Raw genomic sequence first — 922,746 nt, forward strand, 5'->3', positions numbered from 1 at the left:
TCCAGCGGTCTGGGTGTTGGCTCGCGCTTGCCTGCTTACTGTAGTGCCACAGGGCGCGTTTTGCTGTCAGGACGACCGCCGGCCGAGGTGAGATTCATGCTGAACCGAATGGCGCGTCCCGCTCTGACGCCTCACACCCGTACTACGATCGGCAGCATCATGAAAGAAATTGAATTTGTAGGCAGACACGGATACGCCATCATCGATGAAGAACTGGAGATCGGTATTCGCTCAATCGCCGTTCCGATTCGCAACGCACGTGGTGAAATGATTGCAGCCATGAGCCTTTCGGTGTCCACAAGCCGCATGACGCGCGAGGGCGTAGTGGAACACCTGCTGCCAGAACTTGAAAGCGCACGCCGCCACCTTGCCGCCCTGTTGTAGAGCGCCGCCTCTCGTGTCGACCAGAGTTGGAGCTTCAGCTCCTTACTCTGGTCCCATGCAGGTGCTGCGGTCGACCAGAGTTGGAGCTTCAGCTCCTTACTCTGGTCCCATGCAGGTGCTGCGGTCGACCAGAGTTGGAGCTTCAGCTCCTTACTCTGGTCCCATGCAGGAGCTGCGGTCGACCGGAGTTGGAGCTTCAGCTCCTTACTCTGGTCCCATGCAAGATGGTTGCTGCCAGGCAAACAAAGTCAGCGAGCCTGCGTGGCGTGCAGCATGCGTCAGGAAACGTCGGTAGTCGGGAGCACGCCTCGCGTCCGGATGCGCGAATCGCCAGCCGGCCTAAAGCGAGCGTTGCAGACGCCCGGCGGTTTCACGCAGCGCCGGCAGGAAAGTTTCCCGCAACGTTTCGATGTTCACGCGCCCTGAATAGACGCTCACGCTCACCGCCGCTTCGATCTGCCCGGCGCTGTTCTTCACCGGAACTGCCATCGCCGACATGCCGATTTCGATCTCCTCGTCGCTGATCGCATAGCCGTCCTCCGCCGCGCGCCGGATCGCCCTCAACACGCCGTCTAGATTGGCCACCGTGCGATCGGTGAGCCGCTTCATTGGCACGCTTTCGAGGTGCGCGCGCGCCTGCTCTTCTGGCAGCCCGGCGAGCAGCACGCGTCCCGTGGCTGAGCAATAGGCGGGCAGGCGGCCGCCGAGCTTCACGCCCGTCGACACGATACGGACCGCCTCGGCGCGTGCGATGAACACCGCATAACCCTCGTCCAGCACGGCCAGCGAGACGGACTCCTGCAACTTGTCGCGCGTGCTCGCCAGAAGCGGCTGCGCAATCTGCGGTAGCGACGACGTGCTGAGGTAAGCGCCGCCCAGCCGCAGCATGCGCGGCAGCGGCGTGAAGAACTTGCCGTCGTGGGCGAGATAGCCGTGCTCGACGAGCGTCAGCAGGCAGCGCCGCGCCGCGGGGCGGCTCAGGTCAGCCAGATTTGCCGCATCCGAAACGGTCATGCGCGTGGTGTTCGGACCGAACGCCTCGATGATGGCCAGCCCCTTGGCCAGCCCCCCCATACCTTCCTTCGCGTGGGCCTGGATTGTCCTGGACTCGTCCTCGACGGACGACAAGGCGTCGGCCTCTGTATTGACAGGGTTTTTGACGGGTGTCATATTGGTTCCCATATCGAACAACGTACGGTATTCGAACACATCCGTGCAGGGCTGTCAACGACAGTCCCGCCGCGGTTCCCAGCAATCTGCATTGGGCAAGCGCCCGCTACGGAGTCAGCACCTTGAACATCATCCCTATCCAGCCGGCGCGCCGCGCTAGCATCGAGTGGCCCGTCGAGGGCGTCACGCGCGTACCCTATGCGCTGTTCCAGAGTGACGAAGTCTATGCGGACGAGCAGGAGGCGATCTTTCGTGGTCCGAACTGGAGTTATCTGTGCCTCGAAGCCGAGGTGCCGAATCCGGGCGACTTCCGCAGCACGTTCATCGGCGATGCACCTGTGGTGGTTACGCGCGACACGGACGGCGAGCTCTATGCATTCGAAAACCGCTGCGCGCATCGCGGCGCGATGGTTTGCCTGGAAGACGCGGGCAACGCGAAGGATTTCAGCTGCGTCTACCATGCCTGGACCTACAGCCTCCAGGGCGATCTGCTCGGCGTCGCGTTCCGGGATGGCATCAACGGCCAGGGCGGCATGAAGGAAGGCTTCTGCCTCGGCGATCACGGCCTGCGCAAGCTGCGCGTGGCGACGCTCCATGGTCTCGTGTTCGGCAGCTTCTCCGACGACGTGCCGCCGCTCGACGAATACCTTGGCGAGGAGATCGTCGAACGCATTGCGCGCGTGCTCGAAAACCGCACGCCCGTCGTGCTCGGCCGCTTCACGCAGATGCTGCCGAACAACTGGAAGCTCTATTTCGAGAACGTCAAGGATTCCTATCATGCAAGCATCCTGCATCTGTTCTTCACGACCTTCCAGTTGAACAAGCTGTCGCAGCGCGGTGGCATCATCGTCGACCCGAGCGGCGGACATCACGTCAGCTATTCAGCTGTCGATCACGCGGCTGAAGCGGCGAAGCAGGCGGTCACGAAGGACTACGCGGCCCAGAACATCCGCTCGGAGAGCGGCCACCACCTCGAAGATACCTCGGTGCTCGCAGGCATCGACGAGTTCGGCGACGGCATCACGCTGCAGATTCTTTCAGTCTTTCCGGGCTTCGTGCTGCAGCAGATCCAGAACGCCATTGCGGTGCGTCAGATCCTGCCGCGCGGCGCGCGCCAGACCGAACTGAACTGGATCTATCTCGGCTTCGAGGACGATACGCCCGAGTTGCGGGAAATGCGTCTGCGCCAGGCGAACCTCGTGGGCCCGGCCGGGTATGTCTCGATGGAGGACGGCTGCGTGGGCGGCTTCGTGCAGCGCGGCATCGACGGGGCACGCGACGCACACTCGGTGATCGAGATGGGCGGCGACGGCACGACCAGCAGCGCGAGCCGCGTGACAGAAGCCTCGATTCGCGGCTTCTGGAAGGCCTACCGTAACGCAATGGGATATTGACGATGACGCAGGACATCCATCAACTGATCGCCCGCGCGCAGGCCGAATACGTGCGCTGCATCGACGACGGCGACCTCGGGCAGTGGCCCGAGTTCTTCACCACCTCGTGCGTGTACAGGGTCACGACCGCCGACAACCATCGCCGCGGTCTCATTGGCAGCATGATCTACGCGGCCTCGCACGGCATGCTGGCCGACCGGGTCGCGTCGCTGCGCGACGCCAATATCTATGAACGGCACGCCTACCGCCATCTGCTCGGGCAGCCGTACGTGATCAGCGACGACGGCACCGAGGCGCGCAGCGAAACTTCGTTCATGGTTGCGCGCATCATGCGCGACGGGACCACCGACCTGTTTGCGACGGGCCGCTATTGCGACGTGTACGTGCGCGACGAGGCGGGCGTGCGGTTGCGCGAACGCGTCGTCGTGTGCGACAGCTCGCGTATCGACACACTGCTTGCGATGCCGCTATGACGCCCGCGAACCTGCCTGTGAGGCGCATGCGATGGTGGCCGCGCCGGCTGATCCGCCCTGAACCTAGACCGACACCGGCTGACAACGCATCGAGGTGATATCGTGGATTATCGTATTTCCGTCGCTGACAGCGACATAACGTTTCCGTGCGCGGCCGGTGAAACCGTGCTCGACGCAGCCGAACGCGCCGGCTATGCGGTGCCGTACTCATGCCGCAAAGGCGTCTGCGCGTCCTGCGAAGGACGTCTCGTGGCGGGCGAGGCGTGCTCGCCGGTGCAGGGCGCAGTGGTGGCCCCGGCCGAGCGCGCGCTGCTGTGCTGCCTGCGCCCCGACACGGACCTGACGATCGCGCCGCGTCGCATCGAGAAGCGCGACCCCGTCGCGCGCAAGACGTTCGAGGTCTCCGTGTACCGCATCACACAGCCGGCCGCCGATGTCAGCATCCTGCAGTTGCGGCTGCCCGCGGGTGTGCGCGCGAAATTCGGCGCCGGCCAATATCTGCAGATCGATCTGGAGGACGGCACGCGGCGCAACTATTCGATGGCGAATGCGCCGCACGAAAACGACAGCGTGCAGCTGCACGTGCGCCACGTGCCTGGCGGCCGGTTCTCCGAAGGCGTGCTGGGCCGCCTCGCGAAGGGCGACAGGCTGCGCATCGAGCTGCCGTTCGGAGAGTTCACGCTACGCGAAGGGTCGAACAGGCCCGCCGTGCTGCTCGCGACAGGTACGGGGTTCGCGCCGGTGAAGTCGATCGTCGAAGACGCCATCAAGCGCAAGCTCGAACGGCCGTTGCATCTGTACTGGGGCGCGCGCCGCGCCGAAGACCTCTACCTCGCGTCACTCGCGCAGAAATGGCATGACAGTGGCCGCGTGAAGTTCGTGCCGGTGCTGTCCGAAGCTGACGAGGCGTGGACGGGCCGGCGCGGTTTCGTGCACGAGGCTGTGCTCGAAGATTTCGGCTCGCTCGCGGGATATGAGGTGTACGCGTGCGGCAACCCGTCGATGACGAGCGCCGCGCGCGACACCTTCGTGAAGACCGGCTTGCCCGAAGACGACTTCTTCAGCGACGCGTTCGTTCATACCGGCTGACGCAGTGCGAAGAGAAAGAGCGCCCGGGCCGAAAAAACCCGGTTGATTCCGGCTGGGGCAGTGGGATCCGTCTGGAAAAGGCGCCTCAGGCGGTGTGCCATTCTTTCATGTGCGGGTCCGCAAAATTGCGAAGACTTTCCAATGCCATGGCCACCGCGACGCGATTGACGTTCTCGGCGTGCCAGTAGACCGATACCGAGCCGAAGCCTTCGAGTTGAACTGGCAGAATGCGAAGCGCGTTCAGCTGCTCGAAGCGAAGCGCGGACCGATGCGAGGCGACGCCCACCAGATCAGTGTTGTTCAGCAGCGTGAGATTGAGAATCGACGAATTCGATTCGACGCAGTGATTGGGCAGCGTGCGACCCGCTGCCGCGAGCGCCGTCTCCAGCGCGTTGCGCACGGGCGTGCCCTGCGGCCAGACGATCCACGAATACGCAAGCACGTCGTCCCAGCCAAGTTGTGCTTTTTCCGTGAGCGCATGATCTGGCCGTGCGACGAAGTTGATCGGCTCCGTATACAGCGTTTCGGTCTGCAACTGCGGGTCGTCGTACTGCTGTCCCGAGCGGCCGACGACGATATCGAGTTCCCCGCGCGCAAGCTGCGGCATCAGCTGGTTCATTGTGCTCTCGACGAGCCGAACCTGTGCCCGCGGCAAGCGCTCGAGAAGCCGCGACACAGCGAGCGGCACCGTGTCCGCCGCCGATACGCCCGAGGTCCCGATACTGACGAGGCCGCTGCCGCCCGCGCGCAGCGCCTGCATGTCGTCGCGCGCAATGTCGAGATGCGCTTCGATCCGGCGCGCGTGCTCGATCAGCGCCTCGCCGTACGACGTGGGTCGCAGGCCGCGCGCATGCCTCTCGAAGAGGGGCAGACCGACGTCTTCCTCGAGTTCCTTCAGCCATTTCGACAGCGCCGGCTGCGTCGTGTTGAGCGCCACGGCCGACTGGCTGAGATTGCCCGTGCTCGCGAGGCTCAGCAGTACCTGCAGATGCCTTAGTCGCAGGCGGTAAGTCCAGTCCATTGCGCCGCTCCTTCGTTACGATTTTCGGCAGCCCCGCGCCGCAGGTATATCCGAAACCGTATGAATTAGATGATTTCACCATTTTACTGGGCATGGCGCGGTCGCATATAAATCATTGTGCGGGGTCCGTTGAGCCGACGCGGCCGGCTAGTGAGTCTGAACCCACGAGACACCATAAAGGAGACGCGAATGACGAGTAACAATCCGGGCGGATCGCGCGCGGCCTACTACGAGCGGATTGCCCAGCAGGGTATGGCTCCGCTTTGGGAATCGCTGCACAACCTCGTGCCCAAAGCGCCGCAACCGAAAGCGCGGCCTACGATCTGGAAGTACGCGCAAGTGCGCGAGCTGGTGATGCAGGCAGGTGCCGTGATCAGCGCGGAAGAAGCCGTGCGCCGCGTGCTGGTGCTCGAAAACCCGGGCCTGCCGGGCAAGTCGAGCATGACGCCGAACCTGTACGCCGGACTCCAGTTGATCCTGCCCGGCGAGATCGCTCCGAGCCACCGGCATACGCAGTCGGCGCTTCGCTTCATCGTCGAAGGCAAGGGTGCGTGGACGGCTGTCGACGGCGAACGGACGACGATGCATCCGGGCGACTTCATCATCACACCATCGTGGACATGGCACGATCACGGTAATCCTTCCGTGGAGGAGGGCGGCGAGCCTGTCGTGTGGCTCGATGGCCTCGATATACCGCTCGTCGCGCAGATGGACGCCGGATTCGCCGAGAACTACCCCGAAGCGACCCAGCCGGTTTCGCGCCCTGAAGGCGACAGCTTCGCGCGCTTCGGTCACAACATGGTGCCCGTGCGGCATCGCGTGTCCGATCCCACTTCACCGATTTTCAGCTATCCGTATGCGCGCAGCCGCGAGGCGCTCGACGCGCTGTACCGCAACGGTGAACTCGACGAATGGGACGGCGTGAAGCTGCGCTACGTGAATCCGGCCACGGGCGGCTGGCCGATGCCGACCATTGCGACCTTCATGCAATACCTGCCTGCCGGCTTCAAGGGCCGTACATATCGCAGCACCGATGCAACGGTGTATTGCGTCGTCGAAGGCAACGGCACGGTCAAGATCGGCAACGACGAATTCACCTTCGAGCCGCACGACGTGTTCGTCGCGCCGTCGTGGGCGCCTGTGCAACTGGCGGCATCTGCGGAAAGCGTGTTGTTCAGTTATTCGGATCGTCCCGTGCTCGCCGCGCTGAATCTGCTGCGCGAAGAGCGCAGCTAGACACGTGACTTTCCTTTCCAGGCGCCGCATTGGCGTTGAGCTATCAATCCTGTTTGCCGAGTCCCACTCATCATGACTTTTGTTTTCCCGCCCGAAGCGCCCGTTGCTGTACCCGTCGCCGGTAGTGACGCTCAATTCGCGGTGCGCCGCGTCTATTGCGTTGGCCGCAACTACGCCGCGCATGCGCGCGAAATGGGCTTTGATCCCGATCGCGAACCGCCGTTCTTCTTCTGCAAGCCGGCCGATGCCGTCGTGCCCGTCGCTTACGGCGAGACGCTCGAACTGGCTTACCCTTCGCAGACGCAGAACTACCATTACGAAGCCGAACTCGTCGCGGTGATTGGCAAAGGCGGCTCGGATATCCCGCTCGAACAGGCGCTCGATCACGTATGGGGCTACGCGGTAGGCCTCGACATGACGCGGCGCGATCTGCAGATGAAAATGCGCGAAATGGGCCGTCCGTGGGAGATTGGCAAGGCGTTTGACCGCTCGGCGCCGATCGGGCCGATTCATCCGGTCAGCGAGGTTGGTCACTTCGAAAACGCCGGCCTGTGGCTGACGGTCAACGGCGAGACCAAACAGAAGAGCGACGTGTCGCATCTCATCTGGTCGGTCGCGGAGACGGTGGCGTATCTTTCGAAGTTCTTCCGCCTCGAACCGGGTGACCTGATCTTCACGGGCACGCCTGAAGGCGTCGGCGCGGTGCAGAAGGGCGATACGATGAAGGTCGGTGTCGAGCGCCTTGGCGAAGTAACGGTGCGCGTGGCCTGAGATACGTGATCTGCATTAATCGGAGGTCTACCGGTGCAACTCCATAGCTTCTTCAACAGTTCGACGTCGTACCGCGTACGCATTGCGCTCGCGCTCAAGGAACTCGCGTACGAGACGCTGCCCGTCAATATCCGCGTGGGCGAACATCGCGCAGCGGACTATGTGGCGAACGTGAATCCGTCCGCGTCAGTGCCCGCGCTGATCGATGACGATTTCAGACTCGGCCAGTCGCTCGCGATCATCGACTACCTCGACCAGAAATACCCCGAGCCGCGCCTGATTCCGCTCGAACCGGCCTTGCGTGCGCGTGTGCTCGAGTTCGCCGCGCTGATCTCGTGCGACATCCATCCCCTCAATAACCTGCGGGTGTTGCGATATCTGGAAACGGAACTCGAGGTCACGCCGCAGCAGAAAAGCGCGTGGTACCGGCACTGGATCGCCCAGGGCATGGCGGGCGCCGAGCGCATGCTCGAACGTGGCAACACAGGTCCGTGGTGCTTTGGCGAGCAGCCGACGCTCGCCGACCTGTGCCTCGTGCCACAGATCGCCAACGCGCTGCGGATGGACTGCGACCTGAGTCCGTATCCGCGCAGTCTTGCCGTCTTTGAGCACGCGTCGAAACACCCGGCATTCGAAGCCGCGCAGCCGCAGCGCCAGCCCGATTACATCGCCTGATTACATGGGACTGAAGTGAGCTTGGGACCGGAGTAAGCGCTAGAGAGCTAACTTCTGTCGACACGCCAACTCCTGTCGACAGCGTTGCATGGGACCAGAGTGAGCGCTAAAGCGCCAACTCCGATCGACCGCTTTGCATGGGATTGGAGTAGGCGCTAAAGCGCCAACTCCGATCGACCGCTTTGCATGGGATTGGAGTAGGCGCTAAAGCGCCAACTCCGATCGACCGCTTTGCATGGGATTGGAGTAGGCGCTAAAGCGCCAACTCCGATCGACCGCTTTGCATGGGATTGGAGTAGGCGCTAAAGCGCCAACTCCGATCGACCGCTTTGCATGGGATCGGAGTAGGCGCTAAAGCGCCAACTCCGATCGACCGCTTTGCATGGGATCGGAGTAGGCGCTAAAGCGCCAACTCCGATCGACCGCTTTGCATGGGATCGGAGTAGGCGCTAAAGCGCCAACTCCGATCGACATAGGAGACAAACATGATTGAGACAGACAGCAAAGGCCGGCGCGTGCTCGTGATCGGCGGTGGTATTGGCGGCTTGGCCGCCGCGCTAGCGCTCGCACGTCAAGGCATTCACATACATCTGCTGGAGCAGGCCCCCGAGATACAGGAAATCGGCGCAGGAATCCAGTTGGCCGCAAACGCGTTCAACGCGCTCGATGCACTGGGCGTCGGTGAGGCGGCGCGCAACCGCGCCGTCTTTACGGATTACCTGAAACTGATGGATGCGCTTGACGCAAAAGAAGTAGTGCGGATCGACGTCGGCGCCCCGTATCGTACGCGCTTTGGCAATCCGTATGCGGTGATTCATCGTGCCGACATTCACCTGTCGATTCTCGAAGCTGTGAAGGATCATCCGTTGATCCAGTTCCGCACCAACACGCGGGTCTGCGAGCTCGACCAGAATGCGGACGGTGTGACTGTCATCGATCAGAACGGCGAACGGTACCACGCGGATGCCGTAATCGGTTGCGATGGCGTGAAGTCGGCAATACGCAAGGCATTGATCGGCGACGAGCATCGCGTGACAGGACATGTCGTGTATCGCGCCGTCGTTGAGGTCGAAAACATGCCGAAGGATTTGCAGATCAATGCGCCTGTGGTGTGGGCGGGCCCGAATTGCCACCTCGTGCACTACCCGCTGCGAGGAGGCAAGCAATACAACCTCGTCGTCACGTTCCACAGTCGCGAGAAAGAAGAATGGGGGGTGCGCGAAGGCAGCAAGGAGGAAGTGCTGTCTTACTTCGAAGGCATTCATCCGTTGCCGCATCAGATGCTCGACCGGCCGACTTCGTGGAAGCGCTGGGCCACGGCGGACCGGGACCCCGTCGAGCGCTGGAGCTATGGCCGCGCGACGGTGCTTGGCGACGCCGCGCATCCGATGACCCAATACCTGGCGCAAGGCGCCTGCCAGGCGCTCGAAGATGCCGTTACGCTGGGTGCTGCCGTCGCTGCGACGGATGGCGATTTCGAAGCCGCGTTCAAACTGTACGAGACAGCACGTATTCCGCGCACGGCGCGCGTGTTGTATTCGGCACGCGAAATGGGCCGCATCTATCACGCGAAGGGCGTTGAGCGACAAGTTCGGAATTCCCTTTGGATCGGCCGCACGCAGGAGCAGTTTTACGACGCACTGCAATGGCTGCACGGCTGGCGCGCGGAAGAGTGCCTGAAGGGCGTCATTTGAGATTTGACGCGGTACGCGGCAGCAGCCATTGCCGGGATTGGTTTGGCTTGCAGCAAGCTGTTGCCAGCAGCGTGTCGAGCTTGAGGCCGAGAATGTCCCGGCATTAGTTGGGGCGATGTGCTTCAGCTTTTACTTGATCTGGGAGACACAAATTGGATTCGAAGAGTCAGGAACAGCAAGACAAGGCGGAGATCCGTGAAGTCCACATGCGCTACTGCCGAGGCATCGATCGCATGGACTTCGATCTGGTGCGTTCGTGTTATCACCCAGACGCAATCGACCGACATGGTGCTTACGAAGGCGGGGTCGAAGGATTCATCGAGTGGGCCGGGCAAGTGCTCCCCCTCTTCGAGACCACGATGCATTTCACCGGCAACCAATACGTGAAGGTGGACGGCAATGTGGCTTTCGCCGAGCATTACGCGCAAGCCTTTCACCGAACGAAACCGCTAGATGGCAAACCCGTTGCGGACTGGATCGTGAACGTTCGATACGTTGATCGTCTGGAGAAACGTAGCGGCGAATGGCGTATTGTTGACCGCGTTGTCGTATACGACTCGGAGCGCACGATTCCGGTGAGTTCCGATGCCGCACCGTTGGGCGACTGGAACTATGGGCGGCGCGACCGCGACGATCCGTCGTACAAGTACGGTCTCTAACATAGAAATGCACTTTGGCGGCACGGCTCGCCGAAGCGAACAAGTGGATCCGCGGCCAAAGGGTTTATCGAAGCGGTAAATAGGTTTTGAGCTGCAGTTTCATTGTTGTGCGAGCGCGTCGAAGGTTGATTGTGAGCGGTGACGCCATCAACCGCCACGAGCAGATGAGCCACCGTGATGTGAATCGCAAACCGGGCGCTCTCCGCGACCGCGGACGAACGGTGCGCTACGACGCGAAACGCCTGCCGTTCTCTCGAATTCTCCGTGGCGCTGGCGGCCATGTCCGCGCTGTACCAAGTGAGCGTAAGAACGCATTTCCCTGTCGCACAGGCCCGGCGTGTTGCGCCAAGGGCGTGCCTCATCGATCCGTGGGCTATGACAGTATCTTCCTGAAGCCACTAGTTCAAGGCGTATTCGCGTGCCACCACTGCATAGCTGTGCCCATGTTGAACCTGGCCGAATAGTTGTTCGAACGACAAACGCGTGCTTGTGCCTGATACGATTCGAGTCCAGAATCGGCCGCTCATGACTTTACCCGCCTGTGGTTGCATTGTCAGATTGCGAGTGCAAGGTGACGCACTGGGCCAATGTATGGAATGCCTGACGTGGAGGAGTCCTGTCGAAGGATTGAATGATACCGACCGCCGACGTCAGAGTGAATCACACTCTCCATTCACTTCATCTAAGCTGGTTCGTGAGTGAGGGCATGATAATCAGTCAACCGGATTAAATTCCTGGCAGGAGTGCTTCCTCAGGTCTAGCGAGTGTTCTTGTTGCTGATTCGAAGCAAACGACGATTAGCGCGTCACAAGAAACGGTCGTCTCAGACGGCCGAATTCTCGAGCGAAAACGGGCGAACCCGCGTTGACCGATTGTTGTCACTAGAGCAACGGAGAGTTAAAAAACTAGTACTTACCCTAATGATTTTTGCCCTTTAGACTGTGCACAGTCGTGGCCGAGCAGGTCCTTCGTAGCGCCACTAACAGAAATCATTGAGGTACGTCACGATGAAGTCGTTCACCCGGAAGGTCCTTGTTGCTGCCCTTATCGCAGCCCCCGTTGCGTCGTTCGCTCAATCCAATCAGCCGGTAAGCCGTGAGCAGGTGCGTGCCGAACTGGCGCAGGTCGAGAAAGCCGGCTATAACCCGCGCGACGGGATTCACTACCCGGAAAATATCCAGGCCGCCGAAGCAAAAGTGACGGCACAGAACGCCACAGCCCAAGCAGGCGTTTCGGGATATGGTGGTGTCGCCAACGGAACGTCTCGTTCGGGTTCGGAAAACGGTATGTAATAGTGATGTGAGGGCGCCGCTTTCGTAAGCGTCCGATCCTGACCGTGCTCGACTGCGCGCGGGTCTCGATGTGTTGACTTCCACCGAATGTAGAGCGCGCTTATCCTCTGAACGTCGAGAAAGACGGAGCGCTATTCGAAGTTGACGAATCTGCTTCTCGATGTTCGCGGTGATCTCGTGCCACGAGACCGACCACCATGCTCACTGAATTCGCGCTTCGCAATGTCAAACCCCGTACAGTTTTGTACAAGATCGCCGACCGTGACGGTATGTATGTCACGGCATCTCCGGCCGGCACAATTTCCTTTCGATATGACTACCGCATCAATGGGCGGCGAGAGACGCTGACGATCGGCCGCTATGGCCGGGGAGGCGTCTCGCTCGCCTTGGCGCGGGAGAAACTGCTGGATGCCCGGCGTGCCGTCGGCAAAGGCAGGTCTCCGGCTGTGGATTAGCAGCGGGAGAAGCGCCGGCGGGCCGGCGCAAAAACCTTTGATTGAATTCGCCGCTAACTGGCTTCAGGGAGCCAGAATGGCGGACACGACGCGGTACATGCTTGTACCAAAGGATCTCGTGCACCGCATACCAGGCCGTCAGTAGCGGAATGCCAAGCGAGGCGTCCGTCTCGGTCGAGACGCTGTCAGGCAAGGGCGCAACCTGGTTTTCGGACAAGGCGATCAGTTCCGCTGCTGTACCGAACGGCCGCTGCCACTGGGCATTGATTGTCCAGACGCGCCGTCCGATCCACTGCTCCGAAACACCTGCCCCAACTGCCTCGATGACGCCGGCGCCGTCGCTGTGAGGAATGACGCGCGGAAACTCCATCGTCGGGCTTGTGACGCCCGATCGCGATTTGACGTCTGAAGGATTCACGCCGGAATGCGCAATGCGTACCAGGACTTCGCCCGTTTGAGGGGCCGGATCAGGCTCCTCGCCAACGACCAAGAGGTCCCGAGCGGGGCCTTTTGAGGAATAGTGAGCGGCCTTCATACCTATCAACCTCCAGGCTGGTTCAGTGAGGAGCGCTCGCAATCCGACGCGCCGCGGTCGAGCTTCTCCGCAAAACGTTACCAGCACTGTGATCCTTCGCACGTGAACGCGCTTGTAAAAAATTGACGATACGTGCTACCGGCCGGCAACCAGAAGTCGTCCATCACATCAGAGCCCACGGCAGCAACGTATCGAAGTGGTGTGATCCGACATTCAACGCCCTGATCGACAAGGCGCGCGCGACGGCGAACGTTTCCGAGCGAACGGCGCTCTATCAGCAGGCGCAGGTCGTCTTCAAGCAGCTGGTGCCTTATACGCCGATTGCGCATTCCATCGTCTCTCTACCTGTGTCGAAGCTTGTGAAAGGGCTCGCGTTTTCGCCGCTCGGCAGTCATCGCTTCGAAGGCGTGTGGTTGGAGTGACCGTATCGGTAACAGCCAGTCCGAGACGAGGGGGCGGATTCTTTGAGCGAGAGGTAAAACAGTGACAACATCGCGCTCGGCCGAAACGATGTGATGACGTCTGCAGCGGGATTACGACGCAGCCGGTGGCGACATCGGCAGGACTTCGCTATTTTTCGGCGTGGCGTTCTCATGGAACAAATCGCCGAGGTACTGCGCCAGTTTGTGTTCCTCGACGAAATCCGGGATCTGGAAGTTGGCCAGTCGGCGTTTGCCTTCCGCACCAACGTCGAATGCGGTCCAGCGACCGTGCTCGCGAACGATTGACACGATTCTTCCGAAAACGTTAAACCGATATTCTTTCATTGTGGTCTCATGGTCAGGGCATTCAAGCTGATTTCCCGGGGGCCGCCGAAGTGAGCCGGCGCGGGTCAATGCATCACGCCACGTATCTACCGTGCACCATAGGTGAGTGTCGCGCTCATCGTACTGCTGACGACGAATTCGTAGCGTTCCGGCCGGATGTGAAATACCGTCGATTCACACGCGCGCCCATCGGTGAGATACGACGTCCGCTTCATCACCATCAGCGGGGCAAGCCGCGATACGCCCAGCACGCGCGCGGTTTCAGCGGGCGCGGCGACAGCAGTGATCGACATGTCGGCGCGCTCGATCCGCCATCCCAACAGCGATTCGAGCATCTCGTAAGACGGCATGCTGGCGGCCTGCTCATGTGAAATGGTCCGTGCTTCCGGCAACAGACAGGTTTGCGCAAGCGCGACCGGTTTGCCATCGACGGAATGCAACCGCTCCAGATACACACACGTTTCGACCTCCCGGCCAAACACGCCTTGCAAACCCGGCGGCACGTCGCATTCCTCCATCCGCAGCAGTTCCATTTGCGGTGCGGCGCCCTGGCGCGCGAGCGAATCGTAAATGCCGCGCAGCACATCCAGCCGATGCTGCAAACGCTTCGCCGTCGCGAACGTGCCCTTGCCCTGTTTGCGTTCGACGAGATTCTCGGCTGCGAGCTTGCCAATCGCGAGCCGCACGGTCACGCGGCTCACCGAAAAGCGCTTGCTCAACTCGGCCTCCGACGGCAATTTCCCTGAAGGCTCATAGCTGCCGCGCTCGATCTCGCCGCGCAACGTGCCGGCGATCTGTTCATACAGCGACGTGATGTGTTCGCGAACCAGTGTCATAAGTGTGCTGTGAGTCCTCGAGAAGGGCTGTTAGGCGACGGCTGCGGCAGCCGACGGTTTCCTTTCCACAAATCCGGATATCGATGTGAAATCCCGTTAGATCGATAACTTGTATTAATACGTATTATGCCAACTCCAAGGCGGCAAATGTCCGTCGCATTAAAGCCGAACGATGGGGAGTTGGGAAGTGACGAACGAAACATCAGGCAATCCGCCGCTGGAAAGAGACGGCTGGCCTGCCTCTTTCGGCGCCGCCGCGGATTCGCGGGAGCCGGTCGCGCCGGGCGCAAAGCGTGTTCCGCAGACACCGTTGAAAGCCCGCGTGGGATTCATCGCCGCGTGGCTGTGCTTCTTCGCGATTGCGTGGTTGCTGCCGACACCGCAGGGCCTGACCGCCCAGGGCAAGGCCACGCTGGCGGTGGTCGCCTGGGTGGCGATCGTGTGGGTCGTCGAGGCGATTCCGGTCGGCGTGAGCGGCATTCTTGTGCCGATGCTGCTGGTGCTGTCGCACGCGGTCACGCCGTTTCCGAAGGCCGCGAGCGGGTTTGCCGCGCCGGTGGTGTTTCTTTGCCTCGTCGCATTCCTGTTCTCCGCGATCATGCAGGCCGCCGGTCTTGATCGCCGCATCGCGCTGCTGCTGCTCGAGCGCTTCAAGGCGCGCACCGCGAACGGCGTGATCTGGGCCATGTTCGCGGTTAACTTCGTGATGTCGCTCGTCGTGCCGGCCGCCAACGCGCGCGCCGCGACACTGCTGCCGGTGACCAACGGCATCGTCGGCCTGTTCGGCAACAGTGCGTGCGAACGTGAGGCCAAGAAGGCGATCGTGATCCAGACGCTCGTCTATGGCTCGATGATCAGCGGCATGTGCATTCTTACCGCGCATCTGCCGAACATGGTCGTGTCCGGTCTGCTCGAAAAACAGCTCGGGCTGCGGCTGTCGTATTTCACGTGGTTCAAGCTGCAATGGCCGTATCTCGGCATGTTCGTGCTGACCCAGTTCTGGGTGCAGCACTATTTCAAATCGCGCGCGGTCGCGATTCCCGGCGGCCTGCAGGCAATCGTCGACGAGTGGCGCAAGCTGCCGCCCGCGGGCCAGCACGATTACGCGGTGCTTGCCGTGTTCGCGTTCGTCGCATTGATGTGGGCAACCGAATCGCTACACGGCATCCAGTCGGAAATCGTCGCGCTGATCGGACTCGCGCTCATGTTCGCGCCGGGCGTGCTGCGCTTCGGCTGGAAGGAGATTCAGGAGCGGACCATCTGGGGCACGCTGTTTCTGCTGGGCGGCGCGTTGTCGCTGTCCGCGGCGATCAGCGGTTCGGGGCTCGCGCAGTGGGCAGCGGATCACATCTACGCGGTCGCGCATGGTGATGTCTGGTGGGCCGTGCTGGCGATCGTGATGGTCGGTATGCACGTGATCCGGATCGGCATGCTGTCGAACGTCGCCGCAGTGACGATGATCGCTCCGGTTGCTTTGGCGTTGGCGCCGCGCCTCGGTTTGCATCCGGTCGCGTTCACGCTGCTGATCAGCGACACCGACAGCTTCGCCTATCTGCTGCCGACGCAGATCACCGCTGGCGTCATCGCCTACAGCAGCGGCGCATTCACGACGGCGGATTACGCGAAAGTGGGCGTGGTATCGGTGCTGATCGCGATCGTCTACGGCATCTGCGTGATGGCGCCCTGGTATGCGTATCTCGGCGTGCCGGTATGGAATCCGGCCGCGCCGTGGCCGTTCGCGCATTGACCAGCGTACCGCCGCAGATCGAACTTCACGAACCTCACGAATTTCACTTTCAGGAAAACATCGGGATGAATGACCGCGCACAAGGGATCGAAGCGAAAGGCGCCGCGTTGCGCGAGCGCCTCGGGACGCACGTCGCGCCGGCGGGATTGTATGAGCGCCACAAAGCGTTGCCGTTCGCCGGGCGTGTGAGTTGCAACGTGACGCGTCTGGAAGCGGGCAGCTGGAGCGAGATCGTGCTCGACTACGAAGTCGGCGCGTCCGGCATTGCCGACGGCGCGTGGCTCAAGGCGACGTTCAAGTTCTACTCCGACTGGGCGTTGTTCCAGACCAGCGACCCGGATGCCGCGAACTTCATCAGCGCGGAATATCATGCGGCGGCACTCGTGCCGGGTCAGAGCCCGGCGACTGTTCAGGCGCTGAACGTACGCTTCGACCAGAAGGGACATGAGCGGCCGTTTCAGAAAGCAGTGATTGTCGACGTGGCCGACGGCTATCTGAACGCGGGCGACCACATCGTGATTCGACTCGGCGACCGGCGCCGCGGACCGGGCACGCGCGTACAGACCTTCGTCGAGGATCAGTTCCGCATCAGGTTCTATGTCGACCCGCTCGGCACGTCGCGCTTCGTGGCCGTGCCCGGCGACGTCGTGATCGATATCCATGCGGGCGCGCCGTCGCAGGTGCTGCTGAATGGTCCCCGTTTCGTGCGGCCTTCGGAGCCGGCGACGTTTCGCGTCTCGTTGCAGGATCGCTGGGGCAATGCGTGCCGAGATGCCGGCGGAGCGATAGAAGTGCACGCGTATGACGATCACAATCAGCTTGTCTATCGGCGCGAACTGCCGTTGCCGGAAGAGGGCTGGGCCACCTGCGCGCTGCACGACCTGCCGACGACCGCCGACGGCGCGTTGCGCATCGTCGCGACCGCACCCGCGCTGCACGATGTGCGCGCGGCCGAAGTGTTCCTGACAGTCGATCAGACGTTGCCGGTTGCGCGCTCGCTCTATGCTGACCTGCACGTTCACGCTCACGATACCGTCGGCACGAACAGTCCGGCGTACAACGCGGCGTACGCTCGCGACATCGGCGGCATCGACGTGCTCGGTTACACCGCAAACGACTTCCAGATCACGGATGCGAACTGGCAGCTCGGCGTCGACACCGTCGAGGCATTCAACGAGGCGGGGCGCTTCGTCGTCTATCCGGTTCAGGAATGGTGCGGCAGCTCGACGGCCGGCGGCGATCACAACGTCGTCTTTCTCGGCGACGAGCCGCCGGGCTTCCCCTATAACGCGCGCGGTGAACATAACCGCACGCTGGTGTGGAACGAGGACATGAAGGGCTCCGCGGTCGAACTGGGCCGCTGGCCGGTCGAGGAGCTATGGGACGCCTATGTCGACGATGCCGAACAGCATCTCGTGATGCCGCACGTCGGCGGACGCCGCTACATTCCCGACTGGCATCATCCGGAACTGGAACGGCTGGTCGAGATTGCATCGACGTGGGGACACTTCGACTGGCTTTACCGCGACGTGATTGCACGTGGCTACCAACTGGGCGTAGCAGCCAGCGGCGACGAGCATCGCGGCAGACCGGGCGGCGGCGCGCCCGGCGTCCAGGTGTTCGGCGTGCACGGCGGATTGACCGGCGTGCTGTCCGATACGCTCGACCGGCAAGCCGTGGGCCGTGCGCTACGAGCACGTCACACATGGGCGACCACCGGCGAGCATAGCGCCGCGCTGGTTCGCTGCGGCGAACACCGGCAGGGCGATGCGTTTGCGCATCGCGGCCCGGCTACACTAGATTACCGTCTGCTCGGGTGCGCCGGCTGGGAATACATCGCTGCGTTCGACCACTCGGGCCTGATCTGGGAGCGCAACCTGCACGAAGAACTGGGTTACTCGGATCGGCTGATCCGCATCCGCTGGGGCGGCGCGCGTATTCGCGACCGTTATCGCTGGGCATCGTGGCGCGGCCGGATCCGCATTCTCAACGGGACGATCCACAACTTCGGCTCGGCGGGCTTCGAGCACATCGAGGAAGCCGCCTGGCGCACCGGCACGACCGACATCGAATTCCGCAGCGATACATATGGCGACGCCGACAGCGTCGAAATCGACGTCGGCAATCTGGCAAACGCGCGGATCGTGATCGAAGGGACCATTGACAGTTTCGTGAAGGTCGGCGATCCGCTGCAGGGCAATCCGTTCGCGCATGCGCCGACGTTTCGCTGGGAGATTAGCGGGGCGGAGCTGCTCGCGCAGGGGACTGCAAGACATGAACTGGGTGGGACGGAACTGTTCGTCGCCGCGGAGCGCCTGACCGCCCGGCCGCTGCCGCAGGACCTGTCGGGCACACTGGAGATTGCACCGCTGAACGCGCCGTTCGGCTTCCGGCCGGTGTATCTGTTCGGGCGGCAGCGGGATGACAGCAAGGTGTGGACGTCGGCGCAGTTCATCACGTTCGAGTCCTCATCCAATACGGGCGCAGTAGGTTTCGCGCGCGCCGGCGCTCGGGTTGGCATGACGCGACCGGCTACCGCTTCCGGCGGGTAAGGCCGCAAAAACATATCCGACGGGAACGGTCTAGGCGTCGCTAATCGTCCTGTCGGTGATCGACCTGACGTCGACCGCCCTGGGCAGGATCCCATCGTTGAACGCGCTGTCGGCAACGCGCTGCAATGTAGCGATGTCGTCATTGCTGACTGCGCGTTGGTGCAACGCCGAGCGTCGTGTGATGACAGCAGCCGCTTCGAGCGGCAAGCGCGTGAGCGACGCGTAGACCCGCGCGGAGTCGTCCGGATGTGCGACCGCCCAGTCGCCCGCGCGTTGAAAACGCCTCAGCGCATCGGCGATCGCAGGACGTCTCGCCTGATCGGCCGCCGCCGCGCCCGACGCCGTAATGAACCCAAGGCCGCTATTGATTCCCGCGCCGTCGCGCAACACGCGCGCTCCGCGTTGCACGGCGGTGCCGTAGTACGGATCGAAGGTCGCCCACACGTCGAGCTGTTTCGCTTCGAATGCGGCAAATGCATCGACGGGCAACACAAACCGCACATTCACATCGGCGCGCGATAGCCCGACCTCAGCCAGCGCGCCATACAACTGGAACTGCGAAATGCTGCCGCGCGCCGACGACACCACCACGGTCTTGCCCTTCAGTTCCGCGACGTGGCGGATCGGCGAATCCGCCTGCACCACGATGCCGGGGGAGGAGGCTGAGCCCACGCGGGCGGCGACGAGCTTCAGCGAAGGGTCGCCGATTGCCGCAGCGAGGACCGGCAGGTCGCCAGCCGGAGCGAGATCGACGGCGTTCGCGCGCTGCGCTTCGAAGAGCGGCGCCGCGCCCTGAAAGTTGGCCCAGCGAAACGCGTACGGCGTGCCGTCGAGCACATGCGCGGCCTCAGCCAGTGCGCGCAGACCGCCGGCCTGGTCGCCGAATACCAGGCTCGACGGTGCGGCCTCAGCGGGCCGTGAAGCGAGCCACGCCGTGGCAGGCGTGAGGCCGCAGGCAACGAGCGTGCGCAGCAAGCGGCGGCGATTCGGATAAAAAGCGGACATGGATGGTTTCCGTCAAGCGCGTGTTATTTTTCATTGAACAGACGGCAGCGACGCGCCGATGCCGTCCAGCAGTTCGTCCCGCACGCAGGTGAGCATTCCGTTGCGCCGGTCGCGTGGCCGTGGCGCGGCAATCTCGATGTCCCGCGCGAGGTGGCCCGCGCCGGTCTTGCCGGACGGCGCGAGCAGCAGCACGCGATCAGACAGATAAAGTGCTTCGTCCAGATCATGCGTGACGAGCAGCGCCGCGGTGCCGTGCGCTCGCGTGAGCGATAGCAGCAAATCCTGCAGCCGCGTCCGGGTCATCGCATCGACTGCGCTGAACGGCTCGTCGAGCAGCAATAGATCGGGCTGTGGGAATAGGCCGCGCGCGAGTGCGACGCGCTGCGCCATACCGCCGGATAGCTGCTTGGGCAATGCGTCCAGCAGACCGGCCAAACCGACCTCGCCGAGCAGTTCCACCACGCGCGGATCGCTGCCCCGCTGCGGCCCGGCGGAGAAGGCGACGTTGTCGCCGACGTTCAGCCATGGCAACAGGCGAGGCTCCTGAAAGATCACGCCGACCCTCGCCGACGGCCCGCGTTGCGGCACGCCGTCGAGCAGGATCTCGCCATCGAAGTCGCGATCGAGACCCGCGATCGCGCGCAGCAGTGTGCTCTTGCCGCAGCCGCTCGGGCCGACGAGACTCACGATTTCACCGCGCGCGATAGCGAATGCCACGCGCTCGAGGACGGTGCGCCCGTCGTAGTCCTTGCTGACTGCTCGGATCTCGAGCAGAGACGACGCGTTCGGCCGCATCAGCGCGTGCTCCGCGAAGAAAGTTGATCGGTTGCCGTGTCGCGCCACGACAGCGTATGCACCTCGATCGCTTTGAGAATGCTGTCACTGAGTTTGCCCAGCAGCGCGAGCAACAGGATCGCGCCGAACACGAGGTCGGGACGTCCGGTCTCGCGGCCATCGCTAAGCAGGTAACCGAGTCCGCGGGTGGCCGCGATCAGTTCCGCCGCCACCATGAACATCCACGTGAGACTCAAGCCCGTGCGCAATCCGGTGAAGATCTGTGGAAACGAGGCGGGCAACAGGATGCGCGTGAAAAGCGCACGCTGAGTCAGGCGATTGACTTCACCGAGTTCGATCAGCTTTCTGTCGACGTCGCGAATCCCCGCCACGACGCTGAGCTGCACCGGAAAGAACGCGCCGATCGCGATCAGCGTGATTTTCGGTGCTTCGTCGATACCCATCCACAGCAGGAGAATCGGCACCCACGCAAGCGACGGAATCGCGCGCAGCGCCTGAAAGGCCGGGTCGAGCAGCGCATCGAGACGCCGGCTCAGACCCATCGCCGCGCCGAGCAGGAGCGCGAGTGCGGCGCCGAGACCGAAACCGGCAAAGACGCGCGCGCAGCTTGCCCCGATATGACGGCCGAGGCGGGCGCCGCCCAGCTCCCAGAGTGTTCGCGCGATGGAACTCGGCGCCGGCACCAGATGTTCCGGCAAGATCGACAGGCGGACCAGCACTTCGATGAGGGCGAGAAACCCGAACGGCAAAGCCAGGCCGGCGATGCGCCAGCGCTTGAGCGGATCGCGCGGCCGCGCCGGGGCGCGGCGAACCGGTTCAGCCGAGTCGCGCTCGTGAAGCGTGAGCGAATCGTCGGCGGCCATGTTGATCTGACGGATTGCGCGGCTCATTTGTCGTTACTTGCCGCTGTTCGCTGCGATGACCGGCTGGGCCGCCTTCACGTCGATCAACGCGTCGATCACCGCGTTCAGATCGGTGCCGGGTTTGACCAGTTGCTCCTGCACGAGCAGGGGGGCGGCGGCTTTCAGCGCAGCTAATTGCCGTTCACCGGGCTGAGGTTGACCGAAATCGTTGCGGCTCAGTTGCAGTCTGGCGACCGGCAGCGACAGCTTCGATTCCTCTGCGATGATTTTTGCCGTCTCGTCAGGATGGGCGGCGATCCACAGCCGTGCTTTCTCGTACACCTTCAGCACATGCGCCAGCGTGTCGGGATGCGTGCTGATGAAATCTTGCCGAGCATTCAGGAAACCCCACGTGTTGAAGTCGACGTTCCGGTAAAGCAGGCGGGCGCCATCGTCGATCTGCGCGGCAGCCATGTGCGGATCGAGACCGGCCCATGCATCCACCTGAGCGTTCGCCAGCGCGACGCGTCCGTCCGGGTGCTACAGGTTCACGATCTCGACGTCGTCGCGCGACAGGCCGGCGGTATGCAGCGCGCGTAATGTGAAGAGGAATGGGTCGGTGCCCTTGGTTGCGGCGATCTTTTTGCCTTTCAGATCGGCGAGGGTCTTGATTGGCGAGTCTTTGCGCACGACCAGCGCCGTCCATTCGGGCCGGGAAAAAATGTAGACGGCGCGAATTGGATTGCCGTTCGCCTTTGCGAGTACCGCAGCGAGGCCTGCCGTTGAGCCGATGTCGATGGCGCCGCTGTTCAGATATTCGAGCGCCCGGTTGCTGCCGAGACTCAGCACCCACTTGACCTGCGTATGATTCGGCGCGAGTTCCTGTTCGAGCCAGCCGTTGCGCTTGATGACCAGACTTTCCGGCGAATAGTACGCGTAGTCGAGTCTCAGTTCGGCGGGCGGGGCAGCCTGCGCCGCGTGGGGAGCGAGGACGATAATAGTGGCCGCTGCCAACGCGAGAAAAGCGGCCAGTCCGGCCAGCAGACGGCGCGGCTTCTGAACGAATGGCTTCAACGCTGCCCCCCGGGAGAATGTCATTGAATGGTCCTTGAAACTGTTTCGTTATGACCGTTCAATGTAATCAACGCGCGAGCGCAAGCGAACCAATAAAAGCTCACAACTAAAGCACATGCCGCGCTATGGCGGTGATGACGGATAAGCGACGCACGCCGGCATGCCGTTGAAAGACATGCCGGCGTGCGTGGTCTGTCTGGCGTTGGGCCTGTAGGTTGGTTTCTAGAAATCCAGGCCCGGTGCGCCTGCGCCGGGAGCGTCGCCGGATATCGTCGTGCCAGGCTGGAACGAAGTGACCGCGCAATCGCTCGGTCTGCCCGGTGTTGACGAACCACTTGCCGAGCCACGCTTCCCGTACGATCGGCCGGCGGCCTCGTACGCCGCGCCGGGCACGCGGCCGGCGGAACGTGGCGGCGGCTTGCACTATTTTCTGAATCTGAACGAGCCGTCGCGCTTCCCTGGGCAAGCGTCCGGGGCGACGGACGACGTGCCGCATGCCGGGCCGTCAGCCCACCCGCCGTTCGATGTGAATGCGATTCGCCGTGACTTTCCGATTCTGCAGGAGCGAGTCAACGGCCGCAAGTTGGTGTGGTTCGACAATGCCGCGACCACGCACAAACCGCAGGCGGTGATCGATCGGCTGGCGTATTTCTACGCACATGAAAACTCGAACATCCATCGGGCGGCGCACGCGCTGGCCGGCCGTGCGACCGACGCGTACGAAGCCGCGCGCAGCAAGGTGCAGCGATTCATCGGCGCGGCCTCGCCGGAAGAAATCATCTTCGTTCGCGGCACCACCGAAGCGATCAACCTGATCGCGACGACGTGGGGTGTGCAGAACGTCGGCGAAGGCGACGAGATCATCGTCTCGCATCTGGAGCATCACGCGAACATCGTGCCGTGGCAGCAGCTTGCCGCGCAAACCGGTGCGAAGCTGCGCGTGATTCCGGTTGACGACAACGGCCAGGTGTTGCTCGACGAATACCGGCGGCTTCTCAACGACCGGACGAAGATCGTTTCCGTCACGCAGGTGTCGAACGCGCTGGGAACGGTCGTGCCGGTCAAGGAGATCGTCGAGCTGGCGCATCGCGCGGGGGCGAAGGCGCTGGTCGACGGCGCGCAGTCGGTGTCGCATATGCGGGTGGACGTGCAGGCGCTCGACGCGGACTTCTTCGTGTTCTCGGGCCACAAGGTGTTCGGCCCGACCGGCATCGGCGTGGTCTACGGCAAGCGCGCGATCCTGGAAGACATGCCGCCGTGGCAAGGTGGCGGCAACATGATCGCGGACGTGACCTTCGAGCGCACCGTATTCCAGCCGCCGCCGAATCGCTTCGAAGCCGGCACGGGGAATATCGCCGACGCGGTTGGTCTGGGCGCGGCGATCGATTACGTGCAGCGGGTGGGCATCGAGAATATCGCGCGCTATGAACACGATCTGCTCGCATATGCGACGAGCGTGCTGCAACCGGTGCCGGGTGTGCGGCTGATCGGCACAGCGCGCGACAAGGCCAGTGTGCTGTCGTTCGTGTTGAAGGGCTACGAGACCGAGGAAGTGGGGCAGGCGCTGAACGAAGAGGGCATCGCCGTGCGTTCGGGCCATCATTGCGCGCAGCCGATCTTGCGGCGCTTCGGTGTCGAAGCAACGGTGAGGCCGTCCCTCGCGTTCTATAACACCTGCGATGAAGTCGATGCGCTGGTGTCGGTGGTGCGGCGGCTGTCTTCGCGGCGTTGACGATAAGCGATGACGACAGGCGACGGCCCACTACGGTCGCCGCCTGCCGTCAGTCGCGCACCACACGTGACCCCGCAAAAAATTTTTCGATGTGCTGAATCAAGGCGGACTGTCGAATCGCCCCGCGCCGATGAACCCGCACGCCGAACCCGCGCCTTGCAGCAGGCGGCCGATCTGGGCGGCCTCCACGCTGCCGAGGCCGAACAGTGCCGCCCCGACGGCAACGAGAACAATGCCGGCCGGAATGACGGCTTTGCCGCCGAGCCGATCGAGCAACGCGCCGACAACGATCGAGAACAGCGCATAGGTGTAGTAGTACAGGCCGACGAGCGCGCCCACGCCCAGCGCATCGCGGGAGAACGCCGCACTCAACTCGGGAATCATCACGCCCGGCGCGGAACGCAGCATGTACTGCATGAAGTAGAACGCGGCACAAAAAAGCCAGGCGACGACGAAACCCATGTGTATGGGCCCGCGGTCTGATGGAATATTTATCGTGCTTGCGACCTTGCTGGACATGGTTCGAGTTCCATTGTTTAGATAACGGTCCCTGCACACTCGCGGACTGCACTACCGGAACAGATTGACCTTCGCGAGGTCGATGAGCTGCTGGCCTCGACCGTCCATGACGGCACGAAGCATAAACAGTCCAAAGTGGTAAGTCTGGTCAACGGTGGTCGCAGGAGGCATCACGAGTTCCTGGCGTGCGCTCACCACGTCGACGAGAGCCGGACCCGGATGGGCGAATGCTTCGCGTAGGGCTCCTTCCAGCTCCGCAGGGTGCTCGACGCGCACGCCTTTGATTCCGATCGCATTGGCCATCGCGGCGAAGTTCGGATTTTTCAGGTCACATCCCGTATCAAGGAACCCAGTGGCCTTCATCTCCATTTCTACGAAGCCGAGCGTTCCATTGTTGAGCACGACGACTTTGACCGGCAAACCTGTTTGAATCAGCGTCAAAAACTCACCCATCATCATGGTGAAGCCGCCGTCACCTGACATCGAAATCACCTGTCGGTCCCTGAAAGCGGCCTGCGCGCCAATCGAGTGCAACAGCGAGTTGGCCATCGAGCCATGGTTGAACGAACCAACCAGGCGTCGTTTGCCGTTCATCTTCAGATATCTGGCCGCCCATGCGACAGGGGTGCCGACGTCGCAGGAGAAGATGGCGTCCTCGTCCGCGAGTTCGCTGACGAGCCGGGTTACGTACTGCGGATGGATGGTGCTGCTGCCCGCTTCTGGTTCCGCCAGCGCGTCCAGACTCTTGCGAGCCTTGCGATAGTCGTCGAGCGCGCGATTCAGGAAGCTGCCGTCCGCTTTCTCCTGAATCATTGGAAGAAGTTCATTGAGCGTATCCTTGACTGTTCCCAATACGCCGAGCTCTATCGGGCATCGATTGCCGAGCGCTTCGGCCCTCGTATCGACTTGCGCGATGGTTACGCCCTCCGGGTAGAACTGTCGATAAGGGAAGTCGGTACCCAACATCAGGAGCATGTCGCAACTCTTCATCGCGGAATAACCGGAGGCGAACCCGATGAGGCCCGTCATTCCCACATCGAACGGGTTATCGTATTCGATGTACTCCTTTCCTCGCAGCGAGTGCACGATTGGCGCTTGTAGCTTGCGGGCGAGTTCTACGACTTCCGTGTGGGAATCCTTGCAACCCGCACCACAAAGCAATGTCACTCGCGACGACCCGTTCAACAGACGTGCGAGTTCCGCGACGTCGTCGTTAGATGGGCGAATCACCGGAGCGGAAGGCGCGCTCCAGTTCGGCACAGGTTTTGCGAGAGGCCCGAGTGCCACATTTCCAGGTATGACGACAACAGCGACGCCTTTGCGCGCAACTGCCGTCCGGATGGCACGGCCCAGGATTTGCGGTAGTTGGTCAGGACTGTGGACGAGTTCGACGTAGTGACTACATTCCTTGAACAGCACTTCGGGGCGGGTAGCCTGAAAATAGTCGATGCCGATTTCCGTACTCGGGATATGCGCGGCGATAGCGAGAACAGGAACGCCGTTCCGATGGCAGTCGAACAAGCCGTTGATAAGATGCAGATTCCCCGGACCGCAGCTTCCGCAGCAGACTGCGAGTTGCCCTGTGAGATGAGCCTCGGCGCCAGCGGCGAAAGCCGCGCTTTCCTCATGCCGCATGTGAACCCATTCAATCGAACCATCCCGGCGCAGGGAGTCCGTGAATCCATTGAGCGAATCCCCCACCACACCGAACACACGCTTCACTCCGGCATTTACTAGTGCACCCACCATGTAGTCGGCAGCTATCGTTGCCATTTCGCATCTCCATTGATTAAGCAACTACGGCAAGCCGGATGCTTTTCGAGAGACTCAAAGACATATCCCGAGTGAGTGCAGTGCAATCACCAAGCCGTAGTGACTGAATTGAACGTTTCGTTGCGCCATGTTCTTGATAATAGTTGGCGGGGCAAAGGACGGCTATTACATGAATCTGGCATCAGCCCGGCGAGGCTATTGGCGCTCGACGCTTGTTGAGCAACGAGGCCAGGCACCTGGATCTGCCTCTGATTACATAAATATGCAATGTCCCGGCCGAGCACAACGTCATATGTTGTGTCTGTGGACGCTTGATCAAAGCGCCGGAACAGCTGGCCGAAAAGCTCGTATCTCCGCGACGTCTCGATGCACAAATGCGATCTGACGCCGCGCATCGCGAACTGCGTACCGGGACGAATGAGGCGCGTTGTCATGCTAGTTGCTTCGCGATTAGCAACGCTTAACGTGACTTTGGGGGCCAGTTGATGTTGCAGTGCGCCTTAATCACCGATGCATTAGAGAAGGGGTCGAGCATGGCTGAAATCTTAACGAAGCCCAGGCGGGAATTCAAAAATATCGGATTGGGGCAGATTTTGTTCGTGTATCGCCTGCCTCTTGCTGGGCGCACATCGATCTTGCATCGTGTCAGCGGTGTGTTGTTGTTTGTCTTCTTGCCGTTCCTGCTGTACCTCTTCGAGCAGAGCCTCACTTCTGAAACGAGCTTCGGGGTTTTCAAGGCGGTCCTTTCCAACGTCATCGTCAAGATCATCGTGCTCGTGCTCGCATGGGCTTTCCTCCATCACTTCTGCGCGGGCATCCGCTTCCTTGTGATGGATACGAATCACAAGGCGGTAACGAAGCAAGGCGGCAGAAGTACAGCGATGGCCGTTCTTGTCGTGTCGCTCATCCTCACGATCGCTTTCGCGCTCAAACTATTCGGAGCGTTCTAAAAATGGCAGAAAGTAATCATATCGGCCCGAAGCGTCTCGTCGTCGGTGCACATTACGGCTCGCGCGACTGGCTTGCGCAACGCGTGAGCGCCACAATCATGGCGGTTTACACGATCATTCTGCTCGCCTGGTTCTTCGGCGCACACGATTTCTCCTATCAAGGCTGGGCGTCGATCTTCTCCAGGCAGTGGATGAAGCTTGTGACATTCGTCGCGTTAGTTTCGCTTTTCTATCACGCGTGGGTTGGTATCCGCGACATCTGGATGGACTACGTGAAGCCCGTCGGCGTACGTCTTTTTCTCGAAGCGCTGACGGTCGTCTGGCTGCTCGCGTGTGCGGGCTATGCCGTGCAGATTCTCTGGAGAGTGTAAAGCATGGTTGCGATCAAGAATTCTCTGCCGCGTCGCAAGTTTGACGTGGTCATCGTCGGCGCCGGCGGATCGGGGCTGCGTGCTTCGCTCCAACTTGCGCGCGCTGGTCTATCGGTTTGCGTGCTGTCCAAGGTGTTCCCCACGCGCTCGCATACGGTGGCTGCCCAGGGCGGCATCGGCGCATCGCTCGGCAACATGAGCGAGGACAACTGGCACTATCACTTTTACGACACCATCAAGGGCTCGGACTGGCTCGGCGATCAGGACGCGATCGAGTTCATGTGCCGCGAAGCGCCGAACGCCGTCTATGAACTGGAACACATGGGCATGCCGTTCGACCGCAACGCGGACGGCACGATTTATCAACGTCCGTTCGGCGGCCATACCGCGAACTACGGCGAAAAGCCGGTGCAACGCGCATGCGCGGCGGCTGACCGTACCGGCCACGCGTTGCTGCATACGCTGTATCAGCAAAACGTGGCTGCCAGGACGCAATTCTTCGTCGAATGGATGGCGCTTGACCTGATCCGCGACGCAGACGGCGACGTGCTCGGCGTGACCGCGCTGGAAATGGAAACCGGCGACGTCTACATTCTCGAAGGCAAGTGCACGTTGTTTGCAACGGGTGGGGCAGGACGTATTTTCGCCGCTACAACTAACGCGTTCATCAACACCGGTGACGGCCTCGGCATGGCAGCGCGTGCCGGCTTCGCCTTGCAAGACATGGAATTCTGGCAATTCCACCCGACGGGCGTGGCCGGCGCCGGCGTGCTGATTACCGAAGGCGTGCGCGGCGAAGGCGGCGTCTTGCGCAACGCGGACGGCGATCGTTTCATGGAGCGCTATGCGCCGACGCTGAAGGACCTCGCGCCGCGCGATTTCGTCTCGCGTTCGATGGGCCAGGAGATCAATGAAGGCCGCGGCGTGGGCCCAAACAAGGACCACATTCTGCTGGACCTGTCGCACATCGGCGCCGAGACGATCATGAAGCGTCTGCCGTCGATCCGCGAGATCGCAATAAGGTTTGCGAATGTCGATCCCATCAAGGAGCCGATCCCGGTCGTACCGACCATCCACTATCAGATGGGCGGCATCCCAACGAACATGCACGGCCAGGTTGTCGGTACGGCGAAGGGCCACGAAGAGCCGGTCAACGGTTTCTACGCCGTGGGCGAATGCTCGTGCGTGTCGGTCCACGGCGCGAACCGCCTGGGCACGAACTCGCTGCTCGACCTGGTGGTGTTCGGCCGCGCAGCCGGTAACCACATCATCAGGCACGTGAAGGAAATCAAGGAGCACAAACCGCTGCCGGCCGACGCCGCCGATTTCGCGCTGTCGCGTCTTGACAAGCTCGAGAAGTCTTCGTCGGGCGAATACACGCAAGCGATCGCGGGCGACATCCGTTCGGCGATGCAAAAGCATGCGGGCGTATTCCGCACGCAAGAATTGATGGACGAAGGCGTCAAGATGCTGGCGCGACTGAAGGAACGCGTAGGACACGTCCACCTGAAAGACAAGTCGAAGGTGTTCAACACCGCGCGCGTCGAAGCACTGGAACTGGCGAACATGATCGAAGTAGCGCGCGCCACGATGGTCTCGGCCTCAGCGCGAAAGGAAAGCCGCGGCGCTCATGCACCGGGCGACTACAAGGAACGGGACGATAAAAACTGGCTGCGCCATACGCTGTGGTTTAGCGTTGGCGACCGCCTCGACTACAAGCCGGTGCATATGAAGCCGCTGACCGTCGACCCGGTTCCGCCGAAACCCCGGACGTTCTAAGGCACAAGTCAAAGGAATTCAGAAATGGCAAAGCGTACATTTGAAATCTACCGCTACGACCCTGACAAGGATGCGGCGCCGCGCATGCAAACGTATGAGATCGAAATCGACTCGCACGAGCGCATGCTGCTCGATGCGATCGTCAAGCTGAAGTCGATCGACGAAACCTTTGCGTTCCGCCGCTCATGCCGAGAGGGCGTGTGCGGGTCCGATGCGATGAACATCAACGGCAAGAATGGTCTGGCGTGCCTGACAAACCTGAACGACCTTCCGCAGAAGATCGTCCTTCGTCCGCTGCCAGGCCTGCCTGTGATCCGCGACCTGATTGTCGACATGACGCATTTTTTCAACCAGTACCACTCGATCAAACCGTACCTCATCAACGATACGCCGCCGCCCGAGAAGGAACGTCTGCAGCCGCCCGAAGAGCGTGACGAGCTCGACGGCGTGTACGAGTGCATTTTGTGTGCGAGCTGCTCGACGTCGTGTCCGAGCTTCTGGTGGAATCCGGACAAGTTCGTCGGGCCGGCAGGGCTCTTGCAGGCCTATCGCTTTATCGCGGACAGCCGCGATCAGGCGACGGGCGAGCGGCTCGACAACCTCGAAGACCCGTACCGTCTGTTCCGTTGCCATACGGTCATGAACTGCGTCGACGTGTGCCCGAAAGGGCTCAATCCAACGAAGGCGATCGGCAAGATCAAGGAACTCATGGTCCGCCGAAAGGTTTGACATGTACGAGATCTCACATCAGTCCGATCCACTGCGCCGCGCGCGCCTTCGCTGGCGCGCCCGGCGCGGTCTGCTCGAAAACGACCTCATTTTTGAGCGCTTTTTCAACCGTTACGAGGACAGCCTCAGCGATGACGACGTAGCTGCACTGACGCGCCTCTTCGAGCTGGGCGATAACGACCTGCTTGACTTGCTTCTCGGCCGCAAAGAACCGGAAGGCGACTTGGCCCGGCGGGAAGTTATTCGCCTGGTGGACGCGTTACGTGGTGTTTGAACGGCTTATGCGGCTTTCCAACGCGTAATCGTGGCTCTTCCCAGGTGCAGGACAAGTGGCGGACGTTCGATCGCAATATGTATTGATCGAACGCGAACTTCTCGAGCACCATTCTCCGCAGCGCACGTCCGTTAGTCCGTTAATACGGAGCGTTCTGATCTCCCTCGCGCAGCCGGACCGGTCCGTGAGACGCATTGGACCCGCGCGACGTCCGATGTGCCGCGCAGGCCCGGTTTTCAACCGCGCTTCCGATAAGGCCGATAGCGTGGCTCCCAGACGCGCGCCGCGACGCGGGCGTCGAGGGTGGCCTCATCGCAAGGCTCCGCGACGCCTTCGGCCTGCGCCTGACGGGCGACGGCCTTCGCGACGGCCACCGCGACCCTGCGCAAGTCGGTAACAGGCGGGAGGAGCAGCCCTTCCTTGTCCCTGACCGTGGGCGACATGGCGGCCACGGTCTTTCCGGCGACCATGAACATCGCATCGGTGATCCGGCGCGCGCCGGCGGCGAGGACACCCAGCCCAACGCCTGGAAAGACGTAGGAATTGTTGGTCTGATTGACCTTCCGTGTGCTCCCGTTCCAATGAAGCGGCGGGAAGGGACTTCCCGTGCCGATGAGCGCGCGCCCCTCGCTCCAGGCCATGAGCTGCTCCGGTGTCGCTTCGCTGCGTGAGGTCGGATTGGACAGCGGGAAGACGACCGGCCGCTCGGCGTGACGCGCCATGGTGCGAACGACAGACTCAGTGAATGCACCGGCCTGCCCCGAAACCCCGATCAGCACCGTCGGATGGGCATTGGATACCACATCGAGCAGGCCGATTGCGTTCGGCGTCTCTCGCTTCCAGCCGACGACCGCCTCCGGTTTCTGAAGGAATGGTTTCTGCGCCGGCATGATGTCCGGCATGCCCTCCACAAGCAGCCCGTTGCGGTCGACGAGGAAAAAGCGCTGGCGCGCCTCGACCTCGTCGGCACCGGCATCGATCATCGCCTGGAGCAGCAGGGAGGCGATGCCGCATCCTGCCGATCCGGCGCCGAGCACGGCGATGCGCTGTGCCGTCAGCGGAACGCCGGTGACATTGATGGCGGCAAGTAGCGAGCTGGTCGCGATGGCGGCGGTGCCCTGGATATCATCGTTGAAGGTGCACAGCCGATCGCGATAGCGCTCGAGGAGGCGGGCAGCGTTCGAACCGGCGAAATCCTCCCAATGAAGCAACACGTCGGGCCAGCGCTCCGACACGGCCGCGACGAACTCTTCGATGAAGGCATCGTACTCGTCGCCGCGTATGCGCTCGTGCTGCCAGCCCACATAGAGCGGGTCGTTAAGGCGTTCCTGGTTGTTCGTCCCGACATCGAGCAGGACCGGCAGCGTCTCGTCCGGATGGATGCCGGCACAGGCCGTATAGAGCGACAGTTTGCCGATCGAGATGCCCATGCCGCCGGCGCCCTGATCACCGAGCCCCAGGATTCGTTCCCCATCGCTGACAACGATGATGCGCACCCGATCGAAGCGGGCGTCGGACAGTATCTCGCGAATGCGGTGCATGTTCGGGTAGCTGATGAAGACGCCGCGTGGCTTGTGCCAGATTTCGCTGAAGCGCTGGCAGCCTTCGCCAACGGTCGGCGTATAGACCAGTGGCAGCGTCTCTTCGAGATTGCTGGCGATAAGCGCGTAGAACAGCGTTTCGTCGCTGTCCTGCAGCTCGCGCAGGAATGCGTAGCGCTCGAAGTCGGTCTCGAAGGCGCGCAGCACCTTCAGCCGGCGCTCGACCTGCTCTTCGAGCGTGCCGACATGCGGCGGCAGCAATCCGTGCAGACGAAACGTACAGCGTTCCTCATCGGTGAAAGCCGTGCCCTTGTTGAGCATTGGCGTGTTGATCAGGTCGAATCCTGTCAGGTCGGTTTCGACCGGTGCAACGAGATCAGTTGATTTAATCATCGGATATTCCTTCATAGCCGCGTTCAGGCCATCCGATGGCGACCGCGGCCGGCCGTCGCCATCGAATCTGCGAAAGATTCAAAGGATCAACCCACGGTTGCCACGTAGGGCTTGACCATCTTCGCCGGGTCGACTACGCGGTCGAATTCCGCCTCACTGACAAAGCCGAGAGAGAGGGCCGCCTCCTTCAGCGTCAAATCCTGCTCCATCGCGTGATGGGCGATCTTCGACGCCTTGTCGTAGCCGATGAGCGGCGCGAGCGCCGTTACCAGCATCAGCGAGCGCTCGACGTATTCGGCGATCTTCTTGCGGTTCGGCTGCGTGCCTTCTATGAGGAACTTGCGGAAGTTGGTGCAGCCGTCGGTCAGCAGGGTCACCGACTGGGTGATATTCGCGATCATCAGCGGCTTATAGACATTCATCTCCAGATAGCCGCCGGCGCCGCCGAAGCCAACGGCCACGTCGTTCGCCATGACCTGGACCGCCAGCATCGTCAACGCCTCGGCCTGGGTCGGGTTCACCTTGCCGGGCATGATCGATGAGCCTGGCTCGTTCTCCGGGATCAGCAGTTCGGCGAAGCCGGCGCGCGGGCCGCAGGCCAGCAGCCGGACGTCGTTGCCGATCTTGTAGAGTGAGGCGGCTAGCGTCCGGAGCGTGCCCGAGAGCTGGATGAGCGCGTCGTGCGCACCCTGCACCGTAAACTTGTTGGGCGCGCTCACGAACGGCAGGCCGGTCAGCTTCGCGATCTCGACCGTGGCGGCCTCTGCAAACCCTGGGGCGGCATTGATGCCGGTGCCGACTGCCGTGCCGCCGAGCGCCAGGCGATAGACGCTCTTCAGCGCGTCGTCGAAATGCTCCAGACCCTCTGCGAGCATGCCGGCATAGCCCGACCATTCCTGGCCCAAGGTCAGGGGTGTCGCATCCTGCATGTGGGTGCGGCCGATCTTGACGATGTCCTGCCATTCGGCCGCCTTGGCCGCGATCGCGTCATGAAGCGCCATGACGGCCGGGATTAGCCGCTGCTTCACGCCGACCGCCGCTGCGATGTACATCGCCGATGGAAAACTGTCATTCGACGACTGCGACATGTTGACGTGATCGTTCGGATGGACCGGTGCCTTGCTGCCGACGGCGGTGCCGGCGAGCTGGCAGCAGCGGTTCGAGATCACCTCATTCATGTTCATGTTGAACTGTGTGCCGCTGCCGGTCATCCAGACGTGGAGCGGGAACATGTCGTGATGCTGGCCGGCCAGGATCTCGTCGCACACCTGAACGATGAGTCCGTGGATCCCGGCGTCGAGCCGCCCGCCCGCGTGGTTCGCGTGGGCTGCGGCTTTCTTCAGCGTGGCGTACGCCGCGATCATCTCGCGCGGCATGAGGTCCCGACCGATGCTGAAATGCGCGAGGGACCGCTGGGTCTGGGCCCCCCAGAGCTTGTCTGCGGGGACACGCACTTCGCCGAGGCTGTCGGTTTCGATGCGAACTTCGGTCATGTCGACCCTCCTGAATTTGGCGCGGCCGGTAGCCGGCAGCGCGCCGGACCTTGCCGCCGAACACACGGTAGCTGATCGCCTGCGTAAGCGAGCATCGCCGGGAATATGAACAGGCTTTCGCCCCGGAACATGAAGGCGCCTCTATTAGAGGTCGCCGCGCGTTGAAAGACAGATCAAGCGCCCACACAAACAACATATAACGTTGCGCTCAGCCGAGGCATTGCATATTCATGTAACCCGGGCACGTCCAGGTGCCTGTCCTCGTTGCTCAACAAGCGTTGAGCGCCAATAACCTCGCTGGATTGAGTCCAGATTCATGTAATAGACGTCATTGGTCTTGCTAACTATCATCAAAGCAATCTGGGGCACGTCATCATTGAAACGGGCCGACCGGCTCTGGTGTGACCAGGTCCGGTGAGGCAAACGGAATCCGCCTTTTGCGAGGTACACGAATGTTTTGGGACAAGAAGCTGGCGCAGTGGGTGGAAGACGTCAAAACCAGGGCGAACCTGCCGGCGCGCCTTGTGCTGTGGGACGGCCAGCAACATGACTTCGGGCAGTTTGCCGCGCCTCAGGTCACGCTGCACGTGAAGAGCGCTACGGCGCTGCCTTACCTGCTAGAACCGAGCCTCGACAATCTGGGCGAGGCGTACGTGAAGGGCAAGATCGACATCGAAGGCAAGCTGTCGGACATCATCAACATCAGCTATCAGCTCGCACGCAACACGGTCACCAGCGCAAGCAAGCTGGCGCGCGTGCGGCGCTACTTCAATCACTCGAAGTCGTCGGACAAGAAGGCGATCCAGTATCACTACGACGTCTCGAACGAGTTCTACAAGCTGTGGCTCGACGAGAACATGGTGTACTCGTGCGCGTACTTCGAGAATGGCGACGAAGATCTCGCCACCACGCAGATCAAGAAAATCGACCACATCCTCACCAAGATCCAGTTGCAGCCCGGACAGCGCCTGCTCGATATCGGCTGCGGCTGGGGTGCGCTCGTGCTGCGCGCGGCAACGAAGTTCGGTGCGAAGTGCGTCGGCGTGACGCTGTCGCAGAACCAGTTCGACCTCGCCACTGCGCGCGTGAAAGCCGCGGGCCTCGAAGACAGGATCGAGATCCGTCTGCAGGATTATCGCGACGTCGGAGGGCAATTCGACCGCATCACCAGCGTCGGGATGTTCGAGCACGTCGGCCGCAAAAACCTGCCGGGCTACTTCGAGAAGATCCGCGATCTGCTGGTGGACGACGGCATCGCGATGAATCACGGCATCACGTCGAGCGATGCGGAGAGCGGCGAAACCGCGCTCGGCGGTGGCGAATTCATCGACCGCTACGTGTTCCCGGACGGCGAGTTGCCGCATATCAGCCTTGCGCTCGAAGCGATGCAGCGCGGCGGCCTCGAAGCGGTTGACGTCGAAAGCCTGCGCCGTCACTATGCGCACACGCTGAACATCTGGGCGGAAAACTTCGAAACGCATGCGGAAGAAGCCCGCAAGCTGGTCGACGACGAAAAATTCCGCATCTGGCGCGTGTATCTCGCCGGCTGCGCATACGCGTTCGAAAACGACGACGTCTCGATCTACCAGGTGGTGTGCCGCAAAGCCGGACGCAGTGCGAAGACGCTGCCGTGGTCGCGGCAGTACATGTACGCCGGCAGGTAGCAGAGACCGCCGTTCTCTACTCAGAGCCGACATGACGGCCCTATGAGTGATGTGATGTGCAATGGCGGCGCGGATCAATCGCCCGCACTTGCTTCGCCCACCACCTTGCCGCGAAAGATGTAGTACTGGTACAGGTTGTAGCCGATCATCACGGGAAAGATCAGCCCGATACCGGCGAGCATGAACGCGAGCGTCCGCGAGTCGGAAGCGGCTTCGACGATGCCCAGCTTGCCGGGCACGAAGTCCGGGAACAGGCTCACCGCGAGACCGACGAACGACACGATGAAGAGGGCCAGCGGCGCGAGGCGCGACCGTTCCGCCGCAATGAAAGCCGATATAGCGACGATCTCGACTCGGAACCAGATCGGATTTCCGGTCAGGAGCCCCGCGATGAAGATCGGTGCAAGCTGCAACGCGCCGCGCGATAGCATACTGACGTTGATCAAACCGTTGAACATAAGAGCCTTTCGACGGACAAGCGGCAGCCGGCGCACGCCGTTTCATAGTTATCAGCGATTAATGCGTGAGTCGGCATCGACCCCCGAGCGTCGCCTGACGAACAGTGAGGACCAAAATGTGGAGCGCAGATTCGCCCTGTGCATTCTGTACGACGGTATACGGCGGACCCATAGGCCACTCCCCGCGCCGATGCCGCATACGCGGTAGTAGCGGTACACGCGGCAAGGAAAGCGGAGTTTGTGCTTCTTAAGCCATGCCAACTCTTTAGGATGAGTTGGTGAATCGATTACCGTGAATTGCCCAGTGGACTTTCATCCGGCCCGTGGTCACATCGAGGTCCGCAGTGTAATCACCAGGCCGTAGCGACTGATTTGAACGTTTCGTTGTGCCGTGTTCCTGATAATAGTTCGCCGGTCAAAGGATGGCTATTACATGAATCTGGAATCAGTCCGACGAGGCTATTGGCGCTCGACGCTTGTTGAGCAACGGGGCCACGCACCTGGACGTGCCCTGGGTTACATAAACATGCAGTGTCTCGGCCGGGCACAACGTTATATCTTGTTTCCGTGGACGCTTGCCTTGCCGAAGCAACGTCGACTGATCTCATCCACTAACCGGACGTGCTCGAACGGCTCGCCCCCGACTACTATCGCGCAGGTTTTTGCGGACTGATTCCAGGTGCGCAGTGGCACGACTAGCCGATAACACCGGAGGGGCCGCACCACGCCTTTTCTCAAGCAACGAATGACGATCGTTAAGGTGTCGGCATGTACCGCAAGCGTCGGCGCAAACCGCATAGGAGCGAAGTATGACGGGGCAGACATGAAAAGGGAAACCTCGACGGGCATCGCGATCGTGAGTTGCACGCTAGCACTGGCGGTGCCCGCAAGTGCACTCGCTCAGAGCGGCGTGACGTTGCAGGGCGTCATCGATGGAGGCGTGACTTACGTGAACAATCAGCATGGCGGCGCCGCGACCTTGTTCGATAGCGGGATCCTGTCGCCGGACGTGCTGAGCTTCAAGGGCAGCGAGGAACTGGGCGGCGGCACCAAGGCCGTGTTCGAACTCACGTCGCAATTCGATCTGGGCAGCGGTGCAACCATGCCCGGCGCAGGGCAGATCTTCAACCGCACGGCGTTTGTCGGATTGGCAAACGACCGGCTCGGTTCGCTTACCTTCGGCAACCAGTACGACTTCATGTTCGAAACGCTGACGCTCGGCCAGTATGACGGTGCGTTCCTGTTCGGTGGTCTCTACGATTTCCGCCAGGGCCCGTTCGCCACGCTGGGTGTGCCGGCCAACCCGACCGGCTCGTTCGATTTCGACCGGATGGCGGGCGCCACGCGCGTGCCGAATGCGGTCAAGTACCGCAGCCCGGAAATCGCGGGCCTCACCTTTGGGGCGCTATACGGATTCGGCGGCGTGCCGGGATCGTTTTCGTCGGACTCGACGATGAGCTTCGGCGTGAACTACGTGAATGGGCCGATCGGATTGGGCGCGGCCTACGTGGAAGTGAAATATCCGCAGTTGGGCAGCGGCCACGACGGCATCCGGAATTTTGGCTTTGGTGCGCACTACAGGTTTGCGAGCGTTCTCGCGATGATCTTGTATACGAACACAAAAAACACCGCGAGCGGCGCGAAGATCGACGTGTATAAGACCGGCGTCTTCTGGAGCATTTCCGGGCCGTGGGCGTTGGGTCTCGACTACGAATATATGAAAGGCAATGACGTGTTGAAGAACAACAAGGCACAGCAGATCACCACTGCGCTGCAATACAGCTTTTCGAAGCGGACGACAGCGTATGTCGAAGCCATCTATCAGCGCGCAAGCGGCGACGCCGCCATCACCCAGGCATGGATCAACGGTTTGAACCAGCCGGACGGCGCGGCGAGCAACCGCTCGCAAACCCTTGCGCGCTTCGGCTTGCAAATGAAATTTTGATCTTGCGGTTGTCTGCACTTGATAAGCAGGAGGGGGTGTCGTAAGCGCTTCTGGAATCATGTGCGCGAGGCCCGGCAAACCATTTAGGAGTTTTTCAGGTCGGGCTCAAGGACTTTTAAGAGCGCAACGCGGTACGCTCGACCCCTCAGAAATCAGGTAGAGGTCCGCGGATCCGATTTCGCGCCAGTCGGCATGGACGTACGAAATGGGGAAACGTTTTCCTGGATCCGCTTGGAATGATTCCCCAACAGGAGGTGGGCGCCAAATAATGCATCCGGGGCGACTTTTGCCGGTCACCTGCTACCGGCTCCTTTCAGTTCGCTATCGGCAGGACTAGCCTGCAACGGCTAGTAGCTTCATTACGATATGCGAAACTTGGGTCGCAACGCGCTCAGTCCGCCTGCTCGGCGGAACGGGCTTACGCGCACAATATGGCAATGGACCCACTCCATTGGCTCGGACGCCGCAAACGGCAGCGAACCCGTCAGCATCTGGCCGCGCGCTAGGGGCGCGCAATGCGGATTATGTGGGCGTCGAGGCGAAGTTCGGATGGTGACCGGGTACCCGCTACTTGCCTGGATGAACGTCAACAGCGATGCGTCCCGTGACGACCGTCGAGCACTATGCGCTCCTCGCGGGCAATGCGCCGGAACGGGTTTCAAGAGTCTACGACTTCCCGACTGGAGGCGATCCAACAGGAGCCAGCGTAGAACTGGTACCGGCTCTACGCGCACCTGGGCACCGCTGGCGACAGCGTTTCGAAAAATTCCTGTCAGAGACGTGTCGCGCCCGACCCGTTGCGCGCTTGAAGAGAACCGACTATCGTGCAGCCTGCCTCGCGTCAGTCCGCGCGACGAAAGTCGAGGCGGCGTGTGTCGGCTGGACCGGCCGTAACAGACGATAGCCGCGCCCAGGCGCACATATGAGCAACTTTCGATGCTCGTCCATCACTTTGCGAATCCTGCAAATGTGCACATAAAGGTTGTTGTCTTCGACTATAGTGGTCGGCCACACGCGGTCCATAAGCTCGTCCTTTGTCACCAGCGCGCCGTTTGCTTCGATAAGGATGAGCAACACTTCCATCGCTCTGTAAGAGAGTTCGACAGGGGCGCCGTCGACGAGTACCTCTCGTCGGTCCGGGAGTACAGTCAGGTTTCCAATGCGAATCATGGCGTTAAATATTCATTTGGTTGAGACCGCTGTATTTGGACAGCAATTTGCGCAGGCCAGCGACTCCGATAGCAGCGTTAAAGTCATCGAGCCGTGGTCGCTTCAGTGTCCTACCTGGTTTCGATGGTAGCTGACAGGATGTCTGACCGCTATTACATGAAACTGGAGTCAATTCCGAATTCGTCGACGAAACCAATGGCGGAAGCGCGAGCGAGGGAAGGCAATGGAGAAGGAGGGGGAATTGCGGTGCCGGTAAGCGGCTTGCCGATTGAGTACCAGCCGTTGCAGGCTAGTCCTGCCGATAGCGAACTGAAAGGAGCCGGTGGCGGGCGACCGGAAAAAGTCGCCCCGGCCGCATTATTTGGCGCTCACTTCCTGTTGGAAAATCTGGACAGGCAAGACTGGCAGGACGACGCTGAAGGTTGCTCCGTAGCCCTCGTTATTGGCTGCAGTAAGACGACCCTCATGAGCTTCGATAATGGAGCGGGACACCGCAAGCCCGATGCCCATTCCCTTGCTCTTGGTCGTGACGAATGCGTCGAATATGCTGTCGCCACCAACGATTCCCGAGCCGTTATCAATGACATCGAGTATTACGGACCGGTCGTCAAGGGGCCTTGCGGTAATGAGAATCTTAGGTGTGCGTCCCGAGTTTTCCGTGGACTCAATCCCGTTCGAGATCAGGTTAAGAAGGACCTGCTGAATTTGTATCTGGTCGACGAACACTGCAGGGAGGCTATCAGGCAAGTCGAACTCGATGTCGGTGATACGCCTTGTTTCGTCTTCCCGTAGCAGTCGTACGGCTTCGAGGACCATGTCTTTCACATTCCGTTTCTGCTTCTGGAATGTTTGCTGCTTGAACAGCGCGCGGATGCTTTGCATCGTCTCGTCAGCGGAACGGGCATCTTGAATGACGTTTCCCACGGAAGCCCTGGCTTCGCTCAAATTTGGCGGAGACGCTGCGAGCCACCGTTTGCAAGCCTGCGCATTGGCGATAACGGACGTGAGAGGCTGATTGAGTTCATGTGCGATGGACGCAGAGAGTTCTGCGACCGTGGCAATCCGGGTTGCCCGCGCGAGTTCAGCCTGAGTCTGTCTGAGCCGGTCCTCCGCGCGCTTCCGTTCGTCAATATCAAGACTGAGTCCATACCATTGAACAATGTTGCCGTCGGAGTCCCTCATTGCTTCAGCGGTGTGCTGGTACCATCGATAAACACCGTCATTTCGGCGAATCCGGGCAACGTGGCAGTGCGGTTCGCCAGTCTCAATCGAGTGTGTCCACGCTTGAACCAGGCTGTCCAGGTCGTCAGGATGAAAGGTCTTCTGATAGCGGACGCCCGCGAGCTGCGAAACATCCAGGCCAAGAAATTCAGAGGTTTTCCGATTGATGTAAGTGAGCCGCCCTTGTGGGTCATTGCACCAGAGCATGGCCGGGATGGTGTCGATAAGCGCGTGTAGCTGGTGCTCCCGCTGTTCGAGCGCTGCTTCCGTTTGTTTGAGATCGCTGATGTCCGTACATACGCCGTACCAGTGTAGAACCTGCCCGCTTTCGTCGCGAAACGGTTCGCCGCGAACGAGGTACCAGTGCAGTTTCCCATCGGCGCCAGTAACCTGATACGTGTCCTGGTACGACGCACCTTCATCGACAGCTTGCTTCCGGCGCGAGCTGACACGAAGACGGTCAGCTTCCGGGATGAGGTTAAGTAACATTTCTTTGTCAATTTCTTCCCCGCTCTTTCCCATGAACGTTAGCATTTGCCGATTCCATCTGTCGATTTCTCCTTGCGGTGTGGCCCTCCAGATCATCGCGGGCAATGCGTCTACGAGCCTTCGCAAATTAAGCTCTTCCGTGCGAACGGCCTCCTGGGCTAACTGCCGCTCATGGATATCCGTCGAAAGACCATACCAGTTCACAACATCACCGTTGGCATCCCGCATGGAGGCGCCTTTGCATTGAAACCATCGATACGTGTTGTCGGCCGCGCGGAGCCGATGGACCCGGTCGTAAGGTTTCCCGCTATTGAGGGAATCTCGCCAGGCTTCAGTGGTTGACGCAGAGTCATCTGGGTGTACCAGGTGAAGCCAGCCGTTCGCTATCAAATCATCGAGCGGTAGTCCAGTGTAGTCTTCAGTGCGCTTGTTCACATATTCCAGGCGGCCATGGGAGTCCGTACGCCAGAGCAGGCTAGGGACATTCTCTGTCAGCCAGTTCAGTTGCGCTTCCCGTTCACGGATGAACTCTTTGGACCTGTAAAGATCATCAATGTCGATGGTCGTGGAGTACCACTTGTAGACGCTTCCGTCTTCATTCAAATAAGGAACGGAGCGCGAGTGACGCCATCGATAATTACCGTCGTGATCTGCCCATCGGTAGGTGGTATCGTGCGCACTCTTTTCCTGAGCGGAGCGAAGATTACCTTCTTTTACCCTGTCGCGATCATCGGGATGAATGAAACTCAGAAAGCCGAGATTCTGTATACCTTCAAGCGTAGTTCCTGTTTCCTCAAGAATCTGCTGACTGACGAAGTCGAAATCGTGCTCTGTCCGGGTGGCGAAGCGGCCCGGTAATCGGTCGAGGAGCTCTCTCGCTTCTCTCTCACTTGCCGCTAATGCCTGCTGAGCCTTGATGGTCTCTTCAATCTCTATTCCGATGAGGTACCAGTTGATGACGCCTCCCTTTGAGCAGTCTGATGGCTCGGCTAGAAGACGCTGCCAGCGGTATACGCCGTCACGCTGCAGCATCCTCACGGCAATATCGACCGGTTCACGCGCGTTAATGCACGCTTTCCAGTGCTGCCGTGCGGCCTGCACGTCGTCGGGGTGGATGTAAGCCATCCATCGGTCGCCCACTATTTCCTCCATTGGTCTTCCCAGCGCGGCAACACCAACTCTATTCACGTAGAGAAGCTCGCCGGTGGGTCCACCAACACATACGCATGCCGGCACACTATCCACAATGCGCCGATAGGCTTCCTCTTCGGTCCGAAGAAGAGATTCGGCAGTCTTCCGGTCATGTATGTCCCAGCTCACACCGACCCATCGTAGTAGCCGTCCACTGTCGTTTCTTATGGCTTTGACACGGCAGAGGAACCACCGGTACTCGCCATCGGACCGCCTGAGTCGAAACTCGAGTTCTTCCGGGTCGATTCCGCCCCGGAGCGCGTCCCAATATCGGTCGTTTGCCTGCAGGTCGTCAGGGTGGATTGCGGCTCGGAAAGAGTCGCACTTATGTGCTTCCTTTATGCCTGTGTATTCGAACAGGCTGGGACTGAGGTATTCGGTGGAGCCATCGGGCAGCGCAGTCCACACATGGCCGGGAAAAAGACTGCCGATGCTTTGAAGTGTCTGGTTTCGTTGGCGGACTTGCTCGTCAAACGGCTCGTCCTTCAATCTGGCAGTTGAGCCTGGCTGCCGGGGGCGCCGGGAGACCAGCTCGGCACAAAGCCATGCCGCCGCTATTGCGACGGCGGAATGGGCGATGGAGCCGGAGGCAAGAGGAGGGTGATTGGAAGCCAACGCCACTCCGGCGATCCCAAGCGAGGCGAACCCCGCGGCCAGACGCCCGAAGCTGCGGCCAAAAAAGTGCGTGAACAGGACAACCAGAACGAGGCTGAGGCAGCCCGTCATCGGTTCGAGTAACCCTGCCACCCCTGACGCACCGGCTATGGCGACGCTGAGGACGACAACCCGAGATGGGCGTGGTAGCAACACGGTAAGCATGTCAACCTCGGAATTCGTCGGCGCATTGGATAGTGATACCCTACATTTTCCCGCAGAGGGCGGGTTTTTCAGCGCAACGGCCCCTTGCCCGCAAATTGAGCGGGGCGTGTTGCCGGTTATTTTGTGTAGTACTTGCGAAGTCTGGTCGCGCACACCGTCGTGGCACGAATTGAATACGAGGGCAATGGCAATATGTCATACCATTGCCTGTGGCTGCTTGCATCTGGGCGATCAAAGCCTTTCCGAAGACGCAGTTTTGAAGAACATAGTCGAACTGCAAGGGTCCAACTGCCGCCAGACTGACTGCCTGTTTGCCGTCCGCGTCGAGCGTAGCATGGTCGGGCCGACAGCAGTGACGCCTGTCCGAGTGGGCCGCATCAGGGGATTTCAGGTCAAGTCGATGAGGCGAAACGATAAGCCTACAACCTCATATCTGGTCGTGCCATTACATAATCATGTAGTGCTCAACACGACTGCCCGTGCTTCCGGGCGACGATTCCGACGGCTATAATTTTTCGTCGGCACGACCGCGTGAGAGGGACATTCAGCGAGATTATCGTGGACCGCCTGTGCCGACGTCAGCAGAGGCTTTCACTTGGCAACAGAGGGAGTCCATGGAATCAGTAAGCGAACTGGTGTATTTGGTCGACGACGACAGACGGGTGCGAGAAGCACTCTCTGCGCTGCTGCGCGCAAACGGAAGAGACGTCCACGCATTCGACTCGGGCAGAGAGTTTCTGGACACACCGCGTCAGAATGTCGTTGCATGCCTGATCTTGGATTTGAGAATGCCAGGCATGAATGGCCTGGAAGTCCAGAAGCTTGTCAGCAGGGACTCACAGATTCCCGTCATTTTCATTACCGGAAGGGGCGATGTGCCGTCCACGGTCATGGCCATGAAGGGCGGGGCTGTCGACTTCCTCACAAAGCCCCTCGATGAAGATGCGTTGATGCGCGCGGTCGATGCGGCACTCGCCAGGGCTCACGTTCTTCGCAAGGAGGCGGAAGATACAGCGGCGCTCCAGGCGCTCTACCAGTCGCTGACGCCTCGTGAGCAGGAGCTTTTGCCGTTACTCGCAAGCGGCCTGCTCAACAAGCAGGCGGCGGCACTACTTGGCATCACCGAATACACAGTGCAGGTACATCGCGGCCACATCATGAGAAAAATGCAAGCGGATTCGTTTGCCACGCTGGTCAGGCAGGCGAGCAAACTGCAGCTCGAAACATCGTCGACGACCACGTTCGACGCCTGACGCCAACGCTAATACTTTGTTGGACTCGATGACCCGGAGAAAAAAATGCCCACGCCTCGGGTTCGAACCGTTGCCGTGATTGACGATGACCGGCGCGTTCTGGCGTCTCTGGCGAACCTGCTGGCCTCTGGCGGGTACGGAACACGGGCCTACGAATCTGCACTGGATTTTTTCTCCGACGGCTACTCGGGTCTGGTATGCGTGATTACCGACCTGGGAATGCGGCCCATTGACGGCATTCAAGTGCTCGATAGAACGGTTCATTCGGACGCAGCCACGCCGGTCATCATTATCACAGGCAAACCGGGCGAGCATACGGAGGACTACTATCTGCAGAAAGGCGCACTAGGTTTCTTCAGAAAGCCGGTCGACGGAGATGCGTTGCTGGACCTGCTGGATAGTATCGCTTGAACGGTTGGTATCAGATTCTGGATTGAATCGGGCTAGTGGTATGCCTTGATGTCGCTATTGCTCGAATGATCGATGATAGCGGCTAGCGGCAAGGTGACTCCCGCGGGCGTGCAGAACCGGGCCGAAAGCCCGGGAATTTGTCGAGGCATGCACTGTGCGGCGACGAGCTCAGCGCCCGATTTTGCATCGTTGTTTCTTGCGGCGACACTGCATATTTATGTAATGCGGAATGCCTCTTTCGGCGTTATTGTGACGGATTGGTACGTCTACGGTGATATCGATTCCAACCTCAGGGACGACTTTGAAACGACATATTCCGCTCGCCAGAGGCAGATGTTCAAAGCGTGCAATCGGGATTGCCGCAATTACCACGGTTCTCGTGTCAGGCTGCGCAAGTTCGCCATCCATTGGCGTGCTCGGCGCGTACTTTCCGGACTGGCTGTTCTGTATCGTCGCGGGAGTTGTGCTCACGGTCGTCATCTATCTGATTGTCAAGCGATTGCAGGTCGACCATCTGATGGGACCTCCGGCCGTGGTGTATCCCACGCTTGTCACTTTCCTCGCACTCGCTGCCTGGTTAATACTGTTCCAACACTGAAGCTCCTCAGGTGGGTGCAATGGCGACGACTGCCAGCAAAACATCGAAGAGAAAATGGCCGGCCATCATCCTGGTCGTGGTGACGCTGTTGCTGCTGCTTTTCGTCATCCGGCTGCTCGACCGTGCGCCGCGCACCGACGACGCCTACGTCTATGCGGATACGATCGACGTCGTGCCCGAGGTCAACGGGCGCATCGTCGAACTGGCCGTGCACGACAATCAGGCGGTGAAGCAAGGCGATCTACTGTTCCGCCTCGATCCGCGTCCGTATCAGGATGCGCTGACGCGGGGCAACGCGTCCCTCGTCGCGCTCGACCGCCAGATCGAACTGACCCAGCGCACGGTCAATGCGCAGCAGTACAACGCGCAGTCGGTGCGCGCGGCCGTCGAGCGCGCGCGAGCTGCAGCCAGCCAGGCGTCCGATACGCTGCACCGCATGGAGCCACTTTTGTCACATGGCTATGTGTCGGCGGAAGACGTCGACCGTGCGCGCACCGCACAACGCGCCACGCAGGCCGAACTCAGCGCCGCGCAACTGCAGGCGCAGCAGGCGGCAGCGGCTGTGAGCGGCGTCGATGCGCTGGTTGCGCAACGTGCCGTCGTCATGGCGGAGATCGCGATTGCCGAACTGAACCTCGAATATGCGACCGTGCGAGCACCGTTCGATGGACGCATCGTGTCGTTGAAAACGTCGACGGGCCAGTTCGCGTCGGTACTCAAGCCTGTCTTCACCTTGATCGACACGCGCCACTGGTACGTTGTCGCGAACTTTCGCGAGACGGAACTTAAGGGCGTCAGGACGGGGACGCCCGCCGCGGTCTACCTGATGAGCGATACGGGCCAGCGCTTTCGGGGCAGCGTCGATTCGATCAGCTATGGCGTCGCGCCCGATGAAGCCGGTCTTGCATTGCCCGGCGGGTTGCCGCGCATTCAACGTACGCTTAACTGGGTCCATGTATCGCAACGCTTCCCGGTGAAGATCCGGGTCGACAATCCGAACCCGGAGCTGTTTCGCGTCGGTACGTCAGCGGTGGCCGTGCTGGAGCCGGGGCGCGGCAACGACGGCGAGCGTCATTGAGGAGCGCCCATGGCCGCCGCCGACTATCTGCCCGTCATGCTGCGCGATGCAGGCGCTTTCCTGAAGCGCGAGCTTGCGCCTTTCCCCGGTCGCGTCAACGTGATGTTGCGTGCCATGCTGACGAGCGCCATCGTGATCGTCGCGTCGATGGCGCTCGAAGTGCCGGAGCTCGCGCTGTCGCTGCTGGTGGTGTTCTATGTCACGCAGTCGAACGTCGTGGTCACGCGGCTGGTCGGCGTGATGTTTATCGTCGGATCGACGCTTGCAATCGGTCTATCGATCCTGCTGCTGAAGTTCACGTTCGACTATCCGTTGCTACGCATCGTGATCGCGAGTCTGCTGTTCTTCGGCAGCGTGTATCTGCTCCGCGTTCTCAAGATCGGCGTCGTGTTCTTTATCGTCGCGATCGTCGTGATCTATGTGCAGAGCTTCGTGGACCGGACCGATCAGGCCGACCTGCTGATCCGCGCGGTGTTGTGGGTATGGGTCGCCGTCAACTATCCGATCGCGCTGACGCTCGTGGTCAACACGCTGCTGTTGCCCGCCGAACCGCAGTTGCAACTCAAGGCGGAAATCCATCGGCAACTCGCGGCGCTGGAAGCGCGGCTGACGCAACTGATCGATGGTAGCGCGAATGCCGCGCCGATCACGCCGGCGGCCGTCCAGCAAGGTGCGCTCACGCTGCAGAAGCTGCTGCGTTTCACGACGATGCGCGACGCCCACTATCGCGAGCATCAGGCGTTGCAGCTTGCATGCATCGCGACCGTGTCGCGCCTTTATCGCGGTGCGCGTGAACTGCCGCCTGACTGGCGGGGAGCGACAGCAGCGCAACTGGCGGTGTTGCGCGAGCTGCGCGCGAACGTCCGCGTGCTCGACGAATCGGTGATGTCGGGCGAGCCCTATCGCTACGTCGGCACCGCGACGCCTGAAGACCACGCCGTCGCCGATACGATGCCCGCGGCCGCCGAATTGCAGCGCGCGCTGCACGCCTACGCCGATCTGGTCGCAAGCGGTGCCGAACCCGGCAAGCCGGCCGCGAGCGAGCCGATGGTCGCACCGGACGCGTGGACCAATCCTGCGTACATGCGCTTTTCGCTCAAGACGCTGCTTGCCGTTCTGGTCTGCTACGTGTTCTACAACGCGGTGGACTGGCAGGGCGTCCACACGATCATGCTGACCTGCCTGATCGTCGCGCTGCCGAGCCTCGGCGCATCGACGCAGCGTGCGTTGCTGCGGCTGGCCGGGGCTGCCGTCGGCAGCGCACTGGCGCTGTTCATGGTCGTGTTCATCGTTCCGCATCTCGACGACATCGTCGGCTTGCTGCTGATGGCGTTGCCGGTCGTCGCGTTCGGGGCGTGGATATCGGCGGGTTCGGAGCGGATCGGCTATGCCGGCCTCCAGCTGATGTTCACCTTCTCGCTCGCGTTGCTCGACCAGTTCAGCCCAACCACGAATCTGACTGAAATCCGCGACCGGATGGTCGGCATTCTGCTGGGCGTCGGCGTGGCGACCTTCGTGCAGATGTCGTTCTGGCGCGAAAGCGAGGGCGACGTGCTGCGGCAGAAACTCGCCACGATGCTGCGCGCCATTGCCGCACAGTTGCGTGCTCCACAGGCGGGCGTCGACCAACGGGACGAGTTGCCCTTTGCGCAGCGGCAGTTGCAGGCGTGGGCCGTGCTGGCCGAGTGCGAAGCGACGCTGTCGCGCGTCGCGCTCGAGCCCGACTGGCAGGAAGTGGAGCAGGCGCAGCTGACACTGCGCGCGCAAACCGTCCTCGCGCAAGGGCGCGAGATCATGCTCGCTGGCGATGCACTGCGCAACACGCTGGCGGCGCAAGCGGGATCGTCGAGCTCACAAACGGTCGATGCAGTGCGCTCGACGCAGGAACAGGCGTCCGCCGACCTCAACCGGTACGCGGATGAACTTGCGTCCAGCTCGCCCGATGCCCGCGCGCCGCGACGCATCGGGATCGCTGCGCAAGCTGTCGAGCCGACCCAACCGACCGACGGGCCGCTCATCGCCGCAGCGGACGAACTGTCGCGGCAGGTCGCGGGGTTGCCGGACTGGCGCGTCGAGGCACCCGTCGCGGCGCCCTCATCACAGGCCATACGAACATGAACGACCCCCACGCTCACTATCGTTCGCTGACCCCTCCCCCAAGGGGACTTCCTTCGGGGCGCGAGGGGGCGAATGCCTCCCTTGGGGCGGCCCGGCGGGAGGCATCATGAATGCGCGATCGGGTGTACGCGATTGGCGATGGCGTCGATGCTTTTTATGCGTTGCGTGGATGTCTTCCGTGCTGCCGGGTTGCGCGCTGATCCATCATAACGGCACGCCCTATGCCGAGATCGCGCCCGAGCAGATCAATCTCGCGAACGACATCCATCTCGCGCGCGACGGCTGGCCCGCCGCGCGCTGGTGGACACGCTATCGCGATGCGCAGCTCGAGGCGCTGATCGATCAGGCGCTAGCCGATGCGCCGACGATGGTGATTGCGCGAACGCGCGTCGCGCAGGCGAAGTCTGATGTGGAGCTTGTCAGAGCGGGGTCGAATCTTCAGGTGGTCGCGTTGGCGTCGCTGGATCGCGAGCATATTTCCGCGAACGGCTTTCTCGGCCCGTTCGCGAAGAACGAACCGGCTGCAGGGCTGACGGGGCCGTGGTACACCGAGGGCATCGTCGGGCTGGGTGCAAGCCTGGACGTCGACATCTGGGGCAAGCAGCGCGCGCAGATTGCCGCGTCGCTCGGCGTGAGCAATGCGCGGCTCGCCGAGACGTCCGCTGTCGAACTCGAAGTCTCGACGGATGTCACGCAGCTTTACTACGGCATTCAAACGACTTATCAGCTCATCGATCTGCTGAACGAATCGCATGAGATCGCGGTGTTCGCGGTGCAAGCACACGAAGCGCGAGCGGCGCGCGGGCTGGAAGCCCGCACCCAGCTCGAAGAAGCACGGGCGCAGCAGCTGGCCATCGAACGGCAGATCGTGTCGGCGCAAGGGCAGATAAAACAGTTTCGCGAATCGATGCGGGCGCTGGTCGGTGCTGGCCCCAACAGCTTGCCGGCGATCGAGCCCGTGGCACTGCCGCGCTCGCAGGCGGCCTTGCCGACGACGCTCTCGTACGAACTGCTTGCCCGGCGGCCCGACTTGCAGGCGATGCGATGGTATGTGGAGGCGTCGTTTGACCGGATCGACGCAGCGAAGGCGGCGTTTTATCCGAGCTTCGACATCAAGGCGTTTTTCGGCCTCGACGCATTGCATCTCGCGGACCTCTTCACGCATGCAAGCCAGCAGATCAACCTGATTCCGGGCCTGACCTTGCCGATTTTCGACGGTGGCAGGCTCAACGCGAACCTCAACGGCGCACGCGAGGGCAGCAACCTGTCGATCGAGCAGTACAACCAGGCTGTCCTCAACGCGGTACGCGATGTCGCGCAGACGGGCAGCCGTCTGCAGGCTCTCGATGCGCAGACCGAGTTGCAGAAGCAACGGATCGAATCGGTTGCGTTCGCGAGGGACAGCGTCGAAGCCTATTATCAACGCGGACTGACGAGCCGGCTCGCGGCGCTCGAAGCGCGCCAGCCGGTGATCGCCGAACAGGTTGCGCTGCTCACGCTCAACGGCCAGATGCTCAGCCAGGAGATTGCATTGACGAAGGCGCTCGGCGGCGGCTATCGCGCCGATCCGCCCGTCGAACTGAAGCCGCGTTGAACGGCGCGCGTTCAACGATACAGACGTTGCCGGCTATCTGGATGCGGTGGGAAAGCGTATCGATGTGTGGCTCGACGGCGGTATCACGACGGGCCAGGATGTACTGAAGGCCGTGGCACTGGGCGCGCGCGGCACGACGATCGGTCGGGCCGGCGATTCTCTCGGCTCATCATCCGTCGCGGCTTTAGCAATCTTTGCGGCGCTGACGCGTACGCGTGAACATGAGGAGTAGAAAATGCAGTTCAAGTGGCGTCGGGGAATTTGAAAATGCGTCTGTCAAAGGTCGATCTGAATCTCTTCGTTGTCTTCGAAGCCGTCTACAGAACACGAAACCTGACGCGCGCAGCGGAGATGCTGTTCATCACTCAGCCTGCTGTCAGCAATGCATTGGCGCGGATGCGCAAAGCATTCGACGATCAGCTTTTTGTCAGTACGTCGGCCGGCATGATGCCGACTCCCGTTTCGGAAAACATCATCGGCCAGGTTCGTGAGGCGCTGCAGCTGCTTGACTCGAGCACTCACGTCGGAGGACGCTTCGACCCCGCCTCGTCTGAGCGTACGTTTCGGCTGAGCATGACCGACCTCACGGAGGCGCTCCTTCTGCCCGCACTGGAGGAGGTGCTGCAGCGACTGGCGCCCGGCATCCGCATCGAAAGCTATTTCACGACGCGTAAAGAGGTTCCGGAAGCGTTAGCCAGCGGTGTGGTCAATCTTGCCATCGACGCGCCGCTGATTGACGACCCAGACCTCGAGCAGGAGCCACTCGGTGGCGACCGGTATGCATGCATGCTGCGTCACGACCATCCGTTTACCAGGAAGAAGCTGACGATCGATGACTACCTCGGGTTCGGTCATATCCACGTATCCAGCCGCCCCCAGGGATCTGGTCTCGTCGATGCGGAACTGAACAAGCTGGGCCTCAGGCGATCGATTCGGACGCGGGTTCAACACTATCTGGTCGCCCCATTGATCGCGATGCGAACCGATCTTGTCCTCACAGCCCCGCTCGTGCTCCTTCAGCGGTATGACGCGCGAGTCCTGGCGCTGCCGTTCGATCTTCCGGATCTCGAGTCTCATTGCTACTGGCATCGAAGCGTGACCGAGGACCCGGCTCATCGTTGGCTGCGCGAGCAGATCGGCCGTCTCATGCGGGAGATGAACCAGTAGCCGGGGCTTACGGGACATACGGGGCACACGCACCGGGTGTCACGAAAACTTATAGCCGGCTATCACAACAATCAATTTCCTGAATGATGCGGCGCTGGGTATTCTGCTAGCCATGTTGAAACGAGGATGGCATGGCAGAACTCTATCTTGTACGGCATGGTCAGGCGTCCTTCGGCGCCGAAAACTATGACGAGCTATCTCCTTCCGGCCGGACCCAATCACGTTGGCTCGGCGAGCACTTCGCGCAGGCGAAATTGCGCTTCGATCGCGTTGTCATCGGCACGATGCAGCGGCATCAGCAAACTGCCGATGCCATTCTCGCCGCGATGGGTGGGCCGCAAGTCGAGATCGCGCAAGACGCGGGTCTGAACGAATACGATTTCCAGGCATTGTTCGCAGCCCTCGGCGAGGAGGGCTTGCCGCTGGGTTTGTCTGCAGGTCCGTCGGCCACAAGTTCAAAGAAGGACTTTTACAAAGGGCTCCGGCAAGTGCTGCAGCTTTGGGCCGATGACCGCTTGCCTGGCCGTGTTCCAGAGACATGGCATCAATTCCAGACGCGTGTCCAGCGTGCGCGCATCGACATCCAGCGAGCTGGCGGCAGGCGCGTTCTGGTGGTGAGTTCGGGTGGTCCGCTCGCGGTAACCGCCCAACAGGTTCTGCAGGCGCCTGCTGCGACCGCGATTGCGCTCAACATGCAGATTCGAAACAGCAGTGTTTGCCAATATGTCTTTAACGACGGTGCGATGTCGCTAGTCAGCTTCAATTCAGTACCTCATCTCGAACGTGCCGACAGACATGAATTTGTCACCTACGGCTGACCTCAATCCGGATTCCTGCTACATCATGCATGCCAGCGTTCAATTCGACATCGAAGATCTCACACGTTATCTCACGGCGCACGTGCCCGGGTTTCAAGGGCCGTTGTCCGTCGAGAAATTCCCCGGCGGACAATCCAATCCGACGTTTCTTTTGAGGGCGCAAAGCGGTCGCTACGTGCTGAGGCGTCAACCTCCCGGCACACTGCTCAAGGCCGCCCATGCCGTTGATCGTGAGTTTCGCGTGCTGTCGGCGCTCGGCCGAACACCGGTCCCTGTTGCCCGTGCCTATCACCTTTGCGAGGACCGTGACGTCATCGGTAGCCTGTTTTACGTCATGAGCTACGAGGACGGGCGAATCTTCTGGAATCCGGCGCTGCCCGAAGTACCCGTCGAGGAGCGTGGCTCCATCTACGACGCACTGCTTGGCACGATGGCGGCTCTCCACGACGTGGATATCGACGAAGCCGGATTGTCGGACTACGGCCGCCCGGGCAACTATTTCGCGCGTCAAATCGACATCTGGACCAAGCAATATCGCGCCGCGCAGACCGAGATATTGGAGGCAATGGAGTCGCTGATCGAGTGGCTGCCTGCCCACTGTCCGGCGGAATCCGGAAAGCCTTCGCTCGTGCACGGAGATTTCCGTATCGACAACCTCATTTTCATGCACGGTGCGCCGCAAGTTCGCGCTGTTCTCGACTGGGAGCTATCCACGCTCGGCAATCCTCTGGCTGACATTGCGTACTTCTGCATGTGTTTGCGGCTCCCGCCAGGCAGCCATATCGCCGGACTCGCGGGCTTGAATCGAGGGGCGTTGGGGGTGCCGGACGAGGCGTCGATTGTCGAGCGGTATTGCGAGTTCCGGGGCATTTCGTCGATTGAAAACTGGAACTTCTACCTGGCGTTCAGCTTCTTCCGGCTCGCCGCTATCGCACAGGGCGTGAAGAAGCGGGCCTTGAGCGGTAACGCGTCGAATGAAAAGGCGCGACAGGTGGGGGAGATGGCCGGTGCGCTTGCGAAGATGGGCATTGAGCTGATCTGAAGACAGGCGGGAAATTCGGAACGTAGACATAGGGAGACTGATTGTGATTACTAATTTGTTTGATCTGAAGGGAAAGATTGCTCTGGTGACGGGTGCCAGCCGGGGTATCGGCGAGGAAATCGCCAAACTACTCGCCGAGCAGGGTGCCCACGTGATTGTGTCGAGCCGCAAGCTGGAAGATTGCGAATCTGTCGCACGCGAGATCAAGGCGGCGGGCGGGAGCGCTGAAGCGCAACCGTGCCATGTCGGGCGTGTTGAGGACATTCTTACGATCTTCCAGCATATTCGTGCACGGCATGGCCGTCTGGACATCCTCGTCAACAACGCGGCGACGAATCCCTATTTCGGCCACATTCTTGATACCGACCTGACGTCATTCGAAAAGACAGTGGAAGTCAACTTGCGCGGTTATTTCTTCATGTCAGTGGAGGCGGGCAAGTTGATGCGGGAGCACGGCGGCGGTGCGATCGTCAACACGGCTTCGGTCAATGCATTGCAGCCTGGCGACAGGCAGGGAATCTACTCGATCACCAAAGCCGCTGTGGTCAACATGACGCGGGCATTCGCGAAGGAGTGCGGGCCGTTGGGGATTCGAGTGAATGCGCTGCTCCCGGGATTGACAAAAACCCGCTTTGCGGGGGCACTGTTCGAAGATCAGGCTACCTACGAAAACTGGATATCGCGCATCCCGCTGCGGCGCCACGCGGAACCTCGTGAGATGGCGGGTACCGTGCTTTATCTGGTGTCCGACGCTGCGAGCTATACCAATGGAGAGTGTGTAGTCGTCGACGGTGGACTGACGATCTAGTCAAGTGGTCGAAGCGCGCTGTTGGCCGACGCGTCGACGACATTAATCACGATTCTGGAAGAGTAAAAATGGACTTTGCATATAGCCCGAAAGTCGAAGCGCTGCGCACCCAGGTGCGTACGTTCATGGACGCTCACATCGTTCCGCGCATCCGGCGATGGCACGAGGAAGTGAGTGCGGGTCAATATCCGGTTTCCTTTATGGAGACCTTGAAGGAGCAGGCGCGTGAAGAGGGTCTCTGGAATCTGTTCCTTCCGCATCTGCGCGACGACGAGCCCGGTACCCGTCTGACCAATCTCGAATACGCGCCCCTGGCTGAAATCATGGGGCGTGTATCTTGGGCATCGGAGGTATTCAACTGCAATGCGCCGGACACGGGCAATATGGAGCTGCTCCATATGTTTGCCACGCCCGCTCAGCGCAAAGAGTGGCTCAAGCCCCTTCTCGACGGCAAGATCCGCTCGGCGTTTGCGATGACGGAGCCGGCTGTGGCCTCCTCGGACGCGACCAATATCACGACGTCGATTCGACTTGACGGGGATGACTATGTCATCGACGGCCGGAAGTGGTTCATCACGAATGCAGCACACCCGAATTGCACGCTCTTCATCGTGATGGGCAAAACGGATCCGGACGCACCGAGCCACCGTCAGCAGAGCATGATTCTCGTGCCCCGCGATACACCCGGCGTCAAGGTGATCCGCAATATCACGGTGGTCAATCACCTGGCACCGGAAGGACACTGCGAGATCGAGTTCAAAGAGGTGCGCGTACCCCGGTCGAATCTCCTCGGTGAAGAGGGCAGCGGCTTTGCGCTCGCGCAGGCGCGCCTTGGGCCGGGACGGATTCACCACTGCATGCGGTCGATTGGCGCCGCCGAACTGGCGCTCGAGTTGATGGTGGAACGGGCCCAGGCACGCACGACATTCGGAAAGATGCTGCATGAGCACGGGTCCGTCGCCGAATGGATCGCGAAGTCCAGAATCGAAATCGATCAAGCGAGGCTGTTTGTTCTCAAAACCGCGTGGATGATCGACAACGTGGGTGCGAAGGAGGCGCGCAAGGAGATCTCGATGATCAAGGCGCTCGTACCAAGTGTTCATACCGCCGTTTGCGAGCGGGCAATGCAGGTGTTTGGCGCGATGGGGCTGAGCCCCGACACGCCATTGGCCGATAGCTGGACGTGGGGCCGTGCGTTGCGGTTCGCAGATGGCCCGGACGAGGTTCACTTGCAGAGCATTGCACGGATGGAACTCAAGGCGCAGCCCTATGAACCGGGGAAGGATAATCCCTACCTGATGACGTCGGCGCAATGCATAGCGCCAGTTTCAACGCTTTGCATGGGACCCGAGTAAGCGCTAAAGCGCTAACTCGGGTCGACAGCTTTGCATGGGACCCGAGTAAGCATTAAAGCGCTAACTCGGGTCGACAGACTGACCTTGCGGGGGCGCCTTGGGTTTCCGGCGCCCCGGCGAGACGACTAGCGCTCGCCGTCAGATCCTCCCCAACAAGGACCGCGTTTCTTCCGACGGCTCTGCGGTGAGTACGCTTTCAAACGTGTCCATCAAGCTGGACACGGCGTATTGCGGGGACCAGAGCCCGCCAGACTCGCCATTGTCCCGACTCGCTTCCCACGCTGCCAGTGCGGCATTGCCGTAGATGCCGACGAGCGACAGTCTGTGATCGACTATTGCCGGCGGAATAGGGGAAAGCAGGTTCCGGAGCTGGGCGTTGCAACGCTGATAACCCAGATTCCACTTGTTTTCCAGCGCCTCCCGCAAGAACGCGCGGTTGTTCAACTGCAAGTTGGCGATCATGCGGATGTACGTCGCCTGACCCGTACGATCCGCCAGATCAAGCATCGGAAAGAGCAGCGCGCCCAATACCGCTCGCACGTTTATCCCGCCCTCTGCCTCCAGTCTGTCGAGCCGCGCCTGACGGTCTTCGTCTATAAGGCGCGCGCCGTCGACGACCAGCTCACGTGCCAGTTCAAGTTTGTTCCCGAAGTAGTAGCGCAGCGAGGCGCTGTTGCGCTGCCCTGCAGCGGAGATGATGTCCTGTACGGACACTCCGTCCAATCCGCGCAGCGCGAACAGGCGTTGGGCTTCTTCTTTTAAGCGAATTCGTGTCTCCGCCCCATCCGAGCGAAGGGTTTTCCCTGACGTCGTCATTACTTTACCGTGTCGAGTTAATTAACTACACTGGCATAACTAACCCAGTTGGAGAAACTTAGCATGAAAGTCATCGTTGTTGGAGGAGGCATTGGTGGGCTCACGACCGCTCTGGCACTGCTGCGCCACGGCATCGAGCCGATTGTACTGGAGCGCGCACCGCAATTGACCGAGGTCGGAGCCGGTGTCCAGATCGCTGCGAACGGCACGATCGTGCTGCGGGAACTGGGGCTTGAGCCGGCGCTGGCGAGCGTTGCGACCGTGCCGGAGCGCTTTGACTACCTCGAGTTGTCAACGGGGCGTCTCCTGTACGTTGCCCCGCTCGGTAAGGAGGCGGAGGCACGTTACGGCGCGCTGCTCTACAACGTCCACCGCGCCGACCTGATCGACTTGCTCGCGAAGGCCGTGCCGCCCAATGTGATCCGGCTGGGGGCGCAATGCGCGTCGGTTTCCCAGGACGACGAGGGCGCCTACGTCACGCTGCAAAACGGCGAAGTGATTCGTGGCGACGCCGTGATCGGCGCGGATGGCATTCACTCTGCCGTTCGGACGGCCCTGCGGGGACCCGAGGAGAAGCAGTTCGCCAACATCCTCATGTGGCGCTCGCTCATCCCCGCCGACCGGCTCAAGGGCCTGAAGTTGCCGGTGGCGGGGAACAACTGGTTCGGCGTGGGCAGGAATATCGTCTCGTACTGGGTGCGCAAGGACCTCTACAGCATTCTTGCGTCGGTGCCGGCAACCGAAGTGAGCCGCGAGTCGTGGACGCAGTCGGGGGACGTCGCGCAACTGCGGCGCTCGTTCGCGGGTTCCGAGCCGACCGTCCAGAAGATGCTGGAAGCGGTGGACTCGACGTTCATTACCGGGATGTACCACCGGGATCCGATTGAACACTGGAGTACCGGACGGATCGCCCTGCTCGGCGACGCCGCGCATGCAATGGTGCCCTATCTGGCTCAAGGCGCCTGCCAGGCGATCGAAGACGCATGGGTCCTCGCCACCTGTCTCAAGAACCATGGCCCGGCCGGCGTTCAGGACGCGCTGCTGGAATACGAACGGCGCCGCCAGCCGCGTACGACGCGGATTCAGGCGGGCGCGCGATTTGTCGTCGACTGGGCACACGAGCCCGACGAGGCGCGTGTACACCAGCGTAACGGACGCCTGAAGGGGCTCTCGCGTATCGATCCGCTGGCAGAGGCTTCGTGGTCGTTCGCATGGGGGCACGACATCCTCGAGGCCGTCAAGCTGCCGCCGGGCGAGGTCGTAGGCTTGAGCGCGGCACGCGAAGGAAAGCGGATGGAGCGCCCCGAGAGTCAGCGCGCTTTCGATCTCTGGAAGGGCGTGTTCAAGCCGGATGACATTGCGCGTGGCGACCGGGGGCAGCGTGCGGCGTACGAACGGTTCCTTCTGGAGCAGTTCCCGGCGCCCGCACGCACCGAAGTGACGGACGTCGATCTTCATGGGGTGAGCTCGTTGCGCGTGGTTGCAGCGGGAGCAGGGCACAAGGCGACCGTGTTGCACTTCCACGGCGGTGGCTACGTGCTGGGAACGGCTAAGAGCTCGGTTGAATACGCAAGCCGTCTCTCGCGCGCCCTGAACGGTCCGTGCTACACGGTCGACTATCGCCTCGCGCCCGAGCATCCGTATCCGGCAGCATTCGATGACGCATTCAGCGCCTATCGCGGCTTGCTCGCTTCGGGTGTCGATCCGTCGACGGTGTTCCTGAGCGGTGAATCGTCCGGTGGCGGCCTTGCACTGGCGTTGGCTGCTGCGTTGCGTCGCGCGGGCCTGCCGTTGCCGGGCGGCGTCATTGCAATCTGCCCGCTCACTGACCTCACGCTTGGCGGCCCCTCCGTCATGGCGAATTCGGGAGACGACCCGGCCGCGAATCGCGAGACGCTTTCCAACCTCGTCGCGTCTTACTTCCAGGGCCACGAGCCGACCGATCCGATGGTGTCGCCCCTGTTCGCGGACCTGGCGGACCTACCGCCGGTGTTCCTTTCGGCCGTCGAAGGAGAGGTGCTGGAAAGCGACACGACTCGCTTTGCGCAGCGGGCAAGGAGAGCCGGCGCGAACGTGAAGCTGAAGATGGTGGCCGATTCGGTCCACGTCTTCACGCTCTTCCCGTTCCTGCCGGAGACCGCCGAAACGCTTGAAGAAATCGGCCAGTGGAGCCGCCAGCTCGCGATTTGCGCGTGACGCAAGCAATCGGTTTCAAGGCGCTACGCCATATCACTGCATTTCGTCTCACGCTCGGAGTAGACATGACGGCAACATCAACGCGTCGGCTGGTCGACGTGCCGCGGCAGATATCCGTGCCGCAGACATCGCTATACACGAATCTCGAAGTCTCCTCGAACCGCCATCCGGAAAAGGCCGCAATCCTTTACTACGGCAGCACCGTAAGCTACAGGCAATTGCGACATGAAGTCGAAGCGCTGGCCGGATTCCTGCAGCAGCACTGCGGCATCGCCCGGGGTGAGCGCGTCGTCCTGTACATGCAGAACAGTCCGCAGTTCGTCGTCGCCTTCTATGCGGTGCTGCGCGCGGATGCCGTAGTCGTGCCCGTCAATCCGATGAACCGGACTGCGGAGCTGCAACACATACTCGAAGATAGCGGGGCTAGAGTCGCCTTCGTCGGCGAAGAACTTATGGAGCACGTACGGTCGCTGTCGGGTCGCCACGTGGACTATGTGATCCCCGCACGCTATGCCGACTATCTTTGCGACAAGACCGATCTGCCGCTGCCCGACGTCCTGACATCGTCCGGACCGCAGCCTCGTGCAGAATCTGTCCGCTGCCATGCTGCCCTCGTCGGCTGGAACGACGCACTCTCTCGTGCGTGCATTGCCCGCGACCACGAATCCCGGCCCGAGGATCTCGCGGTCATTCCGTATACGTCCGGCACGACTGGTCGCCCCAAAGGGTGCATCCATACACATCGTAGCGTGATGCATTCAACGGTCTCGTGCGCTGAATGGCCGAACCTCGCGAACGAGAGCGTGATGCTGTGCTCGGTACCGTTGTTTCACGTCACCGGCATGCAGAACTGCATGAACATGCCGATATTCATCGGCGCCACGATGGCGATCATGACCCGCTGGGACGCGAAATGTGCCGCGCACGTGATCGAACGTCACCGCGCAAGCACATGGGTCACTGTTCCCACGATGCTCATCGACCTGCTGAACATGGCGGACGTCGACAAGTTCGACCTGAGCTCCATTGCGTACCTGAGCGGCGGCGGTGCCGCGATGCCGCAGGCTGTCGCGCAGCAGATCCAGCAGCGTTGGGGCATTCCGTACGTAGAAGGGTACGGCCTCACCGAGACGATGGCGGCGACCCACATCAATCCGCCGAAGCACAGTAAGCAACAGTGCATGGGAGTGCCGGTCTTCAACACGGATTCACTCGTCGTCGATCCCGAGACGCTCAAGCCTCTTGGTGAAGAAGAAACAGGCGAGATTCTCGTCAGCGGGCCTCAAGTATTCGACGGGTATTGGAAGTCGCCGGAAGCCACGCAAGATGCATTCGTTCTGATCGATAGGAAGCGATACTTGCGCACCGGAGACCTCGGCTACGTGGATCGGGACGGATATTTCTTCATCGTCGACCGGCTAAAGCGCATGATCAATGCCTCTGGCTACAAAGTCTGGCCGGCCGAGGTCGAGGCCATGCTGTTCGAGCATCCCGCCATACAGGAAGCGTGTGTCATTGCGACGCACGATCCGCGTCGAGGCGAGTCGGTAAAGGCGGTCATCGTGCTTCGGAACGGCGAGCACGCGACGGGAGAGGAAATTGTGTCGTGGGCCCGCGAGCGCATGGCGTCCTATAAGGTCCCCCGCGTCATTCAGTTTGCCGCCAGCTTGCCCCGTACGGCGAGCGGAAAGATCCAGTGGAGACTGCTGCAGGAAGAGGAAACGCGGAGTCGAAACGCCCAATCCGAAGACCGCCGGCTGGATTGATCTGTTGGCCTGCCGAAGCGCGCGATGAGTAGTCGAAGCAGGGCAGGCTCGGCGTACCGGTGACATCAAAGGATGAGGTGTTCGTCGAGTCGGCAGGTTGATCAAGTCGTCTACGCCCATTGAGTCACGCAATAAGAAGAAACCGGGCGCTCGCGCTCAGCTGGCAATAAATGAGTTGTAGATGCGACTCATATAATTCGTAGTGCGACATAATCATAATGCTGGAGTTTATAAATGAAGAAGGTAAGGAGATTGTTCGGAAAAGAGCGGCATCGACGCAAGGCCGGCCTGTTGGCTGCCATCATGTCTACCGCGACGCTGTACTCCGTCTCAGCAGCCGCGCAGTCGTCGGTAACGCTTTACGGCCTCGTCGATACGGGAATTCGCTACACCACTCATGCGGATCCGCAAGGCGATTCTCGCGTCCAGCTCGCCAGCGGCGCAAGCGAGAGCCACTTCGGATTCAAGGGGGTGGAAGACATGGGTGGCGGAACGTTGGTCCTATTCGACCTTGAGGATCGCTTCTTCCCGAACTCCGGGGCGACGGACCCCGCCTATCCGTTCTTCAATACGGCTTTTGTTGGCGTGCAGTCGAGCAGTTACGGAAAGTTGACAATGGGGCGTCAGATCAACCCACTTGCTGACGCTGTTCTGAGAGCCTTCGTGACCAATCTATGGCTCCCGACCTTCTACCAGTTTCGGCCGGAAGTCATGATGGCTCAGGGCGTGTGGACAAGCAACATGGTCAAATATGCGGCGAGATGGCAATACCTGACGGCTGAGGTGTCGTATGCGTTTGGTGGCAATGCAGGCGCATTTGGTGCGGGAAGTCAGATTGGGGCATCGCTTCTCTATTTGCCCGGCGAACCATTGCGACTGGCTGCCGCGTACCTGGACTCGCGCGATGCCGTGAACACCTCCGCGCACCTCAAATCCTGGACTGCCGGCGGGTCATATTCGTTCGGAAATACGACGCTCACGGCAGGCTGGGCGGTGAACCGGCAGGATGCCGGCTTTGTCGGCAATTTCCCTAACGGGCCATTCAGCGCGCCGGAATTGTCCGCGCTTAAATTCAATACGTTCAGTTCCCGGCAAATGTTTTTTGGTGGGGTGACGCAGCAGGTAGCGGACGTGATTCACCTTTCTGCGAATGTGTGGCGCACGATTCAGACCGGGAAGACGCAAGCAGCCAACGGGAACGCGACGCAATTCCAGCTGCTTGCGGACTATAACTGGTCGAAACGCACGGATACCTATCTGGAAGCGGACTACTCGCTGTACCGCGGCGGAATGGTTGGTGCCCAGTTCCAGGGCATCAACGCCCTAAGCTCGGCGTACGGCACGACCCAGCTAGGCATCATGGCTGGCTTGCGGCATATGTTCTAGGGTCTGTTCATATGTGAACAGACCCTAGGCTGCCTCCGGGACGACGAGCGGCTCGAGAGAGCGCAGGCGGGAGCGATCACTGACAATCCTGAAAGGACGAAAGAATGTCCTTCGAACATATTTCGATTCGACCATACCGGAGGGCGATCGCTCCTTTTTCGGCCATGGACAACTCGCGACACAACGCGCCGAGCAGGTTGCGCACATATCAATATCCGACGCAGATCTGTCTGTTGAAGAGTCATCTTCAGTGGATCGTTGAACCGTACGAAAGAGACTGGTCGTTCGAGCGAGGTTAAACGAGGTCGTCAAGCGCGCCAGCGTTCTCGTACAACCTGAGCAGCATGGAGCGCAACACCCTGATGTCGCTTGCATTGAAGCCAGAGAGGACCACCGACTCATGGCGCTTTGCGACAGGGACGATGCGCAGAGCAAGTTCTTCCCCCTTTTCCGTCAGGACAACCCTGATCGACCGTCCATCGGTTTCGCTCCTCTCCCGCCGCACTAACTCTTGATCCTCAAGCCGGTCAATGATCCTGGAAAGCGCCGAAATATCTGACGATGCGTGGACAGACAGTTCAGACAAAGTCTGGCCCGGAACGTACAGAAGCGAGGCGCAGACTCGCCACTCGCTGAGGTTCAGGCCAAACGGTTTGAGTGCCTTCGAGAACGCGTTTCCCATCCGGCTCGTGGCGCGTGCCATCAGGAAGGGAACCGCTTTTTCCAATTCTTCTGGCCGCTTGGAGGTGTTCATGATCGTCGCCAAAATTGAGGGTTAACGTGGGTTCATGTACTTGAAAAATCAATTATACTCCGCTCCATAGTAGTTGAAAAATCAAGTAAAGCGATGTCCGGATGAACCTGTGTGGGACGCCCGACGTTCCTTGGGTCGGTAGGGTGTTGCGCGTTGAACTGGAGCAGACCGATGAGAAACAAGATTGCGCTTGAAGAACACTTTGCGATTGACCTGACCATCGAGCAGTCGAAAATATATGCGCCTTCCGCGGTCTGGGAGATGTTGAAGTCGAATCTAATGGACATTGAACAGCAGCGACTCGAGCGGATGGAGCAAGGTGGAACCGAATATTCGATCCTGTCGCTCAACTCGCCTGGTATTCAGGGCATCCCGGACATAAAAAAAGCGACTGATGTTGCGAGGCGAGCCAATGATGTCCTTGCGGAGCATGTTGCCCGTCACCCGTCTCGCCTGGGTGGATTCGCTGCGTTGCCCATGCAGGACCCCGACGCCGCGGCACGCGAACTTGAGCGCTGCGTCAAGGAACTAGGCTTCCACGGTTTTATGGTGAATGGATTTTCACAGGTAGGCGATGCTGACAGTGTCGCTTATTACGACGCGCCGCAGTACGCGGATTTCTGGGCGAGTGCAGCCGTGCTCGGCAAACCGTTCTACATGCATCCTCGTGATCCGTTGCCGTCCCGTGAGCCGATTTACGATGGTTTTCCGTGGCTCACCGCAGCAACCTGGGCTTTCGCGGTTGAGACAAGTATTCACGCTCTGAGATTGATGACGTCAGGCCTCTTCGACCGTCATCCCGCGTTGCAGATGATTCTCGGTCACCTTGGCGAAGGGATTCCCTTCAATATCTGGCGCGTCGACCACATTCTCCGGAAGGCGCCGCGGGGACTGCCTTGTCGGCGAACCGTAGGCGAATATCTGAGGGAGAACGTCTACCTGACGACGAGCGGCAATTTCAGAACCCAGACACTTCTGTCCGCAATGTTGGAAGTCGGCAGTGACAGGATCATGTACTCGGTCGACTATCCATTCGAAACGCATGACGAGGCGTCCCAGTGGTTCGACACGTGCTCGATCAGCGAAACCGATCGCGTGAAGATTGGACGGGAAAACGCACGACGTTTGTTCTGTCTTGAATGATACGAGGAAGAGGGAGAAATCGGATGTCCGTGACTGAGTTGGCGCCAGCAGACGTGTGGCGTAACAAAATCTATAGCGGCGGGTGGAAAACCGGAGGTGCGGGCACGATCCCGGTGACCGAGAAGGCGACCGGTGCCGAAATGGGATCGATTGGTCGCGCGTCGGCCGCTGATGTGTCAGCCGCCGCAGCGATCGCGACAGATGCGCAACGCGCTTGGGCCGCGACACCGGGGCCTCAGCGAGGTGATGTTTTGCGCGAGGTCGCTCGTTTGTTGCAGGATCATCGAGATGAGATCGCCCGTCAGATCGTCCGGGAGACCGGGTCGATACGGCCGAAGGGGCAACTGGAGGTGAGGCTGGCGATACGCGAGATTCTCGAAGGTGCGGCGTTAGGCAGCCAGCCATCCGGGGTGATCACGACAAGCGACGTGAAAGGGCGGCATAGCGTAGCGCGCAGAATTCCAATGGGCGTGGTCGGGGTCATTACCCCGTGGAATTCCCCGTTCATACTCGCGGCGCGAGCCATCGCGCCGGCGCTGGCCACCGGCAACGCAGTACTGCTCAAGCCCGATCCTCAAACGCCGATCAGCGGCGGTGTCCTGTATGCGCGGCTGTTCGAGGCTGCGGGGCTGCCCGAGGGGCTGTTCCATGTCCTTCCCGGTGGCGCGGAAACGGGTGACGCGCTGGTCCGGGATCCGCTTGTCAACATGATCAGCTTCACGGGATCCACGCGGGTTGGGCAAGAGATTGGCGCCGTAGCGGGCGGCTTGCTTAAGCGAGCGAGCCTCGAGCTCGGTGGCAAGAATCCCTACATCGTGCTTGACGACGTCGATGTTGAAGCTGCGGCGAGCGCTGGGGCGTGGGGATCGTTTTTGCACCAGGGGCAAGTCTGCATGGCCGCGGGTCGGCATCTCGTTCATGAAAGCATTGCTGACTCGTACATTGAAAGCCTCGTCCGGCGAACCAGGGCGCTATCGGTTGGCGACCCTTTCAAGGGCGATTTCCACCTGGGTCCCATCATCAATGAACGGCAGGCCGAAAACGTCGATCGCATCGTAGCGGACTCTGCAAGCAAGGGCGCGAAAATTCTCGCCGGTGGGTCCCGCGACGGGCTGTTTTTTAAACCGACCGTCATGGTAGACGTTGCTCCGGGAATGCCTGCGTTTGAGGAAGAGATCTTCGGTCCCGTCGCCGCAGTGACCGTGTTCAAGAACGATGACGAAGCGGTTTCGTTGGCCAATCAGAACCGGTACGGCCTGGTTGCGGCAGTGGCTTCTTGCGATTTACGCCGAGCCCAGCGGATTGCGGACCGACTGCACGCCGGCATTGTCCACATCAATGACCAGACGGTCATGCACGAGGTGTTTGGGCCGATGGGCGGTCTGGGTTTGTCCGGCAACGGACATAACTACAGCACGCTGACCAACGCAGACCAGTTCACGGAATGGCAGTGGGTGACGAGCCGCGAAGACCTTCCCACTTATCCATTCTAGAAAGGTGTTGTGCCGGGCTCGCTGCATACTGGCAAGGATCTGCGTCGCCCGGCGGCAATGTTGAGAAGCCAGAAGTGGCCCATTGGCGGATGATTTCATGCTCAAACGGAGCGAGGTGCAAAATTGACCCCCGGTACTGCGCAGCGAGTGGAAGAGGCGCATGCTTCGATCGTCGACATTGGCGCGCTGATCGATAGCCAGCCACTGAGCACCTTCCAGAAATGGATCATGGTACTAATCGCCTGCTCTGTGGTGATGGATGGATTCGACGTACAGACGATGGGGTTTGTCGCGCCCGCGATTGTACGCGCCTGGCACATCAGTCCTGCAAATCTGGGTCCTGTCTTTGGTGCGGGCCTGTTCGGAATGCTCGCGGGCTCAATCGTGCTCGGTGCTATGGCCGATCGCGTGGGGCGCCGGCCGGTGCTGGTCGGCGCGACAGTTTTCTATGGGCTATGCATGCTCGGTACCACGCTCATTCAGAATGTTCCGCAATTCCTTGTGATTCGCTTCATGACTGGCTTCGGTATTGGTGGAGTGATGGGAAATGCGATCGCGCTGGTCAGCGAGTACAGTCCGCAGAAGCATCGGGCGTCACTGATGACCTGGGTTTCATGCGGGTTCACGGGTGGTGCAATCGCTGGTGGTCTGCTCAGTGCCGCTCTGGTTCCGTCCGAGGGCTGGAAGTCGGTATTTCTGGTCGGCGGTGTTTTGCCGCTGGCAATCGCAGTCGCAATGGTGAGGTATTTGCCGGAATCTCTGCAGCTGCTTGTACTGACGCGGCGCGATCCTGAAAAGGTTGCTCAGTGGCTTGGTCGAATTGCGCCGAACGTGCAGGTTGGACCAACCACCGACTTTGTTGTTCATGAACAGGCGCAGGCGAAGGCTTCCGTTGGCGAACTCTTTCGCCACGGCCGTGGCACGATGACGCTGTTGTTATGGGGCGTCAACTTCGCAAACCTGCTCGATCTCTTCTTTCTGTCAAATTGGCTACCGATGCTTTCCCTGCGAGTCGGCGCAGGCGCGTCAACGGCCGTTCTCATCGGCACTTCACTGCAGATCGGCGGGACCGTGGGTGCGTTGCTAATGGGCCCGTTGATGGACCGCTTTGGATTCTATCGTGTCCTGTCGCTCAGCTTTCTGGTCGCGACGGTTTCCGTCTCATGTGTCGGTCTCCCCAATCTTTCGATGGGATTGCGCTATGCAGTAGTACTGATTAGCGGAGTCTGCGTCGTCGGTGGACAGCCGGCCGTCAACGCGTTGACCGCGACGCTGTATCCGACGTCACTCAGAGCGACCGGTGTCGGCTGGAGCCTCGGAGTGGGCCGGGCAGGTTCGATCGTCGGTCCGGTATTGGCTGGCCAGCTCATCGAGCTGCACTGGTCGAATACGGCGCTGTTTATTGCGGCGGCAGTGCCCGCATTCGCGGCGTGTCTGATGCTCATTGTCCTCTCGAGCGTTACGGGAGGAGGTCGAACTGGCGGTTCGTTACCGATTTTGAATCGGTGATTTGCAGAAAATCCGAGAGGCGATAACCGGAAGTCAGAAAATCTTTTATCTAAACCAATATAGTTAGTACTACATTGCGAATGCTTGCGTATTTTAGATCGTCGGAGATGAAATGAGCATTTCGATCACGGTAAATGGAAAGCGTCATCTCCTGAATGTGGCGGCAGATACGCCGCTGCTATACGTACTGCGCAACGATCTCCTGCTCAATGGTCCAAAGTTTGGATGTGGCGAGGCGCAGTGCGGCGCATGCACTGTGATGATCGGCAATGACGCGACGCGCTCGTGCGTTTTCCCCGTTGGCGCTGTTGGCGCGGCTCGGGTAATCACTATCGAGGGCTTGGGCAAGGGCGAACGGCTTCACGCATTGCAGAAAGCTTTCCTTGCAGAGCAAGCTGCACAGTGCGGGTATTGCTCGAGCGGCGTGTTAATGACCGCGAAAGCGCTGCTGGATAGAAATCCGGATCCGGACCAGGCGACCATACAACGCGAGTTGGCCGGCCACAAATGCCGGTGTGGCGCGCACAACCGAATCGTCCGTGCAATTCAGCGCGCAGCGAAGGAGTCGCGCGGATGAATACCGCCAAAATTTCCCGTCGCGCGTTCGGCAAACTGGCAGGGGCGGTAATCGCGACGTTCTCGCTCGCGCCATTCTCGGCGTTTGCGCAGGCCGGGCCCGACTTGCCGGCTGATCTTCGTGCAAATCGCAGGCTCGATGGTTGGATTCGAATCGACGTCGAAGGCACGGTCACGATTTTTACCGGGAAGGTGGAACTCGGGCAGGGTATTCTCACCGCGCTCTCACAAATCGCCGCAGACGAACTCGATGTGGATTTCGCACGCGTTCGCATGATCTCCGCCGATACGGCCCACAGCCCAAACGAGGGTTATACCTTCGGCAGTCAATCGGTCGAACAAGGTGGGGAGGCATTACGAACTGCCGCAGCGAATGCCCGGGCGGTACTGCTTGCAGCGGCTAGCCGCCAGTTCAATGTTCCGCAGTCGGATCTTCGGGTCGAGAACGGCGTGATTCTGCTCGCCGATGGCCGTCGTACCACGTACGCGAACATCGTCAGGAAGGACCGGGATCTTCTTGCGCGAGAGGTGACTACAGGTGTCACTCCCAAACGCCCGTCCGAGTACAAGCTGGTCGGCAAGTCCGTGCCTCGCATCGACTTGTCCGCGAAGTTCACGGGCGGCGCGGCATTCGTTCAGGACATGCATCTCCCCAATATGCTGTTCGGTCGTGTAGTGCGGCCACCGAGGCGCGGCGCAGAGCTGGTTTCCGTGAACGAGGCATCCGTAAGGCAGCTACCAGGTGTCGTCACTGTGGTTCGCAATGGCAATTTCCTCGGCGTCGTAGCCGAGCGGGAAGAGCAAGCGATAAGTGCGCGCCGTGCGTTGATGGAGGCAACACAGTGGAGTACGGACTACGTCACACTGCCGGACGTGAATCATCTCCAACAAGCATTACCTCGCTGGCGGAGCGAAGATACCGTGGTGAGCGATGCGGGACAGGATTCCCCGGCATCCGATAGCGCGATGCAACTGGAGGCCACGTACTCCCGCCCATACCTTTCGCACGCTTCGATTGGCCCCTCATGTTCCGTTGCGCTGCTCAAGGACGGACACATGACTGTCTGGTCTCACACGCAGGGAGCGTTTCCACTGCGCGGCAATCTCGCTACGGTGCTTGAAATGCCCGCCAGTGCGGTCGACGTAGTGCACGTTCCGGGTTCGGGTTGCTACGGACATAACGGCGCCGATGATGCAGCGCTCGACGCAGCGTTGCTTGCCCGCGAAGTGGCGGGACGGCCGGTCAAACTTCAATGGATGCGCGATGACGAATTCGCGTGGGCGCCAATCAGTCCGGCAATGGTGATGCGGGTGAAGGCGGCACTGTCCAAAGACGGCCGAATTTCCAACTGGAACTATGACGTATGGAGCAATTCGCACGCAATGCGGCCGGGCCAACCCGGCGGTGTGAATCTGCTGGCCGCCTGGCACCTTGCCAAGCCCTTCCAGCCGTCGCCACCACCGCGGATTCCACAGCCATACGGTAACGGCGACCGCAATGCCGTGCCTGTTTACGATCTGCCACGCAGGAGGGTGACCAATCATCTGCTGCTGGATGCGCCGATCCGCACGAGTTCTCTGCGCACCTTGGGAGCATACGGAAACGTCTTTGCGATCGAGTCGTTCATGGACGAGCTCGCGCTTGCGACACAAGCGGACCCCGTCGCGTTCCGCTTGGCGCACCTGAGTGATCCGCGCGCGATGGCCGTGGTGCGAGAGGCGGCAAACCGGTCCGGATGGCACCCTGGTGCGAAAGGCGATGGACAGCTCGGACGCGGCTTCGCCTATTCACGCTACAAGACCTTTCAGGCGTACACGGCAGTCGTCGTCGATGTGCACGTTGACCGCTCCACGGGCGTCGTCAGCGTTACAAAAGTGACCGCTGCAATTGACGTGGGCCGCGTGATCAATCCTGACGGTGTGAAAAACCAGATCGAGGGTGGCATTGTCCAGGCGTTGAGCTGGGCGCTCAAGGAACGCGTCATGTTTAGCCATACCGAGATCACTACTCGCAGTTGGCAGAACTATCCAATCCTGAATTTTGACGAGGTCCCGCCGATCGACGTCGTGCTGCTGGACCGTCCCGACGAAGCTTCGCTTGGCGCGGGTGAATGTTCACTCGGCCCGACGGTCGCCGCGCTGGCGAATGCTGTGGCGAATGCAAGCGGTGCCCGTTTACGCGATCTGCCTTTCGTGCCGGCCACGGTTCTCGATCGTCTCGTCTGACGCGTGCCCACCCTGCAGTCAGACGAGTGGTTTGGCGTTGTCGTACAGCAATATCAGTAGTTTGCGTACTGTGACCATTTGTTGCACCGTGAAGCGCCGGTTTGAGGCCTGGCGATACGCGGCCCTTTGTCCGGAGCGACGATGTTCGTGTGCCCTCTGCGCATCGTACATATATATAAAAAAGATGGAGACATGAAATGCGAATTCCAAACTGGTGTGTCGTCGGATTGCTGGCGTCGCTGATGGTTGGCGAAGCACGGGCTCAAGGCTCGGTGACTTTGTACGGTGTTGTCGACGCCGGCATCTTTTTTGCGACGAAGTCACCCGGAGGAAATGGACATAGTCTGCAACTCATGGATAGTGGATTGTCGCCATCCCGATTTGGGTTTAAGGGAGAAGAGGATGTAGGTGGTGGTACAAAAATCGGATTCGCGCTTGAGGACGGTTTTAGCGTTACGACAGGTAAGTTTGCGAACTCGAACGGAAATCTGTTTGGCCGTCGCGCATTCATTGAGGTCGAAAACGACAACTATGGACGTTTCCGCGCGGGTCTACAGTTTTCGCCATTTGTCATCGCAGTGATCCGGTCTGATCCGCGGTCCTCGTCGCCGTACGAGACTTCTTTTACGGGAAGTATTGCTGTGCCATATGTTCAGCTGATCAGGTTAAACGGGTTATTCGATAGTAATGCTCTTACGTATCTTACCCCGACGATTGCTGGCTTCGACGCCCAGGTCGAATATGCGCCGGGTGGGGTGGCGGGGAGCTTCAACGCTGGACGACGCTTGTCAGGGGCTCTCAACTACAACCGCTACGGAATCTCGGCTGATGTGGCGTACTACGAAGCGAGAGACCCAGTGATCAGCGATGTGACGACAAGAGCCTGGACGGCTGGGGCGGGCTACACGATCGGACCCGCGACATTCCGCGCCGCGTTCACCAACTTCAGGAACCCTTCAAAAGACACTGCGCTGTCGAACGTGAATGTCTATAGCATTGGTGGCCGCGCGAGCCTGAATCCATTCTGGGTTGTCAGTGGAGGGGTATATGCATCATTCGATCAAAATATAAAATCCAATAAGTCCTTGCTGTTTGGCGCTGCGGTGGAGTATTACCTGTCGATCCGAACGTCGTTGTACGCGCAGGTCGCGGTCGTTCACAACAACGGGAAGATGGGTACCGGTCTGGCCGTCAATTCTGGCGTTAGCGGCCTGACAACGGGAACCGCGACGGGCCTCGGCGTCGGATTGAGACATTTCTTTTGAGCAGAAGGTGTGAAAGAGCAGGACTAAAGAAACGGGTATGCGGATGACCTCGGAGCCTCCACGCTCTTTGAAAACAGGAACGGAAATGAAAAGAAAATTTCAGGCGAAGTTGATTTTGTGCGTGGTCTGCGTATGGGGCGCCGCCGCCTCGGCTCAGACGACGCCAAGCCAGCAAGCGTCCGATGCGGCCATGTCCACGCAACATCGATATGCTCATCCAAGTGCGGCCGACAAAGTGCTGGCCAGACAGGTGCGTCGGCAACTTGTGCGCACGAAGGGCGTTGACGCGTCGGAGGTTTCGGTGGGAGTAAGAGATGGTGCCGTGCTCCTGCGAGGCAGGCTGAACGACGCTGGGCAAATAGCGAGGGTAGAAGCCGCGGTGAGGACAGTGCCGGGCGTCAAGTCAGTGGATAACCAGCTGACGGTGCTGCCGTCGGACTAGGCTCTGTTCACATTTTCACGAATGTTCCAAAGCCATGGGCCAGCGCGCTGCGGGAGAGCTATAACAGACGCACCATAGCACGCACCATGCTGGCTCGACGCGCGTACAAGACTAAAGGGCAGAGGCGACCTGGCGCGGCTTGAATACGGCAGCAGGCGGGTTGTCTGCCTTACCCCTGTTTGTTCGCGCGGGCCGACACGCGCGGCCGCCTGTCAGGCTTACCGGAAATCGATTCGGCCTTGTCCTCAATCACCGGTTGTCTGTCAAAGATGAGTTTCTCGACTATTCGCCAATAGGCATCAACCACAGCGGGATCGGACGCAGAGACATTGCTGGTCGCCAGCATTTCCGGCCCGAAGCCCGAAAGCGTTGATGTCAGGCTGATCAGAAGATAGTGCAGGAGGATCGGTTCCACCCGGGGCAAGGTGCCTTCATCCTGAGCGGCGCGGATCTGTGGAAGGAGCCAATTGATCAGTGGCTTGAGCACCGTGTCGGCGAGCCATTGCAGGCGAGGACTATATCCGAGGAACTCCTGGAGCATGAAGCGGTGAAACTCGGGAAAATCGACCGTGAACCGGAATAAGGCCTGATACACGACTTTTACCCGATCCGTAGCACTGACAGGAGGGGCGTCGGTGAGATATGCGGCCCATTCGTGACGGATGCGTTCGAACACATATTCTGCTACCGCCTGCCAGAGAATGTCTTTCGAACGGTAATGGTAGGTGACGAGCGGATGCTGTAGTCCGATTCGATCGGCGATGCTTCGAATACTCGCCGCCTCAAAACCCTTCGAGGCGAATTCGGTGAGCGCCGCGTTCAGGATCGCGGAACGAGTTTCCTGCGCCCGCTGTTGCTCCGCGCGTTTGAGTTCTGTTGGCCGGCCTTTGGTGCCAACCTCTTTTTTCGAAACTGTGCTGTCCGCCATATCATTTCTCGAATGGAAATTACCTTGCTCCCTCGCTCCGCTGCCTCTAACACGCAAGACATGACACACAGCGAAGCGTTCGGGCATCCGCGTTACTCGAACGCCGACGGATGCAGGCGTCATCAAACGTATCAAGCGCGACTGTGTGCCCTAAACGATAACACCTTACATGATACTTTTAATTTTACCGGTCGTAAACTATAATGGCGGTGGCGTAAGTGATTCAGGTACCTGTTCCGGCCAACGGACAGAGCTGAGTTCGGTCACAGGTTTGTTGCATCCGGTCATTGACAGATGGAAAGCAAAATCAAGCTGACATCCAGTGGCGACATCGCGCTTGTCACCATGGAAAATGAAGAGCGCGCGAACGCGATCGACAAGGCGTTCTGCGATGAGATGCTCGGTGCTCTCCACGATATCGAGAGTTCGGCGAAGTATCGCGCGGTGATTCTTCAGGCCAGAGGCCGAATTTTCTCGGCCGGTGGTGATCTTCACCAGATCCTTGACGGAATACAGCGTGCCGACGGTTTCCTCGAATCGCTCATCAGTGCACTTAACGCCACGATCATGGCGATACGGCGGTCGCCAATACCTGTGATCGCGAGCGTGCAAGGCGCAGCAGCAGGTGCGGGATTTTCGCTGGCCATGGCATGCGACCTCGTTGTAGCGTCACGATCCGCCCGCTTTGTGGTCGGTTATGCCAAGCTCGGTACGTCAAGCGACGGCGGCTTGTCCTTTCATCTGGCGCGTCGATTAGGGGCGGCACGAGCACTGGAGATCATGTTGACGCGAGACTCGTTGAGCGCGGACGAGGCCGCCCTGCTGGGACTCGTCCAGGGTATAGCCGAGCCAGCTTCCCTGGAAGAAACCAGTCTGGCGCTCGCGCGAAAGATAGCGGATCTTCCGGCGGCCGCGGTGAGAGAAACGAAATCGCTCGTTGAAATGGCAGGCAGCGATAACCTTGAGCGCCATCTCGAGCACGAGAAGCATGCCTTCCTGAGATGTGCGTCGACGAAAGAGTTTTCTCTACGCGTTGAACGATTCGTCTCGCGCTCTGCTTCACCCGGAAACCCATCGACCTGACGACAAACGATCTCCAACTAGTCAGCGTTCGATACATCATTCCCGTGTATCTGCGATACATGCATGCCGACTGCGTGCTCCGGGCCGCAGTGGCTGCCACGATGCCCGCCATCGCTCCACTCACTCTACATATCACCCTCTTCGATCTTCGAACCCCGGCATCGATATGACGCCGGTGGCGTGCGATGTCATCGGTTATTGCCGAATAAAAAATCTGCCGGGTCCACGCGTGCATCCATGCCACGCAGGCGGGCCGTCAGTCCCTTCATTCGAAACGAAGCTGACCCAGGGATAGTCCGAGTCAACTAATACTGTACGAGTGGAAAAATTAGCACTATGCTTGTTTCAACCCCCTGTAGTGCGCGAGCGGGTAGTGCAACTAAAAGCACAGAGGAGACTGGAGATGAAGGGATTGTCTTGGGCTGCGGCGCTGGTTTGTGTCACACCAGCCGTCGTATGCGCCCAGAGTGCCGTGACACTGTACGGTCTCATAGATGAAGGTCTGACTTATACAAGCAATCAGAAGGGGCATGCCGCCTGGCTGCTTCAAAGCGGAGGCGGGTCGCTCTCGAGATGGGGGCTGAAAGGCGCCGAAGACCTCGGTGGAGGATTTAAAGCGGTTTTTACTTTAGAGAATGGGTTTGATACGTCTACCGGAAACTTAAACAACAATGGGCGTCTTTTCGGGCGGCAGGTCTATGTTGGCGTTTCAAGCCCTTATGGGACGATCACACTTGGCCGTCAATACGAAGAAGTGGCCGAGATGCTCTCTACTTTCGCTGCCGGTTTGAACTGGGCTGTCTATTTCGCCCACGCTGGCGACGTTGATAACGCGGGTGGGAGCATACGAATCAACAATTCAGTCAAATACGCCAGCCCCAAGATAGCGGGATTCACACTCGGTGCGCTGTATAGCTTTGGTGGGCAACCGGGCCAATTCGCCAACAATAGCGTCGCGTCGGTTGGACTTAGCTACTCAGGAATAAACTTTCCACTGTATGTTGCGGCCGCCTATACGGTCATCCGGAATCCCTTTGCAGCCGCATTCGATAGTACCGCACCGCGAAACGTGATTTACGCACCCTACGTGCAGAATGCAGAAAGCGAATCTATCGCGGGGGTAGGTGGATCGTACAAAATCGGGGGCGCAACGATCGCACTCGAATATACAACGACCCGATTCAAGAAGGGCTTCCTCGGTAGCGACGTGCGCTTTGACAACTATGAGGCGAACGTCGGCTACTTCATTACGCCGTTTCTGTTTACCGGCGTGGCATACATTTACACGCATGGCAAGGTCACGGCGACCGACGCATCGCCAATCTATCGGGCAATCGATTTCTACGCAAACTATTTTCTGTCAAAGCGGACTGACGTCTATTTTGCAGCTCAATTGCTGAAAGCGGCGGGTTCGGCGACTCAGGCCCAAATCACGTTGATCCCTTCGCCGTCGAGTGGACGATCACAGGGGCTGCTGCGTGTCGGTATACGTCACCGGTTTTAACGAACACAGGATCCTGACGGTCGTTGATCGGGAAAACGCAATGAAAAGCACAGGCTATATCCGCCGCGACGTACGCGAAGTATTCAACACGATGCCCATGGGCCGAAAGCAGTGGGCAGTGTTCCTCATCTGCTTTGCTGCTACAGCAATCGAGGGATTCGATACGATCGTGATCAGTTTTATCGCGCCCGCCATCAGCCATCATTGGCAACTATCGAGTGCTGCTCTTTCGCCTCTGGTGGCGTTCGGACTGACGGGATTATTGATCGGCTCAATTGTTGGTGGAGTGCTGGCTGATCGTGTCGGTCGCAGAGCGGTAAGCATCGTAGCAATCGCGTGGTTCGGCATAGCGGGTGTCATGTCTAGCGAGGCTCAGTCGATAGTGCAACTCGTCGGCTGGCGTTTCATAACGGGTCTCGGCATCGGGGCTGCGATGCCGGCCACGTCAGCGATCGTCGCGGAATATAGCGCCGACCGCTCACGTTCAGCAATGCTGGCATCGACTTACTGCGGATTCCTTTTCGGCGCGGCAGCGGCTGGTTTCGTGACGTCTCTGGCGATTGGTGTAATGGGCTGGCGCGGCATGCTCGTATTAAGTGGCTTGTTGCCACTTGGCGTTGTTGCTCTATTTGCGTGGCAAGTACCCGAGTCACCGCTCTATGTCGTGGCCAGTCGAAAGTCAAACGAGACGGCGCAACGAATTATCGGGAAAGTATTTCCAGCGGTGGACTGCTCCAATACCCATTTCTTTATCGCCGAGGCACAGGAATCGATAAACGGAAGCAAGGCACTACTGAGCGAGAAGTACCGTCGTGGCACTGTGCTGACCTGGTTTACTGAATTTTCCGGGTATCTGGCGTTCTTTCTGATTGGTAGCTGGCTGCCAACGCACCTGAAGCAGGTCGGACTATCCATGCACGACGCCTCGCAGGTTTCGTCGTTGTTCCAGTTCGGTGCGCTTGGCGGGGCGGTACTTTTCGCTATCCTTGTTCGTCGCTATAACGTTGCGTCGGTCATATCCGGGGCGTTTGGCGCAGGTTCACTGCTTGTCATCGCTTTGGGCATGTCTGAAGCGACGCCCTGGAACGCGAGCGTGGTCTTCCTGTCAGGTCTGGCTGTTGGCGGCCCGCTGATCTGTGTCAACACCATTCCGGGTGTTTTCTATCCAACGGCACTTCGTGCGTCCGGTGGCGGCTGGAACGTTGCGATCGGACGACTGGGTTCAATCGTCGGTTCGTCGTTGATTGGTCTGATAGTCATATCGGGTTTTCCTTATCTGCTCACATGCGCGTTGTTGTCGATACCGCTCTTCATGGGATGTGTATGCATGACCGTCATGGCGCGGGTTCTCGTTGCACAACGGCGATCGCGGAGCGAAGACAGCGAGAACATCCATGCGGTCGGGGCAGATGATCCGCCGTTGCCGAATAGCAGCCCGTAACGACTCCCATTGGGTTCGTTGGACATCCACGGTGATGGGAATTGCCACGGTACTAAAGGAACGGAGATGTTGCGCCAGTATGGAGGTTAGCCAAATGAATACGCTTATGGTGAATTCCGCACGGGCGCAGATGAATCACGACGGATCTCTTCGTTCGTTGGTGGACAAATGGCTTTCGCCAACTCAGGCAGCGCCAGCGCGCGCTACCCGGATCGGTCGAAGGGGCCTGGACCGGGCGCGTTTTGTCTGCCTGGAGGCGTCGCGGCAGGAACGGTCGATCGTGTTCTTGTTCTTCCGACACATTGACGGCACATGGCATGTATTCCCGCAGGTGACTCGCCGTCCAACGATGCGAATCTGCTGATTGTGTTCAGGATGGTTTTAACAGGAAGCGATGTCAATTGCCCCTTGATGTGCGAGAGACGAATTTAGGAGAGAACGGTTATGTCGAAACGAAAGATTGATACGCACCAACATTTCTTGCCGAAATTTTATGTGGATGCCGTAGGGTTGGATCTGCTGAATGCGGCAATGCCGAACGGTGTGGCCCCTACGTGGTCCTCCGAAGCAGCCATCGCGATGATGGATGAGAATGGTATCGACGAGGGGATCCTGTCCATCTCCTCGGGTCCCACACTTCCGGATGCGACCACGCTGCTGAGAAAGTGCAACGACCATGCGGCGGACCTCAGGTCCCGGTATGCCGGACGGTTTGGCTCCTTTGCGAGCTTGCCACTGCCAGACATAGATGCGGCGCTGAAGGAAGTCAGTTACTGCCTTGACGAGTTGAAGGTCGATGGCTTTATTGTCTTTACGAACTACAACGGACTGTATCTCGGGGATGCGCATTTCGCGCCTCTGTGGGAAGAACTGAACAGGCGTAGGGCTGTAGTTTTCGTTCACCCCAATCAGCCACCTCATGAAGTGCCGTCCGTTGCTCCGGCATCCGTCCTCGAATATCCGTTTGAGACGACGCGTACAGCCGCGAGTCTGATCATTTCGGGCGCGATGAATCGTTATCAGCATGTTCGGTTTATCCTGTCGCATGCAGGGGGAACGCTGCCGTATCTGGTACCGCGCATCGCACTCTCAATCTCCATGATGCCTGGCGCGGCTGAGCGCGTGGGCGATACGTTGGCGGCGGTGAGATCCTTCTATTTCGACACGGCGCTTTCTGCCGGCAATTCGTCCCTGAGTGCGTTGGCGCAGGTAGCCGACCCGGATCACATTCTGTTCGGGACCGACTTCCCGTTCGCGCCGACAGACGCAATCCGGCAATTCGGGAAGGTGCTTGACGACTTGCGGATTGCCGGGATTGAGATGGATAAGGTCTACGGGGAAAATGCCGCTCGTATGCTTGCACGTTAGCTGTACTGGTAGTCAGCGACACCCCACTTTGCAGCATAAGTTGCGAAAGCCTGCGGTCCTTCATACCTTAGCCGTTCTTTGACCCTCCTCTCCGCCAAAAAAGGGCGGAGATCCCCTGCGCGGCGCGGCGACGTCCCGCCGCAAGCACTTCCACTACGACAGCGTCGTCGGGCAGGCGATACTCGCCACGCTCGAAGCGTCCCCGTTCTCCTACAGCAGGTTATTTCAAGCAGTCCTGACGCGTATGCAGTCCTGACGCATATGCAGTTGCGACAACTGCAGGCCTGTGATCTCCCGGCTTGGAGCCGCAGGTTTTCAGGCAACTCACGCGGTGCTCCTTTGAAGCCGGCTTTTCGTCATCCAGCTCACAGTTCGTTCTTGCATACTTTACGATCGTGAAGTATAGTGAATTGCAGAATGTGATCGATCACGCGGCTTCGAAAAAGAGCGAGGCCATGCGTGCTAACGAAACCCTGGAGGAGACATGATTGAGGAACGCGACGTCGTCGTCAGGATGCGGGACGGCACTCGTCTCGCTGTAGACGTCTATCGCCCCGATGAGGAAGGCAGGTATCCCGTGCTGTACGCATCGGCCCTGCACAACAAGGATCTTCAAGGTCCGGATATTGCCGATGTGTTGCCACCGCAGCCTGCGCATGCACCGCTCTGGTTCGGGCCGGTAGAGGCAGGGGACACTCGCCGCTTTGTTGCAAATGGCTACGTGCACGTGATTGCGCAACCGCGGGGCTCAGCCAAGTCCGAAGGACACTATGGCGAAGAGAACACTGACCATTACGACATGATCGAATGGATCACACAGCAGCCGTGGTCCGACGGCAACGTCGGGATGGTGGGTATCTCCGGTTTCGCGGGTGAACAATGGCGTGCTGCCGCACAAGGGCACCCGGCACTCAAGGCCATCTTCCCCTATGACGCCTGTAGCGCATACGGCGGGATGTTCGGGTTTCGAGACTTCAATCCGGGTGGCGTCATCCACACGTTCCCTTACTTGCTCGACGTTTTCAGTACTGTGCATGAACCGCGCGGCGTGCCGGGTCCGCTACCCGACGAGCAGGAGAACCTCTGGCGCTCCGCAATGCGCAACCCCGATTACAGGATGTACATCAACCTGTATAACATCCTGACGCAGAAGGGGCAGCGAACATGGGTGATGTATCACATCATGACGAACCCCTGGGAGGCCGACGGGACCGTCGAGCGCGCCGAGGAGAACTTCCGCTCGATCAAGGTGCCGTTCTATACGGGTTCCGGTGCCTATGCTTACACGTACAAATTGCACTGGCTTGGCGCGCAGCACTACTACAGGAACGTGAAGCAGCCACGCAAGCTGATTTTCACGGGACCTGCACATCTGGAACGACCGTTCCATCAGTACCACGACGAAGTGATTCGCTGGTACGACTTCTGGCTGAAGGGTATCGATACGGGCATCATGGATGAACCCCCGGTCCGCTACTGGGTCATGGGGGCCAACGAATGGCGTACGGGTAGCGACTGGCCCTTGCCTGAAACGCAGTGGGCGAAGTACTACCTCGCTGGCTGGGAGCGGTTATCCACAGATGCCCCTCGACCATCAGGAGAGGTCGGCAATGCCCAACGGGAGCCTGATGTCTTCACGCAAATGCCGCTCAAAAAGACATCCAGGGTCGAGCGCCTGCGGTACATGACTGATCCGCTGCCCCAGGACGTGCTGGTGGCGGGTCCGATTTCGCTGACGCTTTACGCGGAGATCGACCAGCCGGATACGAACTGGATCGTCGTGCTCAAGGACGTGGGTCCCGACGTATCAGTCGTGACCGCGCGCGTCGGCGAACGGACTGTTCCCGAGACGTTACCGGAGCGTGAACTGACCCGTGGCTGGTTGAAAGCATCGTACCGCGCAACGGATCCCGACCGGTCTACGCCTGCGGAACCATTCCATAAGCTGACGAAAGATTCGATCGCACCGGTCACACCAGGCGAGATCGTCAAGTATGAAATTCAGATACTCGCGACGGCCAATCAGTTCAAGGCCGGTCATCGAATCTGTGTCGAAATCTGCAGTCTTGACGTGCCCACGGGAACGGGCGCGATGACTGACGTCGAGTACATCCCGTATCACGTGTGCAGTAGCAATACGGTTACCCACAAGATCTACCGCGACGCCGATCGCCCCTCGCATTTACTGCTTCCGGTCATTCCGTTGAATGGAAAGTCATCCTGAATTGAGAATGCATCCAGGGCGTCATGGACGCACGGTGATTTTGAACGGCCAATGAGGTTTGAATATGAAAAGCATACGATTTGAGCGCGACGAGAAGGTTGGAAACATCGTACTGGCGAATCCGCCCTATAACCGACTTGATGTGCGATTTGCACAATGCCTGCGCGAGGCGGTTCACGAAGCTAGCGAAAGCGACATCCGGGTGCTTGTCGTTCGGGGGGAGGGGCCGAACTTCAGTCTGGGTGGAGAGGTTCGCGAGTGGCCGGGCAAAGATGTGAACTGGTTCCGCACATTCGTTGCAGAAATCAACAACTCATATCGTGCAATCGAAACGCTCCGCGTTCCGACGGTGGCGGTGGTGCAGGGCCTCGCTTTCGGCGGCGGTTTCGAACTCGCATTGAGCTGTGACTTCGTCGTGGCGGCGACCGACGCAGAGTTCCGATGTGTCGAGGTCACGACGGCAATGCTGCCCATTGCGGGAGCGCTGCAGCGGCTCGCTGAGCGCGTGGGGCGTAGCCGCGCGTCGCGGTTTGCAATGCTGGGCGAACCTATTCCCGGCAGCGTGGCGGGAGACCTCGGGATCGCGACCCACGTGGCTGAGCCGGATGCACTCGAACGTGTCGCCGCGGAACTGGTTACGCGCCTGTCTGACGGTCCCACGCTTTCGTACGCGGCTACGCGCACGTTGCTCAAGGCGTGGTCAAACGGAGGTGTCACTGGTGCAGATGCCGTCATGTTGGACGTCAGCATGGGCTTATACAACACAGAGGACGCCACGCGCGGTTTCGTCAACACGGCCGAGGCATTCGACGCCGATCAGCAACCCGGGGATCTGCTCTTCTACGGGAAATAGCGGACTTCTTGCAAGAAATGTGCAGCAACGATGGAGGATGGCTTCATGCGTACATTACCCGCGTCCCTTACGCTCGATACGCCTGCCGATGGCGTGGCCTACGTGCGGGGTGCAACGGACATTCCGTTGAGCGAGTCTACAATCGGTCAGTTTTTAAGGGAAACAGCACGCCGCTTGCCTGACCGGCAAGCCGTGGTATTCCGTGAACAAGACATACGGTGGACATGGAGGGAATTTGACGATCATGTCGATTGCCTTGCTACAGGCCTGTTGTCGTTGGGAATAGAAAAGGGCGACCGAGTTGGCATCTGGTCGCCCAACCGGTTTGAATGGTTGCTCACACAGTTCGCGACGGCGCGTATCGGCGCGGTACTGGTCAACATCAACCCTGCCTACCGTGTAGCGGAACTCGAGTACGCGCTGCGGAAAGTTGGATGCAAGGCGCTCGTCACAGCCGAGACGTTCAAAACGTCGAACTACATTTCAATGTTGCTCGATATTGCGCCAGAACTAGCGTCGCAGCAGGCGGGCGATTTGAGGATCGCACGCCTGCCGGAACTTCGCATGGTGATTTCTGTAGGTGACTGGCGCGTGTCGGGTGTCATGCCATTCCACGCGGTCATGCGGCGCGGAGAGGACATGCTTCGCGTAGAAGGGGGCACGGTACTCGACGCTGTCGGGAGAACCCTTTCTCCACATGACCCGATAAATATCCAGTTCACCAGCGGCACCACAGGTAGTCCGAAGGGTGCAACGTTGACCCATCACAACATCGTCAACAACGCACGATTTGTCGCCATGGCGATGAAGCTGTCCGAAGCCGACTCACTCTGTATTCCTGTCCCCCTCTATCACTGCTTCGGAATGGTGCTCGGCGTCCTGGCGTGCGTATCGATTGGCGCGCAGATGGTCTTCCCGGGCGAAGGATTCGACGCCGGTGCCACCCTCGCCGCCATTTCGGAAGAGCGTTGCACTGCACTTCACGGTGTGCCAACAATGTTCATCGCGGAGTTGGGACATCCAGACTTCTCTTCGTTCGACCTGAGTAGTCTCAGGACGGGCATCATGGCGGGATCCCCCTGTCCTGTCGAAACAATGAATCAGGTCGTGGCCAGAATGCATATGCGAGAGGTCACGATTGCATATGGCATGACGGAGACCAGTCCCGTGTCGTTTCAGAGTGCAACGGCGGATCCTCTGGATAAGCGCACGACAACCGTCGGGCGGATTCAACCTCATCTCGAGGTCAAGATCGTGGATTCCCTTGGCAATACGTTAGCGATTGGGGAGACCGGGGAACTCTGCACGAGAGGTTACTCGGTGATGTTGGGGTACTGGGATGACGAAGAGAAAACGCGAGAAAGCATCATTGACGGATGGATGCATACAGGCGATCTCGCGACCATCGACGCCGACGGCTACTGCAACATTGTCGGAAGACTGAAGGACATGGTCATTCGAGGGGGAGAGAACATCTATCCCCGTGAAATTGAGGAATACCTTTTCAGGCATCCAAAAGTACAGAATGTCCAGGTGTTCGGCATACCGGACGAAAAGAACGGGGAGGAGTTGTGTGCGTGGATCGTGCTGCGGCCGTATGAAGGCGCCACCGAGGAGGAGATCAAAGACTTTTGCCGAGGACAGATCGCTCATTACAAGATACCCAAATATATTCGTTTCGTGAGCGAGTTGCCGATGACGGTGACGGGAAAAGTACAGAAGTTCGCGATGCGGGAGGAGATGATCCGCTCATTGGGCCTGACCGTGCACAAGACCGCATGATTGGTTTGTGAAGGCCCGGCAAGTACGCAAAAAGTGAAACGTGTCTGATCATATTGATTAGATATCCAAAATGTATGCAATTAGCGGATCGACGGGATTTGATTATTGGAGGTGTCGAATGTATGAAATAACTACGGATGTACTCATTGTCGGAACGGGGCCGGCTGGCTCCGCGTGTGCCGCGCTGCTCTCGACGTACGGTATCGACAATATGGTCATCAACTACTATCGTTGGTTGGCCAACACGCCTCGGGCGCATATCACGAACCTGCGCACGATGGAGGTGCTCCGCGACCTCGGTCAGCAGGTGGAGCAGGAAGCCTATCTGCACGCGACCGATGAGGATTTGATGGGTGGGACGGTCTTCTGCGAAAGTCTGACCGGTGAGGAGATTGGCAGGGTTCCCAGCTGGGGACTGCACCCACTGTCGAGAGCGGAACGCCAATTGTCGAGTCCGGCAAAAATGAACGATTTGCCGCAGACTTTCATGGAACCGCTTCTGTTCAAAACTGCTTGCGCGCGAGGTACTGAGGCGCGTATGAGCACGGAATATCTGAGTCATACGCAGACTGAAGATGGCGTGATCACGCGTTGTCGTGACCGGTTGTCAGGAGAGGAGTTCTCAGTCAGATCGAAGTACCTCATCGGTGCAGACGGAGGGAACTCCAAGGTCGCAGCGAACGCCGGCCTGCCTTTTGAAGGGCAGATGGGTGTACGGGGATCGATGAACATCTGGTTCCGTGCGGACCTGTCGGAGTTCGTCGCACACCGGCCGGCAGTTCTGTATCCCATCATGCAGCCCGGCGCAGAGGTGGGCGGTATCGGGATGGGGCTGATCCGGATGGTTCGGCCCTGGTACGAATGGCTGATTGTTTGGGGCTATGACATCAACGGGCCTGCACCGGTTGTGGACCAGGCAAAGGCAACTACAATCGCACGTCAACTGGTGGGCAAGCCGGATCTCGAGATCGAACTGCTGGGCGCGAACACCTGGACGGTGAACAACATGTACGCCACTCGCATGCAGGACGGACGGGTGTTTTGTATGGGCGATGCGACTCATCGGCATCCGCCGTCTGGCGGGCTGGGCTCCAACACATCCATTCAGGACGCGTTCAACCTCGCGTGGAAGCTTGCGGCGGTCATCAAGGGGCACGCGGGCGATGCGCTTCTGGATTCATATTCGGCTGAGCGTGCACCGATCGCGAAACAGGTCGTCACGCGCGCGAATCAGTCGATTGCCGAGTTCGCGCCGCTCTATAGGGCGCTAGGCATTGATGAGTCGACCGATGCAGAAGTCATGCAAGCGAACATGCATGCCCGAAGCCGGGCAACTGAAGCGGCGGAACACCAGCGGGAGGCAATTCGGGAAGCGTTGACGTTCAAGCGATACGAACTGGACGCCCATGGGGTGGAGATGAATCAACGCTATCGCTCGCAGGCAGTGTTGACCGATAGGCAGGCTGAACCGGCGTTCGAGCGCGATCCTGAACTGTATTATCAGGCGACGACATGGCCCGGTGCGCGGCTGCCTCACGCCTGGGTCTTTGACTCCCGCGGACGGCAGCACTCGACGCTTGACCTTGCTGGACATGGACGGTTCGCGCTGTTCACGGGTCTGGGAGGTGAAGCATGGGTTAAGGCTGCCTCAGAGGTCGGTGAGGAGCTGGGGTTGAAGATTGACGTACATGTGATTGGTCCGCGACAGCGATATGCGGATCACACGGGCGACTGGGCGCGCGTGCGCGAAATCAGCGACCATGGTTGCGTGTTGGCTCGCCCCGACCATCATGTGGCATGGCGTAGCTTCACGTTGCCGGATGATCCCGCGGCCGAACTCCGTCGGGTCGTGCGTCAGGTGCTTTCCAGGTAAGTGCTGGCGCCAGCGTCTCGCTATTGGGCGTGTATTGACACTTCAACGGCGAGACGCGTACGTTCGAGGTTCAACGAGCGTACTACACAGCGGGTTTACGTTCGATACCGGCTGCTCAGCGCGCCTGAATTCCGGCGGACGATGCGCCGGGAAATTTTTTGCATCAGGCAATGTTCGTGGCGCCATTTGCAATTACGTCGCGACACGCTGAAAGAACTATCTGTTGCGTCCTACAATCCATCAGTTGGCGCGCTGCCGTCAAATGCCCGCTGCAGCAAAGCGCGAATCGCTCCACGTTCTAGCGGACGCGGATTCCAGTAAGCGTTGTTGCATGCGATGTCGGCGGCCTGGTCGAGTTGTTCCTCGAGCATGCCAATCTCCTTTAACGCGACGGGCGCGCCGTTTGCGCGCGCGAGTTCGTACAGACCTTGGGCCGCGCTGTCGTGCCCGAGCGCCTGCGCGATGCGCCTCATTGCATCGGGCGCAGCGTCGGCGTTATAGGCCAATGCGTGCGGAAGCACGATGGTATGGGTGGGCGCGTGCGGCAGATTAAAACTGCCGCCAAGCGTATGGCATAGCTTGTGATGCAGTGCCATCCCGACGCTTCCGAGCACTGCACCGCATAGCCATGAACCGTAGAGTGCGTCGGCGCGCGCGGACGCGTCGTTCGGCTGCGCGACGATTCGGGGTAAGCTGCGCGCGAGCGCCGCGATGCCTTCTTCAGCCATGAGACTGGTAAGGGGATTGGCATCGCGTGAATACAAACCCTCTGCCGCGTGTGCAATTGCGTTGATGCCGCTTGTCACCGAAAGGCCGACTGGCAGGGTCACGGTCAGGTCTGGATCGTAGATGACTGTCCTGGGTAATACGCGCAAATCAGTGCCTGTGCGTTTAAGACCTGATTCGGTCAACCCGAAGATGGGTGTCATTTCGCTGCCTGCGTAGGTGGTGGGCACGGCCAGAATCGGCAGGCTCGTCTCAAGGGCAAGACCCTTGGCGAGGCCGATTGCAGATCCGCCACCCACGGCGATAACGCAGTCGGCATCCAGCGACGCGGCAACGGTGCGTGCTTGCGCGACCAGTTCAACGGGCACGTGCATGGTCGCGCGATCGAAAACGCCCGCTGCGCGTGCGCCCAATTGATCGGCAACCGATGCGCCTAGTGCGCGTTGCTCCTCACTACACAGAATCAGAGCGCGTCGCGCGCCCAGCGTGTGTACCTCGCGTTCGATATGGATGCGTGAGCCGCAGCCAAATACGACGCGCATTGCGCGCCCGTTATAGACGAACTCAGGTGTTGACATAGTCGGGATTGGGTCGGTTCTTGCCTCGGTTGCGGGCCCGCGCTGGATATCAATGCCGGGTCATCGCGCGTGTTCCGAGGGATTGAGAACGAAGTCGTAGTCGAGCGTATAGAAGGGCGTATCCATGGCAGTACCGGCCGGCGCGAGACCCGGCGGGTGCTCGATCCAGTCGACGATCAAAGTCGAGCGCACGCCGAATACGGCATCCGAGTCCAGGTACTTGTCACCGTTACGGAACACATGGGTGATCAACGGCTCGTACCCTGGCGCTTTGATCCAGAAGTGCAGGTGGGCCGGACGCCACGGATGGCGTCCAAGCGCATTGAGCATTCTGCCAACCGGTCCATCGTGCGGAATGGGATAGGCCTCGGCGAGAATCGAGCGGAAATGGAAGCGTCCGTCAGGCAGCGTGTGCAAGCGACCACGCGCCTGATGCTCTACCGTTGCGTCCAGAGGGTCACCATACTGGACGTCGTAATACCCGTCTTCATCGGATTGCCAGACTTCGATCGTTGCCCCGGCTACAGGCTCTCCCGAAAGACCGCGGACTCGCCCGGCAACAAAACAGGGGAGGCCCGCTGCACCGTTGGAAATGTCGTCACCGTTCCTGTATTCGGGCGCGCCCTCAACGAAGAATGGACCCAGAACAGTGGCCTCTGTGCATTCGGCGGGCTTGCGGTTGTTCTGTGTCGTCACCAGCATCGACAGGCCGAGCGTATCCGACAGGAGGACGAACTCCTGACGTTTTTTATCCGTGATATGGCCGGTCTCGGTGAGGAAGTTGATCGCGTACAGCCACTCGCTCTCAGTCAGCCTCACGTCTCTTGCGAATGAATGCAAATGCTGGACAAGACTGGTCATGACGGTGCGCAGCCTGTCGTTGGTACAACCCGACATTGCTGCGAGCACCGCCTGGGTGATGGTGTCTTCGTTGATGTTGCGCATGGTGTCTCCCTGAACTCCTCCTCGCGGTAGTTCGCAAACTAACTCGCGCGACGTCTTTGACGGCTTCGTGAAGCGTGGCGCTTCGACGGATCCGCCTTCCTAGTTCGCACCCAGAGACGTGACACGTGAGGCGAGCCGCCCGAAGCGCGCGTCCAGACTGAACGCGCCGGCACCAAAGTAGGCGATCTGCAGGAGCCCACCGGCCATCATCACGTTCTTGAGGAAGTGAATCATCTGGTTTTGATCTGCGAAGTTGTGGTGAAAGAAAATCGCAGTGACCACGCAGAACACCGCCATCGCCAGCGACACGACGCGAGCCCTGTAGCCGGACAGCAGCAGCAGGCCGCCGCCTAGCTCGGTCAGCACGGCAACAATGAACGCGAGTGGCGGCACGGGCAGGCCCATGGCCGCAATATAGCCAACCGTCGCAGTGTACGCTCCGAGTTTGCCCAGCCCGCTCATCACAAACGGCGCCCCGATCAGAATGCGACCCAACAGCGGAAGAAATTTGAAACGTTCCATTACGATCTCCTGAAATGAGTTTGCGTAGGTGGAGTACGAAAAAGGGAATTAGCCGGCGTCCACCATCACCAGCTCGGAATCTTCAAGGGCGGAAATCTGCGCCGCAGCGAATTTCGTGATCGCCACGCCGTCTAGCGGCCCAACGGCCTCGCCATTCACTTCGATGCGTCCCGAGGCCACGACGAGATAGGCACGACGCGCTGGACCCATCTCGTGTCGAACGCTTTCGCCTGCCTTCAGCATCGCGCCAAGCACACGCGCATCGGCGCGAATAGGAAGCGCACCTTCGTCGCCGCCGAACCCACTGGCAAGGATTACGAAGCGCCCAGATCGGTCGCTTTTGGGAAACGGCTTGGTATCCCACGCGGGTTCGCCACCGGCTTCACGAGGCAGCAGCCAGATCTGATAAACCTTGAGCGGCACCTCGCCCCGATTGAACTCGGCGTGGCGTATGCCCGTGCCGGCGCTCATGACCTGGACATCGCCTGCGTGGATCGTTCCCTCGGATCCCAAGGTGTCTCGATGCCCGAGCAGGCCTTGGCGCACATAAGTGATGATTTCCATGTCACGGTGCCCGTGCATGGGGAAACCACTGCCAACCGCGAACTCGTCGTCGTTCCAGACAATCAGGGGACCCAGGGCGGCGTGCGCGGGATTGCCGTCGGCGCTGACCACGAAATGGTATTTCGCGTGCAGCCAGCCGAGTTCCGCCCTGTCCAATGATTCCCAACGCCTGTGTGTGAGCATGTCCGCTTCCGTTTCCCGCCGTCGCAAATGCGACGCTTGTCACCTGTGCGACCGACCGAATTCAGCGCTGATGCAGGCAATGAGAAGAATGCTATATTTGCAACGAACTGGCGCATAGATCCTGAACTGGAACGCATCATTGCTGCAGATAGAACGATTAGAAGGAGTTGAAGTCTGCCCATGAACGCAATTACTGACCTCAATGACCTTCGGCTCTTCGCAGAGGTCGTCGAGCATGGAAGCTTCACGGCGGCCGCACGCAGTCTCGGCCTTCAGACATCGAAGCTCAGCCGGCGCGTTCGCGCGCTGGAAGAAGAACTTGGGGTCCGCCTGCTCAATCGCACGAGCCGCAGCCTGTCTTTGACGGAAACGGGGCGTCAGTTCCACCAGCATTGCCTTGCACTGGTGGCGGAATCGAAGGCCGCCAAAGACGTCGTGGACCGGACGCGGTCGACGCCGCACGGCACCGTGCGAATCAGCTGCCCTGTGGGATTACTGAACTCCGGCGTTGCCGCGATCATTGCGCAATACGTCCAGGACAACCCTCAAGTCCAGGTCCTGCTGGATGCAACCAACCGCCGCGTGGATGTGGTCGAAGAAGGCCTGGACTTTGCCATCCGTGTCAGGCGTCCCCCGCTGGAAGACACCGATCTCGCGGTCCGGCAACTGGGCTTATCCGTTCAGATTCTCGTTGCCAGTCCAGAATTGGTAGCGCGCTATCCGGCGCCCAGTTCGATCGAATCCCTGAAGGAATGGCCGACCGTTTCCATGGCCAGCAGCAGCGAGAGATTTGTCTGGAACGTGGTCGACGCGGACGGTCAGATGACGTCCTGGGTGCATCGGGCTCGACTTGCGACGGATGATCTGGCCAGCCTTCGGGTTGCGGCGATACAAGGCGTCGGCGTGGCGATGCTGCCCCGCGAGCTCGTGGACGCCGATATTCAGGCCGGACGGCTGCAACACCTGCTGCCGGAGCTGGCTACGACGCCGGGTCTTGTGCACGCCGTCTTTCCCACGCGCCGGGGCATGGTTCCGGCCGTCCGTCACCTGCTCGATGCGCTCGTTGCAGGATTCGAAGACTTGAAGCGTAAGGGGTAAAAAGGGCCATTAATCTGCCGGCCCGGATCTTTCTGGAAAGTTGGCTTCCCTATATCCCGTCTCCCGACCTGGTCGCGCGATCCTCACTACGCGACGGCATCCTGAAAGCTCCCCTTTTCGGGGGATAGCTCCTCCCAGCGAACAATCCGATGATGGCATCACTCGGGATGCCACCGTGTGCGACACACACCGACGGACCTGTGTCAGCCCGATCCATTTCTCGACTTCAGGAGATGTAGATGCAGGACGCCGTGCAGGGCTCGACGCCATCCCCCTATGCCTATCCGCTGCTGATCAAGCAACTGCTGCATACGCCGTTCGTTCAGGCGCCGGACCAGGAAATCGTGTACCGCGGCCAGCTGCGGATGACCTATGCCACGCTGAGGGAACGCATCGCGCGGCTCGCCAATGGCCTCCACCAGCTCGGGGTGCGGCACGGCAGCACCGTGGCGGTGATGGACTGGGACAGCCACCGCTATCTGGAGTCGTACTTTGCGGTTCCGATGATGGGCGCCGTGCTTCAGACGGTCAACGTGAGGCTCTCGGAGGCGGAGATCGCCTACACGATCAACCACGCTGGCGCAGAGGTGCTGTTTGTCCACACCGATTTTCTGCCCGTGGTCGAAGCGATCAAGGATCAGCTTGAAACGGTCCGTACATTCGTGTGGATCGACGAGCCGGGCAGTGAAGCGTGCGCGCACACCATTGCGTTCGCTACGGAATACGAGGCGATGCTCGCAGCGTGCGCGACGAGCTACGATTTCCCCGACTTCGACGAGAACACCCGGGCCACGACGTTCTACACGACGGGAACCACGGGCCTGCCCAAGGGCGTGTACTTCTCGCACCGCCAGCTGGTCTTGCACACCATCACCTTGATGGCGGCGCTGTCGAGCCCGGTGTCGGGACAGCGTTTTCACCGCGGCGACGTCTATATGCCGCTGACGCCGATGTTCCATGTGCACGCATGGGGCATGCCCTACATCGCGACGGTACTGGGCGTGAAGCAGGTCTATCCGGGCCGCTATGTGCCCGAGCGTCTCGTGCAACTGATCCGCGACGAAGGTGTCACGTTTTCGCACTGCGTCGGCACGATCCTGCACATGCTGCTCTCGTGCGATGACGCGAAGCACGCGGACTTCAGCAAATGGAAGATCGTCATCGGCGGCGGCGCGTTGCCGCACGGCCTCGCGCGCGCCGCGCTCGATCGCGGCATCGACATCTTTGCCGGCTATGGCATGTCGGAGACCTGTCCCGTATTGAGCCTCGCGCAACTTCCGCCTCGCACCGGGCCGCTCGATCTCGAAGAAGAGGTGCGCCTGCGCTGCAAGACCGGCTTCCCCGTTCCGCTCGTCGATGCGCGCATCGTCAACGAGCAGATGGAAGACGTCGCGCACGACGGCCGGGCCTACGGCGAGATCGTCGTGCGTGCGCCGTGGCTGACTCAGGGCTACCTGAACAATCCGGACGCGTCCGCGCAGCTCTGGACAGGTGGTTACCTGCATACGCAGGACATCGCGAACATCGACGCGACCGGCAACATTCAGATCACCGACCGCATCAAGGACGTCATCAAATCGGGCGGCGAGTGGATCTCTTCGCTCGAAATCGAAAGCCTGATTTCGCTGCACCCGGATGTCGCGGAAGTCGCGGTGATCGGGATCAAGGATGAGAAATGGGGCGAACGGCCGGTTGCGCTAGTGGTGCTGAAGGCGGGCGCCGTGGTCACCGAAGACGACGTCAAAGCGCACGTAATGGGATTCAGCAAGACAGGGCGGATCTCGAAGTACGCAGTGCCGCAGATCGTCAAGTTCGTCGACGCGCTGGAGAAGACGAGTGTCGGCAAGATGAACAAGAAGTGGTTGCGCGAGCAATTCGCCTGACCCGTCGCAAGGAGCAAACACGATGAGCATCAAGGGTTACAGCGTCGCCACGATTGACGACTTCGTGGGCCGCGAACTGGGCGTGTCGGACTGGGTCGTCGTCGATCAGGCGCGCATCGACGCCTTCGCGGTATGCACTGGCGACCGGCAGTGGATTCACGTGGATGCCGGGCGCGCGAAACGCGAAAGCCCGTTCGGCAGCACGATCGCGCATGGCTATCTGACACTTTCGCTACTGGCGGCGCTCGCGATCGAGATCGGACTCATTCCTGAGGACGCATCGGCTGGGCTGAACTACGGGCTGGACAAGGTGCGCTTCATGACACCGGTGAAAGCGGGAGGGCGGGTGAGAAATCGCGTGACGCTGATTTCGGTGGAAAAGAAGGGCGGCGGCCGGATCGTCGTCAAGACGATGAACGAACTGCAGATCGAGGGCGAGGAGAAGCCGGCGCTCATCGCCGAGACGTTGGCGATGCTGATTTTGTAAGCGTAAGCAGCGGTGTTGGCGAAACGGATAGAGACGTTTGAGGAGCAGCAAGATGGCGGCAAATGACGAAAGCACGGCACGAAGCGAGCAGCTGAACGACCTCGCGGCGTCTGCCGCGGAAGGCATGCTCGGACCGAATCCGTTCGTGGGACTGCGGCCGCGCGACATTCTGGCAACCGCGCAGCAGATTGGCGCCCAGGCGCTGCGGCAACCCGCATTGCTCATGGAGCAGGAGGCGGCGCTCGCGCGCGATCTGATGGCTGTGCTGGGCGGCAGTGCGGACAGTACGCCACCTCAGGGCGACAAGCGCTTCACCGACCCGGCGTGGCAGACGAATTCGCTCTACCGCATGACGCTGCAAGCTTACGTGGCGTGGCGCAGCGCGCTGACAGGCTTTGTCGATCGCTCCGCGCTCGACCCGAAGAGCAAGGAACGCGCGCAGTTCGTACTGTCGCTTTTCACCGATGCGCTGTCGCCGACGAACACGCTGCTCGGCAATCCGGCTGCACTCAAGAAAATCATCGATTCGGGCGGCGCCAGCCTGCTTGGCGGCATCAGGAACCTCGTGACGGACATGCTGCAGAACCAGGGGATGCCCGCGCAAGTCGACAGGACGGCGTTCAAGGTGGGCGAAAATCTCGGCACGTCGCCGGGCGCGGTGGTCTTCCGCAATGACGTGCTCGAGCTGATCCAGTACGCGCCCGCGACGGAGCATGTGTACGCCCGCCCGCAGCTGATCGTGCCACCCCAGATCAACAAGTTCTACGTGTTCGACCTGTCCGAAGGCAAGAGCATCGTCGACTACCTGGTGAAGAGCGAGTTCCAGGTGTTCGTGGTGAGCTGGCGCAATCCCACCGCTGCGCAGAGTCACTGGGACCTCGATACCTATGTTGCCGCGCTCCTCGAAGCGATCGTGGCGGTGCGCGACATTACCGGTAGCGACGACGTCAACCTGCACGGCGCCTGCTCGGGTGCGATGACGATTTCGGCGCTCCTCGGCCACCTCGCAAGCCTTGGTGACAGGAGCGTCAATGCGGCCACGCTGATGGTCGCCGTACTGGACAACACGGCTGACTCGCAGCTCGGTCTCTTTGCAACGCCGGAAGCGATCGCGGCCGCGAAGCAGAACAGCACATCGAAGGGCGTGCTCGCCGGCGAAGAAATGGGCCGCGTGTTCGCGTGGATGAGACCCAACGATCTCGTCTGGAACTACTGGGTCAATAACTATCTGCTCGGTAAAGCGCCGCCCGCTTTCGACATCCTCTATTGGAATAACGACGCGACCCGGCTGCCGGCGCAGATGCATGGGCAACTGCTCGATATCTTCACCGGCAACCTGTTCAGCAAGCCTCGCGCGCTGACGGTCCTGGGTACGCCGATCGACCTGTCCAAAGTGACGTGCGACAAATACGTGGTAGCCGGCATGACCGATCACATCACGCCGTGGAAGGGCGTGTACAACACGGCGCGCACGTTTGGCGGCGATACACGCTTTGTGCTGAGTTCGAGCGGTCATATCCAGAGCCTGATCAACCCGCCGGGCAATCCGAAGGCGAAGTTCTTCCTCAATGCCGATTTGCCCGCCAATGCCGAAGCGTGGCTCGCCAGTGCCCAGGCTGAAAAGGACTCATGGTGGGCCGACTGGCGCACGTGGCTCGCCGACCATTCCGGCGAGCGGCGGCCCGCACCGGCGGCCGTCGGCAACGAGCGGCACCCCGCCGGCGTGAAGGCGCCGGGAACGTATGTCATGGAAGCATGACACGCATTCGTTGACCGCACGGTGGCCAACATTTTCTCAACGTAGTTTTATTGGAGTATCGATGATGGATTCAACCAATTTCAATAGCATTTTCGCCGAGTATAAAAAGGTCGTTGGACAGTTCAAGCTGCCCGGCGTCGACGTGGGCGCACTCCTCGAGTCGCGCCGCAAGGACATCGAGGCGATCGTCGAGGCCAACACGACCGCGTTGGCAGGCGTGCAGTCGCTCGCTCAGAAGCAGTCGGAGATCCTCCGCACGACGCTGACCGAACTGCAGTCGCTCGTCAGCCGCGTGACCCAGTCGGGAGCCCAGCCCGCCGCCAACACGGGCGAAGTGGTGCAGCAGGCACTGCACAAGGCGCTGGTGGACATGCAGGAACTCGCGGACACGGCATACCGTGCGCAGTCGGACAGTGTCGCCGTGGTCACCAGGCGCGTCGCCGAGCACGTCGAGGAATTGAAAACGCTCCTTCAGCCGAAGAAGTAATGCGACACAGCCTATGCGGCATGCAGGCGCCTCGAATGAAGTGTCCTTCCAGAAGATGATCCGGAAACAAGAAATGCACATGAGCCCCGAGTCTGCTTGCAGCATGCAAATCCAGATGATCGATCTGGACGGTCAGACACTGCGTGTCGCAACGTGGCGCGGCAGCGATGCTTCGCCGCCGCTGCTCATTTTCAACGGCATCGGCGCCAACCTCGAACTGGTGGAGCCGTTCGTCACGGCACTCGAAGACGTGAGCGTCATCATCTTCGACATTCCGGGCGTCGGCGGCTCGCCTGCTCCGGTCGTGCCGTATCGCTTTTCGACGTTGTCCGTGCTGACCGACAAACTGCTGACGCGGCTCGGCCATGATGGGGCCGTCGATGTGCTCGGCGTATCGTGGGGCGGCGCGCTGGCGCAGCAGTTCGCGCGTCTGTATCCGGGGCGCTGCCGCAGGCTGATTCTCGCGGCAACCTCTCCCGGCGTCATCATGGTGCCGGGCAAACTGTCGGTATTGTCAAAGCTGATCGGGCCGCGCCGCTATACCGATCCCGCCTACCTGCAACAGGTGGGCGCGGACATCTACGGGGGCGCTTACCGGCGCAATCCGTCGCTGCTGAAGGCGCACAGCCAGCACATTCAGCCGCCGCGCGGCCGCGGCTATGTCTATCAACTGCTGGCCGCTACGGGCTGGAGCAGCCTGCCGTGGCTCGGCGCGTTGCGCCAGACGACGCTGGTCATGCACGGCAACGACGACCCGATTGTGCCGCTCACCAACGCGAAGATTCTCGCAGCCCGTATCCGCGATGCGACGCTCTATGTGATCGATGACGGTCACCTGTTTCTCATCTCGCGCGCCAGTGAAGTCGCGCCTGTGGTACGCAGGTTTCTCCGGCAGGAGGCGAGTTGAGTTTCTTTGCGCGCGATAGCGATGGCGCGCGGCCGGCCACTGCGAATGCACGCGAAGGCCGCAAGGCAAGTGGCTTGAAGCGCATGCGGCGAACGGCGACGTGCCTGCTCGCCTTCATGATTGCGTTGCTGCTCGTGTGTGTCGCCTGGCAGGCTGACCATTCATGGCTTGCGTGGCCGCGCGCGTTCGCGGAGGCCGGCACGGTTGGCGCGATCGCGGACTGGTACGCAGTCGTCGCGCTGTTCCGTCATCCTTTGAGTCTGCGGATCCCGCATACGGCGATCATTCCGCAAAACCAGCCGCGCATTGCCGAGAGTCTCGGCAACTTTGTCGAGGAAAATTTTCTGACACCGGAACTCATCGTCGGCAGGCTGAGCGGCCACGATGCCGCACAGGTGCTTGCCCGGTGGCTGGCGCAGCCGGCGAACAGTCGCGAGGTCGCCGATATCGTTGCGCACGCCGTTGCGGGATTACTTGACGGCATTGACGAAGCAGACCTCCAGTGGCTTTTCGACCGTCTGGTGATACCGCAGTTGCGTACGCTCGACGTATCCCGCGTGGCCGGCGACGTCCTCAAAGTACTGACTGAAGGCGAGCGGCATCAGCCGTGGCTGGTTCACGGACTCGACGCGCTGGAGAAGTGGCTGACGGCGAACGTCGACATGATCAAGGCCAAATTCAGCGAGGCCTCGAGGTACACGCCCGCGCCGCTTGACGCCTATATCGTCAGGAAATTTGTCGAAGGCATCGTTGCGCTCCTCCATGAAGTGGCGGCGAGTCCGGATCACGAGCTTCGCCGCCAGTTCGATGAGGCCTTGCAGGCGCTGACCGTGCAATTGCAGACATCGGCCGTGCACCGCCGTTTCGGCAAGTCGCTGATGCGCGACTGCATCCGTTATTTCAGGCATGCAGACTACTATCGCGTGCTGCTGGAGCGCTTGCGCATGCGTGTCATCGCCGACCTCAATCACGAGCAATCGGCCGTGCGCGACGCATTGACGAGTATGCTGGCTTCGCTCGGCAAGCGGATTAGCCGTGAGCCTGCGCTTCGACACAAGCTGAACGCATGGTGGCTCGCGCTCGCGCGCGAACTCGTCGTGCGATATGGGCGCCAGTTCTCCGCGCTGATCACCGAGGTCGTAAAAGACTGGAATGCAGATGAAGTGAGCCGGAAGATCGAAGCGGAAATCGGCCGTGACCTGCAGTATGTCCGGATCAACGGTACATTCGTGGGCGGCATGGTCGGCGTACTGATTCACGCCGCCACACTCGTCGTCATGCGGTGAGACGCAGTGAGAGGCGCGCTAGCCGGTCACAACCAGACCCAGTGCCTGCGCGCGCGCAACCGCGTGTGCGCGCTTGTCGACATCCAGTTTCACGAAGATGTTCTTGACATGAGTCTTGACGGTTTCGGGCGTAATCCCCAGTGTGCGCGCGATCTCCTTGTTCGACTGCCCTTGGGCAATCAGCTCGACGATGCTGCGCTCCCGCGCGCTCAACGGCTCGCGCTCCGTGTCGCGCCTGGGCCCGGCGTCGGGTTCGTACAGCGCTCGCCAGCCGTCTAGCAGGCGATCGATGTAAGCGATGCTCTCCTTCGTCTGCGGGGTGGAACGCGTGTTGTCGCGAACCGCATGCAGGAGCGGCCCGATTTCCGGACCCTGGTCGAGAATCGAGCGGTAGATGCCGCTATTGGCGCTCAGGACTTCGCGAAAAATTTCGACCGCGCGGGTCTGTTCGTTCGCACGCATCCAGACGAGCGCGAGCGTGGTGCGCAAGCGCAGCGCGAGATAGTCGCCGTGCCGGTCTTCGACGCTTCGCAAAGCGGAGGTCAACGACCCGAGGGCTTCCTCTGTCCGGTTCTGGGCCATCGCCACCCAGGCCACCGCGATCGCGCGGTAGGTTTCGATCTCCGGCGAGACTGCATGCTCCGCGGCGGAACGGGAGCCCACCAGCTGATCCAGTTGCACGACACATGCCGACGCTTCCGTTATCCTGCCTTCCGCAAGATAGAGCCGCGCGCGCTCGACGAGGACGCCCGCAATCAGCCGGTCCCAGCGGCGTGCATGACCCAGAGTCTGCGCCTGATGGAGCAGCGCGTAGGCCTGCTCGGCGTCGGAACGCGCGATAGCGATCCGGACAAGCACGCGATAGGCGATCAAGGTGCTATCGAGCAGGACCGCCAGGTCGATCACCGGCATGAGATCGACCAGTAACGCTTCCGCCTCGTCGAGCCGCCCCTGCTCGTACCAGATCTGCGCGATCATGGGCGCGCACAGCGCGGCCGAGATGGATTTCGGACCGGCATGGCGCTCGGCGAGCTGCATCGACTCGGTGAAATAGCGCTCGGCGAGCGCGAAATGCATCTGCTGCATTTCCGCGTGGCCGAGCAGGCATAGCCGGTAGACCGAGGCGAACACATTGCGCTGGTCTTCCTCGATCGAATAGGGGATCCACGGTGTCGCGTACAGCGCTTGCAGGTTGCCGGCTTTCCAGTGCCCGAAGCGCACGACGTTGGAGGCAACGTTGGTGGTCCAACTGTCTGTCGACGGCCGTTCGAGACACGTTTGTGCGATCGCGAGCGCGCGCGGCGAGTCGTCCTGTAGCGCGGCCACCACCGAGCGGATCGCCTTGCACTCCCAGCGGATGTTTTCGGAGGCGTCGCTCGAGCCAGTACCGGCGTCGCGCTCGATCTCATCCAGCATCGCGAGTGCTTCGTCGAAACGCATCGCAAGCGCCATTCCCCACGCGATCGCGAGCGTGATCTTGATCTGCCCGCGCATCAGATGCGCCGGGAACTGCCGTTGCCAGCCGAGCAGCGTGAGCAGGTCGCCCTTCGTGACGAGCGCCATCGCGCAGTGACCCATCAAGGAGACGGCGTCTTCTGTATCGCCCGCGGCGATCGCGTGCTTGACCGCGTCTGTCCATTGCGCCTCTTTGGCGTACCACTGGCACGCACGACGATGCAGGTCCACCACTTTATCGCGATGCTGGGTTTCGAGCCGTCGGCGCAGGTACTCGCCCATGAGATGGTGATAGCGGAACCAGCGCCCTTCGATATCGAGCGGTTCGAGCAGCAACTGGCGTGCCGAGATCGCGTCCAGCATGCCTTGTGCCGCTGCCATGCCGGTTACCGCTTCGCATAGCGACGCCGTCAGGCGATCGAGTATCGACGTGCGCAACATGAACCCGACCATGTCGGCAGGCAAACGCTCGAGCATGTCTTCAAGGTAGGCGGCGAACGGCCGGGACGCACCGGACGGCGCGCGCACGTCCCAATCCGGTTTGCATTCGTCACGCGATAGCACCGAGGTGGAAATGCGCAGCGCCGCAGCCCAGCCTTCCGTGCTCGCGAACAGCGATTTCACGTTGGCGGCGCGCAGCCCGCCTGGGCATTCGTGTTCGACAAAGCTGCGTGTTTCGTCGAAGTTGAAACGAAGTGCCGACGCGTCGATTTCCAGCAGCTCGTTCCTGGCTCTCAGGTTGGCGAGCGGCAGCGGTGGATCGGTACGCGTACAGACCACGACATGCACGTTCGACGGTGCGTTCGCGATGAAGTACGACATGGCATCGTGAATGGCGGGCAGGCTGATCAGGTGATAGTCGTCGACGAAGAGATAGACCTCGTCGTCGACGTCGACGAGTTCGTTGATCAGCGTCGACACGACTGAGTGCGCGGGCACGAGCGACGCCTCGGTTGTCAGGCTGACCGCGGACACGCCGACGCTGGCGCAGGCGTTGCGCAATGCCTGCGCCAGATGATGGAAGAAGCGCGCGGGTTCGTCGTCCTCCGTGTCGAGCGACAGCCACGCGACAAATGCGCCGCTTGCATTCAGCCCCTCGAGCCACGTGAGCGCAAGCGATGTCTTGCCAAAACCGGCAGGCGCCTTGATGACCGTGAGCCGTTTGTATTCCGCCTTCCCGGCGAGAGAGAGGAGCCGTGGCCGATCGATTAATCCGGCTGGCAGGCGTGGTGGAAAGACCTTCGTTGCGAGGAAGAGAGGTGACCTGTTCGGGGCGGGCGCTTGTATCACGTGCATCAGCTGCTCCAGGCGTTCGGGTTGACCCTGACTGCCATTCTCTGTCGACCGGAGTTGGCGCTTTAGCGCTTACTCCGGTCCCATGCAACATGGTTGCCGTCCATGCAATCGCGCTCCCCTTTAAGGGGGATATTGCTCAGCGCCGCGCTCAGACACCATGGATTCCAGCGAGGAGATCGAAGTTCCACAGCTGGACAACGGTGCGGCACGCCGGCCGGTCATGGGTGAAGCCCCTCGGCGGGTGCGGCCTGAACCGGTGTTTTGCTCACGGAATGATACGCCCAACCACCTTGAGGGAGGAGACATGTCTACCGCATCGAATCGTATTGCGGTGCACAAAATCGGGCCGGCGGCGCGTATCCCGGACGAACAAAACGAAACATCGAGCGATCGGTTCACATGGCCGGCGTGGCGGAGTCTTTTATCGAAACGGAGTAGGCAATGAAAGTACTGGTTCCTGTCAAACGCGTCGTCGACGCGAATGTGAGAGTCCGCGTGAAAGCCGACGGCAGCGCCGTCGACATCGCGAATGTGAAGCTGTCGATGAACCCCTTCGACGAAATCAGCGTGGAAGAGGCCGTGCGTTTGAAGGAAGCCGGCGCGGCGTCGGAGGTGGTCGTCGTGTCCTGCGGGGTGCAGGCCTGCCAGGAAACGCTGCGCACGGCAATGGCGACAGGCGCTGACCGCGGCATCCTCGTCGAGACCGACGCCGAGTTGCAGCCGCTCGCCGTAGCGAAGCTGCTCAAGGCGCTGGTGGACAAGGAGCAGCCGCAACTCGTGATGCTCGGCAAGCAGGCCATCGATGACGACGCGAACCAGGTCGGCCAGATGCTCGCGGCGCTGCTCGGCTGGCCGCAGGCGACCTTCGCATCGAAGGTGAGCGTCGAAGCGGGCAAGGCCATGGTGACGCGCGAGATCGACGGCGGACTCGAGACGATCGAGGTCGATCTGCCGGCCGTCGTAACCACCGATCTCCGGCTCAACACACCGCGCTATGCGACGCTGCCCAACATCATGAAGGCGAAGAAGAAGCCGCTCGACGTGGTGACACCTGACGCCCTCGGCGTCGACATCGCACCGCGGCTGTCGACGCTGAAGCTCGCGGAGCCGCCGAAACGCGAGGCGGGCATTCGCGTCGCCGACGCCGCGGATCTCGTGGCCAAGCTGAAGAACGTCGCACACGTCATCTGACCGGAAGAGGGAAACATGTCCATACTCGTTATTGCAGAACACGACAATCAGACGCTGAAGTCCGCGACGTTGAACACCGTCGCTGCCGCTGCGCGTCTTGGCGACGACATTCATGTTCTCGTCGCCGGATCGCAATGCGCGACAGTGGCCGAACAGGCCGCACGCATCGCCGGCGTGAACCGCGTGCGGGTCGCCGATGCGCCGCACCATGCGCATCCGTTGGCCGAGAACCTGGCCGCGCTGATCATGACGGTCGCGGCCGACTACAGCCACGTGCTGGCGCCCGCCACGACAACCGCGAAGAACGCGATGCCGCGCGTGGCCGCGCTGCTCGACGTCGCGCAGATCTCCGAGATCGTTGCCGTTGAGTCCGCCGATGTGTTCGTGCGCCCCATCTACGCGGGCAACGTGCTGGCGACGGTGCGAAGCGCGGACCGCATCAAGGTCATCACCGTACGCACCACGGCCTTTGCGGCGGCGCCCGCCGAAGGCGGCGCTGCAGCGATCGAATCGCTCGCGCCGGCCGTCGAGGTCCCGGGCTCACGTTTCGTGAGCCAGCAACTGACCCGCTCCGAGCGTCCCGAGCTGACAGCCGCGCAGCGGGTGATCTCGGGCGGCCGGGGCATGGGCTCCGGCGAAAACTTCGCCTTGCTGGAGGACATCGCCAACAAACTGGGCGCAGCGGTCGGCGCGTCGCGCGCTGCCGTGGATGCCGGCTTCGTGCCGAACGACTATCAGGTGGGCCAGACCGGCAAGGTCATCGCGCCGCAACTCTATATCGCGGTCGGCATCTCCGGCGCGATCCAGCATCTGGCCGGCATGAAGGACTCGAAGGTGATCGTCGCGATCAACAAGGACGAGGAGGCACCGATCTTTCAGGTCGCCGATTATTGGATCGTCGGCGATCTCTTCAAGGTACTACCAGAGTTGTCCGCTGAACTGGACAAACTGCAACAAAACTGATGCCGGAGACCATGATGAGCACCTATATTGCACCGCTGCGCGACATGCGCTTCGTGATGACGGAACTGGCCGGGCTCGGCGAGTTGTCTTCGCTGCCGGGCTTCGAGGAGGTGACGCCCGAACTCGCCGAGGCCGTGCTCGACGAGGCGGCGAAGCTTGCGACCGAAGTGCTGGCACCGCTCAACAAGCCCGGCGACGAGCAGGGCGCGCGCCTGACGAAGGACGGCGTCGTTGCCGCGGACGGTTTCGCGACAGCCTACCGGCAGTTCGTCGAAAGCGGCTGGAGCGGCCTCTCCGGCGACCCGGATTTCGGCGGCCAGGGGCTGCCCGAGTTGCTGCATGCGGCGACCGTCGAGATGTGGAATTCGTCCAACATGGCGTTCGCGCTATGTCCTCTGTTGACGGCGGGCGCCACGGAAGCGCTGAGGCAGCACGGCTCGGAAGAACTCAAGGGACGCTATTTACCCAATCTCGTCAGCGGTGAGTGGACGGGCACCATGAACCTGACCGAGCCGCAAGCGGGCTCGGATCTCGCCGCCGTGCGCACCAAGGCGGTGCCCGAAGGCGACCACTATCGCCTCTACGGCCAGAAGATTTTTATCACGTGGGGCGATCACGATATGACTGGCAACGTCATTCATCTCGTCCTCGCACGCACGCCGGACGCGCCCGAGGGCGTGCGCGGCATATCGCTCTTTGTCGTGCCCAAGTTCCTGCTGAACGCCGATGGCTCTCCCGGGCAACGCAACGACGTGCACTGCGTATCCCTCGAGCACAAGCTCGGCATTCACGCGAGCCCGACCTGCGTGATGAGCTTCGGCGATCAGGGTGGCGCGATCGGATATCTGGTGGGGCAGGAGAACAAAGGTCTCGCGCATATGTTCACGATGATGAACGAAGCGCGCCAGAAGGTGGGTATCCAGGGGCTCGCGATGGCGGAACGCGCTTATCAGCAGGCCCGCGAATACGCGAAGGAACGCGTCCAGGGGCGGCTCGCGGCCAGCAAATCGGGTAGCGCTGCGGGTGACACGGTAGCCATCATCCATCACCCGGATGTGCGGCGCATGCTGATGACGATGAAGTCCCAGATCGAAGCGATGCGTGCTTTCGCGTACGTGATGGCAGCAGACATGGACCGCGCGCACCGTGACCCCGACGCCAGTGAGCGCGCACGTCGCCAGACGCGTGTCGACCTTCTGATCCCCGTGTTGAAGGCATGGTGCACGGAATTGGGCGTCGAGATTGCGTCGATGGGTGTGCAGGTGCACGGCGGGATGGGCTACATCGAAGAGACGGGCGCATGCCAGTTCCTGCGCGACGCACGAATCGCGCCGATCTACGAGGGCACGACGGGCATCCAGGCTGCCGACCTCGCAGGCCGCAAGCTCGCATCAGATCGGGGCGCGGGGATGGCTGAACTTGTTGCGGAGATGCGTCAGGTCGCGCTGGACCTGGAGCGAAGCACGGATACGCAACTGGCGTCCGTTGGCGCGGCGCTGGTGACCGGTGTAGAGGCGCTCGACGATGCCACCGTCTGGATGCTGCACGCATTGGCGAGCGAGCCCGACGCAGCGCTTGCCAGTTCCGTCGACTATCTGATGCTCACCGGTTACGTGTGCGGCGGGTGGCAGATGGGGCGCGCAGCGCTTGCTGCGTCAAGAAAAAGCGCGGCGAATGAAGACCCGGACTTCCATCGCACCAAGCTCGCCACCGCGCGCTTCTACGCCGACAAGGTCTTGCCCAAAGCGAATGCGCTTCTGGAGACGATCCGCAGCGGCGCATCGAGCGGGTCGAGCCTCCCAATCGAGCAGTTCTGAGCGGCAATGCAAGAAAAAAGCATCGACGCGAAACTATTGATATGTAATGCGAAATAAATCAGGGATGAGATGATGAGGAGACTAGCATGCCTTGCGCTAATACCGGGCGCGATATGCTCCAGTGCGATGGGGCAGAGCGCAGGCAGTTTGATAACCAGTGTGGGCGGGGCCTGGCTCGACTTTGGCCCGTCATCCGCAACATCGTTGCAGAGCAGTTCGGCTCTGGGCACGTTCACGTCTTCGGGAACGGGTGGTCAGATACACAACACGTTCACCGCAGAGCTTTCGATGACCTATTTTGTTACGGACAACATTGCGCTGGACCTGGTGACGGGCATACCGCCCAAGCTCAAGCTTTATGCGCAGGGCACCGTGGCACCATTCGGTCCCGGTGGGCCATCGCTCGGTCTGGGGAATCTGCAGCCGCTCGCCACCACCCGATCGTGGCCACCCGTTCTTTTCCTGAAATATTTCTTCGGCAACGCGCAGACGAAGCTGCGTCCCTTCGTCGGTATCGGCGCGAACTATACGTGGTACTCGCATACCGAGCTCAATCCGACATTCAGTGGCGCGTTACAGCAGGTTGCTGGGCCGGGCGGACAGGTCAAGGCTTCGCTCAGTCCGTCATGGAACCCCGCGTTCGCCGCGGGCGCCTCTTACAATTTCAGCAAGAACTGGTACGCGACTGCGCGGGTGACGTATCTGCCTCTGAAGACAAATGCGACGGTGAGTTCCGTGGCCGCCAACGGTCAGACGATGTTGTCCAACACAACGCACATCAAGGCGGATCCGTGGATCAGCTTTGTCGGAATAGGATACCGGTTTTAGCCCCCGTAGCGGCGGCCGTGCCCACTTTATGTCATTTCGGTTTCTTCAGAACATCGAGCCCTTCCGGTAGCTGCGCATCCGGGAAATGCGTGGAAAGCGTGGTTTCGCGCCACCGCTCCAGTTCCTCGGCGCGCTCAGCGTCTGCGAGACTACAGACGTGCAGCGCATCGCCACCGAGCAACAGGCGCAACGGAAGCTCGTCGCGACGTGACAGTTGGACGATCAATGTCGCGATCTTCGCGGGGTCGCTGATTTCGTGACCGCCATAAGCTTCCAGAAGCCTGAGCATCTTGCCGACCGACTGTTCGTAGTCGGGCAACATGTCGTCAATGCCGCGACGTGCTTCGCTGGCCCAGTCGGTGCGCATTCCTCCCGGTTCCAGCGTACACACGCGGATGCCTAGGTGAGCAACCTCCTTCGCCACGACATCGCTGAAACCGCCGACGGCCCACTTCGCTGCCTGGTAGGCGGACAACCCTGGTGTCGACGTGCGGCCGCCCGCCGATGACACCTGGAAAATATGACCAGCGCGCTGTTCACGCATCACTGGCAGCACCGCACGGGTTAGGTTGACCACACCGAACAGGTTAGTTTCCACCTGATCGCGGAAATCTTGCGTTGTCATTTGCTCGAACGGAGCGGTGTGGCCGTAACCAGCGTTATTAACCAGCACGTCGAGGCGACCAAAGGCATTGAGCGCGTGGTCGACCGCGCGCTGCGCGGCAATCTCATCGGTGACATCGAGTGCGACGGCACGAATCCGGTCTTCATAGCGCTCGACTAGATCTACCAGGCGTTCGGGATCGCGGGCGCCAGCAACAAGACGATCGCCCGCGGCAAGGACCGCCTCGCTGATCAGGCGCCCAAGGCCACGCGCAGCGCCGGTTACCAGCCAGATTTTTGAGGTATCAGACATAGTGAATCCCTTTAGTTGCAGCCACCCTGCGCGGCCTTGGAGACGTTCTCCCAGCTTTCCCAAACCTTCAGGCGTTCCGCGTAGACCTGTTTGACCAACGGAAGCATTGCGCTGCCGAGGATGAGACGAAGCGGAGGCTCGGGCGCATCGACCACCTTCAGAATCGCTTCTCCAGTTGCGGAAGGATCGCCAAAGGCGTCGGCTGACAACATCGATGCCAGGTGCTGACGTACAGACTCGTAAGCCGGCATCGGCGGTGCCTGCCTGATGGACGATTCATTCATGAAATCCGTAGCGAACGGCCCCGGCTCGATGATCGTTACCTTGATCCCAAGTCCGGCAACCTCGCTGGCAAGTGCTTCGGCTAAGCCCTCCACGGCAAATTTTGTCGCTTCGTAGATACCGCCCGTCGGGAAGGCAACGATTCCGCCCACACTCGACACCGGCAGGATATGTCCCGATCCCTGCGCTCGAAGCAGAGGCAGGGCGGCCTGAATCACAGACAGCGTGCCGAACACGTTGGTCTCGAAGTTGGCACGGGCGTCCTGAATGCCGATCTCCTCGATGGCCCCCAAATAGCCATAGCCGGCAACACTCAAGATCACATCGAGGCGGCCGAAGTGCTGGTGCGCGCGATTGACGGTACGGACAACCTCGTCGTGGTCGGTGACGTCGAGCGGGAGCGGCAACAGGGCCTCGTCGTATTGCTTTTGCAAGGCTTCGAGTGATTGCAGGTCACGTGCAGTAGCAGCGACCTTGTCTCCGCGTGCCAGCGCTGCTTCTGTCCACCGGCGGCCAAAGCCACGCGACGCACCAGTGATGAACCACACTTTGGGATTGGCCATGTGTATCTTCCGAGTTAATAGATGGTCACTACGAGTTGACATTTTTGGTAAAACTGTCAATTTCAGTCTAGTTCATTTGACAGTTTTCGTCAAAGTGTCTTGCCGTCGATGTGTCATAATCGCCATCATGAGCGAAGGAACTTCAACGCGCCGTGACCAGGTGGTCCAGGCGGCGATAGGCGTATTTCTACGATATGGCTACGCGCGCACGACAATGGCAGACATCGCGCAAGCGGCGGGTCTATCTCGTCCGACGCTGTATCTGGCGTTTCCCGACAAGGACGCGATTTTTCATGCAGTCGTGGACGCGATGGTGGCTGACAAGCTGAGCGAGATTCGCCAGCGGCTGCCTCGCTATCGCGGGTTCGAAAAAAAGCTGCGCTATGCCTGTGAGGCGTGGGGAGCAGAGGGATTCGAGTTGGTACAGGCACACCCGGACGCAAAAGACATGTTTGATCTGGGTTTCGCGTCCGTCTGTAATGGATTTTCCGCGTTCGGAGACTTGTTGACGGAAATCATCAGTGCACCACTCGCCGAATCGGGCCTCGGTATAGCAGCCGTCGACCTGGCCCAGACGATCGTGTTTGCTATCAAGGGGTTTAAGGAAATCGCTCGCGATGGTGCAGACATGCGGCGAATGATTGGCGTGCAGGTCGCGATCGTCTCTGCCGCGCTTGGTCGGAAAGGCTGAGCGTGAGCGTGATTACCCCAAACCCGCCGCTTCCCTGTATTCGCCTGCCAGCTGCTCGAGCCAGTCGCGAAACACGATCAGCGCTGCGTTGTCGGACTTGTTTTCCGGAAAAATAAGGTAGTACGAGCGGTCGTTCAGCTGTTCATGCCCGGCCGCCTGGATCAAGACGCCACGAAGCAACTCGTCTTCTATGAGCAGACGGGGGATGAGCGCAATCCCCATGCCATGCACGGCTGCTTCGGCGAGCATGGAGAACAGTTCAAATCTTGGGCCTGACATGTCCTTGTTGATCTGCATGCCGCGCGAGGCAAACCATTCGCGCCACGCATAGGGGCGCGTGCTTTGTTGAAGCAGGGTGTACCGTCGCCAGTCTACAGCCGTCAGCTTCGTTCGCGGTGCAATGAGATTTGGACTGCAAACTGCGATCAGCGTTTCTCGCATCAAAAACTGCCCTTCCGTTCCCGGCCATGTTGCGGTACCCGCGTGGATAGCCGCGTCAAACTCAGTTTCGTCGAATAGAAAGGGACGTGAACGTGACGTGAGATTGACCGTGATGTCAGGATGCTCGTTGACGAAAAGCGGCAGTCTGGGCAACAGCCACTTCGTGGCAAACGTGGGCACGACCGCGAGTTCGAGTGTTCCGCCCTGGCCACCTTTGGCCATCAGTTCCAGTGTGTCCCGTTCTACTTCATCGAGGCGGGCCGCCACTCTGCGGCTATAAACCAATCCGGCCTCCGTCAGCGCCACCCCGCGTCGGTCCCGGCGAAACAGCTTGACCCCGAGGAAATCTTCCAATGAAGCGATCTGCCGGCATATCGCACTCTGTGTGACGGCCAGCTCATCCGCGGCTTTGGTGAAGCTTTGATGGCGTGCCGCGGTCTCGAATGCGGACAACGCAGCTGTTGAAGGAATCTTTCGACGCATGGTAGTGGCTCTCACAGGTGGTCGATTGAATCGTGCAATTTTCGCACAGGTCGATGCGAACAAATCGTTTGTGAGGTGTGAAAAAAGCCTTTAGATTGACAGCACGACTTCACACTATCGAGTATGAAATGAGCGCTGAGCAAAAGTCCGCGTCGTTCCATGGGGATAATCCCTTGTTGCTGAACCAATACACCCGAGTCGATTCGCTCACCATGCGTCACGCCCTCATTCTCGGGCGTGCCATGACAGGCATTGCAGCTTTTTGATCCGCCATGACCAAACCATTGCAACAAGGGGCTCTTGCCGGCCTGCGCGTACTTGACCTCTCAAGAGTACTGGCGGGTCCATGGGCCGGCCAACTACTGGCCGATCTCGGGGCCGACGTCATTAAGGTCGAACGTCCTGGAACGGGCGACGATACGCGTGCATGGGGGCCACCCTGGTTGACGGACGCCGACGGCGAAGCGACAGGGGAATCGGCCTACTATCTGAGCGCCAATCGCAACAAGCGATCCGTTACGGTGGACCTCAGCCAGCGGGAAGGGCAGGAACTCGTCAAGCGGCTGGCGAGCAAGGCGGACGTCCTGATCGAAAATTTCAAGGTCGGCGGACTCAGCCAGTATGGTCTGGATTACAAAAGCCTCAACGAAGTGAATCCCAGACTGGTCTATTGCTCGATCACCGGATTCGGACAGACCGGACCCTACGCCACGCGGGCAGGTTACGACTTCCTGATGCAAGGCATGGGCGGACTGATGAGCCTGACAGGGCGTGCCGATGGCGCGGAGGGTGAAGGGCCGTTGAAAGTGGGCGTTGCGCTGACTGACATCATGACGGGGCTGTATGCGGCCGTGGCGATTCAGGCGGCTGTTGCGCATCGCGAGCGGACCGGCAAGGGGCAGCATATCGACCTCGCTTTGCTGGATGTGCAGATTGCATGCCTCGCCAATCAGGCCGCTAACTATCTCGTTGGTGGTGTGGTACCAAAACGTATGGGAAACGCCCACCCGAGCATCGTGCCATATCAGGATTTCCCGACGGCCGACGGCTACATGATTATTGCGGTTGGTAACGACGGTCAGTTCGCCAGGTTCTGTGCAGCATTGGGCAGACCGGAATGGGGTAGCGACGAACGCTTCTCGCGCAATCCGCAAAGGGTGAAGCACAGGGACGAACTGATCGCCTTGATTCGCAGCATCACGGCAGGCCGTACCACTGACGAATGGATCGCCATCATGGAAGTGGCTGGCGTTCCCTGTGGACCGGTTAACACCCTCGACAAGGTGTTCGCAGACCCGCACGTGCAGTCGCGCCATATGCGCCTCGAGATGCCGGATCCTTTATCGGAGAAGGTGCCACTGGTTGCCAATCCGATCCGCTTGTCGGAGTCGCCAGTGCAATACCGGCAATTTCCGCCGACTCTCGGAGAGCACACGGAAGAGGTCCTTGATGCGTGGCTGGACATGTCCGCCACGGAAATCGAAGAACTCCGCCACAATGGGATTATCTGACGTAGCACTGCCGGATTGCAGGCGAAATTGGGATCGATGTGTCCGATCAGGTCCGCTTTCGCCAGCCTCCCTGTACGTGTAAACGGCATTGCAGCACGTAGCCGTGAAGTGGCACGCTCAAGCGTTACGTGCCGCCACGAGCAATTTCGACACGAGACGCTGTACGACTTCGCCTGATTCATCCATCGTCTCTGACGCAACTGTCGCGATCCCTTGCGATGGTTTGGACTTCGACCGCTGCACATCCTGCACGGTGCTGACGACCCGGAGGATACTGCCGGGCCGCACGGGTTTGACCCATGCGATATCGACGCTCATACCGATGATGCCGCCAGCGAGCGGCAATCCGCCCGACACCAGGAGGCGCATCGTAATCGCGGCAGTGTGCCAACCGCTTGCGGCAAGACCACGGAAAATCGATTCTCTTGCGGCAGTATCGTCAAGATGAAACGGTTGTGGATCGAATTCTGACGCGAAGCGCTTGATGTCCGCCTCCGTCACCGTAAAGGTCGGCGAGTCAAATTGCATGCCGGCCTTCAGGTCATCCAGATATAAGTGTTCTGTCATCGTCTGCACTCCGACTTGTCGATTGGCTGGCGCGTGGGATCGCGGGAGGTGCGCTTAACCGACGATCATTTTCGGGTAGCTTTTCGGCGGCCTGTCTTCCAGTATGTCTCGTCCCCGCGCGGTGTCTGCATAGAGTCGTCCGTGAACAATTCGGCCGTCGCGGACCTCGAACAGGAACAGGTGTTCGTTCTGCATCGAATAACCGTTGGTGGATTTTGCCCGTGCAATGACCGGCACGATAATGTAGTCGTCTGCTTCGAGGACCGCTCTGGCGTCGTAATTAAAGTACTCCCACTTCTTATACACGTGCTTCCAGAATGCAAGAAACTCGTCTTTTCCACGGTAGGTTCCACCGTAAGGGAGGGAGTCGGAAAACTCAAAAACGATGTCGTCAGCCAGTAACGAAACGAGATCCGTTTTGTCATTGAGCTCGAATCCCGTGAACGCCTTCCGGCATGCTTCAGCGATTTGCGGGTGCTTCATATCTCGCCTCCTGTTTCGATTCTGGAAAGTTTCCGCATATTTTGTGCATATGCACATAATGGCAACTGCACGAAGATGATGGGTACGTCAGTGACAAGATGACCTGTGCCACCGACAATCGTCTGCTTGACGCCCTTCTAGTCTTTGGCCGGCGTGCTCTCGCTCGGCGCCCAGGGACTAAAACCGCTATGCAGCACCTTGCGCAACGAATTTCGCAACGCCTCAGCACGCTTTTCCCCATAATGGCCTTCGAATTCCTGCTGAACAGCCTGCCAAAGCGGAAACGCCGTGCGGTATCGCGACACGCCTGCCTTTGTAATCACGACCTTCTTCACGCGACGATCCTCTCCGGGCACCATTTCAAGCAGTCCCTCACGCTCGAGCGGCTTCAGATTCGACGACAGCGTCGTACGGTCCATCGCCATGACGGCTGCAAGCTCGCCTATGGTGAGCGGTCCGTCTTTGGCGAGCTTGTACAGGATGGAAAATTGCGTGGCGCGCAGGTCCGCCGGGCTGAGCGCCTGGTCATATACCGCTGTCAGGTACCTGGATGCCTTGCGTGCGGCAAGACAATTGCAGCGGCCATCGATGTCTTCCACTAGCTCTTTGTGCATTGGCATTTCGCATTCGCTCACGTTTCGTCGATGTCGAGAATAATCGGGTAACCCGACGGCTTCTGGCAAGGAATAATCGCCTGGGGGGCTTACCCGGATATGGTCAGAGCGCGGCACCTTCAGCCTTGATTGATTGCAGCTGTGGCCACCCGAGGTGGTTTGCGATGAGTCGTGCCGTCTGGGCCGGTTGCTCCAGATGCGGCCAGTGACCGGAATTAGCCACGACGCGAAACCTCGCAGTTGGGAAGCGTTCGCGACATGATGTGGCAACCTGATCGACGGTAATCACGGGATCATCCTGGGCCCCGATAACCAGTATCGGGCCGCGATATGCGCACGGTTCGTTGCCGCGCGGATCGCCCAGCGTGAACGCGTCATAATACTGGCGCACCGCTGCCTTGCTCATCAATACGTCCGGCGTAACCAGGGAATCGAGCTGAGCATCATTCAGGTTCGCAGAGAATGAAGCGCGAATCCCTCGTTGCGCGCCTGGATCGGCACCGCTCTCTCGCAGAAGGTTGCGTACCTCACCCGGTAACGTGTTTCCTCGCAACGGCGTCGGCGTGATCAGCGTCAATGACGCGACATGTTCAGGGCGTTCGAAAGCGACGAGTTCTGCGATCTGGGCGCCCATGCTGTGTCCGATCAATGCGACCCGCGAAAGACGCAATTCGTCGAACAAATGCGAGATGTCAAATACCGCCTGCTCCAGCGTACAGCCGTCGTTTTCATCGCGTCGATTCCCCGCGCCTCGAAGATCGGGCGCGATCATTGGGATCGAGGAGGGCGCAAGCGCGTTGATCAGTTGACCCCAGACTGCGTGACTGTCGAGAAAGCCATGGACAAAAATCAGCGCGTCATATTTCGCTTGACCCGATACATTCGTCACATCAGATGCTGTTGCCATGGTTTGTTCCTCAACAGGGTGCTTGTCAAACTTTGCTGTCAGTCATAATATGCGCATATCAACGTATTGTAAAGACGAGGTTCGGCATGATCAGCAGGACCGACGTAGAGTTCGCTGGCGAGGGCGGTGTGACTTTGCGCGGCTGGTTGTTCATGCCGTCAGGGAAGGGTCGTCGCGCGGCAGTGTCGATGTGTCATGGCTTTGCTGCTGTCAAGGAACACGGCCTCGACAGATTCGCGACCGCTTTCGCGGAAGCGGGCTTCGTCGTGCTTGTTCACGACCATCGCAATTTCGGTTCGAGCGAAGGCGCGCCGCGCCAGGACATTGATCCGTGGGCACAGATTGCGGACTGGCGACGGGCGATAACTTATCTTGAAGGGCGACCCGAGGTTGACTCGGACCGGATCGGGATATGGGGCACCAGCTTCAGCGGCGGTCACGCACTGGTTCTTGCTGCCACCGATCGGCGCGTCAAATGCGTTGTTTCGCAGGTCCCCACCATCAGCGGATTTGAGCAAATTCGACGTCGGGTTTCACCTGACATGATGCCGGGATTTCTCGCCTCGATGACCGACGACTTGCGTGAACAACACCGTGGATTGCCTTCCCGGGTACTGGCGGTCGTGAGCGCGGACCCGGACGTGCCGGCCGCTTATCGTTCGCCTGAGGCGATTGCCTTCTACACCCGGGAGCTAGCGGGTGCCTTATGGAATAACACGGTCACGTTTCGCTCGACATTTGCCGCGAGCATGTACGAGCCTGGTGTATGGGTGAGTCGGATATCGCCAACGCCTCTGCTGATGATTATTGCGCGCGAGGATCGCGTGACGATGACCGATCTCGAACTTGAGGCTTATGAGCGCGCGCTCGAACCCAAACGGCTCGCGCTGGTACCGGGTCATCACTTCGACCCGTACGACGCGGCGTTCGCATTGGCGAGCGGCGCGGCCGCGAACTGGTTCGACGAACATCTCGCCGGAGGCGGCTAGCTCCCGTCGGGAACGGTATCAGACGGTGTTGCAATCACTTGAAGTAAATGGAGAACTCACATGCCGGTATTTCACGCCCACATCCCTAAAGGTCGTTTTTCCAGAGAGCAGAAAGTCGCGATGGGTAACGCGCTCAATCAGTCGCTGGTTGAAGCGCTGGATATCCCCAATGGAGACCGCGGTTCGTGATGCTCAGCGAGCACGGCGACGACGAGCTGTTTATCGATCCCACGTTCATGGACATGAAACGAACTCAGAATGCAATGATCGTCACGGTTCTGATCGGGGCGCATCGACCCTCGTCCGACAAAAAGGCACTGCTGGCGGCGATTACACGCCTGCTTGAAAAGGACGTAGGCGTCTCCCCTGACGATGTTTTCATCGCGCTCGTGCCGGTACCCAACGAGAATTTTTCGTTCGGTCGCGGCATTGCGCAGTTGGCGGACACGTCGCCGAAGTGGTAATTGGGCTCAAGCTCAAGGTATGCGCATCGAGCGGGGGGCGGTCAAAAACCGACTACGCCTCTGCGTGGCTGGCCATGGCCGGTAGCTGGCCCAGCATCTTTTCGAGGTGCGCAGGCCCTGCCGCAACGGCGCTTAGGAACAGGCCAATGGAGAAGTGGATCATATGGTCAATCTGAATGGGGCGATCGGATAGCGGTACCCGATCCGAGAGGATGAGCGTGGCAAGCCCGTGCTCCATGCTCCATGCTGCATGTGTCACCAGGTTAAGCGCATTCTTTGGCCAACCGCGTTCCAGTGCAGCCCGCTCGACGGACGATGCGAACAGCCCGAATGATCTGGAGCCTTCCTCGGTGAGTTCCGGATAAGAATCCCGTGCGACGATGCGGGGACCCACCATCAGGTCGAACAGTCCCTTGTGGTGCCGGGCGAATTCGACATACACGCGCAGCATCCTGTACGCGGCGGTCGCCGCCGTGTCGTCAGAGGTGAGGATTTCGCGGCGCAACGCGGCGAGGTCCCGCCAACCGTCGGCTGCAATAGCTGCCAGCAGCCCCTCCTTGCCGGCGAAATGCCGGGACGGGGCCGCTTCCGATACGCCAACCGCCCGAGCAAGGTATCTGAGGCTTAACTCATGGGCACCAATCTCTTCGAGCGCACGGCGGCCCTCCGCAATCAAGGCCTGACGCAGGTTTCCATGGTGGTAGGGTACGGCCGTAGAAGGTTTCGGACTCACGATTGGGCGGCAGATCGGTAATAGGTGGCAGGCAATTATAGGCGTGCGAATTCCGTGCGCGCAACGCGCATGCTGTCTGCAGCGCATGTCATTCACGAAAAAGGCTTTGTAAGCCTGAAGCGCGGCAATGAAATCGCGGGAATACCCTGATTTGCATTGAAGTTAACACTGTTATCATCAATCTCAAGCCGAGCCGGTTTGTAGATGGTGCATCGGTGGTCTCACAGAATTCGCGCCGGAACTGGCACGTATTTTGTTTGTAATCCTATTTAAAGTGGTCAATCGTTTTAACCAGTTCGCCTGACACTGTGTCAGGCCCAGATGCAGGAAAACACATGAGCACTGTCATGTTTGAAAAGGACGGCGCAGTCGGCGTCGTCACGATGTCGAAGCCGCCTCATAACCTGATCGAGGATACGTTCCTTAAAGACCTGCTCGATGCATATGGCAAGGCAGTCGAGCGTGGCTGCCGGTCAATCCTGTTGCGCAGCGCCATGCGCCATTTCTGCGCCGGTGCGGATGTCGCGGGCTTTGCCGGTGGCGGCCGGCGACGCGACCAGGCAGGGCTCGAAGCGTTGCTCGATGCGCTTGAAAACGTACCGCTTCCCTCCGTCGCAGCCGTGCACGGCGGCGCGCTCGGCGGCGGCTTCGAGCTGGCGTTGACCTGCGACATGATTGTTGCCGCCGATACGGCATTCTTCGGGATGGCTGAGTCGACGCTAGGACTGCTCCCGCTGCTGGGCGGCGTGCAGCGTGTCGTGCAGCGCGTCGGTCCGGCACGCGCCAAGGAATTGGCAATGTTCGGCCGGCGCCACGACCCGGCGGCGCTTGAACGCTGGGGCGTAATCAACCTCGTTACCGCCGAGTCGGAGTTGTCCACCGTGTCGATGTCGTGGGCACGGCAACTGGCGGCCGGCCCGACAGTCGCACTCAAAGGTATCAAGACGCTGGCCAATCTTTCCGCACGCCAAGGGATCGCGGGCGCGGATGCGCAGCAGACCGACATGAACAACATGATGTGGGCGAGCGCCGACCAGAAGCGCGGACTCGCAGCATTTGCGAAAACCGGCCCCGGTTCGGCCGTCTTCGAGGGGAACTGATCATGGGAGCGCCTCTTGACGGACTGAAAGTCATCGACTTCACGCGGGTGCTGGCCGGCCCTCTCTGCACGAAGACGCTGCGCGACCTGGGGGCTGAAGTCATCAAGATCGAGCCACCCGGCGGTGACTCGGGACGGGGTGGTGTTCCGCATATCGGCACGATGTCGGTCTACTACGCGCAGCAGAATGCGGGCAAACGCAATCTCAGTCTCGACCTGAACTGGCCCGAGGCCCGTGCGATCGTGACCGACCTGTGCCGCGAAGCGGATGTGATCGTGGAGAATTTCCGCCCCGGTACGCTTGCGCGCTTCGGGCTGGGCTATGAGCAGGTGCGCGAGTTCAATCCTTCCGTCGTCTATGTTTCGATGAGCGGCTATGGGCAGACGGGCCCCTGGCGCAACCGGCCCGCGTTTGCACCGACCGTGCAGGCGGAGACCGGTCTCACCGATATCCTGCGCGAGCATTACGGCTACGCACCCGATGCACTGAAGAACGATGCATGCAGTCACGCGGATGTCTACACCGGCCTGCATGGCGCCATCGCAGTCCTGGCTGCGCTTGCGCATCGTAATCGCACGGGCGAGGGACAGCATGTGGACGTTTCGATGGCGGCGACCATGCTGGCCGTCAATGAGCGCGCCGGGGCACAGCTTTCTGGTGTCGACACGAACGGCGAGCCACCCGCATTGAGCGCGCCGGAGTCCCACATCTTCACGCTGCCGGACGGACGTCAGGTGACGATCGCGGCCAGCCCCATCTACTCGCCGATGTTCGTTCGCTTCTGTTCAATGATGCGCCGGACCGATCTGCTGCTCGATCCGCGCTTTGCCAGCGCGCTGTTGCGCCGACAGAACCTCGATGCGCTGCTGGCCGAAATCCGCGCGTGGATTCTCACGTTCAACGACCTCGAGGAACTGCAGGCGCAAGTCAGCGAGCAGGGGCTGGCCATCGGCGTCGTGCGCTCCACCAGCGAACTGGCCGAGTCCGAGTGGGCGGCCGATTGGGGCGCCATCGTGGAAGTCGACAATCGCGAGGGAGGCACCATGCGCATGCCCGGTGCGCCGTGGCGCTTCAGCGGGGCGACATTGCCGCCGCCGGGTATTCCGGCGTTTCAGGGAGAGCATAACGTTGAACTGCTCGCGGAGCGCAACATGGACCCGGCGGTGATCCAGGAACTCAGGCAGCGCAAGATCCTGCTGAGCCGGAAAAGCCTGCGCGGTGATTTCGATGAGGCTTGATCATACGCATGACGTCACCGCGAGGAGCTGGCTGGCTTCGGCGAACGACGACGAAACGCCTTTCCCGTTGCAGAACCTGCCATTCGGGGTCTTTCGACGCGCGGGGACGGCGGAAGCTTTTCGCGGTGGCGTCGCGCTGGGTGACCGGGTGATTGACCTGAGTGCGGTAATCGAGGCAGGTGGCTTCTCGGGGCTTGCGGCTCAGGCAGCACACGCGTGCAAGCAGCCCACGTTGAACGGGTTCTTCGGGATGGGCGCCGATGCGTGGCGCGCGCTTCGGCACGCGCTTTTCGCCCTGTTCAAGGCGCAGGACGGAAGGGAGCGTTCCGGCCCAGGGATCGATGCGCTTGAGCAATGCCTGGTGCCGCAGGCCGATGCGGAATATGGCTTACCTGCGCAGATCGGCGACTACACGGATTTCTATACATCGATTGATCATGCGCGCAACATCGTCAAGCTGTTGCGCCCGGACGGAACGCTATCGCCGAACTTTCAATGGATGCCCGTCGCGTACCACGGACGTGTGTCGAGCATCGGGGTTGCTGGGCAGCAGGTCCGGCGGCCGTATGGTCAACGCCTGGCGACGGGCGGGCGTATACCCGAAGTCGGGCCATGCACCCGTCTCGACTACGAACTGGAGCTGGGCATTTTCATCGGGGTTGGAAACGGGCAGGGCACACGTATTCCAGTCAGTTCGGCCGAAGAATACGTATTCGGGCTCTGCCTGCTCAACGACTGGTCGGCGCGCGATATCCAGGCTTGGGAATCGGTCCCGCTCGGGCCGTTTCTCGCGAAGAATTTCGCAACCACGCTGTCGCCATGGATCGTCACAATGGATGCGCTCGCACCCTATCGCGCTGCGTGGACGCGGTCCTCCGATGATCCGCAGCCGCTTCCGTATCTGTTGACGCCCGAGATGTCCGCATACGGTGCGATCGACATTCAACTGGAAGTGGCGCTCGAGACCGCGAATCACCGGCGCAACCGCATGCCGCCCACGCGCCTCTCGCGCACCAGCTTTTGTCAGCAGTACTGGACGGTCGCCCAGATGGTGGCGCATCACACCGTGGGGGGATGCAATCTTCGCAGTGGCGACCTGTTGGGAAGCGGGACCATCTCTGGTCCGACACGGGAGGAGGCAGGCGCGCTGATCGAACTCACGCAAGCAGGCCATTCACCCATACGGTTGCCCACAGGTGAGACGCGCTCGTTTCTCGACGACGGGGATGTCGTTGTGATGACCGGGTGGTGTGAACGCCCCGGTTACGCGCGAATAGGCTTCGGCGAAAATCGCGGAGAAATTCTCCCTGCGAAATGGGACTGACCGGGTTTAAGCCCTTTGAAGAGCCGATTGAGGCAGACGAGACTGACAGGTGAACGGGCACAAAACCTGGGCCTGCGAATCAGGAGACGAATTGATGAACGCGTTGTTCGAAACAGATGCGGCAGCAGCAGAAGACAAGGATTCAGACCGGGCCTTGCGCGATGCCTATCGAGCCTCGGAGTGGCGGATTATGCCTATCCTCTTTGGTTTATGGCTGCTTGCGTGGGTTGACCGTGCAAACGTGGCATTCGCCAAACTGCAGATGCTATCGGACTTGCGTTTCAGCGAGACCGTGTATGGGTTCGGCGCGGGGCTGTTCTTCCTGGGCTATGTGCTGCTAGGCGTGCCGAGTTCCATGGTTCAGCAACGCGTCGGTGCGCGAAAGACCATTTCGTCGATCGCACTCGGCTGGGGAGTGACCAGTGTCGCGATGATGTTTGTGAAAAGCGCCGGGACGTTCTATGTGCTCCGCTTCCTGCTGGGCGCGTTCGAAGCGGGCTTCTATCCAGGCGTCATCCTGTACATGAATCAGTGGTTCCCGACGAAGCGGCGCACGCGCAACTTCAGCATCTTTCACTCTGCGGCGATCTGCTCGACCGTCGCCGTAGGGCTAAGCGGCGGGTTCGTGCTCGAACATATGAGCGGTCTGTGGGGCGTCGCCGGATGGCGCTGGATGCTTCTCCTCCAGTCCGTTCCTACGGTCCTGATGGGTTGTCTCGCGTTCGCCGTGCTTCCGGACGGACCGGCCACCGCGCGGTGGCTGTCGCCGCAGCAGCGGCGTCTTGTTCAGGACGACCTCGAGCGTGACAGCGATGGTTTCGTGTCAAGGGCCGGACGGGCGGCACCGTTGCTCGCCAACCCGGTGGTCTGGGTGCTTGCCGCTGCTTACTTCTGCATCCTGACTGCGAACTCCGCGCTGAGCTTCTTCACCCCGACCATCCTTCACGAAGCCGGTTTCGGCGGTTACAGCGCGATTGGCAATGCGATTGCAGCGATATGCGTACTCGGCGCGCTCGGCAACATTGCGTTCTCCACATTCGCTAGCCGGTATCGAGACGTGCGATGGCATTGCGCGGTGGCGTCGCTGATCAGCGTCGCAAGTCTGCTGGTACTCGTCTTCGTGTGGCACAGCAGCCGTCAAGCAACGTTTGCCACGCTGGTGCTCGCGCTCGCCGGAACGGGTGCCGGTATATCGCTGTTCTGGCAGATTCCCGTGCGCTTCCTGCATGGGAATGCGATGGCATTGGGTGTGCCGCTCATCAGTTCGGTCGCCAACGTTGCCGGATTCCTGACCCCCTGGTTGACGGGATATGTGCGTGATGTCTCCGGCAGCTACACGAGCGGGTTCGTCACCGCCGCAGCCGTTCAGGCGCTCGCTGCGATCATCCTGATCGTGGGCATTCCATTTGTGGCTCGCAAACAGCAGACGAGTGCCGCGACGCCGGGACAGGAGCCCGCCTGAACGCCGGCGGTGCAAACAACCAACTGACCGGTCAGTGCCGGTTATGTGCGTGGAAAAAGCATGCACACGCACTGCGGTCAGTTAATCGTCTGTCGACGAAAGAAATGAACCGATGATGCCATCGTGGCATTCAAATAATTAGGTATGGAAAATAAATGGAGACTGTCATGCAACGTTCCGTGCGACTGGCAAGTGCGCTTGTCGCGTTGACACCGGTGGTCGCGTTCGCCCAAAGCAGCGTGACGCTTTATGGCCTGGTCGATTCTGGTATCAGCTATGCGAACAACGTCGCACCCAAGCTCGGCGCCATCGGCGGACGCAAGATTCAGGAGACGAGTGGCGTCGGCATTCCGTCGCGCTGGGGTATCCGCGGCATCGAGGACCTCGGCGCGGGCAATGTGGCCGTCCTGGTGCTGGAAAATGGCTTCAGTGTTGCCAACGGAACCATGTTGCAAGGCTCCCGCCTGTTCGGCCGTCAAGCATATGTTGGGTTAGGAAACAAGGATCTGGGGACGGTCACGTTCGGCCGTCAATACGAATCTGTCGTGGACTTCGTTGGCCCATTCGCATCCGCGCGGCAATGGGGTACGCAGTATGGTGCACATGTCGGCGATGTCGACAATCTTTACACCACCTTCCGGATCAACAACGCAGTCAAATATCAAAGCGCAACCCTGTGGGGCTTAACGTTTGGTGGCTTGTATGCATTCAGCAATCAGGCCGCTGGCCCGGGTGGGACCGGCTTCGCGAATAACCGGGCATGGAGCGTCGGCGGCAGTTTCACTCGTGATGCATTTTCATTCGGCGTTGGCCACTTTCATCTTACCAATCCATCGGCGGGAGGAACCGACGGCAACAATACGTCAGGCGCCGTGGTTGGGGACTACACGAACCCCACGGCCGTCTTCTACGTGCGGCCGGTGACCTCGCACGATGTGACGGCGGTCGGCGTCGCATATGCCCTGAACGCATTCACGGTGGGCGGTGTATATACCTACGCCAAGCTTCGCAATACCGATCACAGCAGCTTTTCGCTATCCAATTACGAGGCTAACGCCAAATACCGGTTCACGCCCGCGCTGGTGGCCGGCGTGGCGGCCATCTACAGCGTCGGCGAGGTTGAAGGAGCATCGTCGATCGCCAATGTCAGCGCTGGTCAGCATCCGCACTGGCTTCAGTTCAACGCAGGGCTGATTTACTCGCTCAGCAGGCTCACGGATATCTACGGCGCCGTCGTGTACCAGAAGGCGTTGAACGGTGCGTTGACTGCTGCCGTCGTCAATATTGGCGGCCCGAGCGGGACCAACTCGCGGTATCAGATCGCGACTACGATCGGAATGCGGCACAGATTCTGAAAGACGTACCTGGCGGGTCGCGGGTACTGAGCGATGCACGAGTCCATCTCTCCGGGCTGGTCAACCGCACGTAAAGCGTTCACGACGCACTCAATCGTATCGGTCGGCACCGCTCTGCCTTAGACTCCTGTCAATGGTGCCGTGGCCATTGCTGTTTGCCGTCCGCGTTGTCTTCAGGGTTCAGAATCGCAGCTGAAACTTGGCGCGGCAGGGAAAATTCGGCAATCCGACCATCCTCATAACCGTACGCCAGTGAGATCTCACCATGGACTATGTCGAAAGCTTGCGCGTTTTCCGGTCGGTGGTCGAATTGAAGAGCTTCTCGCGAGCAGCGGATATTCACGGACTGGCGCGGCCCGCGGTATCGCGGGCGATAGCGGGCCTGGAAGAGCGGGTAGGATGCAGGCTGTTGCACCGGACAACGCGACAGGTGTCGCTGACGGAAGCCGCGGAGCGATTCTACGAAGGCTGCGTACGCATCCTGGACGACCTGGACTCACTCGAGGCAGACGTCGGCAATCAGACGCGAGAGGCGGGCGGCGTTTTGCGCCTCGTCGCCCACACGACAGCTACGATCAACCGGCTGGTTCCATTGATTGCCGGGTTCAAGCGGGCGCATCCGAAAGTCACCCTGGATGTGACGCTTACGGAGCGCCCCGTAGACCTGGTGGCGGATGGATACGACCTCGGTATCGTCGTTCCTTACATGCTGACGAGTGAGACGGCGGTGGTGCGTCTGCTTGAGCGTATCCCCGTCGTCATCGTCGCGACGCCGCAGTATCTGCAGGCGTCGTCAACGCCGAAGCATCCGGCGGAACTGGCCAATCATCTTTTTGTGGCGATGTCGCCGTCGATTCGACGACCCAGCATCGGTTTTCGGACCGGGAAGGAGGAGCTGACGGTGCCGGTTCGCTTCGATGTTTCATCGAACAGTCCCACCTTCAACCGGGAGATGGTGCTGCAGGGGTTCGGCATCGGTGTCGTGCCCGCAGCGCTTGTCGAGCGCGAGTTGGCCTCCGGCAAACTCGTACGTCTGCTCGCCGACTTCGAGCTTGCCGACGACAGCATCGAGATTCGGCTCGCCTACAGTAACCGGACGCTGCTGCCCGCCAAGGTGCGCGCGTTCATCGACCATGCGGCCGATTTTTTTGGAGCGCCCGCGACGGCGCGCTAGTCCAGGTAAAGGAACACGCCCGCACCACGGTTCTCTACGAAGAACCTGAAAAAAAGGGGCGCATCATGGCGCGTTACCGTGAAACGCTGATCGGGCTCGATGCGCAAGCGGGCAGCGCCTGTACCAATGTTCGCAAGCCGCCGTCCGATTGATGCACATCGGGACAACAAACTGGTAATCCAGCCGGCATCGCTTCCCGATGCTCGTCCCGCTAATCTGTGCGCATGCACACTCAATTTCTCCAGCACGACGACTGTTTCGCTATCCGCCAGGCCGCCCGTCGAATTTCGCAATTCTACGAGCGTTATCTGTCTGCAACGGGTGTCACACCCTCGCAGTACAGCATTCTCAGCGTGCTTGCCCGGAATCCCGGTCTCACGATGGCGCGATTGTCTGCCGTTCTGGTGGTTGAGCGTACGACGCTTCTGCGGGCTCTCAAGCCGCTGCTCAAGTCGGACCTGGTTGCAGGCCGGTATCAGGCAAACGGGAAGCGCCGGCTGGTGTTCGATCTGACCGAATACGGCATTGGCAAGCTGGCGGAAGCTTCCGTCAGCTGGCAGGCAGCCCAGGAGGCTTTCGAACGCAGGTTCGGTCCCGAACGGGCAGCACAGCTTCGCGCCGAGCTCTTTCGCATCAAGGCCGACATCGCGACGACTTAGGCAGTGAACACGTTTCAGCAATTCAGTTTTTATCAATCATAGTGCATATACACAGGTGAACCGATGAATACAACTGTATCTCCCTCTTCAAAGGCCGCTGTGGCAGGCGAGGCCTCTGTAAAGAGCCGACAGATTCCGTGGATGAAGCTTGCAGCGTCGATTGTCGTCGTCGTGCTCGCGGCCGCGGCGACCTACTGGTATACCGTCCTGCGTCTCGAGCAGACCACGGATGACGCCTATGTCGGCGGCAATGTCACCGTCATGGCGCCGAAGGTGACGGGCTTTATCGACGCGATCGACGTGACCGACAACCAGCACGTGAAGGCGGGCCAGGTGCTCGTACGCCTCGACGCGCGGGACTATGACGCGCAGCTCGCTCAGGCAACGGCGGACGTCGATCGCGCACGGGCGGAGGTGACGGAGCTGGAGGCGAAGCAGACGCTCCAGGCCGCGGTGATCGCCCAGCAGGCGGCAGAAAAGAACGCGGCGTCGGCGGAACTGACGCGCGCGTCGTCCGACAAGACGCGCTACCGCGAACTGGTCAAGGACGATGCTGTTTCGAATCAGATCGTCGAGCGCGCCGATGCCGACTACACGAAGGCGCAAGCCTCCGTGGAGCGCAGCGATGCAGGCGTTTCAGCCGCGAAGCGTCAACTCGATGTGCTCGCTGCGCAATTGAACGATGCGAGAGCACGCGTCAACACCGCATTGGCCGCGCAGCGTGTCGCCGAACTGAACGTCGAATACACGACCATTCGTTCGCCTGTCGACGGCTCCATCGGTAATCGCACTGGCCGTGTCGGCATGCTCGCGAAAGTCGGCGTGCCGATTCTGACGGTCGTTCCGTCGAATGGCCTGTGGGTCGACGCGAACTTCAAGGAGGATCAGCTCAAGAAGATGCAGGGCGGCGAGAAGGTGGACGTGTCACTCGATGCTTCAAGCCGTACCTTCCGCGGCGTGGTGGAAAGCCTGGCACCGGCCACGGGCGCGACCTTTAGCGTGCTGCCTCCGGAAAACGCAACGGGCAACTTCACGAAGATCGTTCAGCGCGTACCGGTGCGCATCCACCTCGATCCGCAAGCGGGTCTCGCGGACGTGCTGCGCCCCGGCTTGTCCGCGGTTGTAACCGTTCATACCGGTAGCTGAGCGCGACGGAGCCGATCATGAATAACCCTCATACGATGGACCCGGCATCGCAACCGATGAAGCAGCGTGTGTTTGCTTTCGGCCTGATGTGCCTGGGCTTTTTCATGGCCACGCTGGACATCCAGATCGTCGCGTCTTCGCTTCGCGATATCGGCGGCGGGCTTTCTGCTAGTCAGGATGAATTGTCGTGGGTACAGACCGCATACCTGATCGCGGAAATCCTCGTGATCCCGATGTCCGGATGGCTTTCGAAAGTGTTTTCGACACGCTGGCTGTTCGTCGCATCGGCGGTGGGCTTCACTGCAACGAGCATGCTGTGCGGCCTCGCGTGGGACATCAACTCGATGATTCTCTTCCGCTGCCTGCAAGGGGCGCTCGGCGCGGCGATGATTCCGACCGTCTTCACGACCGCATTCGTGCTGTTCCCCGGCAAGCAGCGGCTCGTCGCTTCGACCACGATCGGCGCGCTGGCGTCGCTGGCGCCTGCAGTGGGGCCCGTGATCGGCGGCTGGATCACCGATCAGTGGTCGTGGCACTGGCTGTTCTATCTGAACCTGGTCCCGGGTCTTGCCGTCGCGGCGCTCGTGCCGAAGTACGTGCATATCGACGATCCGGATCTCGGGTTGCTGAAAAAGGGCGACTACCTGGGCATCGTGCTGATGTCGGGCTTTCTCGGCTGTCTCGAGTATGTTCTGGAAGAGGGCCCGCGCAAGAACTGGATGAGCGACCACATCATCGTCACCTGCACCTGGATTTCGGCAATCTGCGGATTTCTCTTCCTGGTGCACGCGTTGACAGCGAAAGACCCCATCGTCGATATCCGGGCGCTGGTGGTCAGGAACTTCGGCATCGGCAGCGTGCTGTCTTTCGTGACGGGCATCGGCATCTTCGTCGCGGTCTTTCTCACACCGCTGTTTCTAGCCCAGGTGCGCGGCTTCAACTCGCTGCAGATCGGTATTGCGCTGCTCTCCGTCGGTGCGTTCCAGCTATTGGCGCTGGGCGCTTATGCGTATGCGTCGCGCTTTTTCAGCATGCGCGCGCTGCTGATGTTCGGTCTGATCTGCTTTGGTGCCGGTTGTTACCTGTACACGCCACTGACGCACGACTGGGGATGGCAACAGCTCCTGTTGCCGCAGGCGCTGCGTGGCATCGGCCAGCAGTTCGCAGTGCCGCCGATCGTGACGATGGCGCTCGGTTCGTTGCCGCAATCGCGTCTGAAGTCGGCAAGCGGTCTGTTCAATCTGATGCGCAATCTCGGCGGCGCGATTGGCATCGCGGTCAGTTCGACGATGCTTAACGACAGGCTGAATTTCCACTATCTGCGTCTGAACGAGAGTGTCACCACAGGCACACCGCAGGTCGAAGCGCTGCTGGACGAACGGACCGCGCACTGGACTGCAGCGGCGGGCGATGCAGTGAACGCCGCGCAGTCGGGACTTGCGAACCTGCACGCACTCGTTTACCGCGAAGCACTGACGTTGACGTACGCGGACACGTTCTACGTGCTTTCTCTCTGCTTCCTGGTCGCCATTGTCAGCGTCCTGTTTTCGAAACCCATCTCCAACGCTGCGCCTCCGCCGGATGCGCATTGAGGTCATCATGAACATGAAAAAGCTTCTTATTGCTGCCGCAGTCAGCGTGTTCGTCAGCGCCTGCGCTGTACAACCGGCAAACCATGCAGCGCTTCCAGCTACCGTTCAAAGCGTTGCGCCGCAGGGTTGGAGCGTAGACGCGCAGAAGTCGGATATCGACGCCAAAGCGTGGTGGGCACATTTCGGCGACCCGGTTCTCGACCAGCTCATCGACATCGTTCTCTCCGAAAACCTGGACCTGCAAGCCGCCGCCGAGCGCGTGAAGCAGGCCCAGTCGCTGACGGTGCAAAAGCGCGCCGTGCTGCTGCCGGAACTGGACGCAACGGGCCATGTGTCCGACACGCGCCAGAACACGCCGCCGCCGCTTGGCTATGTGAAGCAGGGCGGCATCGGGCTCGCGCTCAGCTGGTCACCGGATGTGTTTGGCGGAATGCGGCTTGATTTGCTCGCCTCTCAGGCCCAGCTCGTCGGGCAGAAACATGCCGAAGACGCCGTTCGTCTCGCGCTGGCCGCCGACACCGCGTCGGCTTATGTGGACCTGCGCTGGGCGCAATCTGAACTCAAGATCCTGCAGGACAACCAGCGCATCCGCGAGCGGGCGCTGCAACTCACGCAGGAGCGCCTGAAATTCGGCCTGTCGACCCAGCTCGACGTCACCCGCGCTCAAAACCAGCTTGACGCGCTCAAAGCCAGGATTTCGCCGACACAGGCGGCCATCCAGCACCAGCTCAATCTGATTGCGGTCTACTCGGGTAGAACGCCCGAGTCGGTCGACAAGCTGGTCCTGGCGACACCGGCGCCGATTCCGGCTCCCCCCGGGACCGCGCCTCAAACGCTGCCGTCCGAGGCGCTGCTCCGGCGTCCCGATGTGCTGAGCGCATACGCCCAGGTCGAACAGCGCGCGGCGCAGGTCGGCGTGGCGAAGGCCGAGCGGTATCCGAAGTTTTCACTCAATCTGACGGACGGGTTGCTGGCCGCTTCATATATGGGTCTGCCGGCGCTCACGGACAACCTGTTCAGCGCGGCGCTCAGTGCAACCAGTCCCATCTTCAATGCTGGCCGTATAACGGCGGAGATCGAGCAGAGCGAAAGCAAAATGCGAGAGTCCGAACTCAACCTGCATCAGACCATGTTGCAGGCTCTTCGCGAGGTTGAGGATTCGCGTGCGGATCTCGTCAGCACCACGGACTCGACGCAGCGGCTGCAGGACGCGCTGGGCGCATCGGACAAGTCGTTGAAGCTCGCAAACGAACTGTACAAGGGCGGCGCGACCGACTTCCTCGACGTTCTGTCGGCACAGGAAGCCTATCTGCGCGACTCCGATGCGTTGAATCAGGCGCAACGCGAGCATGCGCTCTCGGCGGTTGCCTTGTATCGTTCGCTTGGTGGTGGCTGGAGTCAGAACGACACCGCCACCGCTGCGGCATCCAGTTCGGTGGCGGCAAAGTGAGCCAGCGCGAAGTACATCGACGATGAGGAAAGCGGACGGAAAGCTATGAACGCATAGCCGCGAGGAGGTGCATGCCCGCCCAGGTCAGACTAATAAACCCTCATAGCTGGCCTTCCGCTTTCGATGCTGGGCGGGAATACACACCACGAGCCGTCGTCGTGCCTGAAGAAAAGAATCGCCAGCAGGCCGGTCGAACGCAATGCCTCGACACGCACATAGCGTTTGTGATTCGCACTCGTGCGACCGAAGCGTGTGACGCGAACCGGCATCGCCGGGGTCGGCGCCAACCACTTGTCGACCAGCAAACGCAAGGACATCTGACCGGTGTTCATCGCCTTCTCCTTCGACCTCATTCACGTCAAGTGGTCCGTCAACTGCTGCTTCGGCTATCGGACCGAACCTGGAAGCGACCATTGCGGCTCGCCTGTACCCAGTTAACCGCAAGGGCTATGCCAATATTCCCGGTCTTTTTGTAAGTGATTGATTTAATGTGAATTTCTCTGGCGGTCCGTCGCTGGGGCGGGCGCCGGATGCACAAAGCGTTCGATTTCCGGACGGTCCCGTTTTTCAGGGATAGAATTTGAGCGGAGGCTCATGTCCGCATGGCGTCCGCGCCGTGACAGAGCGCTGATGAGAGCAGCCGCGGCATCAGGAACAGTCCGACCGACGGCCCTGATAGCGCCTCGGTCTGCATCAGATAGCGAAGCGTTCGAAAACACTACGTTCGAAGCATCGAGGCCGTCCCAGCGCTCATCGCCGTGGACCGGAGTCGTCGGGCTATCAACCGGGCCAATCGCGCTTCACGACCAAAAAAAGAAAAACACCATCAGGCAAGGTGGGCCCGCTAGTCGGGCGAGAAAGTCATGCTCATATGGAGACGGCATGAAAGAGACAGGTACGCCAATGGACTGGTTCTCCAGTCCGGATCGCGACGCTAGTGTCATGGCGGCGTGGGAACGTTTGATTCAAGGCGACAAGTCGGCCAATGGTGCCCTGCGCGGGGTAGTAGACGATTCCTGGCGCCGCTGCCTGGACGCAAGCGTGGACCCCGGCACGACCTCCGCGCCCCCGCCTCTGGAAGAAGGGCGTCTGTTCGATCTGCGCATCAAGAACGACCGCCTGATGCATGCCAGCGTGCCGCTTATCCAGCAGACACGCGAGTTCCTTTCGCAGACGGGAACCATCCTGCTGCTCGCCGATCCGGACGGCATGATCCTCGAACTGGCTGGCGATACGCGCATCGTTGAGCCGGCAGGCGAAGTCCGCTTGATACCCGGTTGCAACTGGACAGAACTCAGTTGCGGCACCAACGCGATCGGCACGGCCCTAGCTTTGCAGCAACCGGTGCAGATCCATGGTTCCGAGCATTTCTGCGCAGGCATCAAGCAGTGGACCTGTTCCGCCACGGTGGTCCGCGATCCGCTGGATGGCCGGGTACTCGGCGTGCTGGACGTTTCAGGGCTGGCGCAAACCTACAGTCAGCATGGTCTGGCGTTCATCGTCTCGATGGCAGGGCGTATCGAGAGCCGGCTCGCCAAATTCGCCATGGAGCGGCGTCTGCGCCTGATGGAGCGGTGCATGGCCTATTGCTCCGGGCGTGTGGATGGTGTCGTGGTGGTGGACGAGTGCGGACGGCTTGTCAAAGCGAACCCGCAAGCGCCGGCCGCATTTGCTCGTCTCGGTCTGTCAGGCGCACTGGACGGCGCTTTTCCCATCCCGGACATCGCGAGGATTGCCGATGGCGCGATGTCGCCGCAATTACCGACGTGGCTGCGCGTCGCACGAATCGAGCGAGTCAAGGAAGACGCCGACACACTCGGCTTCATGCTGATCGCCCCGGCCGCCAGTCGGCGCGCCGTTGTGCTGCCTGACGCGATGTCCGCCGCTGACGCCACGCCTGCGCCGGCGTTCTCGCGCATTGTCGGCACGAGTCCCGCACTGCGTGCGGCTGTCCAGAAAGCGCAGCAGCTTGCCAAAGCCACGGTGCCGGTGCTGCTGCTCGGCGAAACGGGCGTCGGCAAGGAATTGTTTGCGCAAGGCATCCATCAGGCCAGCGCGAGGGCTGACGGCCCCTTTGTCGCCCTGAATTGTGGCGGCTTGTCCCGCGACCTGTTGACCAGTGAGCTGTTCGGTTACGCGGAAGGGGCATTCACTGGCGCGCGCAAATCCGGCATGACGGGGAAAATCGAAGCGGCTAATCATGGCACGCTGTTCCTCGACGAAATCGGCGAAATGCCGCTCGACATCCAGCCGCATTTGCTGCGCGTGCTGGAGGAAGGGGAGATCTATCGATTGGGCGAGAACACGCCTCGCAAGGTCAACTTTCGCCTGATCGCTGCCACGCATCGCGACCTGCGTGCCGACGTGGCCGATGGCAAATTCCGCATGGATTTGTATTACCGGCTGGCTGTCACGAACATCTCGATACCACCGCTGCGGGAACGCAAGGCGGACTTGCCCGACATGATCGCGCATTGGGTGCGTGTCGCGCGTGAACGCTACAACGTGGCCCATGCCGTCTTCGACGATGTCGCGTACGAATGTCTGCTGAACTACGCATGGCCCGGCAACGTTCGCGAGTTGCGCAACGCGATCGAGGGCGCGGTGCTCATGGCCCAGGATGGGACAATAACGGTGGACCACCTGCCGCCCGAAATCGGCGCGTCAGCCGTTCCGGCAGGCGCTCAGGATACGGCGCCCGCCGCGCAGTCCGCGCTTGCGCTCCAGAAGGTCCGCTCGCTGGAAATGGCAGAAGCCGAGTCGATCCGCGTTGCAATCCAGCAAAGCCGGGGCAATCTGACCCAGGTGGCTGCGCAGCTCGGCATCGCAAAAAGCACGTTGTATCAGAAGATCAGGAAGTACGCGCTGATGCAGGACCTTGGAACCACCCGGCAGGTCACCCGGCGACACTGAGCATCGTCGACTGCGACAGGGGATCATGATGCCGCTGCGCTAAGTCCCCGCTTGCATAGGCTGAGCCGACGCGCCACCGAACCTCGCGGTCCACCCTACCGCGGCCGCGGTAACCCGCGTTCACGCAGGTCCTCCTGCGCGTCGCTCACGCCTTCAGACCTGCGTTCGAAATCCGCTCTGCAAACGGCCGACCGTCTGGGAATCGGACGCGGCACGAACGTGTCGTCCATTTCCAGTCAGTCAAGCAAACGCGCTGAATAACCAAGCCAGTCAAGGGCTCGCCGATCACGCGCTAACCTGGCCACCCAGTGGCATACCCCTTGCAATTATCTCCTCCGAAGCGAATCGCAATGCTCGCTTCGCATCGCGCCTTGTCGTTGAGGCGATGTTCAATCAAGGAGAGCTGGAGACACTAATGGAACAGCAACTTTCACACGTCCAGGTATTGGGCATCGATGCCGGCGGCACGATGACCGATACCTTCTTCGTGCGTTCAGATGGCCGCTTCGTGGTCGGCAAAGCCCAAAGCAATCCCGCGGACGAGTCATTGGCCATTCTGGAATCGTCAAAAGACGCGCTGACGCAGTGGGCTCGCGAAGTGGACGAGGTCTACCCCGAACTGGTGACATGCGTCTATTCCGGTACGGCGATGCTCAATCGCGTGGTTCAGCGCAAAGGCCTGGACGTGGGGCTCATCTGCAATCGGGGCTTCGAACAGATTCACTCGATGGGACGGGCCATCCAGAGCTATCTCGGCTACGCGCTCGAAGAGCGCATCCACCTCAACACCCACCGCTACGACGAACCGCTGGTTCCGCTTGCGCGCACCCGCGGTGTGACGGAACGCACCGATGTTCAGGGTGAAATCGTGATTCCCTTGCGCGAAGACGAAGTGCGCAAGGCGACGCGCGAACTCGTGAATGCCGGCTCGAAGGCGATTGCCATTTGTCTGCTGCAGTCCCACAAGAACGAGTCGAGCGAAAAGCGCGCTCGCGATGTCTGCCGCGACGAACTGAAGAAAATCGGCGTGGACATCCCGGTCTTCGCGTCGGTCGACTACTACCCGTCGCGCAAGGAAAGCCACCGCACGAACACCACCATTCTCGAAGCCTATGCGGCCGAACCGTCCCGGCAGACGCTGAAGAAGGTCAGTGACCGTTTCAGGAAGCACGGCGCGAAGTTCGATTTGCGGGTGATGGCCACGCACGGCGGGACCATCAGCTGGAAGGCCAAGGAGCTCGCCCGCACGATCGTCTCCGGTCCGATCGGCGGCGTGATCGGCTCGCGGCTGCTTGGCGAAAGACTCGGCTACGAGAACATCGCATGCAGCGATATCGGCGGCACCAGTTTCGACATGGCGCTGATCACCAAGGGCAACTTTGCGATCGCCTCCGATCCGGATATGGCTCGTCTCGTGCTGTCGCTACCGCTGGTAGCGATGGATTCGGTCGGCGCGGGAGCGGGCAGCTTTGTGCGGCTCGACCCCTATAGCGGTTCCATCAAGCTCGGGCCCGATAGCGCGGGTTATCGCGTGGGTACATGCTGGCCGGAAAGCGGACTCGATACGGTGTCGGTGTCCGACTGCCATGTGGTGCTGGGCTATCTCAACCCCCACAACTTCCTCGGCGGCGCGATCAAGCTCGACGTCGAACGCGCACGGCAACACATCAAGGCCCAGATTGCCGATCCGCTTGGCCTCTCTGTGGAAGATGCCGCTGCGGGCGTCATCGAACTGCTCGATCTCAGCTTGCACGAGTACCTGCGCGCCAACATCAGCGCGAAGGGTTACAACCCCACCGACTTCGTGTGCTTCTCGTACGGCGGGGCCGGACCGGTGCATACCTACGGCTATACGGAAGGTCTCGGTTTCAAGGACGTGATCGTCCCTGCATGGGCAGCCGGGTTTTCCGCGTTCGGTTGCGCATGCGCCGATTTCGAGTACCGCTACGACAAGAGCGTGGATATCGCGGTCGCGCCGGACGCTCCCGATGAACAGAAAGCGGCGGCCTGCGCGGTGATTCAGGACGCGTGGAAGGAGCTGGCCGACAAGGTCGTGGAGGAGTTCGTCATCAACGGCTTCAAGCTGGAAGACATCACGTTGTTGCCCGGATACAGGATGCAGTACATGGGACAACTGAACGATCTGGAGATCACTTCGCCGATCAGCGCCGCCACCACCGCGGCGGACTGGAAGAAGATCACCGACGCGTTCGAGGAAACCTACTCGAGGGTGTACGCGAGTTCCGCCCGCTCACCGGAACTGGGCTTCAGCGCCACCGGCGCGATCATGCGCGGCCTTGTCGCCACGCAGAAGCCGGTGCTGCCGGAGGATCAGGAGGCGGGCGAAACACCGCCCAAGTCCGCGTATCTCGGCAAGCGCCCGTTCTATCGCCACAAGACCTGGGTCGAAGCCGACATCTGGCAAATGGAGTCGCTCATGGCGGGTAACCACATCGTGGGGCCGGCCATCATCGAGTCCGCCTCCACCACCTTCGTCGTGCCTGATGGTTTCGAAACCACGCTCGACAAGCACCGTCTGTTCCATCTGCAAGAAGTGAAGTAAGGAGACGCAAATGAACCTCATGTCATCCAAGGAAGTCGGCCAGCCCGAGCTGCTCGCCAACGGCAAGACCCTGAAAGCGTTCCGCGCCGAGATCATGGCGCGCACCAGCAAGACGGGCCATTACAACGGGCTCGCCCGGCTCGAGCTGCGCGAGAAGGACCCGATCGGCTACGAGAAACTGTTCTCCAAGATTCGCGGCGGTCTGGTGCACGCTCGCGAAACCGCGAAGAAGATTGCTGCATCGCCGATCGTGGAGCAGGAAGGGGAACTGTGCTTCACGCTGTACAACGCGGTCGGCGACTGCGTGCTGACCTCGACCGGCATCATCATCCACGTCGGCACGATGGGCGCCGCGATCAAGTACATGATCGAGAACAATTGGGAGGACAACCCGGGCATCAATCCGGGAGACATGTTTACCAATAACGATTGCTCGATCGGCAACGTTCACCCTTGCGATATTGCGACGATCGTGCCGATCTTCTGGACCGGCAAACTGATCGGCTGGGTGGGCGGTGTAACCCACGTGATCGACACCGGTGCGGTAACGCCGGGATCGATGTCGACGGGCCAAGTCCAGCGCTTCGGCGACGGCTACCAGATCACCTGCCGCAAGACCGGCGTGAACGACCAGCCGCTACGCGACTGGCTTCATGAAAGCCAGCGTTCGGTGCGCACGCCGAAATACTGGATTCTCGACGAGCGTACCCGGATCGCCGGTTGCCACATGATCCGCGACATGGTGGAGGAGATCATCGCCACCGAAGGACTGGAAGCCTACGAGAAGTTCAGCTACGAGGTCATCGAAGAGGGCCGTCGTGGGCTGCAAAGCCGTATCAAGGCAATGACGCTGCCCGGCAAATACCGCAAGGTCGCCTTCGTGGATGTGCCCTACGCCCACGAAGATATCCAGACGCCCTCGGCCTTCGCCAAGATCGACACCATCATGCACTCGCCGGTAGAAATGACGATCCGGCCCGACGCCACATGGCGGCTGGATTTCGAAGGCGCGAGCCGTTGGGGATGGCACACCTACAACGCTCACCATGTGGCATTCACGAGCGGCATCTGGGTCATGATGACCCAGACCCTGGTGCCGACCCAGCGCATCAACGACGGCGCCTACTTCGGCACGGAGTTCCGCCTGCCCAAGGGCACATGGATGAATCCGGACGATCGCCGCACCGGGCACGCCTATGCATGGCACTTCCTGGTATCTGGGTGGAGCGCCATGTGGCGAGGGCTCGGTCAGGCGTACTTCAGCCGTGGCTATCTGGAAGAAGTCAATGCCGGCAACGCCAATACGTCGAACTGGCTGCAAGGCGGCGGCATCAACCAGGACGGCGAAGTGCACGCGGTCAACAGCTTCGAGGCCTCTTCGTGCGGGACAGGCGCCGGCGCCATCAAGGACGGCCTCAATCACGCCGCGGCGATCTGGAACCCGGAAGGCGACATGGGCGACATCGAGATCTGGGAGATGGCTGAGCCATTGCTCTATCTCGGGCGCAACGTCAAAGCCAATTCCGGCGGCTATGGCAAGTATCGCGGTGGGTGCGGGTTCGAAACCCTGCGCATGGTCTGGAAGGCCCAGGACTGGACCATGTTCTTCATGGGCAATGGCTACATGAACAGCGACTGGGGGTTCATGGGCGGCTATCCGTCTGCCACCGGCTACCGGTTCGAGGCGCACAAGACGGGCCTGAAAGAGCGGATTGCGCAGGGACTCTCGCTGCCGCTCGGCGGCGACACGAATCCCGACGAACCGGATTACGAGCGGCACATCGATGCGACGTCCAAGGTCAAGCGCGACAAGCAATGCATGACGACCGAGGATTGCTACGAAAACCACGACCTGTACCTCAATTATCTGCGCGGAGGTCCGGGCTTTGGTGACCCGCTCGATCGGGAAACGGAGGCGATTGCGAAGGATCTCAACAACGGCTTCCTGCTCCCCGAATATGCCGGGAAGGTGTACGGCGCGGTGTTGTCGCAGGACGCAACGGGGATCTGGACGGTCGATGCGAACAAGACCGTGAAGCGCCGCGGAGAAATTCGCGCGGAGCGGCTTGCTCGCTCGTTGCCGACGCGGGAGTGGATGAAGGAAGAGCGCGAGCGCGTCCTCACCAAACACGCGTCGCGCCCGGTGCGTCACATGTTCGCGACCAGCTTCGGCTTATCGGAGAAATTCCTCAACGACTTCCGCAAGTTCTGGGACCTGCCTGCCGACTGGAATATGACCGAGGCAGAGCTGGACGTGCCGTCCTACGGCTCGACATACCGGATGGATCTCTCGTTGCTGCCCGACGTGACCACGGTGGTTCAGGTCGAAGAGTAATCCATACCGGTATCGATATCGAAGCGAATCAAGGAGTATCGAAATGTCTGCTTACACGAAAGAACAGGTCAGCAATCTGGTCGACGGGCGACTCGACTGGGACACGACCGTGCGCATGTTGTCCATGCCGAAGGATCAGGAGCGCTTTAGCCAGTACCTGGAAGTATTGCAGGGCAAGGTCGCATGGCCCGACAAGATCGTCTTGCCGCTTGGGCCGCACCTGCATATCGTGCAGGCCGCGAAGAGCAAGCACTGGCTAGTCAAGTGCGACTGTGGCCACGAGTTCTGCGACTACCGCGAGAACTGGAAACTGTACGCCAACGTCTATGTGCGCGACACCGAAGAGGCCATGCTCGAGGTCTATCCGAAGCTCATGGCGCCCGACACGCAGTGGCAGGTCTACCGCGAGTACTACTGCCCGAATTGCGGAACCATGCACGACGTCGAAGCGCCGACGCCGTGGTATCCGGTGATTCACGATTTCGAGCCGGATATCGAGGCGTTCTACAAGGAGTGGTTGCAGTTGCCGGTTCCCGAGCGCGCAGACTAGCGCAACTGGCAGGGCGCGGCCTTTACCGCGCCCGGTTGTCCCGCAGTTGATTGCGGGACGTCGCAGTGTTTATCAGCCGCTCCGTGCGCGGCGCAGTTTGATGCGGCGCAAAAAGGATTATCCGAACGAGCGCGCCGGCGCGCAGACCCCGTTCGAAAATCGAACGGGGTCTGTCCGTCCGTCGTCCGGAAATCGAACGCCGGGTGGCGCACCGAACATTCTCCTGTGACATTCAATCGATGGCATCGATCTTGCCCTTCTCCTTGCATGAGCCGAATCGGTTTGCCATGTTGCGGCGCGGCAGCGATAACCGCGCAAGCTGCATGACACGCCTAACCGTTAGTGCAAGGCGATATAAAAAAGGAGACGAGTATGGGCACGTCGGATGCCACACAGATGTTCTCGAACCCCGGTGACGAAGCGGTCATCATGGCTGCATGGGAGCGATTCCTGAACGGCGGGGAAGTACCGCACAGTGTCGTGCGGCACCTCGTCGACACATCGTGGCAACGTTGCGTCGAGCGACAGGTCGATCCCAGGTTGGGTCACGCGCCGCCGCCACTGGACGAGCATCTGCTGTACACGTTACAACGCAATCACCGCGATCTGGTTGAGGCCAGCGCGCCGGTCATGGCGCACGCCCGCGATTTTCTGGCTCAAACCGAAACGGTCATGGCCCTCGCCGAACCGGCCGGCACCATCCTTAACCTGGAAGGCGACCCGGCCGCCATCGCGTCGGCCCACGGGATCCAGCTCTTGCCTGGCGCGTCCTGGAACGAGATGATTTGTGGCACCAACGCGATCGGCACCGCGATCGAGGTGGGCCAACCCGTGCAGATCCATTCTGCCGAGCACTTCTGCGTCGGCATCAAGCGCTGGACCTGCTCGGCCAACGCGATCCGCGATCCGCGCGACGGCACGATCATTGGCGTCATCGATGTGTCCGGCTTATCTGAATCCTACAATCGTCATAGCCTGGCACTGGTCGTCACGGCCGCCAGCCGTATTGAAAGCCGTCTGGCTGCGCGGACCATTGAACTTCGCTATCGGCTACTCGATCACTGCGTGAGCCGAATGGCGAAGCTCGCGACCGATGGTGCGGTTGTGTTCGATCACGGCGGCTATCCGATCAAGGTCAACGAACACGCCGAGGCTGCGATCGCGGCCGCCGGCGGCGATCTTTCTCTCACCCGGCCGAGGCGCATCCTCGCACTCGCCACCGACTCCTCAGCTGCATACATTTCGCCCGCCGATCTGCCTCACTGGATCCAGCCCGACTGGATCGAGCCGGTGATCGACGACGGCAGGCGCATCGGCAGTTTGCTTGTCATTCCGTTCGTGCGTCGCACGGCCTCCGTGCGTAGAGCGGCCAGCACACTACGTGGCTGTGCCGACGACAAGGCGGCCGGTTTCGAGAGCATTCTTGGCGAAGCCCCGGCACTGCTCGATGCCGTCGACAGGGCACGCCAGATCGCCCGTTCACGCGCACCGGTCGTGCTGTTAGGCGAGACTGGAGTAGGCAAGGAACTGTTTGCGAGAGGAATTCACCAGGCAAGCGAGGCGAGCGATGGCCCCTTCGTCGCGCTCAACTGTGGCGGCCTGTCGCGCGAACTCCTGGCGAGCGAATTGTTCGGATATGGCGATGGCGCGTTCACGGGCGCGCGCCGAGGCGGCGCACTTGGCAAGATCGAAGCGGCCAATGGTGGGACCTTGTTTCTCGACGAAATCGGCGAAATGCCGGTGGATCTGCAACCGCATTTCCTGCGGGTACTCGAGCAGGGGGAAATCTATCGGCTCGGTGAAAACGTTCCGAGGAAAGTGACCTTTCGGCTCGTTGCGGCGACCAATCGCGACTTGAGAAAGGAGGTTGCAGAAGGGCGCTTCCGGATGGATTTCTTCTATCGCGTCGCCGTCACGAGTATCCGTATTCCGCCATTGCGTGACCGGCCGGGGGACATTTGCCGCCTGGCCGAACATCTCGTCCGTCAGTTCGCGACCGGGCAAGGCAGGGCAAGCCCTGAGATTGACGCCGGCGTTATTGCGGCGCTCGACGCGTATTCATGGCCTGGCAACGTCAGGGAGCTTCACAACGTGGTCGAGAGCATGCTTCTCACAGCAAGCGCGGAGAGGCTAACGCTCGCCGATCTGCCTCCGGAGCTGCGCTCGAGCAACGGGCAGGTGAGCACCAGAGGCGACGAGCCGGTTTCGCGCGACGGTCGCGTGACGTTGGAAACGACGGAGCATGGTGCGATTCGCAACGCGATCATCATCTCTCGTGGGAACCTGACATCCGCGGCCCGGCACCTGGGTATAGCGAAGAGCACGCTGTATCAGAAGCTCAGGAAATATGGTCTGGATCGCACGCTGATCGATGCCCGGGGGGAGGGCGGTTAGGTGGGGCGCCGTACTCGTTCCCGGTTTGCATCGCCGCCGTTGTCCCGGCTACCTTGCGACTGATTCCGCGCGTCAAGGGATTCGAAGCCGGTTAGCCGGCCTCCCGATTGAAATCGGTGTGCAGCAGTTCGAGAAAGCGCAGCGCGGCCGCACTGGGAGGACGGTCGCGACGCACGATGCTGCCGTAGGTCGCCAGCTTCTGCCGGATCGGATAGGCCACGATGCTGATCACGTTGTGCTGCGCATCCCGGCGCGCCACGGCTTCGGGGACCACGCCAATCATCGCCGAACGGCAGATCAGGTTGATGGTGGTGAGGATCGAACCGGTCTCGATCAGCCCACGCGGCAGCGGCGTTTGGTGGTCGCGGAATTCGCGCTCGATTACTTCGCGCATCGGGCTGCCGAACGGCTGCAGTATCCACGGATACGGCTGCAGGTCCATGAAACTCACACGGCGCTTGCCGGCCAGCGGGTGGTGGTTGCCGACGACCACCGAGAGTTCCTCGTTGTCGAGCGCACGGAACAGGCAGTCCTTGCGCTCTTCGCCGACCCAGCGCCCGACCACCACTTCGAGTACGCCTTCGCGCAGTTGTGCGAGTAGGCGGTCGCTGGTGTCGACCGCAATGTCGACGGAAAGCAGCGGGAACTCTGTCTTGAGCCTCACCAGCGCCTCGGTTAGCCGTCCGGGCGATGCGGCCATGACGCTGCCGACAGAAAAACGTCCCGCGCTGCCGAGACGCAGTTCGCCAAGTTCCCAGTTGAGCGCTTCCATACTGCCGCGAATGCCGCGGAAGTACTCCATCACACGCAGCCCCGCCGCGTTGATCACGAGGCCGCGACCCACGCGCTCGAAGAGGCGCTGCCCCATCGCATCTTCGAGTTCGTGGAGCATCTTGGTTGCAGCCGGTTGCGTGAGTCCAAGTTCGGCGGCCGCCGCCCGGAGGGTCTTGCGCTCGTCGATGGCGAGCATCAACGCAATCTGCCGCATGCGAAGACGATTCAGCAGTTGCGGGGTTGAATCCCGCTTGTCGATGGAGCCCAAATTGATTTCCTCAAGTTATCGGTGAATCAAATTATTTCACTATACGGTGATCAATGGTGTGCCTACCATACGCTCAATTGGAACAGCATCCAAACCAGAACAATGAACTGGAGACACCCTATGGACACGCTAATCGGCACGATGGCTACCGTCGTGCTTCCTCCCGTATCGGCGATCGCCCCGACATTTGCCAGGCCGACACGCGGCGCCCCCATTTCCGCACGATCGGCGCCTGCCTATGCGACGGCCGACAGCCGCTAATGCCGTGCACACCGGCCGCTATCGCGACACCATCCGCAACACCGCACGCAACACTTAAATCACACTGAACCTGACGCCATGACTTCCTCGACAAAACCCGTGGTCGCACTCACCCTGGGCGACCCTGCGGGGATCGGCCCCGAGTTGATCGCCAAGCTTCTGGCAAAGCCCGCTGCCACTGAGCATGCCAACATCGTCCTGGTCGGCGATCGTTGGCTGTGGGAAGACGGCCAACGCGTTGCCGGCACGACTGTCCACTCCGTCGACGTAGCTTCGTTCGACGAGGTTCGAGGCCGGACCGACACGTCGCGCCCCGCGTTTGTCGAGATCGACAGCGTGGCGTCGCGCGACGTCCATCGTGGCCGCGCAGAGGCGCCGGGCGGGCGCTCCGTCCTGCAGATCCTGGACCTGTGCATGGACGCCACACTCAACGGTGAAGTCGACGCCATTTGCTTTGGACCGCTCAACAAGCAGGCGATGAAGCTCGGCGGCCTGCGCCACGAGGACGAGTTGCATCATTTTGCCGAACACCTCGGCGTGACCGGTTACTTCTGCGAATTCAATACGCTCGGCACGTTGTGGACGTCGCGTATCTCGTCTCACGTACCACTCAAGGACGCGGCCGGCTACCTGAGCGTGGCGCGTATCGAGCAGGCCGCGGAGTTGATCTATCGTTCGCTGCTGGCCAATGGTGTGACGGCACCCAGGATCGCAGTGGCGGCCTTCAATCCGCACGGCGGCGACGGTGGAACGTGCGGCCGCGAGGAGATCGAAATCATCGGGCCGGCGGTGCGCGCGCTGCAGGCCCGCGAGTGGCCGACCGACCAGCCGTTTCACGGCCCGTTCCCTGCCGACACCATTTTCCTGAAGGCGCAGGCTGGTGAGTATCAGGCCGTCGTCACCATGTACCACGATCAGGGGCAGATTGCGATCAAGCTGATGGGATTTTCTCGCGGCGTCACGGTGCAGGGCGGTTTGCCGATACCGATCACCACGCCGGCCCACGGCACGGCCTACGACATTGCCGGCCTCGGAACGGCCAGTGAGGAAGCCACCTGGCAGGCCTTCCAGATCGCGCGCCGCATGGGGGCTTCCTATCGCGCTTCCACTGGCGTACGCGTCTGACCGGAGAAGTGTATGGCATCCCGTCTTAAAGCAGTCCTCGTCGAGAAATTCGGTAACAGCTTCAGCGGCTACCATCTCGACACCGGCACACTGGCGTTCCGCGCCCAGTTGCCGGCTTATCCCCACGAATTCGTCGTCGATTCGCACGGCACCTTCGCCTATGTCGGACACTACGGCGTGCAAACCTTCGCTCATGAAGGCGTGGGCGGGCACGAGGTCTTCGTGGTCGACATCGCTCGTGGCGAACATGTCGCATCGCTGGACTGCGCATCTCACGGGCGTATCCACGGCATTCAGATCGATTGTCACGATCGCGTCTACGCGCTCAGCGAACACGACAACATGCTGCTCGTGTTCGACAAGCCGGCGGAACGCCGGACGCCCATTCGCGCCGTCCCGTCGGGTGGGACCAAGAGTCATCTGTTTGTGGTGAGCCGCGACGGTGAGAAAGCGTACGTCACGCATCTGCAATCGCACACTGTCACGCTCGTGCACCCGCACGAAACCGGGCGGCCCCCGTTGGCGGCTCGGGTCGGCGGACGCCCGGAGGGCTGCTGCCTGAACCGCGACGAATCGATCCTGTACGTGGCGAGCCGCGACGATGCGACGCTCTCCATGCTGAACGCCGCGACGATGGAAGTCCTCAAGACCGTGCCGACCGGCGAGGACCCGACGCGCATCTACCTGTCCCGCGACAACCGCCTGTTCGTGACGAACTACGGAGAGCGCAGCATCGGCATCTACGACGCGCAGACCCTGGCGGAACTGAATCGTGTGCCGACCGTGCACAAGCCGATCGCGCTCGCTTTTCATCCCGCGGCGCCGTTCGCCTACATCCCGCTCAACGATAACAGCGTGGCCAAACTCGATCTGGAGACGCTGGCGTTGTCGCACGCCTTTGCGACCGGAAAGGAGCCCGACGGGCTGGTGGTGCTGAGCGACTAGCGTGCCGTCGCGGCACGGCAAAACAAATCACATAACAACGCACCGCGCGGGATTCGCGTGCGTGCGATATCAGGAGACGTCATGACCGCCATTGAAACAGTTGGTGCGGCAAGTGCCGCCAGCAGCATCGCCGTTCCTCGCAAGCGCTGGCTGCGCGTCATTCCGCCGATCCTCCTTGCTTGCATCGTTTCCTACATGGACCGGGTGAGCATCGCGTTTGCGATGCCGGGCGGCATGAGTGCCGATCTCGGTCTCGCGGCTAGCACGGTCGGCCTCGCCGGCGGCATTTTCTTCATCGGCTATCTGTTCTTGCAGATCCCCGGCGGACGGCTGGCGGCGCTCGGCAGCGGCAAGCGCTTCATCGCCTGGTCGCTGGTCGCCTGGGCCGTGATTTCCGTCTTGACCGGCCTCGTGACCGAGGCCTGGCAACTGCTGACGTTGCGCTTTCTGCTCGGTGTCGCGGAAGGGGGGATGCTACCTGTCGTGCTGACGATGGTCAGCAACTGGTTTCCCGACAGAGAGCGTGGACGAGCCAATGCCACGGTCATCATGTTTGTACCGCTCGCCGGCATGATCACAGCGCCCTTGTCCGGCGCGGTGCTCGCGGCGTTCAACTGGCACTACCTCTTTTTCACGACGGGGGTGGTGTCGGCACTGTCCCTGTTGATGTGGATTGCGTTCGCCAGCGACAGCCCGGAAACCGCCAGATGGCTGTCGGCGGCCGAGAAGGACTACATCCTGACGTCCCTGCGTGCCGAGCGCGAAGCGACGCGCGGCACGAAAGCCGTTTCCGCCTCGTTTGCTGCGGTGCTGCGCGACCCGGTCATCTGGCGCCTGATCGCGCTCAATTTCTTCTATCAGGTCGGTATCTATGGCTACACGCTCTGGTTGCCCACCATCCTGAAGAACCTGACGCACGGCGGCATGGGACAGGTCGGCGTGCTCGCCATCCTTCCGTATATCGGCACGATGGCCGGCATGTGGACAACGTCGTACCTGTCGGATCAAACGGGCCAGCGCCGGGCTTTCGTCATCGCGCCGCTGCTTGGATTTGCGTTGTGCCTGTTCCTTTCGGTCCGTTTTCAGGCCAGTATCGGTTTGTCCTATGCTTTCCTGATCGGCAGCGGCTTCTTCCTGCAGGCTGCCGCCGGCGTGTTCTGGACCATCCCGCCCAAGCTCTGCAACCCCGAGCAGGCCGGTGGCGCCCGCGGCCTGATCAACGCGCTCGGCAATCTGGGCGGCTTCTGCGGCCCCTATGCCGTGGGCGTGCTGATCCAGCACTACAGCGCCAATGTGGGAGTCTACTGCCTCGCGATTGCGCTGGTGGTGGCGGCCGTGATCGCCGTCACGCTGCCTGCCCGTTGTGAGCGTTAAACCTTTTGCCGTGAAAGTACGCATGTCGAATCAGGAAGAGGAGCGCATCGACATCGTCGATGCGCACCACCATCTCTGGGATCTGTCACAAGGCCGATACCCCTGGCTGCAGGAAGACTATGATCCAGAAGCGTTTTTCCTCGGCGAGTATGGGTCGATCTGCCGTGATTTTCTGCCCGAGGATTATCGGGCCGCCGCACAAGGGTGTCGGGTGGTGGCGACGGTCCACGTGGAGGCCGAGCGCGCCCGCGACGAACAGGTTGCCGAGACCGCCTGGCTGCAGGCGATGCACACGAGACACGGTTTTCCCAATGCCGTCGTGGCGCACGTCTGGTTCGACCGGCCAGATACCGGGGAGCGTTTGCTGCAGCACCTCGAATGTCCGCTTGTGCGGGGCATACGCAGCAAGCCGGTGACAGCAGCGTCGCCCGCGCACAGCGTACGCGGGCAACCGGGGTCGATGCAGGACGAGGCGTGGTTGCGCGGCTTTTCGCTGCTTGGCCGTCACGGCCTGAGCTGGGACCTCCGGGTTCCCGCCTGGCATTTGCCCGAAGCTGCGGAAGTGGCACGCATGTTCCCCGAGGTGCCGATCGTCCTCAATCACCACGGCTTCGCGTGGGATCGCAGCGATGAAGGGCTCAAGCGCTGGCGCGGCTGGATGGAAACGCTGGCGCGCGAGCCCAACGTACACGTGAAGCTCTCGGAGTTCGGGCTGCGCGGGCAAGCCTGGGACTGGCATGCCAACGCGCGAATCGTACGCGATACGCTGTCGATCTTCGGCTGGGCGCGCTGCATGTTCGCCAGCAATTTCCCGGTAGCGGGCTTGCGTATCGGCTACCGGGAACTGGTCGACGGCGTGCAGCGCATGCTTGCCGATCTCTCGCCGCCACAGCGCAGTGCCGTGATGTGCGGCAATGCACTGCGTTTCTACCGCATCGATCTCCCGCCGGGTGCCGCGCCCGTTGCCGGCGGAAACGGGCACTGATGCGTTGCGCGCCACGATGGCGCGACGCCCCGTACTTTACGCGAGCCCTTCGGCCGCCGCGTCGGCACTCCAGTCCTGAGCGCATGACGTTTCACCCTGGATAGGGTTGCCCGGTGTGCGGCGCCCCGTCCGGACACTCTCACGATTCTCAAGAGGAAATCACGCTATGAAGATCACCAACGTTCGCGCCCGCGTCTTCGAATGGAAGGGCAAGACTGTGCCGCCGCAGGCGCACTTTTGTTCCAACGCGATGGATCAGTTGTACGACCGCGGCGACTCGATGGGCATGTTCCGCTTCCACGGCTGGACAGTGGTGGAAATCGAGACCGACACCGGGCTGGTCGGCTTCGGTAACGTAGCGCTCGCACCACGCATCGCGAAAGCGATCATCGACCAATACCTCGCACCGTTGGTGATCGGTCAAGACCCGTTCGACAACGAATACCTGTGGCAGCGCATGTATCGCTCGACCCTGGCGTGGGGCCGCAAGGGTATCGGTATGGCCGCCATCTCGGGCGTCGACATCGCCTTGTGGGACCTGATGGGCAAGGCCACCGGCAAACCGGTGTTCAAGCTGCTGGGCGGACGGACCAAGGAAAAAATCCCGTGCTACGCCTCGAAGCTTTACCGCACCGACCTCGGCGAGATGCAGAAGGAGGCCGCGCGTTATCTCGAGCAGGGTTTCACGGCCTTCAAGATGCGCTTCGGCTACGGTCCGCGCGACGGCGTGGCCGGCGTGCGCGAGAATCTTAAATCGGTCGAGGCGATCCGCGAAGTGGTCGGCTATGAGAACGACCTGATGCTCGAGTGCTACATGGGCTGGAATCTGGAGTACGCGAAGCGCATCCTGCCCAAGCTCGAGAAATTCGAGCCGCGCTGGCTCGAAGAGCCGGTGATCGCCGACGACATCGACGGTTACGCCGAACTGAACCAGCTGACTTCGATCCCGATTTCCGGCGGCGAGCACGAATTCACGCTGCACGGCTTCAAGCAGTTGCTCGACAAGAAGGCCGTGAGCGTCGTGCAATACGACACCAACCGGGTCGGCGGCATCACGGCGGCTCACAAGATCAACGCGTTGTGCGAAGCGTACAGCGTGCCGGTCATTCCGCATGCCGGTCAGATGCACAACTATCACCTGACCATGTCGACGCTCGCCTCGCCGATGTCGGAATACTTCCCGGTGCACGACGTCGAAGTCGGCAACGAGCTGTTCTACTACATCTTCAAGGGCGATCCGCAGCCGGAAAACGGCTTTCTCGATCTTGACGACAACATACCGGGATTGGGTCTCACCATCGACGACCGCTATCTCGACCAGTTCCAGATCATCGAGTAAGCACCATGAGCGAATCCGTGTTCCGCAACTACATCGGCGGCGAGTGGGTGGCGGGTGTAAGCGCCCAGGCCAACATCAATCCGTCCGACACGCGCGATGTGATCGGCGAGTATGCACAAGCTGATCGCGCACAGGCCGAGATGGCGATCGCGGCAGCGCGCGCTGCCTTTCCGGCATGGTCGACCGGTGGCATCCAGGCGCGGCACGATGCGCTCGATCGCATCGGCAACGAGTTGCATGTACGCCGTGAGGAACTCGGCGCGCTGCTCACGCGCGAGGAGGGCAAGACACTGCCGGAGGGCATCGGCGAGGTGACACGCGCGGCGATGATCTTCAAGTTCTTCGCCGGCGAGGTGCTACGTACGGGCGGCGAGGTGCTACCGTCCGTGCGCCCGGGCGTGAGCGTCGACATCGTGCGTCAGCCGCTCGGCGTGATCGGCCTGATCGCACCGTGGAATTTCCCGATGGCGATCCCCGCGTGGAAGATTGCGCCCGCGCTCGCCTACGGCAACTGCGTTGTCTTCAAGCCTGCTGAGCTGGTGCCCGGATGTGCATGGGCGCTTGCCGAGATCATCAGCCGCGCCGGCTTGCCTGGCGGGGTGTTCAATCTCGTGATGGGGCGCGGCAGCGTGATCGGCGAGGCGCTCGCCCAGCATCCTGACGTCACCGCGGTCAGCTTCACCGGGTCGGTCGCGACCGGCCGCCACCTGCTTGCCGCCACGGCGGCGAGGCAGGCCAAGGTCCAGCTCGAGATGGGCGGCAAGAATCCGCTGATCGTGCTTGACGATGCAGACCTCGACGTCGCGGTGAACTGCGCGGTGCAGGGCGCGTACTTCTCGACTGGGCAACGATGCACGGCGTCGAGCCGCTTCATTGTCACGGACGGCATCCACGATCGCTTCGTGACGGCGGTGCGCGCGAGGCTCCAGGGCCTGCGCATCGATCACGCGCTCAAGCCGGGCACGGACATCGGGCCGGTCGTCGATGCCAGGCAACTGGCGCAGAACCTCGAATACGTGGATATCGCGGTGCGCGAAGGCGCTACGCTCGCGTTCGGCGGCGAGGCGCTTGAACGCGAGACGCCGGGCTTCTACCAGATGCCGGCGCTGCTGATCGATACGACGTCCGGCATGCGTATCAATCGCGAGGAAGTGTTCGGGCCGGTGGCGAGCGTGCTGCGCGTGCGCGATTATGACGAGGCGCTGGCGATGGCCAACGATACCGAATTCGGCCTCGCGTCCGGTATCTGCACGACCTCACTCAAGCACGCTTCGCATTTCCGCCAGCATGCGGAGGCCGGCATGGTGATGGTCAACCTCCCGACTGCGGGCGTCGACTATCACGTGCCGTTCGGCGGGCGCAAGGCGTCGAGCTACGGGCCGCGAGAGCAGGGCGCATACGCGCGCGAGTTCTATACGACGGTCAAGACGGCCTACACGTCGGCCGGTTGAGCGCTGAGCGCGGCGCAGACCGCGCGGCCGGCTTCCAGCGCATCGACAATTCGACGCCGGACGGTGACGCATCGGGCACCGACTCGGCAGTGAATCAGCAGTTCAATCTGTCGTAATACTAGTCGCTGTCGAAGCGCACGCTGATACGCGCTGGAGGCGTATCAGCGTGCGAGCGGCAAGACGCGGGCGGCATCACCGACGCGACGGCGAGTGTCGGCGATGGCAGGAACAGTGCGCCCTCGTCATCGACTAGCCAGTTCGCCGCGGGTGCCGGCATCATTCACCGGTTCTGACCGGAATCCAACTTCGAGAATACGCTGCACCTCGTGCAGAATCCGACGCGACACGTCCGCGCATCTTCAACTGACGGTGCGGCAAACGGGGGCGTCTATTGACGGACGGTCGGATCGAAGCATAAATGAATATTCATGAACGATTCAGGTTGCCTTTAGCACGGCGTCGTATCGTCGACATGAGAGGGCCGTGCGCGCCGACATTGAGCAGAGCCGTCCGAAGGTAGGATTCGCGCTCGCGATGATTCGTCGGTGGACATAATCGATGGTTTTTGGTGCTGCTTGAATCGCCGCGAGACCAGGCATTTCAATGCCGTCAATAAAAGGAGACACACAGTGAAAGACACCGTACTACATCCCGCAACCAGGGCCGCCGCGGGCGCGGCGCACGGCCGCGCTTGCCTGCTGCGCCTGCCGTTGGCGATGGGCCTCGCGATTGCGGCGCTGGCAGCGTCGGGCGGCGCGCTGGGGGGCCCGGTCACCGACAGCCAGGCGCCGATGGTCGAGTGGATCGTACCGGCTTTGCCGACGGTAGTGCCGCAGACGAAAGAGCAGGCGGACGAGGGCATGAAGGTGGGCCGCGCCCTGGCGCAGCCGGAGATTCTGCAACCCACGCTCGACGCCGCGCTGCCCAGCTATCACCCGCGTACCGATATCAAGCTGTCCGGAACCTACAAGGGGGCGGTTTCCGATGTCCTGCCGGCGCTCGTCAAACGCTGGGTCGACGGATTCAGGAAGTACTATCCGGACGTCAACATCGACGTGGAGCCGCCCTATGCCGGCAGCCTCGGCGCGAAGGAACTGGTCAAGCAGAATCTCGATTTTGTCTTCGTGTCGCGTGAACTGAAACCGGACGACGTGACGGACTTCCAGGCAAAGTTCGGCTACGGGCCGCTGAGCGTGCCGATATCCGGCGGTTCCTACCGCCATTTCGGGTTCCTCGATACGATCGGCTTCTTTGTCAATAAAGACAATCCGCTTCAGACATTGAGCTACGAGCAGATCGATGCGCTCTTTTCCAGGACCCATCTTCGTGGCGACAAGCCGCTCAAGACCTGGGGCGACCTTGGGTTGACCGGCGAATGGGCGGACAAGCCGATCCACGTTTACGCGATCAAGCCGTGGAATGGCTTCGAGGAATTCGTGCGCCAGAAGATCCTGAGCGCCGACGGCAAGCGCGGCGAGTGGAGCGACGACATTCATTACGACAAGCTGGTATTCCCGCTGGCCAGGCGTGTTGCCGACGATCGCTACGGGATCGGATTCTCGGGCATCGCCTATATCGATTCGCCGGTGAAGATGCTGCCGCTCGGCGAGACGGCCAACGGGCCGTTCATTGCGCCGACCTATGAGAATGTCGCGTTGGCCACCTATCCCCTTAGCCGGTTGATTTACTTCAACACCAATAAGGCGCCTGGCAAGCCGCTCAATCCCGCGCTAGCCGAATTCCTGCGTTACGTCCTGAGTAAGGAAGGCCAGCAGTCGGTTATCGACCACGCCATGTATGTGCCGCTGCGGGCTCGGCAGGTCGAGAGCTCGCGCGCGATGATCGCCAACTGACTTTCAGCTTCGACCGCCATTCGAGGCGCTCGCCGCCCGCACCCCGGACTTTCCGGGCACGCGTGGCGGGGCGCGGTAACGAGGAACATTCAATGAAAAGCATGCTCTGGGCCGCAGCGGCGTTGTGGCTGGCGGGCTCCGCATGGGCCCAGCCGCCGGTTCCCAACTACGCGCAAACCCTGGTCGACAGGACCCTGGCCGGACACCCCGAACTCACCATCCTGGCCTTGCACGTTACGCCGCCGGCTTCAGCGGACAACGTCATCATCGCCTCGAATATTGGCCGTATCGGCAAAAAAGCCGATGCAGACGACCTGTCGGTCCTGTCCTCCGGGCAGCCGCGCGTCGAAGCCACCAGGACCGGCGACCTGTCGGTGGAACTGGTCATGCGCGATATCAATGGGAAGCCGATCGGCGTGATCGGAGCGACTTTCCGGTTCTCACCGGGGGGCGACAAGGCGCTGATTTTGCGCCAGGCCGAGCACGTGCGCGATGAACTGGGCGCGCAGACGCCGTCGTTGGAGGCGCTGTTTGAACCGGCCCGTTAGGCCGTGCCCGGTACGCCGGCCGCGCAGGCTCGCAGGCGCGCCATGACGGGTAGGTGGACCTGAAAGCGCGTTCATTAAACGTTCAGGTTTTATTTAACGTAGTAGGCCACCATGAAAGCGAAATAAAAGTCAGTCACCGGCATGATGATCGGCGGCGCAGGACTCGTGGTTGCCGTCACTGTCGCGATGTTCTCCTCGGTGAAGGAGCACGCGGCACGGATTAGAAAAAAAGCCCCGTCGAGGGCGAGAGCTTCAGTCGAAGAAGCATTCATTGATTCCATCAGGAGACGTCATGAAACAAGGCAAGCAGGCGGGTGGGTTGCGCAGGACAGCGGTGGCATCGGTTGCCGCGGTGGTCGGTTTGACGGCGTTGACCGCCCTCACATCATCGCCGGCGTTCGCGCTGAAATACGCGGCGGTCGAACATCGTCTCAAAGTGGATCCGTCCATTCCGAGCTGGCAGCCGGACGAAGTGCAGTCGGTGCCCGAGGAGGAACTGCGTCTGGTGGGCGCGGACGTGATGGACGAAATCACGTTGGGCTGGATCAAGTTGTATCGCAAGGCCTATCCGCGACTGAGCGTGACCATGGAGGCGAAGTCGTCGGGATCCGGCGGGCCAGCCCTGACGAACGGGAGCGCCGACCTGGCGCCGGTTGGGCGCGAGTTATTGCCGGCCGAAGAGAAGGGCTTTGTGGACAAGTTCGGCTACAAGCCGATGGCGATTCGCGTGGCCACGGGCAGCGTGGGTTCACTGGGCAAGACGGCGACGTCAGTGGTGCTGGTCGACAAGGACAATCCGATCAAGGGGCTCACCATGGCTCAACTCGACGCGATCTATTCGACGACGCGCAAGCGGGGCCATGCCGATATCACCAAATGGGGCGACCTGGGTCTGGGCGGCGAGTGGGCCGACCGGCCGATCCATTTGTATGGCCTGAAGCCAGTCAACGGCATCGAATACTTCCTGAGACTGAATTTGCTGGAGGGTGGCGAGTACAAGGACAACATCCAGTTCGTCAAAGGCAAAGGCTTCACGCACGCGTTTACCGTGGCGGCGGAAGACATGGCCTCGCATCCCGGCGGGCTGACCTACGCCTTGCTCGCGAACGTGACGCCGAACGTGAAAGTGGTGCCGCTAGCGGCAGACGAAGGCCAGCCGTTCCTGGCACCGACCCTGCAGAACGTCTACTCGCACAAGTATCCGCTGTCCCGTTACGTGTACATCTTCGTGAACAGGAAGCCGGGTCAGCCGCTCGAGCCGAAGGTGAAGGAATTCCTGAAATTGGTACTCAGCCGCCAGGGGCAGGATGTCGTGGCGAAGGAGGGGGTTTATATCCCGCTGACGCCGGCGGTCGTACAAGAAGAACTGGCGAAGCTCGACAAGGCGGATTGATGGCCTGACCCGTAGGGGATACGCCGGATGGTTCGCCGTCGATCTCCGTCGGCATCGTCAGTCTTGCCGGCTTTGCGGTGCCTTCGCGCCGCAAAGCGGATGCTCACCCGAGTCTTGACCCGTTGCATTGTCCGTGCTCAGTTCGCGCTCGGGGGAAACAAGGCAGGCGTCGCAGGATAGATCCCTCGCAACAAAATAAACGAGGGGCGCATAAAAATGGAGGAGACATGTTCAGCAAATCCGTGCTTGCCATGGCGGTCGCGGCTACGCTGCCCACTGCGCTGTTGGCGCAGACGCAAACCTCGCCGGCCCCCACTACCCAGAGCGCGAGCACGCAGGCGCAGACGAGGAGCTATGCGCAGGAGCTGGTGGACAGCACCGTCGCCCGGCATCCGGAACTGCTGCAACTCGACCTGCACGCAACTCCCCCGGGTGCGGCTCGCAGTGTCATCATTGCCGCGAAGTCGGAGCAGCGGATCGGCAAGCCAACCGATCCCGACGACCTGGCGGTGTCCAAATCGGGCGAGCCTTTCGTCGAAATCAATCAGCTCGGCAACCAGAACGTCGAAACCCATTTGCCGTTGCTCGATGCGCACGGCACGATCATCGGCACGGTCGAAATGACCTTTCCGTATCCGGCCGGTTCGGGCTTCGACAAGAGCGCGCTGATCAAGACGGCGGCGCAAATCCGCGATGAAATCAGCCGCCGGATCGCGCATGCGCCGAATCTGTTCGAGCCGGCTCGCTTTGATCCGCGCATCCCACTCAATACTTACGCGCAGACGCTGATCGACGAGACGCTGGCCAGGTATGCCGACGTGGTGGTGCTGGCCATGCACGTCAAGCCGCCGCAAGGCGGCACCGACTACCCGATCGTCGCCTCCAACATCGGTCGCATCGGCAAGCCGGCGGATGACGACGATATGCAGGTCATCACCAGCGGCAAGACCAGCCTGGAAGTCAATCGCGAGGAGGACCGCTTCGAAGTCAAATTGCCATTGCAGGACGCGAGCGGCACGACCATCGGTGCGCTAGGCGTGATCTTCCCGTATACGAGGAGCGCCAGACAGCCGGCGCTGCAACGACAGGCCGAAGCGATCCGGGACGGCTTGCGCCAGCGCATTCCGAGCAGCGCGAAACTGTTTGAACCCGGTGTCGTGAGGCCGGTGCGGACCACCGTCGCGGCTGAACTGGACAAGTCGGCGCTAGGCAACAAGGAATCCCTGCCGATGACCCGCCAGGAGGTCTCGAGTGCCGCCCTCCAGGATGCACAGGATGGCTTGTCCGACGCTGTCAAGAATCAGGCCGGAGTCGCGCCGACGAATTCGAAAGGCAGCCCGGCGGATGCGCAGAGCATTCGCGGCATCAAACTCAACCTGTTCTCGAACTATCGTCTCAACGGCGGTCTGCCGATTGCCGGCGTCGTGACAACGCCGACCGAGGACAAGGCGCGCATCGAGACGCTCAAAGGCGCCAATGCGCTGATGTTCGGCGTCGCGAGCCCGGCCGGCATTATCAATCTCGTGACCAAGCGGGCCACCGAGCGCGACGTGACTTCGTTGACGCTTTCAGGCAACTCGTTCGGGCAGTACGGCGCGGGTATCGATATCGGCCGGCGCTTCGGCAGCGAGAAGCAGTTCGGGCTGCGCGCGAATCTGTCGGGTGCCCATCTCGAGAACGGCGTCAGGGGCGCCAACGGGCACGGCTACTTTGAGAGTCTGGGTGCGGACTGGCGCGTGACGGACCGGCTCAGCTTCCAGTTCGATTTCGAGCAGTACCAGAAGGACGTGGTGGAGCAGGCCGCCATCAGTCTGCCGACGGCGGTCAAAGGTCATATCACGGTGCCGCGTGTGCCGGATCCGAGAAACCTGCTGTCCGGTCCATGGGCGTTGTATACGCCGCGCACGACCAACGTCCAGGGACGCGTCGACTATATCCTTGACGACAACTGGAAAGTACTCGTTGAGGTTGGGCGTTCATACGCGGATCGCTCGCGGCTTACAGGGCGGATCGCCGGCTACAACGTCGCGACCGGAGCGGGTGGCGTGGAAACGGTCAATACCGTCACGCAGAGCTACATCAACAGCTTCGAGCGAACCGAACTGCTCGGCAAGTTCGCAACCGGTCCGCTCAATCATGACTTGACGCTAGGCATTTCCCGCAGCGAACGAAACGCCGAGACGCCCGCGCAAAACAGCATTGTTCTGCCGCTGCCGATCAATATCTACAATCCGATCGCGCTGCCGGCGCCGGTGCCGACCAAACCGCCGACCTCATTGCCGCTGCAAACCAGCAGTGATAGCGGGCTCTATACGTACGACAACGTCAGCATCGGCCCGAAATGGAAAGTGCTGGCGGGCTTTCGCGAAACCCGCTCGGTGTCGCGCGACGGACGGGTATCGCAGGGAACCTACTTGCCATTGCCGGCGGCCGGCATTCTCTACGACGTTCTGCCCACGACCACATTGTTCGCCAGCTACATGAAGGGCCTGGAAGACGGCGGTGTCGCGCCGGTCAACGCGGTCAACGCGTACCAGATCCTGGCGCCGGCGGTTTCGACCCAGAAGGAAATCGGTATCCGCGACTCGTATTTCGACGGTCTGTCGATCACCGCCTCGTACTTCGACATCGATCGCGTCAATGCCGTGACCAACTCGGTGACCAGGGTCTTCTCCAACGACGGCAAGATCAAGTACCGAGGCGCCGAGGCGGTCGTCACCAAGCAGTTCGGCCGGCAGTGGAGCGTGACTGCCGCCGTGCAATGGCTGCGCGCGGTGCAGAACCCGGTGTCCGACATGACGATCAAGGGCTTGACGCCCGAGAACACACCGAAATGGATCGGCAATGTTTCCGTGACCCACCGGCCGTCTTACGTGCCTGGGCTTGCGCTTACGGTCGGCGCGTCGTTCGTGTCGCAGCGGCCCGTCAATCCGCAGGACCAGGGCTACATCCCCGGTTACGTGGTTTATACGGTGGGGGCGGCGTATGCCACCGTGATCCATGGGCACCGCTCGTCGTTCGTGCTGAGCGTCGACAACCTGACCAACCGGCGGTACTGGAATTCCGTCCAGACCGGTACGTTGGGGACGGGCATGGACCGTAGCGTAAGGCTCAACGCCAAAATCGATTTCTAAGGTTGGGCGCCCGGTGTGAGGCATGCACTATCGCGCAGTGGGAATTCAGGCGGGCCCGCACGGTATGACTCCATCAACCAGCAGATTGCGAGCGAGGTTCCAATGCCGGGCATGAAACCGTCAAGCGTTGTGTGTTACGCCCGTCTGGTGTGCGGCGGCGTGTTGCTGGCCGGCGGGTTGTCGGTTTTCGTGGTCGCTCATGGCGCGGAGGGCGGCAGTTACCACCTCGAAAGGCAGGTGACGATAAAAAGTAGCGATACGGGGTGGGACTACAACTCGCTGGACCAGGCGCGGGGCCGGATTTTCATCGCGCATCGCAAAGACGGCCTGCATGTCTACGACATCGGCAAGGCGCGTGTCATTAAAACCCTGGCGCAATCAGCCGGCACAAACACGTCGGCGCTTGCGACCGAATTCGACGTGGGCCTCGCCGGCACGACCGACGGTCATGTCGTTGTATTCCAGCTCTCCAGTCTCAAGACGTTGTCTCGCTACAAGAGCGACACCGACGGCTTCGACGGCGCGACTTTCGACAAGGTGAGCAGGCGCTTCGTCATGGTCGGCGAGGCGGACAGCGTCAACAAGACGACCCCGGTGCTCTTTTTCGATGGCGTGACCGGCAAGCCGGCAGGTTCGGTCATGATCGACAGCACCAAGGTCGATGCGCCTCGTTCGGACGGCGCCGGCAATATCGTGATGCCGTTGCGCGACCAGGCGAAGGTCGTCAAGGTCGATGCCCGGACGATGAAAGTGGTCGCGACGTTCCCGCTCGACGATTGCCTGCAGCCCGCTGCGCTGGAAGTGGACCAGTCAGGTCAACGCATCTTCGTCGGCTGCCGGGGGCAGGGGGCGTCGCCACCACGATTGGCGGTGCTCGATGCGGCGTCTGGAAAACAGCTCGCCCGGCTACCGATTGGCCGGGGGGTAGACGAAGTCATGTACGACGAAAAGGCTCGGCTGATCGTTACCGCCAATGGCGAGGACGCGAACATGACAGTCATTCAGCAAGCGGCCGCCGATACCTATCGGGTAACAGAAACCGTCGGCACGCAGCCAATGGCGCGAACCGGAGTGATGGATGCCATGACCGGCAGGATCTACCTGGTCAACGCCCAGTACGTCGTCAAGTACGAGGAAGGGCATGCGCCGACCACGCGCTTCCTGCCCAACACATTCAGTGTCTTGACGTACAGCCGATAGCGCTGGGTTGCGTTCAGCTCAGGTTGGAGTACGGGTCAATTTTCTGTCAGTTGGGGACGTTCTTGTCTTCGGTGCGGCATGAAACATGACGCGGTGTCATTGGCAGTCCTGCCATGTTCTCGCCACCCTTGGCTAAATTTGAATTCAGGACGTGTTCATGTCCATTCAAGGTGCCGAACCTACACTCGTTCGTACAACTGGTTCCATACCGCCCACCGGGCAAGAGAGGAGACACATGAAGACTTTGACCAAGATTGCATTCGTTACGACGCTCAGCGTGCTGTCGTCGGTATCGGTACTTTGCGCTGCGCAGGCGGCGCCAAACGCCGCGCCGGAAAAGCCGAAAAACTGGACGCCGCCAAACGAGAAAATCTTCGCGCAGGTGCTGTCCGAGCAGATCATGGCGAGCCATCCCGAACTGCTCAGCATCACGTTCCACGGGATTCCGCCCGGTGCGGCCAACGGTACGTACACCATGTTCGCCGGCTCCTATCTGGATCGTATCGGCAACCCGGACGATCCGGACGATATCGACATCATGACAAAAGGCATCACCATCGTGGATCCGCGCTGGCACCGGACCAACGACACGGTCAAGAAATTCGTCATGATGATGCCGCTACGCGATGCGACCGGTGAAAACATCGGCCTTCTCGTTGCCGCCTATAAGAACGACGGCAAATACGCCAAAGGGGAGAAAGACTTTTTCCTCGCCGGCACTGCGTTGCGCGACAGCGTGCAGAAGCAGATTCCCAGTTTCAAGGCGTTGTTCAATCCGGCCCACTAGACACGTTGAGCGGTGGCTTGGGTGAAGTCGCTGAGCTTTCCCCGATTTGTCGAGGAAAGCTCAGTTGTCCTCAGACGGTGCGTTGTACTGGTCGTCGAGCGGCTGCCAGGCGCGCCGGACACCCCGGCCGCGCGAGGTACGATCCACCCGTACCTGTTTTGACGGTTAGCCTTGCGGACCTGAGCCCCAGGCGGCTCTTGCCCTACGCCGTCTCACCATCGATTGTTCTTCAGGATACCGAAAATGCGTGTGCGAAATTCCCTGCTGTCCCTTGCGGCGCTCGCCTGTGCCACACTTTGCGCGGGCCTGCCTGGCGAAACGGCGGCAGCCGAGCCTGCTGCCACTGCCGCGGTGGTGCTTCATCTGGGCGGTCGTACCGAACTGCCGGGCTATGACGGAGACTTTGATCATTTCGCCGCCGACGTCAAAGGGAACCGGTTGTTTCTCGCCGGCGAAGACCAGGGCACGCTCGAGGTCTTCGATCTCCAGACCGGCGCGCATCTGAAAACGGTCAAAGGCTTCGAACAGCCACACGGCATTCTCTACCTGCCCGACGTGAACCGTCTGATCGTGACCGACAGCGGCGCCGGCATGACCAAGGTGGTCGATGCCGCCATCTATCGCGTCATCGGATCAATCCCACTTACTGTCGGCGCGGATTCCATGTACTACGATCCATCGCGCCAGCATCTGTACGTCGTCACCGGCGGCAAGAATGCGGATCCGAAAATGTCCAGAACCATCGTCGCGGAGGTTGACCCGAGAACCGGCAAGCGCATTGGCGAGATGACCTTCGACACCGACTTCACGGAGTCGATGGTGGCGGAGCAGAAAGGCCACCGGCTGTTCATCAACCTGACCGGCAAGAGCGCGATGGCGGTGGTCGACAAGGCCAGCCGCCGGGTCATCGACACCTGGCCGATCAAGGGAGCGGAGCTGAACGCGGCGATGGCTTTCGACGAAACCCATCAACGGTTGTTCGTCGGCACGCGCAAGCCGTTCAAGCTGCTGGTGCTCGATGCCCGCAGCGGGGCCACGCTGGCAAGTTTCGACGCTCCTGAGCGGACCAATCAGGTGATTTTCGATAAGACCAACCAACGCATCTATATGGCTGGTGACGACTATCTCGGTGTGATCAGGCAGAAAGACGCGACGCATTACGAGGAACTCGCTCACGTGCCGACGGCCAAGGGCGCCAAGACGGCCATTCTGGTGCCTGAGTTGCACCGGCTGTACGTCGCGGTGTCGCCGGGGGAGAGTAAGGCAGGCGGTGCGTTGCTGCGTTTTGACGTGCTGCCGGACGGCGCGGTTCATTCGCTGGCTGGAAACTGAAGCCGGAGGGCCGCGCGGCCCTTCATGTCACGGCGCTGTGGCCCGGGCGGCGCACGGGTGCTTTGCGGACGCCAGAATCCCCCGCAGGAGGCGATATGCAGGTCACAGGTATGTTGTACGGCGCGCGGCTGCTGCAATTCGGAGGTTTTCCGGCCGCGGAAGTACTAGGCCCGGACGCGAGTGAGGAGCAAATCAAGGCGTTGCTCGACCGCTACGGATCGGTGTTCGTGAAACCGGTGTTCAAAGGCGGCGTCGGGAAGAAGGGCAAGGCGGGCCTGGTTGGACGTGCAAATGATCTCAAGAGTGCGCTGCGGGAAAAGGAGCGTCTTTATTTCGTCGAGCATCGGCACGGCAATCAGGTCGCCAAATCCAATGGCGTCACGTTCGAAGGGGCAGTCCCTGCCGAGCATGAGGTTTACTTCTCGATCACCGACTCGACGCATTTCCGTGCGCCGACGATGACGCTCACACACCATGGCGGCGTTGACATCGAGGAACTCGACCGGGGTCTGGTCGCGCAGATACCGTTCGATCCGCTCACCGGACTGAAGGCATTTGTCGTCGCCAATGCATTGTCCGCGCTGAAGGCACCGAAGGAAATCATCTCGCCGCTGGTTCAGCACTTGCCCAAGCTATGGGAGCTGTATCACAACTTCGGTATGACGACGCTCGAATTGAACCCGATCCGCATGCGTGCGGAGCGCGACGGCCGGCTCGTGCCGGTGGCGTGCGACTTCAAGGGCGGGTTCGACCGGGATGACACCCGCTGGCAGCGCCTGAATCTGCCGCCCCATCTTTTCTCGATGGACCACTCGGACTTCGAGCAGGAGATCAATCAGCTTCGTACGTACCAGGGGCAGAGCGATGTGTACGTGATCAACGATCACGGAACGATCCTTGCCCCGACGTTCGGCGGCGGCGCCAATTCGCTCGTATCGGAGATGCTGGGCGACGACGCCATTATTTCCTCGGACTTCGGCGGAAATCCGCCTTACGAGAAGATGAAGGAAGTAGCACGTATCTGTTTCAGGCACTGGCTCAAGCAGACGAACGTTCTCTTCATTATTGGCGGCAAGTCGAACAACACGGACATCTTCGAAACCTTCCGAGCGATGGCTGATGCGCTTCGCGAATATTTCAGCGAGCACGGACCGACGCCGCTGCACGTGGTGATTGGCCGAGGTGGTCCGAACCTCGTGCGCGGCATGGGCGCAATGCGGGATACCTGTGATGCACTCGGCTTGCCATACAGCATGTTCGGCTTTGACTCGGATATCAGCGAGGTCATTTACTACGCGAAGACATGTGACGAGTGGATGAAGTCCGGCGGTCGCGACCGAGTGGCAACCATGATGACTGCCACTCAGCCCGCGTCGTCCGCTGCATGACCAGCAAGAACGGAGACCACCGTGTATAAGCAAGGTGTAGGTGATTTCAAGTACTACGTCGGTACCGGTTCGCTCGCGTACGCCGCGACTCGCGAAGACCGTGTTTGCGTGTTAAACATTCTCGGCAGCGAGTCGCGGCAGGTGACGCCGGCCGGCCATATTTATTCCGGCGGCAATGTCGTGTTCGGGACGTCGCCAGGACGACGGGGACAGGTTCTCGAGACTTCGATCGGCAACATTCCCGTCTACAACAACGTGGTGGAAGGTCTGGAGGACGGGCACGCGTTCAATTGTGGTGTGATCTATCTGCCACCCTCCGCGGCGCGTGACGGCGTCGCGGAATTGATTCGCGTGAACCGCAGCCTGAAGAAGATCTTCATCGTCACGGAGAAGATGTCGGTGCACGATTCGCGCGAGATTCGCGCGATGGGCCAGCAAAATGGCGTCGATATATTCGGCGGCAACAGTCTGGGCGTTGCCGACGCGTGGAACCGGGTGCGGATCGGCGGCGTTGGGTGGCGATAGCCCTGATGAATCGCTGAGGAAAGGGTCGATTGCTATCCTCTCGAACTCCGGTGGTTTCACGACAACGATCGCGAGCTATCTGCGGATGGCCGGCTGGGGGACGACGACCCTGATCTCGAGCGGCAAGGACGTGTACATTCATTTCGCCGCGCCCGAATTCGCGTTTGCCCTTGCCAACGACGCGCGCAGCAAGGCTGCGGTGCTGTACGCCGAGCCGGGAGGCTATTACGAACTCGACGCACATTTCGCCAAGCCGGTGGTGGCATGCGTGGTCGGCAGGTGGAAACGCAAGCTGACGCGTGCTGTAGGCCATGCGGGCGCACTGGCGGGTGGGGACGATGACGCGCAAGCCAAGGAGCGCTGGTTCATGGAGAAGTTCGGTGTCGACGGCGTGTTTACGCCCGAGCGGCCGGTAGTCTCAGCGAGGGGTGCACTGGTTACCAACATTGCGCACATTCCGGCGGCGCTTACCGCCGTTATGCGGGAGAACGGCGCGCTTCCGGATTTCGCGCCGGAAGGCAGTCTCGCGCTGAAGCCGTGGTTCCGGTCATGCAACGGGCTATCGCTGCCGCCCGAACTTGACATTCCAACGGCTGACGCGATGCCGCCGTACGACGAACAGATCGCTGCGCTGAACCGGCAAGTTGGCGCGGTACCGCCACGTCAAAACATGAAGGATGCGTCTGGCGCCTCGCGGATGGACCCGAAGACTCAGGTGACCAGTCTGCACGGCGTGTCGATGCTCGAGGCCGCCCAACGCTCGCTTGAGGCGAACGTGTGTCTCGCGCTGCTGCACGATCCCGGGGATGAGAACGACGCGAAGCTGGTCAACGTTGCGATCGGCGCCGAAATCAACCTGAATGGCAATCCGGCACTCGCGGCGGCACAGGCGGCGCGCGAGGCCGGCAATGCGCCGAACAGTGTGCTCGCCGCCGCCCTGAGCATTGTCGGCCCGCGCCGCGCGGAGGGCGCGCGGCAGGCAGTGCGCGCGCTCATCGATCTCGGGACGACCGCAGGTCTGCACGATGTGCTCGACGAGACTTTCGACGTGACCACGATGCCAACCGATGCGGCGACGCGCGAAATACTGATTGGTGGCGAGCCGGATGCAAACGCGCAACTTGTCCTGGCCGGTCTGAGGGAGCGTGGCGTGCAATCGGTGTTCGTTCGTTATATCGAGTCGCTCGGCGGGCACCCGCGTGCAGACGGCGTGCTGGCAGCGATAACGACGACGCTTGCATGGGACCCATTGATGCGCAAACGGGTGTCCCGTCTTACGGCCGAAAGCCTGCCGTGGTGGATGCGCCTGTTCGGCACGCTGATCGGCGCATCGGTCGACGAGGCACAGCATCGACCAGAATCCGTATGCGGAATTCCGACCGTCGAGATCGTCAGTCGTCGCTCCCTGACAGAGATGGCTTGCATCGCCCTGATCGGCGTGGAGCCGACCTCCGCGGATCTGTTTGCGTTCGAAACCCTGGTCGGGCTTCTGCTGACTAACGGTCCCGGCGCCATTTCGGCGCAGGGGGCGAAAGGGGCGACATCCGCTGACGGTCCGGAAAGCCCGGATCGTGTCCAGCTGAATAAGGCGATGGTGGGTTTTCTCACTCACTCGGGTTTCGCGCACGGAGGCAATGGTTTCGAAGGCGTTGCCTTCCTGCTCGAGCGTTTCAGGGGCGTCGGGCTGGCCGATCCCGGGAACCCGGCGCATGGACTTGACCTGAAAGCGATGGCGACGGACTTTGCCCGCGTATACGGTAGCGAGCGTGCGCGGCGCAAGGAGGTCGGCGCGCACGCGGCAGGGGCGTTGCCGTGCATCAACCATCCGGTATTCAAGGGTAAGCCGGTCAACGTCGACCCGCGCGAGGAGTTCGTGTTCAAGCTTTACGACGGCCGGGGCGAGTACAACATCTTTCACGACTACTACCGCACGCTGGTGCAGGCCTTGTACGACGAAAACGTGACGCGCAATGTGTTCGCGGTCAACATCGACGCTGTCATAGCGTCACTGCTGCTGAAGATGTTGTGGAGCCGTCACCAGGCCGGCGACGTCTCTGATCAGGAACTCGAGACGGCGGCCTTCACCGTCTTCCTGTACGGCCGGATGATCGGCTGTGCCGCGGAGATCGACGATCACCTCAATCGCGGCCGTAACCTTGATACGCGAACATCACAAGCGGTGGTGCGGTACGTCGCGTAGTGGGTAGCAGGATGAGCGCGCATGCGTGGGGACGCAAAGAGCCGCTAAGAGCCGCGTCAGCGAAACCGCACCGAGGGTTACCCCCGAATCGAAAATTCAGGTTGCGTTCAGGTTGTGCTGCTAATTATTCATTCAGATAAGAGCACAAGAAACACCGCCGACCAGTGCATTGCTTGTGATGGTAGCGAGTTTGCGCTAGCCTGAGACCATCGGAGACGCTCCCTCGATATATGAAAATTCTGATCGTTGAAGACCAGCGCAAGCTAGGTCTGTTTCTTAGGCAAGCATTGATCGAGCGTGCCTATACCGCCACCTGGGTGGCGAGTTGCACGGAGGCGCGCGAGGCGCTCTGCGAGTCCAGTTATGACGTCATTGTGCTGGATCTCGGTTTGCCTGACGGCGATGGCCTCGCCCTGCTGCGCGAATGGCGCAGCGCAGGCTTTAACGAGCCCGTGCTGATCCTCAGTGCGCGCGACGCGGTGGAGGATCGCATCAGCGGTCTCGACGTAGGCGCCGACGATTACCTGTCCAAGCCGTTCAGTCTCGAAGAACTCCTGGCACGCTTGCGATCCTTGTTGCGGCGCCAGTCCGCCGTGAAGGAGACGGTGCTGCAGCACCAGGGCGTCAAGCTCGATCTCCTTAGCCGTACGGTGCACCTGAACGGGCAACCGGTCGACCTGACCAGCCGCGAATTCGCCTTACTCGAAATATTTCTGCAGAACCCCGGGCGAATTCTGACGCGTACCTTGATCTCCGAGAAGATCTGGGAATCCCATTACGACGTCGACACCAATCTCCTCGACGTCTATATGAGTCGGCTGCGCGCCAAGTTCGAAGTCCCGCTCGGCAAACCGCTGTTCAAAACGGTGCGTGGCGTAGGCTATCAGCTCGTATGAAATCGATCGGTGCCCGTCTGGCGATCTGCTACGTACTGGCCTCAACGGTGACGTTCGCCTCGCTGTTTCTGGCCGGGCGCTACTTCATGGAACGGCACGCGATCCATGCGCTGGACCTGCTCAACGAATCCGAGTTCGAACAACTGAAGGCGGGTGTCGGCCCTGTTGGCAAGACACTGTCGCAGGACGTGCTGCGAAGTCGCGTGCATGCCATGATGACCGACGACCTCGAACTGTTCTATGTCGAGGTTGACGCACCGAACGGCGATATCGTGTTTCGTTCTCAAGGCCTGCGCGATCGTCAGATTCCCGTGCTGCCGAAGGCCCACGTTTTCAATGCGTTTGTCGATGGCTTGGGCGAACTGCGAGCGGGCTTGTTTCCGTTGGGGCCATACAAGGTCCTCATCGCCACTTCGAAGAACCACGTCAAGGTGGTGATGGAAGGCTACGAACGGACCTTCTACGGGTTGTTGCTGGTCATGGTCGTGGTTAGCAGCATCATCGGCTACGGTTTCAGCCGGATGGCCCTGCGCCCGCTCAGGTTGATCCAGGACACCGCCGACCGCATTCGCTCGGATAATCTGAGTGAACGGATTCCAGTCGCGGCGGCGAAGGACGAGATTTCCGACCTGGCGCGCCTGCTCAACCAGATGTTCGACCGCCTCGAAATTTCATTCGACCAGATTCGCCGGTTCACCGCCGAGGCGTCCCATGAGCTCAAGACCCCTTTGACGCTGGTGCGGCTGCAGGCAGAGAAACTGGTGGTGGAAGGGCAGTTGCTGCCGGCGCAGGAGCAGTCCGTGCAGATCCAGATCAAGGAGCTCGCGCACCTCAATCGCATCATCGAGGATTTGCTGTTTCTGTCGCGTGCCGACGCCCGCGCTATTACGCTCGATCTCAGGCTGCAGGATCCCGAACCTTTCCTGCAGAGCTTCGCCCAGGACGCCCATGTGTTGGCGGAGCATCAGCAACTGCGATTTTTCCTGACCCACCACGGTTGCGGCCAGGTGGCCATCGAGCCGAAATGGTTGCGACAGGTGCTGCTCAATCTGCTGAGCAATGCGCTCTCGGCATCGCCGGTGGGCGGTCGGATCACGTTGCGCTCCACGCTCATGGACGGTACCTGGCAAGTGAGTATCGAGGATGAGGGCCCGGGCGTGCCTGCGGAGCAGCGTGAACGCATCTTCGAACGTTTCGTGCGTATCAGCCGTCCAGGCGAGGACAAGGGCACTGGACTTGGTTTGGCCATCTGCCGTAGTCTCGTTGAGCTGCACGGCGGCCGCATCTTCGCCGAGGCTGCGTCCGGCAGCTGCGGCTTGCGCATGGTGTTTGAGATTCCTGCTGAGACGTCGACTGGCGGCGCCGCCGTCACGTCGCAAGACATCCCATTGCCTGAAACGGACGCGACCTGACTCGCGCGAGTCGCCGCACACGTCGCCGCTCGGCGTCGCCTGCCTGCGGTGGCGTTCTCAGAGATCGCGCTGATAGCCGAGATAGTAGGAGAACTGATTGGTTTGCTTGACGTGAGTGAGACCGCAACCTACCGAGAACAGCAGCCGGTCGTGGTCCGTGAAACTGTACTGTCCGCCCAGGTTGAAGGCCAGCGACGACGGGTCGGCGACCGTGGCGGCGCCGGTATAGAACAGTTCCCCGCCGAGTTCGAGTTGCTCGTTGATCTTGCGCACCGCCGCCCAACCCGCAATCCAATAGCCTTTCTCGTTCGCGTGACGATTGACGACATAGCCACCCCCGCCGAAAGTCGTCCAGTTACCGATCGTTTTCTGCACCCACAACGGCAGCAACACACGGCTGTGACCGTCGCCGAGGCCGAGACGATCGTTGCCGGTGGGAATGATCGCGCCTGGACTGAACGCCACTTGCGGGCGGATACCCTTGTCGTCTTCTGTAATGAAGCGGTATTTGACGCTGAGTTCCATGTCGCCGAACCCGTAGTGGAACTTCTCGCCGCTCGCGTGCATGAACGACATGCCGAGATTCAGGCTGGCTTCGAGGTTATCGGTCGCGCCGTAGTTGATTTCGACTGCGGGCAGCGCGCCGCTATATTCGCCTTGCCTGACGGTGCCGGTGGCGCCCGTGTTGATTTCGAAATGTCCCCGTTCGATGGGCTCGGCATCGTCCGTCACGAAGGGTAGGGTGGCGAACGCGCTGTGGGATGCCAGCAAGGTACTGGCGGCGAGTATCGTCATGACAATTCGTGGACCCGCTTGTGCACGGCGCGCGCGTGGTGTCGTGGCGGTTCGACGGGGAAGGCTGGGCACGGTCTTCGATCTCCTGAGTTGTGATTGCTTGACGCCTTGTGTGAGCGTCCTGAAGGCGAGCGGGCAGGGACGCACGGTCGGCGTCCGCCGTCAAGCTGCGGCCGGGCGCGACCGCAGCTGCCGGGTTAATGACCGATTTCGGTGAACTGCGGCGGGCGCCATTTGAGCAGCTTGTTCTCGAGCTGCGTGAGGAGGAACTCTGCCCCCAGCGCCACGACGGCCAGCACGATCATCGCGGCGAAAACCCCGGCTGCGTTGAAGGCACCCTGAGCCGTCGAGATCAGCAGACCGATGCCTTGCCGGGAGCCAAGGAATTCACCGACCACGGCCCCAACGAGCGCGAAACCGAAGCTGACGTGCAGGCTCGCCAGAATCCAGCTCATGGCCGCGGGCAGCACCACTGTCAGGGTGACCTGACGCTTCGACGCACCGAGGATGTGGGCGTTGGCGATGAGATTCCGGTCCGCTTCGCGCACGCCCTGGAAGGCGTTGGCGAATACCACGAAGAACACCATCACGACTGCCAGCGCAACCTTCGACGCCATGCCCAGTCCCAGCGCGATGATGAACACCGATCCAAGCACGACGCGCGGAATCGAATTGGCGATCTTGATGTAGAGACTGAATACGTCGGCAAGCAGCTTGTTGCGGCCAAGCGCAATGCCCGCGATGACGCCGCCCACGCCGCCGATCAGAAAACCAAGTACGGTTTCCTCCAGTGTCACCAGCACCTGCACCCAAAGCGGACCCTGCGAGGTGCCCTCTGTCAGCCAGGTCCAGATCTGACTGACAATCATCGACGGCACGGAGAAAAAGAATGGATCGATCCATCCCATTTGTCCCGCCAGTTCCCAGCCGCCGAGGGTCACCACCAGCACCGCGATGCGAAGTGTGTGAACCAGCGTTTGGCGACGGCGCATTGTCCCTTGCGCTTCGAGTTCCACCTGGCGCAGTTCGATCTCGTGCGTCGGCAATCCAGTCGTTCGGGTATTCATGGTGTTCCTCGCAATGCCTGCGGGCAGTCAGATATGGACTTCATCGCGCAGATCGTTCCAGATCTGACGGGAGAGTTCGATAAAACGTGGCGAATAGCGCGCCTCCGAGACCTCGCGGGGGCGCGGCAAGCCGATTTCGTAGGAGGCTTTGACGGTGGCCGGCCCGGACGTCAGCACGAAGACTTTGTCGGCGAGTGCAATCGCTTCTTCGATATCGTGTGTGACGAAAACCACTGAAGCACCGTTGACGCTCCATAGATGCAGCAGTTCGTCCTGCATCAGTGCGCGCGTCTGCACGTCGAGCGCCGAGAATGGCTCATCCATCAAGAGGATTTCGGGCTCGTTGATGAAGGTCTGCGCAAGGGCCACGCGTTTGCGCATGCCGCCCGACAACTGGTGCGGATAGTGCCGTTCGAAGCGCGACAGGCCGACCCGGCGAATCCAGTCCATGGCTTTGTCGTGAGCTTCATCCTTGCGCATGCCGCGATAGATCGGCCCGGCGGCGACGTTATCGAGCACGCTCTTCCAGGGGAAAACCGCATCGCTCTGAAACACGAAGCCGATGCGGCGATCGATGCCCGTCACCGGTTGGCCCCAGATCCGGACCGTGCCCGCGCTCGGTCGGGCGAGGCCGGTGATCAGGCTGAGCGTGGTGGACTTGCCGCATCCGGTGGGGCCCACCACCGCGCAGAACTGACCTTTCTCCACGCTCATGCTGAAGTTCTGCAGCGCCATGATGGCCTTGCCCTCCGGGCTGACGAACCTGCGACTGACGCGCTCGAGTTCGATTGCGGGCGTAATGTCGCCGATGTTTGCGACCACAGGCCTGCCGGTTGCCAGTTGGACTGTCATATGTAACTCACCTTGAGTGCCAGATTCTCGTTGTGGAATGGACGCGCCGCGTCGTGGCGGCGTTCGCGCGTTGGAGCAGGGCGATGAGCCCGACCCTTCATCGAAACAGGGATCGACCTCGCGGCTGCGGCACGCCGCAGTCGCGATGCGAACAGATCGCTACGGCCCGTGGACCCGGCATCAGTTCGCGGGCACCGCCGAGACGAACTCCGTGGTGTAGGTTTTCGACAGGTCGATGTTGCGGCCCTTCAGACCCTTGTCGAACGCCGACAAGACCTTGAGCACGGTCTGCGGACCCGACTCCGGCATACGGCCGTCCGGAATGAACGAGACCTTGCCGACGGCCAGCGCCCTGACGTAACTGTCCCTGTCGCCGGCGTAGTAGTCGGCCGGCATTTTCGCGGTGAGTTCTTCGGCGCTGTGGGTCGAGATATAACGGAGCGTCTTGACGAAGGCGTTGGCGAGCTTCTGCGCTGTGGCCTTGTGGGCGTTGACCCAGGTTGTCTGCATATAGAGGGAGGCGGCCGGGTACAAGCCGCCCAGCCACTTCTGGGTGCTTTCGGGCGAGCGCAGGTCGACCAGCACCTTGGCGTCGCCGGTCTTGAGCAGGCGCGAGATGGTCGGCTCGGTGGTCATGCCGCCGTCGATCTTGCCCTGCTTGAGGGCAGCGATGAAGGTATTGCCGGCGCCGACCGGCAGCGACGTCACTTCGCTGATCGGTACGCCATGCGATACCGCCAGATATTGCGTCAGGAAATTGGTCGAGGAGCCGAGCCCGGTGACTCCCAGCGTTTTGCCGCGCAGATCGGCCGGCGACTTGACAGTGTTGGCGAGTTTCGATGAGATCAGTTCGACCTCACCGGGCGTATGGCTGAATTGCACGACAGATTCGATGACCTTGCCTTTTGATTGCAGATCAATGGTGTGATCGTAAAAGCCCACCACGCCTTGTACCTGCCCGGCGATCAGTTCGTTCTCGGCGTCGACGCCGGCCGGTTCGTTGAGCAGTTCGACGTCGAGACCTTGCTCCTTGAAGTAGCCGAGTTGTTCCGCCAGCTTGGCCGGCAGGTATATCTGCTTTTCCATGCCGCCGACCATCAACGTTATCTTTTCGTTGGCTGCAAGGGCGGAATGGGAAAGGGTGCCCATCACCAGGGCGCCAAGCGCAATGCGCAAAGCTGTGTGTTTCATGGTGCGATCTCCTGAATGTCAGTGTTATGGCGTCGCGCGAGTCGCGCTCAGTGTTCCTGGACGAATACGCGTTCCAAGTCTTTGCGGGTAGCGTATTGAACAAGCTCATTTATAGAGATCCAGCCTAAAATCAGGCTGAATCGAAAATGAAAGTCTGTTCAGGGACGCCCGCCATGCATGACGCAAGAGGGGCGGGAAGGCGGGGCGACGGCACAGCGGCGCAGGCCGGCGCAACACCGGCGGCATAGGTGTCACGGGTGCCGAGCCGGCAGGCAAGTGCTTCGGATCGCGAAACAATGAAAACGACGAAGAAGAGCCGCGCGAGGCGGCAATGACGTGGTGTTTACTTGAGTTTGGCCAGTTCCTGCCGCACCTCGGTTGCGTTCAGCGGGAAATAGGCGGAATAGCGCACCGGCTCCTGGCCCGCGCGACTCAGGATGTAGCGCAGGAAGGCCTTTACCGGCTCGGACAGCGGCCGGTTCATGCGGATATACATGTAGCGCGTGAGCGGGTAGCGGCCGTTGGCGGCGTTTTCGGCGTCGAGCGTATAGAAGGGGGCGCCTGCTTTTTCGGCCACCGCGAGTGCCTTGAGACCGGCGCCGCCTTCCTCGAGACCACCGAAGCCAATCGCGCCCGGGTCGTGAGCAATCGCCTCGGCGGTCTGGGTGATGGAGCCCTCGTGCACGGCGCGATTCCATTGACCGCCCCTGAGCACCATGATTTGCATCGACATCGCATTGGGCGCGACATGGGGCGGCATGTAGATCGTAATGGGCCGATCTGCCCACTCGCCGGTCAAGCCAAGTTGCCCCCAACGCGTAATGGCAGGGTGTTCCCCGAGGATGTCCGCCAGTTGCGCCACCGTGATCTGCGCCAGCGGGTTGTTCTCAGGCACGAAGATGGCCTGTGCGGTCGTGCGTTGCGGGGTATTGAAGCCACCGCGCGCGACGCGGATCTCGATGGGGGCCTTCTGGTGTTGCGTGGCGTCGTAGGCGCGACTTTCTTCCGGCCAGAGCTCCCGGCCCATCGGTGCGATGTCGGTGTCGTTGACAAGCAAGGCGAGGAAGCCGTTCAGGGTGCCCAAATGCTCCCAGCGTTCGCCTTTTCGTACGCCAGGCTGGATCCGATGAAAGTCCTCAATCCATGTATCCATCAGCGATTTCATGCCATCGCTGCCGATACTGTCGATCTTGCCGTGCAGACCTTCGACCGGCCTGTAGGCTGGCAAGGCAGGATCGAGCGGCGGGAGAAAGGCTTGCAGCCTGGCGCTTTCCTGCGCCGCTTCGCCAGCGCTGAGCGGTTGGAAGGACGCGTGTCTTGCCACGACTTCCTGTCCGTCGCGGCTGAGCATGAAGGCAAGGAACTCCTTCACCTTCTGCGGCAGTGGGGCGCCGGGGCGCTGGTTGACGGCAATGTACGCAGGACGTCCCGCCACGCTCGCGACGCGCACCAGCACCGGCGATTTCATCATGTCGCCAGCGAACTGGTGGGCGTAGGGCTGCAACTCGGTCGGCCATGGCTCGCGCGTGAGCGGTGCGATGTCGGCGTTGCCGAACATCAAGGCGCCAAATGCGGTTACATCGCTTATATGCTGCCAGTTCGCGCCACGGCGAATACCGGGCTGGCGTTGTTCGAACGCGGCGAGCCAGTCGTTCATCAGCGGCTTCATAGCGTCGTCACCGACACTGCTGATGGGCCCTGCGACCCGTTGTTCGGGCTGGTAACCAGGCAATCCCGCATCGACGACCGACGCGGCATGAATGCTGCCGGCAGATAGGAGCAGGCCGGCCATGCAAGCGACCAGCATGAGACTGCATGGGCTCGTCTTCGCGCCGGTCCCGGCGCGAGGGGCGGCACGTGTACCGAGGAACGCACCGGCCGTGTTCAGGCGCAGGCGAGGCACAGCGTTGAAACGCTGGTTTCGCAATTTGCTTGTCTCCTTGTTTTTTTGCCGTTGATCGGCGCCCGCTGCCCGGTTGTTTTCTGGGGCACTGCATCGTCGAACGGGCGAGCCCTAGGTTTCGATCTGGACAATACGGCATGGCTCTGAATACAACCTGAACCGACCGTGAAAATCCGTTCATGTCTATCCGGAAGCTGGCTGCCCCCTGGCACTCGCGCTGTTTGCGCACGACGCGTCGTGCTTCGCCGCGTCAGTCAATCAGTACCTCCAGTTTTTTGATCATTTCCACGTTGCCGACAATACTGTATGAATGTACAGTGTTGCGCGTGACCGGGCCGCTAGTGCAAGCGCATTCTGATGCGGGAAAACGATGCAATGCTTCTGTGGCTAGTGCTGGGCGGCAGGCAGCGCTATATCTTGCAAATATCGAGGTCCAATAGCGGCGAGGGCGTGCAGTGGACCCAGCCACCGCCGATTAACTTTTCCAGGGCGCGCAGGCAAACGCGCACGACTGAACGGAGACTCAACCCTATGCCGGCTTCACCCACTCAAGAGCACCATGCCTGAACAACTCTGGCTGCCCGGACTCGAGGCGCCGCCTGTCCCGACAGACGGCCTGTTCTTCGCCGTATTTCCAGATGCGAATACGGCCACCAGCATCTCGAAGCTGGCGCAACAGCTCTGCGGGGAGACGCGCTCGAAGAGCAAGCCTCTGTCGGCCAACCGTTTGCATGTCACGTTGCTTCACCTCGGGAACTTCGCAGGCGGTTTACCGCCAGCCTGGGTGGATGCGGCGATGAACGCGGCCGCGTCGATCAGGATGGAGCCTTTTAGCGTCGAGTTCGACAGTGCGGTCAGTTTTGCGCTGAAGCCGCGGCCGGGGCCATTGGTGTTGGGTGGAGGCGAGGGCGTGGTTGGACTCCAGGCACTTCACGACGCACTTGTACTGGCGTTGCGCGCCGCTGGATCCGGAGATCGCGCAGTCTCGCCGAGCGTGCCGTACACCCCGCACGTGACCTTGGCTTACGGCATGCCTTGGGTCGCGACACGTCCTGTCGAAGCCATCAGTTGGAACGTGCGTGAGTTTGTTCTGGTGCACAGCTTGCTCGGGCGTACCCGGCATGTCGCTCTGGCACGCTGGCGGTTGGCGGCTGAGTGAAACGTTGTGGCTCGCGGCGGCCGTCGTGAAGCAAATGCGCCGAAGCGCTTCGGACTAGAACCGCACGCCGGTTGCGCAACTGCCTGCAAAGCCGCCGCCGGTTCCGCCTGCACCACCGTAGCCCACGCCATGCGCCCCTCAAATACGCAAAATCCGAAAACCAGAGGTTTCATCGGTCAGACAGCCAGAACGGGCATGCGCTCCCTGATAGAATGCTTGGGCCGCAACGTAGTGGACTGCAGATGAAATTGCTTGATGCGTTAGTCGAACAGCGTATTGCCGCCGCAGCTGCGCGCGGTGAGTTCGACGATTTACCGGGCGCCGGCGCGCCGCTGCCCCTGGACGACGATGCACTGGTCCCGGAAGAAGTGCGTGTCGCCAACCGGATTTTGAAGAATGCGGGCTTCGTGCCGCCCGCCGTCGAGCAGCTGCGCGCTTTGCGCGACCTGCAGGCGCAGTTGAACGCGGTCAGCGACAGGACCGCCCGTTGCCGCCTCCAGGCCCGCATGCTGGCGCTCGATATGGCGCTTGAATCGCTGCGCGGCGGCCCGCTGGTCCTGCCGCGCGAATACTGTCGGCGGATTGCCGAGCGGCTCTCGGAGCGGGTCGGCAACCTCAATACGGCCGAAGCGGGATCGCAGTGAGCGAGCCGCTTGTCCGCCCCGCCACGCTTGGCCCGGAGTCCGTCGAACCGGTCGAAGCTGTGACATCGCCGGTCTCTCAAGCCGAACCCGTCGGCGCCGGTTCTGCCGAATCGATGCCGTGCGACGCACCAGCCGCTGAATCAATTAACGCTCCTTCGCCGGACGAACCGTCTGTACCGCCGATCTCCGAGCGCGATCGCCGCTTCATGGCGCTGGCTCGGGCCGCAGCAGAAGAAGCGCGCGCAGCTGGCGAAGTGCCGGTCGGCGCGGTGCTCGTGCGCGGCGACGAAGTCATCGCCAAAGGTTTCAACCATCCGATCGGTGCGCACGACCCATCGGCGCATGCGGAAATGGTCGCGTTACGCGCAGCCGCGCGAGCCGTTGAGAACTACCGTCTGCCCGGCTGCGAGCTGTATGTGACGCTCGAACCCTGTCTGATGTGTGCCGGCGCGATCATGCATGCGCGTATTGCCCGCGTCGTGTTCGGGGCGCGCGATCCGAAAACGGGTGCGTGCGGCAGCGTCGTCGATGCATTCGCGAATCCGCAGTTGAATCATCACACCACGGTGACCGGCGGCGTGCTCGAAGATGAATGCGGCGCCGCGCTCAAAACGTTCTTTGCCGAACGGCGGCGCGCAAGCCGGGAAGCACGCGCGGCAGCGCGCATCGAACCGGGACCGGCCGAGCCGCTCTAAAAACTACAACGTCGAATAGGTCTTGCCCATGACCGTCCATCGCACCATCGAACTGATCGCGCCGTCCGGCTATCCGCATGACCAGGAGGTGCTGCATCGCGCGTTGCACCGCTTGCATGCGCAGGGGCATCGCGTCGATGGCGTGGATGCGACGAGGCGCCGCTACCAGCGTTTCGCCGGCACCGACGGCGAGCGCGCGGCTGAGTTGAACCGCCTGGCTGATCCTTCGCGGGAGTTGCCCGACATTGTGCTGACTGTCCGTGGCGGCTACGGCGCGATACGCATTCTGCACGGACTCGACTATGCGGGGCTGCAACGGCGGCTGACCGATCAGCCGATCGCGTTGGTAGGGCACAGCGATTTCACCGCGATCCAGCTAGCATTGCTCGCACGTGCCGGTGTGAAGACTTTCGGCGGCCCGATGTTGATGAGTGACTTCGGCGCGGAAGATCTGAGCGAATTCACCATGCGGCACTTCTGGTCGGCGCTGACCAAGCCGACCATGACGGTGACGAGCCATGTGCCGCAAGCGCAAGCTGTCGATGTTTCGGGCATGTTGTGGGGCGGCAATCTGGCAGTGCTGGCGTCCCTGATCGGCACGCCGTACATGCCGCCGGTGCAGGGCGGCATTCTGTTCATCGAAGATGTCAACGAGCAGCCATTCCGGCTCGAGCGGATGCTTTACCAACTGCATCTTTCCGGCATCCTCGCGCAGCAGCAGGCGCTTGTGCTCGGCGATTTCTCCGGTGGCAGATCGTACGATTACGACAACGGATATGACCTGCAGGCGATGATCGAGCAGGTGCGGTCGGTAATCGGGATTCCGGTCGTCACTGGCCTGCAATTCGGCCATGTTCCGGACATGCTGACGCTGCCGGTCGGCGCTGACGCGCACCTCGTAGCCGGCGCGCATGGGTTCAGGCTGACGTTGTCCGGCTATCCCTGCCTGAGTTGAAACGGCAAAGAAGCGGAAGCGGGCGGTTGTCCGCTTTCTTTTTTGAGCCATAAATGCAACTAACGGTCAACTATTTGACACTCCTGCAGGCAGAACTGCCAGTGAAGGCCCATCTATTTTGTTGACAAAATCCGCCATCAACGGACGTGTCCGTCTCGCCTTAATTAAACTGATATTGAAGCAAGACCGAGCTTTTATACTGTGCCAGATAGGCTGCAGCCCAATACTGTCATGAAGATTGTCGAAATTAATAACAAAAATTGTTGACAATCTTTATGTCCATCCTAAGATGACCAACATACCGAGACGCACATCATGTCCGACACAGATTCCGCCAGCTCGAATAGTTCGAAACCCGAAGCGATCGCCGAACGCATCCGCGCAGCGATCCTCGAGCATCGGTTGGCGCCGGGCGCCAAGCTGACAGAAGCACAGTTATGCGAAGTATTTGGCGTGAAGCGCGGTCCGATCCGCCAGGCGCTTGCGCAACTGGCCACGGATCACCTTGTCGACCTGGAACCGAACCGCGGTGCGTTCGTCGCGAGTCCATCGTTGCAGGAAGTGCACGAGGTGTTCGAGATGCGCCGGATTATCGAGTTGGCTGTGGTGGAGCGCATTTGCAGCGGGCACGGCATCCGGCGTTTGAAGAGTATTGGCAGCATGATCGGCCGCGAGCGTAAAGCGTTCGAGACACGTGATTTTCCGGCATGGATTCGCCTGTCGGGTGAGTTCCACACCGAGTTGGCCGGGCTCACCGGCAACGCCGTGCTGTGCGACTGCCTGAACGGCCTGGTGGCGCGCTCCACGCTGATTTCCGCACTGTACGAGTCGCTCGGACGCAGCCCGTGCTCGTTCGAAGACCACGAAGCGATTCTCGCCGCGCTCGACGCCGGCAATGCGAAAGAGGCGGCGGCATTGATGTCGCGCCATCTGCAAAGCGTCGAGTTGAAGATGCTGGATCGCCCGGCACGCGGTGCTGCCGATCTGCATGAAGTGTTCGGTGCACGCAACGATGCACCCAAAGGTAAGTCCGCGCCAGGCTGAGGCAAGCGGCCGGCGCGCGCGCGTTGCTGGTGCGCGCCGCACTGAATTGAACTGAACTGAATCAAGCGTGGCAAGGCGGCTCGACGTGAGCGTCGCCGGCTTGCGTGCGCGTGGCCGTCGCTGAACGACAGCCTTGGAGTAGCAACGCATCGTCAGGAGTCCGCGGCTGCCGGCGGTGCGATAACCACAAGTACGTCAGTACGGAGACACCCGCGGCGCGGCCCTTCAGGCGCTTGACATTCCCTCCGGTTCCACTCGGGTGAAGGGAGTGCGCCTGGCATGGCCGATGCAACGTCCTTCGATTCGCTATCGATGGTCCCTATCCCAAGGAGGAGTCATGGCTCAGTTCAGTGCAGCGCCCAGCAGTCCCGCAATTCCCACTTACGGAGACGCTGACGCACCCAGCGATCCGTCTATGCCGGCAGGTTACAGCGAGCGGCTGTACAACGAAGACCTGGCGCCGCTGCGCCACCAGACCTGGGGCGCCTACAACATCTTCGCGTTCTGGATGTCCGACGTGCACAGCGTCGGCGGCTATGTGTTCGCGGGCAGTCTGTTCGCACTCGGGCTGACGAGCTGGCAGGTGCTGATTGCGCTGCTGGTCGGCATCACGATTGTCAACGTGCTGTGCAATCTGATCGCCAGGCCGAGTCAGCAGAACGGCGTGCCTTATCCGGTTGCCTGCCGCGCGACGTTCGGCGTGCTCGGTGCGAATATTCCCGCAGTGATTCGCGGTTTGATCGCGGTGGCGTGGTATGGGATTCAGACCTATCTGGCGTCGAGCGCGCTGGTGATCGTGGTGCTGAAGTTCGTCCCGCAACTGTTGCCGTATGCGGACGTTCATCACCATGGCTTCATGGGTCTCTCGACCCTTGGCTGGGCCGGTTTCATGTTGCTGTGGGTATTGCAGGCACTGGTGTTCTGGCACGGCATGGAGACCATCAAGAAGTTCATCGACTTCGCCGGCCCGGCAGTCTACGTGGTGATGTTCATTCTCGCGGGCTACATGGTGTATCGCGCAGGATGGCGCAACATCGGCATCAACCTGGGCGGCGTCAAATATCACGGCATGGAAGTGGTGCCGGTGATGATTACGGCGACCTCGCTGGTGGTGTCGTACTTCTCCGGACCGATGCTGAATTTCGGCGACTTTTCGCGCTACGGCAAGAGCTTTCGCAGCGTGCAGCGCGGCAACTTCTGGGGCTTGCCGGTCAACTTTCTCGCCTTCTCGCTGGTGACCGTGGTCACGACCGCCGCCACGCTGCCGGTGTTCGGCCAACTGATCACGGATCCGGTCGAAACGGTGGGTCGTATCGACTACCCGAGCGCGGTGATTCTCGGCGCGTTGACCTTCACGATTGCGACCATCGGTATCAACATCGTCGCTAATTTCGTGTCGCCGGCCTTCGATTTCTCGAACGTCGCGCCGCGCCTGATCAGCTGGCGTGCGGGCGGCATGCTCGCGGCGGTGGCGTCGGTCTTCATCACGCCGTGGAATCTGTTCAACAATCCGGCGGTGATTCACTACACGCTCGATGTGCTCGGCAGCTTCATCGGACCTTTGTATGGTGTCCTGATCGTCGATTACTACCTCGTGAAACGCCAGAAAATCGTGCTCGATGACCTTTACACGGTTTCCCAAACCGGCTCGTACTGGTACAGAAACGGCGTCAATTACCGGGCCGTGGGCGCGTTGTTGCCGGCCGCGCTCATCGCCGTGATCTGCGTGATGGTGCCGACGCTCGACGGGCTGGCAAATTTCTCGTGGTTCATCGGTGCCGGATTGGCTGCAGCGTTCTACCGCGTGCTCGCTCGCTGAGCCGGCGCCGCAACAGGAGTCGATATGCGCATCAAACTGATCAATCCGAATACGACGCAACGTATGACGGAGGCAATGGGCCGCTGCGCGCGCGAAGTCGCCGCGCCCGGCACCGAAGTGATCGCGGTGAATCCGACGATGGGACCACCGTCGATCGAAGGCTATTACGACGAAGCACTCGCGACGCCCGGCTTGCTGGCCGAGGTCATCGCCGGGGAGTGCGACGGTTGCGACGGCTACGTGATCGCCTGTTTCGGCGATCCTGGTCTGTATGCGGCACGCGAGCTGGCGCGCGGTCCGGTGATCGGCATCGCCGAGGCGGCGATGCACGCGGCAAGCGTGCTGGCGCCGGGCTTTTCGGTGGTGACGACTCTGGCGCGCACTTGCGGCATGGCGTGGCATCTCGCGGAGCGCTACGGCATGAAGCGCTTCTGCCGCAATGTGCGCGCTACTGACGTCGCCGTGCTCGATCTCGACAAGCCCGGCTCGGCGGCGCGCCGCATCATCCTCGACGAATGCCGCCGCGCGCTGGACGAAGACGGTTCGGACGCGATCGTGCTCGGTTGCGCCGGCATGGCGGAGTTGTGCGCGGAGATCGAAGACGCATTGGGCGCACCGGTTATCGAGGGCGTGACGGCAGCCGTCAAATGGACCGAGGCGCTGGTCGCGCTGCGTTTGTCGACGGCTAAACGTGGTGACTATGCAAGGCCGCTGGCGAAACGCTACGACGGCGCGCTGGAAGCTTTCAGTCCGACCGATGCCGATCTGAACCCGGCGCCACCACGCGGTTTTGTGGCAAACGCGCAGGAAACCGCGAAAAACGCCGATTTGCTGCGGGTAAACACTACAGGACCGGCGCCGCACATACATTCCGTCTGACACGCACTATCTGCCCGGGTGTATGGGCGCACCCGGGCGTTTTCGCTACACTGGTTCCACTCGGCGCTGGTGCCCGAAATGCTTTTTGCTGCAGCTTTTTGGCGCTGCTTTTTGGTGCTTCGCCGCCCGCGCCGGCGCGGATCACAAGCAAACCCCACGCGAGCTCCACGTGCATGTCACGTGAGCTCCACGCGAATTTTACGTACCGTCACCACGCATCTCGTCAAACCATGCCACTCGACTCGAACTATCCACGCGATCTGATCGGCTACGGCCGCCACCCGGTGCAAGCGAACTGGCCTGGTCGAGCGCGTGTGGCCGTGCAATTCGTCCTGAACTACGAAGAGGGCGGTGAAAACTGCGTGCTGCACGGCGATCCGGGCTCGGAGCAGTTCCTCTCGGAGATCGTCGGCGCGGCCGCCTATCCGGCTCGCCACATGAGCATGGAGTCGATCTACGAATACGGTTCGCGGGCCGGCGTGTGGCGCATCCTGCGCGAATTCGAAAAGCGCGGTTTACCGCTGACCGTGTTCGGTGTCGGCATGGCGATCGAACGGCATCCGGAACTGGCACGCGCATTCGTCGAACTCGGTCACGAAATCGCTTGCCACGGCTATCGCTGGATTCACTATCAGGACGTGTCGCCGGAGAAAGAGGCCGAGCACATGCGACTCGGCATGGAAGCGATCGAGCGCGTCACGGGCGAGCGTCCACTCGGCTGGTACACCGGCCGCGACAGTCCCAATACGCATCGGCTGGTCGCCGAATACGGTGGCTTCCTGTACGACTCGGATTACTACGGCGACGACCTGCCGTTCTGGATGGACGTCGAAGTGACGGGCGGCTCGACAGTGCCGCAACTGATCGTGCCGTACACGCTCGACACCAACGACATGCGTTTTGCGAGCCCGCAAGGCTTCAACACCGCGGATCACTTCTTCACGTATCTGCGCGACGCATTCGACGTGCTCTATGAAGAGGGCGAAGAAGCGCCCAAGATGCTGTCGATCGGCATGCACTGCCGCTTGCTCGGCCGTCCAGGGCGCTTCCGCGCGCTGCAACGTTTTCTCGACCATATCGAACAGCACGATCGCGTGTGGGTGACGCGGCGCGTCGATATCGCGCGGCACTGGCGCGAACATCACCCTTACCAGCAAAACAACCGCGGGGCAGCGGCATGAAGGCGATGCAATACACTCTGGACCAACTCAACAGCACCTCGACCGACGCGTTCGTCGCGGCGCTGTCGGGCATTTTCGAGCACTCGCCGTGGGTTGCGGAAATCGCCGCGAATCAAAGGCCGTTCGCCAGCATCGACGAGTTGCATCGCAAGATGTCGAATATCGTCGAGACGGCAGGTGAAGAGAAGCAGCTCGCGTTGATCAACGCTCACCCGGAGCTTGCCGGCAAAGCTGCGGTGCGCGGCGAACTGACGGCCGAATCGACGCGTGAGCAAAGCGGCGCGGGCCTCGCCCAATGCACTCAGGAAGAATTCGACAGACTGGTCGCGTTGAACAGCGCCTATCGCGAGAAGTTCGGTTTCCCGTTCATCCTCGCGGTGCGCGGCTTCGATCGCCACGGCATCATCGCGAACTTCGAAGCGCGTGTGAACAACAGCCGCGCCGATGAATTGCGCGCCAGCCTCGACCAGATCTACCGCATTGCACGTTTCCGGCTCGACGACCTGATCGACGCGTAAGGCTCGTAACTTGAACCGCGCCTGAACCTCGCTTGAACCGCGCGCGCGTCGCGGACCTCGAACCGAAACGTTTTTTTCAGCACTAGCAAACATTAAGGAAGACAAAGATGGCACTCCCGATTCTCGACCCCAACGCACCGGACTTCACGCGCCGCTATGTGAACCTCGCGGACCCGCGTCTGGGCGCGCAGGCGCTCGAGGCCAGCGACGATTTCTTCGCGCCGAAGGAACGCATGCTGAATCCGGAGCCGGCTGTCTTCATTCCCGGCAAGTACGACGACAACGGCAAGTGGATGGACGGCTGGGAAACGCGCCGCAAGCGGGCCACCGGCTACGACTGGTGCGTCGTCAAGCTCGCGCGTCCGGGCGTGATCAAGGGGCTCGATCTCGACACCAGCCACTTCACGGGTAACTTCCCGCCGGCGGCTTCGGTGGAAGCCGCCCGCGTGGTGGACGGCGTGCCGAACCAATCGACGCAATGGACCGAGATCGTCCCGTCGGCCACGTTGCAAGGCAACAGCCATCACTATCACGAAGTCAGCGACACCAACGCCTACACGCATCTGCGCGTGAACATCTACCCGGACGGCGGCATCGCGCGTCTGCGCGTGTATGGTCAGCCGCAAGTCGATTGGGCCGGCGCGAGCCGCACTGAGCAGTTCGATCTGGCGTCGATGGAAAACGGCGCATATCTGGTCGCCGCGAACAACCAGCACTTCGGCGCTGCGTCGACGATCCTGATGCCGGGCCGTGGCGTGAACATGGGCGACGGCTGGGAAACGCGCCGCCGCCGCGAGCCGGGCAACGACTGGGCGATTGTCGCGCTGGCGCAACCGGGCGTGATCAGGAAGATCGAAGTGGATACGGCTCACTTCAAGGGCAACTATCCGGACCGTTGCTCGATTCAGGCCGCGTATGTGACGGGCGGCACGGATAGCTCGCTGATTACGCAGGCGATGTTCTGGCCGGTGCTGCTCGGCGAACAGAAGCTGCAGATGGACAAACAGCATTACTTCGAGAGCGAAATCGCCGCGCTGGGTCCCGTGACGCACGTGCGCTTTAACATCATTCCGGACGGTGGTGTGTCGCGTCTGCGTCTGTGGGGCACACTCGCATCATGAAAAATCTGGCTATAGAACCGTTGACGAAGGAAGCGTTCGCCCCGTTCGGCGACGTGATTGAACTCGGAGGCGCGAAGCAGATTCCGATCAACCTCGGCACCACGATCCGTTATCACGACCTCGCGAAGGTGGACGTGACCGACGAGAACGGCCGCACGCTGGTGAACCTGTTTCGCGGGCAGCCGCGCACGCTGCCGTTCGAAGTGAAGATGCTCGAGCGTCATCCGCTCGGCAGCCAGGCGTTCGTGCCGTTGAACGACAAGCCTTATCTGGTGGTCGTGGCGCCGGCGGGCGAACTGGATGCGTCGCAGATTCGCGCGTTCGTGACGAGCGGCTGGCAGGGCGTCAACTATGCGAAGGGCGTGTGGCACCATCCGCTGATCGCGCTGGGTGACGTGAGCGACTTCATCGTTGTCGACCGTGGCGGGGATGGGCTTAATCTCAACGAGCAGGATCTGGCCGAGTCGCTCTGGCTCACCGAAGATGCATTGAGCGCGATGACGGTTTGAGGCTTTTAGCGTCAGCGTATTATTGAACAGGTTGTTTATGCAAAAAGCCCACAGTGCATGCTGTGGGCTTTTTGTATTTGCGGGCCGTGATGGGCGCAAGCTCGTCGTTCAGCCACGCTTGCCAAGAACCCGAACGTCGAGCCTCATGAACGCGAATCCGGCATGCGCTGCTCAGCCAGGATGTCCTCGAGCGTGTGCCCATGTCCATGCGCTACGACCTTGAGGTCGTAGCCTGCCGCTTCGAGCAGGCGTACGAGAACCGAGACGCTCATGTCGTTTTTGGCGAGCGTTTCCATGCGCGCGACCGTGGTGCGCGCGACGCCGGCACGCCGCGCCAATTCATCTTGCGACAGGCTGCTTTCGTGCCGTACGGCCTTCAGCATGTCAGAGACGTCAGCAAGGGTGGTCATTGTGCAGGCAGCAAAGAAAAAGCGGGCTTCCCGCTCGCGCGAAAAGCCCGCTTGATGTTTCGCCAGGCCGGGCGCGAGGCCCGGCTCGGTCATCACTTCACAGCACCGCCTTGAAACCAGGCGGCAATCTTCATCCGCTCGTCGTCGGTCATGTGCGTCACATTGCCGAGCGGCATTGCCTTCAACGTCACCGCTTGCTGATAGATCCGCTGTGCGTTCTGCGAGATCTCGTCCGGCGTATCGAGCAGCACACCGGCCGGCGCGCTGCCCATCATCGTGGGATGTGCGGAGTGGCACGCCACGCAACGCTGTTGCAGCACCGGCGCGATATCGGCCACCTTGACGACCGGTGCATTCGCGGCTTGCGCTTGCGGCACGACCGGCTTCGGCATCGTCCAGAAGAGGGCGGCGAACATCAGCACGATACCGATCAGCGGCAGATACCACAGCACCTGACCGCGGTGACGCATCACGAAGAACTGGCGAATCAGCGCGCCGGCCAGCATGATGATCACCAGCACGGCCCAGTTGTACGGGTGCGTGTACGTCATTGCGTAGTGGTTCGACAGCATCGCGAACACCACCGGCAGCGTGAAATACGTGTTGTGCACCGAACGTTGCTTGCCGCGCTTGCCGTAGATCGGGTTCGGCGTGTCGCCCTTGAGCATCGCGTCGACCATTTTGCGCTGGCCGGGAATGATCACGAAGAACACGTTCGCCGACATGATCGTGGCCAGCATCGCGCCCATGATCAGGTAAGCCGCGCGGCCCGCGAAGATGTGGCACGCGAGCCATGCCGCGATAAGCACATAAGCGCCGACGCAGATGCCGAGCACCTTGTCCTTATTGCCGAGGATCCGGCACAGCGAGTCGTAGACGATCCAGCCCGCGGCGAGGAAGCCGAGTGCCGAAGCAACGGCGACCACCGGACCCATATCGAGCACGTTCTTGTCGATCAGATACGTGGTCGGCGAGAACAGATACAGCACGGTGAACAGACCAAAGCCCGACAGCCACGTCGTGTACGACGGCCACTTCGACCAGTGCAGGTCCTCCGGCATTTCCGGCGGCGCGACGGTGTACTTCTGCATGTTGTAGAAGCCGCCGCCATGCACGTGCCACAGTTCGCCGAACACGCCGCGCTTGCGCTGGTTCGGGTCCTGTGGTGGTTTCAGGCTGTTGTCCAGCGCGACGAAATAGAACGACTCGCCGATCCATGCAATCGCGGCGATGACGTGGAACCAGCGAATCGCCAGATTCAGCCAGTCGGTGATAAAGCCTTCCATGACACTCCTCCACTTCTGATTCATTGTGCGTGCAACGACGTTTGCGCCTTCTGGGACCCGGCGACGGGTCGTCGGCATGCTTGACGTCACTGCACAGACTGCGGGGTGCCCCCCAAGGGGACTTCTTTCGGGGCTGCGCCCCTTCAGGGCGAAAGACGCAGTGCGCTCAGTTCGCACGACGCCGTTTTTTTATGGAACTGCGGGTTGAGTCGCCAGCGTTCGATTGCGTTTCGCGGGTGTGTTCAGACATCTGCGCACATCTGCGCAATGCAATCGAGCGCGATCAAAAATGCAGCGCGACTTCATCGCCCTCGTCCAACGCCTACAGAGAGACGCTTGACTGTCTCCCCTTAGCTGCCCCGATAGGTGCTGTACGACCACGGCGACACCAGCAGCGGCACGTGATAGTGTGCGCCGGCATCGGCCACGCCGAAGCGCAGCACGACACGGTCGACGAAGCGCGGCTCCGGCACCTTTGTGCCGATCGACGCGAAGTAGTCGCCGGCGCCGAACACGAGTTCATATTCGCCCGCGACTAAAGCATCGCCTTCGAGCAGCGGCTGGTCGCAGCGGCCGTCGTCATTGGTGACGGTGGTTTTGAGCGCGCGGCGGGTGTCGCCGGAGAGCGCGAAGAGTTCGACCTTGATGCCCGCGCCGGGACGGCCGTTCGCGGTGTCGAGCACGTGGGTAGTGAGCTTTCCCATTCGCAATTTTCCTTATGTGAATGCGAGGTTTCGGCGGCAGCCCGATCCAGAATACGTTTGCGGCGGATCGAGGCTCCACGTCAGTGGCTACATACCCGTCGGCGAATTGAAGCGAGCGCCGTGACAGCCATTGTAAAAAGGTTGTTCCCATCAGCGCGCGCGAGATAGGAAAGATAATACCTGGCGCATGACGGACAGCCCGTTGAAAGCCGCATCGAGTCGATTCGTTCGACTATTACCGCGCAATTCGATCGTACTGGTGCCAAAAATGGCCCACTATATCGGCAGCGTGAAGTCGGGTATCGCACTGGCGCGAGTTGTCAGCATTATTTTGGCCGTCGAAGGTTACACCTGCGCTGCGGCAGTGCCGCGCACGCCCCGAGGGAAGTCCCCTCGGGGGACCCCGAAGACGGCGGAAGCACGCTGGGTAACCGGGCCAACGGCGTTCGACGGGACGCGGCGGCACGGTGGCGTGCCGTCACATCGCGTTCGAACGGCTTTGCACGGAAGCAATGACGCGGAGAAACGAATGACGATGGAGCAGGTGGGTTTGGAACCCAACAAGCCAAAGAGAACGATGCTGGTCAAGCACGCGGACGTGCTGGTCACGATGGACGGCGCCCGGCGCGAACTGCGCGACGGCGGTCTGTATATCGAGGACAACCGCATCGTCGCGGTCGGACCGACGGCGGAGCTGCCGCAAACGGCCGACGAAGTGCTCGACATGCGTGGGCATCTGGTGATTCCGGGGCTGGTCAATACGCACCACCACATGTACCAGAGCTTGACGCGGGCGATTCCCGCGGCGCAGGACGCCGAGCTGTTCGGCTGGCTGACCAACCTCTATAAGGTATGGGCGAACCTCACGCCGGAGATGATCGAGGTCTCGACGTTGACGGCGATGGCCGAGCTGCTGCTGTCCGGTTGCACGACTTCGAGCGACCATTTGTATATCTACCCGAACGGTAGCCGCCTCGACGACAGCATCGCCGCGGCGCGCCGGATCGGCATGCGTTTTCACGCGGCCCGCGGCAGCATGAGCGTGGGGCAGAAAGACGGCGGTTTGCCGCCGGATTCGGTGGTCGAGCGTGAAGCGGACATCCTGCGGGACACGCAGCGTCTGATCGAGACGTACCACGACGAAGGACGTTACGCGATGCTGCGCGTGGTGGTCGCGCCGTGCTCGCCGTTCTCGGTGAGCCGCGATCTGATGCGCGAATCGGCGAAGATGGCGCGGCATTACGGCGTATCGCTGCACACGCACCTCGCGGAGAACGTCAACGATATCGCGTACAGCCGCGAGAAGTTCGGCATGACGCCGGCCGAGTATGCGGAAGACCTCGGCTGGGTCGGTCACGATGTATGGCATGCGCACTGCGTGCAACTCGACGAAGCGGGCATCGCGCTGTTTGCCCGGACGGGCACCGGCGTCGCGCATTGTCCGTGCTCGAACATGCGGCTGGCTTCGGGCATTGCGCCGGTCAAGCGGATGCGCCTCGCGGGCGTGCCGGTGGGCCTCGGCGTCGACGGTTCGGCGTCGAACGATGGTGCGCAAATGGTCGCGGAAGTGCGGCAGGCGTTGCTGTTGCAGCGGGTCGGCTTCGGTCCGGATGCGATGACCGCGCGGGAAGCATTGGAAATCGCGACGCTAGGCGGCGCGAAGGTGCTGAACCGCGACGATATCGGCGCATTGGCGCCGGGCATGGCGGCGGACTTCGTGTCGTTCGATCTGCGTCAGCCGCTGTTTGCGGGCGCCTTGCACGATCCGGTCGCGGCGCTGGTGTTCTGCGCGCCGTCGCAGGTGAGTCATAGCGTGATCGGCGGCAGGGTGGTAGTGAAAGACGGGCAACTGACGACGCTGGAACTCGGACCGGTCATCGAGCAGCACAACCGGCTGGCGAAAACGCTTTACGAAGCGGCGGCGTAGTCACGCAAAGTGCGAGGCGTGAAATCTGTCGGCATCCATTACGCATGAGGGATGCCGATAGAGCACCAAAGAAGCTCAAGGTTTGTCGATCAGCGTCTTGGTCGCTTCGGCAACCAGACTGCGCAGCCAGCGCACTTCGTCGGAGTAATGCACGCGTTCGTGCCACAGCTGGTAGTACTGCATCGGCGGGAAATCGAGCGGTGCGGGCACCACGGTCAGCGGCAGGAATTTGGCGTAGTAATCGGCAAACAGGCGCGTCGTCGTGAAGATCAGGTCGGACTTGATCAGCACGTAAGGCGCCAGATTGAAGTACGGCAACGTGACGACCACATGACGCTTTAACCGCTCGCGCGCGAGGTGCACATCGATCGCGCCGCGTTGGCCCACCGAGTAAGGAGTAGGCGCAAGATGCGGAGCATTCAGGTACTGGTCGAGCGTCAGCCCGCCGCGTTTGGCGAACGGATGCGCGTTGCTCATCAGGCAGACGATCTGATCGACGAACAGATTCGACAGGTGCAATTGCTCCGGCGGCTCCGGCCAGTTGCCGACCACGATATCGAGCTTGCCGTCTTCGAGCGCCAGTTCGTAGTCGAACGCCGGCCCGAGCGAGTGAAACTCGAGCGTCGCGTTCGGCGCGGCCTGACGAAAGCGTTCGACCACCGTCGGCACGAACAGCACGTTCAGGTAGTCCGGGCAGCCGATCCGGTAGCAGCGGATCGAGGTGGCCGGATCGAAGTTGTGCTGCTGGAACTTGATGCGTTCGATCTCGCGCAGCGCGTTCTGCACCGGTTCGAGCAGGCGCAGGCCGTACTCGGTCGGCACCATGCCGGACTTGCCGCGCACCAGCAGCGGGTCGCCGGTGATGTCGCGCAGACGGCGCAGCGCCGCGCTGATGGCGGGTTGCGATTGATTGAGTTTGACGGCGGCGCGCGTCACGCTGCGCTCCATCAACAGGGTGTGCAAGACGCGTAGTAAATACGTATCGATCGCCTCGCGTTGCTGACTCATGACTTCTCCGAAATATATGTGCTGGCTGATCGAACGGGCATGGGGGTATATGGCTTTTAATATGAATACAAAACCACGTCAAGAGTGGGATACCCGCAGAGCACGCTGTGGCGCGGGTTTGCGGGGAATTTTGACGGCTCGACTGGCTGAGCCGAATTAGGTATTGTCATCCGGTTGTGGTGACGGATCGCAGGCTGACAGGGCGTGCGAACGTGCCATAACGGGCAGTCTCTGACGTACTACGGAATCACATGAGCGACTCTTCTTATAGCGACGGCGCCGCCGCGCAGCCGGCAGACAGGCCGGAACAGGCGGCGCCCCGGTTGGTGCTCGAGGGCATCACCAAACAATATCCGGCCGTGCGCGCCAACGACGACGTCACACTGATCGTCGCGCCCGGCGAAATCCATGCCGTGCTCGGCGAAAACGGCGCCGGCAAAAGCACGCTGATGAAGATCATCTACGGCGCGGTGCGGCCCGACGCCGGCGAGATTCGCTGGGAAGGCCAGGCGGTCGAGATCGCCAACCCGGCGGCCGCGCGCAAGCTCGGCATCGGCATGGTGTTCCAGCATTTCTCGCTGTTCGAGACGCTGACCGTCGGCGAAAACATCGCGCTCGCGCTCGACGAACCGTTCGACCTGAAGACGCTCGCCAAACGCATCCGCGAAGTCTCCGCCGACTACGGCCTCGACATCGACCCGCAGCGGCACGTGCATAGCCTGACGGTGGGCGAACGGCAACGCGTCGAGATCGTGCGTTGCCTGTTGCAGAACCCGCGTCTGTTGATCATGGACGAGCCGACTTCGGTGCTCACGCCGCAGGCGGTGCGCAAGCTGTTCGAGACCTTGCGGCGTCTCGCAGCCGAAGGCTGCAGCATCCTCTACATCAGCCACAAGCTCGACGAAATCCAGGAGCTGTGTGATACCGCGACAGTGATGCGCGGCGGCCGCGTGACCGGTCACGTGAAGCCGAAAGAAGAAACCCACGCGTCGCTCGCGCAATTGATGGTCGGTCATTCGCTGCCCGATTACACGAGGCGTGAACACAAGCCGGGCGACGTGCTGCTCGACGTGAGGCAACTCTCGGTGGCGAGCGACGATCCGTTCGGCACCTCGCTCGATAACGTCTCGTTCGGCGTGCATGCCGGCGAGATCTTCGGCATCGCGGGCGTGTCGGGCAACGGCCAGGCCGAACTGCTGTCGGCCCTCTCGGGCGAAAAGCGCGGCGTGCGCGCCGATGCGGTCACGATTTGCGGGAAGGCTGCGGGGCGTATGGGCGCGGGCGGGCGGCGCGCCCTCAGTTTCGGTTTCGTGCCGGAAGAGCGCCTCGGCCGCGGCGCAGTGCCGGCGATGACACTGTCGGAAAACGCGCTGCTGACCGCCCATCGTCAACAGATGGTGCACTCCGGCTGGATCAAGGCGGGTGCGATGCGCGCCTTCGCCAAGCGCTGCATCGAAGCCTTCGATGTGCGTTGCGGCGGTTCGGAAGCGCTGGCGCAAAGTCTCTCCGGCGGCAATTTGCAGAAATACATCATGGGCCGCGAGATTCTGCAGGCACCCAAGGTGCTGGTGGTCGCGCAGCCGACCTGGGGCGTCGACGTCGGCGCGGCGGCCTTCATCCGGCAGCAGTTGCTCGATCTGTCCGCGCGCGGTGTGGCGATTCTGGTGATTTCCGAGGAACTGGAGGAGTTGTTCGACATCTGCGATCGCATCGCGGTGCTCGCGCGCGGCAGACTCTCGCCGGTGCGTGCGACCGGCGCGACCAACGCCGAGGAAATCGGCCGCTGGATGGCAGGCCTGTTCGGCGACCGCGAGGGTGCGCCGCCTTCGGCGGAACAGCCGGCGCATGCCTGATCAGTCGCCGATCCGGCGCCTGATCCCACGTTAAAAACCAGAACCAGACAAATCACACGCTACCCATGATTCTTCCGTATCGACTCGAAGCACGCACGACGCCCTCGCGCACGATGCAGATCGCTGTGCCGCTGATTGCCGCGTTGCTCACGCTCGTGATCGGCTTCCTGATCTTCAGCCTCGTCGGCCGTGATCCATTGCAGGCGATGCATGCATTTTTCATCGAGCCGCTCGCGAGCGTGAACGGCTGGTCCGAACTGCTGCTGAAGGCGTCGCCTTTGTGCCTGATCGGCCTTGGCCTCGCGATCGGTTATCGCGCGAACGTCTGGAACATCGGCGCTGAAGGGCAGATGCTGCTCGGCGGCATCGCCGCGAGCGGCGTCGCGATCTATTTCGATCAGGCCACCGGCTGGTGGATCCTGCCGACCATGATGATCGCCGGTGTGCTCGGCGGGATGGTGTGGGCGGCGATTCCGGCGCTGCTGAAGAGCCGCTTCAACACCAACGAGATTCTCGTCAGCCTGATGCTCACGTACGTGGCCACGCAGTTGCTGATCTATCTGGTGAGCGGCCCGTGGCGCGATCCGCAAGGCATGAACTTTCCGCTCTCGGAGATGTTCAGCGGCGACGCGCTGTACCCGACGTTCGCCGGCGACTGGCATTGGAAATGGCTGCGCGGCACGCGTCTGAACGCGTCGGTGTTCGTCACGCTGATCGCGATTCCGCTCGTGTGGCTGTTCATGCGCAAGAGCTTTGCCGGCTACCGGATGAACGTCGGCGGCCTCGCGCCGCTCGCCGCGCGCTACGCCGGTTTCTCCGACAAGAAAACCATCTGGACGTCGCTGCTGATCAGCGGCGCTCTGGCGGGCCTCGCCGGCATGGGTGAGATCGCCGGCCCGATCGGTCAGCTGCAGGCGACGTGGTCGCCGGGCTATGGCTTCACCGCGATCATCGTCGTGTTCGTCGGGCGGCTGCATCCGATCGGCATCGTGCTCGCAAGCCTGCTGATGGCGCTGCTGTACCTCGGCGGCGAAGCGGTGCAGACCTCGATGCAATTGCCGCAGGCGCTTTCCGGCGTGTTCCAGGGGCTGTTGCTGTTTTGCCTGCTGGGCGCCGACCTGTTCGTGAACTACCGCGTGCGCCGCCGTTCGTTGGCCGCGCAGGCCCACTGATTTTTCCCGCCTGATCTCCATGGATATTCAACAAGCCAGCGCGCTCACTTCGAGCGCCGTTACCGCCGCGATTCCGCTGATGTTCGCGGGCGCAGGCGAACTCGTCACCGAGAAGTCGGGCGTTCTCAACCTCGGCGTCGAAGGGATGATGCTGATGGGCGCGGTCACCGGCTACGCGGTCACCGCGATTACCGGCAACCCTTGGCTCGGCGTGGTCGCCGCGATCGGCGCGGGTCTCGCGATGTCGCTGCTGTTCGCGTTTCTCACACTCACGATGCTCGCCAACCAGGTCGCCACCGGCCTGTCGCTGACGATCTTCGGCATCGGCCTCTCAGCATATGTCGGCAAGCCGTACACGTCGGCAGCCGTGCGCGCGACGATCGACACGTGGACGATTCCGGGTCTCTCGAAGATTCCGGTGCTCGGCCCCGCGCTTTTCAGCCTCACGCCGCTCGACTACCTCGCGTTCCTGATGTTCGCCGTGATCGGCTGGTTCCTGTACCGCACGCGTGCGGGCCTTGTGCTGCGCTCGGTCGGCGAATCGCCGCAAGTCGCGCACTCGGTCGGCTTTCCAGTGGTCGGCGTGCGCTATGGCGCGGTGGCGTTCGGCGGCGGCATGGCAGGGCTCGCGGGTGGTTATTACTCGATCGTCAACCTGCACCTGTGGCAGGAGCAACTCACGTCGGGCCGCGGCTGGATCGCGCTCGCACTGGTGGTGTTCGCGACATGGCGCCCGGGGCGTCTGCTGATCGGCGCGCTGCTGTTCGGCGCGGTGACCGGCTTGCAGTTCTACGCGCAGGCGATCGGCGTGCCGGTGCCGACGCAATTCCTCGCGATGCTGCCGTATGTCGCGACCGTCGTCGTGCTGGTGCTGATTTCGCGCAATCCGAACACGATCCGCCTGAATGCGCCCGCATCGCTCGGCAAGCCGTTTTTCTCGGCAGGCTGACGCGGTTGACCCCGTCGACCGACCACACGTTTCACATCATTTGATAAACACGCATTCGATAGACACGACAGGAGAAAACATGAAGAGAAGAAATCTGCTGACCGCCTTTGCATGGGGCGCGGCCTCGCTGGCGCTCGCCGCGCCGCTTGCGCAAACCGCACAGGCCGCCGACGCACCGGGCGTCGCGTTCGTCTACCTCGGCAACCCGGGCGATGCCGGCTGGACCTTCGCGCACGACCAGGGTTCGAAGGAAGCTGAAGCGAAGTTCGGCAGCAAGATCAAGATCACCCGCATCGAGAACGTGCCGGAATCGGCCGACTCCGAGCGCGTGTTCCGCGATCTGGCGAACAAGGGCAACAAGATCATCATCGGTTCGAGCTTCGGCTATCAGGACTTCGAACTGAAGGTCGCGAAAGACTTCCCGGACACGGTGTTCCTGCACGCAACCGGCTACAAGAAGGCGCCGAACTTCGGCACCTATGACGTGCGCATGTATCAGGGCGCGTATCTGGCCGGCGTCGCCGCGGGCTACGTGACGAAGACCAATACGCTCGGCTTCGTCGCATCGGTGCCGATCCCTGAAGTGATCCGCAACATCAACGCGTACACGCTGGGCGCGCGTTCGGTGAATCCGAAGGTGCACACCAAGGTCATCTGGATCAACAGCTGGTTCGATCCGGGTAAGGAAAAGCAGGCCGCTGAAACGCTGATCGGGCAGGGCGCCGACGTGCTGCTGCAAAACACCGATTCGAGCGCGACGCTCGCGACCGCTTCGGAGAAGCACGTGCACGCGTTCGGCTGGGATTCGGACATGAAGAAGTTCGGTCCTGACGCGCACCTCGGCTCGGTGGTCGCGCACTGGGGCGTGTATTACAACGCGGCGATCCAGCAGGTGCTGGACGGCAAGTGGAAGAACGACCCGGTGTGGTGGGGCATTCCGCAAAAGGCCGTCAATCTTGAAGACCTGAACACGTCGGCAATTCCGGCCGACGCGCAGAAACAGGTGGCGGCGAAGCGCGATGAACTGGCGGGCGGCAAGTGGGACGTGTTCACCGGCCCGCTCAAGGATCAAGGCGGCGCGGTCAAGGTGCCCGCCGGCAAGACGCTGACCGATCCGGAATTGCAGCGCCTGAACTGGTATGTGGAAGGCGTGGACGGTTCGCTGCCGAAGTAACGCAGGTTCGCGATGATCGACCGGGTCGCGAACGACCAGGCCGCGGTTTCAGCAACCGCTGCTTTAAGGAGCTGCGTCCAGTACGGACGCAGCTTTTTTTGGGGCTTCAGTTTTGCTTTGAATTCCGCTCGGGTTGAGCGCGCAACGCCCTAGTCGATGCGCAAGCCGACCTTGATGGTGACCTGCCAGTAGGCGACCTTGTCGTTTTCGATCTGGCCCCGCGTTTCCGTCACCTCGAACCAGTGCAAATTGCGCAGCGTCTTCGATGCTTTTGAAATCGCGGTGCTGATGGCGTCGTCGATCGACGTGGTCGATGAACCGGTCAGTTCAATTTGTTTGTAGACGTGGTCTGACATGAACTTCCTCCTTTGATCTTCGTTGGTGTGCAAAAAGTATAGGCAATGGAACGGGGCTGGCGTCCGGCGCGTAAGCGAGCTGAGTGCGTCATGCCGCAGATCGTGTGCCCGATATGCCGGCGGCAGGCGCGGCCGCTATCATGTCTGCGCAAACTCAACCTGAAACCTGACGAGGCTCGAAAGTGGAACTTGGTTTTTGCGGTCCCGGTTTGATGGGCGCGCCGATGATCCGGCATTTGCTGCGCGCAGGGCATACCGTGCATGTCTGGAACCGCACGCGGGCCAAAGCGGAAGCGCTGCTGGCGGACGGCGCTCAGGTCGTCGCTACGCCGCTTGATCTGGCTGCGCGCTGCGAAGCGGTGCTGTTGTGCGTCGCGGATGCGGCAGCGGTCGAAGCGGTGGTGTTCGGTGACGCGGGGCTGCTCAGCGCCGGCGCACCGGGCCGGGTGCGCTGGATTGTCGATCACTCCAGCATCCCGCCGGCGGCGACGCGCGCGCTCGCGCAGCGTGCGGCGGCGGTTGCGGGCGAGGGCGCTGGCGTCGGCTGGATCGATGCGCCGGTGTCGGGCGGGGTGGCGGGCGCCGCGGCTGGCACGCTGGCGGTCATGGCCGGCGGCGCCGCGGCGGATGTCGAGGCTGTCAGGCCGGTGCTCGGCGCGTACGCGGCCCGTGTCACGCATATGGGGGAGGTCGGAGCGGGTCAGACCACCAAACTCTGCAATCAGACCATCGTCACCGCGACGCTGGCGGCGATCGCCGAAGCGGTGAGTCTTGCGCAACGCAGCGGCATCGACGCCGCGAAACTGATCGAGGGTCTCGCGGGTGGTTGGGCCGATTCGGTGCTGTTGCAGATTTTCGTGCCGCGCATGACGCAAAACGGGCTCGCGCCGATCGGCGCGTTTCGCACGTTCCAGAAGGATATCGACACGGTTGCGGCCACCGCTTACGAAACCGGGACGCCGATGCCGGTGTCTTCGACGGTCCAGCAACTGTTGCGCCTCGGCGCGGCAATGGGCCTCGCCGAGGCCGATCTGTCGGCTTTCATCGACGTTTTGCAGACGCCACGCGGCGGCTAAAGCCGGATGGTAGGCGCGCGTGCGGGTTGGTTTCGCGATAACCTGCTAAAATGTTCGGTTTTTCGCCGATATCACATTCAAAGGGACGCGCCGTGCTGTCTACCGCCAATATCACCATGCAATTCGGGCCAAAGCCCCTCTTCGAGAACATCTCGGTCAAATTCGGGGAAGGGAACCGCTATGGCCTGATCGGTGCGAACGGCTGCGGTAAGTCCACCTTCATGAAGATCCTCGGTAGCGATCTGGAGCCGAGCTCGGGCAACGTGATGCTCGAGCCGAACGTGCGTCTCGGTAAGTTGCGCCAGGATCAGTTCGCGTACGAAGACGTGCGCGTGCTCGACGTCGTGATGATGGGCCACACCGAAATGTGGGCCGCGATGACCGAGCGCGACGCGATCTACGCGAACCCCGACGCGACCGACGACGACTACATGCATGCCGCCGAACTCGAAGCGAAGTTCGCCGAGTACGACGGCTACACCGCCGAAGCGCGCGCGGGCGAACTGCTGCTCGGCATCGGCATCGCGATCGAAGACCACAACGGTCCGATGAGCAACGTCGCGCCGGGCTGGAAACTGCGTGTGCTGCTTGCGCAGGCGCTGTTCTCGAAGCCGGACGTGCTGCTGCTGGACGAGCCGACCAACAACCTGGACATCAACTCGATCCGTTGGCTGGAAGACGTGCTCAACCAGTACAACTCGACGATGATCATCATCTCGCACGATCGACATTTCCTGAACCAGGTCTGCACGCACATGGCGGACATGGACTTCGGCACGCTGAAGATCTATCCGGGCAATTACGACGACTACATGCTGGCCAGCACGCAGGCGCGCGAGCGTCAGCAGAACGCCAACGCGAAGGCGAAGGAGCGCGTCGCCGACCTGCAGGACTTCGTGCGCCGCTTCTCGGCCAACAAGTCGAAGGCGCGTCAGGCCACCAGCCGTCTGAAGATGATCGACAAGATCAAGATCGAGGAATTCAAGCCGTCGTCGCGGCAGAACCCGTTCATTCGCTTCGAGTACGAGAAGAAGCTGCACAACATCGCGGTGGTCGCCGACAGGATTTCGAAGAAGTACGAGCGCCAGATCTTCAACGATTTCAGCATCAGCGTGCAGCCGGGCGAGCGTATCGCGATCATCGGCGAGAACGGTGCGGGTAAGACCACGCTGCTGCGCTCGCTGCTTGGCAAGCTCACGCTCGATCACGGCACGGTGAAGTGGGCCGAAAACGCGAATGTCGGTTACATGCCGCAGGATACGTACGAAGAGTTTCCGAGCGACGTCACGCTGATGGACTGGATCGACGGCTATCGCAAGGAAGGCGACGACGAGCAGATGGTGCGCGGCACGCTCGGCCGGCTGCTGTTCAATGCCGACGACATCCGCAAGTCTGTGAAGGTGCTGTCGGGCGGCGAGAAGGGCCGCATGATCTGGGGCAAGCTGATGCTGGGCCGCCACAACGTGCTGCTGATGGACGAGCCGACCAACCACATGGACATGGAGTCGATCGAGTCGCTGCAGATCGCGCTTGATAAGTACGAGGGAACGTTGATTTTCGTGTCCCATGATCGTGAGTTTGTGAGCGGGTTGGCGAACCGGATTATTGAAGTGCGTACGGACGGGACGTTGAATGACTTCGGTGGTAACTATGAAGACTTCCTGTTGAGTCAAGGCGTGCAGTAAGCTGTTCGTTGCCTCACTTTTTTGTCGCAAAGCCTGCTTCTTTGAAGTGGGCTTTTTTTTATGGCGTGGCGTTGTTTGGTTGTACGCCTGCGGTGGTGGCCTTTCCTTGATTTGTTAGTGGTCTATTAGCGTCGCCCCTGTGCGGGGCAGGCACTTACTTTCTTTGCCGCCGCAAAGAAAGTAAGCAAAGAAAGCGGCTTCACACCGCTAACGTTTAAGCGGGTCCCCTGGCTTGGAGGAGACAGTGGAGCATCTGGAATCAGTGTTCTCGCGCATTCCGCGCTGGTGACAAGGCAGTCATACTTCCGGCGACGCTGCGCGCGCCGACGCGGTACTTCATAAAACCGCTAGCCGTTTCTTGCGTTCAGCGCACTTCCAAAACCACCAGCCAATTTTGGCGCCTCGCCGAGGCGTAGCCGATGGCCCCCACCGCGCGCAAACGAAGTCACTGGTTTCCCTTGCAAACCGTTCCGGCGAGCACGCAGTGCGAGGTGGGAAGGATGATGCCGAAGGCGCGCACGCCCCATCGGTTTTGAGAAGTACCGCCACGGCGCGCGTAGCGCCGCCGGAAGTATGACTGCCTTGTCACCAGCGCGGAGTGCGCGAGAACACCGATTCCAGATGCTCCACTACCTCCTCCAAGCCAGGGGACCCGCTTAAGAATTAGCGGTGTGAAGCCGCTTTCTTTGCTTACTTTCTTTGCGGCGGCAAAGAAAGTAAGTGCCTGCCCCGCACAGGGGCGACGCTAATAAACCACTAAGAAATCAAGGAAAGGCCACCACCGCAGGCACACAGCCAAAAAGCGCCGCGCAGGCAAAAAAACAAAAAAACCTCACTACGAAGTGACCAACATCAACTAACCAAACCGAAAACCAAACCCGCAACCCAACCCCTTGACCCAAAGCAACGCAAGCCGCGCGTAACGACCGATTATCACCGTTTCGATAATCCACCCAGCGGATCACTATGCTTACCTCTCACTCCTTCCCACCTCTAATCATCCGCGGCCGCGCTCTACTGCCGATTGTGCAAGGCGGCATGGGCGTGGGCATCTCAGCTCACCGGCTCGCCGGCAGCGTCGCTCGCGAGGGCGCACTCGGCACCATCGCCAGCATCGACCTGCGCCATCACCACCACGATCTGATCGAACTCTGCCGTCAAACCCCAGACCGGGCCACCCTGGAACAAGCCAACCTCACCGCGCTAGCCCGCGAAATCCACTCCGCCAAAGCGATCAGCGAAGGTCGCGGGATGATCGCCGTCAACGTGATGAAAGCCGTCAACGCGCAAGCAGACTACGTGCGCGTCGCCTGTGAAAACGGTGCCGACGCGATCGTGATGGGGGCGGGTCTGCCGCTCGATTTGCCCGACATGACCGAAGGCCACGATATTGCATTGATTCCCATCCTGTCGGACAGCCGCGGCATTGCGCTGGTGCTGAAAAAGTGGATGAAAAAAGGCCGTCTGCCAGACGCCGTCGTGATCGAACATCCGGCCCACGCAGGCGGCCACCTTGGCGTGACCAACCTCGCTGACCTGCACGACCAGCGCTTCGACTTTTTTCGCATCATCGAAGAACTCGATGCGGTATTCACGTCGCTCGGCCTGGATCGCAAAGACGTACCGTTGATCGTCGCGGGTGGCATCAATAGCCACGAAGCCGTGCGTGAGCTGTTGAACGCAGGCGCAAGCGGCGCGCAACTCGGCACGCCGTTCGCCGTCACCGAAGAAGGCGATGCGCATCCTGACTTCAAGCGCGTGCTGGCAGACGCAACGCCCGATGACATCGTCGAGTTTGTCAGCGTCACGGGACTGCCCGCGCGCGCCGTGAAAACGCCCTGGTTGATGCGCTATCTGCGCAACGAAACAAAAATTCGCGAGAAGATCGGCGCGCTCAAACATGTCTGTCCGACAGCACTCGAATGCCTGAGCGTCTGTGGCATGCGCGACGGTATCGAGAAATTCGGCCACTTCTGCATCGATACGCGACTGGCCGCGGCGTTGCGCGGCGACGTGGCCAATGGTCTGTTCTTCCGCGGCCGCGAAGCATTGCCGTTCGGCACCGCGATTCGCAGCGTGCACGATCTGATCGAATTGCTGTTGACCGGTGTGACGCGACCGGCAGTCGCAGGGCGGCGGGCATTTTCGCTTGGTTGATACGCGTCAACGCGCACGCTGGCGAGACCTTCGACAATCCCCGCAGGCAAACAAACACTCGGGGAAGAACATGAAGCACTCGCTCAGGAACAGAATCAAGGCCGCCGCCGTCGCGTCGAGCCTGCTATGCGCGGGCGCTCTGGCTCAGCAAGCGCACGCCGCCGGCGACGACCAGATGAGCGGCATTCACGCCGGCGACGTACTGGTGCGTCTGCGGGCGATCAGCATCATACCGAACGTGACGACCAACCAATCGCTGTCGGCGCTGAACGTGGGCGTCAACAACGCCATCGTGCCGGAACTGGATCTGACGTACATGATCCGCGATTACCTCGGCGTCGAGCTAATTCTGGGCACGTCGCGCCATCAGCTCACGTCGAGCCTCGGCAATCTCGGTGGCGTGAACGTTCTGCCACCCACGCTGCTGCTGCAATATCACTTCAATCACGCCGGGCGTATCCGTCCGTATGTCGGTGCGGGTATCAATTACACGTATTTCTATAACAATGGCCTGAACGCCGGCGGCCAGCCGATCTCGATCACGAATCACAGCTTCGGCCCGGCGTTGCAAGCCGGCGTCGACGTGCAGGTGACCAAGTCGCTGTTCGTCAACGCGGACATCAAGAAGATCTGGATGCACACGGATGCATCGCTCGGCGGTCAGTCGCTCGGCCGACTGAGTATCGATCCGGTGGTGGTCGGTCTGGGTGTCGGTATGCGGTTCTGATTGCAGCCTCTTCGGCTCAGCGCTCAAAAAAGCGAAAACGCCGGGAGCTCCCGGCGTTTTTTATTGCAAGCGCTTATTGCAAGCGCGACCCGGGCCGAGCAGCGGTTACAGCTTGTCGTACTTGAAGCGCATTGCCGTGCCGTCCTGCTCGATGCGGACCCACACAGCGTGCTTTTCCTCGTCGCTGAGGAACACCCAATTGGACACTTCAGCCGCGGTGCGGCCGCAGCCTTTGCAGACCTCGTCGAAGAGCGTGGAGCAGACGCCGATGCACGGGCTGTCGGGAAGATCGTGGAGATTCGAAGCCATCGGAAACCTTGGGGCGGGAAGCGGAGATCCGCCATGTTAACCGATGTAGCGCGTGCGCCTCGCGGACGCATGAGGTAGCCCGGCAAGCGCCGCCCTGGGCGCCGGCATTCGCCTCGGACAGCGCGAGCAGCCGCGAACGCGGAAGTACAACCGGTATGGCGGCGCATCGACCGGCGTCGCATGTCATCGGGAGATACTAAGAGAATGCTTACAAAACGGCTTCATTCGCGAATAGACCGAGCTGTTCAAACAAAAAAGTGCTTCAACCGCCGAATCCCAATTGCCACAACGGTGGCCACAACAGCGCGCCGTTCAATACGACAAGGAACGCGTCGGACAGCCCGGCCAGCACGAGCGGCAGGCCGCGCATGCGCCAGCCGCGCATCTGGCGGGCGTCCGGCGTCTGGCGAATCAACGGCATGATCGCAAGCGGCAATTGCAGGGTCCGCCCTACCTGGCTTGCAGCCAGCAGTTGATGGGAGCCGTGCTGTTCAACCAAAGTGCAAACTGCGGGTGTAACGTGACAACGACACAACACCGCGACGGACACTAGCGTTTTTTTCGGGTAGACACGGGCCGATAACCCGCTAAAATTGCGCCCATTTTGTTGCGGCGCGGCTTACGCTGTGCTGTTTGCGCGACAGCCTGGCATTTTTTTTGAAGCGCGCAATAATTAATGGTAGTTTTCGGGTTTTTCAGGGGAGCCGTGCGTGCTGTATCGCGGCGTGAATGAGGAAGAGGCCGGCTCGGCCGGTCAGAATCGGAGAACGGAATGAAAAAACGAGTAGTGGGGCAAGTGGCGGCGCTGGTCTTGTGTGCGACGCCTTGGTTGACGGCCGCTGCGAAAGACACGCAGCTAAACGTGTATAACTGGTCCGATTACATTGCCAAGGACACCATTCCGAACTTCACCAAGCAGACCGGCGTCCAGGTCAAATACGACAACTACGACAGCGACGATACGCTGCAAGCCAAGCTCCTTACCGGCAATTCCGGCTACGACATCGTCGTGCCGACCAGCAATTACGCCGGCAAGCAGATCACCGCGGGCATCTTCGCGCCGCTCGACAAATCGAAGCTGCCGAACCTGAAATACCTCGACCCGTCGCTCATGGCGCTGGTGGCCGGCGCCGACCCGGGCAACAAGTACACGGTGCCCTGGGCGTACGGTACGACCGGCCTCGGCTACAACGTCACCAAGGCGCAGCAGATCCTCGGCAAGAACGTGCCGCTCGACAACTGGGACGTCCTCTTCAAGCCGGAAAACATTTCGAAGCTGAAAGCCTGCGGCGTGTCCGTGCTCGACGCACCGGACCAGATGTTCGCCGCCGCGCTGCACTATATCGGCAAGGATCCGATGAGCACGAATCCGGCCGACTACCGCGCCGCGCTTAACATGATGAAGAAGATCCGCCCGTACATTACCCAGTTCAACTCGTCGGGCTATATCAACGACCTGGTCGGCGGCGACGTGTGCTTCGCGTACGGCTGGTCGGGTGACGTCGTGATCGCCAAGCATCGCGCGGTCGAAGCGAAGAAGGCCTACAAGATCGAGTACTACATTCCGAAGGGCGGCGCGCCGGTGTGGTTCGACGTGATGGCGATTCCGAAGGACGCCAAGAACAAGGAAGCCGCGCTCGAGTGGATCAACTACATCGAAACGCCGCAGGTGCACGCCGCGATCACCAACGCCGTCTACTATCCGAGCACCAACCTCGAGGCGCGCAAGTACGTGGACAAGGACGTGGCGAACGACCCGGCCGTGTATCCGTCGCCTGACGTCATCAAGACCTTGTTCCTGCTGAAGCCCCTGCCGCCGGAAATCCAGCGGCTGCAAACGCGGCTGTGGACTGAATTCAAGTCCGGCCGCTGAACCTGCGGCCATTGTGAACGGGTAAGTATCATCATGAAGCCCTCGGTGTCCACCGGGGGCTTTGTTCGTCAAACGCCGGAGTGAAGCAGCATTATGATGAGTAGCGACCAGTTGGGCGCGCTGGCAGGGGCCGGCTTGCGGTCCCCGGGCCTCAGCGCCGTTGCCGAAGACGCAGCGGAAAACTTCGTCCAGATCGTCGATGTCGTGAAGAAATTCGGCGAGACCGTGGCGGTCAAGCAGGTCAATCTGTCGGTGAAAAAGGGCGAGTTGTTCGCGCTGCTCGGCAGCTCCGGCTGTGGCAAATCGACCTTGCTGCGGATGCTGGCCGGTCTCGAGAGCGTGACCTCGGGCAAGATCCTGATCGACGGTGAAGATCTCGCGCAGTTGCCGCCATACCGGCGGCCGATCAACATGATGTTCCAGTCGTATGCGCTGTTCCCGCACATGACGGTCGAGGCTAACGTTGCCTTCGGTCTCAAGCAGGAAGGCGTGCCGAAAGCCGAAATGAAAGAGCGCGTGCAGAACGCGCTCGAACTCGTGCAGATGGGCCGCTTCGCCAAGCGCAAGCCGCATCAGCTCTCCGGCGGGCAGCAGCAGCGTGCCGCGCTCGCGCGCTCGCTGGTCAAGCGGCCGAAGCTGCTGTTGCTCGACGAGCCGATGTCCGCACTCGACAAACAGATTCGTCAGCGTACGCAGATCGAACTGGTCAACATTCTCGACAAGGTCGGTGTGACCTGCATCATGGTGACGCACGATCAGGAAGAGGCCATGACGATGGCTGGGCGCCTCGCCGTGATGAGCGAAGGCGAGATCGTGCAGCTCGGCACGCCGCACGAAGTCTACGAATATCCTAACAGCCGCTTTTCGGCCGAGTTCATTGGCTCGACCAATCTGTTCGAAGGCAACGTCGTCGAAGACGAACCCGATCACGTGTTCGTCGAAACGCCCGATCTGCCGAGCCGCCTCTACGTGAGCCACGGCATTACCGGTCCGCTCGGCATGCCGGTGACGATCTCGGTGCGGCCCGAGCGCATCTCGCTTACGCGCAAGCCGCCTGAAGGCGCGTACAACTGGGGTAAGGGCGTCGTCACGAATATCGCGTACATGGGTGGCTATTCGCTGTATCACGTGAAGCTCGAGGCCGGTAAAACGGTGATCGCGAATGTCACGAGTCTCGCATTGAGCGAGATCGATCCGCCCACCTGGGGCGACGAAGTGTATGTGCGCTGGAGCGCATCGGCCGGCGTGGTGCTGACATCATGAAGCGCTCGATGAGCTCTCTGGCATCGTGGCCGGTGCGGCGTTTCAACCTGACCGGCCGTACTGCGGTAGTGGCCGGGCCGTTCGTCTGGCTGCTGCTGTTTTTCCTCGTACCTTTCCTGCTGGTCGTGAAGATCAGCTTCGCCGATCTGCAGCTCGGCATTCCGCCTTATACGGAACTGACGACCTATACGGACGGCGTGGTTCACGTCGCGCTCGATCTTTCGCACTACGCGTTTCTGCTGACCGACAGCCTGTATTTCGCGACTTACGTGAATTCGGTGGTGGTGGCGGCGGTATCGACCTTGCTCTGTTTGTTGATCGGCTATCCGATGGCGTACTACATCGCGCGATCGAATCCGGCGAGCCGCAATCTGTTGATGATGGCGGTGATGCTGCCGTTCTGGACGTCGTTTCTGATTCGCGTGTATGCGTGGATCGGGATTCTGAAGAACAACGGTTTGCTGAACAACTTCCTGATGTCGACCGGGCTGATTCATACGCCCATCGAGCTGTATCACACGAATGCGGCGGTTTATATCGGCATGGTGTATTCGTACCTGCCGTTCCTCGTGATGCCGCTGTACGCGCACCTGGTGAAGATGGACATGACCTTGCTGGAAGCCGCCTACGACCTCGGCGCGAAGCCGTGGAAGGCGTTCTGGCAGATCACGTTGCCGCTGTCGAAGAACGGCATCATCGCCGGGTGCCTGCTGGTGTTCATTCCGGCGGTGGGCGAGTACGTGATTCCTGAATTGCTGGGCGGCGCGAACACGCTGATGATTGGCCGTGTGATGTGGAATGAGTTTTTCGACAATGCCGATTGGCCGATGGCGTCTGCCGTGACGTGCGCGATGGTGTTGTTGTTATTGGTGCCGATGGCGTTTTTCCAGTACTCGCAGGCCAAGGCGATGGAGGAAGGGCGCTGATGAAGCCGAACCGGATTTTGCAGTTCATCGCATTGGGGATTGGATTTTTGTTTCTGTATGTGCCGATCGTGAGTCTGGTTGTGTATTCGTTCAACGAGTCGCAGCTGGTCACGGTGTGGACGCGGTTTTCTACGCGGTGGTATGCCGCGTTGTTGCAGGATGGTGAGTTGATTGCTGCCGCGTGGTTGTCGTTGCGCGTTGCGTTGTTGACGGCGTTTGCGTCGGTTGTGATCGGCACATGGGCTGGGTTTGTGCTCGCGCGGATGGGGCGATTTCGAGGGTTCACGCTCTATACCGGGATGATCAATGCGCCGCTGGTGATTCCCGAGGTGATTCAGGGGATTTCGCTGTTGCTGTTGTTCATCGAAATGGCCAAGTGGCTGGGATGGCCCGCCGGGCGTGGCATTTTCACGATCTGGATCGGACACGTGATGTTGTGTATTTCTTATGTGGCCATCATTGTTCAGTCCCGCGTGAAGGAGTTGCATCCTTCTCTTGAAGAAGCTGCGCTTGATCTTGGGGCTACGCCGGTTAGGGTGTTTTTCTCTATTACGTTGCCGTTGATTTCGCAGGCTCTCGTGTCTGGGTGGTTGTTGTCTTTTACTTTGTCTATCGACGATCTGGTGTTGTCGGCGTTTTTGTCCGGACCTGGGTCGACTACTTTGCCGCTGGTCGTGTTTTCTCGCGTTCGGCTTGGGTTGAATCCTGAGATGAATGCTCTCGCTACCCTGTTTATTGCCGTTGTCACGGTTGGGGTGGTGGTGGGGAATTATTTTATGCAGAGGGCGGAGAGGAAGCGGGCTGTTATGGCGGTGTAAGTTTTTTTGCCTTTTGCGGCGGCATGCTTGTGTGCCTACGGCGTTGGCCTTTCCTTGATTTGATATTGGTTTATTAGCGTTCCCCCTGTGCGGGGGGGCACCTACTTTTCTTTGCCTGCCGCAAAGAAAGTAGGCAAAAGAAAGCGGCTCAAACCGCTAGCTTTTAAGCGGGTCCCCCGGCTTGGAGGAGGCAGTGGAGCATCTGGAATCGGTGTTCTCGCACATTCGGCGCTCGTGACAAGGCAGTCATACTTCCGGCGGCGCTGCGCGCGCCGCAGCGGTACTTCATAAAACCGTCGGGTCCGTTGGGTGCTTCCGGCGCCAGCGATCGTTCAAGCGTAACGGCTTGCCTTTGCTGCGCTAGCGTAACTCGCGGCTGCGCTCCTTTGCTCCGTTGGCGTAACTCGTGGCTGCGTTTCGTTCGGCGAAGTGGCCCGCACTTCCACAATTCAACGTCTCGCCGAGGCGCAGCCGATGGCCCCCACCAAACCAAAACGAAGCCCCTGGTTTGCCTGACAGACCGTTCAGGCGAGCACGCAGTGCGAGGCTGGAAGGATGATGCCGGAGGCGCCAATCTGCTATCGGTGTTGGGAAGTACCGCTACGGCGCGCGCAGCGTCGCCGGAAGCATGACTGCCTTGTCACCGAGGCTGAATGTGCGAGAACACCGATTCCAGATGCTCCACTGCCTCCTCCAAGCCAGGGGACCCGCTTAAGAGCTAGCGGTTTGAGCCGCTTTCTTTTGCCTACTTTTCTTTGCGGCAGGCAAAGAAAAGTAGGTGCCCCCGCACAGGGGCGACGCTAATAAACCAATATCAAATCAAGGAAAGGCCAACGCCGCAGGCAAACAAGCATGCCGCCGCAAAAGGCAAAAAAAGCTTAAACCTTATAACCAATCCGAACCCCACCCCAATGCCGTCCGGCAACAAAAACGGGCGACGCATCCTTCATCAAAACAAACTCGCCACCGCCCATATCGCGCCTGTAAGTCTGCAATAAAAACTTTTTAACATGAGAAGCAGCAGCAATCCCGGTACGATCATCGAACATCCGTCGATTCCGGCAGTTAGCCATATTCCAGACCACATCCTCGCGCTGCGGCAAAGAAAACTTCAGATTATGCGTAGGCAGATAGCCGCGCACATCGACAGCCGCACAAAACGCGACCCGCGGATCGAGCCCGAGCAAAGGCTCCTGAATCGCCGGCAAAACCCGATCGGTAAAGGCAGTAAACCTGGTAATGAACTGAGCAGGATTGCTCCCAACTACCGGGACATAATTCTGATCGAACAAGTCCTCGATCGACACCTCACCTCGCGCAACAGCGGCCTGGAATAACTTGCCCACCGCAGCCGCGGCCTGCTGCACAGCTTCGATAAACCGCGTGTCCGCCGTCTCCACACCGGTCGCAGCAGTCAATTCGATCAACGTCTCGGAAACACTAAGCAAATTCCCCAGCCGATCCTTCGCCTGCACGAAGTTCTCGCTCGAATTCTCGACGCCCGTCGCCATCTCCAGCACCTGCGCCTCGAGTCCGTCGCATTGCGTCTCGATCTCGCCAGTCAACATGGCAATCTGCCCAGCTTCGTTGTTGAGCTGCGCAATCGCATCGCCCGTCGCATGCACGACGTCGCCGATCTTGCGTGTGCCCTCGCGTACCCGGTGCGCCCGCGCTGTGTTCACCGAACCTTCGCTGATCAACTGCTCGGTCTGCCGGGTCAGCTGCGCCAGCGTCGTCTCGATCTGGCCGGTCGCCTGCGCGGTCTTCGCCGACAGGTTCTTCACTTCGGCCGCCACCACCGCGAAACTCTTGCCGGAATCGCCGGCGCGCGCGGCTTCGATCGCAGCGTTCAGCGCAAGCAGATGCGTTTGGCGGGCAATCAGCGAAATCTCCTCGGAGACGCTGCTCACATGCGCAAGCGCGCTGCGCAGCGCGCCGATCTGGCTCTCGATCACTGTTACGCCTTCAACGAGCCCGTGGATGTCGGCCAGCGACGCTTCCAGCGTCTGCTGCGACTCCTGCACGCCGGTCGCGGCTTCAGCCGACACGCTACGCATTTCGCGCGCAGCGGCGGCAATGCGGTGGTTGCCCGCGAGCGTTTGAGCGGCGGACTCGCGCAGCGTGCGGCATACCTGTGCCTGACGCTGCACGCGCGCGGCGACTTCTTCGACGTGGCCCGATACGTCGCAGATTTCAATGCCCAGTTTGCCCGCTTGCGCGGCTATGTCGCCGACCACCGTCTGCGAACGGCCGACGCGGCGAAAGCTGAAGCGCGTCATGTACGTCTCCTTGATGGCGCGGTTAGCACAGTCAATTAGCACGGTCATCCGGCACGGATGCCGCGTCTTCTCGATGTGTTTACGGCAAACTTGCAAACGACTTGATACGGGGTATCCCGCGGTCGTTATGATGTGGGATTCGGCAGGGCGCAGGCGTGGCCCGGTGCCGCAGTACAAGTGCGAGACGACCGACACCGGCACGGCCCCGCACATCGCTGCCCCGGCCCCAAACGTTCCCCGCAGCCATCTTTCTCTCACCGGCGACCCATGATCGACTCCTTCGCCCGCGTCTCGGGCTGGCAGCAGCTCTACCATCTGTGGGAGCTGATCGTAACGCTCTGCAAATTTTTCTGGGGCCTGCTGCGCTTGCTCGGCGGCGGGTGAAAGCGCATCGTCATGCACCGGCCGTTCAACTCGGGTAACGTAAAACCCTCCCCAAAGCTCGCACAGGACGCGCCCATGAGCGATTCGACCCAGCGTTTCACCGACCGTGTCGCGGACTACGTCAAGTACCGGCCGAGCTATCCGCGCGAAGTCGTGACGTTCCTGCACGACACCTGCGGGGTTGCGCCTCACGCTCTGGTGGCCGATATCGGCGCCGGCACAGGCATCTCAGCGAAGCTGTTTCTCGAGGCAGGCCATCCGGTGATCGCGGTCGAACCGAATCAGGCGATGCGCGAGGCATCGGACGTGTGGCTCGCGGGGTGGGGCAAGTTCCGCAGTGTAGCGGGCACCGCGGAAGCGACTACGCTCGACGACGCCAGCGTCGAGTTCGTGATCGCCGCCCAGGCCTTCCACTGGTTCGATCACGCAGTGGTGAGCCGCGAGTTTGCACGCATCCTGAAGCCGAAGGGTCTGGTCGCGCTGTTCTGGAACAGCCGCCTGCTGGAGGGCACGCCGTTTCTGGTCGGCTTCGAGGCGCTGCTGAAAAAGTACGGCGTCGACTACACGGCTGTGTCGGAGCGCTATGGCGACGACGAATCGATGGCTGCATGGTTCGGCGACGGCTTCGCGTACAAGGCGAGCTTCCCGAACCGGCAACAACTGGACTTTGAAGGCCTGAAGGGGCGCTTGATGTCGTCGTCGTATGCGCCGAAAGCGGGGCATACGAACTATGAGCCGATGATGGTCGCGCTGCGCGAACTGTTCGACAGCACCGCACAAAACGGCACGGTCGACTTCGCCTACGCGACCCGTGTTTATGTCGGCTACCCCAACTCCAACGGGTGATGGTTCAACGCGCCGCGTGCGACTGACGCACGCGGCGATGCGTCTGTTGTTTCAGGCAGATCCAGAACGCCGCATCAAACCGGCGAGCGGCTCGCGCTTGCTGTAGCCGCAGTGGCCGCGGCCCTCGTGGCACTGGCTCCGAGAAACGCGCGCAGATCGGCCATCACACGCTCGGACGCTTCTTCCATCGGGATGTGGCCGAGCTCTGGATACATCACCGACCTGGCGCCCGGAATACGGCTCGCGAACTCCGCCGCGTGCGCGGGCGGAATCCAGCGGTCCTTCGCACCCCACAGCACCAGCGACGGCACGTCGAGCGTCTTCAGCACGTCGGTATCGACATCCTTGAAATCGAGCGTCGGCACCATTTTGCCGATCGCCGCGCGCGTGCCTTCGCCGTGGAAAAATTCGATGTAACGCCGCAGCGTCGCCGTGTCGAGCCGGCGCGGATCGCCATACACGTTGCGCACCGCGCTCTTGATAATGGCTTCGGGCAGCCACCACGGCGAACTGATTCGTACCAGCGCGCTGTTGAAAAGACCGATGTAAATCGGCAGCTTCATCGGAAACCCGGCCGAGTCGATCAACACCAGCCGTTCGACGGCCTCGCGATGGCGCGCCGCGTAGTCCCACGAAATCAGGCCGCCCAGCGAGTTGCCGATCAGCGTCGCGCGCGAGATGCCGAGCGCCTGCATGAACGTGTCGATGAAGCGCCGGTAGGTCGGCAGATTCATCGTTTCGATCTCGCCCGAGCTCGAGCGCAGCGGGCCTGTCACGCCGAACGGCGGCAGATCGAGGCGGATCACGCGATGAGCGCCCTTGAGTTCGTCGGCTACGCGATTCCACGTATGCAGCGAAGACGCGAAACCGTGAATCATCACGATCGTGTCGCCGCTGCCTTCATCGACGTAGTGCACGTCGGCGCCCATGATCTTGACGAACTTCGAACCGCTTTGCGTATAGCGCCGCTGCAATTCGGCGCGCGGCACGCTGGTGATGCCGAGACGCGCGGCGAGCGAGCGCCGCCGCAGCGGCGCAGATGCGGCGGACGTAGCAGATGTAGCAGGTTCCAGGCTTGCCATAGTTTTGTCTCCCTTTTTAGTTCGAGTTGGATCGCGCCTGCAGCGTCGACGAACGGCCCCTCAGCCGTGAGCGACATCCAGGCGCATCAAGGCACAAAGCGGTAATCGCGCAGCCGCACGCGGCGCGTGTGCTTGCGAAAACTGAACGTGAAGCCTGGCCAGATCGCGGTCACCTTGCCGCTCTTCGTCTGATACCAGCTATGGCAGCCGCTCATCCAGACGGAGTGCTGCATTTCCCTCTGCAAACGCGCGTTGAAGTCGCGCTGCACGTCGGGCCGCAGATTCATCGTGCGTGCCTTACGCCGGCGCAGCACGCGCAGGCAATCGGCGATGTATTGCACCTGCGACTCGATCATGTAGATCATCGAGTTGTGACCGAGGCCGGTGTTCGGGCCGACCATCATGAAAAAATTCGGGAAGTTCGCGACGCTGGTGCCGAGATACGCTTGCGGGCCGTCGCGCAACCACATTGCGCCGAGATCGGCGCCGTCGATGCCGGTCACGTCGAACGGCGCGCCGACGTCGTTGACCTGGAAGCCCGTGCCGCAGATGATCGCGTCGGCCGGGTGATGCACGCCGTCGTCCGTCACGATGCCGTCAGCGACGATCTCGCGGATGCCGGTCGTCACCACGTCGACGTTCGGCTGACCGAGCGCAGGATAGTAGTCGCTCGACAGCAGCACGCGCTTGCAGCCAAGCCGGTGGTTCGGCGTCAGCTTGGCGCGCAGCGCCGCATCCTTGACGCGCCGTTCCAGATAGCTCAGGCCGAACTTCATCGGAAACTTCATCAGTTTCGGATTGACGACGAACGCGATCGCACGCGATTCGAGTTGCCAGTAGATCGCATTGCGGACGAAACGCTGCGTGAACGGCAGATGGTGGAACAGCCAACGCGCGCGCGCCGATTGGCTTGTCGGGCTTCGGCATGATCCAGGGCGCGGTGCGCTGGAACAGTTCGAGCCGCGCGACGCGCGGCTGGATCCGCGGCACGAACTGGATCGCACTCGCGCCGGTGCCGATGACCGCGACGCGCTTGCCTTCGAGCGGATACGCATGGTCCCAGCGCGCCGAGTGAAACAGCTTGCCTTCGAAGCGCTCGATCCCGGCAATTTGCGGCATGGCCGGCCGCGACAACGGACCGCTCGCGGCGATCACCACGTCGGCTTCGATGCTTTCGCGCACGCCGTTCGAATCGATCTCGACTTGCCATACTTGCCGCGCTTCATCGAAATGCGCGGCGGCCACGCGTGCGTTGCAACGTACGAAACGATCGACACCATACTTGCGCGCGCAATGCTTCAGGTACGCGAAAATCTCGGCCTGGCTACCGAATGCGCGCGACCACGCCGGGTTAGGCTCGAAAGAAAACGAATACAGATGCGACGGCACATCGCAGGCCGCGCCGGGATAGGTGTTGTCGCGCCACGTGCCGCCGATGTCGCCGGCCGCCTCATAGACCGCATACGACGTGATGCCCATTTGCTGAAGACGGATCGCCATGCCGATGCCCGCGAAACCGCTTCCGACGATGGCAATGCGTGGCATGGCAGGTGAGGCAGGTGTGGCAGGCGTCACAGCGGGTCTCCGGCGTTGGGCAAAGGTGTGCAAAAAGGGGGCTGCAGAATTCGAATGTCTACAGGTGTCTACTGCAGCATAACGCGCAGGGTAGACAACTGTACACTTCGCGTCAAGATCGTTTAGAGTACCGATATTAAACGCGCGTGCCGCGCCCTGATCGAAACCTCATGACATCCGTACCCGAAGCGGCGCTTGTCGCCGACCACGGCGCCACCGCCGGACAGGAACTGGCGCCCGGCAAGCGCAAGCTGATCGAAGCCGCGTTGCGCCTGACCGCGGGAGGCCGCAGTTTTGCGAGCCTGGGTTTGCGCGAGCTGGCGCGCGAGGCGGGGTTGAATCCCAACACGTTCTATCGTCATTTCGACACGCTCGACGACCTCGCGCGCGAAGCGGTCGAATCGGTGAGCCGCCGCTTGCGGCCGATGCTGCGGCGCGAGCGCTGGCTGGCCGCGCACGACGAGCCGCATAGCGTGCCGCGCCGTGCGTGCGTCGCGTTCTTCGAGTTCGCCCTGGAAAGCCGCGAAGCGTTCCGCAGTGCGCTAGCCGAGTATCACGGCACGTCGCCGGCGCTGCGCGAAGCGGTGCGTGAGAATCTCCACGAGGTGTCGGCGGAAATGGCGGACGACGTCGTGCAACTGAATCTGATGCCGGCGCTCGCCCGCGAAACCGTCGATGAAGTCTGCACGCAGATCGTGCTGCAACTGTTTCATCTGTCGGATGAATACATCGCCGCGAATGCCGCGCGCCGGGAAGCGCTGATCGCGTATGCGGAGCGTTTTATCGTCAGGCTGTTCGCGGGCTCAGTGCTGCTTGCGCAACATGAAGCGGCGAGGGCGTAGCAAGACGGCATAAAAAAACAGGCTCCGTGAAGGAGCCTGTTTTCATTGTGGTGTAGCGAGGGAGCAGCTCAGGTATCGCTCCAGCCGCCGGAGTCGTCGTTGCTGCCCATATCGACGCCGCCGCCGCTGTTATCGCTCCAGTCGTTCGAACCCTGGCCGAAATCGACGCCGCCATTACCATCGTCTTTGCCGCGGCGACGCGTTTCGTCATCGACGATCACATCGCGCTCCACCACGCGCTCACGTCCAGAATTCAATGCTTCGCCGAGCAACACTCCGGTCAGCAAACCGCCCATGCCGCCGCCGAAACCGCCGCCGCCTTGCTGTACGATCACCTGTGGTTGTTGCTGATAAGGACCTTGCTGCGGATAGGGCGCCTGCGGCGGATTGCCGAAACGCTCGGCTTCCTGCGCATACGGCGACTGCTGCGCGCTCGTGGCAGGCGCCGCATACGGATCGGGCCGTCCCTCAGCGCGTGCGCGCATGCTGGCGATGCGCTGCTCCAGTTCGTCCAGCTGATACGGCGGCACCGGATTCTTGCTGTTCGACAGCGTTTCCACGAGGCCACGCAACTGATCTTCAGTCGCTTCGACTTCCTTCTCCAGCGCTTCATGCCCTTGTACGGTGGAGAGCTTGACGTCGAGCTTCAAGGAACGCGCGGCGTTCAGCATCTCGGTCGCGCGCTTGAGTTGTACGCGGCGATCGTCGTCGGCACGCGAATCGTCTTGCGAGCGGGCGCGGCGCAGTGTCCAGCGCAGCACCAGCGCAATCACGCCGATCACGAGCAGGATGCCGATCCACATGCCGATTCCCGGACCATGCCGTTGCGGCGCCTGCGGCACCATCGCCGACTGTTGCTGCACGGCCGGCGCATTCTGTTGCACGAACGGGTTGGCCGCGCGGCTCGTGACGTTGCCGCCACCGCCGCTGGCGCGTTCCGCGTTCTTGCGGATCCGCGCTTCGGTTTGCGCGAAACGGGTCGGGTCGGTGAAGCGGATTTGCGGGTCGAGCGTCTTGGCCTGTTGCACCTGGGCAAGCGCATCGGCGGAACGGCCTTCGCGATCGAGCACCTGGCTGTACAGATAGTGCGCGCGAGCATTGTTCGGATGCGCTTGCAGCACTTCGCTCAAGCCTGCGTCGGCTTGTTGCCAGTTGCCTTGCGCCATCGCGGATTCGATCTGCTGAACCGTCGGTACGGCGAACGCCGCGGCTGACACCAGCAGCAGTGAGGCGAACGCGGTTGCGAGAAATTTTTTCATATACGGGCCGGGCGCTGCGCGCCCGTCTCCTTGGCAATCGATTCCGGCGGCCCGGCGGCCGGACCGCCGGCGCACCGGTTACAGCGCATGTGGCGGGTGTGTCGGCGGGTGTGTCGAAATACACCCGGAACGCCGGTGAAACGTGCGGCGCCGCGCACCATGCCGACGCTGCTTGACACTCATACTGCGAACTACTTCAACGCGATACTGCAGGCGCAATTACTGGGCCGGCGTATTGATCTGTTTCTTCAACGCTTCGAGTCGGTCTTCGACCGACGGGCCGCGGTTCAGATCCGCGAGCTTGTCGTCGAGCGCCTTGCCGCTCTTCACGTCAGCCGTATTCAGGCGCGCGTCGGAACGGGCATTCGACAGCGCGACCTTGTCTTCCAGCTTCTGGAAATCTTCGGACAGATTCTTGCCGCCGATACCGCCCAACGCGGTTGCCGCGACATCCTTGGCCTGGGCGATCTGCTGCTTGGCTTGCAGAATGTTCGAGCGTGCGTTCAGGTCGTTACGACGGCCGCGCATGTCTTCGATCTGACTCTTCAACTGGTCGACCGATGGTTCCAGCGTGGTCAGTTCCTTAGCGAGCGCATCGCGTTCGGCTTCGGCCGTGGCTTGCGCGCCGAGGGCTTCACGCGCCAGTGCTTCGTCGCCGGATTGCAGCGCGCGTCTCGCGCCGTCTTCGTACTTCTTCGCCTTGTCCGCGGCAACATCGCGCTTGCTTTGCTGCGTGGCGACCTGTGCCTGAATCTCGATCAGCGAGTTCTCAGCTTTAGCGATGCTCTCGTCGAGTTCGCGCACGATCTGGCGCGAGTCGCGCGACGGGTCTTGCACCGAATCGGCCGCATCGTTCAGGAGACCTTTAAGCGTGCGCGAAATGCTGTCAAAAAGCGACATGAAAACCTCCAAAGAATGTAATCGGCGCTGAATAATCCGGCGCGCTTAACTGCTTTCAACTGCTACTTTACGCCGCTGCGCGCGAAGCTGCGCAAGCAGTCGCCCCGGAGTTCGGGGCGCATACCCTGATTGCAATAGCGGCGCCGTAAATTGTCCGAATTTGCAAACCAGGTTTGCAAATCGGGTTTGCAAACAGTCCCCAACAGTTAAAACGCGCGACGGGAATTCAGTCGCTCGCGGATATTACACCACGCAGTCTCTTAAAAACGGCTTAAAGGGCATGATGACGTAATCGCGAACTCTGCTCGCAAAGGGTGTCGCGAATGTGAAATGCGGATGGAGTGTGAGGCGCGCCTGAGCAGTTGTCGGGCGCGGAGGGGAAGCGTGCGCTCATGCGGGATTTTCCGCGCATGAAGGCACGCTGGCACGGGCACCGCCAGTGTTTCGCAGTTGCCAGCCTATGCGGTCTGTGAGTGCATCACCTTGCAATGCCGAAAGCCTGGCAATGTCGTGGTGCGCAACCGCTGATTCTCGCCGCGTCGTTTCCGCATAACGCCTTTCAGGCGAAGCGGCTACCTCCGGTGCTTGGATCGCCGTGCGGATTGTCTTCGTCGCGAGCGGCGTCGATGCGCGGGCGCTTGAGCACGCTGAGCGGCTGCACTTGCGTTTGCGCGTCCTCCGCGGCCTCTTGCGCCGGCGCCGATTCCGCAGCAGCCGCAGCCTTGGCGGCTGTGACGCGGGACACGGCCTCGGCTGCCGCAGTGGCTTCTTCGTCGGCAGCGGCGGCGAGGGCGGCCAATACACCGGCCGGCAACAACGGCGCAGGGTCTGCCGCTGCAGCTGCGCGCCCCGGTCCATCGAGTTCCGGCGCGGCCGCGCCATCGGCTGGGGCGGCTAGTTGACTGCCGCGGCGCGTTTGCAAGGCTACGGGCTGCGCCGCCCGCGCGTGCCGCGTGCCGCGCGCGACCCGTTGCAGCGCTGCGTTCAGCGCGTCCGGCTCGCGCGGCGCGCGCAGCCGGTCGACGATGCTGGCCGCTTTCACCTGTTCGCTGGTCGCCCCGAAGCTCAACACAGCGCGCCGCATCAGTTCGCTGACGCTAATGCCGAGATTCTCGGCGGTGGCGGTGATCGCGCGTTTCTGCGCGGTCGTGACGAATACGACGATGCGTTCGCTTGGCTTGTTGTTCATGGTCGGCTCGCGTACTTGTTGGCATTGGTAGTTTATCGCGTGCGTTTGGCGTACGCCGTTTGCGCGCGTCGGTGGCGACTCATGCGCCGAGCCCATCATATGACGAGTCGCGCCGATGCGAAACGGGCGCGGCATGAAAATGCCGCCACATCAATGAGTTGTAGTGTTTCCGGCAGGCTTGTCCACAGGCCTTTCAACATTTTCTGTTGATAACCCGGGCAGGCGGCGCCGAACACCTGTGCGGCCCCCGCGATATGTGTAAAGCAAGCAGCGCGAAGGGAATTCTTACAAAAAAACTGTCTTGGACGGCGCTTGATTTCTTTAAAATGCGCTGTTACGTTGCGCCGGACACCGTCCGAGGCGCGCCGTGCGGCCGCTCGGGGGCGTAGGGCCGCATGGTGTTTTGCGTCTCATGCAGTCCGTTTGTTTTTGTCGTTTTTTGCCGCGTATTCTGCCGGTGCCGTGGGCCATGGGTTCGCGCTGCGGCAAGCATGCGGCAACGGCGTCCTCACGCTACGACGCTACGACCGATCCATGCGCGCGCGAGGAGCGCGCGCAGAAGGCGTTCAGTTACGCGCCCACTATTCCAGTCATGCCAATCATCAAACGACCGCATCCTTCAAATTCTCCGGCTGGTGAAGACCGGGCTTCCTACCACCGCACTCCAGGACGCAACGCTGCTTCGCGCGACGCCGAGGACGGCCGCCGCTCGTTCGGCGCGTCCATCGCGCTCTGGTTCGTCGGCTTGCTGGCGACGATCGCCGTGGTCGGCGCGCTGATCGTCGGTTACGCGCTGGTGGTGATGGGGCCGCAACTGCCGTCGCTCGACGCACTGACCGACTATCGCCCGAAAGTGCCGCTGCGGGTCTACACCGCGGATCACGTGCTGATCGGCGAGTTCGGCGAAGAGCGGCGCAGCATCGTGCGCTTCCAGGACATTCCCGACCAGATGAAGAAGGCCGTGCTGGCGATCGAAGACTATCGCTTCTACGAGCATGGCGGCGTCGACTTCCTGGGCATTCTGCGTGCGGGCACCGCCGACCTGATGCACGGCGGCGCCTCGCAAGGCGCGAGCACGATCACGATGCAGGTGGCGCGCAATTTCTTCCTGTCGAGCGAGAAGACCTACACGCGCAAGATCTATGAGATGTTGCTGGCGTACAAGATCGAGCGCGCGCTGACCAAGGATCAGATCCTCGAGTTGTACATGAACCAGATCTATCTGGGCGAGCGCGCGTATGGTTTCGCCGCGGCCGCACGGGTGTATTTCGGCAAGGACCTGAAGGACATCACGCTCGCGGAATCGGCGATGCTGGCCGGCTTGCCGAAGGCACCGTCCGCGTACAACCCGGTGGTCAACCCGAAGCGCGCGAAGATCCGTCAGGAATACATCCTGAAGCGCATGCTCGAACTGAAATACATCAGCCAGGACCAGTACGACCAGGCCGTGAAGGAAGAGATTCACACCCGGAACCCGGGCAACGAATACAGCGTGCACGCCGAGTACATCGCCGAAATGGTCCGGCAGATGATGTACGCGCAGTACAAGGACGAAACCTATACGCGCGGCCTGAACGTCACCACCACGATCGATTCCGCCGACCAGGACGCCGCTTATCGCGCGGTGCGCAAGGGCGTGATGGATTACGAGCGGCGCCATGGCTATCGCGGGCCGGAAGGCTTCGTGCAATTGCCCGCACCGGGCGACGACCGCGATCAGACGATCGACGACGCGCTGACCGACCACCCCGATAACGGCGAGATCATAGCGGCCGTGGTGACGGACGCGAGTCCGAAACAGGTGAAGGCGCAACTGGTCGACGGTAAAGAAGCGACGATCAGCGGCGACGGCTTGCGCTTCGCGGCCGGCGCGCTGAGTGCGCGCGCGGCGGCGGCCACGAAGATCAAGCCGGGCTCGATCGTGCGCCTCGTTGCCGACGACAAAGGCAACTGGCAGATCACGCAATTGCCGCAAGTGGAAGGCGCACTGATCTCGCTGACGCCGCAGGACGGCGCGATCCGCGCGCTGGTGGGCGGCTTCGACTTCAACAAGAACAAGTTCAATCACGTGACGCAAGCCTGGCGTCAGCCGGGTTCGAGCTTCAAGCCGTTTATCTATTCGGCGGCGCTGGACAAGGGCCTCGGACCGGCGACGATCATCAACGACGCGCCGTTGTCTTTCCCGCCGAGCACGCCGGGAGGCGACGCGTGGGAGCCTAAGGACGACGACCAGCCGGACGGGCCGATGCCGATGCGCCTCGCGCTGCAGAAGTCGAAGAATCTCGTGTCGATCCGCATCCTGTCGTTCATCGGCACCAAGTACGCGCAAGACTTCGTTACGCAGCGTTTCGGCTTCGACGCCGATAAGACCCCGCCGTATCTGCCGATGGCGCTCGGTGCGGGGCTCGTCACGCCGCTGCAATCGGCCGGTGCGTATTCAGTGTTCGCAAACGGCGGCTACCGGATCAATCCGTATCTGATCAACGAGGTCACCGACGCGCGCGGCGAACCGCTGTCCAAAGCTCAGCCGCTGACCGCCGGGCGCGATGCGCCGCGCACGCTTGAACCGCGTAACGCGTACATCGTGAACAGCCTGCTGCATTCGGTCGCGACGGCAGGCACGGGCGCGGGTACCAACGCGCTGCATCGTTCGGACCTGCAGGGCAAAACCGGTACCACCAACGACGCGAAGGACGGCTGGTTCGCCGGCTATCAGCAATCGCTGGTGGCGGTCGCGTGGATGGGTTACGACCAGCCGAAGAGCCTTGGCAGCCGCGAATTCGGCGCGCAGCTTGCGTTGCCGATCTGGGTCGAGTACATGCAGCGCGCGTTGCGCGGCGTGCCGCAGGGCGAGCCGGCGCAGCCGGACGGCGTGTCGGTGGTCGACGGCGAACTGTTCTACACCGACATGACTCCTGGCAATGGCTTTGTCGCGAGCATCGGTCTGGACTCGGCGAATCCGACTGCTGGTGTGAGCGATGCGGTCGGCGGCGTGGGTCCGGCGGGCATGACACCGCCGGCGGTGCCGCCGCCGAGCGTTTCGTCGAACGAAAAGAAACAGATCCTGGACCTGTTCGAATCGAACAAACCTTGATAGAGCGCGCGTCCGGGTCACGATGGCTCGGACGCCGTAATAATAGGTAAGCGTGCGCGCCATTGCCTGGCGGGCGTTTGCGCGCGGCGAGACCTGCAGATTTTGTTGTGGCCCTGCGCGGTGTGTTTTAATCACGCCTGCGGTGCTTTTATGGGTCCCACAGAGACGCTCGATTCCTAAGCGGTCTCGGCTTCCAGTACCGCTACGTCTCGCCGTGAGTGAGACGTCCATCTTCGAATCACGCGCCGCGCGAGACCCGGTATGACGCGAGCGTGAGCCACTTCGTCCGTCGGCAGTTGTCGTGCTGCTGCGGCCGGCGTGTTTGCCATCCTGCATCCACCGGGTCTAACTCATGAAAAGTCGAATACTCATCTGGCTGATGACGGGGCTGCTGCGGGCGTTTGCTTTCCTGCCGTACGGCGTCGTCGCGCGGATCGGCACTGGAATCGGCGCGCTGCTGTATCGCATTCCGAGCGCACGCCGGCGTGTTGTTCATACCAATCTCAAACTGTGTTTCCCGGACATGAGCGACGAGGCGCGCGAACGCCTTGCGCGTGCGCATTTCTGTCATGTGATCCGCAGCTATGTCGAGCGCGGCCCGCAATGGTTCGGCAATGCCCAGGCGATCGAGCGCCTCGTCGAAGTGGAGAGCGCAATCGATCTCGACGACATGCAGGCTCAGCCGACGATTTTTGTCGGCTTCCATTTTGTCGGCATCGAGGCGGGCTGCATGATGTATTCGACGCGGCACCCGGTCGCTTCGTTGTACACGCCGATGTCGAACCTGTTGTTGGACGCAATGGCCAAGCGGCAGCGCGGGCGCTTCGGTACCGAGATGATTCCGCGCAGCGATAGTGTGCGGCGCGCGTTGCGGGTGCTGCGGGAGGGCAAGCCAGTGATGCTGGCTGCTGATATGGATTTTGGCTTGCGGGATTCGGTGTTTGTGCCGTTTTTTGGTGTGCCGGCATGTACTTTGACGTCCGTTTCACGGTTGGCGAAGGCTGGGAATGCGCGCGTCGTGCCGTTTGTTACCGAAGTGCTGCCGGATTATCGGGGTTATAAGCTGACTATTTTTGATGCGCTAAGCGATTTTCCTTCCGATGATGCCGCTGTGGACGCGCGGCGCATTACGGCTTTTCTTGAGACTCAAGTGAAACGGATTCCTGATCAATATTATTGGGTTCACAAGAGGTTTAAGAATCGGCCTGTGGGGGAAGCAGGGGTTTATTGAGCTTTTTTGCCTGCGCGGCGCTTTTTGGCTGTGCGCTTGCGGTGTTGGCCTTTCCTTGATTTCTTAGTGGTCTATTAGCGTCGCCCCTGTGCGGGGCAGGCACTTACTTTCTTTGCCGCCGCAAAGAAAGTAAGCAAAGAAAGCGGCTTCACACCGCTAATTCTTAAGCGGGTCCCCTGGCTTGGAGGAGGTAGTGGAGCATCTGGAATCGGTGTTCTCGCACATTCCGCTTTAGTGACAAGGCAGTCATACTTCCGGCGGCGCTGCGCGCGCCGTAGCGGTACTTCATTAAGCCGCCCGCGATGTTTGGCTCCCTGCGGTATTTCATCAAACCGGCCGTCAGGTTGGCCCTTGTGTTTCCCTCGGTGTGGCGGCTTGCCTTTGCGTCTCCAATGCCTCGCGAGGCGCTAGCGGTTCATTCGGAGTGATGGCCCGCACTTGCACAAATCGGTTTTGAGAAGTACCGCCACGGCGCGCGCAGCGCCGCCGGAAGTATGACTGCCTTGTCACCAGCGCGGAATGTGCGAGAACACTGATTCCAGATGCTCCACTACCTCCTCCAAGCCAGGGGACCCGCTTAAGAGCTAGCGGTGTGAAGCCGCTTTCTTTGCTTACTTTCTTTGCGGCGGCAAAGAAAGTAAGTGCCTGCCCCGCACAGGGGCGACGCTAATAGACCACTAAGAAATCAAGGAAAGGCCAACACCGCAAGCGCACAGCCAAAAGCGCCGAGCAGGCAAAAAAACCAAGCAAAGCCCAACGCCGCAGGCAAACACCCCAATCAGGCGCTACGCGCAAAAAACACCTAAACCCGAATCCAGTGCCCCTTCAAGCACTTAGCCACCATGTCCAAATCTTATCAACAGGCCTTTCAACAAAATCTGTGGATAAGCAAACCAACCCACAAAGGCCCGACCCGCCGCGCCCATCGGCGTCCCGCCATTGCATCCGCGGGCACCGCGAACAACAAACCGATCCGCATCAAGCACTTAAGCGCACAACCCCATAGTTATCAACAACCCTGTCAACACAAACTGGGGATAACGTTGAGGCATGCCAACGGCTTCAACTGGCGACAAGAGGCACGCGCAATACCCTCTTGCCCATTCCGCACCGCGATCCGAAACTTGAGTGCGTTCAACGTGTTAGCCCGCTTGTCAGACAGTTTTCAACAGCCTCATCAACAAAAACTGGGGATAACTTCACGGGCTTAAGTATGGAATCCCAGGTTTAGTTAGAAACACTCGTATTCGCCGTCGAAGCGGACGGTGCGGACTCTACTGGCGGATTCCCCATCGCCTGAAACAACGCCGCCGTATCCGTCAGCCGCGCGCTGGTATAGCGGATCTCATCGACCTGAGCGTTGCGAAACTGCTGCTCGCTCGAACGGGTCGAGGATACCGGCACGGCGCCCAGCCGATAGCGCCCCGACGTCTCCTCGAAAATCCCTTGCGCCGAACGCGCCCCGACGTTCGCCGCATCGAGCGCCTGCGCGTCGTGCTGGAGTGCGGCCAGGGTATCGGCGACGTTCTGAAACGCGGCCAGCACGGTTTGCCTGTATTGCGAAACCGTGGCGTCATACGTGTCCACCGCCGCGCGGCGCTGCGCGAACAGTGCGCCGCCATGAAACAGCGGCTGCGACAGCGACGCGCCGATGCTCCATATCGCGCCCGCACCGGAAAGCGCCACCGGCCAGCTAAACCCGCCTTGTCCCATCGACGCGTTCAGCGACAAACTCGGGAACATCTGCGCCGTCGCAACGCCGACATCGGCCGCCGCCGCCTTCAACGCGGCGTCCGCGGCCTCGATGTCGGGGCGCGTGCGCAGCAACTCGGACGGCACCACCACCGGCACCTGTTCGGGCACATGGAGTTGCGCCAGATCGAGGTCGTCCGGCGCGGCGTCCGGCGTGCGGCCGAGCAGCACGGCTAGCGCGTGACGCGTCGTCAGCCATTGCTGCTTCAGGCCCGGCAAGCTTGCGGACAAGCTCGCCGCGCTCTGTTGCGCGCTCAACTGGTCGGCGTGCGAGACCGCGCCGAGCGTGTAGCGCCGCTGCGTATCGCGTGCCTGATCGTTGGCGAGCGCCACCAGCCGTTCGGTCGTGTCGATTTGCGCGTGCAACGCCGAACTGGTGATCGCCGCCGTGACGATGTTGGCAGCCAGTGCGCGGCGCGCGGCATCGAATTGATACGCCTGCACGTTCACGCGTGCCGCAAGCGCGGCATCGGCGAGCCGTGCCGCGCCGAACAGGTCGAACGTGTAGTGCGCCTGCAATTGGCCAACGAACACGTTGTACAGGAATGTATTCGGGCCGGCCTCGGGAATCGCGAGCGCGCGATTGCGGGTCGCCTGGCCGCCTGCATCGATGGTCGGCAGCATCGAACTGCCGATCTGCGCGCGCAGTTGCTCACGTGCGGCGGCGAGGCTCTTGTCGGTGGCGGCCAGCGTCGGGCTGTTGCGCAAACCTTCATCGACCAGCGCGTTAAGCGCATCCGATTGATAAAGCTTCCACCATTCGGGCACGGGCTTCGCGCCGACCACGAACTGCTGCGTGACGCCTTGCGCGGACGCGGTTTGCGCCGGTTGCGCTTCGGCGCCGTAGTGGGCCGGTTGCGGCATCGCGGGCGGCTCGCCGTTCGGTCCGAACGAGCAGGCGGCCAGCGCCAGTGTGGCGCAGCCGAGGGTCGTGATGCGCAAGTGTCGAGGGAATGCGAAAGTCACCATGATCAATTCCCCGTATGCGTCGCGCCGGACGGCGCCGGCGGTTCGCGCTCGTCGCCACGCACTCTGAACGACACGGCGTACAGCGCGGGCAGATAGAACAGCGTGAGGATGGTCGCGCTCGTGATGCCGCCCATCAGCGCGGTAGCCATCGGGCCGAAGAAATTCGAGCGCAACAGCGGAATCAGCGCGAGCACGGCGGCTGCGGCGGTCAGCGTGATCGGCCGGAAACGCCGCACGGTCGCGCCGACGATCGCGTCGAAGCGTTTATACCCGGCCGCGATGTCCTGCTCGATCTGGTCGACCAGAATCACCGAGTTGCGCATGATGATGCCGAACATCGCGATCACGCCGAGCATCGCGACGAAACCGAACGGCTTGCCGAACAGCAGCAGCGTCAATACCACGCCAATCAGGCCGAGCGGAGCGGTCAGCACCACCATCAACACGCGTGCGAAGCTCTGCAACTGGATCATCAACAGCGTCAGCACGGCGATGATCATGATCGGCATCTGCGCGTTGATCGACGTCTGACCCTTGCCGCTTTCTTCCACCGAGCCACCCACTTCGATCCGGTAGCCGACCGGCAGTGAGTCGCGAATCTGGCTCAACGCGTTATCGACGGCATGCGTGACATCGATCCCTTGCGCACCGGCCATCACGTCGGATTGCACGGTAATCGTCGGTTGCCGGTCGCGCTCCCAGATCACGCCGTATTCCAGATCGTTGCGCAGATGACCGAGTGCGCCGAGCGGCACCGGGCCGTTCGGTGTCGGCATCGCCAGCGTCAGGAGTTGTGCGGGGTCGACCCGTTCCGATTTCGGCGCGCGCAGATCCACGCTGATCAGCTTGTCGCGTTCGCGGTACTGCGTGACCATGTAGCCGGACAGCGTCATCGCGAGGAAGCTCGACACGTCGTCGGAACTCACGCCGAGTTCGCGCGCTTTCTTCTGATCGACTTCGAAGCGTACCGAGCGTTCGGCCGGCTCGTCCCAGTCGAACTGGACGTTGTTGGTGCGGCGGTCGGCGCGCATCGTCGCGGCGACGCGCTCGGCGATCGAGCGCACGGTGGCGATATCGTCGCCGCTCACGCGGAACTGCACCGGATAGCCGACCGGAGGTCCGTTCTCCAGACGCGACAGGCGTGTGCGGATCGCCGGAAACTGGTTGCGCAGTTCCGGTTCGAGCCACTGGGCGAGTTTTTCGCGGTCCTTGACGGACTTCGCCGTGATCACGAACTGCGCGAAGTTCGGCTGCGGCAATTGCTGATCGAGCGGCAGATAAAAACGCGGCGCGCCGGTGCCGACGAAGTCCACCGTGTGATCGATTTCGGGACGGCCCACCAGGGCTTTTTCCAGGCGCTGCGCCTGACGCAAGGTCGCTTCGAACGACGCGCCTTCAGGCAGGCGCACGTCCACCAGCAACTCAGGACGGTCCGAGCTCGGGAAGAACTGCTGCGGCACCAGCGTAAAGCCCGCCATCGCCAGAATGAACAGCGCGACGGTGATTGCCAGCACGACAAAGCGCCGCTCGATGCACCAGCTGATCCAGCCGCGCAGGCGCGTGTAGAAGCGCGTGTCGTAGATATCGTGTTCGTGATCGTCCGGCAGATGCGTCTCATGCGCTTCGCGTTTGCGCTCGGGCAGCATGTGATAGCCGAGCAGCGGAATCAGCACCACCGCCGCGAGCCATGAAGCGATCAGTGCGATCGCCGACACTTCGAAGATCGAACGCGTGTACTCGCCGGTGCTCGATTTCGCGAGCGCGATCGGCAGGAAGCCCGACACGGTCACCAGCGTGCCGGTCAGCATCGGAAACGCGGTACTGGTGTACGCGTAGGCCGCGGCGCGCGTGCGGTTCCAGCCTTGCTCGAGCTTCACCGACATCATTTCGACCGCGATGATCGCGTCGTCGACCAGGAGCCCCAGCGCCAGCACGAGCGTGCCGAGCGACACCTTGTGCAAGCCGATATCGAACAGATACATGCACAGCGCCGTGACCGCGAGCACCACCGGAATCGAGATCACGACCACCATGCCGGTGCGCAGGCCCAACGACACGAGGCTCACCACCAGCACGATCGCGATGGCCTCGGCGACCGCTTCGAGAAAGTCGTCGACCGAGCGCGCGACTGCGTGCGGCATGCTCGACACTTCGACGAGATTCAAGCCGGCGGGCAGGTATTTGCGCAACCGGACCGTGTCCTGATCGAGTGCCTTGCCCAGACGAATCACATCGCCGCCCGGTTGCATCGTCACGCCGATGCCGAGCACGGCCTTGCCGCCGAAGCGCATTTGCGTGGCGACCGGGTCGTCGTAGCCGCGTTTGATCGTCGCGATGTCGCCGAGACGGAACGAGCGGTTGTTGATGCGGATCAGCGTGTCGGCGAGCGCGGCGACGTCCTTGAACTGGCCGGTGGGACGCACGAACACGCGATCGTCGGTGGTGGTCAGCGTGCCGGCCGGCGCGACGCTGTTTTGTGAATTGATCGCCTGGGCGAGCTGCTGCGGCGAGATGCCGAGGCGCGTGAGCTGCGTGTTGGCGATCTCGATGTAGATGCGCTGGTCCGGGTCGCCGAAGTAATCGACCTTGCCGACGCCCGGCACGCGCAGCAGCACCGTGCGCAACTGATCCGCGTAGTCGTGCAGTTGCGCGGCGGAAAAGCCGTCGCCTTCGAGCGTGTAGATGTTCGTATAGACGTCGCCGAATTCGTCGTTGAAGAACGGGCCTTGAATGCCTGGCGGCAACGTCGCCGCGATATCGCCGACTTTCTTGCGCACCTGATACCAGGTTTGCGGCACATCCTTCACCGGCGCGGAGTCTTTCATCGTGAAAAACATCATCGATTCGCCGGGGCGCGAGTAACTGCGCACGAAATCGATCGCGGGCGTTTCCTGCAATTTCCGGCCGATGCGGTCGGTGACCTGTTCCTGCATCTGGCGCGCGGTCGCGCCGGGCCAGAAGGTGCGGATCACCATGACGCGGAACGTGAAGGGCGGGTCTTCGGATTGCGCGAGGCGCGTGTAGGCGAGGATGCCGAATGCGGTCGAGAGCGCGATCAGGAAAACGACCAGCGCCTGATGGCGCAGCGCCCATGCGGACAGGTTGAAGCGTCCTTCTTCAGGCGTCGTGCTCATGAAGCGAAGTCCTCGGGATGCAGCGGCGGGATCACGCGGACCTTCTCGCCGGCGCTCACTGTGTGCACGCCTTGCAGCACGACACGATCGCCGTCCTTCAGGCCTTGGGCGATGGCGATCGTGCGCTCGTTATAGCGCGTCACGGTTACCCGGCGCAGTTCCAACGTGTCGGCGGCGGTAGCGTTATTACCTGCGCGCACAACCCACACAGCCGGCTGCGTGCCGTCGTGGAACAACGCGGTGGCGGGCACGATGAACACGCCGTTCTGATTCGCCGGCGCGTTCGCGGGGGACAGCGCGATATCGGCTGTCATGCCGAGGCGCACGTCAGGACCGGGATTGTCGAGTGTGAGTTTGGCGCGGTAGGTGCGGCTTTGCGGATCGGCGGCGGGCGACAGTTCGCGCACGCGCGCGCTGAAGCTGCGCCCCGGCAGTGCGGCCAGCGTGACCGTGGCGGTTTGCCCGACCGACAGCGCCGCTAGTGCGCTTTCCGGCACATCGCAGACCACGTCGATATCGCCGCTCCACGCGAGGTTGTAGACGGCCTGGCCCGCGGACACATTCTGGCCGGTGTCCGCCTGTTCGGCGGTGATCACGCCGGCGTGATCGGCAACGAGCGTGGTGTATTGCAACTGATCTTTCGACAAAGCCGCCTGCTGCGCGGCCTGATCGCGCTGTGCAACGGCCGATGCATAGGCATTGGTCGTCTGTTCGAGTTGCGCCGGCGCGATCAGGTTTTCTTTTGCCTGCGCCTGGTCGCGATCGAACTGCTGCTTCGCATAAACCAGACTGTGCTCGGCGGCCGCGAGCTGCGCTTGCGCGCTGGCGGCGCTCTTCTGTGCATCGGCCGGGTCGAGCCGGGCCACGATCTGCCCGTTCTTCACGACATCGCCCAGCCGCACGCGCCGCTCGACGATCTTGCCGCCGACGCGAAACGACAGCGGCGTCGCATAACGCGATTGCACTTCACCGGGCAACGACGACGCCGGCGTGGCGCTGCCGTCCGCATGCACGGCGACGGCGACCACCGGACGCGGCGCCGGCGCGGCAGGCTCTTTCTTCGAGCAAGCGGTGAGCGTGACGACGCTGGCCAACGCGAGGGCGCATACCACACGGGCATACCGATGGGACTGCTGGCGCATCGCAGACGATGCAGGAGGACCGGGACGCTTCACGATTACCCCAACTTGGAGACAGCGAACGAACAGGGCAAGCCACGGCGGCTCGCCAGCTACGACGCGCAGGCCGGACTATGCAACCGGCATACGCGTTTGACTTCGAATGCTGGAATGTATTCTAATACAACTATGTATTTGAATGTCGGGATGAATTGGAATTCTCTTCGATGCTAGACTTGCGGCCATGAAACGCCAACGACTCACACGCGAACAGAGCAAAGACCAGACGCGCCAGCGGCTGCTCGACGCTGCGCAAGCAATTTTTATGAAGAAAGGTTTCGTTGCGGCGAGTGTCGAAGACATCGCCGGAGCGGCAGGCTATACGCGCGGGGCGTTCTATTCGAACTTCCGCAGCAAGAGCGAACTGTTCCTCGAATTACTGCGGCGCGATCACGAAGCGATGCAGGCGGGTCTGCACGCGATCTTCGAGAATGCGGCATCGCGCGAGGAAATGGAAAGCCGCGTGTTGAGCTACTACAGCAACCTGCATCGCGAGAACAAATGCTTTTTGCTGTGGGTCGAGGCGAAGCTGCTGGCGGTACGCGACGGCCGTTTCCGACTCCGCTTCAACGCGTTCATGCACGAAAAACTGGAACAGTTGAGTGCTTATATCCGCGAGTTTTCGGTGCGGGTAGGCACGCCGCTGCGGTTGCCGGCCGAGGAACTGGCGATGGGCTTGATGGGTTTGTGCGACGGCGTGCAGTTCTTTCACACGGTCGATCCGCAGAACGTGCCGGCTGAGATGGCGGAAAAGGTGCTGGCGGGATTTTTCGCGCGCGTTGTGTTTGGGCGCGACGCGTCGTGATGGTGAGCGGCAGGGCGTGACTCGAACACGCCCGGGTTGCCGCCCGGTGCGAGTGGCTTGGTGTGGCTAGATGAGTGTGGCTTAGTTAGTCGGCAACTGCGCGCAGGTATCCGCGACCGGCGACGCGCAGACGAACGAATATTGCCCGCTATAGCGCAGGACTTCTTCGCCGACGTGCAGAACGACCTTGATGTCCGGGCACCGCTCGTAAGCGATGAACGCCGAGCAGGCGGCAGCGGACCAGCACACTAGCGAAAACGCGATTTTTTCGAAAAGCTGAAAACGATGTGGCATAGCGATGATTTCCTTTCGGGCGCTATGTTACCAGCATCTAAGGGTTTATACCTAGTAAAAATCCGCAATAAGCGCTGCAACCGTGTCGCGAGCGCATCGCGAACCTGACCGTTTTGTCATGTCCAGGTCAGGGTTGGGACATGGTCGGGTCGATACAATCGGATCGTTGGGCAAGCCTGAGCGCGCTTTGCCGCCTGGGCTCGACACGCGCGGCACGATGCCGCCGGCCCGCTTTACCGTGGCAGGAGTCGTCCCATGAATCAATTGCAGTCGATGCGCGTATTCGTCAAAGTGGCCGATCTCGGCAGCTTCGTTCGTGCGGCCGGCGTGCTGGATCTTTCCACTGCGGTTGTCACGCGCCACGTCGCCGATCTGGAAGGGCGGCTCGGCACCCGTTTGCTCAATCGCACCACGCGCCGTCTTTCGCTGACCGAGTCCGGCACGACCTATCTGGAACGCGTGCGTCACATTCTCGACGACCTGGAAGGCGTCGAGCAGATGGTGGTGGCGCGCAATCACGAACCTGTCGGCACGTTGCGGATCGTCGCGCCGGTCGTGTTCGGCCTGCACAGTCTCGCGCCGGTCGTGCAGTCGTATGCCGAGCGCTATCCGGATGTGATGCCCGACGTCACGCTGGCCGATCGCCATGTCGATCTGGTCGAAGAGGGTTTCGACGTCGGCATCCTGGTCGCGCGGCAGATGCGCAGCGCAAGTATCGTCACGCGGCGTTTGACCACCGGCTACATGACGGTCTGCGCGAGCCCGGCGTATCTGGCGCAGCATGGCACGCCGACGCACCCTGAGCATCTGCGCGCGCATCCGTGTCTGAGCCGGCCGGCTGAGCAGGGCGGCGACGAGCGCGTATTCACCGGACCGGACGGCGAAGTGCGCGTGCGGCCGACCAATGCGATCGCGGCGAACAATACGGAGATGTTGCGGCAGTTCGCGTTACTCGGGATGGGCGTGGCGATTTTGCCGAGCTATCTGATCGGCCGCGATCTCGAGGTCGGGCGGCTGGTGCCGTTGCTTGGCGACTACCGTTTGCCGCAGGTCGAGATCACGATTGCTTATCCGAGCCGCCGTCATTTGCCGGCGAAGGTGCGCACGTTTATCGACCATCTCGTCGAGCATTTCCAGCACGCCGACGAACAGGCGCGCGATCCGCGAACCGTTGCGCCGCCCCGTGCGCTTGCCGGACGGCCGGCTTATGCCGAAGACGATCTGCCGCTGCCGGCCCTGGCCGGAGAAGCGGCGCGGCCGTTGCGCAAGCCATCGCGCGGACAGATCGCGGCGGCCTCGCCGGCTTGATACGCCGGCTTAAATCCACACGTCGTTCGCGACGGTTCGTTCGTTGATTTCCTCGCCCGTGTTTTTCACGCCGCGCGGCTCGATCAGCAGCAGCTTGACCTCATGTTCGGCATACGGCTTGTGTTCCGTGCCCTTCGGTACGACGAACATTTCCCCTGCCGACAGCAGCACGGCTCCATCGCGCATGTCGATGCGCAACTGGCCGTCGAGCACGATGAAGGTTTCGTCGGTGTGGGCATGCTGGTGCCACGTGAAGTCGCCTTCGATCCGCACGATTTTGAACTGATAGTCGTTCATCTCCGCGATCACACGTGGTTGCCATTGGTCGTCGAAGAGCTTCAGCTTGTCGGCGAAATTGATGGCGCGGTAAGGCCGTTGAATGGTTTGATCGTTCGGCATTGCGGTGCTCCTCCTGAGCGAGAACTGTCAGGCGACAGCGTAGGGCGCGAGGCGCTGGCCGGTCTTGTACGTTTGTGCGCACGCCTCAGTAGCGGCAATAGCGGTAGCAATAGATCGAGCGAAGCGGTATAGCGCCCGCCGTTAGCGGGCCGTTAAAGGCCCCAGCATCTTCAGCCAGCGCGCCGGCGCCACGCCCCATGCGCGCTTGAAGTGCCGCGTCATGTGACTCTGATCAGTGAAGCCGGCCGCCGCCGATGCATCGGCGAGCGATACGCCCTGAACCGCGAGCCGCCGCACGAGATCGAGACGCCGCATGGTCAGATAGCGGTGCGGACTGGTGCCGAACAGCGCGCGAAAATCCCGCGACAAACTCCAGCGGTCGCGTCCACTGGCCGCCGCCAGTTCATCCAGGGTGACCGCGCTATCGAGCGACGCAAGCAGGTATTCGCGCGCCCGTTCGGCGGCGCGGTAATCCACCGGACGGCGCGTCGCCGGCGCGCCGGCCACGGCGTCGAGCGCGATGGCCAGATCGTAGAGCGCGTCGTCCTGTTCGAGCGAGTCGATTGTGCAATCCATCGTCCGCAGCAAGCTTTCGGTGGCGGCGAAGAGCCGCGGATCGTTCGACAAACCGCCCTCGAGGAACGGCAGCGGCTTGCCGCCGAGCGCCTGCTGGAACAGCGCCGGGTCGACGTAGATCATCCGGTAGCGAAAGCCTTCGCTGGTGCCGGCCTGACCGTTATGCGGCTCGTCGGGATGCAGCACCATGGTGCCGCCCGGCAGGCTGTTACGGGTGCTGCCGCGATAGTGGAAACTTTGCACGCCCGCCAGCGTGCGGCCGATCGCATAGGTATCGTGCCGGTGCATGTTGTAAGCGGCGTGATGAAAGAAGGCTTCGATACGCTCGATGCCGCTCGAATGCGGCGCGCGATGGATCCAGTCAGCGCCTGGCCTCTGGGCAGGCGAGCGGATTGATGAAAGCGAAAACAGCGGCGACGCCGGCTCCCCGCTCATGCGCCCAGACCCGGCCCATAGTTGCCGCCGATCAGACGGGTGACGGATGCCACGTCCGTATAGTCCTGCTCCGGCAAACCGTCGAGCATCGACAACACCTCGTTGCTGGCGCCCGCTTCGCGAGCGAACTCGACGAGCGCGTCCTTGTTGGTCGGGAAATGGACTTCGCGCAGGATGTCGGTGATCTGCAGGTCGATCGATTCGCCGGGAATAGCCGATGCGGTCATGCGAGCGCTCCTGTTCTTTTCGATGTGAATTTTGTCGCCGGCCAAACGCGTAAGACCTGGCGAGCACCCGTTAGACACCGCCTGAAGCCTGAAGTTGGGCCCCAAGTCTGACGCCCGCACCCGGACGGCGGGAAAACTCGCCGTCAGGTCTGGAGCTGTTCGTTCTGCCCGGCGAAGCTTCGATCCAGATGTCGCGACTTGGGCAGCGCGATATGTTGCCATTGTTGCGGACGGTTGTCGTCGGTAGCAGCGACGTCTGGCGCCGCAGGGGCGACGGGGGCAGCGTTGGCGCGTTCGGCAAGGCTATTGGCGGTGGTGCTCTCGGTCGCAGTGTGAACCGGCGCGGCAAAGCACGAGGCCGACAGCGTCACCATCGTCATCAGTGTCGAGGTTTTCATCGCCCGACCTCCTAAACTCATGCGGCGCTAACACTGGAGCAAGCGCTGTGCCGTCCCCGCGTCGAAAAGACGGCTCAATCTCTGCGCGGCGTTGCTGTTCGCAGCCGGCGCGCATCCACCATCTTAGATGGCCAATTTCCGCAGCGCGCGCAAATGCGACAAAACGCTGTTGTAGATTGCAGATGATGGCAGGAAAAAGGCAGGTCCGTCGCGAACGGTCGTGCTGGAGTTATGCTGCGCCGCCGCATGATGCGGCGGCGTGGCGTGCCGCCGGCTGGTCACCAGGAACGGCGTCTAGCGCAAAACCTCGAAGCGCGTCCACGGCCACGACGGCCGGTCGCGCATATACCCGTTGAGCCAGTTCCACTGCGGATGGCGTTTCATGAACGCCTGGGCATCGAACGGCCGCCCGCAGGGGTGACCCCAGCGCGCACTGAACGCCATATGGCGCGCCATTTCGCTATCGACCACTTTGCCGTCGTTGGCGCCCCACGGATTGAACGGCCCATGATCGGTGCCGCCGAAGCGCGCGTCATCCAGTTCCAGATGCCCGCAGATGGTGCGCGAGCACGGGTTGTCGTTGCGATCGAGATAGACGTCGTGATGATCCGCGATCATCTGCCTGGCGAGTTCGACGTCGATCTTGCCGTGATGCATCTCCTCGAGCTGCATGAAGCGCAGCCGCCGCGCGCCGTTCTTGCGCACATCCGTATAGTCTTCGCCTTCGCCGATGCATTCCTGGTTGCGGATTTTCAGATCGGTCGCGGTGTTGTAGCCGCTATAGAAACCGTCCTTCGTGCTTTCGAAGCCGGAATAGTGCAGCCCGAGTTCATAGCGGGCGATCTCGCCGGTTTTGGTGTCGCCGAGCAGCCAGCTGTTCGCATAGCCGCCGTTATTGGCGATCGCGAACATCTCGCACCATTCGCCGATGCTGTTTGCGTACTGCGAGGCGCGCCGCGAGCGATAGAACTCCGGCGCACCCGACAGGTTGTAGCCGACAAAGTTGGAGATGGTGGTTTCGGTCACCATCAGGCCGGCGGCCGTCACCCAGAAATCGGTGAGACTGGAGATGCAGCCGGGCAGGCCTTGCATCAGAATCCGGTGGCCGCGATCCGGCACGATGTCGAATATCACGTTGAACGCGTCGCCCGCGGCGTAGCGGTCCCAGGAGTTGTGCGCCATCACGATGCGGCCGTCGCGCGTAGCGTTGCCGGTGGCGATGAACGCGCTGCAATGGTGGCCGCGCCGCCCACGCCATGGTTTCAGCCCGAGCTGCGGCTTCTGGGCCGCCGCGTGGCTCGGCCACCAGCTTTGCAGCAGATCCATGTAGCCGTTCCATGCCAGCACCTCGGCGAACGGCAGCTTCGCACCGTCGGCGATGCCCTGAATTTCGTCGGCGAATTCGGTGTCGAGTTTGGGCGCGAACTGGGTGACGGCGGCGTTGACGAAGGTGTCGAAGTCCTCGCCGGTATCCCACTTCGCAAGGTAGCGGGCAGTGCGGATCGCGTTCTGGATTTCAGTGGCGAGCAACTGGCCATGCTGCTCGCCGCGATCGTACGGCTCGCCTTCGATATGCAGAAAAATCCAGCCCGCCTGATCGCGGCGCACGGCATCGAGGGACGGTTCGCTCATCTTCGCTCCGATCGAAGGGCGGGCGTCTCGGTGCGCCCGTCTTGGCGTAACGCGCGCTGCGTGCAATCGCCGCAGCGTTTTCCCCATTGTAGAGAATCTGACGCGCTTTGCACGGCTCGCTGCGTGCGTTGGTGTGGCGCCGCTCGAAGCGCGCGGCGTGACTGATCGGCGGTTTTACGAACGGCGATCTTAACGGTTCGGATTCATGCGGAAATACGCGTCGAGCAGCGAGGTCTTGTAGACCACGCCCGCGAGTGTCGGATGCGCGGTGCTTTCGATCACCGGCAACCGCTCGCCCTGAAACGCCATGAAGTGCTGCAATGCAACGCCGAGCGGCATATCCGGTGTGAGGACATCGAAATGCGGCTGCAGATAGTCGGCTGCGGTTTTCGCGGACGTGTCGCGCCTGTCGAGCAGATCGGACGTGATGTCTTTCAGCGCAACCACGCCGAGAAACGCGCCGGACTCGTTGGCCACGTACAGGTACTTCACCGGATATTCGAGGAACACGCGCGTCATATCGTGCACGGTCGCGTTGGGCGGCACAACGGTTTCGGCCGGACGGATCAGCTCGCGCATCTGCGTCGCGCGCAGCCGCGAGCGCTCCTGTTCCTCGCGATTGCGGCGCAGTGTGATTTCGTACATCGAAGTCTTCGCAATTGCACGCGACACGAAATAGGCGACCACGCACGACAGCATCAGCGGCAACACCACCTGATAGCTGAGCGTCATTTCGAAGATCATCAGGATCGCCATCAGCGGCGCCTGGGTGGCGCCCGCCAGAAACGCACCCATGCCGACCATCGCATACGCGAACGGCGCCGAGGTGCCGTGCGGCCACAGCGCATGCATGCCCTGGCCGAACAGCGAGCCGACCACGGCGCCGACGAAGAGCGTCGGCGTGAACACACCGCCGATCGCGCCGGAACCGGCGGTGGCCGCCGTCGCGACGAGCTTGAACACCAGCACGAGGAGGAGCGCGGTCCACGTCCACGGCGAGTGCAGAATCGAGTTGACGACGCTATAGCCGTTGCCCCATACCTCGGGCGACCACACCGACAGAATGCCGACCACCAGACCGCCGAGCGCGAGTCTCACGGGCAGCGGCAACGGCAGCTTGCGAAAGCCGGTCTTCGAGACATCGAGCAGCCGCAGGAATTGCGGCGCGGCCGCGCCGCACAGCACGCCGAGCGCGACGAACAGCAGCACCTCGACGCCTGCCACCGGCGGGAACACCGGCATCTCGTACGGCGGCTTGTAGCCCGCGAATTCTCGCATGGTGATGTTGGCGACCACCGCCGCGACCACCACGGGGCCGAAGCTTTCCATCGCGATCGAGCCGAGCACGATCTCGGTAACGAAAAACGCGCCGGCAATCGGCGCGCTATAAGCGGACGTAATCCCGGCTGCGGCGCCGCACGCTACCAGGAGGCGCAGGCGCGGCGGGTCGAAGTGCACCCAGCGTCCGATCAGCGACGCGGCCAGCGCCGCCAGCTGCACCATCGGACCTTCGCGGCCGATCGAGCCGCCGCTCGAAATCGTGAACAGCGACGACACGCTGCGCCACAAGCTTAGCTTCACCGGCACGACGCCGTCGCCGATCGCGACTGCTTCCATGTAGTCGATGTGATTGCATTTGTCGGCGTGACGCTGCGCGATCAGCAGAATGAAGCCGGCGATCAGACCGCCCGCAGCCGGCAGCCAGACGCGCACAGTCCACGGCAAGCTGCGCGCCATTTCGACGAAGCTGCCGGACTTGCCCGACACCGCCAGTTGCAGCAGCGCGATGCCTTCGCGAAAGAGGAACGTCGCGAACGCGCCCGCGACGCCGACGACCACCGACCAGACCAGCATCGTATGGGCATCGGAAAGGCGGAACAGGCGTTGGGCGCGGGTGCGCAGCTTCAGCAGGAATGAAAGCACGTCGGCAGTGGAGGGCGTGATGGGTGGATGAAAAGCGCGCGCCGGAACAGCACCGCGCCCGCTATCTTAAGCGGGCGCGGTGACGCTGGCGTTCGAAGATTGGCGGCGTGGATCAAACCGCCGCCTTGTCGAGTTCGGGGTAGTGCCGGAAGATGCAAGCCTCGTTATGCTCGATGCGCCGGTCGGACTCGAGATAGGCGGCGATGTTCGGCCGCGCCATCACCGCATCGTGCAGCACGGCAAGGCGCGGATAGTGCTCGCCGAAACGCTTGAGCGCGCGCGGAAACGCATACAGCAGACCGTCGATCAGCTGGAACATCGACAGGTCGACGTAAGTTAGCGCGTCGCCCACCATGAACTGATCGCCGGCCGGATTCTGTTTCAGCACGCGCTCGAAGTACTTCATGAACCTCGGAATCCGGTTGTCGATGAAGTCGTGCGCGCGCAGCCTCGCGGCGTCTTTCTGGTCTTCGTAATAGAGGCCGGTAGCGAGCGGATGATGCGTGTCGTGTGCTTCGGTGACGACGTCGGCGATCGTCAGTTGCAGGCCGTTGGCGACGTAGCGCAGGCTTTCGGCCGCCGGCGCCAGGTTCAGGCGCGGGCCGAGGTAGAACAGGATGTTGGCGGTCTGCGAGATCACGAGATCTCCGTCTCTCAGAAACGGCGGCGCATACGGCGGATACGGCTTGTCATTGCTCTTCATTAGCGACATCATCGCGCTCGTGCCCAAACCGTCGGACTTCTTGCCGCGTGCCACTTCCACGTAGTCGACGCGGGCTTCTTCCAGTGCCAGCCGCACGAATTCGCCGCGGCCTTGCAGGCCATTCCAATAGTAAAGTTCCAGGCTCATCGATCGATCCTCATTCCGGTTGCATGAACGGGTTTGCGTGAACTGGCTGCGTCAGCAACCAGTATGCCGTGCGAGCGCGCCGGACGGTTCTCCTGAACGAGCAAAACCCCGCACGCGGCGGGGTTGGTTTGAAGGCGAGGGCGGCTTAACCGAGCAGGTGCTGGACAAGCCACGTGATTCCCAGCCCGCCGGCGATCAGCCACACATACAGGATGAAGCCTGTGGTCAGTGCTCGGGGCCCGGCCTGACGGATCTGCGAGATGCGGGTTTCGATGCCGAGCGCGGTCATGGCCATCGTGAGCGCGAAGGTGTCGAGCGTGTTCAGCGTGTTCGTCGCGGTTTCGGGCAACACGTGCAGCGAATTGATCACGACGAAGGCGAGGAAGCCGAGCGCGAACCAGGGAATCGCCAGCTTGCGCGGTGCGTGGTGCGTGCCGTCTTGCGCCGAAGCCGAAGCCGATGCACGGCGCGCCGAGCGGTTCACCCACATGCCGACCACCAGCAGCACCGGCACCAGCAGCATCACACGGGTCATCTTGACGATGGTGGCGACGTGGGTCGCTTCCGGGCTCACATTGCTGGCCGCGCCGACCACCTGCGCCACTTCATGAATCGTGCCGCCGAAGAAGAGGCCTGCGCCGACCGTGTCGAGATGCAGCCAGCCTGCCTTGAACAGCACCGGATAGAGGAACATCGACAGCGTGCCGAACAGCACCACGCTGCCGACCGCCATCGCACTCTTGTGCGGCTTCGATTGCAGCGTCGATTCGAAGGCGAGCACCGCGGCCGCGCCGCAGATCGCGCTGCCGGCCGCGGTCAGGAGCGCCGTGTCGCGATCGAGCTTCATGATCTTCATGCCGGCCCACGTGCCGATCACGAGCGTGCTGACCACGATCAGCACCGATTCCGCGAGCCCCGGCAGACCCACTTGGGCGATTTCCTGCAAGCTGACACGCAATCCGAAGAACGCGACGGCGATGCGCAGCAGCTTGCGCGCCGAAAAGTTGACGCCGGCCGCCCAGCTTTCGGGCATGCCGTCGCGCAGCGCGTTGCCGTAAATGGCGCCGGCCACGATGCCGACGATCAGCGGGCTCAAACCCAGACCGGCGATGGCGGGAATCGACGCGATGCGAGTCACGGCGGCGGCGAACAGTGCGACGAACAGAATGCCGTTGAGCTGGCCGCGAGTCGAAGACCCGGCGGATGGAACAGTAGCGGTGAGATGAGCAGTGGACATGGCGTGGCGCGTTCTTGTGACTGTCTTGATTCGATGGGTCTAATCCTAAATTAGATATATAGATATGAAAAATCGTGATTTGGGATGTAATGTATCGGCTGTGCTGATATATTTACCTCCATGACGCCGGATCAACTTATAACGTTCGCCACCGTTGCCGAGCATCGCAATATCAGCCGGGCGGCTGTGGCCCTGCATCTGTCGCAGCCGGCGGTGTCCGGGCAATTGCGGCAGTTGCAGGACGAATTCGGCGAACCTCTATATCAGCGCGACGGCCGCGGCGTGCGGCTCACGCCCGCCGGCGAGCAACTCGCCAGCTACGCCACGCGGCTGCGCGACACGTGGCGTCAGGCGCACGCGTACCGGGATGCGTTGCGCGGCATGGAGCAGGGCACCTTGCGCATCGGCGCGAGCACCACGCCAGCCAGTTATCTGCTCCCCTACCTGATTGCCGACTTTCATCGCCGCTATCCGGACGTGTCGCTTCATACCGCCGACGGCAACACCACGGAAATCGTCGGCGCGCTCGATTCGGTCGACATCGCGATGATCGAAGGGCCGGTCGGCTCGGATCTGCCGCCGGACACCGCGGTGCACGCGTGGCGCGAGGACGAGATCGTCGCGATCATGCCGCGTACGCATCCCATGGCGCAGCCGGGCGGCGCGGCTGGCGAGGGCGGCCGGGTGGAACTGGCGGCGTGCGGCGCACATCCGCTGGTGTTGCGCGAAGCCGGTTCGGGTGTGCGGCAGATCGTCGAGCGGGCTTTCGCGCGGGCGGGCGTGCCGATGCGCGTCGCGTTGGAAATTGCTGGGGTCGAGGGGGTCAAGGAAGCAGTGCGGGCCGGCATGGGCATCGGTTTTGTCTCGGCGATGTCGATGCGGCACGAAGACGGCGCGCTGTGCCTGTTCTCGCTCAGCCCTGAGCCGCTGACGCGGCGGCTGTCGATTCTGGTGCCGCATGCAAGCGCACCCTCGCGGGTGGCTGAGCGGTTTCTTGCGCTATGTCTCGCGGACGGTCCCTGATCGCTGCGCGATAAGCGTGCCAATTCGAGGCCTGGGGAATTCCACTATGGTGCATTCCCAGCGCCTGAGCGCACTATTCGCACACCCGAGCGCAACAGCGCTTTTTTTAGATCGCAGTTTGGAACCGGTTCCATTTGCCGGCACCAGAAACAAGGCTGGGTAAATTCGACATGGCTGATGTGGTGATTGTCGCAAGCGCATTCGGGATCGACGCGGTTCGCGCCGGCGGCCACGCGAAGTGGACGAGCGTGAGCGCGGCGGCTGGTGCTTGCGGTTTCGAGGTGCGCCGCGAGTTGTTCGCGAGCGATGCCGACGCCTCGGTTGAAGCGCTGCGCGCGTTGGGCGACGCCATGGCGAAACTCGGCTTGTGGTCGGTTTATTCGACGCCGGATTCGCTTTACACGCCCGAAGGCGTGCTCGATATCTACGCCTTGCGTCTCGCCGTGACCGAGGCCGCGGCACTCGGCGCGCGTTTTGTGAAATTGCAGCTCGGCGGCTTTGCTGCGCAAGCGAACGGCGCGGCGATTGCGACTTGCGTGCGCGGGATGGGCACGCGGCTCGTCGTCGAAAACGGCCAGTTGGAGCAGGGCGGCTCGCTCGCGCAATTCGTCGGCCTGTTCGACGCGTTGGCGCGCGAAGGCCACGCCGGTGTGCTCGGCATGACGTTCGACATCGGCAACTGGTTATGGCGCGGTGTCGCGCCGCTCGAGGCCGCGCAGCAACTCGCGGCGCATGTCGAATACGTTCACTGCAAGACGATGACCGGCGAGGGCGCGCGCCGCTTCGCGAGCGCGCCGGCCGCGGATGACGCGCAGTTCGCCGCGGTCCTTGCCAGCTTGCCGCGCGATGTGCCGCGCGCCATCGAGTTTCCCTTCGATGCCACGCGCATCGAGACGGACGCGGCGCATTACGTCGCGTGGCTGGCCGCTGCCTGAGCGGCGCGCGGGGCCTGAGAGAACGACAAAAAACGCATCGATCGTCGATAGATACAGGCGATACACGCCACGCACGCCACACAAGCAGCAAGACACACGTAGCAAAAGAACACGCAGGAGCAAGCATGAACGAGACAACCCGGACACCCGCAGTACTCGACGTCATCACCTACGGTGAAGCGATGGCCATGTTCGTGGCCGCCAAAACCGGCCCGCTCGCCGGCGTCGGGCACTTCACGAAGCGCGTCGCGGGTGCCGATCTGAACGTGGCGATCGGCCTCGCGCGACTCGGTTTCAGGGTCGGCTGGATGAGCCGCGTCGGCAACGATTCGTTCGGCCAGTACGTGCGCGACACCTTGCGCAAAGAGGGCATCGACCAGCGCTGCGTCACGACCGACGAGCGCTACCCGACCGGCTTCCAGCTGAAGTCGAAATGCGACGACGGCAGCGATCCGGCGGTCGAATACTTTCGCAAGGGCTCGGCGGCGAGTCACCTGTCGCTGGCCGACTACGCGGCGGATTACGTGCTGCCAGCGCGTCACCTGCATCTGACGGGTGTGGCGCCGGCAATCTCGACAAGCTCGCGCGAACTGGCGTTCCATCTGGCGCGTGAAATGCGCGCCGCCGGCAAGACAATTTCGTTCGATCCGAATCTGCGCCCGACGCTGTGGCCCTCGCGCGCCGCGATGGTCGAAGGCCTGAACGCGCTGGCGGCGTTGGCCGACTGGGTGCTGCCGGGTATCGGCGAAGGCGGGATTCTGACCGGCTACACCAAACCGGACGACATCGCGCGTTTCTATCTCGACCAGGGCGCGCGCGGCGTGATCATCAAGCTCGGCGCGCAAGGCGCGTACTTCCGCACTGCCGACGATGCCGGCGTGGTCGTGTGCAAACCGGTCGCGAAGGTGGTGGATACGGTCGGCGCGGGCGACGGATTCGCCGTCGGTGTGATCAGCGCGTTGCTCGAAGGCAAGCCGCTGTCGCAAGCGGTGGCGCGCGGCAACCGGATCGGCGGGCTGGCGATTCAGGTGATCGGCGATTCCGAAGGTCTGCCGAGCCGCGCGGAACTCGATGCACTGGAACTCGACGATGTGCCGCACATTGCGACCGCGGCCTGACGTTCAGCCATCGCGCACAGCCGCTGCACGCAACGAAATCGATAACGACAAGAGCGCTCGAACAGCGCCCCTCACCCCCCTTCACCGTTTCGGGAAGTAGTAAGGAGACACCCATGACTTCATCGCTTGCGATTCGCCGTTGGTGGACGATCATGCCGATCGTATTCATCACCTATAGCCTCGCTTATCTGGATCGCGCGAACTACGGTTTCGCGTCGGCCGCCGGCATCAATCAGGATCTCGGCATCAGCAAAGGGCTGTCGTCGCTGATCGGCGCGCTGTTCTTTCTCGGCTATTTTTTCTTCCAGATTCCTGGCGCGATTTACGCGGAACGGCGCAGCGTGAAAAAGCTCGTGTTCTGGAGCCTGATCCTGTGGGGCGGTTGCGCGGCACTGACCGGCATGGTCAGCAATATTCCGTCGCTGATGGTGATCCGCTTCGTGCTCGGCGTCGTCGAAGCCGCCGTGATGCCCGCGATGCTGATCTTCATCAGCAACTGGTTCACCAGGCGCGAGCGATCGCGCGCCAACACTTTCCTGATTCTCGGCAATCCGGTGACGGTGCTGTGGATGTCGGTGGTGTCGGGTTATCTGGTGCATTCGTTCGGCTGGCGTCACATGTTCATCGCCGAAGGCGCGCCCGCGATTCTCTGGGCGATCTGCTGGTGGTTCATCGTGCAGGACAAGCCGCAGCAGGTGTCGTGGCTCACGCAGCAGCAAAAGGACGATCTCGCCGAAACGCTGCGCGCCGAACAGGCGGCGATCAAGCCGGTGCGCAATTACAGCGAAGCGTTCCGCACGCCCGCTGTGATCAAGCTGTGCGCGCAATATTTTTGCTGGAGCATTGGCGTGTACGGCTTCGTGCTGTGGCTGCCGTCGATCCTGAAGAACGGTTCGACGCTCGGCATGGTCGAAACCGGCTGGCTCTCGGCGCTGCCCTATCTGGCGGCGACGATCGCGATGCTGGCAGCGTCGTGGGCATCGGATAAACTCAACCGCCGCAAGGTGTTCGTGTGGCCGTTCCTGCTGGCCGGCGCGGTTGCGTTCGCGGCGTCGTACGCGCTCGGCTCGACGCACTTCTGGCTCTCGTACGCGCTGCTGGTGATCGCCGGTGCCGCAATGTACGCGCCGTACGGACCGTTCTTCGCGATCGTGCCGGAGCTGCTGCCGAAGAACGTCGCGGGCGGTGCGATGGCGCTGATCAACAGCATGGGCGCGCTCGGTTCGTTCGTCGGCTCCTATGTGGTCGGCTATCTGAATGGCGCGACCGGCTCGCCTGCGGCATCCTATGCTTTTATGAGCGTGGCGTTGGTCGCCGCGGTGATCCTGACGCTGATCGTCAAACCGCAGCCGCAGCCGATGACCACGGCGCCTGCGCTCGCCACACCGTTGCATGGAAAATAAGCTGATGAAGAAGATCGTCGCCTGGAAGGCGCTGCCCGAAGACGTGCTCGCGTATCTGCAACAGCATGCGGAAGTCGTGCAGGTCGACCCCACCCGGTACGACACGTTCGTCGCCGCGTTGAAGGACACCGACGGCGGCATCGGTTCGAGCGTCAAGATCAGGCCGGCGATGCTCGAAGGCGCGACCCGGCTGAAGGCGTTGTCGACCATCTCGGTGGGCTTCGACCAGTTCGACGTCGCCGACCTGACGCGCCGCGGCATCCTGCTCGCGCACACGCCGGACGTGCTGACCGAATCCACTGCCGACACGGTGTTCTCGTTGATTCTTGCCTCGGCGCGCCGGGTGGTCGAACTCGCGGAATGGGTGAAAGCCGGCAACTGGCAGCGCAGCATCGGGCCGGCGCTGTTCGGCGTGGATGTGCAGGGCAAGACACTCGGCATCATCGGTCTGGGGCGGATCGGTAGCGCGGTCGCGCGCCGCGCGGCGCTCGGCTTCAACATGAAGGTGCTGTACACGAACCAGAGCGCGAACCCGCACGCGGAAGAGGCGTACGGCGCACGGCGTGTCGAGTTGCCGGAGCTGCTCGGCAGCGCGGACTTCGTCTGTCTGCAAGTGCCGTTGACACCCGAGACGAAGCACATGATCGGCGCGGCAGAGCTCAAGTCGATGAAGCAAAGCGCGATCCTGATCAATGCCTCGCGCGGCGCCACGGTCGATGAAAAGGCGCTGATCGAAGCGCTGCAAAACGGCACGATCCACGGCGCGGGTCTCGACGTGTTCGAGACCGAACCGTTGCCGGCCGATTCGCCGCTTCTGAAAATGCCGAACGTGGTCGCGCTGCCGCATATCGGCTCGGCGACCGACGAAACCCGGCATGCGATGGCGCGCAACGCGGCGGAAAATCTCGTCGCCGCGTTGGAGGGCAAGCTTGCCATCAACATCGTCAACCGCGAAGTGCTGGGCAAATGAGCACGACGCCGCTGGCCACCCCGCGCCGCGCGACGATCACCGACGTCGCGCGCGAAGCCGGCACTGGCAAGACCAGCATCTCGCGCTATCTGAACGGCGAGATGAGCGTGCTGTCGCCGGAATTGCGCGCGCGCATCGAGGCCGCGATCGAACGGCTCGACTATCAGCCGAACCAGATGGCGCGCGGCCTGAAGCGTGGCCGTAACCGGCTGATCGGCATGCTGCTCGCCGACTTGACGAATCCATACACGGTCGAGGTGCTGCAAGGCGTCGAAGCGGCGTGCCACGCGCTCGGGCTGATGCCGCTGATCTGCCATGCGGCCAATGAAGTCGAAATGGAGCGGCGCTATCTGCAACTGCTGACCACCTATCGCGTGGAAGGCGTGATCGTCAACGCGCTCGGCGTGCGCGAAGAAACGCTGCGGCCGGTGGGCGGCGGCGGGATTCCGGCGGTGCTGGTCGACCGCACGGTGGATGGCCTCGTGACCGACATGGTCGGGCTGGACAACCGGGCAGCGGCTGAACTCGGGACGCGGCATCTGCTTGAGAACGGTTTCGACGACATCTGGTTTGTCGTGCAGCCGTTCGAGCAGGTCAGCTCGCGGCAACTGCGCGAGGCGGCATTTCGCGACGTGATGAGCGGCGAGGGTGGAACGGGCGGCAAGGGCGGCGCGCGCGGACATACGCTGGTGCTGAACCTTGTGGATACCGCAGCGGTCGAGCGCAGCCTCGCCGAGCTGGATCGCGCGCTCGAGGCCGCGGCGAGCAGTGGCGGCCGTGTCGCCTTGTTCGCGGCCAACGCGCCGGTCGCGCTGTGCCTCGCGCTGCACCTGAAGGCGCGTTACGGCGCGGATTGGCAAGCGCGCGTCGCGCTGATGTCGATCGACGACCCGGAGTGGGCCGAATTGATCGGCATCACGACGATCCGCCAGCCGACCTACGAGATCGGCTACCGCGCGGTGGAGTTCCTGCACGAGCGCATCGAGGGTGTCCAGACCACGGCTCGCGACTGCCTGTTGCCAGGCGAATTGATCGTCCGCACGTCAACTTCGCGCTGATCTGCGATCATGCGGGCTGCGGCGCGCAGCGGGTGCGCGCCGGTCATCGCAAGGAAACTCATGGTCGTCGCACCGCTTACCCTGTCGAGCGTCGCCATCGCGACGCTGTTCGTCGCAGCCTTACCGTTCATTGTGTATCGCCGTCTACGCCGGCCGCTCGCGCTCAACCCGCGCGACGCGATTGTCGGCATTGCTGTGTTCGCGCTGTTCGCAACGGTGATCGAGCGTGCGCTGAACGACTACGTGCTGCATCGGAACGAGGCGAGCGCCACTTTGCTGTCGAATCCGCTGGCGTTCGTCGTGTACGGCGCGCTGGCCTCGGGTATCTGCGAGGAAGTGGGGCGTTTCATCGGTATGCGCCTGATGCTCAAGCGCGCGGCGGCGAAGCCTGCGTCCGCTGCTGCGGTTGCGGGCGACGGCACCGCGCTCACCTACGGCCTCGGCCACGGCGGCGCCGAAGTGTGGCTGGTCGGCGTGCTGGTGCAGGTGCAGTGGATTCTGTTCGCGGTCTTCGAAAACCGCGGCGAGCTCGACGGCTACCTGAGCAACCTGCCGGCCGAATCGCTGATGCGCATCCACCTGATTCTCGCCAGCCTGACGCCGCAGACGGCCGGCATTTTCGCCCTTGAACGGGTGGCCGCGCTGGTGTTCCAGATTGGTCTGTCGGTGTTGATGTGGCGTGGCCTGCGGGCGGGCTGGCGAGGTATTCTGCCGCTGGCGATCGTTCTGCACGCGCTGGTCGACGTGCCGGCCGCGCTGTTCCAGGCGAACCTCGTGCCGCTCGCCGCGGTGGACGGTGCGTATGCGCTAGGGGCGCTGGTTGTCGCGGGCGTGCTGGTCAGGGTGTTCCGGCGACCGGCGCTGGCCGCCTGATCGCGTCGCAGCGCGGATCAATGCACACATCATCGACGAATTTCTAACTTTCGGCCCCTCATGGAAGCTTACCAATACGACTGCGCGGATCTCGAGTTCGAGGAACTGGCGCGCGTCATCAGCGATCTGTTCCCCGAGCAAACCCAATTCGTGCAACGGCCTGCCGACGAAGGCACGCCGACACTGGCGATTCACTGGGTGGCCATGCGATTCGGTGCGGCTGCGCGCCGGATCGTGATGAACGTGGTGATCGCGCCGGCCGCGTGGGCGCGCTATCGCGCGTTGCCGGCGCGGCTGCGCGGCCGGAGTTTCGCGGTGCTGCGGGCGTATGTCGAAGCGAGCATCGGCTCGCTCGAGGAGCAGTACGCGAACGGCGAGACGGTGCCACGCGATGTCACCGTGGATCTGGGTGATGAGTTTGCTTGATGGGGTGGGGGGACGTAACGCCGTCAGTTCGAGCTTGAATGTGCGCGCGGGCCGAAGGGTTTTCGGCGTTCCCGGCGGCGGTGGGTATCGATTGGCGCCCACAAGGGGCAGCACAGGGGCAGCGCGGGTGTCAGTCCGCGCGCCGATAGACTTTAGCGAAGCGCGCGGCCTGCACGACGCCGTAGTCGCCGGGGGCGTATTGCATGATCCAGTCGCCGGCTGCGCCGTGCAGCACGTCGCCGCCATCTGCCGAGCGGGCGAGCGAGAACGCTTCATGCATCTGCCTGGCCAGCACGACTGCCGGACGGTTGCGATAGGCGCCCGGTTCGCCGTGCGTGAGGGCGGCATCCGCCGGCAGGTATTTGGCGTCGAAGCGCTCACGCGATACTACCCAGCGATCGCCGGTCGAACCGGTGATCAGCGCATCGCCGCGGGCGTAACGGTTCGGGCCTTCCAGGCTCATCAGTTCGCCTTCGGTGGCGGCGAATTCGACGCCGACAGTTTCGTTTTTGACGACGCGGTGGGCGGTTGCGTCGGTGCGCAGGTCGAGGTTTTTGAGTTCGGTCATGAAGCGGGTTGGTGTTCGTGTTGATGTGGGTTCTGGTTCTGGTGACGGGAAAGACAGCGCCAGGGCCACGCGCTTATGGGCTGGTGGTTTGCGTATGTGCATCATGCCAGATGGATTCGGAGGTTAATGTTTTTTTGCCTGCGCGGCGCTTATGTCTGTTTGCTTGCGGCGTTGGCCTTTCCTTGAATTGATATTGGTTTATTAGCGTTCCCCCTGTGCGGGGGCACCTACTTTTCTTTGCCGGCCGCAAAGAAAAGTAGGCAAAAGAAAGCGGCTCAAACCGCTAACGCTTAAGCGGGTCCCCTGGTTTGGAGGAGGTAGTGGGGCATCTGGAATCTGTGTCCTCGCACACTCCGCGCCGGTGACAAGGCAGTCATACTTCCCGCCTCGCACTACGTGCTCGCCGGAATGGTCTGCCAGGGAAGCCAGTGGCTTCGTTTGCGCGCGGTGGGTGCCATCGGCTGCGCCTCGGCGAAGCGCCGAATGGCTTACGGTTTTCGGAGTGCGCCCGCACGCTAGAGATGGCTGACGGTTCGATGAAGTACCGCAGAGCGCTCAAACCGGCGGGGGCGATGAAGTACCGCGTCGGCGCGCGCGGCGCCGCCGGAAGTATGACTGCCTTGTCACTAAAGCGGAATGTGCGAGAACACCGATTCCAGATGCTCCACTACCTCCTCCAAGCCAGGGGACCCGCTTAAGAATTAGCGGTGTGAAGCCGCTTTCTTTGCTTACTTTCTTTGCGGCGGCAAAGAAAGTAAGTGCCTGCCCCGCACAGGGGCGACGCTAATAGACCACTAACAAATCAAGGAAAGGCCAACGCCGCAGGCACAACACCCATAGCGCCGCGCAGGCAAAAAAAACCGACTATCGCGCTACGCGCAAAACCCCAACCTTATGGCTTCACAGCCGCCTCATCAGCCGGAGCCTGCTTCCCGGCCCCCTTACCATGGTGCCGATGCTCGCCGCCAGGCTGATGAAAAGTCGCATCAGCAAGCTTCTTCTGTTCCGGAGAAAAACTGCTATACAGCGGATCAAACGCGTCGACCAGTTTCTTCATGCCATCCGCATGAGCTTGTGCGATAGTCGCGTACTGCTTCATATCGTCCACCGCTGACAGGTTCGTCGCATCCCTGCGCTGCTTAAACAACTGCCCCATCGTCTCACCGTTATTGCGCATGACATCGGCAAACGCGTTCCATTGCGATTCCTGCGCCGAGGTGATCTTCAATTGCGTGTGCAGGTAGGTGATGCGGTCTTCGACATTGCGCTCGTGACCAGCTTTGGCGGCAGGTGCCGAAGCGGCCGCGCTCACCGGTGCCGATGCCGGCGCGGAAGTTTGTGCGAATGCACCGCTCATGGCGAGTGCGGAGGTCAGCATAACCAGTGCTTTTTTCATCGAAACTCCCTGATGTCTGTTCGAATTGGGACAAGGCGCGCATGGCGAGCGGCCCACCACGCGTCTAGGCGGCCGGCTGCCCGCTTCGCCGTCGCCGCTATTAGTATCACGATATCCCTACACTGCGGCTGCAGTGCGACAAACGCTTACAACCGAAACGAACAGGAAATAGCCGGTGGATAAATTCGTCAGCATGGAAATCTTCGTCGCCGTGGTAGAGGCGGGCAGTCTGACGGCAGCAGCCGAGCGTTTCGATATTTCATCGGCAATGGTGGGTAAACACATCCGCTCGCTCGAAACCCGGCTCGCGACGCGGCTGCTCACGCGCACCACGCGTCGTCAAAGTCTGACGGAGATCGGTCGCCAGTATTACGAGCGGTGCAAGCGGGTTCTGGCCGACGTGAAGGAGGCGGAGTCGCTTGCCGAGGCGATGGCGGCCGCGCCGCGCGGCGTCCTCAAGGTGACGGTGCCGCTGACCTACGGCGTCGAAGTGTTCGCCCCGGCGATGACCGATTATCTGACCGCCTGGCCGGACGTAACCCTCGAACTGGATCTGTCGAATCGCGTGATCGATCTGGTGGACGAGGGTTTCGACGCGTCAGTGCGAATCGGTCATCTGCCGGATTCGAGTTTTGTCGCGCGGCCGTTGAAGCCGTACCGGATGCGCGCGTGTGCGTCGCCGGCGTATCTGCAGCGCGCCGGCACGCCGCGCACACCTGCAGATCTGACGCGGCACGAATGCCTGGGCTTTCTGGATTGGGGCCGCGAAGGCTTGTGGCGCCTCGGCGGCGAGAGCGCTGACGAAACCCAGCTGCGCGCCGGCCGGTTTCGGGCCAATAACGGCCAGGCACTGAAAGTCGCCGCGTTGCGCGGCTTCGGGCTGGTGTTGCAGCCAGAAGCGCTGCTCGCCAAGGAGATTGCCAGCGGCGAACTGGTGTCCGTGCTCGAGGACTATCTGCCCGACGGCGCGCCCGTCCATCTGATCTACCCGCGCGATCGCCGCGCGACGCCCAAGCTCACCACCTTCATCGATTTCGTGATCGAGCGGTTCGGCGCCTGAGGTTCGGCGTATGAGGTTCGGTGCATGAACGAGCGGTTCGTTGTTCCTTTGCTCGCCGCTCGATGCTGAAGACGCGCGATAATCCGCTCCATTGCTGACCAACTTCTTTCGCCCTCGATGAGACCTCCGCGCCTCGACCAACTCGACGACCTCGACCGCAACCTCGTTGCGCTGCTACAAACCAACGCCCGCGAGAGCGTCGCCAATCTCGCGCGCCAGCTGGACGTGGCGCGCACCACCGTGATTGCGCGCATCGCGCGGCTCGAACGCAGCAACGTGATCGCGGGCTATAGCGTGCGGCTCGGCCAGGACGTGCTCGACTCGAGCATCTACGCGTACGTCGGCATCATCATCGCGCCGAAGTACGGGCCGGCGGTGCAGAAGCGCCTTGGCAAGATGCCGGAGGTGCAGCTGCTGTGCGCGGTGAGCGGCGAGTTCGACTACGTCGCCTGGTTGCGCGCCGATTCGCCCGACCGGCTCAACGATCTGCTCGACCAGATCGGCGAACTGGAAGGGGTGGAACGGACCACGACCTCGATCATCCTGGCGCGCAAGATCGACCGGGGAATGGTGTGATCGTGAGCCCCGGTTTTTACACCGTTTTTATACGTTTTCGACATATCGACTGACTACTTCGTCATAACGTCGAAGTCTATAGTCATAGCGCAGCATTTTGTGCGTATGAACTGTTTTTGCTTCTCCCTAAACTGTGTCTCAAGGGTTCAGCCCGCAGGGCGCGGCGCTTAAGCGCCGCGCACTTCCCAAGCTCGAGACAGCACACAGAAAACAAGGAGAAGCGCATGAAAGTAGCCATCGTTGGCGCAGGTTTGATCGGTCACACCATCGCCCACATGTTGCGTGAGACCGGCGACTACGACGTCGTCGCGTTCGACCGCGATCAGAACGCGCTCGACAAGCTCGCCGCCCAGGGCATCCCGACCCGCCGCGTCGATTCCGCCGATGCCGCCGCGCTGCGCGCTGCCGTGCAAGGTTTCGATGCGCTCGTCAACGCGCTGCCGTACTACCTTGCGGTGAATGTTGCGTCGGCGGCCAAGGGCGCGGGCGTCCATTACTTCGATCTGACCGAAGACGTGCGCGCCACCCACGCAATCCGCGCGATCGCCGACGACGCCGATCACGCCTTCATGCCGCAGTGCGGCCTGGCACCGGGCTTCATCGGCATCGCCGCGCACGAACTGGCGAACCGCTTCACGGAAATCCGCGACGTCAAGATGCGCGTGGGTGCGTTGCCGGAGTTCCCGACCAATGCACTGAAGTACAACCTGACGTGGAGCGTCGACGGCCTGATCAACGAGTATTGCCAGCCATGCGAGGCGATTCGCGACAGCCGCACGCAGTGGGTGCAGCCGCTCGAAGGCCTCGAACATTTCTCGCTCGACGGCACCGAATACGAAGCCTTCAACACGTCAGGCGGCCTTGGCACGCTGTGCGAAACGCTGTCCGGCCGGGTCGAATCGCTCGACTACAAGTCGGTGCGCTATCCGGGCCACCGCAACCTGATGCAGTTCCTGCTCGAGGATCTTCGTCTTTCCAGCGACCGCGACACGCTCAAGAACATCATGCGCCGTTCGGTGCCTTCGACCGCCCAGGACGTCGTGCTGGTATTCATCACTGTGAGCGGCATGCGCGACGGTCAACTGGTGCAGGAGGTCTTCACCCGCAAGATCTTCGCGAAGACGGTGTGCGGCGTGGCGATGAGCGCGATCCAGATCACCACGGCCGGCGCGATGTGCGCGGTGCTCGATCTGTTCCGCGAGAAGAAGCTGCCGCAAAGCGGCTTTGTGCGCCAGGAGCAGGTGTCGCTGCGCGACTTCCTCGCGAACCGCTTCGGCCAGTTGTACGAAGGGCAGTCGCTGGATGCGATGGCGACGGTATAAGCCGTCACTGTCATCGTAAGGCTCACAACCGGGGGCCGTGCGGCAACGCGGTCATGTCTGCCGCGAGCAAGGAAGAAGGCCTCGCAGAGGGCCAACCGAACGCCCCGCCAAGCGGGGCGTCTTTGTTTCGGATGGCGATGCTACGCCGGCACGGGTGGCGGCTTCGTCCCCCACGCCTGCGGTTCGCCTACGATCCGCTCGAGCAACGCTTCGTAGTCCGCGTTAGTTGGCGCGGTATTGTCGAACATCAACAGGTCTTCGCAAATGTCGCCGCCCGGCACGAAGCGGCGTTGCCGATACTCGTCCCAATGCGCGAGTTTGTATGCGTCGTTCGGATTGCCGCGGTCGACGATACGCTGATGCGCCAGCTCTTCCGACGTATAGACCCACACGACCCGCAGCGCCACATCCGCGCCGACACCCAGCCACGCGCGATCGAACAGGCGCCGCTCGCGAACTTCACGCGAGAGCGGCCCGACCACCAGCGCGCTCACACCGAGTTCGAGATTGTCGCGAGCGGTATCGAGCAGGCCGCGATACTCCGCGTCGCGCAGGTGCTGCAGAAAAAGCGGACTGTCGCGGTCGTTCGGATCGCCGGTCAGCATGGCCATGGCGGTCGCGCTGTAACTGCCGTACAGCGTATCTTTATCGAGCAGGCAGAAGGGCGAGGCGCTCGCGCTCATCAGCGGGCCGATCAGTTTCTTTGCCAACGTGGTCTTGCCGGTGCCTGCGTGACCGCAGACGAAAATCAGATAGGTCACGAAGGCGTGTCCGCGGGAGTGTCTGGCGGGCTGCCGTGCGGGTCGGCGCGCAACGGCTCACGCGCGAATGTGTCGTTGGCTTCGAGCCACATCACATTGATGATGCCGAAGCCCAAGGCCACACCGATGCCGAGAATCCAGCTGAAATACCACATTGCAGTCTCCTTGATCGTATGTCCGGCGTGGCGCAGAGTGAGACGTTACGCGAAGCCGGTACAGCGAAGCAAACATGCTGGCAAACAAAGGTAGCACGCGGTGGCCCCGAGGGTAAATCCGCAGTCCGCAGCGCCCACACAGCAGCCCTTTGCAGCGATCATGAAGAAAGACGCTACGCCGCGCAAGAGTGAGAAGTGACACGACAACCAACAACAGGGAGACCCAGCATGCCGCCCCGCCCGCACTTCCGCTGCAAAGCCATGCTGCTCGCATACGCCATCGCGTCGCTGGCCGGTTGCGCCTCGACGCCCGCCGAGCCTGTCCCGTTCAGGGAAGTGCCGTCAGCGCGCATCGTCAAGCGAGGCTATACGCAGCCCGCGGCCGGACTGATTGCCGTGGATGTGCGCCGTGAGCGTTCGCGCGACGTTATCGTCCGGTTTCGCGATGCATTGGTGTATATCGACGGCGAGCAGGTCACCGATCTGATGAACGGCGAGCATGTGGTCTTCTATCTGAGCCCGGGCGTGCATCGCATTGGCGTGTCCACGCAGTTCGATCCGGTTGTCGAGTTGCAATTCACGGTGACGGCGGATACACGCTACACGAACCGCGCTTCGGTTACGTTCGGCCAGGATCACCGCATCGCCTTGCGCCGCGTCGCCCTGTAACACGCCCGGCACCAGGTACGCACCACGCCGCTCCGCTTCCCGGTTTGACAATTCGATACATGAGGTTCACTCAGAGCACTTAACATGGCGGCTATCGCGTATTCGCCCATGCAGACCTGACGCCTCGCTGATGCACACTGCGACGGCGGCCGGTCCGTTTCCGTTTTCAAGGTAATCCAACATGCTGATCAATTGCGCCGCCTATCAGGACGGCCGGAAGCTGGCTGACATCGAGATCGACAACATCAGTGACTACGTAGCGCGGCCCGAGTGCTTCGTATGGGTTGCGCTGAAAGACCCGGGTCCCGGCGAACTGGCCGTGATGAAACACGAGTTCGGCCTGCACGAGCTCGCGATCGAGGACGCGCAAAACGGCCATCAGCGCCCGAAAATCGAGGAATACGGCGAGTCGCTATTCGCCGTGCTGCACACCGTCGAGATGGACGAAGAAGGCGAACTGCTGATCGGCGAAGTCGACGTGTTCGTCGGGCGCAACTATGTGCTCTCGGTGCGGCGCGGCAGCCGCGTCGGCTTTCAGAATGTGCGCGCCCGCTGCGAACGTGAGCCGAATTTGCTTAAAGAAGGATCGGCGTTCGTGCTGTACGCGCTGGCCGATGACGTCGTCGATCGCTATTTCCCGGTCATCGAGGCGATGAACACCGAGATCGAGGCGCTCGAAGACCGCATCTTCGAGCGCAATAATTCGGCGGCCTCGCGTGCGGTCATCGAGGATCTGTACTCGCTCAAGCGGCGCCTCGTGATCCTCCAGCATCACATCACGCCCTTGCAGGAAGCGATCAGCAAGCTGACGGGCGGCCGCATTCCGAGCATCTGCGACGGCATGCAAGCTTACTTTCGCGACGTCTACGATCACCTCGAGCGGATTGTCAGAACCATCGAGGGCAGGCGCGAAATGGTCGTCACCGCGGTACAGGTCAATCTGGGGATGATCTCGCTCGCCGAGAGCGAGGTGACCAAGCGTCTCGGCTCGTTCGCCGCGCTGTTCGCGGTGCCCACCATGATCGCGGGCATCTACGGAATGAACTTCCAGAGCATCCCCGAGTTGCACTACAAGTTCGGTTATCCGGTCTGTCTGGCCGTCATGCTGACGGTCGACCTGGTGCTGTTCTGGCGCTTCCGCAAAGCAGGCTGGCTATAAGGCCGGTCGCCGCTGAACCACGCTGAGCCACCCTGATTCACCCCCATTCGCCCTGAGCATCGCGCCCCGCTTCGATCGCCCGGCGTTGTCCGGGCTTGCATCGTGCGCAATAAAAGTCCAGCATAAGCGGCCCGCCGGCTGCAAGCCTTGCAGCCGGCGGCAACCATCTGCTACGCACGGACCGAGCGAGGGACCTTTGCCAAAACGCTACCTGCCGGTGCGCTTACCCAGCACGCCGGTGCGAATCGATCGACCGCACCGCACGGACGCGCAGTCTGCGCGCCTGTGCACTGCAACACTGCGAATCGTTGACATTCCGAACAGACTGCGCTGAGAATAGGCCTCGCAAACGTTTGCGCGCAACTAAAAATACGGCTCGTTCGCGGGCCCTGACAACTTTGGAGATATGCATGAGCCATCGCATTCGCCGCCGCCTGCTGGCGGCCGCTGTCCTCGTCACTGCCACTGCCGCTTTGCCGCTTTCCACCGCGTACGCGCAAAGCGCGCCCGCCCACAAGCCGAAGGTCGCGCTGGTGATGAAGTCGCTCGCGAACGAGTTTTTCCTGACGATGGAAAATGGCGCGAAGGACTACCAGAAACACAATCCCGCGCAGTTCGATCTGATCACCAACGGCATCAAGGACGAGACCGATACCGCGAACCAGATCCGCATCGTCGAACAGATGATCGTTTCGAAGGTCGACGCGATCGTGCTGGCCCCGGCTGATTCGAAGGCGCTGGTACCGGTCGTCAAGAAAGCGGTCGATGCGGGGATCATCGTCGTGAACATCGACAACCGGCTCGACCCGGATGTGCTCAAGTCGAAAGACCTGAACGTGCCGTTCGTCGGACCGGATAACCGCAAGGGCGCGCAGAAGGTCGGCGACGACCTGGCCAAGAAGCTGAAGGCGGGCGACGAGGTCGGGATTCTTGAAGGCGTGTCGACCACCACCAACGCACAGCAGCGCACCGCGGGCTTCAAGGACGCGATGCAGACCGTCGGCGCGAAGGTCGTCTCGGTGCAATCGGGCGAATGGGAAATCGACAAGGGCAACGCGGTGGCGTCTGCCATGCTCAACGAATATCCGAACCTGAAGGCACTGCTCGCCGGTAACGACAACATGGCGATCGGCGCGGTTTCGGCCGTGCGCGCGGCGGGCAAGCAAGGCAAGGTGATGGTGGTCGGCTACGACAACATCGGCGCGATCAAGCCGATGCTGAAGGACGGCCGCGTGCTCGCCACGGCTGACCAGTACGCTGCCAAGCAGGCCGTGTTCGGTATTGATACCGCGCTGAAGGCGCTCAATGAGCACAAGAAGCAGTCGCAGTTGTCCGGCGTGGTGGAAACGCCGGTTGATCTGGTGACGAAGTAAGCATCGGGCGGTAAGCCCGGGTACATGGATTCGCGGATTCGCGCATACGCCGCTGTACGGTATATGCGCGGTGGATCATGCGAATCCGTGTCAATTCAATAAACGCTCAAGAAACCTGCTGCGCCGCCGTTAAAGCCAGAGGTAAGCGTCATGACGGTGGCTGCGCGGCGGGAGGGTGCGTGGCCGAAAGCGCCTGCGCATTCCGCGCATTGGGCCGGCATGACACGTGGCGGCCGGTAGGTTGCTTCATTCGAGCGAATCGCATGAAGCCTCTTCGAGCGCCCCGGAACCAGGATTGCAATGGATTCAACCGACCACGACGCCTTGTCCGCCGTACTGTCCGTCAGCGGCATCGGTAAGACCTATGCCGAACCGGTGCTCGCCGACGTTTCGTTGTCGCTGCGCGCCGGTGAGGTATTGGCGCTGACCGGTGAGAACGGCGCCGGCAAGAGTACGCTGTCCAAAATTATCGGTGGGCTCGTCGACCCGACCACCGGCACGATGCGCCTTGGCGGTGCGCCGTATGCTCCGGCCAGCCGCACCGAAGCCGAAGCGCTCGGCGTGCGGATGGTCATGCAGGAGCTGAATCTGCTGCCGACGCTGTCGGTCGCGGAAAACCTGTTTCTGAACCGCTTGCCGCAGGCCGGCGCGTTCCGCTTCGGCTGGATCGATCGCCGCAAGCTGCGCGAGGACGCCCGCCATGCGATGAGGCAAGTCGGGCTCGACGCGATCGATCCGGATACGCTGGTGGGCGAACTCGGCATCGGGCATCAGCAGATGGTCGAGATCGCGCGCAATCTGATCGACGACTGCCGCGTGCTGATCCTCGACGAGCCGACCGCGATGCTGACCGCGCGCGAGGTCGACCTGCTGTTCGAGCAGATCGAACGGCTGAAATCTCGCGGCGTCGCGCTGGTGTATATCTCGCATCGTCTCGAAGAGCTGGCGCGCGTGGCTGAACAGATCGCGGTGCTGCGCGACGGCAAGCTGGTGCATGTCGACGCGATGGCCAACCTGAGCAGCGACCAGATCGTCACGTGGATGGTGGGCCGCGAACTGGGCGAGCGGATCGATTTGGGCGTGCGCAAGATCGGCGCGCCCTTGCTGAAGGTGGACCGGCTGACACGCGGCAAGGTGGTGCGCGACGTGTCGTTCGACGTGCGCGCGGGCGAGATTTTCGGCGTCAGCGGACTGATTGGCGCGGGCCGCACCGAGCTGATGCGGCTGATTTACGGCGCCGATCAGAAGGACGGCGGCACGGTGTCGCTAGCGCAGAAGCCCGGCGAAACGCCCACGCCGGTACCGATCGGCTCGCCGTCGGACGCGGTGCGTGCCGGCATCGCGCTGATCACCGAAGACCGCAAAGGCGAGGGCCTGTTGCTGCCGCAACCGATCGCCGCCAACGTGTCGCTCGGCAATATCGGCAGCGTGGCGCGGCACGGCATCGTCGATGCGAAGCGCGAGAACGCGCTGGCGCAAAAGCAGATCGACGCGATGCGGATTCGCAGCTCGGGGCCCGGGCAGATTGTCGGCGAGCTGTCGGGCGGCAACCAGCAGAAGGTCGTGATCGGCCGCTGGCTGGCGCGCGACTGCCGCGTGCTGCTATTCGACGAACCTACGCGCGGCATCGACGTCGGCGCGAAGTTCGATATCTATGGCTTGATGGGTGCGCTGGCTCGCGAAGGCCGCGCGCTCGTCGTGGTGTCGAGCGACCTGCGTGAACTGATGCTGATCTGCGACCGGATCGGCGTGATGTCCGCGGGAAGCATGACGGGTGTGTTCGGACGCGACGACTGGTCGCAGGATGCGTTGCTGGCCGCGGCTTTCGCCGGCTACCGCAGCCGCGAAGCGTTGCTGCATGCCCACGATACCAACGAAGCAGGGAGTCTGTCATGACCCATCAATCGATGCAGGAAGCAGCGGGCGGCAAGCCGGGCGCGCAGGTGACGCCGCCGGCCGATCCGTCCGCGCCGCTCGCCAGCGGCAAGCCGGCCGGCACGCGGCTCGGTTTTTCGAACTACCTGGGTCTCGCCGGCGCATTGCTGGCGATGATCGTGCTGTTCTCGCTGCTGAGTTCGCACTTTTTGACGTACGACACGTTCAGCACGATCGCCAATCAGATCCCCGATCTGGTGGTGATGTCGGTCGGCATGACCTTCGTGCTGATCATCGCCGGGATCGATCTGTCGGTGGGTTCGGTGCTGGCGCTGGGAGCGTCGGTGGTCAGCGTGGCGGCCTTGAAGTGGGGCTGGGGGCCGTTGCCGTCCGCGTCGCTCGGGGTCGCCGCGGCGGCGCTGACCGGCACCCTGACCGGTTCGGTGACGGTGGGCTGGCGGATTCCGTCGTTCATCGTCTCGCTCGGCGTGCTCGAAGCGGCGCGGGGTCTCGCGTATCAGATGACGAATTCGCGCACCGCCTATATCGGCGACGCCTTCGATTTTCTGTCGAACCCGATCGCGCTCGGCATCTCGCCGGCGTTCCTGATTGCTGTGGCGGTCATGGTCGTGGCGCAACTGGTGCTCACGCGCACGGTATTCGGCCGCTATCTGGTCGGCATCGGCACCAACGAGGAAGCGGTGCGGCTCGCGGGCGTCAACCCGCGGCCGTACAAGATCATCGTGTTCGCGTTGATGGGCGCACTCGCGGGATTAGCGGCGCTGTTCCAGATTTCGCGTCTGGAAGCGGCGGACCCGAACGCGGGCGTCGGCATGGAGCTGCAGGTGATCGCGGCGGTGGTGATCGGCGGCACCAGCCTGATGGGCGGGCGCGGCTCGGTCATTAGCACTTTTTTCGGCGTGTTGATCATTTCGGTGCTGGCAGCCGGCCTCGCGCAGATCGGCGCGAACGAGCCGACCAAGCGCATGATCACCGGTGCGGTCATTGTCGTGGCGGTGGTGCTGGATACGTACCGCAGCCGTCGCAAGCGCGCCTGATCGGCGCACGGCAAAGCGGCACAACAGGTAACAGTTAGCAGTAGCAGCAGGCGTCAGGTTCAAGGGTTTTGGTCTGTCATCGATGAAAACGTCCGGTGGGTCGCCAGGTGGCGCGGCCGGCGGGAACAACAGGCAGGAGAGCAACAGGTTATGGCGACGATCAAGGATGTAGCGGCCGTGGCGGGTGTCTCGTTCACGACGGTTTCGCACGTGGTGAACAACTCGCGGCCGGTGTCGGCCGACGTGCGGGCGAAGGTCGAACACGCGATCCGTCAGCTTCACTATGTACCGTCGGCGGTGGCCCGCTCGCTCAAGGCGCGGGCGACGGCCACGATCGGTCTGGTGGTGCCGAACAGCACGAATCCGTATTTCGCGGAACTGGCGCGCGGCATCGAAGACGGTTGCTCGCGCAATGGCTACTGCGTGTTCTTCTGCAATTCCGACGACGATCCGGCCAAGCAGCGTAACTACCTGCGTGTGCTGCAGGAAAAGCGTATCGACGGGCTCATCGTCGCTTCCGCCGGCGACGATGCGGTGCTCGCGCAAACGCTCGCCGACGCGCGCGAGCCGCTGGTGGTCTTGGACCGCAACATCGAAGGCCTGAACGCGGATCTGGTGCAGATCGACCACGAGAAGGGCGCGTATCTCGCCACCCGCCATCTGCTCGAACTGGGGCATGTGCGGATCGGCTGCATTACCGGGCCGGTCAAGACGGCGGTGAGCGCCATGCGGGTGCACGGTTTCATCCGCGCGATGACCGAGCGCGGCATCGACATTCCGCCCGATGCGATTGTCGAAAGCGATTTTTCGGGCACGGGCGGCCATCGCGCGGCCGGGCAACTGTTCGATACCGTGAAACCGTCGGCGATTTTTGCCGGCAACGACATGATGGGCATCGGCGCGCTGCGCGCCGCGGCGGAGCGCAATATCAGCGTGCCGCGCGATTGCTCGATCATCGGCTTCGACGATATCGAACTGGGGCGCTTCACCTATCCGGCGCTGTCGACGGTCGGGCAGTCGGTGCGCGCGCTCGGCGATATGGCCGCGCAGACGCTGATCGAACGCATCGCCGGAACCTCGACAGGCAATCCGCGCGCGCCAGGCCGCCGGCGGGTCGTGTCGCCGCGGCTGATCGTGCGCGAATCGACCGCGACGTGGGCCGGGGCGGCCAAACGCAATCTGGCAGCTTGAACAGACTTGAGCAGATTTGAGGAGAAGGTAGTGGCAAGCAATGAAACGCGCGGACGCGTGGCGGTGGTTGGCAGTCTGAACATGGACCTCGTTGTGCGCGCGCCGCGTCTGCCGCATCCCGGCGAGACGCTTGCCGGCCGCACCTTTACGCAGGTGGCGGGCGGCAAGGGCGGCAACCAGGCGGTGGCGGCCGCGCGCCTCGGCGCGCAGGTGTCGATGCTCGGTTGTGTCGGCGCCGACGCAAACGGCGCGCAATTACGCGCCGGACTCGAAACGGAGGGCATCGACTGTGCGGCCGTCGAAACCGGGGCGCAGGCCACCGGCGTCGCGCTGATCGTCGTCGATGACGCCAGCCAGAACGCGATCGTGATCGTCGCGGGCAGCAACGGCGAAGTCACGCCCGCGACGATCGCGCGTTATGAAGCGGTGCTGGCCGCCGCCGACGTGGTGATCTGCCAGCTCGAAACGCCGCCCGATGCGGTGCGCGCGGCGCTTGCCGCGGCGCGGCGCCTGGGCAAAACGGTGATCCTGAATCCGGCGCCCGCTACCGGCCCCTTACCGGCCGACTGGCTGCCGCTGATCGACTATCTGATTCCGAACGAACTCGAAGCCGCGACGCTGACCGGTATGCCGGTCGCCACGCCCGCCGACGCGGCCCAGGCGGCCGCCGCGCTGCACCAGGCCGGCGCGCGCAATGTGCTGGTGACGCTCGGTCCGCGTGGCGTGCACGCGACGTTCGACGGTATGGAGGCCACGCTTTACGACGCGCCGCGCGTCGACGCAGTCGACACTACCGCGGCGGGCGACACCTTCATAGGCGGATTCGCGGCGCAACTCGCACGGGGCGCGAGCGTCGATGCGGCGATCCGTTTCGCGCAGCGCGCCGCGGCGCTTTCGGTGACGCGCGCCGGCGCGCAGCCTTCGATTCCCACCCGCGCCGAACTGGACGCGTCGGCCTGACGAAAGCGTGGCGCTGCCCGCGAGAGCTAACAAGCTTCGCGTTCGATCCGGTTTCAGCGGTTGGTGGCGCCACGGTTAAAAGAATCCTCTGCTTCAAAGCCGCCGCGTTGCCGCTTGAGTGGGTGAAGCGGAGGTCGCTCGCGCCGCCGCAACGCAAACCTCCCGTCTTGCATTCTCAACTGCATTCCGCACACTTCCGGCGCGCACGATCCCCACGCAACCGCGCTCGACGGCCTTTTGTAATTTCTTTCATCTGCTTACAACAGCTTTCTTCATACCATATAAAAGCTTCAAGTACGGCGTTCGAGTGCCGTAAACGAAATTAGAGCGCCGCATCAAAAAAGGCGCAGCGTACCGAGACGCTACAGGCTACCCCGCGCTGCCCATGCAGCCTCTCATCTGGTTAAGTACAGGAACGAGCATGTTGAACAAAGGGATCACGATCAAGGCGCGAATTGGCCTCACGATGGCTTTTCTCGCCGCGCTGCTAGTTGCCATCGGCGTTTTCGGTCTGTTCGGCATGAGCCGCTCGAACGACGCATACCGGGATACTTTCACCAACGCCATGCCGAGCGCGGTCGACATCGGCGACGCCGAGCTTTACGCGGCGCGCGAGCGCCTCGCACTTGATCGTGCCGCGTTCCAGGCGGGAACACCGGAAGCCGGAGCGACGCTCGAGCGCGCGCGCGCCATGCGCACCTTGTCCGACAAGTGGTGGAAAGCGTACATGGATCTGCCGCGCGACGCGGAAGAGGATCGCCTCGCGCAGGCGGTGATCGGTAAGCGCGACGTGCTGCATCAGCAGTTGGATGCGTTCGCCGCCATCATTGCGGCGAACGAACAGACCAAAATCGTCGACGGCGCCAAGCGTTTGCAGGTTGCCTATAACGATCTGGCCGAAGCCGACGAGGCGCTGAGCAAATTCCAGTTCGTATCGGCCAAGGGTGGTTTCGACTCCGCGCAAAGCAGCTTCGAGGTGTTCCGCATGGTCAGCATCGGCGCGCTGCTGGTCGGCGTGATCGCTTCCGTGCTGTCCTATCTGACGCTCAGCCGCGCGATTGCGCGGCCGCTCGGCGAAGCGCTCGGTCATTTCGACGCGATTGCCGCAGGCGATTTGCGCCGCCCGGTCGTGATCGCTTCGCGCGACGAAATGGGGCAGTTGCTCGAAGGTATCGCCAGGATGAAGCACAGCCTCACCGAAACGGTGCGTACGGTGCGCAGCGGCAGCGAATCGATCGCGACCGCGACGCGCCAGATCGCCGCCGGCAATATCGACCTGTCTTCGCGTACCGAAGAGCAGGCGTCGGCGTTGCAGGAAACCGCGTCGAGCATGGATGAGCTGACCGGCACGGTCAAGCAGAACGCCGACAACGCCCGCCAGGCGAGCTCGCTGGCGGCCAACGCGTCGGAGATCGCGAACAAGGGCAGCGCGGTGGTCGGCCAGGTGGTCGGCACGATGGGCGACATCAACCAGAGCTCGGCGAAGATCGCCGACATCATTTCGATCATCGAAGGGATTGCGTTCCAGACCAACATCCTGGCCCTGAATGCGGCTGTGGAAGCGGCGCGGGCCGGCGAAGAAGGGCGCGGCTTCGCGGTCGTGGCAGGCGAAGTGCGCAGTCTCGCGCAGCGTTCGTCGGCGGCGGCCAAGGAAATCAAGGAACTGATCGACACCTCGGTCGAGCGCGTGCAGTCCGGCTCGGCGCTCGTCGACGAAGCCGGCCGCACGATGACCGAAATCATCGGCGCGGTGCAACGCGTCACCGACATCATGGGCGAAATCGCAGCGGCCTCGGAAGAGCAAAGCAGCGGCATCGACCAGGTGGCGCGCGCCGTCACGCAGATGGACGAGGTTACGCAGCAGAATGCGGCGCTGGTCGAAGAAGCGGCGGCGGCAGCGCAATCGCTCGAAGATCAGGCGGGCAAGCTACGCACCGCGGTCGCGGTATTCCAGCTTGAAGACGGCGGTCATACAGCGCCGGTTAGCGCAGCGCCGAAGCCGAAGCGCGCAGCAGCGCCGATCCGGCCGATGGCGGCGCGTAAGGCGCCGGCTGCGGTCGCGAAAGCGCCCGCCGCACCGGCAGCAGCAATGTCCGCTGCCGAGTCGGCCAAGGCGTCCGCCAAGGCGCCCGCCAAGGCATTGGCGAGCGCCGGCAGCGATCAGGATTGGGAAACCTTCTGATCGGCGTGCTGATGCAGATCGCTCGATAAAGCGAAAAGCGCGGGCGTGCGGTGTCATCGCCGCGCTTTGAACGCGACGATGTGGCTCCGGCGAGCAATCGCATCGGCGTTCGTGTTGCAACATTCGTTCCCGATCCCGCCGCATGTCGACTCGTGCTGGCGCGGATAACCGCACGACAATGTGCACGACGACAGCAAAAAGGCCGCGATTGCGCATGCAACCGCGGCCTTTTGCCGTGCACTGCGGACTAACGAACGTCTACGATGACAGTCCGTGCCCTGGCGAGCCCTGCGATCCGGTACATTGACGGGCGCGACTGCGTCTTGCATCGGCGACACCGGCCGGCGCCGGCAGTCGCCGTGCGGACCTCAGGCGGCGCAAACGCAATCCCGGCGCCGCGAGTCCGCAGCAACCCACCTTTCAACGCGCCAGCCATAAAGGACCGACATGACGCCACACGACCTCGCGCACCGCCTCGTCGAAGCACGCAGGCAGCATCGCCCGATCGATGCGCCCGCACCCGACAGCCTGCCGCCCGATGCGGCAACCGCGTACGCGATCCAGCAGGCCGTCATCGCGGGCCTCGGTGAATCGACCGGCGCATGGAAGATCGGCGCCAAAGCGCCGGGCGGCGCGGCCTCGGGCGCACCGATTCCGGCCTCGCTGGTGCTGCCCTCGCCGGCGCGGGTCGCCCGCGCGGGTTTCTTCCGGATGCTGCTGGAGCTGGAGATCGCCTTCCGTTTTACCGAGGCGATCGAGCCGCGCGGCAGGGCGTATGCGCGCGACGAGGTGCTTTCGAAGGTGGGCGTGGTGTTGCCGGCCATCGAGATCGTCGACAGCCGCTTTACCGAGTGGCCGAACGTCGCGCCACTCGCGCAACTGGCCGATGCGCAGAACAACGGCGCGTTGATCACCGGCCATCCGGTTGCCTATGCGGGCCTCGCGCGTGGCTTCGATTTCGTGTCGCCCGAACTGGAGTTGAGCTTCAACGGCGACTCGCTGGTGCCGGAAGCCACCGGCAACCCCGCGGGCGATCCGCGCGAACTGCTGGTCTGGTTCGTCAACCACTGCGCGGCCAGCGGGATCACCATCGAACCCGATTGGACCCTTACCACTGGTTCGTACGTCGGCGCTCACAATGTGGACAGGCCCGGCATTGTCCGTGGACACATCGATGGTCTCGGCGAAGTCGAGATTGAACTGACCTGAGTGTGTAACGGCGCGTTACGAAGCTCGCTGCAAACGGCTGCCTGAGGGCAGCCGTTTTACATTTGCCGCGTCTACGGTGGCCGCTTAGCCGTATATATACCTAGGGAAGCCGAGACGCGAGCGACCGTCGTACAGTTATTGCATGCGGCTAACCACGTCGCCGATGCGGGTAATGCGGGCGGGCCAAGGGCCAGGTGCGGCGAACGACAACGCTGCGTTGAAGCCAATGCGAAACGGCGTAGAACAAATCCGCCGTCACGTTGACAAACAGTTTGAAGATGCGTCGGGCGCCGATGCGTCGGGCGCCGATGCGTCGGGCGCGGATGCACGAACATGTAACACACGTTCGTGGCTGTAGACCAAACACTCGCGCCGCGCGTTGATTGAAAAAAGTAGCGGGGCAAGCGAAAAACGCATGACGTCTACGTGTAATGCAACAAAGTGTGCGCATGCAGACAGGCTGTCTGACGCAGCAATGAGATCATCCGATGAACGAGACGGTCCGCGCAATGCAGCAGTAGAAGCGGAGGGTGAAGCAGGCAGCGCAGGGACAGGGGAGCCAGGTCTGCAATCGCTGTGATGTGAGTGCAAGATTGTAGGTGAGCGAATCTGTGTTTCCAAGTGAGGAATGTCGGGAGGCGGGTACGGCGCGATTTTCGCAACGTAGTTCGTGAAAAAAAATTTAAAAGGGTTTAGGATGAATTCGAGCGATGTCGTTTCCGAATAGCGCGCCGCGCACGACATCGGTCTAGACTTCGGCGAGGAGGTAGCATGGATATCTACAGCAGTTTCGCGACCCGCTTCGAGAAAACACGAGAGGATGAACTCTCGCTCGAGGAGTATCTCGCGCTCTGCAAAGACAATCCCGCCGCGTACGCCACGGCTGGCGAACGCATGTTGATGGCAATCGGGGAACCAGAACAGATCGACACCCGCAACGATCCGCGCCTGTCGCGCATCTTCGCGAACAAGGTCATCAAGGTATACCCCGCATTCCGTGAGTTCTACGGAATGGAAGATGTGATCGAGCAGGTGGTCGCGTACTTCCGGCATTCGGCCCAGGGGCTCGAAGAAAAGAAACAGATTCTGTATCTGCTGGGCCCGGTCGGCGGCGGCAAATCGTCGATCGCGGAACGCTTGAAGCAGTTGATGGAACGCGTGCCTTTCTACGCGATCAAGGGTTCGCCCGTGAACGAGTCGCCGCTTGGGCTTTTCGATTACGACGAGGACGGTCCGATCCTCGAAGAACAGTACGGTATTCCACGCCGCTACCTGAAAAACATTCTGAGTCCGTGGGCAGTCAAGCGCCTGCACGAATACAACGGCGACATCCGCAAGTTCCGCGTGGTGCGCCGCTATCCATCCATCCTGCGGCAAATCGGCATCGCCAAGACCGAACCGGGCGACGAAAACAATCAGGACATTTCGTCGCTCGTCGGCAAGGTCGACATCCGCAAGCTCGAACAGTACGCACAAGACGACGCCGACGCGTATAGCTACTCCGGCGGCCTGTGTCTTGCGAATCAGGGCTTGCTCGAATTCGTCGAAATGTTCAAGGCGCCGATCAAGGTCCTGCACCCGCTGCTTACCGCGACTCAGGAAGGCAACTTCAAGGGCACGGAAGGCTTTGGCGCGATCCCGTTCGACGGCGTGATTCTGGCTCACTCGAACGAGTCCGAATGGAAGGCGTTCCGCAACAACCGCAACAACGAAGCGCTGCTCGACCGGATCTTCGTCGTGAAGGTGCCGTACTGCCTGCGCTACAGCGAAGAGGTCAAGATCTACGAGAAGCTGCTGCGTAATTCGTCGCTGGCCAGCGCGGTATGCGCGCCGGGTACGCTGAAGATGATGGCGCAGATGTCGGTGCTCACGCGCTTGCAGGAGCCGGAGAATTCCAGCCTCTTTTCGAAGATGCAGGTGTACGACGGCGAGAATCTCAAGGACACCGATCCGAAGGCGAAGTCGTATCAGGAGTACCGCGACTTCGCGGGCGTGGATGAAGGGATGACCGGCGTGTCGACCCGCTTCTCGTTCAAGATTCTCTCGCGGGTGTTCAATTTCGATTCGACCGAAGTCGCGGCCAACCCGGTGCACCTGATGTACGTGCTCGAACAGCAGATCGAGCGCGAACAGTTCCCACCGGAAACCGAGCAGAAGTATCTGTCGTTCATTAAAGACGTGCTCGCGTCGCGCTATGCCGAGTTCATCGGCAAGGAGATTCAAACCGCGTATCTGGAGTCGTATTCCGAGTATGGCCAGAACATCTTCGATCGCTACGTGACGTATGCCGACTTCTGGATTCAGGATCAGGAGTTCCGCGATCACGACACCGGCGAGAGCTTCGACCGCGCGGCGCTGAACGCCGAACTGGAGAAGATCGAGAAACCTGCGGGCATCAGCAATCCGAAGGACTTCCGCAACGAGATCGTCAACTTCGTGCTGCGCGCGCGTGCTGCGAATGCGGGGAAGAATCCCGCGTGGATCAGCTACGAGAAGCTGCGCGTCGTGATCGAAAAGAAGATGTTCTCGAACACGGAGGAATTGTTGCCGGTGATTTCGTTCAACGCCAAAGGCTCGGCGGAGGAGCAGCGCAAGCACGAAGACTTCGTCAACCGGATGGTCACAAAGGGGTATACGCCGAAGCAGGTACGCTTGCTGTGTGACTGGTATCTGCGCGTGCGCAAATCGTCATGATACGCACTGCGTGCCGCTCGCGCGGTCCGACCGCGCGAGCACCTTGCGAGGCGCAAGCTGCATGGACATAGCGTTGTGTTTGTAGACATGCATATGCAACGCGCGTCTCGCGCACTCGAAATTAAAGCGGGAGACCGGGCGTGCTTCATCAAATCATCGACCGCAGGTTAGCAGGCAAGAACAAGAGCATTGCAAATCGCGAGCGCTTTCTGCGCCGCGTTAAGAACTATATTCGTCGCGCCGTTTCGGAGGCAGTGCGCGACCGGAGCATCAAGGATATTCAGAACACCCAGAGCATCACCATTCCGCGCAAGGACATTGCGGAGCCGTCGTTCCGCCACGGTCCAGGCGGCAAGCGGGAAATGGTGCATCCGGGCAATTCCGACTACATCCGCGGCGACAAGATCCAGCGACCGCAAGGCGGCGGTGGCGGAGGCGGGGGCAATCAGGCCAGCAACGAGGGCGAGGGTCAGGACGACTTCGTGTTCGAACTGAGCCGCGAAGAATTCATGCAGTATTTCTTCGACGACCTCGAACTGCCGCGTCTCGTCAAAACCCATCTGATGGCCGTGCCCACGTGGAAAAGCATCCGCGCCGGCTGGGCGGCCGAAGGTACGCCGAACAATATCGACGTGGTCCGTTCGCTGCGCAGCGCGCTCGGCCGCCGCATCGCGCTCGGTGCACCGCTTGTCAATCAGTTGCACGAGATGGAACGGCAACTCGAAGTGATGAAGGCCGATCCGGACGATCGTCGCGAAGACATCAAAGTGCTCGAAGAGGAAATCCACCATTTGCGCGGGCGCATCTGGCGTATTCCCTTCATCGACCCGTTCGATCTGCGCTATGTAAACCGGGTGAAGCAGCCTACGCCGTCCAGTCAGGCCGTGATGTTCTGTCTGATGGATGTGTCCGGTTCGATGGACGAGCAGCGTAAGGATCTCGCCAAGCGTTTTTTCATCCTGCTGTATCTGTTCCTGAAACGGAATTACGAGCGCATCGAGGTGGTGTTCATCCGCCACCACACGCGGGCCGAGGAGGTCGACGAAGACACCTTCTTCCATTCGACCGAAAGTGGCGGCACGGTGGTGTCGAGCGCGCTGGAGCTGATGCAGAAGGTGATGGAGGAGCGCTATTCGCCGACTGAATGGAACATTTACGGCGCTCAGGCCTCGGACGGCGACAACTGGACCGACGATTCGCCCAAGTGCCGCAAGATACTCTCGGATGACATCCTGGAGAAGGTGCGCTATTTTGCGTATATTCAGGTAACGCCCGAGGAGCAGAATTTGTGGCTCGAATATGCGCAACTGGCCCTGAGCCAGCCGCACATGGCGATGAAAAAGGTCGAGACCGCGGCCGATATTTATCCGGTGTTTCGCGAGTTGTTTGAAAAGCAGGTGGCGTCTTCATGACGGCAAAGCACTTGCACAACGGAGCGCGCGGCTATCAGCCGGAGCGCGGGAAAGGCGTGCCGCAGCGTCAGTCGGGGCATGCCGAGGCCGGGGTGGACGATACTGGAGCCGCCGCCGCTGGAGCAGTCGATGCCGCTGCAGCACGGGGACACACCGGAACGCCCACTGAGGGGCAAAGGGAAGTCCGTATGAACGTAGCCGATAGACGGCCTCTGCCGTGCCCGTCCGACTGGACCTTCGAATTGATCGAAGAGTACGACTCGCATATTGCTCTTGTTGCAGAGCAATATGAGCTCGACGTGTATCCGATCCAGCTGGAACTTATCAGTGCCGAACAGATGATGGACGCTTACGCGTCCGTCGGCATGCCGGTGAATTACCGTCACTGGTCGTTCGGCAAGCACTTTCTCTCCACCGAAAAAAGCTACCGTCGGGGGCAGATGGGGCTAGCGTATGAGATCGTCATCAATTCGAATCCTTGCATTGCGTACCTGATGGAAGAGAACACGATGACGATGCAGGCGCTCGTCATCGCGCACGCGGCGTACGGGCACAACTCGTTCTTCAAGGGCAACTATCTGTTCAAGCTGTGGACGGATGCGCACGCGATCGTCGATTACCTTGTCTACGCAAAGAACTACATAGCGGAGTGCGAGGAGCGTTTTGGGCTCGACAGGGTGGAGGAACTGCTCGACTCGTGCCATGCGCTGATGAATTACGGCGTGGACCGTTATAAGCGGCCGCAGAAACTCTCACTGGAGAAGGAATTCGCGGCGCGCCGCGAGCGCGAGGCGTACCTGCAGTCGCAAGTGAACGAACTGTGGCGGACCTTGCCGACCCGGCACACGCCGCTGCCGGAGGAAATCGAGGGGCGCTACCCGCCGGAGCCGCAGGAAAACCTGCTGTACTTTGCCGAGAAAAATTCGCCGCTGCTGGAGCCTTGGGAGCGGGAAGTGATCCGCATCGTGCGCAAGGTGGGCCAGTATTTCTATCCGCAACGGCAAACCCAGGTGATGAACGAAGGCTGGGCGACGTTCTGGCACTACACGTTGCTCAACACGATGTACAACCAGGGCAAGCTGGAAGACGGTTTCATGATGGAGTTTCTCCATTCGCACAGCAATGTGGTCTACCAGCCGCCGGTGACGAAGCCGTACTACAGCGGTATCAATCCGTATGCGCTCGGGTTTTCGATGATGAGCGATATTCGCCGGATCTGCGAAGCGCCGACGGACGAGGACCGCAAGTGGTTTCCGGAGCTGGCCGGCAGTCCGTGGTTGTCCGCGATGCACTACGCGATGCGCAATTTCAAGGACGAGAGTTTTGTCGCGCAGTATCTGTCGCCGCATTTGATTCGTGAAATGCGCCTGTTCTCTGTGCTCGACGATGATATGCGCGATGCGCTCGAGGTGTCCGCGATTCATGATGACAGTGGGTATCAGTACGTGCGGCAGGCTTTATCGCGGCAGTACGATATGCATCATCGGGAGCCGAATATTCAGGTGTGGGCGGTGAATACGCGTGGCGATCGGAGTTTGACGCTGCGGCATTTCATGAGTGATAACCGGCATTTGTCATCCGATAGCGATGAGGTGCTTAAGCACATGGCCCGGTTGTGGCAGTTCGATGTGTATCTTGAGAGCGTCGATGAGAATGGCACTGTCCGGAAGCGGTATGAATGTCGGTATGTGCCTCCGGCGGTTAGGGGTTGATGTTTTTGCCGCGTAGCGGTTTGATGGTTTTTTTGCCTGCGCGGCGCTATGGTTGTTGTGCCTACAGCGTTGGCCTTTCCTTGAATTGATATTGGTTTATTAGCGTTCCCCCTGTGCGGGGGGGCACCTACTTTTCTTTGCCGGCCGCAAAGAAAAGTAGGCAAAAGAAAGCGGCTCAAACCGCTAGCTTTTAAGCGGGTCCCCTAGCTTGGAGGAGGCAGTGGAGCATCTGGAATCGGTGTCCTCGCATATTCAGCCTTGGTGACAAGGCAGTCATACTTCCGGCGGCGCTGCGCGCGCCGTAGCGGTACTTCGAAAACCACTCGCTAGTGTCGGCGCTTGTGCTTGCCGTGGTGTTGGTCTGCGCATGCATAAGCTTGCGCTTGCCGTAGTGCTGTGACCAGTACGTGCATAGGCTTGCGCTGCCGCAGCACGATCGCCGCTCATCTGTGTATATCGGCGCCTCGCCGAGGCGAAGCCGATGGCCCCCACCAAACCAAAACGAAGCCAATGGTTTGCCTGGCGGACCGTTCCGGCGAGCACGCAGTGCGAGGCGGGAAGAATGACTGCCTTGTCACTCACTCGGAATGCGCGAGAACACCGATTCCAGATGCTCCACTATCCCCTCCAAGCCAGGGGACCCGCTTCAAAGCTAGCGGTTTGAGCCGCTTTCTTTTGCCTACTTTTCTTTGCGGCCGGCAAAGAAAAGTAGGTGCCGCCCCGCACAGGGGCAGCGCTAATAAACCAATATAAAAACAAGGAAAGGCCAACGCCGCAGGCGCACAGACCATAAGCACCGCGAAAGGCAAAAAACGAAAGCAAAGGCCACCGCCGTAGGCACATCAACCAATGCCGCCGCCAAAGGCAAAAAACCACCACCTTCATTCCCGCGCCAGCGACCACAACAAACCCCATCTCCCCCTTGCAATTCTGTAAAATTCGCGCACGCGCGCCATGTCCACCGCATCGCGTGTATTGAAAGCGGCGCTACGACCGCTTCCTCCGTTTAAAAGACAAGGAAAGACAACAGCATGACCGACCTAACCGACCAAACCGTCGTGGCCTCGGCACACGACACTCGCCGCCGCATCTTCGCGATCGTTGGCGCTTCATCGGGCAATCTAGTCGAGTGGTTCGACTTCTACGTGTACTCGTTCTGCGCGCTGTACTTCGCACCGGCGTTCTTCCCAAGCGGCAACACCACCACGCAGTTACTCAACACCGCCGGCGTGTTCGCGGCCGGCTTCCTGATGCGCCCGATCGGCGGCTGGTTCTTCGGGCGTCTCGCCGACAAGCACGGCCGCCGTACCGCGATGATGATATCGGTGTTCATGATGTGCGGCGGCTCGCTCGTGATCGCCGTGCTGCCCACCTATGCGCAGATCGGCGCATTGGCGCCGGCGTTGCTGCTGGTCGCGCGTCTGTTCCAGGGCTTGTCGGTGGGCGGCGAGTATGGCACCAGCGCCACCTATATGAGTGAAGTCGCGCTCAAGGGACGCCGCGGTTTCTTCGCATCGTTCCAGTACGTCACGCTGATCGGTGGCCAGTTGTGCGCGCTGCTGGTGCTGGTGGTCCTGCAACAGACGCTCTCCACAGAGGAACTGAAGGCGTGGGGCTGGCGCGTGCCGTTCGTGATCGGTGCGGTGGCGGCGCTAGTGGCGCTGTACCTGCGTAAATCGCTCGACGAAACCACCACCGCCGAATCGCGCCAACGCAAGGAAGCCGGCACGCTGCGCGGTCTCTGGCTGCACAAGGGCGCGTTCATGACGGTGCTCGGCTTCACGGCCGGCGGTTCGCTGATTTTCTACACCTTCACGACCTACATGCAGAAGTACCTGGTCAATACGGCCGGCATGCACGCGAAGACGGCCAGCAACGTGATGACCGCCGCGCTCTTCGTGTACATGGTGATGCAGCCGGCGTTCGGCGCGTTGTCGGATCGCATCGGCCGGCGTCGTTCGATGCTGTTCTTCGGCTTCTTCGCGACGATCGGCACGGTGCCGCTGCTGCACGCGCTGAAAGACGTCACGAGCCCGTATGTGGCCTTCGGCCTGGTGGTGGTGGCGCTGGCGATCGTTAGCTTCTATACGTCGATCAGCGGGCTGATCAAGGCCGAAATGTTCCCGCCGCAAGTGCGCGCGCTCGGCGTCGGGCTCTCGTATGCGGTGGCCAATGCGATCTTCGGCGGCTCGGCGGAGTACGTCGCGCTGTGGCTGAAGTCGGTGGGCAACGAGTCGATGTTCTACTGGTACGTGACCGCGCTGTGCGCGATCGCCGGTCTCGTGTCGCTGCGGATGCGTGATCCTTCGAAAGAAGGCTATCTGCGGAACGAGCCTTGAAGCTCGAACTGCACGCTTGAGCCATGATTGAGAACGGCGGTCCGGGGTAACCCGGCCGCCGTTTTTAATGGTGACACCACGCCGGTGCAATGCCAACCCAGAGGCGAGGGCGCCCACTCACGCCACCACGATCTCCGTCCCCAGCACATGCAGCAGATCGCGCAGCGCCTCGGCCTGCGCCATCTTCGCGTCGCTGCGCAAATGAATCTGCAACGCTCGCCCCGCGATCCCATCGACGGGATGCGCGAGCCACAACTCCACCGCGAGCCCCAATCCTTCCGGCTGATTGACGACAACCGGCTCGATCACGCGCGGCTTGAAACAGGCACTGTCGGACATGGCGAACAACCCCCGAGGCTGATGAGTTCGAAGTTCATCCTAATCAACCGCGCGCGCCGGACCAAGCGACAAATAAGCGTTTGCTAATCAGCGGATGCTTAGCAGAAAACGCGCTTATTACAGGAGCATTTCTTGGTTCAGTGGTGGCGCCGCCGCTGCTAATGTGGCGGCCATGCGTCGATAGCGGGTTGCAATGCGAGGGTTGCATTGTGCGGTTTGCACAGCGGGTTTCAACCTGGCTGCTACCCAGCGGTTACCCGGATATCACGAGGGCGCATCCGTTTCTGAAACATCGCATAGGCACCACACCTCAAGAGGTCCATAAAAATGAAATCGAAAACGCTCGCTGCATGGGTAATGGGGCTGACGATGGCGGTATCGAGCGTCGCGCACGCCGACCGTCTCGACGACATCAGGAAGGCTGGCGTGCTGCGCGTCGCGACCTTCGACAGCAATCCGCCGTTCGGTTACGTCGATGCGACGAGCAACCACATCGTCGGGCTCGATGTCGACTACGCGAAGGCGCTCGCCGACAAGCTCGGCGTGAAGCTCGAACTGCAACCGACCAACCCGGCCAACCGCATTCCGTTCCTGACGTCGAAGAAAGTAGATCTCGTGCTCGCCAACTTCACGATCACCGACGAGCGCGCCAGGCAGGTCGATTTCAGCATTCCATATTTCTCGTCGGGTCAGCAGTTTCTGGCGAAGAAGGGCATGCTGAAGTCGGCGGACCAGGTCAATAGCTTGCGCGTTGGCGCCGACAAGGGCACCACCAACGAAATCACGCTGCGCGAGAAATTCCCGCAAGCCACCATCGTTGCGTACGACGACACGCCATTCGCGTTCGCAGCTTTGCGCGCGGGCAACGTGCAGGCGATCACGCAAGACGGTCCGAAGCTGGTCGGTTTGCTCGCCAACGTGCCGGACAAGCAGAACTACGAGATTCCGGCGTTCACGATTTCGAACGACTACATGGGCGTGGGTATTCCGAAGGGCGAGACCCGTTTAGTGAGCTTTGTGAACGACACGCTGAAGGGACTCGAAGCCGACGGCTCGGCGGCGAAGATTTACAACCGCTGGTTCGGCCCACAAACGAAGACACCGCTCACGCGCATCTTCAGGATCGGCGACAAAACCTGAGCGTAACTGCACAGCATCAATAATAAACGGGCACGCTCAGAACGTGCTTGTCGGCGTTTTCAAAAGAAGCAGGTTTAACGATGCAAGCGTGGCTCGCTCCAAAGTATCTGACGTGGTTGTGGCAAGGCTTCGGCGTGACCGTCGGGCTCGCATTGACGGCGGCGCTCGTGGCCACCGCGTTCGGCTTCGTGCTGGCGATTGCGCGCCACGCGCGCTACCGCTGGTTGTGTCACACGACGGCTGCTTACGTGATTGCGTTTCGCAACACGCCGTTGCTCGTGCAACTGTTCTTCTGGTACTTCGGCGCGGCCACGCTGATGCCCGACGCGCTGATGCAATGGCTGAACACGCAGCATAGCGTGCAGATCGGCGCGTATGCGTTGCGCTGGCCGTCGTTCGAATTCGTCGCGGGCTGGGTAGGGCTGACGTGCTATACGGCGGCCTTTATCGCCGAAGAATTTCAGGCCGGTTTGCGCGGCGTGCCGGTTGGTCAACATTACGCGGCAGCCGCGCTCGGCCTCACACCGTTGCAGGCATTCCGCTACATCGTGTTGCCGCAAGCAGTGCGCATCTCTCTACCGCCGCTGTTCGGTCAATACATGAACCTCGTGAAAAATTCTTCGCTGACAATGGCGATCGGTCTCGCCGAATTGTCTTATGCGTCGCGCCAGGTCGAGACCGAAACCTTCAAGACTTTCGAGGCGTTCGGCGTGGCGACCGTGTTGTATATCGCCGCCATCGCGTTGATCGAAGCGGTCTCGCACACGGTGGCGCATGCGCGCGACCGTTCATTGGCGAGGCGCTAAACATGCAATGGTCGTTGCTCGCCAATAACCTTCCCTATCTGCTGGTCGGCGCATTTCCGCAAGGACCGCTCGGCGGTGCAGCGCTCACGCTCGTGCTCGCCTTGAGTTCCGCGCTTCTATCGGCCGTGCTCGGCGTGGCCGGGGGCATCGCGTTGGCGATGGCCGGGCGTATCGCGCGCGTGCCGTTGCTGCTCGTGATCGGCTTCTTTCGCGCGATTCCGGTGCTGATGCTGATCTTCTGGACGTACTTTCTCCTGCCGATCGTGTTCCATGTCGACGTGCCCGGCCTCGCGACGGTGGTCTGCGCGTTGTCGCTGATCGGCGGCGCCTATCTGGCGCACTCGGTGCACGCGGGCATTCGCGCGGTCGGCGACGGCCAGTGGCAGGCGGGGCTGTCGCTCGGACTCACGCGGATGCAGGCATTGCGCTACGTGTTGCTGCCGCAGGCGATGCGCATCATGGCGCCTTCGTTCGTGAATCAATGGGTATCGCTGGTGAAGGACACGTCGCTCGCGTATATCGTCGGCGTCGGCGAATTGTCGTTCGTCGCGACGCAGGTGAGCAACCGGCTGATGGTGTATCCGGCGCAGATTTTCCTGCTCGTCGGCTTCATCTACCTGGTGTTGTGCACGGCGCTCGATCGCGTCGCGACCTATGCGCTGACACGGCGAAAGCGCACCGTTCGACCGTTTGCACCTGCTGCCGTGCAGGCATTGCCTGGAGACTGACAGCAGGCGTTGCCGCACGCCTAGATGAGTTCGGAGCGATCCGTGACAGCGGTTGGGTCGACGACAGCAGCGGGCGCCGCAGCCGCCGCCCGCTGCCGCCCAGCCGTCGCCGCATGCGAGAGCATCAGCAAGTGATAGAAAAGCCGCATGTTGAAACCGTAGTTGTACGCGAACAGATGAGTGAGCGCGATCTTCAAGCCGCGCAGCGGCTCGCGATTCTTTGCGTAGACCGAAACGACGATCGGCACGAGCCGGCGCAATGCCAGTTTGCGCGACGGCTCCAGTTGCGGCGGCAGTTTCAGCGCTTTCACGAACGCATAGGCGGTGACGGTTGCCGCGATCGTCGTGCCACGCGTGCTGTGCGAAATCGAGGTCGCCGTCTTGCGATACACCGACACGTATTCGTGCAGATAGAACACCTCGTGCGCGGCGAGACAGAGTTCGGTGCCGAACACGAAATCGCAGCACATGCCGTACTCTTCCTTGTAGCTGATCCGCTTCACGAGTTCCGCGTTGGCCATCCAGCCGTTGTTCGGGAACATCTGGATCAGCCCGGTTCTGCCGGGCAGCGGCTGCAGGCCTTCCGCGTCCCTGGTGCGTCGAAACGCGGTGTTCAGGCGCGTGCTGGCGTCGAAGTCGATGGCGCCGGTGTGATCCGCCTCGTACTGATCGGCGAACGCCACTTCGAGCTGCGGATGAAGCTTCCATAGCGACACCAGTTTTTCGATGCCGTCGGTCGTGAGGAAGTCGTCGTCGTGGATCAGCAGGATCTTGTCGCCGCTCGCCCGCTTGAAAAGGCTTGCGACATTGCGCGCCTGGCCGAGAGACGGCTGGTTCCGCTCATAGCGGATGCGCGGCTCGTTCGGATAGCGCTGCGCGATCAACTGCTGGGTGCGGTCGTCCTTTGAATCGTCTCCGATCACAATCTCCAGATTGCCGTACGTCTGCGCGAGGCACGAATCGATGCACTCCGCGATCAATTCTGGCCGATTGTAGGTCGGCAGGCAGACGGAGACTTTGGGGGAGGGATGCGAGCGGGAGGAGGTTGAGAGGGTGAACAAGACCGTCTCCATTCTTATCTGTTGAGGGGCGGCAGCCGGTTCGCTTTGCGCACACATTGCTGCATGCAGCAAAATAGTGCATCACTTAGAAAAAATAATCAGTAATAATTCGGAAAAAATGTCTTCCCTCTGAAAGGGCGCCGAAGGGTGAAATGCTGCCGCTTTGCCGCCTAACCGGCAGCAAAGCCGCTTGCTTATTGATTCCGGAGCTATTTTCGACTGGCTGACGGGGCTTCGCCTTATCTGTTTTTTTCAACTCGCTAACGGTTCATCCTGGCCGCTTTTTTAACTGGACGAGCGGGGGGCGACTGATTGCACCCTCGTCGCTGCGTTCCGGCAGCTTGCTCTTCCATCGCCGCCGTGGAAGGTGCACTGGATGCACTCACGCAGTGCCGGCCCGCTTCGCGCGAGTGCAAAATCCCGGTGCATCGGCCGTCGCGTGACACCCAAAACGCTTGTATTGCCGCGTCCTATGGTGCTTCGCGGCAACTGGCACAACATTCGCTTAAAAGAAAATCAGAGTAGAAGCGGCTAGCGAGCCGGCATGAAAGTGCCGGTCATCGTGGGGCATTGCTCTTGGGGCGCATCGTGCGCCCACGTCGAAGCGATTCGGCGTTTGAACGGAACCGTCCGGTTCCGCCAACAAGGAGCGTGCGATGCAGTTGCCCCAATTTTTCACCCGACTGTTGTGCGTCCTTGCCATTGCGCGAGGCGATTTGCGTTCGTCCGCAGGTCAAGTGCTGCGCGCATGTTGCATGGGTCACGTCGACCGCTCCTTATCGCTTTGCCTTCCCACTATCCCCACGCTCACACGGAGTTCAGTCATGCGCGTTTTGCGTTTTCTTTCCCGCGTTGCCCGCATTTCCCGCGTTGCCATTGGCGGCCATTCGCTTTGTTCCTCATTCGGATGCTCATTTGGGTCCCTGGTTGGGTCACTAGTTGCTCGCACCGCGAGCGCTGCCACGATCGCCGGCGTCGCGCTGACGGCACATCTGGCTCACGCCGACGATCACGTGACGCTGCTGACCAGTTGGTACGCGCAGGCCGAACACGGTGGTTTCTATCAGGCTGTGGCGACCGGCATCTACAAGAAGTATGGGCTGGATGTCACGATCAGGATGGGTGGCCCGCAAGTGAACGGCATGCAATTGCTGGCGGGCGGCCAAGCTGACTTCCTGATGGGCTACGACTTTCAGGTGCTCTCCAGCGTCGAAGCCGGCATTCCCGTCACCACGGTTGCCGCCGCGTTCCAGTTCGACCCGCAAGGCATGATGACGCACGCTGACGTGACGAGTCTCGCGGGCCTGAAGAACAAGACGATCCTCGTCGCCGGTTCGGGCCGCACGACCTGGTGGCCTTGGCTCAAAGCGAAATACGGCTACACCGAAGCGCAAGCGCGTCCGTACACGTTCAACCTGCAACCGTTCTTTGCCGATCAGAACGTGGCGATGCAGGCGTATCCGTCGTCGGAAACTTTTCAGGCCGAGCAGGCCCACGTGAACGCGCACTTCTTCCTGTTTGCCGACGACGGTTATCCGCCGTATAACTCGACGATCGTGACGATGCGCGACACGCTCAAGAACAAGCCGGACGTGGTGGCGCGTTTCGTGAAGGCATCGATGGAAGGCTGGAAAAGCTATCTGAACGATCCTGCGCCGGCTAATGCGCTGATCAAGAAAGACAATCCGCAGATGAGCGACGCGCAACTCGCGTACGGCGTCGCGCAACTGAAGATACTCAAGCTCGTCACCGGCGGCGATGCGGCCACGCAAGGCATCGGCACGATGACCGACGCGCGTTGGAAGAAGACCTTCGATTACATGGTCGACGCGAAGCTGCTCAAGCCCGCTACCGATTATCACAGCGCCTACACGCTGCAAATCATCCAGAACGCGAAGGTCATGCCCTAAGGGTTGCCATTAATGCATGCAGCGCATGCGCCACACGAATGCTTGGACGCTTGAAGAAGGAGTTTCTCCATGCTGGTCACCCGTCAAAAAATCTTGCGCCGCTTCTGGTACGCAATCATGCCGATGACGCAACTCGATGCCGGCCCGCAGCCGTTCACCTTGCTCGGTGAGCCGATCGTGCTGTGGAAGGGCGCAGGCGGCAAGCCGCACGCGTTGCGCGATCGCTGCTGCCATCGCACGGCGAAACTGTCGAAGGGTTTTGTCGATCGCGACGGCAATATCGCCTGCGGTTATCACGGCTGGACCTACGACTGCTCCGGTCAATGCGTGAAGATTCCGCAGAACGACGGCAGCGCAATTCCGTCGCGCGCGATCGTGCCGTCGTATCGCTGCGAGGAACGCTATGGCTACGCGTGGGTCGCGCTCGACGATCCGTTGCAACCGATTCCCGAGTTTCCCGAAGACGGCGCGCCCGGTTATCGCCGCATCCTGCAGTTCTATGAGCGCTGGCAAACGAGCCCGCTGCGGATGATGGAAAACTCGTTCGACAACTCGCACTTCAGCTTCGTGCACAAAGCCAACTTCGGTCTGTTCGACAATCCGAAACCGTCGAAATATGAATTCCGTCCGCACGAATGGGGCTTTGAGGCCGAGACCCATGTGCCGGTGCGTAATCCGCCGGCCAGCTATCGCATCACCGGTACGACCGAGGAAGTCACAGAGCGTCATCTGATCAACCGCTGGTTCATGCCGTTCGCGCGCCGCTTCGGTTGCGTGTATCCGGCGAGCGGCATCCATCACATTATCTACAACTGCGCGACGCCGATCGACGATCGCACGCTGATGCTGTCGCAGTGGCTCTATCGCAACGACACCGAAGACGCGTGTTCGACGCGGGAGCTGATCGACTGGGATCGGCCGATCACCGACGAAGACCGCGACATTCTCGAAGCCACCGACTATGACGCATGCATCGACGTGCGCCGCCAGCAGGAGTGTCATATGGAATCGGATCAGCCGGGTTTGCTGATGCGCCGCATGTTGCTGAAGCTGTTGAACGACAACGGCGAAGCCGAGATATTTCGCGAAGTGTTCCCCATCCAAACGGAGGAGTAGTCATGGCGCCGGCTGAAACCTGTTCCGCTAACGCTCCAGCATCGTTGCTGTCGGTGCAGCGCGTCGATAAGCGCTATCCGAACGGCACGGTCGCGCTCGAAGACGTGCGCCTCGCGATCGGGCCGGGCGAGTTCATCTCGCTGCTCGGGCCGTCCGGTTGCGGCAAGAGCACCTTGCTGAAGATGTTCGCCGGCATCGAAACGCCGACGCACGGTCATATGCGCTGGTGGGGGCAACCGTTCGACACGGTCGGCTCGAAAGGGCGGCGCATGTCGATGGTGTTTCAGGAGGCCACGCTGATGCCATGGGCGACGGTCGCCGACAACGTCCGCTTGCCGCTCGACCTCGCCCATGTATCGCGCCACGAAGCGGACGCGCGCGTGGCCGAGGCGCTGGAAGGCGTGGGCCTCGCGAAGTTCGGCAAGGTGTTGCCGCGCGAGTTGTCGGGCGGTATGCAGATGCGCGTGTCGTTGGCGCGCGCGCTTGTCACCGAGCCCGATCTGCTGCTGCTCGACGAGCCCTTCGGCGCACTCGACGAATTCACCCGCAACCGCCTCGACAGCGACTTGCGCGCGCTGTGGCAGCGGCGCGGTATGACGGTGGTGTTCGTCACGCACAGCATTTACGAAGCGGTCTATCTGTCGAGCCGGGTGGTCGTGATGCAGGCGCGGCCGGGCCGCGTCATCGCCGAAGTACCGATCGACGCTCCGCTCGAACGCGACGATGCGTACCGCGTCAGCGTGCCCTTCATGCAGCATTGCAACACGCTTTCCGAGCTGATTGCCGGTGCGCACCGTGCGTCGTTTGAGAACGAAGAAACAGGAGTGCAATCATGACAGGCGAAGTGCTTGCGGGTCATTCGGCCAACACCCAGCGGAGCGCGTCGGCAGCGAAGCCCGCGCGCCGACCGTGGTTGCAACGTCCGGGCATGACGAAGGCGATTGCGCCGTGGGTCGTCGGCGTGATCGTGCTGGCGTTATGGCAGGGCTGGTGCGTGTTGTTCAAGGTGCCGGCGTATCTGGTGCCGTCGCCGTCGGCGATTGTCAGCGAACTGGTTCAGGACGCGCCCTTGCTGTTCGGCAGTTTGCTCGCTACGTTGAAGATCACGTTGCTGGCGTTCGCACTTGCCACTGCCCTCGGCGTCGTGATCGCCTTGCTGTTCGTGCAGAGTCCGCTGATCGAGGCGAGTCTGTTTCCGTATGCGATCCTGTTGCAGGTCACGCCGGTCGTTGCGATTGCGCCGCTGATCATCATCTGGGTCAAGGACATGAACGTCGCGCTGGTGTTGTGTGCCACGCTCGTCGCATTGTTCCCGATCATCTCGAACACGGCGCTCGGTTTGCGCAGCGTGAATCCTGGCCTCATCAACCTGTTCAAGATCAACCGTGCGACCCGCTGGCAGACTTTGCTGCGTTTGCGGATTCCGAGCGCGTTGCCGTATTTCTTCGGTGGTTTGCGGATTTCCAGTGGCCTGTCGCTGATCGGCGCGGTGGTGGCGGAGTTCGTCGCGGGGACGGGCGGCAGTGGTGCGGGATTGGCTTATCAGATTTTGCAAGCCGGATTCCAGTTGAATATTCCACGGCTGTTTGCGGCCCTGCTGCTGATTACCGTGACGGGCGTCGTACTGTTCGCCATCACGGCGTGGGTGTTGCGCATCGGTTTGCGCGGCTGGCACGATAGCCAACTTTGATCTTGCTCTCATGACTACCTCCAACACGAAGCTTTCCACGCTGATCCGCAACGCGGCCGTCATCATGACCGGCGGTCGTGGTTCGACTGACGATCCAGCGCGCGTGAATGGCCCCGACATTCGCATTGTCGGCGATACGATCGACGCGATCGGCGCGTTGAGTCCGCGGCCAGGCGAAGCGATCGTGGACGCCACCGATTGCGTGATCTACCCGGCGTGGGTCAACACCCATCACCATCTGTTCCAGTCGCTGCTCAAGGGTGACACAGCCGGTCTCGACGCAACGCTCACGCTGTGGCTCGCCGCGACGCCGTATCGTTTTCGCGCGCTATTCGACGAGCGGCGCTTCAGGCTCGCGGCGCGCATCGGCCTGATCGAGTTGGCGCGCTCGGGTTGTGCGACGGTGGCCGATCACAACTACGTCTACTACCCGGACATGCCGTTCGACAGCTCGGCGATCCTGTTCGAAGAGGCGGAAAAGCTCGGCTTGCGTTTCGTGCTGCTGCGCGGCGGCGCCACGCAAACGCGGCAACTCGAAGCCGAATTGCCGACGGCATTGCGGCCAGAAACACTGGATGCGTATGTCGCCGATATCGAACGGCTCGCGGGCGAATACCACGACGCATCGCCGCGCGCGATGCAGCGCGTCGTGATGGCGCCGACCACCGTGCTGTATTCGATCTCGCCCGCGGAGATGCGAGAGACGGCGGCGGTGGCGCGCCGGCTCGGTCTGCGTCTGCACAGCCATTTGTCGGAGACGGTCGGCTATCAGGACAGCGCGTATTCGATGTACCGGCAGTCGCCGGTCGCCTTTTGCGGCGAGCACGACTGGCTCGGCAAAGACGTCTGGTACGCGCATCTGGTCAAAGTCGACGCCGACGAAATCGCGATGCTCGCGCAAACGGGCACGGGCGTCGCGCATTGTCCGCAGAGCAACGGGCGGCTGGGCAGCGGCATCTGTCCGGTGCGCGAGATGGCGGACGCGGGCGTGCCGGTGTCGATCGGCGTCGATGGCGCGGCGTCGAACGAAGCGGCCGACATGATCTCCGAAGTCCACATGACGTGGCTTGCGCAACGCGCGCGGCTCGGGATGATGGCGCAGCCTAAGTTCCGCGGCGGCAGCTTCGAAGGCGGGGCGAATGCGGCGAGCATCGCCGATGTGATTCACTGGGGCACGGGGGGCGGTGCGCGGATCATGGGGCTGGACGAAGTCGGCAAGATTGCGCCGGGCTATGCGGCGGACCTGGCGATCTACCGGCTCGACGATCCGCGGTACTTCGGTTTGCACGATCCGGCGATCGGGCCGGTGGCGTCGGGCGGCAGGCCGTCACTGGCGGCGCTGTTTTCGGCGGGCAAGCGTGTTGTCACCGACGACCAGGTCAACGGCGTCGATCTGAAGGAGTTAGGCCATGAGGCGAGGGCGGCGGTGCGTGAACTGCTCGCCGAGGTGGCTGGCTGAACGCACGCGCGGTGGGCGGCTGGCACATTCAACCGAACGTCGCCACGACGAAATCGATGAAGCTGCGCAACTTGGGTGTCGATTTCCGATCGGGCGAGAACAGGATATGCATCGGCCGCGACGGCGATTCATAGCCCGGCAGCACTTGCACGAGCCGGCCGCTGGCAAGGTCTTGATCGAGCATCTCGCGCGGCTGTTGAATGATGCCGAGGCCTGCCAGCGCCGCGCTGCGCAGCGCCTGGCCGTTGTTGATCGAAAAGCGGCTTGTCACTCGCACGGTGTGCAGTCCTCGCGCGTCCGTGAACTCCCATTCGCGCACCGGCGGGCGCGCCCAGTATGCAAAACCCAGGCATTCGTGTTCGACGAGATCCGCGGGTCGCACAGGCGTACCACGTTCTTCCAGATAAGCGGGCGACGCGCACGCCACCAGCCGGTACGGCGCGAGCGAACGTGCGATCAGCCGCGAGTCCGGCACCGGCGCAATCCGCACCACCGCGTCGAACCCTTCGTCGACCAGATCGACGATGCGGTCGCTCAGCGTCAGATCGATATCGACTTCCGGATACTGCTTCATATACCGCGCGAGGGCCGGCGTGAGACTGTGCGCACCGAAGCTTACCGGCGCGTTGACTTTCAGCGTGCCGCGCGGCGCTGCCTGCAAATTGGCCGCCAGTGCTTCCGCCGCGTCCGCTTCCGCCAGCACCGCCTTGCTGCGCTCGTAGAAGGCACTGCCCGCTTCGGTCAGGCTTTGACGGCGCGTGGTGCGGTCGATGAGCCGCATGCCGTAGCGCGCTTCGAGAAAGCGGATGTGCTTGCCGACCATCTGCGACGAAAGCCCTAATGCCGCCGCCGCGGCGGCGAACGAGCCGGTTTCGGCCGCTTTGACGAACACCGCCATGCTGGTAAGTCGATCCATGATTGGAAACCAGATGTTTTGATAGATGGATCAAAAGCGTGATTTATCGCCGTAATGGTTCGAATTATAGTGAGTTCCTACCTGACCTGTTGGAGAGTGAGCATGCCGCGCATCGTACGAATTCATGAAAACGGTGGCCCTGAGGTGCTGAGGATCGAAGACGTGGAGGTCCCGCCGCCTGGTCCGGGTGAGATTGCGTTGCAGGTCAAGGCGCTCGGCCTGAACCGCGCTGAATCCATGTTCCGTTCGGGGCACTACGTTGAGAGCCCGGTGTTTCCGGCGCGCCTTGGCTACGAAGCGGCCGGGATAGTGAGCGCGCTTGGCGCCGGGGTGACGAACGTGGCGGTCGGCGACCACGTGAGTGTCATTCCGCCTTTGTCGATCACGCGGTGGGGCATGTACGGCGATGTCGCGACCGTGCCGGCCGAGATGGCGGTGAAGCATCCGGCGTCGCTGAGTTGGACTGATGCCGCGGCGATCTGGATGCAGTATGTGACGGCATGGGGCGCGCTGATCGACATAGCGAAACTACGAGCGGGCGATGCGGTGATCATCACCGCGGCCTCGAGCAGTGTTGGGTTGGCGGCGATCCAGATCGCGAAGATGGTCGGGGCGACTTCCATTGCGACGACGCGGACGCGGGCCAAACAGGATGCTTTGTTGGCCGTCGGTGCGGATTATGTGATTGCTACTGCTGAAGAGGATTTAGTTGCGCGAGTGCGTGAGATTACGGGCGGCAAGGGCGCCCGGGTTGCGTTTGATCCGGTTGTTGGGGCTACGTTTGCCCAGCTTGCCGAGGCGATGGGCGAAGGTGGGATTCTGTTTGAGTATGGCGCGCTGAGCGCCGAGCCGGCGGCGTTTCCGCTTTTTCCGATTCTTTCGAAGGAGTTGACCGTTCACGGTTACCAGTACAAGCAGATCGTACGGGATCCTGAACGACTTGCCAGGGCCAGGAGGTTTGTGCTCGATGGACTCGCGTCTGGGGGGCTGGCGCCCGTGGTTGATAAGGTTTTTTCGCTTGATCAGATTGTTGAGGCTCATCGGTATCTTGAGTCTAATCAGCAGTTTGGCAAGGTTGTCGTAACGGTTTGATGGTTTTTTTGCCTGCGCGGCGCTATGGTTGTTGCGCCTGCGGCGTTGGCCTTTCCTTGATTTGATATTGGTTTATTAGCGTTCCCCCTGTGCGGGGGGCACCTACTTTTCTTTGCCTGCCGCAAAGAAAAGTAGGCAAAAGAAAGCGGCTCAAACCGCTAGTTCTTAAGCGGGTCTCCTGGCTTGGAGGGGGCAGTGGAGCATCTGGAATCGGTGTTCTCGCGCATTCAACGTGAGTGACAAGGCAGTCATACTTCCGGCGGCGCTGCGCGCGCCGCAGCGGTACTTCTCAAAACCGATTGAGTGTACGCGCTTCCGGCATCATTTATCCCACTCTGCACTACGTGCGTCGCGGATGGGTATGCTAGTAAAACCAGTTGGCGATTCTTTATCGGTGTGGGAGCCATCGGCTTCACCTCGGCGAAGTGCCGAAGTTTTGGAGTGCGAGCGACCATACGGGCGAAACTTCGACGTTGAAACTGGCTGACGGTTTTGTGAAGTACCGCCGAACGCCAAAACCGCCTGGCGGTTTGACGAAGTACCGCCACGGCGCGCGCAGCGCCGCCGGAAGTATGACTGCCTTGTCACCAGCGCGGAGTGTGCGAGAACACCGATTCCAGATGCTCCACTACCTCCTCCAAGCCAGGAGACCCGCTTAAGAACTGGCGGTTTGAGCCGCTTTCTTTTGCCTACTTTTCTTTGCGGCCGGCAAAGAAAAGTAGGTGCCCCCCGCACAGGGGGAACGCTAATAAACCAATAAGAAAACAAGGAAGGGCCAACGCCGCAGGCACACAGACAGAAAGCGCCACACAGGCAAAAAAACCAAACCAAATCCCAATGCCATAGGCAAACAACCACTTCAAGCCACCGCTTCCCGCCCAGCACCTCCAGTCAACGAAACAATAAAATCAAAAAACGCACGAACCTTAGCCGGCGGATGATGCCGCGAAGGATAAAGCGCATACAGCGGATAAACCTCATCCCCCCAGTCGGGAAACAACTCAACCATCTTCCCATTGGCAAGCAACGACTCCGCCCCCAGCGCAAGAATCTGCGCGACGCCTTGCCCGGCAACACACACACTATGCAAAGTACCGACATCATTCACCGTAAGCCGCCCCTGCGGGGCAATCACAATCTTCTTGCGGCCGCGATGAAACTCCCAGCTAAACGGATAACCGGTCAGCGGATCACGAAACTTGATACACACATGCTTGCCGTTTTCGAGTTCGGCTGGGCTCGACGGATGTCCATGCTTCTTCAGATATGACGGCGCGGCAACGGTCAAAATCCGCGTGTCGAGAAGCTTGCGCGCGATCAGCGTCGAAACCGGCGGGTCGCCGAAACGAACAGCGAGGTCGAAACCGTCAGCAACCATATCGCCCAATTGATCGCGCGTGATCAACTCGAGTTGCAGATCAGGATGCTTGTCGATAAAGCCGCCCAGCCGCGGGCCCAGCACGAGGCGCGAAAAGAACGGGTCCATGTTCACGCGCAAACGTCCGTGAACCGCAGTCGCGCCTCGCGCCGCCGATGCCGCCGCTTCCTCCAGGCCGCCGAGCAGCGGCACGATCTGTTCGTAGAAGCGCCGGCCCTCGTCGGTCAGCATAACCGAGCGCGTGGTGCGGTCGAATAGCCGGATGCCCAGGCGCGCTTCGAGTCGCGCGACCGAGCGGCTTACGCCGGACTGCGACATATCAAGTGCTTCGCCCGCCGCCGCAAAACTGCCGCTGTCGACGATCGCCGTCAACACGCCCATGCCGTTCAGCATTCGCTCGTCAAATGGCATGGTGGTATGCCCTTATGTTGGATTCCATGCGTCACATGCTAACGCGAAAGCGCGTTTTAACGTAGGGCATAGCGTCGCCAAAAGCCATCCAGAAGGCTTGATAGATGACGCGCCGTCATGAGCGGATTGACAGCCACGTTATCGCGTCAGGCGCCCAGTTGGCGCTAATCTGAGTGAATTCGCCGGATGCACGATTCAATGCGGTTCTCGCCATGCGTCAGGCATATTTCTACTGATCACTGGAGAACGTTGTCATGTCCCGCATCTTTATTACCGGTTCCGCCGATGGACTCGGCCAGATGGCCGCGCGCCTCCTGATCGACGCCGGACATCAAGTGGTATTGCATGGGTGAAGCGCCACGCGCGCCCACGACGCAATGAAGGCCGTACCGGACGCGGAAACTGCTGTAGCAGGCGATCTGTCCAGTATTGCGGCAACGGTCGCGCTAGCGGAACAGGTGAACCGGCTCGGCCGCTTCGACGCCGTGATGCATAACGCGGCGGTCGGCTATCGCGATCCGCGCCGAAAACCCGGGTGTGGCTCACGGTCAGCGATGAACCGGCGGCCACCGTCAGCGGTGGATATTTCTATCACATGGAACCGCGCGAGCCGCATTCGGCCGTGTATGACGTCGCCGTGCAAGACCGTTTGATCGAAGCCTGCAAGCGATTTTCCGGCATCCGCTTGCCGGACTGAGAAAGCCGCCTCGCAGGTATTCAGCGGCCCGCGCCCTGTGCCGCAGGCGAGCGCGCCGTGCTGGTGGCCGGCGCTTCTTCGTCGAGATGACGAAACACCCACGCCGACACCAGCGTAATCACGCCGACGCAAACGAAACTCAAGCGAAAGCCGAGCGCGGCCGAACCCCATTGCGCGGAAAACAGATTCACCAGTGCGCCGCTGATCGATACGCCCAGTCCCATCGCCAGCATCTGGACCATGGAAAACAGACTGTTGCCGCTTCCGGCGTCTTCATGCGAAAGGCCTTTGAGCGTGACGCTGTTCATCGCCGCGAACTGCATCGAGGCGGCCGCGCCGAACACCATCAGAATCGCGATTTCGACCACGACCGGCGTGCCGCGCGAAATCAGCGCGAACGCGACGATCGACGCGCCCACGATCACCGTGTTGACGAGCAAAAACGTGTCGTAGCCATAGCGGCGCACGAGCGGCGCAATCCAGCGTTTCGCGACGGCGCCGGCCAGCGCGGCGGGCAGCATCATCAAGCCGGAATGGAGCGGCGTATAGCCCAGTTGCAACTGCATCAGTAACGGCAGCAGGAACGGCACGGCGCTCGCGCCGATACGGCACAGCAGATTACCGATCAGCCCCACGCTGAAGTTCGGCTCGCTGAAGAGCGCAAGTTTGAAGAGCGGGTTGCGGCGGCGCCGTGCGTGCGGAATGTAAGCGAGGGCGCTGACGACCGCGAGCGCAAAGAGGCCCGCCGACCATGCCGCCCGATGGATCTCTACCGGCGCATCCACCGCTAGCGAAAACGCGATCATGCACAGCGACAGCAGCCCACAGCCGGCGAAGTCGAACGGCGGCGCCTCAGTGGTCCCATGCTGCGGCAAAAACCGCTGTACCGCATACAGGCCGACCACGCCGATCGGCACATTGATCAGAAAGATCCAATGCCAGCTGATCGCTTGAACGAACCAGCCGCCGAGCGTCGGTCCGACAATCGGCCCGAGTTGACCGGAAACCGAAATGAAAGCCAGCGCCGATACGTATTGCTCGCTGGAAACGCTGCGCAGTACCGCGAGCCGTCCTATCGGCAGCAGCATCGAACCGCCCAGGCCTTGCAGCACTCGCGCCATGACCAGTTGACCGAGCGTATGCGCGCTCGCGCAGCAGATCGAACCGAGCACGAACACGAGGATCGCCGCGAAATAGACACGCCGCGTGCCGAAGCGGTCGGCGAGCCAGCCAGAGGCGGGTGTGAGCATCGCCATGGTCAGCGTGTAGGCAACCACGATCGGCTGCATCGCGAGCGGCGGGACGTGCAGGCTGTTCGCAACCGACGGCAACGCGGTGTTGACGATCGTCGTGTCGAGCGCCTGCATGAAGAAGCCGGCGGCGACGATCCAGAGCAACGCGGTGTGGGAGGAATCCTTGGTCATTGGGAGGGCGAGGGTACGGCGTGAGGCCGTGCCCCGGGCAATCGTTCGGGGATTCCGTCATCTTATTGACATCATGGTCAATCGGGAACCCCACTAGGGATGCTGACTGTTATCGACTTTGCCGATAACCAGGGCGACAATGGCGCATGCTCAATCCCATCTGGCTTAAGACCTTCGCGACGGTGGCCGGCTGCCATAGCTTTACCGAGGCAGGGCGGCAGCTCGAACTGACGCAGTCGAGCGTCAGCGAACACATTCGCCGGCTCGAACAGAGCGTCGGCCGGCGGTTGTTCGTGCGCGATACCCACTCACTTGCCATGACACCGGACGGCGAGGCCATGCTCGCGCACGCCAGCGTGATCCTGCAGGCGCTGGCGCGGGCCGAATCGCAGTTTCGCGCGCCGCGTCTGAAGGGGCGAGTGCGGCTCGGCTCGTCGGACGATGTCGCGCTCGGGCCGCTGCCGACCGTGCTGGCGGCGTTTCGCGACGCGCATCCCGATGTCGAGCTGGAAATCACCATCGGCATGACCGGCAGGTTGTACGAATTGCTGGACGCGGGGTCGATCGATCTGCTGGTCGGCAAGCGCCGTCTGGGCGACCGCCGCGGCGTGCCGCTGTTCACCGGGCGGCTGGAGTGGCTGGCGCGAATCGGCACGCGTGTCGACCTGACGCAGCCGCTGCCGCTGATTCTGGTCGCCGAGCCGAGCGTGACGCGGGCGGTCGTGCTCGATGCTCTCGCCGAAGCCGGCTTTAGCTGGCAGGTGGTGTGCACCAGCAGCAGTCACGCGGGCTGCATCGCGGCCGCCCGCGGTGGGCTGGGGATCACGGTGCGCCCGCAGTATCTCGCCGCGCGCGGCCTCGCGCCACCGCTGAACGCCGCCAGTCTGCCGACGCTGCCATCGGTGGAATTCATCGCGCTGGCGGCCAAACGGCTCAGCCGTCCGGCGGGCACGTTGCTGCAACTGCTGCACGACAGCGATCTGCGCGGTTCGTGGATCGGCGAGTAGCAGGGCGCTCACCTATGGCGTTGCCGCGGGCCGTTACCGCAGGCTTTCGGCAACTTAATCCGCCAACTTCGCTGCCAGCGCATCGAATTCCGCGTCCCACGCCGCGCGCCATGTGTTGCGTGTGGCTTCATCGATCCACGCACCGTCGATACCGTTCAACATGAACTGCCGCAATTCGGCGGTGCTGAAGCCGAAGTGGCTATACATCAACTGCCAGGCTTCGCTCGGCGTCACTTTGTGCAGCGTCGGGTCGTCGGTGTTCGGATGGATTTTCAGGCCGAGTCCCGGCATGAGCCGCAACGGATGCTGTTCGGCCCAGTCTTGCGGCGCGAGCGTGCGCAGGTAGTACGAATTAGTCGGCACCACGGTGAACACGATGCCGCGCTCGGCGTATTGCGCGGCCAACTGCGGATTGTCGACGATCGTATAGCCGTGGTCGATCCGGTCGCATTGCAGCAGATCGACGGCGGTCTCGACATTGCGCCACGGCATGCCGAATTCGCCTGCATGCGCGGTGGTTTTGAAGCCCGCGTGGCGGGCGTTGCGATACGCCTTCCAGAACAACTCAGGCGGCCGGTTGTTTTCGCGGTAGTCGATGCCGAGCCCCACCACTTCATTCGCACGGTGCGCGCTCATCCAGTCGACCAGCGCGACCGCTTCGTCGGGATCGGCTTCGCGGTCGATGCTCGGAATCAGCCGCGCGCTGATGCCGAAGTCGCGCGCGGCGTCGCGAATCGCGGCAACGATCGCCGCTTGCGCATCGGCGTACGGAATCTTCGACACACGCACCGTACCAGTAGGATTCCAGAAGAATTCGCTATGGCGAACTTGATGCACCGATGCATCGGCGAGGTATTCGTAGGCGATGCGATGCAGGTCGTCGGCTTGCGTCAGCAAATGTTCGTCGAGCGCGCGCAGCACGCGCAGCACGCCGACCGGTTTTTCACCGCGCGTATAGAACGCGTCGATCTCTTCACGTGTGATCGGCGCGTTGCTTTTTTCCGCCAGCGCAATGAAGGTGTCATGACGCACCGCGCCGAGCAGATGGCAATGCAGTTCCACCTTCGGGAGGGCGGTGAAAAACGCGCGATGCGCGTCGGTCAGCGTGATGCCGGTGCGCGATGCCGGCACCTTGCCAGATGTCTCTTTCATGTCGGTATGGTTGTCGGTAAAGCTCAAAAGCGTTTAGTGCGAATGCAATATGAAACGTGGAGCGAAGGCGCGATGCTCAGTGCGGTTTGACCACGGTATAGAAGTAGTAGCCGAGCGGCACGGCAAGCACATACAAGCCCCAGGGCACTTCGCGCAGACGCCCGGCGAGCAGCTTGACGAGCACATAGCACAGCAGGCCGCCCGCGATCCCGGTGCCGAAGCTGTTCGACATCAGCGTGAGCAGCACCATCGAGAGAACCGGTAGCGAGTCGCTGAAATCGTCGAAATGCGTGTGGCGGATCGTGCTGAACATCGACAGGCCGATCAGAATCAGCGCCGGCGCGGTCGCTTCTTTCGGAATCGCGAGAGCCACCGGCACGAACAGCAGCATCAGCGCGAACATCGCGGCGGCGGCGAGCGACGACAAACCGCTGCGTCCGCCTGCTTCAACGCCCGCTGCGGATTCGATCAGCGCGGTGAGCGCCGGAATGCCGAACACAGGGCCGAGCGTCGCGGCGATCGAATCGACGAGGAACGGCCGGTTGATGTTCGGCAGATTCGCGTTTTCGTCGAGCAGATCGGCTTTTGCGCCGACCGCGAGGGTGGTACCGAGCGTCGAGAAAAACTCCGCCGCGAAGAACACGAACAGATACGGAATTGCCGCGACGCTCAACGCGCCGGCGATGTCGAGCTTGAAGGCGATCGGCGCGATGCCATGCGGCCACGACAGCAGCGACGCAGGCCAATGCGTGACGCCGAGCGGCACGCCGGCGCCGGCCGCAATCAGGATCGCCCACAGGATGGCGCCGGGCACGCGGCGCCCTTGCAGCACGACGGCCGCGCCGAGGCCGATCAACGCCACCAGCGTGCCGGGTCGCGAGAAGTCGCCGAGCGCGAGTGCATTGGTTTTCGCGTTGGCGATCACCATTCCAGCGTTGCGAAAACCGAGCACCGCGATGAACAAACCGATCGACGCGCCGAGTCCGAGCTTGATCTGCGCCGGAATCAGCCGCACCACCAGACTGCGCGCGCCCACTAGCGTCAGGATCAGGAACAGCACGCCGGATACGAACGCGATACCCAGGCCCGTTTGCCACGCAACGTGTTCGCCCGCGAGCGTGATGCCGAGAATCACCGAGCCGCCGATGCCGGGGCCGACCAGAAACGGCAGGTTCGCATACAACGCCATCAGTACGGTGCTCAGCACGAAGACGAGGATCGTCGCGGTGGTGGCCGCGCCGCGATCCATGCCGCCGCTCGCGAGCAGCGACGGAATGACCACCAGCAAATAGGCAGCCGCAAGAAACGACGTGATGCCCGCAATCGTTTCGGTACGCACGCTGGTCTTGCGTTCAGTCAGCGCGAAACGCCGTTCGAGCCAGCCGCCGCGCGCGACGTGCGCCGGTTTGCCGGCATTCGGCAATGAAGATTCGTTATTGATCAATTGATTCATCCTGTAGCCATGCCATTTATACTGCTGCGCATTGCGTCGATGCATTGCTCACCATGACCGACCGTTCGTCCCTGCTGCCCGCGCTCACGCTGCGGCAAATCCAGTACTTCGTCACGCTTGCGCACGCGCGCAGCTTTACGCAGGCCGCGCAATCGCTCGCCTTGACGCAACCGGCCCTGACCGCTGCGATCCGCCAGATCGAATTCCTGCTCGGCGGTCCATTGTTCGCGCGTTCCGCGCATCGGCTGACGCTCACGCATGCGGGCGCCAGCGTGTTGCCGCTCGCGGAGCGTTTGCTCAATCAGGCGCGCGGTACCTTCGACGATATGGCGAGCACCTTCGCCGAGCGCGTGCAAACGGTGCGCATCGGACTGATTCCGTCGGCGGCGGCACGTTTGCTGCCCGCGCTTGCATCGTTGCGCAAGCAACAACCGTCGTTGCGCTTCACGCTGAACGACATGCCGAACACCGCGTTGATCGACGCCGTGCGCGAGGGCGCCGCCGACTTCGGCGTCGGCGTGCATGAGCCCGATGCCGCGACGGCGGACAACGCCGCCGCGTTGCGCTATCAGGACCTGTTCGAAGACCAGATCGTCGTGGTGGTGCGGCGCGACGATCCGCTCGCGCAACGCAGGAGCATTGCCTGGGCGAAGCTGGTCGGCCGCGATCTCGCGGTGTTCGTGCGCGGCAGCGTCAGCGATGCGTTGCAGCGCACCGGCGGCGCCGAAGGTTTGCAGCTGACGGTTGCGTATCGCGTCGAGTACACCGAGCCGCTGTACGAACTGGTGCGCAACGGCCTCGCGATCGCGGTGCTGCCGAGTCTCTACACGATGCATCTGCACGACACGCAACTGGTCGCGCTGCGCCTCGACAAGCCGCGCGTGACGCGTTCGATTGCGCTGATCTCGCTCGCCGGCGACGATCGCGGACCACACGTGCGTGCGTGCCGCGAGTGGATCGCCGCGCATATCTGACGCCGTGCGAATCCTATGCATCAGACTCACGGCAACGTCGCGAGACGCTCGCGCAGCGCGGCGTAGAAACCGTCCGCGTCGACTTCGGTGATCCACGTCGCGTTCGGTTTGCGGCCGCTGTGGCCGCTCCAATCCACCACCGTTTCGCCGAGCGTCCATTCGCCGGCGGTCTCTATCATCACGTTGACCTCGCGTCCCTTGAACAGCGACGGCTCGATCAGATAGCCGGTCGCGCAAGGGTCGTACATCGGCGCTTCATCGATGCCGCGACGACCCTTCTGATAGGCGACTTCCGCGGCCATGATGTCGGCGGCCATCGTGCCGCAGCGATTGCCGAGCGCGCGAATCGGCGCGATTCGTGCCGGCGTGATCGCGGCTTTCACGGCAACGTCGCGCGGCAGCACGACGATCGGCACCCCGCTCGCAAAGACGACTTGCGCGGCTTGCGGATCGACATAGATATTGAATTCGGCCGCCGGCGTGATGTTGCCGCGTTCGAAGAACGCGCCACCCATCAGCACGATTTCGCGGATGCCGTTGCGGACCTCGGGCGCTTCGATCAGCGCGGTGGCGAGGTTGGTCAAGGGGCCGGTCGCGCAAAGCGTCACGCTATGCGGCGGCGCCGCGCGCAGCGTGTCGATCAGAAAGGCGACGGCGTGCTGTGGGGCGAGCGGCGCGAGCGGTTCGTGCAGGGGCACGCCTTCGAGACCGGTCTTGCCGTGCACGTTGGCAGCGGTCACGAGTTCGCGCATTAGCGGCCGCGGACAGCCTGCGTACACCGGCAGCGTCTGCGTGCGTTCAGCCCAGTCGCGCACGATTCGCGCGTTGCGTTCGGTGAGATCGAGCGGCACGTTGCCCGCGACGGTTGTGATCGCGCGCACGTCGAGCCGGTCACTGGCGCCGAGCGCGAACATGATTGCAATCGCGTCGTCCTGACCCGGATCGCAATCGATGATCACGCTGCGGCGCGTGCCAGTTTGCAAAGCTGCGGTGCTGGAAGACGCACCGCTCGATGCGGAAGCGGAACCTGAAGCACTAGCAGCACCGGCGGCGCTCGCCGTCATCGGCCACACCGACGCGCCCACCGCCAATCCCATCGCCGTGCGCAAGAACGCGCGCCGGTCCTCCGTTCGAGTGAAGGTGTTCATCATCGTCAGAACACGTGGCGCATGCCGACAGTCGCGATCATCTGACGCGTGCTTGCGGATTGAGCATAGGCAAAGATCTGCGCGTGTTGCGCGTCGCCAGCCGCTTGCTGCGCGATCACGGTCAGCGCGACGTCGGTGCGCTTCGACAGGAAGTAGTCGGCTTGCAGATTGACCTGATGCCATTTTGGCCTCGTATTGATCACATCGTATTTGCCGTCCGTGAACGCATAGGCTGCGCCGAGGATGAACGCGGGTGTCACGTGGTAGTTCAGATTCAGGTTGTAGTTCTGCAGATGCAGATGCGAATTGTCGAGGTAATCGTAGCGGACATCGGTGAAGAGCGCTGCAAATTGCGCTGCTCCAATCGTATAGAAGCCGCCCGTGCCGAAGATGCGCTGCTTGCTCGCGTAGGCGGCGGGATGCAGCGCGCTCTTCGCGAAGATCAGGAGCGACGACGCGTAGTCGTTCGAAATCGCGCCGTCCGGATTGGTGGCGCTAAACGGATTGTTGTAGTGCGCGTATACCGCGCTCCACTTCAGCGGCCCGTTCTCGTAACCCACGCCGAAGCTGTACGCGCTGTTGTTGGCGAAACCGGTGGCGTTGCTGAAGCCGTATTCGGCCGTGGCTTTCAGGCCGCGATATTCGGGCGTCACGTATTTCACCGCGTTCTGCACGCGGATGTCGTTGTAGCCGTTGTCGTTATCGCCGATGTTCACGCCGTTGCTCGCGATGATCACCGGGCCGACGTAGTCGTGCACCGTGTCGTACTGGCGGCCGAAGGTCAGCGTACCGAGTTTCTTGCTGGCGAGGCCGACGAATGCCTGGCGGCCGAATTCGCGACCGTTCTGCGACGCATTGCCGGTCATTACATTGAAGCCGTTTTCCAACTGGAAGATCGCGGTCGTGCCGCCACCCAGGTCTTCGACGCCTTTGAGTCCCCAGCGCGGATTCTGATCGGTGCCGGAAAGCGCCTGCCACGCGTTCTTGCCGCCCTGATTCGTCGCATAGCCGACGCCCGCCGAAATCAGGCCGTACAGCGTCAGGCTGCTCTGCGCATGCGCGACGCTGGAGAGCGCGCCGGCGATCGCGATAGGGGCGAACTTGAGTAGTTTCATCGTGGTCCAGTAGCGAGAAGGGAGGGCGCCGAGCGTGGGGCGCATTCGAACTGGACTCGACTATACGAAGTCGCTCACTATAAAAATAATGTTGTTTTCTTATAAGTCCATAAATTTAATCTATTCAATATCAGCCGCAACCTCAGCCGCGCGTCGCATCACACTGCCACGCGCGGCCCTGCACAGCGAGGACGCCAGGGCGCCACTCAAGCCGGCAGCTTGCGGAACGAAATCGCGAAGCGGTTCCAGGCGTTGATCGCGGCGATCAGAAGCGTCAGATCGACCAGTTCTTCGTCGCTGAAGTGCGGGCGCACGGCGGTCCAGACCGCGTCGGGCACATGCTCGTGAGAAACCAGCGTCACTGCTTCGGTCCATTCGAGCGCCGCGCGTTCGCGATCGGTGAAAAACGGCGTCTCGCGCCACACCACCACGGTTGCCAGACGGCGATCCGTTTCGCCGCCTTTGCGGGCGTCGGCCGTGTGCATATCGACGCAATACGCGCAGCCGTTGATCTGCGAAGCACGCAGGCGGACCAGTTCGGTCAGCGATTTTTCGAGGGCCGATTTGCCGATGCGTTCTTCGACGCCGATTAGTGCCTTGATAGCGGCGGGGTTGGCTTTGTAGAAGTCGAGACGTTGTTCCATGATTCACTCCGGGGTTCGGGTTGGACGCATTCAGCGTTGCGGTAAGTGAAGATTAGACGCAAGACTGGCTTCATGAAATGACCAGTTTTTGGTATTTTCAGGTAACCACTTCACGGCAACTTTTTAGCCACTTTCTTCGCCCACCGATGCCACCGGCGCGCGGCCCCTGCGACCATACGGTTCGTAATGGCATCGTTGCCGGGCTTTGGGCGATTCTGTATGGTGGGTTCATCGACCTACCCAAGAGATATCGAATGACGCCCGACGCAGACCAACTCCCGCAGCCGATTCGCACCGATGTCCTGATCGTCGGCGCCGGGCCCGTGGGCCTCTTCGCCGCTTTCGAGGCGGGCGTGATCGGGCTGTCGTGCCAGATCGTCGACGCGCTCGGCAAGATCGGCGGGCAGTGTACGGAACTGTATCCCGACAAGCCGATCTACGACATCCCCGCGATTCCGTCATGTACCGCGCGTGAACTGGTGGAGCGTTTGATGGCGCAGTGCAAGCCGTTCGACGTGCCCATCCATCTGGAACAGCGCGTCCAGTCGGTCGAACAGCGCGGCGACGGGCGCTGGACCGTGCGTACCGATCGCGGTCTCGTGTTCGACGTCGCGGCGATTCTGCTCGCCGCCGGCAACGGCGCGTTCGTACCGCAAAAGCTGGCGCTCGCCGAAGCCGTACCGCTGGAAACGCGTCATGTGCACTACAGCGTGCCGCGTCTCGCCGATTTCGCCGACAAGACCGTGGTGGTGGCGGGCGGCGGCGATTCCGCGCTCGACTGGGCGCTCGCCTTGCGCCAGGTCGCGCGGCGCGTGACGCTGGTGCATCGGCGCAATGGCTTCAGCGCGGCGGATTCGAGCGTCGCGGCGATGCGGCGCGCGGTCGAGGCGGGCGAGATGGACTTTATCGTCGGTGCGATCTCCGGCCTGACGGTGCAGGACAACGCGTTGAAATCGATCGGACTGCGTCATATCGACGGGGAAACTCAACTCGAAGCCGAGCAACTCGTCGTGCTGTACGGGCTGGTTGCGGACCTGGGGCCGATTGCGCAGTGGAACCTGTCGATCCACGGTGGCCGCGTCGATGTGGATACATCCAACTACGAAAGCTCGCGGCCCGGTATCTTCGCGGTCGGCGATATCGCCAACTATCCGAACAAGCAGAAGCTGATTCTGTCCGGCTTTCACGAGGCGTCGCTGGCGCTGCGCAAGGCTTATGCGTATGCGTTTCCCGAGAAAAAGCGGGTGCACGTCCACTCGAGCTACGACGCGAAGCTGGCGGAAAAGGTCGCGGCGGCGCACTGACGGGGCGGCGCTCGAACCAGACGAGGTGCCGCTTTCACCGTGCCGGTTGGCGGGCATGAGCCGGGCGGCTCGGATTCGTCTGCCTATTCCACGCAACCGTGCCCCACAACCCGCTGCATAGCCGAGATTCTGACTTTCGAAAATTTATCCTTGATGGTATCTGACTATGCAGTTATATTTGTTTTAACCAACAAGGAGCCGCACATGGACCACTACACGCCGGAGAGTTTCAATTTGACGCAAAGCGTGGGGTTTGCGATCAACAAGGCGCGCAATGTGTTGGTCACTGAAATGGACGCTGCACTGAAGGAACTGGATATCACCAGCCAGCAAATGGGCATCCTGCTGTCATTGCGCCGCGGCGCTGCTGCCACGCCGTTCGAGTTGTCCAAGTTGCTCAGTATCGACACGGGCCTGATGACGCGCATGCTCGACAAGCTGGAAGCCAAGGGTTTGCTGGAACGTTCGCGCAGCATTGAAGACCGTCGCGTCGTCAATCTGAAGCTGACGAAAGAGGGTGAAAAAGTGGCCGCGCGTCTGCCGGAGATTGTGCCGGTCGTGCTGAACGGCCGGCTGAAGAAATTTACGAAAACCGAGTTCGAGGAATTGCGACGTTTGCTGTATAAGTTTCTTGCGGATTAGGTGTCTGATTGCCTACGGCGTTGGGTTTTTCTTGGTTTTTTTGCCTGCGCGGCGCTATGGTTGTTGTGCCTGCGGCGGTGGCCTTTCCTTGATTTGATATTGGTTTATTAGCGTTCCCCCTGTGCGGGGGGGCACCTACTTTTCTTTGCCGGCCGCAAAGAAAAGTAGGCAAAAGAAAGCGGCTCAAACCGCTAGCTCTTAAGCGGGGTCTCCTGGCTTGGAGGGGACAGTGGAGCATCTGGAATCAGTGTTCTCGCACACTCCGCGCTGGTGACAAGGCAGTCATCCTTCCGGCGGCGCTGCGCGCGCCGCAGCGGTACTTCTCAACACCGATCGCAGATTGGCGCCTCCGGCATCATTCATCCCACTCTGCACTACGTGCGCCGCGGACGGGTCTGCCAGGGAAACCAGTGACTTCGTTTTGGTTTGTTGGGAGCCATCAGCTGCGCCTCGGCGAGGTGCTGAAGTTTGGGTGTGCGAACCACCATGCTGGGCGAAACGTCGGCGCTGACACTAGCGGGTGGCGGTGTTGCGAAGTAACGCCGAACACCGAAACCGACGGGCAGTATCGTGAAGTAACGCCGAAACCGGCAGGCAGTATCGTGAAGTAACGCCGAAACCGGCAGGCGGTTTGATGAAGTACCGCTACGGCGCGCGCAGCGTCGCCGGAAGGATGACTGCCTTGTCACTCACGCAAAATGTGCGAGAACACCGATTCCAGATGCTCCACTATCCCCTCCAAGCCAGGGGACCCGCTTAAGGGTTAGCGGTGTGAAGCCGCTTTCTTTGCTTACTTTCTTTGCGGCGGCAAAGAAAGTAAGTGCCTGCCCCGCACAGGGGCGACGCTAATAAACCACTAAGAAATCAAGGAAAGGCCACCGCCGTAGACACACAGCAAGAAGAACATCCAACGCCGTAGGCAAACAGCAAAAAAGACCAACACCGCATGCATAGCAGACAAACGCCGTAGGCACAGAGAACAAGTAAAGTCCACATAGCAAAAAAACCAGCGCCAGCGCGCAACCATCACCCCCGTCCACCCCGCGCGATCTCCTCACCTGCGCCCCTTGGCATCCGCAAAGTAACCGGTATCGACGCGAACGAGCACAACCCAACTACCAGAAACGCCGGCCAGAAATCCGACCATGCGATCGCCGGATGCCCATGCAGCACGCGCGAAATCTGCAGCACGATCCCGCCGATCGTCACCCCGAGCCCGAGCGACATCTGCTGCACCACGCTGCCAAGGCTAGTCGCGCGCCCCACATCGCGGCTGGCGATTTCCGCATAAGTCAGCGAGTTCAGGCTGGTGAATTGCAGTGCAGGGAAAAAGCCGCCGAGCAGCACGACCACCCAGATGATCCAGACCGGTGTGCCGGGAAAAAACAGACCGCACGCCGCAATCGACAGCCCGGACAGCGCGGCATTGACCACGAGAACCGAGCGGAAGCCGAACCGATGCAGCACGCTCGAAGCGATCGCCCGCATGAACATGCCGCCGAACGCGGACGCGCAGGTGATGAGCCCGGATTCGAACGCGCTCATCCCGTGCCCCTCCTGCAACATCAGCGGCAGCAGAAACGGCAGCGCGCCGAGGCCGATGCGAAACAGCGATCCGCCGAGCACGCTCGCCTGAAAGGTCGGCACTTTGAAAAAACGCAAATCGAGCAACGGAAGTTTGACGCGCTGAGCATACGCGACGTAAGCCGCGAGCAGGACGGCGCCGCACGCGCACATGCCGAACGCGTCCCGATTCGAAATCAGCTCCCCACCGACCAGCGACAAGCCGAGCAGAAGCAGCACCGCGCCGGCCGCCGACAGAAAGAAGCCGATCCAGTCGAGCGGACCGGGGTCCGGTTCGCGCGTGTTGGCGATGTGCCGGTTGGTCAGATAGATGCCGAGAATGCCGATCGGCACGTTGATGAAAAAGATCAGGCGCCAGTGCAGATAGGTGGTGATGAAGCCGCCGAGCAACGGCCCCGCGGCGGGTCCGAGCATCGCGGGGACACTCAGATAATTCATCGCGCGGATGAAGTCGGATTTGTGCACGACGCGGAAGATGATGATCCGGCCGACCGGCACCATCATCGCGCCGCCCACGCCCTGGACGAAACGCGCGAGCGTGAAGGTGGCCAGCGAATTCGACGCCGCGCACAGCAACGAGCCGGTCACGAAGATGCCGATCGCCGTGCGGAAGATCGTGCGCGCGCCGAAACGGTCGGCGAGCCAGCCGCACACCGGAATGAAAACGCCGAGGCCGAGCACGTAACTCGTTACCGCGATCTTCAGCGTGACTGGATCGCGGCCGAAGTCACGCGCCATCGCCGGCAACGCGGTAACGATCACGTTTGCATCGACACTTTCCATGAACATCGCGCACGCGACGATGAGAGGCGCAATCAGAGCTTTCTGGGCGAGCGTCATGGAGGCGGGCTGCGGCGGGCAGGCGCGGGCAAAGGTGTGATTATTGCACCCGCACGGTGCGGGTTGTTAATAAGCTGGCGGTCTGATGCGGTCCTTTTTTTGACTGTGTGGACTGGCGGATGTGACCGGCGCGCAACAGCCCGAGCGCATGTTTAATTTTTGTTGCGGTGCGGCATCAGAAGACTATAATCGGGTTATTGCCTAGGTATAAACCCTATACAGGAGTCCACGATGAACACCGCTTCCAACACCACGACCGTCCGCGCCGCCACTGTCGCCGCTAACAATACTTGGCTCGGCAAGCTGCGCGCCCTCGCGTTGCGCGCGCTGAACCTGCATCTGCAGACCTGCGCCGTGCTCGCCGAAGCGCATCGCCGCCCGCAGTAAGCGCGCGGTAAACATAGCAATCGCAGTAATTACCGCACTCGAGGTAATGGCCGCGCCGGCCTGCGGCTGAAACAGGCGTACGGGATTAGCACCCGCGCGCCTTGGCGGTTGGGAAGGTTGGGAATCAACGGCTGGGAATCTCGAACACGAGGCAGGTCGTTGTGGCATGCGCGTACAGCGTGCCATCGGGTCCGACGAGGCGCGCTTCCGCCGTCGCCAGTTGGCGTCCGCAATGAATCACCTTGCCTTCCGCGCGCACGCGCTGTACGCGCGGCGTCACCGCTTTCACGTAGTTCACGCTCAGTTCGGCCGTGGTGTAGCCGCGGCCTGGCGGCATCATCGTATGCACCGAGCAGCCTAGCGCGGAATCGAGCAGCGTCGCGATCCAGCCGCCATGCACGGTTCCCAATGGATTCAGATGCTGCGCGAGCGGCGTGCCCTGAAATACCGTGTGTCCCGCATTGACTTCGATGATAGTGAAGTCGAGCGTGCGCGCGATTGGCGCGTACGGCAGCTCGGCATTCATCATGGCCTGCATGATTTCGAGGCCGCTCTTTCCGGCGACCTGTTCAGGCGTTGCAACGCCGGCGCCGGGGCCCGTGTTCATCTTCGCCAATACTTCCTGCTCCTGCGCGAGCCAGCGCTCGAGTTGCTGTTCGTTCGTCAATTCGTGTCTCCTGTCCCGGTGGAAAGCATGTGTCTTCTTGCGCGTTGCGCAAAACGATTCGCTGCATTGCCATCGATTAGAGCATCAAATCGCGTCGGGCCGCTGGAGGGCCGCCTCTGGAAGCCATCTGCAAAGTATTCGTTCGAGCCCTTTCGAAAATCTGGCGCTTCAAGATCACCGCGCGGCATAAACGAGCAGACCCAACAGATAGGCCCAGCGCAATCGCGCAGTTACCGACCGCGCGTCATCGACATGATCTCGAATCTTCATCTCCCCGGTCGCAATTAGCGTTTAGAATCCTGCCCGCTGTGCGATTTTGTGGTCGACACCAGCAACCCAGTCGGCAATTTCGACCGTTTATCAAGGCGTACCACGTCGCCAGGCACGCCGCCGAGCCGCCGGCCTTATTTCGCTTTACCTTCCCCGGCCGCGATAAATCCCTACGAACCGCCTTACAGTGTCAACCTTTTCGAGATTGTGCCGTTATCCATTTGTAATCGCCGTAGTAGGGCGACGCCGTGGCAGACGACCCGTCGCCGCGACAGCAAGCCAGCACTAAGCAAGGCCGCACTGACCTATGTTCCACCGCCATAACAATAAATTCGACCGGCTAGGCGCGATGTTCGACCGTGTATCGAAGACGCTTGGCAACCGGGGCATCCTCTCGCCTGTGCTCGCGCTCGTCATCTGCGGGCTGCTGCTGATCGTCTTGCAGCATCTGTCGCAAGCTGTCGACTACCGCTCGGTGATGCGCCAGTTGCGCCACCTGAGCGCGGCCGAGTGGGCTGCGTCGCTCGGCGCGACCGCGCTCAGTTACGTCGCGCTGGTCGGCCGCGATGCGATCGGCCTGCGTTACCTCGGCGCCGTGGTGCCGCGCGCGGCGTTGTGGATCGGCGCGACCGCCGGTTCCGCACTTGGTAATGCGACCGGCTTCGGTGCATTGACGGGCGGGGCGGTGCGCGCGCGCGTCTATGGCATCGCGAGCGTCACGCCCGCGCAGATCGGCCGCATGACGGTGTTCACGAGCGTCTCACTGGCGCTCGCGCTGGTGCTGATGACGGCGCTCGGCATGGTGTGCGCGGCCGGTCCGCTTGCGTCGATGCTGCATCTCGCGCCGCTCACGCTCGGCTGGAGCGGCGCGGCGCTATTGACCGCGCTCGGCCTCGCGGCCGCCGCGTGCGGCAGCGAAACGCGCCCGATCCGCACGCGCTGGCAGTGGCTGTCGTTCGATATTCCGGCGCGCCGCGATCTGCTCGCCCAGGTGGGCCTCGCCGTACTCGACGTGGTGGCCGCGGGTCTCGCGCTGTGGGCGCTGCTGCCGCATGCGGACGTGAGCTTCGTGACCTTCATCACGGTCTATGCCGCGGCGATGCTGCTCGGCATGATCGGCCACACGCCTGGCGGCGTCGGCGTGTTCGAGGCGGCGATGGTGTTCACGCTGAACGGCAGCGTGCAAACGCATCAGATGGTCGCGGCGCTGCTCGCGTATCGCGCGATCTACTTCGGCGTGCCGCTGATCGTGTCGGCGGGACTGCTCGCCTGCTTCGAGGGCCGTGCGCTGAAAAGCCGTTTGCCGCTGCATCACGCGGCGCAAGCGTCGAAACTCGCGCCGCTGTTCCTGAGCCTCGTGACCTTCGTGGTCGGCGGCATGCTGGTGATCTCCAGCGCGACGCCCGCGTTCTGGCAACGCATTCAGATTCTGCGCGACGTGCTGCCGCTGTGGGTGCTCGAAAGCTCGCAGATGCTGTGCAGCGTGCTCGGCGTGCTGCTGCTGTTCGTCGCGCGCGGTTTGCTGCGGCGTCTGGATGCCGCGTGGTGGATGACATTGCTGTTGGCGGTGCTGAGCCTCGCGCTATCGCTGACGAAGGGTCTCGCGTTCGTCGAAGCGGGCGTGCTCGGCATGCTGATCGCGCTGCTGCTTTCGACGCGTGGTCGTTTCAACCGTCATTCGTCGCTGTTTGCCGAGCGCTTTACGTCCGGCTGGCTGGTATCGGTGGCGATGGTGCTGATGCTGGCCGTGTGGGTGATGCTGTTTGCGTTCCGCGACGTGCCGTACACCCAGGATCTGTGGTGGCAATTCGCCTTCGACGAACGCGCGCCGCGGGCATTGCGCGCGACGCTGGCCGCGAGCGTCTTCGCGGCCACCTTCGCGTTCTGGCAGTTGCTGCGCCCGGCGCCGGGCCGCTTCGTCAAGCCCGCGCAAGAAGATCTGCTGGACGCGGCGCGCATCGTGCGCGCGCAGGAACGCAGTGACGCCGGTCTCGCGCTGATGGGCGACAAGAGTTTCCTGTTCTCCGAGTCGCGCGAGGCCTTCCTGATGTACGCGAAATACGGACGTACGTGGGCGGCATTGCACGATCCGGTCGGTCCGCGCGAAGAGTGGGCAGGCCTCATCAGCAAGTTCGTCGCGCTCGCGCATACGCACGGTGGCCGCGCGGCGTTCTATCAGGTGCGGGCGAACGCGTTGCCGTTGTATCTCGACGCCGGCCTCACGCTCATGAAGCTCGGCGAAGAAGCCCACGTGGTGCTCGACGATTTCGACCTGAAGGGTTCGCATCGCGCGCATCTTCGCTATGCGCTCAAACGTGGCGAACGTGATGGCTTTACCGTCGAAGTGATCGATCAGGCGGACGTGCCCGCTTCGCTCAATACGTTGCGGCAGATCTCGGACGGCTGGCTCGACAGCCGCGACGCGCGCGAAAAGAGCTTCTCGGTGGCGGCGTTTACCGATGAGTATCTCGCCGCGCAGTCGGTCATGCTGGTGCGCCAGAACGGCGAGCCGGCCGCGTTCGTGACTTTCATGACGACCGATCTGAACACCGAAGCGACAGTCGGCGTGATGCGCCACGTCGAGGCCGCGTCGCCGTATGCGATGGAATATCTGTTCACGCAGCTGGCGCTGCATCTGAAGCAGGCGGGCTTCCGCTCGCTCAGTCTCGGCATCGCGCCGCTCTCCGGCATGCAGCCCACGCCGCTCGCGTCGCGCTGGCACCGGCTGGCGGGAATCGTGTGGCGCTTCGGCGGCCGCTTCTACAACTTCCGCGGACTGCGCGCTTTCAAGAGCAAGTTCCAGCCGCATTGGGAGCCGCGCTATCTCGCGGCGTCGGGTTCGGTGGGCGTGTTCTTCACGCTGGCGGACCTGTCATTGCTGGCGGGAGGCCGGCGTTCATGACATTGCATCCGGTTTTCAAGCTCGCCGTTGCGGCGAGCCTCGTTCTTTGCGGCGCGGGCGCGCACGCGGCCACCACTGTGTCCGGCGGCCGCTACGGCGACGTGTCGGTCACGCAGCCGGTCGGCCCGTTGCGCGGCTTCGTAGTGCTGTACTCGCAAGCGGGCGGCTGGAGCGCCGCTGATCAGCAGGGCGCCGATGCGCTCGCCAAGGCCGGCGCGCTGACGGTCGGCGTGGATACGGCGCGCTATGCAGCGAACCTGAGCGCTAAAAAAGAGGCGTGCCATCAACTGGTGGGCGACGCCGAAGCGTTGAGCCACCAGCTTGAACGGCAATCGCAATCGAGCCAGTATTTCGCGCCGATCGTCGCCGGCACCGGCCAGGGCGCGACGCTCGCGATGCATGTGCTCGAGCAGGCGCCGTCGAACACGATCGCCGGCGCGGTCGCGGTGGATGGAGAGCGCGATCTGGACCCGCGCTTTCAACCGTGCCCGCCGGACCCAACGGTGATTCGCGACAAGGTGCCGGGCTTCGTCGAGACAGCCGCAACCGGCACGGCCGACCGCGCGCGCCTCGTCGCATTGATCGCGCCGCATCTGCGCGCGGCTTCGGCGAACGAGGACGACGTCTCCGATCTGCCGCTGATCGAGTTGCCCGCGGCGCATCCGAACGGGCTGATGGCGATCGTGATCTCGGGCGACGGCGGCTGGCGCGATCTCGACAAGACCATCGCCCAGGCCTTGCAGAACGACGGCGTCTCGGTGATCGGCCTGGACAGCCTGCGCTATTTCTGGAGCGAGAAAACGCCCGCGCAGACGAGCCGCGATCTCGCGCGCGTGATGCAAACCTATGGCGTGCGCTGGCATGCGAACCACGTCGCGCTGGTCGGCTATTCGTTCGGCGCCGACGTGATGCCGTTCGCCTATAACCGCTTGCCTGACGCGCTACGCGCGAAGGTGTCGCTGATCTCGCTGCTCGGCTTCGCGCCCGACGCCGATTTTCAGATCCGTGTCGGCGGCTGGCTCGGCATGCCGGCGAGCGATAAGGCCCTGAAGGCGCAGCCGGAATTGGCGCGCGTGCCGCCCGCGATCGTGCAGTGCTTCTACGGCGAGAACGAAAAAGACACCTTGTGTCCGGCGCTGGCCAACACCGGGGTCGAGGTCGTTCGCACGTCGGGCGACCATCACTTCGGCCGCGATTACAACGCGCTGGAACGGCGCATTCTCAGCGCCTTCAGAAAGCAAAGCGGCATGCACGAATAAGCACGCTGCGTGAATACGCCGCCGATTTGCGCGTCGCGGAGGCGTAGCAGCACTGAAGTTCGCGTCGCCGGTGGCGATGCCGCGATGCGTTGTAGTCGAGGCGCCGGCCACAGGGAACGACGCTCGATGTGCTCAGTTGCCATAGCCAGATCGATAAAGCGGGATTGACAAAGCCGGCCAAGTCAACGAAGATCGGCTGCATGAACTGCCTCGACATCCGTATTGCGCTGATTATTAGCACCATTCATCGAATGGTGGGTTAGCGCGCGTCTGATAGCAGTGACATCAACCCGCCCCACGAGGCGGGTTTTTTTATGGCCGTCTCCTGGGTGTCTCTGGTGATTTTTCCTTGCCACATAGGAGCTTGCCTTGCCGCTACACGAACTCAAACAGGTTGCAGAAGCCGCTGACAGCGTGGCTCTCCGGCACGACTACCTGAAGAAAACCCTGACCGCGCGCGTCTACGACGTGGCCCGCGAGACCGAACTCGAACGTGCGCCGAATCTGTCGGCACGGTTGCGCAATCCCGTCTATCTGAAGCGCGAGGACAACCAGCCGGTGTTCTCCTTCAAGGTGCGCGGCGCGTACAACAAGATGGCGCATATTCCGGCCGAGGCGCTGGAGCGTGGCGTGATTACCGCGTCGGCGGGCAATCATGCACAGGGCGTGGCGCTGTCGGCGGCGCGCATGGGCGTGAAGGCGATCATCGTCGTGCCGGTGACCACTCCGCAGGTGAAGGTCGATGCGGTGCGCGCGCATGGCGGGCCGACTGTCGAAGTGGTGCAGTTCGGTGAGTCGTATAGCGATGCGTATGCGCACGCCGTCACGCTACAGGAAGCGCGCGGGCTGACCTTCGTGCATCCGTTCGACGATCCGTATGTGATCGCCGGCCAGGGCACGGTCGCGATGGAGATCCTCAGCCAGCATCAGGGGCCGATCCACGCGATCTTCGTGCCGATCGGCGGCGGCGGACTGGCGGCAGGCGTGGCCGCGTATGTGAAATCGGTGCGCCCGGAGATCAAGGTGATCGGCGTGCAGACCGACGATTCGTGTGCGATGGCGGCGTCGCTGAAAGCCGGCGAGCGTGTCACGCTGAATGAAGTCGGCCTGTTTTCGGACGGCACGGCGGTGAAGCTGGTCGGCGAAGAAACCTTCCGCCTGTGCCGCGAATATCTCGACGACGTGCTGCTCGTGAATACTGATGCTTTGTGTGCGGCGATCAAGGATGTGTTTCAGGACACCCGCAGCGTGCTGGAGCCCGCCGGCTCGCTCGCTGTAGCCGGCGCGAAACAGTATGCCGAGCGCGAGGGCATCGAGAACCAGACGCTGATCGCGATCACCTCGGGTGCGAACATGAACTTCGACCGGATGCGTTTCGTCGCCGAACGGGCCGAAGTCGGTGAAGCGCGCGAAGCGGTGTTCGCCGTGACAATCCCCGAAGAGCGCGGCAGCTTCCGGCGTTTCTGCGAGCTGGTCGGCACGCGCAGCGTGACCGAGTTCAACTACCGGATCGCGGATGCGAATTCCGCGCATATCTTCGTCGGCGTGCAGATCCGGAATCGCAGCGAGTCGGCGCAGATCGCGGGCGCGTTCGAAGCGCACGGCTTTGCCACCGTCGATCTGACGTTCGATGAGCTCTCGAAGCAGCACATCCGCTATATGGTCGGTGGCCGTTCGCCGCTCGCGCATGATGAGCGCCTGTTCCGCTTCGAGTTTCCGGAGCGGCCGGGTGCGCTGATGAAGTTCCTGTCGTCGATGGCGCCGAACTGGAATATCAGCCTGTTCCACTACCGTAACCAGGGCGCAGACTACAGTTCGATTCTGGTCGGCATTCAGGTGCCGGAAAGCGAGAACGGCGAGTTCGAGCGCTTTCTCGCGACGCTCGGTTATCCGTACTGGGAAGAGACCGGCAACCCGGTGTATCGCTTGTTCCTCGCGTAGCCTAACCGTTTGCGCAGCGGGGCGCCGTCATTCGGTTTCGCTGGCGTCGGCATCGCTGTTTGCGTCGACGTCGGCGACGTTCGCTTCGTGATCCATAGCATTCGCCGCGAGCGCCGTCGCAAGCTCGGGATGCGCTTCCTTGCGTTCGCTATAGCGATCCGTCAGATAGTCCGACCGGTCGCGCACCAGCAGCGTGAACTTATACAATTCTTCCATCACGTCGACGACGCGATCGTAATAGGCGGAGGGCTTCATCCGGCCATCAGCGTCGAACTCCTGATACGCCTTCGCCACCGATGACTGATTGGGGATGGTGACCATGCGCATCCATCGGCCCAGCACGCGCAGCGCGTTGACCGCATTGAACGATTGCGAGCCGCCGCACACCTGCATCACGGCTAACGTGCGCCCCTGAGTCGGCCGGACACCGCCGCTTTCCAGCGGCAGCCAGTCGATCTGGTTCTTGAATACAGCGGTCAGCGTGCCGTGACGCTCGGGGCTGCACCATACCTGGCCTTCCGACCATTCGGAGAGCGTGCGCAGTTCCATCACCTTCGGATGGTCTGCTGCGACGCTGTCCGTCAGCGGGAGACCGTGCGGATCGAAGACTTGTGTTTCCGCGCCGAACCGGCGCAGAATCCGCTCGGCTTCGAGCGTGAGGAAACGGCTGTACGACGTCGGGCGCAACGAGCCGTAGAGCAGCAGAATACGTGGGGCGTGTCGCGACACCTCGCGCGGTTCGAGCTTGTGCAGATCCGGCCTGTCCAGAAGCGCCGCGCTGACGTTGGGGAGATCCTGCTGCATCATCGGACCCTGCGTCCTTCGCGGTCGATCACCGCTTCGCCGTCCTCTTTGGAAAACGGGCCTTGTTGCGCCGCAGGCAGGATCTCGAGCACCACCTCGGACGGCCGGCATAGCCGAACCCCGAGCGGCGTCACGACAAATGGCCGGTTGATCAGGATCGGGTGTTCCAGCATCGCCGTCAGTAATTGTTCGTCGCTCAAGCTCATATCGTCGAGGCCGAGCTCGGCATAGGGCGTGCCTTTTTCGCGCAGCGCTCCGCGTACGCTCAGGCCCGCGCGTGCGATCAGGCTTGTCAGCGTTTCGCGGTCCTGAGGTGTTTGCAGATAGTCGATGATGACGGGTTCGATACCGGCGTTACGGATCATTGCGAGCGTGTTGCGCGACGTGCCGCAATCGGGGTTGTGATAGATCGTGACGCTCATGGCGGTTACCTTCGAATCTTCAATGTGATTTTGCTTCGTACCAATGCCGCGAGCTCTATGGCTTGTCTGCACAGCAGTTTGGAATATCGCTGACGGCGCATGGCGCTCCGGCGCAGCAGTTTTCCGTGAGGAAGCCGATCAGGCCGGTCATCGCGTCGAAATTCGCTGTGTAGATGACGAAACGCCCATCCTGGCGCGAGTTCACGAGGTCCGCATGTGACAGGTCCTTGAGATGGAACGACAGGCTGGAAGGGGAGAGCCCCAGTTTCTGCGCGATCTCGCCGGCCGCCATGCCGTTCGGGCCGGCAATGACCAGCGTGCGGAAGATGGCGAGGCGCGAATCATGGGCGAGCGCGCTGAGCGCGCGTACAACGAGATTTGAGTCCATGACGCGGACGATACGTTATTTATTTCCAAATTTCAAGTATTGTTGAAATGTGGAGATCCGTGCCGCCGTTGCTGTTTGGATAGGCGATGTCATATCTCAAAATCAGATACTGCTTATCTACCATATCGCGTTGCGCGATACCGCCCATGATTGTCAAACTGAGCGCAAATCAAACACCGCATTCAGGAGACAACCCATGCGCACCCAAGTCGGCATCATCGGTGCCGGGCCGGCAGGCCTGCTTCTTTCCCATCTTCTTCATTTGCGCGGCATCGAATCCGTTGTGCTCGAAACGCGCAGCCGCGAACAGATCGAATCCACTATCCGCGCCGGCGTGCTCGAACAGGGCACGATGGACCTGCTCACCGAAGCCGGAGTCGGCGCGCGGATGAAGGCCGAAGGCGCGCTGCATCATGGCTTCGAACTCGCTTTCGAAGGCAAGCGGCGCCGCATCGACTTGACCGGACTCACCGGCCATTCGATCACGGTCTACGCGCAGCACGAAGTCATCAAGGACCTGGTGGCCGCGCGCGTCGCCGCCGGCGGGGCGTTGCGTTTCAACGTGTCGGATACGTCGCTGCACGGCATCGATACCGACACACCGTCGATCCGTTATCGTCACGAAGGCGAAGACCGCGAACTGCAATGCGACTTCGTGATCGGCTGCGACGGCTCGCAAGGCGTGTCGCGCGCGTCGATTCCGCAGGCTTTGCGCGAGGACTATGAACGCGTCTATCCGTTCGGCTGGTTTGGCATTCTTTGCGAAGGGCCGCCGTCATCGGATGAATTGATCTACGCGCGTCACGAACGCGGCTTTGCGCTGGTCAGCACGCGCTCAGCGAACGTGCAACGCATGTATTTTCAGTGCGATCCGAAGGACTCGGTCGATAACTGGTCCGACGACCGAATCTGGGCCGAACTGCACGCGCGCGTCGATTCGCATGACGGCCAGCACGTCGTGGACGGCAAGATCTTCCAGAAGAACATTGTCGGCATGCGCAGTTTCGTGTCGGCCACGATGCAGCATGGGCGGCTCTTTCTCGCCGGCGACGCCGCGCATATCGTGCCGCCGACCGGCGCCAAGGGCATGAATCTCGCCGTCGCCGACGTCCGGGTGCTGACGAAAGCACTGAGCGCGTTCTACGTCGAAAATCGCAGCGATCTGCTCGACAGCTATAGCGAAACCGCGCTTAAGCGCGTCTGGCGCGCCGAGCATTTCTCGTACTGGATGACGAGCATGATGCACCGCATCGAAGGCGCGTCGCCGTTCGAACGGCAGCTTCAGGTCGCCGAACTCGAATACGTGACGACTTCGCGCGCGGCGGCCACAGCAATGGCGGAAAACTACGTGGGCGTCGCGGTGGTGTGAGAAAACGGGCGGGGCGCCGTGCCGGCGCGGCCGCTGACCTGCTCGTGGACTCACCGCGGCAATCCCTTGAAGGGCGGGCGTTTACCATTGTAGTGTCTGAAGCAACAGTGAATTCAGGAATCGAGGATTTATCCCCAATCGATTCGCTCCTAGACTGTATCAATCGGCTGCAAAAAAAGTCACATCTGCAGCGCGTATAAGACAATCTCTGGAGGTGGCTTCATGAATTCGCTCATCAAAGCTGTTGCTATTGCTGTTGTTCTCAGCGCGCCGATTGCTTCGTTTGCCCAGTCGAATCAACCGGTCGCCCCTGCGCAGCAAAACACCCAGGCTGCGGGGCAACGCGTCTCAGAACAGAAGGACGCCGCGCAAGCCGATACCAGCGGTTATGGTTCGGGCAGCAACGGCACGTGGCAAGCCGGTCACTCGGACACGACGCTGAGTTCCTACTCGCCGCCGATTTACAACGCGCGTTAAGTGCATCACCAGGCGGCTCGCCGAGTAATTCGCGAGTCGTGTTGAAAAAGGCCGGCGCCGGAAAATATCCGGCCGCCGGCCTTTTGCATTTTTTCGTTTTTTCAGCTTCCCTGCATTCAACCCGTTTTGCAACAAAACGGGGGGCGTGACCGCGAATTCCATCGCGTGACACACTGCCCTGGCACCCGCCGATACTCGCTATAGCGCGCGCAACAACATCACCTCATTTCGCAGCAGCGCGAGAAGGTCGTCGTCAGTGGGCTTTGTGCCCCAGTGCCGCGCGCCCGCCACCGACGCAATCGCGATCCACGAATGAGGCGGAAACCATTCGCGGAGCACGGCGCCGTCCTGACGCAAACACAATTGGCCGGTCTGTTCGCTGTATTCGGCGGTGATGAGCGTGCCGTCGAATTGCGCCGTTACACGCCGTGGATCGCTGCGTATCAAATCGTCGCTCCTGCAAATGGTGTGACGCGCAGGCTTGTGTGACCCAGCGTCGTCACGGACGACGCCGTCGCCTGCGCCTTAGTGATCACCCCGGCCGTGGTCGTCTCCATGACCGTGCCAGTCACCATGGTCCCCGCCATCGTGGCCGTGCCAGTCGCCGTGCGGGCCGCCGCGATAATCACGCGCGTCGTGCCATTCACGGTTCTCATGGTGACGCTCTTCCCACTCCCGTCGTTCCCAATAGCGATGACCGTCGTAATACCGCTCGCCGTACCAGCCCGGACTCACGACCACCACCGGAGGCGGTTGGACGTAGACCGGCGGAGGCGGTGCGTACACCGGTTCGGGTGCGTACACGGCGCCTGGAATGCCGATGTTCACGCCGACGTCGACGTGAGCCAGCGCGACCGACGATGCGCCTATGCCCAGACTGGCAACGACGGCCATGGATACCCAACGGTTTCGTGAAATGCTCATGATTTATTCTCGGGTTTTAGAATTGAAAGTGGGATCGCACAGGCAGGCTGCGTTCAGTCGTGGTCGTCGTGTTCGTGGCCGTGATAATGGTCATGATCGTGGTAGTAACCGCCGCCCTCAGGGACCACGATGCAACCGCCTAATGCACTCCCGAAAATGACGGCCATCAGTATCAGCGCGAGAATTCTTTTCATGACGTTGATTTCCCCTTTACGTGTGATCGAACTCTACTGAGCGGTCAGATTACCGGTGTGTTTGTGTGTAACAGGACGTGTCGTTTCCTTTGCACACTGGCGGCGTGAGTGCGGCGAATCGCCGGGATTTTCTGGCGCTGCGATTGGGCGGGTTGCAGGCGCCAGGATTCCAGTCAAGCCGTTGACCACGTTATGAAAAGCGTCCCGCATCGTCGCGTCAGACGCTTTCGCGCCGGCCGATTCGTGGGCCAGTAAGAGGGCGCGGCGCGCGCGGCGCGGCATATCGTTTCGCGCGTGTCCGGCGGAAACATTCAGTTTCAGACTCGAGATGGGAAGCAGCGTCATGGACCGAAAATCGTATGTTTTGTGCGATACCTATGCGCAACCGGCCCATTCGGCGGGGTGAGCCCCGGTCGAGCGACATCAGCTTGTCTTAAGGTTCGGGCCGTAGCATGCACAGCGCTTGCGGCCAACATTCCTGGACGTCGATGCAACGACGCCGCCGCTAAACGATGGCTAACAAACTCTCACGACGATGCGATCTGACGAAGCCATTTTCCCGCGATATGCCGCAAGCTATGACGGCGTAGCGAAGTTTCTTCACTGGCTGGTGGTGGTATTGATAGCCGCGCAGTTCGTGATCGGCTGGACCATGCCCGACATTCATAAGGGCACGCTGCCCACGGGCTTGATCGCGTGGCATCTCGGCGTTGGCGCGGCACTGATAGCAGCAGTGGCGGTGAGAATAGTCTGGCGTCTGACGCATCCGCCTGCGCCCGCTTCGCTTTCGCCGATGCTTGGCGTTGTTTCGCGCATCACGCACGCTCTTCTGTACGTCGCGCTGGTCGGTGTGCCGTTGCTGGGTTGGGCCAACGCATCGTCGCGTGGATGGTCCGTCAAACTGGCCGGCCTGCTGCCTTATCCGAGCCTGTTGCCGACCGGTTCGCAAGTCGGCCACACGATGGGTGACGTCCACGGGGTTCTGGCCTGGGTGCTGTTAGCGCTGATCGGACTGCACATCGCGGCCGCGCTGTTTCACCGCTTCATTCTCAAGGATCAGGTCTTGCAGCGGATGCTGCCTTGACCGCTATGTTCATATCGCAACGCTTTTGACGCGATTGCATCCACGATTACATCCGTGCGCGATGGTCACGCGGGTCATCAAAACTCGCGCGTGATAAGCATGTAAAAACAAGTTCGTCACTGTCGTCGAGCGTATCGAAGGCGTCGACTCGCGGCGTTTTTACTTACTGTCCCAACTTCCGCTCGAGCATCGCCTTCACCTGCGCCCACTCGGAATCGATAATGCTAAAGCGCACCGAATTGCGCTTGCGGCCATCCGGCATGATGCGTTCGTGTCGGACAATGCCTTCCTGTTTGGCGCCGATCCGCAGAATTGCCGCTCTGGATTTCTCGTTGAGTTCGTCCGTGGTGAACTGCACGCGCACGCACTGCATGACCTCGAACGCGTGAGTCAGCAAAAGATATTTCGCTTCGGTATTGACCCCCGAGCGTTGCACCGACCCGCTCAGCCACGTGTGACCGATTTCCAGCTTTCGATTCGCCCGGTCGATCTTCCAGAACCGCGTGCTGCCGACGATCGCGCCGGTATCGCGCCTGACGATCACGAAGGGCATCACCGTGCCGGCCTGTTTCCCTTCCAATGCAGCAGCGATGTAACTGCCGACGGTTTCGGGCCCCGGTACGACGGTCAGCTTCATGTTCCAGAGTTGACCGTCCGCGGCGGCGTCGAGCAGAGCCTGCGCGTGTTCCTGCTGAAGCGGCCGAAGCTCGACAGTCTGTCCGGTCAGCGTAGGTTGAATAAAACGAGGCGCGTTGTCGTTCATAACAATAAAAAGGTCCGCAAAGAACCCCTCGCGGACCTGACACAGTTGGCAGTTATAAAGTCGAAAAAACCAGCTTACACAGCCATTACCGTAACCGCCTTGGTGACCAGATAAGCTTCCATGGCTTCCGGTCCGCCTTCCGAGCCGTAGCCGGAGTCTTTCACGCCGCCAAACGGCATTTCCGGCGTGGGGGTGGCAGGCTGATTGATCCACAGCATGCCGACTTCAAGCTGTTGCGACAGCTGATGCACGTTGCTGAACGACTTCGTGAACGCATAACCGGCGAGCCCGTACGGCAGACGGTTTGCTTCGGCGATCGCCTCTTCGAGCGTGTCGAAACCACGGATCGCGGCGATCGGGCCGAACGGCTCGTTGTTGAATACGTCTGCCTCGAGCGACACGTTGGTCAGCACGGTCGGCGCGAAGAAGTTGCCTTCCGAGCCCACGCGTTCGCCACCCGTTTCGACCTTGGCGCCGGTCTTGCGCGCATCGTCGAGCACCTTGGCCATCGCGGTGAGACGGCGCGCGTTGGCGAGCGGCCCCAGGGTCGTGCCTTCCGCGAGACCGTCGCCGAGCTTGAGGCCTTCCGCATGCTTGACGAGCGCCGCCGAGAACGCTTCGCGGATGCTGTTGTGCACGAGAAAGCGCGTGGGCGAGATGCACACCTGGCCGGCGTTGCGGAACTTCGCGCCGCCCGCCGCCTTGACTGCCAGCGCGACGTCCGCGTCTTCGGCCACGATGACGGGCGCATGACCGCCCAGTTCCATCGTCGCGCGCTTCATGTGCGCGCCTGCCAACGCGGCCAATTGCTTGCCGACCGGCGTCGAGCCCGTGAACGTGACCTTGCGGATTACCGGATGCGGGATCAGATAGCTCGAAATCTCGGCCGGGTCGCCGAACACGAGGCCGACCGTACCCGCCGGCACACCGGCTTCGACGAAGGCCTGCAGCAGAGCCGCCGGCGACGCCGGGGTTTCTTCCGGCGCCTTGACGAGGAACGAGCAGCCGCTCGCGAGCGCCGCGCTCAGCTTGCGTACGACCTGGTTGATCGGGAAATTCCACGGCGTGAACGCCGCCACCGGGCCGATCGGCTCCTTGAAAACCAGTTGCTGCGCTGCCAGATTGCGTGACGGCACGACCCGGCCGTAGACGCGGCGGCCTTCGTCGGCGAACCATTCGATGATGTCCGCGGCGGACAGCACCTCGACACGTGCTTCGGCGAACGGCTTGCCCTGTTCCTGGGTCATCAGGCGGGCGATGTCCGACGCGCGCTCGCGCACCAGCGCCGCGGCTTTACGCATCGTGGTTGCGCGTTCGTTGGCGGGAATCTTGCGCCAGGCTTCGAAGCCGCGCTGCGCGGCGGCCAGCGCCCGGTCCAGGTCGGCGATGCCGGCGTGGGCGACTTTGCCGATGGCCTTGCCGGTGGCGGGGTTGACGACGTCGAGGGTTTTACCGCTGGCGGCGTCGCACCACTCGCCGTTGATCAGAAGCCGGGTATCGGTATAGCTTGAGATGGCCATGCTGGGTTCCTGTGAGTTGGAGAACGATAGGTCGCGCGGTCGGTCGTGGGACGGTGGCGGGACCTGCGCGGCCCGGAATGGACTGTCGATAGGGACGATCTTATCTGATTGCGGGCGGTGGCGTGCTTGTGCGCGCCCATGCCTGGTGCGTTGCGTGCTGTTTGCGGCGGCGGTTGCCGCAGCGGAAAAAATCCAGCCAAAGCGTCGGCGCGCAAACAGGCGTAAAGTCAAGCAGCAGCTGCGGGAACTGTCTTGAGCCAGCAGTAGTAGCAGGCGCTAGACGGCGACTGCAGCCCCGATCAACCAAGGTGCAAGCGAGGAATCGACATGCCGACCGGTACAGTGAAGTGGTTCAACGACGCAAAGGGATTTGGCTTTATCACGCCGGACGACGGTGGCGAAGATCTGTTTGCACATTTTTCAGAGATTCGCAGCGAGGGGTTCAAGTCGCTGCAGGAAAATCAGAAGGTTAGTTTCGAAATCAAGCAGGGGCCGAAGGGGAAGCAGGCGGCTGATATTAAGCCAATCTGAAGGTTGGTTTTTTGCCTTTGGCGGCGGCATTGGTTGGTGTGCTTACGGCGTTGGCCTTTCCTTGATTTCTTGGTGGTCTATTAGCGTCGCCCCTGTGCGGGGCGACGCTAATAGACCAATATCAAATCAAGGAAAGGCCAACACCGCAGGCGCACAGAAACCAATAAGAAGAGAAAGAACCACCGCAGCAGGTGCGCACAGAAACCAACCCGCCGGGAGGGCAAACAGAATAAACGAAGAACCATGCCACAGGCATACAGACAACCAACCGCCGGAGGCAAAACCCCCACGCGTCAAGCGTGCCCACCCTTAAGGTTTCCTTCAGCTTTGCTCCGTACTATTTGCGCGATTACTCGCAAACCCGCGCATCCCCGCGCCCACCCGCGAGGCAATGATCCCGATAGTTTTCTGACAGAAAACTGAAAGCACCGATCAAGGCTTGCTGGAGCATTCATGAAAACGCTGTTCTTGCAGGCGCCGTCGTACGACGGTTTCGATGGTGGCGCGGGTTCGCGCTACCAGGCCAGGCGTGAAATCCGCTCGTTCTGGTATCCGACGTGGCTCGCGCAGCCCGCCGCACTGATCCCCGATAGCCGCGTACTGGACGCCCCCGCCGACGGCCTGTCCGTCGACGCCTCGCTCGACATCGCGCAGCAATACGATCTGGTGATCATCCACACCAGCACGCCGTCCTTCCCCACCGACGCACTGTTCGCCGAAGACCTGAAAAAGCGCAAGCCTTCCGTGCTGATCGGCATGGTCGGCGCGAAGGTCGCGGTCGATCCGCACAATTCGCTGACCGCGAGCGAGGCGATCGACTTCGTCTGCCGCGAAGAGTTCGATTTCACCTGCCAGGAAGTGGCCGAAGGCAAGCCGTTCGCGCAGATCCTGGGCATGAGCTATCGCGCGCCCGACGGCTCGATCGAGCACAACGCAGCGCGTCCGATCCTCGAGAACATGGACGAGCTGCCGTTCGTGGCGCCGGTCTACAAGCGCGATCTGACGATCGACAACTACTTCATCGGTTACCTGAAGCACCCGTACGTGTCGATCTACACGGGCCGCGGCTGCCGCTCGAAGTGCACCTTCTGCCTGTGGCCGCAGACGGTCGGCGGCCACCGCTACCGCACGCGCTCGGTCGAGAACGTGCTCGAAGAGGTCAGGTGGATTCGCGACAACATGCCTGAAGTCAAGGAGATCATGTTCGACGACGACACGTTCACCGACTTCAAGCCGCGCGTCGAGGAAATCGCCCGCGGTCTGGGCAAGCTGGGCGTGACGTGGTCGTGCAACGCGAAGGCGAACGTGCCGTACTCGACGCTGAAGATCATGAAGGAAAACGGCCTGCGCCTGCTGCTGGTGGGCTACGAATCGGGTGACGACCAGATCCTGCTGAACATCAAGAAGGGGCTGCGCACCGACATCGCGCGCCGTTTCAGCGAAGACTGCCGCAAGCTCGGCATCAAGATTCACGGCACCTTCATTCTGGGGTTGCCGGGCGAGACGCAGGACACGATCCAGAAGACCATCGAGTACGCGAAAGAGATCAATCCGCATACGATCCAGGTGTCGCTTGCCGCGCCGTATCCGGGCACGACGCTGTATAACCAGGCGGTCGAGAACGGCTGGCTCGAAGAGAACAAGGTCATCAATCTCGTCAGCAAGGAAGGTGTGCAACTCGCGGCGATCGGCTATCCGCATCTGTCGCGCGACGAGATCTACCACCAGCTCGAGAACTTCTACAAGCGCTTCTATTTCCGGCCCTCGAAGATCTGGGAAATATTGCGCGAGATGCTGACGAGCTGGGACATGATGAAACGGCGCCTGCGGGAAGGCGTCGAATTCTTCCGGTTCCTGCGCGCCCACCAAGCGTGATCGCCGCGCATTTGCTCGCCGTCACGCTGGCCTACGCGTGCGCGGCGGGCGCGGTCTTCGGCATCGGCTACACGGTGCTGGCCGGTGTGCTGATTGGCCGGTTCTTCGCGCGAGCGGTGTCCGAGCCGACCAGCTTTCCGCCGGTCACGATCGTCAAACCCCTGCACGGCACTGAGTGGGCGTTGCTCGGCAACCTGTCGAGCTTTTGTCAGCAGAATTACCCGGGCCCCGTGCAATTCCTGTTCGGCGTGCACGAATCGACCGACCCCGCCTTGCAAACCGTCGACGATCTGCGGCGTCTGCATCCTGAAGCGGACATCACCGTGGTCGCCGATGCGCGCCTGTACGGCCCGAACCGCAAAATCAGCAACATCCTCAATATGCTGCCGCAAGCGCGGCACGACGTGCTGGTCTTCGCGGACAGCGATGTGAGCGTCGGACCGGACTATCTGCGCAACGTGATCGGCGAATTGCAGAAGCCGGGCGTCGGTCTCGTGACATGCGTTTATCGCGGGCAGCCCGATCCGGGCTTCTGGCCGCGCTTGTCGGCCAAGGCCACAAACTACCAGTTTCTGCCCGGCGTGGTGATGGGGTTGGCGCTCGGTCTCGCGCGCCCGTGTTTCGGGCAGACCATCGCGATGCGGCGCGACACGCTCGAAAAGATCGGCGGCTTCACGCCGTTCGTGCGGCATCTGGCCGAAGATCACGCGATCGGCGAAGCGGTCCGGATGATCGGCGAGAAGGTGGCGATTCCGCCGTTCACGATCTCGCACGCCTGCGTCGAAACGAGTGCGGCGCAATTGATCGCGCACGAACTGCGCTGGAGCCGCACGATCCGCAGCATCGATCCGCTCGGCCATCTCGGCTCGGCGCTGATTCATCCGCTCGCCTTTGCGCTGCTCGCCATTGCCTTCTCGGGTGGCGCCATGTGGGCCTGGCCGCTCGCGCTGGTCGCCGTGTGCGCGCGGCTGATGCTGAAGTTGCTGTCCGACCGGGCGTTGCGGCAAGCGCATCGCGACCTGTGGCTGCTGCCGTTGTGGGATATCGTGTCGTTTGCGATTTTCGTGGCGAGCTTCCGGTCGTCGCGAGTAATCTGGCGCGGCTTCAGCTTCAAGGTGGACGGCGACGGCTTGTTGTCGGCGGCTCAGGACGAATGACGCAGAACGAATGACGGATCGACAGCAGGTTGGGCAAGCGATGATGGGCAGGTATTTCGAAGACGGTGTAGGCGGCGGCTTGAAGCACAGGCGAAAGGTGCTCGCGTGATGAAGCATCTCGGCCGCGTGGCCGCGCTAGCCGGCTTGCTGGTTTCGCTGTGGCTGGTCTGGCAAGGCAACCCCGGCGCCGTGCTCGGCGCGCTGCGCGCAGCGGGCGCCGGCCTGCTGCTGGCCGCCATCGCGCACGTGCTGCCGATGCTGGCCAATGCCGCCGATTGGCGTTCGCTGATTCGCGGCGCGAACCGGCCGAGCCTCGCCGCGATGCTGCATCTGGTATGGGTGCGCGAATCGGTCAATAGCATGCTGCCGGTCGCGCGTGTCGGCGGCGAGGTCGTGTCGTTCCGGATGCTCAAGCGCTGGGGCGTGCGTCCGTCGACGGCGGTCGGCAGTCTGATCGTCGATATGCAGCTCACGGTGATCAGCCAGTTGCTGTTCACGATGGTCGGCATCGGCTTTCTGTTCGCGCACGCGCATTCGGATACGCTGCGGCTCGCCGGGCAGCTGGCGTGGGGCGTCGTCGTACTGACCCCGCTACTGGTGCTGTTCGCGCTCGTGCAACACGCCAGTCCGTTCGAGCGCATCACCCGCGCGCTCAATCATATGACCAGCGGCAAGCTGGCCGCGCTGGTCGGGCAGTCGGCGCAGATCGATCAGGCCATCAAGCTGATCTGGCGCCGGCGCGCCGTGGTGCTGCGCTATCTGTTCTTCTGGCAACCGCTGCAGTGCTTCCTGACGGCGCTGGAAATCTGGCTGGCGCTGTACTTCCTTGGCGTGCACGTGACGCTGACCGAAGCAGTGGTGATCGAATCGCTGATCCAGGCCGTCAGCAGCGCGGCTTTCTTCGTGCCGGGCGGGCTGGGCGTGCAGGAGGGCGGTTTCATTCTGATCGGCGGCGCGCTGGGCCTCGAGCCATCCATCTGTCTCGCGCTGGCTGGCGCGAGACGCATTCGTGACCTGCTGATCTTCGTGCCGGGACTCATTGCGTGGCAGTTCGCCGAGTCGTCGACTCGCGCGCCGAGGCATGCGGAGCGTCAGGCACTTCCCGAACTCGCGGAGCGAGGGAGAATCCACGAGGCGAGTCAGCGCTGAGCCGGAACAGCCGCCCAACGCAGCCTCAGCGTGCTCCCGCGTAAGCAGGAAATGAGACTTCGACGGCGAGCCCACGCTCGCCGATACCCGCGCCGAGGTGCAGACTCGCGTCGAAATGCTCCGCGATTCGCGCGACGATCGACAGGCCGAGGCCGCTGCCCGTCGCCTGATTGCCGGTCGCGCGAAAGAAGCGATTCGTCAGATGAGCGAGATCGCCGGACGCGACTCCCGGGCCGTCGTCACGCACCGTGAGCCGCACGCGGTCGAGCGCGTGCTGCACCGCGACCTCCACGCTGCCGCCGGCGCGCCCGTACTTGATCGCGTTATCGAGCAGATTGTCGAGCAGGATGCCGATCAGCACAGGCTCCGCATTGATCTCGGCGCGCAGGTCGCCGGTCAGCGTCACGCGAATATTTTTTTGCTGTGCATTACGCTCGTTGGCGAGCAGCGCGTCTTTGGCGATTGCGGCAGGCTTGAGCGGCGCGGTCGACATTTTCTCGTGCGCGTCCAGCCGCGCAAGCAGCAGTAATTGCTCGGCGAGCCGCGCGCTGCGGTCGACTCCTTGCACCACGCGCTCCATCGCCAGCCGCTGCAACGCGGCGTCCGGCTCGGCCAGCGCGACTTGCGCCTGTACCTTGATCGCGGCGAGCGGCGATTTCAGTTCGTGGGCGGCATCCGCGGTAAACGCGCGTTCGCGTTCCAGCAAGTGTCGCAAGCGCGACAGCACCAGATTGATCGCATCGACCAGCGGCCGCACCTCGGTGGGCGCATGGCCGATGTCGACCGGCTCCAGCCGGTTGATGTCGCGCACGCGGATCGCGCCCGACAGAATCCTGAGCGGTGCGAGACTCCAGCCGATGCCGAACCACACCAGCAACGCCAGTGCCGGCAGCGCAAGCAGCGTGGGCCGGGCAATCCGGCTCGCGACGCCGCTTACCAGATCGCTGCGCGTGTTGGCCGGTTCGAACACGCGCACGGTATGACCGAGCGCGGTGTCGCGCAAGGTGAACGAGTGCCATGCCTTGCCGCCCAGCGTGATGTTTTGCGCGCTGCTTACCGGGGGCACCGGCAGGTCCCACGCCTGCAACGCACGCAATTGCGGGCTGCCCGCCAGCACGTCGCCGTTTGCGCCGCGCACCTGAAACAGCGCGTCGCGCGGCAAGCTGTCGTCGTCGTCTTCGTTGTTGGCGCCGGGGCTGCCGCTTTTTTCTTCCTCCCGCACGTCGATGCGCGCATTAGCGAGGGTGATCAGATTGCGCTGATCGAGCAGGGCGAGGATTTGCGCCAGTTCGGCGAGGCGCGCGTCTTCCCATTCGCTAACTTCGCGCGTGGCCTGACGATAGCTCGATACCAGCGCGACGCCCCATATCAGCGCGATGCTGACCAGAATCAGCAGCATCAGCCGACGGCGTATCGACGACATCACGCTTTCTCCACCACGTAGCCGATATTGCGGACTGTTCTGATCAATTTCGCGCCGAGCTTCTTGCGTAGATTCGACACATGCACTTCGATGGCATTGCTTTCAATCTCTTCCTGCCATCCATATAGACTTTCTTCGAGGCGCGAACGCGACTGGGGAATACCCTGATTGGTCAGCAACTGCATCAGGATCGCCCATTCACGCGAGGTGAGAGGCACGCGCGTGTCGCCGATCTCGACCGTTTGCGCGGCCGGGTTGACGGTCAGTTCCTGATAGCGGATCACCTCGATGCTGCGCCCTTGCGCGCGGCGCAGCAAAGCCCGGCAACGCGCGATCAGTTCGGTCAGATCGAATGGCTTGCCGAGGTAGTCGTCGGCACCGGCTTCGAGGCCGCCGACGCGATCGACCACCGTGCCTTTCGCGGTCAACACCAGCACCGGCACGTCCTTGCCCGCGTCGCGCAGGCGCCTCAGGATTTCCTCGCCCGACACCCTGGGCAAGCCGAGATCCAGTATCACGAGCGCATAGGCGGTAGTGGTCAGCGCGAGATCGGCCTTGTGGCCATCGCGCGCCCAGTCGACCGTAAAACCGGCTTGGCGCAGTCCCGCTTCAATACCGCAGCCAATCAGATCGTCGTCTTCTACGAGGAGTAAGCGCATGAGTCAGTTCATTCCGTTCAGGGATCGGGCCTCGGTGTGGCCTTGCCGCACCGGCTTTTAAGCAATCGCCGAGCCGCACGGTGAAGTGTAACCATGATGCCCGACACCCGCTTTATACCGCCGTCTTCCTTAAGGTTTCCTTCAGTTTGAATCGATACTATCGCCCCTCAGCAGGTCGCTGTCGCGAGGCTCGACGTGAGCGCACGAAAGCGATATCGCGTTGTTAGCTTTTCGCAATGCAATCGTAAGCACATCGATGGGATGTACAGTCGGCGCCTGTCGCCATAGTGCGGTGCATATCGTCAGGTCACGAGACCAAGCCATGAAGCCAGTCACCGTCGACATGCTGCGAGCCCATCTGATGGCGGCTTCGCTCACGGCCATGGGCACTGAAGCCCTCGCATGGCTCGCGTTGCTGGTCTTGCCGGTCTCCCAGCAAACTTTCAGTTCCACACCGTTCCGGTTGTTCGCGCTTGGCTCGATCATTGGCGGCGTAGTCGCGATGCGTCATTTCGCGCATGTCTCGTTCAATCTCGCGATTCAGAGCCGGCACGCGACGTCTCACGGCTGGACATTGCGGCCCGTTTCGGTGGCGGCGAGTTGCCCGCGACGCTGGCTCGTCATTCTCCATCTGCGCTTTACGGGCAGACCGTTCGTGCTCGCCGGGCACTGACGGAACCAGGCAATGACGGCTCACACATTGACAGCATGCCAATGGTTGTTGCTCGTCGGATGTGGCGCGGCTTCGCTGTATGCGATGCTGGCGGCGGTAGCCATGCCGTTCTTCGCGGCGCGCCGGGGCGGCGCTGCCAGATACCCGGCCGGTCCCTTCAGGAATGTCGGCGTCAGCGTGCTCAAGCCGCTCTGCGGCGCGGAGCCGCGTCTCTACGAAAACCTCAGGACTTTCTGCGACCAGCGTCACGGGCACTTTCAACTGGTGCTCGGCGTGTCATCGCCCGACGATCCTGCGATCGCGGTGGTGCGGCGTTTGCAGGCTGCCTATCCGATGCACGACATCGAGCTCGCGGTGGATTCACGCGTGCACGGCAGCAATCTCAAGGTCAGCAATCTGATCAACATGGCTGAGCGGGCGCGCCATGACGTGATTGTCATTGCCGATAGCGACATCGCCGTCGAAGCCGATTACCTCGACACCGTGGCCGCGCCGCTGGCCGATCCTCGCGTGGGCGTGGTCACTTGCCTTTACGTGGCGCAAGGCGTCGGCGGATTCTGGCCGCGCGTCGGCGCGCTTTTCATCAACGAGTGGTTTGCGCCGTCGGTGCGTGTTGCGCACGCGGCCGGGTCGCGCCGCTTCGGTTTTGGCGCGACGCTGGCATTGCGTCGCGAGACGCTCGAGCAGATCGGCGGTTTTGACGCGCTGAAAAATTGTCTCGCCGACGACTACTGGCTCGCCGAACATGTGCGCGCGCTGGGGTTGAGTACGGTTCTGTCGCGCGTGATGGTGGCGACCGATGTGATCGAGCCGACCTTTGGCTCATTGTGGCAGCGTGAAACGCGTTGGCTGCGCACGATACGCTCTGTGAACCCGCTGGGTTTCGCGTTTCTGTTTATTACTTTTCCGTCGCCGTGGATTGTTGTCGGCGCCTGGCTTACCGGCAGTCTGGCGGCGGGGCCGTACGATGGCGTGCATGTGTGGGCAGCGCTTGCGAGTGGCGTCTTCACGGCTGCTGGTTTTGCTGCGCGCATGTTGCTGCATCTGCGGAGTGCGCGGCATGAGCGCACGTTCTGGCGCGATTTGCTGATTGTGCCATTGCGGGATTCGTTGCTTGCTGCGCAATGGCTGGCTGGGGCGTTTGGGTCACATGTGATTTGGCGCGGGGCGCGGGTGCCTGTAGGAGGCGGTTCTGCGCCTGCAGCGCAACGTAGCGCGTTGCGGGTGATGGAGACGTCTGATGGGGGGTAAGGGGTGGGTTTGATGGTTTGCCTACGGCGTTGGTTTTTTGCCTTTGGCGGTGGTATTTTTCTGTGTGCCTGCGGCGTTGGCCTTTCCTTGATTTCTTAGTGGTTTATTAGCGTCGCCCCTGTGCGGGGCAGGCACTTTCTTTGCCGCCGCAAAGAAAGTAAGCAAAGAAAGCGGCTTCACACCGCTAACTCTTAAGCGGGTCCCCTGGCTTGGAGGAGGTAGTGGAGCATCTGGAATCCGTGCCCTCGCGCACTCCGCGCTTGTGACAAGGCAGTCATACTTCCGGCGGCGCTACGCGCGCCGACGCGGTACTTCATCAAACCACTTGCTGGTTTTCGAGCCTGCGTTTCGTTCGGCGTCGGAGATCGGGCACTTCCAAAACCGCGACTTTGCTCTGGCTACGTCAGTGTTTCATTTCATATGACCGTAGTCATTTTCGGCGCCATGCGATAGCCCAAAGTCGCGAGCCATTTCGGTGCCTCGCCGAGGCGCAGCCGATGGCACCCACCGCGCGCAAACGAAGCCACTGGTTTCCCTTGCAGACCGTTCCGGCGAGCACGTAGTGCGAGGCGGGAAGGATGACTGCCTTGTCACTCACGCTGAATGTGCGAGGACACAGATTCCAGATGCTCCACTGCCTCCTCCAAGCCAGGGGACCCGCTTAAAAATTAGCGGTTTGAGCCGCTTTCTTTTGCCTACTTTTCTTTGCGGCCGGCAAAGAAAAGTAGGTGCCCCCCCGCACAGGGGGAACGCTAATAAACCAATAAGAAAGCAAGGAAAGGCCAACGCCGTAGGCACCCAGAAGAACGCCGCCACGAAAGGCAAAAAAAAACCGGCCGGGACGGCAAACAAAAAAACCAAAATCAAATAGCCTGTTTCTTCATCAACAGTTTCAACAACACTGGCAACAACAACAACACCAATGGCAACTGCACAATCAACCCAGAAATAATCGCAATAGCGAGCGGCTGCTGCATAGCCGACCCTTGCCCAAGAGCAAACGCAAGCGGCAGCAGTGCCAGAATGGCAGCAATCGTCGTCATCGTGATTGGCCGCAGACGATTACGCCCCGCGGCGATCAAAGCCGCCTCAAACGCCATGCCGTCATCCCGCACGAGTCCCTGCAACTCCGAAACATAAAAAATCGCCACCTCCGTCACGATACCGATAATCATCGTCATCCCCATCATCGCGGAGATGTTCAACTCAATACCGGTGAGCCACAGGCCAATGAACACAGCCCCCGCAGCCAGCAAAGGCATCGCCATGACCGCCAACGAGACGCGAAATCGCTCGTAGAGAAACAGCAGCAAACCGAACACCAACGCAATGGCTGCGCCGAACACGATCAACAAACCCTTGAACGCAATCTGTTGTTGCTGATACAAACCACCCAACTCGTAGTAAACGCCGTCCGGCAACAGATTCTTGTCGCTAAGCGTCTTCTGCACGTCGGCGATCGTCGAGCCGAGATCCCGGCCGTCGATCCGTGCTGTAACGGCCACCATGCGCTTGAGATTGTCGCGGCTGATTTCCGGCTGCCCGGTCACGGTCACCTGATCGGCCACGCGGTTGAGCGCGAATAGATGACCGTCCGGCGCGCGAATCTGCAACTGACCCAGTTGCGTATCGGTCAGCTTCAATGCGCCGGCCACGCGCACGCGCACACCTACCGTCTTCGGCCCGGTCTGGAACTGCGTCGCGACATTGCCTTCCACCATGTCCGACACCGCCTGCGCAATCGACTGCGTATCCATCCCCTCAGCAGCAGCTGCTTCTGGCCGGATATGCAGTTCGAGCGCATCGCCTGCCGGGTTGATGCCGTCGTTCACGTCCACCACGCCCTGAATCTTGCCGATCTGCGCGGCCACCTTGCGCGCAGTGGTGTCGAGCGTGGTCTGGTCGTCGGAATAGATCTTGATCTGCACCGGTTGCGGCACCGCGGTCAGATCGCCGATCAGGTCCTCCATTAGCTGCGCGAGTTCCAGATTCACGCCGGGCACCTGCGTCTCGACCTTCGAACGGATCTCCTCCATCACCGTTTCGATCGGCTCGCGACCGCTCGACTTAAGCCGCACGAAGAAGTCACCCCGGTTGGGTTCGTTCAGGTCGCCGCCAAGACCCGCACCGGTGCGGCGCGAGTAGGTCAAGACATTCGGATTCGCGCGAATGATGCTCTCGACCTGTTTCATCAGCCGGTCGGTTTCGGTGATCGACGTGCCGGGTTCGGTGTGATAGTCGAGCACGAAACCGCCTTCGTCCATGCTCGGCATGAAGCCGCTGCCCACCCGTGTGAAGGCGAATGCCGCGACCACGATCAGCGGCAAGAGGCCAAGCAGCACGAGGATCGGCCGCGCCGTGACGTGCTCGATCAGAAACGCGTAGCGCTTGTTCATCCACGTCGCGAAGCGGGTTTCCTGGTGTTCCTCGGCGTCCTTCGCCTTCAGCCAGCGGTCGCACAGAATCGGCACCGCGAGCCAGGTGACGAGAAACGAAATGAATAGCGCGCTCGCCATCGTAACGGAGAGCGCCTTGAAGAACGCGCCCGTCACGCCGGACAGGAACGCGAGCGGCACGAAAATAATCAGCGTTGCCGCCGACGAACCGGCGAGCGGCCGGGTGAATTCGAGCGCCGCGGCCATCACGCGGCCGTGGAACTTGTGCGCGCCGCCTTCGCGCATGCGCCGCACGATATGCTCGATCATCACGATCGCATCGTCGATCACGAGGCCGACCGCGGCGGCCATCCCGCCAAGCGTCATGATGTTAAAGCCCATGCCGAACACGTCGAGCAACAGGATCGTCGCGGCCATCACCACCGGCACCAGCGCGACGGCGATCGCGGTGATTTTCCAGTTGCGCAGGAAGGCGAACAGCGTGAACGCGGCCAGCACCACGCCGATCATGATGGCGTCGCGCACGCTGGTGGCCGAGGCGATCACGAGTTCGCTCTGGTCGTACCAGTTCGAAAGATGCACGCCGGCCGGCATCTGATGCCCGAAGGCGGCGAGCTTCGCGGTAATCGCCTTGGCCATCGCCACGCTATTCGCGCCGGGCTGCTGAAAGACGTTGATCAGCACGGCGTCCTGGCCGTCGGCGGTGACGCGCATCCATTGCGGCACCACGCCCTGACGAACCGTCGCGATGTCGCCGAGGCGAATTTGCGTCGCGCCGTTGGCCGACACCACCACGTTCCTGAGTTCATCCAGTTGCGTGATGGTGGTGTTGGCGATCACGAGGTACAGCTTGTAGTGATCCTCGATGCGGCCGGTCGCCATCAGCACGTTGCTCGCGCCGATCGCCTTCGAGACATCCGAAAGCGAGATCTTGTACGCGGCGAGCCGCGCCGGATCGATCGCGACTTCGAACTCGTCCTGCGCGCCGCCCATCACGTCGACGCGCGCCACGCCTTCCACCGACGACAGCAACGGCCGCATCTGGAACTGCGCCAGATCGTGCAGCGCTGACTGCGATTGCTGTTTCGACGTCAGGCTGTACGCGAGCACCGGGAACACCGTCGGATCCATGCGCCGCACCTGCATCGAAGTGCCTTGCGGCAGCGTCGCGAGAATCTCGCTGATGGCCGACTGCGCCTGCAACGTGGCCTGCGCCATGTCGGTGCCCCAATCGAAATTGATCGAGATTTCCGCCGAGCCGCGGCTCGTTTTCGATTCGACGTCGCGTACATTCGGCACGCGGCGCAGCGCTTCTTCGACCGGCATGGTGACGAGCGTGGCCATCTGCTCGGCAGGGCGGTCGCCCGCGTCGAGCGAGACCACCGCGCGCGGAAACGCGACGTTCGGGAACAGCGAGATCGGCAGACGGAACGCGGTCAGCGCGCCCGCGATCGCCAGCAAGGCGATCACGAACAGCAGCGAGCGCCGGTGCTTCTGCATCCATTGACCGAAATTCATCGCGGCGCGCCTCCACCGGTTTGCACCGCCATGCCATCCTTCAACTCATAGTTGCCGCTGACGACGAGCGTCTGCGTGCCGTCGATCGCACCGTCCACACCGTAGCTGTCGCCGTTTTCGACCTGCGTGACCACCGCCACGCGGCGCGCCTTGTTCTGCGGCGTGATCTGGAACACGTACGCGCCTTTGCCGTCTTTCAGCACGGCGGAGCGCGGCACGACCCAATGCGTGCCGCTGCGGGTCGCGATATCGGCGGCGACGCGCGTGCCGGGAATGAACGCGGTCTGCCCGAGCGGCACGTTTGCGCCGACGTTGACGAGCTGGCTCTGTTGATCGACCGACGCGCCGACCAGCACCACGTGGCCATCCGCGGCGGCTTTTGCAAGCGAGGTGGACAGGCCATGCAGCGTGACGGTGTCGCCGGCGTGGATCGCGCCCGCATCCGACGGCTCGACGCCGAGCACCACGTTCGCGCGAGCATCCTTGCCGCTGCCGCCGGCCAGTTGCAGGATCGCGGCGCCGGGCTGCACCTGGTCGCCCTGAGCCGCCGACACCTGCAACACCACGGCATCGAGCGGCGCGACGATGACTTTGCTGCCGCTCGCGACGCCGGTCTGGTTTTGTGCCGCGAGCGCCTGCTGTGCATCCTCGGCAGCCTTTCTGGCGGCGGCGAGTTGCGATTGCGTGGCGAGCCCCTTGTCGTACAGCGATTGCGTTCGGGCCAATTCGCCTTGTGCCAGCGTCACGGCGCTTTTCGCCTGGGTGGATGCGAGCACCGCGGCGGGATCGGCTTGCACGACGAACAGCGGCGTGCCGCGTGTCACGCTTTGCCCGGCCTGCACGCGCATTTGCACGATGCGCGCGACGTACGGCAAATTGACGGTGGTCAGATTCGACGCGGACGCCGCGACGATGCCATACGCACGCACCGGCTGCGCGATGGTGGCGCGCTGCACGCGCACGGTCTGTACGGCCACGACGCCTTTGTCGGCGGCGTCGTCGGCTGCGGCCGCATCGGCCGCATACGTGGCGAGGCTCCAGCTGCCGAGGGCGGCGCTCAGCAGGGCGGCACAGGTGACAGAGATCGCATAGGCAGCGATGCGCGGCCGCCGCGCCGAAAATAGGCTATTTCGCATGAGTTTCGGTGATTGTTTGAGCGGAGGGGGCGAAGGAATAGGCGTCGGGAATCGCACTGCCTAACAGTGCCTGCAAACCGACACGTTGTTCGGCGAGCGATTCGCGCAGCGTGGCGACGTCGATACGTTTGGTGAGCGATGCGCTCTGCGCGTCGGTGTAAGCGCCGAGCGCGAGGTTGTGTTGGGCGAAGGCCTGTGCCGCGTGTTGCGCGGCGAGGTCGACGTCCGGCAGCGCCGCTTCGGTCTGCTGCAACTGACGTGTGAGAATGACGTTGTCCGCGCGCATATGGGCGACATCCGCATAGGCCGTGTTCAGGCGCGATTGATATTCGTCGCGCAGGCGCTGGCGGGTCGCTTTTTCGATCGCCACGTTGCCTTGATTGCGGTTGAAGATCGGCAGGCTCAGATTGATCGTGAAGCCGCTGGTGTAGATATTCGACGTGTCACGCGCCCGCACGAAACCCACCGACAGGCTCGGAAACTGACTGAGAATCGCCGCGCGGTATTTCTGCTCCTGCGCTTCATAGCCGGCTTGCAGCGCGATCAGGTCCGGGCGGCGTTGCGCCAGGTTGGCCAAGGCCGAGTCGAGCGTGGTGTCGGATAGCGGCGCTGTGTTCTCGCTGCCGGTGAGTTGCAATTGAACCTCTGGCGAGAGGCCGAGCAGCGCGTTCAGATCGTGGTGCGTCTGTTCGGCGGCACGCTCGGCGTCGGTGTATTGCTTGCGCGCGTCGCTATACGACGTGAGCGCGGCGGTCAGCGTGTCGTCGGTCAGATTGCCGTCGCGGCGGGCTTCGGCCATCCGCTCGTAGCGTGTGCGCGCGAGGTCGCGCTGCTGTTGCAGCAGCGGCAGCGTGTCTTGCTGGAAGCGCGTTTTGATGAACAGCTGCCGCGCCTGGGCGACGATCTGCCATTCCTGCCAGAGCAGGCCGAGATCGGTCTTCGCCACGGTCGCGTCGGCGGAGTGTTTGTTGGCGCTGCGCAGGACGATCGCCATCACGTCGATGCTCAAGCCATAATTGAACGCACGCGTGAAGCCTGCGGCGCCCGGATAGTCGCTCGCCACGCTCAGTTGCGGGTCGGGCAGCAGCCCGGCTGAATAAGCCTGCGCGCGGGCGATGCCGAGATCGTCGCGGGCGAGCTTGAGATCGGGATTGTTGGCGACGGCGAGCATCGCGACTTCCTCGATATCGAGTCCGTCGGACGGATCGAAACGATGTGCGGCCAGTTCGGGCAGCGGCATCGTCGACGGATCGATGCGGATGCGCTCGAGCGAATGGGCGGAAGTCGACGTATCCTGTGGCGCGAGCGGCTCGCGGTGGTACCACGTGCAACCGGCCAGCAGCATCGCGCAGAGCGGCACGAGCGCGCGCAGCCGTGTCGCTGAGGTGGCCGCTGCAGCGGCGTAGAAAACGGGCAAGGTCCGGCTCCTGAACGAAACGAAGTGAGTGCATCCGCGAGCAGACGCAGCAAAACAGGTGCCGATTCTGCTGAGGATGAGCTTAAGTGATGCTTAACCGGTGCTTAAGCCTCCCATAAGCGTCCCCTAAGCATCGCATAAGCGTCCCTTAAGGAAAACATAAGCGTGGCATAAGGAAGCGTTAAGCTGACGAACAGGACAATGCGGCGACAATTCGGACAAACAGGACAGAGGAGAGGCCATGCGTCTGTTATTAGTCGAAGACGACGACATGATTGCGGAGACCGTATTGGGCGCCATGCGCCGCGCGGGCTATGCGATCGACTGGGCTGAAGACGGCCGCGCCGCGGAACTGTCGCTCGGCAACGGCGTGTACGACCTCGTGCTGCTCGATCTCGGCTTGCCGAAGAAAGACGGCATTGAGGTGCTGAATGCATATCGCAAGGCCGGCGGTGCCGCGCCGGTGATTATCCTGACCGCGCGCGACGCGGTGGACGAACGGATTCGCGGCCTCGACGCGGGCGCTGACGATTACCTGATCAAGCCATTCGATCTCGACGAACTCGCCGCGCGCGTACGCGCATTGTTGCGGCGGCGCACCGGCCAGAAGCAGCCTGTGTATGCGCATGGCGAGCTCACACTCGACCCCGCCGCGCACGAGGTGACCAAGGACGGCGAGCCGTTGCCGCTCGTGCCGCGCGAATTCGCGCTGCTGCAGGCGCTGATCGAGGAGCCGACGCGCGTTTTCACCAAGGCCGAGCTGGAAGAAAAACTGTACGGCTGGGGTGAGGAAGTGGGCAGCAACACGATCGAGGTGCATGTGCACAGCTTGCGGCGCAAGATCGGCGCGGACCAGGTAGTGACCGTGCGCGGCGTCGGCTACCGCCTGAAGAGGTGCGGATGACGTCGATTCGCCGCTGGCTGCTGGGCTGGCTGATTTTCGGCATGGCAGCAGCCTCGGGCGTGGCCGGCTACGGCATCTTCCACACCGCGCGAGAAGAAGCGAGCGAACTGTTCGACTACGAACTGCGCACAGTGGCGTTGTCGTTGCCGTCGAACCTTCGGAGCACCGCGGACGGCGAGCATCACAGCCCCGATTTCGGCGATCTCGCCGACGACCGTGTCGTCATCGAAATCTGGGACCGCGCCGGCAACCTCATCTATCACTCGATGCAGGCGCCGGTGTTTTCGCGCCTGCAAGAAGGCTTCAGTACAGTCGAGCGCGGCGAGTATCACTGGCGCGCGTTTGGGCTGCAGCAACCGGACCGCTATATTCAGGTCGCGCAACCGGTGTCCGTGCGTGAAGATCTCGCACTGACGCTTGCACTGCATACGCTGTGGCCGCTTGCCTTGCTGGTGCCGGTGACGATCGTGCTGGTGCTGCTGGTGGTCGCACGCGGGCTCGCACCGATTGGCGGGCTGTCTCGCGCGCTGTCGACCCGCTCGATCGATTCGCTGGAGCCGTTGCATCTGGACGGCGCCGTGCCGGTCGAAATCCGGCCGCTGGTCGAGGCGCTCAATGATTTGCTGCAGCGGTTGAGTACTGCATCGCAGGCGCAGCGCACCTTTATCGCCGATGCCGCGCACGAGTTGCGTTCACCGCTGGCCGCGCTGAAGCTGCAGCTGCAGGCCGCCTCGCGCGATGGCACGTTAAAGGGCGAGGGGCAGGCGCTGGAGCGTGTCGAGGGGCGGGTCAACCGGATCATCCATCTGGTGCAGCAGTTGTTGACGCTGGCGCGCGAGGATGCGCATCCGGTGACGTCGATGGTGCCGGTGAGTTTGCGCCGGATCGGCGAGCAGGCTGTTGGGGATTTTTCGCTGCTTGCCGAAACCAAGGAGATCGATCTCGGGCTCGAGTGCGAGCAGGCGCGCACGCCAGGCGACGCTTATACGGTGCTGGCCGAGCCGCATGGGATGAGTGTGTTGTTGGGCAATCTGATCAACAACGCGATTCGGCATACGCCGCGGGGCGGCAAAATCGATGTGATTTTGAAGCGGTCTGGAGACCGCGTGGGGCTCGAGGTGGTGGATAGTGGCTCTGGTATTCCTGAGCCTGAGCTCGAACGTGTTTTCGATCGGTTTTATCGTGGGGAGGAGGCGCAGGGCGAGGGGAGCGGGTTGGGATTGGCGATTGTCGCGCGGATCGCGAAGAGGCATCAGCTTTCGCTGGCATTGCGGAATAATGTTGGGCGGAGTGGGTTGTGTGTTTCTGTTTTTGGCCTGACGGCGTATGGGGTTGAAGCTGCGGTGGCGGTGAAAAGTTGATGTTTTTTGCCTTCGCGGCGCTTTGGGTGTGTGCCTATGGCGTTGGCCTTTCCTTGATTTGTTAGTGGTTTATTAGCGTCGCCCCTGTGCGGGGCAGGCACTTACTTTCTTTGCCGCCGCAAAGAAAGTAAGCAAAGAAAGCCGCTCAAATCGCTAATTCTTAAGCGGGTCCCCTGGCTTGGAGGAGGCAGTGGAGCATCTGGAATCAGTGTTCTCGCACACTCCGCCCCGGTGACAAGGCAGTCATTCTTCCCGCCTCGCACTGCGTGCTCGCCGGAACGGTCCGCAAGGGAAACCCGCGGCTTCGTTTGCACGCGGTCGGGGCCATCGGCTTCGCCTCGGCGAAGCACTGAAGCTTGGGAGCGCGAGCCACTATGCCGGGCGAAACGTTGCCGCTGAAACCGGCAGGCGGTTTCGCGAAGTACCACTGAGCGCCGAAACCCGCGGGCGGTTTGATGAGGTACCGTCGAGCGCCGAAACCAGCCGGTGGTTTGATGAAGTACCGCTACGGCGCGCGCAGCGCCGCCGGAAGTATGACTGCCTTGTCACTAGCGTGGAGTATGCGAGAACACTGATTCCAGATGCTCCACTGCCTCCTCCAAGCCAGGGGACCCGCTTAAAAATTAGCGGTGTGAAGCCGCTTTCTTTGCTTACTTTCTTTGCGGCGGCAAAGAAAGTAAGTGCCTGCCCCGCACAGGGGCGACACTAATAGACCACTAAGAAATCAAGGAAAGGCCACCGCCGCAGGCGCACAGCCAGAAAGCAACCCCACCACACTGCTACAATCTCCTCTTTCTCGATCGACTGTGTGCCATGGGTTTCGAACAACTCGCTGAACTGAAAAAGCAACTTGCTGCAGCACGAGCAGAAGCCGCGCCCGCCGCCAAGCCAGGTGCCAAGCCTGCGGCCAAGGCCGGAGGTGCCAAGCCCGGTGCCAAGCCGGACGCGAGGCCCGCTCGCAAGCCATCGCAGCCGCGCCGGGCTGCGCCCGCAGCCGCGCCGGACGCGAAGCCTGTCGACCCGGTGGTGAAGACGATCGGGAAACTACAGAAGCGCTTCCCCAATGTGTTTCCGAAGAATCCTGCGCCCAAGCTCCCGCTGAAGGTCGGAATCTTCGAGGATCTCGTCGTTCACGCTAAAGAATTGTCGTTGAGCGAAGCCGAGTTGCGCGACGCGATCAAGACGTGGTGTCGCGGCAGCCGCTACTGGAAATGCCTCGTCGAAGGCGCCGCACGAGTCGATCTGACCGGCAGCGAAGCCGGGCAGGTGACGGCGCAGGAAGCCGCCGGCGCGCAACGGCTGCAGGCGCATCGGGCAGCCAAAGCCGCGCCTAAAGCCGCCAACCCGACGGTCGCACTGCAGGCCGCTTCGCAGGCCAACCCGACGATCACATCGCCGGCCAACTCGCAGGCCAATCCGACGGTCACACCGCCGGCCGACTCGCCGACAAGCTCACCAATCGACACAGAGGTCTGACAGCCGGAACCCCGCCTAGGGGTGGCTGCCTTGCCTCGACGTCGCCCCGAGCCGGGCGCGCACGAAGCCGACATGCTCGCGCAGGACGTAAAAAGCATCGGCATATGCAAGCGGCATGCGCAACTGGTTCAGCGAGTCCTCGATATGATCGAGTTCGTGGAAGAGCGCTTTACGTTCTTCATCGCTCGAGTCGGCGAGCGCGCCGCGTTCGATCGCGATCAGCGAACCGTAGTATCGATAGATGCGCGAGCGTACGCGCCATCGGTAAAGCGCCGGTATCAACCGCATCGCCGGGAATAACAGCACGGCCATCGGCAGCAGCAGAACGAGTGTGCGGTCGCCGATGCTGGCCAGCCAGAACGGCAGGTTGCGATACAGAAAGCTTTTGCCGGTCTTGTAGTAGCGCTGCGCGTCTTCGCTGATCTGATATTCACGGGCGACCGGATTGGGGAATTCGCCCGCATGCTGCAAGAGGCCGGGCATGCCGTGAACCTCCTGCGCGGCTTCGATCACCAGGTCGGAGATGGCCGGGTGCAAATTGGCGCGGGCGACGATCTCAACAGTCGGGCTGACCAGGTGGACGGTTTCGGGTGGGACCCTGTGCTTGAGATCCAGCACGCCGGGTGGCAGGTCGATCTGATCGAGATACGGGAAGAGACGCGCATACGCGCTCGCTTCGTCGAAGTTCATCACGGAGACGCCGGGCACCTTCAGGAGTCTGAGCATCAGGCCACGGGTCGCCGAGTCGCCGTTCAGGATCGCGGCGTCGACATCGCCTGCAACCAGTTGCGTGGCGGCCTGCAATCCGTCGCTCGGCACCAGCACGGTGGCGCCGCCAGGCTCGATACCGTTTGCCTCCAGCAGCTTGAGCGCCAACAGGCGAGTGCCGCTGCCTTCGCGGCCGATCGCAATCCTTTTGCCTTCCAGTTGTGAAAGCTGGGTCACGCCCGTGCCGCGATAGAACACCACTACCGGTATATAGAAAACGCTGCCGAGCGACATCAGCGATGAAGTATCCATGCCATCCGCCACCCCGCCTTGTACGAGAGCGAGATCGACATGCTGTTTGGGGTCTAGCAGTCGATGCAGGTTTTGCACCGAGCCATCGGATTCCAGCACCTTCAGCGTGATGCCGTTGCGGGCGAGAATTTTTTTGTATTGCTCGGCGGCGACCAGGAATGAACTGTCGTGCGGGCCCGCGCTCATCGCGATCGTTTTTGGCGGCGCCGGATCGATCAGCCAGACGACCAGCGTGACCATCAACACAACGAGCGCGGCGACGATCGCATACGGCAAGGTGTGATCCCGCCATTCGGCATGCGATTGATCGCCTGGAAAATTCGGGGGACGCGGGCGATGCGGTTTCATGGGCACTCCGTGCCGGTAGCCGGATGGTGTATTTTCCACCGTCCGGTGGGGGACGCGGTTGGCAGTTTGCTCTATTGATCTATGAATGTCGTGTATTGCGATGGTTTTTTTGTTTGCCTACGGCGTTGGGGTTTTCTTTGGTCTTTTGCCCTTTGCGGTGGCGTTCTTCTGTATGCCTGCGGCGTTGGCCTTTCCTTGTTTTGTTATTGGTTTATTAGCGTTCCCCCTGTGCGGGGGGCACCTACTTTTCTTTGCCGCCATGTCCGCGGTCTGTACACGCCGTGCAAAGAAAAGTAGGCAAAAGAAAGCGGCTCAAACCGCTAATTTTTAAGCGGGTCCCCTGGCTTGGAGCTCAGGATTACCCACATCTGTGCCGGGATAGCGCTTGTAAACAGCTTGAGGTGGTGTTAACTTGAGGCACCGCCACAGGAACCAGACGCAATTGCCTTCGACCGAGAATCAGGATGACCAGGACGACTGGGCCGACATCGAATTCGGTGCGGCAAATCTGGGCGATGCCCGTTTGACGAATCGGCTCGTTGCACTGGCACGCCGGCTTGCCAGCACACCGGACTGCTCGTTTCCACGCTCCATGGATGCCGCCGAACTCAAGGCGGCCTATCGCTTCTTCGATAACGACCAGGTCGATACGGACGGTGTGCTTGCACCTCACGTAGACCAGACGCTCAAGCGCATGACCCAGGTGCCAGTCGTGCTCGCGGTGCAGGACACAACCGAATTCAACCTGACGCATCTGGGCGCGACCGAAGGCCTGGGCTACGGCACGGGCAACCAGTCGCGCGGCTTCATGCTGCACAGCCTGCTGGCCGTGACACCGGAAGGCCTGCCGCTCGGCGTGCTGGGCATGAAGACGTGGGTGCGCGATGACGCAGATCTGGGCCGCAGGCGTCAACGCTCAAAGCGCGACTTCAATGACAAGGAAAGCGTTAAATGGGTTGAGGGTCTGAACCATCTGGCAGCCCTTAAGACCCGATGTCCCGATACGCGCATGGTGGGCGTGGGCGACCGCGAAAGCGACGTCTATGAAGTGTTCGTGGCCGAGCGGCCTGCTGGCGTAGACTGGCTCATTCGTGCGGCATGGGACCGTCGGACGGCGCACCCCGAGCGTTATCTCTGGGACACGGTGACGGCGAGCGCCCCCTTGGGCGAAATCGAGCTGGAGTTGCCGGCACACCGCAACATGGCCCGGCGCATTGCGCGTCTGACGCTGCGTTGCACGCAGGTCAGCCTGATTGCACCACCCAGAGCGTCGACCAAAGGCACCGGGCGCGCCCGGCTCACCCCGGTGGAGGTGTTTGCAATCCACGCACTTGAAACCGATCCGCCAGCGGGCGTCGAGCCGCTCGAGTGGATGCTGCTCAGCTCTGTGCCCACGCTCACGCTGAGCGATGCACTTGAACGACTCGAATGGTATGCACGTCGCTGGACGATCGAATCGTGGCATCGTGTGCTCAAAAGCGGCTGTCGGATCGAGGCGCGCCAGTTCGGCAATCTTGAACGGTTCGTCCGCGCGACCGCGCTATTTGCAGTGATCAGCTGGCGAATCATGTACGCCACGCTGCTGGGTCGGGCCGACCCGGATCTGTCGTGTGAAGTGCTACTTCAGCCCGACGAATGGCGCGCGCTTTACTGCCGCGCCAACCGCACCTCAAAACCACCGGTGGCAACGCCTTCGCTAGGCGAAGTCGTACTGTGGATCGCCAAACTCGGCGGTTATCTGAACCGTAAGCATGATCACCCGCCCGGGCCCACCGTCATGTGGCGAGGGTTCCTGGTCCTTCACGAAATCACCGAGATGTACCGGATCTTTAGCCAGGACGGGTGATTCACATCACGAGATGTGGGTAATCCTGAGGGCTTGGAGGAGGCAGTGGAGCATCTGGAATCGGTGTCCTCGCACATTCAGTGTGAGTGACAAGGCAGTCATCCTTCCCGCCTCGCACTACGTGCTCGCCGGAACGGTCTGCAAGGGAAACCAGTGGCTCCGTTTATGCGTGGTGGGGACCATCGGATGCGCCTCGGCGATGTGCTGGTTGGAAATAAGGTGGGGGTAAGGCTGGCTTGATGTGCTTGCGAATGTGGCGCTGCACGCAATGTAGAAACTCACAAATGGACAGACCGCAGGTCACGGCACAGACAAGACCGTGCACGCCAGAATCACCCGCCGGTTTGGTGAAGCACCGCGTCGGCGCGCGCAGCGCCGCCGGAAGTATGACTGCCTTGTCACCTGCGCGGAGTGTGCGAAGACACAGATTCCAGATGCTCCACTACCTCCTCCAAGCTAGGGGACCCGCTTAAGAATTAGCGGTTTGAGCCGCTTTCTTTTGCCTACTTTTCTTTGCGTGTACAGAAAAGTAGGTGCCCCCCCGCACAGGGGGAACGCTAATAAACCAATAAGAAAACCAGGAAAGGCCAACGCCGCAGGCATACACCCATAGCGCCGCGCAGGCAAAAAAAACAAAAATCAATCCGCGGTACGCTTATCAGCCAGCGCATTCTGGCAATCGGCAAAAACCTGCCTCACTAACCGCGCTTGCGGATCCAACTCATCCGTATCAAGGATTTCCTCAACAGCATCCCGCGCCCATTCGGTATCGACAAACCGCGCGTGCCGGCGCGCTATCTCCAGCGCAAGCGCCGACAACTTGGCCACGCTCAGCCAGTCCGCCTCCCGCATCCGGCGGTCCAGCCATTTATGCGCCGCCTGCACATGAAACGCCGCGTCAGGCCAGTCCTCATTCAGGTAGTAAGCACCCAAGCTCCCGCATGTGAGCCAACACAACAGCTCCAAACGGTCCCGTGGACTTAAATGGTGGCGTACATCACTCATGGCGACGCTCGCGGCTGTAAATTGCGTTCAGGTCAGGCCGGCGCACCACCGGCCCCTGCTTACATCAACAATATCACGCACTGTTGCACAGCGGAAATATACAAAATGCAGCCATCGTTCATACGATTTCGGATCAGAGACACTGCGCGCGCAAACACGTCGCGGCATGACTCAGATCGCGCTCGATCGCACGTCGCACCTCCGCCGCGTTGCGTGCCTTCGCTGCATCCAGCAACGCGTCGTGCGCGTCGTTGAGCGTGCCGGCAAACCGCGCGTCGCCAAATAGCAGGTTCGAAATCGGCCCCACCTGGAGCCATACCGTTTCGATCAGCTCCAGCAAAAGGGGCGAGCCGCTCGCGCGGTAAAGAATTAGATGAAACGCCTCGTTGGCGTCGAGGTAGCCCTTGGCGTCGGCCGCCGGCAACGCCCGCGCCATCTCCTCGTTCAGTTTTTCCAGCATATCCAGATCGTGCCCCGTGAGGTGCGGGACGCCCAGTTCGGCGGCCTGGCCTTCGAGAATCAGCCGAACACGCAACACGTCGTCGAATTGCGCCTTGGACAGACGCGGCACCGTCACGCCGCAATTGGGCACGTTCACCAGCGCCGATTCGGCCGCGAGGCGTTGCAAAGCGGAACGCACCGGCATCTCGCCCACGCCGAGTTCCGCCGCGACGTGACGGATCTTGATGCGCTCGCCCGGCACGAAGCGGCCGATCGTCAGCCACTGCCGCAGCGTTTCGTACGTCTCGTCCTGCAGCGTGTGATGGCGCGATGTTTTCATAAAACTCGATGCATAAACGCAAAAGGCCGTCAGTTTAGCGCCGCTCGCGCTCGGTCACAGGCTCAGGTCAGCTCGGTGAGGCAAGCGTCGAACGCGGCAATCAGCCGGTCGACGTCGGCCGCCGTTGTGTCGGGGCACACCAGGATCATGTTGTGAAACGGTGTAATCAGAACGCCGCGATTGAGCAGGTACAAGTGCACGATATGTTCGAGTGCAGGGTCGAGTTGCCGGCCGGCTTCAGTGCCGTTGCGCGGCGGTGTCGCGGAGAACTGGAATTCGGTGCGGGCGCCGACGCGCGTCACGCACCACGCCAGGCCGTGACGCGCGATCACGCTTTTGAGGCCGGTCTCGATGCGTTCGGCGAGCCCGAACATGTGCTCGTAGGCGGCGTCGGTCATCACCTCGGCAAGCGTCGCGCGAATCGCGCTCATCGCCAACGCGTTCGCGGTCAGCGTCGTGCCGATGCCGGAGTGGCCTGGCGGCGCGCTGCGCTTGGCCTGCTGCGCGCGGTTCGCCAACCCGGCGCTAAAGCCGTACACCGCGCACGGAAAGCCGCCGCCGACCGGCTTGCCGAGAATGAACAGGTCGGGCTCGATGCCGTGCGCGACCGAATAGCCGCCCGGACCACAACTGATGGTGTGGGTTTCGTCGATCGCGAGCAGCGTGCCGTAGCGGTGCATCAGCGCCTGCGCCGCGCGCCAGTAGCCCGCTTCCGGCAGCACCATGCCGATGTTGGTCATCGCGGGTTCGGCCAGCACGCAGGCGACGTCGCCGTCCTTCAGCGCATTTTCCAGCGCGGCGAGGTCGTTGAATTCGATCACGCGCGTGTAGTCGAGCAGATCGTGCACCTGGCCGATCAGGCTGTCGCGCTGCATCGGTTTTCCGTCGACCAGGTCGACGAATACGTCGTCCACCGTGCCGTGATAGCAGCCGTTGAACACCACAATCTGTTTGCGGCCGGTCGCCGCCCGCGCCCAGCGCAGCGCGAAGCGATTGGCGTCGCTGGCGGTCATCGCGAACTGCCAGTAGGGCAGGCCGAAGCGGCGCGCGAGTTCTTCGCCGACCCACGCGGCGTCTTCGCCCGGCAGCATGGTGGTTAGGCCGCGTTCAGCCTGCGCAGCCAGCGCGCGCGCCACCGGCGCGGGTGAGTGGCCGAACATCGCGCCGGTGTCGCCGAGGCAGAAGTCCGCATAGCGATGGCCGTCCACGTCGGTAAACGTTGCGCCGCGCGCCTGGTCGACATAGAGCGAGAAAGGGGTCGACCAGTCGTTCATCCAGTGCAGCGGCACGCCGAACAGCAGATGCCGCGCCGCGCGTTCCGACAGCGCGCGCGACTTCGGCATGGCCTTGGCAAACGCGCTGCGTTCGCGTTCGAGCAGCGCTTGCGCTCGCTCCCAGTTGACGCCTTGACGGGTATTCAATCGAGTCTCTTCCGATGATGGTTTCATACAACGCTCACGCTCGCGCCCGCGCTCAGACGAGCAGTTGCAGATGCTCGCGTTCCCACGCGGTAATGCCCTGCGAGAAGGTTTCGAACTCCTTTTCCTTCACCGAGCAATAGGCCTGCACGAAGTTTTCGCCCAGCACATCCGCGAGTTCGGTGCAGGTGGACAGCGCCTTGAGCGCATCTTCGAGACCGCGCGGCAATTCGTATTCGAGGTCGTAAGCGCTTTCGACCATCGGTGCCGACGCCTCCTGCTGCTCGACCATGCCGAGATAGCCGCAGGCGAGGGTGGCCGCCATCGCGAGGTAGGGATTCACGTCGACGCCGGGGACGCGGTTTTCCAGCCGCCGCCCGTCCGGTCCGGAGTTCGGCACGCGAATGCCGCAGGTGCGGTTGTCGTAACCCCAGCGCACGTTGATCGGCGCGGCCGTGAAGCGTGACAGGCGGCGGTATGAGTTCACGTAGGGCGCGAACATCGGCATCGCCTTCGGCATGTACTTCTGCAAGCCGCCGATGTAGTTGAAAAACAGCGGGCTGGCCGTTCCGTCGGGCAGCGAAAAGATGTTCTTGCCGGTCTGGCTGTCGACGATGCTCTGGTGAATGTGCATCGCGCTGCCCGGTTCGTGCTCCATCGGTTTCGCCATGAAGGTCGCGAAAATACCGTGACGGAAGGCGGTTTCGCGCACCGCGCGTTTGAACAGGAACACGCGGTCGGCGAGATCGAGCGCGTCGCCGTGAGAAAAGTTGATCTCCATCTGCCCGGCGCCGACTTCGTGCACCAGCGTCTCGACACCGAGATGCGTCAGCTCGCAGAAGCGCGACAGGTCCTGGAAGAACGGATCGAATTCGTTGACGGCGTCGATCGAAAACGACTGGCGGCCGGCTTCGTGACGACCCGCGCGGCCGAGCGGCGGGCGCAGCGGTTCATGCGGATTCTTGTTCTGCGCGATCAGGTAGAACTCCATCTCCGGCGCGACGACCGGGCGCCAGCCCTTTTCTTCATACAGCGCGAGCACACGCCGCAACACCGCGCGCGGCGAGATCCCGATCGGCTTGCCGTCAAGACCGACACAATCGTGGATGACCACCGCAACCTGTTCGATGGCCCACGGCACGAGCCGAACGGTGTTCGGGTCGGGAATGCAGACCATGTCGGGATCGCTCGGCCCGACGAAACGGTCGAAATCCGCGAACTCGCCATTGACGGTAATCATCAGCAGCGCGTTCGACATGTGCATCTTGCCTTCCGACAGAAACAGATTTTTCGGCACGATCTTGCCGCGCGCGACGCCAGTCATGTCCGGTATCACGCATTCCACTTCGTGGATCCGGTGATGCTCCAGGAATTCACGTAGGTCGTCGCGTAGGTCGCTTTGCAAGGTTGACTCCAGTCGGTTGATGAAGACGGCGCGCAGCGCTGCCGCGCGATAAGCCGTCTGCCGGGGAAAGCTGGACGTTTTGCATCATGAGATTTGATCAAATCATCGCACGGAAATCCCCTTTTGGGAAATTTGATCAAATATGATCGCTTCGTCGAGTGTTCTGAGAGCCGCTCATGACCGATGCACCGTCTTCGCAGCGCCCGTCGCCGGCCCAGCGTGTCGCGACCTTGCATACGATTGCCGCCGCCGTGTCGCTGCTGGACCGGCAGGGGATCGACGCCGGCGTGCTGCTGGCGACGGCGAACACCGTACCCTGGAGGGTCGATCCTGAACATCGTATCCACATCACCAACCTGCCGGGCGGATTCGAGCAGGAAGCATTCTGAGGAGACAAACCATGTTGACTGTGTATAGCGACCGGCACCATCTGCATCACGGCCATGCCGAATTGATCGACGGCGAAATGAAGCCGTGCTTCGAGATGCCGAGCCGCGCCGATTTCGTGCTGGAGCGAGTGCGCGAAACGCGCCTTGGCGAAGTGACTGCACCCGCATCGTTCGGGCTCGACCCGGTGCATCGGGTTCACGACAAGGGCTTCATCGCGTTTCTCGCGAGCGCATGGGACGAATGGCGGGCGCTTGGCCGCGAGCACGACGCGCTGCCGCTCGTGTGGCCGGTGCGCGGCATGCGCCAGGACCGCGTGCCGGACGATATCGACGGCAAGCTCGGCTACTACGCAATGGATGCCGGCGTGCCGATCACTTCCGGCACCTGGGCGGCCGTCAGCGACGCGGTGGATGTCGCGCTGACCGGCGCGCGCCATGTGAGGGAGGGCGCACGCGGTGCATTCTCGTTGTGCCGGCCGCCTGGGCACCACGCCGCGGCGGACTATATGGGCGGCTACTGCTACATCAACAACGCGGCCGTGGCGGCGCAGTCGTTCCTCGATGCGGGCGCGAAGCGCGTGGCGATTCTCGATGTCGACTATCACCACGGCAACGGCACGCAGAGCATTTTTTACGACCGTGCGGATGTGCTGTTCGCGTCGCTGCATGCCGATCCGCGCGTCGAGTATCCGTACTTTCTAGGCTATGCCGACGAGACCGGTGCAGGTGCGGGGCTCGGCTATAACGCCAATTTTCCGTTGGCGCCGGGCACAGCGTGGCCGGCGTATTCGACGGCGCTCGACGCGGCTTGCGCGCGCGTGGCGGCTTATGCGCCGGATGCGCTGGTGGTGTCGCTCGGCGTCGATACCTTCGAGGAAGATCCGATCTCACAGTTCAAGCTGCGCAGCGTCGACTATCTGCGCATGGGCGAGGCGATCGGCCGTCTCGGCAAGCCGACGCTGTTCGTGATGGAGGGAGGCTATGCGGTCGCGGCGATCGGTGTCAATGCGGTGAATGTGCTGGCCGGTTTCGAATCGGTGTGATCGACTACCTGTGCGGCAGTCAGTCCCGACAGCCTGGCTGCCGCACAATAATTGCGGCATTGCAGTACGGTTTCAGGAAAAAGACAACTGCGTGCTTCAGTCCCGCCTGACACTGCCGTCACCGCCTCAGCGGCCTGAAGAATTTGCGGATTTCAGCCGCGAGCAACGCAGGCTCCTCCATCGCCGCAAAGTGGCCGCCACGCGGCATGTCGGTCCATTGCACGACATTGAATGTCCGTTCGAGCCAGGAGCGTGGCGGCTGACTGATCTCCTTCGGGAAGCGCGCGAAGCCAACCGGCGGTGACACACGTTGGCCGGCCGCGAAGCGCATCGGTTGGAGCCGGTTCTCCCAATACATGCGGATCGCGGAGCCCATGCTCTGTGTGTGCCAGTAAAGCGAGATGTTGGTGAGAAGCTCATCTCGCGAAAATGCCTGCTCGATCTGACCGTCGCAATCGCTCCACGCGCGAAACTTCTCTGCAATCCATGCGGCCAGTCCTACCGGCGAATCGTTGAGCGAGTAAGCGAGCGTCTCCGGTTTGGTGCTGTGCATATGCGCATAGCCGCCTTCAAGCGCCGCCCATTGCTCCTTCGTGCGCAGAAAATCCTGTTCGTCCTGTGTGAGCGGAGCTTGTCCCGCATCGCGTGAAGGTTCGTATGAGCCCGGCAGAAAATTCAGGTGGACGCCGTCCACGTTCTGCGGATGTCGAAGCGCGAGTGCAATCGATACCCCGGCGCCAAGGTCGCCGCCTTGTGCGCCGAAGCGGTCATATCCCAGGCCACGCATCAGCGACACCCATAGATCGGCCACTTGGAACGCGGAAGTGCCGGGTTTTGTGGGCGCCTGCGAGAAGGCGAAGCCCGGCAGCGACGGCACGACGACATCGAATGCGTCTTCCGGTTGCGCACCAAATGCGGCGGGGTCGCACAACTGGTCGAGCAGGGCGTAAAACTCGAAGAACGATCCCGGCCAGCCGTGCGTGATCACAAGCGGATAAGGCTTCGGGCCGACGCCCCGGCGATGCGCGAAATGCACGCGTTGAGCGTCGACCTGCGCGACGAATTGCGGCTGAAGGTTCAGGCGGTGCTCGGCTGCGCGCCAGTCGAAACCGTCGGCCCAGTACTGCACGAATTCGCGCAGCCAGCCGGAATCGACGCCTTGCTGCCACGGATCATACGGCCCCGCAGGCGCCCAGCGCGTCTGGCGCAGGCGTTGACGAAGGCCGTCGATCTCTTCGTCTGGAACGGAAATGCGAAAGGGCTCGATGTGCATGCTATCTCTCCGAAAGCCGTAAACGGCCGCTGGCGTATTGACCCGATAGGATCAGAGAATAGCTTCTGAGCAAAATTTCCGCTGAAGGGCGGCCCACCGCAGCCAGTGCGCAAATATGCAGCGGCGCCTCGGTGCAACGACAGGACTCAGCCGAGATCGCCGCCGCCGACCGGCAACACCGTACCGGTGATATACGAAGCCTCGTCCGACGCGAGAAAAAGAATCGCACCGACCTGTTCGTCGATCGTTCCATAGCGGCGCATCAAACTGGACGAGATCGTCTGATCGACGATGTCCTGATACCATCGCGCCTCCTGCTCGCTCTGCGGCGCGGTGTTGCGCGGCACTTTACGCGGCGGCGCCTCGGTCCCGCCGGTGGCGACAGCGTTCACCCGGATGCCGTCCTCCGCATGCTCGAACGCGAGGCTCGCGGTCAGCGCATTCACGCCGCCTTTGGACGCCGCGTACGGCACGCGATAAATGCTGCGCGTCGCAATCGACGAGACGTTGACGATTGCACCGCGCTGCCGTTCGATCATCGTGGGCAGCACGGCACGGCAGCACCAGAGGGTAGGGAATAGCGACCGGCGCACCTCGGCTTCGATCTGGGCTTCCTCGTATTCCTGATACGGCTTCGCCCAGATCGTCCCGCCGACATTGTTGACGAGCGCATCGATCCTGCCAAAGGCATCGAGCGCGGCCCGCGTCATCGCGCAGGCTCCGGCGTAGGTTTCCAGATCGGCGACGACCGCGAGCGACAACCCACAGCCGAGCCCGGCAATCTCCGCCTCCACCTCGTGCACGAGTTCCGACCGGTCGGTCAGTACCACGATGCCGCCTTCAGCCGCCGCGCGCAACGCGACGCCGCGGCCGATCCCTTGCGCCGCGCCGGTCACGACGACGACTTTTTCTTCAAAGCGCTTGCGAGTATCCATGGCCATTACGCGACACTGCTCGCGGAAAACTTCTCGTAATAGAAATGCGCAGGCGTGATGCCGCTGTCGCGCAACCAGTTTTGTACGGCGTCGACCATGGCGACCGGTCCGCACAGGTAGACGTCGACATTGCCGTCGTTGAGCCATGCGGGGTTCACATGTTCCGTCACATAGCCTTTGCGGGCATGGCTGCTTGCGGCGTCCGCCACGCACGTGCGGTATTCGAACTGCGCGAGCGTGCGTTGCGCTTCGTCGAGTTGGGCGGTGGCGACGAGGTCGATGTCGTGTGTCACGCCATAGATCATTCGCACCGGTTGCGTGCTGCCGTTCGCAGTCAGCACCTGAAGCATCGAGAGGAACGGCGCGATGCCGGTGCCGCCCGCGAGAAACAGAACCGGCCGAACCGGCTCGCGCAAATAGAAGCTGCCGTAGGGGCCGGAGAACGTCATGCGCTGTCCCGGCTGCGCTTCGTCGTTCAGGTAACGGCTCATGCGCCCATCCGGCACGTTGCGCACCACGAATGCGGCACGCGCGGCGCCCGGCGCCGAGCTGAACGAATAGGAACGGAAGGCGTCGCTGCCGGGGATTTCCACGTTGACGTACTGGCCGGGAAGAAAGCCAAGCTGGCCCGGCTGATCGATGTCGATCGCGAAATGGATGGTCGAGTCCGTCAGCTTGTCGACTGATGCCAGCTTGCCCTCGTGCCGGGACACCCCCGTCTTGCACGCCGCCGACGATGCCGGCACGCGGATCACGCAATCCGAGCGCGGACGCGTCTGGCATGCGAGGACATAGCCCTGGGCCGCTTCGTCCGCGGTGAGTGCGTCGTCGATATAGCTCGAGGCGGGCAGATCGTATTCGCCCGATTCGCAGAAGTTGCGGCACGTTCCGCAGGCGCCGTCGCGGCAGTCCAGCGGAATGTTGACCTGCTGCCGGTACGCGGCGTCGGACAGTGTTTCGTTGTCGCGGCAGGTGATGAAGCGGGTCACGCCATCTTCGAATTGAAGTGCAATGCGATGTTCCATGTGCTGCTCCTGAAGCTGCTCCCGAACCACGTCCGCTCAGATGTGGTAGATATCGATAACCTGATTGATGTAGTCGTTTTTCAGCACGACATACTTGTTCAGGATCTGCGGCTGCTCGCCCGAAAAGTCGATGACGTAGCGCGACATGCCGAAGTAGCTGTAGTTCGTCTTGTAGCGATGGCTCAGCGTGTGCCAGTTGAAGCGCACGGTATGAATGCCGTTCTGTTCGCTTTCCAGCTCCACGTTGCTGATGTTGTGGCTCGTACGCGTGTCGGGCATCGTCGCGCTCGAGCGCTCGGTCTTGATGCGGAACACGCGGTCTTCGAGCCCTTGCCGGTTCGGGTAGTAGATCAGCGAAATTTCGGTTTGCGGGTCGGTGACGAGCTTGTCTTCGTCGTCCCATGACGGCATCCAGAACACCGCGTCAGTGTGATAACAGGTGAGCCATTCATCCCATTGCTCGTCGTCGAGCAGTCGCGCTTCGCGATAGAGGAAAGCCTGGAGATCGGCGATCGTGATCGTCTTCATGCGATGTCTCCTTGCGTGGGCAGTGTCAATACTCCGGCAGTCGCTTCTTTCACTGCTTCTTTCATCGTTTCAACCCAATAGCGGTGCTGTACGGTGTAAAGCCCTTCGTCTTCGGTCTTGACGCCGCTCATCACCGGCTTGAGGCCGATCTTTTGTGCTGCCTCGTCCGGACCGTCGATCCAGTGCTGCGAGCCGCGGCACATGTCGTTCCATTCGAGCGAACGGCCCGCATAGCCTTGCTGGCAGGCGCGAAACTCTTCGAGATCGTCGGGCGTCGCCATGCCGCTGACGTTGAAGAAATCCTCGTATTGACGGATACGGCGCGCACGCGCTTCCGCCGATTCACCCTTGGGGGCGATGCAGTAGATCGTGACCTCGGTCTTGTCGACGGCGAGCGGGCGCAGCACGCGAATCTGCGAGCCGAACTGATCCATCAGATATACGTTCGGATAGAGGCACAGGTTGCGCGAGTTCTGGATCATCCAGTCGGCCGTCTCACTGCCGCAGCGCGCGGCAAAGGCGTCGCGCTGACTGAAGTTCGGCCTGTCCTCCGGATTGGCCCAGCGTGACCACAGCAGCATATGGCCGTGTTCGAATGCATAGAAGCCGCCGCCTTGCCGTCCCCAGTTGCCCGCATCCATCGCCCGGACCTTGTCTTCGCGGGCGTTCTCCTGCTTGCGATGGTTGGTCGTCGCGGCATAGTTCCAGTGAACCGCCGACACGTGATAGCCGTCGGCGCCGTTTTCGGTCTGCAGTTTCCAGTTTCCTTCGTACGTATAGGTGGAGGCGCCGCGCAACACCTCGAGTCCGTCTTCCGACTGGTCGACGATCATGTCGATGATCCGCGCGGCCTCGCCCAAGAACTCGTGTAGAGGCAAGACATCGCCATTCAGGCTGCCGAACAGGAAGCCGCGATAGCTTTCGAAGCGCGCGATCTTCTTGAGGTCGTGCGAGCCTTCCTTGTTGAAGCAGTCGGGATAGCCGGCGTCTTCGGGATCCTTGACCTTCAACAGCTTGCCGCTGTTGTTGAACGTCCAGCCGTGGAACGGGCAGGTATACGTGGCCTTGTTGCCGCGCTTGTGGCGGCAGAGCATCGCGCCACGATGCGTGCACGCATTAATGAAAGCGTTGAGCTCGCCTTGCCGGTTGCGCGCGATCACGACCGGCTGACGGCCCACGTGAGTGGTGTAGTAGTCGTTGTTGTTCGGGATCTGGCTTTCGTGCGCGAGGTAAATCCAGTTGCCCTCGAAGATATGCTGCATCTCGAGTTCGAACAGTGCCTGGTCGGTGAACGCGCTACGGTGCAGGCGAAAATCGCCGCGCGCTTTGTCTTCCACCAGGAAGTCGTCGATGCTGGTAAGACGCGGTGTGCGGTCGGGATAAATCGGAATCATGCTTGTCTCCTGAATCGTCGTCGCAGACACACCGCCTGGCGCGTGTTCGCCATGCGGTGCGCTGCCTCTGCCATCGGACGTATTTGGTGTGTAATGCCTGAAAGGTATAATTTGAAGAGGTTTCAGGCGTAGGTGCAGGATAGTGGCCGCTGCTTTGGCGCGTCCAACACCGTTTTAGTATCGGTTCTATATCCAAAAGGTATGGCCATGGAATTGCGCCATTTGCGCTATTTCGTTGCGGTCGCGGAGGAGCGCAATTTCACGCGTGCCGCCGAGCGGCTGCATATCGCGCAGCCGCCGCTTAGCCGGCAGATTCAGCAACTCGAGGATTCGCTCGGCGTGCAGTTGTTCGAGCGCAGCGCGCGCCCCCTCAAACTGACCGATACGGGGCGTTTCTTCTATTCGCATGCGGTGCAACTGCTCGCTCAGTCGGCCGAGTTGGAGTCGATGACGAAGCGGGTGGGGAAGATCGAGCGCAGCCTGTCAGTCGGTTTCGTCGGTTCGACGCTGTACGGCATGTTGCCGAAAATCATCCGGCGCTTTCGCGATGAGAACAGTGCGGTGGAGTTGAGCCTGCACGAGCTGTCGACGATGGACCAGATCAAGGCCCTGAAGGAAGGCCGCATCGATGTCGGTTTCGGCCGCATCCGGCATGAAGATCCGAGTATCCGCCGGGTGGTGTTGCGCGAAGAGCGGATGATCGTCGCGCTGCCGGTGGGGCATCCGCTGTCGGTGTCGAAGACCGCACTGTCGCTGCATGATCTGCTTGGCGAGACCTTGATCATTTTCCCCAAGGCGCCGCGTCCGAGCTACGCGGACCAGGTGCTGGCCGCTTTTCACGACCGGTCGTTGAAGCCGCATCGTATTTACGAAACGCGCGAGCTTCAGATCGCGCTCGGACTCGTTGCCGCGGGCGAGGGCATTTCGATTGTGCCTGGCAGCGTCTACGGATTGAAACGCGATGACGTCAGCTATGTCGGTCTGGACGATGCGAACCTGGTGTCGCCGATCATTATGAGCATACGCATGCTCGACGAGTCCGAAGACATCGCCGCGATGCTCAAGTTGATCTATGCGCTCTACGTGGAGGAGCAGATGGAGTATTTGCCGCCGCACGAACGGTGATTATTGGGCGTTGAGCGAGGAGGTCGAGCTCGGATTTCGTCCGGGTATCTCATGCTTTCAGTTTTCGATTGGCCTGCGATTCTGCTTTCGAAAACGACTGCGCGATGCTTACGGATTCATCTCCGCAGAAGCCTTCTGCGCGTCACCGCCTGACTCACCTACAATGGCCGTTTTTTCGACGTAGATTGAAGGCTCAACAATGCGAGTATCGAAAATCGCGCTGGCTTTGCTGACGGCGTGTTTCACTTTGAACACGAGCGCCGAGATGACGGCGGCGCAGTACAAGCAATGGGCGCACGCGGACAACAACTCCATCTACGCTGCGTACATCACCGGCACGATCAATGCGCTGGGATGGGCAAACGGGGATCTGGTGTCGAGGAAACGACCGCCGCTTTTCTGTGCACCGGAAAATCTGGCAATCGGCAACCAGAATGTGTACCCGCTGCTCGACCAGTTTTTCACCAACCACCCCGGCATTTCAGACGACTTTCCGGTTGGCCTCGCGATACTTCGGTCGCTTCAGGCGGCGTTCCCCTGCTGATACGGGAACGCCTCACGCCTTGTGGCGCAGAGCCTCAACCCTGAACGATGTTGGGAATCTGCACGTCGGGATTCACGTCGGCTTCATAGTTCACCCCTGCGATCTCAAAGCCGAAGAGGCGCAAGAATTCCGTCTTGTAACCGCTAAAGTCGGTGAGTTCGTAGATCGTGTCGCTGGTGACCTGATTCCAGAGCTGCTGGACGCGCGCTTGCACGTCCGGATCGAGTTCCTTGTAGTCCGCACGCAGGCGGCCTTCGTCATCCACGTGTGGCGACGTGCCGTACAGGCTGTCCTTGTAGAGCCCGTAGACCTGCTCGATGCAGCCTTCGTGCGTGCCTTTCTCCTTCATGACTTTGAAGAGCAGCGACAGATACAGCGGCATCATCGGGATGGCGGAGCTCGCCTGGGTGACGACCGCCTTCAGCACCGCGACACGCGCATCGCCGCCTCTCGCCGCCAGTTTCTCGCGGATGCCGAGCACCTTCCGGTCCAGGTCCTTCTTGGCCGCGCCGATGGAGCCGTTCCAGTAAATGTCGTGCGTGATCTTTTCGCCGAGATAGGTGAAGGCGGTCGTCTTCGCGCCGTCGGCCAGCACGCCGGCGTCGAGGAGGGCGTCGATCCACATCTGCCAGTCTTCGCCGCCCATCACGGCGACTGTGTTGTCGATTTCGCTTTGCGTCGCGGGTTCCAGAACGGTTTCCTTGACGACTTCCTTGTCGGTGTCGATGCCACGCAGGTTGACGGTCTTGCCGACCGGCTTCAACGTCGAGCTGAAAACTTCTCCGGTCTTGGGGTGAGTGCGTTTCGGCGCGGCAAGACTGTAGACCACCAGGTCGACCTGACCGAGATCGCGCTTGATGACCTCGATGGTGCGTTGTTTGATTTCGTCCGAGAAAGCATCGCCGTTGATGCTCGTCGCGTACAAGCCCTTGGCGGTGGCAAATTTCTCGAAGGCGGCGGTGTTGTACCAGCCCGCTGTGCCGGGTTTGGTTTCATTGCCGGCGCGCTCGAAAAACACCCCTAGTGTGGCGGCATCGGAACCGAACGCGGCGCTGATGCGGGCTGCCAGGCCGTAACCGGTCGATGCGCCGATCACCAGCACTTTCTTCGGGCCGTTGGGAATGGGACCGCGCGCGGTGACGTAGTCGATCTGTTCCTTGACGTTGGCTTCGCAGCCGGTGGGATGCGTAGTCACGCAGATGAAGCCACGCACGCGTGGTTTGATGATCATGAAGCTCCCCTGTTGTGTGGATTGCCGACATTATATTTGGAGGCGGGAGGTTTTCTTGCGGAGCACTGTTGGTTGTACGCCTGCGGCGGTGGCTTTTTCTTGGTTTTTTTTGCGTGCGCGGCGCTTATGGTCTGTACGCCTGCGGTGTTGGCCTTTCCTTGATTTGATATTGGTTTATTAGCGTCGCCCCTGTGCGGGGCAGGCACTTACTTTCTTTGCCGCCGCAAAGAAAGTAAGCAAAGAAAGCGGCTTCACACCGCTAATTCTTAAGCGGGTCCCATGGCTTGGAGGAGGTAGTGGAGCATCTGGAATCGGTGTTCTCGCACATTCTGCGCTGGTGACAAGGCAGTCATACTTCCTGCGGCGCTGCGCGCGCCGTGGCGGTACTTCACAAAACCATCTTCTCCTTTTGCACTCGCGTTGCTCCCGGCGCATTGCCCGCCTTTGCATCGCCAATCCTTACCTTTGTGCTGGCGTTTCGCTCTGAATTCTAGTTCTCACTTGCATAGAGCAACACTTCGCCGAGGCGGAGCCGATGACCCCCGCCAAACCAAAGCGAAACCACTGGTTTCCCTGGCAGACCCGTCCGCGACGCACTCAGTGCGAGGCGGGAAAAATGACGCCGGAGGCGCACACGCCCCATTGGTGTTGAGAAGTACCGCCACGGCGCGCGCAGCGCCGCCGGAAGTATGACTGCCTTGTCACCAAGGCGGAGTGTGCGAGAACACCGATTCCAGATGTGCCACTACCTCCTCCAAGCCAGGAGACCCGCTTAAGAACTAGCGGTTTGAGCGGCTTTCTTTGCTTACTTTCTTTGCGGCGGCAAAGAAAGTAAGTGCCTGCCCCGCACAGGGGCGACGCTAATAGACCAATAACAAAACAAGGAAAGGCCAACGCCGCAGGCGTACAACCAAAAGCGCCGCGTAGGCAAACAAGATCAAGAAAATCCCACCACCGCAGTGGCATACAACCAAAACCGCCGGACAGGCAACCAGAATTGGTACGATGCAGGCTTTCCGCCTGACGGTAAGCAAGTGTGAAACGCCTCATCACGCAGTTTTTCGAGTTCTGTGCAAGAAGGCTGGCCGAGTTCCCGCCAATCGCCGCCGAGGCGCTCCGGCGCGTCCGGCACCCCACGTGGCGCGGCGTGGCACTGACATGTGCCGCTGTGCCGGCGCTGCTGTTCCTCTATGTGCTGATCCTGATTCCGTTCACCCCGAGCATCGGCGACATCCGCAAAGCCAAGGTAGAACAGCCGGCCCAGGTGCTTTCGGCGGACGGCAAATTGCTTGCCGAATTCAAGCCGTCCAATCGCGAGTGGGTGAAGCTCGCGGATATCTCCCCGCACGTGGTGGACGCCTTGATTGCCACGGAAGACCACCGCTTCTACCAGCATTTCGGCCTCGACTGGCGGCGCACCGCATCGGCCGCGCTGCACACGTTTTCCGGCGACCGCCAGGGCGGCTCGACCATCACACAGCAGCTCGCCCGTAACCTCTATCCCGACGAAATCGGCCGCGCCCCCACGCTGACCCGCAAGCTGAAGGAGGCGATCACCGCCTTCAAGATCGAGGCGCTCTACACCAAGAACGAGATCCTCGAGACGTATCTGAATACGGTGCCGTTCCTCTACAACGCCTATGGCATCGAGATGGCGGCGCGTACCTATTTCGACAAATCGGCCGCCGAACTGAATGTGCTGGAAAGCGCGACGCTCGCCGGCATGCTCAAGGGCAACAGCTACTACAACCCGGTGCTGAACCCCGAGCGCGCCTTGCAGCGCCGCAACACCGTGCTTGGGCAGATGCTCAAGTACGGCAAGCTGACGCAATCGGCCTACGACACGCTGAAGCGCCGTCCGCTGCGAATCGATTTCGAGCGGCAAACCGAGCCGCCTGGACCCGCGCCACATTTCGCGCAGCAACTGCGCAAATGGCTCGCCGCATGGGCTGATCGCAACGACTACAACATGTATTCCGATGGACTGGTGGTGCGCACCACCATCGATTCGCGCTTGCAGACCATGGCCACCCAGGCCGTGGTGTGGCAGGGCAACCAGTTGCAGGGCATCGCCAACTCGGCATGGGGAACGCGCTCGGGGTGTGCGGGCGGCCGGGACCTGTTGCAGGTTTTTCTGCGCGAGACGCCTGACTATCGCGCAGTGAAAGACTCGGGGATGACGGACGACGAAGCGTTGAAACGGCTCTCATCCGATCGCCGTCTGGTGCAGTCGGTTTGCGAGAGCAAGACCCGGGTCCAGGCGGATTTTCTCGCGCTGGATCCGCGCAATGGGCAGATCAAGGCATGGGTCGGCAGCCGCGACTTCAGCCAGGATCCGTTCGATCATGTGCAGCAGGCGCGGCGCCAGCCGGGCTCGACCTTCAAGCCGTTCGTCTATGCCGCGGCATTCGAAGACGGCGCCAAACCTGCCGATACGTTCGTGGACAAGCCCGTCGAAATCCCGCTGGCGGGCGGCGAGATCTGGCGGCCGAGCGACGAAGACGAGCCGAGCGGCCGCGCCATCAGTCTGCGCGACGGTCTCGCTTATTCGCGCAACCGGATTACCGCTCAGCTGATGGAGACAGTCGGTCCGGCCAAGGTCGCGCGGCTGGCTCGCGCAATGGGCGTGCGCGACAGCGAGCTCGATCCGGTGCCGTCGCTGGCATTGGGCACGAGCCCCGTGACGCTGAAGGAAATGGTGTCGGCCTACGGCACGATCGCCAACATCGGCGGCTATGTGGAGCCGGTGATGGTCACACGCATCGAAGATCGCAAGGGCGAAGTGCTGGCCGAGTTCGCGCCCGCGTCACCCAGACAGGAATTGCCGGCCGACGCCGCTCGAACGCTGGTGGACGTGATGCGCGACGTGATCAGCCGGGGGACGGGTTCGAGTATCCGCAGCCGCTTCGGCGTGCGCGGCGATGTCGCCGGCAAGACGGGCACGACGCAGGGCAATGCCGACGGCTGGTTCATCCTGATGCATCCGCAACTCGTGGCCGGCGCGTGGGTCGGCTTCAACGACAGCCGCGTGACGCTGCGCAGCGACTATTGGGGCCAAGGGGCGCACAGCGCATTGCCGATCGTCGGCGATTTCTTCCAGCGCGTGCAGAGGTCGAGGTTGGTCGACGTCCGCGCCAGGTTCGCGACTGAGCAGGAGCCGGGCAGGTTTGCCGAACTGTCGGGCAAGATCCGCGCGTGGTTCCAGCAGCTGTTTGCACCGGCCAAGCCTGAGGCGCCGGCTGCAAGCCGCAATACGACGCGCCGCGCGCCGGCTGTCGCCGCTGCCTCCGCGGCGTCCGCTGCGTCCGTTGAACCGTGGCCGATGCCGCAGCCGCCGCTCATTCCACAGGCGCCGGCGTCCGCGCCTCTGCCGGCCGGCGAGCACATCGACGGACAGGCGCCCGCAGGCGGCGAGCCTGCGTCCGCGCCGACGCCCACGCCGGATGACGTGACGCCGGCAGACGCGGGCAGCACGGCAAACGATCCTTCGAACGCGCCCGCCAGTACCGGCACATCGCCTTGAGGTTCGATCATCCTGGATACGCTGTAGTGGCCAGACGTACCACAGCGTTGGCGAGGCGCACACGTCACCCACGGCCGTGTGCGCCCCTTGCCGCGCCGGGACGCTACTCGCCCGGGCTATACAGATCGAGCAGCTTGAGCGTCACGCCGTTGGTCCAGCCGAAGCCGTCCTGCAACGGATACTCGCCACCGCCTCCGCCGCCGGTTCCCGCGCCTTCGACCACGTACTTCTCGACCAGCTTCTTGTCGGACGCATAGACGTCCTTGACGTCGGCGAGAAACCGCGTGCCGATCTGTTGCGCGAGCGCGTCCTGTCCATAACGCTTCAGACCTTCGACCGCAATCCAGTGCAGCGGCGCCCAGCCGTTCGGCGCGTCCCATTGCTGCGTCGTGTTGTAGGTGGTCGTCACGAGGCCGCCTGGCTGCAGAAGTGTCGATTGCACCTGCCTGGCCGTCTTCCGCGCACGTTCCGGCCATGCCACGCCCGCGAACAGCGGATACAGCATCGCCGCCGTCTTGTTGTCGCGTGGCTTCGCGAGCTGCCAGTCGTAGTCCCCGTAGTAGCCATTGGCATTCCACAGATAACGGTTGATGCCGACCGCCCGTTTTGCCGCGCGTTCGGCGAACTCGCCCACGCAGCGGAAATCGCGGGTTTCGCCACAGCCTCTCGCGATGGTCGTTTCAAGGTGGAACATCAGGCTGTTCAGATCGACCGGAATGATCGACGTGGTGCGGACCGTCGCGAGCGTCATGTTGTCGCCGAACCAGCGTGAGCTGAAATCCCAACCGCTCTCCGCGGTCGCGCGCAGTTCACGGTAGACCTCGTTTGGCGAGCGGCCCGTGGCTTGCTGCGCGGTCTTCACGTCTTCCAGATACGACTCGTCACGCGGGGTGTCGAGTTCGTCCCAATAGCGGTTGAGCACCGTCCGGTCCGGCATCACCACGACGTTGCGCGTCGCGTTGCCCGGCTGGGTCGAGTCGGCGCCTTGCATCCAGTACGCGTACTCCTTGCGCAAAGCGGGGAGATATTTCTGATAGACCTTGCCGCCTTCGACTTTCGCCGCGAGCGTCACCATGTACGAGAAGAATGGCGGCTGCGAACGGTCCAGGTAATACGTGCGATTGCCGTTCGGGATGTGGCCGAATGTGTTGATCTCATACGCGAAGTTGTCGAGCATGTTGTCGACGAGATCTTCGCGGCCGGCTTCCTGGAGTCCCAGCATCGTGAACCAGGTGTCCCAGTAGTAGCCCTCGCGGAAGCGTCCACCCGGCACGACATACGGTTTCGGCAAGGGAATCAGTGAACTGTTCGCCGGCGTGCTCGTCGTGGTGCGCGTGAGCGCGGGCCACAGCCAGTCGATGTGTTCGCGCAGCGTCTGATTCGGGGGTGGCGTGATGACCGGCTCGCTCGGCGGCGTGAAGTACTGGTTGACGAAGCTCGCCAGCGAAAAGCCTGGATTGTTCTTCTGCTGTTCGTACAACTGCACGATCGCGGCAGGGTCCGCATTCGGCGTTGCATCGACGAAGGTCTTCTGATCGGGATAGATCTGCGCGGTTTGCACGGCGACGAACAGGTCGCCGTACAGCACGCTCGGAGCAGGCGGAAGCGCTGCGCCGACTTGCGTGTCGGCGAAGCAAACGCTAGAGACACTGGTGAGGAATACCAAACCTGAAACGGCCGCCCGATGAACGCTTCGATGTCGAAGCGCGCCGGCTGCGAGGCGTGGCGAGGTCAGGGCGATAGCAATGTTGCGGCGGACTTGCGACGACTCAATCATGTCTCCTCCTGAGGAATGGACAACAGGATTGGTCTCCGGCGCGGCCTCTTATTCTTCTGACGATACTGAGGCGAAGGAAGGATCGCATAAAAACAGGCGCGCTTCAAACTTTCGTGCGCGGCGCGATGGACATGCCTGCCGCCGCACACGTCTGCCGCACAGCACAATTTCGGAACACAGCGTGCGCCGGCAGTGTGGAACGCATTGTTCCCAGCACGTCAGCTATTGCCAGACATTGCTGTTCAATCTCGTCACTCCATCCGACGAACATCTTCTCGCCGGTCAGGCGCTCTGCGCCTGCTCGTGCCTGGCCGCGCCTATTAGCGGCATCCGGCGCACGTTCGAGAAGTATGGCGCCCATGTCGCCGGCGACATAGGCGCCACAGCCATGCGAGTCACGCACTGGCGCGCGATGCCGAGCTCACGAGCGTGCGTGACAACCTGCGCCACGCGTCGATCGCCAGGACCTCGATGTACCTGCACGGCAACGACGCCAGGCGCGCCCGACAGATTACCGACGCCTTCGGCCCACGCAAGACCGTACGGCGCTCTGGCTGACAGCGAGCCACTCGCGCTCGCTTATCGTACTTTGGCGCCTCTTTCATCGAACGCCCCCTCAAGCAGCGCTTGCTTAACCGATCCATGTTCCCCCGGCCCAGGATCTCAGGATTACCCACATCTCGTGGTGTGAATCACCCGTCCTGGCTGAAGAGCCGGTACATCTCTGTGATTTCGTGACGGACCAGGAACCCTCGCCACATGACGGTGGGACCGGGCGGGTGATCATGCTTACGGTTCAGATAGCCGCCGAGGCTGCACGCCGGCTTCCTCCATCGCCTCATAGGTACCAGCCTGGTAGGCGCCGAGGGCGCTGCCGCCCTGCAAGACCAGAACGTGGAGCGGAGGTGGTGGCGTTTGGAATGGGCTGGACATCACGGTTCCTTTCTTTTTGCCAGAGACGGGATGGAATCCGGTGCAGGACCAGCGGTCGGCGTCGCAGGTGCTGCTCCCCAACCACCCCTTACCCCGCGCGGCCGGCACACTCAATGAATGCCAGCAGCCCGGATCACGCCCGGTTCCCCACGAGCCGACAGCACTGCCACATTGCGGATCAGACAACGCTTGCCGTACGTACAACGAGGATAGATTGATTCGAAGAAAGCACCCCGCCCGAGCAGACACGCTACCGCCTGGCGACCCGGACAGGGGTAGCCTGCGTCGGGTTTATCGACCTATTCTGGAAGCATTCGCCGTGCGTCACGATTGATCGCGGCCAAGGGGGCATCATGAATGTACAGGATGGTTTCACTGCCTGCATTGGCAACACGCCGCTGATCCGGCTTGCAAAGCTTAGCGCCGAGACCGGGTGCGAAATTCTCGGCAAGGCGGAGTTCCTGAATCCGGGCGGATCGGTGAAAGACCGCGCAGCGCTCTATATCATCCAGGACGCCGAGCGGCGTGGCGTGCTCAAGGCGGGCGGCACGGTGGTGGAGGGCACCGCCGGCAATACCGGCATCGGGCTGGCGCACATCTGTGCCGCGCGCGGTTATCGCTGCGTGATCGTCATTCCTGAAACCCAGTCGCAGGAAAAAATGGACCTCCTGCGCGTACTCGGCGCGCAGGTGCGTCCGGTGCCGGCGGTGCCGTACAAGGATCCCAACAACTACCAGAAGATCGCCGGCCGTCTGGCACAGGAGATCGAGAACGCTATCTGGGCCAACCAGTTCGATAACCTCGTCAACCGGCAGGCCCACTATGAAACCACCGGGCCGGAAATCTGGCGCGACACGGCTGGCTCGGTGGACGCTTTCGTGTGTGCCACCGGGACCGGCGGCACGCTCGCAGGCGTCGCGCGCTTTCTCAAGGAACAGAATTCCAGGGTGAGGACCGTGCTGGCTGATCCGCACGGCAGCGGACTGTACAGTTTCGTCAAAACGCACGACATCATGACGGAAGGCAACTCGATCACGGAGGGCATTGGCTCCAGCCGCGTCACCGCCAACCTCGAGGGCACGCCTATCGACGACGCGGTGCGCATCGACGACCAGAGTTGCGTCACGATGGTGTATCGCCTGCTGCGGGAAGAGGGGCTGTTCGTGGGCGGTTCCAGCGGCATCAATGTAGCGGCGGCCGTTTGGCTGGCCCGGCAGATGGGGCCGGGCCACACCATCGTTACGTTGCTGTGCGATGGTGGGGGCCTGTATTTTGCGCGGCTATTCAACCCCGCCTGGCTGATGGAAAGAGGACTGGCGCCGGGTTGAGGAGAGGACTTCACGTGACGGCATCACCCGCGAACCGGCAGGGCGTCCCGGTAGCCCACGAAACCGCGCCCCTCTTTCCGGCCAGAACGTCATCACGAAACTGGCCGGTGCGCTGCCGTTGACGTCGGGCGGCAACACCGCCCGTACGGCTTCAAGTAAGGGCGCGGCGACGCGACATCCGGGCGGCTGCGGTGAGCTTGCTGCACAACGCGGTCGAGCGTCTCTGGAACAGGTGCAAGCGACAATCGGGAGTCCATCATGACGGGACCGGCGAAGAATCTCTATGTCGGTATTCCCGTGATTTCTGTACAAATTACGACGGTAGGTTGCCTCAAGCTTGACAAGGCTTTGCAATCTGGCCCGATTTAAACACCATTAAAAATCAGATAGTTGCAGTTTGCCTTTTCTGGTGAGCAACGCACGAAGAAACGTAGCGCAGCTAAAGCCGAAAAGAAGACGTCATGACGCGCAGTCACCTACCTTCCGGAACCACGCACGGGTTGGACTTCCTGATCCCAGACAACTGGGCGGCCGACCAGGCGCTCGCCGTCGTCGAACTCCTCGACGATCTACGCGTGCGGATCTGCACGCACTACCAGCTCGCGCTGCATGAACTGCAGCGCGAGCAACGCGTCCCTCGTGCGAATGCTCACCCGAACGACATCGACGATCCCTTTTAACCTCAACCGTAGGCCGACGTCTGCCTTGGTTGTCTCTCCTTTACCCCTTGCCGCCATCTAGCCGCGCCTTTACACCGCCGGCAACACCCCCGGCAAAATGGCCTGGCGCGCGCCCTGCGCGAGCTCGGTCGCATCGAACGCACGCTCTTCCTGATCGACTGGTTGCTCGATCCAGCCCTGCGCCAACGCGTCACTGCCGGCCTCAACAAAGTCGAAGCGCGCAATTCACTGGCCCGCGCTGTGTGTTTTAACCGGCTCGGCAAGCTGCACGACCGCACGCACGAACTGCAGCGCCATCGCGCGAGCGGCCTGAATCTCGCCGTCGCGGCGATCATGCTGTGGAACACCGTCTATCTCGATCGCGCCATCACCGCGCTGCGTGCGCAGCAGGGCGGCACCCTCGACGAAGCCCTGCTCAAGCACGTCGCGCCCGTGCATTGGAACCACATCATTGCGACTACTACTGGCGGCAAAACAGGCGTGTCGAGAAGGGCGGATTCCGGCCCTACGCCCAGTCCATCCGCCGGCTTAGCGTACTTTGGCGCCCCTTTCGTCGAACGCCCCCTCACTGGACGTTTTTTGCCATCAGCTTGACGGCGACATCGCCTCCCGCCAGCAGCGACCGGCAATACGGGCTGAACCCCTGGCCAGCTTGCGCTGTTCGTTCCTCAGTGGCTCCTTTGGGCTATCCCGGATGAAAGGTGCGAACAGGAAACGTCGGGCTAGCGCCGTCGTATTCCGCCGAACCCGCTCATTCCGCCGAACTGGTGCATTGCGCTGCCGCCCCGCGTTCCACCGAACCCGCGCATGCCGCCGCCGGGAAATGGTCCATGGTGAAAGCCCGCTCCCATTGGCGCACCGAAGCGACCGTGATCCATCTGATTGAAGCGATCGAAGCGATGGAAGCGTTCGAAGCGATGAAAGCGATGGAAGTGATGGAAACGGTCGACAAAAATGAAGCTCGCCCCTGCGCCGACGAAAAACGGCGGCCCCCAATACCAGGGATCGGGATACGGGTAGGCGGCGAGCGGATACCACCGCACGCTACCATCCGCGCTTTGTACGATCTGCCATGTTCCGTCACTTTGCAGGCATGCGCGTCCGACGATTTGCTGTATCGCGCCGTCGATCTCTGCCTGCCCAACGACCGCACGGCAATCGATGCTGTAGGCCGGTACGGGCAAATCGCCATACGTTTGCGCGAGGGCGGACGCAGAAGAACCGAGACAGACGAGCAATGTCCCGAAACGAAGTAATTTGTCCATGATGGGGTCCTGAATGGGACCCCGACGTTGCGACGCGCGGCGTCACCCAGCACATCGGTTTGCTTGCGCAAATTCACGCCGAGGCGGTAGAGATTTGTCACTCGGGACGTGGTTGGCTGATGAGTAAACGATGGAATATGCCGGACTATTCCAGGGGGGAAGGAGTCAGTCGATCGCCGCCGAAGCTGGCGCTGGACCGGCGCGATGTCCGGCCCGGCCCAATAGCTAAGCCGCATCAGGTATTACAAACGGTTACAGGAGAGACGCCTCAGTTTCACCGGGCACTTTTCCTGTCGCCTACGATGGTGTATCGGACCCCGCAGGCGGTCCGCATAACCTGAATGGAAGAGCACCATGAAACGCGCATTGGTTTTAACTGCGCTGGGCGTTTCCATAGGATGCGCATCCGGCGCGGCTCTGGCCCACGCGGACATCGGAGTCTTTTTTGGCGTTCCCGGCCCGGTGTATGTGGCACCGCCTCCGGTCGTCTACCAACCGCCGCCGGTTGTCTACGCGCCGGTACCAGCCTATGGCTACGGATATCAGGACGAATACTGGGAGGAACGGCGTTGGCATGACAATGGCCGGCATCGTGGCTGGTACAAGCACCACCATGAGGATGAGGATGACTGATGCATCGTTGTGCCGGGCTCAGTCATAGAGTTCGCACTGTGCCGCGAGGGCATCCGCCCTCCGTGATCAGGCGCGCATCAGACCCTGTGTTTCGCTAGAAGGCGTTCTTTCGCCGCGATCCTCCGCCTATAGCAAGGGCAGCCAGAGTCAGCAGACAAAAACCTGCACCCGCGTAAAAGGTTACCGCGGCGCCCATGCTGTCCCAAAGTTCACCCGCGACCACGCTTGCAATCAGCACCGCCAGTCCGCTCATCAGATTGAAGAAGCCGAACGCCGTGCCCTTCAGGTCTGGCGGTGCTGCATGTGCGACCATCGTCGCGAGCAGGCCCTGGGTGAGCCCCATATGCAATCCCCATAGTGCGACGCCGAGCAACACGACCGGCCAGTGACTTCCGTGCGCAAGCACGACATCGGACGCAATGAGCACCACGAGGCCGATGGCCAGTAGTCTGGTATGGCTCATCGAGTCAGCCAGTTTGCCAAATGGATAGGCCGACAACGAGTACACAAGGTTCATTGCCACCATCACGAGTGGCACCAGCGCGACCGGTACGCCACCCTGCATCGCGCGCAGGACGAGGAATGCCTCGCTGAATCGCGCAAGCGTGAATACGGCACCGATGAACACCACCCACCAGTAGGGGCGACTCAGCTTCTTCAGATTTTCGAGTTTCAGCGGGTTGACACGTTTCGCGCCCGGCTGGTGCACTGGCTCCTTGATGCCGAATATGAGTATCGCCACCGCGACAAGGCCCGGAATCACGGCGACCCAGAAAACCAGGCGAAAGTTGTTTGCCCAAAGCAGCATCAACCCAACAGCAAGCAACGGCCCGAGAAATGCGCCGACCGTGTCGAGCGACTGGCGCAGACCATACGCCGCGCCGCGCAGATGCGGGGGTGTAATATCAGCGACAAGGGCGTCGCGCGGCGCGCCCCTCACACCTTTCCCGATTCGGTCCGCGACGCGCGCAGTCAGCACGATTCCCGCCGTTGGCGCGAGAGCAAAGAGCGGTTTGCTCAACGCTCCCATCCCGTATCCGATAACCGCGAGCCATTTCCGGTTGCCAAGATAGTCGCTGAGGGCACCGGAAAATATCTTCACGATGGGCGTCGCCGCTTCCGCTATGCCTTCAATCAGGCCCACCATCATGGCGCTCGCACCCAGGGTCGTGACGAGAAACATTGGAAGGAGGCTATGAATGATTTCCGATGAGATGTCCATGAACATGCTCACGAAGCCGAGCATCCAGATACCCCGGGGAATCTGGCTGAGCGTGCCGGTGCGCGGCGTGGAACTGGTCTGCATTTTTTCTCGCCTCCGGGATGTCCGTTCAGCGGCGGTATCGTCGCACGCCGATGTAAAACCAGTATGAAGCAGTGCCAACGGCGGGGCGATATTCCACCGCGACCGGGGCCTTGAAGGCTGGCAGGAACGCCGCGTAATGGGGGAGGCTGGTTCAATCTTCGATGGCGCGGCGCACGCTACCGCCGACAGCCGTCAGGTGCGACTCGGCATCTTCGACCGAGATGCCGAGCTTTAACGCGACGATGGCCACTTTGACCTGGAACCCGCAAGACTCCAGCGTCTGGCGCGCCTGGTCACTCGAAGCGCCCGTCACGCGCACGGTCAAAGCGAGTGAGCGACGGACCAGCTTGGCGTTGGTAGGCCGCAGGTCGACCATGAGGTTGCTGTATACCTTGTGCAGGCCGACCATCAACGCGCTGGAGAAACTGTTTAGCGCGATCTTCTGGGCGGTCCCGGCCTTGAGCCGCGTACTGCCAGAGATGATCTCCGGCCCCGTGTCCAATGTAACGCCGATCTCCGCCTCAACCACGATCGCAGATTGCGGGTTATTCGCAAAGCCGATCGTGAGCGCACCGACTCGCCGCGCGGCGCGCAGCGCCCCGAGCACGTAGGGGGTACGCCCTGATGCCGCAATGGCGAGCACCACATCGTCTGGCGAAGGTCGCGTTGCCAGCAGGTCGGCCGCGCCTTGCTCGTCGTCGTCTTCGGCGCCCTCAATCGCCTCGGTGATGGCAGTGGCACCTCCCGCCAGCAAAGCAATCGCGCGCTCTCTTGGCCAGGAGAAGGTTGGGTATAGCTCGACCGAGTCGAGCAGCCCGAGGCGCCCTGAGGTGCCGGCGCCGACGTAGATCAGTCGGCCACCGGCCGTTATCCGAGGTGCCGCCGCACGTACCGCGTCGGTCAATTGGGTACGGCTGGCCCAAACGGCCTTCACCGCATTGATCTGGTCTTTAACAAAGGTATCGATCAGACGGTCGACGGGATAAAGATCGAGATTTGTATGAAGTGGATTCGGAGTTTCGGTATTGTTCAGCATGATGGCGTGACTATTGTGCGAAGGTCGGACCGCTCGAGAATGGACATAACTTCGTCGTCCAACTGCGACCGTGGCTGAGCGAAACGGCGCGCAAGCTGCATCGATGCGATCGTAGTACTCCTTGCTGTAGTCGAATTCGTACCGGGTGCGGCCATCGATGGTAGTGCGCGCCCGCGCGACATAACCTCGGGCATCGGCATAGCGCTTCCTGGAGGCCGGCAGGTCGAAGATCACCTCTGACCTTCCACCGGACCACGGCTCGCCTCGACAAAATAGCTGAACTCCCTCGCCACAATGGGTACCGACTGCGTCTTGTGAAATTTCAGGTGAAGGCGCGAGCCCGTATCGACACCTGGGAAGATCACCGCCTTCAATTGGGCGTCCTCAAATGTCGCAGAACCAGCGGCGTGCGGCTCCTGGACATCAACGATCTGACCTGGCGCGACCGGATGCTTCACACCGTCTTTGTCGATCGTGGAGGGCGCGACGCTACTGCGTGAAGCTGCGCTGGAGACGGTGGATGTGCCGACAATCGCCGCAGTGCTTGCAATGAGAAGGTAGTGCATGGGGTTGTCGCGATTGGCAAGGGTAAGTCGTCTTCAACACATTCCACATTATGAAAGCGGGCGGGTGTTGTCAAGGGTGCCGGTGCAAGGCACAGATCTATGAAGATAAGTTGAATGTTTTCAATGATTCATACGCTCCGGTGTAAGCTATGCAAAACGCAAAAATCCGCTCCGCCCCAGCCGCCGTCAAGGCGACAGAACGGCTAAACCTTGCATCCAGACAGCTGTCGGTTAAATGGAAAGTTATATTTAAGCCACCTTCTCGCGATGGAGACATTGTGATTCGACATGGCCTTGGCGGTTTGCTGCTTGCGCTAAGCTGTCTTGGCAGCGCGATGGCGGCCGGTCCCGACTGTTCGCGTTCATTTACGCTCGCGTTGCACGATCACGGCCTGCTTTATTCGGTCGACACCGACACCGGAATCGATAAGGATTTCGCCAACGAACTGATCCGCCGCAGCGGCTGCCAGATCAGGATCAGCCTCATGTCGCGCGCCCGGATCTGGAAACTGATCGAATCCGGCGCACTCGATTTCAGCCTGTCCGGCATTGCCAACGATGAGCGCAATCAGTATGCGGATTTCGCCTGGTATTTCAGCAACAAATATTATTTGCTGGTGCGCAAGGATGCCGGCATCCATCAGCTGGCCGATTTCGAGCACAACGACCAATTTCAGCTCGGTGTCATCCGCAGCTTCCGTTACAGCAACTCGGCCAACCGGCTGGTGGACAAGCTGTCGGCTGAAAACCGCGTCAGTCAGGCTGGCGGTCTGGATCCGCTGTATCAGGCGCTGATCCTCCGGAGCATCCAGGGCATGATCATCGAACCCTTCGACTACCCCGCGCTCGACGAAAAGAAAATCCGCGACGTGACCACCATCGTCGAGTTCAACGACCCCGCCATACCGCACGGCCTCATCATGTCGAAGAGGGCACTGTCGCCGGCCGAGCGGGAAAAGTGGCGCGCCCTGGTGAATGAATTGCGAGCGGACGGCACCGTCCGGCGGATCTTCGAGAAGTATTTCAAACCCGACCTCGCCGATTCGATGGTCGATTTCCAGACGCCACCGTGAGCTGGGCGCGCCTTGTCCTGCTCCCGTTACTGGTCCTGTCCGCTGCGTTAGGTGTTACATGGATACTTTGGGACCACGAACGGCAAGCCGCCCATCATGAACTGCTCACGCAGTTCGACTTCTCACTGGGCGACGCTGTTAGCCGGATCGAACAGCGTATGGGCACCTATGAACTCTTGCTGCGCGGCGTGCAGAGTCTGTTCGCCGCCACCGGCGAGATCGACCGTGACCAGTTCCGGAACTACGTCGGCACGCTCAAACTCGACGCCAACTTCTCCGGCATCCAGACCATAGGCATTGTCAAATGGGTACCGGCAACGCAGAAGGACGTTCATGTAGCCGCTATGCGCCGGCAGGGCTTGACCGGCTACACCATTGAGCCCAAGGGTTCGCGCGAAAACTATGCGCCCGTCATCCAGCGCGAACCGTCTATCGGCCTCAATCGCACGTCGCCTGGCTTCGATGCGTGGGCTGACCCTGTGCGGCGGCGCGCGATGGAGCAGGCGCGCGATTCCGGAATGGCAACCATTTCCGGGAAGATCCGCCTGGCCGTAGATTCTGAAGCCAGTGCTCTTCCCGGTTTCATCATGTATCTGCCGATCTATGCGCGAGGGCAGTCACAGGACAGCGTTGCCCAGCGCCGGGCGCACCTGGTCGGCTGGGTCTATGCCTCGTTCCGCATGCATGACGTCGTCGCCAGTCTGTACGGCGAGCAGCCGCCCGGTCTCACAATCGCTATCTACGACGGCGTCGAACCGTCCATCGCAACTCTTCTGCACAGGACTCCTGAAGCAGGCGGGCAGCATCTGGCTTCCGTCATTTCGGCCAATGAATATCTGGTCGTCGGCGGACACGACTGGACACTTTCGATGATTGCCCAGGACGATTTCAAATCCCGTTTCGGCCGTAACGCGGCAATGCTGATCGCCAGCACCGGCGCGGGCCTTAGCCTGTTGCTTGCGCTGCTCACCTGGCTGATGATGACCGGTCGCGGCCGCGCGATGCGACTCGCTTCCGCGATGACGCAGGAATTGCGCGAAAACGAGGAGAAGTTCCGCGCGATTGCCGACTGCACGGTCAACTGGGAGGTCTGGTGGGGGCCGGACGGCAAGCCACGCTGGATCAACCCATCCGTGCAGGAATACACGGGCTATACAGTCGACGAGTGCATGGCCATGCCCGACTTCGCGGGCGCGCTGATCTATCCGGAGGATCTCCCCCGCGTCGCCCCTGAGTTTCTGAAAGGGCTTCAGGGCTTTCGCGGCGATGAACTCGAGTTTCGTTGTGTTCGCAAGGATGGCTCGCTGGTCTGGCTTTCCGTGTCGTGGGTTCCAATCAGCGACGCCAAAGGCGATTTCATCGGTTTTCGTACGAGCGGACGCGACATTACCGAGCGCAAACAGGTCGAGACCGAACTTCGAATCGCGGCTGTCGCCTTCGACTCGCTGGAGCCGATGATGATCACCGATGCCAGTGCCAAAATTCTGCGTGTGAACTCGGCTTTCACCGAATGCACTGGCTATACCGCCGAAGAAATCGTGGGCCAGACACCGCGAGTGCTTCAATCAGGCCGTCACGACGCAGCTTTTTTCCACGAGATGTGGGAAGCGATCCACCGTGCCGGCGGATGGCAAGGGGAAATCTGGGATCGCCGCAAGAACGGCGATGTTTATCCCAAATGGCTCACGATTTCCGCAGTGATGGGAGAGGACGGGATCGTCAGTCACTATGTCGGCACGCATCACGACATTACCGAACGCAAGATCGCGGAAGAAAGAATCAAGGAGTTGGCCTTCTTCGATGCACTGACCCGTTTGCCCAACCGCACGCTGCTGCTGGACCGTCTGAAACAGGCGATCACCGCCAGCGCTCGAAGTGAAGCGTGCGGCGCGTTGCTGTTCATCGACCTGGATCACTTCAAGACGCTGAACGATACCCAGGGCCACGACAAAGGCGATCTGCTACTGCAGCAAGTGGCGCAACGTCTGGCTGCCAGCGTACTCGAGAGTGACACGGTGGCGAGGGTGGGGGGCGACGAGTTCGTGGTGGTGCTGGGGAGCTTGCACGAAAACCGCCAGGAGGCGGCCAGTCAGACTGAGGCGTTGGGTGAAAAAATTCTCGCTGTTCTTGGCACTCCGTATCAACTTGGCGACATTGAATACCGCAGCACTGCGAGCATCGGTGCCACGGTTTTCAGCGGACATCAGGCTTCCATGGACGAACTTCTGAAGCAGGCCGACCTCGCGATGTACAAGTCCAAAGAGAAAGGACGCAATGCCGTGTGCTTCTTCGACCCGGACATGCAGACCGTCGTGATTGAGCGGGCTGCGCTTGAGGCGGGTCTGCGCAACGCAATCGAGGAAAATCAGTTCCTGCTTCATTACCAGGCGCAGATCGACGGCGCCCGCGTCACGGGCGTCGAAGCGCTGGTGCGTTGGCAACATCCTCAGCGCGGTATCGTGCCTCCTGCCGATTTCATTCCGCTGGCTGAAGAAACCGGACTGATTCTTGCGTTAGGAAGCTGGGTCCTGGAAGCTGCCTGCACGCAACTGACGCTATGGGCGACGCGGCCGGACATGGCACATCTCACCATTGCGGTCAATGTCAGCATCCAGCAATTCCGCGAACCTGACTTCGTGGACAAGGTGTTGACCATCATTTGTCGAACAGGCGCGAGGGCAGACAGGTTAAAGCTGGAACTGACGGAAAGCGTGCTGGTGGACAATGTGCAGGACATCATTCAGAAGATGGGTGCGCTCAAGGCGAGAGGCGTCGTCTTTGCACTGGACGATTTCGGTATCGGATATTCGTCGCTTTCCTATTTGAAGCGTCTGCCTTTGGACCAGTTGAAAATCGACCGGTCATTCGTGCGTGATGTCCTGGTCGATCCCAACGACGCCGTGATTGCCAGGGCCATCGTGGCGCTTGCGCAGAGCCTCGGCTTGGGGGTCCTCGCCGAGGGGGTGGAAACCGAGGCTCAGCGGGACTTCCTCGCTGCTGCGGGATGTCATGCCTATCAGGGTTACTATTTCTGCCGCCCGCTTCCCATTGAGGGCTTCGAAACGTTTTTGAACATGCGCGAGTCGCGCTTGTGCGTATCCGAGTGATCACAAAACAAGTGGGACTGAATCGACTACATGCGGCCGGTCGAGGGAATGGTGGGCTACAACGTACAGGTGGCGGTAGATGCCAAACTATTGTCGAATAGATTAGGGCCTCCCGAACTCAGCGCTCGCGGGCCCGAATGGAGAAAACCGTGTGCCAGGGCCGGGACGTGACCAGTGCACACGGCCCTGGTCAATGATCGGAGGCTGCGATGACGCCCGAGCGTTCATCGAGCAGCAGACGGCCTGCGCGCGGACCACCATCAAAATCGAAGAACCCATTCAGCGACCCGGCGACCGCATCGGCTGAACCATTGCCAATGCGCTGCACCCCCCAGTTGTCTTCGATAAAGCGAATGATGGAGGACTGATCGGTCACCTGGTGGTCGATGTAGTTTGTCTTCGCCCAAGGCGATATCACCAGCAGCGGCAGTCGCGGGCCGTAGCCGCAGCGCCCGTTTTGCGCGCCGCCTGCCGGATCGTTCGCCCCGGGTTGGCCGCAGCTCCCCGGAGCCAGCAATTGATCATCAACGGTGTTGGACTGGTAGACGACCGGTCCCATCACATGGTCGTACCATCCATCGGAATCATCGTAGGCAATCACGATCGCGGTCTCACGCCACTCCGGTGAGCGCATGACATCGTTGATCACGCTCACGACAAACGTCTGCTCGTCCAGCGGATCGGAATATCCGGCGTGTCCATCCTGAAACGCTCGCGCTTTCAGGAAGCTCACCGCTGGCAGATTGTGACTCGCGAGCGCGATGTGAAAGCGGCCCAAGTCGTACTGATGGTTGGCCTGGTCAGTTTTGCCGATCGCCGCATCCGAACCCGGCGGCAAGTGGCGCGCGTTCTGCGTGCTCTTCCAGTACTGAAAGAACGCGTGATGCGGTATGTAGTCGGCGCCCGCGCTACTGCCCGACACATTGTTATGGGCCAGCTTGCAGTCGTCAAAGCCGCCCATGAATGCGCCCCAGGTGATGCCTGAGGCGTTCAACCGGTCGCCAATGTTTTCACCTGACATGGTGATCTGGGTGCGCGCAGGATTGGAGCACATGTCGCCCGCCGGGTCCGGATCGCCGATTACCGCGCCACTGTTGGCCCCGTTGGCAATATTGCCGGTCGCCGAAAGGCCGTTGGTGATCGTTCCCATGTAGGTCGTGCCGGCGACAAGGTTCAGAAGACCGGGCGTTGATGGACCGAAGCTCGTTCCGAACGAGTTGTCACTCATCGCATAGTGCTGGGCGTAATTCCACAGCGCGGTCACAGTGTTGCCATCGTAGTAGCCGAGCGTGCTGTTCGATCCGATGTTGGTATCTTTGCAACTGTGCGCAAGGAAGCGGTCCATGAGTCCGCCGTGAAACGCGTACTGTTCGTCTCCGTAACCGTGATCCTGATCGCATGTCACAGGCACGCTGCGATCAATGCGAAACGGATTTGCTCCGTTGGGGTTGTGGGTAAGCAAACCCGCACTCAACAGCGTGTTGGCCCTGGGGGTATCGTTCCCTGGTTTATAGAAGAAGCGCGAGCCGTCCTTATTTGGTTGGGCGTGCGGATAGGTGCCGAAGTAATGATCGAAGGAGACGTTCTCCTGAAAGATCACAACGATGTGTTTGATCGGGGTCCTGGTGGGAAATTCATCGTCCGATCGGGCGGGTGTCGAGACCATCAGTCCCGCGCTCACCATGGCCGCCAGTGTTCTGGCCGGCGTAAGCCAATGAGGTTTCAGTGTTTCCATGTGCGGCCTCCTTTAGATCTATTGGTAATCACAATGGGATGCTTCGGGCAAACACCTGGTCGAGGCTGTCGGGATGAGGCGCTCGGATCAGGGCTGGACTCAGCGTAGGCAGCCGGTATGACACCTGGGTGACAGGCGCTCTAAGGTTGAGACCATTTCCTGTCACCAGGAGGGCGGGTATGGATACGTTAGTCGTACGACGGTATTCATCAGATTCATCCAATCGCCACAGCCGGGACACATGATCGTCCCGCCATCGTCATGTTCAGCCGTTATCTTCCGGTAGGTCTTGTAATTTTCGGTGATGAATAACCCATGGTTCACCAGCACGTCGCGCTGCGGCCATAGACCACCTCACCGTCTCGTGCCCCCCAAATACCGTCCGGTTTTCTGCGAGGAACAATCATGAAGAATCATTCGCTCGAGCGCGTGTTCAAGTTGTGCGTCGTGGTATCTGCAGTACTGCTGACTATACAGGCGCGCGCCGATTCGGAGAACGAAAGGGAATTCACGGAACACAACGGAAGGATGCCGCTGGCGACTGGCCAGTACGTGACGCCTGCGTTCCTCAGCGGCGCGGTTCAGCAACCGCTTAACCCGGGCCTCGCCGCGTACCCGAATTTCGTCGCGGGCGAAGCGGTGCGTTCGCAGCTCAGTCCGGACGGCACGACGCTCGCGGTCCTCTGCGCCGGCCAGAATTCGCTCTACGCGCCCGACGGTACAGTCGATCAGGCAAACTCGACCCAGTACATTTTTCTCTACAACGTGGCCGGTGCCAACATGGCCAAGCCATTGCTGACCCAGGTGATCCAGCAGACCAACGCCCATGTCGGCCTGGTCTTTTCGCCTGACGGCAGCACGCTCTACGCGGCGGGTGGCGTTGACGATGCCGTGTATGCGTATCAGAAGAGCGGCGCAACCTGGTCGCAGATGGCAAAAATTGCCTTGGGCCATGCCGGCAAGGGTGTGGGCCTGGGCGTGCAACCCAATGCCGGTGGCCTCGGACTATCCGCCGACGGCAAGACGCTGGTCGTCGCGAACAACTACAACGACTCGATCAGCGTGATCGACACCGCCACCCGCACAGTTCGCTACGAGCACGACCTGCGCCCCTATCAGGCGAACAATGAAGGCGCCGGCGGCGGCGCCGGTGGAACCTTTCCGTTTGCGGTGGTCGTGAAGGGCAACGGCACGGCCTACGTGTCTTCCGATCGCGACCGGGAAGTCGTCGTGATCGACATCTCTTCGCCCACCGCCGGCCGCCTGGTCAAGCGCATCAAGCTCGACGGCAATGCCCTCGGTATGACGTTCGATGCCTCGCAAGCCAGGCTGTACGTGGCGCAGGACAACGCCGACCAGGTCGCGGTCATCGACACCGCGAGCAACACGGTCACTGCAAAGATTGACGCGCGCGCTCCAGCGGGCCTGCTACGCGGACCGAAGTACACTGGCGCGGCCACGTTCGCGGTGACGGTTTCCAGAGATGGCAAGACGCTTTACGCTGTCAATTCCGGCGCGAACTCGGTGGCCGTGATTCCGATCAGCGGTCGCAATGCGAACACCGTCACGGGTCTGATTCCCACGGCCTACGAGCCGCACGACATTACGTTCAGCGCTGATGGCAACTGGATGTATATCGTGAACGGCAAGAGCATCACAGGCGCCAACCCGGGCCACCTGTATGGCCATACGGAACTCGTCACCAACGTCACCTTCCCGGGCGGCAACACAGCGGCCGCGGCCGCGGCGAGAGCGTCGAACCAGTATCAGTTCCAGCTCGAACGCGCGTCTCTGGTCAGCGCCCCAGTGCCCAAGGCGTATGAGCTACATGAGTTGACGGAGATGGTCGCGCGGAACAACTTTTACTCGGACGAACCGGGCGAGCACGACGAGGGGAAGATCGACTTCTTGCGCAATCGGATCAAGCACGTCATTTATATCGTCAAGGAAAACCGCACCTTCGACCAGATTCTCGGTGACCTGCACAACGGTGCGAACGCCGATCCAAGTCTGGCCATGTTCGGTCAAAATATCACGCCGAATTTCCACAGTATGGCGCGCAACTTCGTCACGCTGGACAACTTCACGGACCCCGGCGACGGCAGCATGGACGGTTGGTCATGGGCGCTGCAGGGCCGCGTGACCAATACCGAGACGATCACCCAGCAGATCAACTACGCCGCCGTGAACCGTGGCCTGTCCTACGAGTCGGAAGGTTCGAACCGCAACGTGCCGGTCAATCTGGCGACTACGATGGATCGCGATCACGCGACCAACGGCGCATACAGCACGGGAGCTGCCGCGCTGCCCGGCGGCCCGGCCAATCTGCTGGCGGGCGTAGGCAACCATGCGTCCTCCGACGCACCGTTCGGAATCCAGAAGGGTTACATCTTCAATGCCGTGCTTGCAGCCGGCGGCACGGTGCGCAACTACGGCTTCCTGGTCAGCAACATCGGCAGCATCGGCACCCAGGCGTCGCCGGTATCGAATCCGTTCGCCGCCGGTATCGTGCAGGTGGCCCCGCTCGAACCGACGCTCGCCGCGCTCACCGACGTCTACTTCCGCGGTTACGACCAGAATTACCCTGACCTCTGGAGGTACAACGAGTGGAAGCGCGAATTCGACCAGTTCGTGGCGCAGGGCAATCTCCCCAGCCTGTCGACGGTTCGCTTCAGCCATGACCACACGGGCAGCTTCGGCACCGCGCTCGCCGGCGTCAACACACCGGAAACCCAACAGGCCGACGACGACCTGGCCGTTGGTCGGCTCGTCGAGGCCGTGGCCCACAGCCCGTATGCGGCGAATACGCTGATCATCGTCACCGAGGACGACTGCCAGGACGGCCCGGACCACGTCGATTCGCATCGCGCGACGGCGTATGTTGTCGGCCCGTATGTCAAGCAAGGCGCGGTGGTTAAGACGCGCTACAGCCAGGTCAATGTGCTTCGGACGATCGAGGACATTCTCGGCACGCAGCACATCAATCTGAACACCGCCTATCAGCGGCCGATGACAGACGTCTTCGACACTCGTTCATCAGGTGCCTGGACCTACAACGCTACCGCCTCTACCGTTCTGAAGACGACGACACTGGCGCTAGGCAGGCCGGACGGCAACGTGCAATTCGCACAGGGCCCGGACGTCAAGCCAACGCACGATGCCGCCTACTGGGATAGAGTCACTGTCGGCTTCGATTTCGACGAGGCCGATCAGGTGCCCCCCGCCAAATACAACAAGGTGTTGTGGTCCGGCATCAAGGGCAAGAAACCGTATCCGACGCCGCCCCACAGTCAGGACCTAGCTCAAACGGACGACTGATACGCGGCCCGAATGCTCCGGCGGGGGCAAGGGCGCCTCGCCCCCGCAAGCGCCGGCTGCGCAACGGCTCAGGCCCAGAACCTATGAACGGTGGGCGACCATCGCCAAGGTCGACGGAAAGGCTTCACGGACGGCGGTCGTTTGTTCTGCGCTGTATTTCATGTTGCACGATCGGGGCACGACGCAGAGGATGGTCTGGTCGCTGGCGACGCGCGTCGGTCTGCCGATTACGCTGTTCCTGTCCATCTTTTTTGCGCACTGGATGGGCTGGAACCGGTCCGCCGGCATTCCCTCTGGTCTCTGGGGCCTGTTCACATATGAAACTATACTGAAAGAAGTCGCCCTGGTTCATGTCCACCTGACTCAAGCGGCAGGCCCCGAACAGGACGTCAAGGCGAACAGGCCTGTCCGCGGGGAGAAACATATGTTCAAGCATCTACTGGTGCCGACCGACGGTTCGGCACGCTCCGACGCAGCCATCCAGATGGCCGTGACGCTCGCCAGCGAAAGCGGAGCCAGGGTCACAGGGCTCCATGTCATCCCGGAATTCCATGTTCTCGCGTATGGGCTCGAAATGCTCGCGGACACCGAGGAGCAATTCATTCAGGTCACTCGACAGCATGCGGATGACTATCTCGCGGCGGTCACGAAAGCGGCCACGCAGGCCGGTGTCGCGTGCGATACGGTTGCCAGGAACCACGATCACCCGTACGAGGCGATTGTCAGCGTTGCAGCGCAACGAAACTGCGATCTCATCGTTATGGCGTCCCACGGCAGGGGCGGGATGCGCGCTTTGCTGCTCGGCAGCGAGACCCAGAAGGTGCTGACGCACACCCAGATCCCGGTCCTCGTCGTCCGGCAGTCGACGCAAACCGGCGTGGGCCAGGGCGTCGAATCCGGCACGTCATCAACCGCACCAAAACCTCCTCCGCCCCAGCCGTTCATCATCGCCCGCGCGTCGCTGGCTGTCAGTCCGGTGCGCGTCTCGTCCGCTGTGCCGGCACGCCCAGGAGGCTGGCGACGTTGACATCAGGGCGGGAGGGTTGTGCGTTTTGCACGAAGCGCGGCGAGAATACCCCTCAGGATATCGATGGGAGGCGGCGGGCAGCCCGGGATCGTGACGTCGACCGGCAGCAGATTCGACAGCGGCCCGCGCACGGCGTAACTGTCCTTGAAAATACCGCCCGTGCAGGCGCACTCGCCGGCGGCGACCACCAGCTTCGGCTGCGGCGTTGCCTCATAGGCCTGCAATACCGCTTCCTGCATGTTCAGCGTGAGCGGGCCGGTGACCAGCAGCATGTCGGCATGGCGGGGACTCGCGACGAACCGGATACCCAGACCCTCGATGTTGTAGTACGGATTGTTGAGCGCGTGGATTTCCAGTTCGCAGCCGTTGCAGGAGCCCGCATCGACCTCGCGAATGCACAGCGCCCGGCCGAGCACGTCGAGTATTTCCTGCTGGATCCGGTGGCCTTCGGCCCGCCATGCGTCATCGCCCTCGGGCACGCGCAGAGTCGGCGTGCCAGTTGTCGCGATCTGTTTGAGAAGTTGCCACATTACAGGTCGTGTCCCGCGTAGTTCAGATTGAACGATTTATTGATCAGCGGGAAATCGGGAACGATATTGCCGATGATCGCGTGTTCCAGGGCTGGCCAGTTCTGCCACGACGGGTCATGGCAATGGCAGCGCACAATGGTGCCGTCGGCTCCAGTCTCGATGGCGACCAGCACATCGCCTCGCCAGCCCTCAATCCAGCCCACGCCATAGGACGGCGAGCTTCCGTGCTCAATCCCGGAGGCAATCGCTCCGTCCGGCAGATCCGTGAGCAGGGCGCGGATGAGCCGGATGGACTCGTAGACCTCGCCGAAACGGACCGCGACGCGGGCCGCCACGTCACCCCGTTCGTCGCTGACCATCTGCACCTGAACCTCATGGTAGGGCGCGTAAGGATGATCGATCCGCACGTCGATTTTCCGCCCGCTGGCACGCGCGACCAATCCGCATACATCGAAGTGCTCTGCCACTTTGGCGGACAGTATCCCTGAGCCCGCGAAGCGATCCTGCAGTCCCGATTGATCGTCATAGATACGCTGCATCACGCGGACCTGCGAATCGATCTGCTCGCACTGCGTCTCTATTGCAGTGATGAAACGCGGATCGATCTCCGTTGCCACGCCACCAGGAACGATCTGATCCATCAGATAGCGGTGGCCGAAGAGCCAATCGTTCAGGCGCAGCCAGTCTTCCTTCAGGCGTGAAAACGTGGCCAGCCCGTACGCGAATCCTGCATCGTTGCCGAGCGCACCCAGATCGCCGAGGTGGTTGGCAATGCGCTCACGCTCGAGCAACAGCGCACGCAGCCACTGCGCGCGTGGCGGAATCTGGACATCGAGTGCCCGTTCGACCGCCATGCAGTACGCCCACGAGAACGCGACAGTAGAATCCCCGGCGATTCGTCCCGCCAGACGATGCCCGAGCAACAGAGGCGTTTGCTGAAACAGCTTTTCGATGCCGCGATGCGCGTAACCGAGCCGCTCCTCAAGCCGCAGCACTTTCTCACCGACGACCGAGAAGCGGAAGTGTCCCGGCTCGATCACGCCCGCGTGGATCGGGCCAACGGCGATTTCGTGGACGCCATCCCCGGCGACCGGCACAAACGGATAGTCCGCTTCCTGCGATTCGAACCGTTCGGCCCCGGAAGACAGCTTCTGCAGCGGATAGTAGTCGGCAGGCCAGTTACCATGGTTCAGCCACGGCCTCGTATCTTCGGCTCCGATCGCACGCAGTCCTAGCAGATCGTAGACGGCGCGTTGCATACGCGTCGCGCCTGGAAAGACGGTCGACAGGTCCGGGTATCCGTTCTCATACACATCGCCTGCAGGCGACTGAAGCCACAGGATGCCGTCTTCCAGCGCATACGCGGCGGAGATCACAAATGCGCCCGCCGTCTCTTCGGTACCCCACAGGGAGATCAGACGGCCACCCGCCTCGCGCACCGTGCCGGCGGTGCGGGTCCACGTGTCATGATCGACCCGTGCGAGAAAAGCCGAGGATCTGCCCGCAAACATGGACAGGCGAACCAGGTTGGGAAACCTGAAGGCCTCGATGCGCATATGTCACCCCGCGATCATGGCCGCCGCCTGCCGATACCACGTCGCAAGATAGGGCGGAATGTAGAGTCCCAGCATCAACCCGGCGCCGAGATGGACGAACACGGGCAGCAACGCCGGCGGGTGTTCGAGAACTTTGGCCGTCGTGTCCCCGAACACCATACCCTGCACGCGCACGAAGATGGCCGCGAACGCCGCAGCAAGCGCAAGCAACAAAAAGGGCGTGGTCCATGGGAGCTTGCTCATCGCGGTGGTCAGGATCAGGAACTCGCTCGCGAAGACGCCGAATGGCGGCATGCCCAGAATCGCGAGCGCGCCGAGCATCATGCCCCACCCAACGGTTGGGCTCACGCGCAACAAGCCGCGGATGTCGTCGATCGCCTGGGTGCCAGCCTTTTGGGCCGCATGCCCGACGGTGAAGAAGATGGCCGACTTCACAAGCGAATGCACCGTCATGTGGAGCAGGCCCGCAAAGGTCGCAATGGGGCCGCCGAGCCCGAAGGCGAACGTCATCAGACCCATATGTTCAATCGACGAATACGAAAAGAGCCGCTTGACGTCTTTCTGCCGGAACAGCGAAAAGGTGGCGATCAGCACCGAGACCAATCCGAAGCCGACCAGCAGGCGTCCTGGCAGGCCGTTCTGGAGTGCGCCATCGGCCAGCACCTTGCAGCGCAGCACCGCATAGAGCGCGACGTTGAGCAGCAGACCCGACAGCACAGCCGAAATCGGCGTAGGACCCTCGGCATGTGCATCGGGCAGCCAGTTGTGCATGGGCACGAGGCCGACCTTGGTGCCGTAGCCGATCAGCAGAAACACGAACGCTAGCGAAATGATGGTCGGGTCGAGACTCCCCTTGACCGCGTTCAGACTCGTCCAGAGCAGCGCATCGCCGCCGCCGAGCTGCCGGCTCGCGGCGAGATAGAGAAGGATCGTGCCGAACAGCGCCTGCGCGATGCCGACGCCGCACAGGATGAAATACTTCCATGCGGCTTCCAGACTTGCCGCCGTGCGATAGACGCTGACCAGCAGCACCGTCGCGAGCGTGGCGGCTTCCATGGCGACCCAGAGGATGCCCATGTTGTTGGTGAGCAGCGCGAGCAGCATCGCGAAGATGAACAGCTGGTACATGCTGTGGTAGAGGCGCATGCGCGGGCCGGTCATCTTGCCGCGGTCACGCTCGATGCGCATGTACGGCCTTGAAAAGATCGACGTGGTCCAGCCGACGAAGGCCGTGAGCGCGACCAGGAATACGTTGAGCGGATCGACGAAGAACAGCTTGCCCAGCGCGAACGCGGGCCCATGCGCCACGGTTTTCACGGCGAGCAGCATGGCGGCGGCATAGGTCAGGAAACTGAAGCCGACGTTGAGCTCGGCCGCGACATGGTGCTGTCCCACCAGCGCCAGACACGCGCCCGCTAAGAGCGGGATTCCGAAAACCAGCAGCAGTACCCAGGCTTCAGTCATCTTTGAGTTTTTCAAGGTGATGAATGTCCAGACTGTCGAACTGCTCGCGAATCTGGAACATGAACACGCCAAGAATCAGGATGCCCACCAGCACATCGAGTCCGATGCCGAGTTCGACGATCATCGGCATGCCGTTCGTTGCCGCGGTAGCGGCAAAAAACAGACCGTTTTCCATCGACAGAAAGCCGATTACCTGAGGGATCGCCTTCGCGCGCGTAATCATCATCATGAACGACAGCAGCACGCAGGCGAGTGCGATGCCGAGCGTGCCGCGCGCGACCGACGAGGCGAGCTGGCTGATCGGCGACGCGACATTGAACGCGACGATCACGAGCACGATGCCGATCAGAAGGGTGGCGGGAATATTGAGGAGGGACTCCACATCCGTTTTGACGTTCAGCCGCTGCACGAGTCTGTGAAGTATCCAGGGGATCAGGCCGACCTTGAGCACCAGCGTCAGCAACGCGGAGACATAGATGTGCGTGTCGGCTGTGACGAAGCCCAGAACCAGATTGGCTGACACGAGTGTCAGGCCCTGCAGCGTATAGAGGTGAATCAAGGACAGGATCCGGCGCTGGCTGAGCATCGCAAACGACAGCAGCAACAGGATGGCGGCCAGGAAGTTGATGATCTGCGTCGCGAAGCCGTGCATTCACGCCCCCAGCAGAAAGTGAACGAGCATCCCGATGACGGCCAGCAGGAACGCTGTCGCGAGAAACTCCGGCACGCGGAAAATGCGCATCTTCGCGTTGGTCGTCTCGACGATCGCGAGCGCCGCGCCCCCCACCAGCAACTTGACGATGAGCGCCGGTACGGCGAGCAGCAGCGCCACAGGATTGCCGGCCTCCGCGATGCCCCATGGAATGAACAAGGCGAGGCCGATACAGGAGTACGCGAACAGTTTGAGGCTCGCGGCCCATTCCATCAGCGCGAGATGCCGGCCGGAATACTCGAGGATCAGCGCCTCGTGAATCATCGTGAGTTCGAGGTGCGTGGTCGGGTTGTCGACCGGCAGGCGCGCGTTTTCGGCGAGCGACACCATCGTGAATGCGATCCCTGCGAACGCGAGGCTCGGATAGATCGCCAGTTCGCGATGGCTGAGCGTGGCGACGATGGTGGTCAGCAAGGTCGACTTCGTGATCAGCGACGCCGAAAACAGGACCATCAGCAGGGCAGGCTCCGCGAGGAAGCCAACCAGCATCTCGCGGCGCGCGCCGAGCGTGCCGAACGCAGTGCCGACGTCCATCGCGGCCAGCGAGATGGCCACGCGAGCCAGCGCGAAAAGGCCCACCAGGGCGATCGCGTCCGCGGCCGGCGACAGGGGAAGGTCGGTTGAGAGCGTGGGCACGATCGCGCAAGCGAGCGTCATGCATGCCCAGACGACATACGGCGCGCCGCGGAAAATCGGACTGGCGTGGTCGGCGACGACCGACTCCTTGTTGAACAGCTTGTGCAGCATCCGGTAGGGCTGCCAGATGCTCGGCGCCCGGCGGTTCTGTAATCTGGCGCGGCACATATTGACCCAGCCCGTCAACAAGGGTGCTGCCGCCAGTGCGAGCAGGATCTCAAGCCCTTGGGAGAGCAATCCGGAGAGTGTGATCATCGTCTCACCAGCATCAGCAGCACGATCAGCACGAGAAAGCTGTGCATCAGATAGACCGCGATGCGGCCTGTCTGGAGCAGCCCGGCCAGTGCCGCGAGGCGCCTCGTCAGCCGCTCGAGCGGCTCGTAAATCAGGGGCCACGCGCGATCCGTCACGGTGACGCTGTACGCGGGGTGTTCGTCGAACGGAGAGGGCAGCCGTCGTTGGATCCTGAACAGAGGCGCGAAGATTTCGCGGATCGGCTGCCCGAACCCTTCTGCCGTGTCCTGCATGCGCGCGTTCACGAACGGAAAGCCGCAGGCCCAGGGGGCCGCCCGCCGCAGGCGCCCATGATAAAGACGGCGTACCAGTAGCCACGCGAGCCCACAACAGGCGAGGAAGAACAGCAGGAAAACCGCCGGCATGTAGCTGGCCCGGTCTACGCTCGTGGGGGCGAGCAGCAGCCAGCCATTTCTCGCGACAGCCTGGCCGATGCCGGCGCCAACCAGCATCTGGGTGACGCGATCCAGAACGACCACGAACTGCACCGGCAACAACCCGAGCAGCACGCATATCGTTGCCAGCCAGACGAAACCGGCCCGCTCCCACGGACTTGCGTCCCGCGCGTCGCGTAGCTTCGCCTCGCGGGGCTGGCCGAGAAAGACGATGCCGAAGAACTTGACCATCGTGTAGCCCGCGAGCGCGGCCACGAGAGCGATCAGCGCGGCGACGACCGGCACCACCATGTTCAGAAACGGGTCGGGCAAGCCTGGCGTAAACAGAAAGCTTTGCAGCAACAGCCACTCGGAGACGAAACCGCTCAACGGCGGCAGCCCAGCACTGGAAAGCACGCCGACGAGGGCGGCCCATGCGGTCCAGGGCATGAAACGGATCAGACCGCCCAGATGCCCGAGATTGCGCTCGCCTGTCGCATGGAGTACAGAGCCCGTCCCAAGAAACAGCAGGCTCTTGAATGTCGCATGGCTGGCGATCTGGTAGAGCAGAGCCGTCAACGACAAGGCAGCCAGCGCGCTCATCCCGTACGCGCGAAACAGAATCGCCAGCCCCATGCTGACGAACATCAGGCCGATGTTGTCGATCGATGAGTACGCAAGCAGCCGCTTCATGTCCGTCTGGATGGCGCTGAACACGACGCCGAAGAGGGCGGTGAAGAGTCCGAGTATCAGCATGAGCACGCCCCACCACGCAATCTGCACGTGCAGCAGATCGAACACCGTGCGCAGCACGCCGTAGAGGCCGGCCTTCAGGACGAACCCGCTCATGAGGGCCGACACCGGCGACGGCGCGGCCGGATGGGCCTCGGGCAGCCAGACATGCAGCGGGAAAATGCCCGCCTTGGTGCCGAAACCGAACAGCGCCAGCGCAAACGCGACGGACGCCCAGAATACGTCCAGATGCTGCTGACGCATGTTGGCAAACGTGTAGTTGCCGGTATTGGCCTGCAACAGGCCGAAGCACAGCAGGAGCGCCAGCGCCCCGACGTGGGAGATCAGAAAGTAGAGCCAGGCTGCCCGGCGGATCTCGGCGATGCGGTGATTGGTCATCACGAGGAAGGTCGCCGACAGCGTCATCGTCTCCCACGCAACCATGAAGCAATATGCGTCGTCTGCCAGCAACAGCACCGCCATGCTCGCGAGGCACACGTGATATTCGAAGCAGAGCAATCCGGGCGGCGTGCCCTCGCCCTTGCGGAAGTAGCCGGAGGAGAACGCACTCACGCCCGTGCTCACCACGCCGAGTACCGTGAGGAAATACGCCGACAGGCTGTCGAGCCGCAGATGAAACGGCAGGTCGGGCAACCCGAGCGGCAGGACGGTTTGCTGGGGATTTGAAAAAACGCCCGCGAGGCCCAGTCCGCACAGAAGCAGACCGAATACGGCGCCGAGTGGAAACAGGCCATGCGCCACCACGCGTGTGCGGTGCAGGTTCGTCAGTCCCAGAACCCCGACGGCCAACCAGCCGGCGACCACCAGCAGCACGTAATGGACGACCAGCAGATGCTCCATCGGTGTTGTCTCCGGTTTTCGAACAATGCGTTGCTGCTGCGTATGCAACCGAGGCGTTCCTGAGCATCGTTCTCTTCCAGAACGGAGTTATTTGGCAGGGAACATCTGGTTACCAATTGATGATAATGAGGTTATCATCCTAGCAGCTTTATTGATCCGGTTCCATACGTGATGATCCGTCGACAGGCGCGCAGGGCGCGCCGTGTTCGTTCAAGGCATCGGGAGTACGGGGTTTCATCCTGCGCATGGAATCTCGGAAGCCAGCTTGCTGCGCCGGTGCAGCTCACGCCGAAGCGCGGTTCGGACAGGCCAACACATGAGTCGATACCTGATGCCAGCAGATTATTTCCGGAGCCTGACGGGAAAGAACCGGAGTGCCGGGGCCGACAGGCAGCTTGGCTTTTCGCTAGCGTTCGTGGCCGGCGCAACCAATGCCGGCGGTTTTCTGGCCGTCAGGCAGTACACGTCTCATATGAGCGGCGTGGTCTCCGCGATTGCCGACCAGGCCGCGCTGGGTGACCTGTCGCTGGTCCTGGCGGGTATCGGGTCGCTGATTTCATTCCTGCTGGGCGCCGCCAGTTCCGCCGTGCTCGTCAACTGGGGGCGGCGCCGGCGGCTGCATAGTCAGTACGCTTCGCCGTTGCTGGTTGAGGCCGTCCTGCTCCTCTGTTTTGGGCTGCTCGGCAGCCATCTCGCCTTGTGGGAGACGCTGTTCGTACCGGCGACCGTCGTGCTCCTGTGTTTCATCATGGGTTTGCAGAACGCGATGATCACCAAACTGTCGGGTGCGGAAATCCGTACCACCCACATGACGGGCATTGTGACGGACATAGGTATTGAGCTTGGCAAGCTTCTTTACCGGAACTCCTTGAGGAGCGAACTCAGTGCGCCGTTTGTGCAGGCCAATCGGGCAAAGCTGAAAGTGCACGGGACGATGTTGACTGCGTTCTTTGTCGGTGGTGTCACGGGAGCGATGGGATTCAAGCGCGTTGGATACGCCTCGACGGTGCCGCTTGCGGTCGTGCTGATAGTGTTGGCCATCGTGCCCCTCGTCGATGATCTGCGCGCGCGGATCTATCTTTGCCGGATACGGCAATTACCGCGGTCGAAATCAATCCGGAAGTGATCGCGTTGCGCGACCGGTTTCACGCGCCGCGCGACAACGAGCGCTTCCGCGCGATCATCGGCCGCATATGGGCGAGCGATTCAGGAATCGACGGCGCGTGGTGCGCCCGTGGCGTCACGAGGATGACCCAGACCATGCGATGTATTATAATTCAATTAACATACTTGGATTTTTGCCACCGTCATGGAAACGAAAAGCGCTCGACTCACGATTCTGATTGATCCTGTGAAGAAGGAGGCGTTCGAAAAGCTGTGCGCGGCACAGGATTTGACACCCTCGCAGGTGGTGCGGCAACTGATTCGCGAATACCTTGAGCAGCATGGCGTCACCTACAGGACAAAGAGCGCCATGGGTGCCCGGGCACGTCGAAAAACTGCGTGAACCAGATCCTGCGCAAGGCGAGAGTTGGACGGAACGCTAGCAGCACCTCGACCCGTTGCGGGTGTATTTGCGATCGATCGCCCGGGCGCAGAACTCTCGTCGCGACAGCAGCGGATCACCCGGGTGATGCGACGCCATGTGCGACAGGTAGCGTTCATAGTCCGGGATGCCAAACACCTGCAGGTAGGCACGGTGCAGCGTCCTCGCAATGTCGGACAGGCGCGTAGGTGGTGCATCCGCACACGGCCGGATCCCCGTTGCCTGAAGCGGGGATCCCACAGGTTTGTGGCTGAGAATCGTTTTCACGGCGAGCCCTCCTTAAGCGCGCGCGACAACTGGCGTCTCGTGGGTGGTGGGCTGTGTCTGGCGCAACGCCTGCCAGCTCATCCTGACGGCGAAGACGCACATCGCGAGCACCAGCACGACAAAGAGGCCGCAGACGACCGCATCCAGATAGTTGTTGAAGGCCACCCGCTGCATTTCCGCAATCGACCTGGCAGGCGCCAGCACTGTCCCGTGCGCGGCCGCGTCGCTGAACTTGTTCGCCAGCGAAAGGAAGCCGATGCGCGGATCGCTGCTGAAGATCTTCTGGATACCGGCCGTCAGCGTGGTGACCAGAAGCCAGGCTGTCGGCACTAGCGTCACCCAGACATAGCGTTCGCGCTTCATCTTCATCAGCACACTGGTGCACAGCAGCAGCGCAATGCCGGCAAGCATCTGGTTGCCGACGCCGAAGAGCTGCCAAAGCGTGTTGATGCCGCCCAGCGGGTCGACCACGCCTTGATAGAGGAAGTAGCCCCAGGCCGCCACACACAGTCCGGTGCCCAGCAGGTTCGCGGGCAGCAGCTGGGTGTTGCCGAGCGGCGGGTAGACGTGGCCCAGCATGTCCTGGATCATGAAGCGGCCGACGCGCGTGCCGGCATCTACCGCGGTGAGGATGAAGAGCGCTTCGAACAGGATTGCGAAGTGATACCAGAAGGCTTGCATAGCCGTACCACCGACCGCCTGGGCGAGGATCTGCGCCATGCCTACCGCCAGCGTCGGGGCGCCGCCGGCGCGCGACAGGATGGTGGTCTCGCCGATATTGGCGGACGCCTGGCTAATCATCTCTGGCGTAACGGTGAATCCCCAGCTGGAAATCACTTGCGCCGCGTGCGCCGCAGTGGTCCCGATGACCGCGGCCGGTGCGTTCATCGCGAAATAAATCCCCGGTTGCAGCACACAGGCCGCCGTCATCGCCATGACGGCAACGAACGATTCGGCAAGCATGCCGCCGAAGCCGATCAGACGCATATGCGACTCGCGCTCGATCATCTTCGGTGTGGTGCCCGAGGAAATCAGCGCATGGAAGCCCGATACGGCGCCACATGCAATCGTGATGAACAGGAACGGGAAGAGCTTGCCGGAGAAGACCGGCCCACTGCCGTCGATGAAACGCGTGGTCTGCGGCATCGAGAGCGTCGGCGCGACGACGTAGATGCCGATCGCCAGGGCGACGACCGTGCCGATTTTCAGGAAGGTGCTCAGATAATCGCGCGGCGCGAGCATCAGCCACACTGGCAGACTGGACGCAACGGCGCCGTACAGAATGAGGGCCCACGCGAGTTGCGGGCCGCTCAACGTGAACGCTGGCCCCCACGTCGGGTCGCCTGCGACCGTCTTGCCGATCACGAGTGCCGCGAGCAGCAGCACGACGCCGAGCGCAGACGCCTCGCCCACGCGCCCAGGGCGAACGATCCGCATGTAGACGCCCATGAGCAGCGCGATCGGAATCGTTGCTGCGATCGTGAAGAGGCCCCACGGGCTCGCCGTCAGTGCCTTGACGACCACGAGGCTCAGGACGGCCAGAATGATGATCATGATCGCCAGTACGCCGACCAGCGCGAGCGAGCCGGGCACCGGGCCCAGCTCGACCTTGATCATCTCGCCGAGTGACTTGCCGTCGCGGCGCACCGACGCGAACAGCACAATGAAGTCCTGCACGGCACCCGCGACCACCACGCCGGCGAGTATCCAGAGCGTGCCGGGCAGGTAGCCCATCTGCGCCGCCAGCACGGGGCCGACCAGCGGACCCGCGCCGGCGATCGCGGCGAAGTGATGGCCAAACAGTACCCACCGGTTGGTCGGTACGTAATCCATGCCGTCGTTGTGGCGTTCGGCGGGCGTTTGCCGGGCATCGTCGAGTCCCAGAACGCGCCCGGCGATGAATTTGCTGTAGAACCGGTAAGCGATGAAATAGACGATCAGGGCCGCGGTCACGAGCCACACCGCGTTCACGTTTTCACCGCGCCCGAGCGCGAGCGTTGCGAATGAGAAAGCGCCGACTGCGGTGAGCGCACCCCATAGAAGAATGGACGCGAGCTTGTTCATGGCACCTCCGGGCAGACGCGTTGCGCGTCGGCGCCAGTCATTCCACGCCACGAGGATACCGGCTGTTGCGCGGCATCTGGATCACGGCAGGCGATCGAGTCGACACTGGGGCCGACATAAAAGAGGCTACACCCGCACCAGAGCCGCTGCAAGATAGGGGCCAGCGCGCTTCGCTCAGACAAATGGGCCGCATTCGACGCGAATCCTCAACCGCCGCATTCGAGGAAGCCACTGCATGGTCGCCGCCCTCGCCACGCAAACGGGAGCCAGCGACAGATTGACAGATTTGGGCAATCGTTCGACGCGCGCCATTGCGCTACTTCGCGAGCCCCTCTATCTGTTCAACAATCTCCGGATTGGCGAGAGTGGACACGTCGCCCGGGTCCTGACGATTGGAAATCGCTGCGAGCACGCGACGCATGATCTTTCCCGAGCGGGTCTTGGGCATATCGGGCACGATGACGACGCGGCGCGGCCGCGCGATCGCGCCGATCTGTGAAACCACCGATGCCATGACCTTGTTCGCGATCTTCGTAGAGGGTGCGAGTCCCGGCTTCAATGAAACATAGAGGTCAGGCACCTTGCCCTTGATCGGGTCAGCGACCGGTACCACTGCCGCCTCAACGACATCGGAGACGAGGAGAGCGGCCGACTCGATTTCCTTTGTGCCCAGGCGATGGCCGGCGACGTTGATCACGTCGTCAATGCGGCCGAGGATCCGGTAGTAACCGTCCGCTGCCTGCACCGCGCCATCGCCAGCCATATAAGGCCAGTCGCGCCAGTCTTTGCTCTCGCGGTCATGACAATAGCGCGAGTAGTACTGGCTGACGTAGCGATCCGGGTCCTTCCAGATAGTTTGGAATGACCCGGGCCAGGGGTTGCGGATGCAGATGTTGCCGGCCTTGCCCGAACCGCCCGGCAGCTCCTTGCCCTCGTCGTCGTAGATCACCGGATGGATGCCTGGAATCGCGGGTCCCGCGCTGCCGGGCTTCATCTTGTGGATCGCCGGCACTGTACTGCAAAGGAAGCCGCCGTTTTCAGTCTGCCACCAGGTGTCCACGATGACCGCCTCGCCCTTGCCGACCGCATGGTGGTACCACTTCCAGACTTCGGGCTCGATCGGCTCGCCCACGGTCGTCATGTGCTTGAAATGGAAGTTGTATTTCGCAGGCTCGTCGGGTCCGTAGCGTCGTAGCGCGCGGATCGCCGTGGGCGACGTGTGGAAGATGTTGACGTCGAGGTTTTCAGCGATACGCCACGGCCGTCCCGCGTCTGGATACGTCGGCACACCTTCGTACACGACCGAGGAAGCGGCGAGCGCGAGCGGGCCGTAGACAATGTAGGAATGGCCGGTAATCCAGCCGATGTCGGCCATGCACCAGTAAACGTCCTCGGGGTGGATGTCCTGGATGTACTTCGACGTCCACGTGACATAGGCAAGGTAGCCTCCGGTGGAGTGCTGGCAGCCTTTGGGCCGCCCCGTGGTGCCGCTCGTGTACATGAGAAAGAGCGGCGCCTCTGCCGGCATCTGAACGGGCTCGACCCGTTCGCCACGGAACTTCCCGAGGGCGTCGTTGATGATGACGTCGCGCCCCTCCACGAGTTTCGTGGGACTCGAGTACTTGCCCGGGTAGCGCTGCCATATCAGCACCTTGTCGACTTGATGACCGGTGCTGGCGGCCTCCATGACCGCAATGTCAGCCTTTTGCTTGTGATCAAGGAACTCACCGGCGCGGTTATAGGCGTCCATGGTAATCAACAGACGACTTCCTGAATCCGAGACGCGATCGCCGCACGCCTTTCCGCTGAATCCGCTGAAGACCTGCGAGTGAATCACGCCGAGCCGCGCGCATGCGAGCATGGTGATGGGCAGTTCCGCCACCATCGGCATATGCAGGGTCACCCGGTCGCCCGCCTTCAGGCCGCCGAAATCGCGCAACAGGGCCGCGAACTCGTTGACGCGGACGAAAAGCTCCTGATAGGTGAGGTGCTGTATCGCCTCGTTCTCCGGCTCCGGCACGAAATGGATCGCTGTCTTGTTCCGGTAGCTGGCGAGGTGGCGATCCACGCAGTTATAGCACGCGTTGATCCTGCCGCCGACGAACCAGCGCCAGAAAGGGGGATGGCTGGCGTCGAACGTCGTCTCCCAGTATTTGTACCAGTCCAGCAGGTCCGCGAACTCCTTGAAGTACTCGGGGAAGTTGTCGATGGAAAAGCGCGCGAGCACCCTCGGGTCTGTCAGGTTGGCCTGCGCAATGAACTGGTTCGGCGGCGAGAAATAGTCCTCCTCCGGCCAATGCACCGCGATCTGTGCTTCGGAGACATCCGCAGTTTGCTGCTCCGCGGCATGGCGTGGCGATTTGTCTTCTGACATGACGGCCCCCTTGATTTGCACCCGCAGCAACGGCCCGCACGAAGTGTGCTGGACTGCGTATGTCAATATTAAGTGCGGGGCTGGTAACTTACCAGGAAAGCGCACAAATTGCCGCCGCTCTCGCCAGGGCGCTGGGGCTGGCGTGCATTGGTATGACGCGCCGTCTGCCGCGCAGCAACATCTGGCTTGCCCATGACCGGAGCCGTATCCGCTTCACGGGCAAAGGGGTTGCGGTCATCGATACGAGGTGAAGCGATTTCGGGCTATATGCCCAACCGAAACAATTGGTTCTCGATGACAAATAGGATTCCTGATACTACCGTGCGGAGATTTGCCTGCGGGCCGGCCATGAGCTAGATTTTCACTAGGCTGCAATAGAAGAGAGGAAGGGGAAACTGTCATGAATCTTCTCGTGGAACGTGTGGATGTTTGGGCGGCGACAATCCAGGACAGGCCGGGTGGCCTTGCGGAGGCGCTGGCTACTCTGCGGGATGCGGGGGCCGACCTGCAATTCGTCATTGCCCGGCGCGCACAGGAGGATCCCGGCAAGGGAGTCGTGTTCGTTGCGCCGCTCCAGAGTGACAGGGAAATCCGTGCAGCCGCACAGATCGGGTTCAACGTAACCCGCAGCCTTCACGCCGTTCGGGTCATGGGTCTGGATCGACCGGGCATCGCCGCGGAGCTAACTGGGAAGCTGGCTGAAGGGGAAATCAACCTGCGTGGGTTCTCGGCCGCCGTGATGGGCACACAGTTTGTCGCCTACGTGGGGGTCGACTCGCTGGACGATGCCACCAAGGCGTTAGAAATCCTGGGGAAGACCTGAAACAGCCTCTCGGAGAATGCTCGTGGCGTTGGTGACGCTGGCGGCAGGTACTGGACACCCGCTCGGGTTCCGCATTGAGCGCAAGGGCAGCTTTGACAACGTAGGCGCCGCGAGGCTGACCGCTACCTCCAAAAGACCTCCATCAGTCTGTCGCCGGATAGTTTTACTCGCTGATGATATAAGCATTCCTCATTACCTCGGATTTTCTCGCCTTGCCATCCTTATCGCGACACAACCGCCTCAAGTCGGGTTTGCCGCTGTTCCCGACGCGATCGCTGCGCTGCTTGCGAAGCTCCGGAAATGCCATTCCGGCAGCGCGGGCCGGCCCTCACGCTAAGTGACCCGTTGCACCGGCCAGGTTGCATGACCGGTCATCCGGTTCGCTATGCGCGACCTCATTACGGGTGGCTGCAAGCAGGGTATGAACCTGCTCGAGGATGCCGCTGCGTCTCCATTGAAGATACTTGATGTAGCAGGTCTGCTGCGGCGGAAAATCCGATGGCAGGTGGATCCATCGCTCGCCCGTGCGTGTGACCCAGAGGATTGCATCCAGCACGGCGCGCACATCGGACGCAGGCCGCCCGAATGGCTTCCTTGCCCCAGGCTCTGGAAAAAGACGTCTGACTGTTTTCCATTCCTCATCGGATAGCCGATTCATTGATTTTCTCCTTGTCGTCACTACACGTTATCCGTTCTCAAACGCGCGGGCGGGCACCACGAGCGCGGACGCCTGAATACCGCCTGTGGCAGGCTGCCGTGCCTGACGAGCAAGCTGGTGGCGCCGCTTACAGTTCGGGATTCTGAAACCGATGAAGCCCGCGATATCCGATTGATGGATTCCGCGCACGCCAAGGGTAGGGTTTTGTTACCTGTTGCCGGCAGCGGCTGCTGCTCGGGGGCAGTGCGTCGATCGTGGTGAGGTCCTCGTAGATCACGCGCAACGCCGTGATGCGCTGCATCTGCGGATGAATGATCTGGCTTTTCAGCACGGGCCCGAGGGCGCTGCCGATGGCCGGCCCTACACCGTGAGGCGTCCTCGGAGCGGGCGAAATTTCTTGAGCCGACGTAGATACGGCAAGGCTGACAAACGCGGCGCAAAACAGGACGTGGGACGCAGCCTTCATTGGCTTCCTCCAGCACTACCAGGGCGAACCAGGCAATTCTATGTTCCCGAAAACCGTATGAGACGGGAATTAACGCAAATTGACGTTTTGGCTGCGCCACGCCTATGCCTGCACGCTGGCGGTTGACTATCAGGTACCGTGTACTGGCCGGCCGCCAGCGGCGCGCGGCCGAGATCGGTCAGGACGCCGTTTGTCAGCGTGCGGTGCAAGCTTGTGACGGACCAGAAGCGCGTGCTGCTCGCCAAACCCACCTCGCTGCCAGACGATCGCGCTTATTGGTTTGGGCGGTTTGTCGCTGTCGTTGCAACATGTTCCATCCGCTTACTTCGCCGGGTTCTGGAGACAGGTTTCGCACAGTCGTGACGCGCGTCAATTTCGTCGCGTGCAGCATGTTACAAAAAATTTCATGCCGCCTCCTTTCGTACGACCTAAATTCCTTTTCATTCCTTCTGGGGATCGTCATTGGCGGGACAGGAGCGCCGAGACTGGCGAAATGCCGACCACGAGGGAAGGCTGACTGTTCGTAGATGGAGTCGTAGCCGACGCGCTGGCGGTGTCCAGCGCCGGCGGCCTGTGACATGGAAGCGGCAGTGGGTACCGGCGAACGACAATGGCGGGAGAGGCGCTTCGGCCATGCCATCGTGAAAGTCTCCGGCAAAAGGCGCAATGCCGATCGAGCCAGCAGCGGCTGCCGTGCTGCTGCCGCTTATCGTGTTACGGGTCGCATATAGATGAGGAGTCTTCCATGCGACGCAACAAGCCTGGTGCATTTCTGATCGGAATTCCCCTTGCCGCCATGTTGGCGGCCAGCACAACAAGCTGGAGTGCCCCCACCCTGGTCTCGGGTCCCAGCCCGTTTGCAAGCTGTACCGTCGGCGGACCCGGCACGGTCTACGTGAATGCGGAGGTCGAACCCTGGGTGGCTGTGAATCCCGCCAATCCGTCGAACCTCATCGGGGCGTGGCAACAGGATCGCTGGTCGAACGGCGGCGCGCACGGCCTGGTTGCCGGCTTCTCGTTCGATGGCGGTCAGACGTGGAGACAGACGAATCTGCCTTTCAGCACGTGCGCAGGCGGACTCGGATACGAGCGCGCCTCTGACCCGTGGGTATCCATCGGGCCGGATGGAACCGCCTACTCCGTATCGATCTCGTTTAACCAGTCCAACAACAACAATGCAGTCGCCGCGGCCGTTTCACGGGACGGCGGCCAAAGCTGGGGGAATCTGAGCGTCCTCATCGCCGACAACGAGCCCACGCTGCAGTTCTTCAACGACAAAGAGTCGGTGACCGCCAATCCCATCAAGGCAGGTGTCGCCTATGCGGTTTGGGACCGGCTCGAACTGCCGAACGGCAACCCATACGCCAACCTGCACACTGCCGCGTTCCGGGGGCCGTCGATGTTCTCGAAGACCATCGACGGAGGTCTCAAATGGAGTTCACCATCGGCCATCGTGACAGTGCCGTCACGGCAGCAGACGATCGGCAACCAGATCGTGGTCAACTCGCAGGACGGGACACTGTATGACTTTTTCGACCTGATCAGTCCACCGTTCAAAAAGTCGGCCGGCAAGGTTGCGTTCATCAAGTCGACCGACGATGGCGCAACGTGGACGAAGCCGCAGATCATCGCCGGTCTGGAGACCGTCCCGGTCACGGATCCCAACACCGGCGAAGCGGTGCGCACCGGCGACATCATCCCCGAGCCGGCGATCGATCCAGCGACGGGGCAACTCTACGTTGTCTGGCAGGACTCGCGTTTCAACGGCGGCCAGTATGACGAGATCGCCTTCTCGACGTCCACGAACGGCGGTGCGTCGTGGAGCGCGCCCATCCGGGTGAACACACCCTCAGGGCGGCCGGCGTTCAATCCGTCGGTTCGCGTGAATTCCGCCGGCACGGTCGCTGTCACGTACTACGACTTCCGCGACCTGGCGGCGGATAACAAGGCGACGCTGCCCACAAACTACTGGCAAACGACGTCGACCAACGGCGGGGGGAGTTTCGGCAGCGAACTGCGGCTATCCGGTCCGTTCGATCTGAAGACGGCGCCGGTAGCGGAGGGATTCTTCCTCGGGGACTATTCAGGTCTTGAAGCGCGAGGGAATGCTTTCCTGTCATTCTTTGTTCAAACGAACTCAGGCAACACATCCAATCGCACGGATGTATTCTTTGTTGCGCCGTAGCTTCGGGTAGTCCGGCTGAGGCCCAGGCCGCCCAGATACTGCTGGGCGGTCGTACGGCCGTGTATGCGTGTCAGGCGACTAAAGATTTCAAACTTTCGAAGCATCTCGGAAGCCTGTGCCGGATTTCCGGGGCGATCGCTGCTTCTGGAAAGAAACAATGTCGATAAGTCCACATGACGTGAGGCACTCGCCTGGGCGTAGCCGCGACGAGCTCTGCTGATCAGGGTGTCCAGCGATAGATAATAATGCTGGTCCCGTTGTAGTTGTCCTTCGTGATCACGTACTCTCCGGTCGACCGACGGTACGATCTAAGGCCGTACATCGAATCCACGTCATTGCCGACGTACACGGTGTTGGGGCTGCTGTTGATCAACGTGGTGTCCAGGCTGCCTGTGGTCAGATTGAAGGCATCGATGTTGGGCACGGTGTGTACGTATCCGACGAAGAGATAGTTGCCAGTCGCTGTGATCGACTTGGGATTGGCGCTGGTAAGGTTGATCACCGGATCGGGAGCGGTTGTGTTGCCTGCGAGCCAGCCGTGATACACCTCGACCCGCGTTCCGATCGACGTCCAGTCTGTACTCCCAACAATTCCCTGTGCCAGGATCATGGTGTCGCTTTCCGGCAGGTAGATAATCCGCGTCAATGGCGTGATAGTGCCCGGAATGGGAGTCGCAATTCCCGCTCCCCAATTCGGCTGACCGCTCGCGTCAAAGCCGGTCAGCGGATAGTGCGAGATGGTATTCGTCTTGTCCAAGCCGGCCCAGACGTCCCCTTTGCTGTCAAGGGCGAATCCGTGCCTGACCGGTGCGGTCGTATTGAACGCTGTACCTGGAAGCGTGGCGTCCGGTATGGCGATGTAGCCATTCGCAGCGTTGAAGTGGAAAAAGTAGAAGGTATCGGGATTCTGGCCGGCTGCCACAAGGATCCGGTTGGCGCCGACGGTGGCGAGTTGACCGAAGTGCTCATCACGCGCGCGATCGTTGATGTTGATTCGTGGATCAGATGGATAGTCGATTGGATCGACCGTGTTCGCTACGAAGGTTCCTCCAGCGGAGCCCGTATAGATGTTGGTGCCTCCATAGAAGTAGGCGCCATCGGTACCCGAGTCCGGAGCGGCGATTCCCTCAAAGTTGAGAGACTGAAGCTTCCATCGCAGGTGGCCGGCGTTGTCGTAGGAGTGAATGTCCGTGCCGCCGTCGCGGCCGAGGTCCCAGGTTCCGCCCCATGGGTTGTTGAGCACATAAAGGTTGCCGGCGACGTCTTTGCCGATGCCGGTGACGCGGGTAAAGCGCTTATCACCCACCTGGCCTTTTATTCCGGCCGTAGTGTCGAGATATCCGCCCTGGATGCCAAACGTACTGACCAGAAATGGCGTGCCCGAGATGTTGTAGATCTTGATGTTCATGTCGGGCCCCTCGTCCCCGATCATGAGATACCCAGTCGCCGAATCGAAATACAGCGCGGACGGTCGAGAAACGACGGACATCTGGATGGTGTTCAGCAGCACGCCGACCGGATTGAATTCGAGGATTGCGCCCGCGCTTTTCTGCGCAACCCAGATGTTTCCTGCGCTGTCCACGGCGAGCCCGCCAGGGCCTGAGACGGCGATATCCTGCCGCCAGACGCCGTCGGTGGTGTAGACCCGGACGCGATTTCCAGGAAAGTCGCTCGCATAAAGGAGCGAGCCCGACGTCGCGAGTCCGGTGATGACATCAGCCCGCGGCTCAGCCGTTGTCGCGCTGACTGAGATGAGAAAATCGCGGGTTTGGGTGGTTCGGCCGTACCGTCCCACCGTGCCGCTGCCGTAAGTGGTATTAAATTTCAACGCAGCGAAGATTGACGTTGCATTGCCAGTAATGGCGCTGCCCTGAAACTCGCCGTGACCTCCCAGAGACCCTATGCTTTGGCCGTTCTGGTATATCGCAACGCCGCCCTCGTTTTCGTCCCACATGGATGCCGTATAGATAACACCCTCAGGCGCTACCCACATGGAGCGCGCGGCGTTACCCACGCGGGTGGCGTTGGTCCCAAATGTGTTCGCCACCCAGTCGGTGGCGTACTGCGCCTGGCACGCTGGTGCAATCGCAGCGATCAGCAGTACGGCGAAGAACGTGGCATAGATTCGTTTCATGATCGTGAAGAGCGCCCCCCAGAGGCGAGTCTGTCCAACCCAATACTGCGTTCGAGCGGTATATCGGCGAGGTGTGGAAAAAGTTGAGTTCGCGTTTCCAGTACGGGTAAACGGTGCTGGACCTCAGCCCGAGCAGCGCTTCCAGCCGCTCCGCGAGGCGGATGAGCGTTCACGTGTCAGCTGGCGGCTCGCAAGACCGTGTCCGCGGCGTCATCATGTGTGCCCCCATGCATCAATTGGCGGCATTGCGCCGAGTCCCCTTAGCCATGCATGGTGGGCCAGCGCGAGCATTTCGCGGTCGCCTGGGCTGTCGCCGTACGCATACAGCACGCGCGGTGGATCGCTGCCGAACCATTGTTGCAGCCTCCGCTCTTTCTCCGGCCCCCAACAGTTCGGCGAGGCGAAGCGGCCCGAGAACCGGCCACCGCGAAATTCGAGTTCTGTCGCGAAAACCGCTTCAAAACCCGCGCTCGCAGCCCAATGCCTCAGGTAAAGCGCAGGCGACGCGCTGACCAGGACGAGCCGGTGGCCGCATCGCTTATGCTCCTGGATTCTGGCCGCCATTTCCGGTCGGATCAGGGCATTCAACCTTTCTGCGGCATACCGCTGCGCCGCGTCCTCCAGTTCGAGTTGGGTCATGCCGCCGAGCGTTGCCGCAAGAAAACGCGCCTTGGCGGATCCCCGATCGCACACGTCCGCCAGCAGGCCCACGAGCCACGGTGACGCACGCACGACCCCAACGGCAAACCGGCCGCGACCGACCGTGTAATGCACGAAGTCACGCAGGCTGTCCGAGGTGGTGATGGTGCCGTCGAAATCGAACGCGGCAACGGTTTGATTGCGCTGCATCGGTTGGTTGGTGATCATCAGCGCCGCAGCCAGCCGAGAGCGATCGGCCGCGCGAGAAGTTTGCGGTACAGCGTGATCGCCCGCCGCGTCACGGCAGCGCCGCCGAGCGCCCAGAACGGCGCGAGAAGAAAGTAAGCCACACCGGCCACCACGATCGCGCCAAGCATGTCCAGCGGGAAGTGAACCCCGAGAAAGACCCGCGCCCAGGCAACTGCCACCCCGGCCACCAGTGTGAATCCGCCGAGCCCGCGCGCCCCGCCCAGTAGCAACGTCAGCGCGATGCCGGCAAACACGGTCGCATGGTCGCTCGGAAACGAGGAGTCCGGCGCATGCGGCAGGAAGGTACGGCCGAGACCGATCATGAACGGGCGCGGATGCTGCCACGCCAGGCCGATCAACTGGTTCGCGCCGACGCCGAGCATCGCCACGAGGCATGCCCGGACGGCCAGACTCCGTTGTGCTTCGTTACCCCGCAGCCACATCGCTGCCAGCAGCAACGGGATCAGCCAGATCACGTAATCGGCGATCAGCATTGCCATGCCGACCAGCCACGCCGGTGTTGCGGTGGTGCCGTTGATCAGGAGAAACAGCGCCTGGTTGAATGCTTCGAGTGTATTCATCGCAATGAAGTCGTTGATAAAAATCCATCAGGCCCGCGAGGCGGCCTGGCGCGACGCGAACCAGCACAGCAGCAGCGGCACCACGACGAGCGCTGCGCCAGCGAGAAAAGTCGTCGAGGCGCCAAAGCGATCCCACAGCCAGCCGGCCAGCGTGCTCGCGAGCAGCATGCACAGGCCGCAGGCCAGGTTGAACACGCCGAACGCGGTGCCGCGCAACGTCGAGGGTGCCGTTTCGGACACCATCGCGGCGAGGATGCCCTGCGTGAAACCCATGTGCAGCCCCCACACGGCAACACCGACGAACATCGACATGACAGATTGCCCCATGCCGAGCAGCAGATCGGCCGCGATCAGCAGTGCCATGCCGAGCGCCAGCAGAAGGCGTCGATCCAGCTGGTCCGAGAGGACTCCGACCGGATACGCCGACAGCGAATACGCGAGACTCATGACGACCATCACGGCGGGAATCCACGCGAGATCCAGACCCGTCTGCTGCGCGCGCAACACGAGGAACGCTTCGCTGAAGCGCGCGAGCGTGAACGTTGCGCCGATGGTGACGATGAACCAGTAGCGCGCCGGGAACTCGCGCAGCGCGCGCCAGTGCAACGGCGAGCGGAAGGTACGCCTTGCCGGCGCATGGCCCGATTCGTCGATGCCGAACGCGATCAGGCCGATCGCGATGAAAGCCGGCACGACGGCGAACCACAACACAGTACGAATGTGGTCAGCAAACCAGAACATCAGCGCGATGGCGAGCGCGGGTCCGAGGAACGCGCCGATCGTATCCATCGACTGACGCAGACCGAAACACGCGCCCCGGATCTCCGGCGGTGCCACGTCGGCGACCAGCGCATCGCGCGGTGCACCGCGAATGCCCTTGCCGATGCGGTCGAGCAGGCGGGCCGTGACGACCCAGCCCGGCGTGCTCGCGAGCGGGAACAGCGGCTTGGTCAGCGCCGCCAGCCCATATCCCAGCAAGAGCAGACCCTTGCGCCGCCCGAGCCAGTCGCTGAGTGGCCCGGAAAACACCTTCACGATCAGCGCGGTTGCTTCCGCCGCGCCTTCGAGCACCCCGAGCGCCATGACGTTCATGCCCATCGTGGTCACGAGGAACACCGGCAGCAATGCATGCACGAGTTCGGACGACAGGTCCATGAAGAGGCTCACGAAGCCGAGCGCCCAGACCGTGCGCGGAATGGCGATCCTGGTGGCGGAAGGTGTGTCAGGGGTCATGGCGTGTCATGGGTAGAGGGGGCTGCGTCGGGAGCGGCCGGCAAGACTAGCACGGCATGCCGGACCGCCCCGTCTTCGATCGCCGAAGGGCTTGTCATCGGCATACCCGCAGGGAGCAGTTGCGCAATGATGGAGGCATCCGGCCAGGTCGTGGCGGCGCCCAGCGTGACGAGGTGCCACGGTTGCTGAAAGGCTTCCTGATACAGCGCGCCGTACCAGATCGGGTTCCCTGGCGCGGTGCCGGCCATCCCTTCCGTCACCAACCGGTAACGGGACCGCCACAGCCGCAGCACTAACCGGTTCATCGGCCGTCGCGGATCGGATTTCACAAAGGCCAGTTCAGCGCTGTTTCCTTCTGAGAGTCTCTGCAGCACGGGTAACGCGGCCACTGATGTCTGGGGCGACAGCCACAGCAAGGACGACCTCGCGGACCACACCGGTGCCGGTTGCCAGTCCGCCGACTCGAGGCTATGCGCGATCGCACTGGAATCCGCGGCCCATTGCAACGGCAGATACTCTTCCTCGTCGCCGCTGAGCTCGAGCCGGCGGCCCGGCAGCGCACGCCATCCTCCGTCAGTCCACTGGCTGAGGGTGAGCACCGTTTCGTGCCGTGCAGGGCTATACCTGGCGAGGTCGGACCGCAGATGTTCAGGGTTCGTCCAGGGACCGAAGATGGCGAGCACCGCAGCCACAATGAAGGCCAATGGCTTCGGACGCACGTCGTCGCGCACCCGCTGATACGTGTAGGTGCCGGCCAGTACCGCAAACCACGCGAGCCCCAGGCTCCAGCCGCCCAGCACGTCCGCCAGCCAGTTTTCCCCGAGATACAGGCGGGCAAACCCGGTGAGTGCGACCCAGATGACGACGACCGTAATGACGGCGCTGCGCCAGAGTGGCGGTTGCCGTCGCACCAGCAGCCAGGCCAGGAAACCGTACACGAGCACGTTGAACGTGGCATTGCCGCTCGGCAACGGACTGTGCGCCGCGCCCGTCTGCCAACTGAACGGTCGCGCGTCATCATGCCCGGGTTCGATCACCGGACTCAAGGCGCCCGCTATCCCGACCGTGAGAATCCAGTAGCCTGCCGCGCTCCAGCATCGCCTCACGATGAGCCAGATGAAAACGGCGGCAGCCACCGCCAACCCCACACCGTAGGCACTGAATTCAGCCACACCCGCCATCATGTAATCCGTCGGCGCCGCGCGCAAGGTCTGCAGAAAGCTGTAGATGATGGTGTCAGCGCGAACCAGCGGATCGTTTGCGAACACGTCCTGCAGGATGCCCAGAAACAGCCACACGCTGCCAATGAAGAGCAGCGCCAGAACCAGGAGTGTTTGCGTCTCGATCCCGTCCGGACCGACGATGCCCGATAACCGGCTCGCGAGGCGCGGATACCGCCGACTCAAACTCCGTTCAGCCAGTTGGGAAGCGGTCCTCGCGAGCGGCGCGCCGCGCTGGATGGCGAGGCGCGTCAGCCGGACCACCAGCCAGAGCAGTGCCGCCAGCAGGAGCAGCATTGCGGCGAGGCGCCCACTGACCGCTTCGGCGAGTTGCGCCGACGCGCCGAACACGATCCCCGGGCCGATATGCGCGGGCGACCAGGCCAGCGCGGATGCGATGTTGATCGGGTAAAACCTGCGCCGCGGCATGTGCGCCGCGCCGACGACAAGCGGAACGATCGCGCGCACGGGCGCGAAGAAACGGGCCAGCACGATACTTTTCCCGCCGTGCCGTTGCACGAAACGCTCGCCACGTTCCCAGACCGCCTCGTGTCCCTTCACCACCCACCACGCGCGCACTTCGCGGTGATACAGGTGGCCGAGCTCGTAGCTGATCCCGTCGCCCGCCACAGCGCCGAGTGCGCCGACGGCGAGCGTCACCCACCCGTTCAGCGCACCAGCGCCAATCAGTGCGCCCGCGGCAAACATCACAATGCCCGCGGGGACGAATGTCCCGACGACAGCCAGCGACTCCGCGCACGCGACGCCGAACACGATGGCGAGGACAAGCCACGGATGGGCGCCAATGCCGGCAAGCAACGCGTGCATATGCGGTTCCGGTTAAGTGCGGGGTTTGCGAGAGTGCATGGATCGCTCGTTCAATCGCGCGGCTTACGGTTCCGCCAGCGTGTCGCGCTCGAAGCGGCCATAGCGCAGCGCAAGAGTCGGAAGGACGATCAGGTTCAGGATCGTGGAGGTGGTCAGTCCGCCAAGAATGACGATCGCCATTGGCCCCTCGATCTCGTTGCCGGCCGCGCCGCTGGTCAGTGCGAGCGGCAGCAAGGCGAGGGCGGTCACGAGCGCCGTCATCAGGATCGGTATCAGTCGTTCCGACGCGCCGCGCACGGCCGCCTCCATGCCCCACGGCATTTCGTCGACATGCACCAGATGCTCGTAGTGGCTGATCAGCATGATCGAGTTGCGCAGCGAAATGCCGAACAGGGTGATGAAACCGACCATGCCGCCCAGCGACAGGTCGCCGCCGCTCAGCAGCACGCTCAGCACCCCGCCCACCAGCGCGAACGGCAGATTCACCATCACCAGCACGACCCCGCGCCGGCTCTTCATCGCGAGGAACAGCAGCAATGCGATGCCGGCCACGGACATCGCCCCATAGGCGAGCAGGTCGCGCTGCGATTGTGTGCGCGCTTCGCTTTCGCCCGAGAACACCGCGTACGTGCCCTTGGGCATCACGATGTCTCGATTCACACGCGCCCGCGCTTCGCTCACGAAATCGCTCACCGCACGGCTGCCGAGATTGACCGAGACCGTCTGCATCCGGCGGCCGCCGTCGTGCGTGATCTGATACCGGCCGGAGACCTGGCCGATGCTCGCCAGTTCGCGCAATGGCACGGCCAGCCCATCCGGATTGCGCAGCATCAGCGCGCCGACGTCGCGCAGATTCCTGCGCGCATCGGGCGCGAGAACCACGGTGACGTCGTAGGGCCGGCTGCCTTCATAGGTTTGCGCAACCGTGCTCCCCTGCCAGGCGCTCTGGATTGCATCGAGCACGTCGACGGGCCGGAAGCCCCAGCGGCTCAACTGGTCGGGCTTCAGTCTGACGTCGAGCTCCGGGATGCCCGGCGGCGATTCCACCCGCACGCTCGCCGCGCCGCGGATCGTGCCGAGCAGCCGGGCGATGTCCTGCGCCTTGCGATCGATCACATCGAGGTTGTCGCCGAAGACGTTGACCGCAACGGGCGCCGTCACACCCGAAATGGTCTCGTCGATCCGTTCGACAAGAAACGTGTTGACCGAGGTCGTGAGGCCGGGAAAGCGGGCGAGCGCTTCCTGGATACTGCGCAGGATCGCGCTTTGCCGGGCCGCGCTCATCGGCGCGAGGTCGACCTCGAACTCGCTCAACTGCACGCCGACCGGATCGACGACCTCGTTCGCCCGGCCGGCGCGCTGCGCGACCAGCCGCACCCCCGCCACGTGCATCAGCGCCTGCGAAACCTGTGTGCCGATGCGCATCGATTCGGCGAGCGATGTGCCGGGAGCCAGGCCCATGTGCACGATGTAGTGCCCCTCGCGCAGCTCGGGAATGAAGTTGCCGCGCAGAAACGGCAGCGCAGCCAGAGCCGCCACGCACATCACCGCGACCACCACCATGACCGTCTTCACACGCTGCTCGACCATCTGCAACAACGCGGTGTAGCGCGCCTTCAGCCACGTCAGCAGGCGCGGCTCGTGAGCCGGCAGCGGCCCGCGTGCCAGCAGCTCGAGCGCCATCGCCGGCGTGAGCGTGAGGGCGACGCCGAGCGACGCCAGCACCGCGAGGATGTAGGCGACGCCCAGTGGCGCGAACAGCCTGCCGGCTATCCCCGAGAGCGTCAGCACCGGCAGGAAGATCAGCATCACGATGAAGGTTGCGAACACGACCGCACTGCGCACCTCGAGTGAGGCGCGTAGCACCACGCGGAACGCGGCCAATGGCGCGGGCCGGCTGCGGTTCTCGCGCAACCGCCGGTAGATGTTCTCGACGTCGATGATCGCGTCGTCGACCACTTCGCCGAGCGCGATCGCGAGGCCGCCGAGCGTCATCGTGTTCAGGCTCACGCCGAACGACGTCAGCACGATGATCGCGACCAGCAGCGAGAGCGGGATCGCGACGGCTGAAATGAGCGCGGTCCGGACATTGAGCAGGAACAGGAACAGCACCGCGATCACCAGCACCGCGCCGACCAGCAGCGCAGTGCGCAGGTGACCCACCGCAGCGTCGATGAAATTCGCCGGCCTGAACACATCGGCGTTCAGATCGACGCCTTGCTGCGTCAGTACCGGCTTGAGCGCGGCGAGCGTCTTCTCGATGTCCTTCGTGACGGCGAGCGTGTTGGTGCCGTACTGGCTTTCGAGGACCAGCATCACACCGGGCGTGCCCATGATCGATGCGGCACCGACAGGAGGCGCGCTGCCCCAGGTGACGGTCGCGACGTCGCCGAGCCGCACGGCTGCACCATTGCTCCAGCGCAGGACCACACCGGCCATGGCGTCGGGTGTCCGGATCTGGCCATCGGTATTGATGGCGATGCGCTGATTCGCGCTCTCGATGAAGCCCGCGCCGCGCACGCCGGTAGACGCCCGGGCCGCGGCGATCACGTCCTGGATCGACAGCCCGTAGCGCATCAGCCTGGCCGGATCGGCCTGAATCTGCAACTGCCGCGTGTCGCCGCCGAACACGATGGCGTCCGCGACGCCCGGCACGCTCAACAGTTGCGGCTTGACCGTCCACTGCGCGATGTCGTACAGGTCCATTAGCGAGCGTGTCTTCGAGGTCAGGCCAATGGTGCGCACCACGCTCGTGGTGGTGGTGAGCGGCAGCAGCCTCGGCGGCTGCACGCCCGCAGCCAGCGTCGCGGCCAACGCGTTCACGCGCTCGGACACGAGTTGCCGGACCTGCAGCAGGTTCGCATGACTGTCGAACACCACCGTGATCGCGGACAGGCCCTGCAGCGACTTCGAACGCATCGACTGCAAGCCGACCATGCCCGCAAGCGCGTTTTCGACGGGCTGGGTCACCAGCGTCTCGACCTGCTCGCTCGTGAGGCCCGGCGCCTCGGTTTGCACAATGCTCATCGGCGGAGCGAACTCCGGAAACACATCGAGCTTCGCGCGCGTGAGGGTATAGAGGCCATAGCCGGCCAGCAGCACGGCCAGCGCGTAAATGACACCGCGAAAGCGCAGCGAGAATCGGATGATGGCGTTGAGCATCGGCGGCCAGAAGTGTGCGGTGCGGGTGAAGTGGGCCAGCCCCAGGTAGGCCAGCCGACCTGCGGATCAGTCGTCACATTCGGGCGGATCCTTGCAAGCCGTCGCGATGCCCTGTGGCCGCAGCTCCTGGGAGAGCAGCAACTGCGCGCCATGCAACACCACTTCATCGCCCGCGTGAAAACCATCGGTCACGACGAAGCCCTGATCGCTGGAAGAGGCGTCCGGCACGTAACGTCGCGTGAAGCGATCGGGGGCGGTACGCACATAGACCCATAGCTGTCCGCCGTACCAGATCACGGCAGGTTCGGGAATCACGAGCGCGGCCACGTTCCGGTTCGACGCCGGCACATGTGCGGCGGTGTGCGTTCCCACGGGCAACGCGCGCCCGGCCGCGTAGAAATACGGGTTGCCCTGGACCGCCGGATCGCCTTGCGGCGAGGCAGAGAGTTTCCGTGCCGCGACCGGCTGGCCGTCCGGCGCGTCGACCTTGATGCGCTCGGGCGGGGCGCCGCTGTAGCCGGCGGGCAGCGTCACGCGCAATACGACCGCGCGGCCGGTGAGCAAGTGCTGGAACAGATCCGAAGCCGGCGCCATCGCGGCGCTCGCGAGCGCATCGCCGAACTGCTGCCGCATCGTCGCATCCAGCCCGCTTCGCGCCGCTTCGGCCGACTGGAGCTTCGCCTGATCGCCCTGCATAGCCGCTCGCGCGTCCTGCAGGCTCTTCTGCGAGACGTTGCGATCGTCTTCGAACAGCACGCGGCTACGCTCGTATTGCGCGTGCGAATTGCCGGCCTGTGCGCGCAACGTGTCGTAGTCCGCCCGCGCGGCCGCGAGCCGGTTGCGCAGATCGAACAGCGGCTGCAGGTCGACGACCGTCGCGTATGCAGTGTTCTCGGGCTGGATGGCGGCGACCGCGAGCGGCGCAACATCGATATGGCTGGCGCGCTGCACGTCGGTGGCGACGACGACCACCGTTTCGCCGTTCACCGTCTGCACGGACGGCTGGGCGGCGGCCTGCGCCGGTGCGCCCGGCCTCGGTTGACTGGCAACGAGTGTCTGGTAGATGAACCAGCTGGCGCCGGCCGCCAGCAGCACGGAGACAACCGAAAGAATGACCAATGTGCGTTTCATCGGGATATCTCTTGTTGGGTGACAGTGGGGTTGGCTGTCTCCGGTGCGAGCGGCCGCTGCATCGCGTCTTCGAGTGCGCCGGCTGCCTGCTGGGCGCCGACCACGGCGTCCAGATGGGCGATCTCGCTCGCTTCGTAGTCCGCCCTGGCTTGGGTGAACGTCAAGCGGTCGCTGGTGCCGGCCGTGAAGCTGGCGGCCTGGCTGTCCAGTTGCTTTCGCGCGGTTGTCTGGCGCGCGACGGAGAGCTGCACGGCATCGAGGCTTGCCTGGTAATGGGCGAGTGCATGGTCGAGGTGGTTGAAAATCGTGTCCTGCAAGGCTGCGGTGCGCGCGGCCGCCTCCTTGCGTTTCGCTTCCGCCTGCGCAATGCCGCCCTGGTTCTGGTCGAAGACCGGCAGCGTGATGCCGGCCAGCCCGAACGCGATCTTGTGCGTGCCGGTGTCGTACGTGTAGCCGGGGCCGAAATGGACGTCCGGATATTGCTTCGCGACCTCAAGCTGCAACGCCGATTCGGCGGCCGCGTACTCGGCGAGCGATGCAAGCAGATCGGCGCGATGAAAAACCGCCTCGCGCTGCGCGTCAGCGGCGGGCGGCGCAGGTGGTGCGGTCACGAACGCCTCGTCATCAAACTGGATGTCCTCGAGCGCGGTGACGGGCACGCCGATCGCCGTCGCCAGTTGCGCGCGCGCGTCCTGCGCGGCACTGTGTGCGGCGGCGAGATCGGTCTGTGCCTGGGTGGCTGCGAGCACCGCCGCGTCGACGTCCGGCCCTGAGTTTTCGCCGACCGAACGGCGCTTCGTCACCATCGCGACGATCTGCTGCTGGGCGCCGGCCTTGCGCGCCAGGAACGCGGTGTGTTGCCGGGCGGCGTAGAGCGAAAGCAGCGCGTCGCGCACCTGGGCGCGCACCTTCCACGCCTCATTGCCGATGGCGAGGCGCGCGGCTTCCGACAGGTGTGACGCCTGGTCGATCCGATAGCCGCGCTTGTGCGCGGTCTCGATCGGAATGTCGAGCGCGGGACCGACGACCCATGGCGCACCGGGCCCCGGGTTCGGCGTCGCGTACTGGAACGGCAGTTGCAGCACCGGGTTCGGCAGCGCGCGCGCGACATCGATGCCCGCTTTGGCGGTGCCCCATTGCGCACGCGCGATATCGAGGACTGGGCTGTAGTAGTCAGCCGCGAGCGTGAGCATCCCGCGGTTCCAGCGCGGCAGGGGCCACGGAACGATATCGTGCCCGAGCTGCCGCGCGAGGTACGCGCGCAGTTCGGCGCTCGCAAGCGTGCGTTCCTCGAATCGTTGGGCGAGTTGCGTCGGCGCGATGGGTTGCGGGTGGTAAGTCGCGCATCCCGTCAGCACCACCATCAGCATCAGGCAGGTGAGCAGCAACGAACGGCGCATAGCAACATCCACGGTCTGTTGGCCATCTGTCGAGATGGCGACAGACGTGGATGCTACGCAACGGCCTGTGAAGTTTTCGTCAAGTAGGTGTTAATTCGCTGTGAAGTTCGTGCGTCTGTGGCGAATTAACCGACCCAGCGCTTTCGTAGCCAATGGTCGACGGACCCGCTTCCGGCACCGCGGCATAAGAGCACCAGCAGCATGGCAGCCCACTGGATATGGGTGGGCCATGCCTGGGGATAGACAAATATCTCGATGACGCTTGTCATCCCCAGAAGTAGAAATGCAACGGGCCTGGTAGCCAGGCCGAGTATCAACAGGACAGGCGTCGACAACTCGATCGACACGGCCATGTAAGCGGCAAGTTCCGGCGGCAGGAGCGGCAATCTGTATTCATCGCGGAACAGGGCAAGAGCGGCCTCCCAGTTCGCCAGTTTGGTCATCGCGGAGTTCCAGAAGACGGTCGCAACCGCAATTCGCAACGGGATGGCGAGCAGGGCGTAGGGCACGCGCTCGAGCCATCTGACAAGACGCATGATTTGACTGCTGTCGGCCGGCGACAGGGTGGCGGGTTGATGAGAGCGTGTCATGTGTGGGTCCTCCGTACTGCGCGTGCAACCGCCTTGGGAACCACGCTAACATCCGCAAGGCATCCGCGCGCCAGGTGCGTGGCGAGCACTGTGTACGCGTCGTCGCATGGCGCCTCTTCCAGCGCGGCGGATAACGGCTTTCCCGACAACAGCGCTGCGGTAAAGCGCCATTCGCACTCGCCCAGACGCACCACCTCGATGCCGCTCCGTGTTCGGTGAACGAGCAGCCAGACGGGTCCTTCCGCGAAATCGACCGCTGCCATGGCCCGCTCATCGCGCTCCAGTACCGCATGCCAGATGACATCAACCGGGAATTCACATCGCAGCAGTCGCACCGCCGGGTGAGACCGGAAGCACAATTGCGCCGGCCCGGCTTCGCCCAGCGCCGTCAGACGCGCGATATCGAGCGGTGGGGCATCTGGCGCGTGGAGGGCGAGGTTGACGTGCCATTCCAGGCGTGCCACGTCGGCGAGATAAGGCACCGACGCCGCTTGCCGCAGCCGGTCCAGAAAATCTGGAAATCCTGCACCATACTCATCCAGCCACGCGCTTCGCGGTGGAGCCTCTGCAACGAATAACCCCGCAGCGCCCTCAAAAAACGCCGGACCGACCAGATGCTGCACCGCCGGGAAGGCCAGGCGAAGGGCCGTGACGAGCACGCTGGCGCAGGTATTCCGGTAAATGCCGAGCCGTGCGCCGGCGTCCAGCCCGTCGGCGATCACCCAGGCCGACGCGTCGCCATCAGTGCGGTCGAGCAGGCTTCGCTGCATCGCGCGCTGCAACTCAAGCAGCGCTGGCGTGTCGGTGTTCATGGCGTTGCCTTTCCAGTTCGGTCTCGGCGAGGACGGCCTCTTCGATCAGGGTTTCGATCGGCGGTACGTCGGTATCCCATTCGATCAGCGTCGGAACCGGCCCGAAGCGCTTGAGCGCCTCACGGTAGAGCGCCCAGACTTGCGGTACCACGCGTGAACCGTGGTCGTCGATGCGCAGCGTCTGTCCGTTATCGAGCGGCCGGACGCTGTGCCCGGCGAGATGGATTTCGCCGATCGAGGCCGGCGGCAAGGCATCGAGGTAGGTCATCGCGTTCCAGCCGTGATTGCAGGCGCTCACGTAGATGTTGTTGACGTCGCACAGGATGCCGCAACCGGTGCGCTGTGCGACCTGAGCGAGGAATTCCCATTCCGGAATCGTCGAATGCCTGAAGCGCAGGTAGGTCGATGGGTTCTCCACGAGAATGCGTCGGCGGAGGCGCGTTTGCAGCTCATCGACATGCCGGCAGACAACGCTCAACGCTTCTTCAGTCATCGGCAGCGGCAACAGGTCGGCCAGATACGTGCCGCCGGCTACGCTCCACGCCAGATGTTCGGAAACGAGCCCGGGTTCGACCCGCTCGACCACTCTGCTCACCCGGGCCAGATGCGCCGCGTCGAGCCCGTCGGCGCTGCCGAGGGACAACCCTACGCCGTGCAGCGACACCGGATAGTCGCGGCGAATCGTGTCCAGGTATTGGGGCGCGCTGCCGCCGCCCATGTAGTTCTCGGTATGCACCTCGAACCAGGCGACCGCGGGTCGCGTGTCGAGCACGGGTTGGTGATGGCGAAAGCGCAGCCCGACACCGGCCTTCACCGGAATCGGGCTGGAGGCTTCCAGCGCGGGGAGCACGGTAACGCTCATCAGGGTGGGCCGCTCAGCTTGCCTGCAACTTGCCGCCCTGAATCTTCGAGCAGTCACCCGCCGGCAGCAGCACGAAGGACTTCGTATCGCGCGCCTGGGTGGCCTGGCCTGCACACGAATGGGCGCCCTCGGCACAGTCGTTCTTCGCGACCGCATTGACGCCGTAGCATTTTTCCAGCTTGTTCTTTTGCATCCGCATCATGTTGTCCTGGACAACCTGCGGCATCTTGCTCATGTCCTTCATCTCCTGCGCCTGTCCTGGCAACGCCTGCATCGCAAGCGCCAGACCGATCGCTGCGGACAGGGTCGAAGCAGCCAGTAGCGGCTTACCGAGTTGCTTGCTCATTTTGCATCCTCCTGAGGTTGGGGTCGCAGAATCGCAACCTGCAGGAAGATTCGCCGGACGACGGGCAAAGGTTACGCCGCACGCAAAATTAATATTCACGCTGGCATCCGGCCAAACGCGCAGAATTTGTACATGTCCTCCAGAACGCACCGCCCTGGCCCGACGTTGAGTGTCGTACGGAATGCATCTCGATGCGGCCCAGGCTGATTACCCCCGAAACGTCGGGGCGGGAGAGTAACCATGCCAGGCTGCCGCCGGTAGCAGCTGGTGCATCGCTCAGGGAGACCTCGGAAATGACGCCAACGACTCGTATCCTTCTCATGCTTCTGCTAGTCGGAATACTGGGCGCATGTCGCTCGGGTGTGAAGCTCGCCCCGAGCGCGAACACCACCGAGGCAAGTGGCCCGGTCGGCGCGCAAACCAGCCCCAACGCCGTCACCCAGATCGGGATCGATCCGCTGAACGACCCGAACAGCCCGCTCGCCAAACGCAGCGTCTATTTCGACTTCGATGACTACACCGTCAAGGATGAATATCAACCGCTACTGCAACAGCATGCGCAATATCTGAAAAACCATCCGCAACGCCATGTGGTCATTCAGGGCAACACCGATGAACGTGGCACGAGCGAATACAATCTGGCGCTGGGCCAAAGGCGCTCCGAGGCGGTTCGCCGCGTGCTGCTCCTGTTCGGTGTTCCCGATTCGCAGATCGAGGCGATCAGTTTCGGTAAAGAAAAGCCGGCGGCCACCGGGCATGACGAGGCATCCTGGGCAATAAATCGTCGTGCCGATCTCGTTTACCGCCAGTAGCCCGAAACGCAGTCATGTCCGCCGTAGTATCCGGCCTGCCCAGTGCGGATAACGGAATTCCAGCCTGGTAGTACCGCCGTGCCGGACAGATCTCAGTCGAGCGGCGGCAGGTGCAGGGACACGCGCGTTCCTTTCCCGGGCTCGCTATCGAGTCTGATCGACCAGCGGTAGCGATCGCAGATCTTCCTGACTATCGACAGACCGATGCCAAACCCGTGTCTGCCGGGCTCGGGCGGGTTAGCCTGGTATAACCGTTCGAACACCCGCGCCAGCGCATCCGGCGGGATGCCGCAGCCTGTGTCTTCGATCTGCAGCCAGCCGTCCGTATAGGTGAAACGGACGTGGCCGCTGTCCGTGTAGCGCACTGCGTTGCCGATCAGATTCGACAGCACGATGGCGAGCGCGGGCCGATTCGCCTCGATGCGCAGGCGACTGTCGACGTCGATTCTGGTCTCGATTCCCTTGCCTGTCAGCGTGACGGCAAACGGATCCAGCGCGTCTTCGATGGCGCCTGCGATGCGCACAGGGCCGACATCGGCCGACGATTCTTCGCGCGCGAGCAGCAGCAGCGCGTTGACGAGATCTATCATCTTGTCCGCCGCGCGATCGATCTGCCGCAGCCGCGCCCGCGACTTCGCGCCCAGCGCCTCATCCTGGTCGAGGAGTTCGCAACTGGTCTTGATCGCTGTGAGCGGCGTGCGCAATTCGTGGCTGACATTGCCGGTGAAGTCCTTCTCGCGCTCAATCATCTGTGCCATCCGCCCGTGATAGTCATTGAACGCTTCGACCAGCTCCACGACTTCCACTTCGTCATACCTGGCGGCATCGAGTGCGGACGATGCGCCGAGCCTGAGTGCCTTGACCTGGCGGGCGAGGCCGGCAACCTGCCGGACCAGCAGGCCGGACAGTCCGAACGCGAGCCAGAAGGCCAGTAGCGCAAAGATGCCGGTGCCGATCATCAACGCATTGATCACCTGCCGGAAACGCTGCTCATACGCACTGAAGTCGTAGATCCGATATAGCTTCGAATCGCCGAACAGCGCGACCGCGACGTGGATTTCACGGTCGTCCACGATGACTTCATGCGTGCCAACGCGCAGATCCTTGACCGACGCGGGCAGCGCGATGCTCACGTGGCCGCCGGCGGAGACATGGCCGCCGAGCCGCGGATCGAGCGGCGGCACGAGCGTCGGGTTCATCCGGTAGCTCTGCAGCAGGCTCGCCATGTCGTCTTCGATCAGCGCGGCGATGAGCGACTCCTCCTGCGCTTCCGTCAGTGCCTTCACGCCGAGCGCCTGGCCTACGAGCAGCAGGATCGTCAGCGCGGAAAAGACCAGCGCGACCTTCAGGCGCAGGCTACGACGCGTCTGCATCGCTGTCCACGAACCGGTAGCCCAGACCGTGTACCGTCTCGATGAGATCGTCCTCACCATCGGCGGTCAGCGCACGCCGCAACGTGTAGACGTGCGCGCGCAGCGTATCGCTGTCCGGCAATTGCTCGCCCCAGATCTCGGCCTCGAGTTCGGCCCGGCCAAACACCCGATTCGGCGATTGCATCAGGATGCGCAGCAGTTGCAGGCACTTCGGCGGAAGCTTGACAGGCCGTCCGGCGCGCTCCACCGTGAGCGTCGCCAGATCGAAGTGCACGTCCACGCAACACAGGCTCGCTTGCGTCACCTGGCCCTTGTAGCGCTTGATCAGGGCATGGAGCCGTGCGCCGACTTCCTTGAGCGAGAACGGCTTGACCAGGTAGTCGTCCGCGCCGTGCACGAATCCCTCGAGTTTGTCGTCGAGCGTATCTTTCGCGGTTAGCATCAGCACCGGCGTGTCCCGACGTGCTTCTTCCCGCAGTTTGCGGCAGATGGCCAACCCATCCACGCCAGGCAGCGACAGGTCCAGCAGGATGGCATCCCAGTGCTGCGTCACAGCGAGATGCAGGCCCATCGTGCCGTCTGACGTAACGTCGACCTCATAGCCGCCGTTTTCCAGATAGTCGTAGAGATTGGTCGCGATATCCGCGTCATCTTCGATAATCAATACTTTCATCGGGCGGTGTTCCGGGCGAATGGGATGGGGCAGTTTAGCAAGGCCACGATGTCCGGTGCGCAGGGAATGTCCTGCCGAACCTCGCAACGGTGGTTATCCGCAGAACTACGGTTCCTGGTCCGGGCATCCTCCTGGGGAGGCTGGCCGTCGCCATTGCCACGTGAGCGCCCTTGGCCCATTTTTTCAGATCCTGCACGATCAATTCGCGATCGATCTTGTCGCTCATGTTAAGGCCGTTGCGTACGAGCTTCGCGCCGGCCCAGTTCTTCAAGCGTCGTTCAATCGAAGACGAGACGATCGGGCATGGACGCCGGCGATTCTTTCTCGGCTCATCAGTGCGCCGCCACGTGAAAGTGCGTTCGCCAGGCCGTGCCCGTCGATCTCCAGCTCACAAACCCTGGCGAACCGGGGCGACGACGCGGCAAGGCCGTCGACGGTCCACCCGCATCGTGCTTATTGTGGACCAGCGCGGCTTTGCACCAGGTTCGGAATATTCAATACTGGATCGACGCTATACGAGTAGCTGACAGGCGCACCCGAAAAAGCATCCCCCGTCGCCGATGTCCCGGTCGTGTTGTTATAGTAATTGCCGCTTTCGTAGAAGCCATATGCGTCGCCGGAGGAATCCAGCCCAATCTGGTTGCTCTGATTGGTCAGGTAGAAATAGTTCGACTCGGAATAGATGACGCTGCCACTACCAATCTGCAATGCGTTGTATTGCGTTTCGTTGTAGCCATCAGCGGTGGTTCCGGTGGGCACGGTATCGTTGTCGAAATAGTTGCCGTATGCATGGACCCAGCCGCGCAGCAGCGGCCGCCCCTTCAGATTGGGACCGAACCGGTTGTGGTGCAATGTGACATGCAGCATGTTGCCGCCATAGGTGTACGAATCCGAACTGCTGGCGCCGACCACCATGGCGAGGCGTTCGTTGGCCAGGTCCTGGTAGTTGCCAACCCAATTCCAGAGCGGGTCCGGATTCATATTCAGCCATTCGTTGGTGAAATAGAACCGGCTGTACGAGATAGTCACGTTATCCGACGACAATGTGACGCTCATCAGATCGTCGCTCGTGTCATAGAAGGTGCAATGATCGATCCACGCGTTGGTGACTCGTCGCAGAGAAACACCCTCGTAGTTGATGCCCGTATAGTTAGATGTGCCGTAGACCTGCGTGGGCAACGCCTGGAGATCGGCGATTACGCCGTGAAACGTGATGTTTTTTACGACGATGTTTTGAATGTTTTGCCCGGACGGCAGAAGTTCGCCGTCGAATTTCAACTGAATATTTTCCAGCACCGCGCGCCCGCCGCTTGCGCCTTCGATCGTCGTGTTGTTCCAACCGACGCTGGAAAAGGTGAGTGTCGTCAGCGTGGAACCTCCGTAGATATCGCCGCTAATGACGATATGGTGCCGACCTGCAGCAAACGCGGCCTTGAGTTCGCTCAGTGTCGTCACGGTCACAGCGGTATCGGTCGATCCCGTTGCCGTCGAAAAGCCTCCCGTTACGGCCGTCGCGGAAGCGGCGGCATTGACCACCGCCGATATCTTCGAACTGGCGTTCGATACGGTTTGTGCCGAAGACGGGGTGCCGTTTCCACCACCGCCGCATGCGGTCAAGAGGCTAACAATGATTGTTGTTAAGGCAATTGTTCGCTTCAATTTGGTCTTCCCCGCTATAAAGATCACGTTTTTTAGCAACAGAATTGATTGCTTTTGTTTAATTTTTTGGCTCTGGATTCAAAACACTTTGCTATCCAAACTATTCGGGGCGATGCATGGCTTGCGAAGCGAATGAGCCGAACTTGCGAACGACGAAAAACGTCGTCCGCATGCCGCACATCGCACCGGACTATGCAAGATGGATTTTAATGACACATGTGCGCCGCATGTCCTGAATTGGCTATAGGGATTTCCTTAGGTGGCGGCACGACTGCGGACCCTCCCATACGCTTTCACCAGGATGTTCGAGCCTCGGCCCCGTCCAGAGAACGGACTGCCATGCGCCGGGGGTATCTGGGGATGATCCTGGTTTCAAGAACGTCTCGCGGCACGGTCAATGAGGTCGGGTTGCTCCGCGAGATCTTCGACTACGGCACGAACGAGTCGTCGAATCGCTTCGTTTCCAGTTGTTGCGTTATGCCGTTGCGCCATACCTCAAAACCCGAAATCTGCGCCAACCTCATCGCATGAACGCCGAGCAATACATGTCCGGCACTCATGGCATTCAGCGTGGCGGCGAGGCCATCCGCCAACAATTCATGCACGGCCACCGCGAGCGAAATCGACGCGTCCCACCGGTTTCCTTCGTCAAGCGGTGCGGGAAGCCTGGCGCGACGCCGCTTGTTCGCGGCATGGTCATCTGGCGTCACGACGTGCAGGCCTATGTGAGGTCTTGAACGGGGGCGCCTGGGCTGCACCTTAGCTGCATCCAGGGAAGCTCCGGATCTCTGCGCCTTCGCACCTGTGCCCTTGACAATCTGGCCGTCGCGGGCGTCGATATCGGCACGCGTTACCGGTTCGCGAGGGAACGCTGAAAAAGTTGCCGCTGAATCGCCTCGATGCTCCGCGTCGAACCGGTCCAACTGCAGGAGCAGGCTATCGATCGAGCACAACTGGACTTTCGTCAGGTGGTACGAGTCGAGTAGCCGATGGAGCCGTCTCCGCCAATATTCGGCTGGCAGAATCGGACCACCTTCAAACCCGCATAACGACGGACGCATCACGCACTCGATGTGCGCGATGTCCTCATCGATCAATATGCCCATGCTCGCCCCCGGTACATCTTCGAATACTGCTCGATGACGTGTTTTACATGCATGTGTGACCGGTACTATAGGTCTATCTATCTTCGAAATCCAATCTTAAATCGTGCATATGGCGAGTCGATGCCTATCTGTAAATTGTTCGATAGGAAATCATTTTAAAAAGAACGTATGATTTAAACACTTTTTCGCTTTGGCGAAGAGTCATATGTCGAAGCAGGGGATCCTTGTGGGAAAGAGTAATTCTCGAAAATAAGCCATGTAAATAATGTGGGCTGGGTGAAGAACGAATCAAATGGCACCATTGCCGCGCGGTGAAACGGCGACAAATCAATTTATTGGCGAACGCCGCGCCTGTTACATGCCGCACGATGGTGCAACCTGGTGAATTCTGGTTCGTGGAGTCGTGCAAATGGGCATAGGGCGGAGGAGCCTTGACAGCGGCTCAATGGCTCCTACCATCGATTGACTGACCGGTGCCAGGACGAGTGCAAAGGTTGTCTTTCGCTCCCTGGCGTGGGAAGTTGCGGCCGAAGGTGAGCGGCCGTTGCGGCGACCTCGCGTTGGCGCGGTTTGAGGTTGTCTGCGAGCAATGTATGTCCCTACACCCAATGCTCTCCGGAAGGCCGCTGAAATTTGCTTCGGCTGGATGATTGGGGTGCTGTCCCGACAAGCTCCGAATACGGCTTACCTGCTGATTTTCGGATGCGCAAAGCTGGTGGCCGATGCTGCGAGGGCTCGTAGGGAGATACAACATGTTCACTCGATTCCAATCAGGGTTCCGGGTACTTGTTCTGATGCTCGTCACTGTAGTCTGTACGTCGCCCGAAGCAATGGCGCAAACGGTCCGGCAACTGGTCACTCAGGTCGTCGACGAGCGACAGACCGTCGAGCTGACCGGCAATATCCGGCCCGAGGCAAGTGCGGAGAACGATCGCGGGCGTGTCGACGACACGCTCGTGGTCGACCACATGCAGCTTCTGCTGAAGCGCCCAGCCGAGACCGAAGCCGCGCTCGTGCGCTTCATCGATTTGCTCCACGATCCGAAGTCGCCTTATTTCCATCAGTGGCTCACGGCCGAACAATTCCGCGTGAATTTCGGCCCGGCAGACGCCGATGTGAGCATGATCAGCAATTGGCTTTCGAGGCATGGACTAACGGTGAACGGCGTGCAGGCGAGCGGCATGGTGATCGACTTTTCCGGGACTGCAGGACAGATCCGCGACGCATTCAAGGCCGAGATCCATCGGCTTGACGTGGGCGGCGTTGCGCATATCGCGAACGTGAGTAATCCGCGGATTCCGGCAGCTCTTTCTGAGGTCGTGAATGGGATCGTGTCGCTGAACGACTTCCTGCCACATGCGAATTTCAAGTCCCGGCCGGAATACACGTACATCAATGGCAACTCGACCTATCACGCAGTCGCTCCGGCCGATCTCGCGACGATCTACAATCTGAACCCGATGTTTCGTTCCGGCATCTCCGGCCAGGGACAGACGATCGTTGTGATCGAGAATACCAACGTCTTTAGTCCCGCAGACTGGGCGACGTTCCGCTCGGCCTTCGGATTATCCGGCTACACGTCCGGCTCCTTTACGCAAATCCATCCGGCGCCGGCCAGCGGCGCTAACAATTGCCTGAATCCCGGCGTCGTGGCCGGTACCGAGAGGGAAGCCGAACTCGATGCGGAATGGGCGAGTGCGGCAGCCCCAAGCGCCGCCATCGTGCTCGCGTCCTGCGCGGATACCAGCACCACGTTCGGCGGCCTGATCGCACTCCAGAACCTCGTGAACAGCAACAACCCGCCGGCGATCATCAGCATCAGCTACGGCGAATGCGAGGCGAAGAACGGCGCCGCAGCCAACGCCGCTTACAGTGCCGTTTACCAGCAAGCGGTCGCCCGGGGTGTCTCGGTTTATGTGTCCGCCGGCGACGAAGGGGCCGCGAGCTGTGATGCCGGCCTAGCCAATGCGACTCATGGCATCGGAGTCAGCGGTCTCGCCTCGACGCCGTACAACGTGGCGGTCGGCGGCACCGATTTCGGCGACACCTATGCGCGGACCACCGCTTCTTATTGGGCGGCGACCAATACTGCGAACTACGGCTCGGCGATATCCTATGTCCCCGAAATTCCGTGGAACGATTCCTGCGCCAGCGTGCTGATTGCCGCAGCGAGCGGCTATTCGGCAACCTATGGTGCAGCCGGTTTTTGCAACAGCCCGACCGGCAAGGCCTATTACCTGACGACGTCGAGCGGCAGCGGTGGGCCAAGCGGCTGCGCGGGTGGGACGCCGTCGGTGAGCGGTGTCGTGAGCGGAACATGCCGCGGCTATGCCAAGCCGGTGTGGCAAACGCTGCTCCTGCTGCTGGGCAACCCGGCCGACGGTGTGCGTGACCTTCCCGATGTCTCTCTGTTCGCGGCCAACGGCGTTTGGGGCCACTACTACATTGTTTGCGATTCCGATACGGCGAACGGCGGCGCCGCCTGCACGGGAGCGCCGAGCGGGTGGGCTGGCGGTGGAGGAACGTCGTTCGCCGCGCCAATCTGGGCTGGGTTCCAGGCGTTGGTGAACCAGAAGACCGGCGCCCGCCAGGGTAATCCGGATCCGGTCTTCTATACCCTTGCGGCCACGGAATATGCGTCAGGCGGGACTATCACCTGCAATTCGAGTCGCGGCAACGGCGTCGCCAGCAACTGCATCTTCTATGACGTCACGCTCGGCGACATGGACGTGAATTGTTCGGGCACGAACAATTGCTATGGCCCGAGCGGCAATTTTGGTGTCCTCTCAACGAGCAACAGTCGCTACTCGAAAGCCTACGGCGCCGGTGCAGGCTGGAACTTTGCTACTGGCATCGGCACGGTCAACGTGACCAATCTGGTGAAAGCCTGGCCGCGTTGACCGGTTCGATGAGAGGGGCGTGGACCTTGCGCCACCGGAACCTCTCATCGTGCAAGTGGTCTATATACGATATTGCCCTTTTTTCGGGGGTGTCCAAAATGGCTGCCACGCAATCAGGGGCAAAGCCCCTCTCCGATGCGGACGCCCGGCGCCAGTTGCGCCGCGCCGTCATCGCCAGCACGATTGGTACCACGATCGAATGGTACGACTTCTTCCTCTACAGCACGGTCACCGGCCTGGTTTTCGCGAAGCTGTATTTTCCAGCGTCGGACCCGCTCGTCGGCACATTGCAGGCTTTTCTGATCTACGCCGTCGGTTTCGTAGCGAGGCCGGTTGGCGCGGCCATTTTCGGCCACTACGGCGATCGCATCGGACGCAAGGCGACGCTGATCGTGACGCTGTTACTGATGGGACTCGCCACGTTTGCCGTGGCCTTTGTTCCGACCTATGCGGCGATCGGCATCTGGGGCGCCGTCGCGCTCACGGTGCTGCGCTTCATCCAGGGTGTGGGCGTCGGCGGCGAATGGGGCGGCTCGGTCCTGATGTCGATGGAATGGGCGCGTACCAACGCGCATCGCGGCTTCGTCGCCTCCTGGCCGCAGTTCGGGGTGCCGGCGGGACTTTTCCTGGCCAACCTGGCAGTGCTGGCCATGAGTCAGATCTCCGGCAGCAATTTCCTCACGTGGGGCTGGCGAGTGCCTTTCCTGCTCAGTATCGTACTGGTCGCGATCGGCCTCTACATCCGTTTGAATATTCTCGAGACGCCGATCTTCGCGCGACTCCTGGCTGAGCGCAAGATCGAGAAGACGCCGATGCTCGAGGTGTTGCGCCGCCAGCCGAAAGACATCCTTCTCTCGGCTTTTGCGCGCATGGCCGAACAGGCACCTTTCTATATTTTCACGGCCTTCGTCTTCACCTATGGCGTCTCGACACTGGGCGTGACACGCGACCTGTTGCTGACGGCGGTGCTGGCGGCCTCAGTGCTGGAATTCGGCACTATCCCGCTCTTTGGCCATGTGTCCGATCTGATCGGGCGGCGGCGGATGTATATGATCGGTGCTGCCGCCGTCGGCGTATTCGGCTTCGTCTATTTTGCTATGGTCGGCACCAGGGATCCGATGTGGATCTTCGCGGCCATCGTGCTCTCGCTGGTGCCGCATTCGATGATGTACGGTCCCCAGGCCGCTTTGATCGCTGAATCCTTCACGGGGCGGCTGCGTTACAGCGGTGCGTCGCTGGGCTACCAGTTGGCTTCGGTCATTGCCGGCGGCCCTGCGCCGCTGATTGCGACCGCGCTCTTCGCTTACTACCATTCGGGCTATGCAATCGCGGGCTATGTCCTGGCGTGCGCGGTCCTCAGCCTGATCGCCGCTTCGCGGCTGGGCGATTACACGAACAAGGATATCTCGCGGGAATACGACGATCCGCGCGCGATGAGCGATAGCGGACACGCGAACCCGGCTGCATGATTCATCAGCTTGCCGCGGCTTGCGCCAATACGCCGAGGTAAGTTGCTCAAGCTGGGGCCAGCACGCCCATGGTGGCGTTGAAGCGGCGCAGTCACGCAAATCCCGGCTCAAAGCGAGAACTCATCAAATATGAGTTGCCGAAGCCACTGATTGCTGGGCTCGCGATGGTTGCGCGCATGCCAGAGAACATTAATCGAAATATCCGGAATCTTGATAGGGCACGGTGCCGACTCGAGACCAAACGGAGCGAGTGTCCTCGCCGCATAAGCTTCTGGAACAACGGCGATCAGATCCGTCGTCTGAAGGATGTGTCCCACAGCCACGAAATGCGGTACGCGCAGACGCATGTGGCGCGTTACACCGGCGCGCTGGATGGCCGTGTCGACCATGCCATGACCCGTACCCTCCGCGACAATCGAGACATGCTCCGCTTGCCAGAACGCCTTCGGAGTCATGCCGGTCCTGGCCAGTGGATGGCCCTTGCGAAAGATGCAAACGTATCTCTGCCTGAAAAGACGCCGCTGAAAGAAACCTGTCTTGAGGTCAGGTAGGAATCCGATCGCGAGGTCGACACGTCCGGCCTCCATTTCCTCGCTAAGCGTGTCGGCATGATTGCGCACAGTGCTGATAGAAACGCCCGGCGCAACCTGGGCGAGCCTCTTCATGAGGGCGGGGAGAAAGTAGATTTCTCCGATATCGGTCATCGCCAATGTGAACGCACGAGTGCTGGACGCCGGGTCGAAGTTCGATGTTGCATTCAGCGTGTTGTATATCGCACCAAGCGCGAAGCCGATGGGCTCCGCAAGCGTCTCGGCCAGGGGCGTCGGGATCATGCCTTTCGACGTTCTGAGGAACAGTTCGTCCCCTAGGAGTTTTCGCAGCCGGTTGAGGGCGTTGCTAATGGCGGGCTGGGAAATCCCTAAGGTGTTCGCGACTGCCGATACGCGGCGCTGCCGAAGCAACTCATTGAATACGACCAGCAGGTTGAGGTCGATATCTTGAAGTTCCATCCGTGGTCTCCTCCTTTGATCACCATTATCACTGTCGGTGATATCAACTATCAAGCAGTTTCTATTTATCAATAGCAGCGTCGGCGGCATCATGAATGCACTCACTGACCAGCCCGGAGACACTGGCGCCATGGAAGTATCTATTCTGCCGCTTCAGCGCATGCTCGACGTGCGTGCTGGCGAAAACCTGCTCGAAGTGCTGCGTGCCAACCAGATTCCCATCTCATACAGTTGCATGGCAGGCCGCTGTGGCACATGCCGCTGCCGGGTCGCATCCGGCCGCGTACTGGTGACGGGTAGCGGGGACTCGAATGCACCGATGAGTCGGGGCGAGTCAGTGCTCGCATGTCAGACGACACTCGTTGAAAACTGCTCGATCGAGATTCCAGAGGTGGACGAAGTGGTCGTTCATCCGGCGAAGATCCTGAAGTCGACTGTGCTTGGCATCGAAGACCTGACGCACGACATCAAGCGCTTGCGCCTCGGACTGTCCAGGCCGCTCGAATTTTCACCTGGTCAATACGCGAATCTCCAGTTCACGCCACAGCATATTCGCCCCTATTCGATGGCGGTGACGCAGAACCCTGAAGAGATCGAGTTTCATATCCGGCTCGTACCGGACGGCCGCGTGACTTCTTACATCGGCAACGAACTGAAGGTCGGTGACCCGGTGCGGGTCAGTGGTCCGCTTGGCACTGCATACCTGCGCCGTAAGAACGCTGCCCCTATTGTTTGTATTGCCGGTGGTACTGGACTCGCACCAATTCTCTCGATCCTCCGGGGTATGGCCGAAGCAGGAATGAATAACCCCGTCCACGTGTATTTCGGGGTTCGCTCGAATATCGACGTATATGGCGAACCTTGGCTGAGGGAGTTGCAAAGCCGGCTTCCCCGCTTGAAGTTTCACGTCGTCGTTGCGTCCGGTGAGAAAGTGAACGGTTTTCGCAGCGGTGTTGTAACGCAAGCCGTGAGCGACGACTGGAGCGACATGCGTGGCTGGAGCGCATACATCGCTGGCGCTCCAGTCATGGTCGACGCGGCGTCGATACTACTCAGGCAGAAGGGTGTCGAGCCTGAACGCATCTACGCCGATGCTTTTTATCCGAGTGGCATCTGACGGACCCGCAGCGTCAAACAAATTCAATCATAGGAGACAGGTATGAACGAGGCTCCGGTTGTATTCAGGAAATCGGAGTGGAAGGGGGAAGGCTCGAGCCGCATTCCATTCTGGGCATACACAGACGAAGACGTCTATCGCCGCGAGCTCGAGCGTTTCTTTTACTCGGGTCACTGGTGCTATGTTGCCCTCGAAGCGGAGATCCCGAACCCAGGCGATTTCAAGAGAACGGTTATCGGCGAGCGATCCGTTATCGTCAGCCGGGCGGCCGATGGCGAAATCTATGCGGTGGAGAATGTTTGCGCACATCGGGGCGTTCAATTTTGCCGCGAAAAGTCGGGCAACCGGAAGGACTTCACCTGCCCCTATCACCAGTGGAACTATGACCTGAAGGGCAATCTGGTTGGCGTTCCGTTCCGTCGCGGTGTGAAGCTCGATGGCAAGGTCAACGGCGGTATGCCTTCCGATTTCGATCCGAAGGCCCACGGCCTCACCAAGCTGAAGGTCGCAGCGCGTAACGGCGTCGTGTTCGCGTCCTTCGACCACGACCTTCAGTCGCTAGAGGAGTATCTGGGTCCGACGATCTTGCGCTACTTCGATCGTGTCTTCGACGGACGCAAGCTGACTATTCTCGGCTACAACCGGCAGCGTATTCCAGGCAACTGGAAGTTGATGCAGGAAAACATCAAGGATCCCTATCACCCCGGGTTGCTGCACACGTGGTTTGTCACGTTCGGGCTATGGCGAGCCGACAATAAATCGGAACTGAAGATGGATGAGCACTTCCGTCACGCAGCCATGATCTCGACACGCGGCGCCGCAGGCAAAAGCGAGGTGACGTCTGGCGTCTCGAGCTTCAAGGAACAGATGCACCTGAATGACGACCGAATCCTCGACATCGTCAAGGAAGATTGGTGGGGCGAACCGACGGCTGTAATGATGACGCTGTTTCCAAGCGTGATCATCCAGCAGCAGGTCAACTCCGTGTCGACGCGGCACATTCAGCCCAACGGCCACGGATCATTCGATTTCGTGTGGACGCATTTCGGATTCGAAGACGACAGCGAAGAGATGACGCGGCGCCGACTTCGTCAGGCCAACCTGTTCGGCCCGGCTGGCTTTGTTTCAGCCGACGACGGAGAAGTCATCGAATTCTCGCAGGAGGGTTTTGAGCAGAAGCCGTTCCATCGAACGATTGCCGAACTGGGCGGCCGCGAAGTGGCGGATTCCGATCACATGGTGACCGAAACGCTTATTCGCGGGATGTATGACTACTGGCGTCGTGTCATGGAGGTTTGAGATGCTCGATTTCGATACATACCAACAATTGCTAGCGCTTTACTCGGACTACGCATCTGCCATCGATAACAACGAATGGGATAAGTGGCCGGAGTTCTTTACGGAAGAGTGCGAGTACAAGGTGCAGCCTCGCGAGAACTTCGACCGGGGCTACCCGCTCGCGACCTTGGCATTCGAAAGCCGCGGCATGTTGAAAGACCGGGTCTACGGCATGACGGAGACGATCTTTCACGATCCGTACTACCAGAGGCATGTCGTCGGTACCCCACGCATCCTGCACGTTGACCAGAAGCGTATCCGTTCCGAGGCGAACTATGCCGTCTTTCGTACCAAGCCCGATGAGATTTCCACAGTTTTCAACGTCGGCCGCTACATCGACACGATTCGCCGCACGGACGCAGGCCTGAAGTTTGAATCGCGCGTGTGCGTTTTCGATAGCGAAATGATCGCCAACTCGCTGATTTATCCGATTTGAGGTTTGCCATGACACAACAATGGACCAGGGTCATCGAGCTGGTTGCAGTTCCGAATGACGACGTCGTCGCAGTGCAGGCTAGCGGGACGGAACTCGCGATCTATGGCGTAGACGGAGAAGTATTCGCTACGGACAACATCTGCACACACGGTCATGCGCGATTGTGTGACGGTTTTCTGGAAGGGCACGAAATAGAGTGTCCGCTGCATCAGGGACGTTTCGATATCCGCAACGGGAAGGCGATGTGCGAACCCCTGACCGGGGACATCAAGGCATATCCCGTGAAGATCGAGGATGGCAGCGTCTTCGTCCAGATCTAGATTGCGCCGAGCCCTGGAAGTGTCTCGAAGTTAAATTCCCGACGTCCCGCTAGCTGCAATGTCGGAACCATTTGCACTAAAGGGGACGTCGCCGATCCAATCACAGGAGACGTGTATGACCGCAAATACGCAACTCGAACAACGCGCGGCTTATTACGGACAGATCGCCCAACAAAAATTGGCACCGTTGTGGGAATCGCTGCACAACCTCGTTCCGAAGCAGCCCAAGCCGCAGGCCGTTGCCGCGGTCTGGAAATACGCGCAGATACGTCACCTCGTCTTGCAGTCTGGGGCGCTTATCAGCGCTGAAGAAGCGGTGCGACGCGTGCTGATCCTCGAGAATCCAGGCCTGCCCGGCAAGTCGAGCATGACGCCAAATCTCTATGCGGGCCTCCAACTTATCCTTCCCGGCGAGATTGCACCGAGCCATCGTCATACCCAGTCAGCTTTGCGCTTCATTGTAGAAGGTGAGAGCGCATGGACCGCCGTCAATGGCGAGCGCACGGCGATGCGCCCGGGCGACTTCATTATTACGCCGTCGTGGACCTGGCACGACCACGGCAATTTGACGGTTGAGGAGGGCGGCGTACCGGTGGTCTGGCTCGATGGGCTCGATATCCCGCTTGTCGCGCATCTGGACGCAGGTCTCGCCGAGAATTTTTCCAAGGCGACACAGCCTGTTACACGGCCCGAGGGTGACAGCTTTGCGCGCTATGGGCACAACATGCTACCGGTTCGCTACAAGGTAGAGGATCCCACTTCGCCGATTTTCAGCTATCCGTACGAACGTAGTCGCGAGGCGCTTGATCGTCTGTACCGCAACGGGGAGCACGACAAGTGGGACGGTGTGAAGCTGCGGTACGCGAATCCGGCGTCGGGTGGCTATCCAATGCCGACCATCGCTACCTTCATGCAATTCCTGCCGGCCGGATTCCGCGGGCGGACCTATCGCAGTACCGATGCAACCGTTTACTGCGTTGTGGAAGGGCGGGGCACGGTACATATCGGCGAACAGACTTTCACGTTCGAGCCGCACGACGTCTTCGTCGTGCCTTCGTGGGCGCAGGTGCGTCTCGACGCGGACAGCGATGCGGTGCTGTTCAGTTATTCGGATCGACCAGTATTGGCTGCACTGAATTTGCTACGCGAAGAGCGCGTTTGAAGTCACTTTTAACCATTTTCAGGTTGAACACTATGGCATTCGTTTTCACTCCAGAGGCGCCCATCGCTGTTCCTGTCGTCGGCGGGGACGACAAGTTCGCCGTGCGCCGCGTCTATTGCGTCGGCCGTAACTACGCGGCACACGCGCGCGAGATGGGCTACGATCCGGACCGCGAGCCGCCGTTCTTCTTCTGCAAGCCGGCTGACGCGGTCGTACCGGTTTCGTACGGCGAAACTCTCGATCTCGAATACCCGTCGCAAACTTCGAACTATCACTACGAGGCGGAACTCGTCGCGGTGATCGGCAAGGGCGGCGCAGACATTCCCGTCGAAAAAGCACTCGACTACGTGTGGGGCTATGCGGTTGGTCTGGATATGACGCGCCGTGACTTGCAGATGAAAATGCGCGAAATGGGCAGGCCGTGGGAACTGGGCAAAGCATTTGACCGCTCTGCGCCACTGGGTCCGATTCACCCGGTCGCCAGCGTTGGTCACTTCGAAAGTGCTGGCCTGTGGCTCACGGTAAACGGCGAGATGAAGCAGAAGAGTGACGTGTCGCACCTGATCTGGTCGGTTGCGGAAACGGTCGCTTACCTGTCTCAATTCTTCCGCCTCGAACCAGGCGATGTGATCTTCACCGGCACTCCGGAAGGTGTTGGCGCGGTCAAAACCGGCGATACGATGAAAGTCGGCGTTGATCGGCTTGGCGAGCTGACCGTGCGAGTTATTTGACAGTGGTCAGGAGGGTGTTGCCGTGCAGCTCTACAGCTTTTTCAATAGTTCGACGTCGTACCGCGTGCGTATCGCGCTTGCGCTGAAGGGTCTCGATTTTTCGTACGAGCAGGTGAACATCCGCACCGGCGCGCATCGCGACGCTCGTTACGTCGCTGAAATCAATCCTTCAGCAGCAGTGTCCGCACTGGTCGATGGCGAGTTCCGCCTCGGCCAGTCGCTCGCGATCATCGACGACTACCTCGACGAACGCCATCCGGAGCCACGCCTGATACCCGACGATGCGCGCGAGCGGGCGCGGGTGCTGGAGTTGTCAAACCTGATCGCGTGCGATATTCATCCGGTCAACAATCTGCGCGTGCTGCGTTATCTGCAGGATGAACTGAAGGTGACGCCCGAGCAGAAGGATGCGTGGTATCGGCACTGGATCGCCGAGGGCATGACGAGCGTTGAGCGTCTGCTCGCACGCGCAGACGCGGAAGCTGCTGCCGGTGGCACCGCTGGTCCGTGGTGCTTCGGTGCGAAGCCTACGCTAGCCGATGTGTGCCTCGTGCCGCAATTTGCCAACGCGCAGAGAATGGGGTGCGATATGAGCGTTTACTCGCGGAGCCTCAAGATCTATGAGCACGCGAATAAACATCCCGCGTTCGAGCGTGCGAAACCGCAGAACCAACCGGATTACGTATCGGCTTGATAAAGCCAGGCGAGGTCGCCCGCGTTAGCAAGCGAAGTGCCTACGTGCGGACTTGTTGACGAAGGCGCGGGCGATGGTCGAGCTATTCAGAATTTATGTCGAAGACCCAGACGTAGGCCGATCTGTTTATCGGTTGCCGACGGCGTGAATCCGCTAATGTTAGCTACAGCAGACTGGCCCAATGAGTCGCGACCGTTTGCCTTTTGTAGTACTGCCAGGGCATAGACATCGGTTCTCTTTGAGAGGTTGTAATCGGCCCCCAGATCAAGCTGGAGATATTTCGCGCCTCCGTCCCCCTTCACTGAGTTGCGCTGCGTGTAATCGAAAGCAATGCCTGTGAGCAGCGCTGGTGTGATCATGGTTCGAACGCTAAGCTCCGCGCTGGTAAAAATGGCATTGCCCGAGTAGTGAAGTGGGTTCGGACCGGACGACGAGCCGAGCGATCCGAAGCGCGTGTTCGTCACCACCGCACTGATGGTGGTTTGGTCGATCTTGTAAGCCGCACCGCCGCCGATAATCTCGAGTGTCTTCGCTGAAGCGTATCCCGCTGAACCCGGAGACGCCTGCGGTGCGGTGGTAGACCCGAAAGAGCCGATATTGTTGGCAGTGGCGAGTCCCTTGTTTGGCGTATTGCCATAGAAGGAGACATTTGGATCCCGTGCATTCAGATATCCCGCTCCGAACGAGAAGGAGCCGCCGTTATAGTTGATGCCCAGAGACCATATCTGATTCTGCGTCTCGCTGCCTGCGACGCCGCCGAAGCTATAGAGGCCGCCCGCGCGGATACCGTGGAAAGTCGGCGTAGTGTATTTGATCGAGTTATTGATACGGTTCGTGTTGCTAAGGTTGTCGATGTCGTTCAGGTGCGAGGACATGTAACCGCCCCAAGACCCCGACGCCGAAAACTGCTGGACAGAATCAACAAGCGGGTCGTATTGACGACCCGCCGTCACGGTGCCGTAGTTTGCCGACAATAGTCCCACATAGGCTTGCCGCCCGAATTCCGCCCCGCCTTGTGCCAAAGCACCGCTGTTCACCATGAACCCGTTTTCCAGTACGAAGATTGCCTTTAGGCCGCCCCCCAGGTCTTCTGTGCCACGCAGGCCCCAGCGGCTCCCTGATAGACCCGTGGTGTGGGCATCCGTGAGCGCAACCTGACTGGCGCCGGTATTGCGACCATTTGCTTTGCCGGTCTGCGCGTTGTTTGTATAAGTCACGCCGACATCGATCAAACCGTACAGCGTTACGCTGCTTTGGGCATGAGCGGTTCCCGCCGTAACGGCAATAAGGCAGGCAGCAGAATACCTCTTCATGGAAGTCTCCGATTTTTATAGGGAAGGAATGCGTGCCTCGATGAGGCACACGGGTTACTGTGTTGTCGATGCAATGCGGATTTAGTCGACGTGAGACGACCTTAGACGACGGCGGATTTGACGCTGTGGCCGCCTGGCTGGAGGCCACATGAATAGATGGCAATCGATGCCATCGCTGCGGGAACGGCAATGATGAGGAAGAGGAGGGAGAAGCCGATGTTCGCAGTAAGAAGCACTCCGCCGACAAGTGCGCCGCAGACCGATCCGAGGCGACCGACCCCGAGTGCCCAGCTGACACCAGTGACCCGGCTCGCCGTGGGATAGTAGCGAGCTGCGAATGCATTGGCACCCACTTGCGAACCGCTAATGCAGAATCCGACGCCTGTCACCGTTGCTGCCAGCAGTGAGCCCTGTGCGTAGCCTGTTGCCATGAGGAAGAGTGTGCCGGCCGCATACGCGGAACCGAGCACGATGGTCGGCGGGAAGCGGTCCATCAGAAAACCAATGACGAGCGCGCCGACAGTGCCGCCCACCTGATAAAGAATTGCGATCCTTGCCGCGGCGGCGAGAGACAAGCCAGAGCTATGGATGAGCGTCGGCAGCCAATTCGTCATGAGATAAACAATCAACAGGCTCATGAAGAAAACGCTCCAGAGCAGCAAGGTGCCGCGCCGAAAGCCGACGGCAAAAAGCTGTCGGACCGGCGAGCCTTGGGCTTTAGTTTCCCGGAGGGAAAACTGAGTGTTTTCGTTGTACTGAACGGGGGCGATGCGCGACAGAAGCGGCCCAATCCGGGTCGACTTAAATCCGCGCGATACCATGAATCGTACCGATTCAGGGAGCAGCGCTGCGAGAAGCGGCACCAGCGCCAAAGGGAGTACGCCTCCGAAAATGAGGACACTTCGCCATCCGTGGTCTGGCAACAGTTGAGCTGAGACGACGCCGCCCAAGCCGGAGCCCATCGTGAATCCGCAGAACATGACCGTCGTGAGGAAAGACTTCCGGCGTTCGGGGCAATACTCCGAGGTCAGCGCGATGGCGTTCGGCATCGCGCCTCCGAGACCGAGGCCGGTGACGAAGCGCAGCGCAATGAGGAATTCGACGCTTGGCGAGTACGCTGCTGCGAGGCTTGCGACGCCGAAGAACGCCACTGTCGCGATCAGCGTCTTCTTGCGGCCAACTCGATCGGCAAGTGGACCGAATGCCAACGCACCGATCATCAGGCCGGCCAGCCCGGCGCCGAACAGCGAACCCAGCAAGGAAGGGCCGATATGCCAATCGTGCGTCAATGCGGGTGCGATGAAGCCGACGCAAGCAGTGTCGAAACCGTCGACAGCGACGATGCAGAAACAAAGGAATACCACCCGCCATTGAAACGGCGAGAAAGGTTGCGCATCCAGCCAGGCGCGGACGTCGATGACTGGCGAAGAGGTCTTCATTGAATGTCTCCAGAATGTGATTTTTATCTCTGGCCTCCAAAGTAATCGGGCGGTCTTCCCGCCGTCTACGTGAGGCCAGCGCATATTGCCTATTCACGATAGTTATTTCGCATGTGGTGGTATGGCATCTCGCGAGGACGGGTTCTAACTTGCAGCCGATCGGGTTACCTGGTTGTTGCGCACGCGTCGTTGAAACGCAGCCCCAACAACGCTTGGGAGGATTCGCCGGGTTGCTGCGCTCAAGACAGCGTTGCATCTGGGCAAACAGGGCAGTGCGGCGATCCCATAGAGAATCGCCGCGTAGACGCCGAAGCATCGTTATCCCTGGATTGACGGCGTCGGAGGTCAATTGGCGAGCCGCTTAAATGCCGTTCTCGCGTCGTGCTGGAGCCGACATCGGCCGAATTTTGAGTAGTTGAGAAGAAAAAGATACGAATGAAGCAGCGCGTCTCGCGACATTTTCCTTAATTGCATTGCTTGGTGCATGTGCGACCAAGCCACACGCCGAGTACGACACGGACAAAAAGTTTTCGATCAAGGCGATCGCGGTGAATGTGCCGAAAACCCACGCGGCACTCCGTTGAACGCATATCTCGCCCAGCTTTACGACAGCGTCACTTCCGACTACGCTCACATGGAGGGCGTGTTGGCCTCGTCGAAGAAGAAAGCGTCATCGTTTCGACATCGAAGGAGTGTGCGCGATGGAGGATAGGCAAACGGCGGCGGCAGTCGGGCCGAACGGGGCGGGCGCGCTCCCCAGCGTCGCGCTGGCACTGCAGGGCGGCGGGTCGCATGGCGCCTTCACATGGGGCGTGCTCGACCGTCTGCTGGAAGAGGTCGCGCGGGGGAGGCTTCATATCGCCGCAATAAGCGGCGCGAGCGCGGGCGGCATCAATGCCACGCTGTGTGCGTGCGGACTGGCGCTCGGCGGCGCCGAAGCGGCGCGAGGCAAGCTCCGCACCTTCTGGGAAGCGGTATCGCGCGGCGGGGCACTCGCCGGCAATCCGCTTTTCGGTTTTGCCGAGCCCGGTCCGTTCGGGGGCTGGAACATCGACTGGAGTCCAGTGGCGATCGCACTCGAGGCCGTGGGCCTCGTCATCTCTCCGTACAACAATCCGTTCTACCGGGATGCGCTGCGCCCACTGCTTGAGGAAGTATTGCCCCCCGCCGAGCTGGCGGCGTTCAACCAGGCAGAAGGAGCGGTGCGCGTATTCGTCTCGGCGACGAATGTACGCGACAATCAGCGCACGATTTTCACGCAACCGGCTCTCTCCATCGATGCGTTGCGTGCCTCCGCGTGTCTGCCGACCGAGTTTCGGGCGGTGAAAATCGACGGTGTGCCCTACTGGGACGGCGGATATCTCGGCAACCCGCCACTGTCGCCGCTCGTCGATGTCGCCCAGGATCTGATCCTGGTGATGGTCAATCCGCTTGTCCGGCAACACATGCCGCCCAGAAATGCGCGCGACATTCAGGATCGCCTGAACGAGATCGGTTTCAACACATCCGTCGTGCTCGAGATCAATGCCATCGAGGCGGTGAATCGCGTCCTCGCCGATCTCGATGCCGCGAACGCCACGAAGCCGACAAAATACAAGACCGTGCGTTTCCATCTGATCCGTGACGACCGTTTCCTGGCGGAGTTCGGCTTCGTGTCGAAGAGCAGCACGTCATGGGCGCTTATCGACAAGTTGTTCGAGCGCGGGCGCGCGGTGGCCGACCGATGGCTCGCTTCCAGTCACGTCCAGCTCGGCCGCGCGGCCTCGTGTGATGTACACGCCGAACTGGTCAAACCGGTACTGGGGGCGGGGGGCGTCGCGCACGCGCCGGCAGACGCGAGGTGACGTGACGCGATATGCATGCTTTGCAGCAGCGAGCCCAACGAACCTATCGGGTTCAACAAACCGTTTCGCTACCCTCCGGTGCGTGGACCGATGCGCGTCGAATTTCGCTATCGTGAATGAGCTCCCTGACGATCGGGTAGATCTGCGCCTCCCAGCGCCGGCCCGCGAACACGCCGTAATGTCCGACCCCGGTCTGCATGTAATGGGTCTTCATATAGGGTGGCAGACTGCCGCACATTTCGTGCGCCGCTTCGGTCTGGCCGACCGCGCAAATGTCGTCTTTCTCCCCCTCGATGGTCAGTAGCGCGGTGTGTTTGATGGCACGCGTGTCCACGCGACGCCCAGCGATCAGCAGCTTGCCAAGCGGCAGCGCATGCTGCTGAAAAACCCGGCTCACCGTGTCGAGGTAAAACTCGGCCGGCAAATCCATCGTCGCAAAATAATTTGCGTAGAACGCGCGGATCACCTCGGCTTTCCCCGTGTCGCCCTGCACCCGGTAATTGTAGAAATCGATCAACGCGCTGACGTGCCGCCGAAGGTCCAGCGACATGAACGCACCAAGCTGCACGAATCCGGGATAGACGCGCCGCATCGCCCCTGGGAAGCGCATTGGCACGAGGTCGATCAGATTGTTCTCGAACCATGCGAGCGGGGTTCTCACGGTCCATTCGTCTACCTGGGTTGGATTGACGCGGGTATCGTTAGGGCCGGCGATCAGCGTCATGCTGCGCGGTTGCGCCGGACTGTCATCTTCGGCCATCAGCGCGACTGCGGCCAGCGTCGCGACCGTCGGCTGACAGACCGCCACCACGTGAGTCCCCGGACCAAGCAGTTCGAGAAAACGAACCAGATGCCCGACGAAATCGTCGAAACCGAACGGGCCGTCCGCCAGAGGGACGTCGCGCGCATTGTGCCAATCGGTGACGTACACGTCGTGCTCGGCGAGCATAGTGGCCACCGTGCCGCGCAGTAGCGTGGCGAAGTGGCCCGCCAATGGCGCGACGAGCAGGACCCGCGGTAGGGTGGGCTGGACGTCTTTCCTGAAATGCAGCAGCGAGCAAAACGGCGTGCGATTCACAACCTCTTCGCTCACTGTGACCACCTGGCGATCAATCTGGACAGAACGAATGCCAAACGGCGGCCGCTGATGCGTGAGGCGCGCGAGCGCCAGCCATTCATGGAACGCGTCGAACTCCCTCGTCCGGCTGTTCGGGGACAACAGTCCTGGCCACGCCGCAGAGGAAGCGGTTACCGCGCTGGCGACCGCCTGAAGCGGGGCGGCCATGTCGACATACGACTGGTAAGCTTGATACATCATGCGGGAGCCCGCAAAATAACCACTGTAGAGGCTCGAAAAACCAAAAATGGCCTGTCGTTCCTATATAGTTAGTATATCTATTTTTATCATTTGATAGTGGGACACCTCGGCGCGCGGTGCATGGCCGATGCCATGTACGCGCCGGTCGTCACCCGGTTTCTGACCTATGACGTGCAACTGGATGACGTTTCGGCCGCCTATTGCCGGACGATTCTGGCCCTGCCGGAAATGCAGGAGTGGATCGCAGCCGCCAGGCAGGAACCCGACGAGATCGACGAACTCGATGTCGAGTTCTGAGCCGCACGGGGCGAAACGGCTTCGACTTCGCGAGAACGCCGCCGCGTAGCCGGCGGCGCTGCGCGTCTCGTGCCCGTTGGGCCGCCGGGATTCACGCCTGGCTCGCGGGATGACTCATCCGTTTCCTGAATGACGTCGGTGACGGCGGCCGGGCGCTGAATTCCAAATGCCGGCACAAGGAGGCACCGGCAGACGATCAATACGCTCCGCAGCGTCCCCGGCGACGGCCGCTGCGGAAACGCGCGTCAATCGCTACTTCCTCGCGGCGCGCGACGTTTGCTCGACGGCCTGTTGCGTCGCTTTCGATGCGGCAGCCGCCACCACGTTGAAATTGCCTTCGACGATTTCAACCGCTTGCTGCGTGGCCTTGTGAACCGTTTCGTATGCGGCGTTGGCAGCCGTGATCGCCGACTGCATCACGGCAACGGCGGCTTCCGAACCCGTGGGCGCGCTCTTCGCGATGTCGTCGACGAGCGTTTGCACCCGGCGGCTCTGCGCTTCGTATCGCGCCTCGGCGACCTTGGCGAATTCGGCTTGCGTCGACGTTGCAATTTCATACACGTGACGTCCATACGACAAGACCTTCTCGGCGAATGGCTGTGTCAGGCTGGCTTGCAGCGCGAGCAGTTCCTGCGGGTCCTTGACGGACAGCGCTTTCTGCACGTTATCCCGGATTTCGGCGAGTGTCGACTTCACGACCTCCTGGTTCAGATTAACCAGTTTCTCGAACCCTTCGAATGCCTTGTTCGTCAGACCGAACAGGGTGTCGAGGTTGGCTTTCTGGGCGGCATTGAATTGCTCGGGGGTCATCAGACTCATCATGAAGCTCCTGAAATTCGGCCCCGCGCGGGTTCTCGGAATCAGATCGAACCTTCGCGTGACAGGGCCGTGTTGATGGAACAATGGCGGTGTCCGGCACGTGCGCAACGCGACGTGCCGACGTTTTCAAGTGCTTACGCAGCGTTGCGCAAGCTGCGTCCGACGAGCCTCTTTCCTGGCTCCCGTGGCAGGGTGCCGGCTCATGCGCAGGTCAAATTCGCGCGCGCGTCCCTCGTCAGGAGGTGTACGACCGGGAGCCGCTCAGCGGATCCGGGCCACGGCTTCGAGGAGAGAATGCCCGTTGACGGTTATCTCGGCGCGCTGGTGCCCGGACGCGAGCCGTTGCAGCCTGACGAGCTGACTTTCCAGGAGCGCGTCAAGATCCGCACGATTCAGTTCTACCTGATCCGGGGCGTCCTTAAGCAGCATCAGGGTTGCAAATTCATGGGGACTCAGCATCTTCGCCTCCTCGGTTATAGGCGTTGCGTTTGCTGGGGAGTTTGCATGACAGCCATCGCGCCGCGAGCGGGGCTCGGTGGGCGAATACCGCGACCTCACACGCGAGGTGCTGGCTGACCGGGCGCCTGGTGCACGCTGTAGGAGAATCCATTTAATGCCGCCCGGACCGAAAGATCAATACGGGAAACATCTTTTTTAAAGACAACCTTCGCTGCCCAGCCGCCCGGTCGAAGTCTGCCGGCTTTCGCGTGGGATGATGTTGCCGCGCAGTTCAATCACTGTCCGCCCGATTGCAGGGCGGCATTCGCTTTTTCGACCATCCTCCACCCGCATCTCCCCGGGCATTCGTTGCGGTTCGCTTGCGACGATGGCAGAGATTCGGGCTTAACCTACAAGGAAAGGCACCCCGGTCAGCGCACCGACGCCCAGAACCGGACCACAGCGGGGTGAATCACCTCGTGCCACCTCGGGCCGGTGAACAGGTCGTAGTGGTCGCAATCCGGTATCGTCCAACGGCAGCGCTTCTGTGCCGGGATCGCACTGCACAGCGTGTGAGCGGCATGTGTCTGGCCCGCGCCGGCAATGTCGTCGCGGTCGCCCTCGACAGTGCAAAGCGCCATGGATGCGAGATCCTGCGGCTGTACACAGCTTCCGCCGACGCGCCATTCCCCACGGGCAAGGTGCTGTTCCTGAAAGATCACGAGGATCGTGTCGAGCAGATAATCTTCAGTCATGTCGAGGGTCGCGGCGTATTCGTTCAGTGAACGCAGGCTGTTCGCGACGGCTGTCGCGTCAGCTGAGAGACGGCTCGACCAGTAGCGCGATTCGAGTGCCAACTGGCGGTGCGGATGCGCGGTGACGATCGCCGCATGCTGGATGAAACCCGGACAGACCCGGCGGCCGGAACCGGCGTAGCGGGGCGGAACGGTGTCGATCACCGTGTCGCGAAACCAGTCGAGGCTGTGGCTTTGCGCCATCCGGTCGACGGCCGTCGGATTGAGGCGCGTATCGATCGGCCCGCCCATCAGCGTGAGGCTGAGCGGCGGTGCTTCTCCTTGCCTCGCCAGCAATGCCGAAGCCGCAAGGGTCGGCGCAGTAGCCTGGCAGACGGCGATGACGTGCGTATGCGAGCAGCCCAGTTTGCGCAGAAAGCGTTCGAGCGCGAGCACATAGTCGTCGAGTCCGAAGCGGCCTGCGGCAAGCGGCACGTCACGCGCGTTGGCCCAGTCCGTGACGTACACATCGCCGTCCTGTAGCAGCGTTTCGACGGTCTCGCGTAGCATGACCGCGTGGTGTCCCGCGAGCGGCGCGCAAAGGAAGATGTCCGGTGGCGCGGTGCGGTTTTGACCGCGCGTGGGTGCAACTGGCGCCGGCGCGCGCATGAATTGCCGCAGCGCGCAAAACGGCGTGCTGTCGACCACCCGTTCGACCACGGGTACCGACTGGTCGCCGACCGTCACCGCGGGGATGCCGAACGGCGGTGGCGCGGGGGGCGGTCGAACCAGCCGGTACAGCCAGTCATAGCCGGCAGCGGCGACGGGCGTGCAAGGCATCGCCTGCGGCGTCCAGACGTCGCATCCGCGCATCGCCCAGTCACTGATCGACTGCATCAGGTCACGCTGAGCTTCAAGCCACGCGTACCACATGCTGTCTCCTGCGTTTCGTCGGAAAGACGTGGCGTTACTCGTCGATTGGTACGTCGAACTGCGTTCGACAACCTGGGCATTTGAATGGCTCGACGTTACCTTGCGCCGGCAATGCAGCGAGCGGCTGCTCCTCGCCGGCGAGGTAGCAGACTGGGCACGGAAACGCGTCGTGCGATCGAAGTCTGTGCCACCGGTCCACGAACCGCTGAATGTCGATAGGCTGGACGCCGTTCGCTTCGAGGTGGTCGAGAAACACGTGGAACAGAGCGGGGCTTTGCATTAAGACCTCCGCAGCGATTTTCAGCCATCGTAGCATCTGCCACCAATGTGCGACTGGTAGTCCGGGAGTTCCGCGCGCAAGCCACGCTGGATGTTCAGTGCTAGGGTCTGTTCGCATATGAAACGCACCTGCGTGTCGACGACGGACTGCCAAAAACGAGCAACAGTATCAGCAACGACGAGTGTTCGGGAATGACAACCGGAAGCCGAGCCATCTGTTGGCGCTTCACGAAGCACTTGCTTACTCCTGGTGGTCGCCGACGGGACACATTCGCGCAACGCAGCCTCCAACCTATAATGATTGTGTTGGACGACCACTCTGTTGGGTCTTGGCGCAATGAGTGGCTACCAGCACAAAAGCGGCGGAGATGGGCATGCGCTTCGAAGCATTTTCCTTTGGTTCCATCCGCATTGATGGCGTCACCTACCAGCATGACGTGGTGATCGAGCACGGACAGGTTCGCAAACGCAAGAAGAACCCATCCAAGGCGTTCCGCGAGACCTTTGGGCACACACCGCTGTCATTGGCGGAGGACATACCCTGGAAATGCACGCGGCTGGTGATTGGTACCGGCACCGGGGCATTACCGGTAATGGAAGAGGTGAAGCTCGAGGCCCGGCGTCGGCAAGTCGAACTGCTGATCCTGCCGACAGCAGAGGCCATCGCCAATCTGAAGGAGCACCCTGACCAGGCCAATGCCATCCTGCATGTCACGTGCTAGGCCATTTGGCGTGGTATGAATTTACATCGAAACTGAGCAGCATTTAGCCAGTTCACGTACGCGACGCACCAGCGCTCGCTGATGAGGTTCGCCTCGAGCGGAAAGTGGAGTCGCTTAAGTGCTGTGGTTTTCCCGGGTGAATATTGTTCGCCCGGGAGAGGCACGTAGAATGAGCGTCGGCGTGTCCGCCGCGTAACCGTGATCCCCGCACGACGAGCACCCAGCGCCCCCTGGCGGTAACTGAGTGAATCGATTTATGAATCGCAGAAAAGCATTGCTCGCCTGCGCAAATGCCGGCCTGCTGTGCATGGCGCGCCCCAGTTTAGCGTCGAGATCGTCGCCTCGTGTGGTATTCCTCAACCCAGGCGAGGCCGTCGAGCGTGGCACCGGGCAGCATTGGCAACTGGTCGCCCAATTCATGGCCATCGCGGCGAAGACCTTCGATATGCAGTTGGAGGTACTGTACGCGGAGCGCGACCACCTGTTGATGCTGCGTCAGGCCGAAGAAGTCGCGCTACGTCCGGATGCGCCGGACTATGTCGTGATCGTCAACGAAAAGATGGCCGCGCAGCAGATGCTGAAGACGTTGGCGCGTTCATCCGCAAAGATCCTGCTTATCCACAACGACCTCACGCCCGGGCAGCGGCACGAGCTCGGCAACGAGCGGCAGCAGATCCAGAACTGGATCGGAACGGTGACGGCAAACGCCGCACGCGGTGGCTATCGTTTGATGGAATATTTGTATCGACGACTTGGCGAGAGCGGGGCGAAGGTGATCGGCATTACGGGAGACCCCAAAACGCCCGTCTCGCAGGAGCGTGCGGCCGGCGTCGACGCATTCATCTCCCGGGCGCCGAACGCGCGCACCTGTCAACTGGTGTTTAGCGACTGGAGCTATGCCGACAGCAATCAAAAGGCGCGTGTGCTGCTTGCCCGGTATCCGGACGCGAATGTGATCTGGGCCGCCAATGACACGATGACACTCGGGGCTCTGAATGCGGTCAAGGCGTGCAACGCTCACGTCCTGATTGGGGGAGTAGGAGCCCTAAAAGAGGCGCTGGCTAACGTGGCCGACGGCAGTCTGGCGGCCATGGTGGCGGGCGACTATTTCATCGGCGCCTGGGCCATGGTCTTGCTGCACGACTACCATTGCGGCAAAGACTTTGCCGCTTCCGGCGGTGTTTGCCAGAAGCTCGACTACCTGAGCGTCATCCATCATGACAATGTCGCTCGATACAATGAGGCAGTTTTCGGGCGCGGCCATACGCTCGACTTCGGTCCGTACTCAAAATACCTGTATCCACGTCCTGGCTCATACGACTTCAGCATGGAAAAACTCCTGAACACCACGTCGAAGGTTTCCTGATGCGTTTGTCGCCACGGCTTGCGCGCTCGCTCAGTCTGCACACCAAGCTGATGCTCGCGCTCGTCGTGCTTGTTGCGCTTGTGGCCGGCACCTCCGCGTACAGTCTTGTCGAACACGAGCGGGGGCGCCGGCTTGTCGAACTGGAGGAGCGCGCCACGCGGATTGCCGATCTGTTCAGCCACTCGCTGGCGCAACCGCTGTGGAACGTCGATCGTGACGCAATCGACAGCCAGCTTGCGGCGCTTGCGCCCAATCCCGAGGTCGCGGAATTTACGGTTACTGCGGCGAACTACGGTACGGTTTCCACCGTGAAGGGGGCACGTGATGCGGACCCTGCGGACAGCGTGGTGCGCGTCAGGGCGATCGAATATGATCCGCCCGGTGCGGCGCCGCGGGAAAAGATCGGCGAAGTCCGCGTTGTGCTGACGAAGTCGGTCGCCGAGCAGGCGATCAGCAGCGCCCGCCGGGCCATTTTCGCGACCATGGCGATGGTTGTTGCCGCACTCTATGCCGCGACTTTCATCCTGCTCAAACGGATGGTGCGCAGTCCGATCAATCGGCTGGAAGAAATGGTCGACCGGATCGCCGGCGGCGATCTTGACGCACGCTGCGCGGCGGAATCTGGAGATGAGCTTGGGCGGCTTGCTACGCGCGTGAATGTCATGGCGGACCGGCTCCGCGAATCGACGGCGTGCCTGCGCGAGAGCGAAAGAAAGTACCGCAGTATCGTGGAGAATTCGCTCGAAGGGATCTTTCTGCTGGATCGCCGCGGCCGGCTCAACGAGGCCAATGCGGCAATGGCGCACCTGCTCGGGTACGGCACGGCGGCCGACCTGATCGAGGCTTGGACAAACGATCCGGGCCGACGGCCGTTTTCGCCGGCGCAAACCGAGCGCCTGTTCGACATCCTGAGCACGCGCGGCGAAATTGCCGGCCTCGAACTGCAGTTACACCGGCTGGACGGCAAGCCGATCTGGGCTCAACTGAACGCACGTGGCGTGGCTGGCGACGATGGCGCCCCGCATTGCCTTGAAGGTCTGCTGACCGATATGACCGTCCGTAAGCACGCAGAGGAAGACCTGCGCCGCCATCGTGACCAGCTCGAACTGGAAGTCGGGGAGCGCAAACGCACCGAGCTCGAACTGCTGGCTTCGCGCGAGCAACTGCGCCAGCTGTCCGCGCACCTGGAGGCTGTCCGCGAGGAGGAGAGAAAGCGCATTGCAATGGAAATCCATGATGAACTCGGCCAGTTGCTGACCGCGCTGAAAATGGACGTGTCGTTGCTGAAGATGCACCTGGCCGGAAATTCAATTGCAATCCGAAAAGCGGATGAGATGCGCGAGCTGGTCGAGAAGACCATCCGGATCGTGCGCCATGTGGCGAGCCACTTGCGGCCCGCCGCGCTGAATTTCGGTCTTGCGTCGGCGCTGGAATGGCTCGCCGAGGACTTCTCCAGACATACGCAGATCCCCTGTCATTTCCATATGAAGGGTGCGGAACCCAGCTTCACCGATCCGCGCGCAACAGCGATATTCCGCATCGTGCAGGAGTCGCTGACCAATGTGGCCCGCCATGCTGGCGCGTCGCGCGTCGACGTGATGCTGGTCAGCACCGAAGCGGGCTTCGAGTTGAGTATCTGCGATGACGGAAGAGGTTTCGATATCGTTGCCGCGCGCGCCGGCTACTCGTACGGCTTGCAAGGGATGGCCGAACGCGCCCGCTTGATCGATGCCCGCCTGCATATCCAGAGCGAGCGGGGCGCCGGGTCGGTCGTGCGCCTTTGCGTTCAGGACGATTCCGTCACCTCTGAGTTCTGATTGCGTCAGGCGGAATGACTTGTGCTGATCTCAACGGATCGCTACGGTGCAACGAAGCATCTGACGCACTCGATGCAGGAGGCTGATGTTCCAGCCAGGTGACGTTTGGTCGGGACGTGTTGGCTTATTGTCCCGAAGCACGACCGAAGAGCTTGCTTTCGATGCGTTTCACGCCGTCCCTCATATCACAGAAGCGCAGGTGATCAAGGGTTTATCCTGGGTCAAGAGGCTTGAAGAAGCACGTCGCGAATGCCGTTAAATGTACCAGATGGTTAACAAATTGGGGCGTTCGCATGAAGTTGTCCACCAAGTTGCTGGCTCTGGTCGTCGCGGCCTTGCTCGGCGTTGTACTCGTTGCGGCAACCGCCGTTCAGACTGTACGCAGCTCGCTCGTCGACAGTCGGCGTGAACAGATCGTTATTCTTCTGACGAAAGCCGAGCATCTTGTCAATCACTACCGTGACCTGCAGTCGCGCGGCGTGCTGACGCGCGACCAGGCCCAACAAGCAGCCAAAGACGTCGTCTCCCAGCTCAACGCGAACACGAAGAGCTACTACTGGGTCACTACGGCCGATGGCGTGAATTTGGTCCACCCGAATGCCCGGTTCATCGGGACCAGGGCTAAGGGCAATAAAACCACGACAGGGTTGACCGACAGCGAGGCTTACCGTGAGGGCATGGCGGCTTCGCATATTGCGCTCGTCGACGTACTCGTGAAGCGCACGCCGGATGCGGACCCGGAGCCGAAGTTGCAGGGCGTGGTTGCGATACCCGATTGGGACTGGTGGATCGGCACCGGCTTTTTCTATGACGACATCAACGCAGCGTTCATGAAGCTCGTCATCGTTCTGGGTTCCATTGCAGCCGTCATCTTCACCGCGGTTGGCGCGATCGCATGGGCGGCGACGCGCGGCGTGAAGAGGGCGCTCGGCGGGGAGCCTGCCTATGCGACCCATATCGCCACGCAAATCGCGGGCGGCAATCTGGCCATCGAGGTTGAAGTGGGACGGGCGTTTCCGGGCAGCCTCCTATACGTGCTGAACGACATGAAGTCAAAGCTCGCGGCCATCGTGTCCGAGATCCAGTCGGCGAGTCATTCGATAGCAACGGGTTCAGGCGAAATCGCGCAAGGCAACCTCGATCTGTCCCAACGTACTGAGGAGCAGGCGGCGTCATTGCAGGAAACGGCCGCCAGCATGGAGCAGATTACGGCGACCGTTAAGCAGAACGCGGACAATGCAAGACAGGCGAACGGGCTCGCCAATGCCGCGACCGAGGCCACGGCGCGTGGGGGTTCCGCGGTACAGGAAGTGGTCGGGACGATGAAGCAGATCGAGAGCGAGTCGAAAAAAATCGCCGAGATCACTTCGGTTATCGAAGCCATTGCCTTTCAAACCAATATCCTTGCGCTCAATGCCGCTGTCGAGGCAGCACGGGCAGGCGAGGATGGGCGCGGTTTTGCTGTCGTGGCAGGCGAGGTCCGCGCCCTTGCGCAACGCAGTGCCGCAGCCGCGAAAGACATCAAGAGCCTGATCCAGGCGTCTGTGGCCAATGTCAGCGGCGGCACCCGGCTCGTCGAGGTAGCAGGTGGCCGGATGGCCGAGATCGAGCAGTCGATTCGCCGGGTAACCGACATCATGGGCGAGATTTCCTCTGCGTCGGACGAGCAGAGCACTGGCATTGAGCAGGTCAGCCGGGCGGTGTCGCAGATGGATGAAGTGACGCAGCAGAATGCTGCACTGGTGGAGCAGGCGGCCGCGGCTGCGGCGTCGCTCGACGAACAGGCGGGGCGCCTGCGTTCTGTGGTGGCGGTATTTCGGGTGGCCGGACAATAGGTTGCCGTCATCAGATGCATGAGCGCCGGGGTACGGATATCCTGACGCGTGAATCAATCATTCCCCACCGAGCGATCCGCCTCTCCCGACGGAAAGAACTATTTCGACGCCTTAGCATGGTTTCGTACGGGATCACACGGAGGCGGAGATGACAACGGCGGAGAAATCCTTGCGCGTGCTGGTTGACAAGTGGTTTGGCGCGACAGGCGTACGTCTTGTGCGTGTTCGGCTTCGTCGTCTCCCGGGGGCCAACGCGGCACGCTGTATTTGCGTCGAGATCCAACGACCAGCCGGTGCACTTACGGTGTTTTTCTTCCGTCACCACGATGGTAGCTGGCAAGTGTTTCCGCCGGAGACGATCCGGCCTGCTATGAGCCTTGACCGGCTTGACGACAGGCGCATGCAGTCGAGTGCACTGGACATCTCACCGGATCTTTCACGTGCTCTTGAAGTACTCCGGGCCATGACCTTGCCTTCAAAGTCTTCGAGCACCTATTGCGGGCCGGAATCGACGCGCCATTTCGTGTCTTTCATATAAATTACAACCTGGATTTTGTTTGTTGTTGATAATTTACATTATGTAAAATTGATAAGGCGAAAAGATTGTGCTGCCCTTCGTCGTCGATAGTGCTCGTACGTAAAGTTGTCATGTAAGGCTACCCAATCGCGTCCCGAAAATGACAATCCACGTTTTTCGTACTGCGCGGACAGCTTTACGTCTTTTTCGCGTTCCAGAAATTTCAAGCGCTTTGTGCGGATACTTTTGCGTAGTCGCAGCCGATACGTGCTCAATTCTGGCGCTCCATGCTGTCGCTGCTCATCGGTTTTTTCCGGATCCGGCTTTTCGAGCATCCATCCAAGCCAACCATCCGCGGCGATATGCCCGGGCGTCAGCCAAAGCATGGTGAAGCCTTTGATCGGTTTCATAGTAAGCGGCGACAGACCGGTCATAGACCGTCGTATCGATCAACGGCCGCAGATCAAAATAGGCTGACGCCAGATTAACGGGACGTGGCGAACCGAGCAAACCGAGCAAGAAATTGAAGTCTGTTGCTGAATCGCACGCCACTTGCACCTTGCGTGGAGAATCTGCAAGCCACGCACGTAGTTCAGCCCGGGCTTGTACAGTTGCACGGCATGGGCCGTCGACAAGCGGCAGGACCTCTCGTTTTACGAATTCGGTGCAATCAGCTACGCGCCATGTATCAGCAATCTCCACGTAGAACTCACGCTTTCCGCCTTCTGTCACGAGCGCCAGACTTATGAGTTGCGGAGCGGCTTGCTCATATCCTGTGTACTCGGTATCTAGAAAGAGCAGCATATTTGGCGAGATTTTGCGTTTCCACAGCCCGGCGAAAGCATACGACGCATGTTCCTGTCATCCGGGTGCCCTCTTCCCTATTCTCGGAATTCCCCAGGTGGCATGGTTTTACGCGTACTTTACGCTGACCATAGGTGTCGCGAACGCGGTATCAAAAGAGTTACGCTCCCGTATCCTATGCCCTCAACGAATCTCAGGAAATGACTCTGTACCTTGAAATCCAGGAGGAACTGGACGAGATCAAGGATGGCGTGGTCGGCACGTGGCTTGACCTCAAAGGACTCTTTGCTTTCAAAGGGCGGCAACAACTCGGATCGCAGTGCGGCGTCAGCCATGGTCAGACCTCAGTCCGGCGAGGCCGGGCGAAGAGTTTACCGCGCCACCTTTGGTTTTCAGGAGGCAGTTTTGCCCGCCAATTCCGAAGCCCGCGCTAACTTGGAAGCGTGTATCAGGCCGAAAGCCGCTTGCTGACGGTGATCACATAATCTACACGCACCGGGGCGGTAACCTATGGCAAAGACGAGTCACTGCCAAAGAGGTCCGCTCGATCCAGCGTCGCGCGGCCGAGCACGATGGGCGCATCGTCACCATCGGACAATCCGGCAGGTTTCGGCGTGGACCAGCCGTTCGGATGACGACGTTGTGGGATGAGCGAGCGGCAACTATTGGCCGAACCCGGAAGCCCAATCAAGCGGTCAGCCCTCCTTTCGCATCTGTCAAGCTGGGTGTAGCAGTTTGCCCGAGAACAGCGCCCCCAGAAGTAGCTCAGTTTTGGATGTTTTCCTCGCAATCTTCCCAGTACCTCAGCGGGTCGTGATGTTGTGGATAGCGTAAGTTAAGCCACGCTGACAGCCTGGTCCAATCTGGATGGTTGGTACCAGTTTGAGCAGACCAGGTCGACGACCTCTCAAGAATTTGACCGTTCCCGCGATCACGAACAAGCAAGCTGCCTAGTCCGCTTGAACTGTTCGCCTGTGCCTCAACCAGATACCGCGGCAGAATCCTGAGTTCAGCATCCTTGGCCCACCCGTATAAGGCGCGGACCACGCCGGACGGATCTCGCAACTCTATGGGGCCGCTTTCTGGGCGAACGGCGGTCCATCCTTCAGGAAACTCGGCGACAACCTCGTTTTTACCCTCCCTCACCCACTTCACGCGCCATGCCCGCGCCATCGCCTCGCGCATGCGAGAGACCGACTCGTAGCCGGCCGGCAACTCGATCGCCATCGGAAGAGTAATGAGGTTGTCTTTCCAGAGTTTGGTTTCGTCGTCGACGCGCTCGACCACGTCGAATACCCCTGCTTCGAATGGGTTCTCGGGCCGGCTCGATACTCTCACGTTCCCTTCGGGCAGACCCTCGAAAAGGCGCTCGGCATCATGGCGGGTAAGTTTGGTCTTTCCTTTCTTCATTGCTCTCTCTGCAGCAAAGTTGTCTCGCTAACGCCTAGCCCTAATGACTGAAGTCGGGCGCGACTTCCTCTCACGCGCGATTGAAGGCGCTCACGATCCTATTCTGCGCTATTCGCTTGTTCCCGGCTTGCGCGGCGGCAATGGCACGGCTTGTGCCGCGTCCCTGCGGCGGATATCGGATGGATCGATCCACGCCATGTACGACCGGACCACTCCCTTAGCTGCCCCTGGATGTGCAACCGGGTGACCGGCGGAAATGGGTCCGGCAAGCGCCGGTCGCGGACATCACGGGTTGTACTCATGAACCGCAAGCGCTGGCGGCCGGTCTGATCGCGGGTTTCTCAACGGCCGGCTGAACATGCCTTGCCAGCGGAGGTCCAACTTATTGTTGTCTTCGACAGGGTTGGGCCATGTCCCGCGCTTCGTTTGTCCACGCTCACGCCGCCCACGCCGATTGGCGGGTGGCTCTCGCCGAGTGCCAGAGGCAAATTCAAACCCAAATTGCGGCCCGTGCGGCGCAGCTTGACGAATCCGCTCCGTTCACGCTCGGCTGGTGTTACGTGAGCGACTATTACGCACCCGCGTCCGAGGCGATCCTCGACGAACTGCACCGGGGTCAGCCAGGCGTCGCCTGGGTCGGTACGGTCGGTGTCGGTGTGGCCGCCAGCGGCATCGAATACATCGACGAACCGGCCCTGGTGCTGATGGTCGCGCCACTGCCACGGGAATCATTCCGGCTATTCTCCGGCCGGCAGCCACTGCCTGCGACATCCTCCGGGTTCGTGGCCCATACCGCGCTGGTCCATGCCGAGGGCAGCACGCCGGACGTGCAAGAATTGCTGCACGAACTGAGCGCCCGCACGACCACGGGTTATCTCTTCGGCGGCCTATCCTCGGCGCGAAACCGTCCGCTGCACATGGCGGATGGCGTGTTCACCGGGGGAATGTCCGGCGTGCTCTTCGGCCCCGAGGTCGGTCTGATCTCACGCGTGACGCAGGGCTGCCAGCCCATCGGGCCGGTGCGCACCATCACCCAGGCCCAACACAATCTGGTGGGCACGCTGGACGGCAAGCCCGCACTCGATTGCGTGTTGCGAGATCTTGGACTCGACCGGGATCTGCCAATCGATGCGTTGTCGCAGGCGCTGTCTACCACCCTGGCGGGCTTGAGCACCGGCGCCGAGGACGTGCCGAAATGGCCTGGAAAGTTCGGCGCGGATACACTCGTGCGGCACCTGGTGGGCGTGGATACCCAGCACCGGGTCCTGGCGATTGCGGATCGGGTCGAGCCCGGCATGCATCTGGCCTTTTGCACGCGCAACCCCGAGGCTGCCCGGGTCGATCTGGTGCGCATTGCAACGGAAATCCGATCGGAACTGGAAAGCGGCACGGCGGGGCACATGTCGGGCGCCCTGTATGTCAGTTGCTCGGGACGGGGCGGGCCGCACTTCGGAGCGCGGCATGCGGAGTTGCAGACGGTGCGAAATGCCCTAGGCGAGGTACCGCTGGTGGGATTCTTCGCCGGCGGCGAGATTGCAAGGAATCACCTTTACGGCTACACCGGCGTATTGACGGTCTTTACGAGCCCGGACTGAGGCTCCGGACGGTTCTGATTTTCGCCATAGCACGAAGAATATCCATACTGCGTTCATCCACAACAGCCATTCGTACGCCGCCCTGACAGATTCATGCACGCCCTTTTCAAACCATGGCTTGTCAATGACGCGTTTGGCGACCCAGGTCTATATGTAGACTTTTGCGAAGAACGGCGTGCCCTCCTTTTCGATCTTGGCGATATCTCCAGGTTGTTGCCCTGCCAACTGCTGCGTTTGTCACATGTGTTTGTTACCCATACGCACATGGACCATTTTTCCGGCTTCGATCGTCTCTTGCGCGTGATGCTCGGGCGCAAGGCTGGCATCGTGATGTTTGGCGGACCCAACTTTCTTACACAAATCGAACACAAGCTGAGCGCATATATCTGGAACGTGGTGCATCGCTACGAGGTCGAGCTGGTGATCGACGCGCGCGAAATCGGAGTGGACAGTAGCGGGCAGCGCGCACTCTTTTCCAGTCGGAGACGGTTCGCCCGCGAAGCCAGCCCATCCTTTGAACGATCTGACGACGTGGTGCACAACGAAGCAACCTTTCGCGTGCGCGGCCGGTTTGTCGATCATGACATCCCGTGCGTTGCGTACGTGCTCGAGGAGAAGGCCCGCGTCAAGGTCGCGAAGGACCGGCTCGCGGCACTGGGGGTGTCGACGGGTGCATGGCTGCGCGAACTGAAACATGCGGTGCTGACCGGCGCCCCCGACGAGACGCCCATTCAGGTTCAGTGGCGCGATCGGCATGGCGAGCACGCCATGACCCGGCAGGTCGGCGAACTGCGTCACCTGATCGTCGACATCGTTCCTGGACAGCGCATTGGCTACGTAACGGATTTGCGCTAGACGGAACCGAACGTAGAGACCCTGTCGGAGTTGATGCACGACGTGGACCTGCTGTTTATCGAGAGCGTTTTTCTTGACGAGGACAAGGCCCATGGCCTGCGCAAGAATCACCTGACGGCCCGCCAGGCCGGTCTGATCGCGCACCGGATCGGCGCCCGGGCGGTGGTACAGTTCCACTTTTCGCCGCGTTACGAAGGGCGCTCGGCAGCACTGATTGCAGAAGTGCAGGCGGTATGGTCCGCTACGCCGGTTCGGGTTGGCGAAAGGCCTGATTAGACCGGGGAAGCTTCACCACCGACCGCTCGCTCATCGTCCATGGACTCCTTTGGCCACCCTGTTTCACGCGGCGGTTACGACGTCCTGTTGAGCCTGGAATGATAGTCAGGAATCGGCCACAAACAGCCGTTCGACCCCGTGACCTAGATCGTCAACAATCGCCTCCTGCAGGTCGCGAACGTGCGCGTCACGACAGCCGCAGTCGCCTCACGTCTTGCTGCGGAGGCGCGCTGAACAGACGGCTGTACTCGCGACTGAACTGCGAGGCGCTCTCGTCGCCAACTCGCGAAAAAAGGGGAGCGCGTATGCACTATCGCCCCGACAGAAAGTGCATACGGCGGGCGCGACTATCTTCCGCTCAGGCTGGAACCGCACCGATTTGCTGCAAGAGGGCCAAGAGGTCAGGTTGCCCGCGCTCTTCGACAATTTTTCCGTTGGAAAACCGATAGAAGTTCACGGCCTGAACCTGGATCTTCTTTCCGCTCGCAGGCACGCCAAAGAAGGTGGCTTGGTGAGTACCGCGCATGATGAAACGTGCGGCAACCGTGTCGTTTTCCGCGACCATTTCTTCGAGCGTCCAATGAATGTCGGGGAAACCAGAACGCATCATGCCGAGGATTTCCATGTACCCGTGCGGTCCAATGAAAGGATCCGGGCTGACGGGGGCGTGGAAGATTGCATTGGCGTCAACAAGCTCTTCGGCAAGCGCCTCGCTGGCTGTATTGATGAATTCAACAAAGCGGGACATCAACAGTTTGTTCGATTCGGCGGACATGATTTGAACCTTGTAAGTGAGTGTGGTCGCCCGCAACGGCGTCGTTTGCGTGCACCGCCAAACGAGAGGCGGAGCGGGTTGCGGTCGGTCGCGTAAGTGCCGGGTTCAGCTTGCTTGCGACAACTTCAACAAGTCTAGACTGCAAATCAATTTAGATAAATGCGTGATATCTTTGGACATTCACAACAGGACGTTTCGAATGGATCGCCTCACGGGTATCAGCGTTTTCGCGAAAGCAGTCGAACTGGGTTCGTTCTCGGCGGCTGGGGATGCGCTTCAGATGTCGCCACAACTGGTCGGAAAACACGTCCAGGTGCTGGAACAGAGTCTCGGCGTGCGTCTGCTGAACAGAACGACGCGTAGGCAAAGCCCGACAGATATCGGCCGGGCTTACTACGAACGCGCCAAGATCATCCTCGCGGAGGTCGAGGCGGCCGAAAACCTCGTAGCCGAGACCCGTTCAGTGCCGACTGGCCGTCTGAAGATAAATGCGCCTGTGAGCTTCGGCATACACACCTTGGCGCCAAAGTTGCCGGAGTACCTTAAGGCGTTTCCGCAGGTCGCAGTTGACGTGACTCTGTCGAATCGAGCCGTCGATCTGATTGACGAGGGTTATGACGCTGTGTTCAGGATTGGCGAACTGGGGGATAGCGGCCTGATTGCTCAGCCACTGGCTCCATACCGGTTAGTGCTATGCGCTGCGCCATCGTATCTTGCTGCAAACCCGCGCATAACAGTTCCCGCTGATCTCGAGCACCATGAGTGTCTTGGCTTTGCGCATACTGAACTACGATCGGAGTGGACGTTTGATGGCCCTGAAGGCCGCGTCGCTGTGCAGGTTTCGGGGCGGTTCATGGGAGACCATGGGGAGGTGCTGCTGGCGGCCGCCGTGGCGGGCGTCGGGGTCATGCTTCAGCCCGTGGAACTGGTGAAGAGCGAACTCGATCGGGGCAGTCTGGTTGTTGTGCTTCCGGATTACCAGGCGCCTTCGCGGCCATTACACGTTCTATATGCGCGTGATCGCCGCGTGACGCCTAAGTTGAGGAGTTTTCTGGATTTTGCGCGGGAGCATTTCGGAGCTTAGCGAAGTGATAGTTTCTCAGTGTTGTTCAAATGCCATCGGTGCCACACTCTGTCGAGCGGGCGCTGGTGGCAATGACCGCTTCGGGGAAAACTGAAGGTCTCGGATGGGTCGTCAAGCGTCTATCGCGGAGCTTTCCCTTTGGAGCGCAACGGACAGCCTTTAACGTAACTGAGATAACGAGAGATGTTGAATCGTCGAGAACTGGATTTGCGAATACATTCTCCTCGACAGTTGACCGACGTTCGTCGCAGGCATGCGGCAGCAGATCAATTTAACTACCGGGTTGCGTACGGAATCGCGGAACGAGCACGGACAAGCGAGGCGGGAATGCTTCCGGCGGGGACATTGCGGAAAGGACTCAGCGAACCGCCCGCTGCCCTTCCGGACTGCTAGACTGGAAGCTGCCCATGCAACCCATGGAGGAGGCATGATGTCCATCTACGTGGTGAAGACCGGTGAGCAGTTCCTCTCCACCGGCGAGGACGGCGACGTCGGCATGGCACCGGCGATTGAAAATGCCATGTCCTTTCTTTCGTATGAGGAAGCGGAAAAAGCGGCGAACGAGCACGCCGACCCCGGATACGAAATCGTGGCCGTCTGCGTTACCAGACTGACGCGCAGTCCGTTGCTCGGCGCTCAGTGAGGGAGGCCGCTAGCAATTTCGCTGGCGCCATGCGATATGGTCCTCCTGTTGGCTGCGTCCGAAATCATCCGCGAATCGGCTGCATCGCGCATCGAGATTCGCACGAGGCGGTCAACGTGCGCGTTGACCGCCTTCATCACGGGCTCATGGCAGCGAACGACGAACCGTCTTCTACGAACGCTCCCAGGAGTGCGGCAAGCCCTCCATAACTTGCGGTACAGAGTGCGGCGCATGGAGACCCGTCACCCTTGTTATTCACCCAACACCCCACCGCCGTTTCCGTGGCGTGATGAATACCGCCACTTGGCGGCCGCCACGGTCTCGCGCGCCTCGTGAGCACGGCGCTGTTTTGTCTCATTGCGGCCAGGAAGCGTCATTCGCTCGCACCGTCGCTTAGACATTGAGGCGTCAGTTCTCATCTGGAACCGGCCTTTGACCCGTCCGCTGAAAGATCGCTCGCCGGACGCGGCAGACGACTTGAGATTGCAAGAAGAGGCTTGGCCACCTGGATTTCCGCTATCGCTCGCCGGCAGACCGTGACAGGTCACGGCAAAAACCTGTTGACGTGCCTGAGACGAGTTCTTTTGCGGTCGTGCCCAAGGCCAGCTCCACAGTGTTCACCGTGTAGGCCGATTGTGCCGGCGCGGACGCGACCGGACTAAGCGTTGCCGCGAGGACGGTGGCGAGCCGGGCGGCAGACTGCACGTTCGCATCGGCGATGCGTGAGGGGCGCGCCCCAGGCCGCATGGGCGGTGACGCACGCCCACATTGATTTCTTTGTTTCATCTCCTATTCTCACTAGAAGCCATCGGGTACAGAGCCCCAATATGTCTTAAAGCAGTGAGGCTTGAATGTCAGTGTGGCGTTCGGACAGGAATGGTCACGTCCTGAATCCACACATCTCTGCCACAGCGTCGCATCATTAACGGCCTGGCCGAGATGCTGCCGCGTGGCGAGTTCGTCGCTACTGTTTCTTGAGGACTTAACACTACGGTTGGAGGAAAAAATGGCAGATTGGAAAGTCGCCAGGGTCTCACAGGTTTTCGCAACAACCGATCCACTGTACGCTATGGTATTGCTGGAAGAATCACTGCCCGAAGGTGGTGAGGCGAGAACTTGGAGAAGAATAGAACCACGAAGCGCTGACGGCTGTAGTAATGTTTTTCAGATCGCAACAGGCGCTTGGGTAAGGGATCATGACCTGATCGTTTATCTGTTGAATGATGCGGGTGAACTAACTGCCATGGCAAACTTCCTCACCTAGGAGCGAGGCCGCAGATGACTCCACGCTCCGAGCTAATTGCTCCCCCGGGCCAGAAAGACCTCGAAGGCTTGCGGGCCCGACTGGCCCCCCGCTCCGAGGTAATGGCTCCCCCGGACCAGAAAGACCTTGAAGGCTTGCGGGCCCGACTGGCTCCTCGCTCCGAGCTAGTTGCTCCCCCGGACCCGAAAGACCTCGAAGGCTTGCGGACCCGATTGGCTCCACGCTCCGAGCTAGTTGCTCCCCCGGACGCGAAACACCTTGAAGGCTTGCGGGCGCAATTCGCTCCGCGCCGCGAGCCAATTGCGCCCCCCGGACCTGAGGATCTGAAAGGCCTGCAGGTCCGAATTGCCCCGCGCTCAGAGCCAATTGCTCCCCCAGAGCCGAAAGATCTGGAAGGCCTGCGGGCCCGGATGGCCCCGCGTTTAAAGCCGATTGCTCCGCCTGAGCCGAAGGATCTGGAAGCGTTGCGTCAAATAGCCTCACGCGCCGGGCCGATTGCTCCGCCGGATTGATCTGACTGAACGCCGGAAAGCATCGGCGAGTCCTTGAGAGCAAAACTGCGATCGACACCGGACGGATTCCGGTCTATTCCCGCGTCGAGGAATTCCTGCGGCTGACCGCCAAGCAAGTCGCTGACCCTCTCAGAACGCCGGCAACAGACGAAAAAGGCCGACCCCAAATGCGGTCGGCCTGGAGTTGCTTCAGTACATCACGGCTCAGTTCGTCACCACGCCGATCGTCGGCGCGGCCGAACTGTTGGCGTACCCAAGATAAAGCGTCTTGCCGTACAGGAACGACATGCCCAGTCCAGCGTCGGCTTGCCGAACAGTTCCTGCTGGATCGCAAGATTCGCGATCGCATAGGACGTGCTGGCCGCCGGCTAAGCGAGCACCGACTGCGCGTTAGCTACCTGGAACGTCACGTTCAGGCCACTGCCGCCACCGGTGAACACCGTCGATTGCGACGTCAGGCTGCTCGGACAATACCAGGTGATGCCCTCCACCGAACAGGTCGGCAACGGGGCATTTCGGCATATAGTCCGCGCCGGAGCCGCTTTCGATGACCGCCGTCATGCTCGTGCCCTCCACCATCGTCACGTTGGCCGTCGACCGTTGAGGGTTCTATTGCTGCCGCACAGGCGAGACTGCATCGAGGGTCAGCAATGGGTCGAACTGGGTCCTTCATCGAACTTTCGAGTTCAGCCAGTTGCGGCCGTTCGCCGGTGCGGCTCGACCGGACACTCAAATGTTGGTTCCTTCCAGACAACGGACATCTACTGCTGGCTCGTTTTCGGACGCCTACTTTCAGTGCAACGCGAAGGCCGCTGGTGACACCGTTTCAGTTTTCGTTGTCAGGAATAGAAGCTACAAACGAGAATACGCCGAGCGAAACAACAAATCACAGGCCTTAACACTATGGCGACCCGCAAACTAGCAGACCTTCAAAAAGAAGCGACAGAAGCGCGTTCGCGCCTACTAATCGGAAGCTGGGACGCTGCACACCCAGACGTTGCCTTCCGGCTTGTGAGCCTCCGGGAACTTTTGAAACGACCTGAAGACGACGAAATCAACCGACACGTTGTAGTAGCGACCGTCGCTGCTTTGCAAACCTACCTTCGAGGCGTGGTCGTTGCCCTATGCAACTTCGATAACACTTACCGTGTTCGCGCGGCCGAGCTGTTACAAGAAAAGATCTCCATCAAGGATGCGCTGGGATGGATCGGCGGAGCATCAGTGAGCTTTGGCGAACTGGTCGCCCACTCGGCCACATGTAACTCAACCACCGACTACATCACTTGGATGAGTGCACTTCTCGCTGGCAACTTCCACGACCAGCTCAAAACCGCAGTACCTGAACTGGACGTCAGAAACAAAAAGCAACGCCCAGAACCAATCATCGCAGACGTCGACCTTCTGTTCAGCCGCCTTAGCGACCTGTTTCGATTGCGCCACATCCTCGCACACGAAGCAGCATCCGGCTTGCAGGTCCGCAATTCCACCGTATCCGAGATGCACAAATGTGCGTGCCTGCTGATCGAAGGCACGGACGCCGTTCTTTGGTCAACGGCGTACCAGAGCCTACCGCTAACACAAACCGAAATGAACATCCACGCAGCACAGCTTGCAACGAAAGCTGCATCCGCCATGGACGTAGAGCTGAACATCGGCCTTGCGTGCGCGAGCGACTCAACAATCACCGAATGGCTTACCAAGCATCAAGCCGAATGGATGCGTCTGTGCGACGACTGGTACAAAAACACCTATGGCTCCATGCAAGGGACCATGTGGCCCTCAGTCGCAGGCGTCGATCGCGCCCGCGTAATCGAGGCGAGAACCGAGCAAATACGTCAATGGGTCCGCGTAATCCGCCCACCCGAGAACAACGGAAAACAGCAATACTGCGGCTTCGGCGGGTCGTTCGACTACTGAAGCGCTTACCAGCCCCAACTTGATGGACTGTGCCCCATAAGCCCACGGAAGTCACGAAACACCTCAGCAGATCGCTTGTTTGACAGCCATGTCGTTTGTGTGAGGCTGAACGTGCGACCGTTCGACATCGAAAGCAGCCATTCCCACACCGCGACACCCAAGGACCGCAACGGGTCGCGTGCTGCCGATCGCGGCCTTGCGAGGTTCGGGCTGCGTATGCCACTTGCATGTGGCAGTGACCGGCCAGGTGCGGTCATTGGACTGATGGTGCTAGATTGGCGACAATCTGAAGCACCAAACTTCGAGCACTCCGACATGATCGTTAAATTCATCCTCGAAATCATCGATGCGAACACGGCGTGTCCTGCAAAGAGCTTTGCGATCGAACTGCCAGATCCGTCTGTCGTTTCCTCTTTACTGGAGGACGAGGAATTTGATGCACATTGTGTCTATGAGTTAGACGCGCACGACACGGCTAGAATCTCAGCGCATTTCGGTTTCTCGGTTGGAGAATCGGCCTCAGCAATTCTGAGACCCCGTCATTGGCTTGATGACCTTCCTTACCAGGTCCACACAAATCGGGAGCTTGCGCTGATGCTTGACGGCGTGAAACCCTTTGCCGCTTTCGCCGCAGAATATCCATCGTTGACAGACGACAGTGTGATTCCAGAGCGGCTATTCGACCGTTATGTGGCGGCTGGACGATTTGTAAAGAGAGAGTACGTCGGAACAAAGGTTCTCAAAGGCTACCGTACAAGGCGCGTTTTGTATGCGCGACCTGACGAAGCGTGGCGGATCGACGCCTATATACTTCTTTGGCATACAGGAGAAGTGACTGGCTGGAACGAAGCACTTGAACGCATGGAGGGCTTCCTTCTAGGTTACGAGGAGTGGCAGACAGACGCATACATTCTCGCGGTCAAAGCACGAATGGGTGGCCAATGAAACTAAAGTCAAATTACGATAAGACGTTCCAGTACGTCCGCAAGAACGCACGAGGCTTGACGTATGACGTTGGGTACCACCTATATCAGCGCGATGACGGTACATTTATCTACGGTTCCGAAATCGTCCAGGAAGCTTACGACGGTCGTATCGGGGGCGGGGCAAGCGTGCTGAATTTCCACGGTACCAAGGAGCAAGCCGAGGAATATCTCCGAAGCGTACTAGAGGAGACGATAGAGAAGCTGCCGGAGTATTGGGAATCGAACCGTGACAGAAATCGCAATGAGACCGATGAGGGTGCAGTCAACGATGCATGGCTGATTCGCCGGATTTTTGGATACTGGCCTGAGTTTCACGATGCGAAAATGCTTTCCGTTGCGCTGCGCCGCCGTACATCTGGTGGGAGACCATGCACGGACATGGAGTTTTCGATTCATCATTGGGGCCAAGACAATCCGAACTCGAAAGGCGAAGACGTACATTGCAAGCTCACGTTTCTCCTGGAGGACGTAGCGGGGCAGGAGTTTGTCACTGACAACGTAGCCGATCCTTCGTATATCGGCGATTTGCGCTTTTCGCGGTGCGACGACGGTCGCATCCAGGTCGATCTGGAGCCGTCCACCGGCTTTTCGCTCCTGCTCTATTGCATGGTCGCACGCGTGATGTGCGTTGAACGATATTCGCCCGAACGCGCGTAGTCATGTGATATAAGACGTAGCGTCGCCAAAGACGCGAGGATCAGAGTTACGCCTTCAGCACGTATTCCGGCTGAGGTGTCGCTTTCAGGGCCGGCTCCATAACGCAGGGGATGTTGAGAATTGGATCTCGCGGACTTCAATCGAATCTGGTCCCCGGTCTACGGGCATCCCGCCTGGTCTGTGAAGAAGGGGTACGGGAGCTTTCTTACGCTGGAGTTTGGACAGCCCGCGCTTCAGATAAGAGAGCCGCGATTCGCTTCGCCTGATGCGTCGGAACAGGTTCAAGAACTTCTAGGCCGCAGACATGTGTCGGTGACCGGTAGCTGGCACTTGTGGATCTATTGCTGCAATTGGTCAATCGCGCTGAGCGGTAAAGAGGTCGTCCACAACGAATCACCGACCGATGATATTGCGTTTGCAACGCAGCGACTCGACGGCCAAAAGCTACTGTCTGTAACGTGGGGGACGACGCTCGGTTCGTGGGTGTTCGCTTTCGACCTGGGCGGTGAGTTGAAGACATGGCCGTATGGCGAAGATCCGTCAGATGAGCAATGGCTTCTCTACGAAAGAGATTCGGGCAACGTTCTTTCCGTACGAGCGGACGGCCTCAGTTCTTATGGCGCGGGAAGCCGCACCGCGAAAGATGAAGAGTGGCGTCCGATATAAAAGCGCGAAGTGCAGTCGGACGAGAGCACAGGTCCGTTCAACGGTGAGTCTCCAAGCATTACCACATCGCCAACGCCGAACGGCGAATGGCCGCTTCGGGCGAGAGCGACTGGCTGCTTCGGGTCGCACTGGGACAAATAACCCCCCCAGGACGCTGGCCACCGACCTGCGCCGAACTTCAGTAGCCGACCCACATCGGCCCGTCGGAACTTCCAGAAACGGTCATTCGTGGTCGAATGTACTAACAGCCATGAATGCTCGAAGAGGACTTCAGCCCGAGCCGGACGATGAAAGACTCATTTCGCATCGCTCAAACCGTTGCTTAGTAAAGCATTGCCCCTCCTTTTGGCGGCTACGCGGTCGCCCGTTGACGGGGTCGGCTGCCGGTTGCGCCACGCGTTGATCGCGTCCTCGATTGCCTTGATGGAGACGTTTGCCGCGCCCGTCTGGCATGTTGCGGTCATGGGCCCCTCACTGGTGAGCGCCCCGAGATCAGCGCCCATGGGCTGCTAGCGACGGGGCGGCATAAGCGCCGTGCCGTTTCGGACTAGAATCCTCTGAGGAGGTGTCAGTCATGTCCGCTATCAAGCGCATCGATCCGGGCCATTCCGCCTATCAGGCCGCGCTGCACAGGACGACCCGCTACCCTGCGGAGCACGTCACGTTGACGGCTGGCTCCAGGAAGAGGCTGCGCCCCTGTGTGCCGCATCGAAAGGGCGGGCGCGGCAAGGTCGGCATCGGCGGCAAGTAGGTACCTGCAACCCCTGTATGGCGTCGGGCTTTAGAAGGTGGCTTGACGTGAATTGGCTGTCCGGCGCGAGGGCGGATGAAACGCGGTCGCTCCTCCAGCTCTACCCTGCCGACTTGATGTCCGCCGAAGCGTATCCGCTGCCTCCGCGCAAGGCAGGACACTCGATCGGCATTGACGGGCAGCCGTGCTGCGAGTGTCTTGAATCGTCGACGATCTACCCCTCGATGTCGAACGGCCGCTGGCCGCTTGTTGCCTGTCGTGACCGGCTGATGGCGGCGCAAATCCGATGAAAAAACTCAGAAGTGGGCATGCCGCGCGGGGAGCCGTCCGACGATGTTGTTGTCGCTGGTAATGCGCGGGAAAGTCCGAGCCGCGAATGCCGCTTCCCGCCATCCGGTAGACGCCTGCAAACCGCTCGCGGGGCTCGGGTGATATCGACGCGTGTCCCGGACCCGCCAGCGGTTTCTACGGGCCTTAAGGTGAGCTTTTTCGGGAGCAGTGCGCGGTCACACACCTTGAGCAGCATTCGCCCGATGCTCGCGCCGTACCGGTTCGCTTCGGTAATGCACCTCGACGCGCATTTTCGCGCGCAGGTTGGCACCGACAGAATCGCCGAGCTGTACCTGTCGGTTTTCATTTGGCTGCCTCAAGCCGCTCGCGCAACCAGTCGGTCACTGTAGCTTCCGGTGGACAGCCATATTCGAGCAGCACGAACCGGATATCGTTAAGCACCTGTTGAACCGTGTCGTACACGTAACGCGACACGTAGTTCTCCTGATCCTGTCCGAACACCGTCCCTACTTCGATGTCGATCAGCGCGAGGCGCATGCGACCCAGCAGCTCGCGCTGTGAGAGCGTCAGGTTCCTGTCACGCAGGGTGCGCGTGGCGTCTTCAGCCAGCCGCTCACGCTGCCGTGACTGCAACTGCGCGATGCCCTTCAGGGTTTCATGTTTCATGATTTGGTCCCCGTTTCATTTTTGTCGCGCCGGTCAAAGCGGGCGTGTGATTATTGGTCGCCTGTCCGATTGCGCGCTGCAATCTATGCGAGCAGTAGCGCGCCCGGTTCAGGCCACGGCAAAAACTTCCCCCATGCCGTGGATCAACAATACCCATTTTCCGATGATTTTCTGTGCGCTGATGCGCATTGGGCGATACCCCTACCGTCGTTGGAATCGCGGCGAAGAAAAAAACACCCCGACCGCGTTCTCGGCGGCCTTGCCCGTAGAGATGGAATACCCCCCTACACCCTGCGGGAAGGCCCGCCAAGGCCACCAGACGGCCCGCCACGGGCGTGCGCGCCGCCGGTTGACGTGCGCAGGTCCGACTTGCGGCAGGCCGTTGCGAGATGTTTTCGGTTCAGACCACAAGGCACGCCGATTACCGCACCCGGCCGTCGCGCCCGTGTAGGCAGTCACATTGCATCGAGTGCAGTTGATAAACCCGCCCTCGGCAATCTTCCCCAAACAAGTACAGACCACCGGGGGGTCTCAGTCTTGAAACACTAACGCCCGAATCTGTGGCTTGAAGAAGGTTGGTTGTGGCTCTTAGCCGATGGATACGCTGCGCCCGAGGCAATGGCACGCTTAATGCCTATCGCAATCGAAAGGGGGAGTCAAAAATGACAAAGTTTAAAATTGCACTTGTTGCCTTTCTTGGGTTGCTGTTGGGAGCACCGGCGTTTGCTCAGTCGAGCAGAGAGTTGCAACGTGCATTCATGAAGATCGATGCACAGATCGAGACAGGCATAAATTATCGGGTTTACAACGTACTCGTCGGCGACGCAAACCTTGAATTAAAATTGTATGCTGCGTCGAAGGAAGGAGTGCAACACCCGCAGGCCATAGCTAGCTTCAAGAGTTCCCTCCTCCAGTACGCTTTCGCCGCTACTCTTTGGGAGCGCAAGTTGCAGGGTGCAGGCTGGAATACAATTTCTCCTACCGAGCCGATGTATCAAGGATTATTGACTTCATATCCCGATGCAACGAAGTCATTAAAGGAAGGCGGCGCCATGTTTGATGATAGAACGCTGAGCATTGAGTTTCTACTACCTCTTATCTGGCAACGCGCCGTTGAGCAAAGCAAGCTGGCAATGAGCTTGATGTAAAGCTTCTTCGATGGTCGCGACGGACGCGCGCCAATTCCCGAAACCGCCGCCGTCGCACGCCCCTGACCACCGCCAACCGTAGACGCGCCGGAGGTTCTGCGGCATCACATCGCGCTTTCGAGAAAGTCCGTGATTGCATCACGACTCGGAGTGATGCCTCTCAACTGAAGAACGGCACCTGCATTGCCTCGATGATAAATTCCGTGCAGGCAAACATGCAGAATGATCTCGCCTCGCCGCATGCGCGCCGGCTTTCCGCTGGTAAAGACGAAATCGACAGGCTGCTCGAAATCGCTCTCCGCCAAACTATCTAAGTAAGATGCGTACCAGTCGTCGACCGCTGTCGCACTGCTCGCAAGCGCATGCAACTCCGGGAGCTTTTCCGATCGCGCCGCCTGAAACCTGTGCGACAGTCCCTGTAGGTGATGCTGAAAGATTCTGTCAACCACATGTATATGGTCGAGGATGCGTAGCATGACCGAGGCGTCCTCGTTGGTTAGTCGCTCGAAATTCTCGCTGACGACATCGTAGAGTCCGCGATCGGCCCATCGTTTGATGGCAATAAGTTTGGAGTAAGGCTGACAGATCATGAGAGGTTTCCTTCCACCGCCGAGGTAGCGATGCACGTTTGATCCAGGTTGGCTTCCCCGTTGCTATTCGATTCGCCAGATGCATAATACGAGCGGTAGCTCGTATTTACCTACTCGCATTTTGGAGCCCGGCAAATGGCGCGGAAGCCGCTCACGAAACCCAGGAAACACGCCTCTCAAGAGAGATCGCGCGCGACGGTCGACGCACTGATTGAAGCGACCGCTCGCATTTTGGTCAGAGACGGCTTCGATAAAGCCAGCACCAACCGTATCGCCGAAAAGGCGGGCGTGAGCGTTGGTTCGCTCTATCAGTATTTCCCCAGCAAAGAGGCGCTCGTTGCTGCTGTCGTAGAGCGCCATAATCAGGAACTGATGGAGGTGGTCCGTGCCGCTCTCGCAGAGGTTGCAGTGCTCCCGATGGAGCAGGCGGTGCGCAAGCTTGTTGCCGCAGCGATCCAGGCGCATCGCATCGATCCCGGACTGCATCGCGTGCTTGCGGAGCAGATTCCGCGTACGGGAAGGCCTGGGAACACAGAAGTCTTGAATCGGGAAACCTATGCCTTGTTCAGGGCCTACCTCGAAGCCCACTGCGATGAGTTTCGCGAAGTCGACCTGGGGCTTGCAACATTTGTGTGCGTTACATCAATAGAGGCGCTGACACATACAGCGGTCCTAGACCATTCTGAAAGTCTCTCGGACGAAGCGTTTGAAGCGCTCGTCGACGAGGCCACACGGCTCGTAGTCCGCTATCTGCAATAGTCACTCTCCAATTGTTTGTGACTGCATGAACCCAGCCGAACCCGGATATGCGAAGTCGGTTGCCATCGCAGTTGCTTCGCGGTTCCGCCAAGCGCGCGGCAATTTGAGTTCTCGAAAAGCTGCGGCGCGCATGCGGCATGGCAGCGCAAGCTTTTGAAGAGAGTGTGACCAGCCGCACGATCCGCCTGGAAAAATCCTTATAGATTATCGGATGTGGATTCCCCACGAACAACAACGCAGTTGACTCCCGAGCCGAAGCTCGGCGTAGGTCAAGGAGGACTCCATGAAGCGAGGTCCGATTCGAATATTCTTGTCGGCTCTGTGCCTTGTAATGGCCGCCGCCCTTCTCCCGGCGCATGCCCAGGTGCGAACGCTCGATCGGGCGCTGGCCGCGAACCAGGCGACCGGAGCTGCGGACACCTCGACCGTGCAGCAGAGCGTGCGCACCGGCAATCCCTTGCCGGGACATTCGCCGCGAAACCGTCCTTCCGTCGTGGGAAATGGTGCCGGCCTGCCGCTGCCGCACTGGTCCAGTTCGTTTCGCACCGGAGGCATCGATTACCCGTTCACGGTGATCGGTGCCGATCCGGCCAGCGGGCAGACCAGCGTCATTCCGACCATCATCTTGCCCTATCGATTCGTCTTCTCGGACGGCACGATCCTGGACGCCACCACTGACGTCGTCGACGGCATCACGCCGTTGAACGGAGTCCTCGGCTCGCCCGCCTTTCAGCGCTATCCGTTCCAGGCAGGACCCACGCCGCTCGGGACGACGCAATGGGGCGACGCTTTCATGCGCGCCAACTTCTGGTCGGTTCACTCAGACCAGGGCCCCGGCTATCACGTGCTGCTTGCCACGCCAACCGTGCTGGCGCCGGTGACGATCCCTGTGCCTGCCGACATCGGCTATACCTTCGTGGTCGGAGGCCAACGCTACGGCGTCGTCGATTTCTGGTGGCTGACGGACGTCCAGACTACGGTGATGCGCACGTTGGGCGTCAGCCCCGATGTGCTGACCATCCATCTGGCTTCGACGGTGATCTACAGCACCCAGGAGGGCGGGAATTTTCTGGGCTACCATTCGGCGACCGATCTCAGCGCGACAACCCATGTGCCGGGTATCAACACGTACATCCAAACCAGCTACTTTCCGGCAGCGGCCTTTGGAGGCCGTTTCGGCAACGTGACCGTGCTGGCGCACGAAGTGGTCGAGTGGCTCAATGATCCGCTGCTCAACAACGCTCCGCCCGTCTGGCGTGACCCGGTAGTGGCCCATTACTGCTGGAATTACCTGATGGAAGTTGCCGACCCGCTGGAGCGACTGGTGGGCTTCCAGGTCACCCTGAACGGCCGCAGCTACTTGCTGCCCGACGCGGTCTTTCAGCCGTGGTTCTCGCGCATGCCGGTCAGCTTCTCCGCCAATGGCTGGTATTCCTTTGCCAACCGGCTCAGTTCTTATTCCGAGAAGTGCCCGGTGTTCGAGATCTACGCAACAGCGGCGCTGCGCTTCCTCGATGTGGACACCACGGTGTTCACCGGCATCAACAACAGCAAGCAGGTCGTCGGCTACGTGACGTTCGGCACTGCGCTCGGCAGCTTTCGCCTCGACAATGTCGATCCGGTCAATGGTTGGCCGGTTACGGTCACGTCGATCTACGTGCCCGGCTCCCGGTTGACCCTGGCCAACAAGATCAATGATCAGGGGCAGGTCGTGGGCATTCAGGTCGACAGCGGCGGCGCAATGCACGGCTTCCTGCTGAGCAACGGCCAGTACAGCTCGGTCGACTTTCCAGGCGCCATCGCCACCGAGGCCCTGGCAATCAACAACGCACCGGTGCCGGTGATCGTCGGCAATTTCACCGACGCGACGGGGGTGACCCACGGCTTCGTACTCAGGAACGGCGTGTATCGGCAGATCGACTATCCGTTCGCAACCGATGTCTCCATCACCGGCATCAACGACAGCGAACAGATCGTTGGCCTCTACGACGACGCTCCGGCCCCTGGTGTGCACGGATTCGTCGGCAACCTGGGGACGGCAACGGCCCTCGAATTCCCGCCGCTCCCCCGCGGCAGTACGAGCGCGGGCGGTATCAACAACGCGGGCAATGTGATCGGGACGGTCCGAACCACGGGCGGCGCACCCATCGGCTTCCTGTTCGGAGCCGGCAACTACGAGGACGTCGCGCTCGGCACAGGTTTTCCGACTTTGATGAACGACATCAACAATGCAGACTTGGCGGTTGGTAACTTCTACGACAGAACGACGGGATCCTGGGGGGCGATCGCCGTGCCCCTGTCATTGACCCCAGGGCGCTCAGAACCGCCCGCGCCAATGCTGCTTCGAATGCCGGCGGGTATGTTCGGGCGGTGAGGTTTGTCGACTGCTTCTCGTCCGTCCCACGGAGGGGCAAACGAGCGACCGCTTTGCGGCAGGGAAGTCGTCGAGGTGAATAGCCGGATTGGGTGTGCGCCGTGAAAAGGTGGCGCTTTCCAGCGGGTGCAAGCCCCGCCCGGCAAATGCTCCAGCCGGAAGCAACCGGAATGGTCGCCTCCCCCCGTAAGGGCCGACGAACATCGCAGCCCGGAGGAGTGAGAGGATATGGAAGAGGGTTCCCGCGGCCAGCACTTTGGATAGTCGTTTTTTCCGGCCAATGTATATGTAGTGAAGGACATCATCCTACCTGGAAAGACCCACCGGTGCTGATCCCATACGAACCGACCCAAAAGAAAGCCTACCGGTTAAGGTCGGCTAAAGATTCTGGCTATTCCGAGGGCCGTGCCAGAACCTGAGAGAGGGTTATGCGCAAGATCCCCACCGGCTGGTCGCGGTATCTGAAACATCATGGCTCACGCAAACGCCAGTTTTGGCTGGCGAGCGCCGTGACGCGCGTCGCGCTGTACCGAGGGTTCAGGCTATTGACGCGTGACAGATTCCCGACCCAGTGCGGCGAGGATGGCATTGGTGAGCCCAAGCAACACCGAGTGATATTCGGCGGGCAACGCCACATCGTCCATCTGCGCCATGGCGTCTTCAATGCCCCGGCGAAACGACCGGGCGACCTCGGCGCGCTGCGACGTCGAGAGGTGCAGCAGGGCCGCGTCAAAAAAAGCACCCAGCACCATGGCCCGCGCGCCAAGCATGCTCATGGTCTTCGTGTTGGTGGTCACAAGCCCGGCCATCTTTCCCAGAACCTCGTTAGCATTGTCCATTTTTCAGACTCGCTCAGAATGTCTGCCAGTGCTCAGCACCGGTATCTGTCGCGGCCGCGGCGTCCCTGTCTGTGGTCATGGCTGGCGTCGTCTTCGTCTTTGTCGACGTTGCATGAGGGGGCGTGCGAACTGTCGGTGCCGGCCGACGCGATTCGTTCCGCGGGGCGACCACTCGGGACGCGGATGGCCCCGTATCTTCAATCCTGAAGACGGCCACGGCCTCACGCAACTCCTGGGCCTGCTGGGCCATCGACTGCGTAGCGGCCGCGGCTTCTTCGACGAGCGCGGCGTTCTGCTGGGTCACCTGGTCCATCTGGCTGACCGCCTGGTTCACCTGCTCGATGCCGGTGCTCTGTTCTTCCGACGCCGACGAGATTTCGCTCACAATATCGGTTACGCGCTTCACTGACTCGACGATTTCGTTGATCGTGGTGCCCGCTTCCTCGACGAGCTTCGAGCCGGCGTCCACCCGATTCACAGACTCGCTGATCAGGTCCTTGATTTCCTTGGCCGCAGTGGCGCTGCGTTGGGCGAGCGTGCGGACCTCTCCGGCCACGACGGCAAATCCCCGACCCTGTTCGCCGGCGCGGGCCGCCTCGACCGCCGCGTTGAGCGCCAGGATGTTGGTCTGGAACGCGATGCCCTCGATCACGTTGATGATCTCGGACATTTTGGCTGAGCTGCCAGAGATCTCTTGCATCGTGTCGACGACACGCCCGACCACTTCGCCACCGCGCCGTGCGATGCCCGACGCTGCGCTGGCCAGCGTGGTTGCCTGTCTTGCGTTATTCGCGTTATGACGGACCGTGCTGGTCAGCTCTTCCATGCTGGAGGCGGTTTCCTCCAGTGACGCCGCCTGCTCTTCAGTGCGCTGAGACAGATCGGTGTTGCCCTGGGCGATTTCGCCGGCAGCAACTGAGATCGACTCGCTGGAGGTCTGGATGCCCCGCACGATTCTGGTCAACTGGTCTTTCATGGCACCCAGTGAGAACATCAGGCTGCTGCAATCGCCCGCCTTCAACCGGACCACCGTGAGCAGGTTGCCGTCCGCGATGTCGCTGGCGAGTGCCGCCGCGTCGCGTGGCTCCCCCCCAAGCTGCTGTGCCAGACCGCGCGCAATGACCAGCGCCAACGCCAGTGCAATTACCGTTGCGATGACGATCAGTCCGACCACCAGGGCAACAGCATGCGAATACGCACGGTCTGCCGCCTCGCCTTCCCGGGCCGCCCCCGCGACGTTGACGTCGACGATCGTCTTGATGTCTTTTTCCATGGCCCCGCGAATCTCACCCAACTGACCTCGTAACAGGTCTATCGCGTCGGCCTGCTTGCTCTCTTTCACCAGGGCCCGGAGTTGCTGATCGAGGTCCAGGTATTGCGGCATGAGTCTCTGAATGTCTGCGTAGGCGGCTTTCTCCTCCGGCTCGGTGATAAGCTTCTCGTATTCGGCCGCGGGACGCCGGTAGTCTGCGAATCCCGCCTCGATCCGGGTTTCCGCTTCTTGGGCTTGGGCTGGCGTCAGCGACGAGGCGGCCCGGAATTCGGCGAGGCGAATCGCGCGGAGGCCGGACTGCATCTGCAGGCTGCTGCGCACGGAAGGTAGCCAGTTGTCACGTAGCTGCGCCACATGATTGTTTTCAGCGCTCACCTCGAAGAGGCTCAACGCACCCAGACCGATCAGCAGAGCGATCACAGCAGAGAAGCCCAGCATCAGCTGGGTCAATACCCTAAGATTTTTCAGAGATGGCACAGTAAATTCCCTCGGTATTTGATTTTTTGAGATTCTGACAAATTGTATTTTTAATATAATAACGACACGGCAAAACCAAACTTGACCCCAAACTGCTTGTTTGAAAGTCTTTGGACAAAATGGGTGGTGGTATTAATTCAAGTGTCCGGCGGATCGAACGCAAAACTGCTGCCCCGGCCAGCGCCAGGCATCGCGCCCGCTTGACATGAAGTCTGTGAACGCCGACGCGGCAACACGCAACGGCTGACTTCTCGTCTAAATTTGCGGATCTCAGCCATGAGTGGCTGCAATTCTTCTAAGTTCGGGTGTTCGTAGTAGTTAGCCGAGAGGCGGTGATGGGTCGACTACCGCCGGTCGCGACCTCGCGGCCGGCTCACCTGACCTGAAGTTTCGGCTTACCATGGTTGGCACTGGCGCAGGCTCTGTTAACTTCGACGGGACCCATACGGACGCCCGTCGACTCGGCAGCGCGGATCGCGCGGCGTGACGATCGAGCGCGAAACAAGGAGGGTGCACGATGCGCGCACGAAGTGTGAACCACGGGCGGCGCGATTTTCTTCGCAGGTCGGGTGCGGTGCCGTCCACGTTGCTGCTGTTGGCGCTCGGAAAAACCGACGAAGGCCGGGCCGACGCAGTTTCACCGACGCCCGCCTGCGACGACGGTCACGGACCGACGCCGCGGCAGACGGCAGGCCCGTTCTTCCTGCCGCACTCGCCGCAACGCGCATCGTTGCTCGAACCGGGGATCAATGGATCGAAGATCGTCCTGACCGGGCAGGTGCTGTCGACACGATGCAGGGCGGTGTCCGGGGCTTTGCTCGATTTCTGGCACGCTAATGACGCCGGGGAATACGACGCCGAGGGGTTCCGGCTGCGCGGTCACCAATTCGCCGACAGCGAGGGACGCTACCGCCTCGAGACCATCGTGCCGGGTCTGTATCCGGGACGCACACGACACTTCCATGTGACGGTGCAAGCGCCGAACGGGCCTACCCTCACGACCCAACTTTACTTTCCGGGCGAGCAGCGCAACGCTCGCGATTTCCTGTTTGATCGCCGGCTGCTGATGACGATCGACGACCACGGCGGGCGCAAGGCGGCCCGGTTCGATTTCGTGCTCGCGTTCGCGTAGCGCAAGTCACGGATTTCGATGGCGCCCAGGATCTCATTCCGGTCAGCCGAAGACGCCCGCGTCGAGATCTCTCGTGAAATGCTGTAGCCAATCGCTTTCGTCGCATAACGGGTATTCCTTCGTAACCTGCGTCGATAGCCTGGTTATGCAGACATAGCCCTGTAGACCGCAGTTCTCGTCACTCTTGGGATCTGTCGTGTCGGCTTCCCGAAGATCGAAATCTCCTTCTGCCAAACCGTTGCGCTGCAAGGTCGCGAGAAAATCTTTGTGTTCATCTGCTTCGATCAGGCGCATGTTCGTCCCCCCGACGTGTTCAACAGAGATATCGTCAACCGATGCCAGTATGCTCTCGGCCGCCGCTTTCGGCTCGAGCCGGGCCGACTCGGTCTCATCAAACGCGTCATCGTTGTATAGACTTGAGCTAGGCTGGGGCGCTCCCCAGCGTTGTGAAGGAGGCCAGGTCATGCTGACGCAGCGAACGAAGGACATCGTCAAGGCCACCGCGCCCGTTCTGGCCGAATATGGCTACCCCATCATCCAGCGCTTTTATCAGCGCCTGTTCGAGACTCATCCTGAACTGAAGAATGTATTCAACATGGCACATCAGGAACAGGGGCAGCAACAGCAGGCGCTGGCGCGTGCCGTCTATGCGTACGCGGAAAATATCGAGGACCCCGCGAGCCTCACGGCAGTGCTGAAAAACATTGCCAACAAGCATGCGAGCCTCGGCGTGCTGCCGGAGCACTATCCGATCGTCGGCGAGCACCTGCTTGGCGCCATCAAGGACGTGCTCGGGACCGCGGCGACCGAGGATATTGTTTCCGCCTGGGCACAGGCCTACAGCAACCTGGCGGACATGCTGATGGGCATGGAAAGTGAGTTATACGAAGGCTCCGCGGAGAGGCTGGGCGGCTGGACCGGCTGGCGCACCTTCGTCGTTCGCGAGAAGCGGCCGGAAAGCACCGTCATCACATCCTTCGTCTTTGAACCGGCCGATGGCGGACCCGTCGCCAACTTCGAACCCGGGCAATACACCAGTATCGCCGTGAACGTGCCGGCTCTGGGTTTGCAGCAGATTCGGCAGTACAGCCTCTCGGATATGCCAAACGGACGCAGCTACCGCATCTCGGTCAAGCGCGAGAGCGGCGGTTCGCACCCGCCAGGCTATGTCTCCTGCCTGTTGCACGATCACGTCAATGTCGGAGACGAGGTCAGGCTTGCCGCGCCATATGGCAGTTTCCATATCGATGTGAGCGCCAGGACGCCTATCGTGCTGATCAGCGGAGGCGTGGGGCTGACGCCGATGATCAGCATGCTCAAGAAGGCCATACAGGATCCGCAGCGGCAGGTGGTATTTGTCCACGGTGCTCGCAACGGCGCGGTGCATGCCATGCGTGACCGGCTGCGTGAGACAGCCGCAGCGCATGCCAATTTTCATCTGGTGGTGTTTTATGACGAGCCGCTGCCCCAGGATACTCAGAGCCGTGACTACGATCACGCGGGCTTCGTCGACGTCAATCTGATCAAGAGTTCGATCCTGTTGCCGGACGCCGATTACTACATCTGCGGACCGATCCCCTTTATGCGCATGCAACATGACGCGCTAAAGGAACTCAGCATCCATGACGCCCGCATTCACTACGAAGTGTTTGGTCCGGACCTGTTCGCCGAATAAGCACGGCTGGCGTAGACCGGTTAAAACTGTCGCCGTTGCGACAGTAAATGTGTCACCGGCGACGGCCGGTTCGTGGAGCGACTCGCGAGTTTCACCGCTGTCGGCTGGCGGTCGGAACACAAGCCGGTAGTCGTCCGGTGCCGCGCGCGATGGCGACGTCTCAATGCGGACGTTGGTGGGCGCTGTCGTGCGGACACTCGAAGGTCGGCTCTACTCGGACAGGGGGCGCTTAGCCGGCCGCTACGCTGTCACGTCGTCGGCCGAAGCGTACATTTGCGCAGCGCGGCAACGGACGCCATGCCGATGTCCGCTTCTGCTGCTCCTCCAGAAATGTCGGTGCTTTGCTGTGCTTTTGTCAATGGCAGGTCAAATACGGTGACGATATCTGAGACTCACCTCTACTTCTCGGCGGGCAGGTTCGTCGCATTTTTCTGTTCACTGACTGGCCGCCGAAGGTGCAAGTTCGCTTCCCCTGCGCTGCACGTCCGAGTTCACAATGTGCCCTCCCGCGCGATTTCCGATCGTCCGCTGCAGGCTCAGGAGGGAAGCTGGTGAAGCGCGGTTGGGAGTGGCGTTCGCCCCCTCTCGAGAGCCAGCCGGCCTTGATGTCGGAACCGGTTGTAACTCGGCGTTCGGGCCGGATCGTGCTGCGCACACAACGCCCTTGCTGTCGCCGACCGTTTGGTAGCTTGGCTGGCTGATTCTCTCAGTCATTCTTTTGCCTCGCCGAGTTTCCAGGTTAAAGCAGCTGGAGCGCCCGTCGATTTTCGTCGGCGTTGCCCTATCGCCACAAGCATCGATTCTTGGAGGTCAAGGTACCAGCTAGGGTATGCGCAGGCAGTTTGCTGGGTGGCAGGCATTAATCGTCGTCCTCCTCATGCTCACGATGTTTCCAGCCCTTGTGCCAGCCATTGTCGTGCCATTGCCGGCGGTCCCTGTACTCGGCCTCATATCCGTGGCCGTAGGCAACGGGCGCTTGCGCGTACACGATGGGAGGCTCCTGATACACGGCTGGGGGGCGCTCGTATACGACGGGAGCCGCTTCAAAGACGACGGTTGGCGGCGCTTCATACACGGGAACGTATCGCGCCGAACGGAGGCGATCCCGCGTGGCGAAATCGCCCGCACGACCAGGCCGCCCCGTAACAAACTGCGGTGCAGCGAAATCCCGGGAAGGCACAGCGCCGTAATCGAACGGAGCGGAAGGTGCGTGCCGGGCGATCTCAGCACGGGAAACTGCAGTTCCGCGAGAAGAAGCCGACGATGATGGCGCGCCACGACCGGACGAAGACGTCTGTCGCCTTGGCGGTGTCGATCGGGTGATGCCGAGCGCCTGCCGCACGCTCGCCATAAAGTGCGACGCCCAATTCCCGCGATTTTGGGGCACGCCGTTGCCCCCTTTGCCAGGCCGCCCTGTAGCTGGCCGCGGTGCAGCAGAACCCCGGGAAGGTGCCGCGCGGCGGTCGAACGAAGTGGAAGGCGTAGGCGGGGCGAGTTCGGTACGGGCGATTGCGGTTGCGCGAGCAGAAGTTGCGGTTGACGGCTTGACCGGACCGGACGAAGACACTTGTTGCGTCGGCGATGCCGGTCCGGTTATCCCGAGCACCTGCTGTGTGCTCGCCTTCGATTCGACGTGGGCGCTCTGATCATGGTTGGGCCAGACATCATACGTGACGGCACCCACGACCCCCACGACCCCGAAGGCCAATGCGCTTGCCGACGCAACCCAAAGCTCGGTGCGTCCGAACAGCGTAGGCGGTGCGGCCGGTACTGGATCAACTGCAAGATTGGCGTACACAGCCAGGCTACCTGAACCCAGATGCAGCAACCCCGGCCGTCCGGGCACGGCGCCGGCCTTCGATTCATTTCGTCTGATCTGTCGATAGACTTTGCTCACACTTGTGTGCAGCAGAGGGAACCTCCTGAAGAGGATGATGAGCGAAACGATCACGCACATCAGCGTGTTGGCCAGATTCATCCAGAACATCCCATTCGGAATTCCCCGGCTCATCTCGAGGAGCATGAGTGCGAACGTGCCATTGCTGAGAGCCCAGCTTGCCCAACTGAGCAGACTGTGGCTGCGCACGTCTGCTTCCCTCGCGAGGAGTTTTCCGATGGTCGGAAGGTACGTCAGGATGCGCGCCCCATTCCAGAACAGGAACATCGCGCTAAGAGCCTGGATGTAGAGTTCGTGAGACATCTCGACTCCCTTGCCATGCATGGCAGGCCGGCTCCGGCCACTACGATCATCCGCATCGTCTAGTCGCCAACATTGAGATTAGGCATGAAAAGCATGCCAACACCGCGTCCGGTCGCCCGTCCGGTGGTCCGATTTGCCGGCCGCGTGGGTAGCAACGTTTTCATAGCGCACCGGCTCATGATAGAAAACTTGTCGGAACATCGCTGCTCCCCGTCTTCTATCGCCTATGGATGTGCTGAACGAGCCGGTGAATCGGTGAATCTGAGACGTCCCGGCGACTTGAAGGTGGACAAGTCGCAGCACCGAGGGTGCGCCTTCTCGTTCGGGTCACTGGAGATAGACGTTTGTCAGCTTCCGTCGAACGGCAGCAGCAGATTCAAGCCGGCTATCCGCTAACCTTTCCCTTGTCGGACACCTGACCTCGTGGGTCTTCCCGCGAATGACGAGGACTCGCTGACTCGGTGTTTACTCGTCACGCATGAAAATGCGGATCGACGCCCAGAGGACAGTAGCGATTAGCTGTACCACGGTCATGCCAATCATGTCCGGCTCAAACGAGCCCGTCTTGTCTCGGGGAAAGCCCACCAGATAGGGACCGACAAAGGCGCCGAACGCGCCGATCGAGTTGATCAAGGCCAGACCACCAGCCGCTGGCTGACCGGACAGGATGCGCCTCGGCATCATAGAGAAAATCGTACAGGCAGGGATCGTGCGGACGAGGGCGGCGGTAATGCCAGTAATGCCGATCAATTGATGAACATCCACTGCCAGTCGGCCAGGCCGAGTACGCCAGTTCAACCGGCGCAACCACGCTGAGACCCGGCCACCGATGAGCGAGGAAATCGGCGTCGACACCGTGAACCAGGCGAGCACTGGGTTCGGTACTGCGCGGGAACAGGCATTTCACATGCGTGCGCCTTTGTAGGACACTCGGATGGCTGCTCTGCTCTGGAAAGGTGCCGTTGAGGTTCGCCGACTCCAACGGCGCTTCAGGGTCGAGACGGTGGTCATCCGTCACAGTGCGGCTGGAGATGGCCGGTTGAGCACGAATAGGACTGCGCCGGAAAGCGGCCGCACGAACCCATACGTAGCATCGTTTCGTGCGGCCGGCATTGGCCGCGCTAGATTTCAGTCTGCTCCGAGATTTCAAGCGCGTCGTCGACTTCGATGCCAAGGTATCTGATTGTGCTTTCAATCTTGCTATGGCCGAGCAACAACTGGACGGCCCTGAGGTTCTTCGTGCGTTTGTAAATCAAAGTTGCCTTGGTACGGCGCATGGAATGTGTGCCGTAGACCGTCGGGTCAAGTCCAGCCGCGCCCGCCCATCGATGTATCATCCGCGCATATTGCCGCGTTGAAAGGTGTGGGGACGCCGATAGTCGACTGGGGAAAAGGTACTGCTCCGGCCTCAGCGCAGCCTCTTCAAGCCACACGCCGACCGCCGACCGGGTCGACTCGGTCAGTTCGAACTGTACGGGCCGCTGCGTTTTTCGCTGAACAATTAGCGCCCGCGGTAGCACCTGATTGCCGTGAGTGACATCGCGGACTCGCAGACTGACAAGGTCACAACCGCACAGTTTGCTGTCGATCGCAAGGTTGAACAAGGCGAGATCGCGGACAGCATGAGCGTTCTGAAGATAGATTCGGATGGCCCAAACGTCTTTGGGCCTCAGCGGCGGCTTCTGGCCGATCAACTTGCCTTTGTTCCACGCCTCACGAGTTTGTTCGGTCTTCATGACGGACTCCCACAGGGATCATGGGAGTTCGATTGTGTTACCCGCCCCCGACGCCCGCTTTTGGCGGATTTGCCGGAGACTCACACTCGGCCATGAAGCGACGTTCGCTCGACGGTGACATATGACTGAAACTCGCCGCGTTTCGGTCATTCGCCCCATTTGATGCCGGCTACCCGGTCAGGAAGGTTGGACGCCACTTGAGGAACCAGTCATCCCCGATCAGTCAGGTGAGCGTGAAGCGACCTGACTACAATCGGCCGAACAATACAGACACCGAGAGCAATCATGAATCTCCGAAACGTCACCAGTGCATGTTGGGCCATGACATTCATGCTTCTCGTTTCCGGCTGTCAAAACAAGCCGACCGAAGATGAACTGACGCAAGCCCTGCAAGATCGCATCGACGCCGCGTACAGCCATATCAGCGAGGCGCGCGACCAACTGAACCGACTCGATAACGACAACTGGCAAGACGTTGTATCCAAAACGCGCGAATCCACACAAGCCGCCTTTGTCGATATCGAAAACGCCCAGTACGCGCTAAAGAAACTGAAGGACGCGCAATAGGACGGCGAGGCTCGAAATCGAGCCGCAGCACCGCTCGCGCGGGCCTGCTGTTAACAGTATTCGTGCCATGAGGCAAGGAACAGGCGACCGAATTCGATGACCGTTTTGCTGTCGGAAAGTACCTGTGGATGAAGTAAGACGACGCGCGAAGCGTTGCCATCTTCAAGCGAATGGAGGAACGTAAAGCAGGGTGAACCGATGGCTTCCTGCTCTGCCCAGATGGCGTTTATGCGGTCCCAATCGACACGTCCCACAAGCCCCTGTTTTTCGACTTCGAGAGCGTTAAATCGCTCGCATTCTTCCTTCGTCAGAACCTTCGGCGGGATATACAGTGGTATCCGGTGCGCTAACGCGTCGCGGTAGTTCTTCAGGTAGTCGGTATGCCATTGCGTCATGGCATCGGACGAAAGGCGGTCCGCCACGGTAAGCGGAAGGTGCTTTCGCGTCGCTTCCCTGAACATGCTTACATTCAGGGGACTTCCGATTGTCGGCAAAAGATTGTGTCGAAGCACGAAGGCCCACGCGGAGTTTTCGAACACCCCATAGACGTTCATCACGAACGCATGAAGATTTATTTGAACATCATGCAGGGATTCCATCGGCAACGGTCGATCAGTGTCCGCTGGAAATAGTTCGAACATCCGTTGCATGGCACGGCCCATGACGCCAAGGCGGCGCGCAGCGCCATGACAAAGATGTTCCTTCGATGCTGCAACATCGGTTGTGTCCGCTTCGCGCAGGCATTCAAGCGTCAGGTCGCGCATATCGGAGTGCGCGGAAACGTAGCCATCCCTGAGGTCGTTTTGCTGCTCGTCGGTATAGGGCATGGCGACTGGACTTCGATTGACGAGCGGAAACTATATCGTACCTAGCTTTCATCGTGCCGTGTGAGTGGAAGAGCAAGCGGATGCGTGGGCTGGCTCGAATCCCGACCCTCCGCGCCGTCCGCGTGGGTCTGCGCGCCGCTCGCAATGAGTCTGCCAACGGCCAACCTCGATAGCAGATGTCCTAGGTGCAGGAGAAGGCAGCGGCGGCATCGCACGTCTGTACAATTCCCTCGCAGCCTCACTAACGGGAGAAACCCATGGAGCAGGCTTACGCGGCGATCGGGCGCGCGGTGATCGCGATGCAGATGTTCGAGGCGGCCTTCGTGTCGATCCACGAAGGCTTCAAGATGATCACCGACCCCGCGTACCTTAAGGCGACGGGCGGGATGATCGAAGAGGGGCGGTACAAAAACGCGACGGCGAACATGGTGAAGGTCCTCTCGCAGCGTGGGCAGATCGCGGCAGATCTGGAGGACCGACTCAACACCCTAATTGACCGCCGCAACGAACTAATGCACCGCTGGTTTCTTCGCAACGGCTGGCCCGCGAACGACGACAATGACCCGGCCAGCTATGCGGACGTGATCCGGCTCGCGCAGTGGGTCCGTACCGAGGCAGATGCGATCACGCACATGATGGCGGGCTACATGCTGAAGTACGCCCATCCCGACCAGCATGAAAAGAACCCCGAGGCGGTCATGAAGGCCGTCACAGCGATGTTCCATCGGGTTCACGTGCAGGAGTAGACGAACATGCTCGTGACAAAAATCGACGCCGCCCGACGACAACTCATTACTGCCATTCGCCCTTTCTTCGATGGCGGCGATCCCGTTTCCGTGTACTCGCTGGCATCGAACGCATGGGAGGTCATCGATGTGCTCTGCACGAGCGCGGGCGTGGAAAGCTTCTCCAAGCAGGCCCGCGAAAACCTGCCAGGCGGACACACGCTAAAGTACTACATCAACGAGCCGTGTCGAAACTTCTTCAAGCACGCCGAGCAAGACCCCAACCCTGATAGCTCGGTCGAACTGCGCGAGGCCAACGTTGCCGCCATCCTGTTTTTGGCAGTGGAGGATTACATACGGTTTCGGCAGGGCGGTCCAGTAGAGGCGCAGGTCTTTCAGCTGTGGTTTATCGCCGTCTTCCCGGAGAAGGTCACCGAAGATGACCCTGTGGCGCAATCAAAACTCGAAAGCACCAAACTCGCGTTTCCCGGCATCGCCACACTTGCTTCGTCCGACCAGATCGAGATGGGGCGGCAGGTACTGGAGGCCGCGCGCAAAGATGCCGGACTCACGGCTGACCCGAAAACCGAGCCAAGCCTCTGACTCTCAGATTAGATTGTCACTGGGAATAGTAAAAATAAATTTCGGAATTGAATTTCGAAAATCTTATTTGTTTATATCTTAATTATATTCCAAACCCAATTAATTCTACTTAAATATAAATATCGAGTCCTGAATGAGGCTCCAATGTGTCATCGCATCGGGCCAGGGCAAACACCTTCTGACGTTGGAAAAGCTCCCTGGCGATCACCTGAACGCAACATCAGGAGACGGTGTCGTTGCGTTGCAGCGGCGTTGATATTGAAGAAAAAACGAATCAATGCTTAGCAGGGTGTATTCCAGCACGTTTGCCGCCCAACGCAGGCGCCGAGATGTCGAATTTTGCTGTGGCGATCAGTCGGCCAAGTGTCGTTTAGCAAGACGAGCGGCATCTTTCTGCTAGTCCGTTTCTTCTTAAGCTGGGCGGATGCGGAAGCACCGCTTGCCAAATTCGAGGAAGCACTGTTCTCACTTATTCGGCATCCGCCCTGTACGAGGACAATGGCCGCCCGCTCGCTTTCTCCGGCAAGTTCCGAAAGATGGTCTAAGTCCGTCGTCTAGCTCTGACAGATCAATAAGCAGGCGTGACCGCGGATTTTTTACGAAAGAGACGGCCAATCACGCCAATGCCTTTCAAAGATTTGCTTCTCCCGATGTGATTTGCGTCGAATTTTTCAGCATGCGTCGACCAGACAGAATTGCGTCCACGTTTTTTCCATTGGTACTTTCCGTAGTTCATGGCGCTACACAAACCTGTCTGCCGAGATGTCCACGTGGTCGCTGACGTTGCGCAGTGAAATGCATGGTAGGCATAGCAGTCAAGCGCATAACATTACGTACGAGCACTGTTTGCATAAAACTATTCCCGTTCTTGGCACAATTTTGTTCCTAGCTACCAGGCTGGAACCGAGGCTTCGCGTGTTGCCAGGACCGAAGCCGCTGCCCGCGGTACGTATCACCTTCAACGTATCGATCTGCCGCTCGAAGTACGTGGAACTAGACTTGGGACGTTCTCGGAGCTAAATCGCGACGGGTTCTCCGGAACACACTTTTTCTGAAGTTGCTCGACCGTCGTCAATCTAATTCCCCGCACCGCTGTCTCAGTTTAAGACGCTAATCTAAGCTGCCCTCTGATGTTTCGAGCCTGTTAGTGAAACATCTGCGGGTCCCTAACGCTTTGACCGTTTTTTAGAGCAAGTTGCGGAAAGTGGCTCGTCGGGAACCGGAACAGCTATAAGACGTTTCGCGGGGATCCCATCTCCCCTTGCCTCCCGTTGGGCGACCGTTTTTAGCAATACGCTTAAGGCGTCAGCGAGAACCTGCCGCGTAGGCCTCGCTTCATCGGGCGTAAGCTTGGCACTCACTTCCCGTGCCGCTATGGGTTGTGTGTACTGCGGGCCATAGAGTATCGCAAGGAGCTTAAGATGGTTCGCAGGGATATCATCTCCGCGCGCTTCCTATCGGGCGATGGCTTGTCGCGACACACCCAAGGTTTCGGCGAAATTACGGTATTTTCTCCACTTTTGCACTATGCGCTCGCCTAACCAGAGTCTCGTGCGAGGAGATGTCTGCGGGGCACAGCGTCAATCTATCCTATCTCACGGTGCCCTTCGAATCTGGTCGCATGCCATTTCGACCTCCGGCCGCTGATCGACACGACGGTTTGTGATCGTACTGTGGCAGCCTATTACGAGACCGATAGCCGCCCTTCCACCATGCTCCGGCTGACGCTCGTGCCTATCGGCGAGGCTGGCTTGCATGGATGAACGCCCGCAGACTTGGGGCGTGTTTGAAGGGGGGCACAGACTGTCGCCTGCCGACTAGAGCGTGTTAGGAACTTTGAAGGACTGGCACCGCGTGAACAAGCATAAGCATCGCGAAGACCACAAAATGAAGCCCGGCGAGGGTTTCGGGTAGCCGTTCATAATCACGTGCGAGACGGCGGAAACGGTTGAGCCAGCCAAAGCTGCGCTCGACCACCCACCGCCGGGGCAGCAGTACAAATCCCTTTTTCGCTTCCTCCAGTTTGATCACCTGCAGTTCAATGCCTTCGTCGCGTGCGGCCTGCGCTGGCTCTTTGCCCGTGTATCCCTGATCCGCAAATGCCACCTTGACGGTATGTCCCGTTACTTGCTGAACCTGACGCGCAAGCTCTGCCACCTGTGCGCGCTCCTGTTCATTGGCTGGTGTCACGTGCACCGCCAGCAACTGTCCCAAGGTGTCCACAGCAATGTGCACCTTGCTGCCGCGTTTGCGCTTATAACCGTCATAGCCCGCGCGTGGACCACTCTCGCAGGTCGACTGTATCGTGCGACCGTCCAGAATCACGGCGCTGGGCTGGCCCTGCCGTCCCTGTGCCACGCGTATCACCGAGCGCAGGTCGCAGACCATGTGCTCAAAGCAGCCTGCCTGTAACCAGCGTTGAGTCTGCTGATACACCAGTTCCCAAGGTGGGAAATCATTGGGCAGCATCCTCCAGGGCGCGCCGGCCCGAGCCATCCAGCGTAACGCGTCAAACATGTCGCGCAGTTCGTATTTGCGCTGCGGCGCCGTGACGTCCATCAGCGTCAGATAGGCGGCCGCGAAGCTCCATTCTTCGTCGGACACGTCGGTCGGGTACCCTTTGCGGTCTGCTTTTTTCATCCCGCCAGGATACCAGGTCTCACACCAAGTGCCTAACACGCTCTAAGTGCCGAACTCGGAAAAGGAGTCAAAGGTGAACGCTATTAACCATCTCCCGACACCGCGACAATGGGAACAGGCGCGCCGTCGGGTTAGGACGATTATCGATGGTCCAAACATTGATATTGACCGGATGATTCACGCAGTGCTCGCTAACGGACAATTGACGAATGAACTGAGGGAGACTTTTCCAGTGCTCACCCGTCCTCAACTCGCGCAACAGGTTGAGGCCGTTGTGCGATCCTCGTCCGTCCCGCTCATCGAAGCGGACGTTCAAAATCGATCAAAACCCGCTACGACGAGCACACATACGCCTCACTGTCGCGCCCAATGCAATCTGGCGTCGTGCTGCAGATATTTGTGGGCGAACGCGATCGCCATGCTGCCCTCACCGACCGCTGAAGCGACGCGCTTGACCGGGCTCAATCTCACATCCCCACAGGCAAACACGCCGGGAACACTCGATTCGAGTAGGTAGGGATCCCGGCTTTGGGACCAGCGTCCCGCCTTGACGACGTCGTCGCCGGTGAGAACATATCCGCGCACATCGCGTGCGATTTCCGCCGGCAACCACTCAGTCTCTGCATCGGCCCCAATGAACACGAACAATCCACCGCAGTCGTGTCGACGCACCTCTGCGCTCAACCCGTCGCGTACGTCGATCGCTGTCAAATGGGTATCGCCGCGCGCACCGACTACTTCCGATCGCAGTTGCACCCCTACGTTCGACTTCCCACGAAGCTGCTCGACAAGGTAGCGAGACATGCTCTTCTCCAGTGAATCGCCTCGCAGGACAAGCGTAACCATGCGCGCATGATTGGCAAAGTACAACGCTGCCTGGCCGGCCGAGTTTCCACCACCGATCAGATAGACGTCGAGTCCGTGAGTAGCGTTCGCTTCGCTGCGTGACGCGCCGTAGTAAATGCCTTTACCGATAAACCGGTCGAAGCCGTCGATCGCGAGGCGGCGCCACGTGACGCCAGTCGCGAGAATGATCGTTCGCGCCCGGATGACGTCGCCTCCGTCAAGGTGAACGCTACGCCCGGCGACATCGATTCGAACGACAGACCGTGTCACCAGAATCTCTGCACCGAGCCGCTTGGCCTGCTGCAGTGCACGGCTCGCCAGTTCGTCGCCCGACACACCGTTGGGGAAGCCGAGGTAGTTCTCAATACGCGAGGAGGTCCCGGCCTGCCCGCCTGGCGCTTCGCGCTCCAGCACCACGGTACGCAAGCCTTCCGACGCACCGTACACTGCCGCAGCGAGACCAGCTGGCCCGCCACCAATGATCATCGTGTCGTAGTCGGCGAGGCGCGGCTGTGTCTGCAGACCCAGCAACTCCGCAAGCTCGCGTGTCGTAGGTCGGCTCAGCACCGTCCCGTCGACCAGTCGCAATGCCGGGCAATCCCGCTCTGGCGGACAGGTTCCAGGCCAGCGCGCCGTCAGTTCGGGCGCATCCGGTGTCATCCAGTCGTAGCTGATCTGGTTGCGGGCGAGGAACTGGCGCAACGCGGTACAAGCGGTGTCCCAGCGACTTCCAATCATGGTCACGCGGGCCTTGGGCGGCTCGGCGGAGAGACCCTGCAGTCCGCCAATGCGCTCGCGCGCAAGGGCGCCCATCTTGAACGCAATTTCCGGCGACGCCGCAGCAAGTACGTAGTAACGCTGGGCGTCCACGCGCATGACACGCGACGGCTCCGAGGCCCGATAGGCGCCTGGAAACGGCGAACTCAGCGCGAGCGGCACTTCGCCAAAGATGGTTCCGGGCAGACGCCAGCCCAGCGTGCGCTCGATACCGTCGAACGTCTTGATGACTTCCATCTTGCCGGACACAACGGCGTACAGCGCGCGCTCCCCACCTTCGTGAACCGCGAACTCACCCGCGCACAGATGCAGGTCTGCGCACGTGTGCGCGAGATGCTCCAGTTCGTTGTCAGGGAGTGTTGAGAACAGCGGAATCGCCCGGATGTCGTCGATTGTCAGCATGGCTTCGTCCAAACAGGCAAGTGAGGTGAAGCTCGGTCCAAGGGCTCTCCGGTCGTCTGCCTGACAAAAAGGACATGCGCAAGCAGACCGCTCAGCCACCTAACGTTCGATGCGAGGCGAGCACACCGCCGTTAGTCTTCCCTCGCCGAGCGCACTGATACTGCTCGAACAGTTATGCGAACGCATACCACAACCGCACTACAGACAGCAGGCAGACGTAGCCAGTATATGTTTATCCGCTGGAGCCAGTTCCCCGACCTAAGCGCGGCGCTAGCGCCAGTTGATCCTCCGAGGCGGCCGAGATCGGAGCGTTCCAGCAGGTCCGCTTTGAGCCTCACGACATGAATGACGGCTCCTGGCCGGCCTTCCGCCGATTCCCCGCTATCCGGCCAGTTCACGATGCAAGGCCCGATACTCCTGCGAAAGTTTGTGTCCTGGATCGAGGTGAATGACGGGGGTCGCCTGCTGGTGCGATTCGCGGATCTTCACGGACGAAGACAGCCGCGAAGCCAGCACCGGCAAGCCCTCACTGACGAGTTCGTCGACCAGCTTTTGAGGCAGGCTCGCACGAGGCTGAAACTGGTTGATGACAATCCCCTCCACCTCCAGCGCGACGTTGTGATCCTGCTGGATCTCCTTCACGTTTTCCAGCAACGTGTAAAGCGCGCGACGGGAAAAGTCATCACAGTCGAACGGAATCAGACAACGCTCGACGGCGATCAGCGCGGAGCGGGTGTAGAAGTTCAACGCCGGCGGCGTGTCGATATAAATCGCGTCATACATGTCGAGTTCGTTGAGCGCGTCACGCAACTTGTAGATCTTGTAGCGGGATTCCAGTTTGCCGTGCAACGCGTCCAGATCAGGATGAGCGGGCATAACGTCCAGGTTCTCAAACGGCGTCGGATGAATGAAAGACGTGACTTCCACAGGCCTGAAGCTGAACGTTAACGCGGTTTCAAAGAAGCCGGCGACGGTGGGATGGGCCTCGCTGGCCTGCGGGCCGAGCAGGTATTGACTTGAATTCGCCTGGGCATCCAAGTCGATAACCAGAGTGCGCAGACCTTCGCTCGCGCTGATGGCCGCCAGGTTGCAGACGATGGTCGATTTGCCTACGCCACCTTTCTGATTGAATACGACGCGCCGCATGTTCTCCCCTTGAATGGAAGCTGTCCCAAAGCCCCAGCATACCTGAGTCAGCGGACACCTTGCCGTATGCAGTTGACCCGCGGCTGGAAAAAGAAACAAACTTATGCGAACCGACGACTCCTGAGTTACCAACACTAAATCAGCGTCCCGTGACGCGCGAGGTTGTTTCAGCAGCTCCGTTCTGCGCGCGTTGTTCGAGTGCAGTTCCGGACAGAAGCGATAGCAAGACGAGGTCGGACCGTTGCGAATGCCGCGATACCGTCTGTGCAAACGCTACTGGCCGGCCGAAGCCCCCACCGGCGACGAAGTCGAAGTTCCCATGGCCGACGAAGCCGGCACACCCTTCTTCGATTTCCACTTCTTTGGCTTCTTTACGTGCTTTTCCACCGGCGGTGAGTACGAACTCACTGCACTCGCTTCATTCCTCGAAGGGGGCTGAGATTGCGCAAGCGGAGCGGAGGCCGCAAGCGCCAGAGCAGTCAACATCAGCGTCAATTTTTTCACAATGTTTTCTCCATCGACTGTCGTATTTACATGCACACGCTGGGTCATTATGTTCTGCGCTCCCCCGCGCCTGACGTTCGACTGTAAAAGGAGCGCCCAGCAGCCCGTTTACATCGAGGTCCGGGCTCTCAGGTGAAAGCTCTTCCAGTGCGCTGTTGCTTCGGATGCGCGGCTGGCGACACGCAAAATCCCGCGCTTTGCCACTGCAGCGAAACCCGGCGACGGCCAACGGTTCGGCTTGATGCGGTACCCGACTACGCATCAGCCACATTCGGTTGGGCCGCGGTTGAATCGTCCTGGTCTGACGTGGACCGGCGCTGTGCGAAGTCTATTGCTTCGCGGTGCTCGTAACAAGCAAGCGGGCGACTTCCGCGACGCGCTTACCCTGGAACCGCGCGGCTTCCAGCGTGGCGCCGTCCGGCTTCGCCTGCCCTCCTGCTGAAGCATGCGTCGCACCGTACGGGGTGCCCGCCTTGAACATGACGGGATCGGCGTAACCCGGGGGAACGATGATCATCCCGAGGTGGGCAAGCGTGTTATACAGCGAAAGAATGGTGGATTCGTTGCCGCCATGAAGAGACGACGTCGAGCTGAATGCGGATCCGATCTTCCCGTTCATCACCCCCCCAAACCAGAGACCGCCGAGGCTGTCAATGAACGCCCTCAACTCCGAGGCCGCCGAGCCGAATCGTGTCGGCGTACCAAAGATGATCGCATCCGCCCAGGTCACGTCCGCTTCGGACGGGGCTTCGTATTTGGCGTTCATCTTTGCCGCAGCTTCACGCCAGCCGGGCGCTTTGTCCATGACGTCTTCCGAGACGACCTCTCGAACGCGGCGGACACGTACCTCGGCTCCAGCCGCTTTTGCTCCATCGGCAATGGCGCCCGCGAGAGATTCTGTGGAACCGTCCCGGGAGTAAAATATAACGGCTACCTTCTGCATATTCATTTTGGCATCCTTAGCAAATAATCGACTTCCAGGGAAACGGCTGAAAAGATATGATTTGATCACGTCGAGATCTGATTGGGTTAGGGGCCTGTTCGCTTAAGCGACGCGTTGCAATCGCTTCTTGGCGATAACTGATGTTATCCGAGATCGCCGCAGACACGCGATAGGTGATCCATGGATGCAGATTCCAATGCCATGGACGACACGGTGCGCCAACGACGTGACAGGCCGAACGGGACGCCCATCACGGGACGAGACCGCGCCCGCTCCAGAACAAGAGCCGTCGGCGTCTGATAGGAGGGCGAATCAGGTTGAAGCCGAAAGCGCCTGCGACGGCCGCACCATGCGCTGCTGGCAATGATTGAGACGCGCCTGGAGTCAGGTCAAATTCCAGCCAGTACATTCGGCATCGCGGTCACGAGAAAGTCCAGCAATGAACGCACAGAAGGCAATATTCCCTGGCGGCTGGGAACAAGCGCTGTCAGGCTCGATTCCCCCGCTGACCACCCCGGGAGAACCATCTGCAATGCACGTGACCGTAGCTGTTCATTGCACATATAGGCGGGAAGCGCCACGACACCCAAACCCTGCTCTGCGGAAGCTTTGAGCGCAACGAGGTCATCACTCATGAATCGCGGCTCGAGCGTCACCGGATATACGTCACCGTCGCCCGACGCAAGCTGCCAAACAGGGTTGCCAAGCCGGCAGAGCACACTGTGGCTTTGCAGATCGGCGGGCTGTATCGGCATGCCGTGCTCGGAAAGGTAGTCGCTGGACGCAAACAACCGCCAGGTCGCATGGCCAATAGTCCGTGAGATCAGGTTGGAATCCGGCAATTCCCCAGAATGGGCCCGAATCGCCAGGTCAAAGTTCTCGGCAATCAGGTCGACTGCCGCGTCGGTTACGTGCTGGATTATCCTGACTTTCGGATACGTTCGAAGGAAATCGGGGATGACCTTGGCAATGGCAAACTGCGCCGTCACGACAGCCGTCGTCATTCGCACAGTGCCAGTGGGTTCCGTGACTCTTTGCCGTAGAAGTGCTTCCGCCTCCTGCGCCTCGTGAACGATTCTGAAAGCGTGTTCATAAAATTCTTTCCCGGCATCTGATACGCTGAACTGGCGCGACGATCTGTTCAGCAGCCGGACACCGAGCGCCGCTTCGAGCTCCTGGATACGGTGACTGACGGTCGACTTCGGGACGCCAAGAGCGCGGCTCGCAGCGGAAATTCCCGCACGATCCACAACGGTAACGAAGTAGTAGAAATCGTTCAGATCGAGCATGTCAGAAGCGCCGCACTATACGACGCGTAAAACTCCTCCGTTGGCCACGTTGCAGCGCCACATTGCTGCCCCCACCTGACGGCTGCACTAGCGGGCCGGGTAATGTATGCCAACGTGCTAACCGGACACCAGATCGAGTCAGTATAGACGCCAGGTGGAAAGCCATACCAGCGGTTTGATAATGCAAGGGCGTTCAGGGCATTCGAACAAAACCCAGGACCGCGCGAAGACGCCACCTCGCCGGGACATCTGTAGAAAGAGCGACTGGCGTACGGCTGGTTCTGGCCATCAGCCTGGATCAAATCGTTCTTCGATAAACTGACGACGCGCGATCGGATGACTCCTGGCAACGCATTCAGACGTTCCCGTCGCTTTTCAAAAGCTCGGCGGCGAATTCAAAAAGGGTTGTCTCTTCGTCTGGCCGTCCAATCAGCTGCAACGCGGGACGCCCAGGAGATCGACCCGTATCCGGACGCCTCGGCAACGTCAGTACTGGAAGTCCAGCCAATGAAAAAGGCCGGGTAAACATGCCAACCGCATCCGGGGCGAGCACGCGGATACCGTCAAGTACGACGGACTTTTCACCTATCGCAATCCGATCGACGGGCGTGGTCGGCGCCACCAGTACGTCGACATTGTGCGAGTCCATCGAATCCAGAATCTCATCCCGGATAGAGCGCCGCACCCTCAGCGCCAGCCCGTAGTCATCCGCTGACAATTGCGCGGCTGCGGCGAGTCTCGCCGCCATAGCGCTACTATATAGATGCGGGCGTGCGCCAAGTCTATCCCGATGGACCGCGGCCGCCTCAAACCCCGTGATGATCGAAGCCGCCGACAGACTGGCTTCGACGTGGTTCAACGCGATGTCCGGCGCCTCGCGCCAGCGCGCTCGCAAATTGGCGTAGCCGTCCCGCACTGACGCTTCGCTCAGGCGCTCGTGGTCGCCAGTGATGAATCCGGGAATCGCATCGTCGCGGGAGTCCCGTCCCGGCGCCAGTGCGGACCACACGCGTCGAAGCCAGTCCAGTGACGAGGCGATGATTCCCGCATGGTCCAGGCTCGGCGCCAACGGAAAGCTACCCTGGAGCGGCAGCGTCCCGTGTGACGGCTTTAACGCGTAGAGGCCGCAAAACGCCGCCGGAACCCTCACCGAACCGTTCGTATCGGAACCGATGGCGAAAGGCACAATGCCGGCGGCAACGGCCGCCGCGGAGCCGCTGGAAGACCCCCCGGCAAACGCCCGGGGATCAGCCGGATTGATCACGCGGCCGTTGTGTGGGTTATCCCCCAGGAAACCATAGGCGTACTCATCCATATGGGCCACCGCAATCGGCACCGCGCCCGCTTCGCCAAGAATCCGCACGAGTGACGCATCGCTGTCGGCCGGCCGGGCCGTCGGGTCTGCCGGTCCGCCTGCAAGCGTCGGAATGCCTTTGACATCGAAGAGACTCTTTACGACGTATGGCACCCCGGCAAGCGGGAGGCGCGACACGGCTGCCGGCTCCATGGCGTCCAATAGCCTGGCCGTCTCGATCGCGCGCTCACCGAGTACATGGGAAAGGCAGTTCCAGGGCTCCGTGGAGGCAAGTTCCACCGCGTTAGCGATGCGGCTTTGAAACGCTTTCATCGTTGTGCCCTTGAGGAAGCCCTTTGGAATACCGCCCTTCCCTCCTGAGGAGTCTCAAATACGCCTCGAAACGTTGGGCCGCCACGCCCATGTCATTGCGTGACTTTGACTGATTACCACCCGTCGCTTCGATCTCGTGAAGCTCCCGAAGCAGAGAGAATTGCTCCATTTACTCACCGTCCACCGATTTCGGTGCAAGCTCCGGGCGCCATTGTGCGCGCCGCATACGAGAAATCGTAACGTTGCTGTAAAGTCCCGCTCGCCGAAAAGGTTCGTTGGTCGAAAAGTTCTCGGCGTCCTCACGAGTGCGGACGTTGAGAACGAGCGCGCTACCCACCCTCGTCACGCCGTCATCCGTCAGCAGAGCCCCGCCCAACACAATCTTGCTCGCGTGTTCAGCGAGGTATGCGAGATGCGCGTCACGAAATTCCTCGCGGATTCGCGCCGACACTTCCGGATTGTCACGGCAGAATACGATGTAAAGCATGGTGCTATCTCCAGTCGTCGCCTTCCCATTGCGGAACCTTCGTCGGATCGGGCAATACGGATCCGCACTTTTTACAGGTCCTTGCATGCTCGTTGGCGTTGAATTCCTGCACATACTGCTTCAGTGACGATTCGATGTCCTCGCACCAGAAATAGACACTATGGAGCATGTTCCCGCAGTTCTCGCAGAACCACGCAATGCCGTCCTGTTCGCCGGGCTGTCTGGGGCGCTCGATCACGACTCCAACGCTTCCAGGCGGTCGGCGTGGTGAATGGAAAACGTTTTTTGGCAGGTGGAATACCTCGCCTTCATTGATACGGTGGCGGACGATGCGACCGTCCTCCAACGTGTCTACGAAGATATGTCCATGCAGCTGATAGAAAATCTCGTCCCACGGGTCGATGTGGAAATCGTTTCTCGCGTTGGGTCCTTTAATGATCTGGAATATGAAGTCCGATCCTTTGAAAACCTCACGGTTTCCAATCGCACCAAGTGCCGTCGGAAGGTTCTTTTCCGTCCATTCCTCAAGGCTAAAGGCCTCCCGTATCTTCATGAAATACTCCTGTCAGTCAAAATTTAAATTTGAAGTCATGCCGAGCGCGAAACCAGCTCGCCGGCATAGGCACGGCCGATCAACGCTTCCAGTTCGGCTTGTGTGGTCGACCGCGGATTGTCGACCGGACTACTCAGCGCCAACGCAGCGACCTCTGCGATTTGCCCTTCGGCGAGGCCGAGCTCTCCAAGGGACGCCGGCGCCCCATGAGAAACGGAAAATTCGGCCATCCCTTTCGCGAAAGACGTTCCAGGAAAAATTGAATCAAGCGCCGACAGCGCCGGCGCAAAGTCGACATTCCAGTCGACCGTGTACGGCAACATGATTGTGTGCACTTCCGCGTGCGGGAGACCATATGTCCCTCCGAGTACATGACAGATACGATGATGCAGGCCCATGCCCACTTGAGAAAGGACCTCGCCACATAGCCATGAACCAGCAAAGCAGCTTTCCGCGGCATCGATCGATGAGCCACCGGATGCGAAAAATCCGCGTAATCCATCGATGGTTTTGCGGATCCCGGTCTCGGCGAGCGCGTGTGTCAAAGGATTGGCGTGCGGTGCGTAGATGGCCTCCACCGCATGCGCCACGGCATTGATACCGCTACACACCGCGACGCGCGCGGGCAAGGTGACGATCAGTGACGGGTCGTAGAGAACGGACACGGGAAGAACCGAGCGATTGCGCATCGTACGTTTGACGCCATCGACAGTCAGTCCGTAATTCCATGTCACTTCCGACCCGGAGAAATTCGTCGGAATCGCTATGATCGGTTTGCCGCTCCGGTCACTTACCGCCTTGGCAGTGTCCAGAGCAGATCCCCCTCCGAACGCGACGATCCCGTCGGCCATGCATTTCTGCACTGCCGATAACGCTTTCGCGACCGCCGATTCGGGGACGTGAGGTACGACGTCCTTGAAACGCCCGGCCTCGAGGCGCAATGCATGATCACCGGCGATGCTGTCGAATTTGACTGACAGCTCGCCGGATGTAATGAGCAGATACCGACCGATCGCCGCCGCCCTCAGTTCTGCAGCAAGGACCTCACTGATCGGAAAGCCGGCCACGACACGATGGCGCTGAAGTTCAATCTCGAATTTTGACATCACTCTATCTCCCGAACGTCCAACCCCATCGCTCGACCGTCAGGTTCTGGAACACGCCACCCGCCACGAAGGGACAGTGACTCAGCCATTTTTCGACGTCCGTCTTGCCGTCGGCAATGACGATCAGACACGTCCCGATCGTGTCGCCTTCACCACCCAGCAATGGCCCGCCGTGCACCATCGTCACGGGGCCTTCTCTCCGGATGTAGGCACGGTGAGCGTCGACCAGCCGCGATCGCGCCTCAGCTGAATCCGGGGCGTCCAACCCGCGCACAATGAAATATTGCTTTTCCATAGGAATCCTGCTTATACAATTCAGTTCGTCGTTATCCCGCCACACCCGACACCCGGCTGATGAGCGCTTTACCGTGCCCGCCGTTAGAACGGATATTCAGGCGAAACCGGCCTGCTCGTCACCCACTGCCATTGTGTGAACTCGTGCTCCCAGGCCGGAAGGCCTGTGCGAGCACCATTCCCGGATGCGCCCATACCGCCGATCGGTCCATATACTTCATGAACCACGGGCTGGTCATTGATATGAACGATTCCCGTGTTCAACCGGTTCGCGATCGCGTTCGCACGTTGCAGGGAACTCGTCTGAATCGCCGCGACGAGCCCGTATTCGGTCGCATTCGCCAGCTGAATCGCTTCTTCATCGCTTTCCACTGGCAACACCGCCGCGATAGGCCCGAACGTTTCCTCGACAAAAACCGGCATGTCGATACTCACGTTCGTGAGCACGGTCGGCTGAAAGAACTGTCCGTCCCTCGTGCCTCCGGCGAGAACCTTTGCGCCGGCCTGAACGCTCTCGGTCAGGATCCGCTCCGCTCTCTCTGCCTGCTTCAGGTTGACGAGCGGGCCCAGATGAACGTCTTCCCGGAAGGGGTCGCCGACCTTCAAGCGGCGCGCCCGTTCGGCGAGTTTGGCCGTGTATTCGTCAGCAATATCCTTGTGGACGAGGTGACGGCCGATCGTGAAGCAGATTTGTCCCTGATGAAAGAATGAACCGAAGGAGCCCGCGGTCACCGCGCGGTCTACATCGGCATCCTCGCAGACGATGTACGCGTTCTTTCCTCCAAGCTCGAGCGCCGTTCGCTTGAGCAATCGTCCGCCTACCTCACCGACGCGCCGCCCCACCGGCGTCGAGCCAGTAAAGGTGATGACGGCGGTCTGTGGATGCGCGACGACTGCCTCTCCGGTTTCCGCACCGCCAGGCAGCACATGAAAAAGTCCCTTTGGCAGCCCCGCCAATTCGAAAAGCCCGGCCATAATGAGGCCGCCACAGACAGGCGTCTGTACGTCCGGCTTGAGCACAACCGCATTTCCGAGGGCCAGCGCGGGCATCACGCTTCGAACGGCGAGGATCAGCGGAGAGTTCCACGGCGTGATGACGCCCACCACGCCGACCGGGACGCGCCTCGCAAGGGACTGCCGATCGGCTCCGTCGGTCAGCAGTAATCCCGCGGGGCGGGTGGCGAGGGTCGCCGCCTCAAGCGATTCACGAACCGACAGGTCAACATCAAACGCGCCTTTTTGCTTGATCGCGCCGGTCTCACGGATGACCCACGCCATCACCTCTTCACGGTGGTCAGACAGCAGGGACGCAAAACGACGAATGACGTCCCCGCGCTCGGTCGAGGTACGCTTCTCCCACTCCCGTTGGGCGGCTCGAGCGCTCCGTACAGCAATGTCTACATCCTGAGGGCTGGCCACACCCGTCGTAAATATCTCTTCACCCGTAGCCTTCTCGAGTACTGGCGCTGTCTGCGCCACCGGATGAAACGCTCCACTGCTGTATATCACCCCCCGATAGCTGTTCGCATCGAACAGGGGCGCTTGCCTGACTTCAGCTTGTGACCCAAGCATTGTCTCCATCCTCCAAAAAAACGATACGGCGCAAACGGGCAGGAACCAGAAGGCGCGAAAGTCGGGGCGAACGGACTGTCTTTTGATTCAACATCACACGAATGTGACGCACAAATATCGCCTCGCTTGACGACGCACTATGGCACGCAGGCCCGCAAGAAGGAAAGGACCAACTCGTCCAACGGCTTGGACGCTGCGTCTATGGATTATTGCTGTCAGTCGCATTTACGGCGTCCTACGATCCAGCCATCGCTTTTCGGACCTCCATGGTTGATATCTATGTTCCTACAGGACTCTCCCCGCATCGTGGGACCCGTAAACGGAAACCCAATGACAATTGGGTCGCATTTCTCTGCGATCAACTTTGACTGGCGCGAGTTTTCGGGCGCAATGAACCCGTTGCTCATGGTCGATCATTTCCGCATGCGGGCGCCAACGTTCGGGCCGCATCCGCACGCGGGCATTTCCGCTGTCACTTATGTCTTCGAAGACTCGGCGTCGCCCCATCAAAACCGCGACTCCATGGGAAATTTCGGCCCCATCAGGCCAGGCTCATTGCATTGGATGGTCGCCGGCAAGGGTGTGGTTCACGACGAGTGGCCCGCTGACGAGCAGCAGGAAACTCACGGGCTTCAATTTTTCGTTGACTTGCCGGCGGAAAAGAAGTCGATTGCGCCCTACGCCGTCAACGTCGAATCGGAAGACGTGCCGATTTATATAGACGGCCGGGTCCGTGTCCGCGTTGTCGCCGGTCAACTGGGTTCGATCGAATCACCCATCGCGCTCCCGCAACGCTTGTCGTTGCTCGACTGCTTTATGGGCGAAGACACTGCCTTGGACTTGACCGGAAAGCTCTATTCAAGCGCTTGGGCATATGCGGTCCGCGGGGACGTCAGCTTCAGCTTGAACGATGTAAGCGTTCCGCTGCCGGCTGGAAGCTCACTGGCCGTTGGCTTGCTCGACAAAGGTTCGGCTTTTACGGCATCCAGCCAGATGGATAGTCATTTCGTTTTGGTGAGTGGCGATCCGGTCGGCAAGCGACCGACCTGAGGCGGGTGACAACATGGACCAATCATCATTGCTGGCGCCACATTCCCATGCAAGACCACTGAGAGATTTGAGAAGGCTCACATACCTTTTGACGCCTGACGAAGCACTGGCAGTTTCGCGACAGTAGCTCGTAGCCTGTTCTGCCTTTGCAGGGGCGTTCCATGAAACTTCGACGGACCGGCATTCCCTCGAACTTCGATTGTTCAATTCAACGGACTCTGCGTCTAGAAAAAGATATTGCTTTACTCCCGCGCGTCGGCGGAACAGACCGATTGCGATGGTTGACCCAGATCACCCCGCTTGAACTCGATTTGGCCGAACGCGCTGGATGACGATTACACGGTTGACATCCGTTCGAGAATACGGGTGTCAACACTGCGATCAATAAAACCGCTCTTTAAGTTAGAGGATATCTAAATGTGCAGTGGAAAGGTTTCTCGAATTTTCAGGCGAGTCATTTTCTCAAGCATTGCTGGCGTCACCGTATCCTCCGGGATAGCGCCGGCGTTTGGACAGTCGTCCGTTCAGCTTTATGGCTTGATCGACGAATGGGTCGGTGCTCAGTCAACCCCGAGCAACCCGAGGGCATGGATTCTCGGCAACGGTGGGCTGTCGACGTCGTACTGGGGGTTAAAGGGATCAGAGGATCTCGGTAGCGCGTGGCATGCAGTCTTTACCCTTGAGGGTTACATCCGCGTTCCCTCGGGTCGCTACGGCACGTTTGACGGGGATGCCTTTTTCGCAAGAAATGCCTACATCGGTATCGAATCCCCTTATGGTACGGTCACAGCAGGCAGACTCACCACGCCCTTCTTCATCTCGACCATTCTGTTCAATCCGTTCGCGGATTCGTATACCTTCTCGCCGATTGTCACTCAAGCTCTTCTCGGCATCGGAAACTTCCCGAATTTCACCACCGACCAAGGTGCGATTGGCCCGGGCGACTGGAACAATGCGATCCAGTATTCGAGTCCACAATTCGGCGGGCTCAGCGGCAGCGCCATGTATGCCCTCGGTAACTCGGCAAGTCAGCCTGGGGCAAAGAAGTGGAGCGGGCAGGTACTCTACTTCGGCGGCGCTTTTGCGGCGACTGCCGTTGTCCAATACCAGAACTTCAATACGGCACCCGGTGATCTGGACGCCATGATTAAGGGCTTGAAGAGCCAAGGTGTGGCTGAAGTCGGCGCAAGTTACGCGATGAAATACGTGAAGCTGTTCGGGCAGTACCTGTTTGCCAGAAACAAGAGTTCAACGGGAGACTGGCATGTTCATACAGGACAGGCCGGTGCGGCTGTCCCATTTGGTCGCGGAGAATTCAAAGTGTCGTACGCGTATTCGCGCGACAGTGGCGGCTTGAACCAGAGACGCTCGACGTTTGCGGTCGGATACGACTACACGCTCTCCAAGCGCACCGACGTTTATGTAGCCTATTTGCGCGACCACATCAGCAACGAATCTGCCGGCCAGACTTATGGCATCGGCATTCGTTCAAAATTTTAGGTATCCGGTGTTGGACGCGGCGTCCAACATGCCGTTCTTTTCTGTCTAAGGCGATTTGGATGAATTGATAGAGATTTGATAAGGATTGCTTATATCGCCAGCGAGTAGAATTGCCGGGTGGCCGATGGCTTGAGTTTGCCCGCGTCTTTCATCTGCCCCTTGGCGATCATATGCATGAGTCCAGTGCCGCTCAACAAGATGCGGGCACAGCGAAAATCCTTGAATCCCAACATGGGTCGGGTACGGCGCTTGATCGCCCGATGGTCTTGTTCCACGATATTGTTCAGATATTTGGCCTGACGGATCTTGATGGGCGTCTCTCGCTCGGCGTTCACGGCGTACGGCCCGGCCAGATTGGCACCACTCTTGTCGCTGGTTACGGTTTCGGGCGCGCCATTCTGATCGATGGCCCTCGCGAAATACCGTCGGGCCGCTTGCTTGTCCCGCTTGGCTCGCAGCAGGAAATCAACCGTGTTCCCGGCCTTGTCGACTGCGCGGTAGAGATACTTCCATGTGCCCGGACCTTCACATAGGTCTCGTCGACACGCCACCTCTTGCCGACCTGGCGCTTGCAGCGGCTGAACACCTTTTCAAGCACCGGCAGAAGCTTGATGGCTCATCGGTGCACGGTCGAATGATCGGCCGCGATCCCGCGTTCGGCCATCATCTCCTCGATATTGCGCAAGCTCAGCGGGTAGGCGACGTACCAACGCACGCACTCCCACATTATCTCGAGCGGAAGGTGCAACCGCTTCAGCACTTTGGCTACCGCCGGACTCAGCGCTTTCGTTGTCGTTCACATCACTGTGTAAGGTCCCATAGCATTCCAACCTCCGTTATTGGAACAGAATCGGCCGCCCTCCAGTCTTTCAACGCCCGGGATGTCGTCTCCGCGAGGATTCTGGCGCAAAATAAGAGTGCGGCAACCGTCAACGAAGACGGAGGCAGGCGTGGCGAACTCCACCAGGCTCGAGCTGTTTTGTCGGTTATTCCTTGGTCTCTTTGTGGGCTTTTTTTGCATAACAGCCGCCCTTTTTGTGCGTTACATGTCGGGGAACCAGCTGCCACAAGTAACCGTCGTGCAGTCCCAAAGCGCATCACAACCCTTGTCGGGAAGCCCTCCGGCAGTCCCATTGTCATCCGCTTTCCCACACAAACCGACGACGCCTTCGCTAGATACTGAGGAAAAGACACTCATTGCGTCGTCGGCTTCCACTATCGTCACGTTCATTGCGGCCGCGGTGACTAACTTCCTAAGCTGGCGGAAGGACAAGGCGAAGGCGATCAAAGAAAAGCGGGACGCGTCCCGCTAGGCAGTATGACTTCGCATGGGGTAGAGGGCTGGCCCGCCGTGAGGAATCAAACGCGGGTTAGCATCGCTGCCAGAGCCGCACGGTGTGGACGGCGCCGCACCAGGCGATTTCCGCACGGAGGCCAGCATGGAACACGATAGCGCGCTGTAAGTCGGTCTGGACGTTCACAAGGACTCGACAATGTGCGCCTCTCGCCTTCTTCCCCGGCAAGTTCCGAACGATGGTCTATGTCTGTTGTTTAGCTCTGGCAGATCAATAAGCAGACGTGTCTGTGGATTTTTACGGGAGAGACGGTCGATCACACCAATGCCTTTCACAGATTTTGCTTTCCCGACATGATTTGTGTCGATTTTCTCAACATGCGTCAACCGGACAGAATTGCGTCCACGGTTTTTTCACTGGTACTTTCCGTGGTTCAAAGCGCTACAGAAACCTGTCCGCCAACATATCCAGGTGGTCGCCGACGTTGCGCCGTGAAGCGCGTAGCAGGGGCAGCAGTCAAGCGCATAACATTACGTACGAGCACTCAGATTTCCTTCCCCTCGCCGCCTGACACGCCATGTTTGTGATGCTCCGCGCTCCTCAGCGGACCGTCGGCCGGGCGCCACCGAATCGGCCGCTTCCAGCGGTACAACAGCCCTTCACTCCTGCCAATCGCTTGACCAGGCATCTGCCGATGCCGGCGTTCGCGCATCAGAGCTGGGACATCTGCTCACGACGCTGCACCAGATGAAACACGACGGCGACGAGACGGCGATTGGGGAAAGCGATTGTCTTCCATTTGATCTTCAATTTGCAATGGAACCAGAAGTCGCCAGCATTGCCTGGGAGGTTGCACCGCTGTGCGATTCGGTGATCAGGGAAGCGATCTCCTGCTTCACCTGTTTGGTCAGGCGGTTCGCAGCCGCCGAGACGATATAGGTAGGCATCTGGAGCTCCATGAAGTAGTGCATAGAGATACTGGGAAAGCGACGTCAGTCGCGTCGAAAACGAGCCGGAAATGACGGAGCCGCTTACTGGCTCGCCAATGGAATAGCATGCTCCGCAACGGCTTCTGGCAGGCGTCCGAGCTTCTACCCGCGACTAGTACGCAGCTCCCTTCGGGACGCCAACCTCGTGCGCCGAGCCCTTCGCTGCACTGGCATGCTCCTCGGCGACCGAAGCAATGATCGCGACCGCCTCCAGAACCTGCTGGCGCGAAATGTTGAGATAGGGGATGGCCCGGACGCCGTCCGCGCCGGACGGCAGTACGTAGAGCCCTCTAGCGTGCAGCTTTTCCACGAATTCGCCGGCGGGAAGCGATGTGATTCCAAACCTGACGATGTTGGTTTCCACGGTCGCAACGTCTAGCGAGATACCGGGTAGCCCGGCGATCCCGTTCGCGAGTAGCCGTGCGTGCTCGTGGTCCTCTTTCAGGCGCTCGCGATTGTTGCGCAGCGCATAGAGCGCGGCGGCGGCAATGATCCCAGCCTGCCGGAATCCGCCGCCGATCTGTTGCTTGAAACGACGTGCCCGGGCGATGAAGTCGCGGGGGCCGGCGAGGGCCGATCCGATCGGTGCGCCCAGCGCTTTGGAGAAGCACACGCTGACGGTATCAAAATGCTTCGCATATTCCCGCTCGGGAATGTTGGTCGCCGCGGTAGCGTGCCACAAGCGTGCTCCGTCCAGATGCAATGCGATCCCTTTTGAACGCGCGAGTTCGCAAACATCCGCGAGTTGGTCAATGGGCCAGATTTTTCCCCCGCCGACGTTGTGGGTGTTCTCCAGGCATAGCAGCTTGACGGGGGCCTGTATCGTACTTGGGAAGAAGCGATGTGGACTACCCAGCGCATCGTGAACGTCTTTGGGAGAGAACACACCTCGGACGCCAGGAAGAAGGCGTGGCAGTACGCCGAAGAATGCAGCAGGCGCGCCGCCCTCGAGGATATAGACGTGTGCACTCTGGTCGAACAACACCGCGTCGCCTGGCTCCGTATGGGCTCGGATCGCGACCTGGTTCGTCATGGTGCCGGTGACCATGTACACGGCATCATCCTTTCCCAGAAGAGCCGCAACTTCGCGTTCCAGTTCTCTGACGGTCGGATCGTCTCCGTACACGTCGTCGCCAACAGCGGCGGAGGCCATCGATTGACGCATGGCCTGGGTGGGCTGGCTACAGGTGTCGCTGCGCAGTTCAATCATCTCGGGCTCCACAACAGTCATATGGTCACCAGAGTGTGCGCCGACCGTCTGTTGCTGGTTTGGACAATCTTGCGCAAATCACTGGCGCGCGACGCCAGGCGGAACACCAAAAAATCGGCTGAACTCCCGGCTCAGATGCCCCTGGTCGCAATATCCGACGGCGATTGCGACCTGCCGCAACGGGTGGCCTTTCAGGAGAAGATGCTTCGCCATCTCCACGCGCCGTTGGACGAGGTAAGCATGAGGCGCTACGCCGATCGCCTCTTTGAATGCCCGAAGCAAATGGAAGGAACTCATTCCCGCGGCCTGCGAAATGATGTCGAGCGACGGGTTCTCGGCGATGTGAGCGTCGATATATTCGCGGGCGCGTTTGACTGCTCCCGGTATCGCCCCCGGGCGTGGCATCGGATGGGGCATCTGCCCGTGACGCTGCACCAGTTGGAAGACCGCAGTCGCGAGGCGCGACGTCTTCTCAAGTTGCGTGGCGTCATTCGACTCCGAACAGACATGCGCCTCCCGTATCAGCTTCATTGTCTGCGGGTCGTCGATGACCGTCTCGGGGAAGTACAACGTCCCCGAGAAATCCTCGCCGTCGTCCTTGAGCAGGCCGATGAGGCCTGTTGTCGGCATGTACACCATCCGGTAGTCCCATCCGGCCTCCGTAGCGGGGCGACCTTCATGCAAGTGGCCAGAATTGATCACGCAGATCGTTCCTTCCGGCCAGTCCCCAAACGAATCAAACGGCCACTGACATCGTTCCGATCAACGCGACCGCATCCAACCCATCGCTGATCGAGTCTGCGGCACGCCAGTCGGCTTCTCGCGCGCCCGGCTCTGGAGCAGGTAGACCCCCGCGAGAATGGTCGCCATCGCGATCAGATCGAGCGGGCGCATCGGTTCGTGGCCGATCGACAATCCCAACAGCAAGGCAATGACAGGCGGGATATACGTCACGCTGGAAGCCGCGACCGCGCCGAGCCGCCCGACAATGTAGTAATACAGGATGTAGGCAATCCCCGTTCCTGTCAGCCCGAGACCCAGGACGAGCCCAAGCGCTGCTCGCGTGTCGCCGGTTACACGCGCCATGCCGTGGAAGTCTGTGACGCAACTCAGTACGACAAGCGCGAAGCCGATCTGCCATGTCGAAAGCGCCAGTGGTGAGAGGTCGAGGCCGGAGAGAAAGCGCCGCGCGTACACGAACGAGCATCCGACGCTGAGTGAACCGGCGACCATATAAAAGACTCCGAGCAAATTCACACCGCTTGCATGGGCATTCCATGGCCGTGCAATCATCAACACGCCCACGAAGCCGCTCAAGATGCCAAAAATCATCCGCGCAGTTGGGCGTTCCAGGCGCAATAGCGCCCATGCAGCGAGGAAAGAAAACAGCGGGATCGCTCCGCTTAGCATGCCCGCCACGCTGGATAGCAGCAGCGCCGCCCCCTTCGCAAACGCGTAGTAGTAGACCACGGTGGCAAGCAGCGACATTACGAGGAAATGAGGTGCGTGGCGCAGATGGCGCCATTTCAGCTCGTCCCTGATCAGCGCCATTGCCAGGATAGGCAGGAAGCCAAACAACGTCCGGAGAAAGACGATCTGGGACGCCGATATGTCGACGCTCGCCCATTTATTTCATGAACATGAAGTTGGTGCCCCAGATGAGGCCGAGCGCTGCAAAGGCGAGGTAGGCGGGGTTCATTGCGACGAACTCGAAGAATGTTTCCAGTCTTCATTGTCGTTACGCCGCCGATGCGGTACAAATGATTAAATTTTTCCAATGCAATAGGAAAACTACGCCATGAGACCCATCCCGCCCATGAAGGCCTTGGTAGCTCTGGAGGCTGCAATGCGGCTCGGCAGTTTTACTCTAGCTGCCGAAGAGCTGAGCGTGACGCCCGGCGCGGTCGGCCAGCAAATCCAAAAGCTCGAAGAGTGGCTCGGCGTCGCCCTGTTTGTGCGGCAGATAAGGCAGGTGACGCCGACTGCCGAAGGCCGCGCGTATTTCGCGCGGATCCAGCCGGCGCTCGCGGAGATCATCCATGCAAGCCGCCGCTTGCGGGAACGTCAGAACAAAGGCCTGCGGCTTTCGATGCCGCCGAGCTTTGCCGCAAAGTGGTTTGCTCCGCGCATGGCGGACTTGCTGCAGGCGCACCCGGGAATCGCGCTGAGCCTTTCGACGTCCACCACGCTCGTCGATTTCGAACTCGATGCCGTCGATCTCGCGATCCGATATTTCAACGGCGCCGATCCGCAGCTTTCAGTTCAACTGCTTTGCCCCGATGAGGGGCGGGTCTACTGCAGCCCGGCTTACGCGAAGAAGTGGGAATTGAAGCGACCCGAAGACCTTCGATCGGCGACGCTGCTCCACAACACGTTGCATCCGCACTGGTCGGCCTGGTTGACGCGCTTCAGCAATCTTGGCGAAGCGCAGATCGAAGCGATCGCCGGCATTCAATTCGATCAGTCCTTGATGGCAATCGAAGCAGCCGTGCGCGCGCAAGGGGTGGTCCTGACAAGTCCCATCCTCGTGGAGTCCGAGCTTGCTGAAGGGTCGCTTGTCGAACCGTTCGGCAAAGCGCTGCCGCTGCCGAACGGATACTATCTCGTACACCCCGATGCGGACGAACTTCAACCAGGCGTGAAATCGCTGAAAGCGTGGATGGTCGAGAAGATGGCTGCCGGAAGCATTCTCCTGGATTCCGGCCAGGCAACACATCGATGAATAGAAGCCATTTCCCCGTGAAGGCGTCCCCGTGATTTCAGCGCAGATTACGACGGTAGCGCGACCTAGGCGCGACAATGGGCATCGGTCAGCCCCTAATATTATATTTATATAAATCAAACAGTTGCTGTTTGGGCCTCGCGGTCAACCGCGTATTCGCAAGTTCCGACAATTGTCCGTTGATTTGCCAATTTTTTCCGGCTAGGCTGGTCGGTCCTCTTTCGCTTCCGGAGCGGACGACGATGGAACACTGGCGACTGGCTTATCTGGGCATGCGGCGTATGCCGCGCGATCTCAGCGAGTTCGAACTCGCCACGTTCTTCACGTTCTCGTCCAAAGAGCGCGCGCTGATCAACGCGCGCCGCGGCCCCCTCTACCGGCTGGCGCTCGCATTGCATATCGGCTTTGTGCGCATGACGGGTGCGACACTCGATGCTTACCAGTATGTGCCACAGATTCTGTGGAGCCATCTGGGCAAGTACCTCGGGATCGAGCCGCCAGACCTTGGCACGCTACGCACCCTCTATGAAACGCGCAAACGCACGCTCTTCGACCATCAGGTGATCGCCTATCAGGCGCTCGGCTTCGTGCCGATGGCCGAGCATCAGCGCCGCTACATCGTGCGCTGGCTCAAGGAGCGGCTCGCGGGGCGCCCGAATCGCGCCGATCTGATGCAGGAGCTCAAACGATGGCTCTATGAACATCGCATCCTGATCCAGCAGGACCGCGCGCTCACGCCCCTGCTTGTGCAGGCCGCGCGCGATGTCGAAACGACGCTGACCGGGAGCCTCGTCCACGCGTTCGGCGAAGCAACGCTTGACCGCTGGGGGAGCCTGCTGCCGCAGCCGCATGGATCGGTTGCGAGCCTGCAGCAATGGCTGTGGGCGGTGCCGCTGCGCAACTCGACCCATCAGATGAGCGAACTGTTTCGCGAGATTGATCGACTGGTCGAGCTTGGCGTACACGGCAACTGGCCGGCGACATGCAATGAAGCAAGTGTGCGGCACTTCGCACGGCGCTGTGCACGTCGCAAACCATCGGTCAGCAGGCGTATCCAGTCATCTCGCCGGCTAGAGGCCGCATGCTTCATGCGGTATGCACTCTGTACCGCCACCGACCAGTTGCTTTCGATGCTCGGTCGCTCAACGAAGCCAGCAGCAGGGTTTCGGCAGCGCGGCCGGACCTCAAGGCGCAGATGTACGACTTCGCCACCGCCGTCAAGGCGATAGCCACCGACGAAATTCTGACGCACGATGAGCTGGTCGAGCAGCTCTGCGCGCTGGCAGACGCGGCGCTCAAACAGGAGACGCCCAGCCGCGCGAGCCTGGTTCGCTCGCAACTGATATCCAAACGGCGCGTGGCCCGCGCCATGCTTGCCAGGCTGCTGGCGTTACCGTTCGAAGCGCAGACCACGCATCCGGTTATCGAGGCGCTCGCGCTGTTGCGTGACCTCTATGCGAGCAAATCGGTCGAGCTGCCACAGAACACGGCAATCCAGCTCGGTCGTGCCTGGCAACGCATGATCGAGAACGAAGACCGGAACCAGGCGCTGCTCGCTTTCGAATGGGCAACGCTTTTCGCGCTACGCGTTGCCTTGCGCAACGGCTCGGTCTGTGTCGAACACAGCTTCGATTTTCGCAATCAGGCCACGCTGCTGATCCCGGACGACGAGTGGCAGGCCAGACTCAATCACTACTACGGTCACCTGAAGCTGCCGCAGGATCCGAAGGAATTTCTCAAGCCGGTCGTCGAGCATCTCAATACCGGCCTAGAACGTCTTCGCGAAGCGGTTGCACGCGGTGAAGTGCGCGTCGATGATGCGGTCCATATCGGCCCACTGAGCGCCCAGCCGCACGATGCCGCGCTCGAGTCGCTGCGCCGGGCGATTTTCGCCCCCCCGGCCGGATGGACAACTGCCGAAGATAATTCTCGAAGTTGACAGCACCGTGCGCTTCAGCTGGATCCTGCTGGGTCGCGAACCGCGCTCAAGCACCGAACTGCTGATGGTCTATGCCGCGGTTCTCGCACACGGCACGTCGATGTCTGCCGCCGATATCGCCCGCATGGTGCCGGAACTGTCGGCGTCCGCGATCCGCCAGATGATGAGCCGCATCGCGGACGAACGGATGCTGCGCCAGGCCGCCGACGGGGTGCTCGAATTTATGCACCGGCATCCGATTGCGCAGCACTGGGGCCGGGCGGACCTTGCGTCGTCGGACATGATGTCGCTGGAAACAACGAAAACGGTCTGGCAGGCGCGCGCCGATCCGCGACGGCGCACCGCGTCGATCGGCGTGTACACGCATGTGCGCGATCGCTGGGGCATCTTTTATGACCAGCCGATCGTACTCAACGAGCGGCAGGCGGGCGTTGCAATCGAAGGTGTGATCCGGCAAAGCAGTACCGACGACGTGGCTATGCTTGCCGTGGATACCCATGGTTACACCGATTTCGCGATGGGGCTCGCACGGGCATTGGGCTTCGACCTATGCCCCCGGCTCGCTCATCTGCGCGACCGCCGACTGCATGTACCGGTAGATTTCCTGGTGCCTGCGGATCTGACGACGATCACCGATTGCGATGTCCGTCTCGACGCGATCGAAGCTATCTGGGACGACTTTGTACGCGTTGCCGCGTCGGTGCAAAGTGGCCACTGCACGGCCGTGCAGGCGCTTGCGCGCTTTGGTTCTGCCGCACGCGGACAACCGCTCTACGATGGCGGCGTTCATCTTGGGCGGCTCTTCCGGACAATCTTCCTGATCGACTACTTTACCGTGCCGGTATTTCGCGGCGAATTGCAGCATGCGCTCAATCGCGGCGAGGCCGTCCACAACGTGCAGCGCGCCATTCATCAGGGCAAGATTCCCGTTGAACTCACGCGCCACCGCCACTCGATGATGGCCGTCTCTTCGGCGCTGACGCTCCTGACCAATGCAGTCATGGCCTGGAATACCGAGCACATGCAACGCGCGCTCGACACGATCGAGAAGCTCGGCAACCAGCCTGTGTTACCCGAACACCTGCGCAGCATTGCGCCGACGTCACTGGAAGGAGTCAATCTGCGCGGAACCTTCGATTTTCCGATCGCCGACTATGTGCATCGGCTCATGCCGAGTCTCATGGTCGGCGTGCCGTCACCCTCGCAGCGCACAGGTTGAGGTTTCGTCGACGGCCCAGCCAGGCCATCCTGACGGCCTAATTGCAGCGACCTGCAGCTGAAACCGGCCGAACCTGCAATCCATGCCGTTTTCTGCCAGGATGAACTCCGTCTGATGGTGCACGCGTGCCCGGATTATCTGCAACTGAGCCTGCATTCAGCGGCACCGACCTGCATTCGACCGCCGCGTGCCCACATTAGCTCCAAGGTACAACGGTCATTCGTGCAGTCATGTCGGCCGGCAAGTACTCCTGTCGGCCTGAGCCGCCATTCGCCGATCGGCGTTGGCGCGTCCGCTAGAGACTGGCTTAACGGTCGTTTGATTGGCGACGATGGAAGTCGCATCGTCGGCCGTTGCCGCCGTTCGCCTCTCGCCAACTGCGGTCCCTCTCCAGTGACCGGTTCGGGACGCCGCGAACAGGCGCTTCGGCCAATTTTGGACATTCGCCAGTTGCTTAATGCCGGCGCTCGAACGTCTCTTCCACGGCTGATTTGACCTCGCGTATCAATCAGATCGGTTTTCGGTTTATCCAGTGTCATCTGAACTGCCTGAGAGTGACGTAGCAGTATGTCTCGGCGGTGGATCACCCTGATATCCGCGGGTTGGCCACCGCATTACGGGGGGCCGTCCAAGGCCTGCAGCTATCCAGGGCCGCAAGTCGGATGAGATCCGCCGCCCGGGCGTGTGGCGGGTTACTCGGGTGCCGGGCTACATCGCCTTCAGGAAACGCCTCCGATAGCGAGTTCTGGGTCAGCGTTGGTGGGAGCGCCGCGTTCCGCGGGCTGCCCCCCGCTCGGTACAGCGAGCGACATGGCCGGCCAGACAGGTCGCACCCTACAATCATCTCCATGTCCGCTGGATGCACCTGACCAGGCTCGAAAGCGCGCTCGCATACGTTGCCGCAAGACCGCCATACATGCACGAATCGGACAATCACCCCGTGCACTCGGTCCGCATTCACCGCGCGTTAAGGGGCGCTCATGAGCAACCAATCTTCCGGCCCTGCATCCGGGCAACTAGACAGTGCCTCAGCCTGGAGCCTGATCAGACCGTACTGGGTCTCCGAGGAACGCAGAACCGCGTGGGGCCTGCTGACCGCGATCATCGCCATGGACCTGCTTCTGGTCGGCATCAACGCCCGGTTGAACACGTGGAACCGCGATTTCTACAACGCACTGGAAGGCAGGAACGTGCACGAATTCCCGCAGCTGATGCTGTTTTTCAGCGCGCTCGCGTTCGCGTTCGTCGCGATCTCCGTGTATAACCGCTATCTGCGCCAGATGCTTGGCTTCCGATGGCGCCAGTGGCTGACCACGCGCTATCTGCAGGAATGGCTGGGCGACGGCACGTTCTACCGCATCGAGCGCGACCGCCTGACCGACAACCCTGACCAGCGGATCGCCGTCGACCTCGATTTATTCGCCACCACCACACTTTCGCTCACACTCGACCTGCTCTCGACGCTCGAGACACTCGCATGGTTCTCGACCGTCCTATGGAGCACGGCGGGCGCGCTGGCAGTCATGATCGGCGGCACGCCCGTCCAGATTCCTGGCTACATGCTCTGGGCCGCCATCGTCTATGCGATTACCGGCTCACTCCTGACAAACAAGGTCGGTCACCCGCTTGTGTCGATCAACAACCAGTTGCAGCGCGTCGAGGCGGATTTCCGGTTCGGCCTGATCCGTCTGCGCGAAAACGCCGAGCAGATTGCGTTCTACGACGGTATGCGGGCCGAGGAATCGAACGCCCAGGACCTGTTCGGCCGGATTCGTGAAAACTGGTGGCGCGTGATGAAGTACACGCGGCGCTACAGCTTCGTGCTCAATTTCTACGGTCAGATCGCCGACATCTTTCCGATCGTTGTGGCATCGCCCCGTTACTTCGCAGGTCTGTTCAGTTTCGGCACACTGATGCAAATCGCCGACGCATTCGGTTCGGTTAGCGAATCGCTTTCGTGGTTCATCAACAATTACGACACGCTCGTCCAATGGCGCGCAACGGTTAACCGTCTGCGCGAGTTCAGGCGCGTCATGCAGCTACCTCATCTGAAGGAGTCTGTGTCGCCCGCCACCGAGCATGGCGGCATCAACCTGCACTACGTCGACGAAAGCCAGCTCGCCACCCACAACCTCACGCTTGCGCTGCCCAACGGCGAGACGCTCGCGAGCGTGCGCGACATCGCCATCAAGCCCGGTTCGCGCTGGCTCGTGCGCGGGCCGTCCGGCTCGGGCAAGAGCACGCTGTTGCGCGCGCTGGCTGGTCTCTGGCCGTTCGGCAACGGCTCGATCGACGCACCTGTGGACGCGCGCATGATGTTCATCCCGCAGCAGAGCTACCTGCCGGTTGGGACCTTGAAGGCTGCGCTCACCTACCCCGCCGCGGCCGTCAACTTCAGCGACGAGGAATGTTGCGAGGCGCTGCATCTGTGCCGGCTTGAAGGCTACGTTGACCGATTGCACGAATCCGACCATTGGTGGCGCATTCTTTCCCCCGGCGAGCAGCAGCGGCTAGCGGGCGCACGCGTGGTGCTGCACAAGCCTGACTACGTGTTCCTCGACGAAGCAACGAGTGCGCTCGACACTGAGAACGAAGCGCATCTGTATCGCCTGTTGACCGAACGACTGCCGAACGGGGCGATTGTCAGTGTCACGCACCGCAAGTCGCTTGCGAAGTTCCATCAGGAAACCCTCGATATCGCGCGTCCGCGCGAGCACGCAGTGGCATATACACGGCCGCCGTAGACGTGACCGTTTGACCGCAGAGGTGGCGCCGCAAACTCTTTCAGTTCCACCCTACCCGGGTGTGACTAACAGGCTGTTGAAAAGCGCCCCGTCATGATGACCGAAGCAGTGCTCACGAGGTCTCCGCACGCGATTTGCTGCTGAATTGCGGGTTCGTCGGGTGGTTTTTGCAGGCAATGCGTATGCGCGCAGGCGCCGCGCCGTGCAGTCCCCACGCCGCGACGGCTCATCGCGTCGATCCTTGCGGCACCATACCTGGCATTCGCGCCATGCGGGTCAGATTGTTCGCAACCACGTCAGCTTGAGGTGATGGTCGACGCGCCTGATGCCGCGACCGCCTTGTTGGCGCCGTAGTCGCTCATCGCAAACATGCTTCCGCCGTCCTTCATCAGCGACGCGGCGCACTTTGTCATGTGCATGAACGAGTGACACGAGATGTCCGTCTCCTTGGCAAAGCTCTCCGCCGAACAATTGAGCAGACCTCCTGGCAGGTCATCCTTGGGTGCCCACGCAAGCGAGTTCACGAGGATCTCCAGTCTTCCCACTCCTTTTCGATACGTGCGAACAGTGCCTCCAGTTCGCCCCCGTGCGAAACATCGAGCGGCATGGCGATAGGTGCTTCGAGTTCGCTCGCACGCGGTCTTCCTGTATCCATGGCGAGGTCCGGACATAGAATTGAACGGGAAGTCGCTTGCGCCGCAGGGGATCAAGCGCCAGCAGCGAATGGCCTCGCTGCTGGAGTGGCCGAATGGCCACCGCCGCATAGCGAGTTTGTGACAACAACATGCAGCCCGTCTGCAGGACAGGGTCCGCCTCTCGCGGCGCTGCGGGTTTGATATAGATCAACGCAACCGTTGCCCGAGCGCAGCAACTTGAGTTCGCCGACGGGGTTACACTCTATTGTCAGGCAGGCACACCGGGCGCAACAGAACTCATCCACGAACTCGCATCGAATAGAACCTCGAAGGAACGAGACAATGGGAGGGAGCATGGCATACGTAAAACGTTGGCAAGCCTGCACCGCGCCACTGCGCAACAGCGGTATGACGATTCTTCTGGCACTGCTCGTCATCACTGTGTTCATTGTCCCTGTCGTCGTCACGTCGAACAGCACGGCCGGTCGAATCGCACAAGACATTGGTCAACCGCTTGCAGTACAGCACCCGATCCTGGTCGTCGATCACGGCGACCACGGCGTTGTTCGAGTGCAGATCAATTCCGCTAAACTTCATTTCAGCCTCCTGAACGGGTCGGTTGAGCGTTGCATCCCAACTCTAGACCCTGGCCGCCCCCTTCTCTGGGCGGCCAGGAGGCCTTTCAATGATTATCAACTCGATGGGACGTCGAACCTTGAATGACGTGCAGGCTTGCTGGGCAATGGATTCCCGTGCGCGAATTAAACATATCAACTGCCGCCGAAAGCGTATCGCCAAAATATCGCATGCGCTGACGCTAGACGCGAAACGTGGCCGCCGGACAACAGGCAGAAGTCGGCCATAGAGACGGTCGCTAGCTGCGCGTGAATGGCCGCTCTGTCGGCCACTACGGACGGTCACCGCGTGCGCGAGGGGCAGTCCAGTAGTAACGGATGCAGCGCTGAAACGCCAACCCTCCAGCAGGCGCTGGAGGCCTGGCGAGACAGATCATCGCGCAGGGCCCGCGCTTTTCATGGGAATGCCACCCGGGTGCGGATTCGCGTCGCTCATGTCCTCGGGCAGCAAGTTATCGTCAGCGAGACTTTCGTGAGCCTGTGCGGTGGCCGGGTAACGCTCCGGATAAAAATGACGCTCGGCAACTTGCACATCGAATGTGTGCGACCAAGTCGCAATCACGACTGTGGCGAGGTTGTTGCCGATCGTGATGCAGGTGGCGATCGCCATTGACATGAAGCGGTAAACGCCGAAGATCACCGCTACTCCTTCGACGGGCAGAATACCGGTCGACGTCACCGTCGCAGCAAACACGATGAACGAGACACCCGATACTGTAGCCGCACCTTTGGAAGTGAGCAGCATCAGCATTAGCACGCAGATAACGCTGACGGTCCGGCGCTGAATGCCAGTTGTCCAAAGCTACCTTGGCTCGCGGTCAGGTGGCCATGTCGACGACGAAGACGAGATGACAAGGATCTAACCTATGGCTAGTCGGTCGCGACGCGCAGGCCGACTACGTCGGCAACGCACGCATCGCGGTACGTTCGCAACGTCACTCGTGCGCATAGGTCTTGCTGATCGGCGCTTTGGCGTGCGCAAAGAAAGATTTCACCTTTTTGGCAAAGGACTGCTTCGGCGTCTTCTTGCATTCCTCAATCAGAGCGGTAACGGTTTCTTCCTGACCTACCACGACGACATCCTCGGATTGCAGCTTGCCTTTGTTGTTGTAGCCGTCCATCCAGTACACCATCTGAGGCTTGTACACATCATCCATGGCGATGAAGTCCTCGCATTTCATTTTGGCTGGCTTCATTTCCTTGTTGGCATCGGCAAGGCAGGCCGCCGACAGGATTACGCCAATGAGACAGACTGCTGCTTTGCTCGTGTTCATTCGTCTCTCCTCTAGCAAACAGTAAAAGTCGGTTCCAGTTGCTGCAGGCCGGTGCGTGGGCAGGCGCCTTCGATGGCGTACACCGGTAAAGCACACAGTCCCGGACCGGTCGCCGCCCGGTAGTACATCCCGTTTGTCTCCGAAGGTCGCGCTACGCGAGTGCATCGAGTCTGCGCCGGGTACCCTTCAGGGCGCAGGCACCACGCGGTAGTAAACGCCGTTCGCGCCGTAGGAGGGTTGGAACCACGTATTGCCGCACAGGTAGTACGTGCCGCCCTGCACGTGTGGCGAGATGCAGCCCGCGGGCAGCACCGCGTAGATTGCGCCCATCGCAAACGACGTACCGACAGGGGCGGGTGCAGGCGGTGCTGTCGTTGCCCCAGCGACATAGCCTGCGTTGTAAGCATTGGATGCCGCTGCGTTCGTGTTGGCCGAGACTATGGCCGCGCCCGCCGCCACACCGACTGCTACGCCCGCTGCGGCTGCCCCTGCGGTGGACCAGCCGCCGCAGTTGTAGCAGGAAGACCCGTAATTGTTCACCGTGACCGGAGGGTGGTATGCGGGGTACCTGGCCCCGTAATAAGGGCTATGGTAAGCGGTCGCACCCGAGGCGCTCGTGTAGCTCGTATAACCTGAGCCGGCGGCATGGTACGCCGAACCGCCATACGCGTTGGTGGCAGAGGTACCCTGGCCATAGGTGTGAGTCGCGCTCCCGCCATATCGATTGGCAAAGGTCGTCTGCCCCGATCCCTGCTGGTGCGTTGCGGTGTCGCCGTAGCGGCCGGTCGCGGTCGTGCCCTGGCCGTAGGTGTGCGTTTCGCTGCCACCCCACGCGTTGCTGCGGGTTGTCGACCCCGAACCGAAAGAATGCGACGTGCTGCCTCCGTAATAGTTGGCATGCGACCATGCGCCGACTCCGCCCGCTGCGAGCGCCGGGACAAGAAGACCCACCAGACGGATGACGACGTTCTTCATGATGCGTCTCCTCATTGCGTTCCGGCGTGCTTGCTCTTCGGCGGCGGCTTCATTCCGGGCGCATCGCTCGCGTCCGGACGCGCAAACGCAATGCGGGCCGCGCCGGCTGCTTTAGCCGGAACGAACGCGTCCTCCGGAATGGCGGGATCCAGTTGCCAGTCGGAGAGTTCCAGTACATGGCGCATCTGGGCGCGATCGGTGAGGTAAATGGCGTAAATGCGGCGCGGGAGCTTGTCCTGCGCTCCGATCCAGATCTGTACGAACACATCCCCGGTGACATACGCCACCATGTCCGTTGTCGTGCCGCCGACCACGCTCGATTGACCGATGTAGAAAGCGATCTTCAGTCCGTCGGCGATATCCTTGTAGGGATCCGCGACAATCACATCGGTAAACGGGAAGTAGATTGCCCCGGAATCGAAGGCCACCTGTAACGCGGCGTCGATGGTCGGCGGCGCGTCGGCGACCGCGACCAGGTTCTCCGACGGCGCGAACGCCATCATGGTCTTGCCGTCGTAATAGAACTCTGACGGTGGCCCATCGCCGAGGGTGATGACCTTGAGCTTGTCCGGCCGCCGGACTGATACCTCCGACCTGGTGGAATAGACAAGCGGTGGACCGAGGCGGCTCGGACTCTCATAGGAGACGACCGACGTGAACGACATCGACCTGGCGGCAGCAAGGCGGACGCTCGCCGCCTTGAGAATGTCGATCGCGCGTGGCTCGAGTCCGGGCTGGAATGCCGGCACGGCAACCTTCGCCGCCGGCCTGGCGGCTGCTTTCGGCGTGTGCTGTGATTGCTGGGCGTTGCCGCTTGCGGCGAGAAACATACTCAGCACGACGACGGTTACGCCCCACTTCAATTTCTCGCAGGTCATCGCGGCCTCGGTAAGTAACCCGGTTTAGCGGCGCGCCCAACGGCATCATGGAATCATGCCGCATTCAAACATCTTGTTGGCGATCGGCGCTGCCACCCTGGCGATGAACGCGGCACGCATCTGCGGATCGTCGCGCAGCATCTGCATCGCCTCCTGCTCCCGCTCAGGCTTCGGCTTGCCCTGATGCTGAGCTTTCTCTTGCCACAGTTGTTCACAACTCGCTTGCTGGTACTTCTGAACGAGCTTGTCGGCGACCATGTCCATCATCGGGTATTGAGCGGTGGCGGCATTCGCTAACAGTAACGCCGGTACCATCGAAAACCACAGGAAACGCTTGATCATGAGCTTGCCCTCATTTCGTCAAAAAATGCGGTACTCGCGAAAGGTCCTGGGATCATCGCTTCCAAAGGGATAGCCGGGTCCTTGATTTTGTTCGGGCGCCTCGTCTGGGAACGCACGATCACCCGCATTCGCCCATGAGATAGAGTACGGTACCAGTGGGGATGCCGATATTGGACCTTGGTCCAATATGTGCGCGATGGACCCTGACGCGCGCGTCGGCGGACGCATGCAGATTCAACTGCGCGTATGGAGTTCCATGACGGAATTCCTCGCGGCCGAGCGACCAGTCTGCCAAGCATTCAATTGGTGAGGGTCTGAAGGTAGATTGCAACCGTACATTCGGACTTTCGTTGCGGGTAGCGGCCAGACACTGCCGTTCGAGGAGCCGATTGAAAATTCCCTAGGGCGGCCGCCCAGAGTCCGCCCGTCAAGGAGCAGCGATTTCGGTATGGAACCGATATCCTCCGTCAGGCACTGCGTTGCTGGTGCTCTGGCTTGCTATCCTCTTCGCCGGTTTCGGTCTGGTCAGCGCCAACAATCGGACCGCCATTGCGACGCTTTTCGTCTGTGGGCTATCGGTATCCGGCGCTATTTTCCTGATCGAGGACATCGCCCACCCGCTCGAAGGGCTGATGCAGATTTCGCAGGAGCCGGCGCGGATCGCGCTCGCCCACCTCGGCCAATAGGCCAATAGGCCAGCGTTGCCCGGCCGCCCCGTGTCACCTTCGTCAACGCGCCGGCGACGCTCTCTTTGACTAATCGAATCAACAGCGCTTGCTGGCTGCGTTCTTTCACTATGCTCTAGGCCGCACCGGGAACCGGGACGATCTTGCCGCCAAGCGTGGTGCCTTTTGAAAGGCAATCGCCTTTCTGCGCTGGACTGAGGGCTGCGCGCAACCAAGAATGTCATGCGATACGACATGGGCGACGCCCCTGAGCTTACGCATCTGCTGCTTGCGTGATCTTGCCCGCAAGCGCATGCAGCTCGTACAGCAGCGTACGCTAAATATTCTCAGTATCGAGAACATCCTGGCGCGCCAGTTGAACCTACGGCTCAACGCGCAACGGGTTCGCCAGCTCGATAATGCGGCTGTAAGTGCGCTGCGTTTGCCGCCGCATATCGAATGTGCGTTGATGGCCAACCTTGCGGTCATGCGCACGCTGCAGGCTCAAATCCATGCAATCGAAACCGTCCTGCACCGCACGGTGAAACTGCGCCCCGAGTTCGCGATCCTCAAAACCGCGCCCGGCATCGGCGAGACCCTCGCGACCACCATCATGCTGGAAACGGGTAGCATTGACGGCAAGAAGAAAGGTGAAGGCAACGCAAAGAGCGGCAACAAGTATCTCTCGTGGGCTTTTATCGAGGCTGCAGCGGTCGCGATGCGCAGCTGTCCGCAGGCCAGGCGCTTCTACGAGCGCAAGAAAGCCCGGCGCATGCCCGTGGTCACCATGAAGGCGCTCGCGCACAAGCTCGCGCGCGCTGCGTTCTACATGCTGCGCGACGGCAAACCCTTTGAGGTAACGAAATGCTTTGGTTAGATCCGGCAGGAAACCGTGAGCCCGGTAAATTTGTTGGCGTGAACCCAGGCTAGTGATTGGGCCACGCGCTCCTGCCATCTCCCCTTGACGACTGCTGGGACGCCCAGACCATGAGCCGAAATGAGCCTGGCACTGCTAATGCGGCAAGCCGATCATTGGTGAATACTCCCGTGGACACCGGGGCTCTAAATGAGCTAGGGGCGAAAGCCAGAACACCGGCCCTCGCCTTGATCCCGATGGATGACTGGTGCAGACCAGCGCTGCAACCAGGCGAGCGAAAAGCCGGATGCGGGCTCGCGCGCGTCAACTTAATGATGGCTGAAATTGTCGGCGGCAAGCAGGGACAGGCCTGAGAGAGGGGTATTTATCTCTTGACCTTGGCCTTTCAATGGATGACAGATTTATTGCGCTCTACGAACAGCCACCCGCCTTCCAGCATCCGCCCTTGCGCATGGGCCACGCGCCACCAGACGCGCAGGCGCTCAAGCAGTACCGGCGAGAGCATCGCATAGCGGTCCTTGCGGCCCTTGCCCTGCTCGATGCGCAGCGTCATGCGCTGGCTGTCGACGTCGCCGACCTTCAGCGCGACGACTTCACTGGCACGCAGCCCGGCGCCGTAGGCGACTGACAGCGCGGTCTGGCGCTTCAGGTTGCCGGTGGCGGCGATCAGCCGGCCCACTTCGTCCGGGCTGAGTACAACCGGTAGCGTGCGGGGCACGCGCACCGGCTGCATCCGCGCCATCAGTTCAGGCTGGTTGAGCGTGATCCCGAAGAAGAACTTCAGTCCGGTGATCGCGGCATTCAGTGACACGGGGGACGCGCCGTGGTCGACCAGATGCAGCTGGTAACGTCGCAGGTCCTCGACGGTGGCGGTATCGGGCGCTCGCCCGAGGAACGCCGCGAACTGCCGGACCACGCGCAGATAACCCGATTGGGTTCCGGGTGTGAGCTTGCGCATGCGCATGTCGTCGATCATGCGCTGGCGCAGCGGGCTGATGCCCTAGCTGGTGTGGGTCATGACTCTGCTCCCGTTGAATGACGAGGCGGATTGCCTCGCCCTTCAACATGAAAACAGAGTGGGTTTCCTCTCCGGGACCACTAACGTTGGGCCGGAGCCCCATTACCGCGCGAGCGGTTTCGTCCTTTGTCTCAAACGGGTCGTCTGCTGCCCGTCGCGGCGGGGCTACAGTTTTGATCTGCGTCATTTGCAGCTAATGTGAGCACGCGACGGTCGAATGCCGGTCGGTTTCGCTGAATGCAGGCTCAGTTGCAGATAATCCGGGCACGCGTGCCCCGGCAGATGGAGTTAATCCCGGCCGACCCTCAACACGTCTCAAAGTGGCGTCACGTTGGCGCGGCGAAACCGTCGTCATCAGACAGGAAGGCCATCGCGCCGAGTCAGTCACGGCTGCGGTTGCAAGCCGTCTGGCTGCGTGGCGTCCCCAACGGGCAACGTGAAATAAAACGTCGCGCCTTGATCCGCGCTATTTTCGGCCCAAAGCCGCCCGCCGTGCATCTCGATAATCGAGCGGCTGATCGACAATCCGAGGCCAAGGCCTTCGCGCTTTGAGGTAAAAAATGGTTTGAAGATCATCGCGAGCTGGTCGCTGGATAGGCCGGGCCCGCGATCGCGCACCGCGACGCGCACTATCCGGGGACTTTCGAGCGTGATGAACACGGCCACCACGCGATCGCTAGCCGGACGACTTTCCATCGCATCGAACGCGTTGAGCAAGAGATTGAGCATGACCTGCTGCAACTGCACCTTGTCGCCGCGCACTGTGGGCAGATTGGCATCGATGTCGAGTGACACGCGCACGCCGCGCAGGATCGCGTCGCTATGCAGCAGCAGCACAACGTCGCGGATCACAGCGGCAGGATCGAGCGACGCGATTTCCCGCTCGCCTTTCTTGACGAGCGCGCGAATCCGTCGAATCACCTCGCTCGCGCGGTCGTTGTCCTGGACAATGTCTTTCAGTATCTCGCGCACTTCGGCCAGATCAACCGCATCGGTTGCCATAAACCGCTGCGCGGCCTGCGCGTTGATCTGGATCGCGGTAAGCGGCTGGTTCAGTTCATGCGCGAGCGACGCCGCAAGTTCGCCCATCGTCGATACGCGCGTCACATGGGCCAGTTCCTGCTGGTTACGGTAAAGTTCGTACCGCTCGGATCTGTCGACAATGACCGCGAGCAAAGCCACCTCATCTTCGAAGCGGAGCGTATTGAGTCCGGCTTCGATCAGGAACTCGGTTCCGTCCTTGCGCCGCGCGAACAGATCGCGAGGTGCCCCGACCGCCCCAGACTGTGCCATGCGGCAAAGCGTGGCTTGCGGCGTGGAGTCGCTGCCGCCCAGCAGCTGCGAAACGAGCATCGTCGCAGGCTTTCCGCTCAGCTCCTCACGTCGATACCCAAAGAGCCTTTCGGTCTTCTCGTTGGCCAGCACGATCCGGCCTTGTTGATCAACCATAAGAATCGCAATCGGCAGAAACTCCAGAGCGCGCCTGAATTTTTCTTCCACCTGTCTGCGGTCGGTGATGTCGATGCAAGAACCGATATAGCCGAGAAACGTGCCGTCGTCGCCCACCCGCGGCACGCCGGTATCGAGGATCCAGCAATACTCGCCATCCCGTCTTCGCAGACGGTATTCCATCGTGAAATCCTTACGCGCGTCAAAAGACGTCACGTAAACATCCAGGCACCGCCCGAGATCGTCAGGGTGCACGCCTTCTGACCACCCGTTGCCCATTTCCTGCTCAAGCGTGCGGCCCGTAAAATCCAGCCACGGCTTGTTGAAAAACGTACACAGCCGCGCCGGATCCGACATCCAGATCATCACGGGAGCCGTGTCTGCCATCGCGCGGAAGCGCGCTTCGCTTTCCCGCAGTGATTCCTCCACTCGCTTGCGCTCGATAACGTCGATTGAGGCGCCCGGCACCTTGGCCTCCCGCTCGCGGGCGTGATGTCCGCGCTCACACGTCGCCACCCAGCCAATGCGGCCATCGGCAGGAGTCGCACAATACTCTTTGAGGAATCCGGGTGTCCTCTGAGAGGCGCGCCGCACGGTCTCGCGCACCTTGTCGAGCTTGACGTGCCAACCCGACATTCCGGTGTTTGCTGATTCCGCAGTGGCGTTCATGCATGCCCTGCTCGTCGCCCACTCTTGCTCAGCATGCCGGCGCCGCGCCTGGCGTATAAGCAGCAGCATGATGAACACGGCTTCCAGCACAATGGCAGCGGCGGCGAGGACCATTGTCATGGCGGGTACCTCCTCGAGAGTTCGCGCAGGATTGCACCAGGGAACGACGAATACCCCGAGACACCAGCGCTTGGCGCGGGGGTAACATGACTCCGCGTCAATCAAGTGTCGATCGGATACCGTAATTCGGCAAGGTCCGCAGGCAACAAAACGGGGCCAAAAGTTGACTCCGTCGTAGTCGTTCGACAGGCATTGGTAAATGTGTGGTGTGCTTACTGCAACGAACCCCGATCAGACGCGAAAGAGCGGTGGCCGGAATTCGGCCTTGTGAGAGGCTCGTAGAGAAGCGGTCGTTCAAAGTAAGACCGGTGACCGTCTCTTCATGGCCGGACCTCGCTCGTTTGACCCCGAACTGGAATAGCGTATGTGGTCGATCAAGCAACGCCAGCAGGCTCAGCATTCAGAACCGCAGACCCATAGGCAAGCACAAGCCGCGCGGCGCGCTCAACACGGCCTCGATCAACTGTCGCTGAACGTCTGGTCCACAAAGGTACGCAACTGCGACAAGTCGGTTTTCGCGTAGCCGGCGGTCGTTTGCACCGACGCGTGTCCGAGCAAAGCCTGTGCGGCCGGCAATGGCACCTGATGGTCCACCACGAGTTGCCTGGCGTAGCCGTGGCGCAGCCAGTGCGGTGATGCCGATCGCAGGCGCGCAGCGCCCGCGTGATCGGTTTTCTCGATGCAGTCGGCCGCCGCGATGAAGATTGCCTTCACTTCATCGTAGAGGCCGGAGCCGTGCAGCGAGCCGCCCTTAAGTCCGTGAATCAGCGCCGCGCGCTCGAAGGGGCCGGGCTGCGGCGGCAGCCCGCGCAGCTGCCGGTACGTTGTGAGGATCGGCACACAGAGCGCGGGCAACGGAATCGCACGTGTCTTGCGGCCCTTGCCGAGCACGTGCAGCGTCCAGCACTCGATATCGTCGATGCGGTCGACCTCGAGCTTCGGCAACTGCGCGTCATCGGACCACACGAGTTCGACCAGGCGCACGCCAGCGTACCGGTACAGCGTCCAGATCGCGCGGCGCCGCGCAATAGCCAACGTATCCGCCAGCGCGTCAGCGGCATCGGTCGCTGCGGCGACCCACGCATCGCACGCCGCAAGCAACGCCGTCGGCAGCATCCGTTGCGGCGCGAAGCTCGCGCGCGTGCGTGCGCCGCGCACGAGACCCGCAGCCGGATTGGCGGTCAGATAGCCGGTCTCGGTCCAGTAGCGAAACAGGCTCGCGACGACCGCAAGTGCCCGGGCCTGCGTCGCTTCCGACACCTTCCGGTCATGGTCGCCGATGGTGACAGGAGCGTGCTTGCGCGACGCCTGCCGGTACGCGAGCAGATCGTGGCGTGTCAGGTCCGACAGGGGCCCCAGCTGCTGCGCTTCACACCACGCGACGAGCCGCCGCAGCTCGGCCCGGTACGCGCGCAGCGTATGCGGCGAACGGCTCGCGCGATCACGCAGGAAGAGCGCGACAGCCTGCGCGTCGTCGCCGACGCCGAGCGTGTTGGTCGCGCTTGTGACGTTCGCGAAGCGCCCGGCACGCGCAAGCCACGCGATGAGCGGTTGCGGCACGGAGGCCAGCGCCGTGGCCGCCGTGGTCTCCTGTTTCGACTCACCTGTGGCGGTCGGCAGACCGGTATCGACTGCGGTCCTGAAGCGCCGGCGATGCGCATGCAGCACACGGGCGAGCACCGCTTCGGGTGTCGGCGCATCGTCAATGGCGACGGTACGCACGCGGCCGCGATCCCAGTATTCGATCGCGACCGCGTGATCGAGCAGCAGGCGCATCACGGCTGGATGCGCCGCCTTCGCGTCGGCGAGCGACGGGTAACGCTGTTTGATCGCGGCCAGCGTCCAGCGGGTATAGATGACGTGGCCGAGCGCGTCGGCCAGATACGCGAGCGCGGCGTCGAGCGTGTCCGGCAGCCGTCGCGGTGGTGTCGTGCTGCCATCGATCCAGTCGGGCGGGATCATGGTCCCGCTCATGATTTTTTCGGGCGCTTCGCGGCGCTGCTCTTCGACGTACCCCTCGTACGCCCGGCAGTTGCGAGACCGCTCGCAGTAGCAGGCGCGCGGTGTGCCGGAGCAGCCGACACGGCGCGCAGCAGGTCGTCGAGCTGGGCATGCTGACTCGCGTTGACCGCCTTGAACGCGAGCGCTTCGGCGACCGCCTGCTGGCGCGCGGTGCGCTCGGTGGCCAGTTCGCCTTCGAGCCGATCGCGCTCGTCCTCGAGCGCGGCGATCCGGCGCTCGCCAAACCTGAGCTGCGACGCGGAGTTCGCATGCTCCTTTTTAAGGGCCTCGCGCTGGTGGGCGGTTTCCTGCAGCAGCTGCTTCGACAGCGCTTCGTACCGGTGCTGCACGTCCGCAAGTGCTTCCGCGTGCGTGCGCTCAACCGCCGCCCGCCCGGCCGTCGCCGCGTCGAGTTGCGCCTGGCGTTCCTGGGTTGCGGCATCGAGCGCGGTGCACCGGTCGCGCAGCGTCGCATTCTGCGCGCGCAGGTCAGCGAGTTCCGTGTCGCGCGTGGAGACAGACGCACGCAACTCGCTCACTTCCTGGCGCAGCAGTTCGACGCGCAGTTCGGCGTCGGTGCGCGCGGTGCCGGCCGCCACGATCGCCTGTTGCGCATCAGCCTTCAGGCGCACCACGTCGTCGAGTTGCACGGCGACGGCAGCCTGCCACAGCGCGCGCATCTGCTCGGCGATTTCGACGGGGATGCCGGGCATCGCGATGTCGGCGAGTCCCGCGCGCACGACCTCGGCCTCGATCGCGTTCAGCGCCCGCGCAAGGGTCGCGGGATCGCCCGCGCCGAGCCGCGCGCGGAGCTTCCGTACCGACACGATCTTGCGGAAGCGTTCGCCGGTAGGTGGATCTGCATCGCCGGCTTCGGCGAGCATCGACAACACGGCGGTACGGATCTGCTCGGGGGTAACGGCGGCCGGACGGGGCATCGCGGGCTCCTGGCGAAGAAGAGGATCACTTCAGCCAGATTATTCCATGCATGTATAGCGTTATAAAACACGTTTTTTAGCTATCTGAGTTTCAGTATCAAAGATAACTACTATTATCGCCGCGAGACACGCCCGATATCGCCCGTCAAAGCATCTAACGGCCGGATAAGCCCCGCCAGACCGTTTCTCAGGTAGCACAAAAAGACCAGACAGCAAGCATTTGATTTTATTGAATATAATATTGGGGTCCGACCGCTAGCCGTTGTCGCGCCTGGATCGTGCTACCGTCGTAATCTGCATTGAAATCACGGGGATGCCGTGAACGGCGCTTTACCCGACAACAACGGACGCTCTTGAGTTGGAAGTGACGGACCGCTTGTGGCCGCACCCGGTCCGACGCAGGCCTCGATCGATCGCTGATCGCAGCAGATATCGAACCCGTCACGTAACCACCGGCGCAACCGCGTCGCAGTGTAGCTGTCGAGCGCCCGATACGCGCGGCTGCCCAATCTCCACGTCCTCGCTACGTATTGCGTTGGTCTTGAACTGAGGCCCCTTCCCTCCCAGCATTACACCGGCTTCAACGGTAATACGGGCCTCTCCGTCACCCCAAGGCGCCCGGCCTGTCCCTCACGGGCATCCGGTTGGTCATCCCTGACCACGCCAGGGGGCTTCCCGTGTTGCGTGCGCTTTCCCTGTGTACATGCTGTCGCCACTACCCCGGCGCAGCGACTGGGCGTCCTGCCTGCTCATTCACCCAGCCGTATCAGCCTTCCCCGATAGGGTTGTCGGGTCGGCCTGCGCATCGAACTTTTCGAAGCTTGCTCGGCGTTCACTCGCGTTACGGCCTGCACACTCGCGCTGTCACCGTATTTCGTGACACGCTTCACCGAAGGCTTCAACCGCTTCGTTACCTCCACGATTGCTGCTTCCGGCTGGAGCGGTTGCCGGGTGGGGCTTTCACCCACTGGAAAAGCGCCCCCTTTTCACGACGCACACCCAAAGCGGTCTAAGAACTCCGCCTTGCGTCGATGACTGGTTTCGAGGTCGAACGGTCGTCCGCTCAGGCGGAGTTCCTGGCGGAGTTCCTGGCGGAGTGTTGGCCGAAACCGCAATTTCCCTATCGGCGTTGGCGTGCCCGCCAAGGGCGGTCCATTAACGAGCCTCGTCAGAACCATCTTGAAAAGGCGGTCTCGCACGTTCTGCACCAGGAATTCATCCTGAAAAGTCCTTACTACCCATTTCTTCTCAGTCACCTATCTTCTTCACCACGAGGGCCAGCGCTTCGTCGGCAGGAATGTTTTGGGGGGCGGTCATGGGAGACAAGAGCGTTCTGGATGCGGTGGTTGTGGGTGCTGGATGGGCCGGTCTCGGCGTTAGTTATGCGCTCGCTCAGGCTAATATGCGGCACTGCGTTCTGGAGCGTGGCAGAATCGGCGAAACTTGGCGGACCCAGCGTTGGGATTCTTTCCACTTCAATCTTCCCAACATCTACGGTGCAATGCCTGGCGATAGTTACAACGGCGCTGAGCCGGAAGGATTCATGACGCATACGGCGTTCGTGACGCTGCTCGAAAACTACGCGCGGCGCCACCAACTCCCAGTTCACACCGGCGTCGCGGTCTCAAAACTGGATTCAAGCGACGGGCTCTTTCGCGTTGTGACACCGCAACAGACGTGGTGGGCTAAAAGCGTAGTCGTCGCCAGCGGCAGCCTGAACCGGCCGCGCCGACCGGCTGCTGCCTCCGCATTGGTGAACGGCCCGGTGCAAATTGATGCCTCGGACTACCGCAGTGCAAGCGCCTTACCCGCCGGGGCCATCCTCGTTGTGGGCAGTGCACAGTCTGGCTGCCAAATCGCCGAAGATCTGATCCTGACAGGCAGAGAGACCTATCTCGCGACGAGCCATATTGGCCGCATGCCGCGACGATATCGTGGGCACGACATTGTCGTGTGGATGGTGAAGACCGGAATGTTCGACGTGCCGCGCAGGGATTTCGTCGATGCGTCCGGCCGCGTTGCTGCTCGGCCCATGCTTGGCGCGTTGCACACAATAAGCCTGCAGTCTCTGAGCGCCCAAGGCGTCGTGCTGCTAGGGCGATTAATCGGCGTGGAGGATGGCCGGCTCGTCTTCGCCGACGACCTTGTCGAAAATGTTCGGTTCGGCGACCAGACTTCCGCGCAACTCAAAAGCCGTATCGATGAATTTATCGAGCTTGGCGGCCTTCCTGCGCCCGCGGCCGCTGAGGACGAGGCGGAGACGGTTGCTCCACGCCTACCCGAGCGACCTATCCTGTTGCTCGATCTCATCGAGCGGAACATTTCAACAATTGTTTGGTGCACAGGCTTTGGGGGTGACTTCAATTGGATCGACATACCGGGTGTTCTCGATGAGCGACGCCAGCCGGTTCACGACGACGGCATTGCTCCGATCCCTGGAGTCTATTTCGCCGGACTCGATTTTGCGTCCACGCGCCGGTCGGGCACAGTGATGGCGATTGAGGACGAGGCGCGGCGGTTCGTCGCTCATATCGCGGCACGCTGCACGATCTGACCGGGCATCTGCCCGGGCCCTGCGGCCTCTCATTTGTCTCGTTGGAACTGTCCCGGTCGAAGTGGCTGGTCATATCGATTGTGCCGGGGCTTTGATCAGATCGCCACTATGAGCGGTTTATATTGCGCTGGAACTGGCTGCGGGGGCGGCTTCAAATCTCCACGGTCAACAAGTGTCTGTCTCAGGCAAAACCTGTCCGTGACCAAGGCATCTACATCCCGGTTCGCGGCTGAGGAGACAAGCCCGCCGAACGGGGAATTGAGATCAGGCAGGTGTTTGTGCTCGAGGTGCTCGAACGTACCGAATGGCTCGAACTGCTCCGCGACATGGTCGCAGCCGCGGAGATAAAGCTGCGTGTTGCAGGGGAATACGCGCCCGAGCAGACCGCCGATGCACAGCGCGCGCTCGAGGCCGGCGGCCTTCGCGGTCGCCTCTTCTAGCGACCAGGGACAGCTCTTTCGGATCGACGTCAGCCGACGTCACATGTTGTCTCCATCGCCACTCACAGACCAGCCTCCCACCAGCGGGTGCTCGCTGTTACGTGCAGCGCGCGAATGAGGCGGTCGTGACCCGCCACCGGGTTTAGTCCGAACTGCAGTTAGAGTCCGAGGTTAAAAACTGCTGGGTTGATTCATGCGCCCGGGCGAACTGCCCAAGCGTAAGATAGCCGAGCGAACTGTGTGGCCGCTCGGTGTGTACTCGATTCGCCACGCTTCCATCTTCCTTTGGACCTCGGGCTATGTGCCCAGATTAGGCACATACATGGGGCCTGATACTGCAAGTCAGTATCAGGCGCGGGGACCCGAGCGGCTGCTTACCATTGTAGATCAGCCGTCGGAACGTCCAGGCAAAGCGTCGGGCAAATGGCTGTTCCTGGCCGAACCCGGCCTGTCGCGACCGTCCGTTCTCGACCCAAGGGGCCAAATCCCGTTCGTTCGTTAGGCAACACACCGGCATCGAGTAGGCCAAGGCCTCGCGGTTTTTATCCAACGAACTGTGTGAAACTGCTTGCTCGCTCACGCTGTGCAGGAATGCCGGCGATGGCTCGGACCGACGTCGGCGACGCGCATTGCATTTTTGAAAGAATCTCCGGGGGTACTTACGGAAATCGAACGTAAACCTTGTGAGGTTTGACATGACTACGAATGACGAAGATGGTTTGTCCGCTGGCCCAGTTCCGACAATCGACCCCGTGAACCCGGGGGATGACCCGCCTGTGCCCCATCCAGTAATCGACCCGATGGACACGGTAGTCGACCCCGTAACCCCGGGACTCGAGCCATCCCTATCTGGCGACCCCATGCCGGAGCCAGGTGAGGAACCCGTTGCAGTTGTAACTGCACCTCCCCCGCCTGAATTAACTGATGTAACTGATCCTCCCGTTGAGGGTGGTGGTGACGGTGGTGGTAAAGACGATCCAGATCCCGGCGAGTAATAGTCGTAGTCGCCTGAACTTCGCACGTTGATGAGCTCGGCGTTCAATAAATGAACGCCGACAACTCATTCCGAACTTCACAAACCAGCGCGCTCATCTGCTGACAGCGATGTTCAAGAGCCCTGGATACGGCGGTACGCGTTGTAGTGTCGAAGCGCGCCTTGCTTGTCCCCTCGAAGTTCCTTGAGTCTTGCAAGGTTGTAGTTTGCGTCCGCGTAATCCGGCTCAATCGCGAGGCACTTGCCGTAGCCCACGTGGAGAGCCAGCCACAGGCCCCGTAAGAAGTCGGTGCTACTATCATTCGCTCAGGTCAAGCCCCCTTGCCGATACCCGCCTCGGACGGTCGTTCGAATTTCCACCCAGCACCTTCGTTCGAAGGAACAAGCAGTGACCCGATCACACTCGCCGGCGCGCTTCGATGCAACCGGAGATGAACAGCATCGACGTATCGTGGATGCCATTCGTGACCATGGCTGGTCGGAACAGGACAATTTTTTTCCGCCGGATTTGACGCTCGCGCTGGCGTTGGAATGTGCAGCGCTTGCGACGGCCGGAGCGCTCACATTGGCGCTTGTCGGCCAGGGCGCGGCACGTTCTCTTCAGCCCGACGTGCGCGGCGACCGGATTCAGTGGCTGGAGGCGGGCCAGTCCGAAGCCCGCGACCGGTATCTCGCGATCATGGAAATGCTGCGTATTGCGTTGAATCGCGGGCTCTTTCTGGGACTCGAAGAGTACGAAAGCCACTTCGCATACTACGCCCCGGGCGCTTCGTATCAGCGACATCGCGATCAATTTCGCGATGACGATAGCCGCACGGTGTCCGTCATCGTCTATCTGAATGCGGACTGGCTGCCGGAGCACGGCGGCGCGTTGCGGCTACATCCTGAAGGCTTGAGCACGCAGGACATCTTGCCAGTCGGCAGCCGGCTCGCAGTGTTTCTATCCGCCGACATGCTGCACGAAGTACTGCCTGCGACGCGTGAGCGCATGTCGCTCACGGGATGGTTTAGACGCCGCTCGTGATCTCCCAGGCCGTTCCGGGGCACCGTGATTTTCGTGCTGCTCACGCTGGCGATTAGCCTAGAGAAACGGCTCGATTTCAGGCAAGTCGACGCGCAAGTCGTCCATCAGCACGGTTTCGATCAACTCGCCTTGCCCGTTTGCGCTGATCACCCTGATCGGTAAGCCGGTCGTCACGTCGAGCCACAGTTGATAGCGGCCAACGCCGGCCACGTCGTGCCCCGGCGCGCCCGTGACAACCAGACGCGCGGCTCGGCGCGCGCCGACGGCCTCGTGGCCCGCGAATTGCGTTTCGCCAAGGCGCTGAAGCTCACGGACATTCGTCAGCAGCGCGCCGAGATCGGACCGGTCGATGCGGTGCGCGTTCGGCCCCTGAATGATCGGATTGTCGGGTGCAAGCGCAAGCCTGGGAAACGTATGAAAGCCGAAGGGCCAGAGCATCACCTTGCCCGTATCCGGGCTATAAGCGAGGACGGCGCCCGCATGCGGGCGAATGAAGTCCATCCGGATGAATCCTGGCTTCCTGTAGCGATAGCGGACTTCGACCGGTTCGCCGACAGACGGCGTCGAGCACAGCGTCACTGCGTAATTCGTCAGTGCGTCGAACCGGGCCTGAGCATCCGCGATGAGATCGGGCACCGCATAGAAGCGATCCGACATGGTTGGCGTCAGTGCGTCGCCGACACGACCTGCCCGGTGATATCTTCGAGCACGCACTTGCGATAGGCTTGCGCGACGACCCATGCGCGCACCCCGTCGTTCGGATTGCGCCCCATCGCCTCGAGCGTCTCGGCCACCCAGCCCGGACTGACGACATTCACGCGCAGCGAGCCTTTCAGTTCGAGCGCCGCCGCGCGGGCGAACGCTTCCACGCCGGCATTGACGATGCTTACCGCGGCGCCGCCCGGCATCGGGTGCTGCGCGAGCACGCCGCTCGTCAACGTGATCGAGCCTCCCCGCGTGACGTTCGCCATGCCGCAGCGCACCAGATTCACCTGCCCCATTAGCTTGTTCGCGATGCTGAACGCGAAGTCGCCGTCGGCGAGCGTATCGAGCGGCGCGAATCTTGCGGTGCCGGCAACGCAAACCACCGCATCCAACGGCACCGCCTGCCTGTACATCGCGACGATCGACTCCTTGTCTGAGATATCAACGGCAATTGCCGACCCTTTGCGGTTCGCACCGATCACGTCGTGATCCGCCGACAGCAGGCGGACGATTTCCTTTCCGAGGAGCCCTGTCGCTCCGACGACCAGTATGCGCATACATCCTCCTATACCGACAGGTGGACCAAGATCCATTCTGGCGCCGCGCTTGCGCGGATGTCATGGAAATAGCGAAGGACGCACGCGGAGCGCACGGAGTCGCGGTTTGCGTGGAGTCGGCATGTTGTTATCTCAGTATCGCCGTGCAGTACCCGCACACCGCAAGCCTTCTGGGGTCACCTATAGTGCCTCAAGAATACTGCCAATGCCGCAACCACCGCGAGGATCACGATCACGACCTGACCCTACAGAGCGCGCCGGCTCCCCTCGCCGCCCAGGCAATCCCCCATAGCACGAAGCGAACGGTGATCGAGGCCGGAGGGCGTGTGCCTGCACGGCACGCTCATGCTGCCGCCATGAGCGTGCGCCCCGGTCCCATGCACGCACGGCAGTGTCGGCCAGAAACCCGCCAGCCGCGCACTTGCACAGCGCACGGCTCTGAGCGACATTTGTCATGACGACCCGCGCGTAAGCCCGGCTGGAGACTGCCATGACAAACCGGCTCGCCACCGAAACCTCCTCTTACCTCCGACAACACGCCGACAACCCCGTGGACTGGTATCCATGGAGCGAAGAGGCATTTCGCCGCGCCCGCGACGAAGACAAGCCGATCCTGCTCTCCGTGGGCTACGCCGCGTGCCACTGGTGTCACGTGATGGCGCACGAATCCTTCGAGAATCCGCGTATCGCCAGCCTGATGAACGAGCGCTACATCAGCATCAAGGTCGATCGGCAGGAGCGTCCCGACATCGACGACATCTACCAGCAAGTCAGCCAGATGATGGGACAAGGAGGCGGATGGCCGCTGACCGTGTTCCTCACGCCGCAGGGAGAGCCGTTTTTCGGCGGCACCTACTTCCCGCCGGACGACCGCTATGGCCGCCCCGGGCTCGGGCGCGTGCTGATGAGTCTGAGCGAAGCCTGGCGGCATCGGCGAGAGGAGCTGCGCGACACTATTGCGCAGTTTCGGGAGGGGTTCCGACAGCTCGATCAAGCGAATCTGGACGGCGAAGCCACCGGTATCGGGGATCTGCCAGCAGAGGCAGCCCGCGCCCTGGCACGGAACACTGACCCGGTTCATGGCGGGCTGGGCGGCGCCCCCAAGTTTCCCAACCCGAGCTGTTATGACCTCATGCTGCGCGTCTATCATCGAAGCGGCGAGCCCACGCTGCTTGACGCAGTGGAACGCACGCTCGACCACATGGCGGCTGGCGGCATCTATGACCAGCTCGGCGGCGGATTCGCCCGCTACAGTGTCGACGCGCGTTGGGCTGTGCCGCACTTCGAGAAAATGCTCTATGACAACGGCCAGCTCGTGAAGCTGTACGCGGACGCCTACCGGCTGACCGGCAAAGAGGCCTGGCGCCGCGTCGTGGAGGAAACCATCGGCTACGTCTTGCGCGACATGACGCACCCCGGTGGCGGCTTTTACGCCGGCGAAGATGCCGACAGCGAAGGCCAGGAAGGCAAATTCTATGTCTGGACAGTCGCCGGGATCGAAGCAGTCCTTGGCGATTCCGACGGTGCAATGGCGTGCCAGGCCTACGGTGTGACAGAACACGGCAACTTCGAACACGGTGCTACAGTGCTCCAGCGTGCGGTCGAGCTGGATGCGCTGCAAGCAGCGCGTCTGGCGGGCTGGCGCGAGCGGTTGCTGGCGGCGCGCGGCCGACGCGTGCGCCCGGCGCGCGACGACAACATTCTCACCGGCTGGAACGGCCTGATGATCGAAGGGCTCTGTGCCGCTTTCCAGGCAACGGGCTGCCTCGAGTATCTCAGCGCAGCACAGCGTGCCGCCAGTTTCATCCAGAGCGAGCTGACCCTGCCCGACGGCGGCGTGTACCGTGCCTGGAACGACGGAAGAGCCAAGGTGGCGGGGTTTCTCGAAGACTACGCCTTCCTGTCCAATGCGCTGCTCGACCTGTACGAGTCATGCTTCGACAAGCGCTACCTCGATCGGGCCGTCGAACTCGCGGCACTCATCCTCGACAAGTTCTGGGAGGACGGGCTGTATTTCACACCGTGTGACGGCGAGCCATTGGTGCACAGGCCGCGCGCGCCGTACGACAATGCGTGGCCGTCGGGCATCTCAACGAGCGTATTTGCGTTCTTGCGCCTGCATGAGCTTACCGGCCACGATCTCTATCGTGACCGCGCCGAGCACGAATTGCGGCGATACGAGGCCGCAGCCGCCAAGGCGCCGGCCGGTTTCGCGCACTTCCTTGCCGCCCGGGACTTCGCGCAACGCAACCCACTCGAGATCATCTTTGCGGGCGACAAATCGGGCGCCGCCGCACTGGTAACAAGCGTACACCGCGCATACCTCCCCGCGCGCGTGCTGGCCTTTGCCGAAGACGTGCCGATTGGCCGGGAGCGCCACCCGGTCAAGGGCCGCCCAACGGCCTACGTGTGCCGAAACCGCACGTGCGCCGCACCGGTGACCGACGGCAAGGCGCTCCTCGAGCTTTGTGCATCCTGACGGCAGCCCTGCACGAGCCGGTTGCAGGGGGCGCCCGCCTTCAGCGTGCACGCAGCGCATCGACGATGTTCATGCGCGCTGCACGCATGGCAGGAAGGAACCCGCCGATGAGACCCATTGCTACCGAGAACGCAAGCGTTTTCACCACGATTGCCGAGGTCAGAATGAAGCGGAACGAAAGGTCGGCAAAGGTCTGGAAGTTGGTGGTGGAAAATGAGGCGAACTGCATCAACGCCGCGCAGCCAAGCCCGGCCGTCCCCCCCACGAGGCCGAGCAGCATGGCCTCGACGAGAAACGCGGCGAGCACGTTGACGCGTTTGAAACCCAGTGCGCGCAAGGTGCCGATTTCCGCAACCCGGTTGGCCACCGACGCATACATCGTGATCATCGCGCCGATCATCGCAGCGATCGAAAAAATCATCGATAGCGTAAAGCCCAGAATGTTGATGAACGTCGATAGCGCCTTCGATTGATCGCTATAGAACGCCTGCTCACGTTTCGCTTCGTCGGCAAGCCGTGGGTCGACATCGATGTCTGCCTTGAAGCGGTCGAAGAGATTGGTCTGCGCGAGGCGCACCACCATCGACGAGTAACTGGTGCGGCGAAACGACCGCATGAGCTGGTCCACATCGCCCCAGATTTCCGAGTCGAAGCCGCTGCCGCCGGCGTCAAAGGTTCCGACAACGGTCCAGTCACGCTGGGCAAAACGCAAATGCTCGCCGATCTGCGTCCCGCTGAAGCCCTTCGCAACGCTGCTCCCGACAATGATCTCGGACGACCCGGCTTTGAACATGCGTCCCGCCACCAGCTTCACCTGTGGACGCAAGCCCAGGCCCGTCGGCGAGACCCCACGAATGACCACGTTCGACGGTTTGTTCGAGCCGCTCTTCACGAGCGAGATGAGCACCACGGCTTCTTTCGACGCCAGTGGCCGCCCGTCCTCGCCGATGGCCACCGACGGATGCATTTCCATGATGCTTGCCTGGTTGCGGTCGATCGCGCTCTGCACCTCGGTTTCCGCACCCTTGCGGATCACCACCACGTTGTCGTGTTCGCCGGTGGACACGAGGGTCTTCTTGAGGCCCGCGTCGAGCATCAGCACCGTGGCGAACACGAACACAACCAGCGCCAGCCCGCCGGCTGTGAGCATCGTGGTCAGCCGACGTGTCCACAGGTTGCGCGCGATGTAAGCAAGCGGAATCGCCACAGGAACCTCTAACCGATTGCCCGCAGGCCTTCGACAATACGAACCCGCGCCGCGTGCAACGCCGGTACGATGGCGGCGGCGAATCCGACGGCGAGCGCGCATGCTGCCTGCAGCTCGATCGTTTCGACGGATACGTTGAAAACGGGGAACACGCCGCCGGTAGCTTGCTTGAAAAGGCTCGCCGCCGGCGGCGTGGCGAGAATGCCGAGGCTGCCGCCGATCGCGCAGATCGCGATCGACTCCCCGAAAACCAGAAATGCCAGAAACGTGGGCCCGAAGCCGAGCGCCTTGAGCGTTGCGTACTCGACCGTACGCTCGCGCGCACTCATGGCCATAGCATTGGCCATCACCGCCATGATGATCACGATCACCACATACGATACGACGCGGATCGCCGCAATGATCTGATTCGACATGGCAACGAAGCCAAGCTGAAACGCCTGCTCGGTTTCGGTGAGGGTCTCAGCAAGCGAGTTCTTGAAGACGCTATCCACACTGCGCGAAATCGCGGCGGCATCATCCGGGTTCGAGATGCCCAGGACGTAAACACCGACTTGATCCGCTTGCCGGCGCGTCGTCTTGCGCACGGTTTCGTTCAGGTATTCCCAGTGGAACAGCAACTGACGCGTGATCGTCGTTTCGTCCCGTCCGTCCAGAATGCCGCGAACGACGAATTCCCAGGTGCCGGGGTAAATCGTGCCTTTAATCGGAATCACATCGCCCAACTTGAATCCGAACTGGCTCGCGAGTTGCCGTCCTACGAGGCACCCCTTGCGATCACGCTGGTAATCGGAGCGCTGTTGCGCCGGCAGTACAAACTCCGGGTACAGGTCGAGATAGTTGTCCGATACCGCGAACTGCGCAAAGAAGTTCCTGGGCTCGCGATAGATACCCCCGAACCAGTTGGAACGAGCCACCAGTGTCACCCCGTCGACGCCCCGGATACGGTTTTCATAGCTCAGAGGCAAGGGGAAGACGAGCGAGATGGCGTTGCGTGTCACGAGCCGTGCATTCGAGGCTGCGGCGGCCCCCGCATACCAGGCGTCCACCACCGTGTGCAGCAACCCGTAGGCTAGCACCGCGATGGTCAGCCCCACCACGGTCAGAATGGTGCGCAGCTTGTGTCGCAGCGCGTTTCTCGCGATCAGCTTCAGCAGGTACATGGCGCAGCACCACAACCCAGTTCAACGGATCTTTCCATCGCTCAGCTCCCCCTTCTCCAGATGCACGAGCGCCTTCGCCGCGCCGGCAGCGTGAGCGTCGTGGGTCACCATGATGATGGTTTTGCCGAGCTCTCTGTTGAGCCGTTGCATCATGGAAAGAATGTCCTCCGCCGACGCACGGTCCAGGTCGCCGGTCGGTTCGTCTGCCACGATCAGTGTCGGATCGGTGATGAGCGCGCGAGCGATGGCGACGCGCTGCTGCTGGCCGCCGGACAGCTCGGAAGGGTAATGGTGCATGCGGTCGGCCAGGTTCACCATGTCGAGCACCAGCCCAACGCGCTCACGCCGCTCTCTCCGGGTCAAATGAGTCAACATCAGCGGCAGCTCGATGTTCTCGAAAGCGGTGAGCACGGGCATCAGGTTGTAGAACTGAAAAATGAAGCCGACGTTGGCCGCGCGCCATTCGGCCAGCGCCGCTTCCGGAAGTCGCGTGATGTCGAGCCCTCCGACCCGGAGCTCGCCGCTATCCGGCCTGTCGATGCCGGCAATCAGATTGAGCAGCGTGCTCTTGCCCGATCCCGACGGGCCCATCAGTGCGACGAAGTCGCCCTCTCCGATTCCTAGCGAGATGTTGGCCAGGACTGGCACGGTCTGGGCTCCGCGTCGGTAGGATTTCGCGACGTTGCAAATTTCGACGAGCGGTGCGGTACTCACGCTATTTCTTCGCCAAAGTCACTTTGGCGCCGTCCCTGATCTTCTCGTTCGGAGCCAGTACGAGCGTGTCGCCCGGGTTCACGCCATTGACCGCGACGAGCTCGCCGATCCTGGCGCCCGTCGTGACAGCTACCTCCCGCACTGTGGCGTCCTTGACCACGTAGACCACTTTCTTGCCTTCGCGCTCGACGATCGCGGCGGGCTGCACCGCGACAACGGGCTGCTTTTCTTGCGGCGGAACCGGTCTGGAGAGGAACGCAATCTTTGCGCTCATGTCCGGAAGCACGCGCGCATCGCGATCCACGAAACGCACCTTGACCAGCACGGTCGCTTTCGAGCGGTCCACCGTCGGCACGATGCGCGAGACCCGGCCTGCCAGTCTCAGATAGGGCAGCGCGTCGAGCTGGATCTCGCACGGCTGATCCGCATTGATTCTGGCTATGTTGGACTCCGCCACGTCCGCTTCGACTTCGAGCGTTTCCATGTCGGCGATCGTCACGACCGCACCCTTGCTGTCGGATGCCTGCGAAAAGGGGGTGATGTTGTCGCCCACGTTCGCATGCTTTTCGATCACCACGCCATCGAATGGCGCTCGAATCACCGTCTGATCGACAGCGACTTGAGCGGCACGGGCGTTGGCCTGCGCCGACAGGATGGTGGCCCTGCTGTTGTTGATCGACGCCTTGGCCTTGTCGTAGCGGGCAAGATCGGCATCGTATTGTGTTGCCGGTATAGCCCCCTTGGGCGCCAGTATTGCGGAGCGGCGCAGATTGGCTTCGGCGTTCTTTTGCTCGGCAACTTGCAGTTCAAGACTCGCCTGCGCCACTTTCACTTGCGCCAACGCCTGGGCCAGCGCTGCCTCGACATCCGCGCTTTCGAGCCGGGCAATCACCTCGCCTTTTTTCACGTGAGTGCCCTCCAGTACCCCGAGCCACTCGAGACGGCCCTGCGCCTTCGATGCAACCGCGGCCTTGTGCTGCGGCACGACGTAACCCGTGGCATTGAGCAGCGTGTAGCTCTGCGACGGGTAAGCGGATGTCACGGTCGCCGTTTCGACCGCCGGCGGACCGGCCAGCCTGGCGGCAACGCCGAGCACCGCTGCGATGAGCAGCGCGATGACCGCGTAACGGATCCAGCTGCGCCGCCGCGGGACAGTGCCGGCCGACGGCCGGTCGATTCTCAGCCTTTCCAGATCGTGATCAGCCAATTTTCGGGCCTTGCACCGGCAAGCGGTCACGTTCGTCAAGCGCCGTACAGGAACGCCGTTTCGACGTATCGCCACGCCGGCTTGTGGAGCGGTGAACGGGCCCACAGTATAGCGCCGTGCCCGGTCCGCGCTTACGCCACGGTGGCGCCGCCGTGGCGTTCGGCCCGGACCTGCTCAAGCGACTCGCCGATTGCAATGCGGGCAATATCGTCGTCGCCGCTCGAAGCGGCGCACATTCGAGACATGAATCGCTCCTGGAGTTACGCTCGCTGGTAGCCGTTTCCTGCTTCAATGGCGGTATTCGTTCATGAACGGGTGGAGAGAATCGCATGCTGACTGCGCACGTCCCGGACCTCGCTGCGGCATTGGAACGCCATGTGAAGGTTCTCGCCGAAGACATCGGCGAACGCAACGTGTTCCGGCCGGACGCGCTGCACGCGGCAGCCGGCTATATCGTGCAGCAGTGGACGAGGTCTGGCCGTACAGTGACGCATCAGGACTACCAGGTGCGAGGGGTTCCCTGTGCCAATATTGAAGTTGCGCTCGAAGGCTGCGTTCAGTCTGACGAAATCATTGTGCTGGGCGCGCATTACGACACCGTGCGAAACAGCCCTGGCGCTGATGACAACGCCAGCGGCGTCGCCGCGCTCCTCGAGATCGCGGGCATGCTTCAGTCCCTCTCGCCTCGGTACACCGTGCGCTGCGTTGCGTTCGTGAACGAGGAAGCGCCGTTCTTCTTCCGTGGCGACATGGGCAGTCTGAGGTACGCGAAAGCCGCGCGGCTGCGCGGGGATCGCATTCGCCTGATGCTTTCGCTCGAGATGCTCGGTTACTACCGGGACGAGCCGGGTACCCAAAGGTATCCGCCTTTGCTGCGTTACTTCTATCCAGCGTGCGGCAACTTTATCGGTTTCGTCTCCAATCTTCGCTCGGCGCGCCAATTGCGATGGTTCGTCGACGCGTTCCAGGCCTCGTCCGATTTTCCGCTCGAAGCAGCGGCGCTGCCGTGGTGGGTGCCAGGGGTCGCGTTGAGCGATCATTCTTCCTTCTGGCGCCACGGCTATCCGGCCGCCATGGTGACCGACACCGCCTACCTGCGCAACCCGCACTACCATACCGCTCACGATGTCCCAGCGACGCTCGACTATGGGCGCATGGCCGCCGTGACGCGCGGGTTGGCTGCAAGCGTGGCGTCGTTGGGGCCGGGTGGCGCGAATCCCGGCAAGATCCGGGCCCCAGAAAAGAGGCAGTTGTGACCGTGGGGGCCGCTTTCGAGGCGAGAACAGTGCGGAGATATGAACGGCTGTCAAACCAATAACTTTGCCTACGAGCACTTCAAACAACCCGGAACTGCCATTCAAAATGCATGCGATTACATCGCATGCATTTGCGTCCTTCCAGAGTCAGGCTTGCCGCGTCAGTAGCTCGCGACTTCGATGACCGCGTCGGCAAAGGCCTTTGGCGCTTCCTGCGCCAGGTTGTGGCCCGCACCGCTGACAATACGGTGCGCATATCTGCCGGCAAATTTCCTTGCGTAGCCGGCGCCGTCCGTTGCAGGCGCCACGCCGTTCGCGTCACCATCGAGCGTGATTGCTGGCACGGTAATGACGGGACCTTCGGCCAGGCGCCGCTCAAGCACATCGTATTGCCGTTCGCCATCCGCGAGGCTCAATCGCCAACGATAGTTGTGTATCACGATGGCCACGTAGTCGGGATTGTCGAACGACGCCGCACTGCGTTCGAACGTCGCATCGTCGAAATTCCACTTCGGCGAATTTTCCTTCCAGATGACTCTCGCCAGATCGCGCCGGTTGGCCTCGAGCCCCGCCCTGCCACGTTCAGTCGCGAAATAGAACTGATACCACCTCGCATGTTCGGCTTTCGGTGGCATCGGGTGCCTGTTGAACTCGAGATTGTTGACGATGTAACCGTTGGCGGACACGATGGCTTTGCACCGTTCAGGCCATAGTGCTGCAATGACGCAGGCCGTTCGGGAGCCCCAGTCATAGCCGGCGAGGATCGCCTTGTCGATTTTCAGCGCATCCATCAACGCGATCGTATCGAGTACAACGGCCGCCTGCTGACCGTTGCGGAACGTACTGGCATCGAGAAAGCGCGTCGTACCGTGACCGCGCAGATGAGGAACGATCACCCTGTAGCCGGAAGCTGCGAGCAACGGCGCAACGTCGACGTAACTGTGAATATCGTATGGCCATCCATGCAACAGGATGACAACCGGGCCGTTTTGCGGACCGGTTTCCGCATAGCCGATATTCAACAGCCCAGCATTGACCTGCTTGATGGTTTTGAAAGACGCGTCGGGCCGCCCCGCTGCTGCAACTGTAGCGGGCAGCCTCTTCGCGGCATCTTGCGCACGCGCGAGGCCGGCAAAACCCAGTTCGAGCACACCGAGCCCCACGGCCGCCGTGCCCAGAATGCGTCGGCGATGCATGTCAACCATTTCGGACGTGAGAACTTCTCCTTGTGAAAGTGTATTTCAACGGCGAGAGCGTGGCTCACCGCTTTCCTGCCTCGGTCATCCGCCCGACCAGAACGGTTAGGCAACCGGCGCCTTCAGCGCGCCCTTCAGTATCAGCGTCGCCGCAAGGCCGCCGCCGGCCCGGTTATGCAGCGATAGCGTTGCGTCCATCGCCTGGGTCAGCTGGCGCGCGATCGCGAGCCCCAGCCCGGTGCCTCCGGTATGGCGATTACGCGACGTTTCCAGCCGGTAGAACGGTTCGAATACCGCTTCGAGCGATTCCGCCGGTATGCCGGGGCCGTGGTCGAGCACGGCGATGCTGACGCCGCCGTCCGGCAGCCCTGCGACTTCGATTGCTGCCGATCCGCCGAACTTCAACGCGTTGTCGATCAGGTTGCCGACGACCCGGCGCAATGCCTGCGGCCGCGTGACCACGGTGATCGGCAGGCGGCTCGCGAACGCGACGTCCTTGCCGGCATCGACATAGTCGCAAACGAGGCTATCGAGCAACGCGTCGAGATCGATACGGCACGGCGCCTCCGCGGTGCCGTGCAGCGTTCGCGCGTAAGCGACGCCCTCCTTCACCAGCTCTTCCATTTCCAGCAGATCCTGGCGCAGCTTTGCGCTTTGCGTGCTGTCGTCCATCACGTCGACCCGCAGCCGCATACGCGTGATCGGCGTCTGCAGATCGTGCGAAATGGCCGCGAGAATCTGCATGCGTTCGGCGGTGTACGTCGCGATGCGGTCCTGCATCGCGTTGAACGCCCTCGCCGCGCGCGCGACTTCGGACGGGCCGTTTTCGGGCAGGCGCGCAGCCTTCAGGTCCGGTCCGAGCGTATCCGCCGCCTGCGCGAGCTGATGCAGCGGGCGCGTTGCGAGCCGCACCGCGAGCCAGCAGCACGTGGCGAGCACCGCTAACTGCAACGCGAGCACGAGCGGTAGCCAACCCGACAATGGCACACCGGACATCGGGTGAATGTCGATAGTCAACGGCGTGCCGTCGCTCAGTTTCAAATGCGCCTGCAGATGCTCCGGTTTGCCGGGAATGGTATTCGCCGTCACGGGATACGCTTTGCCGACGCCATCCGCGATCGATTGCGCGACGCGCTCAGAGAGCTGCGCATCGACCGGGCTGCCGGCAATGCCGGGCCCGAGGATGAACCGGTAGCTGCGCCGCGCGAGCCGCGGCAGCCATTCGGCGCGCTCGCCGGCGGGCAGATGATCGAGCAGTGCCACCGAGCTGACCACCTCGCGTTCGATGTAACCCATCATCATGTTCGTGGTGGCCTGATCGCGTTCGGTCATCGTGAGCCAGAACGACAGCGTCTGCGCGAGCGCCAAGCCGACGCAGAGTATCAACGCGAGGCGCGCGAACAGCGTGCGGGGCCAGTGCCATCTCCGAAGCAGCTTCATTGCGGCTCCTCGATGGCGGTCACCGCCGCCGAGAACACATATCCTTCGTTGCGCAGCGTCTTGATGTAACGCGGCTCTCGCGCAACGTCCTGCAGCCGCTGACGTAGCCGGCTGACCAGCAAGTCGATCGAGCGGTCGAATGCGTCGGCTTGCCGGCCCTGGGTCAGATTGAGCAGTTGATCCCGCGTCAATACCCGCTGCGGATGGTCGAGGAATACGCGCAGCAGACGGTACTCTGCCCCGCTTAACGCGACCATCGTGCCGTCCGTGTCGAGCAGATGGCGCGCCGTGGTATCGAGCCGCCAGTCCCCGAAAGCCAGCATATGAGCCGCCTCCGCGACCTGCATGCCGGGCGGCAGCATGCGCGCGCGGCGCAGCACGGCCCGAATGCGCGCGAACAGTTCGCGCACCGCAAAGGGCTTGGCGAGGTAATCGTCGGCGCCCATTTCCAGGCCGACGATGCGGTCCGTCTCCTCACTGCGCGCGGTCAGCATCAATACCGGCACCGAGCGGAATTTGCCTGCACGCAGCTCGCGGCAGAGCACGAGTCCGTCCTCGCCCGGGAGCATCAGGTCCAGCACGATCAGATCGGGCACCCCGTACTCGAGAGCGTTGCGCATCTCGCGGCCGTTGGCGGCCAGCGAGACGCGCATCCCGTTTTTCTCCAGGTAGGCGGCAACCAGTTCGCGGATGCCGCGGTCGTCGTCCACGATCAGGATGTGGTCGGTCTTTTCGGACATGGGTTCATTCCTTGCGGCGCTTCGCCTGCACGCGGCTCGCCGATATGAGCGAACAGTACACCGGATGGCCAATTTCCGCCGCCAGCCCGCCCGCGAGGAACGCAACAATTGCCAGCAGACGTTTCATGCGTCTTCCACCACAGAGAGACTCGCGCCGTCGGCCACGGCAGCGTCGAGCGCATAAGGATCGACACCTGCCAGGCAACCGATATTGACCCGCCAGAGCTTCGGGTCCTTGCGTGTCTGATGGAACGGATAGATTCCGCAATGTTTGCAGAAGTAGTGTTTTGCCACGCGGGTATTGAACTGATACAGCGTGAGCGCGTCTTCGCCGCTCAGAATCTTCAGTTCGTGCGTGGCGAACGTGGGACTCATCAATGCGCCCTTACGGCGGCACAGGCTGCAATTGCAACGCGCCGCGGGAACGACGGCGGTGCGGACTTCGAATTTGACGGCCCCACAGTGACAGGACCCATGCAATGTATCGGCGCTCATATGGCTCTCCGCGTTGAGGTGACGTCCGCTTTATAGCGCAACGCCTGCGTCGGTTTGTGTCGCAATGTATCTGGACGCTGTACAGATACAAAACATTGCACACGCCCGGCATGACGGACACAAGCCAGATACGTCCGGACGTTCCAATGCAGCCATGCCAATCACAGGAACGCCCATCGTGCACAACCTCCTCGAAACGCCGCTCTCGTTGCTGGCCGGGCTGCTCACCATTGCTTCGCCCTGCATCCTCCCGGTGATGCCGATTCTGCTCGGCACCTCCGTCGACCGTCCCGACCGTACGCGGCCGCTTTTCATCATGGCCGGCTTCATTCTGACATTCGCGACCTTCGCGATGATGCTGGGCGCGGTTTCCAGCACGGTTCACGTGGCGCAAGAGGCGCTACGCGACACCGCCCTCGCGTTGTTGGCACTGTTTGGCCTGCTGCGCCTGTGGCCTCGCCCCTACGAGTGGCTAGTGGCGCGCATCGTGCAGCCCGTGTACGAAAAGCTGGTCAACGCAACCGGCATTCAGCCCCCTGGCGGTAATGCGGGTGGCTTCGTGCTCGGCATGTCGCTGGGCGCGGTATGGACGCCCTGCGCGGGGCCAGTTCTTGCATCGATCCTGGTCCTCGTGGTCAAGGCGCAGGATCTCAAATGGTCCGCCCTGCTGCTGACGTTGTATGCCATCGGCGCGGCCATTCCGATGCTCGCCATCATCTACGGCGGACAGTACATGACCCGTCACATCCGGCTGGTGGCGCGCCACGCGCAACGTCTTCAGCAACTGTTCGGCGTACTGGTGATGCTGACCGCGCTTGCGATTTACCTGCAGTACGACGTCCTCGCCTACGCCTGGATCTCCACTTTCTTCCCTTCCCTGAAAGGACTTTGACATGCTCTCGCGAATCAAGACCCTCACTGCCTCAGCAATGTTTCTCGCCATCGCGGCCACGAGCAGTGCCGCAATCGCCGCTACGCCGGGCAGCGGCAATATCGCCCCGGAATTCAGCGGCGTCGAGAAGTGGCTCAACAGCGACCCGCTGACCATGCAGCAATTGCGGGGCAAAGTGGTACTGGTCGATTTCTGGACCTACACGTGTATCAACTGCATTCATACCCTGCCCTACGTCAAGAGCTGGTATCAGAAGTACAAGGACCAAGGTCTGGCAGTGGTCGGCGTGCACACACCGGAGTACCCGTTCGAACGCGACACCGACAACGTCAGGACTGCCATCAAGCGTTTCGACATACGTTTTCCCGTCGCGCAGGACAATCAGTACGCGACGTGGAACGCCTACATGAATCAGTACTGGCCGGCGTTCTATCTGATCGACAAGAAAGGACAGGTGGTCTACAGCCACTTCGGCGAAGGCGATTATGCACAGACTGAGTCGGCAATCCAGAAGCTGCTCGCGCAGAAGGAATGACGTCTGTGGCCGGACAGGGTATCGAACCGTTCGGCTATTCGTTCGACGTCCGCCGCACGCGTGGACGCTCGACGTTTATTCGTGCGATTCCGGAGAAACGCAGACGGCGTTGTCTCCGGACAATTCCGACCTGCGCGGCTCGTGCACAGACAATCATTCCTGCTCGTGCACGGTCCTGACGAGATTGTTGCGAAGCGTGACGATCGACTTCTGCACTTTAGCGAACTCATCGGATGTCAACCCGCAGGCTTCAAACAGGTTCATGTCCAACGCTTTTTCACGCAGCCGCCGGCCGCTTTTCGTCAAGCTGACCCGCACCTGACGCTCGTCGGCAGGGTCGCGTTGCCGTTGCAGATAACCCATCGCTTCGAGCTTCTTGAGGATCGGCGTGAGCGTGTTCGATTCGAGAAACAGCTTCTCGCCCAGACTGCTGACGGTCTGATCGTCTTCCTCCCATAGCGCAATGATCGTGATGTATTGCGTATAGGTGAGCCCAAGCTCCTCGAGAATCGGCTTGTACGCCTTGCCGAAAGCCAGATTCGCCGAATAGACGGCAAAGCACAGGAAATCGGCCAGCTTCGGGTTCGTGGAGTCTTCCTTGGTGGTAGCTTTCATCGGCGCCCTCGTCTGCACAAGACGGATGTCTCGTGAAAAACACATTATACATCGGACGCGATTTAATCGGAAGTGCGAGACACTCGCGCGGTTTCCGCAACGAGAAGAATCCATCGAGGCGCGCGCCTGATTTGTTCTCACCACGCATTACTGTTTGTCCATGCCGGGTATTCGAACCCAGCATCAATGCGTTTAGATTGACCTCCATCGGCGCCACCGGTCCAACCGGCAAGGAAGCCGAATCAATTCATCTGGAGGTTCACCATGAGCACGTCGCAAAAAGTCGTAGTCGTTACTGGCGCATCGCAAGGCATCGGTGCGGAGTTGGTCAAGGCCTTGCGCGAACGCGGTCACCGCGTTGTCGCAACGGCACGAAGCATCAAGCCGTCAGAAGATCCCAACATTCTCGCGGTGGCGGGCGATATCGCCGACCCGTCCACCGCCCGCCGCGTGATCGCCGAAGGCGTGGCACGCTTCGGCCGTATCGACACGCTGATCAACAACGCCGGCATCTTCGTCGCCAAGCCTTTTACGGGCTACACGGCTGAAGACTACGCAGCGATTACGGCCGTGAACCTCGCAGGTTTCTTCCACATCACACAGCTCGCGATCGCTGAAATGGAGAAGCAGTCGAGCGGCCACGTCGTCAGCATCACGACCAGCCTGGCCGACCACGCGATCGATGGCGTGCCTTCGGTCCTGGCCTCGCTGACCAAGGGCGGTCTGAACGCAGCCACGAAGTCCCTCGCGATCGAATACGCCAGGCGCGGCATCCGCGCGAACGCAGTTGCGCCCGGCATCATCAAGTCGCCGATGCACGCACCGGAAACGCACGAGGCGCTCGGCGCACTCCATCCGATCGGTCACATGGGCGAGATGAGCGATATCGTGAACGCCGTGCTGTATCTGGACTCGGCGCCCTTTGTGACAGGCGAGATCCTGCACGTCGACGGCGGTCAGAGCGCTGGCCACTAAGCACCTGCGGGCGCCGCTGGCCGGCGCTCCTTTTCATCGATCACGGTCAAGGAGAGCGACATGCCTATCGTCACAATTCAGGTGACCCGCGAGGGCACCAGGCCCGGCGCAACGTCGGTCACAGCAGAGGAAAAGGCCCAACTGATCAAGGGCGTGAGTCACCTGCTGCTCGACGTGCTGAACAAACCCCTCGAAGCCACCTTTGTCGTCATCCAGGAAGTCGAAACGGAAAACTGGGGCTGGGGCGGACTGCCGGCACTCGAGTATCGCAAGCAGCGCGGACTCGAACCGGGCTGATCACTGAGGCGGTGCCGGCGCGAAGCGCGGGATTGATTGTTGCCGAACCGCGAACTGTGAATTCCGGCGCGCCTCATTGATGTCCACCGCGGAATGCTTAGACTGAGAATCAAGGGCGCGCTAATTTCAGCGCGCCCGGTCAGTCACACAGTTCTTCGGCGTGGAGCATGAGATGGACATCCTCGATATGGCTCGAAAAGCAGGTATGACGATTGTTCTCGACGCAAAAATCGGACGTCAGGAATACCAGACGGTGTACGGCTCGGTTAAAGCGTTGGAGTCTTTTGCAGCGCTGGTTGCGGCGTCGTTGGAATGCGAGTCACTGCACCAGGACTGATGCCCTACCCGGTAGCCAGTCCGTTGCAATTCATCACAAAGGAATATGCAATGAAGTACGAATCCTTGAGCTTCCACGGAAACGGTGACAAAGGCCGTGTGAGTATTGAAGGCAACGCGCGTTGGCCGTCGAGCCGGACCTCGCAGGCGCACGACAGCAAGCGAGCGCCAGCCCCGAACTGGGCGTGGGCGCACAGCACCGACTCGTATGACTGGATGGACTCGCACAGTCCGTTTCCTCCGTCAGATTTATCGGGCTGAAGCCGGCATTCATGGCCCGGGCGCTACGCCGCCGCCCCAAATACACGCGCGTAAGCAAGTCCTCAGCCGCCAAACTGCTGCAGTTGCCCGATGCTCTCCTTCATCTCGTTCTCCAGCTCGACTAACAGGTCAGCCGCAGGCAACGACCTCGCGAGAGCAGCAGCCTGCCCTGCCCACTGCGCGCCGTAGCCAAATTCCCCCTTGGCTTTGGCTGCGGCGTGAAGCGCTTTTCCGGCATCGTATGCAATCGGATAAGCGGGCGGCTTCGGTGCCGTCGCGTCGCCGCCGAGTTCGGTGAACCTGTTCACCATGCTTCTCGCAATCCGTCCCGAGATTGCCGCGGTAAACGTGGTGTGCCGTGCAGACTCCCCAAGAATCGCACGACGGTAACCTTCGTCGATCGATGTTTCCGGACAGGCGACAAAGGCCGTGCCGAGCTGAGCGGCATGGGCGCCGAGCGCCAGTGCCGCAGCGATCCCGGCGCCGTCCATGATGCCGCCGGAAGCGATCACCGGCAGATCGAATTCCCTCACGAGCAGGCGCGTCAATGCGAACGTGCCCAGGCGATCGTCGGGAGCGTCCGGGTCGAACACACCGCGATGTCCGCCCGCCTCGATACCTTGCGCAACGATCGCGTCGACACCCGCCGCCACGACCTGCGCCGCTTCGTTCAGATTGGTTGCGGAGGCCAGCAGCCTGATTCCAGCCTTTTTCAGATCAGCGATAACTTCGGCAGGTGGCAAGCCGAAATGAAAGCTGACGATCGCCGGCTTCTCGTCGAGGAAAACCTCGAGCATCGCCGGGTCTGCCACAAAACTGGTGTAGATCTCCGACAACGACGCAGGCGGCGTAGCCCCGTATTTTTCGAATTGCGGCCCAAGCCAGTTCAGCCATTGCCGCTCGAGCGCTTCGTCTGCCGCCGCCGGTCGATGACAGAAAACGTTGATGTTGAAGGGCTTCCCGGTCAGTGCGCGTGTTTCCTTGATGACCTTACGCGCGCCTTCAGCATTCATTGCGCCAACGCCCAATGAACCCAGACCACCTGCATTGGATACGGCGGCCGCCAGTGCGGGCGTACTGACGCCGGCCATGGGCGCCTGAATGATCGGCTTTTCGATGCCCAGCAAACGCAGCAGCGCTCGATTGCCTGTCTCGTTCGTCATATCTATTCCCCTTCAAATAAGGTTTGTGGCAATGTTCGTCTCGAGAGCGTGACCGGTCAACCGACGGACAAGCAAAACAGTCACTACTCCATGGAAAGGATTTGACCGCTATGCAGCGTCAATTTGAAGATCTCGCTCTAGGCAGTATCGAGCTGTTCTGTCTCGCAGCCGACTCGGAAAGCTTCACTGTCGCCGCAACTGCCGCAAGCGTCACGCCTGCCGCCGTCAGCCGTGCGGTCGCGCGTCTCGAGAAACGCCTCGGTATCCGGCTGTTTGTTCGGACAACCCGACAGATCAGGCTGACGGACGAAGGCAGGCGATACTTCGAACAATGCCGGCTGGCGCTGACTCAGCTTGCCGATGCAGAGCGCGAAGCGACCGGCCAGCAGACGACGCCGGCTGGCGTGCTGCGGATCAGCATGCCTACGCCGTATGGTCACTACCGCGTTCTACCGCTGCTTGCAGACTTCCGCGAACGTTACCCCGCTGTCACTGTCGACGCGCATCTGAGCAACCGCAACGTCGACTTTGCGGACGAAGGCTTCGACCTCGCGATTCGGGGTCGTGCGCCGCAGGACTCCGGTCTGATCGCGCGCAAGCTCGAAGATGCGGAGCTGGTGGTGGTGGCGTCGCCCTCGTATCTGCGCAAAGCCGCAAAACTCAAAACGCCGGAGGATCTGGTCCATCACGACTGCATCCAGTATGAGTTGCCGAGTAGCGGCCGCACCATCCCCTGGCTGTTCAAGCGTGATGGCGAGCCGGTCGAGATCGTCACGCGTGGCGCTTACGGTTCATCGGGCGACGTGCTGGCCGGGGTGACGCTGGCGCGCCATGGCGCCGGCATTTTCCAGACCTATCGGTTCGTGGTCGAGAAAGACCTCGCACAAGGCACGCTCAAGGAGCTGCTCACCCCGTATGGCGGTTGTTCACGACCCTTCGTGCTGCTCTATCCGCATGGCCGTCATCTGTCGTCGCGGGTACGCAGCTTTGTCGACTTCCTGGTGGAAAGACTGAGAGCGTAGCGCGTCGACGGTTAGCGCGTCCGCGCCCATTGGGCGAGGCCCGCGCAGGCGATCAGCAAGGTGCCCGTGACGAAAAACACCGAGTGCAGTCCAAGATACACACCGATCTGGCCACCAATCACAGGACCGATGACCTGACCGCTGAACTGGGCGGATTGCAGATAGCCGAGCATTTGGCCAGTCTTGCTTTCATCTACAGAATGTCTGGCCAGCTTGGAGATAGCAGGCAGGAGCCCGGCGAGGGTCATGCCCATCAGCATCCGCAGTCCACCCAGTTGCCACCATTGAGCGACGAAGGCCTGCGGAATCATCGTGAGACCCGTGAGCACCAGACAGCCGATGATGACGTTCCAGCTACCGATGCGGTCGGCCAGCGCTCCAAGCCGGGCCGCCGTCAACATGCTGCCTAACGCGGAACACGCCATGACTACGCCCGCAATGCGAGTCACGTGATCGGCTCGAACGCCCATGCCCCCGATGTAGACGGTGATGATCGGCTCGATCGACATATTCGCGAGCAGCACCATCATCGCCGTCGCGAGCAGCGCAGCAACGACAGCATAATTCGTGCGACGAGCCGCCGCTGCGATCTCGTTGGCTGCACGACCGCTAGCGTCGGCCGGATGGAAATCCTCCTTCACGACGAAGATCGTGAGCAGGGCCGCCACTGCGATCATCGCTCCGCCGGCGAAGAAGGTGCCGCGAATCCCGATCCACCCCGGCAACAGGCCGCCGACCAACGGTCCAATCAGATTGCCCGCGAGAGCGCCGGTCGAGAGGATTCCCAACGCCCAGCCAGCCCGGTCGCGGGGCACCTGAGTGCCGACCATGACGGTGGAGGCAGACGCGTAGCCACCCACCAGCCCCGCGATCAAGCGCAGCGCAACCAGTTGATGAACCGTATGGGCGACGCCGATCAACGACATCACCACGGCCATGCCCACCGCTGCCCGAACGAGCATAGGCTTGCGACCGTAGCGATCGGCAAGACGTCCCCAGAGCGGCGCGGTGACGGCCGTCCCGAGAAACGTCGCGCCGAACGCGACCCCCGACCATTCGATGACCGCCGACTGGGATTCGACACCGAGTTGGCGGACGTAGAGCGGCAGGAACGGCAACAGCATGCTCAGGCTGACCAGCGTGGTGAACGAACCGAACACGCAGACAGCCAGATTGCGTCGCCAGTAGTTCTCGTTGCGTTCTGCATAACCGGGCGGTGCCGGCTGGAGCGCCGACCGTTCTGATTCACTCAAGACTGCGGATCGCATACTGCCTCCACTGGACTGTGTACCCGTCAGGTACCTCACCTTTGATGGAGCCAGTCTAGATTGAATCGATTTGAGGGAGAATCGCCGCCGCCCGGAAGACATTCTTCCGATGTGCGATTCAATCGGTATCGGTAATGCGCGCTAGTTGCTTGAAGTGCCGGCGCAGACGCGGCGCGGCGAAATCCACAAAGGCGCGCACCTTCGGGACCGAAAGGCGTCCATGCGGCGTCAGCAGATGGACCGGCAGCGGCGCCTGCTCGCTATCGCGCAGGACGATCTTCAGCGATCCTTGCTTGACCTCATCGGCGATGTGATAGGAGAACATTCGCGTGACGCCGTGGCCGGCAACCGTCGAGGCGACAGCCGCCCGGATCGTGTTGACGATGAAACGCGGCGTGAACTGCACGACCTGAGGAATCGGTGAGCCGCTCGATGTCGGGAAGGTCCATGAGTCCAGCCCGAAATGCGTCATCGAAATGATTGGATGGTGGGCGAGATCGGCCGGCTCGTCGATGCGGGGATGTTTGGCCAGGTATTGGGGGGAAGCGGCAACGACACGTCGAACTTCGCCCACAGGTATCGCGATCAGCGTCGAATCCGCCAGATGGGCGATGCGCAGCGCCACGTCGATTCCCTCATCGATCAGGCTGACTGGCCGGTCGAGCAGTTGCAGGCGTACCGAGACGGCTGGAAAGCGCTCGATAAACTCGTCGAGTATCGGCCGCAGCAGATCCTCGCCGGCGGCAACCGGTGCCGTTATCGTCAGCAGACCGCGCGGCGCCGAGCGTTCATGCGCGACCAGCATATCGGCTTCTTCGAGGTCGGTCAGGATGCGTCGGCAGGCAGACGCGTAGCGTTCGCCCGCTTCGCTCAGCTTGATGGTCCTTGTCGTGCGATGGAGCAAGGCCGTGCCGGTATGCTCTTCGAGGAAGGCGATCGCCCGGCTCACCGCCGCGGGTGAGCGCCCAAGCCGGCGCCCCGCGCCAGCCAGACTGCCTTCGTCCAGCGTTGCAACGAACACTTTCATTGCGTCGATTCGGTCCATATCGCGTCAAATAGCCGGTAGCGAGATTGTTCCCGGAAGTCTACCGCGCGACGGACCGGCGCACGGCGCCGTTGAAGCGGCACGTGAACAGCCGGTCTGGACTACGAGCCTCCGAGCACGCCACGTACCGCTTGCGCACGCCTTGAGTGCCCGTTGACTCCAGGCACGATCAATCGATGCCCAGGAAACCACGTCGAATGCCATGGTCGAGGAAAGGACCTTGCCGGGGTTGATCTTCGACGTGGCTGGGTTGCCGCCATAGCGGCGATCGGGCCGCGTCATGCGCTCGCTAATTGGGATGCTTCTCCAGCACATCCTTAACGACCGGCAGCGCGGAAAAGACGTTTGGCCAACCGGTATAGAAGGCCAGTTGCGTCATCTCATATGAATTTAAACATCGCGATCGCGTGTGACTAGACGCTAAAATCAGCAAACACCTATGAGACGGGTTCATCAATGCGGCGCGAAAACTTTAACGATCTGCTTGCCTTCATTGCCGTTGCGCGCGAGCGCAGCTTCACTCGCGCGGCCGCGCAATTGGGTGTGTCCCAATCCGCGTTGAGCCATACGATCCGCGCGCTCGAAACCCGACTCGGCCTTCGGCTTCTGACTCGCACTACACGCAGCGTGTCCCCCACCGAGACAGGCGAACGTCTTCTCCAGACGGTCGCGCCCCGCTTCGAGGAGATCGAAGCGGAGCTGACAGCCGTGACCGAGCTTCGGGATAAACCCGCTGGCACCATTCGCATCACCGCAACCGACTACGCGACCAAGACAATCCTTTGGCCCAGATTGTCCAAGGTCCTTCGCAAGTATCCGGAAATCAAGGTTGAAATCATCACGGACTATGGTCTCTCCGATATCGTTGCGGACCGCTTTGACATCGGTGTTCGCAACGGCGATCAGGTCGCAAAAGACATGATCGCGGTCCGCATTGCGCCGGATATGCGTATGGCGATCGTCGGCTCGCCGGCCTATCTGGAAAAGCGGGCACGGCCAAAGACTCCGCATGACCTGACGACGCACAATTGCATTAATCTGCGTCTGCCGACGCTTGGCGCGTTCTACGCGTGGGAGCTCAAAAAAGGGAATCGTGAAGTGCAGGCGCGGGTAGAGGGTCAGCTCGCCTTCAACGGAACCTATCAGATGCTGGATGCGGCGTTATCGGGGTACGGTCTTGCGTACGTCCCCGCGGATCTGGTACAGACGCACATCGCGTCAGGTCGCCTCATCTGGGTACTTGAAGACTGGTGCCCTACTTTTCCGGGTTTGCACGCTTATTACGCCAGCCGTCGTGAGTCTTCACGAGCGATGGTCCTCGTCATCGACGCGCTGCGTCACCGTGCGTGAGCGGCGCGAAGCGACCAACCAGCCTGCGCGCATTCATGAATGTGGCTCATGACAGCTTGCGGTTTCGTGGGCTTTATCAATAGACAGGGCCTGCCTATCATCTCACCTGACTCAACATTCAGGGCGGCAGCTTCGCAAATGATGAACCGCAGGCTCAGCCTGCACGGAGAAAAGTAATGGATTATCGATATCTGGGTCGAAGCGCCCTCAAGGTTTCGCCCTTGTGCCTGGGTGCAATGATGTTCGGCGGAGAGACCGACGAGGCGACCTCGAAACGCATCATCGACAAGGCGTTCGATCAGGGCGTTAATTTCATCGATACGGCCGACGTCTATCACGCAGGGCGTTCGGAAGAGATCGTGGGTCGCGCCATTGCGGATCGGCGTGACAGTTGGGTCGTCGCGACGAAGTTCGGTTTTCCGACGTCGCAGGGCCCGAATGAACAGGGGCAGTCGCGCAAGTGGATCGTTCAGTCAGTCGAAGCGAGCCTGAAGCGTCTGGGCATCGACTACATCGACATCCTCTACTTCCATCGTGCATTGATCGATGCTCCGCTGGAAGAAGGCGTGCGTGCCATCGGCGATCTGATCCGCCAGGGCAAGATCCGCTATTTCGGCGTATCGAATTTCCGCGGATGGCGCATCGCCGAAATCGTGCGTCTTGCCGATCAACTCGGCATCGATCGGCCGGTCGCCAGCGAACCTCTGTACAACATGGTCGACCGTACCGCGGAGGTCGAGCAGTTGCCCGCCGCAGCACACTATGGCATCGGCGTCGTTCCGTATAGCCCGCTCGCGCGGGGTGTGCTCAGCGGCAAGTATGCGGTGGATGCGCCGCCGCCGGCCGACTCGCGTGCAGGCCGCGGCGACAAGCGGATCCAGCAGACCGAATGGCGGCCCGAATCGCTGGCGATCGCGCAAAAGGTTGCTGCCCACGCTGCGGCACGCAGTACGACTTCGATCGCCTTCGCATTGGCCTGGGTACTCAGGAACCCGCTCGTCAGCGCCACGATTGCGGGTCCGCGTACAGAAGCGCATTGGGACAGCTATGTCGAAGCGCTGAAACTGCAACTTGGACCCGATGACGAAAAATTCGTCGACAGTCTGGTTCCGCCGGGCCATGCGTCAACGCCAGGTTATACGGACCCTGGATATCCGATCGAAGGTCGTCGAACCATCTGAAGCAAGGCGCCGAACTTGGGCAGGCAACACGCCGGTGCGCGGCTCTCGTGGCACCGGCTAGTTGCTGGCGCTCGACGCATGGACAGGCTGGTGCGCACTGCTGCGACTGCAGCGCAGTGCGCCGAGGCACCTTCCGATCAGAACCGTCAGAACGGCCGGTCATTGTCATTGTGTTCGTGGAGCGGGTCAGGACTCTTCTGGGTTGAGCGCAGCACGCCGGCGTCGTCGAAATAGAAGTGGAACAGCAGGTACCACACGTTGTCTTCCAGGTAGCGATAACTCCACACTTCGCGCTTCATCAACGGAAAGTAAGCGGTTTCCTCCGGCCGGCCAAAGTTGACGAGCACGTCTTGCTTCGTCCACTTGCCAGGCTCCGCGCGGTAGAACTCACTCGGCTGCAGTACTTGCCGGACGCTGATCACCTTGCCCTTCGCATCGATGTCCGCGGCCGTGGTGACTTCACCCATGGGCTGCGTCGGCCACATCAGCCGCTTCGAACTGTCCGGCAGGTTGTAGACCTCGCGCGGCGGCCCCAGCCTGGCGATGACGCTGGTTTCCGGTTCGCCCGCATGGAAACCCTGCCACGGCTGCACGCAGGCACCCAGCATGAACGCCGCGCATACCAGCGCGGTGCGTGTGCCACCGGCCCGACACGACTCGGGGTTGATTATTTTCGATCGACGGGATGTCATGTCGGGCTCCATGCATCAGGACTGCATGAAAGTTTTGACACCGGACACGGAACAAGATTCGCGTACGAGCACCGCAATCAGGCATCGTATCCGGTTCTTCCTCGACTTCGCTATACGCCCCAACGTCTACGTCAACGAAGCACATGAGTTCATGGCGTCCGCCGGGGTTGTTGCCGAGCTGGGCGGCACAGGGTCGACCGCGATCGCCAATCCTCATTCGGCGATCACGCCGACGCTTTATGCCGGCAAGGGATTCGGCGATCTGCCGGACGGCCTGAAATATCTGCGACCGTTTGCGATCACCGGCGTTGTCGGCCCGCGTCTGACGATGAACGCATCCGATCCCGACTCCCTGAACTGGGGCGTGACGGTGCAATACAGCCTGCCGTATCTGCAGAATTTCGTGCAGGACGTGGGACTCAAGGCGCCCTTCAGCAACCTGATTCCGGTCGTCGAATTCCCGATGAATACCTGTACCGGCGGCCCCTGTTCGGGGCATACGACCGGGAGCATCAATCCAGGCGTAATCTGGCTCAATCGTTGGGGCCAGTTGGGCGCCGAGGCGGTGATACCGGTCAATCGTGCAAGCGGCAAGGGTGTGGGTGTCCTGTTGCAAGCCCATCTTTACCTGGATGACGTGCTGCCCAACTCCGTAGGCAAACCGCTGTTCGGCAAAGGAGACTAGTCGTGACTGTATTCGATGATCTTCGTCGACGCTGTGGCATAGCGGTCATCGCGACCGGTATCCTGATCCCATCCGCCGCATTCGCGCATGTATTCCCGCAAAAGCAATCCCCATCGGCGGGTGCCGAAGTAGGGGGATGAACAAGGTAAGCGCAATTTCCTATCATAAGCCTTGAAGTTATGAAAATTCTTGCGCTTGTTCGTGAATCGACATAAACGAGCTACCGATTGCGGTCGCGTGCGGCGAACGCCTGATCGAACTGCCGGGCTCGCTGCATTTCGTCGCTGTGCAGATAGGTCGACGTCGTCGAGATCGACGAATGGCGCAGATTGTCGCGCACCATGATCAGCTCGGCTCCCCGGGCCAGCGCGTGTGACGCGTGCGTGTGCCGCATCCAATGCGGGCTCGCGCGGCGCAGCTTCTCCGCCGTCGCGGGCCGCTCGTCCTGGATCGCATCTGCGACCAGCACAAAGAACCGCCGCAGCACGCGCCAGAGCCGCGTGCTTTCGATGCCTGCGCCGTCCTCCTCCAGACTCGCGACGAGCGGCGTCGCTGGGTTCCAGCGAGCGGGCGTGACCGGCAGGCCCCGCTGTACGAGGTACTGGTCGAGTGCCGTCCGCGCAAGCGGTGGCAATGCCACCTTGCCGCGCTTGCCACCCTTGCCGAGCACGTGCAGCCAGTGATCGCCTTGCTCGTCCCGGCGAATGTCCGCGAGCGTCGCGCCGACCAGTTCACTCGCGCGCAGGCCGGTTGCATAGCCGAAGTCCAGCAGAAACCGCAAGCGCTGGGCGGCCAGCACGCTCCAGCCATAAGACCATTCGAGGCCATCGGCCAGCGTGCGGATCAGCAACCACTCGCCCTCCGAGAAGCCCCGCGACACGTCCAATCCCGCGCGCGGCGCATGGCTCTTGACCTTGACGCCGGCGAATGGATTCGCGAGCACGTAGCGCTGCTCCACCAGCCAGCGGAACAGCGCCGACAGGACGTTCAGTGCGTACGCTGCTGATCGGGCAGAGAGCGCGCCGGTGAACGGCCGCCATTCGGCACTGTGCCGCGGCCGCGACGGCCCGACCCAACGCTCGCGCGGTGTGGGCCGGCGCAGAAATGTCCGGTACGCGATCGCGTCGTCAGTGGTGAGCGACGACAGCGCGCGGCCGCGCTCGACGATCGCCCACAGGATCAGGCGCTCAGCTTCTTTACGGTACGCGCGCTGCGTGGCGGCTGATTCGTGCAGCGACAGCCAGGATTGGATCGCCTCGTAATCGTTGGACGCATTCAGCAGGCAGGCGGCCTGCGGTGCGCGGAACTGCCCGTGCGAGCCATCGACTTCGTGCGGCACGCGCAACTGCTCCCACGGCACGACGCCCCCGGCCGGCGCAGCGACAATCAACGCCCGCGCCCGTTCGGTCAGCGCCGGATGGGCAGCGAAAAACACCTCCACGCGGCGTGCGCCAGCGACGCCGAGTCCGGCGATCGCTGTCCACCAGCGGCGCCGGCGCGGAATTCGCACGGTCAGATCGGCCAGCGTCCGGATGCCATGCGCCCGCAGGGCGGCCACCGCCCGCGGTGGCAACCACCGGTCGATGTCGTCGGCAATGTGCGGCACCGGTGCTGGCAGGCCGCGCAACGTTTCGATCGCGCGCGCAACGGTGTCGGCCGACGTGGGGCCCCTTTCGCCGAATACCTCCGCCAGATCGTCCCGATGGCGGCTTGCCGCGTATGCGACCAAGGCACCCCGGATGCGGCCGAGCACGCTGCGCGCGGATGCCCCTGGCGCCTTGCGGTCGCCCACATAGCGCGCGGCGGCCGCTCGGGCGTCGAGCCCGGCGTACCAGGCGCGCAGCGCGGCCAGTTCGGCGTCGTCGGGAAACGTGACGGGTTCGGTCTCGCGCGTTTTCATGATCGCCAGTTTAGATCAAAAACAGTGATGGGCAGATAATGAGGTTTATCGGTCCAGCATCGATTTGTCGCTCGCCATTTTCTTGCGAGCCGGTCCATAACCCTGCGACGGGCGAAGTGATCGCCTCGCTGCCCTGCGCGAGCACGCGCGGAAGCAACGGCCACCAGCGCGTGATGGTTTCGCTGAGCGGGCCAGCGCGTTGCATGCGCGCACGCGCAAGATCCACCGACGACATGTTGGGCACTGCCAGCTCCAGCGCACGGCATTCGAGGGCATAGTTGCCGCAAACGATAATGCGCCGAGCGGTCCCCCCCGCTCGCCTGCCCGGGCCTCCGCGCCCAGACCCTTGCATGGGCTGGGCGCGGCACAAAGGGAAGCCGAATAAAGCTGCCCATCGCGCGGCAGCCGGATTTGCATTGATAACGTTTGAACATCAATGCTTCCATAAATCGCACTTCTCGTCTTGATCTTCCTGCGCAACCATCTGTCCTCAAGATCCCTGGCAAACGGATCAACAGAAGCCATCCGTACCCGACGCGCCTTTCGTACAACACATGTCGCCATGTGATTCCTGCCGCCGCACGCAGGCGCATCGACGGCAGCGGCTCCTTTCGCGCCTGCCGCGCGAAGCGCAGCACCGGTCACATGTCGGACCCGAGACCGCTTTCAGTTCATATCGCAACGAAATTCAGGAGACGTTTACATGCAAATCACCGGAATGTTGCACGGCGCGCGCCTGCTGCAATTCGTCGGATTTCCGGCCAGCGAAGTGCTGGGCCCCGGCGCGAGCGAAGAGGAGATCAAGTCGATGATCGACCGCCACGGCCAGGTCTTCATCAAGCCCGTGTTCAAGGGCGGCGTCGGCAAGAAGGGGAAGGCAGGCCTGCTCGGCCGCGCGACCGGCCTCAAGACGGCCCTCGCCGAAAAGGAGCGACTCTACTTCGCCGAGCATATCGTGGGCCATCTGAGGGCGAAGGCGAACGGCGTAACGTTCGAGGCGGGTGTGCCGGCCGGGCACGAAGTCTATTTCTCGATCACCGACTCCACCCGCTTTCGCGCCCCCACGATGACGCTCTCGCACATGGGCGGTGTGGACATCGAGGAAGTTGATCCGAAGCACGTCGCGATGGTGCCTTTCGATGCATTGACCGGGCTGAAGGCGTTCGTCGTCGCAAACGCACTGAGCGAGATCGGCGCGCCCCGCGAGATCATCTCGCCGCTCGTTCAGCAGTTGCCGAAGCTTTGGGAGCTCTTTCACGACTTCGGCATGACGACGCTCGAACTCAACCCGATCCGCATGCGCGAGGACAAGAAGGGGCGCCTCACGCCGGTCGCCTGCGACTTCAAGTGCGGGTTCGATCGCGACGACCCGCGCTTCTCGCGCCTCGGCCTGCCCTCTCACCTGTTCGCCGCCGACTACTCGGACTTCGAGCAGGAGATCAACCAGCTTCGCACGCACCAGGGGCAAAGCGACGTGTACGTGATCAACGACCACGGCACGATCCTCGCGCCCACCTTCGGCGGCGGCGCAAACTCGCTCGTCACGGAGATGCTGGGCGACGCGGCCATCATCTCGTCGGATTTCGGCGGCAATCCCCCCTACGAGAAGATGAAGGAAGTGGCGCGCATCTGTTTCAGGCATTGGCTGAAGCAGTCGAACGTGCTGTTCATCATCGGTGGCAAATCCAACAACACTGATATCTACGAGACACTGCGCGCGATGGCCGATGCACTGCGCGAGCACTTCAGCGAACACGGCCCGACACCGCTTTACGTCGTCCTCGGACGCGGCGGTCCGAACCTCGTGCGCGGCATGTCGGCGCTGCGCGACACCTGCGATTCGCTCGGCCTGCCCTATCGCCTCTTCGGCTTCGACTCAGACATCAGCGAAGTGATTCAGTACGCACGCAAGGCCGATGCGTGGATGCAATCGGGCGGACGCGCGCAGGTCGCGGCGCGCGTCGGCGCACGCGAGGCGCAGGCAGAAACGGCGCAGGCGTAAGGAGGCCGACATGTACAAGCAACGCAGCAGTCATTTCAAGTATTTCGTCGGCATCCAGTCGCTTGCGCAGATCGCCACGCGCGAGGACCGCGTGTGCGTGCTCAATATCCTCGGTGGCGAGTCGTCGGATGTCACACCGGTGAGCCACGCGTTCTCAGGCGCCAATATAGTGTTCGGCACCGCGCCCGGCAAGGGCGGACAGGTGCTCGCGACACCTGCCGGCGACATCCCCGTCTACAACAACGTGCGCGAAGGCCTCGAAGCCGGGCACCGTTTCAACTGCGGCGTCGTGTACCTGCCGCCGTCGGCCGCGCGCGACGGCGTGGCCGAGCTGATCCGCGTCAATCCTGATCTGCGCAAGATCTTCATCATCACGGAGAAGATCGCCGTGCACGACGCCCGCGAGATCCGCGCGATGGGCCAGCAGGCGGGCATTGACATCTTCGGTGCGAACGGACTGGGTGTCGCGGACTCGTGGCAGCGCGTGCGCATCGGCGGCGCGCTCGGCGGCGACGATCCGGGTGCGACATTGCGCCGGGGTTCGATTGCGATCTTTTCGAACTCGGGGGGCTTCAGCACCACCATCGCGCAGTATCTGCGCATGAGCGGCTGGGGTACGACGACCGTCATCTCCAGTGGCAAGGATGTCTACATCCACTACGCCGCGCCGGAGTTCGCGTTCGCTCTCGCCAACGATGCGCGCAGCAAGGCCGCCGTGTTGTACTGCGAGCCGGGCGGCTACTACGAGGCCGATGCCACGTTTACCAAGCCGGTAGTCGCGTGCGTGGTGGGCCGCTGGAAGAGCCGCCTCACGCGCGCGGTGGGTCATGCGGGCGCGATGGCGGGCGGCGCCGACGATGCGCTTGCGAAGGAGCGCTGGTTCATGGAGAAGTTCGGCGTCGAGCGGCTTTTTACACCGGACGATCCGTGCTGCTCGGCCAGGGGCGCGGTGGTGACGAACATCGCGCACATTCCGGCCGCGCTTACGGCGGTGATGCGCGCCAACGCGACGACGCCCGACTTCGAACCGGAAGGCAGCCTCGCGCTCAAGCCGTGGTTCGGCTCGGACCAGGGGCTCGAACTGCCCGATGAACTCGCCCTTCCGGTGGTGGAAGCGGTCGCGCCCTACAACGAGCAGGTGGCGCGGGTGAACGGCCAGATCGGCGCGATCCCGCCGCGCCAGACGCTGAAGGACGCCTCGGGCGCCTCGCAGATGGACGCGAAGACGCAGGTGAGCAGTCTGCATGGCGCGTCGATGCTCGAAGCGGCGACGCATTCGCTCGAAGCGAACGTCTGCCTCGCGCTGTTGCACGAGTTCGGCGGCGCGAAGGACGAGAAGCTCATCGACGTGGCGGTCGGCGCAGCGGTGAATCTGCACGGCACGCCCGAACTGGTAGCGGCGCAGGCCGCGCGCGAGGCGGGCAATGCGCCTAACGCCGTGCTCGCGGCTGCGGCGTCGATCGTCGGGCCGAATCGCCAGCGCGGAGCGCGCGAGGCAGCAAAGCTGATGATCGACCGCTTCGCGGCGGCGAAGCTTGCGGACGCGTTCGACGATACTGTCGATGTCGAAGCTGTCGATATCACCGGCAGCGAAGCGCTCTTCTCTGAAGCACGCGACCCGAAGGCCGAAGCAATGCTCGCGGGTCTCGCTGCACGCGGCGTGAGTTCGGTGTTCGTTCGGTGGCTTGCGTGCGGCGGCCCGGGCCATCCGCGTGCCGACGCGGTACTTGCCGCGATCACGACGACCCTCGCCTGGGGTCCGCTCATGCGCAAACGCATCTCGCGTCTGACGGCGGAAAGCCTGCCGTGGTGGACGAAGCTCTTCGGCACGCTCATCGGCGCCTCGGCGGACGCTTCGCGCCACGGCCCCGACAGCTTCTGTGGCTTCGCCACCGAAGAGCTGCTCGGCGACCGCACGCTGACCGAGATCGCCTTCGCGGCGCTTCTCAACCTCAGACCTACCGCCGACGACCTGCTCGCGTTCAAGACCCTCGTCGGCCTGCTCCTCACGAACGGACCCGGCGCGATCTCGGCGCAGGGCGCTAAGGGCGCGGTATCCGCCGACGGCCCCGAAAGCCCCGAACGGGTGCAACTGAACAAGGCGCTGGCGGGCTTTCTCACGCACACCGGCTATACGCACGGCGGCAATGGCTACGAAGGCATCGCGTTCCTCAATGAGGCGTTTCGCGACAGCGGCCTTGACGATCCCTCCGATACGCAACACGGCGTGGACCTCGAAGCGCTCGCACGGCGCTCCGTCGAGCGTTACGCGCAGTACAAGGCGCGCCAGAAGCACGCGGGCAGCCTCGACGTCGCCAAGCTTCCGGGGGTGAATCACCCGGTCTTCAAGGACAAGCCGGTGAACCACGATCCGCGCGAGGTGTTTATCGCCAACCTGTATGAAGGGCGCGGCGAGTACAACGCGTTTCACGCGTACTACCGCGCGCTGGTGCAGGCGCTGTTCGACGCGGGCGTGTCGCGCAATGTCTATTGCGTCAATGTCGATGCGGTGATCGCCGCGCTGCTGCTGAAGATGCTGTGGCAGCCGCTGCGGCGTGGGGAGTTCAGCGAGGCGGACCTCGAAACCGCCGCGTTCACGATCTTCCTCTATCCGCGCATGCTCGGCTGCGCCGCGGAAATCGACGATCACCTCAACCGCGGACGCAACATGGACACGCGCACGGCCGCTGCGCAGTGCCGTTTCGTGGCCTGACCGAAGGGCCCTGACGACCGCCGCCACGCGCTTCTGCAATGGAAGGCGTGGCGCCCCCAGGCATCGATTGATAACCAACGGACATCAATCGTTCAGAACATTGCACTTATCGTTTTGCCGGTTCCGGGCGACCATTCCCGAAACGACAACCCGGCGGATCACCGCGCATTTGCAGAATTTCAGGAGACACCTCGATGCACCCCTCGTCCTCTACCCTTTCGCCCGGACATTCGAAGGCCGCTGCGGTTTTTCGCGTGACGGCTGGGAATTTCCTCGAGCAGTTCGACTTCTTCCTGTTCGGCTTCTACGCCACGCAGATCGCCAACGTCTTCTTTCCCGCCGCGAGCGAGTTCGCCTCGCTGATGATGACCTTCGCGGTCTTCGGCGCCGGCTTCCTGATGCGGCCGCTAGGCGCGATTGTGCTTGGCGCCTACATCGACGACGTCGGCCGCCGCAAGGGCCTCATCGTCACCCTCTCCATCATGGCGAGCGGCACCATCCTGATCGCATTCGTGCCGGGCTATGCCACGATCGGCCTCCTGGCACCGGCGCTCGTGCTGATCGGACGACTGCTGCAGGGCTTCTCCGCGGGCGCGGAGCTGGGCGGCGTGTCGGTGTATCTCGCCGAGATGGCCACGCCCGGCCGCAAGGGCTTCTTCACGAGCTGGCAGTCCGCCAGCCAGCAGGTGGCGATCGTCGTGGCCGCGGGCCTCGGCTTCGCGCTCAATCAATGGCTGGACGCGACGGCCATCGCGGCGTGGGGATGGCGCGCGCCGTTCTTCGTCGGCTGCATGATCGTGCCGTTCATCTTCATGCTGCGCCGCAATCTCGAGGAAACGCAGGAGTTCAAGGCGCGCCAGCATCGCCCGACCATGAAGGAAGTGTTCCGCACGCTGGTCCAGAACTGGGCTGTCGTGATCGCTGGCATGATGCTGGTGGCGATGACCACCACGAGCTTCTACCTCATCACAATCTACGCGCCCACCTTCGGCAAGACGGTCCTGCACCTGAGCACCGCGGACAGCCTGCTCGTGACGCTGTGCGTCGGCGTGTCGAACTTCGTGTGGCTGCCGATAGGCGGGGCGCTCTCGGACAGGATCGGCCGCCGGCCGCTGCTGCTCGGCATGACGATGCTCGCCATCGCGACCGCATACCCGGCACTGTCGCTGCTTGCTCACGCGCCGAGCTTCGTCAACATGCTGCTCGTGCTCCTGTGGCTCTCGTTCATGTACGGCATCTATAACGGCGCGATGGTCGTCGCGCTGACGGAGGTGATGCCGGTGGAAGTGCGCGTCGCAGGGTTCTCGCTGGCCTATAGCCTCGCGACGGCGGTGTTTGGCGGCTTCACGCCCGCAATCTCGACGGCCCTCATTCACGTCACCGGCGACAAGGCCGCACCCGGCTACTGGATGAGCTTCGCCGCTGTCTGCGCCCTGTGTGCGACGCTCGCGCTCTACCGCCGCCGCGCAGTGACGCTGACGCCGGCGCACTGAAGCGGCTCTCGTCCCGCATGCTCCTGAACACGAAACCCGATACGCCTTCATCCATGAAAAACCTGCTTCTGAAACTTTGCACCGTGGCGCTCGTGGCAACCTCGGCCGCCGCAGCGAACGTACAGGCCGCCGACCTGCACATCATGAGCTCGGGCGGCTTTACCGCCGCGTACAAGTTGCTCGGCCCCAGATTCGCCTCCGCGACCGGCAACACGCTCGACACTGCACTCGGCCCGTCGATGGGCAAATCGCCCGAGGCGATTCCCAACCGCCTCGAGCGCGGCGAGCCCGCCGACGCCGTCATCATGGTCGGTTACGCACTAGACGATCTGATCAGGCAAGGCAAGATCGTCCCCGGATCGCGGGTCGATCTGGCGGATTCGCGCATCGGCATGGTCGTGCGTGAAGGCGCGGCGAAGCCCGACATCGGCTCGGTCGAGGCGTTCAGACAAACCCTGCTCCACGCGAAGTCGATCGCCTACTCGGACAGCGCGAGCGGCGTTTATATCGAGCGCGAGCTCTTCAAGCGGCTCGCCATCGAGGATCAGGTCAAGCCGAAGGCGAAGATGATCCCGCGGATTCCGGTGGCGTCGGTGGTGGCAAACGGCGACTACGAAATCGGCTTCCAGCAGGTGAGCGAACTGCTGCCCGTCAAGGGCGCGGCGTTCGTCGGGAAGATTCCCGAGTCCCTGCAGTCCGTCACGCGTTTCGCTGCCGGCATCCCCGTCGGTGCGCAGCATCCGAGGGAAGCCAAAGCCCTGCTCGACTATCTTGCTTCTCCCGAAGTGCAGCCCGAAGTGAAATCGACCGGGCTCGACTCCGTCACTACGCATTGATGCGACGAACCGGAAGGCGTGCGGTGAGCCGCCTGCCGGTCAGCCAGGCGTGTTCGTGGCGGGGGCGTCGGTGTCGTCCGCATCGCGCGACTCAGGGGCGTGCAGCATCCGGGAAAGACGCACACGATCGCAAGCACCCTCCCACAGCGAAACGAAGATCACCGCGCAGGCATTGCTGATCACGCTCGTCAGGGCGCGCGCCTCAGACATGAACCGGTCGATCCCCACCAACAGCGCCACCCCGGCGACGGGCAAATCCGGAATGACGGTCAACGTCGCGACGAGCGCGACAAGCCCGCTGCCGGACACGCCGGCCGCGCCCTTGGACGTGAGCAGCATGACGGCGAGCATCGTCGCAATCTGCGGCCCGGAAAGCGGCACGTCGCACGCCTGCGCGATGAACACCGAGGCGAGCGTCAGATAGATCGCTGTGCCGTCAAGGTTGAACGAGTAGCCTGCGGGCAGCACGAGCCCGACGATCCCCTTGTCGCAGCCAAGCGCTTCCAGCTTCACGATCAGGCGGGGCAGGACGGGCTCCGTCGAAGAGGTCGCGAGAACGATCACGAGTTCCTCGCGCATGTAACGCAACAACCGCCAGAGCGCGAAGCCATGCAGCCGCGCGAGCGGCGCAAGCGCCAGTGCGACGAACAGCAGGCACGCCAGGTAGAACGACACCATCAGCATGCCGAGCGAGCCGACCGAGCGGATGCCGAAACGGCCCACGGTGAATGCCATCGCGCCGAACGCGCCGATGGGAGCTAGCCGCATGATCATCGCGAGATTGCGAAAGAGTATGTTGGCGACGCCGTCGATGAGTTCGAGCACCGGCCGTCCTGCACGCGGATTCGCGTTCAGTGCGAAGCCGAAGAGCAGAGAAAGCAGGAGCACTGGCAGCACTTCGCCTTTCACGAATGCGCCGGCGAGCGTCTCGGGGATCACGTTCAACGCAAACTCCACGAGCCCGTGCGGCTGCGAGCGTGCGGCATATTGCGCGAGGATGCTCGTGTCCAGGTGATGCATATCAATGTGCATGCCCGCGCCGGGGCGCAACGCGCATGCGGTCACGAGCCCGATCACGAGCGCGATGGCCGTCAGGAAATAGAAGAGCGCCAGTGCCTTGAGGATCGTTCGTCCGATCGTCGTGCCGCTCGCGAGCGACGTGATGCCCGAAACGATCGTGCAGAAGACGATCGGCGCGATCATCATCCGCACCAGGCCGACGAAAGCGTCGCTGAGCGGCTTGAGCGACGCGCCCGCTTGCGGCCAGAAGTGGCCCAGGGTCATGCCAAGCACCATGCCCAGCAAGACCTGCACGTAAAGCAACCGAAGCGGCCTTGCGAACGTCACGATGCCGTCTTCCTTCCTGTCTTCTCTTTCGTGTTCACATCACCGCCGCCCTTGACATCGCCGTTCACGACGCCGCTGCGCTTCATCTCGATGATTGTCCGGTAAAACTCCTGCGCGGCCGGCGTTAGCGGCCGTCCGCGCCGCCTCACGATCCCCACGCGCCTTTTCACCACAGGATCGACCAGCGGCACACTCGTGAGGATGGGATGATCGCGCCCGGGCATGGCCATCGAAGGCACTGCGGCGACACCAAGCCCCGCTTCGATCAGCCCGAGCATGGTAGTGACGTGGCGCGTCTCACAGACGCTCGGTACGCGCGGTGCCACTGCAGAGAGCGCCTGATCGAGCAGCAGGCGGTTGCCGGAGGTCTTGTCGACGGACACGTACTCGTGCTCGTAAAGCTCGTTCCAGGTCACGCGCTTCTTGCGCGCGAGCGGATGGTCGCGACGGCATGCGGCAACGAAGCGTTCCTGCAACAGCACCTTGAATTCGACGTCGGCCTCCTGGCTGCCCATAAAGCTCACGCCAAAATCGGCTTCGCCGCTGATGACAGCGCCAAGCACCTCGTTCGCGCTCGAGTCCAGCAGCTTGACCCTGATGCGCGGAAAGCGGCTGTGATAACTCGCGACAACGTTCGGCAGGAAATAGTAGGCCACTGACGGCACGCAGGCGATGGTCACATGGCCCAGGCGGCTCGACGAGACATCGCGGATACCGAGCAGCGCGACGTCGAGATCGTCGAGCAGTTGCTCCGCGCTCCGGGCGAACACGCGGCCGACGGTGGTGAGCGTGACGCTGCGCGTGGTGCGCTCGAAGAGGCGCACGCCAAGTGCTTCCTCGAGCTTGTCGATGCGGCGGCTCAAGGCCGGCTGGGAAATGTTGACCGCATCGGCGGCCTTGCGGAAGGTTCCCAGCTCCACGACGGCTCGAAACGCCTGCAGGTCATTCAAGTCGAAGTTAACGCCCACGAGCCATTCTCCGGATTATTGAGGCGCATATTCTGCATGATGCGGGGGAAAGCGACCATCGAGGACTATACCGGCTATCGGGCCAGCCATGGATGGCGTCGAGGCGAGGAACGAAGAGCCGGTTTCGGGAAGTGAGCGGCCGTTAATGTCAGAGACGTACATGTCTCTTCTTGGCCGTCTGCGGCCGCGTAACACCGGTAGGGACTGGGCCACCCCATGGTCTCGATCAGTGGGCGGGCGCCGTTCAACCCTCGCCAAAACCGTCGTCCGGATGTAGCGCTTCGAGAGGCTCGAGGATCGCCCTCACCTGGGTGAGCTCCATGACAAATTCGTCAATCAGATCGAGCGCATCCTGTACCTGCTCCGGCAAGGTGCCATCGTGTTTCGACGGCACCGATGGCATATAGTTCAAGACCGAGTGCGCCATGCTATGGATTTCCAGCAGATCATCGCGCAGACCTTCTGGATCGTGCAACTGCGCGCGGATGCGATCAACGATGTCGACGGCGGCCAGAAGGCGGGTTGTGTCGTAGCTCGATTCGAGCCGCTCGAGCGCGGCTGTGTCGACATCGCCGAAACAGGTCGTAGTGATAGCCGGGCGTGCAGTCATGAGCGGGATGGGTAGGTACCGGCAGCATAGCCGAACAGTGGATCCCTGATCCAGGCTTCCGGCCGACGATCCAGGTGCAGTTTATAGTGGCCAAAGCGCCGGATGTTGTGAGTCGGGTACGGGCTCAGAAATTCGATGTCATCGGCACGTACTTTCTCGCCGTTTGCCGCCATCTCACGCAGCGCCTGCATCATGTCCATTGTGTTTTGCAAGATCACGGCCGACGCGACCAGGTCATTGTAGCGTAGCCGTTTCTGCTGCTCCTCTGGCTCGTTCTCAGCGATTACGTCCCCGCCGAACGACAGCCATTTGGAGAAACCATTGTACGACTCGATCTTGTTCGTGTTCGCGGTGACCTCCTGCCGCAGTTCGAGGCTGCCGATCCACTCGAGCAGGAATACCGTGCGAACGACGTTGCCGAGTTCGCGCGCGGCCAGGTACAGTCGGTTCTTGCGGCTTTCGGAGCCGAGTCGGCGCAGCAGCAGCGGCGACGAAATCGTGCCCGCCTGAATCGACAGCGCGACCTGCATCAGCTCCTGCCAGTGCTGCTCGATCAGCACCCAGTCGATGGTCGCCGTGAACAGCTTGTCGATGTGCCTGTATTTCTCCTTGCTGTCCGGCCGGTACAGGACGAGGTCCTTCCAGTTGCGAATCCGCGGCATCAGGTTGATGCCGAGCAGGTACGTGAACGCGAAAACGGCGGCCGACTGCCCCTGCGTGTCGGCATGAACGGTATCCGCCTTGACCGACAGGCCTGCTTTTAGCAGCCCCTCGATCACATAGATCGCCTCCCACACGCCCGGTGGAATGAAGTGCTGGAACACCGCGATATAGTTGTCGGCGACGTGACGGTACGCGACCGCGCCCATTTTCCGGTAGCGAAAGTGATAGCCGGCCAACAGGTTGTTGTCGTAGAAGTCGTATTGCGTGCCGTCGGCCGCCACCGTCTTGCCATCGCCCCAGTGTTTCGGCAGGTCCAGCCGCAGGTACAGTTCGATCAGCTCGCGTTGTGCGGTCTCCAGCTTGTCCAAGCTCATATGCCGGCGGTTGACGAACGACAGCATGTGCGCGGTGACATCGGAGTCGAGATGGCGGGCCGCCTGAATCGGACCAAGATTGCAGCCCATCGCGAAAATGGTCAGCAGGTAGCGCTCGGCGGCCTTGCGAATCTGCGGATCGCTCCCGGACAGCGGTCCGAAGTGCCGTGTGAAATGGGTCCAGTGCTCGATGTTCGCGAGGATATCCAGCATGTTCCGCGTCGGCAGGCGGGCGTTGAGCTGCTCCTGCAGGGCGATTGCGCTCGCCGGGATCTCCTTCGCGACGGTTTTGCGCAAGATCGGTTCGCCGTGACGGTCGATCACGACGTGCTCGCGCTTGCGCGGCAATTCGTCGTCGAGATTGCGGGCGGCATCCGTTAGCCATTGACGGAGATGATGCACGAAGTCACTACCGGTCGTTGGCATGCCGAGCTTGTCGCAATAGTCCGGCAACTGCTGCTCGCACTGCCGCCATGGCAGCAGGTGGTCGCGATAGTCGGCGTAGGCGTCGGAGCCAGATACGCACAGATCGCCAACCCGCAACTCCTCGGCCATGTACGAGAACACGCAGAGTTCGAGGTATCGTCGATTGGTCGGCGATCCATCGCCGTGGGAGCGACGCACGAGTTTGCGCCACCGCGGCGCGGCGAAACTGACGTCGACGTCCGCATCGATCCACTCCCGATGCAGTGACTCGTTCTCCAGCACCGCGTCGAGTGCGTTCAGCAGCGAGCGGACCGGGCTGGTCGAATCCCATTCGAGGGTACGGGCGAGACGCATCATGACCGAACGGTGCACTTTGAAATGCTTCCAGAGCAGCGGCAGATAGTTGCGGCCGCTGAACGCGCGGATCGCCGCACAGCTCTCGCGCAACGGCTCCAGATCGCCTTTCGGCGCGAGCAGCTTCCTGACCGCCCGGGCGATGGCCGTCTCGTCGGATTCGTCGGCGAGGATGTCGACCACGCCGTCCAGCAGGACCACGAGGTCCTCGACCTGATCGCGCTGTTTGCGCTGGATCGTGTCCAGCTCGTCGCTCGCGCGCTTGTGGATGGCACCCATGCGCCGCACGAACATGTCGGCGAGATCGTCGCGGGCGCGCACGCGCATGCGGTTTAGGAGCGCGACGATGAGTGTGTAGCGCTTCTCGGGCAGCGTGTCGTTCCTGAGCGCCGACGCGTCGAGCGCCATCGCCTGATTCGCGAGCGAGCGCAGCTTTGAGGCTGGGATCCCGGCAACGGCCAGTGAAAAATCGCCGAGCTCGTCGAGCCAGGCAATCTGGTCAATCAGTAGCTCCAGATGCTGGCGCGATGGGCGTTTTGCATGACGCTTGATCCGGTTGTAGGCAGTCTGCCGGCTCGACAGGTCGCGCGCGAGCAGGCGGTCGAGCGCGAGCTTCTGTTCATCGGTCAGGCGTCGCGTGACGCGCTTGAAGAGCCGGGATTGCGCCCGGGCGTGGATCTGTTCGGTCAACCGGTCGAGCGTCGAGAACGCCGGCAGCTCGATATCGCGCGCGATCAACTCGTCGATCGTCGCGTTGATGATGTCCACCGGCTGGTCCATTGTCAGCGACGCCGTGTGCGCCGCCCGTGTCGCGATCGCGTTCGCGTCGGTGCCATAATACGGCTTCACGTCGAGCCAGGTGCGTACCGCGGTGTAATGCCGGAAGAGCGTTGGAGACGACTCGGTGTCGTAGCCGAATTGCACGGTGTCGCCGATGTCGGCGGCGGCACGCACGTGATCAGCGATGACGGGCGGTACAGTGTCGAGCGGCGGGAAATAGTGCAGTTGCTGAAAGACCTTCAGCAGCACCAGTAGGCCCAATCGAGGTCGCTCCCCGCGCGTTGACCGGCGTGCCCATTCGAGTTCGTCGGGCAGTGGTGTGTAGCAGGCTTGCAATTCCCGGGGTGCCAGAACCTCGGGGAAGCGCGGGTACGCGGTGCGTTCGAGGGTAGCCATTGCGGATCGTCCGGATCGCAGAGGGCCGCTCAGATTAACGCAAGAAAAATCGGACGTTACTGCACCAAATCGTAATAATCAGCCCAATCTTTATAACTACGAGGCTTATGATAGGAATTTGCGCTTACCTTGTTCATGGCCCAAGTATCCGCGCCGGAGAACGTGACGGTCGTGTTCGATGGTCCGCTCGAGCCTGCATTCAGCTCCCTTACTATCAGCAATTCGACTGGTAAGCAGGTCAATACCGAGAAAGCGCAAATCGATCCGAACGACAAGAAGTCGATCCATGTCGCGCTGCCCCCGTTGCCACCTGACAAGTACACCGTGCACTGGATAGCGGTAGCTTCCGATGGACACCGCACGCATGGCGACTATTCGTTCAGGGTGAAGTAAGGGGCCGCGCGACGATAGCCGGCTCGGTCATCGCGGCGGCTCTTGTCGGTGGCGCCGCGAGGATTCGGGCGACCGGCCCGGATGGCTGTCGCGCTGTTCACCGCTACCGGGCGAATGGTGATGGCCGCGACGGGTCAAAGAGATTGCGCGGCAACCAGAAGCGCCTGCCGATCGAACCCTTCGAGCAACACCGCGAGCTGACTTGGCGACAGCGGCACATTTCCGGCGTCCACCGTTGATTCGACCGTGTCGTTCATCAGCGCCGTCTGCGCCTGCACGGTCGTACTGACGACACGATAATGCGAGGTGACCGCCTGATTGATGGCAGCGAGGCCACTCAGTGTGGTGATGGCGAGGACGGTACCGGTAGTGACAGTGAAGTGACGCAACATGCTGGACCTCCAATGGAAAACGGGAGTGAGTGGACTGTTTGCGCGCATCGTCAGGATAGACAGCAAAAGCTTATCTTCAGCTTAATAACGGCTGACTTGCTCGCGGCAGGCAAACCATTTGTTATTTCTTCGCCATTCACGGACCTATCCACCCTGCATCGCGGCAGTAAACTGGGAACATGGCTTCGGAAAGGAGAATGTCATGCGTCTCGTCGACTGGAACATCCAGTGGGGCCGCGGTGTGGATGGCCGCGTCGATTTGATTCGCATCGTGCGCGAGGCACGGGCGCTATGCGATTTCGATATCCTGTGTCTCCAGGAGGTCACGCGCGGCTTCCATGAGGGACAGGCGAACGGCGGATTGGCAGGCGGCCCGTCAGCCGATCAGTTCGCCGAGCTTGCCGCCTTGCTGCCGGGCACGACCGTGATCGACGCGATCGGCTCCGATCTTCCGGGTGTCGGGGCCGCGCAACAGCGGCGTCAATTCGGCAATGCCATCGTGAGCCGGTTGCCTGTCAAACAGGTGCTGCGTCATTCGCTACCCTGGCTGGCCGCCCCCGCCAAGCCGTCGATGCTGCGCGTCGCGCTCGAAGCGGTAATCGAAACCGATGTTGGTCCGTTGCGTGTCGTCAGCACGCATCTTGAGTTCTACTCTGAAGTTCAACGGCTGGCGCAAGTGACGAGGCTGCGCGAGTTGCACGAGGAAGCATGCGACCACGCCCGTCGCCCGGCAAAAGCGGAAAAAACGAACAGTCCGTTCGCCGACACTGCCCGCCCGATGAGCGCCATCGTATGCGGTGATTTCAACAGCGCGTTCGGAGATTCTGCTTATTGCAGGATGCTCGAGCCGATTGCGGGCGCACCCACATTCGCGGACGCGTGGACCTGTGCGCACCCGGATGCCCCGCGCGCCGCGACGGTCGGTCTGTACGATCACGAGCAATGGCCCGATGGACCGTTCGCATGCGATTTTATTTTTGTCACCGAGGATCTGAAGCCGCACATTGCAGGTTGCGATGTGGACCAGAATAGCCGCTCGTCCGATCATCAGCCGCTGTGGCTCGAGTTGCGCTGATCCGCAAACTCATATCGAGCGCAGAATAAACCGGCTGAAAGTCCCCCCGCTCCGCAATTGCTATGCGATGTGTGCAGCGAAGCCGGACTGCTCCGGAGAAATATCAGCGCGCAACGTGAGTTCCGGGATCTCATACTCGCCGGCATTTTGCGGACGAAAGGGTATCGGCGCGGTCTTCCAAAGCGCGTCAAGGCGCTGGCCGAGCGAGTCGCAGATCCCTGAAAATTTTGCTTCGTCAATTCGGCCTGTTCGATAGACCACGTACGGTGGCAAGACGTCGAAACCGGGGTAATACAGAATCCCATGCTGGATGGGGAACAAAATATCGTCCATAGGGCCATTGATACCCCGCGGGCCGTAATGAGACTCCCATCCGCCCGCCGTGACGATCAGCATCGCCCGTTTTCCTGCCAACGTGCCTTCTCCATAGCGGTCGCCCCAGCGCGCGTCGGAGTGTTCCCCTACCCCATACGCGAAGCCATACGCATAGACGCGTTCCACCCAGCCTTTGAGAATCGCCGGCATCGAGAACCACCACAGGGGAAACTGCAGGATGAGCGCATCCGCCCATATCAGCTTCTCCTGTTCGAGTGCGATGTCGCGGCTCTGCAGACCATTTTCGAACGCATGCCTGGAGTCGAGGGCTGGATCAAAGCGCATACCGGACTGCCGGGTCGGCCGATCCATACTGTCGTCCGCGTCGAGCGATGCTTTCCAATTCATTGCATACAAGTCTGAAACCTGGACCACGTGCCCCGCATCCTCAAGGCGTTTGACCGAAAAGTCCTTGAGCGAGCCATTCAATGACCTGGGTTCGGGATGAGCGTAGACGAGAAGTACATTCATGGCAGAGCCTCCATTGTTAGATGAAGGCAGGATAGGTTTTCATCAGGTATATTGGAAATGAATTTCTGATATCTCAGGTATTAAGATGAATAATCTTCGAAGGCTGGACCTCAACCTGCTGGTCACACTTGATGTTTTGCTCTCCGAACATAATGTGACCCGCGCGGCACAACGGCTGAACTTCTCTCAACCATCGGTAAGCGTTCATCTCGCCAAGCTGAGGGATGTCTTTGGAGACCCGCTGTTGCTACCCGGGCCACGAGGAATGCGGCCCACTGCGAGAGCCGAGGAACTGCGCGAACCGTTGCGGCAGGCACTCGATGCACTTGAGCGCGCGGTGTCGTCTGCCAGTCCTTTTGATCCAGCCGAGGCCAGTCATACGTGGCGCGTTGCCGCTGCCGACTACGGCGAATTGACGGTTCTGCTGCCGGCGTTGGCAGGCTTGCGCTCGGTGGCGCCAGCTAGCCGGTTGGCGGTTCTGGAACTTTTTCCGTCGCGCGTAGCCAGGCAAGCGGAACAGGGGGAGATCGATCTTGCCCTCCATACCAGCGAGGGGGCGCCTTCCGGAATGCATCGGCGGGTGCTCTTTAAGGAGCGGTATGTTCTAGCCGGCCGCGCAGGTCACCCACGCTTGAAGCGCCGGCCCACGCTCGCGCAATTCTGCGCACTCGATCACGTGATCGTCTCGCCGGATGGTGGGGGATTTCGCGGCATCACGGATGAAGTGCTCGCCCAGGCGGGTCTCGCGCGCCGCGTTGTCCTCTCCGTTCCGCACTTCCTGTTCATGATGTCGGTCCTCGCGAGCACGGACCTCGTGGCGATGTTGCCTTCGCGCCTGGCTCGCGACACCAGCGTGCTGCGGGTGGTCGAGCCACCCGTCGAGGTACCTGGCTACGAGATGGCCATGCTCTGGCATGAGCGCTCCCATCGCGACCCCGCGCATCAGTGGCTGCGTGAGTACATTGCAAATTCGGTGTGACGCTTGCCTCGTTCGCCAATCACCGTCGCCACGACCCATGTGGTAACTCGCCATCCCGCGTGGCGGCGGTCAGCCCGGCGGCGAGGCCCGCGCGGTCCAGCGCAATGCAGTACACCGGCTTGGCGCGCTCGAAGCGCCAGCTGCCGGCGAGCGTGCCCGTATCGAGCGGATCGAAACCGAACTGATCGAGAAGCGCGCTCACCACGCGCCTCGCCTCCTGATCGTCGCCGGCGAGCGGGAGCGCGCGGCGGTTCGGCGTACCGGCCGGCTTGCCGTCCGTTTCCAGATCCTTCGCGAGGATCGCGTTGAAGGCTTTGACCACTTTGGCGCCCGGCAACGCGGCGGCCATCATCTGACTGGTGGTGATCGTACGATTGTCGAGCGCTTCGATGTGGCCGTCACGCTCCGGATAGTAGTTGCAGGTATCGATGACGATCTTGCCGTCGAGCGCCGCGGCCGGCAGCGCCTGAATGTTCCTGAACGGCACGGCGACCACCACGACGTCGCCGAACTTCGCGGCCTCTTCCGCGGTGCCGGGCGTGCAGCCGATCGCGGCGGCCGTGTTGGTCAGGGTCTGCGGATCGCGGGAATTGCTGATCATCACCTCGTGACCGCAGTTCGTTGCCAGGGTCGCCAATGCGCGGCCGATAAAACCCGCGCCGAGAATGCCTATCTTCATTGCTCACACTCCATGCTTGTCTAAAGAGTCCTCAGGGTCTGAGGGGGCTGAGGGTCGCTGCGTCGAGCGTCTGGAAACACTATGATTCAAAACCTCAGCAAGATAAACGCGCATAATTCACCGACTGTCGAAACTACAGGTGGGGAATGATGGACCGTTTGACCAGCATGGCTGTGTTCGTGAAAACCGCCGATAGCGGCTCATTCGCCGCGGCGGCGCTCGCGTTCGGCATCTCGTCACAGATGGCGGGCAAGCATGTGAGCACGCTGGAAGAGCGCGTCGGCGCGCGCTTGCTGAACCGCACGACGCGGCGCCAGAGTCTCACCGAGATCGGCCAGATCTTCTACGAGCGCTGCAAGGCGTTACTCGCCGATGTGGAAGCTGCCGAGTCGGTCGCGCAGGATCTGTCGTCGTCGCCGCGCGGCCGCTTGCGCATCACGGCGCCGGTCACGTTCGGCGCCTGCTGCCTTGCGCCGTTGATTACGCGCTATCTGAAGGCCAATCCCGAGGTGCGGGTCGAGTTGTCGCTGACCGACCGCTTTGTCGATCTGATCGATGAGGGGTATGAGGCCGCGATTCGTCTGGGCGCGTTGCCGGATTCGTCGCTGATCGCGCGGCCGCTGATGCCCTATCGGCTGGTGGCATGCGCGGCGCCCGCTTATCTGGCCGAGTGCGGCGTGCCGCAAACGCCGCAGGCGCTCGCGGACCACGAGTGTCTGAGCTTTGTCTATACGGCGTTGCCGGTCGACACCGAATGGCGTTTCAGCGACGCGCACGGCGAGCAGGCCGTGCCGATCTCCGGCCGTTTTCAGGCCAACGATATGAAGGCGTTGCAAGCCGCCGCGCTCAACGGCGGCGGCGTAATTCTCGGGCCCGAGGTGGCCGTCAAGGACGACCTCGCCGCAGGCCGGCTGGTGCGTGTGCTCGCCGACTACGAGGCGCCCGCGCGGCCCATGCATCTGGTGTTTCCGGCGAGCCGCGCCACGCCGAAGTTGCGCGCGTTCATCGATCAGGTCGTGGCTGAGTTCGGGCCGGGTAGCGTGTAAGACGCGCGCCACCCAATCGCCACCTGATTGCCACCCATTCACCGCTAGAATTCGCTTCCCGCGCCGCACAAGGCAAAATACGGGTTTGCGCGCCCCAACGGCGCTGCAAAATCTGCAGAATCAGACGTCGGCGGAACCCATGCCGTCGCCCTTCGCAAGACGCATGACGACGGCCCAAGGCCCGTCGCGTGCGACGCAGCAACAGGATGGCTCGTCCTTTAACAGAGCCCATGAGGAGCATTTATGACCGATTCGAACCCATCTTTCCTTGGCAGGATTTCACTTGCCGTCAGCACCTTTTTCAGCATCCTCGGCGATGGCGAGTTCGCCGCCGGGGTCCTGCGCCTGCGTAACGGCGGCGGAGTTGCCGCTAGTGCAGCGCCCGCATCTGCAACTGCGCCTGCGCCCGCGCCGCAGCCTGCCGCGCCCACGCTGAAGGAAGCGAGCCCGGACGCCGCGCTCCAGCTCCTCGGCCTGCTGCAACGCGACGCGCGCTTCATCGATTTCGTCGAAGAAGACATCAAGGGCTATAGCGACGCCGACATCGGCGCTGCCGCCCGCCTCGTGCACGACGGCTGCCGCGCGACGCTGCGCGAGCATTTCACGATCCGTCCGGTACGTGACGAAGCCGAAGGCAGCCGCGTGACGCTGGCTGAGGGCTTTGACGCCACAGCAATCCGGCTGACCGGCAATGTCGTCGGCAAGGCGCCGTTCAATGGCAGCGTCAGCCACCGTGGCTGGCGCGTCGACGAAGTACGTCTGCCGAAGCTGACCGACAGCCATAACGCCCGCGTGATCGCGCCGGCCGAGGTGGAGCTATGAGCGACGCACGCTACTCGATCGGTATCGACCTGGGCACCACGCATTGCGCGCTGTCCTACGTCGATTGCACTGCCAGCGACGGCGAGAAAACCGCTCAAGGCGTTCTGCCGATCGCGCAACTCACCGGGCCGGGCGCGATCGACAACCTCGATCTGCTGCCCTCGTTTCTCTACCTGCCGCACCCGGACGAGCTTGCCTCGGGCGACCTGTATCTGCCGTGGACCGGCCAGCGCGAATTCGCGGTCGGCGAGTTCGCGCGCAGCCGCGGCGCGGCCACGCCGATCCGGCTCGTGTCGAGCGCGAAAAGCTGGCTGTGCCATCCGGGCGTCGACCGGCGCGCGGCGATTCTGCCCAACGATGCGCCGCCTGAAGTCGCGCGCGTTTCGCCGCTCGAAAGCTCGATGCGTTACCTGACGCATCTGCGCGAAGCCTGGGACCACGCTCACCCGGACGCGCCGTTCAGCCAGCAGGACATCACGGTGACCATTCCTGCGTCGTTCGACCCGGCCGCGCGCGAACTGACCGCCGAAGCCGCCGAAGCCGCCGGCTACGGCCGCATGACGTTGCTGGAAGAACCGCAGGCCGCTTTGTATAGCTGGATTCAGAAAAGCGGCGGCCAGTGGCGCAAGCAGGTCAAACTCGGCGACATCATCCTCGTGGTGGACGTCGGCGGCGGCACCACCGACCTCTCGCTGATCGCCGTGATCGAGCGCGAAGGCAACCTCGAACTGCATCGCGTCGCGGTCGGCGAACACATTCTGCTCGGCGGCGACAACATGGATCTCGCGCTCGCGCACGGGGTCGCGCGCAAGCTCGCAGCGCTTGGCACCCAGGCCGACGCGTGGCAACTGCGCGCCCTCACCTACGCGTGCCGCGCGGCGAAGGAAACGCTGCTCAGCGACCCGTCGACCGACACCGTACCGCTCGTCGTGCCGAGCCGCGGCTCGAAGCTGATCGGCGGTTCGATCCGCACGGAGCTGACGCGGGATGAATTGACCCAGACGATCCTCGAAGGCTTCTTCCCGCAGGTGGACAGCGCGGCCCGTCCGGTGAGCCGCGCGCGCGCCGGTCTGACGCAACTCGGTCTGCCGTATGCGCAGGACGCGGGCATCACGCGGCATCTCGCGGCTTTTCTCGGCCGTCAGGTCGGCGCGCTTGCCGAACTCGAAGGCTTGCGCGAGATGGACGCCAACGCAACGGCGCAAGGCGCGAGCTTCCTGCATCCCACCGCCGTACTGTTCAACGGCGGCGTGTTCAAGTCGCCGTTGCTGGTGGAGCGCATCCTCGCCACGCTCAATGGCTGGCTTGCGGCTGAAGGCGCAGCCCCGGCGCGGCTGCTCGAAGGCGCGGATCTCGATCTCGCCGTTGCACGCGGCGCCGCGTATTACGGCTATGTGCGACGTGGCAAGGGCGTGCGCATTCGTGGCGGCACGGCGCGCGCGTACTACATCGCGATCGAATCGGCGATGCCCGCCGTGCCCGGCCTCGAGCCGCCCATCCAGGCGCTGTGCGTCGCGCCGTTCGGCATGGAAGAAGGCACCGAAGCCGAGTTGCCGGCGCAGGAGTTCGGCCTCGTGGTCGGCGAGCCGGTGCACTTCCGCTTCTTCGGATCGTCGGTGCGTCGTCAGGATCAGGTCGGCACGCTGCTCGACTTCTGGGGTCCCGAGGAATTGCAGGAACTGGAGGAAATAGAGGCGTTGCTGCCGGCCGCCGGCCGCACCGCCGGTGAAGTCGTGCCGGTGAAACTGCATGCGCGCGTCACCGAAGCCGGCACGCTCGAACTGGAAGCCATGCCGCGCGGCACGGATGAGCGCTGGAAAGTCGAGTTCGACGTGCGCGGCAACGCCAATGCATGAGTGCGATGAAGCGTTACAGCGTCGGGATTGATCTCGGCACAAGCAACACCGTGCTCGCCTACGCCGAGGCGGGCACCTCGGACATTCGCGTCTTCGAGATCGATCAGCTGGTGAGTCTCGGCGAGGTCGCCGCGCGGCCGCTGCTGCCGTCGGTGCGGTATCACGCGGCGGCTGGCGAACTGAGCGCGGGCGACTTGCAATTGCCCTGGCATGAGGCAACGCGTGCCGCCGACGATTCACCCACTCAGCCAGTCGTGATAGGTCGGCTCGCGCGCACGCTCGGCGGCCAGGCGCCGGGGCGGCTGGTGGCGAGCGCGAAGAGCTGGTTGTCGCACGCGTCGGTCGACCGGGTCGCGCCGATTCTGCCTTGGGGCGCCACCGACGACGTCCGCAAGGTCTCGCCGGTCGAAGCCAGCGCGAGCTACCTGGCGCATGTGCGCGCGGCCTGGAACCAGCGCTTTCCGGACGCGCGTCTCGAGGATCAGGACGTCGTGCTCACCGTGCCCGCTTCGTTCGACGAAGGCGCGCGAGCGTTGACGGTGGAAGCAGCGCGTCTCGCCGGCCTGCCCGCGTTGCGGTTGCTCGAAGAGCCGCAGGCGGCGTTCTACGACTGGCTGTTTCATCATCGTGAGAGCCTGTCGACTGAACTGGCGGACACACGCCTCGTGCTGATCTGCGACGTAGGCGGTGGTACGACCGACCTCACGCTGATCGAAGTGCGAAACGTGCAAACGCGCGACGGTGAGCCTGGCCTGACGCGCATCGGCGTGGGCAATCATCTGATGCTCGGCGGCGACAATATGGACCTCGCGCTCGCGCATCTGGTCGAGGCGCGTTTGCCTCACGCCGGCAGCGAGCGCACGCGTCTGTCGGCGGCCAGTCTGTCGCAACTGGTCGAGCGGTGCCGCGGCGCGAAAGAGCAGCTGCTCGACCGGGAAGCGCCCGACTCGGCGTCCATCACGCTGCTCGGCGCCGGCTCGAAGCTGATCGGCGGTGCGCGCACGGCGCAGGTGACGCGCGCAGAGGTCGAGCAGATCATCGTCGACGGCTTCTTTCCGGCGGTGGCGTCGAACGAACGGCCGGGACGTCCACGCGGCGCGATCGTCGAGTTCGGCCTGCCCTATGCGACCGACGCCGCGATCACGCGGCATATCGCGGCGTTCCTGAGCCGCTTCGCTGCGCAGTCGCGCAAAGCGCTGGGTTCGCCTTCTACGGCCGAAGGTGCCGTTACAGACAGCGGTCCTTTGCCGGTGCCCGACACGCTGTTGCTGAACGGCGGCGTGTTCCGCGCCGAAGCCTTGTCGCAACGTCTCGCGAGCACCTTGGGCAACTGGCGCGGCGAGCCGCTCAACGTGCTGCATAACGACAACCCTGACGTGGCCGTCGCCCGTGGCGCGGTTGCATATGCGCTCGCCCGCGCGGGTCAGGCGCCAAAAATCGGCGGCGGCTCGCCACGCAGCTACTTTCTCGTGCTCGATGAAACCGGCGATGGCAATGGCAACGGAGAGCCCGCGCCGCGCGGCATCTGCCTGCTGCCGCGCGGCACGGAAGAAGGCCACGAGATCCTGATCGAGGACCGCACTTTCGCGCTGCGCCTGGGGCATCCGGTGCGCTTCCATCTGGTCTCTTCAATCGCGGACACGGTGTATCGGCCAGGCGAACTCGCCGATCTCGCAAGCGGCGACTTCGTTCGTCTGCCGCCGATCGCGACGATCGTGCAGCCGCGTGGCGCCAGCACCGCGCGCGAAACGCCGGTGCAGATTGCTACGTCGCTGACCGAAGTCGGCACGCTCGAAGTGCACTGCATCGAGATCGACAACCCCGCGCAGCGCTGGCTGCTCGAATTCCAGTTACGCCGCGAAGACGCGCGGGTAATGTTGCCGTCCGATCCTGCACAGACCCCGCATGCGGCGCTCGGCGAAGCGATCGAACAGATCGACCGCACCTTTGGCGCCCGTTCTCAAGACGTCGGCCCGAAGGAAGTCAAACGGCTGCGCGCGCAACTCGAACAACTGCTCGGACCACGCGAGAGCTGGAACAGCGCGCTGCTGCGCGAACTGTTCGGCGCGCTGTGGGCACGCGCGCGCCGCCGGCGGCGTTCGGCGGATCACGAACGCCTGTGGCTGAATCTCGCCGGCTACTGCGTGCGGCCGGGCTTCGGCTACCCGCTCGACGAATGGCGTGTCGAGCAACTCTGGTCGCTCTTCGACGATGGCATTCAATACGTCAACGACAGCCAGGTCTGGTCGGAATGGTGGACGCTATGGCGCCGCGCGGCGGGCGGCCTCGACGAGGGCGCACAGCTTCGCGTGCTCGATGCTATGGCGTATTTGCAGAAAGCTGCTCAATCGCGTCACAAGCTGCCGTTCGACGTGTCGAAAACGGGCTTCACCGACATGGTCCGTCTGAGCGCGTCGCTCGAACGCATCCCGGTGGAGCGCAAGATCGAACTCGGCGAATCCGTGCTGACGCGGCTGAAGAAACCCGCTGAAAACCATCAGAGCTGGTGGGCGGTCGGCCGCATCGGTGCACGGCGGCCGTTCTACGGCAGCGCGCATAGCGTCGTGCCGCCCGACATCGCAGCGCAATGGCTGAACACGATTCTTGCGCTCGACTGGAAGAAGATCGATCCCGCTGCATTCGCCGCCGTGCAGATCGCCCGCATGACCGGCGACCGCTCGCGCGACCTGCCTGAGGCATTGCGCAGCACGGTGGTGCGCAGGCTCGAAGCGCTCAACGCGCCGCGCGCGTGGATCACCATGGTCGGCGAGACGGTCGAGCTCGATAACGCCGACGAAGGCCGCGTGTTCGGCGAGTCGTTGCCTGCGGGATTGAAGCTGATCGCGAGTTGAGGGATAGCAAGTGGCGCTAGCGAACAATATCGATAGCGCCGCTTGTTTCCGCTCAGGCCACGCTGATCAATCCGAGCTGCTGCAGTGCGGTCACGCCATCGTCGAGGCCGATCTCCTCCACGATCTTCCCGTCCTTCAGACGAAGCACGGTTGTACCGGTAAAGCGCATCTTCCGGCCCGTGGCCGCCGGCAGCGAGCCAACGAGGAAATCGCCGAAAGCGGGACCGGTATGCGTACCGCCGCCTTCCCAGCGACCAACCACATAGTCGCCCTCCGCGATGAGATCCGCCGCGCCCCAGAAGTTGAGGTCCGGAAACGCTGCACGGAAATCGGTCATGAATGCCTTGATGTCCTCGCGGCCCCGGCGCGGCTCGTGCAGCGAGTAATGCAGAAGCATCTCGGGAGCGGCAAGCTCGTCGACGATATCGAGTTTGCAGGTCTTGCCCCAGAAATCGGTGAACCAGCGGCCTACGATGGCCTTGTTGTCGTCCTCTTTGGACATGGTCAATACCTCCTGGTTGAAAGAGCAGCGCGATTGCCGCTCTTTGCCTGAACGATATCGACACGAGTCGTGAGCCGCATGCCGTTTCTTGCTCTTCAGTTTTCAGCAATAAAACAGCAAGAAACGGAATGCCCGATGAAGTACCGCCACGGCGCGCGCAGCGCCGCCGGAAGTATGACTGCCTTGTCACCAGGGCGGAATGCGCGAGAACACTGATTCCAGATGCACCACTACCGTGACTGCGCGGGGGACCCGCTTAGCATTGGCGGTTTGAGCCGCTTTCTTTTGCCTACTTTTCTTTGCGGCCGGCAAAGAAAAGTAGGTGCCGCCCCGCACAGGGGCAACGCTAATAAACCAATATCAAATCAAGGAAAGGCCAACGCCGTAGGCACAGAGAGATAAGCGCCACGCAGGCCAGCATCAAACAGACGTCTCAAGCAACCTTCCTCAGGCGGCTTCCTTCAACGCCTTACGCGCTTCAACCGCAAGCACCGACGGCGCCGCATCCCCGACCCCCATCGATTGCAGCGATCGGGCGCACGCCTGAACCACGCGGCGCATCACCTGCGCATCCACCTGGCCGATGCAGCCGATGCGGAAACTGTCCACCACCGTCAACTTGCCCGGATAGATGATGAAACCCTGCTGCTTCATCAAGTCATAAAAGCGTTCGAACTTGAACAACGGATGCGCCGGCGCAAAAAACGTCACGATGATCGGCGAGCGCCAGCGCGCGTTGAGCAGCGGCTCGAACCCGAGTTCACGCATGCCCGCGACCAGCACGTCGCGATTGTTCGCGTAACGCGCGAGGCGCCCGGCCTGGCCGCCTTCGAGCTTGTGCAGACGCAGCGCTTCGATAAACGCGGCAACCGTGTGCGTCGGCGGCGTGAAGCGCCATTGACCGGTGCGGTTCATCACGTCCCACTGGTCGTACACGTCGAGGGAAAGCGAGTGGCTGCGGCCCCTGGCTTCCTGCAACGCGCGCTTGCGGGCAATCACGACACCAAAGCCCGGCACGCCTTCAATGCATTTGTTCGCCGACGAAACGAAAGCTTCGCAAGGCACCCGGGTCACGTCGAGCGGCACCGCGCCGAACGCGCTCATCGAGTCGATCAGCAGCTTGCGGCCCTTCTTCGCGGTCGCCGCGGCAATTTCTTCGATCGGATTGAGAATCCCCGAGCTGGTTTCGCAATGCACCGCGACCACGTGCGAAATGCGCGGGTCGGCGTCCAGCATGCGTTCGACTTCCGCGCCGCGCGGCGGCAGATAGTCGCCCTTGTCGAGCACCGTACAGGCGCGGCCCAGATAACCGAGCGTGGTCGCGATGCGCTTGCCGTAGGCGCCATTGGACAGCACCAGCGCGTGGCCGTCGCGTGGAATCAGGCTGCCGAGCATCGCTTCGACGCAATAGCTGCCGCTGCCTTGCAGGGGCACGCAGTCGAAGTCGCCAGCCATGTCGCCGGCGATCTCCAGCAAGCTGCTGCGCAGCAAAGCGGTCATCGCGCGGAAGTCGCCGTCCCACGAGCCCCAGTCGCGCAGCATCGCTTCCTTGGTCGAGAACGCCGTGGTGAGCGGTCCGGGGGTCAACAGATACGGCTCGCCCTTAGCGGGCGGAACACACGTTACTGCGGACGTTGCCGAGGAATTGTCGAGCGCGCTTTCCATGTTCGGAATCTCCGATATCGCTGTTTCAGTGAGCACACAGCACGGAAAGCACGGTACAGAAAGATTTGGCATCGGTAAAATCGATATAATCGATGCGGATATCGTAAAAACTTATTGCACGGCGAGGCACAGATGCAATACGCGCAATTGCGGGCATTTCATGCGGTCGCGGAACATGGCGGGTTTTCCAAAGCGGCGCAGGCGCTGTCGCTCACGCAGCCGGCCGTGTCGGACCACGTGCGGCGGCTCGAACAGGATTTCGGAGTCAAATTGTTCGAGCGCGGGCCGCGCGGCGTCGAAACCACCGAACTCGGCCTGCGCCTGTTCAGCGTCACGCGGCAGATGCTCAGTTGCGAGCGCGATGCGCGGCAACTGCTGGAGTCGGCGGGCGGCCTCGAATCCGGGTCGTTGTCGCTGGTCGCGGACGCACCCGATCTCGCCGTCGCGCTGATCGGCGCGTTTCGCAAGCTGCATCCAGGGATTGTCGTGACGCTGTCGATCGCCAATGCCGCGGATTGCATGCAGCGTGTGCTGTCGAGCGCGGTCGACGCCGCGATTACCGCCGCGCCGCAAGTGCACAGCCGGCTCGAAGCGCGCGTGCTGAGGCGCGATCCGCTGGTGGCGATGGTGCCGGCGAGCTATCCGGTGGCGAAGAAGCGCAAGCTGACTTACGCGGAACTGGTGCAGCAACCAATGATTTTCCGCGAGCCGCAATCCGTCACGCAGCAGTTGCTCGAAATCGAGCTGGTGCGCGAGTCGTTGCAGGTCGAACCGGTGATGTATGTGGACGGCCGCGAAGCGCTGGAAGAAGCGGTTGCGCAAGGGATGGGCGTGGGCGTGATCGCGCGCGCCGAATTCAACGAATCGCGGCGGATCAGGATGATTCCGCTACAGGATTGCCAGGTGCAGATGATCGAGTCGCTGACGCGGCTCGCCGAGCGGCCGGGATCGAATTTGCTCGACGCGTTGTTTGCGGTGGAGTTGACGAGCGCGATGCCGCTCGCGCCTCCGTTAAGTCAACGGCGCGATTAAACGGCAAGCCGCCCGACAAACCTCGCCGGGCGGCTTTCATGCTTTAACGATGCAGCATGCGCGACGACGCGGCCTCGCCTGAGGCTAACAAACGCCTTCGCGCAAAACTCTTAACGCGATCCACCGCTGGCCAGCAGGCTCTCGCCGGTCATCCAGCGCGAGTCGTCCGATGCCAGGAACACGGCGACGCCCGCGATATCTTCAGGCTGCCCGATGCGTCCGAGCGGTGTCTGGCTGACGGCCCACGCCTCGAAGTCGGAACCAATAAAGCCTGCGCTATGCGTGCCTTCGGTGGCGACCATGCCCGGATTCACCGAGTTGACGCGAATCTTCCTCGGCCCGAGTTCACGGGCGAGCACGCCGGTAATACCGTCGACCGCTGCCTTTGTGGCAGTGTAAACCGCGCTGCCCGCCGGCGTGATGCGGCTGACCAGCGAGCCGACATTGACGATGCTGCCGCCTTCGCCGAGATGTTTCGCCGCTGCTTGCGTGACCAATAGCAATCCCAGCACGTTCACATTGAAGTGCTTATGGAAGTGTTCTTCAGTGATCGCTTCGATCGGCGCGAATTCATAGACGCCGGAGTTGTTGACGAGGATATCGAGGCGGCCGTACGTTTCGACCGCCGCATCGATGATGCTTTGCGCATCCGCTGCTTTCGACACATCGCCCGCTACGGCAACTGCCTTGCCGCCCGCAGCGGTGATTGCGTCGACCACCGCATCCGCGCCGGTCTTGCTGGACGCATAGTTGACCACCACCGAGGCGCCTTGCGCCGCAAGCGCCTTGGCGATAGCGGCACCGATACCTTTCGATGCGCCTGTCACTACTGCAACCTTACCTGCGAGCTTGCTCATGATCGTTTCCTGTGAAGTGGGTTCGCGCCGACGTGCTGCCGCGAAGATTCGCGGGGCCGACGTCGATAAAGCGGGACATGCAGTGGCGCTGTCACAGGACACAATGTAGGCAGGTAAGCCGGATGGATAAAGCGGCTGAGGACGAATAGATACGTCGGGTGAGCCGAACAATCGGATTTTGTTTGCCTTCCTGCACGATCAACGTTGGTAGCTTCAACGCACCAAGCTTGCCGCCGAGTGTGCCGAGTCCTTCGGTTGTAACGGCCACCATCGATTGCGGATCGTCTTTGTAGACGTCAAAGCCAGGCGCAATCACCAGCGCTCTCGATTACGATGCACGGGTTTGCAGCGGATAGCCTGGCGCATCTCAACGCAGCAGCATCGCACATAGCGCCAAACCGGTCAGGTAGGTTCCAAGTGCGCCGACGAACCGGAAAGGGTTGGGTTTTGCCATCGTCGGCCATGCGATCAGTCCGACGACGAGCAAACAGCGGCACATGGTTGCCGCGACGATCAGCGACACTGTCGCTGTCGAGGGCGATCGCGCGCCAAGATAGAGAAACAGCAACGCGAGAAACGGCGCGTATTCGGCCGTGTTGGCATGAGCCCGGACGAGCCTGTGTAGCCGGTTCGCCGGGTCTGACTCGCAGCCTGAGCCGGTGCCTTCGCGAAAACGCATCACCGAGACGGACAATCCGAGGCCGAACAGTAGTAGCCCTAGAACTACCACGCATGCAAGAGCAACGTTGTCCATTTGAACGAGCCTCCTTGGCAGGGATTCAACGAACGCCGGTTTGGTGGGTAAAGCTGGCATGGCGCAACACCGGGCACGTGTAGCGTGCCAGCCACAGTTTATTTACGGGATGTTTTACTCGTCGATGTCCATCTTCTGTGGCTTCGTTCGCGCAAAATGAATGCGGCCGAGCAGGCGTTTCCCGACGGCATGGAGCGCACGATGCAACGTTATGCGCTGCCTGAACGGCTCGCACCACGCTGAAATCTGCACCGCCACGCTCGCCAGCACGGCCAAAGCCCCCACTGTTTCCAGAATACCCGACCACATGATATGGCCCTCCGTTCGTTCGCCCCTGCTGCCGCAGCTCGTTGCCCCACTCCTCAAACGAATACGCGTGCCAGCAACTGAATCCCCAGGCCCAGCAAATAAAGGCATTGATCCGGCATCCTGTGGGCGTTTGAGTCGCCGTAACATCAGTACAATTTATTTAATAAGCCATTTTTAATCGATTTGCCTGATTCATCTTCGGTTCTTATCCTTGATACACAACCGTATGCGGCTGACTGCATGCGCCGTCCGCTCTGCTTATTCTCATGCTGGCAAGATCATGGAAAGAACCACCCTCAACGTCCGCGTCGACGCCGTATGCGACGAAGCGCACGGCGTGCGCTCATTCAGCGTTTCGCGTCTGGACGGCAAACCGTTCGACCACTACGAACCCGGCGCGCACATCGACGTCACGGGTCCCTCGGGCGTCACGCGCCAATACTCGCTGTGCGGCGATCCGGATCATCGTGACGCGCATCTGTTCGCCGTGAAGCGAGAAGACGCGTCGCGTGGCGGCTCGCGTTCGCTGCATGACGACGTCACGGTGGGAAGTGAATTAACGATCGGCGCGCCGCGCAATCTATTCCAGCTTGCGCCAGGGGCAAGCGAACACGTGCTGATCGCCGCGGGTATCGGCGTGACGCCGCTTCTGAGCATGGCGTACCGTCTGCTCAGGCAGAAGCAGCGCTTCGTGCTGCACTATTTCGCGCGCAGCGCGGAACATGCGGCGTTCTTGCCGCTGCTCTCGCGGGCGCCGTTCAGCGATCATGTGCGGTTTCATTACGGTGTCGAGCGCACGCAACTGGATACGGTGCTGGCCGAATGTGTCGCCACCGCGCGCGGAGGCACGCACATTTACACCTGCGGCCCGGCGCCCTTCATGGAGCGCGTGGTGGCGATCGGCGAAACACGTGTTGGGTCCGACGCGATTCACCTCGAACGATTCGCCGCCGAGCCTTCGTCCGCGACTACCGGCGACGCCAACACGCTCGACTCATTCGAGGTGCAGATCGCCAGCAGCGGCGAAACCGTACGCGTCGATAAACACACGACGATCGTCGCGGCGCTCGCGTCGATCGGAATCGAAGTGGATACCTCGTGCGGCGAAGGCGTGTGCGGCACCTGCATGGTCGACGTGGTGAGCGGCGCACCCGAGCATCGCGATCACTGCCTGAGTCAAGCAGAACGGGCGAGCGGCAAGGTGATCTGCTGCTGCGTCTCGCGCTCCACGTCGCCGTTGCTGGTGCTGGATCTTTAACGCGTACGAGTTCATACAGGTGCTGCGAGCGCAGCACCTTGCTACTTTCAGCGCTTACCGGTCGTCGTCGCGAATCGACGATGCATGCCGGCACAGCGCGCGCACTTCGACATCCATATACGGAAACAGCGGCAACTGGCTCAGCACGTCGTGCAGATGCGCCGGGCTGTCGACTTCGAATACGCTGATATTCGCGTAGCGCCCGGCAATGCGCCACAGGTGCCGCCATACGCCGTCCTGCTGCAGCTTCTGCGACATCGCTTTCTCATCGGCCTTCAGACGCGCCGAGCGTTCGGCGTCCATGTCGGGCGGCAGATTGACGGTCATCTCGACGTGAAACAGCATGCTTACTCTCCCTCTCCGATCAATGATCAAATGACAAAAGCCCCCGGCTGCCCGGCAAACCACGCCGCGCAGCCGGGGTTGATAGATTCAGGCGCTACGTCTATGCGATTCGTGCAATTCGTGCGTTTTCAGGCTTCGGCGCGTACGCGTTCGACTTCGGCGCCCGGCAGGTTGTCGCGGTCCTTGAACAGCGTGAAGTCGAAATCGATCAGCGCGAAGTTGCCTTCCACACCATACGGTTTGCCTTCGGCGCCCTCGGCCTGCTTGACGGCCGGCACGAGGCCGTCACGCGTGGCGAACGCGAAGTCGTCCCACAGGTACGGATCGCCGTCGATGTTGATCTGCGTGGTCAGCTTGCGAAAACCCGGTGCCGAAACGAAGAAGTGGATATGCGCCGGACGATGTCCATGTCGGCCGAGCTGATCGAGCAGCAATTGCGTCTGGCCTTGCGGCGGCACGCTATAACCGACCGGCACCACGCTGCGGAAACTGTATTTGCCTTCGGCATCCGTGCGAATCGAGCGGCGCAGATTGAAGGCCGGTTGCGATTTGTCGAAGTACGAGTAATTGCCGAGATGATTCGCGTGCCAGACTTCAACGAGCGCATGGGCAAGCGGCTTGCCGTCTTCGCCGAGCACCCGGCCGCGCATCACCAGCGTCTGACCGGGATCGGTGCCGTCGTCGAGGCGCGCATGCCCTTCCGAGAGCGGTGCGCCGGCCACATACAGCGGCCCTTCGATCGTGCGCGGCGTGCCGCCTTCGATACCGGCCTTCGCTTCCGCTTCGTCCAGACGCAGATCGAGAAAGTGCTCAAAGCCGAGGCCGGCGGCCAGCAGACCCAGCTCGCCGCTCTTGCCCGCTTCGCCGAGATAGTTCAGCGCGGTCCAGAACTCGGCCGGCTGCACGTCGAGATCTTCGATCGTATAGAACAGATCGCGCACGATGCGGTTGACGATCTGCCTGGTGCGCGGATTGCCTTCACGGGTAGCGCTGTCGTTGATCTTTTGCAGCAGCGCGTCGATAACTTGCCTGTTCATGGGGTATCTCCTTCGTTTAATGTTTGTTGACGGCTAACGTGTGAACCGTCAGTTCGTGGTGACGCTTGGGCCCTTTCGCGTATCGCGCCGCAAGCGGTCGATCCTGTTCCAGTCGAGTTCGATGCCGAGGCCCGGGCCTTGAGGCAGATGCAAGGCAAAATTCTCGTAGCGCAGCGGCTCGGTGAGGATTTCTTCGGTCAGCAGCAACGGCCCGAACAACTCCGTGCCCCATTTCAGTTCGCCGAAGGTGCTGAAGAGTTGCGCCGAAGCGATCGTGCCCACCGCGCCTTCGAGCATGGTGCCGCCGTAGAGGTCGATATTCGCGGCCAAGGCGATCGCCGCCACATTCGCCGCGCCGCTCAGGCCGCCCGATTGCGCGATCTTCACGGCGAACACATCGGCAGCGCGAGCGCTGCCGAGCGCGAACGCGTCAGCCGCGCCATGCAGCGCTTCGTCGGCCATGATCGGCACTTGCGCGAGATCCGTCAGACGTTTGAGACCGGCGCGATTCTCCGCGGCGATCGGCTGCTCGATCAGCGTGACGCCCGCTTCGGCGAAACGCCTGCCGGCCCAGATCGCTTCGGATTCGCTCCATGCCTGGTTCACGTCGACGCGCACTTCGCCGCGTCCGTCCAGCGCCATCCTGATCGCCAGGACATGCGCGACGTCGTCGGCCACCGCTCGCGAGCCGATCTTCAGCTTGAACACGCGATGCCGCTTCGCTTCGAACACGCGCTCGGCTTCGTCGATATCGCGCTGCGTGTCGCCGCTCGCGAGCGTCCATGCGACCTCGACCGAATCGCGCACGCGGCCGCCGAACAACTCGGACAGCGGCACGCCGAGGCGCTGCGCCTGGGCATCGAACAACGCGGTTTCAACCGCCGATCTGGCAAAGCGGTTGCCCTGAAACAGCGCGCGCAGCTTAGCCATCGCGGCGCCTGGACGGGTTGCGTCCATGTCTTTCAACAGCGGCGCGAAGTACGTATCGATGTTGACCTTGATACTTTCCGGGCTTTCCTCGCCGTACGCGAGGCCGCCGATGGTGGTGCCCTCGCCCACGCCGACCACGCCGTCGGCGCAACGAATGCGCACCAGCACGAGCGTCTGGCAGTTCATCGTCGCGACCGAAAGCTTGTGTGGACGGATCGTCGGCACGTCGACGAGGATCGTTTCCACGCTCTCGATCTTCACGGGTGTTGCTATCATTCGTTGCCCTCCTGCGCTGCTTTCCGAGGGGACCATATTAGAAACAAACCCGCGAAGCAGTCCAACACCGATTCCGACTACTTCCATACCTTAGAGGTATGCATGGAACTTCGCCAACTCCGCTACTTCATCGCCGTCGCGGAAGAAATGAACATCACGCGGGCCGCCCATCGTCTGCATATGACGCAACCGCCGCTCAGCCGCCAGATCCAGCAGATCGAGGAAAGCGTCGGCCTGCCGCTGTTCGAGCGCGGCTCGCGCCCGCTGCGCCTGACTGAAGCCGGCCGCATCTTTTATGCGCAGGCAAAACGTCTGATCGACGAAGCCGACGAACTCGCGCCGCTCACGCGGCGCCTCGCGCAGCTGGCCGAGCGCGTCGTGATCGGCTTCGTGCCGTCCACGTTGTACGGCGCGCTGCCCGCGGTGATCCGCGCGTTTCGCGAGGCCGCGCCGCATATCGAGTTGTCGCTGATTGAGATGTTCACGATCGAGCAATTGGGCGCGCTCAAAGGCGGCCGTATCGACGTCGGTTTCGGCCGCCTGCGTTTCGACGATGCACAGTTGGCGCGCGAGGTGCTGGTCGAAGAGCGGATGATTGCCGCGCTGCCGCAAGATCATCCGCTCGCGCGGCAAAAGAAGCCGCTCACGCTCGCGGCGCTCGCACAGGAAACACTGATCGTCTATCCGAGCACGCCGCGCCCGAGCTATGCGGACCAGCAACTCTCGGCGATGCACGATCACGCGCTCGAGCCGAAGGCGATTCACGAAGTGCGGGAGTTGCAGACGGCGCTTGGACTCGTCGCCGCGCAGGTCGGTGTGTGCCTCGTGCCGGAAAGCGTGGAAGGTTTGCGCGCGCATGGCGTGGTGTACCGGCCGATTCCGGGCGCCAATGTCGCGTCGCCGATCATCATGAGCCGACGCCTGCAGGACGAATCGCCGACGACCACGCTGCTCTGTTCGCTGGCGCGCGAGCTGTTCAAGCGGGCTTGAAGTGGATTTGAGCGCGGCCCTGAAGCGACCCTGACTCGACCCGCAGCGGCCCGTTCAACGCTCGTCGAAACGCCGCACGATGCCCGCCATCAGATTGCGCAGCCACACGTTACCTTCGTCCTGATCGAAGTGCTCGTGCCAGTGCATCGTGACCGCGGCGATCGGCAACGTAACCGGCAGTTCATAGATCTGAAACCCGCCGTCACGATTGAAAATCTGCGCGAGGCGCCGCGGCAGTGTCGCGAACAGATCGGTCACCGCCAGCACGCTCGGCAATGCCACGAAATGCGGCAATTCCAGCGCGATATGCCGGCCCACGCCTTGCGAGCGAAACGCATCGTCGAGCGCGTGATGGCTGTGCTCGACCGACGTAATCTGCACATGCGACGCGTCCAGAAACGCCTTCAGGCTCAGCTCCTTCGTGCGCGGCAAGCCACGGCGCTTCCTCGTCATGCAAACGTAGGTCTCCTCGAACAGCGGCTGATGAAGCGTGCGCGCGGTCAACGTCGGCAGATTGCCGATGGCGAAATCGAGCCGGCTTGCGCGCAGCGCGTCTTCGATTTCTTCGACAGGCAACGGCTCGATGCGTAATCTCACGCGCGGCGCCTGCCGGTGCAATGCCTCGCAGATCGGCGGCAAATAGGCCAGTTCGCCCGCGTCGGACAACGACAGCCGGAATGTGCGCGTGCTCACCGCCGGGTCGAAATGCTCCGCATAACGCAGTGCTTCACGCACCGTATCCAGCGCCCGCGCGACGATGCCCGACAGTTCGAGCGCAATCGGCGTGGGCTGCATGCCGGCGCGGGTGCGAATGAATAGCGGATCGTCGAACAAGGTCCGCAAACGCCCCAACGAGTAGCTGATCGCCGGCTGCGACAGCGCGAGCCGCTCTCCCGCGCGCGTCAGGCTGTGCTCTTCGACAATCGCCTGGAAAACGCGCAGCAGATTGAGGTCGACGTGGTCGAGCGAATTCATCCAGATATCCATGAAATTGATTTGATATTTTATTTTAGATCAATTTGACGCATATCAGGCGGTGGGTGAGACTTTGTTCCATCGACCAACCCACCTACACAGCCATGAGCGAATCCTCATATCAGACCGTCGACGCCAGCGCGTTGTACCAGCGCGCGCAGGCCGACCGCGTCGCCCCATCGCTGTACCACGACCCGGCGGTTTTCGAAACCGAACTCGAGCGCATTTTCTACAAGACCTGGATCTGGGTCGCGCACGAAAGCGAACTGCCGAATCCGGGCGACTTCCGCACCACCACGATCGGCCGTCAGCCGGTGATCGTGGTGCGCGACAAGACCGGTGCCGTGAACGTGCTGCAAAACCGCTGCCGCCATCGCGGCGCGACGGTCTGCGAACAGCACAAGGGCAACGCGAAAGGCTTCACCTGCCCGTACCACAGCTGGACCTATGGGCTCGACGGCACATTGCGCGCGCTGCCCTACGGCGACGGTTACGAAGGCGTGATCGACAAGACCGAGCTGCCGCTCGCGAGTCTGCGCGTGGGTATCTATCAGGGGCTGATCTTCGCGAGCTTCAATCAGGAGATCGAACCGCTCGACGATTTTCTCGGCGGTGCGAAACCGTGGATCGATCTGTTCATGAAGCAAGGCGCGGGCTATCCGATCAAGGCCAACGGCGAGCATCGCTTCCGCTTCAACGGTAACTGGAAAATCCAGCTCGAAAACACCACCGACCTGTATCACTTCCCGGTCGTTCACAAGTCGTGGATGAAATCGATCGACGACGAAACCGCCGCCGCGATCACGAGCTTCATGACGAGCGATCAGGCGTTCTGCCGCTCGCTCGGCAAGGGTCATAGCCTTGCCGTGCTGGTACCGGAACTCGTCGATCTCGACAAGGACGACGGTGCGCCGATTCCCGAACGCTTCGAAGCGCTGGCCGCGTCGCTCGCGAAAGATCACGCGCCCGACGAAGTACGCCGCGTCGTGCGTTCGCTGATGGGGGTCGGCTTCAACCTGAATCTGTTTCCGAACCTCGCATTGTCGATGGCATTTTTCCGCGTGCTGCGGCCGATTTCGGCAAACGAGACTGAAATCCGCCACGTGGCGCTTGCGATGGACGGCGGCCCGGAAGAAGCCAACCGCGTGCGCCTGCGCATTCACGAACACTTCCAGGGTCCGTTCGGTTTCGGCAGCCCCGACGACGCCGAAGCATGGGAGCGCGTGCAGCGCGGCTCGCATGCCGGCCCCGATCTGCCGATCCTCGTGAACCGCGGCCTGAATCGCGAGAGCACTGCGCCGAACGGCGAAAAGACGGCGCACGCCACCGACGAAACCGGCATGCGCGAAGCGTACGCGCAATGGCGCACGATGATGGAGCAAGCATGATGGACGACAGGAACACGCTTTTCTCGCAGCAAACCTTCGCCGGCGCGATCGAGCTGATCTGGCGCGAAGCCGAACTGCTGGACCGCAAGGACTATCGCCAGTGGCTTTCGCTGTGGGACGCGGCAGGCTTCTACGTCGTGCCGATCGATCCGCAGGCCACCGACTTCGCCGCCACGCTGAACTACGCGTACGACGATCAGGACATGCGCGAAAAACGCGTGCAACGGATGACCTCCGGCTATTCGGCCTCGGCCAGCGACGCCGCACGCACCGTGCGCACGGTTTCGCGTTTCACGCTGACGAGCGACACGAGCGATGAAGTCGAAGTCAGCTCGGCGCAGATCGTCGTCGCGTATAAACGCGGCACGTCGACGCTATTCGCGGCGGACCTCACGCATCGCATCAGCTTCGCGAGCGGCGAACCGCGCATCGTGCAGAAGGTGATCCGCCTGATCGATTCGACCGAGACGCTCAGCGCAATCGGTTTCCTGCTGTGAACCCCTGTAAGCCTTGACGACGCGAGCGGACCGGCACGATGCCCACACCAGATCGGCGGGCAGACCGCGAAGTCGCCCGGCCGGTAGCGTTCCTTTTCCCTCCATGCGAGTACGACGATGCCCAACGACACGCTCTCCTCCACCGCCGGAACGCTAGCCACGCCGACGGCGCCGGCCACCTCGCGAACACTGCGCCGTATCATCGTCGCCTCCGTGCTCGGCAATGCGCTCGAGTGGTACGACTTCTTCCTGTACGGCACCGCTGCCGCGCTGATCTTCGGACCGCTGTTCTTCCCGCTGCACGGCGACCCGCTGATGGGCACGCTCGCCGCTTTCGCGGGCTTTGCGATCGGCTTTCTGGCGCGACCGCTGGGCGGCATCGTGTTCGGTCACATCGGCGACCGGCATGGCCGCAAACGCGCGCTCGTCATCACGCTGATGATGATGGGCGTCGCGACCTTCGGCATCGGTCTGTTGCCGACGTTCTCGCAGATCGGCTTTCTCGCGCCCGCGGCGCTCGTGTGTCTGCGAGTCGTGCAAGGCATCGCCTCAGGCGGTGAATGGGGCGGCGGCGTGCTGCTGATCAGCGAGAGTGCCCCGGCGAATCGGCGCGGCTATTACGCATCGTTCAGCCAGTTGGGCGTGGCGGGCGGCTTCGTGTTGTCGGCCGCCGCGTTCTATCTCGTGCAGCGGCTGCCGGTGGAGAGCTTCATGTCGTGGGGCTGGCGCGTGCCGTTTCTCGCGAGCGTGCTGATCTTCGGCGTCGGCGTTTATATCCGCAGGCGTCTGCCGGAGAGCCGAGACTTCACTGCCGCAAAGCCCAGGCATATGCCGGTGCTCACCGTGCTGCGCAATCACCCGAAGCAGGTCTTGCAGGCGATGGGTTTGCGCATCGCGGAAAACGGCGGCACGTATATCTTTTTGTCATTCGTGCTGGTGTACGGCAAGACAATTGGCGTGCCGGTTTCGGTGATGCTCGGCGGCGTGATGATCGCGATGCTGATCGAACTCGTGACGATTGTGCTATGGGGACGTCTATCGGATGTCATCGGGCGACGGCCGGTGTATATGATCGGCGCGCTAGGCCTGGTGGTGATCGCGTTTCCCGCCTTCTGGCTGATCGACACGCATCAGCCGTTGCTGGTGTTCGCGTCGCTCGCTTTAGGCTTGCCGTTCTGTCATGCGGCAATGATCGGCACGCAGCCCGCGTTGATGGGTGAACTGTTCCCCACCGAAGTCCGCTATTCGGGCATGGCGCTCGGCCACGAGATCGCCTCGGTGTTTTCCGGCGGACTCGCGCCTTTGGTGGCTACCGCGTTGTATGCGAAGGTGCGCGCACCGTGGCCGGTGGCGTTGATGTTGATCGGCTTCGGACTGATCACCGCGATCACCCTCGCGACCATTCCCAAAGATACGAACGCCACGCGCGATTGACCCGCGGCCAGCCAGGCATACGCGCCTGAAGATTTCTTTAGATGCCCCCGGCGCGCTACCTAAAAGCGCGTCCCACGCCCCAATTGAAGCGTTCTTTTTGCATTTCTAGACTGGCACAAGCTTGCACGATTCATGACCCATCCGAATCGTGCCTCGTGTTTCAGTCGCCAACGAATCAAGGAGAACCTCCGCAATGTCCGATAACGCTACCGCCGTCGCCGCGGAAAACCTGAGCGCGCCAACGCCCACGCGCTTGCCGCTCGACGACGTGATCGCCGAAATTGCCGCGCGTCGCGATGAATTCGACCGCCTGTCGCATGTGCCGCGCGACGTGATCGCCAGGCTCAAGCGCGCGGGCGTGTATCGCGCAGCCACGCCGCAGCGCTTCGGCGGCGATGCGCTCGCGCCCACCGCTTTTCTCGCCATGATCGAACGCATCGCAACGGCGGACGGCTCCGCTGCGTGGGTCGCGAGCTTCGGCTCGGCGAACGTCTATCTTGCGGCATTGCCTCTCGCGACCCAGGCGCAGATCTACGCCGATGGTCCCGATCAGGTGTTCGCGGGCGGTCTGTTTCCGGTGCAACCGGCGCAGCCCGCTGAAGGTGGTTGGCGCGTAAACGGCACGTGGAAATTCGCGAGCGGCTGCAAGGGCGCGGATTGGCTCGGCGTCGGGATCAACACAGGCGTGGGCAACGGCGGCACACCCGGCAAGCCGCGCACGGCCGTGTTCCGCCCGCATCAGGTCGAGATCGTCGATAACTGGGACGTGGTCGGCATGCAAGGCACGGGCAGCCACGATCTGCGTGTGAGCGATCAATTCGTTGCGGACGAATGGACCTTCGTGCGCGGCGGCGAAGCGAACGTCGACGAACCGTTGTATCGCTATCCGACCATCGCCTACGCGGCGCAAGTGCTGGCAGTGGTCAACCTCGGCCTCGCCCGCGCCGCGCTCGATGTCGCCAACCAGATGGCCGGCGGCCGCAAGACCACCACCGGCGCGCCGCAACTCGCAGACCGCGCGTATTACCGGATCGAGTTGGCGAAAGCCGAAGCGCAACTGCGCTCCGCCCGCGCCTTTTTCTACGACACCACCGACGAAGTCTGGCAATCGATCCTCGCGGGCCGGCCGGTCACGCCGGATCAGGTCAGCCTGCTGCGCCTCGCCGCGACGCAGATCGCCCGCGAAGGCGCCGAGGTCGTGCAGCGCGCCTATCGCCTCGGCGGCACGATGGCGATCTATCGCACGCATCCATTGCAGCGTCTGTTGCGCGACTCGATGGTGGTCACCCAGCACGCGTTTCTCGGCGAAGGCAACTTCGACGGCGCCGGCGCGGTGTTCGTCGGCGTGCCGCCGATTCCGGGCTACCTGTAAGCCACTTTCCGTTTTCGATGCCCATACGATTTCAAGGAGAACCACCCTATGTCCGATCAAGAAGCGTTGCCGCTGCGCGTTCTGTTCTGCTGCGGCGTAACGCAGAATTTCTTCGACTTGCCGCGCGAGAAAATCGGCGAAGTCTGGCAGGCTTACGGCAAGATGCTGAGCGCGGTCGAATCGATGGAAGGCGTCAAGGTGCTCGGCATCATGGACGACGACCGCCTGAGCGTCGGCAACGCCGACAACTCGCCGTGGACTTTCTACATCATGGCCGACGTGGCGGACTTCGACACCGCCGTCGCGGTCTGCAACCTCTATCGCACGACGCCGGTCGGCGAGTACAACCTGTGGCGCTACGGCAAGATCGAGGCGCGCGTGGGCCGCGCGCTGGCGGTGCCGCCGCAGCACGCCAACGCGGCTTGAGCGTGATGCGATGAACGATACCGCCGCTACGCTCGCCGCGTTGACCGACCGGCTCGCCGCGCTCGAAGCCGAAACCGCGGTGCGCCGCACGATGGCGCGCTACATGGCGCTGTGCGACGTGCCGTCCGGCGCGCTCCACGGCGAGACGCTCGCAGGTCTGTTCGCCACGGACGCGATCTGGGAAGGCATCGGCCCGCAGTACGCCCATCAGTTCGGCCGCCTCACGGGCCACGCGGACATTCTCGCGATGCTCATGCGTTACTTGCCGCCGTCGCCGCATTTCTCGATGAATGTCCACTTCCTCACGTCGGAAACGATCGAGGTGCATGGCGCGACCGCAAGAGGCCGTTGGATCATGCTGCAAGCGTCGGATTACGTCGACGCGCAAGCGGAACTGATCTCGGCGCGCCTCGAAGTGGACTTCGCGCCCGCAGCCAATGGCCGCGACTGGCTTATCACGTACTTTCGCACCGAACGTCTTTTCGATGCGCCGTGGGAAGTGAATACAAGGAAACCAGGCCCATGAACGAGTTTATCCAGATCTTGTCGTTAGGCGGCACGGGTCCGAGCATTGCGATCAAGGACACCATCGATATCGCCGGCTTCGCAACCACCGCCGCGAGCCGCGCGCTTGCCGATGCCGCGCCCGCGCAGCGGCACGCGGAAGTAGTCGAACGGCTGCTCGCGGCCGGCTGGCATATCGTCGGCAAAGCGAACATGCATGAGCTTGCGTTCGGCATGACGGGTATCAACGACTACACCGGCACGCCTCTCAATCCGCAAGACACCACGCGCATTCCTGGCGGTTCGTCGAGCGGCTCGGCGGCGGCCGTCGGTTTGAAGCTCGCCGACGCCGCGCTCGGCACCGACACCGGCGGCTCGATTCGCGGCCCTGCTGCATGTTGCGGCGTGATCGGCTTGAAGCCGACGTACGGCCGTGTCTCGCGCCGCGGCGTCGCGCCGCGTGAATCGACGCTCGATTGCGTCGGACCGTTCGCGCGCGAGATGCACATGATCGTCGCGGCGATGCAGGCTATCTCAGCGGACTTCGACGCGCATGCCGCGCGGCCTTTGCCAGGCTCGTGCAACGTCGGCATCGTGCAGGTCGATGCAATGCCTGAGATCAGCAGCGCCGTTGCGCGCGCCGCGGATCAAGCGGGATTCTCTTCGCGTTCGATCGAACTCGACGGCCTCAGCGACGCTTTCGATGCGGGACTCTCGGTCATCAACGTGGAAACCTCGCGTGCGTTCGGTCATCTGGTGGAGACCGGCAAGCTCGGCGCCGATCTCGACGCGCGGCTGCGCGCCGCGGCAAAGACGACCGCCGCGCAACTCGCTATAGCGGAACAAATACGCCGGCGATTCACCGCGGCGGTCGATCATGCGCTCGCCGGCGTCGATGTGCTGATCCTGCCCACGCTGCCCGCACTGCCGATTACGCTCGACGAAGCACGCGGCGGCACGTCGGTGATCGCGATGTCGTCGCTGATCCGGCCGTTCAATCTGAGCGGGCATCCGGCTTTGAGTCTGCCGTTGCCGATCGACGGTTCTTCGCTCAAGGCCGGCTTGCAGATCGTTGGGCGCAAAGGCGCGGATGAGCAGGTGTGCGCGATCGCGGCGCGTTTTGAAACCGCCCTCGCCGCTTGAACGGACCATAAAACCGCTATAAAAGCGGCAGTTTTCTCATGGAGTTGAAGCAATGCAGAACAGAGTTGTACTCGTCACCGGCGCCGCGCGCGGTCTCGGCGCCGCTATCGCCACGCGCTTTCACGCGGCGGGTTATGCGGTCGCGATCGGCGACATCGCGTTCGATGCAGCACAAGCCTTTGCCCGCGACCTGAGCGCCGACGGTTCCAGCGCCTTCGCGTTGAATCTCGACGTGACCTCGAAAACCTCTTTCGAAACCGCACGCGATGCAATCCTGCAGCGCTGGGGCCGCATCGACGCGCTGGTCAACAATGCGGGCGCATCGAAAGTCGTGCCTGTGATGGAGATCACCGCCGAGCAATTCGATCAGGTCATCAACGTCAATCTGCGCAGCGTGCTGTTCGGCTGCCAGGTGTTCGGCCGGCATTTCACCGAAACGGGCGCGGGCCGCATCGTCAATATCGCATCGCTCGCGGGGCAAAACGGCGGCTCGGCCACCGGCGCGCACTATGCGGCGGCGAAAGGCGGCGTGATCACGCTGACCAAGGTGTTTGCGCGCGACCTCGGCGCGGCAGGCGTGACCGTCAACGCGATTTCACCCGGACCGATGGATTTGCCGATCGTTCATGAGAGCGTCGCGGCCGACAAGCTGAAGGCGGTGATCGCCAACATTCCCGCGGGACGTCTGGGATCGGCGGATTATGTCGCCGACGTCGCGGTGATGCTTGCCGCCGAGAATGCGTACTTCGCGAACGGCGCATGCTGGGATGTGAACGGCGGTTTGTTCATGCGCTAAACGTCAACCAGGCGCCAAATAAGCGCCGGCGCGCGCCCGGATCAGCGGGCTGAGCCGCTTCAGCTCGCGGGCGCATCGTGATCCCACACCGCCATCACCTCGCGCACCAGCATCGCAATCGACGCCGCGCCGAGCTTGTCCTTGATGCTCGCGCGGTGCACGTCGACGGTCTTCACGCTGATCGACAGATCGGTGGCAATACGCTTGCTGCCCTTGCCATCGATCACACCACGCAGCACTTCCTTCTCGCGCGCCGTCAGCGACTCGATACGCTTGCGCAACTCGCGCCGCTTCTGATCGACGGCATGGCGTTGCGTGGCGAGCTTCAACGCGCGCTGCACGCGGTCGAGCATCTGCTGCGAGTTGTAGGGCTTCTCGACGAAATCGATCGCGCCGTTCTGCATGGCGCGCACCGACATTGGAATGTCGCCGTGACCGCTGACGAAAATGATTGGCAGGCTCGCGTCCTGGCGGTTCAATTCGACTTGCACGTCGAAACCGCTTTGCTCCGGCATGCGCACGTCGAGCACCAGACAGGCGGGCACGCTGGGGTCGAACGCATTGAGAAACTCGCTCGCGCTGGCGAATCCCACCGATTTCACGCCTACCGATTCGAGCAACCATGCAAGCGACGTACGCATGCCGCTGTCGTCGTCGACGATATAGACGATCGGTGTGAGGGTTGCTGCAGGTGGCGATTGGCGGAGCATGGAATCAATCTGGATGGTTCTGAAGTGTGCGATGTGCGAAGCGCATCGACGGCTCATGATAACCAGTGGAAAAAGGCCTGAAAAGCGATAGTTACCCTGTGGTACCGATTATTCCGCGCGGATACGCGGGCCTTTGTGCGTGAGTTAGGGAAAGCTTTAGACACGTTGGGAAAGACGCCCGCCTATACGGCGCTCGCGCGGATTTTTTTCCGTGTGCGGATTGATTACGCTTGGAACCAGCTCCTCACTTCGAATCCTGGAACCACATATGACGTCGACCCCACATCCCAACCCGGACGCCGATGCGAAGCAGCAGTTTCGTCAGGCCATGGCGCATCTGTGCGCGGCCGTCAATGTCGTCACGACGGCCGGCCCGCACGGACGCTGCGGCGTCACCGCGAGCGCCGTGTGCTCCGTGACCGATACGCCGCCGACGCTGCTGGTCTGCCTGAACCGCTCCAGCGCCATGCACGCGACCTTCGAAGGCAATCGCCATCTGTGCATCAACGTGCTGCCCGGCGAGCACGAGCTACTCGCGCGCCACTTCGCAGGCATGACCCAGGTGCCGATGGCAGAACGTTTCGGCTGGCCGATCTGGGACGACGGCACGCACGGCGTGCCTGTGCTGCGCGATGCATTAGCCAGCCTGCAAGGCGAAATCGTCGAAATGAAGGAAGTCGGCTCGCACTCGGTGATGTTCGTCAAGACTGCGCGCATTTGCGTGCGCACCGATGGCGATGGACTGATCTACTTCGACCGCAATTTTCATCGCATCAAGCGCTCGGCTTAGTATGGAGCGTATCTGCAGCGTGAGGCCCCGTCCGAAGCCTGCTCAAAGCATGCCCGCGCTGTCCGTGTCGAACTGAAACTGCGGGACCGCCGTGACGGTTTCGACGAAACGGTCGATCACATCACGGTCTGTGCGCCTGCGCGGCGCTTTATGTTTTGTGTGCCTGCGGCGGTGGTTTTTTCTTTTTATATTGGTTTATTGGCGTTCCCCCTGTGCGGGGGGGCACCTACTTTTCTTTGCCGGCCGCAAAGAAAAGTAGGCAAAAGAAAGCGGCTCAAACCGCTAGCTCTTAAGCGGGTCCCCTGGCTTGGAGGAGGCAGTGGAGCATCTGGAATCCGTGCTCTCGCACACTCCGCGCTGGTGACAAGGCAGTCATACTTCCGGCGGCGCTGCGCGCGCCGCAGCGGTGCTTCCCAAAACCGATGGGGCGTGTACGCCTCCGGCATCATTCTTCCCGCCTCGCACTGCGTGCTCGCCGGAACGGTCTGCAAGGGAAATCCTTGGCTTCGATTGTGCGTAGCGGGTGCCATCGGCTTCGCCTCGGCGTGGCGCCCAGGTGCGAGTGCAAGCCACCACTCCGAGTAAAACATCAGCGCCTTGGCAAGGCATTGGAGACATGAGGGGCATTACTCCAAGTGAGCCGCTAGCGACTCGGCGGAGCATTGGGGACTCGAGGATTGGAGACTCGAGGGCAAGCCCCTGCGCCGAACCAGGCGCATGCGCCAAAACCGCCAGGCGGTTTGATGAAGTACCGCTACGGCCCGCGCAGCGCCGCCGGAAGTATGACTGCCTTGTCACCAGCGCCGAATGCGCGAGAACACCGATTCCAGATGCTCCACTACCTCCTCCAAGCCAGGGGACCCGCTTAAGAATTAGTGGTGTGAAGCCGCTTTCTTTGCTTACTTTCTTTGCGGCGGCAAAGAAAGTAAGTGCCCGCCCCGCACAGGGGCGACGCTAATAAACCACTAAAAAAACAAGGAAAGGCCAACGCCGCAGGCAAACAGCCAAGAAGCGCCGAGCAGGCAAAAAAACCCAACGCCGTAGGCAAAAAAAACCACCCCCATAGCCACTCAAAAATTATGCCGAACCCCAACGATCACAGAGAGTTGCTTATCGGTATTAGAGTTCACGATATTCGGAATCTGAGCGAGATTCTCCGTCTGCCCTGTCGACGGATCAATCCCAAGCCCCGCACCCGACGATTTCTGCCCAATCGCCACCGCATAAACAGCCGTCCGCTTGGACAAACTATAAACCGCCCCAAGGTTGACCTGATGCACCCGCGTCGAAGCACTTCCACTCGGCTTGGCATCGTTGAAAATATAAGCAAGACCCAGCTGCAAATCAGGCGCAAGCATATAGGTAGTGTTCAACTCAGCAATGTCGAACGAAATATCCGAGCCGGCAGGCCTCGCCGCAGTAACGAAATACTGACTTTGCGACAACCGCGTATGCGTATAACTCACTGCGACATTCGCCTTGCCGAAGGCATACGAACCCCCTGCCCCAAAGATCCTCACCTTGCTGGCATTCTGCAACAGGCAATACGACGCATCGGCATTAGTGCAACTGAAGTCTCCGATATACCCGGCCGTACCACCCAAAGCCGCCTGCAACGGCTGATTCAACTCCAGATAACCCGCGCTCAGCGACAACGGCCCTTGCGCGTAATTCGCCGCCAGCGCCCAGCCCTTGTTCTGCGAGAAATTGCCCGCCACGCCACCAAGGCTGAACAACCCGCCAACCGTCAAACCACCGAAGCTCGGGCTCAGGTACTTGATCGAGTTGTTGAAATTGAACGCTTCGTTGAGATTGTCGACGTCGCCGAAATGCGAACCGTACAGCGTCGCCCAGTTATTGCTCGACGCATACGCACCCATGTAATCGGAGAACGGATCGTATTGACGGCCGAAAGTCAGCGCGCCATACGTGCCGTTGTTCAATCCGACCCATGCGTTGCGGTTGAACAGCGTATTCGATTGCAACATCGCGCCGTTGCCGATCAGAAAACTGTTCTCCAGCGTGAAATTGACGGTAGTGCCGCCGCCGATGTCCTCGGCCCCCGTCAGACCCCAGCGCGATGGCACCAGGTTGCCGCCCGCCAGCTGGTAGTTCGCGTGGCCGTTGGTGCTGCCGTCGGCGAGCGTCGTCTGCTGGTTGGTCGTGTAGACGACGCCGGCGTCGATCGTGCCAAAGAGCGTCACCGAAGATTGCGCATACGCGCCCATCGCGAGGCCGCACGCGGCCAGCGCAAGCGCCGAGCGCTTGACGAATGTGTGTGCCATAGTTTTATCGAGAAGTGAGAGTGTTCAACGAAGAAGAACAACAGCGCCCCGCTGCCGGTCGAGGATGAACGGCAGCCATTGCTGCTTGACGAAACGTCGGTAACGTCGGAAACGGAAAAAACGGCGGAGACGGCGCGCCCTTAGCGCAGCGCGCCGTTCGATCACTGGCCGAAGCGCGCGTAAATATCGGGCCGCGTCCGGCGCAGAATGAGACCGATCACGACGCCGATCAGCGCCACCGCGAATACGATCCATGGGAATGACTTGACGATCGGGCTATCGGAGCCGCTGAGCGCATCGAGATTGCGCACCAGAATCACGCCGATATACAGCAGGCCGATGCCGCCCACCAGCGGCGCGATAAACGAGTGCCATACGCGTGTGTCCTTGCGAGTCTTGCGGAAGAACGCGATCACCGAAAAACTCGTCACCGCTTGCAGCATCACAATGCCGATCGTGCCGAGCGCCGAACTCCAGCTGAACACGATGTTGAACGCATCGCTGCCCGCTGCGATAAAGAGCCCCAGCAACACGCACACCGACAGCGTTTGCAGATAGCTCGCGACATACGGCGACCGATACCTGGCATGCACCCGGTTGAGCGCTTGCGGCAGGATGCCTTCGAGGCTCAACGCGTGGATATAGCGCACCAGCGTGTTATGGAACGACAACAGGCTCGCGAAGATACTGCTGAGCAACAGGAAGCTCATCACGGTCGTCACCGCACCGCCCAGGTATTTACCAGACTGAATGAACCAGAAGTCACCCGGCTGTTTGGTCGCCACCGCGACCACGTCGGCGAGGCCGTATGCGCAGACTATCGTCCACGTGACGAAGGCGAAGAACACGAGGATCAGCATCACCGACACATAAGTCGCGCGCGGCACCGTCACTTTCGGATCGCGGCATTCCTTGCCGTAAATCGCGGTCGCTTCGAAACCGATAAACGATGCGAAGGCGAACATCACCGCAATGCCGAGGTGGCCGCTGAACACATGCTGCGGCGTGAACGGCGCCGGCGTGAGCCCGTTCGGGCCGCCGCCATGCACGACGATCGCAATGGCGAGCAGCAACAGAATGCCCAGCTCGAGACACATCAGAATGCCGAGCAGGCGGCTATTCAGATCGATACCGCGGATGCCGGTGAATTGCACCACTGCTACGCAAATCAGGGAATAGCCGTACCACGGTAGCGAACTATGCAACAACGGCGAGAGGATGACCGTACAGAAGAACCCAAAGAGGCCATACAGCGCGATCTGGATAAACGTGTACGACATCAATGCGACCAGTGCGCCAGCCATGCCCAACGGCCGTCCGAGTCCCGCGGTAATGTACGCGTAGAACGCGCCGGCGCGCACCACATGCCGGCTCATCGACGCGAAGCCCACGCTGAAAATCAGCAGGATCACGCCGGCAATCACAAACGCACCCGGAATGCCCGCGCCATTGCCCAGACTGATCGCCGGCGGCACTGCGCCGAGCATGCCCGTGAGGGGCGCAGCCGCGGAGATCACGAGGAACACGATCTGCCATAGGCCCAGCGTATTGCCTTTCAGTTCCACGGGATTCTCCGCGTCCACCAGACGGGTCGGAGAGTAGGGTTCATTCATCGCTGCCTCTGTGTTTGTTGGCTAGTCCGGAACTCGCCTCAACCCTTGAACCGCTGGTCCAGGCGCTCGCTTTACCGACGTTCGATGGTTCGGTGTGAGCGCATGGTAGGTAGCTAAAAAATAAACGGACTTCGCCAACTACGCCAAATTTTCGATAATTCGCGCCAATGCCAGCAATAGTTCCGAGGGCCGCGGTTCGCAGTGAATGCTTAGGAACCTGAAGTTTTTTTGTGCGGATTGTTAGGTGTTGCGCCGTGCTTTCAGATTGAAAGCAGATGCTGTGCCGCCGCGTCTATTGTTTTTTCCAGTTGCGCGTGGCGCGCCACAACACCGTCGCATCCGCATAACCTACGGCGCGTGCAATCGCGGCATTAGTAAGCCCTTCGCGTTCGAGCAGGCCTTCGACACTGCGCTGCCGTTCTTCGCGCACGATCTGCCGCACGGAAGTCCCCTCTTGCGCGAGATGCCGTTGTAACGAGCGATGCGAGAGACCGAGATCTTTCGCGATGTCGGCGACGATCAGCTTTTCATGCGCGAGCCGCCGCGTCACCAGATCGCGTACCTGTTCGACGATGCTGTGCGGCACCGCATCGCGCGAGATCAGATCGGTGGCGTGGCGTTCCATCATGCGCGCCATCTGCGTATCGGCGCTTTTAAGCGATGCGTCGAGATCTTGCGGACGCAGGATCACGCCATTGAAAGGCTGCTGAAAGCGCACTGGCACGCGAAAATTGCGTGCGTACGGTTTGAGATCCGCGGGCGCGGCATGTTCGAAATGCACTTCGACCGGATTCCACGCGGCGCCGCGCACGACCCGGATCATGTGGCACATCGTCGACAGGCTGTACTCGGCGTCCTGGCGGCGTGGCCAGATTTGCGGATCGGCGATCTGATAGGTCCATATCGGCCATTCGTCGTCGCGCAGCAACTCGCAGGTCGTCGTGTTTTGCCACGATTCCAATGCGGCCGTGAACTTGCGCATCGCCGCGTTCAAGGTCGGCGAAGATAGAAACACCAGGCCCGCCGGCCCCAGTTCGGTCACTTGCAATTCGCTGCCCAGCCGCAAGCCGAGCGACGGCTCGCCGAGCACCTCGGCCGCGCGCTCGAAAGCCGCCACGTAGCGCGTGAGCGGCAGCATCTCATACGGATTGGACAGGAGCCGCCGGCTCATGCCGAACGCCGCGAGCAGCGCATCGCAATCGGCGCCCGATGCATCGAGCGCGCGCACAACCGGCCCCATCACGGCGGCACGAATCATCGGGAAAGTGCCGTTGAGCGTGACTTTTTTCATCCTGAGTGTCTCCTCCTCAGTCTTACCGGGGTCTTCCCTCCTGGCGCACTTTATCGCTCATTTGGCGCGATAAGCAAGCGCGAAAATATTATTGGGTTCCTACGATTTGCCATCGACTCAGCGTTTGCCGCGCGCCATCCGTCCACGCGAACACGCTGTCCGGTCCAGCACACTCCTTACGGGAATCCTATGAACACGAATACCACGAAAGCCGCTCACGTCCCCGTTCATCCGCTCGATCCGCTGCGGCCGGACGAAATGCAGCTTGCCTGCGACCTCGTGAAAGCCGCTGAAAAACTCGACGCGCATGCGCGTTTTCCGGTCGTCGAATTGCGCGAGCCGCCGAAGGCCGAAGTGGTTGCGTTCAAAGCCGGCGAATACTTTTCGCGCACGGCTTTTGTGCTGGCAATCGATCGCACGAACGGCGCGACCATTGAATTTCTCGTCGACCTCGGCGAAAAGAAAGTCGCCTCGCGCAAGGTGTTGCCATTCGATCAGGCACCCTACGGCCAGCCGCCGGTGATGATCGACGACTTCATGAACGCCGAACAGATCGTCAAGAACGACGACGCGTGGCGCGTCGCGGTGATGAAACGCGGCCTGACCGAGAAAGATCTTGAGCGTGTGCAGGTCGATCCGTTTTCCGCCGGTTGCTTCGATCGCGAGAACGAAAACGGCCGGCGCCTCGTGCGTTGCGTGAGCTATTACCGCGAGACCGTGACCGATAACGGCTACGCGCATCCGATCGAGGGCGTGGTCGCGGTGGTCGATCTGCTCGAGAAGAGAGTCATCGAACTGGTGGACGACGGCCGCATCATTCCAATTCCGCGCGCGAAGCACAACTACGACACGCCGAGCCTCGGCGAGCCGCGCGACACGCTCAAGCCGCTGTCGATCAGCCAGCCTGAAGGTCCGAGCTTCAAGATCGACGGCTGGCACGTGAGCTGGCAGAACTGGACCTTCCGCGTCGGCTTCACGCCGCGCGAGGGACTGGTGTTGCATCAGCTCTCATGGGACGACGGCAAGAACGCGCGCCCCATCATCTACCGTGCGAGCGTCACCGAGATGTGCGTGCCCTATTCCGATCCGAGTACGAACCACTACTGGAAGAGCGCCTTCGACGCGGGTGAATACGGCCTCGGCAAACTCGCGAACCAACTCGAACTCGGCTGCGACTGCCTCGGCACGATCCGCTACTTCGACATTCCGTCCGCCGACGATTTCGGCAATGCATTCCTGATGAAGAACGCCGTGTGCATGCATGAAGAAGATTACGGCACGCTGTGGAAGCACTACGAATTCCGCACCGGCGTATTCGAAATGCGCCGCTCGCGACGCCTCGTGATTTCGTTCTTCGCGACCGTCGGCAACTACGACTACGGTTTTTACTGGTATCTGTACCAGGACGGCACGATCCAGCTCGAATGCAAGCTGACCGGCATCGTGCAGACCTCGGCCGTGGCGGACGGCGACACGTATCCGTGGGGCGGCATGATCACCGGGAACCTCGGCGGTCCGACTCACCAACACTTCTTCAACGCGCGGCTGCACATGATGGTGGACGGCGAGCGCAACTCCGTGACCGAACACGAATTCGTCCCGCGTCCAATGGGCGAAACCAATCCGTACGGCAACGTCTTCGACACCACCAGGCGCGTCTTCAAGACCGAGAGCGAAGCCGCGCGCCTCGCGAACGGCAGCACGGGACGTTACTGGAAGGTGATCAACCCGAATGTGAAGAACGCCGTCGGCGCGAACCCGGGCTACAAGCTGATCGTCAACGACTCGCCGCTGATGCTTGCCGACGAACGTTCGAAAGTGCGCCAACGCGGCGGCTTTGCGACCCGTCACGTGTGGGTCACGCCGTTCGATCCGGCCGAGCGTTATGCGAGCGGCGACTATCCGAACCAGCACTCCGGCGGCGACGGCTTGCCGCGCTATATCGAGGCGAACCGCAACATCGAGAATGAAGATCTGGTGTTGTGGCACAGCTTCGGCCACACGCATGTGTGCAAGCCCGAGGACTTCCCGGTGATGCCGGTCGAGTATGCCGGCTTCATGCTCAAGCCGAACAACTTCTTCTCCGCCAACCCCACGATGGACTTACCGTCCGAGCGCGATCAGAACAGCGTCGAAGACGGCAAACCCGCGGATCGTGCCTGCTGCAAGCACTGACCCGACGATGCACGGCGTGCGGCATGGCGGCTACGTTGCCGGAACGGCATGTGCGCTCCTTGCGAGCGGCGCCGCCGCGCTGGTGACGCGTGCCGGCCTCGGCCAGCACGCGAGCGCGCTGTGGATGAGTGCGCTGACGTTGGCAACGATGATGATCGTGCCGACGCTGACGGCGCGTTCATCCGTTCGTCGCTCTTCGTTGCCGACTGCCGCGACGCTGATCGTAACGATGATCGCAATGAGCGTCGTTCCGCCGTACCTGACTGGGTCAGGGCATGGTGGCGCGCTTGCGTCTCTAATCATGGCAATGGGCATCACGTTATTGTTTTACTGGCTGCGTCTTATTGGCCGAGCCAACGAGCCACTGAACGATTCGAAGCGAACCGAGGACGAATCGCCGAAGGCGCTTCACGCGCCGGGCACGGCGACGTTACTCGCATTACTTGCGGGCGTTTCGAGCGGCAGTCTGGCGCGTTTTCAGCTTTACGCGATTTGCGGCGTGGGCGGTACTCAACCGATCTGGCAGGGAATGCTTTCGGTGATTGCCGTATGCGTGCTGGCGTTAGCCGCCGATCGGTCTAGCCAACACAGAATGCTGACGGCGTTATACATGATACGTGCAGCGCTAATAGGAGCGCTAGCTGCCGCAGACACTCCGGCGCTGGCCCCGCTGGCAGCGAAGATCTTTCTGGTTCTCGACTGCCTGACGATACCAGCGCTAATGAACGTGGGTGGCAAATCGAGCAGCGTATTCAGCGCGGGCTGCTCCGGTGCGGCACACCACATGGGAATGGTGCTGGGTGCAGCGCTATCGACGACACCCTACTTCTTCGGCGACGGATTCATCGTGCTATATGCGCTGAGCGCGGTGGTGAACATGCTATGCGCGGCGACGTTGACAAAGAAAGGGCGCAGCAAAGGAACGAACCAACAGCACCGAAACGTGGACCACCGCCAGGCAGACCGTTCCGCGGAGCACGGAGTGCGAAGTGGGAAGAATGACTGCCTTGTCACTGACGCGGAGTGCGCGAGGACACAGATTCCACTCGCACCACTACCGCAACTGCGCGAGGGTCCCGCTTAAGAGCTAGCGGTTTGAGCCGCTTTCTTTTGCCTACTTTTCTTTGCGGCGGCAAAGAAAAGTAGGTGTGCCCCGCACAGGGGCAACGCTAATAAACCAATAAGAAAGCAAGGAAAGGCAACGCCGTAGGCACACAGAAGAGAAATCCAAATGCAAATCAAAAGCGCAACTCCGACCCAACCCTGCTGGAGACAAACCAAATGAACGACCAAGTCAGAACAGAGACCCTTCACACAAAAATGTTCATCAACGGCGAACCCACACCAAGCGCCGCAGGCAAAACCTTCCCGATCTTCAACCCCGCCACATCAAAAGAACTAGCCCAAATCCCCGACGCCACAGCGGAAGACATAGACCACGCGGTAAGAACATCAAAACAGGCCTTCGAATCCGACACATGGCGCAGAATGCCGCCCTCCACCCGCGAGCGGTTGCTACTAACCCTGGCCGACCTCGTAGAAAAACACACAGACGAACTAGCGACACTAGAAACCCTAAACCAGGGCAAGCTACTAGCCTTCTCAAAGATGCTGGAAGTAGCAGGCAGCGTGCAATGGCTGCGTTACATGGCCGGCTGGGCCACCAAAATCGAGGGCACGACCCTCGACCTCTCGATCGCCTTCCCGCCGGGCACCCGCTACAACGCCTCGACCAAACGCGTGCCGGCAGGCGTAGTGGCAGCCATCGTCCCATGGAATTTCCCGCTCCTCATGGCGGTATGGAAAATCGCGCCGGCGCTCGCTTGTGGCTGCACTGTCGTGCTGAAACCTGCTGAAGAAACGCCTTTGACCGCGATTCGTCTCGCCGAACTGGCTTATGAAGCAGGCTTCCCACCTGGCGTATTCAACGTCGTCACTGGCCGCGGTGAAACGGCTGGTGCGGCACTGGTCAAGCATCCTTTGGTGAACAAGGTAACCTTCACAGGTTCGACTGAGGTGGGCCGCATCATCGGCCGCCAATGCGCTGACGATCTGAAACGCGCGTCGCTGGAATTGGGCGGCAAGAGCCCCGTTATCGTGCTCGACGATTGCGATCCGCGCACAGCGATTGAAGGCGCCGCTGGGGCGATTTTCTTCAATCATGGCCAGGTTTGTACCGCGGGTTCGCGCTTGTATGTCGCGCGGTCGATCTACGACGAAGTGGTGCAAGGTATCGCCGCTGTGGCGGATGGAATTGCCCTAGGCTCGGGATTCGATGCTGCGGCGCAGATGGGGCCGATGGTTTCGTCGCGGCATCGGGATAAGGTTGTGGGCATGATTGCGCAAGGCAAGGATGAAGGGGGCGAGGTTTTGTCTCGTGATTCTGCTTCTGCTGATGGTGATGGGTACTTTGTTCGGCCTACTGTGATTGCTAATCGGGCGTGTAAGCCGCTTTCTGTCGTTAAGGAAGAGGTTTTTGGACCTGTGCTTGTGGCTATGCCTTATGACGATCTTGAGGAGGTTTTAGCTCAGGCTAATGATTCTGAATATGGGCTTGGGGCCAGTGTCTGGACTAATCAGCTCGATAAGGCCCTGAGGTTGGTCGATGGGATCGAGGCCGGAACGGTTTGGGTCAATACCCATAATATGGTTGATCCTGCTATGCCGTTTGGAGGGTTTAAGGCGTCCGGGATCGGACGCGAACACGGGAGGGCTATTGTGGATGCTTATACTGAATGTAAGTCGGTTTGTATTGCTTATTGATTGGTTTTTTGTCTGCGCGGCGCTTATGGTCTGTACGCCTGCGGCGTTGGCCTTTCCTTGAATTGATATTGGTTTATTAGCGTCGCCCCTGTGCGGGGCGGCACCTACTTTTCTTTGCCGGCCGCAAAGAAAAGTAGGCAAAAGAAAGCGGCTCAAACCGCTAGTTCTTAAGCGGGTCCCCTGGCTTGGAGGAGGCAGTGGAGCATCTGGAGTCGGTGCCCTCGCGCACTCCGCGCTTGTGACAACGCAGTCATTCTTCCGGCGGCGCTACGCGCGCCGTAGCGGTACTTCTCAAAACCGATGGCAGATAAACGCCTCTGGAATCATTCCTCCCGCCTCGCACTACGTGCTCCGCGGATGGGTTTACCTCGGAAACCAAAGGGTGTTCGGCGTTCAACCATTCAGGCATGCTGGGCGGGACTTTCTTGTTCGCCCGTTTTTCACAAGTTCTCCAGTCTTTCGTCCAGCAGTGCCGCGACTCGTTGGACGTTCGGCTCCACGATCATGTCTCCATGACCACCCGAGACGTCCGCTACCACCAGGCCGGCGCGCGCAATCCTTCGCCATAGCGGCATAGGGTCGCCTCGCTCCCGCTCGGCTATCGCCGCGCGTAGATAAATGATCGGACCGGCATCGTATGGACGCGGGCGGTAAGTCATCATCGCCGCACCCATCGTCTCGCGGATGCGCCGCAATGTCGGTGGCAACGTCGCCGTGAATGGGTCGGGACGGCGCACGCTGCGCCCCGTTCGGCGGCGCATGATGTCAGTTACACCCATCAGTTTGGCGGCTAGATAGCCCGGTAGTTGGGGGGCCGGTACCTCGCGGAGCTTGCGCCATTGGCCGCCAGCCATGCGCCAGCGGTGCCGCACTCGCACGCTCAGTGGCAGAAAATCCTCGTGCACGTAGGTGTCGAGCAAACACAGCAACTCGATTCGTTCGCCCGCGCGCCGCAGTTGCTGCGCAATCTCAAACGCCACCAGGCCGCCGAATGAGAAGCCCGCTATCGCGTACGGGCCGGCCGGCTGCGCGCGGCGCATCTGTTCGACGTAGCTGGCAGCCATGTCCTCGACGCGTCGATGAGCCGGCCGTTCGCCGTCCAGGCCGCGTGCCTGCAAGCCATACACCGGACGCGGACTGCGCAGCGCATTCACCAGCGTCAAACACTCCATCACCGAACCGCTCACGCTGTGCGCGAGAAAGATCGGTGTGCCCTCCCCGGCGCGCACCTGCACAAGGGTCGGCGATGCGGCGGGTTGCTGCGCACTGGCGTCGATGGCAGCAGCAAGGCTCGCGATCGTCGGCGCGACCATCAATGTCGCCAGCGGTATCGCGCGGCCCGTCGTCTGGCGTATCTCCGCGAACATCCGCGCGGCAAGCAGCGAGTGGCCGCCCAGGTCGAAGAAGTTGTCGTCGCGGTCGATTGGCGCGAAGTCGAATAGTCGCTCCCAATGCGCCTGTAAATGCCGTTCCAGCAATTCGCGCGTCTCGCCCGGCGGCGGAATCTCACGTGTGGCAAGGTTCAGTGCAGGATGATTGCGGATCGCGTCGAGGCAGGCCGGGTTGCGCAGCGCAGCGGCGTTGCCGGCCGGTAAGCCGTTGACCGCCTGGCGCGCCGCCGCCTCGGACGGCTTGCCGTTGTGCGTGACGGGCAATGCGTCCACGGCAATGATGCGGTCCGGCACATGCGCGGGCGATGCGCGCCGCGCGAGGTCGCGTCGCACGCGCGCGGCCAATGCGCCGTTCAGCACGCAGCCGTCGCGCAACACCAGTAACAACACCACGCGCGGCTCAACGGTCGCAGCAGCGGAGTCGCCTGCCGGCGCGGCGCGCGCTTGCTGCTGCACAACCATTGCCTCGCGAATCTCGGGGATGTCGTTCAGTACGCGGTAAATCTCCCCCGGGCCGACGTTGATGCCGCGCACATTCAACAAGCCATCCGAGCGGCCGTGCAGACGCACGGAGCCGTCCCGTAAAAACTCGACAAGGTCGCCGTGAGTCCAGACGCCCGGGTTGTCGGCGAAATAGGCCGCGTGAAAGCGCGTGCCGTCGGCGTCGCCGAAGAAACCGAGCGGACGCGACGGAAACGGATTCGTACAGACCAGTTGGCCGGCACCGTCCGTGCGCTTACCCCGCTCCCATGACTGAATGTCCAGCCCGAGACTCTTGCATTGCGCTTCGCCCGCGTAGACCGGCAGGTTCGGGTTGCCCAGCACAAAGCAACCGAGAATGTCGGTGCCGCCTGAGATCGATTGCAACGGCAGCGGCTTGACGTGATCGCGCACCCACGCGAATTGCGCGTCGTACAGCACCGCGCCGGTCGACATCATCGCCCGCAATGCGCCCAGATCGAACTGCTTGCCTGGCGCGAGTCCGGCCTCCTCGCTCATTTTCAGGTACGCGGGGCTGGTGCCGAATACGCTGACGCGCTCGTCGGCCACGAGGCGCCAAAGTGTGTCGACCGTCGAAATCGGACCGTCGTATGTGACGATCTCGACGCCCGACGCCAACGCCGACAATTGCCAGTTCCACATCATCCACGCGCAACTGGTGTGGAAGAACAGCCGGTCGCCTGGCCGCAGGTCGCTGTGCAAGCGGTGTTCCTTCAGATGTTCGAGCAACACGCCGCCGGCGCCGTGCATGATGCATTTCGGCTTGCCCGTGGTCCCCGACGAAAACATGATGAAAAGCGGCTGGTTGAACGGAAATTGCCGCCACACGAAGCGGGTTGCGTCGCCGCTCGCGATCAGTTCATCCACCGCATACACAGCCGGCTCGACGGTGCCCGGCAAGCTGCCGCCATCGAGCGCGACAATGCCTTGTAGCGACGGCAACGCAGCGGCCAGCGCGGCGACGTTCGTCTGCACCGGCGTGCCGGTGTCGAACGGTTGTGCGGCGGTGTGCGCGAACAGGAGTCGTGGTTCGAGCGGCGCGAAACGGTCAAGCATGGTCTCGACGCTCATTTCCGGCGCAACGGTCGATAGCGTGGCGCCCAGCGCGGTGACGGCCAGCGCGGTCACGATCGCGGCGGCGTCGTTGCGCATCACGGCGATCACCCGGTCGCCCTCGCTCAATCCCAACGCCGACAACGCATCGGCCAGACGCGCAACGCGTTCGCGCAATTCGCCGCGGTTCAGGCGCAGCTTGCGGCCATCCGCGTGACAGGCCGTGAGTGCCGGTGCTTGCGCCGGCGCGACCGCGAGGCTCAGCAGCGCGTCCGCATAATTCAGGCGCACCTGCGGGAAGAAACGCGCATGCTCGCACTCATCGCCCACGCATGCAGGCTCGGTGCTGCCCGACCAGTCCACGCCTTGCGACCACTGCAACAGGAATGACCAGAAGGTCCGGTAGTCCCGCACCGAGAAATCGTGCAGCGCCTCATAGTTTGCGAAGATGTGGCCGGTATGAGCCTCGAGCGCGCGCGTGAGCGCCGTCATTTGCGATGCCGCGGCACGATCCGGCTGGATGCCGTAGATGGGTAGGCGCGGTGCGGCGCTGGAAGAAGCGTCGAGCAAATCCGATCGATCCATTAAAAGCTCCACGTTTTGCGCGGGCGAGCACCATCCCGGCCGGGACCCGCCGCACAAATTTCGTTTTGTCGAGAGAAATCCAACCGGACGAACCCCTGCCCGGCGCTACCTGGGCAAGCGGTCTTGCCGAGTCTTTCTCTAGTACCGGAGCCTAGTAGTTGACCTCTTTTAACTCTGTGCGACATCGTACGAACGGCACGCGGCGGCGTCCCGCGACTTGCGCGAGGCCACGACCAAATTTCACGACACCGATGCGGCGCCGGCGCGGCGAGCACGTAGAATAGCCAGCGGTTTTCTGCTTTTCTGCAATCGCGCAATCGAGTCGAGACAGCCTTGAAACGTAAAATGCCCGCGCTGAACGCGCTCAAAGCCTTCGAAGTCGCCGGCCGCACAGGCAGCTTCACGCGCGCCGCCGAGTTGCTGAACGTGACGCAAAGCGCCGTCAGCCGGCAGGTCCGGCAACTGGAGGCGCAGCTCGGCGAGACGCTATTGCTGCGTCACCATCACCACCTGGAACTGTCCGCCGCCGGGCGTGTCCTGTTGCAGGCCCTGCAGCAATCGTTCGACCGGATCGAACTGACGGTGCGCAGCCTGCAGGAAAAGACCCACCGCAATCGATTGCGCATCAACGCGCCGCCCACTTTTACGAGCCGCTGGCTGATGCCGCGGCTGGGGCGTCTGCGTGACGCGTATCCGCATCTGGAATTGAGCCTGTCGACCCGTGTCGACGACAATCTGGCCGAGTCGGGCGTGCTCGACTGCGCGATCCGTTTCGGCAATGGCGAGTGGGAAGGTTTCGACAACCGTCTGCTGATGAACGAGCGGCACATCGCGGTTTGCGCGCCCGCGTTGCTGGCGCGCCAGGCCGGCCGCGCGGCGATCGATCTGAATCAGTTCACGCTGTTGCACGTGCTCGCGAGCGCCGATCAGCGCTACCTGACGTGGCAACATTGGCTGAAGGCCGCCGGCATCGAAAATGTCGACACACGTGGCGGTTACGAATTCGACCTGCTCGATCATGCGATTCGCGCCGCGACCGACGGGCTCGGCGTGACGATCGCCGATCGTCACATGATCGCGCGCGAACTGGCGGAGGGACAGCTGGTGCAGGTGCTAAACGTGCATGTCGACGGGCATCAGTCGTACTGGCTCGTCACGCGCGCCGGACAGGACGAACTGCCGCACGTCGCGCTGTTTCGCGACTGGTTGCAGCAGGAGATCTGGCTCAGCGAGCGGGCACTCGATTCGTCGGAGTCAGCGCAGTTGGGCGACGCGCTTTGAGTTGCGTCGATGTGCGTTGATTTGAGGCCGCAGCGCGCCGCTGTCAAGCCGCGGCGGTCAGCTCCGACGCTTCAGGTTTAATAGCCGCAGTGCTTTGCGCGTCTTCGAGAATCATCTCGGCGCCCTTCTCGGCCACCATCATCGTCGGCGCGTTGATGTTGCCGGACGTGATGTTCGGAAAGATCGACGCATCGACCACGCGCAGCCCGGCGATGCCATGCACCCGCAAGCGTGCATCGACCACCGAAGTACGCGGATCGTCGCCCATCGCACATGAGCCGCACAGGTGATAGATCGAGCCCGACTGCTCGCGGAAGTATTGCAGGAAGCCTTCGCGGGTATTCACCTGCGGCCCGGGCGAGATTTCCTCCACCGTGATCTCCTTCAACGCCGGCGAACTCATTACCTTGCGCACCAGTTCGCAACCCTGGATCACTTCGTCGATGTCTTTTTCGGTGGTCAGCGCGTTGATGCGGATTTTCGCGGCGTCTTCCGCGCGATTCGACGCGATCTCGATCGAGCCGCGGCTGGTCGGCCGGCATGGATTGAACGCCAGCAGAAAGCCCGAATAGGGCTCGGGTTCGAGACTCGCCTTGTTGCTCTTCGGAATCCGGTACGACAGCGGATTGAAGTACAACTGCAAATTCGGCTGCGTCTCGCGCTCGTTGCCTTTGAAGAAACCGCCCGACTGGTTCACGCTCATCGCCAGCGGTCCCTTGCGTGTCAGCAGATACTGCAAGCCGAGCTTGAGCTTGCCGAGCAATGGCCACATCTCGTCGTTCAGCGTCTTCATGTTGGCGCGATAGTAGAAGCTCACGCACAAATGGTCTTGCAGATTCTGGCCGACGGCGGGCAGTTCCTTGACCAGCGTAATGCGATGCTTCGCCAGCAAGGCGCTGTCGCCTACACCCGAGAGTTGCAGCAGCTTCGGCGTATCCACGGCGCCCGCCGACAGGATCACCTCGCGATTGGCCATGAACTGCCGCGTGGCGCCGTTCTGCGTGACGCTCACGCCGATCGCCCGCTGGTTGCCGTCGAATAGCACGCGGCTTGCCAGTACTTCGCGCTCGACGGTCAGGTTCTTGCGCGTGAGCACCGGATGCAGATACTCGAAGCTGCTCGACGAACGTTGCCCGTTGCGCGTATTCACGTCGTAAATGCCCGCGCCTTCGAATTGCGCGCCGTTGAAGTCGTCGCTGCGTTTGTAGCCGGCCTGGTCGCAGCCTTTGAGGAACACGTGGCAGATCGGATGTACCGCGTCTTTCATCGGCGAGATGCGGATCGGGCCGTCAGCGCCGTGATAGTCGGTGTTGCCGAGCGGATGCGATTCGAGCTTGCGGAAATACGGCAGCACGTCGCGAAACGCCCAACCCTTATTGCCCGCGGCGGCCCAGTCGTCGAAATCGTGCGGCTGGCCGCGCACGTAGATCATCGCGTTGATCGAGCCCGAACCGCCCTGCACCTTGCCGCGCGGGCAATAGATCGGCCGGTTGTCGAGTTCCTTTTCGGGCTCGCTGTAGTACATCCAGTTATAGGTTTCGTTGTAGTACGTCCTGGTGAAACCGACCGGAATCTTGAACCAGAAGGAACTGTCCTTGCCGCCCGCTTCAAGCAGCAGTACCGAATATTGGCCCGACGCCGACAGGCGATTGGCAAGAATGCAGCCCGCCGAACCCGCGCCGACGATAATGTAATCGTAGTTCATGCTCTATGTCGCCAGACGGCGCTCAATCCAGTGAATGCGTACAAAAGATTGAACCCAGGCCCAACCCGGGTTCAACCCCTGGCCGGCGCGAGATCTTTCACGTCGGCCGGAAGAGCTGCCATTTGCAGATGCAGACGCTCGCCGGTGTATGGCGTGTGTTGCCTGACCACTTCCATGTTCAGTTCGACGCCAAGGCCCGGTTCCTGCGGCGGAATGATGTAGCCGTCTTCCCATTGAATCGGTTTCCTCAATACCGCCGCATGGAAACCGTCCCACGTCCCGATGCTTTCCTGAATCAGGAAGTTCGGCGTGCAGGTCGCCAGCTGAATGCTGGCCGCCGCGCCGATCGGCCCGTTGTACAGGTGCGGCGCGATCTGCGCGTAATACACCTCGGCGAGCGTCGCCACTTTCTTCGCTTCGAGCAAACCGCCCACGCGCGCCACGTTCAATTGCAAAATCGACGCCGCGCCCGCTTCGAGCAGCTTGAAGAATTCGTACTTGGTAGTAAGGCGCTCGCCGGCGGCAATCGGAATGCTGGTGTGCTGCGCGACTTGCGCCATCGCGCCTTCCTGGCCCGGCGGCACCGGCTCTTCGAACCACAGCGGATCGTATTTTTCGAGGCGCCTGGCAAGCCGGATCGCGGACGACGGCACCATCTGCCCATGCGTGCCGAACAGCAGATCGGCCTTGCTGCCGACCGCTTCACGCACCTTGCGGCAGAAGGTTTCGCAGCGGTCGAGCACTTCCATCGACAGTTGATGCCCCGAGTACGCCGTGTACGGCCCGGCCGGATCGAACTTGACCGCCGTGAAGCCACGCTTCACGTTCTCGGCCGCGCATTCGGCGGCGAGGTCGGGATCGTCGTAGTCGTATTCGCCGCGGCTGTTCTTCGGATAGAGATAGGTGTACGAGCGCAGACGCTCGTTCACCATCCCGCCGAGCAGTTCATAGACCGGCTTGTTCGCGGCCTTGCCGACGATGTCCCAGCACGCCATTTCCAGCCCGCTCACCACACCCATCATCGTCAGATCGGGGCGTTGCGTGAAGCCGCTCGAATACGCTTCGCGCCAGAGCCGCTCGATATGGTGCGGATCCTTATCGAGCAGATAGCGGCCGAATACATCGTCGATGATGTGGGTCATCGCGTTCGGATGGAATGTCGCCGAATAGATTTCGCCGACGCCTTCAATACCGCAGTCGGTCTTCAGTTTGACGAAAATCCAGTACATGCCGCCGAGATGCGGCGGCGGTACGGCAACGACATGCGTTTCAAGCGAGACAACTTTCATTTACGCACCCTCCTTTCCTGTGTCGATCGGAGTTAGCGCTTTAGCGCTTACTCCGATCCCATGCAAAGCTGTCGATCGGAGTTAGCGCTTTAGCGCTTACTCCGAACCCATGCATGTTTCTCAGCGCAAGGCCGGCGAAGCCGCCGAGCGCCGCCATTCCGGCCACATAGCCGAAGTAAAGCTGGTAACCGAAGACGCCCGGGAAGTTCTGCGTCAGATAGCCGTTGATCAGCGGCAGGAACACGTCCGGCGAATAACCGAGCACGGATATCAGGCCGATCGCGAGCCCCATCGTTTCGACGGGAATGTTGCAGCGATCCAGCAGCGACCAGTACAGGCCGCGAATCGCGTACGTCAGAATGCCGATGAACAGCACGAGGAACACCAGCAGCACGTGGCTGGAAATGCGCGGCGCCGCCATCAGGCCAAGCAGCGACAACGCCGCGAGAAAGAGCGCAATCACCAGCACCGACACCTTCGAATAACGGTCGCCGAGAAAGCCGCCGCCGATGCCGCCGATCGGCCGCATCCACAGCTTGAGCGTGGTGATCGTGCCGGCCATCACCACCGTCAAACCGATCTCGCCTTCATGCAGATACGCGGAGAAACTGTAGGTGGCCCAGAACACCTGATAGCCGCAGAACACGATTGCGGCGACGAGCCATAACTCGGGAATCGTCGCGAGCGTTTTCAGATCGACCAGCACGTTGCTGCGTTTGCGCGCGGCGCGATGGGTCACGGCGGCGCCTTGCGGGTCTTTGATCAGCGCGAGTACCACACCGAGCGCGATGCAAAGAAACGCGTACATATAGACGACCAGCTTGAAACCGGCCGCAACCGGCTCGCCCCTGGTTTGCGTGAACCATGCGAACAGCGTGATCGCGACGGTCGCGAGCATCGCTTCGATCAGGCCTCGCCCGCCGTCGAGCAAGCCGAAGAAGCGGCCCTGCTCATGCGTGCCGGCGATCATCGTCACGCGCTTGATGACGGCGGCCCAGAACGTCAATCCGGTCGACAAACCCCAGCCGCCGAAGATCACCATCAGCACCTGGAACGACGGCGCGGTCGAATACCACAAGCCCAGCACGCCGGTTGCGATCAGCGAAAAGCAGATCAACAGGCGCGGCGCGATGCGATCGGCGAGCCAGCCGCTCGGCAGATAACTCAACAGAAAAATCGTGCCCAGCGACGAATACAGATAGCCAAGCTGACTATCGGTGATGTGAAACACGTCGAGCATCGTCGGCTGATAGACCTGCCGCAGATACAGAATCGGGTAAATTGCACCGGCTGCCAGCACCAGCAACATGAGCTGCAGGTAGCGTTGCGCCTTGCTGTTTTGCAGTGCGGCTTCGTGCTCGCTTAAAGCGAGCGACGCGGTAGTTCGAACGGGTTGAGATGACACTTGAGCGCTCCTGAGAGACACAGCGCCGGTCTACCGGTTTGCCGGGTCTCCAATATGGTTTTGTTATGGGTTTAGCTGCGGGTTTCAGGAAAGACGCGTACCGTTGATTGCTGTCCCGGCACGCGCCGGTCCATCAGTACTTCATCACCACGAGACGGGTCTGCGTGAATTCGAGCATGCCGTGCTTGCCGTCGTCGCCGCCGAGGCCCGAACGCTTCCAGCCCGCGTGGAATCCTTGATACGGATCGGCCGGCGTGCGGTTCACATACAGTTCGCCCGCTTCGATGCCGTTGGCGATCTTCATGGCGCTGCGATAGTTCTCGGTATAGAGCACCGACGACAAACCGAATTGATGGTCGTTGGCCATCTCCAGCGCTTCGTCGAGCGTGCGGTATTTGACGACCGGCATGATCGGACCGAAGGTTTCTTCCTGGATGATTTCCATGTCCTGCCGGCAGTTCGACAGCAAGGTAGGCGGATAGAAGAAGCCCTTGCCTTGCGGCAGCTTGCCGCCGGTTTCGAGTGTGGCGCCCGCGGCGAGCGCACGCTCGACCATCGCGTGAATCGACTGGCGCGACGCTTCGTTGACGAGCGGACCCATCAGCGAGGGCTGCTCGCTGCGGTCGCCGATCTCCACTGCGCTCATGTGTTTCTTCAGCAGCGCGACGAAGTGGTCATGCACGCTTTCGTGAACGTAGACGCGCTCGATCGCCGTACAAAGCTGGCCGCAATGCGTGGTCTTGGAGGCGACCAGATCGCGCGCGGCTTTCTCCAGATCGGCATCCGCCTCGATGATCGCGGGCGTCTTCCCGCCCAGTTCCAGCGACGGCCTGGCGATGTTCGCCTTGCAGTATTCGAGCACCTTGCGGCCCGCGCCGACACTGCCTGTCAGCGTGATCATGCCGACCTTCGGATGCGTGCAGAGCGCTTCGGCGGTTGCATGATTCATGGCGAGAATGTTGACCACGCCTGCGGGCAAGCCTGCACGTTCGACCGCGCGGGCAATCTCGAACGCGGAGGTCGGCGTGTTGTTGCTCGGGCGGACCACCACCGTATTGCCGGCGATCAGCGCGGGCGCCACCTTGCGCATGAACGTATAGACCGGATAGTTGAACGGAATCAGACAGGCGACCACGCCGATCGGCTCGCGGTGCAGCACGAGGTTTTCGTCGGGCGTATCGCTCGGAATCACTTCGCCTTCGATACGGCGCGCCCATTCGGCGTGATAGCGAGTGATCTGGCCGGCGTAGATCGCTTCGTTGGTGGCGTCGGCGACGCTCTTGCCCGACTCCAGCGCCAGCGCCGCGCCGATGGCGGGCGCGCATTCGGTCAATGCATCGGCGAGCTTGTGCAGATAGACCGCGCGCTCGGCCGAAGGCAGCTTGCGCCACGCTTTTTGCGCGGCTGCTGCGGCGTCGACCGCGGCGATCACTTCGGCCTTCGAAGCGCCCGTGACGTGGGCAATTTCGACTTCGGTTGCCGGGTTGTAGACGGCGATGAGCTCGTCGCTAGCGGATTCGGCGCCAGGTTCAATAAACCGGCCGTTAGCAAAATTGCGATCGAGTCGCATGGTCGTCTCCTGAAAGGCGTGGTGCAAAAACGCATGACCTCCGGCTATGAGCTTCATGCCGATGGCGCATGGAGCGAATTTTTCTCCTCGGCACAGCGCGCCACAAGCGAATAATTTGCGGGACAAACATTCGGAAAAGTCACGTTTATCCAGGGTTGAGCCTCATACGCGTTTCCCACTTCAGATTGTGGTACGGCCGGGCGCAGTGTTCAATTTTTCCCGATGTTCACGTTACGTATACATGATATTTTTCTGAACACCAGAGCAACGCTGCGCCGGCGTTCAATTTTGCAGCCTGTTCACGTTACGTATACACTCATAAAAATTGAACAAAGGGTGGACCATGCCACGCAAATCCTCGCCGCCGTTCGTGCCCGACCCAACGGTTCAGGCCGCCGCCGCCGCGTTTTCCGCTGCAACGGGCGTGGCCACCAAAATCCTCCGGCCGCCGCTTCGCGCCCACTATGCGGCGAAGATACAGTTCCAGGCGTCGCCGGATAGGATCTGGGCGCGGCCCGTGCTGCTGGTGGACAATGTCGACCGCTTCGCCACGCTCGCGGCGATCAAATCGACCGCCCACATCCGCGCCGACGATCCCTTCGTGGTCGTGACGCCCTACCTGTCGCCCAATCTGCTTCGACATTGCCGCGAGTTGGGCCTCGATGCGCTGGATATGTCCGGCAACGCCGTCATACAAAGCGACGGCAACCTGATCATGATCTCGGGCGAAAAACGCACCGGCATGGCAAGCCGCATAAAAGACCGCGCATGGACCACCAAGGGCATGAAAGTGGTGCTGGCCCTGCTTTGCGATCGAACGCTCATCAATGCGGGGCAACGTGCCATCGCCCAGCGCGCGAAGGTCAGTCTGGGCACCGCGCAGTCGACGTTCCGCGATCTCGTCGAACGGGGCGATATCATCGAACGCAAAGATGGTTTCGTGTTTGCCGACGCGGCCCGCTCGCTCGACGAATGGGCTGCACTGTACCCTTCCCGCCTTCGCAGCCAGTTGCTGGTGAACCGCTACCGCGCCGAAGATCCGGCATGGTGGCGCAACATCGATCCGCAGCGCGAGCAATGCCAGTTCGGTGGTGAAGTGGCCGCAGCGCTTCTCACCGGTTATCTGAAGCCGGCAACCGTGACGCTCTATTGCCAGCAGGCGATACCGCGCAAATGGCTGATCGACGCCCGCCTGCGGCTCGATCCGGACGGCGAGGTGGAAGTATTGAATGCACCCATTCCGCCGGTTGTGCCCAGCGGGACGCCGAACGTGCCGCCATCGGTCGTGCATCCGGTACTGATTTATGCCGACCTGATCGCGACAGGCGATTCTCGCAACATCGAAACCGCGCGGATGCTACGTGAGCAATTCCTCTCCACTTGAGCTGCCCGGCAGCCGGCCGCTGCCGGCGCTCGTCGTCGAACTGCTGCGGCATGTCGCAGAGGCGGCACGCGTATCGAATGTCGAATGGTTCGTCGGCGGCGCTACCGCGCGCGACATCATGCTGACCCACGTGCACGGCATTGAGGCCACGCGTGCCACCGCCGACGTCGATATCGGCGTGAGCGTCGAAAGCTGGACTGGCCACACCGCGCTCAAGCAGGCGCTGATCGCCGGCGGCGCCTTCGAACAACGCGGCGAGGCGCATCGGTTGTATTACCGGGATCCCGGCAGCGGCGAGCTGATGTGGCTGGACATTGTTCCTTTCGGCGGCGTGGAGGGTCATGCCGGCAATGCAGGCGAAATCGCCTGGCCGCCCGATCAGGCGGTACGGATGAACGTAGCCGGTTTCGCTGAAGCGCTGACCGACGCCATCATGGTGCAGGTGGCGGCGGATCTGGCTGTACCTGTGGCCTCGCTGCCGGGCCAGACGATGCTGAAAATCGTCGCCTGGCATGACCGTCATGCAGTCGACAGAAAAGATGCCACCGATCTGCTCTTTCTGCTTGGCAACTATGCCGCGGCAGGCAACCATGCGCGTCTGTACGACGAGACTTACGATCTCGTCGAGCGTTACGATCATCAACTGGAAATCGCGGGTGCCGCGCTGCTCGGCCACGACACCGCGGCGATCGCCTCGGCGGAAACCGGCAAATTGATTGCGCAGGTACTGGCATTCGGCGAAGACTATCCACGTATCCTCGAACACATGATGGGACACCGTGCGCGGCTTCTCGAGCAAACACCGTCGTTCATCGAGTCCGTGTTCAATGCGTTTCGCGAGGGCTTTTTCGGCAACGCCGGCTGACTCTCAACGCGCGCTTACTTAACCCCGTCAACCCCGCCCTCATTCCTCCACCGCCGCCTTCAGTTTCAGCAATGCGTGATCCCACTGCTGCGAGATCGCGTCGAGCGCGCGCCGCGCTTCTTCGAGGTGTGCCGGCTCGAACGTCCACAAGCGCTCACGGCCGACCTTGACGTCGCGCACCAGGCCCGCATTGGCCAGCACCTGCAAATGCTGGGTCACGGATTGCCGCGTGATCGCCGTTCCAGCGGTCAGTTGCGCGATCGACATCGCACTGCCCGCGCACAATACGGCGATCAGGCGCAGCCGCGTCTCGTCGCCGAGCGCCGCGAAAATCTGCGCGGAACTGCGCAACACCGCCGTCTTCAAACGTGCGTGGCTGACCGCCGGTTTAGCCCTTGTCGACATGCTTTTCGATGTTGAGCAACTGATGTTCCCACCCGCCGCTGTTCATCCGGAGTCTCACCCCGCCGAAGTCTTCTTCACAAACGCGCTCACCACAGCTTCCAGTTCACGCGTGATGGAGGTCATCACACCGGCCACCACCGCGAACTCGCGGCCGGTCACATTCGCGCGGCTCGCCACGATCTGGCCGTTGAACGACACGATATGCGCTTCCTTCGCAATCGCCTTGATCCGGTCGATCAGATCCTGTTGGCCTTTTTTCTGCGCTCGCGCAATCCGCCGGCTTTCCTGCTCATAGACGGCGGTCACGCCATGCAAATGTGTCAGCAACGGATCGACCGTTTCGATCAGCGCCCTCAGCGCCTCATCCGCGCGCGGTGAAGAGCGCTCGATCTCCTCGAGCACCACCGACGCCAGCGCGATAAAGTCCGCGATCTTCTTCGCGACATTCTCTCTGCCGTGAAATGCGTCACGGAGCGCCGGCGAGAAAAGTCCGGGCAAATCGTCGCGGCCTTGCACGAGCGCCGCGTGGCTGTCCGCAAACGTGCGCAACGTATCGCGTGCGATTGCGAGCGCGCCGTCGAACTGCTGGAACGCCAGCATCGCCTGCAACACGATGCGCTGGGAAAGCATGCGTTGACGCCCTGCCATGTTGATCAACGAGCTCAATACCTCGCTGGAAACGTCCGCTTCGGACGACGGCGTTTGAACCCGTTCTCTCGTGATACTCATGTTTGTTCTTATGATTCGGTTAGCCCCGGCGCTGTGCCCGGCATCCGCGCTGTGCGAGCTTTGAAGGCAGTCGCACAGCGCAGATGTTCAAGGTTGCCTTACTCCGTTGCGTGCGCGTGAATCACGCTGGTCTGCATCGACCACGCCATCCACGGACGGCGCAACGCGACGATCGCGAGGAACGCACAAGCGGCCAGCACGCCGAAGGTCGCAAAGCCCATCTGATAGCTGCCCGTGCTCTCCTTCGCGATACCCATCACGACCGGCAGATAGAAGCCGCCGATACCGCCCGCGGCGCCCACGATGCCCGACATCAGCCCGGTGCGCCCCGCCCAGCGATGCGGCACGAGCTGGAACGTCGCGCCGTTGCCGAGACCGAACGCCACGTACAGCAACAGCAGCAACGCAATCCCGCCGGTCAGCGACGGCATCGCGGCGGCGAACACGAAGTCGGCCAGCGAAATGACTGCAAGCAGGAACGTCAGCGCGCGCACGCCGGACACCTTGTCGGCAATCAGCCCGCCGAGCGGCCGCACGATCGCGCCGGTCGCGGCAAGCAGCGCCATGAACAAACCTGCGTCGATCTTCGACAGCTGATACAGGTTGGTCAACAGCAGCGTCACGTACGACGACATGCCGACAAAACCACCAAACGTGATGCTGTACACCAGCATGATGACCCACGTATCGCGCTCGGCCAGCACCGTGCGATAACGGTGCGGCAGCACCGCGATCGCCAGCAGCGCGCCGATCACCGGCAACAGCAGCACACCGGTCTTGCCGGAGCCGAACATGCCCGCTTCGACCAGCAGCACCAGCACGATCAAACCAGCAAGCGTCACCGCGAAACTGCCGAACGCGCGCAGTACGCTGCCCGATTTCACGCCGGAATCGTTAGCCCAGAAGTACAGCGTGATAGCTGAGATCGCGAGCAACGGCAGTGCGCCGCCGGCCGCCACCTGCCAGCCCAAATGGGTTGCCAGCTGCGGGAACAGGAAGCCGTCCAGCACCGCGCCGATGTTGCCTGCGGCGGCAAGACCCAGGACCAGGCCCTGCACTTTCGGCGGATAGTTGCTGCCGGCCATCGGCAGCGCCACCGCGAAGCTCGCGCCGCCCACGCCGAGAAACACCCCGAGCACCAGCAGCAACGTGTACGACGGCACCGAGGGCAACAGCGGCAGCACGATCGTCGGCACCGCCGACAGCAGCACGCCCATCAGCGCGATGCGCTTGCCATGCGCCGATTGATACAGGTTACCGAGCGTCACGCGCAGAATCGCCGCCGACAGCACCGGCACCGCGACCAGCAAGCCCTGTTGCGCGGGCGTCATGGTAATGCTCTTGCTGATGAACGGCGCGAGCGGCCCGTACAGCACCCAGACGGTGAAGCCGGTGTCGAAATAGAGGAAACACGCCACTAGCGCGCGCCAGTCCCCGCTTTTCAGGGAGCTCAACAAGTTTTTCATTAGACATCCTCACATATGCTGATTGTTCGCTTACCTGGCACACAGCGCTGGCGCACTGCGCACCGGAATGGTCGCGATGTTGAACACCGGTCTGGTCATGCAACGTTCATGCCATCCGAAGCCGTCTGCTGATACTTTCCTGCCTACTTTTTTGAAACCTGAAACCGTGCTTGTTCCGGCACGCCGAAACGTCGATAAACATCAGTAAACGTCACGTACGTAGCGCTTTTCCTGCGCGAGTCGGCTCACATACTCGAGCGCTTTTTCCTCGCTCATGCCGCCGTGGCGGGCGACCACATCCTTGAGCATCGCGTCGACATCTCTCGCCATCCGGCCTGCGTCGCCGCATACATAGAAATGCGCACCGTCTTCGAGCCATGACCAGAGTTGCGCGCCCTGCTCGCGCATGCGGTCCTGCACGTAGATCTTTTCCGTCTGATCGCGTGAGAACGCGACATCGAGCCGGGTCAACACGCCGCTGTCGCGCAGCGCTTCGAGTTCGTCGCGATAGTAGAAATCGGTCGCGGCATGTTGCTCGCCGAAGAACAACCAGTTGCGCCCCTTATCGCCGCGTGCACGCCGCTCGTGCAGAAAGCCGCGAAACGGTGCAACGCCGGTGCCGGGACCGACCATGATCGTCGGCGTGTCCGAACCGCGAGGTGGACGAAAGTGCGCGGATTTCTGCACGAACACCGGCACGTTCACGTCGCCCGCGCGGTCGGCGAGAAACGTCGACGAGACGCCCTTGCGATTGCGGCGGCCATTGCTATAGCGAACCGCGGCAACGGTCAGATGGACTTCGCCCGGATGCGCTTTGGGGCTCGATGCGATCGAGTACAGGCGCGGCTGCAGGCGCTTGAGCATGCCGGTCAATTCGGACGCCGTCAGGTCCACCGGAAATTCATGCAGCACATCGGCGAGCTGTTGCCCCCACAGCCACTGCTTGAGGTCGGCCTTGCGCTCAGGCGCCAGCAGATCGCGCAGCGCGCCGTTGCGGCTGCGCGAGGCGACGAATGCGAGTGCGTCAGGGTTCGGACGGGCAATTTCGTAGTGCTTGCCGAGTGCATCGGCGAGGCGCATTTCACCCGCACCGGACACGTTCACGGCGGCGTCGGCGCTCAGCCCGCTCAGGCTGATCAATTCATCGACCAATTCGGGGCAATTGCTCGGCCATACGCCCAATGCATCGCCGACTTCATATTCGAGACCCGAGTCGCCGGTGTTCAGCGAGAAGTAGCGCGTATCCTTCACGGCGCCCTGCTTATTCAATTTCAGGTTCTTCACCAGACGCGACGCTGCCGGTCGCGTTTTAGTCGGCACGACGCCCGGCACCACGGCATTGATCATGCCGTCTCGCGGCACCGCATACAGCGCGGCATCTTCTTCCTTGATGCGGACGATGATCCGTTCGAGCCACGCGTCGGCGATCTCCTGGTACTCGCTATCGCAATCGGTGCGATCGAGAAGACGCAGCGCGCCTTGAGCCATCAGGCGTTCATCCAGGCGGCGGCCATGACCGCAAAACTGGTCGTAGTTGCGGTCGCCAAGCGCCAGCACGGCGTAGTGCACGCCTTCGAGACGAGGCACGGCGTCGCTCGCCAGTTGCGTCCAGAAGCTTTGCGCGTTATCCGGCGGATCGCCGTCGCCGTAGGTGCTCGTCATCAGCAGCACGTATTGCGCTTTGGCGAGCGCCGAGACCGGGTAGTCCTCCATGCACGATGTGCGGATCTCGAAGCCCGATTCCATCAGGCGCGTGGCGTAACGTTCGGTGAGCGATTCGGTATTGCCGGTTTGCGAGGCCCACAACAACGTCACCTTGGGCCGCACACGCACGATGCGCACCGCGGACGCCTGCGCCTCGTCCGTCTGCGGCGCAGGCGCGGCGCGCGACGCCGCGTTCAGACCGCTGCGGCTATACAACCCGCCGAGCAATCCGTCCACATAGAGGCGCGTCGCAGCATTGAACGGTGCGCTGGGCGGCAGGACCGGCACGCTGTCGAGGCCCTGTGCTTCAGCCGAGCGCAGCCCGCCGACAAAACCGGCGAGATAGGCATGCTCGGCCTCGTTGAACGACGGCGGGGGTGTCTGCGGAATCTGCAGCAAACTTGTGAGTGCATTGATACGGGGCATGTCCGGCTCCTCGGCGCTCGCAGGCGTTGCGTTTGCCAATGCGCGAGAAGCATCGGCGAGCGTCTCGTCGTGGGTGTCGAATGTCGTCGGCTCGATCGTGTCGAGCGCAACCGGGCTCAGCGCGACCGCGCAGAACTTGAGTTCAGGTTGCTGCGAGACCGGATCGATTGCATCGCTCGTCACGGCGTTGATGCACAGGTCGTCGCCGAATACGTCGTTCCAGTGCATCGGCGCGAAGCAGTTGCCGGCGCTCACCCGTTCGGTGACGACCGCGGGCAACACCGCACGGCCACGGCGTGAGCGAATCTCGACCGGGTCTTTTGGCTTGATGCCGAGCGTGGCGGCGTCTTCGGGATGAATCTCGACGAACGGCCCCGGGTTCAGCTTGTTGAGCATCGCAACCTTGCCGGTCTTGGTCATCGTGTGCCATTGATGCTGCAAGCGGCCAGTGTTCAACACGATCGGAAATTCCGCATCGGGCAATTCGGCGGGGGCCGCATAAGCACGCGCGAAGAACACCGCCTTGCCGCTTGCGGTCGGAAACACGAGCCGCGGACGGCTGCCGTCGGGCAGTTCCTTCAGCGTCTGACTGACGCCGTCGTTGAGATAGCGAACCGGGTTGCGCTCGCCCGAGTCTTCCGACGCAAACGGCCATTGCAGCGGCGTTTCCTTCAGACGGCGATGGCTCGCACCGCGCAAGTCGTAGCCGGTTTTCGGATTCGACGCGCGGGTGATTTCCGCGAACACTTCTTCGGCGCTCGTGTAGCTGAACGCGTCGGCGAAACCCATTTCGCAGGCGATGCGCGCGATGATCTGCCAATCCGGCAACGCGGCACCCGGCGGCTCGATGCCCTTTTGCATCAGCGTCAGATTGCGCTCCGAGTTGATCATCACACCTTCGGCTTCGGCCCACAGCGCGCCGGGTAACAGCACGTCGGCGTAACGGTTGGTCTCGGTGTCGAGGAACGCGTCCTGGGCGATCACCAGTTCCGCCGCCCGCAAACCGCCGATGGCGTTCTGACGGTTCGCGACGCTCGCCACCGGATTGGTGCAGATGATCCAGCACGCCTTGATCTCGCCCGCGGCCATGCGGGCAAACATATCGATCGTGCCGTTGCCGGTCTCGCGCTTCAGTGTGCCCTTCGGAATACCCCACAGCTCCTCGATGAACGCGCGGTCTTCTTCGACGAGCACCGAACGCTGGCCCGGCAAACCGGGACCCATGTAGCCCATTTCGCGGCCGCCCATCGCATTCGGCTGGCCGGTCAGCGAAAACGGTCCGCTGCCGCGACGGCAGATCTTGCCTGTCGCCAGATGCAGATTGCAGATCGCGTTCGTATGCCACGTGCCGTGCGTGCTTTGATTGAGGCCCATCGTCCAGCAGCTCATCCACTCGGGCGCCGCGCCGATCCATTGCGCGGCTTTGTGGATGTCCTCGACGGCCAGGCCCGTGATCCCGGAGACCTTCTCCGGCGTGTAGTCGGCGAGGAACGCGGGCATCTCGTCCCAGCCTTCGGTGGCCTCGGCGATAAAGCTCGCATCCGTATGACCGTTCTGATGCAGCAGATGTAGCAAGCCGTTAAGCAACGCGAGGTCGGTGCCCGCCTTGATCTGCATGAACAGGTCGGCCTTGTCGGCAGTCGTGTTGCGGCGCGGATCGACGACGATCAGTTTGGCGCCCGCCTTCACGCGATCCATCATCCGCAGGAACAGAATCGGGTGGCAGTCCGCCATATTCGCGCCGATCACGAAGAACAGATCGGCGTGGTCGATGTCTTCATACGATCCCGGCGGGCCGTCCGCGCCGAGCGAAAGCTTATAGCCGCTGCCCGCGCTCGCCATGCACAGCCGCGAATTCGATTCGATGTTGTTGGTGCCGACAAAACCCTTCGCGAGCTTGTTGACGAGATACTGCGCTTCGATCGACATCTGACCGGACACATAGAACGACAGCGCGTTTGGCCCGTGCTCGTCGAGCAGGCCGCGCAAGCGTGCCGCCGTGCTGCTGATCGCCTGCGCCATCGGCAGCGGCGCCGGGTCCTGGTCGCGCGTGTGGCGCACGAACGCGCCTTCCAGACGTCCCGACTTGCGCAACGCGACGTGTGCCGACTGGCCCTTCGTGCACAGCCGCCCGAGGTTGGCCGGATGCTCCTTGTCACCGGAAATCTTGACGACCTGGCCGTCCTCGACGTGCAGCACCATTCCGCAGCCAACGCCGCAGTAAGGGCACACGGTTTTTACGCTATTGCTCGCCATGTCGCGTGAGATCGTTCGAAGAAAAGGGAATAATCAGCAGCTCAGACCGCGACCCACACCTGGCCGTCTTCCACCCGCGCGGCAAACGCGCTGACGGCATATTCCGGTGTTTCAAGGCACTCGCCGGTGCGCAGATCGAAATGATGCTTGTAGATCGGCGAGGCCACCACGAGGCGCTCGCCAAGGCTGCCGATCAGCCCGCGAGAGAGCACGGCGGCTTGCGAACCCGGATCGAAGTTTTCGATCGCGAACACGCTGTTGTTCGCGTCGCCGTCGCTCACATGAAATACCGCCACCTGTTCGCCGTTGACGAGCGCGCAAACGCCCGTGTTCGGAACGATGTCGTCGAGCGGGCAAATCGGCGTCCAGGTGCGCGGCAGGCGGTCGATGTTCATGTCGGAAGTCCTCGGTAAATGGCGAAAAAAGAATCAGACGGTCTCGACAACGACGGGAATCGCCGCCAGCTTCGATTGCCGCTCAACAGGCGTCGCGGGCCGGATCTGGCCGCGCTCTTCGACGAACGTAACGGTGCTGTCGGCCTGATCGCTGTTGACGAAGTGACGGAAGCGCTTGCGCGTTTCAGGATCGGTGACGGCCTTTTTCCACTCGTCTTCGTAGGTGTCGACCACGTGCTGCATTTCGACTTCGAGTTCCGCCGCGACACCGAGCCGGTCGTTGACGACCACGTCGATCAGATACCCGAGGCCGCCTTCGAGGTTGTCGCGCCACACGCTGGTGCGTTGCAGCCGGTCGGCGGTGCGCACGTAGAACATCAGGAAGCGGTCGATGTAGCGCACCAGCGTGTCTTTATCGAGGTCCGACGCGAGCAGTTCGGCGTGACGCGGCTTCATGCCGCCGTTGCCGCATACGTAGAGATTCCAGCCCTTCTCGGTCGCGATGATGCCGACGTCCTTGCCCTGTGCTTCCGCGCATTCGCGAGTGCAGCCCGACACGCCGAACTTGATCTTGTGCGGTGTGCGCAGGCCCTTGTAGCGGTTCTCGATCTCGACCGCGAGGCCCACCGAATCGCCGACGCCGTAGCGGCACCACGTCGAACCGACGCACGATTTCACGGTGCGCAGCGACTTGCCGTACGCATGGCCCGATTCGAAACCGGCGGCGATCAGTTCTTCCCAGATGAACGGCAGCTGCTCGACGCGCGCGCCGAACATATCGACCCGCTGACCGCCGGTGATCTTGGTGTAGAGGCCGTATTTCTTCGCGACCTGGCCGACTGCGATCAGGCCGTCGGGTGTCACTTCGCCGCCCGGCATGCGCGGCACGACCGAATAGGTGCCGTCGCGCTGGATGTTGGCGAGGTAGTAATCGTTGGTGTCCTGCAGCGACGCGTGCTCTTTCTTCAGCACGAATTCGTTCCAGCACGACGCGAGGATGCTCGCCACCGCCGGTTTGCAGATATCGCAGCCGAGGCCGTGACCGTGTTTCGCCAGCAATTCGCCGAAGCTGCGCACGCCCTCGACACGCACGATGTGATACAGCTCCTGGCGCGAATACGGGAAGTGCTCGCACAGGTGGTTGTTGACGGCGAGCCCCTGCTTCTTCATCTCGGCCTTCATCACCTGGGTGACGAGCGGCACGCAGCCGCCGCACGACGTGCCGGCGCATGTCGCGCTCTTTACAGCGCCGATACTGGTCGCGCCCGCGCACACCGCCGCGCAGATTTCGCCTTTGGAAACGTTGTTGCACGAGCAGATCTGCGCGGCCTCGGGCAGCGCGTCAACCCCAAGTCCGGGCCTGGCCTTGCCGTCGCTTTGCGGCAGGATCAGGAATTCCGGCGCTTCCGGCAATTCGATACGGTTCAGCATCATCTGCAGCAGCGTGCCGTATTCGCTCGCATCGCCCACCATCACCGCGCCGAGCAGTTGCTTGCCGCACTCCGACACCACCAGCTTCTTGTAGACCTGCTTGCGTTCATCGCTGAACTGGTACGTGCGGCTGCCCGGCGTGTTGCCGTGCGCATCGCCGATGCTCGCGACGTCCACGCCCATCAGCTTGAGCTTGGTGCTCATGTCGGCGCCGGCAAATTCCGCCGAGTCGCCGAGCAGTTGCTTCGCCACCGCGCGCGCCATTTCATAACCCGGCGCGACGAGGCCGAACAGTTGACCGTTCCACAGCGCGCACTCGCCGATCGCGTAGATGTGCGGATCGCTCGTGCGGCACGCGTTGTCGATCACGATGCCGCCGCGCGCGCCGAGCGTCAGCCCGCTCTCGCGTGCGAGGTCGTCGCGCGGACGGATACCGGCGGAGAACACGATCATGTCGGTGTCGAGATGGCTGCCGTCGGCAAACTGCATGCGGTGCGTGCCATCCTCGCCGTCGACGATCGCCGTGGTGTTCTTCTGCGTGTGGACCGTCACGCCGAGTTCTTCGATCTTGGTGCGCAGCACGCGGCCGCCGCCGTCGTCGACCTGCACCGCCATCAGGCGCGGCGCGAATTCGACCACGTGGGTTTGCAGGCCCATGTCGCGCAATGCTTTCGCGCATTCGAGGCCGAGCAGACCGCCGCCGACCACCGTGCCCGTCTTCGAGCGCGCGCCGCATTCCTGCATCGCTTCGAGGTCGTCGATGGTGCGGTAGACAAAGCAGTCGGCGCGTTCGCGGCCCTGCACCGGCGGCACGAACGGATACGAGCCGGTGGCGAATACCAGCTTGTCGTACGGCAGCGTCTCGCCGGTCGACACCGTCACGGTGCGCCCGTCACGGTCGATCGCGACCGCCTTCGCGTTCAGCCTGAGCAACACGTTCTGGCGTTCGAAGAAACCCGGCTCGACCAGCGAGAGATCGTCCGCCGACTTGCCCGCGAAAAATTCGGACAGGTGCACGCGGTCGTACGCGGGGCGCGATTCTTCGCACAGCACGGTGATATCGAGGCCATGCGCGGCGTCTTGCGCCAGGCATTCGACCAGTTTGTGGCCGACCATCCCGTGACCGATAACGATGATTTTCATGACCGCGGTTTCCTCAATGTGCGCTGGGCTTGAATCGCTGCCGGCTGGCTGGTGTGCGAAAGCGATTCTGGAAATAAAAAACGGCGTCCCGCGAACCCAGTCGATGACTGAATTCGGGGGACGCCGTTGTCCAAACCTGTGATGCAGCGAGCACTGTGTTGTTGCGCTCGCGCCGGATCCACGTTGATCCGATGGCAAGGCTTACAGCAAAGGTCGTGCCAATTGTGTGAAATGCCCGCTGCAAGGCCGTGGCGCGGGGCGTTGTGGCGAATGGCACGCACGTGCGGCGAACGCGGCACGCGACGCGTTTTGATGCAGCCAGGCACGCGGGTGGTGCGACGCAGCACTGTGGACGTGCGAGGGGCACGCACGCGAGCGGTGCGTTTCCGATGCATTTCCCGGCCTGCCGGCGAAGCGTGGCAAGGGTTGGGCGCGCGTTGTCGCGTGATGGCGTAGTACTTGCATGAGTGGGTGCCGAGCCTTCCGGCAATGCCCCCGCGAGTGCATGAAACCCGCATGTAACCCGAGCGAAACACAGCGCAGTGTTTCGCTCCGCTTAAATATAGTGAGCAGCAAACGGACAACGGCGTCCCCTCGTGACCATCACGAGCGGGCGCCGTTTTTTATTGGGCGCTGACAGTAAGTACGGCTACCGTCGGCCCACACAGAAGCTAAGGACATCGCGATGAAGACAACCACAGGCAAGGTCACCTTATTGAGCGCCGGCCCGGGCGACCTCGACCTGCTCACGCTCAAGGCCGCCAAAGCGCTGGCGGCCGCCGACGTCGTGCTGCTCGACGACCTCGCCAATCCCGAGATCGTCTCGCTGGCGCCGCAGGCGCGCGTGATTCGCGTCGGCAAGCGCGGCGGTTGCCGTTCGACGCCGCAAGCGTTCATCGAACGCCTGATGCAGCGCTATGCGCTCAAGGGCTTGCATGTAGTGCGCGTCAAAGGCGGCGAAGCGCTGCTGTTCGGCCGCGCCGGCGAAGAACTCGCGGCACTGCGCGGCGCGCGGATTCCGGTGGAGATCGTCAACGGAATCTCGTCCGGTTTTGCCGCGGCGGCAAGCCTCGGCATTTCGCTGACGCATCGCCGCCATTGCCACGGCGTGAGCTTCGTCACCGCGCACACGGAAGATCACGGCGAACCGGATTGGGCCGCGCTGGCCGCGACCCGCACCACGCTGGCGATCTATATGGGGATGCGGCGCATCGAGAGTCTCGCCGCAGCGTTACTGGCGAGTCTGCCTGCCGATACGCCGGCCGCCGTCGTCCAATGGGCGGGCGCAGTGAACGAGCGGCGTTTGCTGACCCGCCTGGATAGACTCGCCGCCGATGCCGCGCGCGCGGGGTTCAGCAGTCCTGCAGTGATTCTGGTGGGGAGCGCGGTCAGCGAGAGCGTCGAGCGCGGGGCTGAGTGGGGCAATGAATCGAACAACGAGTCGGCGGATGTGGCCAACGGCCAGGTTGCGGGCGAAGCGATTGCGCAAGCGGCATGAACCGCGGACGCACGTAAACTCGTCTGTCAACTCATCGGCCAAAACCTAGTCGCCGAACCCCAACTCGGCTTCGACTTCTTGCCCGACGCGCAGCCATGCCCCCGCTCCACGCGCGACGATCGCATTGTTGCCGAACGTCAACGCCCCGCCGCGCTGCGCATTCGCGCGGTAGACGCTCATCGTGTCGGTCGGTTCGTTCGGCCAGTCGGGGTCGGGCGCGCCTTTGGTCTGATCGATGGTCGGCATCGGACAACGCGAGCACAGTTTGACCAGTTGCAATTGCACGAACTGCACGGCCTGGGCTTCGCTGCCGACACTCAGACTTTCCACATAGTCCTCTTCGTACGGATCGAGCCCCGTCAACACGACGTTCGGCCGGAACCGGTCAATCGGAATCGACGGCGCGCCCTTGCGGTTCAGGCGGGTATTCAGATCGTCGAGCGACGACTGGCCGATCACCAGCAACGGAAAGCCGTCGGCGAAATGCGTGGTTGCGCCGATCTCGCCGGTGTATTCCGGATCGACGACGCGCTCGTGCCGCGGATCGAAGCGCAACAGCCGCGCCGGCACGCCGAGAAACGTCGAAAACCATGCGGCACTGGCGTCGCCGGTGTCGAGCCCGTGGGCCGCGTCATTCCAGACGGTGGTTTGCACCGGTTGCGGCGCGGCGAGTTCGGCCGCGTCGAGCGGTGTACGCAGTTCGTTCATGCCCGGCGCGCTGATCACCAACTCATGCTCGGCGAGCGCGACCTTGATCAACGCCATGCGCGGATACGCACGCTGTGTGAGCATCGCGCCGCTCGGGTCGGTCACCATCCAGCTTCGATCGTATTCGAAGCCGGTGGCGAGCAGGCGCGCTTTGTTCAGCGCAATGCCGGCGCACGATTTGATCGGATAAACGTAAAGCTCGCTGATAGTAGGCATGGTGTGGGGACCTGCGATATTTTCTGTCGTAGGGGTCGATTGTAAAGCTCTGCGCGGCGAGAGCCGGTCACGCGGATAATGGACGTAAAATCCTCGCCAGACGCATCTGGACGGCGCGCGGCGTACTCCGGTGCGCCACCGGATAGCACTTGTAGAAGCATCCCTACCATTAAACGAGACAGGAAATTCACTATGCTGAGCAAACCCGTGTTGACCGTTGCCGAAACGACCCGAATCCTCGAAGCCGCCCGTGCGGAGGCCGAGAAGAACCAGTGGGCCGTCGCTATCGTGGTGGTCGACGACGGCGGCCATCCGCTCGGGCTGCTGCGTCTGGACGGCAGCGCCCCGGCCAGCGCCTACATCGCGACGGAAAAAGCCCGCACTTCGGCGATTGGCCGCCGCGAAACCAAGGTATATGAAGACATGATCAACAACGGCCGCACTGCATTCCTGAGCGCGCCGCTGCAAGGCACGCTGGAAGGCGGCGTGCCGGTGATCGTCGACGGCCAGGTGGTCGGAGCGGTGGGCGTGTCGGGCGTCAAGTCGGATCAGGACGCGCAGATCGCTCGCGCGGGTATTCAAAGCATCGCCGCCTGATTTTTTTCGCGGCAACAATAGAAGAAGCTAAACAGAAACACAACGCGGGCCGATGCCCCCACATCGGCCCCATTCAGATGGAGCAGTCGATGACTCAGATGAACCCGCGCGGTGGACTGCAAGTCGCCGCCAACCTCGACCAGTTCGTCGAAACGGAAGCCCTGCCCGGCACCGGTATCGACAGCGCCGCATTCTGGTCGGGTTTCGACGCCCTCGTGCACGAGCTGGCGCCCAAAAACCGTGCGCTGCTGGCCGAACGCGACCGCCTGCAAACGGAACTCGATAACTGGCATCGCGCCAATCCGGGTCCGGTGCGCGATCTGCGCGCGTATCGCGCCTTTCTCGAAGGCATCGGCTATATCGTGCCGGTACCCGCGAGCGTCAAAGCCACGACCGACCACGTGGACACCGAAATCGCCGAACAGGCCGGCCCGCAACTCGTGGTGCCGCTGTCCAACCAGCGCTACGCGCTGAACGCCGCGAACGCGCGCTGGGGCAGCCTGTATGACGCGCTGTACGGCACCGATGCGATCCCCGAGACCCACGGCGCCGAAAAGCAGAAGGCCTTCAACCCGGTGCGCGGCGCCGCGGTGATCGCTTATGCGCGCACGTTTCTCGATCAGGCCGCCCCGCTCGCGAACGGCTCGCATGCCAATGCAACGCGTTATGGCGTCGAAGGCGGCAAACTGGTTGTCGCATTGAAGAGCGGCACGACCGAACTGAAAACGCCGGCGCAGTTCATCGGCTATCAGGGCGAAGCCGGCGCGCCGTCCGCTGTGCTGCTCAAGCACAACGGCCTGCACTTCGAGATCCAGATCGACGCGAACGATCCGATCGGCAAGACCGATTCGGCACATGTGAAGGACGTGCTGGTCGAAGCGGCGGTGAGCACGATCATCGACTGCGAAGACTCGGTGGCCGCCGTCGACGCCGACGACAAGGTCCAGCTCTATCGCAACTGGCTCGGCCTGATGAACGGCGATCTGACCGAAGCGGTCACGAAGAACGGCAAGACCTTCACGCGCCGTCTGAATGCGGATCGTGAATATAAAACCGCGGACGGTTCGTCGTCGCTGAAACTGCATGGCCGCTCGCTGCTGTTCATCCGCAACGTCGGTCATTTGATGACGAATCCGGCCGTGCTGACCCAGGACGGCAAAGAGATTCCGGAAGGCATTCTCGATGCGGTGATCACCACGCTGTGCGCACTGCACGACCGTCAGCACAAACTGAACTCGCGCACCGGCTCGATCTATATCGTGAAGCCGAAAATGCACGGCCCGGCTGAAGTCGCGTTCGCGTGCGAACTGTTCGCACGCGTCGAAGACCTGCTGAAGCTGCCGCGCAACACAATCAAGATGGGCATCATGGACGAGGAGCGCCGCACCAGCGTCAACCTGCTCGCCTGTATCGCCGAAGCGTCGGAGCGCGTTGCGTTCATCAACACGGGGTTCCTCGACCGCACCGGCGACGAAATGCACACGGCGATGGAAGCCGGCCCGATGATCCGCAAGGGCGACATGAAGTCGAGCGCGTGGATTACCGCATACGAGCGCAGCAACGTGCTGGCCGGTTTGAGCGCGGGCCTGCGGGGCCGCTCGCAGATCGGCAAGGGCATGTGGGCGATGCCGGACCTGATGCACGCGATGCTCGAACAGAAGATCGCCCATCCGAAATCCGGCGCGAACACCGCATGGGTGCCCTCGCCGACCGCCGCGACGCTGCACGCGCTGCACTATCACCAGGTCGACGTGCAAGCGGTTCAGCAGGAACTGGAACGCACGGACTATTCGAAAGTGCGCGACGAACTGCTCGACGGCCTGTTGGCGATTCCGGTCGTCGAAACGGCGAAGTGGAGCGATGCCGAGATCCGCAGCGAACTCGACAACAACGTGCAAGGCATTCTCGGCTACGTGGTACGCTGGATCGATCAGGGCGTGGGCTGCTCGAAGGTGCCGGACATTCACAACGTCGGCCTGATGGAAGACCGTGCAACGCTGCGCATTTCCAGCCAGCACATCGCCAACTGGCTGCATCACGGCGTGGTGACGCGCGAGCTGGTCGAAGAAACCTTCAAGCGCATGGCGAAGGTGGTCGACGGGCAGAACGCGGGCGATCCTCACTACAAGCCGATCGCGCCGAACTTCGACTCGCTGGCGTTCAAGGCCGCGCACGCGCTGGTGTTCGAAGGACGCGCACAGCCGAGCGGCTACACGGAACCGTTGCTGCACAAGTTCCGGCTGGAAGTGAAGAAGGGCTGAAGGTTTATTTAGCCGCCGCTCGAGCGATGCTTGAGTCCGGCTGAAAAGAAAGGCGGGCGCCGCGTGGTTTGCGGCGCCCGTTTTTTAATGTGCAGCGTTGCTGCCGCACGTCGCTGCTACGTGGAACGGTTGCGGCGCGAGCGCTTGAGTCTCTCAAGCCGCTCAAGCCTCTCAATCCTGTTAAGCCGCTTCAGCCGTGTACTGAGCCGGCAGATTGGCCTGCATATACGTTTGCAAATACGCTTCGAACTCCGCCTTCACTTCCGGATGACGCAGCGCGAATTCCACCGTCGCCTTCAGATAGCCGAGCTTGCTGCCGCAATCGAAGCGCGTGCCGAAGTAGCGATACGCGAGCACCTGCTCTTCCGTCAGCAGCGATTGCACCGCATCGGTCAATTGAAATTCGCCGCCCGCGCCGGGCTTCAGCGCCCGGATATGCTTGAAGATGGTCGGCATCAGCACATAGCGGCCCACCACGCCGAGGTTCGACGGCGCCTGGTCCGGCGCCGGTTTCTCGACGATGCCCGACAGCTTGATCACGTTGTCTTCCCACTCCTTGCCATCCACGACACCGTACGAACGGCTGTCTTCGCGCGCGATGGTTTCGACGCCGATGACCGAGCTGTGATAGTGGTTGAACGTGTCGACCAACTGGCTCATCACCGGTTTCGTGCTGTGCAGCAAGTCGTCGGCAAGAATCACGGCGAACGGGCTGTCGCCCACCAGTTTTTCGGCGCACAGCACCGCATGGCCGAGGCCGAGCGCTTCGGCCTGACGCACATAGAAGCAGTCGACGTTGGCCGGCTTGATGCTGCGCACGAGATCGAGCAGTTTCTGTTTGTTGCGCGCCTCGAGTTCGGCTTCGATTTCGTAGGACTTGTCGAAATGATCTTCGATGGCGCGCTTGCTGCGGCCCGTCACGAAGATCATCTCGGTGATGCCGGCGGCAATCGCTTCTTCCACCGCGTATTGAATCAGCGGCTTGTCGACGATCGGCAGCATTTCCTTCGGGCTTGCCTTGGTGGCCGGCAGGAAGCGTGTTCCGAGGCCCGCCACGGGAAACACGGCTTTGGTGACTTTCAGCATGGTTGGCATTCCCACATCGGTTAGAAATTAGTGTGTTCGCGGGCCTGTCGGCCACTCGCTGTCGCCGAAAAGGCTAACAAAAAAATTATTCCAATTCACGCGTGAAATATTCTCGATTCGAATAAATAAATCAATTCGTTACCGATATGCTGAATCGAGTTAAACATCAGGAAATAATTACGTATTGAAATCGAATTCTCGTGCGAATGCCGAAAATTTTACGCATCCGCGGTCCGGCGGCCGACGATCCGGCCCGGACCGGGTGAACCGGGTCCGGGCGCGAATGGAGGTGACCACGTCGGTGCCGCTTACTCGTTTTCTTCGAGTTGCGGCAGATTGCCCGGGTTGATGCGAAAACGACGGATCGGCTCGTTGCGCAGTGCCTCGCGGTACGCGGAGGCGGCAACGAGAATCAGCAGCACGGCAATGCCGGCGAGTAAATGCAGGTTCATGACTTCACCTCTGGTCAGAGAATCCGTGTCTTAAATTAGCACAACAAAATCGACAAATAATTCACCGTTGCACATCGTTAAGCGCAGTTACTATTCGTCACAAAACCGCCATTTAATTAGAACCGGTGGGCAATTTTTTATCGATTTTTTGCGTCCGCCGTGCACTACGATGTGATGCACCGCAGGCGCGCGTGGCGCGCCCGGGAATAAGCTTTTTCCTCCGTCAGAATAAGGACCGCGCATGAGCGACTCAGCACTGGATGCCGCCGGCTCATCCCTGCCCCTCTCCCCGCCGCGCCCCGCGGCACCGCCGCGTGCCCAGAGCGAAGCACGCGCGGACAGCGCCGGTAAGGAACATGTAATCGACGCCATGCGGGGCTTCGCTGCGCTGCTGGTCGCGTATTTTCACTGCCGCCAGGTCGAATGGGTCGGCATGCAGACGTTCCATCAAAGCGCCGGCCATGCACTGAATCTGAACGCGATTGCCGCGTACCTGACGTTCCCGATCGCCTGGGGCTCGGCCGGCGTGCCGATTTTCTTCGTGATCAGCGGCTACTGCATTCATCGCAGCGCCGCGCTGCGTCTGGCAAAAAATCCCGATTACCGCCTCGACACCGGCAATTTCTGGCTGCGCCGGTTCGCGCGCATTTATCCGGTGCTGCTCGCGGCGCTGGTGCTGACCTTCGCGCTCGACTGGATCAGCCTGCAGCTGCCGCCGGTCAACCACAAGATCCGCGAGATCGGCTTGCACGCGTTCCTGGTCAATCTGTTTTCGCTGCAAGGCGTGGCTGGGAAGACCTACGGATCGAACGGCGCGCTCTGGACGCTCTCCCTCGAAGTCCAGTTCTACGTGATCTACCCGCTGCTGTTCGCGCTGCGCCGGCGCCTGGGCATGACTTCCGTGCTGGCGATCGTCGCCGTGATCAACGTGGTGTCCGCCTATGTGCTCGAACGCCACGATATCCAGTTCTTCCCGTCCTACTGGTTTTCGTGGACGCTCGGTGCGTGGATCGCCGACGCGAAGGCCCGTAGCACGCCGGATGCGCGCTCGCCGATCTGGCTCTACGGGCTCGCCGCGGCGTTCATCGTGCTCGGCTGCGTGGCGTTCCGTTATGGCCAATACGGCGCGTTCCAGCTCTGGGCGCTCGGCTTCGCGTTCTATCTGTACAAGGCGCTGGAGCGCCCTCGAACCGGCAAGGCCGACTCGGCCGGATTGCGCCTGCTGTCGCGTTTCGGCGATTTCAGCTTCTCGCTGTACCTGATCCATCTGCCGATCTTCGTGCTGCTGTCGTCGCTGCTGTTCCGCTCGTCGCTGCAAATGTCGATCTGGCCGTCGTTCGGCTACATGCTGGTGGCCGTGCCGGTCGCTTACGTGTTCTACCGGCTGGTCGAATTGCCGGCGATGAAGTGGTCGGCGAGTTTCAAGCCTAAAGCCGCGTTGAAACGGACCTGACAGCAGTGCGATAAAAAGCGCGGTAAAAAAACGGAGCGAAGGTCGTCAAGACTTTCGCTCCGCTGCGCTAACGACAGGAGCCGGCCAGCCCCTGCCTACCCCTGCGTGTAATCCAATCTGCCTCAGCTGCCTGCCTGAGCCGTCTTAGCACCCCGCCACGCGTTTCAGAATCCGCTCGACGCCTTCCACATAGGTGCCGGTCCCAAACCGGCTCAGCGCCGTCTGATAGCCGTTGTTGACCAGCTTGTTACGCAGTTCGTCGTTCGAGCGCAGTTCGGCCAGCGTATCGGCCAGACCGTGCGCATCGCCAGGCGTGCACAGCACGCCGTTCTCGTAGTCGTCGATAATCTCCAGCACGCCGCCCGCGCGTGCCGCCACCACCGGCCGCTGCGCCAGCATCCCTTCGACGATCACGCGGCCGAACGGCTCCGGCGTGATCGACGTATGGACGACCGCGTCGACCGCGCACATGCAAGCGGGAATGTCGTGCTGGAAGCCGAGGAAATGCACCCGGTCGCCCAGGTTGTGCGCGGCGACGAAGGCATGCAATTCGATCTCGTAAGCGTCTTCGCCGAACAACGGCGCACCGACCAGCACTGCATGCATCTGCGGATTCAGCACCATCGCTTCGAGCAGCACGTGCTGCCCTTTCCAGCGCGCGAGGCGGCTGAACGAGCCGACCAGAAACGCGTCCTGCGGCAAGTTCAGACGCCGGCGCAACGCCGCTTGCGGGACCGTGCGCAAGGCGTCGAACGGCGTCGCGGAAATGCCGTTGAACACCACGTCGATCCGCTTTTCGTCGAAGCGCGTCAGATCCGCGAACGCGCGCGCCGACGCCGCCGAATTGGCGATCACGTGCGTGAGGCCCAGGCGCGCGCACCACTTGATGATCGCCAGTTGCTTGCCGCCGAAATGCTCGGGGCTGACGATATCGCGCAGATGCCACACCACCGGCCGCCGCGCGAGCTTGCCGGCGATCGCGCCGATCACCATCGCGCGTTGCGTGTTGGCGTAGATCACCTCGGCGTTGCGCGCGCGTTTCGCGGTCGCGCGCACGAGCGATATCAGGCCCTTGAGCGCCTGCCCCTTCGGCAATGAACCGCCTTGCTTGCGAACATGGCGTAACGCGCCCGCGTCCAGCACGTTGACGGTCACGCCGGCTTTGGCCAGCGCGGTGCGGAACGGGCCGTCGTCGAACAGCACGACTTCGACGCGCTCACGCAATGCCTTGACGATTTCCAGCAAGGACAGCTCGGCGCCGCCGAGCACGCCGCTCTGATCGACAGCCAGGATGCGCGGCGCATTGGCGGCCGGCTCAGCTTTATACGGAACGTAGGGCGGCAGCGTCGCCGAACGCAGCGCCGGCACCGCGGCCCGCACATGCGCGAAGAAACGTTCGCGGAAATTCGCGGCCGAAAACTGCTCGGCATTGGCCCGGCAATCCTGCGGCGAAAAACGCTTGACGTGGTGATCGAAACTCTCGACCGCGGCGATGATCGACTCCGCGCTCTGCTCGTCGAAGAACATGCCCGTGGGCCGCGTTTCGGACAGATCGCGCACGGTTTCGAGCGCCCCGCCCTTGCCGTAGGCAATCACCGGCGTGCCGCAAGCCTGCGCTTCGACCACCGAGATGCCGAAGTCTTCTTCGGCGGCGAACACGAAGGCCTTGGCGCGGCTCATCCGGTCCTTCAGCACCTTGAACGGCTGATAGCCCATGATCTCGACATTCGGCGCCGCCTTCGCGCGGATCTTCTGCATGTCGGGGCCGTCGCCGATCACCACCAGCTTGCGCTCCGGCATCCGCGCGAAGGCTTCGACGATCAGATCGATCTTCTTGTACGGCACCATCCGCGAGGCGGTCAGATAGAAATCGTCCTTCTCCATGCAGAGCGAAAAGGCCTCGACGTCGACCGGCGGAAAGATCACCTGTGCATCACGCTGATAAACCTTCTTGATGCGCCGCGCGATGAAGTCGGAGTTCGCGACAAAGCCATCCACCGAGTTCGACGTGCGGATATCCCAGTTGCGGATGTAGTGAAGAATCAGCCGCGCCATCGCCGATTTCGGACCGGCGGTCAGCTTCGACTGCTGCAGGTACTGATGCTGCAAATCCCACGCATAACGGATCGGCGAATGCACGTAGCTGATATGCACCTGGTCGGGGCCGGTGAGAATCCCTTTGGCGACCGCGTGGCTGCTGGAAATCACCACGTCGTACGCCGACACATCGAGCTGCTCGATCGCGAGCGGCATCAGCGGCAGGTAGGTGCGGTACTTGGTGCGCGCGAGCGGCAGCTTCTGGATGAACGAGGTCGTGACCGGTTTGCCGCGCAGGAAGCTGCGGTCGTCAAGAAAATCGACGAGGCTGAACAGGTCCGCGTCCGGAAAGCACGCGACGATCTGCTCGAGCACCTTCTCGGCGCCCGCATAGGTGACGAGCCAGTCATGCACGATCGCGACGCGCACCGCTTTGCCGGCGGCGCGCGGCGCGCGGCGCGGCGGCGCCTGAACGCCGGGGACGGTCGTGAGTTCAGCCAGAGCGCTGCGCGTCGTGGGTTGCAGCACGGCTTCTTCAAGGACTTCGTTATTCATGCGCTTTTCCTCGGATTCAGTCGCAACAGCAGTGAACGCGCAAGATCGCGCAAGGCGGGCGTCATCGTGATGGACCAGGCGAGATTCGCGCCCACCATCAATACACCGGCGACGATCGCCAAAGCGAGACTCGGCAGGAAACTGGCGAGCCACAGGCTAGCCAGCAGGAAAGCGAGGTGCGCGAGCATGTCGAGCGCGATCTGCCGGGCGCGAATCGCCGACAGGCGCAGCAGCACCGCATAATCGAAGAGCGCCCGGCCGGCCACGGCCATTGCCGCGCCGGTCAGACCGAAATGGGCGATACCCAGCCACAATGCCCCTGCAAACAAGGGCAATTCGAACAAACCGACACGCGCGGCGGTGGCCGGATTGACCTGCGACTGGATCAGAATCCGCGTGACGTTCGCCTGACCGACGAGCCACACGGCGACGATCATGATCCGGCCCACCGGGGCCGCCACCGTCGCGATTTCATTGCCGACCCATAGATGCAGGAACGGCTCCAGCACCAGCATCGCCACGAGCGCAACCGGCGTGAACACACCATTGAGAAATTCAAGCGACTGCTGCGTGATGGTGTCGGCATCGGCACGGCCGACCGCCGAAAGCCGCGGAAACAGCGTGCGCACCAGCGCGGTCGGCACGATGTTCAAACGTGTGACGAGGTTCTGCGGCACGGTGTAATACGTGACGAAACGCGCGCCGAGACTCGTGCCGAGCATCACGCGGTCGAGCGATTCCGCGATCATGTTGGTGACGCTCGCAATCAGCATCCAGCCGCCGAAGTTGAACAGCCCCTTGGCCACACCGAGCTGCGGCGGAAGAATGTTGCGAATCTCCAGCACCTTCAGCGCGGAACGGCCCAGCAGGATCGCCGCCAGAATCCGCGCGAACACCGCGGCGGCCAGCACGTTCTGCAAGGTCGCGCCGAGCCACAACGCGGCGCCGAGCGGCAGCAACTGGAACAGGAACGTGCCGATCGTCTGATTGGTGTTGTAGACGCCGAAGCGCTCAGCGCCGTTGATCGCGCCCGCGAACACCCACGACACGTTGGCAATCGGGATCGCCACCGCAAGCCACGGCAGCGCCATATAGACTTCGTGCTGCAACTCCGGCGACACCTTGGTGAAATACGCGGTGTACAGAAACGCGCCGAAATAGATGATCAAACCGCCGATCACACCGGTCGCGAGATTCAGCCACGTCGCGCTCCAGAACACGCGGGCGCTCTCGTCCTTGTCGCCCGATGCGCGCGCCTTCGATATGTGATTCTGCGCGGCCATGCTCATGCCGAGATCGAGAATCCCGAAGTAGCCGATCAAGGTCCACACGAGACTGATCACGCCGTAGCGCTCGACGCCGAGCAACTTGATATACGACGGCACGGTCACGAGCGATACGAAGGTCGGCAGAACCAGCCCGAAAAAATTGATCGCTACGTTCTTGAGAATGCCTTTGTCCATCGGATGCCCTGGGTTTGACTACGTTTGCCTGGTATTGCCTGGTATGGCGAAAAAAGCCGTCACGATGCGCGTTTCATCAAGGTTTCCAGCGATACATCATCACTTTGCCGCGCGCGTCTTCTTCGACGAACACGAGGTACTCGCCATTGCCGCGCTTCGCGGCGCTGATGCCGTTGGGCACGTCGACCCAGCCCGACGCGCTGCCCACTTCCGGGCCCGGCCGGATCACGCCGACCTCCTTGCCGCTGTCCTTGTCCCACACATGCACCGCGCCGACCGGCTCGACGCCGAAGATGTACTGCCCTTCGACGGTGAGGCCGATGATCGTCGCGATGGGTTTGCTCGTCTGCCACGGCAGCGTGATCGAATAGCGCTGCACCGGTGTGCCGCTCGACCATTTGTCGTAGCGCACCAGCACGCGGCCCACTTCTTTCCAGAAGCCGCGATCGAATGGCGTGTCGGGCGTATAGCCGGTCACGTACATCGTGTCGGTCTCCGGTTCGTAGATCGCGCGATGCAGTTCGGTGAACGGCTGGGGCACCGGGTACTGCGTCATGTTCGAGTACGCGTAGACCGGATTACCCTTTGCGTCGAGGCCGCCGAAACGGAAGCGGTAGACGCCCTTGTTATCGCGCGTGCGCCAGATGTCGCCGGCACTATCGACCCACCAGCCCCAGCCGCCCGCGAGCTTCGTACCGCTGGTGTTGAGCGTGAATTCGTCGGTGTTGAACTTGCCGTCGCCGTTCACGTCACGCCAGATCCAGTCGCCGCCCGGCGGCGCATTCGGCACCCTGGCGACCGCGCGTTCACGCCCGGCGATGAAGCCCGAAGGAATCGCCGTTTCGCCGTCATGCTGCGGGTCGAAGCGATAGATCTTCAGGTGGTCCGCGTACATGTCCGTCAGGTACAGGAACGTGCGGCCCTTGAGCTTGCGGGCGATCGGCAAGCCGGGATATTGATCGACGTGAAAGACGGGATCGTCGGGGTATTTGAAGCGGTTCGACAGAAAGCCCGCGTATTTCCAGTCCTGTCCGGCGGGCTTCGAGAGATCGAGTTCGAAGCGCTTGTTGCCGGTGTAGACGCTGTCGGGCCGCGACGGGTCGATCCACGCGCCGTCGACGAACAGCAGCCCTTGCACTTGCCAGTTCTGCTTGCCATCCGGCGTATAGCTTTCGAGCGTTGCGCCGAGGCCCGCGCCGATCGGCTCGTAGCGCGAACCGATGCCGTTGGTCGACACGTAGACATTGCCGCGCGCATCCACGCCCACGCCGGTCAGGCCGTTAAAGCGCAGCGGTCCGGGCTTGCCCGCGACGCCGCTGAAAATGCCGCCGCGCTCGCCGAGCGTGCCCGACTCCGCATAACGGCCGTTGCTCTTGCTGAAGAACAGCACCTGCTGACGCGGGCCGTTATCGGCGATCAATACGCGCCCCTGCGTGTCGACGGCGATATCGACGGCGACCGTGTCGGCGGGCACCGCGAACGTCTCGTCGATGCGCTTGCCGGTGCTCGTGTAATGCTCGACGTGCGGCGCTTTATCGTTGCGCGTGCCGCTCAGCACCCACAGCGTGCCGTCAGGGGCGAGCGCGATGCGGCCCGGCTCGTGGACGCTCCAGGTGGTCTTCTGCTGCATCGATTCGGCGTCGTAGACTTCGATGCGATCGCGCGCGGTGTTGGCCGCATACAGTGTGGTGTCGTTCGCCGCGAGGCCGCCGATTTCGGCGCTGGTGCCGGTCGGCACCTCGTTCATCATCAGAAAGCCGGCGGCCAGTTGCGCATGCGGATCGGCATTTTTAGCGGCCGGCTGGAACGGTGCGGCACGCTTCGGGTCGGCGATCTGGCGACGCGAAATGCCGAACCATTGCTTGCCCTTCTCCGGCCAGACGCCTTGCTCGACCAGATGTCCCTTCTCGTTGCCGACCGCGATCGCGACGAAGGCATAGCGGCGATTCACTGCGATCGCGCTGCCGCCGCCGTTGCCCCAGCCGTGCGTGCCGCCCGCGAAGCCGAGCATCTTGCCGTTCTGGTAGACGCTCGCCTCGGCGCCGCTTTCGTCCCATGGCGCGTTCGTATAGACCTTGCCGTCCGGCGCGACCGCGATCGCGGTGATGTTGATCTGCGTCCACGTGCCGTCGCCGAAACCGGAGGTGTTGCCGATCCATGAAGTCTTCGCGTTCAACACGGTTTCCGCGGATGCCGTGAAGCTGATCGATGCCGCCGTCATGCCGGCCGCACAGGCGAGCATGGCGATCGAAGTCTTGAACGTGAAACGGGACAAAGTATTTCCTCCAATCAGGGTCGTGCCGCGGTCAGGGAAAAGGCCCCGCGCGAGCGTAGAACAATCGAATGAGATGAGCTAAGGAACGAAGAAGCGGCGTAAGAACGGTGAGACTGGTTTGCGTGAACCCCGACAGGCACGATCCGGCTGTGATCCATGGACAAAGACCGGACCGCAGAACGCGCGACCCACGCGCCGTCCTTGCCCGCCCAATCCGCACAGCTCACATTACGCGGAAAAAACACCGCAACGAAAATCGAAAATAATTCAAAAATATTCGCTGCTTTAACCGTAGTGAAAGAAATCGATTTAAAAATCGATTAATGCGTAATGGACTTGAAAAACCGCCTGCCGCAGCGCCTTTACACCCATCTTTACCGATGCCGCCGCGCGCGTGCTGCATTTCTTACGCATGAGCGCCGCCGCCTCGCGCCACCTCGATGCAAGCATGAAAATTCATCTGGAATGGATAACGAAACACCCTGTTGCAATCTGATTCACTTATCCATTTCATTCCCGTTTTTTCATCAATTTATTTTCCCTAGAATCGATTGCACTTCCGTTACGACGCGAAGCGACCGTGCCTGTTCGTCCGGCTGTTCGTCCGAACCCTCGCCCGGTCCTTCGCGCGGCCCATCCGCTTCACACCATGGACGGTTCATGACAGCTAGCGCATTGCCCTCAGCGCCTTCTCATTCACGCCGCATCGTGCAGCTCGACGGCTTGCGCGCCATCGCCGTGCTCGCGGTGTTCGCGCAGCACGCGCTGAAAGCGCCGCTGTGGATGGGCGTCGATCTGTTTTTCGTCCTGAGCGGCTTTTTGATTACGGGCATCCTGCTCGAACGCAAAGCGCGCCAGCAGTCGTATTTCGGCTATTTCTACGCACGCCGGGCGCGCCGCATCCTGCCGCCGTATCTATTGCTGATGGTGGTGTCGTCGATTCTGTTCGGGTTCGGCTGGGCCCAGCACTGGCAGTGGTATGCGTTTTTTGCGACCAATATCGGCGACGCGCTCAATCAGAGCGGTCACGACAGCCTGAATGTGCTGTGGTCGCTGGCCGTCGAAGAGCAGTTCTATATTTTCTGGCCGTTCGTGATTCTGCTCGTGCCCGAGCGCGTGCTCGGCTACGTGGCAGCCGCGCTGATCTTCGCGGTGCCGGTGCTGCGCGCCGTCGCCACGCCCTGGTTCGACTCGTTCTGGCCGATCTACTATCTGACGCCGTTCCGCATGGACCTGCTCGCGGCCGGCGCGTTGCTCGCGGTGGCGGTGCGGCGCGATCGCAATGCGCTGGAGCCGTTCAAGGGGCTGGCGGTGCTCGGCTTTTTCGCCGCGCTGGCCGTGCTCGCGTGGCTGCATCTGCATTACCCGCGTTTTCGCGCGGCGAATACGCCGCTCTCGAATGCGGGGCTCTACAGCATTTCCCTGGTGCTTTGTACTTCCGTCGTGGTCATCGCCCTGCAAAGCAAGGGCATCGTCAAACGGCTGCTGTGCAATCCCGTGCTGGTCTACATCGGCACCATCAGCTACACGATTTACCTGATTCACCTGAGCGTGCTGTACACGCTGTGGCCGCTGCATCTGAACCGTTTTCTGACCGCGGCGCTGGCGCTTGCGATCACCCTCGCCTACGCCAGCATCACGTGGTTCGCTTTCGAGCGGCGTTTGATCTTCGGCTCGGCGGGCAACGCTCATGCGCTGGCCGGCGCCGCGGGTGTCACGCAGGCCGCGTCGCAAGCGCCGCAAAGCCGCGCATGAAGCGCCGCACGTGGCTCGCCGCGAGCGTATGGGCCGCTGCCTCGGCCGTGGTTGCGCTCGCACTCGACGCGCATGCCGGCAGCACCGGCGCAACGCAAACGCGGCAAGCGCAGGTGCTGATCGAAGCCTACGGAGATTCGACCACGCTCGGCATTTCATGCAGCGGCGGCCACTGCGGACCGCAGGCGCAAAACGCCGTGATGTATCTGCAGGATGCGTTGCAGGCCACGCACGGCGAGCGGGTGCAGGTCGCGAACTATGGCGTGGGCGGCACGATGGCCACCCAGCTGCGCGACGGCGCGCAGCGCGGCCGCACAGCGACCTTGCCTTGGCAGGAACGGCTCGCGGCCTCGCGCGCGCAGATTGTGCTGATCAACTACGGCATCAACGAAGTGATGCGGAACCAGACGCCCGAGCAGTTCTACGAGGCCGAAACGACGCTCGTGAAAACCGCCCGTGCGCTCGGCAAGCTGCCGGTTTTGCAGACCTCGAATCCGATGCCCGACAACCGGCTCAATGCGCGGCTCGCCGCGATGGTCGCGATGACACGCCGGGTTGCCGCCGAACAGCAGGTGCCGCTCGTCGACCAGTTCGCCTACATCAGCGGCCTGCCCGACTGGAAGACGCTGATGTCCGACGGCGCGCATCCGAAGCCGGACTTGTACCGGCTCAAGGCCGAGCAGGATTTTCGGGTCGTCGATCCGCTGGTGCGACGGCTGCTGGACGGCACCTCTTGAAGCGTTTTTTCAAGTGCGTTTCCGGGTTTGCTTCCCAAGCTCTGCTTTTGAAACGTGCTTCTGAAATGCGCTTCTGAATGTGCCGATGAAATGCGCCGTTGCGGCGCGGATGCTTCTTCTTTTTCTCTTTTACCAATATCGAAGGCAAGCTATGAGCCAACCACGCAAAGCGATCATCACCGGCGTATCCGGACAGGACGGCGCCTACCTGACCAAACTGCTGCTCGACAAGGGCTACCACGTGACCGGCACCTACCGGCGCACCAGCTCCGTCAACTTCTGGCGCATTCGCGAGCTCGGCGTGATCGATCATCCGAATCTGCGTCTGGTCGAACACGATCTGACCGATCTGGGCTCGACGCTGCGCCTGCTCGAAGGCGCGCAAGCCGACGAGTTGTACAACCTCGCCGCGCAGAGCTTTGTGGGCGTCTCGTTCGACCAGCCGGTGACGACCGCCGAAGTGACCGGTATCGGCGCGCTGAATCTGCTCGAAGGCATTCGCATCCTGAGTCCGAAGACCCGTTACTACCAGGCGTCGACCTCGGAGATGTTCGGCCTCGTGCAAGCAGTGCCGCAACGCGAGGACACGCCGTTCTATCCGCGCAGCCCGTACGGCGTCGCCAAGCTGTTCGCGCACTGGACGACCATCAACTATCGCGAGTCGTACAACCTGTTTGCGAGCAGTGGGATTCTGTTCAATCACGAATCGCCGCTGCGCGGCCGCGAGTTCGTCACCCGCAAGATCACCGACACCGTCGCGAAGATCAAGCTCGGCAAGCAGGACACGCTGGAACTCGGCAACCTGAGCGCGAAGCGCGACTGGGGCTTCGCGCTCGAATACGTGGAAGGCATGTGGCGCATGCTGCAGGCCGACGAACCCGATACCTTCGTGCTCGCCACCAACCGCACCGAGACGGTACGCGACTTCGTGCGCATGGCGTTCGCCGCCGCGGATTATCAGATCGAATGGTCGGGCAAGGACGAGCGCGAAGTCGGCATCGACGTCGCGACCGGCAAGACGCTGGTGCGCGTGAACCCGAAGTTCTACCGGCCGGCGGAAGTCGATCTGCTGATCGGCTGCGCCGACAAGGCCCGCGACAAACTCGGCTGGAAGCCGGAGACCACGCTCGAACAGTTGTGCAACATGATGGTTCATGCGGATCTCGGCCGCAATCTGCATCACGAGACGTTCTAGGCGGGACGGCGGTCGCGCGAGCGGCCGCCGGACACGCACCGCCGACATTTCACCCGATGCAAAAGCAGACGAGGCCTGATCGCAATGATTCAGGCCTCGTCTGCTTTTACGCGATCAAGCGGCGTTAGTTTTTGCCGCTTGCCGGCGTGAATGCGGCGAGCCATGCGCCGCGTTCACGCTGAGCGTCAGTGCGTTCAGTGCACCCCGCCCGCCGCAATCGCCTCGCTATACACCGACGCCACGCGCCTTGCGATAACCGAATTATCGAAGTTATCGCGCGCGTAGCGACGGCAAGCGTCCGCATCCGGCAACTTCAGCGAGCCGTTCAACGCCCCAGCCAGGCCTTCCGCAATCGCCTGAGCGCCGGTTGCCGGCAGCACCAGATTCGGCGACAAGCCCGCCACCGCTTCCGGTAAGCCGCCCACCGGCGTCACCAGCACGGGCGTGCCCGAGGCCAGCGATTCGACCGTAATCAGGCCGAAACCTTCGAGCGCGACCGTCGGCACCACGCTGATATTCGCCGCACGATACAGCGCCGCCAGATGCTGGTCGGGCACGAAACCCAGCAGCTTGACGTTGTTCTCGAGGCCCGCCTCGGTGATACGCGCCTGCAACTCGCCTTCGAGCCGCCCTTTGCCCGCGATCAGCAGCAGCACGTCGGGTTCGCGGCGCTTGAGCAGCTTCACCGCGTCGATCAGATCCTCGAGGCCCATGCGGCGCACCAGCCGCCGCACCGCCAGCACGATCGGCCGGTCTTGCGGCAATTGCAGCTTCAGGCGCGCCTCGGCCGGGGTGATCGGCAGATTGAACTGCTCGACATCCACGCAGCCCGGCACCACACGCACGCGCTCCGGCGAGATGCGGTAGCGCGAAGTCAGAATCTTGCCGAAGGCTTCGGACAACACGATCAGCCGCGACGAGCGCGCATACACCGATTGCTCCAGATAACGCTTGGCGCGCTGGCCGAACGAATCGGCGCCTTCCACGTGGCTCTCGTCGGCCCACGGTCCCTGGAAATGCGACACCTGCGGAATCCCACGCGTCACGTCGAGGCCCGGGAAGGTGTACAGCGCGAAGTGCGACGAAATCACGTCGGGACGCGCGGTGCTGATCTCGTGGCGCAGCGCGCGGCGTGCCGCCATCAGCCGCAACGGCAGCGATTGGGCGGCGGAGCCGAAGCCGTTGATCGCGCCGCCGGTGTCCGCGGCTACCTTGGGCGAGCCTGCCACCACGCCGCGCACCGCGACGCCCGCGCCCGGCAGCGCGCCGACCAGCGAGTAGTACATGCGGTCGAGGCCGCCCGCGCGCTCGGGAAACCAGTGCATCCCGATCTGCAGCGATTTGATTGAGCTCGTCGTCATGGTTGTTGCCCCTGTGCGTTCTGAGAGTTGTGTTGAGTTGCGCGATGGGTCGTGCGCCGGGTTGCCCGCTTGTTTGCCAATACCCACTGCTTCATTTCGCGCTCTCCTGGCCGGCCAGCGTGTTCAGCGTCAGCGCGTCGGTCTTGGCGACCGCCGCGGCTTCGGCTCCGCTGCGCCGGCGGTCCTTCTGCTGCCCTTCCAGTTGCCGGTACAGCGCGATGTACTGCTCGGCCATCCGCGCCCAGCCGAAGCCGGTAGCGAGTTCGTTGGCGGCGACGCCCATCGCGCGGCGCGCGTCGTCGTTCGCAGCCAGCCGCGCGACCGCGCCTGCCAGCGCCTTGGGATCGTCCGGGTCTTCGAGCACGATGCCGCATTCCGGCGTGATGATTTCCGCGCCGCCCGCCGTGCGCGCCGTGACCACCGGCAGACCCGCCGCCATCGCTTCGAGCAGCGACAGGCTCATTGCCTCATAGCGCGACGGAAACACGAACGCATCGACCGAGTGCATCAGCACCGGCATTTCCTTCACCAGGCCGAGAAAATGCACCCGATGCGCAATGCCGAGCGCCTTCGCCTGCTCCGGATAGGGGCTCCCCGGCAGGAACCCGGCTACCGCGATCTGCACGTGCCCGGGCAGGTGCTTGAGCGCCGCCAGCACCGTGCCGAGGTTCTTGCGCGGCGTGCGCAGATCGCCGACGAACAGCAGCAGGAACGCGTCGGCCGGCAGGCCGAAGCGCGCGCGGTCGCCTTGGGCCGCGGCGAAACCTTGCGTATCGACGCCGTTGTAGATCACATCGACCCGATTGTCAGGCGTGAGGCCGATCGCGCGGATTTCGTCGGCGACCTTTTGCGACACCGCCGTAATCACCTTCGAGCGCCGGTAGGCCCAACGCTCGAGCCACGCGTTGCAGCGCGTATAGACCGACTGATACGCGGACCACACGCCCTTCGTCAGCCCGAACGGGTAGTACTTGCTGCCGAACCAGCCGCTATGCACGAAGTGCGAGGTGTTGACGTCGGCCGGCATCCACGTGATGAAGCCGTTCACGTGCAGCACGTCGTATTCGCTTCGATGCGCGCGCAGCCACATCGCGCTTTTGAACGCGAACACCTGCTGGCGCAGCAGATTGGTCGGCCACCAGCGGCCGATTTTCACCGGCACCCAGCGGACATTCGGATGGGCGAGCAAATCCGGCGCGACGTGCGACGCAACCAGCGTCACGCCGATGTTCTCGTCGAGGGCGGCGCGCGCAATCTCGTGGTTGACGCGCCCCTGGCCGTCGTTATGGCGCACGACGTGCGTGACAATGGCGACTCTCAATCAGTGCCTCCGTGGAGAAATAGCGTGCGTCCGCGGTGCATCTTTTCGTAATGCACCGCAGAAAGGATCGAAAAAACACTCATGAAAAGCAGCAGCCCACCCGTGCCGACCAGCGAATTGGTGAACACCAGCATCGCGAAGGTTGCGAGACTGAGGCTCAGGCACGCCGAAACGTATTTGTCGTTGCGCAGCTTGAACGACGCGAGCACCGCGCGCACCACCAGCCAGACGATGCCGGACATGTACAGCAGCGTGCCGGGCCAGCCGAGCACGAACGGGATGTTCATCACGCCGCTGTCGAAGTTGCCGTACTGGCCGAGCTGGCCGCCGTCGTTCGAGAGCTTGGTCGAGGTGCCGGTCGCGCCCATCCCTTCGCCGGAGACGTCGGTGAACGCGGTCTTCGCGAAGGTCGCGTAGAACTCGTTACGCGCGGCGTAGCTCTGGTCGTCGCTGAGGTTGACGATGGTGTTCAGGCGCGCCTGCATCCGCTCGGCCACCGGGCCGACCGCCAGCAGCGGCACGCACAGGCCGGCCAGCAGGATCGCACTCGCGACGATCCGCACCCGCACCTTGTTGTTCGATTTGACGAGCTGGATCAGCAGCGCGATCACCCAGCCACCCCACGTCGAGCGCACGAGGCTCAGCGCGAACGCGAAAAAACCCAGCGCCGCCGCGATCCAGCGCACCCGGTGGCTGGCCGCCATCACGTAGACCATCGCGCCCATCATCGCGAAGGCGAACGGCCCCGACGAGTTCATCGTGCTGAACACGCGCACGCCCATCGGCACCGGATCGCCTTGCGAGTTCATCTGCGAGCCGAGCATCCACAGCGCGTCCCACTGCGGCATGATGAAGAACTGGATCAGCCCGTAGCCGCCCATCACGAGCATGCCCCAGATGAACGTATTGACGATGGTGGCGCGGTACTGCGGGTATTGGCGCGTGTGCGCCATGATGTGAAAGCCGATCAGGATCGGATAGAGCCAGTTCGCGAGGTCATAGGTCGCGGCGAGCGGCCCGCTCGACATCACGCCGACCATGAACGCGTAGGCCAGCCCCAGCAGGATCAGCAGCACCGGCAGCCCGCGCCGCTGGGCGAGCAGCCTGTAGTAGCGCAATAGCGAGAGCGCGCTGATCATCGTCACCGCGAGCGGCGCGACCTGAATCAGGCTGGTGGGCGTGAACGAGCCTTTGGACCAGTCGGCGAGACGCCGCACTTCCGGGCTCAGGAACCACAGCCACCACATGAAACCGATGTAGCGCGCCGGACTTTTGAAGTAGAGCCACAGGCCCGTCAGGATCGCCAGCACTGGAAACGCGAGCGTGAGCACCGTGCCCTGATGCGCGGCGATCAGCACCGCCGTGATCAGCCACAGTAACGCCGGCGGCAGCCATTCCTGCGGACCGCCGGACAGGAAACGTCCAGCGCCGCTCTCGCCGGCTCGCGTAATCGTCGACATCGTTTAGAGGCCTCCGCGTGATTCGCGCGGGCTGGGACGCTGCCCTTGCCCCACCGCCGGGGCCCGCGCCGCGCTTCGGGCGCGCAGCATCTCCTGGGTGATGCGCACGTGCTGCATGGCGTAGTGCTGCGTCGTCAGGTCACGCGACAGCAAACCGGCCGCCGCCGCCTGCGCCTGATGCAACGCATCCGCCGGCGACGCGGCGAGCCGGTCGACCGCTTCGCGCAGCGCCTGCGGGTCGAACGGCGGCACATAAGCCGCTTCGCCCGCAGGGAAATAATCCTCTAACGTGCCGACCCTGGTGACCACCATCGGCTTGCCGACCGCCGCCGCTTCGAGCATCACGGTGATGCCGGAGGCATGCGAATTCGGCCGCAGCGGCACGACGATCACATCGGCCCAGTCGTACAGTTCGCGCTGCTTCCTGATGCCCGAGAACAATGCGATTTCCACGTTGGGCGCACGCAGCGACGCGGGAATCCGGCGACGTGTCGCGAGCTTCACGGTGTAGCGCGCGTCGTTGCCGAACGCCTTGATGAGGGTTTCCCAATCGCGGTCGCGATCGTTGCCGATCGCGGCGATGCGAAGCGGCGTGTGCGGCGTCCATTCGGTCGGCGCCTGCACCGGGAAGTCCTGGGTATTCAGGCCGTAGTAGACATGCTTTGCGTCGCGGTTGAGATAGCGCTGGCACAGCTCGGCGTTTTCGCTGGCGAGCGTGGTCAGCTGATCGGCACGGGCAAGCAGCTTCCGATACAGCCAGCTGCGCAGAATCCCGTAGCCTGGCCATTTATCGAGCAGCCACACGCTCTGCGCGAGCAACAACGGTCCGCCGTCGGCGCCCGCCTTGCGGCCGCTCAGCAGCAGCATCAGCGCGGCCGACAGGTGTTCCTGCTCGGTATGCGTCCAGATCACGTCGGAGCGCAGCATCTCGGCGCGGTTGCGCCACGTATGGATGAAATCGAAACCGAGCGCCGCCTTCAGTGCGCGGCGAAGCAGCCGCACCGGCTTGCTTTCACGCGCGTCCTGCGAATAGGTCAGCGCGAACGCGTCGGATTCGGCGTGGTGATAGCCATACAGACAACCGATGTTGTCGCCCGGTCGATAAAAGCGCGGGTCGGCGCCGTAAAACAGATGAACGTGAACTTTCGTACTCATGCAGACACTCCGCTCTGCCGGTGGAAAGGAGCACCGGCGGCCATGAAGCAAGGCAGGCGCCGATGCACGAACGTATAGGTCGCGCGATGGGTCACGCGGTAGATCACGACGATCAGGACAGCGCGCGCCGCGCCTCATGCGCGCCGGTACGCACCGCGCGCCAGCGCGACAGCTTCAGGCCCGCCTGCTTCGAGAGCAGCGCGAGCGCGGCGTGCGTGAGCCCCGGATAGACGCGCGTGCCGACCAGCGTCCACCACCACCAGGCGGTTTCACGGCGCAGCGGCGGCAGTTGGTCGCGCAGGATCAGATGAAAGTTGAAGGCGGCATTGCGCAAGGCCGCCATGGTCTGCGCGTCGCGCCGGTCGTCGTCGAAACGTTCGGCCGGGAAATGATCGACCGCCACGCGCGGGTCGTACATCAGCTTCCAGCCGGCGTTCTTCACGCTCAGGCTGAAGGCCATGTCGTTGTGGACTTGCGCGCCCGCGCCGCGCAGGCGAGCGTCGAAACGGATCGTGCGGACCGCATCGCTGCGGTAGCTCATATTGGCGCCCTTCAGGATGTCGACTTCACGCGCGCCGCCTACCCCGAGGTGATGATTGCCGATGATCTTGCCGTGCGCGGTGACCTTGCCGACCAGCGGCCGCTCGCCGTCCAGCACGCGGCCTTTTTCGTGCACCCAGTCGCGCCCGCCCAGCGCGCCCAGCCGCGCATCGCTCTCGAACGCAGCCGCGATCCGTTCGACCCAGTCGATGTGCGGCGCGGCGTCGTCGTCGGTGATCGCGATCACGTCGCCGCTGGCCGCGTCGAGCCCGCGATTCAAGGCCGCGACCTGGCCGGGCACGTCGACCAGCGCCACTGAAAGCGGCAGCTTGCCCGGCACCGCCGGATCGCGCAGGCACGCGTGGGTCGCCTCGTCGTCGGCGCGCGCGACCACCACGACCTCGTCCGGCGCGCGCGACTGCTGTTGCAGCGCCGCGAGGCAGCGCGCGAGATCAGCCGGGCGGCGGAAAGTCGGAACCAGTACCGTCACTTTCATCGTGATGTCCTTTTTTCGTAGTTGCGCTGAGCAGTTGCACTGAATGCGGCGCAAAGGGATCGCCCTGGCGCCTCTTCAGGTACTCAGGTATTCCTGGACCGCCGCATAGCCGCGGTCGTAGCCGCCGCGCGAGCGTGCCGGCATACCGTTGAAGATGCCGCCCTGCACGTGCACGCCGGCCGCCCGCAGGCGCTTCAGCGCGTCGGCGATCTCGCCTTCGTTGTGCACGCCCGAGCGCATCACGAAGAAGGTCGAACCGGCGTACGCGCCCATGATCGACGCATCGGTCACGGCCAGCACCGGCGGCGTGTCGATCAGGATCACGTCGTAGCGTTTGGCGAGGCCGTCGAGGTATTGCGGCAGACGCGGCGACATCAGCAGCTCCGACGGATTCGGCGGACGGCGGCCGCACGAAATGAAGCTCAGGTTCTCGATGTTCGAGCTGCGGATCGCCTCTTCGAGCGAGATCTGTCCGCTCAGCAATTCCGACAGGCCGTTCTCCTGCGCGCCGCCCAGATAGCGTTCGAGCGCGCCGCGGCGCAGATCGCCGTCGATCATCAGCACGCGCTTGCCGGAATGCGCGAGCAGCACCGCCAGATTGACCGTCAGGAAGCTCTTGCCGACGCCGGCCATCGGGCCGGTCAGCATGACGATGCGGTTCTTCGCGTCCATCATCGTGAACTGCATCGAGGTGCGCAGACTGCGCAGGCTCTCGACCGTGAAGTCCTTGGGCCGCGCATCGGACAGCACCGAACGCAGGCGTTCGCCGCCGCGTTCGAAGCGGCTTTCGAGCAACGCCTGTTCGGCGCTGAGCGGCACGAGACCGAACACCGGGAGATGGAACGCGCGTTCGATGTGCTCGGGGTCGTCGATGCCCTTGAACATATTGCGGCGCAGGAACACGAAACCCGTGCCGGCGATCAGCCCGAGAATCACCGCCGCCGACAGGATCAGCACCTTCTTCGGCTTGACCGGCACGCCCGGGCGCAGCGCGGCGTCGACGATATGCACGTTGCCGCCGGTGCCGGCCTTCTGCACCGACAACTCCTGCACACGGTTGAGCAGCAGCACGTAAATGTCCTCGGCCACCTTCGCATCGCGTTGCAGCTGCACGGCCTTCACTTCGGTAGCCGGCAGATCGCGGAAGCGGTCGGCGTATTTGGCGCGCTGCGCCTCCAGCTCGGCCATCTGCTGGCGCGCGGCCTTGAGCATCGGATGGTCGTCGCCGTAACGCTCGGTCAGCTGTGCCATTTGCAGACGCAAACCGGCGATCTGCTGCTCGTACTGCACGCTGCCTTCCAGGTACACCTTGGCTTCGTCGCTCGCGTTGATCGAGCCGGACTGGCGCTGATACGCGGTCAAGGCGGCCTCGGCGCGTTCGAGATCGCTCTTCAGACGCGGCTCTTCGCTCTTCAGGAACTCGAGCATCTTGCTCGCGTCGACCTGCTTGTTCGACACGTGCTGACGCACATACGACTGCGCGAGCGCATTGGCCACTTCAGCGGCATGCTCCGGGCTCTTGTCTTCCAGCGAGATCTGGATCACGCCGGTCTGCTTGCCCTGTTCCTGCACGGTGATCGCCGACTGGAACGCGGTGATCGCGTCGAGGTCGTTGGCGCGCACCACCGTGAATTCCTGACCCGGACGGGCCACCAGCTTGTTGACGACGATCGTCACGCCGCCGCCCTGCGCCTGCTGGCCGACCTGGCCGCGCACCAGCAGCGAGCCGTTCTTTGCGTACAGTTCGTAGTGCTGGTCGTCCAGCACCTTCAGCGTCAGCTTCTCGCCTTCGAGCGCGGGCACCACGTCGATCGCGTCGACGTCGACTTCTTCACCGCCCCATGCATAGGACGAGAGACCCAGCCACGGCCGCGCCGGCTGGCCCGGCGTCGCCATGCGCGCGGCGATGCTGCCGAGCAGCGGGATGGTCTTCGGCGCGACGCTGAAGTTCAGCTTCAGTTGCTGCACCACCGGGCCGACCACGCCGCGGCTCTTGATGATTTCGATTTCGGCGTCGGTCGGCAGCGAGGTCGAGCCGGTGGTGATCGCCGCGCCGGTTTGCGTCTGCGTGAGCGCCTGCGACGTGTTGTCGGACTGCTCGACCCGTACGTGCGCGTCGGCCGAATAAATCGGCTTGGCGAGGAAACAGTACGCGCAGGCGATCCCGAAGATCGCCGCGGCGATGGCGATCAGCCACCAGATGTCGTCGAGGATCACCTGCACCAGTTGGCCGAGGACGATGTCCTCTTCTTCGGTCCTGGCCGGTGCGGCCATGTGTGGAGAGATTTGATTGCTCACAATTCGATCCCGTATCGGTTGCTTCGGCGTTTGCTTCGGCGTTTGCTTCGGTCCCGCGCCCTGTGAGAGCGGCGCGGGCCTGTCGACGGCTCAGACTATTAGCGCGTCAGCTGCTTCAGGTAGAACAGCGTCTGTACGCTCGGCAGGATCTGCTGCAACACACGGTTGAACGTGGTCGACGCGGCGGTACTGACATACACGACATCCATCGGCTGCAACTGGAACTGCGTCGACAGCATGATCGCGTCCGGCTGCGTCATGTCGAGGCGGTAGACGTCCGGCGTGGTCGGCTTCTCGCGCATGCCGCGCATCACGTAGATCTGGCGCGGATTGGCGTCGGTATCGAGGATGCCGCCCGCTTGCGTCAGCGCATCGGCGATCGACAGACGCCCCTTGAGCATCGGCATCTGCATCGGCGTCTTCACCTCGCCCATCACGAACACGCGGCTGGCGCTGCGATCCGGTATGTTGATCACGTCGCCGCCTTGCAGCATGACGTTCTGCGTGGTGTCGCCGCTATCGAGCATGCGGTTCGCGTCGAGCACGTAGAGCTGCTTGTTGCGCGTCAGACGCACACGCTGGATGTCGGCTTCGCCGGTCGTGCCGCCCGAGCGGGTGATCGCGTCGACCAGCGTGAGCGGCACGTCGCTGACAGCGAGCGGCCCAGGCGTCTTCACTTCGCCGGTCACCTGGATTTTCTGGCCGCGATACGACAGCACGCGCACGTCGACCTGCGGGTTGCGGATATAGCGCACGAGGCCGGCGGCCAATTGATCGCGCACCTCGCCGACCGTCTTGCCCGCGGCCCGGATCCGCCCGACAAACGGGAAATAGATCGTGCCGTCGGCGGCAACCGTCTGGCCGTACGGATCGGCCTGGCCCGGCAACGCGGCCGTGTACGGCTGCTGCAACGCGCCGCCGAACGACTGCGTGGTGTTGCCGCCCGACGACAGCGTGCTGCCCTGCGGCGTAGTCAACTCAGGATGATCCCACACGGTGATGCCGATAATGTCCTGCGGCGAGAGCCGGTACACGTACTGCGACGGGTCGCTCACGCTCGAGGTCGGCAACGCCTGCGGCGTGGCGGCAGCTTGCGACTGCGCGGCCACGACGCTGGCATCGATCAGATGGACCGGATAGGTCTCCGCTGGTTGGTTCTGGTGCTGTCCGTCGTCTTTCAGACGGGAGGTGTCGAGGTAATTCCCCGGCGCTGTAGCGCAAGCCGACAGAAAGGACGTCAGCAAAAAAGTGGCGGCGAATTTCGTGCGGAGATTCGCCGGTGAGTTCGCTTTGAGCTTCGCAGTGAGTTTCTTCATCAGCATATTTTCTTCAGCCATCCCATGACCAGGTGTTCGATGAGCACGAGACTCTCTCGATAAGTGTCTTCCGCGCCGCCGTGCGGATCGGCGACGTCGGAATCGTGTTCCCACTTGCCGAGCGGATAGACCTTGCCGCGCGACGCCGGATCGAGCGCTTCGACTTCGCTCACCTGCGCGCGCTCGCTGACCAGCACCAGATCGGCGGAGCGCACCAGCTTGCGGTCGAGACGCCGCGAGTAATGGATCCCGGAGGCGACGCCCTGCTCGTCGAGCAGACGCCGCATCACCGGATCCATGCCGTGACCCTCCACGGCACGGATACCCGCCGAATGAAACGCGATCGGCGCCGAGGACGTCCGCGAGGCCGCGCGCTGCCGTGCCTTGAACAGCATTTCGGCGGCAGGCGAACGGCACACGTTGGCGTGACAGACGATCAGAACGTTGGCGAACATAGGCGGGCTCCCTAACGTGGCTTGGTGGTTCAGCGGCGCGGTGACTTAGCCTCCAGCCGCAGCTGTAGCCGCAGCCGTCTCGGCGGTCACCGGCAGGCTGTTCGCGCCGACCCGTGCCGGCGCATTGCGCAGCGCGTGCTGACGGCCGATCGCGTGATACTCGATGCCGAGTTCGAGCAGCGCGTCCGGTTCGTACAGGTTACGGCCGTCGAAAATCAGCGGCGTCGCCAGTATTTCCTTGAGCGAATCGAAGTCCGGGCTCTTGAAGACCTTCCATTCGGTGAGGATCACCAGTGCGTCGGCGCCCTCGGCCGCTTCCATTTCTTCCTTCACGAACGACAGGCGCGCATGCTGCTGCGGCACGTCCTTCAGATCGAGTGCGAACACGCGCTTCGATTCGTCGATTGCGACCGGGTCGTAGGCCTTCACGCGCGCACCACGGCGCAGCAGTTCCGCGATCAGCGGACGGCTCGGCGCTTCGCGCATGTCGTCGGTATTCGGCTTGAATGCGAGGCCCCACACGCCGAAGGTGCGGTCCGACAGGTCTTCACCCAGACGCGCAACGATCTTGTGCGCGAGGATCTTCTTCTGCGTATCGTTGACGGCTTCCACCGCTTCGAGAATGCGCAGGTTCGCCTTGTGGTCGGCGGCGATGCGGATCAGCGCCTGCACGTCCTTCGGGAAGCACGAGCCGCCGTAGCCGCAACCGGCGTACAGGAAGTCGTAGCCGATACGCGGATCGGAGCCGATGCCGCGGCGCACTGCTTCGATATCCGCGCCGACGCGGTCGGCGAGATTGGCGAGCTCGTTCATGTACGAAATGCGCGTGGCGAGCATCGCGTTGGCCGCGTACTTGGTGAATTCGGCCGAACGCACGTCCATGTAAAGCGTGCGTTCGCGGTTGCGGTTGAACGGCGCGTACAGGCGCTTCATCAATTCGCGCGCTTTCTCACCCGGCACGTCTTCATCGCAGCCGAGCACGATGCGGTCAGGCCGCGTGAAGTCCTCAACGGCCGCGCCCTCTTTCAGGAACTCCGGGTTCGACACCACCGAGAACATATGCTGCGCGTTGCGCGCGGCCAGTTCCTCGGCGATCACGTCGCGCACGCGCGATGCCGTGCCGACCGGCACCGTCGATTTGTCGACGATCACCTTGAAGCCCGTCATGTGGCGGCCGATGTTGCGCGCGGCGGCCAGCACGTATTGCAGGTCGGCGGAACCGTCTTCGTCGGACGGCGTGCCCACGGCGATGAACTGGATATCGCCGTGCGCGACCGCGGCTTCGACGTCGGTCGAGAACTTCAGGCGGCCTGCGCGGCGATTGCGCGCGATGATCTCCTGCAGACCCGGTTCATGGATCGGCACGCCGCCGTTGTTGAGCACGTCGATCTTGCGCTGATCGACGTCGAGACAGAACACGTCGTGGCCAATGTCGGCCAGACATGCGCCCGTCACGAGGCCTACGTAGCCACTACCGATGATCGTCAGGTTCATGTATTACCTCGGATTGTGAGTTGATTCGGGAGAGCAGGCACGCGCTGCGTTGCGCCCCTGCTACTCGATATGCGCTCAATAAGCGTTACTGCCCACAAAGCCCTTCCACAGCGTCAGCACGACGATCTTGATGTCGAGCCAGAAGGTCCAGTGCTGCATGTAGTACAGATCCAGCTTGACGCGGCCCATCATCTTTTCGATGCGGTCGGTTTCGCCGCGATAGCCGTTGATCTGCGCCCATCCGGTGATGCCCGGTTTGATCCGGTAACGGTGCATGTAGCCCTTCACCAGATCCTTGTAGATGTCGTCGTGTTCGAGCGCGTGCGGACGCGGGCCGACCACCGACATCTCGCCGCGCAGCACGTTGATGAATTGCGGCAATTCGTCGAGGCTGGTGCGCCGCAGGAACGCGCCGACCGCGGTGATGCGCGGGTCGCGGCGCGTGGCCTGGGTGATCTTGCCGGACTCCTCCTTGTGCACTTTCATCGAGCGGAACTTGTAGATCTCGAACTGATTGCCGTCGATGCCCTTGCGTTTCTGGCGGAAGAACACCGGACCCGGCGAGCTCAGCTTCACCATCGCCGCGATCACCAGCATCACCGGCGCCAGCGCGGTCAACGCGGCAAGCGCGAACAGGCGGTCGAAGATGCGCTTGGGCAGCACGCGCAGATCGGTGATCGGCGAGGCGGCCAGGTTGATCGCGGGCACGCCGAGCAGATCGACCATCGGCTGATTGAAGAGCGTGAGGCTGCGCACATCCGGAATGAAACGGATGTTCACGAAGTCGTTGCGCAAATCCATCACGAAGCGGTGAATCGCCTTTTCCTTCGAGATCGGCAGCGCCAGCCACAGTTCGCGAATCGCCCGCTGACGCACCAGCTGAAGCATCCGTGCGTAGTCGCGCTCGACCGGCACGCCGTCGATCGCGTCCGAGGTGTCCGGGTCCTCGTAGGGATTGATCGTGCCGTCTTCATCGAACACGACGACTGGGCTAAAGCCCGCTTCCGGACGGCTGCGCATCTGCTCGATCAGAAAGCGGCCGTACGGCGCACCGCCAACGATCGCCACCGCGCGCTGATTGAAACCCTCGCGGCGCAGTCCCTTCAGGATCGAATAGACGATCATCTTGTTGACGATCAGAAGCACGATGGTGGCCACCGCCCAGTACACCAGCCACAAGCGCGACAGCATGTCCGATCGATGCAGGCTGAAGCTGATCAGAATGCCGGTGACTTCCACCATCAGCCAGCCGCCGGCCACGCGGCACAGCAGGTCGTAGAGCGGCTTGCCGCGCCACGACTGATAGATGCCGAGCGCGGGGAAAAACACCACCACCAGCAGGCAGTCGAATGCGAGCGAAATGCTTTGCATGTCGTCCAGCCACGCAAATTTCCCGCTGTGCACGGCCGTCGCGATCCAGGCGCCAAAGGCGACCATCGCAATGTCGATGATTCTCGATAGAACGCTCAGCATGCGCTGCACCTCAGTTCGTCAGTCAAGTGCCATCCGTCAGTTGGTTGAACTCGGTACCCGGTTATGCACATCAGCCCGGACACACAACGCCGATATTCGCGCCGTGCAACTGATTGCGCGACGCGAAACTAATTGGCCTGTGCTATTGCCCAGCCGTTGTCCGCTCTAAAAAAACCAAGTTGCCTACCAGGTGGCCGAGCCGGAAAACGCGTGTCGGAGTGAGTGAATACCCTTGTACAGGTATAGATAAAGCGGTATTAAAATTCGAACTGCAAGACAGCAAAAAATCTCAAAATGTATCGGTCAAAATTTCGATATTTTTTCGGAATTTCTTCGGCAATTGTTACCGGTTTTGGCGTTCGAAAAACGGTTTGAGTGCCTTGCAGGAAGCCATGCTCGCCGTTCTTTCATGTTTGCCTACGAAGCTTACACACCGCCTTTCGGCTCTATTCTGCGGCATCCGCTCACGTAAAAAAATTGGCCATGATTTTTTTCGTGTATTTTTTCTTTTTTTAAAAATTAAACGGACATTTTTGCGTCACGGAACGGCCAATTTTATTAGGCGATTTATATAGTTTCTATTTAACTCGCTTTTATTGATTCTTTACTTCGTGATAAAACTCGATGCATTCACCCAGCCTCGAGGAGTCCATCATGACAGCTCCGGTTACGGCCACTCCCGCCGACACCCGGTCCACGCAAGCTATGTTCCTGAACGTCAAGCTCAAGGTCCATCCCGTGATTCTTGCGGGCGGCTCCGGCACACGCCTGTGGCCGATGTCGCGCGAGCAATACCCGAAACAACTGATTGGTTTGCTGGGCGAAGATTCGCTGCTGCAATCCACGACGCGCCGTCTCGATGGGCTCGAAGCCGGTTATCTTCTATCCGAGCAACTCGTCGTGGTGGCCAACGAAGAGCATCGCTTCACGACCGCCGAGCAGTTGCGCACGAGCGGCAAGCCGAGCCGGCTGATTCTCGAGCCCGCCGGCCGCGACACCGCGCCGGCGCTCACGGTGGCCGCGCTGTCGGTCGCCGCGCAGGACGAGGACGGCATCATGGTCGTGATGCCCGCCGATCATGCGGTGACCGACATCGACGGTTTTCATGCGGCGGTGGCCGCCGGTGTGCAGCATGCCGCGGCCGGTCATATCGTGACGATGGGCATCGTGCCGACGCGCGCGGAAACCGGTTACGGCTATATCCGTATCGGCGCGGCGCTCGGTACACAGCCAGGCATGCCTGACGAAACGTCGGAGAACACCGCCGGCAGGCCCGGCGCTCACCGGCTCGACCGCTTCGTCGAGAAGCCGCATCTGGAACTGGCGCAGCGCTACATCGAATCGCAGGAATACTGGTGGAACAGCGGCATTTTCATCATGCGCGCGTCGACCTGGCTGAAGGCGATCCGCCACTTCCAGCCGGCGATTTTCGAGGCCTGCGAAGCCGCGTTTGCCGGCGGCAAAGCGGACGGCGACTTCTTCCGTCTGCAACGCGACGCGTTTAGCACCTCGCCGTCGAATTCGATCGATTACGCCGTGATGGAACAACTGGGCAACGATCAGACCGCCGCCTCCGGCGTGGTCGTGCCGCTGCAGGCAGGCTGGTCGGACGTGGGTTCGTGGGACGCGATCTGGGATATCTCGGACAAAGACGTCGATCAGAACGTCGGCCGCGGCCGCGTGATGTTCGAAGGTTCGAGCTCGACCTTCGCGCATTCGGAAGGACGCCTGATTGCCTGCGTGGGCACCCAGGATCTGGTGGTGGTCGAAACGGCGGACGCCATTCTGGTTGCCGACAAATCGCGCGTGCAGGACGTCAAGAAGATCGTCGGGCGGATTCGCAACGATGGCGGCCTGGAAGCGGCCAACCATCGCAAGGTGCACCGGCCGTGGGGCAACTACGACTCCGTCGACACCGGCGAGCGCTTCCAGGTCAAACGCATCGTCGTGAAGCCGGGTGCGCGGCTCTCGCTGCAAATGCATCATCACCGCGCGGAACATTGGATCGTCGTGCGCGGCACTGCGCTCGTCACACGGGGTGAAGAGCGCTTTATCGTCTCCGAAAACGAGTCTGCTTATATTCCGCTGGGCGTCACCCACCGTCTCGAGAACCCGGGCAAGATGCCGCTCGAAATGATCGAGGTGCAGTCCGGTTCGTATCTCGGCGAAGACGACATCGTGCGCTTTGACGACACTTATGGACGTCAATGAAGCCACACCAGTGATTCACAACGGATGAAGCGGGATCCTGCGGCGGTTGCTCCTACCGGCCGCGGGGTGCTGCTGGTGCTCATCCCGCGTGGGAGATGAGTTCTGTGAACGCCGGAAAACGATCTGATGCACTGCTTTCTGTCGCTGGTGTAACAGGTGCAGCCGGTTCGCCGGGATAACGGCGTAGCGGACCGCGGAACCCACCGATAGGACCGTGCAAAGGTCCGCCGTGATTCACCGTGACCGGCTCCGGCACGTGGCGCATTGTCGGCAACGTACGCGCAACCGGTGCTGCGGCATGGACGGCCGGCGCAGTACCCGCAGCCGCCAGCGTGCGGCATTCACGGTCGATCCACTGCCGCGCCCAGTCGAGCGCGTATTGCTCCGCTGCATCCGCATCCGCAAAACGCGGACCGACCAGACCGGAACGCTCGACGCGTTTGCCGTCCTTCATGATCTCCGCCCATGCGCGATACATGGCGTTGGGCACCCGTTCCGCCACCACATAGATCAGATAGCCGCGCCGGTCGGCGACCTGCGTGCCGCGTGGCGCGAGGCTCATCGACAGCGGACTGCGCTGATCTTCGAACCGATGCGTGCGGCCCCCGGCTGTAGCGGCAGAGGTCAAATCGCCCATTGCCACTTCCGCCGCGTCCGCTTCAGCCATGCTGGACAGCCCGGCACGCGCCGCCGGGGCGGACGGCGCGGGCGGCGCATACCCCACGCCGGACAACTGGCGCGTGATGTCGGCGATCGGGTCGGCCGAACGCCAGTTGCTCAGGCTGCTCGACATACCAGGCGCCTGCCACGACTCGGGGCTCTTCCAGGACACGCCACGCACGTTGTCGTCGCGCGCGCTGGGGGGTTCTGCTACCGGTGCTGCAGGTTTGGCCGCGACGGGCGGCGCCGGTTGCGGGACGTACGCGAAGGTGCGCCCGGTTTGGGACAGGAGCCGAACCATCTCGAGAAGTGTGCCGTTCAATTGCCATTCTTCAAAACGGCGCCGGCAAGTGGGACCCGACGGATAGCGGCCTGGCAGCTTCGACCAGGGTTCGCCAGTTGTCAGAATCCACAGGACGGCATTCGCCACGATGCGTGGTTCGGCGCGCGGCCGGCCGCGTCGGTTCAGACGGACGGCCGGCTCATCGGAGACAAGCGCTGCCAGCAGCGCCCATTCTTCATTGCTTAGCTCATCGAAAAACATTGGGTTCTCCACGCAGCCTGGCCGGGCCGCGGCTTTGGACCACCACGGATTCAACTTTCACGATCCGTGTGCAGCCCGCGGTTGCACAAATTTGTTTTGTACGTTCTGTCTGTCGGTCACCGCCGCACTGGCGTAGTGCGGTTTGTCCCTATTGCGAAGCACAAAACGTGGTCTCACTCGTGCATGGGAGAATTTGTGCACGAAGCATACCACCACCAGGGTTTGCGTGAATATCGTCGAGACAAGTGTTACGGATGGAAACAATCTTGTCCTTTTTGCTGCGTCATTTCTCGAATTGCCGTAACAGAAAGGCGGTTGGTTCTGGCGACGAAACCGGCTATTGGACGGCGAAACGGCAAAAAATCAGCCGCGAATAGGCTTTATGAAATCGGCGAAATGCGCGGTGATTCATTTGAGGCGCCTGCAACGATTTTCGGCGGATGATGCAGCTCACCCGGGCATCGCGCCAACGGTACCGCCACGTGACCGGCGCGATGCGATGGGACGAGCGAACGGCTGCGCTCACGCGTGCTTTCGCATCAGGGTTCAGGTTGCGCGAAAGATGCTCGCTGCATGGCTTCTAGCGCACCGGTTGCGACGCGTGCGTACCCACCACGGTCGTCCATGGCCGCACGCGCCAGCGCGTCACGAGCCCCGCAAGCACATACGGATCGGCTTCGGCAAAGGCTTTGGCGGCAGCGGGCGAGTCGCCTTCGAAGAGCAGCACGGCGGTGTCGACCGGTTCGGTCAGCGCGCCGGCGAGTTGCAATTCGCCGCGTTCGACCGCCGCCCACGCATGCTTGAGATGTTCATCGCGATACGCGCCGCGACGTTCGAGGTAGTCGGATACGAGGTCGTACATCAACAGGTAGTGCATGGCGAAGCCTCCTTGGCGTGCGTGACAGACGGGACGACAGCCCCTCCTCGCACAGAATTCGAGTCAATATTACGCCGTGATCGACGGCGGGATTTTCCGCGTATTTCTTATTCAATTGTCCGCACGCAAAATGCGGATTGCATTGCTAAATCTTTCCGCATTCATCGTGAATGACAACGATGTCATCCGTTTGAATTCGCCCGGTCAATTAACTCTGGAATGCATAGCATAATTTGACACTGCGACGATCCATCCGTTCGCGCGCTGCGGGCAGCCCTGCCCGCCGGGCAGGGAAGGCCCGGTAGGGAAAACCAGCGTCACGGCTTGTCAACCGGAATGCGCGTTTGTCCGTTCTGGCAGACAGCAATTGCAATAACGTGCATGCCGATGGGCCCTGAATGCCGTTGACGCCCATGCTCATGACAATCAAAAACGTTTTCATCACCGAAGGGAGTGTCACATGAAGATCCAATCCGCAATCGCTACGCTGGTGTTGGGCGCGGTTCTCGTTTCGCCGGCGTTCGCACAGAACAGCCAGCAAACGAAAATGGCCGACTGTAACAAGCAGGCCGGCGACAAGAAAGGCGACGACCGCAAGGCCTTCATGAAGACCTGCCTGTCGGCAAAGCCGGCAGCCGCCGCCGCGCCGATGAGCCAGCAGGACAAGATGAAGGCATGCAACACGCAAGCCACCGGCAAGAAAGGCGACGACCGCAAGGCGTTCATGAAGTCGTGCCTGTCGTCCGCGCCGGCTAATTAAGCGAGAAGGCGCTTCGCCACTTCTCGCATGAACAGGGCCGCTCCGTTTTCGGCGCGGCCCCCTGCCTTTTCCCGCATCCTTCTTCCTGCCCCGCCCCTCTCGCTGTCCATCCGCACGAACGTACCGTTTTTCTTCTATGATGGCTGCGGAGACGGCCCACCCCCACACAACATTAGACGGGCCGCCATCTTGTCGTTGATGCCGCAGAGCATCGATCGGAGGCAAGGATGGTATCGAAGCGTAAAAACCGCTGGTTGAGGCGGTGGCTGGTCGTCATCATATTCTGGGCAGTGCCGGTAGCGATCGTCGCGGTCAGCGAGATCAGGGAGGAAATGGCGTATAACGCCGTCGACCTCGAGCGCGCGCTGACCACCTGGAATTTCACCGACGCACAACGCGCCGCCGGCGCGCCCGCGCGCTGCCACGGCAAGCCCGACGAAGCGCAGGCAGCCGGCTGCCCGGCCGACGTGCTGGCCGCCAATGCGCCGCGCCAGCAGGACGCCCGCAACGAATACAGCGTGCGCCGCTCCACCCTCTTCGCTTACCTCTGGCACGCCTTCGTCGGCTACTGGATCGTGCCGGCCATCACGTTGTTCCTGATCGGCGCCGTGATCGGTGTCGTCCGCCGGGCGTTGCGGCGGCCATCGGTGAAAAGTCCGGCGAACAATGGCTGACAGGCTGGCTGAAAAAGCAGCCTGTTGCGGTATCCAGGCAACACTTTCAATTCAGTTTCAGCGCAAATCGCACAGCGCAAAAATCGGTAAAAACGGGCGTTTCGCGCAGCCGGAGCGCCCGTCTCGTTGTGCGAATTCATACCCGGCATGTTTCTGCAGGGCCCCACTCGAACGCGCTGTCCAAGCGGATTTAAACGTTCGCTTACGGTCGGTCAAATTTACAGCACAAAGCCTTGCAATTCGGCGCAAAGCCCCGCCGCACAAGGCTTTTGGCGACACGCTCGTCGCGCACCCTTTACGCTTGCCTGTGCTATAACCGAAAGGCAACCCGGCAACACATACGAGGTTGCGCCCAGGAACCATGATGGAGAAAAACGATGCAAAGACGAAACTTCATGCTGAAAACTACCGCTGCGCTCGCTTTCGGAGGCCTTGCACTCGCCGGTTGTACGACGAGCGGGAGCAGCCATGACACACCCTCCACTGATGCATCCAAACGCAAGTCGATCGACGCCAGCGTCGACGGCACCATGTCGCGGCTGTTTACCACAGTGACGGGTTCGCGCGAACTCGTGTCGAAAGCGCGCGGCGTGCTCGTGTTCCCGTCGGTGCTGCAAGCGGGCTTCATCGTCGGCGGCCAGTATGGCGAAGGCGCGCTGCGCGTGGGCGGCGGCACGGTCGGCTACTACAGCACGGTTTCCGGTTCGTTCGGTTTGCAGGCCGGTGCGCAGTCGAAGGCCATCATCTTCCTGTTCATGACGCAGGACTCGCTCGACAAATTCCGCAATTCGGACGGCTGGGCGGTGGGCGCCGACGCATCCGTCGCGCTGGTGAAGGTGGGCGCGAACGGCGCGATCGACACAACCACGGCGACGGCGCCGGTCGAAGTGTTCGTGCTGACCAATGCCGGCCTGATGGCCGATGTGTCGCTCCAGGGCACCAAGGTATCGCGCCTGAAGATTTAAGCGCGCTGCCGGTCCGCAGCGTCTGCGGGTCTGTGTTCCATCCGCCGGTTTTGCACGCGGCGGTGGCGGGGGCAGACGCAACCCACGTTCCATCAGGCAGGCACCGGGGCTGCGGGCCTGATGCGTACATTGGCAATAAAAAAACGGCGATGCGCACTGCACCGCCGTTCTTTTTTACGCTGCCGCCTCGCCTCAACGCAACTCAGCTCCCCGACGTATCGATCACCTTGAAGCGCGAGCGTTTCTGCGCACGAATCACCGATTGATACGCATCCACATACTGCTGGGCCATCCGGTGCGACGTGAAGCGTTCCTCGAAGCGTTGCCGAACGCCCGCCCGCGGCACCTTATGCAGGCGATTCACCGCCGCCACCGCGCCGATCTCGTCTTCGACGATGAAGCCCGTCACGCCGTCGTCCAGCACTTCGGGCACCGAGCCGCGATTGAACGCGATCACCGGCGTGCCGCACGCCATCGCCTCGATCATCACCAGACCGAACGGCTCCGGCCAGTCGATCGGGAATAGCAACGCTTGCGCGCCGGACAGGAATTCGGCCTTCTGGTTATCCGCGATTTCGCCGATGAACTCGACGTACGGCAGATCCAGCAAAGGCCGGATGTCGCGTTCGAAGTACTCGCGGTCGGCGGCATCGACTTTCGCGGCGATGCGAATCTGCATCCCACAGCGGCCGGCAATCCGGATCGCCGTGTCGACACGCTTTTCCGGCGAGATCCGGCCGAGAAACGCGAGGTACTTCTGCTCGACCGGTTGCGGCGTGTAGAGCTGCTCCGGCAAGCCGTGATAGACGGTGGTAAGCCACTTGGCCTGCGGCAACGGATGACGCTGCGCGTTCGAAATCGAGATCACCGGCGCGGTGTTGAAAGTGTCGAACACCGGCTGCTGCTCGGGCAAATCGAGGCGGCCGTGCATCGTCGTGACGAACGGCGTGTCCTGGCGCTTGAAGACCGAAAACGAGTAGTAATCGAGGTGGAAATGCAGCACGTCGAAATCTTCGGCCTGACGGCGCACCAGTTCCATCAACAGCATATGGGGCGCGATGCGGTCGCGAATACCCGGGTCCAGACGCAGCGCGCGCGGCCATACCGGCTCGAGCTTCGCGCTGGTGACGGAGTCGCCGCTCGCGAACAGCGTCACGTCATGGCCGAGATCGACGAGCGCCTCGGTGATGTACGACACGACGCGCTCGGTGCCGCCGTATAGCTTCGGCGGCACTGATTCGGTCAATGGGGCGATCTGCGCAATCTTCATTTTTTGTCTCCGTGAACTGGCGGCTTTGGCCGCTTTTTGGCCTGCAGCGGTGCGCGTGACGGGCACATTAGCGGCGCTGAGTATGGCAGCGCCTACCTCCTGTCAATGCAACGGACGCCGCGCGTCCGCCTGCACCATCCGCATCAAAGCATTATTCACCAGGACGGAACAAAAAGCCCTTGGCCTTTCAATTCCTCGGCGCTGTTACATTCAACTTACATCCGGCGCCGCGCCCTTTATCGTACCGGCCATTTCCACGCCGGCAGGTCGCGATCGTCCACATCCGCAATACGTGTGGCGCCAAAGTGTTTTTCGAGCACGATCGATTGACTCTCGTCCTCCCGCTCGAGCGCCGCGATCAACCGCGCCGCGTGCGACACCACCAGCACCTGCGAATGTGCGGAAGCCCGTGCGATCAGACGCGCGAGCGCCGGCAGCAGATCCGGATGCAGACTCGTCTCCGGTTCATTGAGCACCAGCAGCGTGGGCGGACGCGGCGTCAACAGCGCCGCGACCAGCAGCAGATAGCGCAAGGTGCCGTCCGACAGCTCGGCGCCTTTCAGCGGTCGCAGCAGGCCGTGCTGCTGCATCGTCACTTCGAAGCGGCCGTCCTGGGTGGCGATGTCGAGGCGCGAACCAGGGAAAGCGTCGTCGATGGCGGCATCCAGCGCGGCCGGATCGCCGATCTCGCGAATGGTTTGCAACGCAGCGGCGAGGTCCGCGCCGTCGTTGGACAGCACCGGGGTGTGCGTGCCGATCTGCGGCAGGCGCACCGCCGCTTCGGCATCCGTGCGGAAATGGTCGTAGAAACGCCACGAGCGGATCTGCTCGCGCACCGTGATCATCTCCGGGGCGGTGCGCGGGTCGGAGAACTCCGTCATCATGCTGTCGAAGCTCGCGACGGGTTGCGCAATAGTCTGCCAGTCGCGTTCGTCATCGCGCGTATGAATCGCCGGACCGCGCCGGTCGACCAGCAGCGCCGACGGCCGCAACACGGGGCCGCTCCAGATGCACTCGCGCTTGATCGTTGGATCGAGCGGGAACCGTGTGGCCTGATCGAGTGGCGGCAAGCCCAGATCGATCGCATAACCGAATTCATCGCCGGAAAAACCGAGCCGCAGACTCACTGGCTCTTTGCGGCGCGTGCCCTCGACAGCAGACTCACCCGCCAGCATCGCGCGCGAGAAGCGTTCGGGCCCGGCCCATAAAGTCGATTGCAAGCCGCCCTCGCGCGCCAGCGACGTGATCACGCCGCCGCGCGCAGTCTCGGCCAGCAGCCGCAGCGCGCGATACACGCTCGATTTGCCGCTGCCATTCGCGCCCGTGATCACATTCAGGCGGCCGAGCGGCACGATCAACTCGCGCAGCGACCGATACCCCGCGATGGCTAAAGTGGTCAACATGCCGCCGCCCATCGGTCAGACGCGCGCCGCGGCACGTCCAGTAACGCAACTTCGTTCATACGCACCATCAGTTATGCCCGCCTCCCTTACCCGGTTGTTGCACCGGCACGCTGCGCAAATCGTTCAGGAACGTATCGCGCCATACGCCGAGATCGTTCTTGCGCAGCGCCGCCATGTTGATCTCGTGACGCCGCTGGCGCGCATCGAGCGGCATCTGCAAGGCACGCTGCAAGGCCTCGCACATGCCGATCGCGTCATGCGGATTGACCAGCAGCGCGCCGGTCAGCTCCGCCGCCGCGCCGGCGAAAATCGACAAAACTAACACGCCCGGATCGTCCGGATTCTGCGCGGCGACATACTCCTTGGCGACCAGATTCATCCCGTCGTGCAACGGCGTGACAAAGCCGATCTGCGACTCGCGAAACAGCGACATCAGCTTCCAGCGGTCGTACTGCTGATTCAGATAGCGGATCGGCGTGTAGTCGAGGCCCGAGTAACGACCGTTGATGCGCCCCGCTTCGTATTCCAGATCCTGACGGATCTTCTGATAAGTGGCGACGTCCGAGCGGGTCGGCGGCGCGATCTGCACCAGCGTGACGTTGCCGCGCCATTCGGGCGAGCGTTCCAGCAGATGCTCGAACGCGCGAAATCGTTCGACCAGCCCCTTCGAATAATCGAGCCGGTCGACGCTCATGATCAGCTTGCGCCCCTCCAGACTCTGTTTCAGGTCGAGCACGTGCTGACGGCTTTCATAGCGTTTCGCCTGCTCGGCGATTTCGTCCGGGAACACGCCGATCCGATAGACGCCGGTGCGCAGCTTGCGGCCGAATGCCTCGACGTGACCGTCCGCGCTCATGGTGCCGCGCGCATGGCGCGTCACGTAGTCATGAAAAGCGAGTTGATCGGTCGAAGTCTGGAAGCCCAGCAGGTCGTAGCACGACAGCGACTTCACCAGCTCTTCGTGTGGCGGAATGTTGAGCAGAATCTGCGGCGAGGGAAACGGAATGTGCAGAAAGAAACCGATCCGGTTCGTGATGCCTTCAGCGCGCAGCGCTTCGGCGAACGGGATCAGATGGTAGTCGTGGACCCAGATCACATCGTCAGGTTCGAGCAGCTTGATCAGCTTGTGCGCGAGCCACGCGTTCACGCGCCGGTAGCCCGCATACTCGTCGCGCTCGTAGCGCGCAAGATCGTTGCGGTAGTGGAACACCGGCCACAGCGTCGCGTTCGAAAAGCCGCGATAGTACTGGTCGTAGTCCTTGCGCGTGAGGCCGACTGTCGCGAACGTCACCGCGCCGTCCTGCTCCAAATTCGGACCGGCATTGGCGACGGTTTCGCTCACCACCTCGCCGCTCCAGCCGAACCACACGCCCCCCGCGTCCTTCAGCGCGCCGAACACGCCGACGGCAAGGCCGCCCGCCGATCCTTTGGTTTCCGTCGGCGTTGCAACGCGATTCGACACGACGATCAGTCGGCCCATGCAGGTTATCCTCCTTGGTTCGCGCGGCGCGGCATGCGCGCTTCGGGTGCTTCGCTTCGGGAGCTTCAGTCACTGCAACACTTTGCTGACCTAAAGCCGACCAGGCACGCGAAGCCGCGCCAGATTCGTGGATCAGATGGACTGTTCGACCACCTGGGTGCCCGATCGGTTGCACTCATTTGGCACACGCGCTAGCACATGGGCTAAGACACGCGCTGGCACATGCGCCGACACCGCAGTGGCACCCCGGCCCGCAGCTGCACTGCGACCATCTTCAGCTATGCCTTTTCCTTGGGCTGGTACTGCGGACCGCCCGTCCGCGAATGGCCGGCGCGACTCGCTACCGGATCGGCTTCCGTATGCGCCACGGTACTGCCGGCGGGCGTCTGCGAGCCGCGCGGCATCCAGCCGAGCGGCTCGCCTTTGCCGGTTTCCAGCTCGGCCGATACGTCGGCACGCGCCCTCGGCAAGTACTGCGGATAGTGCTTCTGGATGAAGTCGAGCAGCCCCTCGCGGACCCGGCAGCGCAAGTCCCAGTTCAGGCCGGAATCGAGCGAACTGACCAGCGCGCGCAGTTGCATCGAGCGCTCCGTGCCGTCGGTGACTTGCAGCACCTGCACGCGGCGATCCCACTCTGGCGCGCCCTCGACGATGCGTGCGAGCTCTTCGCGCAGCGGCGCGAGCGGCATCCGGTAATCGACGTACAGAAACACCGTGCCGATGATCTGCGAACTGCTGCGCGTCCAGTTCGAGAACGGGTTCTCGATGAACCATTGCAGCGGCACGATTAGCCGCCGCTGATCCCACAAACGCACCGACACATACGTGCCGGTAATTTCCTCGATACGCCCCCACTCGCCCTGGATCACCACGACGTCGTCGAGCCGGATCGGTTGCGAGAGCGCGATCTGCAAGCCCGCGATCAGATTGCCGAGCACCGGCCGCGCGGCAATACCGGCGACCAGGCCGGCGACACCTGCGGACGCCAGCAAACTAGCGCCGATCTGCCGCACATTCGGAAACGTCATCAGCGCGCCGCCCACGCCGACGATCACGATCACCAGCATCACCGAGCGCGCCAGCACCCGCGCCTGCGTATGGATGCGGCGCGCCTGCAGGTTATCGGCGGTATCGAGCGGATGGGCCTGGATGATCGCCTCGCCGATCGCCGCCGCCGAGCGCACCGACAGCCACGTGAGCGCGCCGATCAGCGCCATCGCGGCGGCGTCGCGCAGCGGCGTGATGAAGATGAGCGTGTCGGGCGCCTCCCAGCAGACGGCTTCCAGCACGAGAATCACGAGGACGAACAGCGACGGTTTGTCGATATAGCGCAGTACGACGCTGGTGAGCGGATACGGCCGCGCGATCCGCTTGACGATGCGCGCGCCGATTCGATGGACGCCGCTGGCCAGCAGCACCGCGATCACCGAGACGAACAAGGCGCCGAGCCACGTATGCAGCGGCGCTTCCGCGATACGGCTCAATTCGTCGAAAGTGGGCATGAAGGGCGCTTTCCTCGTGGTGAGTGGAAACGGAACCGGCGTCAGCGTTGTTACACGATGCGCGCCGCGCGGGACAAGCCACCGGGTAGGCAGGCAGCGAACAGGCGGCAAGCAGCCCCTGGAGCGGGCGCGAGCGTCGAGGCTCCGCCCGGCGGATGACACTGACGCGCCCGCAACAGCGGCGCGCCTATGCATTGATGCGTCTGCCGCGCCCGCGCGGAGGGCCTGTGCAAGTTTAAGGCGTTCGTCCGTCCGGACTGGGAAAGGTGTCCGTGCCGGGCTGCTCCTGAAAGCGCGCGGCCGGGGGTTTTTAACCGGCATCGAGCCGGGTTGAAACAGTACAGGTCAAGCCGGCCGAACCGCCGGACGTGCCCTCTGCGAGCACGTAAGCGTCAACCGTGATTCAAATCGATCAACTGCCGCTCTTGCAAGGAAACGCCTTGCCGAGCCCCAACGAGATCGCCGTACTGGCGTTATAGCCCGCAACGATCGGATTATCCGCGATGTACTTGCGCACCGCGTCGGTGAGCTGCGCCGAGCGCGCGTCTTGCGGCAAGCAGAAGTACTGGCCGACGCGCGGCCCAGTGGTGCCGCCGATCGCGTCGATCGTGTTGAAGATGCCGTCCGCGGCGCCTTCGATATACGCGGCACACGCGCTACGCGACGCCACATCGGTCTTCGTGCACAGCTTGTTGAGGTCGCCTCCCGTAAACGCTGCTGCCGATAGCGGTACGGCAAGCGCGCTGGCGAAAATCAAAGCCCGCAGCATGGTGTTCCTTCCAGGGTCGTTTATCAGGCGGTCTCGTGCCGCATCGAAACGGCGCGCCATGGGGCGCGCCGAAGTCGTTATTCTGCACTGTTTTGCGAAGCGGCAGGCGTGCCGACGGCCGCTATCTTCAGGCTAATTTGCGCGGTCCGGCGATCCGGCGGCCGGCGCTCCGGTGCGCCGGTTTTTCCGCGCGCTTTATTTCTTCTGCATTTGTTGCAGGCGCGCGGTCAGTCCTTCGACCACGTCCGGTTCTTTATAGGTCTTCGCGAAATCGAGCGCGGTCAGGCCGATCTGGTTCTTCACAGTCAGGTCAGCACCGTTGTCGAGCAGCAGCTTGACGGTCGACACATGGCCGCCGCGCGCGGCCATCATCAGCGGCGTGGTGCCGTTCGGCGAACCGGCGTCGACATAGGCCGAATGGTCGAGCAGCAGCTTGACGATGTCGTCGTGGCCGTTCGCCGCCGCATAGTGCAGCGGCGCCCAGCCCTTCTTGTTGACCTCGGCGTCCTTCGCGATCAGCAGCTTGACGAAGTCGATGTCGCCGTTGAGCGCCGCCATCATCATCGCGTTTTCGCCGGCCTTGTCGAGGATCTCGATGTCGGTCTTCGGATTGGCGATCAGTGCGGCGCCGACCTTGTCCGATTTCTCACGCGCGGCCAGCACGAGCAGCGGAATGCCCTGGTTGTCGACGCTGTTCGGGTCCATGCCCTTGGCAAGCAGCTTGTTGACGCCGTCGACGTCGTCGAACTTGACCGACTTGATCAACGAGTCGATCGGCGCCGCCTGAGCCGGCGAGGCGATCACCGAACTCAGCGCGGCGCAAGCCAGCGTGGCGGCGAGCACTACGCGGGACGCGCCGCGGCGCGCCGAACCGAAAGCGTTTCGCGCCGCCGAAGTCTGTTCAAACGCTGCGATCGAAGTCGAATTAATTCTCATATTTTACTTTAGGAAACTTCCCTATCCTTTTGATATCTTTAAATTTTATGAATCACACGCCGGCCGACGCGGGGATCTTGAAGAGCCGGAAGAAGTTTTGCGTGGTCGCGGCGGCCAGCGCCGTATCCGGCATCTCGCGTTGTTGCGCGATGAACCGTCCGACATAACTGACGTACGCAGGTTCATTAGGCTTGCCGCGATGCGGCACCGGCGCGAGGTACGGCGAGTCGGTTTCGATCAGGAGCCGCTCGAGCGGCACGCGGCGCGCGACGTCCTGCACGTCGGTCGCGCTCTTGAACGTGACGATGCCCGACAGCGAAATGTAAAAATTCTGCGCCAGCGCCTGTTCGGCGACCGCCCATGGCTCCGTGAAGCAATGCATCACGCCGCCCGGTTCGCTCGCGCGCTCCTCGGCCATGATGCGCAGCGTGTCTTGCGCCGACGCGCGCGTGTGGATGATCAGCGGCTTTTGCGTGGCGTGCGCCGCGCGGATATGGGTGCGAAAGCGCTGGCGCTGCCATTCCATATCGGCGATCGTGCGGCCTTCCAGACGGTAGTAGTCAAGTCCCGTCTCGCCGATCGCGACCACCTTCGGATGCCTGGCGAGTTCGATCAGTTCGGCGAGGCTCGGCTCGCGCATATCCTCGTGATCCGGATGCACGCCGACCGACGCATACACGTTCTCATACCGATTGGCAATCTCCAGCACGGACGGCAGCGTTTCGAGATCCACCGACACGCACAGCGCATGCGTGACCGAATGACTGCGCATGTTCTCGAGCACCTGCGGCAGGCGGTCGGCGAGTCCTTCGAAGTTGATATGACAGTGCGAGTCGACAAACATGGTGATGTCCTGCTGATAAATAGCTTGAGGTGAATCAGGCAGCTGCCGTGTCGAGCCGCTTGCCGAGAATCACCAGATCGCGCTCCACGCCGTCCAGCACCGCGACGCGCGGGAGCGAGCCCCACGTGTCGAAACCGAAGCCGCGGAACAGGCGCAGGCTCGCTTCATTGTGGCCGAAGATGAAGCCGAGCACCGTATCGATGCCGAGCGCCGGCGCCGCCGCGAGCGAGGCGGCCAGCAACTGCTTGCCCAGGCCCTTGCCGCGTGCGCGTTCGTCCAGATAGATGCTGACTTCGGCGCTGCGCTGATAGGCCGGGCGGCCGTAGAAGTCCGAAAAACTCAGCCACGCGATCACGCTACCATTTTGCGGATCTTCCACCACCCACAGCGGGCGCTTTTGCGGACCGTGCGCGTGAAACCAGGCCACCCGGCTTTCGACGCTGACCGGTTCCAGGTCGGCAGTGACTTGCCGCGACGGCACAGTCGAGTTGTAGATGGCGACGATCGCGGGCAGATCGTCGAGTGTGGCATCGCGGTAAGAAAGGCTCATGGCGCTATGTGAACTTGAGATGGAAGGCAAACACCGGGCCGGCCAGGCGAAGCGGCGCGCCACCAAGGCCGGGCGGCAAAATCAGCAGGCTTGCGCGAATAGCTCGCGATAGCCGATAAACAGTTCTTCGAACACCAGCCGCGCGTTCAGCGGATGGTTCTCCACGGCGCGCTGGCGCGTCACGGTTCGCATGAAACGCGCGAACGCGCTGGCGTCGGCCTGCGACGCGCAGCGCGTCAACGCCGCCGATGCCTGCGGAAAATAGCGCGGCGCGCCGGCCGTGCGCTGCGCCAGCAAGTCGTACATCCAGCGTTGCAGCCAGCCGAGCACCAGCGGCACCGGCAGCTTCTGCAGCGTCTCGCCGCAGGCGAAGGCGTCGCAATCCGGACCGGCGGCCAGTTGCTTCAGGGTCCAGTCGCGCAGCGCGCGGTTCTCGTCGCTGGCGAGCGCGAGCGCGGTGAGCGGCGCGCCGCCGGCTTCGGCCAGCAACGCGGGGGCTTCGGCCACGCCTTGCGCGGCCAGCCACTGGGCCGCGACGTCCGGGGCGGGCGTGGTCATCGGCCATTGGCGGCAGCGGCTGATGATGGTCGGCAGCAAGCGGTCGATGCGCGCCGATACCATCAGAAACACGACGCCCGCCGGCGGTTCTTCCAGCGTTTTCAAAAGCGCATTGGCCGCCGCGATGTTCAGCCCTTCGGCCGGATACAGCACGACCACGCGCGCGCCGCCGCGATGCGACCCAACGCCGACGAAATCGAGCAAGCCACGGATCTGCTCGATCTTGATTTCCTTGCTGGGCGCGCGGGTTTTCTTGCCTTCGTCGGCGTCGGCTTTGTCGGCTTTTTCGTCGGCATTGTTGGCGAGGCCCGCTTCGGCGGCCAGCGCTTCGGGCACGACGATCCGATAGTCCGGATGATTGCCTTGCGTGAACCAGTTGCATGCCACACAGGCGCCGCACGGTTCGCCATTGGCCTGCTGTGCCTCGCACAGGAGACCCTGCGCCAGATGCTGGGCAAAGCGCAGCTTGCCGATGCCAGCCTGCCCATGCAGCAACAAGGCGTGCGGCCAGTGACCGCGCAACTGTTGCAGGCGATTCCAGTCATCGGCTTGCCACGGATACATCATCGTTTCTCTTTTTAATTCAATCGGTTGACGGCGCTTGATGAGACATTACACAAATGACTGGCGCCGTTATAATGCAGAATTATATTAATTTAAAATCAAAGACTTGCAATCAATTCTTCAAGCTGCTTCTGAATGCGCGCGATGCTCTGCGAAGAGTCAATGATAGCGAACCGGTACGGCGCTTCTTCCGCGCGGCGCAGGTACTCAGTGCGGGTGCGGTTAAAAAACGCCTCGGATTCGTTCTCGAACCGATCCGGGTCGCGCGCCGCGCTGCGCCGTTCGCTGGCGATCTCGGGCGGCAGGTCGAACAATACGGTCAGATCCGGCTGAAAACCGCCCTGCACCCACCGCTCCAGCGTTTCGAGCTTGTCGCGCGGCAGGCCGCGGCCGCCGCCCTGATAGGCGAAAGTCGCGTCGGTGAAACGGTCGGACAGCACCCAGTCGCCGCGCGCCAAGGCCGGCTCGATCACATCTGCCAGATGCTGGCGGCGCAGCGCGAACATCAGCAAGGCCTCGGTTTCGAGGTCCATCTTCTGATGCAGCACGATTTCGCGGATCTGCTCGCCGAGCGGCGTGCCGCCCGGTTCGCGCGTCATGACGACCGAGCGGCCGCCGGCCGCGACTTTCTGTTCGAGGCGCTCGCGGAACCAGGCAAGATGGGTGGTCTTGCCGGCACCGTCGATGCCCTCAAACGTGATGAATTTGCCCCGCGCCATCATTGCCCTCGAATGTATTTGTCCACGGCCTTGTTGTGATCGCCGAGGGTGTCGGAAAAGATACTGCTGCCGTCGCCGCGCGATACGAAGTACAGCGCGGTCGTTTGCGCCGGGTTCAGCGCAGCCTGCAGCGACGCGACACCGGGCAGCGAGATGGGCGTCGGCGGCAGACCCATCCGGGTGTAGGTATTGTAGGGAGTGTCGGTCTGCAGGTCTTTCTTCCTGATCCGGCCGGTGTAGCTCTCGCCCATCCCGTAGATCACGGTCGGATCGGTTTGCAGCGGCATGCCCACCCGCAGACGGTTCGCGAACACCGCCGCGACCATCGGCCGGTCCGACTTCTTGCCGGTTTCCTTTTCGATGATCGACGCCATCGTCAACGCATCGTACGGCGTCTTGTACGGCAGATTGGCCGCGCGCGCGGTCCATGCTTCGTCCAGCCGCAGGCGCATCAGGCGATAAGCGCGGCGGTATACGTCGAGATCGCTGGTGTTCTTGTCGAACAGATACGTGTCCGGAAAAAACAACCCCTCGCCGTTGCCGATCGACGCTTCCGGCGCCCCGATCGCGTTCATCAGATCGGCGTCGCTCATGCCGGCCGTGTCGTGCTTGAGCGCGGGATTGGCGTCCAGTTCGGCGCGCATGCGCTTGAAGGTCCAGCCTTCGATAATCGTCGCGACGTATTCGTTAACATCGCCGCGGGCGATCTTTTGCAGCACTTCATAGGGCGTCACGCCCGTCTTGAACTCGTAGTTGCCGGATTTCAGTTCGCTCTGCAACCCGAGCAGCCGCGTCATCATGACGAACAGTTCCGGCTCGACCGGCACGCCGCCGCGGTTAAGTTGCGTCGTGACGCTGCGCAGGCTGCTATGCGGTTTGACGGTGACATCGAGTTGCGCGGGGGTCAAATCCAGCGGGCTGTTGGCCCAGTGATATCCGCCGGCAATGGCGGCGGCGGCCAGCACAACGACGATTGAGCCGGCGACGAGACATTTCTTCAGGAGGGACATGCGAAACGTGGCTGGGGTGAAGCCCATATAATACTTGCTTGCCTTAGCTAAAGTCAGAATTGACTGTTCTCCGAATCCATGAACACACCGCTCGCTACCGCTTCAGGCACCACCTCAGGCACTGTTGCCACGGCACCTTCTTCACCTGCCGGGCTCCCTGCGCTGCCGCGCCCGGCGTCCGATGAATTCGACGCCGTGGCCCAACAAGGCGCCTACATGCCGCTCACGCAGTTCGGCGTGATCGACGTCACCGGCGACGATGCGGCGAGCTTCCTGCACAGCCAGCTCACCAACGACACCCAGCATCTCGATGCCGCCAACGCCCGCCTCGCCGGCTACTGCTCGGCCAAGGGCCGTCTGCTGGCGTCGTTCCTGACGTGGCGCAGCGGCGAGACGATCCGCCTGCTGGTGTCGAAAGACGTGCATGCCGCGGTGCAGAAACGGCTGTCGATGTTCGTGCTGCGCGCCAAGGCCAAACTCGTGGATGCGAGCGGCGAACTGGCAGTGGTCGGCCTCGCGGGCGACGTGCGCCGCGCGCTCTCGAATGTATTCGACGCGCTGCCGGACGGCGTGCATGTGCAGGTGGACGGTGCGGCGGGTTCGCTGATTCGCGTGCCCGATGCGCTCGACCGGTTGCGTTATCTGTGGATCGGGCCGAAGGCCGAGATCGAGGCGCGCCTGCCCTTGCTCGATGGCAAGCTCAAGCGCGTATCGCCGGCGGTGTGGGATTGGCTCGACATTCGCGCGGGCGAACCGCGCATCACGCAACCGGTGGTCGAGCAGTTCGTGCCGCAAATGGTCAATTTCGACGTGCTCGGCGCGGTAAATTTCCGCAAAGGCTGCTATCCGGGCCAGGAAGTGGTCGCGCGTAGCCAGTATCGCGGCACGATCAAGCGGCGCACGTCGCTCGCGAACGTGGCGGGCGAACTGGACACGGTCAGGGCAGGCGCGGAACTTTTCCACTCGGACGATCCGGGCCAGCCGTGCGGCATGGTGGTGAACGCGGCGTCGGCGCCGGAAGGTGGCATCGATGTGCTGGTGGAGATCAAGCTCGCCGCGCTGGAAAACGGCTCGGTGCATCTTGGCGCGGCCGATGGCCCGGGGTTGAGGTTCCTCGCGTTGCCGTATGGGTTGCCGACTGAGGTTTGATCTGCTGGACTGAAGCGGCGCGACTTCGCGCCGCTTTCTCCCCACGTTTGCACGCCATTCCATTCCCACCGGGAGACCCACCCGATGTGCCTGATCGTCTTCGACTGGCGACCTGACGAGGCCGACGGCCCGCTCTTCACGCTCGCCGCGAATCGCGACGAATTCTTTCGCCGCACGGCGGAACCGATCAACTGGTGGCATGACGCGCCGACCGTGCTGGCCGGCCGCGATCTGGTGGGCGGCGGCACCTGGCTGGGGATGTCGCGCGACGGCCGTTTCGCCGCGCTGACCAACTACCGCGCGCCACATGAAATGCGCGCCGATGCGCCGACCCGCGGCACGCTCGTCAGCGCCTGGCTCAGCGGCCCGGCCAACGGAATCAGCGGAATCAACGGAACGCACGCCACCCCGCTCGAATATCTGCAACACGTCGCGCAAACCGGCGACATGTACAACGGCTTCAACCTGCTGATCGGCGACTGGACGCGCCGCGAACTCGGCTGGTATTGCAACCGCTCGGATATCGCGCCAATGCTGCTTGCGCCCGGCACGCACGGCATCTCGAACGCGGTGCTCGATACCGCCTGGCCGAAGCTGGTCAACAAGCGCGCGGAATTGGGCGCCCTGCTCGCGCGCGACCCGATGCCGCCGCTCGAACGCCTGATCGATCTGTTGCGCGATCCGCGCCTCGCCCGCGACGACGAATTGCCGGCCACCGGCATTCCGCTCGAACGCGAACGGGCGCTGTCGGCGGCGTTTATCGAGACGCCGGAGTACGGCACGCGCGGCACCACCGCGTTGCGGGTGGTCGCGCATGGCGACGTGGTCAGCGTAGCGGTCGCCGAGCGCAGCGACGACAACGGCTCGCACCGGATCGTGCGGCCCGGCGACTTCGAGCGCAGCTTCGCGTTCAACGTCGAACGCGCGATCGCCTGAAGCCTGACGCTTAAGAGAAATTAGTCGACGCCGAATGCCGCGCGCAATGCCGCCGCGGCGTCCGCATGCGCCTGCGCGACGTCGGGCACGAAGCCGCCCATCTTGAAGAACTCGTGGATCATGCCCTGGTACCGTTTGAGCGTCACCTCGTTGCCCGCCGCGCGCAATTTCTCCGCGTATGCATCGCCTTCGTCGCTTAAAGGATCGTATTCGGCGGTCGCGATCCACGCCGGCGCGAGGCTGCTGAAATCGGGCGCGCCGCGCTTGCCGTCGAGCGGCGCGAAACGCCAGTCGTCGCGATCGCCGGTGTCGCGCACGTATTGCTCGAAGAACCATTGGATCGTATCGCCCGACAGCAGGAAGCCGTCGGCGAGGCGCGAGTGCGAATCGGTTTGCTGATAAGCAGTCGTGCCTGGATAGATCAGCAATTGCAGCGCAAGCTCGATGCCGGCGTCGCGCGCCAGCACCGCGCAGACCGTTGCCAGCGTACCGCCCGCACTATCGCCGCCGACAGCCAGCCGCCCGGCATCCACGCCGTATTCCGCGGCGTGCGCGTGCAGCCAGGTCAGTGCATCGAAGGCGTCTTCAACCGCAGTGGGGAATTTGTACTCCGGCGCGAGCCGGTAATCGACCGACAGCACCGCGCAGCGACCGTCGCGTGCGAACATCCGGCACAGCGCATCGTGCGTATCGACGCTGCCGACCGTGAAGCCGCCGCCGTGAAAATAGACCAGCGCCGGCGCAGGCTCGGCCCAACTCGGCTCGACAGGGTGATAATGGCGCACGCGAATCGTCGCGCCGTCGCGCGTCGGCACTTGCAGGTCTTCGAGCGCGAACATCGGCGCGCTCGCGATCTCCAGGATCGGCGCGCTTTTTTCGTAGGCGGCGCGTGCCTGTTGCGCAGTCAGTTCGTGATACTGCGGGCGCTTGGCGCGCGCGATCATGTCGAGCACCTGCTCGAGCTTCGGATTCAGCGGCATTGTGCGTCAGGCGGCGCGGGTGCGCCGAGGGTTAGCGGGAAGAGCGCCGTATGATGCCATGAGCGCTAGGGTCTGTTCACCTCGGGCTTCAGCGACAGTGGATCGGTGGGATTGCGCTGCTGTTCGATGTCCTCGTGACGCAGCTTCACCGTCTCCATGATGCCTGGATGCGTGACGATGTAGAAACGCCGCGTCTTGATCGCCTCGAACGTGAGCGCGGCGACGTCGGCCGCCGTCAGCTTGCCCGATTGCACCGCGCGTTGCAGTTGCTTGCCGGCGGCGATTTGCGAGCGCGTCGGCGCGGTGTCGTTGCGCAGTGCCTCGGGCCGCGCGCGCTCCGCATTGGCGATGCCGGTCGGCACGAAGGCCGGACACAGCAGCGAACAACCGACCTCGCCACCCGCTGCCGCTTGTGCCGATTTTGCCGCTTGTGCCAGTTGCAGGTCGTGATAGAGCGTCTCCGTCAGCGACACAACGGCATGTTTCGACGCGTTGTAAACGCCCATCGCGGGCGGCGACAACAAGCCGGCCACCGACGCCGTATTGACGATATGCGCCGGCTCGTTCTGCCGCAACATGATCGGCGTGAAGACGCGCACGCCGTGCGCGACGCCCATCACGTTGACGCCGAACACCCAGGCCCAGTCGTTCGCCGAGCTTTCCCACAGGAAGCCGCCCGAGCCCACGCCTGCATTGTTGAAGAGCAGATGAACCTTGCCGAAGGCGTCGAGCGCCGCTTGCGCGAGCGCTTCGACCTGGGTGACGTTGGACACGTCGGTGGGCACGCCGAGCACTTGCGCGCCGCCGGCGCGCAACGCGTCGACGGTTTGCGCGAGCGCGCCGGGATCGACGTCGGCCAGCACGAGCTTCATGCCGAGCGACGCGCCCTTCTCCGCGAACGCACGGCCAAAGCCGCTGGCCGCGCCGGTGATCACCGCCACCTTGCCTTCGAATTCGAACATCGTGTATCTCCTGGGTTGAGCGGTTTTTTCAGCCGTTTTTATCGGCCGTTTTTATCGGCCGTTTTTATCGGCCGTTTATTTCGGCCAGACGCAGATCGCTCAGATCAGCTTGACGAGCTGCTTGCCGAAGTTCTTACCCTTCAGCAGACCGATGAACGCCTCCGGCGCCTGGTCGAGCCCTTGCGCGATGGTCTCGCGATACTGCAGCTTCTTCTGCGCGACCAGCGTGCCGAGTTGCGTGAGCGCTTCGGGCCACACTTCCATATGCTCGCTGACGATGAACCCTTGCACCAGCAAACGCTGCGTGAGCATCAACGACGGATGCTTGAGCGGCATCGGCTGGCCGTCGTAACCCGCGATGAACCCGCACAGCGCGATGCGGCCGAATGCGTTCATCCGGGCAAGCGTCACGTCGAGCACTTCGCCGCCGACGTTCTCGAAGTAGCCGTCAACGCCATTCGGCGTCACCGCTTTCAGGTCCTGATACAGATTGCCGGCCTTGTAATCGACGCAGGCATCGAAGCCGAGCGTCTCGACCACATAGCGGCACTTGTCCGCGCCGCCCGCAATGCCGACCGCGCGCGCGCCGGCCAGCTTCGCCAGTTGCCCGACCACGCTACCCACCGCGCCGCTCGCCGCGCTGACCACCACCGTCTCGCCGGCCTTCGGCGCGATGATCCTGTTCAGGCCGTACCAGGCGGTGACGCCAGGCATGCCGACCGGACCGAGATACGCCGACAGCGGCACGTGCGTGTCGTCGACTTTCTGCACGCCCGCCCCGTTCGAGGTGCCGTACTCCTGCCAGCCGAACATCGCGACGACCTTGTCGCCGACCGCGAACTTCGGATTTTTCGACTCGACCACTTCGCCCACCGTCCCGCCGATCATCACTTCGTTCAGCGGCTGCGGCGCCGCGTACGACTTGCTGTCATTCATCCGGCCGCGCATGTACGGATCGAGCGAGAGGTAATGATTGCGCACGCGGAATTCGCCATCGGCGAGCGGTGCGAGCGGCGTTTCGACCAGCTTGAAGTTGTCGGGCGTAACAGCGCCTTGCGGACGCGAAGCCAGCACGAATTGACGGTTGATCTGGGGCATGACGAGCGTCTCCATGAGTCGATGTTGTGAACAGCGGATGATGCGAACGGCAAATGCTGCGAACAGCATCTGCGAAGGCAAGGACGGCGCGCGCGGCTCTCGACACGCGCGCCGTCCACGGGAAATCAGCCGTCGCTTGGGCCGGGTTTGGCAGACGGGTCGCTGCGCAGTCGCTGTTGCGTCACGTCGCGGCCCACGGCGAGGCGCCGCATGTATTTGAAGGTGCCGAGCGCTTTGGCGACGAAATGGTCTTCGCTATCGCGGATCTCGCCTTCGCAATAGGCCATCGTGGTGGAGCGGTGCAGCACGCGGCCGGTGGCGCGCAACTCGCCGCGGCCCGGCTGCATGAAGTTGACCTTCATCTCGACGGTGACCACGCCGATGCCGTCGCCGGCCAGACTGCGCGCGGCCATCGCGAGCGCGACGTCGGCCAGCGTCATCGTCACGCCGCCATGCGCGACGTTCCACGTGTTCATGTGATCCGGCTCGAGTGGCAGCACGACTTCGCTGACGCCGTCGGCAGCCGACACGAGCTGCACGCCAAGCCGGTCGACGAACGGGCTCTCGGGCAGCGCCGCGCTGCTCGCTTTAGATGAGGGCGAATCGGTCATTGCGCTGCGTCAGATTTCGTAATCGACACACTGACGCGCTTCACGCACGGCGCCGACGAAGCCCTTGAGCGCTTCATGCGTCGGATGAACCTGATACGCGTCGAGCGCGGCTTTGTCGGTGAAATCGGAGATCAGCACGATGTCGTAGGTCGATTCGAGGCCCGGCTGGGCAATGCCGACTTCGAGCTTCAGGATGCCCGGCACGATGTCGCGGCAGCCTTCGAGCTTTTCTTTCAGCTTCAGCGCGTTTTCCGCGCGGGTTGCGCCCTCTGCGGTTTCTTTGAGCTTCCACATCACAATATGACGGATCACGGGGTCACCTTCTTCGATTCAATTCGTTGGGCTGGAACTTTGCGTCAGCGCTCGACGTTTTTTCACGTGTCGCGCGAAAGTCCGCAGGTTTTGCACTGCTCAAACGTGCGCCGAATGCTGCGCGCGCAGTAGGAAATGATAACCGGTATGGCGTTTGCCCATGCGCGGGCGCCGCGCTCGCAGGTCGGTCAGATCACGTTGCATGCGTCACCATCCGCGCAGCCAAATGCCCTAGCCGACGCACCGCTTCGTCAGCCAGATCGAGGTCCGCGCTCGGACAACTCAAGCGGATGAAATGATCGAAGCGCCCTGCGTTCGAAAACACCGTCCCCGGCATGACGCGTATGCCTTCATCCAGAGCCGCATCGAAATAAACCGCGGACGACACTTCAGTCGGCAACTCGATCCAGAAAAACATCCCACCGCCAGGCGGCGTAAATCGCGTTCCCTCCGGAAACGATGCAGCGATAGCCGCCGCCATCCGTTCGCGCTGAATCCGCAGACGGTCGCGCAAACGCCGCAGATGCCGTTCATACGCGTTCGTTTCGAGAAACTCGGCGAGCACGACTTGCGACAACTGCTCGTTATGGCGCGACTGCGCGAACTTCAGCATGCCGATGCGCGGATGCCAGCGTCCGCCATTGATCCAGCCGACTCGCATCCCCGGCGCCAGCGTCTTGTTGAAAGACGTGCAATGGATCACCGTGCCGTCGGTGTCCCACGCCTTTAACGATTTGGGCGGCTGCGCAGTGTCGGCGAGTTCGCGATACGGATCGTCTTCGATCAGCGGGATGCCGGCGCGCGCGCACAGCTCGACGAGCCGCGCCTTGTGTGCATCGGGCATCACGCTGCCGAGCGGGTTTTGCAGATTCGGCACGACCACTACGGCCTTGATGTCGGGATGCGTTTGCAGCGCGAATGCCAGGGCTTCAACAGCGAGGCCCGTGGTCGGACTCGCCGGGATTTCCAGCGCGCGCAAACCGAGGCTTTCGAGCGCCTGAAGCAAGCCGAAAAAACACGGCGACTCGACCGCGACGGTGTCGCCCGGCTGCGTCACCGCGCGCAACGCGAGGTTCACGGCTTCGATGCCGCCGTGGGTCATGATCACGTCGTCGGCGCCGATCTGGATGCCGACCTCGAGCGCCCGGCGCGCGATGATCGCGCGCAACGCCGGATCGCCCTGGTCGTGGCCGGCGGCGGTCAGCAAGGTTGGGCGGCGGCGTAGTGCGCGCAGTGCCGCTTTCTGCAACGCGTCGGTGGGATAGAGATCGGGCGAAGCGGTGGCGCCGCCGAGATTCAAGGCGTCGGGATAGCGCTGGAATTTCGAAACGATCGCCGAGATAGCCGAGTGGATGCCGACGAACTGCGCGGCACCGGGCGCAACCGCGAGGTCGGGCTCGCTCGCCGCGGGCAAGGCTGCCGTCAGACGGGCGCGCACGAAATAACCGGCACGCGGGCGGGCGTCGATCAACGCGTCGCGTTCCAGCGCGCGATAGCTCTCGGTCGCCGTCGACAGGCTCACGCCGTGCCGCTGCATGAATGCGCGCATCGACGGCATGCGGTCGCCCGGGCGCAGCACGCCGTTATCGATCGCGCGACGGTATTGGTCAGCCAGTTGGCGGTACAGGGGGCGGCCGTGCGGCGACGGGCAGTCTTGCGGCGCTTCAGCCGCCAGGATCGAAGGGGTCATGAGCCGATGGTGCTGACTGTTCGCGCGCTGCAACAGATACACATCACCGCGATTGCGACCGATACAGCGCGCGAAAAGCTTCGGCTGTACCGGTTCACATTGTCGATGGCTGCGGCTGTTTTCACGTCGATGGACTCCATAAGCTTGATGGCATGAAAACGGTTTAAAGGAATCGATCATGCTTGCCAGCCAACCCCACGCCTCTTTGCCTCACCGTGCCGCCAGTTCACGCCTTCACCCCGGTCAGGTCACCGCGCTCGACCTGCGCACGCAAACCTCGATCGTGGCCGTTGAAGGCAATCTGCAAATCGCCTTTCGCGATTATTCGCTGGCTTGGCTAGGCGACGCCGTCATGCCTGCGTGGATCACAGTGCCTGAAGGCGCGCAATATGTCACGCCACAGCGCGGCTTCGTGTCGATCAGCGCAGCGCATGCACGCGCGGCGGTATTCCTTGTCCAACAACTGCGGCCCGAAAACAATGGCCTCATCCGTCAAGCCGCGCGCCATCTGTCCAGCCTTGTCAGAATCCTGCTGCGCAGCCCGGCTTAACCCTGCTCTTCGGCCGCAAAACCGGCCGGTACAATGCATGACCCAACCCGCTTCCTTCGAGGTGCCGGTCATGCCCTTCTTTCGCGCGCTGCTGTCCGGCCGGTCCACGCGGCTGGCCGCGATCATCGCCTTCGCCGCGCTGACGCTCAACGGCTGCGCCGGCCTGTTCGGCGGCGACCCGCTGCGCGTGAACGTGGCAGGCATCGAACCGATCGACAGCCAGGGCCTTGAGATGCGCTTTAACGTCAAGCTGCGCGTCCAGAATCCCAACGAATCCGCCGTCACCTATAACGGCGTCTCGCTCGACCTCGAACTGAACGGCAAGCCGTTCGCAAGCGGCGTCACCGATCAGAGCGGCACCGTGCCGCGCTTCGGCGAAACCGTGGTCGACGTGCCGCTGACGGTGCCCGCCTTCGCTGCCGTTCGCCAGGCCTTCGCGTTCGCCGGCGCCGCGCAATCCGGGCAGATTCCGTACGTCCTGCGGGGCCGGCTCGCCGGCGGTTTCACAGGCGGCACGCGTTTTGTCGACCAGGGTACGCTGAGCCTGCCGGCGCCCGGTATGGCTTTGCCTTGATTCAGACGATCCACGCTCGCAGATAAAAAACGGGTGGCGCGAATTCAACACCTGTACGTCAACTCGCACCGAACCACACGACACCCGCTTTCCACCGCATAACAAGCCGAATCAAACCACTTCGAACAAACCCGCCGCGCCCTGCCCGCCGCCGATACACATCGTCACGACGACCAGCTTCGCGCCGCGCCGCTTGCCTTCGATCAGCGCATGGCCGGTCAAACGCGCGCCCGACACGCCATACGGATGGCCCACCGCAATCGCGCCGCCGTTCACGTTCAGACGGTCGTGCGGAATACCGAGCTTGTCCGCGCAATACAGCACCTGCACCGCGAACGCTTCGTTCAATTCCCACAGGTCGATGTCCTCGACCTTCAGGCCGGCTTGCCTGAGCAACTTCGGCACCGCGAACACCGGGCCGATACCCATCTCGTCCGGTTCGCAACCGGCCACCGCGAAGCCGCGGAAAATGCCGAGCGGCTGCAAACCTTCGCGTTCGGCAATCTTCGCGTTCATCACGACGCAAGCCGACGCACCGTCCGAGAACTGGCTCGCATTACCCGCGGTGATCACGCCGCCCGGCATCGCGGTGCGAATCTTCGACACGCCTTCGAGCGTCGTGTCGGCGCGGATGCCTTCGTCGGCGCGGACCGTCACTTCCTTCGTGAAGAGGCGCCCGCTGGCTTTGTCGGCGACACCGGCGAGCACTGTCAGCGGCACGATCTCGTCCTTGAACATGCCGGCTTCGAGCGCGGCCGCGGCGCGCTGTTGCGAGCGCACGCCGTATTCGTCCTGACGCTCCTTCGAGATCGAGTAGCGCTTCGCGACGTTCTCGGCCGTCTGCAACATCGACCAGTAGATTTCCGGCTTGTTCTTGCTGAGCCAGCCTTCGGCCACCATGTGGCGGTTCATCTCGTTCTGCACGCACGAGATCGACTCCACGCCGCCCGCGACGAACACGTCGCCTTCACCGGCGATCACGCGTTGCGCGGCCAGCGCGATCGTCTGCAAACCGGACGAGCAGAAACGGTTCACCGTCATGCCCGGCACGCTGACCGGCAAACCGGCGCGCAGTGCGATCTGGCGCGCGATGTTCATGCCCGTCGCGCCTTCCGGATTCGCGCAGCCCATGATCATGTCTTCGACGCGGGCCGGGTCGAGCTTCGCGCGCTCGACGGCGGCTTGCGTCACATGTCCGCCGAGCGTTGCGCCGTGCGTCATGTTGAAACCGCCGCGCCATGATTTGGCGAGACCCGTACGGGCGGTCGATACGATTACGGCGTCAGTCATGCAAGTCTCCTGTGTCGACCAGAGTTAGCGCTTTAGCGCTTACTCCGGTCCCATGCAATACGTTGCGGTCGACCAGAGTTAGCGCTTTAGCGCTTACTCCGGTCCCATGCAATACGTTGCGGTCGACCAGAGTTAGCGCTTTAGCGCTTACTCCGGTCCCATGCAATACGTTGCGGTCGACCAGAGTTAGCGCTTTAGCGCTTACTCTGGTCCCATACAAGTTGGTTGTTGCTTCCAGATGTCGATGGTGGCGCGCCGGCGGATCGCTCAACCGCGCCATCCCAACTCATTTCACTCAAGCGGCGGGTCAGCCGTTAAACCCACGGCCCTTCGCCGCCAACTCCGCGATGCTCGGCGCGAGCTGCCACGCATCGCCGTTCGGCCGCGACGCGTAGCGGCAAATCGCGCGCTCGACGTTGTAGAGGCCGACCGTATCCGCGTACAGCATCGGGCCGCCGCGATAGAGCGGGAAGCCGTAGCCGGTCAGATAGACCATGTCGATGTCCGATGCCTTCGACGCGATGCCTTCTTCGAGAATCTTCGCGCCTTCGTTCACCAGCGCGAACACCAGCCGTTCGACGATTTCCTCGTCGCTGATCTTGCGGCGCTCGGCGTTGGTTTCCTTCGAAAACGCCGCGATCATCTCGTCGACCGCTTTCGACGGATATGCGGTGCGGTCGCCCGCCTTGTAGTCGTACCAGCCGCCGCCGGTCTTCTGCCCGAAGCGCCCCGTCTCGCACAGACGGTCGGCGATCTTCGAGTAATGCATGTCCGGATGTTCCTGATAGCGGCGCTTGCGGATCGCCCAGCCGATGTCGTTACCGGCCAGATCGCTCATGCGGAACGGCCCCATCGCGAAGCCGAACTTCTCGATCGCTTTATCCACTTGCGCAGGCAGCGCGCCTTCTTCGAGCATGAAGAGCGCCTGACGGATGTACTGCTCGATCATCCGGTTGCCGATGAAGCCGTCACACACGCCCGACACCACCGCGGTTTTCCTGATCTTCTTCGCCAGCTTCATGACGGTGGCGAGCACGTCTTTCGCCGTTTGCTTGCCGCGCACGACTTCGAGCAGCTTCATCACGTTGGCCGGGCTGAAGAAATGCATGCCGACCACGTCTTGCGGACGCGTCGTGAAGGCGGCGATCTTGTCCACGTCCAAAGTCGACGTGTTCGATGCGAGGATCGCGCCGGACTTGGCCACTTCGTCGAGACGCCTGAACACTTGCTCTTTCACGCCGAGTTCTTCGAACACGGCTTCGACGATCAGATCGGCGTTCTTGAGGTCGTCGTAAGAAAGCGTCGGCGTGATCAGTGCCATGCGTTGTTCGAGCGCTTCGGGCTTGAGCTTGCCCTTCTTGACGGTGGCTTCGTAGTTCTTGCGGATCGTAGCGAGGCCGCGATCGAGCGCTTCCTGTTTCGTTTCAAGCAGCGTGACCGGAATGCCCGCGTTGATGAAGTTCATCGCGATGCCGCCGCCCATCGTGCCGGCGCCGATCACGGCCACCTGTTCGATGTCACGCACCGGCGTATCGGACGGCACATCGGGAATCTTGCTCGCCGCACGTTCGCCGAAAAACGCATGACGCAGCGCGTGGCTTTCCGGCGTCTGCACGAGCGCGATAAAGCATTCGCGTTCGAACGCGAGGCCCTTGTCGAAACCGTTCTGGACGCCCGCTTCGACCGCGTCGATACACTTGTGCGGCGCCGGGAAATTCTTCGCCATCGCCGCTACGCTATTGCGCGCGAACTGGATGAAACCGGCTGCATTCGGATGCTCAATCTTGCGGTCGCGCACCTTGGGATGCGGGCCTTCTTTCGTGCCGACCTTGCGGGCAAACGCGAGCGCGGCTTCGGCCAGATCGCCTTCCACGACTGCGTCGAACAGGCCCGAGTCGGCCAGCTTCTCCGACATCACCGGCGTACCGGAGACGATCATGTTGAGCGCGGCTTCGAGGCCGATTGCGCGCGGCAGACGCTGCGTGCCGCCCGCGCCCGGCAGGATGCCGAGCTTCACTTCCGGCAGCGCGATCTGCGCGCCGGGTGCGGCGATCCGGTAATGCGCGCCAAGCGCCAGTTCGAGGCCGCCGCCCATCGCGACGCTGTGAATCGCCGCGACCACCGGCTTCGCGCTGCCTTCGACGGTCTTGATGACCGTGGCGAGCGTCGGCTCCTGAGTGGCTTTAGGCGTATTGAATTCGGTGATGTCGGCGCCGCCCGAGAAGGCTTTGCCCGCGCCCGTCAGCACGATCGCCTTGATGGCCTGATCGTTCTGCGCGCGCTCGATTCCTTCGACGATGCCGGCTCGCGTCGACAGACCGAGCCCGTTCACGGGAGGATTGTTCAGCGTGATGACGGCCACGCCGTCATGGGTTGTGTAGTCCACTGCCATCTGCCTGTCTCCATGCGATGAGGCGGCACATGACGCGCCGCCCGTCCCAGTTCACCGAGCCGAAGAGTGAATCAATTCGTGAGCCGACTCATTCTCCGACTTTCCCCGGGGTCAGCAGGCAGAATACACAAAAAAGCACGCTCGTTCAATTTATCGTTAGACGGGGTTTCCCCTGGCAACGGGACAGTTTTTTTCGTCTTCGAGTGCGGACGGCAGCACGTGATCGCGGAAGGTGTCGCGCAGCTTGAGTTTTTGCAGCTTGCCGGTGGCCGTGTGCGGCAGTTCGTCGACGAACGCGACGTCGTCGGGAATCCACCATTTGGCGACCTTGCCGTCGTAGAACGCAAGCAGTTCTTCGCGCGTCACGTCGAAACCCGGCCGCTTGACGACCACCAGCAGCGGCCGCTCGGTCCATTTCGGATGCGCGCAGGCGATGCACGCCGCTTCGGCCACCGCCGGATGCGCGATCGCGACGTTCTCGATATCGATCGAGCTGATCCACTCGCCGCCAGACTTGATCACGTCTTTCGAGCGATCCGTGATGTGCAGGAAACTGTCGCGGTCGATGGTGGCGACGTCGCCGGTCGGGAACCAGCCGTCCACCAGCGGCGAGTCGTCCGTGCGGAAATACCGGTCGATCACCCACGGGCCGCGCACGTGCAGATCGCCGAACGCAACGCCGTCCCACGGCAGGTCGCGCCCATCGGCGCCGACGATTTTCATATCGACGCCGTAGATCGCATGGCCCTGCTTTTCACGCAATTTGCGCTGCTCGTCCGGCGAGCGCTGGCTCTGCTCCCACGTCAGTTTCGACAAGGTGCCGAGCGGCGACATTTCTGTCATGCCCCATGCATGAATCACTTCGACGCCGTATTCGTCCTGGAACGCGCGCAGCATCGCCGGCGGACATGCGGAGCCGCCTATCACCGTGCGGTTCAGCGACGAGAAACGCACGCCTGCTTCGCGCAGGTAGTTCAGCAAGCCGAGCCACACCGTCGGCACGCCGGCCGAATACGTGACGCGTTCGTTTTCCATCAGTTCGTACAGCGATTTGCCGTCGAGATCCTTGCCCGGAAACACCAGCTTCGCGCCGGTCAGCGGCGCGGCATGCGGAATGCCCCATGCGTTCACATGAAACATCGGCACGACGGGCAACACGGAATCGCGCGCGGACAGACCCATCGCGTCGGGCAGTGACGCGCCGAGCGCATGCAGCACGGTCGAGCGATGCGAATACAGCGCGCCCTTTGGATTGCCGGTGGTGCCGGACGTATAGCAAAGGTACGACGCCTGGCGTTCGTCGAGCGGCGGCCATGCGTAGTTGCCGTCCTGCGCGGTGACGTGCGCCTCGTAGCTGAGCACGGGCGTTTGCATCTTCGGCAGATGCGCTTCGTCGGCAAGTGCGATCCACCCGCGCACTTTCGGACACTGCGGCGCGAGACAATCGACGAGCGGTGCGAACGTGGTATCGAACAGCACGTACGCGTCGCCCGCATGATTGACGATGTAGGCGATCTGGTCGGGAAAAAGGCGCGGATTGATCGTGTGGCACACGGCGCCGAAGCCGGTGACGCCGTAATACGCTTCAAGGTGCCGGTAGCCGTTCCAGGCCAGCGTGGCGACCCGCTCGCCGGGCTCGACGCCCAGCGCGATCAGCGCCTGCGCCAGTTGCTTCGCGCGCTTTTCGCAGTCGCGGTAGGTGTAGCGATGCACGTCGCCTTCGATACGCCGCGACACGATTTCGGTGTCGCCGAAATGCCGCGCGGCATGCGCGAGCAACGAGGACACGGTGAGCGGCACGTCCATCATCTGGCCAAGCAGCGGCGTCGTCATAAAGAGAGGTCTCCTCGCCTTGTTTTCGTCAATGGGCGTTGCGATGGGGTGGCGTTTCGTGTGCCGCGCGGGCTTTGGCGGGAGGCGCCCAGTACGCGGGAGGCGTCGGGCAAACGGCCTGCCAGCAGCGCCGCGGGCGCGGACTTACAATATCGGTTAATCCAGAGGCGCTCAATATGTCGTTTTCCCCAAGCATTGCAGGGTTATCCGTGCCTTTATCGGCTCTTTCCGACGCTCTTGCCACCTCGCCCGAAGGCGCGTTTGCGCGGCTCGGCAGCACGTTTCTGACACGGCTGCCCGCGGCGCCGCTCAATGCGCCGTACATAGTCGGCTTCTCCGAAGAGACGGCCGCGTTGCTTGGTTTAGCACCCGGGCTCCAGCATGATCCCGGTTTCGCCGAACTCTTCTCCGGCAACGCCACGCGCGAGTGGCCGGCGCACGCGTTGCCGTACGCATCGGTGTATTCGGGCCATCAGTTCGGGGTGTGGGCCGGCCAGCTCGGCGACGGCCGCGCGCTCAGTCTCGGCGAAGTCGAGCACGACGGCCAACGCTTCGAGCTGCAGCTCAAAGGCGCCGGCCGCACGCCCTATTCGCGCATGGGCGACGGCCGCGCGGTGCTGCGCTCGTCGATTCGCGAATATCTGTGTTCCGAGGCAATGCATCACCTCGGCATTCCAACCACCCGCGCGCTGTGCGTGATCGGCTCCGACCAGCCGGTGCGGCGCGAGGAAATCGAAACCGCGGCGGTCGTCACGCGTGTGGCGCCGAGCTTCGTGCGCTTCGGGCACTTCGAACACTTCTATTCGAACGATCGCGTCGATGCACTCCGTGCACTTGCCGATCACGTGATCGAGCGTTTCTATCCGCATTGCCGTGAAGCCGACGATCCGTATCTCGCGCTGCTGAACGAAGCGGTGTTGTCGACCGCCGATCTGACGGTCGAATGGCAGGCAGTCGGCTTCTGTCATGGCGTGATGAACACCGACAACATGTCGATCCTCGGTCTCACGATCGACTACGGCCCGTTCGGTTTCATGGACGGCTTCGACGCCGGCTACATCTGCAATCACTCGGACTCGCAGGGCCGCTACGCGTACCGGATGCAACCGCAGATCGCGTACTGGAATCTCTTTTGCCTCGCGCAAGGCCTGCTGCCGCTGCTCGGCGAAAAACACGAGGAAAGCGTACGCGGCGAGAAGGCCATCGAAGATGCGCAACGTGTGCTCGGTGGCTTCAAGGAACGCTTCGCACCGGCGCTGGAGCGTCGTATGCGCGCGAAGCTCGGCCTCGAGATCGAGCGCGAAGGCGACGATGCTCTGGTCAATCGCCTGTTCGAAGTCATGCACGCAAACCGGGCCGATTTCACGCTGACGTTCCGCAATCTGGCGCGTATTTCGAAACACGACGCGAGCGGCGACGCGCCGACGCGTGACCTGTTCCTCGACCGCGCCGCGTTTGATACGTGGGTGAACGACTACCGCGCGCGCCTGTCCGAAGAAACACGCGACGACGCCGCGCGCGTCATTGCAATGAACCGTGTGAACCCCAAATTCGTACTTCGCAATCACCTGGCGGAAACGGCGATCCGCCGCGCGAAAGAGAAAGATTTCTCCGAAGTGGAGCGTTTGGCGGCGGTGCTGCGCCGTCCATTCGACGAGCAGCCGGAACACGAGGCGTATGCGGGACTGCCGCCGGACTGGGCCAGCTCGCTGGAAGTCAGTTGCTCTTCGTGAAGCGCCACTGCAAGTCGTAAGCACGCCCCAAAAACAAACCCGAGACAGGAACCCCGACCATGAACAACCCCGACGACCTCAAGACCGACGCCCCTGCCGTACAAAAGGACGACGCCGAATGGCGCAAGCAACTGTCGGACATCGAATATCAGGTGACGCGCCACGCGGCCACCGAGCGGCCGTTCACCGGCCGCTACCACGACCACTGGGATCGCGGTATTTACGACTGCGTGTGTTGCGGCACGCCGCTGTTCGAATCGGACACCAAATTCGACGCCGGTTGCGGCTGGCCGAGCTACTTCAAGCCGATCAACGGCGAAGTGATCGCCGAGAAAACCGACCGCTCGCACGGCATGCTGCGCATCGAGGTGCAGTGCAAGAATTGCGGCGCGCATCTGGGCCACGTGTTCGAAGACGGACCGGCGCCAACCGGTCTGCGCTACTGCATCAATTCGGCTGCGTTACAATTCGAGCCCAAGTAACGCAGCGCGGAGTCCGGCGCGTTGCCGGCCGGCGTATGCCCGTTTGTCATCAAGCGCCCGCCGGCCGCGACACCCTTCATCCGGCTTGCGAAGCGGACAATCCGGCGCCGGCAGTCGCGGCACGAACGGCTAGCGCCGCGTACCGGCCGCCGCGCCGGGTTCAACCCGCCAATCGTCGCCGGCGCCGCGCATAGCGCCTTTCAATTCCCCGACTCACTCTCCGAATCCCCGACCAGATAATGAAATTCCTGTTCGATCTGTTCCCGATCATCCTGTTCTTCGTCACCTTCAAGGTATGGGGCATTTTCACGGCGACGGCAGTGGCGATCGTCGCCACGCTGGTGCAGATCGCCTGGGTGGCGTTCCGCCACCGCAAAGTCGATCCGATGCTGTGGGTCAGCCTCGGCGTCGTCACGGTGTTCGGCGGCGCAACGCTCGTGCTGCACAACGACACCTTCATCAAATGGAAGCCGACGGTGCTGTACTGGGCGTTCTCGGTCGCGCTGATCGTCTCGCAGCTGGCGTTCAACAAGAACCTGATCGAAGCGATGATGGGCAAGCAGATCACGCTGCCGCACGCGATCTGGGGCAAGCTGAATATCGTCTGGGCGATATTCTTCGTGCTGCTCGGGCTCGTCAATCTGTTCGTCGCGTACAACTACACGACCGACCAATGGGTCAATTTCAAGCTGTTCGGCGCGACGGGGTGCCTCGTGGTGTTCATCGTCGGACAGAGTTTGTGGTTGTCCAGGTATATGAAGGAAGAATGACATGACGAGCGATGTGTTTATGCACGCCACCACCGCCGAGCGCGCCGCGCTGATCGAAGCGCGTCTCACAGCTGCGCTTGCGCCGGTCACGTCGATCCAGATCACCGACGATAGCGCGCAGCATGCGGGCCACGCCGGCGCGTCCGCCGGCGGTCATTTCAGTGTCACGATTGTGGCCGCCGCATTCGCCGGTAAGGCCCGCGTAGCGCGGCATCGCATGGTGTATGATGCGCTGGCCGATGCCATGCAGCGCGGCATTCACGCCCTTGCAATCACGGCGTATACGCCCGAAGAATTCGCTTTGTTGCCCCGCTAGGAAAATTTTCGATGACCTTGAAGAAAACCCGCCTTTGGGTATTGCTGGCTGCGTTCGCGGCCGCACCTGCATTCGCACAGAACATCGCCGTCGTGAACGGTACGCCGATTCCGAAAGCGCGCGCCGATGCGCTGATCGATCAACTGGTTCATCAAGGCCAGCAAAACACGCCGCAACTGCAGATGGCCGTACGCGAAGAGCTGGTGAACCGCGAAATCCTGATGCAGGAAGCGCTGCGCCGCGGCCTGCCGAATCGTCCGGACATCAAGGCGCAAATCGCCGTCGCACAACAAACCGTCGTGCTGCGCGCGCTGATCGAAGACTTTGTCAAGAACAACCAGCCGAGCGACGCCGAAGTGACCGCGCGTTACAACGCACTGGTCAAGGATGCGGGCGGCAAGGAATATCACCTGCACCACATCCTCGTCGACAACGAACAGCAAGCCAAGGATCTGATCGTCAAGATCAAGGGCGGCGCGAGCTTCGAGGATCTCGCCAAGCAGTTCTCGAAGGACCCGGGATCGGGCAAGAACGGCGGCGACCTGGACTGGTCGGACCCGAAGGCTTACGTGCCTGAATTCGCGGACGCGGCCACGCATCTGCAGAAAGGCCGGATGACCGACACGCCGGTGCATACGCAATTCGGCTGGCACATCATCCGTGTCGACGACGTGCGCAACACCACGCCGCCGCCGCTCGAGCAAGTGCGTCCGCAGATCGTGCAGCAGATCCAGCAGGAAAAGCTGCAAGCGTTCGAAGAAGGTCTGCGTAAGAACGCGAAGATTCAGTAAGCGGCTCTTTTACCTGCCGCTTGAGCACGAAAAAGCCGCCCAGGGGCGGCTTTTTCGTTTCTGCGGTTCGGCTTTCGCTTCGAAGGCCCCCGCGCAATGCAGCCGCAGCGGCCTTCCCCGCATCAACCCAGCCAGCGGCGTGCGTTCTGGAACACGCGCATCCACGGACTGCCGTCGTTGCCGCCTTCGCCCCAGCTCTCCGGATGCCAGCTCATCTGCACCGCGCGATGCACGCGCTCGGTGTGCGGCATCAGCACGGTGAAGCGGCCATCCGGCGTGGTCACCGACGTGATGCCGTTCGGCGAGCCGTTCGGGTTGAACGGATATTGCTCGGTCGCCTGACCACGGTGATCGACATAACGCATCGCCACCGCGACCTTCGACGCATCGCCCTGCTGCGAGAAGTCAGCAAAGCCTTCACCGTGCGCGATCGCCACCGGAATGCGCGAGCCTTCCATGCCGGCGAAGAAGATCGACGGCGACGCTTGCACTTCGACCAGCGAGAAGCGCGCTTCGAATTTCTCTGACTTGTTGCGCGTGAACTTCGGCCAGGCTTCAGCGCCCGGAATCATCGACGCGAGGCTGCTCATCATCTGGCAGCCGTTGCAGATGCCCAGCGCGAACGTGTCTTCGCGGCCGAAGAAGGCGGCGAACATGTCGGCCAGTTGCGAGTTGAAGCGGATCGCCTTCGCCCAGCCTTCGCCGGCACCCAGCGTGTCGCCGTACGAGAAACCGCCGCACGCCACCGCACCGGCGAAATCCGCCAGCGTGGCGCGGCCCGACAACAGGTCGCTCATATGCACGTCGTGCGCGTCGAAACCGGCGCGGTCGAATGCATAGGCCGTTTCGAGGTGCGAGTTCACGCCCTGCTCGCGCAGAATCGCGACACGCGGACGCGCGCCCTTGTGAACGCCCCGAAGGAAGTCCCCTTGGGGGACGAACGGTGCGGCGACGTCTTCAGCCGGATCGAAGCTGAGAACCGGCGTGATGCCCGGATCGGCGGCGTCGAGCAGCGCGTCGTATTCGGCGTCGGCGCATGCCGGGTTGTCGCGCAGACGCGAAATGCGCCAGCTCACTTCGCTCCACGCGCGATGCAATTCGGTGCGCGGCGCTTCGTAGATCTTCTTCGCGTCGCGATAGATTTCGATCGTGTCGCGCTCGTTGATCTTGCCGATCACGTGCGAACATGCCGACAGACCATGCTCACGCAATGCAGCCAGCACCGCGTCGCGCTCCTGCGCGCGCACCTGGATCACAGCGCCGAGCTCCTCAGTGAAAAGCGCGCGGATCGTGCGGTCTTCGCGGCGGCCGCTGGTCTGCTTGGCCCAGTCTTTCGCGTCGCCGTAGTCGGATTCGTGATCCGGATCGAGCACCAGCATGTCGACATTCAGCGACACGCCGACGTGACCCGCAAACGCCATTTCACAGACCGTCGCCCACAGGCCGCCGTCAGAGCGGTCGTGGTAAGCGAGCAGCTTGCCGTCGCTGTTGAGCGCCTGGATCGCGGTGAAGAAGCGTTTCAGATCTTCCGCATCGTCGACGTCCGGCACCGTGTCGCCGACCTGCTGCGTGACCTGCGCGAGGATGCTGCCGCCGAGACGATGCTTGCCGCGGCCGAGGTCGATCGCGATCAGCACGGAGTCGCCCGCCTCGCTTACGCGGCGCAGTTGCGGTGTGAGGTGCTTGCGCACGTCTTCAACCGGCGCGAACGCCGAGATGATCAGTGAGACCGGTGCGACCACTTCCTTCGCGACACCACGGTCTTCCCATTTGGTGCGCATCGACAGCGAATCCTTGCCGACCGGAATGCTGATGCCGAGCGCCGGGCACAACTCCATGCCGATCGCCTTGACCGTGTCGAACAGCGCGGCGTCTTCGCCCGGTGCGCCGCAGGCGGCCATCCAGTTCGCCGACAGCTTGAGCTTATCGAGCGACGCGATCGGCGCCGCCGCGATGTTGGTGACCGCCTCGCCGACCGCCATGCGGCCCGAAGCCGGCGCGTTGATCACGGCGAGCGGCGTGCGCTCGGCCATCGTCATCGCTTCGCCGCGGAAGCCCGCGTAGTCCATCGTCGTGATCGCGACGTCGGCGACCGGCACTTGCCACGGGCCGACCATCTGGTCACGCGCGGTCGTGCCGCCCACCGAGCGGTCGCCGATCGTGATCAGGAACGACTTGCTTGCGACCGTCGGGTGACGCAGCACGCTGACCGCCACTTCCGACAACGCGGTGCTGGTGACATCCACCGGCTCGAGCTTCGTTTCGACGCGCTTGACGTCGCGATGCATGCGCGGCGCCTTGCCGAGCAGCACTTCCATCGGCATATCGACCGGCTGGTGCGCGGCGTCGTCTTTCAGTTCGGTGTCGATCAGCTTCAACTGACGCTCGGCGGTGGCCGTACCGATCACCGCGAACGGGCAGCGCTCGCGCTGGCACATCGCTTCGAAGGCCGGCAGATCGGCAGGCGCAATCGCCAGCACATAGCGCTCCTGCGCTTCGTTCGACCAGATTTCACGCGGCGACAGACCGCTTTCTTCCAGCTGGATCTTGCGCAGTTCGAAAATCGCGCCCTTGCTCGCGCCGTCCACCACTTCCGGGAACGCGTTCGACAGACCGCCCGCGCCGACGTCGTGGATGCTCAGGATCGGATTCTTCTCGCCGAGTTGCCAGCACGCGTTGATGACTTCCTGTGCGCGCCGCTCGATTTCCGGGTTGCCGCGCTGGACTGAGTCGAAGTCGAGTTCGGCGGTGTTGGTGCCGGTCGCCATCGAGCTGGCCGCGCCGCCGCCCATGCCGATGCGCATGCCCGGGCCGCCGATCTGGATCAGCAGCGACCCTTCCGGCAGATCGTGCTTGTGCGTGTGTTGGTCCGAAATATTGCCGATGCCGCCGGCGATCATGATCGGCTTGTGATAGCCGCGCACCAGACCGGCGACGTTCTGCTCGTAAGTACGGAAATAGCCGCCCAGATTCGGTCGGCCGAATTCATTGTTGAACGCGGCGCCGCCCAGCGGGCCATCGATCATGATCTGCAGCGGCGAAGCGATGCGATCGGGCCGGCCGTACGCTTCGTGCCTGTCGTTCGGGTTGCGGTGCGCGAGCGGCTGCGCGGCGTCGCGGGCGTTTTCCCACGCTTCGACGCCGTCCGGCAATTCGAGGTTCGACACCGTGAAGCCCGCCAGACCCGCCTTCGGACGCGCGCCGCGGCCGGTCGCGCCTTCGTCGCGGATTTCGCCGCCTGCGCCGGTCGAGGCGCCCGGGAACGGCGAGATCGCGGTCGGGTGATTGTGCGTTTCCACCTTCATCAAGGTGTGCGTCAGTTCGACGTTACGGCGATAGTGCTCGGGCAACTCGTTTTCGCCGAGTTCAGCCGGCGTGCGCGGGAACCAGCGCTCGGCGATGCCGCCCGCCATGATCGCGGAGTTGTCCGAATACGCGACGATCGTGCCTTGGGGGTTCAGCTTCTCGGTGTTGCGGATCATGTTGAACAGCGAGATGTCCTGCGGCTCGCCGTCGATGGTCCATTGCGCGTTGAAAATCTTGTGGCGGCAGTGCTCGCTGTTGGCCTGCGCGAACATCATCAGTTCGACGTCGGTCGGGTTGCGGGCGAGTTTCGTGAATGCGTCGACCAGATAGTCGATTTCGTCGTCGGCAAGCGCGAGGCCCAGTTCCGTGTTCGCCGCTTCCAGCGCGCTACGGCCGTGGCTCAAAACGTCGACGGTTTGCAGCGGCTTGGCCGGCAGTTCGTCGAACAGATGCATCGCGTGGTCACGCGACGGCGCGACGCTTTCGGTCATGCGGTCATGCAGCGCCGCGGCGACGGCCGCGCGGGCTTCGTCGGAGAGCGCCTTCTTGCCGCTGAGCAGGCCGCTTTTCAGCGTGACCGTGTACTCGACGCCACGCTCGATGCGGCGTACCTGCGTGAGGCCGCACAGATGGGCGATATCCGTTGCCTTGCTCGCCCACGGCGACACCGTGCCGAAGCGCGGCACCACGAGGAAGGTTTCGGCGGTGCCGCGCTCTTTGGTTTCTTCGAGCGGATCGCCGTAGTGCATCAGCGCTTCGATCTTCGCGTTGTCTTCCGCGGAGAGCGGCGTCTGGGCATTGACGAAATGCAGATACTGTCCGCGCACGCCGGTGATGTTGGCGTCGATGCGCGTGAGCGTTTCGAGCAGGCGGGTTTGACGGAAATCGGAAAGGGCCGAAGCGCCGGGGAAACACGAGAAGTGGGCCATGGACTTGACGTTGCGTCGCTCAATGATGCCGAAGAGTCGCGCGTGCGGGCGACGTGAGGCGGAAAGGAAGTCCGGGATTATACCCCGGGAACGGGCTTCCAGCGGGCTCGGCGGTGCGGTTTGGGTCGCCACGCCAGGCGCTGGCCTGCGGCGTCCGCGGTGGCGCTCGCGTGCCAGGGCCGTCCGTTTGGCTGCTATCATTCGCCCTTTCACCAGATCGGCGCGAGCGGCCTGAGCAATGCCGGGTTTCGCGCCGCATGTCACGCTTAAGCGGAACGCAGGGTTCTAGCATCCCGCCGGCAAATCGAATCAGAACATGGATGTCATCGTCATTGGCGGCGGGATAGTTGGCGTCGCCACCGCTTATCAACTGCGCGCGGCCGGCCACAGGGTTTGCGTCGTCGAGCGCCACGCGACCGTCGCGCAGGGCGCGACCTATGGACACGGCGGCACCGTCCTCCCGACCCCGCTCGACGTCTGGTTCGGCCCGACTTTCATGGCGAACCGTCAGGGCGCGAAGAATGGCGTCATCAGCAAGACCGGCTTCAACGGGGCAGCGCGTCAGTTCGTCAAGCAGCTTGCCATTTTGCAGGCGCCGGAGGCGTTCAGCCGGCAATACGGGCGGCTGCGCCCGCTGATCGAATTGTCGCGTGACGCGATGGCCGACATGGAAGCGCGCTTCGGCCTGGAATACGAACAGGCGAGCGGCGTCCTTTATCTGGTGCGTTCCGCGCAGGAATGGCAGCAGACCCAGACTGCGCTCGACCTGCTGCGTCAATACGAAGTGCCGCATCACGTGCTGACGCCTGCCGAATGCGCCACGTTCGAGCATTCCGTGCCGACCGATCCGGAATTCGCTGGCGGCGTGCTGTTCGACCAGGAGCGCACGGCGAACTGCCCGCTATTTGCGAAGCTGATCAAACAGACCCTCGATACGCAGGGCGGCGTGCAATTCATGCCTGGTTGCGAAGTGTCGGCGATCCGCCTCGACGGCCAGCGCCCCGCGGTGGAACTGGCGGCGCGTCCGGGCGAGACGTCCCGTTCACGCGAAGTCGACGTGATCAGCGCTGACGCGATTGTTGTGGCCGCGGGTTACGGCAGCTTGCCGCTGCTCGAACGCCTTGGGCTGCGACTGCCGCTGCATCCGCTGCGCCTGCACACGCTGGTTGCACCGATTGCGCATGAGGAATGCGCGCCGCACGTCGCGATTGTCGACGCGGTGAAGCGGATTGCGATTACGCGGATGAACCACCGGTTGCGGATTGCGGGTGGCGCGGTATTGCAGAGTGCCGGCCAGATCGACAAACCGCTCGGCGAGGCGTTGACCAAGGAAGCGCTTGCGCTATTGGGTCAGGCGACGCACGACTGGATCCCGGGGGCCGCGCGGATTTCCGCGGCGTTGCCATGGGAGGGGGTGAAACTGCTGTCGCAGGATGGTTTGCCGGTGATTGGCAATACTGTGCATCCTCGGCTGTTTGTGAATGTTGGGCATGGTCCGGCGGGATGGGGGCTGGCATGCGGTGCTGGAAAGCTTGTGACCGATATGGTTACTGGCACGGCGCCGGATCTGCCGGTGGAGACGTTGGCGGCGCTTCGGCCGGATCGGTTTTGAAGGGTTTTTTGCCTTTTGCGGCGGCATGGGTTGTGTGCCTACGGTGTTGGTCCTTTTTTGGTTTTTTTGCCTTCGCGGCGCTTATGGTCTGTGCGCCTGCGGTGTTGGCCTTTCCTTGATTTGTTAGTGGTCTATTAGCTTCGCCCCTGTGCGGGGCAGGCACTTACTTTCTTTGCCGCCGCAAAGAAAGTAAGCAAAGAAAGCGGCTTCACACCGCCAGTTCTAAAGCGGGTCCCCTGGCTTGGAGGAGGTAGTGGAGCATCTGGAATCGGTGTTCTCGCACATTCGACGTGAGTGACAAGGCCGTCATACTTCCGGCGGCGCTGCGCGCGCCGCGGCGGTACTTCCCAACACCGATCGCAGATTGGCACCTCCGGCATCATTCTTCCCGCCTCGCACTACGTGCTCGCCGGAACGGTCTGCAAGGGAAACCAGTGGGTACTCTTTGCGCGGCGGGAGCCATCGGCTTCGCCTCGGCGAGGCGCCTGAATTGTGGAAGTGCGAGCCACTTTGCCAAACGACACGCAGGCGCGCGTTACGTCAGCGTGGCTAAGGAACGCAGCCACGAGTTACGCTAGCGCAACAAAAGCAAGCCATTACGCTTGAACGACCGTAGGCATCGGAAGCACCCGACAGACCCGACGGTTTTATGAAGTACCGCTACGGCGCGCGCAGCGCCGCCGGAAGTATGACTGCCTTGTCACCAGCGCGGAGTGTGCGAGAACACCGATTCCAGATGCTCCACTACCTCCTCCAAGCTAGGGGACCCGCTTAAAAATTAGCGGTTTGAGCCGCTTTCTTTTGCCTACTTTTCTTTGCGGCAGGCAAAGAAAAGTAGGTGCCCCCCGCACAGGGGGAACGCTAATAAACCAAAAAGAAAACAAGGAAAGGCAACGCCGTAGGCAAACAGAAATAAGCGCCGAGCACGCAAAAAAACCAAGAAAAGGCCAACGCCACAGGCGCACAGACCATAAGCGCCGCACAGGCAAAAAAACCACCTTATCCCTATCCGCACTACCATAGTGCTTTCAACCGCTTCCTCACCTTGCAAAAAGGTGAACCCCAAACCACTGCCATGACAGAACCCGAAACCGCGCTCCCGGATCTGATCAACCCGCACAACCGTGCACTGCCCCTCCTCACCCTGACGGACCTTCGGATACTGGAAAACCAGGCATCGGCAGCGTTGCCGGCACATACGCTAATGGCCCGCGCAGGCAAAGCCGCCGCCAGCTTCCTGAGCGAGCAAATAACCCGCGACACGTCAGTCGACAAAACGAAGCACAAAGTGTGGCTAATAGCAGGCCCGGGCAACAACGGCGGCGACGCCCTGGTCATGGCGACAGAACTCCACAAAGCAGGCATCGCGGTAGAACTCTGCATGCCGATCGAAGTAAAACCGGACGATGCCCGCTGGGCCCTAAACAACGCCCGTGCCGCAGGCATTGCAATCACCTCGACACCTCCAGCCTCGCTGGAAAACTACACCTGGCTGGTGGACGGCATGTTCGGCATAGGTCTGACGCGCCCGTTGGAGGGCATCTTCGCGACAACCGCCCGCCAACTCTCGCAACGCACCAAAGCAAAAACAAAAGCAAAAGGCGGCGTACTGGCACTAGACACCCCAAGTGGCCTGGACAGCGACACCGGCACGGTCATTGCCGAGGGCAATGCGGTCCACGCCACCCACACCATCACCTTCATCGGCGCCAAACCGGGTCTCTTCACCGCACAAGGCCGCGACCTCGCCGGCGCGGTAACGGTGGCGCCGATCGGCGTCGACAGCACCACCCGCGCGGCCGTGCAACTCAACGCGCCTGAACTATTCGCCGCCTTCCTGCCGCCACGCGACTTCGCGACCCACAAGGGCACTTTCGGCAGCCTCGCGGTGGTCGGCGGCGACACCGGCATGTGCGGCGCGCCGATCCTCGCGGCGCGCGCGGCGCTCTACTCCGGCGCGGGCAAAGTGCACGTCGCCCTGCTGGGCGTCGGCGCACCACCCTACGACCCGCCGCATCCCGAACTAATGCTGCACGCGATCGACGATCTGCCGCTCGACACGATGGACGCGCTCGCCGTCGGCTGCGGCATGGGCCATCGCGAGCGTGCGACGCAGGTCCTGCACGACGTCCTGCCACTCGACATGCCCAAGCTGCTCGACGCCGACGCGCTGAATCTGATTGCGAAAGACCCGTCGCTCGCGGCAGAGCTCACCGCGCGCGGCGTGCAAGGCGATCCGTGCGTGCTGACGCCGCATCCGCTCGAAGCCGCGCGCCTGCTCGGCACCGACGCGTCCACCGTGCAGCGCGACCGGCTGGCCGCGGCGCGTGCGCTGGCGGCGCGCTTTGCCAGCGTCGTCGTGCTGAAAGGCACCGGCACGGTAATCGCGGCGCCGGACGGCCGCCTCGCGATCAATCCGACCGGCAATGCCGCGCTCGCGACAGGCGGCACCGGCGACGTGCTCGGCGGCATCATCGGCGCCCTGCTCGCACAGCACTTGCCGCGTTACGAAGCGGCGTTGGCAGGCGTCTACCTGCACGGTCTCGCCGCCGACTCCCTGAGCGCGCAAGGCCACGGCCCGGCCGGCTTGACGGCGGGCGAACTGGCACCGATGGTGCGGACCTTGATGAACCGGATGTTCTATCCGACACTGGTTCGATGACGCCGCATGTCTCGCCGTGCGCACTGGATGCCCAAACCGCTGCCACCTGTCATGCAACACCGTTATACTGATCGACCAAGCCGCGCGACCGGCCACCGCGGTTTGCGGCGAAACTTCAGCGATAATTTTCATCACGAAACCTGATCGCGAAGTTGCACCGCGACCCGCCGCGAACCCGGCCGCGCGGCATCGCTCTAACAGCATCGTTGCATCATCCTCGGCAGCGCTTCATGCGCGCGCCTTTCTTCGTGCCCATTCGTTAGACGGACGCTATGACGCAGAACTCGCTCCCCTCCTGGTCCTCGCTGCAAACGCATTACGAGAAGATTCGCGATGCGCACATGCGCGACTGGTTCGCTCCCGAGAACGATCCCGCCCCTACCCGTGCTGAACGCTTTGCGTTCGCGGGCGGCGGTCTCGCGGCCGATTTCTCGAAGAACCGCATCACCGACGAAACCCTGCAACTGCTGGTGCAACTCGCCCGCGAAGCCGGCGTCGAAAAGCGCCGCGACGCAATGTTCGCGGGCGAAGTCGTCAACCCGACCGAAGGCCGCGCCGCGCTGCACACCGCGCTGCGCGCAAGCGACCCGAAAGCGCCGTTCTACGCGCAAGTGCAGGCCGAGCGCGCCAGGATGGCCGCGTTCGCCGATCAGGTGCGCAGCGGCGCCTGGACCGGCTACACCGGCAAGCGCATCCGCCATATCGTGAACATCGGTATCGGCGGCTCGGACCTCGGGCCGAAGATGGTCGTGCATGCGCTGCACCATCTGGCGAGCCCGGAGATCACGACGCACTTCGTCTCGAACGTCGACGGCGCCGATCTGTACAACGTAATGCAGAAGATCGATCCGGAAGAAACGCTCGCGATCATCGTCTCCAAGACCTTCACCACGCTCGAAACGATGACCAACGCGCGCTCGCTGCGCGACTGGTTCGTCGAGAAAGGCTGTCCGGAAAGCGCGCTGGCGAAACACTTCGTCGGCGTGTCGGCCAATCCCTCGGAAGTGGTCAGGTTCGGCATCGCGAAAGAGAACGTGTTCGAGATGTGGGACTGGGTCGGCGGCCGCTATTCGCTGTGGTCGGCGGTCGGTCTGTCGATCATGATCGCGATCGGCCCTCAGCAGTTCGGCGAACTGCTGGCCGGCGCCAACGAAATGGACCAGCATTTCCGCGACGCGCCGCTCGAAGAGAATCTGCCGGTGCTGCTCGGCATGATCGGGATCTGGTATCGCAACTTCTTCGGCTCGCAAAGCTACCTGGTCGCGCCGTATTCGGAAGCGCTGCATTTCCTGCCGTCGTATCTGCAACAGTTGGAGATGGAGAGCAACGGCAAGTCCGCGCGTCTCGACGGCGCGATGGTCGACTATCCGACCTCCGCCGTGACGTGGGGCGAACCGGGCACCAACGGTCAGCACGCGTTCTTCCAGATGCTGCACCAGGGCCCAACCATTGTGCCGATCGACTTCGTCGCCGTGCTCACGCCGGAGCATCCGCTCGTCAGCCACCATCCGAAGCTGCTGGCGAACTGCTTCGCGCAAAGCGAAGCGCTGATGCTCGGCCGCACATTGGAAGAAGCGAAGAAGGTCGCCGGCGCGGACAAGCCGGAACTCGCGCCGCATCTGGTGTTTCCGGGCAACCGTCCGACCAGCACGCTGCTGGTCGAGGCACTGACCGCGCGTTCGCTCGGCGCATTGATCGCGCTTTACGAGCACAAGGTGCTGGTGCAGGCGTCGGTATGGAACATCAATCCGTTCGATCAGTGGGGCGTCGAGTTGGGCAAGATTCTCGGCAAGGTAGTCGAGGCGGATCTGACGGCGGCAAGCGTCGATGAAAAGAAGCATGACTCGTCGACGTCGGCGCTGATCGCCCGGGCACGCGCCGCATTAAAGCGCTGAGCGTGAGCGGCGCGCTTGCTCGTGCCGCATGCGCCGATTGTTCACGCGCGCCCGGTTAGCGGCGTTGCGTTATCGAGTTGCATGAGATGGAATGCAAAACGGGCCCTTGCGGCCCGCTTTGCTTTGTACGAACGAGTAGCGTGTGGCTGGCACGCTCAGGCCAAGCGCCCTGCTTCGATCGTCACCGTCGTATCGCAGCGGCGCGCAAGTTCGACGTCGTGCGTGACAAGAATCAACGTGGCGCCGTTCGCGCGATTCATCTCGAACATCAGGTCGATCACCGCATGGCCCGTAGCCGCATCGAGACTGCCGGTTGGCTCATCTGCGAACAGGATCGCCGGATGCGTGACGAACGCGCGCGCCAACGCGACGCGTTGCTGTTCGCCGCCCGAGAGCAGCTTCGGATAATGGCCGGTACGCTGCCCGAGACCCACCTGCTGCAGCAAGCCGCGCGCACGCGCCGCGGCCTCGCGCGTGCCGATGCCGCCTTGCAGTTCGAGTGGCAAGGTGACGTTTTCGAGCGCCGTCAAATGCGGCATCAGTTGAAACGACTGAAACACGAAACCGACCGAGCCGCTGCGCAACGCAGCGCGCTCGTCTTCGTTCAGTTCGGTGAGTTCGCGCCCCAGCAGCCGAACCGAGCCCGAACTTGCGCTGTCCAATCCTGCAAGCAAGCCAAGCAGCGTAGACTTACCCGACCCGGATGCACCGACGATCGCCACACTGCTGCCGGCATCGATGGCAAGATCGATATCGTCGAGAATCGTCAACTCGCCGGTCGCATCCTTAACCCTCTTGCTCAAACCCCGCACTTCAATGACTGGATCAGTTCTGTTTAGCATGGTGAAGCGTAGGTTGAAAGTGCGCGCTGTAGCGCCTCGCGCTGCGGCGCTGGCTACGGTATTCGGCTCGGCCGTACTGGCTGCAGCCATGTTTTCGATGCCCTTCGCGGCTCAGGCCGCCAATGCGCCTGAAGAGGCCAAGCCGGTGATCGTCGTGCTCGGCGACAGCATCTCCGCCGAATACGGCCTGCCCCGCGACACCGGCTGGGTTGCCTTGATGCGCCAGCGCCTCACCGACGAGCGAATCGATTATAGCGTCGCCAATGCCAGCATCAGCGGCGACACCACGAGCGGCGGCCGCGCCCGCTTGCCAGCGCTCCTGCAAAGACTCAAGCCGAGCATCGTGATCGTCGAACTCGGCGCCAACGACGCGTTGCGCGGCGTACCGCTCGCCACCACCGAAGACAATCTGCGCACGATCATCGAAGAGGCTCAGCAGGGCCACGCGAAGGTCGTGCTGGTCGGCATGTACGTACCGCCTAATTACGGCCTCGACTACACGCAAAAGTTCCACGGCTTGTACGGCGAACTGTCGAAGCAGCTGCGCGTGCCGCTGGTGCCTTTCCTGCTCGCCGGTATCGCCGACAAACCGGAGATGTTTCAGGCCGATCAGATTCATCCGACGCAGCAGGCACAGCCCGTGCTGCTCAACAATGTGTGGCCGGCTGTGAAGCCGCTGCTGCGCACAAGTTCGCCGCACTGAAAAGTTCGCTAACAACTTGTTTCCGAAAATTGGGGAACATGGATCCGTAAGGTCGATCGGACTATTTCGCAATCCGTGTGATCCGGCTCAATTCTGAGCGAATTTTGAGGAGATAACGTGAAATACTTGCCGCTAATCGCTTTGATCGCAGCATTTTCTGCCAGCGCCGCTCAACCGCCAGCGGGCGTTCAGTCCGTTGGGCAAAGTCAGCAACCACCCAAGGCTGTCGCTACCTGCATTGCGCAGAAGTGGGCGGATGGCTCGCAACAGCGAGTCGTGTCGCAGGACACGCTGGCCAACGATCAGGCGCTCGACGTCTACGTCCCGGGCCAACAACCGCCTAATGGCGCAGCCGCCGTGGTACGCCCGTCGTACACTGGTAAGGGTACGTGGGTCGGCTTCCGCTCGAATGGCGCTGCGGGCAGCGACGCCACCACCACCAGTGCGATCAGCGCTTGCCTTTAACAACTGACTGCATGCATCCGCATGCAGCGCGCCGAAGCAAACCGTTTGACGCGCTTTCATTCGTCAAATAAAAAAGCCCCGCAATTCAATTGCGGGGCTTTTTTGCATCTGCGCGTTTTACAGACGCGCTAGAGCCGAAGCTTATTCGCCGTTCGCCTGGGCACTGCTGCTGTCCAGCGCTCCGTAGAACTTGACCTTGGAACGGGCACGCAGCGCTTCAACATAAGCCTGTGCTTCGGACTGCGCGTCGACTTGCGCGATCTGCTGCTGGGCCGCGGCGAGACGCTGCGGATCGGTCGGCGCACTTGCCACCACCGAGTTCACGCGATAGATCGCGTAGCCGTCGTTGCCGAGATCGACACCGACGTAGGCCGGCAGTTTTTGCGCATCCGCTTTGTAAATTGCGCTCAGCGCAGCAGGCGGCATGCCTTGCGCGTCGTTACGCGAGACCTTCACCGGCGACGAGAAGCCCGCCGTGGCATTCGACTTCTGGAATTCAGCCAGCTTCGCGATGCCATCCTTGTGCGCCGCCTCGTTCGACTGAGCCGCGATCACCTTTTGACGCACTGCGTCCTTGATGGTGTCGAGCGCCGGTACGGCAGCGGCCTTGTAGTCGGTCACGCGTGCGGCAACCAGCGTATTGCCGCCGACGTCGATCGCTTGCGTGTTGTTGCGCGCCGTCACCGCGTCGCTTGCAAACACAGCGGCGAGGAATTTCGCGTTGTTCAGCGGACTATCCGGCGGCAGCTTCGCGTCCGGCTGCGGCGTGACCGTGGCCGTTTGCAACGGCAGTTTGTACTTGTCGGCGGCCGGTTGGAGGCTCTTGGCCTTTTCGTAGACGATCGACGTGAAGCCTTCCGACTCGTCGCTGAAGGTCTTGCTCGCCTGCTGCGTCCTGACCTCTTTCGCGATCGCATCCTTCACTTCGTCGAACGGCTTCGTGACCGACGGCTTCACGTCCGTGACCTTGACGATGTGATAGCCGAAGTCGGTCTGCACGATGCCGCTGACTTCGTCTTTCTTGAGAGCGAACACGGCGTCGTCGAATGCCTGACCGCCTGCGATCATGCCGCGACCGAAGTAACCCAGATCGCCGCCTTTCGATGCGGAACCCGGATCCTGCGAATTCTGCTGCGCGATCTGCGCAAACTGGTCCGGATGCGCCTTGATCTGCGCGAGCAGCTCGTCGGCCTTCTGCTTCGCCTTGGCCTTGTCAGCCGCGCTCGCGTCTTTCGGCGCGGCGATCAGGATGTGGCTCGCGCGCACCTGGCCATCGGTGCGGTACTTCGCGATGTTGTCGTCGTAATACTTTTTCAGATCGGCGTCGCTCGGCTGCACGGCGGCGGCGAGCGTTGCCGGCGACAACACGAGGTACTGGATCGTCGCCGTGGCCGGTGTAGCGAAGTCGTTGCGATGCGCGTCGTAATAGGCTTGCAGTTGCGCGTCGGTTGGCTGCACCTTCGCAGCATAGTCACGCGGATGGAACGCGATACCCTGCACTTCGCGCTTCTGTTCGGCGAGCTCGGTCAGATGTTGTGCGAGGGTCTTCGACGTGAAGGCGCTGCCTTGAATGCTGGCCGGCAATTGCTGCGTGGCGATGCTGTAACGCACGCGTTCGTCGTACTGGTCGGGCGTCATGCCCTGCATCGCGAGTAATTGCTTGTAACGATCGACGTCGATCGAACCGTCGGGATTCTTCAGCGACGAGATCACCGGATCGTTCAGCAAGACGCGCCGCACGGCGTCGTCGGAAGCGGTCAGATGCAGGCGCTGCGTTTCGTCGGCCAGCACGCGCTGCTCGATCAGACCGTCGAGCATTTCGCTACGGCGCTCGGGCGTGTCGAACGACTTCATGTCGAATTGCGCGCCCAGCATCTGGCGGGCGCGATCGAGCTGCTGACGCATTGCGTTGTCATACTCAGCGCGGGTGATCTTATGACCGTTGACGCTGGCGACGTTTGCACTTTCGTCAAAGAAGCCGCGGAAGCCCTGGATACCCACAAAACCCAACCCCGGCACAATGACGAGGATGAGCATGAACATCATCAGGCGTTTGTGATTGCGGAAAAAATCGAGCATGCGTGAGGAGTGCCGAAAACAGAACGCCCGATATTACAACAGCGGGCAATAAAAAAGGCGAACCGGAGTTCGCCTTTCGAGGATACTGGCGGAGTGGACGGGACTCGAACCCGCGACCCCCGGCGTGACAGGCCGGTATTCTAACCGACTGAACTACCACTCCTGATACAACCTAATACAACAATAACAATAGCAGTCCGCAATTCTAGCCGGAATCGTCGCCAGAATGCAAGGTCCGTGTGCACGGTGGCGCCGTCACGCTTTCCGGAACCGTTCCAGACGCCAGTCAGATTGACCAAGCACAAGATGTTGCAAAGGGGGCGCAGGCGCGACATCTGTCAGCAACAAACTCGCAATTCAGTCACCGTGAGAAATCGCGGCCCTACGGACGTATCGTGGACCACTTCGCGCGGGTATGCTGCTCGATATCGCACCCTCATTCGTGCGATGGCGATGGCCATGAGTTCCTCCACGACAGCCGCCGCTTCCACAAGGTCGGGACGCGACGCATCGCGCGCCGCGACCATTCATCTCGTGCGGGCCTAGGCGCTACGGCCGCCGGATAGCCTATCCTCTCGCCTGCGTCACCGCGAGCGATTAGTTCGATCCGAGGACGAACTCAGGAAGCGGACGCGCACCCTTCACCGGGAAGCCTTTCGAATCCGTGGGCAGATACTGCGTCTGAAACGCGGTGAAGATTGCGGCGAACCCGCTTGCTCGTTGCACGATGACAGCGCCGTCCTGAAAAGCTCCGTTCTCCTTCCAGTGCGGGCCACGCGGATTGCCCTGGTTCATGTGCGTTTCATGCAGTCCGTCCTGCTGCGGCTGGAACAGAAAGCCGAACCCGTAAACGACAACGCCCTGTTCGCGCGGCGGGTAGAAATCGCGGGGCTGCGGCTCGCCTTTGCCGCTGTCGTACGGAATGGATTCTGGCGCCTGACTGGTATCGATCGACAGAATCCCGTTGATGATGTCGTTGACGTCGGCCCGCTTGCCATCGACGTCCGCATACGGAATCGGCCGCATCCGGTGCAGGTCGAGCAGGCTCCGGTCCTGCCAGTAGTCCAGCAGCGGGAAACCCGACGTGTAAAGCCCGAGACCCAGGCCGGCGAGCTTGTCGGTGACCGGGTCCGCGAAATTCAGGTCCACGTAGGAGTAGACCTCGTCGTTACCGTCTTCGCCGACCTGGGTCGATGCCGAATTGACGACGATCTTGAAGATCGCCTCGTCCGAACCCTGGACATTGATCACGTAGTGAGGACTACCGACGTAGGTCGACACGAAGGGCGCGGCGTTGATCAGCTTGCCCTTGAACATACAGTATTCGTTCATCGAAGTGCTCTCTGTGGGTCCTGTTGATTTTCGCTGTGTGCGTTCGAGTCCTGCCTGGTGCACGAGCGTGGCCGCGCGGCGGCCATCTCGAGTCCGTATCGCCTGCGTGACCCTTCTTCGTACCGCCGGCGAAAACTTAAGCGGCCGCTAGAACGGTTCTGGCATCTGATCGACCTTGATCGTTCCGTCGGCACGAATCCCGACCTTCAGGATCAGATTGAACACGGTCTCGTCCCACGGGTCCGGGTACGAGCCCTTCTCACATCCCAGTGCATGCATCGGCTTCGGAAGCTTTCCGTGATGCCAGCAGCACACGATCAGCGGCTGGTTCTTGTAACCGGTGCCGGTGAGCATCAGTTGCGCCGCGTCGACGAACTGGTCGTCCGGGTACGGCATCTGCACGTCGAGTCCGCACTGCTGCGCGAGCGGCGTCGCGGTTTCATCGGGCCGCAAGCTCTCCGCCGAGTTCGCGGCCGCGATGATCACGTCCGGTTTGCCGAACGTGTCGGGAATATAGGTCGCGAGCTGCTTCGCGCGCGCATAGCCTGCGGGCGACAGATTCGGATCGCCGGCGTCGTCGGGCTTTTCCGCATGCCGCATCACCAGAATGTGTCGAGTAGCCAAACTGTTCATCGCGATGCCCTCACTTTGACTTGGTTTTGCGCTGCAAAGCCGGCTTCGTCGCCTTCGTCGTTTTCTCGGGCTTCGGCGATTTCGCCGATTTCGGTGTCTTTGCGGATTTCGCCTTCGCCGCATGCGGCCCCACCGCGGGCGACAGCCCGCCCGTCTGTTCCTGCAGCGCCGGCCGCACTCTCGTCGAGCCGGTCGCGTGCATCGTCGGCAGCGCGTCGGTCTTCGGAACCGCGGCCAGCCAGAAGTTCAGCTCGGACGACTTCACAGAGTTGTCGGCCGCGAAATACGCGTCCTGCCAGCTGTCGTCCGCCTTCAGGAAATGCCACGCCTTGTCCTTTTCCGATTCAAGCCAGTAGCGCCACGCGTAATGGTCGTAGACGTCCAGGCAATGCGCGGCGTAGGCCTCGGCCACCGCACGGTGCCCCTTGATGAGGTTGAGATTCTCGTCGTTGTTGTACGACGCCTTATAGCCGTCGTTGTGGCTACCCATCGCGACGACGCAGTTGTCGGAGAACGGATCGATGACGACGATCTTGTCGTGGATCACTGCGTGGCCGGCCTGATTCAGCTCCTGCGTCCACTGGCCGAACGCGTCCCCCTTCGTGACGCCACGTGTGTGGATCACGCGAAAATCCTCCGGCAGCGGCGCGTCCCCCTTCTTCGGCCGTGCGACCGGAACCTGCCCGTCGTGGATCGCGGTGTAGAACTCGCCGGCCGCCGTCGCGTCCGTCACCGCACCTCGCACGAACAGCGCCGGGTTGACCTTCTGCGCCTGCCCGATCGCGTCGACGATGCTCGGATAGCCCGGCTCGAACACCAGGAAAAGGATCGACTGCTGCGCCTTGCCGATCAGGTCGAACAGCGCCTGCAGATCCGGTGGCGTCGGTTCGTCCGGTTTCGGCTTGCTGGCCCGCTGCTTCGGCGTGTTCGGCGAGAACCAGATGTCGATTTTCCCGCTGCCGTCCTCGAGGTCCACGCTGACGGGGCCTTTCGCGTCGGCCGACCGCAGCGGCTCATCCTGTGGGCCGGTGACCTTCGGGCCAGGCGGCAGCGTGTCCTGCCTCAGGCGGATCCAGTAGTCGTCGTACGCCACCGCGACCGCCGCCGAGCGTGCGATGATCGTGTTGTTCGTCTGCGCGCAGAGCCCGTGCGCGGTCACGTTGGTCGAACCGAACAGCGCCGCCTGCGGCTTATCGCCCTGCACCAGTACCTGGAACTTGTTGTGGCCGATGTGGTTCGCCGCCATGAACCGGTCGGTCACGTCCGCGCCGGCCGCCTTCATCGCTTCGCGTTCGGGCTCATACACGTCGTTCGTCGGCTGGCCCGTGCCATCCTGGCCCGGCATGTTGGTCAGGATCAGGTTCAGCGAACCCTGCAAAGGCTTGAGCGTACCGATGACTTCGGGATCGTCCAGCTCGTAGAACGCGCATTTGAGCGTCGCGCCGCTCTGCGCCGCTTCCTTCGGCAGCGAGGTCAGCGCGTCGATCATGTCACCCGCGAGGTCGTTGCGAAGCGGATCGCCGATGGTGTAGATGTGCTGTGTGAGCGCGTCGGCCATCGGGCCGCCACCGGACGTGTCGTTCAGCGCTTTCGCGGTCGCCTGCGTCGCGAGGATGCCGCGATTGAAGTAAGCGGACAGCGTGCCGTAATGCGGCGTCAGCTGGATCTGATTGGTGATCAGCGGTCCATACGGCATCGGCGCGAGATTGCCCGGCGTGCCGCCCATCGGGACTATCTTGTACTTGTAGGTTTTCCCGCGGATCGCATAGACGTCTTTCCAGAAGAACTTCTGGATAGGGTCCACGACCGTCGTGCGCCCGGGATCCGCCGACTGTCCGTCGAAGGTCGCCATCGCCGGCAATGGCGTTTCCGTGCCAGCCAGCACGTCGATCCGGTAGATCGCGAAGCCCAGACAGCCCTTCAGTTTGCCGCCGAAGGTCCAGGCAAACACCGCGATGTCGTTATTCGAAAAGGCAACGGCTTTCATTTCTTCTCCCGTTTTTTGAAGGCCGCATCGACGTGCCCTTATTCGGTTATTTCTAGCACGTTTTGAAGACAATCGCGTACACAGATTGATGAAAGCGGCGTGTGAGTATGGGTGTCGATGCCGCCGGCAGGCCATGAGCGATCGTGCCGGGCCGGAGCCGCGTCGTGCCCGGCACGCGTTCGTCCGTGCGTGTTTCGTTCGACAAAGCGGATCCGCGGACTGTCTGGTACATACTTAATATGCGGCTGCTTTCAATTGACATCTCCCTTGCCTAAGAGAATGGACTGAGCGTCCCCCACCGGTGAATAGCGCAAGCCATGAATGAATGTAAGGAAGGCAGATCCTCGCGGCCCGCCGGTCAACCTCGCGCTGCCTGTCGGATCGACCGTCGGCTTTTCGGTGCAGGCGTGGGCCTTTATTGCGTGTACCAGCCGTGGCTGACCACGAACGACTGGCCGGTCAGTGCGGCGCTCGGGAACGACGACAGGAACAGCACCGTCCGCGCGACGTCCTCGACAGTCGTGAACACGCCGTCCACCGTGTCGTCGAGCATGATCTTCTTCACGACGTCTTCTTCGCTGATGCCGAGTTCCTTCGCCAGCTCGAGGATCTGCTTGTCGACTCGCGACGCCGAGCGCCTTATCGGTGTGGGTTTTGCGATTTCCGGCTTCTTTGTCGCCGACCGGCGCCAGGTGAATGCACCGGAGCCGCTACAGGACTGGTCATTGATCGACCTTGAACCGATTCTTGAAAATTGCTTCGAACTACCGGTATGGATCGAAAACAATGCCACGATGGCAGCTATCGGTGAGAGCCTGCTCGGGGCAGGACTGTGGGCGCGCAGTTTCGTCTATCTGTCATTTAACTATGGGTTTGGCGGCGGCATTGTCATCGACGGTAAGCCCTATTTTGGTTCACATGGCAACGCGGGCGAGATGATGATTTATGACGAGGACGAGACCGGTCGTCGTCCGGCGCTGCAGTACCTGATCAAGGAATTACGGGCAAACGGCGTCGACATCGACTCGGTCGAGGACTTGCGCTTCCGCTTTGATCCGACATGGTCCGGCGTGGAGAGCTGGATCGAGCGCACCCTTCCCGCACTGGATCGGGTTATCAACACCGTGGCTGGTTTATTCGATCCTGAAGCTATCGTATTCGGCGGCCAGTTGCCCGTTCAATTGGGCAGGATGCTGATTGAGCGGGCCCGCTTTTGGGAAAAGCATCGATATGGCGTCGCCCCCCCAAGGCCGAAGCTCGTGCTCGGCGAAGCGAACGGCAACGCGGCCGTAATCGGTGCCGCGCTTGTGCCGTTGAAGGAATGTTTCTTCGAGTGAATAAGGCTGCGAGATTGCGCGCGGTGTGTTCCGCTAGTTCTCTTCATTGCCATAGATCGCGCTTATCAGCCTCGCCCGCAACACAAGGGCCTCTCTGAAATCACCCCGAGTAGTCCAACTTGCCGAGCCTGACCACGGTGACTCCCTTGCCGAGATGGCGCAGAGACGGTTGCAACAACACGCAGTTGTCGTAAGGAGTGACGATCCGGCGCGCGCCGTCGACGGCGATCAGCGTTCCTGCCTCGGCAATCACTTCCATGCCGCGGAAGTCATCGGTGAAGCGGAAGTCCGTCGAGTCCGCCGTGACCGCGTGAGTCACGCGGATGCATTGTGGCCGTAGTGGTGAAGCCGACTTCATCCATGGTGCGACAGACGCCGAATCGATCACGCCGGTGCTTGTCAGGAACCGGCATACAGCATCAAGCGCAACGTCCCGACCCGCTTGCTCAAAATGCTGTCCGCATTCGATCAGCAGCGCGTTTTTGGAGCTGTTCGGATCGCCGAAGCCGCCATAGTCGCGCAAGCGTCGCCCTGCGGCATGGCCTTCGTCAATCATCAGATGAGCCGGCGCGGCCATCTGCCGCGCTAGCGCTACGCCCTTCGCGAGCGGGCCAGTGAGAATCAGGGGCTCCGACTTCTCATGCATCGAATGAATGTCGAACAGAAAGTCCACGGTATCGATGAGCGGACGCAGTTCACGCGCCCGGCGCAACTCAAGACTGTCGTCCGGTCCGTCCAGCTTTTCAGGCGCCCACAGGCGGTTCATGTCTTCATCGATATAACGCGTGGCGTCTGGATCGGTCGGATCGAATCGGTCATACGCCGCCACGTTCGCGAACGACAGTGTCAATCGCCCCCTGCTCGGTCGCAGGCCCGAAGCCAGCAAGATGTCGAGCGCTATCGCGCCGCACATCTCGTTGCCATGAGTGAGTGCGTTGATCATCACGTGTGGGCCGGCCACCCCACTGTCGAAACTTTGGACATAGTCGATACCGTCCTGACCGGTCCGCCAGCGGCGAATATCAGGCTTGTCCAGCTCGATCGGATAGCTCGGCAATGTGGCGCGAAGCGCTTCTAGTGTCGTCATTTTTAGTTTTCCAAAAGAACGTGTCGTCGCATCAGTCGGTGCCGTGCGCTGCGGCGGCGCAGCAGCCACAACGCGGTGAGGCTGATCAACGTTGTAGCCAGTACATAGAAACTGGGCGATGTCTTGTTGTGTGTCGTTCCGATCAGCCAGGTCACGATCAGTGGCGAAAAGCCGCCGAAAATCGTCACGGACAAGTTGTAGCTCAGCGCCAGTCCCGTGCCTCGGGTACGGGTTGGGAATATCTCGGAGAGCAGCGCAGGCAAGGGCGCGAGAATCGCCGCAAGCAGCACACCAACGATAGCCTGGGTCGCCAGCAGCGTCGCAAAGGTCGGATACGCGACCATGGTGGAAAACATCGGATACGTGGATACGGCGATCACGATCATCGCGATGGCAATCACGCGGATGCGCCCGTATCTGTCCGACAGCAAACCAAAAAACGGGGCCATCACCATCAGCATGACGCCAGTTACCATCGTACAGACGAGCGACGCACTCGTTGCGATATGCAACTGCTTAACGGCATAGGTGGGCATATACACCTTTTGCACGTAGCTGAACGCCGTCACCGCCACCACTACGCCCGCGCCAAGCAAAAGGCCGGGCAAGCCGATCGTCAGCGTATCGCGTAACGGGGAAACCTCGCGTTGATCGCTTCGGCTAGTCGCCTGCAGCGCAAGGAACTCTGGCGTTTCCGGTGTATAGCGACGGATGTAGAGGCCGATCGGCCCGATCAGCAAACCGAACAGGAAGGCTGCTCGCCATCCCCAGGCATCGATCTGCTGCGTGCTGAGGGTATAGGTCAGCACCGTACTAAGACCGGCGGCAAGGACGGTCGCGAGACCTTGCGTCGATGCTTGCCAACTGCCGTTGTAACCCAGCCGCTTGCCATCGGCGTGCTCGACCATGAAGGCCGTCGCGGCGCCGAATTCGCCGCCAGTCGAAAATCCCTGCAGCAATCGCGCGACGATCACGAGCGCGGGAGACCACAGTCCGATACGCGCATAGGTAGGTGCGAGAGCGAGCATCGCCGTGCCGATCATCATCAGCAGGATGGACCAGGTGAGTGCAGCCTTGCGCCCTGCGCGGTCTGCATAGCTACCCAGCACAATGGAGCCTAGCGGCCGCATGACGAACGAGATGCCGAAGGTGCCGACGGACAGCATCAGTGAAGTCCAGTCGTCGCCGGTCGGGAAAAAAAGCTTGCCGATGGTGATGGCGAAATAGCCATAGATCAGCAGATCGTAGTATTCGAGCGCGTTTCCGACGCTCGCCGCCAGTACTGCGCGCCAGGCGGCTGGTCGCCGCGGCGTCGCGGTGGTGTTAAGCAACGCGTCCTCTGGACGATCCGCGCTGTCGCCATCTTTCATGCCGAGCGTTCTCGCGAGCATAGTTCTCTCCTCAAAGTCTCCCCGCCAGGTTTGTCCGTCTAGTCGGCGAGGAATTCGAAGGAGTCTATGGAGCGCAAAAAGACCGTCTGTGCCGTTTTGGCACTAGGTCGGGCTACTTTGAGCAACCGCCGTTGCGTACGGGTGGCGAGCGCTTGTTGCTAGCCCAGCCGCTGTGCGTTGGCGATGGCAAGCTTCCAGACCTCGTCCAGCAACGCGTTCTGATTGCTGCGTACGCGGTACATGCTGATGTCAACGCGGATGTTCCATTCCTTGACGCCCGCAAGACACAACGCGCCAGCACCGAGGTCGTTCTTTACCAGCCGGTGCGGCAGCCACGCCATGCCAAAACCCCGCAGGGCCATTTCCTCCACAGCCTCATAGAAATCAGCCTGAAACACGGGCGTTAGAAAGGCTTTCTGGTCAGTCGCTGCGAGATGACTGTCGAGGATTTGCCGAAGCGTCAGGCCGCGGGAGAACGCAAGCCATGGCAACGGCGAGCCGGCCGAACCGGGCAGCCTGAAACGCGGGTGTCCGCGCTTATCGGGAATACTGACCGGTACAAGCGTCTCGCTGTCTAGCCGGCAGTGGTCGTATTTCCGCGGGTCGAGCAATGCATCGGCCTGCGGACTCGCGTAGGATATGAGCAGGTCGGTCGTGCCATCGGCGAGTTCCAGCACGCCTCCCTGCGTGCCACCGGTCGTCACGCTAATCGGAAAAGGGCCGCGCTGCTCATACAGATCCTGATACCAGCCCGGCACGAACGTGCGCGCGAGGGTCCTGCCCGTACCGATTTTGAGCGCGACCGGGAGTTGGACTTCACGCAGTAGCCAGCGTGCTTCATTCAAGTCATCAATGGCATTGGACGCAGCATCCAAAAATAGCCGCCCAGCTGGCGTCAAGGCGACCGGCTGCACTCCGCGGTCGACCAACGCTGTGCCCACCCATTCCTCCAACGCCCTGATGCGTCGACCGAAGGCAGGATGTGTAACGCTACGATTTTCGGCGGCGCGGCTGAAACTGCGCGTCTTCGCCAGTTCCCTGAAATCTTCCAGCCATTTGATCTGCATGCGCGCTCTTTGCCGGTTTCAAGTGCACTCGATAATTCGCATTATCCAGTTAATCGAACTAGTCGCGAGCAGGGCTGAACTGTACCAAACGTATTGGAAACGACTACCACTGAACAATGCGAAGCCATCGCACCGTCAATGCGGTTTACGATGGGGTCGTCGCGAACGGGTCAAAACCCAAGATACAACAAAAAATACAACGAAAAAAAGTTCGGATTCGGCTGGACGGCACTGGACATATCTACCCAGCCAGCGGGCAATAAAAAACCCGCGGAGCCAATAGCCACGCGGGTTTTAGAGTACTGCAGCAGATCTCTTCGGACCTGCTCGGACGCCAATCGTGAAACGGAATGGTGGGTGCTGAGAGGCTCGAACTCCCGACCTACGCCTTGTAAGGGCGCCGCTCTACCAACTGAGCTAAGCACCCGCTTCGCGGATTAGCGTACTTCTATTCTGCTGCCTGACGCAATAACCCGTGGTAACACCAAGTCGCTGCATTTTCGTTGCACTTCTTTCTAACGAAACCTGCAGGTCATCAAGCAGCAAGTCCATTAGTTTAACGCATCCTTCAGAGCTTTGCCAGGCCTAAATTTAGGGACCTTCGCTGCCTTGATCTTGATGGCAGCGCCGGTGCGCGGATTGCGGCCCGTACGCGCCGTACGCTTACCAACGGCAAACGTGCCGAAGCCGACCAGCGTCACCGAACCGCCCTTCTTCAACGTACCTTTGACGCCACCGATCACGGCATCGAGTGCACGGCCGGCCGCAGCCTTCGAAATGTCGGCCTGCTGTGCAATGTGATCGATCAATTCCGTTTTATTCATTCCAACCCCCGAGAATGTTATGGCAATCGTGACGGCGCTCTGTAGCACCTGGCATCACGCGGCCGGCGGGCAGCGCCGAGCCGACTCATTAGAATTGGCCGAAACCCTTGTGTCAAGCGGGATTGAGCCTGATTGCGCAGGTTCCCGGGCGGTCTTTTGATCACCGAATCTTGCCGCCGATCGATGTGCGCACAACCAGTTGAGCGATTGCAGCCGTGTTTGCTCAAAAGGTGGGACGGCGCGCGTTCGTGTGCCGGCGAATCCTTTCGGAAAATCGTGGGCAATAAAAAACCCGCGGACCAAGCCGCGGGTTTTCGTACAGCAACCTACTTTCGCTACCAGCTGCCTTAGTGCTTCACGACTTCCGTAGCGCCGGTGTCTTTCGCCGGCTCTGCTGCGACAGGCGTAGCAGGCTTCAGCTCTTCTTCCGACAGCGCTGCAGGCACACGTTCGAGCGCCAGTTCGAGCACCCTGTCGATCCAACGGACCGGCATGATTTCGATCGCGTTCTTCACGTTGTCTGGAATTTCCGTCAGATCCTTGACGTTTTCTTCCGGAATCAGCACCAGCTTGATACCGCCGCGATGCGCCGCCAGCAGCTTCTCCTTCAGGCCACCGATCGGCAATACCTCGCCACGCAGCGTGATTTCGCCCGTCATCGCTACATCCGCGCGCACTGGGATACCGGTCAGCACCGACACCAGCGCGGTCGTCATCGCGATTCCGGCCGAAGGACCGTCCTTCGGCGTCGCGCCTTCCGGCACGTGGATGTGAATGTCCTGCTTCTCGAACGCTTCGTCCTTGACACCCAGACGGCGCGAACGCGAGCGGACCACCGAGCGCGCGGCTTCGACAGATTCCTTCATCACGTCGCCGAGCGAACCGGTGCGGATCACATTGCCCTTACCCGGCATGACCGCGGCTTCGATCGTCAGCAGATCGCCGCCGACTTCCGTCCACGCAAGACCCGTGACCTGGCCAACCTGATTTTCCTTCGCTGCCAGACCGAAGTCGTACTTGCGCACGCCGAGGAAAGTATCGATATTGCTGCCGTCGACCTTCACCGCGCCTTCCGCCTTCTTCAGCAGAAGCATCTTCACGACCTTGCGGCAGATTTTCGAAATTTCACGCTCTAGCGAACGGACGCCCGCTTCGCGCGTGTAGTAACGAATGATGTCGCGGATCGCGGTTTCCGCTACCTCGACCTCGCCATCCTTGAGGCCGTTATTCTTCTTCTGCTTGGGCAAAAGATAACGTTGCGCGATGCTGACCTTCTCGTCTTCCGTGTAACCCGACAGACGGATCACTTCCATCCGGTCGAGCAACGGCGGCGGAATGTTCAGCGAGTTCGACGTCGCCACGAACATCACGTCCGACAGATCGAAGTCGACTTCGACATAGTGATCGGCGAACGTATGGTTCTGTTCCGGATCGAGCACTTCCAGCAAGGCTGACGACGGATCGCCGCGGAAATCCTGCCCCATCTTGTCGACTTCGTCGAGCAGGAAGAGTGGATTGCGCACGCCGACCTTGGTCAGGCTTTGCAGAATCTTGCCGGGCATCGAACCGATATACGTACGACGGTGACCGCGAATCTCGGCTTCGTCGCGCACGCCGCCGAGCGCCATGCGCACGAACTTGCGGTTCGTGGCGCGAGCGATCGACTGGCCCAGCGACGTCTTACCGACACCCGGAGGCCCAACGAGGCACAGGATCGGCGCCTTCACCTTGTCGACACGTTGCTGGACCGCGAGATACTCGAGAATGCGTTCCTTCACTTTCTCGAGACCGAAGTGGTCTTCGTCGAGCACGCGTTCCGCATTCGAGAGGTCGTTGTTGACCTTGCTCTTCTTGCGCCACGGCAAGCCGATCAGCGTATCGATGTAGTTGCGCACGACCGTCGCTTCAGCCGACATCGGCGACATCAGCTTAAGCTTCTTCAGCTCTGCGTCGGCCTTCTTCTTGGCTTCCTTCGGCATGCGGGCAGCCGTGATGCGCTTCTCGAGTTCTTCGAGATCCGCACCTTCTTCGCCTTCGCCGAGTTCCTTCTGGATCGCCTTGACCTGTTCGTTCAGGTAGTACTCGCGCTGGCTCTTCTCCATCTGGCGTTTGACACGCCCACGGATGCGCTTTTCAACCTGCAGGATGTCGATCTCGGCTTCGAGTTGCGCGAGCAGATGCTCGAGGCGCTCGATGACCGGGAACATTTCGAGGATATGCTGCTTCTGGTCGAGCTTGAGCGGCAAATGCGCCGCGATCGTGTCGGCCAGACGCCCGGCCTCGTCGATACCCGACAGCGACGTCAGGATCTCCGGCGGGATCTTCTTGTTCAGCTTCACATACTGGTCGAACTGCGACACGATCGCGCGGCGCAGCGCTTCAGTTTCAGCGCTGTCGGCGTGGTCGGGTTCGAGCGGCATCACTTCGCACGAGAACTGCGTTTCCTGCTCTTCGATGGAAAGCGTTTTCGCGCGCTGCAAGCCTTCGACGAGCACCTTAACGGTGCCGTCGGGCAGCTTCAGCATTTGCAGGATGTTGGCAACACACCCTACTTCGTACATGTCCTTTTCGGTCGGCTCATCTTTCGCAGCCGTTTTTTGGGCGACGAGCATGATGTGCTTGCCGCCTTCCATCGCTGCTTCGAGAGCCTTGATCGACTTCGGGCGGCCTACGAAGAGCGGAATCACCATGTGCGGGAAGACGACTACGTCACGCAGCGGGAGCAGCGGGAGCGTAATGCGTTCCGGCGGAAGGAGTTGGGTTCCTGACATTTCATTTCCCCATGAGTGGAATCAGTTCGTTCGATAGGTGAGGCCAGCAGAAAAGATTGCAAGCCTCCGCGTGTGGGAAAAGTTCAGTGACTCCGAAGGTTCAGTGACTCCATAGTGAAAACAACCATCCTGACCACACGATAAACGAAAAAGCCGTTCACGTCGCCATGAACGGCTTGTTTGCAGAACCCGAAAGCCGATCAGTTCGAACCCGCAACCTTGGGCGCGTCTTCGTAGATCAGTAGCGGTTTGCCGTCGCCGTCAATTACGTTGTCGTCGATGATAACCTTGCTAACGCCTTTCATAGCCGGCAGGTCGTACATCACGTCAAGCAACGCCTGTTCCAGGATCGAACGCAAACCTCGTGCGCCCGTCTTGCGGCGGATCGCCTTACGCGCCACAGCCTGCAACGCCGCCGGACGAATCTCGAGTTCGACGCGTTCCATATTGAACAGCTTGTGGTATTGCTTTACCAGCGCGTTCTTCGGTTCGACGAGGATCTTCATCAGCGCCGCTTCGTCGAGCTTGCCGAGCGTAGCCACCACCGGCAGACGGCCGATCAGCTCAGGAATCAGACCGAACTTGATCAGATCTTCCGGCTCCACTTCGCGCAGTACTTCGCCCGCGTCGCGGTCCTGCTTGCTCTTCACGCTCGCGCCGAAGCCAATTCCGGTCTTTTCGGTACGGTCGACGATGACCTTTTCCAAGCCATCAAACGCGCCGCCACAAATAAACAGGATATTGGTCGTGTCGACCTGGATGAAGTCCTGATTCGGATGCTTACGGCCACCCTGCGGCGGCACCGACGCCATCGTACCCTCAACCAGCTTCAGCAAGGCCTGCTGCACGCCTTCACCCGACACATCGCGGGTAATCGACGGGTTGTCGGACTTGCGGCTGATCTTGTCGATTTCGTCGATGTAAACAATGCCGCGCTGGGCCTTGTCGACTTCGTAATTGCAGTTCTGCAGCAGCTTCTGGATGATGTTCTCGACGTCTTCGCCGACGTAGCCGGCTTCCGTCAGCGTCGTTGCGTCGGCAATGACGAACGGGACGTTCAGAAGGCGCGCGAGCGTCTGCGCGAGCAAAGTCTTGCCGGAACCAGTCGGGCCGATCAGCAGGATGTTGCTCTTGGACAGCTCGATCTCGTCCTTCTTGTCGAGATGCTTGAGGCGCTTGTAGTGGTTGTACACCGCGACCGCGAGAATCTTCTTCGCGCGTTCTTGACCGATCACGTACTGATCGAGGATTTCACGGATTTCCTGCGGACTCGGCAGATCGGACTTGGACAAGCCCGCCTCGATGCCCGCGCCTGCAGCCTCATCGCGGATGATTTCGTTGCACAGGTCGATACATTCATCGCAGATGAACACCGACGGGCCCGCAATCAGTTTTTTGACTTCATGCTGGCTCTTGCCGCAGAACGAGCAATACAACAGCTTTTCGCTGTTAGAACCTTTCTTGTCCGCCATAGATGTGTGAGCCTCCGGACACTCGATTACATGATACGCCGTTTGCCCCTGCCTCACAGTTGGGCGCGGCGGGGCTTGAGCCAGGATAACGGCGTTTGCCGCAGGCGCTCGGACGAGTCTTGATTATTTCACAACCGATCCGATGACGTCTTTGCCCAATCATGGGGCGAAGACGCACCAGATCAAGGACGCTTGTGGGCCACCTGATCGACAAGCCCGTACGCTTGCGCGTCATCGCCGGACATGAAATTGTCGCGGTCGGTGTCGCGCGCGATACGTTCCACCGGCTGGCCGGTGTGGTGCGCGAGCAGATGATTCAGCCGTTCCTTCAAATACAGAATTTCACGCGCCTGAATTTCAATGTCCGATGCCTGACCGCGCGCGCCGCCCAGGGGCTGGTGAATCATCACACGCGAATTCGGCAGCGCAAAGCGCTTGCCCTTCGCACCGGCCGCCAGCAGGAACGCACCCATGCTGGCCGCGAGACCCATGCACAGCGTCGACACGTCCGGCTTAATGAACTGCATCGTATCGTAGATTGCCATGCCGGCCGAAACCGAACCGCCCGGGCTGTTGATGTAGAAGCTGATGTCCTTGTCCGGGTTCTCGCTCTCGAGGAACAGCATCTGCGCGACAACGAGATTGGCCGTCTGGTCGTTCACTTCGCCGACCATGAACACAATGCGCTCTTTCAGCAGGCGCGAGTAGATGTCATACGAGCGCTCGCCGCGGCCGCTCGTTTCCACGACGATCGGCACCAGTCCGAGCGCCTGCGCTTCGAGATCCCGCGACGACTGGGAGGTCAACGTGTCCAGCATTTGGGCGCGAAAGGTCATGCAATGGATCCTTGTCTGGAAATATTCTAAATATCAGATGCTAGACAGGTGTGTACGACGAGTCCATATTCAAGTGCGCGATCCGCGTGCTGAAGTTTGTACTTAAAGCAGAGCACATTCACAGCACAAAAAAACGGCGTGCGAGCCGTCGCTCCGACAGCCGGCACGCCGTTGCAGCGACGCTTACGCCTGCGCCGTTGCGCTTGCCAGTTCTTCGAAGCTCACTTCCTTGTCCGTCACCTTGGCCTTGCTGAGGACGAAATCGACGACGTTGGCTTCAACGACGTACGCTTCCATTTCGGCAAGACGTTGCTGATTGGAATAATACCAGCGGACGACTTCCTTCGGGTCTTCGTAGCTTTTCGCGAATTCGTCGACTTCGGCACGAATCTGCTCCGGCTTTGCCTGCAGTTCGTTGGCCTTGACCAGCTCGGCCAACACGAGGCCCAGCTTCACGCGGCGCTCTGCCTGTTCCTTGAACATTTCAGCCGGGATCGGTGCGTCAGCGGCGTTGGGCACGCCACGTTGCTCCAGATCCTGACGGGCCATGGCGACGAGGCGTTCCTGATCCTGCTCGATCAGCGCGTTCGGCACGTCGAGCTCCGAAATCTTCAGCAGCGCGTCCATCACCTGATTCTTGACGATGGCTTGCGTGCGGCGCTTCGCTTCGCGTTCGAGGTTGTCCTTGATCTCAGCGCGCATCTTGGTCAGATCGCCGTCTTCGATGCCGAGCGACTTCGCGAATTCAGCGTCGATTTCCGGCAGGTGCGGCCACTCGATCTTCTTCATCGTGATCGTGAATTGCGCCGTTTTGCCTGCCACTTCCTTACCGTGGTAGTCGGCCGGGAACGTCAGATCGAATTCCTTCGACGCGCCGACCGCGAGACCCAGCGCTGCCTTTTCGAATTCCGGCAGCATGCGGCCTTCGCCCAGCACGAACGCGAAATCTTCCGCGCTGCCGCCCTGGAACACTTCGCCGTCGATCTTGCCGACGAAGTCGACCGTCACGCGATCGCCTTCTTTCGCTGCCGTGTCCGCGCCGCCGTCACCGTGCTCGCCGGCTTCGCCGCGAGCGTGGAAGTGAACGCGTTGCTTGCGCAGGATGTCCAGCGTGCGGTCGATTTCCGCTTCGCTGATCGTGGTCGTGGTGCGTTCGATTTCAGCCGTGGCGACGTCGCCCAGCTTCACTTCCGGATACACCTCGAAGGTCGCGTCGAACGCGTAGTCGTTTTCAGCAGCGTCGGCCTTCGGCGCGAAGCTCGGCTGGCCGGCAACGCGCAGGTTTTCGGCGCGGCTGATGTCGAAGAATTCCTTGCCGACCTTGTCGCTCAGCACTTCGGCTTCCACCTGGCCCGAATACTGTTGCGTCACCATCTTGAGCGGCACCTTGCCCGGGCGAAAACCCGGCATGCGCACGTTCTTCGCGAGTTGACGGATACGCGAGTCCACTTCCTTCTGCACGGCGTCCTTCGGCAGGGAAATCGTTACGCGGCGTTCGAGCTTGCCGAGGTTTTCAACAACGTTAGCCATGGCTTCAATCGTCCTAAAATTATTCGAGCGAATCAGTTATCTTCTCCGTGCCGCTTTTCGATGTCGCTTCGCATCGATTGCGCGCCTGCGCCGCGGGCTTGCAGGCCGCCGGCAGCACGGTTTGGGTCTAAAGAGCCGAATATTTTAGCAAACTATTTGCGCGCCTAACCGGGATTCGATGATTGCGCACGTTTTTATCGGCTTTCCGGGCGTTTTCCGGCGTGTTTTCGCCGGCTTTGCGGCCGTTCGATCGAGCCGCCTCGCGTGAGGCGCGCCGGCTTGAGGCCCCGCGGGTGGCCTCGCTTGCGACCTCTTTCACCAGACGATTCCCGCTATGCCGTTCGACATATTCAGTCGGCGGCGCCATGCTGCTAAGCTAACGGACGCGCTCGGGGCCGCGCCTCTTTTCCTTCATTATTGTCGCCCTCGCAACGATTCCAACCATTCAGAGACACCATGCCGAATCTGCCGTCCTCGCCTGTCGTCGTTATTGCTCCCGATTCCTTCAAAGGCTCGCTCAGCGCCGAGCAGGTCGCGCAGGCGATTGCGTCCGGCATCCAGCGCGCCCGGCCCGACGCCGACGTGCGCATCTGTCCGATGGCCGACGGCGGCGAAGGGACGCTCGACGCCATGCTCACGAGCGGCGGCGAGCGCCGCAAGCTGAGCGTGCGCGGCGCGGCCGGGCCGGTGCGCGAAGCGCTCACCGGACTGCTCGCGGACGGCAGCGCGATCATCGAAACCGCGGAAATCGTCGGCATCACGGATCCGGTCGGCATGGGCGTGCCGGTCGAGGCGCGCAGCACGCGCGGCATGGGCGAAGCAATCCGCGCACTGCTCGACGCGGGCGTGCGGCGCTTTTTCGTCGCGCTCGGCGGCAGCAGCACGAATGACGGCGGCGCGGGTCTGCTCGCTGGTCTCGGCCTGAAGCTTTTCGACGCGCAGGACAAGGAACTCGACGCGACGCCCGAACACCTCGCGCGCGTGGCGCGCCTCGATGTGTCGCAACTCGACGCCCGGCTGGCGGACGTGTCGTTCGTCGGCATGTCGGACGTAGACAACCCGCTTACCGGCGATCACGGCGCAACCGCGGTGTTCGGTCCGCAAAAAGGCGTGAAGCCGGAGCAGATTGCCGCGATCGACGCCGCCCTCGGCCACTTTGCCGATCTGCTCGAAGCGGCGCTCGGGCGAACCGCGCGCGATCAACCCGGCGCGGGCGCGGCTGGCGGTCTGGGCTTCGCGCTGCATATGCTGGGTGCGCAGTTCGAGCCGGGCGCGGAAACCGTCGCGCGGCAAATCGGCCTCGACGCCGCGCTCAAGGGCGCCAACTGGCTGATCACAGGCGAAGGCCGTTCGGATGTCCAAACGCTGCACGGCAAGGCGCCCTTCATCGCCTGCCGTCACGCGCAGGCAGTGGGCGTGCCGGCCACGCTGCTATCGGGCGCGGTCGACTCCGCGGCGCTGCCGCGCCTCGCCGAATATTTCAGCGGCTGCTTCTCGCCCGCCCCCGGGCCGATCACGCTGGAGGTGGCGATTCGCGACGCAGCGCGCCTGCTCGCCGACGCGGCCGAGCAGCTGACGCGCCTGAAATACGGCGCGCGTTGACCGGCGGGACGGTTGCGGCAACAATCACAGCGCCACGACCGCTCCACTTATCACGGGAAGACCATGAAGGCCTCCGCCAAAACTGGACTGGAACAACTCCTTACGTACCGTCTGCACGTGTTGAACAAACTCACTGAGCGTGGCATCAGCGAACGCTATCAGGACAAGCTGGGGGTGACGTTGCCGGAAGCGCGAGTGATTGCGTCGGTGGGATCGTTCGGACCGTTTTCGATCATGGAGCTGGCGCGGCACGCGAATCTCGACAAGAGCCAGGCGAGCCGTGCTGCCGAGGCGTTGATCAGGCAAGGGCTCGTGAAGCGCGAGCCGAGCGCCGAAGACGGTCGTGTGGTGCTGGTGTCGCTAACCACTGAAGGCCGCGCGCTGTATCGCAAAGTAATGCCGATCGCGCGCAAGTGGAATGACGATCTGTTCGAGTGCCTCGACGAACAGGAAAAAATCGCGTTCGGCGATGCGCTCGACAAGATCATCCATACGATGACCGCGCGCGAGGAGTGAGCGAAGAAGCGTGAGCGGGCGCGGATGCGGGCCCCAGGAATTGCGACCCGCCCCTGCTGTAATCAGGCCTTGCGGTTGCTTTGACCGGTGCCGTCGGCTCTGCCCGCATTGCCCGCCTTGTCAGCCGTCGCACCCGGCGCATTGCCGGCCGCATCCGCTGCGACCCGAGCACCACGCGCGAGCCGCCAGGCGATCACACCAAGCGAGCCGACGGCCAGCAGCAGAGCCGCCCACAAAACATAGCGGCGCATCGCATCCTTGTCCTTGTTCGCCGACTGCGCATCGGCATCGTCCGGCGCGACGGGCAGCGCTTCTCCCAGCCGCGCCGCGACGGCAACCGAAGACGCGCCCATCAGCAAATCCTCGCGGCTCACCGCCGATGACACAACCGCTTCACTGCCCACCTCCAGCGTAAACGGAGCCGATCCGCGCGCGACGAACGTGAGCGTCGCCGGACGCCAGCCCGCCGCGATAGTCAACGCACCGCTCCCCAAGCCGCCGTTGCGCGTGTCGACCACCACGCGCCATTGACGGTCCGTATCCGCCGCCACCTCGATCGATGGATTGCTCTGCTCCACCGGACCATTGTGCAACCGGTACAGCGTCGCGTTCGAGACCTCGCGCCACGGCGTCTGCAGACTTGGGCGCGAATAGACGATGGCCGGCGCCACTGTATTGGGCTGCGGCAAATTCAAGCGCAAACGGTCGACGGGATAAGGGCCGCCGGTCTCGAAGAAATACTCGCCGGCCGTCGGCCCCGCGTGAGCAACAATGCCTTCGCGCCATTCCCGCTGGGTATCCGCGCGCTGCGCGCGGTCCGCGCTGGCGGTCTGCACCTCGAGGTCGATCGATTCGATGTACGGCGCGCCGTCGAGCCAACGCAGCCGCACGTAACGCGCCCGCACCGCATCCAGCGCAATGCGGTCCTGACTCAACGTGCTGCCGTTATAGGTGACCTTGAGCAGTTGTGCATCGCCGGCGGGTTGCCAGCTGCGCAAATCGTTGCTCGATTCGACCGTCACGCGTCCTTGATAGTTGTCGTTGCGCAGATGCACGACCAAGGCGCCCGCCTCGCCCGCCACATGGCCGAGATCGACCAGATCCGTATCGTGTTGCGCGCGTGCCGGCGGCGCCGCGGTGGTACGCAGCGACCCGTCGGCCGCGATCGTCACGCCCAGCGGCGCGCCGGCGCTGTCCGCAGCGGTAACCGGCAACGGAAACCAGCGCACCGTGCGCAGCGTGGGCGGCGTGCGGGCCGCATCGCGCGGCGCATCGAGCGAATACGGCACCGGCTCGCCGGCGCCGTTGAACACGCGCACGTCGCCGAGATCGCCGCGCCGGCTCGCCGCGTACGCGGCAGCCGGCAGCTTGATGCTGTAGTACGCGGCGCCACTGTCGAGTTCGAGCGCAAAGCGCCGCGCAAAATAATCGGCCGCAGCCGCCACCGGCGGCGTCGCCATGAACGAAATCGCAACGCACCAACCGGTCACAATCAAGAAACGCTTCATTGCTCAGTTTCCATCACGACAGCTTTTGGCGGCAACGGCGAGAAGTAGCCGATCAGCAGCAACATCACGCCGATACCGATGAACGACACGATCCGCTCGATACCCGTCACATGCGACAGGTCGAACAGGAACAGCTTGACGACGGTCGCCGCCAGCAAAGCGCCGCCGACGAACCAGAACAGGCGGCTCGCGCGGCGCGTCGCCCAGATCATCATAGCGAGCGCGCAGACCGTCCAGAATACCGACACGGAGGCTTGCACGAGCATCGAGTGCGACATGTCGTCGAACTGGTACGGCACGCCGGTCCAATGATGCAGCGTACGCAGCAGCATCGCATTGAGCCAGATGAACCCGGTCACACCGACCACCGCCTGCAACGGCACACGATATTCGCCGATCGGCACGCCAAGGCGGCTGATGCGCACGAGCCACAGCGCCGCCAGCGCGAAAATCACCGCCTGCACCAGATCGAGCGGATTGAAGAGCGGCAGGCGCGCCCACGCGCCGCCGTCCTGGGTGAGGTTCGCAAAGAAGGTCCACACCCACATCACCAGCACGAGCGGTGTCGACGCGATCGCGCACAGCCGCACGATGCTGTCGCGCCGCGCGAGCCATAGGCCGGCGAAAGCAAACGCGCTCCAGCCGACGAGGAACACCTGCTGCAGATTGAACGACGCCAGCACTGCATCGACATCGTACGCGGCATGAAAATGATGGTGCAGCGTGCGCAGCAGCAACGCGTTGAACCACAGGAACAGCGTGGCGAGCACGGCGTAGTCGAAAGCGCGCGGATGCCATGTCAGACCCAGCTCGCGCAGGCGCCGCAACCACACGGCGAAAGCGATGAACGCGAGTATCTGCGCGACGTCGAGCGGATTCACGATCGGCAGCCAGAAAAGCGGTGCGGCGCTGCCGTCGCTGATAACGCTCGCGATACTCCACCCCCACAGCAAAGCCGCGAGAGGCGCCGCGCCCCACACCTGATAAGCCTGCGTGTAGCGCGCAACCGGCCAGCGCAGACGGTGCCCGACGGCTGCCACCAACAGCAGCAGAATGCCGAAACCATAGGCCCACGCGCTCCAGCTCCACGCTCCTTCGGGCACATACGCGCGCAAACCCCAGTAGCCTTCGAGCGCGAAGAGCACGCCGACCGCCCAGAACATCAGCGTATGCAGCGGTGCGAGCACGCGGTCGCCGACATCGCGCTGCTGACGCCACAACAACACGTAGGTGAATGCCGCAACGATCGCGCAAACCAGCCAGCCGTAGCCGCTAACCGGCGTTATGCTGTACATGAACAGGCTCGCCACCAGCAACGCGAGGGATGGCACCAGCGTCAGCGCCGGCCACTCGGCGAGCGGCCAGCTCAGCTTGCGGCGCGCGCCATGCGCAAGCCAGGCGGTCAGCGTGGCGAGCAGTGCGACGAACGCGTCCTCGAAGCGAGCGCTGTCATAGGAAAGATGGGCATGCGCATATTCGAAGATTTCGTGGATGCCGCCCAGAACCCACCACAGCAGCCCCCAGATTGCGGCGACAAGACCGATCTGCGGCATCCACGCGTGCCACGCGCTCGCTTCGCTGCGGCCATGCAGACGCCATCCCGTGAAAATAGCGGCGAGGGCAATCAGCGCCGTGGCGATATAGGCGCCATTCAGGACCGGCCAAACCTCCCTGTAATCGATCTGCAGTCCAGTGCCGGCGATAAACGCGCAGGCCGCGGCCAGTTGCATCAGCAAGCCGAAACCGAACGCGGTCAGACGCCGCTGGCGCACGCCGAGCCAGGTGATCGCGGCGCCTTCGATGGCCCACGTGGCGCTCGTCGTCGGGCCGCTGAAAGCGAGCGGTACGGCCAGCGTCGCGAAAATCACAGCCAGCGCCAGCATGGCCTCGAACAGCATGCCCAGGCGCTCGCGGCGTCGCGCCAGCCAGGCCGCGATCGCGAGGTAGAACGCGGCCAGCGCCACCGCGCTCCACGCCAGACCGAACTCGGTGCTTTTCATCAATGCGGCTTGCAGGCCGATGGCGACCAACGGGGTGCCGAATACCAGCGTACCGTCGACGTAATGCTTGAGCGCAAGCTCGCGGCGCACCGCGTACAGCAGCGCAATGCCGACGTACATCAGGAAGAACAGAATCAGGAACGGTTCGGTGCTGGAGAGCAGCTCGGGCCGGTAGGCCGTCATGCCCCACGCGGCGCCGATCGAAAACGTGAACACGAAACCGAGCAGATTCAGCGGACGCCACGCCTTGAACCACGCAATCGCGAAGATGCCGGCGTTGAGCAGCGCGTAGTAGCTGAACAGCATCACGTGACTGCCGCCGCCGGTCGAGAGCAGCACCGGCGCGAGAAAACCACCCGCGCTGCCCATGAAGGCGAGCGAGGACGCATTCTGCCGCACCGCCAGAAACGCACTCAACGCGCAGATCGCGATCATCAGCGGCAGTGCCGCGCCGGCCGGCAGCAGATGATAGAGCCTGGTAGCGGCAAACACCGTCAGGTACAGCGCGCCGACGCCGCCGCCCTGCAAGATCAGCCCATATGCGCCACGGCGCTCGCCGATGCGCCAACCGACGGCGAGCAACGCGGTCGCGGCAAGCGCGACGCCGGCAAGGCGGAATTCGATCGGCAACAGGCTGTTGTCGGCCGCGTACTTGAGCAGGAAGGCGATGCCGAAGAACAGCACGATGATGCCGACCCGCACCACCGTGTTGCCGCCGAACAGCCAGTCGCGACCGGCTTTGAAGAGGCGTTCGGCGAGATCTGGCCCGCGCGGCGATGCAGGCGGTGTTTGGGGCAGCGGCGGCGGAGTCGGGATCGATGCCGACACGAGCGGCGCGACCGGCACAGCCGCAGCGGCGCCTGTCGACGCCGGCGGCGTGACTGCACCGACGCTCGCCGCAGGACTCACGGCCGCGGACTGCGCCGGCGCGACCTCCGCCGCGCGGCGCTGCTTCCGGACCGTTGCAGGAGGCATCGCGTACGGACGCGGCACAGCCGCGGGCGGCCGCAGTTTGAACATCGGAGGTGGAGCGCTTGCTGCTTCGCCGACGGACGCGCCCGTGGCAGCGCCGCCGCGCAGTTGCAGGATTTCACCGCGCAGTACGACAATCTCCCGCTCGAGCCGCTCGACACGCGCGGCCAGTTCATTGGGCGGATTCCAGCTATCGGTCGCGGCCGGCTTAGCCGTGGGTTCGGTCGCCGCGTCGCGAGGCTTTTTCATCACCATGCGCGCAAGCGCAAAGCCGACGAGCGCACCCACCACAGTACCGTTAGTGATCGAAAAGTCGTACGACAAGGCGATCCCGATACCGATCACCGCGCCGAACACCACGAATATCCAGCTCATCGCATCCCTCTTATAGTCTTCTATCGAGATCCGTTTAGTCGCACGGATTAATGCGCCAATATTGCGCTAACAATACGGCGAAAATCGGCGCGCAGAATACCATGTTATCCGAGCGATCGAACCCTCCGGCAAACGAAATCGAATAACGGCAGATATCCGGCGATGCATCGTTGTTTTTTACTGTCAGATAATTGCCGATATCCGCACGGTTTCTCCACGCACGCACAGGGATAGGGAAGCCTTGCTTGCGCGGGCGCGTTAGCCGGTACGCTACGCATACCGTCGCCATAGACATCAGACCGGGAAAAGCGAACGCTTAATTAGAAAGTCCGCGCCGAGCGCGATGCGGAGATAAGTGACCGCGCAATATCACCTGAAGAGGATATCGTCTGATCCTTGGCGCTACCCATTTGCGGCTTAACCTATCGGCAGCGAATTATTAATTGGCCGGATGAGCATTGCAGCAGGGATTAAATGCGGTGAAAACCGTTGCCGCGCGAGCGCGGCAAGCAATCCGACACGCGACTGCCCGCGCTGCAACAGCACCAACCATGTCAAAATTCGGGATCGGCCACCGAGCCTTCAATCTCCCACATTTCATCCAAGGAAGCTTTTCAGTGGACATCAACAAACAGGTCGCGGCCCTCACCGCTTCGGAACTCCAGACCGCCGGTGCGAGCCAGGCGACGGCGATTGCGGTCAGCGTGCTGCTGCGCCATCTGCGCTCGCCTGAACTGGCAAAATTGCTGTCATCGGCATTCGAGAACCACCAGGCGGTCATGCTGCAAACGCCTTGGCCCGATCAGATGCTGCAAGCGTTCGAGTCGACCCGCCGCTTTCTCGAGGGCGCTACGCAAGCCGAGTTGCCCGGTACGCCCCCTCAAGCGCCGAGCGCCTGAGCACTGTCGAGCCCGGGACACCCCGGGCACACAACGCGCCAAAAACAAAAAACCCCGTCAGTCCCAAGACTTAACGGGGTTCTCTGCTACATGAATGGTGCGAGGGAGGGGACTCGAACCCCTACACCATTGCTGGCGTCAGGACCTAAACCTGGTGCGTCTACCAATTTCGCCACCCTCGCAGCCGGGCAAGACGCCGTGCGTCCCACCCGATGTCCTGCATGCCCGCGGCCGCGTCAAAAACGTGCGTCCGAAAGCGTAAGCGCGAGATTCTAACCGATTGATTCGCGCTTGTCTGCATCTGTCTGAAGGGCGTCGATGCTACAATTTTTGGCTAGACGCACGCATGCCGTGCCCCTCTTCGCGTGCCCTTCCCCACATTCCAATCCAGTGAATTTCGACGAATATTGCCAGCAGAAAGCGGCGCCGCCCGGATCGAGCACTTACTATGCGCTTCGGCAGGCGCCCACAGCAAGCCAGCCGCTCTTGACCGCGTTGTTCGCGCTGCGCCGCGAGTTCGAGGAAACCGTTCAGGAGATCAGCGATCCCGCCATCGGCCGGACCAAACTCGCGTGGTGGCAAAACGAGATCGCCTCACTGGCTTCGGGTGCGCCGTCGCATCCGGTTTCAAAAGCGCTGGCGGCTTATCTGCCCGATACGAAGGCCGAGTTTCCGGCGTTGCAGGCATTGCTCGCCGGTTTTGAAATGGACCTCGACCAGGCGCGTTATCTCGACTACCCGAATCTGCGGCGCTATCTGCAAGGCGTCGGCGGCACGTTCGCGTCTCTGGTGGCGCGCGCGACGGCAAGGGACACGGCGCAGGCGGCGAACTGGTCCGCACCGCTCGGCGAGGCCCTGCTGCTTGCGCAGTTCGTCGTCGAAACCGGCAACGATGCGCGGCACGGCCGCATCTATATTCCGATCGACGAAATGCAGCGCTTTAACGTCACGGCTGCCGATCTGATCAATCGCAAGTACAGCGACGCCTTTACGGCGTTGATGCGCTTCGAGACAAAGCGCGCCCGCGATGCGTTGCACGCGGCTCTCGCCGCGCTGCCCGCCAAAGAGCGCCGCGCACAGCGCACCTTGGCCGCGCAGACGGCGCTGGCGTTGGCGCTGCTGGATGAAATCGAACGCGACGGCTTTCACGTGCTGCATCAGCGCATCGCGTTGACGCCGATTCGCAAGCTGTGGATTGCGTGGCGCGCCAGGTAAGCGAGCGGGGTCATCCTCACCGCTTCGCTCACTGGCCCATATCAAACGCGCAGCAAAGGTAGCGGCTCGAACCGCTGCTGCAAGATCGTGGACGCGTCCAACCCCCACCACGGTCCAAGCACGGTGGCGTAGAGCTGCCGGAAATCGACGCCGACCGGCAGATTGCCGTTGCCGTCGAGGCGCGCGAGCACCGGCGGCACGCCATACAATCCGCCTCGCACGCGGCCGCCCATCACGAAGTGCGGTGCAACGGTGCCATGATCGGTGCCGTTGCTTTGATTCTCGCGCGGGCGCCGGCCGAACTCGGCATAGGTCATCACCAGCGTATCGTCCCAGCGGCCAAGCTCTAGCAGCGCGGACTTCATCGACGCGAAACCTTCCGCCAACTGCTTGAGTAGCGCCGCCTGCTGGCCGGGCTGGTTCTGGTGCGTATCGAAACCGTTCAGCGTCAACCGGATCACCGCGACGCCCTGCCCGCTGCGCGGCTGTCCTTGCGGAGCGTCCCGCAAGGGGACTTCCTTCGGGGAGTCGCCGGCGGCGAGCACCTGCATCGCGGTCTTGATCGAAGCGCCAAATGCTCCGCCGGGAAATACCGTCTTCAACTGCGCCTGGCCTTGCGTGGGACGCAGACGATCGGCCGCCTTCACGATGTCGTTCTCGACGTCGAGAATGTGCGCCAACTCGGGATTGCGCTCGTGAAGCGACACCGGCGTGGCGAGACGCGAGGCCTTGACGAACTGAGCGGGATTGACCAGCGCGATCGCGCGTGCGCCGTTCGCGAGCGGTCCCATTTCGGCACTGCCGATCACCACGCCATCCGCGACAAAGCCGGGTGGAACCGGCGCCTGCGCGAACGCACGCGTGAGCCAGCCCTCGCGCAGATATTGATCCGAACGCGATGCGGTGTCCCAGATCTCGATCGAGCGGAAATGCGACAGGTTCGGCTGTGCGTAACTGACGCCCTGCACGATCGCCAGTTGCTGGCTCTGCCAGAGCGGCATCAATGGCTGCAACGATGGATGCAACGCAGTCCGATCATCGAGTTGAATCGCCTGCTCGCGTTTGATGCCGATGCTCTTGCGCAACTGATGGTAAGTTGGATCGGCAAACGGAATCACGGTATTCAAACCGTCGTTGCCGCCCTTCAACTCGACGAGGATCAGCAGATTGCCGTAGCCGCGCTTCATTGGCGCGCCAGGCGCCGTTGCTTGTGCGCCGAACGCGCGCGGCAACCAGAGCGTCGCGCTCGCGGCCGCGCCCATCGAGAGAAAGCTGCGTCGTTTCATCCTGCACCTCGTTCGCTTGTCAGGGCGCGCGTCACGCCTAAGTCGATGGCCATGTCATTTCAACTGCGCAATTGAGTTGCTCATTTGAGTTGATACGCCGGGTCCATCAGCAACGCTTCCAGATAGGCGCTGGCGGTCGAATCCGTTTCGATTGCATCGACCGGCGCTAGCGGCAAGACAGCATGCTGCAACTGAAGCTCCGCCGACAACCCGGGCTTCGCCGCCGGCGTGGTGTTGTAATGCGTCAGCCACGTGTCGATGTCAAATCGTACGCCGCCCTGGCCGACGCGCGCCACTGCCCGCTGCATCGGCGCATTCGTCTGGACGCCGCCCGACGCACCGCTCATCGCGTCCATCGCGTTCTTCGTGCGCCGCGGACCTGCAGCCTCGGTCGCGCGAAACAACTGCTCGACGAATTGCTTGCGCGCGAGCAACGTCGAACTGTTGATCCAGTTCGTGCCGCCCGGCCACCCTTTGACGTTCGGCGGATAGAACAGGTTCTCGCCGAGCGTGCGAATCTGCGCGGCGAACGGTGCGGTGTTGTCGTAACCGATATCGAACGCACGCAATGTCCCGACCACGAATTCCACCGGCGATTTCACGAGCACGCCGCGATCGTCGTCGTCCCAGAATGCGTCGCTCAGGAAGAGGCCGCGCAGCGCCACCTTGATGTCGTAGTGACTTGCGCGAAACTGCGCGGCGATCGGCGCGATGCGAGCCTGGTCGGGCGTGTCGGAGACGAACTCGCGCCAGAGTTTGCTTGTGACGAAGGTGGCGGTTTCCGGTCGCGCGAGCAGGATGTCGAGCACCTGATCGCCGTCGAACGGACCGCTTCGACCGAGCACGGTCTTGTTGCCGTCGTCGTGCTGGTTGGGGCGCCATACGTATGCCTCGGTGTCGGGATCGAGACTCCAGCCTGTGTAGGCACGCGCGGCTTCCGATACGTCTTGCTGCGTGTAGTGCCCTTCGCCGAGCGTGAACAGTTCCATCACCTCCCGCGCGAAGTTTTCGTTGGGCTTGCCTTTGCGACTGTTCTCGCCATCGAGGTAGTGCAGCATCGCCGGGTCTTTCGCGACGTCGTGCAACAGCTCGCCGAAATTGCCGAGCGCGTCGCGGCGCAACAGGATGTTCTGCTGCGCCATTTGCTGCGGATACTGGACTTTGTCCTGACCCGACGTGAAATGGTTGTGCCAGAAGAGCGTCATCCGCTCGGTCAGCGGCGACGGTGTGCTCGCCATCTCACGCACCCACCACGCACGCAATATTTCGTAACGCTCGCCGCGCAAACGCTGTTCGTCGCGGCGCTGGTCGGCTGTCCATGCCTTGCGTGTTTCGCGTGTCGGGATCGGTTCGAGCACCCACGCGGGCATCGGCGTGATGGCTTCGGTCCGGGTTGCCGCCAGCACTTTGTCGACTGCCTGCTCTCGTGTCAGTCCGACGTATTGCGCGAGCTCGGCATTATCCGGCGCGAAACCTACGCGCGTGAGGAAGAAACGCGCGTCATCGGCGTCGAGGAAGTCCTGCTCGGATGGGGAGGCTGCGGGGGCGGCCGCTTGCGGGTGATGCTTCAGACGCGGCGCATGAGACACACCTTGCTGCACGGCAAACGCAGGCAAACTGTACGTAACCGCCGTGCACGCCACCGCCGCTACGATGGCAGCGACCGCCGGCCATCGCGCAAGATTACCGTCTGTCAGCAATTTCATCGTCGATCATCCAGGTTGGCGGGACGTCATGGAAAGGCATCCGCACATTCAATGCGCTATGCCCTCTGGCGACTCAACGGCAGATTGGACGGGAAAGTTGACGGGGGAAGTGCAACGAAATCTTTCACATGCTGAGAACGCGCAATCGACGCGCCGCGCTCAGGCACGGCAAAAGCTACCGCTTATAGAGTTCGCGGACAGCGTCTTCGATGTGCTGACGTAACAGACGCCGTTCGTCGGGCGTCATATGGCCATCACGACGACGTTGATCCAGATCCGGGGGAACTGCGGTGCGCAACATGGCGTCTGATGCAGGGCGGTCGGTGTTCAGGTTGTGGCGATTGGCTTTGCCATTGCCTGATCGGGGCGCACGCTCGCTCGCAGCTCTGTCGGCGGAAGGCTGGGCGTGGGCAAGCGTTGGTCCCAGTGTGCCTGCAAGCGTACCGGCAGCCGCCAGTGCAATCACGCTTAGGCGCACATTCGGCCAAACCCCTCCCTTCATGTTGTTCCCTTCGTGGCGCGGCAACCGGCTACCTCAAATGCGTATACAAACCCCGGTAACGAGCCGGGTACGAGAGTTTTGTCGAGTGAAGTATCCACCGAACAGCCGCATTCAGTAAAGCAGTCTACCTGTGCATGCTTTACGTCGTGCCACAGTGCGGGTAAATTTTGTAACTGACTGTAACCCGATAAATGGTGCAACCGCGCACCCCTTTCTAATCGCGCTAAGATGCCGACCATGGAAACCAAAAACCCTTCGAAAATCCTCGTCGTCGACGACGATCCGCGCTTGCGCGATCTGCTGCGCCGTTACCTTGGTGAACAGGGCTTCAATGTCTATGTTGCCGAGAACGCGCCGTCCATGAACAAGCTCTGGGTGCGTGAGCGCTTCGATTTGCTGGTGCTCGACCTGATGCTGCCCGGCGAGGACGGCCTGTCGATCTGCCGCCGCTTGCGCGGCAGCAACGACCGCACGCCGATCATCATGCTGACGGCCAAGGGCGAAGACGTCGATCGCATTGTCGGCCTCGAAATGGGCGCCGACGACTATCTGCCCAAGCCGTTCAACCCGCGCGAACTGGTCGCGCGGATTCACGCGGTGCTGCGCCGCCAGTCGCCTTCCGAGCTGCCCGGCGCGCCGTCCGAGACCACTGAAGTGTTCGAGTTCGGCGAGTTCGCGCTGAATCTCGCCACCCGCACGCTGACCAAGGCCGGCCAGGAAATCCCACTGACCACCGGCGAATTCTCGGTGCTGAAGGTGTTTGCCCGTCATCCGCGTCAGCCGTTATCGCGTGAAAAGCTGATGGAACTGGCGCGCGGCCGTGAATATGAAGTCTTCGACCGCAGCCTCGACGTGCAAATTTCGCGTCTGCGCAAGTTGATCGAACCCGATCCAGGCAGCCCGCGCTTCATTCAGACCGTCTGGGGGCTTGGCTACGTATTCATTCCCGACGGTGCAGCCTGAGTTTGTTCCCGCCTCCCGTTTTTGATTTCAGATAAGAAGGGCCCATGCGGATCGACCGGCGCCTCCTGACGCTCGCGTTCGGCGGCCTTTTCTGGCGGACCTTTCTGTTGATCGCGCTGTTGATCGCAGTCAGTCTCGCCGCGTGGTTCCAGAGTTTCCGGGTGATCGAACGCGAGCCGCGCGCACAGCGCGTGGCTCTGCAGCTGGTTGCCATCGTGAAGCTCACGCGCACCGCACTCCTCTATTCCGATCCCGACCTGCGGCGCGCGCTGCTGCAGGATCTCGAGAGCAATGAAGGGGTGCGCGTGTATCCGCGGGAAACCTCCGATAAGTACAAACTGCAACCCGACGAGTCGCTGAACCGGCTGATCGAACACGACATTCGCGGCCGTCTCGGCGACGACACGGTGATCGCGCAGACCGTCAACGATATCCCCGGCGTCTGGATCAGCTTCAAGATCGACGACGACGATTACTGGGTGGCGCTCGATCGCGATCAGCTGGACAACGCCACCGGTTTGCAATGGGCCGGCTGGGGGGTGTTCGCGCTGGCACTGTCGCTGTTCGGCGCGGCGTTCATCACGAGTCTTGTGAATAGGCCGTTTGCCCGGCTCGCGATGGCCGCGCGCAAGGTTGGTTCCGGACAATCGCCGGAGCCGCTGCCGGAGCGCGGCATGGGCGTGGCCGCCGAAACCAATCGCAGTTTCAACCAGATGGTGCAGGACCTCGAACAGCTCGAGGCCGACCGCGCGCTGATGCTCGCCGGTATTTCGCACGACCTGCGCACCCCGCTCGCGCGGCTGCGACTCGAAACCGAAATGAGCCCGTCCGACCAGCAGACCAAGGACGCGATGGTCGACGACATCGAACAGATGGACATGATCATCGGCCGATTCCTGGATTACGCGCGTCCGGTGCAGCGTGTGCCGGAACCTGTCGACCTTTCCGTGATCGCAGGAGAACTGGCCGCGCGTATGGCCGGCGAGGACAGCATGCGGCTGATCACGCGCCTCGCGCCCTCCGCGGTGATCGAGGCCGACGAGACCGATATGCGGCGCGTGGTTGGCAATCTGCTGGAGAACGCACGCAAGTACGGGCTCAGCGACGGCGACGGCATCCCGCATGTGATTCTGGAAACGCGGGTGTCGCACTCGCGGGTCGAGCTGTCTGTCGTCGACGAAGGGCCGGGAATTCCGGAAGACCAACTGGCACTTGTCACACGGCCGTTCTATCGTGTGAATTCGGCGCGCACCCAGGCGAACGGCACAGGCCTTGGCATGGCAATTGTGCAGCGGCTAGTGGGCCGATATCGAGGGGCGCTGCGCTTGCGCAATCGCACGCCAGGCCCGGGTCTCGAGGTCACGATCGAGTTTCCGCTGGCAAAAGGCGCCTGATCAGAAGGGCTGCCGATCGGCTCCTGCGACCTTGCGACGCCTTGAATAATAACTATCCAGACGTTAGAAAAAAACTATTGATAGAATATTTCAATAGAGATACAGTCAAAAATCATGTAACGCGCTCGTTACGATGAGCTGGTAGGTTGAACAGGCTGTTTTTCCAACACACCTAGGAGTATCGGAATGAAAACCGTTGGCGATAAAGTCGAAGCGTTCACCATCACTGCTGCGAAGCCGGGCTTCAACACTCACGAAGAAAACGGCGTGTCGGCATTCGAAGAGATCACGGAACAGTCGTTCCCGGGCAAATGGAAAGTCATCTACTTCTACCCGAAGGACTTCACGTTCGTGTGTCCGACGGAAATCGTCGAGTTCGGCAAGCTGGTCAAGGATTTCGACGAGCGCGATACGGTGTTGTTGGGCGGCAGCGTGGACAACGAATTCGTGAAACTGGCATGGCGCCGTGAGCACAAGGACCTGAGCAAGTTGAACCACTACTCGTTCGGCGACGTCAAGGGCGAGTTGATCGACCAACTCGGCGTGCGCGACAAGGAAGCGGGCGTGGCGTTGCGCGCAACGTTCATCGTCGATCCGGACAACACGATTCAGCACGTGTCGGTGAACAACCTGAACGTCGGCCGTAACCCGGAAGAAGTGCTGCGCATTCTGGACGGCCTGCAAACGGACGAACTGTGTCCATGCAACCGCGCAGTCGGCGGCGCAACGCTGTAAGCATTGCAGGTGAAAAGCCCGCTAAGCTTGAAAGAGCCAGCGGGCTTTTTTATCGACAACCCGATAGGAGATATCAATGGAATTCTTGTCTTCGATTAAGGCGCTCGTGCCTGATTATGCCAAGGACATTCGGCTTAATCTGGATGGGACGATTGCGCGGTCGTCGCTCGAGGGGAATGACGCGGTTGGGGTCGCGCTGGCGGCTGCGTTTGCCGCGAAAAGTACGGTTATTGCCGATGCGATTCGTAACGCGGGAGTTTTGTCTCCTGAGGAGACGAATGGCGCGTTGACTGCCGCTGCGCTGATGGGGATGAATAATGTCTGGTATCCCTATGTCGAGATGACGGATAGCGCTGATTTGAAATCTCAGCCGGCGCAGTTGAGGATGAATGCTTATGCTTCGCATGGCGGGGTTGATAAGCGGCGGTTTGAGATGTATGCGCTGGCAGCTTCTATTATTGGTAAATGCCATTTTTGTGTGAAATCACACTTTGATACGCTGGTCGCTGAGGGGATGAGTTCTACTCAATTGCGGGATGTGGGCCGCATCGCGGCGGTGGTTAACGCTGCTGCGCAGGTTATTGCTGCTGAAGGTAAATAGTTGGCTTTTTTTGCCTTTGGCGGCGGCATTTGGTTGTACGCCTGCGGCGTTGGCATTTTCTTTTCTTATTGGTTTATTAGCGTCGCCCCTGTGCGGGGCGGCACCTACTTTTCTTTGCCGGCCGCAAAGAAAAGTAGGCAAAAGAAAGCGGCTCAAACCGCTAATGCTAAGCGGGTTCCTCGCGCAGTCACGGTAGTGGAACATCTGGAATCCGTGCCCTCGCACACTCCGCGCTGGTGACAAGGCAGTCATTCTTCCGGCGGCGCTACGCGCGCCGTAGCGGTACTTCTTGAAACCGATGGGACGTACGCGCTTCCCGCGTCATTCGCCCCGCCTCGCACTGCGCGCTCGCCGGAACGGTCTGCCAGGGAAACTAGGGGCTTCGTTTGTGCGTCGTTGGGGCCATCGGCTTTGCCTCGGCGAGGCGCTGAATAGTGGAAGTGCGAGCCATTTCGCCGAACAAAACGCAGCCAAGAGTTGCGCTTGAACGACCGCTGGCGCCGGAAGCGCCCGAGACGGTTTGGTGAAGTACCGCTACGGCGCGCGTAGCGCCGCCGGAAGTATGACTGCCTTGTCACCAGCGCGGAGTGCGCGAGGGCACAGATTCCAGATGCACCACCACCCCTCCAAGCCAGGGGACCCGCTTAAGAATTAGCGGTTTGAGCCGCTTTCTTTTGCCTACTTTTCTTTGCGGCCGGCAAAGAAAAGTAGGTGCCGCCCCGCACAGGGGCAACGCTAATAAACCAATAAGAAAAGAAAATGCCAACGCCGCAGACGTACAACCAAATGCCGCCGCCAAAGGCAAAAAAACAAATTCAATTCTTGATTAACAAAACAACAGCTTGGGCTTCAATGCCCTCCCCCCGCCCGAGGTAACCCAGCTTCTCATTAGTCTTGGCCTTAACATTAACCCGCTCAACCGGCAGGTTAAGATCCGCAGCAATATTAGCCCGCATCCCTTCAATATGAGGAGCAAGCTTAGGCGCCTGAGCCACAACACTGCTATCAACATTGGCAATAGAAAACCCAGCCGCCGCCACGCGAGCAAAGCACTCCCGAAGCAAAACCCGACTATCCGCGCCAGCGAACTTAGCATCAGTATCGGAGAAATGCCGCCCGATATCCCCCATCGCAGCAGCGCCAAAAATAGCATCAGTAATAGCATGCAACAGCACATCCGCATCCGAATGCCCGAGCAGCCCGCGCTCATAAGGAATCGTCACGCCGCCGATAATCAACGGACGCCCCGGCACCAGCGCATGCACGTCATACCCCTGCCCAATCCTGAAATCCATATGCGTCAAGTCCGCTAATAAAAATTGAAACCGTCAATCAGGAAGCCGGCGGCCGGCAAAGAATCGCCTCGGCCAGATCAAAGTCTTCCGGATAAGTGACCTTGAAGTTGCGCAAGCTACCCTGCACCAGCTTCGGTGCGTACCCAAGCCACTCGATCGCGCTCGCCTCATCGGTCAAATCGTGACCGTCCGCCTGCGCCCGCAGAATTGCTTCACGCAACATGCCGATACGGAACATCTGCGGCGTCTGCGCTTGCCATAAACCATCGCGTGCCTCGGTCCGGGCAATCCGTCCATCGGAAGACCCCGCATCGATACGCTTCAACGTATCCGCCACCGGCAGCGCCATGATGCCGCCCACTGCATCGTCCTTCAGCGCGCCAATCAGCGTGCGAATCAGGGAAGGCGTAATGCCCGGCCGTGCCGCATCGTGCACCAGCACCCAATCGTCGTCGTGGGCGCCGAATTCGGCCAGCGCATGCAATCCGTTCAGCACCGACGCCTGGCGCGAAGCCCCGCCGGAACGGCGCACGGCGAAACGCAAGCCGCTGAAACGGCGAGCGTCGAAGTGCTGGTCGTCAGGTGCAATCACGACCAGCGTCTGCGCAAACTCACTGCACGCGTCGAACGCGGCCAGCGAGTAATGCAACATGTCGCGGCCGGCAACGGTGCGATACTGTTTGGGCATCGCGGCGCCGGAACGGCTGCCGGTGCCTGCGCACGGAATCAGGGCAAATAGGCGGGAAGTCACGAGTGCGGATGCCGCGAAGTCAAAGTAAAGGACGGATTTTATAATAGGTCCTTCGCATCCACGCCCCGACACGCGTAAACTTGCCGATCACGTGTGAGCCTGAGGCCGCCTTTTCTCTTCTATGCCAGACATCGCCGCATCATCGCAGTACTCTCCGCCCGTCGCGCCCGTCAAGGCCGGCCAGCGTTTCGCCTTCGACGGCACGCACGGCTCGTCCGATGCGCTGCTGATCGCCCGCTACCATCTCGCCTACCGCGAGAAGATGCCGCTATTGGCGGTCGTCTGCGAAAGCGCCGTCGATGCGCAGCGTCTGTCGCAGGAAATCGGCTTTTTTGCGCCCGAGGCACGCGTGCGTTTGCTGCCCGACTGGGAAACGCTGCCTTACGACACCTTCTCGCCTCACCAGGACCTGGTGTCCGAGCGCCTCGCCACGCTGCACGATCTCGGCGAGAGCCGCTGCGACATCCTGCTGGTACCCGCCACCACCGCGCTGTACCGGATGCCGCCCGCGTCGTTCATGGCCGGCTACACGTTCTCGTTCTCGCAAGGCGAGCGCCTCGACGAAGCCAAACTCAAAGCGCAATTGACGCTCGCGGGCTACGAACACGTAAGCCAGGTGGTGCGTCCCGGCGAATACTGCGTGCGCGGCTCGCTGCTCGATCTCTATCCGATGGGCTCGCCGCTGCCGTACCGGATCGACCTGTTCGACGACCAGGTCGACTCGATTCGCGCGTTCGACCCTGACACGCAGCGCAGCCTCTATCCGGTGAAAGACGTGCGTCTGCTGCCGGGCCGCGAATTCCCGTTCGACGAAGCCGCCCGCACCGCCTTCCGCAGCCGCTGGCGCGAAACCTTCGAAGGCGACCCGAGCCGCGCGTCGATCTATAAGGACATCGGCAACGGCGTGCCGTCGGCCGGCATCGAATATTATCTGCCGCTCTTCTTCGACGACACCGCCACGCTGTTCCATTACCTGCCCGAGGGCGCGCAACTGGCGTTCGTCGGCGATCTGGACGCGGCAATCAAGCGCTTCACCAACGACACGAAGCAGCGCTACAACTTCCTGTCGCACGATCGCGACCGGCCGATTCTGGAGCCACAGCGCCTGTTTCTGTCGGACGAAGATTTCTTCACGTTCGCCAAGCCGTTCGCGCGGCTCGTGCTGCCCACCAACGCGGGCGGCGGCTGGTCCTTGCCGTTACCGAACCTCGCGATCGATCGTCACGCCGACGATCCGGTGTCGGCATTGCGCGCCTATCTCGACACCACGCCGAACCGCGTGCTGTTCGCGGCCGAATCCGCAGGCCGTCGCGAAACGCTGCTGCAACTGCTCGCCGACAATCATCTGAAGCCCGCATCGAGCGACAGCTTCCAGGACTGGCTCATCAGCGACGCGCGTTTTTCGCTAGGCGTCGCGCCGCTCGCCAACGGTTTTGCCGTGCCGCTCGACGGCATCGCGATCATCACCGAAACCGAGCTATACGGACCGCTCGCGCGCCGCGCGGGACGCCGTCGCCAGGAACAGGCGAGCAACGTCGATTCGATGGTGCGCGACCTGTCCGAGCTGAAGGTCGGCGATCCGGTCGTGCATGCGCAGCACGGCATCGGCCGCTATATGGGCCTCGTCACCATGGATCTCGGCGAAGGCGAAACCGAGTTCCTGCACCTCGAATATTCCGGGGAAAGCAAACTGTACGTGCCGGTCGCGCAACTGCACGTAATCTCGCGCTATAGCGGCGCCGATCCGGAAAGCGCGCCCTTGCACTCGCTCGGCTCCGGGCAGTGGGAAAAGGCCAAACGCAAAGCCGCGCAGCAGATTCGCGACACCGCAGCCGAACTGCTGAACCTGTACGCCCGTCGCGCCGCACGCGAAGGCCACGCGTTCGCGCTCGAACCGAAAGATTACGTGAAGTTCGCCGAGAGCTTCGGCTTCGAGGAAACACCGGACCAGGCCGCGGCCATCGCCGCCGTGATCGGCGACATGACGAGCGGCAAGCCGATGGATCGCCTCGTTTGCGGTGACGTCGGCTTCGGCAAGACCGAAGTGGCGTTGCGAGCGGCATTCATCGCGGTGATGGGCGGCAAGCAGGTCGCGCTGCTCTCGCCGACCACGCTGCTCGCCGAACAGCACACGCAAACCTTCAGCGATCGCTTCTCCGATTGGCCGGTGCGTATCGCCGAACTGTCGCGCTTCAAGTCGACCAAGGAAGTCAACGCGGCGATCCAGCAGATCAACGAAGGCAGTGTCGATATCGTGATCGGCACGCACAAGCTGCTGTCGTCGGATGTGCAGTTCAAGCGCCTCGGGCTCGTGATCATCGACGAGGAACACCGCTTCGGCGTGCGTCAGAAAGAGGCGTTGAAGGCACTCAGAGCCGAAGTGGACGTGCTGACGCTCACCGCCACGCCGATTCCGCGTACCCTCGGCATGGCGCTCGAAGGCTTGCGCGATTTCTCAGTGATCGCTACCGCGCCGCAAAAGCGCCTCGCGATCAAGACCTTCGTGCGTCGCGAGGAAGAGAGCGTGATCCGCGAAGCGATGCTGCGCGAACTGAAGCGCGGCGGCCAGGTGTACTTCCTGCATAACGAAGTCGAGACGATCGAGAATCGCCGGCAGATGCTCGAAGCGCTGGTGCCCGAAGCACGTATCGCGGTCGCGCATGGACAGATGCATGAGCGCGAACTCGAACGCGTGATGCGCGACTTCGTCGCGCAACGCGCCAACGTGCTCTTGTGCACGACGATTATCGAAACCGGTATCGACGTGCCGAGCGCCAACACGATTCTGATTCATCGCTCCGACAAATTCGGTCTTGCGCAGCTGCATCAGCTGCGTGGCCGCGTGGGCCGCTCGCATCACCAGGCGTATTCGTATCTGCTGGTGCACGATCCGCAAGGTTTGACGAAGCAGGCGCAGCGCCGGCTCGAAGCGATCCAGCAAATGGAGGAACTCGGTTCGGGTTTCTATCTGGCGATGCACGACCTCGAAATTCGCGGCACGGGCGAAGTGCTCGGCGACAAGCAATCGGGCGAGATTCACGAAATCGGTTTCCAGCTCTATACCGACATGCTGAACGACGCCGTGAAGGCGCTCAAGGAAGGCAAGGAGCCCGACCTCACCGCGCCGCTTGCCGCGACCACCGAGATCAACTTGCACGCACCGGCGATTCTGCCCGCGGACTATTGCGGCGACGTGCAAGAACGTCTGTCGCTCTACAAGCGCCTCGCGAACTGCGAACACAACGATTCGATCGACGGCATTCACGAAGAGTTGATCGACCGCTTCGGCAAGTTGCCGCCGCAAGCGCATGCGCTGGTGGAAACGCATCGTCTGCGGCTGGCGGCGAAGCCGCTGGGGATTTCGAAGATCGATGCGGGCGAAGCCGTGATCGGTTTGCAATTCATCCCCAATCCGCCGATCGACGCGATGCGGATCATCGAGATGGTCCAGAAGCATAAGCACATCAAGCTCGCCGGCCAGGACAAGTTGCGTATCGAAACGCGCAGCCCGGATCTGGCCGTTCGGGTCGCGACGGTGAAAGAAACCTTGCGCGCGCTCGGAGCGCCCAGCCGCGGCACGGCCGCCGCTGCTGCCGCGCGATAGGGTGCCATAGCGTTCGATAGCGCGCGATTAAAAAAAACGCGCCACGTCTAGCCGTTTTACGTTCATGCTGCGGTGCGCAAAACGCGCGCCGCAGCATACGGCCGTGTTTTTTTTGGGTATGATCGAAAGACTCAAATGCTGGAGTCTCGCCATGTCTCACGTCGCTGAATCAGCGCAGTCCTCGCAAACGCCCGCCTCCGCATCAAACTCCTCCTCGCCTGCTTCGGTCCCTGCCTCGCTTCCCTGGGTCACCCGCCTCGTGTCAATGGACACGGTGAGCCGCAATCCGAATCTCGGCCTGATCGAAACCGTGCGCGACGAACTGCGCGCCGTCGGTATCGAAGCGACGCTCACCCACGACGACAGCGGCAAATGGGCCAACCTTTTCGCGACGATTCCCGCGCACGATGGCGAGACCAACGGCGGCGTGGTGCTATCGGGTCACACGGATGTCGTGCCGGTCGACGGCCAGCAATGGGACAGCGATCCATTCAAGCCGGAAATTCGCGGCGACAAACTATACGGGCGCGGCACCTGCGACATGAAAGGCTTCATCGGCGCGGCGCTTGCGCTAGTACCCGAGATGCAGCGCGCGAGGCTCGCGAAGCCGATTCACTTCGCGCTTTCGTTCGATGAAGAAGTGGGTTGCGCGGGCGCCCCGCTGCTGATTGCAGACCTGATGAAGCGCGGCGTGAAGCCGGACGGCTGCATCGTCGGCGAGCCGACCAGCATGCGCCCGATCGTCGCGCACAAGGGCATCAACGCGTATCAATGCTGCGTGCGCGGCCAGGCCGCCCATTCGTCGCTGACGCCAAAGGGCTTGAACGCAATCGAATACGCCGCGCGCCTGATCTGCTACATCCGCGATATGGCCGACCAGTTCCGCGAGCAAGGTCCGTTCGACGAGCTGTACGACGTGCCCTTCACCACCGCGCAAACCAGCACCATCACCGGCGGCAATGCGATCAACACGGTGCCGGCCGAATGCCGCTTCCAGTTCGAATTCCGCAATCTGCCCACGCTCGATCCCGAACCGATCTTCGCGCGCATCGAACAATACGCGCGCGAAACGCTGCTGCCGAAAATGTTGCGCGAGCATCCGTTGGCGGCCATCGAGATCACTAAAATCGCCGCGGCGCCCGGGCTCGATTCGTCGGAACAGGCGGCCATCACGCAACTCGTGCGGGCGTTGACCGCCGACCAGGACAAACGCAAGGTGGCATACGGCACGGAGGCGGGGCTGTTCTCGCTGGCGGGAATTCCCAGTATCGTGTGCGGGCCTGGCGACATCCAGCAGGCGCACAAAGCGAACGAATTCGTCGCGCTCGATCAGCTTGTCGCTTGCGAGCGCTTCCTGCAAAAATTCATTCACAGCATGTCGGTCGACGCCTCGAAGGAAGTCCTCTTGGGGGACGCACACGCGCACTGAAACTGAGCGGCTCGACAAGAGTCCTACGCATATCGACAAAAACTACGCCCACGCCATGTCAACCGCCACGCCGCAGCACACCGACCATACGATCGACGGCGAGCCGATCCCTACGCTCGACGACATCGCCACGCAGCATTTTGCGTTGGCGCCGTGGGTCACGCGAACGCCGGTGTTCGACCGGCTCGACTTTCCGTCGCTGGAAGGCACGGTGGTGAACTTCAAGTTCGAACTGCTGCAAGCGGGCGGCAGCTTCAAGGCCCGTGGCGCGTTCACCAACCTGCTGGCGCTCGACGAAGCGCAACGCAGCGCGGGCGTCACCTGCGTATCGGGCGGCAATCATGCAGTGGCGATCGCCTATGCGGCGATGCGTCTTGGCATCAGCGCGAAGGTGGTGTTGTTCCGCGCGGCCAATCCGGCGCGTGTCGCGTTGTGCCGGCAGTACCGTGCCGAGATCGTGTTCGCGGAAAACCTCGCCGAAGCGTTCGAACTGGTGCGCCGTATCGAGGCGGAGGAAGGCCGCTACTTCGTGCATCCGTTCAACGGCTATCGCACGGTGCTGGGCTCGGCCACACTCGGCTACGAATGGACCACGCAAACGCCCGACCTCGAAGCGGTGATCGTGCCGATCGGCGGCGGCGGCCTCGCCGCCGGCGTCGCCACGGCAATGAGGCTCGCGAATCCACGTGTGCATGTGTACGGCGTCGAACCCGAAGGATCGGATGCGATGGGCAAGAGCTTCGCCGCCAATCACACGGTCAAGATGGGCCCCATGCACAGCATCGCCGATTCGCTGATGGCGCCGCACACCGAGGAATACAGCTACGAACTATGCCGCCGGCACATCGACCAGCTCGTCACCGTATCGGACGATCAACTGCGCTCGGCCATGCTGATCTTGTTCGGACAACTTAAGCTAGCGGTCGAACCGGCCTGCGCCGCCGCAACGGCGGCGCTGCTCGGACCGTTGCGCGAAAAGCTGCAAGGCAAGCGTGTCGGCGTTCTGCTATGCGGCACCAACACTGACCCGGTCAGTTTTGCCGCACACATCGAACGGGCTCGCTCGCTGACGCCGGAGTCTCCGGTTTAATCCCATTTAACAATCCATAACGCCTTTCCCGGCTAAGGGACTAGTCTATCCTTCTGAGCTTGGTATCATTCGGGTATCAATTTTCAGGGGGAACCTCTATGAGCATGATCAAGGAATTCAAGGAATTTGCCCTCAAGGGCAACGTGATGGATCTCGCCGTCGGTGTGATTATCGGCGGTGCTTTTTCCACCATCGTCAATTCGATTGTTAAAGACCTGATCATGCCCGTTGTCGGACTTGCTACCGGCGGCCTCGATTTCTCCAATAAATTCGTCCGTCTGGGCGATATTCCGGCCAGCTTCAAAGGTAGCCCAGAGTCGTATAAAGACTTGCAGACGGCAGGCGTTGCCGTATTCGGTTATGGCTCGTTTATCACCGTCCTGATCAACTTCATCATCCTCGCGTTCATCATCTTCCTGATGGTCAAGTTCATCAACAATCTGCGCAAGCCGGCTGAGGCCGCGCCGGCCGAGCCGCCGGAAGATGTGCTGCTGCTGCGCGAAATCCGCGATTCCCTGAAGAACCCGGCGCATTAAGCATTGGACCCGGCACATCAGCCGGGTCCAATAAAAAGGCCTGCTGCGATTGACTCGCAGCAGGCCTTTTTTATCGTGCGCTCAACATACCCGCACGCAGCGCGAAAATGTCCATCCGGTGCACTATTCGTCCTGCTGCGCCTTCCGATTCGCCACGCTTTCGATCATCGTTTCAAGCTGGCCGAAATTGACCGGTTTGGTCAAATGCGAAGTGAAACCGGCGCTCAGACAACGGCGCACGTCTTCGTCGGTGCCGAAGCCTGTCAACGCAACCGCGGGCACGTCCGAATGCTCGCGGAACGCCCTGATGAAATCGAGGCCTGTGCCGTCGGGCAAACCCACGTCGCTGATCACCAGCTCAAAGGTGCGCGCCTGAGTAGCGGCCAGCGCATCGTCCACGCGCCCGACCACCGTCACGTCATGTCCGAGGCCGCGAATCAGCTGCGCCATCACCTCCGCGGTATCGAGGTGGTCCTCAATTAACAGAATGGTCAGGAGACCTGCCGCATGCACTTCGGCCGGTGCGCTCACGAGGGGCGCTTCGGCAGGTTTCGCGGCGGTCGGCAGCGTGATCGTGAAAGTCGCGCCGCAATGCGCGCCCGGGCTTTGCGCGATCACCGTGCCGCCATGCACGTCGGTCAGCGCCTTGGTGATCGCAAGGCCGAGGCCGAGCCCGCCGAACTGCCGCGTCATGTTCTGGTTGCCCTGCTCGAACGCGTTGAACAGCTTGCCGATCTGCTCCGGTTCGATGCCGATACCCGTGTCTTCAACCGAGATCTGCACGTGCATGCGTTCGTCGCGCGTGCGCACGTAGATATGGCCGCCGTCCGGCGTGAACTTGGCGGCGTTGCGAATCAGGTTCCACAACATCTGTTGCAGCCGTGCACGGTCGGCCAGCACGTAATGGTGCTGCGCGTTCTTGTGCACGTGCACGTCCTGCTGCTTGACCTGGATCTCGCTGCGAAACAGTTCGAGCACGCTGTCGAGCACGTCGTGCACGTCGACGGTTTCCAGCGATAGGCGCAGCTTGCCGTTCGCCACCCGCGTGAGGTCGAGCAAGTCGTCGATCAGCCGCGCTTCGAGTTCGACGTTGCGACGGATCATGCGCACACTCGCGCGCGCCTGCTCGGGCAGATCCGCAATCATCTCCAGCACGCTGGCGCCGGCCAGTACCGGCGTAAGCGGCGTGCGCAATTCATGCGACAGCATCGCCAGAAAGCGGTCTTTCGCGCGGTTGGCCTCTTCGGCGGTCTGGCGGGCGGCCTGCTCCGACGCGAGCAGGCGTTCGCGCTCCTCGATCGCTTCACGCTGCGGATGAATGTCCGTGCAACTGCCGAACCATTTGCTGACGTTGCCGTCGGCGTCGCGCATGGCGACCACGCGGGCGTCGAACCAGCGATATTCGCCGTCGTGGCGGCGAATCCGCAGTTCGTGCCGATAGTCGCCGGCACCGCTCTTCACCGCCCTGAGCCAGGTGCTGCGGATTTCCTCGCGGTCGTCTGCATGCACGGCGTCGAGCCATGCGAGGCCGTATGAACTGCTTTCGGCCAGCCCCGTGTAGTCGAACCACTGCTTCGACAGAAAATCGCAATCGCCCTCGGCGTTGCAGGTCAGCACAAGGTGCGGCAACGCTTCCGACAAGGTCCGGTAATGCTGTTCGCGATCGCGCAGCAGCAAGGCTTCGTCCGAGGCTTTCTGCAAGCGCACTTGCGACAGCACCCGCTCGACGGCTTCGGGCAGGTAATCGAGGTAATCGCCGGATTTCGGCACCACGTCGGACACGCCCGCGCGCAACGCTTCGATCACGCGGGATTCGTCAGTGAAACCAGTCACGAGAATGGCGGGAATCCGCACGCCCTCAGCGCGCAAGCGGCGAAAGAAGTCGAGGCCGGTCTCCGGCCCGCTGAGCTGGTAATCGAGCACCAGCAGGTCGGGAGAGCTCGCGGCGAGCCGCTCGCGGGCCGCCTCGACACCGGCGCAGATCGCCACCCGGCAGCCGGCGCGCTCGAGCGACTTGCGCGCGAGCCGCAGAATACCTTCGTCGTCGTCGACGACCAGCACATACGCGGCGGGCAGCGTGGATACTTCTGGGGTCATGCGCAATCTTCTTTGGCTAGGTCTGGTGTAGCTATGTTTGTAACGGGCGGCTTTCGGGCGTCTGCCAAGAGGCGCCCGTCATGGCGCCGCCAGCCGATGACCGGGCGGCAGCTTGACCACCTGCAGAAAAAAGCCGAGACGCCGCACCGCTTCGATGAACGCATCGTACTCGACCGGCTTGGTGATGTAGACGTTGCAGCCGAGTTCATAGCAGCGCGCGATTTCGCGCGGATCGTCGGTCGTGGTCAGGACGATAACCGGCACCGCGGCGGTCTGCGGCGAATCCTTCAAACGCCGCAACACTTCGAAACCATCGACGCGCGGCATCTTCAGATCCAGCAGCACGACGAAATTCGTCAGATCTTCGCGTGGCGGATAGGGACTCGCGGCGGCGTCGGCCGGCGCGGGGCCGAAAAAATAATCGAGTGCTTGCTGACCGTCGCGAAAACGCACGAAACCGTTCGAAATACCGGCGCGGCGCAAATTGCGCTCGACGAGCGTTGCGTGGCCGTCGTCGTCTTCGATCAGCACGATGCTGACCGTCTCCCCGTGACTCATATGCCCTCCGTACCGGCGATTCGTTTACGCATATTGTTTCTAAGTATCCCCACTATTGCCCCGGCTGCCGATCTCAATTCGATAGCACTTCAATGGCGCGCCGGTTGCTCCGGCAGCACGACGAAAAAGGTCGACCCCGCGCCTTCCGCCGACTCCACCCAAACCCGGCCGCCGTGCCGCTCCACCATGCGCCGCACCACCGCAAGCCCGATGCCCTCGCCGCTCGCGACGTCGCCGTGCAGACGCTGAAACGCGCGGAACACCTTCGACATATACGCGGCCGGAATCCCGAGTCCATTGTCGCGCACGTAATAGGTGCGGGTGCGCAGCACGCCCGGCTCCTTTTCGTCCACCGGTTCCGGCTCCAGCGCGCCGATCTCGATGCGCCCGTGACGCACCGGGTCGAGATAGTTGAGCGCGTTGCCGATCAGGTTACTGAAAATCTGTTCGATCGCGCCCGGGTCGCCCCACGCGGGCGGCAACTCGCGCACGGTGACCACCGCCGCGCGCTGCTTGATCGCGCCCTGCAGCGCATCGACCACCCGGCCCACCACTCGCCCGACGCTCACGCGCTGCCACTGATATTCGAGCCGGCCGGCACGCGAAATGCGCAGCAGCGCGTCGATGATCGCCGCGGCCCGCGTCACCGCGGTACGCAGATATTGCAATGACTCCCGCACGTCGCCGTCGAGGATATGCACCATGCGTCGATGCTCGGCTTGCGGCAAGTTGGCCGCCTCGACGGTCCTGTGCAGTTCGTCGCACGACACCTGTAACTCTTTCGAAAAACCTTGCAGATTCACCAGCGGCGAGCGTAGATCGTGCGACACGCTATAGATGAACATTTCGTTGTCTTGCGTTTCCTGGCGCAACTCCTCGTTGACGCCCGCGAGCTCCTGTGCACGCGCCTGGAGCCGCGCTTTCAGCATGGCCTGCTTGCCTTCCGCCTCGCGCAAACGGGCGCCAGTCTGATGAAGCACCGCGTCGAGTGCGGCGATTTCGTCGTTGCCGGAAAGCGGCGCCGCGAGCGGCCGCCCGTTGCCCAGACGTTCAGCGTTATCGGTCAACACTTCCAGCCGCCGGCCGATGCTGCGCGCAAACACCACGGCGGTGGCTGCCCAGATCAGCATCGAGCCGATCACCGCGGCGATCAGCGCATATTGCTGGCGCTCGCGCCGCCGCGCGAGAGACGCGTCGCGCTCGGCGTCGAGCCGCGACGCCTCTTTGTCGAACGCAGCGAGTTCGTCGCGGAACAGCGCGATCTGCTGAGGCAGCGCACCGCCTTCCAGCGCGGCGAACGAATTCAGACTGCGCCGCGCATGTAGCGCCTGCGAGATCGCGGCGGTCTGCGCGCGATACGCTTCGATCGCCTGTTGCATCTTGCGCACGCGCCGGACTTGCTGCGGCGTATCGGCGACTAGCGCCTCGAGGTGCGCAAGCCGGTCGCCGAGCTCAACCCACACTGTATGACGGTCAATAAACAATGGATCGCCGACGACCATACCCGTGCGCACCCGCGCGGCCTGACGCAGCAGCGGATCGACAATGGCCGACGACTGATAGAGGATCTGCTTGCTGTTGGCGACCCACTGCGCGGCCTGCGCCGTTTGCTCCTGGGTATCGAAGACGACGCCCAGGAGCGCCAGCTCGACCACGCTCGGCACTGCAATCAGCAGCAGACCCTTGGTGAAAAGTTTCATGTTCGCCCAATGGGTCACTCAGGCCCCGGCGGCACGCGAGGACAGCTTGCCGCCTGACCATGCTGCCGGGCCGCGGTGCCGGACGGCGAGCACGGCGCGGCGCAGCCGGACGGGCCATTATCGACGCGAATGTGAGATATTTCAACGTAGAGGCAAGATGGGCTCGCCCACATAAAAATGACTTTTTTATTGATCACATGTGTTTTTTCGGCGGCGCGTGCGTCTATGATGGAAACAGATGTGTTGGGAAGCGAAAGCGCGCGGCGAGGCGATTCGGCATGATTCGTGCGGGAGGCGGTGTGACGGCGCAGTCGTCGAATCACCGTGAATCCGGCCTTGTCGTATGCTATAAAAGATCGACGTGCGGCGCGCGAAGCCGGGAGTGGTCGCATGAGGACGCTGCGTTTCTTGCAATTCTTTTTCAGGCGAATTTTTATGTCCTTCCCGAAAAAGCGTAGACGCGCGAAGGTGGACGGCGATGAGTCGTTCCTCGCGGTGCTGCGGCATTTCAAACCATTCGGTCAGCTCGACACCAAGATTGCGCGCGCTCGCGCGCAGGATGAACCGGTGCTCTATGCGCATGTGCTGCCAGGGCTCGATGTCCTTTTGTGCAGCGTGCGAGGGGCGCAGCCGCCTTATCCGGCGCCGGCTGAGTTGCGGCGGCGTTGTATTGAGTCCATTACCAATGCGTTGGAACAGCCGCTCGATGGGCTGGAGAACGGCGGGTATTGGTATGAGGCCGATGGGTTTGGGTTTTTGGTCTTTGCCAGCCGGGCCAGGGGGAAGATCCTGACGGAGTTTGGAGCCACCCGGGTTGGTGGCGCCCGTAGGGGGGTTCGGCGGCAGGATGCCGCTGGGGATGCCGCTCCGCGGTCTTTGAGGTAAGGTTTTTTGCCTTTCAGGCGGATTTTGTTCTGTCTGCCTGGGGTGGTGACTTTTTTTTCTTTGCCTTTGGCGGCGGCATTCTTCTGTGTGCCTGCGGCGTTGGCCTTTTCTTGATTTGATATTGGTTTATTAGCGTTCCCCCTGTGCGGGGGGCACCTACTTTTCTTTGCCGGCCGCAAAGAAAAGTAGGCAAAAGAAAGCGGCTTCACACCGCTAACTCTTAAGCGGGTCCCCTGGCTTGGAGGAGGCAGTGGAGCATCTGGAATCTGTGTTCTCGCGCATTCGGCGTGAGTGACAAGGCCGTCATACTTCCGGCGGCGCTACGCGCGCCGCAGCGGTACTTCATCAAACCGCCTGCCATTTTTGGCACGCTACGCTACTTCATCAAACCGCCCGCCACGTCTGACGCCCTGCGGTACTTCATAAAACCGCGAGTCTTCTCTAGCGTACTAGCGGCACTTCCAAACCGTAAGTCATTCGGCGGCTCGCCGAGGCGAAGCCGATGGCACCCACCGCGCGCAAACGAAGCCCCTGGTTTGCCTGGCAGACCGTTCCGGCGAGCACGCAGTGCGAGGCGGGAAGAATGACTGCCTTGTCACCAGGGCGGAGTGTGCGAGGGCACCGATTCCAGATGCTCCACTGCCTCCTCCAAGCCAGGGGACCCGCTTAAGAATTGGCGGTGTGAAGCCGCTTTCTTTGCTTACTTTCTTTGCGGCGCAAAGAAAGTAAGTGCCTGCCCCGCACAGGGGCGACGCTAATAGACCACTAAGAAATCAAGGAAAGGCCAACACCGCAGGCGCACAGACAATGCCGCCGCCAAAGGCAAAAAAACTTCACCACGAAGGCAAACAAAAAAATCAACTCCCTTTATATTCAGCCGCATTAGCCGGCGCCCCAACAGCCGGCCTCTTACCACTCACAGCAGGCGAAGAACCAGACTTATTACCCACCACACCGTCTAATGAAATAGCAGCTTTAGGCAGCTGCTTCTGCCCCGGCGGCGGCGCGGTCGGCGCCTGCCTCACCTGCGACAGCAACTGATTACAAGCCAACGGCTTACTATTGCTAGGCGCGAGCAATGGAATCAACGCTGCAAACGGATTGATCAACCCAAGTCCGATAACAGCACCGCCTCGCAATGCCAACGCGGCAGCATCAACCCCGACATGGGGATCCTTGAAAGTCCCCTTCACATACAACGGCGAGCGCAGCGAAAACACCCGGAAACCCTTGGTATGCGGATGCACGCCAAGGTCCATCGATTCGTCGCGCAAATTCACGTTACCGTCGATGTCGATCACCGCATCGTCCGTATCGAGCGCGAAGACGCGCGTATCAAGCACGCCGTTGGTCGCGACAAAATCGGCCGCGGCGCAGTTGATCTTCACGTCGCGATTGCCAAACAGCTTTTCGTAGACGACGTTCGCCACGTTCAGGCCGGCCGCCTCCATCAACAGGCGGCTCACCGTACCGTCGGTAATCAGCGCCTTCACCTCGCCGTTCGAAGTCGCAGCCAACGCTGCAGGCGAATTGCCGGTTGCGCTCAGCGCCGCGTCGCCGTTGATCTCGCCAAGCGCGTTTTGCATGGTCTTGAAGTTCGGGAACAGTTGCTTGAGCTTCAGATGGCGCGCCGATGTGGAGAAGCGCCCCTTGAGCGGCGCCGTGCTGCCGTCCAGACGAATGTCGGATGCCAGCGTGCCGCCGGCCACGCCGAACTTCAACGGCTCCAGCGACAGCACGCCGTCAGTCAGGATGACGTGCGTGTACAGATCGGTGATCGGCAAGCTCACGTCCTTGACGATGCGGCGGCCGGTGAACTTCACGTCGGCGTCGATCGCCTTCCAGCGGTCGGTGCGGAATTCTTCGACCGGCAGCGCCTTGTTGCCGGGCTGTCGCGTCGTGTCGCCGCGCCTCGCCTTGCTCGCGTTCGAGTCCGCGCCGATCACCGGCGCCAGATCGGCGAATTGCAACAGGTGCGACACCAGTTCACCCTCCAGCAGCGGACGCGGCTCGCGCGCCGTATAGATCAGCGAACCATTCAGATCGCTGGCACCTACCCGGCCCGTAAAATTTTCATACTTGAAGATGCTGCCGCCGGCCCTGAACTGACCGACAAAACGGCCCTCGGTCACATACGGCGGCGTGTCGGGCAAGGTCACGCCGGTCAGCGCATAGAGCCGCGCCATGCTGTCGCCTTGCAGCCAGAGCCGCAGGTCGACCGCGGCGAGATGCGCCGGATCGGTAATCGTGCCAACCAGTCCGACATGCAGATCGCCGGCCTTGACATCGGCCTGCACCGGGAATGGCCGGTTGGCATCCTGCAACGCCAGCACGCCGCCAACCTTGCCGCTGCCCGACAGCGGCGTCTTGTTGTAGGTGCCCTTGATGGTCCAGCCAATCGCATACGGCGGAATCGCCGGCTTGGCGCTGCCCGCCGTGCTCGTCCCGCCAGCGGTCGATGCCGATGCGGCCGCTGCACCGCTCGCGCCCTCGCTTGCCGCTTTGCCTGGCTCCTTTGAACCGCCGGCGACCAGCGCACCCGAGGCGCCTGCGCCCGCTGTCGCAGCCGAAGCATGAACGTCCGTCGACGCGGCGCCGGAAGCTGCCGCCGCCGAAGCCGCTGCTGCCTCGGACGCCGCCGCGGCGCTCGCCTGCGCGGCAAGCTTGCTCGCGCCCGCCTTGCCGACCGCCTCCGCCGACGCGTTGCGCGACGCCTCTTCCTGCTGTTTCATCGCCTCGCCGATCGGAATCGGCTGGCCGAGCGTATCGATGACGGTCTGCATCTCGATCTTCTTCTGCTGGTCCGACAGCGCGACATTGCCCTTCGCAAACGCGATGTCGTGCAGATCGAGCTTCCATTCCGAAGGCCCGGTCGAAGCGGGCAACTTGAAGGTCCAGTTATTGCTTCCGTCGAGCAGGCGCTCGAGGTCGACCGAAGGATTCACGAGGTTAATCGCGGGAATCACGATGTCGTGCGCGAGCAGCGGCAAGACCTTGACCTCGAAGTCGATCTCGTCGAGCGTCGCGAAGTGCGGCTGTTTGCTCCACTCCGGATTGCCCACCGTGATGTTGGCCGCCGAGAAACGCGGCGAGGGCACCCAGCCACGCCAACCGGCCTCGCCCGCCGGCTGCCGCCACCCTACTTTCAGATCGCCGGTGATCGCGAACGGCCGGCCGATCGCCTGCGTGACTTTGTCGTTGACCCACGGTCGAGCCCGGTTCCAGTCAAAGGTCAGAATAAAAATCGCCAGCGCAGCAATCAGAACGACGATGATCCCCATCAGCCATGCGATGATTTTCCCGATCCGTCTTCCGATTGTGCTCGACACTGCCATTGAAGGCTCCGCGGTTTCTTCTTGGTTATGCAACTGACAGCACGTATCGTGCCTGATAGTTGCCGTTTTATCATGCCGCACAGCTCAAGTGCACGTCGCGTGTGATGGGAATGTCACAGCGACGTCACGGCCACGCCCGAGAAAATGCAAAACCCCACAACAAATCCGCTCATGAACGATGTTCCTTTAGTCCTTGCCGACGGCATCGCCCGGCGCGATGCGCTGCGCGGGCAAAGCCTCCTGCAGCCGACCCATTTCGCCTTGCAGGCGGGCGACCGAGTCGCGGTCACCGGGCCGTCGGGGTCTGGCAAAAGCGTGTTTCTGCGCGCACTGGCCCTGCTCGATCCGCTGGATGCAGGACGCGTCATGTGGCACGGCGCGCCGGTCGAGCGCGCCGCGATTCCCCGTTACCGGCGCAACGTCGCGTATATCCGGCAACGGCCCGCGCTCCTCGACGGCAGCGTCGAAGACAATCTGCGCTATCCGTTTGAGCTGCGTACGTATCGCGATGTCCGCTTCGACCAGGCGCGTGCTGCGAACCTCGCCGCTCAGGCCGGGCGCGGCGGCGATTTCCTCGACAAGCGCGCGAGCGAACTCTCCGGCGGCGAGGCGCAGATCGCCGCGCTGATCCGTGTCTTGCAACTGGCGCCCGAAGTCCTGCTGCTCGACGAGCCGACCGCATCGCTCGACCCGGAATCGTCGCGTGCGATCGAGGGCCTGGTGCACGCGTGGTTCGATGCCGATCCAGGCGGGCATGCATCGGTGTGGGTGTCGCACGATCCGGCGCAGGCTGTACGCATGAGCGAGCGGCATCTGACGATGCGCGCCGGTGTGCTCGACGAATCAGCCGTGACGCAGGCTCATCAGGAGTTCGACCAATGACATTGCAAAACCTGAGCCTCTGGGACGTGGCGATTGCTGCGTTATTGATTGTCGTGAACGGCGTGGTCTCGGTGGCCCTCAAGCTGGACCTCGAACGCACGCTGGCGTGGGCGGCAGCGCGCACCGTGCTGCAGTTGCTGGCAATTGGCTATGTGCTCGGCTGGGTGTTCCGCTATGACCACTGGTTCGTGGTGCTGCCGTTGATGATCGTGATGACGCTGATCGCCGGCTTCGCGGGCGCACACCGCGGCAACCGCACCTATGCCGGGCAACGTGTGGACAGCGTGTTGTCGATCTGGGTCAGTTCGTGGCTGGTGGCGGCGGTCGGACTCTTCGTCGTGATTCGCATTCATCCGTGGTACGAGCCGCAATATGCGATCCCGATCCTCGGCATGATCCTCGGCAATACGTTGACCGGCGTGTCGCTCGGCATCGAACGGATGACCGAGGAATTGACCGCGCGGCGCGACCGCGTCGACATGGTGCTCGCACTCGGCGCGACGCGTTGGGAAGCGGCGCAGGCGCCGGCGCGGCAGGCCGTGCGCGCGGGCATGATGCCGACGCTGAATCAGATGGCGGTGGTCGGCGTGGTGAGTTTGCCCGGCATGATGACCGGCCAGGTGCTGGCCGGTCAGTCGCCGTTGCAGGCGGTGCGCTATCAGATTGTGATCATGTTTCTGATCGCGGCATCGTCGGCTTTGGGGACGGTGGGCGCGGTGCTGCTGACCTACCGGCGGCTCTTCTCGGCCGAGCATCGGTTTCTGGCCGCGCGGCTGGTGGAGCGGCCGGCGACGCAGCGTTGACTACCTTCGCCGCGCACGACTCAACGCTTCGCCGATACGGCCACCTGGGTGCCATCGGTGAGCGTCAGCGTCTTCGTGCTGCCGTTGGTCGGCATCGTAAAGCGCAGAATCTGGCTGATGCTCACGTCGTTCGGACACTTGAGCGTTTTGCCGGCGCTCGTCACCGTCTTGACGCCGTGCGGCGTCTGCGCCTGGAAGCTCAGTTGCACGGTCGCGGTGCCGTCACTGGCGACCACGGGCGCAAAGCGGATCTGCGTCTGACGAATCATCGCGCCGTTGGTATCGACCGGCAGCGATGCGTAATTCGGACAGGTGTCAGCCGCAGGGACCGGCCCACCCGGCGGCACGGTCTTCCACGTGAAGTCATCCGATTCGCCGGAGCGGATCGTGCGCGTTTCCTGTGAATTGCCGAACTGTTTCGACGTGACGCGGACTGTATAGCGGATCGGACCATCGGTAGCGGCCTGCGACGTGACCGTGATCGGCGTGGCCGCATGGGCCACCGGCACGAGCGCGCCGGGCGCCAAAGCGCAGGCGAGAGAAGCAACAAGCGAAACGGCGGAAAATCTGAAGCTCGAGCTCATACTGTCACCTCGTTGTTGTGCCGCTGCGCGCTCGCTTAAGCGCTACTGCCTGACTCCAGCCTGATGGCGACCGGCCGGGCGAACCACGAGACACGCAACTGTTTTAGCATGATGCCCTACCAGTCTAACGCCAAGCGGCCATGCGCGCGCTTCATACGAATCGGGTGTTAACCCGCTTGCGGTGACGCGTTTTCTGCGTGTGCGATTCGCGGCTGATTGCAACGATTCGCCCCTTACACCCTGCCCCGACCTCCCGTTGGGTCCTCTCCGAAAGACACATGGCCGGCGACGCATTTGCGAGGCCGGCCATGCTCGGTTATCGGACTACGCGCGGCTTAGAAACCCGTCAGCACCAGCTTGCCGATCGCACGCCCCTGTTCGAGCAGTTGATGCGCGCGGCGCAGGTTTTCGGCGTTGATCTTGCCGAGATCCTGACCGACCGTCGTGCGTAACGTGCCCGCATCGACCAGACGCGCGACTTCGGTCAGCAGCTTATGCTGCTCGATCATGTCGGGCGTGCCGAACATCGAACGCGTAAACATGAACTCCCAATGGAACGCGGCGCTTTTCGCCTTCAACAGTTCGACAGGGACCGGCTTGCCGTTTTCGACGATCGTGCAAATGCCGCCCTGCGGTTTGACGACTTCGGCCGCCGCCGGGAAGTGCTTGTCGGTGTCGTTGAACACCAGCACGTAATCGACCTGGTCGATGCCGATCTTCTTCAACTGCGCCGGCATATCGCCGAAGTGATCGATGATGTGATCCGCGCCCAACTCCGTCGCCCACTTCGCCGATTCGGGACGCGAGGCGGTCGCGATCACGTTCAGCTTCGCGAGTTGCCTGGCCAGTTGGATACCGATCGAGCCGACCCCGCCCGCACCGCCGATGATCAGCACCGTGCGGCCCTCGTCCGCGCCTTGCGGCGATACGCCAAGGCGATCGAACAGCGCTTCCCACGCGGTGATCGCGGTCAATGGCAAAGCGGCCGCGTGGGTGAAATCGAGCGACGCCGGCATGCGCCCGACAATGCGCTCGTCGACCAGATGGAACTCACTATTGGCGCCCGGCCGTGTGATGCTGCCGGCATAAAACACCGGATCGCCGACCTTGAAGAGCGTGACATCCGGCCCGACCGCCGCCACCGTACCGGCGGCGTCCCAGCCGAGTATGCGCGGCTCTTTCTCGACGGTGTCTTTCGGGGCGCGTACTTTGGCATCGACCGGATTGACCGAGATCGCTTCGACCTTCACCAGCAGGTCACGGCCGGTGGCTTCGGGTTTCTGGATTTCGACATCGATCAACGCTTCGGCTTGATCGATCGGCAAATAACGATAGAGACCGACTGCTTTCATCACAACTCCTGTTCGTTCAGATGGGGTTGAAGGACTGGCGAACTTTGCGGGTGGCGTCTGGTGCTCCTCACCGCCGACGCCGCCTCCGATCGCCTTGACGTCATCGTAAGCCGGTTCTTATTCTCATAAAACAGCCATAATGACTGAAACATCTTTTTGAATTTCAGAAGAATGGATCACCCTGCTCATCCCGCGCCACCTAGGCCCCGCGACCGGGAGCGCCTCGATCTGCTCGACGTCGCGTTGTTCGTCCGGGCGGCCTTGCTGGCCAATCTGTCGGCGGCCGGCCGCGAATTCGGCTTGTCGGCGGCGGTGGCGAGCTCGCGGATCGCGCAACTGGAAAAGCTGCTCGGCGCGCGCCTGCTGCACCGGACCACGCGCCATATCAGTCTCACGCAGGACGGCGAAGTGTTCATGACGCGCGCCCAGACGCTGCTCGATGCGGCCGCTGCAGCGCGCGCCTCGGTCGGTCGCGCCCAGGCCGAACCGCAGGGCCGCTTGCGGGTGTCGATGCCGTCGTCGTTCGGGCGGCAGCACGTGTCACCAGTGATCAGCGAGTTTCTGCGTCGCTATCCCGGCGTGAGCGTCGATTTGCGGTTGACCGATCAACTGGTCGATCTGGTCGATGCGGGCATCGACGTGGCGATCCGGGTCGGCGTGTTGAAGGATTCGTCGCTGGTGGCGCGGCGTCTCGCGGCAAACCGCCGCGTGATCTGCGCAGCGCCCGCCTATTTCGCCGCTCACGGCACGCCGCATCATCCTTCGGACCTGACACAGCACGAATGCGTGATCCTCTCGGACCAGCGCGACTGGGCGTTCGTGACGCCCGCCGGTCCGCTCGATGTGCGTGTGAGCGGGCGCCTCGTCACCGACAACGGCGAAGTGATTCGCGACGCGCTCCTGGCCGGTTTCGGCATCGCGCTCAAATCGACATGGGACGTTGCCCCGTATCTGCGCAGCGGTGAACTGGTCAGCGTGCTCGACACCTATCCGCTCGCGGAGAAGGTCGCAATCTGGGCGGTCTATCCGAGCCGGGCGTTCGTGCCGCCCAAGACATTGGCGTTCATCGAGTTCCTTTCCGCGCATTTCGGCGATCCGCCGTATTGGGACGCAGAGCCTGACTGAGGCGCAGCGGATCGCGGGGCAAACACGGAATCGAGCGTCGCCGGTTCGACTAATGCGCTTCAGCGTCAGGCACGGTCCGCCGGTTCGAGCTCAACCGGCACCGCGGCGAAACCGCGAAACCGCACGCGCCCACCGCGAGTCGGCGCGCCGTCGAGACGATACGCCGGAAAACGCTGCACAAAGCGCCCGATCGCGATCCGTGCCTCGAGGCGCGCAAGCGACAGCCCCGCGCATTGATGAATGCCGAAGCCAAACGCCAGATGCCGGTTCGGATCGCGGCGGATGTCGAAGCGATCCGGCTCGGCGAACTGCTCCGGGTCGCGATTGGCCGCGCCGATGCATAGCGTGACGGGCGTGCCGCCCGCCACCGCGACGCCGCCGATCTCCGTATCGACGGTAGTCATCCGGTTGCCGAGTTGATTCGAACTCTCGAACCGCAGACATTCTTCGACCGCCGTGTCGATCAGCGACGGTTCGCGCAGCAGCGCCGCGCGTTGCTCCGGCCAGTCAGTCAGCGTGACGAGGCCGTTGCCGATCAGATTGGTGGTCGTCTCATGACCGGCATTCAGAATGAAGATGCAGTTTTGCAGCAACTCCACTTCCGACAATTGCTCGCCGTCCCCTTCGCCCTGGATCAGGCGCGTCAGCACGTCATGCTGCGGATCGCCGGGTTCGCGCCGGCGCCGCGCCACCAGATCCTGCAAATAGCCGACGAACTCGCCAACCGCACGGTTGCCGCGTTGGAGCTGCGCGTCGCTCAGCGACGGCTCGAGCGCGCCGAGAATCGCCAGCGACCAGCCGCGCAACGGCTCGCGCTCCGCGTGCGGTACATCCAGCAGATTGCCGATGATCTCGACCGGAATCGCCGACGCGAATTCGCCGATCAGGTCGATCCGGCCGCGCCCCGCGGCGGCATCGAGCAAGCCGTCGACGAGGCGGACCAAGCCCGGCTCCATCGCCGCGATCGCGCGCGCCGTCAGCGCGCCGGCGATCAGTTTGCGCACCCGCGTATGCCGCGGCGGATCGTTAAAGACGAGACTGGTTGTGTGATGCGTGTAGAGCGGCGAATCGCCATACTTCGGCCTGAATTCGACCGTCTTGTCGGAACTGAAGGTTTTGGGGTCGCGGTAGACCGCCTGCACGTCGCGAAAACGCGTCAGAAAGAGCGATCCGTCCGGCATGCGCTTGATGGGCTCATGCATACGCAGCGCGTGGTAGATCGGGTACGGGTTGGCGTAGAAAGCCGGGCTCAGGTGGCGCAGATCGAAGTCGCGCGCAAGGGTGAGCGCGTCGGTAGCGGTCGCCGGGGTCATCGGTTGTCTCCGTGTGGTGCGCCTCGTGGCTGGTCCAATGCACGCGGTATGCCATGCGCCGCCGGGTGGACGCAATCGGTTCGATGAGCGCAATGGATGCAGGGGCGTCGTTCGATGCGCCAGTATGAACCGGGCGCCTGACGGTTGCACGCGGGCTGCATGGCGCCGAACCGTTACAATAGCGGGATTTTCCGCGCGCGCCGCGCGCCCGTCCCTTCCTGCGTCACTGCGCCGTCAATGAACCTCGTCATCCAAAGCCCCGCGCCCCTGTCCGCCGACCATCATAAAACGCTCATTGCGCTCGCGCGCGGCTCGCACGCCAGCGTCATCGACGCGAACGCGATTCGCATCGCCGACGCCGCCGTTTCGCAGCGCGCCGATCTCGAGGTCTATTGCGGCACCCATCAACTGGACTACGCGTTTGTCGAAGCAGGCCGCCAGTTGCGCGATTTCGGGCTGGTCGCGATGGACATGGATTCGACGCTGATCACGATCGAATGTATCGACGAAATCGCCGACTTCTGCGGGCTGAAGGCCGAAGTGGCCGCTATCACCGAAGCGTCGATGCGCGGCGAAATCAAGGACTTCAATGAAAGCCTGACACGCCGCGTGGCACTGCTCAAAGGACTCGACGCCAGCGCGCTCGAACGCGTTTATGAAGAGCGGCTGCAGCTCTCGCCAGGCGCGGAACGGATGCTGGCCGGTGCGAAGGCTGCGGGTTTGAAAACGCTGCTGGTGTCTGGCGGATTCACGTTCTTTACCGAAAAACTGAAGGCTCGGCTTGGTCTGGATTTCACGCACGCCAACACGCTCGAAATCGTGGACGGGAAGTTGACTGGCAAGGTGAGCGGCGAGATCGTCAACGCTGACGTGAAGGCACGCACGCTGCGCGACACGTGCGCTCAACTGGGCATCGAACCGGCCCGCGCGATCGCAATGGGCGACGGTTCGAACGATCTGAAGATGATGGCCGCAGCAGGCCTATCCGTCGCGTTCCGTGCGAAGCCGGTGGTGCGCGAAGCCGCTAGCGTGGCCTTCAACCATGTTGGGCTGGATGGGTTGTTGCGGTTGTTTTAATGCGCTGGCGATGCGCCGGCCGGCAGAGCGCGACAGCCGGCGCACGCCTCGGACTCACTTGTTGTGCGACGCTATGACAAGCGCTGCGGTCATGAAGACCAGGCAGGAGAAAAACACGCCGCCCGCCCACCAGCACATCCGATCGAAGCCTTATGCACACCGTCGTAGCGTCGAGATCCGGCGTCGACCATTCGGTCGAATGGTTAGGCCTGCTGTTTATATTGACAAAATAAAAACCCATCGGAACCGCGTCCCGATGGGCTTGCATGACAGATTGCCGAAACGCTCAGGCGTTCAACCCAGCGCCGCCAGGCTGTGCTCGATATCCGCGCGCAAATCGGCCTCCTCTTCCAGTCCGATATAAAACCGTACCAGCGTGCCGCGGTGCGGCCACTGCGCTGCGGTGCGCATCGACGCGACGTCGTACGGCATCGCGAGACTGTGCGCGCCGCCCCAACTCCAGCCGAGCGAAAACAGTTCCAGCGACTCGCAGAACGTATCGATTTGCGCCGCGCTGTAACGTCCATCGAACACGACGGAAAACAGGCCACCCGCGCCCGTGAAGTCGCGCTTGAAGAATTCATGCCCTGGACAATCGGGCAGCGCCGGGTGCAATACCGCAGCGATTTCCGGCCGCGCCTTCAGCCATTTGGCAAGGCCAAGCGCCGCGCGGTCGTGCTGTTCGAAGCGCAGTTGCATGGTCGGCAGACTGCGCAGGATCAGCGAACAGTCGTCCGAGGACACGCCGATGCCCATGCGCATACGTGCAGCCTTCAGCTTCAGATGCAACTCGCGGTCGACGGTAATGGTCGCGCCCATCAGCACGTCTCCGCCGCCCGACTGGTACTTGGTCAGCGCCTGCACCGAGATATCGACGCCGTGATTGAACGGCCGGAACCCGAGCCCCGCCGACCACGTGTTGTCAATGGCCGTGACGACGTTGCGCGCTCGCGCCGCCGCGGTGATGGCGGGCACGTCGGCCACTTCCATCGTGACCGAGCCGGGCGCTTCCAGCCAGACCAAACGCGTATTCGGCTGGATCAGATCGGCGATGCCCGCGCCGATCATCGGATCGTAGTAACGCACCGTGATGCCGAAATCGCGCGCCAGCCAGTCGCCATGATCGCGGTTCGGCGAGTAGACGTTATCGGGAATCAACACGTCGTCGCCGGCCTTGACGAGGCCGAAGTACACGTTCGAAATCGACGACAGCCCCGACGGTTGCAACAACGCATGATTGCCGCCTTCGATGGTGGCGAGCCGCTGCGCCAGCGCGAGCGAAGTCGGCGTGGCGTGCAGGCCGTAGCGCCATTGCGCGTCGTTTTTCCAGTCGAGCGCGCGCATCGTCGCGAGATCGGGGAACACGACCGTCGAAGCCCGCATGACCGGCATCGAGAACGACTCGAAGCCCGGCGTGAGCTGATCCTCGGCGCGCACGATGCGGGTTTGCAGACCGCGTTTGAGTTTGGATTGGGTCATGGTGAATGTAGGTAAGAACCAGACGGAGACGAATCAAGACGCAGATCGCGCGCGGATCTGCCACGCGCCGCACACGCAAGAGTAGACGAGCCGGCGGGATTTCGCCTGGCTGACGGCGCGCGAGCCATCAGGCCCGTGGGGCAGCCAACTTTACTCGCCGGTTTGCAGGTTGCTGACCCCGCCCACCGCGTGACCACCGCCTGCCGCCGAGGCCGGTGCAGCGGCGGCGGTGGCGCCTGCGGACGGCGGCGGCGGCGCCGCCTTGTTCGCGGCAGCGCCAGCAGCCGTAGCAGCCGGCACTGCCTGCCCCGCTGCCAGCGGCTTCAGATCGAACGCCAGCGGACTGGAATCGTCGACGTTCATCCGTTCGCCAGTGACCGAACCATCGGCGGCGAACTTGCCGACCCAGTTCCCGGTGATATGCGTGCCGTCGTTCGACTCCTCGACTTCGAGCACATCGCCGTCGCGGTCGCCGGCGATCAGGATCACTTCGCCGGTATCGGTGTATTGATACTCGCCGTGCACGCCGGCCGGATCGTCGGTTTTCGCGCCGAGCCGCAGCACGATCTGACGCGAACCCAGCATACCGGCGTAGCGCGGGAACTTCGCGAATTCGGGGCTTGGTTTGAGCGGCAACTGAATCGGCGGCGGCGCCGCCAATTCCTTCACCGCGTCGCTTTCCGCCCATGCCTGCGCCGGCATCAACGCCGCTGCACCGGCACACAGCAATGCGGCGACGCTCACTACGCCCCGAAGGAAGTCCCCCTGGGGGACTGAACAACCTGCCCAACCACGCCGACGCACCGCGCCCTTCATCGCTTTCAATTCCTGCATCCGTTTCCTTCCTTGGTGCCTGATACCTGCTTTCCTGCCTGGTACGAGTTCGCTGCCGGCCTCAAATCCGTTCGAAGATCGCCGCAATGCCCTGGCCGCCGCCGATACACATCGTCACCAGCGCATACCGGCCGCCAACCCGCTGTAACTCATACAGCGCCTTGACGGTAATCAGCGCGCCGGTCGCGCCGATCGGGTGACCGAGCGAAATGCCCGAGCCGTTCGGATTGACCTTCGCGGGATCGAGGCCGAGTTCCTTGCTGACCGCGCACGCCTGAGCGGCAAACGCTTCGTTCGCTTCGATCACGTCGAGATCGGCGACCGCCAGGCCGGCGCGCTCGAGCGCCTTGCGCGTCGCCGGCACCGGGCCGATGCCCATGTATGCCGGATCGACGCCGGCATGCGCGTACGAAACCAGCCGCGCCAGCGGCTTGATGCCGCGCTGTTCGGCGACGCCGCGCTCCATCAGCACGACCGCCGCGGCGGCGTCGTTGATGCCCGACGCGTTCCCGGCCGTCACCGTGCCATTTTCCTTCGCGAACACTGGCTTGAGCTTCGAGAAATCTTCCGCCGTCGCATTCATGCGTGCGTGTTCGTCCGTATCGAACACGACGTCGCCCTTCTTCGACGGGATCGTGATCGGCAGGATCTGTTCCTTGAAAAAGCCGCTGGTGATCGCATTAGCCGCGCGACGATGCGATTCGAGCGCGAGCGCGTCCTGCGCTTCACGCGAGATGTCGTATTTGTGCGCGACGTTCTCGGCGGTCACACCCATATGGATCGACTGGAACGGGTCGTTCAGCGCACCCATCATCATGTCGACGAGACGCGCATCGCCCATGCGCTGACCGAAGCGCGCGGCGGGCATCGAATACGGCGCGCGGCTCATGCTTTCCGCGCCGCCGCCGATCGCGATATCGGCGTCGCCTAGCAGCACGCTTTGCGCGGCCGACACGATCGCCTGCAGACCCGAGCCGCACAGGCGGTTCACGGTCAACGCGGGCGCGTGTTGTGCGACGCCGCCGTTGATCGCGGCCACGCGCGCCAGATACATGTCCTTCGGTTCGGTATGGACGACGTTGCCGAACACCACATGGCCGACTTCGTCGCCCGACACGTTCGCACGCGCCAACGCTCCACGCACCACGCGGGCACCGAGATCGGTCGGCGGAAAATCCTTCAGGCTGCCGCCAAAGTCGCCGATTGCCGTACGCACACCGCTTACCACCACTACGTCCCGTTGCATCGCTCGCTCCTCTTTAGTCTCTCAAGATGATCTCGCCTTGGCGGGCCGCGCGTCGCAGCGCGTCGTGATCAGCCAGCCAGGATGTGCTCGACCGTCGCCCGCGAAGGGATCGGCGCGACGGCGCCGTAACCTTGCGTCGACAGCGCGGCGGCGACGTTCGCATAACGCGCCGCCTCGAAAGGATCGTCGCCGGCCACGATGCGCGCGATGAACGCGCCGCCGAAGCAGTCGCCCGCGCCGGTCGCATCGACCGCGTTGACGGCGTGGCCCGGCACGACGCGCCGCTCATTGGGCGTCGCGATGTACGAGCCTTCCTTCCCTAGCTTGAGCGCGACCACACGCGGACCGCGCGACAGCAGGAAATCGACGATCTCGTCGCGGCCGGTCAGACCGGTGAGTTCGGTCACGTCGTCCCAGCTCGGCAAACAGATGTCGGTCTGGCGGATCGCTTCGAGCATCACCGCGCGCGCCCGGCCGAGCGGCCACAGCTTCAAGCGCAGGTTGGTATCGAAGCTCACGCGCACGCCGTTGGCACGCGCATGTTCGATCGCGGCGAGCGCCGCATCGCAGGCGCTCAGGCTGATTGCGAGGCTGATGCCGGACAGATGCAGGACCTTGGCAGCGGCAATCGCATCGAGCGGCAGATCGTGCGGCGCGTAGCGGCTCGCGGCAGAGCCGGCGCGCAAATAGTCGAACGCGTGGCCGCCCGGACCGTGCGAGACGAAATACACGCCGGTCGATGCGTACTCATCGACACGCACGAGCGACGTATCGACCTGCTCGCGCTCCCACAGATCGATCAGCAAACGCCCGAAATGATCGCTGCCGACCGCCGAGACGAAACCGGTCTTCGCACCTTGCCGCGCCGCCGCGATACAGAAGTTCGACGTATCGCCGCCGAAGCCTTGCAGGTAGTTCGGTTGATCCTTCGCCGACTGGTTGAATTCGATCATCGCCTCGCCGAGCGCGAGGATTTCCGGGGGCCGGCCTTCCGGGGGCCGGCCTTCCGGGGGCCGGCCATCCGGGGGCAGGCCTTCCGGCATATGAGTCGTGCTCGCGGCCATCGCTTAAACCTCGCCCCACAGATCGTGGCCGTCGGCGCCGGTGATCTTCACCGACACGAAATCGCCGACCTTGTAACGCTTTGACGCCTTGGTGGCGGGCGCGATATACACGACGCCGTCGATCTCCGGCGCGTCCGCCGCGGTACGGCCGATGCCGCCGTCGGCGTTGATCTCGTCGACCAGCACCTTCAACGTCTTACCGACCTTCTTCGCGATGCGCCTGGCCGACACTTCTTCGGCCACTTCCATGAAACGCGCACGGCGTTCCTCACGCACTTCGTCGGGCAACGCGCCGTCCAGTTCATTGGCCGTGGCGCCTTCGACCGGCGAGTATGCAAAACAGCCGACCCGATCCAGTTCCGCCTCGCGGATGAAATCGAGCAGCGTCTGGAACTGCTCTTCGGTCTCGCCCGGGAAACCGGCGATGAAGGTGCTGCGAATCGTCAGATCGGGGCACATTTCGCGCCACGCCTTCACGCGCTCCATCACCTTCTCGGCGTTGGCCGGACGCTTCATGCGCTTCAGCACTTCCGGATGGGCGTGCTGGAACGGCACGTCGAGATACGGCAGCACATGGCCCTTGTACGGACCTTCGGCCATCATCGGGATCACTTCGTCGACGCTCGGATACGGATACACGTAATGCAAACGCACCCACGCGCCATATTGCGCGGCCAGCTCGCCCAGCGCGCCGACGAGATCGGTCATGCGCGTCTTGATCGGCTTGCCGTTCCAGAAACCCGTACGGTATTTGACGTCGACGCCGTAAGCGCTGGTGTCCTGCGAAATGACCAGCAACTCCTTCACGCCCGACTTGAACAGGTTCTCCGCTTCGAGCATCACTTCAGCGACCGGACGCGACACGAGATCGCCGCGCATCGACGGGATGATGCAGAACGTGCAGCGGTGGTTGCAGCCTTCGGAAATTTTCAGGTACGCGTAGTGGCGCGGCGTGAGCTTCACGCCCGCAGCCGGTACCAGATCGACGAACGGATCGTGCGGCTTCGGCAGATGGTTGTGCACTGCCTGCATCACTTCGCCGACCGCGTGCGGGCCGGTCACGGCCAGCACCTTCGGATGCACTTCTTCGATCAGCCCCGTGCCGCTCGCGCTCTTCTTCGCGCCGAGACAGCCGGTGACGATCACCTTGCCGTTTTCGTGGAGCGCTTCGCCGATCGCGTCGAGGCTTTCCTGCACGGCTTCGTCGATGAAACCGCAGGTGTTGACGACCACGAGGTCCGCGCCATCATACGTGCCGGAGATCTCATAGCCCTCGGCACGCAACTGCGTGATGATCTGCTCGGAGTCGACAAGCGCTTTAGGGCAGCCGAGGCTGACGAAACCGACCTTCGGAACGGAAGGCGTCGGCACGGCGGGGGTAGAGGTCTGCGACATAGGGTGGGTCCGGCGTATAGCGGTGACGATGGCGACAAATGGGGACCGTGCGGCAGGAACTACGGAGTTAAAGGGTCACAAAGGCCCTACCCCGGCAAAACGCCCCGCGCACGCAACCCGCCATTGTACCGCGCCGGCGGTCCTCCGCTTGCGCCCCCGCCGCCAACGCTGCTTGCGCCGTTACTTCTTCTCCGGCTCCGGATTGCTTTGCGGATTTTCAGACGGATTTGCCGGCGCATTAGCCGCATTCACCGGGCCACCCGGCGTAAACGGGAAGGTGCTGAACATGGACTTCGCCTGGTTCTGCATTTGCTCCTGCATCTGCACGAACATGTTCTTCGACTGCTCGATGTAGCTGGTCATCATGCCCTGCATCATCGGCGCCTGCATGTTCATGAATTGCGACCAGACTTCGGGATTCATCGCTTTGCCTTCGTACAGGTTCTTCGACTGGTCGGCGAGTTTCGCCTGAATGTCGATGAACGCCTGGATGTTCTTTTCCAGATACGTGCCCATCATGCCCTGCATCGCATGACCGTAGAAACGGATGATCTGCGACAGCATCGACGACGAGAACATCGGCAAGCCGCCGCTCTCCTCTTCGAGAATGATCTGCAACAGGATGGCGCGCGTCAGATCCTCGTTGCTCTTCGCATCGATGACCTTGAAATCCTCCTGATCCAGCACGAGCTGTTTGACGTCCGTCAGCGTGATGTACGTGCTTGTCTCGGTGTCGTAGAGCCGACGATTCGGATATTTCTTGATCAGTCGTTCGGCTGTTTTCTTTGTAGTAGTGGTCATGTGACGCCTTTGAGCGCGAGTTGAGCGCGAAAACGGCGCCCTGTCGACTGCGCAATCGGGTTATTGCGCAATCGAGACGCCGCCGGAACCATCTGAGCTAAAGCACGCCGCCTTGTGAGCGGCGCGCTCGTGACTCAGCCCATATGCAAACCGCCATTCAGCGAAAAATCAGCGCCCGTGGAGAAACCCGATTCGTCCGACGCGAGCCATGCCACGATCGAGCCGATTTCGTCCGGCTGGCCGAGACGGCGCACCGGAATCGTTGCGACAATCTTTTCCAGCACGTCCGGGCGGATCGACTTGACCATATCGGTGCCGATGTAGCCCGGCGACACGGTGTTCACCGTCACGCCCTTGGTGGCCACTTCCTGCGCCAGCGACATCGTGAAGCCGTGAATCCCGGCTTTCGCGGTCGAGTAGTTGGTCTGGCCGAACTGGCCTTTCTGCCCGTTCACCGACGAAATGTTGATAACCCGGCCAAAACCACGCTCGACCATGCCGTCGATCACCTGCTTGGTGACGTTGAAGAGGCTAGTCAGGTTGGTGTCGATCACCGCCGTCCAGTCTTCGTGCGTCATCTTGCGGAACACGACGTCGCGCGTGATGCCGGCATTGTTCACCAGCACGTCGATTTCGCCGACTTCGGCCTTGACCTTGTCGAACGCGGCTTTGGTCGACTCCCAGTCACCGACGTTGCCTTCGGACGCGATGAAGTCGAAGCCCAGCGCCTTCTGCTCTTCAAGCCACTTCACGCGGCGCGGCGAGTTCGGGCCGCAGCCTGCGACCACCTTGAAGCCTTCTTTGTGTAGCCGCTGGCAAATGCTCGTGCCGATGCCGCCCATCCCGCCCGTTACGTAAGCAATTCGCTGTGTCATAAACTAGACTCCGTTGTCGTTTTCGAGGCGCCGACCGGCTGCCCCATTCCTCGCCTTGTACTTCATCTCCGCTGCCGCCGGGCGACCGGCCGGCGAGGCCACTGCTCACCGCGCGCCGCCTGCTGTAACGAGGCGCGCGGCAACCATGCTTTACCGCCTTAAGCGCGCTCGACCGCCAGCGCCACACCCATGCCGCCGCCGATACACAGCGACGCCAAACCCCTCTTCGCATCGCGTTTCTGCATTTCGTGCAGCAGCGTGACGAGAATCCGGCAACCGGACGCGCCGATCGGATGGCCGATCGCAATCGCGCCGCCGTTCACGTTGACCTTCGACGTGTCCCAGCCCATCTGTTTGTGCACGGCGAGCGCCTGCGCGGCAAACGCTTCGTTGATTTCCATCAGGTCGAGATCGGCCGGAGTCCAGCCGGCGCGTTCCAGGCAACGGCGCGAAGCCGGCACCGGGCCCATGCCCATCACCTTCGGATCGACGCCTGCGTTGGCGTAGGCCTTGATGCGCGCGAGCGGCGTGAGGCCGAGCGCTTCGGCTTTCTTCGCCGACATCACGATCACCGCCGCCGCGCCGTCGTTCAGACCCGACGCATTCGCCGCCGTCACAGTGCCTTCCTTCGAGAACGCCGGCTTCAGGCCCGCAAGCGATTCGGCCGTCACGCCATGACGCACGAATTCATCCGTTGCGAAACGCAGCGGCTCGCCCTTACGTTGCGGAATTTCGACCGGCACGATTTCGTCATTGAAGCGGCCCGACTTCTGCGCGGCTTCCGCCTTGTTCTGCGACAGCGCCGCGAACGCGTCCTGTTGCTCGCGCGTGATGCCGTATTCCTTGGCGACGTTTTCCGCCGTCACGCCCATGTGGTACTGGTTGTACACATCCCAGAGGCCGTCGACGATCATCGAGTCGATCAGCTTCGCATCGCCCATGCGGAAACCGTCGCGCGAACCCGGTAGCACGTGCGGCGCCGCGCTCATGTTTTCCTGACCGCCGGCGATCACGATGTCGGCGTCGCCCGCGATGATCGCGTTGGCTGCCAGCATCACGGCCTTCAGACCCGAGCCGCACACCTTGTTGATCGTCATGCCTGGTATGGACGAGGGTAGCCCTGCCTTGATCAGCGACTGACGCGCCGGGTTCTGACCGGAGCCGGCCGTCAACACCTGGCCCAGGATGACTTCGCTCACCTGCTCGGGCTTCAGACCGGCCCGCTCGAGAACGGCGCGAATCACCGTGGCTCCGAGATCGGGCGCGGCGATCTTCGCCAGCGATCCACCGAATTTACCTACTGCCGTACGGGCGGCCGATACGATCACAACATCAGTCATTTCCATATCCTCCGGGCATGTCGGCCAGTTGCGCCGCAGCCCGTCAAGTTAAAAATCTCGTTGATCTTCCGCTCTTACTCAATCAGGCGCTCGTTCAGACCATCCAGCGAAGCGCGCCATGAAATTTCCGCCGTGAGACCTCCGCTGTGAAATCTCATTACACACCACTACTCGCGCTGCCGCACATAACGCCCCGGCGCCGGCTCGATGACCGGGAATTCGGCCGAGCCAGGTTTGGCGCGCGGCTTCACTTTCTTGCCGCCGTACTGATCGAGCCAGTTGGTCCATTCGGGCCACCAGCTGCCGGGTACCTCGGCGGCCTGACCCAGCCACTCGTCCGGGCTTTCAGGCAGCGTCCTGGCGTCGCCTTCCAGCACCCAGTAATTGCGTTTTTTCTTCGCCGGCGGATTGATCACGCCCGCGATATGGCCGGACGCGCCGAGCACGAACTTCAGCGGCCCGGTCAGCAACGGCACTGACGCATACGCAGTTTGCCACGGCACGATATGGTCTTCGCGCGAACCGTAGATGAAAGTCGGCACGTCGATCTTCGACAGGTCGATCGGCTCGCCGCACGTGGTCAACGCACCCGGCTCACGCAGGCGATTCTCGAGATACGTATTGCGCAGATACCAGACGTACATCGGACCCGGCAGACTGGTCGAATCGCTGTTCCAGTACAGCAGATCGAACGGCACCGGCGTGCGCCCTTTGAGGTAGTTGTCGACGACGTAGTTCCACACCAGATCGTTCGGCCGCAGGAACGAGAACGTGTTGGCGAACTCGATGCCGCGCATCAGCCCCGGCGCGCTGCCATTCTTGCCGCCGATGGTCTGCTCGCGCATCTGCACATGCGCTTCGTCGACGAAAATGTCGAGTACGCCCGTGTCCGAGAAGTCGAGCATCGCGGTGAGCAAGGTCATCGACGCAGCCGGATGTTCGCCGCGCGCGGCCGCCACCGCCAGCGCCGTAGCCAGCATCGTACCGCCCACACAAAAACCGAGCGTGTTGATCTGCTCGCGGCCGCTGATATTGCGCACCGTATCGATCGCAGTGAGCACGCCCTCGCCGATGTAATCGTCCCACGTTTTATGCGCAATGGATGCATCCGCGTTGCGCCACGAAATCAGAAACACCTGATGACCCGAATCGAGTCCGTGCGCGACCAGCGAGTTCTCCGGCTGCAGATCGAGAATGTAGAACTTGTTGATGCAAGGCGGCACGATCAACAGTGGCCGTTCGCGCACGGTGGCCGTACGCGGCTTGTACTGGATCAACTGGATCAGGTCGCTTTCGAACACCACCGAGCCTTCGGTGTTCGCTAGATTCTCGCCGACCACGAAACGCGATTCGTCAGTCTGCGAAATTTTGCCGCGCTGCAAGTCGCTGAGCAGGTTCATCACGCCCTGCCGCAAGCTCTCGCCCTGACTATCGAGCAAGGTTTTTTGCGCTTCGGGATTCAAGGCGAAGAAATTGCTCGGCGACGCCGCCGCGGTCCACTGCTGCACCGCAAAGCGAATGCGCTCGCGCACCTTCGGTTCGGTTTCGAGCGCGTCGACCATTTCCTGCAGATAGCGCGCGTTCAACAGATACCATGCGGCGGTGAACGCGTAGGCCGGCGTCGAACTCCACGCGTCGGAACTGAAGCGGCGGTCGTTGAGTTCGGGGATCTTCGTCGTGGAAGCGGCTGCCTGCTGGATCAACTCCATCGCCTCGCGGGAATAATCGGCTTGCAGCTTTTGCAGACGCTCCGATGGGATCGCCGCGCTTGGGACATTGAGCCCGGCGAATGACGGCAGCGGCGGCATCGACGACATGGATGCCGCGGCCGCCTTGCTGAAGTCCGGCATGCCGGGAAACGATGGCATCTGCGGTATCTGCATCGACATTTGCGGCATTGAGAAAGGCGCGCCATTGCCGCCGGGCGGTGCGCCGAGCGAACGCCATGCGTTCATCCAGGCGTCGAATAACTGCTGCATGCCGGCGGCTGAAGGTGCGCCGCTCGTACCGGCCTGCTGCGTATGCTCCGTCGAGGAGTCCGTGCTAGGGGAAGCTGAGGAATGTGATGCTGCCATACCTGCTTTTGACCGATAAGTCCTTGCGGACGGGTTGAGAGGCAGGTTTTGCGCACGTGGGCGATTGCTCGCGACCTCGTCACGCCCTGTCCCTTGTACGAGGAGCTAGGAGGAACATTCTTGCTCCCCATCGCAAGGCATGTCAATGCTTGTTCCCGATTTTGCCGCAGTGCGATACTTTTTTAATTATCGTTTTCCCTGTGTAGCAGATCGCGCTTTCGGCACGCGCCTCGAAAAACAGATTCGCCAAGGAAACAAGCTCCCATACGGCATAGGTTTAAGTGCGTTTATCCGTTCGTGTGCCAATGCTTTTCGCGGCAGATTTACGCATATCCGACGAATTCCGGCAGCGCAGCAAAAAAGCCTGCTGCGCCTCCGAACAAACCCTCATACGCGTCCCCGTAGGCATGCGCTGCGTTCGCTAACGCACACGTGACTGCACTGGAGACTGCCACGCCTGCCAGGCGGTGCACCCGCTAGTCCGCGATCGTCTGCGCCTGATCGTCCAGCCAGATCAGCGCGGCCATGCGGCCTGTTTCGCGATCGCGGCGATAGGAATAGAAACGCTCACGTTGCGTGACCGTACAAAGGTCGCCGCCGACAATCCGGGTTACGCCGAGCCGCTGCAAACGCAAGCGCGCGAGCGCCGCGAGATTGGCCAAATACTTGCCTGCATTTTGCGGATGCGGAACGAACGCATCGGCAGTGGCGTCGCGTTGTGTACCGTCAACACCGTTCATGAAGGCGTCACGCACGTCTGCGCCGACCTCGAAAGCATCGGGTCCAATCGCCGGACCGAGGTAGGCATAGAGCGATGCTGCCTCGACGCCCGCGAGATCGGCGACGCGCTGCGCCGTCTGTTCGACGATGCCTGCCGCGAGGCCTCGCCACCCCGCATGAGCCGCGCCGACCGCGCGGCCCGCTTCATCGCACAACAACACCGGCATGCAATCGGCAACCATCACGACGCATACCGTGCCGGGCCGGTCGGTCACGCTGGCATCGGCCCGCGTCGGCGCGCCGCTCGCGCGAGCTTGCGCGAGTACATCTTCTGCTCGCACAATACCGGCACCGTGAATCTGCTCGAGCCAGGCGGCCTCGCCGACACCCGCCAACGCCAGAAGACGCGCGCGGTTGGTTGCGACCGCGGCCGGATCGTCGCCGGCCTTCATGCCGAGGTTCAAACCGCCGGGCTGATCCACGCCGTCAACCCAACGGCCGAACGGCGGCTGGCTCATGCCGCCATTGCGCGTCGTGACGAGCGCGCGCACGCGCGGCGATACATTCCATGCGGGTTGCACAACATCGGCAAACGTCAGCTCGGGCAAGCTCATGCGTGGTCGTCCCCGTCGTGTTCATCGGCTTCGTCGTCGTGGCCGGGTGCATCGCCTTCTTCAGCGTCTTCGTCAAGCGACACGACGTAGTCTTCGTCCTCATAGTACGTCTCGTCGAACTCGCCGGCGTCGTCGCGTCCCAAACCGAGCGCGGCCGACAGCACCGCCATGTCTTCCGGCACATCCGCGCGCCATTGCATCGTCCGGCCGGTTTGGGGATGGATCAGGCCGAGGCGCCACGCATGCAGCGCCTGGCGCGCGAAGCCGTCGGGCAGCGGCGTGACCGAGCGCTTGCCGCGCGCGCGTCCATACACCGGGTCGCCGAGCAGCGGATGGCCGATGTGCGCGCAATGCACACGAATCTGATGGGTGCGGCCGGTTTCCAGGTCGCAATGAATCGCGGTGACCGGCTGACGCTGCCAGATCGCAGTATCGACGCGCCGGAAATGCGTGCGCGCGGGCTTGCCCGATGCGCTCGTGACCACCGCCATGCGCGTGCGTTCGCGCGGGTCGCGGCCGATCGGCGCGTCGATCGTGCCCTCTTCAGGCATGTTGCCCCACACCAGCGCGAGATAACGGCGCTTGACCGTACGCGCCTGCAGTTGACGGACCAGATCGGTCTGCGCCTCGAGTGTGCGCGCGACCACCATCAAGCCGGAGGTTTCCTTGTCGAGCCGGTGCACGATGCCGGCGCGCGGCAGGCCTGCGGCGGCGTCGCCATAGCGGTACAGCAGACCGTTCAGCACAGTGCCGCTCCAGTTGCCGGCGGCCGGATGCACGACCATGCCAGCCGGCTTGTTGATGACCACCAGCGTGTCGTCCTCATAGACGATCTCGAGCGGCACCGGCTCGGGCGTGAACGCGAGTTGTTCAGGCAGCAGATCTGGCACGAGCTCGATGGTCGCGCCGAGCGGCACCGGTTGACGGATCTTCGCCGGCTTGCCGTCGATGCGCACACGCTCGGCCTCGATCCAGCTTTGCAGCCGGTTGCGCGAGAACTCGGGAAACACTCGGGCGAGCACCTTGTCGAGGCGTTCGCCGGCCAGTTCGTCGGGCACGGTGACGCTGCGCGGCGATTCGTCCGCCACGCGGCTGGCCACGGTCGGCACCAAGCCTGGCGCGCCGGCGGCGGCGAGCGCGTCGCTGCCGAGATCGTCGTCGAGCGAATCGACGCCCAACGCGTCGGAGGGGTCAGCGCTTACGCTATAATCTTCGTTGCTATTCCCGGCACCGGTAGCGGTACCTGGAGTATTTGAGCGGGTCATTGAGTCTGGGTCACCTGGACGTAAAGCTAGACTGGAAAATGCGAGCCTTGAACACCATCACTAAAGCGGCGATCAATTTGGCGGCCATCAAGAAGGCGGCCCGGAAAGTGGCCGGATACATTGCGTGTGCCGCAGCCGTCGCCATTGTTGCGGCTTGTCACGGCCTGCCGGAAAAGACCGACGAAACGGCTACGTGGAACAACAACAAATTATATACGGAGGCGAACGACGCTCTGTCCGGTGGTGACTTCGGCAAGTGCGCCAAGTATTTCGAGATGCTGGAGGGCCGCGATCCGTTCGGTCACTTCGCACAGCAAGCGCAGATCAACGTCGCGTATTGCAACTGGAAAGACAACGAAAACGCCGCCGCGGACCAGGCGATCGACCGCTTCATCCAGCTGCACCCGGATCACCCGGACATCGCCTACGCGTACTACCTGAAGGGCATGATCCACTTCAATGACGACCTCGGTCTGTTCGGCCGCTTCTCCGGCCAGGACATGAGCGAGCGCGATCCGAAGTCGCTGCGCGAGTCGTATGACGCGTTCAAGGTCGTGGTCGACCGGTATCCGAACAGCAAGTACGCGCCGGACGCCGCGCAACGCATGCGTTACATCGTGAACGCGCTGGCGTCGCACGAAGTCCACGCGGCGGACTACTACTACCGCCGTGGCGCCTATGTCGCCGCGATCAACCGCGCGCAACTGGCATTGAAGGAATACAAGAACGCACCGGCGATCGAAGACGCACTGCACATCATGATGCTGTCGTACGAGAAGCTGAATCAGCCGCAACTGGCTGACGACACCAAGCGCGTGCTGGCCGGCACCTTCCCCGACAGCCCGTATATCACTGGGCATGCAAGGCCGGGTAAGGAAAAGTCGTGGTGGCAGTTCTAAGTCACGCAACGCTCTGAAAACAAAAACGCCACGACTTCGGTCGTGGCGTTTCTGTTTGTGCAGACTGAGTGTGCAGATAGCGCTTTGGCTTGAAGCCCCTCGCTTCAAGCCCGCTCGAACAATGCAATCGACTCCACATGCGACGTGTGCGGGAACATGTTCACCACGCCCGCCCCCACCAGCCGATAGCCTGCCTCGTGAACCAGCAGACCGGCATCGCGTGCGAGCGTCGCCGGATTGCACGACACGTAGACGATCCGCGTGGGCAGCGGTCCATTGCCGCTCTGCGCGATCTCGGCCAGCGCCTTCGCCACCGCCAGCGCGCCTTCGCGCGGCGGGTCGACGAGGAATTTGTCGAAGTGGCCGAGCGCGCGCATGTCGTCGGCGGTGACTTCGAACAGATTGCGGCACGCAAACGACGTGTGCCCCGCGACGCCGTTCAGCTCAGCATTGGCCAGTGCGCGCGAGGTCAGCACGTCGCTGCCTTCAATGCCAACCACTTCCTTCGAAATTCGCGCGAGGGGCAGCGTGAAGTTACCGATCCCGCAGAACAGGTCGAGCACGCGATCCGTACGCGCCGGCGCCAGCAGACGCAGCGCGCGGCTCACCAGCACGCGGTTGATCTGGTGGTTCACCTGGGTGAAATCGGTCGGCTTGAACGGCATCCGAATGTTGTATTCCGGCAGCGTGTAGTCGAGCTGCACGTCGAGCGGATAGAACGGCGTAACCGTATCCGGGCCGCCCGGCTGCAACCAGAACTGCACCTTGTGCTCGTCGGCGAACTCGCGCAGCACCTGTTCGTCGGCTTCCGTGATCGGTTCCAGATTGCGCACCACCAGCGCCGTGACCGACGAGCCGACCGCGAGTTCGAGCTGCGGCATGCGATCGTAGATCGACAGCTTTCGGACCATGAAGCGCAACGGCATCAGCATTGCCGACACATGCGGCGGCAACACCTCGCAGGTCTTCATATCGGCGATGTAGCTGCTTTTCTTCTCGTGAAAACCAATGCGCATGCCACCTTTTTCCGGCAGGTAGCGCACCGCCAGACGCGCGCGATACCGGTATCCCCACGCCGGCCCGTGAATCGGCCGGAACACGGTCTCCGGACGTAGCTTCGCAAGATGTTGGAGATTGTCTTCGAGTACGCGCTGCTTGACCGCCACCTGTGCGCGGATGTCGAGATGCTGCATTGAACAGCCGCCACAGATGCTGAAGTACGTGCATTTGGGCGTGGTGCGGATCACGCTTTCGCGCAGCACCTCGACGACCTCAGCCTGCTCGAATTTCGGCTTGCTGCGGTGAGTCGAGTAGCTGACGCGCTCACCGGGCAATGCGCCTTCGACGAAAATAACCTTGCCCGGCGTGCCGTCTTCGCTCTCGATACGGCCGACGCCGCGCGCTTCCATATCGAGCGAGACAATTTCGATGATCGGCTCATGGCCGGTAACAACGGGTGCTCGCACCGGAGCGGGCGCCTTCTGGCGCTTCGGCGAGCGACGATGGGGGGCAGTTCGGGACACCTGCAACTTCCTGACAAACTTGGGGGAAAGGCGAGATTGTAGACGAACCTCCGCTCTTGCCAACGATTTGGCGCGGCCGCAATCGCCAAAGCGTGTGCTGAGCGCCTCGCTCCCAGTTAGCGTACGGCGAACCGCTTCGCCGTAACCCTAGTTATCGAACGCGGCCAGATACTCGGCCCATTGTGGCGCCGCTTCCAGCGCAAGCGCGTTTTTAACCAGCATGATCTCGTCAGCATACTCTTCGGCGGAAAACGCGCCGCGGATCAACTGGAAGCGGCAATACAGCAGATACGTATTGACGACGTCGGTCTCGCAATAATTACGGATTTCCTCGATGCGGCCTTCCTGATACGCGTGCCACACCTGGCTGCCGTCCATGCCCATCTTGCCGGGAAAGCCGCACATCTTGGCGAGCGCGTCGAGCGGCGCATTGGCGCGCGCCTGATACATCGCCAGTACGTCCATCAGATCCGTGTGACGCGCGTGGTAGCGGCTGATGTAGTTGTTCCACTTGAACTCGCGATCGTCCTCACCGAGATCCCAGAAACGGGAGGCCGGAATGCCGTTGACCAGCGCACGGTAATTCAGCACCGGCAAGTCGAAACCGCCGCCGTTCCACGACACCAGTTGCGGCGTGTACTTCTCGATCACGCGATAAAACGACTGCACCAGCGCGGCCTCACCGTCTTCCAGCGTGCCGAGCGAGCGCACCCGGAAACCGTTGTTGTCGCGAAATACGCAGGAAATCGCCGCGATCCGTTGCAGGTGGTGCGGCAGGAAATCGCTGCCGGTCTTCTCGCGGCGCGCGGCAAACGCGTGCTCGGCGACTTCGGCGTCGCTCAGCGTGGCGGGCAAATCTTCGAGGCGGCGAATGCCGGCGACATCGGGAATCGTCTCGATGTCGAAAACCAGGATCGGTGTCATTGAATTAGAGAACGGCGTCCTTGCGCACACCGTTAGAGGCGAAGAAGCGCTTCAACCGCACCAGCGCTTCCTGCTGGATCTGGCGCACACGCTCGCGCGTGAGGCCCATTTCATCGGCCAGCTCTTCGAGCGTGGCCGGCTCGATATGGTTCAACCCGAACCGGCGCTCGATCACATGACGATGCTTATCCGACAGCCGCGCGAGCCAGGCGCGCGTCAGCGTTTCCAGCTCGCGGTGCTGCACCTCGGCATCCGGCGACTGGCTCTGATCGTCGGACAGCAGATCGAGCAGGCTGCTCGCCGGGTCCAGGTCGAGCGGCGCGTCGAGCGATGCGGTGTGCTCGTTCAGCGCGAGGATGTCGGTCACTTCGTCGGTGGTCTTGCCGGTCAGATAGGCAATGTCGTCGATGCTGGCGTCCCGGCGCTCGGCCGCTTCGCCCGAATTCATCGAATTTTTTTCCAGGTGGCGCTTGGCGCGCAGCACCTGGTTCAGTTCGCGGATCACATGCACTGGCAGACGCACGGTGCGCGCCTGGTTCATGATCGCGCGCTCGATGCTCTGACGAATCCACCACGTGGCATACGTCGAAAAACGGAAGCCGCGTGTGGGATCGAATTTCTCGATCGCGTGCATCAGGCCGAGGTTGCCCTCTTCAATCAGATCGAGCAGCGGCACGCCGCGATTGAGGTAGCCCTTCGCGATACTGACCACGAGCCGCAAATTACGCTCGATCATCACCTGCCTCGCCTCGAACTCGCCCGCCTTGGCGAGGCGCGAATACTTCTGCTCTTCTTCGACAGTCAGAAGCGGCTTGACGCTGATGCGGTTCAGGTAGTGCTGAATCGTATCGGCCGTCAACTCGGCTTGCAACAGCGCGCGGAAATCGTCCGCGTCCGGCACGGCTTCGCCCACGCTTTCGCGCGTGTCACCGGCTTCTTCCGCACTGCCCTGGCGTTCGTCGAGATCGCGCTCTTCCACGATCTCTTCTTCGACTTCCGAAGCGCCGCCTTCCTCCACCAACGCGGACGTGGCACGGCTGATCGTCTCAGACTCGGCTTGCTGCGGACGGCGCTTCGATTTCGGCATGGTCGTATCGCTTATTGCGGCGGCAAGTACTTCAGTGGGTCGACAGGTTTACCCTGCCGGCGAACTTCGAAATGCAACATCACGCGGTCGGCATCGCTATTGCCCATCTCAGCGATCTTCTGCCCTTTGGTCACCGCATCCCCCTCTTTTACCATCAAAGCACGGTTGTGTGCATACGCGGTGAGATAAGTTGCGTCATGTTTGATGATAATGAGATTGCCGTAACCACGCAGCCCATTTCCGGCATAAACCACGCGGCCATCCGCCGAAGCCTTGACCGTGTCGCCCGACGCGCCGCCGATATTGACGCCCTTGTTGGTCGAGTCGTTGAAGGTGCCGAGCAACGGACCACGCACCGGCCAGGCGAACGCGACGTTGCCGGACGCGCCGGCCGTCGAGTCGCTCGCGGCGCCTGCGTTGGCCGGCGGCGTCAGCGAAGCGGTATTCGAACCTGAACCATATATAGGCGGCGCTGCTGCGACGCCTGCCGCTGCGCCCGTCGACGGCGCCGCGCTGTTGAGCGGCGCACTCTGCACCGCGCCGCCGCCGATCGGCGCGGTCGCGACGCCCGGCGTCAGTGCGGCAGTGTTAGCGCCCGGCGGCACCACGCGCAGCAACTGATCGACTTCGATCTGGTTCGGGTTGGTGAGATTGTTCCACGCCGAAATATCGCGGTAGTTCTGGCCGTTCTCGAGCGCAATCCGATACAGCGTATCGCCCGGCTTCACACGGTAGTAACCGGGCGGCGGCGGTCCAAGCGGCACGGCCGGCTGCTGCGCCGCTTGCGTGCTGAGCGTGCCGCCACCAGAGCGATCGACGACGGGTGCCTGATCGAGCCGGGAAGCACAGGCCGTCATCAACAGGGACAAGGCGAGCACGCACACGCTACGCTGGGTTACGGTCATAGGGGCATTCATTCTGGCTCTTTGCATCGCGCGCAACATACTCATCGGTGTCAAATCACTCCGGATTTTAAGGGTACAAAGAAAACGCGATCAAGCCGCGACTCGCGCCATTGCGCGGGTCCGAGGCGCTCGACCAGAGTCAGCACCTGGTTCTGGCCGTCCTGCGAGCCGACCGGCGCGACCAGACGGCCGCCGATCGCGAGTTGTTCAAGTAATGCTTGCGGTACGTCGAGCCCGGCCGCGGCGATCACGATCGCATCGAACGGCGCCGCCGACGGCAGCCCAAGGCGACCATCGCCATAGTGCAGCCGGATGTTCGGAATACGCAGCGGACGCAAGTTCGTCTTCGCGCGTTCGGACAGCGGTTTGATGCGTTCGATCGAATAGACGTCCCGTGCGACCTGGCTCAGCACCGCCGCCTGATAACCGCAACCGGTGCCGATTTCGAGCACGTTGTTCAGCGCGCGACCCGCCGCGGCCAGCTCGATCATCCGGGCCACTACCGAAGGCTTGGAAATCGTCTGGTGATGACCGATCGGCAACGCGGCATCTTCATAGGCCTGGGCCGCGAGGCCCGGGTCGACGAACATGTGGCGCGGCACCACCGACATCGCATTCAACACGCGCTGATCGGTCACGCCATTCGCTCGCAGGCGTTCGACCATCCGTTCGCGAACCCGTTCCGAAGTCAGCGCCAACGCGCCGTTCAAAGCGACGTTCGGTGCGGCAGCGCGCTCGCTGGATCTGGCAACGGGCTTGCCCGGCGACGCCGATTTGGGCGCGGCGCGCGCAGTCAATGTCGGCGCGGCGGTTTTCGCCTGGGGTTTGGGTTGTGGCTGGGCCTGGGGTTTGGGTTGTGGCTGGGCCTGGGGTTTGGGTTGTGGCTGGGCCTGGGGCTTAACTTGGGTCGTTAGCTGGGCTGCTGCCGGGGTTTTTACCTGGGGCTTCGCTTGCGGCTGAGCCTGCGCTCTAGTCTGCAGCTTCGCCTGAGGTTTTGTTTGAGGCTTGACCACGGAGCCGGACGGCGAGCTCTTCGCCGGTTGCTGGCGTGCATTCAGCGCCGCGCTCGCGGCGAGTGCCGCCGCGCGCACGTCGCCCGGACGCCCTTCGGGCCGGCGCGGTTCGCGCACCAGGTCCTCGAGGCCGAGCGGAAAGCGCTTTGCGCGCTCGCCAGTCATGAAGCGTCGCTGCCGGCACGCGCCCAATCGCGCGCAGCGGGCAGCATTTGCGTGTGGGTCAGGTCGAGCTGCAACGGCGTGATCGACACATGGCCGTTGGCGACGGCGTGAAAATCGGTGCCTTCGCTGGCGTCGCGCGCGCTGCCCGAGGGGCCGATCCAGTAGATCGGTTCGCCGCGCGGGTTGGTCTGGCGGATCACCGGCTGCGAAGGATGGCGCTTGCCCAGGCGCGTGATCTGCCAGCCGCCGAGCTGCTCGTATGGCAGGTTCGGAATATTGACGTTCAGCAACGGATGCCCCGGCAGCGGATGGTCGAGGTAATGCGCAACGATTTCCGCCGCAACGCGAGCCGCATCTTCGAGATGCACCCAGTCCTTGTCGACCAGCGAGAACGCGATGGCGGGCACGCCAAACATGATGCCTTCGGTGGCGGCGGCCACGGTGCCCGAATAGAGCGTGTCCTCGCCCATGTTCTGGCCGTTGTTGATGCCCGATACGACGAGGTCCGGCGTGTGGTCCAGCATGCCGGTCAGCGCGATGTGCACCGAATCGGTGGGCGTGCCGTTCACATAATAGAAACCGTTCGCCGAGCGCAGCACCGAGAGCGGCCGCGACAGCGTCAATGAATTCGACGCGCCGCTGCAGTTCTGCTCGGGGGCCATCACGGTGACGTCCGCGATCGGCTTGAGCGCTTCGTAAAGCGCGGCAAGACCAGGCGCCAGATAACCGTCGTCATTGCTGATTAGGATTCGCATGCGGCGATTGTAACCGAGGAAAGAAGACGCGCGAACGACACGGCGGGTGGCGCGTGCGGCGCACACGTCGAGCACCCGGCGGGTCAGTATCGGAGACGCAAGAAACAATAAAAACGCACGGTCGTGCGACTTGCTTTACACTCAGAATATTTGCGACGCCCCGAGGGAAGTCCCCTTGGGAGACCCTGATCGATATGGAGACACGATGCGCGCGATTCGCTGCAATCAGTACGGGCCACCGGAGAGCCTGGTCGTCGAAAATCTGCCGGACCTCGAGCCGCCGCCCGGTCACGTCGTGATCGACGTCAAAGCCGCGGCCGTCAATTTTCCCGATGTGTTGATCATCGAGAACAAATACCAGTTCAAACCACCCCTGCCCTTTACGCCTGGCTCCGAAGTCGCGGGCGTCGTGCGCGCGGTCGGCGCGGATGTCACCCAGTTCAAGCCGGGTTCGCGCGTGGTCGCGTTCACCGGCTCGGGCGGGTTTGCCGAGCAGGCGGTGGCGCCCGCTGCGGCGTGCGTGCCGCTTGCCGACGGCGTCGAATTCGAACTGGCTGCGGCGTTCACGCTGGCCTATGGCACGTCGCACCATGCGGTGGTCGATCGCGGCGCACTGAAGGCTGGCGACACGATGCTGGTTTTAGGCGCGGCAGGCGGCGTTGGTTTAGCGGCAGTCGAAATCGGCAAGGCGCTCGGCGCGCGCGTGATCGCGGCGGCATCGAGCGACGAAAAACTCGCCATCTGTGTGAAGCACGGCGCCGACGCCACCATCAACTACAGCACCGAAGACCTGCGCGAACGCATCAAGGCGCTCACCGACGGCAAAGGTCCGGACGTGATCTACGACCCGGTTGGCGGCGTGTATGCGGAACCGGCGTTTCGCAGCATCGGCTGGCGTGGGCGCTATCTGGTGGTGGGCTTCGCCAACGGCGAGATTCCGAGGCTGCCGCTCAATCTGACGCTGCTCAAAGGTGCGAGCATCGTCGGCGTGTTCTGGGGCGACTTCGCGAAGCGCGAGCCGCAACACAATCACGCCGCGTTCGAGCAGATGGTCGGCTGGATCGGCGAAGGCAAGCTCAAGCCGTATGTGTCGGCGCGCTATTCGCTCGAAGACACCGGCCGCGCCTTGCGCGATATGGCGGAGCGCCGGGTGATCGGCAAGGTGGTGATTACGCCTTAGCCGCGGCACGCTCACGAAGCGCTTGCGGAAGCGTCAAATGAAAAAGCGCGCGGTTATCGGACCGCGCGCTTTTTTCTGGGCCATAGGCTTGCGTTAGAGCTTCTCCGTCTCACCCGTTTTCGGCTGCCATTTCATCAAACGCCGTTCGCCGATGCCGACGATGCCGTCGAGAATCAGCGCGAACGCGGTCAGCACCAGAATCCCGGCGAACACGGTATTGATATCGAACGTGCCTTCGGCCTGCAAAATCAGATAACCGACGCCGCGCGCCGAGCCGAGGTACTCGCCGACCACCGAGCCGACGAACGCCAGCCCCACCGAGGTATGCAAGCTCGAAAACACCCAGCTCATCGCGCTCGGCAGATACACGAAGCGCAGCAACTGCTTGCGGTTCGCGCCGAGCATGCGCGCGTTGGCGAGCACGACTGGGCTGACTTCCTTCACGCCCTGATAGACATTGAAGAACACAATAAAGAACACCAGCGTGACGCCCAGCGCGACCTTCGACCAGATCCCCAAGCCAAACCACACCCCGAAGATCGGCGCGAGAATCACACGCGGCATCGAGTTGGCAGCCTTGATATACGGGTCGAACAGCGCACTCGCGAGCGGCGACAGCGCGAGCCACAGGCCGACGCCCAGCCCCAGCGCGGTACCGAGCGCAAACGCCAGCACGGTTTCGACCAACGTGATCCACAGATGCAGATAGATCTCGCCGCCCGCGAACCATTCCCAGATTCGCTGCAGTACCTTCTGCGGCTCGCCGAAGAAGAACGCGGCTTTATTCGGATCGTCGAAATAGAACGCCGGCAGCAGCGTCGGACTGGTCAGCACGTACCAGAGCACGAAGCACAGCACGAGCAGCAGCCACTGCCAGATCACCAGGTTCGCCCGGTTCGGGCGCAACGTCTTCCACATGGGTCGATTGCCTTACACGGTTAATGGACTCAACTGCAAGACTCAACTGCAAGACGCAACTGCGGCCACAACCCTGCGGACGCAGTTAGACGGCCGTGAGTTGCTGCTGATAGCCCTTGAGCACTTCATCGCGCAACACGCTCCAGATTTGCGCGTGCAATTCGACGAAACGCGGATGCGCGCGAATTTCGGCGACGTCGCGCGGACGCGGCAAGTCGATCGTGAATTCGCCGATCGGATGCGTGCCCGGCCCGGCAGAGAGCACCACCACGCGATCGGACATCGCAATCGCCTCATCCAGATCGTGCGTGATGAACAGCACCGCTTTGCGTTTGGCCGCCCACAAGTCGAGCAATTCGTTTTCCATCAACTGACGCGTCTGGATATCGAGCGCGGAAAACGGCTCGTCCATCAGGATGATGTCGGGGTCGAGAATCAGCGTCTGCGCCATCGCGACGCGCTTGCGCATACCGCCGGACAGTTGATGCGGATAGCGGTCGCCGAAACCGCCGAGGCCGACACGTTTGAGCCACTCGTCAGCTTTGCCGCGCGCTTCCGCCGGCGGTGCGCCCTGGAATGCGAGGCCGGCCACCACGTTGTCGATCGCCGAGCGCCATGGCATGAGCGCATCGGCCTGGAACATGTAGCCGGCACGCCGGTTGATGCCTTTGAGCGGCTCGCCGAACACGTTGACCGTGCCTGAGGACGGGTCCAGCAAGCCAGCGCCGACATTCAGCAGGGTCGACTTGCCGCAGCCGGTCGGGCCGACGACGGAGACGAATTCGCCCGGCGCGATCCGCAAGGTGGTGTCCTTGACCGCCGTGTAGCGCTGCGCGCGGTTATCGCGCGCGGCAAACGTGCAGGTGATGTTCTCGAGCGCCAGCGCGGCAACGGTCATCGTTCGACTCGCTTCGAAGATCGGTTTCGGTTTGTCTGAGTTTGCCTGTTGTCGTGGCTGCGGTGATCAAGGCGGCGCGGCCGCTCTTGACCCGGCCTTCGACCCGGCAGGCATACACTACGCCTTGACGGTGGCCAGCGCTTTCTTGACGAAGTCGTTGGTCCACGCCTTCGACAGATCGATCGGCTTGCCCTGCACCGCCGGGTCGAATGCCTGCAAAGTTTTCAGCGAGGTAGCCGGGCCGTCGGCGGGCATCAGGCCATCCGGCGACATCGCCTCCTTCACGTGCTGCCATGCGTCCAGATACACCGCGCGGTCGCCGAGCAGATAGCCTTCCGGCACCGTGTTGATCAGCTCGCTGCCGGTGGCCGTTTGCAGCCATTTGAGCGCACGCACCATCGCGTTGGTCAGCGCCTGGGTGGTGTTCGGATTCTTCGTGATGAAGCTCTGCGACGCGTACAGGCACCCTGCCGGCATGTCGCCGCCGAACACGCTGCGCGTATCGGCCAGCGTACGCGTGTCCGACACGATGCGAATGTCGCCGGTCCGCTCGAGCTTGGTCATGACGGGGTCGAGATTGGCGATCGCGTCGATCTGGCCCGACTGCAGTGCGGCGATCGCGCCCGCGCCTGCGCCTACCCCGATGAACGCAACGTCTTTCGCGGTCAGCCCGGCTTTCGCCAGCACAAAGCTCGCCATGATCGCGGTCGACGAACCCGGCGCGGTCACGCCGATTTTCTTGCCCTTCAGATCGGCGATCGACTTGTAGTTCGGCAGCGCCTTCTTCGACACGGCGAGCACGATCTGCGGCGCGCGTCCTTGCAGCACGAATTCGCGGAACAACTGCTTCTGCGCTTGCAGCAGCAAGGTGTGTTCGAACGCACCGGAGACCACATCCGCGCTGCCGCCGACTGCCGCCTTCAGCGCTTGCGAGCCGCCGGCGAAATCGGAGATTTCGACTTCAAGTCCTTCGTCCTTGAAGTAATTGCGGCGCTCGGCAATGGTGAGCGGCAAGTAATAGAACAGATTCTTGCCGCCGACGGCGATCGCCACCTTCGCGGTTTCGGGTTTGCCCTGCGCGAAAGCGAGCGGGCTAGCGGTGAAAGTGGCGCCCGCGAGCGCTGCAGTTCCAGCAAGGAAGGTTCTGCGTTGCATGGTCCGTAGTCTCCGACTTTTGTTGTCCGGCTTTTTTGTCTTTTGCCGCGGCGCTCGTGGGCACCGCGTTTGCGTCTGTTTGCGTCTCTGCGGTGCGGTGCGCGGGAAACAGTCGTGAATCATGCACGGCGCAAGTTCCCGAACCGCGCGTGCTCTCAGACTATCTGTTGCGCATGCAACCGTGCAATGTGGTCTGCATCATAACCTAGCGATTGCAGGACTTCATCGGTATGTTCACCCAGTTCCGGGCCGAGCCAGCGGGTTTCGCCGGGCGTTTCCGAAAGCTTCGGCGTGACCGACGGCAGCGCGATTTCCTGACCGTCCTGCCATTTGAAGCGCTGGATCATCTGACGCGCCATAAACTGCGGATCGGTGAACATGTCCGCGACGCTATAGATGCGGCCGACCGGCACGTCGGCGGCATTCAGCACGGCGAGCGCTTCGTCGATGGTGCGCGTGGCGAGCCACGCGGCAATCGCGCCGTCGATTTCCTGGGTACGCGGCACGCGGCCGTCGTTGTGCGCCAACGCGGGATCGTTCGCCAGATCTTCACGCTCGATTGCCAGCATCAGCCGCTTGAAAATCGGATCGCTATTGCCGCCGATCACGATGCTGCCGTCGCGGCACGGATAGGTGTTCGACGGCACGATGCCCGGCAGCGACGCGCCGGTGCGCTCACGCACCATGCCATACACGCCGTATTCGGGCACCACGCTTTCCATCATGTTGAACACGGCCTCGTACAACGCGACGTCGACGACCTGCCCCTTGCCGCCGTTCACCTGCTTGTGATGCAGCGCCATCAACGCGCCGATCACGCCATGCAGCGCCGCGATCGAGTCGCCGATCGAAATGCCGATGCGCGGCGGCGGCAAATCCGGATATCCAGTGATGTGGCGCAAGCCGCCCATCGATTCGGCAATCGCGCCGAAGCCGGGCCGGTCGCGATACGGCCCGGTCTGGCCGTAGCCGGACAGACGCACCATCACGAGCCCGGGATTCTCCGCGGACAAAACGTCATAGCCGAGCCCGAGCTTCTCGAGCAAACCCGGCCGGAAATTTTCGACGACGATATCGGCTTCTTTCGCGAGACGCCGCACGATCTCCTTACCCTCTTCGGCTTTCAGATTGATCGTGACGGATTTCTTGTTACGCGCCTGCACGGCCCACCACAGCGACGTGCCGCCGACTTCCGGATAGAGCTTGCGCCATTTGCGCAGCGGATCGCCGCCTTTGGGATCTTCGATCTTGATGACGTCGGCGCCGAATTCGCCGAGAAAGCGCGCGGCGAACGGGCCGGCGATCAGCGTGCCAAGTTCGAGCACCTTGACGCCTGCGAGCGGGCCTTTGGGCACGGCTGCAGTTGCGCTTGGGTCGGGGGTGGCGCTCATGTGTCTCCTTTCTTCTGTTCTGGCGGCGCCGCGCAGGGCCGCGTGCAGTTCGTCGACGCGGCGAGCGCGGCAAGCGCTTCGCGCTACATCGAGCGCCGGTCGAGCATCGCGCGGGCGATCGTGCCGGCGTCGACGTATTCGAGTTCGCCGCCCACCGGCACGCCGCGCGCGAGGCGCGTCACGGCAAGCCCGCGTGCCTTGAGCGTCTGCCCGAGGTAATGCGCGGTGGCCTCGCCTTCGTTGGTGAAATTGGTTGCAAGCACGACTTCCTTGACGACGCCATCCGACGCGCGCTTCACGAGCCGGTCGAAGTGGATCTCCTTCGGGCCGATGCCGTCGAGCGGACTGAGCCGCCCCATCAGCACGAAATAGAGGCCGCGATAGGTCATCGTCTGTTCGAGCATGATCTGGTCGGCAGGCGTCTCGACGACGCACAGCAGCGTAGGATCGCGCTCAGGATCGAGGCAGACCTCGCAGATCTGCGCTTCGGTAAAGGTGTTGCACTTCTCGCAGTGCTGCAGATGCTCAGTCGCGAACAGCAGCGAGCGGCCGAGCTTTTCGGCGCCGTCGCGGTCGTGCTGCATCAGGTGGTACGCCATGCGTTGCGCGGACTTCGGCCCGACACCGGGCAGCGCGCGCAGCGCTTCGACGAGCGCCGACAAGGCGGAAGGTTGTTTCATGCTGATCGGCGGCGTCGAAGTGGGGGTTGCCCTGTAGGCGGGTAGCTATGCGGTTCTATCAGCGCGCAAGCGGATCAGGCAAGTGCGCTTGACTGACGAACTGGGACGCGCAGTGTCGAACCGGAACAAGCATGGAACGAACATGACTCGCGCGTTCCACGGACGCCGCGGCAACGGCAGCCGCGGCACTCGGTCCTTATTGCAGCGGCAGCGCTCAGAACGGCAGTTTGAAGCCCGGCGGCAGCGGCAGGCCCGAGGTCATGCCGCCCATCTTTTCCTGGGCGGTGGCCTCGGCCTTGCGCACGGCGTCGTTGAATGCAGCGGCGACGAGGTCTTCCAGCATGTCCTTGTCGTCGGCGAGCAAGCTCGGATCGATCGAAACGCGGCGCACGTCGTTCTTGCAGGTCATCGTCACCTTGACGAGACCCGCGCCCGACTGCCCCTCGACTTCGATCTGCGCGAGTTGCTCCTGCATCTTCTTCATGTTTTCCTGCATCTGCTGGGCTTGCTTCATCAGCCCGGCGAGTTGGCCTTTCATCATGGACATGCTCCTTCTTGATAGCGTGAAATCCGGAAATCGGGTGCGCCACAAGGCGCGGCGAATCAGTGGGCGGACGGCGCGCCGTTCGGGCCGGCGTCCTGCGTAATCGGGCGGATGGAGCCTGGCACGATGCTCGCGCCGAACTCGCGGATCAGCGATTGCACGAACGGATCGGCGCCGATCTCGCGCTCCGCTTGCTGCTGACGCTGGGCGCGCATTGCGGCATCGTGCGCGGCGGCGGTACGGCGTGCCGGACCGACTTCGACCAGCACTTCGACGTTCTGGCCGAGCTTTTCGGCGAGCGCGGTTTTCAGTTTAGCGACCTGCGAGGTTTCCGCGTATTGCGGCACCGGCACGTTCAGCTTGAGCGTGCTGCCTTCGAGCGCCATCAGTTCGCTGTTGAACGCAAGCTGATACGAAATGCCTTTGAGCGGCAAATCGACGGCGAGCGCGGGCCAGTCGCCCTTGAAGCCCAGCGGGTCGAGCGGCACGGCGGGCGGCAGCGGGCGTTTGTCCACGACCGGCGCGGGCGCAGACGGAGTCGCAGCGTTGACGCGGACGTCGTCCGGGCCGCTGTCGAACACGGGCACGTAATTGTCTTCGGGCAGTCCGTAATAGCCTTCGTCCGCAGCCGAGAGCGGCATGTACTCGTCGGGCGGGATGTCGTCCCACGGCGGGATCGACGAGCCGTTCTGCTCCGCGTCGCTGCGTTGCGCCTGCGGTGAAGACACGCGCGCGGCGGGTGCGGCGTCCTGCTGCGCGCGGCGCGGGGCGCCCGGCGTAGGCACGGGCACGACGACGCGCGGCGCGGCAGGTTTCGGTGCGGCCGAAGCAGCGGGCCTGGCGGCTGACGCGGCGGTGGCACGGCCACGGTCCGACGAAACTTTCAGGCCGGCGCTGCGCAATACGTTGAGCGCGTCGCTGGCGCCGCCTGCGCGGCGCGACGGGGCGTCCGCCGCGGGCGGCGGTGCGGCCGCCGGGACTTCCTCAAAGCGTGCCGTCGCGGCATCGGCCAGTGCGGCTTGCGATTTTGCGGGCGCTGCGTCGACGCGGCTGGCCGCGGCGGATGGTTCGTAAGCTTCACCATCCGATACGGGCGATTCGTCGACGACGGGCGCAGCGGCTCGTTCGTCTTGCGCGGTTGCTGCTTCACCAACGGCTGGCGCCGGAGCTTCGGTCGTCGCCGCGGCCGTTTCGATCGCGCTCGGCAGCGGGCTCTCGCTCCGTTCGGCGGCCGCCTGGGCGGGCGATTCCGGCGCTACGCCGGATGATGCTTCGAGCACGGGCGCGACGCTTTGCGGCGCCGGGGAAGCGGACTCGCTTGCGGCTGGCGCTGACTCCATCGAAGCCGTTGCAGTAGCGGCTTCCGGTTGCTGCTGATTGTTGGCTTCGGCCTCAACAGGCCGGACATCAGCCGCTGCCTTCTGCGCTTCGGCTACGCTCGCGTTTTCCGCCGTGGGCTTTTCCGACGCAACAGCCACCGCAGGCTCGGCGCTCTTCGCTGCTGTCGCCTCGTTAGCGTGCGGCTCGCGCACCACCGGCGAGGCAGCATTCGCCACTGGCGTCGCGGAAATCGACCCAGCTTGCTGCGCAACCGCTTCTATCGGACGCGCCGCCGGCGCACGCGCGGACGCTGCAGCCTGAGACGCAGCCACCGCCGGCGTGCCGGCGCGTTTCGCTCCGCTCGAATTCGACGGTCCCGCTGAACGGCCCGAACCCGCCGCCCCACCGCCACCGGTAGGCGCCGGCTCGAACGCCAGCATGCGCAACAGCGTCATGGTGAAGCCGGCGTATTCGTCAGGAGCGAGACCCAGTTCGCTTCGGCCGATCGTCGCGATCTGATAGAACAACTGCACCTGCTCGGCGCTCAGCGCTTCGGCAAAGCGACGCAGATCGCCCGCTTCCGGCCACTCGTCCAGCACCGACGACGGCGCGAACTGCGCCCACGCAATCCGGTGCAGCAAGCTCGCCAGATCCTGCAACGCCGTCGAAAACGACAGGCTGCGCAACGCCATCTCGTCCGCGACCGCCAGCACCGCGGCGCCGTCGCCATCGGCAAGCGCATCGAGCAGACGGATCAGATAGCTTTGATCGAGCGCGCCGAGCATGCCGCGCACCGCATCTTCATTGACCTGATTGGCCGAATAGGCAATCGCCTGATCGGTTAGCGAGAGCGCGTCGCGCATCGAACCGTCAGCCGCGCGCGCGAGCAGGCGCAACGCCTGGGCGTCGAACGGCACGCGCTCTTCGCCGAGAATATGCTCGAGGTGCGAGACGATATGCCCGGCCGGCATCTGCTTCAGGTTGAACTGCAGACAGCGCGACAACACCGTGACTGGAATCTTCTGCGGGTCGGTGGTGGCGAGGATGAACTTGACGTGCGACGGCGGCTCTTCCAGCGTCTTCAACATCGCGTTGAACGCGTGGTTGGTCAGCATATGCACTTCGTCGATCATGTAGACCTTGAAGCGTGCGTCGACCGGCGCATACACCGCGCGCTCCAGCAGTGCGGCCATTTCGTCGACGCCGCGATTACTCGCCGCGTCCATCTCGACATAATCGACAAAGCGGCCTTCGTCGATCTCGCGACACGCGCGGCACACGCCGCACGGCGTCGAGGTCACGCCGGTTTCGCAATTCAGCGCCTTGGCGAAGATGCGCGACAGCGTGGTTTTGCCGACGCCGCGAGTGCCGGTAAACAGATAGGCATGATGCAGACGGCCGCCGTCGAGCGCGTGCGTGAGCGCGCGCACCACGTGCTCCTGTCCGACGAGCGAAGCAAAATCCTTCGGCCGCCATTTGCGTGCGAGAACTTGATAGGTCATCCGGAAATTGTATCAGTAACGATGGCGCGCCAAACCGAATCGACGGCGCGCGAACGCATGTTGCCGCGTCATTGAAATTGGCTAACGAACTGATAGAAAAAAATAGATGCGCCACGCGAAATTCACGCCGACAGACAACAGAGGGGCTGGGAAGAACGACAGGGAGTAAAACGGAAATAAAGCGAAAGTGAAACGGAAGAAAAGGAAGGTGACGAGCCCGACCCTCGGCACTGGTGGAAAACGGCTGTGGCTGCTTCGTTCCCGACCTGACCAGGTTGACCATCCCTCCATGCGAGGAGGCCCGTCACGAAACATTCTATCACCGCTTGGCCCGCCGCGCGACTGTTAATACGACCAAAGCACGTTCGGCGCGTCGAATCAGGACCTTCGTACCATATAGGCAGCACCGCCGGCAACACCTGTCCGAGGCACTTGTGTTTGCGCTCCGAGCCACCAGATAAGGTGCGTAGCAGTGAATGAAACAGCGTGGCACTTCACCGGCAGCCGTTGGCCCCACTGCCCTTGACGAGTACTATCACCACCGGCAACGCATAGCGAATTAAGCTAAACTGCCGTACGGATGACCCGCGAACGCGAGCCTTCCGCACATTCCGGAAATAGTCCCACGACTTTTCAGGCATGTGCCGGCAAGGCGCCGATTGCGGCAAAGCGAACAGAAGTTTCCTTAGGTTTTGGTGTATCGTGGCGAGCAATTCAGGCGGGCCTCGAACCGATAGAGGTATTCATACAATGAGCGAACAAATCAAGCATATTAGCGACGCATCGTTCGAACAGGACGTCGTTAAATCCGATAAACCCGTGCTGCTCGATTTCTGGGCTGAATGGTGCGGTCCGTGCAAGATGATCGCGCCGATCCTCGACGAAGTCGCGAAGGATTACGCCGATCGCCTTCAAATCGCCAAGATCAACGTCGACGAACATCAATCGACGCCGGTCAAGTTCGGCGTGCGCGGCATCCCGACGCTGATCCTCTTCAAGAACGGCGCGGTCGCCGCGCAGAAGGTCGGCGCATTGTCGAAGTCGCAGCTCACCGCGTTCCTCGACGGCAACCTGTAAAGCGGTCGCATCGGCGCGTCCCGAGACCTCGGGCGCGCTGTCTTGAGCGTGTTGTCAGCCGGCAACACGCTCAATAAGAAAGATGCCATGCCGTCGCACTGGCGGAAATTGGCGTGTGCTATGCTAGAATCCGCAAAACGTCGAAAAGACGTGTAAGTCCTTGAGCGGTTCCGCTCACTCTCCTCCCAGATTTCATTTCGTCGCACCTTCTCCTGCGGGTTCTCCGTATGCATTTATCCGAGCTTAAGACTCTGCACGTGTCCGAATTGATCGAGATGGCCAATGGCCTCGAGATCGAAAGTGCGAACCGCCTGCGCAAGCAGGAATTGATGTTCGCCATTCTAAAAAAACGAGCCAAAACGGGCGACACGATCTTCGGCGACGGCACGCTCGAAGTGCTGCCGGACGGCTTCGGCTTCCTGCGTTCGCCGGAAACCTCCTATCTCGCGAGCACGGACGATATTTACATCAGCCCGTCGCAAATCCGCCGCTTCAATCTACATACGGGCGACACGATCGAAGGCGAAGTGCGCACGCCGAAAGACGGCGAACGCTATTTCGCGCTGGTGAAGGTGGACAAGGTCAACGGCCAGCCGCCGGAAGCCTCGAAGCACAAGATCATGTTCGAAAACCTGACGCCGCTGCACCCGAACAAGGTGCTGCTGCTCGAGCGCGAAATGCGTGGCGAAGAAAACGTCACGGGCCGCATCATCGATATGATCGCGCCGATCGGCAAAGGCCAGCGCGGCCTGCTGGTCGCCTCGCCAAAGTCGGGCAAGACCGTGATGCTGCAGCACATCGCTCACGCGATTAAGCAGAACCATCCGGATGTCGTGCTCTTCGTGCTGCTGATCGACGAGCGCCCGGAAGAAGTGACCGAAATGCAGCGTTCGGTGGCCGGCGAAGTGATCGCCTCCACCTTCGACGAACCGGCTGCGCGTCACGTGCAAGTCGCCGAAATGGTGATCGAAAAAGCCAAGCGCCTCGTCGAAATGAAGAACGACGTGGTGATTCTGCTCGACTCGATCACGCGTCTCGCGCGTGCGTACAACACCGTCGTGCCGGCCTCGGGCAAGGTGCTGACGGGCGGTGTCGACGCGAACGCACTGCAACGTCCGAAGCGTTTCTTCGGCGCCGCGCGCAATATCGAAGAAGGCGGCTCGCTCACTATCATCGGCACTGCGCTGATCGAAACCGGCAGCCGCATGGACGACGTGATCTACGAAGAATTCAAGGGCACCGGCAACATGGAAGTGCACCTGGAGCGTCGTCTTGCTGAAAAGCGCGTGTACCCGTCGATCAACCTGAACAAGTCCGGCACGCGCCGCGAAGAACTGCTGATCAAGCCCGAGGTTCTGCAAAAGATCTGGGTGTTGCGCAAGTTCATTCACGACATGGACGAAGTCGAGTCGATGGAATTCCTGCTCGACAAGATTCGCCAGACGAAGAGCAACTCCGAGTTCTTCGACATGATGCGTCGTGGCGGCGGCAGCTAAGGCCTCGCCCCAAAAGCCGTATCGCACAAGAAAGCCGCTCGCCACAAACGAGCGGCTTTTTTTCGCCTGAAAGAAATGTGCAACAGCGGTGCAACAGCACGGCAAGATGTACGTGAACGTACACGTTGCACTATAATGCGAGCAGTCTGCCATGCTCCTCACCGCTTATGTCGAAGGACTCACCCGCCGCGCTGACCGTACGCGACGCCGCTGAACGCCTTGGCGTCACGCCGCGCACGCTGAAATATTACGAGGAACGCGGCCTCGTTTCGCCCACGCGCAGCGCGGGCCGCTACCGGCTTTACGACGAGGAAGACCTCAAGCGCTTCGGTCGGATTCTGCGTCTGCGTTCGCTCGGTTTCTCGCTGCACGGCATCACGGAAATGCTCAAACGTCCGCTCGAAGCGGTCGACGGCGGCCACCGCTACTCCACCGAATCGCTGCAGCAGATTCGTGACGCCATTGCGCAACAGGTCGACGCTCTCGACGCGCGCATTGAAGCGATGCGCCGTGAATTCAAGGAAGCGCAAAGGCTTAGGGCCGAACTGAGCCCCGATCTGGACTATCTCGAACGACGCCTCGCCGGCGAGAATGCCGACGCACTGCTGGAGCAGCGCCGCAACGCGCTCGCCAAGGCCGGGAGGACGAACACGCCGCCGTCCGCGAAGCGCAGCAGAAAGCCGGGCGAACCCACATGAGTGCAACGTCGCCCCGCGCACCTTTATTTAGCGTCGAAAAACTGCGCAGCGATTTTTTCCCCTGGGTTCTGGCCGTCGTCACCGGCCTCGACTACTTCGACAACGCGACCTTTTCCTTCTTCACCAGCTACATCGCCGGCGGCATCAATGCGTCGCCCGATGAACTCGTGTGGGCGTCAAGCGCGTACGCGATTGCGGCGGTGCTCGGCATCCTTCAGCAGCAATGGTGGGTCGAACGCTTCGGTTACCGGCGCTACGTGGCCGGCTGCATGCTGCTCTATTCCGCCGGCGCGGTCGCCGCTGCGCTGTGTGAGTCGTCGATCGAGCTTGCGTTTGCGCGCGGCTTTCAAGGCTACTTTATCGGCCCGATGATGGGCACCTGCCGCATCCTGATCCAGATGAGCTTTACGCCACAGCAACGGCCGGCTGCGACGCGCGCGTTTCTCATACTGATCGTGCTGAGCAGTGCGTTCGCGCCATTGATCGGCGGACAGCTGGTCGCGCATTTCGACTGGCGCGCGCTGTTCGCCTGCACCGCACCGGTGGGCATGCTGTTCGCCGTGTTGGCGATGCTCGCCCTGCCCGACTCGGGCAATCGCCTGCCGGAGGAACGCGGTTCGGCGCATTTCTGGCCGTACATCATCTTTGCGTTTGCGCAAGGCGCGCTGCAAATCGTGATGCAGCAAGTGCGCTTCCAGTTGTTCAGCGCGTCACCGGGGCTGATTCTTCTAACGGTCGCCGGGATCGTCGCGCTGGCCTGGTTTGCATACCATCAATGGCATCACCCGACGCCGCTCGTGCGTCTGCATGCGCTGTGCGAAAAAGTCTTCCAGGTTGGGCTCGTGCTGTACATGTTCTACTACTACGTCTCGACCGTTTTCAGCTATCTGATCTCGCGCTTTCTCGAAAGCGGTCTCGGCTATCCGGTCGAAAACACCGGGCAACTGGTGGGCATCACGTCGCTGATTTCGGCGAGCGCGCTGTTCATCTACCTGCGCTATGCGAAACTGTTGCCACGCAAGAAGTGGATCATCGTGCCGGGCTTCGCGGTGGCCGCGTTCGCCGCGGCGTGGATGACACGCATGTCGCCGGGCGTCGGCGAAGCGGCGCTGATCGTGCCGCTGTTGCTGCGCGGCCTACTGCTGCTGTTCATCGTGCTGCCGGTCGCCAATCTGACGTTTAGAATCTTCGCTATCGAAGAATTCACGCACGGCTACCGGTTGAAAAACATCGTGCGGCAGCTGACGATCTCGTTTGCAACGGCCTCGGTGATCATCGTCGAGCAGCATCGGCAGGCGCTGCATCAAACGCGGCTCGCGGAGTTCGTGAATCCGTACAATCCGGCCTTTCAGGGTTCGCTTGCCGCGCTGACCAACAGCTTTGCCGCCGGCGGCCGCTCGCCGTCCGAAGCGCACTCGCTCGCGGTGGTGGAAATCAGCCGGACGGTCATGCAGCAGGCAAGCTTTTTGACGTCGCTGGACGGTTTTTACTTCCTGATCGGCATAGCGATATGCGGCGGCATTTTTGCCGCGTGGCAAAAACAGATCGACTAAGGGTTTCATCAGGCCATGCTTTCGAAACTCACTCAATGGTTCGGCACGCGCCGCCGCGACCGCGCGCTGCGCGAGTACGCAATCGACGACGCGCTCTGGCAAGCCACGCTCGACGGCCTGCCGTTCCTCGCGTACCTCGACGCGCCGGATCTCGTGCGCCTGCGCGAACTGACGAGCCTGTTCATTGCGCAAAAGGAATTCTCTACCGCGCATGAACTCGCGCTGACGGAAGCAATGACCGTTGCGATCGCCGCGCAAGCCTGTTTGCCCGTGCTGAATCTGAGCCTCGACCTGTACCGCGGCTGGGTCGGCGTGATCGTCTATCCGGGCGAGTTCGTGATCCGTAAAACGGTCGAGGACGAAGACGGCGTGGTACACGAAGTCGAACAGGACGCGAGCGGCGAAGCGTGGGAAGGCGGGCCGGTGGTGCTGTCGTGGGAGGACGCGCAGATGACCGACAGCGCGGACGCCTATAACGTCGTGATTCACGAATTCGCGCACAAGATCGACATGTTGACCGGCGAAGCGGACGGCCATCCTCCGCTGGTGCGCCGCTGGCACGCGCCGCTCGACACACAGGCATGGGCGGACGTCTTCGACCATGCATACGACCACTTCTGCGCCAAAATCGACGCGGTGCCGGAGCGCCGCTGGGCGCGATTCGAGCGCGATTCACTGATCGATCCTTACGCGGCCGATCATCCGTCGGAATTTTTTGCGGTTTGCAGCGAGGCGCTGTTCGTCAAGCCGCAGGCGTTCGAGGCAAAGTACCCGGAACTGTACCGGCTGTTGGCCCGTTATTACCGGCAGGATCCGGCGCGGGTCGGCGTGGCGTTCACGCCCGCCTGACGCCTGCCTGACATCCGCCCAAGCCCGTCCAATAACGGCCGCAGGGCAATCCAGGCAATAAGAGCAAACTGGCAAAAAGCTGGCAGAAAGGTCGTCAAGCGACTGATTTTCTGGCATAATCGCCGTTTTTCGACCCTAGGCAAGTGGCTCGCGCCAAGATGCCGCTCGTGATTCTTCGCGACTGCACGCGGGTTGGCTACCGCCAGATTAAAGGAAAGACCATGAAAGAAGGTATTCACCCGGATTACCGCGAAGTCCTGTTCATCGATATGTCGAACGACTTCAAGTTTGTGACGCGCTCGACCATCCAGACGCGTGAAACCGCCGAATTCAACGGCAAGACCTACCCGCTCGCCAAGATCGAAGTGTCGTCGGAATCGCATCCGTTCTACACCGGCCAACAAAAGATCATGGACACGGCTGGCCGCGTCGAGAAGTTCAACAAGAAGTTCGGCTCGCGCGCTACCGGCAAGGCAGCAGCGAAGTAATACGCGCCTCGTGGCCGACTATAGGCCAGCCACGAAGCAGCAGCAAAAAAGGGCAGCGCGAGCTGCCTTTTTTTGTCACCTCATGCCGGGCGCTTATCTATAACGAACGCTGCCGCCAGTGCAGGCGGCATTGTTACCAGCACCCCGACGACGTTGCGCGCCGTTACCGGCCGTGACGCACATCGCACGGCACGACTACAATGCCGGATGCTCCGAATCGGCCATTCTGCCGGACATTCCGTCCGGTCCCGGCTGCACCGCTTATCCGATATCCACACACACCGCATGAGACCTGCCGTTCGCCTCACAGCCTCTGCGACCAGTGCGTTGCCGCGCTGGCTGCTGCTGACCATCTGTATCGTCTACGCGTCGTTTGGCCTCTTCGGCCGCGATCCGTGGAAGAACGAGGACGCAGCCGGCTTCGGCGTCATGTGGACGATGGCCAACGGCGGCGCCCACGATTGGTTGCTGCCGAACCTGGTCGGCAAATACCTCACGGAAGACGGCCCGCTCGGCTACTGGCTCGGCGCAAGTGCAATCCGCGTGCTGGCGCCATGGGTCGACGCGAGCAACGCGTCGCGCGTATTCACCGGCCTGCTGTTCTGCGCAGGCTGCGCGTTCGTCTGGTATGCCGCCTACCTGCTCGGGCGGCGCGCCGAGGTCCAGCCGTTCAAGTACGCGTTCGGCGGCGAGCCGGAACCGCGCGACTACGGCCGCACCCTCGCCGACGGCGCACTGCTGATTCTTCTCGCATGCTTCGGCCTCGCCGAACGCGGCCACGAAACCACCCCGCAGCTGGCGCAGTTCGTCGGCATCGCGATGCTCGTGTACGGGCTTGTGCGGATGATCGACAAGCCGATTCAGGGCGCGCTGATCTGGGGGCTGGCGCTCGGACTGGTGACGCTCGCAAGCAGTCCGGTCCTGGTGGGCGCCTTGCTGCTCGGCACGCTGGCGATGACGTTGATCGTGCGCGAGGCGCGTTCGCGCTGGCTGCTGCTGGCCGGCTTGCCGATCGCGCTGGCGCTGTCGGTCGCATGGCCGATCGCCGCGCTCGCTGCATTTCCCGATGACGCCGTCTGGTACCTGAATCAGTGGGTGCATGTGAGCGTGAGCGCGTTCGCCGGGCCGCCCGGCTCAGTGGCGAAATACGCGCTGAAAAACCTGCCGCTGTTCACGTGGCCGGCGTGGCCGCTGGCGATCTGGGCGTGGTTCAGCTGGTCGGGCCTGCGGCGCGCGCCGCACGTGGCGATTCCGCTGTCGGTGATCGGGCCGCTACTGGTGCTCGTCGTGCTGCAGAGCCATCAGTCGAACCGGCTTTACATGCTGCTGCTGCCGCCGCTCGCGGTACTGGCCACGTTCGCGCTGCCCACGCTCAAACGCGGTGCGATCAACGCGATCGACTGGTTCGCACTGTTGAGCTTCACGATACTCGGCAGTTTCGTCTGGCTGGTGTACGTGGCCGGGCTGACCGGCTTCCCGCATCCGCTCGCACGCAATCTCGCGCGGCTCGCGCCGGGTTTTGCGCCGCAATTCAAAATTCTGTCGTTCGTGTGCGCGGTCGCCGTAACAATATGCTGGTTCGTGTTGGTGCAATGGCGTCTCGCGCGTCATCCGAAAGTCTTGTGGCGCAGCGTGGTGCTCTCGAGTGCCGGCACGACGCTGATGTGGGTGCTGCTGATGACGCTGTGGCTACCGGTCGTCAACTACAGCCGGACCTATAAAGACGTCGCCGAACAGATCTCGAGCCACCTGCCGGAGGACTACACCTGCATCTCGCCGGTGCGCCTCGGCAATGCGCAGATCGCGACCTTCGCCTATTTCGGCGACATGCACTTCTCGTTCGACCAGGATTGCGACGTGATCCTGCGCCAGGACACCCAGGATTTCGGCGAGCCGAGCGCGATGTCGGACTTCGTCTGGAAGCTGGTATGGGAAGGCCGACGCGTGGCCGACCGTGACGAGCGCTTCCGTTTGTACGTGCGCATCGACCGTCCGAAGCCGCCGGTCGTCAAACGCCGCAACTGGCGCAAGAAGCCGGACTGAGCATGTTCGCCGACGTAGGAAAAATCGCCGGACTCGCATGGCCCGTGCTGATCGGCCAACTGGCGATCATCGCCTTCGGGGTGATCGACACGGCGATGGTCGGCCGCTATTCGGCCGTCGATCTCGCCGCGCTAGGCCTCGGCTCATCGATCTACATTTCCGTCTACATCGGCCTGACGGGTATTCTGACCGCGCTGCAACCCATCACCGCGCAGCTCTACGGCGCGCGCCGCTACATCGAGATCGGCGAGGAAGTGCGCCAGGCGCTTTGGCTCGCGCTCGTGTTGACCGTGATCGGCTTTCTGATCCTCTATTTTCCGGGGCCGGTGCTGCGTCTGGCGCGCGTACCTGAGGCGCTGCATGAGCGCACGGTCGCTTATCTGCGGATTCTGTCGTTCGGCTTGCCGGCGAGCCTCGCGTTTCGCGTCTACAGTTCGCTCACCAATGCCGTTGGCGAGCCGCGACTGGTGATGATCCTGCAAATCGGCGCGTTGCTGCTCAAGTTTCCGCTCAACACGTGGTTCATCTTCGGCGGGCTCGGCGTGCCGGCAATGGGCGGCCCGGGGTGCGCACTCGCCAGCATCGCCATCAACTGGGGGCTCGCGCTGGTCGGCATGCGGCTGTTGACGCGCGTCTACGTGTTCGAGCCGTTTGCGATCTTCGCGCGCTTCTGCTGGCCGGTCTGGCGGCGCCAGGCGGCGCAGTTGCGGCTCGGCATTCCGATGGGCCTTTCGTATCTGATCGAAGTCACCTCGTACACGTTCATGGCGCTCTTCATCGCGCGCTTCGGCACCACGACGCTCGCCGGCCACCAGATCGCCGGCAACATCGGCGCGGTGCTGTATATGACGCCGCTGTCGATCGGCATCGCCTCGTCGACGCTGGTCGCCCAGGCGCTCGGCGCGCATCGTCACGAAGCGGCGCGCACGCTGTCGCGGCACGGCATCATGATGGCCGTAACGATTGCTTTCTGTTACGGCGCGATTGTGCTGGTGCTGCGACCTTACTTGGTCGAAGGCTATACGCCGAACGCGCAGGTGGCCGCCGCTGCGATGCCGCTGGTGCTGATCGTCGCGTGCTACCACCTGTTCGATGCGTTGCAGATCACCACCGCGTTCGTGCTGCGCGCCTACAAGGTGGCGATCGTGCCGACCGTAATCTATGCGATCGCGTTGTGGGGTGTGGGGCTAGGCGGCGGCTATCTGCTCGGCTTCAATGTGAGCGGCGCCATCCCCGAGTGGCTGACCGGCGCACGAGGGTTCTGGGTCGCGAATACGGCAAGTCTGGCGATTGCCGGCATCGGCTTGCTGCTGTTCTGGCGAGTTGTTAGTAAGCGGTATTTGCGTGCCGAGGCGGTGGTCAGGGCGGATTCGGCAGCTTGACGCAAAGCGGATTGCTTCAAGATTGTGGAAACGCCCCTTCGTGGAAAACCGAGCTTTTAGGCGCACCACGCACGCGTTGTCCAAGTTGTTCGCTGAATCCGACCGTTAGTTGCATTTCAGGCCGAATAAAAAGGCGGCCGCACCTGGCAGCCGCTCTGCCCTACTCCGCCATCGTCAAACCGCTTGCGCTTCGCTCAGCGCCAAATCGTGCCGTTCGAAAATCTCCCGCGCTGCGAACAGCGCGTTCAGCGCCGCCGGGAATCCCGCGTAGAGCGCCATCTGCATGAACACCTCGACGATCTCTTCGCGCGTGCAACCGACGTTCAGCGCCGCCTCGATATGCACCTTCAACTGCGGCTGCGCGCAGCCGAGCGTCGCCAGCGACGCAATCGTCGCGATCTCCCGCGCGCGCAAATCGAGTTGCGGCCGGCTGTAAATGTCGCCGAAGCCGAATTCGATCAACAGGCGCCCGAAATCCGGCGCGATCGGCGCGAGCGCTGCAATCACCTGCTCGCCCGCGGCGCCGTCGATTTCCTTCAGTTTGTTCCAGCCTTGGGTGTAGCGATCGTTTTGTGCGTGTTCCATGGTGAGTCCTTTTCCGGGTGCGATTGAGTTTTGTCGATCTGTCGTGTCGAATTGCTCTCAGCGGGATGCCGCCCAACGGAATCCCGCTCAGCGACTTCGTAGTACGCGATCTTGTCGATAATCGCGCCGAGATTGCTCTGCAACTCGGCGATCCTCGCCAGAACCGCATCCCGATGCGCCACCAGCATCTCGCGGCGCTCGCCCACCGTCGGCTGACCTTCTGCCCGCAGCGCGGCGAATGCCTGCATCCCGGCGATCGGCATGCCGGTCGCCTTCAGCCGCATAAGGAACTGCAGCCAGTCGAGGTCGGCAGGCGAATACAGACGATGCCCCGCCTGCGTCCGCCCAACCGCCCGAATCAGGCCGGCCTGTTCGTAGTAGCGCAGCGTATGCGTAGAGACGCCGATCGTCTCCGCGACCTGGCCGATGGTGAGTGCTTTCGACATTGTTGACATGACGGAACTCAGGTTAGGACTTCGAGTGCACTCTAAGTCAAGCGGATCGCGATGTCATTCAGCGACGCGTTGATCGATAAGCGCAATACGGCTTATTCGCGAGGCAAAAGGTTTAAATATTGTCCAGATAGATTTACTTGTCATGAATCGATCGGTATAAATCGTCGGCGTTCACAAATAAGGGCGCGCAATTTGTTCTATGCTTGAGCGCAGCGCCTGCTGACAGGATGCGTCGTCCGTTCCCGGCTAACTTTTTTGCCCTCAATGGAGTGCTTGCCATGCTGAAGAAGCTTCTAATGCTTTGCGTTGCTTTGGCTTTGTCGCTGTCGGCCGGATTTGCGGCGGCCGTCGAAGTAAATTCCGCCGATCAGGCCGCGCTCGAATCGGTAAAGGGCATCGGCCCGGTCCACGCGAAAGCGATTATCGACGAACGCACCAAGAACGGCCCGTTCAAGGATGCTGACGATCTCGCCTCCCGCGTCAAAGGCCTCGGCACCAAATCGGTGACCAATCTCGAAGCGGCAGGTTTGACCGTCAACGGCTCGTCCACGCCGCCGACCGGCGCCAAGGCAGCCGCGAAGTCGACCAGCGCCACGAGCACCAAGGCGGCACCGGCGGCTGCACCTGCGGCCACCACGCCGGCCGCGACACCGGCCGCGACACCGGCCCCGACGACGACCGCAGCGCCGGCCGAAGCATCGGGCACGAAGGCATCGAAGTCGAAGAAGAAGAGCAAGACCGCGGCGTCCGATGCGGCGGCTGCTTCGGCGCCGGCTACGGCGGCCGCAGCAAGCGCGCCGGCTGACGCGTCCGGCACCAAGGCCTCGAAGAAAAAGGCTAAGAAGAGCAAGGCTGCATCGGCCGCCGCAGCCTCCGGCGCGTAATATCGTGGCTTGAGCATGGGCAGCGCGATGGTCGCGCGATGGCGTGTATAAGCCGCCCCGCTGCCGCCCGCCTCGCCCCCCCAGCGCCGCGCAACCGCGCGGCGTTTTCACCAGCCGACCCGTCAACCACGTGTCGGCATTCAAGAGAGTCCGTCATGAGCCTACTCGACACTATCGGTTCCCTGGTTGGCAAATCGCCCGAGGGCGGCGGCCAGCAAGCCTTGATTTCCGCCGCACTCGAATTCGTCAACAGCCAGCCGGGCGGCCTGAACGGCCTGATCAGCAGCTTCAAGGAAAAGGGCCTCGGCGACGTCGTTTCGTCGTGGGTCGGTAACGGCGAGAACCAGCCGATCGCACCGGATGCGCTACATAGCGTGCTCGGCTCAGATGCTGTCGCCAGCCTCGCAGCGAAAGCCGGCGTGCAGCCGGATCAGGTCACGGGCCTCCTGTCGCAGATTCTGCCGCACGTCGTCAACGCAGCGACGCCGGAAGGCGAAGTGCCCGCCGAAGGCCAACTGAATTCGACGACTGTGCTCGGCGCGCTTGGCGGCCTGTCGGCGCTGTTCGGCAAGGGCAACGCGTAAGGTGTCTCGTCAGATGTCCTGACCGCCCGTCAATAGGCGAAAAAAAGCGGCAGCGAAGTCACCTTCGTTGCCGCTTTTGATTTTTGGCAGATGCGTTTGACAGACGCGTTTGGCAGGTTCGGCTCATACCTCGGCCATTTCCTGCCTAACGTCTACCGAACGCCTGTCGCTTAATGCACGACGCGTTCGAACACCAGCTTGCCGTCTTCCATTTCGACCGGAATCACATCCTTCGGACCGAACTTGCCGGCCAGAATCAGCTTCGCGACCGGGTTCTCGATCTCCTGCTGGATCGCGCGCTTCAACGGCCGCGCACCGAACAGCGGATCGTAGCCGACCTTGCCGACGTGCTCGAGCGCCGCGTCCGACACCACCAGTTGCATGTCGAGCCTGGCGAGCCGTTCATGCAGACGTTGCAGCTGGATCCGTGCGATCGACTGGATATTCGAGCGGTCGAGTGCATGGAACACCACGACGTCGTCGATCCGGTTGAGGAATTCGGGCCGGAAATGCAGCTTCACTTCTTCCCAGACCGCGTCCTTCACCGCTTCCTGCGGTTCGCCGACCATCGACTGGATGACCTGCGAACCGAGGTTCGACGTCATCACGATCACCGTGTTCTTGAAGTCCACGGTACGGCCCTGGCCATCGGTCATGCGGCCGTCGTCGAGCACTTGCAGCAGCACGTTGAACACGTCCGGATGCGCCTTCTCGATTTCGTCGAGCAGGATCACGCTGTACGGCTTACGGCGCACGGCTTCAGTCAGATATCCGCCTTCCTCGTAACCGACGTAGCCCGGCGGCGCGCCGATCAACCGCGCGACGCTATGCTTCTCCATGAATTCGCTCATGTCGATGCGGATCAGATGATCTTCCGAATCGAACAGGAACGACGCCAGCGCCTTGCACAGCTCGGTTTTGCCCACACCGGTCGGCCCGAGGAACAGGAACGAACCATACGGCCGGTTCGGATCCGCCAGACCCGCACGCGAACGGCGGATCGCATCGGCCACCGCGCTGATCGCTTCGTCCTGACCGACTACACGGTCATGCAGTTTCTCCTCGATCTGCAGCAGCTTTTCGCGCTCGCCCTGCATCATGCGCGACACCGGAATGCCGGTCGAACGCGACACGACCTCAGCGATTTCCTCTGCGCCCACTTGTGTGCGTAACAGACGCGGCCGGGTCGGATTGTTCTGCTCCTTCGCTTCGGCCTGTGTTACTTCCTTCAACTGCGCTTCGAGACCCGGCAGCTTGCCGTATTGCAATTCGGCGACCTTCTCCAGCTTGCCCTCACGCTGCAATCGGGTGATTTCCGCACGCGTTTTCTCGATCTCTTCCTTCAGTTGCGCACTGCCCTGCACCGCCGCTTTTTCCGCGGTCCAGATTTCTTCGAGGTCCGAATATTCGCGGTCCAGCCGCTCGATTTCTTCCTCGATCAATTGCAGACGCTTTTGCGACGCTTCGTCCTTTTCCTTCTTGACGGCTTCGCGTTCGATCTTCAACTGGATCAAACGACGGTCGAGCCGATCCATCTCCTCCGGCTTCGAGTCGATTTCCATCTTGATCTTCGAAGCCGCTTCGTCGATCAGGTCGATCGCCTTATCCGGCAGGAAACGATCCGTGATGTAGCGATGCGACAGTTCGGCGGCCGCGACGATCGCCGGGTCGGTGATGTCGACGCCGTGATGCAGTTCGTACTTCTCCTGCAACCCGCGCAGGATCGCGATGGTGGCTTCCACTGTCGGTTCGTCGACCAGCACCTTCTGGAAGCGGCGCTCGAGCGCGGCATCCTTTTCGATGTACTTGCGATATTCATCGAGCGTGGTGGCGCCCACGCAATGCAGTTCGCCGCGCGAGAGCGCAGGCTTGAGCATATTGCCCGCGTCCATCGCGCCTTCGGCCTTGCCAGCGCCGACCATCGTGTGAATTTCGTCGATGAAGACGATGGTCTGGCCTTCGTCTTTCGCGATGTCGTTCAGCACGGCCTTCAGGCGTTCTTCGAACTCGCCGCGGTATTTGGCGCCTGCCAGCAAGGCGGCCATGTCCAAAGACAGCACGCGCTTGCCCTTGAGCGTTTCCGGCACCTCACCGTTGACGATCCGTTGCGCGAGGCCTTCGACGATCGCGGTCTTACCCACGCCCGGCTCGCCGATCAGCACCGGATTGTTCTTGGTGCGGCGTTGCAGGATCTGGATCGAACGGCGAATTTCGTCGTCGCGGCCGATCACCGGATCGAGCTTGCCGGCACGTGCACGTTCGGTCAGATCGATGGTGTACTTCTTCAGTGCTTCGCGCTGGCTTTCGGCGTCCTGGCTATGCACTTGCGAACCGCCGCGCACCGCGGCAATCGCGCTTTCCAGCGACTTGCGCGACAGGCCGTGCTGACGCGCGAGGCGACCCGCCTCGCCCTTATCGTCGGCGACGGCAAGCAGGAACATTTCGCTCGCGATGAACGTGTCGTTGAGCTTTTGCGCTTCCTTGTCGGCCTGGTTCAGCAAGCCGGTCAGTTCGCGGCCGATCTGCACGTTGCCGTCGGTGCCCTGCACCTGCGGCAAGCGCGTCATCGCGTCGTTCAACGCGGTTTGCAGCGCCTGGACATGCACACCGGCCCGCGAGAGCAGCGAGCGTGCCGAACCGTCCTGCTGGGCGACGAGCGCCGAGAGGACATGGACCGGTTCGATGTATTGATTGTCGTGGCCGACGGCCAGACTCTGCGCGTCAGCCAGCGCTTCCTGGAATTTAGTGGTGAGTTTGTCGATTCTCATCAAGAGACCTCCAATTTCGATTACCACCAAAATGAGGCGTTTTACGCAGGTTTCAAGCGCTTTTTTGCACCGGGCGACAACTATTTAACATTTGATGCGCGAGAACTGCCTCGCAGGTTTCAGGCCGCCGGCGCCGCGCTGCCACCGGCGGGCGTGGCCGGTGCGATCGGCACGATCGGAATCACGCTGCTCAAGCCGAGCAACGCGGCCAGCGGACCGTGCGGCTGTGCGACATCGCCGATGGTATGGCGGTCGAGCTCCGCAAGGAATGCATTGCGGGCTGCTTCGAGCGCACCTCTCACACGACAATGCGGCGTAATGACACAGTCGCGACGCTCGCCGCGCTCATCCGGGAAGCAGCCGACCAGCGCAAAGTCGCTTTCGGTGGCGCGCACAATTTCGCCGAGCGTCAGCGCGTTGGTCTGCTCGGCCAGACGCAAGCCGCCATTGCGCCCGCGCACGGTCTCGACCCAGCCGAGTTCGCCGAGTTGCTGCACGACCTTCATCAAATGGTTCTTGGAGATCCCGTACGCGTCCGAGATGTCCTGGATAGTCGATAACCCCTCGCCACGGACGGCGAGATACAACAGGACGCGCAGCGAATAGTCCGTATAGTCGGTCAGTCTCATAAGTGCAGGTACCACGATGAGCGCAAGCCGCGATCCGGGGATAACCGCGTCGATGCAAGGGTTGCCGGGGGCCGTCGCTTCGCCATAAGATGCAGACTTTGCACATCTTATTATTGCGCGTTCACTGGCGGTATTTGTCTTCCGGCAGTAATGGTAACGTTTCCCGCTTGGGCCATTCGTACGAAAAGCGGGCCATTCGCGACCTACTTCCTTCCGTTTCGACGCAATTTGAGGCCATTCGTGACGCTCTGTGGCTCCTCGTAGCGCACTGTGGCGATCCGCGACGAACGGCTGCACCTTAGGAAAATGCATGAATCCGTCCTTCCCTGCGGCGCCCGTTGTCGAGCGCGCCGCCGAACCCACCGACGCGAATATCCGCGACCTCGTCTACGGTTTTTACGACCGCGTGCGCGCCGATCCGCTGCTGGGTCCCGTGTTCGAAGCGACGCTGGCGGGCCGTTGGGACGACCATCTGCCGAAGATGTGCACGTTCTGGGCGAGCCTCGTGCTGGGCGCGAAGCAATACCGAGGCAATGTGCAGCAGGCGCATCAACCGCTCGAGGGCGTCGAGCCACGGCATTTCAGCCGCTGGCTGTATCTGTTCCTGGACACGGTGGAATCGCGCTACGAACCGGCTGCGGCGATCCGCTTCATGGAACCGGCGCTGCGCATCGCGCAAAGTTTGCAGTTGAGCCGCTTCGGCTGGGATTACACGATTCCGGCGGAGCAGCAGGCGTTGCTGGAACGCGTTGCGCCAAGGCGGCGTCCGCGCGACGACGAGTCGCATGATTCACCTGACCCGCACGCCTCGGCGCGGCCGCGTGGCGAGCCGTTTCCGACCCGGATCATCGGCAAATCGCAGGACGATTGAACGAGGCGCGTGAAGTGCATGAGGCGTATAAGGCGCGCCCCTCGGCGGGCCCGAAAGGCGCGCGGGCTACTCAGCGGTCCGGTTGCCCGATTCGATGCCCCAACGGGCGAGCGCGGCATCGTCGGTGACGCGCGCATCGACCCAGCGTTCGCCTGCCTCCGTCTTCTCTTTCTTCCAGAACGGCGCCTGGGTCTTCAGATAATCCATCACGAATTCACATGATGCGAAGGCGTCGCCGCGATGCGCTGCCGTTGTAGCCACCAGCACGATCTGGTCGAGCGGATTGAGCTTGCCGACCCGATGCACGATCAGCACCTCGATCCCCGGCCAACGCTCGCGCGCGCTCACGACGATCGCCTCCAACGACTTTTCCGTCATGCCCGGATAGTGCTCGAGTTCCATCGTTTCGACCGTGCTGCCTTCGTTCAGATCGCGCACGGTGCCGACGAAACAGGCTACCGCGCCGATCTTCGGGTTGCGCGCGCGCAACCCGGCAACCTCGGCGGTGAGGTCGAAGTCTTCTGTCTGGACGCGAACGGGCATCTCTGGCTCCTGTGCGGTTTGGGCCTCAGCCGCCGGTGACGGGCGGAAAGAATGCGACTTCGCAACCTTCCGTGATGCGCGCGTCGGCGTCGGTCATCACGTGATTGCACGCCATGCGTAACGCGCGGCCCTCGGCGAGGGTGTTGGCCCAAATGCCGCCGCGCACGCGCAGCCACGCGCGCACGTCGCCGACCGTCGCGATGCCGTCGGGCAGTTCGACCGTCTCATCGGCGATCTCGAGCGCTTCGCGCACACTTGCAAAATATCTGAGTTGGATCTTCATCGGGACGCCAGCGGCCGTTGCCGGCCTTAGTTCAGCAATTCGGAAAAGGGAATGAAGCGCACGGTCTCGCCGGCGCTGATCGTGTGATTCGGCGGATTGTCGATCAGGCCGTCGCCCCATACTGTGGAGGTCAGCACGGCTGAACTCTGGTTCGGAAACAGATCGAGGCCGCCGGCTGGATTGACACGCGCGCGCAGGAATTCGTTGCGGCGGTCGGCTTTGTTCTGCGTAAAGTCGGCACGCAGCGACAGTGCGCGCGGCGCGACCGTCTGCACACCGGCCAGACGCAGGACGAATGGCCGAACGAACAGCAGGAAAGTGACGAAACTCGACACCGGATTGCCCGGCAGACCGATAAAAAACGTCTCGCCGGACGCGGCGGCATCCGCCTGCAATGGCGTGCGGCGCACCGCGCCGAAGGCGAGCGGCTTGCCGGGTTTCATCGCGATCTGCCACATCGACAGGCGCCCTTCGGCCTCGACCGCCGGCTTCACGTGATCTTCCTCGCCCACCGACACGCCGCCGCAGGTCAGAATCAGATCGTGCGCTTGTGCGGCTTCGCGTAACGTTACGCGCGTTGCGTCGAGTTTGTCCGGAACGATTCCGTAATCCGTGACCTCGCATCCGAGGTTTTCCAGCAGTCCGCGCAGCGTGAAACGGTTCGAGTTGTAGATCGCGCCGGGTTTCAGCGGCTCACCGGGCACGGTCAGTTCGTCTCCTGTGAAGAAAACGGCGACTTTTACGCGGCGGCGCACTTTTAATTCGGCGCAGCCGACAGAGGCGGCGAGTCCCAGGGCTTGTGGTGTCAGGCGTGTGCCCGCGGGCAGGATGATCGAACCGCTGCGGATGTCCGCGCCTTGGGCGGTGACCCATTCGCCCGGTTTGGGGCTGTGCAGGATCGTGACTTCGTCGCCGGTGGTTTCGGTTTGCTCCTGCATCACGATTGCGTCGGCGCCTGGCGGCACCGTTGCGCCTGTGAAGATGCGGGCTGCTGTGTTTGCTTCCAGCGGGCTTGGCGCGTGGCCGGCCGGGATGCGTTGGGACACTGGCAGGCGGCGGTTGCCATGCGTCAGGTCGGCGGTGCTTACCGCGAAGCCGTCCATTGAACTTGTGTTCATGGGGGGAACGTCTAGTGGCGAGATCACGTCTGCCGATAGCACGCGGTTTAGCGCTTCCAGCGTGGGGGCTGATTCTGTTCCGGCGATTGGGCTCGCGGCGCTGAGCAGTGTCGCCAAGGCGTCGGCAGTTGAGAGCATCGGAGCGCGGGGCGTTGGGGTGGACATCTTCTGGTTTCGAAGCCGCGGGTTAAAGGAATATTGTAGCGGTCGATAGGGGCGGCCGCTGGCGGCCTTGTGTTATAGGGGTTTTTTGCCTTTGGCGGCGGTATTGGTTGTTGTGCCTACGGCGTTGGCTTTTTCTTTTGTTATTGGTTTATTAGCGTTGCCCCTGTGCGGGGCGGCACCTACTTTTCTTTGCCTGCCGCAAAGAAAAGTAGGCAAAAGAAAGCGGCTCAAACCGCTAATTCTTAAGCGGGTCCCTGGCTTGGAGGGGGCAGTGGAGCATCTGGAATCGGTATTCTCGCGCACTCCGCGCTGGTGACAAGGCAGTCATTCCTCCGGCGGCGCTGCGCGCGCCGTAGCGGTACTTCCATAACCAACGGCGTTGCCCTGCCACAGCGGCACTTCTAAAACCAACGGCGCTGCGCGCGCCGCAGCGGTACTTCTATAACCAACGGCGTTGCCCTGCCGCAGCAGTGTTCCGTAGTGCCAAGGGCGCTGGTCACACTTAGTGTCCCTTCTCGCGCCGTGTTCGGCAGTCGCGTCTATTCATTGCCGCTTTATTGCACTGCACTACTTCACCCGCCGCATCGAGCGCGACTCCGTCGCGCTCGATGCTCATGGTTTTACTCGCCTGTGTTCGCCATCACGAAGTCCTTCACGCGCTGCACGTCCGCCGACAGCACTTCGAAACGTTGCGGCAGCGATTCCAACCCCGAAAACGCGGCGGGACGTTCCGGCTCGCGCAGCAGCGCTTCCCGGATGGTTTCGCCAAACTTGATCGGTTGTGCGGTCTCCAGCACGATCATCGGAATGCCTGGCTGCAAATGCTCACGCGCAACCTTCAAGCCATCGGCCGTGTGGGTGTCGATCATCGTGTCGTAACGCTCGAATACGTCGCGGATCACTTCCACCCGGTCCTCGTGACTGCTGCGGCCCGACACGAAACCGAATTCCTTGACCCGCGCAAAGTCGCCGCTCGCCTCCAGGTCGAAGCCGCCCTTCTCTTCGACGTCGCGGAACAGCTGCAGCACCCGCGCCGGATCGCGGCCCAGCAGGTCGAACACGAAACGCTCGAAGTTCGATGCCTTCGAAATGTCCATGCTGGGGCTGCTCGTGTGGTACGTCTCAGCCGCCTTGCGCACACGGTAAATGCCCGTGCGGAAAAACTCGTCGAGCACGTCGTTTTCGTTTGTCGCCACCACCAGCTTCTCGATCGGCAACCCCATCATCCGTGCAATGTGGCCCGCGCAAACATTGCCGAAGTTGCCCGACGGTACCGTGAACGACACGCGCTCGTCGTTCGACTTCGTCGCGGCAAAATAGCCCTTGAAGTAGTACACGACCTGCGCCACCACACGCGCCCAGTTAATCGAGTTGACCGTGCCGATCTTGTACTTCGCCTTGAACGCGTGATCGTTCGACACAGCCTTGACGATGTCCTGGCAGTCGTCGAACACGCCCTCAACCGCGAGGTTGAAAATGTTCGGGTCCTGCAAGCTGTACATCTGCGCGGTCTGGAACGCGCTCATCTTCTTGTGCGGCGACAGCATGAACACGCGAATGCCCTTCTTGCCGCGCATCGCATACTCAGCAGCGCTGCCGGTGTCGCCCGAAGTCGCGCCGAGAATGTTCAGTGTTTCGTCGTGCCTGGCCAGCGCGTACTCGAACAGGTTGCCGATCAACTGCATCGCCATGTCCTTGAATGCCAGCGTCGGTCCATTCGACAGCTCGAGCAGCGACAGCGGCGCGCCGTTCTCAACGCCCAGCGTCTTGAGCGGCGTGATCTGTGCTGCGCTTTCGTCGTCGCGCACGTTGCAGTAAGTCTCGGCCGTGTAGGTACGGCGCGTCAGCATGCGCAAGTCTTCGGCGGGAATGTCGTCGCTGAATTTCGACAGAATCTCGAACGCGAGATCCGCGTAAGGCAGCGTGCGCCAGCGTGTCAGTTCGTCAGCGGAAACGCGCGGGTATTCGGCGGGCAGGTACAGGCCGCCATCTTTCGCGAGACCGCCCAGCAGGATGTCGGAAAACGTATGGCGCTCGCCGGCTCCGGCGCCGCGCGTGGAGAGGTAGTTCATATGTCGGCCTAGTTGAGCGCTTCCATGCGCAGCTTCGTAACTTGCGAGACAACGGTCTTCAGCGCTTCGATCGTTTTGATCGCGGCGTTGACGTTCTTTTCGACCGTCTCGTGCGTGATCAGAATAATGTCTGTTTCGCCCTTGCCGTTCGCGTCGACCTGCTCAGATTCCTTCTGCAGCAGCGCGTCGATCGAAATGCCGGTGTCCGCGAGAATGCGCGTGATGTCGGCCAGCACGCCGGTCACGTCAGCCACGCGCAAACGCAGGTAATAACCGCTCGTCACTTCGTCGATCGGCAGGATCGGCGTGCTCGACAGGCTGTCCGGCTGGAACGCCAGATGCGGCACGCGATGTTCCGGATCGGCCGTGTGCAAACGCGTCACGTCGACCAGATCGGCGACCACCGCGGATGCCGTCGGCTCCGCGCCCGCGCCCTTGCCGTAGTACAGCGTCGTGCCCACCGCATCGCCGTGCACGACGACCGCGTTCATCGCGCCTTCCACGTTCGCCAGCAGGCGCTTTTCCGGAATCAGCGTCGGGTGCACGCGCAGTTCGATGCCCTTGTCGGTGCGGCGCGCGATGCCGAGCAGCTTGATGCGGTAGCCGAGTTCCTCGGCGTATTTGATGTCGATCGCAGCAAGCTTGCTGATGCCTTCGACGTAGGCGCGGTCGAACTGCACCGGCACGCCGAACGCAATCGCGCTCATGATCGTCGCCTTGTGCGCGGCGTCGACGCCTTCGATATCGAAGGTCGGATCGGCTTCGGCGTAACCCAGCTCCTGCGCGGCCTTCAATGCGGTCGCGAAGTCGAGGCCGCGGTCGCGCATCTCCGACAGGATGTAGTTCGTCGTACCGTTGATGATGCCGGCGATGTACTGGATCCGATTGGCCGTCAGCCCTTCGCGCAGCGCCTTGATGATCGGAATGCCGCCCGCCACAGCCGCTTCGAACGACACCATCACGCCGTTGGCGCGCGCCGCTTCGAAAATCTCCGTGCCGTGCACCGCGAGCAGCGCCTTGTTGGCGGTCACCACATGCTTGCCGTTGTTGATCGCGCGCAGGACGAGATCGCGCGCGACACCCGTGCCGCCGATCATTTCCGCAATGATATCGATCGACGGATCGTCGACCACCGCGTTGAAGTCATCGGTCAGCGCCACTGTGCCGGCTTCACTACCGAGCGCCGCGGTCGCTTTGGCGGGATTGCGCACGGCGATGCGCGCAATCTCGATTCCGCGGCCCGCACGGCGTTTGATTTCTTCCTGATTGCGGCGCAGTACCGTGAAGGTGCCGCTGCCTACCGTGCCGAAGCCCAGCAGTCCAACTTTGATCGGTTCCATGCAGCGTGTGTTTTCGAGTAAGTGATTTAAAGGAAACGGGTGCCGGGATGGCGCGCGGCGCGCGCCGAATCCGCATTAAGCCGTGTGGCGTTTGCGGTAGCCGTCGAGGAAGCGCGCAATCCGGTTGATGGAATCCGCGAGATCGTCCACGTTCGGCAGGAACACGACGCGGAAGTGATCCGGCGTCTTCCAGTTGAAACCGGTGCCCTGCACGAGCAGCACGCGCTCTTCCAGCAGCAGGTCGAGGATGAACTGCTGGTCGTCCTGGATCGGATAAATCTTCGGGTCGAGGCGCGGGAACATGTAGAGCGCCGCTTCGGGCTTCACGCAACTCACACCGGGGATGGCCGTCAACATGTCATACGCGAGTTCGCGCTGTTTGTACAGGCGGCCGCTCGGCACGATCAGGTCGTTGATGCTCTGATAGCCGCCGAGCGCGGTCTGGATCGCGTACTGGCCGGGCACGTTCGGGCACAGGCGCATCGAGGCCAGAATGCCGAGCCCTTCGAAGTAATCTTTCGCGTGCCGGCGGTTCTCGCCGGTCAGGCCCGAGATGAACATCCAGCCGGCGCGGTAGCCACATGAACGGTAGCTCTTCGACAGGCTGTTGAACGTGACGGTGAGCACGTCTTCGGACAACGCCGCCATCGACGTGTGCTTCTTGCCGTCGTAGACGATCTTGTCATAAACCTCGTCGGCGAAAATGACGAGGCCGTGCTGGCGCGCGATCTCGATCAGGCCGAGCAGCAGTTCGTCCGAATACAGCGCGCCAGTCGGGTTGTTCGGGTTGATCACGACGAGCGCGCGCGTGTTTGGGGTGATTTTCGCGCGGATATCGTCGAGATCGGGCATCCAGCGGTTTGCTTCGTCGCAGATGTAATGCACCGGCGTGCCGCCCGACAGGCTCACGCCCGCGGTCCACAACGGGTAGTCCGGGGCGGGCAGCAGCACTTCGTCGCCGTCGTTGAGCAGGCCCTGCATTGCCATCACGATCAGCTCGGATGCGCCGTTGCCGATATAGATATCGTCGAGTTCGACGCCGTGCACGCCTTTTTGCTGCGTGTAATGCATGATCGCCTTGCGCGCGGCGAACACGCCCTTGGAATCCGAGTAGCCGGACGAACCCGGCAGATTCAGGATCATGTCCTGGATGATTTCATCCGGCGCGTCAAAGCCGAACGGCGCGAGATTGCCGATGTTCAGCTTGATGATGCGATGGCCCTCTTCTTCGAGCCGCTTCGCATGTTCGAGGACGGGCCCGCGAATGTCGTAGCAGACGTTCAACAACTTGTTGGATTTCAGAATCTGTTTCACGGCGGGCACTTCATCCTGGTTGGTAGGCTTGGGCGAACAAGCGGAGGTGAAACAATCGCCGGGCCGGGCAAGTCCGCCGATAAGGGGAATTCTGACTCGGCGCGGTCAGCGACGGCCGGTAGACGCGGGTTGTGCCGCGGCTCGGGCCGACTTCGCACACATATTGCCGCGGACCCGGCGGATCGCGCCGGTGAAGCAGCCAAACTGGCGAACGCCGGGCGAAACAGCGAGCAGCCGGGCAAAACAACGAGTAAAACAGCGCGCGGAACGGAGGCGGGTAGCCGGCCGCGCCCGGCTCTCGCGTGCGGCTGGTGGCGGCACGTCGAGCGGCACATAAAGCGAGGGGCGCCGCTTTCCGGCTAAAAAGCTATAATTTAGCGGATTTTGGCCGACTTCCGCAATGCACCAACCGCAACGGCAAGCCTTTTCGGCCGCTTCTGTCCCACTCGCGTGTCTCGCTCGCGTCAAACCGCCCTGCTCCAGTTCCGCCCGGTCAGGCCGCCAACACGCATGATGTCTCACGACGACTTCGGAAAACGAATTTGAAATTACATCAGGATTCCAGCGGCGCCCTGAACACCGTCACCGGTTACGGCGCCGACTATGTCGAAATCAATCTGGTACGCCATTCGGGCAGCATTCTCGTGCTGCCGGACGCGCCCGTCATCCCTTGGCCCGTTTCCTCGTTCGAGCAGCTGAGCGCCGAGCACTTCGCCATGCTGGTGGAGTCCGCGCCCGAAGTGGTCGTGTTCGGCAGCGGCGAGCGGTTGCGTTTCCCGCATCCGCGCCTGACCGCCGCGCTCACCGCCAAACGTATCGGCGTCGAAACGATGGACTTCAAGGCCGCCTGCCGCACCTACAACATTCTGATGGCCGAGGGCCGCAAGGTCGCGGCCGCGTTGCTGATCGAAGCGTAACGGCGCCGCATGGGTGCGGCGCGGGTGTCGTGCAGGCGCAAGCCGTTGCCGCATATGACACCTGCGGCAACCGCATCGCCGAACTGACCGCACACCTTGGCCGCGTCACAGCCGATAACGTACACTGCGCGCCATCGGTGCCGTGCCGGCGCCCTGTGCATTGCTACCGGCAGCAAGTGTCATCTTGTGCCCTGCACGCGGGCGCTGGGGGCCAGTCCCCCGAAACACCAGCCGTCATTTCCGAACAACAACGCAACGCTGCCCCATGCGGCGTCGCCAAAAAGGTTGAAATTCATGAACGATACGCCGTCCCGGCTACCGCTCAATCGCACCACGATCCTGCTGCTCGTGCTGGCCCTCGCCGTGATCTGGTTCGTGCCGCTCGGCTGGCGCCATCTGCTGCCCAGCGACGAAGGCCGCTACGCCGAAATGGCGCGTGAGATGTTCGTCACCGGCGACTGGATCACGCCGCGCTACAACGGCTACAAGTACTTCGAGAAACCCCCGCTGCAAACCTGGGCGAACGCGCTCACGTTCGCGTGGTTTGGCGTCGGCGAATGGCAGGCACGGCTTTACACCGCCCTGACGGGCTTTGCCGGCGTGCTGCTGATCGGCTTTACCGGCGCGCGCGTGTTCAACGCGGCGACCGGCGTGTTCACGGCGCTCGTGCTGGCGACCTCGCCGTACTGGAACCTGATGGGTCACTTCAACACGCTCGACATGGGCCTGTCGTTCTGGATGGAGCTCTCGCTCTGCGCGCTGCTGCTTGCGCAGCGCCCCAACCTGCCGAGCGCCAACGTGCGCGGCTGGATGTGGCTGTGCTGGGCGTCGATGGCGATGGCGGTGTTGTCCAAAGGCCTGGTCGGCGTGATCCTGCCGGGCGCGGTGCTGGTGCTGTACACGCTGCTTGCGCGCGACTGGGCGGTCTGGAAGCGCCTGCACCTGATCGGCGGCCTGATCGTGTTCTTCGCGATCGTCACGCCCTGGTTCGCGCTGGTGCAACAGCGCAATCCGGAGTTCCTGAACTTCTTCTTCGTCGTCCAGCAGTTCAAGCGCTATCTGACGCCTGAACAGAACCGCCCCGGGCCGTTCTATTACTTCGTGCCGGTGCTGCTGGTCGGGTTCCTGCCGTGGCTGTCGATTACCGTGCAAAGCGTTCGCCACGCGTGGCGCCAGCCGCGCCAGCCGAACGGCTTCGCACCGGTGATCCTGCTGCTGGTGTGGACGGTCTTCATCTTCCTGTTCTTCAGTGCGTCGCACTCGAAGCTGCTGTCCTACACGCTGCCGATCGCCCCGGCCATCGCGCTGCTGATCGGTATGTATCTGCCGCTCGTCACGCGCGACCAGCTGCGCCGCCATCTGGCCGGCTATGCACTGTTTCTGGTGGTGGCGGCATTCGCCGCGCTGTTCCTGTCGCGCTTCGGCAGCGCGCGCAACCCGACCGAGCTGTATGTCGAATACCGCACCTGGGTGCTCGCGGCGCTCGCCGTCGCCTTCGCGCTGACGCTGGCGGCGCTATGGCTGAACCGCCGCAGCCGGGCAGGCATTCTCGGCGCCGTCGCGGCCTTCGGCGCGGCGTGGCTGCTGCTCGGCACGATCGCTGGCACCGGTCACGACGTGTTCGGACGGCTGAGCTCCGGCGCGCCGCTCGCGCCCGCGATCAAGGCCGAGATCGCGAGACTGCCGGCGGATACGCCGTTCTACTCGGTCGGCGTGCTCGACCACACACTGCCGTTCTATGTCGACCACCCAATGATCATGGTCGAGCATCCGGACGAGCTGGCGTTCGGCATTTCCGTCGAACCGCAGAAATGGGTGCCGTCGGTCGATGCCTGGGTCGAACGCTGGAAGGCCGATCGCTACGCGCTCGCACTGATCCCGCCGTCCACTTACGACAAGCTGCTTGCGCAGCACCTGCCGATGCAGGTTGTCGCGCGCGACTCGCGCCGGGTGGTGGTGATGAAGCCTGTGGCTGTAGAAAAACCCCAACAATGACCCCACATCCGGATCAGAACGTTAGATGAACCCGATTTCCCTCTTTTGCATTCTCGCCGGCGTCACGTTGAACGCCGGCGCACAGTTGCTGCTCAAAGCCGGAACGAATGCCGTTGGACACTTCGAATTCACCCGTGCGAACATCCTGCCCATCGGCTGGCGGCTCGCAACCCAGCCGCCGATCATCGGCGGGCTCGCCTGCTATGTGATCAGCGTCGCTGTGTGGGTGATCGGACTGTCGCGGGTGGATGTGTCGATTGCCTATCCGATGCTCTCGCTCGGCTACGTCGTCAATGCGATCGCGGCGTGGTATCTGTTCGGTGAAGTGATGTCGGTGCAGAAGCTGATCGGGATCGGCATCATCCTGATCGGCGTAGTCGTCCTGGCGCGCAGCTAGGTGCAGGGCCCGGTAGTGGCTGGCCGGGCAGGCTTTATTACCGTTTATTGCGATTGCCGGCGCGGGTCTCGCCGAACGCCGGTGGCAAAAGATGCTGTAAGCCGGGCATCGACGCTGGCTAAGTAAAACGTAAGGATGACCGCGGTATGCTTTGCGGTTGCGCCCTTTTTTAGCCGTGGCCTTGGGTTTGCGCGTAGTGTGTGCTTTACTTCGTGCCCTTCGGGTTGCGCCCCTTTCAATCGAGCGAAGCATTCAATGAGCCAGTCAACAGTCCCGTTTTTGCCGTTTGTCAAACCCGAAATCGATGAAGAAACGATCCAGGGTGTCGCCGACGTGCTCCGCTCCGGTTGGATCACCACCGGCCCGCAGAATCAGAAGTTCGAAGCGGCGCTGTCGGCGTTCTGCGGCGGCCGTCCGGTGCGCACCTTCAATTCCGGCACGGCGACGCTCGAAATCGGGCTGCGCATCGCCGGTGTAGGCGAAGGCGACGAAGTCATCACCACGCCCGCCTCGTGGGTCGCGACCAGCAATGTGATCTATGAAACCGGCGCGACGCCGGTGTTCGTCGACATCGATCCAGCCACCCGCAATATCGACCTCGATCTGCTCGAAAAGGCCATCACGCGGCGTACCAAGGCGATTATTCCGGTTTATCTGTCGGGCCTGCCGGTCGACATGGATCGTCTCTATGAAATCGCCCGCACCCACAAGCTGCGCGTGATCGAAGACGCCGCGCAGGCGTTCGGCTCGACGTGGAAAGGCGAGCGCATCGGCAAGCTCGGCGATATGGTCTCGTTCAGCTTCCACGCGAACAAGAATCTGACCTCGATCGAAGGCGGTGCGCTGGTGCTGAACAACGAGGAAGAAGCGATCCTCGCGCAGAAGTACCGGCTGCAAGGCATCACCCGCACCGGCTTCGACGGCATGGACTGCGACGTGCTGGGCGGCAAGTACAACCTGACGGACGTCGCCGCGCGCGTCGGCCTCGGTCAATTGCCGCATCTGGAGCGCTTCATCGCGCAGCGCAAGAAACTCGTGCGCGCGTACTTCGCCGGTTTCGAAGGCGGTGCGGCGGTGAAGCTGGGGATCGGCCTGCCGCTTGCCGACTTCGAAAACAGCAACTGGCACATGTTCCAGATCACGCTGCCGCTCGAAAAGCTGTCGATCGATCGCGCCGGCTTCATGGGCGCGCTGAAAGAGCGCGGCATCGGCTCTGGTGTGCATTATCCGGCGATTCACCTGTTCTCGCTGTATCGGGCGCGTGGCTTCAAGGAAGGGATGTTCCCGCACGCGGAGCGCTTCGGCGCGACCACCGTCACGCTGCCCTTGTTCACGCTGATGAACGAAGGCGATGTGGAACGGGTCTGCCGTGCGGTCAATGAAATTTGCGAACAATACGGAAAATAAGCGGAAATGAGTTATTCGGAACATCGCGCCGTTGCACCGGAAGTGTCGATCATCATCCCGGTGTACAACGAGGAAGCCGGGCTGGCCGCGCTGTTCGCGCGCCTCTATCCGGCGCTCGACGCGCTCGGCACCGGCTATGAAGTAATCTTCATCAACGACGGCAGCCGCGACAAATCCGCCGCCCTGCTCGCCGAGCAGTTCCGCGCGCGGCCCGACACGACCCGCGTGATCCTGCTGAACGGCAACTACGGCCAGCACATGGCGATTCTGGCTGGCTTCGAGCAATCGCGCGGCGAGATCGTCATCACGCTCGACGCCGACTTGCAGAACCCGCCTGAAGAAATCGGCAAGCTGGTCTCGAAGATGCGCGAAGGCTACGACTACGTCGGCACGATTCGCTTGCAGCGCCAGGACAGCCTGTGGCGCCGCAAGGCATCGCGTGCGATGAACCGCCTGCGCGAGCGCATCACGCGCATCAAGATGACCGACCAGGGCTGCATGCTGCGCGCGTACAGCCGTCACATCATCGACACGATCAATCGCTGCGGTGAGATCAACACCTTCATCCCGGCGCTCGCCTACACCTTCGCGCAGAATCCGGTCGAGATCGAAGTCGCGCACGAGGAGCGTTTTGCCGGCGAATCGAAGTACTCGCTGTATTCGTTGATCCGCCTGAATTTCGATCTCGTTACAGGCTTCTCGGTCGTGCCGCTGCAATGGCTGTCGTTCATCGGCGTGATTCTTTCGCTCGGTTCCGCGGCGCTGTTCGTGCTGCTGCTGATTCGCCGCTTTATCATCGGCGCGGAAGTGCAAGGTGTGTTCACGCTGTTCGCCATCACCTTCTTCCTGCTCGGCGTGATCATCTTCGCGCTCGGCCTGCTCGGCGAATACATCGGGCGGATCTATCAGCAGGTGCGCGCCCGTCCGCGCTATCTGGTGCAGACGATTCTCGAACAGCGCGACGGCACCACCGTCACCGAAGCGCCGCGTCAGGCAGTCGTGCAGGCGGTGCAAGCCGCGCCACTCGTCGATCAGGGACCCAATCCATGAAACCGCGCGCAGTCGTCTTCGCGTATCACAACGTCGGTGTGCGCTGCCTGCAGGTGCTGCTCGCGCGCGGCGTCGACGTGGCGCTGGTCGTCACCCACGAAGACAGCCCGACCGAAAACATCTGGTTCGGCAGCGTCGCGTCAGTGGCCGCCGAGCACGGTATTCCAGTCGTCACGCCGGCTGATCCGAAGAGCCCGGAACTGCGCGCCGCGGTAAGCGCCGCGCGGCCGGACTTCATCTTCTCGTTCTACTACCGCCATATGTTGCCGGTCGACCTGCTGGCGCTTGCCGCACGGGGCGCTTACAACATGCATGGTTCGCTCCTGCCCAAGTATCGGGGGCGCGTGCCGACCAACTGGGCGGTGATCAACGGCGAAACCGAAACCGGCGCGACGCTCCACGAAATGGCCGCCAGACCCGACGCGGGTGCGATCATCGCGCAAACGCCGGTGCCGATCCTGCCCGACGACACCGCCGCGCAAGTGTTCGACAAGGTCACGGTGGCCGCCGAGCAAACCCTGTGGCGCGTGCTGCCTTCCTTGCTGGCGGGCGAAGCGCCGCATCTGCCGAACGATCTGTCGCACGGCAGTTACTACGGCGGGCGCAAGCCCGAGGACGGCCGCATCGACTGGACGCAACCCGCGCAGCAGGTCTACAACCTGATCCGCGCGGTCGCGCCGCCCTATCCCGGCGCCTTCATCGATATCGGCGGCAAGCGCTTCATCATCGCCCGTGCACGTCTGGCCACGCCCGGCGCGCTTCGCTCGGATTTGCCCCCGGGCCTGCACGTAAGCGATAATGCCGTTTTCGCGATATGCGGCGACGGTCGCGCGATCGCCATCCATGAATTGCGGCACCAGCACGACGGCGGCGAAACCGTCGTCCCCCCGGCCGAATTCGCCCAGCTCATCCAAACTCCCCGTCATTCATGAAAAAAGTCCTGATTCTGGGTGTGAACGGCTTCATCGGCCATCACCTGTCCAAACGCATTCTCGAAACGACCGACTGGGAAGTGTTCGGAATGGACATGCAGACCGAACGTCTCGGCGACCTCGTCAATCATGAGCGGATGCACTTCTTCGAAGGCGACATCACGATCAACAAGGAGTGGGTCGAGTATCACGTCAAGAAGTGCGATGTGATCCTGCCGCTGGTCGCGATCGCCACGCCCGCCACGTATGTGAAACAGCCGCTGCGCGTGTTCGAACTCGACTTCGAGGCGAACCTGCCGATCGTGCGTTCGGCCGCCAAGTACGGCAAGCACCTCGTGTTTCCGTCGACCTCCGAGGTCTACGGCATGTGCACGGACGAGCAGTTCGATCCGGAAGAATCGCAACTGTCGTACGGTCCGATCAACAAGCCGCGCTGGATCTACGCATGCTCGAAGCAGCTGATGGATCGCGTGATCTGGGGTTACGGCATGGAAGGCCTGAACTTCACGCTGTTCCGTCCGTTCAACTGGATCGGCCCGGGCCTCGACTCGATCTACACACCGAAGGAAGGCAGCTCGCGCGTGGTCACGCAGTTCCTCGGCCACATCGTGCGCGGCGAGAACATCAGCCTCGTCGACGGCGGCGCGCAAAAGCGCGCGTTCACGGATATCGACGACGGCATTGGCGCGCTGATGAAGATCATCGAGAACAAGGACGGCGTGGCGACGGGCAAGATCTACAACATCGGCAACCCGACCAACAACTTCTCGGTGCGCGAGCTCGCGCACAAGATGCTGGCGCTGGCCGCCGAATTCCCGGAATACGCGGAAACGGCCAAGCAGGTGCAACTGGTCGAAACGTCGTCGGGCGCGTACTACGGTACCGGCTACCAGGACGTGCAAAACCGCGTGCCGAAGATCGACAACACGATGCAGGAACTCGGCTGGGCGCCGAAGTCGACCTTCGACGAAGCGCTGCGCAAGATTTTCGAAGCGTACCGCGGCCATGTCGGCGAAGCACGCGCTCTCGTCGAACAGCAATAAGGGCTGATCCTTGGCTCGTATCGTTCTGAAGATCGACGTCGACACGCTGCGCGGCACCCGCGAAGGCGTGCCGAATCTCGCACGCATCTTCGACCGCTTCAAGGCGCGCGCCACTTTCCTCTTCAGCCTCGGGCCCGACCACACCGGTTGGGCGATGCGCCGGGTGTTGCGGCCGGGCTTCCTGAAGAAGGTGTCGCGCACGTCGGTGGTCGAACATTACGGCATCAAGCAATTGTTGTACGGGGTGCTGCTGCCCGGACCGGACATCGGGGTGAAGAGCGCCGCAGAAATGCGCGCGATTCATGAAGCCGGTTTCGAATGTGGCATCCACACGTGGGACCACGTTTACTGGCAGGACAATGTGCGTTCGCAAGACCGCGAGTGGACCGAGAAGCAGATGCAGAAGAGCTTCAACCGCTTCGTCGCGATCTTCGGCGCACCGCCCGTCACGCACGGCGCGGCCGGCTGGCAGATGAACGGCCACGCGTTCGAACAGATCGACGCGTGGGGCATGCGGTACGCGTCCGACGGGCGCGGCCACTCGCCGTATCTGCCGGTGGTCGGCGGCAGGCAACTGTCGCATGTGCAGATGCCCACCACGCTGCCCACACTCGACGAAGTGCTCGGCGTGGATGGTGTCGATGAGCACAACGTCGCCGCATGGATGTTGAAGCACACCGAAAACAATCCGCATGACCAGGTGTTCACGCTGCACGCGGAACTCGAAGGGCAAAAGCTCGCGCCGATTTTCGAACAGTTGCTGGACGGCTGGCGCGCGCAAGGCCACAGCTTCGCGACGATGGGCGATTACTACGCCACGCTAGACCGCAGTACGCTGCCATCGTACCCTGTTACATGGGGTGAAATTCCAGGCCGCTCCGGCGAGTTGATTGTCCAGCCCTCATAGGCGACCCTGATCGAACCGACCGCCGCGTGTCGACGTTCCGCGCACCGGTGGCCGACCTCCCCAAAGCCAAGATGCCAGGCCCACGCCGCAGCAATCCGGCGCCGGCCATAACAACCGGAGAACCTCGTGCCCATCGCAGTCGACCAACCCATCCCCGACTTCACCGCCCCTGCTACCGGTGGCGAGATCATGCTGTCCAAGCTGCGGGGCAAGAAGGTGGTGCTGTATTTTTATCCGAAGGACAACACGCCGGGCTGCACGACCGAAGGTCTGCAGTTCCGCGATCTGTATCCCAGGTTCAAAAAAGCCGGCGCGGAAATTCTCGGCGTGTCGCGCGACAGCCTGCGCTCGCATGACAATTTCAAGGCCAAGCTCGAATTGCCGTTCCCGTTAATCTCGGATCCGGAAGAAACACTGTGCGCGCTCTTCGGTGTCATGAAAATGAAGAAAATGTATGGCAAAGAAGTACGGGGAATTGAGCGCTCCACGTTCCTCATCGACGGCGAAGGCGTGCTGCGCCAGGAGTGGCGTGGCGTGAAAGTGCCCGGGCACGTCGATGACATTCTGGAGGCTGTACAAGCGCTTTGAGGCGCGTTATATTGGGTTGCAATGAGTGCCTGTCCACCCCATTCTTTCCGCAGCTGCGCCAGACTTCACGGCCGTTTTGTCGGTGCCGTCGAAGTCGTGAGGCGCAACGCGATGACCATAGGCGAGCCGCTTGCCCCGTACGCCGGGGCGGCGGCTTTTTTAATTGCGCGCAGCCGTTCGTTCACTCGGCCACGCGTTTCCGTTAAGGAGCCGATCGAAGACCAGGCGAACCGGCATCTCTAGACCGAAAGCGCGCCTCCGGGCGCAAACTGCGTGCGCACACATTGGCACCGGCAGAATGCGACAGGCGGCGCACGATATGTGACCCGATTATTTCGAGGGAAACCATGCCTTTGCCTACCCCCCCCAGCAAGCTCGGCAATCTCCTGCCGCCTGACGAATACAAGGCCAAAGCCGCCACGCCGGCGCGCTCCGCCGCGAAGAAACAGGCGAACGAAGGGGAAACCGCAGAGTCGGCCGATTACGGCCGCGCGAACGTCGCCACGCCGATGGCGCATGCCGCCAATGCCGCAACCACCTTGCGGCCCGTACCGGTATCGTCGGCTCCCGCTGCGTCGTCTGCTGCTGACGGGCAAGCCGCACCGGCGCGCGTCCGAAAAACGAAGCAGACCGCCGCTTTGCTGCAACCCGTGCCTGCCGCCCGTCCGCAAGCGGAACCCGCCCAAGCTGCGCCTGCCGCACAGCCGCAGCCAGTGGTCGCGCGCACGCCGAGCGCAAAACAACCTGCCGCTAGCGCACCTGCGGCCGTAGCACCCGGCACGCGCAGCGCCGGCAAGAAACGCGGCGCAACCGCCGACGTGGTCGAAGCACAGAAGCTCTTCGTGCTCGACACCAACGTGCTGATGCACGATCCAAGCTGCCTGTTCCGTTTCGAGGAACACGACGTCTATCTGCCGATGATGACGTTGGAAGAACTCGACAACCACAAGAAAGGCATGTCGGAAGTCGCGCGCAACGCACGCCAGGTGAGCCGCACGCTGGACGCGCTGGTGGCGAACGCCGGCAGCATGTCGGACGGCATTTCGCTTGCGCGTCTGGGCAGCCGCGAGGCGTCCGGGCGTCTGTACTTCCAGACCAAGCTCACCGCCATCGAGCCTGTCGAAGGTCTGCCGGAAGGCAAGGCCGACAACCAGATTCTCGGTGTCGTGCGCGCGTTGCAGCGCGACCGGATGGACCGCCAGGTCGTGCTGGTGTCGAAAGACATCAACATGCGCATCAAGGCGCATGCGCTCGGCCTGCCAGCCGAGGATTACTTCAACGACCAGGTGCTCGAGGACAGCGATCTGCTGTTTTCGGGCATTCGCGCGCTGCCACAGGATTTCTGGACCAGGCACGCGAAGGGCATGGAGAGCTGGCAGGACACCAAAACGGGCACCACGTATTACCGCGTGACCGGTCCGCTGTGCGCGTCGATGCTGGTCAACGAGTTCGTCTATCTGGAGCCGCAGAACGGCGAGCCGACGTTTCATGCGCTGGTTCGCGAGCTGAACGGCAAGACCGCGCTCTTGCAAACCTTGCGCGACTACGGCCACCACAAGAACAACGTGTGGGGTATCACGGCGCGCAATCGCGAGCAGAATTTTGCGCTGAACCTGTTGATGAATCCGGAAATCGACTTCGTCACGCTGCTGGGTCAGGCCGGCACCGGCAAGACCCTGGTCGCGTTGGCCGCAGGTCTCGCGCAGGTGCTCGACGACAAGCGCTACAACGAGATCATCGTGACGCGCGCCACTGTCCCGGTCGGTGAAGACATCGGCTTCTTGCCGGGCACGGAAGAGGAAAAAATGCAGCCGTGGATGGGTGCATTCGACGACAACCTCGAAGTGCTGCAAAAGACCGACGATGCCGCCGGCGAATGGGGCCGCGCCGCGACTCAGGAACTAATCCGCTCGCGCCTGAAGGTCAAGAGCATGAACTTCATGCGCGGCCGCACGTTCGTGGATAAGTATCTGATCATCGACGAGGCGCAAAACCTGACGCCGAAGCAGATGAAGACGCTGGTCACGCGCGCGGGTCCTGGCACGAAGATCATTTGTCTCGGCAATATTGCGCAGATCGATACGCCGTACCTGACGGAAGGCAGTTCGGGTCTGACGTACGTGGTCGACCGCTTCAAGGGGTGGGCGCACAGCGGGCACGTGACGTTGGCGCGCGGCGAGCGCTCGCGCCTCGCGGATTACGCGTCGGAGATCCTTTAAGTTTCAACACCTTAGCTTCGGCTAGAAGCCGCCTCCGGTTCACACCGGACGCGGCTTTTTTATTGGCTCCGCGTCCGTGGCAGACAACACTTAGCGCACAAACTTCAAGTAATTTGTCAAGAGTTCTTGCCTGGGCCATGTTTGACCGGCTACCATCCGGTCATCGTCTGCCTTTAAACGAGCGCTTACCGCTCGCCTGGTCTTCATGCGCCGACTCGCATTTTCGCTGCTGATCGTTTCGCTGCTCGCCGCCTGTGCCGGCGCGCCGCAGAAGACGTCGCGCGGGTCCGATAGCTCAGTCACCGTGGCGAACGGCGCTTATCAAGCGTCGCCGCTGGGCTTCCCGAATTTCGTCGATCACAGCATCGGCCGTGAGGAAATCTCGATTCAGGCGATGAGTCTGGTCGGCATTCCATACCGTTGGGGTGGCAATACGCCCGATAGTGGCTTCGATTGCAGCGGATTGGTTCGCTATGTGGTGTCACGCGCGGCATCCGTGAATCTGCCGCGAACCACCGCGGATATGAGCGGGCGCGGCGAATCGATCGAACCGGACGAAATCGCGCCTGGCGATCTGATTTTCTTCAACACGACCGGGCGCGCGCATTCGCACGTCGGTATCTACGTGGGCAAGCTGCGCTTCGTCAATGCGCCGTCGACGGGCGGCACGGTGCGGCTCGATTATTTGACCAATCCGTATTGGGCAAAACGCTTCGACGGGATCCGGCGCGTGGCGGCGCCGGCTGCAGGACCGGCACCGTTCGATACGCCGAGTTATCAGGCTTCGGCGCCGCAGGAACGGGCCGCGCCGGCGTACGCGGGCACTGCGGCAAACCCGGCGCCGGCAGCGAAAGCGGCGGCGCAACAACCGCCGGCCTATGCAGCAGGCTCATTGGCGCCGCAGCAGGCGACACGCGCTACGGCTCGTGCTCCATTGATAGCGGCCACCCAGCCGAGCGTCGCGCCAAACGCGGCCTTGCCTGCCCAAGCTGATCCTTTTGAACCGCCGCCGCCCGGCATGAGCGCCGCGCAAATGCAGGCGCGCGCGGCAGGCGCTGTGTCGCCGACGCCGGTTGAAGCTGCCCAACAACTCACCATACCGGATAACGCCCCCACAAATTCGCTAGCTCAAGAAGTTGCGACGCCGCGGGCCGCCGCGCCCGCCTCCATCGCCCGCGCTCCAGACCCGATCAACGCCGCCGCCGATGCGTTCGAGCCGCCCCCGCCCGCCTCCGTCGCGGTGCGCCAGGCGCAGCAAGCGCGTCAGGCGGAGGCGAATGAGGGTGTGCAGATCATGCGAGCCTCCACCGCCTCGCGCGGCGCCGCCGCGCCCACGCAAACCACCGACGACCCCATCGCCCGTTTCGCCAACGGCAATTTCTGACGCCGCTGAGAAACGCACTACAGATATCGTCTGTCCGCGCCCGGCCCTGCTGTAACGCCTCCGATCTGCTATCGTCTTCGATATTCTTCCGACAGCGGGTGGTGACGATGGATCTCGGGCTGAAAGACAAGGTGGTGCTGATCACGGGCGGCAGCAAAGGCATCGGACTCGCCTGCGCCCGCGCGTTCGCGATGGAAGGCGCCAAGGTCGCGATCGTCTCGCGCGACCCCGCCAATCTCGCAAGAGCCTACGAAGAGTTGCGCGAGGAAGGCCTGCACGTGCATCGGACGCGCGCCGACCTGCACGAACCGCACAGCGCCGCCGATATTGTCGAGGAAGTCACGACTGCGGTCGGCCCGATCGACGTGCTGATCAACAGTGCCGGTGCGGCCCGCCGCTACGACCCGGAAACACTCGATGCCGAAGCCTTCCGGGCGACCATGGAAGCGAAATATTTCCCGTACATCTATCCGCAGCAGGAAGTGCTGCGCCGCATGGCCGAGCGGATAAAAACCGGGGAAAGCACTGAGCCCGGCACCATCGTCAATATCATCGGCATGGGCGGCAAGATCGCAAGCGATATCCACATCGCCGGCGGCGCCGCGAATGCCGCGCTCATGCTTGCGACCGTCGGCCTTGCGCATTACTACGCGCGCTACGGTATCCGCATCAACGCGATCAATCCGGGTTCGACGCTGACTGAGCGCGTCGAGGAAGCGGTCAAGCTGGAAGCGTCGCAGCAAGGCATCGACGGCGCGGACGCGCTGGCGCGCGGCCAGGCGAAAGTGCCGCTCGGACGCTATGCGAAACCGGAGGAAATTGCCGACGTTGCGCTGTTTCTGGCGAGCCGCCGCGCGAGCTATGTGACGGGCGCAATCGTCCCGATGGATGGAGGCAGCACGCCGCTGATCTGAACGGCGTGCTTTACAGCTTTGCAGCTTTTATAGCGCGAACGACTGTGCTTGCCACGCTTACAGGAAGCGGTGGCCGAGCCACCAGGCAGCCGCGGCGAGCGCCGCGGAGGCCGGAATCGTCAGAATCCACGCCCAGACGATATTGCCGGCCACGCCCCAGCGCACCGCGCTCAGCTTCTGCGTGGCGCCGACCCCGACAATCGCGCCGGTGATCGTATGCGTGGTGGACACCGGAATACCGAGCCACGACGCGGTAAACAGCGTGATCGCCCCGCCCGACTCCGCGCAAAAACCGCCAACCGGCTTCAGCCTGGTGATCTTCTGCCCCATCGTGCGAACGATCCGCCAGCCGCCGAACAGCGTACCGATACCCATCGACAGATAACAGCCGCCGATCACCCACATTGGCGGCGCATCCGCGATCGACGACGCATAGCCGGTCGCGATCAGCAGCATCCAGATGATGCCGATGGTTTTCTGCGCGTCGTTGCCGCCGTGGCCGAGGCTATACAAACCTGCAGAGATCAATTGCAAGCGCCGGAAACGCCGGTCGACCTTGCTCGGTGGCGTGCGAAAGTAGATCCACGACACAGCCAGCATGAAGAACGAGCCGAGCACGAAACCGAGCAGCGGCGAGATGAAGATGAAAGCCACCGTCTTCATCAAGCCGTCGACATTGAGCGAGCCCCAGCCCGATTTGGCGAGCGCCGCGCCCACCAGGCCGCCGATCAGCGCATGCGACGAACTGGACGGAATGCCGTAATGCCACGTGATGATGTTCCAGCCGATCGCGCCGACCAACGCGCCGAAAATCACGTAGTGGTCGACGATACCCGGATCGATCGTGCCCTTGCCGACGGTCTGCGCCACTTTCAGATGGAACACGAAATACGCGACGACGTTGAATGCCGCCGCGAACGCCACGGCCTGCTGAGGTTTCAGCACGCCGGTCGACACGACCGTGGCGATCGAATTCGCCGCGTCGTGGAAGCCGTTCATGAAGTCGAAAATCAGTGCGACGGCGACCAGGGCGGCGACCGCCCAGATAGCGAGTTGTATCGATTGCATTATGCGTTTTCCAGCACGATGCCTTCGATGATGTTCGCTACGTCCTCACACTTGTCGGTGATCGTTTCGAGCAGTTCGTAAATCGCTTTCAGCTTGATCAGCGTCTTGACGTTGTCTTCTTCGCGGAACAGCTTCGACATCGCCGAGCGCAGCACGCGGTCGGCTTCCGATTCCAGACGGTCGATGTCCTCGCAGGCCTTCAGGATCTGGCTCGCCTGCTTCATGTCCGACAGCAGGCTGACGGCGTATTGCACGCGCTCGGAGGTGGTCGTGCAGATGTGCGCCAACTGGCTCGCTTCCGAGGTCACCGCCTGCACGTCGTACAGTGAAATAGCGGTGGCGACGTCCTCCATCAGGTCGAGAATGTCGTCCATCGTGGTGATCAGCTTGTGGATCTCGTCACGGTCGAGCGGCGTGATGAACGTCTTGTGCAGCAGGTCGATGGCTTCGTGCGTAAGCTTGTCAGCGGCCTTTTCGGCCTTTTGCACGTTTTGCTTATGGGTTTCTGCGTCTTGCAGATTGTCGATCAGCAGCTCGAGTTCGTGGCTCGCCGAGACGATGCACTTTGCGTGCGCATTGAAAATTTCAAAGAACTTGCCCTCGGTGGGCATGAAACGACCGAACATTGGGATCCCGGAAATTGGTCATGTGGCTGACATAAAAGCGCCACATTGTACCGTTCCGAGATCGATGTCGCATTTTTGAAAGCGTCGTTACAACAAGCGCACCACTTATCGCTTTACTCGCTGTAGAAATTCTGCGCGCCAGCAAAGTTGTCGAACTTCGTGAATTGGCCGTGGAACGTGAGCCGAACCGGTCCGATCGGACCATTCCGCTGCTTACCGATGATGATTTCCGCCGTGCCCTTGTCCGGACTGTCCGGGTTATAGACCTCGTCGCGGTAAATGAACAGGATCACGTCAGCATCCTGCTCGATAGCACCGGATTCGCGCAGGTCCGACATGATCGGCCGCTTGTTCGGGCGCTGCTCCAGACCACGGTTCAGCTGCGACAATGCGATCACCGGCACATCGAGTTCTTTTGCAAGACTCTTCAGCGAACGCGAGATTTCCGAGATTTCGGTCGCGCGGTTTTCACCCGACGACGAACCGCTCATCAGCTGCAAATAGTCGATGATGATCAGGCCCAGCTTGCCGCACTGGCGCGACAGCCGGCGCGCGCGCGAGCGCAATTCCATCGGGTTCAGGCCGCCGGTTTCGTCGATGAAAATCTGTGCCTCGCTCATTTTCTGCACCGCGTGCGTAAGCTTCGGCCAATCCTCGTCGGTCAGACGCCCGGTTCGCATCCGGTGCTGATCGAGCCGGCCGACCGAGCCGAGCATACGCATCGTGAGTTGCGTGCCCGGCATTTCCATCGAAAACACGGCGACCGGCAGACCGTACTCGACCGCGACGTATTCGCCGATGTTCATCGAAAACGCCGTTTTACCCATCGACGGACGACCCGCGACGATGATCAGCTCGCCGCCGTGCATGCCGGAGGTCATCCGGTCCAGATCGACAAAGCCCGTCGGCGTGCCGGTCACGTCGCTCGGATTGGCGGTGTGATACAGCGTGTCGATCCGCTCGACCACTTCCGTCAGCAGCGGCCCGATTTCGAGAAAGCCCTGAGTGCCGCGCGCGCCGTCTTCGGCAATCGAAAACACCTTCGATTCGGCCTCGTCCAGCAACTGGCGAACTTCCTTGCCTTGCGGATTGAATGCGTCAGCGGAGATTTCGTCAGCCACCGACACGAGACGGCGCAACACCGCACGATCGCGCACGATTTCCGCATAGCGGCGGATATTGGCCGCGCTCGGCGTGTTCTGCGCCAGCGCGTTCAGGTACGCAAGACCGCCGACCTCTTCCGCTTTGCCCGAGGTGCCAAGCGCCTCGTAGACGGTAATCACGTCGGCCGGACGCGTGGCCGCGATCAGCTTGCCGATGTGCTCGAAGATGATCCGGTGGTCGTAGCGGTAAAAATCGCTCTGCGACAGGAAGTCGGCGATGCGGTCCCAGGCCGCGTTGTCGAGCAGCAGGCCGCCCAGCACCGATTGCTCGGCCTCGATCGAATGCGGCGGGACTTTCAGCGACTCGAGTTGGGGATCTTTGGACGGTGCGTTCATGGAGAGGAATTATCGGGGTAAATGCGCGCTTAGGGAAACCTAAAACTTCTCGTTAGGCATACCAAAATCGGGCACAAAAAAAGGCAGGGGCCGGTCACCCGGCCCCTGCCTTTTGCCAGCAACGTCCTGGCAGATGCTACCTGATGCTTAGACGTGTTCGCCGATCACAGCCACCGTCACATCGACGAGGACGTCGGTGTGCAGCGAGATCTGAACTGCGTGGTCGCCAACGATCTTCAGCGGGCCTTCCGGCAGACGCACTTGCGCCTTTTCCACTGCGAAACCTTGCTTGACCAGTGCGTCGGCGATGTCGGCGTTCGTCACCGAGCCGAACAGACGGCCGTCGACGCCAGCCTTCTGACCGATCTGAACCGTCGAGCCTGCCAGCTTTTCGCCTTGAGCTTGAGCGCCGGCCAGCTTTTCAGCGGCGATCTTTTCGAGTTCAGCGCGGCGAACTTCGAATTCAGCCAGGGCTTCCTTCGTTGCACGGCGAGCTTGCTTGTTCGGGATCAGGAAGTTACGTGCGTAACCGTCCTTGACCTTCACGATATCGCCCAGGTTGCCCAGATTGACGACTTTTTCCAGAAGAATGATTTGCATTCGGATGCTCCTTATCGCGTCGTCGGGTTAGGCCTTGTGCTGGTCGGTGTACGGCACCAGCGCGAGGAAACGTGCGCGCTTGATTGCCGTATCCAGCTGGCGTTGATAGTGCGACTTCGTACCCGTAAGACGCGCCGGCGTGATCTTGCCGTTTTCGCCGATGAAGTCCTTCAGCGTTTCGATGTCTTTGTAGTCGATGTGATCGACGCCAGCGGCCGTGAAACGGCAGAACTTCTTGCGCTTGAAGAGCGGATTTTGTTGCTGACGACGCTTGTCGAATTTCTTACCAGTCGGGCGGGGCATGTTCAGTCCTTTCCAATGTCCTGCAATTCTGTGATGTGAAATACCAGAGTTCTTGCGTTGCGGTGCTTTTTTGCCAGAAAGCCTGTGAAGAGCGTTTCCACGCCCATCTGACAGCTTTCCAGCTTACCGCTCGCCTCGCCTGCGGCTACAGCCTGCATGGTCAGTTCGACTTGCCGGGCAATGCCGGCTTCGACGACTTCCGTGCGGTGGTGCAACGTGCAGCCTGCAATCGGAACGCCGGCGGGGGTATACCGCACCGGTTCGCGTTCGACGACGCTGGCCGTAAGTTGCAGCCGGTTCATGTACCCTTTGGCGAGAGCGACGCTTGATCTGGTAGCTTAAATAATGTGTCTTAAGCCTGCGCTTCGGACGGTTGCGTAGCAGCCGACTTCTTGGCTTCTTCGCGCTGCACTTCCTTCATCATCGGCGACGGGCCGGTTTCGGCCTTTTTCATCTTGACGATCAGGTGACGCAGAACAGCGTCGTTGAACTTGAATGCGTGTTCCAGCTCGTCGAGCGTGGTTTGGTCGCATTCGATGTTCATGCAGACGTAGTGAGCCTTCGCGAGTTTCTCGATCATGTAGGCCAGTTGGCGACGGCCCCAGTCCTCGATACGGTGGATCTGGCCACCGTGCGACGTGATCGTGCTCTTGTAACGCTCGATCATGGCGGGCACTTGCTCGCTCTGATCGGGGTGCACAATAAAGACGATTTCATAATGACGCATACACACTCCTTGTGGACTTGTGGATTAAAGCCACCCGGGCGTCGGAACCGGTGTGGCAAGTGAGAAGCCAAAGAGTGTAACCCGATTGGGGCCGGGTTGCAAGATATCCCGCTAGTTTTGCGCGCGAATCGGGTGTGTTTTCAAGGGTTTAGGCGGCTTCGAACGGGTTGACGGAAGCCCCGGCCCACGCTTGCCGGCCCTTGCCAGCCCCTTGCGCGGCCCTGTCGGCTCGACCTCAGCCGCCGTCCGATCGGCCGCCTCAACCGCCCTCCGTCCGCTCGCTGCCACCTTGCAGGCGGGCCTTAAGCGCCGCTTCGAGGCCGCTCAACGCGTCGGGCGCGGCGTCCGTAATCGCCCACCAGGTCATGCCTTCGGCGTTCCAGTACGCGAGCGAGTAACCTTCGCGGGACACCGTCGGCGCAGCCGGGCCGTTCACGCGCAGCCCCGCGGCTGCCGCGCTGTTCTCGGGAAACACATATACGTCGATCACGTGCTTGCGATAACGGTACACCAGCACCGCCACCCGCTGGTGCGCGAGGTAATCCAGCCGCCCGCCTTCCAGCGCGAAGCCGTTCGCGGCCAGGTCTTCGACTGGCGGCGAATAGTCGAGCCGGCCGTTGAACCACGGCTTCACCGTATGCCGATCCGTCGAAATCACGTCGATGTCATGGCCGGACAATTGCGCCCTGACGTGGCTCTCGACCAGTTCGTCGGTGAATGGCGCGACATCCGCCGCACGGTGCAGGTTCAGCGTGACGCCCACAGCCACCGCACCCAATGCGACGACCAGCGCCGCCAGCCAGCCTTGCCCGATGAGTCTGCTCGCCCTGGCAGCGCCGCTCGCCCCGCCAAAGCCGCCCTGCGGACCACGCCAGCCGTCGAGCCAGCCAAGCCAGTGCCGCTTGCGTGGCGGCGGCTGACGGGTTGCGGGCACTGACACGGCTTCGCCAGTCGGCGGCAGCGACTCGACGATCCGCGCACGCAGCCCGTCCGGCGCCCGGTGATACGGCGCCGCGCGCAGCGACCGCTTCAGCGCATGCAGGCTTTCGCTTTCGCTCCGGCAGGCATCGCAACTATCGATATGCTGCTGGACGCGCAGCGCCTCCGGCGCAGGCAATTCCCGGTCGGCGCTCGCATCGAGGAGCGGCCGCGCTTCTTTACAGTCCATCTGGCGTCTCCTGAGTGAGGCCGGCTGCGCCGGTATTGTTAGGTGGCCTGCCATTGGAGGCCGCCCGCAGCGGTGTGATGGAAGCCGTCGGCCCCGCGCATGCTGAAGACATCGTGGCGCGCGGCGGCCCCCCTCCTTCGTTGGCCGTCAACAGCGCGGCCAGTTTGCGGCGGCCTCGCGCGAGTCTCGACATCACCGTGCCGATCGGCACGTCGGCCACCATCGCGATTTCCCGATAACCCATCTCTTCCAGCTCGCGCAGAATCAGCACCTCGCGGTACTCGACAGGCAACTGCGCGAGCGCCTCGTGCACACGCTTCACGTCCTCGTCGCGGATCAGCAGCGTTTGCGGATCGGCGCCGCCCGCGCTCCAGCCCTCGAAGGTGGCGTCGTCCATGGTGTCGTCGAATTCGACCACCTCGTGCGATGACGCGCGCCGCCGCCACTCCGTGTACCAGGTGCGGCGTACGATCGCCATCAGCCAGGGCCTGGCCGAATCGCCGCGGAATGTGTCGAAGAAACGGAACGCGCGCATGAATGCTTCCTGCACGACGTCGTCGGCATCGTTGGCGTTGCCGCACAACCAGCGCGCAAGGTTGTACGCGGCGTCGAGGTGCGGCAGCGCCAGTTGCTGAAAACGACGGCTACGCGCTGCGTCCGCATCGGCATTGACGTGCGCGCCAGCGTCATTTGAATCGGTTTCACCCACCTCGGCCCTCCAGGGCATTGCGGCTACGCTGCGTGACTCGTCTTCACAAGATGACTGTCCGCAGGCCGAGTTTATTCCCGCCGCCGTATGGAATCCGCAAAAAGGCAGGAAAGACCGCGAATCATGAACCGCGGCACTCAACGATGAGCGGCACAATCCGGGCGGTCTGCGCGAAAGGCAGGCACGAGCGGCCCGCGCTAGTAGCTAGTAAGTTGCGCGGTTCCAGTAATCCTCGTCGGCGTACACCTCTTTCAGATAGTCGATGAAGTAGCGCACCTTGGCCGGCACATAACGCTGCTGCGGATACACCGCGAGAATGTCGTAATCGGGCAGCGCGAACTCGTCGAGCACGGTTTCGAGTTCGCCGCGCCCCAGTTGCTGGTGGATTTCCCACGTAGAACGCCAGCCGAGGCCGAGCCCCTCGGAGACCCAGCGATGCAGCAGCTCGCCGTCGTTGCAATCGAGCGTGCCGCCCACGCGCACCGTCGCCAGCTTGCCGTTGCGGCGGAAGTACCAGCCGCGGTTCTGGCCGCCTTGCAGATTGAACGCGAGGCAGTTGTGGCGCGGCAGGTCTTCGAGCGTTTTCGGCTTGCCGTACTTGCGGAAGTATTCCGGCGTGCCGCACACCACGCGCCGGTTCGAGGCCAGCTTCACCGCGACGAAATTCGGATCGACCGCGCCGCCGATCCGGATCGACAGGTCGTAGCCCTCGCGCACCAGATCCACCACCCGGTCGGTCAGATTGAACGACACCTGCAATTCCGGCTTGTCGGCGAGAAAGGCCGGCGCGAGCGGCGCGACGTGCTTGCGCCCGAACGCGGCCGGCGCCGACACGATCAGATGGCCGTTCACCGCGCGCCGTCCGGCGCTCAGCTCGTTTTCCGCCTGATCCCATTCGGTGAGCAGACCGCGGCAACGCTCGAGGAACGCCGCGCCGTCTTCGCTGACAACCAGCCGCCGCGTCGAACGGTACATCAGCTTTACGCCCAGGCGCTTTTCCAGGGCGTCGATGCGGCGCCCGAGAATCACCGGCGACACGCCCTCTTCCAGCGCGGCAGCAGCGAGGCTGCCCGCGTCCGCGACGCGTACAAAGGTTTCGATCTGTTTGAAGCGGTCCATGTTCGTCTCCGGTCCCATGCAAAGCTGTCGACCGGAGTTAGCGCTTTAGCTGTCGGCCAGAGTTCGCGTGTCGGCTGGAGTTAGCGCTTTAGCGCTTACTCCAGCCCCATAGCGCGTTACTCTGGTCCCATGCAAAGCACTTACTCCGGTCCCATGCAAGATCGTTGCTGCCAGTCTCGCCGGCAATTCCGGCGCATGTCGCTATGCCCGGCATTCCATACTTTTTGTTTCGAAAAAAGCGACCTGGACTGATCTTATCAAACCTTTAGGTCGGGCCTAAAGTGCGATGAACACCCTTAGTTCGCACATCCCCAGACATTCAGGAGACATTCATGGCCAAGATGAGAGCCGTCGACGCAGCCGTGCTGGTGCTCGAAAAAGAAGGCATCGACACCGCATTCGGCGTTCCGGGCGCAGCAATCAACCCGTTCTACTCGGCCATGCGCAAGGCAGGCAACATCAGCCACGTGCTGGCGCGTCACGTCGAAGGCGCTTCGCACATGGCCGAAGGCTATACGCGCGCTCAGCCGGGCAACATCGGCGTGTGTATCGGCACGTCGGGCCCCGCCGGCACCGACATGATCACCGGTTTGTACTCCGCTCAGGCCGACTCGATTCCTATTCTGGCTATCACGGGCCAGGCACCGCGCGCGCGTCTGTACAAGGAAGACTTCCAGGCCGTCGATATCGAATCGATCGCCAAGCCCGTCACCAAGTGGGCCGTCACCGTGCGCGAGCCCGCGCTGGTGCCGCGCGTGTTCCAGCAGGCATTCCACCTGATGCGCTCGGGCCGTCCGGGTCCGGTGCTGGTCGACCTGCCGATCGACGTGCAGCTCGCCGAAATCGAGTTCGACATCGACACCTATGAACCGCTGCCGGTCTACAAGCCGAAAGCGACCCGCAAGCAGATCGAAGCCGCGCTGACGCTGCTCAACGATTCGGACAAGCCGCTGATCGTCTCCGGTGGCGGCGTGCTCAATGCAGCCGCTGAGGACCTGCTGGTGACGTTCGCCGAAACCGTCGGCGTGCCGGTGATCCCGACGCTGATGTCGTGGGGCGCGATTCCCGACGACCATCCGCTGATGGCCGGCATGGTCGGCCTGCAAACCTCGCACCGCTACGGCAACGCGACGATGCTCGCCTCCGACTTCGTGCTCGGCATCGGCAACCGCTGGGCGAACCGTCACACGGGCAGCGTCGAGGTGTACACGAAGGGCCGCAAGTTCGTGCACGTCGATATCGAACCGACGCAGATCGGCCGCGTGTTCGGTCCTGATCTGGGCATCGTGTCGGACGCGAAGGCTGCGCTCGAACTGTTCGTGGAAGTGGCGAAGGAATGGAAGGCCGCCGGCAAGCTGAAGGACCGCAGCGCATGGGCCGAAGACTGCCAACAACGCAAGCGCACGATGCATCGCAAGACGCACTTCGACAACGTGCCGATGAAGCCGCAGCGCGTGTACGAAGAGATGAACAAAGTGTTCGGCCGCGATACCTGCTACGTGAGCACGATCGGTTTGTCGCAGATCGCCGGCGCGCAATTCCTGCACGTCTACAAGGCGCGCAACTGGATCAACTGCGGCCAGGCAGGCCCGCTCGGCTGGACGATTCCGGCGGCGCTCGGCGTGCGCGCGGCTGATCCGCAACGTCCGATCGTCGCGCTGTCGGGCGACTACGACTTCCAGTTCATGATCGAAGAACTGGCCGTCGGCGCGCAATTCAAGCTGCCGTACGTGCATGTGGTGGTGAACAACTCGTACCTCGGCCTGATCCGCCAGGCACAGCGCGCGTTCGACATGGACTTCTGCGTGCAGCTCGGCTTCGAGAACATCAACTCGCCGGAAACGAACGGTTACGGTGTGGATCACGTGGCTGTTGCTGAAGGCCTGGGTTGCAAGGCGATCCGCGTGTTCAAGCCGGAAGAACTGAAGCCCGCGCTGCTGAAAGCGCAATCGATGCTGTCCGAGTTCAACGTGCCGGTGATCGTCGAAGTAATTCTCGAACGCGTGACCAACATTTCGATGGGCACCGAGATCGACGCGATCAACGAGTTCGAAGAGCTGGCCGAAAAGCACGCAGATGCGCCGACCGCCATCATCAGCATGCTCGACTGAGTTTCCTGCCTTTGCATCACGTGAGCGGTCCGGCATCAATGAGCAACCGGGCCGCCTCGTGAAGTTATTCCACTGACCGACCAGCGAGATCTACGCGCCATGCCGAAATTTGCAGCGAACCTAACCATGCTGTTCAATGAAGTCCCGTTCCTCGACCGCTTTCAGGCAGCCGCGGACGCGGGTTTCAACGCCGTCGAATTCCTGTTTCCGTATCCGTATCAGATCGCCGAACTGAGCGAGCGTCTGCAACAGAACCGCCTGAAGCTCGTGCTGCACAACCTGCCCGCAGGCAACTGGGAAGCGGGCGAACGCGGCATCGCGTGCCTGCCGGATCGCGTGAGCGAGTTCCAGGAAGGCGTCGGCCGCGCGATCGAATACGCGCAGGCTTTGAAGGTGCCGCAACTGAACTGCCTCGTCGGCATTCCGACTGCGGGCGTCGATGCGGACAAGGCGCGCTCGACGATCGTCGATAACCTGCGCTTCGCCGCGGGCGAACTGAAGAAGGCCGGCATCAAGCTGCTGGTCGAGCCGTGCAATTCGTACGACATCCCGGGCTTCGCGCTGAACCGTTCGGGCGAAGGCCTCGACGTGATTCGCGCAGTCGGCTCGGACAATCTGTTCCTGCAATACGACATCTATCACATGCAACGGATGGAAGGCGAACTCGCGGCGACGATCAAGAAAAACCTGCCGCAGATCGCGCACATCCAGCTCGCCGACAACCCGGGCCGCAACGAGCCGGGCACCGGCGAAATCAACTACCCGTTCCTGTTCGACCTGCTCGACTCGCTCGGCTACGACGGTTACGTCGGTTGCGAATACAAGCCGCGCACCACCACCACAGCCGGCCTCGGCTGGGTACAGAGCGTGGCCGGGCAAACACGCGGCGCAGCCCACGCCGCCGCCTGATTCATCAGGCACGTCACGCCCCGAAGGAAGTCCCCCTGGGGGACCCCAAACTACACTGGAGATTCAGAAACATGGCAAAGATCGGTTTTATCGGCCTCGGCATCATGGGCGCGCACATGGCGCGCAACCTCATCAAGGGCGGTCACTCGCTGTTCGTGACCGGTGCGTACCCGGTGCCGGAAGATCTGAGCAAGACGACCAGCGTGGTCGCTAATTCGACCGCTGTCGCACAGGCCGCCGACATTGTCATCATCATGGTGCCGGACACGCCTGACGTCGCCAACGTGCTGTTCGCCGACGACGGCGTCGCCGCCGGCCTCACGCAAGGCAAGCTGGTGATCGACATGAGCTCGATCTCGCCGCTCGATACGCAGGCCTTCGCGAAAAAGATCAACGCGCTCGGCGCCGATTACCTCGACGCGCCGGTGTCCGGCGGCGAAGTCGGTGCGCGTGAAGCGTCGCTGACGATCATGGTCGGCGGCCCGGAAAAAGCATTCGCGCGGGCCTTGCCGCTGTTCGAACTGATGGGCAAGAACATCTCGCTAATCGGCGACAACGGCGCGGGTCAAACCTGCAAGGTCGCGAACCAGATCATCGTCGCGCTGAACATCGAAGCCGTGGCCGAAGCGCTACTCTTCGCATCGCGCTCGGGCGCCGATCCGGAGCGGGTTCGCAAAGCGCTGATGGGTGGCTTCGCTTCGTCGCGGATTCTCGAAGTGCACGGCGAGCGCATGACCAAGCGCAAGTTCGATCCGGGCTTCCGCATCGAACTGCATCAGAAGGATCTGAACCTCGCACTCGACGGCGCGCGCAAGCTGGGCATCGCCCTGCCGCATACGGCGAGTGCACAGCAACTGTTCAGCGTGTGCGCGGCGAATGGCGGCAAAGCATGGGATCACTCGGCGATGGTGCGCGCGCTGGAAATCATGGCGAACTACGAAGTCGCGCAAACGCCGGATAGCGAAGCAAAGGCTGCCTGACGTATTTCCCGCAGAGGCCGGTTGCACGGGTCACACACGTGACCCGCCGTATCGGAGCGAACCGCGACAGGTCAATCAGGGAGTATGCAGCGAGCGTCAAACGCAGCACATAAAAACAACATGACGCAGTCACACAGGTTGCCGTGATCGTTGCATCGTCATCGTCACGGCAACCGCAGGTGGGGCGCCCGGTCCGTCGTGCGGCATGTGCGGCGGAGCGGGCAAATCGTGCCGCTCTGGGCTGAGAGCGGCAAGTGGGGTCCGCAGCGGCACCCGGCGGCGCCGGGGAAGCCTTGGTCGGTCAGACGTCGTCGTCGGGTGTCCTGCTGTCGGATTTCATGTACAGGCATTTCTCGCCAATTTCTCGCAGCGGCTGTTTTATTGACGCCGCTTGCCTGCACGTTCTTGCACCCTTCTCCGACCTTAAAAATCCGGGTCAGGTGCTGATCAATAACCCTATATAACCCAATCACCGTACGCCGAAACGACAACGCGGCGCTCAGGGCAGATGCCTTGAGCGCCGCGTTTTCAGTCAACCTCTACGCGCGCGACGTAGCCGGCGCCGCTTCAATACGTATCGAACACCTTCTGCAACGCCACCGCTCCCGTGCCGCCCGCCGCCAGCGCCAGCATCAGCAGCACGCGCGCCTTGTACGGGTTCAGCGACCCCGCGCTGACGAAACCCAGCGCATCATCCGCGGCGGCGCCGTTGTGCATCACATGCCCGGAACCCACTCTCGACGAACGCACTACCGCGACCCCTTGCGAGGCCGCGTCGGCCAACGCCTGCGCCATCGTCGCGTGAATCGAGCCGTTACCCGTGCCCGCCACCACGATGCCACGCACGCCGGCGGCGACCAGCGCATCCACGGCGATCCGCGATACGCCCGCATAGCTCGCGACAATCTCCACATGCGGCCACTTCGCGCCGATCACGAATTCGGTCGCGACCGTATGCGGGCGCACCACGCCGCGCTGGAATTCAACCCGGCCGTCCTGCACCCAGCCGAGCGCGCCGATTTCGGGCGACTGGAATGCATCGACGGCGTAGGTGCTCGTCTTGACCACATCGCGAGCGCTGTGGATCCGGTTGTTGAACGCGACCAGCACGCCCTGCCCGCGTGACGCTTCATTCGCCGCGACCGTCACGGCATTGAGCAGATTCAGCGGGCCATCGGCGGAAAGCGCCGAGGCCGGGCGCATCGCCGCGGTCAACACGACCGGCTTGGCGGACTTGATCGTCAGATGCAGCAGGTACGCGGTTTCTTCGAGCGTATCGGTGCCGTGCGTGATCACCACGCCGTCGATTTCGTCGGACGCCAGCAGCGTGTTGACGCGTTGCGCGAGCGTGGTCCATAGCGGCATCGCCATGTCTTTGCTGTCGACGCTGGCAATCTGCTCGGCTTGAATCCGCGCGACGGTGGACAAGGCCGGCACCACGGCCAGCAGTTGATCGACGCCGACCACGCCCGCCTGATAGCCGGACGTATTGGTGGCGTCCGCGGCCGCCCCGGCAATCGTGCCGCCGGTCGCCAGCACGGCAATACGAGGCAACAGCGGTGCCGGCGGCGGCGTTGCGCCGTCGTCAGAAGGCGTCGCGGAAGAGGAAGTCAAAGTATTCATGGCGGCGATTGTAAGCGATGCGCCGCGCGCCGCAATGCGTTTAAAAACGCATTGCCGTTCCTTTTATGTCAGGTCAGCGCGGGCCACGGCGGCCCGCGCCCCGTCAAACCGATTAAACCGCTTCGCGCAACTGAGCGGCGATTTCCGCTTCGTTCAACTGCGGCGCGAACATCTCGATCAGCCGGTACGCATACGCGCGCAGGAACGCGCCCTTGCGCAACCCAACCCGTGTCGTGCTCGCTTCGAACAGATGCTGCGTATCCAGCGCGACCAGCTCCGTGTCGCGCTTCGGATCGTAGGCCATCGCCGCGACCACGCCGATCCCCATGCCGAGTTCGACATAGGTCTTGATCACGTCCGCGTCGATGGCGGTCAGCACCACGTCCGGCAACGCGCCCGCTTTCGCGAACGCCTGGTCGATGTGCGAGCGGCCCGTGAAGTCCTGGTCGTACGTGACGATTGGGAATTCAGCGATCTCGTCGAGTGTCAGATTAGGCCGCCCCACCAGCGGATGGCCTTTCGGCACAACCACGATGTGATGCCATGAATAGCACGGGAACGTGACGATATCCGGGAAGCGGTCGAGCGCTTCGGTCGAAATGCCGATGTCCGCTTCGCCGTTGATAATCATCTGCGCGATCTGCTGCGGACTGCCCTGGCGCAGCGCCAGATGAACCTTCGGGAACACCTCGGTGAACTGGCGGATCACCTTCGGCAGCGCGTAACGCGCCTGTGTGTGCGTCGTCGCCACGACCAGGTGGCCGCTGTCCTGATCGGCGTATTGGCGCGCGACGCGGCGCAGATTTTCCGCGTCGAGCAGCATCCGCTCGATCAGTTGATGCACCGCTTTGCCCGGCTCGGTGAGCCCAGTCAGACGCTTGCCGCGCCGGATGAAAATATCGACGCCGAGTTCGTCTTCGAGATCCTTGATCTGTTTCGATACGCCCGACTGCGACGTGTACAACACGTTCGCCACCTCGGTCAGATTCATGTTCTGACGCACGGCTTCGCGCACGAAGCGCAATTGCTGGAAGTTCATTTGTATGTCTCCGGTTCAGCCAGAGTTAGGTTATTTGAATGGGTTTTCTTAAGACGAAGCCGCTCATTGCGCAGGGAAAACGCGCAACGCGCGCGGCACCGCGGTGACGCCGTCGCCGATCGCCAGTTGCAAGTCGCGCCACGCTTCGCGATCGAGTTCCGCTTCGAGCACATTGCCCTCGCGGCCCGCGAGTTCGACGCGTACCGAGCCGCCGAGCGTCACCACGCGCCGCACGTCGACGACGATGCCTTCGCGATGACCCGCCGCCTGCGGATACAGCTGCAGATCGTGCGGACGCACATAGGCGAACGCCGGGCCGCTGAAATCAGCCTTGATCGCAACCGGCAGCGCCGCGCCGTCCACCACGAAGCCGCTCGAATCGACCTTGCCATGCAGCCGGTTCGCCGCGCCGAGAAACTCGTAGACGAATGAGGTCTGCGGATGGTCGTACACGTCTTGCGGACTGCCGACCTGCTCCACGTGCCCACGATTAAGCACGACGATCCGATCGGCCACTTCGAGCGCTTCTTCCTGATCGTGCGTGACGAAGATCGTTGAGATATGCAGATCGTCATGCAGACGCCGCAGCCAGCTGCGCAGTTCCTTGCGGACCTTCGCATCCAGTGCGCCGAACGGTTCGTCGAGCAGCAGCACCTTCGGTTCGACGGCCAGCGCGCGCGCCAATGCGATCCGCTGCCGTTGACCGCCCGACAGTTCCGACGGATAGCGTTGCGCCAGCCAATCGAGTTGCACGAGCTTCAGCAGTTCATGCACCTTCTCGCGAATCACCGCTTCCGACGGCCGTTCCTTACGCGGCTTCACGCGCAGGCCGAACGCGACGTTCTCGAACACCGTCATATGACGGAACAGCGCGTAATGCTGGAACACAAAACCCACTTCGCGCTCGCGCGCACCGACCGTCGCGACGTCCTGGCCTTGCAGCACGACCTGGCCGCCGTCCGCGTATTCGAGTCCGGCGATCACACGCAGCAAGGTCGTCTTGCCACAGCCCGACGGCCCGAGCAGCGCAACCAGTTCGCCCGGCGGGAAGTCGAGCGAAACGTTATCGAGCGCGACGAAATCGCCAAAGCGCTTTTGCAGGTTACGAACGGTGATACCCATTACAGCTCTCCTTGCTTGACCGGGTGCTGATGCAGCGCCTTTGCCGTGTTCACGGACGATGATGCCGACGACGGCGGCGTGACGGGACCTGCGTACGCGGGCACATCGCGCGCGTCCGACAGTTCCGCCGACATATGGCGTTCGGCGAGCAGCTTCAGACCGAGCGTCACGAGTGCGAGCAAGGCCAGCACCGACGCCACGGCGAACGCCGCCGAGAAGTTGTATTCGTTGTAGAGAATTTCGACGTGCAGCGGCATCGTGTCGGTTTGTCCGCGAATGTGACCGGACACCACCGACACGGCGCCGAACTCGCCCATCGCCCGCGCATTGCACAGAATAACGCCGTACAGCAGGCCCCATTTGACGTTCGGCAGCGTGACGCGGCGAAATATCTGCCAGCCCGATGCGCCGAGCACGTGCGCGGCCTCTTCTTCGTCGTTGCCTTGCGCCTGCATCAACGGAATCAGTTCGCGCGCGACGAACGGGAACGTGACGAAGATCGTCGCCAGCACGATGCCGGGCACGGCGAAGATGATCTGAACGTTGTGCGCTTGCAGCCATGGCCCGAACCAGCCTTGCGCGCCGAACATCAGCACGTAGATCAAGCCGGAAATCACCGGCGAGACCGAAAACGGCAGATCGATCAGCGTGGTCAAGAGCGCCTTGCCGCGAAATTCGAACTTGGCGATACACCATGACGCGGCAAGGCCGAACACCAGATTCAGCGGCACAGCGATCGCGGCGGTAATCACGGTGAGCTTGATCGCCGAGAGCGCATCCGGATCGGCGAGCGATTCCAGATAGAAGCCGATGCCTTTGTTCAACGCCTGATAGAACACAGCGACCAGCGGCACGACCAGAAACAGCGCGAGAAACAGCAACGCGATGCCGGTCAGAATCCAGCGCACGACAGGCGGCTCGGTCACCGGATCGGGACGGCGAGCCACGTTGAGCGGCGCGCGCGGCGCGGCGGCGATCGCTACGGCATCGGCAGTATCGCGGCTCATTGCACACCTCCGCCGCTCACTGGAACGTTCGCCGCGACGCTCGCGGCGGCAGGCGCCGGGCCCGCCCCGCCGCGGCCCGTGCGCCGCTGCAAATACCACTGCAATGTATTGATCAACAACAGCATCAGGAACGACACGACCAGCATCACGACCGCCAATGCAGTGGCGCCGGCGTAGTCGTATTGTTCGAGCTTGGTGATGATCAGCAGCGACGTGATTTCCGACTTCATCGGCACGTTACCGGCGATAAAGATCACCGAGCCGTATTCGCCGAGCGCCCGTGCGAACGCCAATGCGAAGCCGGTCAGCAACGCCGGAAACACCGCCGGCAGCACCACGCGCCGGAACGTCAGCCAACGCGACGCGCCGAGGCACGCGGCGGCTTCTTCCTGCTCGCGCTCGAACTCTTCGAGCACCGGTTGCACGGTCCGCACGACGAACGGCAAACCGATGAAGGTCAACGCGATCAGCACGCCGGCCGGCGTAAAAGCGACCTTGATGCCGAGCGGTTCGAGAAACTGCCCGATCCAGCCGTTGCCCGCGTACACCGCGGCAAGCGAAATACCGGCCACGGATGTCGGCAGCGCGAACGGCAGATCGACCACCGCGTCGACGAGCCGTTTGAACGGGAACGTGTAGCGCACCAGCACCCACGCCACCAGGAAGCCGAACACCGCGTTGATCAATGCGCCGCCAAGCGCCGAGAAAAACGTCAGCCGGTACGACGCGAGCACGCGCGGCGAACTCACCGCGCGCACGAACTGACTCCAGTCGAGCGTCGCCGTCTTGAGAAAAGTAGCCGCAAGCGGAATCAGCACCACGAGGCTCAAATAAGCCACCGTGATGCCGAGTGTCAGGCCAAAACCGGGCAAGGCGCTCGGTTTTCGGAAGGTCAACGTCGTCATGCTGGATACTCTTTCAGGGTTGATGCTTGCGGCTTTTTTTGTCTTCTGGCTTGCCAAAAAAGCGCGCCAGCCGGGCGCGCTTTTTTGGCGAGTGGTTACCGCGTCTGTCCGCCTATGCCGGTTCAGGCATCGACAGTCTTACTGCGGCTGGTAAATCGAATCGAACACGCCACCGTCTGCAAAGTGCGTCTTCTGCGCATTCGCCCAACCGCCGAACGAGTCATCCACCGTGTACAGCTTCAGCTTCGGAAACTTTGCGGTTAGCTCGGCCGGCACCTTGTTCGAACGCGGACGGTAGAAGTTCTTCGCGGCGATTTCCTGACCCCGCTCGCTATACAGGAAGTTCAGATACGCTTCGGCCAGCTTGCGCGTGCCGTGCTTGTCGACCACCTTGTCCACCACTGAAACCGGCGGCTCGGCCAGAATGCTTACCGACGGCACGACGATCTCAAACTTGTCCGGACCGAATTCCTTCAGCGACAGGAACGCTTCGTTTTCCCACGCGATCAGCACGTCGCCGATGCCGCGTTGCACGAAGCTGGTAGTCGCGCCGCGTGCGCCCGAATCCAGTACGCCGGCATTCTTATAGAGCTTGCCGACGAATTCCCTGGCCTTCTGGTCGTTGCCGCCCGGCTGATGTTCGGCGTATGCCCATGCAGCCAGATAGTTCCAGCGCGCGCCGCCTGAAGTCTTCGGATTCGGCGTAACGATCGACACGCCCGGCCTGGTCAGATCGTCCCAGTCCTTGATGTGCTTCGGGTTGCCCTTGCGCACGAGGAACACGATCGTCGACGTGTACGGCGACGCGTTATCCGGCAAACGCTTTTGCCAACCCTTGTCCAGCAAACCCTTATTGGCCAGCGCGTCGATGTCGTAGGCCAGCGCCAGCGTCACGACGTCCGCTTGCAGACCGTCGAGCACCGAACGCGCCTGAGCGCCCGAGCCGCCGTGCGACTGCTTGAAGGTGACCGACTCGCCCGTCTTCGCCTTCCACTCCTTGCCGAATGCCTGGTTGACGTCCTGGTACAGTTCGCGCGTCGGGTCGTACGACACGTTCAGCAGCGTCGTGTCGGCGGCGTGCGCCTGCGCCATCGCGCCGACAGCGGTTGCCGCGCCGAACGCGAGCACCGCGATGAGTTTTCTGGTCTTGCCTGCCAGCCCCGTGCCCCGATGGTTCATGCCAACTTTCTCCGCGTTGTAGTCCGCTGAAACAGCGTGTGGTGTTGTTTTGCGTCGCGGTCACGTGCACATGAGCGCCAACTCGGAGGCCAGTCTATCGAAGGGCTTTCATCATTAAAAATAATGTTTCTTCATTTTTTAATACGCAAAAGTGGTAATGACGGCTGGATAAGGCGTTGAGGCACGAAAACGGGTGTCGCAACGTCCTTTTGCGACGCTGGAACGCCACCCCAGCAGACGAACTTAAAGTAAAGCTTGAATTGCGCCGAATACTGTATAAAAATACAGTCACCTGTTCATACATACAGTGGCGCCATGACCAAACTCACCGCACGACAGCAGCAGGTTTTCGATCTGATTCGCCGGGCCATCGAACGCACCGGCTTCCCTCCCACCCGCGCGGAAATCGCCGCCGAGCTGGGCTTCAGTTCGGCCAACTCGGCCGAAGAACACCTGCGGGCTCTCGCCCGCAAGGGTGTGATCGAACTCGCGGCGGGTGCGTCGCGCGGCATTCGTCTGCTGGCGGGCCCCGAAGATTCACCGCATCAGTTCACGCTGCCGCACGCCAGCATCATGCAACTGTCGCTGCCGCTGATCGGCCGGGTCGCGGCCGGCAGCCCGATCCTCGCGCAGGAACATATCTCGCAGCACTATGCGTGCGACCCGGCGCTGTTCTCGAGCAAGCCGGACTACCTGCTGAAAGTTCGCGGCCTGTCGATGCGCGACGCCGGCATCTTCGACGGCGACCTGCTGGCGGTGCAAAAGAAAAGCGAAGCGAAAGACGGCCAGATCATCATCGCGCGCCTGGGCGACGACGTGACGGTCAAGCGCTTGAAGCGCCGGCCGAACGGCATCGAGCTGATCGCCGAGAACCCCGACTACGAAAACATCTTCGTTCAGACCGGCAGTGCGGATTTCGCGCTGGAAGGCATCGCTGTTGGGCTGATCCGCCCCGGCGAATTCTGAGCGCCTGCTTCTACCAACGCTTGCCCGACGCCGACGCGTCGCTGCCTCTACGTTGAATCGCCTGGAGAGACTCATGGAACGCCTTGCCCACCTGCTGCCTTTTCGCCAGTTCGGTCGTTTGCGCCATCTGCGCAAGCTGGTGCCCTGTTCGCTGATCGAGGCGTCCACGGCCAGTTCTCCATCGCTATTCGACGAACCCGCATCGCATGAGTCGAGCTTGCCGTCGTCGTTGCCGGCTTTCGCTCGCGTGTCGTTGAATTCGGGGCTGAATGCGGCCGAGCCGGCGCGACGCGCGCCGGTGCGGGTCTATCACGGGCCATCGCGGCTGATCATGGTCGGCACGGTAGACGCCGTGTGCCGAATGATCGATCGCTGCATCGCTGAAGAAGCCAATATGCACGGCGCGGTGTTCGAGTAATGCAGTGTGGGGCACGAGCGTTGTTGCCCTGCGGTTGGCCCGCGGTTGCTCGTCAGTTGCCCCGCTCGCTCCTCTTCAGATATTGCATCGCGCGGGATCGTTTTCGTGTGGCCGCGGTCCACGTTAGACCACCCTTGAAAGAGAGCCCCACTCGATGGCAGTTTCGACACGCACCAAACGCAGCGCCGCACGGCCGCTGATCGTTGTTCTGATTGTGATTGCGGCGGTGGCCGTGCTGGGATACGGCTATGCGTCGCCGTATATCGCGCTGAACAATCTAAAACGCGCGGCGGACGCGCGCGATGCGGAAACCGTCAATCAGTATGTCGACTTTCCGGCGCTGCGCGAGAGCCTGAAACAGCAGGTCACCGGTTTGCTGACACGCCGGCTCGACGCACATGGCACCGGCAACCCATTCGCCGCGATCGGCGCGATGATCGGCGTTGCGCTGATCGGTCCGCTGGTGGACGCGTATGCGACATCGGACGGCGTTGCTGCATTGCTGAACGGCATGCCGCCGCGTGGCGAACCAGGCGAACGGCCGCCTGCACTGCCTGCCGCGGAAAACGCCCCTGGCGGAGCCGCGCCTGCACGCTCTGCCGAGAGCAATACGGCCAAGAGCACGGCTAACAGCGCGACCAACAACGCCACACCGCCGCAACCGCCGCAAACCACGGCGGGCTATCGCGGCATCAACGAATTCGTCGTCAGGTATCAGCACGGCGCGGGCGACGCGCGCTACGCCGCGATCTTGCGGCGCGAAGGTTTGTTCACATGGAAGCTGGCCGCGGTCGACCTGAACGACTGATCGTTCGGCCGACGCGGTTCAGGTTGTTGGCGTCAAGCCGCCGCTTGCTGCTGTTCCTGCGCGGACGAACACGCCACCAGAATGCTGCAGGAGACCCGGTCGAGCAGCGGCGTATTCCCCGCGCCCATCCACCAGCGTGACAGGCCAGTGCGGCAACGGTGGCCGACCACCACCAGGTCGACGTGCAGTTCGTTGGCGAGATTGGCAATCTCGTCGATGGGATGACCGAACGCGAAATGCCCTTGCGCGCTGACGCCGCGCTCGGTGAGCCAGTCCACCCCTTCCTGCAGGATGTCGCGAGCAGTCTTCTCGAAGCTGCCGCAGGCCACGTCGGTGAGCAGGCCCGCGCTTTGTGCAATGCTTGAACGCATGTCGACTACCGACAACAGATGTGTTTCCGCCTTCAGGTCCAGCGCCAGATCGGCGCCACAACGCAGCGCTTTACGGCCTTCGCGCGAGCCGTCGTAGCAGAGTAGGATTTTTTGGTAGCTCGCCATGGTTTTCTCCCGTACCGCGGGGAACGCGGTCATAAATGAATCATGGTGCGCCGCAATTCAGGTTGCAAGGGATGGAAAACGCTAAGTGCGCCCCAACGAGATGCGAGGCTATGCCGCAGCGCAAGAAAAGTTATACGGGCGGCCAGGTGGCGACAAACGCCAGGCCGCCGATGCCATAGAATGAGCGGCCTTACCGGCCATTCGCGTCTTTTCCCGGAGCCTCGTTCGATCCATGTCTGAAGCCGCCATTGAATTCCACCACGTCAAAAAAAGCTACGGCGAAAAGACGGTCGTCGATGGACTGTCGTTTCATGTGAACGCCGGCGAATGTTTCGGTCTGCTTGGACCGAACGGCGCGGGCAAGACCACCACGCTGCGCATGCTGCTCGGCATTGCCGCCCCGGATGCCGGCACGATCCGCTTGTGCGGCGAGCCGATCCCCGGTCGGGCGCGGGTGGCGCGAGCGCGCGTCGGCGTGGTGCCGCAGTTCGACAATCTCGATCCCGATTTCACGGTTCGCGAAAACCTGCTCGTATTCGGCCGTTATTTTGGCCTCAGCGCCGCGCAATGCCGCGCGATGGTGCCGTCGCTGCTCGAATTCGCGCGTCTGGAGAGCAAGGCGGACGCGCGCGTGAGCGAACTATCGGGCGGCATGAAGCGGCGGCTCACGCTGGCGCGCGCGCTCGTCAACGATCCCGACGTGCTGGTCATGGACGAGCCGACCACCGGGCTCGATCCGCAAGCGCGCCATCTGATCTGGGAACGGCTGCGTTCGTTGCTCGCGCGCGGCAAAACCATTCTGTTGACTACGCACTTCATGGAGGAAGCCGAACGGCTCTGCCACCGTTTGTGCGTGATCGAGGAAGGACGCAAGATCGCCGAAGGTGCGCCGAGCGGGCTGATCGCATCCGAGATCGGCTGCGACGTGATTGAGATCTTCGGCCCCGATCCGGTCGCGTTGCGCGACGAGTTGGCGCCGCTGGTCGAGCGAACCGAGATTAGTGGCGAGACGCTGTTCTGCTACGTGAACGACGTGCAACCGGTGCTCGCACGCCTGAAGGAGCGGGCCGGTCTACGCTATCTGGATCGTCCGGCGAATCTGGAAGACGTGTTTCTACGACTGACCGGCCGCGAGATGCAGGACTGATGGACTGATGCTGGCGGTGCCCGGCGCCGGCCGCCTACCGCTTATAGCTATAAAGACACTGCAAAAGACACGCAATGGACGCACGCACTTACGACACGCCTGACGACACGCCGTCGAAGCAGGAACCTTTTGCCGCTTTGCCCGCGAACGCCGTGAACTGGATGGCGGTATGGCGCCGCAATTATCTGGTGTGGAGGAAGCTCGCGATTGCTTCGATGTTCGGCAATCTTGCCGATCCGATGATCTATCTGTTTGGTTTGGGTTTCGGGCTCGGGCTGATGGTTGGGCACGTCGACGGCGTGTCGTACATTGCGTTTCTGGCGGCGGGCACGGTGGCATCGAGCGTGATGATGTCGGCGAGTTTCGAGTCGATGTATTCCGGCTTTTCGCGGATGCATGTGCAGCGCACGTGGGAAGCGATCATGCATACGCCGCTGACGCTCGGCGACATTGTGCTGGGCGAAGTGATGTGGGCCGGCAGCAAGTCGATGTTGTCGGGAGTCGCGATCATGCTGGTCGCAGGAGCGTTGGGGTACGCGAGTTTTCCGTCGATGTTGCTGGCGTTGCCGGTGATCGTGCTGACCGGGCTCGCGTTTGCGAGTATCGCGATGGTGGTGACGGCGTTGGCGCCGTCGTATGATTTTTTTATGTTTTATCAGACGCTGGTGTTGACGCCGATGTTGCTGTTGTCTGGGGTTTTCTTTCCTGTTTCACAGTTACCCGCTGCCGCGCGGGGCGTGACTCAGGTCTTGCCGCTGGCGCATGCCGTCGAGCTTATTCGCCCCGCTATGCTTGGGCGGCCTCTTCAGGAGGCTGTTTTGCACGTTGCTGTGCTCGCCGCCTATGCCGTTGGCGGGTTTCTTGTTTCTGCTGTTTTGTTTCGACGTCGGATGATGAAGTAGGTTTTTTTGTTTGCCTTTCGCGGCGCTATGGTTGTTGTGCCTACGGCGTTGGCCTTTCCTTGATTTGTTAGTGGTCTATTAGCGTCGCCCCTGTGCGGGGCAGGCACTTACTTTCTTTGCCGCCGCAAAGAAAGTAAGCAAAGAAAGCGGCTTCACACCGCTAATTCTTAAGCGGGTCCCTCGGCTTGGAGGAGGTAGTGGAGCATCTGGAATTTGTGCCCTCGCACACTCCGCGCCTGTGACAAGGCAGTCATTCTTCCGGCAGCGCTACGCGCGCCGTGGCGGTACTTCTCAAAACCGGTAGTGGATACGCGCGTCCGGCATCATTCCTCTCACTCCGCATTGCGTGCGTCGCGGACGGGTCTGCTTGGGAAACCAGTGGGTGATTCGTTTTTCTGCGGGAGCCATCGGCTTCGCCTCGGCGAGACGCCCAAACCACCAGGCTGTTTGATGAAGTACCGCGTCGGCGCGCGCAGCGCCGCCGGAAGTATGACGGCCTTGTCACCAGCGCGGAGTGCGCGAGAACACCGATTCCAGATGCTCCACTACCTCCTCCAAGCCAGGGGACCCGCTTAAGAACTGGCGGTTTGAGCCGCTTTCTTTTGCCTACTTTTCTTTGCGGCGGCAAAGAAAAGTAGGTGCCTGCCCCGCACAGGGGCGACGCTAATAGACCACTAAGAAATCAAGGAAAGGCCAACCCAGCAGGCACACAGCCATAAGCGCCGCGTAGGCAAAAAAACAAAACCAAAGCCCAACACCCCAATCAGGCGCTACGCGCAAATTTAATCTTCGTCATCCGTCCAGGGAATATCCACATCAGAAATAAAGGCCACCGTTGCAAACGGCCCCCCATCCTGGCGTCCGATCTTCCCATCGGCTCGTTGCCATTCAACCCTGAACACCGTGGCAGGATCATCGGCAATCAACCTCACCGTACGAACTTCATCAGGATCAGACTCCTCGACAGGACCGTCGAGCGAAACCTGCAATTCCTGTGGCCACAGTCCATCCGCGGGATCGTAAATCTTGTCGCCGTCAGGAATCAGCGTGAACGCTTCCACGCCAATCGTCGCCGACGCCTCCACGATCATCTTGCCCAACGCACGCAACAGCGCAGTCGCCCGCGCCGAATTCGCCTGGCGAATTGCCAGATCCCCGCGCGTCAGCGCCTGTTCAAGTTTTGGGTTTGTTTTTTGTTGCGCCATTCGATTTCCTGAGTCCTATCGCTCTGTTGTGGACGGCACGCCATATTCACCGCGTACCTCTCTCCATTTTTCGGGCTGAATCGTACCACCGGTGTCATTGGTGTGCGTCGCAGCATCACAACCTGTGCAGTCAAGCCATACAACCCGCCCCCGTCACCACAGTTTAGGTCGCGATTCGCCTTCCGGCAGGGAGATTCGCCTTTCAATCCGCCGCCCACCGCCAGGCTTCTAATCGTCCCTCCCGCTCGCCGCGCCGCCCGCCCACCGTTTCAAACGCCCCAATCCGCGTTAAAGATCAGCCTTTCCCGCGCCTGCGAGCCGGCTTCGGCGCCGTAGAATCGCCCGGCTTCGGCGTCGCGGCATCAGCCGGCTTCGGCCCGCCGATCTCTGCGATCAAATGGTCGCGGAAAGCTCTGACCGACGGCGGCAACTCGCGCCCAGCCATCGTCTGCACCTGAATGCTGCGCTGGCGCATCTGTGGATGCGTCAGCGGAATCACGACAAAACCGTCGTCCACGTAACGGTCACGCACCGACAGCAAACCCGTGAACATGATCGCGCCGGATTTCTGCGCGTAACGGTACATCGCGCCGCTGTTGTTGCAGATGAGGTCAGGTTCCAGCAGCACGCCTTCGAGCGCGCAAGTGATGTCGATCAACTGGCGGATCGTCGTGCCCGACTCGGGCAGCACCAAGGGATAGCGCCGCAACTCGGCGAGCGACACCTTCGCGCGCGCGGCCAGCGGATGATCGGCGCGCAGCAGCACCAGCACCGGCGCCCGTTCGGTGTGCTCGACCTTGACGCCCTTTTCCGGCGCAAGGCTGAAGGTCAGCGCGAGATCGGCGTCGCCGTCGCGCACCCGGCGGGTCGCCTCGCCCGGCGACATCACGGAGAGCGTGAAGTCGATCCCCGGATAGCTGCGTCGGAAGCCCGCCATCGCGGCAGGCAGGAAGTCCGCGGCGAAGCCCTCCGAGCTGGCGATCTTGATCATGCTCCCGTGCAAAGCCTCGAGGCCGCCGATCTCCTTCATCACATGCTCGGCCTCGAGCAGGCTGCGCTGCGCGTAGGCGAGCAGCCGCTCACCGGCTTCGGAGAGCGCCATGCCGCGCGGCCGCCGCTCGAACAGCGCCGCGCCGAGCTCGCTTTCGAGCCGGGCAATCTGCCGGCTGATCGCGGAGACAGCCACATGCAGCCGCGCGGATGCATCGCTGATCGACCCGGTGCGCGCGACTTCGACGAAATAGCGCAATGCAATGCCGTGTAGCGAAAGTGCCATGGGAGGTGCCTCGTGCGACCTGATGCGCCCCTGCTTATGCCCCTGCACGAGCGCGTTGAGCTTTGCCTTTTCGGCAAAGCAAGCTTCGAAAGACGATCATTGTGACAAAAAAAACGGCCTCCTAGAATCGATTCCACCCTGACCGCTACCGGCAATGCATCCCACGCACTGCACCCCGCGCGTCGAATCCGCAGCCCATACCGGAGACATTCATGAGCCGCGATCTGGCCATCGAGCACGCGACACACCATTTCGAATCGGGCGCCTTTCTCGACGTCCTCAACCGTCGCGTCGGCTTTCGCACCGAAAGCCAGGAAACGGAACGCGCCGCCACCCTGCTCTCGTATCTGACCGGCGAAATCGTTCCCGAAGCGCAACGGCTCGGCTTCGGCACGCAAATCGTCGATAACCCGGCCGACGGCTTCGGGCCGTTCCTGATCGCCACCCGTCACGAAGGCGACCACTTGCCGACCGTGCTGATCTACGGCCACGGCGACGTGGTGCGCGGCTACGACAGCCAATGGCGCGAGCCGTTGACGCCGTGGGCCGTGACCGTCGAAGGCGAGCGCTGGTATGGCCGCGGCACCGCCGATAACAAAGGCCAGCACAGCATCAACCTCGCCGCGCTGGCCAGCGTGCTGGCCGCGCGCGGCGGCAAGCTCGGCTTCAACGCGAAACTGCTGATCGAGATGGGCGAGGAAACCGGCTCGCCGGGGCTCGATGCGATCTGCCGGACGTACCGACAGGAACTGGCCGCCGACGTACTGATCGCCTCCGACGGTCCGCGCCTCGCCGCGCGCCGCCCGACCGTGTTCCTCGGCTCGCGCGGCTCGGTGAACTTCAAACTCTCGCTGAACCTGCGCGATGGCGCGCATCACTCGGGCAACTGGGGCGGCCTGCTGCGCAACCCCGCCACGGTGCTTGCGAACGCGCTCGCGAGTCTGGTCGATGCGCGCGGCGTCATCGCAGTCGACGGCTTGCGGCCGCCGCCGATTCCCGATGCGGTGCGCCGTGCGCTGGCCGATATCACGGTAGGCGGTGGCCCGGGCGACCCCGCGGTCGACGACCACTGGGGCGAGCCCGGCCTGACGCCGGCCGAACGCGTGTTCGGCTGGAACAGCTTCGAAGTGCTGGCCTTCAAGGCGGGCAACCCGGAGAACCCGGTCAACGCGATCCCGTCGTCGGCATTCGCGCATTGCCAGTTACGTTTCGTGGTCGGCACCGATTGGGAAAAACTCGAACAGCATCTGCGCATGCATCTGGATGCGCACGGTTTTTCGCTGGTCGAGATCAGTGTCGAGCGCGGCGCGCCGGCCACGCGTCTGAATCCCGACGATCCGTGGGTCACGTGGGCAATCGCTTCGCTCGAACACACCACCGGCAAGAAAACGGCGGTGCTGCCGAATCTCGGCGGCACGCTGCCGAACGAAGTGTTCGCCGACACGCTCGGCCTGCCGACCATCTGGGTGCCGCATTCGTATCCGGCATGCTCGCAGCACGCGCCGAACGAACATCTGCTCGGACCGGTCGTGCGCGAAGGTCTGCAGATCATGGCAGGGCTCTTCTGGGATCTCGGCGAAAACTCGCCGCGCGCGGCAGCCTGAGCAACACCGAACAATCGAACGCAGCACGCCATCATCCGCATCCGTCAGGAGGCACGCCCATGAGCAGCACGTCTACCTTGCAAGCCAGCGCCGCGCGGCCGTCCGCCGCGAAGGTTCATCGCATCATTCTCGCGGCGTCGATCGGCAACGCGCTCGAATGGTTCGACCTCGTCGTCTACGGTTTTTTTGCGGTCACGATCGCGAAGCTGTTCTTCCCCGCGAGTACCGAAGCGATGTCGCTGATGCTCACGCTCGGCACTTTCGGCATCTCGTACCTGATCCGGCCACTCGGCGGGCTCGTACTCGGGTCGCTCGCGGACCGCGCCGGACGCAAGGCATCACTGCTGCTGTCGATCGGGCTGATGATGATCGGCACCTTGACGATCGCGGTGATGCCCTCATACGCGGCGATCGGCTTGTGGGCGCCGGTCGGCATCCTGCTGTCGCGTCTGATTCAGGGGTTCTCGGCGGGCGGCGAATTTGGCGCTTCGACCGCGTTTCTGGTCGAGCATGCGCCAGAGCGGCGCGGCTTCATGGGTAGCTGGCAGTTCGCGAGCCAGGGCCTCGCGACGCTGCTCGCATCCGGTTTCGGCGCGTTACTGACGAGCCAGCTAACGACCGCTCAACTCGAAGCCTGGGGATGGCGCATTCCGTTCTTTTTCGGTCTCGCGATCGGTCCGGTCGGCTTCTATATTCGCCGCTATGTGAACGAAGGCGCCGAGTTCGGCAAGGAGCCGAAAACCCACACGCCGCTGCGCGATCTGTTCGCCACGCAGAAGGTCGGTATGCTGCTCGCGGTCGGCTCGCTGGTGATCTCGACGGCAGCCAACTACATGATTCTGTACATGCCGACCTACGCGATCAAGCAACTGCATCTGCCCGCCTCGACCGGTTTCGCGGCGACGCTCGCGACCGGCGTCGTGCTGACGGTGCTGACGCCATTCTCCGGCCACTGGTCCGATAGCGTGGGACGCATCCGCATCATGGCGGCAGCCGCCGTGCTGATGCTGGTGACGGTCTATCCGACCTTCATGTACATGAACGCGCATCCGTCGTTCTCAACGATGCTCCTCGCACTGATCTGGATCGGCGTTTTGAAGGCGACGTATTTCGGCGCGCTGCCCGCGTTGATGTCGGAGATGTTCCCGACGCAGACGCGCGCGACCGGTCTCGCGGTCAGCTACAACATCGGCGTAACGGTGTTCGGCGGCTTTGCGCCGTTCGTGATCACGTGGCTGATCGACGCGAGCGGCAACAAACTGGCGCCCGGCTTCTATCTGATGTTCTGCGCGGTAGTGAGTTTGCTGGCGCTGTATGCGGTGCGCTCGACATTGAAAATCCGCTGAGCACGGTTGAAGCCTGCTTAACTGAATCAAACCACATCGCTGCCCCGGCATCGACGCCGGGGCAACTCAACTTCACGCCGACCCGACTTCAAATCAACCGCATCACGGCGCCGGATTCGGCTGCAACTCATGCAGCGCATCGATTTCCGCGAGCACTTCCGGCGAGAGTTTCACTTCGGCGCTGCCGATGTTTTCCTTCAACTGTTCGAGCGAGGTCGCGCCGATCAGATTGCTGGTCAGGAACGGCCGGCTGTTGACGAAGGCCAGCGCGAACTGCGCGGGCGACAGGCCATGGCGCCTCGCCAGTTCGACGTAACGCGTGGTCGCCTGAATCGCTTGCGGCTTGCTGTAGCGTTGAAAACGCTCGAACAGCGAGATGCGGGCGCCCGCCGGACGCGCGCCGCCTTCGTACTTACCCGACAGCCAGCCGAAGGCCAACGGTGAATACGCAAGCAAGCCGATATTGTCGCGATGCGCGTACTCCGACAGACCGACTTCATACGTACGGTTCAGCAGGCTATACGGATTCTGGATGCTGACAATGCGCGGCAAAGTGAGCTTTTCCGCTGCGCGCAGAAACTGTGCGACACCCCACGGCGTTTCGTTCGACACGCCGATATGGCGCACCTTGCCTTCCTTGACGAACTCGGCGAGCACCGACAGCGTTTCTTCGATCGGCACCGTGTACGCATCGTCGACCCAGGGATACGCGGGACGGCCGAACGTCATCGTGCTGCGATCCGGCCAGTGCAACTGGTACAGATCGACGTAGTCCGTTTGCAGACGCTTGAGACTATCGTTCAGCGCTTCGGTCAGATTCTTGCGATCGAACTGGTTGCCCGCGCCGCGAATATGGCGCGGATTATGCGGTTGACGCGCCGGCCCGGCGATCTTGGTGGCGAGCACGATCTTCTCGCGCGCGCTGCGATGCTGCGCGAGCCACGTGCCGATGTAGCGCTCGGTCGAGCCTTGCGTCTCGGGACGCGGCGGCACCGGGTACATTTCAGCTGCGTCGATCAGATTGACGCCGTGATCGAGCGCGTAATCGATCTGCGCGTGCGCGTCCTGCTCGGTGTTCTGCTCGCCCCACGTCATGGTGCCGAGACCGATCAGGCTAACCTGCACATCCGTGTCGCCGAGTCTGCGGTATTCCATCGAACTTGTCCTGTTGATTGTGTGAACGGAAAGCGCTGAAGTTACCACGCCGGCGCGATGCCTGCAGCGCGGCTAAAATGCTGCAGCAGCGGGCGGAGTCCCCGCCGGCATCCCGATCCTTTCCGTCGAAACACCTGCGATGAATCCCGAACACCTTGAACTGCTGGTCACGCGCGTGATGCCCTACGGAAAATATAAAGGCCGCCTGATTGCGGATCTGCCCGGGCACTATCTAAACTGGTTCGCAAGCCAAGGCTTCCCGCCCGGCGAAATCGGCCGGCTGCTGGCGCTGATGCATGAAATCGATCACAACGGCCTGTCGTCGCTGATCGAGCCCTTACGCAAGCGCTGAGCGCGTCGCCATGGAAGCGGATGAAGCACATTAAAGCCGGATGAAAGTTGTTGTGCAGGCAATTGAAGCGTGTACAAATTCACGCGGTCTTTGTCTTGACCCTCGCTAATCTGTGGTCTTAAATTCGCTTGAAACCCCGCATCCCTGCGCACGTTTTTTCGAGCGCTCGCACGTGACACAGCCGCCTCGACCATGCCTCACTTCAGTCTGATCGCTCTGCTGGATTTCATCGGTCACGACCTGTCGCCGGTGTGCGCCGTCATCGTGTTCTTTCTGCTCGGCTATCTGGTGGTCGGGCTGCCGATGCATTTCCGGCAAGGCGCGGCATCGCGCGATGTGTGGGGCACGGCGGCCGGCGTGACGATGGCCGCGGTCTATGCGGCATTCATCATCGGCGTGTACCCCGCTTTGCATCATTCGACCAGCTTGCTGCGGTAAGACGGTGCGGGTTTAGGCAGCGTCGATCCGATCGCGTCGTCACCCACATGACTGATTGATAGCCGTCAGCCAAGCGACGCCTTCGGCAGATGCCAGCCGTACGACACGGCGAGCACGCGCAGCACGAAGCACGCGACGTCGCCCGCCAATGCTGCGAGGCTCGGCGGCAAACCCGAGCGACGCGCGGCCACGACAACGAACGCCCCCGCAAAAGCCGCGGTTGCGTAGATGTCGGCGTGCAGCACGAGCGGCACGCCAGCGAGCAACACATCGCGAATCACGCCGCCGCCCACGCCCGTGACGGTGCCCATCAGCATCGCGACAAACGGACGAATCCCGAACAGCAGCGCTTTCTCTACGCCCGCAACGGCAAATAGCGCGAGGCCGGCCGCGTCGAGCACTGTGACGAGTCCGACGGGAAACTGCTGCACCGCCGAATGAAAAATGAACGTGAGCAAACCCATCGCGAACGTCAACGCCGGATAGCGCCAGTCGCGTATCGCGTTGGGTGGTGTGTCGCCGATCAACAGATCGCGGATCACGCCGCCGCCGAGCGCCGCGACAAACGAGATCACCATCACGCCCAGCAGATCGAGACCGCCACGCATCGCACTGAGCGCGCCTTCGACCGCGAAAACAAATGTGCCTGCAAGATCAGCCGCCAGAACGATCGCTTCGACGTTCGGCCTTACTTTTCGTATCGACAATGTCGGCATCGACGCATCACCCTTCTGTCCCCAAGTAGTCGAAAGAATAGCGAAACGCCGTGCGCGGGTGGAAAATTTGCGAGCCGGAAAGTGGTACGGTTTTGTGCAACTTGCTTCGCTCAGAGCGCCAGGTTCGCCGCTTCCGTTGGGAGGTCATGCAAATGGCCCGCCGCTGCCAGATGCGCGAGCAGGTTGGCGACGGCCTCATCGAGCGAGACATGGTCGGTTTTGATCGCGATGTCGGGTGTCAGCGGCACGTCGAACGGCCCGGAAATACCGGTGAAATCGGGGATTTCGCCGCGCCGGGCGCGTGCGTAGAGCCCTTTGACATCGCGCGCTTCGCACACATGCAATGGCGCGTTGATGAACACTTCGATAAAACCGTCCCCGACGATTTCGCGCGCCATGCGCCGATGCTGATGCTCAGGCGAGATCACCGCGGCAATCACGACGAAGCCCTCCTGCTTGAGCAGCGCCGCGACATGCGCGACCCGGCGCAGATTTTCAGCGCGGTCCGCGCGCGTGTAGCCGAGATCGGCATTCAGGCCGCGCCGCAGCACGTCGCCGTCGAGCACGATCGAGCGCTGGCCCGCCGCGGCGAGACGCTCGTGCAATGCGATGGCCAGCGTCGATTTGCCGGCACCGGACAAGCCGGTCATCCATACGACAACGCCGTGGATTGGGCTCATGGTTTGCGCTCCGGGTTGGCTGCCACGGCTGCAACGTCTGCAAGGTCGAAGCCGGGCGGCACATGCTCATGCGGGCTAAAGCCATCGGTGGCCGCCAGCGCCGGTCCCAAGCCATCGAACAGCGGTTGCAGGACCGCCTGCCGCGGCTGCCACCGCTGCACCGACGTCTTGTAGATCGGCCGGCGCACCTGTGCCGCACTTGCCGTATTCACCTGACGTTCGGTCTGGTGAAACGCGAGACAGCGTTCGTCCCAGTCGAGCCCACAGTGCGCCAGTATTCGACGGACATTGCTCTCCAGATTCTCGACGAGGTCTTCGTACTTGACCTCGATCATCACGCCTTCGGGCAGTACGCGTCGCCAATGCGCCATCAGCGCGTCGTATGCACGGTAGTAGCGGCCGAGTTCGCCGAGGTCGTAGCCGAACGGCACGTCATGAAAAATCCGCGAAAAAATCGACAGGCAGGTTTGCAGCGGCGAACGGCTGCTATGAATGAAGCGCGCGTTCGGCAACGCCAGGTGGATCAACCCGACGTTGATGAAATTGAACGGATATTTGTCGGTGAAGCGCATGTAGTGCTGTGCTTCGTGCTGCATTTCGGTGTCTGCTTCGTTGTGCACACCGGCCGCTGTGTCCGGCAACGCTGCATGTATGCGATGCAGGTAGTCGCCGCCCAGCGCACCGAGTTGCGCCGCGCCGGCGTCTTGCAATGCTTCGATATCGATTCGCAGCGGATCGTCGCGATCGCGCGCGATGCAGCGCACCAGCGCCTCGCCGAATTCCACACGCTCACCGGCGCCGAATACCTGCGGATGGCTTGCGAGAATCTGTTCAATCAAGGTCGAACCGGAGCGCGGCATGCCGACGATAAAAATCGGCGCCGCCGATGGATCGCCAAGACCGCGTTTGGCCGCCAGCACATCGGCGCTCAGCAGCTCAGGTAGATGCGCAAAAAGACTGAGCGACGCGGCTTCGTCATAACGCACGCCGGCGCGGTGCAGCGCATTGCCCTGCAAGAAGTGCTCGAACGACGCATCGTTGCGGCCCAAATCGAAGAGCGCTTGGCCATATGCGAAGTGAATCTCCGCCTGATTCTCCGGTGTCAACGAAGCCGCATTGCCGGCCAACTGCTCCATCGCGACGAACACCGGATCGTCGGCGCTCAGGCGCTTGGATTGCACGAAGTTGCGGTAATACAGCGGGACCTGCGGCGCGGCCTCGATCGCGCGACGATACGCTTCATGCGCCTCGTCGAAACGTCCGAGTGCTTGCAGACAGTTGCCCATGTTGTTGTGCGAACCATCGGCTTTCGGGTTCAGGCGAACCGCCTGACGATAGCAGTCCGCCGCCCGTTCGAGCCGATGCATCCGCTCCAACGTCCAGCCGAGGCCGTGGTGGAAATCGGTGTTCTGCGGGTCGAGCGCGATGGCTTCCTGATAACGGAAAACTGCTTCGGGCAAGCGGTTCAGCGTGGCTAACGTCGCGCCGAGCCGGTCGTAAATGGAGGCGTTGGCGGGATCGAGCGCGCGGGCGGATTCGAAACGCTCGAGCGCTGCTTCGAGTTCACCGCGAGCGGCATACGCGTCACCCTCGGCGCGCCAGTCTGATGCGGTAGCCGGCTGTGGATCGTGCTTCATTGACGGCTGGTTTTCGCAGGCTGCGCATAGCGCGGCCTGAGCAAAGTGGGAATGCGTTCTTCATCCAGCTTCAGCGCAGGCTTTGTCTGGATTCAATGCAAATTTGTCTGACGGAAAATTAACAGGCGCGAATTAAAGTTGCACTTCGTAAATTTAACCAACTATTACAGAACGCTAAGCTGGTAACGGCAAAGAAGGCAGCCCGGATGCCTGTCCGGCTTGGCTGAAGCATCGGTTCTAGCGATATGCGAGCAACGGCGGCACGCGTGAGCGGTAATCTGCGGACACAAATGGTGCTGAACTTGCAGTCATGCGGTTTTTCTCACTCCTATATGAGGGAGAAGATCGTGGACAAGCTCATTGGACCAATGGCTTTGTTGGCGATGGTGGCGAGTCTCACCGGATGCGTCGTTGCGCCGGGATACGACTATGCCTATGCGCAACCGTATTACCCTGGCTACGTGTATCCGTACGGTCCCGCGTATGCACCGGTCTACGGCACGATCGGCTTCTGGGGCGGAGGTTGGGGCGGCCCGTGTTGCTACCATGGCAACGGGCATTGGCACGGCGGCGGTGAGCACCGCGACGGTGGGCGTGGCGGCTGGCACGGCGGAGGCTACGGCGGTTACCATGGCGGCGGCAGTTCATGGCAAGGCGGCAGTGGCGAACATGGAGGACGTAGCCATTGAACCGCACTGCGATGAACAGCAACAGCGTGTGCTGTGACCCGATGGAGCATTGACTCCGGCTCGCCATTGCTCGCGCACCTCGGCGTTGCGCTCTTTATGTTTGAGCGCACGCGCGAGCATACCGGCGCTCAGTCAAACCTGCGGAAGATCGTCCATGGACTTTTCGATATTCCCGTCGGGGACCTCAGTGTCAATCCCATCGGGGCCGTTGGTATGCGCAACGATCTTGATTTTCGGCCCCAGAAATCTCACACCGCCGAGGGTAAAAAGGGACCAGCAAACGTCTCCCGCGTGGATCGCTTTGACCACCTCGACCACCTCGACAACCGCGGTCGGAGACAGCCAGTCATGCGTCTTCGGGTCGACGGGAGCCCAGCGCACGTGCGTGATACGGTCAGTTGCAGGGTTAAAGCGTACGCCGTCGATCGCAAACGTAGCCATATCTACCTCCATCATCCTGACAAAGGAATCTCAACATTATGCGCTGCTTCCTTTCGTGACTCTCCAGCCAGCCTCAATGCCGCACGCGGCTATGGATGGAATGTCAATCCGTGGGGGTGGCTGGTCGAGTTTCGGTTATCGACTGACGTCAGCCGTTGCCAACCAACGTGTCGACGAGGTCGTGCCCCGCGCGATAGGCCGCATCAAGCGCCTCTGCTTCGGTCTCAAAGATGTCGCTGAGTTCATAAAACTGCGTGCGCTGCCCGGCATGACGCAGATCGGCGCCTGGTCGACATACATACCCGTTGTAATGGTATGGGGTATCTGGCGCCGGAGGTCCATATGCAAGGATCGGCAGCACCCAGATCTCAAATCCTTTGTAGTCGATTTTTTCCCACATGGATACCTCCAACATCAGGATCGCGGGACCGCCGCGCGCGGCTATGGCGGGGACATCAACCCGTGGGTGTGGATGATCGAATTTAAGAGACTGTACCGATGCTAAAGACCTGTTTCGTACTTGCGCGCCCGCTCATGCCCAAAATCGGATGCGACGTCCATAGCCTCGGACTCGGTATCGAATTTCGCCTTGATCCTGTGTCGCGTGTGTGGGACACGATCGTGGGAAAGATCCGCTTTTCTATGGAAATCGACGAAGCCTTCTCAATATGGCGCTGATCCATACCATTTGCAATTACGCCGTGCGCTGGGGTGTGAGCAAGGCGACATCACGACGAAGCTCGAAAACCGCGACGAGGATGCATATGATTTCGCCGCGCACGCAAACCCGGGCACAACGCATCGGCACTACGATCGACGCAAAGTGAAGGTCGCGAAAGCGGCAGAGTGATTTCCGAAAACAAAAAAGCCGTTCCGAATTTTTCATTCTGGAACGGCTCTTAAGGTGCAACTATTCGAATCTGCTGAATTCTTTGGGGTGGCTGATGGGGCTCGAACCCACGACAACAGGAATCACAATCCTGGACTCTACCAACTGAGCTACAGCCACCACTGACATCTGCTTGACTCACCGAGAAACTTGGCTCGTCGATGAAGAAACGAGATTATACGAACAAGAATCTCGCTTGCCTAGTCCTTTATTCAAAAATTTCGACTGGCTCACGCAGATGCTGTCTTGCCTCGTCAAAGATGGTCAGATCGCGCGCGGCCAGACGCTTGCTATCGGACAAAACACGACGCCATCCACGCGCGCCGGCCTCGCCGCGATACAGACCCAACGCATGGCGCGTGATCGCGCCGAGGTACGTGCCCCGCGCCATTTCCGCCGCGCAGTATTCAATCAGCTTCGCTTCGACCTGCTCGCGCGTGAGCGGCGCATCCGTCGAACCATAGAAGCGCGCATCCACGTCGGCCAGCACATAGGGGTTGTGATACGCCTCGCGTCCGAGCATCACGCCATCGACGTGTTGAAGATGCGTCTCCACTTCATCGAGCGTCTTGATGCCGCCGTTGATGATGATCTCCAGGTGCGGGAACTCGCGCTTCAACTGATACGCGTACTCATACTTGAGCGGCGGAATCTCGCGATTCTCCTTCGGACTCAAGCCCTTGAGAATCGCATTGCGTGCGTGCACAACGAACACGTTGCAACCGGCGTCCGCGATCGTGCCGACGAAATCGCGCACGAAGCCATACTCCTCGACCGCATCGACGCCGATCCGATGCTTGACCGTTACCGGCACCGACACTGCATCGCGCATTGCCTTCACGCAATCGGCGACGAGTTGCGGCTCGTTCATCAGGCAAGCACCGAAAGCACCGCGTTGCACGCGCTCGGAAGGACAACCGCAGTTCAGATTGATCTCGTCATAGCCCCATTGCTCGCCGAGTTTCGCCGAGCGCGCGAGGTCGTCGGGCTCGCTGCCGCCGAGTTGCAAAGCGACCGGCGCCTCTTCGGGCGTGAACGCCAGATGGCGCGGCACGTCGCCGTGCAACAACGCGCCGGTAGTCACCATTTCCGTGTACAGCCACGTATGGCGAGATATCACACGATGCAGCGAGCGGCAGTGGCGATCGGTCCAGTCCATCATGGGCGCCACTGAAACGCGGCGCGGACTGGGAGTTTGAGTTGGGGACATGGTGCGGCCAGACGGCGTAAATCAAAGCGCAATTTTACCGCAAGTGGACAGATGCCCTGAGAGCACCGGCGAAAGTGCCGGCATTCCCGCAAGACCGCCCATAACCCGCTTGGCCAACCGGGTCTTTCGGATCGGAAAACGCCTGGTTGGCGGGGTCGGAACGCCGCCCAGCCTTGTCTTATATACCTCTGACAGATTATTCCAGTATCGAGAATAGTAATTTCAGATTATCGGTACAAATTTTCGATAGTAGGGGTATACACTGCCTTCCATCGACGTTGCAGACACACCTCACAGGCCCCTGCGACGCCTTCTAGAACTGAAGTCGAACGTTATTGGAGTCATACCATGAAGACCAAGCTTATCGCTGCCCTGCTGGTTGCTGTTTCCGCCTCGATCGCCGCCCCCGCTTTTGCTAGCGGCTACGGTCCGGCACCGTTCTATCGTCCGTCGGTCGGTGCACCGGCTTCGCAACAAGGCCAGAACGCGCAAACCGTCGCCGCTGAACGTACCCAAGCCGAATCGAACGCATACGGTGGCGTGCAGACCGTGTCGTCGCAATCAGGCACCCGCGAACCGGTTTCGGGTCCGCAATCGGTTTTCTTCGGCCACTAAATCGTTGCCGTTGTGTCTGCTGTCCGCAATGGGTAGCAGGTGAACTGGGCGCCGCGCATGAAGGATTTAATGCCGGCGCCCAGTCGCGTTTACGTGGCTTAAGTGGCTTAAGTGGCTTTTCAGCAGTTCTCTAAGGCCCATCAAGCGGCCAGCCCGCTGTCGATCACCTCACGCGCCGCCCGAATCGCCGCCTCGGCCGCGGCATGCTCGGTGGGCCACAAGCTGTCGATGTGCACAAGCCGCCAGTCGACCACCACCGCCTCGCCTCGCAGCACCCGAAAATGCGCTTTGACACCGGTGAGCACCTGTTCGACCGCGACCTCTATGTCGTAGTCCTGATAGCGCTCCTCGTAGTCGCCCATATCGAGGCCCTTCGGCTGCATATTCGCCTCCGTGGTCAAGTTGCAGCGTGCACGCGGCCATGCTTGAGCGGCGGGCCGTCATACTGGCTCGCAAATGAAATTCACCCGCCCAGCCCTTACCGAGCGATCAATCGCAATCGCCCGAAAGGTACTGCCGGCCGTTGCAGGTGATCTCGACATCGCCGCCGCCGGCTTCGGCGACGAGGCCGCCCGCCAGCAACTCGGCCGCGACGGTCTGCGCGAGCTTCGGCGCAGACTGTCCGACGCCGACGTCGTTCAGACGCCGCAATGCTTCGATCGCTTCGGGACTCAATGACTTCGACATGGCCATCTCCGTCGTGACGCTCAATTCATCCTAGCAAGTTTCCGGTGCTTGCGCAGGGGCGCGTAAACGCAAACTACGCGCAAACCACGCGCAAACTACGCGCAAACCACGCGCAAACTACGCGCGCACCGCGTGGCGGCGCGCCAAAGCGCCGGGAATCGAAGATCGAAGCGGGCCGGCGAATTTTCCGTGCAACGCCGGGTCTATCTCACGAGCACTACAGCAACGAAAAAGCAGGGAAAACCAGCAAGCGGCATCGCAAAGGAGGATCAGATGAAACGAAGCAGATGGGCAGCGCTGACGGCGAGCGTCACGTTCGCGGCATGCGGCGCGTGTGCTACTGCCGCGCTCGCGCAAACGCCAAATCCGGCACCGCAGAATAGCGGCGCATCGATGGCAAAGCCGCCGGGGGCGAGCGGCTCGGTTAATCCGGACAAACTACCGATGGTCAAGCGCCCACGCAAACCGACTAACGACAGGTTGATGCACGAACCGCCGGCCAGCAGCGCCAACGCGAAATAGCGCCGGCGCGCGTGGCAACGGTATCGGCGAAACAACACGTCGCGCGGTTTACAGGCGCGCGATCGACACCTCCGTCGACTTCACCAGCGCGACCACTTCCGAGCCGACCTTCAGCTCGAGTTCGTCGACCGAGCGCGTGGTGATCACCGAGGTAACGATACCGAACGGCGTATCCACATCGACTTCGGATACTACCGGCCCGCGGATGATTTCCTTGGGTAGGCACACTGCGGGCACCAGTGCCCCCTGACCACCACCGCCGGCTTCGTTGACCAGACGTGCCCCAACAGGCACTCCCACTGCAGCGGTTGTCTCGTCGACACATACACGTCGTACAGACAGCGCCCGCCACGGCTGGCTGCAATCTCGCGCATCATTTCTATGCCCAACCGGTGCCGCTCGTGATGACACCGCTGGCACCAGTGCCGCTTCGCGACCCGCGCCGGCGACATCCATTCGTGCCCGTTCGCGCAGCGCCAGCGCAAAAGCTGATTCTGGTTTTCGTAGGTTGCGGACAGGCATTCGCCCCCATGGCTGGCCGCCAGCGCCTGCAGGTCATCCATCGTGAAGCGCGGGCGCCGGGGTTGTTTCTTCGCGCAGACATCGCACCATGAGGAATTGCTTTTCACGTTGCCAGGCGTCGCCCACCATCGGTGCCCCTGCGCGCATTCCCATTCCAACGGCGTGCGGTTGTTGAGGTACTGCGTCGACAGGCATCGCCCGCCGCACGCTGCCGCTATCGCCTGCATGGCTTCGATCGTCAGCCGCCGCACTGTCGTCACTCCGGCTGGCGCAGGTTGCACATGACCAGCGTGTTGAGCATCAGCGAGATCTGCTGCAGATCGAGCGCATAGTCGCCGAGCTGCGCATCACTCGGCACGGACTCGCCGCGCGCCGTGCCCGTCCGTTGCGATGCGCCCAGCAGCAGCGAGTTGGTCGCGATCGCAACGTAACCCGCCGCCGTGTTCGCGCTGTCCGCGAGCATCAGTGCGCGAAGCACCGGCGATGTCGCGGTGGGGACGGTGCCGATCTGACGCGTCGCACGGTCCAGATATCGCCCCGCCAGCCAGACGTGATAGAGCGGGCTGCGCACGCCCGCCCTCGCGTCGGGCACGCCAGCAGCATTCTCACGTTCGAAGGCGGCGGCATCGCCCGCCGGTACCCGCGGCAGTTTCGCCCGCAGCAGCAGCGTCGCTTTCGCGATATCGGTCGCGCCGGTCGCCCGGAGCTGCTGGCACATGGGCGCCGCATCGCCAGCAACGGCGGCGTGCGCAGCCATCAGGACGGGCAGCGCAACGGCTGCCATGCGTGGGTACGGATTCCTCATTTTTGCCGCTCCGTATCGAGTTCGAGATTACGCTCCGCAGCCACCAGCCTGACCGGGTCGGTCTTCTTCCATTGCGCTTTCGGGATCAGTACCGACCACTCGGTGTGGGAGGTATCGAGAAAGAACGCCGCGACGCCCACATAGTTCGCTGCGTCGCCGATCGGCTCCGAGACCTTCAGCGTCTGCCCCGGACCCAGCGTCACGTCCCGGCTCCAGAGCGTTGCCGCCTTCAGCGCATCATTGCCCTCGAGCAGTTGAGCGTAGGTCGCCATCGCGAAGGGCTTGTCATCCTTTAACTGATAGATGCGCAGTACAACCGGCAGCGACGCGCCGTGCGCATCCTGGTTCAGCGCGCCGCGCGCCGTGATGACGAGGTTCATCTGCCTGGCCTTCGTCTCGAATACCGCGCGCGTGGCGTCCACGGTTCCCTCCTTCACCGACTGCCACATCCCGCACGCGCTGAGCGTCAACGTGAGGCCCACGCCGAGCGCGCCCCGCATGATCCTGGTACGCATCAGAATGGCGCTCCCGTAAAATCGGTATGTGGATAGACCGTCTCCTGACCATCGATGGTCAGCACCACCTGCATGGAACACTGCAGGCTCGCGTAGCGCCCAAGGAAGTGGTTCAGCACGTCGCCGAACAGCACGGCGTCGCCCGGCCCTGCGAAAGCGCCCGCGTCAAGGTCGACGTGGATGCGCACGACCCGCAGCACGTAGCCGCGCTGCAGGACCTGGTCCTGGGAGAAGCGCACCGTCCGGATCGCGTCGATGCGCTGGGGGACCGCGTCGTCCATTGTCCAGTCGTAGAGTTCGAGCACCTCGCGCAGTACGGGCGCGCCTGCCCCGAGCATCTGGTTGAATTCGTTCATGCCGTTCGCCGTGAAATGGCCCAGCGCGCGCCACTCGTAGCCCGGGTAATGGCGCGGCGGATACTGCGGCAGGCTTGGTCCCGTCAGGTTGCGTACCGACGCGATGCCGGTAAAGCCCGAAACCGCCTCGGTGATCGTCGCCTCGGCGAGCGCCAGGCGCGGCAGGCGTCCGTTGTTCGCCAGCGCGCGCACTGTCAGATGACGGTCCGGCTGCGGACGGTCCTCGTCATCCTGTGCGTTGCGATACGTCCCCGCCCAGAGCTGCCCCGCCAGCGTGACCCACAGCTCCCGTCCCACCACGCCGTAGCGCGTCGCGGTATGGAAGTACCGCTCCGGTTTCTCATAGCGCAGCATCCAGCCACGATGCCGGAAGCTCGTGAACGCCCGGTAGGCGTGCCGTGCGCTGCCCTCCGGATCGGCGGCGGTCACCTCCAGCACGTCGTAGGGCTCGACGTGAGCCTCCACGACGGACTGCACGCGCACGCGGTGCTCGCGGTCATGCCAGTCGGCGGGCTGCAGCGGCAGCGCGTCGACCTCGAACAGGTTGATCACGGGCGTGCAGAACAGCCGGAAGCTCTCCCGCCCCACCGGCTGATCGCCGGGCATGCGGGCGTCCAGTTCGATCTCGAAGGTCAACCGCGTTTCCCCCGCCGGCACCATTGTGCTATCGAAGCCGCACAGGTCGACGAAGTGGAACTTCTGCGGGAACACGAAATACTCCAGCAGCGTCTGCTCGCGATCGAGCTGCTGGTTGCGCTCAGGGTTCGTGACCGGCCACAGCCGTGTCGCCGAACCGAACCCCGCCGCCTCGAAGTGCACCCCGGCCAGCGGCTGCAGCGCGCCGTCGCGAATCGATGGCAGGCGCAGCCCGATCGCGGCGACCTGGCGCCTGAGCGCCGCGTACAGCGCGGCGGCGGCGGGCCGGTCACCATGCAGGTACAGGCGGATGCGCGACAGGTCCACGTGCTCGCGCTGGTCGCTGAACCAGAGGCCCAGGGTGAGGCGGATGACGGTGCGCCCGTCTGCGCGTACCGCCAGCGCCGCGTCCTCGACCGACAACGGCAGCAACTCGACCGTCTGCGTCGTGCGAAACGGGCACTGCACCCCATCGGGACCGACAGGCGCCGAGCGCACCACGGCCCCGGCGGGAATCTGCGCCGTGGCCGAACTCCTGCGGTTCAGGGGCATGCATTCGATGATCGACAGCGACGGGATCGCCCGCGCCATGTGTTCATAGAGGTTGTCGAGCAGTCCCTCGGTCGCCTCCGGCATCGCGTCGTCGAGCTTCATGCGCAGCCGCGCCATGAGCAGCGCAAAGGCTTCGTTGACCGCCCGGACCTGCTCGCCCTCCTGGCCATAAAGCATGCCGAGGCGGCGCGCGGCGTCGGGCTGGTCGCGTGCGAACTCGCGGCCAGCCTCGCGCAGATAGCGCATCTCGGCGTCGAAATATCTTAGGAACGGATTGCCGCCGTCCTGCTGGAACGATTTCCACGGCGCGGTCATGGTTGTAACTCCGGGGGCAAAGGTGGCAGGGAGGGCAGTCCGGATATCACGCCGGCACGGCCCGTCACGAAGATGCGCTCCGGCATGCGGAAACCGCGCAGCTTCAGCAGCTCTAGCGGCCCTGCTCCCGTCTGCACGCGCAGCAGGTAGCGCAGCGGTGACGCCGCATCGCCGTTCGTGGTACCGCCTGTCGCATCGCCCGTCGTACCGCTGGCGGCGGACGCGGCCTGCGCTTCGCCGCTGGCCGCCCCGCCATTCCAGACCAGCTCGTAGCGCGTATCGTCGAGCGGTTTCACCTGGGCTTTCTCCAGCATCCGCAGGAAGGCCCAGTCCCCGGTGGCATCGTACGCAAGGCGCAACCCGCCGTTCAGCGTCTGCCAGTTCAGCGACGCATGGCCATTCAGGCCGTTGCCCGGCCACGCGAGCGGCGACCAGGTCTCGTGCTGGTTGAAGTAGACGACCTGCTGCCCGTCTACCATCAGCTCCGTGCGCGTCACGCTGGGCGTCGGCTGCGGCATGACCGCGAAGTGATAACCCGCCTCGCCCTGCGTGTAGAGGTGCGCACCCATCGGCCCGATGAGGTGCAGCATCGCGAGGAACTTCGGATCAAACTGCAGCGACTGCGGCGCGAGTTCGTTCGGCACCCATTCGTCGCCCTGACGCTTGAGCACGCCGGCCAGCTCGACCTCGATGAAGCGGCTGATCAGCCCCGTGTCGGGCCGCACGTAGCGACCGAAATAGGCAAAGGACGCGTCCGCGCTCGTCGGCGAGAACGGATAGCGCGAGGCGAACGACGACTGGAAGGGTGCGGCCACGGCGGCGCGCCACGCGTCGTTCAGGCTCGCGGCGGCGGGCTGCAGGACCGCCTGCCAGGCTGCGTCGAGCGGCTGCACGAACAGGGTCTGGCCGAACCCCGCCCACTGTGCGCCCAGGCTCGCGGCGGTCAGCGCCGCGTCATCGCGCGCCTGCGACAGGTCCGAGAGCTTGCCCTGGAAGATCGCCTGCGCGAGCGAGCGCGCCATCGCCTGCGCATCCGGACTCGACTGGATCTGCTGCAGCTTCAGGCGCACGGTCGTATCGGCTGTCAGTACGCGCGAAAGACTGACGCCACTGAACGCGGCAGCATTCGCCGGATTGCCGTTGCCCGTCTTGCCGCTGGCCGGGGCCGCACTGGCGTCGCCCATCAGCGCCAGCAGCGGGCCGAACGTGCGGCCCAGCGGATTGACCACGGGGGCCTGCGTCGCATCGCTGCCGCTACCGCCGAGCAGCCCCTGTGCCTTGCGCACGAGCGTATCGGTAAGCGCCTGCGAGGGACGGCCCGCCTCACCCTGGTACTGCACCGATTTCATGACCGCCAGCAGCGGCGAGGTTTGTGCATCGGTCAGGCGCGTGAGCTGGTCGATCACGCCGGAGAAGCTCGTCGCCGGGATCCACTGGAAGCTGTTGAGCATGGTCGCCCAGGCTGCCGTGTAGTCCGTGAAGTACCGGTCTCGCAACCGCTGCCGGAGATCGTCGGTTTCGTGCTTCGCGTCGAGCGCGGTACGCGCCGCATCGACCGCCCCTTCCACTGCCGTGGCGCTCACCTGGGTGGTCGGCTGGCGGCCGGTCAGCACCCAGTCTCCTTCGACGTGCTGTCCCTTCACGGCGTCGTCAATGGCCTTCCCGATGACACCTTCCCAGGCTGCACGCGTAAAGATGCCAGGCACCGTCTGCGTCGTCGTGAACAGGCCGTGCGCGTCCGCGCCGGCAAGCAGCGTCGCGAGCGATACGTCCGCATATTTGCCGCGCGCGTCGTCAAGTACACGCTGATAGAGCACGTCGTCGCTCGCCGCCAGCCCGATCTGGTTGACGAGCATCGAGCGCATCTGCGTGACGAGCGGCTCCGATGCGCTGATGCGCCAGTCCGGATGCGCCTTCAGATGGTCGGACCAGAATCCCGCGAGCTGCTGCGAGGTGTCGAGCCATTCGCCGGCGCGCATCCCGACCACGGCGGGCCAGACCTCCAGCATCCGCGCCTTCAGGAACGGCGCGTCTTCGCGCGCCGGGGTGGCGAGCATAAGGTACGCCTTGAGGCGGTTGTACGCCTGCTGCTGCGCGTCGTGGCTCTGCTGCTCGTCGGCGCGCACCTGCGAAAGCTGCGCGATTTGCCCTTCGAGCGCCTGCACGACCGGTTGCCGCAGGTTGCGGATGGCGACGGTCCTGTAGGGCTGCCACAGCGCGTCGAGCAGGTCATCGTTGCGCGAGAGGCCCGCGCGCAGGGACCACGGCGCACCGTGCTGACGCCGGTATTCGAGCGTCTCGATCTGATGCTGCAGAGCGAGCTGCGTACGCAGCGCCTGCGGTGTGCCAGGCGTAGCCGCCAGCGCCGCTGCCATGGTCGTTTCGGCATCCTTGACAAGCGTCCGGTTGCCGAGGCCGGAAATCGCCAGCATCACCGACCACGCGATCGCCGCGACCAGCACGCACATTGCAAGCGCGTCCAGCCAGTAAAGGCCCGTGCGACTGCCACGGTAACGCGGCGCGCAGGCGGCGATCTCCCGCCAGACCGGTAGCAGCGCGCGCGGCTGTTCGCGCATGACCACATCGACCGGCATTGCCGGGGCAGACTGACCCTGCGACTCATTGCCGTCGGCAACCGGCAACGGAACGACAGGCGCACCCGGAAAGACCGGTGCGAACATGACGCCCGCCAGCGGCGCGCGCAGCCAGTGCGACGAAGCCAGCGTGCGCAGGCTCCCGGCCATCCGCCCGGCATGGTCACCGACGTACTTCGAGACCTCCATCATCCAGGTCACCCAGTGCGGCTCATCGCACAGGCGCACACCGGCATCCGCCGTTTTCTGCTCCAGCTCGTTCAGGATGTCCGGCAGCATGGCAGCGCTCGCCTGCGCCTGCCTGCGCGAACTGTCCGGCATGAACGCGCCCACCGCTTCGAACCGTTCAGTCTGACTGCCCGTCGCCGCGACCGGATGCAGGAAGGCAACGGGTGCGGCCCAGCCCAGCGTGGTAGCGATTCCCGAGAGCGTGCGCGGCAGTTCGGTATCCGTATCGTCCGCGCGGGCGACATGCACAACGCTATCCACCGGACGACGGCGGCGCAACTGCCGGATCTGGCCCAGCCACTTCGCCGCCTCGATGCCGTCCGGGGAAGCGTGCACGAGGATGGTTTCGTTCAGGTGCATGACGCCCGCCTGCTTGAGACCGGGCGCGACCTGATCGACGCGTTCGTCCGTGCCGTTCACCAGCAGCCAACGCAGGCGGCGACGCCAGAACCAGCCGTGCGAGACGCGCAGCTCCTCGTACATGCGTTGCAGACGTGCGTCGCGTTTCAGCGGTTTCTGCGCCTTCGTCTGGTCGCCGGTCTCCCTGCGAAACAACCGTCCGGCGACGGCGTATGCGCCGATGAAAAACAGGATGAGGTGAATGGCGACGACGACAATCAAGGCGATGAGAATGGCGATCACCACCCGCATGCGCGCCTCGCCCGGCGCGAGATCGAAGAGGTCGCCCCGGAACCACACAAGGCCAGCCGCGATAGTGGCGGCGATCAGGGCCGCGACCAGCAGCCCCCAGAGCGCGAGGCGTCCGGATGGCGCAGACTCCGCCACGGGAGCCGGATCAAACGGTCGCAAGTTCAGTTTCGGATCGGTCATGCAGGAAGAGTTCAGGCAACAAAGGATCCTTCCCGGGTGCGCCGGGCAGGACGTGAAGAATGGCGGATTGCACGCCATCGATGATCAGTTGCGGTCCATCCGCAGCGCCGCATTCGATGGCGGCGGCGACGGACAGCCAGCCGTCGGCGCTGCCAAAGTCGCCAACGACGCGGGCCGGCTCGCATCGGGCCTCGCTCTTCGCGACGGCATCCAGGTTCGCGATGCGCAGCCCCCGGTTGCATCGCTCGACGGCCCGCGTGATCCACGCGCGCGTCACGGCGGCGAACCCGGCCCTGCCCCATATCACGGCATTCGCGAAGCAGTACTCGATTTCGTCGGCCTTGCCCCCGACGGGCCGATGCAGCCTTGCCATCACGGGCACGTCTTCAGGCAGGCGGTAGAAGCCCGCATCGAGCAGTACGGCGAGACATCCCTCCGTGCTGCCGGCAAGCGGCTGCCTTTCATGCCAGGCGGCTGCGACCACGAGCAATGGCCGCGCCTCGCGGGCGTCGAGCCAGGCGTCGGCCACGAGCAGCCCGTGCGAAGCGGGCACCGCCTGCACGGCAAGCGGCGGCAAACCGGCCAGGTACAGCGCGTCGCGCACCTGCTGCTCGCGCAAGGCTTCCTCGCCGGGTTCGGCCAGCACGCACACCTGCGGCCAGTGGGCGGGCTCATAGAGCGTGAGCGCGCGCAGGCTCGCGGCGATCTGTTCGAGCGCATCGGCAATCCTGGGCACGAGCGGGCCAACGGGCTTCTTCGGAGCCGCATCCACCATGGCATCGGACCCGCTCTCCGCCACCAGATCGGTCATATCGGATTCGTCAAATTTCTGCGGCTGGTCATCGAAGCGGCAATGCTCGATGACACCCGAGCCTGAGCGGGGCTGCTGCTGTTGCGGCAGACGCACGCCGGCATTGATCGCCTGTGCAAGCGTCTGGCGGTTCAGGGGCAGGCAGTAGCCGATGCCCAGCACCCGTAGCGGCTTCTGTGCGACACGGATGCGCTCCGCCAGCCAGCGGTCGCGATGCCCGTTGCGGTGGTACGCGCGATACCACATGGCCTCATAGCCAACGCGTTCGATCGCGAAGAGCAAGCCGAAAATCCCGTTCGGAACACCGATGACACAGAACCAGAACCATGCGCCGCCCGCACGTTCGCCCTTCGGCCACAGCAGCAGCGCGATAGCGGCCCCGAACACGGCGCAGGCCAGCCAGATGCAGAACCACCACGGCCAGAAGCGTGGGCGGCGCGGATAGGCGCTCGGGCGTCCCGCCCGAGAAAGTTCGACGGGCATTACACGAAGTTGACGTTCTTCAGCGACGAGATCAGCCGACAGCCACATGCGCAGCGATGGTCGTGCAGCGCGAACAGCTTCTTGTCGCGATCGGGAAACTTGGCGGCTCCCTCATCAACGAAGGTCGGGCCGTGCAGGTCGCAGAGCGCCTCGTCGCCCCTGCGGGCAAGTGGCCTGCCCATGAATATGGTCCAGGGCGAGCACTTTCCGGTCACTTCGCCGCCATGTTCGAGTTTGTCGCCTTTGCGGATGGGGGATTTCATAGTTAACACACAGTCGTGAGGAGGATATTCGGAGTCATTGGAAACGGAATTCTTTTTCGCACATCGCACGACTCAACTTAATTTGTTTCGCCGAGCGTATCTCGATAACAGAAACATACTCATCACCGTCTGATTCGCAGGCATGCAAATCTAGCGATACATAGCGAGCATCAACTGAAAGCGTCGGCGACATAACTGAAGAAGCCTCAGAAAGTAACGTTGACTGTTTAACCCCGGCTCCATAGAAGCCCTGAAGGTTGATCAAATTTCGGTCGCTTCCAATTTTTGCAACAACAGCAACGAAGCTCATCGGATTGACCGAAAGTGGAATCAACGAGACGTAAATCCTGGCATTCAAATTCACGTCAGCCAGAAATCCGACATGGGGTGCAGCCTTTATTGCGTGAGTCACCACATCAGAATTGCAGCGTTCCAAATCAGCAGTGGGAATATATGACGTTCCCGAGATGATCACTGCCTGTCTGTCCGAACTTACTTTGGCATCGACTACTTGTTGATCGATTCTGCATCGGTGTTCAGAGCCTGCCATCTTTACAGACACCTCTGAATCCGAGATTTTTTTTACAGAAATAGTCGTATCCGGCGTTGTTTGAGCGAAAACATAACCAACCATCATACAAAGCGCCAAAGCAAAAAGTGCGTTCATATGCTTCACAACAACACCTTCCTTACCATTACCGTATACTTAATACGATCATCTATTCCATTCAGAGCACCATTTATACCCTTTGCAACTCGCTTAATAAGCTCCTTTTCCGCATTTTTCTCTGCCAGCGTCAATGCAATTCTTGGTGGGTCACCATCGATTTCACTGACAACCTTCGGTCGAAATGCCGTCACATACGATGCGCCGGAATCAACAATGAAGGTCGGGCCGTGCAGATCGCAGACCGCCTCGTCGCCCTTGCGGGCAAGTGGCCTGCCCATGAATATGGTCCAGGGCGAGCACGTTCCAGTCACTTCGCCACCAAGTTCGAGTTTGTCGCCTTTTCGAATTGGAGATTTCATCGTTGTAGCTTTACTTGCCGTTTTAACCGTTACTGGAAGCCAAATGATTCTTGGCGCGAGGTTCGATTAAGTTGATCTGGTCTACTCGAACGTGCATCGACAAAATCGGCGTGTCCCCGAAGTGACAGCGTCGCATATCAAGCGAAACAAAGTGGGTTGACTTTGGTCGGAAATCCAAAAACTTCGGAACCAGACTAAGCAACCTCAATCTTTCATTTCGATTTAGGAACGACAGGATATTTTTTTGCGAGTGCCTTTCGAATCGATTCGGCGTCCTTATACTGTGCATGCGTAGAGTGGCCATCTCGAAAACCACATTCACATTGATCTACAAAGGGTGCGCTGGCATCACTCTGCAATCCCGCGAAAACAACTCCTTTTTGAGCGCCGCCAGTTATCTTGTAGATGTAACCATCGTAATATTCACCGCCGTAATCGTAATGGTTGAGTGGTGTTCGCACTAGAATGACGACCTCCTTATCTTTCGGATCATGATCAGCATTCGCAAAAAAGACAGTGGCAACTTCTGGAACACCATCATCTTTCACGTAACGATCGAATAGTTCATCGTGCCAAAGATGGTTTTTGTCAGCGAACAGTAAATGTGCATCCAACATGTAAGGCCTATTGTCTTTGGTATAGCCCGGCTCGTCGGACGTGTTCATCACAAAGTAGATGTACACCCCTTGCATCGCAGGTCCTGCGTCAATGATCGGAAGCTGCAATTTGTGGCTCGCGTCGGTGCGAGCACTCACTGCAGCCTGAACTGCAGCAGGAACGTCGGTTGCACGGGCCTGCTGCACAAAGGACAGAAAAAGCAATACCAACAAAAACCGTAATGTAAAAAAACGTTGACTATTCATCACAACCAAGCCTCTGTTAAATTTGACATTAAAACATGTTCTAACCGGTGAGTAAAAACAGTGAAAGGCATCTGAAGACGTCTCGCTTTTGGACAGGAGGACAAATCGCGATCACCCCTCCTTCTGACGTTCCAATGTGCTATCCGCCGGCATACCCGGCGCATCGCCAAGGATGAAATAGGTATAGTGAAAGAACTGCTGACGCGCTGGCAAGCCGCCCGCACCACCCACCAAGCGAAAACAACCCTGAACATCTGTGTTGCTCAAGCCATGGTCGGCTTTCCTGTTAATACGAGTCTTAACCCAGAAGTAGCCAGCAGAATCCGCAGCGGTTTCTGCGTCAGCCTGCAGAAGCGTCGGGTTGGGATCGGTCGTGAAATCCTTGGCGCGATATTCCCCATACTCGCGATACCCTTTTCGCCATGTGAGGTGAATCAAACCGCGACCGCAGAAACGAGCACCGTCGCCTGACTGAACGTTTTCACCAGCTACAGCTTTCTCGTGAACTTCGCCGGGACGCTGAGCTATGTATGTAGGACGATCCCGATTTTTCAGGAAACCAAGATTCTTAAGCCAATTGTACTTGTTGTCGAAATCATAGGCGGCATCACTGGCGGTATAGCTCTCATACATTTTCCGGAAGTAATCCGCGCTTCCATTTTCCCTCGTTGAGCATAAAGCTCCGGTCTCCTTGAAAATCTGCCCAAGAAAGTGGGCCTTCCGGAGACTACTGCTAAATCCATATTTGAGAAACATATGATTGAGTGCCAGCCACATGCCTTGGGGCGATTGCCCCCTAGCATCGTTGTTGCCCTCAGAAAATCGCTTCTTGCTCTCAACCCACGATATGTGACCGCCGGCATCAGATATCGAATTACGAGGCAACAGTTGAATCTGCTCCTGCAGGCTCAGCCACCCGCATTTTCTGAAAAGCCGGATGAACGCGAGCGGATGGAAGAACCAGACTTTCTGCCCAGCAGGGAGCCCTGTCTTGTCCCAGAACTGGACCTCCTTCAGATAATTGAGGAAATCGTTGTAGCCCTTCTCATTGCCGTGGTAGAACCCGCCCTCATCGAGCAGCTTCGTATAGCGTTCCTCGTTGTGCGTACTGTCCCATTCGCTGGGCGCATTGCAGATAAAACCGCGTAGCTGCTGGCGCACCTGAACGTTACCCTTCACATAGGCCGAGAGCACGTTCGTCTTATGGGCTTCCGTAGTTTCTCCTGCCACCGGAGGTATTTCGTGCGGCGCGGCGTCGTTCAGTATTCTCTTCAACGCATCGACATCGCACAGCCCATCGCTGCCAAATGGGGTGTTGGCGTCGCTGACCTTCTGCCAGCCCATGAAGGACAGAAAATCTGCGTCCGAGAACTTCTGGATGCTCGAGTCGTTGATATCGATGTACCCCTGCTGGTTCACCACCCATGTGACCTTCATCCACGTCACGCGCGCATCAGCAGCCAGCGTTTTCGTTGGAGAGACGATGTGGCCAAAGCGCAGCAGCTCATAGCCGTCGCTTGGACATGTCGCGTAGAGCGCCGTGGCACGCTTGTTCAGATCGTATTCGTAGTCCTTTTCCTCGACGGGCTGCGGCGTAAGAAGCGTTTGCGTGCCGTCCTGCGCGACGCTCCAGACGTTGGTGTATTTCGCGCCCTTGCTGAAGTACGTCTCCACAAACAGCGGCAGGGTGTTCTGGCCCGCCTGCCCCGGCGTAAATTCAATCCCGTGCAGCTTGTTGTCGGCACCGGCCCCCTGCGGCAGACGACGAAAATTGCTGCCCGCCGGAATGACGAAATACGCATGCCCCCACCAGTCCGTGCCGTCAGATGGAGCAGGCGTCGTGTTGCCGAGTTGCGTGCGCCCGAACCAGGCGTCGAAATCCGCCTGCACCATGAAGATCTCGAGGTGCAGATGTGGCATGCCCTCATACTGGCCGAGCCACCCCAGCACGTCCTTGCGCCGGACCTTCCTGCCGCTCCCTGAAACGGCAGGCGGCACCGGCGCAGCGGGATCGCCCGTAGGCATGCGCAGGAACTCCGGCATCTCGTTGGCGTTCGCACTGTGCTGCTGATATTCCACCAGCGGTAACAGATGCATGTAAAGCGAATAGAACGTCAGCGTACGGCCGTTGCCGGTCTCGGTCGTATGTTTCAGCAGCACAAAGCCGGTATGGCTCGCGCCGTCGTCAATCGCGTGCTGACAGACCCGATACGCAACGACCTCGCCATCGGCAATCGCATGGACCCTCCCCTTCGTGTCCGGCTGAAGATGCACGCCGCAATGCCAGCGCCGGTCGAAGGCGATTGGGTAGATGCCGTGTGCGCATTCGAATTTGTCGACCGCGTCCATCATCGGATCGGGGTGCGTTCCGGTCGGGGCCGCAAGACCCGCATCGGGCAGAAACGGTGGGCTGATGATCATGATGTTATTGGGTGTGGCTGTATCGGGGGTTGGGCCGGTAGTTGCTCACGGGCAATTGCGGCAGGCTGACCGCCGTATCGCCCGGGCCTTCGAAGGTGAATGAAGCCGCCTTGATGCGGAATTCGCCTGGGCAGTTGAACACGACATTCCCGTTCTCAATGGTCATTGACGCGCCGCCGCTGGCCATCATCGCCTTCGTTTTGGCATCCACGAGCACGTCCGCGCTGGCGCTCGACACGTGCAGTTTCTGGTCAGCGAAGAGATCCATGGCAGCGTCCTGCGCCTGCAGCTCGATTTTTCCCTTCGAAAAAATCTTGATGCCGAGCTTGTGCGCGCACAGCGAGATCAGCTCGCCCGCCACCATGCGCAGCCGCTTCACTACGCTCACGTCCATGTCCTGCCCTGCGGTCACGATCACGTTCTCCCCCGCCGAGTGCTGCGCAGATTTCGGCGTCACGAACGCCATGCCGCCAGGCGCACTGGCCAGCAGCCCCGCATCGCGAAGCTGGTTCAGCCCGTCCAGGAGGGCAGCCTGCGTGGCCCGGTTCGCTGGCTCGGCCCTGGCCTGCGTGGTCGCCGCCGCCAGTTCTGTCACGCGCTGCAGCGCGGCCTTCAGTTGCGCTACGGCAGCAGGCATGTCGAGGTGCGGCGTATCGGCCCCGGCTGCGGCGTCCGCCGTGAAGAACAGGCCCTTCGCCGCACGCATCGTGCCCCACGCCTGGGACGTAATTTCGAACCCTTCGCCCCTTTTCAGCTTCTTGCTGTTGAGCAGATAGCCCTGGTTGACCGCCGACTGGCTGTAAACTGTCGCAATGCGCGCGCTTTCCTTGCCCTGCAGATCGTTGAACACGATCTCCGCGCCGAGCAAAGGGGATCGCCAGACGGCATAGCTAAACAACGCGTCAGTCGCCCGAACCACGTCCGGTTGCGAAAAATCGTGCAGGGCACCGCTGATGTGAAGCCGGTCCACGTCCCCATGGGCCGCCTCGAGCATCACCTCGGTCGTGGGCAGCAGAGGCGAGTGGAAGCCGCCTTGGTACGACGCCGAGGGACGCAGCAGGCGCAGGTTCAGCAGCCTGTTATCGGCATTGCCCGAACCCTGCAGGAACTTCGGCAGAACGGGGTAGCGCCCGAATTCATCCAGATAGGCGTAAGGGGCCGAGTCCAGGGTTGTGACAACGCCGACGACGGGGCCGCCCAGAAAACGCCAGTCCCGCTCGTACACGAACTCCGGACGGTAGGTCAGGTGCGCGGGCATCGCCTTGAAGCGCGTATAGGCGGGCTTCGTGCGGCTGCCTTCCATCCTGAACGATGTCACCACGAAGCCGTATTCCGCGCTGGGCATCGTCGTGTTGGTCAGCTTGATCACCACGCCCGATGCAATGCCTTTCGCATCGGTCCTGCCCGCGAGCGTCACCTGACGGGCGATCTGCTCGTCGCGTCGCGTCTGCGCGAGCGCCTCGCCCTGCGCCTGCGTCAGGTGAAACTCCGTGCTGCAGCTGATCTGGCCGAACACCGAGCGGTCGTCCGCCTCGTCGGAGAGGTTCGCCGTGACCCGCAGCGGGTCCGCCGGCGTGCGATAGTTGCGCTCCCACAGCTCGATCGTCGCTGCCACCAGTTCGCGCTGCTCGTGGACCGCCTGCGCCGCTTCGTGCCAGTTGCTGTGCAGGCCCGACCCGGCCAGCAGCGGCAGGTTGACCGACCGGATATAGGCGCGCGGGTTGTTCGCGAAAACGAGAATCTCGAGCAGCCCGTTCTCGCCGCGCTCCTGCCGGTAGAACCAGAAAATGCCCTTGCGTTTCGCGTGACGGGTGACCATGTTCCATATGGACTCCTCGTACATCACGACCTGCTCCATCTTCTCCTGCGGCCCTTCGAGATGGAACTCGATGTCGAAGGCGTCGAAGTTCTGCCCGTCAACCATCCACTGGCGGACCATCTCCTCGAACGTGACATCCTTCAGTACATCGGATTTGATGACGCGCTTGCACAGGGCGGCAAAGCGCGGCTTGATGCGCACCTGGTAAGCGGCCTCGTCGCGGCTCGTGCGGATGCGCTTCCAGCGCGTCACCACGCCATTGAAGGTGGCCGCCGCATGGTCGACGGGACTGGTCCAGCTCGCCGAGGGCACCGACGCCCGCTCGTCGACCTGCAGGCCCGCGCGCCGCCCGACGTACTCCTTGCCATCGATATCCAGTCGCGGCGAGGTGACCGTGATATCGACCTTGTAGTCCTTGCAGAACCCGCCGCGCACCTTGAAGTCGAGCACATCGAGACCGTTCTGCCGATTGCCGATCCAGATCCTGAGATGCTGGGTCAGGCGCGCGCTCGGGTGGCGCAGCGCATCCGTAAAGTTCTTCGTCACAGCATTCATGCGCATCCCTCTCCCTGTCCGTTTGAAGGGAACGAAGCGAAATCGTTGTCGTTGCGGTCGCAACTACGGCCAACTAAAAAATATGGGGTTGCAACGCAAAAAGGTCAATCGACCCGACTGCCCGGCGTCTGAAATCCCCCACATATTTGTCAAGTAACGATAAATCGGACTCCTCTGATTTTTAGAGATGCGATTGCGTGATAGGCAGCGACGATCGCCTAGTGGCGCACAGGCGGCGCGAGCGGATCGCGCTCGGGAAATGGCCAGTTCTGCTGCTCGTGATGACGCAGCGCGGTGGCCAGGAACGTGGCGTCGTCGCGGGCATTCGCCTCAAGGCGCTCGGCGATCTGCTCGAGCATGGCCAGCATCTCGATCCGCGTTTCGTTCGCGTCGGGCCGCGCCGCGAGGAGCATGAGACACCGGAGCCGCTGGATGTCGGTCAGCCGCGCATCGGCATGGCTGGCCGCCAGCATGGTGAGGCTCTGCAGCCGGTCGTCGTCGGGCAGGATGCAGCGTGGTGCCCGGTACGGGCACGGTGACATCATCGTCAGTCATGGCAGGCGGGTCCTGGACACAGGACCGCGCACGACGCGACAAAGCGGGTGAGCGGGCACGATAACGGGGTTGGTCGACCGGGATCGTAACGAACCGGCAGGCCCGATGGCCTCCCCGCTACGGCCCGCCTCGTTGCAGCCATGGGAGGCCCAGAACCACGCTGCCGAGCGGGCGGCGAGCGCGTCGTCGGTGGCGAGCAGATCGGGATTCGCGATCAGGTCCACGCCGAGCGCACGCCCGCACGCGAGATAGTTGTCGCGGAAGGTGATCTGCTTCAGTCCGCGCCCCTTGAACCGCCAGCCGTCGCCATTGCCATAACGCCCGCCATAGGCCACGTTCGCGATCTGCTGCTGGCGGGCCGGCGGCACGGTCGTTTCATCGGGATGCCGCCGCTCTCGTGACGGGCCTGCGCGATGAAGGCCGCCTGACGCGCGGGCGTGCTGATCGCGAATTCACTCATCGCGGCAGATACCGGCGCGAACCATCGCGTGGTGAGCATATCGGTGAGCGCGGCGGCGCGCTGGAAGGTGTCGCGGTCCATGTTGCCTCCGGACGCAAGAAAGGCCGCGCAGATGGCGGCTTGTTATGCAGGTGTATTTCGGGTTATGGGCTGCGGTGTGGATCGGCCGATCTTCACGAAAGAAACGAAACCTTGCAGCTTGAGTGCGCCAGACGCGTTAGTGCCGAGGACCTTGCTGTATTCCAGCCATAGCGAATCGGCGCTGGTCCAGAACGGCATGACACCAGCCAGCGAGCGGCCCGGGCAACCCGGACGACATGCCGATGGTCAAGCGCCCACGCAAACCGACTAACGACAGGTTGATGCACGAACCGCCGGCCAGCAGCGCCAACGCGAAATAGCGTCGGCGCGCGTGGCAACGGTATCGGCGAAACAACACGTCGCGCGGTTTACAGGCGCGCGATCGACACCTCCGTCGACTTCACCAGCGCGACCACTTCCGAGCCGACCTTCAGCTCGAGTTCGTCGACCGAGCGCGTGGTGATCACCGAGGTAACGATACCGAACGGCGTATCCACATCGACTTCGGATACTACCGGCCCGCGGATGATTTCCTTGACCTTGCCTTTGAACTGATTGCGTACGTTGATAGCGGAAATGCTCATATCGAGTGACTCCAGAAAATCGATTAAAAACAGTCAGTCAAGGGATGTCAGACGGCCCAGCGGACGTCTGTCGGCCGTGTGAGACGGCCCTCGCCACTTGCGTCGTAAGCGCGGTGGGACAGCGCGTCGTCGTTCGGCGCCGTCTTCAGTACGCGTTGCAACACATGTTCTTCCAGCGCGGCGAAACCGGCCGAAGCGCGCGCCCGCGGCCGCGCGAGCGGCACCGGCTGATCGAGCGCGATGCGCCCTTCTTCGATCAGCAGGATCCGGTCGCCCAGAGCCACGGCCTCGTGCACGTCGTGCGTCACCAGCAGCGCGGTAAATCGATGCTCACGCCACAGCCGTTCGATCAGCGCGTGCATTTCGATACGCGTCAATGCGTCGAGCGCGCCGAGCGGTTCGTCCAGCAGCAGCAATTGCGGCCGATGCACCAGCGCGCGCGCCAACGCGACGCGCTGCCGCTGACCGCCGGAAAGCTGCGCGGGCCAGTCGTTGGCGCGCTCCAGCAAACCGACTTCGGCCAGCACCGCGCGCGCATCTTCGCGCGCGCTGCGGCCAAGGCCGAGCATCACGTTTTGCAGCACGCTCTTCCAGGGCAGGAGGCGCGCGTCCTGAAACATGATGCGGGTGTCGAGCGGCTGGCCGTCTTCAGCGCGCTTTTCGAGCACACCCGAGGTAGTCTTTTCCAGGCCGGCGACGAGCCGCAGCAAGGTCGACTTCCCGCAGCCGCTGCGGCCGACGATCGCCACGAAACTGCCGCGCTCGATCGACAGATTGAAATCGGCCAACACCGTGCGCTCGCCATATTGCTTGCCGACGCCGCGCAACTCGACCGAATAATCGGCGGAGCGGCCCGCGTCGTTGCGCGCCAATGCGCCCGCCGGCGATACCCCGCCGCTCCGGTTCACGTCGTGCGTCCGATCGGCGCGTTCGAGTCCGGCCGCTTCGCCAGCGTCGTGATCTGCGATGCGCGGCTGCGCCAGTTCGGCTTCGAGATCGCTGCCCGCGATGCCGCCGAACGACGCCGACAATGTCGTTGCGCTCATGCTTTCGCTCCTCGTTGATAGGCCGGATGCCAACGCAGCGACACGCGCTCGAGGCTCTTTGCCAGCAAGTCGGCGAGTTTGCCGAGCGCCGCATACAGCAGGATGCCGACCACCACCACATCGGTTTGCAGGAATTCGCGTGCGTTCATCGTCATGTAGCCGATGCCCGATTGCGCGGAAATAGTCTCGGCGACGATCAGCGTGACCCACATCAGCCCGAACGCGAAACGCACGCCGACCAGAATCGACGGCAGCGCGCCCGGCAAGACCACATGCCGGTACAGCGCGAAGCCCTTCACGCCATAACTGCGCGCCATTTCGATCAGATTCGCGTCGACTGAGCGGATGCCGTGAAAGGTGTTCACGTACACTGGGAAAAACACGCCCAGCGCGACGAGAAACACCTTCGCTTCCTCCTCGATACCGAACCATAGGATCACGAGCGGAATCATCGCCAGCGCGGGGATGTTGCGGATCATCTGCACGGTCGAATCGAGCGCGACTTCAGCGGGCTTGAACAAGCCCGTCGCGAGCCCGAGCACGAGTCCGATGCCGCCGCCGATCGCAAAGCCCGACACCGCGCGCAACGTGCTGACCTTCACATCCGCCCACATCTCCCCGGACTGGATCAGCGACCACGCGGCCTTCACGACCGCGAGCGGTTCGGGCAGCACACGCGTCGACAGAACGCCGCTGCGCGCGGCGACTTCCCACGCCAGCAGAATCGCGAGCGGCGCGAGCCACGGCGCGAGATGCGTACCGACGCGGCGCAACAAGCCAGCAGCCCCGCCTGCGCCGCGTTCCGTACTCACAGTGGATTGAGCCATGATTGCTTTCCTCATTCCTTATCGATTGGCATCGCCGCCGAATCCAGCGAGCGAGTGCTCAGCTCGAACTCGCCGCCTTCGGCAGATAGTTGTTGCCGACGATCTCGCCGAATGGACCCGACAGCGGGCCGTTCGCCGTCTTGCTGCGACGGTTCGGCAGCAGCGGAAACACCAGCTCGGCGAAGCGATACGACTCTTCGAGATGCGGATAGCCCGACAGGATGAACGTGTCGATGCCGAGGTCGGCGTATTCCTTCATGCGTGCGGCGACCTGGTCCGGATTGCCGACTAGCGCGGTGCCCGCGCCGCCGCGTACAAGACCGATACCCGCCCACAGATTCGGATAGACCTCGAGTTCCGCGCGGCCGCCGCGCTTGCCGCCGTGCAACGCGGCCATGCGGCGCTGCCCTTCGGAATCCATCTTCGAGAACGAAGCCTGCGCGCGGGAAATGGTTTCGTCGTCGAGCTTGCTGATCAGCTTGTCGGCGGCGGCCCATGCTTCTGCTTCGGTTTCGCGCACAATCACGTGCAGGCGGATGCCGAACTTGATCTCGCGGCCATGCGCCCTGGCGCGGGCGCGAATGTCGGCGACCTTCTTCGCGACGGCGTCGGGCGGCTCGCCCCACGTCAGATACGTGTCGATATGCTCGCCGGCCATGTCATGCGCGGCCGGCGACGAACCGCCGAACCACAGTGGCGGATGCGGGTTCTGCACCGGCGGATATAGCGCCTTGCCGCCCTTCGAGCGCAGATGCTTGCCGGTGAACTCGATCGAGTCGTTGGTATGCGCGGCGCTCAGCAGCTTGCGCCAGATGTGCAGGAATTCGTCGGTGATTTCATAGCGCGTGTCGTGATCGACGAACACACCGTCACCTTCCAGTTCAGCCGCATCGCCGCCGGTTACCACGTTGATCAGGAGACGTCCGTTCGACAGGCGGTCGAAGGTCGCCGCCATACGCGCCGCGAGACCCGGCGACGAAATGCCCGGGCGAATCGCCACCAGAAACTTCAGGCGTTTGGTCGCGGCGATCAGGCTCGACGCGACCACCCATGCGTCCTCGCACGAACGGCCGGTCGGCAGCAGCACGCCCTCGTAACCGAGCGTATCGGCCGCCACGGCGATCTGCTGGAAGTAGTCGTAGTCGGCTGCGCGTGCGCCTTGGGACGTACCGAGATAGCGGCTGTCGCCGTGAGTCGGAATGAACCAGAACACATTCATTTGCTGCTCCTGCTTGTTCGAAACTGGATGGAGTGGAGACGGCGTGTCGAGTGAAAGCGCACACGCTGGCCGCGCGTTTTCACTCGGCGCGCGGCCGGGCCATGCGTCGCAAAAGGGGCGGAATTACACAACTCAACGCGGTTTAGCGTGGTTTAGCGCGGTCTGGTTCCGACAGCGCAACCGCTGGCGCGCGTGCGCCGTGGGGCTGGTGAAGATCGGCATCAGGCAGGACATCGCGACGGCTTCCCTCGACCAAACGTGCGCGTCATGCGCTCGATTAAATGGGCAACGGCGGCAACGCCGTCTGCATGGAGAAACAGTCTATGGATCGGGCCGTGGCTTTTGAACGATTTTTTTTAGCTTAGGTTTTCCACTTTCGTGATTAGCCCGACGCTAAAGCATACGGCTGGCGCGCGTTGCGCACGCGTGAAAGCGGATGGTCCTCGGGGTGGCCCTCGGGGTGGCCCTATATATAATGGCGCACATTTCCAATAATCCGGTGCAGGCCGCGCGAACCGCGCCGCCTGATCTCTCGCGGTGCATGCATGCAAAAACTTATCCTGCCGTTCGTCGCCGGTTTCCTGGCTTCCCTGTTCTTTCACGAATCGACGCTCGCGCTGCTGCACGCAGCCGGGCTGATCGACCCGACTGGTTTTTCGACCGCGCCGTTTTTGCCGCTCGGGTTGCCTGAGTTCATTGCGAACGCAATCTGGAGCGCGTTCTGGGCGGTGCTGATGGCGTGGCTGTTGCGCGTCGCGCCCGAACGGCGCGCGCCGTGGGTGCCGGCCTTCGTGTTCGGCGGCATTGTGCTGACGGCGGCGAGCGTGTTTGTGGTCGATCCGCTGCGCGGCATCTGGCCGAGCGGCAACATGCTGCCGCGGCTCGCGGTGGGTTTCGCGGCGAACGCAATGTGGGGCTGGGGCGCGCTGGTGTTCATGCGAGCGTTCATGGCGGGCGAAGACGAGGACTGAGCGAGGATTGAGCGTCGTCTTTACGCTCGATTGCAAGGCTATGCCGATGCGGGCACCGGCATCGTTTTTACCGCCGTCCTGACTTCCTCTTAGCCGTGCAGATCACGTAGCGGATGTTCGTTTGCCGGCCACGGGCTTTCGAACATCTTCTCCACGTCAGCGGCGCTGACGTCTTCGATGCGCGCGAAGCGCCAACGCGGCGCGTTATCCTTATCGATGATGCGCGCGCGAATCCCTTCGATCACGTCGCCATGCTCGAAGCACGTGCGTGTCAGATCGAGATCGCAGCGCAGCACGTCCGCCATCGAACCCTCGGCCCGCGTCACCACTTCCAGCGACACCGCCATCGACAAGGGCGAACGCTCGCGCAACACGCCGATCGTCTGCTCCGCCCATTCGGCGGCATCGCCTTCGCTTTCCCGTTCGAGCGACGCGAGTATCTGCACGACATCGGGCAACGCAAAATGCCGGTCGATCAGCGCACGTGTGCTCGCGAGCGACGAGTCCTCCGGATTCGGCACGACTCGATGCGAGCGGGTCTCGCGCTCGATGCACGCCACCACGTCGGAACCCCGTTCGAACAGTTCGCTGCGCAATGTATCGACTAGCGCGGGCAGCGCTGAATCGTCGATATAGGCGTCGGCGAGACCTGCGTAGAGCGCGTCGGCCGCACCGATCGTCTCGCCGGTCACTGCCAGATAGCGGCCGAGCGCGCCCGGTGTGCGCGACAGAAACCAGCTCGCGCCGACATCGGGGAAGAGTCCGATACGCGTCTCCGGCATCGCCATTCTGGTCGAGTTGGTCACGACGCGCAGACCGCCGGTGCGATGCGCCCCCTGCGAAATGCCCACCCCGCCGCCCATCACGACGCCGTTCATCAACGCGATATACGGCTTCGGATACGTAAAGATCGCATGATTGAGCCGGTATTCCTCGATGAAAAACGTATCGCGCACGTCGTGTTCACCGCGCTGCGCCGACTCGTACAGAAAGCGGATATCGCCGCCCGCGCAGAAAGCGCGCGGATGCTGGCTGCGCACCACCACCGCGAGCACGTCGGGATCTTCGCGCCACTGGTCGAGCGCCGCGTGCATCGCCCGAATCATGCCGGTCGACAGTGCATTGAGCGCCTTCGGGCGCTCCAGTTCGATGAAACCGATGCGGTTGGCTACGTAGGTCGCGACTTCGTCGCTGACGGCGGGCGAGGCGGAACTGGACATAGGGAGCTAAGCGCGCGGGCGAGAAGTGAATCGGAACTGAACGTTATCACGCGCTCGCCGCTTTGGGCCTGGTGGACAACTGTGCGGAAGATTCGGTACGTGCTTCGGTGGACTGTTTGCGGGCGCGCGTGTTTTTTGCTGCGGGTTGCTGCGCCGCCGGTTCGGCCTGCGGCTCTGCCGCGTGCCGCGCGCCGAGCCATGCATCGAGCGCAACGTCCACTACCGTGTCGAGCGGCGCGCTCGGAAATACCGGGCACGTGAGATTAAGCGCGACGATGCCATGCATGGTCGCCCAGAAAGCCTCGGCCCATACCGCCACGTCCACCGATGCGGGCAAGCGCCCCGCTGCTTTCAACTCCTCGAGCGCGACGATCATGATGCGCAACGAGGCGTCTCCGGGATCGTCGTCTGCTTTGAGCGGTGTGCCGCTCTCTTCCACTGGCGCAATGTCAGCCGATGCAGCCGGCGCGGCAACGCCGCCGAGCGCGGCGCCTGTGTAGCTCGGATCTTCCATGAAGATCAGCCGGTAGGTTTCCGGATGCGCAACGCCGAACGCCACATAAGCGCGCCCGAGCGCCTTGAGTCGTTCAGCCGGATCGGCGATCTGCGCAAGCGGCACGAAGGTCTCGAGCAATTGCGCATAACCTTCCGCGCACAACGCCTGAGCGATCTCGTCGCGGCTCGCGAAATGAAGATACAGCGTGGCAGGTGAATATTCGATGGCGTCGGCGATCTTGCGCATCGACAACGCAGCAAAGCCTTCACGCATGACGATGCGCCGCGCCGCATCGAGGATGCGCTCGCGCAGCGCCTGTTTCTGGCGAGTTTTTCGTTCGGTGATTCCCATGAAGCACATTTTCGGGTTGACAAACTGAAAAGTCAAATTAAACTGAACGCTGTTTACTGAACGGCGTTCATAAAATTTACCTGGATCAATCAGGTCTGCCCGGCGCGCTCTGCCGCCGCCTCAAGGGGTCGTCATGCAAGTCACAGGAAAAGTGGGTTTATTCGATGCCGCGGGCGCGGCCGGTCAATGCATTGCGGCGGCGCTGAGCGCGGCGGGCCGGGATTATCGCGTGGTCGGCCGCTCGCACAAGCCGCTCGAGGCGGCCTTCGGCCAGGATCCGCACGCGGAAATCGTCACGTGGAATCCCGACGATGCGGCTTCGATCACCGCGGCGGCGGCCGGGTTGCAAACGGTCATCTATCTGGTCGGCGTGCCCTACGATCAATTCGCCTCGCACCCGCCGTTGATGGAAAAGACCCTTGCCGGCGTGACGGCGGCAGGCGTCGAGCGCTTTATTCTGATCGGCACGGTGTATCCGTACGGCCGCGCGCGCGGCAACCCCATCACCGAAAATCATCCGCGCGAGCCGCACACCTTCAAAGGCAAGATGCGGCTCGCACAGGAAAATCTGGTGTTGGCGGCACACGGCCGCGACGGCTTGTCGACGCTGGTGTTGCGCCTGCCCGACTTCTACGGTCCGGGCATCGAGCGCAGTCTGTTGAACGGCGTGTTCGAGGGCGCCGCTCACGGTAAGCGCGCGCAGATGATCGGCCCGGTGGATGTGCCGCACGAATTCATTTACCTGCCGGACATCGGGCCGGTGGTCGAGAAACTGACGCGTACGTCCGAAGCCTACGGCCGCTGGTGGCACCTGGCCGGCGCCGGCACGATCACGCAGCGTGAAGTGGCCAAACAGGCGTATGCGCTGGCGGGCCGCGAGCCGAAGTTGACGGTGGCCGGCAAGACCCTGTTGCGCGTGCTCGGCCTGTTCAATCCGCTGATGCGGGAGCTGGTGGAGATGAATTACCTGATGACGGACCCCGTAGTGCTCGACGACACCGCGTTGAGTACGTTGATCGGATCTATCGCCAAGACCTCGTACGAAGACGGTATCCGGCAGTCATTCCCCGCAGCGCGCGAAGCGGCCTCGGCAACTGCTGCGACAGACCGGACCACGGCGAAACCTGCTTAGTCGCGCCAGGTTTTTGCGAGCGCAGGTGTATGTAAGTGTGCGTAGGCGTGTATGTCAGCCTGTATCAGCCCGCGACGTTGCCAGGCGGAAAGTGGCCGCTCTTGAGCAGCACAGGCGTGCCGTTACTGATCTGCAGATGTTCGCGCGCGACCGCCTCGATGTGCGGACGTCCGGCGTCGAACGCGCGCATCCAGCCTTCGAGATCCTCGGTGTAGGCGCCGAAGTGATCTTCGAGCGCTTCGACCGAGATCGCGCACGGCACGGGTTCGCCATCGACCAGCGCGGGAAACACGACAGTCAGATTGGAGTCGCGGTAAGCGGGCGCGTCCGCGGGAAACCGAATTTCCATGGTCGCCTCATCAGAAGTATCCGGTAGAAGACGGACGCCGGCGCAAACAGGCCAGCTTCGGAGAACGTCGATATGGTACTCGCCCGGCTGGATCACGGTCCAGTCTCCCGAGTTGCCTTCCTGCACGTCTCGCGCCGCCATCAACTGCCTCCGGGCGGCGGTCGACATCCTCGCGCGCGGCCTGTTCGACGCAGGCGGGCGCCGCGCGGACGGTTCACACGCATGCGCTCACGATAGTTAAGTGTTGCGCTTCGCGAGCCGATAAGTTCAGCGTGCGTATCGACACGAATCGATAAATCGAGTGGCACTTGTGCCGCTTGCTCCGGTCGAACAGCGTCATCGGCACAGCCTGTGCTGACGCAAATTCGAGTTCAGTGAGCGCGATATGGGAAAATATTTTCTGCAAAACCACGAACTGCCCGAGCCGGATGCCGCAAACCAATGGTTTGCTTACGCCGAAAATCACGGCATCGACATTCCGAAAGCCATCAGCATCTGGGAAGACGCGGCCACTGAAGAGGGCGCGGAAAGCCGCCGGATAGTCAGCGCGGCCGGCATCACGATCGAGACGGCCGGGCAGTGAAGACACTGCCCTCGCCGTGCGCGGCGAACTATCACAGACTCTCGACACCCATTAGAAAGGGAACAATCACGATGCATTTCATGACGTACCTGCGCCGCTCCGGCCGCTTCCGACCCAGCCGCGCGGCCCTTGTTCTGGCCCGCCTGAGATCCCTTTCTGCCGCCCTACCCGCCGCACTACTGCTCAGCGCCGGTCTTGGCGCGTGCGCCTCATCGAACACCACTTCGCTGATCAACCTGCCGAATGGCCAAACCGGCTTTGCGGTGAATTGCAGCGGCGCGGACGCCGCCTCCAGCTGGGCCTCGTGCTACGTGCAAGCCGGCAAAGCATGCGGCGCGACCGGCTACGACATCATTTCGAAAGACAACGACGAAGGCGGCGCGGCTGGCGGCAGCATCACGAACGTCGTGTCGGCCAACGTGAAAAACCGTTCGATGATCGTGCGCTGCAAATAACGAGCAACATGTGGCCGTACGTTTGCGCGGGCTTCAGTGCGCCTGCATCTTCGAGAACATATTCAACACGGCGACACCGGCAACGATCAGCCCAAGCCCAATGACGGCCGGCACGTCAGGCACCTGGCGGTACATGACGACCGCGACCAGCGTAATCAGCACGATGCCGGCGCCGGACCACACCGCATAGACGATGCCGACGGGAATACTCTTAAGCGTGAGCGACAGGCAATAGAACGCAATGCCATAGCCGAGCACGACCACCGCTGCGGGCAGCAGCCGTGAAAATCCTTCCGACGCTCGCATCGCGGAGGTCGCGATCACTTCGGCGACAATGGCTATGGCGAGCAATGCATAAGGAGGCATCCGCATCGCCTCACGCATTTGCAAGCGCGAGCTTGCTATAGTCGTGGCCAAGTTGCGCGCACAGTGCTTCCACCACCAGTTCATGATCGGCGCGCTGCGGCAAGCCTGAAACGGTCACCGAGCCGATCACGCCGGCACCCGCTACCGTCAACGGAAACGCGCCGCCGTGCGATGCGTATTCCGTGGCCGGCAAGCCGTGCTTCTCGGCGAGCGTGCTGCCCGCCAGTTGCATCTTCAGGCCGATCGCGTACGAGCTACGGCGGAAGTGCGCGACCGTGTTGTTCTTGCGGCGAACCCAATCGACGTTGTCGGGCGTCGCGCCCTCGAGTGCGCTGAAGAAGAGCGGTTGGCCGAAGGTGCGCACGTCGATAGCCACCGCGATACCACGCGCCTTGGCGATCTCATGCAGATACGCACCGACCTGCCACGCGCGGTCAGCATCGAATTGGGGGAACACCAGCGCTTTTTCCTGAGCGGCAATCGACTGCAGATCGTGAGCGATATCCATGGGGTAAGAGCAAGGTAAGAGGTGAAGCTCACGCCGCATTGCATAACGAAGGGCGCCGCGAGAAGAACCTGAATTCTAGCGCAGCGCCTTATGAAGGACTTCCGGCACGCGACGCCGGCCATGCGAGCCGCGACCTCGAGGGCCCGCACAAGCCTCGCATTTGTGTCGGTATGAAGTCCATTCTTAAATAGCTATTGCATCGGCATACGCTTTGTTCTATAATCTTTTCTTCGACGGACGCGGGGTGGAGCAGTCTGGCAGCTCGTCGGGCTCATAACCCGAAGGTCGTAGGTTCAAATCCTACCCCCGCAACCAAGTATCTCAACGGTTCGAAACGTCGAAAACAACATCAAAGGCTTGCCCAACCGGCAGGCCTTTTTTGTTTTCTGTCGCGCATTTGTTCCGCCCTTCCTTCCCGTAGTCAGTTCCGGTAGTCAGCCCAACACCAAAACGCTCCGATTCGGCATGTCGCAAGAAGCGACGCTGCTTGCACGTCGACGGCCAATCGCATCGATTCACCCTCCTCTTTTTTATCAGCAGTCCAAACAGATATGTACTCCGTTCGCTCGCAGCAATCGGCGCCCGCACCGCGCCAGCCGAACACGACAACGATCGACTCCCAGTCACACAGAAAATCGGCAGCGTTAGCCGATCGGCCTGGGGCACAACAGTCCGAACGGCGCCCACCGCGCAAAGCGCGCTGCTCGCTTCGCGCCACCACCGGCACACCGCCATTTCCGGCCCGCAGAAAACCCCCGCCCCAGTGATAAACTCCTATCACCTTTTCTCGTCCCCTTCCTATGAAATTCTGTTCTGTCTGCGGCCACGGCGTCAGCCTGAGCATTCCGCCGGGCGACAACCGCGAGCGCTTCGTATGCGGCAGTTGCGGCACGGTGCACTATCAGAATCCGCGCAACGTGGTCGGCACCGTCCCGGTCTGGGACGACAAAGTGCTGCTGTGCCGTCGCGCGATCGAACCGCGCTACGGCTACTGGACGCTGCCCGCAGGCTTCATGGAAATGGGCGAAACGACGGCCGAAGCGGCCTCGCGCGAGACGCTGGAAGAAGCCGGCGCCCGCGTCGAAGTGCAGAACCTGTTCTCGCTGCTGAACGTGCCGCACGTGCATCAGGTGCATCTGTTCTACATGGCGCGCCTGCTCGATCTCGACGTCGCCGCGGGCGAGGAAAGCCTCGAGGTCAAGCTCTTCGAGGAACACGAGATTCCGTGGGACGAGATCGCCTTCCCGACGGTCGGCCAGACCCTGCGCTTTTTCTTCGCTGACCGCGCCGCCGGCAGCTTCGGCCTGCACACGGGCGATATCTTCCGCTCGCTGCGCGAAGGTTGAGCGGCGCGCATGGTTCCCTGGCTCGGACCTGACGATCCGTTTCCGTCCGTCGAGCGCGCGCTCGGCGCGACAAGCGGCGCACCCGGCCTGCTCGCCGCGAGCGGCGATCTGCTGCCGTCGCGGCTGATCGACGCCTATCGGCGCGGCATCTTCCCCTGGTATTCAGACGGCCAGCCGGTGCTGTGGTGGAGCCCCGACCCGCGCATGATCCTGCGCCCCGCCGAGTTCAAGGTGTCGCCGTCGCTGCGCAAAACGCTGAAGCGCGTCCTGCGTGACGACGCGTGGGAAATCCGCGTCGACCACGATTTCGCCGCCGTGATGCGCGCCTGCGCGCAGGCGCCGCGGCGCGGTCAGCGCGGCACGTGGATTACGGCCGACGTGGTCGAAGCGTATTCGTCGCTGCATCGGGTGGGTGACGCGCACAGCATCGAAACCTGGTTCGAAGGCAAGCGCGTAGGCGGCTTGTACGGGGTGTCGTTCGGCCGGATGTTCTTCGGCGAATCGATGTTTGCGAACGTCACCGATGCATCGAAAATGGCGCTGGCCGCTCTGGTCGGACACTTGCGCCGTCACGAAATAGAAATGATAGACTGCCAGCAGAACACGTCGCATCTGGCGTCGCTGGGCGGTCGCGAGATAGCGCGCAAAGCGTTCATCGCGCATGTTCGCGCGTCTGTCGACGCGGAGCCGATTCCCTGGCGCTTCGACAAGACCGTGTTGCTCGATGTGGTCGCGCCGGCGGCGTAACTGACGAACCAGGACGCATCAGGAAAAATCAGGCCGAATCCGGATCCGCTGCCTACCGAGCCGCGGGTCACGAGCCGCAAGGCGCGCCGGGTTTGCATTACCAGAGACGCATCGAGAGCTGCCAACGTGACTCATCCCAACGAGCTGCCTCTTTCTCCGCTTTCCGCGCTGCAATTTTATGCAACGGCGCCCTATCCCTGCAGCTATCTGGATGGACGCATCGCGCGCTCGCAAGTCGCCACCCCCAGCCATCTGATCAACTCCGACGTCTATACCGACCTCGTCAAAGCGGGCTTCCGGCGCTCGGGGGTGTTCACCTATCGTCCGTATTGCGACGGTTGCCGCGCCTGCGTGCCGGTACGCGTGCCGGTCGACCAGTTCGAGCCGAACCGCACACAGCGGCGCGTCTGGAAAAAGCACGGCGAGCTGATCGCCACCGTCGCACCGCTCCATTACGACGAAGAGCACTATGCGCTTTACATGCGCTACCAGTCGGCGCGGCATGCGGGCGGCGGCATGGATCGCGACAGCCGCGATCAATACGAACAGTTCCTGCTGCAAAGCCGGATCAACTCGCGGCTCGTCGAGTTTCGCGAACCGGTGCCGGATCATCCCGAAGCGCCGGGCATCCTGCGCATGATCAGCATGATCGACATCCTCGGCGACGGGCTCTCGTCGGTGTACACGTTCTTCGAGCCGGATCTGCCGCACAGCAGCTTCGGCACCTACAACATCTACTGGCAGATCGAACAGGCGCGCAGCCTCAAGCTGCCGTACGTGTACCTCGGCTACTGGATTCGCGAGAGTCCGAAGATGGCGTACAAGGCGAATTTCCGGCCGCTCGAAGGCCTGATCGACGGTGCCTGGCAAGTGCTCGATCCAGCGAGCGTCGATCTGCCGCCGGTGGACCTGGCGATCCGTGGCAAACGCGGACCGCTTCGGCCGTAACGGCAACGGGCGCCGGAGATAGCCGGAGATAGGCCGCCACCCACCTTCCAGTTGGTCTCATTAATGCCCCAAAGCCGGTAAAATAGCGGGTTCCCATTTTCCGGCCGCCCGGCTTCGTCCCGTGTTCAGTTCCCTCTACCCGCTCGTACGCGCCCAACTCTTTCGCATGGACGCGGAAGACGCTCACCACCTGACCTTGCGCATTCTCAGCGCCGCCGGCCGCGCCGGCCTCGCGGGCACGCTCGCGCCGCGCGTGCCGGATGCGCCGCGCACCGTGATGGGGCTGACATTCCGCAATCCGGTGGGGCTCGCCGCCGGCCTCGACAAGGACGGCGCCTGCATTGACGGTCTCGCCGCGCTGGGCTTCGGCTTCATCGAGGTGGGCACGGTCACGCCGCGCGCGCAGCCGGGCAATCCGCGCCCACGCATGTTCCGCCTGCCGCAAGCGAACGCCGTGATCAACCGGATGGGTTTTAACAACGCCGGCGTCGACCAGTTCGTCAAGAACGTGCAGGCCGCGCGCTATCGCGGCGTGCTCGGGCTGAATATCGGCAAGAACGCCGACACGCCGATCGAACGCGCCGCCGAAGACTATCTGTACTGCCTCGAACGCGTGTACCCGTTCGCGAGCTATGTGACGGTCAACATCTCGTCGCCGAATACGAAGAATCTGCGCCAGTTGCAAGGCGCAGGTGAGCTCGACGCGCTGCTCGCCGCGCTGAAAGACAAACAGCAGCGTCTGGCCGACCTGCACGGCAAACTGGTGCCGCTCGCGCTGAAGATCGCACCGGACCTCGACGACGAACAGATCAAGTCGATCGCCGATACGCTCTTGCGCCACCAATTCGAAGGCGTGATCGCCACCAACACCACGCTGTCGCGCACCGCCGTCACCGGCATGCAATACGGCGACGAAGCCGGCGGCCTGTCGGGCAAGCCGGTGTTCGAAGCGTCGAACGAAGTGATCCGCAAGCTGCGCGCCGAAGTCGGCGAGGCGGTGCCGATCATCGGCGTGGGCGGGATTTTCTCGGGTGACGATGCACGCGCGAAGCTGGCCGCCGGCGCGTCGCTGGTGCAGCTCTATACCGGCTTCATCTACCGCGGCCCGGCGCTGGTGGCCGAATGCGCGCAAGCGCTGCGCTAACACTGCGCGATGCGGGTCGCATCAGAATATAGACATAAACAAACAGTATTTAAGCTTCGATAGTCTGCTTTGTTATGCTTTCGTCTGTTAAAACGCCTCGAATAAAAGGAACACGATGAAATTTGGCTTGCTGAAAAAGATCGTAGTAGCCGGCCTGATCGGCGCGTCGTTCACTTCCGTGACTGCCCACGCGGACGACCTGCTCGACCAGGTCAAGCAACGCGGCACGCTGCGCGTCGGTCTCGAAGGCACCTTCCCGCCGTTCAACTCGAAAGCGCCGTCGGGCGAACTGGTCGGCTATGACGTCGACGTCGCCAAGGCCGTCGCTGCAAAGCTCGGCGTGAAGCCGGAATTCGTCACGACCGAATGGAGCGGCATCATCGCCGGTCTGCAGGCGGGCAAGTTCGATGTGATCGTCAACCAGGTCGGCATCACGGACGCACGCAAGCAGGCGCTCGACTTCTCGCCGGCCTACACGTACTCGGCCGCGCAACTGATCCAGCGTAAGGACGACACGCGCCAGTTCAAGTCGCTCGACGATCTGAAGGGCAAGAAGCTCGGCGTCGGTCTCGGCACGAACTACATGGACATGGCGAAGTCGGTGCCGGGCATCGACGTGAAAACGTATCCGGGCGCGCCTGAATATCTGCGCGATCTGGCCGCCGGGCGGCTGGATGCGGCGCTCAACGACCGCCTGATGCTCGCGTATCTGATGAAGAACTCGCAGTTGCCGCTGCGCACGGGCGCCACGGTCGGCGCGGGCAACCCGTCGGGCATCCCGTTCAGGAAGGGCAATCCGAAGTTCGCCAAGGCGATCGACGACGCGATGACCCAGCTCGAAGCGGACGGCACGTTCACGAAGATCTCGGACAAGTGGTTCGGCATCGACATCAGCAAGCCGATCAAGTAAAGCGCGCTTGATGAAACGAAGGGCGGCATCGTCAATGATGCCGCCCTTCGCTTTTCTGCCGGTTCGCCTGCTCGCTAGAGAACGCCCGCCCACGTTTATGATGTGCGCTTTGCCGCGCCAACCAGACCACCGCTCATGCCCACCACTTCCCTGCTCGTCCAATCGCTTCCTGTGCTCGCACAGGGCGCCGTCCTGACGGTCAAGTTCGCGGTTCTGTCGATGATCTTCGGCCTGTTCGCGGCCGCCGTGCTCGCGGTGATGGGGATCAGCCACAACCGCGTGCTGAACTGGATCGCGCGCGTCTACGTGAGCTTGATGCGCGGCACGCCGCTGCTGGTGCAGATCTTCGTGATCTATTACGGTTTGCCGAGCCTCGGCATCTCGCTCGACCCGACGCCTGCCGGCGTGATCGCGTTGTCGGCGAACGTGGCGGCGTACCTGTCGGAGAGCATGCGCGGCGCGATTCTCGGCATTCACAAGGGCCAGTGGCTGGCCGCGTATAGCCTCGGTCTGTCGCGGCGTCAGACGCTGCGCTACGTGATCGCGCCGCAGGCCTTGCGCATTGCCGTGCCGAGTCTGTCGAACAGCCTGATCAGCCTGATCAAGGATACGTCGCTGGTGTCGGTGATTACCGTGACTGAACTGCTGCGCAGCGCACAGGAGATCATCGCGTCGACCTATCAGCCGCTGCCGCTGTATCTCGCGGCAGCCGCGGTCTACTGGGTGCTGTGTCAGATGCTGGAATGGGTGCAGCGCTGGTACGAACGGCGTCTTGCGCTGCCGTCGCGGCACTGAGCACCCGTATCTCGCCGCTTACCGGTTGGTCTATCGGCTGGCGACCGACGACGTAGCATCCAGCGACGCGCCGAAGCGTTCGAAGCGCGGTATGTAGTAGCGGTCCGGGTCCAGCGAAAACGCGACGTGACGCGTGCGGCCCATCAGTTCCTTGCGCGGAAAGAAGCCGAAGTAGCGCGAGTCGGCGCTGTCGTCGCGATTGTCGCCGAGCATCAGATACTCGCCTTGCGGCACGACCACCGGCCCGAACGAGTTGCGCGGACTCGGCGCTTCAGGCGAAAGCCGCACCGTATGCGCGACGCCGTCGAAGCGTTCGGTCAGATAGTCGCCGGGGGACACGGCGTCGCCCGGTAACGGCGCGAGTTTCAGCGGCTGATAATCGGCCCGCACGCCGTTCACGTACAGCACGTTGTCGCGCATCGCGACGCGGTCGCCCGGCAAACCGATCAGACGCTTGACGATCAGCTCATGCGCCGCCGACGAATCGATCGTGACAATGTCGCCGCGCTGCGGATCGTGCAGATGCGCGATCGCGATGTGGGTCAGCGGCACGCGCAGATCGTAGGCCATCTTGTCGACGAAGATGCGGTCGCCTTCGCGGATAGTGGGCAGCATCGAGCCGCTCGGCACGACGTTCCAGTCGGCCACGGCGCTGCGGAACAGCACCATCAGGAACAGAAACGCGACGAGGCTCTTGTTGTCGCGCCACAATTTTCCAAGCATGCGCATCGAAGGTGACTCCAATGGAAGGTGTTCGAAAGCTGCGATCATGCGAACCCGTTTGTTCGAATCCGCATGCCCGCTGCAAATCGTACCACCGCCACTGGAAGCAACGCGGCTACCTCGGTTGCCAGTCATGCATCCGTCGTGTTCCTGTCATGCCCCAGCGCGCACACGTCATTCGCCCGCGAATTTGAGCCCCAGCGCGGCGCGCGCGGCATCGGCCATCGCGATCATCTGCAACGAAGTGGCGTGCGGCATCAGCGGGCTTTCCAGCTGGCCGGCGCGAATCAGCTCGCAGAAATGCGCGGTCTCGTAGTTCAGACCGCCGCCTTCGAATGGCTCGTCGAGTTCGATCACGCGGCCGTCGGCGTAACGGATCGTCGCGCGCGACGGGTTCCACCACGGCTCGTGGATCGTCACGTGGCCGCTTTTGGCCATCAACAGCGCATCCCCCTTGCCATGCAGATCGAGCCCGCAAAATAGCTGCGCGATTCCACGCTCGTGCCGGCTATTGAGGCTCGCAAAGGTATCGACGCCGGTGGACCCGAGCCGCCCGAGCGTCTGCACGTCGCGCGGTGCGCCGAGCCAGTCGATCGCCAGAAATATCTCGTAGATGCCGATGTCGAGCAACGCGCCGCCCGCATGCTCGAACGACAGCGACGGGTGACCGGCCGGCACGCCCGGCACCGAACAGCCGGCACGCACGAGACCCACCTCGCCAATCGGCTCGGCATCCAGATGCGCGCGCAACTTTCTGTAGAGCGGATAGAACGGCGGCTTCATCGCCTCCATGAAGAGCCGCTGCGCGGAGCGCGCGGCGCTCAGCACGCGTTCGAGCTGCGGCGCGTTGATGGTGGCGGGTTTTTCGCACAGTACGTGCAGACCGGCTTGCAGCGCGGCGATCGCGTAGTCGGCGTGGCTGTCCTGGAGGGTGGCGATATAGAGCGCGTCGATGCCGCTTGCGAGCAGCGCCTCGAAACTCGCGCAGACCTCGCCGCCGAATTCAGCGCCAAAGGCGGCGGCCGGCCCGGCGCGACGCGACCACAGCGCGCTCAGTTGCGCGTGCGGTACATGGGCGAGACCTTGAGCAAAACGACGGGCGATGCGACCCGTCCCGACGATACCCCAGCGAATGACGGTGTCCCCCGAAGGGGCTTGTTCCATGGCGATTGTCATCGTTCCTTCGAGTCCGTGCAGTTCAGAACAGGCGCTATTGTCGCGCATGCCGCGCGCCAGTGTGGACATATAACCACGCCGTGCCGCGCCGTTCGTTACTTACACAAGGTCTCGCAGGCCATTGAACCAGACCGCGGCCGATGCGCCGCCGCAGCGGCCACGCTCAGCCGCGTACCGGTGGTTCGTGCGAAAAGGTACTGCCGAGCTCTTCCGTGGAGTAGTCGATCATCGCCAGCGACGCGAGTTCCGCGTCCTTCGGATCGCGCCGTTCGATCGCTTCGATCACGCGCTGATGCGTGGCGATGGCCTTCTCCCAGAGACCTTCCTTCTGGTTGACGATGGGGTTGACGGTCGACAGCGCGCCGCGAATGATCGCCGCCATCTGCTTGAAGAACTGATTGCCGCTGGCGACGACGATGCGCGTGTGAAACAGCTCGTCGGCGTCCTGATAGCCAGCCTCGCCCGGCCGGATCACACGGAACGCCTCGAACGCCTCGCGAATCGCCGCGATGTCGGCCGCGCTGCCGCGCGCGGCCGCCTGCGCCGACGCGCGCGGTTCGATCAGGATGCGAAACTCGATCACGTCGCGCAGAAACAGCGGATCGGGCTTCGCGCGAAAGCGCCAGTTCACGACGTCCTCGTCGATCATGCGCCAATCGCTCATCGGCCGGATGCGCGTGCCGATCTTCGGCCGCACGTCCAGCATGTCGCGCGCGAGCAGCATTGAGAGCGCCTCGCGCATCACCGTCCGGCTGACGTCGAACTCCTTCGACAGCACATCCTGCGGAGGCAGGATCGCGCCGTACTTTTCTTCGACGATGCCCGTGACGAGCCCGTCCATGACTTTGCTCACCAGCGATCGATCCTTGTTTGCCTGTTCCATGACACTCTCCCCGAAGCGGTGTTTGCCCCCGCGTAGCCTGTTGATCAAGCGGCCCTCGTGTGTCGTTTTTTATGCGTTTCGATTACATTTACGATACGTTGCTAGCTTCAAACCAGTTGCGCCAGTTGGGACACTTCCTGACAGGGTTATCCCTCTGAGGAATTGTTTCTTCTTTGTAACGCAGCACGGTTTGACGGGCCATAAGCTTGCGTCACAAGCGTGCCTGCGTTGCAAAATTTGCATCGTGCGAAGACGCACGTAGTGAGACGAATAGGCGAATCCGCAACACCCGGCGCGTGCGGAGAAGGCAGGCGCGCGAAGCGCGAGCGGATTTAAGCAGATCTGCAACGACGCTCCGCTCACTAGGCGCTCGTTGCGACCGACGCGTAACGCCCGCCAAAAAAGATCAACGGCGCGTGTTCATCGAGTGAGAACACCAGCACTTCGCCGACGAACAGCGTGTGATCGCCGCATGGATGACGGTCCACCATCCGCGCCGCGAAGCGCGCCGCCGCGTGTTCGAGCAATACCACCTCCGGCAAGCCGTCGACCGCCGCGAAGCGCGGCGCGAGCCAGGTCTGCGGCTCGCCGGCGAAGTGACGGCTGTGCGGCTCCTGTGCGTCGGACAGCACGCTGACGCCGAACAGCGTGTTCGCCATCAACCGCTCGTGCATGCGCGCGCGATGCCCAACCGACACCACGATCAGTGGCGGCTTGAGCGAACCCGACATGAAGGCGTTGGCGGTCATCGCGTGCAACCGGTCGCCACTGCCGGTCGAAATCACCACTACGCCGGTTGCGAAGCGCCCCAGCGCATGACGAAAGCGGCGCTCGTCGAAGCCGACCGCGTCGAAGCTGGCCGCGTCCAGGTCGGCCGGCTCGCCAGCCGCCGGGCCGCCGGCCGGCCCTTGCCGGCTGTCAGTTTGAAGTGCCCGGGCCTGCATTGCCGCCCTCCTTCGCTGTTCAATCTGATTGGATGTGATCTGCTTAGCCTCGACCCGGCAATCAGTCGAAGCGGCATGCGGCGACCGGTTTGTGCGCGATGAAGTGAAACCACCAGGCGCTGCTGGTTTCCACGTCGTCGGGAATGCGCTCGCCTTCGCAGCTGCCGAACACCGCATCGCTCTGAAAGCCGACCTCGGCGAGTTGCCGGCGCTGTTCGGCGAGCGTCGTATAGACGATCACAATGCCGAAGTTGTGCGCCGCCGCCGTCTTCAGCGCGTAGCTGCCATAGTCGTGATTCAGCCGCACGTTGCGCATATAGTTCAACGTGCCGAGCTGGAAGCGCCGCAGCGAGCGCAACGTGCGCCAGCCGAGCTTGAGCGGATTGAACGTGAATTCCGGCAGCAGTTGCCAGAGGTTCTCGCTATAGCCCGGTCCGCCGCGGTTGTGCGTCGAGAACAGCAGGTAGCCGCCTGGCCGCAACACGCGGTACATCTCTTTGAGAATCTTCACGCGGTCGTCGTAGTCGACGCAATCGATGCCGTTCCAGCTGAACTCGACCAGGCCGTAATGCGCGGACGGAAGCGCCGACATGTCGCGTGCATCCATGTGCCGCAAATCCAGGCCGGGATAGCGTGCCTTCGCCATTTCCAGCAGTTTCAGCGTGTAGTCGACGCCGGTGTAGTCGCTCGAGATCGCGGTCATCAACGGAATCGTGCGGCCCGCGCCAATGCCGATATCGAGCAACGGCTGGCCCGCGCAACGCGGCCCGATCCAATCGAAGGCCGCTTGTTCGCCCGGGTCGGAGAAAGTCTTTTCAGTGGTGAATTCGCGCGTCGCATCCGGCGAATTCCACGCGATGCGATTGACGCGGTCCAACTCGGACTGCAACTGTGTATTCACGGGCGTACTCCGTCGAGGCAGGGATGCGCCGGGGTTCGGGAACCCGTTGCTCCAGCCGTCGGCGCACTCACGGACTGATGCTGGAAAAGCGCCGGCGTCATTGCGCCGGCGGTATCGGTTGAAGCCCGTGCAAAGGCGGCGGGAACGGCCGCGCGGATCACGTCGGCGAACAGCCACTTTTCGGCGTCGGCCATGACCGCTTCGCGCGCGGGGCGCGTGAACAGCGCGTGATCGAGTTTGGGCAGCGTGACCGCGCGCACGCGCGGATAGCGCAGCAACGCGCCCAGCCGCGCGCCGAATTGCACGCGCGCTTCATCGAGGCCGACGTCGAACTCGCCGTACGCGAGCCGCATCTGCACACCCTTCGCGTGCAGCGTGCAGACGATGTCGCGCACCTCGTTGCGAATCAGCGGCCAACCGGTGCGATGTTCGATCCAGCCGATAGCGGCGAGCCAGCAACGCCGCGTGAGGCGCCTGCCGAGCACTCTCGCGATCCGCAGCGGATGACTCTGGCCGTGCAGCGCGCGCGACCATTTCGCGCCTGTGAGAGCCGAACGCCAATAGACCTTCGACGAAGCGAATTGCTGCGCGCCCGGCTCGCGGGCCGCGCCGTCCCAGATGAACTTCTGCAGGTTCACGCCGAAGCCGCCGACGATCTTCGGATGGCGCGCGCACGCATGCAGCCCGACGAACGCGCCGCCGCACACGCCGAATGTGACGACCCGCGCATGGCCGTGCGCGGCCAGCCAGTCGGCGCCCGCGGCCGCATCGTTGCACGAGGTATCGGAATAGATCGTGTCGAGCGTGATGGTCTCGGCCGCCGGCGCGGCGTCGCCGAGTCCGCTCAGGTCCATGCGTAATGACGCGATGCCGAGCGCCGCCAGCCGCCGCGCGAACAGCACGAAGATGCGTCCATCGCCGATGTGGTGGCTCGCGCCGGTGTTGACGAACAGCATCGCGGGCGGAGCCAGGCCGTTCGTGTCCATACTGGGGACGAGCGGTTCGCAGTAAATACCGAAGTAGTTGCCGAACACGATGGGCCGCTCGACGGCGTTATCCAGCGTGAGCGTGAGTTCGGGCAAAGCCAAAGGCGATGCGTCGAGAAGGTGCGGGGTCTCTGACTGATCTGCCGCGCCGGTTGCGTCGGCGACGCTCGCCCCTTCCAGCAGCCATTGCGCGACGCGTGAAAACGCCGCGACCGGTTCTTCGCTATACAGCGCTTCGATCACGAAGCGATCGCACTCGTCGAAGCAACCGCGCTCCACGCTCACACCATTGGCGGCATAGTGTTCGGCCAGCGCATCTGCGCGGCGGCGGTCGCTGGAATCGAGCAGCAGCACGCGCCGCGCGGGCCTGGTCGTGTCGCTGCTCAGATCCAATGCGCCGATGCGCGCGATATCGCCGCCGTGCAGGCCGAAGCCGAACGCCTCCACATAAGCATCGGGATCGGCGATCGGGTCGGCGTTCATGCCTGCGGGCGTGCTGAGCCAGCTTTGGCGATGCGCGCGCAGCTCACGTAGATAGTTGCGGCCGATAATCGGCGGCGCCAGCAACACCAGAGCGTCGATATCGCCGAGCCGTTGCGCGGCCAGCGCCGCCAGCGTTGCGCCGAGACGCAGGCCCACCAGCGAGACGCTCGTCGCACCGGTCCATTCGCGCAAACGGCGGGTCGCGGCGGCGATGCTGTCGAGCCACGCATCGACACGTTGGGCGTCATCTTCCGTGCCGGCCGAATCGCCCGCACCTGGGTAATCGAAGCGCAACGCCGGCATACCCGCGGCAGCGATGCGTTCGGCAAGCTTGCGCCAGCCACGATGCGTACATAGAGCGTCATACCCAAACGGATTGCACAGGACGACACCCTGCTTGCCGGCCGCTGGATGCAGCCAGCCAAAGCAGTCGTCGAAGACGACAGGTCTCATGGTCTTCCTTCGCAGATGGCCGCGTGCGGCGCCTCGCTCACCCGAGCACGGGCCGTCATGTTGTTTTTTATGCCGGCGTCCGCAAGGAGCGCGGCGCCGTATACGTCGATCATTAAACTGCCGCCCGCCACGCGTATCTGTACGCACGCGCACACATTTTTCAGACGAACTGGCGCACCATCTACGCACCCCGCGCAATCACCGAGGCCGCCCAGCGTTCCATGGAAAAAAGTATCGTCAAGAACATCATCGTCAATTTCGCAGGAGCAGTCGCTCCGACGTTTATCTCACTCGTCACTGTGCCCGCCTATATCCACCTGATGGGTGTCGAGCGATATGGCGTGATCAATCTGGTATGGGCGCTCATCGGCTACTTCGGCGTGCTCGATCTCGGTACGAGTCTCGCGACCGAAAATCAGATCTCCAAGGCGCGCGCGGCTAATGACGATTCGATCGAGCGCATCTTCTGGAGCGCGTGGTTCATGAATCTGGGGACCGGCATGGCGGGTGGCCTGATGGTCTACCTCGGCACGTTCCTCTACATCACGCATGGGGTGAAGATCGAACCCGCGTTTCAGCGCGAGGTGATGGCCAGCCTGCCCTGGATCGCGGTGGCCGTGCCGATCGCAAACGTCTCGTGGGTCTTTGCCGGCGCAATCAACGGGGTGGAACGTTTCACCAGTTTCAACATCAATCAGACCGTCGGCACGGCGCTGTTTCAACTGTTGCCGCTCGCGGCCATCTTCTGCTTCACGCCGTCGCTCGCGGTGGTGATTCCGGCGGCCGTCGTGGCGCGCTTCGTGGCCGGCGCGATGCTCGGCGCGGCCGCGTTCCGCGCGCTCGGGATTCGCCATGTGCGGATGCCGCGGTGGCGCGTGATGGCCGAACTCTTTCGCTATGGCCGCTGGATGCTGCTGTTTTCCGGCGCCGGCATGCTTGCGTCGACGCTCGACCGGGTGCTGGTCGGCGCACTGCTCGGCGCGCGCTTCGTGACCTACTACGCAACGCCGCAGAACCTCATCACGCGTCTGAATTTGTTGCCGGTCGCGATGGTGCGCACCTTGTTCCCGCGCCTCTCGGCAGTCTCGCGCGCCGACGCAGACGCACTGGCGCGCAGCGCCCTGGCGTTTCTGAACGGCACGTTCACGCCGTGCGTGATCGTCGCGCTGTTCGCGCTCAAACCCTTTCTGGTGCTATGGCTGGGGCCGGCGATGGCGGCAGCGGCGCCGGTCGCCAGCGTGCTCGTGCTGGGCGTGTGGCTGAGCGGCCAGTCGGGCATTCTGGGGATTCTGATTCAGGCGCAGACGAAGCCAGCCTATGTGGCCTGCGTCAGCTGGCTTCAATTGCCGGTGTTCGCCGGCGCGCTGTGGTTCGCGATCCATTGGTTCGGGATCATGGGCGCGGGTATCGTCGTCGCGATCAAGGCGCTGTCCGACTACGCCGCGTTTCTGTATTTTGCACGGCTGCATGTCTGGTCGATCGTGCGCAACATGCTGACCCACCTCGCGTTCCTGCTCGTCGCGCTGGGGCTCGCCGATTCGATCACCGCGTGGCCGACGCTCGCCGCCTCCGCGCTCGCTCTCGCGGCTGCGAATCTGGGTCTGTCGCTGCACGGATCCAGCGATCTCAGGAATCTCGTCTATAAGCTCTGGATGCGCGTGACGCTGTCAACCAGTTAGTGAATCAAATGAAGCAGGCGGTTCAGGCCCGCTTCTCGTTACATCGCTCCACATCACGACGCGCGTGACCGCGTGACGGTATCCGGCACCGCGATGTTGGGCGCGGCGACGCTGCGCGTGGCGATGGCGGCAAAGCGGCGCGGCCGGCAGCTTGCAAGTGTGCGTTCGTAGACCGACAGATAGCCATCGCTCACCCCCTCTACGCTGAACTTTTCGAGGTTCTGCGGCGCCCGCGCCGCCAGCGCCGCGTGCGCAACGCAATCGGTCAACAGCAGCCCGAGCGCCTCGGCCAATGCGTGCGGATTGCGAGGCGGCACCAGCAGACCGGCCTCACCGTCGTCGAGCATCTCCGGAATGCCGCCCACCCGGGTCGCCACAATCGCGCATCCCGTCTCGCGTGCTTCGCACAGCACCAGTCCGGCCGGCTCGTTGTGCGACGCCAGGACGAAAACGTCGGCTTGCGCGAGATAGGCGCGCGGGTCGGCAACGAAACCCTCGAAGTGCGCATGCTGCGCAATCCGGAGTTGCTGCGCAAGCGCCTCCATCGCGGCGCGATCGGGCCCCTCGCCGACGAGATACAGCGCCGCGTCGGGCACACGCTCGCGCAGCAGCGCGAAAGCATGCAGCAGATCGCGGATGCCCTTGCGTTCGTACATGCCTGCCAGCGTGACGACGCAGGGATGAGCCAACCGCGGCAACGCGGGGACCGGCTGGTCCGCGAGACGCGGCGTGCCGACCGTGCCGTTGCGTACGACACTCAGACGTTCCTGAGGTATGCCGCGCCGCGCCATCGCTACAGCCACGGCAGCGCTGACCGTCACGACGTGGTCGCCGACGCGCATCAGCGTGGCGCTCTTCTGGAACTCGTTGTGCACCGTCGTGACGAGCACGAAGCGCCGCCGCAGCGCGCCAAAGCGCGCAATCAACGCGCCGGTCATCATGTGCGCGTGCACGACGTCGGGGTCGTACTGCGCGACCAGCCGATTAAAGCCGGCGACCATCGCGGGCACGCGCGACGGCCGGGGCGATTGCGCGAGCAACACGTGACGCACGCCGTGCCGTGCCAGCAGGTCTTCGAAACCGCCACCGGCCGTCGCCACCGTCACGTCGTGGCCGACACGCGCCTGCATGCAGGCGAGGTCGATCATCACGTTGACGATGCCGTTGCCGATACGCTGCGCGTGATTGGCAAGATGAATGATTTTCATGGGGTCGCTGCAACGTCTCTTGAGTTGGGAGGGACCGCCGCCAGCGGCGCCGTCTGGGGCGTAAAGCGATACATCAGCGCTTTGCCGTGCTCGTCTTCCTCGACCAGCACGAGGTATTCTCCCGAGGCGAGGCGATGGGCGGTAATCGGCATCGGCACGTCGGTCCAGCCGCTCGTCGAGCCCACTTCCTTACCCGGTTCAAGACGGCCGGCATCGCGTCCGGTGGCGCGGTCGTAGACGCGCACGAACGCGCTTCTGTTCTCGACCGCGAAGATGTAGTCGCCCGCCACCGCGAAGCCGTTGATCGACAACCAGTCGGGCGCGCTCCGGTCGGGCAACTCGATCACGTAACGCAACACTGGTTTGCCGCTCTTCCAACGGTCGTAACGGGCCAGTCGCGAACCCGCGCTGTTCCAGTTGTCCTGAACAAACGGATGCATCGGCGTCGAGCCGGAGATGAACATCGTGTCGTCGGCGGGAAAGTAATTCAGGCGCGCGATCCGGTAGAACGGCGCGGGCGGCGGATACTGCCGCATCGACGCGTAGCGGTAGATGGGATTGCCGACGCGGTCGAAGCCCTGCAACGGAAAGCAGCGGATGCCCTGCGATTCGGTGCCCTGCCAGACATCGCCACGGCTGTCGACCCACCACCCCCTCATCGGTGGCGCGTCGGTGCTGCCGGTGTTCTGGTCGAATGCGCCCGCGGAGAAATCGCCCTTGCCCGTCACGTCGCGCCAGATCCATTCGCCTTGCCGCGGCTGATTGGGCGGCCACGCGCCGTCGATGCGCGACTGCGCGAAGAGCCCCGAGGGAATTGCCGTCTCGCGATCGGCGGTGAAACGATAGATGCGCAGGTACGACGAATACATGTCGGTCGTATAGAGCAGCCGGTGTCCGTCGATATCGCGCACCAGCGGCATGCCGCGCTGGCCACCCAGGTACAGATGAAAATACGGATCGTACGGATAGCGGAAACGATCGGCGGTGTAGCCGGCATACGACCACTCCTCGCCGACCGGGCGCGTCAGGTCGAGCGTAAAGCGCTTGCTGCCGCTATAGACCGAGGGCGGATCGCCATCGACGAACTGCGCCCCGTCGACAAACAACAGCCCTTGCAGACCGAAGCGCTGCGTGCCGTCCGGCGCATAGCTCTCGATCAGCGCGCCGTCGTAGGTGCCTGGACCCGTACCGACGCGACGCGGTCCCGCGCCGTTCATCGAAACATAAATGTTGCCGGCCCGATCCACGCCCACGCCGGTCAGTCCATTGAAGCGCCGCGGCCCCGGCGCACCGGCCCGGCCCGCATAAATGCCGCCCTCTTCCCCGAAGCTTGCCGACAGATGCATGTCCGCTCCCTGCTGAGTCGCGCCGGCCGCCGTGAAAATCAGGATCTGCTGGCGCGGCCCGTTGTCGGCGATCAGCAGCCGGCCGCGCGTATCCACCGTCAAATCCACGGGCACCACGCGTGACGGCAGTGCGAGTACGGCAAGGTGTACGCCATTGCGCGCATAGTGGACCACGCGCTGTGCCCCGTCTGTGCGGCTGTCCTCAATGATCCACAGCGAGCCGTCGTGCGCGAGTGCGAGGCGGCCCGGCTCGTGCACCGGAAAACCGCCTGCCGGTTGCATCGTTTGGGCGTCGAAGATCTGAACGCGGTTCTCGAGCTGATTCGACACGAAGAGCCGGGTGGCATCCACGGCAAGCCCGCGGATTGCGTAATCCTCCTTGCTCGAAAAAGTGGCGACCAGCAGAAACGCCAGACGGCTGCCGGCCGGCGCGCTTACCTGGCCGGCGAACGGCACGCCGTCACGGATATCGGCGCGGCTGCGGCGCGCCACGCCGGTCCACTGTTCGCCTTCGTGCGGCAGACGCCGATGTTTGACCATCTCGTTGCCGAGACTGACGACGGTCTGCGCGACGAACACGTAGTCGTCGTTCACGGCGACCGCGTCGCCGCCCATCATGCCCCAGCCGTGCGACTCGCCGCCGTGGCGAACCAGTTGACCATCGCGATACTGGCCGATCTCGCCGCCGCCTTCGTCCCACGGCGCATTCGTGAATACGTCGCCCTCGGGCGTGACGGCGAGCGCCTGCACATCGATCTGCACCCAGCGACGGTCCGCGTAGCCCCACGTGTTGCCGACCCATGAGGTCCGGTACGACAGCGCCGGATGCGCGGCGGTGGCGTGCGCGTCGGCGGCGGCCTTGGCAGCCGAAGCCACTGTGGCTGCGCCCGTCACCGCTTCAGTTGCGAACGCCGGCCCGAGCATCGTGCCGCCCGGTCCGCCCTCCGCCACCAGTACCACCACCGGCAACGCCAAGGCGACGGCGCACGCGAGGCGCTCGAAAGTTTTTAGTGCAATGCGTCGCATGACCACGGGCGCGTCAGAACGCGCCTATCGCTTCGCGGTAGATTCGCGCGACTTGCGCGGCCACCACCGGGTGATCGAAGTGCTTTCGCGCATAGTCGTGGCACGCATCCGCGTCCGGCATCACGCGCACGCCGAGCAATGCATCCGCAATGCCGCGGCCGATCGCGTGAAAGCCGCCCGAGGGCAGCACCAGGTCCGGCGAGAGCGGCGCCACCGCTTCCGGCAAACCGCCGACCGGCGTCACCAGCACCGGCGTGCCGGCCGCGAGCGATTCGATCGTCGTCAGGCCGAAACCTTCGAGCGCGACGGTGGGCACCACCGTCACGTCGGCCGCGCGATACCAGAGCGGCAATACGTCGTCCGCCACGAAACCGGCAAGGCGCACCTGCCGTTCAAGGCCGCGCGCGATGATGCGCCCGCGCAGCATTTCCTCCAGCGGCCCTTTGCCTGCGATCACCAGCAGCACGTCGGACACCGCCTGTTTGACGACGAACATCGCATCGATCAGATCGTCGAGGCCCATGCGCGACACCAGCCGCCGCACGCAAAACAGCACCGGCCGGTCTTGCGTCAGGCCGAGTCGCTCGCGGGCCTCGCGCTTGCTCATCGGCGTCGCGAAACGATCCACGTCGACGCAGCCCGGCACCACGCGAATCCGTTCTTCCGGTACACGGTAACGGGTGCGCAGAATCTCGCCGAATGCATGGGACAGCACGATATGACGCGTGCCGCCGCGATACACCATGCGTTCGAGCGAATAGCGCATCGCTTCGCTTAAGGCGGCGCGCCCTTCCACGCCGGATTCGTCGGCCCACGGCCCATGAAAATGCACGACCCGCGGCACGTCGCCGAACACGCCGAGGGTCGGTGCGGCATATAGCGCGAAGTGCGACGCGACCACATCGGGCCTGTGCAAACGTCCGAGCCGTCGCAACTGCGAGCGGGCTCCCCACAGACGCGTGCCGATGCCCGCCTGCGCATTGGCGAACGACTGCACCGCGCCACCCGAATCCGCCAGCACGCCAGGACTTCCCGCCACCAGGCCGCGCACGCTCACGCCCTGCGCGGGCAATGACTCGATCAGCGCCTTGAACATGCGGTCGAGTCCGCCGGGCCGCTCGCCGAACCAGTGCAGGCCGATTTGCAGCGAATCGATCGGCGCGCTCATGATTTCGCCGCCGTGACGGCCGCGGTGGCGGTGGTGGCCGGGCTGGTGTTCAGCCCCGCGTCCGCCAGATCCGCCAGCCCGGTTGCCGTTACGCCCACCGAAGCGGCACGCTCGGCGGCAATCCGTTCGTAGAGCGCCAGATAGCGATTCGCCATGATCTGCCAGGTGAGTGTTTGAGCGAGGGTGCGCGCCGCTGTCCGCATCCGTTTGGTGTACTGATGGTCCTGCGCGAGCCGCGCGATCGCCGCCGCCAGTCCCGCTGCGTCGTCCGGGTTGTCGAGCACGGTGCCACAGCCCGCGCCAATCACTTCCGCGCCGCCGGCCGTGCGCACCGTGACAACCGGCAACCCCGACGCCAGCGCTTCGAGCAACACCAGACTCATCGCCTCGTAGCGCGACGGGAACACGAACGCATCGACCGAGCGCATCAGGTCCGGCATCTCCTTGATGAAGCCGATAAAATGCACCCGGTTGCTCACGCCGAGCGACTCGGCCAACGCCGGATACGGACTGTTGCGCAAGCCTCCGGCAACCGCGAGGTGAACGCCGGGCGTCGCCGCCAACGCGCGCAGCACGGTATCGAGATTCTTGCGCGGCACCCGCAGGTCGCCGGCGAACAGCAGCATGAACGGCCCTTCCGGCAAGCCGAAACGCGCGCGCGGCACCTCGCCCGGCCTGAACTCTTCGATATCGACACCGTTGTGGATCACGGCGAGGCGCGCCGCATCGATGCCGAGCGCGCACACTTCCGCGCCTACTTTCGCCGACACCGGCACCACCACCTGCGCACGCCGGAACGCAAGGCGCTCACACCACGCGTTCACGCGCGTGAAGATCACCTGATAGGCGGCATAGGCGCCGTTCTTTAAACGGAACGGATAGAAGCCGCACCGATACCAGCCGTCGTGAACGAAATGCACCGCGTTGACATCGGCGCGCGCCCACGTGATGAAACCGTTCACGTGAATCACGTCGAACTCCTGACGATGTGCACGAATCCACAGCGCGGTGCGCCATGCAAACATCTGGTATTGGAGGAGCCGCGACTGCAGCCGGCTTTCGGCAATCTTCACGAACCGCGCGCGCGCATGCCCGCTGATTTCCGGCGCAACCCGCGAACCCAGCAGCGTGACTTCATGTCCCGCTTCGAGCGCGGCGCGCGCGATCTCGTAGTTGACGCGCCCTTGCCCATCGCCTTTGGCGACCACATGCGTGACGATCAGAATACGCATAGCCTTACCCGTCATGCGAGGCTCCCCCGGGGTTGCGGCGCCGGGGTTGGTGCGGCCGATGCGGGTCCATGCAGATGGCGCGCATGCCGCAGGCTGATCACCGGCATGATCACGCCGATGAAAAAGAACATGCCCGGCAGCCCGGTCAATGTATTGACGAACACCATCATTGCGAAGATCGCGAGCGACACGCCGACGCCGGAAATCGCCAGCCGGTCTTTCGAGCGCAGGCGGCTCGCGAGGAACGCGCGCCACATCAGCAGCACGACCCCGCCCACATACAGCAGCGCGCCGGGCCAGCCCATCACGTACGGCACTTCCATCACGCCGCTGTCGAACACGACTCTCAGCTGCTGCGTATCGTCCGCGGAAAGTTTGGTGCCCAGACCCGTGGTGCCGAGACCCTGCCCGGCGATGTCGCTCAGCGCAACCATGAAGAATTGCTTGTAGAACTCGGCACGCACCTGGTAGCTGTTGTCTTCGCTGATGTTCTGGATCGTGTCGAAACGCTTCATGAGCGGCTCGGACACTTCGTCGATCATCAGCACCGGCGCGCCCAGCATCACCAGGCCCAGCAGGCCGGCGATCAGCCGCAGGCGCCCCTTGCCGTCGAGCATCACAAGCGGATAGATCAAGCCGATCACCAGACCGCCCCACGCCCCGCGCACCGCCGTGAACATCAACGCGGGAACGCCGACGATTCCCATCGCGATGCGCATCTTGCCGCGTGCGCCTAGCGACAGCAGCATGATGCACATGATGGTCGTGGCGAACGGACCCGATGAATTCATCGTGCTGCCGATGCGCATGCCGAACGGCACCGCCTCGCCCTCCGAGGTCATCTGCGAGGACAGCAGCCAGAAGGCGTCCCACGGCGACGGCGAGATGAACTCGATCACGCCGTACAGGCCCATCACGAAACCCGCATACACGAAGGTCTTGAGCAGCACGCGGTGATAGACCGGATAGTCGCGCCATGTCGCGACGAGGTGAAACGCGACCAGCACCGGGAACATCCAGTTGATCAGCGTGTACAGCGCGGCGGCCGGCCCGACCGCCGCCATGCCGATCACGAACGAGTAGAACAGCGCCAGCATGATCATCACCAGCGGCGCGGCGCGGCGTTCGCCGAGGATGCGGAAGTTCCTGATCAGCGTGAAGCCGCTCAGCGAGACCGCCAGCAACGGCGCGATCATCACCGGACTTTGCTGGTTGAAGGAACCATTGGCGAAGTCCGCGAGCCGCCGCACTTCCGGCGACAGAAAAAACAGCCAGCAAACGAAGCCGAGATAATGCGCGGGCGAGCGGCGATACAGCAGCAACGCGACACCGAACGCGCCGAGCGGAAAGAAGATCTCCACCAGCTTTGCCTGACGCAGGACGATCAGGAGGAGCGTGACAGCGAAAAGCGCCAACGGCAGGCGGATGGGATGACGCATGCCCGCAGTCCGCCGGAGCGGCACGCCCGCGGCCGCGCTGCCGGACGACGCAGCGGCGCCGGGCAGCGCACGCGGCGCTTCGTGTGACGACGGCGGTGGAGACTGCGGTGAGGACAGCGGCGGCAGCGCCGCCTTCTCGCTGGAAGGGGTAACCAGCATACGCGCCATCACAACAACTCGAAGGTGTTGATGCCCGCCACGCCGTCGCGCTCGCGGCGGCGTACGCTAAATAGCGGCTGGCTGCCGCGCACCTGGCGCGTGAGTCCGATGAACGGCACGCCATGCTCGAGATACGGCCCTTCCGTCTTGCGAAAACCGAATTGCTCGTAGAAATCGCGCAAGCCGACCGGCGCCGTCACGCGCGCGGCGTGTCCCGGCCAATGCTCGGCGATCGCCTGCAGCACCCGTTCGATCAGCAGCTCGGCGGTGCCGTCGCCGCGCCGCAGCGGACTCGTCAGCACCTTGTCGATGGTGACTTCAGGATCTTCCGCGTCGCCGGGTTGCAGGCGCGCATACGCGAGGATCGGCATCGCACGCGCCATGTCCTCGACCGCGAACACATGCAACGAACGCTCGTCGCGGCCATCGGCGTCGAGATAGACATGCGATTGCTCGACCACGAAGACCGCGCTACGCGCCCGCAAGATCAGATAAAGCTCGCGCGCCGAGAGCTGCTCGAATTCCAGCGTTTTCCAGTTCATCACGTTCCCCAGCGGTTTCCAGGTTCTTGCGAAGCGGACTTCATGATCCCGCCCTCATGGCCGGCTCAACACGCCGGTCCGTTGTCATGGCTACACGGTACGTCCGCGATACGCGTGCTTCCGTGCGCCATCGCACTGACGCTGGGCTTTGACAATCTTTAAATACGAGACGTCCGGACACAGCCGCACCACAAGTCTTGAATGCAACCTTGGGGCGGCCATACACGCGCAGCGAGGCACACCGAACCAACACCGGAAAAACGACGGGGCCGGTTCGTTTTATCAGTCAGGCGGCACTTCGAGAGATAGTTGGCCAACAAGGGGTCCCTCACCATGAAAGAAGCATTGCGACGCATCCTTTCCGAATCGGCACGTCTCGACGTCCTGCCGGACACGCTGGCAGACGATGCCGATCTCTACGCCGCAGGCTTGTCCTCGCTGGCGACGGTGCATCTGATGCTGGCCATCGAAGACGAATTCGACATTGAAATCCCGGACCGCATGTTGACGCGCCGGCTCTTTTCCAGCATCGATTCGATGGCCGCCGCGGTGACCGAACTGCAACAGGCGAAGGCAGCAGCATGAACGCCCCGCTGCTGGACGCGGCCGCCTCAGCCGCGCCGGAGGAACCCGCCGCCGCACCGGTCGTGCTGAGCGCAGTGGAAGCCGAACCCGGCTGGCGCGCGGCGGCGCAGCGTTGCGCGGCGGTGGCCGCGCAATTCGCCGACGCGGTGGACCGTGACGCGCGTTTTCCCAGCGAGGCTTTCGACGCGCTGCGGCGCGAACGTTTGCTCTCCGCGATGGTGTCGGCCCGTTTCGGCGGCGCCGGTCTGTCGCTCGCGGATGTCGGCGCGATCTGCGAGACGCTGGCGCAGGGCTGCGCGTCCACCGCGATGGTGTACGCGATGCACCAGATCCAGGTGGCCTGCATCGAGGCGCACGGCAGCGAGTCGGCATGGCATCGGCAGTTGCTCGCGCAACTGGTGGACCATCAATGGCTGCTGGCTTCGGCGACGTCCGAGGAAACCATCGGCGGCAATATGCGCACCAGCGCCTGCGCGGTCGAACTCGACGACGAGCTCACCAACAAACTCGCCAACAAGCGCTTTCGCATCGAAAAGCTCGCGCCGACGATCTCGTACGGCGCGCACGCCGACGGCATTCTCGTCACCGCGCGCCGTACCGCCGAATCGGCCGCGGCCGACCAGGTGCTGATCGTCGCATTACGCGAACAAACGCAACTTGAAAAGCGCGGCGGCTGGGATTCGATGGGTATGCGCGGCACCTGCAGCGAGGGCTTCCGGCTCGTCGCCACGGGTCTGGTCGAACAGATCCTGCCCACCCCCTTCGCCGATATCGCCGATCAGACCATGCTCCCGGTGTCGCACACGCTGTGGGCCTCGGTATGGACCGGCGTGGCAAACGATGCGGTGAATCGCGCCAAGGCGTTCTTCCGCGCGCAGGCACGCTCGAAACCCGGTTCGATCCCGCCGGCCGGCTTGCGCCTCGCCGAAGCAGTCGGTCTGCTGCAGATGATGCAGGCGCGCCTGTCGGTGGCGCTCGAAGCGGCGCGCGCCGCGCATCACGCGACACACGGCGGCTGCCAGGCCGATGCGCCGCTCGCGGCGATGCTCGGCTTCGCCTCCGACATGAATACGCTGAAGACCAGCATCTCGACCACTGCACTGCAAGTCGTGCAGGAAGCGCTGATGATCTGCGGCATGGCCGGCTACAAGAACGGCACGGAATACAGCGTGGGACGCCATCTGCGCGACCTGTATTCCGCGCCGCTGATGATCAACAACGACCGTATCGCGCAGAACACCGCCAGCCTGTTGCTTGCACAGCGTCCTGCCGCACCGGGGAGAGCCTGAGATGAACACGATGACCGAGACCGCCGCGCTCGCCGCTGCGCCGGCCGAAACCGGCGCGACGCCGAGCTTTCGCGACGAGCTGCTGGCCGCGGGGCTCCTGATCGACACCGGCGAAAACGGCCTGTACGGGCGCAGCCAGGTATTCGAAGACGTGGTGGACCGCCTGAACGTCGCGATCACGCATCTGGGCGCGGATCAGCAGCCGGAAGTGCTGCGCTTTCCGCCGGCGATGCGCCGCACCGACTTCGAAGATAGCGAATATCTGAAGAGCTTCCCGAATCTCGCCGGCACCATCCACTCGTTCTGCGGCAACGATATGGGTCATCAGCGCCTGTTGCGCGCGCTCGACGACGCCATGGCCGAACGCGACGACGAGCGCGGCGAAGCATGGATGGCCCAGCAAAAACCGACGCGCGTCGTGCTGACGCCGGCTGCCTGCTATCCGATCTATCCGGTGATGGCGCGGCGCGGTCCGCTGCCGGCCAACGGCCGCACCATCGACGTGCTGTCGTACTGCTTCCGCCACGAACCGTCGCTCGATCCGGGCCGGATGCAGATGTTCCGTCAGCGCGAATACGTGCGGCTCGGCACGCCGGAACAGGTGATGGCGTTCCGGCAGATGTGGGTCGAACGCGGCTCGCTGCTGATTACGCTGCTGCAACTGCCGGTCGAGGTGGATCTGGCCAACGACCCGTTCTTCGGCCGCGGCGGCAAGATCGTCGCCGATAGCCAGCGTGCCCAGGCGCTCAAGTTCGAACTGCTGATTCCGGTGGCGAACGCCGACAGCAAGACCGCCTGCCTGTCGTTCAACTATCACATGGATCACTTCGGCGCGATCTGGAAAATCGCATGCGAAGACGGCGCGGTGGCGCATACGGGTTGCGTCGGCTTCGGCATGGAACGCATCACGCTAGCGTTATTCCGCCATCATGGGCTCGACCTGAACGCGTGGCCGGACGAGGTGCGCGCGCTGCTGTGGGGCGACACCCAGGCGCGTGTCGCGCACGGCATGGCGCAGGCGCGCGAGGCGCGGGCGCTGCCCGCCGCGCCGCTACAGGGTGCCGGAGACAGCGCATGAGGTCGTCTCCCTCCCCCCAACTGAAGGGAGCGCCGTCCGCTTTTCCGCCGCTCGCACGGCTCGCCCCGCACACTCAGGCCCCTGCGGTCCCGAGCGCGGCGCCGCCGCGCCAGCATGCGCCGCACGCGCTGCATCAGGGCGATCGCGTGTGGCAGGAAACCAACTGCTACGTCGATCTGTGGATCGAGCTGCTGCACGGCTTCGGACTCGATCCGCGCGCGGCGTTCGGCTTTACCGTCACGCAGGATTTCGAAGGCGATCAGTTCACGTTCTTCAAATTCCCGCTTGAAGACCTCGAGCGGCTGTACGGCACCCAGGTGCAGGAACTCGCGATCTACGACTCGCTCGAGGCCCGCGTGCTTGCGCAAACCTTGCGCGGCCATACGGTGCTTGTGGAAGTGGACGGCTACTACCTGCCGAACACACGTGCCACGTCATATCGGCGCGAGCATCCGAAAACCACCGTGGGCATCGACTTCATCGATCCGGCCGCGCGCCGCCTCGGTTATTTCCACAACACCGGCTATCACCTGCTCGACGGTGAAGACTACGACGGCGTGTTTCGCAAGCTGCCGCAGTTCGCGCAGCAGCCCGATCTGCTGTTTCCTTATGTCGAATTCGCCAAGCAGGCGCGGCCCGCGCTGGAAGGCACCGCGCTTGCCGACGCGTCGGCCGAATTGTTGTGCTCGCATCTAAGCCGGCGGCCGTTGAGCAATCCGATCTCGCAGTGGCGCGTCGCGTTTCCCGACCATCTCGAGACGCTGCTCGAACGCGGCGAAGCGTTCTTCCACCCGTACTCGTTCAACCTGATGCGGCAGCTCGGCGCGAACTTCGAGTTTTTGTCGAAGTATCTGCTGTGGCTCACCAGCCAGGGCTTCGAGATTCCGGCGTCGATCCCGGCCGCGGCGCAAAGCATCGCGTCGGAGTCGATGGTGATGCAGTTCCGGCTCGTGCGGGCGATCACGCGCGCTCGCCGCGATTTGTGCGAAGACTGCTTCGATACGCTGGAAATTGCTTACGAAAAGACGCTGCCGCCACTCGCCGCCCTGGTGTCGTGACGCGCGCTCGCCGCCCTAGCCGCAGGGATTCGCCGTGGATGCACTGACGACCGACGCAGAGCCTGATGCCGCCCCGCTCGTACCCACCGGCCCGATTGGGACTATTGGGACCGCTACCGGGTTAGCGGCGCAGGATCTCTGGCCACAGCGGCTCGACACGGGCTGGCAGTGCGTCAGCACGCCGGCGGGCGCATGTGCGTCGCCCGCCGACTTACCGATGGATGGCTGGCTCGGCGCGCCAGTGCCGGGCACAGTGGCGAGCGCGCGCCGCGCCGCGGGCCTCTTCGACGCCGCCCATCCGCCGCCGCTCGCTTTCGACGATCACTGGTACCGGCTGACGCTGACAGGCACGGGCAAACGCCGCTTGCGTCTGCACGGGCTCGCGACGCTCACCGAGGTCTGGCTCGACGGCACCAGGCGGCTCGATTCCGATTCGATGTTCGTCGCGCACGATCTCGACATCGAACTGCACGGCAGCGCGACGCTCGCCCTGTGCTTTCGCTCTCTCACGCCAGCGTTGGCGGAAAAACGCTCACGCGCGCGCTGGCGGCCACGTCTTGTTTCGCCGCCGACCTTGCGCAACCTGCGCACCACCCTGCTCGGCCATATGCCCGGTTGGTGTCCGCCCGTGCAAGCGGTCGGCCCTTGGCGGCCGGTCGAACTCCTCAGCGATGCGCCGGACGCATTCGACACTGTCGATCTCATGAGCCACCTTGATGGCGACGACGGCGTTGTTACGCTGACGCTACGCTTTGTTCATCCGCACGACAGCGCGGCGAACCGCGCCTCGTTGAATTGCGGCGGGTTCGTTTCGTCTTTGCAATGGCGCGATGCCTATACGCTGACCGGCAGCGTGCGCGTGCCGCACGCCGAACGCTGGTGGCCGCATACGCACGGCACGCCGACTTTATATCCTCTGACGTTGCAGCTCGATGACGAGCACCCGATAACCCATGTATTGGGATCGGTCGGTTTTCGCCGCATCGAAGTGGATCATGGCGCGGACGGTGCGGGCTTCGCGCTGCGCGTCAACAACGGTACGCCGGTGTTCTGCCGCGGCGCCTGCTGGACCAGCGCGGATCTCGTTACCTTAAGCGGCACTGCTGAGCAATTGCGCCACGCTTTTGCGCTCGCGCGCGCGGCGGGAATGAACATGCTGCGCGTGGGCGGCACCATGGTGTACGAGTCGGATGCGTTCTACGCGCTCGCCGACGAATACGGCATCCTCATCTGGCAAGACTTCGCGTTGGCGAATTTCGACTACCCGACCGACGCCGCTTTCAGCGCGTCGATCGACCGCGAGGCCAGCCAGTTCCTGACCCGCACGCGGCGCTTCGCGTCGCTCGCGGTGCTGTGCGGCGGCAGCGAAGTCGACCAGCAGGCGGCCATGCTGGGCCTGCCGGTTTCGATGCGCACGCAACCATTGTTCACCCGCCAGTTGCCGGCGATCGCGGCACGCGAGCGGCCGGACGTGCCGTACGTCAGCAACTCGCCCTCGGGCGGCGTCTGGCCGTTTTCGACTAATACCGGCATCACGCATTACTACGGCGTCGGCGCCTATCAGCGTCCGCTCGACGACGTGCGCCGCTCACAGGTGCGCTTCGCCGCCGAGTGCCTCGCGTTCGCCAACGTGCCCGACGACGCCACCTTGCACGACGCGCCCGGCACGATGCACGTGCACGATCCGCGCTGGAAAGCCGCCGTGCCGCGCGACCCCGGCGCCGGCTGGGATTTCGACGACGTGCGCGACCACTACCTTCAGACGCTATATGGTGTCGAACCGGCGCGGCTGCGTTACGAAGACCCGCAACGCTATCTTGACCTGTCGCGCGCGGTGGTCGCCGAACTGATGAGCGACGTGTTCGCCGAGTGGCGCAGCGCCGGCTCGTCATGCGGCGGCGCCCTGGTCTGGCAGTTTCAGGATCTGCGACCCGGGGCGGGCTGGGGCCTGATCGACGCCACAGGACGGCCCAAAAGCGCCTGGCACGGCCTCGCGCAGACACTGCAGCCCGTGCAGCTGGTCATGACCGACGAAGGCCTCAACGGCCTCGCTATCCATTTACTGAACGAGCGTGCGCAACCGTTGCAAGCGCAGCTGGATCTGGTGTGCCTGCGTGACGGTTGCGTCAAGGTAGCGTCCGCGAGCCGGGCGGTCGAGCTGGCACCGCACAGCGCGGAGCGTATCGGCGCGGCCGAGTGCCTCGGCCAGTTCTTCGACTTCACGCACGCGTACCGCTTCGGCCCGCGCGCGCATGATGTAACGATTGCGACACTGCGCGATCCGGCAAGCGGCCGGATTCTGGCAGAAGCGTTTCATCTGCCGGAGCGGCGCGCCAGCGAATGCCACGAGCTGGGTTTGACGGTGACTGCCGGGCGCGCCGGCGACAGCTGGCAACTCGTCATCGAAGCAAAGCGGTTCGCGCGCTTCGTTCACATCGTTGACACGCATTACCGGGCCGCGCACGACTGGTTCCATCTGCCGCCGAACCGCGCTGTGACCGTGCCGCTCATCCCCTCGGCTCAACTCGTTGCGTGCGCATCGAACCCGGCATTTAAAGCTAACGCAACATGCGTGGCGCCCGCCGGCGAAGTGCGTGCGATCAATGCGATTTCCGCCACGTTCTACGGTTGACTGTCGCCCCTGAGCTAGCCTTCCCTTCGCAATACGCTTAAAGCCTCGCGTTGCGCGGATCCGTCTGTTTGTTTTCATGCATCACTGTCGGTTTTTCTGCGACTTTCCCGTCGCCAAAAAAGCGATCCGTATGGCACCGTACGCAATGTATGGAACACAACTGAATCAATTCCGGCACATCCGGGACGCCCCTCTACAACACGCCCGCAAAGGCTGTTTCATACCTGTGACGCCCCCCGGAAAGACGCTTGCAGCGGCAGCTAAGCCAATCTGGTCAAGGACTTGAGCCGGATAAAAATACTGGACTGCCCCCTCTGCCGAGCGAGCTGCGCTGTACATATTTGAAACAAAAAGGCACGTTTCGCTTCGCGCACCGCTAAGGCCGGCTTCGCTGCGCCGCATCAGTCCTCGTTTTCCCTATCGTTGGCACGCTCCTCGCTAAAGAGATAGCGCAACACGGCGTCGCCGCAACGAGATCGACAAGAACGGCGGTGACGCATAAGGCCAATACGGGGCCGTTCCTGCTCATCCTTCGCTGCTCGCCAGGCAGCCCGCAGTTTTGATGGATGCAGGCATCGGATCAAAAAACAGGAGTCGCGCGGCGCGTGGCTTCACGCGAGGACCGATCATGTTGACACTTCAATCAGACCTGCACGGCAACCATCTGCTCGGCGCATTGCCGTCCCACGAATGGCAAGCACTTGCCCCTCACCTCGAACTGGTCCATCTGCGTACCGAGCAGTTGCTGTGCGACTCCGGCCAACGCATCCATCACGTCTACTTCCCGACCACGGCGATCATCTCGATGCTCTCGACGATGGAAGACGGCAGCTCGGTCGAAATCGCCGCCGTCGGCCGCGAAGGTATGACCGGCGTGCCGGTGCTCACCGGCGGCGAAACCATGCCGAACCGCGTGCAGGTCCAATGCGCCGGCTTCGCGTACCGGATGAGCGCACAGGCGCTCAAGCAGCAATTCGCCCGCTCCGATTTCCTGCGCCGCCTGATGCTGCTGTATATGCACGCCCTGCTCACGCAAGTCGCGCAGACCGCTGCCTGCAATCGCCACCACGCGCTGAACAAGCAGCTGTGCCGGTGGCTGCTGATCGAAGTGGACAGGGTTGCTTCGAACGATCTGACGGTTACCCAGCAACTGATCGCCGACATGCTCGGCGTGCGCCGCGAAGGCATCACCGAAGCGGCCGGCAAGCTGCACGACGAAGGCCTGATTCACCACAGCCGCGGCCACATCAAGGTGCTCGACCGCAAGGGCCTCGAAGCACGCGCCTGCGAATGCTATGGCCTCGTCAAGCGCGAATTCGACCGCCTTCTGCCGCGCCTGCGTCAGGCTGAGACCGTCGAATGATCGCTGCATTCTTTTGATTAAATGGTAGATCTTTATGCTTAGGAATACTGCTCGATGTCTCGACGCACTCTTTGTGATTGCTGGCGGGCTGCTCGCTCACTGGATGCGCTTTTCGACGCCGATCGCGTTGACGGACACCGAGCGTCTTCTGATCGCCTTCAACTGCGTACTCGTGCTGCTGCTGTTTCCCGGCTTCGGCGTGTATGAAACGTGGCGCGGGAAATCACTGCCGGCAATGCTGGCACGCGTGGGCGCGGCGTGGCTGGTCGTGGTCGCCACCGCCGTCGTGCTGGCGTTTACCTTGCAGCACCGGATGGACGCGCTGTCGCGCTTATGGTTCGGCTACTCGACGCTGATTTCCGGCGCGCTGATCATCGTCACGAAGTGCCTCGTGCATGTGGCGCTGCGCAGCGTGCGGCGGCGCGGCATGAACTTCCGCTCGGTCGCGATCGTCGGCGCGCCAGGCTTCTCGCGCACGTTGCTCGCGCATCTCGACTGTGCGCCGCAAGCCGGTTTCAAACCGGTCTGCGTATTCGACACCAGCGTCGAAGGGTCCAGCGCCTTCGGCGCGCGCCTGAACCACCTGCCGGTGCTGACCGATCTGAACGCGTTCGCCGCCAAGGTGCGCGACGAGCACGTGAATGAAGTGTGGCTGGCGTTGCCGCTTTCGGAAGAACATACGATCTATCGCTTCATGCGCACATTCCGGCATGACTTCGTCAATCTGCGATTCATTCCCGACGTGCGCAGCCTCTCGCTTTTCAACCACGCGCTGGTCGATGTCGTCGGCTTACCGACACTGAATCTGAGCACCACGCCGTTCTCGCCGCCGCAGATGTGGCCCAAGCTGATCTTCGACCGGCTGTTCGCGGCGCTCGCGTTACTGGCGTTGGCGCCGGTCTTCATCGTGCTCTCCATCGCGATCAAGCTGACTTCGCCGGGACCGGTGTTCTTCCGGCAAACCCGCAAGGGCGTCGACGGCCAGCCGTTCGCGATCTACAAGTTCCGCTCGATGACCGTGCATCGCGAAGCGCATGGACAGCTCACGCAGGCCGCGCGCAACGACACGCGCGTGACGAAGCTCGGCGGCTTCATGCGCCGCACCAGCCTCGACGAACTGCCGCAATTCCTGAATGTGCTGCTCGGCCAGATGTCGGTGGTCGGCCCGCGTCCGCATGCGCTCGAGCACGACGATCTCTACAAGGATCAGGTGTACGGCTACATGTACCGCTACCGGATCAAGCCCGGTATCACCGGCTGGGCGCAGGTGAACGGCTATCGCGGCGCCACCACCAAGGTCGAAAAGATGGAGACGCGCATCAAGTTCGATCTTTTCTACATCCACAACTGGTCGTTCTGGTTCGACATGAAGATCGTGTTCATCACGATCTTCAAAGGCTTTATCAACCGGAACGCATTTTGAACACGCCACTTCGAGAACCGTTCGTGAAAGTCTCCGTGATCGTGCCGACCTACCGGCGCACCGCCGATCTGGCGCGCTGCCTCGCGGCACTCGATGCGCAGCAGCGCCGCGCCGACGAAGTGATCGTGATCGCACGTCACGACGATTACGCGACGCTCGACTGGCTGCGCACTCGCGAAGCGAACCGGCCGGACGCGCGCCTGTGGATCGTGCTGGTGCGCACGCCGGGCGTGGTCGCCGCATACAACCTGGGTATCGAAAGCGCCAGCGGCGACGTACTCTGCTTCACCGACGACGACGCCGCGCCGCATCCCGACTGGATCGAGCGGATCGCCCTCGCCTTCGAAAACGATGCGTCGCTCGGCGGTCTGGGCGGACGCGACATCGTGCACGAACGCAACGGCATTCTGCAGGGGCAGAAACCGCGCGTGGGGCTGGTGCGCTGGTATGGCCGCGCCATCGGCAATCACCATATCGGCCATGGCGCGGCGCGCGAGGTGCAGGTGCTCAAGGGCGTCAACATGGCGTTTCGCCGCGAGGCGATCGGCACGCTGCGTTTCGACGGGCGCTTGCGCGGCACCGGCGCGCAGGTGCATTGCGAAATGGGTTTCAGCCTCGACGTGCAGCGGCGCGGCTGGACCCTGATCTATGACCCATCGTTGCTGGTGGAGCACTTCCCGGCCCAGCGCAACGACGAGGACCAGCGTTACACATTCAACGACGCGGCTTTCTATAACGCGTCATTCAATCTCCGACTCATCATGTGCGAATACCTGACGCCGCCGGGCCGATGGGCGTTCGTCGCTTATTCGACGCTGATCGGCGATCGTGCGGACCCGGGGTTCCTGCGCGCATTGTCGTTGGCATTCGAGAGCGGCGGCGTGGCTCTCGCGCTTCGCAAATGGCGAGTCGGTTTACGCGCAATGCGCGGGGCATGGCAGGAGGCGGCACGCTGACCGATCCGATCAGCGCATCGTTTCACGCGAGGGACCACAAAATGAATATCAAAACAATGGCCGCAGGGCTCGCGGCCGCATCGCTATGCGCCTGCTCATTGGCGCCAGGACCTTATCTGGACACCAAACGGCTGGAGCCGCCCCCTCCGCCGCAACAGACCGCGGAAAAATTCCCGGTTCGCGCGATCGATGTCGGCTATTTTCGTCAGCAGCGCGCGGCCGCCGTACCGGCGGTCTGTCCGTTGCAGTGCCTGACGTCGAAAACGCGCAGCTCCTATGACTATCACCTGGGGATCAGCGATCAGCTGACCATCATCGTCTGGGATCACCCGGAACTGACGGGTGGCGGCTCGGGCGCGGCGGCCGGTGTGCCGCCTCTGCCGGCGGGCAGCAGCGGCACGGCGCCGTCGCCGGGACCGACGCAGACACAAGGCGCGACACCGATCGCGCCGACGCTGACGGGCGGCGGCGAAGGTGGGCTGACGGTGCGGGTCGCCAATAACGGCACGATTTTCTTCCCGCGCGTGGGCCGCATCAAAGTGGTCGGCATGACCGCGCAGCAGGTCCAGCAGGAGCTGACCAAGGGTCTGTCCAGGACGATCCGCAATCCGCAACTCGACGTGCGCGTATCGGGCTTTAACAGCCAGTCGGTGCAGGTGACCGGCAACCTGCGCACGCCCGCTTCGGAAGCGATCACCGACACGCCGCTGACCGTGCTCGACGCGATCAATCGCGCGGGCGGCGCACTGGCCGACGCGGATCTGCAAAACGTCGGCGTCACGCGCGACGGCAAGCGCTACACGGTCGACGTCGCCGCGCTGCTCGAAACCGGCGATCCGCAACAGAACGTATTGCTGAAAGACGGCGACATCATCGACGTGCCGGACCGTTCCAACAGCCGCGTCTTCGTGCTCGGCGAGGTCAACAAGCCGACCTCGCTGCCGATGAACCGCGGCCGCCTGACGCTCGCCGACGCGCTGACCGGCGCGGGCAGCCTCGACGTCAAAACCGGCGACCCGCGTTTCGTGTACGTGGTGCGCGGCGCCGACAAGACGCTCACGCCCGACGTCTATCAGCTCGACATGACGCAGGTCGACGCGTTGATGCTGATGACCAAGTTCGAACTACAGCCCAAGGATGTGGTGTACGTGCAAGTCTCGAGCGCCGCCCGCTTTAACCGCGCACTCGAACAGATCACGCCGACCCTGCAAACCTTGTTCTACACATGGCAGTTGTCCAAGTAAAACGATCGCTACGGAGTATCTATATGAGTACGTACGACATGCTGGATCACGGACCGGCGCCGGGCAACGACGAGGACGCAGTCTTGCGGGACTTGTTGCGCATCATCGTCGATCAGATCGGGTGGGTGATCGGCATTGCCGGCTGCGTCATCCTGGCCGCGGTGATTTATACCAGGATCGCGACGCCGATCTATTCCGCCGACGCACTGCTTCAGGTCGAAGCGCAGAACGCCAACGGCAACGCCACGCCGAGTCAGGCCATGCTTGCGCTCATGCCGTCGATCGGTGCGACGCACACCGAGGCGGAAATCGAAATCATCAAGAGCCGCGCGGTGGTCGAACCAGTGGTCGAGCAATTCAAGCTGAACTTCAGCGTGGTGCCGAAGACCATGCCGGTGCTCGGCAAGATCTCCGCGCTCTTCGCGCATCCGGGCCGTCCGCTCGGCGCTGCGTTCGGCATGAGCTCCTATGCGTGGGGCGGCGAGCAATTCGAGGTCGATTCGATCACGGTGCCGAAGTCGCTCGAAGGAGTGCAGCTGATACTGCGCGTGCTCGACTACGGACGCTATGAACTGATCGACTCGTTCGGCGAACGGATCCTGACCGGCGTGGCCGGCCAGGAAGCGAGCGGCAACGACGTCACGTTGTTCGTCAAGACACTGG

The 922,746-nt window shown here is 62.0% G+C and carries 780 protein-coding genes, 5 tRNA genes, 1 other RNA gene and 26 pseudogenes (2 of these 812 cut by a window edge); 403 read left to right on the forward strand and 409 right to left on the reverse strand.

Annotation, left to right across the window (positions count from 1 at the left end; genetic code table 11):
* A protein-coding gene (locus WN982_RS08920; protein WP_341315343.1) for an IclR family transcriptional regulator C-terminal domain-containing protein crosses the window boundary here: on the forward strand, positions 1-384 show its 3' portion. It extends 348 nt beyond the left edge of the window; the window shows 384 of its 732 coding nt (coding positions 349-732); its start codon lies off the left edge, out of view; its stop codon occupies positions 382-384.
* Between the two features lie 339 nt (positions 385-723).
* On the opposite strand, the gene WN982_RS08925 is transcribed toward WN982_RS08920, so the two are convergent.
* On the reverse strand, positions 724-1,554 hold the full coding sequence (locus WN982_RS08925) for an IclR family transcriptional regulator C-terminal domain-containing protein (RefSeq protein WP_341315344.1): 831 nt from the start codon (positions 1,552-1,554) through the stop codon (positions 724-726).
* Positions 1,555-1,682: 128 nt separating this feature from the next.
* Between WN982_RS08925 and WN982_RS08930 the strand changes: the two genes are divergently transcribed.
* The 3 genes from WN982_RS08930 to WN982_RS08940 all read left to right on the forward strand — a co-directional run bounded on the left by WN982_RS08930 (position 1,683) and on the right by WN982_RS08940 (position 4,510).
* Entirely contained in the window at positions 1,683-2,948 is a 1,266-nt protein-coding gene (locus WN982_RS08930) for an aromatic ring-hydroxylating dioxygenase subunit alpha (protein ID WP_341315747.1), read from the forward strand.
* Between the two features lie 2 nt (positions 2,949-2,950).
* Entirely contained in the window at positions 2,951-3,421 is a 471-nt protein-coding gene (locus WN982_RS08935; protein ID WP_341315345.1) for an aromatic-ring-hydroxylating dioxygenase subunit beta, read from the forward strand.
* 102 nt (positions 3,422-3,523) lie between these two features.
* Complete coding sequence (locus WN982_RS08940; RefSeq protein ID WP_341315346.1) at positions 3,524-4,510, forward strand: 2Fe-2S iron-sulfur cluster-binding protein; 987 nt, start codon at positions 3,524-3,526, stop codon at positions 4,508-4,510.
* 85 nt (positions 4,511-4,595) lie between these two features.
* Here WN982_RS08940 and WN982_RS08945 read toward each other — a convergent pair whose 3' ends face one another.
* A complete protein-coding gene (locus WN982_RS08945; protein ID WP_341315347.1) occupies positions 4,596-5,531 on the reverse strand; it encodes a LysR substrate-binding domain-containing protein in 936 nt (311 codons plus the stop codon).
* A 189-nt stretch (positions 5,532-5,720) separates the two neighbouring features.
* On the opposite strand from WN982_RS08945, the gene gtdA (WN982_RS08950) reads away from it, so the two are divergent.
* The 7 genes and pseudogenes from gtdA (WN982_RS08950) to WN982_RS08980 form a co-directional block, all read left to right on the forward strand.
* On the forward strand, positions 5,721-6,767 hold the full coding sequence (gene gtdA, locus WN982_RS08950) for a gentisate 1,2-dioxygenase (protein ID WP_341315348.1): 1,047 nt from the start codon (positions 5,721-5,723) through the stop codon (positions 6,765-6,767).
* A 72-nt stretch (positions 6,768-6,839) separates the two neighbouring features.
* Positions 6,840-7,538: a fumarylacetoacetate hydrolase family protein gene (locus tag WN982_RS08955; protein ID WP_341315349.1), complete on the forward strand. Its 699-nt coding sequence runs from the start codon at positions 6,840-6,842 to the stop codon at positions 7,536-7,538.
* 33 nt (positions 7,539-7,571) lie between these two features.
* Positions 7,572-8,213, forward strand: a complete 642-nt coding sequence (gene maiA / locus WN982_RS08960) for a maleylacetoacetate isomerase (protein ID WP_341315350.1) — start codon at positions 7,572-7,574, stop codon at positions 8,211-8,213.
* A 485-nt stretch (positions 8,214-8,698) separates the two neighbouring features.
* Positions 8,699-9,907: a 3-hydroxybenzoate 6-monooxygenase gene (locus tag WN982_RS08965; RefSeq protein ID WP_341315351.1), complete on the forward strand. Its 1,209-nt coding sequence runs from the start codon at positions 8,699-8,701 to the stop codon at positions 9,905-9,907.
* Positions 9,908-10,059: 152 nt separating this feature from the next.
* Positions 10,060-10,566, forward strand: coding sequence for a nuclear transport factor 2 family protein (locus WN982_RS08970; protein WP_341315352.1), 507 nt, complete (start codon positions 10,060-10,062; stop codon positions 10,564-10,566).
* 1,007 nt (positions 10,567-11,573) lie between these two features.
* Positions 11,574-11,858 (forward strand): DUF4148 domain-containing protein, encoded by a 285-nt coding sequence (locus tag WN982_RS08975; RefSeq protein WP_341315353.1) that lies wholly within the window; start codon positions 11,574-11,576, stop codon positions 11,856-11,858.
* Positions 11,859-12,055: 197 nt separating this feature from the next.
* Positions 12,056-12,434, forward strand: a pseudogene (locus WN982_RS08980) (Arm DNA-binding domain-containing protein); the annotation flags it as partial.
* A 207-nt stretch (positions 12,435-12,641) separates the two neighbouring features.
* On the opposite strand, the pseudogene WN982_RS08985 reads toward WN982_RS08980, so the two are convergent.
* Positions 12,642-12,848 (reverse strand): annotated as a pseudogene (locus tag WN982_RS08985) (NADPH:quinone reductase); the annotation flags it as partial.
* Positions 12,849-13,024: 176 nt separating this feature from the next.
* On the opposite strand from WN982_RS08985, the pseudogene WN982_RS08990 reads away from it, so the two are divergent.
* Positions 13,025-13,270, forward strand: a pseudogene (locus tag WN982_RS08990) (ABC transporter substrate-binding protein); the annotation flags it as partial.
* 111 nt (positions 13,271-13,381) lie between these two features.
* On the opposite strand, the gene WN982_RS08995 reads toward WN982_RS08990, so the two are convergent.
* Together WN982_RS08995 and WN982_RS09000 are read right to left on the reverse strand one after the other, a co-directional pair.
* Positions 13,382-13,615, reverse strand: a complete 234-nt coding sequence (locus WN982_RS08995; protein WP_341315748.1) for a hypothetical protein — start codon at positions 13,613-13,615, stop codon at positions 13,382-13,384.
* Positions 13,616-13,701: 86 nt separating this feature from the next.
* On the reverse strand, positions 13,702-14,451 hold the full coding sequence (locus WN982_RS09000) for a GntR family transcriptional regulator (protein ID WP_341315354.1): 750 nt from the start codon (positions 14,449-14,451) through the stop codon (positions 13,702-13,704).
* A 187-nt stretch (positions 14,452-14,638) separates the two neighbouring features.
* Here WN982_RS09000 and WN982_RS09005 point away from each other — a divergent pair, with 187 nt between their 5' ends.
* Positions 14,639-16,198 (forward strand): DASS family sodium-coupled anion symporter, encoded by a 1,560-nt coding sequence (locus WN982_RS09005; RefSeq protein WP_341315355.1) that lies wholly within the window; start codon positions 14,639-14,641, stop codon positions 16,196-16,198.
* Positions 16,162-18,750, forward strand: a complete 2,589-nt coding sequence (locus WN982_RS09010; RefSeq protein ID WP_341315356.1) for a hypothetical protein — start codon at positions 16,162-16,164, stop codon at positions 18,748-18,750. Before WN982_RS09005 ends, WN982_RS09010 begins: the two co-directional genes overlap by 37 nt.
* A 30-nt stretch (positions 18,751-18,780) precedes the next feature.
* Here the strand turns inward: WN982_RS09010 and WN982_RS09015 are convergent, their stop codons facing one another.
* The 4 genes and pseudogenes from WN982_RS09015 to WN982_RS09030 all read right to left on the reverse strand — a co-directional run bounded on the left by WN982_RS09015 (position 18,781) and on the right by WN982_RS09030 (position 22,490).
* On the reverse strand, positions 18,781-19,755 hold the full coding sequence (locus WN982_RS09015; RefSeq protein ID WP_341315357.1) for an ABC transporter substrate-binding protein: 975 nt from the start codon (positions 19,753-19,755) through the stop codon (positions 18,781-18,783).
* Between the two features lie 30 nt (positions 19,756-19,785).
* Entirely contained in the window at positions 19,786-20,550 is a 765-nt protein-coding gene (locus WN982_RS09020; RefSeq protein WP_341315358.1) for an ABC transporter ATP-binding protein, read from the reverse strand.
* Positions 20,550-21,413 carry an ABC transporter permease gene (locus WN982_RS09025; RefSeq protein WP_341315749.1) on the reverse strand — a complete coding sequence of 288 codons (864 nt, stop codon included), beginning with the start codon at positions 21,411-21,413 and terminating at the stop codon, positions 20,550-20,552. The genes WN982_RS09020 and WN982_RS09025 overlap by 1 nt, the downstream gene beginning before the upstream one ends.
* A gap of 33 nt (positions 21,414-21,446) precedes the next feature.
* A pseudogene (locus WN982_RS09030) lies at positions 21,447-22,490 on the reverse strand (aliphatic sulfonate ABC transporter substrate-binding protein).
* A 235-nt stretch (positions 22,491-22,725) separates the two neighbouring features.
* Here WN982_RS09030 and WN982_RS09035 point away from each other — a divergent pair.
* Positions 22,726-24,198: pseudogene (locus WN982_RS09035) on the forward strand (family 2A encapsulin nanocompartment cargo protein cysteine desulfurase); the annotation flags it as partial.
* 99 nt (positions 24,199-24,297) lie between these two features.
* On the opposite strand, the gene WN982_RS09040 reads toward WN982_RS09035, so the two are convergent.
* Together WN982_RS09040 and poxB are read right to left on the reverse strand one after the other, a co-directional pair.
* The gene (locus tag WN982_RS09040) at positions 24,298-24,717 is read right to left on the reverse strand and encodes an MFS transporter (protein WP_341315359.1); all 420 of its coding nucleotides are present in this window, start codon (positions 24,715-24,717) and stop codon (positions 24,298-24,300) included.
* Between the two features lie 51 nt (positions 24,718-24,768).
* Entirely contained in the window at positions 24,769-26,490 is a 1,722-nt protein-coding gene (gene poxB, locus WN982_RS09045; protein WP_341315360.1) for a ubiquinone-dependent pyruvate dehydrogenase, read from the reverse strand.
* 533 nt (positions 26,491-27,023) lie between these two features.
* Between poxB and sdhC the strand changes: the two genes are divergently transcribed.
* From sdhC to WN982_RS09070, 5 genes are read left to right on the forward strand one after another with little or no spacing between them, the layout of a single operon-like run.
* Positions 27,024-27,440, forward strand: coding sequence for a succinate dehydrogenase, cytochrome b556 subunit (gene sdhC / locus WN982_RS09050; protein ID WP_341315750.1), 417 nt, complete (start codon positions 27,024-27,026; stop codon positions 27,438-27,440).
* A gap of 2 nt (positions 27,441-27,442) precedes the next feature.
* Positions 27,443-27,811 carry a succinate dehydrogenase, hydrophobic membrane anchor protein gene (gene sdhD / locus WN982_RS09055; protein WP_341315361.1) on the forward strand — a complete coding sequence of 123 codons (369 nt, stop codon included), beginning with the start codon at positions 27,443-27,445 and terminating at the stop codon, positions 27,809-27,811.
* Between the two features lie 3 nt (positions 27,812-27,814).
* Positions 27,815-29,590: a succinate dehydrogenase flavoprotein subunit gene (sdhA, locus tag WN982_RS09060; RefSeq protein WP_341315362.1), complete on the forward strand. Its 1,776-nt coding sequence runs from the start codon at positions 27,815-27,817 to the stop codon at positions 29,588-29,590.
* 24 nt (positions 29,591-29,614) lie between these two features.
* Positions 29,615-30,319 (forward strand): succinate dehydrogenase iron-sulfur subunit, encoded by a 705-nt coding sequence (locus WN982_RS09065; RefSeq protein ID WP_341315363.1) that lies wholly within the window; start codon positions 29,615-29,617, stop codon positions 30,317-30,319.
* Between the two features lies 1 nt (position 30,320).
* Entirely contained in the window at positions 30,321-30,593 is a 273-nt protein-coding gene (locus WN982_RS09070; protein ID WP_341315364.1) for a succinate dehydrogenase assembly factor 2, read from the forward strand.
* A 236-nt stretch (positions 30,594-30,829) separates the two neighbouring features.
* Here the strand turns inward: WN982_RS09070 and WN982_RS09075 are convergent, their stop codons facing one another.
* Together WN982_RS09075 and fumC are read right to left on the reverse strand one after the other, a co-directional pair.
* Positions 30,830-32,542 carry an NAD-dependent malic enzyme gene (locus WN982_RS09075; RefSeq protein WP_341315365.1) on the reverse strand — a complete coding sequence of 571 codons (1,713 nt, stop codon included), beginning with the start codon at positions 32,540-32,542 and terminating at the stop codon, positions 30,830-30,832.
* Positions 32,543-32,613: 71 nt separating this feature from the next.
* Entirely contained in the window at positions 32,614-34,020 is a 1,407-nt protein-coding gene (fumC, locus tag WN982_RS09080) for a class II fumarate hydratase (protein ID WP_341315366.1), read from the reverse strand.
* 452 nt (positions 34,021-34,472) lie between these two features.
* Between fumC and WN982_RS09085 the strand changes: the two genes are divergently transcribed.
* Positions 34,473-35,684, forward strand: a complete 1,212-nt coding sequence (locus WN982_RS09085) for a cyclopropane-fatty-acyl-phospholipid synthase family protein (protein ID WP_341315367.1) — start codon at positions 34,473-34,475, stop codon at positions 35,682-35,684.
* A 74-nt stretch (positions 35,685-35,758) separates the two neighbouring features.
* Here WN982_RS09085 and WN982_RS09090 read toward each other — a convergent pair.
* Positions 35,759-35,989, reverse strand: a pseudogene (locus WN982_RS09090) (cytochrome d ubiquinol oxidase subunit II); the annotation flags it as partial.
* 976 nt (positions 35,990-36,965) lie between these two features.
* Here WN982_RS09090 and WN982_RS09095 point away from each other — a divergent pair.
* Positions 36,966-38,087 carry a porin gene (locus tag WN982_RS09095; RefSeq protein WP_341315368.1) on the forward strand — a complete coding sequence of 374 codons (1,122 nt, stop codon included), beginning with the start codon at positions 36,966-36,968 and terminating at the stop codon, positions 38,085-38,087.
* Between the two features lie 819 nt (positions 38,088-38,906).
* Here the strand turns inward: WN982_RS09095 and WN982_RS09100 are convergent.
* Both WN982_RS09100 and WN982_RS09105 read right to left on the reverse strand, forming a co-directional pair.
* On the reverse strand, positions 38,907-39,257 hold the full coding sequence (locus WN982_RS09100; RefSeq protein ID WP_341315369.1) for a winged helix-turn-helix domain-containing protein: 351 nt from the start codon (positions 39,255-39,257) through the stop codon (positions 38,907-38,909).
* A 357-nt stretch (positions 39,258-39,614) separates the two neighbouring features.
* Positions 39,615-42,977, reverse strand: coding sequence for a PAS domain-containing protein (locus tag WN982_RS09105; protein WP_341315370.1), 3,363 nt, complete (start codon positions 42,975-42,977; stop codon positions 39,615-39,617).
* 614 nt (positions 42,978-43,591) lie between these two features.
* Between WN982_RS09105 and WN982_RS09110 the strand changes: the two genes are divergently transcribed.
* From WN982_RS09110 to WN982_RS09165, 12 genes and pseudogenes are all read left to right on the forward strand, one after another.
* A complete protein-coding gene (locus WN982_RS09110; protein ID WP_341315371.1) occupies positions 43,592-44,230 on the forward strand; it encodes a response regulator in 639 nt (212 codons plus the stop codon).
* Positions 44,231-44,275: 45 nt separating this feature from the next.
* Positions 44,276-44,641: a response regulator gene (locus WN982_RS09115; protein ID WP_341315372.1), complete on the forward strand. Its 366-nt coding sequence runs from the start codon at positions 44,276-44,278 to the stop codon at positions 44,639-44,641.
* Between the two features lie 379 nt (positions 44,642-45,020).
* On the forward strand, positions 45,021-45,239 hold the full coding sequence (locus WN982_RS09120; protein ID WP_341315373.1) for a YtcA family lipoprotein: 219 nt from the start codon (positions 45,021-45,023) through the stop codon (positions 45,237-45,239).
* 19 nt (positions 45,240-45,258) lie between these two features.
* Entirely contained in the window at positions 45,259-46,317 is a 1,059-nt protein-coding gene (mdtN, locus tag WN982_RS09125; protein WP_341315374.1) for a multidrug transporter subunit MdtN, read from the forward strand.
* 9 nt (positions 46,318-46,326) lie between these two features.
* Entirely contained in the window at positions 46,327-48,435 is a 2,109-nt protein-coding gene (locus WN982_RS09130; RefSeq protein WP_341315375.1) for an FUSC family protein, read from the forward strand.
* Positions 48,436-48,604: 169 nt separating this feature from the next.
* On the forward strand, positions 48,605-50,029 hold the full coding sequence (locus tag WN982_RS09135; protein ID WP_341315376.1) for an MdtP family multidrug efflux transporter outer membrane subunit: 1,425 nt from the start codon (positions 48,605-48,607) through the stop codon (positions 50,027-50,029).
* A pseudogene (locus WN982_RS09140) lies at positions 50,026-50,180 on the forward strand (alpha-hydroxy-acid oxidizing protein); the annotation flags it as partial. The gene WN982_RS09135 and the pseudogene WN982_RS09140, both read left to right, overlap by 4 nt.
* Before the next feature lie 116 nt (positions 50,181-50,296).
* Positions 50,297-51,196, forward strand: coding sequence for a LysR family transcriptional regulator (locus WN982_RS09145; protein ID WP_341315751.1), 900 nt, complete (start codon positions 50,297-50,299; stop codon positions 51,194-51,196).
* Positions 51,197-51,327: 131 nt separating this feature from the next.
* Positions 51,328-52,014 (forward strand): histidine phosphatase family protein, encoded by a 687-nt coding sequence (locus WN982_RS09150; protein ID WP_341315377.1) that lies wholly within the window; start codon positions 51,328-51,330, stop codon positions 52,012-52,014.
* A gap of 25 nt (positions 52,015-52,039) precedes the next feature.
* The gene (locus WN982_RS09155; RefSeq protein ID WP_341315752.1) at positions 52,040-53,056 is read left to right on the forward strand and encodes a phosphotransferase; all 1,017 of its coding nucleotides are present in this window, start codon (positions 52,040-52,042) and stop codon (positions 53,054-53,056) included.
* Between the two features lie 43 nt (positions 53,057-53,099).
* Positions 53,100-53,864, forward strand: a complete 765-nt coding sequence (locus WN982_RS09160) for an SDR family oxidoreductase (protein ID WP_341315378.1) — start codon at positions 53,100-53,102, stop codon at positions 53,862-53,864.
* Positions 53,865-53,932: 68 nt separating this feature from the next.
* Positions 53,933-55,219 (forward strand): acyl-CoA dehydrogenase family protein, encoded by a 1,287-nt coding sequence (locus WN982_RS09165; protein ID WP_341315379.1) that lies wholly within the window; start codon positions 53,933-53,935, stop codon positions 55,217-55,219.
* Between the two features lie 138 nt (positions 55,220-55,357).
* Here WN982_RS09165 and WN982_RS09170 read toward each other — a convergent pair whose 3' ends face one another.
* Positions 55,358-56,035, reverse strand: a complete 678-nt coding sequence (locus WN982_RS09170; RefSeq protein WP_341315380.1) for a helix-turn-helix domain-containing protein — start codon at positions 56,033-56,035, stop codon at positions 55,358-55,360.
* Positions 56,036-56,098: 63 nt separating this feature from the next.
* Between WN982_RS09170 and WN982_RS09175 the strand changes: the two genes are divergently transcribed.
* The 3 genes from WN982_RS09175 (at position 56,099) to WN982_RS09185 (ending at position 61,383) form a co-directional block, all read left to right on the forward strand.
* On the forward strand, positions 56,099-58,231 hold the full coding sequence (locus WN982_RS09175) for an alpha/beta hydrolase fold domain-containing protein (protein WP_341315381.1): 2,133 nt from the start codon (positions 56,099-56,101) through the stop codon (positions 58,229-58,231).
* A 65-nt stretch (positions 58,232-58,296) separates the two neighbouring features.
* Positions 58,297-59,997, forward strand: a complete 1,701-nt coding sequence (locus WN982_RS09180) for a long-chain-fatty-acid--CoA ligase (protein ID WP_341315382.1) — start codon at positions 58,297-58,299, stop codon at positions 59,995-59,997.
* A 234-nt stretch (positions 59,998-60,231) separates the two neighbouring features.
* A complete protein-coding gene (locus WN982_RS09185; RefSeq protein ID WP_341315383.1) occupies positions 60,232-61,383 on the forward strand; it encodes a porin in 1,152 nt (383 codons plus the stop codon).
* Positions 61,384-61,678: 295 nt separating this feature from the next.
* On the opposite strand, the gene WN982_RS09190 is transcribed toward WN982_RS09185, so the two are convergent.
* A complete protein-coding gene (locus tag WN982_RS09190) occupies positions 61,679-62,137 on the reverse strand; it encodes a MarR family transcriptional regulator (RefSeq protein WP_341315384.1) in 459 nt (152 codons plus the stop codon).
* A 171-nt stretch (positions 62,138-62,308) separates the two neighbouring features.
* Between WN982_RS09190 and WN982_RS09195 the strand changes: the two genes are divergently transcribed.
* The 7 genes from WN982_RS09195 (at position 62,309) to WN982_RS09225 (ending at position 70,791) form a co-directional block, all read left to right on the forward strand.
* Positions 62,309-63,280 (forward strand): amidohydrolase family protein, encoded by a 972-nt coding sequence (locus WN982_RS09195; RefSeq protein ID WP_341315385.1) that lies wholly within the window; start codon positions 62,309-62,311, stop codon positions 63,278-63,280.
* Positions 63,281-63,303: 23 nt separating this feature from the next.
* Positions 63,304-64,773 (forward strand): aldehyde dehydrogenase family protein, encoded by a 1,470-nt coding sequence (locus WN982_RS09200; RefSeq protein ID WP_341315386.1) that lies wholly within the window; start codon positions 63,304-63,306, stop codon positions 64,771-64,773.
* A 123-nt stretch (positions 64,774-64,896) separates the two neighbouring features.
* Positions 64,897-66,282, forward strand: a complete 1,386-nt coding sequence (locus WN982_RS09205; protein WP_341315387.1) for an MFS transporter — start codon at positions 64,897-64,899, stop codon at positions 66,280-66,282.
* Between the two features lie 112 nt (positions 66,283-66,394).
* Positions 66,395-66,859: a (2Fe-2S)-binding protein gene (locus WN982_RS09210; RefSeq protein ID WP_341315388.1), complete on the forward strand. Its 465-nt coding sequence runs from the start codon at positions 66,395-66,397 to the stop codon at positions 66,857-66,859.
* Positions 66,856-69,084 (forward strand): molybdopterin cofactor-binding domain-containing protein, encoded by a 2,229-nt coding sequence (locus WN982_RS09215; RefSeq protein ID WP_341315389.1) that lies wholly within the window; start codon positions 66,856-66,858, stop codon positions 69,082-69,084. Before WN982_RS09210 ends, WN982_RS09215 begins: the two co-directional genes overlap by 4 nt.
* Positions 69,085-69,281: 197 nt before the next feature.
* The gene (locus WN982_RS09220) at positions 69,282-70,349 is read left to right on the forward strand and encodes a porin (protein ID WP_341315390.1); all 1,068 of its coding nucleotides are present in this window, start codon (positions 69,282-69,284) and stop codon (positions 70,347-70,349) included.
* A gap of 67 nt (positions 70,350-70,416) precedes the next feature.
* A complete protein-coding gene (locus WN982_RS09225) occupies positions 70,417-70,791 on the forward strand; it encodes a BON domain-containing protein (protein ID WP_341315391.1) in 375 nt (124 codons plus the stop codon).
* Between the two features lie 169 nt (positions 70,792-70,960).
* On the opposite strand, the gene WN982_RS09230 is transcribed toward WN982_RS09225, so the two are convergent.
* A complete protein-coding gene (locus WN982_RS09230) occupies positions 70,961-71,719 on the reverse strand; it encodes a TetR/AcrR family transcriptional regulator (RefSeq protein ID WP_341315392.1) in 759 nt (252 codons plus the stop codon).
* 294 nt (positions 71,720-72,013) lie between these two features.
* Here WN982_RS09230 and WN982_RS09235 point away from each other — a divergent pair, with 294 nt between their 5' ends.
* From WN982_RS09235 to WN982_RS09270, 8 genes are all read left to right on the forward strand, one after another.
* The gene (locus WN982_RS09235) at positions 72,014-72,802 is read left to right on the forward strand and encodes an enoyl-CoA hydratase/isomerase family protein (protein WP_341315393.1); all 789 of its coding nucleotides are present in this window, start codon (positions 72,014-72,016) and stop codon (positions 72,800-72,802) included.
* Positions 72,803-73,205: 403 nt separating this feature from the next.
* Positions 73,206-74,306, forward strand: coding sequence for a porin (locus tag WN982_RS09240; protein ID WP_341315394.1), 1,101 nt, complete (start codon positions 73,206-73,208; stop codon positions 74,304-74,306).
* A gap of 40 nt (positions 74,307-74,346) precedes the next feature.
* A complete protein-coding gene (locus WN982_RS09245; protein ID WP_341315395.1) occupies positions 74,347-75,747 on the forward strand; it encodes an MFS transporter in 1,401 nt (466 codons plus the stop codon).
* Between the two features lie 444 nt (positions 75,748-76,191).
* Positions 76,192-77,115: an amidohydrolase family protein gene (locus WN982_RS09250; RefSeq protein ID WP_341315396.1), complete on the forward strand. Its 924-nt coding sequence runs from the start codon at positions 76,192-76,194 to the stop codon at positions 77,113-77,115.
* Positions 77,116-77,599: 484 nt separating this feature from the next.
* Positions 77,600-79,339: a CocE/NonD family hydrolase gene (locus tag WN982_RS09255; RefSeq protein WP_341315397.1), complete on the forward strand. Its 1,740-nt coding sequence runs from the start codon at positions 77,600-77,602 to the stop codon at positions 79,337-79,339.
* 64 nt (positions 79,340-79,403) lie between these two features.
* A complete protein-coding gene (locus WN982_RS09260) occupies positions 79,404-80,192 on the forward strand; it encodes an enoyl-CoA hydratase/isomerase family protein (protein WP_341315398.1) in 789 nt (262 codons plus the stop codon).
* 45 nt (positions 80,193-80,237) lie between these two features.
* A complete protein-coding gene (locus WN982_RS09265) occupies positions 80,238-81,974 on the forward strand; it encodes an AMP-binding protein (protein ID WP_341315399.1) in 1,737 nt (578 codons plus the stop codon).
* 118 nt (positions 81,975-82,092) lie between these two features.
* Positions 82,093-83,847: an FAD-dependent monooxygenase gene (locus tag WN982_RS09270; protein WP_341315400.1), complete on the forward strand. Its 1,755-nt coding sequence runs from the start codon at positions 82,093-82,095 to the stop codon at positions 83,845-83,847.
* Positions 83,848-84,077: 230 nt separating this feature from the next.
* Here the strand turns inward: WN982_RS09270 and WN982_RS09275 are convergent, their stop codons facing one another.
* The 4 genes from WN982_RS09275 to WN982_RS09290 all read right to left on the reverse strand — a co-directional run bounded on the left by WN982_RS09275 (position 84,078) and on the right by WN982_RS09290 (position 87,365).
* On the reverse strand, positions 84,078-85,151 hold the full coding sequence (locus WN982_RS09275; protein ID WP_341315401.1) for a maleylacetate reductase: 1,074 nt from the start codon (positions 85,149-85,151) through the stop codon (positions 84,078-84,080).
* A gap of 60 nt (positions 85,152-85,211) precedes the next feature.
* A complete protein-coding gene (locus WN982_RS09280) occupies positions 85,212-86,096 on the reverse strand; it encodes an intradiol ring-cleavage dioxygenase (protein ID WP_341315402.1) in 885 nt (294 codons plus the stop codon).
* Positions 86,097-86,195: 99 nt separating this feature from the next.
* Positions 86,196-86,618 (reverse strand): DoxX family protein, encoded by a 423-nt coding sequence (locus WN982_RS09285; RefSeq protein WP_341315403.1) that lies wholly within the window; start codon positions 86,616-86,618, stop codon positions 86,196-86,198.
* A 48-nt stretch (positions 86,619-86,666) separates the two neighbouring features.
* A complete protein-coding gene (locus WN982_RS09290; protein WP_341315404.1) occupies positions 86,667-87,365 on the reverse strand; it encodes a pirin family protein in 699 nt (232 codons plus the stop codon).
* A gap of 180 nt (positions 87,366-87,545) precedes the next feature.
* Between WN982_RS09290 and WN982_RS09295 the strand changes: the two genes are divergently transcribed.
* The 7 genes from WN982_RS09295 to WN982_RS09325 all read left to right on the forward strand — a co-directional run bounded on the left by WN982_RS09295 (position 87,546) and on the right by WN982_RS09325 (position 95,272).
* Entirely contained in the window at positions 87,546-88,463 is a 918-nt protein-coding gene (locus tag WN982_RS09295) for a LysR family transcriptional regulator (RefSeq protein WP_341315405.1), read from the forward strand.
* Positions 88,464-88,702: 239 nt separating this feature from the next.
* Positions 88,703-90,346: a fatty acid--CoA ligase gene (locus WN982_RS09300; protein WP_341315406.1), complete on the forward strand. Its 1,644-nt coding sequence runs from the start codon at positions 88,703-88,705 to the stop codon at positions 90,344-90,346.
* A gap of 22 nt (positions 90,347-90,368) precedes the next feature.
* A complete protein-coding gene (locus WN982_RS09305; protein ID WP_341315407.1) occupies positions 90,369-90,833 on the forward strand; it encodes a MaoC family dehydratase in 465 nt (154 codons plus the stop codon).
* Between the two features lie 52 nt (positions 90,834-90,885).
* Positions 90,886-92,592, forward strand: a complete 1,707-nt coding sequence (locus WN982_RS09310) for an alpha/beta fold hydrolase (RefSeq protein WP_341315408.1) — start codon at positions 90,886-90,888, stop codon at positions 92,590-92,592.
* 64 nt (positions 92,593-92,656) lie between these two features.
* Positions 92,657-93,079 carry a phasin family protein gene (locus WN982_RS09315; RefSeq protein WP_341315753.1) on the forward strand — a complete coding sequence of 141 codons (423 nt, stop codon included), beginning with the start codon at positions 92,657-92,659 and terminating at the stop codon, positions 93,077-93,079.
* A gap of 73 nt (positions 93,080-93,152) precedes the next feature.
* Complete coding sequence (gene phaZ, locus WN982_RS09320; protein WP_341315409.1) at positions 93,153-93,986, forward strand: poly(3-hydroxyalkanoate) depolymerase; 834 nt, start codon at positions 93,153-93,155, stop codon at positions 93,984-93,986.
* Entirely contained in the window at positions 93,983-95,272 is a 1,290-nt protein-coding gene (locus tag WN982_RS09325) for a DUF445 domain-containing protein (RefSeq protein WP_341315410.1), read from the forward strand. Before phaZ (WN982_RS09320) ends, WN982_RS09325 begins: the two co-directional genes overlap by 4 nt.
* Before the next feature lie 18 nt (positions 95,273-95,290).
* Here WN982_RS09325 and WN982_RS09330 read toward each other — a convergent pair whose 3' ends face one another.
* A complete protein-coding gene (locus tag WN982_RS09330; protein ID WP_341315411.1) occupies positions 95,291-98,023 on the reverse strand; it encodes a LuxR C-terminal-related transcriptional regulator in 2,733 nt (910 codons plus the stop codon).
* Between the two features lie 441 nt (positions 98,024-98,464).
* Between WN982_RS09330 and WN982_RS09335 the strand changes: the two genes are divergently transcribed.
* The 4 genes from WN982_RS09335 (at position 98,465) to WN982_RS09350 (ending at position 102,822) form a co-directional block, all read left to right on the forward strand.
* Complete coding sequence (locus WN982_RS09335) at positions 98,465-99,214, forward strand: electron transfer flavoprotein subunit beta/FixA family protein (RefSeq protein WP_341315412.1); 750 nt, start codon at positions 98,465-98,467, stop codon at positions 99,212-99,214.
* Between the two features lie 15 nt (positions 99,215-99,229).
* Positions 99,230-100,177 carry an FAD-binding protein gene (locus WN982_RS09340; protein WP_341315413.1) on the forward strand — a complete coding sequence of 316 codons (948 nt, stop codon included), beginning with the start codon at positions 99,230-99,232 and terminating at the stop codon, positions 100,175-100,177.
* Positions 100,178-100,191: 14 nt separating this feature from the next.
* Positions 100,192-101,994 (forward strand): acyl-CoA dehydrogenase C-terminal domain-containing protein, encoded by a 1,803-nt coding sequence (locus WN982_RS09345; RefSeq protein ID WP_341315414.1) that lies wholly within the window; start codon positions 100,192-100,194, stop codon positions 101,992-101,994.
* A 126-nt stretch (positions 101,995-102,120) separates the two neighbouring features.
* On the forward strand, positions 102,121-102,822 hold the full coding sequence (locus tag WN982_RS09350) for an OmpW family outer membrane protein (RefSeq protein WP_341315415.1): 702 nt from the start codon (positions 102,121-102,123) through the stop codon (positions 102,820-102,822).
* A gap of 31 nt (positions 102,823-102,853) precedes the next feature.
* Here the strand turns inward: WN982_RS09350 and WN982_RS09355 are convergent, their stop codons facing one another.
* Positions 102,854-103,738, reverse strand: coding sequence for an SDR family NAD(P)-dependent oxidoreductase (locus WN982_RS09355; RefSeq protein WP_341315754.1), 885 nt, complete (start codon positions 103,736-103,738; stop codon positions 102,854-102,856).
* 11 nt (positions 103,739-103,749) lie between these two features.
* On the reverse strand, positions 103,750-104,583 hold the full coding sequence (locus WN982_RS09360) for an SDR family NAD(P)-dependent oxidoreductase (protein WP_341315416.1): 834 nt from the start codon (positions 104,581-104,583) through the stop codon (positions 103,750-103,752).
* A gap of 127 nt (positions 104,584-104,710) precedes the next feature.
* Between WN982_RS09360 and WN982_RS09365 the strand changes: the two genes are divergently transcribed.
* A complete protein-coding gene (locus WN982_RS09365; RefSeq protein ID WP_341315417.1) occupies positions 104,711-105,274 on the forward strand; it encodes a TetR/AcrR family transcriptional regulator in 564 nt (187 codons plus the stop codon).
* A gap of 12 nt (positions 105,275-105,286) precedes the next feature.
* On the opposite strand, the gene WN982_RS09370 is transcribed toward WN982_RS09365, so the two are convergent.
* Entirely contained in the window at positions 105,287-106,198 is a 912-nt protein-coding gene (locus tag WN982_RS09370) for a LysR family transcriptional regulator (protein WP_341315418.1), read from the reverse strand.
* A 272-nt stretch (positions 106,199-106,470) separates the two neighbouring features.
* Between WN982_RS09370 and WN982_RS09375 the strand changes: the two genes are divergently transcribed.
* Complete coding sequence (locus WN982_RS09375) at positions 106,471-107,709, forward strand: CaiB/BaiF CoA-transferase family protein (protein WP_341315419.1); 1,239 nt, start codon at positions 106,471-106,473, stop codon at positions 107,707-107,709.
* A 117-nt stretch (positions 107,710-107,826) separates the two neighbouring features.
* On the opposite strand, the gene WN982_RS09380 is transcribed toward WN982_RS09375, so the two are convergent.
* The 4 genes from WN982_RS09380 to WN982_RS09395 form a co-directional block, all read right to left on the reverse strand.
* Positions 107,827-108,276: a MaoC family dehydratase gene (locus WN982_RS09380; RefSeq protein ID WP_341315420.1), complete on the reverse strand. Its 450-nt coding sequence runs from the start codon at positions 108,274-108,276 to the stop codon at positions 107,827-107,829.
* A gap of 54 nt (positions 108,277-108,330) precedes the next feature.
* Positions 108,331-108,759 carry a nuclear transport factor 2 family protein gene (locus WN982_RS09385; protein ID WP_341315421.1) on the reverse strand — a complete coding sequence of 143 codons (429 nt, stop codon included), beginning with the start codon at positions 108,757-108,759 and terminating at the stop codon, positions 108,331-108,333.
* Between the two features lie 137 nt (positions 108,760-108,896).
* Positions 108,897-109,373 carry a MarR family winged helix-turn-helix transcriptional regulator gene (locus WN982_RS09390; protein WP_341315422.1) on the reverse strand — a complete coding sequence of 159 codons (477 nt, stop codon included), beginning with the start codon at positions 109,371-109,373 and terminating at the stop codon, positions 108,897-108,899.
* Between the two features lie 103 nt (positions 109,374-109,476).
* Positions 109,477-110,280, reverse strand: coding sequence for an alpha/beta hydrolase (locus WN982_RS09395; protein WP_341315423.1), 804 nt, complete (start codon positions 110,278-110,280; stop codon positions 109,477-109,479).
* 86 nt (positions 110,281-110,366) lie between these two features.
* Here WN982_RS09395 and WN982_RS09400 point away from each other — a divergent pair, with 86 nt between their 5' ends.
* The 3 genes from WN982_RS09400 to WN982_RS09410 are packed head-to-tail and all read left to right on the forward strand — an operon-like array spanning position 110,367 to position 111,733.
* On the forward strand, positions 110,367-111,269 hold the full coding sequence (locus WN982_RS09400; RefSeq protein ID WP_341315424.1) for an alpha/beta hydrolase: 903 nt from the start codon (positions 110,367-110,369) through the stop codon (positions 111,267-111,269).
* A gap of 60 nt (positions 111,270-111,329) precedes the next feature.
* Positions 111,330-111,458 carry a hypothetical protein gene (locus WN982_RS09405; RefSeq protein ID WP_341315425.1) on the forward strand — a complete coding sequence of 43 codons (129 nt, stop codon included), beginning with the start codon at positions 111,330-111,332 and terminating at the stop codon, positions 111,456-111,458.
* Positions 111,458-111,733, forward strand: a complete 276-nt coding sequence (locus WN982_RS09410) for a tautomerase family protein (RefSeq protein ID WP_341315755.1) — start codon at positions 111,458-111,460, stop codon at positions 111,731-111,733. The genes WN982_RS09405 and WN982_RS09410 overlap by 1 nt, the downstream gene beginning before the upstream one ends.
* 52 nt (positions 111,734-111,785) lie before the next feature.
* Here WN982_RS09410 and WN982_RS09415 read toward each other — a convergent pair whose 3' ends face one another.
* Positions 111,786-112,466 carry a TetR/AcrR family transcriptional regulator gene (locus WN982_RS09415; protein WP_341315426.1) on the reverse strand — a complete coding sequence of 227 codons (681 nt, stop codon included), beginning with the start codon at positions 112,464-112,466 and terminating at the stop codon, positions 111,786-111,788.
* Positions 112,467-112,801: 335 nt separating this feature from the next.
* On the opposite strand from WN982_RS09415, the gene WN982_RS09420 reads away from it, so the two are divergent.
* The 10 genes from WN982_RS09420 to WN982_RS09465 all read left to right on the forward strand — a co-directional run bounded on the left by WN982_RS09420 (position 112,802) and on the right by WN982_RS09465 (position 124,966).
* Complete coding sequence (locus tag WN982_RS09420) at positions 112,802-113,566, forward strand: enoyl-CoA hydratase/isomerase family protein (protein ID WP_341315427.1); 765 nt, start codon at positions 112,802-112,804, stop codon at positions 113,564-113,566.
* Between the two features lie 2 nt (positions 113,567-113,568).
* On the forward strand, positions 113,569-114,804 hold the full coding sequence (locus tag WN982_RS09425) for a CoA transferase (RefSeq protein ID WP_341315428.1): 1,236 nt from the start codon (positions 113,569-113,571) through the stop codon (positions 114,802-114,804).
* A complete protein-coding gene (gene fahA, locus WN982_RS09430; protein ID WP_341315756.1) occupies positions 114,788-116,128 on the forward strand; it encodes a fumarylacetoacetase in 1,341 nt (446 codons plus the stop codon). The genes WN982_RS09425 and fahA overlap by 17 nt, the downstream gene beginning before the upstream one ends.
* A gap of 94 nt (positions 116,129-116,222) precedes the next feature.
* A complete protein-coding gene (locus WN982_RS09435) occupies positions 116,223-117,590 on the forward strand; it encodes an MFS transporter (RefSeq protein ID WP_341315429.1) in 1,368 nt (455 codons plus the stop codon).
* A gap of 167 nt (positions 117,591-117,757) precedes the next feature.
* Positions 117,758-118,945: a porin gene (locus tag WN982_RS09440; RefSeq protein WP_341315430.1), complete on the forward strand. Its 1,188-nt coding sequence runs from the start codon at positions 117,758-117,760 to the stop codon at positions 118,943-118,945.
* 265 nt (positions 118,946-119,210) lie between these two features.
* The gene (locus WN982_RS09445) at positions 119,211-120,119 is read left to right on the forward strand and encodes a LysR family transcriptional regulator (protein WP_341315431.1); all 909 of its coding nucleotides are present in this window, start codon (positions 119,211-119,213) and stop codon (positions 120,117-120,119) included.
* 224 nt (positions 120,120-120,343) lie between these two features.
* Positions 120,344-120,778, forward strand: coding sequence for a MarR family winged helix-turn-helix transcriptional regulator (locus WN982_RS09450; protein ID WP_341315757.1), 435 nt, complete (start codon positions 120,344-120,346; stop codon positions 120,776-120,778).
* A 63-nt stretch (positions 120,779-120,841) separates the two neighbouring features.
* A complete protein-coding gene (locus WN982_RS09455) occupies positions 120,842-121,924 on the forward strand; it encodes an HlyD family secretion protein (RefSeq protein WP_341315432.1) in 1,083 nt (360 codons plus the stop codon).
* Between the two features lie 17 nt (positions 121,925-121,941).
* Complete coding sequence (locus tag WN982_RS09460; RefSeq protein WP_341315433.1) at positions 121,942-123,516, forward strand: DHA2 family efflux MFS transporter permease subunit; 1,575 nt, start codon at positions 121,942-121,944, stop codon at positions 123,514-123,516.
* A 13-nt stretch (positions 123,517-123,529) separates the two neighbouring features.
* Positions 123,530-124,966 carry an efflux transporter outer membrane subunit gene (locus WN982_RS09465; protein ID WP_341315434.1) on the forward strand — a complete coding sequence of 479 codons (1,437 nt, stop codon included), beginning with the start codon at positions 123,530-123,532 and terminating at the stop codon, positions 124,964-124,966.
* A gap of 89 nt (positions 124,967-125,055) precedes the next feature.
* Here the strand turns inward: WN982_RS09465 and WN982_RS09470 are convergent, their stop codons facing one another.
* Positions 125,056-125,298, reverse strand: coding sequence for a hypothetical protein (locus WN982_RS09470; RefSeq protein ID WP_341315435.1), 243 nt, complete (start codon positions 125,296-125,298; stop codon positions 125,056-125,058).
* 550 nt (positions 125,299-125,848) lie between these two features.
* Between WN982_RS09470 and WN982_RS09475 the strand changes: the two genes are divergently transcribed.
* From WN982_RS09475 to WN982_RS09495, 5 genes are all read left to right on the forward strand, one after another.
* Positions 125,849-127,879 (forward strand): sigma-54-dependent Fis family transcriptional regulator, encoded by a 2,031-nt coding sequence (locus WN982_RS09475; protein ID WP_341315436.1) that lies wholly within the window; start codon positions 125,849-125,851, stop codon positions 127,877-127,879.
* Positions 127,880-128,294: 415 nt separating this feature from the next.
* Positions 128,295-130,442 (forward strand): hydantoinase/oxoprolinase family protein, encoded by a 2,148-nt coding sequence (locus tag WN982_RS09480; protein WP_341315437.1) that lies wholly within the window; start codon positions 128,295-128,297, stop codon positions 130,440-130,442.
* Between the two features lie 10 nt (positions 130,443-130,452).
* On the forward strand, positions 130,453-132,777 hold the full coding sequence (locus WN982_RS09485) for a hydantoinase B/oxoprolinase family protein (protein ID WP_341315438.1): 2,325 nt from the start codon (positions 130,453-130,455) through the stop codon (positions 132,775-132,777).
* Positions 132,778-132,820: 43 nt separating this feature from the next.
* Positions 132,821-133,327 (forward strand): acetone carboxylase subunit gamma, encoded by a 507-nt coding sequence (locus tag WN982_RS09490; protein ID WP_341315439.1) that lies wholly within the window; start codon positions 132,821-132,823, stop codon positions 133,325-133,327.
* 372 nt (positions 133,328-133,699) lie between these two features.
* A complete protein-coding gene (locus tag WN982_RS09495) occupies positions 133,700-135,721 on the forward strand; it encodes a sigma-54-dependent Fis family transcriptional regulator (RefSeq protein WP_341315440.1) in 2,022 nt (673 codons plus the stop codon).
* 91 nt (positions 135,722-135,812) lie between these two features.
* Here WN982_RS09495 and WN982_RS09500 read toward each other — a convergent pair whose 3' ends face one another.
* The gene (locus WN982_RS09500; protein WP_341315441.1) at positions 135,813-136,763 is read right to left on the reverse strand and encodes a LysR family transcriptional regulator; all 951 of its coding nucleotides are present in this window, start codon (positions 136,761-136,763) and stop codon (positions 135,813-135,815) included.
* 120 nt (positions 136,764-136,883) lie between these two features.
* Between WN982_RS09500 and WN982_RS09505 the strand changes: the two genes are divergently transcribed.
* From WN982_RS09505 to WN982_RS09550, 10 genes and pseudogenes are all read left to right on the forward strand, one after another.
* Positions 136,884-137,024 carry a hypothetical protein gene (locus WN982_RS09505; RefSeq protein WP_341315442.1) on the forward strand — a complete coding sequence of 47 codons (141 nt, stop codon included), beginning with the start codon at positions 136,884-136,886 and terminating at the stop codon, positions 137,022-137,024.
* A 78-nt stretch (positions 137,025-137,102) separates the two neighbouring features.
* The gene (locus WN982_RS09510; RefSeq protein ID WP_341315443.1) at positions 137,103-138,149 is read left to right on the forward strand and encodes a 4-hydroxythreonine-4-phosphate dehydrogenase PdxA; all 1,047 of its coding nucleotides are present in this window, start codon (positions 137,103-137,105) and stop codon (positions 138,147-138,149) included.
* Positions 138,150-138,161: 12 nt separating this feature from the next.
* Positions 138,162-139,094 (forward strand): YncE family protein, encoded by a 933-nt coding sequence (locus WN982_RS09515; protein ID WP_341315444.1) that lies wholly within the window; start codon positions 138,162-138,164, stop codon positions 139,092-139,094.
* A gap of 81 nt (positions 139,095-139,175) precedes the next feature.
* Entirely contained in the window at positions 139,176-140,468 is a 1,293-nt protein-coding gene (locus WN982_RS09520) for an MFS transporter (RefSeq protein ID WP_341315445.1), read from the forward strand.
* A 22-nt stretch (positions 140,469-140,490) separates the two neighbouring features.
* Positions 140,491-141,453 (forward strand): amidohydrolase family protein, encoded by a 963-nt coding sequence (locus tag WN982_RS09525; protein WP_341315446.1) that lies wholly within the window; start codon positions 140,491-140,493, stop codon positions 141,451-141,453.
* A gap of 166 nt (positions 141,454-141,619) precedes the next feature.
* Positions 141,620-142,792: an L-rhamnonate dehydratase gene (locus WN982_RS09530; RefSeq protein ID WP_341315447.1), complete on the forward strand. Its 1,173-nt coding sequence runs from the start codon at positions 141,620-141,622 to the stop codon at positions 142,790-142,792.
* 17 nt (positions 142,793-142,809) lie between these two features.
* Entirely contained in the window at positions 142,810-144,243 is a 1,434-nt protein-coding gene (locus WN982_RS09535; RefSeq protein WP_341315758.1) for an aldehyde dehydrogenase family protein, read from the forward strand.
* A 98-nt stretch (positions 144,244-144,341) separates the two neighbouring features.
* Positions 144,342-144,536 (forward strand): annotated as a pseudogene (locus tag WN982_RS09540) (porin); the annotation flags it as partial.
* A 336-nt stretch (positions 144,537-144,872) separates the two neighbouring features.
* On the forward strand, positions 144,873-146,096 hold the full coding sequence (locus WN982_RS09545) for a substrate-binding domain-containing protein (protein WP_341315448.1): 1,224 nt from the start codon (positions 144,873-144,875) through the stop codon (positions 146,094-146,096).
* A gap of 92 nt (positions 146,097-146,188) precedes the next feature.
* Entirely contained in the window at positions 146,189-146,644 is a 456-nt protein-coding gene (locus tag WN982_RS09550; protein WP_341315449.1) for a hypothetical protein, read from the forward strand.
* 89 nt (positions 146,645-146,733) lie between these two features.
* On the opposite strand, the gene WN982_RS09555 is transcribed toward WN982_RS09550, so the two are convergent.
* On the reverse strand, positions 146,734-146,925 hold the full coding sequence (locus WN982_RS09555) for a hypothetical protein (protein ID WP_341315450.1): 192 nt from the start codon (positions 146,923-146,925) through the stop codon (positions 146,734-146,736).
* An 11-nt stretch (positions 146,926-146,936) separates the two neighbouring features.
* Here WN982_RS09555 and WN982_RS09560 point away from each other — a divergent pair, with 11 nt between their 5' ends.
* The 10 genes from WN982_RS09560 to WN982_RS09605 all read left to right on the forward strand — a co-directional run bounded on the left by WN982_RS09560 (position 146,937) and on the right by WN982_RS09605 (position 160,911).
* Positions 146,937-148,037, forward strand: a complete 1,101-nt coding sequence (locus WN982_RS09560; protein ID WP_341315451.1) for a substrate-binding domain-containing protein — start codon at positions 146,937-146,939, stop codon at positions 148,035-148,037.
* A 227-nt stretch (positions 148,038-148,264) separates the two neighbouring features.
* Complete coding sequence (locus WN982_RS09565; protein ID WP_341315452.1) at positions 148,265-151,171, forward strand: TonB-dependent siderophore receptor; 2,907 nt, start codon at positions 148,265-148,267, stop codon at positions 151,169-151,171.
* Positions 151,172-151,330: 159 nt separating this feature from the next.
* Positions 151,331-152,371: a hypothetical protein gene (locus tag WN982_RS09570; RefSeq protein ID WP_341315453.1), complete on the forward strand. Its 1,041-nt coding sequence runs from the start codon at positions 151,331-151,333 to the stop codon at positions 152,369-152,371.
* A 157-nt stretch (positions 152,372-152,528) separates the two neighbouring features.
* Positions 152,529-153,158, forward strand: a complete 630-nt coding sequence (locus WN982_RS09575; RefSeq protein ID WP_341315759.1) for a hypothetical protein — start codon at positions 152,529-152,531, stop codon at positions 153,156-153,158.
* Positions 153,159-153,401: 243 nt separating this feature from the next.
* Positions 153,402-154,490: a hypothetical protein gene (locus WN982_RS09580; RefSeq protein WP_341315454.1), complete on the forward strand. Its 1,089-nt coding sequence runs from the start codon at positions 153,402-153,404 to the stop codon at positions 154,488-154,490.
* 95 nt (positions 154,491-154,585) lie between these two features.
* Positions 154,586-155,878, forward strand: coding sequence for an ATP citrate lyase citrate-binding domain-containing protein (locus WN982_RS09585; RefSeq protein WP_341315455.1), 1,293 nt, complete (start codon positions 154,586-154,588; stop codon positions 155,876-155,878).
* A gap of 21 nt (positions 155,879-155,899) precedes the next feature.
* Entirely contained in the window at positions 155,900-156,403 is a 504-nt protein-coding gene (locus tag WN982_RS09590) for a hypothetical protein (protein WP_341315456.1), read from the forward strand.
* The gene (locus WN982_RS09595) at positions 156,390-158,603 is read left to right on the forward strand and encodes a CoA-binding protein (RefSeq protein ID WP_341315457.1); all 2,214 of its coding nucleotides are present in this window, start codon (positions 156,390-156,392) and stop codon (positions 158,601-158,603) included. The genes WN982_RS09590 and WN982_RS09595 overlap by 14 nt, the downstream gene beginning before the upstream one ends.
* A 230-nt stretch (positions 158,604-158,833) precedes the next feature.
* On the forward strand, positions 158,834-159,499 hold the full coding sequence (locus WN982_RS09600) for a response regulator transcription factor (RefSeq protein WP_341315458.1): 666 nt from the start codon (positions 158,834-158,836) through the stop codon (positions 159,497-159,499).
* Between the two features lie 47 nt (positions 159,500-159,546).
* Positions 159,547-160,911, forward strand: a complete 1,365-nt coding sequence (locus WN982_RS09605) for an ATP-binding protein (RefSeq protein ID WP_341315459.1) — start codon at positions 159,547-159,549, stop codon at positions 160,909-160,911.
* A gap of 57 nt (positions 160,912-160,968) precedes the next feature.
* On the opposite strand, the gene WN982_RS09610 is transcribed toward WN982_RS09605, so the two are convergent.
* The 5 genes from WN982_RS09610 to WN982_RS09630 all read right to left on the reverse strand — a co-directional run bounded on the left by WN982_RS09610 (position 160,969) and on the right by WN982_RS09630 (position 166,743).
* Positions 160,969-161,706: a transporter gene (locus WN982_RS09610; RefSeq protein WP_341315460.1), complete on the reverse strand. Its 738-nt coding sequence runs from the start codon at positions 161,704-161,706 to the stop codon at positions 160,969-160,971.
* A 197-nt stretch (positions 161,707-161,903) separates the two neighbouring features.
* A complete protein-coding gene (locus WN982_RS09615) occupies positions 161,904-162,773 on the reverse strand; it encodes an ABC transporter permease (RefSeq protein ID WP_341315461.1) in 870 nt (289 codons plus the stop codon).
* Positions 162,774-162,800: 27 nt separating this feature from the next.
* Positions 162,801-163,625, reverse strand: coding sequence for an ABC transporter ATP-binding protein (locus tag WN982_RS09620; protein WP_341315462.1), 825 nt, complete (start codon positions 163,623-163,625; stop codon positions 162,801-162,803).
* A gap of 180 nt (positions 163,626-163,805) precedes the next feature.
* A complete protein-coding gene (locus WN982_RS09625) occupies positions 163,806-164,774 on the reverse strand; it encodes an ABC transporter substrate-binding protein (protein WP_341315760.1) in 969 nt (322 codons plus the stop codon).
* A gap of 385 nt (positions 164,775-165,159) precedes the next feature.
* Positions 165,160-166,743, reverse strand: coding sequence for a substrate-binding domain-containing protein (locus WN982_RS09630; RefSeq protein ID WP_341315463.1), 1,584 nt, complete (start codon positions 166,741-166,743; stop codon positions 165,160-165,162).
* Between the two features lie 535 nt (positions 166,744-167,278).
* Here WN982_RS09630 and WN982_RS09635 point away from each other — a divergent pair.
* The 11 genes from WN982_RS09635 (at position 167,279) to WN982_RS09685 (ending at position 177,243) form a co-directional block, all read left to right on the forward strand.
* A complete protein-coding gene (locus tag WN982_RS09635) occupies positions 167,279-167,878 on the forward strand; it encodes a 2'-5' RNA ligase family protein (protein ID WP_341315464.1) in 600 nt (199 codons plus the stop codon).
* 242 nt (positions 167,879-168,120) lie between these two features.
* Positions 168,121-168,522 carry a DnaJ family domain-containing protein gene (locus tag WN982_RS09640; protein ID WP_341315465.1) on the forward strand — a complete coding sequence of 134 codons (402 nt, stop codon included), beginning with the start codon at positions 168,121-168,123 and terminating at the stop codon, positions 168,520-168,522.
* Positions 168,523-168,635: 113 nt separating this feature from the next.
* The gene (gene tadA / locus WN982_RS09645) at positions 168,636-169,217 is read left to right on the forward strand and encodes a tRNA adenosine(34) deaminase TadA (protein ID WP_341315761.1); all 582 of its coding nucleotides are present in this window, start codon (positions 168,636-168,638) and stop codon (positions 169,215-169,217) included.
* 28 nt (positions 169,218-169,245) lie between these two features.
* Positions 169,246-170,172, forward strand: coding sequence for a muramoyltetrapeptide carboxypeptidase (ldcA, locus tag WN982_RS09650; protein WP_341315466.1), 927 nt, complete (start codon positions 169,246-169,248; stop codon positions 170,170-170,172).
* Positions 170,173-170,487: 315 nt separating this feature from the next.
* Positions 170,488-171,216 (forward strand): GntR family transcriptional regulator, encoded by a 729-nt coding sequence (locus WN982_RS09655; protein ID WP_341315467.1) that lies wholly within the window; start codon positions 170,488-170,490, stop codon positions 171,214-171,216.
* A gap of 337 nt (positions 171,217-171,553) precedes the next feature.
* Positions 171,554-173,035, forward strand: a complete 1,482-nt coding sequence (locus WN982_RS09660; protein WP_341315468.1) for an NCS1 family nucleobase:cation symporter-1 — start codon at positions 171,554-171,556, stop codon at positions 173,033-173,035.
* Between the two features lie 24 nt (positions 173,036-173,059).
* Entirely contained in the window at positions 173,060-173,914 is an 855-nt protein-coding gene (locus WN982_RS09665) for an aspartate/glutamate racemase family protein (protein WP_341315469.1), read from the forward strand.
* 230 nt (positions 173,915-174,144) lie between these two features.
* Entirely contained in the window at positions 174,145-175,095 is a 951-nt protein-coding gene (gene puuE / locus WN982_RS09670) for an allantoinase PuuE (protein WP_341315470.1), read from the forward strand.
* Positions 175,092-175,613, forward strand: coding sequence for a 2-oxo-4-hydroxy-4-carboxy-5-ureidoimidazoline decarboxylase (gene uraD, locus WN982_RS09675; protein ID WP_341315471.1), 522 nt, complete (start codon positions 175,092-175,094; stop codon positions 175,611-175,613). The genes puuE and uraD overlap by 4 nt, the downstream gene beginning before the upstream one ends.
* A 107-nt stretch (positions 175,614-175,720) precedes the next feature.
* A complete protein-coding gene (gene alc / locus WN982_RS09680; RefSeq protein WP_341315472.1) occupies positions 175,721-176,734 on the forward strand; it encodes an allantoicase in 1,014 nt (337 codons plus the stop codon).
* A complete protein-coding gene (locus WN982_RS09685) occupies positions 176,731-177,243 on the forward strand; it encodes an ureidoglycolate lyase (RefSeq protein ID WP_341315473.1) in 513 nt (170 codons plus the stop codon). The genes alc and WN982_RS09685 overlap by 4 nt, the downstream gene beginning before the upstream one ends.
* A 143-nt stretch (positions 177,244-177,386) precedes the next feature.
* Here WN982_RS09685 and WN982_RS09690 read toward each other — a convergent pair whose 3' ends face one another.
* The 3 genes from WN982_RS09690 to uraH all read right to left on the reverse strand — a co-directional run bounded on the left by WN982_RS09690 (position 177,387) and on the right by uraH (position 179,643).
* The gene (locus WN982_RS09690) at positions 177,387-177,653 is read right to left on the reverse strand and encodes a helix-turn-helix transcriptional regulator (protein ID WP_341315762.1); all 267 of its coding nucleotides are present in this window, start codon (positions 177,651-177,653) and stop codon (positions 177,387-177,389) included.
* Positions 177,654-177,745: 92 nt separating this feature from the next.
* Positions 177,746-178,939: a urate hydroxylase PuuD gene (locus WN982_RS09695; protein ID WP_341315474.1), complete on the reverse strand. Its 1,194-nt coding sequence runs from the start codon at positions 178,937-178,939 to the stop codon at positions 177,746-177,748.
* 350 nt (positions 178,940-179,289) lie between these two features.
* Positions 179,290-179,643: a hydroxyisourate hydrolase gene (uraH, locus tag WN982_RS09700; protein WP_341315475.1), complete on the reverse strand. Its 354-nt coding sequence runs from the start codon at positions 179,641-179,643 to the stop codon at positions 179,290-179,292.
* Between the two features lie 529 nt (positions 179,644-180,172).
* On the opposite strand from uraH, the gene WN982_RS09705 reads away from it, so the two are divergent.
* A complete protein-coding gene (locus WN982_RS09705) occupies positions 180,173-181,570 on the forward strand; it encodes an 8-oxoguanine deaminase (RefSeq protein WP_341315476.1) in 1,398 nt (465 codons plus the stop codon).
* Positions 181,571-181,645: 75 nt separating this feature from the next.
* Here WN982_RS09705 and WN982_RS09710 read toward each other — a convergent pair whose 3' ends face one another.
* Positions 181,646-182,578: a LysR substrate-binding domain-containing protein gene (locus WN982_RS09710; RefSeq protein WP_012433318.1), complete on the reverse strand. Its 933-nt coding sequence runs from the start codon at positions 182,576-182,578 to the stop codon at positions 181,646-181,648.
* 251 nt (positions 182,579-182,829) lie between these two features.
* Between WN982_RS09710 and WN982_RS09715 the strand changes: the two genes are divergently transcribed.
* The 4 genes from WN982_RS09715 (at position 182,830) to WN982_RS09730 (ending at position 187,726) form a co-directional block, all read left to right on the forward strand.
* Positions 182,830-184,431 (forward strand): ABC transporter ATP-binding protein, encoded by a 1,602-nt coding sequence (locus WN982_RS09715; RefSeq protein WP_341315477.1) that lies wholly within the window; start codon positions 182,830-182,832, stop codon positions 184,429-184,431.
* Between the two features lie 65 nt (positions 184,432-184,496).
* Positions 184,497-185,603 carry an ABC transporter permease gene (locus WN982_RS09720; protein ID WP_341315478.1) on the forward strand — a complete coding sequence of 369 codons (1,107 nt, stop codon included), beginning with the start codon at positions 184,497-184,499 and terminating at the stop codon, positions 185,601-185,603.
* A gap of 19 nt (positions 185,604-185,622) precedes the next feature.
* On the forward strand, positions 185,623-186,552 hold the full coding sequence (locus WN982_RS09725) for an ABC transporter permease (protein WP_341315479.1): 930 nt from the start codon (positions 185,623-185,625) through the stop codon (positions 186,550-186,552).
* A 79-nt stretch (positions 186,553-186,631) separates the two neighbouring features.
* Entirely contained in the window at positions 186,632-187,726 is a 1,095-nt protein-coding gene (locus WN982_RS09730) for a BMP family ABC transporter substrate-binding protein (protein ID WP_341315480.1), read from the forward strand.
* A 149-nt stretch (positions 187,727-187,875) separates the two neighbouring features.
* Here WN982_RS09730 and WN982_RS09735 read toward each other — a convergent pair whose 3' ends face one another.
* The gene (locus WN982_RS09735; RefSeq protein WP_341315481.1) at positions 187,876-188,082 is read right to left on the reverse strand and encodes a dodecin; all 207 of its coding nucleotides are present in this window, start codon (positions 188,080-188,082) and stop codon (positions 187,876-187,878) included.
* A gap of 182 nt (positions 188,083-188,264) precedes the next feature.
* On the opposite strand from WN982_RS09735, the gene WN982_RS09740 reads away from it, so the two are divergent.
* The 4 genes from WN982_RS09740 (at position 188,265) to WN982_RS09755 (ending at position 193,727) form a co-directional block, all read left to right on the forward strand.
* Positions 188,265-189,158, forward strand: coding sequence for an NAD(P)-dependent oxidoreductase (locus WN982_RS09740; RefSeq protein ID WP_341315482.1), 894 nt, complete (start codon positions 188,265-188,267; stop codon positions 189,156-189,158).
* A gap of 116 nt (positions 189,159-189,274) precedes the next feature.
* Positions 189,275-190,843 carry an ABC-F family ATPase gene (locus WN982_RS09745; RefSeq protein ID WP_341315483.1) on the forward strand — a complete coding sequence of 523 codons (1,569 nt, stop codon included), beginning with the start codon at positions 189,275-189,277 and terminating at the stop codon, positions 190,841-190,843.
* Between the two features lie 966 nt (positions 190,844-191,809).
* Positions 191,810-193,000 carry a nitronate monooxygenase family protein gene (locus WN982_RS09750; RefSeq protein WP_341315484.1) on the forward strand — a complete coding sequence of 397 codons (1,191 nt, stop codon included), beginning with the start codon at positions 191,810-191,812 and terminating at the stop codon, positions 192,998-193,000.
* Between the two features lie 70 nt (positions 193,001-193,070).
* A complete protein-coding gene (locus tag WN982_RS09755; RefSeq protein WP_341315485.1) occupies positions 193,071-193,727 on the forward strand; it encodes an OmpW family outer membrane protein in 657 nt (218 codons plus the stop codon).
* A gap of 105 nt (positions 193,728-193,832) precedes the next feature.
* Here WN982_RS09755 and WN982_RS09760 read toward each other — a convergent pair whose 3' ends face one another.
* Both WN982_RS09760 and WN982_RS09765 read right to left on the reverse strand, forming a co-directional pair.
* Positions 193,833-194,036: a DUF1289 domain-containing protein gene (locus tag WN982_RS09760; protein ID WP_341315486.1), complete on the reverse strand. Its 204-nt coding sequence runs from the start codon at positions 194,034-194,036 to the stop codon at positions 193,833-193,835.
* 262 nt (positions 194,037-194,298) lie between these two features.
* A complete protein-coding gene (locus WN982_RS09765; RefSeq protein WP_341315487.1) occupies positions 194,299-194,535 on the reverse strand; it encodes a hypothetical protein in 237 nt (78 codons plus the stop codon).
* Between the two features lie 273 nt (positions 194,536-194,808).
* Between WN982_RS09765 and WN982_RS09770 the strand changes: the two genes are divergently transcribed.
* From WN982_RS09770 to WN982_RS09785, 4 genes are all read left to right on the forward strand, one after another.
* On the forward strand, positions 194,809-195,909 hold the full coding sequence (locus tag WN982_RS09770) for a polyamine ABC transporter substrate-binding protein (protein WP_341315488.1): 1,101 nt from the start codon (positions 194,809-194,811) through the stop codon (positions 195,907-195,909).
* Positions 195,910-196,005: 96 nt separating this feature from the next.
* Complete coding sequence (potA, locus tag WN982_RS09775) at positions 196,006-197,172, forward strand: polyamine ABC transporter ATP-binding protein (RefSeq protein WP_341315489.1); 1,167 nt, start codon at positions 196,006-196,008, stop codon at positions 197,170-197,172.
* Positions 197,169-198,098, forward strand: a complete 930-nt coding sequence (locus WN982_RS09780; RefSeq protein ID WP_341315490.1) for an ABC transporter permease subunit — start codon at positions 197,169-197,171, stop codon at positions 198,096-198,098. The genes potA and WN982_RS09780 overlap by 4 nt, the downstream gene beginning before the upstream one ends.
* The gene (locus tag WN982_RS09785; RefSeq protein ID WP_341315491.1) at positions 198,098-198,916 is read left to right on the forward strand and encodes an ABC transporter permease subunit; all 819 of its coding nucleotides are present in this window, start codon (positions 198,098-198,100) and stop codon (positions 198,914-198,916) included. The genes WN982_RS09780 and WN982_RS09785 overlap by 1 nt, the downstream gene beginning before the upstream one ends.
* Before the next feature lie 878 nt (positions 198,917-199,794).
* On the opposite strand, the gene WN982_RS09790 is transcribed toward WN982_RS09785, so the two are convergent.
* Positions 199,795-201,195, reverse strand: coding sequence for a methyl-accepting chemotaxis protein (locus tag WN982_RS09790; RefSeq protein ID WP_341315492.1), 1,401 nt, complete (start codon positions 201,193-201,195; stop codon positions 199,795-199,797).
* A 459-nt stretch (positions 201,196-201,654) separates the two neighbouring features.
* Between WN982_RS09790 and WN982_RS09795 the strand changes: the two genes are divergently transcribed.
* The gene (locus WN982_RS09795; protein WP_341315493.1) at positions 201,655-202,425 is read left to right on the forward strand and encodes a class I SAM-dependent methyltransferase; all 771 of its coding nucleotides are present in this window, start codon (positions 201,655-201,657) and stop codon (positions 202,423-202,425) included.
* Between the two features lie 74 nt (positions 202,426-202,499).
* On the opposite strand, the gene WN982_RS09800 is transcribed toward WN982_RS09795, so the two are convergent.
* Positions 202,500-203,507, reverse strand: a complete 1,008-nt coding sequence (locus WN982_RS09800; RefSeq protein ID WP_341315494.1) for an alpha/beta fold hydrolase — start codon at positions 203,505-203,507, stop codon at positions 202,500-202,502.
* An 86-nt stretch (positions 203,508-203,593) separates the two neighbouring features.
* A pseudogene (locus WN982_RS09805) lies at positions 203,594-205,082 on the reverse strand (NAD(P)/FAD-dependent oxidoreductase).
* Between the two features lie 170 nt (positions 205,083-205,252).
* Here WN982_RS09805 and WN982_RS09810 point away from each other — a divergent pair.
* Positions 205,253-205,924 carry a TetR family transcriptional regulator gene (locus WN982_RS09810; RefSeq protein ID WP_341315495.1) on the forward strand — a complete coding sequence of 224 codons (672 nt, stop codon included), beginning with the start codon at positions 205,253-205,255 and terminating at the stop codon, positions 205,922-205,924.
* Between the two features lie 68 nt (positions 205,925-205,992).
* Here WN982_RS09810 and WN982_RS09815 read toward each other — a convergent pair whose 3' ends face one another.
* From WN982_RS09815 to WN982_RS09825, 3 genes are all read right to left on the reverse strand, one after another.
* Positions 205,993-207,183, reverse strand: a complete 1,191-nt coding sequence (locus WN982_RS09815; protein WP_341315496.1) for a tetratricopeptide repeat protein — start codon at positions 207,181-207,183, stop codon at positions 205,993-205,995.
* 219 nt (positions 207,184-207,402) lie between these two features.
* Entirely contained in the window at positions 207,403-208,083 is a 681-nt protein-coding gene (locus WN982_RS09820) for a PspA/IM30 family protein (protein WP_341315497.1), read from the reverse strand.
* A gap of 559 nt (positions 208,084-208,642) precedes the next feature.
* A complete protein-coding gene (locus WN982_RS09825; protein WP_341315498.1) occupies positions 208,643-209,272 on the reverse strand; it encodes a hypothetical protein in 630 nt (209 codons plus the stop codon).
* Between the two features lie 592 nt (positions 209,273-209,864).
* On the opposite strand from WN982_RS09825, the gene WN982_RS09830 reads away from it, so the two are divergent.
* Both WN982_RS09830 and WN982_RS09835 read left to right on the forward strand, forming a co-directional pair.
* On the forward strand, positions 209,865-212,366 hold the full coding sequence (locus WN982_RS09830; RefSeq protein WP_341315763.1) for a penicillin-binding protein 1A: 2,502 nt from the start codon (positions 209,865-209,867) through the stop codon (positions 212,364-212,366).
* A 352-nt stretch (positions 212,367-212,718) separates the two neighbouring features.
* A complete protein-coding gene (locus WN982_RS09835; protein ID WP_341315499.1) occupies positions 212,719-213,597 on the forward strand; it encodes a lipid A biosynthesis lauroyl acyltransferase in 879 nt (292 codons plus the stop codon).
* A 1,227-nt stretch (positions 213,598-214,824) separates the two neighbouring features.
* Here the strand turns inward: WN982_RS09835 and WN982_RS09840 are convergent.
* Genes WN982_RS09840 through WN982_RS09850 form a run of 3 tightly spaced genes read right to left on the reverse strand, consistent with a single transcriptional unit; the run spans position 214,825 to position 220,594 of the window.
* Positions 214,825-216,318 carry an efflux transporter outer membrane subunit gene (locus WN982_RS09840; RefSeq protein WP_341315500.1) on the reverse strand — a complete coding sequence of 498 codons (1,494 nt, stop codon included), beginning with the start codon at positions 216,316-216,318 and terminating at the stop codon, positions 214,825-214,827.
* Positions 216,319-216,320: 2 nt separating this feature from the next.
* Positions 216,321-219,452, reverse strand: a complete 3,132-nt coding sequence (locus tag WN982_RS09845) for an efflux RND transporter permease subunit (protein ID WP_341315501.1) — start codon at positions 219,450-219,452, stop codon at positions 216,321-216,323.
* Complete coding sequence (locus WN982_RS09850) at positions 219,449-220,594, reverse strand: efflux RND transporter periplasmic adaptor subunit (RefSeq protein WP_341315502.1); 1,146 nt, start codon at positions 220,592-220,594, stop codon at positions 219,449-219,451. The genes WN982_RS09845 and WN982_RS09850 overlap by 4 nt, the downstream gene beginning before the upstream one ends.
* A gap of 220 nt (positions 220,595-220,814) precedes the next feature.
* Between WN982_RS09850 and WN982_RS09855 the strand changes: the two genes are divergently transcribed.
* A complete protein-coding gene (locus WN982_RS09855) occupies positions 220,815-221,435 on the forward strand; it encodes a TetR/AcrR family transcriptional regulator (RefSeq protein ID WP_341315503.1) in 621 nt (206 codons plus the stop codon).
* An 81-nt stretch (positions 221,436-221,516) separates the two neighbouring features.
* Here WN982_RS09855 and WN982_RS09860 read toward each other — a convergent pair whose 3' ends face one another.
* Positions 221,517-221,729, reverse strand: a complete 213-nt coding sequence (locus WN982_RS09860) for a hypothetical protein (RefSeq protein ID WP_341315504.1) — start codon at positions 221,727-221,729, stop codon at positions 221,517-221,519.
* A 255-nt stretch (positions 221,730-221,984) separates the two neighbouring features.
* On the opposite strand from WN982_RS09860, the gene WN982_RS09865 reads away from it, so the two are divergent.
* Positions 221,985-223,037 (forward strand): LysR family transcriptional regulator, encoded by a 1,053-nt coding sequence (locus WN982_RS09865; protein WP_341315505.1) that lies wholly within the window; start codon positions 221,985-221,987, stop codon positions 223,035-223,037.
* 9 nt (positions 223,038-223,046) lie between these two features.
* On the opposite strand, the gene WN982_RS09870 is transcribed toward WN982_RS09865, so the two are convergent.
* The 8 genes from WN982_RS09870 to WN982_RS09905 form a co-directional block, all read right to left on the reverse strand.
* Positions 223,047-223,436, reverse strand: coding sequence for a cupin domain-containing protein (locus tag WN982_RS09870; RefSeq protein ID WP_341315506.1), 390 nt, complete (start codon positions 223,434-223,436; stop codon positions 223,047-223,049).
* Between the two features lie 141 nt (positions 223,437-223,577).
* Complete coding sequence (locus WN982_RS09875; protein WP_341315507.1) at positions 223,578-224,447, reverse strand: AraC family transcriptional regulator; 870 nt, start codon at positions 224,445-224,447, stop codon at positions 223,578-223,580.
* Entirely contained in the window at positions 224,444-224,674 is a 231-nt protein-coding gene (locus WN982_RS09880; protein ID WP_341315508.1) for a DUF2795 domain-containing protein, read from the reverse strand. The genes WN982_RS09875 and WN982_RS09880 overlap by 4 nt, the downstream gene beginning before the upstream one ends.
* A gap of 143 nt (positions 224,675-224,817) precedes the next feature.
* Complete coding sequence (locus tag WN982_RS09885; protein ID WP_341315509.1) at positions 224,818-225,072, reverse strand: hypothetical protein; 255 nt, start codon at positions 225,070-225,072, stop codon at positions 224,818-224,820.
* A gap of 294 nt (positions 225,073-225,366) precedes the next feature.
* A complete protein-coding gene (locus WN982_RS09890) occupies positions 225,367-226,704 on the reverse strand; it encodes a C45 family peptidase (protein ID WP_341315510.1) in 1,338 nt (445 codons plus the stop codon).
* 189 nt (positions 226,705-226,893) lie between these two features.
* On the reverse strand, positions 226,894-228,627 hold the full coding sequence (locus WN982_RS09895) for a ClcB-like voltage-gated chloride channel protein (protein ID WP_341315511.1): 1,734 nt from the start codon (positions 228,625-228,627) through the stop codon (positions 226,894-226,896).
* A gap of 112 nt (positions 228,628-228,739) precedes the next feature.
* Positions 228,740-229,477, reverse strand: coding sequence for a glutathione S-transferase family protein (locus WN982_RS09900; RefSeq protein WP_341315512.1), 738 nt, complete (start codon positions 229,475-229,477; stop codon positions 228,740-228,742).
* 145 nt (positions 229,478-229,622) lie between these two features.
* The gene (locus tag WN982_RS09905) at positions 229,623-230,714 is read right to left on the reverse strand and encodes a YeiH family protein (protein ID WP_341315513.1); all 1,092 of its coding nucleotides are present in this window, start codon (positions 230,712-230,714) and stop codon (positions 229,623-229,625) included.
* A gap of 120 nt (positions 230,715-230,834) precedes the next feature.
* On the opposite strand from WN982_RS09905, the gene WN982_RS09910 reads away from it, so the two are divergent.
* The 8 genes from WN982_RS09910 (at position 230,835) to WN982_RS09945 (ending at position 238,520) form a co-directional block, all read left to right on the forward strand.
* Positions 230,835-231,737, forward strand: coding sequence for a LysR family transcriptional regulator (locus tag WN982_RS09910; protein WP_341315514.1), 903 nt, complete (start codon positions 230,835-230,837; stop codon positions 231,735-231,737).
* Between the two features lie 170 nt (positions 231,738-231,907).
* On the forward strand, positions 231,908-232,672 hold the full coding sequence (locus tag WN982_RS09915; protein ID WP_341315515.1) for a sugar phosphate isomerase/epimerase: 765 nt from the start codon (positions 231,908-231,910) through the stop codon (positions 232,670-232,672).
* A gap of 125 nt (positions 232,673-232,797) precedes the next feature.
* Entirely contained in the window at positions 232,798-233,790 is a 993-nt protein-coding gene (locus WN982_RS09920) for a sugar kinase (RefSeq protein WP_341315516.1), read from the forward strand.
* Between the two features lie 113 nt (positions 233,791-233,903).
* Complete coding sequence (locus WN982_RS09925) at positions 233,904-235,193, forward strand: MFS transporter (protein WP_341315517.1); 1,290 nt, start codon at positions 233,904-233,906, stop codon at positions 235,191-235,193.
* A gap of 4 nt (positions 235,194-235,197) precedes the next feature.
* On the forward strand, positions 235,198-236,163 hold the full coding sequence (locus WN982_RS09930) for a D-glycerate dehydrogenase (protein WP_341315518.1): 966 nt from the start codon (positions 235,198-235,200) through the stop codon (positions 236,161-236,163).
* Positions 236,160-237,221 carry a LacI family DNA-binding transcriptional regulator gene (locus WN982_RS09935; RefSeq protein ID WP_341315519.1) on the forward strand — a complete coding sequence of 354 codons (1,062 nt, stop codon included), beginning with the start codon at positions 236,160-236,162 and terminating at the stop codon, positions 237,219-237,221. The genes WN982_RS09930 and WN982_RS09935 overlap by 4 nt, the downstream gene beginning before the upstream one ends.
* Before the next feature lie 60 nt (positions 237,222-237,281).
* The gene (locus tag WN982_RS09940; RefSeq protein WP_341315520.1) at positions 237,282-238,094 is read left to right on the forward strand and encodes a YhfC family intramembrane metalloprotease; all 813 of its coding nucleotides are present in this window, start codon (positions 237,282-237,284) and stop codon (positions 238,092-238,094) included.
* A gap of 60 nt (positions 238,095-238,154) precedes the next feature.
* Positions 238,155-238,520, forward strand: a complete 366-nt coding sequence (locus WN982_RS09945; RefSeq protein ID WP_341315521.1) for a DUF3022 domain-containing protein — start codon at positions 238,155-238,157, stop codon at positions 238,518-238,520.
* Positions 238,521-238,650: 130 nt separating this feature from the next.
* Here WN982_RS09945 and WN982_RS09950 read toward each other — a convergent pair whose 3' ends face one another.
* Together WN982_RS09950 and WN982_RS09955 are read right to left on the reverse strand one after the other, a co-directional pair.
* Positions 238,651-239,088: a PGDYG domain-containing protein gene (locus WN982_RS09950; protein WP_341315764.1), complete on the reverse strand. Its 438-nt coding sequence runs from the start codon at positions 239,086-239,088 to the stop codon at positions 238,651-238,653.
* Positions 239,089-239,980: 892 nt separating this feature from the next.
* Positions 239,981-240,484 carry a Spy/CpxP family protein refolding chaperone gene (locus tag WN982_RS09955; protein ID WP_341315522.1) on the reverse strand — a complete coding sequence of 168 codons (504 nt, stop codon included), beginning with the start codon at positions 240,482-240,484 and terminating at the stop codon, positions 239,981-239,983.
* 175 nt (positions 240,485-240,659) lie between these two features.
* Here WN982_RS09955 and WN982_RS09960 point away from each other — a divergent pair, with 175 nt between their 5' ends.
* From WN982_RS09960 to WN982_RS09970, 3 genes are all read left to right on the forward strand, one after another.
* Positions 240,660-241,544, forward strand: a complete 885-nt coding sequence (locus WN982_RS09960; protein ID WP_341315523.1) for a LysR family transcriptional regulator — start codon at positions 240,660-240,662, stop codon at positions 241,542-241,544.
* A gap of 117 nt (positions 241,545-241,661) precedes the next feature.
* The gene (locus WN982_RS09965; RefSeq protein WP_341315524.1) at positions 241,662-242,120 is read left to right on the forward strand and encodes an Lrp/AsnC family transcriptional regulator; all 459 of its coding nucleotides are present in this window, start codon (positions 241,662-241,664) and stop codon (positions 242,118-242,120) included.
* 224 nt (positions 242,121-242,344) lie between these two features.
* Complete coding sequence (locus WN982_RS09970; RefSeq protein WP_341315525.1) at positions 242,345-243,442, forward strand: saccharopine dehydrogenase C-terminal domain-containing protein; 1,098 nt, start codon at positions 242,345-242,347, stop codon at positions 243,440-243,442.
* 140 nt (positions 243,443-243,582) lie between these two features.
* Here the strand turns inward: WN982_RS09970 and WN982_RS09975 are convergent, their stop codons facing one another.
* Positions 243,583-244,203 carry an ATP-binding protein gene (locus WN982_RS09975; RefSeq protein WP_341315526.1) on the reverse strand — a complete coding sequence of 207 codons (621 nt, stop codon included), beginning with the start codon at positions 244,201-244,203 and terminating at the stop codon, positions 243,583-243,585.
* Positions 244,200-244,358 carry a cytochrome bd-I oxidase subunit CydX gene (gene cydX, locus WN982_RS09980; RefSeq protein WP_341315527.1) on the reverse strand — a complete coding sequence of 53 codons (159 nt, stop codon included), beginning with the start codon at positions 244,356-244,358 and terminating at the stop codon, positions 244,200-244,202. Before cydX ends, WN982_RS09975 begins: the two co-directional genes overlap by 4 nt.
* Before the next feature lie 228 nt (positions 244,359-244,586).
* Between cydX and WN982_RS09985 the strand changes: the two genes are divergently transcribed.
* The 13 genes from WN982_RS09985 to WN982_RS10045 all read left to right on the forward strand — a co-directional run bounded on the left by WN982_RS09985 (position 244,587) and on the right by WN982_RS10045 (position 264,191).
* Complete coding sequence (locus WN982_RS09985) at positions 244,587-245,027, forward strand: hypothetical protein (RefSeq protein WP_341315528.1); 441 nt, start codon at positions 244,587-244,589, stop codon at positions 245,025-245,027.
* Positions 245,028-245,208: 181 nt separating this feature from the next.
* On the forward strand, positions 245,209-246,186 hold the full coding sequence (gene corA / locus WN982_RS09990; protein WP_341315529.1) for a magnesium/cobalt transporter CorA: 978 nt from the start codon (positions 245,209-245,211) through the stop codon (positions 246,184-246,186).
* A 410-nt stretch (positions 246,187-246,596) separates the two neighbouring features.
* Entirely contained in the window at positions 246,597-247,559 is a 963-nt protein-coding gene (locus WN982_RS09995) for a sugar ABC transporter substrate-binding protein (RefSeq protein WP_341315530.1), read from the forward strand.
* A 300-nt stretch (positions 247,560-247,859) separates the two neighbouring features.
* On the forward strand, positions 247,860-249,455 hold the full coding sequence (locus WN982_RS10000) for a sugar ABC transporter ATP-binding protein (RefSeq protein ID WP_341315531.1): 1,596 nt from the start codon (positions 247,860-247,862) through the stop codon (positions 249,453-249,455).
* Positions 249,452-250,492 (forward strand): ABC transporter permease, encoded by a 1,041-nt coding sequence (locus WN982_RS10005; RefSeq protein WP_341315532.1) that lies wholly within the window; start codon positions 249,452-249,454, stop codon positions 250,490-250,492. Before WN982_RS10000 ends, WN982_RS10005 begins: the two co-directional genes overlap by 4 nt.
* A gap of 150 nt (positions 250,493-250,642) precedes the next feature.
* Positions 250,643-251,683: a LacI family DNA-binding transcriptional regulator gene (locus WN982_RS10010; protein ID WP_341315533.1), complete on the forward strand. Its 1,041-nt coding sequence runs from the start codon at positions 250,643-250,645 to the stop codon at positions 251,681-251,683.
* A gap of 30 nt (positions 251,684-251,713) precedes the next feature.
* Positions 251,714-252,643, forward strand: coding sequence for a ribokinase (gene rbsK / locus WN982_RS10015; RefSeq protein WP_341315534.1), 930 nt, complete (start codon positions 251,714-251,716; stop codon positions 252,641-252,643).
* 421 nt (positions 252,644-253,064) lie between these two features.
* On the forward strand, positions 253,065-254,825 hold the full coding sequence (locus tag WN982_RS10020; protein WP_341315535.1) for a methyl-accepting chemotaxis protein: 1,761 nt from the start codon (positions 253,065-253,067) through the stop codon (positions 254,823-254,825).
* Positions 254,826-255,272: 447 nt separating this feature from the next.
* Complete coding sequence (locus tag WN982_RS10025; RefSeq protein WP_341315536.1) at positions 255,273-256,034, forward strand: hydratase; 762 nt, start codon at positions 255,273-255,275, stop codon at positions 256,032-256,034.
* Positions 256,035-256,805: 771 nt separating this feature from the next.
* Positions 256,806-258,728: a PrkA family serine protein kinase gene (locus WN982_RS10030; protein WP_341315537.1), complete on the forward strand. Its 1,923-nt coding sequence runs from the start codon at positions 256,806-256,808 to the stop codon at positions 258,726-258,728.
* 140 nt (positions 258,729-258,868) lie between these two features.
* Complete coding sequence (locus tag WN982_RS10035; protein WP_341315538.1) at positions 258,869-260,140, forward strand: YeaH/YhbH family protein; 1,272 nt, start codon at positions 258,869-258,871, stop codon at positions 260,138-260,140.
* Positions 260,137-261,852: a SpoVR family protein gene (locus WN982_RS10040; RefSeq protein WP_341315539.1), complete on the forward strand. Its 1,716-nt coding sequence runs from the start codon at positions 260,137-260,139 to the stop codon at positions 261,850-261,852. The genes WN982_RS10035 and WN982_RS10040 overlap by 4 nt, the downstream gene beginning before the upstream one ends.
* A gap of 1,031 nt (positions 261,853-262,883) precedes the next feature.
* Positions 262,884-264,191: an MFS family transporter gene (locus WN982_RS10045; protein ID WP_341315540.1), complete on the forward strand. Its 1,308-nt coding sequence runs from the start codon at positions 262,884-262,886 to the stop codon at positions 264,189-264,191.
* 117 nt (positions 264,192-264,308) lie between these two features.
* On the opposite strand, the gene WN982_RS10050 is transcribed toward WN982_RS10045, so the two are convergent.
* Positions 264,309-264,530 carry a hypothetical protein gene (locus WN982_RS10050; protein ID WP_341315541.1) on the reverse strand — a complete coding sequence of 74 codons (222 nt, stop codon included), beginning with the start codon at positions 264,528-264,530 and terminating at the stop codon, positions 264,309-264,311.
* Between the two features lie 327 nt (positions 264,531-264,857).
* Here WN982_RS10050 and WN982_RS10055 point away from each other — a divergent pair, with 327 nt between their 5' ends.
* The 3 genes from WN982_RS10055 (at position 264,858) to WN982_RS10065 (ending at position 267,204) form a co-directional block, all read left to right on the forward strand.
* Positions 264,858-265,670 carry an ABC transporter substrate-binding protein gene (locus tag WN982_RS10055; protein ID WP_341315542.1) on the forward strand — a complete coding sequence of 271 codons (813 nt, stop codon included), beginning with the start codon at positions 264,858-264,860 and terminating at the stop codon, positions 265,668-265,670.
* A gap of 80 nt (positions 265,671-265,750) precedes the next feature.
* Entirely contained in the window at positions 265,751-266,476 is a 726-nt protein-coding gene (locus WN982_RS10060) for an amino acid ABC transporter permease (RefSeq protein ID WP_341315543.1), read from the forward strand.
* A gap of 2 nt (positions 266,477-266,478) precedes the next feature.
* Positions 266,479-267,204 carry an amino acid ABC transporter permease gene (locus tag WN982_RS10065; protein WP_341315544.1) on the forward strand — a complete coding sequence of 242 codons (726 nt, stop codon included), beginning with the start codon at positions 266,479-266,481 and terminating at the stop codon, positions 267,202-267,204.
* A 20-nt stretch (positions 267,205-267,224) separates the two neighbouring features.
* Here the strand turns inward: WN982_RS10065 and WN982_RS10070 are convergent, their stop codons facing one another.
* Positions 267,225-268,265, reverse strand: coding sequence for a glycosyltransferase (locus WN982_RS10070; RefSeq protein WP_341315545.1), 1,041 nt, complete (start codon positions 268,263-268,265; stop codon positions 267,225-267,227).
* A gap of 824 nt (positions 268,266-269,089) precedes the next feature.
* On the opposite strand from WN982_RS10070, the gene WN982_RS10075 reads away from it, so the two are divergent.
* The 5 genes from WN982_RS10075 to WN982_RS10095 all read left to right on the forward strand — a co-directional run bounded on the left by WN982_RS10075 (position 269,090) and on the right by WN982_RS10095 (position 274,440).
* Positions 269,090-270,175: an ABC transporter substrate-binding protein gene (locus WN982_RS10075; protein ID WP_341315546.1), complete on the forward strand. Its 1,086-nt coding sequence runs from the start codon at positions 269,090-269,092 to the stop codon at positions 270,173-270,175.
* A gap of 69 nt (positions 270,176-270,244) precedes the next feature.
* Positions 270,245-271,291: an aromatic ring-hydroxylating dioxygenase subunit alpha gene (locus WN982_RS10080; RefSeq protein WP_341315547.1), complete on the forward strand. Its 1,047-nt coding sequence runs from the start codon at positions 270,245-270,247 to the stop codon at positions 271,289-271,291.
* Positions 271,292-271,293: 2 nt separating this feature from the next.
* A complete protein-coding gene (locus WN982_RS10085) occupies positions 271,294-272,127 on the forward strand; it encodes an ABC transporter ATP-binding protein (RefSeq protein ID WP_341315548.1) in 834 nt (277 codons plus the stop codon).
* Between the two features lie 92 nt (positions 272,128-272,219).
* Entirely contained in the window at positions 272,220-272,981 is a 762-nt protein-coding gene (locus WN982_RS10090; RefSeq protein ID WP_341315765.1) for an ABC transporter permease, read from the forward strand.
* 10 nt (positions 272,982-272,991) lie between these two features.
* Positions 272,992-274,440: an amidohydrolase family protein gene (locus WN982_RS10095; protein ID WP_341315549.1), complete on the forward strand. Its 1,449-nt coding sequence runs from the start codon at positions 272,992-272,994 to the stop codon at positions 274,438-274,440.
* A 28-nt stretch (positions 274,441-274,468) separates the two neighbouring features.
* Here WN982_RS10095 and WN982_RS10100 read toward each other — a convergent pair whose 3' ends face one another.
* Entirely contained in the window at positions 274,469-275,356 is an 888-nt protein-coding gene (locus WN982_RS10100) for a LysR family transcriptional regulator (RefSeq protein ID WP_341315550.1), read from the reverse strand.
* A gap of 102 nt (positions 275,357-275,458) precedes the next feature.
* Between WN982_RS10100 and WN982_RS10105 the strand changes: the two genes are divergently transcribed.
* Positions 275,459-276,448 (forward strand): zinc-dependent alcohol dehydrogenase family protein, encoded by a 990-nt coding sequence (locus WN982_RS10105; RefSeq protein WP_341315766.1) that lies wholly within the window; start codon positions 275,459-275,461, stop codon positions 276,446-276,448.
* A gap of 859 nt (positions 276,449-277,307) precedes the next feature.
* Here the strand turns inward: WN982_RS10105 and WN982_RS10110 are convergent.
* Entirely contained in the window at positions 277,308-278,237 is a 930-nt protein-coding gene (locus WN982_RS10110; protein WP_341315551.1) for a LysR family transcriptional regulator, read from the reverse strand.
* A 535-nt stretch (positions 278,238-278,772) separates the two neighbouring features.
* On the opposite strand from WN982_RS10110, the gene WN982_RS10115 reads away from it, so the two are divergent.
* A complete protein-coding gene (locus tag WN982_RS10115) occupies positions 278,773-278,934 on the forward strand; it encodes a hypothetical protein (protein ID WP_341315552.1) in 162 nt (53 codons plus the stop codon).
* A 20-nt stretch (positions 278,935-278,954) separates the two neighbouring features.
* Here WN982_RS10115 and WN982_RS10120 read toward each other — a convergent pair whose 3' ends face one another.
* Positions 278,955-280,358, reverse strand: a complete 1,404-nt coding sequence (locus tag WN982_RS10120; protein ID WP_341315553.1) for a DHA2 family efflux MFS transporter permease subunit — start codon at positions 280,356-280,358, stop codon at positions 278,955-278,957.
* A gap of 146 nt (positions 280,359-280,504) precedes the next feature.
* On the opposite strand from WN982_RS10120, the gene WN982_RS10125 reads away from it, so the two are divergent.
* Entirely contained in the window at positions 280,505-281,365 is an 861-nt protein-coding gene (locus tag WN982_RS10125; protein ID WP_341315554.1) for a LysR family transcriptional regulator, read from the forward strand.
* 54 nt (positions 281,366-281,419) lie between these two features.
* Here the strand turns inward: WN982_RS10125 and add are convergent, their stop codons facing one another.
* Positions 281,420-282,517 carry an adenosine deaminase gene (gene add / locus WN982_RS10130; RefSeq protein WP_341315555.1) on the reverse strand — a complete coding sequence of 366 codons (1,098 nt, stop codon included), beginning with the start codon at positions 282,515-282,517 and terminating at the stop codon, positions 281,420-281,422.
* 76 nt (positions 282,518-282,593) lie between these two features.
* Positions 282,594-283,970, reverse strand: coding sequence for an NCS2 family permease (locus WN982_RS10135; RefSeq protein WP_341315556.1), 1,377 nt, complete (start codon positions 283,968-283,970; stop codon positions 282,594-282,596).
* A gap of 53 nt (positions 283,971-284,023) precedes the next feature.
* Here WN982_RS10135 and WN982_RS10140 point away from each other — a divergent pair, with 53 nt between their 5' ends.
* Positions 284,024-284,944, forward strand: a complete 921-nt coding sequence (locus WN982_RS10140) for a LysR family transcriptional regulator (protein WP_341315557.1) — start codon at positions 284,024-284,026, stop codon at positions 284,942-284,944.
* Positions 284,945-284,970: 26 nt separating this feature from the next.
* Here WN982_RS10140 and WN982_RS10145 read toward each other — a convergent pair whose 3' ends face one another.
* The 3 genes from WN982_RS10145 to WN982_RS10155 all read right to left on the reverse strand — a co-directional run bounded on the left by WN982_RS10145 (position 284,971) and on the right by WN982_RS10155 (position 287,851).
* Positions 284,971-286,095 (reverse strand): nucleoside hydrolase, encoded by a 1,125-nt coding sequence (locus WN982_RS10145; RefSeq protein WP_341315558.1) that lies wholly within the window; start codon positions 286,093-286,095, stop codon positions 284,971-284,973.
* A gap of 2 nt (positions 286,096-286,097) precedes the next feature.
* Positions 286,098-287,207: a porin gene (locus WN982_RS10150; protein WP_341315559.1), complete on the reverse strand. Its 1,110-nt coding sequence runs from the start codon at positions 287,205-287,207 to the stop codon at positions 286,098-286,100.
* Positions 287,208-287,413: 206 nt separating this feature from the next.
* A complete protein-coding gene (locus WN982_RS10155; protein WP_341315560.1) occupies positions 287,414-287,851 on the reverse strand; it encodes a carboxymuconolactone decarboxylase family protein in 438 nt (145 codons plus the stop codon).
* A 254-nt stretch (positions 287,852-288,105) separates the two neighbouring features.
* Here WN982_RS10155 and WN982_RS10160 point away from each other — a divergent pair, with 254 nt between their 5' ends.
* Both WN982_RS10160 and WN982_RS10165 read left to right on the forward strand, forming a co-directional pair.
* A complete protein-coding gene (locus WN982_RS10160; RefSeq protein WP_341315561.1) occupies positions 288,106-289,155 on the forward strand; it encodes an NAD(P)/FAD-dependent oxidoreductase in 1,050 nt (349 codons plus the stop codon).
* Between the two features lie 204 nt (positions 289,156-289,359).
* Entirely contained in the window at positions 289,360-289,797 is a 438-nt protein-coding gene (locus WN982_RS10165; protein WP_341315562.1) for a MarR family transcriptional regulator, read from the forward strand.
* 1,026 nt (positions 289,798-290,823) lie between these two features.
* On the opposite strand, the gene WN982_RS10170 is transcribed toward WN982_RS10165, so the two are convergent.
* The gene (locus WN982_RS10170) at positions 290,824-292,221 is read right to left on the reverse strand and encodes an MFS transporter (protein WP_341315563.1); all 1,398 of its coding nucleotides are present in this window, start codon (positions 292,219-292,221) and stop codon (positions 290,824-290,826) included.
* Between the two features lie 231 nt (positions 292,222-292,452).
* Between WN982_RS10170 and WN982_RS10175 the strand changes: the two genes are divergently transcribed.
* A complete protein-coding gene (locus WN982_RS10175) occupies positions 292,453-292,608 on the forward strand; it encodes a hypothetical protein (protein WP_341315564.1) in 156 nt (51 codons plus the stop codon).
* A 124-nt stretch (positions 292,609-292,732) separates the two neighbouring features.
* Here the strand turns inward: WN982_RS10175 and WN982_RS10180 are convergent, their stop codons facing one another.
* Complete coding sequence (locus WN982_RS10180) at positions 292,733-293,215, reverse strand: PaaI family thioesterase (RefSeq protein WP_341315767.1); 483 nt, start codon at positions 293,213-293,215, stop codon at positions 292,733-292,735.
* Positions 293,216-293,894: 679 nt separating this feature from the next.
* Between WN982_RS10180 and mprF the strand changes: the two genes are divergently transcribed.
* Both mprF and WN982_RS10190 read left to right on the forward strand, forming a co-directional pair.
* Entirely contained in the window at positions 293,895-296,447 is a 2,553-nt protein-coding gene (gene mprF, locus WN982_RS10185; protein ID WP_341315565.1) for a bifunctional lysylphosphatidylglycerol flippase/synthetase MprF, read from the forward strand.
* Complete coding sequence (locus WN982_RS10190) at positions 296,444-297,706, forward strand: AcvB/VirJ family lysyl-phosphatidylglycerol hydrolase (RefSeq protein ID WP_341315566.1); 1,263 nt, start codon at positions 296,444-296,446, stop codon at positions 297,704-297,706. Before mprF ends, WN982_RS10190 begins: the two co-directional genes overlap by 4 nt.
* On the opposite strand, the gene WN982_RS10195 is transcribed toward WN982_RS10190, so the two are convergent.
* The gene (locus tag WN982_RS10195) at positions 297,678-297,908 is read right to left on the reverse strand and encodes a hypothetical protein (protein ID WP_341315567.1); all 231 of its coding nucleotides are present in this window, start codon (positions 297,906-297,908) and stop codon (positions 297,678-297,680) included. The two genes, WN982_RS10190 and WN982_RS10195, sit on opposite strands and share 29 nt — an antisense overlap.
* Before the next feature lie 167 nt (positions 297,909-298,075).
* Between WN982_RS10195 and ilvA the strand changes: the two genes are divergently transcribed.
* Positions 298,076-299,647 carry a threonine ammonia-lyase, biosynthetic gene (gene ilvA, locus WN982_RS10200; RefSeq protein ID WP_341315568.1) on the forward strand — a complete coding sequence of 524 codons (1,572 nt, stop codon included), beginning with the start codon at positions 298,076-298,078 and terminating at the stop codon, positions 299,645-299,647.
* 27 nt (positions 299,648-299,674) lie between these two features.
* On the opposite strand, the gene arsH is transcribed toward ilvA, so the two are convergent.
* Genes arsH through WN982_RS10215 form a run of 3 tightly spaced genes read right to left on the reverse strand, consistent with a single transcriptional unit; the run spans position 299,675 to position 301,261 of the window.
* Positions 299,675-300,451 (reverse strand): arsenical resistance protein ArsH, encoded by a 777-nt coding sequence (arsH, locus tag WN982_RS10205; protein ID WP_341315768.1) that lies wholly within the window; start codon positions 300,449-300,451, stop codon positions 299,675-299,677.
* Complete coding sequence (gene arsC, locus WN982_RS10210; protein WP_341315569.1) at positions 300,451-300,873, reverse strand: arsenate reductase (glutaredoxin); 423 nt, start codon at positions 300,871-300,873, stop codon at positions 300,451-300,453. Before arsC ends, arsH begins: the two co-directional genes overlap by 1 nt.
* Before the next feature lie 55 nt (positions 300,874-300,928).
* Positions 300,929-301,261, reverse strand: coding sequence for a metalloregulator ArsR/SmtB family transcription factor (locus WN982_RS10215; RefSeq protein WP_341315570.1), 333 nt, complete (start codon positions 301,259-301,261; stop codon positions 300,929-300,931).
* Positions 301,262-301,457: 196 nt separating this feature from the next.
* Here WN982_RS10215 and WN982_RS10220 point away from each other — a divergent pair, with 196 nt between their 5' ends.
* Positions 301,458-302,630 (forward strand): 4-hydroxybenzoate 3-monooxygenase, encoded by a 1,173-nt coding sequence (locus WN982_RS10220; RefSeq protein ID WP_341315571.1) that lies wholly within the window; start codon positions 301,458-301,460, stop codon positions 302,628-302,630.
* Positions 302,631-302,852: 222 nt separating this feature from the next.
* Positions 302,853-303,107, forward strand: coding sequence for a hypothetical protein (locus WN982_RS10225; protein WP_341315572.1), 255 nt, complete (start codon positions 302,853-302,855; stop codon positions 303,105-303,107).
* A 198-nt stretch (positions 303,108-303,305) separates the two neighbouring features.
* On the opposite strand, the gene WN982_RS10230 is transcribed toward WN982_RS10225, so the two are convergent.
* From WN982_RS10230 to WN982_RS10240, 3 genes are all read right to left on the reverse strand, one after another.
* The gene (locus WN982_RS10230; RefSeq protein ID WP_341315573.1) at positions 303,306-303,554 is read right to left on the reverse strand and encodes a hypothetical protein; all 249 of its coding nucleotides are present in this window, start codon (positions 303,552-303,554) and stop codon (positions 303,306-303,308) included.
* 78 nt (positions 303,555-303,632) lie between these two features.
* The gene (locus tag WN982_RS10235) at positions 303,633-304,031 is read right to left on the reverse strand and encodes a hypothetical protein (protein WP_341315574.1); all 399 of its coding nucleotides are present in this window, start codon (positions 304,029-304,031) and stop codon (positions 303,633-303,635) included.
* Between the two features lie 53 nt (positions 304,032-304,084).
* Positions 304,085-304,225: a hypothetical protein gene (locus tag WN982_RS10240; protein WP_341315575.1), complete on the reverse strand. Its 141-nt coding sequence runs from the start codon at positions 304,223-304,225 to the stop codon at positions 304,085-304,087.
* A gap of 535 nt (positions 304,226-304,760) precedes the next feature.
* Between WN982_RS10240 and WN982_RS10245 the strand changes: the two genes are divergently transcribed.
* Positions 304,761-305,309 (forward strand): cytochrome b, encoded by a 549-nt coding sequence (locus WN982_RS10245; RefSeq protein WP_341315576.1) that lies wholly within the window; start codon positions 304,761-304,763, stop codon positions 305,307-305,309.
* A 163-nt stretch (positions 305,310-305,472) separates the two neighbouring features.
* Here the strand turns inward: WN982_RS10245 and WN982_RS10250 are convergent, their stop codons facing one another.
* Both WN982_RS10250 and WN982_RS10255 read right to left on the reverse strand, forming a co-directional pair.
* Positions 305,473-306,072: a GNAT family protein gene (locus WN982_RS10250; protein WP_341315577.1), complete on the reverse strand. Its 600-nt coding sequence runs from the start codon at positions 306,070-306,072 to the stop codon at positions 305,473-305,475.
* A gap of 74 nt (positions 306,073-306,146) precedes the next feature.
* Positions 306,147-307,592 carry an NAD-dependent succinate-semialdehyde dehydrogenase gene (locus tag WN982_RS10255; RefSeq protein WP_341315578.1) on the reverse strand — a complete coding sequence of 482 codons (1,446 nt, stop codon included), beginning with the start codon at positions 307,590-307,592 and terminating at the stop codon, positions 306,147-306,149.
* A 327-nt stretch (positions 307,593-307,919) separates the two neighbouring features.
* Here WN982_RS10255 and WN982_RS10260 point away from each other — a divergent pair, with 327 nt between their 5' ends.
* The 4 genes from WN982_RS10260 to WN982_RS10275 all read left to right on the forward strand — a co-directional run bounded on the left by WN982_RS10260 (position 307,920) and on the right by WN982_RS10275 (position 312,304).
* Positions 307,920-308,123: a cold-shock protein gene (locus WN982_RS10260; RefSeq protein WP_341315579.1), complete on the forward strand. Its 204-nt coding sequence runs from the start codon at positions 307,920-307,922 to the stop codon at positions 308,121-308,123.
* 453 nt (positions 308,124-308,576) lie between these two features.
* On the forward strand, positions 308,577-309,998 hold the full coding sequence (gene hpnJ, locus WN982_RS10265) for a hopanoid biosynthesis associated radical SAM protein HpnJ (protein ID WP_341315580.1): 1,422 nt from the start codon (positions 308,577-308,579) through the stop codon (positions 309,996-309,998).
* The gene (gene hpnI / locus WN982_RS10270; RefSeq protein WP_341315581.1) at positions 309,995-311,155 is read left to right on the forward strand and encodes a bacteriohopanetetrol glucosamine biosynthesis glycosyltransferase HpnI; all 1,161 of its coding nucleotides are present in this window, start codon (positions 309,995-309,997) and stop codon (positions 311,153-311,155) included. Before hpnJ ends, hpnI (WN982_RS10270) begins: the two co-directional genes overlap by 4 nt.
* Before the next feature lie 108 nt (positions 311,156-311,263).
* Entirely contained in the window at positions 311,264-312,304 is a 1,041-nt protein-coding gene (locus WN982_RS10275; protein ID WP_341315582.1) for a flippase-like domain-containing protein, read from the forward strand.
* 25 nt (positions 312,305-312,329) lie between these two features.
* Here WN982_RS10275 and WN982_RS10280 read toward each other — a convergent pair whose 3' ends face one another.
* Complete coding sequence (locus WN982_RS10280; protein WP_341315583.1) at positions 312,330-313,727, reverse strand: ATP-binding protein; 1,398 nt, start codon at positions 313,725-313,727, stop codon at positions 312,330-312,332.
* Positions 313,727-314,386, reverse strand: coding sequence for a response regulator transcription factor (locus WN982_RS10285; RefSeq protein ID WP_341315584.1), 660 nt, complete (start codon positions 314,384-314,386; stop codon positions 313,727-313,729). The genes WN982_RS10280 and WN982_RS10285 overlap by 1 nt, the downstream gene beginning before the upstream one ends.
* 322 nt (positions 314,387-314,708) lie before the next feature.
* Here WN982_RS10285 and WN982_RS10290 point away from each other — a divergent pair, with 322 nt between their 5' ends.
* Both WN982_RS10290 and hpnI (WN982_RS10295) read left to right on the forward strand, forming a co-directional pair.
* Entirely contained in the window at positions 314,709-315,059 is a 351-nt protein-coding gene (locus WN982_RS10290; RefSeq protein ID WP_341315585.1) for a hypothetical protein, read from the forward strand.
* 12 nt (positions 315,060-315,071) lie between these two features.
* Entirely contained in the window at positions 315,072-316,310 is a 1,239-nt protein-coding gene (hpnI, locus tag WN982_RS10295; RefSeq protein ID WP_341315586.1) for a bacteriohopanetetrol glucosamine biosynthesis glycosyltransferase HpnI, read from the forward strand.
* A 21-nt stretch (positions 316,311-316,331) separates the two neighbouring features.
* On the opposite strand, the gene WN982_RS10300 is transcribed toward hpnI (WN982_RS10295), so the two are convergent.
* The 4 genes from WN982_RS10300 to WN982_RS10315 form a co-directional block, all read right to left on the reverse strand.
* Complete coding sequence (locus WN982_RS10300; RefSeq protein ID WP_341315587.1) at positions 316,332-316,490, reverse strand: hypothetical protein; 159 nt, start codon at positions 316,488-316,490, stop codon at positions 316,332-316,334.
* 683 nt (positions 316,491-317,173) lie between these two features.
* Positions 317,174-320,224 (reverse strand): efflux RND transporter permease subunit, encoded by a 3,051-nt coding sequence (locus tag WN982_RS10305; protein WP_341315588.1) that lies wholly within the window; start codon positions 320,222-320,224, stop codon positions 317,174-317,176.
* Positions 320,221-321,360 carry an efflux RND transporter periplasmic adaptor subunit gene (locus tag WN982_RS10310; protein ID WP_341315589.1) on the reverse strand — a complete coding sequence of 380 codons (1,140 nt, stop codon included), beginning with the start codon at positions 321,358-321,360 and terminating at the stop codon, positions 320,221-320,223. The genes WN982_RS10305 and WN982_RS10310 overlap by 4 nt, the downstream gene beginning before the upstream one ends.
* Entirely contained in the window at positions 321,350-322,777 is a 1,428-nt protein-coding gene (locus tag WN982_RS10315) for a TolC family protein (protein WP_341315590.1), read from the reverse strand. Before WN982_RS10315 ends, WN982_RS10310 begins: the two co-directional genes overlap by 11 nt.
* Positions 322,778-323,018: 241 nt before the next feature.
* Here WN982_RS10315 and WN982_RS10320 point away from each other — a divergent pair, with 241 nt between their 5' ends.
* The 3 genes from WN982_RS10320 to WN982_RS10330 all read left to right on the forward strand — a co-directional run bounded on the left by WN982_RS10320 (position 323,019) and on the right by WN982_RS10330 (position 326,518).
* Positions 323,019-323,681 (forward strand): response regulator, encoded by a 663-nt coding sequence (locus WN982_RS10320; protein ID WP_341315591.1) that lies wholly within the window; start codon positions 323,019-323,021, stop codon positions 323,679-323,681.
* Positions 323,678-325,042 (forward strand): ATP-binding protein, encoded by a 1,365-nt coding sequence (locus tag WN982_RS10325; RefSeq protein WP_341315592.1) that lies wholly within the window; start codon positions 323,678-323,680, stop codon positions 325,040-325,042. Before WN982_RS10320 ends, WN982_RS10325 begins: the two co-directional genes overlap by 4 nt.
* Positions 325,043-325,855: 813 nt before the next feature.
* Positions 325,856-326,518 carry a ProQ/FinO family protein gene (locus tag WN982_RS10330; RefSeq protein ID WP_341315593.1) on the forward strand — a complete coding sequence of 221 codons (663 nt, stop codon included), beginning with the start codon at positions 325,856-325,858 and terminating at the stop codon, positions 326,516-326,518.
* Between the two features lie 15 nt (positions 326,519-326,533).
* Here WN982_RS10330 and WN982_RS10335 read toward each other — a convergent pair whose 3' ends face one another.
* The gene (locus tag WN982_RS10335; protein ID WP_341315594.1) at positions 326,534-327,886 is read right to left on the reverse strand and encodes a TAXI family TRAP transporter solute-binding subunit; all 1,353 of its coding nucleotides are present in this window, start codon (positions 327,884-327,886) and stop codon (positions 326,534-326,536) included.
* A gap of 442 nt (positions 327,887-328,328) precedes the next feature.
* On the opposite strand from WN982_RS10335, the gene WN982_RS10340 reads away from it, so the two are divergent.
* A complete protein-coding gene (locus WN982_RS10340; RefSeq protein WP_341312775.1) occupies positions 328,329-329,732 on the forward strand; it encodes an IS4 family transposase in 1,404 nt (467 codons plus the stop codon).
* Between the two features lie 639 nt (positions 329,733-330,371).
* Here WN982_RS10340 and WN982_RS10345 read toward each other — a convergent pair.
* The 4 genes from WN982_RS10345 to WN982_RS10360 all read right to left on the reverse strand — a co-directional run bounded on the left by WN982_RS10345 (position 330,372) and on the right by WN982_RS10360 (position 334,341).
* Positions 330,372-330,737 (reverse strand): hypothetical protein, encoded by a 366-nt coding sequence (locus WN982_RS10345; protein ID WP_341315595.1) that lies wholly within the window; start codon positions 330,735-330,737, stop codon positions 330,372-330,374.
* Between the two features lie 133 nt (positions 330,738-330,870).
* Complete coding sequence (locus WN982_RS10350; RefSeq protein WP_341315596.1) at positions 330,871-331,518, reverse strand: GntR family transcriptional regulator; 648 nt, start codon at positions 331,516-331,518, stop codon at positions 330,871-330,873.
* 62 nt (positions 331,519-331,580) lie between these two features.
* Positions 331,581-332,939, reverse strand: coding sequence for an aspartate aminotransferase family protein (locus WN982_RS10355; protein WP_341315597.1), 1,359 nt, complete (start codon positions 332,937-332,939; stop codon positions 331,581-331,583).
* 52 nt (positions 332,940-332,991) lie between these two features.
* Positions 332,992-334,341: a glutamine synthetase family protein gene (locus WN982_RS10360; RefSeq protein WP_341315598.1), complete on the reverse strand. Its 1,350-nt coding sequence runs from the start codon at positions 334,339-334,341 to the stop codon at positions 332,992-332,994.
* Positions 334,342-334,517: 176 nt separating this feature from the next.
* On the opposite strand from WN982_RS10360, the gene WN982_RS10365 reads away from it, so the two are divergent.
* Positions 334,518-334,730, forward strand: a complete 213-nt coding sequence (locus WN982_RS10365; RefSeq protein ID WP_341315599.1) for a hypothetical protein — start codon at positions 334,518-334,520, stop codon at positions 334,728-334,730.
* A gap of 11 nt (positions 334,731-334,741) precedes the next feature.
* Positions 334,742-335,773 carry a histone deacetylase family protein gene (locus tag WN982_RS10370; RefSeq protein WP_341315600.1) on the forward strand — a complete coding sequence of 344 codons (1,032 nt, stop codon included), beginning with the start codon at positions 334,742-334,744 and terminating at the stop codon, positions 335,771-335,773.
* Between the two features lie 118 nt (positions 335,774-335,891).
* Here WN982_RS10370 and WN982_RS10375 read toward each other — a convergent pair whose 3' ends face one another.
* The 5 genes from WN982_RS10375 to benA form a co-directional block, all read right to left on the reverse strand.
* Positions 335,892-337,046 (reverse strand): epoxide hydrolase family protein, encoded by a 1,155-nt coding sequence (locus WN982_RS10375; RefSeq protein WP_341315601.1) that lies wholly within the window; start codon positions 337,044-337,046, stop codon positions 335,892-335,894.
* A 146-nt stretch (positions 337,047-337,192) separates the two neighbouring features.
* The gene (locus tag WN982_RS10380) at positions 337,193-337,981 is read right to left on the reverse strand and encodes a 1,6-dihydroxycyclohexa-2,4-diene-1-carboxylate dehydrogenase (protein WP_341315602.1); all 789 of its coding nucleotides are present in this window, start codon (positions 337,979-337,981) and stop codon (positions 337,193-337,195) included.
* A 5-nt stretch (positions 337,982-337,986) separates the two neighbouring features.
* A complete protein-coding gene (gene benC / locus WN982_RS10385) occupies positions 337,987-339,006 on the reverse strand; it encodes a benzoate 1,2-dioxygenase electron transfer component BenC (protein WP_341315603.1) in 1,020 nt (339 codons plus the stop codon).
* Positions 339,007-339,042: 36 nt separating this feature from the next.
* Complete coding sequence (gene benB / locus WN982_RS10390; protein ID WP_341315604.1) at positions 339,043-339,534, reverse strand: benzoate 1,2-dioxygenase small subunit; 492 nt, start codon at positions 339,532-339,534, stop codon at positions 339,043-339,045.
* Positions 339,531-340,928 (reverse strand): benzoate 1,2-dioxygenase large subunit, encoded by a 1,398-nt coding sequence (benA, locus tag WN982_RS10395; protein ID WP_341315605.1) that lies wholly within the window; start codon positions 340,926-340,928, stop codon positions 339,531-339,533. Before benA ends, benB begins: the two co-directional genes overlap by 4 nt.
* Positions 340,929-341,135: 207 nt before the next feature.
* Between benA and WN982_RS10400 the strand changes: the two genes are divergently transcribed.
* Complete coding sequence (locus tag WN982_RS10400) at positions 341,136-342,053, forward strand: LysR family transcriptional regulator (RefSeq protein WP_341315606.1); 918 nt, start codon at positions 341,136-341,138, stop codon at positions 342,051-342,053.
* 247 nt (positions 342,054-342,300) lie between these two features.
* Positions 342,301-342,597: a hypothetical protein gene (locus tag WN982_RS10405; protein WP_341315607.1), complete on the forward strand. Its 297-nt coding sequence runs from the start codon at positions 342,301-342,303 to the stop codon at positions 342,595-342,597.
* Between the two features lie 34 nt (positions 342,598-342,631).
* Here the strand turns inward: WN982_RS10405 and fabV are convergent, their stop codons facing one another.
* Positions 342,632-343,828 carry an enoyl-ACP reductase FabV gene (gene fabV / locus WN982_RS10410; protein ID WP_341315608.1) on the reverse strand — a complete coding sequence of 399 codons (1,197 nt, stop codon included), beginning with the start codon at positions 343,826-343,828 and terminating at the stop codon, positions 342,632-342,634.
* Between the two features lie 1,036 nt (positions 343,829-344,864).
* Here fabV and WN982_RS10415 point away from each other — a divergent pair.
* Positions 344,865-347,351 (forward strand): transglycosylase domain-containing protein, encoded by a 2,487-nt coding sequence (locus WN982_RS10415; RefSeq protein ID WP_341315609.1) that lies wholly within the window; start codon positions 344,865-344,867, stop codon positions 347,349-347,351.
* A 103-nt stretch (positions 347,352-347,454) separates the two neighbouring features.
* Here WN982_RS10415 and treA read toward each other — a convergent pair whose 3' ends face one another.
* Positions 347,455-349,128, reverse strand: coding sequence for an alpha,alpha-trehalase TreA (gene treA / locus WN982_RS10420; RefSeq protein ID WP_341315610.1), 1,674 nt, complete (start codon positions 349,126-349,128; stop codon positions 347,455-347,457).
* Positions 349,129-349,506: 378 nt separating this feature from the next.
* Between treA and WN982_RS10425 the strand changes: the two are divergent.
* Positions 349,507-349,686: pseudogene (locus WN982_RS10425) on the forward strand (hypothetical protein); the annotation flags it as partial.
* Positions 349,687-349,917: 231 nt separating this feature from the next.
* Here the strand turns inward: WN982_RS10425 and WN982_RS10430 are convergent.
* Entirely contained in the window at positions 349,918-350,061 is a 144-nt protein-coding gene (locus WN982_RS10430; RefSeq protein WP_341315611.1) for a hypothetical protein, read from the reverse strand.
* A 353-nt stretch (positions 350,062-350,414) separates the two neighbouring features.
* Here WN982_RS10430 and WN982_RS10435 point away from each other — a divergent pair, with 353 nt between their 5' ends.
* The 3 genes and pseudogenes from WN982_RS10435 to WN982_RS10445 form a co-directional block, all read left to right on the forward strand.
* Entirely contained in the window at positions 350,415-351,389 is a 975-nt protein-coding gene (locus WN982_RS10435) for a cysteine synthase A (protein ID WP_341315612.1), read from the forward strand.
* 461 nt (positions 351,390-351,850) lie between these two features.
* Entirely contained in the window at positions 351,851-352,069 is a 219-nt protein-coding gene (locus tag WN982_RS10440) for a hypothetical protein (RefSeq protein ID WP_341315613.1), read from the forward strand.
* A 60-nt stretch (positions 352,070-352,129) separates the two neighbouring features.
* A pseudogene (locus WN982_RS10445) lies at positions 352,130-352,601 on the forward strand (Tn3 family transposase); the annotation flags it as partial.
* A gap of 190 nt (positions 352,602-352,791) precedes the next feature.
* Here the strand turns inward: WN982_RS10445 and WN982_RS10450 are convergent.
* Positions 352,792-353,334: a hypothetical protein gene (locus WN982_RS10450; RefSeq protein ID WP_341315614.1), complete on the reverse strand. Its 543-nt coding sequence runs from the start codon at positions 353,332-353,334 to the stop codon at positions 352,792-352,794.
* Between the two features lie 354 nt (positions 353,335-353,688).
* Between WN982_RS10450 and WN982_RS10455 the strand changes: the two genes are divergently transcribed.
* A complete protein-coding gene (locus tag WN982_RS10455) occupies positions 353,689-353,967 on the forward strand; it encodes a hypothetical protein (protein WP_341315615.1) in 279 nt (92 codons plus the stop codon).
* Positions 353,968-354,061: 94 nt separating this feature from the next.
* Here the strand turns inward: WN982_RS10455 and WN982_RS10460 are convergent, their stop codons facing one another.
* The 3 genes from WN982_RS10460 to WN982_RS10470 form a co-directional block, all read right to left on the reverse strand.
* Positions 354,062-355,273 carry an MFS transporter gene (locus WN982_RS10460; RefSeq protein ID WP_341315616.1) on the reverse strand — a complete coding sequence of 404 codons (1,212 nt, stop codon included), beginning with the start codon at positions 355,271-355,273 and terminating at the stop codon, positions 354,062-354,064.
* 151 nt (positions 355,274-355,424) lie between these two features.
* On the reverse strand, positions 355,425-356,543 hold the full coding sequence (locus tag WN982_RS10465) for an N-acetylmuramic acid 6-phosphate etherase (RefSeq protein ID WP_341315617.1): 1,119 nt from the start codon (positions 356,541-356,543) through the stop codon (positions 355,425-355,427).
* Positions 356,540-356,875: a DUF3857 domain-containing protein gene (locus tag WN982_RS10470; RefSeq protein WP_341315618.1), complete on the reverse strand. Its 336-nt coding sequence runs from the start codon at positions 356,873-356,875 to the stop codon at positions 356,540-356,542. Before WN982_RS10470 ends, WN982_RS10465 begins: the two co-directional genes overlap by 4 nt.
* Before the next feature lie 278 nt (positions 356,876-357,153).
* On the opposite strand from WN982_RS10470, the gene WN982_RS10475 reads away from it, so the two are divergent.
* Together WN982_RS10475 and WN982_RS10480 are read left to right on the forward strand one after the other, a co-directional pair.
* Entirely contained in the window at positions 357,154-357,948 is a 795-nt protein-coding gene (locus tag WN982_RS10475) for a transporter substrate-binding domain-containing protein (protein ID WP_341315769.1), read from the forward strand.
* The gene (locus WN982_RS10480; protein ID WP_341315619.1) at positions 357,945-361,055 is read left to right on the forward strand and encodes an EAL domain-containing protein; all 3,111 of its coding nucleotides are present in this window, start codon (positions 357,945-357,947) and stop codon (positions 361,053-361,055) included. The genes WN982_RS10475 and WN982_RS10480 overlap by 4 nt, the downstream gene beginning before the upstream one ends.
* A gap of 190 nt (positions 361,056-361,245) precedes the next feature.
* Here the strand turns inward: WN982_RS10480 and WN982_RS10485 are convergent, their stop codons facing one another.
* Complete coding sequence (locus WN982_RS10485; protein ID WP_341315620.1) at positions 361,246-362,790, reverse strand: alkaline phosphatase family protein; 1,545 nt, start codon at positions 362,788-362,790, stop codon at positions 361,246-361,248.
* Positions 362,791-363,195: 405 nt separating this feature from the next.
* On the opposite strand from WN982_RS10485, the gene WN982_RS10490 reads away from it, so the two are divergent.
* Positions 363,196-366,108 carry a bifunctional YncE family protein/alkaline phosphatase family protein gene (locus WN982_RS10490; RefSeq protein WP_341315621.1) on the forward strand — a complete coding sequence of 971 codons (2,913 nt, stop codon included), beginning with the start codon at positions 363,196-363,198 and terminating at the stop codon, positions 366,106-366,108.
* 424 nt (positions 366,109-366,532) lie between these two features.
* Positions 366,533-366,967: pseudogene (locus WN982_RS10495) on the forward strand (universal stress protein); the annotation flags it as partial.
* A 170-nt stretch (positions 366,968-367,137) separates the two neighbouring features.
* On the opposite strand, the gene WN982_RS10500 reads toward WN982_RS10495, so the two are convergent.
* Genes WN982_RS10500 through hyfB form a run of 6 tightly spaced genes read right to left on the reverse strand, consistent with a single transcriptional unit; the run spans position 367,138 to position 374,294 of the window.
* Positions 367,138-367,665, reverse strand: coding sequence for an NADH-quinone oxidoreductase subunit B family protein (locus WN982_RS10500; RefSeq protein WP_341315622.1), 528 nt, complete (start codon positions 367,663-367,665; stop codon positions 367,138-367,140).
* Positions 367,665-369,221 (reverse strand): NADH-quinone oxidoreductase subunit C, encoded by a 1,557-nt coding sequence (locus WN982_RS10505; protein ID WP_341315623.1) that lies wholly within the window; start codon positions 369,219-369,221, stop codon positions 367,665-367,667. Before WN982_RS10505 ends, WN982_RS10500 begins: the two co-directional genes overlap by 1 nt.
* Positions 369,222-369,224: 3 nt before the next feature.
* A complete protein-coding gene (locus tag WN982_RS10510; RefSeq protein ID WP_341315624.1) occupies positions 369,225-370,685 on the reverse strand; it encodes a hydrogenase 4 subunit F in 1,461 nt (486 codons plus the stop codon).
* Positions 370,678-371,337: a formate hydrogenlyase gene (locus WN982_RS10515; RefSeq protein ID WP_341315625.1), complete on the reverse strand. Its 660-nt coding sequence runs from the start codon at positions 371,335-371,337 to the stop codon at positions 370,678-370,680. The genes WN982_RS10510 and WN982_RS10515 overlap by 8 nt, the downstream gene beginning before the upstream one ends.
* The gene (locus WN982_RS10520; protein WP_341315626.1) at positions 371,338-372,288 is read right to left on the reverse strand and encodes an NADH-quinone oxidoreductase subunit H; all 951 of its coding nucleotides are present in this window, start codon (positions 372,286-372,288) and stop codon (positions 371,338-371,340) included.
* Positions 372,285-374,294, reverse strand: coding sequence for a hydrogenase 4 subunit B (hyfB, locus tag WN982_RS10525; RefSeq protein WP_341315627.1), 2,010 nt, complete (start codon positions 374,292-374,294; stop codon positions 372,285-372,287). The genes WN982_RS10520 and hyfB overlap by 4 nt, the downstream gene beginning before the upstream one ends.
* Positions 374,295-374,625: 331 nt before the next feature.
* Between hyfB and WN982_RS10530 the strand changes: the two genes are divergently transcribed.
* Both WN982_RS10530 and WN982_RS10535 read left to right on the forward strand, forming a co-directional pair.
* Entirely contained in the window at positions 374,626-375,420 is a 795-nt protein-coding gene (locus tag WN982_RS10530; protein ID WP_341315770.1) for a YoaK family protein, read from the forward strand.
* 183 nt (positions 375,421-375,603) lie between these two features.
* Positions 375,604-375,801, forward strand: coding sequence for a ribbon-helix-helix protein, CopG family (locus WN982_RS10535; protein ID WP_341315628.1), 198 nt, complete (start codon positions 375,604-375,606; stop codon positions 375,799-375,801).
* A gap of 36 nt (positions 375,802-375,837) precedes the next feature.
* Here the strand turns inward: WN982_RS10535 and WN982_RS10540 are convergent, their stop codons facing one another.
* From WN982_RS10540 to acs, 3 genes are all read right to left on the reverse strand, one after another.
* Positions 375,838-376,107 carry a YbdD/YjiX family protein gene (locus WN982_RS10540; protein ID WP_341315629.1) on the reverse strand — a complete coding sequence of 90 codons (270 nt, stop codon included), beginning with the start codon at positions 376,105-376,107 and terminating at the stop codon, positions 375,838-375,840.
* 12 nt (positions 376,108-376,119) lie between these two features.
* Positions 376,120-378,171, reverse strand: coding sequence for a carbon starvation CstA family protein (locus tag WN982_RS10545; RefSeq protein WP_341315630.1), 2,052 nt, complete (start codon positions 378,169-378,171; stop codon positions 376,120-376,122).
* A 316-nt stretch (positions 378,172-378,487) separates the two neighbouring features.
* Positions 378,488-380,545: an acetate--CoA ligase gene (gene acs / locus WN982_RS10550; protein ID WP_341315631.1), complete on the reverse strand. Its 2,058-nt coding sequence runs from the start codon at positions 380,543-380,545 to the stop codon at positions 378,488-378,490.
* A 59-nt stretch (positions 380,546-380,604) separates the two neighbouring features.
* Here acs and WN982_RS10555 point away from each other — a divergent pair, with 59 nt between their 5' ends.
* Positions 380,605-380,796: a hypothetical protein gene (locus tag WN982_RS10555; RefSeq protein WP_341315632.1), complete on the forward strand. Its 192-nt coding sequence runs from the start codon at positions 380,605-380,607 to the stop codon at positions 380,794-380,796.
* 149 nt (positions 380,797-380,945) lie between these two features.
* Positions 380,946-381,368 (forward strand): ACT domain-containing protein, encoded by a 423-nt coding sequence (locus WN982_RS10560; protein ID WP_341315633.1) that lies wholly within the window; start codon positions 380,946-380,948, stop codon positions 381,366-381,368.
* A gap of 328 nt (positions 381,369-381,696) precedes the next feature.
* On the opposite strand, the gene WN982_RS10565 is transcribed toward WN982_RS10560, so the two are convergent.
* Positions 381,697-382,026, reverse strand: a complete 330-nt coding sequence (locus tag WN982_RS10565) for a transposase (protein ID WP_341315634.1) — start codon at positions 382,024-382,026, stop codon at positions 381,697-381,699.
* 127 nt (positions 382,027-382,153) lie between these two features.
* Positions 382,154-382,492, reverse strand: a complete 339-nt coding sequence (locus WN982_RS10570; protein ID WP_341315635.1) for a hypothetical protein — start codon at positions 382,490-382,492, stop codon at positions 382,154-382,156.
* Positions 382,493-383,237: 745 nt separating this feature from the next.
* Here WN982_RS10570 and WN982_RS10575 point away from each other — a divergent pair.
* Positions 383,238-384,677, forward strand: coding sequence for a sialidase family protein (locus tag WN982_RS10575; protein ID WP_341315636.1), 1,440 nt, complete (start codon positions 383,238-383,240; stop codon positions 384,675-384,677).
* A gap of 220 nt (positions 384,678-384,897) precedes the next feature.
* On the opposite strand, the gene WN982_RS10580 is transcribed toward WN982_RS10575, so the two are convergent.
* The 12 genes from WN982_RS10580 to WN982_RS10635 all read right to left on the reverse strand — a co-directional run bounded on the left by WN982_RS10580 (position 384,898) and on the right by WN982_RS10635 (position 399,864).
* Positions 384,898-386,811 carry an SMP-30/gluconolactonase/LRE family protein gene (locus WN982_RS10580; RefSeq protein WP_341315637.1) on the reverse strand — a complete coding sequence of 638 codons (1,914 nt, stop codon included), beginning with the start codon at positions 386,809-386,811 and terminating at the stop codon, positions 384,898-384,900.
* A gap of 213 nt (positions 386,812-387,024) precedes the next feature.
* Complete coding sequence (locus WN982_RS10585) at positions 387,025-387,678, reverse strand: HAD-IB family hydrolase (RefSeq protein WP_341315638.1); 654 nt, start codon at positions 387,676-387,678, stop codon at positions 387,025-387,027.
* Complete coding sequence (locus WN982_RS10590; protein ID WP_341315639.1) at positions 387,678-388,280, reverse strand: phosphatase PAP2 family protein; 603 nt, start codon at positions 388,278-388,280, stop codon at positions 387,678-387,680. Before WN982_RS10590 ends, WN982_RS10585 begins: the two co-directional genes overlap by 1 nt.
* Positions 388,281-388,307: 27 nt before the next feature.
* A complete protein-coding gene (locus tag WN982_RS10595; RefSeq protein WP_341315640.1) occupies positions 388,308-389,513 on the reverse strand; it encodes an MFS transporter in 1,206 nt (401 codons plus the stop codon).
* Positions 389,510-391,561, reverse strand: coding sequence for a VTT domain-containing protein (locus WN982_RS10600; protein WP_341315641.1), 2,052 nt, complete (start codon positions 391,559-391,561; stop codon positions 389,510-389,512). Before WN982_RS10600 ends, WN982_RS10595 begins: the two co-directional genes overlap by 4 nt.
* Positions 391,562-391,624: 63 nt before the next feature.
* A complete protein-coding gene (locus WN982_RS10605; RefSeq protein WP_341315642.1) occupies positions 391,625-394,723 on the reverse strand; it encodes an efflux RND transporter permease subunit in 3,099 nt (1,032 codons plus the stop codon).
* Between the two features lie 66 nt (positions 394,724-394,789).
* Positions 394,790-395,854, reverse strand: coding sequence for a metal transporter (locus tag WN982_RS10610; RefSeq protein WP_341315643.1), 1,065 nt, complete (start codon positions 395,852-395,854; stop codon positions 394,790-394,792).
* A complete protein-coding gene (locus WN982_RS10615) occupies positions 395,851-397,254 on the reverse strand; it encodes a TolC family protein (RefSeq protein WP_341315644.1) in 1,404 nt (467 codons plus the stop codon). Before WN982_RS10615 ends, WN982_RS10610 begins: the two co-directional genes overlap by 4 nt.
* A 125-nt stretch (positions 397,255-397,379) precedes the next feature.
* Positions 397,380-397,844 (reverse strand): DoxX family protein, encoded by a 465-nt coding sequence (locus WN982_RS10620; protein WP_341315645.1) that lies wholly within the window; start codon positions 397,842-397,844, stop codon positions 397,380-397,382.
* On the reverse strand, positions 397,841-398,656 hold the full coding sequence (locus WN982_RS10625; protein ID WP_341315646.1) for a DNA-binding domain-containing protein: 816 nt from the start codon (positions 398,654-398,656) through the stop codon (positions 397,841-397,843). The genes WN982_RS10620 and WN982_RS10625 overlap by 4 nt, the downstream gene beginning before the upstream one ends.
* On the reverse strand, positions 398,628-399,518 hold the full coding sequence (locus WN982_RS10630; protein WP_341315647.1) for a DUF692 domain-containing protein: 891 nt from the start codon (positions 399,516-399,518) through the stop codon (positions 398,628-398,630). The genes WN982_RS10625 and WN982_RS10630 overlap by 29 nt, the downstream gene beginning before the upstream one ends.
* Before the next feature lie 13 nt (positions 399,519-399,531).
* Positions 399,532-399,864 carry a DUF2282 domain-containing protein gene (locus tag WN982_RS10635; RefSeq protein ID WP_341315648.1) on the reverse strand — a complete coding sequence of 111 codons (333 nt, stop codon included), beginning with the start codon at positions 399,862-399,864 and terminating at the stop codon, positions 399,532-399,534.
* Positions 399,865-400,157: 293 nt separating this feature from the next.
* On the opposite strand from WN982_RS10635, the gene pal reads away from it, so the two are divergent.
* On the forward strand, positions 400,158-400,676 hold the full coding sequence (pal, locus tag WN982_RS10640) for a peptidoglycan-associated lipoprotein Pal (protein ID WP_341315649.1): 519 nt from the start codon (positions 400,158-400,160) through the stop codon (positions 400,674-400,676).
* Positions 400,677-400,768: 92 nt separating this feature from the next.
* Here the strand turns inward: pal and WN982_RS10645 are convergent, their stop codons facing one another.
* The 4 genes and pseudogenes from WN982_RS10645 to WN982_RS10660 form a co-directional block, all read right to left on the reverse strand.
* Positions 400,769-402,049 carry a HAMP domain-containing sensor histidine kinase gene (locus WN982_RS10645; RefSeq protein ID WP_341315650.1) on the reverse strand — a complete coding sequence of 427 codons (1,281 nt, stop codon included), beginning with the start codon at positions 402,047-402,049 and terminating at the stop codon, positions 400,769-400,771.
* Positions 402,033-402,722 carry a response regulator transcription factor gene (locus tag WN982_RS10650; RefSeq protein WP_341315651.1) on the reverse strand — a complete coding sequence of 230 codons (690 nt, stop codon included), beginning with the start codon at positions 402,720-402,722 and terminating at the stop codon, positions 402,033-402,035. Before WN982_RS10650 ends, WN982_RS10645 begins: the two co-directional genes overlap by 17 nt.
* Before the next feature lie 453 nt (positions 402,723-403,175).
* Positions 403,176-404,420: a pectate lyase gene (locus WN982_RS10655; RefSeq protein WP_341315652.1), complete on the reverse strand. Its 1,245-nt coding sequence runs from the start codon at positions 404,418-404,420 to the stop codon at positions 403,176-403,178.
* An 869-nt stretch (positions 404,421-405,289) separates the two neighbouring features.
* Positions 405,290-405,487: pseudogene (locus WN982_RS10660) on the reverse strand (hypothetical protein); the annotation flags it as partial.
* 752 nt (positions 405,488-406,239) lie between these two features.
* On the opposite strand from WN982_RS10660, the gene WN982_RS10665 reads away from it, so the two are divergent.
* Both WN982_RS10665 and WN982_RS10670 read left to right on the forward strand, forming a co-directional pair.
* Positions 406,240-408,387, forward strand: coding sequence for a S53 family serine peptidase (locus tag WN982_RS10665; protein ID WP_341315653.1), 2,148 nt, complete (start codon positions 406,240-406,242; stop codon positions 408,385-408,387).
* A 98-nt stretch (positions 408,388-408,485) separates the two neighbouring features.
* Positions 408,486-409,856 (forward strand): MFS transporter, encoded by a 1,371-nt coding sequence (locus tag WN982_RS10670; RefSeq protein WP_341315771.1) that lies wholly within the window; start codon positions 408,486-408,488, stop codon positions 409,854-409,856.
* A 107-nt stretch (positions 409,857-409,963) separates the two neighbouring features.
* On the opposite strand, the gene WN982_RS10675 is transcribed toward WN982_RS10670, so the two are convergent.
* Positions 409,964-410,866 (reverse strand): LysR family transcriptional regulator, encoded by a 903-nt coding sequence (locus WN982_RS10675; RefSeq protein WP_341315654.1) that lies wholly within the window; start codon positions 410,864-410,866, stop codon positions 409,964-409,966.
* Positions 410,867-410,996: 130 nt separating this feature from the next.
* Here WN982_RS10675 and WN982_RS10680 point away from each other — a divergent pair, with 130 nt between their 5' ends.
* The 7 genes from WN982_RS10680 (at position 410,997) to maiA (WN982_RS10710) (ending at position 416,664) form a co-directional block, all read left to right on the forward strand.
* A complete protein-coding gene (locus tag WN982_RS10680) occupies positions 410,997-411,983 on the forward strand; it encodes a 2Fe-2S iron-sulfur cluster-binding protein (RefSeq protein WP_341315655.1) in 987 nt (328 codons plus the stop codon).
* Positions 411,984-412,025: 42 nt separating this feature from the next.
* Positions 412,026-413,282: an aromatic ring-hydroxylating dioxygenase subunit alpha gene (locus WN982_RS10685; RefSeq protein WP_341315656.1), complete on the forward strand. Its 1,257-nt coding sequence runs from the start codon at positions 412,026-412,028 to the stop codon at positions 413,280-413,282.
* 1 nt (position 413,283) lies between these two features.
* Positions 413,284-413,757, forward strand: a complete 474-nt coding sequence (locus tag WN982_RS10690; protein ID WP_341315657.1) for a nuclear transport factor 2 family protein — start codon at positions 413,284-413,286, stop codon at positions 413,755-413,757.
* A gap of 8 nt (positions 413,758-413,765) precedes the next feature.
* Positions 413,766-414,077 carry a non-heme iron oxygenase ferredoxin subunit gene (locus tag WN982_RS10695; protein ID WP_341315658.1) on the forward strand — a complete coding sequence of 104 codons (312 nt, stop codon included), beginning with the start codon at positions 413,766-413,768 and terminating at the stop codon, positions 414,075-414,077.
* Between the two features lie 115 nt (positions 414,078-414,192).
* Positions 414,193-415,239 (forward strand): gentisate 1,2-dioxygenase, encoded by a 1,047-nt coding sequence (gene gtdA, locus WN982_RS10700; protein WP_341315659.1) that lies wholly within the window; start codon positions 414,193-414,195, stop codon positions 415,237-415,239.
* 32 nt (positions 415,240-415,271) lie between these two features.
* Positions 415,272-415,970, forward strand: coding sequence for a fumarylacetoacetate hydrolase family protein (locus tag WN982_RS10705; RefSeq protein WP_341315660.1), 699 nt, complete (start codon positions 415,272-415,274; stop codon positions 415,968-415,970).
* Between the two features lie 22 nt (positions 415,971-415,992).
* The gene (gene maiA / locus WN982_RS10710) at positions 415,993-416,664 is read left to right on the forward strand and encodes a maleylacetoacetate isomerase (RefSeq protein ID WP_341315661.1); all 672 of its coding nucleotides are present in this window, start codon (positions 415,993-415,995) and stop codon (positions 416,662-416,664) included.
* An 86-nt stretch (positions 416,665-416,750) separates the two neighbouring features.
* On the opposite strand, the gene WN982_RS10715 is transcribed toward maiA (WN982_RS10710), so the two are convergent.
* Positions 416,751-417,977, reverse strand: coding sequence for a porin (locus tag WN982_RS10715; RefSeq protein ID WP_341315662.1), 1,227 nt, complete (start codon positions 417,975-417,977; stop codon positions 416,751-416,753).
* A gap of 101 nt (positions 417,978-418,078) precedes the next feature.
* Positions 418,079-419,416: an aromatic acid/H+ symport family MFS transporter gene (locus WN982_RS10720; protein WP_341315663.1), complete on the reverse strand. Its 1,338-nt coding sequence runs from the start codon at positions 419,414-419,416 to the stop codon at positions 418,079-418,081.
* A 701-nt stretch (positions 419,417-420,117) separates the two neighbouring features.
* On the opposite strand from WN982_RS10720, the gene WN982_RS10725 reads away from it, so the two are divergent.
* Positions 420,118-421,260, forward strand: a complete 1,143-nt coding sequence (locus WN982_RS10725) for a patatin-like phospholipase family protein (RefSeq protein WP_341315664.1) — start codon at positions 420,118-420,120, stop codon at positions 421,258-421,260.
* Positions 421,261-421,312: 52 nt separating this feature from the next.
* Here WN982_RS10725 and phaZ (WN982_RS10730) read toward each other — a convergent pair whose 3' ends face one another.
* Positions 421,313-422,578 carry a polyhydroxyalkanoate depolymerase gene (gene phaZ, locus WN982_RS10730; protein WP_341315665.1) on the reverse strand — a complete coding sequence of 422 codons (1,266 nt, stop codon included), beginning with the start codon at positions 422,576-422,578 and terminating at the stop codon, positions 421,313-421,315.
* Positions 422,579-422,692: 114 nt separating this feature from the next.
* Between phaZ (WN982_RS10730) and WN982_RS10735 the strand changes: the two are divergent.
* A pseudogene (locus WN982_RS10735) lies at positions 422,693-422,875 on the forward strand (glutathione S-transferase); the annotation flags it as partial.
* A 252-nt stretch (positions 422,876-423,127) separates the two neighbouring features.
* Here WN982_RS10735 and WN982_RS10740 read toward each other — a convergent pair.
* From WN982_RS10740 to WN982_RS10755, 4 genes are all read right to left on the reverse strand, one after another.
* Positions 423,128-423,694 carry a phasin family protein gene (locus WN982_RS10740; protein ID WP_341315666.1) on the reverse strand — a complete coding sequence of 189 codons (567 nt, stop codon included), beginning with the start codon at positions 423,692-423,694 and terminating at the stop codon, positions 423,128-423,130.
* Positions 423,695-423,955: 261 nt separating this feature from the next.
* Complete coding sequence (locus WN982_RS10745; RefSeq protein WP_341315667.1) at positions 423,956-424,153, reverse strand: hypothetical protein; 198 nt, start codon at positions 424,151-424,153, stop codon at positions 423,956-423,958.
* A gap of 410 nt (positions 424,154-424,563) precedes the next feature.
* Positions 424,564-425,799: a polyhydroxyalkanoate depolymerase gene (gene phaZ, locus WN982_RS10750; protein WP_341315668.1), complete on the reverse strand. Its 1,236-nt coding sequence runs from the start codon at positions 425,797-425,799 to the stop codon at positions 424,564-424,566.
* A 34-nt stretch (positions 425,800-425,833) separates the two neighbouring features.
* On the reverse strand, positions 425,834-426,079 hold the full coding sequence (locus WN982_RS10755) for a hypothetical protein (RefSeq protein ID WP_341315669.1): 246 nt from the start codon (positions 426,077-426,079) through the stop codon (positions 425,834-425,836).
* A gap of 373 nt (positions 426,080-426,452) precedes the next feature.
* Between WN982_RS10755 and WN982_RS10760 the strand changes: the two genes are divergently transcribed.
* The 4 genes from WN982_RS10760 (at position 426,453) to WN982_RS10775 (ending at position 431,818) form a co-directional block, all read left to right on the forward strand.
* On the forward strand, positions 426,453-426,800 hold the full coding sequence (locus WN982_RS10760; RefSeq protein ID WP_341315670.1) for an MTH938/NDUFAF3 family protein: 348 nt from the start codon (positions 426,453-426,455) through the stop codon (positions 426,798-426,800).
* Between the two features lie 274 nt (positions 426,801-427,074).
* The gene (locus WN982_RS10765; protein ID WP_341315671.1) at positions 427,075-428,166 is read left to right on the forward strand and encodes an ABC transporter substrate-binding protein; all 1,092 of its coding nucleotides are present in this window, start codon (positions 427,075-427,077) and stop codon (positions 428,164-428,166) included.
* The gene (locus tag WN982_RS10770; RefSeq protein ID WP_341315672.1) at positions 428,166-429,983 is read left to right on the forward strand and encodes a histidine kinase; all 1,818 of its coding nucleotides are present in this window, start codon (positions 428,166-428,168) and stop codon (positions 429,981-429,983) included. The genes WN982_RS10765 and WN982_RS10770 overlap by 1 nt, the downstream gene beginning before the upstream one ends.
* A 293-nt stretch (positions 429,984-430,276) precedes the next feature.
* Positions 430,277-431,818, forward strand: coding sequence for a methyl-accepting chemotaxis protein (locus WN982_RS10775; protein WP_341315772.1), 1,542 nt, complete (start codon positions 430,277-430,279; stop codon positions 431,816-431,818).
* Positions 431,819-432,394: 576 nt separating this feature from the next.
* Here the strand turns inward: WN982_RS10775 and WN982_RS10780 are convergent.
* Positions 432,395-432,745, reverse strand: coding sequence for a hypothetical protein (locus WN982_RS10780; protein WP_341315673.1), 351 nt, complete (start codon positions 432,743-432,745; stop codon positions 432,395-432,397).
* A gap of 594 nt (positions 432,746-433,339) precedes the next feature.
* Here WN982_RS10780 and WN982_RS10785 point away from each other — a divergent pair.
* Positions 433,340-433,573, forward strand: a complete 234-nt coding sequence (locus tag WN982_RS10785) for a hypothetical protein (protein ID WP_341315674.1) — start codon at positions 433,340-433,342, stop codon at positions 433,571-433,573.
* Positions 433,574-433,904: 331 nt separating this feature from the next.
* Here the strand turns inward: WN982_RS10785 and WN982_RS10790 are convergent, their stop codons facing one another.
* Complete coding sequence (locus tag WN982_RS10790; protein ID WP_341315675.1) at positions 433,905-434,549, reverse strand: hypothetical protein; 645 nt, start codon at positions 434,547-434,549, stop codon at positions 433,905-433,907.
* Between the two features lie 410 nt (positions 434,550-434,959).
* On the opposite strand from WN982_RS10790, the gene WN982_RS10795 reads away from it, so the two are divergent.
* Both WN982_RS10795 and WN982_RS10800 read left to right on the forward strand, forming a co-directional pair.
* Positions 434,960-436,144: an FIST C-terminal domain-containing protein gene (locus tag WN982_RS10795; RefSeq protein WP_341315676.1), complete on the forward strand. Its 1,185-nt coding sequence runs from the start codon at positions 434,960-434,962 to the stop codon at positions 436,142-436,144.
* 93 nt (positions 436,145-436,237) lie between these two features.
* Positions 436,238-437,275, forward strand: a pseudogene (locus tag WN982_RS10800) (MBL fold metallo-hydrolase).
* Positions 437,276-437,462: 187 nt separating this feature from the next.
* Here the strand turns inward: WN982_RS10800 and WN982_RS10805 are convergent.
* Positions 437,463-437,561, reverse strand: a pseudogene (locus WN982_RS10805) (AraC family transcriptional regulator); the annotation flags it as partial.
* 72 nt (positions 437,562-437,633) lie between these two features.
* Entirely contained in the window at positions 437,634-438,050 is a 417-nt protein-coding gene (locus WN982_RS10810; RefSeq protein ID WP_341315677.1) for an ester cyclase, read from the reverse strand.
* A 199-nt stretch (positions 438,051-438,249) separates the two neighbouring features.
* On the opposite strand from WN982_RS10810, the gene WN982_RS10815 reads away from it, so the two are divergent.
* From WN982_RS10815 to WN982_RS10825, 3 genes are all read left to right on the forward strand, one after another.
* Complete coding sequence (locus WN982_RS10815) at positions 438,250-439,134, forward strand: LysR family transcriptional regulator (RefSeq protein WP_341315678.1); 885 nt, start codon at positions 438,250-438,252, stop codon at positions 439,132-439,134.
* A 427-nt stretch (positions 439,135-439,561) separates the two neighbouring features.
* Positions 439,562-439,777, forward strand: coding sequence for a hypothetical protein (locus WN982_RS10820; protein WP_341315679.1), 216 nt, complete (start codon positions 439,562-439,564; stop codon positions 439,775-439,777).
* Positions 439,778-440,783: 1,006 nt separating this feature from the next.
* Positions 440,784-441,041: a hypothetical protein gene (locus WN982_RS10825; protein WP_341315680.1), complete on the forward strand. Its 258-nt coding sequence runs from the start codon at positions 440,784-440,786 to the stop codon at positions 441,039-441,041.
* 880 nt (positions 441,042-441,921) lie between these two features.
* Here WN982_RS10825 and WN982_RS10830 read toward each other — a convergent pair.
* Entirely contained in the window at positions 441,922-442,059 is a 138-nt protein-coding gene (locus WN982_RS10830) for a hypothetical protein (protein ID WP_341315681.1), read from the reverse strand.
* Positions 442,060-442,456: 397 nt separating this feature from the next.
* Here WN982_RS10830 and WN982_RS10835 point away from each other — a divergent pair, with 397 nt between their 5' ends.
* From WN982_RS10835 to WN982_RS10855, 5 genes are all read left to right on the forward strand, one after another.
* Positions 442,457-443,470 (forward strand): hypothetical protein, encoded by a 1,014-nt coding sequence (locus WN982_RS10835; RefSeq protein WP_341315682.1) that lies wholly within the window; start codon positions 442,457-442,459, stop codon positions 443,468-443,470.
* Between the two features lie 75 nt (positions 443,471-443,545).
* Positions 443,546-444,415, forward strand: a complete 870-nt coding sequence (locus WN982_RS10840; RefSeq protein WP_341315683.1) for a hypothetical protein — start codon at positions 443,546-443,548, stop codon at positions 444,413-444,415.
* Complete coding sequence (locus WN982_RS10845; protein WP_341315684.1) at positions 444,412-445,113, forward strand: Imm50 family immunity protein; 702 nt, start codon at positions 444,412-444,414, stop codon at positions 445,111-445,113. The genes WN982_RS10840 and WN982_RS10845 overlap by 4 nt, the downstream gene beginning before the upstream one ends.
* A gap of 120 nt (positions 445,114-445,233) precedes the next feature.
* Positions 445,234-445,779 (forward strand): hypothetical protein, encoded by a 546-nt coding sequence (locus WN982_RS10850; protein WP_341315685.1) that lies wholly within the window; start codon positions 445,234-445,236, stop codon positions 445,777-445,779.
* A 574-nt stretch (positions 445,780-446,353) separates the two neighbouring features.
* On the forward strand, positions 446,354-446,530 hold the full coding sequence (locus WN982_RS10855) for a hypothetical protein (RefSeq protein ID WP_341312019.1): 177 nt from the start codon (positions 446,354-446,356) through the stop codon (positions 446,528-446,530).
* Between the two features lie 633 nt (positions 446,531-447,163).
* Here WN982_RS10855 and WN982_RS10860 read toward each other — a convergent pair.
* A complete protein-coding gene (locus WN982_RS10860; protein WP_341312020.1) occupies positions 447,164-447,487 on the reverse strand; it encodes a hypothetical protein in 324 nt (107 codons plus the stop codon).
* 662 nt (positions 447,488-448,149) lie between these two features.
* Between WN982_RS10860 and WN982_RS10865 the strand changes: the two genes are divergently transcribed.
* Positions 448,150-448,635 (forward strand): hypothetical protein, encoded by a 486-nt coding sequence (locus WN982_RS10865; RefSeq protein WP_341312021.1) that lies wholly within the window; start codon positions 448,150-448,152, stop codon positions 448,633-448,635.
* Positions 448,636-448,739: 104 nt separating this feature from the next.
* Here WN982_RS10865 and WN982_RS10870 read toward each other — a convergent pair whose 3' ends face one another.
* Positions 448,740-449,225 carry a DinB family protein gene (locus WN982_RS10870; RefSeq protein WP_341312022.1) on the reverse strand — a complete coding sequence of 162 codons (486 nt, stop codon included), beginning with the start codon at positions 449,223-449,225 and terminating at the stop codon, positions 448,740-448,742.
* A 135-nt stretch (positions 449,226-449,360) separates the two neighbouring features.
* Between WN982_RS10870 and WN982_RS10875 the strand changes: the two genes are divergently transcribed.
* Both WN982_RS10875 and WN982_RS10880 read left to right on the forward strand, forming a co-directional pair.
* Positions 449,361-449,984 carry a TetR/AcrR family transcriptional regulator gene (locus WN982_RS10875; protein ID WP_341312023.1) on the forward strand — a complete coding sequence of 208 codons (624 nt, stop codon included), beginning with the start codon at positions 449,361-449,363 and terminating at the stop codon, positions 449,982-449,984.
* A 283-nt stretch (positions 449,985-450,267) separates the two neighbouring features.
* Entirely contained in the window at positions 450,268-452,358 is a 2,091-nt protein-coding gene (locus tag WN982_RS10880; RefSeq protein ID WP_341312024.1) for a hypothetical protein, read from the forward strand.
* Positions 452,359-452,900: 542 nt separating this feature from the next.
* Here the strand turns inward: WN982_RS10880 and WN982_RS10885 are convergent.
* Both WN982_RS10885 and WN982_RS10890 read right to left on the reverse strand, forming a co-directional pair.
* On the reverse strand, positions 452,901-453,197 hold the full coding sequence (locus WN982_RS10885; protein ID WP_341312025.1) for a hypothetical protein: 297 nt from the start codon (positions 453,195-453,197) through the stop codon (positions 452,901-452,903).
* Between the two features lie 13 nt (positions 453,198-453,210).
* Positions 453,211-454,947 (reverse strand): methyl-accepting chemotaxis protein, encoded by a 1,737-nt coding sequence (locus WN982_RS10890; protein ID WP_341312026.1) that lies wholly within the window; start codon positions 454,945-454,947, stop codon positions 453,211-453,213.
* Between the two features lie 517 nt (positions 454,948-455,464).
* Between WN982_RS10890 and WN982_RS10895 the strand changes: the two genes are divergently transcribed.
* The gene (locus WN982_RS10895; RefSeq protein WP_341312027.1) at positions 455,465-456,079 is read left to right on the forward strand and encodes an intradiol ring-cleavage dioxygenase; all 615 of its coding nucleotides are present in this window, start codon (positions 455,465-455,467) and stop codon (positions 456,077-456,079) included.
* A 42-nt stretch (positions 456,080-456,121) separates the two neighbouring features.
* Here WN982_RS10895 and WN982_RS10900 read toward each other — a convergent pair whose 3' ends face one another.
* On the reverse strand, positions 456,122-456,373 hold the full coding sequence (locus WN982_RS10900) for a transcriptional regulator (RefSeq protein WP_341315773.1): 252 nt from the start codon (positions 456,371-456,373) through the stop codon (positions 456,122-456,124).
* Between the two features lie 169 nt (positions 456,374-456,542).
* Between WN982_RS10900 and hmpA the strand changes: the two genes are divergently transcribed.
* Complete coding sequence (gene hmpA, locus WN982_RS10905) at positions 456,543-457,754, forward strand: NO-inducible flavohemoprotein (protein ID WP_341312028.1); 1,212 nt, start codon at positions 456,543-456,545, stop codon at positions 457,752-457,754.
* Between the two features lie 859 nt (positions 457,755-458,613).
* Here hmpA and WN982_RS10910 read toward each other — a convergent pair.
* The 3 genes from WN982_RS10910 to WN982_RS10920 all read right to left on the reverse strand — a co-directional run bounded on the left by WN982_RS10910 (position 458,614) and on the right by WN982_RS10920 (position 461,690).
* Entirely contained in the window at positions 458,614-459,954 is a 1,341-nt protein-coding gene (locus WN982_RS10910) for a hypothetical protein (RefSeq protein ID WP_341312029.1), read from the reverse strand.
* Between the two features lie 465 nt (positions 459,955-460,419).
* Complete coding sequence (locus WN982_RS10915; RefSeq protein WP_341312030.1) at positions 460,420-460,704, reverse strand: hypothetical protein; 285 nt, start codon at positions 460,702-460,704, stop codon at positions 460,420-460,422.
* 371 nt (positions 460,705-461,075) lie between these two features.
* The gene (locus tag WN982_RS10920) at positions 461,076-461,690 is read right to left on the reverse strand and encodes a tyrosine-type recombinase/integrase (protein WP_341312031.1); all 615 of its coding nucleotides are present in this window, start codon (positions 461,688-461,690) and stop codon (positions 461,076-461,078) included.
* 285 nt (positions 461,691-461,975) lie between these two features.
* On the opposite strand from WN982_RS10920, the gene WN982_RS10925 reads away from it, so the two are divergent.
* On the forward strand, positions 461,976-462,257 hold the full coding sequence (locus WN982_RS10925) for a hypothetical protein (protein WP_341312032.1): 282 nt from the start codon (positions 461,976-461,978) through the stop codon (positions 462,255-462,257).
* A gap of 50 nt (positions 462,258-462,307) precedes the next feature.
* Here WN982_RS10925 and WN982_RS10930 read toward each other — a convergent pair whose 3' ends face one another.
* Positions 462,308-463,084: a hypothetical protein gene (locus WN982_RS10930; RefSeq protein WP_341312033.1), complete on the reverse strand. Its 777-nt coding sequence runs from the start codon at positions 463,082-463,084 to the stop codon at positions 462,308-462,310.
* 257 nt (positions 463,085-463,341) lie between these two features.
* Here WN982_RS10930 and WN982_RS10935 point away from each other — a divergent pair, with 257 nt between their 5' ends.
* The gene (locus WN982_RS10935; protein ID WP_341312034.1) at positions 463,342-463,830 is read left to right on the forward strand and encodes a hypothetical protein; all 489 of its coding nucleotides are present in this window, start codon (positions 463,342-463,344) and stop codon (positions 463,828-463,830) included.
* Between the two features lie 6 nt (positions 463,831-463,836).
* A complete protein-coding gene (locus WN982_RS10940; RefSeq protein ID WP_341312035.1) occupies positions 463,837-464,412 on the forward strand; it encodes a hypothetical protein in 576 nt (191 codons plus the stop codon).
* A gap of 1,827 nt (positions 464,413-466,239) precedes the next feature.
* Here WN982_RS10940 and WN982_RS10945 read toward each other — a convergent pair.
* The 12 genes from WN982_RS10945 to WN982_RS11000 form a co-directional block, all read right to left on the reverse strand.
* Positions 466,240-467,052: an IS5 family transposase gene (locus WN982_RS10945; protein WP_341312036.1), complete on the reverse strand. Its 813-nt coding sequence runs from the start codon at positions 467,050-467,052 to the stop codon at positions 466,240-466,242.
* A 354-nt stretch (positions 467,053-467,406) separates the two neighbouring features.
* Positions 467,407-469,077: an FAD-dependent oxidoreductase gene (locus WN982_RS10950; protein ID WP_341312037.1), complete on the reverse strand. Its 1,671-nt coding sequence runs from the start codon at positions 469,075-469,077 to the stop codon at positions 467,407-467,409.
* A gap of 381 nt (positions 469,078-469,458) precedes the next feature.
* Complete coding sequence (locus WN982_RS10955; RefSeq protein WP_341312038.1) at positions 469,459-470,223, reverse strand: ParA family protein; 765 nt, start codon at positions 470,221-470,223, stop codon at positions 469,459-469,461.
* A 273-nt stretch (positions 470,224-470,496) separates the two neighbouring features.
* On the reverse strand, positions 470,497-470,727 hold the full coding sequence (locus WN982_RS10960; protein ID WP_341315774.1) for an acid-shock protein: 231 nt from the start codon (positions 470,725-470,727) through the stop codon (positions 470,497-470,499).
* Positions 470,728-471,055: 328 nt separating this feature from the next.
* On the reverse strand, positions 471,056-471,676 hold the full coding sequence (gene wrbA / locus WN982_RS10965) for an NAD(P)H:quinone oxidoreductase (RefSeq protein ID WP_341312039.1): 621 nt from the start codon (positions 471,674-471,676) through the stop codon (positions 471,056-471,058).
* 383 nt (positions 471,677-472,059) lie between these two features.
* The gene (locus tag WN982_RS10970) at positions 472,060-472,959 is read right to left on the reverse strand and encodes a LysR substrate-binding domain-containing protein (RefSeq protein ID WP_341312040.1); all 900 of its coding nucleotides are present in this window, start codon (positions 472,957-472,959) and stop codon (positions 472,060-472,062) included.
* A gap of 355 nt (positions 472,960-473,314) precedes the next feature.
* Positions 473,315-474,586: an amidase family protein gene (locus WN982_RS10975; protein ID WP_341312041.1), complete on the reverse strand. Its 1,272-nt coding sequence runs from the start codon at positions 474,584-474,586 to the stop codon at positions 473,315-473,317.
* Between the two features lie 169 nt (positions 474,587-474,755).
* Entirely contained in the window at positions 474,756-475,073 is a 318-nt protein-coding gene (locus WN982_RS10980) for a YciI family protein (protein WP_341312042.1), read from the reverse strand.
* Positions 475,074-475,077: 4 nt separating this feature from the next.
* The gene (nbaC, locus tag WN982_RS10985; RefSeq protein WP_341312043.1) at positions 475,078-475,626 is read right to left on the reverse strand and encodes a 3-hydroxyanthranilate 3,4-dioxygenase; all 549 of its coding nucleotides are present in this window, start codon (positions 475,624-475,626) and stop codon (positions 475,078-475,080) included.
* Between the two features lie 35 nt (positions 475,627-475,661).
* Positions 475,662-476,693 (reverse strand): iron-containing alcohol dehydrogenase, encoded by a 1,032-nt coding sequence (locus tag WN982_RS10990; protein ID WP_341312044.1) that lies wholly within the window; start codon positions 476,691-476,693, stop codon positions 475,662-475,664.
* Between the two features lie 43 nt (positions 476,694-476,736).
* On the reverse strand, positions 476,737-477,027 hold the full coding sequence (locus WN982_RS10995; protein ID WP_341312045.1) for a YciI family protein: 291 nt from the start codon (positions 477,025-477,027) through the stop codon (positions 476,737-476,739).
* Between the two features lie 83 nt (positions 477,028-477,110).
* A complete protein-coding gene (locus WN982_RS11000; protein WP_341312046.1) occupies positions 477,111-478,598 on the reverse strand; it encodes a benzaldehyde dehydrogenase in 1,488 nt (495 codons plus the stop codon).
* 330 nt (positions 478,599-478,928) lie between these two features.
* Between WN982_RS11000 and WN982_RS11005 the strand changes: the two genes are divergently transcribed.
* Together WN982_RS11005 and WN982_RS11010 are read left to right on the forward strand one after the other, a co-directional pair.
* On the forward strand, positions 478,929-479,648 hold the full coding sequence (locus tag WN982_RS11005) for a pirin family protein (RefSeq protein ID WP_341312047.1): 720 nt from the start codon (positions 478,929-478,931) through the stop codon (positions 479,646-479,648).
* Between the two features lie 417 nt (positions 479,649-480,065).
* Complete coding sequence (locus WN982_RS11010) at positions 480,066-481,148, forward strand: porin (protein ID WP_341312048.1); 1,083 nt, start codon at positions 480,066-480,068, stop codon at positions 481,146-481,148.
* Positions 481,149-481,237: 89 nt separating this feature from the next.
* Here the strand turns inward: WN982_RS11010 and WN982_RS11015 are convergent.
* The 5 genes and pseudogenes from WN982_RS11015 to WN982_RS11035 form a co-directional block, all read right to left on the reverse strand.
* Positions 481,238-481,875 (reverse strand): annotated as a pseudogene (locus tag WN982_RS11015) (IS6 family transposase).
* Between the two features lie 1,374 nt (positions 481,876-483,249).
* Complete coding sequence (locus WN982_RS11020; protein ID WP_341312049.1) at positions 483,250-483,390, reverse strand: hypothetical protein; 141 nt, start codon at positions 483,388-483,390, stop codon at positions 483,250-483,252.
* Positions 483,391-483,544: 154 nt separating this feature from the next.
* Entirely contained in the window at positions 483,545-484,642 is a 1,098-nt protein-coding gene (locus WN982_RS11025; RefSeq protein WP_341312050.1) for a GntG family PLP-dependent aldolase, read from the reverse strand.
* Between the two features lie 78 nt (positions 484,643-484,720).
* A complete protein-coding gene (locus tag WN982_RS11030; RefSeq protein ID WP_341312051.1) occupies positions 484,721-485,344 on the reverse strand; it encodes an AraC family transcriptional regulator in 624 nt (207 codons plus the stop codon).
* Between the two features lie 60 nt (positions 485,345-485,404).
* Positions 485,405-486,220: a DMT family transporter gene (locus WN982_RS11035; protein WP_341312052.1), complete on the reverse strand. Its 816-nt coding sequence runs from the start codon at positions 486,218-486,220 to the stop codon at positions 485,405-485,407.
* A gap of 220 nt (positions 486,221-486,440) precedes the next feature.
* On the opposite strand from WN982_RS11035, the gene WN982_RS11040 reads away from it, so the two are divergent.
* From WN982_RS11040 to WN982_RS11050, 3 genes and pseudogenes are all read left to right on the forward strand, one after another.
* Positions 486,441-487,364 (forward strand): LysR substrate-binding domain-containing protein, encoded by a 924-nt coding sequence (locus WN982_RS11040; RefSeq protein ID WP_341312053.1) that lies wholly within the window; start codon positions 486,441-486,443, stop codon positions 487,362-487,364.
* Positions 487,365-487,606: 242 nt separating this feature from the next.
* Positions 487,607-490,522: pseudogene (locus WN982_RS11045) on the forward strand (Tn3 family transposase).
* A gap of 980 nt (positions 490,523-491,502) precedes the next feature.
* Entirely contained in the window at positions 491,503-493,266 is a 1,764-nt protein-coding gene (locus WN982_RS11050; RefSeq protein ID WP_341312054.1) for an ABC transporter ATP-binding protein/permease, read from the forward strand.
* A 296-nt stretch (positions 493,267-493,562) separates the two neighbouring features.
* On the opposite strand, the gene WN982_RS11055 is transcribed toward WN982_RS11050, so the two are convergent.
* Positions 493,563-493,790: an SDR family oxidoreductase gene (locus WN982_RS11055; RefSeq protein WP_341312055.1), complete on the reverse strand. Its 228-nt coding sequence runs from the start codon at positions 493,788-493,790 to the stop codon at positions 493,563-493,565.
* A complete protein-coding gene (locus tag WN982_RS11060) occupies positions 493,787-493,921 on the reverse strand; it encodes a hypothetical protein (RefSeq protein ID WP_341312056.1) in 135 nt (44 codons plus the stop codon). Before WN982_RS11060 ends, WN982_RS11055 begins: the two co-directional genes overlap by 4 nt.
* Positions 493,922-494,255: 334 nt before the next feature.
* On the opposite strand from WN982_RS11060, the gene WN982_RS11065 reads away from it, so the two are divergent.
* Positions 494,256-494,624 (forward strand): hypothetical protein, encoded by a 369-nt coding sequence (locus WN982_RS11065; RefSeq protein WP_341312057.1) that lies wholly within the window; start codon positions 494,256-494,258, stop codon positions 494,622-494,624.
* A 285-nt stretch (positions 494,625-494,909) separates the two neighbouring features.
* On the opposite strand, the pseudogene WN982_RS11070 reads toward WN982_RS11065, so the two are convergent.
* From WN982_RS11070 to WN982_RS11090, 5 genes and pseudogenes are all read right to left on the reverse strand, one after another.
* A pseudogene (locus tag WN982_RS11070) lies at positions 494,910-495,293 on the reverse strand (cation:dicarboxylase symporter family transporter); the annotation flags it as partial.
* Between the two features lie 178 nt (positions 495,294-495,471).
* Positions 495,472-495,810 carry an HdeA/HdeB family chaperone gene (locus WN982_RS11075; RefSeq protein ID WP_341312058.1) on the reverse strand — a complete coding sequence of 113 codons (339 nt, stop codon included), beginning with the start codon at positions 495,808-495,810 and terminating at the stop codon, positions 495,472-495,474.
* A 186-nt stretch (positions 495,811-495,996) separates the two neighbouring features.
* A complete protein-coding gene (locus WN982_RS11080; RefSeq protein WP_341312059.1) occupies positions 495,997-496,785 on the reverse strand; it encodes a hypothetical protein in 789 nt (262 codons plus the stop codon).
* An 11-nt stretch (positions 496,786-496,796) separates the two neighbouring features.
* Positions 496,797-497,663, reverse strand: a complete 867-nt coding sequence (locus WN982_RS11085) for a DUF2092 domain-containing protein (RefSeq protein WP_341312060.1) — start codon at positions 497,661-497,663, stop codon at positions 496,797-496,799.
* Between the two features lie 45 nt (positions 497,664-497,708).
* Positions 497,709-498,005 (reverse strand): hypothetical protein, encoded by a 297-nt coding sequence (locus WN982_RS11090; protein WP_341312061.1) that lies wholly within the window; start codon positions 498,003-498,005, stop codon positions 497,709-497,711.
* Between the two features lie 479 nt (positions 498,006-498,484).
* On the opposite strand from WN982_RS11090, the gene WN982_RS11095 reads away from it, so the two are divergent.
* Together WN982_RS11095 and WN982_RS11100 are read left to right on the forward strand one after the other, a co-directional pair.
* Positions 498,485-498,691: a hypothetical protein gene (locus WN982_RS11095; RefSeq protein WP_341312062.1), complete on the forward strand. Its 207-nt coding sequence runs from the start codon at positions 498,485-498,487 to the stop codon at positions 498,689-498,691.
* 217 nt (positions 498,692-498,908) lie between these two features.
* Positions 498,909-499,547, forward strand: a complete 639-nt coding sequence (locus WN982_RS11100) for an IS110 family transposase (protein ID WP_341312063.1) — start codon at positions 498,909-498,911, stop codon at positions 499,545-499,547.
* A gap of 415 nt (positions 499,548-499,962) precedes the next feature.
* Here the strand turns inward: WN982_RS11100 and WN982_RS11105 are convergent.
* The 4 genes and pseudogenes from WN982_RS11105 to WN982_RS11120 all read right to left on the reverse strand — a co-directional run.
* A pseudogene (locus WN982_RS11105) lies at positions 499,963-500,523 on the reverse strand (site-specific integrase); the annotation flags it as partial.
* A 426-nt stretch (positions 500,524-500,949) separates the two neighbouring features.
* Complete coding sequence (locus WN982_RS11110; protein ID WP_341312064.1) at positions 500,950-502,803, reverse strand: PAS domain S-box protein; 1,854 nt, start codon at positions 502,801-502,803, stop codon at positions 500,950-500,952.
* 459 nt (positions 502,804-503,262) lie between these two features.
* A complete protein-coding gene (locus WN982_RS11115) occupies positions 503,263-504,765 on the reverse strand; it encodes a tyrosine-type recombinase/integrase (RefSeq protein ID WP_341315775.1) in 1,503 nt (500 codons plus the stop codon).
* Between the two features lie 8 nt (positions 504,766-504,773).
* On the reverse strand, positions 504,774-505,742 hold the full coding sequence (locus tag WN982_RS11120; protein WP_341312065.1) for a DNA-binding protein: 969 nt from the start codon (positions 505,740-505,742) through the stop codon (positions 504,774-504,776).
* A gap of 1,315 nt (positions 505,743-507,057) precedes the next feature.
* Here WN982_RS11120 and WN982_RS11125 point away from each other — a divergent pair.
* The 3 genes from WN982_RS11125 (at position 507,058) to WN982_RS11135 (ending at position 510,754) form a co-directional block, all read left to right on the forward strand.
* Positions 507,058-508,296 carry an NAD(P)/FAD-dependent oxidoreductase gene (locus WN982_RS11125; RefSeq protein ID WP_341312066.1) on the forward strand — a complete coding sequence of 413 codons (1,239 nt, stop codon included), beginning with the start codon at positions 507,058-507,060 and terminating at the stop codon, positions 508,294-508,296.
* A gap of 272 nt (positions 508,297-508,568) precedes the next feature.
* Positions 508,569-508,736, forward strand: coding sequence for a hypothetical protein (locus tag WN982_RS11130; RefSeq protein WP_341312067.1), 168 nt, complete (start codon positions 508,569-508,571; stop codon positions 508,734-508,736).
* 1,382 nt (positions 508,737-510,118) lie between these two features.
* Positions 510,119-510,754, forward strand: a complete 636-nt coding sequence (locus tag WN982_RS11135; RefSeq protein ID WP_341312068.1) for a 2OG-Fe(II) oxygenase — start codon at positions 510,119-510,121, stop codon at positions 510,752-510,754.
* A 57-nt stretch (positions 510,755-510,811) separates the two neighbouring features.
* Here WN982_RS11135 and WN982_RS11140 read toward each other — a convergent pair whose 3' ends face one another.
* Both WN982_RS11140 and WN982_RS11145 read right to left on the reverse strand, forming a co-directional pair.
* Positions 510,812-511,411, reverse strand: coding sequence for a DUF1571 domain-containing protein (locus tag WN982_RS11140; RefSeq protein WP_341312069.1), 600 nt, complete (start codon positions 511,409-511,411; stop codon positions 510,812-510,814).
* Between the two features lie 8 nt (positions 511,412-511,419).
* A complete protein-coding gene (locus tag WN982_RS11145) occupies positions 511,420-512,016 on the reverse strand; it encodes a short chain dehydrogenase (protein ID WP_341312070.1) in 597 nt (198 codons plus the stop codon).
* Positions 512,017-512,506: 490 nt separating this feature from the next.
* Here WN982_RS11145 and WN982_RS11150 point away from each other — a divergent pair, with 490 nt between their 5' ends.
* Positions 512,507-514,495 carry a thioredoxin domain-containing protein gene (locus WN982_RS11150; protein ID WP_341312071.1) on the forward strand — a complete coding sequence of 663 codons (1,989 nt, stop codon included), beginning with the start codon at positions 512,507-512,509 and terminating at the stop codon, positions 514,493-514,495.
* A gap of 40 nt (positions 514,496-514,535) precedes the next feature.
* Here the strand turns inward: WN982_RS11150 and WN982_RS11155 are convergent, their stop codons facing one another.
* From WN982_RS11155 to WN982_RS11170, 4 genes are read right to left on the reverse strand one after another with little or no spacing between them, the layout of a single operon-like run.
* A complete protein-coding gene (locus WN982_RS11155; protein WP_341312072.1) occupies positions 514,536-515,702 on the reverse strand; it encodes an ABC transporter permease in 1,167 nt (388 codons plus the stop codon).
* Positions 515,703-515,710: 8 nt separating this feature from the next.
* Positions 515,711-516,865, reverse strand: coding sequence for an ABC transporter permease (locus WN982_RS11160; protein ID WP_341312073.1), 1,155 nt, complete (start codon positions 516,863-516,865; stop codon positions 515,711-515,713).
* 21 nt (positions 516,866-516,886) lie between these two features.
* Complete coding sequence (locus tag WN982_RS11165) at positions 516,887-517,579, reverse strand: ABC transporter ATP-binding protein (RefSeq protein ID WP_341312074.1); 693 nt, start codon at positions 517,577-517,579, stop codon at positions 516,887-516,889.
* Position 517,580: 1 nt separating this feature from the next.
* Complete coding sequence (locus WN982_RS11170; protein ID WP_341312075.1) at positions 517,581-518,786, reverse strand: efflux RND transporter periplasmic adaptor subunit; 1,206 nt, start codon at positions 518,784-518,786, stop codon at positions 517,581-517,583.
* A gap of 329 nt (positions 518,787-519,115) precedes the next feature.
* Here WN982_RS11170 and WN982_RS11175 point away from each other — a divergent pair, with 329 nt between their 5' ends.
* Positions 519,116-520,042 carry a M28 family peptidase gene (locus WN982_RS11175; protein WP_341312076.1) on the forward strand — a complete coding sequence of 309 codons (927 nt, stop codon included), beginning with the start codon at positions 519,116-519,118 and terminating at the stop codon, positions 520,040-520,042.
* Between the two features lie 161 nt (positions 520,043-520,203).
* Here the strand turns inward: WN982_RS11175 and WN982_RS11180 are convergent, their stop codons facing one another.
* From WN982_RS11180 to WN982_RS11200, 5 genes are all read right to left on the reverse strand, one after another.
* A complete protein-coding gene (locus tag WN982_RS11180) occupies positions 520,204-521,238 on the reverse strand; it encodes an alpha/beta hydrolase (protein WP_341312077.1) in 1,035 nt (344 codons plus the stop codon).
* A 105-nt stretch (positions 521,239-521,343) separates the two neighbouring features.
* Positions 521,344-522,678, reverse strand: coding sequence for a HAMP domain-containing sensor histidine kinase (locus tag WN982_RS11185; protein ID WP_341312078.1), 1,335 nt, complete (start codon positions 522,676-522,678; stop codon positions 521,344-521,346).
* Positions 522,675-523,418 (reverse strand): response regulator, encoded by a 744-nt coding sequence (locus WN982_RS11190; RefSeq protein ID WP_341312079.1) that lies wholly within the window; start codon positions 523,416-523,418, stop codon positions 522,675-522,677. Before WN982_RS11190 ends, WN982_RS11185 begins: the two co-directional genes overlap by 4 nt.
* A 4-nt stretch (positions 523,419-523,422) precedes the next feature.
* Positions 523,423-523,545 (reverse strand): hypothetical protein, encoded by a 123-nt coding sequence (locus tag WN982_RS11195; protein WP_341312080.1) that lies wholly within the window; start codon positions 523,543-523,545, stop codon positions 523,423-523,425.
* The gene (locus WN982_RS11200) at positions 523,542-523,913 is read right to left on the reverse strand and encodes a GFA family protein (protein ID WP_341312081.1); all 372 of its coding nucleotides are present in this window, start codon (positions 523,911-523,913) and stop codon (positions 523,542-523,544) included. Before WN982_RS11200 ends, WN982_RS11195 begins: the two co-directional genes overlap by 4 nt.
* A gap of 178 nt (positions 523,914-524,091) precedes the next feature.
* Between WN982_RS11200 and WN982_RS11205 the strand changes: the two genes are divergently transcribed.
* Positions 524,092-524,805, forward strand: a complete 714-nt coding sequence (locus WN982_RS11205) for a cytochrome c biogenesis CcdA family protein (protein ID WP_341312082.1) — start codon at positions 524,092-524,094, stop codon at positions 524,803-524,805.
* 1 nt (position 524,806) lies between these two features.
* Positions 524,807-525,340 (forward strand): thioredoxin family protein, encoded by a 534-nt coding sequence (locus tag WN982_RS11210; protein ID WP_341312083.1) that lies wholly within the window; start codon positions 524,807-524,809, stop codon positions 525,338-525,340.
* Between the two features lie 153 nt (positions 525,341-525,493).
* Here WN982_RS11210 and WN982_RS11215 read toward each other — a convergent pair whose 3' ends face one another.
* Positions 525,494-525,955, reverse strand: a complete 462-nt coding sequence (locus tag WN982_RS11215; protein ID WP_341312084.1) for a MarR family transcriptional regulator — start codon at positions 525,953-525,955, stop codon at positions 525,494-525,496.
* Between the two features lie 264 nt (positions 525,956-526,219).
* On the opposite strand from WN982_RS11215, the gene WN982_RS11220 reads away from it, so the two are divergent.
* From WN982_RS11220 to WN982_RS11230, 3 genes are all read left to right on the forward strand, one after another.
* Positions 526,220-526,930: an SDR family oxidoreductase gene (locus WN982_RS11220; protein ID WP_341312085.1), complete on the forward strand. Its 711-nt coding sequence runs from the start codon at positions 526,220-526,222 to the stop codon at positions 526,928-526,930.
* A 60-nt stretch (positions 526,931-526,990) separates the two neighbouring features.
* Positions 526,991-527,227, forward strand: a complete 237-nt coding sequence (locus WN982_RS11225; protein ID WP_341312086.1) for a 4-oxalocrotonate tautomerase family protein — start codon at positions 526,991-526,993, stop codon at positions 527,225-527,227.
* A 172-nt stretch (positions 527,228-527,399) separates the two neighbouring features.
* On the forward strand, positions 527,400-527,564 hold the full coding sequence (locus WN982_RS11230; RefSeq protein WP_341312087.1) for a hypothetical protein: 165 nt from the start codon (positions 527,400-527,402) through the stop codon (positions 527,562-527,564).
* A gap of 322 nt (positions 527,565-527,886) precedes the next feature.
* Here WN982_RS11230 and WN982_RS11235 read toward each other — a convergent pair whose 3' ends face one another.
* On the reverse strand, positions 527,887-528,987 hold the full coding sequence (locus WN982_RS11235) for a nitronate monooxygenase (RefSeq protein ID WP_341312088.1): 1,101 nt from the start codon (positions 528,985-528,987) through the stop codon (positions 527,887-527,889).
* Between the two features lie 110 nt (positions 528,988-529,097).
* On the opposite strand from WN982_RS11235, the gene WN982_RS11240 reads away from it, so the two are divergent.
* Positions 529,098-530,009: a LysR family transcriptional regulator gene (locus WN982_RS11240; protein ID WP_341312089.1), complete on the forward strand. Its 912-nt coding sequence runs from the start codon at positions 529,098-529,100 to the stop codon at positions 530,007-530,009.
* Positions 530,010-530,020: 11 nt separating this feature from the next.
* Here WN982_RS11240 and WN982_RS11245 read toward each other — a convergent pair whose 3' ends face one another.
* Both WN982_RS11245 and WN982_RS11250 read right to left on the reverse strand, forming a co-directional pair.
* Positions 530,021-531,277: an MFS transporter gene (locus WN982_RS11245; protein ID WP_341312090.1), complete on the reverse strand. Its 1,257-nt coding sequence runs from the start codon at positions 531,275-531,277 to the stop codon at positions 530,021-530,023.
* 118 nt (positions 531,278-531,395) lie between these two features.
* Positions 531,396-532,322 carry a LysR family transcriptional regulator gene (locus WN982_RS11250; protein WP_341312091.1) on the reverse strand — a complete coding sequence of 309 codons (927 nt, stop codon included), beginning with the start codon at positions 532,320-532,322 and terminating at the stop codon, positions 531,396-531,398.
* A gap of 456 nt (positions 532,323-532,778) precedes the next feature.
* Between WN982_RS11250 and WN982_RS11255 the strand changes: the two genes are divergently transcribed.
* Together WN982_RS11255 and WN982_RS11260 are read left to right on the forward strand one after the other, a co-directional pair.
* On the forward strand, positions 532,779-533,672 hold the full coding sequence (locus WN982_RS11255) for a LysR family transcriptional regulator (RefSeq protein ID WP_341312092.1): 894 nt from the start codon (positions 532,779-532,781) through the stop codon (positions 533,670-533,672).
* 176 nt (positions 533,673-533,848) lie between these two features.
* Entirely contained in the window at positions 533,849-534,853 is a 1,005-nt protein-coding gene (locus tag WN982_RS11260; protein ID WP_341312093.1) for an aldo/keto reductase, read from the forward strand.
* Between the two features lie 146 nt (positions 534,854-534,999).
* Here the strand turns inward: WN982_RS11260 and WN982_RS11265 are convergent, their stop codons facing one another.
* Entirely contained in the window at positions 535,000-535,545 is a 546-nt protein-coding gene (locus WN982_RS11265) for a hypothetical protein (RefSeq protein ID WP_341312094.1), read from the reverse strand.
* 112 nt (positions 535,546-535,657) lie between these two features.
* On the opposite strand from WN982_RS11265, the pseudogene WN982_RS11270 reads away from it, so the two are divergent.
* Positions 535,658-536,230: pseudogene (locus WN982_RS11270) on the forward strand (hypothetical protein); the annotation flags it as partial.
* A gap of 220 nt (positions 536,231-536,450) precedes the next feature.
* Here the strand turns inward: WN982_RS11270 and WN982_RS11275 are convergent.
* Together WN982_RS11275 and WN982_RS11280 are read right to left on the reverse strand one after the other, a co-directional pair.
* On the reverse strand, positions 536,451-538,130 hold the full coding sequence (locus WN982_RS11275) for a phage integrase family protein (protein WP_341312095.1): 1,680 nt from the start codon (positions 538,128-538,130) through the stop codon (positions 536,451-536,453).
* A gap of 10 nt (positions 538,131-538,140) precedes the next feature.
* Positions 538,141-538,374 carry a hypothetical protein gene (locus tag WN982_RS11280; RefSeq protein ID WP_341312096.1) on the reverse strand — a complete coding sequence of 78 codons (234 nt, stop codon included), beginning with the start codon at positions 538,372-538,374 and terminating at the stop codon, positions 538,141-538,143.
* A gap of 459 nt (positions 538,375-538,833) precedes the next feature.
* Here WN982_RS11280 and WN982_RS11285 point away from each other — a divergent pair, with 459 nt between their 5' ends.
* The 4 genes from WN982_RS11285 to WN982_RS11300 all read left to right on the forward strand — a co-directional run bounded on the left by WN982_RS11285 (position 538,834) and on the right by WN982_RS11300 (position 545,174).
* A complete protein-coding gene (locus tag WN982_RS11285) occupies positions 538,834-540,132 on the forward strand; it encodes an ATP citrate lyase citrate-binding domain-containing protein (protein WP_341312097.1) in 1,299 nt (432 codons plus the stop codon).
* Between the two features lie 10 nt (positions 540,133-540,142).
* The gene (locus WN982_RS11290) at positions 540,143-542,845 is read left to right on the forward strand and encodes a CoA-binding protein (protein ID WP_341312098.1); all 2,703 of its coding nucleotides are present in this window, start codon (positions 540,143-540,145) and stop codon (positions 542,843-542,845) included.
* A gap of 194 nt (positions 542,846-543,039) precedes the next feature.
* A complete protein-coding gene (locus WN982_RS11295) occupies positions 543,040-544,338 on the forward strand; it encodes an MFS transporter (protein ID WP_341312099.1) in 1,299 nt (432 codons plus the stop codon).
* Between the two features lie 53 nt (positions 544,339-544,391).
* The gene (locus tag WN982_RS11300) at positions 544,392-545,174 is read left to right on the forward strand and encodes a substrate-binding domain-containing protein (RefSeq protein WP_341312100.1); all 783 of its coding nucleotides are present in this window, start codon (positions 544,392-544,394) and stop codon (positions 545,172-545,174) included.
* Positions 545,175-545,213: 39 nt separating this feature from the next.
* Here the strand turns inward: WN982_RS11300 and dctA are convergent, their stop codons facing one another.
* The 4 genes from dctA to WN982_RS11320 form a co-directional block, all read right to left on the reverse strand.
* Positions 545,214-546,521, reverse strand: a complete 1,308-nt coding sequence (dctA, locus tag WN982_RS11305; protein WP_341312101.1) for a C4-dicarboxylate transporter DctA — start codon at positions 546,519-546,521, stop codon at positions 545,214-545,216.
* Positions 546,518-547,489: a LysR family transcriptional regulator gene (locus WN982_RS11310; RefSeq protein ID WP_341312102.1), complete on the reverse strand. Its 972-nt coding sequence runs from the start codon at positions 547,487-547,489 to the stop codon at positions 546,518-546,520. The genes dctA and WN982_RS11310 overlap by 4 nt, the downstream gene beginning before the upstream one ends.
* A gap of 244 nt (positions 547,490-547,733) precedes the next feature.
* On the reverse strand, positions 547,734-548,099 hold the full coding sequence (tnpC, locus tag WN982_RS11315; protein ID WP_341312103.1) for a Tn3 family transposase post-transcriptional regulator TnpC: 366 nt from the start codon (positions 548,097-548,099) through the stop codon (positions 547,734-547,736).
* Positions 548,096-551,092 carry a Tn3 family transposase gene (locus WN982_RS11320; protein ID WP_341312104.1) on the reverse strand — a complete coding sequence of 999 codons (2,997 nt, stop codon included), beginning with the start codon at positions 551,090-551,092 and terminating at the stop codon, positions 548,096-548,098. The genes tnpC and WN982_RS11320 overlap by 4 nt, the downstream gene beginning before the upstream one ends.
* 138 nt (positions 551,093-551,230) lie before the next feature.
* On the opposite strand from WN982_RS11320, the pseudogene WN982_RS11325 reads away from it, so the two are divergent.
* Positions 551,231-551,485, forward strand: a pseudogene (locus tag WN982_RS11325) (copper resistance protein CopC); the annotation flags it as partial.
* A gap of 134 nt (positions 551,486-551,619) precedes the next feature.
* Here WN982_RS11325 and WN982_RS11330 read toward each other — a convergent pair.
* Positions 551,620-551,877 carry a hypothetical protein gene (locus WN982_RS11330; protein ID WP_341312105.1) on the reverse strand — a complete coding sequence of 86 codons (258 nt, stop codon included), beginning with the start codon at positions 551,875-551,877 and terminating at the stop codon, positions 551,620-551,622.
* Between the two features lie 202 nt (positions 551,878-552,079).
* Here WN982_RS11330 and WN982_RS11335 point away from each other — a divergent pair, with 202 nt between their 5' ends.
* Positions 552,080-552,952 (forward strand): endonuclease/exonuclease/phosphatase family protein, encoded by an 873-nt coding sequence (locus WN982_RS11335; protein WP_341312106.1) that lies wholly within the window; start codon positions 552,080-552,082, stop codon positions 552,950-552,952.
* A gap of 60 nt (positions 552,953-553,012) precedes the next feature.
* Here WN982_RS11335 and WN982_RS11340 read toward each other — a convergent pair whose 3' ends face one another.
* Positions 553,013-553,798: an NAD(P)H-dependent oxidoreductase gene (locus tag WN982_RS11340; RefSeq protein WP_341312107.1), complete on the reverse strand. Its 786-nt coding sequence runs from the start codon at positions 553,796-553,798 to the stop codon at positions 553,013-553,015.
* An 85-nt stretch (positions 553,799-553,883) separates the two neighbouring features.
* Here WN982_RS11340 and WN982_RS11345 point away from each other — a divergent pair, with 85 nt between their 5' ends.
* A complete protein-coding gene (locus WN982_RS11345) occupies positions 553,884-554,777 on the forward strand; it encodes a LysR family transcriptional regulator (protein ID WP_341312108.1) in 894 nt (297 codons plus the stop codon).
* 19 nt (positions 554,778-554,796) lie between these two features.
* On the opposite strand, the gene WN982_RS11350 is transcribed toward WN982_RS11345, so the two are convergent.
* Entirely contained in the window at positions 554,797-555,456 is a 660-nt protein-coding gene (locus WN982_RS11350; protein WP_341312109.1) for an NADPH-dependent F420 reductase, read from the reverse strand.
* A gap of 149 nt (positions 555,457-555,605) precedes the next feature.
* On the opposite strand from WN982_RS11350, the gene WN982_RS11355 reads away from it, so the two are divergent.
* From WN982_RS11355 to WN982_RS11370, 4 genes are all read left to right on the forward strand, one after another.
* Positions 555,606-556,502 (forward strand): LysR family transcriptional regulator, encoded by an 897-nt coding sequence (locus WN982_RS11355; RefSeq protein WP_341312110.1) that lies wholly within the window; start codon positions 555,606-555,608, stop codon positions 556,500-556,502.
* A 243-nt stretch (positions 556,503-556,745) separates the two neighbouring features.
* On the forward strand, positions 556,746-557,324 hold the full coding sequence (locus WN982_RS11360) for a DUF2760 domain-containing protein (RefSeq protein ID WP_341312111.1): 579 nt from the start codon (positions 556,746-556,748) through the stop codon (positions 557,322-557,324).
* A complete protein-coding gene (locus WN982_RS11365; RefSeq protein WP_341312112.1) occupies positions 557,321-559,180 on the forward strand; it encodes an Hsp70 family protein in 1,860 nt (619 codons plus the stop codon). The genes WN982_RS11360 and WN982_RS11365 overlap by 4 nt, the downstream gene beginning before the upstream one ends.
* Positions 559,177-562,032 (forward strand): Hsp70 family protein, encoded by a 2,856-nt coding sequence (locus WN982_RS11370; protein ID WP_341312113.1) that lies wholly within the window; start codon positions 559,177-559,179, stop codon positions 562,030-562,032. Before WN982_RS11365 ends, WN982_RS11370 begins: the two co-directional genes overlap by 4 nt.
* A 52-nt stretch (positions 562,033-562,084) precedes the next feature.
* On the opposite strand, the gene WN982_RS11375 is transcribed toward WN982_RS11370, so the two are convergent.
* Together WN982_RS11375 and WN982_RS11380 are read right to left on the reverse strand one after the other, a co-directional pair.
* Positions 562,085-562,534 carry an ester cyclase gene (locus tag WN982_RS11375; RefSeq protein WP_341312114.1) on the reverse strand — a complete coding sequence of 150 codons (450 nt, stop codon included), beginning with the start codon at positions 562,532-562,534 and terminating at the stop codon, positions 562,085-562,087.
* Positions 562,535-562,981: 447 nt separating this feature from the next.
* The gene (locus tag WN982_RS11380; RefSeq protein WP_341312115.1) at positions 562,982-564,199 is read right to left on the reverse strand and encodes a 2-aminoethylphosphonate--pyruvate transaminase; all 1,218 of its coding nucleotides are present in this window, start codon (positions 564,197-564,199) and stop codon (positions 562,982-562,984) included.
* 132 nt (positions 564,200-564,331) lie between these two features.
* On the opposite strand from WN982_RS11380, the gene WN982_RS11385 reads away from it, so the two are divergent.
* Complete coding sequence (locus WN982_RS11385; RefSeq protein WP_341312116.1) at positions 564,332-565,231, forward strand: LysR substrate-binding domain-containing protein; 900 nt, start codon at positions 564,332-564,334, stop codon at positions 565,229-565,231.
* Positions 565,232-565,341: 110 nt separating this feature from the next.
* On the opposite strand, the gene WN982_RS11390 is transcribed toward WN982_RS11385, so the two are convergent.
* From WN982_RS11390 to WN982_RS11400, 3 genes and pseudogenes are all read right to left on the reverse strand, one after another.
* Positions 565,342-566,088 (reverse strand): glucose 1-dehydrogenase, encoded by a 747-nt coding sequence (locus WN982_RS11390; RefSeq protein ID WP_341312117.1) that lies wholly within the window; start codon positions 566,086-566,088, stop codon positions 565,342-565,344.
* A 184-nt stretch (positions 566,089-566,272) separates the two neighbouring features.
* Positions 566,273-566,410: pseudogene (locus tag WN982_RS11395) on the reverse strand (histone deacetylase family protein); the annotation flags it as partial.
* 45 nt (positions 566,411-566,455) lie between these two features.
* Entirely contained in the window at positions 566,456-566,842 is a 387-nt protein-coding gene (locus WN982_RS11400; protein ID WP_341312118.1) for an MAPEG family protein, read from the reverse strand.
* Positions 566,843-566,962: 120 nt separating this feature from the next.
* Between WN982_RS11400 and WN982_RS11405 the strand changes: the two are divergent.
* Together WN982_RS11405 and WN982_RS11410 are read left to right on the forward strand one after the other, a co-directional pair.
* A pseudogene (locus tag WN982_RS11405) lies at positions 566,963-567,085 on the forward strand (LysR family transcriptional regulator); the annotation flags it as partial.
* A 346-nt stretch (positions 567,086-567,431) separates the two neighbouring features.
* The gene (locus WN982_RS11410; protein WP_341312119.1) at positions 567,432-568,409 is read left to right on the forward strand and encodes a PDR/VanB family oxidoreductase; all 978 of its coding nucleotides are present in this window, start codon (positions 567,432-567,434) and stop codon (positions 568,407-568,409) included.
* A 54-nt stretch (positions 568,410-568,463) separates the two neighbouring features.
* Here WN982_RS11410 and catC read toward each other — a convergent pair whose 3' ends face one another.
* From catC to WN982_RS11425, 3 genes are all read right to left on the reverse strand, one after another.
* Positions 568,464-568,754 carry a muconolactone Delta-isomerase gene (gene catC / locus WN982_RS11415; protein ID WP_341312120.1) on the reverse strand — a complete coding sequence of 97 codons (291 nt, stop codon included), beginning with the start codon at positions 568,752-568,754 and terminating at the stop codon, positions 568,464-568,466.
* A 128-nt stretch (positions 568,755-568,882) separates the two neighbouring features.
* Positions 568,883-569,791, reverse strand: coding sequence for a catechol 1,2-dioxygenase (gene catA / locus WN982_RS11420; protein ID WP_341312121.1), 909 nt, complete (start codon positions 569,789-569,791; stop codon positions 568,883-568,885).
* Positions 569,792-569,839: 48 nt separating this feature from the next.
* The gene (locus WN982_RS11425; protein WP_341312122.1) at positions 569,840-570,997 is read right to left on the reverse strand and encodes a muconate/chloromuconate family cycloisomerase; all 1,158 of its coding nucleotides are present in this window, start codon (positions 570,995-570,997) and stop codon (positions 569,840-569,842) included.
* Positions 570,998-571,099: 102 nt separating this feature from the next.
* On the opposite strand from WN982_RS11425, the gene WN982_RS11430 reads away from it, so the two are divergent.
* Positions 571,100-571,987: a LysR family transcriptional regulator gene (locus tag WN982_RS11430; RefSeq protein ID WP_341312123.1), complete on the forward strand. Its 888-nt coding sequence runs from the start codon at positions 571,100-571,102 to the stop codon at positions 571,985-571,987.
* 54 nt (positions 571,988-572,041) lie between these two features.
* Here WN982_RS11430 and WN982_RS11435 read toward each other — a convergent pair whose 3' ends face one another.
* Positions 572,042-572,962, reverse strand: coding sequence for a LysR family transcriptional regulator (locus WN982_RS11435; protein ID WP_341312124.1), 921 nt, complete (start codon positions 572,960-572,962; stop codon positions 572,042-572,044).
* Positions 572,963-573,066: 104 nt separating this feature from the next.
* On the opposite strand from WN982_RS11435, the gene WN982_RS11440 reads away from it, so the two are divergent.
* From WN982_RS11440 to WN982_RS11475, 8 genes are all read left to right on the forward strand, one after another.
* Positions 573,067-574,350 (forward strand): aromatic ring-hydroxylating dioxygenase subunit alpha, encoded by a 1,284-nt coding sequence (locus WN982_RS11440; RefSeq protein WP_341312125.1) that lies wholly within the window; start codon positions 573,067-573,069, stop codon positions 574,348-574,350.
* Positions 574,347-574,847, forward strand: a complete 501-nt coding sequence (locus tag WN982_RS11445) for an aromatic-ring-hydroxylating dioxygenase subunit beta (protein ID WP_341312126.1) — start codon at positions 574,347-574,349, stop codon at positions 574,845-574,847. The genes WN982_RS11440 and WN982_RS11445 overlap by 4 nt, the downstream gene beginning before the upstream one ends.
* A gap of 117 nt (positions 574,848-574,964) precedes the next feature.
* Positions 574,965-576,281: an MFS transporter gene (locus WN982_RS11450; RefSeq protein ID WP_341312127.1), complete on the forward strand. Its 1,317-nt coding sequence runs from the start codon at positions 574,965-574,967 to the stop codon at positions 576,279-576,281.
* Positions 576,282-576,474: 193 nt separating this feature from the next.
* A complete protein-coding gene (locus tag WN982_RS11455) occupies positions 576,475-577,653 on the forward strand; it encodes an acyl-CoA dehydrogenase family protein (RefSeq protein ID WP_341312128.1) in 1,179 nt (392 codons plus the stop codon).
* Between the two features lie 48 nt (positions 577,654-577,701).
* The gene (locus WN982_RS11460; RefSeq protein ID WP_341312129.1) at positions 577,702-578,079 is read left to right on the forward strand and encodes a hypothetical protein; all 378 of its coding nucleotides are present in this window, start codon (positions 577,702-577,704) and stop codon (positions 578,077-578,079) included.
* 10 nt (positions 578,080-578,089) lie between these two features.
* Entirely contained in the window at positions 578,090-578,605 is a 516-nt protein-coding gene (locus WN982_RS11465; protein ID WP_341312130.1) for a nuclear transport factor 2 family protein, read from the forward strand.
* Positions 578,602-579,726, forward strand: coding sequence for an amidase (locus WN982_RS11470; RefSeq protein ID WP_341312131.1), 1,125 nt, complete (start codon positions 578,602-578,604; stop codon positions 579,724-579,726). Before WN982_RS11465 ends, WN982_RS11470 begins: the two co-directional genes overlap by 4 nt.
* Before the next feature lie 52 nt (positions 579,727-579,778).
* A complete protein-coding gene (locus WN982_RS11475) occupies positions 579,779-580,522 on the forward strand; it encodes an SDR family oxidoreductase (protein WP_341312132.1) in 744 nt (247 codons plus the stop codon).
* Between the two features lie 59 nt (positions 580,523-580,581).
* Here WN982_RS11475 and WN982_RS11480 read toward each other — a convergent pair whose 3' ends face one another.
* A complete protein-coding gene (locus WN982_RS11480; protein WP_341312133.1) occupies positions 580,582-581,232 on the reverse strand; it encodes a response regulator in 651 nt (216 codons plus the stop codon).
* A 268-nt stretch (positions 581,233-581,500) separates the two neighbouring features.
* On the opposite strand from WN982_RS11480, the gene hpaC reads away from it, so the two are divergent.
* Entirely contained in the window at positions 581,501-582,022 is a 522-nt protein-coding gene (hpaC, locus tag WN982_RS11485) for a 4-hydroxyphenylacetate 3-monooxygenase, reductase component (RefSeq protein ID WP_341312134.1), read from the forward strand.
* Between the two features lie 1,070 nt (positions 582,023-583,092).
* Here the strand turns inward: hpaC and WN982_RS11490 are convergent.
* From WN982_RS11490 to WN982_RS11500, 3 genes are all read right to left on the reverse strand, one after another.
* Positions 583,093-584,307 (reverse strand): porin, encoded by a 1,215-nt coding sequence (locus WN982_RS11490; protein WP_341312135.1) that lies wholly within the window; start codon positions 584,305-584,307, stop codon positions 583,093-583,095.
* A gap of 161 nt (positions 584,308-584,468) precedes the next feature.
* Positions 584,469-585,920 carry an APC family permease gene (locus tag WN982_RS11495; RefSeq protein WP_341312136.1) on the reverse strand — a complete coding sequence of 484 codons (1,452 nt, stop codon included), beginning with the start codon at positions 585,918-585,920 and terminating at the stop codon, positions 584,469-584,471.
* Positions 585,921-586,212: 292 nt separating this feature from the next.
* Complete coding sequence (locus tag WN982_RS11500) at positions 586,213-587,211, reverse strand: AraC family transcriptional regulator (protein WP_341312137.1); 999 nt, start codon at positions 587,209-587,211, stop codon at positions 586,213-586,215.
* A gap of 189 nt (positions 587,212-587,400) precedes the next feature.
* Here WN982_RS11500 and WN982_RS11505 point away from each other — a divergent pair, with 189 nt between their 5' ends.
* From WN982_RS11505 to styD, 3 genes are all read left to right on the forward strand, one after another.
* On the forward strand, positions 587,401-589,386 hold the full coding sequence (locus tag WN982_RS11505) for a primary-amine oxidase (protein ID WP_341312138.1): 1,986 nt from the start codon (positions 587,401-587,403) through the stop codon (positions 589,384-589,386).
* On the forward strand, positions 589,367-590,470 hold the full coding sequence (locus WN982_RS11510; protein WP_341312139.1) for a hypothetical protein: 1,104 nt from the start codon (positions 589,367-589,369) through the stop codon (positions 590,468-590,470). Before WN982_RS11505 ends, WN982_RS11510 begins: the two co-directional genes overlap by 20 nt.
* Positions 590,471-590,667: 197 nt before the next feature.
* Positions 590,668-592,149, forward strand: a complete 1,482-nt coding sequence (styD, locus tag WN982_RS11515; protein ID WP_341312140.1) for a phenylacetaldehyde dehydrogenase StyD — start codon at positions 590,668-590,670, stop codon at positions 592,147-592,149.
* A gap of 440 nt (positions 592,150-592,589) precedes the next feature.
* Here the strand turns inward: styD and WN982_RS11520 are convergent, their stop codons facing one another.
* Positions 592,590-595,679: an acetoacetate--CoA ligase gene (locus tag WN982_RS11520; RefSeq protein WP_341312141.1), complete on the reverse strand. Its 3,090-nt coding sequence runs from the start codon at positions 595,677-595,679 to the stop codon at positions 592,590-592,592.
* A 345-nt stretch (positions 595,680-596,024) separates the two neighbouring features.
* On the opposite strand from WN982_RS11520, the gene WN982_RS11525 reads away from it, so the two are divergent.
* Positions 596,025-596,960: a LysR substrate-binding domain-containing protein gene (locus tag WN982_RS11525; RefSeq protein WP_341315776.1), complete on the forward strand. Its 936-nt coding sequence runs from the start codon at positions 596,025-596,027 to the stop codon at positions 596,958-596,960.
* Positions 596,961-597,003: 43 nt separating this feature from the next.
* Here WN982_RS11525 and WN982_RS11530 read toward each other — a convergent pair whose 3' ends face one another.
* The 4 genes from WN982_RS11530 to aldA all read right to left on the reverse strand — a co-directional run bounded on the left by WN982_RS11530 (position 597,004) and on the right by aldA (position 602,929).
* Entirely contained in the window at positions 597,004-598,665 is a 1,662-nt protein-coding gene (locus tag WN982_RS11530; RefSeq protein ID WP_341312142.1) for a GMC family oxidoreductase N-terminal domain-containing protein, read from the reverse strand.
* A 71-nt stretch (positions 598,666-598,736) separates the two neighbouring features.
* The gene (locus WN982_RS11535; protein ID WP_341312143.1) at positions 598,737-599,954 is read right to left on the reverse strand and encodes a mandelate racemase/muconate lactonizing enzyme family protein; all 1,218 of its coding nucleotides are present in this window, start codon (positions 599,952-599,954) and stop codon (positions 598,737-598,739) included.
* A 40-nt stretch (positions 599,955-599,994) separates the two neighbouring features.
* A complete protein-coding gene (locus tag WN982_RS11540; protein ID WP_341312144.1) occupies positions 599,995-601,359 on the reverse strand; it encodes an MFS transporter in 1,365 nt (454 codons plus the stop codon).
* A gap of 133 nt (positions 601,360-601,492) precedes the next feature.
* Positions 601,493-602,929, reverse strand: a complete 1,437-nt coding sequence (gene aldA, locus WN982_RS11545; RefSeq protein ID WP_341312145.1) for an aldehyde dehydrogenase — start codon at positions 602,927-602,929, stop codon at positions 601,493-601,495.
* A gap of 325 nt (positions 602,930-603,254) precedes the next feature.
* Between aldA and WN982_RS11550 the strand changes: the two genes are divergently transcribed.
* Positions 603,255-604,313: a type IV toxin-antitoxin system AbiEi family antitoxin gene (locus tag WN982_RS11550; RefSeq protein ID WP_341312146.1), complete on the forward strand. Its 1,059-nt coding sequence runs from the start codon at positions 603,255-603,257 to the stop codon at positions 604,311-604,313.
* Positions 604,291-605,178: a nucleotidyl transferase AbiEii/AbiGii toxin family protein gene (locus tag WN982_RS11555; RefSeq protein WP_341312147.1), complete on the forward strand. Its 888-nt coding sequence runs from the start codon at positions 604,291-604,293 to the stop codon at positions 605,176-605,178. The genes WN982_RS11550 and WN982_RS11555 overlap by 23 nt, the downstream gene beginning before the upstream one ends.
* A 39-nt stretch (positions 605,179-605,217) precedes the next feature.
* Here WN982_RS11555 and WN982_RS11560 read toward each other — a convergent pair whose 3' ends face one another.
* From WN982_RS11560 to nirB, 6 genes are all read right to left on the reverse strand, one after another.
* Positions 605,218-605,583, reverse strand: a complete 366-nt coding sequence (locus WN982_RS11560) for a metalloregulator ArsR/SmtB family transcription factor (protein ID WP_341312148.1) — start codon at positions 605,581-605,583, stop codon at positions 605,218-605,220.
* A gap of 54 nt (positions 605,584-605,637) precedes the next feature.
* Positions 605,638-606,312 (reverse strand): type IV pili methyl-accepting chemotaxis transducer N-terminal domain-containing protein, encoded by a 675-nt coding sequence (locus tag WN982_RS11565; RefSeq protein ID WP_341312149.1) that lies wholly within the window; start codon positions 606,310-606,312, stop codon positions 605,638-605,640.
* A gap of 98 nt (positions 606,313-606,410) precedes the next feature.
* The gene (locus WN982_RS11570; RefSeq protein WP_341312150.1) at positions 606,411-607,778 is read right to left on the reverse strand and encodes an MFS transporter; all 1,368 of its coding nucleotides are present in this window, start codon (positions 607,776-607,778) and stop codon (positions 606,411-606,413) included.
* 201 nt (positions 607,779-607,979) lie between these two features.
* Positions 607,980-612,164 carry a bifunctional nitrate reductase/sulfite reductase flavoprotein subunit alpha gene (locus WN982_RS11575; RefSeq protein ID WP_341312151.1) on the reverse strand — a complete coding sequence of 1,395 codons (4,185 nt, stop codon included), beginning with the start codon at positions 612,162-612,164 and terminating at the stop codon, positions 607,980-607,982.
* Between the two features lie 41 nt (positions 612,165-612,205).
* Entirely contained in the window at positions 612,206-612,559 is a 354-nt protein-coding gene (gene nirD / locus WN982_RS11580; protein WP_341312152.1) for a nitrite reductase small subunit NirD, read from the reverse strand.
* 33 nt (positions 612,560-612,592) lie between these two features.
* Positions 612,593-615,133 carry a nitrite reductase large subunit NirB gene (gene nirB, locus WN982_RS11585; RefSeq protein WP_341312153.1) on the reverse strand — a complete coding sequence of 847 codons (2,541 nt, stop codon included), beginning with the start codon at positions 615,131-615,133 and terminating at the stop codon, positions 612,593-612,595.
* A 685-nt stretch (positions 615,134-615,818) separates the two neighbouring features.
* Between nirB and cobA the strand changes: the two genes are divergently transcribed.
* Positions 615,819-616,631, forward strand: a complete 813-nt coding sequence (cobA, locus tag WN982_RS11590) for a uroporphyrinogen-III C-methyltransferase (protein ID WP_341312154.1) — start codon at positions 615,819-615,821, stop codon at positions 616,629-616,631.
* A 45-nt stretch (positions 616,632-616,676) separates the two neighbouring features.
* Here the strand turns inward: cobA and WN982_RS11595 are convergent, their stop codons facing one another.
* A complete protein-coding gene (locus tag WN982_RS11595) occupies positions 616,677-617,555 on the reverse strand; it encodes an MOSC N-terminal beta barrel domain-containing protein (protein ID WP_341312155.1) in 879 nt (292 codons plus the stop codon).
* A 192-nt stretch (positions 617,556-617,747) separates the two neighbouring features.
* Between WN982_RS11595 and WN982_RS11600 the strand changes: the two genes are divergently transcribed.
* Positions 617,748-618,152 (forward strand): heme-binding protein, encoded by a 405-nt coding sequence (locus WN982_RS11600; RefSeq protein ID WP_341312156.1) that lies wholly within the window; start codon positions 617,748-617,750, stop codon positions 618,150-618,152.
* 89 nt (positions 618,153-618,241) lie between these two features.
* Positions 618,242-620,413, forward strand: coding sequence for a malate synthase G (locus tag WN982_RS11605; protein ID WP_341312157.1), 2,172 nt, complete (start codon positions 618,242-618,244; stop codon positions 620,411-620,413).
* 180 nt (positions 620,414-620,593) lie between these two features.
* Here WN982_RS11605 and galU read toward each other — a convergent pair whose 3' ends face one another.
* Together galU and WN982_RS11615 are read right to left on the reverse strand one after the other, a co-directional pair.
* The gene (gene galU, locus WN982_RS11610) at positions 620,594-621,499 is read right to left on the reverse strand and encodes a UTP--glucose-1-phosphate uridylyltransferase GalU (RefSeq protein ID WP_341312158.1); all 906 of its coding nucleotides are present in this window, start codon (positions 621,497-621,499) and stop codon (positions 620,594-620,596) included.
* A 308-nt stretch (positions 621,500-621,807) separates the two neighbouring features.
* Complete coding sequence (locus WN982_RS11615) at positions 621,808-621,951, reverse strand: hypothetical protein (RefSeq protein WP_341312159.1); 144 nt, start codon at positions 621,949-621,951, stop codon at positions 621,808-621,810.
* 241 nt (positions 621,952-622,192) lie between these two features.
* Between WN982_RS11615 and WN982_RS11620 the strand changes: the two genes are divergently transcribed.
* Positions 622,193-623,404 (forward strand): acyltransferase, encoded by a 1,212-nt coding sequence (locus tag WN982_RS11620; protein ID WP_341312160.1) that lies wholly within the window; start codon positions 622,193-622,195, stop codon positions 623,402-623,404.
* A gap of 144 nt (positions 623,405-623,548) precedes the next feature.
* Here the strand turns inward: WN982_RS11620 and WN982_RS11625 are convergent, their stop codons facing one another.
* The 3 genes from WN982_RS11625 to WN982_RS11635 form a co-directional block, all read right to left on the reverse strand.
* On the reverse strand, positions 623,549-625,996 hold the full coding sequence (locus WN982_RS11625; RefSeq protein WP_341312161.1) for a glycosyltransferase family 4 protein: 2,448 nt from the start codon (positions 625,994-625,996) through the stop codon (positions 623,549-623,551).
* Complete coding sequence (locus WN982_RS11630) at positions 625,993-627,459, reverse strand: flippase (protein WP_341312162.1); 1,467 nt, start codon at positions 627,457-627,459, stop codon at positions 625,993-625,995. The genes WN982_RS11625 and WN982_RS11630 overlap by 4 nt, the downstream gene beginning before the upstream one ends.
* A gap of 76 nt (positions 627,460-627,535) precedes the next feature.
* Positions 627,536-629,734: a hypothetical protein gene (locus tag WN982_RS11635; RefSeq protein ID WP_341312163.1), complete on the reverse strand. Its 2,199-nt coding sequence runs from the start codon at positions 629,732-629,734 to the stop codon at positions 627,536-627,538.
* Positions 629,735-629,890: 156 nt separating this feature from the next.
* Between WN982_RS11635 and WN982_RS11640 the strand changes: the two genes are divergently transcribed.
* From WN982_RS11640 to gmd, 4 genes are all read left to right on the forward strand, one after another.
* On the forward strand, positions 629,891-630,058 hold the full coding sequence (locus tag WN982_RS11640) for a hypothetical protein (RefSeq protein ID WP_341312164.1): 168 nt from the start codon (positions 629,891-629,893) through the stop codon (positions 630,056-630,058).
* Between the two features lie 336 nt (positions 630,059-630,394).
* Positions 630,395-631,489, forward strand: coding sequence for an acyltransferase (locus WN982_RS11645; RefSeq protein WP_341312165.1), 1,095 nt, complete (start codon positions 630,395-630,397; stop codon positions 631,487-631,489).
* Positions 631,486-632,226, forward strand: a complete 741-nt coding sequence (locus WN982_RS11650; protein ID WP_341312166.1) for an SGNH/GDSL hydrolase family protein — start codon at positions 631,486-631,488, stop codon at positions 632,224-632,226. The genes WN982_RS11645 and WN982_RS11650 overlap by 4 nt, the downstream gene beginning before the upstream one ends.
* Positions 632,227-632,377: 151 nt before the next feature.
* On the forward strand, positions 632,378-633,421 hold the full coding sequence (gmd, locus tag WN982_RS11655) for a GDP-mannose 4,6-dehydratase (RefSeq protein WP_341312167.1): 1,044 nt from the start codon (positions 632,378-632,380) through the stop codon (positions 633,419-633,421).
* 194 nt (positions 633,422-633,615) lie between these two features.
* On the opposite strand, the gene WN982_RS11660 is transcribed toward gmd, so the two are convergent.
* From WN982_RS11660 to WN982_RS11705, 10 genes are all read right to left on the reverse strand, one after another.
* A complete protein-coding gene (locus WN982_RS11660) occupies positions 633,616-634,782 on the reverse strand; it encodes a glycosyltransferase family 4 protein (RefSeq protein ID WP_341312168.1) in 1,167 nt (388 codons plus the stop codon).
* 91 nt (positions 634,783-634,873) lie between these two features.
* Complete coding sequence (locus WN982_RS11665; protein WP_341312169.1) at positions 634,874-636,103, reverse strand: glycosyltransferase family 4 protein; 1,230 nt, start codon at positions 636,101-636,103, stop codon at positions 634,874-634,876.
* Positions 636,100-637,563, reverse strand: a complete 1,464-nt coding sequence (locus tag WN982_RS11670; protein ID WP_341312170.1) for a glucose-6-phosphate isomerase — start codon at positions 637,561-637,563, stop codon at positions 636,100-636,102. The genes WN982_RS11665 and WN982_RS11670 overlap by 4 nt, the downstream gene beginning before the upstream one ends.
* A gap of 3 nt (positions 637,564-637,566) precedes the next feature.
* Positions 637,567-638,718 (reverse strand): glycosyltransferase family 4 protein, encoded by a 1,152-nt coding sequence (locus WN982_RS11675; RefSeq protein WP_341312171.1) that lies wholly within the window; start codon positions 638,716-638,718, stop codon positions 637,567-637,569.
* A 112-nt stretch (positions 638,719-638,830) separates the two neighbouring features.
* Entirely contained in the window at positions 638,831-639,754 is a 924-nt protein-coding gene (locus WN982_RS11680) for a glycosyltransferase (RefSeq protein WP_341312172.1), read from the reverse strand.
* Between the two features lie 75 nt (positions 639,755-639,829).
* Entirely contained in the window at positions 639,830-642,028 is a 2,199-nt protein-coding gene (locus WN982_RS11685; protein WP_341315777.1) for a polysaccharide biosynthesis tyrosine autokinase, read from the reverse strand.
* A gap of 122 nt (positions 642,029-642,150) precedes the next feature.
* On the reverse strand, positions 642,151-643,368 hold the full coding sequence (locus WN982_RS11690; protein WP_341312173.1) for a polysaccharide biosynthesis/export family protein: 1,218 nt from the start codon (positions 643,366-643,368) through the stop codon (positions 642,151-642,153).
* Positions 643,368-643,823, reverse strand: coding sequence for a low molecular weight phosphotyrosine protein phosphatase (locus WN982_RS11695; RefSeq protein WP_341312174.1), 456 nt, complete (start codon positions 643,821-643,823; stop codon positions 643,368-643,370). Before WN982_RS11695 ends, WN982_RS11690 begins: the two co-directional genes overlap by 1 nt.
* A 45-nt stretch (positions 643,824-643,868) precedes the next feature.
* Complete coding sequence (locus WN982_RS11700) at positions 643,869-645,317, reverse strand: UDP-glucose/GDP-mannose dehydrogenase family protein (RefSeq protein WP_341312175.1); 1,449 nt, start codon at positions 645,315-645,317, stop codon at positions 643,869-643,871.
* 75 nt (positions 645,318-645,392) lie between these two features.
* Positions 645,393-646,790 carry an undecaprenyl-phosphate glucose phosphotransferase gene (locus WN982_RS11705; protein ID WP_341312176.1) on the reverse strand — a complete coding sequence of 466 codons (1,398 nt, stop codon included), beginning with the start codon at positions 646,788-646,790 and terminating at the stop codon, positions 645,393-645,395.
* A 218-nt stretch (positions 646,791-647,008) separates the two neighbouring features.
* Here WN982_RS11705 and WN982_RS11710 point away from each other — a divergent pair, with 218 nt between their 5' ends.
* On the forward strand, positions 647,009-647,365 hold the full coding sequence (locus WN982_RS11710) for a hypothetical protein (protein WP_341312177.1): 357 nt from the start codon (positions 647,009-647,011) through the stop codon (positions 647,363-647,365).
* A 79-nt stretch (positions 647,366-647,444) separates the two neighbouring features.
* Positions 647,445-649,001: a mannose-1-phosphate guanylyltransferase/mannose-6-phosphate isomerase gene (locus tag WN982_RS11715; protein ID WP_341312178.1), complete on the forward strand. Its 1,557-nt coding sequence runs from the start codon at positions 647,445-647,447 to the stop codon at positions 648,999-649,001.
* Between the two features lie 79 nt (positions 649,002-649,080).
* Here WN982_RS11715 and WN982_RS11720 read toward each other — a convergent pair whose 3' ends face one another.
* Positions 649,081-650,205 (reverse strand): transposase, encoded by a 1,125-nt coding sequence (locus tag WN982_RS11720; protein ID WP_341312179.1) that lies wholly within the window; start codon positions 650,203-650,205, stop codon positions 649,081-649,083.
* Positions 650,206-650,785: 580 nt separating this feature from the next.
* Positions 650,786-651,082 (reverse strand): YciI-like protein, encoded by a 297-nt coding sequence (locus WN982_RS11725; RefSeq protein WP_341312180.1) that lies wholly within the window; start codon positions 651,080-651,082, stop codon positions 650,786-650,788.
* 460 nt (positions 651,083-651,542) lie between these two features.
* On the opposite strand from WN982_RS11725, the gene WN982_RS11730 reads away from it, so the two are divergent.
* From WN982_RS11730 to WN982_RS11740, 3 genes are all read left to right on the forward strand, one after another.
* Positions 651,543-651,842: a PsiF family protein gene (locus WN982_RS11730; RefSeq protein ID WP_341312181.1), complete on the forward strand. Its 300-nt coding sequence runs from the start codon at positions 651,543-651,545 to the stop codon at positions 651,840-651,842.
* A 227-nt stretch (positions 651,843-652,069) separates the two neighbouring features.
* Positions 652,070-652,516 carry a hypothetical protein gene (locus WN982_RS11735; protein WP_341312182.1) on the forward strand — a complete coding sequence of 149 codons (447 nt, stop codon included), beginning with the start codon at positions 652,070-652,072 and terminating at the stop codon, positions 652,514-652,516.
* A gap of 377 nt (positions 652,517-652,893) precedes the next feature.
* A complete protein-coding gene (locus WN982_RS11740) occupies positions 652,894-653,481 on the forward strand; it encodes a YSC84-related protein (RefSeq protein WP_341312183.1) in 588 nt (195 codons plus the stop codon).
* Positions 653,482-653,683: 202 nt separating this feature from the next.
* Here WN982_RS11740 and WN982_RS11745 read toward each other — a convergent pair whose 3' ends face one another.
* The 11 genes from WN982_RS11745 to mltG all read right to left on the reverse strand — a co-directional run bounded on the left by WN982_RS11745 (position 653,684) and on the right by mltG (position 665,086).
* Positions 653,684-654,751 carry a glycosyltransferase family 4 protein gene (locus tag WN982_RS11745; RefSeq protein WP_341312184.1) on the reverse strand — a complete coding sequence of 356 codons (1,068 nt, stop codon included), beginning with the start codon at positions 654,749-654,751 and terminating at the stop codon, positions 653,684-653,686.
* A gap of 236 nt (positions 654,752-654,987) precedes the next feature.
* Positions 654,988-656,154 (reverse strand): AAA family ATPase, encoded by a 1,167-nt coding sequence (locus WN982_RS11750; protein ID WP_341312185.1) that lies wholly within the window; start codon positions 656,152-656,154, stop codon positions 654,988-654,990.
* Between the two features lie 67 nt (positions 656,155-656,221).
* A complete protein-coding gene (otsA, locus tag WN982_RS11755) occupies positions 656,222-657,634 on the reverse strand; it encodes an alpha,alpha-trehalose-phosphate synthase (UDP-forming) (protein ID WP_341312186.1) in 1,413 nt (470 codons plus the stop codon).
* A gap of 278 nt (positions 657,635-657,912) precedes the next feature.
* Positions 657,913-659,136: a mechanosensitive ion channel domain-containing protein gene (locus tag WN982_RS11760; protein ID WP_341312187.1), complete on the reverse strand. Its 1,224-nt coding sequence runs from the start codon at positions 659,134-659,136 to the stop codon at positions 657,913-657,915.
* Positions 659,137-659,548: 412 nt separating this feature from the next.
* Entirely contained in the window at positions 659,549-659,905 is a 357-nt protein-coding gene (locus tag WN982_RS11765) for a Rap1a/Tai family immunity protein (RefSeq protein ID WP_115099948.1), read from the reverse strand.
* Positions 659,906-660,100: 195 nt separating this feature from the next.
* The gene (locus WN982_RS11770; protein ID WP_341312188.1) at positions 660,101-660,841 is read right to left on the reverse strand and encodes an ankyrin repeat domain-containing protein; all 741 of its coding nucleotides are present in this window, start codon (positions 660,839-660,841) and stop codon (positions 660,101-660,103) included.
* A gap of 52 nt (positions 660,842-660,893) precedes the next feature.
* Positions 660,894-661,685, reverse strand: coding sequence for a TatD family hydrolase (locus WN982_RS11775; protein ID WP_341312189.1), 792 nt, complete (start codon positions 661,683-661,685; stop codon positions 660,894-660,896).
* 34 nt (positions 661,686-661,719) lie between these two features.
* Complete coding sequence (locus WN982_RS11780; protein WP_341312190.1) at positions 661,720-662,235, reverse strand: N-acetyltransferase family protein; 516 nt, start codon at positions 662,233-662,235, stop codon at positions 661,720-661,722.
* An 81-nt stretch (positions 662,236-662,316) separates the two neighbouring features.
* On the reverse strand, positions 662,317-663,360 hold the full coding sequence (locus WN982_RS11785) for a DNA polymerase III subunit delta' (protein WP_341312191.1): 1,044 nt from the start codon (positions 663,358-663,360) through the stop codon (positions 662,317-662,319).
* A gap of 95 nt (positions 663,361-663,455) precedes the next feature.
* Positions 663,456-664,076 (reverse strand): dTMP kinase, encoded by a 621-nt coding sequence (gene tmk, locus WN982_RS11790; RefSeq protein WP_341312192.1) that lies wholly within the window; start codon positions 664,074-664,076, stop codon positions 663,456-663,458.
* Complete coding sequence (gene mltG, locus WN982_RS11795) at positions 664,076-665,086, reverse strand: endolytic transglycosylase MltG (protein ID WP_341312193.1); 1,011 nt, start codon at positions 665,084-665,086, stop codon at positions 664,076-664,078. Before mltG ends, tmk begins: the two co-directional genes overlap by 1 nt.
* A gap of 78 nt (positions 665,087-665,164) precedes the next feature.
* Between mltG and WN982_RS11800 the strand changes: the two genes are divergently transcribed.
* Both WN982_RS11800 and WN982_RS11805 read left to right on the forward strand, forming a co-directional pair.
* Positions 665,165-666,235: a folate-binding protein gene (locus WN982_RS11800; protein ID WP_341312194.1), complete on the forward strand. Its 1,071-nt coding sequence runs from the start codon at positions 665,165-665,167 to the stop codon at positions 666,233-666,235.
* Positions 666,236-666,319: 84 nt separating this feature from the next.
* Positions 666,320-667,171, forward strand: coding sequence for an NRDE family protein (locus WN982_RS11805; protein ID WP_341312195.1), 852 nt, complete (start codon positions 666,320-666,322; stop codon positions 667,169-667,171).
* A gap of 20 nt (positions 667,172-667,191) precedes the next feature.
* Here the strand turns inward: WN982_RS11805 and WN982_RS11810 are convergent, their stop codons facing one another.
* The 6 genes from WN982_RS11810 to WN982_RS11835 form a co-directional block, all read right to left on the reverse strand.
* A complete protein-coding gene (locus WN982_RS11810) occupies positions 667,192-668,151 on the reverse strand; it encodes an alpha/beta hydrolase (RefSeq protein WP_341312196.1) in 960 nt (319 codons plus the stop codon).
* Positions 668,152-668,216: 65 nt separating this feature from the next.
* Positions 668,217-669,113: an SDR family oxidoreductase gene (locus WN982_RS11815; RefSeq protein ID WP_341312197.1), complete on the reverse strand. Its 897-nt coding sequence runs from the start codon at positions 669,111-669,113 to the stop codon at positions 668,217-668,219.
* Positions 669,114-669,212: 99 nt separating this feature from the next.
* Entirely contained in the window at positions 669,213-670,211 is a 999-nt protein-coding gene (locus WN982_RS11820; RefSeq protein ID WP_341312198.1) for an NADP-dependent oxidoreductase, read from the reverse strand.
* A 125-nt stretch (positions 670,212-670,336) separates the two neighbouring features.
* The gene (locus WN982_RS11825; protein WP_341312199.1) at positions 670,337-670,822 is read right to left on the reverse strand and encodes a PaaI family thioesterase; all 486 of its coding nucleotides are present in this window, start codon (positions 670,820-670,822) and stop codon (positions 670,337-670,339) included.
* A gap of 9 nt (positions 670,823-670,831) precedes the next feature.
* On the reverse strand, positions 670,832-671,134 hold the full coding sequence (locus WN982_RS11830) for a Dabb family protein (protein ID WP_341312200.1): 303 nt from the start codon (positions 671,132-671,134) through the stop codon (positions 670,832-670,834).
* Between the two features lie 193 nt (positions 671,135-671,327).
* The gene (locus WN982_RS11835) at positions 671,328-672,824 is read right to left on the reverse strand and encodes a PLP-dependent aminotransferase family protein (RefSeq protein WP_341312201.1); all 1,497 of its coding nucleotides are present in this window, start codon (positions 672,822-672,824) and stop codon (positions 671,328-671,330) included.
* Between the two features lie 178 nt (positions 672,825-673,002).
* Between WN982_RS11835 and WN982_RS11840 the strand changes: the two genes are divergently transcribed.
* Both WN982_RS11840 and WN982_RS11845 read left to right on the forward strand, forming a co-directional pair.
* Positions 673,003-673,374 carry a hypothetical protein gene (locus WN982_RS11840; protein ID WP_341312202.1) on the forward strand — a complete coding sequence of 124 codons (372 nt, stop codon included), beginning with the start codon at positions 673,003-673,005 and terminating at the stop codon, positions 673,372-673,374.
* A gap of 70 nt (positions 673,375-673,444) precedes the next feature.
* A complete protein-coding gene (locus WN982_RS11845; RefSeq protein WP_341315778.1) occupies positions 673,445-673,948 on the forward strand; it encodes an LEA type 2 family protein in 504 nt (167 codons plus the stop codon).
* A gap of 111 nt (positions 673,949-674,059) precedes the next feature.
* Here WN982_RS11845 and WN982_RS11850 read toward each other — a convergent pair whose 3' ends face one another.
* The 3 genes from WN982_RS11850 to WN982_RS11860 all read right to left on the reverse strand — a co-directional run bounded on the left by WN982_RS11850 (position 674,060) and on the right by WN982_RS11860 (position 679,463).
* Positions 674,060-675,238, reverse strand: coding sequence for an acetyl-CoA C-acyltransferase (locus WN982_RS11850; protein WP_341312203.1), 1,179 nt, complete (start codon positions 675,236-675,238; stop codon positions 674,060-674,062).
* A 307-nt stretch (positions 675,239-675,545) separates the two neighbouring features.
* Positions 675,546-677,630, reverse strand: a complete 2,085-nt coding sequence (locus WN982_RS11855; protein WP_341312204.1) for a 3-hydroxyacyl-CoA dehydrogenase NAD-binding domain-containing protein — start codon at positions 677,628-677,630, stop codon at positions 675,546-675,548.
* 156 nt (positions 677,631-677,786) lie between these two features.
* Entirely contained in the window at positions 677,787-679,463 is a 1,677-nt protein-coding gene (locus tag WN982_RS11860) for a 3-(methylthio)propionyl-CoA ligase (protein WP_341312205.1), read from the reverse strand.
* Positions 679,464-679,639: 176 nt separating this feature from the next.
* On the opposite strand from WN982_RS11860, the gene WN982_RS11865 reads away from it, so the two are divergent.
* The 5 genes from WN982_RS11865 to WN982_RS11885 all read left to right on the forward strand — a co-directional run bounded on the left by WN982_RS11865 (position 679,640) and on the right by WN982_RS11885 (position 683,555).
* Positions 679,640-681,196, forward strand: a complete 1,557-nt coding sequence (locus WN982_RS11865; RefSeq protein WP_341312206.1) for a protein adenylyltransferase SelO family protein — start codon at positions 679,640-679,642, stop codon at positions 681,194-681,196.
* Between the two features lie 59 nt (positions 681,197-681,255).
* Entirely contained in the window at positions 681,256-681,678 is a 423-nt protein-coding gene (gene msrB, locus WN982_RS11870; protein ID WP_341312207.1) for a peptide-methionine (R)-S-oxide reductase MsrB, read from the forward strand.
* Positions 681,679-681,917: 239 nt separating this feature from the next.
* Positions 681,918-682,448, forward strand: coding sequence for a septation protein A (locus WN982_RS11875; RefSeq protein WP_341312208.1), 531 nt, complete (start codon positions 681,918-681,920; stop codon positions 682,446-682,448).
* A 1-nt stretch (position 682,449) separates the two neighbouring features.
* Positions 682,450-682,764: a BolA family protein gene (locus WN982_RS11880; protein WP_341312209.1), complete on the forward strand. Its 315-nt coding sequence runs from the start codon at positions 682,450-682,452 to the stop codon at positions 682,762-682,764.
* 11 nt (positions 682,765-682,775) lie between these two features.
* Positions 682,776-683,555, forward strand: a complete 780-nt coding sequence (locus tag WN982_RS11885; protein ID WP_341312210.1) for a peptidylprolyl isomerase — start codon at positions 682,776-682,778, stop codon at positions 683,553-683,555.
* 122 nt (positions 683,556-683,677) lie between these two features.
* Here the strand turns inward: WN982_RS11885 and purL are convergent, their stop codons facing one another.
* Positions 683,678-687,790: a phosphoribosylformylglycinamidine synthase gene (purL, locus tag WN982_RS11890; protein WP_341312211.1), complete on the reverse strand. Its 4,113-nt coding sequence runs from the start codon at positions 687,788-687,790 to the stop codon at positions 683,678-683,680.
* A 316-nt stretch (positions 687,791-688,106) separates the two neighbouring features.
* Between purL and WN982_RS11895 the strand changes: the two genes are divergently transcribed.
* From WN982_RS11895 to pgi, 3 genes are all read left to right on the forward strand, one after another.
* Positions 688,107-689,402, forward strand: a complete 1,296-nt coding sequence (locus WN982_RS11895; protein ID WP_341312212.1) for an FAD-dependent oxidoreductase — start codon at positions 688,107-688,109, stop codon at positions 689,400-689,402.
* Between the two features lie 1,075 nt (positions 689,403-690,477).
* A complete protein-coding gene (locus WN982_RS11900; protein WP_341312213.1) occupies positions 690,478-692,064 on the forward strand; it encodes an NAD(P)H-hydrate dehydratase in 1,587 nt (528 codons plus the stop codon).
* A gap of 272 nt (positions 692,065-692,336) precedes the next feature.
* Positions 692,337-693,959 (forward strand): glucose-6-phosphate isomerase, encoded by a 1,623-nt coding sequence (gene pgi, locus WN982_RS11905; protein WP_341312214.1) that lies wholly within the window; start codon positions 692,337-692,339, stop codon positions 693,957-693,959.
* 155 nt (positions 693,960-694,114) lie between these two features.
* Here pgi and WN982_RS11910 read toward each other — a convergent pair whose 3' ends face one another.
* Positions 694,115-694,801 (reverse strand): ABC transporter ATP-binding protein, encoded by a 687-nt coding sequence (locus tag WN982_RS11910; protein WP_341312215.1) that lies wholly within the window; start codon positions 694,799-694,801, stop codon positions 694,115-694,117.
* Here WN982_RS11910 and WN982_RS11915 point away from each other — a divergent pair.
* Entirely contained in the window at positions 694,800-695,504 is a 705-nt protein-coding gene (locus WN982_RS11915; protein ID WP_341312216.1) for an arylesterase, read from the forward strand. The genes WN982_RS11910 and WN982_RS11915 overlap by 2 nt on opposite strands.
* 117 nt (positions 695,505-695,621) lie before the next feature.
* The gene (locus WN982_RS11920) at positions 695,622-695,969 is read left to right on the forward strand and encodes a hypothetical protein (RefSeq protein ID WP_341312217.1); all 348 of its coding nucleotides are present in this window, start codon (positions 695,622-695,624) and stop codon (positions 695,967-695,969) included.
* Between the two features lie 141 nt (positions 695,970-696,110).
* Here WN982_RS11920 and WN982_RS11925 read toward each other — a convergent pair whose 3' ends face one another.
* Entirely contained in the window at positions 696,111-698,048 is a 1,938-nt protein-coding gene (locus WN982_RS11925) for a SurA N-terminal domain-containing protein (RefSeq protein ID WP_341312218.1), read from the reverse strand.
* 86 nt (positions 698,049-698,134) lie between these two features.
* Positions 698,135-698,211: transfer RNA gene (locus WN982_RS11930), tRNA-Asp, on the reverse strand.
* Between the two features lie 70 nt (positions 698,212-698,281).
* Between WN982_RS11930 and WN982_RS11935 the strand changes: the two are divergent.
* A pseudogene (locus tag WN982_RS11935) lies at positions 698,282-698,418 on the forward strand (BON domain-containing protein); the annotation flags it as partial.
* A gap of 227 nt (positions 698,419-698,645) precedes the next feature.
* Here the strand turns inward: WN982_RS11935 and WN982_RS11940 are convergent.
* The 4 genes and pseudogenes from WN982_RS11940 to WN982_RS11955 all read right to left on the reverse strand — a co-directional run.
* Complete coding sequence (locus WN982_RS11940) at positions 698,646-699,380, reverse strand: YukJ family protein (RefSeq protein ID WP_341312219.1); 735 nt, start codon at positions 699,378-699,380, stop codon at positions 698,646-698,648.
* A 147-nt stretch (positions 699,381-699,527) separates the two neighbouring features.
* Entirely contained in the window at positions 699,528-700,013 is a 486-nt protein-coding gene (locus WN982_RS11945; RefSeq protein ID WP_341312220.1) for a histidine phosphatase family protein, read from the reverse strand.
* Positions 700,014-700,023: 10 nt separating this feature from the next.
* Positions 700,024-702,000: a hypothetical protein gene (locus tag WN982_RS11950; RefSeq protein ID WP_341312221.1), complete on the reverse strand. Its 1,977-nt coding sequence runs from the start codon at positions 701,998-702,000 to the stop codon at positions 700,024-700,026.
* 415 nt (positions 702,001-702,415) lie between these two features.
* Positions 702,416-702,622: pseudogene (locus WN982_RS11955) on the reverse strand (3-hydroxybutyrate dehydrogenase); the annotation flags it as partial.
* Between WN982_RS11955 and WN982_RS11960 the strand changes: the two are divergent.
* The gene (locus WN982_RS11960) at positions 702,582-703,337 is read left to right on the forward strand and encodes an ROK family protein (RefSeq protein ID WP_341315779.1); all 756 of its coding nucleotides are present in this window, start codon (positions 702,582-702,584) and stop codon (positions 703,335-703,337) included. The pseudogene WN982_RS11955 and the gene WN982_RS11960 overlap by 41 nt on opposite strands.
* A 100-nt stretch (positions 703,338-703,437) precedes the next feature.
* Here WN982_RS11960 and WN982_RS11965 read toward each other — a convergent pair whose 3' ends face one another.
* The 9 genes from WN982_RS11965 to tig all read right to left on the reverse strand — a co-directional run bounded on the left by WN982_RS11965 (position 703,438) and on the right by tig (position 714,315).
* Positions 703,438-704,424, reverse strand: coding sequence for a M14 family metallopeptidase (locus tag WN982_RS11965; protein ID WP_341312222.1), 987 nt, complete (start codon positions 704,422-704,424; stop codon positions 703,438-703,440).
* Between the two features lie 2 nt (positions 704,425-704,426).
* Positions 704,427-705,815: an MFS transporter gene (locus WN982_RS11970; protein WP_341312223.1), complete on the reverse strand. Its 1,389-nt coding sequence runs from the start codon at positions 705,813-705,815 to the stop codon at positions 704,427-704,429.
* Positions 705,816-705,973: 158 nt separating this feature from the next.
* Positions 705,974-706,882, reverse strand: coding sequence for a LysR substrate-binding domain-containing protein (locus tag WN982_RS11975; protein WP_341312224.1), 909 nt, complete (start codon positions 706,880-706,882; stop codon positions 705,974-705,976).
* A 351-nt stretch (positions 706,883-707,233) separates the two neighbouring features.
* Positions 707,234-707,309 (reverse strand) — tRNA-Val (locus tag WN982_RS11980).
* A 124-nt stretch (positions 707,310-707,433) separates the two neighbouring features.
* Complete coding sequence (locus tag WN982_RS11985; RefSeq protein ID WP_007585907.1) at positions 707,434-707,706, reverse strand: HU family DNA-binding protein; 273 nt, start codon at positions 707,704-707,706, stop codon at positions 707,434-707,436.
* A gap of 347 nt (positions 707,707-708,053) precedes the next feature.
* The gene (lon, locus tag WN982_RS11990) at positions 708,054-710,477 is read right to left on the reverse strand and encodes an endopeptidase La (RefSeq protein WP_341312225.1); all 2,424 of its coding nucleotides are present in this window, start codon (positions 710,475-710,477) and stop codon (positions 708,054-708,056) included.
* A 200-nt stretch (positions 710,478-710,677) separates the two neighbouring features.
* Complete coding sequence (gene clpX, locus WN982_RS11995) at positions 710,678-711,949, reverse strand: ATP-dependent Clp protease ATP-binding subunit ClpX (RefSeq protein WP_341312226.1); 1,272 nt, start codon at positions 711,947-711,949, stop codon at positions 710,678-710,680.
* 182 nt (positions 711,950-712,131) lie between these two features.
* The gene (clpP, locus tag WN982_RS12000) at positions 712,132-712,785 is read right to left on the reverse strand and encodes an ATP-dependent Clp endopeptidase proteolytic subunit ClpP (RefSeq protein ID WP_115099893.1); all 654 of its coding nucleotides are present in this window, start codon (positions 712,783-712,785) and stop codon (positions 712,132-712,134) included.
* Positions 712,786-712,968: 183 nt separating this feature from the next.
* Positions 712,969-714,315, reverse strand: coding sequence for a trigger factor (gene tig / locus WN982_RS12005; protein WP_341312227.1), 1,347 nt, complete (start codon positions 714,313-714,315; stop codon positions 712,969-712,971).
* Between the two features lie 456 nt (positions 714,316-714,771).
* Between tig and WN982_RS12010 the strand changes: the two genes are divergently transcribed.
* Together WN982_RS12010 and WN982_RS12015 are read left to right on the forward strand one after the other, a co-directional pair.
* Positions 714,772-715,917: a glycerate kinase gene (locus WN982_RS12010; protein ID WP_341312228.1), complete on the forward strand. Its 1,146-nt coding sequence runs from the start codon at positions 714,772-714,774 to the stop codon at positions 715,915-715,917.
* Between the two features lie 63 nt (positions 715,918-715,980).
* Positions 715,981-716,433: a MarR family transcriptional regulator gene (locus tag WN982_RS12015; RefSeq protein ID WP_341312229.1), complete on the forward strand. Its 453-nt coding sequence runs from the start codon at positions 715,981-715,983 to the stop codon at positions 716,431-716,433.
* Between the two features lie 62 nt (positions 716,434-716,495).
* Here the strand turns inward: WN982_RS12015 and WN982_RS12020 are convergent, their stop codons facing one another.
* Both WN982_RS12020 and WN982_RS12025 read right to left on the reverse strand, forming a co-directional pair.
* On the reverse strand, positions 716,496-717,941 hold the full coding sequence (locus tag WN982_RS12020) for a DUF3999 domain-containing protein (RefSeq protein WP_341312230.1): 1,446 nt from the start codon (positions 717,939-717,941) through the stop codon (positions 716,496-716,498).
* On the reverse strand, positions 717,938-721,288 hold the full coding sequence (locus tag WN982_RS12025) for a DUF2339 domain-containing protein (RefSeq protein WP_341312231.1): 3,351 nt from the start codon (positions 721,286-721,288) through the stop codon (positions 717,938-717,940). Before WN982_RS12025 ends, WN982_RS12020 begins: the two co-directional genes overlap by 4 nt.
* Before the next feature lie 617 nt (positions 721,289-721,905).
* On the opposite strand from WN982_RS12025, the gene WN982_RS12030 reads away from it, so the two are divergent.
* Positions 721,906-722,187, forward strand: coding sequence for a hypothetical protein (locus WN982_RS12030; protein ID WP_341312232.1), 282 nt, complete (start codon positions 721,906-721,908; stop codon positions 722,185-722,187).
* Between the two features lie 95 nt (positions 722,188-722,282).
* Here WN982_RS12030 and WN982_RS12035 read toward each other — a convergent pair.
* Positions 722,283-722,369, reverse strand: a tRNA-Leu gene (locus WN982_RS12035).
* A gap of 208 nt (positions 722,370-722,577) precedes the next feature.
* Here WN982_RS12035 and WN982_RS12040 point away from each other — a divergent pair.
* Complete coding sequence (locus WN982_RS12040) at positions 722,578-723,402, forward strand: squalene/phytoene synthase family protein (protein ID WP_341312233.1); 825 nt, start codon at positions 722,578-722,580, stop codon at positions 723,400-723,402.
* Positions 723,403-723,443: 41 nt separating this feature from the next.
* Here the strand turns inward: WN982_RS12040 and WN982_RS12045 are convergent, their stop codons facing one another.
* The 3 genes from WN982_RS12045 to WN982_RS12055 form a co-directional block, all read right to left on the reverse strand.
* A complete protein-coding gene (locus WN982_RS12045; protein ID WP_341312234.1) occupies positions 723,444-724,688 on the reverse strand; it encodes a DUF1501 domain-containing protein in 1,245 nt (414 codons plus the stop codon).
* A gap of 80 nt (positions 724,689-724,768) precedes the next feature.
* Positions 724,769-726,394 (reverse strand): DUF1800 domain-containing protein, encoded by a 1,626-nt coding sequence (locus tag WN982_RS12050; protein ID WP_341312235.1) that lies wholly within the window; start codon positions 726,392-726,394, stop codon positions 724,769-724,771.
* Between the two features lie 175 nt (positions 726,395-726,569).
* Positions 726,570-726,896: a hypothetical protein gene (locus tag WN982_RS12055; RefSeq protein ID WP_341312236.1), complete on the reverse strand. Its 327-nt coding sequence runs from the start codon at positions 726,894-726,896 to the stop codon at positions 726,570-726,572.
* A gap of 237 nt (positions 726,897-727,133) precedes the next feature.
* On the opposite strand from WN982_RS12055, the gene ompR reads away from it, so the two are divergent.
* The 4 genes from ompR (at position 727,134) to WN982_RS12075 (ending at position 730,589) form a co-directional block, all read left to right on the forward strand.
* The gene (gene ompR / locus WN982_RS12060; RefSeq protein ID WP_033379433.1) at positions 727,134-727,859 is read left to right on the forward strand and encodes a two-component system response regulator OmpR; all 726 of its coding nucleotides are present in this window, start codon (positions 727,134-727,136) and stop codon (positions 727,857-727,859) included.
* Between the two features lie 44 nt (positions 727,860-727,903).
* A complete protein-coding gene (locus WN982_RS12065; RefSeq protein WP_341312237.1) occupies positions 727,904-729,253 on the forward strand; it encodes an ATP-binding protein in 1,350 nt (449 codons plus the stop codon).
* A gap of 186 nt (positions 729,254-729,439) precedes the next feature.
* Positions 729,440-729,988 (forward strand): peroxiredoxin, encoded by a 549-nt coding sequence (locus WN982_RS12070; protein ID WP_341312238.1) that lies wholly within the window; start codon positions 729,440-729,442, stop codon positions 729,986-729,988.
* 76 nt (positions 729,989-730,064) lie between these two features.
* A complete protein-coding gene (locus WN982_RS12075; protein ID WP_341312239.1) occupies positions 730,065-730,589 on the forward strand; it encodes a carboxymuconolactone decarboxylase family protein in 525 nt (174 codons plus the stop codon).
* Between the two features lie 815 nt (positions 730,590-731,404).
* Here WN982_RS12075 and ispF read toward each other — a convergent pair.
* Entirely contained in the window at positions 731,405-731,884 is a 480-nt protein-coding gene (gene ispF, locus WN982_RS12080) for a 2-C-methyl-D-erythritol 2,4-cyclodiphosphate synthase (protein ID WP_341312240.1), read from the reverse strand.
* 37 nt (positions 731,885-731,921) lie between these two features.
* Positions 731,922-732,635, reverse strand: coding sequence for a 2-C-methyl-D-erythritol 4-phosphate cytidylyltransferase (gene ispD, locus WN982_RS12085; RefSeq protein ID WP_341312241.1), 714 nt, complete (start codon positions 732,633-732,635; stop codon positions 731,922-731,924).
* Positions 732,636-732,756: 121 nt separating this feature from the next.
* Between ispD and mfd the strand changes: the two genes are divergently transcribed.
* From mfd to mscL, 4 genes are all read left to right on the forward strand, one after another.
* Positions 732,757-736,239: a transcription-repair coupling factor gene (gene mfd, locus WN982_RS12090; RefSeq protein ID WP_341312242.1), complete on the forward strand. Its 3,483-nt coding sequence runs from the start codon at positions 732,757-732,759 to the stop codon at positions 736,237-736,239.
* A gap of 151 nt (positions 736,240-736,390) precedes the next feature.
* A complete protein-coding gene (gene argE, locus WN982_RS12095; RefSeq protein ID WP_341312243.1) occupies positions 736,391-737,668 on the forward strand; it encodes an acetylornithine deacetylase in 1,278 nt (425 codons plus the stop codon).
* Positions 737,669-737,723: 55 nt separating this feature from the next.
* Entirely contained in the window at positions 737,724-738,758 is a 1,035-nt protein-coding gene (locus tag WN982_RS12100) for a threonine/serine dehydratase (protein ID WP_341312244.1), read from the forward strand.
* Between the two features lie 98 nt (positions 738,759-738,856).
* Positions 738,857-739,294, forward strand: a complete 438-nt coding sequence (mscL, locus tag WN982_RS12105; protein WP_341312245.1) for a large conductance mechanosensitive channel protein MscL — start codon at positions 738,857-738,859, stop codon at positions 739,292-739,294.
* A gap of 123 nt (positions 739,295-739,417) precedes the next feature.
* Here the strand turns inward: mscL and WN982_RS12110 are convergent, their stop codons facing one another.
* The 3 genes from WN982_RS12110 to WN982_RS12120 all read right to left on the reverse strand — a co-directional run bounded on the left by WN982_RS12110 (position 739,418) and on the right by WN982_RS12120 (position 743,649).
* Complete coding sequence (locus WN982_RS12110; RefSeq protein ID WP_341312246.1) at positions 739,418-741,391, reverse strand: response regulator; 1,974 nt, start codon at positions 741,389-741,391, stop codon at positions 739,418-739,420.
* Between the two features lie 78 nt (positions 741,392-741,469).
* Complete coding sequence (locus tag WN982_RS12115; protein WP_325047697.1) at positions 741,470-741,949, reverse strand: response regulator; 480 nt, start codon at positions 741,947-741,949, stop codon at positions 741,470-741,472.
* Positions 741,950-742,038: 89 nt separating this feature from the next.
* Positions 742,039-743,649, reverse strand: coding sequence for an ATP-binding protein (locus WN982_RS12120; RefSeq protein ID WP_341312247.1), 1,611 nt, complete (start codon positions 743,647-743,649; stop codon positions 742,039-742,041).
* A 390-nt stretch (positions 743,650-744,039) separates the two neighbouring features.
* Between WN982_RS12120 and WN982_RS12125 the strand changes: the two genes are divergently transcribed.
* Positions 744,040-744,534 carry a hypothetical protein gene (locus WN982_RS12125; protein ID WP_028196609.1) on the forward strand — a complete coding sequence of 165 codons (495 nt, stop codon included), beginning with the start codon at positions 744,040-744,042 and terminating at the stop codon, positions 744,532-744,534.
* An 857-nt stretch (positions 744,535-745,391) separates the two neighbouring features.
* Here the strand turns inward: WN982_RS12125 and WN982_RS12130 are convergent.
* Positions 745,392-747,869, reverse strand: coding sequence for an AsmA family protein (locus tag WN982_RS12130; RefSeq protein WP_341312248.1), 2,478 nt, complete (start codon positions 747,867-747,869; stop codon positions 745,392-745,394).
* 171 nt (positions 747,870-748,040) lie between these two features.
* Here WN982_RS12130 and WN982_RS12135 point away from each other — a divergent pair, with 171 nt between their 5' ends.
* Complete coding sequence (locus tag WN982_RS12135) at positions 748,041-748,751, forward strand: ATP-binding cassette domain-containing protein (RefSeq protein WP_341312249.1); 711 nt, start codon at positions 748,041-748,043, stop codon at positions 748,749-748,751.
* Positions 748,748-749,554: an iron export ABC transporter permease subunit FetB gene (gene fetB, locus WN982_RS12140; RefSeq protein WP_341312250.1), complete on the forward strand. Its 807-nt coding sequence runs from the start codon at positions 748,748-748,750 to the stop codon at positions 749,552-749,554. The genes WN982_RS12135 and fetB overlap by 4 nt, the downstream gene beginning before the upstream one ends.
* Before the next feature lie 20 nt (positions 749,555-749,574).
* Here fetB and WN982_RS12145 read toward each other — a convergent pair whose 3' ends face one another.
* Both WN982_RS12145 and WN982_RS12150 read right to left on the reverse strand, forming a co-directional pair.
* Entirely contained in the window at positions 749,575-750,138 is a 564-nt protein-coding gene (locus tag WN982_RS12145) for a DUF6013 family protein (RefSeq protein WP_341312251.1), read from the reverse strand.
* Between the two features lie 335 nt (positions 750,139-750,473).
* Positions 750,474-751,490, reverse strand: coding sequence for a zinc-binding alcohol dehydrogenase family protein (locus WN982_RS12150; protein WP_341312252.1), 1,017 nt, complete (start codon positions 751,488-751,490; stop codon positions 750,474-750,476).
* 171 nt (positions 751,491-751,661) lie between these two features.
* Here WN982_RS12150 and WN982_RS12155 point away from each other — a divergent pair, with 171 nt between their 5' ends.
* The gene (locus WN982_RS12155) at positions 751,662-752,615 is read left to right on the forward strand and encodes a LysR substrate-binding domain-containing protein (protein WP_341312253.1); all 954 of its coding nucleotides are present in this window, start codon (positions 751,662-751,664) and stop codon (positions 752,613-752,615) included.
* Positions 752,616-752,680: 65 nt separating this feature from the next.
* Here the strand turns inward: WN982_RS12155 and WN982_RS12160 are convergent, their stop codons facing one another.
* Entirely contained in the window at positions 752,681-753,928 is a 1,248-nt protein-coding gene (locus tag WN982_RS12160) for a cytochrome P450 (RefSeq protein WP_341312254.1), read from the reverse strand.
* A 237-nt stretch (positions 753,929-754,165) separates the two neighbouring features.
* Here WN982_RS12160 and serB point away from each other — a divergent pair, with 237 nt between their 5' ends.
* Positions 754,166-755,005, forward strand: a complete 840-nt coding sequence (gene serB, locus WN982_RS12165; protein ID WP_341312255.1) for a phosphoserine phosphatase SerB — start codon at positions 754,166-754,168, stop codon at positions 755,003-755,005.
* A gap of 294 nt (positions 755,006-755,299) precedes the next feature.
* Here the strand turns inward: serB and WN982_RS12170 are convergent, their stop codons facing one another.
* The 11 genes from WN982_RS12170 to WN982_RS12220 all read right to left on the reverse strand — a co-directional run bounded on the left by WN982_RS12170 (position 755,300) and on the right by WN982_RS12220 (position 768,713).
* Entirely contained in the window at positions 755,300-756,484 is a 1,185-nt protein-coding gene (locus WN982_RS12170) for a cystathionine beta-lyase (RefSeq protein ID WP_341312256.1), read from the reverse strand.
* Between the two features lie 150 nt (positions 756,485-756,634).
* Positions 756,635-757,318, reverse strand: a complete 684-nt coding sequence (locus tag WN982_RS12175; RefSeq protein ID WP_341312257.1) for a hypothetical protein — start codon at positions 757,316-757,318, stop codon at positions 756,635-756,637.
* Positions 757,319-757,379: 61 nt separating this feature from the next.
* Complete coding sequence (bktB, locus tag WN982_RS12180) at positions 757,380-758,564, reverse strand: beta-ketothiolase BktB (RefSeq protein ID WP_341312258.1); 1,185 nt, start codon at positions 758,562-758,564, stop codon at positions 757,380-757,382.
* 68 nt (positions 758,565-758,632) lie between these two features.
* A complete protein-coding gene (locus tag WN982_RS12185; RefSeq protein WP_341315780.1) occupies positions 758,633-759,517 on the reverse strand; it encodes a sugar kinase in 885 nt (294 codons plus the stop codon).
* Positions 759,518-759,631: 114 nt separating this feature from the next.
* Positions 759,632-761,023, reverse strand: coding sequence for a 30S ribosomal protein S12 methylthiotransferase RimO (gene rimO, locus WN982_RS12190; protein ID WP_341312259.1), 1,392 nt, complete (start codon positions 761,021-761,023; stop codon positions 759,632-759,634).
* 180 nt (positions 761,024-761,203) lie between these two features.
* Positions 761,204-761,824: a polyhydroxyalkanoate synthesis repressor PhaR gene (gene phaR / locus WN982_RS12195; RefSeq protein WP_341312260.1), complete on the reverse strand. Its 621-nt coding sequence runs from the start codon at positions 761,822-761,824 to the stop codon at positions 761,204-761,206.
* Positions 761,825-761,958: 134 nt separating this feature from the next.
* Complete coding sequence (locus WN982_RS12200; RefSeq protein WP_341312261.1) at positions 761,959-762,699, reverse strand: 3-ketoacyl-ACP reductase; 741 nt, start codon at positions 762,697-762,699, stop codon at positions 761,959-761,961.
* A gap of 158 nt (positions 762,700-762,857) precedes the next feature.
* The gene (locus WN982_RS12205; RefSeq protein WP_341312262.1) at positions 762,858-764,039 is read right to left on the reverse strand and encodes an acetyl-CoA C-acetyltransferase; all 1,182 of its coding nucleotides are present in this window, start codon (positions 764,037-764,039) and stop codon (positions 762,858-762,860) included.
* A 167-nt stretch (positions 764,040-764,206) separates the two neighbouring features.
* Positions 764,207-766,018: a class I poly(R)-hydroxyalkanoic acid synthase gene (gene phaC / locus WN982_RS12210; protein WP_341312263.1), complete on the reverse strand. Its 1,812-nt coding sequence runs from the start codon at positions 766,016-766,018 to the stop codon at positions 764,207-764,209.
* Between the two features lie 572 nt (positions 766,019-766,590).
* Positions 766,591-767,448 carry a peptidoglycan editing factor PgeF gene (gene pgeF / locus WN982_RS12215; protein ID WP_341312264.1) on the reverse strand — a complete coding sequence of 286 codons (858 nt, stop codon included), beginning with the start codon at positions 767,446-767,448 and terminating at the stop codon, positions 766,591-766,593.
* Positions 767,445-768,713 carry an RluA family pseudouridine synthase gene (locus WN982_RS12220; RefSeq protein ID WP_341312265.1) on the reverse strand — a complete coding sequence of 423 codons (1,269 nt, stop codon included), beginning with the start codon at positions 768,711-768,713 and terminating at the stop codon, positions 767,445-767,447. The genes pgeF and WN982_RS12220 overlap by 4 nt, the downstream gene beginning before the upstream one ends.
* A 38-nt stretch (positions 768,714-768,751) precedes the next feature.
* On the opposite strand from WN982_RS12220, the gene WN982_RS12225 reads away from it, so the two are divergent.
* Entirely contained in the window at positions 768,752-769,612 is an 861-nt protein-coding gene (locus WN982_RS12225) for an outer membrane protein assembly factor BamD (RefSeq protein WP_341312266.1), read from the forward strand.
* Between the two features lie 104 nt (positions 769,613-769,716).
* Here the strand turns inward: WN982_RS12225 and rlmD are convergent, their stop codons facing one another.
* From rlmD to surE, 6 genes are all read right to left on the reverse strand, one after another.
* Entirely contained in the window at positions 769,717-771,135 is a 1,419-nt protein-coding gene (gene rlmD, locus WN982_RS12230; RefSeq protein WP_341312267.1) for a 23S rRNA (uracil(1939)-C(5))-methyltransferase RlmD, read from the reverse strand.
* Positions 771,136-771,282: 147 nt separating this feature from the next.
* Entirely contained in the window at positions 771,283-772,059 is a 777-nt protein-coding gene (locus WN982_RS12235; protein ID WP_341312268.1) for a 3'-5' exonuclease, read from the reverse strand.
* A gap of 4 nt (positions 772,060-772,063) precedes the next feature.
* The gene (gene rpoS / locus WN982_RS12240; protein ID WP_341312269.1) at positions 772,064-773,146 is read right to left on the reverse strand and encodes an RNA polymerase sigma factor RpoS; all 1,083 of its coding nucleotides are present in this window, start codon (positions 773,144-773,146) and stop codon (positions 772,064-772,066) included.
* An 11-nt stretch (positions 773,147-773,157) separates the two neighbouring features.
* Positions 773,158-774,096, reverse strand: a complete 939-nt coding sequence (locus WN982_RS12245) for a peptidoglycan DD-metalloendopeptidase family protein (RefSeq protein WP_341312270.1) — start codon at positions 774,094-774,096, stop codon at positions 773,158-773,160.
* Between the two features lie 5 nt (positions 774,097-774,101).
* Positions 774,102-775,229 (reverse strand): protein-L-isoaspartate(D-aspartate) O-methyltransferase, encoded by a 1,128-nt coding sequence (locus WN982_RS12250; RefSeq protein ID WP_341312271.1) that lies wholly within the window; start codon positions 775,227-775,229, stop codon positions 774,102-774,104.
* Positions 775,226-775,984 carry a 5'/3'-nucleotidase SurE gene (surE, locus tag WN982_RS12255; RefSeq protein ID WP_341312272.1) on the reverse strand — a complete coding sequence of 253 codons (759 nt, stop codon included), beginning with the start codon at positions 775,982-775,984 and terminating at the stop codon, positions 775,226-775,228. The genes WN982_RS12250 and surE overlap by 4 nt, the downstream gene beginning before the upstream one ends.
* Positions 775,985-776,189: 205 nt before the next feature.
* Here surE and WN982_RS12260 point away from each other — a divergent pair, with 205 nt between their 5' ends.
* Positions 776,190-777,164 (forward strand): NADPH:quinone oxidoreductase family protein, encoded by a 975-nt coding sequence (locus tag WN982_RS12260; protein ID WP_341312273.1) that lies wholly within the window; start codon positions 776,190-776,192, stop codon positions 777,162-777,164.
* 93 nt (positions 777,165-777,257) lie between these two features.
* Here WN982_RS12260 and WN982_RS12265 read toward each other — a convergent pair whose 3' ends face one another.
* The 8 genes from WN982_RS12265 to ffs form a co-directional block, all read right to left on the reverse strand.
* Positions 777,258-778,082 carry an ABC transporter permease gene (locus WN982_RS12265; protein WP_341312274.1) on the reverse strand — a complete coding sequence of 275 codons (825 nt, stop codon included), beginning with the start codon at positions 778,080-778,082 and terminating at the stop codon, positions 777,258-777,260.
* A gap of 85 nt (positions 778,083-778,167) precedes the next feature.
* Entirely contained in the window at positions 778,168-778,980 is an 813-nt protein-coding gene (locus tag WN982_RS12270; protein WP_341312275.1) for an ABC transporter ATP-binding protein, read from the reverse strand.
* 117 nt (positions 778,981-779,097) lie between these two features.
* Positions 779,098-780,135, reverse strand: coding sequence for an ABC transporter substrate-binding protein (locus tag WN982_RS12275; protein ID WP_341312276.1), 1,038 nt, complete (start codon positions 780,133-780,135; stop codon positions 779,098-779,100).
* A gap of 155 nt (positions 780,136-780,290) precedes the next feature.
* Positions 780,291-781,526, reverse strand: a complete 1,236-nt coding sequence (locus tag WN982_RS12280; protein WP_341312277.1) for a CaiB/BaiF CoA-transferase family protein — start codon at positions 781,524-781,526, stop codon at positions 780,291-780,293.
* Positions 781,527-781,609: 83 nt separating this feature from the next.
* Complete coding sequence (gene recR, locus WN982_RS12285) at positions 781,610-782,206, reverse strand: recombination mediator RecR (protein WP_115099840.1); 597 nt, start codon at positions 782,204-782,206, stop codon at positions 781,610-781,612.
* A gap of 214 nt (positions 782,207-782,420) precedes the next feature.
* Positions 782,421-782,747 carry a YbaB/EbfC family nucleoid-associated protein gene (locus WN982_RS12290; protein ID WP_006048866.1) on the reverse strand — a complete coding sequence of 109 codons (327 nt, stop codon included), beginning with the start codon at positions 782,745-782,747 and terminating at the stop codon, positions 782,421-782,423.
* A gap of 62 nt (positions 782,748-782,809) precedes the next feature.
* Entirely contained in the window at positions 782,810-785,572 is a 2,763-nt protein-coding gene (gene dnaX / locus WN982_RS12295) for a DNA polymerase III subunit gamma/tau (protein WP_341312278.1), read from the reverse strand.
* Between the two features lie 207 nt (positions 785,573-785,779).
* An RNA gene (ffs, locus tag WN982_RS12300) (signal recognition particle sRNA small type) lies at positions 785,780-785,878 on the reverse strand.
* Between the two features lie 444 nt (positions 785,879-786,322).
* Here ffs and trxA point away from each other — a divergent pair.
* From trxA to WN982_RS12340, 8 genes are all read left to right on the forward strand, one after another.
* Positions 786,323-786,649 carry a thioredoxin TrxA gene (gene trxA, locus WN982_RS12305; RefSeq protein ID WP_006048864.1) on the forward strand — a complete coding sequence of 109 codons (327 nt, stop codon included), beginning with the start codon at positions 786,323-786,325 and terminating at the stop codon, positions 786,647-786,649.
* A 227-nt stretch (positions 786,650-786,876) separates the two neighbouring features.
* Positions 786,877-788,145, forward strand: a complete 1,269-nt coding sequence (rho, locus tag WN982_RS12310; RefSeq protein WP_006048863.1) for a transcription termination factor Rho — start codon at positions 786,877-786,879, stop codon at positions 788,143-788,145.
* Positions 788,146-788,312: 167 nt separating this feature from the next.
* On the forward strand, positions 788,313-788,843 hold the full coding sequence (locus WN982_RS12315) for a MerR family transcriptional regulator (protein WP_341312279.1): 531 nt from the start codon (positions 788,313-788,315) through the stop codon (positions 788,841-788,843).
* Positions 788,840-790,396, forward strand: coding sequence for an MFS transporter (locus WN982_RS12320; RefSeq protein WP_341312280.1), 1,557 nt, complete (start codon positions 788,840-788,842; stop codon positions 790,394-790,396). Before WN982_RS12315 ends, WN982_RS12320 begins: the two co-directional genes overlap by 4 nt.
* A gap of 15 nt (positions 790,397-790,411) precedes the next feature.
* A complete protein-coding gene (locus WN982_RS12325; RefSeq protein ID WP_341312281.1) occupies positions 790,412-791,245 on the forward strand; it encodes a M90 family metallopeptidase in 834 nt (277 codons plus the stop codon).
* 221 nt (positions 791,246-791,466) lie between these two features.
* Positions 791,467-791,733, forward strand: a complete 267-nt coding sequence (locus WN982_RS12330; RefSeq protein WP_042323790.1) for a type B 50S ribosomal protein L31 — start codon at positions 791,467-791,469, stop codon at positions 791,731-791,733.
* A gap of 285 nt (positions 791,734-792,018) precedes the next feature.
* Positions 792,019-793,776, forward strand: a complete 1,758-nt coding sequence (locus tag WN982_RS12335; protein ID WP_341312282.1) for a glycosyltransferase family 39 protein — start codon at positions 792,019-792,021, stop codon at positions 793,774-793,776.
* Positions 793,777-793,778: 2 nt separating this feature from the next.
* Positions 793,779-795,158: an MATE family efflux transporter gene (locus WN982_RS12340; RefSeq protein ID WP_341312283.1), complete on the forward strand. Its 1,380-nt coding sequence runs from the start codon at positions 793,779-793,781 to the stop codon at positions 795,156-795,158.
* A 174-nt stretch (positions 795,159-795,332) separates the two neighbouring features.
* Here the strand turns inward: WN982_RS12340 and WN982_RS12345 are convergent, their stop codons facing one another.
* Entirely contained in the window at positions 795,333-795,743 is a 411-nt protein-coding gene (locus tag WN982_RS12345) for a carboxymuconolactone decarboxylase family protein (RefSeq protein ID WP_341312284.1), read from the reverse strand.
* Complete coding sequence (locus WN982_RS12350; protein ID WP_341312285.1) at positions 795,695-796,198, reverse strand: MerR family transcriptional regulator; 504 nt, start codon at positions 796,196-796,198, stop codon at positions 795,695-795,697. Before WN982_RS12350 ends, WN982_RS12345 begins: the two co-directional genes overlap by 49 nt.
* 278 nt (positions 796,199-796,476) lie before the next feature.
* On the opposite strand from WN982_RS12350, the gene WN982_RS12355 reads away from it, so the two are divergent.
* Positions 796,477-797,082 (forward strand): helix-hairpin-helix domain-containing protein, encoded by a 606-nt coding sequence (locus WN982_RS12355; protein ID WP_341312286.1) that lies wholly within the window; start codon positions 796,477-796,479, stop codon positions 797,080-797,082.
* A 155-nt stretch (positions 797,083-797,237) separates the two neighbouring features.
* Positions 797,238-797,666, forward strand: a complete 429-nt coding sequence (locus tag WN982_RS12360; RefSeq protein WP_341312287.1) for a YidB family protein — start codon at positions 797,238-797,240, stop codon at positions 797,664-797,666.
* Positions 797,667-797,836: 170 nt separating this feature from the next.
* Here WN982_RS12360 and clpB read toward each other — a convergent pair whose 3' ends face one another.
* Positions 797,837-800,434, reverse strand: coding sequence for an ATP-dependent chaperone ClpB (gene clpB / locus WN982_RS12365; RefSeq protein ID WP_341312288.1), 2,598 nt, complete (start codon positions 800,432-800,434; stop codon positions 797,837-797,839).
* Positions 800,435-800,553: 119 nt separating this feature from the next.
* Positions 800,554-801,063, reverse strand: coding sequence for an Rrf2 family transcriptional regulator (locus WN982_RS12370; protein ID WP_341312289.1), 510 nt, complete (start codon positions 801,061-801,063; stop codon positions 800,554-800,556).
* Between the two features lie 310 nt (positions 801,064-801,373).
* Here WN982_RS12370 and WN982_RS12375 point away from each other — a divergent pair, with 310 nt between their 5' ends.
* Positions 801,374-801,934: a group III truncated hemoglobin gene (locus tag WN982_RS12375; RefSeq protein ID WP_341312290.1), complete on the forward strand. Its 561-nt coding sequence runs from the start codon at positions 801,374-801,376 to the stop codon at positions 801,932-801,934.
* 66 nt (positions 801,935-802,000) lie between these two features.
* On the opposite strand, the gene WN982_RS12380 is transcribed toward WN982_RS12375, so the two are convergent.
* From WN982_RS12380 to WN982_RS12405, 6 genes are all read right to left on the reverse strand, one after another.
* Positions 802,001-802,477 carry a molybdenum cofactor biosynthesis protein MoaE gene (locus WN982_RS12380; protein ID WP_341312291.1) on the reverse strand — a complete coding sequence of 159 codons (477 nt, stop codon included), beginning with the start codon at positions 802,475-802,477 and terminating at the stop codon, positions 802,001-802,003.
* A 25-nt stretch (positions 802,478-802,502) separates the two neighbouring features.
* A complete protein-coding gene (gene moaD / locus WN982_RS12385) occupies positions 802,503-802,760 on the reverse strand; it encodes a molybdopterin converting factor subunit 1 (protein WP_341312292.1) in 258 nt (85 codons plus the stop codon).
* 26 nt (positions 802,761-802,786) lie between these two features.
* Positions 802,787-804,016 carry a gephyrin-like molybdotransferase Glp gene (gene glp / locus WN982_RS12390; protein ID WP_341315781.1) on the reverse strand — a complete coding sequence of 410 codons (1,230 nt, stop codon included), beginning with the start codon at positions 804,014-804,016 and terminating at the stop codon, positions 802,787-802,789.
* A gap of 647 nt (positions 804,017-804,663) precedes the next feature.
* Entirely contained in the window at positions 804,664-806,115 is a 1,452-nt protein-coding gene (gene thrC, locus WN982_RS12395; protein WP_341312293.1) for a threonine synthase, read from the reverse strand.
* A gap of 8 nt (positions 806,116-806,123) precedes the next feature.
* Positions 806,124-807,455, reverse strand: a complete 1,332-nt coding sequence (locus tag WN982_RS12400; RefSeq protein ID WP_341312294.1) for a homoserine dehydrogenase — start codon at positions 807,453-807,455, stop codon at positions 806,124-806,126.
* Positions 807,456-807,530: 75 nt separating this feature from the next.
* A complete protein-coding gene (locus WN982_RS12405) occupies positions 807,531-808,778 on the reverse strand; it encodes a pyridoxal phosphate-dependent aminotransferase (RefSeq protein ID WP_341312295.1) in 1,248 nt (415 codons plus the stop codon).
* 533 nt (positions 808,779-809,311) lie between these two features.
* Between WN982_RS12405 and WN982_RS12410 the strand changes: the two genes are divergently transcribed.
* The 12 genes from WN982_RS12410 to WN982_RS12465 all read left to right on the forward strand — a co-directional run bounded on the left by WN982_RS12410 (position 809,312) and on the right by WN982_RS12465 (position 822,522).
* Complete coding sequence (locus tag WN982_RS12410; RefSeq protein ID WP_341312296.1) at positions 809,312-809,686, forward strand: Mth938-like domain-containing protein; 375 nt, start codon at positions 809,312-809,314, stop codon at positions 809,684-809,686.
* Positions 809,687-809,980: 294 nt separating this feature from the next.
* On the forward strand, positions 809,981-811,681 hold the full coding sequence (locus WN982_RS12415) for a glycosyltransferase family 39 protein (protein WP_341312297.1): 1,701 nt from the start codon (positions 809,981-809,983) through the stop codon (positions 811,679-811,681).
* Between the two features lie 25 nt (positions 811,682-811,706).
* A complete protein-coding gene (locus WN982_RS12420) occupies positions 811,707-812,078 on the forward strand; it encodes an SMR family transporter (RefSeq protein WP_341312298.1) in 372 nt (123 codons plus the stop codon).
* Positions 812,079-812,333: 255 nt separating this feature from the next.
* Positions 812,334-813,485, forward strand: a complete 1,152-nt coding sequence (locus tag WN982_RS12425) for a DegT/DnrJ/EryC1/StrS aminotransferase family protein (RefSeq protein WP_341312299.1) — start codon at positions 812,334-812,336, stop codon at positions 813,483-813,485.
* A 6-nt stretch (positions 813,486-813,491) separates the two neighbouring features.
* On the forward strand, positions 813,492-814,535 hold the full coding sequence (locus WN982_RS12430; protein WP_341312300.1) for a glycosyltransferase: 1,044 nt from the start codon (positions 813,492-813,494) through the stop codon (positions 814,533-814,535).
* Positions 814,532-815,467: a formyltransferase gene (locus WN982_RS12435; protein WP_341312301.1), complete on the forward strand. Its 936-nt coding sequence runs from the start codon at positions 814,532-814,534 to the stop codon at positions 815,465-815,467. The genes WN982_RS12430 and WN982_RS12435 overlap by 4 nt, the downstream gene beginning before the upstream one ends.
* Positions 815,464-816,510, forward strand: coding sequence for a bifunctional UDP-4-keto-pentose/UDP-xylose synthase (locus tag WN982_RS12440; RefSeq protein WP_341312302.1), 1,047 nt, complete (start codon positions 815,464-815,466; stop codon positions 816,508-816,510). Before WN982_RS12435 ends, WN982_RS12440 begins: the two co-directional genes overlap by 4 nt.
* 10 nt (positions 816,511-816,520) lie before the next feature.
* Complete coding sequence (locus WN982_RS12445) at positions 816,521-817,417, forward strand: polysaccharide deacetylase family protein (RefSeq protein WP_341312303.1); 897 nt, start codon at positions 816,521-816,523, stop codon at positions 817,415-817,417.
* A gap of 126 nt (positions 817,418-817,543) precedes the next feature.
* Positions 817,544-818,005, forward strand: a complete 462-nt coding sequence (locus WN982_RS12450) for a peroxiredoxin (protein WP_341312304.1) — start codon at positions 817,544-817,546, stop codon at positions 818,003-818,005.
* Positions 818,006-818,352: 347 nt separating this feature from the next.
* Positions 818,353-820,224: a PhoH family protein gene (locus WN982_RS12455; RefSeq protein WP_341312305.1), complete on the forward strand. Its 1,872-nt coding sequence runs from the start codon at positions 818,353-818,355 to the stop codon at positions 820,222-820,224.
* A 205-nt stretch (positions 820,225-820,429) separates the two neighbouring features.
* Positions 820,430-821,608: an NlpC/P60 family protein gene (locus WN982_RS12460; protein ID WP_341312306.1), complete on the forward strand. Its 1,179-nt coding sequence runs from the start codon at positions 820,430-820,432 to the stop codon at positions 821,606-821,608.
* Positions 821,609-821,715: 107 nt separating this feature from the next.
* Complete coding sequence (locus tag WN982_RS12465) at positions 821,716-822,522, forward strand: SDR family oxidoreductase (RefSeq protein ID WP_341312307.1); 807 nt, start codon at positions 821,716-821,718, stop codon at positions 822,520-822,522.
* Between the two features lie 57 nt (positions 822,523-822,579).
* Here the strand turns inward: WN982_RS12465 and WN982_RS12470 are convergent, their stop codons facing one another.
* The 10 genes from WN982_RS12470 to WN982_RS12515 all read right to left on the reverse strand — a co-directional run bounded on the left by WN982_RS12470 (position 822,580) and on the right by WN982_RS12515 (position 830,341).
* Positions 822,580-823,590: an inorganic phosphate transporter gene (locus WN982_RS12470; RefSeq protein WP_341312308.1), complete on the reverse strand. Its 1,011-nt coding sequence runs from the start codon at positions 823,588-823,590 to the stop codon at positions 822,580-822,582.
* Positions 823,590-824,216: a DUF47 domain-containing protein gene (locus tag WN982_RS12475; RefSeq protein WP_341312309.1), complete on the reverse strand. Its 627-nt coding sequence runs from the start codon at positions 824,214-824,216 to the stop codon at positions 823,590-823,592. Before WN982_RS12475 ends, WN982_RS12470 begins: the two co-directional genes overlap by 1 nt.
* Before the next feature lie 113 nt (positions 824,217-824,329).
* Positions 824,330-825,715, reverse strand: coding sequence for a replicative DNA helicase (locus WN982_RS12480; protein ID WP_341312310.1), 1,386 nt, complete (start codon positions 825,713-825,715; stop codon positions 824,330-824,332).
* A 147-nt stretch (positions 825,716-825,862) separates the two neighbouring features.
* Positions 825,863-826,315 carry a 50S ribosomal protein L9 gene (rplI, locus tag WN982_RS12485; protein ID WP_341312311.1) on the reverse strand — a complete coding sequence of 151 codons (453 nt, stop codon included), beginning with the start codon at positions 826,313-826,315 and terminating at the stop codon, positions 825,863-825,865.
* A gap of 27 nt (positions 826,316-826,342) precedes the next feature.
* Positions 826,343-826,618 carry a 30S ribosomal protein S18 gene (gene rpsR / locus WN982_RS12490; RefSeq protein WP_341312312.1) on the reverse strand — a complete coding sequence of 92 codons (276 nt, stop codon included), beginning with the start codon at positions 826,616-826,618 and terminating at the stop codon, positions 826,343-826,345.
* 2 nt (positions 826,619-826,620) lie between these two features.
* Positions 826,621-826,920, reverse strand: a complete 300-nt coding sequence (gene priB, locus WN982_RS12495) for a primosomal replication protein N (RefSeq protein WP_341312313.1) — start codon at positions 826,918-826,920, stop codon at positions 826,621-826,623.
* A gap of 50 nt (positions 826,921-826,970) precedes the next feature.
* Positions 826,971-827,345, reverse strand: a complete 375-nt coding sequence (gene rpsF, locus WN982_RS12500) for a 30S ribosomal protein S6 (RefSeq protein WP_006048823.1) — start codon at positions 827,343-827,345, stop codon at positions 826,971-826,973.
* Between the two features lie 259 nt (positions 827,346-827,604).
* Positions 827,605-828,513: an anti-sigma factor gene (locus WN982_RS12505; RefSeq protein WP_341312314.1), complete on the reverse strand. Its 909-nt coding sequence runs from the start codon at positions 828,511-828,513 to the stop codon at positions 827,605-827,607.
* Complete coding sequence (locus tag WN982_RS12510; RefSeq protein WP_341312315.1) at positions 828,503-829,222, reverse strand: RNA polymerase sigma factor; 720 nt, start codon at positions 829,220-829,222, stop codon at positions 828,503-828,505. Before WN982_RS12510 ends, WN982_RS12505 begins: the two co-directional genes overlap by 11 nt.
* 204 nt (positions 829,223-829,426) lie before the next feature.
* Positions 829,427-830,341 (reverse strand): LysR family transcriptional regulator, encoded by a 915-nt coding sequence (locus tag WN982_RS12515; RefSeq protein WP_341312316.1) that lies wholly within the window; start codon positions 830,339-830,341, stop codon positions 829,427-829,429.
* Between the two features lie 332 nt (positions 830,342-830,673).
* Between WN982_RS12515 and gcl the strand changes: the two genes are divergently transcribed.
* The 3 genes from gcl to WN982_RS12530 all read left to right on the forward strand — a co-directional run bounded on the left by gcl (position 830,674) and on the right by WN982_RS12530 (position 834,341).
* Entirely contained in the window at positions 830,674-832,452 is a 1,779-nt protein-coding gene (gcl, locus tag WN982_RS12520) for a glyoxylate carboligase (protein WP_341312317.1), read from the forward strand.
* 99 nt (positions 832,453-832,551) lie between these two features.
* Positions 832,552-833,361: a hydroxypyruvate isomerase gene (gene hyi, locus WN982_RS12525; RefSeq protein ID WP_341312318.1), complete on the forward strand. Its 810-nt coding sequence runs from the start codon at positions 832,552-832,554 to the stop codon at positions 833,359-833,361.
* A gap of 71 nt (positions 833,362-833,432) precedes the next feature.
* A complete protein-coding gene (locus WN982_RS12530; RefSeq protein WP_341312319.1) occupies positions 833,433-834,341 on the forward strand; it encodes a 2-hydroxy-3-oxopropionate reductase in 909 nt (302 codons plus the stop codon).
* 567 nt (positions 834,342-834,908) lie between these two features.
* On the opposite strand, the gene WN982_RS12535 is transcribed toward WN982_RS12530, so the two are convergent.
* The 6 genes from WN982_RS12535 to WN982_RS12560 form a co-directional block, all read right to left on the reverse strand.
* Positions 834,909-835,964 (reverse strand): asparaginase, encoded by a 1,056-nt coding sequence (locus WN982_RS12535; protein ID WP_341312320.1) that lies wholly within the window; start codon positions 835,962-835,964, stop codon positions 834,909-834,911.
* Positions 835,965-836,076: 112 nt separating this feature from the next.
* Entirely contained in the window at positions 836,077-837,003 is a 927-nt protein-coding gene (locus WN982_RS12540) for a CysB family HTH-type transcriptional regulator (RefSeq protein WP_341312321.1), read from the reverse strand.
* Between the two features lie 63 nt (positions 837,004-837,066).
* Positions 837,067-838,125 (reverse strand): sulfate ABC transporter ATP-binding protein, encoded by a 1,059-nt coding sequence (locus WN982_RS12545; RefSeq protein WP_341312322.1) that lies wholly within the window; start codon positions 838,123-838,125, stop codon positions 837,067-837,069.
* A complete protein-coding gene (gene cysW, locus WN982_RS12550) occupies positions 838,125-839,132 on the reverse strand; it encodes a sulfate ABC transporter permease subunit CysW (protein WP_341312323.1) in 1,008 nt (335 codons plus the stop codon). The genes WN982_RS12545 and cysW overlap by 1 nt, the downstream gene beginning before the upstream one ends.
* Positions 839,129-840,037 (reverse strand): sulfate ABC transporter permease subunit CysT, encoded by a 909-nt coding sequence (gene cysT, locus WN982_RS12555; protein WP_341312324.1) that lies wholly within the window; start codon positions 840,035-840,037, stop codon positions 839,129-839,131. Before cysT ends, cysW begins: the two co-directional genes overlap by 4 nt.
* Before the next feature lie 138 nt (positions 840,038-840,175).
* Positions 840,176-841,216 carry a sulfate ABC transporter substrate-binding protein gene (locus WN982_RS12560; RefSeq protein WP_341312325.1) on the reverse strand — a complete coding sequence of 347 codons (1,041 nt, stop codon included), beginning with the start codon at positions 841,214-841,216 and terminating at the stop codon, positions 840,176-840,178.
* 315 nt (positions 841,217-841,531) lie between these two features.
* Between WN982_RS12560 and lexA the strand changes: the two genes are divergently transcribed.
* The 3 genes from lexA (at position 841,532) to WN982_RS12575 (ending at position 843,408) form a co-directional block, all read left to right on the forward strand.
* The gene (lexA, locus tag WN982_RS12565; protein ID WP_341312326.1) at positions 841,532-842,182 is read left to right on the forward strand and encodes a transcriptional repressor LexA; all 651 of its coding nucleotides are present in this window, start codon (positions 841,532-841,534) and stop codon (positions 842,180-842,182) included.
* A gap of 73 nt (positions 842,183-842,255) precedes the next feature.
* Positions 842,256-842,600, forward strand: a complete 345-nt coding sequence (locus WN982_RS12570) for a hypothetical protein (protein ID WP_341312327.1) — start codon at positions 842,256-842,258, stop codon at positions 842,598-842,600.
* Between the two features lie 154 nt (positions 842,601-842,754).
* Positions 842,755-843,408, forward strand: coding sequence for a DUF2939 domain-containing protein (locus WN982_RS12575; RefSeq protein WP_341312328.1), 654 nt, complete (start codon positions 842,755-842,757; stop codon positions 843,406-843,408).
* 32 nt (positions 843,409-843,440) lie between these two features.
* Here WN982_RS12575 and WN982_RS12580 read toward each other — a convergent pair whose 3' ends face one another.
* Positions 843,441-843,905 carry a universal stress protein gene (locus WN982_RS12580; RefSeq protein WP_091794608.1) on the reverse strand — a complete coding sequence of 155 codons (465 nt, stop codon included), beginning with the start codon at positions 843,903-843,905 and terminating at the stop codon, positions 843,441-843,443.
* A 232-nt stretch (positions 843,906-844,137) separates the two neighbouring features.
* On the opposite strand from WN982_RS12580, the gene nodI reads away from it, so the two are divergent.
* Both nodI and WN982_RS12590 read left to right on the forward strand, forming a co-directional pair.
* A complete protein-coding gene (gene nodI / locus WN982_RS12585; protein ID WP_341312329.1) occupies positions 844,138-845,052 on the forward strand; it encodes a nodulation factor ABC transporter ATP-binding protein NodI in 915 nt (304 codons plus the stop codon).
* 74 nt (positions 845,053-845,126) lie between these two features.
* Positions 845,127-845,954 carry an ABC transporter permease gene (locus WN982_RS12590; RefSeq protein ID WP_341312330.1) on the forward strand — a complete coding sequence of 276 codons (828 nt, stop codon included), beginning with the start codon at positions 845,127-845,129 and terminating at the stop codon, positions 845,952-845,954.
* 782 nt (positions 845,955-846,736) lie between these two features.
* On the opposite strand, the gene WN982_RS12595 is transcribed toward WN982_RS12590, so the two are convergent.
* Both WN982_RS12595 and WN982_RS12600 read right to left on the reverse strand, forming a co-directional pair.
* Positions 846,737-847,159 carry a hypothetical protein gene (locus WN982_RS12595; protein WP_035550606.1) on the reverse strand — a complete coding sequence of 141 codons (423 nt, stop codon included), beginning with the start codon at positions 847,157-847,159 and terminating at the stop codon, positions 846,737-846,739.
* A gap of 295 nt (positions 847,160-847,454) precedes the next feature.
* Positions 847,455-848,435 (reverse strand): LysR family transcriptional regulator, encoded by a 981-nt coding sequence (locus WN982_RS12600; RefSeq protein ID WP_341312331.1) that lies wholly within the window; start codon positions 848,433-848,435, stop codon positions 847,455-847,457.
* A 212-nt stretch (positions 848,436-848,647) separates the two neighbouring features.
* Between WN982_RS12600 and WN982_RS12605 the strand changes: the two genes are divergently transcribed.
* Complete coding sequence (locus WN982_RS12605; RefSeq protein WP_341312332.1) at positions 848,648-850,039, forward strand: M20 family metallopeptidase; 1,392 nt, start codon at positions 848,648-848,650, stop codon at positions 850,037-850,039.
* Between the two features lie 59 nt (positions 850,040-850,098).
* Positions 850,099-851,385: an MFS transporter gene (locus tag WN982_RS12610; RefSeq protein ID WP_341312333.1), complete on the forward strand. Its 1,287-nt coding sequence runs from the start codon at positions 850,099-850,101 to the stop codon at positions 851,383-851,385.
* 102 nt (positions 851,386-851,487) lie between these two features.
* Here WN982_RS12610 and WN982_RS12615 read toward each other — a convergent pair whose 3' ends face one another.
* The gene (locus WN982_RS12615) at positions 851,488-852,540 is read right to left on the reverse strand and encodes an NADP(H)-dependent aldo-keto reductase (RefSeq protein ID WP_341312334.1); all 1,053 of its coding nucleotides are present in this window, start codon (positions 852,538-852,540) and stop codon (positions 851,488-851,490) included.
* Between the two features lie 139 nt (positions 852,541-852,679).
* Here WN982_RS12615 and WN982_RS12620 point away from each other — a divergent pair, with 139 nt between their 5' ends.
* Both WN982_RS12620 and WN982_RS12625 read left to right on the forward strand, forming a co-directional pair.
* On the forward strand, positions 852,680-852,892 hold the full coding sequence (locus WN982_RS12620) for a DUF3820 family protein (RefSeq protein WP_006048800.1): 213 nt from the start codon (positions 852,680-852,682) through the stop codon (positions 852,890-852,892).
* Positions 852,893-853,084: 192 nt separating this feature from the next.
* Complete coding sequence (locus tag WN982_RS12625; protein ID WP_341312335.1) at positions 853,085-853,330, forward strand: hypothetical protein; 246 nt, start codon at positions 853,085-853,087, stop codon at positions 853,328-853,330.
* Positions 853,331-853,395: 65 nt separating this feature from the next.
* Here the strand turns inward: WN982_RS12625 and WN982_RS12630 are convergent, their stop codons facing one another.
* From WN982_RS12630 to WN982_RS12640, 3 genes are all read right to left on the reverse strand, one after another.
* Positions 853,396-854,046, reverse strand: coding sequence for a trimeric intracellular cation channel family protein (locus WN982_RS12630; protein WP_341312336.1), 651 nt, complete (start codon positions 854,044-854,046; stop codon positions 853,396-853,398).
* A 110-nt stretch (positions 854,047-854,156) separates the two neighbouring features.
* Positions 854,157-854,726, reverse strand: coding sequence for an adenylyl-sulfate kinase (gene cysC, locus WN982_RS12635; protein WP_341312337.1), 570 nt, complete (start codon positions 854,724-854,726; stop codon positions 854,157-854,159).
* Positions 854,723-856,363: a sulfotransferase gene (locus tag WN982_RS12640; RefSeq protein ID WP_341312338.1), complete on the reverse strand. Its 1,641-nt coding sequence runs from the start codon at positions 856,361-856,363 to the stop codon at positions 854,723-854,725. Before WN982_RS12640 ends, cysC begins: the two co-directional genes overlap by 4 nt.
* A 347-nt stretch (positions 856,364-856,710) precedes the next feature.
* Between WN982_RS12640 and WN982_RS12645 the strand changes: the two genes are divergently transcribed.
* On the forward strand, positions 856,711-857,052 hold the full coding sequence (locus tag WN982_RS12645; RefSeq protein WP_341312339.1) for a hypothetical protein: 342 nt from the start codon (positions 856,711-856,713) through the stop codon (positions 857,050-857,052).
* Positions 857,053-857,184: 132 nt separating this feature from the next.
* On the opposite strand, the gene WN982_RS12650 is transcribed toward WN982_RS12645, so the two are convergent.
* From WN982_RS12650 to dusA, 4 genes are all read right to left on the reverse strand, one after another.
* Entirely contained in the window at positions 857,185-857,493 is a 309-nt protein-coding gene (locus tag WN982_RS12650) for a hypothetical protein (RefSeq protein WP_341312340.1), read from the reverse strand.
* A gap of 148 nt (positions 857,494-857,641) precedes the next feature.
* The gene (locus WN982_RS12655; protein ID WP_341312341.1) at positions 857,642-857,893 is read right to left on the reverse strand and encodes a hypothetical protein; all 252 of its coding nucleotides are present in this window, start codon (positions 857,891-857,893) and stop codon (positions 857,642-857,644) included.
* A 533-nt stretch (positions 857,894-858,426) separates the two neighbouring features.
* Positions 858,427-858,502, reverse strand: a tRNA-His gene (locus WN982_RS12660).
* An 88-nt stretch (positions 858,503-858,590) separates the two neighbouring features.
* Positions 858,591-859,541: a tRNA dihydrouridine(20/20a) synthase DusA gene (gene dusA, locus WN982_RS12665; protein WP_341312342.1), complete on the reverse strand. Its 951-nt coding sequence runs from the start codon at positions 859,539-859,541 to the stop codon at positions 858,591-858,593.
* 399 nt (positions 859,542-859,940) lie between these two features.
* Here dusA and WN982_RS12670 point away from each other — a divergent pair, with 399 nt between their 5' ends.
* A complete protein-coding gene (locus WN982_RS12670; RefSeq protein WP_341312343.1) occupies positions 859,941-860,207 on the forward strand; it encodes a hypothetical protein in 267 nt (88 codons plus the stop codon).
* Positions 860,208-860,347: 140 nt separating this feature from the next.
* Here WN982_RS12670 and WN982_RS12675 read toward each other — a convergent pair whose 3' ends face one another.
* On the reverse strand, positions 860,348-860,590 hold the full coding sequence (locus WN982_RS12675; protein WP_341312344.1) for a DUF6566 family protein: 243 nt from the start codon (positions 860,588-860,590) through the stop codon (positions 860,348-860,350).
* Between the two features lie 106 nt (positions 860,591-860,696).
* Positions 860,697-860,894, reverse strand: a complete 198-nt coding sequence (locus WN982_RS12680) for a hypothetical protein (RefSeq protein WP_341312345.1) — start codon at positions 860,892-860,894, stop codon at positions 860,697-860,699.
* A 273-nt stretch (positions 860,895-861,167) separates the two neighbouring features.
* Here WN982_RS12680 and WN982_RS12685 point away from each other — a divergent pair, with 273 nt between their 5' ends.
* On the forward strand, positions 861,168-861,416 hold the full coding sequence (locus tag WN982_RS12685) for a hypothetical protein (RefSeq protein WP_341312346.1): 249 nt from the start codon (positions 861,168-861,170) through the stop codon (positions 861,414-861,416).
* Between the two features lie 48 nt (positions 861,417-861,464).
* Here the strand turns inward: WN982_RS12685 and WN982_RS12690 are convergent, their stop codons facing one another.
* From WN982_RS12690 to WN982_RS12755, 14 genes are all read right to left on the reverse strand, one after another.
* Positions 861,465-861,656, reverse strand: coding sequence for a TOBE domain-containing protein (locus tag WN982_RS12690; RefSeq protein ID WP_341315782.1), 192 nt, complete (start codon positions 861,654-861,656; stop codon positions 861,465-861,467).
* A gap of 538 nt (positions 861,657-862,194) precedes the next feature.
* Positions 862,195-862,743 carry a hypothetical protein gene (locus WN982_RS12695; RefSeq protein ID WP_341312347.1) on the reverse strand — a complete coding sequence of 183 codons (549 nt, stop codon included), beginning with the start codon at positions 862,741-862,743 and terminating at the stop codon, positions 862,195-862,197.
* Positions 862,740-863,258, reverse strand: a complete 519-nt coding sequence (tssJ, locus tag WN982_RS12700; RefSeq protein WP_341312348.1) for a type VI secretion system lipoprotein TssJ — start codon at positions 863,256-863,258, stop codon at positions 862,740-862,742. Before tssJ ends, WN982_RS12695 begins: the two co-directional genes overlap by 4 nt.
* Entirely contained in the window at positions 863,258-865,117 is a 1,860-nt protein-coding gene (gene tssF / locus WN982_RS12705) for a type VI secretion system baseplate subunit TssF (RefSeq protein ID WP_341312349.1), read from the reverse strand. Before tssF ends, tssJ begins: the two co-directional genes overlap by 1 nt.
* Positions 865,114-868,770, reverse strand: a complete 3,657-nt coding sequence (locus tag WN982_RS12710) for an ImcF-related family protein (protein WP_341312350.1) — start codon at positions 868,768-868,770, stop codon at positions 865,114-865,116. The genes tssF and WN982_RS12710 overlap by 4 nt, the downstream gene beginning before the upstream one ends.
* Positions 868,736-870,064, reverse strand: a complete 1,329-nt coding sequence (locus WN982_RS12715; RefSeq protein WP_341312351.1) for a hypothetical protein — start codon at positions 870,062-870,064, stop codon at positions 868,736-868,738. Before WN982_RS12715 ends, WN982_RS12710 begins: the two co-directional genes overlap by 35 nt.
* On the reverse strand, positions 870,064-870,327 hold the full coding sequence (locus WN982_RS12720) for a PAAR domain-containing protein (protein WP_341312352.1): 264 nt from the start codon (positions 870,325-870,327) through the stop codon (positions 870,064-870,066). Before WN982_RS12720 ends, WN982_RS12715 begins: the two co-directional genes overlap by 1 nt.
* A 34-nt stretch (positions 870,328-870,361) precedes the next feature.
* Positions 870,362-870,994 carry a hypothetical protein gene (locus tag WN982_RS12725; protein ID WP_341312353.1) on the reverse strand — a complete coding sequence of 211 codons (633 nt, stop codon included), beginning with the start codon at positions 870,992-870,994 and terminating at the stop codon, positions 870,362-870,364.
* 5 nt (positions 870,995-870,999) lie between these two features.
* Entirely contained in the window at positions 871,000-871,356 is a 357-nt protein-coding gene (locus tag WN982_RS12730; RefSeq protein ID WP_341312354.1) for a PAAR domain-containing protein, read from the reverse strand.
* 212 nt (positions 871,357-871,568) lie between these two features.
* Positions 871,569-872,219 (reverse strand): hypothetical protein, encoded by a 651-nt coding sequence (locus WN982_RS12735; RefSeq protein WP_341312355.1) that lies wholly within the window; start codon positions 872,217-872,219, stop codon positions 871,569-871,571.
* 111 nt (positions 872,220-872,330) lie between these two features.
* A complete protein-coding gene (locus WN982_RS12740) occupies positions 872,331-874,640 on the reverse strand; it encodes a hypothetical protein (protein ID WP_341312356.1) in 2,310 nt (769 codons plus the stop codon).
* A gap of 4 nt (positions 874,641-874,644) precedes the next feature.
* A complete protein-coding gene (locus WN982_RS12745) occupies positions 874,645-877,014 on the reverse strand; it encodes a type VI secretion system tip protein VgrG (RefSeq protein WP_341312357.1) in 2,370 nt (789 codons plus the stop codon).
* Between the two features lie 218 nt (positions 877,015-877,232).
* Positions 877,233-877,559 (reverse strand): hypothetical protein, encoded by a 327-nt coding sequence (locus WN982_RS12750; protein WP_341312358.1) that lies wholly within the window; start codon positions 877,557-877,559, stop codon positions 877,233-877,235.
* Positions 877,560-877,565: 6 nt separating this feature from the next.
* Positions 877,566-877,937, reverse strand: coding sequence for a glycoside hydrolase family 19 protein (locus WN982_RS12755; protein ID WP_341312359.1), 372 nt, complete (start codon positions 877,935-877,937; stop codon positions 877,566-877,568).
* A 69-nt stretch (positions 877,938-878,006) separates the two neighbouring features.
* On the opposite strand from WN982_RS12755, the gene WN982_RS12760 reads away from it, so the two are divergent.
* Positions 878,007-878,381 carry a hypothetical protein gene (locus WN982_RS12760; protein WP_341312360.1) on the forward strand — a complete coding sequence of 125 codons (375 nt, stop codon included), beginning with the start codon at positions 878,007-878,009 and terminating at the stop codon, positions 878,379-878,381.
* A gap of 97 nt (positions 878,382-878,478) precedes the next feature.
* On the opposite strand, the gene WN982_RS12765 is transcribed toward WN982_RS12760, so the two are convergent.
* Genes WN982_RS12765 through ssuD form a run of 4 tightly spaced genes read right to left on the reverse strand, consistent with a single transcriptional unit; the run spans position 878,479 to position 881,786 of the window.
* Positions 878,479-878,694 (reverse strand): molybdopterin-binding protein, encoded by a 216-nt coding sequence (locus tag WN982_RS12765; RefSeq protein WP_007182147.1) that lies wholly within the window; start codon positions 878,692-878,694, stop codon positions 878,479-878,481.
* Between the two features lie 47 nt (positions 878,695-878,741).
* Positions 878,742-879,740 (reverse strand): ATP-binding cassette domain-containing protein, encoded by a 999-nt coding sequence (locus WN982_RS12770; protein WP_341312361.1) that lies wholly within the window; start codon positions 879,738-879,740, stop codon positions 878,742-878,744.
* Positions 879,737-880,567: an aliphatic sulfonate ABC transporter permease SsuC gene (gene ssuC, locus WN982_RS12775; protein WP_341312362.1), complete on the reverse strand. Its 831-nt coding sequence runs from the start codon at positions 880,565-880,567 to the stop codon at positions 879,737-879,739. The genes WN982_RS12770 and ssuC overlap by 4 nt, the downstream gene beginning before the upstream one ends.
* Before the next feature lie 58 nt (positions 880,568-880,625).
* Positions 880,626-881,786: an FMNH2-dependent alkanesulfonate monooxygenase gene (gene ssuD / locus WN982_RS12780; protein WP_341312363.1), complete on the reverse strand. Its 1,161-nt coding sequence runs from the start codon at positions 881,784-881,786 to the stop codon at positions 880,626-880,628.
* Positions 881,787-882,331: 545 nt separating this feature from the next.
* Here ssuD and WN982_RS12785 point away from each other — a divergent pair.
* Positions 882,332-882,757: a hypothetical protein gene (locus WN982_RS12785; RefSeq protein WP_341312364.1), complete on the forward strand. Its 426-nt coding sequence runs from the start codon at positions 882,332-882,334 to the stop codon at positions 882,755-882,757.
* An 89-nt stretch (positions 882,758-882,846) separates the two neighbouring features.
* On the opposite strand, the gene WN982_RS12790 is transcribed toward WN982_RS12785, so the two are convergent.
* Together WN982_RS12790 and WN982_RS12795 are read right to left on the reverse strand one after the other, a co-directional pair.
* The gene (locus WN982_RS12790) at positions 882,847-883,977 is read right to left on the reverse strand and encodes an enoyl-CoA hydratase/isomerase family protein (RefSeq protein ID WP_341312365.1); all 1,131 of its coding nucleotides are present in this window, start codon (positions 883,975-883,977) and stop codon (positions 882,847-882,849) included.
* A 46-nt stretch (positions 883,978-884,023) separates the two neighbouring features.
* Complete coding sequence (locus WN982_RS12795) at positions 884,024-884,824, reverse strand: TetR/AcrR family transcriptional regulator (protein WP_341312366.1); 801 nt, start codon at positions 884,822-884,824, stop codon at positions 884,024-884,026.
* 133 nt (positions 884,825-884,957) lie between these two features.
* Here WN982_RS12795 and WN982_RS12800 point away from each other — a divergent pair, with 133 nt between their 5' ends.
* Complete coding sequence (locus WN982_RS12800) at positions 884,958-885,956, forward strand: NAD-dependent epimerase/dehydratase family protein (protein WP_341312367.1); 999 nt, start codon at positions 884,958-884,960, stop codon at positions 885,954-885,956.
* A 64-nt stretch (positions 885,957-886,020) separates the two neighbouring features.
* On the opposite strand, the gene WN982_RS12805 is transcribed toward WN982_RS12800, so the two are convergent.
* Positions 886,021-886,446, reverse strand: a complete 426-nt coding sequence (locus WN982_RS12805; protein WP_341312368.1) for a DUF1488 domain-containing protein — start codon at positions 886,444-886,446, stop codon at positions 886,021-886,023.
* Between the two features lie 244 nt (positions 886,447-886,690).
* Between WN982_RS12805 and WN982_RS12810 the strand changes: the two genes are divergently transcribed.
* Positions 886,691-886,888 (forward strand): hypothetical protein, encoded by a 198-nt coding sequence (locus WN982_RS12810; RefSeq protein WP_341312369.1) that lies wholly within the window; start codon positions 886,691-886,693, stop codon positions 886,886-886,888.
* Positions 886,889-886,959: 71 nt separating this feature from the next.
* Complete coding sequence (locus tag WN982_RS12815; RefSeq protein ID WP_341312370.1) at positions 886,960-887,343, forward strand: hypothetical protein; 384 nt, start codon at positions 886,960-886,962, stop codon at positions 887,341-887,343.
* Between the two features lie 33 nt (positions 887,344-887,376).
* Here the strand turns inward: WN982_RS12815 and WN982_RS12820 are convergent, their stop codons facing one another.
* Positions 887,377-887,715: a multidrug efflux SMR transporter gene (locus tag WN982_RS12820; RefSeq protein ID WP_341312371.1), complete on the reverse strand. Its 339-nt coding sequence runs from the start codon at positions 887,713-887,715 to the stop codon at positions 887,377-887,379.
* 4 nt (positions 887,716-887,719) lie between these two features.
* Positions 887,720-888,217, reverse strand: coding sequence for a heme-degrading domain-containing protein (locus tag WN982_RS12825; RefSeq protein WP_341312372.1), 498 nt, complete (start codon positions 888,215-888,217; stop codon positions 887,720-887,722).
* A gap of 238 nt (positions 888,218-888,455) precedes the next feature.
* Here WN982_RS12825 and WN982_RS12830 point away from each other — a divergent pair.
* The 7 genes from WN982_RS12830 (at position 888,456) to WN982_RS12860 (ending at position 894,107) form a co-directional block, all read left to right on the forward strand.
* Positions 888,456-888,532: transfer RNA gene (locus tag WN982_RS12830), tRNA-Met, on the forward strand.
* A 485-nt stretch (positions 888,533-889,017) separates the two neighbouring features.
* The gene (locus WN982_RS12835; RefSeq protein ID WP_035494591.1) at positions 889,018-889,563 is read left to right on the forward strand and encodes an NUDIX hydrolase; all 546 of its coding nucleotides are present in this window, start codon (positions 889,018-889,020) and stop codon (positions 889,561-889,563) included.
* A 9-nt stretch (positions 889,564-889,572) separates the two neighbouring features.
* The gene (aat, locus tag WN982_RS12840) at positions 889,573-890,310 is read left to right on the forward strand and encodes a leucyl/phenylalanyl-tRNA--protein transferase (RefSeq protein WP_341312373.1); all 738 of its coding nucleotides are present in this window, start codon (positions 889,573-889,575) and stop codon (positions 890,308-890,310) included.
* Between the two features lie 126 nt (positions 890,311-890,436).
* A complete protein-coding gene (locus WN982_RS12845) occupies positions 890,437-891,258 on the forward strand; it encodes an arginyltransferase (RefSeq protein WP_341312374.1) in 822 nt (273 codons plus the stop codon).
* Between the two features lie 166 nt (positions 891,259-891,424).
* Positions 891,425-892,402, forward strand: a complete 978-nt coding sequence (locus WN982_RS12850; protein ID WP_341315783.1) for a quinone-dependent dihydroorotate dehydrogenase — start codon at positions 891,425-891,427, stop codon at positions 892,400-892,402.
* A gap of 115 nt (positions 892,403-892,517) precedes the next feature.
* Positions 892,518-893,312 carry a cystine ABC transporter substrate-binding protein gene (locus WN982_RS12855; RefSeq protein ID WP_341312375.1) on the forward strand — a complete coding sequence of 265 codons (795 nt, stop codon included), beginning with the start codon at positions 892,518-892,520 and terminating at the stop codon, positions 893,310-893,312.
* A 135-nt stretch (positions 893,313-893,447) separates the two neighbouring features.
* Positions 893,448-894,107, forward strand: a complete 660-nt coding sequence (locus tag WN982_RS12860) for an amino acid ABC transporter permease (RefSeq protein WP_341312376.1) — start codon at positions 893,448-893,450, stop codon at positions 894,105-894,107.
* Between the two features lie 30 nt (positions 894,108-894,137).
* Here the strand turns inward: WN982_RS12860 and lepB are convergent, their stop codons facing one another.
* From lepB to WN982_RS12890, 6 genes are all read right to left on the reverse strand, one after another.
* Positions 894,138-894,836 (reverse strand): signal peptidase I, encoded by a 699-nt coding sequence (gene lepB, locus WN982_RS12865; RefSeq protein WP_341312377.1) that lies wholly within the window; start codon positions 894,834-894,836, stop codon positions 894,138-894,140.
* Between the two features lie 168 nt (positions 894,837-895,004).
* Positions 895,005-895,994: a Gfo/Idh/MocA family oxidoreductase gene (locus WN982_RS12870; RefSeq protein ID WP_341312378.1), complete on the reverse strand. Its 990-nt coding sequence runs from the start codon at positions 895,992-895,994 to the stop codon at positions 895,005-895,007.
* A 175-nt stretch (positions 895,995-896,169) separates the two neighbouring features.
* Positions 896,170-896,889, reverse strand: a complete 720-nt coding sequence (locus tag WN982_RS12875; protein ID WP_341312379.1) for an FCD domain-containing protein — start codon at positions 896,887-896,889, stop codon at positions 896,170-896,172.
* Between the two features lie 362 nt (positions 896,890-897,251).
* Positions 897,252-897,833 carry a flavin reductase family protein gene (locus WN982_RS12880; RefSeq protein ID WP_341312380.1) on the reverse strand — a complete coding sequence of 194 codons (582 nt, stop codon included), beginning with the start codon at positions 897,831-897,833 and terminating at the stop codon, positions 897,252-897,254.
* A gap of 61 nt (positions 897,834-897,894) precedes the next feature.
* Complete coding sequence (locus WN982_RS12885) at positions 897,895-898,734, reverse strand: class I SAM-dependent methyltransferase (RefSeq protein ID WP_341312381.1); 840 nt, start codon at positions 898,732-898,734, stop codon at positions 897,895-897,897.
* Positions 898,731-900,656 (reverse strand): alpha/beta hydrolase, encoded by a 1,926-nt coding sequence (locus WN982_RS12890; RefSeq protein ID WP_341312382.1) that lies wholly within the window; start codon positions 900,654-900,656, stop codon positions 898,731-898,733. The genes WN982_RS12885 and WN982_RS12890 overlap by 4 nt, the downstream gene beginning before the upstream one ends.
* 221 nt (positions 900,657-900,877) lie before the next feature.
* Here WN982_RS12890 and WN982_RS12895 point away from each other — a divergent pair, with 221 nt between their 5' ends.
* Entirely contained in the window at positions 900,878-902,335 is a 1,458-nt protein-coding gene (locus WN982_RS12895) for an oligosaccharide flippase family protein (RefSeq protein WP_341312383.1), read from the forward strand.
* A gap of 53 nt (positions 902,336-902,388) precedes the next feature.
* On the opposite strand, the gene WN982_RS12900 is transcribed toward WN982_RS12895, so the two are convergent.
* The 6 genes from WN982_RS12900 to WN982_RS12925 are packed head-to-tail and all read right to left on the reverse strand — an operon-like array spanning position 902,389 to position 910,455.
* Positions 902,389-903,543: a glycosyltransferase gene (locus tag WN982_RS12900; RefSeq protein WP_341312384.1), complete on the reverse strand. Its 1,155-nt coding sequence runs from the start codon at positions 903,541-903,543 to the stop codon at positions 902,389-902,391.
* A complete protein-coding gene (locus WN982_RS12905; protein ID WP_341312385.1) occupies positions 903,540-905,915 on the reverse strand; it encodes a hypothetical protein in 2,376 nt (791 codons plus the stop codon). The genes WN982_RS12900 and WN982_RS12905 overlap by 4 nt, the downstream gene beginning before the upstream one ends.
* Positions 905,916-905,928: 13 nt before the next feature.
* A complete protein-coding gene (locus WN982_RS12910) occupies positions 905,929-907,083 on the reverse strand; it encodes a glycosyltransferase family 4 protein (protein ID WP_341312386.1) in 1,155 nt (384 codons plus the stop codon).
* Entirely contained in the window at positions 907,080-908,315 is a 1,236-nt protein-coding gene (locus WN982_RS12915; protein WP_341315784.1) for a glycosyltransferase family 4 protein, read from the reverse strand. The genes WN982_RS12910 and WN982_RS12915 overlap by 4 nt, the downstream gene beginning before the upstream one ends.
* 11 nt (positions 908,316-908,326) lie before the next feature.
* Positions 908,327-909,913 carry a hypothetical protein gene (locus WN982_RS12920; RefSeq protein ID WP_341312387.1) on the reverse strand — a complete coding sequence of 529 codons (1,587 nt, stop codon included), beginning with the start codon at positions 909,911-909,913 and terminating at the stop codon, positions 908,327-908,329.
* Between the two features lie 8 nt (positions 909,914-909,921).
* On the reverse strand, positions 909,922-910,455 hold the full coding sequence (locus tag WN982_RS12925; protein ID WP_341312388.1) for a GNAT family N-acetyltransferase: 534 nt from the start codon (positions 910,453-910,455) through the stop codon (positions 909,922-909,924).
* Positions 910,456-910,788: 333 nt separating this feature from the next.
* On the opposite strand from WN982_RS12925, the gene WN982_RS12930 reads away from it, so the two are divergent.
* From WN982_RS12930 to WN982_RS12975, 10 genes are all read left to right on the forward strand, one after another.
* Positions 910,789-911,040, forward strand: coding sequence for an acyl carrier protein (locus tag WN982_RS12930; RefSeq protein ID WP_341312389.1), 252 nt, complete (start codon positions 910,789-910,791; stop codon positions 911,038-911,040).
* Positions 911,037-912,329, forward strand: a complete 1,293-nt coding sequence (locus tag WN982_RS12935) for an acyl-CoA dehydrogenase family protein (RefSeq protein WP_341312390.1) — start codon at positions 911,037-911,039, stop codon at positions 912,327-912,329. Before WN982_RS12930 ends, WN982_RS12935 begins: the two co-directional genes overlap by 4 nt.
* 1 nt (position 912,330) lies before the next feature.
* Positions 912,331-913,407, forward strand: coding sequence for an amino acid--[acyl-carrier-protein] ligase (locus tag WN982_RS12940; RefSeq protein ID WP_341312391.1), 1,077 nt, complete (start codon positions 912,331-912,333; stop codon positions 913,405-913,407).
* Positions 913,404-914,465, forward strand: a complete 1,062-nt coding sequence (locus WN982_RS12945; protein ID WP_341312392.1) for a DUF1839 family protein — start codon at positions 913,404-913,406, stop codon at positions 914,463-914,465. The genes WN982_RS12940 and WN982_RS12945 overlap by 4 nt, the downstream gene beginning before the upstream one ends.
* 94 nt (positions 914,466-914,559) lie before the next feature.
* Positions 914,560-917,097 carry a glycoside hydrolase family 2 protein gene (locus tag WN982_RS12950; RefSeq protein WP_341315785.1) on the forward strand — a complete coding sequence of 846 codons (2,538 nt, stop codon included), beginning with the start codon at positions 914,560-914,562 and terminating at the stop codon, positions 917,095-917,097.
* A gap of 628 nt (positions 917,098-917,725) precedes the next feature.
* A complete protein-coding gene (locus WN982_RS12955) occupies positions 917,726-918,460 on the forward strand; it encodes a Crp/Fnr family transcriptional regulator (RefSeq protein WP_006048767.1) in 735 nt (244 codons plus the stop codon).
* A gap of 34 nt (positions 918,461-918,494) precedes the next feature.
* Positions 918,495-919,883, forward strand: coding sequence for an undecaprenyl-phosphate glucose phosphotransferase (locus tag WN982_RS12960; protein WP_341312393.1), 1,389 nt, complete (start codon positions 918,495-918,497; stop codon positions 919,881-919,883).
* Between the two features lie 23 nt (positions 919,884-919,906).
* Entirely contained in the window at positions 919,907-920,839 is a 933-nt protein-coding gene (locus WN982_RS12965; RefSeq protein ID WP_341312394.1) for a glycosyltransferase, read from the forward strand.
* Positions 920,840-920,880: 41 nt separating this feature from the next.
* Entirely contained in the window at positions 920,881-922,083 is a 1,203-nt protein-coding gene (locus tag WN982_RS12970) for a polysaccharide biosynthesis/export family protein (RefSeq protein WP_341312395.1), read from the forward strand.
* 23 nt (positions 922,084-922,106) lie between these two features.
* On the forward strand, positions 922,107-922,746 hold the 5' end (the start) of the coding sequence (locus WN982_RS12975; protein ID WP_341312396.1) for a polysaccharide biosynthesis tyrosine autokinase. It continues 1,772 nt past the right edge of the window; the window shows 640 of its 2,412 coding nt (coding positions 1-640); the start codon lies at positions 922,107-922,109; the stop codon falls past the right edge of the window.

Source organism: Paraburkholderia sp. IMGN_8 (genome assembly GCF_038050405.1).
GTDB lineage: Bacteria > Pseudomonadota > Gammaproteobacteria > Burkholderiales > Burkholderiaceae > Paraburkholderia.

What these genes read in the sequence shown, in the direction of transcription:
- WN982_RS08925 (WP_341315344.1), bottom strand. Translation starts at nt 1,554, where the DNA reads ATGACACCCGTCAAAAACCCTGTCAATACAGAGGCCGACGCCTTGTCG.
- WN982_RS09065 (WP_341315363.1), top strand. Translation starts at nt 29,615, where the DNA reads ATGGCAAAGCGTACATTTGAAATCTACCGCTACGACCCTGACAAGGAT.
- WN982_RS09095 (WP_341315368.1), top strand. Translation starts at nt 36,966, where the DNA reads ATGAAAAGGGAAACCTCGACGGGCATCGCGATCGTGAGTTGCACGCTA.
- WN982_RS10940 (WP_341312035.1), top strand. Translation starts at nt 463,837, where the DNA reads ATGCTCGTGACAAAAATCGACGCCGCCCGACGACAACTCATTACTGCC.
- WN982_RS11300 (WP_341312100.1), top strand. Translation starts at nt 544,392, where the DNA reads ATGAAAAACCTGCTTCTGAAACTTTGCACCGTGGCGCTCGTGGCAACC.
- WN982_RS11235 (WP_341312088.1), bottom strand. Translation starts at nt 528,987, where the DNA reads ATGACGAACGAGACAGGCAATCGAGCGCTGCTGCGTTTGCTGGGCATC.
- glp (WP_341315781.1), bottom strand. Translation starts at nt 804,016, where the DNA reads ATGCTCTCAACTGCCGACGCCTTGGCGACACTGCTCAGCGCCGCGAGC.
- WN982_RS09450 (WP_341315757.1), top strand. Translation starts at nt 120,344, where the DNA reads ATGCACACTCAATTTCTCCAGCACGACGACTGTTTCGCTATCCGCCAG.
- WN982_RS09710 (WP_012433318.1), bottom strand. Translation starts at nt 182,578, where the DNA reads ATGAGTCAGCAACGCGAGGCGATCGATACGTATTTACTACGCGTCTTG.
- WN982_RS10150 (WP_341315559.1), bottom strand. Translation starts at nt 287,207, where the DNA reads ATGAAACTACTCAAGTTCGCCCCTATCGCGATCGCCGGCGCGCTCTCC.
- WN982_RS11255 (WP_341312092.1), top strand. Translation starts at nt 532,779, where the DNA reads ATGCGGCGCGAAAACTTTAACGATCTGCTTGCCTTCATTGCCGTTGCG.
- WN982_RS11000 (WP_341312046.1), bottom strand. Translation starts at nt 478,598, where the DNA reads ATGCTTGGGTCACAAGCTGAAGTCAGGCAAGCGCCCCTGTTCGATGCG.
- WN982_RS10310 (WP_341315589.1), bottom strand. Translation starts at nt 321,360, where the DNA reads ATGCGAAATAGCCTATTTTCGGCGCGGCGGCCGCGCATCGCTGCCTAT.
- WN982_RS10080 (WP_341315547.1), top strand. Translation starts at nt 270,245, where the DNA reads ATGCTGGTCACCCGTCAAAAAATCTTGCGCCGCTTCTGGTACGCAATC.
- WN982_RS11805 (WP_341312195.1), top strand. Translation starts at nt 666,320, where the DNA reads ATGTGCCTGATCGTCTTCGACTGGCGACCTGACGAGGCCGACGGCCCG.
- WN982_RS10220 (WP_341315571.1), top strand. Translation starts at nt 301,458, where the DNA reads ATGCGCACCCAAGTCGGCATCATCGGTGCCGGGCCGGCAGGCCTGCTT.
- WN982_RS12765 (WP_007182147.1), bottom strand. Translation starts at nt 878,694, where the DNA reads ATGAGCATTTCCGCTATCAACGTACGCAATCAGTTCAAAGGCAAGGTC.
- WN982_RS12130 (WP_341312248.1), bottom strand. Translation starts at nt 747,869, where the DNA reads ATGGCAGTGTCGAGCACAATCGGAAGACGGATCGGGAAAATCATCGCA.
- WN982_RS10845 (WP_341315684.1), top strand. Translation starts at nt 444,412, where the DNA reads ATGAAACTAAAGTCAAATTACGATAAGACGTTCCAGTACGTCCGCAAG.
- trxA (WP_006048864.1), top strand. Translation starts at nt 786,323, where the DNA reads ATGAGCGAACAAATCAAGCATATTAGCGACGCATCGTTCGAACAGGAC.
- WN982_RS11775 (WP_341312189.1), bottom strand. Translation starts at nt 661,685, where the DNA reads ATGTTTGTCGACTCGCACTGTCATATCAACTTCGAAGGACTCGCCGAC.
- WN982_RS12100 (WP_341312244.1), top strand. Translation starts at nt 737,724, where the DNA reads ATGTCAACCGCCACGCCGCAGCACACCGACCATACGATCGACGGCGAG.
- WN982_RS11285 (WP_341312097.1), top strand. Translation starts at nt 538,834, where the DNA reads ATGCAAATCACCGGAATGTTGCACGGCGCGCGCCTGCTGCAATTCGTC.
- WN982_RS10705 (WP_341315660.1), top strand. Translation starts at nt 415,272, where the DNA reads ATGGCATTCGTTTTCACTCCAGAGGCGCCCATCGCTGTTCCTGTCGTC.
- gtdA (WP_341315348.1), top strand. Translation starts at nt 5,721, where the DNA reads ATGACGAGTAACAATCCGGGCGGATCGCGCGCGGCCTACTACGAGCGG.
- WN982_RS10100 (WP_341315550.1), bottom strand. Translation starts at nt 275,356, where the DNA reads ATGGATCGACTTACCAGCATGGCGGTGTTCGTCAAAGCGGCCGAAACC.
- WN982_RS10225 (WP_341315572.1), top strand. Translation starts at nt 302,853, where the DNA reads ATGAATTCGCTCATCAAAGCTGTTGCTATTGCTGTTGTTCTCAGCGCG.
- WN982_RS12415 (WP_341312297.1), top strand. Translation starts at nt 809,981, where the DNA reads ATGAACGATACGCCGTCCCGGCTACCGCTCAATCGCACCACGATCCTG.
- mprF (WP_341315565.1), top strand. Translation starts at nt 293,895, where the DNA reads ATGTTCGACCGTGTATCGAAGACGCTTGGCAACCGGGGCATCCTCTCG.
- WN982_RS09330 (WP_341315411.1), bottom strand. Translation starts at nt 98,023, where the DNA reads ATGCACGTGATACAAGCGCCCGCCCCGAACAGGTCACCTCTCTTCCTC.
- WN982_RS11560 (WP_341312148.1), bottom strand. Translation starts at nt 605,583, where the DNA reads ATGTCGACAAGGGCTAAACCGGCGGTCAGCCACGCACGTTTGAAGACG.
- WN982_RS12920 (WP_341312387.1), bottom strand. Translation starts at nt 909,913, where the DNA reads ATGCTGGTTACCCCTTCCAGCGAGAAGGCGGCGCTGCCGCCGCTGTCC.
- WN982_RS12625 (WP_341312335.1), top strand. Translation starts at nt 853,085, where the DNA reads ATGCCTCACTTCAGTCTGATCGCTCTGCTGGATTTCATCGGTCACGAC.
- WN982_RS09395 (WP_341315423.1), bottom strand. Translation starts at nt 110,280, where the DNA reads ATGGCAACAGCATCTGATGTGACGAATGTATCGGGTCAAGCGAAATAT.
- bktB (WP_341312258.1), bottom strand. Translation starts at nt 758,564, where the DNA reads ATGCAACGGGACGTAGTGGTGGTAAGCGGTGTGCGTACGGCAATCGGC.
- WN982_RS12435 (WP_341312301.1), top strand. Translation starts at nt 814,532, where the DNA reads ATGAAACCGCGCGCAGTCGTCTTCGCGTATCACAACGTCGGTGTGCGC.
- WN982_RS09560 (WP_341315451.1), top strand. Translation starts at nt 146,937, where the DNA reads ATGAAACAAGGCAAGCAGGCGGGTGGGTTGCGCAGGACAGCGGTGGCA.
- WN982_RS11820 (WP_341312198.1), bottom strand. Translation starts at nt 670,211, where the DNA reads ATGCCCCAGATCAACCGTCAATTCGTGCTGGCTTCGCGTCCGCAAGGC.
- WN982_RS12640 (WP_341312338.1), bottom strand. Translation starts at nt 856,363, where the DNA reads ATGAAGCACGATCCACAGCCGGCTACCGCATCAGACTGGCGCGCCGAG.
- galU (WP_341312158.1), bottom strand. Translation starts at nt 621,499, where the DNA reads ATGCTGAAAGTCACCAAAGCCGTGTTTCCCGTGGCGGGCCTCGGAACA.
- WN982_RS11060 (WP_341312056.1), bottom strand. Translation starts at nt 493,921, where the DNA reads ATGGATACAGGAAGACCGCGTGCGAGCGAACTCGAAGCACCTATCGCC.
- WN982_RS11215 (WP_341312084.1), bottom strand. Translation starts at nt 525,955, where the DNA reads ATGAAAGCTACCACCAAGGAAGACTCCACGAACCCGAAGCTGGCCGAT.
- WN982_RS11290 (WP_341312098.1), top strand. Translation starts at nt 540,143, where the DNA reads ATGTACAAGCAACGCAGCAGTCATTTCAAGTATTTCGTCGGCATCCAG.
- WN982_RS10470 (WP_341315618.1), bottom strand. Translation starts at nt 356,875, where the DNA reads ATGCACTACCTTCTCATTGCAAGCACTGCGGCGATTGTCGGCACATCC.
- aldA (WP_341312145.1), bottom strand. Translation starts at nt 602,929, where the DNA reads ATGCGACTCGATCGCAATTTTGCTAACGGCCGGTTTATTGAACCTGGC.
- WN982_RS12825 (WP_341312372.1), bottom strand. Translation starts at nt 888,217, where the DNA reads ATGGATATCGCTCACGATCTGCAGTCGATTGCCGCTCAGGAAAAAGCG.
- lepB (WP_341312377.1), bottom strand. Translation starts at nt 894,836, where the DNA reads ATGCGCATGCTTGGAAAATTGTGGCGCGACAACAAGAGCCTCGTCGCG.
- WN982_RS10775 (WP_341315772.1), top strand. Translation starts at nt 430,277, where the DNA reads ATGAAGTTGTCCACCAAGTTGCTGGCTCTGGTCGTCGCGGCCTTGCTC.
- phaZ (WP_341315668.1), bottom strand. Translation starts at nt 425,799, where the DNA reads ATGTGGTACGCGTGGCTTGAAGCTCAGCGTGACCTGATGCAGTCGATC.
- WN982_RS12150 (WP_341312252.1), bottom strand. Translation starts at nt 751,490, where the DNA reads ATGAAAGCAGTCGGTCTCTATCGTTATTTGCCGATCGATCAAGCCGAA.
- WN982_RS11495 (WP_341312136.1), bottom strand. Translation starts at nt 585,920, where the DNA reads ATGAATGAACCCTACTCTCCGACCCGTCTGGTGGACGCGGAGAATCCC.
- WN982_RS09400 (WP_341315424.1), top strand. Translation starts at nt 110,367, where the DNA reads ATGATCAGCAGGACCGACGTAGAGTTCGCTGGCGAGGGCGGTGTGACT.
- WN982_RS11410 (WP_341312119.1), top strand. Translation starts at nt 567,432, where the DNA reads ATGGAAAGAACCACCCTCAACGTCCGCGTCGACGCCGTATGCGACGAA.
- uraD (WP_341315471.1), top strand. Translation starts at nt 175,092, where the DNA reads ATGAAGGCGATGCAATACACTCTGGACCAACTCAACAGCACCTCGACC.
- WN982_RS09920 (WP_341315516.1), top strand. Translation starts at nt 232,798, where the DNA reads ATGAACGAGACAACCCGGACACCCGCAGTACTCGACGTCATCACCTAC.
- WN982_RS10995 (WP_341312045.1), bottom strand. Translation starts at nt 477,027, where the DNA reads ATGGAAAAGCAATATTTCATTGTGCGCGGGTTGGACGCCCCGGATTCA.
- WN982_RS09185 (WP_341315383.1), top strand. Translation starts at nt 60,232, where the DNA reads ATGAAGAAGGTAAGGAGATTGTTCGGAAAAGAGCGGCATCGACGCAAG.
- WN982_RS10175 (WP_341315564.1), top strand. Translation starts at nt 292,453, where the DNA reads ATGAACACCGCTTCCAACACCACGACCGTCCGCGCCGCCACTGTCGCC.
- WN982_RS11845 (WP_341315778.1), top strand. Translation starts at nt 673,445, where the DNA reads ATGCCCTTCTTTCGCGCGCTGCTGTCCGGCCGGTCCACGCGGCTGGCC.
- WN982_RS10620 (WP_341315645.1), bottom strand. Translation starts at nt 397,844, where the DNA reads ATGACACGCTCTCATCAACCCGCCACCCTGTCGCCGGCCGACAGCAGT.
- rplI (WP_341312311.1), bottom strand. Translation starts at nt 826,315, where the DNA reads ATGCAAATCATTCTTCTGGAAAAAGTCGTCAATCTGGGCAACCTGGGC.
- thrC (WP_341312293.1), bottom strand. Translation starts at nt 806,115, where the DNA reads ATGAACTACCTCTCCACGCGCGGCGCCGGAGCCGGCGAGCGCCATACG.
- rpsF (WP_006048823.1), bottom strand. Translation starts at nt 827,345, where the DNA reads ATGCGTCATTATGAAATCGTCTTTATTGTGCACCCCGATCAGAGCGAG.
- WN982_RS12425 (WP_341312299.1), top strand. Translation starts at nt 812,334, where the DNA reads ATGAGCCAGTCAACAGTCCCGTTTTTGCCGTTTGTCAAACCCGAAATC.
- gcl (WP_341312317.1), top strand. Translation starts at nt 830,674, where the DNA reads ATGGCCAAGATGAGAGCCGTCGACGCAGCCGTGCTGGTGCTCGAAAAA.
- WN982_RS12225 (WP_341312266.1), top strand. Translation starts at nt 768,752, where the DNA reads ATGCGAGCCTTGAACACCATCACTAAAGCGGCGATCAATTTGGCGGCC.
- WN982_RS09715 (WP_341315477.1), top strand. Translation starts at nt 182,830, where the DNA reads ATGAGCGACTCTTCTTATAGCGACGGCGCCGCCGCGCAGCCGGCAGAC.
- WN982_RS10975 (WP_341312041.1), bottom strand. Translation starts at nt 474,586, where the DNA reads ATGAAAGCGTTTCAAAGCCGCATCGCTAACGCGGTGGAACTTGCCTCC.
- WN982_RS10755 (WP_341315669.1), bottom strand. Translation starts at nt 426,079, where the DNA reads ATGCAAAGCCCCGCTCTGTTCCACGTGTTTCTCGACCACCTCGAAGCG.
- WN982_RS10110 (WP_341315551.1), bottom strand. Translation starts at nt 278,237, where the DNA reads ATGCCATTTGACGAGCGAATGCTGAACGGCATGGGCGTGTTGACGGCG.
- phaR (WP_341312260.1), bottom strand. Translation starts at nt 761,824, where the DNA reads ATGACCACTACTACAAAGAAAACAGCCGAACGACTGATCAAGAAATAT.
- WN982_RS09940 (WP_341315520.1), top strand. Translation starts at nt 237,282, where the DNA reads ATGGTCGTCGCACCGCTTACCCTGTCGAGCGTCGCCATCGCGACGCTG.
- WN982_RS11895 (WP_341312212.1), top strand. Translation starts at nt 688,107, where the DNA reads ATGGATGTCATCGTCATTGGCGGCGGGATAGTTGGCGTCGCCACCGCT.
- WN982_RS09260 (WP_341315398.1), top strand. Translation starts at nt 79,404, where the DNA reads ATGAAAAGCATACGATTTGAGCGCGACGAGAAGGTTGGAAACATCGTA.
- WN982_RS09580 (WP_341315454.1), top strand. Translation starts at nt 153,402, where the DNA reads ATGCGTGTGCGAAATTCCCTGCTGTCCCTTGCGGCGCTCGCCTGTGCC.
- WN982_RS09375 (WP_341315419.1), top strand. Translation starts at nt 106,471, where the DNA reads ATGACCAAACCATTGCAACAAGGGGCTCTTGCCGGCCTGCGCGTACTT.
- WN982_RS09690 (WP_341315762.1), bottom strand. Translation starts at nt 177,653, where the DNA reads ATGACCACCCTTGCTGACGTCTCTGACATGCTGAAGGCCGTACGGCAC.
- WN982_RS11735 (WP_341312182.1), top strand. Translation starts at nt 652,070, where the DNA reads ATGGTATCGAAGCGTAAAAACCGCTGGTTGAGGCGGTGGCTGGTCGTC.
- WN982_RS10075 (WP_341315546.1), top strand. Translation starts at nt 269,090, where the DNA reads ATGCGCGTTTTGCGTTTTCTTTCCCGCGTTGCCCGCATTTCCCGCGTT.
- WN982_RS12545 (WP_341312322.1), bottom strand. Translation starts at nt 838,125, where the DNA reads ATGGGTATCACCGTTCGTAACCTGCAAAAGCGCTTTGGCGATTTCGTC.
- WN982_RS11150 (WP_341312071.1), top strand. Translation starts at nt 512,507, where the DNA reads ATGACAAACCGGCTCGCCACCGAAACCTCCTCTTACCTCCGACAACAC.
- WN982_RS12070 (WP_341312238.1), top strand. Translation starts at nt 729,440, where the DNA reads ATGAAAACCGTTGGCGATAAAGTCGAAGCGTTCACCATCACTGCTGCG.
- WN982_RS09315 (WP_341315753.1), top strand. Translation starts at nt 92,657, where the DNA reads ATGGATTCAACCAATTTCAATAGCATTTTCGCCGAGTATAAAAAGGTC.
- WN982_RS10330 (WP_341315593.1), top strand. Translation starts at nt 325,856, where the DNA reads ATGGGTTTCGAACAACTCGCTGAACTGAAAAAGCAACTTGCTGCAGCA.
- cobA (WP_341312154.1), top strand. Translation starts at nt 615,819, where the DNA reads ATGAAGACAACCACAGGCAAGGTCACCTTATTGAGCGCCGGCCCGGGC.
- WN982_RS11240 (WP_341312089.1), top strand. Translation starts at nt 529,098, where the DNA reads ATGCAGCGTCAATTTGAAGATCTCGCTCTAGGCAGTATCGAGCTGTTC.
- WN982_RS11400 (WP_341312118.1), bottom strand. Translation starts at nt 566,842, where the DNA reads ATGGACAACGTTGCTCTTGCATGCGTGGTAGTTCTAGGGCTACTACTG.
- WN982_RS11860 (WP_341312205.1), bottom strand. Translation starts at nt 679,463, where the DNA reads ATGACGACGCCGCTGCTTGGCCAGATGATGGACGTGCCGCTCACCGTG.
- WN982_RS09665 (WP_341315469.1), top strand. Translation starts at nt 173,060, where the DNA reads ATGCGCATCAAACTGATCAATCCGAATACGACGCAACGTATGACGGAG.
- WN982_RS08995 (WP_341315748.1), bottom strand. Translation starts at nt 13,615, where the DNA reads ATGAAAGAATATCGGTTTAACGTTTTCGGAAGAATCGTGTCAATCGTT.
- WN982_RS11010 (WP_341312048.1), top strand. Translation starts at nt 480,066, where the DNA reads ATGTGCAGTGGAAAGGTTTCTCGAATTTTCAGGCGAGTCATTTTCTCA.
- WN982_RS09755 (WP_341315485.1), top strand. Translation starts at nt 193,071, where the DNA reads ATGAAGCACTCGCTCAGGAACAGAATCAAGGCCGCCGCCGTCGCGTCG.
- WN982_RS11040 (WP_341312053.1), top strand. Translation starts at nt 486,441, where the DNA reads ATGAGACCCATCCCGCCCATGAAGGCCTTGGTAGCTCTGGAGGCTGCA.
- WN982_RS09635 (WP_341315464.1), top strand. Translation starts at nt 167,279, where the DNA reads ATGCCTGAACAACTCTGGCTGCCCGGACTCGAGGCGCCGCCTGTCCCG.
- WN982_RS11375 (WP_341312114.1), bottom strand. Translation starts at nt 562,534, where the DNA reads ATGTCCAAAGAGGACGACAACAAGGCCATCGTAGGCCGCTGGTTCACC.
- WN982_RS10530 (WP_341315770.1), top strand. Translation starts at nt 374,626, where the DNA reads ATGCCAGCAGATTATTTCCGGAGCCTGACGGGAAAGAACCGGAGTGCC.
- WN982_RS10745 (WP_341315667.1), bottom strand. Translation starts at nt 424,153, where the DNA reads ATGCTGAGTCCCCATGAATTTGCAACCCTGATGCTGCTTAAGGACGCC.
- WN982_RS12015 (WP_341312229.1), top strand. Translation starts at nt 715,981, where the DNA reads ATGAAGGCCTCCGCCAAAACTGGACTGGAACAACTCCTTACGTACCGT.
- WN982_RS12290 (WP_006048866.1), bottom strand. Translation starts at nt 782,747, where the DNA reads ATGATGAAAGGCCAACTCGCCGGGCTGATGAAGCAAGCCCAGCAGATG.
- WN982_RS12650 (WP_341312340.1), bottom strand. Translation starts at nt 857,493, where the DNA reads ATGGCTACGTTTGCGATCGACGGCGTACGCTTTAACCCTGCAACTGAC.
- WN982_RS09135 (WP_341315376.1), top strand. Translation starts at nt 48,605, where the DNA reads ATGTCTTCCGTGCTGCCGGGTTGCGCGCTGATCCATCATAACGGCACG.
- WN982_RS12935 (WP_341312390.1), top strand. Translation starts at nt 911,037, where the DNA reads ATGAACGCCCCGCTGCTGGACGCGGCCGCCTCAGCCGCGCCGGAGGAA.
- WN982_RS10240 (WP_341315575.1), bottom strand. Translation starts at nt 304,225, where the DNA reads ATGAAAAGAATTCTCGCGCTGATACTGATGGCCGTCATTTTCGGGAGT.
- WN982_RS11275 (WP_341312095.1), bottom strand. Translation starts at nt 538,130, where the DNA reads ATGAAAACGCGCGAGACCGAACCCGTCACGTTTCCCGACGACGCCGAA.
- WN982_RS11965 (WP_341312222.1), bottom strand. Translation starts at nt 704,424, where the DNA reads ATGACGACACTAGAAGCGCTTCGCGCCACATTGCCGAGCTATCCGATC.
- WN982_RS12745 (WP_341312357.1), bottom strand. Translation starts at nt 877,014, where the DNA reads ATGAATGCTGTGACGAAGAACTTTACGGATGCGCTGCGCCACCCGAGC.
- WN982_RS11140 (WP_341312069.1), bottom strand. Translation starts at nt 511,411, where the DNA reads ATGTCGGATCGCTTCTATGCGGTGCCCGATCTCATCGCGGATGCTCAG.
- WN982_RS12605 (WP_341312332.1), top strand. Translation starts at nt 848,648, where the DNA reads ATGAGCCGCGATCTGGCCATCGAGCACGCGACACACCATTTCGAATCG.
- WN982_RS11110 (WP_341312064.1), bottom strand. Translation starts at nt 502,803, where the DNA reads ATGACAATGGTCCTCGCCGCCGCTGCCATTGTGCTGGAAGCCGTGTTC.
- WN982_RS12220 (WP_341312265.1), bottom strand. Translation starts at nt 768,713, where the DNA reads ATGACCCGCTCAAATACTCCAGGTACCGCTACCGGTGCCGGGAATAGC.
- WN982_RS09930 (WP_341315518.1), top strand. Translation starts at nt 235,198, where the DNA reads ATGAAGAAGATCGTCGCCTGGAAGGCGCTGCCCGAAGACGTGCTCGCG.
- WN982_RS12680 (WP_341312345.1), bottom strand. Translation starts at nt 860,894, where the DNA reads ATGTCGAAGTCATTGAGTCCCGAAGCGATCGAAGCATTGCGGCGTCTG.
- WN982_RS10440 (WP_341315613.1), top strand. Translation starts at nt 351,851, where the DNA reads ATGACGCGCAGTCACCTACCTTCCGGAACCACGCACGGGTTGGACTTC.
- pal (WP_341315649.1), top strand. Translation starts at nt 400,158, where the DNA reads ATGACGCCAACGACTCGTATCCTTCTCATGCTTCTGCTAGTCGGAATA.
- WN982_RS11145 (WP_341312070.1), bottom strand. Translation starts at nt 512,016, where the DNA reads ATGCGCATACTGGTCGTCGGAGCGACAGGGCTCCTCGGAAAGGAAATC.
- WN982_RS10430 (WP_341315611.1), bottom strand. Translation starts at nt 350,061, where the DNA reads ATGTCCAGCCCATTCCAAACGCCACCACCTCCGCTCCACGTTCTGGTC.
- WN982_RS10025 (WP_341315536.1), top strand. Translation starts at nt 255,273, where the DNA reads ATGACGCCACACGACCTCGCGCACCGCCTCGTCGAAGCACGCAGGCAG.
- WN982_RS09685 (WP_341315473.1), top strand. Translation starts at nt 176,731, where the DNA reads ATGAAAAATCTGGCTATAGAACCGTTGACGAAGGAAGCGTTCGCCCCG.
- WN982_RS09365 (WP_341315417.1), top strand. Translation starts at nt 104,711, where the DNA reads ATGAGCGAAGGAACTTCAACGCGCCGTGACCAGGTGGTCCAGGCGGCG.
- WN982_RS10790 (WP_341315675.1), bottom strand. Translation starts at nt 434,549, where the DNA reads ATGAAGAAAGGAAAGACCAAACTTACCCGCCATGATGCCGAGCGCCTT.
- WN982_RS11455 (WP_341312128.1), top strand. Translation starts at nt 576,475, where the DNA reads ATGTCCGATAACGCTACCGCCGTCGCCGCGGAAAACCTGAGCGCGCCA.
- ssuC (WP_341312362.1), bottom strand. Translation starts at nt 880,567, where the DNA reads ATGGCTCAATCCACTGTGAGTACGGAACGCGGCGCAGGCGGGGCTGCT.
- WN982_RS10950 (WP_341312037.1), bottom strand. Translation starts at nt 469,077, where the DNA reads ATGCTGACAATCGACGACATCCGGGCGATTCCGCTGTTCTCAACACTC.
- WN982_RS09835 (WP_341315499.1), top strand. Translation starts at nt 212,719, where the DNA reads ATGAAAAGTCGAATACTCATCTGGCTGATGACGGGGCTGCTGCGGGCG.
- WN982_RS09830 (WP_341315763.1), top strand. Translation starts at nt 209,865, where the DNA reads ATGCCAATCATCAAACGACCGCATCCTTCAAATTCTCCGGCTGGTGAA.
- WN982_RS11500 (WP_341312137.1), bottom strand. Translation starts at nt 587,211, where the DNA reads ATGAAAAAAGTCACGCTCAACGGCACTTTCCCGATGATTCGTGCCGCC.
- WN982_RS12730 (WP_341312354.1), bottom strand. Translation starts at nt 871,356, where the DNA reads ATGAAATCTCCAATTCGAAAAGGCGACAAACTCGAACTTGGTGGCGAA.
- WN982_RS12055 (WP_341312236.1), bottom strand. Translation starts at nt 726,896, where the DNA reads ATGAAGGGAGGGGTTTGGCCGAATGTGCGCCTAAGCGTGATTGCACTG.
- uraH (WP_341315475.1), bottom strand. Translation starts at nt 179,643, where the DNA reads ATGGGAAAGCTCACTACCCACGTGCTCGACACCGCGAACGGCCGTCCC.
- WN982_RS09945 (WP_341315521.1), top strand. Translation starts at nt 238,155, where the DNA reads ATGGAAGCTTACCAATACGACTGCGCGGATCTCGAGTTCGAGGAACTG.
- WN982_RS11120 (WP_341312065.1), bottom strand. Translation starts at nt 505,742, where the DNA reads ATGCCCCGTCCGGCCGCCGTTACCCCCGAGCAGATCCGTACCGCCGTG.
- WN982_RS08945 (WP_341315347.1), bottom strand. Translation starts at nt 5,531, where the DNA reads ATGGACTGGACTTACCGCCTGCGACTAAGGCATCTGCAGGTACTGCTG.
- WN982_RS10945 (WP_341312036.1), bottom strand. Translation starts at nt 467,052, where the DNA reads ATGAAAAAAGCAGACCGCAAAGGGTACCCGACCGACGTGTCCGACGAA.
- WN982_RS12685 (WP_341312346.1), top strand. Translation starts at nt 861,168, where the DNA reads ATGAAACGAAGCAGATGGGCAGCGCTGACGGCGAGCGTCACGTTCGCG.
- WN982_RS10500 (WP_341315622.1), bottom strand. Translation starts at nt 367,665, where the DNA reads ATGTGGCAACTTCTCAAACAGATCGCGACAACTGGCACGCCGACTCTG.
- WN982_RS11600 (WP_341312156.1), top strand. Translation starts at nt 617,748, where the DNA reads ATGCTGAGCAAACCCGTGTTGACCGTTGCCGAAACGACCCGAATCCTC.
- WN982_RS11745 (WP_341312184.1), bottom strand. Translation starts at nt 654,751, where the DNA reads ATGAAGATTGCGCAGATCGCCCCATTGACCGAATCAGTGCCGCCGAAG.
- WN982_RS10345 (WP_341315595.1), bottom strand. Translation starts at nt 330,737, where the DNA reads ATGAGTGATGTACGCCACCATTTAAGTCCACGGGACCGTTTGGAGCTG.
- WN982_RS09360 (WP_341315416.1), bottom strand. Translation starts at nt 104,583, where the DNA reads ATGGCCAATCCCAAAGTGTGGTTCATCACTGGTGCGTCGCGTGGCTTT.
- WN982_RS10235 (WP_341315574.1), bottom strand. Translation starts at nt 304,031, where the DNA reads ATGAGCATTTCACGAAACCGTTGGGTATCCATGGCCGTCGTTGCCAGT.
- WN982_RS10760 (WP_341315670.1), top strand. Translation starts at nt 426,453, where the DNA reads ATGCGCTTCGAAGCATTTTCCTTTGGTTCCATCCGCATTGATGGCGTC.
- WN982_RS10045 (WP_341315540.1), top strand. Translation starts at nt 262,884, where the DNA reads ATGACCGACCTAACCGACCAAACCGTCGTGGCCTCGGCACACGACACT.
- WN982_RS12025 (WP_341312231.1), bottom strand. Translation starts at nt 721,288, where the DNA reads ATGAGCTGGATATTCGTGGTGTTCGGCGCGGTGATCGGTATCGGGATC.
- WN982_RS09025 (WP_341315749.1), bottom strand. Translation starts at nt 21,413, where the DNA reads ATGGCCGCCGACGATTCGCTCACGCTTCACGAGCGCGACTCGGCTGAA.
- WN982_RS12955 (WP_006048767.1), top strand. Translation starts at nt 917,726, where the DNA reads ATGTTGACACTTCAATCAGACCTGCACGGCAACCATCTGCTCGGCGCA.
- WN982_RS10675 (WP_341315654.1), bottom strand. Translation starts at nt 410,866, where the DNA reads ATGGAACTTCAAGATATCGACCTCAACCTGCTGGTCGTATTCAATGAG.
- WN982_RS10250 (WP_341315577.1), bottom strand. Translation starts at nt 306,072, where the DNA reads ATGAACGACAACGCGCCTCGTTTTATTCAACCTACGCTGACCGGACAG.
- ldcA (WP_341315466.1), top strand. Translation starts at nt 169,246, where the DNA reads ATGACCGTCCATCGCACCATCGAACTGATCGCGCCGTCCGGCTATCCG.
- WN982_RS11685 (WP_341315777.1), bottom strand. Translation starts at nt 642,028, where the DNA reads ATGGCCGCACCGGCCAGGACCGAAGAAGAGGACATCGTCCTCGGCCAA.
- WN982_RS09865 (WP_341315505.1), top strand. Translation starts at nt 221,985, where the DNA reads ATGAATCAATTGCAGTCGATGCGCGTATTCGTCAAAGTGGCCGATCTC.
- WN982_RS10645 (WP_341315650.1), bottom strand. Translation starts at nt 402,049, where the DNA reads ATGCAGACGCGTCGTAGCCTGCGCCTGAAGGTCGCGCTGGTCTTTTCC.
- WN982_RS10280 (WP_341315583.1), bottom strand. Translation starts at nt 313,727, where the DNA reads ATGTCGTCGATACGCCGTCGGCTGATGCTGCTGATTCTGGTCAGCATC.
- phaZ (WP_341315665.1), bottom strand. Translation starts at nt 422,578, where the DNA reads ATGATGTATCAAGCTTACCAGTCGTATGTCGACATGGCCGCCCCGCTT.
- WN982_RS12515 (WP_341312316.1), bottom strand. Translation starts at nt 830,341, where the DNA reads ATGGACCGCTTCAAACAGATCGAAACCTTTGTACGCGTCGCGGACGCG.
- rimO (WP_341312259.1), bottom strand. Translation starts at nt 761,023, where the DNA reads ATGTCGCAGACCTCTACCCCCGCCGTGCCGACGCCTTCCGTTCCGAAG.
- catC (WP_341312120.1), bottom strand. Translation starts at nt 568,754, where the DNA reads ATGCTGTTTCACGTCGAGATGACCGTCAATCTGCCGCCCGACATGGAC.
- WN982_RS11320 (WP_341312104.1), bottom strand. Translation starts at nt 551,092, where the DNA reads ATGGCTACCCTCGAACGCACCGCGTACCCGCGCTTCCCCGAGGTTCTG.
- WN982_RS09760 (WP_341315486.1), bottom strand. Translation starts at nt 194,036, where the DNA reads ATGGCTTCGAATCTCCACGATCTTCCCGACAGCCCGTGCATCGGCGTC.
- rpoS (WP_341312269.1), bottom strand. Translation starts at nt 773,146, where the DNA reads ATGCCGAAATCGAAGCGCCGTCCGCAGCAAGCCGAGTCTGAGACGATC.
- WN982_RS11840 (WP_341312202.1), top strand. Translation starts at nt 673,003, where the DNA reads ATGCTTGCCAGCCAACCCCACGCCTCTTTGCCTCACCGTGCCGCCAGT.
- mltG (WP_341312193.1), bottom strand. Translation starts at nt 665,086, where the DNA reads ATGTCCCTCCTGAAGAAATGTCTCGTCGCCGGCTCAATCGTCGTTGTG.
- WN982_RS11200 (WP_341312081.1), bottom strand. Translation starts at nt 523,913, where the DNA reads ATGAGCGCCGATACATTGCATGGGTCCTGTCACTGTGGGGCCGTCAAA.
- WN982_RS10585 (WP_341315638.1), bottom strand. Translation starts at nt 387,678, where the DNA reads ATGATCACCAACCAACCGATGCAGCGCAATCAAACCGTTGCCGCGTTC.
- WN982_RS08935 (WP_341315345.1), top strand. Translation starts at nt 2,951, where the DNA reads ATGACGCAGGACATCCATCAACTGATCGCCCGCGCGCAGGCCGAATAC.
- WN982_RS10490 (WP_341315621.1), top strand. Translation starts at nt 363,196, where the DNA reads ATGAAGAATCATTCGCTCGAGCGCGTGTTCAAGTTGTGCGTCGTGGTA.
- ssuD (WP_341312363.1), bottom strand. Translation starts at nt 881,786, where the DNA reads ATGAATGTGTTCTGGTTCATTCCGACTCACGGCGACAGCCGCTATCTC.
- WN982_RS09905 (WP_341315513.1), bottom strand. Translation starts at nt 230,714, where the DNA reads ATGTCCACTGCTCATCTCACCGCTACTGTTCCATCCGCCGGGTCTTCG.
- WN982_RS10160 (WP_341315561.1), top strand. Translation starts at nt 288,106, where the DNA reads ATGACGCCCGACGCAGACCAACTCCCGCAGCCGATTCGCACCGATGTC.
- priB (WP_341312313.1), bottom strand. Translation starts at nt 826,920, where the DNA reads ATGAACCGGCTGCAACTTACGGCCAGCGTCGTCGAACGCGAACCGGTG.
- WN982_RS09720 (WP_341315478.1), top strand. Translation starts at nt 184,497, where the DNA reads ATGATTCTTCCGTATCGACTCGAAGCACGCACGACGCCCTCGCGCACG.
- WN982_RS11730 (WP_341312181.1), top strand. Translation starts at nt 651,543, where the DNA reads ATGAAGATCCAATCCGCAATCGCTACGCTGGTGTTGGGCGCGGTTCTC.
- WN982_RS09300 (WP_341315406.1), top strand. Translation starts at nt 88,703, where the DNA reads ATGCAGGACGCCGTGCAGGGCTCGACGCCATCCCCCTATGCCTATCCG.
- WN982_RS09625 (WP_341315760.1), bottom strand. Translation starts at nt 164,774, where the DNA reads ATGGGCACCCTTTCCCATTCCGCCCTTGCAGCCAACGAAAAGATAACG.
- WN982_RS12205 (WP_341312262.1), bottom strand. Translation starts at nt 764,039, where the DNA reads ATGACTGATGTTGTGATCGTATCGGCCGCCCGTACGGCAGTAGGTAAA.
- WN982_RS11340 (WP_341312107.1), bottom strand. Translation starts at nt 553,798, where the DNA reads ATGAATGTACTTCTCGTCTACGCTCATCCCGAACCCAGGTCATTGAAT.
- WN982_RS11260 (WP_341312093.1), top strand. Translation starts at nt 533,849, where the DNA reads ATGGATTATCGATATCTGGGTCGAAGCGCCCTCAAGGTTTCGCCCTTG.
- WN982_RS12610 (WP_341312333.1), top strand. Translation starts at nt 850,099, where the DNA reads ATGAGCAGCACGTCTACCTTGCAAGCCAGCGCCGCGCGGCCGTCCGCC.
- WN982_RS09890 (WP_341315510.1), bottom strand. Translation starts at nt 226,704, where the DNA reads ATGAGCGAACCGTCCCTCGATGCCGTGCGCCGCGATCAGGCGGGCTGG.
- WN982_RS12805 (WP_341312368.1), bottom strand. Translation starts at nt 886,446, where the DNA reads ATGGCGGCGCGAGACGTGCAGGAAGGCAACTCGGGAGACTGGACCGTG.
- WN982_RS11250 (WP_341312091.1), bottom strand. Translation starts at nt 532,322, where the DNA reads ATGGACCGAATCGACGCAATGAAAGTGTTCGTTGCAACGCTGGACGAA.
- WN982_RS09105 (WP_341315370.1), bottom strand. Translation starts at nt 42,977, where the DNA reads ATGCTTACCGTGTTGCTACCACGCCCATCTCGGGTTGTCGTCCTCAGC.
- WN982_RS09530 (WP_341315447.1), top strand. Translation starts at nt 141,620, where the DNA reads ATGAAGATCACCAACGTTCGCGCCCGCGTCTTCGAATGGAAGGGCAAG.
- WN982_RS11660 (WP_341312168.1), bottom strand. Translation starts at nt 634,782, where the DNA reads ATGACGACGAGCTCAATCAAATCGCTGCAGATCGGGATGCACTGGTTT.
- WN982_RS09115 (WP_341315372.1), top strand. Translation starts at nt 44,276, where the DNA reads ATGCCCACGCCTCGGGTTCGAACCGTTGCCGTGATTGACGATGACCGG.
- WN982_RS10055 (WP_341315542.1), top strand. Translation starts at nt 264,858, where the DNA reads ATGAAATCGAAAACGCTCGCTGCATGGGTAATGGGGCTGACGATGGCG.
- WN982_RS12715 (WP_341312351.1), bottom strand. Translation starts at nt 870,064, where the DNA reads ATGCCCGTCGAACTTTCTCGGGCGGGACGCCCGAGCGCCTATCCGCGC.
- WN982_RS09370 (WP_341315418.1), bottom strand. Translation starts at nt 106,198, where the DNA reads ATGCGTCGAAAGATTCCTTCAACAGCTGCGTTGTCCGCATTCGAGACC.
- WN982_RS09935 (WP_341315519.1), top strand. Translation starts at nt 236,160, where the DNA reads ATGAGCACGACGCCGCTGGCCACCCCGCGCCGCGCGACGATCACCGAC.
- WN982_RS09255 (WP_341315397.1), top strand. Translation starts at nt 77,600, where the DNA reads ATGATTGAGGAACGCGACGTCGTCGTCAGGATGCGGGACGGCACTCGT.
- tmk (WP_341312192.1), bottom strand. Translation starts at nt 664,076, where the DNA reads ATGGCGCGGGGCAAATTCATCACGTTTGAGGGCATCGACGGTGCCGGC.
- WN982_RS08965 (WP_341315351.1), top strand. Translation starts at nt 8,699, where the DNA reads ATGATTGAGACAGACAGCAAAGGCCGGCGCGTGCTCGTGATCGGCGGT.
- WN982_RS10155 (WP_341315560.1), bottom strand. Translation starts at nt 287,851, where the DNA reads ATGGAACAACGTCTCGACTTCTACAAAGCCAACCCCGCCGCTATCAAG.
- WN982_RS12120 (WP_341312247.1), bottom strand. Translation starts at nt 743,649, where the DNA reads ATGAAACTTTTCACCAAGGGTCTGCTGCTGATTGCAGTGCCGAGCGTG.
- tssF (WP_341312349.1), bottom strand. Translation starts at nt 865,117, where the DNA reads ATGACCGCGCCGTGGAAATCGTTCCAGCAGGACGGCGGCAATCCGTTC.
- dnaX (WP_341312278.1), bottom strand. Translation starts at nt 785,572, where the DNA reads ATGACCTATCAAGTTCTCGCACGCAAATGGCGGCCGAAGGATTTTGCT.
- WN982_RS10145 (WP_341315558.1), bottom strand. Translation starts at nt 286,095, where the DNA reads ATGATGAACACCTTCACTCGAACGGAGGACCGGCGCGCGTTCTTGCGC.
- WN982_RS12260 (WP_341312273.1), top strand. Translation starts at nt 776,190, where the DNA reads ATGCGCGCGATTCGCTGCAATCAGTACGGGCCACCGGAGAGCCTGGTC.
- WN982_RS11480 (WP_341312133.1), bottom strand. Translation starts at nt 581,232, where the DNA reads ATGCTCCGCCAATCGCCACCTGCAGCAACCCTCACACCGATCGTCTAT.
- WN982_RS09010 (WP_341315356.1), top strand. Translation starts at nt 16,162, where the DNA reads ATGGAATCCGGCCGCGCCGTGGCCGTTCGCGCATTGACCAGCGTACCG.
- WN982_RS09455 (WP_341315432.1), top strand. Translation starts at nt 120,842, where the DNA reads ATGAATACAACTGTATCTCCCTCTTCAAAGGCCGCTGTGGCAGGCGAG.
- WN982_RS11705 (WP_341312176.1), bottom strand. Translation starts at nt 646,790, where the DNA reads ATGCTGAGCGTTCTATCGAGAATCATCGACATTGCGATGGTCGCCTTT.
- WN982_RS12595 (WP_035550606.1), bottom strand. Translation starts at nt 847,159, where the DNA reads ATGGCGCAACAAAAAACAAACCCAAAACTTGAACAGGCGCTGACGCGC.
- WN982_RS09435 (WP_341315429.1), top strand. Translation starts at nt 116,223, where the DNA reads ATGAACGCGTTGTTCGAAACAGATGCGGCAGCAGCAGAAGACAAGGAT.
- WN982_RS10030 (WP_341315537.1), top strand. Translation starts at nt 256,806, where the DNA reads ATGGATATCTACAGCAGTTTCGCGACCCGCTTCGAGAAAACACGAGAG.
- WN982_RS10170 (WP_341315563.1), bottom strand. Translation starts at nt 292,221, where the DNA reads ATGACGCTCGCCCAGAAAGCTCTGATTGCGCCTCTCATCGTCGCGTGC.
- potA (WP_341315489.1), top strand. Translation starts at nt 196,006, where the DNA reads ATGAGTAGCGACCAGTTGGGCGCGCTGGCAGGGGCCGGCTTGCGGTCC.
- WN982_RS12600 (WP_341312331.1), bottom strand. Translation starts at nt 848,435, where the DNA reads ATGGCACTTTCGCTACACGGCATTGCATTGCGCTATTTCGTCGAAGTC.
- WN982_RS09200 (WP_341315386.1), top strand. Translation starts at nt 63,304, where the DNA reads ATGTCCGTGACTGAGTTGGCGCCAGCAGACGTGTGGCGTAACAAAATC.
- WN982_RS12050 (WP_341312235.1), bottom strand. Translation starts at nt 726,394, where the DNA reads ATGAAATTGCTGACAGACGGTAATCTTGCGCGATGGCCGGCGGTCGCT.
- WN982_RS12535 (WP_341312320.1), bottom strand. Translation starts at nt 835,964, where the DNA reads ATGAATACTTTGACTTCCTCTTCCGCGACGCCTTCTGACGACGGCGCA.
- WN982_RS09180 (WP_341315382.1), top strand. Translation starts at nt 58,297, where the DNA reads ATGACGGCAACATCAACGCGTCGGCTGGTCGACGTGCCGCGGCAGATA.
- WN982_RS09440 (WP_341315430.1), top strand. Translation starts at nt 117,758, where the DNA reads ATGCAACGTTCCGTGCGACTGGCAAGTGCGCTTGTCGCGTTGACACCG.
- WN982_RS12720 (WP_341312352.1), bottom strand. Translation starts at nt 870,327, where the DNA reads ATGAAATCCCCCATCCGCAAAGGCGACAAACTCGAACATGGCGGCGAA.
- WN982_RS10715 (WP_341315662.1), bottom strand. Translation starts at nt 417,977, where the DNA reads ATGAAGAGGTATTCTGCTGCCTGCCTTATTGCCGTTACGGCGGGAACC.
- styD (WP_341312140.1), top strand. Translation starts at nt 590,668, where the DNA reads ATGAACGACCAAGTCAGAACAGAGACCCTTCACACAAAAATGTTCATC.
- WN982_RS12185 (WP_341315780.1), bottom strand. Translation starts at nt 759,517, where the DNA reads ATGATCGAATTCAACCAGTCGGCGAAGGATCAACCGAACTACCTGCAA.
- WN982_RS10815 (WP_341315678.1), top strand. Translation starts at nt 438,250, where the DNA reads ATGGATCGCCTCACGGGTATCAGCGTTTTCGCGAAAGCAGTCGAACTG.
- WN982_RS10690 (WP_341315657.1), top strand. Translation starts at nt 413,284, where the DNA reads ATGCTCGATTTCGATACATACCAACAATTGCTAGCGCTTTACTCGGAC.
- WN982_RS10285 (WP_341315584.1), bottom strand. Translation starts at nt 314,386, where the DNA reads ATGCGCTTACTCCTCGTAGAAGACGACGATCTGATTGGCTGCGGTATT.
- WN982_RS09790 (WP_341315492.1), bottom strand. Translation starts at nt 201,195, where the DNA reads ATGACGCGCTTCAGCTTTCGCCGCGTCGGCCGTTCGCAGACGGTGGTC.
- WN982_RS12245 (WP_341312270.1), bottom strand. Translation starts at nt 774,096, where the DNA reads ATGAGTATGTTGCGCGCGATGCAAAGAGCCAGAATGAATGCCCCTATG.
- WN982_RS12590 (WP_341312330.1), top strand. Translation starts at nt 845,127, where the DNA reads ATGGACGCACGCACTTACGACACGCCTGACGACACGCCGTCGAAGCAG.
- WN982_RS12270 (WP_341312275.1), bottom strand. Translation starts at nt 778,980, where the DNA reads ATGACCGTTGCCGCGCTGGCGCTCGAGAACATCACCTGCACGTTTGCC.
- cysT (WP_341312324.1), bottom strand. Translation starts at nt 840,037, where the DNA reads ATGACGACGTTGACCTTCCGAAAACCGAGCGCCTTGCCCGGTTTTGGC.
- WN982_RS12750 (WP_341312358.1), bottom strand. Translation starts at nt 877,559, where the DNA reads ATGATGTCACCGTGCCCGTACCGGGCACCACGCTGCATCCTGCCCGAC.
- WN982_RS12360 (WP_341312287.1), top strand. Translation starts at nt 797,238, where the DNA reads ATGAGCCTACTCGACACTATCGGTTCCCTGGTTGGCAAATCGCCCGAG.
- rpsR (WP_341312312.1), bottom strand. Translation starts at nt 826,618, where the DNA reads ATGCCCCGCCCGACTGGTAAGAAATTCGACAAGCGTCGTCAGCAACAA.
- WN982_RS12740 (WP_341312356.1), bottom strand. Translation starts at nt 874,640, where the DNA reads ATGATCATCAGCCCACCGTTTCTGCCCGATGCGGGTCTTGCGGCCCCG.
- ispF (WP_341312240.1), bottom strand. Translation starts at nt 731,884, where the DNA reads ATGGATTTCAGGATTGGGCAGGGGTATGACGTGCATGCGCTGGTGCCG.
- WN982_RS09190 (WP_341315384.1), bottom strand. Translation starts at nt 62,137, where the DNA reads ATGAACACCTCCAAGCGGCCAGAAGAATTGGAAAAAGCGGTTCCCTTC.
- WN982_RS09745 (WP_341315483.1), top strand. Translation starts at nt 189,275, where the DNA reads ATGCAATTCGGGCCAAAGCCCCTCTTCGAGAACATCTCGGTCAAATTC.
- recR (WP_115099840.1), bottom strand. Translation starts at nt 782,206, where the DNA reads ATGAAACAACCTTCCGCCTTGTCGGCGCTCGTCGAAGCGCTGCGCGCG.
- WN982_RS10565 (WP_341315634.1), bottom strand. Translation starts at nt 382,026, where the DNA reads ATGAATCGGCTATCCGATGAGGAATGGAAAACAGTCAGACGTCTTTTT.
- poxB (WP_341315360.1), bottom strand. Translation starts at nt 26,490, where the DNA reads ATGGCAACGATAGCTGCCGACTACATGGTGGGTGCACTAGTAAATGCC.
- WN982_RS12175 (WP_341312257.1), bottom strand. Translation starts at nt 757,318, where the DNA reads ATGCAGGAATTGAAAGCGATGAAGGGCGCGGTGCGTCGGCGTGGTTGG.
- tig (WP_341312227.1), bottom strand. Translation starts at nt 714,315, where the DNA reads ATGGCTAACGTTGTTGAAAACCTCGGCAAGCTCGAACGCCGCGTAACG.
- WN982_RS10860 (WP_341312020.1), bottom strand. Translation starts at nt 447,487, where the DNA reads ATGAAACATGAAACCCTGAAGGGCATCGCGCAGTTGCAGTCACGGCAG.
- WN982_RS09470 (WP_341315435.1), bottom strand. Translation starts at nt 125,298, where the DNA reads ATGAACACCGGTCAGATGTCCTTGCGTTTGCTGGTCGACAAGTGGTTG.
- WN982_RS10820 (WP_341315679.1), top strand. Translation starts at nt 439,562, where the DNA reads ATGATGTCCATCTACGTGGTGAAGACCGGTGAGCAGTTCCTCTCCACC.
- WN982_RS10255 (WP_341315578.1), bottom strand. Translation starts at nt 307,592, where the DNA reads ATGGCCATCTCAAGCTATACCGATACCCGGCTTCTGATCAACGGCGAG.
- WN982_RS10910 (WP_341312029.1), bottom strand. Translation starts at nt 459,954, where the DNA reads ATGTCTCACGAACTCTACATCCAGGCTCTTAGCGCGATGTTCCTGTTC.
- nirD (WP_341312152.1), bottom strand. Translation starts at nt 612,559, where the DNA reads ATGAACATCGACCGCCTGCCGCGCACCTGGACGCCGATTTGCCCGCTC.
- purL (WP_341312211.1), bottom strand. Translation starts at nt 687,790, where the DNA reads ATGGCCCACTTCTCGTGTTTCCCCGGCGCTTCGGCCCTTTCCGATTTC.
- WN982_RS12945 (WP_341312392.1), top strand. Translation starts at nt 913,404, where the DNA reads ATGAGGTCGTCTCCCTCCCCCCAACTGAAGGGAGCGCCGTCCGCTTTT.
- WN982_RS12135 (WP_341312249.1), top strand. Translation starts at nt 748,041, where the DNA reads ATGAACGATGTTCCTTTAGTCCTTGCCGACGGCATCGCCCGGCGCGAT.
- WN982_RS09885 (WP_341315509.1), bottom strand. Translation starts at nt 225,072, where the DNA reads ATGAAAACCTCGACACTGATGACGATGGTGACGCTGTCGGCCTCGTGC.
- clpB (WP_341312288.1), bottom strand. Translation starts at nt 800,434, where the DNA reads ATGAGAATCGACAAACTCACCACTAAATTCCAGGAAGCGCTGGCTGAC.
- cydX (WP_341315527.1), bottom strand. Translation starts at nt 244,358, where the DNA reads ATGTGGTATTTCAGCTGGATTCTCGGCATCGGTGTGGCCTTGGGCTTC.
- moaD (WP_341312292.1), bottom strand. Translation starts at nt 802,760, where the DNA reads ATGAAGATCCAACTCAGATATTTTGCAAGTGTGCGCGAAGCGCTCGAG.
- WN982_RS11700 (WP_341312175.1), bottom strand. Translation starts at nt 645,317, where the DNA reads ATGAACCTGACGATCATCGGTAGTGGCTACGTAGGCCTCGTGACGGGC.
- fetB (WP_341312250.1), top strand. Translation starts at nt 748,748, where the DNA reads ATGACATTGCAAAACCTGAGCCTCTGGGACGTGGCGATTGCTGCGTTA.
- WN982_RS12570 (WP_341312327.1), top strand. Translation starts at nt 842,256, where the DNA reads ATGGAACGCCTTGCCCACCTGCTGCCTTTTCGCCAGTTCGGTCGTTTG.
- WN982_RS11160 (WP_341312073.1), bottom strand. Translation starts at nt 516,865, where the DNA reads ATGTACCTGCTGAAGCTGATCGCGAGAAACGCGCTGCGACACAAGCTG.
- WN982_RS11520 (WP_341312141.1), bottom strand. Translation starts at nt 595,679, where the DNA reads ATGGATCGATCGGATTTGCTCGACGCTTCTTCCAGCGCCGCACCGCGC.
- WN982_RS10920 (WP_341312031.1), bottom strand. Translation starts at nt 461,690, where the DNA reads ATGAAGACCGAACAAACTCGTGAGGCGTGGAACAAAGGCAAGTTGATC.
- WN982_RS10825 (WP_341315680.1), top strand. Translation starts at nt 440,784, where the DNA reads ATGGCAGATTGGAAAGTCGCCAGGGTCTCACAGGTTTTCGCAACAACC.
- WN982_RS10685 (WP_341315656.1), top strand. Translation starts at nt 412,026, where the DNA reads ATGAACGAGGCTCCGGTTGTATTCAGGAAATCGGAGTGGAAGGGGGAA.
- WN982_RS09165 (WP_341315379.1), top strand. Translation starts at nt 53,933, where the DNA reads ATGGACTTTGCATATAGCCCGAAAGTCGAAGCGCTGCGCACCCAGGTG.
- WN982_RS10040 (WP_341315539.1), top strand. Translation starts at nt 260,137, where the DNA reads ATGACGGCAAAGCACTTGCACAACGGAGCGCGCGGCTATCAGCCGGAG.
- WN982_RS11085 (WP_341312060.1), bottom strand. Translation starts at nt 497,663, where the DNA reads ATGACCTGCGAGAAATTGAAGTGGGGCGTAACCGTCGTCGTGCTGAGT.
- WN982_RS09910 (WP_341315514.1), top strand. Translation starts at nt 230,835, where the DNA reads ATGACGCCGGATCAACTTATAACGTTCGCCACCGTTGCCGAGCATCGC.
- WN982_RS11680 (WP_341312172.1), bottom strand. Translation starts at nt 639,754, where the DNA reads ATGAAAGTGACGGTACTGGTTCCGACTTTCCGCCGCCCGGCTGATCTC.
- WN982_RS12145 (WP_341312251.1), bottom strand. Translation starts at nt 750,138, where the DNA reads ATGAGCTCGAGCTTCAGATTTTCCGCCGTTTCGCTTGTTGCTTCTCTC.
- WN982_RS09995 (WP_341315530.1), top strand. Translation starts at nt 246,597, where the DNA reads ATGAGCCATCGCATTCGCCGCCGCCTGCTGGCGGCCGCTGTCCTCGTC.
- WN982_RS12375 (WP_341312290.1), top strand. Translation starts at nt 801,374, where the DNA reads ATGAATCCGTCCTTCCCTGCGGCGCCCGTTGTCGAGCGCGCCGCCGAA.
- WN982_RS09785 (WP_341315491.1), top strand. Translation starts at nt 198,098, where the DNA reads ATGAAGCCGAACCGGATTTTGCAGTTCATCGCATTGGGGATTGGATTT.
- WN982_RS10020 (WP_341315535.1), top strand. Translation starts at nt 253,065, where the DNA reads ATGTTGAACAAAGGGATCACGATCAAGGCGCGAATTGGCCTCACGATG.
- WN982_RS09150 (WP_341315377.1), top strand. Translation starts at nt 51,328, where the DNA reads ATGGCAGAACTCTATCTTGTACGGCATGGTCAGGCGTCCTTCGGCGCC.
- WN982_RS08955 (WP_341315349.1), top strand. Translation starts at nt 6,840, where the DNA reads ATGACTTTTGTTTTCCCGCCCGAAGCGCCCGTTGCTGTACCCGTCGCC.
- WN982_RS12155 (WP_341312253.1), top strand. Translation starts at nt 751,662, where the DNA reads ATGGATCACCCTGCTCATCCCGCGCCACCTAGGCCCCGCGACCGGGAG.
- WN982_RS10740 (WP_341315666.1), bottom strand. Translation starts at nt 423,694, where the DNA reads ATGAGTCTGATGACCCCCGAGCAATTCAATGCCGCCCAGAAAGCCAAC.
- nodI (WP_341312329.1), top strand. Translation starts at nt 844,138, where the DNA reads ATGTCTGAAGCCGCCATTGAATTCCACCACGTCAAAAAAAGCTACGGC.
- WN982_RS09265 (WP_341315399.1), top strand. Translation starts at nt 80,238, where the DNA reads ATGCGTACATTACCCGCGTCCCTTACGCTCGATACGCCTGCCGATGGC.
- WN982_RS09040 (WP_341315359.1), bottom strand. Translation starts at nt 24,717, where the DNA reads ATGTCCAGCAAGGTCGCAAGCACGATAAATATTCCATCAGACCGCGGG.
- WN982_RS12320 (WP_341312280.1), top strand. Translation starts at nt 788,840, where the DNA reads ATGAGTGCAACGTCGCCCCGCGCACCTTTATTTAGCGTCGAAAAACTG.
- WN982_RS09350 (WP_341315415.1), top strand. Translation starts at nt 102,121, where the DNA reads ATGGGGCAGAGCGCAGGCAGTTTGATAACCAGTGTGGGCGGGGCCTGG.
- clpX (WP_341312226.1), bottom strand. Translation starts at nt 711,949, where the DNA reads ATGGCGGACAAGAAAGGTTCTAACAGCGAAAAGCTGTTGTATTGCTCG.
- fumC (WP_341315366.1), bottom strand. Translation starts at nt 34,020, where the DNA reads ATGACCGAAGTTCGCATCGAAACCGACAGCCTCGGCGAAGTGCGTGTC.
- WN982_RS09610 (WP_341315460.1), bottom strand. Translation starts at nt 161,706, where the DNA reads ATGACGATACTCGCCGCCAGTACCTTGCTGGCATCCCACAGCGCGTTC.
- WN982_RS11695 (WP_341312174.1), bottom strand. Translation starts at nt 643,823, where the DNA reads ATGTTCGCCAACGTTCTGATCGTCTGTCACGCCAACGTGTGCCGTTCG.
- WN982_RS10635 (WP_341315648.1), bottom strand. Translation starts at nt 399,864, where the DNA reads ATGAGCAAGCAACTCGGTAAGCCGCTACTGGCTGCTTCGACCCTGTCC.
- WN982_RS11530 (WP_341312142.1), bottom strand. Translation starts at nt 598,665, where the DNA reads ATGAACTACGATTACATTATCGTCGGCGCGGGTTCGGCGGGCTGCATT.
- WN982_RS12970 (WP_341312395.1), top strand. Translation starts at nt 920,881, where the DNA reads ATGAATATCAAAACAATGGCCGCAGGGCTCGCGGCCGCATCGCTATGC.
- WN982_RS09735 (WP_341315481.1), bottom strand. Translation starts at nt 188,082, where the DNA reads ATGTCAGACCACGTCTACAAACAAATTGAACTGACCGGTTCATCGACC.
- WN982_RS12355 (WP_341312286.1), top strand. Translation starts at nt 796,477, where the DNA reads ATGCTGAAGAAGCTTCTAATGCTTTGCGTTGCTTTGGCTTTGTCGCTG.
- WN982_RS10050 (WP_341315541.1), bottom strand. Translation starts at nt 264,530, where the DNA reads ATGTCCGACAGTGCCTGTTTCAAGCCGCGCGTGATCGAGCCGGTTGTC.
- WN982_RS10770 (WP_341315672.1), top strand. Translation starts at nt 428,166, where the DNA reads ATGCGTTTGTCGCCACGGCTTGCGCGCTCGCTCAGTCTGCACACCAAG.
- WN982_RS09770 (WP_341315488.1), top strand. Translation starts at nt 194,809, where the DNA reads ATGAAAAAACGAGTAGTGGGGCAAGTGGCGGCGCTGGTCTTGTGTGCG.
- WN982_RS11570 (WP_341312150.1), bottom strand. Translation starts at nt 607,778, where the DNA reads ATGAAAAACTTGTTGAGCTCCCTGAAAAGCGGGGACTGGCGCGCGCTA.
- WN982_RS12735 (WP_341312355.1), bottom strand. Translation starts at nt 872,219, where the DNA reads ATGAATAGTCAACGTTTTTTTACATTACGGTTTTTGTTGGTATTGCTT.
- hpaC (WP_341312134.1), top strand. Translation starts at nt 581,501, where the DNA reads ATGACGTCGACCCCACATCCCAACCCGGACGCCGATGCGAAGCAGCAG.
- WN982_RS12420 (WP_341312298.1), top strand. Translation starts at nt 811,707, where the DNA reads ATGAACCCGATTTCCCTCTTTTGCATTCTCGCCGGCGTCACGTTGAAC.
- WN982_RS10350 (WP_341315596.1), bottom strand. Translation starts at nt 331,518, where the DNA reads ATGAAAACATCGCGCCATCACACGCTGCAGGACGAGACGTACGAAACG.
- WN982_RS12930 (WP_341312389.1), top strand. Translation starts at nt 910,789, where the DNA reads ATGAAAGAAGCATTGCGACGCATCCTTTCCGAATCGGCACGTCTCGAC.
- WN982_RS09525 (WP_341315446.1), top strand. Translation starts at nt 140,491, where the DNA reads ATGTCGAATCAGGAAGAGGAGCGCATCGACATCGTCGATGCGCACCAC.
- WN982_RS12275 (WP_341312276.1), bottom strand. Translation starts at nt 780,135, where the DNA reads ATGCAACGCAGAACCTTCCTTGCTGGAACTGCAGCGCTCGCGGGCGCC.
- WN982_RS12695 (WP_341312347.1), bottom strand. Translation starts at nt 862,743, where the DNA reads ATGAGGAATCCGTACCCACGCATGGCAGCCGTTGCGCTGCCCGTCCTG.
- WN982_RS12815 (WP_341312370.1), top strand. Translation starts at nt 886,960, where the DNA reads ATGCATTTCATGACGTACCTGCGCCGCTCCGGCCGCTTCCGACCCAGC.
- WN982_RS11770 (WP_341312188.1), bottom strand. Translation starts at nt 660,841, where the DNA reads ATGAGAATTAATTCGACTTCGATCGCAGCGTTTGAACAGACTTCGGCG.
- WN982_RS12250 (WP_341312271.1), bottom strand. Translation starts at nt 775,229, where the DNA reads ATGACTGGCGAGCGCGCAAAGCGCTTTCCGCTCGGCCTCGAGGACCTG.
- WN982_RS10065 (WP_341315544.1), top strand. Translation starts at nt 266,479, where the DNA reads ATGCAATGGTCGTTGCTCGCCAATAACCTTCCCTATCTGCTGGTCGGC.
- WN982_RS09515 (WP_341315444.1), top strand. Translation starts at nt 138,162, where the DNA reads ATGGCATCCCGTCTTAAAGCAGTCCTCGTCGAGAAATTCGGTAACAGC.
- WN982_RS10120 (WP_341315553.1), bottom strand. Translation starts at nt 280,358, where the DNA reads ATGACCAAGGATTCCTCCCACACCGCGTTGCTCTGGATCGTCGCCGCC.
- pgeF (WP_341312264.1), bottom strand. Translation starts at nt 767,448, where the DNA reads ATGAGCTTGCCCGAGCTGACGTTTGCCGATGTTGTGCAACCCGCATGG.
- WN982_RS09820 (WP_341315497.1), bottom strand. Translation starts at nt 208,083, where the DNA reads ATGTCGCTTTTTGACAGCATTTCGCGCACGCTTAAAGGTCTCCTGAAC.
- WN982_RS11390 (WP_341312117.1), bottom strand. Translation starts at nt 566,088, where the DNA reads ATGAGCAAGCTCGCAGGTAAGGTTGCAGTAGTGACAGGCGCATCGAAA.
- WN982_RS11565 (WP_341312149.1), bottom strand. Translation starts at nt 606,312, where the DNA reads ATGAGTATCACGAGAGAACGGGTTCAAACGCCGTCGTCCGAAGCGGAC.
- WN982_RS09000 (WP_341315354.1), bottom strand. Translation starts at nt 14,451, where the DNA reads ATGACACTGGTTCGCGAACACATCACGTCGCTGTATGAACAGATCGCC.
- WN982_RS12580 (WP_091794608.1), bottom strand. Translation starts at nt 843,905, where the DNA reads ATGGCGAGCTACCAAAAAATCCTACTCTGCTACGACGGCTCGCGCGAA.
- WN982_RS10085 (WP_341315548.1), top strand. Translation starts at nt 271,294, where the DNA reads ATGGCGCCGGCTGAAACCTGTTCCGCTAACGCTCCAGCATCGTTGCTG.
- WN982_RS09480 (WP_341315437.1), top strand. Translation starts at nt 128,295, where the DNA reads ATGGAACAGCAACTTTCACACGTCCAGGTATTGGGCATCGATGCCGGC.
- WN982_RS11005 (WP_341312047.1), top strand. Translation starts at nt 478,929, where the DNA reads ATGACAATTGGGTCGCATTTCTCTGCGATCAACTTTGACTGGCGCGAG.
- WN982_RS09305 (WP_341315407.1), top strand. Translation starts at nt 90,369, where the DNA reads ATGAGCATCAAGGGTTACAGCGTCGCCACGATTGACGACTTCGTGGGC.
- WN982_RS10650 (WP_341315651.1), bottom strand. Translation starts at nt 402,722, where the DNA reads ATGAAAGTATTGATTATCGAAGATGACGCGGATATCGCGACCAATCTC.
- WN982_RS11330 (WP_341312105.1), bottom strand. Translation starts at nt 551,877, where the DNA reads ATGTTGCGTCACTTCACTGTCACTACCGGTACCGTCCTCGCCATCACC.
- WN982_RS11720 (WP_341312179.1), bottom strand. Translation starts at nt 650,205, where the DNA reads ATGTTTTTCGATGAGCTAAGCAATGAAGAATGGGCGCTGCTGGCAGCG.
- WN982_RS09585 (WP_341315455.1), top strand. Translation starts at nt 154,586, where the DNA reads ATGCAGGTCACAGGTATGTTGTACGGCGCGCGGCTGCTGCAATTCGGA.
- WN982_RS11855 (WP_341312204.1), bottom strand. Translation starts at nt 677,630, where the DNA reads ATGGCAGTGGACTACACAACCCATGACGGCGTGGCCGTCATCACGCTG.
- WN982_RS10370 (WP_341315600.1), top strand. Translation starts at nt 334,742, where the DNA reads ATGTTGACTGTGTATAGCGACCGGCACCATCTGCATCACGGCCATGCC.
- WN982_RS09695 (WP_341315474.1), bottom strand. Translation starts at nt 178,939, where the DNA reads ATGGAAGGCTTTATCACCGACTGGCTGAATCTGGCGATTCGCTGGTTC.
- WN982_RS11345 (WP_341312108.1), top strand. Translation starts at nt 553,884, where the DNA reads ATGAATAATCTTCGAAGGCTGGACCTCAACCTGCTGGTCACACTTGAT.
- WN982_RS09195 (WP_341315385.1), top strand. Translation starts at nt 62,309, where the DNA reads ATGAGAAACAAGATTGCGCTTGAAGAACACTTTGCGATTGACCTGACC.
- WN982_RS12575 (WP_341312328.1), top strand. Translation starts at nt 842,755, where the DNA reads ATGGCAGTTTCGACACGCACCAAACGCAGCGCCGCACGGCCGCTGATC.
- WN982_RS12530 (WP_341312319.1), top strand. Translation starts at nt 833,433, where the DNA reads ATGGCAAAGATCGGTTTTATCGGCCTCGGCATCATGGGCGCGCACATG.
- WN982_RS11220 (WP_341312085.1), top strand. Translation starts at nt 526,220, where the DNA reads ATGAGCACGTCGCAAAAAGTCGTAGTCGTTACTGGCGCATCGCAAGGC.
- WN982_RS09310 (WP_341315408.1), top strand. Translation starts at nt 90,886, where the DNA reads ATGGCGGCAAATGACGAAAGCACGGCACGAAGCGAGCAGCTGAACGAC.
- WN982_RS12280 (WP_341312277.1), bottom strand. Translation starts at nt 781,526, where the DNA reads ATGAGCGCCACCCCCGACCCAAGCGCAACTGCAGCCGTGCCCAAAGGC.
- WN982_RS09970 (WP_341315525.1), top strand. Translation starts at nt 242,345, where the DNA reads ATGAAAGTAGCCATCGTTGGCGCAGGTTTGATCGGTCACACCATCGCC.
- WN982_RS11750 (WP_341312185.1), bottom strand. Translation starts at nt 656,154, where the DNA reads ATGTTGACCACTTTAGCCATCGCGGGGTATCGGTCGCTGCGCGAGTTG.
- hyfB (WP_341315627.1), bottom strand. Translation starts at nt 374,294, where the DNA reads ATGGAGCATCTGCTGGTCGTCCATTACGTGCTGCTGGTGGTCGCCGGC.
- gmd (WP_341312167.1), top strand. Translation starts at nt 632,378, where the DNA reads ATGAGCCAACCACGCAAAGCGATCATCACCGGCGTATCCGGACAGGAC.
- WN982_RS11295 (WP_341312099.1), top strand. Translation starts at nt 543,040, where the DNA reads ATGCACCCCTCGTCCTCTACCCTTTCGCCCGGACATTCGAAGGCCGCT.
- WN982_RS10435 (WP_341315612.1), top strand. Translation starts at nt 350,415, where the DNA reads ATGAATGTACAGGATGGTTTCACTGCCTGCATTGGCAACACGCCGCTG.
- WN982_RS10005 (WP_341315532.1), top strand. Translation starts at nt 249,452, where the DNA reads ATGACCCATCAATCGATGCAGGAAGCAGCGGGCGGCAAGCCGGGCGCG.
- WN982_RS12380 (WP_341312291.1), bottom strand. Translation starts at nt 802,477, where the DNA reads ATGCCCGTTCGCGTCCAGACAGAAGACTTCGACCTCACCGCCGAGGTT.
- WN982_RS12710 (WP_341312350.1), bottom strand. Translation starts at nt 868,770, where the DNA reads ATGACCGATCCGAAACTGAACTTGCGACCGTTTGATCCGGCTCCCGTG.
- WN982_RS10795 (WP_341315676.1), top strand. Translation starts at nt 434,960, where the DNA reads ATGTCCCGCGCTTCGTTTGTCCACGCTCACGCCGCCCACGCCGATTGG.
- WN982_RS09845 (WP_341315501.1), bottom strand. Translation starts at nt 219,452, where the DNA reads ATGAGCACGACGCCTGAAGAAGGACGCTTCAACCTGTCCGCATGGGCG.
- WN982_RS10195 (WP_341315567.1), bottom strand. Translation starts at nt 297,908, where the DNA reads ATGCAGCCGATCTTCGTTGACTTGGCCGGCTTTGTCAATCCCGCTTTA.
- WN982_RS09850 (WP_341315502.1), bottom strand. Translation starts at nt 220,594, where the DNA reads ATGCGCCAGCAGTCCCATCGGTATGCCCGTGTGGTATGCGCCCTCGCG.
- WN982_RS10880 (WP_341312024.1), top strand. Translation starts at nt 450,268, where the DNA reads ATGAAGCGAGGTCCGATTCGAATATTCTTGTCGGCTCTGTGCCTTGTA.
- WN982_RS11575 (WP_341312151.1), bottom strand. Translation starts at nt 612,164, where the DNA reads ATGGCGAGCAATAGCGTAAAAACCGTGTGCCCTTACTGCGGCGTTGGC.
- WN982_RS10105 (WP_341315766.1), top strand. Translation starts at nt 275,459, where the DNA reads ATGCCGCGCATCGTACGAATTCATGAAAACGGTGGCCCTGAGGTGCTG.
- WN982_RS11850 (WP_341312203.1), bottom strand. Translation starts at nt 675,238, where the DNA reads ATGACTGACGCCGTAATCGTATCGACCGCCCGTACGGGTCTCGCCAAA.
- acs (WP_341315631.1), bottom strand. Translation starts at nt 380,545, where the DNA reads ATGTCAGAAGACAAATCGCCACGCCATGCCGCGGAGCAGCAAACTGCG.
- WN982_RS12335 (WP_341312282.1), top strand. Translation starts at nt 792,019, where the DNA reads ATGAGACCTGCCGTTCGCCTCACAGCCTCTGCGACCAGTGCGTTGCCG.
- WN982_RS10855 (WP_341312019.1), top strand. Translation starts at nt 446,354, where the DNA reads ATGTCCGCTATCAAGCGCATCGATCCGGGCCATTCCGCCTATCAGGCC.
- WN982_RS09855 (WP_341315503.1), top strand. Translation starts at nt 220,815, where the DNA reads ATGAAACGCCAACGACTCACACGCGAACAGAGCAAAGACCAGACGCGC.
- WN982_RS10190 (WP_341315566.1), top strand. Translation starts at nt 296,444, where the DNA reads ATGACATTGCATCCGGTTTTCAAGCTCGCCGTTGCGGCGAGCCTCGTT.
- WN982_RS10365 (WP_341315599.1), top strand. Translation starts at nt 334,518, where the DNA reads ATGACCGATGCACCGTCTTCGCAGCGCCCGTCGCCGGCCCAGCGTGTC.
- WN982_RS12615 (WP_341312334.1), bottom strand. Translation starts at nt 852,540, where the DNA reads ATGGAATACCGCAGACTCGGCGACACGGATGTGCAGGTTAGCCTGATC.
- WN982_RS11630 (WP_341312162.1), bottom strand. Translation starts at nt 627,459, where the DNA reads ATGGACAAAGGCATTCTCAAGAACGTAGCGATCAATTTTTTCGGGCTG.
- WN982_RS12115 (WP_325047697.1), bottom strand. Translation starts at nt 741,949, where the DNA reads ATGAGTCACGGGGAGACGGTCAGCATCGTGCTGATCGAAGACGACGAC.
- WN982_RS09295 (WP_341315405.1), top strand. Translation starts at nt 87,546, where the DNA reads ATGAACGCAATTACTGACCTCAATGACCTTCGGCTCTTCGCAGAGGTC.
- WN982_RS09110 (WP_341315371.1), top strand. Translation starts at nt 43,592, where the DNA reads ATGGAATCAGTAAGCGAACTGGTGTATTTGGTCGACGACGACAGACGG.
- WN982_RS11180 (WP_341312077.1), bottom strand. Translation starts at nt 521,238, where the DNA reads ATGCATCGCCGACGCATTCTGGGCACGGCGGCCGTGGGGCTCGGTGTG.
- WN982_RS12455 (WP_341312305.1), top strand. Translation starts at nt 818,353, where the DNA reads ATGCCTTTGCCTACCCCCCCCAGCAAGCTCGGCAATCTCCTGCCGCCT.
- WN982_RS10930 (WP_341312033.1), bottom strand. Translation starts at nt 463,084, where the DNA reads ATGCCCTATACCGACGAGCAGCAAAACGACCTCAGGGATGGCTACGTT.
- WN982_RS11225 (WP_341312086.1), top strand. Translation starts at nt 526,991, where the DNA reads ATGCCTATCGTCACAATTCAGGTGACCCGCGAGGGCACCAGGCCCGGC.
- WN982_RS11425 (WP_341312122.1), bottom strand. Translation starts at nt 570,997, where the DNA reads ATGATAGCAACACCCGTGAAGATCGAGAGCGTGGAAACGATCCTCGTC.
- lon (WP_341312225.1), bottom strand. Translation starts at nt 710,477, where the DNA reads ATGTCAGGAACCCAACTCCTTCCGCCGGAACGCATTACGCTCCCGCTG.
- WN982_RS10955 (WP_341312038.1), bottom strand. Translation starts at nt 470,223, where the DNA reads ATGCGGCGCGTCGTATTCAATCAGAAAGGTGGCGTAGGCAAATCGACC.
- WN982_RS11760 (WP_341312187.1), bottom strand. Translation starts at nt 659,136, where the DNA reads ATGCCCACTTTCGACGAATTGAGCCGTATCGCGGAAGCGCCGCTGCAT.
- phaC (WP_341312263.1), bottom strand. Translation starts at nt 766,018, where the DNA reads ATGCAGCAGTTATTCGACGCCTGGATGAACGCATGGCGTTCGCTCGGC.
- WN982_RS11880 (WP_341312209.1), top strand. Translation starts at nt 682,450, where the DNA reads ATGACGAGCGATGTGTTTATGCACGCCACCACCGCCGAGCGCGCCGCG.
- WN982_RS10335 (WP_341315594.1), bottom strand. Translation starts at nt 327,886, where the DNA reads ATGAAACCGCATCGCCCGCGTCCCCCGAATTTTCCAGGCGATCAATCG.
- WN982_RS10305 (WP_341315588.1), bottom strand. Translation starts at nt 320,224, where the DNA reads ATGAATTTCGGTCAATGGATGCAGAAGCACCGGCGCTCGCTGCTGTTC.
- WN982_RS10810 (WP_341315677.1), bottom strand. Translation starts at nt 438,050, where the DNA reads ATGTCCGCCGAATCGAACAAACTGTTGATGTCCCGCTTTGTTGAATTC.
- WN982_RS11210 (WP_341312083.1), top strand. Translation starts at nt 524,807, where the DNA reads ATGCTCTCGCGAATCAAGACCCTCACTGCCTCAGCAATGTTTCTCGCC.
- WN982_RS09510 (WP_341315443.1), top strand. Translation starts at nt 137,103, where the DNA reads ATGACTTCCTCGACAAAACCCGTGGTCGCACTCACCCTGGGCGACCCT.
- WN982_RS11115 (WP_341315775.1), bottom strand. Translation starts at nt 504,765, where the DNA reads ATGATCCCGCCCGACTGGATCGATGGCAGCACGACACCACCGCGACGG.
- WN982_RS12430 (WP_341312300.1), top strand. Translation starts at nt 813,492, where the DNA reads ATGAGTTATTCGGAACATCGCGCCGTTGCACCGGAAGTGTCGATCATC.
- WN982_RS09810 (WP_341315495.1), top strand. Translation starts at nt 205,253, where the DNA reads ATGACATCCGTACCCGAAGCGGCGCTTGTCGCCGACCACGGCGCCACC.
- WN982_RS10450 (WP_341315614.1), bottom strand. Translation starts at nt 353,334, where the DNA reads ATGGACAAATTACTTCGTTTCGGGACATTGCTCGTCTGTCTCGGTTCT.
- msrB (WP_341312207.1), top strand. Translation starts at nt 681,256, where the DNA reads ATGAACAACCCCGACGACCTCAAGACCGACGCCCCTGCCGTACAAAAG.
- WN982_RS11360 (WP_341312111.1), top strand. Translation starts at nt 556,746, where the DNA reads ATGACCGATTCGAACCCATCTTTCCTTGGCAGGATTTCACTTGCCGTC.
- WN982_RS09130 (WP_341315375.1), top strand. Translation starts at nt 46,327, where the DNA reads ATGGCCGCCGCCGACTATCTGCCCGTCATGCTGCGCGATGCAGGCGCT.
- WN982_RS09155 (WP_341315752.1), top strand. Translation starts at nt 52,040, where the DNA reads ATGCATGCCAGCGTTCAATTCGACATCGAAGATCTCACACGTTATCTC.
- WN982_RS09460 (WP_341315433.1), top strand. Translation starts at nt 121,942, where the DNA reads ATGAATAACCCTCATACGATGGACCCGGCATCGCAACCGATGAAGCAG.
- WN982_RS09280 (WP_341315402.1), bottom strand. Translation starts at nt 86,096, where the DNA reads ATGCGCAACATCAACGAAGACACCATCACCCAGGCGGTGCTCGCAGCA.
- WN982_RS10555 (WP_341315632.1), top strand. Translation starts at nt 380,605, where the DNA reads ATGTCAATATTAAGTGCGGGGCTGGTAACTTACCAGGAAAGCGCACAA.
- clpP (WP_115099893.1), bottom strand. Translation starts at nt 712,785, where the DNA reads ATGACCTTTCGCGCCCAAATGCTGGACACGTTGACCTCCCAGTCGTCG.
- WN982_RS11440 (WP_341312125.1), top strand. Translation starts at nt 573,067, where the DNA reads ATGAGCGAATCCTCATATCAGACCGTCGACGCCAGCGCGTTGTACCAG.
- rho (WP_006048863.1), top strand. Translation starts at nt 786,877, where the DNA reads ATGCATTTATCCGAGCTTAAGACTCTGCACGTGTCCGAATTGATCGAG.
- WN982_RS11125 (WP_341312066.1), top strand. Translation starts at nt 507,058, where the DNA reads ATGGGAGACAAGAGCGTTCTGGATGCGGTGGTTGTGGGTGCTGGATGG.
- WN982_RS11450 (WP_341312127.1), top strand. Translation starts at nt 574,965, where the DNA reads ATGCCCAACGACACGCTCTCCTCCACCGCCGGAACGCTAGCCACGCCG.
- WN982_RS11065 (WP_341312057.1), top strand. Translation starts at nt 494,256, where the DNA reads ATGGCATACGTAAAACGTTGGCAAGCCTGCACCGCGCCACTGCGCAAC.
- WN982_RS11950 (WP_341312221.1), bottom strand. Translation starts at nt 702,000, where the DNA reads ATGAAAGCCGTTGCCTTTTCGAATAACGACATCGCGGTGTTTGCCTGG.
- nbaC (WP_341312043.1), bottom strand. Translation starts at nt 475,626, where the DNA reads ATGAAGATACGGGAGGCCTTTAGCCTTGAGGAATGGACGGAAAAGAAC.
- WN982_RS11740 (WP_341312183.1), top strand. Translation starts at nt 652,894, where the DNA reads ATGCAAAGACGAAACTTCATGCTGAAAACTACCGCTGCGCTCGCTTTC.
- WN982_RS11460 (WP_341312129.1), top strand. Translation starts at nt 577,702, where the DNA reads ATGTCCGATCAAGAAGCGTTGCCGCTGCGCGTTCTGTTCTGCTGCGGC.
- WN982_RS10510 (WP_341315624.1), bottom strand. Translation starts at nt 370,685, where the DNA reads ATGACTGAAGCCTGGGTACTGCTGCTGGTTTTCGGAATCCCGCTCTTA.
- WN982_RS12325 (WP_341312281.1), top strand. Translation starts at nt 790,412, where the DNA reads ATGCTTTCGAAACTCACTCAATGGTTCGGCACGCGCCGCCGCGACCGC.
- WN982_RS11825 (WP_341312199.1), bottom strand. Translation starts at nt 670,822, where the DNA reads ATGACCGATTCGCCCTCATCTAAAGCGAGCAGCGCGGCGCTGCCCGAG.
- WN982_RS10000 (WP_341315531.1), top strand. Translation starts at nt 247,860, where the DNA reads ATGGATTCAACCGACCACGACGCCTTGTCCGCCGTACTGTCCGTCAGC.
- WN982_RS10935 (WP_341312034.1), top strand. Translation starts at nt 463,342, where the DNA reads ATGGAGCAGGCTTACGCGGCGATCGGGCGCGCGGTGATCGCGATGCAG.
- WN982_RS10320 (WP_341315591.1), top strand. Translation starts at nt 323,019, where the DNA reads ATGCGTCTGTTATTAGTCGAAGACGACGACATGATTGCGGAGACCGTA.
- WN982_RS11800 (WP_341312194.1), top strand. Translation starts at nt 665,165, where the DNA reads ATGAACACACCGCTCGCTACCGCTTCAGGCACCACCTCAGGCACTGTT.
- WN982_RS11385 (WP_341312116.1), top strand. Translation starts at nt 564,332, where the DNA reads ATGCAATACGCGCAATTGCGGGCATTTCATGCGGTCGCGGAACATGGC.
- WN982_RS12350 (WP_341312285.1), bottom strand. Translation starts at nt 796,198, where the DNA reads ATGTCAACAATGTCGAAAGCACTCACCATCGGCCAGGTCGCGGAGACG.
- WN982_RS12345 (WP_341312284.1), bottom strand. Translation starts at nt 795,743, where the DNA reads ATGGAACACGCACAAAACGATCGCTACACCCAAGGCTGGAACAAACTG.
- tadA (WP_341315761.1), top strand. Translation starts at nt 168,636, where the DNA reads ATGCCGTGCGACGCACCAGCCGCTGAATCAATTAACGCTCCTTCGCCG.
- WN982_RS12785 (WP_341312364.1), top strand. Translation starts at nt 882,332, where the DNA reads ATGCAAAAACTTATCCTGCCGTTCGTCGCCGGTTTCCTGGCTTCCCTG.
- WN982_RS11835 (WP_341312201.1), bottom strand. Translation starts at nt 672,824, where the DNA reads ATGACCCCTTCGATCCTGGCGGCTGAAGCGCCGCAAGACTGCCCGTCG.
- WN982_RS09840 (WP_341315500.1), bottom strand. Translation starts at nt 216,318, where the DNA reads ATGGTGACTTTCGCATTCCCTCGACACTTGCGCATCACGACCCTCGGC.
- WN982_RS09100 (WP_341315369.1), bottom strand. Translation starts at nt 39,257, where the DNA reads ATGATTCGCATTGGAAACCTGACTGTACTCCCGGACCGACGAGAGGTA.
- WN982_RS11380 (WP_341312115.1), bottom strand. Translation starts at nt 564,199, where the DNA reads ATGGAAAGCGCGCTCGACAATTCCTCGGCAACGTCCGCAGTAACGTGT.
- WN982_RS09425 (WP_341315428.1), top strand. Translation starts at nt 113,569, where the DNA reads ATGGGAGCGCCTCTTGACGGACTGAAAGTCATCGACTTCACGCGGGTG.
- WN982_RS10400 (WP_341315606.1), top strand. Translation starts at nt 341,136, where the DNA reads ATGGAATTGCGCCATTTGCGCTATTTCGTTGCGGTCGCGGAGGAGCGC.
- WN982_RS09240 (WP_341315394.1), top strand. Translation starts at nt 73,206, where the DNA reads ATGAAGGGATTGTCTTGGGCTGCGGCGCTGGTTTGTGTCACACCAGCC.
- WN982_RS10260 (WP_341315579.1), top strand. Translation starts at nt 307,920, where the DNA reads ATGCCGACCGGTACAGTGAAGTGGTTCAACGACGCAAAGGGATTTGGC.
- phaZ (WP_341315409.1), top strand. Translation starts at nt 93,153, where the DNA reads ATGCACATGAGCCCCGAGTCTGCTTGCAGCATGCAAATCCAGATGATC.
- WN982_RS09170 (WP_341315380.1), bottom strand. Translation starts at nt 56,035, where the DNA reads ATGACGACGTCAGGGAAAACCCTTCGCTCGGATGGGGCGGAGACACGA.
- WN982_RS10060 (WP_341315543.1), top strand. Translation starts at nt 265,751, where the DNA reads ATGCAAGCGTGGCTCGCTCCAAAGTATCTGACGTGGTTGTGGCAAGGC.
- WN982_RS09705 (WP_341315476.1), top strand. Translation starts at nt 180,173, where the DNA reads ATGACGATGGAGCAGGTGGGTTTGGAACCCAACAAGCCAAAGAGAACG.
- WN982_RS11970 (WP_341312223.1), bottom strand. Translation starts at nt 705,815, where the DNA reads ATGCTCGCGAGAACGCTCGGCATGAAAGATGGCGACAGCGCGGATCGT.
- pgi (WP_341312214.1), top strand. Translation starts at nt 692,337, where the DNA reads ATGACGCAGAACTCGCTCCCCTCCTGGTCCTCGCTGCAAACGCATTAC.
- WN982_RS09385 (WP_341315421.1), bottom strand. Translation starts at nt 108,759, where the DNA reads ATGAAGCACCCGCAAATCGCTGAAGCATGCCGGAAGGCGTTCACGGGA.
- WN982_RS09075 (WP_341315365.1), bottom strand. Translation starts at nt 32,542, where the DNA reads ATGAAGGAATATCCGATGATTAAATCAACTGATCTCGTTGCACCGGTC.
- WN982_RS11050 (WP_341312054.1), top strand. Translation starts at nt 491,503, where the DNA reads ATGAGCAACCAATCTTCCGGCCCTGCATCCGGGCAACTAGACAGTGCC.
- WN982_RS09950 (WP_341315764.1), bottom strand. Translation starts at nt 239,088, where the DNA reads ATGACCGAACTCAAAAACCTCGACCTGCGCACCGACGCAACCGCCCAC.
- WN982_RS11025 (WP_341312050.1), bottom strand. Translation starts at nt 484,642, where the DNA reads ATGATTGAACTGCGCAGCGACACCTGTAGCCAGCCCACCCAGGCCATG.
- WN982_RS11960 (WP_341315779.1), top strand. Translation starts at nt 702,582, where the DNA reads ATGCCGAGTTCCTTCGCCAGCTCGAGGATCTGCTTGTCGACTCGCGAC.
- WN982_RS12440 (WP_341312302.1), top strand. Translation starts at nt 815,464, where the DNA reads ATGAAAAAAGTCCTGATTCTGGGTGTGAACGGCTTCATCGGCCATCAC.
- sdhC (WP_341315750.1), top strand. Translation starts at nt 27,024, where the DNA reads ATGGCTGAAATCTTAACGAAGCCCAGGCGGGAATTCAAAAATATCGGA.
- WN982_RS11925 (WP_341312218.1), bottom strand. Translation starts at nt 698,048, where the DNA reads ATGCTCGATTTTTTCCGCAATCACAAACGCCTGATGATGTTCATGCTC.
- WN982_RS09270 (WP_341315400.1), top strand. Translation starts at nt 82,093, where the DNA reads ATGTATGAAATAACTACGGATGTACTCATTGTCGGAACGGGGCCGGCT.
- WN982_RS09640 (WP_341315465.1), top strand. Translation starts at nt 168,121, where the DNA reads ATGAAATTGCTTGATGCGTTAGTCGAACAGCGTATTGCCGCCGCAGCT.
- WN982_RS11975 (WP_341312224.1), bottom strand. Translation starts at nt 706,882, where the DNA reads ATGCAGATCAAATGGCTGGAAGATTTCAGGGAACTGGCGAAGACGCGC.
- WN982_RS12795 (WP_341312366.1), bottom strand. Translation starts at nt 884,824, where the DNA reads ATGGGAATCACCGAACGAAAAACTCGCCAGAAACAGGCGCTGCGCGAG.
- WN982_RS10290 (WP_341315585.1), top strand. Translation starts at nt 314,709, where the DNA reads ATGAAGCCAGTCACCGTCGACATGCTGCGAGCCCATCTGATGGCGGCT.
- WN982_RS11915 (WP_341312216.1), top strand. Translation starts at nt 694,800, where the DNA reads ATGGTGAAGCGTAGGTTGAAAGTGCGCGCTGTAGCGCCTCGCGCTGCG.
- ompR (WP_033379433.1), top strand. Translation starts at nt 727,134, where the DNA reads ATGGAAACCAAAAACCCTTCGAAAATCCTCGTCGTCGACGACGATCCG.
- WN982_RS11885 (WP_341312210.1), top strand. Translation starts at nt 682,776, where the DNA reads ATGACCTTGAAGAAAACCCGCCTTTGGGTATTGCTGGCTGCGTTCGCG.
- WN982_RS09490 (WP_341315439.1), top strand. Translation starts at nt 132,821, where the DNA reads ATGTCTGCTTACACGAAAGAACAGGTCAGCAATCTGGTCGACGGGCGA.
- WN982_RS09825 (WP_341315498.1), bottom strand. Translation starts at nt 209,272, where the DNA reads ATGAACAACAAGCCAAGCGAACGCATCGTCGTATTCGTCACGACCGCG.
- WN982_RS09445 (WP_341315431.1), top strand. Translation starts at nt 119,211, where the DNA reads ATGGACTATGTCGAAAGCTTGCGCGTTTTCCGGTCGGTGGTCGAATTG.
- WN982_RS11900 (WP_341312213.1), top strand. Translation starts at nt 690,478, where the DNA reads ATGACAGAACCCGAAACCGCGCTCCCGGATCTGATCAACCCGCACAAC.
- WN982_RS12110 (WP_341312246.1), bottom strand. Translation starts at nt 741,391, where the DNA reads ATGACCCCAGAAGTATCCACGCTGCCCGCCGCGTATGTGCTGGTCGTC.
- WN982_RS09220 (WP_341315390.1), top strand. Translation starts at nt 69,282, where the DNA reads ATGCGAATTCCAAACTGGTGTGTCGTCGGATTGCTGGCGTCGCTGATG.
- WN982_RS10835 (WP_341315682.1), top strand. Translation starts at nt 442,457, where the DNA reads ATGGCGACCCGCAAACTAGCAGACCTTCAAAAAGAAGCGACAGAAGCG.
- WN982_RS10140 (WP_341315557.1), top strand. Translation starts at nt 284,024, where the DNA reads ATGACCGACCGTTCGTCCCTGCTGCCCGCGCTCACGCTGCGGCAAATC.
- WN982_RS10925 (WP_341312032.1), top strand. Translation starts at nt 461,976, where the DNA reads ATGAATCTCCGAAACGTCACCAGTGCATGTTGGGCCATGACATTCATG.
- WN982_RS10485 (WP_341315620.1), bottom strand. Translation starts at nt 362,790, where the DNA reads ATGGAAACACTGAAACCTCATTGGCTTACGCCGGCCAGAACACTGGCG.
- WN982_RS11265 (WP_341312094.1), bottom strand. Translation starts at nt 535,545, where the DNA reads ATGACATCCCGTCGATCGAAAATAATCAACCCCGAGTCGTGTCGGGCC.
- WN982_RS09955 (WP_341315522.1), bottom strand. Translation starts at nt 240,484, where the DNA reads ATGAAAAAAGCACTGGTTATGCTGACCTCCGCACTCGCCATGAGCGGT.
- WN982_RS09070 (WP_341315364.1), top strand. Translation starts at nt 30,321, where the DNA reads ATGTACGAGATCTCACATCAGTCCGATCCACTGCGCCGCGCGCGCCTT.
- WN982_RS10325 (WP_341315592.1), top strand. Translation starts at nt 323,678, where the DNA reads ATGACGTCGATTCGCCGCTGGCTGCTGGGCTGGCTGATTTTCGGCATG.
- surE (WP_341312272.1), bottom strand. Translation starts at nt 775,984, where the DNA reads ATGCGAATCCTAATCAGCAATGACGACGGTTATCTGGCGCCTGGTCTT.
- WN982_RS09345 (WP_341315414.1), top strand. Translation starts at nt 100,192, where the DNA reads ATGAGCACCTATATTGCACCGCTGCGCGACATGCGCTTCGTGATGACG.
- WN982_RS11355 (WP_341312110.1), top strand. Translation starts at nt 555,606, where the DNA reads ATGGACCGTTTGACCAGCATGGCTGTGTTCGTGAAAACCGCCGATAGC.
- WN982_RS11875 (WP_341312208.1), top strand. Translation starts at nt 681,918, where the DNA reads ATGAAATTCCTGTTCGATCTGTTCCCGATCATCCTGTTCTTCGTCACC.
- WN982_RS10245 (WP_341315576.1), top strand. Translation starts at nt 304,761, where the DNA reads ATGCGATCTGACGAAGCCATTTTCCCGCGATATGCCGCAAGCTATGAC.
- WN982_RS10780 (WP_341315673.1), bottom strand. Translation starts at nt 432,745, where the DNA reads ATGAAACCGATCAAAGGCTTCACCATGCTTTGGCTGACGCCCGGGCAT.
- WN982_RS10505 (WP_341315623.1), bottom strand. Translation starts at nt 369,221, where the DNA reads ATGCGCATCGAGGCCTTCAGGTTTCCCAACCTGGTTCGCCTGTCCATG.
- WN982_RS09465 (WP_341315434.1), top strand. Translation starts at nt 123,530, where the DNA reads ATGAAAAAGCTTCTTATTGCTGCCGCAGTCAGCGTGTTCGTCAGCGCC.
- WN982_RS12925 (WP_341312388.1), bottom strand. Translation starts at nt 910,455, where the DNA reads ATGAACTGGAAAACGCTGGAATTCGAGCAGCTCTCGGCGCGCGAGCTT.
- WN982_RS09275 (WP_341315401.1), bottom strand. Translation starts at nt 85,151, where the DNA reads ATGTCAACACCTGAGTTCGTCTATAACGGGCGCGCAATGCGCGTCGTA.
- WN982_RS10870 (WP_341312022.1), bottom strand. Translation starts at nt 449,225, where the DNA reads ATGATCTGTCAGCCTTACTCCAAACTTATTGCCATCAAACGATGGGCC.
- WN982_RS10455 (WP_341315615.1), top strand. Translation starts at nt 353,689, where the DNA reads ATGAAACGCGCATTGGTTTTAACTGCGCTGGGCGTTTCCATAGGATGC.
- WN982_RS11075 (WP_341312058.1), bottom strand. Translation starts at nt 495,810, where the DNA reads ATGAACACGAGCAAAGCAGCAGTCTGTCTCATTGGCGTAATCCTGTCG.
- WN982_RS09210 (WP_341315388.1), top strand. Translation starts at nt 66,395, where the DNA reads ATGAGCATTTCGATCACGGTAAATGGAAAGCGTCATCTCCTGAATGTG.
- WN982_RS10535 (WP_341315628.1), top strand. Translation starts at nt 375,604, where the DNA reads ATGGAAACGAAAAGCGCTCGACTCACGATTCTGATTGATCCTGTGAAG.
- WN982_RS12880 (WP_341312380.1), bottom strand. Translation starts at nt 897,833, where the DNA reads ATGCAGGCCCGGGCACTTCAAACTGACAGCCGGCAAGGGCCGGCCGGC.
- WN982_RS10785 (WP_341315674.1), top strand. Translation starts at nt 433,340, where the DNA reads ATGACTCTGTACCTTGAAATCCAGGAGGAACTGGACGAGATCAAGGAT.
- WN982_RS10545 (WP_341315630.1), bottom strand. Translation starts at nt 378,171, where the DNA reads ATGAACAAGCTCGCGTCCATTCTTCTATGGGGTGCGCTCACCGCAGTC.
- WN982_RS10900 (WP_341315773.1), bottom strand. Translation starts at nt 456,373, where the DNA reads ATGCGCCTGATCGAAGCAGATGAACACAAAGATTTTCTCGCGACCTTG.
- WN982_RS10375 (WP_341315601.1), bottom strand. Translation starts at nt 337,046, where the DNA reads ATGCACATCGAGCCCTTTCGCATTTCCGTTCCAGACGAAGAGATCGAC.
- WN982_RS11080 (WP_341312059.1), bottom strand. Translation starts at nt 496,785, where the DNA reads ATGAAGAACGTCGTCATCCGTCTGGTGGGTCTTCTTGTCCCGGCGCTC.
- WN982_RS12505 (WP_341312314.1), bottom strand. Translation starts at nt 828,513, where the DNA reads ATGGACTGTAAAGAAGCGCGGCCGCTCCTCGATGCGAGCGCCGACCGG.
- WN982_RS12905 (WP_341312385.1), bottom strand. Translation starts at nt 905,915, where the DNA reads ATGCGACGCATTGCACTAAAAACTTTCGAGCGCCTCGCGTGCGCCGTC.
- WN982_RS10695 (WP_341315658.1), top strand. Translation starts at nt 413,766, where the DNA reads ATGACACAACAATGGACCAGGGTCATCGAGCTGGTTGCAGTTCCGAAT.
- WN982_RS11815 (WP_341312197.1), bottom strand. Translation starts at nt 669,113, where the DNA reads ATGTTCGAATTCGAAGGCAAGGTGGCGGTGATCACCGGCGCGGCCAGC.
- WN982_RS10275 (WP_341315582.1), top strand. Translation starts at nt 311,264, where the DNA reads ATGAAGCATCTCGGCCGCGTGGCCGCGCTAGCCGGCTTGCTGGTTTCG.
- arsH (WP_341315768.1), bottom strand. Translation starts at nt 300,451, where the DNA reads ATGCAGCAGGATCTCCCCAACGTCAGCGCGGCGCTTCTGGACAGGCCG.
- WN982_RS11640 (WP_341312164.1), top strand. Translation starts at nt 629,891, where the DNA reads ATGGACAAAGACCGGACCGCAGAACGCGCGACCCACGCGCCGTCCTTG.
- dusA (WP_341312342.1), bottom strand. Translation starts at nt 859,541, where the DNA reads ATGGACTGGACCGATCGCCACTGCCGCTCGCTGCATCGTGTGATATCT.
- WN982_RS12800 (WP_341312367.1), top strand. Translation starts at nt 884,958, where the DNA reads ATGCAAGTCACAGGAAAAGTGGGTTTATTCGATGCCGCGGGCGCGGCC.
- WN982_RS11370 (WP_341312113.1), top strand. Translation starts at nt 559,177, where the DNA reads ATGAGTGCGATGAAGCGTTACAGCGTCGGGATTGATCTCGGCACAAGC.
- WN982_RS12860 (WP_341312376.1), top strand. Translation starts at nt 893,448, where the DNA reads ATGCCCACCACTTCCCTGCTCGTCCAATCGCTTCCTGTGCTCGCACAG.
- WN982_RS11020 (WP_341312049.1), bottom strand. Translation starts at nt 483,390, where the DNA reads ATGCCTACCTATATCGTCTCGGCGGCTGCGAACCGCCTGACCAAACAG.
- WN982_RS12835 (WP_035494591.1), top strand. Translation starts at nt 889,018, where the DNA reads ATGAAATTCTGTTCTGTCTGCGGCCACGGCGTCAGCCTGAGCATTCCG.
- WN982_RS11195 (WP_341312080.1), bottom strand. Translation starts at nt 523,545, where the DNA reads ATGAAACGTCTGCTGGCAATTGTTGCGTTCCTCGCGGGCGGGCTGGCG.
- WN982_RS09725 (WP_341315479.1), top strand. Translation starts at nt 185,623, where the DNA reads ATGGATATTCAACAAGCCAGCGCGCTCACTTCGAGCGCCGTTACCGCC.
- WN982_RS11245 (WP_341312090.1), bottom strand. Translation starts at nt 531,277, where the DNA reads ATGCGATCCGCAGTCTTGAGTGAATCAGAACGGTCGGCGCTCCAGCCG.
- WN982_RS09145 (WP_341315751.1), top strand. Translation starts at nt 50,297, where the DNA reads ATGCGTCTGTCAAAGGTCGATCTGAATCTCTTCGTTGTCTTCGAAGCC.
- WN982_RS09475 (WP_341315436.1), top strand. Translation starts at nt 125,849, where the DNA reads ATGAAAGAGACAGGTACGCCAATGGACTGGTTCTCCAGTCCGGATCGC.
- WN982_RS11940 (WP_341312219.1), bottom strand. Translation starts at nt 699,380, where the DNA reads ATGAACGAATACTGTATGTTCAAGGGCAAGCTGATCAACGCCGCGCCC.
- WN982_RS09915 (WP_341315515.1), top strand. Translation starts at nt 231,908, where the DNA reads ATGGCTGATGTGGTGATTGTCGCAAGCGCATTCGGGATCGACGCGGTT.
- cysW (WP_341312323.1), bottom strand. Translation starts at nt 839,132, where the DNA reads ATGAGCCGCGATACTGCCGATGCCGTAGCGATCGCCGCCGCGCCGCGC.
- WN982_RS12330 (WP_042323790.1), top strand. Translation starts at nt 791,467, where the DNA reads ATGAAAGAAGGTATTCACCCGGATTACCGCGAAGTCCTGTTCATCGAT.
- WN982_RS12540 (WP_341312321.1), bottom strand. Translation starts at nt 837,003, where the DNA reads ATGAACTTCCAGCAATTGCGCTTCGTGCGCGAAGCCGTGCGTCAGAAC.
- WN982_RS10515 (WP_341315625.1), bottom strand. Translation starts at nt 371,337, where the DNA reads ATGCACGGCTTCGCGACGCAGATCATCAACTTCCTGGCCGCCATCCTG.
- WN982_RS09085 (WP_341315367.1), top strand. Translation starts at nt 34,473, where the DNA reads ATGTTTTGGGACAAGAAGCTGGCGCAGTGGGTGGAAGACGTCAAAACC.
- WN982_RS12160 (WP_341312254.1), bottom strand. Translation starts at nt 753,928, where the DNA reads ATGACCCCGGCGACCGCTACCGACGCGCTCACCCTTGCGCGCGACTTC.
- WN982_RS11185 (WP_341312078.1), bottom strand. Translation starts at nt 522,678, where the DNA reads ATGAAGCTGCTTCGGAGATGGCACTGGCCCCGCACGCTGTTCGCGCGC.
- WN982_RS09340 (WP_341315413.1), top strand. Translation starts at nt 99,230, where the DNA reads ATGTCCATACTCGTTATTGCAGAACACGACAATCAGACGCTGAAGTCC.
- WN982_RS11675 (WP_341312171.1), bottom strand. Translation starts at nt 638,718, where the DNA reads ATGAGTACGAAAGTTCACGTTCATCTGTTTTACGGCGCCGACCCGCGC.
- WN982_RS10590 (WP_341315639.1), bottom strand. Translation starts at nt 388,280, where the DNA reads ATGAATACACTCGAAGCATTCAACCAGGCGCTGTTTCTCCTGATCAAC.
- sdhD (WP_341315361.1), top strand. Translation starts at nt 27,443, where the DNA reads ATGGCAGAAAGTAATCATATCGGCCCGAAGCGTCTCGTCGTCGGTGCA.
- WN982_RS11945 (WP_341312220.1), bottom strand. Translation starts at nt 700,013, where the DNA reads ATGAACAGTTTGGCTACTCGACACATTCTGGTGATGCGGCATGCGGAA.
- WN982_RS10180 (WP_341315767.1), bottom strand. Translation starts at nt 293,215, where the DNA reads ATGAACACGGGCCCCGGCGCCGGCGTTGCAACGCCTGAACAGGTCGCC.
- WN982_RS10560 (WP_341315633.1), top strand. Translation starts at nt 380,946, where the DNA reads ATGAATCTTCTCGTGGAACGTGTGGATGTTTGGGCGGCGACAATCCAG.
- WN982_RS10630 (WP_341315647.1), bottom strand. Translation starts at nt 399,518, where the DNA reads ATGAGCGTTACCGTGCTCCCCGCGCTGGAAGCCTCCAGCCCGATTCCG.
- WN982_RS11490 (WP_341312135.1), bottom strand. Translation starts at nt 584,307, where the DNA reads ATGGCACACACATTCGTCAAGCGCTCGGCGCTTGCGCTGGCCGCGTGC.
- WN982_RS12235 (WP_341312268.1), bottom strand. Translation starts at nt 772,059, where the DNA reads ATGACACCGATCCTGGTTTTCGACATCGAGACGATTCCCGATGTCGCC.
- WN982_RS12770 (WP_341312361.1), bottom strand. Translation starts at nt 879,740, where the DNA reads ATGAGCGCAACGACATTGTCGGCGTCGTTCGGCGGCATCGCGGGCAGC.
- tnpC (WP_341312103.1), bottom strand. Translation starts at nt 548,099, where the DNA reads ATGACTGCACGCCCGGCTATCACTACGACCTGTTTCGGCGATGTCGAC.
- WN982_RS10575 (WP_341315636.1), top strand. Translation starts at nt 383,238, where the DNA reads ATGCGACGCAACAAGCCTGGTGCATTTCTGATCGGAATTCCCCTTGCC.
- WN982_RS09620 (WP_341315462.1), bottom strand. Translation starts at nt 163,625, where the DNA reads ATGACAGTCCAACTGGCAACCGGCAGGCCTGTGGTCGCAAACATCGGC.
- WN982_RS10605 (WP_341315642.1), bottom strand. Translation starts at nt 394,723, where the DNA reads ATGCTCAACGCCATCATCCGATTCTCGCTGCGCTTTCGCGGTGTCATT.
- gtdA (WP_341315659.1), top strand. Translation starts at nt 414,193, where the DNA reads ATGACCGCAAATACGCAACTCGAACAACGCGCGGCTTATTACGGACAG.
- WN982_RS11595 (WP_341312155.1), bottom strand. Translation starts at nt 617,555, where the DNA reads ATGCCTACTATCAGCGAGCTTTACGTTTATCCGATCAAATCGTGCGCC.
- WN982_RS10725 (WP_341315664.1), top strand. Translation starts at nt 420,118, where the DNA reads ATGGAGGATAGGCAAACGGCGGCGGCAGTCGGGCCGAACGGGGCGGGC.
- mfd (WP_341312242.1), top strand. Translation starts at nt 732,757, where the DNA reads ATGCCAGACATCGCCGCATCATCGCAGTACTCTCCGCCCGTCGCGCCC.
- WN982_RS12870 (WP_341312378.1), bottom strand. Translation starts at nt 895,994, where the DNA reads ATGGAACAAGCCCCTTCGGGGGACACCGTCATTCGCTGGGGTATCGTC.
- serB (WP_341312255.1), top strand. Translation starts at nt 754,166, where the DNA reads ATGAACCTCGTCATCCAAAGCCCCGCGCCCCTGTCCGCCGACCATCAT.
- WN982_RS12850 (WP_341315783.1), top strand. Translation starts at nt 891,425, where the DNA reads ATGGACGCGGAAGACGCTCACCACCTGACCTTGCGCATTCTCAGCGCC.
- WN982_RS10680 (WP_341315655.1), top strand. Translation starts at nt 410,997, where the DNA reads ATGGAAGTATCTATTCTGCCGCTTCAGCGCATGCTCGACGTGCGTGCT.
- WN982_RS11625 (WP_341312161.1), bottom strand. Translation starts at nt 625,996, where the DNA reads ATGAATAACGAAGTCCTTGAAGAAGCCGTGCTGCAACCCACGACGCGC.
- WN982_RS09380 (WP_341315420.1), bottom strand. Translation starts at nt 108,276, where the DNA reads ATGACAGAACACTTATATCTGGATGACCTGAAGGCCGGCATGCAATTT.
- arsC (WP_341315569.1), bottom strand. Translation starts at nt 300,873, where the DNA reads ATGAGCGTCACGATCTATCACAACCCCGATTGCGGCACGTCGCGCAAC.
- WN982_RS10665 (WP_341315653.1), top strand. Translation starts at nt 406,240, where the DNA reads ATGTTCACTCGATTCCAATCAGGGTTCCGGGTACTTGTTCTGATGCTC.
- WN982_RS12010 (WP_341312228.1), top strand. Translation starts at nt 714,772, where the DNA reads ATGCCGAATCTGCCGTCCTCGCCTGTCGTCGTTATTGCTCCCGATTCC.
- WN982_RS12620 (WP_006048800.1), top strand. Translation starts at nt 852,680, where the DNA reads ATGAATCCCGAACACCTTGAACTGCTGGTCACGCGCGTGATGCCCTAC.
- WN982_RS09900 (WP_341315512.1), bottom strand. Translation starts at nt 229,477, where the DNA reads ATGAGCCTGGAACTTTACTATTGGAATGGCCTGCAAGGCCGCGGCGAA.
- WN982_RS11525 (WP_341315776.1), top strand. Translation starts at nt 596,025, where the DNA reads ATGCCCGCGCTGAACGCGCTCAAAGCCTTCGAAGTCGCCGGCCGCACA.
- WN982_RS09405 (WP_341315425.1), top strand. Translation starts at nt 111,330, where the DNA reads ATGCCGGTATTTCACGCCCACATCCCTAAAGGTCGTTTTTCCAGAGAG.
- WN982_RS09565 (WP_341315452.1), top strand. Translation starts at nt 148,265, where the DNA reads ATGTTCAGCAAATCCGTGCTTGCCATGGCGGTCGCGGCTACGCTGCCC.
- WN982_RS10895 (WP_341312027.1), top strand. Translation starts at nt 455,465, where the DNA reads ATGCGCGCACGAAGTGTGAACCACGGGCGGCGCGATTTTCTTCGCAGG.
- WN982_RS12475 (WP_341312309.1), bottom strand. Translation starts at nt 824,216, where the DNA reads ATGTTCGGTCGTTTCATGCCCACCGAGGGCAAGTTCTTTGAAATTTTC.
- WN982_RS12630 (WP_341312336.1), bottom strand. Translation starts at nt 854,046, where the DNA reads ATGCCGACATTGTCGATACGAAAAGTAAGGCCGAACGTCGAAGCGATC.
- WN982_RS12480 (WP_341312310.1), bottom strand. Translation starts at nt 825,715, where the DNA reads ATGAACGCACCGTCCAAAGATCCCCAACTCGAGTCGCTGAAAGTCCCG.
- WN982_RS09875 (WP_341315507.1), bottom strand. Translation starts at nt 224,447, where the DNA reads ATGAGCGGGGAGCCGGCGTCGCCGCTGTTTTCGCTTTCATCAATCCGC.
- WN982_RS09575 (WP_341315759.1), top strand. Translation starts at nt 152,529, where the DNA reads ATGTCCATTCAAGGTGCCGAACCTACACTCGTTCGTACAACTGGTTCC.
- WN982_RS09285 (WP_341315403.1), bottom strand. Translation starts at nt 86,618, where the DNA reads ATGGAACGTTTCAAATTTCTTCCGCTGTTGGGTCGCATTCTGATCGGG.
- mscL (WP_341312245.1), top strand. Translation starts at nt 738,857, where the DNA reads ATGAGCATGATCAAGGAATTCAAGGAATTTGCCCTCAAGGGCAACGTG.
- WN982_RS10980 (WP_341312042.1), bottom strand. Translation starts at nt 475,073, where the DNA reads ATGCTTTACATCGTATTCTGCCGTGACAATCCGGAAGTGTCGGCGCGA.
- WN982_RS12820 (WP_341312371.1), bottom strand. Translation starts at nt 887,715, where the DNA reads ATGCGGATGCCTCCTTATGCATTGCTCGCCATAGCCATTGTCGCCGAA.
- WN982_RS11865 (WP_341312206.1), top strand. Translation starts at nt 679,640, where the DNA reads ATGTCGTTTTCCCCAAGCATTGCAGGGTTATCCGTGCCTTTATCGGCT.
- WN982_RS12125 (WP_028196609.1), top strand. Translation starts at nt 744,040, where the DNA reads ATGAGGACGCTGCGTTTCTTGCAATTCTTTTTCAGGCGAATTTTTATG.
- WN982_RS11985 (WP_007585907.1), bottom strand. Translation starts at nt 707,706, where the DNA reads ATGAATAAAACGGAATTGATCGATCACATTGCACAGCAGGCCGACATT.
- WN982_RS10600 (WP_341315641.1), bottom strand. Translation starts at nt 391,561, where the DNA reads ATGCACGCGTTGCTTGCCGGCATTGGCGCCCATCCGTGGCTTGTCCTC.
- WN982_RS12200 (WP_341312261.1), bottom strand. Translation starts at nt 762,699, where the DNA reads ATGACACAGCGAATTGCTTACGTAACGGGCGGGATGGGCGGCATCGGC.
- WN982_RS09555 (WP_341315450.1), bottom strand. Translation starts at nt 146,925, where the DNA reads ATGGAATCAATGAATGCTTCTTCGACTGAAGCTCTCGCCCTCGACGGG.
- WN982_RS09020 (WP_341315358.1), bottom strand. Translation starts at nt 20,550, where the DNA reads ATGCGGCCGAACGCGTCGTCTCTGCTCGAGATCCGAGCAGTCAGCAAG.
- WN982_RS10135 (WP_341315556.1), bottom strand. Translation starts at nt 283,970, where the DNA reads ATGAATCAATTGATCAATAACGAATCTTCATTGCCGAATGCCGGCAAA.
- WN982_RS10970 (WP_341312040.1), bottom strand. Translation starts at nt 472,959, where the DNA reads ATGCTCGATCTGAACGATTTCTACTACTTCGTTACCGTTGTGGATCGT.
- wrbA (WP_341312039.1), bottom strand. Translation starts at nt 471,676, where the DNA reads ATGAATATGCAGAAGGTAGCCGTTATATTTTACTCCCGGGACGGTTCC.
- WN982_RS11435 (WP_341312124.1), bottom strand. Translation starts at nt 572,962, where the DNA reads ATGAATTCGCTCGACCACGTCGACCTCAATCTGCTGCGCGTTTTCCAG.
- WN982_RS12855 (WP_341312375.1), top strand. Translation starts at nt 892,518, where the DNA reads ATGAAATTTGGCTTGCTGAAAAAGATCGTAGTAGCCGGCCTGATCGGC.
- WN982_RS09015 (WP_341315357.1), bottom strand. Translation starts at nt 19,755, where the DNA reads ATGTCCGCTTTTTATCCGAATCGCCGCCGCTTGCTGCGCACGCTCGTT.
- WN982_RS09615 (WP_341315461.1), bottom strand. Translation starts at nt 162,773, where the DNA reads ATGAATACCCGAACGACTGGATTGCCGACGCACGAGATCGAACTGCGC.
- WN982_RS09230 (WP_341315392.1), bottom strand. Translation starts at nt 71,719, where the DNA reads ATGGCGGACAGCACAGTTTCGAAAAAAGAGGTTGGCACCAAAGGCCGG.
- WN982_RS09660 (WP_341315468.1), top strand. Translation starts at nt 171,554, where the DNA reads ATGGCTCAGTTCAGTGCAGCGCCCAGCAGTCCCGCAATTCCCACTTAC.
- WN982_RS11605 (WP_341312157.1), top strand. Translation starts at nt 618,242, where the DNA reads ATGACTCAGATGAACCCGCGCGGTGGACTGCAAGTCGCCGCCAACCTC.
- WN982_RS09355 (WP_341315754.1), bottom strand. Translation starts at nt 103,738, where the DNA reads ATGTCTGATACCTCAAAAATCTGGCTGGTAACCGGCGCTGCGCGTGGC.
- WN982_RS12075 (WP_341312239.1), top strand. Translation starts at nt 730,065, where the DNA reads ATGGAATTCTTGTCTTCGATTAAGGCGCTCGTGCCTGATTATGCCAAG.
- WN982_RS11100 (WP_341312063.1), top strand. Translation starts at nt 498,909, where the DNA reads ATGTCATGCGATACGACATGGGCGACGCCCCTGAGCTTACGCATCTGC.
- WN982_RS12655 (WP_341312341.1), bottom strand. Translation starts at nt 857,893, where the DNA reads ATGTGGGAAAAAATCGACTACAAAGGATTTGAGATCTGGGTGCTGCCG.
- aat (WP_341312373.1), top strand. Translation starts at nt 889,573, where the DNA reads ATGGTTCCCTGGCTCGGACCTGACGATCCGTTTCCGTCCGTCGAGCGC.
- WN982_RS11430 (WP_341312123.1), top strand. Translation starts at nt 571,100, where the DNA reads ATGGAACTTCGCCAACTCCGCTACTTCATCGCCGTCGCGGAAGAAATG.
- treA (WP_341315610.1), bottom strand. Translation starts at nt 349,128, where the DNA reads ATGATTGAGTCGTCGCAAGTCCGCCGCAACATTGCTATCGCCCTGACC.
- WN982_RS11910 (WP_341312215.1), bottom strand. Translation starts at nt 694,801, where the DNA reads ATGCTAAACAGAACTGATCCAGTCATTGAAGTGCGGGGTTTGAGCAAG.
- benC (WP_341315603.1), bottom strand. Translation starts at nt 339,006, where the DNA reads ATGGAACATCGCATTGCACTTCAATTCGAAGATGGCGTGACCCGCTTC.
- WN982_RS11715 (WP_341312178.1), top strand. Translation starts at nt 647,445, where the DNA reads ATGACAGCTCCGGTTACGGCCACTCCCGCCGACACCCGGTCCACGCAA.
- WN982_RS10625 (WP_341315646.1), bottom strand. Translation starts at nt 398,656, where the DNA reads ATGAACACCGACACGCCAGCGCTGCTTGAGTTGCAGCGCGCGATGCAG.
- add (WP_341315555.1), bottom strand. Translation starts at nt 282,517, where the DNA reads ATGAAAGAGACATCTGGCAAGGTGCCGGCATCGCGCACCGGCATCACG.
- WN982_RS12315 (WP_341312279.1), top strand. Translation starts at nt 788,313, where the DNA reads ATGTCGAAGGACTCACCCGCCGCGCTGACCGTACGCGACGCCGCTGAA.
- WN982_RS09410 (WP_341315755.1), top strand. Translation starts at nt 111,458, where the DNA reads ATGCTCAGCGAGCACGGCGACGACGAGCTGTTTATCGATCCCACGTTC.
- WN982_RS12170 (WP_341312256.1), bottom strand. Translation starts at nt 756,484, where the DNA reads ATGACCCAATCCAAACTCAAACGCGGTCTGCAAACCCGCATCGTGCGC.
- hyi (WP_341312318.1), top strand. Translation starts at nt 832,552, where the DNA reads ATGCCGAAATTTGCAGCGAACCTAACCATGCTGTTCAATGAAGTCCCG.
- tssJ (WP_341312348.1), bottom strand. Translation starts at nt 863,258, where the DNA reads ATGCGTACCAGGATCATGCGGGGCGCGCTCGGCGTGGGCCTCACGTTG.
- WN982_RS09730 (WP_341315480.1), top strand. Translation starts at nt 186,632, where the DNA reads ATGAAGAGAAGAAATCTGCTGACCGCCTTTGCATGGGGCGCGGCCTCG.
- WN982_RS12790 (WP_341312365.1), bottom strand. Translation starts at nt 883,977, where the DNA reads ATGTCCAGTTCCGCCTCGCCCGCCGTCAGCGACGAAGTCGCGACCTAC.
- WN982_RS09505 (WP_341315442.1), top strand. Translation starts at nt 136,884, where the DNA reads ATGGACACGCTAATCGGCACGATGGCTACCGTCGTGCTTCCTCCCGTA.
- WN982_RS10670 (WP_341315771.1), top strand. Translation starts at nt 408,486, where the DNA reads ATGGCTGCCACGCAATCAGGGGCAAAGCCCCTCTCCGATGCGGACGCC.
- WN982_RS11615 (WP_341312159.1), bottom strand. Translation starts at nt 621,951, where the DNA reads ATGAACCTGCATTTACTCGCCGGCATTGCCGTGCTGCTGATTCTCGTT.
- WN982_RS09550 (WP_341315449.1), top strand. Translation starts at nt 146,189, where the DNA reads ATGAAAAGCATGCTCTGGGCCGCAGCGGCGTTGTGGCTGGCGGGCTCC.
- puuE (WP_341315470.1), top strand. Translation starts at nt 174,145, where the DNA reads ATGCCACTCGACTCGAACTATCCACGCGATCTGATCGGCTACGGCCGC.
- WN982_RS11090 (WP_341312061.1), bottom strand. Translation starts at nt 498,005, where the DNA reads ATGATCAAGCGTTTCCTGTGGTTTTCGATGGTACCGGCGTTACTGTTA.
- WN982_RS10570 (WP_341315635.1), bottom strand. Translation starts at nt 382,492, where the DNA reads ATGAAGGCTGCGTCCCACGTCCTGTTTTGCGCCGCGTTTGTCAGCCTT.
- WN982_RS09420 (WP_341315427.1), top strand. Translation starts at nt 112,802, where the DNA reads ATGAGCACTGTCATGTTTGAAAAGGACGGCGCAGTCGGCGTCGTCACG.
- WN982_RS10875 (WP_341312023.1), top strand. Translation starts at nt 449,361, where the DNA reads ATGGCGCGGAAGCCGCTCACGAAACCCAGGAAACACGCCTCTCAAGAG.
- sdhA (WP_341315362.1), top strand. Translation starts at nt 27,815, where the DNA reads ATGGTTGCGATCAAGAATTCTCTGCCGCGTCGCAAGTTTGACGTGGTC.
- WN982_RS10580 (WP_341315637.1), bottom strand. Translation starts at nt 386,811, where the DNA reads ATGAAACGAATCTATGCCACGTTCTTCGCCGTACTGCTGATCGCTGCG.
- WN982_RS11505 (WP_341312138.1), top strand. Translation starts at nt 587,401, where the DNA reads ATGAACACGAATACCACGAAAGCCGCTCACGTCCCCGTTCATCCGCTC.
- WN982_RS12045 (WP_341312234.1), bottom strand. Translation starts at nt 724,688, where the DNA reads ATGAAACGACGCAGCTTTCTCTCGATGGGCGCGGCCGCGAGCGCGACG.
- WN982_RS11445 (WP_341312126.1), top strand. Translation starts at nt 574,347, where the DNA reads ATGATGGACGACAGGAACACGCTTTTCTCGCAGCAAACCTTCGCCGGC.
- argE (WP_341312243.1), top strand. Translation starts at nt 736,391, where the DNA reads ATGTCTCACGTCGCTGAATCAGCGCAGTCCTCGCAAACGCCCGCCTCC.
- benA (WP_341315605.1), bottom strand. Translation starts at nt 340,928, where the DNA reads ATGATTCCGATTTATCCCGACCGCACACCGCGTCTTACCAGCATCGAC.
- hmpA (WP_341312028.1), top strand. Translation starts at nt 456,543, where the DNA reads ATGCTGACGCAGCGAACGAAGGACATCGTCAAGGCCACCGCGCCCGTT.
- WN982_RS09815 (WP_341315496.1), bottom strand. Translation starts at nt 207,183, where the DNA reads ATGAAAAAATTTCTCGCAACCGCGTTCGCCTCACTGCTGCTGGTGTCA.
- WN982_RS10615 (WP_341315644.1), bottom strand. Translation starts at nt 397,254, where the DNA reads ATGCGCCGTTCGTTGCTGCTCACCTGCCTGATGCTGATGGTGGTGCTG.
- WN982_RS10885 (WP_341312025.1), bottom strand. Translation starts at nt 453,197, where the DNA reads ATGGACAATGCTAACGAGGTTCTGGGAAAGATGGCCGGGCTTGTGACC.
- WN982_RS11190 (WP_341312079.1), bottom strand. Translation starts at nt 523,418, where the DNA reads ATGTCCGAAAAGACCGACCACATCCTGATCGTGGACGACGACCGCGGC.
- WN982_RS12875 (WP_341312379.1), bottom strand. Translation starts at nt 896,889, where the DNA reads ATGGAACAGGCAAACAAGGATCGATCGCTGGTGAGCAAAGTCATGGAC.
- WN982_RS09880 (WP_341315508.1), bottom strand. Translation starts at nt 224,674, where the DNA reads ATGACCGCATCGGCTATTCCCGGCGAATCGATCGACCTGCAGATCACC.
- WN982_RS11350 (WP_341312109.1), bottom strand. Translation starts at nt 555,456, where the DNA reads ATGAAGATAGGCATTCTCGGCGCGGGTTTTATCGGCCGCGCATTGGCG.
- WN982_RS09780 (WP_341315490.1), top strand. Translation starts at nt 197,169, where the DNA reads ATGAAGCGCTCGATGAGCTCTCTGGCATCGTGGCCGGTGCGGCGTTTC.
- WN982_RS10380 (WP_341315602.1), bottom strand. Translation starts at nt 337,981, where the DNA reads ATGGATACTCGCAAGCGCTTTGAAGAAAAAGTCGTCGTCGTGACCGGC.
- WN982_RS12560 (WP_341312325.1), bottom strand. Translation starts at nt 841,216, where the DNA reads ATGAACCATCGGGGCACGGGGCTGGCAGGCAAGACCAGAAAACTCATC.
- WN982_RS09335 (WP_341315412.1), top strand. Translation starts at nt 98,465, where the DNA reads ATGAAAGTACTGGTTCCTGTCAAACGCGTCGTCGACGCGAATGTGAGA.
- lexA (WP_341312326.1), top strand. Translation starts at nt 841,532, where the DNA reads ATGACCAAACTCACCGCACGACAGCAGCAGGTTTTCGATCTGATTCGC.
- WN982_RS09795 (WP_341315493.1), top strand. Translation starts at nt 201,655, where the DNA reads ATGAGCGATTCGACCCAGCGTTTCACCGACCGTGTCGCGGACTACGTC.
- WN982_RS12890 (WP_341312382.1), bottom strand. Translation starts at nt 900,656, where the DNA reads ATGAGACCTGTCGTCTTCGACGACTGCTTTGGCTGGCTGCATCCAGCG.
- WN982_RS09390 (WP_341315422.1), bottom strand. Translation starts at nt 109,373, where the DNA reads ATGCACAAAGAGCTAGTGGAAGACATCGATGGCCGCTGCAATTGTCTT.
- WN982_RS11765 (WP_115099948.1), bottom strand. Translation starts at nt 659,905, where the DNA reads ATGCTGCGGGCTTTGATTTTCGCCAGCGCGCTTGCCGTACCGCTATCG.
- mdtN (WP_341315374.1), top strand. Translation starts at nt 45,259, where the DNA reads ATGGCGACGACTGCCAGCAAAACATCGAAGAGAAAATGGCCGGCCATC.
- WN982_RS11725 (WP_341312180.1), bottom strand. Translation starts at nt 651,082, where the DNA reads ATGCACTACCTGTTGATGTACGACCTCGTATCCGACTACCTCGAACGT.
- WN982_RS09750 (WP_341315484.1), top strand. Translation starts at nt 191,810, where the DNA reads ATGCTTACCTCTCACTCCTTCCCACCTCTAATCATCCGCGGCCGCGCT.
- WN982_RS09965 (WP_341315524.1), top strand. Translation starts at nt 241,662, where the DNA reads ATGAGACCTCCGCGCCTCGACCAACTCGACGACCTCGACCGCAACCTC.
- WN982_RS09870 (WP_341315506.1), bottom strand. Translation starts at nt 223,436, where the DNA reads ATGCCGAACGATCAAACCATTCAACGGCCTTACCGCGCCATCAATTTC.
- WN982_RS11690 (WP_341312173.1), bottom strand. Translation starts at nt 643,368, where the DNA reads ATGAAGAAACTCACTGCGAAGCTCAAAGCGAACTCACCGGCGAATCTC.
- WN982_RS12065 (WP_341312237.1), top strand. Translation starts at nt 727,904, where the DNA reads ATGCGGATCGACCGGCGCCTCCTGACGCTCGCGTTCGGCGGCCTTTTC.
- WN982_RS10865 (WP_341312021.1), top strand. Translation starts at nt 448,150, where the DNA reads ATGACAAAGTTTAAAATTGCACTTGTTGCCTTTCTTGGGTTGCTGTTG.
- WN982_RS12910 (WP_341312386.1), bottom strand. Translation starts at nt 907,083, where the DNA reads ATGAGCGCGCCGATCGATTCGCTGCAAATCGGCCTGCACTGGTTCGGC.
- WN982_RS09290 (WP_341315404.1), bottom strand. Translation starts at nt 87,365, where the DNA reads ATGCTCACACACAGGCGTTGGGAATCATTGGACAGGGCGGAACTCGGC.
- corA (WP_341315529.1), top strand. Translation starts at nt 245,209, where the DNA reads ATGCTGATCAATTGCGCCGCCTATCAGGACGGCCGGAAGCTGGCTGAC.
- WN982_RS12470 (WP_341312308.1), bottom strand. Translation starts at nt 823,590, where the DNA reads ATGCAATCGATACAACTCGCTATCTGGGCGGTCGCCGCCCTGGTCGCC.
- WN982_RS11470 (WP_341312131.1), top strand. Translation starts at nt 578,602, where the DNA reads ATGAACGAGTTTATCCAGATCTTGTCGTTAGGCGGCACGGGTCCGAGC.
- WN982_RS09985 (WP_341315528.1), top strand. Translation starts at nt 244,587, where the DNA reads ATGCCGCCCCGCCCGCACTTCCGCTGCAAAGCCATGCTGCTCGCATAC.
- WN982_RS09485 (WP_341315438.1), top strand. Translation starts at nt 130,453, where the DNA reads ATGAACCTCATGTCATCCAAGGAAGTCGGCCAGCCCGAGCTGCTCGCC.
- WN982_RS12460 (WP_341312306.1), top strand. Translation starts at nt 820,430, where the DNA reads ATGCGCCGACTCGCATTTTCGCTGCTGATCGTTTCGCTGCTCGCCGCC.
- WN982_RS12265 (WP_341312274.1), bottom strand. Translation starts at nt 778,082, where the DNA reads ATGTGGAAGACGTTGCGCCCGAACCGGGCGAACCTGGTGATCTGGCAG.
- WN982_RS10125 (WP_341315554.1), top strand. Translation starts at nt 280,505, where the DNA reads ATGCTCAATCCCATCTGGCTTAAGACCTTCGCGACGGTGGCCGGCTGC.
- WN982_RS09600 (WP_341315458.1), top strand. Translation starts at nt 158,834, where the DNA reads ATGAAAATTCTGATCGTTGAAGACCAGCGCAAGCTAGGTCTGTTTCTT.
- WN982_RS10595 (WP_341315640.1), bottom strand. Translation starts at nt 389,513, where the DNA reads ATGACCCCTGACACACCTTCCGCCACCAGGATCGCCATTCCGCGCACG.
- WN982_RS09925 (WP_341315517.1), top strand. Translation starts at nt 233,904, where the DNA reads ATGACTTCATCGCTTGCGATTCGCCGTTGGTGGACGATCATGCCGATC.
- WN982_RS11650 (WP_341312166.1), top strand. Translation starts at nt 631,486, where the DNA reads ATGAAGCGCCGCACGTGGCTCGCCGCGAGCGTATGGGCCGCTGCCTCG.
- WN982_RS09800 (WP_341315494.1), bottom strand. Translation starts at nt 203,507, where the DNA reads ATGGCAAGCCTGGAACCTGCTACATCTGCTACGTCCGCCGCATCTGCG.
- WN982_RS09860 (WP_341315504.1), bottom strand. Translation starts at nt 221,729, where the DNA reads ATGCCACATCGTTTTCAGCTTTTCGAAAAAATCGCGTTTTCGCTAGTG.
- WN982_RS10010 (WP_341315533.1), top strand. Translation starts at nt 250,643, where the DNA reads ATGGCGACGATCAAGGATGTAGCGGCCGTGGCGGGTGTCTCGTTCACG.
- hpnJ (WP_341315580.1), top strand. Translation starts at nt 308,577, where the DNA reads ATGAAAACGCTGTTCTTGCAGGCGCCGTCGTACGACGGTTTCGATGGT.
- WN982_RS10165 (WP_341315562.1), top strand. Translation starts at nt 289,360, where the DNA reads ATGGACCACTACACGCCGGAGAGTTTCAATTTGACGCAAAGCGTGGGG.
- WN982_RS09495 (WP_341315440.1), top strand. Translation starts at nt 133,700, where the DNA reads ATGGGCACGTCGGATGCCACACAGATGTTCTCGAACCCCGGTGACGAA.
- WN982_RS10610 (WP_341315643.1), bottom strand. Translation starts at nt 395,854, where the DNA reads ATGAAACGCACATTGGTCATTCTTTCGGTTGTCTCCGTGCTGCTGGCG.
- alc (WP_341315472.1), top strand. Translation starts at nt 175,721, where the DNA reads ATGGCACTCCCGATTCTCGACCCCAACGCACCGGACTTCACGCGCCGC.
- WN982_RS12895 (WP_341312383.1), top strand. Translation starts at nt 900,878, where the DNA reads ATGGAAAAAAGTATCGTCAAGAACATCATCGTCAATTTCGCAGGAGCA.
- WN982_RS09250 (WP_341315396.1), top strand. Translation starts at nt 76,192, where the DNA reads ATGTCGAAACGAAAGATTGATACGCACCAACATTTCTTGCCGAAATTT.
- WN982_RS11175 (WP_341312076.1), top strand. Translation starts at nt 519,116, where the DNA reads ATGCTGACTGCGCACGTCCCGGACCTCGCTGCGGCATTGGAACGCCAT.
- WN982_RS11620 (WP_341312160.1), top strand. Translation starts at nt 622,193, where the DNA reads ATGAGCGACTCAGCACTGGATGCCGCCGGCTCATCCCTGCCCCTCTCC.
- cysC (WP_341312337.1), bottom strand. Translation starts at nt 854,726, where the DNA reads ATGAGCCCAATCCACGGCGTTGTCGTATGGATGACCGGCTTGTCCGGT.
- WN982_RS09520 (WP_341315445.1), top strand. Translation starts at nt 139,176, where the DNA reads ATGACCGCCATTGAAACAGTTGGTGCGGCAAGTGCCGCCAGCAGCATC.
- WN982_RS11475 (WP_341312132.1), top strand. Translation starts at nt 579,779, where the DNA reads ATGCAGAACAGAGTTGTACTCGTCACCGGCGCCGCGCGCGGTCTCGGC.
- WN982_RS12465 (WP_341312307.1), top strand. Translation starts at nt 821,716, where the DNA reads ATGGATCTCGGGCTGAAAGACAAGGTGGTGCTGATCACGGGCGGCAGC.
- WN982_RS10090 (WP_341315765.1), top strand. Translation starts at nt 272,220, where the DNA reads ATGACGAAGGCGATTGCGCCGTGGGTCGTCGGCGTGATCGTGCTGGCG.
- WN982_RS12900 (WP_341312384.1), bottom strand. Translation starts at nt 903,543, where the DNA reads ATGAAAATCATTCATCTTGCCAATCACGCGCAGCGTATCGGCAACGGC.
- WN982_RS12370 (WP_341312289.1), bottom strand. Translation starts at nt 801,063, where the DNA reads ATGAGACTGACCGACTATACGGACTATTCGCTGCGCGTCCTGTTGTAT.
- WN982_RS10215 (WP_341315570.1), bottom strand. Translation starts at nt 301,261, where the DNA reads ATGGACTCAAATCTCGTTGTACGCGCGCTCAGCGCGCTCGCCCATGAT.
- WN982_RS12940 (WP_341312391.1), top strand. Translation starts at nt 912,331, where the DNA reads ATGAACACGATGACCGAGACCGCCGCGCTCGCCGCTGCGCCGGCCGAA.
- WN982_RS10095 (WP_341315549.1), top strand. Translation starts at nt 272,992, where the DNA reads ATGACTACCTCCAACACGAAGCTTTCCACGCTGATCCGCAACGCGGCC.
- WN982_RS10460 (WP_341315616.1), bottom strand. Translation starts at nt 355,273, where the DNA reads ATGCAGACCAGTTCCACGCCGCGCACCGGCACGCTCAGCCAGATTCCC.
- WN982_RS11465 (WP_341312130.1), top strand. Translation starts at nt 578,090, where the DNA reads ATGAACGATACCGCCGCTACGCTCGCCGCGTTGACCGACCGGCTCGCC.
- WN982_RS11335 (WP_341312106.1), top strand. Translation starts at nt 552,080, where the DNA reads ATGCGTCTCGTCGACTGGAACATCCAGTGGGGCCGCGGTGTGGATGGC.
- WN982_RS11645 (WP_341312165.1), top strand. Translation starts at nt 630,395, where the DNA reads ATGACAGCTAGCGCATTGCCCTCAGCGCCTTCTCATTCACGCCGCATC.
- WN982_RS12340 (WP_341312283.1), top strand. Translation starts at nt 793,779, where the DNA reads ATGTTCGCCGACGTAGGAAAAATCGCCGGACTCGCATGGCCCGTGCTG.
- WN982_RS08975 (WP_341315353.1), top strand. Translation starts at nt 11,574, where the DNA reads ATGAAGTCGTTCACCCGGAAGGTCCTTGTTGCTGCCCTTATCGCAGCC.
- WN982_RS11785 (WP_341312191.1), bottom strand. Translation starts at nt 663,360, where the DNA reads ATGATGTATCCGTGGCAAGCCGATGACTGGAATCGCCTGCAACAGTTG.
- otsA (WP_341312186.1), bottom strand. Translation starts at nt 657,634, where the DNA reads ATGGGCCGACTGATCGTCGTGTCGAATCGCGTTGCAACGCCGACGGAA.
- WN982_RS12670 (WP_341312343.1), top strand. Translation starts at nt 859,941, where the DNA reads ATGAAGACCAAGCTTATCGCTGCCCTGCTGGTTGCTGTTTCCGCCTCG.
- WN982_RS09245 (WP_341315395.1), top strand. Translation starts at nt 74,347, where the DNA reads ATGAAAAGCACAGGCTATATCCGCCGCGACGTACGCGAAGTATTCAAC.
- WN982_RS12960 (WP_341312393.1), top strand. Translation starts at nt 918,495, where the DNA reads ATGCTTAGGAATACTGCTCGATGTCTCGACGCACTCTTTGTGATTGCT.
- WN982_RS12020 (WP_341312230.1), bottom strand. Translation starts at nt 717,941, where the DNA reads ATGAAGCGTTTCTTGATTGTGACCGGTTGGTGCGTTGCGATTTCGTTC.
- WN982_RS11365 (WP_341312112.1), top strand. Translation starts at nt 557,321, where the DNA reads ATGAGCGACGCACGCTACTCGATCGGTATCGACCTGGGCACCACGCAT.
- WN982_RS12675 (WP_341312344.1), bottom strand. Translation starts at nt 860,590, where the DNA reads ATGCAGCCGAAGGGCCTCGATATGGGCGACTACGAGGAGCGCTATCAG.
- WN982_RS10720 (WP_341315663.1), bottom strand. Translation starts at nt 419,416, where the DNA reads ATGAAGACCTCTTCGCCAGTCATCGACGTCCGCGCCTGGCTGGATGCG.
- WN982_RS11535 (WP_341312143.1), bottom strand. Translation starts at nt 599,954, where the DNA reads ATGAAAGTTGTCTCGCTTGAAACGCATGTCGTTGCCGTACCGCCGCCG.
- WN982_RS12810 (WP_341312369.1), top strand. Translation starts at nt 886,691, where the DNA reads ATGGGAAAATATTTTCTGCAAAACCACGAACTGCCCGAGCCGGATGCC.
- benB (WP_341315604.1), bottom strand. Translation starts at nt 339,534, where the DNA reads ATGAAGACGATCACGATCGCCGATCTCCAGGCTTTCCTCTATCGCGAA.
- WN982_RS12400 (WP_341312294.1), bottom strand. Translation starts at nt 807,455, where the DNA reads ATGGAACCGATCAAAGTTGGACTGCTGGGCTTCGGCACGGTAGGCAGC.
- WN982_RS11810 (WP_341312196.1), bottom strand. Translation starts at nt 668,151, where the DNA reads ATGCCGCTGAATCCGAAGCTCGAGCAGGTGCTCGACATGATCGCGCGC.
- WN982_RS11780 (WP_341312190.1), bottom strand. Translation starts at nt 662,235, where the DNA reads ATGAGCCTTTCTTACCGCGATGCCACACTCGACGATCTGCCCGCGATC.
- WN982_RS11670 (WP_341312170.1), bottom strand. Translation starts at nt 637,563, where the DNA reads ATGTCGACGATTACGCGAGCCGGCGAGAGCGGCGCTGGACGTTTCCTG.
- WN982_RS09235 (WP_341315393.1), top strand. Translation starts at nt 72,014, where the DNA reads ATGGAAAGCAAAATCAAGCTGACATCCAGTGGCGACATCGCGCTTGTC.
- hpnI (WP_341315586.1), top strand. Translation starts at nt 315,072, where the DNA reads ATGACGGCTCACACATTGACAGCATGCCAATGGTTGTTGCTCGTCGGA.
- catA (WP_341312121.1), bottom strand. Translation starts at nt 569,791, where the DNA reads ATGAACAGGCAAGTTATCGACGCGCTGCTGCAAAAGATCAACGACAGC.
- WN982_RS10520 (WP_341315626.1), bottom strand. Translation starts at nt 372,288, where the DNA reads ATGATCACACTCTCCGGATTGCTCTCCCAAGGGCTTGAGATCCTGCTC.
- WN982_RS12915 (WP_341315784.1), bottom strand. Translation starts at nt 908,315, where the DNA reads ATGCGTATTCTGATCGTCACGCATGTGGTCGCCAAAGGCGATGGGCAA.
- WN982_RS09175 (WP_341315381.1), top strand. Translation starts at nt 56,099, where the DNA reads ATGAAAGTCATCGTTGTTGGAGGAGGCATTGGTGGGCTCACGACCGCT.
- WN982_RS12725 (WP_341312353.1), bottom strand. Translation starts at nt 870,994, where the DNA reads ATGAACGCACTTTTTGCTTTGGCGCTTTGTATGATGGTTGGTTATGTT.
- nirB (WP_341312153.1), bottom strand. Translation starts at nt 615,133, where the DNA reads ATGAAAATCATCGTTATCGGTCACGGGATGGTCGGCCACAAACTGGTC.
- WN982_RS11230 (WP_341312087.1), top strand. Translation starts at nt 527,400, where the DNA reads ATGGACATCCTCGATATGGCTCGAAAAGCAGGTATGACGATTGTTCTC.
- WN982_RS09655 (WP_341315467.1), top strand. Translation starts at nt 170,488, where the DNA reads ATGTCCGACACAGATTCCGCCAGCTCGAATAGTTCGAAACCCGAAGCG.
- WN982_RS09215 (WP_341315389.1), top strand. Translation starts at nt 66,856, where the DNA reads ATGAATACCGCCAAAATTTCCCGTCGCGCGTTCGGCAAACTGGCAGGG.
- fabV (WP_341315608.1), bottom strand. Translation starts at nt 343,828, where the DNA reads ATGATCATCAAACCACGCGTGCGTGGCTTCATCTGCGTGACTACGCAT.